This window comes from Hyphomicrobium sp. MC1 (assembly GCF_000253295.1).
Taxonomy (GTDB): domain Bacteria; phylum Pseudomonadota; class Alphaproteobacteria; order Rhizobiales; family Hyphomicrobiaceae; genus Hyphomicrobium_B.
Window position 1 is genome coordinate 2,602,854 of record NC_015717.1, and the last position, 922,746, is coordinate 3,525,599.

A 922,746-nucleotide genomic window follows, 5' to 3' on the forward strand; every position below is an offset into this window, starting at 1 on the left:
GTCTTATCTGTCGCGATCATTTCTTCCGGGAAGGCTTCATCATGCGGGCCGTCTGGGACACGATGGTGTGCGCGCCGCCGCTGACCTGGGAAGAGCAGCAGTTCGAGGAAGCGGGCCGCGTGATCCAGAAGGCGCTCGATCAGACGCTTTCGGCAGTCCAGGGAGAAATGGCGGCATGAGGCGGCCCGTCGTCGTCATACCCTGCAGTACAGAGACGGTCAGCGGACTGACCTCGGACGCGGCGGGGCGGAAATATTCCGCCGCCGTGGCCGAGGGCGCCGACTGCCAGCCGTTGCTGCTGCCGGTCGGCAAGAACCTTTCCGACATCGGCTCCGTTCTCGATGTTGCCTCGGGCATTTTGCTGACGGGCGCCATCTCGAACGTGCACCCTGAAAACTACGGCCTCGAAGAGCCCGTTCTGCCTGACGCCATCGACCGTGACCGGGATGCGGTGACGCTGCCGCTTATCCGCGCGGCGGTCGAACGCAAGGTGCCGATCATGGCGATTTGCCGAGGCTTTCAAGAGTTGAACGTCGCGCTTGGCGGCTCTCTGCACCAGGCGGTTCATACCGTCGACGGCTATGCCGACCATCGCGAGCCGAAGGTGACGGACTTCGACGTGATGTTCGCGCCGCGCCACCCGGTGACGCTCAAGGGCGAGCTCAAGGCGTGGCTCGGCCAGGACCAGATCATCGTCAACTCGCTGCACGGGCAAGGCATCCGCGATCTCGCCAAGCCGCTCGTTGCGGAAGCGTTCGCTGAGGATGGCCTGGTCGAAGCCGCCCGCGTCGCAGCCGGCAATCCATTCTCTCTCGGTGTGCAGTGGCACCCCGAATGGCAATACACATCCAATCCAGCATCCCTGGCGCTGTTCCGCCGCTTCGGCGACGCCGCGAGAGGTATGATCGCGAAAGGCCAGGCCGCATGACCGATACATTCATTTCCGTCGAAGAAGCTGCAGCGTTCCTTGATGCCAATCCAAGCGTGTCTTGGATCGACATTCTGCTGTTCGACATGAACGGCATGCCGCGGGGCAAGCGCATCCGGCGCGGCGATCTCGTCAGCATTGCGCGGAACGGGCTGCTGCTTCCGGCGTCCGTTTACGTGCTCGATCCGCGCGGCAATTCGATCGCCGAGACAGGCCGGCTCTGGGAGACGGGCGATCACGACATTCCGTTCCGCGTGCTGTCCGGCACGCTGAAGCCGGTGCCCGTCGGTAAGGGCTCGCACGGTCAAGCGGTGATGGTGCCTGTCGATCTTTGCGATATGGATCCGCGCGGTGTGCTGGCCACTCAGGTGTCGCGATTTGCGGATGCCGGGCAGAAGCCCATCGTCGCGGTCGAACTCGAATTCTACGTGACAAAGCGCACGCCGGACGGCGTTTTCAGCCTCGTGACGCCGTCCGGCCTCTCCGCCGATCCCGAACGGCCGATGACGTTCGGCTTTGAGGAAATGGACACGCTCGGACCGTTCATCGATGACGTCTATCGCATCGCTGAGGCACAAGGGCTGCCGCTCGACGCGGTTATGCAGGAGTCCGGCCCTGGTCAATTCGAGATCAATCTGAAGCACAGCGAGGCCATGACGGCAGCGCTCGATGGCGTGCTCTTAAAGCGCGCGGTCAAGGCGGCTGCTCATGCGCACGATCTCGAAGCGACGTTCATGGCGAAGCCGCACCACGACTGGACGGGCTCCGGAATGCACGTTCACGTCAGCTTGATCGATAAGCAGGGCAACAACCTGTTCGCGGGCGATCCGATGGCGCCAATGTTCCGGCAGGCGATCGGCGGGTTGCGGACATCCATGCCGGACTTCATGGCGGTGTGGGCACAGTCAGCGAACGCATATCGCCGCTACGTGCCTGAATCCTATGTGCCGATGTCGGCGCACTGGGGCTTCAACAATCGCACAGTGGCGCTCCGCGTGCCGTGCTGCTCGGGGCCTGCGACGCGCATCGAACATCGCGTCTCGGGTGCCGACGCCAATCCGTTCCTCGTCATCGCAAGTATCCTGGCGGGCGTCCGCCATGGCATCACCAACGGCGTCGACCCGGGGCAGCATGCGGAAGGCAACGCGGAAGAACTCGACGGCAACGAACTGCCGACCGCCTGGGTGAACGCGCTGCAGACATTCCGCACCTCCGACATCGTGCGCGAGGCTTTCGGCGCAGCATTCCAAGACGTCTACTATCGCTTGAAAGAGACCGAACGCATCAGTTTCGAGCGTGTCGTTACTGCGCTCGACTATGAATGGTACGCTCAAGTTGCATAAGGCTTTACGGTCATGACATCGCTTGCACACTTCGAAGCCGTTGCCGGATCGATCAAAATTCCGAGCGAAGCCGTCATCGACGGCAAGCTGACGGAGAGCGTTTCCGGCAGAACGTTCGCCAACATCTCACCGCGCGACGGGCGCGTCCTTAATCATGTCGCCCAGTGCGGGCCGGAGGATGTCGATCTCGCCGTCAAAAGCGCGCGCCGCGCCTTCGATGAGGGATCGTGGCGTAAGCTGCACTATCGCGAGAAAAAGCGCATTCTGTTCAAGCTCGCCGAACTGATGGAACGCGATATCGAAACGCTCGCCGTTCTCGAAAGCCTCGATGTCGGCAAGCCGATCTCGAACGCGCTCGGCGGCGACGTTCCGAACGCCATCCGCTCGCTGCGCTATTATGCGGAAGCGCTCGATAAGGTTTACGGTGAAGTGGCGCCGGAAGCACCGGACCGGTTCTCGTTCGTCGTCCACGATCCGCTGGGCGTCATCGGCGCCATCGTGCCGTGGAACTTCCCGCTGCACATGGCGATGTGGAAGGTCGCCCCGGCACTCGCGATGGGCAATTCCGTCATTCTGAAGCCTGCGGAGCAATCGCCGCTGACAGCGCTAAAGCTTGGTGAACTGGCGCTCGAAGCTGGAATTCCGGCGGGGGTACTGAACGTTATTCCGGGCTTCGGCGCAGAAGCAGGCAAGGCGCTCGCGCTGCACAATGACGTCGACATGATTGCATTCACCGGCTCGGGCCCGGTCGGCAAGCTGCTCATGCAGTATTCGGGACAGAGCAACCTGAAGCGCGTCAGCCTGGAACTCGGCGGCAAGTCTCCGCATATCGTGTTCGCGGACTGCCCCGATCTCGACCGCGCCGCCACGGAAGCGGCGTGGGGCATCTTCTATAATTCAGGGCAGGTATGCACTGCCGGGTCTCGTCTCTTGGTGCAGGACGCGATAGCCGATGATTTCACCAATCGGCTCATAACGGTTGCTCGAAAAATCGTTGCTGGTGACCCCTTGGAGCCCGCGACGACGTCGGGCGCTATGGTTAGCGAAGAACAGATGAAGACGGCACTCCGCTATATCGAAACGGCGAAGCGCGAGGGCGGCACGCTGGCCCTCGGCGGCAATCGCACGCTCGAAGGAAGCGGTGGGTTCTACGTCGAGCCGACGGTGTTTTCGGGCGTGACGCCCGAGAATACGCTGGCGCGCGAAGAAGTTTTCGGACCGGTGCTCGCCATTACGCGTTTCACCGAAGCGGACGACGCCATCCGCATCGCCAACGATACGAACTATGGCCTCGCCGCCGGTCTTTGGACCAAGGACATCACGCTGGCTCACCGCGCCGCCCGCGAGATCCGTGCCGGACTCGTCTGGATCAACGGCTGGGACAGCTGCGATATCACGATGCCGTTCGGAGGCTTCAAGCAATCGGGCTTCGGCCGTGATCGCTCTCTGCACGCACTACATAAGTATGCCGATTTAAAATCGGTCTCGATCACACTCTGACGCCCTGGAGACGGTGCAATGAATATCAAATCGTCAACGCCCTTCCCCTCGGCCGCCTTCATAGACGGCGAGTGGGTGACTTCGAACAAGACGTTTCCGGTTCTCGATCCGGCGACGGGCGAAAAGCTCGTTGATGTACCGGACCTGACACCGGATGATGCCAAGCGCGCCATCGACGCCGCGCACAAGGCATTTCCGGCGTGGGCTGCGAAGCCCGCGAAGGAACGCGCGCAGATCCTGCGCAAGTGGTTCGACCTCATCATCGCGGACACCGAAGCGCTGGCTCAGTTGATGACGGCCGAGCAAGGCAAACCGCTGACGGAATCGCGCGGCGAAGTCGCTTATGGCGCGTCGTTCATTGAATGGTTCGCGGAAGAAGGAAAGCGCGCCTACGGGCACACGATCCCGACGACGGTCGCGTCGCGCCGCTACCTCACGATCAAGCAGCCCATCGGCGTATGCGCGGCGATCACGCCGTGGAACTTCCCGATCGCGATGATCACCCGCAAGGTCGGCTGCGCCCTGGCTGCCGGTTGCACGATCGTCGTGAAGCCGTCAGAAGAGACGCCGCTATGTGCGCTGGCGCTTGCGAAGCTCGCGCAGGACGCAGGCGTTCCGGCGGGCGTATTCAACGTCATCACGACGATGGACGGCCCGGGCATCGGCAAGGTGCTGACGGCGGATGACCGTGTGCGCAAGTTGACGTTCACAGGCTCGACGGAAGTCGGCCGCATTCTCTATCGTCAGTGTGCCGACACCATCAAAAAGCTGACGCTCGAACTCGGCGGCAACGCGCCGCTCATCATTTTCGACGATGCCGATCTGAAGCAGGCGGTCGCCGGAACGATGGCGTCGAAGTTCCGGAACGCGGGCCAGACGTGCGTCTGCGCCAACCGTATCCTCGTGCAGGCGGGCATCTTCGACAAGTTCGTTGCAGCCCTGAAAGAGGAAGCCGCGAAGCTCGTCGTGGCACCCGGCCGTGATGCCAAATCGACGGTCGGACCGCTGATCAATGCGGAAGCCATCGACAAGGTGAAGTCGCTGCTTTCCGGTGCGGTCTCCGAAGGCGCCAAGATCGAGATCGGCGGCAAGCCGGACAAACACGGCGCGCTTTTCTTCGAGCCGACCATCGTGACCGGTGTCACCACCGCCATGACGATCGCGAACGAAGAGATCTTCGGGCCGGTCGCCTCGCTCATCAAATTCGAGACGGAAGCCGACGCGATCCGCATCGCCAACGGCACGCCGTTTGGCCTCGCGGCTTACCTCTTCAGCCAGAATGTCTCTCGCGCGTGGCGCGTGGCTGAAGCACTCGAAGCCGGCATGATCGGCGTCAACGAAGGCGTGTTCTCGAACGAGGTCGCGCCGTTCGGCGGCATCAAGCAGTCGGGTCTCGGCCGCGAGGGCGCGGACGAAGGCCTCAACGAGTATCTCGAGACAAAAATGATCGCCCTTGGCGGCATCAACGCCTAGCAGTCAAGTTTCGGCGGGGCATTTCGATTAATGCTCCGCCGAAAAAGCATTGAACCCTCTTTCGCTCACCCATCGAACCACGAAGGATCGTCCATGGCTACCTCAGCCGAGCTTCAGGCCCGTCGCGTCGCTGCTATTCCACGCGGCGTCGGAAACGTGACGCAAATCTTTGCCAAGACCGCGAAGAACGCCGAGATCTGGAGCGAGGACGGCAAGCGCTATATTGATTTCGGCGCGGGCATCGCGGTCGTCAACACGGGCCATCAGCATCCTCGCCTCATCAAGGCCATTGAGGAGCAGCTCAAGGCTTTCAGTCACGTCTGCTTCCAGGTGACGCCATACGAAAACTATGTGAGCCTGGCGGAACGGCTCAACGCCATTGCGCCAATCGCCGGTCCGGCCAAGACGATGCTGGCATCAACGGGTGCTGAAGCCGTCGAGAACGCCGTCAAAGTGGCGCGCGCGTTCACCGGACGTCCCGGCATCGTTTCGTTTGCAGGCGGCTTCCACGGCCGCACGCTGATGGGCATGGCCCTGACGGGCAAGGTCGTGCCTTACAAGAAGGGCTACGGACCGTTTCCGCCGGATGTCTATAATGTCGAATTCCCGAACGTCTTCCACGGCGGCAGCACCGGGCAAAGCATTCGCAGCCTGAAATCGCTGTTCAAGCATTCGGTCGATCCGTCGAACATCGCCGGTATCGTCATCGAGCCGGTGCAAGGCGAAGGCGGCTTCAATATCGTGCCGAAGGAATTCATGGTCGCGCTGCGCGAGCTTTGCGACGACCATGGTATTCTGCTGATCGCGGATGAAATCCAGACGGGCTTTGCACGTACTGGCAAGATGTTCGCGATGGAGCATTTCGGCGTGAAGGCCGACGTCGTCACAATGGCGAAGGGCCTCGCAGGCGGCATGCCTCTGTCGGCGATCGTCGGCCGCGCGGATGTCATGGATGCTTCCAATCCCGGCGGCCTCGGCGGCACTTATGCAGGCAATCCGGTCGCGTGCGCGTCGGCCCATGCCGTGCTCGACGTCATTCACGACGAGAAGCTCTGCGACCGCGCCACCGCAATCGGCAAGATCATCATGGATCGCTGCTCGGCGTTGCAGGCCAATTCGAACCTCAACTGCATCGGCGACGTCCGCGGCCTCGGCGCCATGTGCGCGGTCGAGCTTGTGAAAGACAAGGCGAGCGGTGAACCGGCGCCGGAATTGACGAGCGCATTGCTCAAAGCGGCGAGCGACCGCGGCCTCATTCTTCTTTCGTGCGGCACGTACGGAAACGTCATTCGCTTCCTGGTCCCGCTGACTGCCAGCGACGAACTCGTTCGCGAGGGCATGGACGTGTTCGAATCGGCACTCACCGACGCCGTCGCCAAGGTCGCTTGATATTTGGACTCGCTCCCGGCGACCGGCGCCCCGCACGGGTATCGCTGAGAGCAAACAAAGGACTCATCTTATGAATGTACAGATCAAGCCCAACGACCTCGCATCCTTCTGGATGCCGTTTACCGCCAACAAGCAGTTCAAGGCGAATCCGCGGCTCTTCGTCGGCGCCAAGGACATGCATTATGTGACGAACGATGGGCGCAAGGTGCTCGACGGCACATCGGGTCTCTGGTGCGTAAACGCCGGACACTGCCGTCCGAAGATTGCCGAAGCGATCAAAGCCCAGGTCGATACGCTTGACTTCGCAGGCACGTTCCAGATGGGCCATAACAAGGCCTTCGAGGCTGCGAACCGGCTGACGGCCATCGCGCCGAAGGGCTTCGATCATGTGTTCTTCACCAACTCCGGTTCGGAGTCGGTCGAGACGGCACTGAAGATGGCGATCGCCTATCATCGCGCCAAGGGCAACGGCACCAAGGTGCGCCTGATCGGCCGCGAACGCGGCTATCATGGTGTCAACTTCGGCGGCATGTCGGTCGGCGGCATCGGCCCCAACCGCAAGATGTTCGGTGCGCTTGTCGCAGGCGTTGATCATATGCGGCACACGCACGATCTGGCGAAGAACGCTTTCACGCGCGGCGAGCCGGAGCACGGAGCGGAGCTTGCGGACGATCTGGAACGCCTCGTTGCGCTGCATGACGCTTCGACGATCGCCGCTGTCATCGTCGAGCCGGTTGCGTGCTCGACAGGCGTGCTGATCCCGCCGAAGGGATATCTGAAGCGCCTCGAAGCCATCGCCAAGAAGCACGACATTCTGCTGATCGCCGACGAAGTCATCACGGGCTTCGGCCGTCTCGGCGTGCCGTTCGGTTCGGACTACTTTGGGATCTCGCCGGATATCATCACGACGGCGAAGGGCGTGACGAACGGTACGATTCCGATGGGCGCCGTGTTCGTCAAATCGCACATCCACGACGCCTTCATGAACGGCCCTGATTGGATGATCGACTTCTTCCACGGCTATACGTATTCGGGCCATCCAGTCGCCGCGGCAGCCGCCATCGGCACGCTCGACACCTATGCGGAAGAAGGTCTGCTGACGCGCGCCGCAGAGCTGGCACCCTACTGGGAAGAACGCGTCCACGCGCTGAAGGGCCTGCCGCATATCATCGATGTGCGCAACATCGGCCTCATCGGCGCGGTCGAGTTCGCGCCCGATCCGGAGCAGCCCGGCAAGCGGGCGTTCGACCGTTTCGTCAAGGCATTCGAGGCCGGTATTCTGGTTCGCCAGACGGGCGACATCATCGCGCTGTCGCCGCCGCTCGTCATTTCGAAGTCCGAGATCGACCAGTTGTTCGACACCTTCACGAAGGTGCTGAAGGAGACGAACTAATTCACTTGTCATCCCCGAACGCGATCGCTGCGCTCTCGTGTTCGAGGATGACGAAAGTCAAAACGAGGATTCCTTTCCCAATGCACATGATCGAGAACGCCATCAACGGGCGCCGCTCACCTGCTCACGCCGAGCGCACGCAGGCTGTCTTCAATCCGGCGACTGGCGAAGAAGTTGCGCGCCTGCCGCTGTCGAAAGTCGACGATCTCAACGCCGCCGTCTCTGCCGCGAAGAAAGCCGCACTGACCTGGGGCACGACGCCGCCGATGAAGCGCGTGCGTCCGCTTTTCAAGTTCAAGGAGCTACTGGAAAAGAACGCCGACGAGATCGCACGCGCGATTTCACGCGAACACGGCAAGACACATGCCGACTCGCTCGGTGAGCTGGCGCGCGGCATCGATGTCGTCGATTTCGCCTGCGGGATTCCGCACCTTTTGAAGGGCGAATTCAGCCGCAACGTCGGCCCAGATATCGATAGCTGGTCAGACCGGCAGCCGCTTGGCGTCGTTGCGGGTATCACGCCCTTCAACTTCCCCGCCATGGTGCCGATGTGGATGTTCCCCGTCGCGATTGCGTGCGGCAATGCTTTCATCCTGAAGCCGTCCGAGCGCGATCCGTCGGCACCGATGCTGATCTGGGAGCTGTTCCAGCAAGCCGGTCTGCCGGACGGCGTGTTCAACGTCGTGCACGGCGACAAGACGATCGTCGATGCGATTCTCGATCATCCCGATATCGCCGCCGTCTCCTTCGTCGGCTCAACGCCCGTTGCACAGTACATCTATGGCCGCGGCACGGCGAACGGCAAGCGCGTGCAGGCACTCGGCGGCGCCAAGAACCATATGATCGTGATGCCCGACGCCGACATGGACCAGGCGGTCGATGCGCTGATGGGCGCAGGCTATGGTTCCGCTGGCGAGCGCTGCATGGCGATCTCGGTTGCGGTTCCGGTTGGCGAGAAGACGGCCGACAAGCTCGTCGAGGCTCTGGCACCGCGCGTGCGCGCGCTGAAAGTCGGCCCGGCGACGGACCCTGAATCGGAGATGGGCCCGGTTGTCACGGCAGACGCGAAGCGCAAGATCACCTCGCTGATCGACAAGGGCGTCGCGGAAGGTGCGAAGCTCGTCGTCGATGGTCGCGGACTGACGCTACAGGGCTACGAGAACGGATTCTTTCTCGGCGGCACATTGTTCGACAACGTCACGCGCGACATGACGATCTATCGCGAAGAAATTTTCGGGCCGGTGCTCTCGGTCGTGCGCGCGAAGAACTACGATGAAGCCGCCGATCTCATCAACACGCACGAATATGGCAACGGTACCGCGATCTTCACGCGCGACGGCGATACGGCACGCGCGTTCGCAGACAAGATCGAGGTCGGCATGGTCGGCATCAACGTGCCGCTGCCGGTGCCGGTTGCCTATCACTCGTTCGGCGGCTGGAAGCGCTCGCTGTTCGGGGATCACGCGATTTACGGACCGGAAGGCGTGCACTTCTACACGCGTCTCAAGACAGTTACGGCGCGCTGGCCGGCCGGCATCCGCAAGGGTGCGGAGTTTAATTTTCCGAGCCTGAAGTAAAATTGGATGAGTGAGCGGCAGATGAGCCCGCTCACTTCCTCCTTATTCTAAAGTACTGCGGCACATCAGAAATTTCTTCCTGACTTTAAGGCTGGCACAAGCCCTGCGTCCTTAGTTCATCGCAGCATGAACTCAAGTTCGCGAGATCCTTTGCCAATGCACCAACCTGCTAAGACCCCTCACCCGGCAAATTCCGGCGCCGATCTCGACGGCCGCCTTTCTTTCCTGGAGCTGGATGAGCTTACGACCTCGCAGCTTCGCGACCTCAAGCCGCTTCTCATGCGGCATCTCCCCGTCGCTCTCGATAAATTCTATGCGAAGATCAAAGCCACGCCGGAACTCAAGCGCTTCTTCGCTGACGACGCGCATATCGCGCGCGCCAAGTCCGCTCAGCTCGGTCACTGGGGCGCGATAAGCGCAGGCAAGATCGATGAGACGTATGTCGGCAATGTTCGCCGCATCGGCCAAACACACGCCAGGATCGGGCTTGAGCCGCGATGGTACATCGGCGGCTACACGCTGCTGCTTGAACATCTCTTTGCGGCGATCATCGAGGAGAGCAAGCCGAAGAGCCTTTTCTCCTTCAATCAGCAGACGACGCATCAGAACCTTCTCGGCAAGCTCGCCGCACTGACGAAAGCGGCAATGCTCGACATGGACTTCTCCATTTCGACGTACATCGAGGCGGCTGAACATGCGCGCCTCAAGGCCGAGGCGGAGCACCACCAAGCGCAGGCCGAGGCCGCGAAGCGCCAGCAGGAAGCTGACGCGGATCGCCTGCGTGTTGAAGAAGAGGTTGCGGCCGAGCGTGCTCACGTCCTCGATGCAATCACGTCGGGCCTCTCAGAGCTTGCCAAACAGAACCTGTCGTACCGCATCGGCACGGCGTTGCCGCCACAGTTCGAACGCGTGCGCGATGATTTTAATTCGGCGAGCGGTCAGCTCGATCAAGCCTTGCAGGTCGTTCTACAGCGCATCAGCGGCATTACGGCAGCGACCGAGCAGATCCTCGCGGCGTCCGAGAACCTTTCGCGGCGAGCCCAGACCACGGCCGCCTCTCTCGAAGAGTCGGCGGCGGCACTCGAAGAAACCGCCGTCTCGGTGCAAAGCACGGCGACCTCGACGACCAGCATGCAGGACATCATAACGCGCGCCAGCAGCCAGGCGTCCGATGGCGGAAAGATCGTCGACGAGGCGATCGAGGCCGTGTCGAAAATCGAAAGTTCATCGAAGCAGATCGGGCATATCATCAGCGTCATCGACGATATCGCGTTCCAGACGAACCTGCTGGCACTCAATGCGGGCGTCGAAGCCGCCCGTGCGGGCGAGCATGGCCGCGGCTTCGCGGTCGTGGCATCGGAAGTGCGCGCGCTCGCACAGCGGTCGGCGGAGTCGGCGCGCGAGATCAAAGATCTGATTTCGACGGCGCAGCAAAATGTCAGCGATGGCGTGAGGCTGGTGACGAGCACCGGACATGTGTTTGGAGAGATTGCCAAAGCCGTCACACAGGTGAACACGGTCATGGCCGAGATCGCGGCGGGAGCACAAGAGCAGGCATCCGCGCTTGCCGAAGTCAGCAGCGCCGTCGCGACGATGGATCACGACACGCAAGAGAATGCGGCGATGGCCGAAGAGCTGACGTCGTCGACAAACGTGCTGGCTTCGGAAACGAGCGATCTCAAATCTCTCGCCACGGCATTCAAGACGTCTGATTCCGCTCACGCCGTCGCAAAGAGCGCGCGACTCCGTGTCGTCGGCTGAGCGTACAAACCCGAACGAACACAGAAGCGGCGCCGCGATCCTTGGGATCGGGCGCCGCCGTAATTGCAAAATCGGTAACGGTCACTTGGCCTTTGCGGCCCACGCTGCCACGCGCTGTTTGCACGTATCGGAAAGGTCAGCCTGATGCTCCGTCAGGCAGCCGCGTATCTTGCTCTTCTCGTGTGGAACGCTCGTGCAGAATTTCTGGATGTCGGCCCTGCAGGCACCTTTGCCGCCGTTGGGAGGCGTGGCGCTATCGGCTGCCAGAGATGCCGCAGAACCCAGCGTTGCGGCAGCGGCGAACACCAACAAAAATCTCATACCATCTCCTTGCTGATCGTTATGGACAATGATCTTCGAAAGGCCGGAGAAACCGAGCGCGCGAAGCACATGAGATCCTGCACGCACCGCCTCGCTAGCGGCGCACGTCCCGCGCTGTGCGCCTTCCTTTAAGGAAAGCGCACAGTCGCTCATTCAGCATCACTGCCGAATATCTGATTTAGCGGAGATAGGGGCAGACGCGTTCGACGCCGCGGCGGTCGATATAGGTGCCCGTGCGATAGCTGAAGTCGGGGAAGTCACGCGCGCAGCGATCCATGTCGCGCGGTGCGGCGCGATGCTCGGAAATAGCGGCTGCGATGATTGCGCCGCCGATAAGGCCGCCGACGAGAGCGCCGGGGCCCCAGCCCCATCCGCCGTGACCGCGCCAATAAACGTGGGTGACGGCGCCAGCGTCTTTCGAAAGCGCCGGAACGCCGGTTCCGAACGGCGCGGCAGCAGCTTGCTCAGTCGCAGCAAAAGTCGCCGTCATGGTGGCGGCAATGAGAGAAGAAGCGATAACTTTTTTGAATTTCGTCATATTACGTTTCCACCGTAACGAAGTGTCTGATCCGCCTAACGCGGTGGACGGAAGAGATCCGTCGCTTGCCCCGAAATGATCATAAGTCCTGATGATTCGTTACCGAATACGATGGACTCGCTTCGCGACATTTCGAAGGCGATGAGCGCAGTACACTCTCTTCGCGATGAAGCTGCGGTGAATTACAAAATTACAAAAAAGAAAGCCGGTCGCTCCGGGGGGAAGAAGCGACCGGCTGGTCACCGCCGGTGAGGGATGCGGCGGCACGGGGGTTCGATGTTCTAACTACTCAGCAGCGTGACGAAAGTTCCGGCTGCCTTCTACCGTGTCAAAGCCCAGCGACGCAGCAACTACAGAGTGCATGATACGGCCGCCTTTGACGTTCAATCCTGCTGCGAGATGGGGATCGCGATCGAATGCTGCAAGCCCCTGCTCTGCGAGTTTCATCACGAATGGCAACGTTGCGTTGTTCAATGCCTGAGCCGACGTGACGGGCACAGCGCCCGGCATGTTGGCGACGCAGTAGTGAATGATGCCGTCGACTTCGAACGTCGGATGCGCGTGCGTCGTCGGCTTCGATGTTTCAAAGCAGCCGCCCTGATCGATCGCCACGTCAACGAGCACGGCGCCCTTCTTCATGTCTTTCAGCATCGCACGATTGACGAGCTTCGGCGCGCTCGCGCCAGCGACAAGCACCGCGCCGACAACGACGTCTGCGGCGAGAACTTCGGTTTCGATCGTTTCCATCGTCGAAGCGAGCGTACGCACGCGACCTTCAAACAGCTCATCGAGCTGGCGCAAACGCGGAAGCGACCGGTCAATGATCGATACGTCGGCACCGAGGCCGGCCGCCATCCGCGCTGCATGCGTACCGACGACCCCGCCGCCGAGTACAACGACCTTTGCGGGCTTCACACCCGGGACGCCGCCCATCAGAACGCCGCGTCCGCCGGTGGGGCGACGCAGGGCCTGAGCCGCGGCTTCAATCGAAAGACGGCCAGCAACTTCGCTCATCGGCGCCAGAAGCGGCAGCGAGCCGTTGGCGTCGGTGACCGTCTCGTAAGCGATGGCCGTCGCGCCCGATTCCATCAGGCCGATGGCCTGCTGCGCATCGGGAGCGAGATGCAAATAGGTGAACAGGATCTGATCGGGTTTGAGGCGCTTCCACTCGACCTTCTGCGGCTCCTTGACCTTCACGATCATCTGGGAGTCGAAGAAAACTTCTTCGGCCGATTTGACGATGCGGGCGCCCGCCTTTTCGTAGGCCGCATCGTCGGCGAAAATGCCGGCACCGGCACCCGACTGAACGATCACTTCGTGGCCGCGAGCTGCCAGTTCGCGAACCGAACCCGGCACTAGGCCGACCCGAAACTCATCGCTCTTAATTTCCGTGGGAACACCGATGCGCATGATCCGCTCCTGTAAAGCGCAGCTTCCGATCTTCTACAGTGTAGGTTGACACAGGCCCGCGGCTGTTACTCTGCGATTTTTGTTGTGCTCAACAGCGTTTTTGATGAAAATCTGCGAAAATGGCGGGATAGGCGCAGAAAAATGGCTGAAGTTCCTTTGGATGCGCTGGATAAGGCCATCTTGGCGGCCCTTCTGGTTGACGGCCGTCAGAGCCAAGTCGACCTCGCTGAGCGTGTTCCTCTATCGCCGACGGCCATCGCGCGGCGGATCAAGGCGCTCGAACAGTCCGGAGTGATCGACGGCTACCAGGCGCGGGTCAACCGCAAGGCCCTGGGGCTCAGCATGATGGCCGTGGTCCAGATCAGCCTCGAAAGCCAAAGCCAGGAACTGCTGGAGGCCTTCGAGAAGGCAGCCGCGGCGGCGCCCTCGATCGTGTCCTGCTACATGATGTCGGGGCAGGACGATTATCTCATCACGGTGCTGGCGCGCGATCTAGCGGATTTCGAACGCATCCATAAGGAGCAGCTCTCACGGCTGCCGGGCGTGTCGCGGCTGCACTCGAGCTTTGTACTGCGCGAAGTCGCGAGCCGCTCGCTGCCGGTGTCCAGCCTGCTGCGCTGAGAAGATCCAGCGTGAGATGCGCCGAAGGCCCAATATTGCAAAGTAATTTTTTGTGCCTGATCCCCGCCTTCGACACGCCTATGGCGTGCTCGGCCGAGGACGAAGCAATTAGATCAAGGCGCGAGCGCTGCAGCGGAGGCGGCGTTGGGGGCGTCGCCGTCGTCACGTTCGTAGCCGGACTTCAGCGCCGAGCCGTCGCGGCCGTAAATGTCCTGGCGGAATTGCACTTCACCGGTCGAGGGCTCGGCCCAAGCCGTGATGTAGACGAAATGAACAGGCACGGGACGCGTCAGCTTCAGCTCCATCGGCTGGCCGAGGGCGAGCTGCTTGCGGACGCTGCCCGGCTCTCCCCAGCCCGGCTCGTTGTGCGCGATCCAATCCGCCAGATCGACGACATTCTGCACGCGCACGCACCCAGCGCTGAAGGGACGGCTGCGCTGGTCGAACAGCGTCTTCATCGGCGTATCGTGCATGTAGACGCCGTACTGGTTCGTCATATCGAGACGCAGCAGACCGAGAGCGTTCTTCGCGCCGGGGTCTTGCCGGAAGCGATACGTTGCCGTCTGCGGCGACGACCAATCGACGGTTTTCGGATCAAGCTCTTGGCCATTACCCGTATAGACGCGGATGCCTTCATCGGAGAGGTAGCCCGGCTCTTTCTTGAGGCGCGGAATAAGGTCCAGCGTCGCGATGCTCTGCGGCACGTGCCAGTATGGATAGAAATTGATGTTCCGGATCATCGCCGCAACTTCGGGGGTTTCGCGCTCGGGGCGGCCGACAATAGTGCGGAAACGCAGCTGCACCTCGAACTTGTCGACGGCTTCAGCCTGGAACGCCGGGATGTTGACGAGGACGTAGCGCTCCTCGACGTTCTGCATCAGGCCCTTGATGCGATCGTAGTTGAGCTTCAGCTCAGCGAGGCGCTGCTCGGCCGTGATGTTCAAAACCGGATAGACAGAGCGCTCGATGCGACCCGTTTCGCGTAAGCCGTTGCGCTTCTGAAAATGCTTCACGGCATCGGTCAGCTCGGAATCGAACGTCGTCGAGTCGTAATAGGTGCTTTTGCTGGAGAGATCGCCAGTGATGCGAAGACGCTTGCGCAGGATCGGCACGCGGTCGTCGTCGTCGCCCTCGCGCATCATGCGGCCGGGCGGGACCAACGGCCAGCCGCCAGCGTTGACGATCTGCTGATAGTGTTCGATGGCCGCGGAAATCGCATTCAGCATCGTGTCGCTGCGCCAGGGCGTCGAGTCCGGCCGCAGATCGTCGAGCCGCTGAGGCGCGCGGTCAATCGGCGCGCTGTTGGTGCTCGTATCGGCGCCGTAGTTTCGCTGCAGCTGCTCCCATAGGCTTTGGGCGTGGCCGGTCGTCACGAAGCTTGGGACGAATTGGGCGAACGCAACGACGGCGCCAAGCACCGCAGCTCTGACAACAGAAGCCCCAAACCGCGTTGTCGAAATCAAATCTTTCATCCCCGCTTGTCCGGCTACCTCTCGACGCGCACGATAAATAATACGCACCCGGCCGGCTTGCAGCCGCACACCGCCCTCAACCGCCGCCGTCGTGCTATTTCAGCCACTTACCTGTCATCACGCATATGGCCAAACAGTGACGCGTTTCCAAGCCGTTTCCGTCTCGATCTGGCTGCGAAAGCTGATGCGATGTGGCATACATGCCGCGCGCAGGCGGGCCGGGTGTTGCTACGGCGCCGATCGGGAAAAATGGTCGTATCCAAACCGCTCAATCGCGATCGGGGTTCCGTCTGCATCGACGATCTGCAGCGAAATGTTCGCGTCGAGTGCACCAAGGTCACTCACGGCGATGCCTGCGGCTTGCGCCGCATTTCTGAAATCCGCGATCGCCGCCGGGGGTACCGCGACCAGCAATTCGTAATCGTCGCCACCGCCGAGGATCGTTTCAGCGACGGCTGGATCATGTGCCCGCGCCGAGGCTGCGGCCTTGGACAAAGGTATGAGATCGAAATCAAGCCTCAACCCCAGGCTGCCCGCAAGCCGGGCCAGATCTTTCATCAGGCCATCCGAGATGTCGAGCGCGGCGGATGCGTGGGCGCGCAGCGCTTCGCCGAGCGCCAGCCGCGGCGTCGGGCGCAAGTAGCGGTCTTCGAGAAAGGCGCGCTCATCGGCCGTCAGGTGCGGGAACGCCGCGGGATCGGCATGAACGCGCAGGCCCAGCGCGGAATCCCCGACTGTACCAGTGACGAACACGTGGTCGCCCGATGCCGCGCCCTGGCGACGAACGAATTTGCCCGTCGGCACCGCTCCGATGATCGTCACGCCAATCGAAAGCGGACCGGGCGTCATGTCGGTATCGCCGCCGATCAGATGACAGCCGAAGCGATCTTGCGCGGCGTGCAGGCCATTCGCAAAGTTGCTTATCCATTCCCGCGTCGGCGGCTCGGGGAGCGCGAGGTTCAGCATGTAGGCAATGGGCTTCGCGCCCTTAGCGGCGAGATCGGAGGCGTTGACGGCGAGCGCCTTCCACGCAATGTCGGCAGGGTTGTCCGTCGGAAAGAAATGCACGCCCGCGATGATCGGATCACTCGTGAAGACGAGATCGGTTTCGGGCTCTGGCGCAATCAGCGCGGCGTCGTCGCGCAGTTCAAATGCGCCCGGCGCGCCGCGCGTCAGCGGTGCGAGGTAGGTCTGGATCAGATCGGTTTCGTTCGCGATCCGATTGCCCGAGGCAGACATTTTCGACGGCGCTGGCGGCATGCTCTCAACCCAACGCTTGGCTGCGGGCGAGACGTCTCAGGACGACGGCGTCACGCGCTTTGAAACGAATTCGTGGCCGCGAACGCGCCGCGCTAGTTTGTCCAGGATACCATTGACGACGCGTGGCTCTTCCTCGTCGAAGAAGGTATGCGCGACGTTGACATATTCACTGATGGCGACGCGCGCGGGAACGTCACTGCGGTCGAGAATTTCGGCGACGCCCGCACGGAGAATGGCGCGCAGGATCGAATCGACGCGTACGAGCCGCCAACCGGCTGCGAGCTGCTCATCGATCATCGGATCAATCTCGCGCTGCCGACGGATCACTGCGCGCAGGATGTCGGCGAAGAAAACGCGATCTGCGGTCGCCAGCGTCTCGTTGCGATTGTCGCCTTCGAAATGCTGCTCGATGAACTCGGCGATGACGTCGTTTACGTCCGTGCCCGCGACATCCATCTGATAGAGTGCCTGGACAGCCGAAATGCGCGCAGCCGTGCGCGGCGTTATTTCTCCGACCTTTGGTTTGCCCTTGGCCGTCATACCTGCACGTCCCAGAATGCGCGTTTCGTCTCGATGAGGCGGAGGCACGCGCGCATGGCATCGCCGCCTTTGCCGTTGATGCCGCCTTCGGCGCGCGCCAGTGCCTGAGCGCGCGTTTCGACGGTGAGGATAGCATTGCCGACGGGAATGCACTGCTTCATCGCGACATCCATCAGCCAGTGATTGGCGTTGTTGCAGACGATGTCATAGTGGCCCGTTTCGCCTCGAATGACACAGCCCAAAGCGATGGCGCCGTCAAAGGTGGCGCGGCCGGCTGCGCGCGCTTCGGCGGCAGCAGCAAGCACCTGCGGAATTTCAAGCGCACCCGGAACGGCAACCCGCTCGAACGTGACACCGCGCTTGGCGCATTCGGCTATGGCGCCTTCGATCAGCAGATCGGCAATATCTTCATAGAAGCGCGCTTCGATCAGGAGGACGTGGGCGCGAATCTGGCCGGCGCCCTTGTCATCGTGCGGCGCTGCTGGCGTTTTCTGAACCATGGCTCGGGCTACTCGATTTTCCGTGTTCCGGTGACACGCAGCCCGAACGCCTCGAGGCCCACGTACACATGTTGCGGGGACGTCGTCAAAAGCACCATGTCCTTGACGCCGAGATCGGCAAGAATTTGCGAACCGATACCGATTTCAACCTGACGGCGCTCCTTGCTCGCATCCGCCACCGCGCCCGGCGTCGACCGACGCGAAATCCATTCGGAAACGGACTTCGGACGAAGATCGCGGATCAAAACGATGACGCCGCGGCCATCCGCTTCGACAGCGCGCATCGCCTGCTCGATGGCGGTGCCATCTTCGCAATGCTGGTCGATGCCGACGACGTCGGAGAGAACATTGACGGCATGCACGCGCACGAGAACCGGGCCGCCCTTCGAAAGGTCGCCCTTGACCAGCGCCAAGTGTTCGCCGGGCTCGACCGTCGTATCGTAGACGACAAGATTGAAATCGCCGGCCGCCGTCGTCACCGGCGTCTGGGCGACGCGCTTGACGATGCGATCATTCTTCAGGCGATAAGCGATGAGATCTTCGATCGAACCGATCTTCAGCCCATGGAACTGTGCGAAGGCTGTCAGATCGGGAAGGCGCGCCATCGTGCCGTTCTCGTTCATGATCTCGCAGATCACGGCCGCCGGATTGAGCCCGGCAAGCTTGGCGAGATCGATCGAGGCTTCAGTGTGGCCGGCTCGGACGAGAACGCCACCTTCGCGCGCGATCAGCGGGAAGACGTGACCGGGCGAGACGATGTCGTTTGCCCCTTTCGTCGGATCAATGGCGGTCGCGATGGTGCGGGCGCGATCGAACGCTGAGATGCCCGTCGAGATGCCTTCGCGGGCTTCGATCGACGCTGTGAAAGCCGTGCGATTGCGCGAGCCGTTGTGGCGGACCATGTAATCGAGATTGAGTTCGGTCGCGCGCGTCTGCGTCAGCGACAGGCAGACCAGTCCACGGCCGTACTTGGCCATGAAGTTGATGGCATCGGGCGTCGCCATCTGCGCCGGGATGATGAGATCGCCTTCGTTCTCGCGATCTTCGGCATCGACGAGAATGACCATGCGGCCATTCTGCATGTCTTCGATGATCTCCGCGATCGACGACAGGACGCTGTCGCTGCGCACAGTCCGTAGGTTTGAAGGACCCGACATTAGGGGCGAAACTCCATCAGCCGCGCGACGTAGCGCGCGAAAACATCCACTTCCAGATTGACCAGATCGCCGGGGGTTTTCGCGCCCCAGGTCGTCACCGTCAAGGTATGCGGTATGAGATTGACGCCGAACCGGGTTTCCGCAACCTCATTGACGGTCAGCGAGGTTCCGTCCAACGCGACCGAACCCTTGGGCGCTATATAGCGGGAAAGATGCTCGGGCGCTTCCAAAAGAAAGCGTTTGCTGTCACCGTCCGGGGTAATTGAAATAATTTTGGCGACGCCGTCGACGTGCCCCGAGACGATATGCCCGCCAAGCTCGTCGCCCGCCCGGAGCGACCGTTCCAAATTGACGCGGCGGCCAGGCTGCCAGCTGTCGAGGGTGGTTTTGGCCAGAGTTTCATTCGAGACGTCGACGGTAAATTCGGCACCGGCCGAAATTGGTCTGATGTCCGTCGCCGTCAGGCAGACGCCGTTGCAGCAGATTGAAAGGCCTGTTTCTTCCGGCTTCAGGGGATAGGCCGTCCGCAGCGTAAAGCAGCCGCCAGAGCGCGCTATGACCTCGCCGACATCGGTGATCAATCCAGTAAACATGCGATCAGCGTCCTTCCCTATCTGCAAGGCGACGATAGCGCCACATCGTATCGGTGCCGATTGTCCGTCGTTCGACTGCGGTCATTCCAAGGTCTCCGACCCACCGCCGCATGGCCCTGTCGGCGGCAACGTCTGATGGGCTGCCCGCCATATAGAGCACGACCTCGTCCGCCAGCGCTGCATCCGCGAAGCCGCGCCAGATTGCCGGGCCGCCTTCGACCAGGAGGCGGGTGATGCCGCGCGCGACCAGCGCCTCCATGATCGACGGCAGCCATAACGTGCCGCCGACGACGCCGACGTCGATAACCTCCGTGCCGCCGTCGGCGATGGCGCGTTTCTTCCCAGCGTCGCTTGCCGCCGACGTCATCAGCCAGACGGGAACGTCGCGAGCACTTTTGAAGAGCTTGGCTGCGAGCGGCAGATCGAGCGAACGCGAAAGCACAACGCGCACCGGCGAGCGATCCATGAGGCCCGGCAGGCGGCACGTCAGCTCCGGATCGTCGTCCCGAACCGTGGCGCTGCCGACGAGGATCGCGTCAAACTCCTTGCGCAGAAGCATGCCGTGACGGCGGGCTAGTTCGCCCGTGACCCAGACGGGCGCAGAGCCCGAGCCGCGCGCGATTTCGCCGTTGGCATCGAGCGCGAGTTTCAGAGTGACGAGTGGGCGGCGCTCGGTGATGCGGACGATGTGGCCGCGCGTGATCCAGCGGGCTTCCGACACGCCGACGCCGCGCAAGACTTCGATGCCAGCATCGCGGAGACGATTGAGCCCCCGGCCCGCTACGCGCGGATCGGGATCTTCGATAGCGACGACGCAGCGTTTCAATCCAGCGGCAACAATGGCGTCGGCGCATGGCGCAGTACGGCCATAATGCGAGCATGGCTCCAGCGTCACATAAATCGTCGCGCCACGGGCTTTATCGCCGGCGAGCGCGATCGCCTGAGGTTCTGCGTGCGGGCGGCCGCCGCGCGCCGTCGTGCCGCGCGCGATCACTTCCCCGGTTTCTTCATTGACGATCACAGCGCCGACGGATGGATTAGGCGCGGTCGCACCAAGCCCGCGCTCGGCCATGCGCAGCGCAATCGCCATCATCTCGGCGTCGAACGCAGAACTTTTTCCTCGCGACATGTGGCTTAGTGCTTTTTCTCGGCGGCAAGCTCATCGAGCACGGGCGTACCGAACCGTTCGTTAAGATCGAGCGGATCGTGTGTATCGCTCGCGAGTTCGCGTAGGACGGCGTGAAAATCCGCCGCATCGCGGAAGTCGCGATAGACGGATGCGAAGCGGACATATGCGACCGGATCGAGGCCGCGCAAGGCTGCCATGACGAGTTCTCCGATCTCGGCCGAGGTAATTTCGGTTTCGCCGGAGCTTTCGAGCTGGCGGACGAGACCCGACACCAAGCGGTCGATGCGTTCGGGCTCGATGGGGCGCTTGCGCATCGCGACCGAGATCGACTTCGAGAGCTTGTCGCGATCGAACAGAACCTTGCGGCCGGAACGTTTGACAACCGTCAGCTCGCGCAACTGCACGCGTTCGAACGTCGTGAAGCGACCGCCGCAATCGGAACAGATACGCCGACGCCTGATCGCGGAGTTCTCGTCCGACGGCCGACTATCCTTGACCTGGCTATCCTCGCTTCCACAGAAGGGACAGCGCATCCCGATTGCTCCTTAATTCAACACGTGCGTCGTATAGCACGGTGTGGCGCGTTATCCCTTACGGAAGCGCAATTGTGAACCAAATTCATATGGGTGAAAGAGTTCAGAGAACTCAAAGCTTCGGTTGCCGGTTCTTAGGCCGATTCTGCTTTTTAAACTCCTCACGGGCCTTTTCGACGGCCTGGATATGCGTCTCAACCCACGAATCAAGCTTGCGCATTGCGTCGGCCAGGGAGTGGCCAAGCTCAGTCAGTTCGTATTCAACATGAGGTGGGACTTCCATGCGATCGATGCGTCGCACGAGCCCGTTGCTCTCAAGAGTACGCAGAGTTTGAGTCAGCATTTTTTGCGAGACGCCCTCAACCAGCCGCATGAGTTCGCCGTTGCGCATTCGGCCGCGGCGTAACGCGGGCATGACGAGTAGCGTCCATTTGTCCGCCACGAGTTCAAGCAGGGCGCGCGACGGGCAAGCTTCCGCATAGATGTTTGCAGCGAGAGAACCCCGCTTTTCTGCATCGTCCTTCAATCTCTTCAATGGATCGGTGCTTGGCATGTTTTAATCTATAGTTACCAAAAGGTGCGTACTTTACCGTTAGTTCCCACCCCGTATATGCGACCTCGGCAGATCGCAAGTGCGGAGAACGCTAAATGACTACTATCGCTGTCGTCTATCACTCTGGATATGGCCACACCGCCGTCGTCGCCGAGCATGTGGCCAAAGGTGTAGAAACGGTCGCGGGCGCCACAGCCCGGCTTTACAAAGCTGACGACCTGACCGCCTCCGACCAAGGGCCTTGGGACGAGCTTGCGAATGCGGACGCCATCGTGTTCGGCGCGCCGACATACATGGGCTCGGCTTCCGCCGTCATGAAGCAGTTCATGGATGCTTCCTCGCAGGTTTGGTACACGCGGGGCTGGAAAGACAAGATCGCGGCCGGCTTTACGAATTCGGCGAGTTGGTCGGGCGATAAGCTGTCAACGCTCACCCAGTTAGCGGTTTTTGCCGGTCAGCACGGAATGGTCTGGGTCGGCACGGGCATGATGCCGGGGTACAATTCAACGACGACTACGCCCGAAGCCATTAATCGCCTGGGATCGTTTCTCGGCCTCATGACGCAAGCGAATGCCGACGAAGGCGCTGATAAAGCGCCACCACAACAGGACAGGAAGACGGCGGAACTCTTCGGGGCCCGCATCGCCGAAGCTGCCACGCGCTGGAAGAAGGGCGCGTAAAGCCCGATCGCTCGGCTTCGCAGACATGAAAAAAGGCCGTGGGGCGAGCGCCGCACGGCCTTTTTCATTACATCGCGCTTAAGCGTAGATCGGGAAACGGGCGCAGAGCTCCGTCGCCTTGGCCTTCACGGCTTCTTCGACAGCCGCGTTGCCTTCTTCGCCGTTCTTCGACAGACCATCGAGAACTTCGGAGATCAGGCGTCCGATCTCCTGGAACTCGGCGACGCCGAAGCCGCGCGTGGTGCCGGCAGGCGAGCCAAGACGAATGCCCGACGTGACCATCGGCTTCTCGGGGTCGAACGGAATGCCGTTCTTGTTGCAGGTGATGTGCGCGCGGCCGAGCGACTTCTCGGCCTTGTTGCCCGTGATCTTCTTCGGACGAAGGTCGACGAGGATCAGGTGCGTGTCGGTGCCGCCCGAGACGAGCGCGAAGCCGTTCTGCACCATGACCTCACCAAGAGCCTTGGCGTTGTCCATGACGTTCTTGATGTAGACCTTGTAGTCCGGGCGCAGCGCCTCGCCGAAAGCGACGGCCTTCGCAGCGATGACGTGCATCAGCGGGCCACCCTGGATGCCAGGGAAGATCGCCGAGTTGATCTTCTTCGCGATATCTTCGTCGTTCGTCAGGATCATGCCGCCACGCGGGCCGCGCAGCGTCTTGTGCGTCGTCGTCGTGACGACGTGGGCGTGCGGGAACGGGCTCGGGATAAGGCCAGCGGCCACGAGACCGGCGAAGTGGGCCATATCGACGAGGAACGTCGCGCCGACTTCATCGGCAATCGCACGGAACGCTGCGAAGTCGATCTTGCGCGGATAGGCCGAACCGCCGGCGATGATGATGCGCGGCTTGTGCTCGTGGGCAAGCTTCTTGACCTCGTCCATGTCGATGAGGTGCGTGTCCGGCTTCACCATGTAATGGACAGCGTTGAACCACTTGCCCGACTGGTTGACGGGTGCGCCGTGCGTCAAGTGTCCGCCGGCAGCGAGCGACAGGCCGAGGATCGTGTCGCCCGGCTTCGCCAGCGCGTTGAAGACGCCCTGGTTGGCCTGCGAGCCCGAATTCGGCTGAACGTTGGCAAAACCGCAGTTGAACAGCTTCTTGGCGCGGTCGATCGCGAGTTCTTCGGCGATATCGACGTATTGGCAGCCGCCGTAGTAGCGCTTGCCCGGATAGCCTTCTGCGTACTTGTTCGTCAGAACGGAACCTGCAGCATCGAGCACAGCCTGAGACACGATGTTCTCAGATGCGATCAGCTCGATTTCGTGCTGCTGACGTCCGAATTCCTTCTGGATGGCGGAGAAGACCTCGGGATCGGTCTCCGAGAGGTGCGCCTTGAAGAAGCGCGACGTCTGCGAGTTTGCTGCGGCCGGTGCAGTCGACATTGAGCTTTCCCCTGATTTTGGAAATGTTTTTGTAGCGCTGGCGGGGACCGTTAAGTCAAGCCCGGCCGGACGCGGGTTCAACCATAGTAAGGGCTCAGGCGCCAGGGCTCAACACCCCACCCGGGCGCGTAATATCGGCGCGGATGGGGCTTTTGGCTCAAAGGGGTAGTCAGGTCCTGCTCGGCGAACCCGCCCTATTCGGCGGCTTCGGCGAGGCTTTCCATCAGCGCCAGCGGGCACTGACACCACAGCTCGGACAGGGCGTTAACGAGGTGATCCATGTCGGCATCGGTGTGATGCGGCGACGGCGTCAGGCGCAAACGCTCCGTACCGCGCGGCACGGTTGGGTAGTTGATCGGCTGGACGTAGATGCCGTAGCGATCAAGGAGAACGTCCGTCAGCGCCTTGCAGCGCACCGGATCGGCGACGAGCACCGGCACGATGTGGCTCGGCCCCTGGATGACCGGAAGGTCGGCCGCAGCGAGCTTGCGCTTCAACGTGCGGGCACGTTCCTGGTGCGCCTCGCGCTCAGCGCTGCTCGACTTCAGGTGACGGATCGAAGCAACAGCACCAGCCGCGATGGCGGGCGCCAAAGACGTCGTGAAGATGAAGCCCGGCGCGTAGGAGCGAATGGCATCGCAGATGGTTTTCGAGGCAGCGATGTAGCCGCCCATGACGCCGAAGCCCTTAGCCAGCGTGCCGTTGATGATGTCGACGCGATCCATGACTTTGTCACGTTCGGCGACGCCGCCGCCACGCGGACCATAGAGGCCGACGGCATGCACTTCGTCGAGATACGTCAGAGCGTTATATTTCTTCGCCAGATCGCAGACGGCGCCGATCATGGCGACGTGGCCGTCCATCGAATAGACGCTCTCGAAAGCGATGATCTTCGGCGTCTCACGCGGCACCGTTTTGAGTTTGGCTTCGAGATCGGCGAGATCGTTATGGAGGAAGATCTGCTTCGGTCCGCGGCCATTGCGAATGCCGGCGATCATCGAAGCGTGGTTCTTTTCATCCGAGAAAATCACGCAGCCCGGAAAGAGCGTGGCCAGCGTCGATAGGGCCGCTTCATTGGCAACGAAGGCCGAGGTGAAGACGAGAGCGGCTTCCTTGCCGTGGAGGTCGGAGAGTTCGTTTTCGAGTTCGACGTGATAGTGGGTCGTGCCGGCGATGTTGCGCGTCCCGCCCGAACCGGCACCAACGAGGTCGATCGCTTCGTGCATGGCGGCAAGCACTTTGGGGTGCTGGCCCATGCCGAGATAGTCGTTCGAGCACCATACGGTAATGGGCTTGGCAGCCTCGCCCTTGATCACTTCGGCTTTGGGAAAGGAACCTCGGCGGCGCTTCAGGTCGGCGAAGACGCGGTAGCGGCCTTCTTTCTTGACGGCATCGAGGGCATCGGAGAGCTTCTGCTCGTAATTCATCTTCTGGTTTCCGCTCCCAAAAGCACGACGTTCATTTTATTTTTCAGCCTTTATGGCCCCGGAGGGCACAAAGAACCAGTGCCGTTTCGTCGCGCAGTTGCATGAAATTTTGGTCAGGTTCAAGGACTTTCTTCAACACCCAACGCTCCTGCCCAGAACCTTTGCAATTATTCTAAAGCACCACAACCAACCTTGAGGCGCATCAAACCATACCGAGGTATGTAGACCGTTCTCTGAACTAATATGAGGCCGCGATCTCGCCGACGCCGTCCTTTTGATAGATGTCGCGGCGGAACTGGACGACCCCGTCGGCCGTGGCCCAGGCGCTAATGTAAACAAACAGCAGCTGAACGGGTTTTTTCAGCCGGACGTCCATCGGCTTGCCTGATTCTTTCATTTGCTCGATCCGGTCGGCATTCCAGCCGTTTTGTCCGGCAAGCAACCACATCGCCAGATTTTCGATGTTGTGAACCCTGATGCAGCCCGAGCTTTCGGATCGGAAATTCCGCCCGAAAATGCGGTCGGACGGGGTGTCGTGCATGTAAACTGAGTGGGCGCTGTTGAAATTGATCTTGAGGAACCCGAGCGGGTTCTCCTTGCCGGGCTTCTGGCTATAGCGGTAGGTGCCGGGCTTGACCTTGTCCCAGTCGATTTTAGCCGGATCGACTTTCTTACCGCTGCCGTCGTAGGCGTCGATCCCGAATTTCAGCAGAACGTTCTGTCCCTTCTTCTGCATCTGCTGACCGCGCGGAATCAGATCCTCAGCGATGACCGTCGGCGGCAGGCGCCAGGTCGGATTGAAGCTCAGATCGGTGATCGGCGTGCGCAGCAGCGGTGTCGGACGATCTTCCTTGCCGACGACGCCGGCATAGCGGGCAACAATCTGTCCGTTCTCGACGGCTTCGATTTGGGCGGCAGGAATGTTCACGACGACGTACTTCTTCTGCGTCGTCGGGATAACTTCCTGGAGGCGCGCCAGATTGGCCTTCAATTGCTTTAGGCGTACGTCGGCAGGCACGTTCAGCGCCATGATCGTGCGCTTGTCGGCGATGCCGGTCGGGGTCAACCCGTTCGACGCCTGGAACCGCTTCAGCGCCTTGTCGACCTCGTAATCGAAATAGGTCGAAGTTGTATTGCCGCTCCGCAAATCGCGAGACGCTGCAAGGCGTGCCCGGAGAAGCGGGACGCTTGGATCGGTCGTGCCATACTGCAGCAGGCTATCGCGCGGCGTCTTGTTCGGCGGCACCGGAAGCTGCGGCCAGCCGCCCCGGCTGACGATCATCAGATACTCACGGACGGCCATCTTCGTCGCTTCGATGTTCGCCTTCGCGAGCGTGGCGAAGCCCTTCGGCGGGTTGGCTTCCCACTCGCGGACGAAATCGGGGTCGGTCGGATTGGTCGAGAGCGAGGAACCTGGCGCATCGTTGCCGGTCGGGCCGAAATTGATCCAGCCGAAGCTCTGGGCGGCGGCACTTCCCATGCCGGTCCATGCGGCGGCGGAAAGCGTCACGAAACCGATACCGACCAGCAGTGGCGCGATTCTGCGGGCGGTTGAGCCCGCCCTGGCAAATGTCGATCGCCCGATATGCACGTCGTCCCCCTGCCCCTCGCCTTGGCGGCTTTTCTCAGGGACAGTCTAACCGAATAACTGGAAACGAAAAAGGACCGCTCCGGATTTAAGGAACGGCCCATTTTATGCTGCGGGACAACAGCATGGCAAACCCGGGGAGTGGCGCAATCGTCCGTATTACAGGCGGTAGCGGATCTGATCCGACCAGAAACGTTCCAGGCGAACCAGCGCCTTATTCAGGCTCTTGACGTCATCGCCCGACACTTCGCCGACGGTTTGAACGGAGCCGAGCTGGCGAAGATAGAGCTTGCTGACGACGTCGCGGGCCTCGTGGCCTTTGTCGGTGAGGCTGACACGCACCGAGCGGCGATCGGTGTCCGACCGCTTGTAGTGAATGTAGCCCATATCGACGAGTTTCTTCAGATTGTAGGAGACGTTCGAGCCGAGGTAATAGCCGCGCGTCTTCAATTCGCCCGCGGTCAATTCGCTCTCACCGATGTTATAGAGCAGCAGCGCTTGCACGCTGTTGAGTTCGGCGCCGCCACGACGATCGAATTCGTCTTTGATGACGTCGAGCAAAAGCCGATGAAGGCGTTCGATCAGGCGCAATGCCTGGAGATATTCACCGCGAAAGCCTTCTTCTTGAACGGGCGCGCGGTGACGTGCCACTTCATACGCTAAACTCATTACCCTGCCTCACATGTTTTTGACGCCACCCGGTTTGCCCCGGGTTTTGACAAATAGATAATGGGAAGGACTGAATTTCGCCTAAATAGATATAGTAAAAGAATAGTGACAGGCCCTATTTCCAAGGGTTTTTTAACCAGTCAGCAACATGAAATTTGTTTGTGGTGATTTTCGCGTTAATTGCGCAACGACAATTGGATGCAATACGCCATCGCAAATTCAGACGCGCGCGGCCTGCATTTCCGCGCGGCTCGGCAGTTCGAGATCGCCTTCCGGCAGCGGCTTGAAATAACCGTCGACGATGTCGGCTGCAACATCTTCGTAACGCCCCGGCTGCCAGACGGGCTTGCCATCTTTATCGCGTAGCAGAGCGCGCACACCTTCGTGGAAATCGTGATTTTCAAGGCAGCGCACCGCGAGGCGATAATCTTCGATCAGCGTATCGCGAATATCGAAACGAAGCGCATTCTGGATATGGCGCAGTGTTATCGCCAATGAAATCGGAGAGCACTTTCTCAACCCAGAGAGCGTGCGTTGCGCCCATTCCGAACCTTTCGCCTCGGCCCTTTCGAGCGAACGAAAAATTCCGTCAAGTGTCGGCTCGGAGAAATGCTCATTGATATGGCCGCGCTCTTTCTGCAGATCGCCTGGCTCTTGCGGCTGGTTCAGATCATCGAGAAGCGGATCGACGGGCTGGGCGTCCGCGAGCTTGGCGCGAATATCTTCGAAATGCGAGGACGATATGCAGTGCGTGACGAGCCTCAGCCATTGCGCATCGGCGCGACCGATCGAACGCCCCGTCAGGCCGAGATAGAGACCGATCGGCCATGGCATTTTCGCCAGAACGCGCGCAATCCCAACATCGGGAAAAAGTCCGATCTTCGTCTCAGGCATTGCCCATTTGAAGTTTTCACCGGCGATGCGGTGCGTATTGAACGCCGAAAGCCCCGCGCCCGAGCCCATGCACAGCCCATCAATGAAAGAGACGGTCGGCTTGGAGAAGCATTCAAGCAACCAGTTCAGCGAATATTCGTCTCGCATGTAGCTTTTTGCCGTCGCGATATCGCTTTTCGCGGCGGCGGAAAGCGCCACAACATCGCCGCCGGCGCAAAATGCTTTCGGACTGCTCGACACGAGCGCAACGATGTAGACGTCGGGATTTCTCGCGACACGCGGGATGGCGGAGAGCAACGCACGGCACATCTCATTGTCGAGAGCATTGAGCGACGACGGCCGATTAAGCGTGAACGTCTGCAACGCCTGTGTTTGGGCGGCGACGATTTTCTCAGCCTGCATCGGTGTGGCCGCGTTGATGGCGATCTTAGGTTCGTTCACTGCCTGCTCGATCGTAGACGTGCTTTGATTCTGATCGTTATGCTATGCCCCGTTTCCACCGGGCTCGCTAGTTTTTGCGGCGATAAAGCACAATCGGTCACAAGGCTCACGGAATTTGTCCAGAACTTGTAACTGCCGTGCAACGCCAATGACTTGGCCGCGGACGCAAACTCTGCGATGATTATAAGTGCGTGACTGCGCGGGCATGCGTCGCGCCCCGGCCTTGCATCGGCTTTCGAAATCTCGCCCGCGTTGAAATACCAGGCCGCATACAGACAATCATGATGACAGCATACGAGCGCAATTCGGCCAAACGAACGTATTGGCGCGCCGTCGTGGCTGCTGCCGCGTGCGCATCCGCTGCGATCGGCTTCGTTGCTGCAGATGCGGACGCGACAACCACCAAGAAACATCATAAGCCCACGCAGCAAACAGCCGCGCCGAAAACAAACGCCGCGGCGGCTTCGACGGCGGCCGATCCGGCCAATGCAACGCCTTCCGCCACCAATCCCGCCAAGGCCGACGCGCAAGCCGCAGCGAAACCTGCCGACACCTGGTCGGAAACGGAAATTGCCGACGCCCGCGCGCATTGCGCCGTTATCCTGCAGCGCATTCATGCCGTGGCGCTCCCGCACGCGCCCATCCGCGACGGCGCTTGCGGGGCTCCCGCGCCGGTCGAACTCATCAGCATCGGACAAAATCCGGAGGTCGCGCTGTCGCCGCCCGCGATCGTGCGCTGCGATCTCGTCGAGCAGCTCGCGAACTGGTTCGAAAACGATGTGCAGCCCTTAGCGCGCAAGCATCTCAAATCGGCAATCGTCCGGATCGAGACGATGAGCTCTTATTCCTGCCGCAACGCCTATGGCCGCAAGTCGACGAAGCTCAGCGAGCACGCGCTCGCAAACGCCATCGACATCGGCGGTTTCATCACCAGATCGGCGAAGACGGCCGAGGTGCTCGACGACTGGGGCAAGCCGCAGCGCGAGATTGCCGCTGAAGCCGAGGCGCGGAAGAAGGCAGCACAAGACGCGGCCGCCAAGACTGCGCAAACAAACGTCGCCAGCAATCCGGCGCAGGGGGCGTTGCCATCCATCGTTCCGTCGACGACGGGCGCGGCGGCGGCTGGGCTCGTGCGTTCGACCATCATCGAAGGCGTGTCGAATGTCGTGGTCACGTCGTCGTGGGCATCGGCCACGGATGTGAACCGGCTCGGCGGACCGGGCCCGGAAACAGCGACGCCCAAGGCGGCGTTTCCTGTCGGCCTCAGAAACCCGTCGCCGGAAATGCAGGCCTTCCTACGGGAAGCGCATGCCTCGGCCTGCCGGACGTTCGGCACGACGCTTGGACCGGAAGCGAATGCCGCGCACCGGAACCATTTTCACATCGACATGGCCCAGCGGAAGTTCGGCAAGATCTGCGACTAGGACCGACCGCCCTCTCTAGGCCAGGGGATGAGGAAACGAGCCTGGCGCCTGCGGATATCTGACCTGCGTAACGCGGCTTGCGCGGAAGGCCGGCACGTGTCCATTGTCCCCGCGGTTCCGCCATCTCAGGAACGGATCGACACGTCAGCAGGACTTTTCCCATGTCTTCTCGCATGCGCCCCACGTCTTCCGCCGCCAATGCAGGCACGCCGCCCGACTCTCTTTCCGGCGGATTTCCGGCAATTCGCATGCGCCGAAACCGGAAAAGCCCGTGGTCGCGCCGCCTCGTTGCCGAGCATCTGCTTTCGCCGAACGATCTGATCTGGCCGCTGTTCGTCGTCGATGGCGAAGCCAAGCGCATTCCGGTGGCGTCGATGCCGGGCGTCGAACGGTTGAGCGTCGATCTGATCGTCGAGGCGGCGAAGGAAGCCGAGGCGCTCGGCATCCCGGCTCTCGCCCTCTTCCCGTTTACCGACCCCAAGAAGCGTAGCGAGAGCGCCGAGGAAGCCTTCAATCCCGACAATCTCGTTTGCCGGGCGACGCGCGCGATCAAGGCCGCCAAGCTCGACATCGGGGTCGTTCTCGACGTGGCGCTGGATCCCTATACGAGCCATGGGCATGATGGGCTGATCGTCGGCGGCGAGATCGTGAACGACGAGACGACGGCCGCGCTCGTCAAGCAATCGCTGGTGCAGGCGGAAGCTGGCGCCGACGTTCTCGCTCCTTCGGACATGATGGACGGGCGCATCGGCATCATTCGCGCCGCGCTCGAGACGGCGGGCTTCAAGAACACGCAGATCATGTCGTATGCCGCGAAGTATGCGAGCGCATTTTATGGGCCGTTTCGCGATGCGGTCGGCTCGACGGGTCTGCTCAAGGGCGACAAGCGCACGTATCAGATGGACCCGGCGAACACCGAGGAAGCGCTGCGCGAGGTTGCGCTCGATCTCGACGAAGGCGCCGACATGATCATGGTGAAGCCCGGCATGCCCTATCTAGACATCGTGCAGCGGGTCTCGAGCGAATTCGGCGTGCCGACGTTCGCGTACCAAGTGTCGGGCGAATACGCGATGCTAGCCGGTGCATTCGAGCGCGGCTGGCTCGATGCCGACAAGACAATGGTCGAAAGCCTGTTGGCCTTCAAACGCGCGGGCGCGTCCGGCGTGCTGACATACTTCGCGCCCAAAGTCGCGAAATTGTTGGCGGAGTAGCTTATCTCGTCATTTCGATCTGACGAGTTTGCGAGGCCCGCGCTCGGCCGAGATGGCGGTGAGAAGCTAGCGCCGGACGCGGCGGCGGAAATCCTGGTCGGGCGGGATCTGATCGGCGGGGGCGGCGTTACCGCCTGCGGCCGCGGCGGCACCAGCCTGGTTCGGATCGTCGGACGGCGCTACCGTACCAGCGTTCGGATTGTCCTCGGCGATGGTGCGGATCGGCTTCTCGCATTTTGTCAGCCAGACATCATATGTCGGATGCTCCAGGCCGTAGATGCCGGGGCTTTCGGCAAACATCCAGCCGGTGAAAATACGTTTCTCGGAACCGTCAACCTGAGACTCATCGATCTCGACGAACGTGTCCGTCTTGGGCTCGTCGGTGGGCGGGCGCGAATAGCACGCGCGCGGCGTGATCTTGAGCGCGCCGAACGTCGCCGTCTTGTTGAGTTCGACTTCGATCTTCGAGATGTGCGCCGTCACCTTATCGAGCGCTGAAAAGACGGCGACTTGATTTTCAATGCGATCGGCTGCTGCGGGCGGCGCGGTCAGAGCCGCGAGCGCGCCAGAAAGAAGCAACCCCGACACGAACGCACCCGCACGGCGACAGACCTTCGTGCGGCGCCCGAAATCTAACAAGTCCGTCTGTCTCAACTGCAAAAACCCATTCCCCAGAGACGCGCTACCGCGCCTCGCCGGATTGCCCGCCAAAGGGGGCGATATTTCGTTCGGCCGGATTAATCTCGATTAATTCGGCTTCCACGCCTTGTAGTCGCTGGCGGATGCCGCGCGCTGGCCGGTGCCCAGGATCGATCCCTTGGGGCGATAAGCCTTCGCCGTGCCGGTCATGTTCATCTGATGCGGCTTTTGCCAGGGGCGCGGGTGATAGCGCTCTTCGGTCGGCGGCGTATCGACAGTATAATGCAGCCAGCCGTGCCATTCGGGCGGCACCTGACTCGCTTCCGAGAGCTTGGGATAGATGACCCAACGCGCCGGAACGCCCAGCGGGCCGACGCCGCTTCTCTGAATGAAATAGCGATTCCCGAACTGGTCCTCGCCGACGAGCTTGCCTTTGCGCCACGTAAACAGGCGCGTGCCCCAGGTATTGCCGCCCCACCAGCAGAAAATCTCGCTGAATAAGCTCATCGTTCGGGCATCCTTTGCCGCTGCTACCCTGATCACGAATTAGCGGTTCTTCGGCGGTGATGTCCAGACGCCATTGAGCCGGTGCAGGCATGCAACAGAGCTGACGCGGAATCGCACTAAGCTCGTCAGCAGCCGGATCGAAAAAACGGACATAATTAAGTCCTGTCCACACCACCAACGGCCAAGAGGCCCGGCAAAACCCCAACGAATGCGCGACAAACGCCAACTCCGGCCGGAAGTTGTTAACACCACTAGATGTAGTGCTTGTTGTCTCTGCCACCCCAACATCTATTTAATTTCCCTTGTCGGATCGGCTTCGAATCTCCTAACTTTGGCCCTGTTGCGACATTCGTAAGACGGACCGTTCGAGATCGGTTGACGACGACTTCGCAGCTGTTCGGTTCAGTAGCGTTCCAGCGTAGCGCGCGAGTCTTCGTCGCAATCACACACTTCGGGTCGGCATGAGGCCGGCGGAGTCGCCTTTTCGGTGTCTTCGCGGGCACGGGGAAACTGCGACCGGTGTGTTGAGTGCCGACGAGGCGCCTTCGGGCTGTCCATCCGCGTTTTCGACCCGCCGTTCGCCGGAGTTGCAGGGCTCCGAGCGCGTGGCGTCCAAAAAATCACATACGGCGCCCAGCAACACCGCTGCGCGCCGCGCAATTCGGGGGCACTTTCACATGAAGATTACACGGCGTTTCACGAAAGCCGGCCTTTCTCCTTATGCCTCGATCCCGTTCCGGCGTGCGACGTCAGAAATCAAGAACCCCGATGGTTCGATCGTTTTCCGTCTCGAAGGCTTCGATGTCCCCGAACAGTTCAGTCAGGTTGCAGCTGACATCCTGGCGCAGAAATACTTCCGCAAGGCGGGCGTGGCGCGGCGCCTGAAGCGGTGCGAAGAAACGCAGGTTCCGTCGTGGCTGTGGCGCTCCGCCCCGGATGACGCCGCTCTTGCCGAGCTGCCGGACAACGAGCGTTTCGGCGGCGAGACGGACGCGCGCCAAGTCTTCGACCGTCTCGCCGGCACCTGGACCTACTGGGGCTGGAAGGGCGGCTACTTCTCGTCCGAGGAAGACGCGCAGGCGTTCTTCGACGAGCTGCGCTACATGCTCGCCATGCAGATGGCGGCGCCGAACTCGCCGCAGTGGTTCAACACCGGCCTGCACTGGGCCTACGGCATCGACGGCCCCGGCCAGGGCCACCTCTATGTCGACTATCAGACGGGCGAACTCGTGCAGTCGACGTCGGCTTACGAGCATCCGCAGCCGCACGCCTGCTTCATCCAGTCGGTTGCCGACGACCTCGTCAACGAGGGCGGCATTATGGATCTCTGGGTGCGAGAAGCGCGCCTCTTCAAATACGGCTCGGGCACGGGCTCGAACTTCTCGTCGCTGCGCGGCGCAAATGAGAAGCTGTCGGGTGGCGGCCGTTCGTCGGGCCTGATGAGCTTCCTCAAAATCGGCGACCGGGCGGCGGGCGCCATCAAGTCGGGCGGCACGACGCGGCGCGCGGCGAAGATGGTCGTCGTCGATGTCGATCACCCGGATATCGAGGAATACATCGGCTGGAAGGTCAAAGAAGAGCAGAAGGTGGCGGCGCTCGTCACCGGCTCGAAGATCTGCCAGAAGCGGCTCAAGGCTGTGATGAAGGCTTGCGTCAACTGCGAAGCGGAAGGCGACGCCTGCTTCGAGCCGACGAAGAACCCCAAGCTGAAGATCGCGATCCGCGAAGCCAAGCGTGACGGCGTTCCGCAGAACTACATCCTGCGCGTCGTCCAGTTCGCGCGCCAGGGCTACAAGGACATCGAGTTCGACACCTACGACACCGATTGGGACAGCGAGGCCTATCTCACGGTCGCCGGTCAGAACTCCAACAACTCGGTGCGCGTGACGGATGACTTCCTCAACGCCGTCGTCGAGGACAAAGACTGGAACCTGCGTTCTCGCCTTGGCAACAAGGTAACGAAGACGATCCGCGCCCAGGATCTCTGGGAGCAAATCGGCTTTGCGGCGTGGGCCTCGGCCGATCCCGGCATCCAGTTCCACACGACGATCAACGACTGGCACACCTGCCCGCAGTCGGGACCGATCCGCGCTTCGAACCCATGCTCGGAATACATGTTCCTCGACGACACGGCATGCAACCTGGCGTCGCTGAACCTCTTGCGCTTCCGCCGCGAGGATAAGTCGTTCGACATCGAATCGTATGAGCACGGCTGCCGCCTGTGGACGGTTGTGCTCGAAATCTCGGTGCTGATGGCGCAGTTCCCGTCGCGGCAGATCGCGGAGCTTTCGTACCGCTATCGCACGCTGGGCCTTGGCTTCGCGAACATCGGCGGCCTCTTGATGTCGTCGGGCATCCCTTATGACTCAGAGGAAGGCCGCGCGATCTGCGGTGCGATCTCTGCGATCATGACGGGCGTGGCCTACGCGACGAGCGCAGAGATGGCGGAAGAGCTTGGCCCCTTCCCCGGCTACGCGCCGAATGCGCAGGATATGCTGCGCGTGATGCGCAACCATCGCCGCGCCGCTCATGGCGAAGCCGAGTTCTACGAGCAGCTCTCGGTTGCGCCGGTGCCGCTCGATCACGACGCTCTGAGGGATGCGCGCCTCGGCGACGCTGCAAAGCGCGCCTGGGATCGGGCGATCGAACTCGGCCAGGAGCATGGCTATCGCAATGCTCAAGCGACCGTCGTCGCGCCGACCGGCACGATCGGCCTCGTCATGGACTGCGATACGACCGGCATCGAGCCCGACTTCGCACTCGTGAAGTTCAAGAAGCTCGCGGGCGGTGGTTACTTCAAGATCATCAACCAGTCGGTGCCGGAAGCGCTGCGCGCGCTCGGCTATCGCGAAAGCCAGATCGCCGAGATCGAGGCTTATGCAGTCGGCCACGGCTCGCTGGCCCAGGCACCCGCCATCAACACGGGCACGCTGAAGGCCAAGGGCTTCACCGACGACGTGCTGGCGAAGGTCGAGAAGGGTCTGGCGACCGCGTTCGACATTAAGTTCGTGTTCAACCGCTGGACGCTCGGCGACGACTTCATGACGGGCAAACTCGGCATTCCAGCCGACAAGCTCAACGATCCGTCGTTCGATATCTTCGCGCACCTCGGGTACTCGAAGAAAGACGTCGAAGCCGCCAACGAACACGTCTGCGGAGCGATGACGCTTGAGGGTGCACCGCACATCAAGGCCGACGACCTGCCGGTGTTTGATTGCGCCAATCCGTGCGGCAAGAAGGGAAAGCGCTTCCTTTCGGTCGAGAGCCACATCCGCATGATGGCCGCTTCGCAGCCGTTCATCTCGGGCGCGATCTCGAAGACGATCAACATGCCGAACGATGCGACGGTCGAAGACTGCAAGCAGTCGTACATGCTGTCGTGGAAGCTGGCTCTCAAAGCCAACGCGCTCTATCGCGACGGTTCCAAGCTTTCTCAGCCGCTCAACAGCCAGATCCTCGGCGATGATGCAGACGAGGCCGCGGACGCCGTGGATGCTCTGATGAGCCAACCGCTTGCCGCTCGCACGGCGACCGTGACTGAAAAGATCGTCGAGAAGATCGTCGAGCGCGTCGTCTACGTGGAGCGCGAGAAGGCGAAGGGCCGCGACAAGCTTCCTGGCCGCCGTAAGGGCTACACGCAGAAAGCTGCTGTCGGCGGGCATAAAGTGTATCTGCGCACTGGCGAATACGACGACGGCCGCGTCGGCGAAATCTTCATCGACATGCACAAGGAAGGCGCTGCTTTCCGCTCGCTGATGAACAACTTCGCCATCGCGATCTCGCTCGGCCTGCAATACGGCGTGCCGCTGGAAGAATACGTGGAGGCGTTCACCTTCACACGCTTCGAGCCGGCGGGCCTCGTGCAGGGCAACGAGACGATCAAGAACGCGACGTCGATCCTCGACTACATCTTCCGCGAGCTGGCGGTGTCGTACCTCGGCCGTCACGATCTGGCGCACGTCGATCCGCGCGAAATCGTCGGCGAGACGGGGCTGGGCTCCAGCGACGACGATACGGATGAGCAGCTTTCGCTCAACCTGCCGGAGAGCGTGACGAAGATGGTGTCGAAGGGCCTCGTTCGCGGCGCCGACGTGGTTCGCCTCGCGAGCCGCACGACGACGAACGTTTCGGGTCCCAAGGCGTCGTCGCTTGGTGCGGCCGCCGTGCAAAACGCGAGCTACGACGTCAGCGCCCGCTACGTTGAATCGACGCTGACGCACGGCGCGAATGCGCTGTCGGCGGTAAGCGAAGAGATGCAAGCGGCGGTGTCATCGCCGGTTCTGACGAAGTCGGAGCTTTACAAGCAGCGCCTCTCCGAAGCGAAACTCCGCGGCTACGAAGGCGTCGCCTGCACCGAGTGCCAGAACTTCACGATGGTCCGGAACGGCACGTGCCTGAAGTGCGATACGTGCGGATCAACGAGCGGGTGCAGCTGAGTTAGTCCTTCCATCTTTCCCCAGGAGATCAAAATGGCGACAAATCCCCCAAAAGGCGACGGCCACAGAAATGGAGCAGTGCGTGATCGCAGCCAAACCCATAATCCCAAGACGGATCAGTGGGTCAAACGCGATGATAAAACCGGTCGCTTCATGGATGTGAAGCAAGACGGCACACCTTTCAAAGGCGTTCGAAAAGAACACAACTAACGTCATCCTCGAACATGTGAGCGTAGCGACGCGTTCGGGGATCCAGCGCGAGGCTCGTCGGAGACGACCGTATTTCTGCAAGGCGCCATCGCATGTGGCGCCTTGTTTGTTTTCGGCTTGACTGGATCCCGGCCTTCGCCGGGATGACGGTGGGAGATGACAGACTGCGCCGGGATGACGGAATGGGGAATGGTCTGCGAACGACGGGATGATGTGTTGGGGCTATCGCGGGGGCTAACCTTCTCCGGGATGAGGGAGATGGAGTGGAGATTGCCCATTCTCCGTCATGCCGACGAAGGTCGGCACCCAGACAAGCCGCAGCAGACTGTCGGTCAGAGAGCCTGCTCGGACTTATCAAATGGACCCGCGCCGATCTCGCCTGTTTGCGGATCGAAGAAATTGCGCCACTCGGGGTTCATCTGTTCGATCAAACGCAGCTTCCAAGTCCGCCGCCATTCTTTCAACTGCTTCTCACGCGCTATGGCTTGGTCGAGCGTTTCGTGGAGCTCGTAGTAGACGAGTTGCGTCACGTTGTATTGCGCAGTGAAGCCGGGAATGAGCTTCTGGGAATGCTGAGCCATCCGCGCGTGAAGATCACTCGTCACGCCAATGTAGAGCGTGCCGTTTTGGCCGCTCGCCAAGATATAGACGCACGGTGATTTGCTTTTCCGGCTCATGACGTCCCCCTGCGCAGATTGAAGCGCCGCAGGAGATCGCGCAAATCCTTTGATTGCTCGTTGGCTGGATCCCGGCCTTCGCCGGGATGACGGTGGTGGGGCTGACTGTTGCGCCGGTATGTCTAGAAATGGTTGGCGGCTGCGGCTGCGCTCGGAACTTTGCGCTTCGCCGGGATGACGGTGGTTAGGTGTCTCGGTAGAACCAACCCGCCGAGAGCGTGCGTCCTGAGATGCGAGGAAACGGAGCGTGCTCTCGGCGGTGTGGATCCGCGGACTGAATCGACCCCCCGACCAGCGCGCGATCCGGCGTCAAGTCTTCTTGGCTTTCTTCACTTTTTTCGTCTTGTGCGTCTGCGCGACCTTCTGCTTGCCAGCCTTGTGCGCGTGGACCTTTTTCTTGTCCTTTGATTTCAGCGTGACGAGCGTTGCAGTGTGCGAGGCGGATAGCCGTGGCGCTGTCGTTGCAGCCTCGGCGGAAGCGGTGGCGCCAACGCCGAGAGCGACGGCGCCGAGCAAAATCAATCGTGCAATTTTCATTGTCTTCTTTCCCAAGCAGAGCCGCAGCCGGTCTCGAGCTGCAACGCGACGCTAGGCGGCGGTTCCAGAAAAGAGAAAGAAGAAGACTTCAAATGCTCGGAAGATTTTTTTCGAACGGCCGCCTCGCCTCGGAGGCACTCGTCGCATTTTTGCGACGGCTTTATATGTCGTCTCGGCCACATCGAGGCGCGAAAACATTTCGGCGTTCATCGGACGTATACGCCGCATCAATCACAGCGATTCTCAGCGAAAGACCGCAAACGCCTTGTTTGTTGCGTTTTTGATTGTGTCCAGCATGAAGCCGCTATGCGCTTCCACACCTTATCCTCAGTCCTCCCCGTTCCTTTTGCACCTTGGGTAAACGCCGCTCGGCAATAGCGAATCAACGCGCTTCAGTCGTATCCAAGTGCTTGAGAAATAATGCGGAGTTGAAGATGAAACTCGGTGGGACGCAGGCGCCATTATCGGTCTATATGCTGGCCGATCACCTCGACGCTGCACTCGCCGCCGGCGAGGACATCATGGTGCGCGGCAGCCAGTGGCGCGAACTCGCGGAGCACACCAGCGAGCCGGCAGACTTCGTGATGCGTCAGCGCAAGATTGCCGACGAGATCCGCGCCCTTGAGCTGATGCTTGTCGCCCGCGTCCTGAAGGCGCGCAGCCATGCCGCAGCGCTCTCGGAATACGACGATCGTTTTCGTATGCTCGGGCGGTTGTTTGTGGCGGGCACGGCCATTCTGCTCGACGCGGTCGAGGAAAGCGGCGACGCGCGCGAACTCGACTTCGACACGGGCGATGAGATCATCGCCTACGTTCGCAGCCGCGGACTGATCGCTCCCGATGCAGCGGCCATCCGGAAAGCGTCGGACCTGACGATCGACGACAGCTTCCTGGTCGCCGCGCGCATGGCTCTCGGGCCTCTCTTGGATATGGCGGCGGCCTTCCTGGATGCTCTCGACGTCCAATACGATCTCTTCGTCGAAGAGGCGCCGGTTGCGAAGCGGACGCTCCTGCTCGACCTCGACGACGCCGACCGGCTGCCCTTGAACTGACGGCGCGACGTCGCAGACGCCCAGCGCGTTTTGCTGCGCCATTTGGCGACGCGTGCCGAACGGGCGGGGGAACGCTTGACCGAACGCGACGCCACAGTCGCCCGTCTGAGAACAAGCGAACGCGCCTCAGCTTTGGCCTCAGGCTTCTCAACCGCAGCCGCCGACTTTTCGAAATTCACCGCGATGCTTGCCGGCACAGTTCCGTCAACGGACGCCACACGGGTTGAATCCGTGCGCAGGACGTTGGCCAATGCGGGCTTCATGGTTTTCACCGCTGTCAGCATCTTGCCGGCGACCGGCGCGAAGACCGACGTCGACATGGCATCAAGCGCCATCGCGATCATCATGCCGCCCTGGGCCTGGTCGAGCGATGCGAACGACCCGATGGAACCCGGGACCGGCGCATAACGGCGATTTCTTTTATAGGTCGCGTCGACGATGGATGGCGCCGACATCACGCGGACTTCGAGTTTCGCAACGCCGCTTCCGGCAAAGCCCAGCTTGTGCGCGGTTGCGCGCGATACGTCGAGCTTGCGCTGACGCCAGTACGGTCCGGCGTTGTTGACGCGAACGACGGCGGCATTGCCATTATCAGGGTTGCGAATGAGCAGGATCGTGCCGTCCGGATAGATCGGGCTGGCGGCGCTGTCGGCCTCGTTGGGGCGGAAGGCTTCGCCAGATGACGTCAATCCGCATGGGTTGTAGCGATCGCGGCGACAGTCGTCATAGTACGAGGCTTGGAGCACCGTGTCCTGGCCAACAATGGCGACCATCTCGGCGATGCTCAGCACGCGGTGACAGGTGTGGTTGAAGCAGTATGTCTTGCCAGGCGTCTTGGCTTCGACAGGGGCGGCGCTGAAGGCCAACACCGTTGCAACGGCTGCCGGCACACTCCAGGCAGCCCATGCCGCTGCGCATACGTGCGCACGGCGACGAATACTCGATGACATCCCTACTCTCCCGTCTTTCTTCGGCACGGGCCTACGCGCCGTTCTCCTCCGTGCGTTCCATCCGCCTTGGAACAAAACACCAACTGCAGCGCCGGACCATAGAGTTTGTGATGCACCACGACAACCCAAGAATTGCCGTTACAATTCTCAAGCAATCACAAGTTATTTCATGACGTTGCGTGACTGAGTTGGCTCCATTTCTACGGAGGTGAAACGGTGTGCCGCATGCGCCCCCAGGGCCACGGTTGCTGAGGCGTATATGCATCATGCGGCGCGTAATACGAAGCCGAACGAAATTCTCCGGTTGCGCCGCATAGGGCGTATGCGTCTCATCTCGCGCGGGGGCCGCAAATACGGGGATTTTCGGGGGAAATTTTGCGTCTATTCCTGGGATCTATTGCGCTGGCATTGCTGCCGTTTCTAAGCGGTTGTGTCTGCGATCCGCCGGTCGAGCGACTGACCATCAAAAAGCGCGTGCACGCGAAACGGGTCGCGCTGGCGATACCGGCCAAGCCAAGACCTAGCACCGACGCGACGGGGCCATCCGCCACGTCCGTGCTGAGACCAATACGCATCAAGAGGTGCGACTGTCCGCAGGACTTTGATCCGCATGTCTGCGGCGATCGGAGCGCCTACACGTGGTCGCCGGACTGCAACAAACAGTCATCAGGAACCATAAGGCCCAGCGCTCCCGAGCCTGCGCCGGCACCTATCGCAGCGCCTGTCGCGGCGCCTGATAGGGCGACACCAGCGTCACTCAAAGGTTCAGCGCAGCCTTGAGCGTTTCAGCCGCCTCGTTCAGCCGCTGAGGATTCGAGCACCGCAGCACGAGGTCGGACACCGGGCGGCCATTGCGCAATTGCGGGTAGCTGCCCATCGCCACGTCGCGATAGCGCTGCTGGTGTTTCGAGAAGATATCCGCGATCTCGCTTTCCGGGCGATCGACGGGAATGGTGATCGACAACAGCTTGGCGCCGGTTTCCAGCATCGGCGTCACGCTTGCGAGCATGGCGCGCATGACGCTCGGCACGCCCGCCATCACGAACACGTTGCCGATGCGAAACCCCGGGGCGACCGAGAGCGTATTGTCAATCAGCTCGGCGCCTGCGGGCGCTCTCGCCATGCGCAAGCGCGCAGCCGTCACCTCAAGCCCGCGGCCGGTATAATAGTCACGAAGCAGCTTTTCCGCGCGGGCGTCGATGCCGACCGAAACGCCGAAGGCCTTGCCGATACTGTCGGCGGTGATGTCGTCGTGCGTCGGACCGATGCCGCCGGTCGTGAACACATAGGTGTAGCGGGAGCGAAGCGCATTGACGGCCGAGACGATCTCATCCTCATCGTCGGCGACGACGCGCACCTCCTGCAAGCGGATGCCGATGTTCGTCAAATGCTCGGCGACGGCGCCGATGTTCTCATCCTTGGTGCGGCCCGACAGAATCTCGTCGCCGATGACCAGGAGGGCTGCCGTAACAATCCGTTCTTCCGTCAAGGTTCGCTCGTCCATCGCTGCTTTCAGCCGCCGTCATAGCACCGCCGAACGCGCGGCGAAAATACTTGCCGGGCGGCGCCGAACGCCGATATGGCCTGATCCATGAAATTTACACACCCTCTCGTGCCCGGCATTCTGATCCAGCGCTATAAGCGCTTTCTCGCGGACGTCACGACCGCAGGCGGCGTCACCGTCACTGCGAGTTGCCCCAATACGGGCTCGATGCTCGGCCTGACGAAGCCCGGCTCGAAGGTCTGGCTTTCGGAAAGCGACAGCCCGACGCGTAAATACCGGCATACCTGGGAAATGATCGAGGCCGACCTTGGGACGGGTCCGCACCTCGTCGGCATCAATACGGGACGACCGAACGCGCTCGTCACCGAAGCCATCGAGACCGGGACGATCGCCGAACTTGCCGGATATCCGATGTTGCGGCGCGAAGTGAAATACGGACTCAACAGCCGCATCGACGTGCTGCTTTCGGGCGGACGCGATAATCGCGACTGTTATGTCGAGGTGAAGAACGTGCATTTGATGCGCGAGAACGGCCTCGCCGAGTTTCCCGACAGCAAAACAGAGCGCGGTGCCAAACACTTGCGCGAACTTGCAAACATGGTTGGCGAAGGCCACCGCGCCGTGATGGTTTTTCTTGTGCAGCGCAGCGATGCAGAGAGTTTCAAGCTCGCGCGTGACATCGACCCCGCATATGCCGCCGCTTTTCAGGCTGCTGCAGCATCAGGTGTTGAAATGCTCTGCTATAAATGCCAGCTCAGCCCTACAGAAATCGCAGTTGAGAAACGCATCGAGATTGCGGATCTTTAACGAGAAGGCCGGTCAACGGCTGAAACACACAAGAGAGAGGCAACGTACTCTCCAGCAGACGGCGTTTAGGGCGCCGGTCAAGGAAACGAAACCCAAGGTGACGATCGATGTATTCACGTCGCGATTTTTCGAGGCTGGGGCTTGCCCTGGCCGGTGGCGTCGCAGCACTTAAATCGGCAACCGGCTTGGCGGCGGAAGGTTCGGCCGAGACATTCCAAGTTACGAAGTCGGACGCGGAGTGGCGCAAAGAGCTGACGCCGGAGCAGTACAACGTGCTGCGCAAGCAGGGCACCGAACGGGCGGGCACGTCGCCGCTCGATGCAAACGACGCGCCGGGCACCTACCTTTGCGCCGGATGCCAGCTTGCACTGTTCTCGTCGGAAACGAAGTATCATAGCGGCACCGGCTGGCCGAGCTTCTGGAAGCCGCTTGATGGTGCGGTCGAGACGTCCACCGACAACAGCTACTTCATGACCCGCACGGAAGTTCATTGCCACCGCTGCGGCGGACATCTTGGTCATGTGTTCGAAGACGGACCGAAGCCGACAGGCCTGCGCTACTGCATGAACGGCGTGGCTTTGAAGTTCGTGCCCAAAGTCGCCTAGCCAGCAAGCAAATCGTCAAGCGCTTTGGGCGAGAGCCTTGCTCTTGCCCGAAGCCAGAAATTCCGTCGCCTCGGTGGCGGGCATTGGCATTCCCAACAGATAGCCCTGCCCGAACCCGACATGAAGTGCGCGCAGCCTTTGCAGCTGCTCGTCCGTCTCGATCCCTTCGGCGACAACCGTACAGTTCAGGTTGCGCGCAAGCTGCGTGATCGAGCGCACAATGAGATCGCTTTCGCGCGAACGCCCAAGCTGACTGACGAACAGCCGATCGATCTTGATGCGATCGAGCGGGAAGCTGACAAGATAGCTCAACGACGAATAGCCGGTCCCGAAATCGTCAAGCGCGATCGAGACGCCGAGTTGTTTCAGCCGCTTGAGCTGATCGAGTGTCACCGGATCGTTTTGCAGCAAACTCGTCTCGGTGATCTCGATTTCGAGCCGATTGGCCGGAAGGCCCGATGACTTGAGCGCGCGCTCGACGCGTTGCGCGACATCGTCGGAGGCGATCTGCAACGGCGATAGATTGATGCCGACGACGACATCGGATGGCCACTTCGCGGCCTGAGCGCACGCAGCCTCGATCACCCAGCCGCCGATATCGTTCGCCATCCCGATTTCATCGGCGATACTTAAGAATTGGGCAGGCGGCAGCAGACCGCGCAGCGGGTGCCGCCAACGAATGAGACACTCGAAGCCGGCAATTTCATTCTTGGTCAGGCCCTGGATCGGCTGGAAAAAGAGTTCCAGTTCGTTCTTGGCAAGCGCGCTCCGCAAGCCTTGCTCAACGGCCTGGCGCTCTTCCACCGAGCGCAGCATGTCGGGCTCGAAAACGCAGTGCGCGTTGCGGCCCGCAGATTTGCTCGCGTACATCGCAAGATCGGCCTGCGTCAGCAGTTGATCGCCGGTAGAGTCGCTTTCGAAAGCGATGGCGACGCCAACGCTCGCGCCAATCTGCACGCGCTGACCTTCAAGAAAGAACGGATCGCATAACGCCGAGACGAGACGCATGGCCAGGGCCTGAGCCGTGGCGCGGCCGCAGATCTCCTGAGCGACGACAGCGAACTCGTCGCCGCCGAGGCGTGCTACCAGATCGCCGTCGCGGACGACCTTCGCGATCCGCGACGCCGCCATTCGCAGCACCGCATCGCCCGCCGCGTGGCCGAAGGCATCGTTGACGCCTTTGAAGCGATCGAGGTCAATATAGAAGACGCCGTATTCCGGCGACTGGTCGCGATCGGCGGCCAGCGTGTTGAGGCGGGCCATGAAAGCGCGGCGGTTGGCGACTCCCGTCAGGCCGTCGGTCATCGCGGCACGTTCGGTCTCTTCGCGCGCCGACACCAGGGCGGCAAAGGAGTCCTTCAGTTTTTCGACGGCCTCCAGGCGCTCGGCGAAAATCCGGGCGTTCGACGCAATGAGGCCGACGAGGAACATGAAATAGCTGAGCGCCAGTGCGGCGAGAATGAGATGGTTGTCGAGCGTGATGAACAGGCACTTCACCGCCAACGGGATCAGGATCGTCGCGGCATAGAGGATCGCGGCGGCAGGAATGGGAGAGAGCAAGACGCTGCCGCTTGCCGCCATGCCGACTACAAGCGCAACAATGATGACCTCGCTGTTGGCAACCGTCCCGGTCCATAGCGTTCCGAGCAGACTCCAGGGCAGGGCCAGCAGGACACTAAACAGCAAGGCGTTTCGGGCCGGGCGGCGCGAGGTATTTCTGCCGTTGGCAGACGTCCGGTGATTAGTACGGTTACGCAGTGACCGAATGCCGACAAAACTGCAAATCGCTAATGCAAAGAGCGTCCAGAGCACGAGCGCAGGCCATCGAATCAGGCCGCTGAATGCGATGGTGGCCAGCAGGACGTTGATTGCGTAACCAGCCATCGCCGCTGGCGTTGCCCGGGCGATACTCGCAAGTTGCTCCTTGTGGACGGATGACCACTTCCACCCGCCTTCATCATGCAGAAATTTCACTTCCAGGCCTCAGTGCGCATTGAGACGGCGGCCACACTAGGCCGGAGCCCTTAACGATCCTGCTGCGCCAGGACGGATAATTCGTTAAGTTGCTCCCGCACTCGCAAAAAAAATCGCGCTTTCCGAGTGTTGCGCCGCGTCACTCGCTGCAAGCACGATATGATAATTGAGAGCATAAGCGGCGCCGAGTAAGTTTTCGTTATGGCCCCGCGACCCGGGAGGCTTTGCGGCATGTTTCGGCCATTCCGGTGGCCCATGCGTACCCCGGTCATGTGATGCAGAAGCATCACACGAAGGGCAACGGATTCCGCAGGGCGGTGCGTTTTCTTCTCCGGGTGTATGGGACAGAGCTTCCGCGTGCCAATCGTTCAGCCCGGCATGTGAAGTTCTTACGAGAGCAAAGAGACTATGGCGTTACTCCGGTGGGTTTCTACGGTCGTCGTTATCGGTGCGATAGCGGGCGGCGTCTATTATACGATGCACGGAGGCAGCGGAGCGCCGGAGGATGGCGCCAAAGGCCGGAATGCGCGCGGCGGCTTCGGCGGCCCAGTTGCCGTTCTTGCCAAGGACGCCGCGAAGGCTGACGTGCCGATCTATCTCGAAGGCGTCGGCTCCGTTAAGGCTCTGAACACCGCGACCATCCGGGCACAGGTCGACGGCCGCATTTTGAGCGTCAACTTCAAGGAAGGCCAGGACGTCAAGAAGGGCGATCTGCTCGCCAAGATCGACCCGGCGACCTACCAGGCGCAGCTCGATCAGGCCGTAGCAAAGAAAGCGCTCGACGAAGCGCTGCTCGCCAACACCAAGCGCGACCTCGACCGTTACCAGAAGGTCGGCACGCTCGCCATTTCCCAGCAGCAGATTGACACCCAAGTCGCGCTGATCAAGCAACAGGAAGCGCAGATCAAATCCGACGTCGCGGCCATCGAGAATGCGCAGGCAATCCTTGGCTATACGACGATCGTGGCGCCGTTCGACGGCCGTACCGGCATCCGCCTCGTCGACGAAGGCAACCTCGTGCACGCCAATGACACCACCGGCATCGTCGTGATTACGCAGGTGCAGCCGATCACGGCGACTTTCACGTTGCCGCAGCAGGAGTTGCCCACCCTGATCAAAGCCATCGAGACCGGTCCGTTGGTCGCGACGGCGCTGTCGACAGACGGCCAGACGGAACTCGAAACCGGTTCGCTGAAGGTCATCGACAATCAGGTCGACCAGCAAACCGGCACGATCAAGCTTAAGGCCGAATTCCCGAACGAGAAGCGTCAGCTTTGGCCGGGCCAGTTCGTCAATGTGCGGTTGCTGGTCGATACCGTCAAAGACGCGACGGTCGTGGCGACGGAAGCCGTGCAGCGCGGACCCGACGGAACCTATGTGTTCGTCATCGGCCCCAACAACACCGCCGAGATGCGTGCCGTCAAGGTTTCGCGCCAGGACGACAAGTTCGCGGTCATCGCCGAAGGCCTCAAGCCGGGCGACAAGGTCGTGACGAGCGGCTTCAGCCGTCTGAAGGACGGATCGACTGTCTCTATTAATGACGGCACATCCGCGCCTGCCACCGACAAGCCGCACCACAAGAAGTCGCCGGACGGCAAAAAGTCGACCTCGGCGGATCAGAACGCGCAGGCCGCGCAGTTGCCGACGGAAGCCGCGCTCGTTACCGGCTCGACGTCAGGCGACGAACAGCGCCACGGCAAACATCGCCGCCACCACGACCAGGATAACGGCGCATCGCCATGAGCGTTTCGCACCTTTTCATCGTCCGTCCGATCGCGACGTCACTGCTTGCAGTAGCGACGATCCTCGGCGGCATTCTCGGCTACTTCGCGCTGCCGATCTCGTCGTTGCCACAGGTCGATTTCCCGACCGTCGAGGTGACGACCGAGCTTCCGGGCGCTAGCCCCGAGACGATGTCGACGCTCGTTACGGCGTCGCTCGAACGCCAGTTCGGACAGATCCAATCGCTCGCAGCGATGTCTTCTACGAGCTCGTTCGGGTTGAGCCGCATCACGCTGCAGTTCAACCTCGACCGCGATATCGACGCCGCGGCGCAGGACGTCCAGGCAGCGATCAATGCCGCTGGCTCGACGCTGCCCAAAAACCTCCCCTACCCGCCGACCTATTCGAAGGTCAATCCGGCCGACACGCCGATCGTCACCTTAGCGCTGACGTCCGATACGCAATCGCTCAGGTCGCTGTCTGACCTTGCCGATACGCTTTTGGCGCAACGCTTGGCGTCGGTCTCGGGCGTCGGCCACGTATCGATCGAAGGCGGCATCAAGCCTGCGGTGCGCGTCGAAGCCGATGTCTCGCGGCTGGCGAGTTACGGCCTCAGCATGGCCGATCTCAGCGCCGCGATTGCGAGCGCCAACGTCTCGGGGCCGAAAGGTTCGATCGACGGCGTGAAGCAATCCTACACGATTGCCGCCAACGACCAGATCGACCAGGCGCACATCTATGAAGACGTCATCATCGCCTATCGGAACGAGGCGCCGGTCCGCGTCAAGGACGTCGCGAAGGTCACGGAAGGGCTGGAGAATACACGCGTTGGCGGCTGGTATAACGGCAAGCCTGCGGTCATCGTCGACGTTCAGAGGCAGCCCGGCGCCAACGTCATCGATACGGTCAACCGCATCAAGGACGAACTGCCCCGCGTCGAACGTTCGATGCCGGCCGGCGTCAATCTGCAGATCGTCAGCGACCGCACCGGCACGATCGAGGCTTCCGTCCGCGACGTGCAGTTCACGCTCGTCCTGAGCGTCGGCCTCGTCGTCATGGTCGTGCTTTTGTTCCTACGCTCGCTGCGCGCGACGATCATTGCAGGCGTGGCGCTGCCGGTTTCTCTGATCGCCACGTTCGGCGTGATGTATTTCTGCGGCTTCAGTCTCGATAACCTGTCGCTGATGGCCTTGACGATCGGCACCGGCTTCGTCGTCGACGACGCCATCGTCATGATCGAGAACGTCGTGCGCCACATCGAGAAGGGCGAGAAGCCGATGAAGGCGGCGCTCGATGGTGCGCGCGAAATCGGATTCACGGTGATCTCGCTGACGCTGTCGCTGATCGCCGTCTTCATCCCCCTGCTCTTCATGACGGGCCTCGTCGGGCGCATGTTCCGCGAGTTCGCGATGACCCTGACGATTGCCGTCGTCGTCTCCGCGATCGTGTCTTTGACGCTGACGCCGATGATGTGTTCGAAGCTTCTGCGCGGCGGCCATGACGAGAAGTCGGGCATCATCGGCCGCTTCATCGAGCGCGTGATCGCCGGTTACGACCGCTCGCTGGAATTCGTGTTCCGGCATCAGGGCGCGACGCTTATCGTGGCGCTGATGACCGTGGTCCTGACGATCTGGCTCTATGTCATCATGCCGAAGGGCTTCCTGCCCGACCAGGATACCGGCGCCATCACCGCCGTCGTCGAGGGCAGCCCGCAGATCTCGTTCACCGAAATGACGAAGCTGCAGAAGGACGTCGCAGCCATCGTCGCAACGGATAGAGACGTTGCCGGCGTCGCTTCGATCGTCGGCATCGGCCAGCTCAATGCGACCCAGAATGTGGGCAGCCTCAAGATCATGCTGAAGCCGCGCGACGAACGCGAGTCCAACGTCGTCGAGGTGATCCAGCGCCTGAAGCGCGAGGTCAAGACCGCGCCGGGCACGATGGTCTACTTCCAGCCGGTACAAGACGTGCAGATTTCAACGCAGTCGAGCCGCGCACGCTATCAGTATACGCTCGCCAGCACCGACAGCGCCGAGGTCACTGAGTGGTCGAAGAAGATGGCCGACGCGCTCAGGACATCGCCGTTCCTGCGCAACGTCGCAACGGAAGAAGTCGATGGCGGCCTGATCGCGCGGATCGACGTCGATCGTGTCGTCGCCGGACGCCTCGGCGTTACGATGCAGGCCATCAACGATGCGCTGAGCAATGCGTTTGGCCAACGGCAGGTTTCGACGATTTACGAGCAGGCGAACCAGTATCGCGTCGTGCTGGAAGCCGCCGAGCAATATCGCAGCGACCCGTCACGCCTCAACCGGCTTTACGTTGCATCAACGACGGCCGGGACGCCCGTGCTGCTGACGGCCGTCGCGAAAATCAAGTACGAGACGGCGCCGCTTGCGATCAGCCACCAGGATCAGTTCCCGGCCATCACGATCAGCTTCAACCTGGCGCCGAACGCGTCGTTGAGCGATGCGCTCGCGGCCATCGACACGGCAAAGAAGGATATCGACCTTCCCGCGACGGTATCGGGCACGTTCTATGGCGACGCGGCGGAGTTTTCCAAGTCGCTGCAGAACCAGCCGTGGCTCATCCTGGCGGCCATCGTCACGATCTATATCGTGCTCGGCGTGCTTTATGAGAGCCTCATTCATCCGTTCACGATTTTGACGACGTTGCCGTCGGCTGGCATCGGTGCGGCGCTGGCACTGGAACTGACGGGCAACGACCTGTCGTTCGTGGCGCTGATCGGCATCATCCTGCTGATGGGCATCGTGAAGAAAAACGCGATCATGATGATCGACTTCGCGCTGGAAGCGGAGCGCGAGCGTGGACTATCGCCGCGGGCCTCGATCAAGGAAGCGGCACTTCTGCGCTTCCGACCGATCATGATGACGACGCTTGCGGCGCTGTTCGGCGCATTGCCGCTGGCTCTCGAAAGCGGAACGGGATCGGAATTGCGCAACCCGCTCGGCATTACCATCGTCGGCGGCTTGCTGCTCAGCCAGCTGCTGACGCTTTACACCACGCCCGTCATCTATCTGGCGATGGAACGGCTGCGCGCCCGGCTTGGCGGCCGCGCGCTCGACGCCAATGGCGAACCGGTTGCCGCTGCGCCGGAGCAATCACGGGCGATCACCGCGGGTAACCGCGAGGCTGCGGAGTAGGCGCATGAACGTCTCACGCATCTTCATCGAACGGCCGATCGGCACAGCCCTTCTCGCCATCGGGCTCTTTCTGGTGGGCGCGGTCGCATACTTCATGCTGCCGGTCGCCAGCATGCCGTCGATCGAAATTCCAACGATCCGCATCATGGCGTCGCGACCGGGTGCCGATCCAGCGACGATGGCAGCAAGCGTTGCATCGCCGCTCGAACGCCGACTCGGCGAGATCGCGGGCGTGACGGAAATGACGTCGACCAGCTCGCTCGGCTCGGCATCGATCGCGATGCAGTTCGACCTCAACCGCAACATCGATGGCGCAGCGCGCGACGTTCAAGCCGCCCTCAACAGCGCGACGGCCGATCTTCCCGGCGATCTTCCGCAGGTGCCGACGTACCGCAAATATAATCCATCAGCGGCGCCCATTCTCATTCTGGCGCTGACGTCGAAGACGATGACGACCAGCGACATCTACGACACCGCCGACACGATCCTGGCGCAACGTATCTCGCAAGTCGAAGGCGTGGCCGATGTGGATGTCAGCGGTGCCGACCAGCCGGCGACGCGCATTCAGGTCGATCCGACGCTCGTGGCTTCGATGGGCGTGAGCTTCGACGACGTCAAAAACGCCGTCGAGGCGGCGAACGATCTGTCTTCGATCGGCTCCATCGACGGACCGAACCAGACGATTGTGCTGCAGTCCAATTCGCAGATGACAGAGCCCGAGGATTACAGGGGCATCATCGTCAAGAACATGCCGAACGGCGATGTGGTCAAGGTCGGCGACGTGGCCAAGGTCATAAAAGCGACGCGCAACGCCCGCTCGCTCGCACGCTACGGGCTGCAACCCGCCGTGCTGCTCATCGTCACCAAGACGGCCGATGCCAACGTCATCGACACCGTTGATCGCGTGAAGGCGATCCTGCCGCAGCTCAAGGAATGGATTCCGGCGGGCGTCGACATTTCCATTTTGTCCGACCGCACGACGACGATCCGCGCTTCGGTGCACGACATGCAGTTCACGCTTGGTCTCACGATCCTGCTCGTCATGTCGGTCGTGTTCGTCTTTCTGCGGCGCACGACGCCGACCATCGCCGCGGGCATCACGGTGCCGCTCTCGCTTGCCGGAACGTGCGCGGCCATGTGGGCGGCAGGCTATTCCATCAATAACCTGACGCTGATGGCCCTCGCCGTCGCGGTCGGCTTCGTGGTCGACGACGCAATCGTGATGATCGAAAACGTCTACCGCAACATGGAAAAGGGCATGAAGCCCATTCCTGCGGCGCTGGAAGGCTCGCGCCAGATCGGCTTCACCGTCATCTCGATTTCCGTCTCGCTCGTCGCAGCATTCATTCCTGTGCTGTTCATGACCGGCATTGCCGGCCGGCTGCTGCACGAGTTCGCCATGACGCTGACTTTCGCCATCGTCATTTCCGCGATCGTCTCGCTGACCGTCACGCCGATGATTTGCGCGCACTTCATCAAGGAAGGCGCCGAAGAACACCGCAACCTCGCCGACCGTATCTTCGAAGGTGCGCTGAGCATGGTTGTGCGCGCCTATGCGTTCACTCTCAGGATCGCGCTGCGTAATCAGCTTGTCATGCTGAGCGTCTTCATCGCGACGATTTTCCTGACCGTGCACTTTTACAGCGTACTGCCGAAGGGCTTTCTGCCCGAGGACGACACGGGCCTGATCATCGCGGCGACCGAAGCCAATGCGGATATCTCATTCGCCGAAATGAAGAAGCTCCAGGACCGGGCGCTCAAGGTCATCCTCGCCGATCCTGCCGTCGACAACATCGGTTCGTCGATGGGCGCCGGCGGCTTCAATCCGACGCAGAACCAGGGCCGCATGTTCATCAGCCTCAAGCCGCTCAGCGAGCGCGGCAACGTGCCAACGGCGGAAGTCATTGACCGGCTGAGGAAGCCGCTCGGCAAGATCGTCGGGCTGGCGACGCGGCTGATGCCGTCGCGCGATATCCGCGCGGGTGCCCGCTCGGGCAAAGCCGACTATCAATACACGCTGTGGTCGCTTAACGCCGACGATCTTTATGCCTGGGTGCCGAAAGCCCTCACCGCGGTTCGCGCAATTCCCGGTGTCGTCGATGTCAGCTCGGATCGCGAATCCGGCGGCCTTCAGCTCAACGTCAACATCAACCGCGATGTCGCTTCACGCCTCAACGTGGCGATCGCCGATATCGACACCGCGCTATCCAACGCCTTTTCGCAGACGCAGTTCTCGACGATCTATACCGATCGCAATCAATATAAAGTCGTCATCGAGGTGGACCCCAATCTCCAGGGCCAGCCGAAAGATCTGTCGCGCATCTATGTACCGACGATTGACGGAAGGCGGCAGGTTCCGCTGTCGAGCGTCGTGACATTGACTGAAGGCATCGCGCCGCTCGTCGTCAATCACCAGGGACCTTTCCCGGCGGTCACCATCAACTACAGCCTGAAGCCGGGTGTCAGCATAGACACGAGCCTGCAGGCGATCGATCAGGCGCTGCAGAAACTGCATATGCCGGAAAGCATCCGGGCCGAGCCCGCCGGCGATGCCAAAGCATTTCAGGAGCAAGCGCGCGCCCAGACGCTGCTGATCGTCGCCGCTCTGCTCTCGATTTACATCGTACTCGGCGTTCTCTACGAGAGCCTCGCGCATCCGCTGACGATCATATCGACGTTGCCGTCCGCGGGCCTCGGCGCGCTGCTGGCCCTCGAACTCGCCCATATGGATCTGTCGCTGATCGCACTCATCGGCGTCATTCTGCTGATCGGCATCGTGAAGAAGAACGGCATCATGCTGGTCGATTTCGCAATCCACGCCGAACGCGAGCTTGGGCTTTCCCCGCATGACGCCATCTATGACGCGTGCCTGCAGCGCTTCCGGCCCATCCTGATGACAACGCTCGCGGCACTCCTGGGTGCTGTTCCGCTTGCCGTCGCCATCGGCCCCGGCTCGGAATTGCGCCGGCCGCTCGGCATCACCATTATCGGCGGACTGGTCGTGTCGCAGATCCTGACGCTCTATACGACGCCGGTGATTTACCTGATGCTGGAGCGTGGGAAGGCTTGGATCGCGCGGCAACGAAAATCGCGCTCGACGCAAATGGTTCCGCAAGACGCACCTAGGCCGTGAACTTCCCTGCTGGCTCGCATCTACGCCAGTTCACTTATCTACGACAACCGCGCCGATCCCATAGCCGGTGCCCGATCCCGACTGCGGAATTTTGTTGCCGACGTAGTCGCGAGATCCGACATCAAGATTGAATGGCGGCTTCGTCAGATCAATTGCGCGCCCCATCAGCTTTTGCGAGACGTGCAATGCCGCACGCGGACACGATCGCTTATAGCCGCCGCAAATCTCTCCCAGGGCGGTGGTGTCAAGTTGCGGATCATCGGTGAATGCCGTCGACTTGCCATCGAGCGTTTCGTTGCCCGTCGCTTGCCGCCAAGTATCAAGATTGGTGTAGTTTCTATCGCGCCACCGAATGGCGAACTGGTCCGTCAAATAGTAACTGTTGGAGAGGATTTGAACCTCAGGCAGTTCTGACCCGGTATTGATGTAGTTCGCTCCATTCAGTGCTATGATGAGATTGTTTGCAATGATCGCGCCCTTGGGATTTCCCTGAATGGAAATGCCGGCGGTTGTGTTCGACGGCCCGTTGGAAATCAGCGTGTTGTTATAAATACTGAGCTGGGGCGAGTCGGCTCCCCTCGCAATTACGATGTTTCCGAAGTAGGAAGCGCCCCACGATGTGGCGTTGTTCACGGCGACATTATAGCGAATGATATTCCGCCCCCACTCGCCGTCGATATATGCGGCAAAGCCGGCACCCCAGTTGTCGTGAGCATAGTTGTATTGAAGAACCGAGTCCGTGACGTAGCCGTCGAGATCGAAGCCATCCCAATCGCAGCCTTTGACGAATTTGCTCGGCTTGGCGTTGTAGACTTCGTTGAACTGAATGACGATGTGACTTGAGCTATACGCCCAGAAACCGGATGGCCCACCGCAGGTATCGACATTGGCGCCGAGATTGTACGCAATGTTGTTTTGAATCAGGCCGCCAGTGACGCCATTGGCGATCATGCCGTTGCCGTCGGCCCCGTTGGTACCGCCGGGCCGGCCTCCAATGTCGTAAATGACATTGCCCTGATACAGAATGTTTCGGACGTTCTTGTCGCGTCCAAAGCCATAAAGCCCGTTATTGTCCGGACTTGTCGGTCCGTCAGAACCGTGCAGCACATTGTCGATGACATTCACACCATCGAGTCCGGCGCCCGGGTGGCCAGTAACAAAAATCTCGGCTCCATTCTGTCCGGGGCTGGTGGTGAAGAACCCGCTAATGTCGCATCGTCGAACTGTTATGTTTCGAGCGGCGTCATTGTCGTAAGGGTTTTGAATCCAAACACCAAAGGGCGTCTTGCCGCCGTTGCCGCGTAGAGTGCAATCCTGCACGACAACGCCGCTGGCGCCGACGATGTCGATCGCTGCCACGAGACGCCCGGCGCAGTTCGATTTGATCTGAAATTTTCCATGCCCATAAGCGCCGATCGTAACCGGACGTTCCGCGGTCCCGCGCAGCATCCCGCGCGAAATCTGAAGACAGCCTACAAATGTCTTGCCGCCCTCAAGGAGAATTGAATCTCCGGCATTGTAGACGGACTGCTGTATCCTCCCGAGGCTGCGCCAAGGCGCGTTAGGGGCTGTTCCCGAATTCAAATCATCCCCAGTCGGCGACACATAATAGGTCGTCCCAGTACCGGAGGGTTCAGACGATTGGGCTTTGGCAACGACGGCGCAGCAGAGCTGCAAGCAGACGACAAGGACAAGCGTCACTGCGCCCAGAGGGTGGGGGAAACTCATGAAACGCATATATGCCCTCGCGGTGAATTCGGCGCAGGCCGAGATCGACCTACCGGGTTTGTTGAATGCCAACTGAGGGAGTCAATTCAGCGTTGGGCAACGATGGCCAACGTGGCATCGGTGTCCTATGCCGCAATTTGAGCCGAGGCATCAAGCTGGCAATTCCACAGGCGTAAAACAACACGGTGTAAGGGTAAAAAACCAGAACTATCGATTCAAATGGTGAGCGAGCGACGAGCAATAATAGCATCGACGCGAAAAATGCCGTCGTGCTGCATGGAAAATTCATGACGTTCATCAGCGCGAAATAAACAAAGACAAGGGCAGCAGCCAGAAACGCAAGTAACCCGACCCATCCCAGGTCGACCAGAATTTCGCGGAAGGTATTGTGAAACTGAAAGACGCGTCCATCCGTCTGCCCGAACATCGACAGCACTGAAGCCGTTTCATTCGAGTCGCCGAGCCAAAATGCCTTATATCCATGTCCAAGCAACGGGGCTCTCGCAATCCAGATATCGGCCCAGTCCCAAAGCGTGGTTCGGCCTGTCAACGTCGGATCTTTGTTGAAGGCGGCAAGCACGCGGTCTGACGAGAACCCTATGCCAGCAAGGGCCAAGGCGACGAACATCACGGCGATGAGCCCAATGACTACAAATGTCCAGCGAGACCATCGGTCAAACCGCTTGAGCATTAGGAAGCCCAAGAATGCCAATGCGAAGCCGACGGCCGCAAGCGCCGATGAGAGCGCCTCGACGCCGGCCGCTATACCCGCGCCGAGCGGAAGAAAGACGAGCGTCGACAAGCGGGACAACGTCGGCTGACCTGAGTCCGTGACCACCCCCAAGGCAGCGGCGAACAGCGTAAGGCCCACGAACCCCATTGCGTCCTTGCTTCCCGTTATTCCGATGAGTACCGGACCCGCCGCCGACGGGCCAGTTTGACCGGATATGAGGGAAGCAATGACCACGATTGCCATCGCGTAATAAATGCCACGAACAATTTCTCGGCTTGTCGCGCAGATGCCGATGAGAATGCCGACAAAGATCGTCACAAGCAGCTGGATACCATACCAAAGCGAGATGGTCGGCACGTCTGACCAGGTCGCCGACAGCATGACAATCCCCGGAAAAATGAGCACGACCTTAAGTTCGGCACCATACCCCACAAGCTCCCGGTGAAACTTGAGAGCGCAGAGGCCCGTGACCGCCATTATCAGCAATGGAATAATCAGCGAAAAAATCTGAACGTTAAAGATGGCAAAGAAAAACGTCGTGGCGGCGAGCGGGTAATTCAGCAGGCGGCGGCGCGATCGCTGCGAGGATTTGTGTTTTCGTGTCATCGCTTTCAGCCGTCCCCTCAAACTGCCGAACTGGATCTGGCTGCGCTAAAGACGGGAAATGCCTTCCACATCTGCCGCAAGGCGCGCTGAGCCGGCTTTTCGAGCAGGTTAAACATCGTAACTGCCAGCGCAAGCATCGACGCGAAGGCGATCGCGATAGCGGTCATGTCGCCGAAGCCTAGTCCCTTCAGATTTGAGATGATCGTTATCCCGATGTTTTCATGCAGCAAGTACAGCGAATATGATGCCTGACCAACAAGCAGCAGCGGCCGCCAACTGAGCGGAACATTCAGACAAATCAGAACACCCATCAAAACGACCCCGGTCGCGACGAAGAGCGCCGCCACAACAGACGGCTGATCGAGCAAGCTGACGTAGTCGAGATTAAGGACGTAAAGAATTACCGCGCTCATCAGACAAAGACTGGCCGCGAGAGCGTTTCGGGAGAAGTGCCATTGGGCGATCGCGACGCCGAAGAGAAAGAAGCTCATATATTGGTGAATGAATATTTTATCAGCGAGGTTAGGAGCGATGTGAAAGCAAATTTCGCCCAGAATGCCGAACAGAATGATCCCGGCCCAGACCCGCCGGCCCAAGAGGATCAGAAAAATGGCGACCACCGCATAAAACTTAAATTCGACGGCCAAGCTCCAATACACACCATCGACATACTGAAAGTTCCACTTCGACGGCAGAACGGCGGGAAGCATCAGCATACTCGAAATGATGTCGACGACACCGCGATGGAAGGGTTCGGGACCAAAAGCGTTGGCGATAAAAAACGTCACGAAGATCGAGCAGATAAGCGCCGGGTATATCCTCGAAAGCCGCCTGAAGAGGAAGTCGATTGCGTTACTCGAGCTCTCGACCGTTAGCGCGATGACTGTACCTGAGATGACAAAGAAGAATTCAACGCCGAAGCGGCCGAGTTCCCATAGCGGCGAATAGGCCTGTGAATACTGATAGAGGTTGTCAGGAAAAAACGGGGGTGCCCAGCGAACAAGATAGTGAAAGCAGATGACGAGCAGGATCGCCAAACCGCGCAGAGAATCGATCGTGTCGATGCGCTTAACCGCATTGGTTTCGCGCCCCGTAATCGTCTCGGTGGCGTTTGCTGGGATTCTTATCACGGCTGATGTTCCGGAAGCCGGCTGGCTTCTGCCGGGTGACAAAGGTTTCGCAGTCGAGACAAGAGCCGAGACGTGTCGGACACGTCTACAAACACAGCGCGTTCGGTTTGACGCAACGCGTTTGCTTTTTCGTTGTAGCCGGAGGCATCGAGATGAATGAGAAAATCGGAGACCGTTTCCTGCATTGGCTCGCGAAACGTCCAGCCGCGATTGTCGCGCTCTACAATGTCGCCTGTGGCCGTACCTACCCGCGCCAATGCAGGCACGCCGTATAGGCCGCCCTCGTAAAGCCGGTTCGGTATCAGCCAATCGGAGTTGGCACCCCAGGCGCTGAAGTCGATCGCCCAGGCGAAATCGACCGCGGAATAGATTTCCTGAAGATCGCGCGGATTTTGGTATGTTCCGAAATAGGATATATTCGGTGTTTCCGCTGCGACGGATTCGAGCAGTTCACGTGTAATCCCGTCCGGTTCCGACGGAACGCCCCTGATATGGACGGCAATCCGACTCCCGAGCCGAGACGCCATCGCGCGGAGAATCTCTAGACTGCGATTGCAGCGAAGAACACCGAACCAACCTATCGTCCAAGCACGCCCGTCGCTTTGATTGCGGATGTGATACAGAGGATGAACCGTCTCGTTCTCTGGCCCGAGCTTGTTTTCAAGAAGAAACCACTCTCCCGTGTATCTCTGAACAGGCGAGAAATAACGGTCGATAAAATAGGGAGAGCTCACAACCAGCAGTCGGCTGCAAGCCAACAGCCGACGCTCTAGGAAGCGCAGGATGGCTGCCTTGACGCCGCGACCTGTAAAGGCCGGATAAACATCGAGCGCTTCGTAGACAATCGCTGCCCGGGAGCGCGCCAAAAGGCGGCCCAACCAAGCCAGCGCAAGCATGTCGATGTTGCGTGCATAAAGAATGTCGACCTGCCGAATGACCGCACGGTGACGCCATAAAATTACAATCGCTTGCATCAAGCTCAACAAACGACGACCGTGATGCCCGTCCTCGGTCACTCCAAGATCGATGTTATTCCAATCTGGGGGGGGCAATGCCATTTCACGGCGACGGGCGAACATGAAACCGGTAACGTCGGCACCATTTCTTTGCAATGCGCAAACGCGCTTTCGGATGGTGCTCTCGTTCGAGTCATGCCCAAAAAACGCGATGCTGATGTTCTCGCGCGCACGCCTTGCTCTGCTTTTATCAAACGAAAGCTCGATCCCCTCGTCCTGTCCGATGCAGTAGCTTGTTGGCATCTCTTTGTCCGGCTTCGGAGTTATCGCTCAGCGCACACAATCGACTTCGATCGACGTGCCTCGATGAGCGTAGGGAGCAAGACTGCAAACCGTCGACGCCGATACGTCCGACCGCCCGTCGACGTAGGCGAGCAGTTCACGGATGCAGGCCTCGCGAGAATAATGTTGCTTGAAGTAGGTGTAGGCGGCATCCGCGCGGCGGCGGCGTAATTCATTGTCCGATAAGAGTGCACTGACTGCATTGCCGAAAGCGACAGGGTCATCGCAGACGTTAAGCGCCGATGCGATGTCGTCCCCCATCCCCTCGACGGACACCGTAGTCGCTACGATGGCCTTGCCCTGGGCCAATGCCTCGACGACTTTGACTTTCAGTCCGGAGCCTACCGTCAGCGGCGAAATAACAACGCTGGCTTCGCGATAGAAAGGGGCAAGGTTGTCGACGATGCCGCAGAACTTGGCTCGGGGCGCACCTTCGGGAAATTGCGAACCGACACCGCCGGCGACAACCAATTCAGCGTCGGGATTTTCGGCACGTATTTGCGGCCAGCAAAATTCCAGAAACCATCTCAGGCCGATCACATTCGGAGCCGTATTGCTCCCGATGAACAGCACGCTTTTGCCTGCGCCTGGTTGAGGCGCGTCGACTGATGCGCACACGACGGGAGACAGCAGCACGGTATGATCCGGAAGACGAGCCTTGACGTGCTTCGCCTCGATATCCTGAATAGCGATGATCGCATCGGCCTGACCAAGAAGCTGCATCTCGCTGGCTTCGTCCAAAGTCTTGACCGAGTCAGGCAGCTTGGCGTCCTTGAAGCGACTTTCTCTCACGGAAAGAAGGTCGTGCATGACGACCAGGCTGCGCGCCGACTCGCTAAGCGCGAACGGGATTGCCGGCGTGGTGAACGCATAATCGGCGATGACCAGTTCACTTTTCGAAGCGTGCCGAGCCACGTACAGAAGTTCGTCGCGTTGCCAAGGCGCGCCAATGACATAGGGCGCCGGCGTATCCCAATAAGAGAGGCGTTCCACGCCAAAGCGTCGTAGGGCGCGTGCAATCTTGGCCATCACGGCCGCAAGTGCAATGCGTGGGTCTTTGCTGACGCAGATATTTCCGAGCTTCCAGACGCCACGCAGAAAAATTTGATTGAAGACCGACATTTCCGGACGAAGACGAAACACTGGCAAGCGCCCGATGGTACCGGCGTTCGGAGACACGAGCGTTACGTCGTAGCCGTCGTCTCGCAACGCCCGGCAAATTCCCAGAACATACGCGGAGCTGCCGTTTGTCGGCCCGATGATGCGTTGTCTTGAAATCAAACAGGCCTTTTTGGTCGACTCAGACTGGCCTTTCGAAACTTGAATTCGGCGCAGACGCTGGAGCCGCGCAGCCAACGGCATCCCCAGAGCCGAGATCGTGTTGGGATGGTGGATCGCAATCTGGAGAGCTTGCGACCACGATCGAGATTTGATCGCCGTAACGAGACGATCGAAGTTCAAGGCGCGTTCGATGGATATCTGGCGGCGAGCGAACGCTTCGGCGACTTCAATGGGACAAGCCGATAGCGACGCCTTCAGACGCATGTCGCCGTTGAGCATCTGCTGGAGGTCGTCGCGTGACAAACGGTGAGAAATCGAATTCGGATGCTTGCGGTAGAAATAGCCAAGACTGTCGATCAGGCGGTATTTGGCGCCCGCAGCAAGGGCCCGCGCGATAAGATCGGCATCTTCGCCAATCTTCAGCGCCGTATCGTATATCAGGGCGTGCTTGCGTAAGAACGCCAAGTTCAAAAGTGGTTTGAGGTAGCCTGTCGCCGGAACGGTCCCGTAGATGAGGTTCGAATTCAAAAAATCGGCGAGCGAGATATAGGCCATCTGTCGCTGAGCTTTTGAAAGGTGCTCGCCAGGACGGCGTCCCTCGCCGAATACGAGCAGGTCATCGGCGCAGATATCCGCTCCGGCCTGGGCTTCCTCGACGAGCCTTTGCAGCCGCTCCGGGTGCATGAAATCGTCGCTATCAAGAATGGCGACCCAGGTTCCCTCAGCCGCAGCAAGTCCGGCATTGCGCGCAGCGGACGGGCCAGCGTTGGTGGGCAGTTCGATCAATCTGACGCGATGATCGCGGGCGGCAAAATCCCGCGCGATTTCTCGGCTTCCGTCTGTCGACGCGTCGTCGACGACGATGACTTCGAGGCGCTTCAACGTCTGCCTCAATGCCGAATGAATCGCGCCGCCGAGGAATTGAGCGCAATTGTAATTGGCGATCAGAACCGAGACGGTCGGCGCGGGTGAAACTCTAAGCATTACTTATGTCTTAAAGCCGATCGGCTTCTCCGTCCGAGGAGAAATCACTCGCCGCATAGATGCGGAAGTTGCGATTGCCCGGTTGACTATCGGTCAGCGCAGAGCATCTCACCCGCCAAATAAGCAGCCTCAGTCCTATTTTTTGCGTTAAGTTTTTTCATGATGTTACGGACGTGAACCTTCACGGTGCTTTCACACATGTTCAGTTCGTAGGCGATAATCTTGTTCGCCTTACCCTTGCGAAGCGCGTCGATGACAGCGATCTGGCGTCGCGTGAAAAGCGTGGTCTTGGGCGGCGCCTCGCGAGGCGCGGACGCCGCGGACGATTTCCGGGCCGCGAGTAGGCCGTTCACTGGGAAATACTTGCCACCGGCCATAACGAGCCGCAGAGCGTGCGCCGCTATTTCAAGCGAAATATCCGCGGGAATGAAGCCGTTAGCCTCGCCGTTGAGCGCAGTAAGGATGAGATCGACATTATTCGCGTCGGCCATAACGATGACTGGAACGTTAACGCCAGCATTCTTCAGCTGTTCGAGTTGGCTCGAAATGTCGGAGCTGCTGTCATCCATCGCGCATACGATGATGACTGCGGGCCTGACATCGGAGAGCTTGTCGAAATATTCCGCGACACTGCCGACACCGACGCCTTTTATTTCGGTTGCATTGGAAAGGCTTGAAACAATGCAGTTGCGCACGAAAGAGCGCGGCTCAATTACAATTAGCGCCGAAATGCCGGGCTGCTTCAATTGCGCGGTTTCAGACCGCGCATTCTCCAAAGGCGCTTTGTTGGTATTTGAAGGTGTTTTGCCCATCGCCAAAGGAACGACGGGCCCGGTCTCACGGAAGGACGTACGCACGATACAAAAACTCCAAACCTACCGCCACGATGAGGTGTATGACGTAGTATGGCCCACTCTCTTTTATACCAATTTTAGTTACAATTGGACCGAAAACGCAGCACCTCGTTAATAAATTCGGATTGCATTATTGGTGCCATAGTCGCAGATCTAAGCCATTTATATGCCGGCTTTTTGGTGCCATAGTGAATGCATGCTATCCAAGCTACTGAAATTGCATAAGTAAATAAGTTTTATTTTACGGCACTCTTGTTTCTTCTACCAAGGTCTTACACGCGCTCGTTTACCATTTAAATAGCGCACACCGCCATCTCCGATGGCTGATTATCAGACCACGCACGCAAAAGTTCTACAACTTACGCTTTATGATTTGTTTCATTATAGGTCATCGGATGAAGCTTTGAATGTAATTTGAATAAAAACTGTTCAGAATCCGGATGACGGGCCCATTGCCGGAATAAATGATTTCCCCCTCTTCCCCTTTTTGGACGCTACCTCTAGTTGCCAAGTATAGCGCTACACCATCGAGGACGCCGTTAGCTAAGCCGCCTGCCCTGTATTCAAAACCGCTGGGATCGTACGGATCAGGATTACGAGGTCCTTTGCAAACGACCAATCCCGCACATATCGAAGATCGTAATTTACGCGCTCATCGTAGGTTGCCAGGCTGCGACCACTGATTTGCCACAAGCCGGTAATGCCGGGGCGAGCCTTGAAATATTCGACGGCACTGTCGCCGTAGAAATGCAGTTCCTCTACAACGATCGGCCGAGGGCCGACCCAACTCATTTCCCCGCGAAGAACGTTGATCAGCTGGGGCAGCTCATCAAGGCTGGTTTTACGGAGCACATATCCGAGTGCCGTAATCCGCGGATCCTCGACCAACTTGCGCGTCCGCCGCCATTCGTCGGCTGCTGCAGGATTTGTCTCGAGGTGGCGACGGAGAACCGCGTCGCCGTTTAGCACCATCGTGCGGAACTTGAGACATGAAAAATACTTGCCGCCAAAACCGACCCTTCGATGGCGGTAAATCACATCGCCGCCAGTCGTCAGCTTGATGGCGCCGGCGAGGACGAGCAGTAATGGGGCAAGCAGGATCAAAGCCGCGAATGCGACGACCGCGTCGAACACACGCTTGAAACGGCCGCCGATAGGTGGCGGTGTCTGTTCAGGACTGGCGTTGATGCTGTAGAGCGCCCACAGGCGACGCCGCGCGCGGGTCACAGACGCTTCGCCTTCGACCTCCACGCGTCCGTGCTCGCCGGTACGAGCTAAAGTTGCAGGCAGCAGCCTTGCCTCTGAGCCGCCGCCATCCGAACGCGAAATTACCGAAAAATCGCGCGGCGAAACGACAGACATCTGGAACATATACCCCGCAAAACGCACTTATAATTTAATGAACTAGGTCTCTTCCGCTCACTCCAATTGTCAAATATTGCCCTGTGAAAGCCAACCGAACCAAAAGATGTAAGTGGTGAGATGCGCGCCTGTCGGCCGTTACGGCAAATGGCTAGGGGTGGCTAAACCGTCGCTCAGCCTTTTTGAAAGGCCCGCACACCATCGAGCCGCCGCGTTGTCAGCCTCTGGCGAAGTCTGATCAAGGGTTGTTCCAGTAATAGCCAGGATGCCGACGCGAAGAGAATGGTGAGCAAGAAATCGAGCACCACGATCCACCGATGCAGTAGCGGAATTGGCAGGCCAAAAAATTCAAGAAACGCGTTGGAATGGATCACTGGGTGGAAGAGGTAGGCGCCGTAGCTGATCACGCCCACCCAGCGGATTGGCGCCAGATCCAAGGCTCTGACCGCGAGACCATCCTGACATTGCGTAATCTGAACGAGCAGGCAGGCCGCCAAGATGCCGACTGCCGGACGGCTAAGTTCAGCAAATTCGGGATTGGATAGTAGAATTGGCGGCGACAGGACGAGTGCGAACACGATCACGATCGCCCAATCGTTCAACAGCCATCGCGGCAAAGGCCGGTCGGCAAAAAGTCCGGCCAGGCCGCCGAAGCCAAACAGTCCGATATTTACGAGCGAATTAACGTCGAAGGTAATGGGCGGACGGCGATCAGCGATGAACAAGACAGTTGCCGCAATGCTGACGATTAGCAGGGCAACGCATAATCTGGATACGACGGCGCGCGGCAGGAACAGTACGAGCGGTGCGAAGACGAGATAGTATTGTTGCTCGACGGCCAGGCTCCAAAAGTGGCCGAGATCGTCCCGCCAACCGTGACGCTCGATATAAATATTCGAATAGAAAAGCAGATTAGCCCATTGCCGCCCGGCGTCTCCAAGATCGTAATGACCGCTCGCGGCCAGGATGGCCAGCACCGCCAGCAATGCGTAGTAGGGCGGAAAAATCCGAAAAGCCCGAGTCAGATAGAAGCCCAGCAGTGCCTCTTTACGGGACGTTCGTCCCATTTCGATCTTCGATCTTTGACCCGCCAAAATGCGGGTGATCAGAAAGCCGCTCAGAACAAAAAAAATCCAAACCGCCAGCGATCCGATGCGATCTGTCACCGGCATAATAACTTTGTGGCTGACAAAAACGAGCAAGAATGCGATCGCGCGCAGGCCGTCAAAGCCCCTGATCCTTTGGGACAACACGCTCTCCGATTGGGTTAGTGGACATCGGACCCGAAGCCCAAATTAATACACCAAGTTCATGGCGTGACTGCGTTGCAATTCCCGTACTATAGGGACAGTCTTTCTTCATCGACGGCCACATCGCGTTAATGATCGTCAGCCAGCTTACGATGGGCATAGTCTTTGCACCGGGCTGGTCAATGAAGAGAAGTCGCTAGCTGGGCTAACGGGGTCCGAAAGAATGCGGCAGCAGGTTAAATCACTGGCTAAAGCGGCGGGCCTTGAACGCAGGCACGTGGCGGCGGCGCGGATGTGGGGGGAACGGAATTTCCTCGCCACGTTCGGCCAGAAACGCTTCAAGCCTCATGGCCGCATTCTTTGCTATCACTCCATCGACGAACCGGAAATGGGCGTCAATGACGTCAGCGAGCGGCAATTCCGGGCGCAGATCGAGCTGGCGCTCAAGAAGGGTTACACGTTCGTCGAGCCGTCGCGAATTGCGCGAGGCCTCGGAAGCGAACGCGATCTTGCGATTACGTTCGATGACGGTCGCCGGAGCGTGGCGACACACGCTGCCCGCATTCTTGCAGAATACGAAATTCCGTGGACGCTGTTCGTGGTTACGGATTGGACAGACCACACCAATGCCTATCACCAGGAGCGGATCGTATCCTGGAAAGATCTCGAACACTTGATGACCCTCGGCGTCGAGATCGGCAGCCATTCTCGTACCCATCCCGACTTTAGCAAGATCAGCGAGCGCTTTCTGACTGACGAGCTGTCTGGCTCGCGAAAGATTATCGAAGACCGGTTGGGGGTCGCGCCAACGACATTTGCCATTCCACTCGGCCAATCATTGAACTGGAGCGCCGCTGCGGCCACCGCCGCGCGCGAAGCCGGATATGAGATCATTTATGCGCAGGCGGAGGAGACGCGGCCCGCTTATACTGTACCGCGCACGTTCGTCACCCATTTCGACGACTCGCGCATTTTCAGTGCCTCGCTTGCCGGCGTGTTCGACCGCTGGGAGGAATGGATATGACGGCGACGACGCCCAGACGAGTGTCGGTTATCATCGGGACTCGGGACCGTCCCGTATTGTTGCGGGAAGCTCTCGCCAGCATTCGCGCGCTCGAGGGGCCGGACCTGACATTCGAGATTCTCGTCGGAGATAATGGAACGACACCCGAGACGCCGACCGTCGTTGCCGAATTCAGCGGGATCTACGCGAAAACGGACAAGAATGGTTGCGCGGCGGCGCGCAACCTCGCAATGCGGCGCGCGACAGGCGAATTCATCGCGTTCCTCGACGACGATGATCTGTGGACTCCGCAGCATATCCGACCACATATCGCGTTCCTCGACGCGCATCCCGACCACGAAGCCGTTTTCAGCCAAATCGTGAGTACGAATACTCTGCGGCAGCCAATAGGCGAGCCTTGGCCCGGCGCTCTGCCTTCCGACGGCGACGTGTTCGACATGATGCTGAGTGGATATTTTCCGCAGGTGGGAGGCAGCGTCTTCCGAGGCAACGCCGTCGCAAAATACGGTCTGATGGACGAAAGCCTCATCGGCGATTCCGATTGGGACTGGCAGCTGCGCATTGCTCGCAACGACAGGATCGGCCTCGTCAAGATGCCGTGCGTACTGTTCCGCCAGCGGGATCCTGGCTCTTTCGATCAATTGCAACGCACACGGCAGAAATACACGAAGCGCATTTTTCGCCGGCATGCTTTCCTATCGCGGCAGCCGCCGCTCGAGCGGCTTACCGCGCGCAAAGTCTACCGCGCGTATCTCGGGTCGGTCTGGCAGTATTTCGATTATTTCTGCGGCCAAGCAGTCAAGCGATCAACCGCAGGCGAATTCAAAGGCGCGAGACATGCGTTGTTCGGCGCATTTGTGACGTTGCCACATGTGACGGCTGTCCGGCTCATTCGACCAACGGCTTTGCGAGCCGCACTGCTCGCATCTGTGCTTCGCAACCGCAATCTCGCAACCAAAGAGGGTAACGTCGGATAGACGTGTGCGCCTCAAATTCTAACTCGATTGCTATCCGATCGGAAATTCGAAGTTTCCGCGCAACTTACCTGAGATCGTCTCGTAAGCGTTCCGAGGAAACTCGACCCAGAACCGACGATCCTTGCGTGCAAGCTCGCGAATGATCCATCCGCTGATACGGCGATGGACAAGACCGTTGCGGATCAGAAGATAGATTATGCCTTGACGCAGCTTGACGATCTTAGCGTCGATCACGCTTTTGGATGCACTCGTCGTGCAGAACCGCTCCCGAACTTTCTTATGAAGTAAGAGCGCGTAAAAAAGTCTGCGGATGCACTCCGGACGGTTCCAATCGAGCGCCCCGCGGTAAAGGTCCATTCCTCTGCCCCGAGCAGCCATCGGCGCTGCGGAAAACGCGACGGCTTTCGCCTTGGACGACAGTGTTAGCCAGAAGAGATAGTCCTCTCCGGCAAAGGCGAGATCTTCATCGAAACGCATTGCGCCGTGGATGCGGTTGTCGAACATCACGGTCGATGTGTGTGCGAGACAGTCCTGAAGCATAAACGGCATAATGCTGGCTCCGGAGATGTGATAAATGCCGTCATCCCCGAGCCTTGATGCGGCCTTAAGCGCGTCGATGCCTTCGAGCCCATCGAACCAGGTGCGCTTGTCCTCGTAGAAGTTGTTCGCGAAATAAAACTCCGCGCCCTGCGCGAGTGCAGCGAGTCCCTTTGCAAGATGGTGGGGGTCCCAGAAATCGTCGGAATCCAAAAACGCTACGACGTCTGCATGCCTGACTGTGTCCAAGCCGGTATTTCGTGCTTTCGCCGGGCCGCCGTTCTCACGCTTGACGACTTCAACGGAGATTTCCGAATGCCAAAAAGCTGCGAATTCTGGTTCGGGGGGCACTGGCGATTGATCGTCTGCGATCACGACGCGGACGGTCACGCCCAGCGGGATCTCCTGCGCATAAATGGACTGAATTGCGGTGCGAAGGATTCCTGGTTCGCGCTGATAATACGGGATGATAATGGCGACCTCGCTCACTGGCTTGGCCTCCAGACCGACAATGCCACCGCGCGCGTATCCTTCAACTTGAAAACCAAGCTTTCGCGGAAGAGCCCCTTTACGGCATCCTTCCATCCGAGAAACGCTCGCGCTCTCGCTACATCAATCCAAAGCTTCAGGCGCTCAGACAACGGAAACAGCCCGAGATGATGGCGCAAGATCGCAGCCTGGGGCGGCGCGAAGCCGTAGATATCCTCGAGGCGCGTGTCAGGCTCGCCGAAGTTCAGCTTCTCGGTGAAGTCGCCGCTGAGAATGGCTTCGAGATCGACAGGAGGTAATTCAAGTGCGCGCGCAACCGCAGCTTCGAGGTATTTATTCCAGCCGGGTGAGACATTGGCATCCAGCACGGATTTCTCGGTCGCTTCACCGATGCGCGCGCGCAGTTTCGGATCCGACATCAATCGTTCGAGGCTTGCGATATAATCTTGGTCGTTTGTCGATTCAACCAGTGGCCCCGCGAGGCCGGGATGATCCATGCCGCAAATTCGCGCCTCGGGGGGCAGCACGAAACGAGAAACACAAGGCAGCCCATACCCCGCAGCTTCCATCATTGATGTCGCTGAGCAGAACGGGAAGGAATCCAGATAGATGTCCGCGGCTTCAAAATAGGGTTTCGGATCACGCGGTGTCAGTGATTGAATACGACCGCCAACGGCTGCGCTCGCATCCGCCCAATCCGGCCGCTCGCCGCCGCCGACGACCATCAACAATGCATTCGGGAACCTTTTGAGCAACTCCGAGTGCGTATCCGCGTACGAAACACCACCGATCGTTCGGTATTTCTGTGCCCGCGCAACGGAGATGAGAAGCAGCGCCGAGGGATCGAGGCCCAACGCCGCCTTCGCCGCCTCCCTGTCCTTCGTCCGCGCAGTGGGACTGACGAGGATCGGAAGCAATACGCTACGCTTCTTTTCAACGTAACGGCGCTTTTCGCAGATATCGAGAGCTGCTTTCCGCATGCTGCCGACGACTTGGCTGATCGTCGATCCGATCCAGAACATGTGATCTGAGTGATTGAGAAAAAGGACAGGCGGAAAGCGCTTCGGCTCGGCGAAGGCGATCGGGGCAACGACGTCCGAATTCGGTATATGCAGGACGATGAGATCGTGCTCGCTTGCGAGCTGCCTCAGCTTTGTTACCTTGGCGGCCAGCCCGCCGGCACGGCTGAGCAGATGAATACTGCCACCTGCGCGCGAAACGGCCGCCGTGATCAAGGCGCTTGGTTGATCGTACTGCTGGGTCAGGGCGACCGAGTGTTCACGGCCTGGATCGCTTTCAATCCAGCGCCGCAACATCGTCGCGAGCCCTCCTACAGCGGTGATTTCGCCACTGACATGGAGAACGCGCTTCACCTGGTCCGGTCGCCCTGCTCTGTCCGTAGTAGGCAGAGAAGACGGAATTTGACGACCTATTTTATTCAGAATGCGCTCAATTCGCGGGCTCGCAAAGAAGCCGCAATGCATATGGGCCGCAACCCAGGCTCCCATCAATGCGTAGCCGCCAGCTGTTTCGAGATTTCCCCGCTCAAGGCTTTTCTGCGCCTTCGCGACATACGAATCGAAGATAGCGTAATTGCTCTTCATGCGCGCGATCTGGCGGTCCGCATTCTGCGCATGCCGATCCGCGCCGGGCGACGACGGCGATGCGCCATGTTCATCGGCAGTAAGAGCCACGTTTTCTATGCGCATCGCTGCGGCCCAATCTTACCCACGACTTTTGCACCCGAGTGCTGCCATTCCCCACGCTCATGCATGACGCCAAATGCATTCGACGCGAAGATGGGGTGGCGGACGTGAAATGTTTCTCCGATGCGCGCGACAACCAAGCGGCCAAATTTTTTCTCACGAACCGCAATCGTCAGCGTGTAAAGATCGGAGACGAGCTTGATCGGCGGCGTCGTCAGCTCTATTTCACCGGGGCCTGAGAGTACGCTCAAGCCGACATCGTCAGCGACACTGCTGAACGTGCTGCAGTGGACCTCGTCCGAGCGGTTGATGCCGATGCGTATGTCTGGATCTTTGATTGGATCCTTGGCGTCGTAATGTACTCGGATCGTCATGCGCTCGCCGAAATCGAACATCTGCTTGCGCTCGCCGCCTTCACCAATGAGCTCGATATCGGTGATGTCGATGGCGGGCGCATCCGGATCCGGGTGGAACCAAGGCGCAACGGCGAGACGGCAATCGGCCTCATAAAGTTTCAATCCATCGTCGGTTGGCCCGTCGAACACGACCTCGCCGTGCCGCAGATAGATAACGCGCTGGCACATCGACTTGATCGAGAACATGTTGTGCGACACGAACAGGATGGTCGCGCCCTTCCTTTCAAGCTCGTGCGCAAAGTCGATGCATTTGCGCTGGAACGTAAAATCACCGACGGCCAGAACCTCGTCGAGAAGAAGAATGTCCGGATCAAGGTGGGCAGCGACCGAAAACGCGAGACGGACGTACATGCCGCTCGAATAACGCTTAACCGGCGTGTCGATGAAATCAGCGATCTCGGAAAAGGCGACGATGGCGTCGAACTTGCGGGCGATTTCTTCGCGCGACATGCCGAGGATCGAGCCGTAAAGAAAAACATTCTCGCGGCCCGTCAGCTCCTGATGGAAGCCGGTGCCGACTTCGAGAAGTGCGCCGAGGCGCCCTTCGACGCGACCCGTACCCTCCGTCGGCGTGGTGATGCGCGATAGGATCTTTAAAAGTGTGCTCTTACCGGCACCGTTCAGCCCGATGATGCCAACGTTTTCACCGCGCGCAATATCGAACGTCGCGTTGCGCAAGGCCCAGAAATCCGGCGATGGGCTCGCGTCGTCCGTTTTGCTCCACGAGCCGAACAGGGACTTGGCGCCGTCCACGAGGACTTCCCGGAACGAGTTGCTTTTGTGGCGCTGCCCCCGCCTGTAGCGTTTGCCGAGGCCGCGCGCGCGAATGGCAATATCATTCGTCGTCATATGACGTCCGCGAAGATGCGCTCCTGGCGTTTGAAGAAGACCAAGCCGCTGACAAGTAGGGCGGCAATTATCACCACGCTGATGGCCAAGGTATCGAGGTTCAACTGGCCTTGACCGAAGACGGCCCAGCGAAAACCGTCGATGACGCCGACCATCGGATTGAGCGAATAAGCCCAACGCCATTCTGGCGGTACGAGGCTCGGCGGATAGACGATGGGCGACGCATACATCCAGATCTGCAGCATGAACGGCAGCGTGTGCTTGATGTCGCGAAAGCGCACGTTAAGCGGGCCAAGCCAGAGTCCCATTGACAGCGCCAGAGTGCCCGCCACCAGCAGAAGCGGCGGAATGGCAAGAATATGCCAGGACGGATATAGCCCGTGCCAGAACATCAGCAGAAGCAGAATGACAAAGCCAATCGAGAATTCGATCAAGGGCGCAATGACGCTTCCGAGCGGAATAATGAGACGCGGAAAGTAGATTTTGCGCACGAGCTCGGCATCGGTGACGAGCGCAGTTGCGCTGCGGCGAACGGACTCCGAAAAATACGTCCAGATCAAAACGCCTGCGAATGCGAAGACTGAATACGGCAGGCCATCGGAAGAAATTCTGGCGAAATGGCCGAAGATGATGGTGAAAATTATGACGGCGAAGACCGGCTGAATGATCGCCCATGCAACGCCGAGTATGGCTTGGCGATAAAGCACCTGGACGTCGCGCATCATCAAGACAAACAGAAGTTCGCGCGCGCGCCAGACACCACCGAGTTCCAGATCGAACAGCCCGCGGCTAGGCCGCAAGTCATAGCCCGGCGACCGTCCGCCTTTCGGCGCGCCGGATGGAACAATGGTATCAGTCGATAGAACGCTCATACGTTTACGGTGCAGGATTGCTTCAATGTTGTGATGACTTGATCTTGCTCTGCATGCGTCATCTGCGGGTACAATGGCAGAATGATGCATTGATCTTGGGCAGCTTCCGAGCGCGGCAGAGCCATGTTCACGTCACCGGAGTAAGAGGCTTCGCGATGAATGCACATGATGCCGCGACGAGTTGCAATTCCCGCGTCGAGCATCGATTGCATTACCGCCTTCTGATCGAGACCATCAGGCAGGCGTACACAATAGCTCTGCCAGTTGCTGCGCGCATATGCCGGTTCAACCGGTGCCTTGATCCCGGAATTGTCGCTAAATAGTGCCGTGTAGCGGTCTGCGAGCGCACGGCGAGCGGCGACAACTTCAGGCACGCGCTTCAACTGCTCGCGGCCGATTGCGGCTTGAATGTCGGTCATGCGATAGTTGTATCCGACGGTCGGATAGCTTTCGAAAATGACCTGAGCTGAGCCGTGCCGCACCGTATCGGGTACGCTCATGCCGTGCTGGCGCAGCAGGCGAAATTTCGCATCCCATTCCGGATTGGCGGTGGTGATCATGCCGCCGTCCCCGGTGTTCATGATCTTGCGCGGATGAAACGAAAAACAGGCGATGTCGCCGTGCGGTCTGCCGATCCGCTCCCAATTGCCCTTCCAATTGATCTCGCTGCCGATGCCGCAGGCTGCATCCTCGATGACGGGTAAACCGTGAGCAGAGGCAACGGTGATGATTGCTTCGAGATTGCACGGCATTCCGATCTGATGCACGCAGATAATCGCACGCGTCTTCGGCGTGATCGCGGTTTCGATCAGTTCTGGATCGATGTTGAAGCCGGTTTCTTCGATATCCACGAAGACCGGCGTCGCGCCGCAATAGCGGACGGCATTGGCCGTCGCGATAAATGTGTGACTGACGGTGATGACTTCATCGTCCTCGCCTACGCCAAGAGCGAGCAGCGCAAGATGAAGCGCCGTCGTGCAGCTCGACACAGCGCAAGCATGCGGCGCGCCGACGAACACCGCAAACTCTTTTTCGAAGGCTGCAACTTCTGGACCTTGCGTCGTCCATCCGCTCAGGATGACGCGGCGGACGGCGTCCGCCTCGCGCTCATCCATGATCGGGCGCATGATCGGGATCATGCAGCGCTCTTACGTTTCATCTGCCACCAGTCCACGAGGCGGCGCAGGCCTTCGTCGAGATCGACCTCGGCCGTGAAGCCGAGATCTCTTTTGGCGGCTGTCGTGTCGGCAAGGCGGCGAGATACCGGGTTCACCTTGCGCTCGGGACCATATTCCGGCTGCATGTTCGAACCCATGACCCGGAGCAGCGCGTAGGCAAGATCGTTCAGCGACGTCTCGGTGCCGCTGGCGACGTTGTAGACATTATCGGACTTATCAGACTGCAGCGCCAGGATATTGCTGCGGGCAACGTCGTCGATATAGACGAAGTCCATCGTCTGCTTACCGTCACCAAAGATCAACGGTGGTTGACCGGCCTCGATGCGTTCCATCCAGCGGATCAGAACCTCGGTATATTTGCCGTAGATGTCCATGCGCGGACCGTAGACGTTGAAGTAGCGCAGCGCGACGTACGGCAGTCCATACATATCGTTGAACGACCGAAGCAAGCCTTCGAGCATGATCTTGCTCGCGCCGTACCAGGTGCGGTTGTTGTACGGATGATGGTCTTCCTTAGTCGGAAAGACATCGGCCAGGCCATAAATCGAAGCCGACGAGGCCGTGACGAATTTCTTCACTCCCTTTGCGACGGCCGCTTCGAGAACATTGTAGGAGCCGTCGCACATCGTCTCCAGCGCGGCGCGCGGCTGCTCGGCGCAGGCCGTAATACGAAGGGTTGCCATGTGGATAACGGAGTCCATGCCATCCGTCACTCGCTGGACGGTGGCAATATCGCGAATATCACCTTTGACGAGTTCGACACGGGGGTCACGTAACGCACCGTCGACATTACCGATGGTGCCGCGTTCCAGGTTGTCGAGAATAATGATCTTCTCGGGTTTGTGATGCTGCAGAAGAAGATCAATTGTCGTCGAGCCGACGAGACCGCAACCGCCCGTTACGAGTATTCTTGAACCTTCGATCAACATGGCCTTGTCCTATCCATCCCCAAAGTTATTACGGCGCTATTATCCTGGAAATGCAAGAAGGGCATCGACAACGGCTTTCTGCGCTTCAGGCTTCAGCTCCGGATACATCGGAAGCGAAAGGACCTCGGCAGCGGCCGCTTCGGCGTACGGGAATTGACCTGCCTCGTATCCGAGATCCCGGAACGCGGGCAACAAATGAACGGGCGTCGGGTAATGAATGCCCGTCTGCACGCCTTTGGACTCCATCCAGCTTTGCAGCGCCGCACGCGACTTCGTCCTGATCGCGTAAACGTGATAAACGTGACGCGCATCGTTGCGCTCATGCGGCGGCGCATAGGGGCTGCCCTGAAGCAGATCTCGATAACGTTCAGCGGCCGCGCGACGGTTCTCCGTCCAACCTTCGAGATAGCGTAACTTCACACGAAGAACGGCGCCCTGGACACCTTCCATGCGATAGTTGAAGCCCTTCAGCTCATGTTGATATTTTTTCTCCGCGCCCCAGTCGCGCAACATGCGGACCGTGCGTGCGTAATTCTCGTTTTCCGTGACGACCATGCCGGCTTCACCGTACGCGCCGAGGTTCTTGCCCGGGTAGAAGCTGAAGCACGCAAGATCGCCGAGGCTGCCGACACGGCGGCCTTTATACTCCGCACCATGCGCCTGAGCGGCGTCTTCGATAACGACGAGGCCATGTTTCTTCGCGATCGCATTGATCGGATCCATATCGGCGGGCTGGCCGTAAAGATGGACCGGCATGATGGCTTTCGTTCGCGGCGTAATTGCAGCCTCGATCGCGTCCGGTGCCATGGTGTATGTCAGAGGATCGATATCAACGAACACGGTCTTTGCGCCGGTATAATGGATCGCGGAGACCGTGGCGACGAACGTGAACGGCACGGTGATGACTTCGTCGCCTGGACCAACGCCTGCCGCCAGGAGCGCCAGATGAAGCGCACTCGTACCACTGTTCACGCCGCAGCCGATGCTGTTGCCTGAGTAGGTCGCGAACTCGTTTTCTAGCGTTGCGACTTCTTTGCCGAGCGTAAACTGGCAGCTTTCGAGAACGCCTTCGATCGCACTCATGATCTCCGGCTTGATAGAATGAAATTGGGTCTTGAGGTCTACGAACGGGATCATCAAAGCCTACCGATGAATGTAAATGGTTTCGCCACGGCCGCGCATGGAACTGGTTGCCGCCTCGATGAGCGAAACGACACGCTCTCCGGATTGGCCGTCTGAAATAGGTTTTTGCTGCTTTTCGATACAGTCGAGGAAATGTTCGCCCTCGACGCTCAAAGCTTCCTTACTGTCCAGTTTGGGTGCCCACATGTCGCCCATGCGGTAGCCGACGCGCATTTCCTGGATCTGCCTCGGATCGTCCGTGAAGCTGACGCCCTTGTCGTAAATTTTTACTTTCTCGCTCGGCTCGAGATCGTTGTACGTGATCATTTTGCTGCTTCCGCCGATCAGAATCTGACGCACCTTCACGGGGGCAAGCCAGCTGACATTGGCGTGGGCGATCATGCCGGAGTTATAGAATAGCGTGACGTACGCGAGATTTTCTGGCGAGCCGGGAAAGTGGTTCGAACCCGCCGCCGTCACCGCAATGGGCTTTTCGTCGAGCAGATAGTCGAGAATTGCGAAGTCGTGCGCGGCCAAATCGGAAATGACGTTCACGTCGCGCTGGAAGAGGCCGAGGTTGACCCGGATCGAGTCATAATAGAACAACTGTCCCATATCGGCCGAGCGCACGATCTCGCCGACCTTCCGGATCGAGCCGGTGTAGACGAACGTGTGATCGACCAGCAAAACGAGATTGCGCTTTGCAGCGACCTCCACAAGTTGCGCGGCCTGCATCGACGTTTCCGTCATCGGCTTCGCGAGCCAGACATGCTTTCCGGCCTTCAAAGCCGCCATTGCAATGGGAAAGTGGGTTGAGACCGGAGTAGCGATAATAATCGCGTCAATCTTCGGGTCGCGAAGCAGCTCATGATAATCGGTTGTGGTGTGAACACCTGGGAACCGCGCTGCGACTAGGGCAAGTCGCTTGCTGTCAAGGTCTGAAACGCCAACGAGCTTAGCTCGCGAAAGCTCCGCAAAATTTCGAACTAGGTTTGGCCCCCAATAGCCATACCCGATTACGCCGATACCAATCATCGTACTCACGCCACCCGCTAACAAGATACCCCCGCTCCTGCCGAAGCAGAAAGCGTAAAACTCTCAATCACATTTCCGAACGATGGTCGCGGCAGGCCCTGCCACGATCGTATGGTCCGGCACGTCCTTCGCGACCACGGCCCCGGCGCCAACGAGCGCGCCGTATCCGATCGTTACGCCGGGAAGGATCGTTGCGTTGCTGCCAATACTTGCCCCTTTCTTGACGAGTGTCTTAATGACCGTCCAATCCGCCTCACTTTGCGGACTCCCATCGGGATTTGCCGCTCGGGGATAGAGGTCATTGGTAAACATCACGCCATGGCCTATGAACACTTCATCTTCAATCTCGACACCCTCACAAATGAAACTGTGGGACGAAATTTTGCACCGCTCCCCAACAACGGCATTTTTCTGAATCTCGACAAACGATCCAATTCTCGTGCCATCGCCGATTGTGCATCCGTAAAGATTGACCTGATCGGGGTGATAAATTTTAACGTCCGCCCCCAGCCGCACAGATCCGTCGATCGGCATTTCCTGTTCCCAATTTGGCAATACTTTATTAACTGGCCTTTCGACGACTCTGGCCGTCGTGGCCGAATATCTATCCGCTGAAGATTTAAAAAAGACCTCGAAATCTAAACTTAACGTAGCAGAAAACTTGCCTCCCGGATCACCTTAAGGGCTTTGCTGAAAAATTTAAGATATCTTTATTCCGTACAGCGAATAAATGGTCAAAGTCTGCGGCACCGTCTGACATCAGGTATTGCGCAAATTTTCATAAGATACACACCATCCGTCATGTCATATTGGCTCGAACATATGGATTGGGTCGGGAGTCGCTCTGGTGCGTTTCGATAATTTGCGCAGCGTTCAAAATACGAACATTCATCAGGATGACGACGGCATTCGACCTAGCGAGCTTCTCTCGATCGCTGACGTCATCTCATTTTTCAAGCATTTCTGGCCTTTCATCGCAAGCGCTTCAATCGCGTGCGCAATATTAGGTCTGCTTTATGTCTTGACGGCCACGCCAACATACACGGCAACGGCTCAGCTTTTGATCGAGACCAATCAGGCTTCTGGGCCAACCATTATGACGCCGGAGGCGGTGGTTTCTCTTGATACGCCGCAGATCGAAAGTGAGATTGCCGTTCTCAATTCGGAACAGATTGTCGGGCGCGTCGCGAAAACACTGCTCAAAGGTGACGCGAAAGCAGACGCAGCCGACAAAACGTCTCCGCCCCCTACGGCCAGCACTAACGAGCGGGGCTGGCTGTCACGGCTTTTGTTTGGCGCCCTCCCCCCACCAACGCCGGCTCAAGAAGCGGAAAAGCTGCGCCAGATCGAGCTCACCATCCAATCCAATCTGGGCGTCAAGCGTGTCGGACTTTCCTATGTTCTGGAGCTTTCCTACAGGGATCCGGATCCGAAAAAGGCCGCAGAGATCGTCAATACCCTCGGAGATGCTTACGTCCAGGACAAGATCGACGGGCGCGCAAGCGCGGCTCGTCGCAACAGTCTTTGGCTCGAGTCGCGCATTGAAGAAATCCGCAGACTGATGAATGAAGCCGCTATCGACGTACAGGAATTCAAGGCTCGCCGCGATTACCGCTTGGCTGACCGTCCCACATCCAGCGACAGCAATCTCGGACTAGATTTTCTTCCCAAACCAACGTCTCCGGCGAGCCCGGCAACGGGAGACAGCGCTGCCAAAGCGGCGCCGAAGGATAACCAGGCAGTGACGACGCCGCAGGAAGCTCCGACGCTCGAAGAGCTCGACTCCCGCGCGCTTACCTATCAGAAGATCTACGAGAGCTACCTTCGCGCCTACACAGACACCGTTCAGCGCCAATCCTACCCTTCCACGTCCGCTCGTCTCATCACTCGAGCCCAGCCGCCAAAACGTAAAAGCAGCCCAAAAGGCACGCTGACTCTTCTTGGCTCTCTCATCTTTGGCGGCATTCTAGGCGCCGGAGCGGCGCTGGCCATGTCTGTCCTGAACGAGCGCGTGCGGTCTTCCAACCAGCTTATGAGGCATATCGGAGCGCCCCTTCTTGGTGAAATCGACGATACGCGATGGCGTTCGCGCCTACCCATCGTTGGAAAGCACCTCGGCCGGCAGCAGCGACGAAAGCGAAATGCACTCATCGTCGTAAGCCATCCGCAATCGCCAGACGCCCGACAACTCGTCAAGACCGCGGCAGCCATCAACGACGCGGCCAATGCGAGGGGTGCGGTAGCTATAGGCATCTTTGGAATCTCCAAGGCAATCGACGACGCCGCCGTTTGCAGCAACGTTGCGCTTCTCAATGCGCGCGCTGGCAAGAGGACTTTGCTGATCGAGACGGAGCCTGGCCGTACAAATCTTGCAGCCTCGCTAGTCAGCGATCTCCAGTTCGATCTGAAGGACGTGATCGAAGGCCGAGCCGAACCGGAAGCGGCTATCGTGCAGTACGACATCGAGCCCGCCCTCTCCTTGCTTCTGGTCGACAAGACAGAGGCGGCCGGGTTCTGGACCCTCCAGCGTGTCGCGAAACTGAGCGAACTCATCAAAAGCCTGAGCGGGTCATACGAAAATATTTTCGTGCATCTCCCCTCTGGATCGGACACCGAAGTCGTAACGAAGGCCGTCGAAGGCGTCGTCATCGTTGCCGAAATATGGCAGACAAGCTTGGCAGAACTTGAGGACGTCGCATCGCGCATGCGAATCGTCGGACAGCCGCCTCTCGGCGTCGTGAGCGCGAAGTTTTCGTAGGACCGCCCATTGCCGACCACGTCCCAACGACACGGGCCAGCCCTCGTCGTGGCCGGCATGAGCGTCATTCGATTTGGGTGCCTTAACTGAGGGCGGTCTAAGGCGAGGCGCTCAGCTTTCGCTTTATTGCGCTGAGTTTTGCCTCGGCGACTTCGCGAGCCATATAGGGGAAGCTTGCGAGTGACTTAGAGATAGCGCCAAGCGCTCCCACAAGCCCATGCTCGCGCTTGGCATCCAACAAAATCCGGAAGTCCCTATTGTTCCGAGTCGAAACTAACAATCTTTCGAGCGAGGGCGCGTACCCATTGTGACCCAACGCAGCATCGAGTTCCGTCAGTGCGCGATAGAGTTCGGCGATGTCCTGGGTGCGATGGGAGCCGCTCAACGACGTGGGGTGTTCGACTGCGAAATAACCGCAGCCCGCAACCAGCTTAAATCGCGCGTTACTGCGGAGCGCACTGGCATACAGGATCAAATCTTCGCCCAGGCGCAGCCGTTCATCATACCGCAGGGCATACGTCTGCAGAAACTCTCTCCGCATGACGGGTTTCAGAAACCCCAGTTCGCGGCGAACACGATCCTTGCGTGAAATGTTACCAGCAATAAAGGCATCAAGGCTGAGCTGAAGCGGCAGTTTTGTCGCCGTCGGCAACAGCCTATCGAGGATGTTTCCGCCGCGGTAGTCAGCCGTGAAGAACAGATCGTCGGCGAGGAAATCCCAGTCGTCCCCTCCCGCTAAAAACAGCCGCTCAAGACGATCCGGCGCCATGTAATCGTCAGCATCCAGGATACAAATGAACGGCGACGTCGAGGACTCGATTGCTATATTGCGGGCTCTGGACGGCCCGACATTCTGCTCGAGGCGCAAAATCTTCAGCCGTCCCGATCCATCATCGGCGGATGCGGCAACAGCTGCGGTATCATCACGCGATCCGTCATCGACGAAAATGACTTCTCCGGCCAAGGATTGGCGCAAAGCCGAACTGACGGCATAAGCCGCGGTCGCCGAGGCGTTCTTGGCTGCAATTACTACCGCTGTCGATCCGACGACGCCCATCTGGCCGGCTATCCTTGGATTATTCTTTTCTCACGGACGCCCGCGAGACCACAGCCGACCTGACAGCTTTCAAATTTTGCACCGTCGCTGGTGAAAACAAGACCGCGGCTGCGGCATCCAATAAGCGATCTATCTCATTTTTAATGGGATGGCCCGTTAAATGGATCGCGAAGAACCACGAGATTGCCGAGAGAATGCCCGCGCCGACACCGATAGCCACCGGCATTTGCTCCGCTCCGTCCGCAATGATCGCCGCGAGTATCAGGGGTACTGCGCTCACGAGCGTCACGATAAAACTCTTTTGCAAAGCACGCAGAACGTCGTTTTGAGGCAATGAGATGTGTTTACTGACGAAATGAAGTGAGACTGCGACTGTATACATATTCGTCAGAACGAAGCTCCAAGCGACGGCCATCAGCCCCCAAAAAGAAGCTGCGATCTGCACGGCAACAACGACAGGCACAGTCAGGATCGCTAAAATAGCTGTCTCGCGAACTCCTCCAGCGGCAATGAGAGCGGGACGGCACAAACTGAGCGGGAAGCAAATCATCGACGACATTGCCAGCACCTGAATGATCGGAACGGTGCTGCTCCACTGCGCCCCCAGCAAAATCATGACCAACGGATGGGCGAGGAGCACCACTCCAACCAATGCGGGCCATAGAAGCACGGTCACATGCTCAATACCCAACAGGAAACTCTTGCCGAGATCGCGCCCCTCGCGTGAGTGTTTGGAGAAGGCTGGTTGGAGAACGGGGGCGAAGCCAGACAATAACGTTTTGTCTGCTAGGCGGCTGATCGATAACGCGCGCTGATAGATACCGAGAGACGCCGCACCGAGTGTCTTTCCGAAGGCAAGAAAGGGAGCGGCATCGCCAAGATGCAATAACAGCGCCCGGGCGCTGTCATACACCCCGTACCGCACGACGGGCCGCCATTCCGAAAGCGAAAACCTGTAAATTGGAAACTTCGGGCCCCACATCAGGCAAAGCCAAAAATATATGACCGTCGATACGAGCTGTGCCCAAGCATAGCTCATATAGCTGAAGCCAGCGAGTGCCAGCATGATCGTTACGACGGCATTCAAGGAACTGGTCGTCAGGCTCAGGATCGTCAGTTTGTCGAACTGAAGATTTCGGTTCAACAACGCGTAAGCCGGAGAACAGAATGATGACGTCAGCAAGCAAAACGCGGTGACATGCAAATAGGCTTCAAGCCCTGGTAGACCGTAGAATTTTGCGATTGTTCCCGCGAAGAAATAGGTCAACAGAAAAAGCGGAAGCGCGAGCATCAGCGTAACGGTGAAAACGGACTGTACGCGTTCCGGTGTCGGATCATCGACTTGAATAATGTAGGTGCCGCTGCCGAAATCTCGGAAGATGTCGATCAATCCGAAAATTGCTAGGCCGATGACCGCAATACCAAAATCCGCCGGGGTCAGGAGGCGGGCCGTTACGATGGTCGTCAACATCCCCAGTAAGAGGACGCTATAGCGCTCAAAACTTGAAAATATTAGTCCCCTGCGAACGCTCGACATTCAAATTCTCAATTGCACATGCAGGCAGCTTTTTTGACGAATGCCGTCGTCGTCATTGCAATGACATCGATAACACAGCACCATTTCTGATCCGTTATCGAATCATCGAACGATGTAAACAATCCATTCAGCAGAGAGACAATTCGCGCAATTCATTCGCACGCGCGGGATACGCCGCTGGCGAGAAAACAGCGTTCCTGATTTCCGGAAGATGGGAAAAGCGAATGGGAAAGGCCCGTATCAAGCGAAATCTATTTACTCTGTCTATTTTGAGGCGCCGACATTCCAGCAATCTGACGTCAGTTTCCTCATCCCAAAATGAAATGTGTGGAGCAACGGTGCTGCCCCACACATTTCGAAGTCTCATTTTATGACGATGCGGATCAATCGGGCCGCAGCACGTCTGCCCGGACAGGTTCCAGCGAGGCATGATCCGGCGCGGGAAAGACCGTGGACGGCACCATGCTCGGAGGCGCGCTGATCGGCGTCGTCTGGACGGACCGCTCCTGAATTGCCGGCTTTTGAGAGCGAAGGACGGCATCAAGCGACATGGCATCCTTCGACGTTGCCGGCATCGTCATGTCGACTTTAACCGTATCGCCCGGCTGCAGAAGGGTATCTTCCGTCGCGTCGATATTCAGCACGCCGCCGCCGCTTACCTGTCGCACGATCGTGTAGTGAATCTTCGGCTCCAACGATGCGCTACCGTCGGGGGTCGTACCACCTGTCGTCACAAGATGGAGCGGCGAGGCAATGGCCTGCGACTTGGTTTCGGCCAGAAGGCGCTGATTGACAGTTGCTTCCTGGTCGATCTGCTGCAAGCGCGCTTCCGTCGTCTGGAGTTCGACGGTCAGATCGTTGTCTCGCTTATTCTGATATTCGATACGAGAAATCTTGGTGCGGCTGACTTCCTGCTCGGCGCGCGTGCGATCGCTTTCGATGCGCAGCTTCTCACCCTCAAGCTCTGCCAAGTTCCGTTGCAGACCGAGAACGCGCGGTGCGGTGGACAACCCCTTGTCGCTCAGCCGCTTGATGCCTTCGTATTCCGAACGCAACAAATCAATCTGCTTTTGCTGGGAGTCGACGCGCATATCCAACGTCTTGACTTCCTGCTCAAGCGAACCTTGCAACTGGTCAAGCGCGATCAGCTGCGTTTCGTTAGCGCGCCGACGCAGATCGAACACGCTCTGTTCCTTCGCCATCACAGACGACGTGGATTCGATTGCCTGGGGCGCACTGACGGTTTGAAGTTCCGCGGGAAATGCGATGCGATCAGCTCCGCTCAGCTCAGCGTCGAGCCGAGCTTTGCGGGCGAGCAGACGCTGACGCTCCTGCTCAAGCGCCTGATAGCTACCGACCGTCGAAACGAATTCACGCTCAAGCCGCAGACCGGCGAGGGCCGAATTCCGGAACAGGCCGCCGCCGAGGCTTACGCCTTGGAGAACGTTCATGCCCGCCGCGAAGGGATACTCTCCCGACTTTTCAACGGCGCCGGTGATATAGATCGGACGGAAATCCGTTACTTCGACAGTCGTGTCCGGCTGGGTCGCGAGGCCAAGGCGGTGCATCAACTGGCGGGAGATGATCATCCCCAATTCTTCAGTCGTGTAACCGGACGCATTCACGACGCCGACGAGAGGCATCGAAATCTTGCCCGCCGGGTCAACCGTATAAACCTGATTGAGCGCGTTCCAGCTATAGACTTCGTCGCGCGAAGGGCGCCACTCGAAGACCTGGACGCGCACGCGATCGCGTACACCAAGCCGGTAATCAGCCATTGGATTGGCCGCAGCGCCTCTTTGCGCGATTACGTCACTCAGCGCACCGTCGCGCTGTTGATCGGCAGCGGCTGTCGTATCGTTGGGAATAACGGTCCCCAAGGCGATCAGCGTTGCGAAGCTGCATGCAACCGGCATCGAGGCCCAGAGCTTGAATGACCTGGACGCATTGGATGGCAGAAAACCAAACCGACGTCTCATAGCGAAACCCTCTCCGCACTCAATCCCAAAACAACCATCTCGTCCCGAAATCTTACTTTCAGCGGTCCCAATTCGGGACGCACAACAGCGCGGATTTCTTCGCCGAGACTCTCGCAACCAAAACTTGGCGAACGCCAAAAACCTTCCCACTGCACTCTACATCCTATCACGGCGCCAGTATTTCCCTAGCGATCCAATGGGATATTCGCCTGGGGTAATCCTCTCCACCAGAAAGCCTACTAAAGAGGTAGATACGCGTTAGATGCGCTTGGTGGGTTGGTTTACCGACCAAGCAGTTGAGATGAAGCAATTGATGTGCCAATCGCGCCCCAAAACTATTTCGCATGGTTAAGACCGTTCGAATTTCCGCGCAGAAATCGGCTCAGAAAGCCCGCGGCCCAGCTCATGTGCATTGTGATCGCCGCGGGCCCGATAAGGAGAAATGACGGCTGTCGGCACTCGGCCGCGAGGTACGCTCCCCACGCCATGCACACCAGCATGTACCCAGCGGGAATTAGCAACGCGATGGATCCGATGAACGGGTAAGCGGCGAGCGCAATCACGGAGGCCAGAAGGACGAACACCGGCAACATCTGGCGAAGCTTCGGCCGCATTTTATGCTTCAACAGCGTGTTCGCGCGCCCCTTGCCGTGCCGAAAGTACTGTCGCGCCAGAGATGGGAAGGACGTGCGAGGATAATAGTCTATCAGCAAGCGGCCATCGTGATAGATTTTCCGTCCAGAGGCGACGAGACGGGCATCGAATTCGGCATCTTCATTATATTGGACGGTTTCATCGTAGCCGCCGAGTGACAGAAATGCCTGCCGGTCGAACGCAGCATGATGTCCATGATCGACGTATCCGGACTGCGATTGACGGCGGTGCGCGGAGCCTCCGTTGCCCAGTCGGCTGTTCTGAGCCGCAGCAAAGATTTTCTGAAGCGGCGAGCGGCCGACGGCGCGCATCGAAACGACAACCGAGGAGCTTGCCGTTTCACGCAGCGTCGCGACGCAATCGGAAACAAAGTGCGGCGGATAACTGGCGTGGCAATCCGCACGGACCAAGACCGTCGTTCTCGGATCGCAAATAGAGGCAGCGATATTCATTGCGGCGGATTGGGTGCGGCGCGTATTGTGAATGAGCTTTATGCGAGGATTAAGTCTGGCGAGTTCCTGAACGATTGCCGGCGTGCGATCGGAACTTCCGCCATCCAAAACCAATAGCTCGTAATCATGCGGCTCTTGCGGTTGTAAAAGTGAGTTTATCGCTGCCGCGATGTACAATTCCTCATTGAACGCTGGCATCACGATGGTGGTGAACTGTGATGACACTTCCGGCAAAGACGAATTTCCCACTGTTTTGCTCAATTGAGTTGCCGGTGCGCTGCCGCCGCGACAGGGCTTCGAGACTGCAAACGCTGCATGGATTCGCCCAGTCGAGGGTGTTGTCAAAGGTTCGGGCCAGAAAATCAGCCAACCGTCAAATGCGCGTAAATCGCTTGCGCCTGAGATGCATCAAATTTATGCGTTTTTGAAATGCAGTTAATTTAGTCTCATTCGTATCCGACCGCGCGCTGAAAGGTTCGTCGTCCCGATGTCTCACAGAGGTAGCCGTAGTCAGCGATCTTAGACAGCTATTAACCAACGCCGGAGGGGACCGATGCGACGGCGCATTGCTGGCACGATTACTGCTCGACTGCACGCCAGCAATCCCGGCGATACCGGCCCTTACTTTTTTGTGCTGTTGCCGCGGACCGACGGTCTCTTCCTTAAGGGGTTCGTGCGCACTTTAGATACAGAGACATCGGCCATCACTCTCTCAAAGTACCTCATGTCAAAGACAGTCGTGACACTCCTGCTCGTCGGTTTCGCCCTTGCTGCGCCTCAAGCCGCGCTGAGCAGGGACGTTCATGGCATTGCCTGCGACGACGACTGCGACGACGTCATCGCCGGCTATAAATTCGGTCAAGAGAAAGACACGCGTGACATTTCACTCTGCTACGGGCATTCAAAGGCATTCTTTCAGGGATGCTTGAAATTCATCTATGAGGCCGGTCCCGCCCATCCGCCTCCGCCGAAGCCGAAAAGCAAAAAACTGGACGACGACTTTGATACTTCGCCGGAATGAGCCCCTTTATTCCTGCCCGAAGCGACAGCGTCGGATCTTCGGCAATAAATGCTCGATTAACGAGTTGACCGCGGCTATCCAATTCCGGACATTTCTTAAATTCCATCAATACTCCGGCAGTAGGACTAATTTTATTCAGCCGTTCTATGAATGCCCAAATGTCACTGGTCGCACGATCTCATGACGGGAAAAGAGATCGCTTTTGTTTCAACGCCCGATGCCGCCATTTAATTCCGAGGGAAAGTTGATGGGTCAGCCCTTCGACATCGCACAGAAAATCCACTCGCCCGCGCCGGCTGGTGGTTCGCGGACTCTCGCCTTGAAACCGATTTGTCTCTGCTTGGAGGGTGGCCTCGTTCGTGCGAACCTTACGCAAGAACGCTTGCTGGCGATGCTCTTTAAGCCGACCGGACTGCTGGCGCTCCTTGCAAACGCCGGCGGAGGGGCCACCAAACTCCGGGAGTGCGTCTCCCGCTTCGATACGCAGGATGCAGAAACACTTCCCTACAACGAGAAGCTTCTTGAATTTCTGCGAGCAGAAAAATCGAAGGGGCATCCCATCGTGCTTCTGGCCACGGCCGAAGACCCGCTGGCGCGCGCGGTGGTGGAGCATTTATCAATCTTCGACGACGTCATCTTTCTTGAACACGGCCCATCAGATAAAAATCAGATTGCGGACAGTCTCAAAGAGCGGTTCGGTGAAAGCGGTTTCATTTATGTCGGAAATGACCAAGACGCCTTAGCCGTCTGGAAATTTGCGGACGCAGCAATTGTCGTCAATGCCTCTCCGGCGGTCGTTGCCCAAGCGCAGCAATCGGCGACCATTCAAACGATCATCGACGACCGCCCGAATATCCTAATCTCCAGCCTGCGCCTTTTGCGTCCTCATCAGTGGTCGAAGAATCTACTGGTCTTCGTCCCACTCATTGCGGCGCGACTTTGGACCGATCTGGGCGCATGGGGCGACGCCATATATGCGTTTCTGAGTTTTTGCGCGATTGCTTCTTCGATCTATGTCATCAACGATATCATCGACATTTCATCGGACCGCAGACATCCACGCAAACGCAAGCGGGCGGTTGCGAGCGGAGACGTATCGATACCCATCGCGATCGCGATTTCACTGGCTACACTTTCGATTGGCCTCGTGCTGTCCTATGTCGCCGGCGTAACAACGGTCGTCATCATTTATGCGCTGACGTCTTTGTCCTATTCGCTCGGACTTAAGAAGTTGCCGCTCGTCGACATCTTCATTTTGGCCGCGCTTTACACGCTTCGCGTTCTCGCGGGCGGCATCGCGGTTGCACACCCGGTTAGCTTTTGGCTGCTCGGCTTTTCGGGCTTCACGTTCCTGAGCCTCTCGTCGGTCAAGAGAACTGAAGAACTGATGGCCATACAGAGATCGCCCACCAGAAAAACGAACTCGGCGCGCGGTTATCTGCCCGAAGACCTCCCATTTCTTCAAATGCTCGGCTGCTCGTCGACGTTTGCTTCCAGCGTCGTTCTGGCCCTCTTCGTCGGCAGCTCCGCGGCATCTGAACAATATCGTTCGCCAGAGATTCTATGGCTGCTCGTTCCACTAATGCTTTTCTGGCAGTGCCGGCTTTGGCTCGCAACGATGCGGGGTTGGATGCACGATGACCCGATCGTGTATGCGGCGCGCGACTGGGTTACATGGTGCGTGGTCGTTACTGCGGTTCTTATCATGTTCGCATCAGCGACCGGATTTGTATCTTTCTACTGAGGATCTCCATGCCCATTTCTGTGCTGCTTCTGATCATCACGAGCGTGAGTTTATCGGCGCTCGCCCAGATCTGTTTCAAGTTCGGGCTCAACTCGTTGAGTTGGATGGACCAGCGATCCGACATCGGCGCCATCAGCAAACTTGCGCATGCGCTGATCACACCGGGCGTGCTCGCCGGCCTCGGCTGTTATGGCATTGGCACCCTTCTCTGGCTCTCGGCGCTTGGCAAGGTTCAGCTCTCGCAGGCCTATCCGTTCGTCGGCCTTGGTTTTGTTATGACCGCGCTTGCGGGACATCTGATATTTGGCGACACGCTGAGTTCGTCGCGCATTGGCGGTACGATCCTCGTGTTCATCGGCATCTTCCTCATCGCGCAGAGGTAACTTTGGTCTGGCTCGCCACGGTTCTCATTACAACGACGCTCCTATGGAACCACGCCTCAGTAGCAATGGATCGGGCATGACAACGCAAATAGACGTAGGCGTCCCTGTGTTTCATCGTATCCGCGCTTCTGTCACTTCCCGAACGGTTGCGTTTAACTTTGTGCTGATCGTTCTCTATGCCGTAACGGCCGCCGCTACGTTCCAAGGCTATTATTCGAAGTGGACGATGAGCGACGAAACGCCTTCGCAGTCTTTGATCTCAATGCTCGATGGCATCGCGGATCGCCCATACGTCTACAGACAACTGCTACCGGCGACGGCAAACCTTATAGAGAAAGCACTTCCCGAGCGGGTACGCTCCGCAATCAGCACACGCCTGGAAAACGCTAATGGCGCATTGAAAGCACCGACTGGTATCGACGCAAACAAGACCGGCTATGTTTTGCGATATCGCATCGTTTATTACTTGACCTTTCTGTCGCTTTTCGCGGCGTTGTTCGTGCTCAAGTCGATCGGCGAATGCATCGGCGCCGGAAGGCCAGCGGCAATCGTCGCGCCGATCGTGTTTGCCATCATGATCCCTGTAATCCAAACGCGGGGCGGTTACTTCTACGACTATCCGGAATTGCTGGCGTTCGCCCTGGCGGCACGCCTCGCTTTGGCGGGGCAGGTGGGACTTCTTCTGCTCCTTGCCGTGCCTGCGACGCTGAATAAGGAATCGTACGCATTCTTTACTTTGAGCCTATGGCCGCTTCTGCTTTATCGCGTCTCCGGCAGGAAGGCCCTCATTGGCACTGTGGGCAGCTTAGCTATCTCCTTGGCGGCCTATGCGGTGGTCCACCAAATCTATTCTGGAAATCCTGGATCGACAGCGATTTTTCAATTCTTCAGACACTTGTCGTTTTACGCCAATCCGCTCAATCTTTTCGGCTTCGACCAGACTTATGGCATTCCATTATTCAAAGGCTATAGCCTGATCATGTTCGCATGGATCGGCGTCTTCGCTTACTATGGCTGGCCGAATGCGCCACACTACATAAAGGCGCACATCGCCATCGCGGCGATAGTCAACATTCCACTCTTTTTCCTTTTCTGCGCCGAGGGCGAAATGAGGAATCTCAGCATGCTGTATGTTGGCTTTTTTGTCTTGATGGCGACGGCAATGCAGAAATGGCTTCAGGTAAATAACCAAATAAATAGCGAACTATAGAATATCGCCGCAGATTGACCCTAATACCAATCGACATCATCTAGCCCATAGACACAGGTCTCCAGTCATGAGCACGCTCAAAAAGATTTTACGTCTCGGCCAGATGAAGGAGACCGTGAAATCGGCGATTACCAAGAATAGATCGACCTATCCCGTAAGGATGGCGCACAACGTCGCTCGCTTCATCGAGCAGGCATATGAGAATGAAGGCTCTGACTTCACGAGAAATGGTGAGAAAGAGCTGCTCTCCAAGTTAAGCAAAGCGAATTTCGAGATCATTTTCGATGTCGGCGCAAACGTTGGGAAATGGTCCCAAACCGCTCTCGAAAACTGGCCGAATGCTCACGTACACGCGTTCGAGGTCGCTCCCAACACGTTTCGAGATTTACAGAGTGCATTTCCGGCAAACAACAAGCGGATCACCTTAAACAACGTCGGCGTTTCTGACACTGAAGACACGCAGACTATGTACTACTTCGCCGACGCGCCAGAACTCACTTGTGATATGCCGCGGCACGACCTGACCTCAGTCCCGTTCGAGGCTAAGATGGTTCGGCTCGATAACTATTGCGCAAAGAACGGCATCGAAAAAATAGATTTCTTGAAGATCGACGTCGAAGGCGCCGAGTATCGCGTCTTGAACGGTTTTTCGGACTTCCTCGACGCGGGTAAAGTCAATTGTCTGCAGTTCGAATACGGGCCGTTCGCGATCGACACGCGCCATCTGCTTGCGGACTATTTTGCGACGCTTTCCAAATCGTTCTGGATTGGGAAGATCTTTCCAGGCGGCGTGCCGTTCCAGGATTATCACTGGACGATGGAGGACTTTAAGTTCTGTAACTACTTTTGCGTGTCGCGATCGCGCCCGGATCTGAAGGCGCTCGTCGAGAGACCGCAATAGGCGCGCGATCGCTCTCGGCGTTCGTTGGCAAGATCTGCTTCAAGCCCGCTAGAATTGGCCGCTGCCGCGCCGAGGTCCCGACACAAGTCGGAGCGTCTGGCTGATGCGGGCGGGGCTGGCGGCGGCGGGAATGAAGAGGGTTTGGGCGCGGCCGGTGCAGTCGTCGAACTGGATCCGGAATGCATCTTTCAGCAGATTTGAAAGCTCGATCTTGATCGCGTCAATGCCCAGCATGTTGGCGACGTCGCGGATCAAACCGGCACGCTCGGTCAGATTTCTGTTCGGGGCGATTGTCGGGCGCCGGGGTGAGTTGTAGTTGCTCAGTTTCATTGTCGAACACTCGCTGTCATTTCAACGGGTATCGAGCAAGCGCCGGGCCAAGGCCCGGTTCTGAGGCAAGAGCGGCCCTAAAAAGAAAGAGGGGCATCTCTGCCCCCCTCTTGCGATCAGAAGTCGATGCGAAGCATCGAGCCGCCATAGGCGCCCTCGCCGCCGGCTCGGGTTTCGCCACCGTCGCTGCCACCGGTCCACTGCTGTCCCACGTCGAAGGTCAGCTTGGCGGGCGTATTCAGCCACCACATCTGGAACGGGATCGTCGCGAAAGCACCGACGCGCGGGGCGTAATCGCCACCGTCGCCGTAAACGGCGGCTTCGGGGCCGAACGTGATCGTGCGCGGTCCGAAGAACGACATTTCCCTGTTCCAGCCGACACGCGCCTGGCCGTAATAGGAGTCGAATGCCGTCGAGTAGCTGCCTTCGAGGCTGGCGTAATACGGCAGCGAGTCGTCCGTTTCCAACTCGCCGGCAACCTTGAAGCCGCTCTCGCCACCGACGACGTTATTGTTCGGATCAAACGGCGACAGGTGCACGCTGCGCACCTCGTAGCCGACGTAACCGATCGCGCTCCAGGTCGGGAATACCCACTGATAGCCCAGCATCACGTCGAGCGAACGATCATCAGCGTCGACGTTGGTGTGGGGCGCAGCAGACTCATCATAGTTGTAGTCGGCAATGACGCCCTCCGAGCGGAGCAGCAGGCCATTGTGGTAGAGGTCGTTTGTCAGCCCGAAGACCGTACCGCCGTAATAATAGACGGAGTTCGATGCCGCATCGATGCCGTTATAAGTGATGACGCGCGGGCCGTGATTTTCGTCGATCGGCGTCGTGTCGCCGCCGAGAATGCGCGGCCGGTCGAGCTTATAGACGAGCGCCAGCTCACCCGTGATGATGGACGGGACTTCCTTGTCGACGTAGTGCGTGCCTTCGAAGTCGCCGGTGTTCGTGACTTCCGAGCCGAAATCCGAATAGCGGGCTTCGCCGCGGAGATAGAAATTGTCGTTCAGCTTGCGTTCGAAGCCGCCGCCGACGAAATAGCCACTAAACCAATTACCGCCTTTACCGGGGAGCGTCGGACCGACGCCATTGGCGTCGATGTCCCACCAGCCATCGTTCGAGAAGTGCGCCTGGGTATAACCGGCGTTGGCGTAAATCATCGTGCGTTCGTTGATGAGGTAGCCGAGACGGCCGCCGATGGCCCACGAGCGATCGACGACGAGACCGTTGTGAATGTCTTCATTGCCGCGCGTGAATTCCGACGTCGAAAGATCCGCGAAGGCGCCGACAACGAACCGATCGCCGATCTGGCGGTCGTAGCCGAACATCGTCGAGATGAAGCCGCCGTCCGCGGACTCATCCTTCGATGAGGTTGTCGGCCCATCGCCGCCGCCGCCGTTATCGTGATAATTGTTCTTCGAGTGGTTGTGGCCGTATCCGGCGCCGACACCGAAATAGAATCCGGTCCAGCTGGGAACCTCGACCTGAACTGGCGTATCTTTGAGCGAAAACGGCCCGTCCGCAAAAGCAGGTACGCTCAATGCGGGCATTGCCGCTCCACACGCAACCAACACCAGATATTTCTTCATCACCATTCCTCGGCGCGTTTTTTTGCGTCGCGCTGTTTGTCGCCGCCAAACCCTTAACAACGCGTTTGGCAGAGTCCCGATTTGGGATGAGGGAACGTGATTCGCGACGGCCCGTCGAGGATGGTGTCAATAGTCAAGCGTCAATCTGTGGCTCGGATGACCGCCAAGCCACAGAGAGAGGCTGCCGCTATGCAGAGAGCGGCAGTAACTCGATGTGTTGCTTGGCCTGTCGCCGCGAACGAGACTCTTGTGCACGGAAACCTGCGGCTGTGGACAACTTAATGATGGCCGCATCGATGTCGGCGGGTTGCGAGACTAACGGTTCACATGGGGTGCCATGCCAGCGGGTCGCTGCAGGCAGCACCTCGCCTTTCATCAGCACCGATAGCGCGCCGAGGCTCGAACCGTCGTGCATCTGGGTTCCGTAGAGAACGACGCCCATGTTGCCGACGCTGCAGCCGTTGCCGATCTTGACGCGCTCTGCCTTGAAGACGCGATCCTCGAACAGGTGGTTCTGGACGGTTGCGCCGAGGTTCAAGCAGGCCCGGTCGCCGATTTCGACGAGGTCGAACTCGGAGAAGAGCGTCGTTTCGAGATAGCACCACTTACCGACCTTGGCGCCCATGAGCCGCAGACAGGTGGCGACGAACGGCGTCCCGAGCAGCGGCGTCATGGCGGCAGCGGCGTTCATCTCGAACACGCCATTGACGAGTTCGTTGTTCCAGATGAACCGGGACCACAGCGGCTTGACGGTCGGGCGGATGCGACCGACGACCAGCCACTTGACCAGCGCCGTCATCAACACCGAACCGGCCGCAAGCGCGGTCGCGACGAGCGGGATGCCGGCGATCACCATCCACAGCGGCATGCTACGGAACCCGGCCACGAGATAAGCCGCAAGCCCGACGCCCTCGGCCATCATGATGACGCCCGGCAGCAGGATACGCATTGCGTCGGTCAGCGCCCGCGCGACGATCATCTTTTGCGTCGGCGCAAAGATCTCGGCGTTGTTGAAGCAGACGTTGCGTTGCGTATGCGGCAGTTCGAAACCTGGCGATCCCAGCCAACGCGTGTCGTCGGGGACAACGTTCGTATCCGACGGCGGCGTCGAGGCGACGCCGATCAGCGTGTTGTCGCCGATGTTGGTGCCGCCCGGCACGAGCGCGCTGTTGCCGATGAAGCTCTTGGCGCCGATGCGGACAGCGCCGATCTCGACCACGTCGCCAAAGACGCGCTGGCCGCCGACGAGGCAAGCATCGGCGAGGAAGCTGCCCTCGCCCACTTCGAGATGATGCGGCGTGATGTGCGCAACGGTCGAGACTTCCGATCCGGCGCCGATCTTAGCACCAAGGGCGCGCAGGAACGACGGGCAGTAGATAGTCGCATAGAGCGGCGACAGGATCGTCTTGGTGTTTTCGAGCAGATAACCCTCGAACCAGTGGCGCAGATACTTGACGCTATAGAGTGACATGGTGCCGGCCGCGACGGGCCGGATAATACGGACCATATCGATCGCGCCAAACGCGTAGCTCAAGATGCCGACCGGCACCGCGACGAATGCCGCGATAATGCCGCCGACGGGACCGGCATACCAAAGCCCGGCCGCGATCAGCACGATCGACGGGACCATTGTCGCGATGAGAAAATAACCCATCGCATAGATCAACGCGAGATGCATAAAGCCGAAGACGAAGCGCTTCAGCCGCGGAGCGCGCACGCGCTTCGCTTCCGGCACGACGACGGCCGATAGTTGCGCAGGCGAACCACGGCGGCATTCGAAGCTTGCCATCTCGGTGCCGTCGGGCAGCAACGACATGTCATCAAGACGAGCGCCGTCGCCCATTCTGGTGTTTAGCCCAAGCGCGCAGTGCATGCCGACGAAGCAATCATTGCCGATCGAAACGGGCGCGATGATGAGATAGCCGTCTTCGACGCGATAGCCGAGGATTTGGCTTTCGACGCCGACGCTCGTGCTGCTGCCGATCGACACCATATCGAAGGCGCCGCAGAGCGGTGTGCAGATCGTTACGTCGCGGCCGATCTTGGCGCCCATCGCGCGCCAGTACAGGCTCATCAGCGGCGTGCCAGAGAACATCTCGGCCCAGCTCAACGCCTGGAAGCGCGTGACGAGCCACCAGCGGAAATAATAGAAGCTCCATAGCGGATAGCGGCCCGGCTTGTAGCGGCCGATGACGATCCATTTCAGCGCGATACTGCCCAGCAGCATGCACGGCCAGATCGCGAAGCCGACAATGGTCGAAATCTGCGCGGCATCGACCCAGTTGACCTTGCCGTCGATCACGGCGGTCACCATCAGAATGGCGTAGGCGATCGGCGCAACGAGGATGGCGTAATAGATCGAGATACTGACAGCCTGAAGCGCAACCGTCGTCCAGCGCATCAGCGGGTGGACGCTCTTGAAGGCATCCGTACCGGCGTTGTCGTTGGCGGCGGCGTTCTGGCCTCTGGCGTCGATGCGATCCTTGAGGACGGCCGCCAAGCGACGCACCGTGCGATGCTCGTAGAAATCGCGGACCGAAAGCTGCACGCCGTCGATCTTATCCCGCAGGAAGCTGGCGCAGCGCGACGCCATCAGCGAATGGCCACCGAGATCGAGGAAGAAGTCATCGGTTACGGAGACGTTGCTCAAGCGGAACGCTTCGCTCCAGGCGGCTTCGACCTGACGTTCGAGATCGTTCGCGGGCGCGACGATGTCCTTATGGCCTTTCAGCAGCGATTTCGGCGCGGGTAGGCTTTTGCGATCCGCCTTGCCGCTCGGCATCATCGGCATTTCGTCGATGACGTCGAGATACTGCGGCACCATGTAAGCGGGCATGCGGCGACGAAGCAGTTGATCGACCTCGGCGCGATCGAGTTCGTCGGCGGCGCAATTCGCGACGACGTAAGCGGCGAGGTCCTTCGTTTCGCCGCGATCGATGACGGCGACGGTCGCCGCTTTGATCTGCGGATGCTCCATCAGCACAGCTTCGATCTCGGACAACTCGATGCGGAAGCCGCGGATTTTCACCTGATCGTCGAGGCGTCCGAGAAAGAACAATTCTCCGTCCATCCCTAACCGAACGTGGTCGTAGGTGCGATAGAGGCGGTCGTTGTGTTCCGGCTCGATGGTGTTGGCGATGAAGCGCTGCGCGGTCAGGGCTTCGAGGTTCATGTAGCCGCGGCCGACGCCGGCGCCGCCGATGAACAGTTCGCCGCTCTCGCCCGGATGCACCGGCTGGAGGTTTTCATCGAGAACATATGTCGAATACTGCGGAATGGCCTTGCCGATGGCGACAGGCTCACCACTGACGCACTCGTGCCACGTCGCGACGACGGTGGCTTCCGTCGGGCCATAGGTGTTGAGCATACGGCGGCCGGGCTTCGCCCAGCGCGCGACGAGCTCGTTCGAGCAGGCCTCGCCGCCGAGGATCAGCGTCGTGACGGTGGAAAGATCGTGATCGATCATCGCCAGCATCGTCGGCACCGTGGAATAATAGGTGATGCCCATATCGTCGATGAACTGCGCGACATCCACCGGCGAGCGCTCGACGTCTTCGGTCGGAACGATCAGCGTGCCGCCGCGCGAGAACGCAGCCCAGATTTCTTCGACGGACGCATCGAACGCCGTCGAGAAGCCCTGATAGACGCGATCATCCCCAGTGACGCGATAAACGGTCTGCAGCGATTTGACGAAGGCGACGACGTTGCGGTGCTCGATCATGACGCCCTTGGGGCGGCCCGTCGAACCCGACGTGAAGATGACGTAGCTCAGCGCCTTGTTGCTGATCTCGGCGTCGACGCGCAGCACCTGTGCGGACGGCTGCGCTGCGAGTGCGCGCTGCTCGCGGTCAAGACGGAACAACGGCGTTTCAAGCTTGCCTTCGATCTGATCGGCAAGCGCTTCTTCCGTGACGATGGAATGCAGGTTGCCGTCTTCGGCAATGGCTTGAATACGCTCCAGCGGCGCGCGCGGATCAATCGGCACGTAGCCGCCACCCGCCTTCAGGATGCCGAGGATGGTCGCGTAAAGGCGCGGCGACTTCTTCAGGTAGATGCCGACGAGAACGTCAGGCCCGACGCCTTTTTCAATAAGATAGTTGGCGATGCGATTTGCCGACTGATCGAGTTCTTCATAAGTCAGCATCTCGCCCGCGAATTCAACCGCAGGATGGTCAGGTCGCCGCCGAACCTGCGCCTCGAAATAGTGATGCAGCAACCGCGGCTCCCGAGGGCGCGCGGTTGTCATCGGATACAAACTTGGCTCGTGAACGGCCACGGCATTCCCCAATCAACTGACGCCAAAAGGCGCCTTTCTTCTTGGGGTCGCGAATGGCGACGGCCACGGAGAGAAGCTGCCCTTGGCAGTTAACGATCCACGTTTGAAACGATGCCGCCGCCTGGCGGGACATGTGTCCCGGCAAGAGGCAATCGTTGCGGGGATCGAACGCAACTTCCAACAGGTCAGCAATTCCGGTGCCAAGCATCTTCAAATACGACTCTTTCAGCGTCCAAAGCCGTGCGACGGTCCGTTCGCGCTCGTGAGCTGGTAAAGCATTAATGGCGGCGCGTTCCGTCTTGGTGAAGACATCGGCCAGCCAATGCTCGGTCGCGGGAATAGCGGCCGCTTCAATATCTACGCCGACCTCTTTGCTCGCGGAAACCACGATTATTGACGCTACCTCGGTGTGCGAGCAGCTGAAGCTCAGCGTATCGGGGCCATTCGTCAGGACGGGCTTGCCGTTCTCCGTCCGACCGAAGCGCCAGGCGTGCGGAGCGACCGTGCCGCCAACCATTTCGCTCAGCGCGGAGCGCAGCATGGCCCGCGTCGTTAACGAGCGGCGACGCACGGCGGCGTCGCGAATACCGGCAAACTCGGCGGCATCGTCAGCGGTCGTCGTCGCACAATGACCCGCGCCCGTCTCAGAGCGGTGCGGCACGTACCAGATCCGGACACCGGGCGAAATTTCCTGTCCGGAGACAGGGTTGGCACATTCCGAAACAGGGCGTGCCGAAACGCTCCGGCCGCGCTCTCCGCGGTACGCTAAAATTGGAGCAACACTTGCAAGGAATTCGAAACCAAACACTGGGCCGGCCTTTCTGGCGCAAACACAGTGCGGTGTTCTGCAAAGACCAGCCCATTAAGGGACCGATAACGAATGACCGATCAAATTGCTCATATTAACGTAAATGCGGCGCCCCGCCCGGACGCCATCGCGATGCCGTTCATTGCGGCCGATACCGAAGAGACTTGCGGGACCTTGCGCGTCCGCCATCGGATCGCGATCTAGCTCATGCTTTCGCTAACACGACGATTTGTGCCGTTCGCGCTCGGGTGCCTGGCGCTCGCCGTCATCGCGAGGGCAAATGCACCGCAGGACGATCCGGACATGGCGATGAAAAAAGGCTACGGCGTCAAGCCGACCGGGTTGAAGCCGGTCTATCCGGACGACTTCAAATGCTCGCCGATCACGTCACCCTATGCGACGTGGATCGATGTCGACGGCACGCGGCGCGACGAAGTCCACACCGGCATCGACGCCGGGCGGCTCGGCGACTGGATCGTGGCGCCTGCGTCCGGCACGGTTCGCGCCGTCTGGAAGGCCGACTGGAAATGGGGACGCGAGGGCGCATTGCTCATCCGGCACGACCGGCGCGACGTCAACCTGTCCGATGGCCCGAAATATTACTATTCCGAGTTCGATCATCTCGATTTCGACGAGATCAAGCATCTCAAAGAGGGACAACGCGTCGAACGCGGCGAGCGTCTGGCTCGCGTGACACGGCCCGGCGGCAACCCGAATTATCTGCCTGAAGTGCACTGGGAAGTTTGGGAAGTCGATGACGATAAAATCAGCTGGCGTCCCAACCGTTACGGCGCCGAAGACTGGTGGAACGGGACTGCGGCGCTGATCGATCCGCTTTACATGTTGGGTCTCAACGACCCGCCGAAAGACGGCAACGTGAAGATCGTGCCGTTCGTCAAAGGCAGAGATTACGCAAGCTTTCGCGGCTTCACCTATATTCTGCAGTGCGTCCCGAAATAGCACGGTTACGCGACTTGGCACTTCACTTGCTTCTGGCCTGATAGATTTTATCCGATCCAGGAGTGAAGCAATGTCCCGTACTCTTTCGCGTTCCGGCCACGGCGTCGCCGCGGTCTTCTCTGTGGCGCTCGCCGCGTGCGTTGCGATGCCGGCTTTTGCCGAGAGCCCGTCGGCACCGGCGTCGAGCAGCGACAACGGGAGCGTGTGGTGGAGCGAGCTCGTCAGCGCGCATCCCGAAAAGGCCCGCGATTTCTATGCGAGCGTCATCGGCTGGACGCCGAAGATCGTTTCGGCGGACGACAACTCGCGGCCGCCTGCGCCGGGCGAGTCTGAGTACACGCTTTTCAATGCGAACGGCTCCGAGCAGGCCGGGCTTACGAAATATGAAGGCAAGCCGAACGATCCGCGTCCGGGCTGGGTGACGTACATTCAGGTCGGCGATGTCGATGCCGCTGTTTCCGAAGCCATCAAAAAGGGCGGCCGCGTATTGAAAGCACCTTCCGACGTCGATGATGTCGGCCGTCTCGCCATCATCGAAGATCCCGACGGCAATCCGGTCGGGCTTTACGCTCCGGAGCCGAAGCAGGCTGCGGACGCGGACAACACGAACCACTAAGTCGCGTGCGGTGCGGGGCTCGCAGCAGGGTGTGCGGGCCTCGCATTATTTTCTCAAGCGTCCAGCAGTCTCGCAACGTAAGACGCGATGGCGAGCGATGCCGTAAGACCGGGGCTTTCGATTCCATAAAGCCCGACGAAGCTTGGAACGCCGTGCTGACTCGACCCATGAATTTCAAAGTCGGCCGGGCTCGAGCCTTGCGAATAGATTTTCGGGCGGATGCCGGTATATGCGGGCATCAACGCACCGTCAGGCAGCGACGGCCAATAGCGCTTGATCTCCTTTGCGAACGTCTCGCGGCGCGCGTCGGCGGCGACGAACGCATAGTCGAGATCGTTCTGCCAATAGACGTCCGGGCCGAAGCGCGCCGCGCCTGACATATCGAGCGTAACGTGCACGCCCAGCGCGTCGGGCGACGGCATCGGATAGATCAGATGCTTGAACGGCGCCTTTGCAGCTAGCGAGAAGTAATGGCCCTTGGCGGGAAAAAGGCCGGGCACGGTGTAACCGGCGTTGCGATATTCGATCATGCGGCCTATGCGCGAGGCGCCAAGACCTGCGGCGTTGACGAGGCGCATGCATGAAAGCTCAGAGATATCGCCTGCGGAGGAAATCGAGAGGCGAAAGCCATCGCCCGATCCCGCGGATATGCCGACGACTTCGGAATGATACGCGATCTCGCCTCCGGCGTTGAGCAATCGCGCTTCGAGCGCCGCCATGAAGGCGTGACCGTCGATAATACCGGTGGAGGGCGACAGAGTTGCCGCGACGCAGCGCACGTCGGGTTCGAGGCGGCGGACTTCGTCCGGCGTCAAGCGTTTTAGATCAGATACGCCGTTCGCCGCGGCTTTCGCTTCAATGGCTTCGAGCTGCGCAATTTCGCTTTCGGCTGTGGCGACCAGAAGTTTCCCGCAGCGATGGACCGGCACGTTGTATCTGGCAGCAAACGCGTAGAGCCGCTCCTTGCCTTCAACGCACAGCTTGGCGCGCAACGAGCCCGGCGGATAATAAATTCCGGCGTGAATGACCTCGGAATTGCGCGACGAGGTTTCGATGCCGAACGTGCTGTGGCGCTCGACGACGAGCACATTCTGCCCTGCTTCGGCAAGTTCAGCAGCGATGGCCAATCCGACGACACCGGCGCCAATGACAACCGTTTCGAAATCGCTCACCGCACCTGATGCCGCCATGTCCGAAACGTCTCTCGCTGCGCCGCGAATGCTGGATGCGTGGTATGGGATCGCGGCTCGGCACGCAACACCCTCCATCAAGGGTTGATTGGAACTATCAATCGGGGACATGTTCATCTGGTGTTTCCGGAACCTCAAACGAGCTAGCGGCCTGCCGTGCCAGTCATTCACAGCCGACGGTCTCTGCTTCAGCTCTCGGCTGGTGCGGTGGCGATTATCCTGGCCACTCTCGCTTTCGCGCGCTTCGTCCACGAACCCACCGCGCCGCCGCAAAAGATCGCGGCGCAAAGCCCGGCCCCCACGCTCAATTGTGTGTTCTATGATTTGACGCACGCGAACATCGTCGTCAGCTTCGATTTTGCCGTCGCCTTTCCGGATGGTGCGCCGCCCCGTTTCGATCTGCGCAGTCAAGCGATGCGCGACGGTAACCAGGTCTTCGATGCCGGTGAGCGCCCGGTCTGGCCCTATGCGCTCGACGACGACGGGGCGCCAGCGATCACCTCGCCAGACGGCGCCATCCGCATCGTGCTCTTTGCTTTGGAACCTTCCGCGCGCGGCGTCGCGTTTGTCGATGCGGGTCTGAGGAGCAACGAATATCGCAATCTCGACGGCAAATGCCGACAAAGCGATTTCGGCGACAGCGGTCATGCTTCGGCATTTCGTGTGCCGACAGGCGATGCGGCGCAGAAATAGCGATTATCGCCGCTGCAAACAGTTGGCTGGGATGGGAGGGTTCGAACCTCCGAATGGCGGAATCAAAATCACCCGTGACCTCAACAAAATCAACGGCCATTCAGACTTTTCAGAGGTAAACTGGCCCACAGTGTATCAATGGGTTAGCTTGATATGTCTGAATGAAAATCAAATAGCCGTTCCTTCAGCTCGCTACAGATTCCATCCAGCCCTGGGAATAAAGCTCCCGCTGTGACACCCATCAAACTTAGTTCATGCATGACCTCCCCGCGCATTTTTTTGGGAAGATCGATCGCCTGAAGAAATTTTGTCTCGGAGGTTTCTTTGCTGAGGACGTAGGTCTCGATATCGTCAACAGATGTGAAGCTAGTGAGCGATTGCTGGGGCACCAGCCGAGGGTTCTGGATCGCAATCGGGTCTAGAAGGGAGAAATGCGGCCGACGATGTGCTACCGAAGAAATTTGCGTTAGCTGGCGGCACCACATACCTTTGTTGAAAATAAAAATCCTGACGACCTCATCTTCTCGCGCATTATGTGCGTCCTCTTTCGTAATTTTGCTGAAGGCAAAGAAGGCTGCAACGTAAGGTGAATATGTCCAGTCGAGAAGTGGTGTAGGAAATCCGTGGTGCTGGATTAAGTTTAAAAACGCGGCAAACTGATTGCCATTCGCCATATCAAATACGTGCCGACTAGCCGAGCTTACATGACGTGACACAATGGAATTTATCTCCGAAAAGAATCGTATCGTGTCGGCCCGGCCGGTGCGATGAAACGGTGTACGAAGGCGCCAGGGATGAGACTGTCCGCGGTAAATGTAGTCGTACTGACGAAGCCGCGAGACGTGATGCTTGAAATCCATCCATGTTTTGATCGGTAGCGCTTCAACCACCGACTTCTCTCTCAGATCGCGCTTTAGGTCAGCTCTGCCGGGAAAACCCTTGTCCGTCTGCCAACTCAATGAGACGGTAGAATCGGTCCACTCGCAGTGCGCCTGAAACGATCGCGAAAACTCTTCGGCCACTTTGGGATCTATGGCCGACCAATTGGTTGGTTCGCTGGATGAGGGATCAAGCGGAAATATCGGACCGGCGAAGTCGAATTTATTCTCGATGGATTGCACATCGATTTTGGCGACTAATCCTATTGGCGAATTTTCCTCAAAAATATAGGCGTGTCCGTAGAACCCATTTTGCACACGATCAATTTCCAGAGAAATATCGCCGGAGGTATTTCCTGAAAAATGGTCATGCCAATAGCCGCGCATGCGATATCCCGATCTTCGTAGGATCAAAAAATGTTGCTAGATCGTAAGTCGATTCGAGACGTGCACGCAGTATTCGACAGCGACTTGTCGCGAGCGAAACCCGCGTAAGAAGCGCGAACAAAACCGAGGCGAAAGTCTGAACGTGCGCAAAAGCGAGAGTCTGAAGGCCGCGGGTGACAATCTAATTTATTGAAATCAGTGGCTGGGATGGGAGGGTTCGAACCTCCGAATGGCGGAATCAAAATCCGCTGCCTTACCACTTGGCTACATCCCACCAGCGCGTCAGGAAAACCGACGTCCGAAGCGTCGGCGGAGCGCACCATAGTCAGTCGTTTGCGACTGGGCAATGGCGCGCGGCAAAGCGCACCACCGGATTCACAGACTCGATGCGATGGCGCGCCGCAGCGGGCAAGCTCCGGCGGGGCTTCCATCAGGAAGTTGCATGAGGCACCTCAAAAAATCGGTATTTTGAGACGCTTGCGGTACGGGATCGAGGCCGCTATAAGCGCGTCTCCTAGGCGCTCGACACGGCGCCCAGGAAAGCCTAAATGCAGGCATAGACGGTCGGGCGGAGCGTAGCGCAGCCTGGTAGCGCACTTGCTTCGGGAGCAAGGGGTCGGAGGTTCGAATCCTCTCGCTCCGACCAGTCTTTTCAATGGGTTAGCGAGTTAATCCGCTAGCCGCGCCTCGGAAATTGTCCCAAGAAATCCTGTTTTCGGCGACGCGGCGCGAGACGTTCGCGCTGGCGATACGCTGCGTCCGCAATGCGGGCGGCGCGAAGAAACCAACAGGGCGCGCACGTCTCACTGACTTATTCGCTCGGCGCGGATAGGCCGAGCTGGGCCAAGGCCGCCTGCAAGTCTTCGAGCGAGGGCACCATCGTAATCCGGCCCTCCTGCGCCTCGGCGACATACGCGCCGGTCGCGCTCGACCAGTAGCGGCTCTCATCCGCGCCGATCTGCCAGAACCAATCCCGGATCACGAAGACGGGCATATCGAAATCAGTCATCATACCTGCTGGCCTCCGGTGGAAGACACGCCGTTGACGTTGCCGGGGAAATACGTAGAGGCCGAACCGGCGCCGAATGTATTGATCACGCCGTTGACCGACACGTCATAGCGGCGGCCCGTGGACGATCCGCTGAAGGTCACGCCGTACAAGGACACCTGCCCGCCTTGGTTGCTGACAAAGGAGGTGCCCCAAGCGGGCGTGCCCGTGATGGTGAGTGCACTCGTCGGGATCGAGATCAAACCGTAGGACAGTGTGAGGAGATGGCCCTGCGCAGAGCCCGAGAGCGTAAACGCTTCTCCTGAGGGGCAGCTGATTGCGCCCGCATTGTCGGCACGCAAGTGGAAGGCGCTCGCCGCGCCGAACTCGATCTTTCCATAGCTGATGCGGCCGCCTTGCGTCGCCTGCAGGCAGTTGTTGCTAGATGACGTCAGCTTGAATCCGCGCACGGTGAGAAGGGTGCCCGAGCCTGCCACGGTGATGCACGCGCCCGCTGTCGATATGACGACATTGGATGGCGTGGTTGCGTCACCGAGCAGCGCCACGACGCCAGCGCCAACTTGCGGCGACGGCACGTTTAGGCTCTGCGTCCACGTTCCGGCTTGCACCTGAATGGTGACGTTGAAACCGAAGAGATCGAGCGTGCCGTAGACGACGTCGAGCGCCTTCTGGATCGTCAGAAATGCACCGCCCGATGTGTTCGCAAGACCGTTGTTGCTGTCGGAACCGTCCGAGCGGACGTAGTAGGTGCGATTGGCGGTCAAGACTTCGCGCGGACCGCCGGTCACCGGGAAAGTGAGCTTGCCGGTGTTGCGGTCGATCTTGAGCGCTTCGTACCAACTTGCGCCGTCAGGACTCACCTTGAAACGAAAATCATCATCGCCGGCGAGCCCCATTTCGGCGCGGCCGGAATAGTTCGTCTGGTAAAGCACGGATGCAGTGTCGCCCGCTGCGTGCTTGTTGATCTTCTGCTGGTGACCGTTGCCCGCATTATCAAAGAGGCTGGCCGGGCTTTTCAGCGCGAGACGGTTGGTCGTGTCCGCTGCCGCGTTAATGCCGACGTGGGCGAGATCATCGAGTTCCGTAATGTCGCCCGGATCGCTGCCGCCGTCTCCGCCGGACGTGAACGCCGCCCATGCTCCGGCCGAATAGATCGCGAGTTCATGGTCGTCGGCAACCCATGCGAGCCACCCTTCCCGCGGCTCGTAAAACATCCAGGCGCCATCTTGGAACGCTGCGATCATCTCGCTCCGGCCGCTCCAGTCGCCCGTCGCCGCCGCGGCGACGAGATAGCGGCTGCCTTCAGCCGGGCTTGCGGGCGGCGCTGCCAGCGAACGGCTCTCGACCGCGAGTTGCACAAGACAATCGAGAGCGCGGATCGCTTCGTTGTGCGTGACGTGCTTCTGCGCTTGGGACGGCAAAATGTAAGGCAATGCGAGGTTCGGCGTATCGGTCATCGTCGCGCGTTCGTCCGTTGTCATGCTCCCGGAATGAAGATACGGGCGGGCGAAAGGGCGGGGATAAGTTTTTTGTTTTTTTATTTTGTGCTGGCGGCCGGCTCCCGGGACGGGAGTCGCCAGCACCGATAAAAAGCTAGCCGGCTGCCGGCGCGGCCTTGGTGAAGCAGTCATGACCACACCGCGACTCCGGCCGGGATGACAATTTGGGACTAACGGGATCGTTTACCGCTGGCCGTCTGAGCGATTGACAGCCACGGCGGACCGTCTAAACCGGGCCTCGTTCGAGGCTAGACCAGAAATTCGCAACGAGGACTCCCGCAATGAAATTTCTGGTGACCGGCGCGGCTGGCTTCATCGGTTTTTATACGTGCCTGCGCCTGCTCGAACGCGGCGACGACGTGGTCGGCGTCGATAACCTCAACGGCTACTACGATCCGGCGCTGAAGAAAGCGCGCCTCGTCAATCTCGGCGGCCGGCCGGGTTTCTCATTCCTGCATCTCGACATCGCCGAGCGGAGCGCGATGGCGGAATTGTTTCGCGTGCAGCGCTTCGACAAGGTCATTCACCTCGCGGCGCAAGCGGGCGTGCGTTACGGCATGCACAATCCGCACGCGTATATCGACTCCAATATCGTTGGTACGCAGAACGTTCTCGAAGGTTGCCGCCACAATGACGTCCAGCATCTCGTGATGGCGTCGTCAAGTTCGGTCTACGGCGCCAATACGAAGATGCCGTTCAGCGAGCACGACAACGTCGATCATCCCGTCAGCCTCTACGCCGCGACGAAGAAGGCCAACGAGCTTGCCGCGCATGCCTACGCGCATCTCTATCGGCTTCCGATTACGGCGCTGCGCTTCTTCACCGTTTACGGTCCGTGGGGACGGCCGGACATGGCCTACTTCAACTTTACGAAAAAGATCCTGGCGGGTGAGCCGATCGAGATTTTCAACGGCGGCGATCATGCGCGCGACTTCACCTATATCGACGATATCGTTGAGGGCGTCTTGCGAACGGCTGATAAGATCGCCGCGCCCGATCCTAACTGGGACAGCAATGCGCCCGATCCCGCGATATCCGATGCGCCCTACCGCGTTTACAACATCGGCAATAACAAACCCGTGGCGCTGATGGATTTCGTGGCAGCGATAGAAAAGGCGACAGGGCGCGAGGCGAAGAAGACATTTCTTCCAATGCAGCCCGGCGACGTTGCGAAGACATTCGCAGATATCGACGATCTGGTGCACGACGTCGGCTTCCGGCCTTCGACGTCGCTCGACGACGGCATCGCGCGGTTCGTTGCGTGGTACCGGTCGTATTACGGCGTTTGATTTTCAGACGCGAAGGCGGCCATCAGACAACAAGCAGCAAGCTCGATGGTGCGGTTTGACTGGATCCCGGCCTGCGCCGGGATGACGTGAGGGAAAAAATCACGGCCACCTGAGAACAAGCGAATCCCTTCGAAAATATACAAATTTGGATACCTGCTTCCGAGCGCCTATCTATATTGCGAGCAACGGCAGCTTTTCGGGGATGAGGCTCATGGCCAAGACGTCGGCTACGACATGACTGAGGGTACAAAATCCGCCGGGCTTGCGAATGCGGAATCTCGTTCTGCGGCAGATCAAAACATCACCACCGCCTGCGCCATCGTCGGCGGCGGCCCGGCGGGGATGATGCTCGGCCTGATGCTGGCGCGTGCGGGCGTCGATGTGACGGTGATCGAAAAGCACGGCGATTTTCTGCGCGATTTTCGCGGCGACACCATTCACCCTTCGACGCTGCAAGTCATGCACGAACTCGGCCTCGCCGACGAGCTTCTGAAACTACCGCACACGGAAGCGCGCTCGCTGCATGCCGAGATCGGCGGCAAGGACATCACTATCGCCGACTTTTCATGGCTGCCGACGAAGAACCGTTTCATCGCCTTCATGCCACAATGGGACTTTCTCGATTTTCTTGCGCGCGAGGCGAAGCGTTATCCGAATTTCCGGCTGCTGATGCGAAGGGAAGTTACCGATCTCATCATCGAGAACGGGAACGTTGCGGGCATTCGCGCAACGTCTCCGGATGGCGCACTGACGATCCGCTCGTCTCTCGTCGTCGGCGCGGACGGGCGCAACTCGATCGCGCGAACGCTCGCCGGCTTGGAGATCGAAAGCTTCGGCATCCCGAGCGAAGTGCTGTGGATGAAGTTCTCGCATCTGGCGACCGATCCGCCTTACACGATGGGCCACGCCGGACCGCGCCAAGGCTTCGTGATGATCGACCGCGGCGCTTACTGGCAATGCGGTTATATCGTGCGGCGCGGCACGTACGCCGATATTAAGGCGGGCGGTATCGAGGCCTTCCGCGCCATGGTCGCAGCGGTGTCGCCGCTGCCGGAGGATCGCGTGCAAGAGCTTGCCTCCTTCGACGACGTGCACCTCTTGAGCATCCGCATCGACCGGCTGAAGCAGTGGTGGCGGCCGGGGCTTTTGTGCATTGGCGATGCGGCGCACGCGATGTCGCCGATCGGCGGTGTCGGCGTGAACCTTGCGATTCAGGATGCGGTCGCTGCAGCGAACATCGTTGCAGGTCCATTGAAAGACGGGCGCTTGTCGGACCGGCATCTGGCGGCAGTGGAGAAGCGGCGCACGTTTCCCACAAAGGCGACGCAGAAAATTCAGCTCATGATGCGCAGTGAGAAGCGCAAGCGCGAAGCCGATGCGGCGACGCGCTCGGGTCCGCCCGGTTTCATCAAGGGCATCGCGCGCTGGCCGATCCTCGCGCACCTTTCGGGACGGTTGATCGGGCTCGGTTTTCGGCCCGAGCATGTGCGGCTGAAAGCGCAGCGTTAACCTGCGGCGAATTTCGGGGTATTCGTCGTTCGCCCGAGTTTTCTATAACCGGGCGCAATACTGAGGGCTTACGCGAGAGGTTTTGGGGGCTTGGACTCTCTCAAATTCAAAACGGAAATGGTATTCACCTATGGCGAACCGTCGCCGATGGGGCCGGGGATCGTTCGCCTCGTCGCGCCCAACCCGAGCCCGCTGACGCACAAGGGCACAAATACCTATCTCATCGGTTCGACGTCGCTTGCGGTGATCGACGCGGGTCCCGATAGCGATGAGCATCGCGCGGCCATTCTGAAAGCCGCGGCCGGGCGACCGATCACGCATATCCTGTCGACGCACGCACATCGCGATCACGTCGACGGCGTTGCGAAGCTCAAGGCCGAGACTGGCGCGCTGGTCGCTGCCTATGCGCGCGATCCGGAAGCCGGACGCGTTGCGCTCGAAAATTCACCCTCGGGGCGCTACTTCGTCGATTACGATTTCGAACCTGACATTCCGCTCACGGGCGGTGACAGGATCGAAGGCGCCGACTGGGGTCTAACGGCGATCCATACGCCGGGACATGCGCCGGATCATCTCTGCTTTGCCGTCGATGGCCGCCGGGTCGTCTTTTCGGGCGATCACGTGATGGCGTGGAACACGACCGTCATCGCACCGCCCGAGGGGCGCATGGCCGACTACGAAGCGTCGCTCGAAATTCTGCTCGATCGCAACGACGACGTTTTCCTGCCGGGTCATGGCGATCGCCTGAGCGAACCGCAGCGAACCGTCAGAGCGTATCTGCTGCACCGGAACTGGCGCGAGAAATCGGTGCTCGATGCGCTGACCGGGGGCGCTACGACTATTCGTCGAATTGTGCCCCAGGTCTATCGCGACCTCGCGCCCCAGCTGATCCCTGCCGCGACGCTTTCCGTTCAGGCGCACGTCGAATATTTGATCGAGAAAGGTTTGGTCGCTTCCGATCTGCCTTTGACGCCCGACCGCGACCTTTCTCGGCTTTAAGCTTGGCCTTTCGCGCCGCCATCGCTTCCTTGTCGGGGTCGGGGACGGAGGCTTCGAAGCGCGCCGCGACTTCCTTCAAAATCGTGCGGACGTGGTCGGCGTTGCGGCCGAAGTCGGTCGGGCCGTAGCGCGACGCGGACCTGACGTCGACACGCGCGCTTCTGTCGTCGTCGCTGCCGAGCACGCGAATGACGATATCATCGATCAGGCCCAGAACTTGCGTGTGCTCGGACAGCTCGATGAAGCCGGGAGAATCGTCCTCATCGTCGGGCGGGACTTCAAGCGCCGGCTTAAATTTCAATTTATGAAGCGCCTGCAGAACCAGTTCGTAGGTCTCATCCGTGGCGCGCGGAATGGTCAGGCTTTTGAGATCGGGGTAGTCCTGACGCTGGAGCGCGGCGAACCGCTCGCCGTCATAGCTGATCGGATTGGTCTCGGGTCCCCGTTCCTCTTTCGCCATCGTGAACTCGGGCGGCTCGGCGAGATCGGTCGTCACGTCGTAGAGTGCGGGATAATGCAGGCTCATGGCCCAGACCGCGACCGGCACTGCGAGAATGCCGAGGCCCACGATGGCGCCGACGAAAACACGCGCGGACCCAGGCCGGCCCGTCACCCAGATATCGAGCCCGGCGACGAGGGCCATCAGCAGCGCCAGCGCCGCGCCCGCGACCAGCAGATATGCGATCGTCAGCGCGACAGGCGTCTGCAACAGCGACACCCGATGCAGCGCCGCCGTCACGACCGCTGCCGCAGCGCAAAAAATCGCGATGCGGCTCGTCCACATCGCCAGGAACGAGGGAGGCTCGCCGACAGCATAATAAATGCGCGACGAACGATAACGATCGCGCGGCCGCCTTTGCGTGCGGCGTTCGTCGATACGATCCGTCACCATTCGCGACCCAAACGCTCCCGTCCCCGAACTCTGATACGTCCCGCCTTCTCTACCCTAACTCGTTCGTTTTTGTGATTCGTTAAGGATAGAGGCGGGTTTTGTGCCAGGAGTCGCGCGGCGCGTCGCGGCGGAAAACGATGCGGTCGTGCAGGCGATATGGGCGGCTCATCCAGAATTCGATTTCGACGGGCAGGACGCGGAAGCCCGACCAATACGCCGGGCGCGGGATGTCCTCTTCGGGAAACTTCGCCTCGAAATGCTGGACCTTGGCTTCGAGCACGTCACGCGTGGAAAGCGGCCGCGACTGATGCGAGGCCCAGGCGCCGATGCGGCTGAGCCGCGGACGCGAAGCGAAATAGGCATCCGCCTCGCCGTGCGAGGCCAGCGAGACGGGGCCGCGAATGCGCACCTGCCGTTCCAGCGTTTTCCAGTGAAAGAGCAATGCCGCCTTGGGGTTGGCGAGCAGCTCGCGACCCTTCGCACTTTCGAAGTTTGTATAAAAAACGAAACCGCGGTCGGCATTGCCCGGCGCATCGACGCCCTTCAGCAGCACGATGCGCACGTTCGGCATGCCGCCGGCATCGACGGTCGCGAGCGACATGGCGTTGGGATCGTTCGGCTCGGTGCGGCCGGCTTCCGCCATCCACGCGTCGAAGAGCTGAAACGGATCGGTTGCGCCTGAGAAGTCCAGCGCCGTTTCCGGCGTCGCGGCCGGGGTATCGTCAGTGTTGCTCATGTTGCGTGCTCAACGCTCGATTTCACTTATCTGCCCTGCGCCGTTTGAGGACGTTCAAGGCTGGTTCTTTAGTCCGTATTAACCATACCGGCGCAGACTGTATCCCAGTAGCCGCCTTGTTGGGCGGAGTTCGAGTTTTTCAGTCGCGTTAGGGTCAGTCGCGTTATGTCGTCAAATCCGTGTTTTTTTCCCTTAGCCGCGGCCGGCGCAACAGCATTCGCGCTGGTTGCGGCCATTTTCGTACCCTACAACTACACGCTCGCCGCCGATCAGAGCTTCGGCGAGCCGACGCAGGCGCACCCTAACGCCGTCGATATCAAACCGAAATTGCCCGATATCAAGAGCGCGAAAGCCGTTCTCGATCAGAGCGACGAATATGCGGCGCTCGAAAGCGTGCAATTCGCGCTGACCGAAGTCGCCGACGGCGCCAACTATGTCTGGCATCGCGGCCACGGTCAGCTCTCCGGGCTCGTGGCGCCCCTCGCCTCATTCAAGGACACGCACGGCAGCGTCTGCCGGTATGCCGTTGTCATGCTGACCGCCGTGCATGCCACGAAGCGCACCGAAATCGTCGCCTGCCGTTTGCCGACCGGCATCTGGCAGATCGAGTCATAAGTTTCCCCAAACCTCTCCCCCAGACCAATGAAAAAGGCGGCCCTTGGGTCGCCTTTTTTATTTGCGCGTGCGACTGCGCTGCCGGTTGCGCTTCTCTCACGGGACGAGCGACGTCCGGCCGACGAAGCATCAGAAAATGACGAGGTTCGCAGCAAAGGCCACGGCTGCTGCGAGCGATAGGCCCAGCGCCAATCCCGGTTTCGTGTCGCGAACGACGAGCACGATCGCGGGCAGCACGAACACAACCCAAATCGCGACGACGATCGCCGTCACGCTATCGACAGCGATGTTGGCGATGGCATTGCTCCGCCCCGCCTGATGAAAGACCGCGATGTAGAAGATCGCGACCAGCGTCTCGATTGCGACGAGGATGATGGTGGGGAGACGGAGGGGTGAAGGTGCTCCGCCTGATGACAACTGGTTAATGGTCAGTTAATCTCTCCCAATTCGTGTGTGGGGGTTGCGTTATGATTTCTTATTTTACTGATGATTTTCTTCATAAATTTGCTGGCGACGCTATTCTTTGGATTCTTCCCGTCGTTGGTGCCATTGCCTGGGCAGCAATCCAACTACTCTGGGCCAAATTCCGACAGTTGAGAGATTTCTGGAACAGTCGCCAGCGGGCACTCACTGCAGTTGCTCGTCGAAAAACTCCCGGAGGTCTTCAGGAAGGCCCAGGCGTCTGGACGCTTAAGCCGATCGTTCAGCCCGATAATTACAAAGGAAACGTCAAAAGCGCCCGCATAGTTTCAATCGTCAATTTGAAAGGCGGCGTTGGCAAAACGACGATTGCGGCCAACGTGGCGGCGCATCTCGCCCATCACCGTAATTGGAAGAAGCGCGTTCTGCTAATCGACCTCGACTACCAAGGTTCTCTGTCGTCGATGGCGTTTCCGGACGACGTCAGTTGGATTCCCTCCCCCGGGATGGACTCCGTTGCCACTCGGGCATTAGGAGGACAGCTTGAACCGAACTTGTTCTTGCAGACTTGCAAAGAGGTAAGACAAGAGCCTCGTTTGAAGGTCGCAACGGCTTATTACGATCTCGCTCAAGCCGAAAATCGGCTCCTGATCGAATGGCTATTGAACGTGCGCGAACCGGATCGTCGCGCATGGCGGCATTGGATTTCCGATTTGCTCATCGGAAACATCTATCGCCCGGCGGAGATGCGGTACAATTTAGCGAAGCTTCTGCACTCTCAGACTGTCCAAGACGCCTTCGATCTTATCATTATCGATTGCCCGCCAAGGCTGACTGCCGGAACGATCCAAGCTCTTTGCGCAAGTTCGCATGTCCTGATTCCCACCATCCTCGATAAGCCGTCTGGTGAATCTGTTGTTTCGTTCTGCGAGCAGCTGAAATTCATGCGCGACGCTAATTTGTGTCCGCACCTCAAACACGTCGGCGTCGTCGCGACGCGGTACAGTCCAAATCTCAATATCACACGCGAAGTCATGAGTTGGTTACAGGATTTAATGAACACAAAGCGTTTCGGATGCGGCTTCCTTCCGACAACAACCTTTATCCCCAACACCGTGAGATTGGTTCGAAACGCAGATGATGGCATCGCGTATTTCAATCTTCCTCGCGACAATTCTTCTCCGAATGTCCGCGCCGCTATTCTCTCGCTGGCGAGAACGATCGCGAACCAAGTCGGCGTCCCCCCTGCTCAATCATTTGAAGGTGTGGACGATCCTGATGACTTTGACCCAGATGGCAATGACGCGATCCAACTTATGCTACCGGTGGCCGCTGAATGAAGTGCTCTGAATTAAAATCGCTCCTTAAGCGCGGGATCGATTTCAGATCGCGTACACCGCTTTCGGTCGATGATGCGTGGGCTCACGACTTCTTTCCTCTTCTCGAATCTTTTCCAAACCACACTGTCAAAATTCTTGCGAAAACGATTGGCGTTGCTTCCCCGAAAATCAGTTCGGAGCCTTCGCCCATCGCCGATCTATGTGCTTTTTTGAATGCGCTCGCATCGCTTTTGGACGAGCACGCGAAAGCCTCAACAATCGAAGAAATACGGCAACTGGAGTGCTCGTTGCGGCGGCATACGCAATCGAGCCTGGCGGATTTGTCTGCCGAATTGTCCAAACCGAAAATAGCTAAGCCATCTAAGCCAAAGCAGTCTGCCGTCATTCGAGATGAAATCGTGCTAAAATATTCGCGGCGCCTTGAGGAGGCTCTGGGAGATGAAGAAGGCTTCAATGCGATTTACGCTGCCATAGAGTCCGACAAGGAACTCAATGCCGCTGAAATTTCCGCAATCGCAAAGAAGTTTACGAGCGCATCTCCGAAGAGCCGACCTGCGGCACTCAAAAAGATTTTGGCCCGCCATCAGGCCATCATGACGAGCCGCGCGAAATCCGCAGCGACCGCAGGTCGAATAGCGGGCTGACCGTCACACACAAAAAACTTATCCCCGCCTTCCGAACCGCCCGCATAATCCCCTCGCCCGTCCGGTGAAGGGCTCGCGCGCAAGGCGTTGCGTCGGGCTCGGACGGGGCAGCCTGACCCGGCGCGTCACGCGCGCTTCCGGACAAGGCGAACGGCCGGTCCGCACGGGGTGAGAAACCCGTGTGCGGAGCATCCCGCTTCATTAAGTGACCGTGCTCGCGACCCTGTTCTCAGGCTGTCACGGAGCGGATCGGTTCCGAGACTTCAAATGCCACGACCCAGCCGCGGAACCCGTCCGCTTCGTGCTTTATATTTGGTGCAACCGACTCTGCTCCGCAGAGCCGGCCGGTTGCACACGCCCGGAGCTTCTTCCTTCGCGACGCGCCGGGCGGCCGGCGCGCCGTAGGCGTGTCGTCCGGCGCAATCAAAAAGCGGAGCCGGCCGTTGGCGCATGCCCGGATCTTTGTTCATCGCGACGCGCCGGGCGGCCGGCGCGCCGAAAAAATCCGCGCATGGCGGCCGGCTACCCGCAGGGGAGTCGCCATGCGCAAATCAAAAGCTGTCGTTCCGGCGCAATCAAAAAGGAGAGCCAGCCACGATGCGCACATCGGGAGCGTCGTGCATTAAAGCGTCAGAGGAGTTGCGCAAATCTGGACATCAATGCCCGCGCCAGGAGCCGTGCACGCCCGGAACGAAATGACGGCTCATGTTGCCGCCGGTGATGGCGTCGGTCACAAGCGTCCCGATGACGGTGACGATGACCCCAATGATGATTTGAGAAAACAAACCTCGCATTGTTCGCACGATGCTCCACCTCAACGGCAAAAGTATGAAACGCCCGGGTCGATAAACAGACATGCGAGGTCTTTCCGTCGGCTCTTTGTTTGCTGGCGACTCCCCTGCGGGGGAGCATGCCGGAGCATTGTGGGTGCCGGCGACTCTGCTTCGCAGAGCCCGCCGCCAGCACATGCTTGGCTCTTCGTTCTGAAGTCGAGCGAAGGAAGATGCACCACGTATGCGCATCCGGCCGGCTCGCCGCGGGCGAGTCGGATGCGCCAACGAAACTGTGCTTTCAGAGCCGCATGCGCTGGTTCGTGTTGATTATTGACTTGCATGGGTTGCAGAACGAGACGAGAACGGTTAGGGTACATACACGATTTGTACTGTAAATGAGCGGGCGGTCTTTCGGTGGTCAGCGTCTCAGCCCGCCGCGCTTGCCAGCCAGGAAAGGCTTGAGACGAACCGCTATGCTCACCGAAAAGCAGAAAGACCTCCTCCTCTTCATCCATGCGCGCATGCAGGAGCGCGGCGTGCCGCCATCTTTCGACGAGATGAAGGATGCGCTGGATCTCAGGTCGAAGTCCGGCATTCATCGGCTGATCACCGCTCTGGTGGAACGCGGGTTCATCCGCCGCCTGCCGCACCGGGCGCGGGCTATCGAGGTCATCAAGCTGCCGGACAACCAGGTTGGCTTGCCGTCCGCGGCACCGGGTGCCAACGCGGCCGCGGCACCGCAGCGGGGCTTCCAGCCAAGCGTGATCGAAGGCTCCGGGCCGCCGAAGACGAATGTGGCCACGCCGCCGCCGCCGTCGCACGTCATCGACGCGCGGACGGTGTCGATCCCGGTCATGGGCCGCATCGCCGCCGGTACGCCGATCAGCGCCATTCAGAACCACACGCACGACATTGCGGTGCCACCCGACATCCTGACCAACGGCGAACACTTTGCGCTGGAGGTCAAAGGCGATTCGATGATCGAGGCGGGCATCCATGACGGCGATACCGTCATCATCCGCCGCTGCAATACGGCGGAGAACGGCGATATCATCGTGGCGCTGGTCGAGGGCGAGGAAGCGACGCTGAAACGGCTGCGCAAGAAGGGCTCGACGATTGCGCTCGAAGCCGCGAACCCCGAATTCAAAACGCGGATCTTTGGGCCGGATCAGATCGACATTCAGGGGCGCCTCGTCGGCTTGATGCGGCGGTATTGAGGGGCAGTTCGCCGCCATGCGTCGACGGAGCTAGAGCGACGCGGGGCAGCGTCGATGGCTAACGCCCGCTCTCGGCGTCCGGCTCAGTGATATCTTCCGTTTCGAGTTCCGCCCCCTCCCCCGGATCGACGTCGGCTGAGGTGCGTGTTTGGGGTTCTGCTTCGGCGGTCCGGGCAGGTTCGGCAGCCGGGGCACCCGCCGGGGACGGGGTCTGCAGAATACGGGGTTTCGGCAGCGCTGCCTGCTTTCGCTCCGGCATCTCGCTCCAAGGTCGTTCGCCGCGATGAGCCGCGACCGTTTCGAGACGGATTTTGGGTTCCGGACTGTCGTCGCTGCGGTCGACATAAAGGGCGTAAGCGCCATTGCGCCAGCGATCGAAAACATCGACGACCGTTCGCGGCACGGCGCAATTGCCGGGCTTGGGCGTATCGAGCACAAGCACGTCGGCGTTGAGGCAATCGTCGGTCACGGCGGCGGGATGGCGCGCGACCGCGACGGTCGCGCCTTTGACATGCGCGATGCAGCCGATCGCATCGCAAGTAAAGCCTTTGCCGATCTTGGCATCGCGCGCCGTTCGGGAATCGCCGTCGTATTCGAGCCAGCGGTCGAGATCGTATTTCGTGCCCTTGCCCGGCATGGCGTCGAGCTTGCCCGAGTCATCGCGCACGGCGACAAGCAGACCTTTCTGTCCGATCAGAACGTCAGGGCGCGGCATCCAAGGCGAAACAAGCAGCCCGGCGCCGACAAGCGCAACGCCGAGAAGCCTGATCCGCGTCTGCCAAAGCAAAAACCAGACGCCGCCCGTAAGCATCAGCACGAAAGCCAGTTCGGGGATCGCTGGAATATGTCCGACTGCACCAGGCAACGCGCCGACTTCGTTCGCACACCACGTCATGCCTTCGATGCCCCAGCCCATCGGCTTCAGGCCGAGCCATTCGAGGCCGAACGGCATCAGCACCATCGCGACGAGCGCCGCCGGCATGACGATCAGGTTGCAGATCGGAATGGCGATCATGTTCGCGAGCACGGCATATTGCTGGCTCTGGTGAAAATTATAGGCGGCAAACGGCGCGACCGCGACGCTTGCGATCAGAGTCGAGGCGATGATCTCACCGAAGAAGACGATGACGCGCATGATGGGATGCGGCTTCTGCTCGCGATTGAACAGGCTGCTCAAAAATTCGTGCGAGGCGATCAGCGCCGTCACAGCGGCAAACGACATCTGAAAGCCTGCATCGAGCAGGCTTTCGGGATAGGCCAACAGAATTAGGAACGCCGCGAGCGCAACGTTGCGCAACGCAAGCGCAGGGCGATCAATCAGCATGGCGCCGAAGATGATGAAGATCATCAGCGCCGAGCGCACGGTTGCGAACTGGCCTCCCGAAATCGCGAGATAGGCGACCGCGCTGATGATGCCGAGCGCAGCGGCGATCTTTTTGATCGGCATCGTCAAGGCGATGCGCGGGATCGCAGCGAGGATCAGGCGGATCGAAAAGAAAACGGCACCTGCTGCAATCACCATGTGTAGGCCGGAGATCGAGAGAATGTGGAACAGGCCCGAATTCTTGAAGGCGTTGTTCGTCTCGGCACTGATGCCGCCGCGCTCGCCGGTGATAAGGGCAAGCGCGATCTCGCCGGTTTCGCCAGGAAGCGCCGCACGGATGCGCGCGGCAATCGCCTGACGGATATTTTCGATGGTGCGGCGATACCATTGGACGATGCTATTGGGGTCAACGTGGCCTTCGATCGTCGGTGCTGCGAATGCGTAACCGACGCCGCCGACAGATTCGAACCAAGCGGTGCGCGCGTAATCGAAGCCGCCTGGAAGCGCTGGCTTTGCCGGCGGTGAGAGATTGGCTTTGATGCGGATCTTGTCGCCCGGTGCGGCGCGCGTTTTGGACGACATCGTGCGGATGCGCACGACGGCAGGCGTATCGGCTGCAGCGAGATTTGCGATTTTGGGGTTGGCGATCGTCAGCCGCTGGCCACGCGGCAGCTTGGCCTCGACCATCGTGACGGTGCCTGAGGCTTCGACGCTGTGCAGCGCCTTGGTCAGAACGGGCGCGCGGACAGCTTCGACGCGCAGCTTGGCGATGCCAAAGCCCGCGCCGATCAGAACCAGCGCCATCATCAGTGTCGCGACGAGCGTGCCGGAACGTACTGTCAGGCGCAAAATCAGGGCGAGCGCCAGCGGCGCGAACGCTACGATCAGCGCCGGCTCCATGGGCAGCGCAAAATAGGCGGCAATTCCGGCACCAAGGCAAACGGGCGCCCAAAGGAAAAAGCTCTGCCGTTCAGCTTCAAACAACAGGACAGCGCGGCTCATGCCGTGGTCGGCATAGCCTGGAAATGCGACGTCCGGTCCCCGCGCTTCGACCGACATGCCCTGCCCATGACGCATCGGGAACGGGAATTTTCCGCCCCCTTAACTTGTCCCATCTCACATGCTACGAGCGGAGCCTCAATCCCTCAATGGCAGACAGAACAAAAGGTCCAAAGGCCGAGACCATGACACCCAGCGCGCCCATCGTTCGATTTGCACCCTCGCCCACCGGATTTCTCCATATCGGCGGCGCACGGACGGCGCTATTCAACTGGCTTTACGCACGTGGGCGTGGCGGCCGCTTTTTGCTGCGCATCGAAGATACCGACCGGGAACGCAACAACGAGGCGGCGGTCGCTGCGATCCTCGATGGCGTCAAGTGGCTTGGCCTTGACTGGGACGGCGACGTCATTTCGCAGTTCTCGCGCGCCGACCGGCATCGCGAGGTGGCGAACGAACTACTGGCGCGCGGCGCCGCCTATTACTGCTATTCGTCGCCCGCCGAGATCGAAGCGGCACGTGAGAAAGCCAAAGCCGAGGGGCGACCGCAGATTTTCCTATCGCCCTGGCGTGACCGCGATCCGAGTGACGCACCGAAGGACGTGAAGCCCGCTGTCCGCCTCAAGGCACCGCGCGACGGCGAGACGATCGTCAACGATCACGTGCAGGGACGCGTTGCCTTCCCGAATAAGGATCTCGATGATCTGATCATCCTCAGATCGGATGGCAACCCGACGTACAATCTCGCGGTCGTGGTCGACGATCACGACATGGAAATTACGCACGTCATTCGCGGCGCAGATCATCTGACCAACTCGGCGCGGCAGACGCAAATCTACAATGGCATGGGCTGGACGGTGCCCGATTTTGCCCACGTGCCGCTAATTCACGGCGCGGACGGCGCGAAGCTTTCGAAGCGTCATGGCGCGCAGGGCGTCGAAGAATATCGCGACATGGGCTATCTGCCGGTGGCATTGCGCAATTATCTCGTCCGCCTCGGCTGGAGCCACGGCGACGACGAGATTATTTCGACGGAGGACCTGATCCGCTGGTTCGACATCGATAACATCAACAAGAGTGCGGCACGGCTCGACTTTAAGAAGCTCGACGATCTCAATGGCCATTACATTCGCGCGGCCTCCGACGATGAGTTGGCTGCGCACGTGCGCGGAATGCTGCCACATCTGAATTTTTCAGCACTAGCCGAGATCGCGCCCGATCCAAAGGCGCCGCCGCGCTCCGATATTGTACTTGCGCGCGAAGTTCTGCGCCAGCTTCCGGCCGTGCAGTCGGGAAAAGATCTGGCCGATCTCTTCGCGGCGAAAGGCTGGGAGACGTTCACGCGCGCGATCCCATCGCTGAAAGAACGCTCGAGGACGCTCGCCGAGTTGGTCGGCGGCGCATTGTTCATTGTCGCCCAGCGTCCGCTAAATCTCGAAGACAAGGCGGCGAAGCTTTTAAGTGCAGAGGGCCGCGCTTCAAACGCCGAAGTGCTCAAGCTGCTGTCGGAGGTTTCCACAGAGGAATGGTCCTCGGCGTTGCTCGAAGCCAAGGTAAAGTCCTACGTCGAAGAGAAAGCTTTAAAGCTCGGCAACGTCGCGCAACCGCTGCGCGCGGCGCTGACAGGGCGCGCAGTCTCTCCGCCGGTCTTCGACGTCCTCGAGGTGCTGGGACGCGACGAAAGTCTAGGCCGGATTGCCGATACCGCGGCGTAAACGCTAATTCCCGACTTCGAATGCCGTTGGTGGGCTTATTCCGAAGATCGACGGGAAACTAGCGAGCGGCGCACTGTATCGTCGGCTTTGCCTTTCAGGATGACCGTGTCAGACGGCCCGTATCCCGGCCGTTTTCGGTATTCATATCCCACTTAACGATCTCTTGCCGCACCGCAAAAAATCCGGTAAATCCTGGTTTGCCGATTGCTTCTGTGAAGGCCGCCGAACGTTCTCCAGGGTCCTTAAGCATACGGGCCACCCGTCGGGGAATGCGATAGTTACTTCAGGCGTCGGTAGTGTCTTCCCCGGGGCGAGGTGGCGATCATGAACATCCACGACAAGGCGGCGAAGGGCACAGCGAAGCCCAGCGCAACATTGACGGTCGAGAACAAGCAGGTCGAGCTTTCGGTTCGCTCCGGCACCATCGGCCCGGACGTCATCGACGTCGGCAATCTCTACAAAGAGACGGGCTGCTTCACGTACGACCCCGGCTTCACGTCGACGGCGAACTGCAAAAGCTCGATCACGTATATCGACGGTGACAAGGGCGAATTGCTCTATCGCGGCTATCCGATCGATCAGCTCGCAGAGAACACCAACTTCCTTGCGGTCTGCTACCTGCTGCTTTACGGGGAGCTGCCGACGAACGCTGAGTTCATCAACTTCCGCAAGACGATCACGAACCACACGATGGTTCACGAGCAGATGACGCGGTTCTTCACCGGCTATCGTCGTGACGCGCATCCGATGGCGGTGATGGTCGGCACGGTCGGCGCGCTGTCGTCATTCTATCACGACTCGACCGACATCAACGATCCGGCGCAGCGCGAGGTCGCGAGCCAGCGCATGATCGCCAAGATGCCGACGATCGCGGCAATGGCCTACAAATATTCGATGGGCCAGCCCTTCATCTATCCGCGCAACGATCTCGATTACACGTCGAACTTCCTGCAGATGTGCTTCGCCGTTCCGTGCGAGCCCTACATCGTCAATCCGATCATCTCGCGCGCGCTCGATCGCATCTTCATCCTGCACGCCGACCATGAGCAGAATGCTTCGACCTCGACAGTTCGCCTTGCGGGCTCGTCAGGCGCCAATCCATTTGCCTGCATCTCGGCGGGCATCGCCTGTCTTTGGGGTCCAGCACATGGCGGCGCCAACGAGGCCGCGCTCAACATGCTGAAAGAGATCGGCACGGTTGATCGCGTTCCCGAGTACGTGAAGAAGGCGAAGGATAAGACATCGGGCTTCCGCCTCATGGGCTTCGGCCATCGCGTCTACAAGAATTACGATCCGCGCGCCAAGGTGATGCAGAAGACCTGCCACGAGGTGCTCGACGCACTCGGCCACAAGGATGATCCGCTCTTGAAGGTCGCAATCGAGCTTGAGCGCATCGCGCTGCAGGATGAGTACTTCATTGAGAAGAAGCTCTATCCGAACATCGACTTCTATTCGGGCATCACTCTGCGCGCGATGGGCTTCCCGGTCGACATGTTCACGGTGCTGTTCGCCGTGGCTCGCACCGTGGGCTGGATCGCGCAGTGGAAAGAAATGATCGAAGATCCGGAGCAGCGCATCGGCCGTCCGCGCCAGCTCTACATCGGTCCGGCACGCCGCGATTTCCCGGCAGCCTAAGCCTTCACGACAGACAGAACGACATCGGCCGCCGCCTCGCTTGGACTTGAGGCGGCGAGCTGCATTTTGGCGGGCGCCAGCGAGAGGCCTTCGAGCTGGGCTGCGCGTTCAGGTGTTTCGCCGAACAACGGTTTCAGCGCGGCTTCGAGATTTTCCGCCGTGCAGGCTTCCTGCAGAAATTCCGGATAGACGTTCTTACCGATGACGAGGTTTGCGAGCACGACGCTCGGCACCTTCAGCAGGAAGCGCAGGTTCGCGATCACTTTATCGACTTTGTAGGCGACGACCGCGGGCGTCTGCGCGAGCGCCAGTTCGAGCGTCACCGTACCGGAAGCGGCGAGCGCGGCGCGGGCCAATCGCATCGCGGCGTATTTGTCGTCGCTCTCAACGACGTGCGGACGCGGCGTCCAGTTTGCGGTTTTTTCAACGATGCGGTCGCGGACGTGGCGCACCGCTGGAATGATGACTTCGATCGGTCCGATAGAACCGGCTAGCTGCGCGACCGCTTCTCCGAAGACGTCGATCAGGCGCTCGACCTCGGATGTTCGGCTGCCGGGAAGCACGAGAAGTACCGGGCGCATCGGATCGAGATGCAAGCGCGCGGCAAGAGCCGCGGCGTCGGCGTTCTGGATTTCGGCAAGCTTTTCGATCAGCGGATGGCCGACATAGGTGCATGCAGGTCCGCCGAGACGCGCGTGCGCTTCCGGCTCGAACGGCAGCAGCGCCAAGATGTGATCGACGTACGGGCGCATCTTCTTTGCGCGGCCGGGACGCCAAGCCCAAACGCTCGGGCTGACGTAATCGACGATCGGGATCTGCGGTGCGCGCTTGCGAATACGTTTCGCTATCGGGTGCGTGAATTCCGGGCTGTCGATGATGACGACGAGATCGGGCGCGAAGGCGATGGCAGCATCGACCGTCTGATAGACGCGGCGTACGATGCGCGGCAGCTTCGGCAGGATCGACAGCGGCCCCATGACGGCAACGTCTTCGATCGGGAAGAGCGACGAGAAACCTTCACGCGCCATATCTTCCCCGCCGACACCGGCAAAGGTGATGTCGCCAGCATATCGCTTCTTCAGCGCATGGACCAGTTTTCCGCCAAGTGCGTCGCCCGAGTGCTCGCCCGCGACGACAAAAATCTTCAACGGTCGCGATGTGGATTGCGATGTCATCGTTCGAGCCGTGCCTCGTGCGGTTGCCGGTGCTGCAGTCGTTGCGACGAACATCCCTAATTCGTTTGCCGCCGCGATGACAGGCGGAGAGATTACTGCTTCGGTTGCGACGACCCCGAGAAGATGCGCGGCGTTGGCGACCTTTATGAGACCTTGGGTGAGAGCTTGCCTTGCGCCAACCGCAGCCAAGCCGCGCCTCTTGGCGTTGTTGCCGCGAAGATCGCGGACACGGGCGATGACGTCGGATGGGCCTTCAGTCGTGCCGACAGCGAGCACACGGCCGCGGTCGATGATGATGGCTGAACCGCCACCAAAATGTTGGAGCACCGACAAAATGCCCGCAGCGCGAGCCACGTCCTTATCGGCTGCTTCGTAGGCGGCCACACGACTGAGCGTGGTCATGCGCGATGACGGCGGATTCGCAGCAAGCGGGGGGCGCTCGCCATCCTTTACGCCGGTCACGAAAAGGCCTTGCGCATCCGCGCCCGCGATCATGTCGTTGCGGTTCACGGCGATGACGTGGTCGGCCATCACGGCGATGCCCGCCAGTCCGGCCGCGGCAGCATTCGCGACGGTATCGGGTCCGATGGTCGGAAGATCGACGCGCATGTCCTGTCCGGGCTTCGGGCGCTTGACGAGTACGCCCGCGCGTTCGCGCATTCCGTGCGCCGCCCGGCGTTCGGCGACGCGCTTCAGCATGCGATCTGTGCCTTCCGCGCCTTCGATGGCTTCGATCTCGCCACGCGTGACGACGACAGCCTGGCCGATATCGTAGCGGCCGAGCGCGGCAACGAGATCGAACCCGCGGGCGATGTCGGCAGTGTCACCATCGGACGGACGCGCTTTCGTCAGGCCGCCTTCGGCAACGATCAATTCCGGCGCGACGTCCGCAACGCTCAAGATGTGGAGACCGAGCGCTTCGAATTGCGCGAGCACGCCACGCAGCACGGCATCGTCGCCGCCCGCTTTCAGGAGCTTCACGACGGCCGGGACGAGACGCATAAAGGTGAGATCGGGACGCGCGGTAGCAAACGATGGGCGACCGTAGCCGCCGATGAGCACGGCGTCGGTGATGCTGGCATTGCGGAACGCGGCCATCGCGCGGCCGGGCTGTGCCCAATTGACGGTCGTATGTGGAAAGGCCGCTAAGGCCGGATCGGCGGCGCCTTCGACCATGACAACGTGAACGCTGCCGCCTTGACGCGCGATGCTTCGAGCGACCTCAAGCGGCAACGACCCTGAGCCAGCGATGATCCCGATGCGCTTCGTGGCCTCGCCCATCGCGCGTAAGCTCAGTCTTCAGCGCCGTTCTTCGGCGTGCACAGAGAACGTTTGCCGCCCTGGCGGATGAAGGCCAGGATTTCCTGCACGGAGGCGTGGCCCGCGAATTCCTCGGCGACGTCTTCCATGCGTTCGACAAGCGTGCCTTCGGCCGCGAACAGCAGGCGATAGGCGCGGCGAAGATCGTGGATGTCGTTGCGCGAGAAGCCGCGCCGCTGCAGACCGACGATATTGAGGCCCGACAGATAGGCGCGATTGCCGAGCGCCATGCCGTACGGAATGAGATCGTTCTCAAGGCCAGACATGCCGCCGACGAAGGCGTGATGCCCAACGCGAGCGAACTGGATCACGGCCGCGCCGCCGCCGATAATGGCGAAGTCGCCGACGTTACAATGGCCCGCCAGCATGACGTTGTTCGAAAAGATGACGCCATTGCCGACGCGGCAATCGTGGCCGACGTGGCTGTTTGCAAGAAACGCGCAGCCGTTGCCGACCGTCGTCACCGAACCGCCGCCAGCCGTTCCGGGGTTCATCGTCACGCCTTCGCGGATGATGCAATCGGAACCGATGGACAGCGAGCACGGCTCGCCCTTGTACTTCAAATCCTGCGGCTGATGGCCGATCGAGGCGAACGGAAAAACGCGCGTGCCGGCCCCGATGTCCGTCGTGCCGGCCACAACGACGTGGCTCACGAGTTCGACGCGCTCGCCGAGCTTGACCTCGCGCCCGACGACGCAGAACGGCCCGATCTTCACGCCGGGCGCAAGCGAGGCGCCGTCTTCGACGATGGCCGTCGGATGGACTTCGACCTCAGCCATTCTGGCTCGCAAAGGCGCGGGCGTCGGCCGTGTCGGCGAGCATGGCGCTGATCTCGGCCTCGGCGACGACCTTGCCGTTCACCTTGGCTTCGCCCTTGAAGCGCCAGACGCGGCCGCGATTGCGAACCTTCTTCACGTGAAAGTGGAGCTGATCGCCCGGTAGAACCGGCTTGCGGAATTTGGCGTTGTCGATGCCCATGAAGTAGACGAGCTCGGCTTTGTAATCCTGACCGACGTTCGAGACGCAAAGAGCGCCCGCCGTCTGCGCAAGGCCTTCGATGATCAGCACGCCCGGCATGACCGGAAACTGCGGAAAGTGCCCCTGGAAAAACGGCTCGTTGATCGTCACGTTCTTGACGCCGACGCAGCTTTCATCGCCGTCCATATCGTAGATGCGATCGACGAGCAGGAACGGGTAGCGATGGGGCAATAGCTGCATCACGCGATTGATATCCGCGGTCCCGAGAACCTTGCCCGCTGGTGCCTTGCCTTCCATCGTCGTCTGCTCCAAAAAATTGTGACTGCACGGGCGCACCCGCCGACTTCGAATTGTCAGCTTGCGTCCGAGCCTGACGATCCGTCGTCATGACTTCCCTTGTCACGCGCGACAAGCCGTTTGATCATGGCCTGCTCACGCGCGGATTCGCGCAACGGCTTTGCCGGTGTGCCGAAGTATCGGCCGCCCGCCGCGAGATCGTGCGTGGGATGCGATGCCCCGCCGACCTGCGCGCCACTACCGATCTTGATGTGGCCGACAGTCCCGGATTGACCGCCCATGACGACAAAATCGCCGAGCTCGGTCGAGCCCGAGATGCCGCACATCGCAACGATGATGCAGTTGCGGCCGATCAGGACGTTGTGCCCGATCTGGCAGAGATTATCAATTTTCGTCCCCTCGCCGATCATCGTATCCTTAAGGGCGCCACGGTCTATGGTTGTATTTGCCCCTATCTCAACATCATCCTGGATGATGACGCGACCGATCTGCGGAACTTTCAGATGTCCGCTGCGGCCCATGGCGAAGCCGAAACCGTCCTGGCCGATCCGGACGCCGGAATGAATAATGACGCGATCGCCCACAAGTGCGTGAGTGACGGTCGCCAGCGGGCCGATAAAACAGTCCCGTCCGATCGTTACCCGTGCGCCGACGACCGCGCCTGCGGCGATGCGCGTGCCGCTGCCGATCTGCACGCCGGGCCCGATGATGACGCCCGGCTCGATGATGACACCGGCCTCGATCTTGGCGGTCGGGTCGATAGGCGGCGCACCTGCTACAGCCACCATGGGTTGCATAGCGCTTGGATAAAACAGCGCCAAAGCCAAAGCGAAGCCGTGATAGGGCTGCGGCGTGACTAGAGCCGTCGTTCCGGCCGGCACGCGATCGGCGAGTGCCGGACTAACCAGACAAGCGCCGGCGTTCGTCGTAGCCAGCTGCGGCAGATATTTCTTATTGTCGATAAACGACACATGCGTGGCCGCCGCTTCGACGAGCGGCCGTACGTCGTCGATCAGGGCATCGGGATTTGCCCCGTCAGCCAATTTTGCGCCTGCCGCCTTTGCGACTTCAGACAGCGTATATGGCCCGGTGCGTTCGAAAAAACCGGGATGCTCCATGGCGCCGCCTCCGGCACGTCGTTGTTTCAGATGATTGGTGTGGGGACGTTGAATGGACGACCTGAGAGATAATGGCAAGCCCCTGAGCGGAATTGCCCATAGCTGTATTGCCTGATCGACAAAAAGAGCGGCGCCTCTGTGGGCGCCGCTCTCGAATTTATCACAATTTCAAACCGTTCACGTGCGGATCTTAGAACCTGGACGAAGCACCGAAGCGGAAGAACTGCGTCTGGTCGTAGCTTTCCTTGGTGAGGACCTTGGCAAAGTCCATGCGAAGCGGGCCGACAGGCGAGTTCCACATGATACTGCCACCAACTGACGACCGGATGGCGCTGCTGTCCTGCAAGCAGGATTTCCCGGACGTCGTGGTGCAGTTAGCAAGTGCGGCATCAGCTCCGCCTGTAGCATCCCACAGAGAACCGGCGTCGGCGAAGACCGCACCGCTGAGGCCAATGTCCTCAGGAACGAACGGCAGCGGGAAGCGAATTTCTGCAGTTGCCGCCCAGTATTTTTGACCGCCGAGCGCGTCTTTGTTCGACGAATTGATGTCTCGCGGACCGAAGCCAGAGATATCGAAACCGCGAACCGTCTCACCGCCTTTGAAGAAGGAGTCGAGCAGGCGGACATCTTCGCCGCCCCAGCCCTGGATCACGCCGCCAACGGCGCGGCCAACGAAGGTGATCTTGTCCGTGATCGGGTAGTAGTAGCGACCTTCCGCATTGACACGCCAGTACTGTGCGTCACCGCCGAGACCCGCGAAGTCGTTTGCCAGTTCGATGTAGTAACCGTTGGTCGGGTTACGAGCATTGTTACGCCGATCGTAGCTGATGGTCGTGCCGATGAGCGACGTCCAGTAGCCCTTATCGGTACAACGGAACAGGCCGTTCTGGTCGGTGCCGCCGTTGAAGTTCGCACCGCAGGCTTCCTTAATGGCAGGCGATGCCCAAGACGTAACGTCGAAGATCTCATCGCGAGACAGAGCGTAGCTCGTCTGCATCCAGAGATGCTCAGCGAGCGGGAAGCCCAGACGAACGTCACCGCCGATTTTGCGCTGTTGGAAGCCTGACTGATCGGTGTAGTCGAGCTGTTTGAAGAACAGGTCGAAGCCCGCAGCCAAGTTACGATCAAGGAAGCGCGGTTCGGTGAACGAGAAGTCCACCTGCGCACGCTCAAACGAGCCTGCAAGTTTCAAGCGGACGTACTGTCCATTACCGAACAGGTTGCGCTCGGAGATCGAGACGTCGCCGATGACGCCTTCACTCGTCGAGTAGCCCGCACCGAACGAAAGCTCGCCGGTCGACTGTTCTTGCACCTCGACGTCGAGGATGACGCGGTCGGGTGCAGAGCCGGGACGACGCTTGATGTCGACGCTCTTGAAGAGGCCGAGCGCCTGCAAGCGCTTCTTGGCGCGGTCAACCATCAACGCGTTGAACGCGTCGCCTTCCGCGAGGCGGAATTCGCGACGGATCACGAAGTCTTTCGTGCGCGTATTGCCGATGACGTTGATGCGCTCGATGTAGATGCGCGGGCCTTCGTCAACGACGTAGGTAATCGCAATCGTGTGCGATGCTGCATCAGGGATCGGCCGCGGACGAACGCGTGCGAAGGCATAGCCTTGGTCGGCAATGTCGAGCGTCAGCTTTTCCGACGTCTTGTCGATTTGCGAGGCGTCGTAGACCTGCCCCGTCTGCGTCAGGAGATCGCCCGTCAGCGTGCTGGTATCGATGCCCGGAAGCGAGCTTTCGATGTTGATGGCACCGAACGTATAGGGCTGACCTTCCTCGATTGCGAAGGTGATGATGAAGCCCGTGCCGTCCGGATCGATTTCGGCGTTAGCAGCCGTAACGGACGCGTCGGGATAGCCGTTCTTGAGGTAATACTGACGGATGAGCTCGCGGTCGAGGTTCATGCGGTCAGGATCGTAGATCGACGTTCCCTTGAGGAAGTCGAACCAGCCGACCTGCGTCGTCGAGATGACGTCGCGCAACTGGCTGTCGGAGAACGCGTGGTTGCCGACGAAATTGATGCCTTTGACCTTCGTAGCCGTACCTTCGTTGATCTCGAAGACGAGGTTTACGCGATCTTGTTCAAGCTGAATGATCTTCGGTTCAACGGTCGCGGCGAAAAGGCCCTGACGGCGATAAACGTCGAGAATGCGCTGCACATCGGCCTGAGCCTTGGCGCGCGTGAAGACAGAGCGGGGTTTCAACTGAACTTCGCCGACAAGCGTGGCCGTATCGACCTCGCTGTTACCCTCAAAGGCGACCTGGTTGATGACCGGGTTTTCCTTCACGGTCACGACAATCGTCGCGCCCTTGTAGTCGATTGAAACGTCAGCGAAGAGGCCGGTTGCGAAGAGAGCCTTGATCGAGGCGTCGACCTTCGAGGCGTTGTAGGGATCGCCAGCGTTGAGCTGCAAGTAGGAGCGAACAGTCTCCGGCTCCACCCGCCGGTTACCGATAACTTCGATATTCTTGATCACGCTTTGAGCGAACGCAGCACCCGACGTCCAGGTTGCATCCACCATCGCGACCATCGGCGAGAGGACAAGAAGCGCCAGTAAGAGGCGCAATCCCGCCAGGATGATCTTGAATTTCTGCATACGCGGAATTGCCCCCGTGTGCCGCCGACCCCCAAATTCACATGCGCGCTGTCGGCGGCAGCGTCACACTCATGCGTCTTCTTTTTCGTCGTCTTTTTGTCGTTCTTGTCGGCTCGTTTCTTATTGGTCTTGTTCGTGGTGACGTCCCAGCTCCGCGACAGCCTCTCCCGTCTGACTTCTCTTCGGCCCCCCGAGTCGAAATCATAACATGCTGCGCAGGATACCGCTTTTAACGATTCAGAAAGCCCTCGAAAAGTTGTAAGTTTACGTCACTCCCCAATGATTCTTCTCGGCATCAGCCCGCCCCCGTCAATCGACGCCAAACGTTCATAATGTCGTTGAAATTCACGAAAACCATCAACATCATGAGCAGCGCCAGCCCGACCTGGAAGCCCATCTGCTGAAGGCGCTCGCTGGCAGGCTTCCGGCGCACTGCCTCGAACGCGTAGAACATAAGGTGACCGCCGTCGAGAACGGGGATCGGCAGCAGGTTCAGGAAGCCGATATTGGCCGAGATGAAGGCGATCCACCGTAGCATCGGCTCGATTCCAAGCTCGGCGACTTTTGCGGTGACCTCGGCCATCATAATCGGGCCACCCATCTGCTCGGCCGACTGCCGGCGGGTTATGATATCTCTGAGCCCTGCCAGCGTCGCGGTAATGTTGCCGTAGGTTTCGCCAACGCCGAGCATTACGGCTTCCGGCAACCCGACGTGAACTGTCCGCACCTTGTCCGGCGCAATGGCGCGCTGGATGCCGATCAAGCCACGACGGAACGTCCGACCCATCGCATCGCGCTGCTCATCGACGTTCGGCGTCGCCTTGAGTTCGACGGTCTTACCGTCGCGATCGACCGTGAAGGCCAACTGCTCGCCGGCGCTTGAGCCGACAATTCGCTGCAGATCATCGAAACGATCAATCTTAGTGCCATTGATCGCGACAATCATGTCGCCCGGCTTGAAACCGCCGCGCTCGGCCGGTGAATTGGGCACGACCGCGTCGACCAACGGCGGCAGAATGTGCAGGCCAGCCGTGGCGTTAAGGCCGGAATAAAGAACGATGGCGAGGATAAAGTTGGCGATCGGACCAGCCGCGACGACCGCAGCGCGCGCACCTACCGACTTCGAATGGAATGCGCCCGCACGTTCGGAGGGCTTCAGCTGCTTTTCGCCGCCGAACGACGAAGGATTTTCGTCGTCGATGAATTTGACGTAGCCGCCAAGCGGGATCCAGGCGAAGCGCCAGCGAGTCCCATACTTATCATAAAAGCCATAGATTTCAGGGCCAAAGCCAATCGAAAAGGCCTTGACCGTCACGCCGCACCAGCGCGCAACCAGAAAATGCCCCAGCTCGTGGATGAAGACCACGAGGGTCAACACCAGCAGGAACATCACTCCGTATTGCCAGATCCAACCTGCGAGCGACGCCAAAAAATCCATAGGTCCGCGATCCCGATGCTGATTCGGATTACCGTTAGCCGCCGAGATTAGGCGCTAGGCGCCTCAATAGCCACTAAGTTTCTCGTTAGATAAGGCTCGGGCCATGTCATCGACCGCCAATATATCGTCGAGGCTTTGGGCCGGACAAATGGCCCCCTGACGCTCCGCCGCAGCAAGCGTTTCTTCGACGAGGGCCGCAATGTCGAACATTTTGATGCGGCGATCGAGAAATGCCTTTACGGCCACCTCGTTAGCGGCATTCAACACTGCCGGAGCCGTATCGCCGCGGCGCATCGCCGCCCGGGCGACGCGCAGAGCCGGAAACCGATCTTCGTCAGGGGCTTCGAACGTCAAGGTCGCGAGGCGGGCGAGATCGAGCTTTTCCGTCGGCGCCGCCATTCGGTCGGGCCAGGACAGAGCGACGGCGATCGGCGTGCGCATGTCGGGGGACGCCATCTGTGCGAGCACCGAGCCGTCGACGTAGCTGACGAGGCAATGGATGATTGATTGCGGGTGGACGATGCAATCGAGTTTATCCACACCCACAGGAAAGAGGTGGAAAGCTTCGATCAGTTCCAGGCCCTTGTTCATCAAGGTGGCGCTGTCGATGGTGATCTTGGCGCCCATCGACCAGTTCGGATGCTTGAGCGCCTGCTCCGGCGTAGCAGCAGCAATGGCGTCGCGGGTCCAGGACCGGAAGGGGCCGCCGGACGCCGTCAGCACGATCTTATCAATCGAGGCCGGATCTGCACCGGCCATGACCTGGAAGGCGGCGGAGTGCTCACTGTCGACCGGCAGGAGTTCGGCGCCAGCCCGAGAGATTGCCGACGTGAAGACGTGGCCGGCCGAGACCAGACATTCCTTGTTTGCGAGTGCCACGCGGGCGCCTTGCGAGGCTGCCGCAAACGTCGGCTTGAGCCCCGCGGCGCCGACGATGGCCGCCAATGTGCAATCAACGGGTTCAAGCGCGGCTTCGACAAGCGCCTCCGGCCCTGCGGCCGTGCGGATGCTCGTTCCAGCCAGCGCCTCACGAAGTTCGCCAAGACGCGTTTCATCGCCGATGACGGCAACCCGTGCATTGTGACGGCGCGCCAGGGCCGCGAGTTCCTTAGCGTTCGATTGCGCCGTCAGCGCAACGATTTCGAATTTTTCGGGTGTCCGCGAGACGAGATCAAGAGTGCTCGTCCCGATCGATCCCGTCGCTCCGAGCACGCTGAGCCGCATCGGCCGTGCTGCGTCGCCTGCGCGCGCTGCCGTGGCGCGATCGGGCAACCGGTTCGGAACGCTTGCGGTCAGTGCCATTATTATGATCCGTATAAAAGCGCTCGCGCCGGCGCGAACGCATCAATTGAAAAGCCGATGAGCGCGGCCGCAACGCTGGCTGTCACAAGCCCATCCATACGGTCCATGAAACCGCCATGGCCGGGAATCAAGCCACCAGAATCTTTCAGGCCGAAATGGCGCTTTAGTGCCGATTCAGCCAAATCGCCCCACTGCGACACCAAACCGACCGCCAGCCCGAGGCTTGCGAGCCAAATCGCGCCGCCCGTACCGGACACGACCGAGAACAGCGCGCCCACCGCAGCCGCAGCCGCGATGCCACCGATCAAACCGGACCAGGTCTTGTTCGGTGAGACCTGGGGCCAGAGTTTCGGCCCTCCGATGGTGCGTCCGGCGGCAAATGCTGCGACGTCGGTTACGGCCACAGCGAGAACAACGAACAACGTGGCGAGAAAGCCCAGAGGCTCATCGCTTCGCAGCCATCCGAGCGCGACGACCGGCAGCGCGGTGTAAAGCACGCCCGCTCCTGACAGCCGCGCCCGATCGGAACCGGCCGCCAATGCCGCAACGGCGACGGCGCCGACAACGGCTGAGACGATGGCCATTCCGGCCATGTCTCGGGCCGTCAGCATAGCGGCAGCCAATACCGCCAGCACATGGACGATCAACCCGCTATCCGGCATCGGCCCCCTGACAATCCGGCCCCACTCCCAGCTCATCGCCGCAGCGACCAGAAAGGTCAGCAGCGCGAAGGCGCCTGGGCTCCAATACAGCATGGTGAAGGCAATGGCGCCAATGGCGACACCAGAGACGATCCGCAGGCGCAATTCAGCGGGGATAAAGTCGAACAAGCCGCCAAGAAAACGCTGCTGGCCGTCCGGATTTTCTGATGGCATTGCCAATCCTCAGGCCATCGAGCGCTTGGTCAAGCCGCCGAAACGGCGCTCGCGGGAGCGAAATTCCGCAATGGCGTTTTCAAATGCCGTCTTGTCGAAATCCGGCCAGTAGCAGTCGAGAAAGACGAACTCTGAGTAGGCGGTCTGCCACAATAGAAAGTTCGAAAGACGCATTTCGCCGGACGTGCGGATCAGAAGATCGGGGTCCGGAATGCCAGAAGTATCGAGCGCATTCGCCATGCGTTCGACGGTGATGTCGGCCGGATCCAGCAGGCCCGCGGCGACCTGTTCGGCAAGCTTGCGCGCGGCGCCTGCAATCTCCGAGCGCGAGCCGTAGTTGAAAGCGATAACGAGCGTCAGCTTGTCGTTATTGCGGGTCAATTCGACGGCTTCGTCGATCAGGGTCATCAGTTCGCTGTCGACGTGCAAACGCTGACCGATGACCCGAATGCAAACGCCCGACTTATGCAGATCGGCAAGATCGCGCCGGATGAAGCGTTTCATCAGCCCCATCAGATCGTCGATTTCGTCGATCGGACGTTTCCAGTTCTCAGAGGAGAAGCTGAAGATCGTGAGATATGTGATTTGCAGCTCGATTGCGGCGCGCACGGCACGGCGGACGGCTTCGACGCCCTGACGATGACCGAGCGTTCTCGGCAATCCCCTCTCGCGCGCCCAGCGACCGTTGCCATCCATGATAATGGCAACGTGCTTCGGCGGCGTTACAGGGCCGGTCCGCTCGTCTGTCGGCTTCGCTGGTGGCGCCAATGTCAAACGGCCTCTGGGATTGAGATCTCACATATCTTCAGACAACTTCAAGCCAGCAAAACGACCGTGGCCATCAGACTTTTTGAATTTCGGCCTCTTTAGTAGCGAGCGTCGAGTCGACCTCCTTGATGAGGCGATCGGTGAGCTCTTGGACCTTATCCGAGTTTCCCCGTTGTTCGTCCTGGCTCATTTTGCCGTCCTTCTCAAGTTTCTTGAGAAGATCCATGGCTTCGCGCCGAACATTGCGAACCGAAACCTTCGTCTGCTCGGCATACTTGTGGGCGAGCTTGACGAGTTCCTGGCGGCGATCGGTTGTCAGCGCGGGAATCGGCAGACGGAGGATCTGGCCGTCGGTGATGGGATTGAGGCCGAGGTTAGCTTCACGGATTGCCTTATCGACGGCAATGACGTTGCTGCGATCCCAAACCTGAACCGTAATCATGCGAGGTTCGGGAACCGAAACGGTTGCAACCTGATTAAGCGGCATCCGCGAGCCATAAACCATCACCTGTACGGGATCGAGGAGATTGGCGTGCGCACGCCCCGTGCGAAGGCCAGTAAACTCGCGCTTCAGAGCGTCGATCGAAGCGCGCATGCGCTTTTCAATTTCTTTGATGTCGTGAACAGCCTGAGACATTTCCTATTCCTTCCCGGCGCGCAAAAACCGGACAGCAGCGCCCCGCTCGAAACGCGGCGCAGATCGGCATCGAGCGGCCTTCAGCCGGTTCCTTCAATGAGGGTCTGGCGAGCCTCGCCGCGCAGCGCCTTCAAGAGATTTCCCGGTTCTTCGATGGAAACCACAATTAGCGGAAGTCCGTTATCCCGGGCAAGGGCAATGGCCGCTCCGTCCATCACTTTGAGATCATTCGCTAAAACTTCGGAATAACTGAGCCGGTCATAACGTACTGCATCCTTGTGTTTTTTGGGATCGGCAGAGTAAACGCCGTCCACCTGGGTGGCCTTGATGACGGCGTCGCAATTCATCTCAATGCCCCGCAGAACGGCTGCCGTATCGGTAGTGAAGAACGGATTTCCGGTGCCTGCCGCGAAGACGACAACCTGTCGGCGAGCGAGATAAGCCAGCGCCTTGGGGCGCACGTAGCTTTCACAGACCGTCTGCATGGGGATCGCCGAGAGCACGCGGGCGGGGACGCCAAGACGATCAAGCGAATTTTGGAACGCCAAGGCGTTCATGACTGTCGCGAGCATGCCCATGTAGTCGGCGGTCGCGCGGTCCATGCCTTTCGCCGCGCCGGAAAGGCCGCGGAAAATATTGCCGCCGCCGATGACGACCGCAATTTCGGCCCCTGCCGCAACAGCATCCGCAATGTCTTTCGACAACCGCTCGGCAACGCTCATGTCGATGCCGTAGGGCTGCTTACCCATCAGAGCTTCGCCGGAAAGCTTCAGCAGCAGCCGCTTGTATTTAAGACCCTGCGCGTCCGCCATTCCGTTGTCTCCCGATCGGCACCAAAGCCACCATAATACGAAAAACCGGCCGATCACGGGGGATCGGCCGGTTGATACCTAACCTGCTCGGGCGATTCCGGCCAGCGGGCGTCCGTTGACCCTGAACTCGACCTTGCCGATCTCAGCGACCGCCGCTTGCCAGCTTGCGGACTTCCTCGCCGAAATCTTCTTCCTTCTTGTCGATACCTTCGCCGAGCGCGTAGCGGATGAAGCCTGCGACCTTGATCGGCGCACCGCAGGCCTTCTCGGCTTCTTTAACGGCCTGCGCGACCGTCGCCTTGCCGTCGCCAATCAGGAACGCCTGGTTCATGAGCACAACCGTACCGATGAATTCCTTGCGCAGCCGGCCCTCGCTGGCTTTGGCCAGAATGTCATCCGACTTACCGGCGTTGCGCGGCTCGGCCTTCGCCTGCTCGACGTAGACCGCCCTTTCGCGGTCGATCGCCTCTTTGGAAAGGTCACTCTCGTTGACGACGAGCGTGGTCGGCGAAGCTGCCACATGCATAGCGATTTTGCGGGCGAAATCGAACAGCGTCGGCTCATCGCCCGCGCTCTCGAGCGCAACGAGCACGCCGATCTTGCCGAGGCCGTCTGCGACGCGGTTGTGGACGTAGTCAGCGACGACGCCTTCCTTCACCGCAACGGCCGCCGTGCGGCGCAGCGTCATGTTTTCGCCGATCGTTGCGACGGCTTCCTGAAGCTGGACTTCGACGGCGTTTTTGGTGCCCGGATAATTCGCATCGAGGAGCGCCTTGAGGTCGCCCTTCGCTGCAGGTGCGAGGCCTGCGATATCACGGACCAGCGTCTGGAACTGCTCGTTGCGGGCAACGAAGTCGGTTTCCGAGTTGACCTCGACGACGGCGCCTTCACGGCCCTTGGCGACGATGCCGATGAGACCATCGGCGGCGATACGGCCCGATTTCTTCGCAGCCTTCGACAGGCCCTTCTTACGCAGCCAATCAACGGCGGCTTCGATGTCGCCATTCGTTTCGGTCAGCGCGGTCTTGCAGTCCATCATACCGGCGCCGGTCATGTCGCGCAGCTTTTTCACGTCTGCGGCGGTGATCGTTGTCATTCCTGTCACCTATGAGGTTCGAGGCGCCCCGGCGGGCGCCTCATCAAAGTTCATTCACGTTCGCGCTTCAAACGCGCGTCAGTTTTGTGTCGAATTGCCAACGCGCATTAAACGCTGGCGGCTTCGACGAGCTTCTTGGCCTGGGCAACCCAGTTTTCGCTGGCGATCTGGCCTTTGAGCTTCAGCTGGCGATCGAGCGCCTCGGCGTAATCGTTGTCGAGATCGGCGATCTGCCAGAAGTGGTAGACGCCCGCATCGTTGAGGCGCTGCTCGATCTTCGGCGTGATACCGGTGATGCGCTTGAGATCGTCGGCCTCGCCACGCGGCGCTTCGATGCCCTTGAAGGTAACCTTCGGCAGTTCCTCGGCCGGTGGCGTCTCGGAGGCACCAACGTCAACGCCAGCAGAACCCTGCGAACGCTCCAGACCGTCGAGCGCAGCGCGTGCCATCAGATCGCAATAGAGCGTGATGGCGCGGCCGGCGTCGTCGTTGCCCGGAACCGGGTAATCGATGCCGTCCGGATCGCAGTTCGTATCGACGATCGCGACGATCGGGATGTTGAGCTTGCGCGCTTCCTGGATGGCGATCGATTCCTTGTTGGTATCGATCACAACGAGCAGGTCGGGCGTGCCGCCCATGTCCTTGATGCCACCGAGCGACTGGTTGAGCTTGTCGCGCTCGCGCGTCAGGTTCAGGATTTCCTTCTTCGTGCGGCCCTGCGGATCGGCCAAGATGTCGTCAAGCTGGCGAAGGCGGCGGATCGACTGCGAAACCGTCTTCCAGTTGGTCAGCGTGCCGCCGAGCCAACGATGGTTGATGAAGTACTGGGCGCTGCGCTTGGCTGCGTCAGCAATGCCATCCGACGCCTGACGCTTCGTCGCCACGAAGAGAACGCGACCGCCACCGGCGACGGTGTCGGAAACCTTCAGCAGCGCCTGGTGCAGCAACGGCACCGTCTGTGTCAGATCGAGGATGTGGATTTTGTTGCGCGACCCATAGATGAACGGCGCCATCTTGGGGTTCCAGCGGTGAGCCTGGTGGCCGAAGTGAACGCCAGCTTCCAATAGCTGACGCATGTTGAAGGCAGGAAGTGCCATCGAAACGTTTCCTTTTCCGGTTAGACCTCCGCGAGACTTGAGAAGAGATTTGCAAGCCTTTTTATGGGCTTATCATTTCTCCACCGGAGCACGATGCGGGGCTTTTCATCCGCATGGCGCAAATGTCTCGCGTGTGAGATGGCGGCTGTATACGGGGGATCGGCTTTTTGCGCAAGCCTAGGCTGCGGCCTAGACTTGTATCGACTGCTTCCCGGGCATCCCCTACCCGGCCTCGAACGCGCGCCACGGCCGCCGTCTTGATGAGCGGATCGTGGCGCGCCGAATTATGGATTAAGGGGATATGCGGCTAGTGCTTCCGCCCCCTCCGCGCACGGGACGAGACGCGTGGCGTCGACGGCTTACTTGCTGCACTTGGAATCGAGCAGTGTGACGGCGTCGTCCATCGCCTTGGCTTCTGGCGAGTCGTCCTTGGCGTCCTGGCCATCGTCCCAGGCGTTCTCGAAATCCTCACCCAGCGTTTTGAAATACCCGTCGATTTCGTCGCTAGCGGCTTGCGCCTTTTTTTCGTCGTCGCCGACCTCGTCCATTTTCTTGGTCATCGCGCAATAGGCTTTCACCTTTGCGGGATCGGAGGCAACGGCTTCGAGATTTTTCTTGATATCAGCTGCGCTCAATTTTGGCGGCTCTTTATCGTCGTCAGCGGCGCGAGCCACGGTAGCGGCGGGAGCAAGCAGCAAAGCAGCAATCAAAGCGGCGTGGAATTTTGACATCTCTTGCCTCGTTTTTGGCTAGCTCGGGGTGCGGAGCTATGCACTGAAACTGTGTCAGAAGAAGGCAGCGTTGTGCCGCTGCCTTCGACTAAAAGCGCAACGTCACTTAGCGCCAATAGCGCCAGTAGCACTTGCGGTGGCCGTGATGCCAACGGCAAACCCACTTGCGGTGCTTGTAGTGCCGATGCTTGTAATAGCGCTTCTTGTAATAGACGTGCTCGACGGCGGTTTTATCCGCGTGCACGCCAATCCCGTTGAGGTTTGCGCCGGCGACACCTGCATTTGCAGCGCCGCCAAAAGCGCCGAGGGTGACGGCAGCGGCAACAGCTGCTGCGATCAAGCTCTTTTTCATTAGAGGCTCCTATCTTCTTCAAAGAAAGACGCGGTCTCTCACGTCTTGAACCCCTAACGCTTAGCGCACAAAAAAACCGTCGGTGATGACGAAAAATATTCCGCGAATTGAGTGTAACTTTTGCGCCAGCAACCAGCGGTATTAGATTTCGATTATTTCCGCCACAATTGGCAGCGCTTCAATGCGAATTGCTTCGCGAGGAGAAACGTCGTACCGCCCCGCGAGGATAAATTCCATTTCGCGATTGCGATCTTCGAGCGGCAATACAATGCGAATTTCGCCGCCACGCGCATTCGGGCGTAAATATTTGCTGACGTCCGAAACCGGCGCAGCATTAGCCACGACCGACTTTCGATCGAGAACAAGTTTGAGATTGCGGGGAACTGCCGACGCAGCCTTGTCGAGTTCCTCAATGGATTGCACGCGCATTTTCATCGTCTCGCCATCGCGTTCGGCTTCGACTGAAACGATCACCGGCGTGCCTGGCTCCAGAAGATCGCGACTGGTTGCGAGCGTATCGGAAAATATGACCGCTTCGAATTGGCCCGTCGCGTCGGAGAACGTAGCAAAGGCGAATTTGTTGCCTTTCTGCGAGCGGCGCTCGCGGGCGGCGATGACGATGCCGGCAAGGCGTCCGGCCGTCGCGCCGCGCTGCACGAGCATTTCGAACTCACTGAATTTCTTGATGCCAAGCTTCTTCAATACGCGATCGTACTGATCGAGCGGATGGCCGGAGAGATAAAAGCCGATGGCTTGGAACTCTTCCGATAGCTTCTCCATCGCGGTCCACGACTGCGTCGCGCGCAGAACGAGATCTGCGGGCTTCCCGGCAGTGCCGAAAAGATCGGTCGTGCCCTGCGCTTCATCGGCGGTGCGGCGCTGCGCAGACGCCAGAATGGTATCAGCGTTGGCAGCAACGAGTGCGCGATTGGAATTCAACGAGTCGAACGCGCCGCCCTTGGCGAGCGTTTCGAGAGCGCGCTTGTTCAGTGCCTTGGCGTCGACGCGCGACGCGAAGTCGGCGAGTGATTCATAAAGGCCGCCGGAGTTTCGCTCGCTGACGATCGTCTCGACGGCACTCGCCCCGATATTCTTCAATGCGGCGAGCGAATAACGGATCGAACCAAGCTTGGAATCTCCCGACGGCGGTTCAACGCCGAAATCCACGCCGGAATTGTTTACGCACGGCGGAAGCATGCGAATACCGGATTTGCGCGCTTCGGACGCAAACATCGCGAGCTTATCCGTGTTGCCCATATCGAGCGTCATGGACGCGGCGAAGAATTCCTCACGGAAGTTCGCCTTCAAATAGGCTGTGTGATAGCTGACGAGCGCATACGCTGCAGCGTGCGATTTGTTGAAGCCGTAGCCTGCGAACTTATCGACGAGTTCGAAGATATAGATCGCTTCTTCTTTTTTCACGCCCTTGCTGACAGCGCCTTCGACGAAGCGCGCTTGCTGCTTCGCCATTTCGGCCTTGTCTTTTTTACCCATCGCGCGGCGAAGCATGTCGGCTTGACCAAGCGTGTAGCCGCCCATCACCTGCGCGATCTGAATGACCTGCTCCTGGTAGATGATGACGCCGTAGGTCTCTTTTAGAATACCTTCGAGCATCGGATGCAGGTAGTCGACCGGCTCCTCGCCGTGCTTGCGGTTGATGTAGGTCGGGATGTTATCCATCGGGCCGGGGCGATAGAGCGCCACCATGGCGATGATGTCCTCGAAGCGGTCGGGCTTCAGCCGCTTCAAGCTTTCGCGCATGCCCGTACTTTCAAGCTGGAACACGCCGGCCGTATCGGCCTTGGCCAGCATTTCATAAGCGGGCTTGTCGTCGAGCGGCAAACTCGGCAAGTCGACGGTGATGCCGCGCACGCGCTTGATCAACTGCACGGCTTTTTCGAGCACGGTGAGCGTCTTGAGACCCAAGAAGTCGAACTTCACGAGACCCGCCGCTTCAACCATTTTCCAGTTGTATTGCGTGATGGGGAAGTTCGATTTCGGATCGCGGTAGAGCGGCACCAACTCTTCGAGCGGACGGTCGCCGATAACCATACCGGCGGCGTGCGTCGAGGCGTGGCGATAAAGGCCTTCGAGCTTTTCGGCGATTTCGAGTAAGCGCGCGACGATCGGTTCGCTGTCGCGCTCTTCCTGCAATTTCGGTTCGCCGTCGATGGCTTCGCGCAACGTGACGGGATTGGCTGGGTTGTTCGGCACGAGCTTGCAGAGCCGATCGACCTGGCCATACGGCATCTGTAGCACGCGGCCAACGTCGCGCAGCACGGCGCGCGCCTGCAGCTTACCGTGTGTGATGATCTGGGCGACGCGGTCGTCGCCGTATTTCTTCTGCACGTAGTCGATGACGCGGTCGCGCTTTTCCTGGCAGAAGTCGACGTCGAAGTCCGGCATCGAAATACGTTCGGGATTGAGAAAACGCTCGAACAGCAAGCCGAAGCGCAACGGATCCAGATCGGTGATCGTCAGCGCATAAGCGACGAGAGAACCCGCGCCCGAACCGCGGCCCGGTCCGACCGGCACGCCGTTGGCTTTCGACCATTTGATGAAGTCGGCCACGATGAGAAAGTAGCCGGGAAACTTCATCTGCGTGATGACGTCGACCTCGTAAGCGAGGCGCTTTTCGTAGTCTTCGACCGTGAAGCCTGGCGATGGCCCGTGCGCTTCGAGGCGACGTTTCAAGCCTTCGATGGCTTGCCGTTTCATTTCCGCGGCTTCGAGACGGAAATTCTCGATTTCGCTCTGGCTGTCGTCGCCCGCAACGAAACGCGGAAGGATCGGCTTTTTGCCCTCGGGCCGGAATGCGCAGCGGATGGCGATTTCAACTGTATTCGCCAACGCTTCGGGGAGATCTGCGAACAGAGACGCCATCTCTTCTTCGGTCTTGAGATAGTGCTCGGGGCTGGCGCGGCGTCGATCGTCTTCGACCACGTAGCGACCGTCGGCGATGCACAGCAGCGCGTCATGCGCTTCGTAATCGGCGCGGGCGGCGAAATAGCATTCGTTGGTCGCGACAATCGGCAAGCGCCGCGCATACGCGAGTTCGAGTAGTTGTGGCTCGACTTCGACTTCTTCGGCAAGACCGTGCCGCTGAATTTCGACGTAGAGGCGATCGCCGAATATCTTCTCAAGCGTCGCGAGCCTCTCGGCGGCGTGATCGGGCTGAGCGTTGCGCAAAGCGGTGTCGATCGGACCTTGCGGACCACCTGTCAGCGCGATCAATCCGGCGGACAATTCTTCGAGCCGCGCGATCTTCACATGCGCAGGCTCGTCCGGCGCCGCTTCAAAATTCAGTGCCTTCGACAGCTTCATGAGGTTCGCAAAGCCGTCGGCGTTCATGGCCAGCAGCGCGAGCTTGCCCGCAGGCTTCACGCGCGGCTCGTTGCTCATGGCTCGCAATGCCATCGGGCCGTTGTCGCGGTTATCGCCGAAATCAATATCGAGCGTCGTGCCGACGATGGGCTGCACACCGGCGCCCCAGATTTTCTCGGAGAACTCAAGCGCGCCGAAAAGATTGTTCGTATCGGTGAGGCCGATCGCGGGAAGGTTCATCGCCGTCGCGAGCTTGGCGAGCTTGGTAATCGGCAACGCGCCTTCGAGCAGCGAATAAGCCGAATGGACCTTCAGGTGAATGAATTTGGGCGCGTGCGGAGCGGGGCGAATCGGAGCGTTCATAAGCCTATTTTGCGCGCTTCAAACGCGGCTGTCTCGACGCAAAAATACTGGGCAAAAACAACCCGTTTGGCTCGCATCGAAGGCCATTTAGCGCCTTAACGCGTTTTGGACAGCGAAATTTCGATCAGCTGGCCTTCCTGGACTTGCAACACGCGGTCCATGCGCGCCGCCAGTTCCATATTGTGGGTCGCGATCAAGGCTGCAACGCCCTGGCGGCGGATGACGTCAACGAGTTGCACGAAAACGTGGTCGGAGGTGTGCGGATCGAGATTACCGGTCGGCTCGTCGGCCAGCAGAAGGCGGGGGCTATTCGCCAAGCCACGGCAGATGGCAGTGCGCTGCTGCTCACCGCCGGACAACTCGGCCGGACGATGCTCCGCACGCTGCGCAAGTCCGACGCCCGCAAGAAGTTCATTTGCATGGGCTTCGGCGGCCTTGCGGCTTTTGCCAAGAATGAGCTGCGGAATGACGACGTTTTCCAGCGCGCTGAACTCGGGAAGCAACTGGTGGAACTGATAGACGAAGCCGATTTCCTTGCGGCGCAGACGTGTGCGCTCGGCTTCTGTCATCGTGGCGCAGTCGCGTCCGTTGATGACGACCCGACCGCTCGACGGCGATTCAAGTAGGCCCGTGATGTGCAGCAGCGTCGACTTGCCCGCGCCGGAGGGCCCGACGAGCGCCACGGCCTGACCCGGCCAAAGCACGGCATCGACGCCGCGCAAGACGACGACTTCCTTCTCGCCTTGGCGGAAAGAACGCGTGACGCCCTCAAGCTGCAGAATTGGTGCGATCGGTTTGTTTTCCATGCGCCCTACTCATACCGCAAGGCTTCGACGGGATCGAGCTTCGATGCCTTCCACGACGGATAGAGCGTCGCGATGACCGAGAGTACGAGCGCCATCACGACGATACCGCCGGTTTCATGGAAATCGATCTCAGCTGGAAGCTTCGTCAGATAATAGACGCTCGGGTCGAATACGGTCGTGCCTGAAACCCACGAGACGAAGTTCTTGATGCTCTCGATATTCCAGCAGAAGAGCACACCGATGATGAGACCGGCGAGCGTGCCGACGATGCCGATCGATGCGCCGGTTATCAGGAATATGCGCATCACTGCGCCTTTGGTGGCGCCCATCGTTCTTAGAATGGCGATGTCACGGCCCTTGTCTTTCACGAGCATCATCAGGCCGGAGATGATGTTCAACGCCGCAACCAGCACGATCAGCGACAGGATAATGAACATGACGTTGCGCTCAACCGAGAGCACGTTGAAGAACGTCTCGTTGCGCTGACGCCAGTCATTTACAGCGATCGTCGGACCGCCCGCGTTCTTGATCAGATCGTCGTAGTGATCGACGTCCTCAGGATTGTCGACAACCACTTCGACGACGTCGGTCTCGCCCGTCTTTGAGAAATACTTCTGCGCTTCGGCCAGCGGCATGAAAATCATCATGCGGTCGTATTCCGACATGCCGAGTTCGAAGATCGAGGTGATTTGATAGGCTTTAGATCGCGGCGCGGTGCCGAAGGGAGTCGAGGCGCCACGCGGCGACACGAGCGTGACCATATCGCCCAGGCCAACGTGAAGCTGGTTGGCAAGGCGCACGCCCATTGCGATGCCGTGCTGGCTGTCGAAGCCATCGAGCGTTCCGGCGCGCATATTGCCGGAAACGAGCTTCAAGGATTTGAGGTCGCTTTCGCGCAGACCGCGCACGAGTCCGCCAAGCGCCTGGGTGCTGGAGGAAACCATGACCTGGCCTTCGATCACCGGCATTGCGATTTTGACGCCAGGCACTTTGCTGATCCGCTCAGCGACTGCGTCATAATCGGTGAAGCGCTCGCCGATCTTCTGCACGATGACGTGGCCGTTCAGGCCCATGATCTTGGAGAACAGGTCGTGTCGGAAGCCGTTCATCACCGCCATCACGATAATCAGCGTGGCGACGCCGAGCATGATGCCGAGAAAGGAGAACCCGGCGATGACCGAGATGAAGCCCTCCTTGCGGCGCGCGCGGAGGTAGCGGCCCGCGATCATCCACTCGAAAGCGGAAAACGGCGCCGTCCCGCTTATGGCCCCTTGGTCGGCGGGCACTCCAGCGGACACCCCACCGTGCGCTGAAACTGTCATCGTGCCCTCACTGTCGTTGCCCCATTGCGCGCCGCATCGCAGCTCCCTGTGTCGCAGTTAAGGCCATCTCACCGCATTGCGGCCGTTTTAGTATGCGCGGGCGATAAGCACATACTCTTTCGCCGGTTCTCCCGTGAAGAAACATTTACTTGCGGGCGCGTCTTGAACCAGAGGCGCATTGCGAATCGTAAGCTTCAGAGCCTTCAGGCGATCTGCAATTCCTTCCAGGATCTCGCCATCAGGGCGCGACCACGGGACACGGACCCAGCCTTTGAAGGCGCCCGCCTCGTCTTCGCCCTCGCCAGGCCCGAAATAGTCAGCCAGCTCGTCGAACGTCGTCATGTTGGTGATGATGTTGCCGTCGAGCCGCGCCTTGGCTTCGGCAAACAGAGTGCCTTGAATATCCTTGAGAAGTGCCGAGGCCCCGGCGACGAACTCGTCGCGCGACATGGTGGTCGAGATGACCTTGTCGCCATCGCGCAGGCGATCGCGGCGCATGAACGTGACGTTGCCGCCGCTGGCGTCACGGCCGCCGACCTCGACGATGACTGGGGCGCCGCGGCGGACCCAGTTCCAACGCTTCTCGGCCGACTTGATGGGCTTCAGATCGACAAGGGTGCGGATGCCGGCAGCCTTCAGGTCTTTCTCAATTGAAGCGCAATATTCGATGAGCGCGGCGTCTTCCGGCTTTTCGCGTAGCATCGGGACAATGATGATCTGGCGCGGCGCGATCATCGGCGGTAAGCGAAGGCCATCGTCGTCGCCGTGGGTCATGATCACACCACCGATGAGACGGGTCGACACGCCCCAGCTCGTCGTATGGCAATAGGTCAGTTGGCCTTGCGCATTCTGGAACTGGATGTTCTGCGCTTCGGCGAAGTGCGTACCGAGATAATGCGACGTACCGGCTTGCAGCGCCTTGCCGTCCTGCATCATGGCTTCGATGGAATAGGTGTTGTCGGCGCCGGGAAAACGCTCATTCGGCGGTTTTTCGCCAGCCACAACCGGCATCGCGAGAACGTCTTCGGCGAAGGTGCGATAGACCTCCAACATCTTCAGCGTTTCAGTAACGGCATCGTCGCGGTCGGCGTGAGCGGTATGACCTTCCTGCCAGAGGAATTCTGCCGTGCGTAGGAACAGACGCGTGCGCATTTCCCAGCGGACGACGTTGGCCCATTGATTGATCAGTAGCGGAAGATCGCGATAGCTTTTCACCCAGCGCTGAAACGCGTCGCCGATGATGGTTTCCGACGTCGGACGGACGATCAGCGGTTCTTCCAGCTTGGCGTCGGGATCGACGACGAGCTTGCCGTCTTCGTTCTTCAGGCGGTGATGGGTGACAACCGCCATTTCCTTGGCAAAGCCTTCGACGTGCTCGGCTTCCTTGGCGATGAAGCTCATCGGGATGAAGAGCGGGAAATAGCAGTTGTCGTGCCCCGTCTCTTTGATGCGAGCATCGAGATCGGCCTGGATACGCTCCCACACGCCCCAGCCCCATGGCTTGATGATCATGCAGCCGCGGACAGGGCTCGTCTCGGCCATGTCGCCGTCACGGACAACGGCTTGATACCACTCGGGGAAGTTCTCCTCGCGGGAAATGGGAAGCGCGCGCTTGCTCATCGTATCGACTTTATGCTTCTGGCGGACCCATAGCCGCGGGCCCCGCCTATTCTAGGGATCAGCGCGCATAGCCGCTTGGAATGCCGCTTGCAACACGTCGCGCAGGTGCAGGCCCCAAATTGGTGGAATTATGTGCGAAATTTGCGCTTGAGGGCCGCCAGACGGGTTCGCCGCCTAGTTGCCGACGCGAATGAGGCCTGTTGAGATCTGCAAAAGGTCGACCTTTGCAGCGACCACGTAAACGATCGCGAATACCACGCACGTCACGACCGTATTCACGAGGAAGACCCGTAACGGGTTGATTCTGTGGGGCGCGCTTTCGGGTGTGCCGGGCACGACGTCGCCCGCTTCACCCTGTGTTTTTGCGAAGAACGGCAGGACCGTAAAAAGCGTGATGAACCACAGGCAAAAGAACGTGGCGACGGCGATCGAGGTTCGCATAACGAGACCCTTCGAACTAGAGCCAGAGGCTCGGTTTACACCTGTTCCAGCTCGACGAGGGTGCCGCAGAAGTCCTTCGGATGCAGGAACAGCACGGGCTTGCCGTGCGCGCCGATCTTCGGAGTTCCGTCGCCGAGCACGCGCGCACCCTGGGCCTTCAACTGGTCACGCGCGGCAATGATGTCGTCCACTTCATAGCACACATGGTGGATACCGCCGTCAGGAGATTTTTCGAGAAATTTCGCGATAGGCGAAGCTTCACCGAGCGGCTCCAAAAGCTCAATCTTGGTGTTCGGAAGCTCGATAAACACGACTTTGACGCCGTGCTCAGGCTGCTCCATTGGCGCGCCGACTTTGGCTCCCAGAGCGTTCTTATAGACGCCCGAGGCCTTTTCGAGGTCCTTGACCGCGATGGCAACGTGGTTCAGGCGTCCGATCATGCTCCGTTCTCCGATGTGGGATTGAGATTTGGCGAAGTTTCGAGACTTCAGCCCCTGCCATCCACCACGGAGAGGAGCACTTTGACAACAGGCTTCTTGCCCCAGGCTTCGTTAATGGCCGAGCGCACAGCCCTTTGAACGGCTTCCTGGACCATGCCGTGGTCAGCCCGCCGCTTTGGCGGAATGGAGCGGAGCGTGCCATCGATGGCATCGAGCACGATCTCGCGCATCGAGTCACCGTCTCGGTCCGCGGCCGGAATGCCTTCGAGCACGACGCCGGGTTCACTCAGAATTTCGCCACGGCGGGACAACGCCATCGCAACGACGGCGATGCCAACGAACGATAGCTTGCGACGCGCCTTCACCGGCCCTTCGACGTCCGGCACGATGAGATTGCCGTCGCGATAGAGCCGGCCGACAGGCGCCTCGTCGATGACAGAAACCGGCTCCGGCCAAAGCTTCAGGATTTCGCCATCAACAATGGTAAACGTCTGCTCGGCGCCGCAAGCGCGCGCGAGCTTGGCGTGTTCCCTGAGATGCCGCGCTTCGCCGTGCATCGGGACGGCAATCTTCGGGCGAAGCCAGGAATACATATCTCTCAGTTCGTCGCGACGGGGATGGCCGGTGACGTGCACGAGCGCTTCGGCGTCGGTGACGATTTCGGTACCGAGTCGCGCCAAAGCATTCTGCACGCGCGAGACGGCGCGTTCGTTGCCCGGAATGGTGCGCGACGAGAAGATGACGAGATCGCCCTTATCCAGTGAAATGTCCGGATGCTCGTCCTCGGCGATACGCGCGATGGCGGCGCGCGGCTCACCCTGGCTGCCGGTACACAGCACGACGACTTTATTGCGCGACAGGTCCGAAAAGCGCTGCTGGTCCAGATACGTGAAGTTCGGCGGCAAGTAGCCGGTCTCAATCGCAACTTCGATGATCCGATGCAAAGCGCGCCCTGCGACAACCAGCGAGCGCCCGGCTGCTTGAGCCGCGGCCGCAATCGAAGCAACGCGGGCGACATTCGAGGCAAAGAGCGTGACGGCGACACAGCGCGGCGCATCGGCGATCAGCTTTTTCAGCGTTTTGGCGACGTCCTCTTCCGAGGCCGAGCGCCCTTCGCGCATAGCATTCGTGGAATCGCCGACAAGTGCGAGCACGCCTTCATCGCCCAGGGATTGCAGCTTAGCGGCATCGTGTGGACGGCCGACGACGGGCGTCGGATCGAGCTTCCAGTCGCCGGTATGGAATACGAGGCCCGCAGGCGTCCGGATCGCGAGCCCGTTGGGCTCAGGGATCGAATGCGTGAGGCTTACGAGTTCGATATCGAAAGCGCCCGCCTTGAACCTGCCGCCGAGCGGCACCTCTTTGATCGGAAGCGAAACGGAGCCGCCGAACTCGCCGGCTTTCGTCTTCAGCATTCCTGCCGTGAACGGTGTTGCGAAGATTGGGCATTCCAGCGAAGGCCACAGGTCGATGACGGCGCCGATGTGATCTTCGTGCGCGTGGGTCAGCACGAGACCGGCGATATTCTTCCGTTCAGGGACGATAAAGCGGAGATCAGGCAATATGACGTCGGCGCCGGGTTCGCCCTCGTGCGGGAACGTCACGCCGAGATCGACCATCAGCCACGAGCGCGCGCGCGGTGGACCGAAGCCGTACAGATAGACGTTCATGCCGATCTCACCGAGACCGCCAAGCGCCATGAATACGAGTTCGTCTGAATTAAACTTTCCGGAGGATGGGGATGACGTCGGACGTTCGCTCATGAATCCCCATCGCGCGCGACTTCGCCGACCAAGGCAACGTCACCGTAGTTGACTTCCCTGACGGCGCCGCCGACCTCGGCCAGCAGAGCACCGGTTTCCGCCAGTCCCTGATATGTCCCGGAGACGGGACCCTGGGTTGTATTGATCGTGATCAGCTCGCCGAGCGGACCGGCGCGTTCGATCCAGGCCTCCCGGATCGCAGCAAAATTCGATCCGGCGTTCCAGCGATCCAACCAATAGAAAACGCGTTCCGACAGGACGTCGAGCAAGGCACGCGGTTCAGGTGGTCGACCGAAATGGCCGAGTGCAGTAGCAGCGCGCCCAAGCGCGTCCGGAAAAGTCACAAGATTCAATCCAAAACCCAAAATAGCTAAAAAGCCGGAGCCTTCCCGTAACGACGTGCTCTCGACCAGAATTCCACCGGCTTTGGCAAACCCAATCAAAATGTCGTTCGGCCATTTGAGGCGAAGTTCGGCCTCCGAAGCAAGATCCATTGTCGCTCGAATGGCGTCTATGACTGAAATTCCTGCCAGAAGTGACAATTGGCCCGCTTTTTCCATCGGCGCAGTGCAACGAAAGGCCAAGCTGGCGTGAAGATTGCCCGTCTGGGAGACCCACTGTCGCCCGGAACGCCCCCTACCCCCAGTCTGGACGTCGGCGATGACCCAGAGGGGCAGCGGTTCACCCGCCAGCCCTAAGCGCGTAGCGTCGGCGTTCGTCGAGCCGGTCTCGGCGACGTGGACGATTCGCGGCGGTGGGACTTCATCCATCAGTCGTTAAAGCGGATGCGCCGACACCAGGACTGAGGCGGCGGCCGTGGCAGCGTCAACGATGGAACCACCGACGAACGGCAGCACGAACGCCGCCGCGAAAACAGCCGACAGCGCCATGACAGCGGAGGTTCGACCTTCGCGCGGTGAGAAGGCCTCGGCCGGTTCGTCGAAGAACATGACCTTCACGATGCGCAGGTAATAGTAGGCGCTGATAACGCTCGAAACCATGCCGATGACCGAGAGCGGATAGAGCCCTGCCTTGATGGCCGGAAGGAACACGTACCACTTCGCCCAGAAGCCCGCGAGCGGCGGAATGCCTGCGAACGAGAACATCAAAATCGCCAAGATCGTCGCGAACGTCAGATCAGAGCGCGCGAGACCGGCCAGATCTGAAATGCTTTCGACGTAGCGGTCGCCACGGCGCATCGACAGGACGCAGGCGAAGGCGCCGAGCGTCATGGCGACGTAGATCGCGAGATAGATCAGTACGCCGCTCGTTCCCTCGGGGCTGTTGGCGGCGAGGCCCACCAGCGAGAAGCCGACATGGCCGATCGACGAATAGGCGAGGAGCCGCTTGATGTTGGTCTGACCGATGGCTGCGAACGCGCCAAGCGCCATAGACGCTATCGACAGGAAGATGACGATCTGCTGCCATTGCGGCGCGGCTGCGGGCATTGCGGCTTGCGTGAAGCGCAGCAGGAGTGCCATTGCAGCGATTTTCGGCGCGCCGGCGAAGAAGGCGGTCACCGGCGTCGGGGAGCCCTGATAGACGTCGGGTGTCCACATATGGAAGGGCACGGCAGCGATTTTGAAAGCGATGCCGACAAGCACAAAAACGAGGCCGAACGTCAGGCCGACGTTCGTCGCCATTTCCGGCAAGCCAGCAGCGGATGCAATCGACGCGTAGCTCGTCGAGCCAGTGACGCCGTACAGGATCGAAGCGCCATAGAGCAGCATGCCTGACGACAGCGCGCCGAGCACGAAATACTTCAGACCCGCCTCGCTCGACCGGACATCGTCGCGGTTGAAGGCGGCCACGACGTAAAGCGCCAGCGATTGCAATTCGAGTCCAAGATAGAGCGCGATGAGGTCATTCGCCGAAACCATCATCAGCATGCCGAGCGTCGCCAGCAGCACCAGCACCGGATATTCAAACAACAGCAGCTTCGCGCGCGTGAAGTTGTCGAAGGTCATCAGCAGCGTCAGCGCCGCGCCGACGAGAATGACGATCTTCAGGAAGCGCGTGAAGCTGTCGGAAACGAACGCTCCGTTGAATACCGTTGCGGAGCCGCCTTGCTCGAAGACAGCGATGGCGACGACGACCAGCAGGCCGATGGCCAGCCACGAGACGACGCGGCCAGCCGCTTCGCCGTTCTTCATGAAAACGCCGACCATCAGCAGCGCGATGGCGCCAAGCGCGAGGATGAGCTCGGGCAGGACGACTTGCAGGACCGTACTATCGATCATTGGTATCCTCGCGTCGTCAGCGATGCAGCCGCCGTTGCCTGGGCCGACTGATAATTCTCGACTAGGTTCTTCACCGACGTCGCCGTCACGTCCAGGACCGGCGACGGATACACGCCATAGAAAATGGTGAGCAGGATGAGCGGCGCCAGGATCGCAACCTCACGCGGCGACAAATCGAGGATGCTCTTGAGATTGGCCTTCTCCAGCGCTCCGAAGATCACGCGGCGATAGAGATAAAGCGCATAGGCCGCCGACAAGATCATGCCTGTCGCGCCGATGATCGCCACCCAAGTGTTGGCGCGGAAGGCGGCGAGCAGCGTCAGGAATTCACCAATGAAGCCGCTGGTGCCGGGCAGGCCGATATTCGCCATCGTGAAAACCATGAAGGCGAAGGCGTATTTCGGCATGCGCTCAACGAGGCCACCATAGGCTGCGATCTCGCGGGTGTGCATGCGGTCGTAGATGACGCCGACGCACAGGAAGAGAGCCGACGAGACGATGCCATGCGAGAGCATCTGGAAGATGGCGCCGTCAACGCCCTGCTGCGTCGCCGAGAAGATGCCCATCGTCACGTAGCCCATGTGCGCGACCGACGAATAGGCGATCAGCTTTTTCATATCTTCCTGAACGAGCGCGACGAGCGAGGTGTAGACGATCGCCACGATCGAGAGCGTGAAGACGAAGGGCGCGAGATCGGCAGACGCGTTCGGGAACATCGGCAGCGAGAAGCGCAGGAAGCCGTAGCCGCCCATCTTCAAAAGAATGCCCGCGAGAATGACGGAGCCTGCTGTTGGCGCTTCGACGTGAGCATCGGGAAGCCACGTGTGGACAGGCCACATCGGCATCTTGACGGCGAACGACGCAAAAAACGCGATCCACAGCCACCACTGCATTTCAGGCGGGAACTTCGTCTGCAGCAGCGTCGGGATGTCGGTCGTGCCGGCGTGCCAGTACATCGCCATCATGGCGAGCAGCATCAGCACCGAGCCGAGCAGCGTATACAGAAAGAACTTGAAGCTCGCGTACACGCGGCGCTTACCGCCCCAGACGCCGATGATGACGAACATCGGGATGAGGCCGCCCTCGAAGAACAGATAGAAGAGGACGAGATCGAGCGCGCAGAACACTCCGAGCATCATCGTTTCAAGGATGAGAAACGCGATCATGTATTCTTTGACGCGGACCTGAACCGATTGCCAGCTCGCCAGGATGCAGAGCGGCATCAGGAAGGTCGTCAGGATCACGAACAGCATCGAGATGCCGTCGACGCCCATCTTGTATTTCAGCGGGCCGAGCCAGTTGTATTCCTCAACGAATTGAAAGCCGGCCGACGAGCTGTCGAAGTTGATCCAAATGAGCAGCGACACGGCGAAGGTGACGAGCGTCGTCCAAAGCGCGATCCAGCGCGCATTTCCCTTCGCTTCAGCGTTTTGCGTCGCGATCAGCACCGCGCCGATGAGCGGTAGGAAAATCGTGACCGAGAGAATGTTGCTCATTTGAGCACCCCGCCGAAGAGCCCGTTGTACGTCAGCCATGTCAGGATGGCGGCGACACCGATCAGCATCGCGAAGGCGTAGTGATACATGTAGCCGGTCTGCAGTTTGACGACCCGGTCGGTGACGCGGACGACGCCTTCCGCCGTACCGTCGATCGCGCCGTCAATGATCGTTCCGTCGCCGCCTTTCCAGAGCAAGCGGCCGAGCGCGAAGGCCGGCTTCACGAAGATGAAGTTGTAGAGCTCGTCGAAGTACCACTTGTTCAACAGGAACAGGTAGAGCGGCTTGAACATGCGCGCCGACGCCGCCGGCAACCATGGGGCGCCGATGTAATAAACCCAGGCAACGACGAAGCCGAAGATCATCGCGATAAACGACGAGTAGCTGACCCATTCCGGCACGTCGTGCATCTCGTGCAGGATGTGGTTGTGCTCGCCGGTAAAGATCGCAGCGCCCCAGAACTCTTTCTGATCATGACCGATGAAATACGATGTGAAGACGATGCCGGCGAATGCCGCGCCGATCGACAGCACAGCGAGCGGGATCATCATCACGGGTGGGCTTTCGTGGGCGTGGTCATAGGTATGGTGATCGGCGCGGGTGTCGCCGTAGAAAGTCATGAAGACGAGCCGCCAAGAATAGAATGACGTGAACACCGCCGCGATGACGAGCGCCCAGAAGGCGTAGTTGTTCGGTGTCGCCGCAGCGTAGGACGCTTCGATGATAGCGTCTTTGGAATAGAAGCCTGCAAAGCCGGTGAGATGCGGAATGCCGACGCCCGTCAACGCAAAGGTGCCGATCAGCATGGCGGCAAATGTCCACGGGATCTTCTTGCGAAGACCACCCATCACGCGCATGTCCTGCTCGTGGTGCATGGCGTGGATGACGGAGCCTGCCCCGAGGAACAACAACGCCTTGAAGAAGGCGTGCGTGAAGAGATGGAAGATGCCGGCGCCATACGCGCCAATGCCGCACGCCACGAACATGTAGCCGAGCTGCGAACACGTCGAATAGGCGATGACGCGCTTGATGTCGTTCTGTACGAGGCCGACGGTCGCCGCGAAGAACGCCGTGATCGAACCGATAAGCGTAACGAATGCCAGGGCGTCGGGCGCGTGCTCGAAGACCGGCGACAGGCGCGCGACCATGAAGACGCCCGCGGTCACCATCGTCGCGGCGTGGATGAGAGCAGACACCGGCGTTGGGCCTTCCATGGCATCCGGCAGCCATGTGTGCAGCAGGAACTGCGCTGACTTGCCCATCGCGCCCATGAACAGCAGCAGCGAAATCGTCGTCAGGATGTCGACGTCGTGGCCCGCAAAGTTGAACGTCTTGCCGACCGCCGTCGGCACAGCGCTGAAGAGCGTATCGAAGTTGACCGTATGGAAGACGAAGAACAGGGCAAAGATGCCGAGCGAGAACCCGAAGTCGCCGACACGGTTGACGACGAAGGCTTTGATGGCCGCAGCACACGCCGACGGTTTCGTGTACCAGAAGCCAATGAGCAGATAAGACGCGAGGCCGACGCCTTCCCAGCCGAAGAACATCTGCACGAGGTTGTTGCTCGTCACCAGCATCAGCATCGCGAAGGTGAAGAGCGACAGATACGCGAAGAAGCGAGGGCGCGCGTCATCTTCGTGCATATAGCCGATCGAATAGAGATGCACGAGAGACGAGACGGTCGTCACGACGACGAGCATGACAGCCGTCAGCGTATCGATCTTCAAAGCCCACGAGATGTCGAGTTCGCCGGATGTGATCCAGCGCATCAGCGTGATCTCGCCCGTCTGATGGCCTAGCGCGATCTGGAAGAAGACAATCCACGAGAGCACGGCGGCGATCATCAGGAACGAGGTTGTGATGATCTCGCACGGCCGTGGGCCGATAGCGCGACCGAAAAAGCCCGCAATGAGCGCGCCTGCGAGCGGCAGGAATACGATGGCGGCGTAGATCATCCCGCCTCACCCCTTCATCATGTTGATGTCTTCGACCGCGATCGAACCGCGGTTGCGGAAGTAGACGACCATGATCGCAAGACCGATGGCAGATTCAGCGGCGGCGACCGTCAGCACGAAGAGCGCAAAGACCTGGCCGACGAGGTCGCCGTTGAAGTGAGAAAACGCCACAAGGTTGATGTTGACCGCCAGCAGCATCAACTCAATCGACAGCAAGATCACGATGACGTTCTTGCGGTTGAGGAAGATGCCGAAGATGCCGAGCGTAAACAGGCATGCGGCAACGACGAGGTAATGTCCAAGACCGATCGTCATTCGGCTGCCTCCGGATGCTTTGCAGCGGGCGGGATGACGGAGCCGCCGCTCGGAACCTTGATGACTTCAAGCCCTGTTTTGGGTCCGCGCGCGACCTGGGCGGCGATCGATTGGCGCTTCACGGCAACGCGATGCTTCAACGTCAGCACGATGGCGCCGATCATTGCCACGAACAGGATCAAGCTCGCGCCCTCGAAGAAGTAGACGTACTTCGTGTAGAGGATCTCGCCGAGCGCTTGCGTGTTGGTGATGCCGGAATTTGCGGCGGGGACCGGCGAAGCGATGTTTAGAGACGATGCAGCCGTCAAACCGCGATAGCCGACGAGCGCCAGAATTTCAGCGAGAACGATGCCGCCGACGACCGCACCGACGCCGGCGTTCTTGATGAAGCCGGCTTTCAGTTCTGCAAAGTCGACGTCGAGCATCATCACAACGAAGAGGAACAGCACCGACACTGCGCCGACGTAGACGATGACGAGCAGCATCGCCAGAAACTCGGCATTCAGGAGAACAAAGAGCCCGGCGGCATTGAAGAAGGCGAGGATCAGGAACAACACGGCGTGAACCGGGTTCTTTGTCAGGATGACCATCGCGCCCGATGCTACGGCGAGAACCGCGAAGATATAAAAGAAGAGAGCCGATGCCATTTCTCTTCCCTCACCGATATTTCGCGTCGAGCGCGATGTTCTTGGCGATCTCGCGTTCCCAGCGGTCGCCATTCGAAAGCAGCCTTTCCTTGTCGTAGAAAAGCTCCTCGCGCGTCTCCGTCGCGAACTCGAAGTTCGGGCCTTCGACGATGGCATCGACAGGGCAGGCTTCCTGGCACAGGCCGCAGTAGATGCACTTCGTCATGTCGATGTCGTAGCGCGTCGTGCGGCGCGTGCCGTCGTTGCGCCGGGGACCGGCTTCGATGGTGATCGCCTGAGCCGGGCAGATCGCCTCGCAGAGTTTGCAGGCAATGCAGCGCTCCTCGCCATTCGGATAGCGTCGAAGCGCGTGCTCGCCGCGAAAGCGGGGCGACAGCGGGCCTTTCTCATAAGGGTAGTTCAGCGTCTTCTTCGGCGAGAAGAAGTAGCGCATCGTCAGGAAGAACGCCGAGACGAACTCGGTCAGGAAAAGAGACTTTACGCCTTGCGCTACGTTCATGAGAGGAAGCCTCCGAATTGCAGCACGGCGGCCGTGAGGATGACCATGACAAGCGACAGCGGCAGGAACACCTTCCAGCCGAGGCGCATCAACTGGTCATAGCGATACCGCGGCACCATTGCCTTCACCATGGCGAACATGAAGAAGACCAGCACGACTTTGATCAGAAACCAGAGGATACCGGGCACGGCATTAAGCGGCCAGATATCGAGCGGTGGCAGCCAACCACCGAGGAACAGGATCGTCGTCAGCGCGCACATGGTGGTGATCGCGACGTACTCGCCGAGCATATAGAGAAGATAGGGCGTCGAGGAATATTCGACCATGAAGCCCGCGACGAGTTCCGATTCCGCTTCGACGAGGTCGAACGGCGGGCGGTTCGTTTCAGCCAGCGCCGAGATGAAGAAGACCACGAACATCGGGAACAGCGGCAACCAGTGCCAGTCGAGGAACGAATTGGTCAGGCCAAGGCGCGTGCCGATACCGGCCTTCTGCGCATTGACGATATCGGTGACGTTGAGCGAGCCGACACAAAGGATCACGCAGACGATCACGAAGCCGATCGAAACTTCATACGAGACCATCTGCGCTGCCGAGCGCAAGCTGCCCATGAAGGGATACTTCGAGTTCGACGCCCAGCCGCCCATGATGATGCCGTAGACACCGAGCGACGAGATGGCCGTGAGGTAGAGAATTCCGACGTTCATGTCGGAAATCACCCACCTGCCGGAGGCAAGTCCGAAAAAGCTGCCCTCGTTCACGGGGATGACGGCCCAAGACGCGAGTGCGAACACGGCTGTCGCCAGCGGCGCGAGCAGGAATACGCCCTTGTCGGACCCGGCCGGAATAATCGGTTCTTTCAGGACGAACTTCAAAAGGTCGGCGAACGACTGCAACAAGCCGAAGGGGCCGACGACGTTCGGCCCGCGCCGCATCTGCACGGCGGCCCAGACCTTGCGATCCATGAGCAACAGGAATGCGATGATGATCAGCAGGACCACGAGCATGAGAAGCGAGAAGCCGATCAGCGCCAGAATGTTCCAGCCGTAGTCCGTCATGAAGGTCTGCAGCGATTCGAGCATCCGTCCCTACTCCGCTGCCTTGAGTTGCTGCGTCTTCGAAGCTTTAAGCGCGCTCATTCCTGCCATCACGGCCGAGGCACGTGCGATCGGATTCGTGAGATAGAAATCAGCTATCGCTGGAGCGAACGGCTCGGAAGATGCTTGGCCGGTCAGCTTGGCGAGCGTCTCTAAACCTGAGACGGCGCGCGTCTCGACCATATCAAGTGCCGCGAGTTGCGGGCTCGCGCGATACATGGCGGCGCGCAGCTCCTTGATGTTGTCATAGGGAAGCGTGGCGCCGGCGCGCTGCGACAGGGCGCGGAGGATTGTCCAATCCTCCTTGGCGTTGCCCGGCGGGAAGACAGCTTTTGCCGTCTGCTGCACGCGGCCTTCGGTGTTGACGTAGGTCGCGTTCTTTTCCGTGTACGCCGCGCCCGGCAGAATGACGTCAGCGCGCTCTGCGCCTTTGTCCCCGTGTGTGCCCTGATAGACGACAAAGGCTTTCGGGCTGAGCTTGGAAAGATCGCACTCGTCGGCGCCGAGAAGATAGAGAAACTCGGTCTCCGATCCGAGAATGCCTGCGGTGTCCTTGCCGCCCTTGGCGGGCACGAAGCCCAAGTCGAGGCCGGCGACACGCGCCGCGGCGGTGTGCAGGACATTGAAGCCGTTCCAGCTCGCTTCTTTTCCGGCCGAAGCGGCAAGGAGAATGCGTGCTGCAAGCGACAGCACTGCAAGCCCCTCGGGCCGCGCGAATGCGCCTTCGCCAACGATGACCATCGGCTTGGTGGCGGCTTTCAAAACATCGGCGAACGGATGCTTGCCGCTGGCGATATCCGCCAAGGTATCCGGACCGGCGCCAAGATAGTCGTAGCCGTAGGCTAGATCGACCTTCGGGCCAACGACGCCAATTTTTGTCGGCGCGGACCGCCAGCGCTTGCGAATGCGGGCATTGAGCACCGTCGCTTCGATGCGCGGATTGGCGCCGATCAGCAGAATGGCATCGGCCTGCTCGATGCCTTCGATCGAAGAATTGAAGAGATAGCTGGCGCGGCCGAGCTTGGGATCGAGCTTGTCACCCGACTGGCGGCAATCGAGCGATTTTGCGCCGAAGCGGGCGAGAAGATCTTTGAGTGCGAACATTTCTTCGGCACCGGAAAGATCGCCAGCAATGGCGCCGATCTTGTCGGCAGGAGCGGCTTTCAATTTCTCTGCGACCAAGCTCAGCGCTTCATCCCAGCTCGCCGGCATGAAGCGACCGTTCTTCTTGATGTACGGCTGATCGAGACGCTGCGTTTTCAGGCCGTCCGAGACGTGCCGCGTCTTGTCGGAAATCCATTCCTCGTTCACGGCGTCGTTGTTGCGCGGAAGGATGCGCATGACCGCAGCACCGCGCACGTCCGCCGCGATGGCGGAGCCGACGGCATCCATGACGTCGATTGTCTCGACGGCTTCCATTTCCCAGGGCCGCGCGGCAAACGCCCACGGACGGTGGGTCAGCGCGCCGACAGGACAGAGATCGACGGCGTTCGCGCTCATCTCCGACATGATGCCGTGTTCGAGATAGGTCGTGATCTCGGCATCCTCGCCACGGCCGATGAGGCCAAGCTCTTCGACGCCCGCGACTTCCGTCATGTAGCGGACGCAGCGCGTGCAGTGGATGCAGCGCGTCATCATCGTCTTGATCAGCGGACCGATATGCTTTTCTTCGACTGCGCGCTTGTTTTCGTGGTAGCGCGAGCCACCCATGCCAAAGGCCATCGCCTGATCTTGCAGATCGCATTCGCCACCCTGGTCGCAGATGGGGCAATCAAGCGGATGGTTGATGAGAAGAAATTCCATCACCCCTTCCCGCGCTTTCTTGACCATTGGGGACGAAGTGTTGACGACTTTCGGCGAGCCGTCCTTGTTCGGCGGCAGATCGTTGACGAGCATCGCGCATGAAGCGACGGGCTTGGGAGAGCCTTGCACTTCGACGAGACACATGCGGCAGTTACCGGCAATCGACAAGCGTTCGTGATAGCAAAAGCGCGGAATGACAGAACCCGCCATTTCGCAGGCGTGCATCAAGGTCGTGCCGTCCTCGACCTCGATCGGTGTGCCGTCGACAATCAGTTGCTTTGGCATCTTGCTTTATCCGCCGCTTATTCCGCCGCCACACGGGCATGTTTGGCTTTATAGTCATCGATCCGCTGCTCGATCACGGGGCGGAAATTGTTGATGAGACCCTGGATAGGCCATGCCGCCGCGTCTCCCAGTGCGCAAATCGTATGCCCTTCGATCTGCTTGGAGACTTCAAACAGCAAATCGATTTCGCGCTTTTCTGCTTCGCCACGCTCCATGCGTTCCATGACGCGCCACATCCAGCCGGTGCCTTCGCGGCACGGCGTGCACTGGCCGCAGCTCTCATGCTTATAGAAGTAGGCGATGCGCCGGATGGCGGCGATGATGTCGGTCGACTTGTCCATTACGATCACGGCGGCGGTGCCGAGACCGGAGCCGAGCTTGCCGAGCGCGTCGAAGTCCATTGTCACGGCTTCGGCTTGCTCGGCAGTGATACAGCGTACCGACGAGCCGCCAGGAATAACTGCCAGCAGATTATCCCAGCCGCCGCGAATGCCGCCGCAGTGACGGTCGATGAGTTCCTTCAACGGAATGCCCATCTCCTCCTCGACGACGCACGGGCGTTCGACGTGGCCGGAGATCTGGAAGAGCTTGGTCCCGGTATTATTCGGCTTGCCGAGAGCCGCAAACCACGCCGATCCGCGGCGCAGGATTTCGCCGGTCACCGCGATGCTTTCGACGTTGTTGATCGTCGTCGGTGCGCCGTAGAGGCCGACGTTCGCCGGGAACGGCGGCTTCAGGCGCGGCTGGCCCTTCTTGCCTTCGAGGCTTTCCAGCATCGCCGTTTCTTCGCCGCAGATATAAGCGCCGGCGCCGTGATGGACGTAGAGATCGAAATCCCAGCCGTGAATGTTGTTCTTGCCGATGAACTTCGCCGCATAGGCTTCATCGATGGCGCGCTGGAGCGCCTCGCGCTCGCGGATGTATTCGCCGCGCACGTAGACGTAGCAAGCATGCGCGCGCATCGCGAAGGATGCGAGAAGAGCACCTTCGACAAGCAGATGCGCGTCATGGCGGAGGATCTCGCGGTCTTTGCAAGAGCCGGGCTCCGACTCGTCGGCGTTGATGACGAGATAGCTCGGGCGCGCATCCGCCTTCGGCATGAACGACCACTTGAGGCCGGTCGGGAAGCCTGCGCCGCCGCGTCCGCGCAGACCCGACTTCTTCACCTCGTCGATGATGTAGTCATGGCCTTTGTCGATGAAGAACTTGGTGCCATCCCACACGCCACGGCTCTGCGCGCCTTTAAGGCTCACATCGTGGAAGCCGTAGATGTTGCGGAAAATCCGGTCGCGATCATGCAGCATGCGCGCTACCCCTTCGGCTTTTCGCCGGCTTTGCTTTCGGGACGCCACCCGGAAGCAAGCTTCTGAGCCTGCTCAATCCACTTGTCACGGGTAACGCGGCCCTTGAACCCGTCAAGTTGACTTTCGAACCAAGCGACGTTCTCGGGCGTCCACTTGGCAATCTGGTCGAAGTGCCAAATTCCCATGGCGTGCAGCTTATCCGCCATTATATCGGCGACGCCCCAGATCAAGGACAAATCGTCGGGCGCGCTACCTTCGCGCGGCTCCTTGAGAAGCTCGGGCTGGACGCCAGTGGTTGCCGTAGCGGCCTGCGCAGCAGCAGCCGCGATCGCCCGGTCGCGGATCATGTCGGACTTAATCTTATCGAGCTCGCCGGCGCTCAATGCCTTGCCGCCGCCGCGCGCTTCAAGCTCCTTGACGAGACCGGCGTTCGCCATTGCGGTCAGGGCCGCGGGATGCAGCTGCGCGGTGCCCGATGGCGTGTTGGCGGGCGATGCCGGAGACGTTCCGGTCGCAACCTGTTCCTTGTGTGCCGGTGACGCCAGAGCTGATGGCGGCGTCGTTTCTTTCGGCTGGTCTTCGGCGCCGTCTGAGGTTTCCTCGAAACGCTTCTTCCAGGCGCCGATGGTCGAGCCGTCGTAGAGCGTCGCGTCGGTCAGCGAGGTCGGTCCCGACGAGGGGCAGGATGCGGTACGTCCGGTCTGAGAGCCGGGCTTCGGCTTATGATCGGCGAGGAAGGCATCCAGGAGCTTGTCCAGCTGCTCAGCCGTCAGATCCTCGTAGGTATCCTTGTGGACCTGGACGACAGGGGCGTTGGCGCACACGCCGATGCATTCGACCTCTTCCCACGACAGCGTTCCGTCGGCGTTCGTTTCGTGGGCGTGCTCGTTGATACGCTTCTTACAAACGGAGACGAGATCACCGGAGCCTCGCAGCATGCAGGGCGTGGTGCCGCAGACCTGGATGTGCGCCTTGCTGCCAACGGGCGACAGCTGGAACATCGTGTAGAAGGTCGCGATTTCCATACCGCGTATGTGGGCCATGCCCAGCATATCGCAAACGAGCCTGATTGCAGGTTCAGGGAGCCAACCGCCCGCCTGTTCCTGCGCCCGCCACATCAGCGGAATGATCGCGGAAGCCTGCTTGCCTTCGGGATACTTCGCGATTGTCTCGCGCGCCCATGCAAGATTCTCAGCCGTGAAAGCGAACTGGGCAGGTTGCTCAGGATTCAGTCGGCGAACGGCCATTCACGGCTCCCTCGAACGTCAATCCTAATGTCGCTGGAGCATAATGAGCGTACGTCGCGGGACGATTTGCCCGTTATGCTTCACGTCTAGTCACTCAGCGACATTAACTCTCACTTCGTTACGCGGTCCAGTACGAGGATCGCGGACTCAAAGCAAGCATTTGTCTATCTGTCACATGTGACAAGTGATGATCGTCATCAGTGTTCAGGTGCGACGATACGCGCGCAAGATTACGGTGTCGCAGATGGAGGCGGCGTTGCCGATTCCGACGGCAGAAGTCCGCGCCGTTGCAATGTCTCCGCCGGCTTCTCGGTCGCCCATCTGCGTTCGGAGAATCCGAGCGGCACGGCAAGCCAGCCGAGTAACAACAGGAACGTCGCGACTGGCGCCAGGAAGAGCGCGACTTGCGATCCCACGCGCAGGAAGCCCGTCCATATGGCCGCGAAGAGAAGCCCCAGCACGATGATCACCCACCCGCCGTCGTCAGCGCCGCGCGCGGTCGCGAACAGCAGTGCCGAGAAGAGCCCGACGAGACCGATCAGAACAGGGATGAACGGAAGATCGGCTTGCAGCGCGCCCATCGGCCAGCCACGCGAACGGGCAAAAAGCCGATAGGTCGCGAGGCTCAAGCCCCATCCAAGCGACGCGACGGCAAGCAAGAAGAGGTTGTCGACCATGGGTGCTGCACCGGGAAGCATACGCGGCTCCTTCTTTCCTGCTTTAAAAGCCGTCACCAATTTGGCAGGGCTTTGTGTCAGATGCCAGCCGTACCTTTGCGGCCTTGCAATTATCGATTTTCGACTTGGGCCTTTAGCTCTGCGTTCATGGCGCCGAACCCACGCTCGGTCGCGACAAGGATTCCGCCAACAAACGGCACCAATAGCCCGGAAAACGCCTCCGATTGCGTGAAGCGCGTGTTTGCTCCCTCCGCGCTAAGCACGAACCGGTGCTCACCCGTGAAGAGCCCCGGAATGGGAAGCGATCCCCGCCAGCAGAAGCGTCGTTCGGGAACGAATTCGGTAACGACCGGCCGAAACGTCTGCGGTTTTCCGCCCGGCAGCGCGATAACCACCTCGAGCTTGCCGCCGACACGCTTTTCGCCCGCGATGCTGCGAATAAAAGGGTTCCAGCTCGGGTAGGCGTCGAAGGCCATCAGGACGGACCAGACGCGCGACGGCACAGCCTGGATCAGCACGGCCGTTTCGATCATGCGTGCCATGGCGAATCAGCGGTCGATTTCGCCGAAGACGATATCGAGAGAGCCGAGGATCGCCGAGACGTCGGCGAGCATGTGGCCGCGATTGATGTGATCCATCGCCGCCAGATGCGGGAAGCCGGGCGCGCGGATCTTGCAGCGGTAGGGTTTGTTCGAACCATCGGCGACAAGGTAGACGCCGAATTCGCCCTTCGGCGCTTCGACGGCCGCGTAGACTTCACCGGGCGGCACGTGGATGCCTTCGGTGTAGAGCTTGAAGTGATGAATGAGCGCTTCCATCGAACGCTTCATCTCTGCGCGCTTGGGCGGCACGACCTTCTTGTTCTGTGCGACGTGCGGGCCTTGGCCGCTGGCCGACTTCAAAAGCTCGCAGCACTGCTTCATCAGCTTGGTCGACTCACGCATTTCCTGCATGCGGATGAGGTAGCGATCGTAGCAATCGCCGTTCTTGCCGATCGGGATATCGAAATCGAGTTCAGCATAGCATTCGTAGGGCTGCGCCTTGCGCAGGTCCCAGGCGGCGCCGGAGCCGCGGACCATGACGCCAGAAAATCCCCACGCAAACGCTTCATCGAGCGGGACGACGCCGATATCGACATTGCGCTGCTTGAAAATCCGGTTCTCGGTCAGCAGACCATCGATGTCGTCCAGAACCTTCAGAAACGGATCGCAGAAAGCGTAGATATCGTCGATCAACTGATCGGGCAAATCCTGATGGACGCCACCGATGCGGAAGTACTTGGCGTGCATGCGCGAGCCTGATGCCCGCTCATAGAACACCATCAGCTTTTCGCGCTCTTCGAAGCCCCAGAGCGGCGGGGTCAACGCGCCGACGTCCATCGCTTGGGTGGTGACGTTCAAGAGATGGGACAAGAGGCGCCCGATCTCGGAATAAAGCACGCGGATGAGCTGTGCGCGGCGCGGAACTTCCAACCCTAGAAGCTTTTCTGCTGCGAGGCAGAACGAATGTTCCTGGTTCATCGGCGCGACGTAATCGAGGCGATCGAAGTAGCCTATCGCCTGCATATACGTCTTGTGCTCGATCAGCTTTTCGGTGCCGCGATGGAGAAGCCCGATGTGCGGATCGACCCGCTCGACCACCTCGCCATCGAGTTCGAGCACCAAGCGCAGCACGCCATGCGCTGCCGGGTGCTGCGGCCCGAAGTTGATGTTGAAATTGCGGATCTCAGTCTCGGCCATGTTCAAACGGTCCCGCGCGTGATGGGTGCAAGCCTGGCGATCTTCGCCTTTTCGTTCACCCGCTGCTCGAACTTTTCCCAGTTGACGACCATACGCTGATGCTCGCCCTCGCCAATTAGGTCAATGCCGTCGTGGGCTTTGACATGAAAATATAGGCGGCGGCCAGCAACTTTCGTGCATTCGGCGTCGACCGTCACCGTTTGTCCGGGGACTGTGGCGGCGAGGTGCGAAACATTGATGTGGACGCCAAGCGAACCCTCTCCTTTATCGAGGTGGGGTGCAATGATGTGCAGGCACGTCCATTCCATCAGGCCGACCATGTAGCCTGTCGCGAACACCGTCGGCATGAGCTGGAACTCATGCGCCTCGGGGTAGAGATGCGGCACGGTCTTCGTCGCGGGAACACGATACGTGAATTGCGTCTTGGCACCGGGATGAAGCGTATCTTTCATTGCGCGCCGCTCACACCCGGTCTTTCAAATTGCGTATCGTGATGTAGAGGCTCGAAGCCGTCCCTGCGACTGCGAACAAGCCGACGAAGAACCCCCAAAAGTGGGGACCTGTCGTGCGTCCAAACCAGGGATAGAGCAGCTCAAAAAGCGCAGAAACAAATACCACGCCTAAGGGCACGACAATGGTGCCGTAGGGCAAAAAGCGGCATACGGCACCAAGAACCAAGCCTGCCACAGCGCGCGGCCAGTCGATGATAAAGGCCATGGTCATGAAGGCCGCCGCGATTGCGACGCTGACTTCCAGTTGCATTGCGATCCGGGTCCTGTGCATCACCGCCATTTCGCACCTCCGACAACCTCGTTGTTATCGGCGACCGCGAAAAGGCGCACCTCGCGCCGACCTCTGAATTCGAGAGCATGCCCCTGCTTCGGCGCCTCGGGCAACGCAGCTGAACAACTGGATGGCAAGACTAAACGAACGAACATTTAAAGCGGAACGCCAGATTGCGGGCTTTAAGATTTCGGACCGGCTTTCTCGTCGCCCGGCAGAACGTGACTGGGACCTTCCCACGGGCTCTCGAAATCGAAATCGCGGAACTCCTGGGTGAGCTTCACCGGCTCGTAGACGACGCGTTTCTTCTCGTCATCATAGCGAACTTCGACATAGCCAGTGAGCGGGAAGTCTTTCCGCAGCGGGTGGCCCTGGAAACCGTAGTCCGTCAGGATGCGGCGCAGATCGGGATGACCGATGAAGCGGATCCCGTAAAGATCGTAGGCCTCGCGCTCGTACCAGTTGGCAGCAGGAAACACGTCGTTGACGCTCGCGACGGGAGTTACCTCGTCGGTTGCGATCTTGACCCTGATGCGCTGGTTCAGGCGTGGCGACAGCAGATGATAGACGATATCGAAGCGTTCGGCCCGTTCAGGATAATCGACACCGCAGATGTCGATCAGAACTTCAAACAGGCACTTGGGATCGTCGCGGAGCTTGGTCAGCACGCCGACAATATCTTCACGAGCAACGGTGATCGTCAATTCGTCGTAAGCGATGGCCGACCGCTGCAAAGCAGCGCCCGCAATCGAATTTGCGGCATCCTGCAATACGGACAATTCGGTCATCGGCCGGCGATCTCCCAGCGCGGCCGACAGCATGAGCCGGCCATGGTGATTTTTTGCTTTTGCCTAACGTTCGATCGTGCCAGTGCGGCGTATCTTCCGTTGCAGCAAAAGAATTCCGTAGAGCAGTGCTTCCGCGGTCGGCGGGCAACCCGGCACGTAAACATCGACCGGAACGATGCGATCGCAGCCGCGGACGACGGCATAGGAATAATGATAGTAGCCGCCGCCGTTGGCGCAGCTCCCCATCGAAATGACGTACCGCGGCTCGGGCATCTGGTCATAGACCTTCCGCAGCGCGGGCGCCATTTTGTTGGTCAACGTACCGGCGACGATCATCACGTCGGACTGCCGGGGCGAAGCACGGGGCGCAAAGCCGAAGCGCTCGACGTCATAGCGCGGCATCGAGACCTGCATCATCTCGACGGCGCAGCAGGCAAGGCCGAACGTCATCCACATCAACGAGCCGGTTCGCGCCCAATTGATGAGATCGTCGACGGTCGTGACGACAAAACCCTTATCGGCCAACTCGTTCGAGACGTCGGTAAAAAACGGATCGGCAGCCGGAGCGCCGGTCACAGCCGCGCCTTCGCGGACGCGGTCAAAGGTGCGATCGAAGAGCAAGCCAGGCGCGCCGTCGTCCTTCATGATCATTCCCATTCCAGCGCGCCCTTCTTCCATTCGTAGATGAAGCCGATGGTCAACACGCCGAGGAACACCATCATGGACCAGAAGCCGAAGACGCCGATTTCCTTGAAGGCGACTGCCCAGGGAAAGAGGAATGCGATCTCAAGATCGAAAATGATGAAGAGGATCGACACGAGGTAGAAGCGCACGTCGAATTTCATGCGGGCGTCGTCGAAGGCATCGAAACCGCATTCGTAGGCCGAGACCTTCTCGGGATCAGGGTTGCGGACGGCGACGAGAAAGGGCGCGATCATCAGGGCGCCGCCAATCAGCAGAGCCACGCCGATAAAGATAGCTATCGGCAAATATTGCGTAGTCAGATCCATCATTGCAGTGCATCCGCTTGCACGAAGTGTCCGAGCGCCTTCTGTCCGGTGTTAACTCACGCCGTCCTGCGGCGCAACACCCTGCTTCTGACCATGCCCTGAGCTAGAAACGCAGGACAAAACAGTTGCATCGCCCCGCATTGCCCGGACCTTTTTTCGTTCGAACGCCGATTGGAGGGCGTTGCAGTCCGGGGTTATTGCAGACCCGATCACAATTATTAATGCAATATTACTTTCTGCTGATAGCTATTCGGCGAGCATTGTTCTTTACGCTTCGAGATCAGGCAAGATGACGAGCAATGTTCAGCAACCATTCAGAGCCAGAGGTGTTTTCTCCTGCAAGTTCTCCAGGGAGAGATCCTCATGAAAACCTTGATTTATGCGCTCTCGACAGTAGCCATTGTTGGCGTCACGCCGCTTTCGGCGCAGGCAGCCGACCTTGACGGATATAATGGCGGTTATGTCGAACGCGGTCCGGTGGTCGAAGGCCCTCCGGTACGGGAATATTATTATGATGGCCCCGCTGTGACCTACTACGACGGGCCCCGCTATTACCGACCCTATCCCTACTGGGCCGGCTATTATCCCTATCGTTATGGCTATTGGGGCGGCCGGCCGTATTATCGCGGCGGCTATTGGGGCCATCGCGGTGGTTGGCGCGGTGGACACTGGGGTGGTCATCGCGGCTGGCGATAACCCCCTGCTCTCTTTCAAATATTCCGTTCGAGTTCATCCTGCGCGCTGATCGGCAATCGGCGCGCAGATCGCTTTCTGCGTCAGGCGCCTCGCGATTGGATCGTTCGGCGGATTTGCGCGGGACCAATTTTGAGCTTTTTGGGGAGCGCGACCGCTGCGAACGCGGGCGAATGAGCGCAATTTTACTGATAGCCTCGCTGTTGCCCCGACTCTTGGTTAGGGATGGCATATGATTTGGACTAACCATATTGCTCATCGGCGGGGCGCACGCGCGGGGCTGACCGGGGCACGCGTGGCGTTCAAAGCGGCTGCCGTGGTGCTTGCCGCGTGCCTGCCGTTCCTCGCGGCCGGTCATAGCCAAGCGCAGCAATCCCCGCCCGTCGCGACGCATCCCTCGGCGGCAGCAGCGGCTGCAGCCGGACAGATCGCGGACTTCTTCAGTGAGGTCGGGGATCAGATCTATGACGATTGCATCTTCGAACTCTCACAGGAGCAGATCGAGGTTCAGCAGGCTCTGATCGTGGCCTACATCAAGGCCGGCGCGAGCGCTGCCATGGCGCGAAAGCTCGCCGTGAAGCAAATTCATCCGCCGAAGTTGTCCGCAAAGTGCGAAGCCATCCGCCGTCTGCCGAAGGAACCAGGGCCGATCGCAAGCCTAGCGCCGACGGATGAGCCCGAAGCACCGTCGCCGCCTCCCGTCCTGCCGAAAGTGCCCGCGAAGGTCCCGACCGGCCCACCCATTTCCATCGCAAACAAGAGAACGCTTCCGCAGTGGGACTGCGCGCCTGGCGTCGATTTCGTCACCATTCAGCTCAACGGTTATCCGCGCAAGCTGACGGGCGGCGAAATCTGCAACCCGTTCGAGGATGTGATCCACGAGGTTCCGCCGACCGCCGGAACTTTCCGGCTCGGCTATACGATCCGGACCGGGCGGCTTTTTGTAATCTCCAGCGATCCACGTTCGAACGGACAAACGATCGCGTGGGCGATTTCCGGCCGAGAGATGTGCCGGAACAATCCCGATCCTGATTGTCTTGCGACGCGCGCCGTCGGCCCGCTGCCGCCAGGCGAATACACCTTCGGCTCAAACGATCCAAGCAAGCGCGTGACATGGGGGCCGAAGACCAAGCGGAACGTCGTCGGCATCTATCTCCGGAAGCTTTGGGACAAGGAGAGGTTCACGCCGCGCCAGACGGCCGCCATTCTCGCGCGCGGGAACATCGCCATTCACGAGCGCCTCAAGGGTGAGATGTCGGAGGCCTGCCTCGGGCTGGAACCGAAGGGCTGGGCTTACGTCGCGTCATTGGTTAAGGCTGGCCGTGCGACGGGCGTCAACGCCTATATCGACGAGCCGTATCCTCAAGTCGCGGAAAATCCGCCGATCGTCGTCGCCTCGTCGTTCTCGCTCACGTCGCTGTTCAAATAGCGACGCGAGCACTTCAGCCCGTCACGACAATACGTAGCCAACGGGCTGAAGCTCGTCGGGAAGAGGCGACACGCCAAGAGAGCTGAGCATTTCGCGTTCCACGACGCGCACGAGCGCTTTGACCGGAAGGCTGTTGTCGGCGGGGGCGAATGGCTCGGCGAGGTCGTCGCCGATCGCGTCGAGCCCGAAGAATGTGTAGCTGATGAAGGCCACGATGACGGGCGTTCCCCAGCCGAGTTGCGGCGCGAGCGCAAACGGCAGCAACACGCAAAACAGATAAACCGTGCGGTGAATGAGAAGCGTATAGGCGAATGGCAGCGGCGTCGCCCTGATGCGTTCACAGGCAGCCTGAACGTTCGAGAGGCCATTCATGCGGATGGCAGCAGACGAATAACGCCAATCCGATAGCGCTCCGGATTTATTCAGTTCAATCAGCTCCACACCGACCTGCCTGAGAATGGCATCAGTCACGTTGGGGCCGGCGGATATCGTCGCGTCCCATGGGCGGGCTGCGGCCAGTTCATCCTCATCGCGAAGGCGCGCCGAGAGCGCATTGGCGAACGCGATCAAGGGCATGAAGATGCGGCGTTTGGCTTCCGTATCAAGGTCGGATAGCTCGCGCATCAAAGACCGGACTTGAACGAGAAGCTCTCCCCATTGCTTGCGCCCTTCCCACCAGCGGTCGTAAGCGGCGCTGTTCCGGAAGCTCATGAAGATTGAAATGGCAATGCCGATCAGGCCGAACGGTGCCGTGCCCAGATGAGACATCGGCTCCAGATGAAAATCGCCAGTAAAGACGACGACGCAAGAGAGCACCGTAATGAAAAGGCAGCGCCATGCGACACGGCCCGCGATGGATCCGCGGACGGCAAAGAGGATGTCGAAAAAGGAGGCTTTTGGGCGGACGATCAAGGGCGGGACCTGCGCTCAGGTAGGGGTGCTGCTTGATTATCTTCTATGCGCCGAAGTGGAAGCTCGCAATTGGCTTGGACGTCGTATCCCGGGAAACGTATGCACCAGGCACTGAGCGGCGACTGAAGGTCTGCCGCCTATCGCAGATGCGTGAGATCATACAGGAGTTGCGGCACCGCAATCGGCGTCGGCAACACGTCGTCGTCGGGATCGAGATCGCGCCAGACCTGAGGATCATTCGACGACTGAATCATTTTGTAGCTGTACCCCGTCTGGTACCAAGGCTTCAGGTCGTCCGTGCGATTGTCGAGAATAAGGTCGCCGAATTTCGTTCTCGCAGTCAGAACCGCGTGCCCTTCTCCGTTCTCGATACGCACGACCGTCATCAACAGAGAGCTTGTCGGCCATCCCAGAGAAATTAAGATGTGGCGCTTGAGAAGAGCGTAATCCTCGCAGTCACCCTTTCCGTCTTTCGGGATGGTCCAATAATCCTCGATCCCGTAGTGCTCGATATCGGTCATCGGCGTGATCGCGCGGTTGATCCGGCGATTGACCTCGTCCAGCTGCTCAAGGCGCTTAGCCGATTCCGCGAAGCCATTTCCCGCTTTGCGGAGCACGCATTCGCTCGGAGACTCGGTGCAAAACCGGACGAAAGCGGCAGGAGGAGCGACGGCTCCGTATTCTTCCAGAAAGAGATTTTGGATCACATGCTGCAGATGCGGCTGCACCTCGCCTGCCCATGCGGCCGTCGCAGCCAGGGACGCAATCCATCCGGCGAAAACGATTTTGACAAAACGCATTGCGATAACACCGAGCCCGTTACACGCTCGAATGAAGATCAATATTGCACATTAATGGAGGGCTAAGATTATCGATCTTGCGCCAGAATCTCGGCCTAGCCAGTTGGCCTAGGAAACATGTGATGTCGGCGACCCACCGTTTTCGTTTTGCTTACGCTGTCGCAAAGTCCGCATTCGAATGCGAGACGCATCGCCCTTCGACTGACTGACGAAGACCTTCCGGATTGGCTGACGTTCGTGATGCGTCGCAGCACGGCCTCCGTACGATTACGGAATGGCCGATATGTCGTTTCGCTCGGGGAACAGATTATGAGGGATCGTGTTCAATGATCGTCGATTATAGTTGAATTTGTTTCAATCATTCCCGCGTCAGGGAAATGGAGCCAATCTCATGTTTCGCATAGTGCGTATAATTGCCGTCGTCGCGAGCGCATCGGTGTTGGCGACAGGTTCTCTGATGTTTTCCAGTCAAGTTGAAGCGCGTGGCGGACACTTCGGTGGTCATGGAGGCCACTTCGGAGGTGGACATTTCGGCGGTGGCCATTTCGGAGGCGGCCACTTTGGCGGCCGCCATTTCGGCGGCGGACATTTTGGAGGACGGCATTTCCGAGGCTTTGGCGGTCGACACTTCGGGAGCCGCCATTTTGGTGGCGGCCACTTCGGTGGCAGACACTTCGGCGGCAGACACTTCGGAGGCCGGCATTTTGGCGGCAGAGGTCACGGCTATGCGCGGGGCAATCAATTCCGCGGATCGCATTTCGCGCGTGGACATCGTGGCGTCGGAAACCGCGGCTTCGCGAACAGGCATTTTCGTGGCAACAGGCATTTTGCGAGCCACGGCCGCGCGCTTGCAGCAACCGGCCGTATGACACATGCCTTCGGTCGTCACGGCTACGGCCACCACTTCGCCCGCAATGGCTTCTGGCATAATCGCTATGCGTATGGCCGCTACGGGCGCTGGCATCGCGGCTGGGGCTACGGATGGTATGGCCCGGTATTCTGGCCGTACGCCTACGGGGACGCATTCGCTTTCGCGCTGTGGCCGTATGACTATTACGATCCGTTCTGGGATTATGGCTCAGACTGGATCCTGTCGAGCGTATTCTGGCCTGGTGGCGAACCGGGATATTACAATTACGGCGGCGGAGGCTACGGCTACGGCTACGGCGACATCTACGGCACAAACACGCCGCGCCGTGGTTCTACGAGTGTCGCGACGGCGTCCATTCCGGAGCCGCAGCGGCAGGACGCTTGCGGTAGCCTGGCTCCCGGCGTGGCTCAGTTGCCGGTTGCACGTATCCAGAAAGCCATCGCGCCGACAACGGAGGATCAGCGCGCCGCGCTGACCGACTTCAATACAGCGCTGACGAAAGGCGCGGATATCATGAAGCAGGCCTGTCCGGCTGAGGCGCCGCTCACGCCTCCGGCCAAGCTCGAGGCCGTCACGCAGCGGCTCACCGCCATGAAAACCGCAATCGGCGAAGTCCGCCCGTCGCTGGATAAGCTCTACAGCACTCTGAGCGATGACCAGCAGCGGCGCTTCGATAAGGTTCTTCTGGCGTCGCAACCGAAAGGCAAGTCGGCCAACAAGGCCGCGGGCCTCGACGTGGCGAAGCTATGCAACGACCGCGGACCGGCGTTCGCCGACTTGCCGGCAGAGCAGATCGAACGGGCGATCAACTTGGATGACACCCAGCGCGCCAAGCTTGATGCTCTGAAGACAGCATCGACGAAAGCTGCGGATATCTCCAAGGGCGGCTGTCTCTCGACGATGCCGACGACTGTCGGCGGGCGCCTCGACGCGGTTGAGAAACGGGTCGATGCGCTGTTGCAGGCGACGAATGAGCTTCAACCCGCTGTCGATGGCTTCTATGCGTCCCTCTCCGACGAGCAGAAAGCCCGCTTCAATTCCATCGGCGTAGCGACGGCACAGTCATCGCCGCGATCGCCGCCCGCGAGCAGCATGGGATCGAGCAGCGGCGAGACGGGCTCGCAATCACCCGCCTCGAAGTAAAGAAAAGGCAGCTTGCTGATTGGGTGCCGTCGTCCATCGTAATTGGGCGGCGGCACAAATCGTTTATGCGCCCATCGGCTGCGCTAAACGCGGTTTTCTAGGGCGCCGATTTCCTGAATGTCGAGATCGCGTTCGAGCGCATGTAATGCTTCGTCGTCGATGTCGCCGGCGCGATGCAGCCGCATCAGCTCGCGACGTCCGGCAGCGACGGCCGCCAAGATCACGTCGAAGTGCGCGTTAATCCGATCTGTGTGCGCACTCTCATTGCCCGTGTAAATCGCGGCTACCGCGGCGCGACGCGTATACCTTTCGAGTAGTTGCGGATGAACGAGATTGCCGTCGCCATCGTAGGCCAGCTTTTCGACGACGTTCTTCTGCGCCACGATCATCGCCTCTTCCGCTTGAGATGCCGATAGTCGTGCGTGAGGGACCTCATCTTCTTTGAGCCCCAGCATGCGGATGAGAGCGCCGAGCGTCGTCCCCTGTAAAAGCACCGTGACCAGAATGACCGCAAACGCGGTCACCAGCATGAAGTCGCGGCCGGGTACGGCGTCAGGCAACGTCAACGCAACTGCGAGCGTGACGACGCCACGCATTCCAGCCCATCCGAGCACGGTCGCGGCTGGCGCGCCGAGCGGCTGAGCACGCTTGCCCCCCAAGCTCCGGAGCAACGACAGCACGGCGTCGCTACCGAAGATCCACACGAACCTCGCAACTGTCATCGCGAGCACAATGATCAGGACCGGCACCGCCATTTGCGCCAAGACGACATCAATACCGCCGACGCGATCGAGAACGCCGCGGAGCGAAAGTCCGATCAGAATGAAAATGAAGGCTTCGAAGATGAAGACCATTACCTGCCAGAATGCACCGGCGCGCATGCGGATGCTGGCTGAAAATACCGTGTGCTGAAACCAGCCGAACAGAAGCCCCGCGGTGACCGTTGCGATGACGCCGGATACATGCACGGCTTCGGCAGAAATGTAGGCTGCCCAGCACAGCAGGATCGATGCGGCGATCGTCAGATAGTCGTGGCCGAGCCGCCGCAGCAGGAACATCCAAAGGCCGCCCATGACCGCGCCGACCGCGACGCCGCCCAGCGCCAGCACGAAGAACTGTCCGGCCGCCGCTCCCGCAGAGAACGTGCCGGTCAACACGGCCGCGACGGCGAAGCGGAAAAGCACGAGGCCGGTCGCGTCATTCAGAAGGCTTTCACCTTCGAGCAGCGTCGAGAGCCTGCGTGGCAGCTTCACGGTTTGCAAAACAGCCCGCGCCGAGACGGCATCGGGCGGCGACACGATGGCCCCAAGTGCGAAACAGGCGGCCCACGGCAAGTTCGGCATCAGCCAGTGCGTGACAACGCCAACGATGAGCGTCGTGAAGATCACCGCGCCGATGGCGAGAGACAGGACGCCGGCGATATGCCTGCGGAATTCGGCGTGCGCAGTGAAAAAGGCACCGTCCATCAGCAGCGGCGGAAGGAACAGCACGAGCACGAGTTCGGGATCGAGTTCGAAGACCGGCAGCCCCGGAATGAACGCCATTGCACCGCCGCCGATCAAAAGCGCCACAGCGGGAGGCAGTTTCAGACGAAGCGCGACCCAATGGAGCGCGAGAATGGCGAGCAGCATCGTGAAGATGAGTTCGAAGACTTGGACGGGATGCATGCGGCTCAAGTTCTCCAATCGTGCGTGCGCCTGCCAGGTGAGGTGAGGTGAGGTGAGGTGACCCCTGTAGCTGATGGGCACGCATTTGTGTAGTTTCGACAGCTGAGACACATGGGTTGGGCCCGCGCCAGGGCGGGTGCCTACCGATACAAGGAACATCGACCATGGAAGAAAAGAAACTCGACGTCCTGCAGCCCGTCGACGACACAGCTATTCGGCTCGGTAAGACGCTCGTGCGGAGCGCCCGCTATGGCGCACTAGGAACGCTTGATCCACTCGACGGCTCGCCGTCAGTGAGCCGTGTCAGCCTTGCCACCGCTATGGATGGCGCGCCGATATTTCTTATTTCCCGGCTCTCGTCCCATTGCACCAACTTGATGGCGGACGGGAAATGCTCATTGCTCGTCGGCGAACCCGGCAAGGGCGATCCCCTCGCCCATCCACGCATGACGCTGATCGGCACGGCTAAACCAGTTCCCGCGGGCGCCGAACTTACACTTTATCGCAGCCGCTATCTCAGGCGGAATCCGAAGGCGGCGCTTTACGTCGACTTTCCGGATTTTTCGTTCTGGCGTTTCGAGACGGCGCGCGCATCTTTGAACGGCGGCTTCGGCAAGGCCTACGCGATGAAAGCTGCTGATCTTGCGACGTCACTCGATGGCGTCGAGGCGCTGGCGGACATGGAAGACGGTGCCGTCTCACATATGAATTCCGATCATCTCGCCGCGATCGAGCGTTATGCGGCGAAGATCGGTGAGGAACCGGGCGGCTGGAAGCTTTCGACGCTCGATCCCGAGGGGCTGGACCTCATCTGCGGCGAACGCGCCGCGCGGCTGTGGTTCGACCGTCCGTTGTCGTCGGCTGCGGAACTGAGGCCGGTGCTCGTGGCGCTGGCAAAAGAAACGCCCAGTTCTGCCTGAGACGCCATTCGGTCTGGCGGTATGCCGACCATCTTTGGTATTGCGAGTGGGAATTCGTGTTGCGGTGGCTGTAAATCGGCCACCGTCGAAGCCATCATCAGACAACCGTTTATCGGACTGATAAATGGCGCGAGAGACGGGACTTGAACCCGCGGCCTCCGCCGTGACAGGGCGGCGCTCTAACCAACTGAGCTACTCCCGCAATCCAGATGCGCAGAGCATCGATGCGAGCGGTCGAGATACGTGTTCGCGGCGTCCAAGTCAAGCGGCCGGTTGATAGAATTTGGATGCGCTCACAGCGCTTCCAACCGATTGAAACTCAGGCGCAAGTCGACAGAACAAAGGCCGCACGCTCGGCAACGGGCAGGCGCGGCAAGGTGACCAATTCATAGCCCAACCCAGTATAGACGTCGGCCATGGCATGGTAGGTGGCTTCCGCCTCCTCAATCGTCTGCTTGCGTTCGGAATCCTGGGTGAAAATTTCGGGCCAGGGCGGCGCTATGAAGACGCGATTATTATAACGAAACATTTCTGCAGCGCGCTGCACCTGCGGCGGTACCGGTAAGCCAGAAAGTTGCAGATAGCCAATGACGTCCGGGATACCGCGGTCGAAGAAGACAATTCCTATTTCGGCAGCCGCTTGAGCTTCGCGATAGGAGCGCAGATCCCAACTCAGCATAAGATCGGCAAATGCATTTTGATCCGCCCACGGGAGTGCCGCGCCGCCGATCGCTACCTGGTCGCGAATGATACCCCGTCCCGCTTCCGGCATGGTTCGAAAGCCGGCGTCAGCCAAGGCTGCCGCCAGCGAGCTTTTACCGGAGCCAGGTCCGCCCGTAACGATAACTAGACGTGATCCGATTTTCACCGGTTGCGCCATGTGCTCAGGTTCGGCCGACGAAATCGCGCTTACCGATCTCAATGCCGTTGTGGCGCAGAATGTCGTAGGCAGTGGTGCAGTGGAAATAGAAGTTCGGGAACGCGACGTGGAGCAGGTATTCGCGTCCCGTCATGGTCACGTCCTGGCCGCCGGTCTTGATCGTCAGTTCGCGCGTATCTGCGCCTTCGAACTGTCCGGGCTTATAGGCGGCGAGAAGCGCCTGAATCTTTGCGATGCGCGCCTTCAGCTCCGGCAGTGTCGTCTCGACGTCGGGAAAGCCCGGCACCTCTGTCCCGGTGAGCCGCGCCGGCGCAGCCTTGGCGAAATCGGTCGCGAGCTGAACCTGACGCGTCAGGTTGAACATATCGGGATACAGACGCGAGCCGAGATAAACTGCAAAGTCGATCTTCTTCGCGGCCGCCTGCTGTGCGGCCTTGTCGAGGAACGCTTCAAGCGCTGAGAGCTGCTTCTGAAAGGTCGGGATGGCGATGTCATACAATGATAGAGCCATTGTGTTTCCTCTTTCTAAAGTTCGGTAATACCGAACTAACGTATGATAGCTGGCCAGCGGCAGCAAGACATACGTCAGCTGCGCTACGTTTGCGCCAACGTCTACGCACGCTTATTTTCTTGGGGATTGGCGAGGTGGGATGCCGCCGGCTCACGGGCCTGTCGCCTGGAACGAAGCAACATGGTGGGCGGTGAGAGGGTCGAACTCCCGACATCCTCGGTGTAAACGAGGCGCTCTACCACTGAGCTAACCGCCCGACGCGCCTTTGCTAGTCTGTCTGCAAAAGGCTGTCAAAACAAACACGCGCGCCACTTCCGCGGCGCGCGTGGAAAAGTGTAACGCGGCTTAGTTGATGTTCAGCGCGTCTTTCAGGCCCTTGGCCGGCGTGAACTTCGGCACGCGTGAAGCCGGAATCTGGATCGTTTTGCCGGTCGCCGGATTGCGGCCTTCGCGCGCCTTACGGGCAGCGACCTTGAACGTGCCGAAATCCGGGATGCGCACTTCATGGCCGTCCTTCATCGCGGCACGAATGTGGGCGAGAACGGCATCAACAACGCCACTCGCCTTCTCCTTCGTCAGCTCGCAATCTCGGGCAACGGCATCAATCAAATCTTTCTTGCTCATCTCGTCTTTCCTCTAATGTGGGAGGTGGGGCTTCGGCGCGTGGGCTCGAAGCCCGAGGCGGCCATTTCGGGGAGTAGCGGGCCGCGCATGAAGGGCTAGAAGCGCTCAATCGCCCCGGTCGTCAAGCGGAAAAAGCCCGTATTTCCGGACAAAAGCGCATCCTAATGCTCATTCCGCCCAGAACAAAATGCCCCTGCGCGGCAACCGAGCAGGGGCATTTCTTAACGTAAATTTACGCTTACTCGACGAAAGTCAGTGTGCGGTAATTCGCGCACCGCCTTTGGCCGCTTCTTTGGCTTCCAGAGCCTCAGCTTCCGCAGCTTCGTCCCACGTGATGGGCTCCGGCACACGGACGAGTGCGACCTTCAGGACTTCATCGAGACGCGAGACCGGGATGATGTCCATCTTGGTCTGCACTTCCGACGGAATTTCCGCGAGATCCTTGCGGTTCTCCTCGGGAATGATGACCGTCTTGATGCCGCCGCGAAGAGCCGCGAGCAGTTTCTCTTTCAGTCCACCGATCGGCAGCACGCGACCGCGCAGCGTGATCTCGCCCGTCATCGCGACGTCCTTGCGGACGGGGATGCCGGTCAGAACCGAGATGATCGCCGTCGTCATGGCGATGCCTGCAGACGGTCCATCCTTCGGCGTTGCGCCTTCCGGCACGTGCACGTGGATGTCGCGCTTTTCGAAGAGCGACGGATGGATGCCGAAATCAACCGAGTGCGAGCGCACGTAGGCGTTCGCGGCCTGGATCGACTCCTTCATCACGTCACGCAGGTTGCCCGTGACGGTCATCCTGCCCTTGCCCGGCATCATAACGCCTTCGATCGTGAGCAGCTCGCCGCCGACTTCCGTCCAGGCCAAGCCGGTAACGATACCGACCTGATCCTCGAGCTCAGCTTCACCGAAGCGGTACTTCGGCACGCCGAGGAAGTCGTGAACGTTCTCCGCGGTGACGACGATCGAGGTCTTCGACGACGTCAGGATTTCCTTCACGGCCTTGCGGGCGAGCTTGGCGATTTCGCGTTCGAGCGAACGCACACCGGCTTCACGTGTGTAGCGGCGAATGACTTCCTTCAGTGCGTCGTCTTCGACCGTCCACTCGCCCTGTTCGAGGCCGTGAGCTGCATACTGCTCAGGGATCAAGTGGCGCTTGGCGATCTCAAGCTTCTCGTCTTCCGTGTAGCCAGCGAGCCGAATGATTTCCATACGGTCCATAAGGGCCGCGGGGATGTTCAGCGTATTGGCCGTCGTCACGAACATCACGTTCGAGAGATCGTAGTCGACCTCAAGATAGTGATCATTGAAGGACTGGTTCTGTTCCGGATCGAGCACTTCGAGCAGAGCCGCCGCAGGGTCGCCGCGGAAGTCCTGGCCCATCTTGTCGATCTCGTCCAAGAGGAAGAGCGGGTTCGTCCGCTTTGCCTTCTTCATGGACTGGATGACCTTGCCGGGCATCGAGCCGATGTAGGTGCGGCGATGGCCGCGGATTTCCGCTTCGTCACGGACGCCGCCCAGCGACATGCGCACGAACTCACGGCCGGTCGCGTTAGCGATCGACTTGCCCAGAGACGTCTTACCGACGCCAGGAGGACCGACGAGGCACAGGATCGGCCCCTTGAGCTTGTTCGTCCGCGCCTGCACGGCGAGGTACTCAAGGATGCGTTCCTTGACCTTCTCCAGGCCATAGTGCTCCTGGTCGAGAACCTGCTGGGCCTCGGCGATATCCTTCTTGACCTTGCCCTTGATCCCCCACGGGATCGACAGCAGCCAATCGAGATAGTTGCGCACGACCGTCGCTTCGGCCGACATCGGCGACATCTGCTTGAGCTTCTTCAGCTCAGCGAGCGCCTTGTCCTTGGCTTCCTTCGACAGCTTGGTGTTCTCGATCTTTTCCTCGAACTCGGCGATGTCGTCGCGCTCGTCGGAATCGCCCAGCTCCTTCTGAATGGCCTTCATCTGCTCATTCAGATAGTACTCGCGCTGCGTCTTCTCCATCTGGCGCTTAACGCGCGAACGGATCTTACGCTCGACCTGGAGAACCGAGATCTCGCTTTCCATCAGCGTGTAGACACGCTCAAGCCGCTCGGAGATGCTGGCGGTTTCGAGCACGTCCTGCTTGTCAGAAATTTTGACTGCGAGATGCGAGGCGATCGTGTCTGCGAGCTTCGCGTAATCCTCGATCTGGCCAACGTTGCTCAAGACCTCGGGCGAGACCTTCTTGTTGAGCTTCACGTAGCTTTCGAACTGGGTCACGACGGAACGCGCCAGCGCTTCGAGTTCGTCCTTGGCGCCGGGAACTTCAGCGACGCGCTCGACCTCAGCCTCGAAATAGTTGGCGTTCGACGTGTAGCGCGTGATCTTGGCGCGCGCATTGCCTTCGACGAGGACTTTCACTGTCCCGTCGGGAAGCTTCAAAAGTTGCAGAACCGATGCGAGCGTGCCGATCTCGTAGATGGCATCGGGCGCCGGATCGTCATCGCTGGCGTTCTTTTGCGCGGCGAGCAGAATTTGCTTGTCGGCGCGCATGACCTCTTCAAGGGCCGCGATCGACTTCTCGCGCCCGACAAAGAGGGGGACGACCATGTAGGGAAAAACGACGATGTCTCGGAGCGGCAGAACCGGGAACAGCTCTTTTCCGCTGGCTTTTTCCTTGGTCTTTTTGTCTTCGCTCATTTCACTACCTATTCGCCGTGCACCGAAGGTCTGTCATATCCTACCGGTACATTCCACACCCGTTCCACTTTAGGAGCCACGCGTCCCGCCCCTTTTTGTGGCGACGGTTCTGCATGCTCGTGAGCGCGAGCGCGGGGTGAGACCCAAGCCCTAGACACCGGTTTTCGGAGAAATACGGCTGGCTGCTTGACGCCACTCCCTCCGAACAAATGGGGACCAGCGCCCCGCAAACAAGTCCCGGGGCAGTGCCCCGGGAAAGCGTTAATTGTCGCGACGGCTCAGGCTGTCGAGCCCTTCTCTTCCGCGCGTTCCGTGTAGATCCGCAGTGGCTTCGCCGAGCCCTCGACGATTTCCGGTCCGATCACGACCTCCTCGACGCCCTTAAGCGTCGGCAGGTCGTACATCGTGTCGAGCAGGATGCCCTCCATGATGGACCGCAGGCCACGTGCACCGGTCTTGCGCTCGATGGCCTTGCGCGAAATCGCCTTCAGAGCATCAAGCGTGATCGTCAGCTTGACGTCTTCCATCTCGAACAAGCGCTGGTACTGCTTGACGATGGCGTTCTTCGGCTCGGTCAGGATCTGAACGAGCGCCGACTCGTCGAGGTCTTCCAGCGTTGCGATGACCGGCAGACGGCCGATGAATTCCGGGATCAAGCCGAACTTCAGCAGATCTTCCGGCTCGACGTTGCGCAGGATCTCGCCCGTGCGACGTTCGTCCGGACCGCTGACGCGGGCCTGGAAGCCAATCGAGGAACCCTTGCCACGACGTGAGATGATCTTCTCCAAGCCGGCGAACGCGCCGCCGCAGATGAAGAGGATGTTCGTCGTGTCGACCTGCAGGAATTCCTGCTGAGGATGCTTGCGGCCGCCCTGCGGAGGAACCGACGCAACGGTTCCTTCCATGATCTTCAGAAGCGCCTGCTGCACGCCCTCGCCCGAGACATCCCGCGTGATCGATGGGTTGTCGGACTTGCGGCTGATCTTGTCGACCTCGTCGATATAGACGATGCCGCGCTGCGCCCGCTCGACGTTGTAGTCAGCAGCCTGCAGCAGCTTCAGGATGATGTTCTCGACGTCCTCGCCGACGTAACCGGCTTCGGTGAGCGTCGTGGCGTCTGCCATCGTGAACGGAACATCCAGGATACGCGCCAGCGTTTGTGCGAGCAGCGTCTTGCCCGAACCCGTCGGTCCGACGAGCAGGATGTTCGACTTCGCCAACTCCACGTCGTTGTTCTTCGAAGCGTGGTTCAGGCGCTTGTAATGGTTATGGACCGCGACAGAGAGAACGCGCTTGGCATGGTTCTGGCCAATGACGTAGCTGTCGAGCACGCCGCAAATCTCCTGCGGGGTCGGAACGCCGTCGCGGGATTTGACGAGGGTGTTCTTGTTCTCCTCGCGGATGATGTCCATGCAAAGTTCGACGCATTCATCGCAGATGAATACCGTCGGGCCAGCAATCAGTTTGCGGACCTCATGCTGGCTCTTGCCGCAGAAAGAGCAGTAGAGAGTGTTCTTCTCTTGAGCCATTTGTTCTCACCTTCCGTGCAAGACCCACCAACGCGATGTTCTTGCTTTGGCCCGCTTTTCACGCTCGGCGCTGAGCCGATTCTGCGGCGACGTGAACTCCATAGCCAATCTGAGCACGCTATCGTTCAGCAGATCAAGATTGGATTAATGGAGCCTACCCGGCCACAGCTCGCAAGCGGCGCTATTGCCACAGTTGATAAACGAGCTGGCAACACCGGCGATTCAATCCGAGCATTTACCTAAACTCACACGCTGATGTGCAGCGTTTGTTCTCCTGAGAGGGCGAATTGCCGCCCACTCTCGTGGTGTTCCGACCGCGAACGGCCGAGTTGCGCTGGCAATTTGCCTTATCAGTCGGCGATTTTGCCAGGTTCGAAGACAGTCCCTTCGACTTCGTCGCGGTTTTCGAGGACTTTGTCGATCAGGCCGAAATCGCGGGCCTGGTCGGCCGTCATGAAGTAGTCGCGGTCCAGCGTCTTATCAACCATCTCGTAGGTCTGACCCGTGTGCTTCACATAGGTCTCGTTGAGACGCCGCTTCATTTTGATGATGTCCTCGGCGTGGCGCTCAATGTCGGACGCTTGGCCAGAGAAACCGCCCGACGGCTGGTGCACCATGACGCGAGCGTTCGGGAGCGCGTAGCGCATGCCCTTCGCACCGGCACAAAGCAGCAACGAACCCATCGAGGCAGCCTGGCCGATGCACAGCGTGGCGACGGCCGGCTTCACGAACTGCATCGTGTCGTAGATCGCCATACCCGCCGTGACGACACCGCCCGGCGAGTTGATGTACATCGAGATCTCTTTCTTCGGGTTCTCGGACTCGAGGAACAGAAGCTGCATGCAGATCGATGCAGCCATGTGATCTTCGACCGGGCCGGTCACGAAGATGATGCGTTCCTTCAGAAGCCGCGAAGGAAGGTCGTAGCCGCGCTCGCCGCGCGTCGTCTGCTCGACGACCATAGGCCAGAAGGTGTTGGTCAAGGTATTGATCGGATCGCGCATCGCCTTCGTCTTTCCTCATTTCGGCGGGCAGACCGCTCGGCCTCGCCCGCCTGACTCGCACGCATTTCAGGAGCGTATTGAATTGCAGAAGCCGCTGACGCGGCTCACTGCTCTTCGGTCGCCTCTTGGACCGCCTTCAGAAGCTCGTCGCGCGTCACTTTCTTCTCGGTCGGCTTGGCTTCGTCGACGACGAAGTCGATGACCTTATCCTCGAAGATCGGTGCGCGCAGCTCAGCGAGCGCGCCAGGGGTCTTCTCGTAGTATTCGTATACCTGCTTCTCCTGACCCGGATAGCGGCGCGCCTGTTCGACCAGCGCCCTGCGCAACTCGTCCTGGGAGACTTGCAGATTGTTCTTCTCGCCGATCTCGCCGATCACGAGACCAAGGCGCACCCGGCGTTCGGCGATCTTCCGATACTCGGCGCGCGCCTCGTCCTCGGTCTTGCCTTCGTCGGCGAACGTCTTGTTCGTGGCTTTTAGATTGTTCTCGAGTTGAGTCCATATATTGTCGAATTCGAAATCGACAAGAGACGCCGGAAGCTCGAACGTATGGGCAGCGTCGAGTGCATCGAGAAGCTCGCGCTTCAGCTTCTGGCGCGACGCCTGATCGTACTCGCGCTTGATCTGCTCAGAGATAAAGCCGCGCAGCTGCTCAAGGCTTTCGGCGCCGACGCCCTTAGCGAAATCTTCATCGACAGCCGGCGTGCGGGACTTCGAAACGCCCTTGACCTTGACGTCGAACTCAGCGGTTTTGCCCGCCAGAGCAGCCACCGGATATTCGGCCGGGAACGTTGCGCTGACGACCTTCTCGTCGCCGGCTTTCAGGCCCACCAAGCCTTCTTCGAAGCCCGGAATAAACTGCTTCTTGCCGATCACGAGGCTCTGGCCTTCGGCCGAACCGCCTTCAAAAGCCTCGCCGTCGATCTTGCCGACGAAATCGAGCGTCACGAGATCGCCTTCCGATGCGGCGCGTCCCTCTTCGATGTCATAAGCCGTATTGCGTTCGGCGAGGTTCGAGAGCGCTTTGTCGACGGCTTCGTCGTCAACGTCGGCGACGAGCTTTTCGAGTTTTAGCGCCGACAGATCGGCCAGCGGAATCGGCGGCAGAACCTCGAACGACATGTTGTATGCAAGATCGCCCTGGCCGTTCGCGATTTTCTCGAACGTCTCCTCGTTGAAGTCGACGAGTTCGACCTTCGGCTGCTGCGCCGGACGCTCGTTGCGATCCTTGATGGCCTGCGCGCTTGTTTCGTTGAGCGTCTGCTCCATCACTTCCTGCATCAGCGACTTGCCGTAGAGCTTCTTGATGTGCGCGACGGGAACCTTGCCGCGGCGAAACCCTTTGATCTCCACACGGCCCTTCAGTTCGTCGAGGCGGGTCGCGAAACGCTCGCTCAGCTCCGCCTGGCCGACGACCACTTGTAGCGTCCGCTTCAATCCTTCTCGTGCCGTTTCCGTGACTTGCATTGTCCGTGTCCTGAATTGGAGGTCAAAGCGCGGCACCCGACCTCGCCGACCGACTATTTAGGAAGCCGCCCGCGGGTCCACAAAGCGCCAAACACCGCCGGCTGCCGCAACACTCGTGCGGACAGAAGTGAGCCCCCAGAGGTATTGCTTTGAATTTGCTACGTTTTTAAACCACCGCAAGCCACGAATCCTTGGCCATGCCCCATCGGGAATGCCAGCATCACGCGCCTGGAAGCCTATGCCGAGGCTTAAACAGCCTTTCAGGGAGATTGGCAATACGCTGTCGCATGGCCGTCAAAGACAGGCTTGGCGCCGAAACGATTGCAACGGACGGCCGTTCGAATGGTTGTCTATCAAAAACGCACGATTATTTCCGTGGAACTATAGCTAAGTTCTTGAAAAACTGCGGCCAATTCCCCGATCCATGTTCACGAGGGCTATACGACCGCCATCTAGAACTGTTAAAAGTTGCAGGCATGGAAGATGGAGCGCCCGGCATGGATCTCACTCGCAGAGGCTTCATAAAGCTCACAGGCGCGGCGCTTGCGACATCGAGCATGGGCGCGCTCGGGTTTGGTGGTTGCGGTGAGGCGGTCGCGGAAGACGTTCGACCCTTCAAGCTCACCCACGCCAAGGAGACGCGGAACACCTGCACCTACTGTTCTGTCGCTTGCGGCATCCTAATCTACACGCTCGGCGACGGCGCCAAGAACGCGCGCTCCGACATCATTCACATCGAAGGCGACCCGGACCATCCGGTGAACCGCGGCACGCTCTGCCCGAAGGGCTCGGCGCTCCTTGACATCGTCCACGCGCCGACGCGCCTGCAGGTGCCCAAGTATCGCAAGCCGGGCGGCACCGAATTTGAGGAAGTCTCGTGGGATTGGGCGCTCGATCGCATCGCGCGCCTGATGAAGGACGACCGCGATAAGAATTTCATCGCCAAGAATGCCGAGGGCACCACCGTCAACCGCTGGATCTCTACCGGCATGCTGGCGGCTTCGGCTTCATCGACCGAAACATCGTACCTCACGTGGAAAGTCGCCCGCTCATTCGGGATGTTGGTCTTCGATAACCAAGCACGTGTCTGACACGGACCGACGGTGGCCAGTCTGGCTCCAACATTCGGTCGCGGCGCAATGACCAACACTTGGCAGGATATCAAGAATGCCGACTTGGTCATCGTTATGGGCGGAAACGCCGCTGAAGCGCATCCATGCGGCTTCAAGTGGGTCGTCGAAGCAAAAATAGAAAATGCGGCGAAGCTCGTCGTCGTTGATCCGCGCTTTACGCGGACGGCGTCGGTCGCCGACTATTATGCGCCGATCCGTCCGGGAACCGACATCGCCTTCCTGTCGGGCGTGATCCGGTATCTGCTCGAAAAGGACAAGATCCTGCACGAGTACGTGCGTGCCTATACGAACGCCGGCCTGATCGTGAAAGAAGGCTACGGCTTCGAAGACGGTCTGTTCAGCGGGTACGACCGCGAGAAGGGTCAGTACGACACATCGAGCTGGGACTACGAACTCGACGATCAAGGCTTCGCCAAGGTTGACGATACGTGGCAGCATCCGCGCTGCGTCATGAACCTTCTGAAGACCCACGTCGCGCGCTACACGCCCGAGATGGTGTCGCGCATTTGCGGTACGCCTCAGGATAAATACCTGCACATCTGCGAGATGATCGCGGAGACGGCGGCGCCCGACAAAGCGATGACGAGCCTGTTCGCGCTTGGCTGGACACAGCACTCGATCGGCTCGCAGAACATCCGCACGATGGCGATGGTGCAGCTGCTGCTCGGCAACATCGGCATCGCCGGCGGTGGCATGAATGCGCTACGCGGCCACTCGAACATTCAAGGCCTGACCGACGTTGGTTTGTTGTCGAACCTCATGCCTGGCTACATGACGCTTGCGGCCGATCACGAGGTTACGTTCGACGACTATATGAAGACGCGACTTTATAAGCCGCTGCGCCCAGGCCAGACGAGCTATTGGTCGAACTATAAGAAGTTCTTCGTCAGTTTCCAGAAATCGATCTACGGCGACGCGGCGACAGCCGAAAACAACTGGGCTTACGATTGGCTGCCGAAGCTCGACATCCCGCTCTACGACATCATCAAGGCGTTCGAGATGATGAACCAGGGCGAGATGAATGGGTACATCTGCCAAGGCTTCAACCCGCAGCAGGCGTTCCCGGATCGCGGCAAGATCCGGCGCGGCTTGTCGAAGCTCAAGTTCCTCGTCACGATGGATCCACTCGATACGGAGACGTCGCGTTTCTGGGAGAACTTCGGGCCACAAAACCCGGCTGACTCCGCCGAGATCCAGACAGAAGTGTTCCAGCTGCCGACGACGTGCTTTGCCGAAGAAGACGGCTCGCTCGTCAACTCGGCGCGTTGGCTGCAATGGCATTGGAAAGCTGCGGAGCCGCCTGCTCAGGCGAAGCCCGACATCTGGATCATGTCCGGAATCTTCCACCGGATGCGCGAGCTTTATCGCAAGGAAGGTGGCGCGTTCCCCGATCCGATCCTGAACCTCACGTGGAATTACACCAATCCGGTCGAGCCCAACCCGGACGAGCTGGCGAAGGACATGAACGGCCGGGCGCGCGTCGATCTCAAAGACGCGTCGGGCGCCGTCATCAAGAAATCGGGCGAATTGCTCGATGGCTTCGCGCAACTGCGCGATGATGGCACAACGGAGTCGGGCTGCTGGATCTTCTCGGGCTGTTGGACCGAGAAGGGGAACCAGATGGCCCGGCGCGACGCATCCGATCCGCGCGAACAAGGCATCGCACCGAATTGGGCATGGGCGTGGCCCATGAACCGGCGCATTCTCTACAATCGCGCCAGCGCGGACCCCGCGGGCAAGCCATGGAATCCGGCGAAGCCGATCATCCAGTGGGATGGCTCGAAGTGGGTCGGCATCGACGTGCCGGACTACGGCCCAACGGTGAAGCCTTCCGACTCGGTCGGTCCCTTCATCATGAACGCGGAAGGCGTCGGACGACTGTTCGCGCGCCAGATGATGGTCGAAGGACCATTCCCGGAACACTACGAGCCGTTCGAGTCACCGGCGATCAACGTGCTGCATCCGAAGGTTCAGTCGAACCCGGCCGCGCGCGTGTTCCCCGACGACAGGGCCGATTTCGGATCGCCAGCCGAGTTTCCTTATGTGGCAACGACCTACCGTCTGACAGAACACTTCCACTTCTGGACCAAGCACGCCCGCATCAACTCGATCCTGCAGCCTCAGGAATTCATCGAGATCGGCGAAGCTCTCGCGAACGAAAAGGGCATCGCTCAGAACGGTTGGGTCCGCGTGGCTTCGAAGCGCGGCTTCATCGTGTGCAAGGCCTACGTCACGAAGCGGATCAAGCCGATGATGGTCGACGGCAAGCCGACGCATGTGATCGGCGTGCCGCTGCATTGGGGCTTCACCGGCCAAGCGAAGAAGGGCTACGGCGCCAACACGCTGACGCCGTCCGTCGGTGACGCCAATACGCAGACGCCGGAGTTCAAGGCGTTCCTGGTCAATATCGAAAGTGTCAACGGACCTCTGGTCTGACGGAGAAGCCGATGTCTGATCTGCAATCGCAAGACTACATCCGCCGCTCCGCGACGACGATGACACCGCCCGACGCGCGCAGCTGGGAAGACCAGGTGTCGAAGCTCATCGACGTTACGCGTTGCATCGGCTGCAAGGCATGCCAGGCAGCGTGCATGGAGTGGAACAACCTACGCGACGAAGTCGGCGAGTTCCACGGAACCTACGACAACCCGCTCGATCTCGATCCGCACACGTGGACCGTGATGAAGTTCACGGAATACGAAAATCCCGACGGCAACCTCGAATGGCTGATCCGCAAGGACGGCTGCATGCATTGCGAGGATCCGGGCTGTCTCAAGGCCTGCCCTGCTCCTGGCGCGATCGTTCAGTACGCGAACGGCATCGTCGATTTCATCAGCGAGAATTGCATCGGCTGCGGCTATTGCGTGAAAGGCTGTCCGTTCGACATTCCGCGTGTCAGCCCGGTCGATCACAAATCGTATAAGTGCACGCTCTGTTCCGATCGCGTGGCGGTGGGGCTCGAGCCTGCCTGCGTGAAAGCCTGTCCGACCGGCGCCATCATGTTCGGCTCGAAAAAGGACATGACAGACTGGGCGGGGGAGCGCATCGTCGACCTCAAATCGCGCGGATTTGAAAACGCCGGTCTCTATGATCCGCCGGGTGTCCAAGGCACGCATGTGATGTACGTGCTGCATCACGCCGACAAGCCCGGGCTCTATGCCGGACTGCCTGAAAATCCGAAGATCAGTTCGATGGTCGAATTCTGGAAGGGGCTCATCAAGCCGGTTGCGCTGGTCGGAATCGCGGCCGCAGCGGTTTCAGGTTTCCTGCACTGGGTCATCGCCGGACCTAACGAAGTGCAGCCGGAAGACGAAGATGAAGCCAAGCACGTTCTTGAGGCCAACGGCTTCCCGGAAGTCCGAGGCCGTTCGCAGCGAACGGAGCATCCGACATGAGCCGCCCGTATGGAACGCTGACACGTAACAGCACGATCACTCGCCTCAACCATTGGCTGACCGCCGCCTGCTTCATTCTTTTGATGCTGTCGGGTCTGTCGATGTTCGATCCGCTACTGTACTGGCTGTCGAACCTGTTCGGCGGCGGGCAATGGACGCGCGCGGCGCATCCGTGGATCGGTTGTGTGCTGTTGATTAGCTATACCGGCCTCATCGTTCAGTTCTGGCGCGACAATCTTTGGACCCGCGACGATGTCGCGTGGATGAAGGCCATCGACAAGGTTCTGGAGAACAAGGAGGAAGGCGTTCCGGAAGTTGCGCGCTTCAATGCCGGACAGAAATTCGTATTCTGGTCGATGACGCTTCTCGTTCCGGTGCTGTTCTTTACTGGCCTCGTCATCTGGGAATATTATTTCGGCAGCTATACGTCGATCCCGACGCAGCGCGCGGCTCTGCTCATTCATTCGTTGGCTGCCATTGCCGCGATCATTATCTGGATCGTTCACGTCTATGCTGCGATCTGGGTGCGCGGTTCTATGCGGGCCATGACGCAAGGCTGGGTGACGCCGGGCTGGGCGTGGCGGCACCATCGGAAATGGTTCCGATCGCTCGCGACGACGGGATCGACCGGTCCGCGGCCGAACGTGGACGGTCCTCTCCACAAGTAAGGAGTTTTGCGTGAAGCAAGGCGGCACGCCACCGACCGGCAAATGGGTCGGCAGTCCGCTTGGCGGCGTCAGTACGCCCGAGCCGATGCTTCTGCCCGATCTGACAACACGCTTCTCTGCGACGGCCGCCCGTCTCCGAGCGCTTGCAACCGGTCACCCTATGGCGAAGTGGCTTGGCTTCATGGCGCTTCTTTCGGACGCGCAGGACAAAGCTGCGACGACGTTACCGCCAATGCCCGGTATCGATCCTTCACTCATCGAGCAATCGGTCGCTGCGCGCATGCCGCCCCTCGCGGCAGATGGCCATCACCGGCATGCAGCATGGCGCGACGGACTGGCAGTGCTGTTCGAAGAGCTCGACGGCAAAGATATTCCCGAACCTGCCGCGGCGCTCATCGCCAACATGCGCGGTTTGCCGGTGAATGACATCGAAGATTTAGCGGACGGTTTTCTGCGCGGTGCTCTGAGCATAGGAGATGTCGGCGCGGCGCTTTATGTTGCAGCCGCCTTGCAGGTCTACTTCACGCGCCTTGCCGCGAGCCTCGATGCGTCGACGCTTCGCCTGCTGCCGCAGCGCGGACTTTGCCCCTGCTGTGGCTCGACGCCGGTTTCAGGATTGATCACCGCGTCGGGGCCGACGCCCGGCACGCGGTATCTCTATTGCTCACTATGCTCGACGGCGTGGAACCACGTGCGGGCGGTCTGCATCACATGTGAAAGCTCCGGCGCCTTGCTGCTCAAAGGTATTCAAGGCGGCTCGGCGGCCGTCCAAGCGGAAACTTGCGACGACTGCCACACATACGCGAAGATGCTTTACCAAGTGAAAGATACGAAGGTCGATCCTTACGCCGACGATCTGGCTTCTCTCGGGCTTGATATCATGGTGTCAGAAGCCGGCTGGGCGCGGCATGCGCCCAATCCGCTGCTTCTCGTCGGCTGACACGCGAAAGTAGCGTCCGTCTTTTTACGAAACCATGCATTCCGAAAAATCGCCGTGGCGATAGCTGGCGCGCCTGCCTATATCGAGGGCTCAATCCGTCTCGACCATTGGCAGGAAACATGTCTGGCCCCACACAACGCTTGACCGACCTTGCGCATGGCGGCGGCTGCGGTTGCAAACTCGCGCCGTCCGTCCTGCAGGACCTTCTCGCCAAACAGCCCGCAGCGGGGCCCTTCGCGCAACTGCTCGTCGGCAACGAAACCGGCGATGATGCCGCCGTCTGGCAGATCGACGACGATCAATGCATCGTGGCGACGACCGATTTCTTCATGCCGATGGTCGATGATCCCCGCGACTTCGGGCGGATCGCGGCGGCCAATGCGATTTCGGACGTGTATGCGATGGGCGGCCGGCCGATCATGGCGCTGGCGATCCTCGGCATGCCGCTCGGCAAACTCTCCGTTGAGGACGTGCGGGAGATCCTGGCCGGCGGCGCGTCCGTTTGCGCGGAGGCGGGCATTCCCGTGGCAGGCGGGCATTCGATCGACGCACCGGAGCCGATCTATGGGCTTGCCGTCATCGGGCTTGCAAAGCCGCAGAACGTCCGCCGCAATGCCGGCGCGAGGCCAGATGACGTGCTGATCCTAACCAAAGGCATCGGCGTCGGCATTTACTCGGCCGCCTTCAAGAAGCGCGCGTTGCCGGACGACGCGTACGCAGAGTTTATGGCGTCCACCACACTGCTCAATCGGATCGGTCAGACGCTCGGCGAGAACGCAGATGTCCACGCTATTACCGATGTGACCGGCTTCGGCATTCTCGGTCACGCGCTCGAAATCGCGCGTGGCAGCGGCGTCAGCATTGAGATCGCATTTGATAAGCTGCCATTGCTTTCATGCGCCGAAGCGCTGGCCAAAAGCGGCTTCATCACAGGCGCCTCTGGACGCAACTGGGCGAGCTATGGCCATGAGGTCGTTTTGCCGGGTGATTACCCGCAATGGCAGCAAGCGCTGCTGACCGATCCGCAAACCTCCGGCGGCCTTCTCGTCGCCTGTGCGGCAGATCAAGCCGAGAACATTCGCAGCGAGATCGAACGCGCCGGATATCCGATGGCGCGCATCATTGGTTCAGTTGCGAGCGGCACGCCACAAGTTCGCATCCGCTGAATCCTGCCGCCGTCAGGATGGACGCTCGACAGGCAACTGATGTCGGGCAACAAGTCCTTCCAGAAAAAGAAGCGCACCCTGTTCAAATCAGCCGACCGCGCAGTTCGAATCGGCAAAGGAATTCAGGAAATACGCCGACCGGACGCCCGAGAACTTCATCCGAAGTGGAACCGCAAACATCCGATTTCGAGCCAGATCATTCCGGCGAACCTTGGCCCTCTTTTAACGATCTGGCGTTTCGCCGGAGCCTCCGCCTCGTTTCGCGATAGGAGTTGTAAATAGGAACTGTTTGCAGCCACGATTTAAAATAGCCTACTTGTTTAATCGTCTTGGAATTATCGTTTTTTATCGCGTTAGAACTGTCGTTCTCTTGAGGGCTCTCTTGAAGGTGGCGCGAGGACAGCGCGTTAACGATCTCCGCTGACGACCTCTGAGCGTGAAACAGCTCGGAAAAAGTCGCCGTCCCGGCATAGGTCAATTCCTGCAAGCGAAGTCTTATTCTTTCGTCGCATGCGATCCGCGCGCTAGTTTTATCCAAAAATACGCTATTATCTTCACTGACCGTGCGCCAATTCCATACCGCTGTCGCTCTATTGCACAATGCAAATCGCGTCTTTGAAGCTATCAAATTGTAAAGATAAACGTCCTCGGCGAATTCAAGTCGTGGATCTTGAAGAAGTGTCCAATCAAGGACTTCCTTCCTAGCTATCCAAGCATTTGAATGAATATAATTGTCGCCCGTTATCAATCGCGTGAGATTGAATTCATCGAGAAACTTGAGTTCACGTGTTTCCTCGATCCGTTTCCCGCCCGGTCCTCTGAAATTGCGAGCCACCACGAAGCAGCCTTCGTCCTCTTCCGTACGGATTACGCCACCATAAATAAAGCCGGCTTCAGGATGCCTGATGGAGGCAAATAGCAGGTGCGAAAAGTGATCGGGTTCAATCTGATCCGCATCGTCCAGAACGGCGAAGAAAGGAGCGGTTACTGCTTGGAGCCCCCTCCACAACGCGGCACTACGAAGACCGTTATCTTCACATTCGAGGTAGCAAATTTTCAAGTTACTGTATGAGCGATGCTCAATAGCTCGTATGTCGTCTCTCTTTTTGCAATCAACCAACAGAATACGAAATGTTCCGACGAGTTGCCTCTCAACACTCTGAACCGCGCGCTCCACATATGAAAGAGAGCGTCCTCCCACGCGAATAATAATATCTATGAGCGGCTCGGATATCGGTCTCGAGGCCGATGCCCCCGTCTCTTGAATCGAATAAAAACGCTTAACTTCCTCTATGTTGTGGCGCTGTATAGATGCAACTTCGGTGGCAAAATCAACGGTTTTGAAAATCAGATCTTCGAGGTTGTATTCTTGGTTCAGGGCAGTATGGGCTCGTCTCGCCAACTCATCGGCCTGACCTGGATTCTGATTGATCCATTCCAGATACTTCCTGATATCGCCAACGACTCTGTCTGCAGACTGTCGGAGATCGACGTAAAGGGCGGCGTCCGCAAGCATCCGTTTAGCAAACGGAATTTCATCGGCGATGATCACGCAACCTGCGGCGGCTGCTTCGAACAGGCGCATAGACGGAGTGTCGGCTTCTCTGTGTTCTGCCTTATGAAGGCATAACGCAATGCCGTGAGATGAGAGGATGTCATGGACAGCCGTTCCACTAAAAGGAACAGGACCGCGATAGCCTGACTGAAGATGGGTCCAGTTCGATTCCGGTCCATAGACGGCGAGAGACCCGTCATCGGCAAGATTTGTCAGCACGTCCGCGTGTCGGGCGCCGTCCCAATGTACGCCGATGTACGCAAGTGATCGAACCTTGCTGGGAATGGAAGGGGTCAACTTTTGACGAGGGGATACCGGCAGGAACCAAAAATCAGATTTTGGCTTCTGCACCCGAGAAGGGAATTCCAGATCGTCAAGGTATTGTTTGACGGCAGGAGAGCCTACCAGATACGCGTCATAGCTTCTTATTGAACGAATACGGTAGGCATCGTGCCTGTAGAACGCCGGAGGGCTCCACATAACTCCAAACGTAGGATAGTCGGTCAATTTAGGAGTGAATTCGTGAAGGCAAAGTACCACGTCGGGCTGGCACGTCATGATATCATTCGACGTGACAACCTCTATTGCCTCGTGGCCAACATTCTTCGCCGCAACCGCAAATCGTCGAATGAATTCTCGCTCGGCCGTGCAAGGACGATTGGGCAAACTATCGGTAATTGCTATGCGCATGAAGCGCGAGAAAAGTTCAATGTTGAACGATGACGAACGTCTCTTCTCTCCATGAACGATATCCCTCTTTCAGGAAGAAGCGCGCTGAAAAGGCTCCACCTTGACGGCAATTCCGACAATCGACGCCGATGGCATAGTCAGACTAATTCCCCCGACTATCCTTCAATGTGGATCGACACGACACTTGCCCGCGCACAATTGCGAACAACCGCTTCCGCCGGACGGATCAACGCTTGCATTACACAACAGCGAGCGAGCAAAGCTTATCGGAGATCCTGACGTCTGATCAACCCGTTGTCCACTGGTTTCCGCCGCTCTGCTGAAGACTTAGAACAATGGGCCTGTTTAAAGTACGTAGACCATAAGTACGGATGGCATAATGATCTCTCACGAATATCGGTGTATTTTCGTGCATATCCCTCGCTGCGCGGGGACAAGCATTGAGACGTGGTTGTGCAATCAGGATTGGTGGGAATTCGAACCTCACACCAAGCATCTTTTAGCCAGCCAGGCCAAAGAGCTTTATGCCAACTGGTGGGATGATTATTTCAAATTTGCCGTGGTTCGGAATCCGATAGATCGGATGCGATCATGCTTGCACTATTCGGATTATTTTGGCTTGCGGCAAACGCCAAATGGTATTTCTTTCGAGGAATACCATTCACATTTTGGTCGCGACATAGTTCTGGAGCACGATTATCGCTTTTCGAATCGCAGCGAGCTATTAAATGACCGACATCAACCCAACGCGGTTTACTGCAATATCCTCAACGAGCCATTAGATTTTATAGCGCGATACGAGCAACTCGACGAAGATATGAAGTTCATCGAGGCGAAGCTAGGAGTTTCACGGCCATTTAATCACTGGGTAGAAAAATCCAGAGACAATCACAAATTAAACGAACGTGATATCGAGGCGATTACGAAAATGTATCGCCTTGACTTCGAGAGATTTGGTTATGCAATTGGCGGGTTTGAATATCGACGTGATATCAATGGGTAAAAACTAGCAGCATCCCGCTCCGACATCCATTCGCCCCTTATTCAGCACAACATGCGTTATTGCCCGCATCGGCCGCATTGATCACGATGTGCTAGGTTTGCGGGTTCTGGCGCTTGGCGGAGGAGAATGGGAGTCGAACCCACCAAGGGCAGGCTCGCTGCCCCACTCGGATTTGAAGTCCGAACGCCCCACCGGGGACGATTCTCCTCCATCGGCCATTGTGGACGCATGCACGATGCCTCCGAACAAGTCCAGCCGGTGTTGGTTCATGCGGCGCAGATCACCCTTGCGGAGCGTCACGCCGTTGCGGTCAAAAAATTCGAGAATTTGGATCGCAACCTTACGGCCGTTGTCGAGACGATCACGGAATTCGGCGGCGTTGAACCAGCCGGTCTCAGCTTTGGCTTGCACATCAGCAGCGATCGCGACCATCTCGCGGACTGCCGCGCGCAGGAAAAAATGATCGTGCGCGATTTCATCGGCGCGGCCGAGACGGCTTGCGAGCTTCAGCAATCTGCGGACGTCGCGCTCGGGACTTCTCGTTGAATTGGCGATGTCGCGAACGCGGGGCGGCCGAAAGCGCTCGTTACCGCCAAGCTGGCACGCGATGATTTTCCACATCTCCTCATCACTCGGCGCCAAGCGCACTTGATGCGTGGTGAGACGGACGAACGCGCCATCGAGTGCGATCTCGCCTTTTTCGGAAATTTTGTAGAGCGCCACCGCGAACACGGACTTGCTCAGACGCGGCTCGAGCAGGAGGCGCAACTGCTCACGACCGATGCCTTGGAGATCAGGATTGTCGGTGTGGAATTGCGTGATGCGTTCGATCATATCCGCGACGAACGATTGCCAGCGGGCAGGCAAGATGGACGCTCGCGTATCGCCAGCGTCGAAGACGATGAGGTCGAGTTCGGAAGCGATGCGACCGGCCTGCACGGAAGAGAGTGCGCGATCTCGCGCGAAGGCAGCAAGATCGGCAGTGAACGGCGGCGTATCGAGCAGCGCCGCGAATGCCGCTCTAGGATTGTCGATGGCGAGCGCTGCTCGCTGTGTCCGTCTCTCCGGCGTTCGCCGTTTGCGCGCAGGCGCCCTTAAATCGATGAACTTGCCGCCGCCGATGGTTCTCTGAGCCGACACGTCGCGAATGACGAAACGGTCGGGCACGGCGGCTGCAATCGGTGCATCGAGCACGAGTTGCGCGTCGGCCGTTGCGCCGGGGGGCACGGCCTTGTCATCGAGAAGAACGATACGCGCACCAACCTCGGCGGAGGCATGATGCAATCGCACCGGAAACCATTGTCCGATGGCCTTTTCTTCCGACGGCAGAACATTAAGGACCGCATCGATGCGATCGGTGGGGGCATGGAGCGCCGGACTGAGCACGACATCGCCGCGACTGATCGCATCCTTGGCAATGCCCGGTCCAGAGAGATTAAGCGCACAGCGATCACCGGCCCAGCCGATTTCCGCGGGCGTGTTCTGGGCGTGGATCGAACGCACGCGCGCTGACAAACCCAACGGGCTGATCTGCACGTGTGCGCCCACGCCGACGAAGCCTGAAAGCACGGTGCCCGTCACAACGACGCCGATGCCGGGCAGCGTGAAAACGCGATCAATCGCGAGTCGAAATGCGCCTTCCGACGAACGCGCGGGCGTCTCACTTGCTGCAGCGATCAGTCGGCTGCGCAATTCGTCGATGCCTTTGCCGGTCACGGCCGACACCGGTAAGATATCCGCGCCTTCGAGCACCGTTCCGGCGACGACAGCTTTGATTTCCGCCGTAACGTCGCCCAAGCGTTCCGAGCTCGCCAGATCGGCTTTGGTCATGACAATCAGCCCCTTCTCGATCCCGAGGAGATCAAGAATGGCCAAGTGCTCGATCGTTTGCGGCTTGATGCCGTCATCGGCTGCGACGACGAGAAGCGCGAGATCGATGCCGCTCGCGCCGGCAAACATCGTATGCACGAAGCGTTCGTGACCCGGCACATCGATAAAGCCGACAATGCGGCCATCCTCCGCCGGCATGTAGGCGAACCCCAGGTCGATGGTGATGCCGCGCGCCTTCTCTTCCTTCAGGCGATCGCCATCAACGCCGGTCAGTGCTTTGACCAGTGCAGTCTTGCCATGGTCGATATGTCCGGCGGTGCCGATGATCATGCGGTTATCTGTCGGCTTCGGTTTGTCCGGCCTACATTAAGCCAGATGATGAGGATCAAGATTTCCAAGGACAGATAGAAACGCCGTTTCGTCGGTCAAGCATCTGAGATCGAGAATGAGCGCGCCGTCGTCGATGCGGCCGATCACAGGCCGCGACAGAGCGCGCAGCGCCGAGGCAAGACGTTCGAGGGCCGCGCCGCCGCTTTTGGAGCGAATGGCGAGCCCGGCGCTTTCGACGGTATCGAGGGGCAATGCCCCCGAGCCGATCTGGCTCTTGCAGTCGTGTGTCTCGACCGCGAACGCCATGCCGACGGCAGACTGAACATGCGGCAGCAACCGCGACGCCTGGGCTTCAATTTCCACACGCGGCCGCGCAAGAAGGCGCAACGTTGGTAATCGCTCGAACAGACGGTCGGGATCGCGATAGAGTTTCAGCGTGGCCTCGATGGCGGCAAGGCGGATCTTGTCGACGCGGAGCGCGCGCTTCATCGGGTTGCAATTAATCGCCTGGATCAGGTCGCGCTTACCGACGATGAAGCCCGCCTGCGGTCCGCCGAGAAGCTTATCCCCGGAGAACGTAACGATGCCAGCGCCTTCGGTGACGGCTTCGCGTACGGTCGGTTCGGACTGCATGCCGAATATCGAAAGGTCGATCAGCGAACCCGAACCGAGGTCGTTCATCAGCGGAACGTCTGCCGCGGAGGCAATTTCGGCAAGCTCGGGGGCGGCGACTTCTTTGGTGAAGCCGAGGATGCGATAGTTCGAACTGTGGACTTTCAGAATGACGCCGGTCGCGTCCGTGAGGGCGGCGCGATAATCTTTCGCGTGCGTGCGGTTCGTTGTTCCGACCTCGACCAGTTTCGCGCCCGCGCGAGACATGATATCCGGCATGCGAAAGGCGCCGCCGATCTCGATCAACTCGCCGCGCGAAACGATGGCTTCGCGACCACCGGCAAGCGTGTTGAGCGCGAGCAGCACGGCGGCGGCGTTGTTATTGACGACGGTCGCGTCCTCCGCGCCGGTCAGTTCGCAAAGCAGCTCCCTGATATGGTCGTCGCGTTCGCCGCGCTTACCGGTCGCGAGATCAAATTCCAGCGCCACGGGATCGCGCATCGCTTCGACGGCGGCTTCGATGGCGGCTTCGGCGATGAGCGCGCGGCCCAGGTTGGTGTGCAGCACCGTGCCCGTTAGATTGAACAGCGGACGCATTGTCGAGCGATCGCCTTCAGCAAGGCGGGCAAACGCGATGGCAACCAGGCTCTCGGTCGTCGGTAGCATCGTGCTTCCGGATTTGAGCGTGGCACGCGTTTCTGCCAGGACGCTGCGGATGGCGTCAGTCGCCGCGGCGCGGCCAAAGCGTTCCAGAAGATCGGCGGCAACTCCGCTTTTCAGAACGGAATCGACCGAGGGAAGATCGCGAAGAAGGGCGGCCTTTGAAAGTTCCAAGCGGTCCTCTGGCGGCTGAAGACATCAAGCGCCATGCTAGCGGGTTTGGCGCGCGCGGAAAGATGCCTTGCCGCTAAAAAGCATGCACGATCTTAACGATCTGCTGCTAGGCGCTTAAAAGTGCAGCCACAGACCGCCGGTGCCGGCGTCGATCTGGAAGACGGAATAGATCTCTTCGCAAGCCGGATGCACGCGATAGTCCGCGCCGACAAAGCGGCAGACTTCTTCGGCATCCGCCGGGTGCGCCAGCAATGCCTCGGCCGTCGTGCGGATGCCCCGTTCGCGCGCTACGCGGGCGATCTGATCGGCGCGGCAGTATGGCGTCGAAACCCAGCCGCCTCTGACATACTGGAAATTGCCATCGCAACGCGGCGCGCGTCGGGCTTCGGCTGCTGGGACTGCAACTGTCAGGGCGAGCAGGCCCGCGAGGGCGAGGCGTTTCATGGCACAGATCCGGCTGGCGATTTCCCGCTGAGGCTACCTCGATACGGCGTTCGTATGAAGGTTTGATGTTGCCGCGCTGCTGCCGAAAGCCTTGGCCGTCACTTTCGGGACTCGGCAAGGCGGCCCTGCCAGAAGCGCTTGCCTTCCGATATATGCCAGGCAACGAGACCCGGCACTCCGGCGATGATCTCTTTGGCGCGCTTCAGAAGCGAAAGTGCGAGCGCGACGTCGGGTCCGAGACCGAACAAAGCGCCGATCACGATATAGCCACCCTCCTGCACGCCCGCCGCCCAAGGAACAACGAACGCCACGCTTCTAAGCGCGAAGACGAGGCTTTCAAGCGCGAGAACATCCCCGACGGAAAGCTGATGGCCCATGAAATAGAGGGCAAGCCACGTTTCCGCTGCGCCGGACAGCCAGCCGAGCAAGTGGATGCCGACTGACGCCGCGACCGCGCTGCGCTCACGGTAGATGGACTGGATCGCGCTGTGAATGCTGCCCGTGTCTGACATGCCTTCCCAGCCGCGCGTGAAGCCGAGCTTCGCGGGAAGCTGTTCCAGAAAAAGGATCAGGCCGTTCCTCTGTGCGATCAAAAAGCCGACGACAGCGATCGTCGCGACGCAAAGGCCGGCCGCCGCCCACCATGCGGCAGGCTCGTCCGGGTGATAGGCGAACAGGAATGCAAGGCCCATGAACGTGTAGATGAGCTGGCCCAGCATCTCGGTCGTCATATCGACGATGGTGGTCGCCGCGGCGACGTTCACGCGTAACCCGTGCTTGGTCAACTCGCGTGCGCCCGCGGCCTCGCCTGCCCCGGGAATGATGGCGAGCAGGTTGCCGACGCTGTCGCGGATCCAGCGCGCCCATAGAAACATCAGACCGCGGCTCTGCGGGTATTTCTCGACGAGGAGGACGCGCCAGCTCCAGGCGCAGAACCACAGCGAAAAGAGATAGGCGCACATGACGGCGAGCATGCCGCTCCAGCCTGCGGTCGACAGCGCATCCCAGATCTCACCAATTCCGAAGTAGACGACGAGGCCGACGGCGAGGAGCACGCCGCAGGTCGCAGCGGCGAACAAGGCCGTCCGCGAGCCCATCTGTGTCGATACCTCCTCGGCGCTCATCACTTCTCTCCGACCGTGGCGGCGATGGCGCCAATGTTGCGGCCATCGGCGATGAGCTTGCGGAAGGCTTCATAGGTGAAGATGTTCTTGCCCCACTTCACCTTGTTGCCGAACAGGCCGAAGGCCCAGGCAAAAAAGCATACGCATTCGCGGATCGGCACAAGCCAGGGCTGTGCGGGCGTGTTCATCTTGAAGCTGCGCCGCACCTGATAGTGGAGTGCGATGCGCAGCACGATTTCGGCTGCGATGATCGACAGTCCGATGATCGTGGGCCACGGCAGCAGAAGCAGAAGAAGGAGCGGCAAGGGCCACGTGATCACCGACATGAAGTGATCGCTCGGGCGGCAGAAGCGCTCCATGCGCTGCCACAGGATTTCGTGGCGGAAGAGTTCTGAAAAGCTCTTCTCAGCCACGATCGTGTCGCAACAGTAGGGTGATAGCTCGACCTTGTAGCCGCGCTGCGCGACGAGATTTCCGAGCGCGAAGTCATCGGGGAAAAAGTTCGACAGATGGTTGAAGCCGCCGAAGGAGTCGAGCGCCTCGCGACGCACGCTCGCCATCGCGAAAACGAAGTCGATGCCGCGCAGGCCGACATCGACGAGGACAGACGGCGCGAACCAATCGCTGATGTTCATGGTGCCGAAATCGGCGGCCGCTGCGCCGCCGTAGGGCAAGCCTTTGTAAATCGAGGCGACGGCGCCGACCTCCGGATCGATGAAGGGGGCCGCGAGCGACGCGATGCAATTGCGGTCGACCTTCAGATCGGCGTCCGCGACGAGCAGGATGTCGTAGCGGGCGGCGCGATAGATGTTTGCAAGGTTCGAGGCACGGGGATTTGGTCCGGCCAGGTTTGCATCAACGACGAGGCGCAGATCGCGATCCGGAAATTCCGCCATCAGCCGCTTCACCACGGCTACGGCCGGGTCGGTTTCCGAATGGGCACCAAAGATGACCTCGTATTGCGGCCAGTCCTGATCGCAGAAGGTCCGCAGGCATTCATAAAGAAATGGCTGGCCGCCGTGGACCGGCTTCAGCACCGATACCGGCGGACGAAAGCCTTCGGCGGCCTTAACCGGGCGTTCCCGGAATCGCCACGTGAAATAGAGCGCCAGAACTAAGTATGCGAGCGCAGCAAGACCCAAAACGATGCCGGCAATAACGAAGGGATTGAGAAGCACGATCGGCATGTGCATTCGGCTGGCGTCTCCAAGACATAGGTGGCGGCGACTACGACCTAGCCGTAATCACGCAACACGGGCGTAGCATAAATGCGGCGGCTTTCGACCCCTCAGGACGCAAATGCCGCCTTGAAGGTCTGAGGGTGCAACCCAAGTGCCGCAACTTTTGCGCGGACGGCCGGACTTATCAGCCCGCGGTATTCCTCAAAAGAAGGATAAGACTGCGGCCGGCCGTCTCCGCCCATGGCTGGATGGGCGTAAAGTTCAGTTACGCCCTCGGGTAAATGATCGAGATAGGCCAAAATCCGATCCTCGGTCATGCCGCCGGTATCTGTGACGCCGAAGACGTGATCGTTCAGCTTCAGGTCGACGGATTCGAGCTTCTTGCGCATCCTGTGCGTCAATCCGGCGTAGAAGGCCCAATTGAAGAACCGCCGGATGGGCTTGTCGCCACCCGCCTGCAGCGAGGGCCCGAACGGCTCGACAGGAAAGCGCACCGGCGGTGAGCCGAATTTCGGCGCCAGCTTGGCGATGGCGTCCGTCACGACCGGATGCATGTGGAAATGATGGTGACCATTGACGTGGTCCATCACGAGCCCGGTCTTTTCGAAGCGCTCGAACTGGGCCGTAATCTCGGCTTCGGCCTGACGGCGCATCTCAGGCGAAAAGAACAGCTTGAAGCCAAAAACCTCGGGGTTGTTGGAGAAATTCCCGTCTGGCCCGACGAGATCGGGCACCTGCTCCGGCGGCAAGACGGGACGGCTATCGACCAAATGGATGTGTAGCCCCACACCGAGTTCGGGAAGCTGACGGGCCCTGTTGACGGCGTCGGCGAAAGCTTCGCCGCCGGTCATCAGGCTCGTCGCCGACAGAATACCGTTCTTGTGCGAGGCTTCGATGGCCTCGTTGACGGGAACGGTCATCCCGAAATCGTCGGCGGTCACGATCAGAGATTTCAAACGCTGATCTCCCTCAGAGCTGGGCTTCGACCGTCGTCAGCGCCGAGCTGATCGAATCCTCCATGCCCACATAATCCCACAGCCCATAACGGCCGATGGGGTGAATTCCGAATGTATTCAACCGCACAAGAATTTCGTCCACAAGCTGATCACGCTCGGGCGTGTGGTGGACGTAAGCGCAGCGAATCACGTGGGTGACGGCGCAGATGATGTCTTCGCTTTTGACCCAGCCGAGTTTTTCCAGAGCCGCGATGACGTCTTTCTGCGTCTTGCTGACAATATCGACCTTGTCGATTTCTTCGCCCGGTACGCCGACCTCGACGTAGACCGCATTCAACCCGTGCGAAGCCATCGCAGACGAGATGTTGGAATAGCAGCCGAAACGATAGAATGGGATGTCACGGTCGGGAACGTAAACCCAGTGGGCGTCCTTAAGCGCGCTCGGCAGCTTGCCGCGCACGCCGAAATTGAAACTGATCGTTGAACTGTGGCTGAGCTTGGCGGCGGCGCCAGCGAGCTGCGCGTCTCCCGTCAACTCGCAGAGCGTTTTAAGCGGAATGCTGGGGAACATCTTTTCCCATTCGACGGACAGGCCTGCGCTCGTGGTCGCGACACGACGATTAAGATCGATGCGCGAAATTTCCTGCGTCGTCGCAACGCTCGTGAGGCCATGGGCGAGGCCGCGCGTTAGCACGTCGATGCCACCGCGTTTTGGATACCAGAAGGTGGTGTTGTACTCAGCGAAACGCTCGCCCGTATTGGCGAAACCGGCGCGAATGCGGGCTTCATCGGGCGGCGGAAAGAAGCGTTTGACGGCGCCGATCGACAGGCGGCTCAGGGGCGTCGCCATCGTCTTTTCGTTTTGCGGGATGAGGAAGCGATCAGCGACGACCTGCCCAAAGCCCGAGACGATGAAATCGCGAAAGCCGGTGCCGTCGCCGGCGGCTTTCGGCCGCTCGTCATACGATTTCTCGCAGTCCTGGCGAAGCCCGTCCGGCAGCTCGCCCAGGTGGTACTGGATGGGCGCTTCGATCAGGCGCTCTCCGGCGTAGAAGTAGGACTTCCGGTCGACAGTCGCCCAATCTTCATCATTCAGATGCGCATAGGGGACCTGCGCGGGCGATGGGTAGCGCCTCAGATGCAGAAAGTGGCCGGTGTAATCGAAGCAGAAATCTTCGACCTGCGTCGTCCGCGTCAGGCCGCCGACTGCGGGGCAACGTTCGAGCAGCACATAATCGCGGCCGTTCGCCTGCAAGCACTGAGCGGCCGCCAGTCCCGATATGCCGCCCCCGGCGACGAGCCATTTTCGAGACATTCCCCGTCCAATTCTGAGCTAGTTAAGTCGTTGCCAGCGCACTGAGAATGACGCGTAAACTCCGGAAAACCCTCGGGTTTGCGCGTTGTAGCGGCCGACCGGGCTTCCTTTAGAGGCGCCTCGCCAAATCCGCAAGCGCTCGCGCCTGCGGCTGAGCGTGCCCAGGATAAGTTTTATGCCGTGATGTTATCTTCGGACTCATCGCGCGCAGGGCTGGTGTGGCGGCTGCGCGCAAACAAAAGTGGTGCGGGCGGAGGGATTTGAACCCCCACGACTTTCGCCGCTGGAACCTAAATCCAGTGCGTCTACCAGTTCCGCCACGCCCGCATCGGTCGAACGAACCGCCTTTTATCGCGATCTCGCTCTTTTGCATCCCGGCAGGTGTGCGGTGCACCCACAAACTGCCGCGGAGCGGGTGTCATACTGAAAAGTCCTGCCGAAAACAACGCGTAAACGGCTGTACGGCATAGCGGCTGTCAGGTTCGGCCAATTGGCCACCCCGTCTGATTTTGCGGCGGCCAACTTGCGAGGCCAGCAAGTTTTGCCTATGTGCAGTCAGCCCCAAAATAAAAGCCATGTCGAACCTGTAGGGACATTCCTTGCCTGATACCGCCAAGAATTGGATCGTCGAGACGGATTGGCTCGCCGATCACCTCTCATCGCCGGATTTGATCATTCTGGACGGCAGCTGGCATCTGCCGACCGAAAAACGGGATGCCAAGAAGGAATATCTCGCCGAGCATATTCCCGGCGCGCTGTTTTTCGATATCGACGATCTCTCGGACGAGAAGTCGTCGCTGCCGCACATGCTGCCCTCGACCGTGAAATTCGCGTCGCGGATGAAAAAAATGGGCATTGGCGACGGCGCTCGCATCGTCGTCTACGATACGAGCGGCATCTTTTCGGCTGCGCGCGTATGGTGGACGTTCCGCGCCATGGGACATCGCGACGTGGCCGTGCTCAACGGCGGGTTGCGCAAGTGGAAGGCAGAGGGACGTCCGCTGGAAGACGGGCCGCCACCGAAGCGCTCGGAACGGCATTATTCGCCGCTGCAGAATACCGAGATCCTGCGCGACCTCGAAGACATGAAGGCGCTGCTCAAAAAGAACGGCGTCCAGATCGTCGATGCGCGCCCGGCAGGACGCTTCGAAGGCAAGGACGCAGAGCCGAGACCAGGTCTCCGGAAGGGCCACATTCCAGGCTCGAAGAATATTCCGTCACAGCAGCTTTTGAATCCGGACGGGACCTATAAGTCACCGGCCGAGATCAACAAATTGTTCTCGGGCGTCGGCATCGACGTGTCGAAGCCTGTCGTAACGACGTGCGGTTCCGGCGTCACGGCTTCGATGCTGGCCCTGGCGCTTGCCGTGGTCGGCCAGACCAACGCGGCCGTTTACGACGGCAGCTGGGCCGAATGGGGCCAAGAGAACGGTCTTCCTATCGAGACAGGTCCGGCGAAGTAACGGCTGCTGCATGATTTCCAGTTGAGAACAGGCGCGCGAGACGATCGCGCGCCTTTTTCATTGCTGCTGTCGCGCCGCTAGGCGACGGCCGGGACAGGCTCTGCGAGGGTCTTTTCGATCCAAGAGACCATTTCCGGAGAGGTCGGAGACAATTTCGTCGAAAATGATCTGACGAGCTGTCCGTCGCGGCCGACGAGGTACTTGTGAAAATTCCACGTCGGCACGCCGCTGGGCCCCATGGCGTTTGCGGCCCATTTATAGAACGGATGCGCCTCGGGGCCGATGACGGGATGCTTCGACGCAATCGGAAACGTGACGCCGAATACGCCTTGGCAGAATGACTGGATTTCACCGTCGGCGTGCGGTTCCTGCTCGCCGAAATCATTCGAAGGCACCGCGATGACCACCAGTCCGTCGCTCTCGTAGCGCCGCCAAAGCTCCTGCAATTGCGAATATTGCTTGGTGAAGCCGCAGAACGAGGCTGAATTGACAATCAGAAGCGGTTTGCCGCGCCAGTCCGAGAGTTTCATCGGCGCGCCATCTATGCTCTTGAACTCAAAGTCGTAGGCTGACCCTTCGACTTGGTTGCTGGGCGCCGTACTTTTGTTAGCGGTCATCATCGAGAAGATATTGACGCCTGTATTCCAGAGCTTTCGCACCTTTCACCTCGTGCATGCAGGGCGCTTTAGCAGCGATGTTGCGGGGGTTTCCTTATAGTAGTCCAGGACTTGGCAGGTTCAAGGCTGGACCGCCATGAACTCCTGTTCCGCCCGGGACAGCGACGCACACCGGCCTTCCGTAGATTAGCCTCCAGTGAATGACACCAGCGCGAACGCGCACCACAAGGAGGACTTCAATATGTCGGCATTCAACAGCACGCGTCGGGTTGCAGTGGCTTTCGCCATTCTGGCAGCGACGTTCGGCGCCAGCGTTTCGGCCGCGAACGCGGCCGGCAGCGCCAAGGAATTCTTCGTGCAGGACTATCAGTTCTCGAAGCCGATGCACGGCTTTTCCGGCTATTCGAACAACTACTACTGCGATTATCAGCGGCTGCCGAACCGCAAGTGCACGATCAACGCGAACGGCACTGAAAGCTGCCGGATCGTCGGTTGGACGCTACGTGAGATGTGCCAGTAAGCACCTCGTTTCCTCGCAAACCTCTTCCTCCATTTTGAAGCTCCGGCAACGCACCGGAGCTTTTCTTTTTTGATGCCCTCCGTCCAAACGATCCGCCAGGAGATCGTCTTTCTTCGTCGCAATTTGCATGTGTTCCGATCGAAACAGCGAACCTGATGCACAGAGACTATTGCTGCTCATGACCTTTCGCCGCGACGGCGCGGCTTCGAAGGTTGGCCCTTAAGGAGGACAACGACATGAGCACCGAAGAAACCTATCGCCCCCGACGCGGCGGCTTTCTCGTAAAAACCTTTTTCTTTCTCGTCGCAGTAAGCGCCGGAGCGTTTGGCGCCATCGCCGTGACGAACAGCGATTTGCTGAATGCGAAGGCGAGCGGCGATGACGTCATCAAGGCGGACAACGATAGCGCACCGCAGATCGACTGGGTGGCCGCAGCACCTGGCCGTGTCGAGCCGAAGTCCGGCATCATTCGCGTCGGCGCACAGCTCGTCGGACGCATCGCCGAAGTGAACGTGAAACGGAACGACAAGGTCGAGGAAGGCGAGCTTCTGATCCGTCTCGATGATGAAGAAGCCCGCGCTCGTCTGCAAGCCGCCGAGACGGAAGCTGCATCCCGCAAGCGCGAACGCGATGCGCAGCCGCTCGATAAGGCGCGCGACGATCTTCGCACCGCAGAGGACAACGTTTTCGATGCCGAACGGGCGCTGACGAATGCACGCTTCGGGCTCGAATACGAACTGCAGGCCGAGCGCCAGGGTACTGGTAGCGCGGCGCGTGTCGCCGACGCACGCGAGGATCTGGCGAAAGCGAAGTCCAAGTTGCAGAAAGAGCGTGCTTCCTACGCCAAAGCCCAGTCGAAACCGGATATCCCGGCCCCGAACCGCCTTGAATCGGCGCTGCAGGCCGCACGCTCGGATGTCGCTGTTGCGGAAGCCATGCTCGAAAAAACGCGCATCCGTGCACCGGTTGCGGGCACCGTTCTGCAGCTCTCTGCAAAGGTCGGCGAGATGGCGTCGCCCTCTCCTGAGCAATCGCTGGTCATGCTCGGCGATATGTCGGTCGTGCGGCTGAAGGCCGAGGTTGACGAAATCGACGTCTCGAAGATCAAGACCGGCAGCAAGGTCACCGTAAAGAGCAACGCCTACCCCGGCAAAGAATTCGAAGGCACCGTCGCCGAGCTTGCTCCGACTTTGACCTCGCCGCAGTTCTCGCTGCGCGGTGCACGCCGCCCAACCGATGTCGAAGTGCTCGAAGTCACCATCGATCTCGCGGGCAATCCGCCGCTGCTGCCGGGAATGCGCGCGGACGCCTTCTTCAAGTAGCGGTTTTCGAAAGACCTGCGGCGGCTCGCTTCCTCCTTAGTGAAGGCGCCGCCGGTCCCCGATGGCGGGGAGGTGTGGGAAACGGGAATGCGGTCCCGTTCAGCACGCCTCCCCGCCGCGTTTCGTTTTGACCTACGCGACGCCTCGCGAAAATAATCTGTCTACATGCTGTTTCATCAGGAACAGCGGAAAACATGGGCTTTTCGCATCATCTCTGCATCGACCCAACCGACTGATCGAGGAGAGACAGATGTACGGAGAGATCAAGAAATTCCGCGCCGATCTCGGCGTCGGCATCATTCGCGGCGAGGATGGACGCAGCTTCCGTTTCGCAGGCGGAGACATCCGCAATGGCATCGAAAAACTCGAAGGCCATGAGGTTCATTTCGAACTCGGCGAACGCAAAGCGCGCGACATCATCGTGCTTGCGGGCTCGCCGTGGACAGCATTCGGAAACGTCCTTTGATCGGCCTTCGGGAGAACCAGCCATGCGAGCCCATTTCGATTTATCCGATGTGCCGGTCGTCGAGGCTTCCGACCTTGCATTTGTCATCGACCTTCTTCGCGAACACGGTCAGGGATTGGCACTTTTGCGAGGCCTGCGAGAGGACGAGATCCGGGAGATCGAGGATGAGATCTGGATGGCGTTCGATGATGCGCGCAAGGGCACGGCCCGGCTCGCCGTAGCGCTGCGCTTCCGGGCGCTTCTGACGGCCTTCTCTGGTCGGCGCCTCAAAGCTCTGTTTCTGGAGCGCGGCTTCCGGTTGCTCGCGCTTGCAGCTCAGGACGCCGCAGCGCGCCCGCTGAACGTCCGGTTTGGGTTCAATACGCAGCAGATGCTGCTCGCGCTGGACGCCTCGACAGCACGACCGCGGCAGAGTGCCCATACCCTGCCTCTCGCCGCATAAAGCAACACACTGAAATAAACGTGATTTCCTGGCCTTCGGCCGTGTTCCTGCCGGAACAGCGACCACGCAGCCGGCGAGGCATTGTTGCGACATGGCCGGCGCGACCGGCCAGCAAGAAACCATCGTCAGGAGGCTACCATGTCCAAGATCACCTTTGCTCTCGCCGCGACGCTGCTGGCCGGGACGACGATGACAAACGCCGCGAACGCAGATGCGGTCAGGGTCGGTTTTGGCTTTCCGCTCGGTTCGTTCGTCGCGCATTCGAACGAGACTTACAGTGGCCGCGATTATCAGCGCGTCGAGCGACCGCGCTCCGCCCGTCGCGAAGTCAAGGAGAGTGCCCCTCGCAAAATCGTAAAGGTCAAGCGTCCCGCGCAATCCGACGTTGCCGAGACCGCCGTCAAGACGCCCGCGACAGCAACCGTGCAACCAGTAAAGCTCGAAGGCAGGCTGCCGGCCGATACCGTGACGACTGCCGCGGTAGAAAAGACGGCCGCCGCTAACACGACGGGGGCGATTGCATCATCCAAACCGGAAACGTCAGTGAACGGCGGAAAGGTCGCTTCGGATACTCGTGCTTCATCTGCGAAAGCGGATACCGAAACGGCAGCAACCACGCACATCTGCCGGCGCTATTCGCCGGCTATCGCCGCGCTGATCGACGTTCCCTGCGACTAAGCCTGACACAGACACCGGGCGGCAGGCTGAAAGCTCTGTGCCCTGCGAAACAGCCAACCGCAACGCCGTCGTTCAAAGTCTGACCAACGCCCAAGGAGGGAGCAGGTCATGGAACTCGCCGCAACAGCACCAATCATCATGCGTAAGCCGATAGCAGCCGCACGGGAAAAACGCCCAAGCGCATTTCGCGTGCCGATGGTCGTGAAGCTCGCTTATCGCAATCTTTTTCATGATCGCCTAAGCTTCTTCGTGACCGTCGTCGGCATTCTGTTTTCGGTTGTGCTGGTCGCGGTCCAATCCGGCATCTATCTCGGATCGGCAAACAAGATCGCGACGATCATCGACGCGGCGCCGGCCGATCTTTGGATCGTGCCGCTCGGCACCAAGAGCTACGACGATCCCTCGTTTCTCGCTGGCCGCGAACGCTATCTGGCGCTGTCGGCACCCGGCGTCGAAAATTCGGAAGACATGCTGGTTTCATTCGCCCGCTGGCGCAAACCGCGAGGTGGCGAAACGACGGTCCTGCTGATTGGAACGTCAGGCGACAGCCCAAAGGCGCTGCCCGCAAACATCATCGAAGGTAGCCGCGCAGCGCTCGAAGCTCCGAATACGGTTGCGATCGATCGCAGCTACTTCAACGATCTGGGCGTCAACAGGCTCGGCGAGCACGCCGAACTCAACGGCGCCGCGGTCAAGCTCGTGGCGATTACCAAGCGCGTGCGTTCGTTCACGACGCTGCCGTTCGTCTTCACGTCCATCGACGAAGCGCGTCAGCTGTCCGGCGCCAACCAGGACCAGGCGAGCTACCAGCGCGTCACGCTGCTGCCCGGCGCCGACCTCGAAACGGTGCGTAAGGAAATTGCCGCACGCCTTCCCGATACGGAAGTTTTGACGCAGACGGAGTTCCGCACCCGCAGCCAGGACTATTGGTTGAAGCAGACCGGCGCGGGTGCCGCCCTCGATGCGGGTAAGCTCTTGGGCCTGATCGTCGGCATTGTCATTGTCGCGCAGACGCTTTATTCGAGCACGAAAGATCATATCAACGAGTTCGCCACTCTGCGCGCCTTGGGGGCCGGTGCGGGCTACATCGTCAAGGTGATTCTCATTCAAGCCGTGCTTTCAGGGCTGATCGGCTATGTGCTGGGTATGGGACTGGCGCTGACCGCCATTCATTTTGCGCAGGACACCAAGCTCACAATCATTATGACTGCGCCACTTGCCGCCCAACTTTTCGCAATAACCATCGGCATGTGCATCTTCGCCGCCATAAGCGCCATCATCAAGGTCGTCCGCATCGACCCGGCCGTCGTGTTCAGCCGCTAACCGAATTCCAGGGAGACTTAACATGACCGAGCCAAACAACAGCAAAGTCATCGTCGAAGCGGAAGGCATCGTGAAGGTGCTGGGCGCTGGAGCCGGCGAAAACAAGGTTTTGAAAGGCGTCGACCTTCAGCTGCATACCGGCGAGCTGACGCTGATGATGGGGCCGTCCGGATCCGGTAAGACCACCCTGCTCTCGATCCTCGGCTGCATCCTGTCACCCACACAGGGCAAGCTGTCGATCTCCGGCATGGATACGCGGAACATGAACAAGGAGCAGCTTGCCAATCTGCGGCGCAAGCATGTCGGCTTCGTGTTCCAGTCCTATAATCTCGTGCCGACGCTCTCGGCCGTCGAGAATGTCATGCTGGCGCTGGACCTGCGCGATCTCAACGGTCCGGACGCGCGCCGCCAGGCGGTCGAAGCGCTCGAAGCGGTTGGCCTCGGCCACCGCATCAACGCGATGCCGGCCAAAATGTCGGGCGGCGAGAAGCAGCGCGTTTCGATTGCCCGGGCGCTCGCCGGTTCACCCTCGGTCATTCTCGCCGACGAGCCGACAGCGGCACTCGATGCCCAGAACGGCATGGCCGTCATGGAATTGCTGGCAGCCGTGGCACAGGATACCGGGCGGGCCGTTTTGGCCGTTACCCACGACCACCGGACGCTGCAATACGCCGATCGTATCATCACCATCGACGACGGCCGGATTGCAGGATCTGAGCGGCCAAAGGTTGCAAATGCCCCCGTTCGGGTGGCGGTGGGATAACCCCCGCCAAAAAGGCTGTAATGACGGCCTTTTCGGGCGCCCGCATGGACGGGCTAGTCCTTAATGGCCGTCCCTCGGGCCAATGGCCGCGCACGCTCCCTCTCCGGGCATCTGGACCGGAAGAGGCATTTGTGTAGGATGCGCCCAAACTCACCAATCCCAAATTGGAATAACTAAGGAAATAGCGCCCATGGCGGGGCCTCAAGCGAACACGTCCATTTCCCCAGGCACTTTGATGGCCGGAAAACGGGGGCTCATCATGGGCGTCGCAAACAATCGATCGATCGCCTGGGGCATCGCGAAAGCCTGCGCGGCCCAGGGCGCAGAAATTGCCCTCACCTATCAAGGGGATGCGCTGAAGAAGCGGGTCGAGCCGCTGGCGGCGGAGCTTGGCGCCAAGTCGGTTCTTCACTGCGATGTGACCGATGCGGCCTCGATGGACAGCGTTTTCGCGTCCCTCGAAAAGAGCTGGGGCAGCCTGGATTTTCTCGTCCATGCCATCGCTTACTCGGACAAAAACGAGCTCGACGGCCGGTACGTCGATACGACGGAGAAAAACTTCACGCAGAGCCTGATGATCTCCTGCTATTCGTTCACGGCTCTCGCCCAGCGCGCCGAGAAGCTGATGCCGAACGGCGGTTCGCTGATCACGCTCAGCTACTACGGCGCCGAAAAGGTCATGCCGCACTATAACGTGATGGGCGTTGCCAAGGCCGCGCTCGAGGCGAGCGTGCGCTATCTGGCGTCCGACCTTGGCCGCAACGGCATCCGCGTCAACGCGATCTCGGCCGGCCCGATCAAGACGCTGGCTGCGTCGGGCATCGCGGATTTCCGCTATATCCTGAAGTGGAACGAGTATAACTCGGCACTCCGCCGCAACGTCACGATCGACGACGTCGGCAACGCCGGTCTCTATCTCCTTTCGGACCTGTCGCGCGGCGTGACCGGCGAAATTCATCACGTCGATAGCGGCTATCACGTGCAGGGCATGAAGAACGAGGAAGCGCCCGATATTTCGGTCGTCAAGAGCGACGAAGCGTGAGTGGTGGGGCGGCAACGACCGCGTCGTTGAAGCCCGGACTCACGCTCTATCTCATTCGTCACGGCGAGACGGACTGGAACCGGGAGGCGCGCTACCAAGGGCAGCGCGACATTCCCTTGAACGACACCGGCAAGGCGCAGGGGCGTCGCCACGGCGGCGTGCTGAAAACGCTGATGCCGGCAATCGCCGAATTCGATTTCGTCGCCAGCCCGCTGCAACGGGCCATTGAGACGATGCGCCTGATCCGAGAAGGCCTTGGTCTCGACCCGGACGGCTTTCGCATTGTGCCGGACATTGCTGAACTCAGCTACGGACAATGGGAAGGCGAACTCGCGGGCGAGCTGCCGCTTAAAGATCCCGAGGGCGTCGCCGCCAAAGCCGCCGATCCCTACGGCTGGAGGCCCAATGGCGGCGAGAGCTACCACGACCTTGAGGTCCGCGTTTCGAAATGGCTCGGAACCCTGGACCAAAATACGGTTGCCGTCGGGCACGGCGGCGTCAGCCGCGTCGCGCGCGGCGCTCTGCTCGGAATCGACAGAACTCTCGTGCCATTCCTTGAAGTGCCCCAGGATAAGATTTTGAAGCTCGCCGACGCCAAGATGCGGTGGCTGTGAGGGTTGAACGCCATCAAAGCAAAAGAGCCGGAGATGCGGCTCTCCGGCTCTTCGGCACTCGATAAGGAGTGCATGCTGAAAGCCCCCTCGACCCGGGGCTCAATCCGAGAGGAATGGGCTTTTATGAGCCGACAGAGACGTTCGCCTGGAATGGATGAGACAGGCATACGGCGCGGCCGTTCGAATGAGCGACCTGTCCATACCGCCTTCGCAACATGCGATCCTGCGATGCGCCGCGGGCTGCTTTTGGGCAGCGGATGCGGGCTCGGCCGAGTTGCCGGTCAAATACGGACTCACACCTGCCTCGTCCCATCGTCAGGGCGACGGAACTGCCGACGAACGCAGTACTTCGTCGAGTTAATCTGCGTCGCGGAGGGTTGTCACGCGGCTTTGGCCCCGATGCGCTCTTGCCGCCACCTCGCCGGCCACCTAAGAAGAGCGGTGACGCAGCCCGGCAACAATCGTTGCAGAGCCATCGAGTGCCCATCGGGCCAACTTCCGCATATTTCAGGCAATGTCTCACAACACTTTCGGACATCTGTTTCGCGTGACGACCTGGGGCGAAAGCCACGGCCCGGCCATCGGCGCCATCGTGGACGGTTGTCCGCCGGGCATCGCGCTCGAAACCGGTGAGATCCAGGCCTATCTCGATAAGCGCAAGCCCGGCCAGTCACGCTTCACGACCCAGCGCCAAGAGGCCGACGCGGTCAAAATCCTGTCCGGCGTGTTCGCCGATGCTTCGGGCAAGCAGGTCACGACCGGAACGCCTATTGCGCTTGAAATCGAAAATACCGATCAGCGCTCGAAGGACTACGGCGAGATCAAGGACAAGTTCCGTCCTGGCCACGCTGACTTCACCTACGACGCCAAGTACGGCATTCGCGACTATCGCGGCGGCGGGCGGTCGTCGGCGCGCGAAACGGCGTCGCGTGTGGCTGCTGGCGCCGTGGCGCGGAAGGTCATCTCCGGCGTTAAGATTCGCGGCGCGCTGGTGCAGATCGGGCAGATCAAAATCGATCGCGGCAACTGGGATTGGGACGAGGTCGGCAACAATCCGTTCTTCTCTCCGGATAAGCAGGCGGCAGAGCACTGGGCCGACTATCTCGACAAGGTGCGCAAGGCCGGTTCGTCCGTCGGCGCCATTATCGAAGTTGTAGCGGAAGGCGTGCCGGCAGGCTGGGGCGCGCCGCTCTACGGCAAGCTCGATCAGGACCTCGCCAGCGCGATGATGTCGATCAACGCCGTCAAGGGCGTCGAGATCGGCGAAGGCATGGCGGCTGCCGAGCTAACAGGTGAGCAGAACGCGGACGAAATCCGCATCGGCAACGACGGTGCACCGGATTTCCTGTCGAACCACGCGGGCGGGATTCTTGGCGGCATTTCGACCGGTCAGCCGATCGTCTGCCGTTTCGCGGTTAAGCCGACATCTTCGATTTTAACGCCGCGCCGGACGATCGACCGTCATGGCCATGAGACGGAACTCATCACGAAAGGCCGCCACGATCCGTGCGTCGGCATTCGCGCCGTACCGGTGGGCGAAGCGATGATGGCGATTGTGCTCGCAGACCATTTCCTGCGGCATCGCGGCCAAATCGGCGGGTAATTTCGAGGGCCGACCCATCGCGCAGCATCCAAAGATCATCATTTTGACTGGCGCGGGGCTGTCGGCCGAAAGCGGCGTCCCGACGTTTCGCGATCCAAACGGCATGTGGGCGAAATATGATTGGCGCGACGTCGCCACGCCCGACGGTTTTCAACGCGATCCGGCACTCGTGCTGAATTTCTATAATGCGCGGCGGCGCGCTCATCGCGGCATCAAGCCTAATGCTGCGCACATCGCTTTGGCGCGTCTCGAAGCCGAGCATGGCGGCGTGACGGTCGTTACACAGAATATCGACGCGCTGCATGAAGCCGCCGGATCGCATTCCCTCATTCACATGCACGGTGAGCTGTTCAAGGCGCTGTGCACCTTCTGCAAGCATCGGGTCCCCTGGCAGGGCGATTTGCTGGTCGATACGTCGTGCCCCTATTGCGGGCTGCCGGGCGGAATGCGGCCAGACGTCGTCTGGTTTGGCGAGATGCCGTATCAGATGGGGCGGATCACGGGGCTTCTCGGAGAGGCGGATCTTTTCCTGTCGATTGGTACCAGCGGGCACGTCTATCCGGCGGCCGGGTTCGTGGCGGAAGCGCGTGAGCACGGCGCGCGCACGGTGGAGCTCAACCTCGAACCGTCGGAGGGTGCGAGCCAATTCGACGAAGCCATCTACGGTCATGCGACCGAGATCGTTCCGGCCTTCGTCGATCGTATTCTGGCTGGCCGCTAACGTCGAAAGACCGCGACGACCTCGACGTGTGCAGAATAAACGAATTGATCAACCGGCGTAACGGATTCGATCTTATAGCCGCCATCGACGAGATGGCGCGCGTCGCGTGCGAGCGTCGCGGGATTGCAGGACACCGCAATAACAGTCTTCACCTTTGAGCGCGCCAAGCGCTGCGACTGCGCTTCGGCCCCGGCACGTGGCGGATCGAAAACGATAGCGTCGTGCTCATTGAGTTCCAGCGGGGATAGCGGGTCGCGGAAGAGATCGCGAACGACGGCGCTAATTGGCTTTAGCCCAGATGTTTTCTTTGCGCCGTCGCCCAAAGCCGTCACCGCGGCCTTGCTGCCGTCGAACGCGGAGACGCGGGCCTTCGCCGCTATCGGAAACGCGAAGGCGCCGAGGCCGCAGAAGAGATCGGCAACCTTTTTCGTCTTTCCGAGCGCGGCGACGATACGCTCAGCGATTTCGCTCTCGGCGGCTTCGACAGCTTGAACGAATACGCCCGGCGGCAACGGAACTTCCACCGCGCCGAATGTCAGGAAGGGGGGTAGCGTTTCGACGACGACATCGCCGGCCACGACGAGACGTGCGAGTCCCATCGCGCTCGCCGCGGACGCAAGTCCGGTTCGGATTTCCGGCGACAGTTTGCGTTCCGTGCCATCGACTTCGACATCTAGACCAGACTTCGTGAGCGTGATCGTGACGCGCGCTTCATCGCGTTTCGGCAGCAGCGGCGCGATCAGTTTTCCTACAGCCGGCAATGCCGCAACGATCTTCGGCTCAAGCACCGGACATTCTTCGATGGCCACGAGATCGTGAGAGGCGGCCTCGTGGAAGCCAAGCTCGACGCCAAACTGCGAACGGATCGCCTTGAGCGCCGCACGGCGGCGGTGCCCGGCGGGGCGCTGCAATTGATCGACCTCGGGTTCGAGGCCACGCGCCTGAAAAGCGTTGACGACGAGATCGCGTTTCCATGCCGCGTAACTGTCCGACGCCAGATGCTGCACGCTGCAACCGCCACATTTGCCGAAATGTTTGCAGACCGGAGCGACGCGTTCGGCACTCGGTTCGAGCACGCGCAGGAGGCGCGCGCGCTCGCCCTCGACTTCGGCTTCGATGCGTTCTCGCGGCAGCGCGAACGGTACGAAGACCATCCGGCCATCGACTTCGGCGATGCCATCGCCTTGCGCGCCGAGACGACTGATGACGAATTCACGCTCAGCCATCGTAGCGCGCTCCGAGCAGGAATTCGGCGTTGCCGGAACCACCGAGAATGGGCGACGGCATATCGCCGACGACCGTCCAGCCGGGTTGTGTGGCGAGCCATTCGCGGACGCTGGCCAGCGCGCCCAGACGCGCGGCTTCATCGCGTACGATGCCGCCGCTGCCGACGTTATCGCGGCCGACTTCGAACTGCGGCTTTACGAGGATCACAGCCCAAGCTCCGCGTGAAGCGAACGGCAAAACAGTGCCCAAAACCTTCGTGACGGATATGAAGCTGACATCGACCACGACGGCGGAAACGCTCTCTGTTATTTCGTTTGGCGTCAGCGCACGCGCATCGATATTTTCGAGTGAAATGACGCGTGGATCGTCTTTCAGGCGCGCGTGCAGCTGACTGGTGCCGACGTCGACGGCATAAACGCGCTGCGCCCCCTGTTCCAGAAGCACCTCGGTGAAGCCCCCGGTCGAAGCGCCGATATCGAGCGCAACGCGATCCGTGGGATCGAAGCCGAAGCGCGCGAGCGCGGCAGAGAGCTTTTCCGCGCCGCGCGAAACGTAGCCCGGCGCATCCGAGGCAACGGCGATGGCGAGATCGTCTTTCACGTCGAAGGCCGGTTTGTTGCAAACAGCGCCGCCGACCGAGACGAAGCCGCGCTTTATAAGGTCCTGAGCGCGGGCGCGCGACGGCGCGAGTCCGCGGGTCACCAGCATCTGATCGAGGCGCATCACCGGGCCGTCAGTCAAATGTCAACGTCAGTCGGGCCGGATGGCGTAGCGGCCGGAGCCGTTCGCGAACAGCAGCAGGAAGCCGCCGGCCATGCAGACGTTCTTCATGAAGTTCGTCATCTGGGCCTGGTCGGCGAAGTTGCTGTGAAAAACGGCTGCGGCTGCCAAGCAAAACGCGGCAAGCGCCAAACCGGCATAACGAGAGAAGACACCTAACAGCACGGCAAGGCCGCCGATGACCTCAAGTGCGATGACGAGCGGCAGCAAGTTTCCCGGCAAGCCGTGCGATTCCATGTAGGCCTGCGTCTGCGCGTAGCCGGAAACCTTGTTGATACCTGCAGTGACGAAAATAGCAGACAAAAGTACCCGTGCGGCCAAGCTGACGAGCGCATGCATGTTTGTTCTCCCGAACGGCGAGCTGGTTAACGCGCAGATGTGCGCGTCATGCCCGCTCGCTTAGCATGTCTGCGCGGCCAAGGGCAGCAAAGACCGTCTCGACGATGCCTGAGGCATTAAGCCGTGCGGCTTCGTACATGGCTTCGGGTTTGCCATGGTCGATGAAGACATCGGGCAAAACTTTGGGACGGACGCGAAGCCCGCGATCCAGCAAGCCCTCATTTGAGAGAAACTGCAGAACGTGGCTGCCGAAGCCGCCGATGGAACCTTCTTCCACGGTCACCAGGACTTCGTGATTAGTCGCGAGGTCGCGAATGAGGGCCTCGTCCAGCGGTTTTGCAAAGCGTGCGTCGGCGACCGTCGTGGACAGGCCGAAGCTCGCAAGCTGATCGGCCGCCTTCAGACACTCCGCGAGCCGGGTGCCAAGTGAAAGCAACGCGACCTTCGAGCCTTGCCGCACGATACGGCCCTTGCCGATTTCGAGCGGAATGCCTTCGGCCGGAAGCTCTACGCCGACGCCCTCGCCGCGCGGATAGCGCAGCGCGCTCGGGCGGTCGTCGATCTGTGCTTGGGTCGCGACCATGTGGACGAGTTCGGCTTCGTCGGCCGCCGCCATGATGACGAAATCCGGAAGGCAGGCGAGATAGGCGACGTCGAATGATCCGGCATGCGTTGCGCCGTCGGCGCCGACGAGACCAGCGCGGTCAATTGCGAAGCGGACCGGCAGCTTCTGAATGGCGACGTCGTGCACGACCTGATCGTAGGCGCGCTGCAGGAAGGTCGAGTAGATTGCCGTGAAAGGCTTATAACCCTCCGCCGCGAGTCCTGCCGCGAACGTGACGGCATGCTGCTCAGCGATGCCGACATCGAACGTGCGATCGGGAAATTCCTTGCCAAAATAGTCAAGCCCCGTACCGGACGGCATCGCGGCGGTGATCGCGACGACGCGCTTATCCTTTCGCGCTTCAGCAATCAGGCTATCGGCAAACACCTTCGTATAGCTCGGCGCATTCGGCTTCGGCTTGTCCTGCGCACCCGTCACGACGTTGAACTTATTCACGCCGTGATATTTATCCGGCGACGCTTCGGCTGGTGCGTAGCCCTTGCCCTTCTGCGTGACGACGTGGACGAGGATCGGCCCCTGCTCCAGATCACGGACGTTCTTCAGAACGGGCAGAAGCTGCTCGAAGTTGTGACCGTCGATTGGGCCGACGTAATAAAAGCCGAGTTCTTCGAACCAAGCCCCGCCCTGCCACAGATGACGCGTATATTCTTCAACGCGCGCGGCGCGGCGCTCCCATGCTTTCGGCAGCATCTTGGCGAGCTGCTTGGCGTAGTCGCGAAGGTGGACGTAAGTACCGCTCGACGTCACACGTGCGAGATACGCCGAGAGCGCGCCCGTGGGCGGCGCAATCGACATATCGTTGTCATTAAGGACGACGATCAGCCGTTCGTTGCGAGCACCGGCATTGTTGATCGCTTCATAGGCCATGCCTGCGCTCATCGCGCCATCACCGATGACGGCGACGACGTTGTTCGACTTGCCAGTCAGGTCGCGCGCCACGGCCATGCCGAGCGCTGCGGAAATGGATGTGGACGAGTGCCCGGCGCCGAAAGGATCGTAGACGCTCTCCTCGCGATTGGTGAACCCCGCCAAACCGCCGGGCTGGCGCAAGGTGCGAATCCGGTCGCGGCGGCCGGTCAAAATTTTATGGGGATAAGCCTGATGGCCGACGTCCCAGATCAGACGATCGTCCGGGGTGTTGAAGACCCAGTGCAACGCCACGGTCAATTCGATGACGCCAAGGCCCGCACCAAGATGGCCGCCCGTTACCGAAACGGCGTCAATCATCTCGTCGCGAAGCTCGGCCGCAAGCTGAGGCAGCTGATCTTCCGACAACTGACGCAATTCGTGCGGCGTCGCAATTTTATCGAGTAATGGTGTCTTGCTCACAATAAAACCTTGATGCGGCGATCGGCTTTAGACCTAGAGCGCCCGAGACAGGCCGTTCGAAAGGGACGCTAGCATGCCTTTGGGCTATCTTCGATCCCCCAAAGAGCGCTGCTACGGACCGGATGTAATGCGCCCGCGTGCCGCAGACGTTTAAAAAACCAGTTGACGTCCAAACCGCCCAAAGCGGAATGACGCCTCAAAATGGCGCATCGCCGTTCTTGTCGAGTGGGGCAGTGCCTGACGGCGTGCCGTCAGCGCCAAGCGTCAGTTTTTCGACTTTGGCTTCAGCCGCTTTCAGCAGTCTGTCGCAATGGTCGCGCAATGCTTCGCCGCGCTCATAAATTTCAATGCTTTCTTCAAGCTCGACGTCGCCGCGTTCAAGCTTGCCGACAATGACCTCCAGCTCCTTCAAGGCGCGTTCGAAGGTCATCTCCTTGATGTCAGCAAAGCTTTTTGCCGGAGCCGGTTTGGTCGTCGTCGTCATAATCGTCCTGCTTTCGTGGCGCAAACGGGCGGATGTACCGAAATTCCGCTCAGACGTCTGCGTCCAGCAATGCCTTTACGTGGGCGGCGGTCGATAGGGCAAGCCCCTTCAGATCGTACCCGCCTTCGAGCATCGACACGATTCGCCCTTTTGCGTGGCGCCGCGCCATCTCCGCGAGCGCTTCAGTCGCCCAGCGGAAATCCTCCTCGACAAGTTCGAGCCCGGCAAGCGGATCGCGCTGATGCGCATCGAAGCCTGCGGAGATCAGCAGCACATCGGGGCTGAAATTGTGAAGAGGCGTCAGAATGCGGCTACGGAACGCCTCTTCGAATGCCTCGCGCCCGTCGCCGGAGCGCAGCGGCGCGTTGAATATATTGCCGACGCCGGTCTCGTTCAACGCACCCGTACCCGGGAAGAGCGGCATCTGATGCGTCGAGCCGTAGAACAGGTCTTTGTCGGACCAGAAAATTTCCTGCGTACCGTTACCGTGATGGACGTCGAAATCCACGACGGCGACACGCTCGGCGCCGTACTTCGCGCGAGCATAATGCGCTGCGATCGCGATGTTATTGAAAAAACAGAAGCCCATCGCGCGATTGCTCTCGGCGTGATGGCCGGGCGGACGGACCTGACAGAAGGCGTTCGTGACTTTGCCTTCCATGACGAGATCGACTGCATCGAGACCAGCGCCGACGGCGCGGCGCGCGGCCTCCCAGGTGCCGGCAGACGCGATGGTATCGGAATCGACATGGCGCGCCCCGCCATCAATGTGCTCGATAGCGGCTGTCACGTCAGCGAGGTGCGCTGGCCCGTGCGTCATTGCGATATAGGTTTTGTCATCCTCACGCAGCGGTGCGTCGCGATGAAAAAGATCGTCGAAGACTGAAGCGGAAAGCGCCTTGTCGATCGCCCGCATCCGGTCCGGCCGCTCGGGATGATGCTCGCCGGTATCGTGTTCCAGAAAAGCCGGATGGGTGATCAGGACCGTCGTCATTTATCGCGAGGGTGGCTCCGAAGCGTTATGAGGTCAATTCCGACAGTCGCGCGATCTGCACGCCGGGCGGGGGTTTACTGTCTGCAGGAACGAAGAAGTCCGGCGCCAGCGGCACCGATTTGTCGACGCGATAGGATCCAAAGTCTGTGACGCCGCCCACATCATAAAGAAACGTATCGTCGATCAGAAAGTTTCCGGTGAACGTCTTCGCCGGTTGGTTAAAAACAAGGTGGGCCGCGTCGGCCACGATCTCTGGCGTCCGGCTCATGCGCATGAGCTTATCGCCGCCGAGAATATTCTGCACGGCAGCCGTAGCAATGGTCGTACGCGGCCAGAGGGCGTTGACGGCAATGCCATTGGGTTTCAATTCGTCGGCGAGACCGAGCACGCAAAGGCTCATGCCGTATTTGGCAATCGAATACGCGACGTGGCCCGAGAACCATTTGGGATGCATATCGAGCGGCGGCGACAATGTGAGAATGTGCGGATTTTCGGCACGCTTCAGATGCGGCAGGCAGATCTTAGAGGTTAGAAACGTGCCGCGCGTGTTTACTGCGAACATCAGATCGAAACGCTTGATCTCGGTCTTTTCAATCGGCGTCAGCGATATGGCGCTGGCGTTGTTGACGCAAATGTCGATACCGCCGAAACGTTCAACCGTTTGCGCCACGGCGCGTTCGACATCCCCTTCGTTGCGAATATCGCATTCGAGCGCGAGCGCCGATCCGCCCTCCGCTTCGATCTCTTTTGCAGCCGAATGAATCGTGCCTTCGAGCTTGGGATTGGGATCGACCGTCTTGGCGGCGATGGCGATGTTGGCGCCGTCGCGGGCCGCTCTTTTCGCGATGGCCAATCCGATGCCGCGGCTCGCGCCCGTAATGAAGAGAGTCTTGCCCTTGAGTGCCGCCATGCCACTGCTCTCATTCCGACGCCAGACAGGAGATAGCCTAATCTCTTGGCGGACCCTAGGTAAGGGGTGACTTCGATTGCTTAAACAGGAAAGACTGAGGCTCGGGATTTCCGATTTATTCGGTTTTACGGAAATTCGGCGGGCGTTTCTCGAAAAAGGCCGTGAAAGCTTCGACGGCTTCAGGCGAGCGGAGGCGTTCGCGGAAGGCCGCAACCTCTTCGTCCATGCGGGCGAGAATTATCTCGGGGTCGCCACGCATCAAGCGGCGCGCAATGGCGAGCGCTTCCGGCGGTTTGGCGGAGAGCCGCTTGGCGGCGGCGAGTGCGGTGGCTTCAAGATCGCTCGCAGGCACGATGGCGTTGACGAAACCGGCAGCGAGTGCATCGTCAGCCGACAACGGATCGCCGAGCGCCAACATGGCGAAGGCCCGCGTGTAGCCCATACGGGCCGGCATCAGCAGGCTTGAGGCGGCTTCGGGCACCACACCGAGATCAAGAAACGGAGTGGCGAACGTCGCGTCCGGCGCGGCGTAGACAAGATCGCAATGGAACAGCAGCGTCGTGCCGATGCCAATGGCGTTGCCATCGACGGCGGCGATCAGCGGCTTCTTGACGACCGGCAATAGGCGGATGAAGCGCACGACATTCTTGTCGAGGCCACCGGTGCCGCGTGCGGTGGCAAGAAAGTCGCCGATGTCATTGCCAGCCGTGAATACGCCGCCCGAGCCGGTGAGAATGTGCGCGGCAATCGTATCGTCCGCGTCTCCCGCTTCGATGGCATCGGCTAGCTTGCCGTACATGGCGCCGGTCAGCGCGTTTTTCTTCTCGGGTCGAGCGATGCGGAGAATCTGGATGGGGCCATCGCGCCAGATTGCGATTTCTGCTGTCATGCGAACACCGCTCCATGCGCATCGACCAGCACGGCATCTGCGCCGTGTTGCACGGCATCAGACAGACCGCGGGCTTCGGTCAGAATATTTTCGGCGAAGAACCGCGCGATTACGATGTAGGGCGATGCAGCGTCTTTCGCGAGGGCACCCTTCGCGAGGTATGTGCCGCCCGTGACGAGGCTCATGAGCCGCAGAAAGGGCGTCGCGGACGCCAGCGCCTTTTCTTGATTACCGGGAAGCATTTGCGCCATCCAGAGGGTGGCCGTTTGAAGTGCACTCAAGCCTTCCATCAAGCGCTGCGTCATGTGACCGAACTCGCCGCGTTTTGCAGCGCGCACTGCGGCGATAATGGCGCCGAGTTCCCCGAGCAGGCTCGTCATCGCAGAGCCGCCGTCGAGCGTCAGCTTGCGCGTGACGAGGTCGATGGCCTGGATGCCGTTCGTGCCTTCGTAGATCGGCAGGATTCGCGCGTCACGCAGGAATTGCGCAGCCCCCGTCTCTTCGACGAAGCCCATGCCGCCATGCACTTGAACGCCGAGAGAAGCGACCTCGTTGGCAATATCGGTAGAGAAGGCTTTTGCGAGCGGCGTCAGCAGAACGGCGCGATTGCGGGCTGCGACACGCTCTTTTTCATCTGTCGCACGATTGGCGACGTCGAGTTCCTTGGCGGTCGCGTAACAGAGCATGCGGGCGGCCTGCGTCAGAGATTTCATCGTCAGCAGCATGCGGCGCACATCGGCGTGCTCGATAATCGGGCTCATGCTGCCGGGATCTTTGGCCGCGAAGCTTTTGCCCTGAAGACGTTCCTTGGCGTAGGTGACAGCGTGCTGCGTCGCGCTTTCCGCAACGCCCACGCCTTGCGCGCCGACACCGAGCCGGGCGGCGTTCATCATCACGAACATGTTCGCGAGGCCGCGGTTTTCTTCGCCGACGAGGTATCCGATCGCGCCGCCGTTCTCGCCGAACTTCATGACACAGGTCGGGCTTGCCATGATGCCGAGCTTATGTTCGACACCGGCACAGATGACATCGTTGCGCTCGCCGAGCGAGCCGTCGTCACCCACAAGAAACTTAGGGACGAGAAACAGCGAGATGCCGCGCGTTCCGGCCGGCGCATCGGGCAGCCGCGCTAGGACGAGATGGATGATGTTCTCAGCCATCCCATGCTCACCCCAGGTGATGAAAATCTTCGTGCCGGTTATACGGTATGTTCCATCGCCTTGCGGCACTGCACGCGTCGAGAGCGGGCTCAGATCGGAGCCCGCGTGCGGCTCGGTCAGGTTCATGGTGCCGGTCCATTCGCCCGCCACCATTTTGGGGAGATATTTCGCTTTCAGCGCGTCGCTTCCGCCCGCTTCAATGGCATGAATGGCGCCCTGCGTCAGAAGCGGGCAGAGACCGAAAGACACATTCGCAGCGTTCCAAATTTCGCCGACAGGTGTGGCAGCGATTTCGGGCAAATCCTGGCCGCCGTATGCCTCCGAGCATGGCAGCGTGCTCCAGCCGCCCGCGACGAACGCTTGGTAGGCCTCGGCAAAGCCCGGAGGGGTTGTCACCTTTCCGTCAATGAGCTTGGAGCCGATACGGTCGCCTATTGCGTTCAAAGGTGCTAGGACCTCGGCGCCGAAATTTCCTGCCTCTTGGATGACGGCGATTATCGTTTCGCGGTCAAGCCCCGGATAGAGGCCGCGAGCGCCCATATCGCTGAGGCCCGCCACCGTCTCAAGGGCAAAGACAATGTCGTCTAGGGGAGCCTGATAGGTCATGGATCGTCTCTCGGTGCCGTTCGGTTTTCCATCAGGACACTAAGCCGAACGAAAGTACAAGCAAACCAGGTGACATACCAAATGCTGGGCAGGATCGTACCCGCCAACAAAGAATGGATTGCCGAAGCCGGACAAATGATCCGAGCGGGTGCGCTCGTCGCATTTCCGACTGAAACCGTGTACGGACTCGGTGCCGACGCAACCAATGGTGAAGCGGTCGCTCGCATTTTCGAAGCCAAGGGCCGGCCGATTTTCAATCCGCTTATCGTACATGTTCTCGGACTGGAGCAGGCACTCATCATCGGCGTGCTTTCGCCCGCTGCGCGTCGTCTGATAGAAGCGTTCTGGCCCGGTCCTTTGACGCTCGTGGTGCCGCGCACCGAGACGACGGACGTCAGTCAGCTCGTCTCGGCAGGACTTCCGACCGTTGCACTGCGGTCTCCTGATCATCCGGTTGCACGCGCGCTTCTCGCGGAAGCCCATCGTCCGCTGGCGGCCCCGTCCGCCAATCGCTCGGGGCACGTCAGCGCGACACGCGCCGAGCATGTTGCGGCCGACATCGGCGGCAAGGCCGCGCTCATTCTTGATGACGGCCCGACGAAACTCGGGCTCGAGTCAACGGTGGTCAGTCTTGTCGACGGTGCCCCGGTGCTGTTGCGTCCCGGCGCCATCACCGCGGAAGCAATTGAAGAAGTTATCGGAGAGCGCCTGATACGGCGCGAAGAAGCAGGCGATCATCTCACATCGCCTGGGCAGCTTGCGAGCCACTATGCGCCACGCGCGCGCTTGCGTCTGAATGCCTATGAGTGGAAACCGAGCGAAGCAGTGATGGCGTTCGGTGCGATCTCGGAGCAACCGGCACGCGCCTTCGTCAACATCAGCGAGGGCGGCGACTTGATCGAGGCGGCGGCAAATCTTTTTGCGACGCTGCGTACGCTCGATGCTTCCGGGGCGGACTCCATCGCGGTAACGCCTATTCCGCAGAACGGCCTCGGAGAAGCGATCAACGACCGGTTGCGGCGGGCGGCAGCGCCTCGTGAGCACCTCTAGAAGCTGCTGACCATCACCACGATCTTATTGACAAGCGGTGCGAGGATCGGGCTTTGCGCCACGAACCCGTTGAACGTGTCCCGCACCGACCCGAACGCATGCATGATGCAGGGAATGGCAGCGTAGATGCCGCCATAAAGCAATGCCGTGCTGATTCCGTTCGTGATCAGGTACCGACGCAACATTCCTGCCCCCCAACAAAGCCGGTTAACGCTTCGTTAATGAGAGCACGCGGGTGCCGCCAGGCTCAAGGCCTTTAATCAAAGCATGGTGAATGCGTGTTCCAGAATGGGACGAACGGTGCCGTTAGGCCTTCGTTTGCTCGACGACCTTGAGGCGATGCTGATCCGTCTCGATTTTCGCCTTCGTCGAGGGCCAGCTGGCGCTGATCCAATCGTCGGTGCCGAACAGCCAGTACATGAACCGATGACGGCGATGATACCGCTCGATGATGAACTTGTTCATCTGGTCCATGTGCGTGTTCAACGCGCTCAGGGTCTCAGCCGGAAGCGCGGTATCTCGGTCGATCTCACCGAGCCGGTTCATGATGGCCGCGACGTCGCTTGCGGAATCGGTGCGCCATTGATCCATCGCACCGGCGAGCGTGTGCTGGTTCTGATTGACCTTGAGAAGCGCTTCATGAACCTCGGTGAGGTCCTGCGTGTAGGCTTGATGCTTAGCGGCGGCCGTTTCGATCTCGGCAGCGATCGCGCTTTCGGCCCCCTTCACCCGTTCCGACAGATTGGTGAGAAGCTCGGTCAGCGAGCCTGAGTGCGTATCCACCTTGCCGAAAAGGCCGTCGAACTTTTCCGACAGACCGGCGACGTTCCCGGTCAGGCTTTCAAGGTTTCCTGCAAGGCCCGCGACGTTGCCCGACAGACCTTCGACGTTGCCCCATAGTCCGTGGATGCGGTCGATGCCGCCAATGATTTCATCGGTTCGTCCATCGCCCGTCGGCGTCGCGAGTACCTGGCCGACGCCGTCTTCGAGGCGGGACAGGCGATCGCCCAATTCGACGAAGCCGCTCTGATGGCTGCCGAGGACCGCCTCTTCGATGATGTCGAGACGATCGCTGATCGGCTTCAAATCAACGGCCTGACGGATGTCTTCGAGCGCCGTGCCGCCTTCTGTCTGGACAGGGCGTTGCCTGATCGTCTCTTCCAATTCCTGCAGCCGCGTCGAAAGCACGGACCATGACTGCGACATTTCCTGAAGGCGCAATTCAAGCGCGGCTTCGATGTCGCCGAGTTTTGCGACGAGCCCTGACGTGTCAACGGCGGCGACGGGAGCGGCGGGGCCCCCTTCGCGAAACGCAGATTCGAGCGAGCCGATCCGGTCAATCAACAACGCATGCGTTCGGCCCTGATCGTCTTGGTGGGCGACGGTATCGCGCGCGAAGTCCCGCACGAGGCTTGCGATGGCGTGCCGCTCGTTGGAGAGATCCTGCCCCAGCGCCCGCACAGCTTGTTCGAGCGATTCAATGCGAGAATTCTGCAGCGCGTCTGTCTGAGTGCCGAGATAATCGTTGCGATAAAGGGGACGCCCGTAATCGACCGCATAACGCGGTGGCGCCGCATAGCGGGGCTCAGGGCGCGTCAGCGGCGGCAACGGTTCGGCGCGCGCGACAAAGCGCAAAAGCAGTTCCGAGGCGCCGAATTCGCCGCGGTGATCGAAGAGAACTTGTAAAAGGTCGTCGACCGATACCGCCGTGTTGCGACGCGCCGCGAGTGCCGTTGCAAACTTCAGCACTTCCGCCAAATCTTCCGAGCGGCGCGGGGAAACCGGGCCACTTCCCGGCATCGCCGGAATATCGCCCGCGATGATCGCCGCAGTCTCGCGTTTCAGGGCGACGACGCGGATGCCATGTGTTTCAAGGGCTGCCGCAGAGGCGTCAAGGCGGGTCATGGCATTCAAGAGATGTTCGACGCGAACCTCTCCGGCGCGATGCGCTGCGGCGATGTCATAGGCTTGATTGAAGCAGGCAAGAACGGTGTCATCGACCAGCACGGGACCGGCAAGAAGCGACCCGCGCTTACCGTTCGACAGTGCCGCCTCGGCCGGCTGAATGACCTCGCTTGGTGTCCAGGTCTGCGACGTCCTGAGATCGAGATCCTCGCCGTGATACGCCATGTCGTCGTCTCCCCTCTGTCGCTCCGCGCCGTCCGTCGCCGCGCGCCTCGCAAACCCAAACACCCCAACCGCGTCGAAGCTATGTACTTGCCTATGTCGGCAAGGTCTTGACTTTTAAGACAGCATTTAGGTTAGCGCCGTTTCATTTCGGGGGCGAGTCGCAAGCGGCAGATACACAGCAATTCCCTCCCAACCCGTTGCCAGGAAGGCCTGCTCTTAAAGCAGCAGACCAAAGACCGCTGGTGTCTGAAGGTCGGGGCCTTCGGCGCGAACATCATTAAGTGCGGGGTTGACGGGCGTGGTCGTGAGGAGCCCGGCGGCGAAAGGCATCATCAGGTCGAGGATATGCTCAGCCGTGCCCGAGCGGCAGTCGAGCCAGCGCTCGAAGTTTTCTGCCGTGATGATCACAGGCATGCGGTCATGGATGGGCGCCATATCGGCGTTTGCAGCGGTCGTCAGGATCGTCACCGTCTCGATCTCGCTGCCGTCGGCACCGAGCCAGTCTTCCCACAATCCGGCCAAGGCAAAAAGATCGTGGTCTTTCAGACGGATAAGATGCGGCTGCCGCGCCGATCGCTTGCCGCTCCACTCGTAGAAGCCGGTCGCCGGAATGAGACAGCGGCGATGGCGCAGCGCGCCGCGAAAGGCCGGTTTTTCGGCCGCCGTCTCAGCACGGGCGTTGATCAATGGCGCACGCAATGCCGCCGGGTCGCGTACCCATGACGGGATCAGACCCCAGCGCACCAGCCGAAGCTCGGGAACGCCCTTGAGATCGTTGCGTGCAATCAGAACGGGTTGCGTCGGCGCGATGTTGTAGCGCGGCGGGAAATCGTCAACGGCCGGTACATCGAAGAACGCGCGTACAGCCTCCGGTGAAGATATCAGACTGTAGCGCGCGCACACGAAGGGCCGTCCTTTTGATGCCTTATGATTCGGGACTATAAGCGTTGACGGATTCGCCGCCAGGGACGGCTTAGACTGAGCGAACCTCAACGTGCTGGACGCCCGCGTGAAACGCCACTGCCGCAAGCTCTGCCAATACCTTGTTATGCTGATGCTGGCGCTGTCAGCAGTCGGCGGGCAAGCATTCGCAGCATCCGACAGCAAGCCCTATGACGACCGCCTGATGCGGCTTTCCGAAATTCTTGGCGCCATTCACTATCTTCGCGAGCTCTGCGGTGCCAACGAAGGCCAATACTGGCGCGACCGCATGCATGACTTGATGAATGCCGAAGGCTCGACGGCCCTGCGACGCGCGAAACTCACGCGTGCCTTCAACCAGGGGTATCGCAGCTACAGCCGAACCTACAATACCTGCAGTCCGTCGGCACAAACGGCCATCACGCGTTTTCTGTCGGAAGGGTCTGAGCTTTCGGATGGGATGCTGAAAGCTTTCCCCAACTAAAACGTCAGCTGAGCCGGTCGCGAGAGGCGCATATCGTTTCTCGCCGGTTTACTGTGAATAGTGGCAGCTACGACCTACCGCAAATTGTCGTGCTAGGTGACAATGGATGGGGGCCGCCCCGTGCGTGGCGGTCAGGGTTGAGGGAAGGATTGTAACGGTATGCAGTGTTTCGAGGATCTCGATACGAAAAATCCGACGTTAAAGGCGCTCGATCTAATCCTCGCTGCTTGGGATGAAGGGGTGGATACCGGCGTTGAGCCGCAGCAGATGGCCTACGCGGCTCTGTTCACTGCGCTCACCGATCTCGTTGCGATCTACGGCGAGGACGCCGTCATTCATTTGACGCGCGGTCTTGAGAAGCGCGTCGTCGAGGGGGAATTCACGCTAGCGCGGCGCGACCAGTAAAGCGCCGCAATCGGGGAAGCGGCGTCAGAAGCGTCCAGCCTTCCAGATGACTTCAGCGATCAGCACCGCACCGAAGATCGCGAGCAGCAGGCCCGCGATCCGGTTGATGCGGTTGAGCATGCGCAGATCGATGTGGTGACGGTAGCGCCCGATCAGGTTCGAGAGCGCGACCCACCACAGCATGCTGCCACTGGCAATAGCCGCTACCAGAAGAAGCACATCGATCGTCGAGTAAACTTCGACGAATGTGCTGATGCCTCCGAAAACCGCAAAAAGCCCGAGGACGGCGCCCGGATTGGTGATCGTCAGAAAGAAGGTCTGCGGGATGTCCCAGACAAAATCCTTCAAACGGGCAGAAGAACCATCGGTGTCCAGTTTGAGACGCGGAGCGCTGAAATAAAGACGCATCCCGAACGCCACCAGCGCGATGCCGCCGACCACCTGGATCACGGCGCGATGCGTTTCGACGACGCCTGATATTGAGCCAACACCCAGGCCAGCGCACAACGCGATCAAAGCGTCGCCCGTCACCGAGCCGATGCCGGCCGCTATGCCGCCCCAAAAGCCGCGTTCGATCGCCCGCTGGATGCACAGAACGTTGACAGGGCCGACCGGGGCCGCAATGAGCATTCCGACAATCAGGCCGACCGGAATGATGAGCGGATTGGGGATGTAACTCAGCAAGGGGCAGAAGCTCGATGTCGGAAGTGGACTTCACCGGCGGCGGCAGGCAGACGCGCACCCTCCGCATCGATCGGAACGGGAGGAAAACGCAGCAGCAGCGACGGCAAGCGCCCCCCCGAGCGGTGTGGAAAAGACATCAGCAGTTGGTCCCGTCAGCGTCCTTGACGACAATGGCGCGCACTCTCCTACTCGTAGTTGCGGCCGGCGCGCTTGTCTATGTCTCAAGGGCGCACGCGGAAGGTGTTCGCGGTCCAAAGCTTCCCGATCATGTGGCCGATGTGCGCGACGCAATCCTGACGGCGGCGCGCTCGGGCGATATCAACGAGTTGCAATCGGCCTTCGAGGTCAGCGGCAACATTCCCGATCTCGGGATCTCGCCACGCTCCGATCCCATTAAAGTTTTGAAAGACAGGTCGGCTGATCCACAGGGCCGCGATACGCTCGCGGCGATCGTCGAAATGCTGGACATGCCGCCGTCGACGCTGCCGTTCGGCAACGACATCGAGAATAATCTGATCTACGTCTGGCCGTATCTCTCGACGCGTCAGCTCGACAAGCTGACACCGTCCGAACAAGTCGATCTTTATCGACTGGTGACACCAGAACTCGCCGCGGAAATGCGCAAGAAGAAGCGCTGGCTGTGGTGGCGCCTCGTGATTTCAGCCGATGGGACATGGACGCTGTTTAGGAAGGGCACCTAATCTGTCGGTGCTTTCCGTTGCTTAGCTTGCATATGCCGTCCAATTGCCGCAGAGGGGTGGTCACCGCCGCGGCTTGACTGTATTCCGCTTGTCACATTTTACGTGAAGAGCGAGGGTCTAGTTTCATGAAACGTTTGTCGCTTTTGGCGGCCATTATTTTTGGCTGCGTCCTGGCCGCACCGGCCTATGCCTTTCATCCGGCCGACGAAACCTACGGTTACGTTCCGCCGAAAAAATTTGCCAGCAAGCACAGCGCGAAAACCGATGCCGACAACAGCCAAGCTCTGTTCGGCATGGGCTGGGACTGGGGCCGCCCGCAAAAGTCTCATGATACCGATGACGAAGACGAGCGTGCCGACAACAAGCAATCGCTGACGGGCGGCGGCCAGCCGCGGATCGCGGCCAAGGCGCCGCCCAAGGTTTCGTTCCGCAGCGGCTATGCGCCGGGTTCGATCATTATCGATACGGCCGGGCGGCGCCTCTACTACGTGCTGTCGTCGAAAGCCGCCTACCGTTATCCGATCGCCGTCGGCAAGCAGGGCTTTGCTTGGTCGGGCACGGAAAAGATCTCGAAGAAGGTTGCGTGGCCCGACTGGATCCCGCCGGCTGAAATGCGGGCGCGCAAGCCTGGACTTCCGGTTCGGATGTCGGGTGGCGTGCACAATCCACTCGGCGCCATGGCTCTCTATCTCGGCAACACGCTCTATCGCATTCATGGCACGAACGATGCGTCGTCGATCGGGACGGCATCGTCGTCCGGCTGCATCCGCATGACGAACGCCAACGTGATGCATCTCGCAAGCATCGCCGATGTCGGGACGACGGTGTACGTCCTGAAGCGGCTGCCGGCGAACCTGTCGCGCGTTGCGGACCGCGACGGCTGAACCTTGGCGGCTTAGCCGGCGTAGCCTTCGAGAAAGCCGACGGGCTCCCCGTGGGCGGGACTGACGATCTCGCCCTCCCACATCACCTTCCGGCCGCGGACGAACGTCCCGACCGGCCAGCCCTTCACCTTGACTCCATCGTACGGCGTCCAGGCGGCACGGCTTTCGATCCAGGCGTTCGAGATCGTCTCTGTGCGGCTTAAATCAACGACGGTCAGGTCAGCATCGTAGCCGACGGCGATGCGGCCCTTGCCGCGAATGCCGAAAAGACGCTGCGGGCCGTGGCTCGTCAAATCGACGAAGCGCTGAAGCGACAAGCGTCCGGCATTGACGTGGTCGAGCATGATCGGCACCAGCGTCTGCACGCCCGTCATGCCCGAATGCGTATCGGGATAGATGTGGTCTTTTTCTTCGCGTGTGTGCGGGGCGTGGTCGGAGCCGAGCACATCGACGATGCCGGATTCGAGCGCGGCCCAGATCGCTGTACGGTGGCGCGCGTCGCGAACAGGCGGGTTCATCTGTACATAGGTGCCGAGGCGTTCGTAGCACTCGGGGCCTTCGAGCGTGAGGTGGTGCGGGGTGACTTCTACGGTCGCGTAATTCTTGTGATCCTTCAGGAAGTCCATTTCGTCCGCCGTCGAGACGTGCAGAACGTGGACGCGCTTGCCGTGCTTCTCAGCAAGGCCGACGAGCTTCTTGGTTGCGATCAGAGCAGCCTCGGGGTCGCGCCATTCGGGATGCGAAGACGGATCGCCTTTGCGGCGCAAGTGCATCCGCGACTTCAGCCGTGCCTCGTCTTCGGCATGAAACGACGCACGGCGCGAGATCCTGGCGATAATCTTGTCTAGCGAGACGCCGTCGTCGACCAGAAGGTCTCCGGTCGATGAGCCCATGAAGACCTTCATGCCGGCCGAGCCTTCGAGCTTCTCGAAATACGGGATGTCGGCGATGTTGTCGCGCGTGCCGCCGACGAAGAAGGCGAAGTCGCAGAACATGCGGTGACGGGCGCGGCGCACCTTGTCGGCCAGCATCTCGGCGCTCGTCGTCAGCGGCTTGGTGTTCGGCATCTCGAAAACGGCCGTGACGCCACCTGCGACAGCTGCGCGGCTGCCTGTCGCCAAGTCTTCCTTATGCTCCAGGCCCGGCTCGCGGAAATGGACCTGAGTATCAATGACGCCCGGCAGAATGTGCAGGCCCTGGGCTTCGATGATCTCAGGCGCGGACACCGAGCCCAGCTCGCCGATTGCCGCGATCCGGCCGCCCGATATGGCGATGTCGCGAATGCCCTCGCCGTCATGGTTGACGACGGTCGCACCGCGGATCACGAGGTCGAACGTCTCAGCCATGTCGGGGAACTCCTCAGTCTTGCCATCAAGCGGAACCCCGCATACGTAACTCTCTTTCCGTTTGCAACCGAGCGTGAACCGATGTCTGCCGCAAAGATAGCGCGACTTGCCGACCGCGGAGTCGTCAGCGTGACCGGCGCCGACAGCGAAAAGCTGCTCCAGGGGCTGGTGACCAACGATCTCCAGGGCCTCGCTGAGGGGGAAGCCCGGCATGCCGCCCTGCTCGCCCCTCAGGGCAAAATTCTTTTCGACTTTTTTATCGTCCGCCACGGCGAGGGCTATCTGCTCGACGTCGCGCGGGCCAAGGCGGCCGAACTCGTCAAGCGGATGGCGATGTATAAACTCCGCGCCGACGTCACGATCACGGATGTTTCGGATTCTTTCAAAGTCTTCGCACTGTGGGGAACTGATTCGAAAATGCTCGCGGAAGGGCGCGGCATTTCGTTCCCGGACCCGCGTCATCGGGGCATCGGCCTAAGACTTTTAGCCAGCCCCCATGAAAATTTTTTGTCGTCCGATGGCGCAGAATCGGAGGGTGATTCGCGCCTCGCCTACGACGCACTTCGCATTGAATACGGAATTCCCGAAGGTGGCAAAGACTACGAATTCGGCGATGCTTATCCGCATGAAGCCGATTTCGATTTGCTCAATGGCGTGTCCTTTACCAAAGGCTGTTTCATCGGGCAGGAAGTGGTCGCGCGGATGCAAAACAAAACACTGGTGCGTAAGCGCGCCGTCAAAATCTCCGCTAACGCGCCGCTGGAACCCAATTTAGAAATTCTTCTCGGCGATATTTCTGTCGGACGTGTCGGAACAGCGGACGGAACAAATGCAATTGCGATGCTTCGGCTGGATCGCGTTATAGAGGCAGAGCAGAAAAGTCTTCCGTTGACGGCGGGCGGAATTGCGATTGCTCCCGATGAGGATGCGATGAACCGCTATCGCTCCGTGGCCGCAGCGCGAGCATCCCAATCGACACGGCCGATATCGTAATGGCGGCGAAAGAGATCCATCGCTGCACGTGGGCCGGCACTGACGCGGACTACATCCGCTACCACGACGAAGAGTGGGGCGTGCCGATGACTGATGATCGTGCGCTGTTTGAAAAGCTTGTGCTGGAAGGCTTTCAAGCGGGCCTGTCGTGGATCACCATTTTGCGCAAGCGCGAGAATTTCCGCGCTGCGTTTCATAATTTCGACGCCGAGCGCATCTCGCGCTACGCGGCGCGCGACGTCGAGCGGTTAATGAAGAACGAAGGCATCATCCGAAACCGCGCCAAGATCGAAGCTACGATCTCGAATGCGCAGGCATTTCTCACATTGTCGGAGCGCGCGCCGTTTTCGCAATATCTATGGGGTTTTCTTGATGGCCGACCTATCGTCAACGAGATAACATCCTCAAAGGACATTCGCACCGAGACCGACGTCTCAAAACGAATGAGCAAGGCTCTGAAGGCCGATGGCTTCCGCTTCGTCGGATCGACCACGCTCTACGCCTTCATGCAGTCGACAGGCATGGTCAACGATCATCTCGTGACGTGCTTTCGATATAATCAGTGCGCGAAGCTTCAAAAGAAACTCAAGATCCCCGGATTATGACGTCATCAAACCAATCGAAACCGCGCGCTTGGCAACGAATGCTCTCCGGCCGGCGACTCGATCTGCTCTCACCCGACCCCAAAGACATCGAGATCGAAGACATTGCACACGGCTTGGCGCGCGTCGCGCGATGGAATGGGCAGACGCAAGGCTCCTATGCATTCTCGGTCGCACAGCATAGCCTTATCGTCACCGACATCGTTCACGCGCTGCAGCCAGAATACGCGCAGAATGAGCTACTTGCAGCGCTTTTGCACGACGCGCCGGAGTACGTCATTGGTGATCTTATTAGTCCGTTCAAAACGGCAATCGGCCTGGACTATAAAGCCTTCGAACACAAACTCCTCCAAGCGATCTATTGCCGGTTCGGAATTCGAGAACTAAGCCTTAGTGCAGCAGGCGCGATTAAACAGGCGGATACGGTTGCGGCCTACTACGAAGCAACTCGTCTAGCGGGCTTCGAAAAGTCGGAAGCGGAAACTTTTTTTGAAATTCCGAATTTACCAACGGAACTTCATAACGCCCTGGCCGTATTAAAACCCGTATCGGCGAGTGATGCCCAAACACTCTTTCTTGCCAAGTTCGCGGAATTGTTGCCGCACTGACAATCTGGCGTTTTTGGGGCTGTTTCGCGGTTTTCATTCAGAGGCTTATCTGAAAATCGCCATGATCGGCGACTAGCTCGCCTCATGGGGAGCACGGGGAAGATACACATGAACATGGAACTTTCTGGCCGGAGAAAACCGACGCCCGACAAGTCTCAGCGAGCTCCTGATGATGAGCAGGACCATGAGCCGTCTGTCGGGATTGGCTTGAACGCGGCGATCGTCGCCGTGTCTGACAATGAGCCTGTGGCGCTGGTCGTCCGTGCCGAGCCGGACAGCATTGGCGCTACGGACATGCTGCCGTACGGGCCATTTAATCCGCGTGCGCATCGCACGCTCGAGAGTGGGCTTAGATCGTGGGTTCAAGACCAAACTGGTCTGGAACTGGGATATGCCGAGCAGCTCTATACCTTCGCCGATCGTGGCCGCCATCCCGAACCGGGTGATACGGCTCCGCATTTCATCTCGATCGGCTATCTCGCCTTAACTCAGGCGATAGGCCACCACGGGCTGACCGATGGGCTGTGGCGTAGCTGGTACCAGTATTTCCCATGGGAAGACTGGCGCCGTGGCCGCCCGGAGATCATCGCCCGGGATATCGAGCCGCGTCTCAAGGCCTGGGCCGAACGGTCGTCCGGCAATGCTGCCACGTCCCAGCCGACGATCGCGCGTGCGGATCGCGCGCGGATCTGCTTCGGTCTCGACGGCACCGCCTGGGACGAAGAGAAAGTGCTTGAGCGGTTCGAGCTGCTTTACGAGGCAGGTCTTGCCGAGGAAGCACTGCGCGACGATCGAGCGGCTGCGCGCGAGTGGACGGATCGTCCCAAACTCGGTCTGCCGATGCAGGCCGATCATCGGCGGATCCTGGCGACGGCGATCAGCCGTACACGCGCCAAGATCAAGTATCGCCCGGTCGTATTCGAACTGATGCCGGACGAGTTCACGCTGTATGAGCTGCAGAAGACCGTGGAAGCCATTCTCGGCCCGCATCTGCATAAGCAGAACTTCCGGCGCCTGGTTGAAGGCGCGGGCCTTGTCGAGCCTACGGGAGACGTCAAGACGCGCACCGGCGGCCGCCCGGCCAAGCTTTTCCGGTTCCGTCGGGAAGTGCTGTTGGAGCGCCCTGCTCCCGGCGTTCGGGTATCAGCGCCGCCAAGCCGGAACTGATCCGACTTTCGTTGCATATCTGGGGCGGAACCCCCGCCCTAGAAATTCGTTCTCAACTCTATTATTTTAAACACGTCCAGGAATGCTCTTTTTGAGCATTCCTGCGTGAGGTGTGCACGGCAGGTTTGCCGGCGCGTTTCGTAAGCTAAATATGCTCTCTTAGAGCATATGTGGAGGGCACGAAGAATGGTTTCTGCGGTTTCGACATTGGCTCCTGCATCCGCTGGGCGCGGAAAGGCCCGGACGCCGTTGGCCTATTCGTGGTCGCCTGCCCTCGAAAAGGAAATGGCGCCGCTTTATGCGCGCGTGAAGCACGTCATCACGCCGATGGAGTGGCCCTACTACGCGCCGCTGATCAAGGCGATCAACGAACTCAAGGTGCAGCGGAACGCTGTCATCCTGGCGCACAACTACATGACGCCGGAGATCTTCCACTGCGTTTCGGATTTCCGCGGCGACTCGCTGCAACTCGCAAAAGAAGCGGCGCGCGTCGACGCAAAGGTGATCGTGCAGGCCGGCGTGCACTTCATGGCGGAAACGTCGAAGCTGTTGTCCCCGGAAAAAACGGTTCTCATACCTGATATGCATGCGGGCTGTTCGCTGGCCTCATCGATCACACCAGAAGACGTTCGCATGCTTCGCGAAGCTTATCCGGGCGTGCCGATCGTGACCTACGTCAACACGTCGGCGGCCGTTAAAGCGGAATGCGATATCACCTGCACATCGGCGAACGCCGTGAAAGTCGTCGAGAGCCTCGGCGTGCCGCGCGTCCTGTGCATACCCGACCAGTATCTGGCGAAATGGGTGCAATCTCAGACCAACGTCGAAGTGATCACGTGGAAAGGTTCGTGCGAGGTGCACGAGCGTTTCACGGGCGAGGAGCTTCAACGCATGCGCGCCGACGAGCCGGGTCTGAAGATCATCGCGCATCCGGAATGCCCGCCCGACGTCATCGCGGCGGCAGACTTCACGGGTTCGACGTCCGGCATGATCAAGTGGGTGAAAGACGAACATCCGCGCAAGGTGATGCTCGTCACAGAATGCTCGATGGCGTCGAATGTGGCCGTTGAGGCGCCGGAGGTCGAGTTCATCCGGCCGTGCAATCTCTGTCCGCACATGAAGCGCATCAGCCTGGAAAACATCTATGACAGCCTCGTGCATATGCAGCATGAGGTGACGGTCGATCCCGATATCGCCGCTCGCGCCCGCCGCGCGGTCGAGCGCATGGTCAATCTGACGAACTGAGCAACGAACTAAGCGCCGGGGTCAACTTCGCCCAGGAGGGCAATTCAATGGCCGCACACAAGAAGCGCTATCCCGTAACGGACTTCAACGGCTTCACGGGAAAGCCCGGACCCGGCGACGTCGCCATTATCGGGGCCGGGCTTGCGGGTCTGTTCACGGCATTGAAGCTCGCGCCGCTGCCGGTAACCGTGATTGCCGCGGCGCCCCTCGGTGAAGGCGCGTCGAGCATGTGGGCGCAAGGCGGCATCGCTGCCGCTGTCGGCGAAGGTGACAGCACGGCAAAGCATGCGGCCGATACGATCGAGGCAGGTGCCGGGATCGTCGATCCGGACGTCGCGCGCCTCGTTGCGGAGGAAGGTCCCGATCGTATTCGCGATCTGCTCGGCTATGGCGTGCCGTTCGATCGCGATCTCGAAGGCCATTACGTGCTTTCGAAGGAAGCAGCACATTCGGAAAAGCGCGTCGTGCGCGTCTCCGGCGATAAGGCGGGCGCGGCGATCATGCAGGCGCTGATCGCAGCGGTTCGCGCGACGCCGTCAATCCGTGTGCTGGAAGGTTACGAAGCTGATGATCTCATCGTCACCGATGGCCGCATCGAAGGCGTTCGGCTGATCCGTCCGACTGCGCTTGGCAATGGCCGCTATGCCTTCGTGCCTGCTTCGGCGGTGGTGCTGGCGACGGGCGGCGTCGGCGCGTTGTTCGCACTGACGACAAACCCGTCCTACGCAAAAGGCGAAGCGCTGGCGATGGCGGCGCGCGCCGGCGCGGTGATTGCCGATCCGGAATTCGTGCAGTTCCATCCGACCGCAATCGACGCGGGCATCGACCCCGCTCCGCTAGCGACGGAAGCATTGCGCGGCGAAGGCGCGACGCTCGTCAATTCGGACGGCGAGCGCTTCATGCTGGCCATTGATCCACGTGGAGAGCTTGCCCCACGAGATGTCGTTGCGCGCGGCGTCTATAACGAACTCGCTGCCGGACGCCGCGTCTATCTCGACTGCCGCGCTGCGATCGGCACGCATTTCGAAAAAGAATTTCCGACCGTCTGGGGACATTGCCAGCGCGCCGGCATTGATCCGTCGAAGGATCTTATTCCGGTTGCACCGGCCGAGCACTATCACATGGGCGGCATTGCAACTGACGTGCGTGGCCGCACGAGCCTTGCGGGTCTTTGGGCCGTCGGCGAGGTTGCATCGACGGGCCTTCACGGCGCCAACCGTCTGGCTTCAAATTCGCTGCTGGAAGCCGTCGTCTTTGGCGCGCGTGTCGCGAACGATATCCGCAAGCTGCTTCCGCATGATCGCGTCGGGCATTTCGTGGTGCCGCACCGCATTCCCGGCAGCGGCCGGGCGGCGGATACTGCCTCGCGGAAAGAAGCGATGCAGACGCTACGTAACATCATGACGACGCACGTTGGCGTTCAACGCTCCAGTCGTGGTCTGAAAAAGGCACTCACCGAACTGAAAGCGCTCGAGACGAGCAACGCCAATGATCGCGTACTATCCAACATGCTGCTGGCCGCGCGATTGATTACGGCGGCAGCGCTGCTTCGCAAGGAGAGCCGTGGCGGCCATTATCGCGTCGACTATCCGCAAACGAATCCAGCTCTGGCGCAGCGTACATTCATAACCCTCGCCGACCTCGATGCGATGGATGACGCCGCAAAACAACGCTCCGAGGCGCCACCGCTCGCCGCATGCTCATGAAGAAAGTCCTGCAAGTTCGCCAATGATGCTTTCCCATAATCTTGTTCTTGCCGCCGTTCGCGCTGCGCTTGCCGAAGATCTCGGCCTCAGCGGCGACATTACAACGAATGCGACCGTCGGTGCCGACGTTCGTGCGGATGCGCTGCTTGTGGCGCGAATGCCCGGCGTCGTTGCAGGGATCGCGCTCGCCGAAGCAGCGTTCCGGGAACTCGATCCAGACTGCAGTTTTGAGGTCGATATTGACGACGGAGCAAGCATCGTTGCCGACGATACTGTTGCCCGGATTAGCGGCAATGCCCGCGCGATTCTCACGGCCGAGCGCGTCGCCCTCAATTTCATGGGCCGAATGTGCGGGATCGCAACACTGACGCGGCGCTATGTCGAAGCGACGGCAGGAACGAAAGCGAAAATCGTCGATACGCGCAAAACAATGCCCGGACTCCGCGTCTTCGAAAAATACGCGGTGCGCTGCGGCGGCGGCCACAATCATCGCTTCGGGCTATTCGACGCCATCCTCATCAAAGACAATCACATCGTCGCCGCCGGTGGTGTCTCCGAGGCGATCAAGGCTGCCCGCAACGCGGCCGGTCATATGACGAAGATCGAAGTCGAAGTCGACACGCTCGATCAGCTTGACGTCGTCATGCGGGAAAAAGTCGATTGCGTGTTGCTCGACAACATGAACCCGCAGGAATTGCGTACGGCCGTGGCGACCGTCGCCGGGCGCTGCCTGACGGAAGCCTCGGGCGGCGTTAACCTCGATACCGTCAAGGAAATTGCCGCAAGCGGCGTCGATTTGATTTCGGTCGGCGCGCTGACGCATTCGGCGCCCGTTCTCGACCTGGGACTTGATTTCATCTCGGCGCCGCAAAAGAGTTCCGGCCGCCCTGCTTGAATTCGCCATAGTCGGCTCGCATCTGGCTGACTGTGGTAGAAACTCTGAGTCTCGGGCGCGGGTTTGGGAGGATCGGCATGTCGATGGCAATGCAATGGATCGTGCTTTGGGGCGGGATCGCAATCGCAGCCTCGGTCTTTGCGGCCGTCCTCGCAGGTATCAAGAATCGCGACCTATCGTACTGGACGGCGTGGAGCTTCCTGGTGCCGCCGTTCGCACTTTGGCTGCTGTTCTTGCCGCGAAACAAGGGCCCGCGGCCGCGCCGGCCGACACTCGATGAAATCGACCGGCACGAAAACGGGCCGCTCTAGGACGCCGCCTGCTCGCGCCGTTTCCTGCGGATCGCTGCCTGCGCGGCGGCCAAACGCGCGATCGGCACGCGATACGGCGAACATGACACGTAATCGAGATTGACCGTTTCGAAGAAATAGATCGACCTCGGGTCGCCGCCGTGTTCGCCGCAAATGCCGGTCTTGAGGCCCGGCTTGACGGACCGGCCGCGATCGACACCGATTTTCACCAATTCGCCGACGCCGAGTTGATCGATCGAAACGAACGGATCGGTCGTGATCACTTCGTGTTCAAGGTAGTTCGATAGAATTGGCGCGGCGTCATCGCGCGACAGGCCCAGGACAGTCTGCGTCATGTCATTGGTGCCGAACGAGAAGAAGTCGGCCCCCTTCTCGCCTGCAGCGATATCGGCGGCGCGCAACGCCGCGCGAGGCAACTCAATCATCGTGCCGACGTCGTAGGGAATGGTGACGCCCGTCTCCTGTTCCACGGCCTTTGCAGTCGCCGTGATGACGTCGCGCAGAATATCGAGCTCGCGACGATAGGCGATGAACGGGATCATGATTTCGGGATGGACCGCGTCGCCCATTTTCTTCTGCGCATTGATCGCCGCTTCGAAGATAGCGCGCGTTTGCATGCGCGTAATCTCGGGAAACTTGATGCCGAGACGGCAGCCACGGAACCCAAGCATCGGGTTGAATTCCTCAAGCTCGGCGACGCGGGCTTTCAGGCGCATCAGATCCATGCCCAACGCGGCCGCGACCTGCGCGGCCTCGCGATCTTCGTGCGGCAGGAATTCGTGCAGCGGTGGATCGAGCAAGCGGATTGTGACTGGCAGGCCCGCCATAATCTCGAACAGCTCTTCGAAGTCGGCGCGCTGGACGGGAAGCAGCTTGTCGAGCGCCTGCTGGCGACCCTCTTCGTCTTCGGCGCAAATCATCTCGCGGACGGCAAGAATGCGCTTTTCCTCGAAGAACATATGCTCGGTCCGGCAGAGGCCAATACCTTCGGCGCCGAACGAGCGGGCCTGGCGGGCATCGCGGGGCGTGTCGGCGTTGGTGCGCACTTTCATGCGCCGCGTCTTGTCCGCCCACTCCATGACGGTCGCGAACGTGCCTGAAAGCTGCGGCGGCAGCATCTTGGCTTTGCCCGCGTAGACGCGACCGGAGCTGCCGTCGATCGAGATGATGTCGCCGGATTTGAAGATGCGCGCGCCTGCCCTCATGGTGCCGGCGTTGGCGTCGATGCGAAGGGTTCCGGCGCCGGAGACGCATGGCCGGCCCATGCCACGCGCGACGACGGCGGCGTGGCTTGTCATGCCGCCTCGCGCCGTCAAAACCCCGACAGCTGCGTGCATGCCGTGAACGTCTTCGGGGCTCGTCTCGGAGCGCACGAGGATGACGTCGCGGCCCTTAGCCTTCAGCGCTTCGGCCATTTCAGAATGGAAAACGATTTCTCCGGATGCGGCACCAGGAGACGCAGGCAAGCCTTTGGCGATCAGGTCATGATCAGCCGACGGGTCGATCGCGGGATGCAGCAATTGATCGAGCTGCGCGGGCTCGACGCGCAGAATGGCTTCATCCTGTGAGATCAGGCCTTCTGCCGCAAGATCGACGGCAACGCGCAACGCGGCTTCCGTCGTGCGCTTGCCGGAGCGCGTCTGCAGAATCCAGAGCCTGCCGATCTGGACAGTGAACTCGACGTCCTGCATGTCGCGATAATGGCGTTCCAGGCGGTCGAAGATGTTCTTGAGTTCGGCAAAGACGTCCGGCATCGCGACTTCGAGCGACGTCTCGGCCTCACCGGCTGCGCTCTTTTTCGTTAGCGCATGCGGGGTACGAATGCCGGCGACGACATCTTCACCCTGGGCATTGGGAAGATACTCGCCGAAGATTTCCTTCTCGCCCGTCGATGGGTTTCGCGTGAAGGCGACGCCCGTCGCTGAGTTGTCACCCAGGTTGCCGAACACCATTGCCTGAACGGTGACGGCCGTCCCCCAATCCTCAGGAATGTCATGCAGCCGGCGATACGTCTCCGCGCGTGGATTGTCCCAGGAATTGAAGACTGCGGCGATGGCGCCCCAGAGCTGCTCGCTGGTGTCCTGCGGAAACGGCGCGCCGTGCTCGCGCTCGATCGCAGCCTTATAGTCGGCGATGATTTCGTGCCAGGCTTCGGCGTCGAGGTCGGTGTCGGCGGCGAATCCGTTCAGGTTCTTGAAATTTTCGAGAATATCTTCGAACGCGCCGTGATCGACGCCAAGGACGACGTCGCCGTACATTTGAATAAAGCGGCGATAGCTGTCGAACGCGAAGCGCGGATCGCCGGTCAGCGCGGCGAGCCCTTCGACCGTTTTATCGTTCAAGCCGAGATTGAGGATCGTATCCATCATGCCGGGCATCGACGCGCGCGAGCCGGAGCGGACGGAAACGAGCAGCGGCCGCGCCTCGTCGCCGAATTTGGCCGACACGGTCTCGCCGACGGCGTCGAGCGCCTGGAGCACCTCGCCTTTCAGCTCTTCCGGCAGCTGGTGGCCTGCGGCAAAGAAAGCCTTACAAACCTCGGTCGTGATCGTGAATCCGGGCGGCACTGGGAGGTCGAGGGCCGCCATCTCGGCAAGATTGGCACCCTTGCCGCCCAGCAGTTCGGACATCTCGGCGCTGCCTTCGGCCTTTCCAGGCACGAAAGCGTAAACCCATTTCTTTTTGCCGTCGGCGTTCGGCTGTGCCATCAGACCTCCGATGCGGTCTTTTTGCTGCCCATCATTCCTTTCAGGAGTGATGGGCGTCAGGGAGAGGTGCCATAGCAAATGAGGCCCCGCATTCCTAGCGCCGCCTGATCCTGCCCCGCTGGCAACACGTCGGAAAGTCTATCGCAATGAGCAAGCTCGAAACCGTTCTCGATACCTTGGGCCAGTCAAAATCGGCCGGACTTGACCGTTTGTTCGAGCTTCTGCGCATCGACAGCATCTCGACCGATCCTGGCCACAAGGCGAGTTGCCTCAGGGCTGCGGAATGGTGCGCGGCGACGCTAAAAGACATCGGCTTTGCGGAAGCTAAGGTTGTGCCGACAAGCGGCCATCCGATGGTTGTGGCGCATGACCGGCCGAAGCGTGACCCCAACATGCCGCACGTCCTGTTCTACGGACATTACGACGTGCAGCCGCCGGATCCTCTCGACCTCTGGAAAACGCCGCCGTTCGAGCCGCGGATCGAGAACGATCCGGTCAACGGCGAGGTGATCGTGGCGCGCGGCGCAGAAGACAACAAAGGTCAGCTCATGACCTTTTTCGAAGCGGCGCGGGCCTGGAAGAAAGTCGCGGGCGAATTGCCGATCGCAGTTTCGGTGTTGATCGAGGGCGAAGAAGAGTGCGGCTCGCCGTCGCTGCCGGCGTTCCTCGCCGCGCATGGCGATGAACTCAAGGCTGACCTCGTGCTCGTCTGCGACACCGGACAATGGGACAAGGACACCCCTGCCATCACGACGATGCTGCGCGGACTTGTCGGCGACGAACTCGTTATTACCGGACCGACGCGCGATCTGCATTCGGGCATCTACGGCGGCCCCGTCGCGAACCCCATTCGCGTGCTGGCGAAGGTGATGGCCGCACTCCACGACGATACTGGCAAAATTGCCGTTCCTGGATTCTACGACGGCGTTCAAGAGCCGACAGCAGAGCAGCTCGTGCAGTGGCAGGCGCTTGGCGTGCGCGCGCAGTCCTTCCTCGGCTCGGTTGGCTTGTCAGTGCCTGCAGGTGAGAATGGCCGCTCCGTCATTGAGCAACTGTGGTCCCGCCCGACGCTTGAATTCAACGGCGTGACGGGCGGCTACCAGGGCATCGGCTCGAAGACCGTGATCCCGGCGAAAGCCTCGGTGAAGATCACGTGCCGATTGGTGTCCGGCCAAGATCCCGAGCACGTCATGAAATCGATCCGCGATTACGTCGCGACGCTTCTTCCAGCCGACTGTAAGGCGACCTGGCTCGGCCATCACGGCTCGGGCGCGATCATGTTCGATACCAACGACCCAACGATGCGTGCGGCGGCCAAGGCGCTGGAAGAAGAATGGGGCAAGCCCACGGTGCTGATGGGCAGCGGCGCCTCGATCCCGATTGTCTCTTCGTTCCGCGATGCGCTTGGCATGGACAGCCTGATGGTCGGCTTCGGATTGGACGACGACCGCATTCATTCGCCCAACGAGAAATACAATATCCGAAGCTTCGAGAAGGGTGCGCGGAGCTGGGCGCGTATTCTTGCAGCGCTCGCCAAACCTGGCGCGTGAGATTGCCTAAATCGTCCGCCAACGCCGCATATTGCGTGCGATGTCAGAGAAAGAGAAATGCTCAAACCTCATTTATTTCTGACGGTTTTGGTGCTCGTGGCTCTCGGCGCTTACTTTGCCCACTTTATGAGCGAGCGGCCCCAGGTATATCCGTTGCCCAGCCGCACCGCCGACGGTGGCAAAGGAACAACAGGGTCCAGCGCCGGTACGAGCGGCAACGGAAATTCCAATCGCTCTGGTGGCGATGCGCGACGCGGATCGTTCGCCAACAAACAGGCGTACAACGACGACGACCGTTGGAACGAGAACTCCGACGACGACAGCGACCAGCGAAACGTTCCGGGCCAGTTCGATTACTACGCGCTGGTTCTCTCATGGAGCCCGACCTACTGCTCCGACCAGGGACGCGATGACGACACGCAGTGCAATCGCCGCGACGGCCGTCGCTATTCGTTCGTGTTGCATGGTCTCTGGCCGCAGTACGACAGCGGCTATCCGTCGAACTGCCGCCTTCCGAGGCGGCCGTTCGTGCCTGATCCCGTGATCAACAACATGCTCGACATTATGCCGAGCCGTGGCTTGGTCATTCACGAGTACCGCGCCCACGGGACATGCTCGGGTCTCAACCCGATGCAGTACTTCGCGCTGGCACGCCGCCTGTTCGACGGCATCAACATTCCTGAGCGCTTCAACAATCCGTTCGAGTCGCAGATACTGTCGGCGGCCGACGTCAAACGGGTCTTCCTGCAGGCCAACCCTCAATTCAGTCCCGATATGATGACCGTCGTCTGCGGCGGCGCAGGCGGCATGCTGCGGGAAGTGCGGCTTTGCCTGACAAAGGACGGCGCACCGCGCCGTTGCGGCCAGAACGAAACGCGACGCAATCTCTGCACGGCCAACCAAGTCTTCGTGCCGCCAGCCCGCTCGACGGCGCGCAACTGGCAGAACCAACAGCAGATCCAGTTGCCGACGCCCCCGGGAAACAATGCGCAAGGCGCCGACCATCTGCCGGGGCCGCAGATGAATTACAATTACGGGCGCAGCACGCAGTGAAGCTTCGAAGATCGTGTGATCGGTGTCAGGCGACCTTGCGAATGCGCTCAGGCCGCCAAGAGCGCGGTGCATCGGCGATCCAGCCGACGCTGGTGGGCGCCCGCAGCGATTCGATCGCCATAGGATTGATGCTCCAGCCGCCGGAAATCGCGGAGACGTGCTCTTCTGTCGGATAGAGTTGTAGCTCGCCGCCGAGGTCCCCGTGGCGGTCGCGGATGCCTCTGATTTCGATGAACGACAGGCCGAGCTGGCGTTCTTCTTGCGACAGCTTGCCGGCATTCCAGATCACGCCCCCATCGCCAACCGCAAAGGCACGGACGCGCCGGCCCTTTTCAAAGCGCGCCCAGGCGTAAAAGTCGATGATCGGGAACGACGCGAAATACTGAACGGCCGGGAATTCGATCGCGAGATGCCGAAGCAGCGGCGTCATCTTATCGATAAACGACTCACTGGACGGAATAGGAAGCGACTCGGCAGCGACGAGCGTCCAGCCCTTGATCGGCGGGGCGATGAAAACGAGCCCGTTCGAGATCTCCGAATCGTAAATTGCGCCGACACCGGAATTCCAGTTGGCGGGCCGAAGCTGGACAAGTCCGAGTGCTGTTGCCACGGCCGCCGGATCATTCGATTTGATCGCAAGCCAAGCCATATCGTGTCCGAAGGCGCGTGGACGGTCTGGATTATCGGCTAGGCGAACATGATGCGGCACGAGCCGCGGCACGATGATGGTCGCGGCGGCAATAGTGGTCAGAAAAACGAGAGCAACGACCGTTAGAAGCACGGACCGGACCGCACGATGCCAGAAATCTCACTACAACCTCTGAGCTGAGTTGTGGCAATTCTCAAGCGGCCTTGAGCAATTCGCTTGGTGAAAACATTATCTGCATAAAGAGCAATCCCGCCACAAAATGGAACCGGAGCCCTGAGGAAGGCTCCGGCCATCTGCGACGGGATTAGGGTCTGTTTTACTTACGTAATTACGGGAGGTTTACGCCAGCCGTGAAGACGAAACGCGAGTCGGCCAGATTGTTATCAAAGCCGTCAGCAGCGTTCTTGCTGATGTTTGTATCCCAGTACCGGAAGTCCATGAAGTACTTGTCGACCGACAGCTTCAGACCGGCGTTCCAGTAGGTGTAATCCTTCTGGCCCAGACCGACGCCGATGAAGTCGGCGCTCGTGGAAGACATGCCGGTATCGGTATAACCGACGACACCGCTGACAACCGGTGTGAACATGTAGAAGTTCGGCAGCGTGTAGGACGCGTTGCCTTCGATCGTCCAGGTTTCGTTGTAGTTGCCGCCCTGATCAGGCGTGTAGTACAGCGTGAGACCGGTCGTAAGGTTGGTGATCGGCGTGATAGAGGCCGCGGCTTTAAGTTCGAGGTAGTCGCCGTTGCTCGAGCCGGGGATCGAGTTGTTCGGATACGTATAGTACAGGATACCGAAGTCCCAGCTGACCGGACCAGTCACAGGACGGACGCCTGCGTACATATCCAACTCGAACGGGCCGAACGGATCGGCGATGTTCGAACCCCAGAAATCCAAGTACCAGGTCAGGTTCGGATTGCCGTAGGTGAATTCGATAAACGGCTGGAAGGCCGGATCTTCGTTCGTGAACGAGATACCACGGAACATGTAGTCCGAGGTGCCCGAGATGGTGATCGAGTAGCCGAACTTGTTCGCCCCATCGTCATCGGCGAGCGCTGCCGTCGACATGCCCAGCGCGGCGACAGCCGCCACGCCTGCAGCGCCCAAGAAACTTCTGATATTCTTCATAAGACAACCCCCGTCCCAGATCTGCGGCTCGCAACACCCGCTCTATTGCGGACAACGCGACTCTCAACCGCTCTGAGATTAGGAAAACTTTTTTGATGGGACCGCACAAGCGATTAGGAGCAACACTGTGTGACTTGCCAGGCGTATGTTACCTGTGTGCAACGCTGCCGAGAGAAGAAGCCTGAGCGTTGTCGATATGCCTTGAAATTAAGCACATCGGTGCTGCGGCAAAAGCCAACTTAAAGGCACCTTGCAAAAAGCAAAAGCAAATTGAACACCAAATGAGAAACTATCTGAACACGCTTCGTCATGACGTCTCGTCAGGAATCATCTGTGGCAGTTACAACGCACTCAGTTTCGCTCGCACATAAGCCGTCAAAGACATGAATCACCCCGACAAGCCCCCCGGTACCGTCCTCATTACAGGCGCGGCGCGGCGCATTGGACGTGCGCTCGCCCTCGATCTTTCGCGTGCGGGATGGACGATTGCGATTCATTACCGGAATTCGGCGCCAGCGGCCCTGCTGCTGGTCGAAGAGATCGAGTCGGCGGGAGGTCACGCCCAAGCCTTTCAAGCTGACCTGATCGACGCGGAAGCGCCGCGCGCTCTCGTCTCCAACGTCAAAGCCGTGTTCGGTCCTCCGACGGTGCTCATTAATAACGCGTCCGAGTTTCTTCCCGACACCGTCCAGAGTCTCGATAACGAGACCTGGGACCTTCACCTCGGCATCAATCTCAAGGCGCCGGTGTTCTTGGCGCAGGCCATCGCTGCCGGCTTGCCCGAGGGCTGCGAAGGAAACATCATCAACATCATCGACCAGCGCGTTTGGAATCTGACGCAGGACTTCTTTTCCTACACGATCTCGAAAGCTGGTCTCTGGACGGCGACGCGAACGCTGGCGCAAGCGCTCGCGCCTCGGGTTCGCGTGAACGCCATCGGTCCCGGCCCCGTTTTGCGCAGTATTCACCAGACGGACGATGATTTCGAGCGCGAGAGCCGATCGACACTGCTCGGGCGCGGCGCCTCTACGGATGAGATCGCCGCCGCCGTGCGATTCATTCTTGCGACGCCGTCCCTCACCGGCCAGATGATCGCCCTCGACGGCGGACAACATCTGACTTGAGGCACAAATAAGCCCGTCGTTGCGCGGCAATGTCCCAGCCCCGCCGCAATGTCACCGCGCGCTGTTCTCATTACTGCCCAAATACTTGGCGACCTTTGAATCGGGTCCAAATGGGGGGCTCATAAACACTTTTTTAACGTTAAGCGCCTACGAACGTTAATAGTTCTGTTGGGCGCCTCGACAGGGGGTGCCGCGTGCAAATGGGTGTAACCATGCTTCGCCGCGTTCGGACGCCTTTTGCGTTCGCTTTGGCTGCAGCCGTGACACTGGCTGCCATGTCGCTGCCTGTAAAGGCTGCGGGACTTCCTCAGGTCGAGATCAGCGCAAGGAACAAGGTCCCGGTGTGCGCCACGCCCGGACGCTTGATGGGCTTTCTCGAAAGCCGCAATCGCGATCTCGATCCGAAATTTCAGACGATCGCCGCTGATTACATGCGGATCGGCAACGAGCTTAAAATTCGCTGGGATATCGCTTTCTTCCAGATGATGCTCGAAACCGGCAACCTGACGTTCAAAGGCGACGTCAAGGCGACGCAAAACAACTTCGCCGGCATGGGCGCCACGGGCAAGAATGTTCCCGGCGAAAGCTTTCCGAATGTCGCGACGGGCGTCGAAGCCCATCTGCAGCATCTCTTGATGTACGCCGGCGAACACATCGACAATCCGGTCGCCGAGCGCACGCGAAAGGTTCAGGAGTGGGGTATTCTGACGGACTGGCAGAAATCACTGCACGGTCCTGTCACCTACGATCAGCTTGCAAAGCAATGGGCGCCCGGCTCGCGGCGCTACAGCCGCGAAATCGCAGGACTCGTCGAAGCATTCTACGGCAGCCCATGCCGCGGCCCCGATCCGCAGCCTGAACTGATGGCCCTCGCCCAGCCGGGCGGCGGCACGAAGGTTGCCGCGCAGACGCCGCCTGCGGACACCACGTCAACGCAAGTCGCCTCGGCCGACGACAGCTCGGCTAACACGGGTCCCTATATTTCCGGCGCAGCACTCGCCAAGCGCGCGGTAGAAGAAGCGCGGAAATCCGGTTCGTTCGAGCGTTCTGGCCTCGGCGCTGAATCGCTGATCCCGCCGTCGGTTAATGCACCCGCCGTCGGCGAACCGGCCGCCAACACGCCCACAACGTCGTTCAAGGTCATCAACGCCTCGACTTCGTCCGACGATGAAGCCGCGACTGCTGATACCTCCGCTCAGGTCGAGCCGTTGAAGTCGAAGACGAACAAGAAGCAGTCTGCTGCCGCGAAAGTGTCTGGCGGAACCAAGACCGCAATGATGATCCCGGCTGCAGGCGTAAAGCCGAAGTGCAAAGTCTGGACGGCGAGCTACGGCGGCGGCCACTCGGTCATTATCCGCGCCAAAGCGGATGCGCAGGAAAATTATACGGTACTTGACGTCAACGAAGGCTCCGAAAAGCGCGAGGCTGCAGCCTACATTGCGGCGTACGCGAAGGGCGGCGTGACCGTTGGCGAATATTCGAACCCATCGCAAGCCCTCGATAAGGCCTTCGAACTCTGCCCTGACGGTTGATCGCAAAGAGAAACCGTCGCAGAGGGCCTTATTTGATGGCGACACCAAAGCCGCTTCCATTCCGGAATCTAACCGCCGCCCTGGCATCGGCACTGTTCGTCCTGACGACGAGCGGTGCCAAAGCCGCGCCTCCGATCAGGACGAGTGCGCAAAATCAGGTTCCGGCCTGCGTCACTCCGGAACGCCTCATGGCTTTTGTGGCCGAGCGCAATCCGCACGTTGACCCGCGCTTCCGCGAAATCGCGCGCTGGTACAAATATTTCGGCGAAGGCTGGCACGTGCGGTGGGACTATGCGTTCTATCAGATGGTGCTGGAGACGAACTATCTGTCCTATCGCCGGGGCGATGGGCAGCGCGGCGACGTTCGTGAAAACCAAAACAATTTTGCAGGCATCGGCGCGACCGGCGGCGGCGTGCGCGGCGAGCGCTTCGCGGATGTGAAGACCGGCGTACACGCGCAGATTCAGCATCTCGTCGCCTATTCGGGCGAACGTCTCGCGGCGCCGGTTGCCAAGCGGACGCGCGAAAATCAAGACGACATCATCAAACTCGCCCAACGGCTCGGACGGCCGGTGACGTTCGGCGATCTCGCACGCCGATGGGCAGCGGACCGCGCTTACGGCAAATCGATCGACATCGTCGCCGGGTTGTTCCGTTCACGCTATTGCGACCAGCCGGCGCAAGCAGCGGAAAGCGATGTACCGCCGCCTGCACCGTTACAGATCCGGCGTGAATGGCGGTATCCGTTCCGGCCACCGTCCGGACTTGGCGGACCGGTGCCCGAAGACGACAGCGCCGGCCCCGAGATCCCGCCCTTGGGCGCGAAATCGAAGAAACAACCGGCTGCACCGGTCCATCATGCCCGTCCCGCCGCAGTCGCTCCGAAAAAGCCCGCGGTGAAAACGCCGAAACATGCACTGAAAAAAGCGAAAGTTCGCAAACTAGCGCGCAAGGCGAAAAAGACTTCGCGTGTCACGGCCGCGGCTCATACTTCGACCTCGGCTTGGGTTTCGACAATCTCAGCGGCGCACGAGACGACCGTCGCTAAGGAAGGAGCAGTAGCTGCACCAGCCGTTGCTCAGGCCGCACCGGCCGCGGAACAAGTTGCAGAGAACAGCGAAAGCTCAAGTTTCCTGCCTTGGCTGCCGACGTTTCGCATCGCGCCGGAACCGCCCCAGCCGTCACGTCTCGGCGGTCCGCTCCCGGCGGAGCTTGGTGCCGCGGCGAAGGCCGCGGAAAACGCGCCCGCAGCACACTGCAAGGTTCTGACAGCGAGCTACGGCGGCAAGAAAACACTGCTGATCCGCTCACGCTCCGGCGATGAAGTTCAATATACGGCGCTGACGATCATGGACGGTTTCGAAAAGCCGATGTTCGAAGCCTACGCCCGCACGGAAGCGGTCGGTGCCGAGATCGTCGGCGAATATGCGTCACCGGAATCGGCGCTGATCGACGCCAAGGTCAATTGTCCTGAGGACAAGTGAGGCGCCGTTCGCGCGCCCGTTTTAAGGCGTCGATGTCGGCGCGAGATACTTAAGCGCGGCGGTCGATGCCGCGCCGCCGATGACGCAGGGAATGCCCACCTCAACCTGTCCCAACGCACCGGCAGCGACACAGCCGAGCGCCAGCACAGTCTGCCCGGCCTGACCCCACCAGTTGTAATTGCGAAGGCTCTCGGGACCCTGGGCTTTGAGCTGATCGATCGACGCCAGCGCATCCTTGCGCAGTTTGGCGAGTTCATAGGACTCGGCCGCGTCGATCACTTCGGCAAGCGGCTTGCGCAGTTTGGGATCGACGTCGGCCGAAATCTTTTTCAACATTCGCAGCAAATCATCGTTGCGGGCGGCGTTCTGCGCCAGCGTCCACTTCGCCATCGCGCCGATTGTCAGATAATCGACCTTGTCCTTATCGAGCGATAATTCGAGTGCGGTAACGATGCGCCGGACTGGGGCTTCCCAGCCGGTCGCAAAGTAATAGCCCCAGTTCAAATCGATGACGCTGGAGTCATCCTTGATCGACATCTCCGTCAGCGTCGGCTTATTGCCGTAGAGATACTTTTCGATCAGCACTCTGCGGGCAGGCATACGCTCGACGTATTTCTTCAGGGTATCGCGCCAACGCGGCAGGCCGGAATACGCGATGCCCTTGATCACGAGCACCTGATCTTCCGGCGGGAGCGGAAACATCTTCGTTATCAGTTCGTCGGCGATCCGTGGGTTAGCGCCCAGCACGCCGGCGACGAAGCCGATGTAGACGCCGGACTGATCGGTATCTCTCGTCACGCCGAAATCCGACATTGCCTTCACGGCTTGCGGCAGGCGTTGAGGATCAGGATTCTTGCGGTAATCGTTGATCCACTTGAGAAGCTCTTGCGAATTCTCAAACGGCTTCGAGGCCTTGCCCTTTGTACGTTTTGCGTGCGCGGGATCTTTCGCGGGCCTCGACAGCGTGAAGTCTTGCACTTTCACGGGCCTCGCCGTCGCAAATGCCGGCAGGACAATGAGGTAGCTTAAGCCAAGAATGGCGATGACGCGACGCATGACACCCCCCTCGGCGCATCGTTGTTCCCTGAACTTTCAATGAAATTGGACACCACGCCCTCGGCATGGTGATTTTGTGGCGCAGCATGCAATGCCTTGCTTGACCTTGGCGGCGGCCCAATTTTAGGTGCGCCATGACCGAAGAACCCGCGACATTGACATCCCCCCCGGAAACGCCCGCAAAGACAGGGCCCGAGGTCATTGCGGCCTATCTCAAGCTGCTGCCGCAGAGCCCCGGCGTATATCGAATGCTCGATACGGACGGCGAGGTGATCTATGTCGGCAAGGCGAGGTCGCTCAAAGCCCGTGTCTCCAATTACGCCCGGCTCAACGGCCATACGAACCGCATCGCACGGATGATCCTTTCGACGGCGTCGATGGAGTTCGTATCGGTACGTACCGAAGCCGAGGCGTTGCTGCTTGAAGCGAACCTCATCAAGCGCTTCCGGCCTCGCTTCAACGTTCTGATGCGCGACGACAAGTCGTTTCCTTACATTCTCATCGGCCGGGACCACGGCGCTCCGGCCGTCATGAAGCATCGCGGCGCACGCAACCGCAAAGGCAGATACTTCGGACCATTCGCCTCGGCTGGCGCCGTCAGCCGCACCGTCAACATGCTGCAACGCGCGTTTCTTCTGCGCTCATGCTCCGACAGTGTCTACGACAGCCGCACGCGGCCGTGCCTGCTTTATCAGATCAAGCGTTGCTCGGCGCCGTGCACCGGAGAGATCAGCCTCGACGATTACGGCAGGCTCGTCGATGAAGCCGAAAGTTTCCTCAGCGGCGAAAGCCAGACTGTCCGCGAGATGTATCAACGGCTGATGGCGGAGGCCGCGGAGAAGCTCGAATTCGAGACCGCCGCAACGTATCGCAACCGTCTGTGGGCGCTGGCGCATGTCACGGCCGATCAGTCGATCAATCCGGAAGGCGTCGAAGAAGCCGACGTGTTTGCCGCCTACCAGGACGGCGGACAGACATGCATTCAGGTGTTCTTCTTCCGCACCGGACAGAACTGGGGCAATCGCGCCTACTATCCGAAAGCGGATCGCTCGCTGAATGTCGAGGACGTACTCGATAGCTTCATCGCGCAGTTTTACGACGATAAGCCCGTGCCGCGCCTGATCCTGATCTCGCACGATATCCCGAACCGCGAACTGCTGGCCGAAGCGTTGACGACAAAGGCGGAGCGCAAGGTTGAAATTCGCGTGCCGTCGCGCGGCACCAAATCGACGCTCGTCGAACATGCGCTTGCGAACGCCCGCGAAGCGCTTGGCCGAAAGCTCGCGGAAAGCTCATCGCAGGCGCGTCTGCTCGAAGGTGTAGCGGAGCGGTTCTCGCTTGCGGCCGTGCCGCGCCGCATCGAGGTTTTCGACAACAGCCATATCTCCGGCACCAATGCCGTCGGAGGCATGATCGTCGCGGGGCCGGAAGGGTTCGTCAAAGGCCAGTATCGCAAGTTCAACATCAAGTCGCCGGAGACAACGCCGGGCGACGACTACGCGATGATGCGCGAGGTCCTGACGCGCCGCTTCAAGCGCATTGCGGAAGCCGAGGTGCTGGACGAGATCGAGACTGAGGTCGAAGAGATTGCCTCAGACGTCAGCGGTGGTCCGCTTTCGCCCATTGTCGACGATCCGGATGACACCGCAGATGAACGCGCGTTTCCAGACAAGCCCGATCTCGTCCTGATCGACGGCGGCCTGGGGCAGCTTTCGGTCGCGCGCGAAGTCTTGGCCGGTTTCGGGTTGCACGACATCGCATTGATCGGTGTCGCAAAAGGTCCGGATCGCGATGCAGGCCGCGAACATTTCCACATTCCTGGGCGCGACCGGCCGATCATGCTTGAAGCGAAGGACCCGGTGCTCTACTTCGTGCAACGCCTGCGTGACGAAGCACATCGGTTTGCGATCGGCACGCACAGGGCGAAGCGTGCGAAATCGCTCGGCGCCAATCCGCTCGACGAGATCGAGGGCGTTGGGCCCACGCGTAAGCGGGCGCTTCTGAAACACTTCGGCTCGGCCAAGGCGGTGTCACGCGCCGGTGTCGAAGACTTGAAGGCTGTCGATGGAATCTCGGCCGATATGGCCAAAAAAATCTACGACTTTTTCCACGAGCGGGCGGGATAGTCGCGGGAACTCTTTAAAGGCTAGCCAGCTGCACACCGTCCGCCCTAATTTCGCGGCACTTGAGGGCGATGGGCCATCTCCCTTTTGCTCAATTCACTTTCTAAAGGCTCCAGTTCTGCCGATGCTCAGACGTGCACTTGCAATCGCCACCTTAGCCATTCTCTTCGCGGTACCGCGGGCCGATGCCCAGGACGCCACTATGAACGGCTGGGCGCCGGTTGCCGATCCCGTCAAGGAAACGAAGGAAGCCCCGGCTCAGCCGCAGGCGCAGGCCACGACGCAGGCACAGCCCGTCGCTCCGGCGCAATCTGCGGCACAGCCTGCACAATCGGCGGCGCCCGCTCAAACCATCACGCCGGCGCAACAGCCAGCCGCGGCGGCTCCAGCGGCCCAGCCAGCGCCTGCGGCACCCGCCGCAGCACCTCCGCCTGCCGCGGCGCAAACACCCGCTGCAGCCGCTCCTGCGGCGACTGCAGCCCCAGCGGCGCCTGCGGCAGCGGTTCCAGCAGCAGCGGCCCCCGCTGCGGCGGCTCCCACTGCAACAGCTCCGGCGGCTGGGGCTCCGGCAACGCCTGCTCAGGCTGCGGCACCCGCCCAGGCCGCAGCACCCGCTCCGACAGCACCAGCTGCGCCTCCGTCCCCGCCCGCGGTTTCTCAGGAGGTCAACGCGGAGATCACCAATCTCGTCGGCCAGATGGACGGGGCGGAGAAATCGCTTTCGAACATCTCGAACGCCGACGACGACCTCGGGCAATTGCGCGACAAGCTCGACGCGGTCATTTCAAAGACAACGGAAACCGCAGATTCATTGCGTCCGCGCTTGTCCGACATTCAAACGCAGATCAAGCGGCTTGGTCCGCCGCCCGCGAAGGATCAACCGTCGGAAACGCCAGCCGTTGCGGGGGAACGGTCACGGCTCGATGCGCGCGAGGCGGACGTCTCGGGAGCCATCAAGACGCTCGAAAACACTTGGTGGCGCGCCCGACAGGCGATCGACAAGATCACCGAGCTGCGCCTCAAAATGTTCGTGCGCAGCCTCACTGAGCAGATGACGAGTCCGGTCTTTCCCGAGTTCTGGAACGACTTCCACAGGCACAGAGAGGCCATTCAGTGGCGCCTTGATTATAACGCGCGGGACTGGTGGAACGCTGTTACCGGACAGAAGACGAGTGCCCTGATCCTGCTCGTCGCAGTCATCGGTCTCTATCTGCTGCTCAAGACCGTGGTCGTTTCTATCACGCGCTATCGGGCCCCTCCGAATTCAACCCCGCCGACGTTCTTCCAGCGGGCAGCTTCCGCCGCATGGATCGCGCCGGTACGGGCTATTCCCGGTGTTGCAGCAGCCTTCCTGGCCTATGGCGGCCTCGAATATCTTGGACTGCTCTATTATCCGACCGCCGCCCCGGTGGGTGTGGCCCTTCTTGAAACATCGCTGGTATTCGTGGCGGTGTCCGCGCTGGTCATTACAGTCTTTGCGCCGCGCAGTCATGAGCGGCGGCTGATGCACCTTTCCGATCGCAGCGCGCGGCGCATCTCGCGGCTTCTCGTCATACTGGCGCTGATCTATTCGATCGATCTCTTCCTGTCGAAGTTCGCGCAGGTTCTGTATTTGCCGCTTTCGATGAGCGTGGCGCAGTCACTGTTCACGAGCATTGCGTTCGCGCTTGTACTGATCGGCCTCCTGCTGACGCCCTTCGAGTCCAACCAAATGACGCGCACGCGTCCGGTTTCGCGCAGTGAGCCGCTGTGGCTCAAGCTGCCGCTATGGGTTGCGGCGTTGTCCATCATCGGCCTTTGCCTCACGGGCTACATCGCGCTCGGCCGGTTCCTGGCGCAGCAATTGGTCATGACCGGTGTTGTCGGACTCGTAGCGATGCTTCTGATCCTCGCAATCCGTGCCTTTACGCGCGGCAGCACAACGTCGCGAGGACATATCAGCGAGCTTCTCGAAGCTCGGATGGGCTTCGATGACGTCCGCCGCAAGCAGCTCGGCTGGCTGACGGAAACCGCGCTGACCCTGGGCGTAGCTCTGATCACGGTGCCAGTGCTCCTGCTGCAGTGGGGTTTTTCGGCTCCTGACATTCGCGACTGGATGCAACGGGCATTCTTCGGCTTCGAAGTCGGCTCGATCCGCATCTCTATCGTGCGAATCCTGATTGGCATCGCGCTTTTCATCGCGGTGGTCGTCGCCACCCGAATGATCCAGCGGCGTTTGCGCGAGAACATTCTCATCGCGCCGAAAATGGACCCAGGCATCGCGAACTCCATCGACACTGCGGTCGGCTATGCCGGTACGGCGCTCGCCGCCGTGATGGCGATCTCTTACGCCGGGTTCAACATTACAAACCTCGCGATCGTCGCCGGTGCGTTGTCGGTCGGTATCGGTTTCGGCCTGCAGTCGATCGTTAATAACTTTGTCTCGGGCCTTATTCTCCTGATCGAGCGGCCGATCAAAGTCGGCGACTGGATCGTCGTCGGCAGCGAACAGGGGACGGTGAGAAGCATTTCGGTCCGTTCGACCGAGATTGAAACATTCGACCGCGCAAGCCTCATCGTGCCGAATTCCGAACTCATTACCGGCCGTGTCTTGAACTGGACGCACCGCAGCGCGCTCGGCCGAGTGGTGCTGAAATTTTCTGCCGGGGCCGAGATCGATCCCCGGCTCGTCCTGCCGATCCTCAACGAATGCGCTGCGCGGCATCCTACGATCCTGCGGGAACCGGCCCCGCTGGCGACGTTTGACGGCTATACGCCGACGACGACCGAATACACCCTGCGGATCATGCTTCCCGACATTACGCATTCACTGAAGGTCCAATCGGACCTTCGGATTGCAGTCTACGAGGCGTTCCGTAAGGCCGGCATTGTCAGTCGACAGGCTTTCGCACCGCCAGCTGCCGTGTCCCCCCCACCGCCACCCGATCCTGTGCCTCCCCCGGTTCCGGCTTCGGCCGCGGCGTCATAACGAATTCCTGCGGCTTTCTGCCCTGAGCCGTTCACCATCGGCGCGCACTTTGCTCACTGGGGATTGACGGCCCGGCGGTGCTGCGGCTACCCAAAACCATGGATCACGTCGCGCACCGCTCGCTGTCAATGAGCCTGCCCAATATCCTAACTTACGGACGGATTGCGGCCGTGCCCGTGCTTGCGGGCGTGCTGTTCTTCGGGACGGGCGAAATTGCGCGCTGGCTGGCGTTCGCGATTTTCGTTGCCGCCTGCGTAACAGACTGGCTCGACGGCTATCTGGCCCGGATCTGGGAGCAGCAGTCCAATCTCGGCCGGATGCTGGACCCGATCGCCGACAAGCTGCTGGTCGGGGCGACGCTCCTCATGCTGGTCTATACGGACACCATTGGCAGCTGGTCGATCTGGGCGGCTCTGACGATCCTGTCGCGCGAGATCCTGGTGTCGGGCCTACGCGAGTTTCTGGCAGAGCTGAATGTCAAGGTGCATGTGACGCAGCTTGCCAAATGGAAAACGGCGGTCCAGTTCGTGGCGCTTGCGATCCTGCTGGCCGGGCCGGCCGCTGAGAAGCTGCTCCCCGGCACGACCCTGGCCGGAATGGTGCTGCTTTGGGTGGCGGCGCTCCTTACGCTTCTGACCGGCTATGACTATCTGAAGGCCGGTATCCGCCACGCGATCTATCGCTGAGCCTGACATGACCGACAGACAATCAGCCCCCGAAGTGACGCTTCGCTATTTTGCGTGGTTGCGCGAGCGCGCGGGCGTCAGCGAGGAGCGTCTGAGGCTGCCGGCCGATATCGTGACGGTCCGCGATCTGCTACTCTGGCAGGCGCGCCGTGGGCAACCGTTCGATCAGGCGTTTGCCAAGCCCGAAGCAATCCGTGTCGCCATCGACCATGCCCATGTGAAGCCGACGGCGGCCGTCGGCAATGCTCGCGAGATCGCCTTCTTTCCGCCCGTAACGGGAGGTTGATGCCGTGACCGTTCGGGTCTCCACCGACGATTTCGATATTTCCGAGGAGATGGCGAAACTCTCGGACGGCGACACGGCCATTGGTGGCGTGGCGCTTTTCGTCGGCAAGGTTCGCGGCGACGTTAAAGGCCAGCCCCTCGTCTCAATGACGCTCGAACACTATCCGGGCATGACGGAAGCGGAACTCGCACGCATCGAGACGGAAGCTTGCGCGCGCTTCAAGCTTTCGGCGTCGCTGATCATACATCGGGTCGGCGAACTCAAGCCTGGCGACAACATCGTGCTCGTCATCGCCTGCGCGCCGCACCGGCAGGATGCGTTCGCGGGCGCCGAGTATCTGATGGATTATCTCAAGACGCGCGCGCCTTTCTGGAAAAAGGAAACGCTTGGCGACGGCAGCGCGCAGTGGGTCGATGCCCGCGAAAGCGATGAGGATGCCGCCGCGGCGTGGGCTCTAACGAGCAAATAGATTTTCGAGGCTTCGATAGCTGGCATTTTAGCGCGGCAGTTAACGGCCGCTTAACCGGCTGGGCCGGATAACCTTAATCCTTGTGCCACTTTGACCGCCAAAACGCCATCTTCCGTAGGCATACAGATCGTATCTGTGGCGCACGGGCTGGGTGGGCGCGCCTTGGGGGAAACGGAACGAATGCGTAGTTTGGCTCGACGCGCATTGAGCGGCGTCTTCGCGGCAGTCATTGCCGCCGCCGCGATGTGCCCCGCCTACGCCGATGAGTTGCAGGTCGCCGCAACGGCGGCGACGGCCGTGCCCGCACCAATGCCGGTTGCCGCACATCGCATCACCGGCACACGCTTCGTCATCGGCCTCGACAGCAAAGTCAAATACCAGATCTTCTCGCTTTCGAACCCGAACCGGGTCGTGATCGAGTTGCCGGAGGTCAACGTCCGTCTGCCGGAACTCAATGGCAAGACACCCGTCGGCCTCGTCCGCAGCGTGCGCGCCGGTCTCGCAGCAGCGGGAAAAATGCGCGTCGTGATCGGTGTCACGCAGCCCGTCGTCGTCGAGAATTCCGAGATTTCCAAAGACGACAAGGGGCACTACCGAATTTCTCTCGCGATCCTTCCGGCCGGCGCGGCGCTTAAAGGCGACGTCAAAGGCGTGGCAACACGGACGGGGCTTGCACCTCTCAGCATCCAGCCGCCGCTTCCCCGTCTTGCCGAAAGCCCCAAGGAACGGGCCGCGCGAACGTTCAAGCCGATCATCGTGCTCGATCCGGGGCACGGCGGCTATGACTCGGGCGCGGAGAAGCGCGGCATCGTCGAAAAGAACGTCGTCCTGGCGTTCGGATTGGTGTTGCGCGATCTGCTTGAGAAGACCGGCCGCTACAAAGTGCTGATGACGCGCAGCGACGACACGTTCATCCCGCTCGACGAGCGGACGCGCTTTGCCGAAAAAAACAAGGCGAACCTTTTTATCGCGATCCACGCCGATTATTCCGACGGCGGTTCGCGTGCACGCGGCGCAACGATCTATTCGCTGCGTGACGGTGTCGCCAAAAAGCTTGAACGGTCCGCGAAAGGCGAAATCGCACGCAACGTGCTGTCGCCGGACGAGATCGACACCGTCAAGAGCGTCAACGGTGACGTCAATGCCGTGAGAGACATTCTTGCGGATCTCGCCGATCGCGACGTTGAGCTGACGCACGAACGCACGGGCATGTTCGCCAAGTCGGTGATCGAGAACATGGGTGAAAGCACGCCGCTTCGCGATGAGCCGGAGCAGCAAGCCGCTTTCCGCGTTCTGAAGACGGCCCAGTTCCCGTCCGTGCTGATCGAGCTGGCCTATGTGACCAATCCGAAAGACGCGAGCAACCTCAAGTCGGATGAATGGCGCGAGAAAGTCGCGCAGTCGATAGTCGCCGCCATCGACAACTACTTCTCACGCGACATCGCCAGATTGCCTATGTAGTTGGCTTTTTGATTGCGCCGGCGACTTCGCTCCGGGAAGCCGCCCGCCGGCGCAGACGATGCAGCGAATATTTCGGCGCTTCCGGCTGGCGTCGCGAAGCGCCAAATAAAAAAAAGGCCGGCTCATCAAAGCCGGCCTTGGTATCTGGTGTGGCAGGAGATCGTCGCACCGACCTCCCGCAGTGCATCAGTTATCTCCTACATGGAGGATGCTTATGGTGTTGACGCCAGAGCAGAATAAGCCAACGTTTCCTCGACATATCGCGCGAAGAGTACGCTTCGCTGGATCGGAGAAATTCGATTGGCCGGTGACAGCGCTTCTGCATGAGGCACTCCATCTTCCAGGTAACCGCCCATTCGCTCGATAGAGCGGATTTTCCGATACCGAGACAACGCACGCGCTCGTCCAGCACTCGGGCTCACTGAGCGGCGCGCTAACGTTCCGGGTTCGGTATCGACGGGGCGGGGAGGGTTGGACAGAGACGTGAAGTCGTGGAGCCTGGACACGAACGACGCTCCCTCGGGCAGCCCTGTCCATCGCTGCCACGCGCCGTTCGAAGCCATCTGCCGGTCCGTCTGGATCCGGTTCAGAGAAGAGAAGGGCATGGACCCCTAGTTCTCGCTCTGACGCTCGCACAATGTTGTAAGGACATGCTTTAGCCGCATACCTCGCAACGCTTCACGACTCATAGGCTAAGCGATTCGCGTGACGTTTCGTGAGATCAGCAACATAGCGGTTGGGGACGAGGAGACGCACCGGCTTTCCCGCGGCGTTGACCTCGACCGGCGATCCACCCGCTTCGTCGCCGTCGATCTCAACGGGCGTGGTCGTAAAGTAGCCGATGCGGGCAGTATTGACCGGCAGAACGTGCACACCCTTCGGCCGCGTTTCGGGCCGGGCAATCCATCCGAACGCCAGCGAGATGAGGTTGGCCGCCGTTTCGAGACGCGTCCCTGCTTCCATCACGACCGCCATCAGCCTGTCGCGTCCGAGACCGGCGTCCGGCGCCAGCTCGAACACGCTGGCGTAACGGCTGGCGAACGACAGGATTGTCCAGCTCGCCTCGAATCTGCGGCCATCGAGTTCGACGTCGAAGCGTCGCGGACCTTCAGCGAGTGTTTTCAAAACCGGATAGACATACGCCCCGCGGCCGAACGCCCGTTTTGTCCGATAGCTGAGCTTGGCGACGACACGGGCATCAAACCCAGCGCCAAGCATCAAGAAAAACGGCGCGCCATTCACAAGGCCGCCGCGAACATCAACCGCAGTATCCGAAAGCAGCACATCGGCCACCTCCCCTGCCCGCCTGCGCAGCCCGATTTCGTTGGCGAGGACGTTGCCCGTGCCGATCGGAATGACGCCGACCGGCAGCTTGGTGCCGGCAGCACCCGTCGCCACGGCGCGGAATGTCCCGTCGCCGCCCGCCGCAATGACGGCGTCGCAGACATCACGTTGGGCCAATTCCCGCACGCGGTCCGCCGCTTCTTCAGCACTGCGCGCCGGGACCTGAAACACGTCTGCATTTCTTGCGCGCAATGCACCCAACACCCCGTCGAGCAGCCTCGGCAGGGCAACGCCCGCAGTCGCGTTGAAAACAAGTGCAAATCGGCGCCGCATCGGCGTGGCGAACCCCATAAGAGAATGGCGGCGCCGTTCAGCGCCGCCAGAATACCCATTGGGACATCGCGTATGCGCCGCGAGTTGCGGCGTCAAGACTGTCCTTTAGCGGTGGGCCTCAAGGGCGGCAGGCGCTTCCGCCTGCCGAGCCGTCGACGTCACCGCCTTCTGGACCTTCTCGAAGGCCCGGACCTCGATCTGCCGGATGCGTTCCCGGCTGACGCCGAACTCTTCCGACAATTCTTCAAGCGTTGCAGGCTCTTCGGCAAGCCGGCGCGCCTCGAAGACGCGACGCTCGCGATCATTCAGAACCGACATCGCGGACGACAGGTACGACTTGCGCCGTTGCAATTCTTCGTCCTCGACGAGGCGATCTTCCTGTGTCGGCGTATCGTCGACGAGCCAATCCTGCCATTCGCCGGACTCAGCTTCGGCACGGATCGGCGCGTTCAGCGAAGCGTCACCGCCAAGCCGCCGGTTCATATTGACGACGTCTTCTTCCGGAACGCCCAGCTTCGTCGCAATCGTCTTGACGTGTTCGGGCTTCAGATCACCGTCGTCCAGCGCCTGCAGCTGGCTCTTGGCGCGCCGCAGATTGAAGAAGAGCTTCTTCTGCGCCGCCGTGGTGCCCATCTTCACAAGGCTCCACGACCGCAGGATGTACTCTTGAATGGACGCGCGGATCCACCACATCGCATATGTAGCGAGGCGAAAGCCCTTATCTGGATCGAAGCGCTTGACGGCCTGCATCAGGCCGACGTTGCCTTCCGATATGACTTCGCCGATCGGCAGACCGTAGCCGCGATAGCCCATGGCGATGCGCGCGACGAGGCGGAGATGCGACGTCACGAGTTTTTCGGCGGCGTCCGCGTCCTGATGTTCCTGCCAACGCTTGGCGAGCATGAATTCCTCGTCAGGCGCCAGCATCGGGAATTTGCGGATCTCTTCCAGATACCGCGACAGGCCGAGTGAACCGCCGGCCAGGGACGGAAGACCTTTTGCTACTGATGCCATTGCCCTCTGCAGAACCTTCGCCCGTTTCCGGTTCGGCCCCGCGCTCCCTTCTCAGTGTCGGAGAAGCGATACGCCCCCCCGACGTCGGGTGTTACATAGTAGTAAAATCCAAAATTTCATCAGGGGTTCCGGTCACTTCCACTTGAATACTCCGTCACCAAACCCCAGGTTTTGGAACTTGTCTCTATTACGAACGCCGCCGACGGCGTTTATCCGTCGGCACTGATGGCATAGGCCGCAAGGCCTCTCCAAGACGTTCGAGGTCCAATGGCAATTTGCTGTAAAAATTCAGCTTTTTGCCGGTAATCGGATGCTCGAACTGAAGTCGCTCAGCATGCAGCGCTTGTCGCATCAACGCAGTAGCATGGTCTTTCGCATTCGCACGAACCGACGCAAGTCTCGTCTTAAAGCCTGCGCCATACGTGGGATCACCCACGACTGGATGGCCGATATGCGCGAGATGCACGCGTATCTGATGTGTACGCCCGGTTTCGAGAACGAGCCGAAGCAGCGATATATCGCCGGACGGCGTTTCGCCTGGAAAGACGTCGAGAACCTCGTAATGGGTTTTAGCTTCGCGCCCCTCTTCGCCGCGTGTGACGGCGATTTTGAGGCGATTGGTGCGGCTGCGCGCTAACCGCGCATCAATGCTGCCGGCGGGTTTGGGAAGTCTGCCCCAAACAAATGCCAGATAGCTACGATGCAGCCGCCCGTCGCGGCCATGGCTTTTGAATTGCTCCGCGAGCCCTTGATGCGCAGCATCCGACTTCGCGACGACCAGAAGTCCGGAGGTATCTTTGTCGAGGCGATGCACGATGCCCGGTCGTTTGACGCCGCCAATACCTGAGAGGCTGTCGCCGCAGTGAGCGATCAAGGCGTTGACGAGAGTTCCTGCGTCATGTCCGGCTGACGGATGCACGACGAGCCCTGCCGGCTTGTCGATTACGATGACGTTGTCGTCCTCGTACACAACATGGAGCGCAATCTCTTCGCCCTTCACGCCGGAATCTTCGGCGGGCGGGATGCTAACCGTGTATGTCAGGCCCGGTTTGACCGGCGTGCGCAGCTCTCGTATCGTATCGCCTGCGCTGACGTGACCATCGCGAATGAGCGCTTGGACGCGAGCGCGGCTGATGCCTTCGATCTTCGTTGCAAGCCATCGATCGACACGCTGGCCGGCATCTTCGGGCCCCGCGACGACGTCGATGTGGCTTGTTGTTTTTTCGTCGATCGACACGTGATTACCAGAAAGAAAACCTGAGAGATGACCCATCCTGAGCCGCCTTCGGACGACTTGATGCGCGAACAGCGGCTGCAACGCAATCTGAAGATCGTCATTGCCGTTCTCGGCCTTATGATTTTTGCCGGATTAGCGGCCATCGCCTTCAAAATCATATCGACAGCGACGCGTCCGGCGGGAAGCGGGGCTGTGTCGCGGTCCGTAGCCGTCCCTGGCACAGATGCGTCGGTATCGTTCGAACTGCCCAAAGGCGCCAAGATCGTTTCGATGTCCCTGTCAGGCAACCGCCTTGCGATCCAGCATGACGGTTCCTCGGGACCCGGCATTACCATTCTGGATACGGACACCGGGCGACGCGTCCTCGAATTGAAACCGACCGAGACATTGCCGCGGAATTGAACCCGGCTTGCTCGATGGGACTTGTCGAAGGACATCGAAGGGGCATGAGTTGCCGTTCCCACTTCAGATCGATTCGCAGCCTCCCGAACGGATGCGTCGGTTTGGCGTGATTGCCGCGCTAACGGGGCTTGATCGGCTGACGACACTCGACTACACGTCGCACTGCGCCGGCCCCGTTCGTCTAGTGGCCTAGGACACCCGCCTCTCACGTGGGCAACAGGGGTTCGAGTCCCCTACGGGGCGCCAATTTCAGCTAAGCCATTGATTTTATGGAAGCCGTTGAGGGCAAAGTTTCCTTTGCTCAGGTGCTATCTTCTTATCAAGTCCTAGACAGGGTGGCCGTAGGTGCCTGAACGGCGACATCGGATCAGTCCGTCTCTGATTGCTCTCCCCATCAGCGCGCGGAATAGGGTGGCCTTGGTGATTTCTTGCATCCATCGGCTTTGCCTTGCCGCCGAGCGACCGGAGGAGAAAAGCTAGCAACGCGACGCTCAGTACTTCGATCGATACTGTCCCGGCGTACATCCAAATTCTTTTTTGAAGGCCCTCATGAAAGTGGAAAAATCGTTGAACCCCCAACGGTAAGCCAACATGGTGATGGGCTGGCTGTGCGGCAGTGAATGTATATCGCGTCGAATTCGATTTAGACGCTTCGTGCGTACATAATTGCCGAACGTCGTTCCCCGCACGGCAAATCGCTTGTGTATGTATCGAACAGAAATACCAAAGTGCTCCGCTGCCATGCGAGGACTTAGATCGGGATTGGCGAGCTGGTCCTCGATGAATTTCAGAAGCTCTCTCTCGTAACGGTAAGGGGGGTAGAAGTTCGCAGCATCGAGCTTATCCCCTCCGGCCCAACCTATGGCGCGAGGTAGTAAAGTGGCGCATGCCGAGGCTACGGCGTCGAGTTCATCTGCAGGCAAAGAGGTCAAGGGCTGGCAAAGGTATGCGATGCACTTAGCAAGAGGTGGCATAATCTCATTGGCAGAAACCAAAGTGTTTGCGAACTTTTGACCGCTTGCGTTTAGGCGCGCCTTTGGGATGCTGAACGCGAGATCCTCGAAAAGCCTGTCGCCAATCTTTATGTGCTCTAGAGGTATCGCACTATCGTATACGATGAGATCGCCCGGTTTCGCAGAACTTACCCTGTCGCCTTGCTCGACGTGTAATTCGCCTGCAAGTACGAAATTTGCGTAAAGGCATTCCTCCGGAGATCTTGAAATTTCATTGCGATCTCGGGAGCCGACCAGCGGAGACATCCTCGTACGACCGAAGGAGCCCGACGCAACTGTGAAGCTTTCCAATCGCGCGGAGAATGCTCCTGGCGAGGGACGTTCGAGTACCCATGGCATGAACGCATTCGCGATTGCCTCTCGAAAGGCTGAGAAACTTTCGCGGTAAGAATAGAGTTCTGTGTCGCAAATGGAGATGTTCACTTCCGCTTTGGGAGCGTCGTCTTTCATTTTTATCATATTTTTGTCCCACGCGCCGCGTCGAGATATCTTCGCCTGTTACCTCCCCGCTCGGTACACGTTAGAATTCGAGAAATCCGTCTGCAAACGGTTTCCTGGAGTCTGGTACAGTAAGGTGTGCATCACACCAGACGTTCTGAATAAATTTATTAAACTGCCTCCACCGTCACGATCATTCTCCCGTCGGTGATGAGTGCAGTAGCGTTTGCACAGAATGCAAATGCCGTGCGCTTCGCGCTCGTTCGTCATGCTCTCAATGCAATGACGGATTCTCTCTACGCGAAGCGCGTATTTTCCTAGCGCGCATATTCCTCAATCCGCCGACGCAAACTCGTCGGTGGTTATGCCCATCCATGCTGCGGGCTAAAGCAAAAAACTCAGGAGAGGAATATGCAAAGGACTAATGCGTCCAAGAGAAGGTGTGCGACGCCGAGGTATGGAGTCGCCGTTTTCTCACTCGCTGCCGCAGGGTTGACCTCTGTTCCGACTTTGGCGGCTCAGGACAATGCAAATAAGAACAATGGCCCAACCGTTACGCTTACGGACGGCCAGGTTCGCGGCACGTCGAGCAACGGCGTCAATAAGTTCCTCGGCATACCCTATGCCGCGCCGCCTGTCGGCAAGCTGCGCTGGCAGCCGCCGCAGGCCGTCAAGAAATGGAAGGGCGTGCTCGACGGAACGAAGTTTGCCAACACCTGCCCTCAGGTCACCGAACTTGGTGCCTTCGCCGGTCCTACGAGCACCAATGAAGATTGTCTCTACTTGAACGTCTTCACAACAGGCAGCGCCAAGAAAAAGGGCGTCATCGTCTGGATCCACGGCGGCGGCAACGTCGACGGCGAGTCCAACGACTATGATGCGACGAAGCTCGCGCAGGGCGGACCCGATGGTCATGAGACCGTCGTCGTGACATTGAACTATCGCATGGGGTTGTTCGGATATCTCTCGCATCCTGCCCTCAATGGCGAAGGCCATCTGTGGGGCAACTACGGCATCATGGATATCCAGCAGGTTCTCCGCTGGGTCCAGCGTAACATTGCGGCCTTCGGTGGCGACCCAAATCGCGTGGCCTTGGGCGGGCAATCCGCTGGCGCCCAGGATACGGGCGCCAACGTTCTCTCACCGATGAGTGCCGGCCTTTTCAGCCGCGCTATATATGAGAGCGGTCCTCTGGCAACCCTCACGCCAGCTTCGACCGCGTTATCGCATGGCCAAGACTTTGCGACGGCAGCTGGATGTCCAACAGGTTCGGGCAAGCAGGCCGCACAATGTCTGCGGAACCTTTCGCCCGAACGCATACTGCAACTACAGGGAACGCCGAACGCCAACGGTCCCTACATCACCGGTCCGTTTGTCGATGGCACGGTGATTCCGATCACGCCGGAAAAGGCATGGACCACAGGCCAGTTCAACAAAATGCCGGCAATGGGCGGACGCGTGAAAGACGAAGGCAATTTCTCGATCGGCATCACAGAATACTTCTCTGGACAACCTCCGGTGCCGATGACCGCGGATCAATACACGGCTGCAATCCAAAAGACTTACGGCGGCAATGCAGGGCCCGGAGGTTCTCCCCCGGCGTACCCGTCCGGCACCGCGGATAAGGTGCTCGCACAGTATCCGTTGTCAGCCTACGGCAACGACCCGATGAAGGCCTACGATCGCGTGACGACCGATCCCGGCTCTTGCCAAGCGGATCACGTTCTTCGACTTTGGGCTCCGCAGATCCCGTCTTATCTCTACGACTTCACGTATCAGGATGCGCCGTACTACTTCCCGAAGATGCCGGGCTTCAAACCGGCTGCAGCGCACACCATCGACATCCAGTTCCTCTTCAACAACTGGCATGGCGGGCAGCTCGGCGTGAACCTCGACCAGACGACGGGACAGCCGCGGGAACTCAACCAGCAGGAGACGAAGCTTTCCGATCAGCTGGTAGCGGCATGGACCAATTTTGCATGGTCCGGCAATCCGAACGGAAACGGAAATTCACCGTGGCCGAAATTCGGAGCCGGCAATAACGCCAAGCATCTGATCGAAGATCTGACGCTTTCAACCGGCACCCGGGCGGACTATCGCGCGGCTTACAAGTGCGATTTCTGGGATACGATCCTGGTGTATCCGCAGTAAGAGCCTAGAAACGAAGTGCAGAGGTCGCCTGCTTGCGGGCGGCCTCTATCATTTTGGCCGCTCCTGCTCGCCGCCCTCACTTCCCTCTCCTTTGTCCTTCCGCTGTGATGATAAGGGCCGGCCATGAGAGAGACAGCGTTTACTTCTTAGGGAGTGAGTGTCTTCCTGGAAGCGTCGGCGCTCTGAGTGCCGAACAGCAAAAAAGACATCGGCATAGACGCGCATTTGGCTCTGGTCTTATGAACCGGGCCAGCCGAAGCTCGGGAGATTAAGAACAAGCCGAAGAGCGACATCTGTCGGCTCGCGGTTTCAACGCATGAGGTCATCATGACGGACACGTACAGTAGGTTTGTTCTGACGGTAATTGCTTTGGCACTGATTTGGATCGGCATCCGCCCCAGTACTTCCCCCGTCGACGCGCAATCGATCACGAGCGTTCGTGTCGTGGGCTTCGACCTCAGTGCGCCGCTGCCGGTCGTCAACGGCGGACCACCGTTTAATGTCAACGTCGTGCAAGCTGCTGTGCCGCTCGCGGTGACAGTAACGAGCCCGTTACCCCTGCCGATTGTCACTCGCTAGTACGATGCGGGTTCTGCTTTCAGAACGTGTGGCGATCACGACATGCGCATGCCTCGTGACCGCCGTCTCGTTCGCCGCATTTGATAGCGAACGCGCGATCATATCGTGCGTCCTCGGCTGGGCAATGCTGGCAATCGCGGCCAGCGACGCGAAGCGTTTTATCATCCCGGATGTTTTGTCGCTGCCGGCAATTCCCTTGGGCCTGCTCGCTACAGGCCTCAGCAACGAGACGGTAGGCGCGGGGCAAACAGCGCTCGAACACACCATTGCGGCCGTCGCTGCGTTCGGCCTGCTTTGGTTGGTACGGCATGCATATCATTTCTCGAGGCAAGCCCACGGACTAGGATTGGGAGACGTGAAGCTCGGCGCGGTCGCTGGTGCTTGGCTTGGCGTACAGGGCGCCACGAATGCATTGCTGCTGGCGTGTCTCCTGGCGTTGACCTACGCGTTCGGACTGAGCGTTCTCACCCGCCGGCCGTTGAGCCGAACCAGCGTTTTGCCGCTCGGCGTGTTCCTCGCGCCCGCAATCTGGATAACCTGGTGTGTCACGGGGCCGGCCGTTCCGTCGATGGCACCGGATGAAGGATCGTCTCTTTACTTGATCGTTCCCTCGCCGATCGGATGACCTGCCATTTCACCCGGTGTAATGCGCGCGTCCCAAGCGGCAGGCCTCGGCGCCAAAGAGTTCATGCTCGCGCGTAAAGCTTCGGCAGCGTCGCTTGCGTCCTCCGGGTTGCGTATCACCGTCGGACGAATGAAGACGATAAGCTCCGTTCTGACTCGCGAGTTATCGGTTTCTCCGCCAAGAACATCGCCGAGATAAGGAATTTTATTCAAGACAGGGATACTTGATTTTGAGCGGTTGACCTCTTCCCGGATCATTCCTCCCAGAACAACCATCTGGCCGCTTTGCACGGCAACGGTGCTTGTTACACGCCGTTGAGAAATTGTCGGCGTGAGCGAGGCGCTGGCGCTGGACTGGCCCGTCGGATTTTCAACAGCGCTCACCTCCTGTTGGATTTCCATCGTCACAAGGCCGTTGCTGTTGATGCGCGGCGTCACATTAAGAATGACGCCGGTATTCTTGAACTCGATTTCGTTGACGGTAGGTGAGTCGGGATTGATGACGCTTTGTGCCTCACGGGTGATGATCGGCACCTGATCCCCAACCTCTAAGGTGGCTTGCTGATTGTGAAGCACGACGACCGATGGCGAGGACACAACCCGAACGGCGGTCTCCTTGGCAAGCGCGTCGATGATTACACGCGGGTCGTTGCCGATGCTCCCTGCGATGAGATTCAGCCCCGGTGTGACGGGCGCGATCGCGAGCGCATCGGACGTGCTGAAACCAATCGCGCCCGCCTTACCGTGATTTTTTTGAAGGAAGAACTGCACACCATACTGGAGATTATCGTTCAACGTGACCTCGGCCAGCGTGGCATTAATAAGGACTTGCAACGGCGGCTGATCAACGCGCGAGAGGATCTGCATGATCTTTTTGTAGTTTCGTTCCGAAGCTCGGATGAGGAGCTTGTTATTGCGTTCATCCGGCGTAATGCGCACCAGATCCGAATTTCCCTCCGCGCCCCCTACGCTCGGCGTCTCTTCAGTCGAAGTATCATCAGAAGCCGACGTGAGCGGTGGTGCGCTCTTTAGAGGACCGCTCGAAGAGCTCGATGATGATGAGTCTCCGTTATTGCCGAAACCACTGGTGCTTCCAAGGGATGAGCCGCTTGCGCTGCTGCCGAAGCTGCTACCAAATGCGCCCCCGTCCGACGACCCAAGGCCTCCGCCTCCTCCGGCGCTTGTCGCTCGCGAAGCCGAAAGGCTCGGTGAAACCTCTTTTTCTTCGGCGCCTCTGCCCGTGGCGCTCGATCCCGAGAACGCAGCAGTGAGCAGTTGCGCGAGGTCTTTTGCGCGGCCATTCTCAACTCTATAGACATAATAATTATTGTCATCTGCTCCACTGTGGTCCAAACGGGAGATCCACTGCCCGACCTTGTCGATCGTTTGAGAGCGTGGCGCCAAAGCGAGTATCGCATTGAGACGGGCAATAGACTGAAAACGGACCATGCCCTTTCCCTGACGGTCGAGCTGAAAGACTTTCTGCAGTTCTTTGATGACGTCGTCCGGAGCTGCGTTACTGAGTTTAAAAATTCCGGCAGACTGCCCTTTCATCCAGTCCACATCGAACATCGCGATGATATCGACGACCGACTGCCTGACCTGGCTCGAGCCCCGCACGAACAAGAGATTGTTGTAGACGCTTGCTCTCAGATCGTCCTGCTTGACCATCAGACCATCGAGCATGCGCATCATTGCTTCGGGCGCTACATATCTTAGTGCAAAGATCGAGACGCCGTAACCCGCGCCTACTTGATGACTCTCACGAACATAATCAAAGGCGGCGATACCCTGTTGATGGGCATCAGCCTCGGGGACGATGCGATAGACATTATTCTCGATCAGCAATGCGGCGTGGTTCGTCGCAAGGACGCTTTCGAGAATTGAGATCAGCTCGACGCGCGTAACAGGCCCACCCGTTGAAAGCGTAACACGGCCCTCGATGTGGGAATCGAAGACATATGTGAGGCCAAGTGTATCCTTGAGGATCGCTTTCGCCAGATCGGCGAGTTCGGTGTCCACGAAGTTGAACTCGTAACCAGCCTCCGATTTGCTGACCCCGGGATTTGCTAGGCGAAATGCTTGATTATCGACGCGATTGTCGCCCGGAAATTTCTCGGTGACGCTGCCGGTTCTGATCGAAACAGGTTGACGGCCGTAGCTGCTAGAACGTGCGGGAGACAGGTCGGCATTTGACAGTTTCGCCATTTCGTCCGGCGGCTCAATCATAGGCTTATCCAACGACGAGCAACCTGAAACGCAAATCGTCAGCCCAATGAGGCCCATCGTCTTCCACCAAATCATCAACGCTTCCCCCGTCGACACAACTACGCGACGTCTTTTCCTTCTTCGCGCTGCCGCGAAGAACACTGCGATGAATGCAGCACTTGGCTCTTGTCGGCCACTCGACTCGCTTCTTCCGCAACATAGCGATCCAACGAAGGCGTTCGCAGATTTTTCAGTTACCGCGCTTGTTTGCGACCACCTCTGTTGCGGTCGCGATACGATTTTCTATCCTTAGATCAAACACGAATTGCATACAGTGCACTCGTTTGGCCCTCAGTGCACAGCATGTCCATTTCGTGCTTCGAGCCTTGACGAAAATTCACACTTATCGAATTTATTTGAGAGCATCATCTGCTCGCGAACACCAAAGTGACTTATAGCTAAGTGTTCATGTCTTCTAATCGGAAACGGATCGGGGCCATCTGCTTCGCGGAGTTGAAGATGAGTGGTAGCTTCGAAGAATTCCTTCTCAGCGAGCGCCTCGTTACGCAGAGCGACATCGATAGCGTCGCGAAGTTTCGGCAGGAAACCGGCGCCTCTATCTTCTCGGCCTTGCGCAAGGCCTCCGGCGTCCAATCACAGGTTTTGGTTCGCGCTATTGCTGATTACCACAGGGTTCCTCGCGTGGATGAAGCGGAGTGGACGCGGTATCCTCCCATACGGGCCAATCTCTCGCCGGCCTTCCTACGTGAGAACAAAGTCTGCCCCCTGGGAGAGACCGAGGATGGCGTCCTTGTGGCCATGGAGGATCCCTCCGATGTCCAATCGATCAATGCGCTGCGCATCGCGCTAGAAAAAGAAATCCTTCCGCGCGTCGCTGCGGCGGAAGACATCCTCGCCGCTATCGAACGCGCCGTTCGGGAACGTGGCACTGCCACCATTTGGCAAGACGTCGGCAATGCAGAAGCCGGCGCGGACGACGTTGAACACCTACGCGACATGGCACTCGGCGCACCGGTGGTCCGCTATGTCAACCAGATGATCCAGCACGCCGTGCATGCGCGAGCGACCGACATTCACATCGAGCCATTTGATGGTCGCGTTGCGATCAGGATCCGTGTCGACGGTATGCTGCGAGACGTCTCGCCGCCGCCGGCCCAGATGTCGAAGGCTGTCGTGTCGCGCGTAAAAATTCTTTCGGGTCTAAACATCGCCGAACGCCGCCTTCCTCAGGATGGCCGTGCCAGAATTCGCATCAATGAACATCGGCTGGATCTGCGCATCGCAACGATTCCGACCATTCACGGCGAGGCCGTAGCGATCCGCCTTCTCGACAATGTGAGGCGCATGCTCGATTTTGCGCCGCTAGGCTTCAATGCTCGAGACGAAGCGGAAATCCGAAAGCATCTATCGGCGCCTTATGGTTTGATGTTGGTTACCGGACCGACCGGCTCGGGAAAAACCACGACGCTGGCAACCGCGCTATCTCTACTCAATAAATCTCATCGGAAGATCCTTACAATCGAGGATCCGATCGAATACGAACTCGACGGCGTCAACCAAACTCAAGCGAAGCCCTCGATTGGATTGACGTTCGCGGATGCGCTGCGTTCATTTCTTCGTCACGATCCCGACGTCCTAATGGTGGGCGAGATGCGCGATGGTGAAACTGCGAGCATTGCGATCCACGCAGCACTGACCGGCCATCTCGTGCTGTCAACATTGCATACAAATACCGCCGCGGGCGCGGTTCCGAGGCTTCTCGACATGGGCATCGATGCCTTCCTTCTTGCATCATCACTCAGGTGCGTGATCGGCCAGCGGCTGGTTCGCGTTCTATGCGACCACTGCAAACGGCCATCTCGTGAACCGCTGTCTCTCGGGCGAGGTGGTTCAGAGGTCCGCGCCGAAGATCAGCATTGGGAAGCAGTCGGTTGCGAGCGATGTTTCGGCACTGGATATGCCGGCCGTATCGTTATCGCCGAAGTGCTCAGCATCGATGACGAGATTCGAAATCTCATCCGACCGGATGCTCAAATGGCACAGATCGAAGCCTTGGGACGCAGCAAGGGCATGACCACGATGATCATGGATGGTCTTGCGAAGTGCCGATCCGGCAAGACAACACAGGAAGAAGTTCGGCGGGTCGCACTCGACATCTAATGCGGCGCAGCCGCCAAGCAAGAACAAACAACTGGAGAAACGCCATGGGAGCATTCGGGACGTCAAATCGTTCAGACCAACTGATCGCTTAGGCGAAGCATGCTTTTTCACTACAAGGCGCTTACACGCGCGGGTACGAACTTGATCGGCGAAATGGAAGCGCAGAGTCGCGCAACCGTTCTCGAAGATTTGCATCAGCTTGGGCATTTTCCGATCGAAGTTACTGAGATCAAGGCATCGGCTTCCGGGTCTGTGGCGGCGCCGTCTTTTTTTTCCGGGCAGCCGTCGGGCAAGCAGATCACCATGTTTACGCGCGAGTTGAGCATGCTTCTCAAAGCCGGATTGCCGCTCGATCAAGCGCTCTCATTTCTCGAGCGCGATGCCGGTTCCAAATCTCTGGGTAAGCTGATCGGACGGGTGGGATCGGAAATCAACAGCGGCAAAAGCCTCTACGAAGCCATGAGTCGGCAGGGTGCGGCTTTCCCGCCAATATATGCGCGCATGGTTCGCGTCGCGGAAGCCAGCGGCACACTCGAAACGGTATTGGAGCGCATAGCTGCCGGGCGTGAGAAAGTGCAAAAGCTCAAAAGCATGGCGATTTCCGAAATCCTCTATCCGTGTCTTCTTATTGTCATGGCCATCGCTGCGGTCACGGTGATGCTTACTGTCGTCGTGCCGCGCTTCAAGGACATGATCGGAGATGCCGGCACGCAGGTTCCCGATCAAGCCCGCATGGTGATTGCGGCGTCCGATTGGTTGCTTGCAAACTGGCAATATCTGCTCGCATGCCTTGCCAGCCTCCTTTTTCTCGTTGCGATCAGCTGGTCGAAAATTCGTGGCGCGGCCGAAAGCATACTTATGCGCCTGCCCCTTGTCGGCACCATTCTTCAACTTACGCTCACTGTTCGATTTTGCAGGACGCTCGGCATGCTGATCGAAAATGGCGTCGACCTACCCTCTGCAATGAAATTGGCAAGCGACGTCATCGGAAACAAGAAGGCAGCCGCGGCGCTCAACAGCTCTTACGATGCGCTTCGCAAAGGTCGAAGTTTCTTGGAGCCGATTTCCACAGCCGGCCTATTTCCGCCGGTCCTCATCAACATGCTGCGGGTCGGAGAAGAAACCGGAAGCCTCGCCACCTCACTCCTGCATATGGCGGAGGTCTTCGAAGAGAAGTTGGAACGGACAGTCGAGCGCACGTTCACGATCTTCGAGCCCGTCATCATTCTTTTGGTGAGCGGCATCATCGCCTTCATCATCGTTTCTATCCTGAGTGCCGTCATCAGCATCAACGATCTCGCCGTATGAGAGGAAGCATGAACGCAATCATCGCCCTTCTGGAAACCGCGCGAGAGGCGCTCGACGTCAGGACGAGACAGCCGACGTCTCGCTCGGGAGAAGCCGGCTTCACTCTGATCGAGTTATTGGTCGTGATGATGATCCTCGTGCTGTTGGCGAGCCTCGTGGCGCCCCGCGTCATCGGCTACGTCGGCAGTTCCCGAACAAAGTCGGCGAAAGTGCAGATCGAAAGCTTCGGCACATCGCTTGAACTCTACAAGCTCGACATCGGCCGTTATCCAGATCAACGCGAAGGGCTGAACGCGCTCGTACAGCGGCCCACCGACCTTCCCTCGTGGAACGGTCCATATCTCAAGAAGGAGAAAGTTCCGCTCGATCCGTGGGGCCAGCCGTACATCTATCGCTATCCGGGTAAGCACGGCGCTTTCGACATCATTACGCTAGGCGCCGATCGCAAAGAAGGCGGTGAAGGCGAGGACCGGGATGTCACAAGCTGGCAATAGAGATCGAAGTTTGAACGCTGCCAGCGAAGCGGGTTTCACCCTGATTGAAATGCTGGCGGTGCTCGTCATTATCGCGTTGGCCGCGGCTGCCGTTTCGACCCTTTACAGAGCGCCTTCTGGAGCTTCGCAGGTCAAGACCGCTGCACTTTTAGCTGCGTCGCGCCTTCGTGATCTCAGATCAGGCGCGATGACGACCGGAATCGAAACCATTGCGGAAATCGATACCTCAAATCGCATTCTCAGTTTCGGTTCCCGGACTGCTCCGATCCAGCTGTCATCGGCCATCGTACTCGAAGTGACCTCGGCCGACAGCGAGAGGCGTTCCGATTTCGTCTCGGGCATACGGTTTTTTCCAAATGGGGGCTCCACAGGGGGCGCCATAGTCTTCAGATCCAGAGGCGCTGCGTATGAACTGCGGATTAATTGGCTTACCGGCCGCGTGTCGACGACGCTCATCAATTGAAGGCGTGTCGTCATCCGAGGAAGGATTCACACTATTTGAGACGTTGATTGCGCTTTTAGTTGTATCAATCGGGCTGGTTAGCCTCTTTGCTGCACAAACTCAGGCAATCAAAACAGCGGGCATCTCCGCCGATTACGTGCAGGCACGGATCATCGCGCAAGGCCTTCTCTCCGAGACGATGGGTAATCCAAAGCCAGCGGGGGCTTCAGCCGGGATTAACTCGGGGTTTCGATGGTCAATCGACGTCACTCCCGAAACGGAAGGCTGGGCTCATATTCCGGCGCGCGATGACTGGAAACTCTTTCACGTTCGTGTTCGCGTCTTGATAGGCGGCGGACGCCAGGTGGAACTCAATTCGCTGAAGCTTGGACGGACCCATGGCTGATCCTTTAAGACCTCCTGAAGACCACGCACAGAGCGGCTTTACGCTCATCGAATTACTCGTGAGTCTTACCATCATGACGACGATACTCGGAATCGTCGGCTCAGCTTTGCGAACCCTTTCGAAAAACTGGGAGACCAATGCCGATCGGATCGAACGCTTGGAAATGATTTCGAGGGCTTATGATATTTTCGTGCGCGACGTTTCGGGCCTTCGACGAATAGTACGCCGCACAGACAACGGGGGTGCATTCGTTTTTACCGGATCTCCCCACGGCCTCTCCTTCGTCACGACCGAGCCTGCTTACCCGACCAATCCTGGCCTGTATTTTTTAAACTACAGGGTCGAAGTGAACGGCCCGCAAGCAGATCTGCTTCGGGAGCGCGCCCCCTACACCAAAGCTCTTGCAAAATTCCCCGGCGCTACACCAGCCAATTCCGTGCCCATCGTCCAAGGCGCCTTCAAGTATCATTTTTCGTACGCTCTCCGCACCAAATCGAGCGCCAAGTGGCAGGAGAAATGGGTGAAGACTAACCGCATGCCGGATCTGATCCGCCTCGAAATTCAAAATTCTCAAACAGGAGCACTTATCGCTCCACCCTTTGTGGCGTCGTTGCGCACAGACGCCGAACTCAAATGCCTATCGGAGGGCTCCGACGAATGCAGCGCCCGTTCTAAAGGGGTGTTGGGCCAGGACGAGCACGCGCAGGGAGCGCTTGAGTCAGGAGAGCACTAAATCATGACCGAAATCTCTCCCACGCCGGTTTCATCGCGCCAAGACGGCATCATCATGCTTGTGGTGCTCTGGATGCTGACGTCGGCGGTGATACTGGTTGCTTCGTTCAACGGAGCTGCGAGGAGCGGCGCAGCTTCGGGCGCATCGGAAGTCGGTCTTTCCAAGTCCGAAGCCTTGCTCGATGCAGGTTTGGAACTCGCGGCGGCCCATCTTCTCGATCAGGATGAAGCTCGGAGATGGCAGGGCAACGGCAAGAAACAATCTATCATCTTCGCGGGAGCAGAGCTTTCGATCGAGGCGTGGGACGCAAACGGGCTCGTCGATCTCAATAAAAGCGACCGCAAACTCATCAAAGCCGTCTTCCAGTCGATCACTCACTCGGCGAACAGTGCGGAGCGATACACGAGCGCGATCATGGACGAACGCGAAGCGCAAACCAATGAGCCCACCCCCCAAACTATTGGTGTACAAGCGGCGGGCATGAATACGTTCCCGGATATGCAGCCCTTCGCCGATGTCTGGCAGCTCGTGCAGCTTGCGCAAATCCCGAGGAACGTCGTGCGTGATGCCGCTCCATACTTCACCGTCTACAGCCGCGATGGCACGATCGACCCACGGGCAGCACCCGAGACGGTGTTGACATCCATTCCGGGCGTCACCGACGCAGACCTCGTAAAGCTTCGCTACGCGAACGCCAGCGCGCTGAGCGACCTGATACAGAAATCCGACGGGCTTTTGACGGATCAGAGCGGCCCCGCTTACATCGTGAAAGTGCAGTGTCATCGGCCGCAAGACGAATATGATGTTACACGGACGTATGCGATTCTCGTCGGCATTGACCCATCCGCGCCGTATCGCCTTCTTGCCAAGTGGCCGCCAACGTCGACCCCAGCCAGGAGGTCACTGTGATGGGCAGTATCAGCCGGGCGAAAGACGTCTATTTCTGGTGGCTCACGCAGCTCAGCGCGGCGATCATCCGCAAGCATCCGAGCGGTCGTCCATGGCGCACGATGCTGTACAATACCCGAAGCGGCCTCGACATTTTTGCGCACTCGACGGGCGCGCCGAAACGTTTTGCTACGCTTCCAGCCGACCCTACGCCCGAGGATATCGCCGATTGTCGACGTTCCCTCATGGGCAAAGTCGATCGCGATCCCAAGCAGATCCTGTTGCGGCTCTCGCCAAACGACATCGTGCAAAAAACCATTCGCGTTCCATATGCCGCGCTCGATCTGATGGACTCGGTGGTCGACAACAAGATCGAGACGATCGTGCCGTGGTCACACGAAAATACCTACTACGGCTACAGGGTCGCCGATGATCTGTCGGGAGATCAGATTGATGCCGTGGTCATAGCGACGTCGAAGCAGCTCGTCGATGGCATTCTAGAACGTGCGGAAAGCATCGGGCTTACTCCACGTGCAGTCGACTTCGCTCCGACGCCGGAAGACACGGCGGCTCTCGATCTTCTGAACCTCGAACCCGATCCGATCATCACAAACGCAAAGCGTTTGAATATCGCTTTCATCGCAGCGGTGTGCTGCAGTCTCGCAATCAGCCTCTTCGGTGGCTACCAAGTCTGGGCGCTCAATGCCGGGTACACCGAGCTCGATGAAAAGATCGCCGCCATCATGACCCGCGTCGAAGAGGTCAAACGCCTCAATGACGAGAACGAAAAGCTCAAGGAACAAAGAGAGCGCCTTGCCCGACGCAAGGGAGATAACCGCCCAGTGATGGAACTGATCGAGGCTCTGAGCCGAGCGCTTCCGGATAGCGCCTATCTCGAAGAGTTGGAAATTCACGACAATGAAACGCGGCTCGTCGGCAAATCCACCGATCCCACCGGTCTCATCGGGATACTTGAAAGCACGCCGGAATTCGAAGACGTGCGTTTCTCCGCGCCAACTACCCGCGAAGATGGCCAGACACTGGGAACATTCTCCATCATGGGGCATGTGCAGCGAAAAAGCGATGAGGAGAAGAGCAAGTGACACTCTCACGCTCGGCGAGCACATATTGGGCGATCGTGATTCTTGTCGCGGCGCTATTGATGTTGGCAGGCATCGCCGCGCTGCCTTATTTCAAGATCTCTGAGCTCGACCGTGAGATCGCCCAAATGCAGGCGCAGCTGCCGGAGCTCAGGGCAAAAGTCGCCCATGAAAACGATCTGAAGAAGGAGCACATGGACTTGGCTTCTCTCGGTCAGGAGAAGAGCCTGCTGCTGGAGGGGGATAAAACGGGTGTTGCCGGCGCCAACTTGCAGAGCCTTCTAAACGCCATGGTGACGTCCAATGGCGGTACTGCATCCAGCATCCAAATCCTACCGCCCAAGGACGACGGCAATTTGGTGCAGATATCGGTCAGCGTCTCTATCAACGTCGGCATCGATGGATTGCGCGATATCATTCACAATCTCGAAACCGGTACGCCTCTCATTTTCATCGACGATATTACCGTGAAAACCATTCGGCAGGACTTTAAGCCCCTCGATCTGCATTACATCGGTCCGCTCGACGTCACGCTTCAGGTCAGCGGCTTTGCCTCGCAGGCGGGGGCGTCTTGAGATGGGAAAATATCGGCCGCACCTGCTTGCCCTCGTCTGTCTTGCGTTAGCGAGCCTCGTGTGGCTGGATAATCGAGATTTCATCAGCTCACTATGGAGCAATGGGTCGCCGGCTTCACCTGATGCTGTCCGCTCCACTACGGATGAGCGTCTCCCAGCTCTTGAACGGCCGGCGACGGCCGACAAGCTTTCTCCCCCTGCCCTTGGAAACCCGCTGGTAGCGGTCGACAAGAACAGCCTTTCGAACTGGGTGGAGCGACCGCTTTTCGCGCCATCGCGACGTCGCCCCCCTCCCGAAGTCGCTAAGGCTCAGGCGGCCGCGCCAAAAGCGCCTCCCAACTATACGTTCATTGGAGTGATCCTCAATGCGAAGAAGACGGTCGCCGTCCTTCGCAGCGTTTCGAATGGTGCGAACCTTCACGTCGAGGTCGGAGATACGCTTGGAGGGTGGAAGGTCGACTCGGTTGATCGAACGGCGGTAACTCTCGTGCACGAAAGCGATCCCGCGCAGGTCATTCAGTTCAAGCAGGGATGTACAGAATCATCCGGAAATTGCCCGTGAAGCTCAATCTCCGGAACTTTTCGGCGTTGTGGCTTCTGACGCACCCTTTCCAACGGACGCCTTCGAAGTGGCGATGAACACTTTCAGTATGCCAGTCGGACGGCTGTTGGATCGCACGATGGAAAAATTCTGGTTGCGGAGCAAGCGACTGAGGATGTCGGGCAGCTTTCCGCTATACTCAGCAGATACCGGATCCGTATCTGTCAGATCGTCGAGGCCTTGCACTTCGACGCCGTACTTGTCGTGTAAGGCATGAAGGACATCGGCGACGCTCGCGTTGTCGAGCGTCACTTTAAATGTGCCGGGAGAAGAATTTTCTTCGACGGAAGCCCCGGCCGCCTCGGCTTTCGCTCCGACGATCCAAAACAAGGCGGTGATGCCCAAAATCGATGCGGCGATCCGGTTCATGGCATCGGCTCAGTAGCATCCTGCGTTTAGCATGCATTTGTCGTACCGCCAATTATCGAAGCCCCAGCGCTCGTAGGACCAGGGCTCCCATCCTTTCCCGCGCAGGAGATCGCAGCGATACATCACTTTCAGGCATCGCTTATAATTGGCGCAAATGCCGGGATGTGTATGGCGGTGATAGATTCCGAGCCGCGCATCCCATCCAAACATCGGACGGCAGTGAAAGCCGTGAGTCCACTGCACGTAAGGCGCCTTTTGCTGCATAAGACGGGATCCGGGCGGGCTCATTGCCTCAACAGGAAGAGCCACAAACACGACCGATAGGCTGCAAACAAGGGCCAGAAGGTCCTTTATCAGTTTCGTTCGCAAGAGACATATCCTTTCGGGAAAAAGTCCCAAGACGGGCCATACCGATAACGGCGCACGTATTTCAGTCGGCAGCACGACAAGGTGCCGACCATCGCGCACACCCTGCAGCGCGGAACTTAAAGCTCAAAAGATCACTTTCCCCCGCCCGGCGCGCCTACTCGCCAAAGCGCCAGTTGTAATTTGTTCGGGAGGATGGAGGCTAAGCCCTGAACTGTCCACCTGCGGAAAGTGGCGTTGCGTGCACTGGTTGGGAATTGGGTGCATTATGTTTGCGTATGATGGTCACTGGCCACAACGGCACAAACCGACGGATATGCTGACACGCTTCGTTATTTGAAAATTGTTTTCAACTGAATAGATGTCTGAAGATGAATGAAGACCCGCGTTTGATTATCGCATTTTCCAAAGCTATTGAAGAATCGACTTGTAATGGCTTCGGGTTGCTCGATCGCGACACGCTCCTGGCCATCCTCCGTGCGTTGATGACGCTAAAGGGACAAATCGAGGAAGCTCTCGCTGACCTCGATGCGCGAGATTCCTCGATGAATTAGCGAGGTCGTCCTTCCGGACGACCCCACGTATTGCCGTTACTGCAACGGATAGAGAAGAACCGTATCCCAGAAGTCGCATTTATAGGTGGTGCGATAATCGGAGCGGTTGCTCGTTGACAGCGGGATGCCTTCGACAAGGTACTTGGCGTTGTTGCCGGCACCATACTTAGGCCACGGAGAATTGCCGTTTCCGTTAGGATTGCCGGACCACGCGAAGTTCGTCCATGCCGCCACCAGCTGATCGGAGAGGCCGGTTTCCTGGTTATTAAGGTCGCGTGGCTGACCGGTGGTCTGGTCGAGGTTCACGCCGAGTTGCCCACCATGCCAATTGTTGAAGAGGAACTGGATGTCGATGGTGTGCGCCGCAGCCGGTTTGAAGTTCGGCATCTTCGGGAAGTAGTACGGTGCATCCAGATACGTGAAATCATAGGCATAGGATGCAATCTGCGGAGCCCAGAGGTGCAGGACGTGGTCAGCCTGACACTTCTGCGTATCGGTCGTCACACGATCGTAGGCCTTCATCGGATCGTTGCCGTAGGCCGACAACGGATACTGAGCAAGAACGCGGTCGGCGGTTCCCGACGGGTATGCCGGCGGTGCACCTCCGGGGCCGGCGTTGCCGCCATACATCTTCTGAATGGCCGCGGTGTACTGGTCCGCCGTCATCGGCTGGAAGGGCTGACCCGAGAAATACTCGGTGATGCCAATGTTGAAGTTGCCTTCATCGTGGACCCGTCCGCCCATTGCCGGCATCTTGTTGAACTGCCCTGTAGTCCACGCCTTTTCCGGCGTGATGGGAATTACAGAGCCGTCTACAAACGGACCGGTGATGTAGGGACCGTTGGCGTTCGGCGTTCCCTGCAGTTGCAATATGCGTTCGGGCGTCAAATTGCGAAGGCAGGTTGAGGCCTGCTTGCCTGATCCCGAACAACCTGCTGCTGTCGCGAAATTCTGACCGTTCGTCAGAGCGGTGGCAGCGGACGGCAATGTCGGCAGTGGGCCGCTTTCATAAATTGCGCGGCTGAAGAGGCCCGCGCTCATCGGTGAGAGAACATTGGCACCGGTATCCGTGGCACCAGCAGATTGGCCACCGACTGCGACGCGATTTGGATCGCCACCGAAGGCCGCAATGTTGCGCTGGACCCAGCGGAGAACCTGCTGGATATCCATGATGCCGTAGTTGCCCCACAGATGGCCTTCGCCATTGAGGGCAGGATGCGAGAGATATCCGAACAACCCCATGCGATAGTTCAATGTCACGACGACGGTCTCATGACCATCGGGTCCGCCCTGCGCGAGCTTCGTCGCATCATAGTCGTTGGACTCGCCGTCGACGTTGCCGCCGCCGTGGATCCAGACGATGACGCCCTTTTTCTTGGCGCTGCCTGTTGTGAAGACGTTCAAGTAGAGACAATCTTCATTGGTGCTCGTAGGACCGGCGAAGGCACCAAGTTCGGTGACCTGAGGGCAGGTGTTGGCAAACTTCGTTCCGTCGAGCACGCCCTTCCATTTCTTGACGGCCTGCGGCGGCTGCCAGCGCAGCTTGCCGACAGGCGGCGCGGCATAGGGTATGCCGAGGAACTTATTGACGCCGTTGCTCGACGTGCCGCGAACCTGGCCGTCCGTAAGCGTAACGGTTGGGCCATTGTTCTTATTTGCATTGTCCTGAGCCGCCAGCGCGGGTGAGCCTGACATTCCAAGCGCTATCAAGGTGCTTATTGTAACGGCACTTCGAAGAGGTGCACGTTGGCGAGATGGCGGATAGAGTGGTCGCATAGTTTTCCTCCTCTGTAGGACCGACCATCAGTGAGCGGTCGTTAGGAGCCCCGGCACATCTGCCGAGGTCCGGGGCAACTATGCGGTCGTCGGAAATTTGCTTCGTCGCGAAGAGCGAACTGCTCGAAGCGCTCGGCGCACAGCGTTTGTGCGAATCGCGAACTTGCTTGTCAGTAAGTGCATTCTGCGATGAGTACGGAATGCCGGATCCGATCATTGCTCGTCGTGCCGGCAACAGATCATTGGAGCTCCGGCAATATCCACAATGACCGTTGGATCACGTCTTCAATAGTGTGACTGTTCATTGGGCGTTCGCAACAGCGGTCCTACCTCGTTAGCGCTCTCGCATCTGCGAAGATGTTTTCATTTTTGCTCGAATACGAGAAAAATCCCGCTAAATGCAGGCCTTGCGCCGACACTTTTTTTCGCGAGTTCACTCTCTGCCATATGTGTCGACCCCGAGTTCGGCTATGCAGGATGTGCATCGACGAAGCGGCGCAAGAACCGCTCAGGGAGGAAAAATGTCGAGCGAGCTTGAATCGGCGTTCCCGCGTACCGACGATCGACTTCAGGTTTGGGATAGCCAATACGGAGTTCGGGCAGAGGCCTTCACGCACTTTCGTGAAACCATCTGCAGCGCTTTTATGCCCTGGACGCCGGAGTACTCGGGTCGCGATTTTGTAGGCCGGGTCGAAAGCGTCACGCTGAGCCATGGTGCCGTCGGCCGAGTACGAATGAGTCCGATTGTTGCGACGAAAACCAAATCCAACATTGCAAATTCGCCAATCGATTGCGTCCACGCGAATCTTATCATCTCAGGCGAGCTAAAAGTCGATCAAGGTGGCGAGACAAAGATAGCCAAACGCGGTGATCTCGTCCTTTACGAAAGCTTTTCCGCAGTAATTCTCACGGAAAAGCCTGAAGTTCCTTGTGACAACCTCGCCTTGGTTGTTCCCATGCAAGAATTCTCACGTCTCGAGAGTATCGGCGGTAGGCCGTTTTCCAACGTTCTGATCTCATCCGAGAAGCTCGGTGCGCCCCTATCGGCCTGCTTGACCATGTTGGCGCAATCTTTGTGCAGCTCTCCGGTGGAGGAACTGGACGGCCTCTTGAAAGCTTGTATCGCCTTGCTTCCGATTTCGATGGGACTGTTCGAAACTAACGTCAAGGAAGTGGGATCGAAGAATTATTTCCTCAAGAAGCTCCTTGACTACATCGATCATAATCTCTCTGATCCCGACCTGTCGCCGCTCAAAGTGGCCCAGCAATTCGGCATCTCAATTCGATACGTGCATAAGCTCTTTGGCCAATTCGGCTCCACATTCGGCACGCACGTAACGTCGGAACGTTTGAAACGCATCCGGTGGGATCTGCAGGTCAGCTCAGGACGGCGGCCGTCCATCTCGTCGTTGGCTTACCGTTGGGGCTTCAACGATCTTTCAACTTTCCATCGTGCCTTCAAGAAGCAGTTTGGATGCACACCGGGGAATGCGCTTGATGTCGAGGCCTTGCCACTTCCTTCCTATTCGAAGGAATAGTTTCGCAGGTGATAGAACCGGATATAAATCATCTACCTCTTGCAGGTGACAACCTTGCTCCCGCCTCAATGACGCCTGCGAGCCCTTATTTACTCATTAATGCCCGCGCTATCTGCTGATGGTACTAGCGGCAGCGCTATTCTCTCGTTGGGGCCAGCAAAGATAATTTCTCGGCGCCTTTTCAAACTGAAACTTGTTCCGTCTACGTTGATAATACGTGCTGCTCATGGATCGCACTGACACTTACGTGCAAGTACACCCGCGGCCTAGATAAGTTCACCGCATACCAAGACGCTCCCGCTCGATTGCGCAAAATGACCACGTAGCCAATCCGGAGCGTAACCGATGACAAACAAGCGTCTCAACAAACTTTTCCCCGTGGGAGCCATCTCATTGTGCTCCGCCCTCTTGAGCTTCACCGGGATCTCTGCATCTCCCTTGGTCAATGGGCATGACAAGACCAATCAAGGCAAACCGCATTATACGCTGCCTAGCCCGATGACATTGCGCGACGAGGGCACATTTTTTATCGGCGGACAGCAAGCCCATAGCGACTTCCCGAGCACGACGCCTACCGGACTGAACGCGCCAGGAACGTACGTGATCAATCAAATGTTCGTCCATTACCGAATCCCGGCAACGATCTCCAAGAAGCTCCCAATTATCATGGTGCACGGGTCCAATCACACCGGGAATACGTACGAAACGACTCCCGATGGCCGTGAAGGATGGGCGACGTATTTCGTTCGCCACGGCTATCCTGTGTACGTCGTCGATCAAGCCGGCAGAGGTCGGTCGAGCTTTAATCCTACCTCAGTCAATCAGGCGATCGTGCTGCAAAATCTCGCGGCCTTGCCGCCGGCTGGATTCCAGCTCTACCCGCGTGAGGGTGCCTGGGTGAATTTTCTGTTCGGCCCGGCATATGGCCAGCCATGGCCCGACGAGCGATTTCCGCTGCAAGCGATGGATCAATATCAGTCTCAGCTTGTACCCAACACTGAAGTAACGCTGGAAGGTGGCACGGACAACACCACGAATGATCTTGCAATGCTCTTGGACAAGATTGGACCGGCGATCATCATCGTGCATTCGCAATCCGGCACCCTGGGTCTCGGCGCCGTCGTGCAACGACCCAACTTGGTCAAGGGTCTGATTTCAGTCGAAGGCGGCTGCACGCCGGTGACCGATGCAGACATCAAGCAGGCCTATTCAAAGGTTCCGTTTCTATCGTTCTGGGGAGACCACAGCGTCGGCGCGGTCGGGGCGAACGGCGATGCACGGCGGCAGGGATGCCAAGCCACCGTCGCGTCGTTCAAACAGGCGGGCGGAAATGCGCAGTTCGTCCTCTTGCCGGATCTGGGCATCAAGGGCAACAGCCACATGATGATGATGGACAACAACAATCTTGAACTCGCCGACATCCTGGAAACGTGGATCGTCCGGAACGTGGAACGGGATAAGCACTTCCCGTGCAACTGCGGCCCTCATCACGTCAGCGCTTGCTGGTGAGCTGAAGATGTCAATTGGGGCGGGCGCGCGATCTCGCGACTGCCCCTTTTATCTGGAGTTTGCGCGGCCCCTCAGCCGAGAAAGGAAATGAAGGAGTCAGTTGCCTGAGATCGCGTTCCAGAAATCACATTGATAATGCGCCCGGAATTGCGCGACGGATTGCGTCGACAGAGGGACGTCTTCGAGCAAATATTTGCCGGTGTTTCCCGTCGCGAGCTTGGGCCATGGCGTATTTCCCGTGCCGTTCGGATTTCCCGTGCTCGCAAAGTTTGTCCAAGCCGCCACCATTTGGTCCGATAGATTTTCTTCCTGCTGATTGAGATCTCGCGGCTGACCCGTCGTTTGATCGAGATTTACGCCGAGTTGGCCGCCATGCCACTTGTCGAAGACGAATTGGATGTCGATCGTATGGGCCGCCAGCGGCTTGAAGCCTGGCATCTTGGGAAAATAATATGGGGCGTCCTGGTACGTGAAATCATAGGCGTAGCTCGGGACCTGGGAGGCGAGGCGTTCTAAAACATTTACTTCCTGGCACCGAACGGAATCGGTGGTGACCCGCGCATAGGCAAGCATCGGATCGCCGTTGTAATTGGAGAGCGGATATCGAGCGGCGGTTCCCGCCGGAATGGCTCCGCCTACGCAGAATGTGCACGGCGCGCCGGCTGCAACAGCGGCTGAATATTGAGCCGCTGTCATCGGCGTCTGCGGCGGCCCCGAAAAATACTGGGTGATGCCCGTGATGAAGGTCAGTTCATCGCGAGTTCCGCCGCCCATTATGGGCATCTTGTTGAAGCTTCCCGTATTGAAAGCTTGATCGGGTGTGCGGGGAATTATGTTGCCGTCGATGGATAGCATGCCGCTGCCGTAGCGCCCGTCCGCGTTCGTCGTTCCTTGCAATTGTAGAATGCGAGCAGCCGAGAGATCTCGAAGACATTTGGCAGTTTTCAAGTTCGAGCTAACGGAGCAGCCTGCCGCCTTCGCGAAGCTAACGCCGTGGCCTTCTGCCACGTCCCTTGTCACGAAATTGCTCGCGAGAAATCCCGGCGAACTTTGCAAGATTGCGCGATTAAAAAGGCCGTTGCCGTAAGGAGAAATCATATTGGCGGCGGTATCCACCGCGCCGGCTGACTGTCCTCCCAGCGCTACTCGGTCGGGATCGCCGCCGAAAGCCGCGATGTTGCGCTGAACCCAGCGGAGCACAGCCTGCTGATCGAGAATGCCGTAGTTACCAGAGAGGTGGCCCTCTGAATCGATTGCAGGATGGGAAAAGAATCCAAACAGTCCCAGGCGATAATTTAGCGTGACGACGACTGTCGGCACCCCATTGGGTCCCCCGCTCGCAAGTTTGCTCGCGTCGTAGTCGTTCGAGGCGCCGTCGACATTCGCCCCACCGTGGATCCACACCAAAACCGGTCTCTTTTTGCCGTTCTTGGCCGCTCCGGCGGTAAACACGTTCAAATAGAGGCAGTCTTCACTCGTGCTAGAGGGGCCGGCAAACGCTCCAAGCTCTGTCACCTGCGAGCAGATCGGCGCGTATTGGGTCGCGTCGCGCACCTCCTGCCATCGCTTGACGGGCTGCGGCGGCTGCCATCGCAAGTTCCCAACGGGAGGCGCTGCATAGGGAACGCCCAGAAAAATATCGATGCCGTTTCGGACGAGACCACGCAGGCGTCCGTCGACGGTGCTGACAATGGGCCCCGAGCCCGCGCTGTTGTTGCCTTTCGCGTGGACGTCGGCCTTCGAGGTCAGCGGTGCAAACCCTGAGCATATGATACCGCCAAGCAGAATGCCGAGGAACTTGCCGTAGGCGTGCTTCATCTTTGCGCGATGCTTATTCATGCTTTCCTCAGCATTCCAATGGAGCGCCGTCGGCTATCAGCCGGGTGCGCGCAGTCGACTCCCAATGGAGCACAAACATGCCTGCCGCTCTTGGCGGCTAGCGAACGGCCGTTGGAATCCGTGCATTAAAATGACTGGAGTTGGACATAAGGAACTGGCTCACTGAGCCAAGAGGTGGAAACCCCTCATCGACTGCCCTCACAAAGCCTGGCATTTGCATCCGAAGCCTGCTACTGAATAGAGCAGTAGCAGTCGGTATTATCGTTTGAAATCAATTTGTTACACCCCGCCCCTACGAGGCGCCAATTCGAGCTAAGCCATTGATTTTATAGAAGCCATTGAGAAACAAGGGCTTTCTTTACTCGACTGCTACGATTTGTTGCTACAAATCGAGCATGTCGGATATGGCCAAATATTCCTTCGTCGCTCCGGTTCCCAAAACTGGTATTATAAGTACGACGTCCCGAAAATCGAGCGCCGGCGCCTCTCGTTGAAAAGCCGCATCCTGCTCGAAAACTACTATCTTCCCGGTGACCTCGAACGCGCCATCGCCGGCTTCGTCGATCACTACAATCACGCCGCTACCACGAAAGCCTGGACAACCTCACCCCGACCGACGTCTACTTCGGACGAGGAGCCGTATCCTCAAACAACGTGATGACATCAAGCGCCGCTAGCAATAACTCAGGCCGACCTCCCCGAACCATCATGTCGAACTGATCGCGGTTCGCTCCGTGCCAGACTTTCGTCTTCACCTTGAGCCAATCGCGTGTCCAGCCATGACGACACACCCGTTTGACCGGCGACCGCCATAGTGCTTTTCGGCGCGGACCATTTCATGCGTGTGAGCGCTACTGAGGTGAGATCGTGATCGTGAGCGTGTCAGCATAGGGCCCCGCCACCAGTGTTTTGCTGTTGAGCTGGGGAACAATGGACACTGACAGCGTCCCTGATGGGAGGCTCCCGGAGGTGGACGCTGGACTACCCGACTCTTGCACGCCAGTCGCCGGATTAGTAGCGGTATCGACGGATGCGGAGGCACCCGAGAAGCTCGCCGACGCGCTGTAGTTTATGAAATTCTGGAGACCTGCTGCCGTGCTCGCTGTCGTCACGCCGCCATTCTGTGAGGTGAGCTGCAGTGACGACGGTGTATTGCAGACAGCATTGGCGTAGGACTTGTTGATCACTGCTGTCACCACTTGTCCGCCTGCCGTTACCGGAATCGTGGCGGTGTCTGCAGCGGGGTGAAACAGGCCGCCGATGGTGCAGGACTTGGCGACTTGCCCTGTGACGGTGAATGTTTGGCTCGACACTTGTCCTTGCAGAATTCCAGCAAGGGTGCTTGAGAAGACTCGGACCGTCAGATTGTCAAGATAACTGCCAGCCTGCTGAGGATCGATCGGTTGTGCGAGCGCCCACACTGTTCCTGAGACGGAAAAAGAGGCGATGCTCAAGGTTGACGCGGGAAAATTCAAAAGCAGTGAGTTTGACTGGGCCGGAAGCCCACTGCCGGTGTAAAGCAGGCTATTGCCGCCGGAGGACGCCGACTGCAGCGTATATGGCATCGAAGCCGAACCGCCGGACGTGAGCGCCATTGATGCGGGCAAAGAAGAGCGGTTGAAGGCGACGGCGATCGCGCAGCCGCCGGCGAGGTCTCCCAGTGCTGCGAGATATGTGCCGCTCACAGTGATTGTGAGAGATTGCGGACTTGGCGCATTCGGCGGGGAATACGTTCCCGTGCTGATACTCAGAGGGCTGACAGAAGAGGAAAGAATTGCGCAGACCGCCTGAGCTTGTTGCGATCCACATGCGCAGGCAACCGCTATAGCGAAGCCTAGAAGTGCCGGACGGGATGTCGCTTTGATTTTCATTTTGGATGGAGCGTTCCTGCTTTGAACAGGCCCTTCGTTCCCGCTGGGACGTCAAGGACAAACGTTGTCGGAGTTCCGTCAGTTTGCATTTCGATAAGCCAGCCTCCGGGCGCCAAACCGTCGGCACCGAAACGTCCGGCCGCATTCGTAAAAATCGTTACGGTTTTCTCGGGGTGGTTGACCGATCGCGCGACACCGCTCACCAGCGAAACCGGCTCTCCGTTCGCCAAAGCGAGCGTTCCATAAGCCGACACGGAGTAGTCGGAGCCAACTTCAAGGGCGTAACCGGCTTTGAACGGAGCATATGTATCGAAGGCCGCGGCACCGAGGCTGTATCCCGGCGGCAAATCATCGGCGTCCACGGGAATGGTATAAGGCGCATAAGCCGGCAGCGACGTTACCAATGCCGGTCCCCATCCGTCGGCAATCGCCTTTATATTCTCATTATCGCCAATGGTGATGTCATTGTTCTCTATTGACGGATGAGGATAGACAATCGCGAACGCATCTCCCGTTATAGGAGCTCCGATAGCGATCTTACCGTCTGCGAAGGCGATCGCCGTACCTACTTGTAAAGATGTTCTCTCTGGTCCCGGCTCGACGGCGAAGTTCGAGTACGAAATGCCCTCAAAGCCGGAATTCTGAATGATCCTGACCTGACCACGGTTCCCATAGTAACCCGCGCTCGCGCTCACAGACGCCTGGGCGTTGTAGTCGCTATGCTGAACGTACACGCTCGTGTCCCAGCGACCGAGGCCGTTGCCCTGGCTGCGATAAGCCGAAACATCAGTCTGTGTATCAATCGAGTCGTAGCCAGCAGTAACACTTGTAAAATCGTCGGGCCTATCAAATAGACGGACGCCGATGCGGAACTCGGGGCTGGGATCGCGCACGCGGTCGAGAGTAGCCAAGAAAGTTTCGTTGGAAACACCGACGGTCAAGCTGCCCGAAAGCGACCGGGTCAGTGGACGGGAGAACGTCACGTCGGCGCCATACCGATCAGTGCTCCAATCATAGATCGATTGGCCGAATTCTGCGTTGTTGACGAACTGGTAGCGCGCGGAGAGCGCCATGGTCGTCTCGTTGCTGACGGGAGCTGACCACGTCGCGCTGAGGTTCAGCCAATAATTCCATTCGGGAAAGAGAATGCCGGTGTCCGCTGTGTTGATGTCGCCGGGAGAATGAAAATGAGGACTGCGGTACTCGCTCGAGAAGCGAAAGCTTTCACCGCTCGCAGCAAGTAGGCCCGCAAAGTTTACGACGCTCCAGTCCAACCCGAATGCTGCGCCTATTCCTGGCTGTCCTGCCGACATCGCGGTGCGCAGATTTACAAGGCCGATGCCGGTATCGACCAAAGCGCCTGTTCCAGCCATCGCGACGTATTTGTTTGCCTGAATGTCGCCCTCAGCAGTCACTGCGTCGTAGATGCCATAACGAAAATAGCCACTGGCCATGTAAAGGTCGGGAAGGTAATCCCGGCTTTCGTCGCGCAAGTATGATGGTAGCCCTCCTGTGAGGCCCCATTCGCTTTTTCCGCGAGCCAGCAGGTTGGCGTCGAAGAATGCGGTAAATCGTACGGTTCGTTGCAAGCCTGCGTCGTTGGTGATGACGACATCGATATTGTTCGCACCCGTTGCCAATTGAAGATCGCGGAGATTGTACCTTCCTGGGTCCAGGCGGAGCTGTTGTTGAACGATTCCGTTGACGATTATCTCGACTTTGGAGGGCTGATTGATTGTGAAAGAGCCACCTCCTGCTGGTTCCAGCGTATCCCCTGGCGTCAGCTTGCGACTGGATTTCTCAAACGAGAAGCCGAGAAGCTCTGGAGACTGCTGAAACCCGATGCCGAGCGGTTCGACATCGCCAAGCTCGGAGCGAATTCGCTCGGCAGGCATATCATAAACCAAGCGGGACATTTGGCGCTTGAAGCCGGGGGTATGCTGATAGGTGCAGATAGCCTGCGTCGGGCAGACGTTGACATCGACGGTTCCCGTCAGCACGCCGCTATTCTCGAACACGAACTGACCAATTCGTACGGCAGAGTTCATTTCTAGCCTGCCGCTTGTATCGGCGCCCTCATGCGCCGGATAGCTCGTCTCCCACTGATGGTCGAGGCTCGCATAGAGGTTCACGTAGCCCGACGTGCGAGCCGGCTCGGCAAGTGTCGAGCTCAATGGCGCGCGACGCTGTTTCCCCAAAGAGATATCGGTCGTGGCCAACTGCGCGACGCGCGGTTTGAACTGCAGTTCTTGCAAGGGGCGATCAAAACGAATGTCAAACCCAGCTGCTTCCACGTCGGTCAGTGCGATAAAGTACCCCTTGGATGGAATGGCAGACAAATCTTCGCGGGATTTCCCGTCGAGCAGACTCGCCAGCATCGACATTATCGCGGAGCGGTTGATCAGCAGCGTGTCATCCGGATTAATTCGTATCGCGATGTCGCCCAGTTCTTTTCCATTGGTCGTGAGCGGCACCTCCATATCAATGGCTTTTCCTGTCGAGTTCAGGAGAGAAGAGATGGGCTTCGCGTATTCTATGGCGCCTGCGGGCGTGGCGCTCACGGCGAACGTACTACTCAGCATCACTACCAGGGTAATCTGCAGGGGCAGCAGCGATACGTACTGAAATATCCTTTGTCTCTTGCCGATACTTCGCGAGAATGGGGGTGTCGCAGACACTGCGCATGCCTAGCGTCGAGGATCGAATTGAAGCCGGCACTGCACTGAGGTCGCGCCTGGTGGCAGAGGAACGGGCAATACGAAGCGTCGCCGATGGCCAGGCTGTACCAAGCCGATACCTATGAACTGCGCGAGTTCACCGCTCGATATTGTCTCAGACCAACTCCCACTCGATACTTGGACAACGGATTGCGGAAATAATGCATGGACGTTCGTCGGGTTTTCCACGGTGATGGCGGGATAATGTCGGCCGCCTTTGTCGGTTACGATGCTGTTGCCGACGACATTCAGCGCGGGTTGGCCTCGCGGGGGAGCGACGTTCACCATGACTCCAACGCTGAAAACCAGTTGGACGTCGTGGCGGCTCCCCGAGAGTTTGATTGGAATTTGATTGACGTAGAAAAAGAAACTCTCGCTTTTTTCGAGCAGTGGCTCTCCTAGCCATTGAAGACGAAAATTTTGCGTGGCGCCGGGAGGGATCAGCGCTTGCGGGGGCATTACAAGAAACTCGTCACCCGCGTTGGAAAGGTGCGGCACGCCACGTGGATCGAGGTTTGCTCTTTTGATGACGATCTCGACGGGAAGCGGAACTTCGCTGTCGTTGACGACGGTAATCACGCCGCGGCTCAGCCGTCCGGTCGACGACATTTCAATCTGCATCGGTGTGACCGTCATCGCTAATGACGGCGGGACCCCGCAGAATAGAAAGAAAAGATAGGCAGCGAAGCGCCGGCCGGGAAATCGCATTGAGTGCGCCCTATCATTGTCGTTCGATTTTTTTACTGAAGTGACGCGACTGGAATGCGCTTATTGAGGTGTCAAAAGTACCGTCAAGAGGTCTGAGTATGTTCCGCCAACGAGCGAGGATGAATTGGCTTCTGGATTAATGGTCACTTGGAGGGAGCCGGATCCCGCCGACACGGGTTGTGCCGTTCCAGATTCCGTTCCGTTGGCCGTCGGAATTGTAGCTGTGTCGATGGTCGCCGTCGCGCTGTTCCATGTCGCTGACGCTTGATAGTCGATAATGTTGGTGTAGCCGGAAGGCGGGGTCGCAGTATTTTTTACGCCACCATTTTGAGACGTCAGCTGGATCGTTGAAGGAGCGTTGCAGATAACATTCGCGTAGGGCGCGTTAGCTGGCGTGATCGCTCCCGTGACCACATTGCCAGACGCATCAATCGGTATCGTGGCGGTATCGAGAGTGCCGGTCGAAGCTCCGTTGATCGTGCAAGCCTTATTGACTGTCGCCGTAATTTCGATTTGCTGTTGCGCGGCCTGGGAAAAGACAGGGCTTGCAGCGGCCATCGCTGCAACGACGATGGCCCAAAACCGGATGGTGAGCATTTTGTCACCTTGAAATGTATAAAAATACGATTCGATTACCATTAGAAGGTGCGATTGAACGATTAACGATGGGTTAACTTGTTCGACGAGCTTTAAAGTCGCCCCTACCGCTTGGCGCTCAGAACCAAATGCTCTGGTTTCGGGTGACCGACTGGCTATCGCGCACGTCGCTACTGGATCAGCAGCGCGCCACCGGTAATGTGGCGGCGAGGAGCGTCCGCGCAATTTCAGCCGCAGCCTGCTCACTCGCCGATGAGAACGGGCTAGCGAAAATATCTCATAGCTGCTGCGCTCCACCGAATAGCGACGGTCCAGGATGAAGGACCTCATCTCCGAACAACGCTCGGACAGTTGACGCTAGCTACGCCCCGGTGCGAGCAGTTTCGCACTTTGCAAGGTGACACGCTCGGCCTGAGCTGATTTCGACGAGACGTCTATCCGGAATAGGCGTTCTGCGTGAGCGTGTGTGACATGAAGAGAAGTCCCGATCTGAGCGCCTCACGGCCGATCGAGCCTCCAAGGCAGACACGGACATGCTCGCTCGGCGAACCGCCAACGGTGAATGCATCGGACGGAATGATGCCGATATGCCGCCCAGCCATGCGAGCAATGATATCGGCGCGTCCAGCACCTTCCGGCAAACGAAGCCAGACGTTAAAGGCATTCTCGGCGGAGACGTAGTCGAAATCTTTTAGCACTTCTGATGCGAGCTGTTGACGAGCCGCCGTTTCGGCGCGGATGAACCGGCGGATGCGATCCGCGGTACCATCTTCGATCCAGCGTGTCGCCAACACCATTCCGAGCGGAGACGGCATCACGGAGACGGCCTTCAAGGCTTCGGCGAGCGCATAAGCGTCCTTTGCCGACGGCACAACCGTATAGGCAAGACGCAAACCCGCGCCGATGCATTTTGCCAGTCCGCCGATATACCAACTGAGCTCCGGCGCCGAGACCGCAAGCGGTGCAGGCGCCTTTGTCGGCATGAATCCATAGGCGTCATCCTCGATCAGCGGCAATCCATGCTTGCGTAGCACCTGCGATATTTCCAAGCGGCGCTCGGTCGGCACCGTTATCGTTGTCGGGTTCTGCAAAGTAGGATTGAGGTAGAGCGCCTTCGCGCCAAATGCTTTGACGGCCTTCTCGATGGCATCAGGCAGAATGCCCTGACCGTCCATCTCGACTCCAACGAGCTTCACACGCAGGCGGCCGGCGATCGCGCGGATGCCGGGATACGTGATGCGCTCGCATAAAACGATGTCGCCGGGATTGGTGATCGTCGCCAGGATCGCAGTCATCGTCGCGTGAGCGCCGGGCGTCACCGCCACGCGGTCGAGTTTCGGCACCATGCCCCTTAGCGATAGCCAAGTCGAGGCAGCGATCTTGTCTTTCTCGCCGCCAATCGCGGACTGATACCGAAGGAGCGGAATGAGGTTGGCCGAGACGTACTCGAGCCCTTCGCGCATCTTGGCGAGAAGTGCGGCGTCGGTCGGCTCCGGCGGCATGTTCATTGCCAGATCTTCCTGGCTCGATCTCGCGGGATCAGGGCCGACATCGCCCGCATCCGTGCCGAGAACGAACGTGCCGCGTCCGACATGGCTATCGATCAGCCCGCGCGACTGCGCCTCCGTGTAGGCCCGCGAAACCGTCGTGAAATCGATTCCAAGCCATTCGGCGAGCTTGCGTTGCGGCGGCAGGCGATCCCCCGGCGCGAGGGTGCCGTTACGGATGTCCTCTTCCACGGCGTCGGCAATCGCCAGGTATCGCGGTTTGCCGCTGTCGGTGAGCGTCGGTCTCCAGGTCGCCATCTGCGTTCTCCTCAACCGAACCATTAAGTGATGCCGCACGGAAATTGAAGCAGATTGTATGGATGCAATATTGTATGCATGTAGGCCATGCAAATATTGGAAATTGAAGCGCTCCTTTCGCCGGAATTTCAAGCAAAAATCCCACCATTATGCCCAAAAAATCGACAAAAGAGAAAATTACGCGACTTTATTGTATGGATAATTGATTGTCTTATTGACCGCCAAATGTATGCATATTATCGACAGAACATTCAATCATGTTGGCGCAACAAGGAGGCCTGCAATGCCGCAAGTGACCCAGGAAGCCCATAAGGCCGGCGACTACTTCGTCGACTACGAGGAGAAGGTCTTCGAGGATGTCAAAGCCTCGCCCGGCGAGAAAGCCCTGGTGACGTTCCACACCGTGGCCTTCGAAGGCTCGATCGGTCTGGTCAACATCTTGAATGCCATCCGCCTCAACCGGAAAGGCTACGAGACGTCGATCCTGCTCTACGGGCCGGGTGTCACGCTTGGCATACAGCGCGGCTTCCCAACCCTCGGTGATGAAGCTTTTCCGGGCCACCAGAACTTCGCCGCCAACCTCAACAAGTTCATGAAGGAAGGCGGCAAGGTCTACGCCTGTCGCTTCGCGCTTCAGGCGCTCTATGGCCACGGCGAGCCGTCGCTACTCCCCGGCATTCGTCCCATCGCACCGCAGGACGTTCTCGATTGCGTCCTTCTGCACAAGAAGGCCAACGCCGTCATCCTCGACACCTGGACCGTCTGATCCCCGAGCCGGACCGCGCACGAGCCGGTCCGGCTCCAACCGGCAACACGCTTGCGTAGAAGGAGAGACAGTCGTGCGAACCGATACCATCCGTGCCGCTGCCGTCCAGATTGCCCCCGACCTCAAGGGCCGCGCTGGCACGATCGAGCGCGTGTTGAATGCCATCACTGAGGCGGCCGACAAAGGCGTACAGTTCATCGTCTTCCCGGAGACGTTCGTTCCTTACTACCCCTACTTTTCGTTCGTCCTTCCTCCGGTCCTTCAGGGCGCACCGCATCTTGAACTTTATAAGGAAGCGGTGGTCGTTCCCTCTGCCGATACGAATGCGGTCGCCGACATCGCCCGCAAGCGCGGCGTCGTCATCGTTCTCGGCGTGAACGAGAGAGACCACGGCTCGCTCTACAATACGCAACTGATCTTCGACGCCGACGGCTCGCTCTTACTAAAGCGGCGCAAGATCACGCCGACCTATCACGAGCGCATGGTGTGGGGCCAAGGCGACGGCGCAGGGCTCAAGGTCGTCGAGACGAAAGTCGGCCGGGTCGGCGCTCTCGCCTGCTGGGAGCATTACAATCCGCTTGCCCGCTATGCTTTGATGACACAGCACGAGGAGATCCACGCGGCGCATTTCCCCGGCAGTCTTGTAGGTCCGATCTTCGGCGAGCAGATCGAGGTGACGATGCGCCATCACGCTCTCGAAGCCGGCTGCTTCGTCGTCAATGCCACGGCTTGGCTCACGGAAGAGCAGATCGCATCGATTCATCCCGATCCCAAGCTGCAATCCGCAATGCGTGACGGCTGCATGACCTGCATCGTCTCGCCCGAAGGTCGCCACCTCGCTGAACCCATCACGAATGGCGAAGGCATCCTTATCGCCGACCTCGACATGCGGCTCATCACGAAGCGCAAGCGGATGATGGACAGCGTCGGCCATTACGCACGGCCCGAGCTGTTGCATCTCGTCCACGACACACGCCCCGCGAACGCCCGCGAGATATCGAACGCAGCACAAACATCGGAGACTCAATCGATCGAGGAGGAGGCGAACTATGTCTGACTCGGCTCTCATCAACGAACTCCAGACACGCGGCGTACGTCTCTTGGATCCGCGCGCCGGCCACGAAAGCCGCCGTGGCGGCGCAGGACCCTCCGACCACAAGGCTCTGACGATCGGCGATAAGACGGTGATGGTACCGGTCCATACCGCACCTGCGTTTGAAAGTCCGTTTCTGGTCGAGGCTCCGGGCGCCGATGGCCGCGCGCGCATTACGAGAGACGGTCGCGAAATCGCGCAGGTCCGCTTTCCCGGCCGTCCACGCTTCTATGATTTGCAGACCGAAGACGGCATCCCCTACAGCCACATCGCTACGCTGCATTCGCGCGACGTTCTGGCGACCACGGTTCTGCAGACTTGTATCCGCTATGAAAGCCGGAAGAAGACCTGCCAATTCTGTTCCATCGGCCAGAGCCTCGCCGCGGGCCGCACCATCGCGCGCAAGACGCCGGAACAGTTGGCCGAGGTCGCCAAGGCGGCCGTCGAACTCGACGACGTCAAGCACATGGTGATGACGACCGGCACGCCGCCCGGAAAAGACCGCGGTGCCGCGATCCTTGCCGAGAGTGCGCGCGCCGTCAAAGCCGCCATTGATATCCCAATCCAAGCGCAATGCGAGCCGCCGGATGACGATATGTGGCACCAGCGCATGGCGGAGGCGGGCGTCGATGGGCTCGGCATGCATCTCGAAGCGGTGACACAAGAAATCCGCGAACAGATCATGCCCGGCAAGGCGTCCGTCCCGCTCGACAAATATTTCTCGTCTTTCGAAGCCGCCGTGAAAGTGTTCGGCCGCGGACAAGTTTCCACTTACATCCTCGCCGGCCTCGGCGATGCGCCCGACGCCATCCTCGCCGTGTCGGAGAAACTCGTGACGATGGGCGTCTATCCCTTCGTTGTCCCCTTCGTCCCGATCTCCGGCACGCCGCTCGAAAGTCATCCCTCACCCAGCGCCGACTTCATGGCGTCGATCCTGCGCCCGTTGGGCCAAATGATCGTCGCGGCAGGAATGGCATCGGAGAACATCAAGGCTGGTTGCGGCAAGTGCGGCGCCTGCTCAGCCCTCTCAACTTATGAAAAGCTGCGAGTGATGCAATGATCGAGATCGAGCCTCGTCCGTATCAGTGCCCAGGCTATTTCATTCGTGCGGCCTCCATGCCTTGGGAAGCGCGCGGCGCATCCGATCTGCGCAAGCGCGTGTTCGTCGAAGAGCAGAAAATCTTCAAGGAGCACGACCGCGACGACATTGATCTGATCGCCACGCATCTCGTGGCGATCTCAACCTACGCACACGAAGCCGATGCGGTGGTCGGCACAGTCCGCATTCACCAGGCCGAGCCCGGTCTTTGGTGGGGATCGCGCCTCGTCGTCGACCGAAACTTTCGCCAGGTCGGCCGCTTGGGCGCTGAGCTGATCCGCTTCGCTGTTTCGCTGGCGAACACGCGCGGCTGCCACACCTTTCACGCGCATGTGCAGGAGCAGAACGTCATCCTGTTCCGCCGTCTGAACTGGCGGCTGCTTGAGATGGTTGAACTGCACGGCAGACCACATGGCCTCATGAGCGCGAATCTCGCCCACTATCCGCCGATCTTGAACGAGGCCATGGGCTGGTATCACAAGCCGCGGAGGATCGCGGCATGACGGCCTCAGCACTCAACGCTCTGATCGAAGAGCTGCGCAATCATCCTGCGATCCAATCCAAGCGGGCAATCAGCGACGCTGCCAAGGGCCTTGGCCTCGCCCAACAAAGCGTCGGCCACCCGGGAGACGACGCCGCGATCCTGCCGCACGCCAGCGGCTACGACCTTCTCGCAGGCGAAGGCTTCATTCCGCAATTTGTGAAGAGCGATCCGTGGTTCGCAGGCTGGTGCGGCGTGATGGTGAACCTTTCCGACATCGCCGCGATGGGCGGACGCGGTGTCGCGCTCATCGACCAGATTTGGGCGCCGAATAGCGATCTCGCCAGGCCCCTCCTCGCCGGCCTCAAAGCTGCTTCGGATGCTTACGGCGTGCCCCTTGTCGGCGGCCATACGAATTTTTCCGCAACCAAGCTCAGCCTCGCCGTGACAGTTTTAGGCCGCGCGAAGGCCATCATCACGAGTTTCGACGCGACGCCGGGCGACGTCATCATCGCCGCGATAGACAGGCGCGGTGCCTTCCGCAACTACGATAACTTCTTCGCTGCAGGGGGCGCGCCGGCCGACCGACTTCGGAACGATCTCGAGATTCTCCCGCGTCTTGCCGAAGACGATCTCGTATCCGCAGGCAAGGACGTCAGCCAGAGCGGCATTGCCGGCACGTCGCTGATGCTCGCGGAAAGCTCCGACGTCGGAATAGAGCTCAACCTCGACGCGATCGATCCGCCTGCCGGCATCTCGCTATCGCGTTGGCTGCGGGCATTCCCAAGCTACGGCTTCCTTCTCGCCGTACCCGTGGCGTTTGCCGATCGCGTCGTCAGCCACTTTGCCGATCGCGACATCAGCGCGGCAGTGATCGGGAGCGTCTTCGACGGGGACGAAGTACGCTTTTCCGCGGGCGGTGAAACGGCCCCCTTCTGGAACTACGCGAACGAACCCTACCTCGGCTTTCGGCAGCGGAATTGCGAACATGCCTGAGACCTCTTTCACCCTGCGCTGGCCCGATGGCAGCACGGAGCACTGCTATTCGCCATCAAGCATTGTCTCGGAATTATTGACGCCGGGCGCGAGCTATCCGCTTCAGGAATTTCTTCTGCGCGCTCGTATCGCGATGGAGCGCGCTTCATCACGCGTAATGCGCAAGTACGGATATGCCTGCGCCGCCGCCATGGGGCAACTCGATCGCATCGAGACGCGGGTCAAATTGTTCGAAGCGACGCCAGACGCCGAGGTGGCCTGTCTGGACATCAGGCCACTTAAGGAGACGGACATGAAAGATATCGGCGTACCGCATATTCCTGTCGTCGTTATCGGCGGCGGGCAGGCCGGACTTTCAGTGAGCTATTATCTGACGCAGAAGCGAATTGCGCATATCGTCTTCGAGCGCCACAGGAAGTTTCACTCCTGGCGCGTGAATCGCTGGGACACGTTCTGCCTCGTCACGCCGAACTGGCAATGCAGACTGCCGAGTTATCCCTATGCCGGCGATGATCCGAACGGGTTCATGCTGAAGGACGAGATCACGGACTATCTCGACGGCTTCGCATCCTCGTTCAATCCGCCGCTCCGTGAGGGCGTCGCGGTAACGCGGATCGCTCCGCGCGAGCAAGGCGGATACGCCATTGAAACATCGATCGGTAGCTGGATCTGCGATCAGGTTGTCATCGCAACAGGGGGTTATGACAATCCGATCGTGCCGCCATACGCGAAAGATCTCGATCCCGCGATCACTCAAATTCATTCCGTCGATTACCGTCGGCCATCCCAGATCCCAGAAGGCGCGACGCTCGTTGTCGGCACGGGGCAGTCCGGCGTGCAGATCATGGAAGATCTCGTTCGCGACGGGCGTAAGGTCCACTTGGCGGTAGGCCCAGCGCCGCGCAGTCCGCGCAAGTATCGCGGTCGTGATGCAACGGACTGGCTCTATGACATGGGCCACTACGCCATCACGATCGCCGAACACCCGGATCCGATGAAGGCGCTCACGCAGACCAACCATTACATGTCCGGTCGCGACGGCGGCAAAGAAATCGATTTGCGCCGGTTCGTCGTCGATAGCGGCGTATCACTTTACGGTTCTGTTTCCGGCATGAACGGCGCAAAAATTAGCTTTGATCCCGATCTCGAAAAGAATCTCGACGATGCCGACAAGAGCTATGTCGGCATCCGCGAGCAGATCGACGCCTACATCGAGAAGAACGGCATCGAAGTACCGGCAGAGCCTGCATTCCAGAAACTGTGGCGCCCGGAGACGGAAACGACGGAGATCGATGCCACGGCGCTCGGCATCACGTCGGTCATCTGGTCTATTGGCTTCCGACCGGATTATTCTTGGATCGAGGTGGACGTGTTCGGCGCGCGCGGAAAACCCGTATTCGATCGCGGCGTCTGCGATGTTCCCGGCTTCTATTTCATTGGTTTGGGTTGGCTAAACACCTGGGGTTCCGGCCGATTCCTCGCTATCGATGAAGATAGCCGCTATCTCGCCGACAAAATCGAAAAGCATCATACCGCTCTGACGGCAGGCAAAGTTGCTTGATGCGGTTGAGGCCGCCTTAGGTGCGAAAATTCGGCCTTACGACGATTAGCAAACTCCAGCGATTAGATTTTCGCATCACGTCCAAAGTACGACACAATTGTTTTCTCCTCCCCACTGTTGCGGCCGCTGCCCTTTCTGCTGGTGCGCTTAACGTCCAGGCTCTCGAAGAGACCGACCGCGCTATGGGCGCCGGCTCTTATGTCAACCCCAACGGCTCTAAGCAGGGAGCCTGGCAAGCTTCCTCGGCGGCCAAGGTTAGCCATGCTGGCGCGTCCGTGCGGCACAAGAAGCGCTAACAGCAGGAAGAACGATCGTGGGACCGAGTGGCCACCTCGGTCTCCCCTCGATTTTGGACGCCGCCCAAACAATCCTTGACAATTGCATTTCGATCAACATCTAATAAGCAATGACGCTTTGGATAGACGTGATACAACAGGCATTTGGGCCGTTTCTTGAAATGGGTGGATCTGGTCGCGGCTGGCTATTGCCTGCGAGCCGGTCGACATATAGGAAGCCTGCGTCACGCGATTGGAAAATGAGATCAGGACGCTTCGGACAAGGTGACTGATCAAGATACGCCAGCCAATTAAGACAGCTATCCCAACAAAGAAACGTTCAAAACAAGAGGTGAGACCATGCGAGTGTCCCGGGAGGTGATGGCCCAACGACACGACGAAATCATTTCCGAGACGTCGAAAATGCTGCGCCAACGTGGCATCGTCGGTACGAGTCTCGCCGATCTGATGGCGGCGGCCGGCCTGACACATGGTGGCTTCTATAAGCACTTTGATTCAAAGGATGCGCTCGTCGCCGAGGCGACCGAGCGGATTTTTGCCGAGTTCAACGCGCTCTTTCGGGAACGCGTCGAGTCGCAGGGGGCCAAGGCGGCTCTCATCGCTTACGTCACGGATTATCTCACGCTTGGGCATATCAAAAAGCCCGAAATCGGCTGCCCCATTGCGGCATTCGGGCCAGATGTAAGCCGAGAGCAAGGCGCCATCCGAGGCGTATTCACCAACGGCATCAAGAAAAATCTGTCCCTGATCATGGAGGGTTTGTCCTGCCCAGCGGCAGAGCGCAAAGACAAAGCAGTTGAGCTGCTTTCGCTTCTGTCCGGGGCCGTCGCTATGGCCCGCACGACGGACGATGAAAAGTTGTCCGGCGAAATCATCGCTTCGGCCCGCAAACGCGCAAACCAAATCATCGAAGCCCGTAAATAACGGAAACTTCCCGGCTCGCGGGGCTCCCTCCTACTTCGGGACGCTAATGCGGTTGCCCCCCCGCACATCTGGTCGCGTCGCGGCAACCGGCCAGCAGCCGTCATGCCAGACTTTGCCTACTTGATAGCCGAACCTCCGCCCTCCGGCTCGCCCCAAGTCGCTAGCCACCTGACTCCGCCCAAAATAAAAAAAGATTATGGTCAGCATCTTTTCTTGCTTGCGCTTTTAAGATGTCGAATATAATCTATATTTGGGGAGTCGGTTTGAAGGTTAGTGGACCGCCGTCAGGCAGTGAGGTCGTGATGAAAATTCTAGAAAAGAACGCCGGGCATTCGCATCTGGCCGGCACGTCATTATTGAAAGCATCCGTCGCCGTCGTGGCTTTGACGCTCGTGTCCGTGGGCGTAGCCGCTTGCAAACCGACCGACGCCGATCCGAGGAGCGGCGTTCCACTCGTTCGTGTGGCAACAGTTCAATCGGCAAGCGCCGCCGAACGCGCCTTCACAGGTGTGATTGCGGCAAAGGTGCAGAGCAATCTCGGCTTCCGCGTTGCCGGAAAGATCATCGAACGCCTCGTCGATACCGGGCAGACCGTCAAAGCTGGTCAGCCATTGATGAAGCTCGATCCCGTCGACCTGAAACTCACCATCGTCGCGCAGACAAACGCCATCAATGCGGCCCGCGCCACTGCCATTCAAGCGCGCGCCGATGAGGCGCGATACAAGAACCTTGTCGGCGAAGGCTGGATCTCTCATCAGCGTTACGAACAGGCGAAGTCTGCGTTGGATAACGCGGAAGCGCAGCTCGCCGCCGCTGAAGCCAACGCGCAACTCGCCCGCAACGCAGAAGATTATTCGGTCCTGACAGCCGACGCTGACGGTGTGGTGATGGAGACGCTTTCAGAACCTGGACAGGTCGTCTCTGCCGGACAAACCGTGGTGCGCCTCGCGCATGCCGGCGCAAGAGAGGCTTCCGTCGATCTTCCCGAAACCGTGCGGCCTGCGATCGGCTCGGAAGCAACCGCTACGCTTTATGGCGACCTCAAGTCGCGCTCGATCGCTCGGCTCCGTCAGCTTTCTGATGCCGCCAATCCCGCGACGCGTACCTATGAAGCGCGATACGTGCTTAGCGGGGCGGCGGCAAATGCTCCTCTCGGTGCGACGGTAACGGTCCACATCCCGCAGTTCAAAGCCAGAGATATCGTTGAAGTGCCTGTGAGCGCGGTGATCGATGACGGCACGTCGTCGGGCGTATGGCTGGTGGATCAGCAGAAGATGTCCGTGAATTTCCGACCGGTGAAGCTCGCCGGCATCGGTGAAGAGAAGGCGCTCATCAGCAGCGGCGTGGACGTTGGCGATCAGGTGGTCGCTCTGGGCGGTAGACTTCTGCACAACGGCGATAACGTTCGCGTCGAAGGCGAAGAAACGGCATCACGATGATAAACTTTAATCTCTCCGCCCTCGCGGTCCGCGAACGTGCCATCACGCTGTTTCTGATCATCGCAATTACCTTGGCGGGCGCCTATGCGTTCGACAAGCTCGGCCGAGCCGAAGATCCGCCTTTTACCATCAAAGTTTTGACGGTTACCGCCTTGTGGCCCGGCGCGGCCGCAAAAGAGATGCAGGATCTCGTTGCCGAGCCTCTCGAAAAGCGCATGCAAGAATTGCGTTGGTATGATCGGGTGGAGACGTTCACACGCCCTGGCTTGATGCTGATGAAGGTCCAGATGAAGGACCAGACGCCGCCATCCGATATCCCCGAGCAATTCTACCAAGCGCGCAAGAAGCTCGGCGATGAGGCGCTAAAACTGCCATCGGGAACGATCGGTCCGTTCATCAACGACGAATATGCGGACGTCACCTTTGCTCTTTATACCGTACAGGGCGATCGGATGCCGCCGCGCCAATTAACCAGAGAGGCCGAAGCGCTGCGGCAGCGACTGCTCCATGTCGCGGGCGTAAAAAAAGTCGATATCCTCGGCGAGCGGCCAGAACGCATTTATGTCGAGTTTTCGTACGCCAAGCTCGCGACGTTGGGCATCAGCGCCCGGACGATCTTTGATGCGCTCAATCGCCAGAACGTCGTCACGGCCGCAGGTTCCGTCGACACCAACGGTCCGCAAGTGTTTGTACGCGTCGAAGGTGCATATGACGATCTTCAAAAGATTGCCGACACGCCAATCGTGGCTGGCGGCCGTGTTCTGAAGCTCTCCGACGTCGCAGAGGTGAAGCGCGGCTACGAGGATCCAGCCACCTTTCTGATCCGACATAACGGCGATCCGGCGATGGTATTAGGCGTCGTAATGCAAGACGGGTGGAATGGCCTGGATCTGGGCAAAGCACTCGACGAAGAAGAAGCGAAGATTGCGAAATCTCTGCCCGCCGGATTGTCCTTAAACAAGATTATCGATCAGGCTGAAAACATCCGAGAGTCCATCGACGAGTTCATGCTGAAGTTCGTCGTCGCTTTGGCGGTGGTCATGATCGTCAGCCTTCTGAGCCTTGGATGGCGCGTCGGCATCGTTGTGGCAGCAGCCGTACCTTTGACGCTTGCGGCCGTCTTCGTGATTATGATGATCACCGGCCGAAACTTCGATCGCATTACGCTCGGCGCGCTCATCCTGGCTCTTGGTCTTCTCGTCGATGACGCCATCATCGCTATCGAAACGATGGTCGTGAAACTCGAAGAAGGCTACGAGCGCACAAAAGCGGCGGCTTACGCCTGGAGCCACACGGCAGCGCCGATGCTTTCGGGAACGCTCGTCACCGTCATCGGCCTGATGCCGGTCGGATTTGCGAGGTCAACGGCAGGCGAATACGCCGGCAATATTTTCTGGATCGTCGCCTTTGCCCTCATCACTTCATGGATCGTGGCCGTAGCCTTCACGCCTTACCTCGGTGTGAAAATGCTGCCGAACATTAAGCCCATCCAAGGTGGCCACGCCGCGATTTATTCAACTCCGAACTATGAGCGCTTCAGACGAGCGGTAAGCTGGGCGGTGCGTCGCAAGTATATCGTGGCAGGCTTCGTCGTCCTGCTCTTTGTTGCGGCTGGTGTGGGTATGACTGGGGTAAAACAGCAGTTTTTCCCAAGCTCCGATCGACGTGAGTTGCTTGTCGAAGTGCAGATGCCCGAAGGCTCGAGCATCGAAGTGACGAGCGCGGCCGTCGCGAAAGTCGAGGCTTGGCTAAAAACGCAGCCCGAAACGAAGAATATCGTCTCCTTCATCGGACAAGGCGCTGCGCGCTTCTTCCTCGCCTATGATCCGGAACTGCCGGACCCATCATTCGCGAAAATCGTCGTCCTGACACCAAGCTCGGAAGCACGTGATGAACTGAAACTGCGCATTCGTCAAAAGATTGCCGAGGGACTGGTACCCGAGGCACGCGTTCGCGCAACGCAATTCGTGTTCGGACCGCCGTCACCCTTCCCGGTCGCTTTCCGCGTCATGGGGCCAGACCTCGATAAGCTAAGAGAGATCTCACAAAAAGTGGTCGCGATCATGCGCGCCAATCCGCATACGCGTGATGTGAACACAGACTGGACCGAAAGAACACCGTCCGTTCGCTTCACGGTTGATCAGGATCGGCTTCGCTTGATCGGATTATCACCGAGCGACGTCGCCCAGCAACTGCAATTTCTGTTGACCGGCGTGACTGTGACTGGAGTCCGCGAAGATATCCGCACGGTGCAAGTCGTTGCCCGTAGCGCCGGTCCGGACAGGCTGGATCCGACCAAACTCGGTAATCTTGTCCTGCAAAACGATAGCGGCCAATTGGTGCCACTCAGTCAGGTCGGCCACATCGAGATTGTTCAAGAGGATCCGATCCTGAAGCGGCGTGACCGCACGCCGACGATTACAGTGCAAAGCGACATCGACGAGTCGATGCAGCCGCCGCCGGTATCGCTGGAAATTCAAAAAGCCTTGCAGCCACTGATTGCTTCTCTTCCCGATGGCTATCGCATCGAGATGGGCGGCAACATCGAAGAAGCGACGAAAGCCAACGACGCGCTGGTCCCCGTGTTTCCGATCATGATCGCACTGACAATGATCGTGATCATCTTCCAGGTGAGATCGTTCGCGGCGATGTGGCTGGTCTTGGCGACCGCGCCGCTTGGACTGATCGGTGTGGTGCCGACGCTGCTGATCTTCAACCAGCCATTCGGCTTCAACGCCATTCTCGGCTTGATCGGGCTCTCCGGCATCTTGATGCGCAACACGCTAATCCTGATCGAGCAGATCAAGACCAACAAGGATGAAGGCCTCGATGACTATCATGCTGTGGTTGAGGCCACCGTCCAGAGATCGCGCCCCGTGGTCCTCACCGCGTTGGCTGCCGTGCTCGCCTTCATCCCACTGACGACATCGGTCTTTTGGGGTTCGATGGCCTACACCCTGATAGGCGGGACGGCGGTCGGGACATTCCTGATTCTACTCTTTCTGCCTGCGCTTTACGCGATTTGGTTCCGCGTCCGTCCGACTGAAAAGGTTCATTCGCACGCGGCTGAAGTCACAGCAGTGGCGTGACCGAACAAGAGCAAGAATAAAGGAGAAATGCCGTGCGACTCTCGCGCGAGGCCAAAGCTCAACACCATGAAGAGATCACCTCCGTAGCGTCGAGGATGCTGCGGGAACGGGGCATCGAGCGCACCAGTGTCGTCGATCTCATGCAGGCGGCCGGGCTTACGCATGGTGGGTTTTATCGCCACTTCAAATCGAAGGACGAGCTTGTAGCCTCATCGGCAACGAAGGCGTTCGAGGAAGTCGTCGAACGCTTTGAAAGAAAAGCGGAGGAGGCTGGGCCACGTGCGGCGCTCACGGCGTACGTGCTCGACTATTTATCCGATACGCACCGCGACGATCCCACTGTGGGCTGCATGATCTCGGCGTGCGGCGCAGAAGCATCAAGACAAAGCGACGTCATTCGCGGCGCGTTCACGTCCGGTATCTGTCAGCTCATTGAGCTTGTCGCAGATGGATTGTCCTGCCCAAAGGAAATACGCACTGAACGCGCCATCGAGATCGGAGGACTGATGCTCGGGGCCCTCGTCATGGCGCGGGCGAGCAACGATGTCCAGCTATCGGAAAAAGTACTCGCAGACGCAAAACGCCGCGCGCTGCAGATCATCGATCAGAAGGATTGAGATCTCAGCGCGTAAGCCACTCGCAAGCGTCATTTTACCTGAACGGCAATCTTACAGATCGATATAGGAGATACCATTATGGCGACCGCGAGCGTACCCGCACCAGGCCTCCTTAAGGTCTCGAACAAGCTCAGCATGCGATTCCAAAAGAGTGGCGAAGGCCCACCCTTGGTTCTCATGCATACGATCCGAACGCAACTTGAATACTTTCGTGAGTTAGCGCCAACTCTCGCCAAGTCTTATACCGTTTACGCCATTGATCTGCCCGGGCACGGCCGCTCGCCCATCGACCCCAATGCAAGATTGGACGAACCCTATATGAGAGAAGGCGTTATCGGCTTCATCGAATTGCTCAACCTCACAGACGTAACGCTTGTGGGCGAGTCCATCGGAGGTGCACTTGCGCTGACTGTTGCGGCCTCGATACCGCAGCGGATCAAGCGCGTATATTCGCTCAACCCATACGATTACGAAACCCGCTACGGCGATGGCATCCGGCGCGGAAACTGGTTCTCGAACTTCATCATCGGCAGTTTGCAAATCCCTGTACTAGGGGCGTTGAACGCGTCGTTGGAGAACAAGGTCGTGCTCAAGAAGATCATGGGCGGCGGCTATCACGATCCAAAAAAAATTCCTGCCGATTTGCTGACCGAATTCGATCAAGTTGCCCACCTACCAGGATATAAACGCGCCGCACGCAAAGTGCTGGCCGGCTGGCGATCCTGGAGCAAAGCGCGAGACCTTTATCGCGGCATCAGCGCACCGGTTACCTTGATTTACGGTGACGCTGATTGGTCTCATACTGTCGAAAGGGATCGTACTCGTTCGCTAATCCCACAGGCAAACGTGATCACTCTTAAAGACACTGGCCACTTCTCAGCGGTCGAAAATCCGGGCGATCTGGCGCGCATCATCTTGGCGGATTAGCAGGGCAAGAGGAAGAGCTGGTGACTCAAAAAGTGATGCGCCTCCTGGCCCGAGCGTTGCGAATTCAAGATCTCGCGTCAACCAGCCTTCTTCGGCGCATGGCGGAAGCTCTCTCGATAGCGTTGAGGGCTTACGCCTAGCCGACGCTGAAATGCAGCACGCATCTGCTCGGGGCCTCCAAATCCGCAAGCAAAAGCCACCGATTTCAGTGCAAGGTCGGTTGCTTCGAGGAGATTGCGCGCATGGTCGAGGCGCACCGCTTCGACGTAATCGTGAGGAGTTATCTTGAGGTCCCTGACGAATAGGCGGGCTATCGAGCGAGAACTTGTACCGGCTATTTGGGCCAGGCGCGCAACCGATAGTGGCTCTCCAATGTGACTGAGCACATATGCTTGGACCTTACCAAGGGCTGATCGCGGGTCACTGCGCGGCTGCAGCAATGGGCTGAACTGCGACTGACCGCCTTGGCGCTGCGTCACAACCACTAGACGCTTTGCGCAGGAAAGGGCGACCGAAGCCCCGTAGTCTTCGCTCACAAGTTCGAGTGCAAGATCAATCCCGGCGGTGACGCCGGCGGATGTTACCAACGCGCCATCGCGCAAAAAAATACGATCATGCTCGATCCGCGCTTTGGGGAAGTCTACTTCGAGCTTGGCAGCATTTTGCCAATGGGTTGTAACCGTCCGCCCGTCTAAGAGACCCGCTCGGCCGAGCGCGAAAGCTCCGGTGCAGATTGACCCATACCGCTCTGCTCTCTTGCACCAAGTGCGAAGCCACTTCGACATAGCGGTTTCGTCTTCGGCATTTGGAAGCGCCGGGCCGCCAGCAATAAGAACAGTGTGAAATCTTCGTGCGGCTTGCGCAAACGTCTTATGCACTCCAATCAGCATGCCGTTGGAGGCGCGCAATGCGCCTCGCCGGCCCGCAACGATCGTGCAATCATAACCTTCGCCTTTACTAAGAAATGCATTTGCCTCGGCAAAGACGTCGAGCGGCCCAGCTACGTCCAATGCTTGCACACCTTCATGGATAACGAGTGCAACCTGTTTCTTTGCCATCCCGCCCAACTTCCCTTGTCATAGGCCTCTCAGGGCATCGGCAGAATATCGTCGAAAATTGGCAGCTTTTCAACGAACGTTATGATTGCTGCCACGCGGCCGAATGGGGCAACAACGTCCGCAGAAATTATAGAGATGAGGAAAGGCTTCAAACCATGTCGGATAGGCTGGAAACCACGAGCATTGAAGGCGTCAAGGTGCCCGACAGCAAGCTCGGCAGAGCTATAACCGAGTTCGTCCGCGACACCGAAAGCGACCTACTCTTCAATCATTCCAGCCGCGTCTACTTCTTTGCTGCCATTGCAGGCGGGCAGCGAGAACTCACTTTCAATTCCGAGCTTCTCTACGCCGCAGCGATGTTTCATGACGTCGGCCTCGTGCCCAAACACAGCAGCTCGAATCTTCGTTTCGAAGTAGACGGAGCTAATGCTGCTCGCGAGTTTCTCAGGAGCTATAATGTCGATCCGTCCGACATAGAAAAAGTCTGGACGGCCATTGCGCTGCATACGACACCGGGCGTGCCTGAGTTCATGCATCCAATCGTTGCACTGACGACCGCAGGTGTCGAAATGGACGTTCTAGGCTTGACCTATGGGCAATATTCCGATGACACCCGAGAGGCTGTGGTGAAGGCCTATCCGCGCCCGGCTCATTTTAAGGAAGATATCATTCAAGCCTTCTACGACGGCATCAAACACAAGCCTGATACGACATTTGGCAACGTTAAGGCTGATGTCATTGCCGACAAGGTGCCTCACTTCCATCGAGGAAACTTCTGCTCGGTGATCCGCGAGTCGCGATGGAAGGCTTGACATTCGCAATGGCGGTGCGGAGGATTCTTTCCTTATCGTCTAGCGAACTTGCGAGCCATTAACTTGAAGCCACGCTGCCCCAACAGTTTGACGAATATATTTGGATCGACCGGACGAGCGCTGTGAAACCCATCGAGGGCATTGAACTCGAAAGCATGCCTGAGACTACCTATTCGGGCTTTAGCTGACATCGTCTCCCGCAGCGCAAATAAGCTTGAAAAACACGCCGGTCATAGGCAGTCTCGAAGCGCCTGCGCGAGGTCTGCCTGCCTGTACGGTTTGCGGAGCACATGAAACGCATCATTGGTGCTATTAAGGTCCGATGCGAACTCCGTGTCGTACCCTGAGGTCAGTAAGATCTTCGTACCGGAACTCGCGACGCGGACCCGGGAGCCAAGTTCATAGCCGCTCATGCCCCCTGGCATCACCACATCGCTGAAGAGAATATCGAAGCTTTCCTCGGAAATTTTTTGCAGCGCGCTGGCGCCGGAATCGGCTTCCTCAACAGTATATCCCAATCTTCGAATTCGCTCGGCCACAAGCTGTCGAAGTTCGGGGTTATCTTCGACAACAAGAACCTTTAAGTTGGCAGGAGGGATAGCCTGTTTTTCTGTTTCTTGCAGATTTCGCCGCACTTCCATCGCCACGCGTGGCAGATAGAGATTGACCACGGTCCCCTTTCCGAGTTCGCTATAGATGGTGACATTACCGCCTGATTGTTTGACAAAGCCGTGAATGCTTGAAAGCCCGAGACCTGTACCTTTACCGGTACCCTTGGTCGTGAAGAACGGCTCGAAGGCGCGCTTCACGATTTCCGGTGACATTCCCTCGCCATTGTCGGCCACTGTTATACGTATGTAATCCCCCGCCGGGATGCCGTATTCTTCGAGAACGTCATCGGATGACAGCTGGAGATTAGCGGTCTCGATGCTCACACGGCCACCATGCCTCATGGCGTCTCGGGCGTTGACCGAGAGATTGAGGATCGCATTCTCAATTTCGCTGGGATCGACGCACACCATCCAGAGATCTTGTGCGAAGTTCGTCGATAGCGAGACGGTTTCTCCCAGGGCCCTTTCGAGCATTTCAACCATCGAGGTGATGTAGGTGTTGAGCTGGAGGACGGCTGGCTCCAGTTTTCTCTGACGGGAAAAGCTCAGCAGGCGGCGCGTCAGACGCGCGCCCATTTCCCCAGCTTCTACCGCGCGCCGGCAGTAATCGTGTTTCTCTGCAACATCGGAGGTTTCGAAAACTTGCTCGAGGTTTCCGAGGACAATCGTCAAGATGTTGTTGAAATCATGCGCGACGCCGCCCGTCAGTTGGCCGAGCGCATCAAGCCGTTGCGACCGGTGGAGTGCCTCCGTCTGCGCAACCTGCTTGGTCAAATCGCGGAAGGAACGCATATGCCCGAGGATCTGTCCATCGCGGGCGGTGACAGAGGTTGCAACGACCTCGGCCGGAAAAACCTTTCCATCTTTGCGGCGGCAGTTAACCGCCAGTGGATCGAGGCCCGTCGAGCCCGCGAGAGAGGCTTTCCAGACCCGCTCAAAGTCATAGTCGGTCTCGTAGAGGAGCTGGGAGCGCTGGCCCACGAGCTCGGCTTCATCGTAGCCAAAAACCGATTTCACGGCAGGATTTGCGAGAAAAATCCGCCGGCCATTGTCCGTCAGAACGAGCGCGCGTGGTGTATCCTTGATGATGGCATCGAAAAGCACTTGCTGGCGTTCGCTTTCTTCTTGTGAGCGCCTCTCCAGTGTGAGGTCACGCACGATGCCCGCAAAATGCGCCTTGCCGTCGATCTGATATTCACTGACCGAGAGATGCATGGGAAAGGTCGAGCCATCCCGTCGCCGCCCAAAAACCTCGCGTCCGATGCCAATAATCTTGCGACGGCCCGTATGACGGTACTGCCGGAGATAGTCGTCGTGCCGCTCCGAATCGGGTACCGGCATCAGCATACTGACATTCGCACCGATTAGCTCCGCGTTCGTATAACCGAACAGTCTTGCGGCCGCCGGGTTGACACTCGTGATGAGGCCCAGACCATCGATAGAAATGACTGCATCGATCGCGGACTGAAATACCGCTGCAAGATGATCGAGTGATGCCTCTGGGGCAGAGTCGTCAGCAGCAATTGGCGACATAGCAAAAGGTCCAGGTGCCGAAAAATGAACGCTGTCAATTCTGATCTGGCGCAAGCTTACGTCAAGAGCAAAATTTGCACTTCGGCCGTGGCGGCAGTCGCAAATGCGGCAACTTCAATGGAGTAAGCGACGTTGGGGGCGATCCGCGCACCACTCGTCGCAAGGGGGGAAATAAAATGAGGACCTCGGAGGGGCGAGATCCTCGAAATTTTTGGCGCAGTGAATTTGAGATGATTTGCTGGGGGAACCTTACCGTCTCTAGCGCTCTCGGTGCTGCGGGTTGGCGAAAGCGCTCGGGTCGAAGGCAACGAAACAGTTACCGTCGCGTATTCGCAAACGGCAAACGCCTGGCGTTTAGTCTCATTTCTGCAGCTTTTCCTGTCTTCTCAGCCAGCTATTTTTTCTGGAGGGCTTCGATATAGTTTTTGAGGTTGATGACAGCGATGCGCGAATAGGCGGCGCCGACTTTTCCGCCCTCGCCTTCAATGCTAAAGATCAAGCCCCAAATTGGCATGGCGCTCGTACCATGTCCGGAGATGTCGCCTCCATAGCGGATGATCTCGACGATACGCTGTGCATCAAATTTTCCATTAGCACGTCTGCTTAGCGTGGTTAGATCTGCCGGCTTTACGGTCAGAACGCTGGCCATAGGTCCGTCTCCCGCGCCATTATCGCCATGGCACTGAGCACAGTGGTGAAGAAAAAGTTCTCGCCCTGAGGGAACTTCAGCCTCTCCAATCGGCGCGGAGACGGCAATGGTACTGGCGACACACAGCATAGCAAACGCGCCAATAATCGCAGGGACCGTGAATCGGCTTTGGTTTAAACTGATCATTGCTGCGATACCCAAAAGGACGTCTCCAAGATTAGACGCATAAAAACAAATGACCCGAGGCGGTGGTTCAAACGTTGACGAACATCAAGCAACGAGAATTATCCTAGCATTAGCCGGAGCGTGGCAGAGGAAATTTGTTCCAAGTCAACGCTCTCATCCATGGGCAAGGTTAAGCGTCAACTTGAAATAGGTAAGGGGCAAGTAAGCATGTGGCGGGATTGTCGGGCACACGCACCTCGTAGCCAATGTTTATTTGGAAATGCTCGTGCCGACAGACGAGAACGATTGCCCAGCAAAACGCCTTCTAACCGTGCATTGAGCGAAGTGAGCAATCCATCATGCAATCCGAGCAAAATGCAGAGAAAGAAGCAATTGCTCTAAAAGAACTGCCGTCGTCTCATCGACAGCTCGTTCCCGTAACAGCAAAATTGCCCGTTCCAGCAGAGAACATCTCGACGGGCCCATTCGGCCGCTGGCGGAAGATCCTGGCGGTTCTCGCCGTCATCATAGCCATAGGCGGCGCCGGTTATTGGTGGATGCACAGGGTGCCTCCGCTTCCTCCTGGGATCGTTATGGGCAATGGGCGAATTGAAGCTGACCCGATCGACATAGCGACAAAATTTGCAGGGCGGGTTCTTGAATTGCGCGTTGACGAGGGCGCCAGGGTAACGGCCGGCCAAGTTCTTGCCGTCATGGATACGCGCGACCTGGATGCGTCGCTAAAAAAAGCAGAAGCTCAGGCAGAACAGGCAAAGAAGAGCATCAGCGAGGCAAAAGCGCTCCTCAATCAGCAGCATACTCAAGTTGTGCTCGCGCAGCAGGAGATGGACCGCGCCGAGTCGTTGTTAAAATCCGGCTGGGTCACGAAGCAGACCTATGATCAGCGCCAGCAGACGCTCAACTCGTCCAAAGCCGGAGAACTCGCGGCGCAAGCGCGTGTCACCGAGGCAGAGCATGCGCTGGACGCAGCCAATCATGACGCCGAACTCTATCGCGTGAATATTGCGGACAATACCCTCGTTGCACCGCGAGACGGCCGAATTGCTTATCGCATCGCCAATACGGGAGAGGTCCTCGCGGCTGGAGGCAAAGTCTTCACTATGCTGGACTTCGGTTACGTTTACATGGACGTATATCTTCCAACACTCGAGGCCGGCAAAATCAGAATCGGAGACGACGCCCGCATCGTGCTCGATGCATATCCAGACCATCCCATTCCCGCGAACGTGACATTTATTGCTGATCAGGCGCAATTTACACCGAAAATGGTCGAGACGCAGACCGAACGAGACAAGCTAATGTTCCGGGTGCGCGTGCGTATCGATCCAGCGCGCTCGGAAGCTCATGCGGACTACGTCCGGAGCGGCTTACCGGGAGTCGCTTACGTTCGAACCGATACCAAGACTGAGTGGCCGGAACGCCTGAAAGCTGGATCATGACGATGGCGGACGGGGCAGCAGTTGCTCGTCTCGAACGCGTGACCCACAGATATGGCGGCATCCTCGCGCTCGACGACCTAACAATCGAGATTCCGGCCGGCCAAATGGTCGGCCTTATTGGGCCGGACGGCGTCGGTAAATCGACGTTGCTTGCGCTAGTCTCGGGCGCGCGCATGCTTCAATCGGGGCACGTCACGGTCTTGAACGCGGATATGTCCAAGGCCGTGGACCGCGAGGCAGTCTGTCCGCGTATCGCTTACATGCCGCAAGGCCTCGGCAAGAACCTCTATCCTGATCTCAGCGTGCGCGAAAACATCGAATTTTTTGCCCGGCTCTTTGGTCAGGGGCGGCGCCAGCGCGAAGAACGCATCCCCAAACTTCTCGATAGCACGGGTCTCGGACCTTTCGCCGATCGGCCGGCGCAAAAACTTTCGGGCGGCATGCGCCAGAAGCTTGGCCTCTGCTGCTCGCTCATTCACGATCCGGATCTTTTGATACTCGATGAGCCGACAACAGGCGTCGATCCGCTATCGCGGCGGCAATTCTGGGAGCTTATCCAGCGGATGCGCGAGCATCGCGGGGGCATGAGCGTCTTAGTTGCAACAGCCTATATGGAGGAAGCCGAGCGCTTCGATTGGCTGATCGCGATGAATGCCGGGAAGATCCTTACGGTGGGATCCCCAAGCGACATCAAGGAGAGAACCGGCGCGGGCGCAATCGAGGAAGCCTTCATTGACCTGCTTCCTCCGGAGGCGAAGTTAGACCATCGCACTCCGACGATCCCGCCGCGTCAGAGCATTGCCGATGGTGCGGTGATCGTCGCCCGTAATCTCACACGCCGGTTCGGTGACTTCACTGCGGTTGACCACGTAAGCTTCGATATAGAACGTGGAGAGATTTTCGGATTCGTCGGATCGAATGGTTGCGGCAAATCTACAACGATGAAAATGCTCACGGGTCTCCTGCCCTCGACCGAAGGCAGCGCGATGCTTTTCGGAGAACCCGTCAACGCAGACGACATAAGTTCCCGCATGCGCGTAGGTTACATGTCGCAATCGTTTTCGCTTTATGGCGAATTGACTGTCCGTCAGAACCTCGAGCTTCACGCCCGACTATTTCATCTTCCGGCTGGATCGATCGAGGGCCGGATTGCTTACCTTGTCCGGCGCTTTGGCCTGTCAGAGCACATGAATAAACTGGCGGAAGATCTTCCGCTTGGAATCCGTCAGCGGCTGTCGCTCGCGGTGGCCGTGGTTCATGAGCCGGAGCTTCTCATTCTCGATGAACCTACATCGGGCGTAGATCCGATCGCGAGAGACCAGTTCTGGGAATTGCTGATCGAGCTGTCGAGAAAGAATGGAGTGACGATCTTCGTCTCGACCCACTTCATGAACGAAGCGGCGCGATGCGACCGTATCTCTCTTATGGACGCCGGACGCGTTCTGGCAACAGACACTCCAGCCAAACTGATCGAAGCGCGTCACGCGACGACACTCGAAGATGCCTTTATTTCATACCTTGAGGAATCGGCGTCATCACGATCGCAGTCCGAGCCAGAGACGATCCTGGACGTCGGACAAAAAGGGGATATTTCCACCGCTTCACCGGGCGTATCCAGGATCTTTTCGGTGCGGCGCATGTTGGCTTACACCATAAGAGAGTCGCTCGAGCTGCTTCGCGACCCGATCCGGTTGAGCTTCGCTCTTCTCGGTACAGCATTTCTAATGCTGATTTTTGGTTTCGGCATCACGACCGATGTCAACTCATTGTCGTTCGCCGTTCTCGATCGAGACAATAGTTTTGAAAGTCGCGCTTATCTCAGTGAGCTGCGAGGCTCGCGCTATTTCGTCGAACAAGAGCCCTTCAAGAATGAGGATGAGTTGCAGAGCCGGCTAAAAAGCGGCGCTGTCACAGCGACGATCGAGATTCCGCCGGGCTTCGGGCGCGATATACGACGCGGGAGGCCAACCGAGGTTGGCGTCTGGATTGACGGCGCGATGCCGTTCAGAGCCGAAACTATTCACGGCTATATTGAGGGCGTGCACCAGCAGTTCCTTTCCGATCCCGCAATCCGAGGTCACGTTGGCCTTGCAGATACGGACACGCCCGCGGATATAGAGATCCGCTTCCGCTACAATCAGGACTTCGATAGCATTTATGCGATGGTCCCCTCGACGATCGCAATGCAACTGGCGCTGATCCCTGCGATTTTGATGGCGCTCGCTATCGTCCGCGAGAAGGAGCTGGGTTCCATAACCAATCTTTACGTGACGCCGGTAACGCGGCTTGAGTTCCTGATTGGAAAGCAGCTTCCGTACATCGCGATAGCAATGCTCAATTTCTTCATACTCTTTCTGATGGCCATCTTTATTTTTGATGTGCCGCTCAAGGGAAGCTTTTTAGCACTACTAGTTGGATCGCTCATCTATGTTACTGCGACGACGGGCTATGGGATGGTCATCTCCTCCTTCACGGGAACGCAAATTGCGGCCTTGTTCGGGACTTCTATTTTGACTGTCCTGCCAGCGACGATGTTTTCCGGCATGATGACGCCCGTTTCGTCGATCACCGGTTTTGGAGCGATATTGGGCCGTCTTTTTCCGATGACCTATTTCGTCCCGATCAGTGTGGGGGCTTTTACGAAGGGGCTAGGGTTCCCGGATCTTGCGCGATACATCGCGACACTTGCGCTTTTCGTCCCTGCCTTAACCTCAATCAGCCTGTTCCTTCTGCGTAAGCAAGAAAAGTGATCGGCCATGCGTAAGCTTTCGAATATCTATTGGCTTGGCTTGAAAGAGTTACGCAGCTTCTTTCGCGATTGGGTCCTCCTCGCGCTCGTCACATATTCGTTCTCTATCGCTGTAATGGCGCAGGCCCAGAGCAATTCACAAGAGCTGCACAACGCTTCGATCGCCATTGTGGATGAGGATCATTCGGATCTCTCTTGGCGTATCGCGGGCGCTTTTCTGCCGCCTTATTTCAAAACGCCGCAATATGTGGAAGAGCGCGACGTCGACCGGCTTATGAACACCGGACGCTACACGTTCGTCATCGACATTCCACCCCGATTCGAAAGCGATGTCCTTGGAGGGCGTAAGCCGGCCTTGCAGGTAAATGTGGACGCAACCGCGATGGTCCAGGCGGGCATTGGATCGAGCTATGCGGAGCAGATCATCTCGACCGAGATCAATAAATTTGTTTCTCGAATTGAGGATGTTCCCCCGCCCGCAGTCACGCTCTCGGTACGGATAGCCTTCAATCCTAATGTTACGACAGCTTGGTTCACTGCCGTAATGGGTATTATCAGTTCCGTGAATATGCTCGCGATCATCCTGGCGGGGGCGGCCGTCGTGCGTGAGCGTGAGCACGGAACGCTCGATCATCTTCTCGTTATGCCGCTGACGCCATTTGAAATCGCAATGTCGAAAGTGTGGGCGAACGCCGTAGTGATTACGATTGCAGTCGGCCTCTCGTTGTTTTTTGTCGTGCAGAGACTGCTCCACATTCCCATCGCAGGCTCCATACCGCTGTTTATGTGCGGCGTGATGATCTATTTGTTTTTCTCGACGGCGGTCGGGATCTTTCTTGCAACGATCGCACGTACGATGCCTCAACTCGGCCTGCTTTACATTCTCGTTGCTGTGCCGCTGAACTTGCTATCCGGTGCCAACACCCCGCTCGAAAGCATGCCTCCGTTCCTGCGCACCATCATGCAGGTATCACCGTCGACTCATTTTGTGGCGTTCGCACAGGCGATCCTTTATCGAGGCGCCGGTTTCGACGTGGTTTGGCCAAGATTTGTTGCTGTTGGCGCGATCGGTGGAATTTTCCTATTTTTGGCTCTACTTCGGTTTCGTCGAGTTATGGCTATCGCAGGGCCTTAGTCTCCGCAGGCCTTCTTTTCAATCAATCCATTGGAGCCGGAACGTCTGCCACTGTCGGCATTGGGTCCGTCACGTTCCTGCGTGATGCTATGATGGATACTGCGCAGTCTTTTGGCGTGTCGACCGTCGATTGGGCAAATCCAAGCGTAGATCGCCTCTCTTATACCCTCAAAACACCGATGCAATACCCGCCGCCTCAATGGCACGCCGCTTGCTAATGATCAGTATTACGAAACATTATTTTCGTAATATCGCCTTTGCGCAGGAGGTTGAGAATGGCGCGTCGATTACGCATCCGTGAACTCGCAGTCTTGGCAGTTTCAATGTTCGCAGTATCTGCGGCAAACGCCTGGGCCGAACCTTTGAAAATTGGCTACAGCGATTGGCCTGGTTGGGTGGCGTGGCAGGTCGCAATTGACAAAGGATGGTTCAAAGAAGCCGGTGTCGACGTCGATTTCGAATGGTTCGACTACGTGCCATCGATGGACGCATTTTCCGCCGGGAAACTCGACGGCGTGACGGTGACGAATGGCGATGCACTCGTCATGGGTGGATCGGGCACCAAGAACACGATGATCATGCTGACCGATTACTCCAACGGCAATGACATGATTGTTGGAGTTCCAGGAATTAAGTCGCTGAAGGACCTCAAGGGGAAAAAAGTCGGGATCGAAGTTGGCTTCGTTGAGCACTTACTGCTGCTGAACGGCCTTGAGAAAAACGGCATGACGGAATCGGATGTCACGCTCGTCAACACCAAGACAAATGAGACACCTCAAACCCTTGCTTCCGGCGAGGTTTCCGCGATTGGCGCATGGCAGCCGAACTCAGGCCAGGCGATGAAGCAAGTACCGGGATCGACGCCAATCTATACGTCGGCCGACGAACCCGGCCTGATCTACGACGTCATCACTGTCAACCCGACGAGTCTGGCGACACGAAAAGCGGACTGGGAAAAGGTCATCAAGGTCTGGGATCGGGTTGTTAAATACATCAACGATCCCGCGACGGTCGATGATGCAGCGAAAATCATGGCCGCACGAGTTGGCCTGAAGCCAGAGGAATATAAGCCTCTGATCGCCGGAACAAAGCTGCTCGATGTGGCAGCCGCAAAAAAGGTCTTTGTGAAAGCCAAAGGCTTCGGATCGCTTTACGGCTCGTCCGAAATCGCTAACGACTTCAACACGAAATACGCCGTCTACAAGGACAAGCTCGACGTCGACAGCTTCATCGATCCGTCGCTCACCAATGCACAGCCCTAATGTCGGCGTCGTCGCCGCTCCTGCCGTTACGGCGGGGGCGGCGCCACAACAGCGTACATCGACGCGGCGCTGGTTTGTGGTCGGACGCTCTCTTCCTCCCACGTCGCGCGTCACGCTCGGCATCCTGTCATTCGTATTGCCAGTGCTCCTCTGGTGCGTCGTCAGTTACGTGCCGTTCATTTGGCATCCACTGGTCGTCGTCACGCAATCCGGCGGTGTGAGTTATTTCAGGCCCGGCATGCGGGTTCAGCAAGACGCATTCGATCAGCAGGTTGCGGCTATGGAGAAAGCCGGTCTTGCGAAGCCTGAGGGCAATCCGGCAAATCCGGTTTACCTTCCGGCGCCGCATGAAGTCGCGATCGCGATGTTCACGGCGTTCTCGACACCTCCCCAGACGCGAGACGGTCAATGGCTGCACGAAAGCCTTTGGCACAGCATCACGATCATTTTCTGGGGATTTCTAATCTCATCTCTCATCGGCGTTCCGCTCGGCGTATTGTGCGGTGCCTATTCCGGCATCTCGCGGCTGATCGAGCCGTTCACCGAGTTCGTTCGCTATCTTCCGGCACCCGCATTCGGTGCTCTGGCTGTTGCGATCCTGGGTATCTATGACGGCCCCAAGATCGCAATCATCGTTATCGGAACTTTATTCCAGCAGATTCTGATTATCGCGAACACGACCAGAAAACTCGACTTCGGATTGATCGAAGCTGCGTTGACACTCGGCGCAAAAGGCCGGGCAATCCTGACGCGCGTCGTCGTTCCCGGAATCATGCCGGACCTCTATCGCGACCAACGCATCCTGCTTGGGTGGGCGTGGACATATCTCATCGTCGCGGAATTGATCGGCACCTCTTCCGGCATAACCTGGTTCATCACGCAGCAGGCGCGATACCAGCATTTCGCCAACGTCTACGCCGCCATCATCATGATCGGCATCATCGGCCTCGGCGTCGACATGGTGCTCGCGCGGATCGGACGGCGTCTTTTCCCCTGGGACCAAGCAACGAAGCGGAGTTAGCGCTGATGCAGGACATGAGTTCGCTTCCGGCACTCGAGCAATCGCTGGCGGTGCATGATCGATTCCGGCGGCTCAAGGCGCGCGACATTATTCTGGAGGTGCGCAATCTCAGCAAAACGTTTTCCAGCAATGGCAAAACAACGACGGCGCTGAGCGACATCAATTTCACTACGTATCGTAGGGAATTTGTTTGCGTCGTGGGCGCATCCGGATGTGGAAAATCCACCCTTATCCGGATCATCGCCGGACTCGACCAGCAAACTTCGGGTGACGTACTGCTCGACAACAAACCTGTGATCGATCCCGGCAGTGACCGTGGAATGGTTTTTCAGGGGTACACCCTCTTTCCGTGGCTGACGGTGAAGAAAAACGTCATGTTCGGATTGGAGATGTCTTACGACGGCAAGCGGGATCCGGAGACGTCTGCTCTGCAGTGGCTCGATTTGATCGGCCTTTCGAAGTTCGCCAATCATTATCCGCACCAGCTTTCGGGCGGCATGAAGCAACGCGTGGCGATCGCCCGATCGCTAGCAAATCAGCCCCGCATTCTTTTAATGGACGAGCCGTTCGGTGCACTCGACGCGCAGACGCGCAGCCGTATGCAAAGGCACCTGATGGAGATCTGGCGCAAGATCGATATCACCATCGTCTTCGTCACCCACGATCTCGACGAAGCTATTCTCCTCGCAGACCGCATCCTGGTGCTGAAGCCGCACCCGGGTGAAGTTATCGAACTGATGGAAGTGCCAGTGCCACGTTCGCGCACGCCCGAAGATTTGGCGTCGCCCAGTTACGTCGCGGCGAAAGCCCGGTTGGAAATGCTAATTCATGGCAGCCAGCATGCTGCGACCGGCAGCGATAACGAAGCGGCATCCGACGAACCGTTTCCAACTTTCACGCGACTGACGGACGTCTCAGACACCATTGACTAGAGGCAGCTCAAATTCGCGGAGCGTTTAGAAAAGCCATCCGCCGACGCAACCGGCATCAAACAATCACCAATAAGAGGAAAAAACGATGAATGAACATACTCCAGTCGGTGCAGCGTCAGCGCTTGACGAAACGTACCAGCGGCTCAAGGCTCAGGGCGTCAAATATTGTATCGGCGCTTATGTCGATATTCACGGCGTGCCGAAAGGCAAGGTCGTCCCGATCGAGCATTTGAAGCACATGGCGAAGGGTTCAGAACTCTACACGGGATATGCGCTTGATGGACTAGGTCAGGAGCCGAACGAAGATGAGTTTGCTTCGGTCCCTGATTTTAATGGCGTCATCCAACTTCCCTGGGAGCCCAAGCTCGCATGGGCGCCAGCGGATCTCACGTTCCACGGCAAGCCCTATCCACTCAGCACACGCGTCGCACTGAAAAACCAGCTCGCAATAGCCGCCGACATGGGATTCGGCTTCAACCTCGGGATTGAATGCGAGATCTATCTGCTGAAGAAAAATGCGGATGGCAGCCTGTCGATCCCAGATCCCGACGACAAGCTCGCCAAGCCTTGCTATGACGTGCAAGGCTTCGTGAATGCATTCGGCTGGCTCGATAAGGTTGCGTCGTGCATCAACGATCTCGGCTGGGATCTCTATTCGTTCGACCACGAGGATGCCAACGGCCAATTCGAATTTGATTTCACGTATTCGGACGCCCTCACGACCTGCGATCGTCTCACCTTTTTCCGCTTCATGGCGAAGCACTACGCCAAAGAAGAAGGTCTCATCGCGACGATGATGCCGAAACCCTTCGCAAACAGAACTGGATGCGGCGCCCATTTCAACATGTCGCTTTCCGATCTCTCGACCGGGACAAATGTTTTTTCCTGCAAGCCGGAGGACGATCCGCGAGGCCTTGGCTTGACCGAAACGGGCTATCACTTCATTGGCGGAATCCTGCGCCATGGACGCGCGCTGTGCGCGGCGTATGCGCCAACGGTCAATAGCTATAAGCGACTGGTCCGCCAAGGAGCGATGGGAACATTCTCGTGGGCGCCGGTCTTCAACTCTTACGGCTCAAACAACCGAACGAATTCATTGCGTGTCCCGATGGGCGGCGGCCGATGCGAGTCACGAAACGCCGACGGCGCGGTGAATCCTTACCTCGCGGCCACGCTTGCCTTGGCAGCCGGCCTCAAAGGCGTTCGCGAGAAGATTGATCCTGGCGAGCCGAACGAAGATAACCTCTACGCAATTTCGGAATCCGAGCGTTCAGCGCGCGGCATTCAGTTCCTCCCACAGAACTTGCAAGACGCGGTTGCCGCATTCGCCAGCGATCCCTTCGTTGAGGAAACGCTTGGCAAGGAACTTCGCGACGAGTTCGTGAAATACAAAACGGCAGAATGGGAAAGCTACCATCTGTCGATCAGCAGTTGGGAGACCGAACGCTACAGCCATCTCTTCTAAGCATCGATCCTCCGGCATGATAAAGTGATTCCAACTCAGTAATTTGCCGTCCACATTTTTTATGCGGAGGCGCGCATGCCGGAGGATCCGATGTCTATAGAAACAACGAGTAACCTCGTCGCTAGGATGAGCGTGTCGTTGCCGGAGGAACAGCTGTCGGAGCTCGATGCCGTCGTTAAAGCGAAGGGTTACGCAAGCCGATCGCAGGCCATCAGCGATATGCTGCACAATTGGCTGGTTGAGCACAAACGTGAGTCCGGGACCGAAGTTATGGTCGGAACGATCACGCTTTTTTACGACAACACGGTTCGCGGCTTGCAGAAGAAGCTCGCGGATTTGCAATACGAAAACATTGCGGAGGTTATCAGCTCCCTTCACGTGCACTTGGCGGGAAATCAGACGCTAGAAGTTATTCTCGTGCAGGGACCAGCCGTGAAGCTGCAGGAACTCACGGACGAGTTGAGTACGCTTCGCGGCGTTATCTTCGGCCGAATGCAGTTGGCGGCTGCGATCATTCCGCAGCTCCATCCCCTTCCAGATGTGCCTCTTCACATCAAGAAGAGTACGAAATCATCTGCCGGGGGCAACGACGAAAAGAAGCGTACGTCATTCAAGGTTCGGAAGCATCGCTAGGAGGATGGCACTCAATCGGGTGCCTAGCAAACACATGCTTACTCGGGAAACGTCATGAATTGGGCCGATAAGACCTGGACTGAATTACCGGCGGATTTAGCCGATAGCCACGGGGCCGCAATTCTGCCTGTGGGAGCGACGGAACAACATGGTCCGCACCTCGGCACCGGCATGGACTTTATTCTAGGAGAAAAGCTCTGCCGGGCGGTCGGTGAGCGAACGCGCGTTCCGGTTCTGCCGACGCTTCCATACGGATGCTCTCTTGGGCATAGCCGGAGATGGCCCGGGACGATTGCGCTACAGCCCGTCACATTGATCACCTTAGTCAAAGAAATTGGCGATTGGGCATACCACAGCGGAGTTCGCCGTCTCTTTATTGTCAACAGTCACGTTACGAATGCGGCGCCATTGCGCTGTGCTCTCGAAATGCTGCGAGCAGATCACGATGATCTGATGGTCGCGGTTATCAACACCGCAACAGTCAGCGAACGCGTGCGTGACGCACATTTTGCCGATGCACAGGATTGGCATGCCAATGCTGCCGAGACAGCTCTTATGCTTGCGATCGCGCCGGAAATCGTGCGGGCTGAGCTTGTCCCAACGTCAGATGATCCGGATCGCACGGACAACCTCGTCTTTGCGCATCCCGTAAACAGAACGAGCGAAAACGGTGTCACTGGCAAACCAAGCCTGGCGACTGTAGAGGATGGACAAAAGCTTTTCAGCTGGATGGTGGATGACCTTTCTCAGACTATCGAGAAAGGCAAGCGTGAAGCACCGCCGCTGGATCACTCCTATTTTCATCGTGCAGACCTTGTGAAGCCGACGTCGCCCACCGTTTGATTCAAGTCAACGTCATGCTTGTGTCTGAAACTACTTATTCTCTGGCGGTGACTTTTCTTTTCCCCTCCTTCGTCACCGCTCGCGCAAGATGACGGTTATGGTCCCCCCGCCTATGCCGTAGAAACCACTGGCGCAAATGAGAAAGAGGATCTCGCCCCCCCCCCCCGCGAGATCCTCTCTTCTATTCCTCATCCTCGGCTTGCCGCCCCCCATCGATTGTCACCGCAGAGATGGACACGCTTTCCCCGGGGAGGTCATCGCGACGTCGGTCACGGATCGCAATGGACGGATCTTAGGATACATGCGTTCATTTCGCGATCTTATCCAAACAGGTCGCCCAAGCCGAAGCTCTCCACTGGTCGCAAAGGCTCGATGCGCTCGCCCAACCGTTTTTAAAGCTTATTTGCGCTGCCGCGGACGATGTCAGCTAAAGCCCGAATGGATAAGTCTCTGGCATGCCTTCGAGTTCAATGCCCTTGATGGGTTTTACAGCGCTCGTCCGGTCGATCCAAATATATTCGTCAAACTGTCGGGGCAGCGTGGCTTCAAAGTAATGGCTCGCAAGTTCGCTATCGGGCCGGTAGATAACTCCAATGGCGCGTTCCAGCAGCGGCCTCATCAATTTCTCGCGCAGCGCGCCGTTTTCCTTGAGCGAGAGCATCAATCCCGGCGCGTTGCTCAAATGGAAGAGACGTTCGTAGCTCTGGGCGTGGGCCGGGCGCACGTTCATGACTTGCATCGGCGCGTCCCAGTTCGATGCCGCCGCTACCGTGCCGTCATTCGTGCCGAACCCGATGCTGAAACAAGCCTCACCAAAGGCGCGACGGCACAACTGGCCGATATTGTATTCACCCCGCTGGCTCATCTCTGTGGCCGAGGCGTCACCGATATGCGAATTATGCGCCCATATGACCGCCTTCGAGTGATCGCCATGATGGATCAATAGCTGATTGAGCGTCTCGAACATATGACTGTCGCGCAGGTTCCAGGATGCGCGCGAGCCATAGTACATCGTGCGATAGTAGCGTTCTGCGTTAGCTATTAGACGGGCATTCTGCGCCGCATCGAAATAGCGCTCGCCATCCTGCATCACATAGTCTTGTTGATTTCGCAGTACGTCAACGAGAACACGGGATACGTCTTTTTCGCATTTTCGGTATTCGCCCGTCAGCGCCGCCCTACCATAAGCAGCGGGATCCGCCTCCCACGGGCTAAGACAGCCATAGCGCTCACGCGCGATCACGGCAAGTTCGGGATCAACGCTGTCGAGATACTCCAAGACAACGCGAACGGAATTGTAGAGACTATAGAGATCAAGGCCATAGAAGGCCGCACGCGTTTCAAAGGCTCGCGTCTCATTATTCTTGTGAAGCCAGTCGACGAAGCTTTTCGTCTCGGCGTTACGCCACATCCAAGTGGGAAAACGTGCAAATGCTGTCCAATCTGACGGCGGCACATCACGGTGACGAACATAGTGATCGATGCGCGCAGCATCCGGCCAGTCGGCTTCGACGGCAACGAATTTGAATTTCTTGTCTTCGATGAGACGCTGCGTTATCCGCGCGCGCATACGGTAAAATTCGGAAGTCCCGTGACTTGCCTCGCCGATGAGGACGACGCGCGCATCGCCGATGCGTTCGATGAGTGGGTTGAGGTCCGCGTCATGGAGATGAGTGAAAATCTCGCCTTCCTTGGCGATCATCGAGGGCACAGAAACGCTGACAGCCGGCCGTGCGCGGACCACCCGAGGCGGCTTCACGCGCCAATCATCCTCGGGGCTTTCCCATCCGTCTTTGCCGATCAAGGGTACGAAGCGCACATCGGCGATATCCTCGCGCTCAAATTCTTCCTCGGCTACGCGTGTAATTCTCACAAGCTCCTGCGAACGCGGGTTATCGCCAATAGGAGCGACCAGACAGCCGCCGATTTTAAGCTCGTGAAGAAGCGCCGCCGTGATATTTGGCACGCCCTCCGAGACGAGGATCGCATCGAACGGCGCATGCTCAGGCCATCCCTGCGCGCCATCGCCATGACGCACGTGCACGCTACGTGCCCGCGCCCGCTGGAGATTATCCCGCGCCCTCGCAGCAAGCTCTCCGACAAGCTCGATCGTATAAACCTCGCCGGCGATATGAGCCAGAACGGCGGCTGCATAGCCCGATCCCGTGCCAATCTCGAGGACGCGCTCACCTCCTCGAAGCCGAAGGGCTTCGATCATGAACCCGACGATATAAGGTTGCGAAATTGTCTGGCCGCATCCAATCGGGAGCGGAGTATCATCGTAAGCCTTTTCCGCAAGTTCGCGCGGAACGAAAAGCTCGCGGGGCACATGCCTCATCGCCTCAAGCACGAGAGCGTCACGGACGCCACGGCTTTCTATCTGGCTTGCAACAACCTGATGCCGCTCTTCCTCGGAAGATTCCGATTTCTTCTGCAACAACGCTTTAGGCATGGATGAAGCTCCATGATAATACCCTAAGCCCATCCTAAATTTGGATTTCACACTCCCCGCCGGGATGCGTACCCCGGCGGAGAGGTCGCGCTGCTTTATGCGGCTTTGACCGCGATCTTTTTCTCGGCTGTCTTGGCCTCGCTCGTCTTTGGCAACGCTACGGTCAGGACGCCCTTCTTAAAGTTTGCCTCAATCTTTCCGGTATCGACACCTTCCGGAATGCTGAAGCGGCGCTCGAACGAACCATACCGACGCTCGGAGAGAAAATAATCCTTCTTCTTCTCTTCTTTCTCTTCCTTCTTCTCCCCTTTGATGGTCAGCATTCCGTTGGCGACCTTCACATCGATATTGTTCTCATCAAGACCTGGAAGCTCAGCGGTGATCTCGTAAGCTGTGTCTTTATCGACGATGTCGACAGGCGGCGTAGACACAAGGCTCAGTTCTCGCCGCAATAATGGCTCAATACCGAGGCGTGAGCCGCGGAACGGCGATCGCAAGAAACCTCGGTCAAACTCTTCGATAAGATCCTCGAACTGATGGCGAATATTTTCGAGCGGCCACCACTCACGGCCCGATGTAGATTCTCTCTGAGATTTTACCGGAAGTTTTACTGCAGGTTCTGCCATGGCACAAAACTCCTTGTTGATCGACACTCAACGATTATCTTTAGGCCAATCAAACGCAGCTGCCGCGTTGATGAGCGTCAAAAAGATGACGATCTAAATTGAACTTCGCTCATTCGAGCATTTCGCGACAACATTGAGATGCATCAATGAGAGGTGCGGAATCGCAGCAAAAATCGCACTAACAATTCGGAGGTGCGCAGTATGCTTCACGAAATGTTTGATCCAAAAGCGCCCGGACCTGGCTTGGCAGCATTGATGCCCAATTGGCCTGGATTTCAAGCGCTCGCTGTCTCCCTTCGTCTTAACGAAGAGATCGCGCGCAATTGGATGGAATTTTTGCAGAAACGCTACCTGAAGGACATGGATGCGCTGCAGCGCACTATAGCGATCAAGTCGCCAAACGAATTCACGTCGTTTGCGATCGCGTTCTGGCAAGACACGGCGAAGGATTATTTCTCAGAACTGAGTGCGCTGCAAAAAATGTTATTGTCGGGAGTTGCGACCGGATCTCTGCGCGCATCGACAGCCTAGCTGAGTTTTCTTTGAGCTTTGTCGTCAGAGGATTTTTGGCCATGAACGATATGCAGCTTCGCCAGTTGGTCATAGACGAACTGGAATTCGAACCGAGTATCAACTCGATAAATATTGGCGTTTCGGCGAGCGGTGGCGTCATCACGCTCCACGGGCACGTTCGCAGCTACGCGGAAAAAGTCGCCGCGCTTCAGGCCGCACGCCGGGTAAAAGGCGTTCGTGCCATCGCCCAGGAAATCGATGTCTGCTATCCGGCGGAAATCAAGACGTCGGATGAGGAAATTGCAAAGCGCGTCCTTAGCGTCTTGAAATGGCATGCCATGATACCCGACGAACACGTCCGAGTGACGGTGCAGAAAGGTTGGGTCAATCTGAGCGGCGAGCTCGATTGGCAATACCAAAAGAAGATCGCTGAAGACGAGGTCAGAAAGCTGATGGGCGTGATCGGCGTAACAAATTCCATAGTGGTGAAGTCGCCCGTTGAGGCTCCGGATATCAAAAAGAAAATCGAGGCCGCACTGGCTCGCAACGCCCATGTCGAGGCTGAAGGAATCCGCGTCGCCGTTTTAGACAATCGAGTTTGTCTCGAAGGCCATGTCAACAGCTGGGAAGATCACGACATCATCGAGAACGCCGCTTGGTCCGTTCCCGGCGTGCAAGGGGTCGATGATCGTCTCACCGTTGCTTCGTAAAATGGGAAGGGAGTAAGTCCCATGAAAGTCAAAGATGTCATGCATAAAGGTGCCAAATGGGTTGCCCCCGATACACTTGTTTCGGAGGTCGCCAGAATGATGAAAGACCTCGATATCGGAGCTGTACCGATTGGGAAAGACGATCGTCTCATCGGCATGGTGACCGATCGTGATATTACATGCAGAGGGTTTGCCGACTCCGCCAATCCTTCGGCCCTGACCGCAGAGAAGGTCATGACGAAGGGCATCATCTATTGCAAGGCTGACGAAGACATCGAGGATGCCATCCGTTTGATGGAATCGAAGAAGATCCGACGACTTCCGGTCATTGACGATAAGAAAAGAATGGTGGGCATGCTTAGTCTCGGAGATGTCTCGCATGCGGTCGTCCGTAATCTCTCTGGCGAGGTGATCAGCGCCGTATCTGCACACCACGCTTAAGGAGGCGTCAGTGGCTGTCGATGTTCTGGAAGAAGAGGATGTGACGATTGGGTTGCCTGCGCTTCAGGGCAGCCTTGTCATTCCGAGCGGCGCACGCGGGCTTGTTATATTTGCACACGGCAGCGGCTCAGGCCGTCTTAGCCCGCGAAACCGCTATGTCGCCGACGTTCTCAATGAAAATAGATACGCCACCCTCCTCTTCGATCTCTTGACCGAGGCCGAAGCTTCAGACCGCCGTAATGTATTCGATATCTCGCTCCTGGCACGTCGCGTGCAAATGGCGGTGAACTGGACGCTCGAAGAGCCCAAGACAGCCGATCTTACCCTCGGGCTCTTTGGCGCAAGCACGGGCGCTGCCGCGGCATTGGTCGCGGCCGCTGCACTCGGTCCAGCTATTTCGGCAGTGGTATCGCGCGGCGGCCGTCCCGATTTAGCAAAGGAGGCTTTGGGGCGCGTCACCGCTCCCACGCTCCTGATCGTTGGCGGCGACGACATTGGCGTGATCGAACTCAACGAATTTGCCGCTCGGCAAATGACCTGTACCCGGAAGCTGCAGATCGTCCCAGGCGCAGGGCATCTTTTCGAGGAGCCGGGCACCTTGGATCGTGTTATTGAACTCTCAATCGGCTGGTATAATCAATATTTGATGTGAGGATATCAGATGAGTTTCTGGCTCCCTTTCAGAGACCGAGAAGAGGCGGGACGCGCCCTTGCATCTGTGCTTTCCAGGCAAAAGTTCGAAAATCCGATCGTTTTAGCCATGCCGCGTGGCGGTGTGCCGGTCGCCATCGAGATCGCCAAACAGCTGAAGGCACCGCTCGATTTTGTTTTCGTGCGCCGCATCGGCGTTCCAGGGCACAAAGAGGTTGCCATGGCGGCGGTCGTCGATGGTGCGGCGCCGGAGCTTGTTCTCAACGAAGAGATCAGCGCACAAATCGAAATCCCGCAAGCCTATATCGAGCGCGAGATGAAAGCTGAGCTTCATGAGATCGAGCGCCGAAGACGGGAATATGCCAGCACGGCGGCCAGGCCCGCTATCACGGGACGAACCGCTATCATTGTCGATGATGGTATCGCGACCGGCACCAGCATGCGGGCCGCAATAAACGCACTCCGCAGAAAGAAGCCAAAGGAACTTATTGTAGCCGTTCCCGTCGCGCCTCTGGAAACCGTCAACTCACTTCGTTCCGATGTTGATGCGGTGATCTGCTTACAAACTCCGGAGCCGTTTTACGCTGTCGGTATGCACTATAAAGACTTCCATCAGATCGACGATGATGAGATTGTAGAAGCACTGCACGAATTCCGAAAAGGCGCCGATCTTGCACAACACACGGCCTGACCTTCGTGTTTCGCCCTACGCCTGCCGCTTGCGAGTCAGATCCTGAAGCTGACGGCGCGCCGCCGCGAAAGCATCTGAAATTGTAACGTTGATATCCTCGTGGCGACCCGTCACGCTCGGCTCACGGCTTACCGCAATGTCGTTGGCGCCTGGAACCGTGATGAGTAGCCGGATGCTATAGAAATCTCCATGGCGGTGGCGATGTTGCGGTCGCCCTATAACGATCCGGGCCGATGTAATCCGATCGTAGAACTGCTCGAGCTTCTTTGCCTCGTCGCGAACCCGGCTCGCGATGTAATCAACTGGCTTTATGTGCTCAAACGAAATTTGAAGTGGGATCTGCATGGGAACACTCCCGCGATATCGAAAATTGCCGCGAATTTGAATAGCCCTTACTCATCGCGATGCCAGTGAGCCCTCACGAAATAATCCCCTTCGCTGTAGTCAATATCAAATTGGCCCTTGTAGGCGTGTTCGAGTGCATGCCCGAGACGGCGCGGCAGATGAATATCTGTGGTGGTTACGATCGCCGAGCCGTTTGCATCGGCGATCTCAATAATCCTCGACAAGGGGTGCTCGGCGTTTTGATCGGATTGCGTGTTTCGAATTAACTCGAAAATCTCACCCTTGTGTTTTTGGAAAAACTTGCCAGACAGCGTGACTTCACCTGCCGGATATTTATCGTTCTCCCGCAGACACGCAGGGCACAATTGCCTCGTCGCGTCAGTCGGCGCGCTATCCAGCCACTGCCAACGACCATCGAGGAATACGGCTCCGCACTGATTGCAGACTGTCGGCTCTCGCAGCTTCCCTTGCGCCTTGTAAGGATCATGCCGATGCGGCGCGATAAGATGCGATTTCATAAGATCATGGCGCGGCTCTGCGCGATGTAAATCTCGTGTTTTCATCGTCGTCGCCTTTCAGAATTAAAGGTGATCCAGCTCAAATTTCTCACAGGAACGACCGAGAAGCGCGAAGCCGTCTTCCAGGAAGTCTCCGAGCAATGGAATGCCAAGCAAATAGCGCGCTGTGTTTTTGTTGTGCGCGCGGGCCGCCTCTTTGCGCACCTCGGCCCAATCCGCGGCCGAATAGTCTTCGCGGCCAAGCCAAACAAGCGCGACAAGATCAATCTGCTCGTCTTCATTCATGTCGTTGATTACCGAGGTTAATTCTTCAACGACGGGATCGTCCGTGTGATCTTCCAGAACAGATGTCATCTTGTCGTCGGACGCGTTCGAGCCGGGATCTGATTCACTGACGGCGTCTTTCGCGTCGAACTCCCGCGCCTTCGCAATAACGAAGCAAACCTTTTCGGGAGAAATCTGAAGCTCAGGCAGTTCAGGCGCTTCATCAATAATTTTAGCTGGCTTCGCCATTTTCGGAATCCTTCAAATGAAGCAAAAATGGCTATGTTTCCCGAACCGACCTTGATCGCCGTCAAGCACGTCCAGAAGCTCAAATTTCTTTGAGATTGACGTTCATCAAGGGAAAACAGTGCGCTACAGCGAAGATCATCAGCAAACATCTTTTTCGGAAAGCGATATGTACAAACATTTACTCATCGCGACAGACGGATCAGAGCTTGCCCAACGTGCAGTTACACAGGGCTGCGAGTTGGCGAAAGCGCTCGGGTCGAAAGCAACGATTGTAACAGTCACCGAACCGTGGAGGATGGTCGCTCCGGCCGAAGTCGCGGTGGTGTATCCGATCGAAGATTATGAAAAAGCGGCGGCTTCAAACGCGAGTAAAATTCTTGCCGATGCTGCTTCTGCAGCCGCCAAAGTCGGAATAACCTGCGAGACCGTGCACATCAAAGACGAATTTCCGGCTGAGGGCATCGTCCAGGCGGCGCAAGCGCGGGCCTGTGATTTGATTGTTATGGCGTCTCACGGGCATCGCGGCTTGGTGGAATTTGTACTTGGCAGTCAGGCCCACCGCGTCGTCACGACCTGTGCTGTCTCTGTGTTGATCTGCCGATGAGCGACTTCCTTCACTTATCCGACAATGTGGATGGCACAGTCGCTCTCGCAGCATCTCTTGCGACGGCGACGCTTGCGGCCAGAAGTTATAGTCATTTTTTATGATGGCCCTTGACGCGAACAACGTGGAACGGAGCACCCGGTTTGAGGTCGGCCTCACGATGGACGAGGCGCGGAAGCGGCTCGCCACTGAGGGTCCAAACGAGCTTGAACGTAAAAGCAGACGCTCTGCGTTCGCGATTACGTTGGAGGTACTGCGTGAGCCGATGTTTCTTTTCCTCGTCTGCGCTGGCGGGATCTATGTCATCCTTGGCGAAACGAGCGAAGCGATTGTCCTCTGTCTTTTTGCGACAACTTCCGTCGCCATCGCAATTGTCCAAGAGTTTCGCAGTGAACGTGTTCTGCAGGCCCTAAAAGAGCTCTCGAGCCCTCGTGCTCTCGTCATTCGGGATGGAGAGCGTCGCCGCATCGCTGGCAGAGATGTTGTCCGCGGCGACATTTTGATCATCAGCGAAGGTGATCGGATTGCTGCCGATGGGCTTTTGATTGAAGGTGACTTGTCGGCCGATGAGTCACTATTGACAGGGGAATCCGTTGCAGTCCGCAAGATTCCTGTCGATAGGGATGCGTCGGCTCCGACAGACCGCAAACCTGGTGGCGATGATACGCCTTACTTGTTTTCCGGCACGCTCGCCGTTCGGGGACAAGGCAAAGCCGAAGTTGTCGCAACCGGAGGCCGAAGCGAGATCGGAAAAATCGGTGCCTCACTCGCCCGAATTGAACCGGAACCGCCCCGGCTCAAGGCCGAGATCAATGGTCTTGTGCGGATGTTCTCGATTATCGGCGTGGCGGTCTGCTCTCTCGCTTTCCTATTGCAGTGGGCATCGGGACATTCTGTGCTCCACGCCCTCCTTGCAGGCATCTCGCTTGGCATGGCGATGCTGCCTGAAGAATTCCCGCTCGTACTCACCGTCTTTATGGTCATGGGTGCCTGGCGTCTTTCGCGCGCCCAAGTCTTAACGCGACGTGCGGCCGCGATAGAGGCACTCGGCGAAGCCACCGTCCTCTGCACCGACAAAACTGGTACGTTGACAGAGAACCGTATGTCGATTGCTGAACTGCGCTTGCCGACAGGCGATACATTTGGCGCGAGCCAGCCAGAGGCGTTGGGTTCGTTGCCTACTCAGTTCCATCGCCTCATCCGCGCCGGAGCGCTGGCTTCGCAGCCGACGCCTGTGGACGCAATGGACGTCGCCATCGTCGATTTTGCCGAGGCGCGTTCTTGCGGCACAGAATCGCGAAATCGGGACGTCTTGGAGCGCACCTATGGCATGACACGGAAGCGCCTGGCCGTGGTAAATGCTTGGCGGGCGAAATCTACGGACGAATTTAAAATAGCGGCCAAAGGCGCGCCCGAGACGATAGCCAAGCTGTGCGGGTTATCGGCCGCCGAGTACGCCGGGGTCTCCACGATGACGGATACAATGGCGCGCGAGGGGCTGCGCGTATTAGCCGTCGCCGAAGCGACGTTTCCTGAAAGAGATCTGCCGCTCGAGCCGAACGCTTTCAATTTTCAATTTGTGGGCCTCATAGGCCTTACCGATCCGATCAGGGCGAATATTGCTAGTGCCGTCAGCGAATGCAGGGCGGCGGGCATTCGCGTCGTAATGATCACCGGCGATTATCCGACAACGGCCCTTGCGATCGCTCGTAAAGCCGGTATCGACGCAAGCTGTGTGGTCTCGGGACCAGAAATCGAGAGCATGACTGCGGCGGCCCTCGGCCGCAACATCAGGGAATGTTCCGTCTTCGCGCGAATTACGCCGGCCGATAAGTTGCGCATCGTTCAAGCGCTTCAGGCGAACGGCGAGATTACTGCGATGATTGGTGATGGTGTAAACGATGCGCCATCTCTGAAAGCAGCCCACATCGGTGTTGCTATGGGCGGTCGCGGAACCGACGTGGCACGTGAAGCGGCTGCACTCGTCCTTCTGAATGATAACTTCAGCTCGGTCGTCACTGCTATTCGGCTAGGCCGTCGAATATTTGACAATCTTCGCAAGGCAACGGGCTTCATTGCAGCTATTCACGTGCCGATCGCAGGACTCGCCCTGTTTCCAATCATCGCTGGACTGCCAACAATCCTTGGCCCCTTACACATTGCCTTCCTCGAACTCATCATCGATCCAGTCTGCTCTATCGCCTTCGAAAACGAGCCGGAAGAATCCGATGTCATGAGCCGCCCGCCTCGATCGGCAAAGGCGCCCCTGCTCTCATTGGCGCGGCTCCTATGGTGTTTGCTGCAGGGTGTAATAGCGTTTGCTCTCATTGCCTGCCTGTATGTTGCGTCTTTGCGGTATGGTCTTCCCGCCGATCAGGCTCGTTCCCTCTCCTTCGGTGCAATGATCGCATCCTCGGTTGCATTGGTTATTATCAATCGCAGCTTTGACACTGTGCTCTTCGGATCTCTCGTCCGACCCAACCCCATGCTCTGGGCAGTCTTCGCACTCGCTACGGCAATCTTTGCGACAACTCTTTACTGGACACCTGCACGCGCCCTTTTCGACTTTGGCGCTTTTCACGCTCATGATGCGCTCATATCAGTCAGCGTGGGCGTTGTACTGCTGATAATCCTGGAGCTGCTGAAAGGCATATTTGATCGACCCATCCGTTGATGGGAGGGTGGATCTAAGTGAGCAGTCTTTACAAGGCTTGCATATTTCAATAATTCTTGTATTGTCTATTTATGAACACTGATGAAGCTGTCACTCGTCTCGCGGCGTTGGCCCACGATCAGCGCCTCGCTATCTTCCGGCTCCTGGTGCGGGAGGGCCCAAACGGGCTGCCTGCAGGCGAGATCGCTGAAGCTGTTGGCGCCACCCCAACAGGAGCGTCATTTCATCTTAAAGAATTGGACCGCGCCGGACTAATCCATGCCACGCGCGTTGGCCGGTACATCCGCTATGCGGCGCACTTTGAGGGAATGCGACAACTCTTGAGCTTTCTCACCGACGACTGCTGCCAGGGAAATCCGGAGCTTTGCGGCTCGACAATCAAAAAGGCGCGTAAGCTGTGTAAGGGAGAAGCAAAATGACCCGAGATCGACCGTATAACGTCCTCTTTCTCTGCACCGGCAATTCCGCCCGTTCCATCATGGGCGAGGCCATCATCAACCGCATCGGCGCAGGGAAGTTCAATGGCTACAGCGCGGGCAGCATGCCAAAAGGTGAGGTTCACCCGCTGGCCATCAATCTTCTGAATAAGCTCAACTATGACACCGGTGCTCTCCGCTCAAAGTCCTGGGAGGAGTTCACGGCAGCCGGTGCACCCGAATTGGATTTCGTCTTTACCGTTTGCGATAACGCCGCCAACGAAGTTTGCCCGATCTGGCCGGGGCAGCCGATGACAGCACACTGGGGCCTGCCGGACCCCGCCGAGGCTCAGGGGGATGAAGCTCAGCGAGCGCTCGCCTTTGCCGATACCTACCGCATGCTCAACAACCGGATTGGCATTTTCGCCAGTTTGCCGCTCGCGTCACTCGACGAACTCAGCCTCCAGAATCGCCTCAACGACATTGGCCGATTGAAAGCTTCAGCCGTGCCGGAGAGAGCCTGAGCATGTCAACCTTCGAACGCTATCTGACGGTATGGGTCGCCCTCTGCATCGTTTTCGGCATCGCGCTTGGTCATTTCTTTCCTGTTGCCTTTGCAGGGATCGCCGCGGCGGAAGTGGCCAACGTGAACTTCGTCGTCGCGGCGCTGATCTGGTTGATGATCATTCCGATGCTGGTGAAGATCGATTTCTCAGCGCTTTCCAAAGTGAAAGCTCATTGGCGCGGCATCGGCGTCACTCTTTTCGTCAATTGGGCGGTAAAGCCGTTCTCGATGGCGCTTCTGGGCTGGATCTTCGTCGGCTGGATATTCCGGCCGTACCTACCAGCCGAGGAGATCAACAGTTATATCGCCGGCCTCATTCTCCTCGCCGCTGCGCCGTGTACGGCCATGGTGTTCGTGTGGAGCAACCTCTCTGACGGCGAGCCGCATTTCACCTTGAGCCAAGTGGCACTCAACGACGTGATCATGGTTTTCGCGTTCGCGCCGATTGTCGGTCTGCTGCTCGGTCTTTCGGCGATCACGGTGCCTTGGAACACGCTCCTTTTGTCGGTCGTGCTTTACATTGTGGTGCCGGTCATCATCGCGCAGGTGATCCGCAGCGTCGTCCTCTCGACCGGTGGCCAGGGGGCGCTGAACGCATTGCTTCGGCGCATTCAGCCTCTATCCCTCGTGGCCCTGCTCACCACGCTGGTCTTGCTATTCGGCTTTCAGGGCGAGCAGATCTTGGCGCAGCCATTGATCATCGCCATGCTGGCGGTACCCATTCTCATCCAGGTCTATTTCAACTCGGCGCTCGCCTACCTTCTCAACCGCGCGTCAGGCGAAGCTCATTGCGTGGCGGGACCCTCCGCGCTGATCGGCGCCAGCAACTTCTTCGAGCTGGCAGTCGCCGCCGCGATCAGCCTCTTTGGTCTACACTCCGGCGCAGCGCTCGCCACCGTCGTTGGCGTGCTGATCGAGGTCCCCGTGATGTTGTCTGTGGTGAAGATCGTCAATTCGTCGCGCGACTGGTACGAGGCCGGTCGGACGGTCAGAAAGCGTGGCCTATCCGCGCAAGCAGGAGAATGAGCGATGGCGATCACCATCTACCACAACCCGGCCTGCGGCACTTCCCGCAACACGCTGGCGATGATCCGCCAGAGCGGCGAGGAGCCGGAGATCATTGAATACCTCAAGACCCCGCCTTCGCGCACAACACTGGTGGACCTGATTAGGCGCATGGGCATCACCCCGCGCGAGCTGCTCCGCCAGAAGGGAACGCCCTTTGCCGAACTCGACCTGGGCAATGCCAAGTGGACCGACGATCAACTCATTGATTTCATGATGGAGCATCCTATCCTCATCAACCGGCCTATCGTTGTCACAACGATAGGCGTGAAGCTGTGCCGGCCATCGGAGACGGTGCTCGACATCCTGGCGGAGCCGAACATCGGCAACTTCACCAAAGAGGACGGCGAAGTGATTGCGGCAAGAAAGAAGGCTTGATGAGCAAGAACGGCGCCAGCGACCTGCCCAACATCGCGCACGAGCATCTGCACATTCCCGCCGAGGATAAGCTCGCCGCGGCGGGTAGCCATAAGCCGCGTATCCTTTTGCTCTACGGTTCACTGCGCGCGCGGTCGTACAGCCGCTTTCTCACGATGGAAGCGGCGCGATTGCTGGAGCATTTCGGGGCCGAAACGAAGATCTTTCACGCGCATGGCCTACCGCTGCCGGATGACGCGCCCGCGACCCATCCCAAGGTGCAGGAATTGCGCGAGCTTGCTGCCTGGTCCGAGGGCCAGGTTTGGTGCTCGCCGGAGCGGCACGGTGCGATGAGCGGCGTGATGAAGTCACAGATCGACTGGATACCTTTGTCTACGGGCGCTATTCGCCCCACCCAGGGCAAGACGCTGGCCGTGATGCAGGTCAGCGGCGGCTCTCAGTCCTTCAATGCCGTGAACCAGATGCGCGTGCTGGGCCGCTGGATGCGGATGATCACCATTCCGAACCAGTCTTCCGTCGCAAAGGCCTTCAATGAATTCGACGAGGACGGCCGCATGAAGCCATCAGCCTATTACGACCGCGTTGTAGATGTGATGGAGGAGCTGGTGAAGTTCACCCTGCTTACCCGCGACTGCGCTGACTATCTTGTCGATCGTTACAGCGAAAGGAAGGAAAGCGCCGAGGAGTTGTCGCGTCGCGTGAACCTGCCCTCAGCCGTGAACGACACGCCGCGGCGGTAAAGCCTTTCAACGACCGCTCGTTCGGACGCTCATCACGCCAAATTCCGCGACTCGAATGGGGCGAATATGGCGTCTCGTCCGTGATGCATAGAAAACAGACTCTGGTGGCCTCCCCCCGCACCTCAAGTAGTCGTCCCTAAGTGGGTGGAAATGCCATTTCGTACTTGGGCCAAGCGGATACTCTGCTGTAGTTCGCTCAAGTCTGCGTAAGCCTTGTATTATCATCGCCATCGGAGGTTCGGAGAGGCGCTCGGGCTTATGGCAACAAACAACACTGACGAGAAGACATCGAACGCCCATGGCGTCATCGAGCTGCGGATTCAAAAGCTGGCGCAGCTTTTTAACTCGCTCGACCCATCGCCTTTTCACGAGCGGGATCTGGATCAAGATGCCGAAGAGTACATCGTCGGCTGGGCACGCGAATTACCATCAGACTTGCCTCTGAAGATTGTTATCCATTTGCCCGACGAGGCGATGCATGATGCTCAAAAGTGCGAGCTTCCGTCGGCGTTGGCAAACTACTTCACAGAACGCGCCCAATTTGCGCAACGCGAACTAAATGAGCTGTTTAGAATCGGACGCCTCTATTTATTCGTGGGCTCCGCCACCCTGGTGGCGTGTCTCCTCGGCAGCCAATTGGTGCGAAGCACGCTCGGCGCAGGGCCGCTTGCGGCCATCGTCTCCGAGAGCTTAGTCTTCTTTGGATGGGTCGCCAATTGGAAGCCGATCGAGACTTTTCTTTACGATTGGTTGCCGCTGAAGCGCCGGCGAGATCTATTTCTTAGACTGGCGCAAGCGACTGTGCACCTGGAGAAAATTCCGTCGGGATGATCCTGGAGCTGCTCTCAAAAGAGTGTGCAATCGACAGACGTCGCAGGCCTCGGCGCGTCGATACGTGAGGAACCAACATCAACTGCCGAAGAACTTGTCAGGTCACGGCTCTAATGAACTCATGCGAACAACGATGCCAAGACTGGTATTGGGTTCACCGTGCCTGCTGGCTCTCCAAATAGGAGACGAGCTCATCAATCTCACGATCAGCGGCGTCAGGTGGCATGTTCTCGTTGAAATAACCCTCCCATGCAAGCAGCCGCATTGTTCCGTGTCCGCTTATGCCGCCATCGCGGATAATTCCTTCCACCTTCCCCCTGGGAAACCAACCGCCGTTGTGCTTGGAGATTTGTGTTAGATCGGGAGCAGGCTTCTTCAGCCCTTCGGCAAATATCCCCGGGCTCGCACCAATTCCATGGCATAAGGCGCAGTAGGTCCGGTATGTTTGTTCACCCGCTTTGAACCTTTGATCGGGCATTGCTTTTGGCTCTTCATCGATAGTTTCCCGAGCTTTGCCGAGGACATCCTTCGTCGCATCTTCGGTCTTATCGAAGAACTCATCTGCGCTTCGTTGCGCCTTGTCCAAGGCTTCCGTCGTTCTATGCTGAGCATTGTCAATGGAACGCGGAATAACAATTCGCGCTTTGTCGATTGCGTCTTTAACAGCTCGCCGTGCCTTTTCGATTGCGTTCAAAGCGGCTTTCTTGGCGGCATCAATAGCTGCTTTAGCATCTTCCCCGGCATCCGTTGGGGCTTCCGACTTGGTTTGCGCAGATTGAAGTTGCTCGGAGAATGCGGCAGGCCTACCGACCAACAGAAACCCAAAAACTCCTATCGCGATTGCGACGTAATAAAATGGCGTGTGATTCCCGCTCTTGGACATGACGAAACCTCCCGAGCAATGAATGGCTTCGAGGCTCGCATATGCACTTCCGGCGATGCTTGATTCACATCAACCAAATCTGCTCGAGAGCTGAGGGTCATGGGGAAGCCTCTTATGTGAAAGATGTCGTCGCGAAGGAGCAACCGAGTTGTCACGATCGATATCCGCGGCCGAGATGCACCAGCCGTTCGAAATCTGTTTTTAGCTGGGCTAGCACCACGCGAGCCTAGAAAGCTGGCTCAAAATCGCTTGGAACGGCATCTGAAAGCAGCTATTTAAAACAGCCACGCCCTTCCGTTTTGCTTATTAAATCAATATCTTGTGGCGCGTCTACGGTGCTCCGTACGAGCCCGGGCGATATGACTATAACATTTGCCGCAGACGTCAGGTGGCCATCAGCGCATGCAATGCCTTGGCCTAGCGCGAATCTTACACATCCTGCAATCGTTGGTGCCATCGGTGATGTCATGAGTGAAGCTATTCGAGGCCTCGAAGGCGATGATAGCCGTTGCAGCTACCCGCCGCATCTCGTGGGAACGTTTTGAACAAGCACGGCATAAGACGGAGAAGAGAATTGGCACGGATATTCGTCTTCGCCTTGGCAGCCGTGCTTATAAATTTCTTCAGTCACACGGGCGCCTCCGCGAGGGACGCTGACCCGAAAGGGGTGGCACTCTGGGAAGCCGGTTCCAAGGCATACGACGACGGAAACCTAACTCAGGCGCGAGATCTGCTGTCACACGCAGCGGACGCCGGCAATGCTTCTGCGATGAACCTTTTGGCGTCGATCCTACAGAAAGGATTGGGGGGCGACGCGGACTTACCAGCCGCTCGAAAATGGTATGAAGCGGCCGCAAATAACGGTGACCTATCAGAAGCAATGTTCAGCCTGGCAATGATGCTGCACAACGGCCAAGGCGGCCCCAAAGACGTTGCCTCTGCTCGTTCCTGGTTTGAGAAAGCAGCGAATGCCGGGAATGTCCCGGCGATGGATTGGATGGGCTATCTTTCTCAGGATGGTGAGGGCGGCCCTCAAGATTTCGCGGTGGCACGGTCGTGGTTTCAGCGGGCGGCCGATCAGGGCGACGCCAACGGCTTGTATAGAATGGGCTACTATTTTGAAACCGGGACGGGTGGCCCGGCAAATCCCCAGGGCGCGCGCGAAATGTATCAGAAGGCGGCCGAAAAGGGCCTCGTTCGGGCCATGACCTACTATGCGAAAGTTTTGTATGACGGGACAGGCGGTCGAAAGGATTTAAGCGGAGCGCGGGACTGGGCTCAAAAAGCAGCCGAAAAAGGTGATGCGGACGCTATGGGGATGCTCGCAACGATCTACGCGCACGGGCAAGGCGTTGCCGTGAATTATTCATCGGCGCGTACATGGGCTAAGAGCGCGTCTGAAGCCGGTTGTTCGTTTGCGATGCCTCTATATGGCTTTCTCCTCGAAAGGGGCTTGGGTGGCCCTAAAAATCTTCCGGAAGCCCGCCAGTGGTACGAGAAGGCTGCCAATGCGGGTGATCGCATCGGCATGTACGACTACGGCATTGCTTTGATCCAAGGGAAAGGCGGTCCCCGCATGACGAAGGATGGCCGTGCATGGCTGCAGAAAGCCGCCGCCTTGGGGGACCCGGACGCCAAGAGATATCTGGCGCGCAAAGGGAGCGGCGGTCGCCGCACCGTTCGAAAACCTACCTATGAATCGTCCCTGGGGGGATTTCTGCCCTTCTAAGGATCTACGGATCTGGTGAAATTACCTCAACGATGAGGCCGTCAGGGGAGCACGATCGTGCCACCCTCTCCACTCAATACAGACTGCACAGCGGACAAAGATCCGATAACGGCGGCGCGACCGGTCCGTTCGGCGAAGTTGCACGCTGCGCTTACCTTCGGTCCCATTGAGCCGTCCGCAAAGCCATGGCGGCGCAAATCAAGCGATTTGATTTTTCCGATGGCCTTTTGTTGCGGCGTTCCCCAGTCAAGATAAACAGCATCCACATCAGTGAGGATGACCAGCTGATCGGCTCCAAGCTTCTCCGCAAGGAGTGCTGCGGCTAGATCCTTGTCGATGACGGCTTCGACGCCACTGATCCTGCCGTCTGGATTATTGCGACGGACGGGTATGCCGCCGCCGCCAGCGCAGATGACAAGAACGCCGCTGCGAACGAGACTATCAATAATCGGTAGTTCAACGATTTCCACCGGCTGGGGAGAAGGCACAACCCTGCGGAATGACTTCCCATCTTGTGCGTATGTCCAAGAGTGCTGTTCCCGAAGCGACGCAACTTCTTCTGAAGTGTAGACGGGACCAATCGGTTTCGTCGGCCGTTGAAATGCTGGATCGCTGCCATCGACGATAGTCTGTGTAATGAGCGCCGCGGTGGGACGTTCCGGGCTCGCATTTCGCAGTTCCTGAGCGACGACGTAACCGATCATCCCCTGCGACTCGGCCCCGAGCACATCGAGCGGATAAGGCGGGAGCGCCTTGTAGGCATTGGCTTCAAGAGCGAGCAAGCCCACTTGAGGACCGTTTCCGTGCACGATGACGATTTCATGTCCCTTACATGCCAGGGCCAATGCATCGGCAGCGGCGCGCATATTGCGCCGCTGATTTTCTGCAGACAGAGGCTCGCCGCGTTTCAGCAACGCGTTCCCGCCAAGAGCAACGACAATCCGCATCTGTTATGCGGCTCCCGCCATACGGAGCAGACGTCGGCCGAGCGGCTCCTGCTGGGTGATGCAATGAATGTTGCCGCCACCAAGAAGGATCTCACGCCCAGGCACGCTTACGATCCGCCGGGTCGGAAAGAGTTTCGCCAGCGCGTCCTGCGCCGGACCGTCAGCTGGATCGTTGAAGCGCGGCATCACGATTACGTCGTTGGCGATGTAGAAATTGACGTATGATGCTGCGAGGCGATTGCCTGCTTCGCGCGGCAGCGTTCCAGCAACCTTATCGACTCCGGCGGCTTCTTCAGCCGTGATCAAGACTGGTTTTGGCGCGATGAGCTTGTGAATGTTCAGCCGCCTCCCGCGAGCGTCGGTCGCCTTTTCGAGCCGTTCCAAGGCTCCGGCCGAAATTGCATATTGCGGATCGGAGCGATCTTCCGTCCACGTCAGCACAACTTCTCCGGGCGCAACGAAGCGGCAGAAATTATCAGTGTGGCCGCTCGTCTCGTCGAGGTAGACGCCTTTCTCCAACCAGATGATCTTCTCAAGATTGAGATAGTCACAGAGATACTTCTCGATCTCGGCACGGCTTTTATCGGGATTGCGGTTCGGATTGAGCAAGCACTCTTCTGTGGTCAAGAGCGTGCCTTGCCCGTCGACATCGATTGAACCGCCTTCGAGAATGAAGTCCGGCGCGTATCGATCATCCCTTTCGAGCTCTATGACTTTCTCACCGACGAGGTCGTCTTGATCCCAAGGGAAGTAGAGCCCTCCGGCAAGCCCACCCCAAGCATTGAATTTCCAATCGATGCCCCTCACCGCGCCCGCATCATTTACGACGAATGTCGGCCCGCAATCACGGATCCAACTGTCGTTACTCGTCATTTCGACGAGACGTACGGACGGGTCGAGCATCTCTCGGGCGATAAGATATTGAGCGGGAGATGCACAGACAGTTACCGGCTCACCCTGGGCGATCGCGGCGGCGACAGCCGCGAAAGCATGCTGTGCAGGCTTTGCACCACTTCGCCAGTTATCCGATCGCTCAGGCCAGAGCATCCAGCAACCAATGTGGGGCTCCCATTCCGCCGGCATCCGAAAGCCGTCCTGCTTGGGTGTCGTTGCGAGGACCTTAGACATGGGCGATCTCCTTCGTCGGTTTTGCTGGTTCGGGACGTTTGCCATGGACGAGGAATTCGCCGACGATGACCGTGAGCACGACGCCTCCGAGCACGGCGCCTATGTAGGTCATATCAACCGCGCCGGGCTTGTAGATGAAGAAGACGATAGCCTGCAGGATGAAGAGCATGCAGATGCTGCTCAGCAGCACAGCAACCGGATAGCCGCCGGGAACGCGATAAGGACGTCGAATATCTGGGTCATCCCTACGTAGTTTCAGGAACGAGAGGAACAGCAGGAAGTAGGGAAGCAGGAAGACGACTGACGAGAACGCGAAGGTCGTCCAGAAGAGATCTTCGGAGCTTTTTGCGAGCCACCCGTAAATCAACAACACGACGCTGGCGATGACACCGCACAGGATAGCCGAGTTAGCGGGTGTCTTATAAACGGGATGAAGCTTGGCGAAGATCGACGGAAGATCGCCACGATTGGCCGCCTCGGCGGCCGATCGGTTTGCTCCGATCGACCACGTCGTCATGTTGGCGATCAATGTATAGAGCGTCATCACGCACAGGGCGATGACCGGAACATTGCCGGAGATGCCTGCGCCGAAGATCTTTTGAAACGTATCCGGCAGGCCCTTAATGAGGCCGATGTCGGAAAGCGGGAGCGCGAGCAGAATGCCGACGGTTGCCAGAATGTAGAAGAACGCGATGATCGACCCCGAGCGTACGATTGCCCACGGCACGTCCCGCCCAGGATTTTCCATCTCCTCAGCCGCTCCGGACATTAGCTCGAAGCCGAGGAAATTATAGATAATGACCGGAAGGAACGCGAGACTATCGCCCCAGTGCGGCGTGAGCGTCGCGAGGCTGAACTCGTTCGCGGGACCGTTATGCATTGCGTAGGCAATGCCGCCGAGGCCGAGCGCGAGCATGATAATCACTTTGAAAATGGCGCCGATATTCGGCACCCATTTCCCGACCTCCAAGGTGATGATATTGATGCCGACGGTGAGCCACGTCAGCCCCAGCGTGATGACAATCTTCGTCCACAGGCTCATATCCGGCGCAATCAATTCTGCCAGAATGCCTGCAAAGAGGATGTACACCGACGGCATCCAGAAGGCGACGTTGACCCACCAGAGCCAAGCGGTACGTCCAGCCCAGACGGGTCCGAAGGCGCGGCGAACCCAGGCATAGATGCCGCCCTCCTCCGTGTAGGTGCTGCCAAGCTCAGCAGTGATCAGACCATACGGAATGAAGAACAGGACGAGCGTGAATATCCACCAGAAGATCGATTGCACGCCGATCGAGGCGGCTGCCGTCAGCTGATCAATGACGAGTACCGCACAGACGGTAAACAAGGTCATATCCAAGCCGTGGAGAACTTTTTGGAAGCGCGGAGGCCGCACTGCACCCGGGGCTGAGACCGCCATTGGATTATCCTCTTATGTTTTTAGCTGACGAGTTCGGTTGCACGCATGTGGAAGTCATCGACCGCGCTCCGATACCGCGCGATAGCGCTTGGATCCGCGATCTTCAGGCGCGGATAGACGAAGTAGGCCAGCAGGGCCTTCTCGGTATGGAGCCGATTTTCAGATTGGTCGTAGATAATCGACTGAGGTCCATCCATGACGGCATCTGTCACCTCGACACCACGTGATGCCGGCAAACAGTGCATGAACTTGGCGTGCGCGGGCGCACGCGCGAGCAGGCTCTCGTTGACCTGATACTTCGGCATGAAAGCCCGTTCGCGATCAGGAATTTCAGCTTCCTGTCCGATCCACCACCAGAGATCCGTATAGATGAAGTCGGCGTCTTTAACCGCTGCATTAACGTCATCTGTAACAGTAAGGGTGCCGCCGGACTTCGCGATATTGGCGCGGGCGATATCCTGCCAGGCCTTCGGGGCCTGATAACGCACAGGTGCAGCGTGCGTGAAATGCATGCCCATCTGCGTGCAAATCATCATCAGCGAGGAGCAAACGTTGGTCGCATCACCGACGAACGTCACATGGACGTCGGTCAGCGACTTATCCGGAAGCTTGTGCTCCATCATCGTGAAGACGTCACATACGACCTGGGTCGGATGGTTGTAATCCGTCAAGCCATTCATGACCGGCACAGTCGAATTTGCCACGAGATCGAGAACCGTCTTGTGCTTGAGCGTTCGCGCTTCAATCACGTCGACCATACGACTGATCACCTCTGCCGTATCGCGAATGCTCTCGCGCTTGCCGAGATGAATCTCTCCCGGTCTCAAATAGAGAGCGTGACCACCAAGCTTGGTCATCGCGACTTCGAACGAAACACGCGTGCGTGTCGAAGGCTCTTCGAAGATCATGCCCAGCGACGCACCTTGAAGGAGCCGCGGGCATGCGCCTGCCTTGTCAGCTTCCTTAAGAAGGCGGACAAGGTCCATGATCCGCAGCAACTCCTCGCGCGAAAAGTCCTGCGTGTCGATGAAGTGTCTTAAAGCTGCAGCCATCTGTCGTCTCCGTTGAGCTCATCGGAGTTTTGGTTGCTCACGCTCTCTTCGGCCTTGATGGAGGTCAACGTTCAGTCGAACGGATGCGGTCGAGGCGCGTCTCATTACGACCCGGAATTTAACGATGACGCGGCAGCCCCCCGGGTCCAATCACCGGCATTAGGTGCTTTGCTTTCCCGGCCGAAGAATTGGCGGCATGCGATCAGGAATTCATCAAGACAATCAATTGAGAAACAAAAGAGAAGACAGTTCCTCGGCGCGGTCTCTATAATATTGGGAGACGGGGGACACTTGGCAGCTAACAAGCAAACCAAGGAGTCCGTATCATGCAGTCTCTCCTCGCGGCCGCTTCGCCGGTAAATTCTTCTGTCTTTCGTAGCGACGCCATCTATTGCAGACGATTAAATGTCGGCAAGCGCGCGTCATATGCTGGGCGATGGCGCCATTAAACATTTCATGTGCTGCTTATGATCCAACGGTCGGTGCGCATTTTTGGCGCTACTCATGGATCAGCATTTCCCGTTCCTTGTTCGATAGATTGAGAGGTTCGTCATGACCGCCAGTCCTGTTTCTGCAAGACCTACAGAGGCCTCGGACCCCAGTTGGTGGGGCGCTATTCTGGTCGGAGCCATTTTCGTCTTCGCTGGCATCTTCGTCCTCGGAGATGTCGTCGCTGCGACGGTAATCAGTACGATGCTCATTGGCGTATTGCTGCTGGTGGCGGGCATATCGGAAATATTTCAAGCGTTTTCGACACAGCATTGGCGCGGCTTCATGCTGAGATTGCTTGTCGGCTTTCTCTACGGCGTTTGCGGAATAATGCTAATCACGGATCCTGCACGCGCTTCGGTTATCCTGACCTTAGTCTTCGCGCTATCTCTGATTGCCTCGGGATGCGTTCGGATCGTCCAGTCGTTTCAGTACTGGGCTTTGTTCGGCCCACTCCTGCTGATTTCCGGGATCATTGGCATCGTGGCGGGCCTCGTCATTCTCGCCAAATGGCCATTCAGCGGCCTATGGGTCCTGGGACTTCTGGTCGGCATCGATCTCCTGTCTCATGGCATTTGGTGGATCTTCTTCGGAAGCAGGGTGCGCCAGGAGAACAGCGCCGCACTCGGTTGACGAACGCTGCGCGGACGGCGGCATTTGGCACCCCGGGGCGAAGGCTCGCATGGAGCCTTCTTCTGGGGCGCCTTTTTATCGTTTATTCTGTAGCGACCACAATCAGTCGATCCCTATCTCTGAGAGAGGGAGGATAGCACGGACGCCGGAGCTGACACTTCGGCCTGCTTGCCTTAAGTGTTGCAAGTCTCGTGGCTTTGCCACCTTGTCAGAAAGAAGCGACCATGCAGTCGATCATCGACCCGCGGAACGGCGACGCCGAAGACGACGGATCGAGCACGAAACGACGAACATTGTTATCCCTTGCCGGAACGCTTCTCTCGGAAATCAGTTTGCCAAAGTTACTTGCGGCCTGGATCGCGTTGGTCGTCGTTCCTGCGATCATGCTCGGAGTAGCGCCGGTTCTCGTCTCGATATGGATCGGAACAGTCTCGTCGAAGACGGCCGCGCTTTATACCGGTCTCTTCGCGCCGATCGCGTTGCTCGCCCTGCTTGCGATCGGATGGTTTGGCGGCAAGCCATTATGGCGATTCGTTGAGACGAATTTCTGGTCGCTGAACGCACTCGCGGTTCAGCCGGCTTACGCCGTTGTGCGGGAAGCGGTCCGTCAATTCGCCGAGCGCTTCATGACCGTCGGCACTGACCAGCAACGCCGCGGCCGCGTGCGCGCGATGAGCGCTGCTGTAGCAGGCGTCCTGATTTGCGCATTTGCGATCTGGGTCTTTACGCTCGTGTGGCCGCACACGAGGTGGACGGGCTCCGTCAGCGATCTTTCATCGCCAACGAGACTGATAGGCATCGCGCTTTGCAACAGCGTCGCCATCGTCATGGCATATCTCGCGGCTGCGGCATTGACTTGGGGTCTGGCTGATACCCTCATGGCGCAACCGCAGGATTTTTCTCCGGGCCCTGCCTCAGCTTCAGCTTCAGCAAAAAAGCTTTGGCGCGTCGTGCACCTTTCCGACATTCATACCGTCGGCGAGAGATATGGCTTTCGCATAGAAGGAGGGCGCTCCGGGCCACGCGGCAATAATCGCCTTATGCAGCTTTTGGCGAAGCTCGACGCCATTCACGCACGGACACCACTCGATTTGATCGTGATCACCGGCGATATCACAGACGCCGGACGCTCGACCGAATGGGCGGAATTTCTTGATGCCATGACGTACTATCCGCGGCTGTCAGAACTCACCGTGATACTTCCGGGAAATCATGATCTCAATGTCGTCGACAGAGCAAATCCTGCGCGACTCGATTTGCCTCTCAGTCCCAAGATGCGATTGCGCGAAGTTCGGGCGCTTGCCGCCATAACCGCGGTGCAAGGCAAGCGTGTCCGCATTTTCGATAATGAGAGCGATCAGTCCGGCGCGAGCTTGCAAAAGTCGCTTGAGCCTTTGGCAGAGCAAATTGCAGAATTCTCCGATAGCGGCGCCATGCGCCTGTCGTGGCACCTCGCAAATGTTTGGGCACAAAGCTTTCCGATGATTCTACCGCCACAGACACCGGACGGGCTCGGCGTCATCCTGATGGATTCGAATGCCGAAACCCATTTCTCGTTCACGAATGCGCTCGGCCTTGTGACCACCGAGCAAATACATGCCGCCGACAAGGTCTTCGCGCAATTTCCCAATGCCTACTGGATCGTTGCGCTTCATCATCACGTCGTCGAATATCCCAAAGCCTCGAAGGCGCTTTCGGAGCGGATTGGCACGGCTCTGATCAATGGCAGCTGGTTCGTTCGCCGGATGCAACGACATGGGAAGAAGATCATCGTCATGCACGGTCATCGTCATATCGATTGGATCGGGCGCTGTGGCGAGCTGACGATTGTCTCTGCTCCGTCTCCAGTGATGGATGTGACCGACGATAAGGATACTTATTTTTATATCCATACGCTCGGCGTGTGCCCGGATGGGCGTTTCACCCTCTTCACGCCGGAGCGCGTTGTTCTTTCGGGCGCCCTCAATCCTGCGTCCGAGGCTCCCGCAGCGGCGATGCGCCGAAAAGATCCGCAATCCAATGCGTCGACGAATGAACCTCACACAGCGAAAGAAGCACTATGACGATCGGTACGCCAATGAAGGCTCCAGGAAGCCCCCAGAGGAACGTCCAGAAGAAGACTGAAAATAGGACGATGAAAGGCGATATCGACAATGCGTTCCCGACGAACCGCGGTTCCAGATAACTTCCGACCACAAACTGGATGACGTTGAGACACGCGAAAATCGCGACGGCCGCGGGCCACGATGCAAATTGCGCGACGGCAAACACGGTCGGAAACATGGTCGCGATAAATGGGCCGATGAAAGGTATGAAGTTCAGAGCGAATGCGATCACACCCCATTCGAGCGCCAGCGGCAGCCCCGCAAGCCACGCGAACACCCAAACCAAAAGGCCAGTGATGGCACTCATCTGCGTGCGGACGAGCATATAGCGACGAAGCTTGGTGGCGGCGTTCGCTCCTCCGGTCAGTAGAACCGTTCCAAGGCTTCCTTGGCGCCACGCGTGAAGTCTTGCGCATGCGTCGTCAACTTCGAGTAATCCGAGCAGCACATAAATGAAGACGACAATCAGGAAGCTGAGCGCAGTATTGAGGCGTGTTGTGACTTCCTGGGCCAGGCGCAACAATTGATCGCCACGGAAATAGCTCGCCCATAGCCCGGCCAACTCGACGCCATGACCTTCCAGCCAGGATGTCAACGAGCCATAGAGAGCCTGCAGGCGGGCTGCGTCGTTCACGATAAATTGCCCCACGCGCCCCGCGGCCCAGGCAAGCAACATGGCAAAAGCGACGATCACGATGATGATCGCAGCGGTTGTTATCGCTACGGCGACGAGCCGGGCCATCCTGGCTTGCAGGAACCGCTGCAACGGCCAGGTGATGGCGATGATGAAGAGCGCGAAAGCGAGCGGCGCGAAGATCGTCTCGGCCACATATAGCGCCGCGCACGAGAGAATGGCGGCGCACACCCCCAGCATCGCTGCCTGAGTGCGGAAGTTCGTTTGTTGTGAGGGCGGCTGATGAGTATCCACGTCCGTTAGTTTCAGCCGGGATCCTGGTTGCGGTCAAGGTGCGCTATAAACTGTGCGTCACGCAATCTGCGACGGAGCTATTGCCAACTCCATGCAGATCGAAAGCGCCGGCTGCATTTACGCTGTTTATTCTTAAAAAACACGAAATGGAAAGACCGTCATTAGGTGAACCTGCATGCTCCGGCTCGCAGAACCGACGCCCGCGACGGCATGCACACCTATCATTTTTATCCGCGCCTGCTCGCTCTCTCCAAGCAGTCAAATCCGTGCAATAAAATTTGATTGCTCACCATAGATCTGATCGAACCACCTCGGCGCGTCTCTACCAGCCTCATAAACTTTGCATTTCGACGAGCAGACGTCGCGCGCTAGCGTTGCGTTTTCGACTAATCGCGCATTTCCCGAACCCATTTTCGCCACTCTGTCGTCGCGTCGTGTCGGAGGGAGATTGGCAGCGAGAGAGCGCACTCGCAACTGGGGGAAGCGCAATGGCAGACGTCTTTTCGGACCTCCTCATTCTGTTGCTCGGACCACTTATTTCTCTGGCCGTAGCGTGGATCATCGCGATCAAAGCCTTGGCGGCTCGAGATGAGATTTCGCAGGTCGTGGCAGCCCTAACGCAGCCCAGTGGCGCGGGCGCGCACGCCAAACGGGGGAGCGCGAACAATGAAAAACGCTAAGGCAGACAACTGTGCTTGCACTAATTTCAGTGCGGCAGTCAGCGTGGTCCACCACCGACGAAGTATGCTCAATAAGCGGGCCTCCAGCACACCCGCTTTTTCTCGCGTCGTGCTTGGGGCCGTGCTCGCGATCAACCTATTACCGGCTCCGAGCGTGCAAGCAGCGCGTTTCGTATTCGATCAGCGACGCACCGAGGTGCGCTTCATCTACAAGATCGCCTATGCGAAACAGCGCGGTCGCTTTACCAAGGTTTCCGGCACTCTCGATTACGACGAAGGCAAGCCCGGCAAAAGCAAAATAAAGGCTTCAATCGCTGCCGCGAGCCTTACGACAGGGGACGCGCTCATCGACGGCGAATTGAAGGGTGCGAGCTTTTTCAATGCTGCAGCGTCGCCAGTGATCACATTCAAAAGCGTGGGGGTGCATGCTGGGTCGGCAACCTCAGCGGACGTTGCCGGAGAGGTGACCGTCAATGGCATCACAAAGCCGGTGACGCTGAACGTTACCATTGAACCGCACGATGATCCCGCGCTCAAATATGACGTCGGTGCGCGCAAATTTCTCGCCAAGACCCGCATTCAGCGCAGCGCATTCAACATGGTGGACTACCAAGCGATGGTCGACGACGACGTTGATATCGAAATCGAAGCCATCGCTCGGCCGCGATAGCTCCCGCCAATCACCTTTCATCTCATCCACCACGCGCCCCAACTTTTGGGGCGCTATTAGATTCCTTTGGAGAGGCGTCTAGAATTTCCTGCGGAGCTCCGTGCGGAATCCGAAGTTGTCCTCTCCACCCTCCTGGATCTGATAGGTCGCATCGGCGCGGAACAACCACGCTCGGTCGAGCGGAATCTGATAGCGAACACCGAAGCCGTATTGTGGATCCTTTACGCCGATGCCGTCGTTCTCGAATGGCTGCACGGTTGCCACTTCAAAAACGATCTGCTGGTCGAGATTGAAGAGATATTCGACGCCAAGTGCGCCGCCGAACGTATTTGATGCGGTATCGTCGAGTTTCGGATAGCCCGTCAGCGCGTCAGTTTCGAAGTTGATACCGACGTTCTTCAATATACCCGCATTGTTGCCATCGACCAGCGGTTCGGGACTGCCGACGCCGACGAAGAAATTCGCGTAAGGCAAAAGCGTGCTCGGCAAGGGCGAGATCAGACTGTTTTCCGATATGAAGGCAAAGCCATCACCGCTTCCCCGACCATCGTCTCCAAAGTTGGCGAACAATCGGGTCGAGTTCGAAATGGTGTTGGCATAGCGCCGACTATAGGCCGCGGTTAGGAAGTGTTGCTCGACGGCCTCCTGACTTCCGTTGCCTTGAAGGAAGCCATATCCGGCTTCGATATAACCGCCGTACGCATCGATGAAGGTTGTAACGCCAAACAGATTGGCGGCGTGGTTATCGACTTTGCCGTTTCGATCGATAAGGCTCGCATTATCGACGTTGTCGAAGGCCGCGAAGAAGGTGAGATCGTAGTTTGACAGGCCGAGGGTGGGCGAGTTCTGCGCAGGGATCGTCACGGCGCCGCCGAGGATTGCATCGTTCGCCCAGATGCCGTTCTGCAGGAACAACGGAAAGAGCCCGACCGTGAACGGCAAATCGAAGCCAGCATATTTCCCTGTCACGCCCGAATAAATTGACCCAACATCGCCCTCAAAAAACAATGTCTGCGGATCAAAATCGATTTCATCGTTAAACTTCTGATCGCCATCGCCGCCGCCGAACTCGAAGCGGGTGAATTTCGCATTCCCATCCTGAAACGGCGTAAAGAACGCATGGATTCGCTCAGTCGCAGTGATCTTGAAATCGACGTCGAGGTTCAACCGGGTTGCGACTTGCGCGATATCCTTGCCGTTGTTCTTGTTGTACGCGATCGCCGTTCGCCAATCGCCATAGACGGATAGCCCCGGAAGCAGCGGATTCAGTTTGCCGAACAGCGTGCTGCTCTCGTCGTATATCCCCGACGTGTACTGCTCACGACCGATTTCCAAAAGCGGGCGTGGTGGCTCGACCGCGGTTTTGCCGCCATAGATATCCGCCTGCCCTTTGGCATCGTACTTTTTGTTGTATTGCGGATCGGGACGGAAGGCTCCCTTGGTCGATGTCTTTTTCTTGCGCGGTTTCGCATTCGATGCCGCGGGTGCATTCGCCTTACCGTCGCCCGGGACGTCAGCGCCGAGATATTGCTTCGGAACGATCGTTTCGTTGGGGCGCTTTATTTCCGGCTGCCACTCCGACGTTTCTTTTCCGGGCGCCCCCTCGACATCGTCCCGCTCGCGCGCGTCGTTGCGTTCCTCAGCAAGAATCGTCTCTGCAGGCGAACCTGAGATCATAAGATTGCCGCCCGCGATCAAAGCAGCGATGGCCGTTGCCGTCCCGGCATAAGATCGCAAGTTGCCTTTTACGGCAGAAGTCATACTGAAGCTCCCACTTCATGCCTCCGGCCGGCACTCCACTGCAGGCAAGAGGATTCAGAGAGGCTTCGGACCCGCGTCTTTGGACCATTCCCTCGATCCAAATCCGAAACGCTCGGTTCTCGGCGTTAGCCCTTTACGTCGACATCAACCGCGAAGTCGTGGAAGTTCATGATGCGCTCATTCATGCTCCGCTCCATATCTTTGGTGGCACCGACAAAGCGCATGAAATAGATCGGCTCGGCGCGGCTTCGCATGCGGAAAGCAAGGCGGTATCGACCAGGCTTGCTGATCAAATTACCTGGCACTTCATATTTGGCTTCCCTCACACCCAACGGCGTCAACGAATGGTTCTCCATGCGCACCAGCGGCGGATGATTGAGAACGGTGGTCGGGATGCTTGGCGGACGCAATTGCGGCAACGGATCAATGTCAAAATTGACCGGAAGATACATTTCGCGGTCCGTGCCCTTAACGTTGGTCGTCAGAAACTTGGTCTGAAAATTCATCAGCATCTGGTCGGTATCAATGCGGCCGGCCGCAACGTCGAGACTATGCAGATCGGCCATATCGCCGTTGCTATCGACGTAACCCGACTCCCAGACATTGTTACCGTCCGGATCGACAAGCGCGACATTCACCCAAAGCTGCGGCTGTGCGCCGAGAGATCCCGACGGCAGGTTGTGGCCGGTGTTCGTGTTCTTGATCCTGTAGGAGAACGCAAGATCCGAGCCGACCTTTGGCGTGCCTTCGATGAATGGGCCATCGACTTTGCTGCTGTTCTCCATCACCCGACGACGAAGAGCATCTCGTGCGTCGAGCTTCTTCAGATTTTCGTCGATAATTTCGCGCGCGTCCTCACGATCGTTCGGATTGCTCCAGCGCTTCGGAAACGCGACTTTGATCTTTCCGTCCGCGACTTTGTCTTCGAATTTGCTCGTGCCCCAGCCAGCGCGCCAATCGAACTGCAGCCAGTCCTGAATGCTATAGGCCTGGGCTTTGACGTTGTGCGGGAAGATGCCCGGATGAGCGATCGAATAGCCCGGTCCGACGAAGCGGTGGTTGGCATGTTTACGACCTGGATTGATCTCCTTGCCGCCGACGATCGCTGACGGCGCCGTCGCATAGCCCTTCGGCTGGCCGGGAACTTTGCCCATGTGACAGTCCTGGCAAGTGATCCCTGCTTTACGCGCCGGGCTATCGCGATATTGGTCCCACACGATTTCGAGCTTGATGCCTAGGTTCACGGCGACCTGATGACAACTGACGCAGAACTCCGATTTGGTGATCTGGTCGTTCGTGATCATGCCTTTATGGATGTCGTTGCCGCGGCCTTTTGCGCTCGTCTTGACCGAATAGGTTTCCTTATTGACTATGACGTTTTTGATGACGCTTTTTTCGCCGCTGCCATAGACGGGTTCGTAAATCTTACCCGGTTCAACCCGACGCTCGCCGTTGACCTTGCCGTACTGTTCTTTAACCCGGTGGCACGTGATGCAAGTGACGCCCTCACGTGAGATTTGGCTTCTCGCCCAAAGGGGCGCCTCGCGCGCTTCTCCGAGTTGCGTGCCGACCTGCTGATGGCAGCGCACGCAGAAGGTGCCCACTGTCCCCTGCGTCAGCGTTTGGAACTTTTGCTCGAATTTGTGGAACATCGGTGAGATCGACGCATAGGCGTGCTGCGACGATGACCACTCATCGTAAATCTGCTTATGGCAAGTGCCGCATTGCGCGGCGGTCGGATAAAGCTCTTCGTCGCTATTTGTGCTACCGTGCGCATCGGGCTTGCTGTTATCCAATCCGTCAGGCTTGGCTTTGCCGGCCTCCGGCCTTCGGATCTCGCCTGTGTTTTCGGCAAGCACAAGCGCGCGAGGCGGAGCTTGTGTCTGCCGTGTTGCGCTGCTGTTCTCCTCGGCTGCGGCTTTACGCGGATGCGCCGCAGACATAAGAACCGCGCTGGCAAACATGCCGGAGAGCAGTGCAAATATTGACAATCGCGTCATGGCCTTATCCCTGTCCTCAGTACATTTCAGGGCAGCATTTCGATTCGCATCGCCCCGCGAAACGACGCTGAACAGCCGTCTGGAATGGATGGCCTGCTGATTAATTGAAACGCGAAATGGGCCGCGATATGGCCGCGAATTTATTCTCGCGCCAGATTTCGCAATTCGGATAATTGCTCGCATTCGCAATTATCGACGACACTCCCTTCCTTGCAATAACGCGCTTCGTCAGCTTGCTGACTATGATTCCAACGCAAACGGCCGTTTATTATGGCCTTTACGCTGCTCCACGCATTCAACAGCAAGCGTCCAAAACGGCCCGCACCGGACGCCATCTCGCGCGTCGCATTTCTTGTTATTGCCGCAGCTATTACTCTATTTTACCGTTTCTAATTCCCCCTCCATTTCCGCTTTGAGCGATTTCCAACGCGGCCATTGTCTGACCACGAATGATCATTACTGGAAATAAAATGCAGGCGGACGAACTTGAAATTCTTCGCCTGATCTCAGCGGGATAGATCGACATCATGAACCTCAACCCTACTGGGATGAACTTATGTCAAAACGTCACAAAGTCACGATCGACGGCAAAAGCTTTCTGGCGCCGCGCGGTGCGCTTCTGCTCGATGTGGCGTTGAACAACGGCATCGACCTGCCTTACAGCTGTCGCGCAGGACATTGCGGAACATGCTGCGTGCGACTTGTATCCGGCGACGTGCACGGTGGCGAAGGAGCGGAGCCCGGCGTCATTCACGCCTGTCAGTGTCGGATCGTTGCCGACGCAGTAATCGAGCGCGAGCAGCCCGCTGATATTCGTTCCGTCAACGGCGTCTTGAGCACATTGCGGCCGCTGTCGTCGGAAGTCCTGGAAATCGGCATTACAACGGACCGTCCCCTTCCGCATCTGCCCGGCCAATACGCACACGTACAGTTCAGCGGTTATCCGAACCGTTCCTATAGCATCACGCATGCTCTGAATGAATCGGACGACTGCGATGCCACGTGGTTTCACGTCCGCCGCGTTGAGAACGGTCGCGTCAGCGCATCCATCGGTAAGCGGATTAAGATCGGACACCGTGTCAGGCTCACGGGTCCCTTTGGATCCGCGCACTTCCGGCCGAATCGCGGTGGCCGGATCGTTCTCGTGGCAACCAACACGGGTTTCGCTCCGATCTGGGCGATCGCCGTCGCAGCGCTTCGCGAAGATCCTTCACGAAGAATGATGGTCATTGCCGGCGGCCGCACCTTGGATTCCCTTTATATGGCCCCCGCTCTTGTGCGCCTGGCGCGTTTTCCGAACGTCGTCGTCGTACCAGTCTGCAGTTCTTTGCAGGTATCGATTCCGGCGGTCAGACCGGGTCGGCCAACCGACTATCTACCACGCTTATTGCCCACCGATGCTTTGTACGCCTGCGGTGCACCGGGCATGGTCGAGTCGGTAAAGGCAGTTTCGGCAGACGTTGGCGCGACCTGCTACGCCGACCCATTCCTGCCGGCACCCGACACAGCGGGCGGGCAAAGCCCTCTCACCCGCACCATCGAGAGGCTCTCCTCTCCCCGAGATCGAAACATTCTTCAACTCGCTTACGAGCGCCCAGGAGGTTTCAGGTAGCAATCGCTGCTCGCTTACGGGTACATGCGCGAGGAATATTTCATTGCGTCTTTCAAAGCGTAACAATTGGTCGATGCTCAGCACAGATTTCAATTCTGTGCGGTTCGGTCTGTTACTCGCACTGCCGTTGGTCGTTACGCTCGACATCGGTCGCTCTGTTGCGTTGGATACGACGAAGGTCGTCGGGCCGAATGCCTGCGCCGAATGCCACAAGCAGGAAGCCGAAGCCTGGAAAGGCACACATCATTTCAAGACGTTCCGAGAGCTGCCGCGCAACCCCGAAGCCAACAAAATCGCGGAAAGGATGGACGTCCGGCGCATCAAATCGGAAAGCTTATGCGTGAATTGTCATTACACAGTTCAACGCAAGGATAACAACGATGCGGTCGTGTCCGGAATCTCCTGCGAGTCCTGTCATGGCGCAGCCAAGGATTGGATCAAAATCCATAGCAGCTTCAGCGGTAAAACCGCGAAGACGGAAACGAAAAGCGAAGCGCAGGCGCGCTGGAAGCTCGCGGAGTCAAAAGGCATGATCCGACGTCATGCGCTCTATCAACTGGCGAAGAACTGCTACGGCTGCCACGTCGTGCCGCGAGAAGATCTCGTAAACAAAGGGTTACATCGAGCTGGCAGCCTATTTGAGCTGGTGTCCTGGTCGCAGGGCGAGGTGTTGCACAACACATGGTATTCAAGAGGCAAAGAAAATGTTCCGGCCGATGCCGAGCGCAAACGCATGCTTTATCTGATCGGCCTTGGCGTCGAACTTGAAACCGCGTTGCGAGCTGTCGGAAAGGCGACTGTGCGAAAGGCTTACGCCCTCGAAATGGCTCAGCGTGCGGATAAAGCGCGACGACGACTCGCAGCGGTGGCAACGGCAGTGCCAAACGTGCCGGAAATCGCCAAGATCGTGGAATTATCTCATTCGGCCGCACTGACCTTGAACAGCGAGAAGGATCTCTCGGCGGCAGCCGATGGCATATCTCAGCTGCTCGTCAGCATCACCGACAAGTATGACGGCAGCACCATGGCCGGCCTCGACAGCATGATCCCGCAGCCAAGCCAGTTCAAAGGTACTGCGAGAAAAGCTTCAGCCATCAATTGACGTTATCGGAGCGCGGCCGCGACCGGCGCGCGATTCCTACGGGGGTGGGAATGAGCAAATCTGGTGGCCTCGCGTGAAGACGGTAGCACAACGCGTTCCCGGCAGCGTGATCTGGATGCTTGGCTCGGCGTGGACGGTCATCTGCCGCGCGAGCCTCGTTGTCCTGATGATCGCGCTGTCCGCGGGCTTATTCTTCTGGGTATGGATATATGCCAGCGCGCTTCGCGATCCGCGCTATCTCGATGGCTGGCTGCTTGCCGCCGGCATGAGCCTGCAGTTCAGCTTTCACGCCGCTATCAAGACGAACAAGCTTCCGCCGAAGCTCTTCAAGAGATGGCGGGGCGTCCACATCTTCGTCGGCTACGCGCTTGTCGCCGCGTTCCTCTCACATTCCAATTTTTCGATGCCAGATACCCCGTTCGAGTGGGCACTGTGGAGCGGCTTCGTAACGGTGACGCTCAGTGGTGTGTTCGGCACTTACCTCGCGTGGTCGTCACGCGCCAAGTGCGGAATCGACGACAACGTTAGCCTCGAGCGCATCCTTGCCCGCCGCGCCGAGCTTGCGCGAGACGTGCGCGAACTCATTACGACACCAGATCCAATTGCTGTGGAGTTGTCGCTGCCCGCTCCGCCTTATGACGCTTGGATCACCGATCTTTACGCAAACCATCTCAATCACTTTTTCGCAGAGCCGCGCAATTTTTCGTCGCATCTCTTGGGCTCGCGAAGGCCGCTCCAGCGCCTGACGGCGGAGATCGAACGCCTGTCGCGCTACGTCGATGGCCCACGACAGGACAAGCTCGCGACGATCAGCAAGATGACGGCTGAAAAAGATCGTCTCGACTTTGCGCGCGTTCATCTTGCACTGACAAGAGCGTGGCTATTCGTGCATGTCCCCATCACCTACGCGCTCATCGTGCTGTCGGTGTTGCACATCCTTGTCGTCTATTCCTATTCGTCGGGGGCTTGGTGATGCGGCTGTGGCCGTGGCGAGCAATGGAGCTGAGTCCGCTTCCCAACTTGGGGCGAGACCGATTTGCGCGCATTCTGGCGCTCGCAACATCCATCGGCGTTAGCGCCGTATTCATCGCGTCTCCCGGAACGCAATTTCTCATGCCGGGGCCATTGAGCAGCGCGCACGGCGCGATCAAGAATTGTTCTTCGTGCCATGCCCGTAGTGGCGACGGAAAATTGAGTTGGGTCCATGGCATCGTCGCCCTTGGATCGACCGCGGACAGCAAGGCTTGCCTGACCTGTCACAAGATCTCGGAAAGCGCCTTTAACCCACACGGCGCGTCAGCTGAGGTCCTGAAGAAGAGCACGCTGCGGCTCGTAAATATTGCGACTGGAAGCCCTCAATCGCTGTCTGCGCGCGCGCAAACCGCTGCCCTGCCGATGCAGAAGATGATTTCCGGCGGCCTTAACTGCGCTAGCTGCCATCAGGAGCACCAAGGCATCAATTTCGATCTGGACAAGATCTCCAATGAGCAATGCCGATCCTGTCATTCGGTGAAATTCGACAGCTTCGATGATGGTCATCCGGCATTCGATACCTACCCGTTCCGGCGACGCACACGGATCATCTATGACCACACCGCACATTTCGACAAATACTTTCCGGACGTCGCGAAAAAAGACCCGTCGCGACGGATTCCGGCCACCTGCTCTACGTGTCACGACAGCCAAAACGACAGACGGATCATGTCTGTCGTTCCCTTTGAGCGAACGTGCAGCGGCTGTCATCTGGGACAAATTACCGGTAAGGACCGCGTGAACGGTCCGAAAGGCATTGCATTTCTGACGCTACCGGGCCTCGACCTCGAAACGCTGAAAAAGAAGAACGCGGCAATCGGCGAATGGCCGGATGCTTCAGAAGCCGAACTCACGCCTTTCATGAAAATGATGGTCGGGCGAAACGCTGAAGGTCGCGCGACGTTGAGAACAGTAGACGGCCTCAATCTGCAGGACCTTGCACAGGCTAACAACGATCAAATCAAAGCTGTGACCGATCTTGCGTGGGATATTAAAAAGCTGTTCTACGCGCTGATCGCCGGAAAAGCGTCCGACGTTCTTGGCGATCTTAATATCGGTAACGGCAATGCCAAGCTGAATGTGACGCTCGTCGCCGATTTGACAGCGAACATCCCGCGGGACGTTGTCGTTGGCGCGCAGCAGCAATGGTTGCCAAATTTGGCAAGAGAGATTGCCGATGGCCCATTGCCAGATGCTCCGGCGCCGAGCGCGTCCAACTCAACACCCGGCGTTTTGCGTTCCGCCGGGAAGGAAGAGGCGAAGAGTACGGACAAACGTTCGCCTCCTGCTGACGACGGCGAGCAAGAAAAAACGCGACAGGCAGCTGATAAGGTCAAGCGCGATCCTCCAGCGTGCCTGCTACGCGTCTTCGGTCAATGCATCATGAATAATGCGCCTGGAAACTCAGCAGATGCGGCTCATTCCGACGCCGGTGACAATAGCGATAACACGTCCACTGACAGGAAAAAGACCCATGCCACCTCTCTACCGCCTGCGATGCAAGCAGGCTTGAAGGATCTCCGGCCACCTGGCGATGGCGAACGCACAATGCAATTGGCACAAGTTTCGACGAGCAAAACCGCGGTCAACGCACGCGCTCAACCCGCGGCAAAATCCTCGCGCCAATCCGACGACCTTCTCTCTCTCTCAGAAGAGGAGAGTCGCGATCTTGAGGCGCGAAACAATGGATCGGCCGACAAAAAAGGCGCTGCATCTCAAGCAGCACCGTCGCCCTCGGGAAATGCGAGTACAGAGGCGAGCGTGCCCCCGATCATCAGCATTGCAAGCGATATCGATGCTGAAAGCTGGGCCGAATATGGCGGCTGGTATCGGCAGGATTACGCGATTTTCTATCGACCCACCGGGCACAAAGACAAGTTCATCTACTCTTGGCTGTTCCTGACTGGTCCGAAGACGCGGAAAGATGGCACGACGCCCGCTACGGCTGTTTTCAACGTCCTGACCAATAAGGACGCACCGGGATCATGCACGAAGTGCCACAGCATCGATGACGGCCGCAATGGTGGGCGCGTCGTCAATTTTTCTCCGCTTTCGGCAAGCTCCAAGAGCGGACGTTTTACGCGTTTTACTCACGAACCGCATTTCGGCATCGTAGGCAAGCGCGGCTGCCTGACATGCCACGACCTCGCAAAAGATCGGTCATATCTGAAGAGCTACGAGCAGGGAAATCCGCAGAATTTCGCGTCGAACTTCAGCACGGTGAAGAAGGATGTCTGCCAGGGCTGCCATGCCAGCAGCGGCGTGCGCCAAGACTGCCTGACATGCCACAACTATCATGTGAATGGCGTTATCACACCGATCATGACAACGCGTAATCCATCTCAGTAGTGCCAAGATGCGGGCACTTTGGCCGTCATCGCCACGCTAGGCCCCCATTTGCATCCCAATCTTCCGTCAAATGATCATCGAGGTTGGATATGGTCCAGGCTTTTGCATCGATCGCGGCGGGGACTGCTGTCACGCTTCTGGCGGCCGTACTTTTGTTGTTGCGCGCGCCGCTCCACGGTCGCCGACCGGTCGTTGCGCTTACGCATCGATGGATTAGCGCCGACACGCGCACATCGGGCATTGTCCTTGGGTCTCTCGTAGCGATCGCCGCGGCTTGTTTTGTGCACATCGCAGAAGCCCCGAGCAGCGTCGACGGCTCTTCCATGATAAGCCGTAGCGACGGGCATGTGATGCCGCCCGAAGCCACCGATGGCAATATTGAACCAGACACGGCGCAAGCGTTTGCTGATCTTCGCGCCTATGCGGCCGATACAAATTCTGGCGCGTCGTCGAAAGCTGTTGCCTCGCCGGACAATACTTCCACTGCTTTGCCTGACGTAGACACGATGATTGCGAAACTGATCGCTCGTCTCGAAAAGCAGCCGAACGACGTCAATGGCTGGAAAATGCTCGGGTGGTCGTATCTCAATACCGGGCGACCTGGCGATGCGGCGACGGCTTATGAGACAGCCCTTAAGCTTCAGCCCGGCGATACCACACTCAAAAAAGCGCTCGATGAGGCACACGCAGCGCAGGCCAACCCGCAGACATTTTCACCCAGCGTCGCGTCGCCGTCCGACGACGTCGCAGCGGCGGCAAAGCTTTCAGATACACAACGCAACGACATGATCCGCGGCATGGTCGATAAGCTTGCCGCCAGACTCGAGGCCTCCCCAAACGATGAGAGCGGCTGGTTGCGTCTGATGAGTTCGCGCGTCACGCTTGGAGAGACCGAGGCCGCCAAAACAGCGTTGACGAAAGCTCTCCAATCCTTCTCCGGCGATGCTGCCGCTAAAGCCCGGCTCGTGTCCGCGGCGCGCGAACTTGGCATCAAAGCAGATTAACGGCCCGCTCTTGCCGACAGATCTAAGCCGAACCGCGAAGCACGTCGTAAAACGCGTTCTCGTTATTGACCATGCGAAGCTTCTCTGCGACGTCGCGATTACGCAGTCGGCGTGAAACCGCGGCGAGGGCATTCAGATGCGTCTTCTCCGCTCCAGCCGGTGTCAAAAGCAGAAAAGCCAAATCGACCGGTTTGCTATCAATCGCTTCGAATTCGACCGGCGGCTTAAGTCTCGCGACAAGGCCGAACGTTTGCTTGAGATCGGCATAAGCTGCGTGGGGAAGGGCAATGCCGTCGCCCATCCCGGTGGAACCGAGACTTTCTCGTTTATTGAGTTCGGCGAAGATTGTCTCGGCAGGAAGCCCAGTTGCCGCAGCTGCTCGTTCCGATAACGTGCGAAGAAGCGCTAATTTCGTCGGAACCCGCACGTCCAGCATGACGGCGCGCGGCGAAAGAAAGTCAATAATGCAGGATGCCATGAGAAATCCTCGGCGCACGCGCCACTGTCAATCGGGAGCGCGGAGGCGGTAGCCAACGCCTGTTTCAGTCAGAATATATTCCGGGCTGTTCGGACGCGGTTCGATTTTCTGCCGAAGCTGCGCGACGTAAACGCGAACGTATTGGGAATCGGCAGAGGGATCCCAGAGCTCGCGCAACAGAAAATTGTGCGTCAGTACTTTGCCCGCATGCTGAACAAAGAGACGCAACAGGTCGTATTCCTTCGGCGATAGCTTGATCTCTCGTTCGCCAACCTTGACGATGCGGCGCACGAGATCCACCGACAGATCGCCGACATGGAAAATGGGCCGCTCGCCCTGAATCTGTAGCCGATGGCGAAGTGCGGCTCGCATTCTGGCGAGAAGCTCGTTGATGCCAAAAGGCTTCGTCACATAGTCATCAGCGCCGAAATCAAGGGCCTGCACCTTGGCGGTTTCGTCAGCGCGGCTCGACAGCACCACGATGGGAATGGCTTCATTCTGGTCGCGGATGGATCGCAGCAGGTCCATGCCTTGCATATCCGGCAAGCCGAGATCGAGGACGACGATATCCGGAGTCTCCGCCATCAGCTCCAGGGCTTTGCGCGCATTCGGTGCGTCGATTACCTGATAGCCTTGCGTTGCAAGCCCCATGCGGAGAAGTTTGCGGATTGGTGGTTCGTCGTCGATGACGAGAACTTTGATGGCGGGCGCACTCATGCGGCGTTTTCCAGCGTTTCTGATCGAGCGGATGCCGGAAGCGTTACGGTCAGGAGTGCACCGCTGCGATCAGGTCGATTACCCGCCGTTATCGTTCCGCCCATGATTTCGATAAATCCGCGTGAGATCGGCAATCCAAGCCCCGTTCCGGCGCGGACATGATCGGCCTTGTTCGCGCGATAGAATTTATCGAAGATTTTTTCAACATCTCGGTCGGGGATGCCTGGCCCTTCATCCCGGATTTGAATGACGACGAGCCCATGATCGTTCCAAGCGCCGACCTCAATCAACGTATTCTCGGGCGCGTATTTTGCAGCGTTGTCAAGAAGATTGAAAAGCACTTGCTCAAGTAAAACGGGATCAGCATCCACCTTCAATGGCTCCGATGGAAGATTGGCCTGGACCTTATGTCTTGAAAGGATCTTTCTCGCGCGCTTGAGCGCTGCATCGACAATCTCGCCGACGTCTTGAATTTCCGTCTTGGCGACAATGGCGCCAGCTTCAAGCTTCGTCATATCGAGAAGGTTGGCGATGAACCGGTTGAGGCGTTCGGATTCATCGATGATCGTAGCGAGCAACTCCGACTGCGCCTCGGCATCGAACTTGTCGCCGAGGTCGCGCATCGTCGTTGCCGCGCCGAGAATAGCGGCCAGGGGCGTCTTGAGATCGTGAGACAACGACGTCAGCAGAGCGGCGCGGAGCCGTTCCGTCTCGATGCTGCGTTTCGCGCGCTCGACGTCCTCGACGAGGTGGACGCGCTCGATGGCGAGTGCGCCCTGGTTGACGAGTGCATCGAACAGCCGCCGTTGGTCGGGCGTCAGCAGCGGTCCCGGACGGTCACTGTCTATGCCGACGACACCGACGATGCCGCGTGCGGTCCGGAGCGGCAGAAAAAGGCGGGGCGACCCGGGCAGCGTATCGGAGCCGCGCCCGGCTGGGCGGTCGTTGGTCCAAGCCCACGTCGCGGCGGCGATATCGGACGGATCAAGCATATCTTCCGGCGGGTATCCCGCCTTCACGGCAATCGAGCCATTCTCTGGCAGCAACAGCACGACGCGGACTTTCAGCATCGAGGCGATCTGAAAGACGGTTGCCCAAAGCACATCATCAAGCGTGCCGGTTCCGGCAAGCTTGCGACTGAAGCCATACAGCGACTCCGTCGTGCTGGCGCGGTTCATGGCGATCACAGTCTGACTGCGCATGCGCGCTGCGATGTTCGACACAACGATTGCTACGACGACGAAGCAGAGAAACGCCGCGACGTTCTTGGCATCGGCGATGGTGAATGTGAAGAGCGGAGGCAGAAAGAAATAGTTGTAGAGGAGCGCGCCGGCGACGCTCGCAACAAGCGAGGGGCCGATGCCAAGCTTGGCTGCCACGCCCACAATCGCCGTCAAAAATATAAGATCGACGCTTTCCACGCCGATCCATGGTCTGAGCACCCAGGCAACGCCAAGCGCAGCAGCCATCGCTATAAACGTGATGAAATAATTCAGCGGCCGATGCTGTGGTTGATCCCTTGCCGTTCGAACCGTCTGCGCCGTCGCCGGCTCGGCTGGCAATTGCTCTCCGGAAATGACGTGAACGCTGATGTTTCCAGATTGCCTGACGAGATCATGGACGACAGAACCGTTGAGAATTTCGAACCATCGCGGCCGATCGGATTTACCGACGATGATTTGCGTCACGTTATGGGCGCGCGCGTACGAGATGATATCGTCGGCGATCGACTTGGAGCTTCCGGGCATTGTCAGCGTTTCGCCGCCGAGAAGTTCGGCGAGACGCATCGCTTCAGCAATGCGGTTACGCTCGCCTTCGGAAAATCTGAGGCTGCGGCGCGTCTCGATAGTGACCGCGGTCCACTGCGCGTGCAGGCGATCGGCAGCACGTTTTGCATAGCGCACGAGCCCGGATGAGCGCACATCTTCGTTGACGCACACGAGCACGCGTTCGCACGCCGCCCACGGTCCGGACATGGCTTTGGCGCGAAGCTGGGTTACGAGCTGTTCATCGACGCGTTCGGCGGTGCGGCGTAAAGCGAGTTCGCGCAATGCGGTGAGCTTGACGGGCGAGAAGAAATTTTCAAGCGCGCGGCGCGCCTGATCCGGGACGTAGACCTTCCCTTCCTTCAATCGCTGAATAAGATCCTCTGGCGTGATGTCGACAAGCTCGACGTCGTCGGCTCGGGCGAGGATCGAATCCGGCACCGTTTCGCGGACGCGAATTCCGGTGATCTGGGCAACGACGTCATTCAAGCTATCGATATGCTGGATGTTGATAGTGGTGAAAACGTCAATGCCTTCGTCGAGCAACTCTTCGACATCGAGATAGCGTTTCGGGTGACGGCTCATCGGCGCATTGGTGTGCGCCAGCTCGTCTATCAGCGCAATCTCGGGGCGCCGCGCGATGACGGCGTCAATATCGAGTTCCTCCAGCGTCCGACCTTTGTATTCGACCTGACGCGGAGGGACAACGTCAAGACCGCGAAGAAGTGCTTTTGTTTCCTTGCGTCCGTGCGTCTCAACGACGCCGACAACGACGTCAGCACCTTCTTTAACCTTGGCGCGGGCGGTGCGAAGCATTTCATAGGTTTTGCCGACACCGGGAGCCGCGCCAAGAAAAATCTTCAACCGTCCCTTCTGGCGCTCCTCGCGTTTCAAAACCTCGAGGAGCGCCTCCGGCGACGGTCGATGATCGGGTGTGCGGTTTTCTTCCGCCATCTTATTGCTTTCCTCGCGGCGCCATCGCGCCGCGCAATATTCACTGTGCCGCCGTGTCGTCAAGAGCAAGATTGAGCGCCAGAACATTGACGCGGGGCTCGCCGATCAACCCTAGGAACGGTTCTTCGATGTGGCGGTCAATGAGGCTGCGAACGTTCGCTTCCGGCAGATTGCGGGCCTTGGCAATTCGGGCCATCTGAAAATAGGCAGCAGACGGCGAAATGTCAGGGTCGAGGCCCGACGCGGACGTCGTAACCAAGTTGATCGGCACCTCGGAACCGGGGTTCTCCGCCTTCAATTTGGTCATATCAGTCTTAACGCGATCAATCAGGGCCTTGTTTGTGGGACCGAGGTTCGAGCCCATCGAGTTCGCGGCATTATAAGGCTGCGCCACTGTTTTCGAAGGGTCGGCTGGGTCCGAGCCCGTTGTCGCGGACGGACGGCCATGGAAGTACTTATCGGACGTGAACGACTGCCCGATGAGCTCGGACCCGATGACCTTGCCGTCCCGTACGATCAAGCTGCCCTGGGACTGCTTAGGAAAGATGGCTTCGGCTATGCCGGTCATAGCGAGCGGATATACGAGGCCGGCGATGAACGTCAATGCGATGAGCACGACGATGGCTGGGCGAATTTCTTTCAACATGGCGTGTTACCTCAAGCGAGATGCAGAGCGTTGATGGCCAAGTCGATGGCCTTGATGCCGATGAAGGGGACGACGACGCCGCCGAGCCCGTAAATCAGCAGGTTGCGGCGGAGCAGCGGTCCGGCACCGATCGCGCGATAGGCGACGCCCTTCAGCGCCAACGGGATCAGCGCGATGATGATCAGAGCGTTGAAGATGATCGCCGACAGGATCGCGCTTTGGGGGCTACCGAGCGCCATGATGTTGAGCGCGTTAAGCTGCGGATAGAAAGCAACAAACATCGCCGGAATGATCGCGAAGTATTTGGCGACGTCGTTCGCAATCGAGAACGTCGTCAGCGCGCCGCGCGTCATCAATAGCTGTTTGCCGATTTCGACAATCTCGATGAGCTTCGTCGGGTTGCTGTCGAGATCGACCATGTTGCCGGCTTCGCGGGCGGCGACCGTTCCGGTGTTCATCGCGACGCCGACGTCCGCCTGAGCAAGGGCCGGCGCATCGTTAGTGCCGTCGCCGCACATGGCGACCAACTTGCCTTTCGCTTGCTCGTCGCGGATGAGGCGCAATTTGTCTTCCGGTGTTGCCTGCGCAAGAAAGTCGTCGACGCCGGCTTCAGCGGCGATAGCGGCCGCCGTCATCGGGTTGTCGCCAGTGATCATCACTGTGCGAATGCCCATGCGGCGAAGCTCGGCGAAGCGCTCACGAATACCGCCTTTGACGATATCTTTGAGGTGGATGACGCCGAGCAAGCGGCCGTCCTTAGCGACCGCCAGCGGTGTCCCGCCCGCTTTCGCTACCGTTTCCGTGATAGCCTTGATCTCGCGTGTGGCTTCGGCGGTGATGGCCGGACGAAGCACCTGCGCAGTTGCACCAGACGAGAGAGTCGCGACCGGGGCGTTTAGGTATTTCAACACAGCGTCCACAGCACCTTTACGGATCGACGATCCCTCGAATTCTACGCCGCTCATGCGGCTCTGGGCCGTGAACGGAATGAAGTGCGCTTTAATATCCGCAACATCTCGACCGCGAATGCCATGCTTCTCTTTAGCGAGAATAACCACCGAGCGACCTTCCGGCGTCTCGTCAGCCAGAGATGCGAGCTGGGCGGCATCCGCGAGTTCCGACTCGCTGACGCCGGACAGCGGTACGAATTCGGTTGCCTGACGGTTGCCGAGCGTGATCGTTCCGGTTTTATCGAGAAGGAGCGTGTCGACGTCGCCAGCGGCTTCAACGGCTCGGCCCGACATCGCAAGAACGTTAAAACGCACAAGGCGATCCATGCCGGCGATACCGATAGCTGAAAGCAGCGCGCCGATCGTCGTCGGGATGAGCGTAACGAAGAGCGCGACAAGGACGATGACCGAGATCGTGCCGCCGGCATAAGCGGCATAGCTCGGGATCGTTGCGGTCGCGAAGACGAAGATGATCGTGAGGCCGGCGAGAAGAATGTTGAGTGCGATTTCGTTGGGTGTTTTCTGGCGTTCCGCGCCTTCGACAAGCTTGATCATGCGATCAATAAAAGTCGAACCCTGGGCCGCCGTGATTCGGACGACGATCCAGTCCGACAACACGAGTGTGCCGCCCGTCACTGCCGACCTATCGCCGCCGGACTCACGAATGACCGGCGCTGATTCACCGGTGATCGCGGCTTCATTGACCGACGCGACACCTTCGATGACTTCGCCATCGGAGGGAATGGTGTCGCCCGGCTCGACAAGGACCACGTCTCCGACTTTCAGCGTGGTTCCGGGAACGAGCTTGTAGCTGCGGCCCGATCCCGTCATCAGCTTGGCTTGCGTTTCCTGGCGCTGAACACGCAGGGAGTCTGCTTGAGCCTTGCCGCGACCTTCCGCGATGGCCTCCGCAAAGTTTGCGAAAAGCACAGTGAACCAAAGCCACAGGATGATCTGGAACGTGAACGCCAAGTTACCTTCGCCCGTTACCATGTCGTGGAGAAAGATGATCGAGGTCAAGACCGTCACGACTTCAAGAACGAACATGATCGGATTTTTGATCATCTTGCGCGGATCAAGCTTCGCGAAGGCCGAACCGATTGCCGGAACGACGATCTTGGGATCGAGCATTGTCGCCGAGCTTTTCTTACGCGCCATAGACGTATCCATCTTGGAAACTCCGAAAAGAGAGATCAGTAGAGCGTGCCGGCCGTCATCGCGAGGTGCTCGACGATGGGCCCGAGTGCGAGCGCGGGAAAGAACGTCAGTCCGCCAACGATCAGGATGACGCCAACGACGAGGCCGACAAAAAGTCCGCCGGTGGTTGGGAACGTTCCGACAGAAGGTGCGAGCGTCTTCTTCTCTGCCAACGCGCCTGCGATCGCCATCGCCGGCACGATCATCAGGAAGCGCCCAACAAACATCGAGATCGCGCCCGTTACGTTGTAGAAGAATGTGTTGCCCGTGATGCCCGCGAAGGCGGAGCCATTGTTTCCGGTGCTCGATGAGAAGAGATACAGGATCTCAGAGAAGCCGTGCGGACCGGGGTTGGCGATGGAGGCTAATGCGGACGGGAGCACCGCGGCGACAGCAGTCCAGCCGAGGATCATCAGCGGCAGGATCAATATGGCGAGCATGGCCATCTTGACTTCTTTCGCTTCGATCTTCTTGCCGACGTATTCGGGCGTGCGGCCAACCATCAGTCCGGCAACGAAGATTGCGAGGACGACGAACAGCAACATGCCGTAAAGCCCTGCCCCGACGCCGCCGACGATGATTTCGCCTAGTTGGATATTCACGAGCGGGATCATTCCGCCGAGGGCCGTGAAGGAGTCATGCATGGCATTGACGGCGCCGCAGGATGCGGCCGTCGTAATGACTGCGAACAAGGCCGATCCCACGATACCGAAGCGGGTTTCCTTGCCTTCCATGTTGCCACCTGTCAGGCCGAGTGCGTTGAGGCCGGTGGTGCCGTTGGCTTCGGCCCAGTAACAGACCGCAACGCCGGCAATGAAAAGCACGCCCATAACGGCGAGGATGGCCCAGCCTTGGCGCTGGTTGCCGACCATGCGACCGAAGACGTTCGTCAACGCAGCGCCGAGCGCAAAAATGGAGATCATCTGGACGAAATTCGAGAGCGCGGTCGGATTCTCGAACGGATGTGCGGCGTTGGCATTGAAGAAACCACCGCCATTGGTGCCGAGCATTTTGATGGCAACCTGGGAGGCCACCGGACCGACGGCGATCGTCTGTTTGGCGCCTTCGAGCGTCGTCGCATCGACGTACGCGCCGATCGTCTGCGGGATACCCTGCCAGACAAGAAACAACGTGTACGGGATACAAAGCGGCAGCAGGATGTACAGCGTGCAGCGAGTAACATCGACCCAGAAGTTACCGAGATTTCTGGTCGATGCACGCGCAAAGCCACGTATCAAGACGATCGCAAGAACGATGCCCGTTGCGGCCGACAGAAAATTCTGATGCGTCAATCCAAGCATCTGCGTGAAATACGACATCGTCGTCTCGCCGCCGTAGTTCTGCCAGTTCGTGTTGGTGATGAAGCTGATGGCGGTGTTGAACGAAAGGTCGGGCGCCAGCGCCGTCATTCCTTGCGGATTGAAAGGCAGCGCACCTTGCAAGCGCAGCACGGCATAGAGAATGACGAAGCCGCCGATATGAAACAGCAGCATCGAGACGGTGTAGCGCAGCCAATCCTGTTCGCCGCGTGCGTCGACGCCCGCGATTTTATAGAGACCGGCTTCGACCGGGCTCAAGATTGGTGAAAGAAATGTTTTCTCGCCAGAGAAAACGCGTGTCATATACCAGCCGAGCGGCTTTACGAGCGCCAAAACGATCGCGCAAAAGAGCGCAATCTGGATCCAACCTATAAGTGTCATATGCGTTGGCCTTTCAGAACCGCTCAGGACGCAGCAGGGCGTAAATGAGGTAGGCGAGCAGGCCGGCCGTGACGATGCCGGCCAGGGCGTAGTCGAATGTCATGGAGACCTCACAATCGGTCGCAGGCAAAAGCGTAAGCGATGGCAACGGCAAAGAGCGCCAGCCCGCCCGCTACAAGGATGATGTCCAGCATTTTCGTTTTCCTACTCGGTGACATGCAGCGCCCGCGCGAAAGGGATTGCGGGCCGCGTTTAGGTGACACGCGGCGCATAGGAATTCGAGTTGAGCGGGGGGAGATCCGTATAAGAATCTCATAATGACGGCGCGGGCTCGAAAGGCGCTCGGTGTCTGCACGACCGTGATAGCAAAAATAAAAAGGCCTCCGCGAGGGAGGCCTTTCTGTGGCTCGTCTATATCTTAGTTCGTCACTCAGCTGGGCTGGCCGTGAAATTGCCGATGATCGTTTTGTGATGCCTTGCTTCCATGCTGATCTGGAAAATGAAGAAGGCAATAAAGAATGCAAGGATGGCGAGCGTGAAAAGAATTTCGTCGCCATGGAACGGATAGATCGCGCTCATCTCGGGAAGTTTTTCGAAGCCAGAGACACCCGTGTTCATGAAGCTCTCCTTTGGATCTTGTGGAATATGAGAGCCGGCGGCGGGATAGTTCGCCGCCGGCGTAAAGATTAGATTTTGAGTTCCTTACGCTGCAGAGCCTCAAAGGCTGCCTCAGCTCCCGACAGGTTCGGGTAAGTCGTCTCGATGTGCTCGCCATCGAGACCCGTCAGTTCGACCTTCGGATCGACACGGAGTAGGCCCAGCATCTTCAGGACAAAGCCGATGATGTAGCCTGGGATCAGACCAAAGCCGAGGGCGAAAACGAGCGTCGCGATGGTGTTGCCGATCGGCGTTACGACCGGCAGACCTTGCGCGTTTGTACCGAACCAACCTGCACCTTCGGAAAGCGCAACCGCTGCGCCGGAGCTCGGCATGATTGCGGGGTAACCCCACAGCACAAATCCGGCGACGATGCCGCCGAACACGCCGCAATAGCCGTGCACCGCAACCGCGCCGACAGCGTCATCGAGTTTGTATTTCTTTTCGACCCAGTTATGCGCGTAGTACGCCATGATCGTACCGGCGACGGCAATCGCAAGAGCGACAACGGGATGGTAGAGGTCGTTGCCGGCGCTTGCCGAGATGAGGCCCGTGAGGCCGCCGGAGAACGTCCAGAAGGCGTTGCCGTTGGATACCAGATAGGCCGTCATCATGCCTCCGAAGAGGGCGAGCAAGAAGTTCATCGTGACGCCCGACAACGTGATCGGGAAGCCATAGATGTTCGTCGCGGTCCAGTAGGCGGGCTGGCCCTCGGCGGCGACGTTGGCCATCGGGATGTGGCAAGCGGCATAGAATCCAAAGAAGCCCACGTAGATCATGAAGAGACCCACGGTGACCATCCACGGATTGTGCGCCGGAATTTCGCGCGGCGTGCCGTCAGGCGCGAACTTGCCGATGCGCGGCCCCAGATGCATCAGGATGCCGAGCGTGGCAAAGCCCGAAACGGAGTGCAGAACAGCCGAGCAATACTGATCGTGGAAACCGAGGTATTGCGTCATCCAGCCGTTACCGGACCAGCCCCAAGCAGCGGGTACGACCCAAGCAATCGCGCCGACATAGATGGCGATGAGCAAGAATCCCGACGTCTTCGCGCGCTCGATGATCGAGCCCGAGACAATAGAGGCTGCCGTCATGCCGAAGAGTGCGAACGCGCCCCAGAAAACGCCGGAGATGCGATCCGATAGGTTGGGAGCGAGCTTATCGGACCATGGCTCGAAGCCGGTTGCGAAGCTGAGGCTTGTCGAGTTGACGGGCCAGCCCTGCATGCCGATGTAAATCCACATGCCGAAGAGGAAGAACGCAAGGCCGACGACGGGGATCGCCATCGCGTTCTTCAGAAGCGTGTGCTGGACGTTTTTGGTGCGGGCGACACCGACTTCGTACATGCAGAAGCCGATGTGAATGAAGAACATCAAAACGATCGTCAGGAAGAAATAAAACTCGGTGAATATCGTCAGCATTGCCGTGGATTGATCGGCCATAAGCGACTCCCCTCTCGTGCCTGGCCTGCCGTCTTGGCTGTCCGAGGCAGTTTCCTTACAAATTCGTAAGCGCAGGAATCGTGCCAAATGGTGCTTGGCCGTATTTTCATGTTCTTCTCAGGAAAATCAGCCGATTTTCCGGAAAACAAACGGCCAGATAGATCGATTAATTTGCAATTGTTTAAATTGTAGGCACTCGCGCGCGCCAGATATGCCGTTCGGCCTAACTTGACATTCGAGTTTGATGATTTGCGTTCAATATCTTTTGAGCTCGCGGAAGACGTGCGAGCTTACGGTGCACCGAACAACACCCTGATTTTGCGCGAGAGGTTCGGCGCGTTTCGAAAATCCCGCCAAAGATAGCCCCATTCCGACAATGCGATGTGAAGCGGCTTCGTGCTCGGCTCGCGGCCCTTCAGGCCAAATTTCAGCGCCTCGCCAGCGGGCTCAGCCGCGAACGATCCAAACAACCGGTCGAAGACGATAAGGACTGAGCCATAGTTCTTGTCGAGGCAGGTTTCATTCGACGCGTGATGGACACGATGATGCGCCGGCGTGTTCAAGACCCGTTCCAGCGGACCCAGGCGAACGGGAACGGCGGTGTGCAGGAAAAACTGATAGACAAGCCCCAGCCCGAGCGTCAGCCCGATGGCAGCCGGATGAAATCCGATGAGCGCCAACGGTAGAAAGAACAGAAACGCACCGCTGATCACGCCCGTCCAGCCGAGCCTGATGGCGGCCGACAGGTTGAAGTGCGTCGCTGAGTGATGCACGGCGTGTGTCGCCCAAAACCAGCGGACCTGGTGCGACGCGCGATGAAACCAATAGTAAAAGAACTCCACACCGAGAAACAGCGCGATCCAGCTCCAAACTGTATCTAGCGGAATGTCAAAAAGGCGATGCCGATAGCAGAACAGCATCGGGATCGCGACCAGGCCGCCGGTCAGAATACGCGACGCAAGATCGCCGACTGCGACGCCTATCGAAGCTACTGTCTCCCGCCCATCTTGCTCGTCAGCATGGTGTGCGAGCCGCATATAGAGAATCTCGACGGCAATGAATACCAGCGCAACAGGAAAGAAGCCGAAGAGCGGCCGGGGAGCAGTGCTCAGAAATGCCGGAATATCCGTCATGGGGCTTGCGTCCTTTGATTTTGAGAGTGCGCGCAACGGCAGGGAGGGCATTGCCCCTCCCCGTCTCGATGCCATGTCGTCTTCGGCGTTAGTTCGCCGCTGAATTCCTCACGGCGATAATGGCATCGCGGCATGGCTGACTGAGGCTTCCCGCCTTCTCCGAGAAACAACGGAGAATTCGGCCACCACCCGGCATCACACTGCCGCAGAGGCGCGCACGATCGTCCTTGCAGACGGCGAGCGCAGCGCGGGCGTTCGGATTATTGGCGAGAGCTTGAATCTGCGCCTTGGTGAGCGGTTTGTCGGAAGCAGCCTGTGCGAGCGCAATGCCCGCGGAAAAGCCGATCCAAGGTAGGGCAAACAAGGCAGCGAAAATGACGGGTCGCATCATGTACTCCGGGGTCAAAGGAAAAATGAAATAGCTTGGGTTGGCCCGGCGCCGTCATCGCGCCGAGCATTGTCTCTATGCGGCAGGTTTCAGTTTCGAGTGACCGAGCTATTGCGCGTTACGCTGCCGCCATATGGGCCGCTATAGGTCGCGGAATGATTGCACGTCCCGCCAGAACAGCTGGTGCTGCCATAGCGGTTCACAGTGTTTCCACGCGGACCGGTATAGCTCTGATGGGAAGCGCACGAGCCGTAGGCGCAGGAACCTGATCCCGACGAGTGCCAAGTTCCACCGCGAGGGCCAACGCCACCACTGGAGCGCTGCCATCCGGCCTCAGCCACGGTTGCGCCGGCGACGAACATAGCGGCGGCGACACAAAACGGAGCTATGACGAATTTCTTGAGGATCATGAGGGTTCTCCTTTGCAACCGTCACTCCGGGGTGGCGTGACGACAGGGAACCTCACCCGCTTGCGTATCCGGTGTATTTCAAACCGCCCCCCGAACTTTACGTTTTGTAACAGGACCTCGGAACGCTTGCACTCACACCGGGGCTGGCTTCACATCGCGACATGACCAACCGCCCGCATATCCTCATCATCGAAGACGACGCCGAGATCCGGTCCCTCGTGCAGGGCTACTTGCAGAAGCAGGGATTTCGGGTGGAGACGGGAGACGGCGGCGCCGCGCTCGACCGGCATCTGTCCGTTTTTGGAGAGCCGGACCTCATCGTGCTCGATATCATGCTGCCGGGCGAAGACGGCTTGTCGATCTGCCGGCGCTTGCGCGCCGGATCGCGCGTTCCGATCCTGATGCTGACGGCGCGCGGCGAGGATATCGATCGCATCGTCGGACTTGAGATCGGGGCCGACGACTATCTTCCGAAGCCATTCAATCCGCGCGAGCTGACGGCGCGCATTCGTGCCATCCTTCGGCGCAACGAGCCGCCGCACGTCGAGAAGAAGCGTCTAAAGCTCGGCGACATGATCATAGATCTCGAAGCGCGGTCGGTGACGGACGTAAGCGCCGCTCCCATTGAATTGACCAGCGCCGAATTCGACTTGCTCGAATGTTTTGTGACGCGTCCGGGACGCGTTCTGTCGCGCGAGCAATTAATGGACTGGACGCGCGGACGTCGCTCCGAACCACTCGACCGCACCATCGACGTTCAACTCAGCCGGCTGCGAAAGAAAATAGACCGCGGCGAGGTCCCCATGTTCAAGACGATGCGTAATGTCGGATACATTCTGGCGGCACGCATCGAGGAGGTTTGAGCGTGCTGTCGCGTCTTGGGTTTGTCGGCCGTCTCTCGGCAATCACTTTGCTGGCGCTGATAGGTCTGTGGGCGGTGGGCGCCGGGCTGTCCTACGTCACGCGCTCACCTTTGGTCACGACGCCTGGCGCGTTTCCGCTGCCGAACCAAATGGCTGCCATCGTCGAGTTGCTCGAGACGACGGATGGCGCCCGCCGAGAGACTGTTCTCAACGCTGTGAGAAGCGATACGCTCGGCGTCGAGATTGCCGACAAAGCTCCGGTAGTGGCCGTCGATCAACGGCGGCTCAAGGGGCTTGAATGGCTGGTCGAACGATACGTCAATGAACTCGGCAACCGCGAGGTGATTGCGGTCTCCGGCCCGACCGACATGGGCGTGGTTGCCGACATTCGCCCTGGGAGCCGGTGGATGCTGACGCGCCGCGTCGTCCGGATCGCAGTGGCTCTCAAAAGCGGCGGGTACGCTGTCTTTGAGCCGCGGGGCGAGATTTCGCGGCGATTTTTCGGCGTTCCGGCCGGCTATTGGCTGGCCGTACTCGGTTCCCTCGTTGGCATCGCGGCGTTGTTCGCGGTCTGGCGCGAGGCGCGACCTCTGAAAGAGCTGTCGCGCGCCGTAACGAGGTTCTCAGGCGATGGTACGCCGGTTGTGATTACGCCGCGCGGCGCGCCGGAACTCAAACGGCTGATCGAGGCGACGAACCGGATGCAAGAGCGCATTGCGACGCTTCTTCAAGGCCGGACCGTGCTGCTCGGCGCCGTGTCGCACGATCTCAAAACTTACATCACGCGACTGAAGCTCAGAACCGAGATGATTTCGGATCCGGATCAGCAGGCGCGCGCCGAGCGCGATCTCGACGACATGACAGTTCTCATCGACGATGCGCTAGCGGTAGCACGTGGCGGGTCGGAACAGGTTCGCATGGGCGTCGTCGATCTGGGGGAAGTGCTCGGCATGCTCTGCGCCGATCATCCGAATGTCGAGTTGGAGCTTCCAGGCAATACATTGACGCTGATGGGAGACGAGGTCGCGCTGCGACGACTTTTTACGAACCTAATCGACAACGCGCTCCGCTACGGTGCGAAAGCTCCGAAAGTGACGGCGGGCGCAATCGGCGGACGCGTGCGCGTTCTGATCGACGACGATGGCCCCGGCATTCCCGTTGCCGAGCGCGCTTTGGTCTTCGAGCCGTTCTACCGGCGCGAACCCTCGCGCAGCCGCGAGACTGGCGGCAGCGGCCTCGGGCTTGCGATCGCGAAGCAAATTGTCGAGCTTCACAATGGGTCCATCACGCTGGGAGACTCGCCGCGGGGCGGCCTTCGCGTCATCGTCGAGTTGCCGATGCGGGCCGAGAGGGCGTCGACCCAACCGCTACGCCGGTCGGCGTAACTAGGCTACGCCGTAGAGCGGCGAGGCGCGCAGATGGTCGATGCGCTCGCTGGTAACCGGATGGCTACGCAGATACGACGCAAGCCGGTCCTCGATATAGCCTTCGGGGATACCGCTCAGCGCACGATGATGATGCTCAAGCTTGGCAAGCGCGGTTTCGAGCGTCTTGGCATCGCCCGTCAACTCGAGAGCGAATGCGTCGGCCTCGATTTCACGGAAGCGGGATAGCGCAAGCATCAACAGCTCGGCGATTGCGGGGGCTCGCGTGAGCACCCACTGCAGCGAAGATTGCTGTTTGACGGCGCCGAAAGCGTGGACCGGTGCAAGGCCTGCCGCAGCAACGTCATTGATCGCGCGCTGCAGCTGCGCTGCCCATGACATCGTCGCGCTGTCGCCATTACAGATGTGCGCGATCTCGTGCGCGAAAATCGCCCCGACTTCTTTCGTGGTCATGCCACACAGCAACCCTTCGGTGAAGGTGACGATCGCATCGTTCGGACCGCCGAATGCATAGGCGTTCATCGCCCTCTGCCCGATCAGCACGCAGATGCGAGGCCGTTGCGGCAGTTTTGCGCGCCAGCAGATGCGATCGATTTCGGCGAACAGCTCGGGAGCGTCCGCCGGCTCGAGCGTGCGGATCGCAAAATGATCACGCGGAGTGTTTTGCATTTCCGGGCCGCGATGACGACAAGGCGTGCCGCGCGCAACGGCGCGTCTTACGCCTTCGTCGCCGCCGACGATCCATCCGCATGATGCGAGGAGCAACAGCAATCCCGCACGGACGTGACGGGAGAGCCGGTCGTTTTCGGCACGTTGTGACTGCGGCTGAAACGGAGCGGACGGATTGCCTGAGCGGTCGCAAGGCGCGAACGCGCGGGAGATATCGACCATGCCGCACGCAGCTGGGCTGCCTGGAATTCCATCAACATGGAATGGCGGCCATCGATTGGCGCGAAGGAAGGTGCCGAAATCTCCCGGTAAATCCACGATTTTCGCTGTTCCCCGATAAGTGACAAAAGCTTATCAGGAGTTTTGCGAATTTCGCGCCAGTCACATCATTTTCCGTCAAAAAACTGACGAAAATGCCGGACGACCACAGGACTGAGGATTATCGGTCACGGTTTAGAGGCATGATATCGGGCGTCGGCACACGCAGACAAGCAGCGCGAACGCGCGCGGACGAATCGCGCGGCGCGTCCGTTGACAAAGCCTCAGCTCAGCCGTCTCGTCTCGCGCACTCAGTGCATGGCTCGGCCCGATCCGTTTTGCTCGTTCTGTGCCCTCTCACGGATGGGCGGCAGTTCGGGACGAATGGAGCGAACGACAGTGATCGCACGATACGCCTGCAGGATCAGAGCAAACGCCGACTGATAATCGCGCGCATCGAACGCCCGCCGCGCCTGCTCGACGACACCGCTATAGGTATCCAGGCCGGGATAGCGGCTGGCGTTTCGCTGAAGATACGCCGAGACGTTTCGGAGAGAGTCGAGGATGATATCTTCCGTGAAGGCAACGGCGGCTTGTTGCTCAAGTTGCGCGGCGTTACCGCCAGCAAGATGCAACGGACCTTGCTGACCGAAAGCATCAGACTGAAAGCGCATCAATAATGGCACGAGATTTTCGAGCAGCCCGATGAGGGCTTGCGTATCTGCGTGCGTATCCTGCGATCTGCCGCCCTGATCGGAGCGCTGAGACTCGTTCGACATGGGTGATCCTCACCTCTTGAAATGGGGAAGAAAGCGCCACCCATGAAAGGGCGGCGCTTCCGGTTGGCTTGGGGAGAGCGAATGCGGGCGTCAGCAGGCGCCGCGCTGCATGTTCGGCTGCTGATTGATCGCCTGGAGGTTCGCGATCACCTGCGGAAGGGCGGCCGTCAACTGACGGACGATCTCGCCGACTTCGACCTGGTTCAGCTGACGCTGCTGGCCCATGCCCTGGTTGCCGCCAAAGGCGGCGTGGCCCTGATTGCCGCCGAACGATCCGAAGGCGTTCGGCTGGTTCTGACCGAAGAGCGACAACTGATACGGGTTCTGATTGCCGTAGCCGTAGGCACCCTGATTGTGCTGACCCGGATTGTTCCAACCCTGGTTATTCCAGCCTTGGTTGCCCCAGCCGAGGTTATTGAGACCCTGGCCGCCGCCGTAGACGGCGTTAGCATAAGACCCCTGCTGGCCCTGTTGCTGCAGGAGGCCAACGATCTGGGGGATGACAGGCAGTATCTGGCGAACCACCTCATTCACATCCTGCTGCGAAAGATTGCGCGTAGCTCCGCCATAAGCTGCTCCGAACCCAGCGCCGTAACCGCCCTGACCGAACGCAGCCTGTGACTGCTGGGCCTGAGCGATGACCTGCGGCAGGATCGGCATAAGCTGGCGAACGACCTCACCGACGTCGTGATGAGACAGCTGCCGCTGGCCGCCGAACTGACCACCGAAATTCTGGCCGCCGAAGTTCGGACCATAGCCGAAGGCCGACTGCCCTAATCCGGCGTTCCAGGCGTGCTGAGGCTGGGCGAAAGCCTGTGCACCCCATGCCTGTCCCCAGGCCTGCGCGGGGTTCGGGTTCCAGCCGCCATAGTAGCTGTTGGGGTTCTGTTGAAAGGCGTTCTGGAGGTTATCGCTGTGAATCATAGTCAGGTACTCCTCGAGCGATGCATGACCATCGATGAACGGAGCCACACCACGACTTTGGTGCGCCTCTTGGAGACGTGTCTTGCGACACGGGCCGCCACTCCGACGGCGTCTGTTAGGTGGCATTCAGTCCGCTCAATTCCAGGGCCTAATTCAGATTATTTTCCCTTTTTATTTCGCATCGATATTCAATGAATTCAGCACATTATATTTGACGCAATAATTCTTATTTGACTCGCACAACCATATAAGAAAAGCAGCAAAGCGCTCTGCATTCCACATGCCATTTTGAATCCTTCAAAACTCACTAACAGACTGGAAAACAATAGTTTTTATGTGTCCGATATTTCACAAATATAAAACACGCGTGTTTTATCTATTCGGCAGCACCGTTTATTCTGCAGAAGAAAATCAATTGCCGGATATACGAAGAAATATATCTCACGGCATATGCCCATGAGCCTTAATACCAATCACCTATTCCGGCACCAGCAAACATCCGGATCACATTGAACCGCAATTCGCAATCAATTGTGATCCGATGTTATTGCCCCGCTCGGAGCATGAAGCGCAAAATCTGCCAACCAATCGCGTGGCGGCCGTCGCTGCGCGAATGAGCACTGGCGCCTCGCTATACGAGGTTTGGCGGCCTGTTTGTTTCAGTGCTTCTCGCGACGATGTGCGAGTGGCGCGCCGTCAGCCGCACGCGCTAGCGGCAGCATTTCTCAGCAAGGTTTTGAGGCACGACGTCCAAACGCAAAACGCCATCGACCGCCTAGCAGCGGAACGGTGAAAGCTTTTCTGTCAGGAAGCGCGGCTGAAGCGCGTCAGGGAGCCGGATCCCAGTAATTCGGCTCCGAAACCGCAGCGGTGTTTGCAGCGGTCTCTTCGGTGAGGTAGCGGCGATTGACCCAGCCTACGAGCGTCTGGTGTTTCACGGGGCACCAGTCGTTCTGGCATGGCCCGGTGATGGTGATGCCACGGCTGTTGGGCGCAATGCCGCCGACGGACTGGTAGTCAGATGATGGACCGGTGCGAATGTTGAGAACGTCGCTCGGATCGACACCAGCAACGCGAAACGGCTTCCGATCAGCGCGCGGGGCTTGGATCTTCGCGACTTCGACTTTTGCGCGATGGGTCTTGGCGGCGACCTTGACCGACGTAAAAAACTGCGGCTTCACCGATGCGACGGCGACGGGATCGTGATGTTGCGGCCGGACTGCCGGACGCGGTGCGGGAACATGGAAGGCGACGGTCGTCGTCGCGGCGCCAATGTGTTTCGGCGCAGCAGCAGCTACAGCCACTGTCGACATGTTGGAATGAGCAGCTTGCTCGGAAGCGCGAGGCTTGGCCTCGGCCGTGGGTGTGGAAGCCTGGAGCGGCGAAGGCTTCGCGTCCGGCTCATTCGCAGCCACCTCAACCTCGGACTTCTTGTCCACCCGCTTGCGTACCGGAGCCGCCGGCTTCTTTGCCTCGGCAACGATCGTGGCAGGCTTGGCGACAGGCGTGCCGCGTTCGACGATGGTTCCGGTCCCGGTGTCGCCGTTGTCCTTCCGCCAGGTGAACCGGTCGCCGTTCAAAGTGATCGTGGCGCACCGCTGCTCGGCGTCAAACCAGCGAAACCATTTGAAGCAAACTTTATTTTCGGTGACCCACCAGCGGCCACGATCCTTGGAGGCACCCAGTACCGCGCCCAGGGCGGTGCCTGCCTCGCCCGACATCAGGCCATCGTGGCCGATGTGAACAGAAACCGTGCTCCCGACAGGTGTATCGAGTGCCAAATGCGATCCGCCAAGCGTCGTTTTGATGGCTTCGCCCGTGAGCTGGACCTCGCCAGCCGCAACGGGGCTTGCAGCAAAACAGCCAAGCAACAGAACGAATTTACGCACATCAGCTCCTGCACGGGTCGAGTTAAAGACTTTGCTAGCTAAGTGTGGCAGAGATTCGATTGCGGCCGGGTAAATGAACGTGCCTATACGACCAATGCCGGGTGCGGTGTCCTGACTCATGCCAGGACACTCGTCGGGCAGCCTAAGATGTATGCGCTATTGCCACGACGTGTTGTATTGACGAACCATCTCAGGCTGAGCAGAAGTCTCGCTCACGATGGTCGTTTCTGGACCTCTACCTGCTTTGATTTCATGGCCCTTTGGGGGTGGGCGACATGCGGCTGATTTGGAAGCTAAGCTTTGTGATGTCGGCCGTAATGACAGCAGGCCTGCAGATGCCCACCGCGGCGCGCGCCGAGGACACGTGCCCGAAAGGGACGCTCGGAGTGTCGCGAACGATCGAAGTGGATACCACGGGCGGCCCGTGGTTTGGGGAGCCGCATGGGGATCCGAAATTTCTCGCGCCGGGCGAAGTCGTACTGACCTTCGACGACGGCCCCTCGCCGCAGGACACGCGCAAGGTTTTGGCCGCTCTCGCCAAGGAGTGCACCAAGGCGACGTTCTTCATGGTTGGTGAGATGGTGGCCCTCCATCCGGAGGTCGTCAAAGAAGTCGCCGAACAGGGACACACGATCGGGACGCATACCTGGTCTCATCCCAACGTCGCGCGTCTGACGCTTCCCGAGATCAAACAGGAAGTCGAAGCGACTTTCGATATCGTGCAGAAGAACAGCCCAGAACCGGTCGCGCCGTTTTTCCGCTATCCTTATCTCAGCAGCAGCAAGCTGTCGGAAGACTATTTCAAGAGCCGCAACATTGCGCAGTTCGCGGTTGACGTCGATTCGAACGACTGGCGTGTGCGGAGTTCGGCTCCAGTTATTGCGCGTGTGATGGCGGGGCTCAAGGCGCGCGGTCGCGGCATCATCCTGATGCATGACATTCATAAGTGGACGGCCGACGCCGTTCCACAACTGCTCGCAAAGCTGAAGGCCGGGGGCTACAAGGTCGTTCAGCTCAAAGCCAAGGCGCCAGTGCAGGTCATCGCCGACGTATTGCCGCCGGCGCCGAAGCCGGTCACCAAGCGCAGCTCGCGAAAGATCAAGCGCAAGGCTTATACAAAATATTCTTCACACGCTCGAAGGGCCTCGCTTCGACGGAAATCGGCCGCCGTCGACTAGCGGTGATAGCGATATTCTACGAGAATGCATGATCTAGCACGCATGAGCTGCATATAGCGCCCTAAGCAAGATTGGGCTTGCGCCGGTTGTCGATCCGAGCGAATTTACATTTTGTTGACAATGCAGCACCGCGTTTGGACGTTGCGCTAGACGTGTCAAGAATTGGCAGAGATCTTTTTCCCATCAATATCGAGATCATCAGAGCGATATTGGAATCCGCGCAGGAGGCATGGAACTCCGGAAGCGTCGAAGGCGTGCTGGATAAATACGTAGAAGACATCATCTACACTACGAATACCGGTGGCCCCAAAGGGGAATCCGTGACGATTCAGGGAAAGGAAAACGTCCGCCACCGCTATCTCACTGCGATGGAACAAGTCGAAAGCAGATCGCAGATCGAATACCTTCGCTGGGACAACGGCCTGGTCCGCACGCGACTGCTGGTCGATATGCAACATCGGGAAACGGGCGTCGTTTTGACAACCCGACTTCGGCAAATCATCCGTTTCCGGGGATTTCTCATCGCGGAAATTCAAGACTTCCACGATGCTGCAAGATTGGCTGCGTTCTGGCGATTTGTGGGAGCCACTCTGGAGCATCCACAGCAGAAAACAGAATCCGTCTGATAGATCTGCCGTCGCGGCGGCTATCAGCCGAACGTGAAGGCGAAAGCCTGCACGCCGGGATCGAGAAACTCGATCTTGAAAGTGCGATCTGAGATCGTTCCCGATTGACGTACAAGCTGATAGAGCCGCTGCGAGGTGACCGTGCCATCGCCGCTCGCGTCAGTGTCTGCGCCATGACTGGCATCCGGCGCCTTACCGTCGACGGTGACTTTGAAGCGCACGGGTTTGCCATCCGGCCCTGGTCCCAAAACGAGGTGCAGGTCACGCGCATGGAACCGAAAGCTGATGCTGCCACCTGCCGCATTCAGCGCGGCGTGCTCAGGCGTGATCGTCCAGTTGCCGTTCAGCGCCCAATCGTTCAGCTCGTCGGGCTTGCCGGTATAATCGTGAGACGCGTCGCGAACAGCGCCGCCCGGCGAGACAAAGTTTTCCGCGCGACGGTAACCGACATACGTCTCGGGGGATTTCACCGTGTCGGAGGGCTGCGCCTCGATGCCCGAACCATCGACCGAGACGATGCCGGTCGAGACATTCTTGTGTCCCGCTTCCGCAAGTAGTTTCTGAATGACACGCTCGGAACCGTCATAGTCGCCTTCGCCGAAGTGATGGTGACGGATGTTGCCATTGGCGTCGATAAAGTAGTGCGCGGGCCAATACTCGTTATTGAAGGCGCGCCAGATCGCGTAGTTATTGTCGATCGCGACCGGGTACGTGATACCGAGATCCGAGACTGCCTGCTTGACGTTCGCGATCTTCTTCTCGAAGGCAAACTCTGGCGCGTGCACGCCGACGACGACCAAACCTTCGTCCTTATACTTCTTTGCCCAGGCTTCGACATAAGGTAGCGCGCGCAAGCAGTTGATGCACGAGTAGGTCCAAAAGTCGACCAGTACGACTTTTCCTTTGAGGGCTTCGCGCGTCAGCGGCGGAGAGTTGAGCCATTCGACGGCACCATCGATTGAGGGCATCTTGCCTTCGATGGGAAGCTCACCCTTGTCGTTCGACGCGACGGCGGTTTCAGCGTTCGGCATCATGGAGCGGCCGCCGAACATATCGACCAGACGCTGTTCGAGAGAGGACGTGCTCGCAAGCGACAGACGGGTGAGAACGCCGGTGTCGGCGCCCATAGCAATTGCGCCTGCCGCGACCAAGACGAGGACGCCGACGCCGCGGCGCACCCACTCGCCGACGCCAAGCGAGCGCTTCATGGCTGCGAACACACGTCCACCTGCCAGCAGTGCTAGAGCGAGCGATGTCGCTGCGCCTGCCGCATAGGCGAGCAGCAGCAACGTCGTCGTTGCGCTTGCACCGTTAAGTGCAGCACCTGTCAGGATGAGACCGAGCACGGGACCGGCGCAGGGCGCCCACAGCAAGCCGATAGCGACACCGAGCAGCAGCGACGGCCAGAACGCGGCGTGGCCGGCTGCAGCGCTGTCAGCGCGTTTCGAGAGCCGGTCACCAAGTGCGACGAGCGGTTGGGTGAGACGTTCGGAAAGGCCGGGAAAGATGAGCGCGAGACCGAAGAGCGCGACCAGAACAAGCGCGGCATAGCGGCCATATTCGTTGGCGGCAACGGCCCAACCGCCGCCGACAGCCGCCAGCGTCGCAACAACAGCGAACGTCGCCGCCATGCCAATGAGAGTCGGCAAGCCGCTTTGCAGGAACGGCTTATCGGCTCGCGCGAAGACGAATGGCAGCACGGGCAAAATGCACGGACTGACGATGGTGAGAACGCCGCCGACGTATGCGAGGAGGAGCAGAAGCATTTCCGGTCTCTATCGTGAACGAACTGTCATGAGCCAGCTCTCAATCGAAAGCTATGGCCGTTGCTCATCAGTACGTGGCGTCGAGATCGGACGTTACAATGTTCACGCGGCGCGGGTATTCGCCCAAATAGAGGCGGTCCGAGACGTGAATGCGCAGCGCAAAATGGTGTTTGAGCGCCTGGGCCAGAAGGGGCGCCTCGTCCCAGATAGACTCGTGGCGCCGACTGCAAGAGCCGGCGCCACGATAATGCGTTAGGCAGCCTTCGCGGCAGCGCCGGCCGGCACTTCCGAGATCGTCTTCAGAACCTGGGACGCGATCGCGTATGGGTCGCCCTGCGAGTTCGGGCGGCGATCTTCAAGGTAGCCCTTGTAGTTGTTCTTCACGAACGAGTGCGGAACACGGATCGAAGCGCCGCGGTCGGCAACGCCGTAGCTGAACTTGTTCCACGGCGCGGTCTCGTGCTTGCCGGTCAGACGCTTGTCGTTGTCCGGGCCGTAGACGTTGATGTGGTCCATCAGGTTCTTGTCGAAGGCCTTCATCAGCGCTTCGAAATAATCCTTGCCGCCGACCGTGCGCATGTACTCGGTCGAGAAGTTGCAGTGCATGCCCGATCCATTCCAGTCGGTGTCGCCGAGCGGCTTGCAATGGAACTCGATGTCGACGCCATACTTTTCCGTGAGACGGAGAAGCAGGTAGCGCGCCATCCACATCTCGTCGGCAGCCTTCTTGGAGCCCTTACCGAAGATCTGGAATTCCCACTGGCCTTTCGCCACTTCGGCGTTGATGCCTTCGTGGTTGATGCCGGCAGCCAAGCAGAGATCAAGGTGTTCTTCGACGATCGAGCGGGCAACGTCACCGACGTTCTTGTAGCCGACGCCGGTGTAATACTCGCCCTGCGGGGCCGGATAGCCTTCAGCCGGGAAGCCGAGCGGACGGCCGTTCTTGTAGAAGAAGTATTCCTGCTCGAAGCCAAACCATGCGCCGGAATCGTCCAGAATGGTCGCGCGCTTGTTGGAAACGTGCGGCGTGACGCCGTCGGGCATCATGACTTCGCACATGACCAGTACGCCGTTGGTGCGCGCCGGATCGGGATAATGAGCAACCGGCTTCAGAACGCAGTCAGAGCTCGAGCCCTCAGCCTGCTTCGTGGAGGAACCGTCGAAGCCCCACAGCGGGAGATCGGCGAGATCAGGGAACGAGCTGTATTCCTTGATCTGTGTCTTGCCGCGCAGGTTGGGCACGGGCGTGTAGCCATCGAGCCAAATATACTCAAGTTTGTACTTCGTCATTCTGGACAGCTCCCTAAGTTGACGTCTGTGGAATTCCTATTGGATGCGCGGCCGCCGATCGCAGGGCTGGCTGCGCGAACCCGAAGGCGCGTTGGGCGCGACGTACGCGCACCAGCGTCGATGGAACATGGCGCTCATTGAGATATCCATGGTGAAGCCGCCATCACGCCGTCGGGCAACGTTAACAGCGGCTTCGAACATGCCTCCAGACACATTCCCGGCGAAGAGGCAGTCGCTCTCGACCTGGGAATCGTCAGTCAGCATCGAACCTCCTCAAATGAAGCATGGCCATCGGAGCCAAGGCTTGCGGCGGAACACAACGATGACTACGTGCGTTCAACAGCGCTGGCAATGCTACCGAAAGATGCAAAACCTGGCATGCTCATAATATAGGCAATTGCTGATTTCAATTGAGGCATCAGGAAAATCGGGCCATCATGAAGGACGAGCCGGTCATCTTTGGTACCCGGCGAAACGAAACGAGAGGCTAAAATGGAAGAAAGGCAATTACGTCCGACTGCTAAAATTTATCAATTCCCGAAGGGCGGACGTGCGGCCCTGCATGGTCAGGAACGCCTAGTTAAGTCTGGCGCAGCAATCTTGCCGGCATGGCATTTTCGCAAAGTCGGTTTCAGCGATTGCTGGTATCACGAAGAAGCCGTCGAGGAAGACGCCCGAGTGGTGCGTTGGAGCTGAGCTTTTGTGCTCGTCCATTCCGAAAGTCGACGAGATGTCCGCTGAATGATCGCGCGAAGGGTTGGCTCGAACCTTTTGCGCGAAACGGATGAATTTCAGCCGCTTCATTGAACTTCTATTAGCTCGATTGAACTTCCATTGGATCAAAAGCGATTTCTTTGCTGAGCGTCTCAACGCGATGTTCGGGATATTTTTCGCGTGGCTTCGTCTCCGCTAACCGGTTAACCTCCTCCAGACGACATCGCATTCAAGCGCCGAAAATCGACCAGCCCATTTTCTTGGCGAGCTTTTCGAGCGCGATCTGGCCCAGTCGAGAATTGCCCGTGGTGTCCAATCCTGGCGACCAGACGGCAATCGACGCCTTGCCGGGCGCGACCGCCAGGATGCCGCCACCGACACCGCTCTTGCCCGGCAGCCCCACGCGATAGGCGAACTCCCCGGAGCCATCGTAGTGGCCACACGTCAGCATGAGCGCGTTGATCCGACGCGCCCGTTCCGGTTGCACAACGGCAAGGCCGGTTGAGGGATTGCTGCCATTTTGTGCAAGAAAGCGCCCCGCCATGGCTAACTGGCGGCACGACATGGCGATGGCGCAGTGGTGAAAATAGACACCTAGAGTAAAATCCACCGGATTATCGAGAACGCCGAAAGATTTCATATAATTGGCGAGAGCGGCGTTGCGGAAGCCGGTTCGATGCTCAGAGGCGGCAACTTCTTGGTCGATCGTAACGGTCGGATCGTCGGCTAAAAATTGCATAAACCGCAAGATTTCACCCAGGGCTTCGCGTGGCTGGTGACCGGACAGAATCAAATCCGTCACGGCGATGGCGCCGGCGTTGATGAAGGGATTGCGCGGGATCCCCTGCTCGCGTTCGAGCTGGACAATCGAATTGAAAGGGCTGCCGGACGGCTCGCGACCGACACGCGTCCAGAGCCGGTTTCCGACCTTGCCCAGCGCCAGCGTCAGCGTGAAGACCTTCGAGATGCTTTGAATTGAAAACGGCACGTCGCCGTCGCCGCCGACAATGACGTTGCCGTCCGCTTCGATCACGGCGATGCCGAAGTACTTGGTATCGACGCAGGCAAGCTCGGGAATGTACGAGGCGACCGTGCCGCGCTCAGACATGCCACGCATCTCGTCGACTATCTCTTCGACCGCCGTCTGAAGTTTGCCCACCGAACTTCCCATCATGCCAATTGCGAACTGCTCACCTTCTAGCGGGCAGCCGTCAAATCGCACAAGTTCCGGAGCGGTGCTCGGCAATCGACGCGGCGCGGTGAAGCGCCGCGCGCACGCGGCGCGCGGCGTATCCATTAAACGGAGTGCGTCGATCGCTTCAGGCTGGTTGCGCCGCTTTGATGCCGTAGCGTGGCGCCGGATTGACGTTGCTGAGTTTGCCGGACATCGCTTTGCGAGCCGCCTCGTAAGTCTCCCAATCGGCAGCGTCCTGCAACGCCGGGATCGTCACGACCTCGCCGCTGTCGAGACCCGCGAGGGCGGCATCGACCATGTCCTCGGCCGACATCACCCACGATGTCGGCATGTTCGAGTGTGGAAAGCCAGCGATGTCCCAGAACTCGGTGGCTGTCGCGCCCGGCAGCACGGCCTGGATGCGCACACCCTTGTCGGCCAGTTCGTGCTGGAGCGATTGAGAGAAGGCTAGCACGTAAGCCTTCGAGCCACCGTAGACGCCATTGAGCAGTTCCGGCGCGATGCCAACAACAGACGAGATGTTGATGATCGTCCCCTTGCCGCGCGACACGAAGGCGGGAGCAGCGGCATACGCGAGGCGCGTCAGCGCCGTGACATTGAGATCGATCATCTCCACCATCTTGCCGATGTCGGACTGAAGAAGCGGAACGGCGGAACCGAAGCCCGCGTTGTTGACGAGCATCGTAATGGCCGGATTTTCCTTCAGCACGCTTTCGACCTTGGCCAGCGACGCCTTGTCGTTCAGATCTGCTGGAAGGATCGTGACCGAACGACCGGTCGTGCCGGAGATCCGTGCCGCTACGTCTTTCAAACGTTCCTCGTTGCGGGCGACGAGGATCAAATTGTAGCCCCTTTTTGCGAGACGGTCGGCGTAAATCGCGCCGATGCCGCTTGATGCGCCGGTGACGACGGCCGTGCCTTGCGATGCGCTCATAACAAATCTCCGTTTTATCTGGATGCGATGGCTGATAGGTAGGCTTGCATTGCCGTGTCTCAAACGTCATATATGAGGCGTTTTAAGCCATCGTCGTCATGAGGCATCGTCATGCGCATCGGATTTGTCGTTTATCCAAACTGCTCGCTCATGGGGCTTGCCACTTCGGCGGTCTTCGAGGTCGCTAACGTCGTGCGCGGCGAGAACGTCTACGAAATGCTATTCCTGTCGGAGAATGGCGGGCTGATCAAAACCTCGCCGGGTCTCGTCTTGGATACGAAGCGGATCGGCGGGATCGCGATAGATACACTTATCGTTGACGGCGCGAACGAGCCGAAGCCGGCGTCGCCGGCCATGATCAAGTATCTTCAGTCAGCACAGCGCCGCTTCCGGCGCGTAGCAGCGACCTGCACGGGGGCGCTCGTCCTTGGCGATGCGGGACTGCTCGACGGTAAACGAGTGACGACCCACTGGCTCTTCGCGCGGACACTTCAGGAGAAATGTCCAACGGCCCTCGTCGACGAGGATCGCATTTTCATCAACGACGGCAAGATCTGGACGTCGGCGGGCATGAGCGCGGGTATCGATCTCGCGCTGGCATTGGTGGAAGCCGATCTCGGCGCGGAGACCGCGCGCTCAGTGGCGCGGAAGCTCGTGCTCTATCATCGCCGGTCTGGCGGACAATCGCAATTCTCCGAGCTTTTGGAGCTGGAGCCGAAGTCCGACCGCATTCAAACGGCGCTCAACTACGCGAAGAAAAACTTGCATCGGCCACTCACTGTCACGGATCTCGCCGGAGCTGCGCATTTAAGCCCGCGGCAATTCTCGCGCGCCTTTCGCGACGAGACGGGGCAATCTCCCGCAAAGGCAATCGAGTCGCTTCGCGTGGAGGCGGCCCGCATTTTGATGGAACAGTCACGACATTCGATCGACGTCGTTGCGCGACAGACAGGCTTTGCCGATCGCGGCCGGATGCGCCGGGCGTTTCTTCGCGTACTGGGCCAGCCGCCACAGGCCATCCGTCGCAGCGTCCGACAGGAGACCGAGCATCTGCGTGGACAATCCGGCAATGCGCGGCGTGCCGATAAGCCGTCCGTCACGAAAAAGCATGCGTCGCGCGGCACAGCTTCGGCTTGCTAGACGATTGCCGGAACCATCGGTGGCGGTCGCCGCAGTTTTCCTGACCGTGTCAAGAATACAGACGTTCCGGACAAGCCAAAGACTTTCTCAATTCGTATTTTCTGAACGAAATTTACATTCGTGGCATATGCCACGAAGACGAGGCCTGAGCGGTTTTTTTCCACGATGCGCAGGCCGCAAACGCCGTGATGTAAGTCTTTGGAAGGATAGTCCTTAGTCCCCAATCCTGGAACTTTGGATCGGCTTCTCCGTTGATATGCAATCTTGCCGGAGTATGACCCGTGGATGGATATCTGAGCGACGTCCTGCTCGTCCTTTCAGTAATTGCAGCGCCAATCATTTTTTGCATGTTGTTGTATTACGGACTGACAATCAAAGATCGCCACCATCACGATGACGGCGAGCACGGCAAGCAACCGGGGGCGAGCACGGGAAATGCACAGCCCGGAGGGGATGCGGGCGCCAAATCGGCGTAGCCGCCAAGCTTATCAAGCGAACATCGCGACGTTCGCCGTCAGTTGGTCGCCTGAAAGCGCCAATACATTCCGCCCGGACTTTCCACAGCAAGAATGCTCTTCAAGCGTTTGTCCGGCGGGCGGACACCAAATTCAACAAGCGCCTTAACGTCATCGAGAAGCGCCGGGTTCTCGGCGTAGCCCGAATGATTGAGTCCCAGCGCATCGGTCGAGACGGCCGTTACGTCGATCGTGTCGACGCCGGGAATGATCAACGGACCGTCTTTCGGAACATCACCTGCGCGAGGGACACCGCCCCAGAACCGTTGAGAATATCCAAGCGCCCGATCGTTCGACGCGGCGTAGAGCGTTACGCCTTTGGCGAAGTCAGTGATCTCGCGCGCGATGATGTTGAACTTGTCCCGATCGACGTCGGGCGCCGCAAGAATGACTTGGCTGATGACGACGCCCTGCGGAATTTTCGGCCGCAGCCGTTCAAGCACGCGCAACAGCAGTTCGTTGCCCATCGAATGCGCGATGAGGCTGATCGACTTTGCGCCGCTCTTCTGGATAACCATGTCGAGGAATTCGGCGAGCATCGGCTCGGCCTGCTCGACGCTGCCGTGATCATACGTATAGCTGGCGACGTTGCCACCGGACGGCCAGCTATAGAGGAACGGCACACCATCGAAACCCAAGTCGTAAGCAATCTGCGCCGTCCGGTAGAGAGCGCAATCGAATGACGTATTGAACCCGTGAATAAAAACAAAAGCGTGGTTCTTGAACGTCGATGATTTCGCCAGTTGTTCCTTCACGAGCGCCAGCATCTGATCTTCCGTCAGACTGGTGATCTCCTGCACGGTGAAGTGCTTATCGGGATCTTCCTTCTCGGCGTAGATCTTGATTTTGAAATACGGAATCTCGATCACGCGTGGCCGCTCGATGTGCGGGACCTCGTGGCTGAACGGCACGGTGATGAGCGCGCGGCCAAGCTGCAACTTGTGTCCGCGATCGGAACTGAATTGAAGGCGCGTCGGATCGGGCTCAACCGCGCGATCGGTGCCGTAGAAAACCGGAACGACTTTATATTTCTTGTTCGGATCGGTCTCGACGGCAGCGCGACCGGCGGCGCCCGGTGCAGCTGGCGGCGGCATCGCAACGACGGGTGGTGGCGGCGGCGGTGCTGGAGACGGCGAAGCGGTGGGAGCGGCTCCGGCAGATTCTTCCTCGGGTGTCCGAGCAGCGCCGGCAGGTGAAGGTTCGGACGATGGCGGCTCAGCTGCGGTATCGGCATCCTCATCCGGCGCGGCAGCCTTCTTCTTGCGATAATAATGGTAAGTTCCGGGCTTCTCGTCGCTGCCGCTCGAGGCTTGGCTTTGCTCTTGCGCGTCGGATTGTTCGGGAGCCGCTGGCTTAGGCGCGCTCGCCTCCGGCGCAGGAGGTGCAGCAGGTGCGGGCGAGCCCGCAGGCGCTTCCTCGATGGAGCGTGATTGATTATCGGCGGTCTTGCCGATCTTCGGGGTCTCTGAACATGCCGTCAGCAGGCCGCATGCGATAATGGCCGTCAGGCCGATCCTTGCGAGCGATGCCGGCCGCCGCCAGCGTTCGGTAACCCAAGTCACGCTACCCTCCCTCCAACGCCCCGCCTAAGGCTACGGAGCTTGGGCTCCGCAAGCAACCGGATCTATGGCATGTGATTGTGACGGCCAAGAGCGAAATCGCAGCTTGCAGCGGCGTCGTTTTTCTTGTCCAACGTCCCCTTTGTGAACGAACAGGATTCAGCATTTAAGCCATGGCCGTTACCACACTCCCAGCACACAGAATTTCGGTTGCCGACTATGTGTCGGGCATTGCTGGCGGGGACCGGGCGATGCTGGCACGCGCCATCACGCTTGTGGAAAGTTCGAACCCGGAGCACGGCCGCCTCGCCCAGAAGGTGCTGCAGGAGCTGTTGCCGAAAACCGGCAATGCCGTTCGCCTCGGCATCACCGGCGTACCGGGCGTCGGCAAATCGACGACCATCGATCAGCTCGGCATGAACCTGATCTCCGAGGGGTACCTCGTGGCGGTATTGGCGATTGATCCGACGTCGAAGCGTTCGGGCGGCTCCATTCTGGGTGACAAAACGCGGATGAGTTCGCTGGCGCAGGAGCGAAACGCGTTCATTCGTCCGTCGCCCTCGTCCGGCACGCTCGGCGGCGTGACGCGGCGCACGCGCGAAACGATGGCGCTCGTCGAAGCGGCCGGCTTCGATGTGGTGATCGTGGAGACGGTGGGCGTCGGGCAATCGGAAGTCGCCGTTGCCGACATGGTCGATTTCTTTTTGGTGCTGCTGCTCGCAGGCGGCGGAGACGATCTTCAAGGCATCAAGAAAGGCATTATCGAGCTTGCCGACATGATCGCCATCAATAAGGCTGACGGCGACAACGTCAAACGGGCGGAGAGCGCGGCCGGCGACTACAAGAACGCGCTGCAGATTTTTACCCCCCATGGCGCGACGTGGTTTCCGCCCGTGCTGACGGTTTCGGGGCGCGACAACCGCGGACTTAAAGAGCTTTGGGAAAAGGTTCTCGAACATCGCAAAACGATGTCGGAGACCGGCGAGTTTGCCAAGCGGCGGCAGGTTCAGGCCGTGTCATGGATGCGCGACATGCTGGAAGACCGGCTTATGGGCGCGCTCAAGGCCAATCCTCAGGTCGGAGCCGAGCTTCCGAAAATTGAAGCGGCCGTGCGTAACGGCACACTCCTGCCAACGCTTGCCGTCGACAAAGTCATGACTATGATGGGGCTTTGACGATTCTCACGCTTTGAGGTGCGTATCGAAGAAGCCAACGATCTCATCGAAGGCCTCCTTCGTTTCCGGGACGAACGGCGTCAGGAACTGGGCGTGGCTTTCGCCTTCGAAGACTTGCAATACAGCATGGACGCCAGCCTGCCTGAGCTTGCGGTGCGTTCGGACCGTGTCACTCAGGATCAGATCGCGCGTGCCCGATGTGAGAATGGCGGGCGGAAAGCCGCGGAAATCGCCGAAGATCGGCGACAATTCGGGAAAGGTTAGATCGTGCGTTCCGGCATACAGCGTCGTAGCCGCGTGAGCCCAGCCCGCCCCCGAGACAAGCGTACCGTCGACATACGCGTTCGCCATGACGGTGTCGCCGGACCATGTCAGGTCTGCGCATGGGCTTGCCGGAGCGATGGCGCCGGGCAGCGGCAAACCCTGGGATCTCGCGCGCAAAATCGTCGACAGCGTCAGCCCGCCGCCCGCCGACGTACCAAAGATCGCCATCTTGCTTGGCTCATACGATGCCAGCAGCACGCGCCAGACGGCCGTTACATCGTCGAGCGCTGCCGGGAACAGATAGTCGGGCGCCATCCGGTAATCGATCGAGACGACGCGGCATTTGCTGTAGCCTGCCATCAGCATACCCTCGCCCGCGCCAGCTTCGCCCGGAAACAGCACGAAGCCGCCGCCATGAATATGAACCAGCAAGCGGTTGCGGTTGTTCGGCGCGATTTCCGGCGGCGTGATGACGAACACCGGCACGCCGGCCATCGTCGTGCTTTCGACGTGAAGGGAAAATTTCTCTTTGATCGCGGCGATATTGCTCGCCGCTGACGCCGCGCTCTTGAGAGCAAGTTGTTTCCAGGCTGTCGTGTCCTGGGGAATGTCGTCCCAGCCTACCGGATATGGCGAGCCGATGATCGCCTGCAGTTCCGGGCTCACGGTTTTGGGAACCGGCAGCTCGCGTGCAGGGATTTTGCGGGGCGGCGGACCGGCTGTGGGCGGAGGCTGAGCAGGTGAAGTGGCCGGCGCGGTCACCGCCTCCTCGGCTGTCACTGCCGATGGGATCAGAGCAGCCGCCAGGGACGTCCCAAGAAATCCACGCCGCGAGATCGCTCCCGGCTTGCTCAATGCCGTAAAAGGAAATCCGCTCATGATCGCTCCCTTCGATTGCGGGAACGAACAACGGGCATTCTTCCCCTCGCGTCAAGGCCAGGAAGCTGAGGTGGCGTCGAGGCTTATCGCTCGGCTCGCGAACATGCACGGCCAAGCACTTGCATCGCCAGCCTGTCGGCCAACAGCACGCCGTCATCAGGCCACTCGATTAGTCGGAGCGTAGGCGCTGTGTGGGAAAGCACGCGCACTTATTGAAGGGTGGCGCGCAGTTCTTCGTCCGTCGCCGCGGCCCACTTGATCGGGACGTTCTCACGTTCCTCGGCGATGGCTTCCAGGGCCGGGACGTCCTTGAGGCGGAGGCCGTGAGGCGGTGCCGTCTCGATTAGTCCGCGCATTTCGAGTTGCATCAGCGCAAGCGCGAGAAGATCGACGCTCAGGCCGAGAAAATCGGCGATGACGCCACAATCGACGGTATCGTCGATGAAGCTCGGATCGCCGCCTTCGTCGTGGATACGATGTGATACGGCGACAAGAAAGGCGGCCAGCCGAACCATCGGGCGTTCGCGCGCGGCGCTCGCCAAGCTTTCGCGACGGAAAGCAAATTCGCGTTCGACGGCGTCGTGGTAGCGCGCCTTGTTGTGCGGGTCGTCCTCAATGAGCCCTTCAAGAGCATCGCGTTCGAAACAACGGATCGTCGCGTCGACGGTCGCGCGGGCGTTGGCGGTGTGCCGGTCGAGGAAGCCCATGCCGACCAGCTCACCAGCGAGCACATGCTCGATGATCTCTATGCGGAGGTCGGGATGGATACGGTAAATGCACAGCGCGCCGGACTCGACCCGATACACTTTCGTTTTGATATCGCCGGCCTCGAACAAAAGCTCATTGCGGGCCAAGGTTCGGAGCGAGGTATCCGAGGTATCAGTGTCTTGAATTGTCAGCGCGGCGACATTGGCGGCGCCTGCCCCGTTGCCGTCACCGGCTATGTCCATCCGCAGCATACCCAAACTCCACACTGCAAATATGTTTGTCCCGCCGACTTGTTAACCATGCGGCGCCAGCAAAAATCTTTCGGAAAAGAATGAAATGTTCGTGCAGGGCAATACCGATATCGCGATCAACACGCAATAGACGTGCAGCACTTATTTTGCCGCATTTTTTGAACCAGGTCTAATTCTTTCGAATAGGAACGCGCGCCATTCACGCTTCCGAGACGAGAGACGACCGTTCAAATCGTCGATATTGGCCCGCCGTTCATTTCCATTTTCCGACGGCCCTTAACGCGGTGAAAGCCGTTAGGTTCCGGGCATCGAAAGAACGGGTCAGTCGAAGCTATGTCGTCGGAATGAAAAGAGATATTTCAGACGAGATTATGTTCCGGAATATCGGCGGACAGAATAGACGGCTGATCGTTACGAATGGCCTGCCAAGCCTCCTGAATCGCGTTCCGATCGACCCTCTCGCCAAATAAAACCATGCGTGCGGTCTGCGCGAGTATTTTCACGTCGAGTGTGAAGGATGCATTCCTGATATACCAAAGATCGAGAGCGGCTTTATCTTCACTCGAAATGTCACGGCCTCCTTTGATCTGCGCCCAGCCCGTCAGACCGGGACGGAGACACAAGCGGGCAGCAGGCGCGGACGGCTGATCAACCGGCAGCAGGGGCCGCGGTCCGACGAACGACATGTCGCCGACGAGCACGTTGTAGATCTGGGGCAGCTCGTCGAGACGCAGCCGTCGCAACAGGCGACCGACCGTAGAGACGCGTTCAGCATCTGTCAGGGCACGGCCTGCGCGATCCCGCGGCGGCCCCATGGTGCGGAATTTCAGCACCTTGATCGGATTGCCGCGTGCACCGGGGCGCTGCTGCCAAAATATCGCTGGGGCGCCAACGTCGAGAAGAACCACCATTGCGACGACGAGCATCAACGGAGCAAACACCACAATGCCGACGAGCGCTGCGGTGGCATCGATGAAGCGCTTCCAGGGCAGATAGGCGTTGAACGAAGGCTCCAGGCCGTTGGCCGCCGCCTCGATAGCGGCGTCGGCACCCTCTCGTAGACCGTAACGCGGCGGCAGCCAGTCGACGCGGATCATGCCGCCATCCCGCAGCTGCACCAGCGCGGCCTGTGCTTTTTCCGAAAGTGCGGCCGGTGGCAACGCCACGACGATACGGTCGACGAAGACGCCATGGACGGCGAGGTCGTGCAGGACCTCGCAAACTGCATCCGGCGTACCGAGAATTTTTCGCGATCGTAGCCGTCGGCCGCGGTGACGACGGGAGGGAGACAGGATGCCGACGATTTCCGTTCTTTCTCCCGCGTCCTTGGCGTCGCCGTAGAGAAAAATGTCGGTCTGCGGACTGAGCCCCACTATCAGTACGTTTTTGCGAAAGCCACCGATACTTCCATGGGGGCCCCGTGCGCGGCGCCGGCGATCGTGGCGGATGCGCGTTGCGACGCGCACTCCGATCAGCGCGTAGAGTATCAGCAGACTCTGCAAGATCAGCAGATTGGGCGTGATCAGCACCGCCTGATCGAAAACGAACGCCAGCGCCGTCGTGAGCGCGACTATCCACACTACGGCAGCGGCCACGCGCACGCCGTCACCCAGCGACGTGAAACGCCAAACGGTGCGGTTGAGACCGAAGATCAGCATCACAGGAATGGCCGCCGAGAGCGTGAAAGCCCCATACGCGCTTGCCGCCGCTATTGCGGACGTGACCGGCCCAGGCATCGTGACAACGACGGCAATAAGCGTCGACATCGAAACGAGCACGAGATCGACGACAAGCAAAACAAAACAATGCATTCCGACCACCCAGGCGAATCGACCCCACCATACCTAGTCCTTTATAATCATAATTTGCACCCCTTACTAAGGTTCGTCCACAATCCATCAAACCCCAAAATTTGCATTTTTCAACGATTTTTCCGGGCGCAAACTGAACTGATGGGCGAGATTCGTATTAGACCTTCAGAAAATCTGCTATGATCCTTTTAGATCATTTTAGAACTGCAAGGGGTAATACGTGGATTCTTCGACTGCTGACGATGCCGCGTGGATCGCGGTCAACGTGCATCCCAATCGCGAGCACACCGCGGAAATGCATCTTCGCAATCAGGGGTACGAGGTCTACGTCCCCGTGCTGCGGAAACAAATCCGGCATGCTCGACAAGTGCGCGAGGTATTGCGTCCGCTTTTTCCGGGCTATCTTTTTGCACGCCTCACGCATTCTACCATGCGATGGCGACCAATCCTGTCGACCGTTGGCGTCAGGTCCGTCGTGTGCATGGGAGAAGCGCCGAGTGTCGTCTCTCGTGCCTTTATCGACGATCTGAAATCGCGAGAAACGAACGGTGTCATCTCTCGCTCAGCTACAGCGCCGCAAGTAGGCGATACGGTTCGCGTCTCTTACGGCGCTCTCGACGGTCTCGCCGGCAAAATCATCGCGCTTTCGGAAAACGATCGTATCGTCCTGCTAATGGATATGTTGAGCCGCCCCGTCCGCGTTACGGTTCCTGGCGCTTTGCTATCGGTGGCTTAACGAAGTGCGACGTCCGGTTTGTGTTGTTGGCTGGCGCCTCGGCAACGCTGAGAAGCAGCCTGCTCCACATTGCGATCGCGCTCGTTCGGCTGAACTTTTCTTCGCACATCGCGCGGGCGCGCTCGCCCATGCCCACGCAGCGAGCAGGATCTTGGGCCATGGCATTGATCGTTTCGACCAAGGCCAGTGCATCGCCGATGGCAACAGTTGCACCACAATCGTGCCTGACGATGTCGCGTGCTACCTCTCCGCGCGAGCAGCCGATGAAGATCGTGGGCCGTCCCGCCGCTGCAATACCGTAGAATTTACTCGGCACGATGAGGCCCTCAAGCTCGGGCTTGAGCGAGACGATATGGACATCAGCTGCCGACAGACTTTCGGCGAGTGCGCCGCGCGGCTGATAAGGGTAGAAAGAGACGTTCTTGAACTCTCCAAGCTCGGCTTCACGTTTCAAGCGCTCATATCCGGCACCGCCGCCGATGAATACCCAGTGGATCGCACGCGTTCGAGCGGGCAGCCTCTCGGAAATCGCGATTGCGCTCAGCAATGTTTCGATATCGTGAGCGCGCCCGAGATTGCCGGAATAGCCGACAACGAACTTGTTCGCGAGATTCCAATCGGCACGAAGCGCATTTTGCGACTGTGCGATGGGGTGGATCGCTTCGACGTCGGACCAGTTCGGAATTACCGCGATCCGCTCTCGATCGACGCCGATGTTTTGAAGGCGCTCAGCCATCAATGCACCGATCGCGACATTCCGCTCCGCGTGCCGAAGCGAAGCATTTCGGAAAATGCGCAGCGGCAGGAAAAGTGTTTTAGCGGCGGCGCGCCCGGGTGTCAGCGCTTCGGCAACCTCGGGAAAAATGTCCTGCAGCCAATTGATGAGACGGGCGCCACGCACTTTTGCGACAAGCGCGGCGACGACCGAAACGGCGGGCGGGTCCGTCATCGCGATCAGGACATCGCCACGACGTGCTGTCTTTAGAAGTGTCCAGGCCGCAGACAGGTAGAACGTCAGATAGTCGACGGCACGCAGAATGACCGAGCCTCGGCCGTGCCGCGATGTCCAGACACGCACGACGCGCACACCACCGACCGTCTCGGTCGCAGCCAATTGCGCCCCGGCATCATCATAACGAAGTCTGCTCGTTATGACGTTGACGTCATACCCATGCTGTGTCAGCCCGAAAGCCAGATCCGACAGCATCTGACTGGTTGCAGAGTGATCGGGGTGGAAAAAACGATTGACGAAGATCAGTCGCACAGAGGCTCTCCCTCGTTCGTTGATGGCGATGTCAAGATTTGACGAGCGAGATCTCGGCAGGCCGTCTGATCCTGGGACCGATCTGCTTCGCCGGATTACCGGCATTGATGCTCCAGGCATGAAGATTTCGCGTCGCCACGCTGCCGATCGCGAGAACGCTTCCCTCTCCGACGGTCACGCCCGGCGCAACGACGGATCGCGCAGCGATCCACGCGCCATCGCATATGCGGATCGGCGCTGTGCGGAGATTGAAGCTCGTCGCCGTCCAGTCGTGATTGCCAGTACAGAGATAAGCCGCCTGCGAGATGCAGCAATGCGCGCCAATGGTGACGTCCGCAAGGTTATCGATCCAAGCATCCTCGCCGAGCCAGGAATGGTCGCCGACCGCCAGCCGCCACGGAAATTTCACGCGCACGCCGGGCTTGATCGTCACGCCCTTGCCGATACGAGCACCGAACAGGCGCAGCACGATGCGACGATGAGCAGAGCCGGGAATCGACGAGCGAACCAGAAGACATTGCGCGACAAGCCAGGCCGCTTCGACCCACGCAGGCTTTGCGCGGGAAAACGCGCGATTGTCGAACAAATCAAGCCGCATGTGTTTCACTCCCGCCAATGAAACGAACGCAGGCCGGGCGGCAGCCGCCGTTGCGCAGCCATTCGTAGACTTCGAGCATTTGCCCCGCGACGCTTGCCCAGGTGAAATTCCGTTCTGCGAGCTGGCGCCCGTTGCGTCCAATCTCTGTCAGCGTTGCCGCGGGCATCTGCAGGACGGCGCGAAGCTCCTCCGCCAGCTGTGGAACGGTCGGCGAAATCTGGATCGCTGCGTTATGTCGAAAGCCATCCTGCAGATTACAGGCCGCCGTTTGCAGAACGGGTTTGCCATACGACCAAGCTTCGAGGATCGCCATCGGCAAACCTTCGCTAAGCGACGGCAGCACGATAGCGTCAGCGCGGCGCAGAGCGGCGTCTTTTTGCGGACCGAACAATGGTCCGAGAAAATGAATGCGACGATATAGATCTCGTTTTGTGACGAGCGCGCGCAGAGCATCCTCGTGGCCGCTCTGGTCCCAGCCTGCAATCACGAGGTGCCAGTCGGGCGTCTCGGCCGATGACGGCCATGCCCCAATGAGCGCAGGCAAATTTTTCTTGGGATGCAGGCGACCGATGAACAACATCACGCGTTGGTCCCGAGAAATGATGTCCGCCCAAGGGGCGGTGCGGTTATCGTCTATGCCCGGCATCGCGATGCCGTTCGGGATGATGCAAATCGGATTTTCGAAACCAAGATCCCGTATCGCATCGGCCTCCGCGTCGCAAAGTGCATGTAGGCAGCTTGCGCGACGAAGATGCTCGTTCTCGTAAAGCCGCGCCGCGATCTTTTTCTTCCATGCGGAACGATTCAGCGCCCATGCATCGAGCATACCGTGAGGAGAAACGACGTAAGGCCGCCGCGTTTCCAATGCCCATTGCAATACGACACGCGAGGGATGTTTCCATAGGCCGTGCGAATGCACGACGTCGGCATTCATGTCTCGCAGACGAGAAGATGATTGCGGAGAATAGCCAATTGACGATGGGCCGATGATATCGAGGCAGGCGGTTGGAACGCCGCTCCACTCCAATGCGTCCGTTGCCCAGCCGCTATCGCGCAGGCCGAGAACGCTGACGTCTCCATTGGCCGCGATGAGACTGCGCGACAGCGCTTGAACCGACGCAGAGACGCCGCCGCCAAAACGCGATAGGCTGCCTGTGACGAGGGTGACTTTCATCAATGTTCCGGCATCAAGCGCGACGTGACATCGCCGCAGCAAAGACGCTGCCGGCCAGAGAACGCCGACACGGGGTCTGCATCGCCATTCGCGCGGCTTCGCTGAGGCCGGATACAAAGCGCCCGACATCCCAATGGGCAATGGTGCGGATGCTCGCCCGGCCCATGGCCAGACGATCGCTCTCTGTCACGATCTTGCGCATCAGCGCCGCCAAGCCGTCCGCGTCATAGGGATCGAACGTAAATCCGTTGACGCCGTTCTCGACCAGCTCTGCGCTGCAGCCCGCGCCGTTCGAGACCAGCACGGGGAGCCCGGCTGCCATCGCCTCGTTGACGACAAGCCCCCATTCGTCCCGCCAGCTCGGGTGCACGAACACACCGGCCGAGCGATAAATCGACGGCAGTTCGGCGTATGTCTTGTGTCCAATGAAATGAATGTTGGTGGCATAGCCTGACGCTTGTCGCAGCCTTTCAAGCTTCGCGCGCAGCGGCCCTTCGCCTGCCACGATAAGATCCCAGCCGCCATCCGGCGTTTCCTGCCGATAGCGTGCGAACGCGACAACGAGACATTCGAGGTTCTTTTTTTCGATGAACCGCGCGCAAGCAAGGAAGTGAGGCGAAGGCGCTTTCGAGCTTTGCAAATCTGGCGCGGCTGGTGCGAAATGGTGGTTATCGACGACATCGTATCCAAGCGCGATTTTATTTTCCGCAAATCCAAGGCTTGTCAGATAGCGCGCGTGAACCGACCCGGCGACCAGCGCGGATTGAAAAAGCGCAATCAAGTGCTGCTTGGCGAAGTTGCGAACGACGTCGCCGCGCGCGGTGCCGGCGTGGGTATCGCTCATCAGGATCATGGGCACCTTGCGAGCGCGACTGGTCCGCATGGCTGAAAGCGCAAATGGCTCCGAATAGCCCGGGATTGCGATCGCGTCGGGCGCGAATTTCGATAGCTCCGATGCGAGCCTTCTATTACATCCGTGGGTGGAGGACAGTGTGACGATTCCGGCGTTACGCTTTTCCGTGCGCACGTTCCAATCGTAATCCACATCGAGATCGGCATGTTCCAAAGCGAGGATGTCATGGTGTTCCCGCGCGGCACGCAGCCGCGCAAGGTGATATGGACCGAAGCTGCGAAAAAGCAGAGCTATTCTCATGGCCGCATCGCGCGTGCGGGAGACAATGAATGAAGATGCCATGGTTGCAGCTGTGCCTTCGAACGCGCGCGGTATCGCCGGATTGCAACGACGGTTAGAAACATGAGCGCCGGAATTCCGAACAGCAGCGCCCGAAAAAGCCATGCTTCAATCGTCTGGGTAAAGATGTAAATCGAAAGCGCGGCGAGCATTGCATAGGCTGGCTGTATCCTCGGATCGCTTCGGCTCCTGCGCCAGAATCGGCCGTAGAATGCGCCGAGAGCGAATGCGATGAGCGGCGCAAACATCCCGAATTCCATCCAGAGGTCGCCAACAATTCCAGGCGCCGCGCCGACAGCCACTTGCCATCCGGTCACCGCATCGATGCGGTCTATGGGAATTCCAGCATCCTGTGTGAGATCGATGTCGAGGCCAAACGCGGCACAGACATCTGCGTACTTCGTCGGCCAGATCGATAGCGGCACGATACGGCCGAGCATGTGGGCGAGAATTCTCAGGCCGTAAAAAGGTTCTCCAGTTTCGTTCACGTAACGAACGATCGCGGAAGAAAACAGATATTCGTTGCCCCCCCAATTCTCGAGCATGCGCGACACGGACCCTTGCAGTTCTTTCTGAGAGCCGAGGTAAATGGCACTACGGTTTGCGACGAGCCAGAGCAACAACGTCCCAATCGCGCCGCCGCCCGAGACGACCAACGCGAATGGAATGCGCGGCCGGAATGTCAAGATATAGCTAGCCGCGACGCAGGTGATCGCTAAGAACGTCGGGCCGCGACGCGCACCGAGAAAGCCTTGCACGAGCAGCGGCAGTAGAAATGCGAGTGCCAGCAGCCAGTGATACCATCGCATCCCTGTCTTTCGTCGCGACAGAATGAGCAATGGCACGGCGACAAAGCCGAATTGCGACGCTTCTCGAACGTAGCCGCTATCGTCCCAACCGCCGCCGTAAGCTCGTCCGTAAGCGGCGATGAAGCCTCCGACGTTGGCAATACCAATGAGCCACGCCGTCAAGCCTGCGACGCCGAACAGCAGGGCGAGCGCAAAAATCGCTGCGATGTTCTGCTCGACGATGGGTCTTGAGTCTACGCGTGTGTGCCGACTGCCCCACCATATTCCAAGGATCACCGCCATGCTCATCACGTTGGCGATCAACTGGAATTTCGTTAGCTCATCCCAATAGCCGGCGCGTGATAGGAACTCATATTCGTCGGTCGCGAGGCCGTGGATGGGATAAGCGACGTAAAGAAAGAGAAGCTGCGGAACACAAAATATCGTGGGGTGAAAGACATCCCTCCATCGGGCCCAATCGCGCACGATCGCGAAAGTGCCAAAGACCGCCAATCCGGCAATAAGCGCGTAGAACACGCGCTACAGCTGCCCGAATGCCGGCGCGGTGATAGGCGCTCCCAATTTGGAGAGCGCGCCGATCAGTCTGCCTTCGTATTTCTCCCAGGTGAATTGAGCAGCGCGCGCCTTGGCGTTTTGCGACATCGTCTCGCGGAGGCCACGGTCAGATATGAGGCGCTCGATTGCGGTCGCCAGAGCAGATACGTCGCCTGCTGGAACGATGATGCCATCAATACCGTCGCGGACACACGAGCCTGCGTTCGGCGTTGTTATGACTGGCAACCCAACGGCCATAGCCTCCAACGTTACCACCGCCATGCCTTCCGCGAGACTCGGCAAAACAAAGATGTCCGCATGCGAATATTCGCGATGGATGTCTATGCGAGGCACTTGACCGAGGTATTTGGGGCCGGCGAACAGTGCACTTTGCGCTACTCCCACTTCCAAGGGGCCAGCGACCCGCACCTCGCATTCGACATTGCACTCGGCGAGGTGCCTTGCTGCTTCAGCGAGATAGTGACTGCCCTTACGAAGTCCGACGGAGCCGACAAACAAGATGCGGCCTGGAACTGGATGCGACGGCCGCTCGAGCCAGCGCCGATCGATGCCGTAAGGCACGAGGGCCACTTTCGCGGGATCGGCGCCAAGCCCGAGAACGCTTTCGCGGACGAATTCGGAAGGCACGAGGATCAAATCGGCGAGCGCGTACTTTTGGCGGTCACACTCGCGTCCCGCCTCGATCTCCCGCAGGCTCGGAGCGTGTAGCCAAATCGCGTGACGGCGGTACTCGCTTTCAGTCAGCAACCCGACATCGGGCGTCAGCATGACTTCGTGGATAATGCGGCAACCCTGCGCTTTCGCGGTCCTGCAGAGATCGAGATCCTCGTTGACGAGGACGGTGTAGATCGCGTTGGCGCCGCCAAAACGCTCGCCCAACGCTCGCTTCATCAGCGCCCGCGATGACGTATTTTCTCGCGCGCTTTGCGACGATATCAAACGCTCGCGCATGACCGCGTATCGGACCTGCCGCACTTTCGATGGAGGAATTTCGGATGGCAATTTGCGACCAAACAAGCGGCGGACCGCTGCGGGTTGCAGACACCTTGGCCAAAGACTTTCGATATGACGAACGGAGCCGATGTTCGCGAAATCGGTATAAAGCCGTTGCAGCATCCCGGCACGCTGCAGCAACATCGGCACGGCATAGTGCAGGCGGGCGCCCGGTTGCAGGACGGCGACGCGGAGAGCAGGCCGATCAAGCATTGATCACTGCCTCATCGCGGAATCTGTAAGCGGTCGAGCCCGCCCAGATGTGCTGCATTCTCTCAACCGTCGCTGCCCAGGTGAATTCCCCAGCGCGACGACCGACGGCATCGCGCAGCTGCCAGTAGCGGCCAGCATCCCGCGCATAACCCTCAACGATATCAGCAACGTCGGCCGCATCGACGTCCGGCGAAAAGAGGTGTCCGCAACCCGCCGGGACGGTGTCAGGTATGCCGCCAACGTTGCTTGCGAGTACTGGAACTCCTAGCCGAAGGCTTTCCCGGTTCGATAGCCCGAACGCTTCGGCAAACGAGAATAAGCAGGTAAAATGACAAGACCGGAGAAGGTCGACGAATGCGTTCAGCGCGTGGCGTTTGTCGATGAATCCGATCGATCTTAGCAGCGGGTGCCGCGGTCCGTGCTCGACAGAGAAACCCGCCGCAATCACTTCAACCGCGATCCCGCGAGCATTGAGCACGTCGGCGATCTTCAGAACAAACGGAAGATTTTTGCGCCGCCAGTCCTTCCCAACGAAGCCAAGGCGGACTGGCGCGAGGGGCAGATTGTCCGGTCCATATCGCGACGGTCCAGGATCGCCGATGATGTTTGCACCGCCCGGTACGACATGGACCTTATTCGGTTCGATGCCGTAGGCACCAACTACAGATCTTGCTGCTGCTCTGGATCGACATAGAATCCGCGTCGCATCGCGATATGCTTGGCGCTCGCGTGCCAAGGCTTCGGTGATCATCGTGCGTCCGACGCTTCTGGTGATGCCGTAATCTTCGAAGTTCTGCTGCAATGTCGCGTCGATATAGAATGAGACGCCAGCGCGCCGAGGGCAATCGGGCGGCAGCAGCGGAAAGATACTGATGACTTCATCGTGTATCGACGATGCTCGCGGCTCTTGGCGGATAAGTGCGCGAAGAAAGCTGCTGGCATATTGGTAGCCGCCATACTCGCCGCACGTCAGCAACCGACCCGCATTCCAGAGAATACGCCGCGCGCGCAGTTTCTGTGGTTGCAGCAACCACCCGCCGTCGAGAAATCCCGCCTGCAAACCGGCGTGCAAAAGATGATAAGGCAGGCCGCCATGGGTGGCGATGGACGTCGCATCGCCGACGCAGGTCAAGAAGCGCATCGGACCTCCATCGCGTTGGCTGGCTCGCTGGCCGGAAACAACACTTGCTCCCAACGCCGAGCGCATACGTCGATACTGTATTCCCGTTTGACGCGATCCCGCGCCGCTTCAACCAACCGGCATCGGCGCGCATCGTTCTGCAAGAGCTCAGATAGCGCATACGCAAACGCAGCTGCGTTGCCGGGCGGAACCAGAAGGCCCGCGGCACCGCCTCCCAAGACTTCCCGGCACGCGGGGACGTCGGTGGCGACAATCGGAATTCCTGCTGCCATGGCCTCGATCAGCGCAATGCCGAAGCCCTCGGCGCGTGTCGTGCTGAAGGCATAAACGTCAATCCCTCCGAGCAAATCCAAAACGTCGACGCGCTCGCCGACAAATCGTGTCTGCATCGATATCCCGAGACGCTTGGCCTGCTCTTCCAGCTGTCTTCGCAGGGGCCCGTCACCAACGAGTAGAAGCTCGGCTTCGACGTGCCTCCCTCTAAGGTATGCAAATGCATGAAGAAGCGTCGCGTGATCCTTTATTTCGTTAAGTCGCGCAACCATGCCGATGACGGGCCGCGACTTTGATCGGACGTTTCGCGCAGTGTCCACCGCGGCAGCGATAGCATCGTCGTCTATACCGTTCGGAATTGGAGCCGATCCGACGGGCATTCCGGCGCCAAGGTTATTGAACTCGCGCTCAACGGCTTTGGAACAGGAAACAACAGGACAACGAAGGAACCGCGATGCGGCCAGAATTGCTGACCAGTGGCGACGCTGACCCACCGTCTGCGGTGGTGGATTTCCTGCCATCGCGGCAATGGCGCGAACGCCGGCAGAGCGAGCCGCGAATGCAGCGATCACATGGGGGTGTCCGAATATATGGATCAGGAGTGCGTCCGGCGCATCGCGCCTTATCAAGGTATGCAACCATGCCCCGCGCGCGACATTGCCCAAACCCGCGGGAGCCATTTCGAGTGTGACGTTTGCAATGCCGCGGAATTCCGCTTCGAGAGTATTCGGAGCGCCCGACCAGGAGACGACGCATTGATCAAAACGCTTTTGCCAATGGCGCGTCAGGCGCAGGCACATCATTTCCGTGCCGCCTGTTCCAAATCCGCGGACGACATGCATAAGGCGGCGGCGACGCATCAGGCGGGCAACTCGGCAGGATAAGCTTCATTCGCTTGCGTTTCGTCCCGGCTTGGGATGCCAAGAAATTCGCCATACGCGCGTGCCATCGCCTGGGCGGAGAATTTAGCTATTGCGTCACGTCGTGCATGGACGGCTCGCGCCTGCGCGGCGAGCGGCGCAGCAAGGCAATTTTCTATGCCGTCTGCGAGCGCGTCTGGATTGCCGGCAGCAACAAGAAGGCCGTGACGGCCGCCATTGAGAACTTCACGGCAAGCGCCAACATCACTTGCGACAACGGGTATGCCCGCAAGCATTGCTTCGACCAAAGCGATGCCAAGCCCTTCGTCGGGTGTTGTCGAGAAAATGAACAGATCGAGTCCAGAGAGGATTTCTGGAATGTCGTGACGCATGCCGATCAGTATCACGGTGTCGGATAGTCCTGATGACTCGATCAGGTTTTGGAGTGCCTGGCGCTGGCTTCCGTCGCCAACGATTTTGACGACGAAATTTTTCCCGCGGTTACGCAAAATCCTGGCGGCACCAATAAGCGTGACATGGTCTTTATGTTTTTCCAGTCGCGCGATCATGCCCAAGACCCATGGTCTTGCGGAATATACCGACATCGCGGCGTTGGGCAGCGCGAAATCATTTCGAGAGACGCCGTTATAAATAACCGCCGTCTCCCGCGCGGAGAGGCCAAAGTGTTCGATCGCGCCCTGCTGAACGTAGCGGCTGCAGCAGATAAGCCGATTTGTGAACGGCCGACCGAGTTGAACCAGCATGCGAAACTTCGCGAAGCCTCGACCCGACGCGGTGTTCGGATAATTTCCGACGTGCGCGACGACACGACCAACGCCTCCAAGACGCGCGCCAATGGCCATAAACGCGTGCCAACCGAGCGGCATGGACAAAAACGCGTCGGCACGAAACCGCCGCGAAAGCTGAAAGAGTCTGAATACCAGCAGCGCGTATCTAGACCACCCTGCTTTTGCGATGTCGAGCATAATGCGCTCGATACCGAGAGCGTCAAATTCGGGCGCGAGGTCCGCAGGCTGCGCGTGAAGAATGACAACGATTGGCTTCACACCTTGCGCCAGCCATTCGCGACATAGCACAAGCGCCATTCTCGGCGTTCCCTCTGCCGCTAATGACGAGAGGGCAATCAAGACCACTGGGCGTTTGGTTTTCAAGCGGACTGAAGCGCCAAACGCGAAACCGGTTCGGACTTTCCGGCACGCATCCACTTGTCGATATCGCTGTAGCATCGGCGGATACCGCGATACCCCGCATCGGCCAGCGGTCCGAGAAAGTCGCGCGCGTTGCGATGGCGCGCGGCAAGCATCTGCCAATGTACTTCGAGTTGAAGTGCAGGCCGAATGCGCGTGATCAAATCAAGCGATGAACACAATATCTCATGCTCGAACGATTCGACGTCGATCTTCATGAGATCCGGTGTCCAATTCAGCTCGGCCAACGCGTCGCGCAACGTCATCACTGGAACGTCGAAGTTCGGCGAGGAGCCGTGATCCCGATCATCGCCATTCTCGTAAACGCGATTGAATGATGGCATCGACATAACGCCGGAATGATCGGAGATCGCCGCCGCCTTGATGGTCCACTCGGTGTCTTCGGCCTTATTGAGAATGACGGCGCGCTCAAGCATCGAAAAGACGCGCGGGTCTGGCTCGATGGAGAGGATGTGAGACGGGGCCGGTGTCGAGCGTGCGAACAGCGCCGAGATAAATCCGGTCTGTGCGCCAATATCGATAAGCGAGCGCCGCCCCCGTGAGAGTTCGAGGAAGTCTGCGACTTCGTCGGTAGAGTCGTTGATCTCTACACCATGATATTGCCAGCAGCGATAAGCCGTGATCGTTTCCGGCGCAAAAACGTGGATGTCCTTCGTGACGTACAACGGCAATCCGGGTACGCCGTAGCGAACTCTCAGCGCTTCGCTTCGATCAACGCGCCAATAGCTCGGAATGCGCGTGACGAATCCCGCCGTCTGCCAAACCGGAAACGGCACCACAGCTCGCAGCGCGGACCGGATCGCCGATGCCCTCATTGAAGTTGTCCTTCAATAACCATTTGTCCTCATGACTTTCGCTCGCGGAGAAACGACCACTGGACACGTTCCGATTGGCGCGTATCCATGGCGTCCGCACGCCGGGTGAAAACACCGACGGGAGAAGTGTTAGTTCTTTTTAACTATATTGCATGAGCCGAGAACTCAATGGTTTTGCGGTCACACGGCCAATTTTTATGTTCAAAGATTTTTTGCAGACTAGTCTCGTTCTAGTTTGATATCGGCAAACGCAGCTGAGCCCGACACAAGGGTTTCGGATGCAGAGCGAGCCGTAAGGATCAAGCTAAGCGTTTGCGCCTCACATCCCGGCGGAACATCAAACGGCGAAGATTGCTCGTGCCATTGTCGATTTGCGCCCAGCAGCATCGGCGTCTCGGCAATGATCTTCCACGCCGGGACAAGACAAGCGACCTGCCATCTCAAGCCTCGAGGGCCATCGATGCTGCCTTTCGCACGTACGCTAAAGCGATAACGCCCTGGCTGAAGAAACAGCGTCTGTGCGATTGGATGAAAATTTACACGTCCACCACTAAGGCCGATCGACAGGACGTTTCTCCCGCGCTGATCGTTGTCGCTTGCGATTTCGGCAATGACGCCGCTGCCTCCTTGAATCGACCAATCGAACGGGACAGGGGTCAGCTCGAAACGAAAGTCGCCGTTAAAGAGCAATTTCACATCTTTTGTTTTATCCGGTGGCAGAAACTGTAGCCACGTATAGTACGCCAACTCGAACTTCCTGTTCTTGACTAATGACGATATGCAGCCATCGACTTCGCGATCTGTTGGCGGATGCGGCGTGCCTTGCAATGCAAGCAGCAAATGCGCTGAGACGTCCGCGGCCTTTGCGTGGCTGTTGAGAAGGTGAAAGAACGCCTGCCGCCATGGTGGTGCCGCGGCGAGTACGCCGATAACCTGGTCCTCTCCCTCTGGCATCGCTGCGATTTTTGCCACGATAGGAGCAACGATCGACATCGCCGCTGGACGGATGCGGAGCATCGTATCGGCGAGCGCCATAGCGCTGTGTGTATCGCCCTGCGCTAATTTGCGTCGCGCCAGCCAATAGAGCGCTGCAGGCGTCCGACGCGAGCGATTGACTGCGGCCTGCATAAACCTGTCTGCCGCTGGCGCGCTGCGAGACGCTTCGAGGGCCCCAAGAAGCTCGAAGGCGCGGGCGTTGAGCGGGTCTTGATAGAGCGCGCGTGTTATACGATCGCGGATGGCAGCAGTGTTTGCACCCGACGGTGGGTTATCGGCACTTCCCTTCGGCCCCCCCGACGCGCCGTCCGTCACTACAAAGTCGTTCGCGATCTGCAGCTCGGCAGCGGGGTACGAGCCCAGGGCGAGCGCCCATTGCGGATGTACGGCAGCAAGATAGCCAACAAAGCTATGTGTGACGACCAATGTAACGAGCACACTGGCCATCAACAGCGAAAAGAGGTTTACCAGCCGGCGCTGCGAGGTGGTCCCTCCTTCCTGTGCCGCAAGCGATGCGGTGATGGCGCGCACGTCACGGCGGCGGTTGCGTGGTGCGTTTTGCGCGCCGGCTCCCGTCATTGTTTTGCAGTTTGCGGCGCGCGAGATGTCATCTCTTCCTGCGAATACATCGGCCGCCTGCGTGCCGGCGACCGGGCGCGCGTCTCGGGCTTCGATTGGCCGGCAGCGAGCTTATCTTCCATAGCTCGTCTAGCGGCACTCAGCTCGTTCCAGGCGTGCAGAACGCGACGGGCCAAGCGGCCTTTGTGCGGGTCGGTGTTACGATCAGGATGCAGCCATTTCAGCAAATATGCCATATGCCGCCGCATCTCGGCGGTTGTAGCGGTCTTGTCGAGGCCGAGCATGCGATAGGCATCCGAATTCGATGCCAGGAGAATCTGCTCGATAAAAAAAATTGCGGCGTCGCGATGGTATTCGCGCGCCCGCTTGGTAATATTTTCCGCGTCCAAGAGTGCCTCACCATCTTCGGCCGCAAGACGAAGAAGCAGTAAAATTCCGGGCGGGAGCGGAGCGGACCGCATCATGCGCGCCTGCGATGGAATTCGCAGCAAATCGACAGCTGCACTCAACGCCTGAGCCTGACGTCGACGTCTCATGCCGGCCCCGGCAAGGTTGGCGACGCCTGATCTCTACTCGATGCCGACGCGCCATAGGACAAGGCACCGGCGCCGTAGCCATACCCGTAGCTATAGCCATAACCATAGCCCGCTGTGTTTGCGTCGAACTTTGTGACAACGACGCCGAGCACGGGGCATTTCGAAAGCTCCAAGCGCCTCAAAGCGCTTCGCACGGCGCCGCCTCGCGCCACACCGCTGCCTATGGCGAAGACCGTTCCTTCGGCCGCATTGGAAAGCAGAAGTGCGTCTGCGATGCCGAGCACCGGAGGGCCGTCGATGATCACAAGATCGAATACCTCCTGGCTACCGGATAATAATGAGAGGAGATGCGGGCTGCCGAGAAGGTCTGCCGCGTTCGGCGGAAGATGACCGGACGGCATGAAGGCCAGCCCAGCCGTATCCGTTTGCTGGATGACGGCCGCCAATTCGCTGGCTCCGGACAGATACGAACTCAAGCCGATTGAACTGTCGGCCGCGATGTATTTGTGCAGCGATGGGTTGCGCATGTCCGCGTCGACCAGCAGAACTTTGAGCCCGAGCCTGACAAAATGCTGAGCAATTGCAATCGAGCTTACAGACTTGCCCTCTTGGGCGCCGGCACTCGTCACGAACAGCGATCTCGGCATTCCGCGCGGCGTTGAAAATTGTAGCGATGTACAAAGCGACCGGTAGGCCTCCGATAGCGGCGAGCGTGCGTCCTGGAGCGAAGCCAGCACACCGATCTCTGCGCTGACGAGAGGGATGACGCCGAGCGTAGCCAGCCCCGTGACGTCTTCGGCCTCATCGACGGAATCGATGACGTCGTCAAAATTCTCGAGAAGGTAGGCGAGCCCAATGCTGGCGCCAAAACCGATGAAGAGCGACAACAGCATCGACTTTAATAGCCTTGGAGACGACGGCACGCCCGGAAGGTTCGCGCTGTCGACGACGAAGACGTTATTGCTTCCCGCGCCACCGGCAACATCAACTTCTTTATACCGTTGCAGAAGGCCGTTGTAGAGCTGGCGGTTGGTGTCGACTTCCCGTTTAAGGATATTGTACTCGATTGAGCGCTTCTGAAAATCTAGAACATCACCGCGCAATTTTACGACGCGAGCGGTCATTTCATGCTCCTGACTAAGCGATGATTCATAGGCGCTCCTGAGGGACGCCCGGATGGATTTGGCTTCTGCCGAAAGCTGACGATCGACTTCGGCAATCTGATTCTTGATTTGCAGCATCAAAGGATAGCTCGGCTTGAAGGTCTGGAGCTTCTGCTGATACGTACTTACGAGATCGTTGCGCTTGGCCCGCAGCGTGTCGATGGCGTTGCTGCTTAGAAATTGCGGGAAGTCGATGGCGCTGGAATTTGCGACCTGCTTCCAAAGTTGTTCATTCTTGATCCGCTCCGACGTGATGTTTCCGAGCGCGGCACTTGAGTTGGCGAGATCTGCTTCGGCGATCGATGAGGATTCGCCGATGGATACGATCTGTTCTTTTTCGGCAAAAGCCAGCATTGTTTTTTCGGATTGCTCAAGGCGGAGTTTGAGTTGCTTGATCTGATCCTCGAGAAATTTCTTGGCGTAGGCATTCGCCTCGAACCGCTTATCCAAATTCGACGCGATGAAGGCGTCGGCGTAGGCTGCGGCAATCTTCTGGCTGCGAGCTGCGCTGGCGTCGGAATAAGAAATGTCTACGAGGCGCGAGCCTGGAATCGGCTTTACGGAAACGTTCTCCTGCACGATGGCGGCAGCCGTCGCCATCAACTCACGCTTGCTTGGCGGGGTTGATGCCTCACCTGACCGAAATAGCTTTTTGATCACAGCTATTACGGAGAACGACTGCGGACGGAAAAAATCAGGATCGTCAACCAGACCCGCCAAAGCCGCGACACGCTCCGCCAAGCTTCGACTGAGGAGCAGCTCGTACTGCGTTCGTAGAAACTCGGTATCGGTACCTTCGACGGGCGTGAGGTTTCCACCTTCTACGATCTTCGCAACATTGCGATCTATTTGCAGCCGCAGCGTTGATGTGAACTGCGGCGTCGTCATCAACGTGCGCAGCGTACCAAGCGCAAACACCGCAATCGTCACGGCGATGATCAAGACTTTCCGCTTATTCAAAAGGCGCAAGATCGCCATGACTTTGACGGCAAAGTCAGGACCATCGGCGGTATGAGGGTCGAGATGGCGGCCGCCGTACAGCTTATAGGGATCGGCAACTTCAAGTGCTTGAGCGCCAGCGTACGGCAAAGGCGCGGCACCGGCGTCGCTGGGAAGAGTCATTCCGTCGCCTTCCAGTAAATGATGTCAACGCAGCTAAAGGACCGAAACGAACAGACTCGAGACAGGAAGGACTTTCAGGAGTGCCTGATAGCCCTCTTTCATCGTCGAATTACTCACCACGACGACGTCACCCTTGTGGATCTCCGGATCTTTCGCGTTTCCCGACCGGATGTCGCCAACATTGAACTTGGCCGCCGTGCGCTCGCCGTGCTCCATGCGGAATATCGCGACCGTCGAGTCGGCTGTATCGGTGAACCCCTCGGCGGTCGCAATGACTTGGAGAAGCGTTGCTGGGCCATGCAGCGGGTAGACGCCAGGCCGCTTTACCGCCCCATCAACGGTGACGCGCTGGCTATTGTATTCCTTGATATAGACATTCACCTGCGGCGACTGCAGATACTTTTTTCCGAGCTGGTGCGTGAGATCATTCTCGACCTCGCCCGGCGTTAGACCTGCTGCGCGAACCTTGCCGACAAGCGGAAGATTGATTGTTCCGTCGGCATCGACCTGAACCGTCTTGGAGAGTTCCGGAACCTGGAACACCGAAATATCGACGACGTCCATCGGACCGATTTTATAGGCGCTGCTGCTTGGATTGGAGACCGACGCCAATTCCGCGGCAACATGGGCTTCCTGTCCGCCGAGCGCCGCCGGTTTAAGCTGCTCGGGACCGAGGCGATCCTGAGAACTGTGCGTCGAAGATGCGGTCGCAAAGTGCGGACTCTGCTGTAGGCTGGCACCGCAGCCAGCAACGGTGACGCTCACTATCAGAGCCGAAACCAAGCTCAGAATGCGTATTTTCGCGCATGCCACAACGTTTCCCATATCAAGCATTTCTGTAGCCGACTGTTGTCGTGCGGCATGAAGGCAATGGCCAGGAAGCCGGCGCTTCGTTGCAAAGAATGGCGTCCGGGCGGCTCTTGACGAGCTTTTCAGCCTCGGCATCGCCAATGCGTTTCGCAGCCGCATCGTACCCCATCCTCAGATTCGGCGAGCGTCTGCCGTCATTGTGTGCGTCGGTCGCAATGACGTGAGCAATGCCATCATCCAGAATGCGCTCAGCCCAATACTTTGCATCGCGACCAAAATCGCCGAGTAGCGAACCGGCTGTAAGTTGAAGCCACACGCCGGACGCCACCAGCTTTTCGATCGTACGATACTGGCTTGCGATCCACGGCATACGTTCCGGATGCGAAAGGATGGGAATGTAGCCGGCGGTACGAAGCTGAAAGAAAAATTGCTTGATGATCCTCGGCTCGACATGCTGCGGCAGCTCAATCAAAACGTATCGGCTGTCGGCAAGTGTCGTGATTTCCTTGCTCGCCAGCTTCGCCACGAAGTCGACCGTGATGTGCGCGTCAGCGCCGCTGTAAAGCTCAAGACGCAGTCCATGATCGGCGAGGCGCGAGCGTAGTCGCGCGACAGCTCCCTCAATCTGCGCTCCCCTGTTATGATAGAGACCGGGCAGAATGTGCGGCGTGCAGACAACGGCCTCGACGCCGTCATCGATGAGCGCGCGGGCCATTCGCAGCGACATCGCGAGGTCCACGGCACCATCATCGAGACCCGGCAGAAGATGGCAATGGATGTCGATCATCCGCGACAAGCGCCCCATATAATTATTATGGACTATATATAGTCCTATCCCTCCGATCGATCCACGCTGTCAAGGCTTCACCCGACACGCTCGGCTCTGTGTGGCTCACAAACAACGATAAAATGGGGAGAACGAGAATTTTCTGCGGCTCCCGCTTCCGGATTTCTTGAGGATGAGATATGATCCAAATGGACTATTTAACGGGGAGCCTCAGATGGTGCGCACACTCCTGCCGCTTGTCGCCGCTTTGTCGTCCGCGACGTCGCTCCACGCCGCGCGCCTGACGGTGATGAAGGGTGACGCGCTCGTCAGCCATGGAGACGGATATGAAAGCGTGCGCGATGCAGCTGATCTTTTTCCCGGAGATACCGTCGTCACAAGGGCCGGTAGCTCAGCGAAAGTGACGTTCAAAAATGGTTGCACCATTCGTTTGGGAATCGGCATCGTATTTAGCGTTCCAGCAGAAGCGCCATGCGGCGATGCCAGCGCCGCTTCCACAGCGTCTCCAACTGCAAGTGGGGGCTTTTCTGAAACGTCGGCGTTGGCGACACAAGACTGGTCTGCCGTGACGCAGACGACAGTTGCGCCAGAGGCCTCGCAGTTCGACGCCCTGCCCTATCTTTTGGGAGCTACAGCGATCGGCGGAATCTCGGCCGCGGCATTCGCCCTTAGCGGCGGCGGAGGCAGCCCACCGGCAAGTCCCTGAGCGTACCAGACGTAGCAGTCGCAGAAAGTCCGCCGCAAACGATGCGAAACGCCAGCGACTCTCACGCGCCACAGGCTGGTTTCATTTTGATGTCTTCCCGGCCGAAATTGCGGCCCGCAAGCAGAACGACACCCATTCGATGCCGCGGCCAATTTCGGCTGCCGTCGCGAGCTATATTTTTCGATCACACGATTTATTGGCTGACGAGCGCGACCCTATGCGCTTCGTTGGTCCTCGGTGGCGCGACGCGAAGCGGCGCCCTGGGCGATGTCTTTCTGCAATTTCTGTGCGCTTTTGTCCTGATTGCAGCGCTCCGCGAGATCGTCTTGCGACAGGCCTTGGGACAGTTCAAATGGCCTCTGCTCTTCATTGCTGCGGCTGTGCTTATTCCGGTGCTCCAACTCGTCCCGATGCCTTTGGACTTGTGGAAGCATTTGCCCGGTCGCTCCGTCATTGCTGAAACATATATATTGATCGAGCGTGATCAACCACCTTCGCCGCTGACGCTTACGCCGACCGCAACGTGGCTCAGCGGGCTGTCGTTATTGCCTCCTATTGCGGTATTTCTCGGCGTTCTCACACTCAGCAACGTGGAGCGGCGATATCTCAGTCTTCTAGTCATCGCGATGGCCGTTGCCAGCGTTTTTCTTGGATTGCTGCAGCTTATCCAAGGCCCCCACAGCGCGCTACGATTCTATGACATCACGAACAGAACCGAAGCCGTCGGCTTTTTCGCCAATCGGAATCACCTCGCCGCTTTACTCTACGTTTCAGCGCTTTTAATCGGCGTGCATCTGCTCGAAACGCTTGCGGTCGCGAGAACGGTGCACAGCAAGCGGATTGATGCCAACTCTTTGGCGCTACTCATTGGGTGGCTTACAGCGCTCGTCATTGTGATGGCTGGCGCGATGATGGCGCGGTCTCGTGCCGGATTGCTTCTGATGTTTATCGCATTGCTGGGAAGCGTTAGCTTGGCAAGAGCCGATATGCGCCTGAAGATGCTCCGCCCAGGCATTACGAGCGCTGTAATTGGAACCGCGATCGCAATCCCGGCTTTCCTATCGCCGCTCGCACTCTATCGCATTCTCGAACGCTTCGGAGCGGACTCCGCAGACAACCTGCGCATTCCTTTTGCTCGCAATACGATCTCCGCTGCGATGGCCTATATGCCATGGGGATCCGGCCTTGGCTCATTCGTCCCGGTCTATCAGCTTTTCGAGCCTACTCCGGAAATGGGACTGACGTATGCGAACCATGCCCACAACGATCTGCTTGAGGTGTGGCTCGAGACGGGCGTCGTTGGTCTGATCCTGGTCGCGATCGTTTGTTCATGGCTGTTTCGTCGTTCCCTTGCTCTGTGGAACGATAAAGCCAAGAGCGGAATCGATCTGCCGCTTCGCCGCGCCGCAGCCATCGCGCTCGCGCTTTTGCTTGCGCATTCGCTCGTCGACTATCCGTTACGCACCACCGCCATAGCGACCGTTTCAGCGATGCTGGCGGCATTTTTGTTTTGGCCATTGCCAGACACGGGGTGGAAGCCGCGTTTCACCGCGGAAACCGTATCATCCCACAAAAGAGTTGCATGCCCCCCCCCGCGGATTAATGTCGAAATAACACTTTAGTGTTATTATTATCGAGAAATCCTTTCCGTCCAAGCCGAGCTCACGGATTTCCGTGCGCTCAGGAAAAATCCGATGCCGCTCAACTCTGCGCTCAAACAGATCTTGCTGCCGGCCATCTGCTCGCTGACGGTCGGAATAGCGGTTTTTCTTGCCGTCGCGAATTCAACTGCGGCCTTCTTCCTGTTGTTGCCTACATATGCCGTCCTGACCGCGGCCATCCTGCTGTCTGGCGGAATGGTTCTCCGCATTATCGTTGCTGCAATGGCCGCGCCGACTTTTCTTGCTATTGGCGTCGGCACAGGACAGCCGCTCGTCAGTGCGCTGGCATTTGCATTCACCTATTCGGTTGCGATCGCTGCTGCCTGTCTTCTGCTCCGTAGTCAAGAGCGGATGCCCGTCAACCTGTTGGCGACGATCGCCGACACTCGCAACGCCGGTGGCGCGGGGCCTTCATCGGTCTGCGGCCTTGTCGGCCGCAAGCAACTCATCGAACGGATCGACGCGGTCTCGCGCGAAGGCCATGGCGCAATTGCTTTACTCAGCGTCGACATCGATAATTTCAAGTTTGTCAACGCTACGCTCGGGCATGGGGCTGGCGATGAGGTCTTGGCGATCGTCCTGGACCGACTGCGCGGCTGCGTCCAACCCGGCGATATCGTTGCGCGACTCAGCGGAGACGAGTTTGCAATCATCTTGAGCGATGCACGATGGCGATACGCGGTTGGAGCTGCTGCGCAGTCTGTCTTGGAAGCCATCAATGCGCCGATCAAGCTCGGCCAGCAAGACCTTCGTATCGGCGCCAGCATCGGTGTCGCCTCATGGCAGGAAAACGTCGATATAGCAGATGAATTCTTGCGCCGCGCCGGCGTCGCGCTCAACGTGGCCAAAGCGGCGGGACGAGGATGCTTCAAGATATTTGAAGCGCAAATGGACGCTCCTCTCCGGCGGCAACAAGCGCTCGATCAGGATCTTCGCCAAGCCCTCGCCGAACAGGCGTTCGAGGTTCACTATCAGCCTGTCGTGCACCTTGCGACGAACGAGGTTGTTGCCTTCGAAGCGCTCGTTCGATGGCGGCACGCAACGCGAGGGCTCGTCTCTCCGGCTGAATTCATTCCGGTTGCGGAAGAATTGGGGCTTATCGCCGCCATCGGAGACGTCGTGCTTCGACAAGCTTGCCGCGATGCCGTCCGATGGCCGGATGATGTCAAGGTGTCGGTGAATTTCTCGCGCGCGCAATTCGAGCTTCCAAACGCCAAGAGCCAGCTCGAAGCGGCGCTGGCGGAAGCGGGTCTTCCAGCGTGCCGCCTCCAGCTCGAAATCACCGAGACGACCGTGATGGCCAACCCGGATCGCGCGCACGTTCTGCTCGATGAACTGCGCGCGCTCGGAATGGAAATTGCGATGGATGATTTCGGAACCGGCTATTCGTCTCTAGGCTGTTTGCGGAACTACCCCTTCGATCGCTTGAAAATCGACCGGGCCTTTATTCAAGACCTGACGACCAGCTTCGAAGCACGCGCCATTTTGACGATGATCGTCAAGCTTGCAAATACACTCGGGATGCATACCACCGCCGAGGGCGTCGAAACCGCCGAGCAGTTCGCAATCGTTAAAGAGGAAGGCTGCAGCGCGATGCAGGGCTTTTTCTTCAGCCATGCCGTACCGGCGCACGAGGTCCTGGCCTTCTTCCAGCAGCGAATCGCTGGAAGCGATTCCGCCGCCTGAACGGCCTAGTCCTGCAATCTTTGCGGATAGTCCAAAATATCTCACCATTACTGGTTGCGCATAATCATTAAAATTGGCCGTGCAAAGAGAATTGCCACCAATTTGCTTGGTTCGGTGGGTGGCCTGCAGCCGAAACGTCGGATATCTGACCTCGCGTCTGGCGCGCTGGAGACGAATCCTATGCGCTCCTCCCGGCCGGCTGCCTCACCTCAGGAAATGTTATGAAAGCTCCTGCTTTGCGCGAACCTCCCGTCCACGTCGTTCTCGTAGATAACCGCGGGATTATTCTGGATGTGAGCATCAAATCCGGGCGTTCGGATGGAAACAGCAAGGCGGCGCTGTCGCTCTATCCGCTTGGCGAATCCTATTTTGATCATTGCGACGACGCCGACCACGTTGCGGCCGTGCAGCAGCTTTTGAAGCGCAAGCGCAGTCTCATTTCGTTTGTGCTTCCCTCCCAGCCGCCGAAGCAGAAGCAGTGGTTCGTCGTCATCGGCGTGCCGGTCGGCGCGGATATCGGGAGCGGAGCCGTTCTGATGCACGTCGATATCGCGGATTGGATCCCCGAGACGAAGGATGGTACCGCCGCTCAGAAAGCGCCGAAGCCGCCGACGTCGCTTAATCCGGGCCTCATCCAGGATACGATTGCAAAAGCCCTCTTCCAGCAGTTCGGACCGGGGTTCGGTGAAGCACCTGCGCAGGCGCCGTTGCATCCGGACGTCGATACACTCAGCCCGCGACAGCGCGAAGTGCTGATGCTGCTGGGCGCTGGAAAGAGCAACGCGGAAATTGCCGAGGAGCTTGCGTGCTCATTGAATACGGTGAAGAGGCACGTAACAGCCGTATTGCAGAAGTTGCGGCTGCCCAACAGGACACGTGCGGCGATGATTGCACATCAATTGACCTCTGAAGGTAACGACTGACCACAAATTGCGTCCCACGACATTACGCGTCGATGCGAGTGCGCGCATTGACATCGCTGCGCGTGCTTCGTGGGCGCGACTTTCGTGTCGGCGAAAGCACCGCCTCGGTGACATCGGGATATTGCGGCTCTTCGATCAGGTGAACGATCGTCCGCGCAAATGCAGCGTCGTCGCATGGATATGCCGGCGGCGGCGACACCACGGACATCCGCACTTTCGGTATAGAGGTCTTGCCGTTCGCCGCGGCCTGAGCGCCGAGAAATGCCGTTGCAATCGGGATCGCTGCGGGACCATAGGCCGGCGCAATAAACAAGAAATGTAACGTCTCGCCAAGATGAGGAAGCGCAGCATCAAGGCAGTGCAGCAACCGGCGCGTTGCGATTTCGACGGTCCTCTCCGCCGGCAGGCGGCGCCCATTTATCGGCAGCGCTTCAAGCACGATGACGTCCGGCTGGCCAACTTGAGCGAACGCAATCTGGAAAAACGTATTAACGGATTCAGGCCGATCCAGATCTACCGGCTGGCAATATACATTCTCGCGGCCGTCGATCCGGGCATCGAGCGCTTGAAAATGCGCCGGCGTCGCGCCGAGAGCCAAGCGATATTCGTTCGCCTGCAAACCATCGGCAATCCGTCCCCCCGCAACCGTATGGGCGAACGGAATGACGACGACCTTGCCGTTCGATTTGGCGGACATGTCTGAGCTTTCCTGAACTGATCTCTGCGATCTACGAGTGCCTATGCTCATCGCCGCGTCACCGACTTTCCTTGACGTATTGCTCGTAAGCGGCTGGAAAACCGCGCACGGAAAAATTCAACGCCAGCGGTCGCTGTGAAACGCTTTGTGCGACAGCTGAAATCTTCGTCGCCTTGCGTATTTTCCCGAGCAACGGCTCGGTCAGATCGAACGGCGCGAAGCGTCCAATGCGATGGCACGCGCTATAGGGAACTTTAAAGCGGTCGCCGTTTTCGATGCCGACGATGACGCCGTCCGGCAGCGAGACACCAACCGGAACGCGGATCGATGCCTTGAGCTTTCCGGCCTGGTCACGACCGATGGTGAACACGCTCACGGTCTTGCCGAGCTTCTCGCTGGCAAGCGTCTGGGTCATCATGCAGGACTTATGTCCAGAGGCTGGCAGCGTGCATGTCACGACCCAATCGCCGATGACCTGCCGCGATGCCTCGGCCTGGGCGCGCCCGCTACCGAGTATCGACAAAGCGATTAAGGCCGTGAGCACCACAAATCTTGTCATTGCGAGAACTCCAATCCGACGCGGCGTTCGTTCGCCGCAACCCAATGCGGGTAGGAGCGCGAAGGGAGAATTCCGCGCTCCTGCCCGTTCCTTGCCGTTTACCAGTCAACTCTCACGCCAAGGGTTCCGCCATATCCGACGTAATCGTCTTTGCCGAACTGCACGCCGCCTTTCGCGAAAGCGCTGAGCCCGTCTCCGGCTAGGCTGAAGACATTCACGCCGCCAGAGACTTCACCAAGCGCACCGGTCAGATTGTCCGTCGTCTGCAGTTCATAGCCGCCGCTCGATACGCCGGCTTTGTTGTTGCCAAGGAACTCGTACAGCCCGCTGACGCCGATGAAGGGCTCATATCTCGCTCGCTCCCTGACGATGGTCGTTCCCAGGCGCACGCCGATGCGACCACGCAAGCTATCGCCGTCGCTGAAGTTGACGGTCGTGCCGTAGAGCGCCAGATCGTCGATGTCGGAGTTGACGTAAGAGAGCGTAGCGCCCGGCTCGATAAACGTCGTGCCGTACGCCATGCGGTAGCCGGTGTCGAGGACGCCACCGATGGACGTGACGTTGGCGTGATCCTTTTGCGAGAAGCTTCCCGAGTAGTCGACGTTGCCGATGTTCGCCAGAACCTGACCATCGAGGAACCAGCCGCCGCTGAGATACGTCAGATAGCCGCCGACTGCGCCGCCTTCGAATTTCGCGCCCGTTGGTGATGAGTCGAAATCGAGGTTTGAGCGGAGATATCCGCCCATGACGCCCGCCAACCAGATGCCTGCCCCATCGTCCATGCTACGAATGAGGTCGTAGCCCCCGATGACACCGCCGCCCTCCAACTGCGTGTCTACGGACGATTTTTGCGTCGTATTCAGCACCGTGAAGGAATGATCGCGCGAGCGCGACTCGGACGAACCGAGCACCTTGACCCAGGCGCCCGATGTCGGACGCTCACAACTGGCTTTAGGATCTTTCAGACTGCCGATTTCGCACGTGCCTTCCAATGCAGTGCGCAGGTCTGCCGTTCTGTCGAGCCAAGCGCCAGCTGTGCTATGCCAAATCGACTGAGCCGCCGATGTCAGACTTGGGAGCTCGAAGAAAGCATGGTTCGGCGCGCTCGCCAGCACCCACTCATCCGGTCCTTTGCGGTAGAGATCGTAGGTGAACATGCCGGTGTCGATCGGCCCGCTCGCAAGATAGAAGCTGTTCGGCGGCAACGAGCCCGTCGCAGTGACGACATTGATGCCCACCGGATTGAAGCTACCAAAACCGGCATTGACGTTGTTGACTTGAATTGCAGTCGCACCCGTCACGCTGCCATCGATCAGGAGTGCATCCGAACTCGATCCCGGAACTGTTCCGAGGAAGCTATCGACCTTCAGCAGGCTTCGGCCCAGCGTACCGTTGAACGTCAGCGAGCCGCCGCTCGTCGGGCTCAGTGTGAAGGTGTCGCCCGTGTGTCCGTCCTGAAGATCAATTGTGCCCGTGGCGCCCGGAGCACCGTTATCGAAGCGTTCGACACCTGCCAGCACCGTTGCGTTATTGAAACCGGGATTGACGGGGTCTGTGGTGAAGATCGTTCCCGTATTATTGAAGGCGTCGGCAAGACCATTGCCAAGATCGCTCGTTCCGGTGACGTGCCAGCTATTGTTGCTACTGTTATTGAACGTGTTCGGAGTGCTGGTATCTCCCGCGGCAGAAAGATCGACGCGGCCGAAAATGGTACCGGCGTTGTTGATCGCAATGGCGCCACCGCTGGCCTCGATTGCGAGAGCTTGTGGCGAACTGCCAAATCCTCGGATAACACCGCCTTCGTTGTTGTTGATCGTAGCGCCTGATGCCGTAGCGAGCGCTATGACAGGCGCAGACCAGCCAGAACCTCGAATAAGGCCCGACGAATTAATTTCCGCAGTATCCGCATCGAGCGCGATGGCGCTTGTGCGTCCCCGGATCGTACCGGCCCCATTGTTTATGGTAACGGCGCCGTCCGCCTCGATATCGACGCCAGCATCGCGGCGTCCGCGAATGCTGCCGTAGTCGTTCTCGACTGTGACGTTGCCATCGACGTCTTCGACCCTGATGCCGTCGTCCCCGCCGGAAACCGCACCGCCGAAACGATTGTCGATACGAACGTTGCCATTAACGTCGCTTAGCGAAATGCCATCGCCGCGCCGGCCGCTGATACTGCCGCCGAAATGGTTATCTATCTCGACATCATCGTCGACGTTCTCGACCTGAATACCATTGTCGCGCCCACGAATGGTGCCCCCAAAGGCATTTGCAATCTCGACATCGTCGTTGACATCGCGAACATCGACGCCATCGCCGCGGCGACCGGAAATCTCGCCACCGAAGCTATTGCTGATTTCGACGTCGTCATCGACGTCTCGGATGTGAACGCCGTCATCGCGGCCCTTGATCTCACCGCCCCAGTTATGAAGCGCGACGTCGCCGCGAACATCATGGACCCGGACGCCGGCGTCATTGCCCCGAATGGAACCGTAGACGTTCGCGACTTCGACATCACCTCTCACGTCGGAGATATCGACACCATTGTCGCGGCGGCCAGAAATCGACGCTGCGATATTTGTGACTGCCACGTTGTCGCGAACATCTTGAACTTCAACGCCGTTGTCGCCGCCTGAGATGTTGCCGCCAAATCCATTTGCAATTTCGACGTCATCGCGAACGTCTCGGACATCGACGCCGCTTCCGCGCTGGCCGGAGATCGTGCTTCCGAAGCTATTGGAGATCATCACATCGTCGCGAACCTCATCAACCTGGACGCCATTGTCGCGTCCAGAGATGCTGCTGGCGAACTTGTTGACGATTTCGACATCATCGTCCGCTTTGCTAACGTCGATGCCGTCGTCGTAACGGCCGGCAATCTGGCTTCCGAAGCTATTCTTTATCGATAGGTCGCCATCTTCATCTCGAATATGCACGCCATCGCGGCGGCCCGATATGCTGCTGATACTCCCATTGATTACGGCGATTTTTCCATCAATGTCGTCGGCTTGGATGCCGTCTCCGTTACGACCCGAAATCTTTCCGCCAGCGAGGTTTGCTATGCGCAGATCATCGCCAACATCGGCAATGTACATGCCGTCGTCGCCGCCATCGATCTCGCCAGCGACATTGGCGATTGCGACGTTGTCCCGGACGCGATCGACATTGATGCCGTCGCCGTTTCGGCCCGAAATTTTTCCACCGAAGGCATTCGATATCTCAACATTGTCTCGGACATGATCGATCTGTACGCCGTTGTCCCGCCCTGCAATCGACCCGCCGAAATTATTGGATACCGCAACATCGCCGCGAACGTCTCTGACATCGACGCCGTCATCGCGCCAACCTGCGATGCGGCCGCCAAAGCTGTTGTCAATAGCAACGTTGTCATCGACGTCTCTGATGTTCACGCCGTCGTCATGACCTGAGACACTGCCACCGAAGGAATTGTTTATTGCAACGTCGCTTCCGGCGTCGCGTATGCGAATGCCGTCATCGTCATGGCCGACGATTTTTCCTCCGAAGCGATTATCGATGGCAATGTCGCCGCCGACGTCCGCAATCGAAAGGCCGTTGGCGGATCCCTCCACCGTCGCGGCATTTCTGCGTGTGCCGAACCTGTTCTTGATAGTTACGTCGTCGATGACGTCGTTAACGTGAACACCATTGCCGTCCTGACCAACAATATGGCCGCGATCATTGTCGACATTTGCGGTATCGACGTCATGAATGTCGAGACCGTCAGTCGCGCCGACGATGGAATGGCGGCTCCTGTTGGCGACGTTGGCCGTACTTGCATCAGCGATTTCAACGCCGGCTGATGAATTACCTTTGACGTCACCATCATTCGTGATGCTGACATCACCGTCGGCGATCACGCGAATGCCCTGGCTCGCGCCGATGATGTCGCCGCGCCGACCGTTGTTAATGGTTACATCACCGGCGCCAAACGCGATGATGCCCTGACCGCCGGAAATGCCGGCATTTCCGGTGCCTTTGATCGTTCCGTAGTTGTTAATGGTCACGCCATCTGCTGCGATCCGCTCACCGGAGCCGTTGGCATTGCCGATGTTGATGCCCTCGCCTCCTGAATCTGGATGCGCGCTGCCACCTTCTAGAACGCCGTAGTTGGTCAGCAACAGGCTTTGGGCGCCGGTGACGATGACGGCATCATCGCCTGTGCCGCCGCCGAGGTGCCCCGTCCGGCCGATCGTCGCGTTGAAAATGACGCTGCTCGATCCTTCCAAGCGGAGCGCATCGCCATCGGTGGCGTTCGACGTGATCGTGCCATCGATATCGAGCGTATATGTCCGGCTGGGCCCTCCACTATAGCTTGCGACGACCATGCCGTTGCGACTGGTGCCGGGGCCTGCAGCGACCGATATGGTCGAACCGGTCGTCATCGAAATGGTGCCGCCAAAATCTCCAGCGTTGATCTTGATGCCTGCAAAGCCATTGCTTTGCTCAATGTGCGCAGGCGTATCTGTTGGCGTCGTCGTTCCGATATCGACGGTGAAATTGCCGGTTGGCGAGAACGCACTCGGGTTGGTCACGGAACCGGTGCAGGTCAGGCTATTGGCGGTTGCGTTGCAACTGCCCGCAGGGTCTGCCAGGACGCTCCCGCTGCCGATAATCATGCCGAGCGCCAACACTGAAACAAAACTTGGCGGTGGCGCAAATGAGGGGCCGTGGATGTTTCGCCGATGCGACCATGCACGACGACCAATATTTTTAGTCCCGCCGTTGCGGAAGAGGTGGAGGGTAGGAGCGCGTTTGCTGCCCATGCGAAGTTTCCCCAGTGTTTTTACGCAGCACACGCAACTCCGCGTTCGGAAAAGCTGGCGCTTTTTCCGTTGAAGGTGGTCAGAGCGGTGAGATCGTCACCGCGAATCGCGAGTTGTAGTTATTTGGTACTACATGAGTAGTACCATTAAAAGCGATCCTTCGCACCAAGATCCGGTCGCGCACAGCATCTCGGTCGGCGGGGTGGCTTATTGGCAGCCGCTGTGGCGCAATTTCATCATGAGAGCATAGCGACCAGGGAGAGGCCGCGCGACGGCGGCAGCGCTACCGCGACAGTCGCAGAACAGTCACCGGAGGCGGTCTTCTGGGGCACTTTAAATACGAAGCGATAGACGCGACGGAACGGGCGCGTCAAACACCGAGTGCGCGAATAGAAAGCTGCCGAACGGCGTCAGCGACATCGCTTTCCAAAGTCGAATCCGGACCAGAGACGTGACTGTCGATGCCATCGCTCCGCCATTGATTGCGCGCAAGCGCGGCAGACATTGATGCCAACATCAATTCAAGTTCGGAACGAAAAGCTTCGACATCCGACTTTTCCGGCGCGTCGCTTGTTACCGACTGGCTGGACCGCACCCCAAGTTTTGGCGGCCGGCGTGGCATGTGCCGCTGTGCGACATATGCTATTTCTCGCTGTGGAATGGAAGTTTTATCCACTTTTCCGAAAATTCTCAGCAGCAGGATGGACCTGTTCTCACGGTCATGCGTTTTCAAGCCGCCATGCCGCGGAAACGCGATCTTCGTGTGCAACCGACGCATGCGCGATAAAAGATTCATCATGAGTGGATTAGCTGTCGATGTCTGGGCAGATCTTCAGCGGTCCTGCAGCGCGTCGCACACGCGTGCCGATCCCATACATTGGCGGAATGAAACGCGACACCTAGGCTCTCTGCGCCCGACTACATCTGCCGTAGTGGCTGATGAAAATCGAAACGCGCCAAATCCTCTGAGCTTTGCCGATAGTCGCGCTCTTCGGCGGCCTTCATCGTGTGACGGCTGACGATCTGAGACAATTCCTGAACGGTCCGCTTTCGCGCCGCTCCGGTCACGGCAAGGACAGTCAAGATTTCCTGGATCAACTGCTCTTCAAGTGCTGCATCCTGCCGGTAGGCTTCCAGAACAGCTTCGAGCTCGGGCCGCATCGCATCCTCCTAGAATCAGATATGACTAGCTCTAGTTAACTAGTCCTATATGTAAAATGCAACGATCCATCCGTCGAGGCCCAAGAGACGGAAATCGGATGCCAGGCGAATTCAAGATGTCCGGGAAGTTTTCTCGATCCACTGAGGATCCGAACAATTTGATTATAGTACTTATTGATCAAAAATGCCCGAGTTAGGCGCGCGGATACCCTTTTGTGCGCTCAATGTTTCCGCAGCGCTTCTCTCACGTAAAAGCGAGACATTCGGAGGCGAGATGGCAGCAACTATTTTATCGAGAAATTATTTGCGACGACGCGACGAGCGGCGGCGGGTCATGCTGCCCGCAATCGTCGAATGCCGTGGCGCGATCCAAAAGGTCAGAGTTATCGATTTTTCCGCCTCCGGTGTTCGCCTGGACGGCATCAAGGGACTTGCGACCGGCGACCCGGTGCATATTTCACTGACGCCCGAGTTGATCATAGAAGGGCAAATTGCCTGGTCCGTCTGGCACAAGGCGGGAGTGAAGCTTTTGGAGCCTTTGACGGACGATCACCCTGCTTACATCTTTCTGCTTGAGCAGGCGCGCGCCATCGAACGCACCAGGACGCTGGCTCTCGTATCTCTCGCCAAGGACCGCGCCAGAAGTTGAGCCGGGACGCGCGCCGCTCGTGGGGCATCCCACGGAACCTTGGTCTCCATTGCCAGTCTCGCGCAGGGTTAAACCGCTAGGTGAAAGATTGGGCCGGTCCGCACCTGCGTCCGGCTTCTGATCGTTTGCGCCGTTTCGGAGATCTCGATGGCAATGAACCAACAGTGGCCCTCGCTTGCCGATCTTCCGGACGAGACTGAGATTGCATCCGAGGCGACGGCCGTCTTCGATCCGGAAACCGCTTCGGTGTCGGAGCTGTTGTTTGCTGGGTTGCGGATCGCCCGGTCGGGCGGCTTCGACGAAGCTGCGGAAATTTTCGCGAAAGCTATCCTCAAGGATCCAGAATCGGCCGAGGCCTACGAAGCGCTGGCGACGGTCCTCGTCCCGCTCGGCAAGATCGAGTTTGCCAGCCGTGCCAAGGCTAAGGCGATCAGCCTTGGCTATAATTCTGCCCAGTCGTGGGACATGCTCGGCGAAATGCTGGTGAGCCTTCGCAAGTTCGACGATGCGGCGGACGCCTTTAAGACTGCGCTCGAGCTCGAGCCGACATCAACGGAATTGGAATACAAGCTTGAAGCGGCGCGGGTTCGCGGGTTGCGGTCGAAGGCTTTGGGAACCGCTTCCCACTCGAAGGCCGAGGCGGATATTTTCGGATCCGAGTTCCTGAGCGCCGATCCTGTTCCGCCTGCGTGGCAATCGGTCAGCATTGTCACCATCGCTCCCGCGGGCAACCCGCACTCGGCCGCATTCGATGATCTTGTGCTGGGTTTCGAAAGCGCGCTTCGCGCTTTGGGCGTTTCAGTGAGCCGACGGATCAATTCGTTCGCTGAGACCGGCATCAACATTCTGTTCGGCGCCCATCTGCTCGCTTCGCAAGATGAGGCCGACAGCGTTCCGGCGAACACCGTCGTCGTCAATCTCGAACAGGTGACGGGTTTCGACGTTAAAAGACGGCCCGCCTATTTCAGCCTTCTGAAGCGGCTGGCCATCTGGGATTATAGCGTCCGCAATATCGTTGAACTTCGGCGTCTGACGCAGAACCCGCTGATCCGCCATTTCAGCGTCGGATATGTTCCGGAGATGACGCGCCGCATTCCGTCATTTGAACAGCCGGTCGACGTCCTGTTCTACGGCAGCACCAATCCACGCCGCATCGCAGTTCTGCAGGGGCTCGCGAAGGCCGGGCTCAACGTCAAGCATATGTTCAGCGTGTACGGCAGCGAGCGCGATCAGGCGATTGCGGAAGCAAAGGTCGTCCTCAACGTGCACTTCTATGAGGACAGCATTCACGAGATCGTCCGCACGTCATATCTGCTTGCCAACAGCAAGGCCGTCGTCTCCGAGTGCGGGCCGAACACGGAAATCGACGAAGACGTCCGACATTCGATGTTCGCCGTGCCTTATGAAGATCTCGTGCAGGCTTGCGTTATGCTCGTGCGCGACGAGTCGCGGCGGCGCGAGTTGGAGCGTCAGGCTTTTGCGACGTTCGTCCGGCGCGATCAGGTAAAAATTCTGCGCGACACCATCGCAGCCACGGTGCTTCCGGAACCGGTTGCCTGAAATGAGGCGTCAGGCCGCGCTGCGTAGCGCGGCACTGAGCGGCGCGAGCTTGGCCCAACGGCCGTCAAGCTCAGCGATATCGGCTTGGTGCTGAGCACCAAAACCATTCTTCACATCGAATGAATCGCGCTTCGTCGAGATCTGCAGCTTGCGCGCCTTGAAGGCGTTCGACCAAGGACTGAAGCCGTACCAGCGGATCGAGGCCAGGTCGCGACTGCCGTTGCATTGACGCGGCAGGTGCGAACTGTGCCGACCCGGCGTGTAGGCGCCGATGGCATAGCGATGATAAAGCCTGCTGCGTGTCGGAAATGTGAGTCCGGGAATGGCGAGGCGCTTGAAGTCCATCTCGTCTTCCCAGATACCCGTCGCCTTCTGATCGACCAGCGGCTTATCGGGGTCCGGAGGATTATCGGGATCGGTATCGACCATGACGGCGCCCGGCAGGCGTGCGCCGACAAGATCGTGCTGCAGCATCAGGCGTTCCATTTTCGCGAGCCCGGGCGCCACGAAAAATTCCGTGGTGTTGAGCGCAAGCTTCCAGGCGTCGGGAAAACGTTGCTCGTGCTTCATGACCTCGAAATCGCAAAGAAGCGCGGCGAACGTCGCGTTTTCCGAGGAAACGATTTCCCAATGCGGCACGAGCTCACGACAGATTTCGACGGAAGCGTCCGTCGAATGATAGTCGATCAGCACGCCATGATCGAAGATTTCGCGGTGATGACGAAGCCACCACGGCAGCAGATAGGCCTCATTGAAGAAGTGCGAAATGACGACCCTTTGTGCCATTGCGGCGCTATCCGATTTCCGTGAGCGTGGGGAAGTAAATGATAAATTTCGGTGTCGTGGAGCCGCTGACGTTGCGAATTTTCCGCATCAATTCGTCGGCGAAGTTCCAGGCCCCGATGAGGAACGTCGTATCGGTCGCCATCGCGCCTGCGTTCTGCAACGGCTCGATCGGCCGGGAGGTTCCGGGAATTGTAAGCCCGACTTTCAGCGCGGCTTCATCGAGATAGACATCGGGCTCGATGCCGGCGGCGCGAATGAAGGTCAAAGCTTTCGCGGCAACGCCGACCAGTGCGATCTTGCGAACGGACGCGCGATGGCGTGCGACGGCTTCGGCGGCCGATTGCATTGCACCTTTCGCGCCGTCGGCGAACTTTGCATAGGCGGCATCAGCCTCGGCGAGCGTGAGTTCGGGCAGAAGGAACGGCGGCGTCGGAGATGGCCACATCACACTGAATGGCGCGCTTTCTTCGAACGCGAACGGCGCTGCATCCTCATCCACGCGGCGCAGGAATGACAGCAGGCTTGTGCCGTGAACGGACGTCAGCCGTGACGCCTCAACTCGCAGGCCGCTCTTTTCCGCAAGCCGCGCCATCGACGCGACCGTGTAGAACGAATAATGCTCGTGATAGACGGTGTCGAACTCACCGTTGGCGATCATCATTGCTTGACTGGTCTGAATGATCGCGACGCCACCCGGCGCGAGACACTCGCGCACGCCCTTCATGAAGGTCGACGGATCGGGCGTGTGCGCGGCGACGTTCATCGCTATGATGACGTCAAATAGCCCTTCGGGCCTCGCTGCCGGAAAGAAACCGGTAACGACCTTTCGTCCCGCAGCGATCGCAACCTTGTTGAGATTTTCCGCTGGGTCGACGCCAATGGCTTCAAAACCGCGGGATTCCAGAATGCCGAGCAGGCTGCCGTCGTTCGACGCGATGTCGAGCACGCGTGCACCCGGTTTGCAGGCACGCCGCAGGGTGTCAGAGAACCACTCGAAATAGGCCTTAAGCGTTCCACTCGTCCCGCTGGCGTAGAGATAGTGCTTAAAGAGCTTGGCGGGATCGACGAAATACGTCAGCTGGCCGTGCGTGCATGACGGGCAGTTCGCAAATCCGAGCGGAAATGCCTCGTAGGCGTCGCCGGGCTTTTCGAGAAGCAGATTCGCCGGTGGCTGCACGTCGAGATCGAGTAATGGCGTGACATCGCTTCCGCAGACGATGCAGGAGCGTTGGGGTTCGCAGATTGCACTCATGATGCCACTTGCAGCTCGGGCCGGAATTGTTCACGGAAACGCGCGCAGCGCTCTGCGATGGTCATCGGACGGGGGGCGCCGCACAGGGATTGAATGTGTGCGCAGTTCATCTGGAAAGAATACGTCACGGAGTTGCCGTTATCGACAACGGGCACGCCATGGAACGCGGCGATTTGCTCGGCCAGATCGCCGATGCCGATATTGAGCGAGCCGGTATTCAGGATCGGCGGCAGGGTGTCTGACAGCTCGATCAGGCGCAGAACGTAGTGCGCGAGGTCCTCCAGGAAGAGGATGTTGCGATAAGACTGGCGGTTGCGGACCTGCACGAAACCATCGCGCATGGCCGCGAGGTTCATGGCGTTAAAGATCAATTCGCCGCGCAAATAAGGGCTCGTACCGCAAACCGTGCCAAGACGAAGACCGGTGATGGCGTTGGCGAAGCAGCGGGCGAGCGCATCCATCGAGATCTTGGAGCAATCATAGGGATTGACCGGATCGAGACGCGTCTCAGTTTCATCGAGCGGGGATGGCGGCGTGCCGTCCTCGGCCTGCATCACGGAATAAACGCTTGCGGTGCTTGCATAGATCAGCCGGGCGTTGAGCTGCTTGCGGCGGGCGAAATGGAGCAGATCGAGACAGTTGTTTGCAAGTGCGCCATCCGGATCACGCAAAGACATCGGCACGCTCGAATGACCTGCGAACCAAAGTATCACGCCGAAGTCAGCGAGATCGGCGATCGTCAGTTCCTGATAGCGGCAGCGCATGGCGTTGCGGACACCGACAAGGCGGTCGACGTTCTGATCACAGACAGAGACGTCGTGGCCGGCATTCGTCAGCGCAGAGAGGAGGAACGACCCCACATAGCCATGCCCCACGAGAAGAATTTTCATGGCCGCTCCCTACTGCCCGCCAAGCCTAGCAGTCCGATCTGTTTCTGCTTCGGCTTGCGCGTGGCTTGTGAGCCGGAACTGCCTCTCTCACACTGCTTTTTCGCGGCGGCGGACGGGTGGCCTGCCTGTCGCTCCCATGAGTTCCAGAAGCGCCAGCTCGGCTTGGCTCGCGTAGCGCTCCTTGTGATGCAGAATGTAGAACGAGCGCTGAGGAAGCGGGAATTCGAGCGCCACGAGCTTACCCGCGAGCAGCCCAGCCTCGGCGACCAGGTTTGAGATTGCGGTGGCACCGACGCCCGCCTCGACGGCAGCGCACACGGCTTCGTTCGACGGCAGCTCAAGGACGACATTGAGATCCGCTGTCTCAACACCATGATCCTTGAGCGAGGTCTCGAATTCGCCGCGGGTGCCCGATCCTTGCTCGCGCATCACCCAGGTCATGGCTTTGATGTCGGCGACTTCGAGCGTTTCCTTGCCAGCCAGCGGATGGTTCGGCGCGACGACGATGACGAGCCGGTCCCCCTCGACCGTCCGGACCGAAAGATGCGGATCGTCGATCGTTCCTTCGATAAAGCCGATGTCGGCGATGCCATCGTGCGTCGCAATGGCCACTTGCTGGGTATTACCCGCCTTGAGCTTCAGCTGAATTTCGGGATAACGCCGGTTGAAGATCGCGAGGAACGGCGGTAGCCAATAATTTACGATGGTCTGGCTGGCATAGATCGACAGCGAGCCGCGCTTCAATCCGGCGAGGTCGGCAAGCGCCTTTTCCGCAGTTGCAGCGCGCGCAAGGACGCCGCGAGCCTCGACGAGGAAGACGCGGCCGGCATCGGTCAATTCAATACGGCGGCCGATGCGGTCGAACAGCTTTACAGCGTAACGTTCTTCAAGGGCCGCAATGGCGGAACTGGCCGCCGACTGCGTGATGTTGATCTCGTGGGCGGCCTGCGTCACGTGCTGCTTTTCGGCGACGGCGACGAAAATGCGAAGTTGTTCAAGCGTCATGTCATCCTCGCGTTCTTCTCAAACGATTACCTTGATCAAGCCCAAGCTGAAGCCGGCGATGAAGAGCGATGAAGCTGCACCGAGCAACAGCGGACGCAGTCCCTTGGCCTTGAGCTTCATGATGTCGGTTTCGAGCCCCATGGCGGCGAGCGACACGGAGAGCAGGAATGTCGTCACGGGCACGATGACGTGCTTTACGTCCGGAGGGATTACGACGAGGCTGTTCAAGCCGACGAGTGCGATGAAGCCGACGAGGAACCAGGGCATCGGCGCCTTGCCGGAGACGTTCGCCGCGCCGTGACGATGGTGCGACTGGCGACGTGCCGCCATCAATCCGAGCGTGATGACGACAGGAGCCAGCAACATCACGCGACTGAGCTTGGCGATCGTGCCGTATTCGCCCGATGCCTGACCGTCCTGAAACGATGCAGCGACGACCTGCGCGATCTCGTGGATCGATGCACCGGCCCAGAGACCGAAAGCCTGCGGATCAAGATGGAAGATTGCCGGGAACAGCGGATACGTGAACATGGCAATCGAGCCGAAGATGGTCACGCACGCCACGGCATAGGCGACGTCTTCGTCGTGTCCTTTCGTCACCGTGTTGGTGGCGATGACGGCGGATGCGCCGCAGATCGACGTCCCGGCGGCGATAAGCTGCGTCAGCTTGCGGTCAACGCCCATCATGTGACCCAGCCAGGTTGTAAAGGCAAAGGTGGCAACGAGGGTCGCGACGATGACGGCAAATCCGATCGGTCCGACTTCGACGATCTGTTGTGCGGTCAGCTGGAATCCCAGCAGGATGATGGCGAAGCGCAGGATGCGGCGGAGCGAGAACGTAACGCCTTCTTTGGCGCGGCGCGGGGTGCCGACTATATTGTGGAATGCGATGCCGATGATGATCGAAAGGATCATCGGGCTGAATGTGCCGATGCCGGGGAGTTCGCGGAGACCGTATGCGAGGGCTGCGATCGTCGCCGTGAGAAAAAGACCGGGCCATACCCCCTGTGTGTAAGCCGCGTGAAATGCCGGCTTCTTTCGAGGATGCCGGTTTTCTATCGAGGGAGCTTCTGTTGAAGCGACGGTAACGTCAGCTTGCATGGCGGGCGGCATAATTTTCTCCTTCCGAAATCTGCCGCAGCATGGCGTTCTCCTTTACGCCATTCCAACGCAAAGCCCCTCTGATTTCAATCGATTTTATTTATTGATCGGTCGGCAATATATCGCTTCGCCCACTAAAAATAAGGGGGCGATTCGATCATTGAGCAATTTTAGGTTGTAATTAGCTCTTAATGGCCGTGGGGCATCGGTTCGAGTGCTGGCGCGCAGCCATGCTCCAGACCGCAAGGTGCATCGGCGCTGACCTCAAACTGCAGCGTCGAATGGCGGATTTCGAATTCGTCGTGCAGCATCTTGGCGGCCGTCGCGATGAAGGCGTCACCTGGATGTCCCCCGGGCATGACCAAGTGGCAGGTGAGCGCAGTTTCCGTGGTGCTCATCGGCCAGATGTGCAGGTCGTGAATGCTCACGACGCCCGGCAGCGCGGCGAGACGAGCCTGCACTTTTCCGGGATCGATATTCACCGGAACGCCGTGCATCGCGAGGCGAATGGAATCGCGCAGCAGGCCCCATGTGCCCCAAACGATGATGCCGCCGACGACGAGACTGACCAGCGGGTCGAGCCAATCCCACCCGGTAAGCAGCAGCGCGATGCCAACCAGGACGACGCCGAACGAAACGGCAGCGTCGGCAACCATGTGCAGATAAGCGCCGCGGATATTCACATCGCGCTCGCGGCCGGACATGAACAGCCACGCTGTAAAGCCGTTGATCAGAATGCCGATCGACGCGACGATGATCATGGTGCTGCCGACGACGGGCGCCGGTTCGATCAGACGCTGAACTGCCTCGAGCGCGATAGCGCCGACCGCAACAAGCAGGAGCACGGCGTTGGCGAGCGCGGCAAGGATGGTCGAAGAGCCGAAGCCGTAGGTGAAGTTGAAGGTCGCGCGGCGCTTGACGAGAATGCTTGCGCCCCAAGCCATCAGCAGTCCGAGCACGTCTCCCAGGTTATGGCCGGCATCGGCGACGAGCGCCATCGAGTTCGCCATGAAGCCTGCGATGGCTTCAACAACGACGAACGCGACGTTCAACGCCGTTCCCAGCGCGAATGCGGGCCCGAAATCCTTCGGCGCGTGGCTGTGACCAAGCCCACCGTGGCTGTGGCCATCATGACTATGACCCGCGTGGTCATGACCGCTGTGGTCGTGATCACCGTGCGCAGCGTGTGGCGTTGTCATGGTCTACCGCTCAGTCGAAATTCAAGCCTGGGAGGAGAACGTCATCCCCATCGTTGAAATGGGGTTTATAGACGGTGCCGCAATCCGGCGGCACTGGGCAATCGAATAGCGGCTATGCCGCTCCGCGGCGACTAGCCCTTATCGACGCCGCTGATGCGCTCAAGCAGGCGGGGCCGGCGGGGCGATGCGCCCTGCACACCCTGGGCGGGTTCCGCATCACTTGCGGGAAGTGGCGGCGGTCCGTCGAGATCCGCTTTCGGGACGTCCCCAGCGCCGTTTGAGGGCACCTTGAGGGCGCGTATCGGCGATGATCCCTGGCGCGGCTCACGGGCGCTTTCGCTGGCAGCCGAGCCCTCGGTATCGTTGGCGGCGAGCTTCGGCGGTCGGGGCGCCGAAATGCGTTCGGCAAGCGATGGCCGAGGAAGCTCGGGCGGCGTCGCCGGGGCGCCATTTTCTCCGGCCGGGCCGACGCGCCGCATCTCTTCATGGAAGCGGATGGCTTGCCGCGACAGGCGCTCCTGCCCGGCGGCAATTTCGGCGCGAAGCTCGGTGATGACCTGGCGCTGGTGGTCGATCTCGGCTTGCAGGGCGCCCATATCCGCCTTCTGGGCGAAGTCGGCCGGCGGGTGCTCGCGATCCTCGTAGGCCTGCAGCATGGCTTTCAATTTGGCGATCTCGGTGGACTTCGCGTCGCTTGCGACCTGAATATCGGCGATGCGGTCTTCGAGGGCCATGCGCTCCGCGTCGTCGCCATCGAGGCCCGATTTGATCCCGTTGAGCTCGGCTTCGGTTTTCGCCAGGGCCAGCATCAGGCGCTTGATCTCGGCGCTCTGCTCGCTGTTCGACGCCATTTTCCCGGCGGCCTGCAGGCGCTCGATCATGGCGGCCTGTTCACGGCTTTTTTCGCGCAAAGCCTCAAGCTCGGTGCGCAGGGCGACATTGGCGTCAGCGGCTGCGCCTTTCACGCTGTCGCGATTGCGAACGGCGCGGGTATCAAGCGTGGTGCGCAACTGCGCGATTTCGCGCTCGCGCTGCTTGTTGAGCTGGGATGCTTCTTCGAGAGCGGCCGCCTGCTTGGCACCGGTGGCTGCCAACGTCTTGATCTCGCGGTCGCGGGTCGCGAGCAGCTTGCGCGTCTCGGACAGGCGCTGCTCGACTTTCGGAAGGCGATCGAGAATCGCCTGCTCCAGCACACGGCGGGCGTTCTCGTGCTCCTCGACGCTCATTTTCTGATCGGCGATGGCTTCGGAAAGCTCCTGGATCTTGGCGTCGCGGCGATTGACCTCGACGCGCTGGCGGGCTGCCATCAGCCCAGCATCCTCCAGCTTCGACTCCAGGCGATGGACCTCCATCGCGAAATCGGCACGCAGGCGATCCTTGTCGGCGCGAATTTCTTCTTCGGTGAGGGGAAGCGTCCGCTTCAGGGCTTCGGCCGTAAAGCGCTCGATGCGCCGCCGGTAGGCCGGCAACAGGACAACGACAATCAGGGCCGCGACGAGAAAGCCCAACGTGACGAGCATCGCGGCATACAGATTGATCACGGATACTCGTCCTGAAATGAATAACTTCGCGGCCCCCGCCGCTCCAAACGTCCCTTAAGCGACAGAGAAACCCGGTTTTCTGCCTCCCTGCAATATTTTACTCGTGCCGCGTGCATTGCTTGCAATCAGAACGGGTTCCAAGTTGGATTTCTTGTATACTTCAAATAGCCGATATTCGCACCGAGTCGCAGCCCCACACCGGCCCGAATCGGCGCCAGTGTGACATGTCCGGCTTTCTGAAGTTGCACGCTTACACCGCCGACGAGATAAGCTGAGCCTTCGACGCCGCCAAAACGCTCGTAAATGTCGGACGGATCGCGAAGGTTGTAGACGAGCGTCATGACCTTGGAGCCGTCACCGCCGAAATCGTAGCCGACCGACGGACCCTGCCAGTAAACTTTGAAGTTTCCGGCGTCCTTGGTGTAAAGCATACCTTCGCCGTACGCCAAGCCGCCGATGAACGCCCCGCCCGCATCCGAGCCGAGGATGTAGCCATTCGGCCGCCCCGCCTTCTGGAACGTCCATTCGATGGCCGACGCCAGACCGCCACTGATGGAGCCAAAGAATTTATTGCCGGCGTGGATGATTTCGTCTTGCGAGTATGAATCGCGCGGCGGCCCGTCTCCGGGAGGCGGCCCCGAATTGTAGTCGCGACTTGCGCTCGGCGGCGGCGTATAGGGCGCACCATAACCACCGGGATCGCTGTCCGGACCGCGCGCGCCGTTATAGGGCGACGGTTGATAAGCCCCGCCTGAAGGGCTTGGCGGGGGAGCCTGATAGTTGCTCTGGTTGTTCCCTTGATAGCCATTATCGGGCTGATAGGCATCGCTGCCGCCTTGGCCGGAATAACCCTGGCCCGAATAACCTTGGCCTGAATAAGAGTCCTCAGGCGGCCGATAAGCATCGTCGACGGCATTGGCGCCCGAACCGCCGAACGCCAGACAAGCTAGCAACGCCAGACCCGGCACGCAGTTGCGAGCCCGAAAAACGGCAGGTGCTATTCGCGAGATTCCCTCGAAGCCGAAACGCATCGGCGAGTTCCCTCTTCTCATTGCGTTCGAGATTGAACTGCGCCCCAAGCCATCTACGCGCGAACGCGCAGGCCACCCATGACCGAGGGCCACTCGAATCCTAGGATACAGAATCGCGAGTATTCGTTGCTAAAGTATGGCTAATTCGCGTTGTCTATGCGCCTACGGAGGGCAATTCTGCAACGGCTCCGCGCCACAGGGGCTGGCGTGCCCAGGCGACGAAATGGGGGTTACGGAACGCGCGATCATAATGGCCGTAGGTCAGCGGTGCGCCGTCAAGCGTCGTGACCGAACCACCAGCGGCTTCGAGGATCGCCTGCCCGGCTGCCGTATCCCACTCACAGGTTTCGCCGAAGCGCGCATAAAGATCGCCCTCGCCGGCCGCGATCAGGCAGAACTTCATCGACGACCCGATCGGCTTGGCATCGTGCACTTTGAGCAGCGCCAACAGACCCGAGCTTGCCGCCCCCGCGCCGCGGCTGTTGAAGGCCACGAGTGCATTGGGATCGGGCTTTCGCGTTGTGAGCCGCTTGAAACGCAAGGCCGCGAACGGCACGTCGCCTGCGATCGGCATGTGGGCTTCGTACGCGCCGTCTGGGCGCGTCACAAACAGACGCTCGGACGGCGGCAGGTAGATCAAGCCAAACTTGGTTCTGCCGTCTTCGACGTAGCCGACATTGATCGAGAACTCGGGCTTGCGGCGAATGAAGAGGCGTGTTCCGTCGAGCGCATCCACGAGAAAGAAACGCCTGGCGTAATGGCAGACCTTGCCCGCGGCGATTTCTTCTTCCGCCACGACCGGCACGTCGGGTGCAATGCGCGCGAGCGCGGCAAGAATGATTGCTTCCGCCTCTTTGTCGGCGACGGTGACAGGCGTGCGGTCGGCTTTCTGCTCGAAACTGACGCCATTGTTGAAGTGCGCCATCTCAAGGCGCCCGGCTTCTCGAACCGCAGGAAGCAATGCCGCGATGAGAGCGTCGTAGTCTTTGACGTCGATCGGCACCATCGCGCGCTTCAAAACCTCAACCCGAATCATTTTGCGCGAGAGATGCTCGCGCCATCAATGCGATTATCGCGCCGCGGCTCAAACCGTGGCGCGCAAGACTCATGTCTTCCATGAAAAACGGAGGTCAATGACCCCACCGGCTACAAGACTTGGCAACCGTTGTACGGCGCATGTATCAGAGCATAGGGCATTGTCGCAAGCGGCCACGTTGTATTCGCGTCGCGCTGTCGCGCTTAAACTGCCGCAACGTAGCGACACAATGATCACGACGAAGGACTAATGATGGACCAGCGCGTTCCGCCGACCGATCTTGAACTTGCAGCGCTGATTTCTAGCAAAATATGCCACGATATCATCAATCCGGTCGGTGCGATCGTCAACGGTTTGGAAATCCTTGACGAGGACGACGATCAGCAGGCGAAAAGCTATGCGATGACCGTGATCCGTAACGTGACGGAGCAAGCCTCCGCCCGGCTCGAATTCGCACGCTTCGCTTTTGGCGCCGCTGGCTCGGCAGGTAGCGTCATTGATTTGACGACGGCCGAGAAAATTTCTCGTGGGTTTGTGGGCATCACCCAAGGGAAACACAAGCTGACGTGGCGCGGCGCGCCTGGTCTGGTTCCCAAAGACAAGGTCAAGCTTCTTCTCAATCTCATTGCTTCGGCCGTCACGGCATTGCCGCGCGGCGGCGAGATCGACGTGTCGATCGGCGGCTCGTTCGAGCAGCCAACATTTCTCATTCGCTGTAAGGGCACCGGCGCGCGGCCGCCTCAGTACCTGACGGATTTCGTCGCCGGCAATCCGCTGGCGCTCGATGCCATCACCATCCAGGCCTACTACACGTGGCGAATCGCTCCGACCGCCGGGATGAAGCTCGAAATCCTGAAGGACGGCGCCGACATTTTGCTGGTTGCAAAACCCGCAAGCTGAGAGCGGCCCGATGTTCAGCTGGGTGACCGGATTCTGCCATACGTCTTAAGAGGCCCTTAACAGTTTAGAGGCATCTTTTGACGCATTCGTTTGAGTTTCCGGTTGCCCTGCTGCCGGTTGGGCAACGCCTCGCTTACGAGAAGCTCTTTACATGCAGCATTGCTTCGTCATCGACGATTCCGAAATTATCAGGAAATACACGCGCCTCATTTTCGAAAGCCTCGGCTTCCGCGTCAGCGAAGCCGATAGCGCCATCGCAGCGATGGAGCGGCTTAGATCGGAAACGCCGGATTATATTTTGCTCGACTGGCGGATGCCGGAGACCAACAGCATCGAACTGCTCGAAAAGATTCGAGCGCTGCCGCGCAGCGCGCGTCCGTACATTATCTACATGGTCACCGAAAATGATCCGTTCGAAATTCAGCGCGCGATTTCGCGTGGAGCAGATACGTTCCTGCTGAAGCCGTACAACCGGCAAATTATCGAAATAAAGCTGCAAGAAATTCGCGCCGCAGCTTGATCCGCCACGGCGCGCTATCTGGTCGGTACAGTGGCTGCGCTTACTGCGCGGCGTCGCCGTCTGCCGGCGCTTCCGGCGTCGGATAGCCCTCGCCCCCACTCGTCTCCTTGACCGGCGCGACGTCGTCAGACTTGTGCGTCGTGTGCTTTGTCTCAGCGAGAGAGCCCGTCTCGACTGGCGATGTCGCGGAGGCCTCTTTGCTCCCGGCGGGCTTCTTCATTTTGCGAAAAATGAGCGACTTGGGATCAGGCACAGTCTGAGCAGCCGCCGTCTTGTGAACCGGAGCGGCTTCGGTGTGTACCGCAGCTTCCTTCACGGCCTTCTTCTTGTCGTGCTTTTCTTCCGACGCGGTTTCGTCGTTCTTCGCGGGCGCGACGTCTTCGGCTGACGTTTTCTCAGCGCCAGGAAGCTTCGAGCCGCCCCAGCAAACGGTGGCTTCTGCGGTGCAGGTGTGCTCGTCGAACACGATGAAGTTGAGGAACAGCTCGCAAGACACGCTCTTCTTGCCGGTGTGATAGTCCTTCACACCCTTCTCCGCCATTTTGTCGGAGATCAGTTTGTCGAGAAGGCTCTTAGCGTCGTTCGTCGGGCCATCCTTGCCGTAGTCATTCACCGAGAAGCCGTAGCGCTTGCATTCCGCGTTCGCAGACGCGGCGGAGGCAACGGCGATGGTTGCGGCCAAGCCAAATGCGGCAAAGATTTTGCCCGAGAAGCGCATAACGAAGTTCTCCCTCATAGCCCACCCTGGGATCATGCTGCCTTTATATTGACAGCACAATGGCGGCACCAGGGCGAGTGGCGCATCGGCATCAGTTGACAGGATTCTGGCACTAAGCCGCGAAAGCCACAGATATGCGAAAGGCCGCGATACCGCGGCCCCTGGCTTGCAACCTTCCCAAACCGACAACCGTCAGGGTTTTTAGTGCATATACGGTGAGTTACCGCCGTAAAGGCTGCCAACGCCCGAGTCGAAGAAGAAGCTGTTATCGAAAGGACCTGAGGGCGTCTGATCGCGGAAGTCCGGCGGTCCGGGAGGCGCGCTTTTTGGCTTGCGCGGCCCACCGTACGTGTTCACCGACTCGGACTTGTCGTACGAGTACCCGCCCTTCTTGCGGCGGATCGAGTAGTTGTCCTCGGGGTCGGCAAAGGCCGGCGCGACCAACCCGATGAGGCATACGCCCGCGATCAAGGCTGAAATCAATCTCGACATCATGGTTTGGCCTTTCCGCCGCCGTTCACGTGGTCATCCTATATAGCGCAAAGTTACGAATATTTATCATTGCGCTGCCTCAAGAAAAGTTTTCCGGCCTTATTTCGGTACCGTATGTCACTTCTCGAACACGCATCCCCTGATACGCCGTGATGAACGCTGGCCAAGGACGTCCTGTCGCAGGTCTTATGATACGATTCCCTGTGTGGGAACCCATCTGGGTGCGCAGCTTATCGATGCGGTAAACGCACGGCTCGCCGTTGTCCCACTTAGCTCGTGGAGACCTCACATGGAATATCTTCCGTTGCTTATCCAGCTCATCAGTGGTGCCGTCGGCGGCAACGTCGCCGGCAGCCTGATGAAAAATATCAGCCTCGGGACGCTCGGTAATTCCATTGCCGGGATCGTCGGCGGCGGCATCGGCGGCCAGATTCTCGAGCAGGTCTTTCATACGGCCGTGGCGGGCGGCGCGCTCGATCCCGTCTCAATCGTCACGCAAATCCTTGGCGGCGGCGTGGGTGGTGGCGTCCTGATGGCGATCGTCGGGGCTCTCCGCGGCGCCGTCGCGAAGTAACGCTTCGACCCATCTTCACATGCAGAAGCTCGCCAGGCGAAGCCCGGCGAGCTTTTTGTTATCTATCGCTTTTTATCGAGGAACGCTGCGGATCAGCCGCAAGCCGAATTGTTTTTGCTTGTTCTGGCGCCGCGGGGAATGCGACGTGGAACGATCGACAGATGCAGGCACGACTCTTTCTAACGCCGCAACCGAAGGCCGCAGCGTGCGCAAGCTCGGCCTCGTAGAACGTCAGCCTGCGCGTTGCAGATCGACGGCTTTTGGTCCCTTGCCGCGTTTATCGGGTTCGGTCTCGAACGAAATTCGCATTCCCTCGTTGAGCTCGCCGATTCCCGATCGCTCGACAGCGGTGACGTGAACGAACACGTCGTTGCCACCGGCATCCGGCTTGATGAAGCCGTAGCCCTTCTGGGAATTGTAGAACTTTACGGTACCTGTCTGGCGCATGCATCGTCTCCTGGCAGCCCGGCCGACGAGTGAAGCAAAATAGCTTCGCATCGACAGCCGTGGCGGACTGCGGAGCCGGAAAATTCCAAGCGCCTCCCTACCGGATCGCACAAACACGCTTCCGGTCACGTCGAACGCGTCGGGAGCTCCCGTGCCGTGGCCCGCCTTAGCGTGCGGCAATTTATCCTGTAAATGTGCGCTTCTTGCAAGGCGAAATGCTGCAGAGCAACGACGAGACTCATTATTGAACGCTGGCTTGCAACGCGAAACGACTGCCGGGGCCTTCTGCGAGATGCTCTTCGAGCCATGGCAGCAGCGTCTCAAGCTCGGCCTTCAAGACGAAAGGCGGATTGAGAACGAGCATTCCGGTTGCCGTCAACCCGAGGCCAGGAAACGGCTTTGCCACCCAGAGCCGTGCATCGAGATATTCCAGTCCGGGCTTTGAGGTTGTGAGGGCGACGAACCGATCGGCGGCCGCTTCATCCTTCAGCGGATACCAGATGAGATAGGTCCCAGTCGCGAAACGCGTCAGCGCTTCGTCGATGGCTGTCGAGAGATCTGCAAATTCGTTCCGGTCTTCGAATGGCGGATCGATCAGCACGACGCCGCGACGCTCCTTCGGCGGCAGCAGTGATTTCACCGCATGCCGGGCGTCGATGTTCAGCACGGTCGTCGATTTAGCGCGGCGGAATTCCTGCTTGAGCCGCTGAAATTCAACGTCTGCAAGCTCGTTGACGACCAGAACATCTTCATCGCGCATCAGGTGGCGCGCGATCAGCGGGCTGCCGGGATAGTGTTTGAGACCGACGCCGTTCACGGCGCGCACGGCATCGAGATAAGGCTCCAGAAGCCCGGCGACGTCCGTTGGCATCTCGGCGTCGAAGATGCGGGCAATACCGTCCTGCCATTCGGCCGTCTTCGCCGCTTCGTCGCCTTCGAGATCGTAGAGCCCAGCGCCTGCGTGCGTGTCGATGACGCGAAAGGGCTTCGGCTTTTGCTTCATGTACGTCACGACGCGCGCCAGAATGACGTGCTTCAAGACATCAGCGAAATTTCCGGCGTGATAATCGTGATGGTAATTCATGCTGAGGGATCGTTTCTGCGAAGGCTCACGCCTTCTGCTCCCATCGCCCGCTTTGCGACTGCTGCCAATAGGTGACAGCGCAACCCGCTGCTTTCGCTGCTTTCCACTGACTGCGCGCCAGGGCGACGGCGTCCGCATCATTTCCGTCGAAGACGTAGACGAAGCGTTCCGCGCCCGCAAATTCGCGCGCCTCGGCGCCATCGACAAGAAAACGAACGCCCGCGCCGTTGGGCGTCTCGTCGGTCGTCGTCAGATAGACGGGCTGATCGCCGGAATGGCCGATGCGTGCGGTGCCGTGGGGCAGGAAGCTGTCGTCGGTGTAGGTCCAAAGCATATGGTCGATAGCTTCCAGGCGCTCTTCGTTTCCAACTTGGACGACGGCACGCCAACCGCGCGCCAGAGTCTTCTCCAGAAGGCTCGGCAGCACACGATCAAGCGGCTGATGTTCGAGGTGGTAGAAAAAAACGTCCATACGTCTCGGATGGCGCAGGCAACGGCGAAAAGCAAGACGCTCGCGCCACCTCTTGACGTCGGCGCAAGGTACCCTATCTAACCCCGTCCGGAGCGGCGCCAGTTTTAATCGGCTGACGCCCGTGCGGGCGGGGAGCGTGGCGGTTCGAGAGCATTCTCGCTGCTGTTTGCTCCCCTCCCGCTGCGACTTTCCTCGTTTCTCGCCCAGGCGCGCGGCCACTCATAAGCGCAGCGCCACTCTGCCAATCATTTTTTCGAGTACGGGTTCTCGCCTTTGCGAAGGCTGAAGCGGATCGGCACGCCCGGTAGATCGAACGTGTCGCGCAGCGAATTCGTCAAATACTTCACATAGGACTGCGGCAGCGCTTCGGCGCGCTGCGAGAAGGCAACGAACGTTGGCGGCCGCGTCGAGGGCTGCGTGACATAGCGGATCTTGATGCGCTTGCCGTGCACGGCAGGCGGCGAGTGGCGGCTCAAAGCTTCGTTGAGCCAGCGGTTCAGTTGCGGCGTCGATACGCGGCGGTTCCAGGTCGCGTAAATCTTGGAGATTGCCGTCATGAGCTGGTCGAGCCCGCTCTCGGAGCGCGCCGAAATGGCGACGAAAGGCACGTCGGGAACCTGCGCCAAGCTTTCGGCAACGGTCTTTTTCAGTTCACGCAGCGTTTTCTGCTTTTCTTCGACGAGGTCCCACTTGTTGACTGCGACGACGAGGGCGCGGCCCTCTTCCGTCACGCGATGGCCGATGGTGAGATCCTGATGCTCGAACGGACGTTCGGCGTCGATCAGAAGCACAACGACTTCGGCGAAGCGGATGGCGCGGACGGCGTCGCTGGCGGAGAGCTTTTCGGCGGTCTCCGTAATTTTCGCCTTACGGCGAAGCCCGGCCGTATCGAACAGCCGGATCTTCTGCCCCTTCCATTCGAAATCGGTCGAGACGCTGTCGCGCGTCAGGCCCGGCTCGGGTCCGGTGATCATGCGTTCTTCGCCGAGCAGCGCGTTGACGAGCGTCGACTTGCCGGCATTCGGACGCCCGACAATCGCAACGCGGATCGGCTTGACGACTGCCGGGCGCTCTATCGGCTTTTCTTCCTCGGCGTCATCACCCTTGCGCCGTTTCTTCGTCGTCGGCGCGGACTTCAAGCCCAGCGCGGCCAACATGTCCTCGGCGAGATCGCCGATGCCTTCGCCGTGCTCGGCTGAAATCGCGATCGGCGCCCCGAGGCCGAGCGAGAAAGCATCGAGCACGCCGTCGGTGCCTTTGTTGCCTTCGGCCTTGTTCGCGACAAGCACGACGGGCTTGCCGGACTGCCGCGCGATGCGGGCGAAGCCGGTGTCGGCCGACGTGACGCCAGCGCGGGCATCGATGACGAAGAGCACGAGATCGGCTTCCGAGATCGCCTGTTCCGATTGCTTGCGCATGCGATCAGCGATGGAGCCGCGCTGCGCCTCCTCAAGGCCTGCGGTATCGACCAGGCGGACGTCAACGCCAAACAGGTTGGCGATACCTTCACGACGGTCGCGCGTCAGCCCCGGTAAATCGGAGACGAGCGCGGCACGCGTCGCGGTCAGGCGGTTGAACAGGGTCGATTTGCCGACGTTCGGACGGCCGACAATTGCGACAACAGGCATTTCTGGGGACGACGACAAAAGAGAAACCGGGGCTGCTGGGGACATGGGAAGAACGCCTGCGCGGGGGTACCGCGGCAAGGCGAACATGCCCTCCTAACCCAATTCTCAGTTGAGAGCGATGAGTTTTGCGGAGTCGGTCAAAACGTACATGTGACCCTGGGCGACGATGGGGGGAATATAAACCTTATCGCCGATTTGCATCGTACCCCCAACCTTGCCGGTCATCGGATCGACGCTGACCACCTCGCCCGTGCTCGACACCAGGAAGAGCGTATTGGCGGCCAGAACGGGACCGGCATAGTTTTTCGCGGCCGGAAGCTGGGTGAGCCAGCGGGTCTTGCCGTCGGACTTCTGCAGCGCCATCAGGCGGCCGCCGGTATCGACGACGTACACGGTGTCTCCCGCCACGCACGGCGGCTCAGAGCCGGGAATGCTCAACGACCAGACCCGATCACCGGACTTCGCCTGCGTTGCCACCATGCGGCCTGCGTGACCGATCGCATAGACGACGCCGTCGTCGATTGCAGGGCGCGCGACATCGCTCATCGAGGCGATTTGCGAGGTCTGGCGCGTGCGGGCCAAATTTTCCGTCCAGACGGTCGAGCCGTCGGACAGCTTGAACGCCATGATGTCACCGGACGGATAGGGAACCACGACAACATCGCCGTCTACCGCGGGACTTGTCGACGTCATGAGGCTGGCGCTCTGCGGCAGGCCACGTGCCGCCCAAAGTTCGGAGCCGTCGATGCCGCTCAAGCAGTAAAAGCGCCCGTCGATGGTGATGACGTAAAGCCGGTCACCGGCTGCGGTCGGTGCAGCGCGCACCGGCACGTCGAGGTTTTTCGTCCAGATCGCCTTGCCCGTGCCGGGATCGAGCGCGGATACAACGCCGTAGCCGTTGGCGACGTACAGGCGGCCGTTATCAGCGGCAAGACCGCCGCCATAACCGCCGAGGCCGACAGTGGTCTCAGGCTTGGTCGAAACGGTGAAAACGCTGCTGCCCGTCAGGGTGAAGGCGGCGACGTTGGCGGCGGCATCGAGCGTATAGATACGATCTCCGAAGACGATCGGACTGGCGGTGACGCGGCCGGTCTTCGACGATCCTTCACCGGCACTGGCGCTCCAGAGCTGATGCAGCGAGCCGGTCAGGGCCAAATTGCCGGGGGCGTTGTTGGCGTCGCCGCCCGGTTGCGACCAGGATTGGTTCATACGCGGCGACGGCAGCGAGATGGGCTTGTTGGCCTCCGCCAGATTGGACCCAATGCTTTCCGTCGTTTCCACGATCGGGATCCGGCGTCCGGGCAGCGGCGTCTGCTTGGTCTTGAACGGATTGAGTTCGCTGATCTTGGGAAGCGTCGGCCCGTCGCTGGCGCAGCCGGCGAGCAAAACGGCGGCAGCGACCGCCAAAAGCGACGCGGCGCCGAAGCGCATTTGCCTTCCCCCTGATCTCAACCCCAATCTCCCTCAAACCGCTTCGCGGCTTATTTCTTATCGGTTCCCGCAGCCTCTCCCGTCTTGGGCTGCGCCTCCGTCGTCGTGGCCGGCTCGGCCGGTTTGACCGGCGCCGCCGAAGCGGCAGGAGCTGGCGTTGCCGGTGCCGTGGCTTCTGGCGCCAAAATCCCTGGTACCGGAGCAGCCGTTGCTGCAGGTGCCGGGTTTTTCGCTGCGACCTCAGCCGCCGCTATCTCTCCCATGATGATCTTAACGCGTTCCTGCAGGTCGGCAGATGCATTCGGATCGATCAGAAGCGGCTCCAGATACTTTCGTGCCTCGTCGTATTTCTTGGCCTTGTAAGCGGCAATTCCAAGGAATTCGCGCGCCGTATTGGCGAAGGGTTCGCCATCGCCCATAAGAGGTGTCAGGCGATTCTGGATTTCGGTATAGTCGGCATCGGCCATCCGCAGTGATGCCGCCTGCAGTTCTGCAAAGCTTTTCAACAGACGATCCGCACCCGGCTGCTTGGCGAGCGCGTCATAAGTTGCAATGGCGTCTGAGGTTTTGCCTTCCTTCACCTCGGCGCCGGCCAAGCGCAATTTTGCGAGCGCTGCATAACCGGCCGGACCGCCGTCAGCGATCGCCTGGAAGGCCTTGTCGGCTTCGTCTTTCTTCTTGTCGTCGCTCAGCGTTTCGGCGGCGGCGAACTTAGCGCCTGCGGCCTCTTCCGACGCAACGCGGTGCGTTTGCCAATACTGGAAGCCGGCAACGCCAAGCACGATCAGTGCTGCAGCACCGAGGATCAGGCCGCCGTAACGCTTCCAAATTTTCTCCATCTGCTCGCGGCGAATTTCTTCTTTGATTTCGCGAAACAGACTGTCGTCGTTCTCGGCCATTAAACCATTAACCTCATTCAGTCCGAAACTCGGAACGCGGGGTTTCCCACGGCCACGCCGGTTCGGGGGCATAGATAACCGAGCAAGCGCTCCGGGCAAGCCCTGACCGCAAGTTTCCTGAGCGTTTCGCGCCGCAATCCTCGCCTGAATTTAGGCCAGAAGCCGCTAAGTGCTCGTCGTCTTCGGCTTTTTCGTGGCTCGCACCGGCGAGACCGACGCCTCCATTTCGGGGGATTTCAAGGCGTAGGTGTGCTCGGGGGCCGGAAACGTCCGGGCGCGGACCTCATCGGCGTAGGACGCAATGGCGCCGTCGATCGCGGAGGCTATGGCCCCGAACTTCTTCACGAACTTCGGCACGTTTGGAGACAATCCGAGCATATCTTCCATGACAAGGATCTGCCCATCGCAGCCGGCGGAGGCGCCGATACCGATGGTCGGGATCGGGATTGCCTTGGTAATGCGCTCGGCGAGAGGGGCGGTCATGGCTTCAAGGACGACGGCGAAGGCCCCGGCTTCCGCAACCAGGCGGGCATCTTCCTCGATGGCGTCCCATTGATCGACCGTCCGGCCTTGGGTCTTGAAGCCCCCCAGCACGTTCACGGACTGCGGCGTCAAGCCGATGTGCGCCATCACCGGGATGCCGCGATCGACAAGATAGCGGATCGTTTCCGCCATGCGGCGGCCGCCTTCGAGCTTCACGGCGCCGCAGTCGGTCTCTTTCATGACGCGGGCAGCGTTACGGAACGCGACCTGGGGGCTTTCCTCGTAGGTCGCGAAGGGCATGTCGACGACGACAAGGGCTTTTTTCGAACCGCGCACGACAGCCTGGCCGTGCATGATCATCAGCTCAAGGGGAACCGGCACCGTCGTCTCGAAGCCGTGCATGACCATGCCGAGACTGTCGCCGACGAGCAGAAAATCGCAGTGGTTGTCGGCGATGGCCGCCGTGTGCGCGTGATAGGAGGTTAGCGCCACAATCGGGTCGCCGCCTTTGCGGCCTGCAATATCCGGCGCCATGAGCCGCCGACGCTTGATGTGAATAGACATTTCACTCCATCGGCCCGAGGCCGTTCAGGCGCTCTCAAGTCGAGCGATCAGCCGTCATCATGTGGGGTTTGCACGCTTCAACGTCACCCCAGATCAGCTAAACAGAGTTTACGAAACCCCAGGCTTTCTGGCCAGTGCCCACAGGGGCGACGAAGAACCGGTGGCATGGTAAATTTTTCCACGTCCCGTCCACAAGTATTTCTGTAAAGCCCGCGAAAGCGTTGAATTGGCGCAACATCGCGAATGTCGAATGCTCCGCCTGAGCGGTAGTTCGTTGCGCGCTCTGACTGGCGTCTGTTAGCCAATCATCAGCGCCAAAATCGGGGGCCAGTTTCCGGCCTGATCATGTCGCTGCGACGGGTTTCGTTAGTTTTAACGTCGGGGTGGTTGCGTGCGTCGTGCAGAGAATGTCAGCGGCAGAATATCTCCGGCGTTGCGTTCGATCGCGGTTTATGCGGTCGCAGCTGCGATGGCAGCCTACCCGCTCGCAGCCGACGCGAAGTCAAAAACCGGTCTTCTGAGACTTCAATCGCAGGCCGCCGCTTCGGCAGCCGCGCAGTCGAAATCACCGCTTCTCATTGTCGTTTCCATCAAGAAGCAACGCCTTCGCGTGTACGACATGAATGGCGAAATCGCATCGTCGAAAATTTCGTCGGGCAAGCCGGGCCACGATACGCCGACGGGCGTGTTTTCGATCCTTGAAAAGAACGTCTATCACGTCAGCAATATCTATTCCGGCGCGTCGATGCCTTATCAGGAGCGCATCACGTGGTCGGGCATCGCGTTACACGCCGGCGATCTGCCGGGCTACCGCGCGTCCCACGGGTGTATCCGGCTGCCCTATAGTTTTGCACGCAAACTCTTCGGCTTGACCAAAATCGGCAATCGCGTGGTCGTCTCGTATGACGATCCCGATCCGATTGCCTTCGACAGTCCGAAACTGTTCAAGCCGCTGCCGCTCGACGACGCGACGGCGATGCAGGGCGGCCTGGCGAAACCGCAGCTTATCGCGGTGAATGACCGGCCTGATGATCATTCGGCAGCGGGTGCCGGCGTGCGGTTGATCGGCATTTCTCCGGCGCTGCTGCGCGCCGTTGCGGACATGCCCAAGGATCTGCAGCGGCGGCCGACGACACGGGCCGAAGCCGATCAGATCATGCAGGAAAAGCTCGATCGCGCGCGGGCGGCCGTCAAGACCGCGGAAGCGGCGCTTACGTCCGCAGACGAAAAAGCCCAGCAGACCGCGAAAGACTTCACGGACGTGAACCAGAAATTCGAAACCGCGCGACGTTCGATTGAACCATTAAGAGCGGCCGTCAAATCGGCAGAAGCCCAGCAGACGACGGCGATGAAGGCATTCGAGGCCTACATGGCGGACGCGGCGGATAACAGCAAGTCCGCGTCTGCTGGCGAAAATGCCGACATGGACCGGGAGAGCGATCTCGAAGACGCCCTGCTCGACGCCACGATCGAAGCCGATAAGGCGCGGGCCGATGCTGCGGCGAACGAACTAAGTTTTGCCGGCGTGCAAGGTGCCTATTCGTCATCGCAGAGTGCGCGCGATGGTGCAGCAGATGCTTTGCGCGATGCGCAGTCGGATCTGACGTCGGCGAAGGCGGCGCTGACAGACGTCAACAAGGAAATGCGGCTGCGTTCGAAGCCCGTCGCGGTGCTCATCAGCCTGCGCGCTCAAAGGATCTATGTGCGTCAGGGCTTCGAGCCCTTGCTCGAAGCGCCGATCGAGGTTGCTCCGCTCAAGCATAAGGTCGGAACACACGTGTTTACGGCCATGAACTACGGCACCGATCCGAATACGTTCGATTGGCGTCTCGTCAGCGCGCAAACACCCTCGCCCGGCCAGGCATTCGAAGAGGGTAAGAAAAAGCGCCGCCGGACCGCACTGGCGCAGGGGCGCGAGCTTGACGTCCAAATGGCGAACGAGGCGCTGAATGCGTTCACAATTCCGGACGATATTCGGCAGACAATCTCGGAGCTGGCGCGGCCGGGCTCGTCGCTGATCGTGTCGGACCGCGAGCTTCCGCTCCACGAAAATGGGAGCGGCACTGAATTTGTCGTGCTGACCCGTTAGCCACACTTGCACGGTACTTTTTTTCAGTTGCGCCGGAACAGCCACTCTTGCGACGTTCCACCTGCTACTTGAAGCGGGACGGCGTGGCGATCAACCGAAGCCACGCACAATCGGCGGTGACCAAATTTGCTTTTAGATCGCGGAACGCGCGCCCTCGTGGGCTGGGCCATACTGCTGTGCTCGGCAGCGTTCATGGTTCTGCTGTTTCAGAAGATGAGGCCAAGCTCGGAGCCGTGGACCTTTGCCATCTCTGTTCCTGAGCAACCCGTCCGAGGACCGCTCGATCTGAGCAGCGAAATCGTAACGCCGAAGGGTGAGAGCGAATTCGTACATGGCGCCTCGGCGGTCGCGATGCCAAATGGCGGCTTGCAGGCGTTCTGGTATCGCGCGCCTTACGAGGGCGCCAACGATGCCGAACTCGTGTCAGCGCGTTTCGACGGAAAGGAATGGTCGCCGACGCATGTCGTGACGACGAGCGCACGCGTCAGCCACGACTTGGCAATCACGATCAAGTCGCTGGCCAACCCTGTGCCATTTCGCCGTTCCGACAAAGAAATCTGGCTGTTCTTCGCAACGTCGCGTCTCAGCGGCTGGGCGACTTGCGAAATCGGATTGATACGCTCCTTCGACAACGGCGCGACGTGGGGACCGGCTGAAAGCCTCTATGCGACGCCGTTCTTCAACATGTCTCACCTGACGAAATCGACGCCGTTCCTGTTTTCGGATGGACGCATTGGCCTACCCGTCTACCAGGAGATGAACCAGAAATTCCCTGTTCTGCTCGTTCTCGATGCGGATGGCCACGTCATCGACCGGCGACGCATGGGAAAGGCCGGCAAGGTCGGTTACCAACCGATGATCGTGGCCACCGGACCATCGACAGCCATCGCATTCGTTCGTCCGCTGAAGAGCCGCAGACCGCGGGAAATTCTCATCACCCGGACGACCGACGGCGGCCAGACATGGACGCCGGTCGAGCCCACAAACCTTCCCAACCCCGGCGGCCCGATCTCGGCAATCCGGTATGATGCAACGCATATCCTGATGGCGTTCAACGACGATGCGAAGATGGAGAGAAACATTACGCTGGCGCTTGCCGATCTCGATGGAAAGACGTTCCGCCGGAGCGGCGTCATTGCTCGCATGGATACGGATAGGCAAGACCACATCGTTGCCTATCCGTTTCTGATCCAGTCCGGACCGGGGCAATTCGACGTGATGTATTCGCGCCCGATAAAGACGATCAACCATGTGCGCGTGTCGAGCACCTGGATCGAACACGGCTTGCAGCAGGACACGGCGCAGCAATGACCCACACGCTGAACATGCTGCTGAACAGCACCAATGCAGCGCTCATCCTCTTTACCGTTGGGGCTGCGCTTGCCGCCGCGGTCACGAAATCACCGCCCCTCCGTTTGGGTGCCGGACTTGCTGTCGTCGCGGCAAGTTTATGCGTTTCGGCCGGGCCGCGTCCGCTTTTCGCGTGGATGGTTTCCGCGATCGAGCGGCCATCGTTTCCTGGCTTCGTGCTGCTTGCCGTGCTCGCGATTTCGGCAGTGACCGGCAGGCGGGTTGCAACGTCAGCGGAATATCGCTTTGCGACACTGATGCTGGCGCTGGCAGGCATCGCGCTCTATCCCGGCGCAACGGGCTTTTTGAATGCGGACCCGTATGTCCTCGGCTACAGCGGCTATCTGTTGCCGACGGCGGTCGCGATTGTGATCGCGTATGCGCTATGGCGCGGATATTTCATCACCGCCTTGGCGCTGAACGTCGGAATTGCGGGGTTCCTGCTCGAGGCTGGCGCAAGCAGGAATCTCTGGGACTACATCGTCGATCCGGTCGCCTGGATCATCGGCTGCGGAACCTGGATTGCGCTTGTGGTCGGCTTTCTCGCCAAGCGCATTATACCAGCGAAAGTCTTTGCGCCGGTTCAGCCAAGCTCGGGCATCGGCGAGACGCCGATCAGCCATTGATGGCCGCCCAAGAGTAGCGCTGCATAAAGTCCGACACCGATGACGACGACGAGCACGTCGTTCAATGCGCTTGTGGGCTGTGCCGTACCGAGCGGGCCCGTCGCGCAGCGCTTCTTCACCGAGATCCGGTCGTAAACCGCGAACGCGAGAAACGATCCGAAGATCAGAAGCGCTGCGAGATCGCCGTTCGCCAAAAGATGCGCCAGCGCCCAGATCTTAATGGCGATCAGCATCGGGTGCCGCGTCATCGTGCGGATGCGTGAGGGAATGAGTGAGGCGACGAGCAGGATCATCGCGGGCAGCATCAATCCAACGGCGATGTGGCGCGTCCAAACCGGCGGATACCACAAGATCGGGTTCTTGCCGGGGTGAAGCTGCAGCTTGTGAAAGCCGAGGACGATGACGATCAGTCCGGCCAGCGACAGCAACGAGAACAGGATTTTGTAAGTCGTCTCGCCGAGGCGTTCCTTCAGTCCGTCGCGAAGTTCGGGTGATGTGGGCAGCAGATGAATGCCGAGAAATAAAATCAAACCAACGATCAGCACCATCATGGCATAGGCCCTCCCCTGGAAATTGCTCGCCCCGATAGCATCATAAATGGGCCGCGGCCAGCCGGGCTCAAGGCCTAGGGGCGGCTAGGGCAGATATCCCTTGTCGAGATCGTGCGCCTGGCGCGCCAGGACCTTGCCGCCAGCGTTCTTGTGAACGGCCGTCCACGCGAGATGCGTGCCCGCCTCCTCCGACGAGCTTGAGCGAAGATCGACAGAGATGAGATCGCTGGCGTCGGCGTCCATCGGCACAGAAAGAGGGAAATAGAGCTGCTCCCAATGCGTGCGCGGCGACAGCGGGCCGGTCGAAAAACCGATGCCCGGCACCAGCTCGACTTTCCACCACGTTGCGAAGCCATAGATTTTCGCCGGGCGCGGCAGCCGCCACTCGGCCTCGCCACGGCGCTTCGATTTCGTCTCCGTCGTTAGATCGACTTCGTCCCAGACCATGGCGCTGCGGCAGCCATCGAGGATTTCGGCGGGCTGCAAAGCGCGGACGTAAGCGTTGTTCAGCGACATCGTCTGCGCGACCGAGAGATCGAGCCCGTGGCCGACGCGGTCCCAGGCGCGCAGCTCGGTATCGATGCGTGGCGTAACAACAGGCGCCACATATTGAATGATGTGGTCGGGAATGACAGTGCCACCCGGTTTCAGAAAGCGCTGACGCGCGTCGGCCAGCGTCGCGATAATATTTTCTTCGAGCGCGTAGTTGCCGAGCGTTTCCGAGACGATGATATCAACTGCAAGCTTGTCCTGAAATTCCGTCGAGTGGCAAGGGATCAGATGATAGCGCTTCGCCTTGTTGGCTTTGAGTACGGCGGCGGCGACGCCCGCGACTTCAGCTGTTTCGAACAGAAACACTTCCTTGGCGCCGAGCTTGGATGCCATGAGCCCGAGCAGACCCGTTCCCGCGCCGATGTCCGCGACAACGGATTTGCCGGGAACGATGGCGGCCTTCAGCGCGGCAAAGAACGCTTCGTTGCGGACCTGATCGGCGATCAGTATGCGGTGATATTCGATGCGCATGATCAGAGCTTCAGACTAGGGCCGCGGACTTGATAGAGCATCAGGGCGGTCGCGATCGCGAGGTTGAGTGAGTCCAGCGCGCCCGCCATTGGAATTTTCACGAGCGTTGAGCAAACAGCGGCAGCGCCGCCCGAGAGGCCCGGCCCCTCGCTGCCCATGACGATCAGTTCGCGGCCATTATATTGCGTCTGACGGAAATCTTCGCGCGCATCGAGGTGCGTGCCGATGACCTCGCCGGGCCATGCCTTCGCGAGCGTGAAGAAGCTTTCGCGGTCGAGCTTCACAAGCGGCACGGCGAAGATCGAGCCCATCGTGGCGCGGATCGATTCCAGTGCATATGGATCGCAGGTCGTGCCGACGAGGATGATGCCGGACAGGCCGACAGCATCGGCGGTGCGAATGATCGTGCCGAGGTTGCCGGGATCGCGGATCTCTTCGAGCGCGAGCCACGTGTCGGTGCTTGTGAGCTTTGCGGGATCGGGGGGCGGCACGAAGCGTTGCTTGAAGACGCCAAGCAACGACTGCGGATTGTCTTTCGAGGCAAGTTTCGCGAGCACGGCCTCTGAGACTTCGAGAACTTCCGAGCCCGCTTCAAGCGCGTGCTTCACCAGCCCGCGCGCGACGCCGCCCGCTGCTGCGCCCGCTTGATAGACGAGCGTTTCGGGAGCGAAGCCATGATCGCGTGCGGTGACGAGCAGCGACGTGCCTTCGGCGACGAACAGGCCCGTTTCCTTGCGCACCTTGCGCATCTCCAGCGCACGGATCGCCTTGACCCGATCGTTCGTCAGACTGGTGATGATCTTTGGCGTATTGGCGTTTGGCTTCATGATGCCTGAACCCAGCGCACGAACAGCGATGTCGGCACGAGCGGTCCGGCGCGCGATTGAATGGCAAGCTCGCCGCTGTCGAATGTGCCGCCGCGCTTCGCCAGCGCTTCGCGCAGCAACTGGTCGAAGGCGAGCGATGAGGCGCGAATGGCGTAGATCGTCAGCACCATCGCGGCCTGTTCGGGCGCGAGCAGTTTCGAGAGATCGCCGAGCAGCGATGGCAGGTTTTGGAACAGGTCCCAGATTTCGCCTTCGGGGCCGCGCCCGAACTTCGGCGGATCGACGAGGATCATGTGATAGGTTTTACCGCGGCGAACGTCGCGGGCTACGAACTTCGCGGCGTCATCGAGCAGCCAGCGGATTTTCGCGGCGCCGAGCTTGGAGGCTTCCTGATTCTCCTTGCCCCACTGGATCGCCTTCTTGGAGGCATCGACATGGGTCACCTCAGCACCGGCTTTCGCGGCAAGCAACGACGCCGCGCCGGTATAGCCAAAGAGATTCAGGACGCGCGGGGTCTCGCCTTTCACTTTGGCGAGATGATCGAGCATCCATGTCCAGTGCGGTTCCTGCTCAGGGAAGAGGCCTAAGTGCCAGAGGCCCGCGAGTTTGCAGAGCATGGTGACGGGCTGGGAGCCCCCCGCCCCTAGCCCCTCCCCGCGAGCGGGAGGGGAACTCTTGTTGGTATCGCCGAGTGCAAGTTTGACCGGCCACGCATCGGGCACGGGCTTATCGATGCGCCATTTGCCTTTTTCGTCGTCTTCGCCGGATGCCGAAAAGACAGCGTTGGCTTTTGCCCATTCGGACTTCGCGAGCTTCGGCTGCCAAAGCGCCTGCGGCTCGGGGCGATCGACCACGACCTTACCGAAGCGCTCAAGCTTACGGCCCGCCCCGCAATCAAGCAGGGCGTAGTCTGAGAAGCCTTCGGATGTGACGAGGTGCAAATGATCGGGCGGTGGCATCGGCAGCGGACGGTTCGAACGGAAAGACGGGTCCGCGCTTTAACACGACTGTCGCTTATGTCGAGAAATCAAACGTCCGGCGGATATCGGCGGAGACTGTCGCAGCCTCCGCCAAGCGGGAATTCAGGCCGCCAGCCCAGCGATGGCGCTTTGCGCCTCGGCAATCGATTGCGCCCGCTGGTCGGGACCGAGATTCAGGCCCTCGGCGCGAACGAACGTCACGTCCGTGATGCCGAAAAAGCCGAAAATATTGCGCAGATAGGTTTCCTGATGGTCCAGGAAGGCGATCGGTGTCTGCGGGCCGTAAAATCCGCCGCGCGACGACGCGATGATGACTTTCTTGCCGCCTGCGAGGCCTTCAGGGCCTTTCTCGGTGTAGCGGAAGGTCTTGCCCGCGACGGCGAGACGGTCGATCCAGGCCTTGAGCTGGCTCGGAATAGCGAAGTTGTACATCGGAGCGCCGACAACCACGATATCGGCCGCCAGGAACTCATTGAGAGCGGCCTGCCCTGCCGCGACATCCTGACGAACATCAGCCGTTTCCGGGGCGGCGCCCTGCGCGGCTGCGAGATGCGCGCCGGACAAATGGCCGACCGGGGCGACTGCGAGGTCTCGGTAGACGACCTCGATGCCGGGGTGCAGGCGCTGCTCGGCAGCGACGATCTCAGCCGAAAGCTGGCGGCTGACTGAGCCCGGACCCAAAATGCTCGAGTCGACATGCAAAAGTTTCATAGGAGGATCTCCATCCATGACAGTTGGGCGGAGACTGGAGCGGGCCATTTGACAGCCGAGCCTCAGCCAGTCACATTTTGTGACCAGCGCTAAATTGTTCACTGGCAAAACCCCCGCAAGGAGGCACATTTTTGGAAGCCGGTATCAAACATGAAACCGAGCACTGCCGTGCGGTCTCCGACGTGCTGTCTCGGATCGGCGACAAGTGGACGGTCTACGTGGTCGGGCTGCTTTCGAATGGTCCTATGCGTTTCAATGAGATACGCCGGGCGGTGGGCAGCATCTCGCAACGGATGCTGACGCTGACGCTACGCGGTCTCGAGCGCGATGGCCTCGTCACGCGGACCGTCTATCCGACCATTCCGCCGCGGGTGGATTACGAGCTGACCGAGCTTGGCCAGACGCTAATCTGCATTCTGAAACCGCTCGGCGACTGGGCCGTCGAGAATCGGCGAACCGTTGAAACTGCCCGCGCGAAATTCGACGCGCAGGCGACGGGCGGTTCTCACGCGGCTGCGGCCAAGATCGGCTTGAAGCGACGGCTGCCAGCGATCTGGCGGAGCGCCTAGACGCCGCCCACCGCGCGGCATGGTTGCAACACTTTCGAGAAAAGTGTGTCGCCGCCTAGATCCGTCCGCAAATCAGCGTTAGCCGACAATAGGATGGTGCGCGTTGGCGGGACGTTACCGGAGGTCTTGATGCTATTTCATCGTTCCATTGCGGCGGCCGTCTTTGCTACGGCGCTCTTGGTGACGAGCGGCGCCAATGCCTTTGAAACGACGTCTATCGGCGGTGCTCCGGGATCAGGGACCGCCAATTACAAGGACCCGGACGAATTGGGCGCGGCACTGTCCCCATCGACGTCCTCATCGTCCTCACCCTTCAGCAATTTCAATTTTTCGGTTGGTCAGGCTCCGGATAATGCCGACGGCGCGCGAACGAATTGGCTGAACGGACCGGGATCGCCGAATTTCGGCTTCACCGGCTCGCAGAGCACCTCTGTCGAGCCCGCCTCGCCCTTCAACACGCCCATTCTACGCGATCGCAACTGAGCCGGATTTCCGGCTCATCCGGTTATTCCAGATCTTCGACTGTCACGGCTTCGCCGCCGCCTTTGATGCGCTGCGACAGCGCCGCCTCGATGAACTGGTCGATATCTCCGTCCAGGACTTCATCGGGATTGGTCGACTGAGCGCCAGTGCGCAGATCCTTCACAAGCTGATACGGCTGCAGCACGTAAGAGCGGATCTGGTGCCCCCAGCCGATGTCGGTCTTTGCCGCCTGCTCAGCGCTCGCCTTTTCCTCTCGGCGCTTCAATTCCATCTCGTACAGGCGCGCCTTAAGGCGCTTGAACGCGATGTCCTTGTTCTGGTGCTGCGACCGCTGCTCCTGAGCGAAGATCACGATGCCCGACGGTTTGTGCACGAGACGGACGGCCGATTCCGTCCGGTTGACGTGCTGACCGCCAGCGCCCGACGAGCGCGCGTAAGAAATGTCGACGTCGGCAGGATTGATATCGACGTCAATCGTATCGTCGATGACCGGATAAACGGTGACCGACGCGAAGCTCGTGTGGCGGCGGGCGTTCGAGTCGTATGGCGAGATGCGCACAAGACGATGCACGCCGGCTTCGGTCTTCAGCCAACCATAGGCGTTCTCGCCTTCGATCTCGTAGGTCGCCGACTTGATGCCGGCTTCTTCACCCGGGCTTTCGTCGATCAGCTTGACCTTGTAGCCGCGCCGCTCCGCCCAGCGCACGTACATGCGCGCAAGCATCGACGCCCAATCCTGGCTCTCGGTGCCGCCGGCGCCGGCGTGCACCTCGATGTAGGTGTTCATCGCGTCGGCTTCGCCCGACAGCATGGCGTCGATCGAGCGGCGCTGCGCTTCGTGATCGATGCGTTCCAGCGCAGTCTCGCCTTCGCTGACGCTGGCCTCGTCGTTCTCGGCCTCGCCAAGCTCGATCAGCGTCAATGCATCTTCGTAGTCGCGCTGCAGACGTTTGAATTCGGAGACGGAGCGCTCAAGCGAGTTGCGCTGGCGCATGACTTTCTGCGCAGCCTTGGCATCGCTCCAGAGATTGGGGTCTTCGGCTTTCGCGTTCAGCGAGGCGAGACGGTCTTCGGCCGTCTCCCAGTCAAAGAGACCTCCTCAGGAGGGCGAACGCCTCCTCGATGCCGTCCGAAAGTTTTTGCGCTTCTGCGCGCATGGGAGCCTCCGACGCCGGCTCTCGCCGGCAAAGTGGATCAATCTCAGAAATCAGGTGCGGACGTATAGTGACGCGCGGTCGTCGTGTAAACGCGCGCGTTCGGCGGCGCGGCAATCGGCGCGCATTTGGTTACCACAATCCGTTCGGCGTGAGAGAGCCGCTGTCCGGCCGACTCATCGGCGGTGCGGGACGCGCCACACGTTCACTGACCGGCGGCGGTGACATCGACGAAGACGCGTCTGCCGTCATGCCGTTAACACCGATCATCGAGTAGGCGTCGTCGGGTTCTTCGTCGGGCTTAAACGCTTCCATGATCGTGTTCGGATCGTCAGCCGAGGCACGCAGCCCGGTCTTCAGATCGACGCGCACGAACTTGATGCCGGGCGGAACGCGGAACGGTGCGGGCGGCGTGTCACCCAGCGCATCCTTGACGAACTCACCGAAGATCGGCGCTGCAATCGCGCCACCGGTGTTGCCTTTTCCAAGCGGCTTGGGGATGTCGTAGCCGATGTAAACGCCGACGACCATCGTCGGCGTATAGCCCATGAACCAGACGTCCTTCTCTTCGTTCGTCGTGCCGGTCTTGCCGGCAATCGGACGATTGAGAGCGCTCAGTATCTTACCGGTACCGCGCTGCACGACGCCTTCCATAATGTGTGTCATTTGATAGGCCGTCAGCGGATCAATGACCTGGCGGCGGCTATCGACAAGCTGCGGCTCGGGTTGATTGGCCCAGCGGTCGGCCATGCAGCCCATGCACTGGCGTTCGTCATGACGCCAGATGGTATGACCATAGCGATCCTGGATGCGGTCGATCAGCGTGGCGGTGACTTCCTTGCCGCCGTTCGCCAGCATGCAATAGCCGGTTGCCATGCGCAGCAGCGTCGTTTCGCCAGCGCCAAGCGACATCGACAGAACCGGCAAGAGATCGTCGTAGATGCCGAAGCGCTTCGCATATTCGGTGATGATCGGCATGCCGAGATCCTGCGCGAGGCGCGCCGTCATCTGGTTGCGAGAATGCTCGATGCCGAAGCGCAGCGTTTCCGGCCCCGCGGTATCGTCGGTCTCATAGTTCTTCGGCTTCCAGACGTCCTGACCGGGGCCTTGGTCGATCTCGATCGGCGCGTCGAGGACGATCGACGTCGGCTTGTAGCCATTATCGATTGCGGATGCATAGACGAACGGCTTGAACGACGAGCCAGGCTGGCGCTTGGCCTGCGTGACGCGATCGAACTGGCTCAAATCGTAAGAGAAGCCGCCGGCGATCGCGAGCACGCGGCCGGTGTAGGGGTCCATGGCGACCAGACCGCCGCCAATCTGCGGAATCTGCATCAAAGACCACGCACCCTGAATGTTATTCGGGTCGTTCGGCGAGACGTAGACGACGTCGCCAGGGCTCAGAATGTCTGCCGTCGATTTGGGCGTGATGCGCTTGCCGTTGGCTTTCTTCGCGGCCCACTTCATGTCGTCGAGCGAGACTTCGACAGCTTCGCGATCCTTCGCGAGCGTGGAATCTTGTTGGCGATGCGGTTTGAAACCGACGATCGCTTTTTTCTTCTGCGTTTCAAGGACGACACCGAGACGCCAGGGGTCGATATCCCCAGGGCTCGAAATCTTGCCGAGCGCCACACCCCAGTCGCCCGAAATATCGATGTGCGAGACCGGCCCGCGCCACCCTTTGATGCGATCGAACTTCACGAGGCCATCGACGAGAGCTGTTCTCGCCAGCTTCTGCAGTTGCGGGTCGAGCGTCGTGCGCACCGACAGGCCGCCGCCGTAGAGCTTGTCCTCGCCGTATTTCGCAAGCAGCGTGCGGCGAACTTCTTCAGCGAAAAATTCGGCGCTCTCGATGCGAACGGTATTGGGGCGCAGATTGACGACGAGCGGCTTCTTCCTGGCCTCTTCGGCCTGCTCTTTCGTGATGTAACCGTTTTCGGCCATCTGACCGATGATCCAGTTCCGACGCTCGGTCGCTTTCGCCTTCTGGCGGAACGGATGATAGTTGTTCGGCCCCTTCGGAAGCGCGGCAAGATAAGCCGCCTCCTCGACGGTGAGGTCCTTCAGCTCCTTGTTGAAATAGGTCAGCGCGGCTGCGCCGACGCCGTAGGAGTTCATGCCGAGGAAAATTTCGTTGAGATAGAGTTCGAGAATGCGGTCCTTCGAGTAGGCGCCCTCGATGCGGATCGCCAGGATCGCTTCCTTGATCTTGCGCTCGATCGAGCGCTCGTTCGTCAGCAGGAAGTTCTTGGCGACCTGCTGGGTGATGGTCGAAGCACCTTGTGTACGCCGGTTCGAGCCGTGAATTTTTGACTCAGCGGCCGCAAAGACGGCGCGAAGGACACCCTGAATGTCGATACCGCCATGCTCGTAGAAGCGGCGGTCTTCCGCCGACAGAAAGGCGCCGATCACGAGTTTCGGAACGTTGTTGATCGGTACGAAGATTCGCCGCTCGCGCGCGAACTCGGAAATCAGCGAGCCGTCGTGCGCGTGGATGCGCGTCATGACGGGCGGCTCATATTTCGACAGGCTCTCGTAATCGGGAAGATCCCGCGAGGCCTGCCAGATCAAAAAGCCAGCACCTGCGGAACCGGCGATGAAAACCAGCACAAAGGTACCGAACGCAAACCCAAGAAAATTGAGCAGCAGGCTTCTGCGCCGCTTTTTCCTTCTCCTGGGCGCCGGTGGTGGCGGCAGCGTGGGCGCGCGCATCAAATTCGAGATTCCGTCAGTCTGTCGCTGGCTTAAATTTTTCCGAATGAGGCGGTTACGTCTATTGCCGCGCCGCAGCAATGGCAATCCCCTCAGAACATTCGCACATTAGCACTGAATGTGGCAGCACGTCGTCCGAGGATGGACGAGTATCCTCAGGGGCGTAAGGCCGTTCTTTTGTTGAAGTAAATTTGCACCGCACCGGTGATCGCGTCGGCGACTTTCGACTGCCATTCCGGTGTCAGCATCTGCTCCTCATCGCTGCGATTGCTGATATATCCCAATTCTACAAGCACGGACGGCGAATCCGTCTGCTTCAGCACCTTGAACGCCGCCGAGCGGCGGGGTACGCGCGACATCGTAATCTTTTTGCGCAGGTGTTTGGCCAGAAGCTGCGAGAAATCTGAGGAAAAGTTCGAGGTTTCACGTTTCATCAGGTCGATGAGGATACTTTTGACCTGATCGTCTTTGCCTTCGTCGAGATTTTCGATGCCGGCCAAAAGATCCGAGGCATTTTCCTTTTCAGCCGCAATCCGCGCCACTTTGTCGGACGCTTTGCTGGACAGCGTGTAGATGGTGGCGCCGCGAATGCTGCTGGCGGCCGTCTCGATGGAATCAGCGTGCAGCGAGATAAAGAGATCGGCTCCGACCGCGCGGGAAAATTTGAGGCGGTCGTCGAGAGAGATGAATACATCGTCGTGGCGGGTCATCTTGACGTCGTAGAGGCCAGTCTTCTCCAGTTCGTCCTTGAGTTGCATAGCAACAGCAAGAACAATCGTTTTCTCATTTACATTATTGGGGCCGATAGCGCCGGGGTCGATGCCACCGTGGCCCGGATCAATCACGATGACGGGCTTGGCGTTGGGCTGCTTCTTATCGGGTGGAGCCTCGAACGCGCTCTCGAAATTCGGCTCCTCAGACGCGGCGGCCATTCCCGCGCCGGTGCCGCCGCCAAACGATTTTGCGTCGGTCGGCATAAGGGCGATGGCGAGTTTTACGGCCGATGATCCCTTGATCCGCGTCATGTTGGCGGAATGGATGACGACGGGGCCTTTGGTATCGATCACGATGCGCGATTTATGCGACGCGAAAAGGCCATAGCGGAACGCCGAGATGAGGCCCGCCCCTTTCTGTCCTGCCGCAGGGTCCAGGCGAAAATTGACGTCGGGCAGATCTATGACGACACGGTAGGGGCTCGCGAGCGTAAAAGCCTGTGCGGTCACGCCTTCGCTCATCGTCAGTTCGAAAATCGTCGAGCGGCCGGTCACCGTCAGGTGGGTTTCGAGCGCATCGGCTGCCATAGCGGGCCGCCCAAGCAACAGGCATAGCACGGTTGCTACTGCTGCTAGAATGTTCACTAAAGGTTTCCCGGGCGGGCGCATTGCCGAATTTTCCCCCTTGCTCGCCTTGTGTGCCCGATCCCCATGCCCCGTTAAATCTTTGTTTTCATTCGTTATATAAAAGGACCATTATCGCCTCACGTTGTCGATCCCGCGCCAGTTTTATAGCACTTGCCAGCGAAGGATCGACCTCGTAAAGTTTGAAATGTATTCGGTGGCGCCCGAGACACACGCCTAAGTGGCGTAGGTTGAATAGGCGCCTGCAGAACCCAGTCGGCCTGCTGCGGGGCAAAGCTCTGCTTTCACAGGTAATTGGGCCAGCACGGATGGCACCTGCTTGAGGCAAGCGCACGGGGAGTATCAACGTCGCTCAGCAGGTTTCGGAGCTTTGACTTCCGAGCCCCCGGCGGCTCATTGTCGGAGTGAACTTACTTTGTGCCGGTCGCCCCGGTTTGTCAGTCGGGTAAAAGCGCGAATTGCTGGGCGGCCCAAAATTGATCGACCACGACGCCGCAGGGTGTCGGATTTTTCTCCCCAGCCTGAAGTCCCCCAATTCTGGACACGCAGCTGGGTCATAGACGACAGGCCATGACGACAGCTTGCATCATCCAAGACAGCGCCAACGGGATCTCGATCCACCCGGCGTTCGCATGCGTCCCTGCGCGCCACTCGCGCACATCGGGGAACGGGATGGTGCAGACAGCGGCTCGGCCGCCAGTTCCATCAGCACAATCAACCAAAAGAACGCGCCACAGCGCGATCCTCGCGATCCGTTCCGGCAATTCCGGTTCGAGATGCGAGCCGCCGCCCCGGCGCGCCAAGGAAAATAACCTATGTCCAATACGAAAATGCTCATCGATGCCACGCATCCCGAGGAGACTCGGGTCGTGGTCCAACGCAACGGCCGGGTAGAGGAATTCGATTTCGAAAGTGCCGCTCGGAAACTGCTGCGCGGCAATATCTATCTCGCCAAGGTGACGCGCGTAGAGCCGTCGCTACAAGCGGCTTTCGTCGATTACGGCGGCAACCGGCACGGTTTTCTCGCCTTCAACGAAATCCATCCTGACTACTATCAGATTCCGGTCGCCGACCGTCAGGCGCTTCTCGATGAAGAAGCCGCCGCTGAAGCCGAGCTCGAAGCCGCCGCCGACCGGCGCGCGGAGGCGCTCGCCCGCAGAAATTCGACACGCGGCGGTGGGTCGGCCGCCCCTCACGCTGAAGGGGAAGCGACGAACGACGATTTCGCGGAACAGTCCTCTGAGGATTCTGAGGACGGCGAATCCACGCACATCGTCGATGTCGAAGAAGACGATGAGCACATCGAAGAGATCGGTGGCGACGAAGACGAAGAGCCGATCAAAGTCTTGGCCGTCGCCGTTCCGATGCCGGACGATGACGTCATCTCCGAGCCGGTCCGGGCCGAAGCGGCAGACAACGGCGAGTCAAATACCGATCTCGCAGCAAGCGCGTCGTCGGACGAGCCTGCAGCGCAGGCCGATGCCGATCATGCGCGCGACGAGAGCGACGATCACGATCATCACCATGACGCCGAAGCCGGTTCGGACGTTCACGCTGACGACGATCATGGCTCCGAGCATGATGAGCACGAGCATGAACACCATGCCGAGCAGCCGCATGTCCATGACCATCACGACCATCATGGCGGCGAGATCGACGACTCGCAGGGCGCGGAGTTCCACGAGGAAGCGCCGCAACGTCCGCGTCGGCGTCCGCGCAGCTACAAGATCCAGGAAGTTATCAAGCGCCGCCAGATCATTCTGGTGCAGGTTGTTAAAGAGGAGCGCGGCAACAAGGGCGCAGCGCTGACGACGTATTTGTCGCTTGCCGGCCGCTACACTGTTTTGATGCCGAACACCGCCCGCGGCGGCGGCATCTCGCGCAAGATCACCAATCCGCAGGACCGCCGCCGTCTGAAGGCCATTGCCCAGGAACTCGAGGTTCCGGAGGGCATGGGCCTCATCATCCGCACGGCGGGTGCGGCGCGCACGAAGCAGGAAATCAAGCGCGACTTCGAATATCTGCTGCGCCTCTGGGAGAGCGTGCGCGATCTCACGCTGCAGTCGACGGCGCCGAGCCTCGTCTACGAAGAAGGCGACCTGATCAAGCGTTCCATCCGCGACCTCTATAACAAGGATGTCGAGGAAATCGTCGTTGCCGGCGATGCGGGGCACCAGGAAGCCGCCGACTTCATGAAGATGCTCATGCCGAGCCACGCCAAAAACGTCGTGGCTTATCGCGAGCCGACGCCGCTGTTCACGCGTTATGGCGTCGAACGGCAGCTCAACGCCATGTTCCAGCCGCAGGTGACGCTGCGCTCGGGCGGCTACATCGTCATCAACCAGACGGAAGCCCTCGTTGCGATCGACGTCAACTCGGGGAAATCGACGCGCGAATTCTCGATCGAAGAAACGGCGCTTGCGACTAACCTCGAGGCGGCCGACGAAATCGCGCGCCAGCTGAAGCTGCGCGACCTTGCCGGCCTCATCGTGATCGACTTCATCGACATGGAGGAGAAGCGCAACAATCGCGCCGTCGAGCGCCGCCTGAAGGATGCGCTTCGCTTCGACCGGGCGCGAATCCAGCTCGGCCGCATCTCGCATTTCGGTCTGATGGAAATGTCGCGCCAGCGTCTCAGAACGGGCGTGCTGGAAGGCTCGACGTCGCAGTGTCCGCACTGCCAGGGCACCGGCATCATCCGCTCGACGGAGAGCATCGCGCTCGCCGTATTGCGTGGCCTTGAAGATGCGATCACGGCGGGCGCTACAGGTCCGCTGACCGCGACGACGACGCCGCCGGTTGCACTCTACATTCTGAACAGCAAGCGCGCCTACGTCACCGACATGGAGCATCGCCACGGTTACTCGGTGACGGTGCTCGGTAGCGATCGCGTGCAGGGTGCGAACTTCACGATCGAGCGCGGCGGCCCTGCCGTTCCGGTGCGCCGTGTCGAACGTGCTGCCGTCAACATGGACTGGGGCTTCGACGGCGAGGAAGAAGCACCGACATTCGAAGGCGGCGAGATTGAAACCGTATCGCACGTCGATGACGGCGACGAAGATACCGTGGCCCGTGAGAATGGTCGTGGCGAGGGCGATGAGTCCGGCGGCCGTCGCGGGCGGCGCAGGCGGCGTCGCGGTCGCGGTGGACGCGAGCGTGGCGAAAGCCGCGAGCGTTTCAGTTCCGAACCGCGCGGCGAAGACGATCACGGATTTGCGGCAGGTCCGCAGCCGCACGGCGATGATGACGGCGAACAGGGACCGGTCGACGAGGATGACCTCGATGCCCAACCGGCATCCGAGGAAGCGGAACTCGGCGAGCACGGCGAAAACGGCGCCAACGGCGAAAAGCCCGCACGGCGGCGCCGGCGCGGACGTCGCGGTGGCCGTCGCGGTCGGGACCGCAATCGTGAAGGCGGCCCGATGCACGCCGATGATGCCAACGGCGTTGCCGAAGGCGAAGATCACGAACAACTCGACAGCGGGGACACCGACGGCGATACCGAGGCTGCCCAGCCGGAAACTTGGTCAAACGGTGGACACATCACCGAGGCGCTGTCGTCGGAAGACGTTGCGACGGCTGTCGAACAGCCGGAACTCAAGGTTCCGCGGCAACAACGGCTTTGGGACGTTCCCTCGAAGGCGCAAGACGCGGATGAAGTCGTGATGCTCGAAGGCACGGCATCCGAGGTTGCGACGGAAGAACCGCAGCAGGCTGTTGAGGTGCCCGCCGAAGTTCAGGACAGCGCACCTGCGCCGGCACCGCGTCGTCGGCACGAGATCGGCTCCAGCGAGCCGCGAATCGAGCGCGTTGTTGTCCGACCAGGCGATGAAGGCTCGGCTACCGATGCCGAAGCTCAGGCTGCCCCGCAGCGCAAGGGCTGGTGGCAGCGCAAGTTCGGCGGCGAATAAACAGACGAAGGGCCGAGGCATCGCTTGCTTCGGCCCATTCCCAAAATCAAAGCTGCTACTGGCCTATCTTGCTTCGGACGAGCGCCGTTAGCAGCGCTTACCGCCATGCTGACGCCCTAAACTCGTGAATGTTTATAAGCACCTCGTAGCAACGCATTTGACCCAAATAGGGTTGGCGCATACTTTGATTGTGCGTGGCGTCTCGAAACGCTTGTCGAGATCAGGGCACTGCGAATGCCGATATTTTGGAAGTCACTTCCGGCGCATTCCAACGCCCGAAGTTTGACGATTTGGATCGTTGCGCTCATCGCATCGCTGTTGACATTAGCCAACGGCACCCGAGCGCAGGGGCTGCCGCTGATCCGCGACGCCGAGATCGAAGCGCTGCTGCAGGATTATTCCAAACCGATTTTTGAAGCGGCGGGTTTCGGTGGCGGCCGCGTGACCGTCCGCATCATCAATAATGAAGCCTTCAACGCCTTCGTTCTCGACGGCGCGAACGTGTTCGTGAATACCGGCACACTGATGCAGGCGCAGACGCCGAATGAAGTGATCGGCGTCATCGCACATGAAAGCGGTCATATCGCGGGCGGCCACATGGCGGCGCTGCGCTCGCGCATCGCGAAGGATCAAACACGCGCTCTGTTGACGCAGGTTCTCGGCATCGGCGCCATGGTTGCGGGCGGCGTCACAGGCGGAGATGGCGGACGCGAGACGGCACAAGGCGGCGCTGCTCTTTTGCAGGGCGGCAGCAGCGTCATTCTCAAGGGGCTTCTGGCCGAGCGGCGATCGCAGGAATCGGCGGCTGATCAGGCGGGCATCAAGTATCTCACGGCCACGAAACAGTCGGGCAAAGGCATGCTCGACACGTTCGAGCGGTTCAAGGAACAGGAATATCTATCGGATCAGTTCCAGGACCCGTTCATTCGATCGCATCCTCTGTCGGCCGAACGCCTCGACCGGCTCAGCCGGCTCGCAACCACAAGTCCGTATTTCAACAAGAAAGACCCGCCGTCGCTGCAGCTTCGCCACGACCTGATGCGGGCGAAGCTTTCGGGCTATCTGGAATCGCCGGCGACTGTGTTCAATCGCTATCCTGACTCAAATAAGACGCTGCCGGCGCGCTACGCGCGGGCCATCGCGACATTCTTTCGCGGCGGCGGCGGTGCGCTGGAATCGGCGGTCCAGCAGACCGACAGCATGATCAAGGAAAACCCGAATTACCCGTACTTTTACGAACTTCGGGCCGACTTCCTGATGCGATCCGGCAAACTCGCGCCTGCGGTCCCGAGCTTGCGGCAAGCCCTGAAACTGGCGCCTAACAGTCCTTTAATCATGGTCGAACTGGCCACGGCGGTCCAAAGCCTCAAGGGCAGCGATGCGCAAAAAGAGGCTATCGATCTACTGCGGAAATCTCTTATCGAAGACCCGGAAAATGGCCATGCTTACAGGCTGCTCGCAAACATCTATTATAAGCAGGGCCGGGGTCCGGAAGCCGACGCCATGACGGCCCAGGCCTACTTCAACGAAGGGAACATAAAAGACGCACAGGTCTTCGCTAAACGAGCCCAACTGAAATTACGAGCGGGCTCGCCCGAGTGGTTGAAAAACGACGACATCATTAACTACAAGCCGCAAACCTGAGCAGCCGGCTGCTTTATCGAAAAATGAGATCAAATCCATGACCCAGAAGTCTCCTGACCGTAACAGAGCGCGCGCGGCTTCCGCCGGCAAAAAGCTCTCTGTCATCGCGCTCGGATTTGCGTGCCTGGCATTCGCGGCACTCGCAGCATCGAATTTCGGAAATAGTTCGGCGCACGCCGACACCATCGCGCCCACCGCGGGCGGCAAGGTCTTTACCGACGAGCAGAAAAAGGCGCTCGGCGACATCATCAGAGACTATCTGATCAAGAACCCCGAAGTCATGTTCGAGGTGCAGAACGCTCTGGATGAGAAGTCTCAGAAAGAGCAGGAAACCAAGCTCAAAGCCTTCATGGCGAAGAACGCCAAGCAGATCTATCGCGCCCCTGACAGCTCGGTTGCCGGCGATCCCAACGGCGACGTCACTGTCGTCGAGTTCTTCGATTACAACTGCGGTTACTGCAAACACGGCCTGCCGGAAGTGCAGAAGCTGATCCACGACGACAAAAAGGTTCGCTTCGTCTTCAAGGAGCTGCCGATCCTGTCGACGGGCTCAATCGAGGCCGCGAAGGTCGCGCTGGCCGCCAAACGCCAGGGCAAGTACTGGGAGTTCCATCAAGCGATGCTGGGCTCCAAGGGCGTTGCCAACGAAGCTTCCGCGTTGAAGATCGCGGAATCGCTCGGTCTCGACATGGATAAGGTCAAGGCCGACATGGCAGGCGACGACGTCAAGAACGAGTTGCAGAGCGATCTGCTGCTTGCCAAGCAGCTCGGCGTCAACGGCACCCCGCACTTCCTGGTCGGCGACAAGTCGGTGCCCGGTGCGCCGGATGACCTGCACGACCAGCTTGAGGCGCTCGTCAGCGGCTACCGCAAGACCGGCTGCAACATGTGCTGAGAGTGGCCGAAAATTCTCGTGCCATACCAGACATTTAACATCAAAGACACATTGCAGTGCGCGGCCATCGCCGCGCACTTTGCGCATTCGACGAAAGCTGATAGACCCTGGGCCTTCACAATCGGCGTCGGGCATCAGCTCGGTGCCTTAACGGCCTCCTGACATGACCTCCCTCGTTTACGTTCTTAACGGCCCCAATCTCAATATGCTCGGCGTCCGCGAGCCCGAAGTCTATGGCCGCGAGACGCTCGACGACCTGCGCGTGCGCACCGAAAAATCGGCAACGGCGAACGGGCTGGCCATCGACTTCCGGCAATCGAATATCGAGGGCGAAATCGTCAATTGGGTGCAGGAGGCGCGCGGAAAGGCCAAGGGCATCATCATCAATGCTGGTGGCTATACGCACACGTCGGTTGCCATTCTCGATGCGCTGCAGGCCGTCAGCCTGCCGGTCGTCGAGGTGCACCTTTCCAACATCTTCCGGCGCGACGAGTTTCGTCAGCATTCCTACATCTCGCTCGCAGCGACGGGGGTGATCTGCGGGCTCGGCGCCAAGGGCTATGAACTCGCGATCGAGGCAATGGCCGACATTCTGAACAAATCCACAGGCAAAGCGTGACGTTGCGGCCAGAGCTTAGGCTATAAGACGCACGCCAACTAAATATCGAGGACACGGGACTGATGAGCGCAAAAGACCAAGGGCCGAAAATGGGAAGCGCCGAAGGTCAGATGATCCGCGAGCTCGCCGAGCTTTTGAACGATACGGGTCTGACGGAAATCGAAATCGAGAAGAGCGGCCTCAAGATCCGCGTCGCCAAGAAAATCTCGATCACGGCCGCGGCGCCGCAGGCTTACATGTCTGCGCCGGTTGCAGCCGCAGCGTCGACGCCGAGCGAAGCGAAACCGGCGGCGGGTGCGGGTGATTTTTCGAAGCATCCGGGCGCGGTCAAATCGCCGATGGTCGGCACGGCCTATCGCTCGCCGGAGCCGGGTGCACCGGCATTCTGCGAAGTCGGGTCCAAGGTCAATCAGGGCGACACGCTGCTGATCATCGAGGCGATGAAGACTATGAACCAGATCCCCGCGCCGCGCGCCGGCACGATCAAAGCCATCCTCGTCGAGAACGCGCAACCGGTCGAGTATGGCGAGCCGCTGATCATCATAGAATAGAGCGCGCACCGCATACGGCGGTGAAAAGCGCCCGGAGTTCAAATGTTCGATAAAATCCTGATTGCCAACCGAGGAGAAATCGCGCTTCGCGTCCAGCGCGCTTGCCGCGAGCTTGGAATTGCAACGGTCGCCGTCCACTCGACGGCAGATGCCGACGCCATGCACGTCCGTCTGGCCGACGAGAGCGTGTGCATCGGTCCGCCGCCTGCGCGCGACAGCTATCTCAACATTCCGGCGCTGGTGACGGCGTGTGAAATCACCGGCGCGGACGCTGTGCATCCGGGCTATGGCTTTCTATCTGAGAATGCGCGCTTCGCGGAAATTCTCGAAGAGCACAAGATCACGTTCATCGGTCCGACGTCCGAACACATCCGAATCATGGGCGACAAGATCGAGGCGAAAGAGACCGCCAAGAAGCTCGGCATCCCGGTCGTTCCCGGCTCCGCGGGCGCCGTGACGAGCGAGACCGAGGCGATGAAGGTCGCGAAGGAGATGGGCTTTCCCGTGCTCATCAAGGCCGCTGCTGGCGGCGGTGGGCGGGGCATGAAGGTCGCGCTGACCGCGGCCGACCTCGGCGTCGCGCTTTCGACGGCGCGGTCCGAAGCGAAAGCGGCCTTCAACGACGATTCCGTCTACATCGAGAAATATCTGCAGAAGCCGCGCCACATCGAGATCCAGGTGTTCGGCGATGGCAAGGGCAATGCCGTGCATCTAGGCGAGCGCGATTGCTCGCTGCAGCGGCGGCATCAAAAGGTGTTCGAGGAGAGCCCCTCGCCTGCTCTCAATGCGGCTCAGCGCCAGAAGATCGGCTCGACCGTCGCGGATGCGATGCGCAAGCTGAAATATCGCGGCGCCGGCACAGTGGAGTTCCTGTTCGAGGACGGCGAATTCTACTTCATCGAGATGAACACCCGGTTGCAGGTCGAACACCCTGTAACGGAGATGGTCACCGGCACGGACCTCGTGCTGGAGCAAATCCGCGTCGCGGCCGGCCTGCCGTTAAGCTTCACGCAGGATGACATCGAGCTTCGCGGGCACGCCATCGAGTGCCGCATCAACGCTGAAAACCCCAAGGATTTTCGGCCTTCGCCGGGCCAGATCACCTATTGGCATCCGCCGGGCGGCCTCGGCGTGCGCGTCGACAGCGGCGTGTACCAGGGCTATCGCATCCCGCCCTACTACGACAGCCTCATCGGCAAGCTGATCGTGACGGGCAAGACGCGCAACGACGCGTTGATGCGTTTACGCCGCGCTCTGGCCGAGTTCGTGATCGATGGGATTGAAACGACGATCCCATTGTTCCAGGATCTGGTCAGAGAGCCGGATATCGTCGATGGGGCCTATGATATTCATTGGCTCGAAAAATATCTGGGGATGAAGTAAGGTTTGCCTCTGCGCGACATGTTCCGCGCGCGTCCGAGAGTTCGCTTGGCAAGTGGCAGCATGGCGTCGCGCGACGACCCGATGTTCGAGATAACGCCGCAGGTTCTCCTGAAGGCGTATAGCTGTGGCATTTTCCCGATGGCGGAAAGTGCCGACGATCCCGCGCTCTATTGGATCGAGCCGCAGCAGCGCGGTGTGCTGCCGCTCAACGGCCTGCATATCCCAAAGCGCCTCATGCGCACGGTCCGCACCACGCCATTCACCGTCAAGGTCGATAACGATTATGACGGTGTGATCGACGGCTGCGCCGCGCCGCGCGCCGGGCGGATGTCGACCTGGATCAACGGCCGAATCCGTTCGCTCTATCGCGAGCTGTTCGACCTTGGCGCCTGCCACACGGTCGAGGTCTGGAATGGCAACAAGATGGTCGGCGGCCTTTACGGCGTAGCGTTGAAAAGCGCGTTCTTCGGCGAAAGCATGTTTTCGACGGAGCGTGATGCCTCGAAGATCGCGCTGGTGCATCTCGCAGCGCGTCTCATCAAGGGTGGATTTACGCTGCTCGACACGCAATTCGTGACGGATCACCTCCGGCAGTTCGGCACGATCGAACTCGACCGGATGACGTTCCAGCGCGAGTTGGAGAAGGCGTTGGGCAAAGAGGCCAACTTCTTCTCGCTGCCGCGTGACGCCTCGGGGCCGGAGGTTGCTGCGATTTTCGCAGACGCTGGCTGATCTCTTTACTCGGCTTCGTCCATTTCACGGCTCCTGTAATAGCCAGCGCCCCAGATGGACGTGCGTGGTTTTGCCGAGGAGGCTGTGCACGAGAACGAGTTCTCGCACCGTCCAAGAAATGGGCTCGATGGGCGCCGCTGCGGCGCGCTTTTCATCGCGAAGCAACGTTATGTGGGGCGTGAAGCGGCCGCGCGTGGCGCCACCTAGCCCGACGCGCTCCATTGCTACGCCAAGCGGGCGACGCAACGCGTTCCAAGCGGCGATGTCTTGCTCGCACGTCAGCACAAAGGGAAAAGGCCCGATGCCGCCGCGAAAGCTTTCGCTGCCGGTCAACGTCACGTCGAAAGCTCGAATGGAGACTTGCGCTGCGGCGTCCAATGCGGCGCTGACGATGGGCGCGGGTAAGCTTGGCCAATCCCCCAAATGATAAAGTGTCACGTGCAGGTGATTTGGAAGCACCAGCGTGCCGTCGAAACCGTTCGCACGCTTGAGCCTCTCCGCGAGCGCATGGACGCGTTCAGCGGTCGCCTCATCAGGTAGGCAGGCGAAAAATATTCGGTCTTTTTGAGAGGCGGCGAATCTTCGGCGATGAGGTCTCGACGCCATGACGCTTTACGTCCCTTCAGGCGCTGAAATCTTTCTCAACGTCATGGTGCCATAGATCGCGGCGCAGGCAAATGCGATGACGCCGGCCAGCACGAATGCAGGGACGAACGACCCTGAGTGCTGAAGCAGGATGCCGCTCACGAGTGGCGCCAGCGATCCGCCGACGGAACCGCCGACGTTCTGGATCGCTTCGAGCGTCGCGACGGCGTTGACCGGAGCGATCACGGCGGCAAGTGCCCAACCGCAACTTGAAGCGACGTTGGCCGCAAAAAGTCCGAGCGACATGAGCGCGATCGCCGTCCACAAGTCGGCGACGTAGACCGCAGCGATCGTAGCAATTCCGGCCACGATCAATCCTGCGATGACGGGCAATCGGCAGGTTCCGGCAGCGTCGATGCCTCCCAGGCGGCCAAGCCGGTCAGAGATCACACCACCCGCGACGGCGCCGACAAAGCCTGCCGCGAGCGGGATCGCCGACCAGATCCCGGCGTTCGCGATCGACTGATGGCGCGCAATCTCTAGGTATCCCGGCAACCAGGTCGCGTAGAGCCACGAGATGTAAACGACGCCGAAGAAACCGAGGAACATGCCCCACGTCGTCGGAAAGCGCAGCAGCCAGAGAACCTGCGTCCAGCCGACGTGCGGGATCGCAGCGCCGTCATCGCGATGTATTTCCTCGATGTCGGCCGCGGGAATGCCAGCATCTTTAGGGGCGCGATAATAGATCGTCCACAATGCGGCGACGATGAAGCCTGCAAGGCCCGCGATAATGAACATCACGCGCCAGCCGTGCGCGAGCATCAGCATCGTCAGGATCGGCGGCGCCAAGGCCGGTGCCAGCGCGGATGATGAATTGAAGATCGCAATCGGGAGCGCACGGCGCTTCAGCGGAAACCAGTCGGCGCAGACCCGCGTGCCGCCGATGTACATCGGCGACTCGCCGAGGCCCAGCGCGACACGCGCGGTCAGAAACTGGTGCAACGAATGAACGAGGCCGCCGGCGATTTGCGCGAACGACCAAAGCACCATTCCAACGCCGAGGGCTTTACGAGGACCGAAGCGATCAACGAGCACGCCAGCGGGAATTTGCGCGAGGCCGTAGCTCCACGCGAAGGCCGACAGCAGCAAGCCCATTTCGCTGTAGGACAGTCCAAGCTCGGCGCGAATTTCCGGATTGCCGACAGCAACGGCAGCGCGGTCAAAATAATTGACGCAACCCGCCAGCACCAAGAGCGTAACGGCGAGCTTGCGCATGCGCCGTGTGCGATCCGACGCGTTGGCGGGCTCTGCGTCGGTCAGAATGTTCGGCGAACTCATCGGATATCAATCGGATCGGCGGCGTTTGCGTGTCGTCCAGTTCCTGTTCACGCTCAGAGTGGCATAGAGTTGGCGACAACGGCAATCACGCTGTTCCATTAGCTTTCCGACGATGACGATAAAGACATTCCTCCCGTCTTGGGGCTTGGCCGCAATCTGTGCGCTTGTTCTCTCAACGCTGGCTTTGGCGAACGCCGATAATAGCGGCGAACGTATCATCGATTTGAAGCTTAGTTCCGGTAAGCGTCAGCATACTCTTTACGTCGCGCCGCCCTCACCGCGCGCCACGATTGTCATGCTGCCGGGAGGCGCGGGGGATGTCGGATTAGCGCGCAACGGCGATATCCGTCATGGCCACAACTTCGTGGTTCGAACGCGCGATATGTGGTTGGCTAAAGGCTACGCCGTGTTGATACCCGACTGGATCAATCGTGAAAGTTTACGCGGTGCGCGAAGTTCTCCGGACTACGCGGCCGTCGTGGAAGACTTGATCCAATATGCCCGGACGCAAGTCGCGCTTCCGGTGTTTCTCCTCGGTACGAGCCAAGGGTCCATTGCGGCGGCCAACGGAGCAGCACACGCACCAGCCGGTACGATTGCAGGGGTTATTCTGACAGAGTCCGTTTCGGTGCGTGGCGGCAGCCATGAGACCGTATTCGATGCGGGCCTGACTGACGTTCGCGTGCCCGCACTCATCGTCGCTAACAAGGATGATCGCTGCGACGTGGCGCCTCCGAGCGACGCCACTAAGACCGCCGCAGCGATGATCCATTCTCCCGATGTCCGCGTCGTCGAAGTCAGCGGCGGCATCGATCGATCAAACCGCGCATGCGGCTCTCTTAGTCCGCATGGCTACTATGGCATCGAAGACAAAGTCATCGACATCGTCAGCTATTGGATCGACGCTCATATTGGCGACTCGCCGAAGCGATAGCCGTCATGCGGCCTTGTTGCGCCAGTCCCGAACGGCCAACCACCCTGCCGAAATCAGGAAGTAAACCGCACCCACGCCAGCGTAACCCGCAATGTCGCTGATCGAGTGCGGCGTGGCCATCGTCGAGCGCGAAATGAAGAGGCCTCCGGCCACTGCCGACTGAGCGCCGCTCAAAACCATCGCCCACTGTGCGCCGTAGGTCTTCCAGCGGCCAAGCGCCGTCCCGAGTTGAAGCAAGCCAGCAAGGATCGCCCAAACGCCGAAAGCGCCGAGCACCTCACTCATGCCAGATTGCAACGACACGACCACGGCCGCCGCCGTTGCGACGCTGACGAAAACGTTAATGGCCTGTGTGCGATTTTGCCCAAGGCCCCCGCTCCGCGCCGCGTCGACATAGTTCGCCAAAGCATCCCACGCCGGATAAATGATGAGCAAAGCGGCAGCGATCGCGCCTCCCTGCTGTCCGGCTGTCAGAGCCAACCCGACCCACAGCACCGAAAACGCACCTCGAATAAAATAGTATTGCTTGAGCCAACGCTCTTCGGTGACGGCGGAAATCTCCGCGTATTGAGTAGACATATTTGATGTCCTTTCTACTAGTTGGTAGGTTAAGCAAGCAAAATAACGGCGGTAAAAGAGTTCGACTATCTGCCTCGTGTGAATTCAGTGAGGCCCCCCTGATCCTTCGCAGGACGCCTCAGTGCCGAACGGAAACTCGGTCGAGAAGCGGGTTGGTGATCTGCCCGAAGACTTGGGGATCTCCATAGGCTCGCGCGGAAAGCATGGCTCCGTGAATGGTGGCTATGAAGACCTCAGCCTCTACGCGCGGAGAACTTGAGAGCCGAAGGCTGCCGAGCTGCATCCCACGCTCAAAGACGGATGTGAGCCACGTCGATAGCACGCGGAAATGCCCCCGCACTTCAAGTGCAATTTCTTCTGGAAGCACGGGAAGTTCGCCTGCGAGTAGAGCGCACACACAGAACGGGGCGCTGGCATCTGTGATGCATGCCTTCCAGTACCCAGTGTACGCCTGCAGCAATTCGACAGGATCCGAGACATTCCGTTCCAGTTCAGCAATTCCGACTTCGGCTTCCTGGCGATAACGGGACACGAGCGTACGGACGAGATCGACCTTGCTCGGAAAGTGATGGTGGATGCTTGGCTTGCGAATGCCAACAACGTCGGCGATATCAGCATAACTGAAGCCGTTATAGCCCCCTACGATAATGAGAGTGCGTGCGCAGGCCAGAATGTCATCAGCGGTGGTTGATACGTTGCTCATGGCTGTTGTCTACCTTCTAGTAGATCAGCATGTCAATTCTTTATTTTGCATGAGGGATCGCGGCTTGGATCAGCGCTGCACGCCGACGTGGATCGGCGTAGCCGAGCATGAGCGTCGCGGCCACCCGTTTCGCCGCGGGCGCGAGATCGGCGTCATTCAATTCGCCCGCAGTCCAAAAGGACAAAACTCCGCGAAATCCAAACGCGAGTTGCTTTGGCAAAATGTCGAGCGCTTCAGCGCGATGAGCCCCCGACAGGCCATCGCCACCATCAAGCGCCGTCGCCCATAGCTTCGCGGAGCGCTCCAAGACCGTTCCCGGCGTAGAACTGGAGGCGCCAAGCGACCCCATGACAGCCCGGTTAACAACCGGCTCCAGCACCATCACGGACGCTGCGGCGTCGGTGGTGAAGAACACGCGATCAATTGCGTCGCCTGCCGGACAGCCGCTGCTCAGCAGCGCTTCCATCGAGTCAATGCGTCGCCCCGAAAGCGCATGCATGATCGCAAGCTTGCTGCCGAATTGGTTGAACGGCGTGGCGAAGCTGACAGAAGCCCCAGCCGCGAGATCGCGCATTGAAAACTCGGCATTGCCCTGGCGCAGCAAGTGCTCGGCGGCATCGAGTATGCGCTGGCGAACCTGCTCGCCCCGCGGGCTGGCTAACTTTGGGCTCTTGCGAGATGTCATCGGCAAACTATATCATGATATAAATTGTTTGCTAGTGGGAGCTATTCGTATGTCAGCAACCGAACCTAAGACCTTCCTCATCACCGGCGTCAGCTCCGGTCTTGGCCGGGCCTTTGCGAAAGGCGCGATGGACGCCGGACATCGCGTGATCGGCACCGTGCGACGAACGGAAGACGCCGAGGCATTTGCTGCTCTTGCGCCGAACCTTGCGCTTCCCATCGTGCTCGATGTCACCGTGTACGATGCTGTGCCCGGCGCCGTGTCCGAGGCGGAGCGGCGTGCCGGTCCGATCGACGTGCTCGTGAACAACGCCGGCTACGGCCATGAGGGCGTGCTGGAGGAATCCTCCATCGCGGATCTGCAACGGCAGTTTGCCGCCAACGTGTTCGGTCCGGTGGCTATGATCAAAGCGGTCTTGCCCGGCATGAGAAAACGCCGGCGGGGTCACATCATCAACGTGACCTCGATGGGCGGCTTCATCACGATGCCGGGGATCAGCTTCTATTGCGGCAGCAAATTTGCGCTTGAAGGCATCTCGGAAGCGCTCGGCAAGGAAGTCGCGTCATTCGGCATCCGTGTGACGGCGCTTGCACCCGGACAATTTCGAACCGATTGGGCCGGCCGGTCGATGGACCGTACGCCACGAAGCATTGCCGACTACGACCGCGTCATGGATCCGATCCGCGCGGCACGGCAGGCGAAGAGTGGCAACCAGCCCGGCGATCCGGCAAAGGCCGCCCAAGCGTTGCTTGCCATCGTCAATACCGAAAACCCGCCAACGCGGCTATTTCTCGGCGACGATGCCCTGGGCCTGGTCGAACAGAAGCTTAAGGACATGCAGACCGAAATCAGTGGCTGGGACGCCCTCTCGCGCTCCACCAATTTCGCGGCATGAGCGGCAACCGGCAGCTATCGGCTGTCGGTCATTCCCACTCGATGGTGCCGGGCGGTTTCGACGTGACGTCGTAGACAACGCGGTTGACGCCGCGGACCTCGTTGATGATGCGGGTGGCGACGCGGCCCAAGAACGCCATGTCGAAGTGGAAGAAGTCGGCGGTCATGCCATCGACGGATGTGACGGCGCGCAGGCCGAGAACGTGATCGTAGGTGCGGCCGTCGCCCATGACGCCGACAGTTCGCACGGGAAGCAGGACGGCGAACGCCTGCCAGATCGCATCGTAAAGCCCGGCGCGGCGGATTTCGTCGAGATAAACAGCGTCGGCCTTACGCAGGATGTCGAGTTTTTCGCGCGTGATCTCGCCGGGAATGCGGATCGCAAGACCCGGCCCCGGAAATGGGTGCCGACCGACGAAGGTTTCCGGCAGGCCAAGTTCACGGCCCAGTGCCCTCACCTCGTCTTTGAACAGCTCGCGCAGCGGTTCGACGAGCTTCATGTTCATGCGCTCGGGCAAACCGCCGACGTTGTGATGCGACTTGATCGTGACTGACGGGCCGCCGGTGAACGACACGCTTTCGATCACATCTGGATAGAGCGTGCCCTGGGCCAGGAACTCCGCGCCGCCGATCTTCTTGGCTTCGGCCTCGAAAACGTCAATGAAGTGCTTGCCGATGGTCTTGCGCTTGGTCTCGGGGTCCGAGACACCTGCAAGTGCTGTCAGGAACTGCTCGGACGCGTCCACGTGCACGAGCGGAATGTTGTAGTGATCGCGGAAGAGGCCGACGACTTCGTCCGCCTCGCCGAGCCGCATCAGGCCGTGATCGACGAACACGCAGGTCAGCTGGTCACCAATCGCTTCATGGATCAGCACGGCGGCGACGGCGCTATCGACGCCACCCGAAAGCCCACAAATCACGCGGCTCTTGCCGACCTGTTTCTGGATCTTGGCGATCATCTCGCGGCGATAGGCCGACATCGTCCAATCAGACTTCAGACCTGCAATGTTGTGCACGAAATTGGCGATCAGCCTGGCGCCGTCGGGCGTGTGAACGACCTCAGGGTGAAACTGCACGGCATAAAAGCGGCGATTCTCGTCCGCGACCGCAGCGAATGGTGCGTTATCGCTGGTGCCGATGACTTCGAAACCTTCCGGCAGACTGGTGACGCGGTCGCCGTGGCTCATCCAGACCTGATAGCGCTCGCCCTTGGACCAGACGCCTTCGAATAACGGGCTGTGCGTCGCAATTGAGAGGAAGGCGCGGCCGAATTCGCGGTCGTGGCCGCTTTCAACCTTGCCGCCGAGTTGTTCGGCCATGGTCTGCTGGCCGTAGCAAATTCCGAGCACCGGCACGCCTGCTTCGAACACTGCCGACGGCGCCCGTGGCGAGTCTGCCTCAGTGACGGACGCCGGACCGCCCGACAAAATCACAGCCTTTGGTTTCAGCTTCTGGAACGCTTCGGCGGCGCTCTGGAACGGGTGAATTTCCGAGTAGACGCCCGCCTCCCGCACACGTCGTGCGATGAGCTGCGTCACCTGGCTGCCAAAGTCGATGATGAGGACGGAATCGGTCAAAGCGGGTGGGCCCTTTCTTCAGGGCCTTCCCCTACGCGAAGTTCGAGCACCTCGCAACGCCCGCCAATTTGAGCCGCCTGCGACAGCCCATCCCGCTCCTCCACCGCGCGGCAGAAAATGAAAAGTCCTAGTTCATTTGCCAGACGGCAAAATTCAGGGCACCAGCAAAGGTTACCCATGCCAGGTAGGGCAGAAAGAGATAGCTCGCACCGCGGCTGACGGGCCAAGCAGTAATGATAAAGACCACAATCGCGCCCCAGAGCGCGACGAGATCAGCAAGGGCAAGTGCGATATCGTGCCGCCCGAACATCAGGTATGACCAAAGAGCGTTAAGGACGAGACCGGCACCCCATGCCAGAAGCGCAGGCGTCCATCCGCCCGCCCGCCAAGCCAGCCAACCAGCGATCGCGATCAGGATGTAAAGAATTGTCCAAGCGACCGGAAAAACCCAGTTCGGCGGCGTCCAGGATGGCTTATTCAGCGCGGCGTACCACTCCCCCGGCATAAATGCCGACCCGGATGATGCCGCTGCTGCCACCAATGCAGCAAAAATGACGAGCGATCCCAGACTTCGCAATTTTCCAAGCTCCCAATTTTTTCAGAACCGAGTAGTGACGCACATGCCGGCCCACTCATATCGTTGAGCACGCCGATTGGTTTCGCCGCGATGATCGAAAGGATTGTATTTCATGCTCATGGTGAAGACCCGGCTCGGTCAGAGCGACATTGCGGGGATTGGGCTTTTCGCGGCGGAAGATATTCCTAAGGGCACCGTGACTTGGCGCTTCATGGCGCACTTCGACAGGCTGCTGACGGAAGACGAGATCGAAAGCCTGCCGGAGGTCGCACGCGCCAACCTTCTCGACCACGTCTATCTCCACGAGGCCAGCGGCATGTTTGTGCTTTGCGCCGACAACGCCCGCTTCATGAACCACGCCGACGAGCCGAACACCGAGGGCGTGCACGAGCCCGGCTCGATCGAGGGTTACGACATCGCCTCGCGGGATATCCGAGCCGGGGAAGAAATCACGTGCGACTACCGGACGTTCGACGCGCACGTCGACCGGAAGCTCGGCGGTCAGGAGTAGCGCACGCGACGCGCTACTCGCCCGGGATGATGATCGGCTCGGCCGCCGATTTGCGAGGCGATCGCCGCCGCCTCGCCGCCAGCGACGTGAGCGCCTGACCGGCCAGAATGCGGCGCTGGAGATACGGCGAAAAGTATCCTGCGTATCGCCGCCAGAGATCCGGGCGCATCCAGTCCTGTCCCGACACGTGGCCACGGCAGTGTGGCGAACCGCACGAGCACGCGAATTCGTCGTACGGCGAGCCGTCGCTCATGGCGTAGTCGTAGGTGATCTCTTCGCCGGGCGAGATATCGCGCATCGCCACGAGCGTGATCTGGCCTGAGAGGCCGGAGTTTGGATCGCAGCAATGGTTGACGTAATCCGGCGGCTCGCAGTCCGATAGCGAGACCAGATACTGGTTTTCCTCGACCTGAAGCGAATAGCGCTTCACAGTCTGAGGCATTTCGTTCAGTTCCTCGCCGGTTACGAGCGTTCCGCTCCAGACCACGATCAATTCGCCTTTGGCGATTGCGTGCCGGGCGACGACGGTATGGCCGCCGCGGTCGGGTGCGGGACGAACTTCGCATTTCGGGGAGAGGAAGGAGTGGGGCCTACCGCTCATTCATTGACCTCAATTGGCCTCACGAGCGTGGGCACGGCGTGAAATACGCATACAAAGCCGCGGTCCCTCGATTTGCCGCGAGCCAGCGGCAAACGCTTGATGAGATAGTTTGAAGGCTTGTGATGTCAACGGAGTTTCTTGGCGCCGTCACCAAGTAATCCGCTCACATTTTATGTCAGCGCGTAACGGGCGCGGGCAATCATTCCCGGCAGCAGTTTGCGTGCTGAGGAAATCTGTCCGCGCGCTTCAAGGCGACGAACCGCGGGCGCAAATCAATCCGCCGAAAGTTCGGTTATGCCTTTCGGCCTAGTGCCGCAATGAAGAACCCGTCGGTGCCATGCCGGTGGGGTGTCAACAGCAATGTGTCGGTGCGCGCGTCGGCCGACGGCGGAGGCTCGCTCGCTAACGCCGCCTTCCAGACTTCAGCCGTTGGGATGACGGAGAAGTCGGCGTTGCCTTCAAGAAACCACGCGATCTGCCCAGTGTTCTCTTCGGGAAGAATTGAGCACGTCACGTAGAGCAGTTGGCCGCCCGGCTTGACGAGGCTCGCGGCCCGCTTCAGCACGGACTGCTGCTCGGCCATCCGCGCCTTCAGCGCTTCAGGCTTCAGACGCCATTTGGCATCCGGTCGGCGGCGCCAGGTTCCGGTTCCTGTGCACGGCGCGTCCGCGAGGACAACGTCGAAGCGCGGGCCGAGGGCGTCGACCGCCACCTCGTCGCCCGCACGCAGCACCTGCACATTGCGGACGCCTGCCCGCTTGATGCGCTCGAAGATCGGCTTAAGCTGATTGCGGTCAGCATCGTAGGCATAGATCTGACCGGTGTTCTGCATCAGGGCCGCGAGCGCGAGTGTCTTGCCGCCCGCACCGGCACAGAGATCGAGCACCTGCTTGCGCGGTCCGGCGCCGGACAGCAGCGCGGCGATCTGCGAGCCTTCGTCCTGGATTTCGAACCAGCCCGCCTGAAAGGCAGCCTCAACCTGGAGGTTCGGGGTGCGCTGAGCACCGACGGGTGGGGGCACGCGAATGCCGATCGGCGACAGGCCGCATGGCTCGGCGCCGAAGCTTGCGAGCGCCTTCAGAACCTTCTCCGGCGTCGACTTCAGCGTGTTGACTCGAAGATCGGCCGGGGCACGGCGGGCCATGGCCTGTCCTTCGGCAACGGCGTCGGCACCGAACTGATCAGCGAACGACGACCAAAGCCATTCGGGAATGTCGGCCTGCGCGTGGGCCGGTGCGCCGTCGAGCGGGCGTGTCAGCCCGGCTTGCTCGGTCTCAGTTAGTGGTGGCGGCGAGTGATCGGAGCCGTCGCACGCGGCGATGACGGCTTCCGGCGTCAGGCCCAGCGCAGAAGAGGCGGCGCCGAGCGCGAGCGCGCGGGGCGTGTCCTCTCCGAAAGCCCAGGAGATCGACGCGCGGCGGCGCATGGCGTCATAGACGAGGCCGCCGATGGCGTTGCGGTCGCCGGACCCGGCAAAACGATGGGCCTTGCCCCAATCGGTCAAGGCAATGGCAACGGGCTGGTAGCGATTGATGATCGCTTCCAAGACCTCGATCGCCGCAGCGATCCGAGCACTGGCTTTCATTGGAAAAACATCTCTAGATGCCAATCAGAATTTTGATGGCGAAGACGAGCCACATGATGAAAAGGACGACGGCACCCAGCGAATAGACGCGCGTGCGCCACATGACATCGTTGCTCGTCGTGTGGATGTAGGCGTGGACGATGCGGGAGAGCACGAAGACCCAGGCCAGAACGAGTAGCAGCAGGTCGCCGACGCGCGTGATCAGAAGGAAGGCTATCAACGCGAAGAACAGCAGCGGCAGCTCGAACTGGTTGGAGAAGCTGTTTCCGAACTGCCGTGCGCGCGGGCCGTAGTTCCGGCTGTCGAGCGCGACGTCCTCCGGTTTCACTTCGCCGCGAGCGATGCTGCCGAGCCGCGCCCGCCCCATCAGACCCATCAGCACGAAGATCAGCAGCACCTCAACGAAGACCGGCAGCAAAAAGTCCGTGACTGTCATGATGTGGTCCCCGCAGGTTGGCGCAGCCGATCTCGTCTCAATAGACTACCTGCCAACGCCCGGATAGTTCGGGCTTTCGCGCGTAATCATGACGCCATGGGCGTGGCTTTCCTGGATGCCGGCGGGCGAAACGCGAACGAACTTGGCGCGCTTCTGCAGTTCCGGAATGGTCTTGGCTCCAAGATAGCCCATGCCCGCGCGCAAGCCGCCGACAAGCTGGTGTACGACGGCTTCCATCGGCCCCTTGTAGGGAACCTGGCCTTCGATGCCTTCCGGAACGAGCTTTAGCGTATCGCGGACCTCGGCCTGGAAGTAGCGATCGGCCGAGCCGCGAGCCATGGCGCCCACGGAGCCCATGCCCCGGTAGGACTTGTAGGTGCGCCCCTGATAGAGATAGGTCTCGCCCGGCGCTTCGTCCGTGCCCGCAAGCAGCGAGCCGATCATCACGCAGGAGGCGCCAGCGGCGACGGCCTTGGCAATGTCGCCGGAGAAGCGGATGCCGCCGTCGGCGATTACCGGCACGCCATAGCGGGCGGCTTCCTTGGCGCATTCCATCACGGCGGTGAGCTGAGGCACGCCAACACCCGCGACGATGCGCGTGGTGCAGATCGAGCCCGGACCGATGCCGACTTTCACAGCGTCGGCTCCGGCGTCGATCAGCGCCTTCGTCGCGTCGGCCGTGGCGACGTTGCCGGCGATCACCTGCACGCTGTTCGACTGCCGCTTGATGCGTGCGACGGCGTCGATGACCTTAATGGAATGGCCGTGCGCCGTGTCGACGACGATGACGTCACAACCGGCGGCGATAAGGCGTTCAGTGCGCTCGAAGCCATCTTCGCCGACGGTCGTCGCGGCGGCGACGCGAAGGCGTCCCTGGGCATCCTTCGAGGCATTCGGATGCTTGGCGGCCTTCTCGATGTCCTTGACGGTGATGAGGCCGATGCAGTTGCCCTGATCGTCAACAACGATCAGCTTTTCGATGCGGTTCTTGTGCAGAAGCTTTTTAGCGTCTTCCGGCGACACGTTGCGCTTCACGGTCACCAGATTGTCTTTCGTCATGAACTTCGAAACGGGCTGGTCGAGGTCGGTGGCGAAGCGGACGTCGCGGTTGGTCAGGATGCCGACGAGCTTGCCCTTGCCGGCGCTGCCGTCCGGCGCTTCGCGGCCGCTATCAACAACCGGCACCCCGGTCACGCCCTTCTCTGCCATCAGCGTCAGGGCGTCACGCAGAGATTTCTGCGGCGCGATCGTTACCGGATCGAGGACGATGCCGCTTTCATAGCGTTTGACCTGCGCGACGTGGCGGGCCTGCTCCTCGATGGTGAGGTTGCGATGGAGAACGCCGATGCCGCCTTCCTGGGCCATCGCGATAGCGAGGCGCGCTTCGGTCACCGTATCCATGGCGGACGACAGCAGCGGGATATTCAGCCGAATACTCTTGGTCAGCTGAGCCGAGACGTCCGTCTGTCCTGGCATGACGTCGGACGGACCCGGCACCAGTAAAACGTCGTCAAAGGTAAGCGCGATCGCCGAATCGAGCGCGGATAGGCTCGAAGTCATGCCGACTTCTCCAGATTTTGGGGGGCGACACGTTCAGGCCCCCTGGGGCGGAACACTGTCGCGGGGTCTATATCACCAAGATTTCCGACTTGGAAGCGTTCTTGGCCGCGTCAAATGGGGATGATGGTAACCAATTCAAGCGGCGTGCAAAAAGTGGCGCGAAAAGGCCTTTTTCGTCATACGCGTGTCGCGGAACAGGAGCAAAGAGGCGCCCACGGGGTTCAAAGCCCCCATAGGATTTGCTTCTGAGTTAGAGCCGTCGGCGGGTGCGTTCAGCGTTTCCCCAGCCCACGGCCGGCAGGGAAAGCAGATCGCGACAAGGCCTCGGCAAGAGCCGAAACAGCCTCAGTCGGCCGACCCCTCTCCCCGAAATCCCGTCGCCAGAACGTAAAGCTCTGAGCTTTCGGCGCGGCTGGCAGGTGGCTTCACGTGGCGCACGACCTTGAAATCGCGCTTCAGCATGTCGAGCAGGTCGCGCTCGGTGCCGCCCTGAAAGACCTTGCAAAGGAAAGCGCCGCCCGGCTCCAGCACGTCTGCGGCGAAGGCGGCGGCCGCCTCGGCGAGACCCATGATGCGCAAGTGATCGGTCTTGGCGTGACCGACTGTCGGTGCCGCCATATCGGAGAGCACGACATCGGCGTGGCCGTCCCGCAGGCGGGATTTCAAAAGCTCCTCGGCGCCCGGATCGGTGAAATCCATTTCAATTATATCGACACCAGGGATCGGCTCGAACGCCAGATAGTCGATGGCAACGACCTGACCTTTGCCGTCGGCCGCCTTCACCCGCTCCGCCGCTTCCTGCGACCAGCCGCCCGGCGCTGCGCCGAGGTCGATGATCCGCTGGCCGGGCTTCAGGAAATGATAGCGGGCGTCGATCTCGCGCAGCTTGAAGGCCGCGCGGGAGCGCAGACCCTCGCGCTTCGACGCTGCGACGTAGGGATCGTTCAGTTGCCGCTCAAGCCAGCGGGCAGACGAGACGGAGCGTTTACGCGCGGTCTTGACCGTCGTGCGAAGCTGCCGCTGGCCGCCGCTCAAGCTTGAATGGGCTCCGCCGACGCCGCCCTTCTTGCCGCCGGCACCGCCGTTATTACTTTTGCCGCTCACGACTACCGTGCACCCTTCCCGCGCTTGCCGCGCCCGCGACGGCGGCGGCTGGAGCGCCAGACGCCATCTTCCATCATCATTTGCATCAGGATGCCTTCACGCAGCCCGCGGTCGGCGACGCGCAGGCGATCGGCGGGCCAAAGCTGCATGATGGCATCGAGGATGGCGCAGCCCGCAAGGACGAGATCGGCGCGCTCGCGGCCGATACACGGCTGCAGCACGCGTTCGTCGTAGGAGCGCGCCAGAAGCTCGGACGTGACATTCTCGATGTCGTGCGTGCCGAGCCAAATACCATCAACACGCTTGCGATCGTAGCGGTCGAGGCCGAGCATGACACCGGCAATCGTCGTAACCGTGCCGGACGTGCCGAGGAAGTGCACGGGCTTGCCTGCGGTCCGCTCGCGGAAGTTATGTTTCGCCTCGAACGGCAGAAGCAGCTTCGTTACCGCCTCGGACATGGCCGCGAAGCTCTCCGCCGTCACGTCGCGACCGCCGAAGCGCTCTGCCAGCGTAACGACTCCGACGGGAAGCGATTCCCAGGCGACGATGGCGTCGTCGACATCGCCGCGGCCGTTCAGAGCATCCTGACGGGTTCCAAGCCGTGTCAGGTCGAGCCAGATGATCTCCGATGAGCCGCCGCCAATGTCGAAGACGAGCACGTAATCAGTGCTCGGATCGATGAGCGTGGCGCATCCGGCGACCGCCAGATGCGCTTCCATTTCCGGCGTCAGGATTTCGATATCGAGGTCGAAGCTGTCCTTTACCTTGGCGACGAAGTCAGGACCGTTGGCCGCGACGCGGCAGGCTTGGGTCGCCACGAGACGGGTGCGGGTCACATTGTGGCGATGCAGCTTGCCGGCGCAGACTTTCAACGCCTCCATCGTGCGATTCATCGCAAGCTCTGAAAGGTGGCCCGTGCGGCTGACGCCTTCGCCTAAACGAATGATGCGCGAGAATGCATCGACGACGCGAAAGCCGCGACGCGACGGCCGCGCCAGAAGCAGCCGGCAGTTGTTGGTGCCAAGGTCGAGCGCGCCGTAAATTTGTTCGCCGCCCGGCGGCTTGATCGCAAGCGACGACACCGGAATGGCGTACGGATCGCGCCGCTCGTCACGGCCGTCTGCCCGCGGCGAAGCCCGGTTCACGTACGGCTTTGAACCATTGTCGTTGCGCTTGTAGAGCTGCCGATCGCTGTCATCACGTTCGCTCTCGCTAGGTAGCGAAAGCGCGGAAAATCCAGTCGTATCTGGAATCTCGTCGTCGGATTTTTCCGGGAGCCCAGCTGCGTCGGACGCATCGGAGCCTGATTTCTCGGGCGTCAAATTTCTATCTCCAGGACCTGGTGCATCAGCAGCTTGCCGCCAAGCGCCGTGCTCATCAGGCCAATGATCTGGACCTCAGTTAGGGGGAAGTGTATCAGGTCGCGCACGCCCGTAAAGCTCTCGCGGGATGCTTAACGCCGCGCCACACATTCTCAGGCGTGCCTCGGGAATGGCGGCTTCCCATGCTGCAGCGAATTCGGTTGTTGTTCCGGGTGGTTGGACACGCTGCCTCGATCATCGCAATCTCACCCACTATTTGTGTTGCAGATGGCCTCAGCGATGAGGCTGTGGCCGGGCGACTTGCTGCGGCCTATCCCGACTCGGTGGCGGGCCTCGACGGCCGCAATCTGAAGTTCCGTGACGGAACGACATTGCCGCTCGGCAGCGACGAAGAAAAACCGTTCGAAACGTGGCTCGCGCATCCGAGCATCAAGGACATGTTCCGATATTCTTATCCGCAAGGCGCCGAGGCTCGTCCGCCAAAGTTCAATTTCGATCCGGGCCGCGCGCGCAACGCGGCATTCTTTACAAAGCTCTATGGCGACTGCCAGCAGCCGGGCTTCGCCGCGTCATTGACGACCGTCCGGTGGCTGCCGGGGAAAGCCAATCAGCGAATCACGGTGACGCGCAGGAATGGAGTCGCGGCGCATCTCCAGGCCGTCAGCGACGAACTCGATGCTCTGCCCGCGAGGTTCGACGCGTACCTCATTCCTGCCGCGGGAGGGTTCGTGTGCCGCACGATCGCGGGGACGGCGCAGCGCTCGGGGCACGGCTACGGCATTGCGATCGACGTTGCGACGACGCATTCGCATTACTGGCGATGGGCCAAGGGCGGCGCGAGCGAACGTCCACTCTATCGCAACGCAATCCCGCTCGAGATCGTGCGCATTTTCGAGAAGCACGGCTTTATCTGGGGCGGGCGCTGGTATCACTACGATACGATGCACTTCGAATACCGCCCGGAGCTTCTCGGACTGCGCCAATAGGCGCGAGCTGGCGCCGGACGACATCCAAATCGCACCCGGCGCGTGGTGACGGCACCATGCCGTAAGCTGATGTGCGCACGAGCCTTTTGGCGCAGGGGAGCGCTGAAGCGACGCCGGCCTTGCAGTCGCCCAGCGCTGCTGCTATGACGCGCCCTCTCGGCGGCCGACAGGCGCGCCTGATCCCGGCTTTGGGGGATCGTCTAATGGTAGGACTGCAGACTCTGACTCTGCCTGTCTAGGTTCGAATCCTAGTCCCCCAGCCACCTAACTCTATGAAGCAGATAAACTTTCTCGCTTTCCCAGTGAGCCTGGAAAGTACGGTAATATACGCGACTTGCCACACCGGTCGTGCGATCGCCGCGGACCAGAGACGCAAAATGGCGTCCCGAGGTGTGAAGCAGGTGTCCCCGTCTCCAGAGGCCACTTTTCAGTCGGCGCAGGTGGAGCTTTTGCTCGGCCTTAGCGCGCAAATCCGAGATGCGTGCGCTGAGCCGACCAGTCGTGCGGCAAGTCTTTGCCGAGTTTCAGCAGTCGCGTTGGCGTCAGTTCGACGGGCTGCCGACCTTCGATACAATCGCGGATGAGGTCGGGGGCTAAATATGACAGGCGAACGAGCGCGACCAGCTGACCGTGGCCCGTGCCAAGACGCTCCGTCATCGCCGAGAGGCTATCATCGGCGCCGGAAAGGAATGCCGCGCGCGTCGCGAACGCCTGCTTCAGCAATGCGATCAGGTTCGCATCAATTTCGCAATGCGCGTTGCCCGCGATAACCAGACGCTTGCCTTTGCCAGCGCGGCGCAAGTTGGCCGCGATGGAGAGTACGATCGGAGCAACGTTCTCTTCTTTTGATGCCTGCCCTCCGCCGAGCACATTGAGTAGCTTTGCACCATCGACTATGACCTCGACGTGATCGGTTGCAACCGAGACTCGCTCAACGCTGGATCGAACGAACTTCATGACCTCCGCCGACGGAAGGGTTTGCCATCGCGCGGCTAATTGCGATGCGTGATGCAGCGCGGCTTCAAGAGCGTCCGCCGAAAGGTCGAATGGCGCCATGGCCTCCGCCAACCCGGACCTCGATGCCAAGAAAGCGCGAAGTCGATCCAGAACCAAGCCCTCGATCTCTCCGGCCGGAAGGCGGAATGTGCCCTGCCCGGCTCCGCGCCTTCCGTCGAGAAGCGACATCGAGATGTAATAGCGATAGCGCTTGCCACGCTTGTTGGCGTGGGTCGGCGTCAACCTCTGGCCCTCAGAATCCACGATCAAGCCAGCCAGGAGGCTTGGCGATTCAGCACCTAATCCGAGAGCCCGCTTCTGACGGTTCGTCGCGAGCTTGTCTTGGACGACTCGCCAAAGGTCAAGCTCAATGATGGCCTCATGCTGGCCAGGGTACGCATTCCCCTTGTGCTTGATCTCCCCGCAGTAGATTCGGTTCTGCAGCATCAGATAGAGCGCACCACGTGAGATCTTCTGACCGCCCGAGAGCCTGCCACCTACACCTTTGCGCTTCTTGCTGACAATGCCCTGCGCGGCCAATTCCTTCCGCAGCAGCGTCACCGATCCCAGCTCGGAATAGCGCCGGAAGATCAGGCGGACGGTGTCAGCTTCCGAGTTATTGATGATGAGCTTGCGGTCTTGAATGTCATAGCCGAGTGGAACGTTGCCACCCATCCACATGCCCTTGGCTTTCGACGCAGCGATCTTATCTCGGATGCGCTCGCCCGCAATCTCGCGCTCGAATTGCGCAAACGATAAGAGCATGTTGAGCGTCAGCCGGCCCATCGACGTCGTGGTGTTGAACTGCTGAGTGACTGAGACGAACGACGCGCCGTGGCCATCGAAGATATCGACAATCTTGGCAAAGTCAGCGAGCGAGCGGGTCAGGCGGTCGACTTTATAGACGACAACGATCTGGACCCTGTTGGCTTGGATGTCGGCCAGCAGACGTTGCAGGGCCGGCCGCTCCATCGTACCGCCGGACAGGCCACCATCGTCATACATGTCGGCGGCGGCGGTCCAGCCGGCATGCCGCTGGCTTGCGATGTAGGCGGCGCATGCCTCCCGCTGCGCGTCGAGGGAATTAAACTCCTGCTCAAGGCCTTCGTCCGATGACTTCCGGGTGTAGATCGCGCAGCGAACCTTGCCGTGACCCGAAGAGCGATCAGGCGTCCGCATAGGTGTCCCTGCCCGCCGAGAACTTTCGTGCTTTCAGACCAAAGAAGCGCGGGCCCGACCAGCGGGTACCGGTGATTTTGCGTGCCACGACCGAGAGCGACGGATAGCGCCAGCCCCTCCATTCGACACCGTCTGCGTGGATAAGCACCGTGTGCGTCACGCCATGCCACTCGCGAACGAGCCGCGTCCCCGGCTTCAATGCGATGGATGGCGCGGAGCTACGCTTACCCGTGGCAGGCTCGATGCCTGTTCGAGAGAGTTTGCGCAGAATGGATTTGGAGAGGCCGCCAAGCGCCCTCTCCTGAAGCTTGTATAGGATGCCTCGGGTCAGAAGATCACGCGACAGCCGCATTGGTGGCGCGACCTGATGCAGGCGACGCCACTCTTGGCGTAGTTCGAAGATCGTCTGACCCTCAAGCTGCGCAAGCTCTGCTGCTACGTCGATCGCCATGTCAGCGGCCGCGGCGCGTCTCGATGCGGTAGCGACGCGGCTCGTCTTCATCTTTCGACGATTTGAGCACGAAGCCGAGCTTCTTTTTTACGGTGCCCGCCAGGAAGCCGCGGACGCTGTGCTGCTGCCAATCGGTGGCCTGCATGATCTCTTCGATGCTGGCGCCCGCCGGGCGGCTCAGCAAAGTGAGGACGCGCTCCTGTTTCGTCATGCGCGTCGTAGCGTTCTCCTTGCGGACGGGGACCAAGCCGGATTTGCGTGGCGCACTGACTTTTTTCTTCGGGGTGATGCGCGACTTCGGGGCGTGGGTCTTTGATTTTGGCGCGGATTCGGTATCGGCGATCGACATTTTCGTGGCTCCAGGATAGGCGGCGTCTCAATTGACGCCCGCACCACTCGAAGCCCCGCAAACCGCGAGGCGATCCGTCTGACGGTCGGGGTCCGTTTGGCCGACGTCCGTGCCCACACCAATGCGTGCTTTTCGGCTGAAGTCCAGGCTCGTTTTCGCTGCGGCGGCTAACTTCGAAATATCGGTTAAATAGCTCTGTCAGCGGGTTAGTAATTTAATTTCGGATCATTAGCAGCTGAAGACGAGCGTTCAAATTTCCGGATATTGGGACGGGCTCCGCAGCTCGCGTCAGGTAGACAACAGCTTGCTGCCCGTCACGCACGAGAAGCTGACAAGGTCAGCTTCGTCCCAATTGCAGACATCGCAGTCCCACGCAGAACCCCAGTTCGGCGCCCATCGGTTAGGTCCGTTTTCAGATTGAGCGTGTTGCAAAACCGGCGGGCTTCCATCGTGTGGCTCGGCGTTGTTTTTAATCCGCCCGTGCTTCCGCTGGCCCCTTACAGGGTCGGCTGGGTTGACACATAGCTAAAGCCTCACGTGCACTCGACACCTACGCCACTGGCATGCCGACGATTGGTTGCGGCGGTCGCCAGATGAGCTTTGCGAGCCGCCTCAGGTTCTGTGCCGTCGCGGTGAGCAGCACCTCGTCCTTCGCACCCGATAGGCCGCGGAGGCGCAGCCGATCCAGCCTGTGGATGCGTTTCATGTGCGCGAACCTTACCTCGACCTTCTTGCGCTCGCGTCGCGAGACCTGGAAGGCTTCGGTGTTGGCCAGCGCGCGCACCTGATCGCGGACGTCTTCGTCGATGTCGCGGGAGACTTTGCGGGCGACCGCCGTTGTGCATTGAGACTTGAGCGTGCAGATGGAGCAATCGTTCTTGCTCGCCCGGTAGGGAAGAATGCGCCCCTGATCGACGATCCCTGAATGAGTGAGCGCGGCGCCGGCCGGACAGATGTAGACGTTCCTGTCGCGATCGAAGACGAAGTCCTCCTTCGTGAAGCGGCCGTCGGTCTGTTTCGACTTGTCCCATACGGGCACGTGCGGTGCGATACCTCTGTCCCAAAGCCACTTCAGAAGCTTTGCCGCGCCATAGGCGGTATCGCCGGCGAGGCGCTCCGGCGCCAGGCCGAAACGGCGCTCGACACGCTCGATCATGATCTCAGTGACAGCGATCTCATCAATACGGTTGGCACGCGTGCCCTCCGCGTCGACGATGATGCCCAGCTTGTTGTCGATGAGATAGTTCGCGTCGTAGGCGAAGAATGGGTCCATGCATTTGCGCGCGACCCAAGCCGCCTGCGGATCGGTCAGCGACACCGCCTTCGGCGGTTTGCCGCCGCGACCGCCGTCGCTCTCGCCACTGCTGGGTCCATCTCCACCGTCGTCCTCGGAACGCGCCGCGTCGAGTGAAGCAAGGTACTCGCGCACCGCATGCGAAGCCTCTTCTGCCTTCGGCCAGTCGATCGGCTGATCGCCGGGAGCCCGCTTGTGCTTGTCGACGTCCGCCTTGATCAGGCTCGCGTCGATCGAGAACGCCTCCCCACCGACGAGGCCTGCCGCGATGCATATCGCCACCACCCGCTCGAACACGCGGCGCAGCACATTGCTCTCACGGAAGCGCTCGTGCCGGGCTCTGGAGAACGCAGAGTGATCGGGGATCCTGTCCTCGATCCCGAGCCTGCAATACCAGCGGTAGGCGAGGTTCACCTGGACCTCGCGACAGATCATGCGCTCAGATCGGATGGCGAACACGTAGCCGACGATGAGCATTCGGATCATCAGCTCGGATCGATCGATGGCCGACCGGTGTGCGAATAATAGTGCGAGTTCCTCGTGCACCCAACCCAGGTCGAGCATGGCGTCAATCTTGCGAACGAGGTGGTCGGGCGGCACCACGTCGTCGAGATTGAACTCGTAGAAGAACTGGCCCTGCTCGGACTTGCCCGCCCCATCATCGCTCGCCCCGGTCGCTACCCGTTCGATCGCAACGGAATCATGGTTCGCAAGCGGCCTCAACACGAGTTTTGCAACACACTCAGATTAGAAGCGGTCGTCACGCCCATTGAACCGAAGTCTCTTTGTGACCGATTGTGTTGCAAAACTCATCGTTGAGAGTGTTTGCGAACCGTGATTCCGTTCGTCTGCAAGGGGCAGCGACGGAGATGAGCGATGATAGGACGTCGGGAGCATGGCCAGGCGCAGTTGTTTTATGCGTTCGATCTCGATGATGCCGTTCCGCAAGACCATCTGGTGCGCGGCATCGCAGCTGTTCTCGACTTGAGTTGGCTGCACGTTGAACTTGCGCCGCACTATTCCAACACCGGCCGGCCGTCGATCGATCCGGAACTCTTGATCCGGATGCTCGTCCTCGGCTACGTCTTCGCGATCCGATCCGAACGACAACTCGTCTGCGAGGTTCAGGTCAATCTCGCGTATCGCTGGTTCTGTGGGCTTGGCATCGAAGACAAAGTTCCCGATCACTCGGCATTCTCGCGTGCCCGTAACGAACGCTTCCGCGACAGCAATGTGCTCCGCGTTGTGTTCGAACGCGTGGTCGCAGCTTGTATCAGAGCGCGCCTGGTGGGCGGGGAAGGTTTCGCCGTCGACGCCAGCCTCATCGAGGCCGATGCCAACAAGTGCCGCTCGAAGCCAGGTTCGGAGTGGGACAAAGATATCGATGCCTCGACGGCGCGACGCGCGGTGCGGGAGTATTTTGAAACCCTCGATGATGCCGCGTACGGCAAGGCGTCGCCAGTCGCGCCGAAGTTCGTCGCAGCATCTGATCCGGCGGCCCAGTGGACTGGCGCGCAGAAGAGCAAGGCGATCTTTGCCTATGCCGACAACTATCTGATCGATACCAAGCACGGCATCATCGTCGATGTCGAAGCCTCGCGCGCAATCCGACAGGCTGAGGTTGGTGCATCACGCACCATGATCGCCCGCACCGAACGGCGCTTCGGGTTGAAGCCTGACTGGCTAGCGGCCGATACCGCTTATGGCTCGGCCGAAAATCTTGCTTGGCTGGTCGAGGAAAAAGGCATCGCGCCGCATGTCCCGGTGATCGACAAGTCCGCGCGAGAGGATGGCACATTCAGTCGGTCAGACTTCATGTACGATGCCAAGCGAGATTGCTATGTCTGCCCGGCCGGTGCCGAGCTGACCACAACCGGCCGCGTTCGCGATGGCGGCACGCTTGCCTACCTAGCAAGCGTCAATGACTGCCGCGTCTGCCCATTGAAGTCGCGATGCTGTCCGAAGACGCCGCAGAGAAAAGTCCCGCGCAGCATCCATGAGGCAGCCCGTGACGTTGCCCGCCACATCGCCGAAACCAAGGCCTATGAACAGACGCGACGCCAGCGAAAGAAAGTCGAGATGCTGTTTGCGCACTTGAAGCGCATCTTGAGGATGGGGCGCCTGCGGTTGCGTGGACCGAGGGGCGTCCAGGACGAGTTCACTCTCGCCGCCATCGCTCAGAACCTCCGACGGATGGCTAGGTTGACTGCCCAAGCCGCAGCAGCGTGAGGGCGGCAAAGTGAAGAGACCACCCGAGTGATCGGGCACCGCGAAAAGATCGCCAAGCTACCCCAGGCGAGAGATCACCGACACAACGCCGAGTTTTGCAACAAAATCGACCCAAAGCGGACATCGGGACGTGGAGCGCTGGCTCTTTCCCGAGTATTTTGTTCGCAGTGCGACGGCTGCTGCGCCCCTAATTTCCTTTGAAGCCCTACTTCGACATTGCAGTCTGGCACGGACAACGCCTTAGAGGACGCTTTCAGGCTAGGGCTATGCTATGGCCTGGATTGGGCTGGACCACAATTAACGTCGGCAGAGGTGAGGTCCTCTAGGAACGGTATGCGACCATAATGGATGAGAGTCCGCGAGCCGTTCGACCTGTCGTTTTTCGCGCACGCAAGGTCGCAAAAACCTATGTGATGGGCGAAGTCGAGGTGCACGCGTTGCGCGATGTCGACATCGATATCTTTGAAGGAGAATTCATCGTTCTTCTTGGCCCGTCTGGCTCTGGAAAATCCACTCTCTTAAATATCTTAGGCGGCCTCGACTCGCCGACCAGCGGCGAAGCTACGTGGAAAGATCATAATCTAGTCACGGCCGACGAAGCCGAATTGACGCGGTATCGGCGTGAGCATGTCGGCTTTGTGTTCCAGTTCTACAACCTTATCCCGAGCCTCACCGTTTGGGAAAACGTCGCGCTCGTGCGCGAGATTGCGACAAAGCCGTTTGATGTTCGCGAGGCGCTCGAACTGGTCGGGCTTTCGAAGCGCCTCAACCACTTTCCGTCGCAGCTGTCGGGTGGCGAGCAACAGCGCGTTGCCGTGGCGCGGGCCATCGCCAAATCACCCGACGTCTTGTTGTGTGATGAGCCTACGGGCGCGCTTGATTGTGAGACCGGTAGGCTTGTTCTGGCCGCGATCTCGAAAGTAAATGAGCGCCTCGGAACAACTACGATTATCATCACGCACAACGCCGCAATCGCGGGCATGGCCGATCGTGTCATCCGTCTCGCGGGCGGTCGCATCGAGGGCGTAGAACGCAATGCACGCCGGTTGAAAGCGGAGGAGGTGACTTGGTGAGCCTCCTCGATCGGAAACTTGTTCGAGACCTTCTCGCCATCAGGGGGCAAGTGGCGACCATTACGCTCGTCGTAGCTTCGGGCGTTGCAGTGTTGGTGGCATCGATTTCGACGTACAATTGTCTGCAGGCCGCAAGAGAAAGTTTTTACGCCAGCTCCCGCTTTCCGCAAATATTTGTCTCTGTCAAGCGAGCGCCTCGCTCCGTGGCAGCGCAGCTCAGCGAAATTCCGGGGGTAGCGAGCGCTGTGCCGCGCATCGTTCAAGATGTGATCATTGATTGGCCGAGTTCAGAGCTGCCAGTTTCCGCGCGTATGATCTCCCTTTCCGCGGGCGGAGACGAACAACTTACGAAACTCTACATGCGCCGCGGCAGTGCGCCAACGCCAGGAGACACGCGAGGCGTCGTAGTCAACGAAGCGTTCGCGGAGGCGAACAACATATCACCGGGAATGGCCGTGCGCGTCATCCTGAATGGACGGGTAGAATCCTTTCACATCACCGGAATTGCGTTGTCAGCCGAGTATGTCTACGCGATCAAGCCAGGGGTGCCTATTCCAGACGATCGTCATTATGCCATTTTATGGGTGGATCGCGCCGCCGCTGAGCCGGCGTTTGCAATGGATGGCGCGTTCAATGATGTCGTGATCTCATTGGCTCCTGGCGCAGACGAGTCCGATGTCATCGACGAAATAGACCGAATCTTGCAGCCCTATGGCTCAGTTGGCGCCGTGGCACGCCGCGACCAACCTTCCAACCGGTTCCTGGAAGACGAGTTGAACCAGCAGGAAGTCATGTCGTTCACTATTCCAATCATCTTCTTCGGAACTGCCGCCTTTCTGCTCAATGCAACACTTGGTCGGCTGGTTTCGGCACAGCGCGAGCAGATTGCCTCTCTGAAGGCTTTGGGGTTTCCGACGACGCCGCTCGTGCTGCATTATCTCAAGTTGGTCGGCTTGGTCGTTTTTCTCGGCACCGCATTCGGCGTTGCGGGCGGCATGATCTTCGGTCAAGCGATGATTGCGAGCTACCACGGATTTTTTCGATTTCCGCATCTCGCATTCCAGTTAACACCGTGGTCGATACTGGCAGGAGCCGCAATCAGCTTCGCTTCGGCAACGGTCGGTGTCCTCACGGCACTGCAAACGGTTATCAAGTTGAAACCGGCCGTTGCCATGCAGGCAGCGGGGCCGCTTCGATTTCGCGCCAGCGCAATTGAACGGCTTTTCGGCCGCTGGTCATTAGGCGCTCGGCAGACCATGGTTTTGCGCAATCTGGTGGGGCGGCCTTGGCGCACGGCATTGACGACACTTGGAATAGCCTTTGCTGTGCCCATGGTCGTGCTTGGTCTGTTTTGGCACGATGCGATCGACCATATGATGGATGTCCAGTTCACGCTGATCCAACGTGGCAATTTTTTCGTCACCTTTCCCCATCCCCTCGACAGGAGCATCGTCAGAGATCTTGCGCACGAGCCAGGCGTGCTGTCGGTCGAGGGGCAGCGTATTGTGCCCGTGCGCCTACGGGCAGCCCAGCGTAGTTATCTCACCTCCATAATCGGACTTCCCGCGAACAGTGAGCTTCGCCAACCTCACGATGCCGCGCTGCGCAAAATCGACGTGCCCGCAACCGGGGTTATCCTGACGCGTCGGCTTGGGGAACGGCTTGGCGTATCGGCTGGTGATACGATAAGGGTTGAGGTGATGGAGGGCCACAGGCACGCGCGAAATCTGCCCGTCGCTGCCCTGGTGGAAGAGGCTGTGGGGATGGCTGTCTACATGGATATCGATGCGCTCAACCGGCTTACCGGGGAGGGCGACGTGGTATCCGCTGCGGAGCTCTTTGTGGAGCCATCGGAAGTGAGCGCGCTCTCTACAAGGTTCAAAGAACTTCCGATCGTCGCATCGCTGGCGGTCAAAGCCCAAACAATCCGCTCATTCCGTGATACGATTGCAGATCTCGTGCTCATTGCGGCGGGAATATTGACGGGCTTTGCCGTGATCATCGCTGTTGGCGTGGTCTATAACAGTGCTCGCATCAGCCTGCATGAACGCGGCTGGGAGCTTGCGAGCTTGCGCGTTTTGGGGTTCACGCGCACAGAAGTGGCGCACATCATTTTTGCCGAGTTCATTTTTGAAATTGCCGTGGGAATTCCTGTTGGCTTGGGGGTCTCTCAAGCCATTGTGAACCTGATCGCAAAATTTCATTCTAATGAGAGTTTCCAAATTCCGGCTGTTGTCGGGCCACGAACGCTTGTGCTTTCTGCTCTCGTGGTTCTGGCCGCCGCAGCAATCAGTGCCTATGTTGTTCGCCGACGGATTGACCGGCTTGATCTCGTCGCCGTCCTCAAGACCAGGGATTGAACACGCATGCAGTTCAATCTTGGGAGGGCGCTTCTCATCGTGATTGCGATAACAACGGGAGCAATCATCGTCTGGTCCCTGAAGCCGCGTCCGATTGAGGTCAATACTGCTAAGGTCACCGTCGGCCGCTTCATTGCGACGGTGGATGAGGACGGCAAGACGCGCGTCCAGGAGCGGTATGTGGTCGATGCGCCATTAGCTGGGCGTCTGCTGCGAATTGCGTTAAAGGCAGGCGACCGCGTAACTCAGGGCAGTACGATAGCCACTATCCTGCCCACGCCTGTCCCGTTTCTCGACCCTCGGGCGCGGCGCGAGGCTGAGGAAAGGCTCGGTGCTGCTGAGGCAGCTCGGGAACGCGCCAGTGCGGAAATCGAGCGCGCTCGCGCAGAAGCATCACAGGCCCAGAACGAACTCGTCCGCGTGCAAACGCTGGTTCAGCGGGGCGTCTCTGCCAAGCAGGCGTTGGAGCGTGCTGAAACGACTGCCAGGGTCACCGATCGGCAGTTAAGTGGCGCCGAATTTCAAAGCCATGCAGCGGAGCATGCAGTTGCTCAGGCCAAGGCGCTACTTCAACGCTACGATCAGGGCACGATGGCCCTCACGGAAGCCTGGAGCGTTACGGCTCCGGTCTCGGGGCAGATCCTCAAGGTCCTTCAAGAAAGCGAAGCGATCGTGGCTCCTGGAACGCCGCTTCTAGCGATCGGAGATCCGCGGGCGCTGGAAATCGTTGTTGACGTGCTCAGCCCCGATGCCGTCGAGATCAAGCCGGGAGCCGATGTGCTCATCGAGCGATGGGGAGGGCAGGAGGTCTTGGAAGGGCGCGTTCGGATAGTCGAACCTTCTGCATTCACGAAAATTTCCACTCTCGGCGTAGAGGAGCAACGCACAAACGTTATCGTTGATTTTGCCTCGCCGCCAGAAAAGTGGGATGGTCTCGGCGATGGCTATCGTGTTGAGGCTCGCATCACGAAGTTTGTACGCGACAATGCGACGATGGTGCCTGCCGGGTCCCTGTTTCGGTCAGGCGACACTTGGAACGTCTATGTCGTGATCGACGGGCGCGCGGAGAGCCGGGCCGTGGAGGTGTTGCGCCAATCAGGCCGCTGGGCCGCGATTACGTCAGGCTTGGCGGCCGGTGAGACCGTCATTGTCTATCCAAGCGACAGCGTTCACACCGGCGTGAGAGTACAGCAAGCCAAAACTGCCGGTTAGCAAACTGCAGTTCGAACGTGTGCGCGGTGCCGTCGTCTCAGGGTGCTTGGTGCTTTTCCAAGTAGGATACAAGATCCTCAATGACCTGATCCGCTCGCTCCGCGGGTGCGTCCTGGCGGAAGTATTTCTCCCAGGCAAGCAAGTGCATCGTTCCGTGACCAGTGATCCCGCCGTCTCGAATGACGGCCTCGACCCGTGCTCGGGGAAACATTCCACCATTGCGCTTTGCAAGCTCGGTGAGATCAGGTGCAGGCTTCTTCAGTGCATCTGCAAACATGCCCGGGCCAGTGCCGATACCATGGCACAGGGAGCAGTAGGCCAAGTAGGTGCCTTCACCCGCGATTCCAGGCTTAGCGGAGCGATCGGAATCTTCCTTGCTGATGGCGGGCGCTGCATCGGCCGAGCGTTTTGCACTTCCTAAGGCATCGTCGGTTGCATCTCTGGCCTTGTCCAAGACCTCTTCTGTCGCGCGCTTGGCGTGCTCCAAGGCTTCGCTTGAGGCCCGCTTCGCCTTGTCAATCGAGGAGCCGATGTGGGGTTTGGCTCTTTCCAGTGCCTCTTTAACGGCGCGCCTCGCCTTCTCAATAGCGTCGATTGCAGCTTCCTTGGCTGAATCGATGGCTGACTTGGTCGACTGTGCGGCATCGTCGATTGCTTTGTCGACGTCATGACCGGAATTCTTGTCAGCATGTTCGTCATTCGACGCTGCACTGGGTGAAGGCGCATTTTGCTCCGCATTTGCGATCGCGGCAAAGGCGGCGGTGAAGGCCATTCCCACGAATACGGTACGCTTCATGCAATTAGCCTCTCGATTTGATCTGCCCTTCGCCCATCGTTATGGGCAGGCCATCGCGAACGTCTCGTTGACGCACATCAAGGATTTCAAATCTCAGCGGGTAACTCTATGAGCGAGATGTCATGCCCGTCAAGGAAGCGTGATGACCGAATACAAAGAGTATATCGCTTGGGATGCAACCACGCGCTGGTTTCATTGGATCAACGCGATCGCGGTCGTCGGTCTCATCGTCACTGGGCTTGTCGTCCTATTCGACAACGAGCTCGGCTTGTCGACTGCGGGTAAGATAACCCTCAAAAGCGTCCACGTTTCCTTTGGCTATGTGATGGTCCTAAATCTGCTGTGGCGTTTCGTTTGGGCGTTTTTAGGCGGCCATTATTCGCGATGGCGTAGCGTTCTTCCTGGCGGGCCCGGTTACGGAGCTTCACTGCGGGCCTACATGGCTTCGTTTGCTTCCGGCGAGCCGCAACAATACGTGGGGCACAATCCGCTGGCGCGGATCGGAGTCGCGATACTCTTTCTGCTGCTGATGGTTCAGTTGGTCACGGGATTAGTCATAGCGGGAACGGATCTCTTTTGGCCGCCCTTCGGACATTGGTTTGCAGCTTGGGTCGCGGCTCCAGGGGTCGATCCGACCGCGGTCCTTCCAGGCTCACCCGAACTCGTCGATAAGGCTTCGTTTGACAGCATGCGTGCCTTTCGGAAGCCGTTCGTGGAAGTGCACGAAATCGGGTTCTATGCGTTGGTTGTCACCATTATCCTTCATCTCGCGGCGGTCGTGATGACCGAGATCCACGAGGGCGGCAGTATTACGTCGGCAATGTTCACCGGCCGAAAACTGCTTTCACGTCGTCCACCTGATGAGTTCTAAGCATCGGGTACGTTAGGTGTCGAGGATTGGCGCATGTTCAAACACTTGCTCATTGCAACGGATGGATCTGAGCTGTCCAAGAAGGCTGTTGAGCAAGGTTTGAGCTTGGCAAGAGGTCTCGGCGCGAAAGTGACAGTGGTCACCGTGACGGAACCGTTTGCGGCGTCGGTTCCTGCGGAGGTGGCGGTGGTGTTTTCCAGAGAGGACTACGAGAAGGCCGTTGTATCGAGCGCCGAGAGGATCTTGCAGATTGTGTCGGCGACGGCGGCAGCCAATGGCGTTGCTTGCGAGACCGTGCATGTCAAAAATCAATACCCGGCGGAAGGAATACTTGATCTTGCCAAGACACGAGAGTGCGACTTGATCGTAATGACCTCTCATGGCCGAAGAGGCATTCCGCGGCTGGTGCTCGGCAGTGAAGCCAATCGCGTCGTCGCGCAAAGCACGGTACCTGTCTTGATTTGTCGTTAGGCGGTTACCTTCCCACGGCTGATACGCCACGTCAGCGAGTCCAATCTGCGGCCAATCATTTATGGGTTGGGCCTATTGGCGAGCGGGTGCCCTACGATCTCCGCCCCGCTTCAATTTGGTCGGCGAGTTGATGAACTCGATTAGCATTACCTCTTTTCCTGAAATAGCGGCTTCAGCTGTTGAAGGAGGGCGAGGGACAGAATGCCAGCTGCCAGCGTCGCACCGAGATCATCCCAGTGCAAGGTTCCGAAATGGAAGAGGCTCTTTGCGACTGGAAGCGTGATTGTCAGGCTTAACATCGCGGCGACTGCGATGAGGACCGTAGCCAGAGCGCGGTTCGGCCTTCGGATTGCTGTCGTGACCGAGGCACCGAACGAGCGGTTGACGTAAATTAGTCCAACAATCGTTGTGACGAGGGAAAAGAACGTCAGGGCCCGGACCTCAGTTTCCGCCATGCCGCGGTTCCAGGCCAGGACAAAAACGAAGGCGACGACGCCAAACACCATCAGACCCTGAAAGAGGCTCCAGATGATGAGGGCTTTGGAAAAAAGAGGTTCCTCGCGTCGGCGGGGCGGACGTTTCATCACGTTGTCTTCCTCGACTTCGGCCTCGAAGACCAACGAACAGACGGGGTCAATCACCATTTCCAGGAATGCGATGTGGATGGGCCAAAATATCACCGGTAAGCCGGAGACGAGTGGCAGGATAGCCAGACCGGCGATCGGTACGTGGACGGCGAAGATGAATTCCATGGCCTTGCGAATATTGTCGTAGATGCGACGGCCTAGGCGTATCGCTTTCACAATTGATCCAAAATCCTCGTCGAGCAGGACCAAGGATGAAGCCTCGCGCGCGACATCTGTTCCGCGTCCTCCCATAGCAATCCCGATGTGCGCCGCCTTTAGTGAGGGTGCGTCGTTGACCCCGTCTCCGGTCATGGCCACCGTTTCCCCGTTCGCCTTGAAAGCGTTGACGATGCGGAGCTTCTGTTCGGGCATGATCCGCGCAAAGATCGTTGCGGATCGGACGCGAGATACGAGCTCTGATTCGTTTAGCCGATCGAGTTCTTCTCCGGTCATGACGGATTCGACGCTCAGACCAGCTCGGCGGGCTATGGCCTTGGCGGTCGCGGGATAGTCCCCAGTAATCATTACCACCTTGATGCCGGCTGTTCTGCACTCGTGGACTGCGGCTGGCACGGTCTTCCGTAATGGGTCGGCAAGCCCGGCAAGGCCGAGCATCTCGAATTTGAATTCGTGCTGCGATTTCGGCAGTACCTCACCCGCTGAGGTTGATCGGGCGACGCATAAGACGCGGAGTCCTGCGTCGGCCATGGCATCGACGACGCGCGAAAGAGCTGCGCGATCTTGATTGCCAAGGTGGCAAAGTGCGGCGATCGCTTCGGGGGCCCCTTTGGCTGCGATAACCAATTCACGGTGGTTTCCTGTGGCCCGCCACACGTTCGTGACAGCGAGCAGGTTGGGCCGAAGCCCGTAAGCGTGGATGTGCTCCCATCCTGACGCCTCTAGTCCGTGTGTTCGCGCCAACTCAAGGAACGCGCGATCCATAGGATCCGTGGCATCGACTGCACTCGCAAGTGCGCCGAACTGGAGGACGTCGCGTAGATTGGTTGGAATTTTGGCGTCAGCCTCATCTTGCGGGCAGAAAACGCTCCCATGCAGTGTTCGGAGTTCAGCAATCGACATCCGGTTTTCGGTCAGCGTGCCAGTCTTGTCCGTGCACAGGACTGTCGCAGAACCGAGCGTTTCAATCGCTGCGGCTCGTCGCGTAAGTACGCGTGCTTTTGAAATGCGCCAGGCGCCCATCGCCAGGAACACAGTGATGACAACCGGCAGCTCCTCAGGCAACATCGACATTCCAAGCGCGATACCCGCGAGGGTGGCATCGAGCCAACCGCCGCGAAGCAATCCGTAGAGCACGACGACGAGCAAGCTGACCGCTCCGCCAACCAGGGCAAAATTCTGCACGACGCGGCGAGTCTCAGTCTGCAATCGCGGTGGCTCAACGTCCAAGCCTTCAAGTGAAAGACCGATTTTTCCAATTTCGCTGCGGACGCCGGTCGCGGTCACTTCACTGAGACCTCCCCCGCGTACGACCAAGGACCCGGAAAAGACGTACGGCAGATTATCGCCGCCGGGCCGAAGCTCATGGGGCTCCTCCTGTTTGACATTGGGACGTTTGCTGACTGGAACGGATTCACCCGTCAGGAGGGATTCATCAATGAGCAAGTCCTGACACCGGATGATCCTGGCATCGGCGGGAACGCGGTCGCCCTCAGCAAGGATCACCAGATCACCACGGACGACTTCGCGACCGGCGATACGCTTTTGCTCTCCGCCACGAATGACCAGGGCGCGAGGACTAGTCAGATCCCGCAGCGCCTCCAGAACACGCTCTGTACGTGTTTCCTGGATCACTGTTATACCGACCGACATCGTGGCAAAAAGAAGTAGAACGAGCGACTCCCTGAGGTCTCCGAGAGCGAGGTAGACGCCGCCGGCTGCGAGGAGGAGCGCAAGCATCGGCTCTCGCAGGACCTCGAATACAATGCGGAGCAACGTGCGTCGTTCACTTCGCGGGAGTTCGTTATAGCCTTCCGCTTGGAGCCTTCCTTGGGCCTCGGCGTCATCCAACCCGAGCTCGGAAAAAAACAAGGAGCGATTGAGACCCATAAAAACCTTCGACAAGCCGTCAGGCACCGACTTCCAGCCAGTGCTCTCATTGCGACGGCAAAGGTGGCACACCCGAGCCCCGACGACAAAGGTTTGCTATCGTCCATTTGATCACCGTCAAGGCGGTGAAAAGCTGCTGGTGTGAATTGAAGCCGTGCGTCAGATGTCGATCTTCTCGGCGATTTCGATCGCGTCGTCGACCTCAATGCCGAGATAGCGGACCGTGCTTTCGATTTTTTAATGTCCGAGCAAAAGCTGGACAGCACGTCCGCCGGCAGATAAGCACCGCCTTCGTGCGCCGTAGGGAATGCGTGCCGAACTTGGTCGGATCAAGCCCGATGCTTGCTACCCACTCCTGCACTAGCCGGGCGTACTGGCGTGTCGTCAATCCGCTCATATCGCCACGACCGGAAAACAGAACTTGGATCTGGGGGTCGTGGGTTCGAATCCTTCCCGGCGCGCCGGATGATGAAGATGAGAACTTTTGCATCACCGTTAAGGTTGATTGATGACAAAGTTATCGCACGCCGGATGCGTGATTTCTGCTTCCTCAGCATCAGCAGAAGTAGGATCGGCCGGTCATGAGGTCCGCCTAGGGCCGGAACTGAAATGGATATACTTAGTCCAGTGTGATGCTAGACGTCCCAGTCATTGCTCCGGCATCCCTGCAAGGCGCAACCCTTCGGAGAAAACCGCTAAGTCTTCGCGACGGCGAATGGGCAGCCAATCTTTCAGATTTGAGATGCGGATCGATGGATCGAGTTCGCGAAGCTCGCCCATAGCCTGTTGGGCTTCGTTGATGCGGCCGGAATGCGCTCTGGTCGCTGCGATGAGCGCAGCCACCATCAGAAAGCTCGGCAAGTTCCTGTAAGACAATTCCGCCCAATGAGATGCAACATCGATGCGCCTAGCAAAGAGATGCGCCATTCCGATTCCGGCCTGCATACGGTAAAGTTCGGGATCGAGCGGGTTAAGGAGCATGGCGCGTTCGAAATGGGCGATCGCATCGTCCGGCTCTCCCTGCCACGTCCTGAGGAAGCCGCCGAGGAACCAGGCTGCGGCAAGGTTCGGATTTAGAAACTTCGCGCGATCGACAAGGGCGATTCCGGAATCAAGATCGCCCGCAAGATGTGACAAGGCGTGGGCACCGCGCGTGAGTGCGACGGCGTCGTCCCGGCCCAACTCGACGGCACGCCGCGCCAGCCTAGTTCCCTCGCGCGTTTCCCATTCGCGATCCGTGCACCATCCATTGACCTTGCGCCAGAAATAACACCAGCCCGCCATCGCGTAGGCCGAAGCGTATTCGGGATCAAGTTCGATGCCTCTTTCAAACAGTGGCAAAGCCTGATCGATGGATTCGCGGGTCCCGCGATGCACATGCGCCAGTCCGCGCAGATAGCAATCGTAAGCATTGAGGCTGCCGGTCGGCTTATTTCTTGTCCGTTCGATTTCTGCGAGTTCGACACGGGGCGCAATCGCGCCGGCAACGCTGGTTGCAATTCGATCCTGCAGTTCGAAAATGTCGTCGACCGTTCCTTCGAAACGCTCTGCCCAGAGCTGAACGCCGGTCGTTGCGTCAATAAGCTGACCGGTTATGCGTACGCGATCGGCAGATTTGCGCATGCTGCCTTCGAGAACGTAGCCAACGCCGAGTTCCTTTCCGATTTGTTTGACGTCGAAAGCACAGTCTCGATAAACAAAGCTTGAGTTTCTGGCGATAACAAATAGCCAACGGACGCGCGACAAGGCTGTTATGATTTCCTCGACGACGCCATCGGCGAAATAGGCTTGCTCCGGATCTCCGCACAAACTCTGAAACGGCAGCACGGCGATCGATGGTTTGTTGAAAAGGGGAAGCGTCGCTCGGGTGACCTCCTCGGGTAAACCGACTCCTGCGGCTGTCTCGTTGACGCATCGAGCTTCTCTAACATCGCCGATGAAGCGAAAGCCTTTTCGCGGAACGGTCTTCACGAGGCGCTGTTCGTTGCCATTGTCGCCAATGGCTTTGCGAACGGCATTTATGTGGCTCGTAACTGTCGATTCCGATACGATTCGTCCGTCCCATACAGCCTCCAGAAGATCGTCTTTGCTGACGACCCGGTCGCGGTTTTGGAGGAGATACAAAAGAACATCGAAGACCTGAGGGCCAACGGGTACCGAACTGGACGCGAGCGTTAATTCTCGTCGCTCGGGATCGAGGACATAATCCTTAAACAGAAAACGCACCGTGCCACTCCATTGGAATTGGCAAAAGTTAGCTATGAAGCGTCAATAGCATAGGCTTAAAGCCCGCTTGGACGAATTTTCAAGATAAACCAAAGCCTTTTTCAAGACAGCGACAAAGACGTTTTCTGCGTCCTTCGCCATCTTCCTTGGCGCCGCTCGGTTGCGGCGTTCAATTCGGAGATGTTCGATGAAAATCGTGGTTGTCGGAGGCACGGGCCTCATTGGCTCGAAACTCATCCCGCATTTGCGGAAAATGGGCCACGAAGCCATCGCCGCCTCGCCCAACTCAGGCGTCAATACGATCACACGCGAAGGGCTGGCCGAAGCAATGTCCGGCACACAGGTTGTCGTCGACGTTGCCAATTCTCCGTCTTTTGAAGACAAGGCCGTTCTCGAATTCTTCGAAACGTCGGGACGCAATCTTCTCGCGGCGGAGGCCGCGGCAGGTGTCACGCATCATGTCGCATTGTCGGTGGTCGGCGCCGACCGCCTCCCCGAAAGCGGTTATCTCCGGGCTAAAGTTGCGCAAGAAGCACTGATCAAAGCCTCGAAAATTCCCTTTACGATTTTACGCTCGACGCAGTTCTTTGAGTTTGTCGGCGCAATCGCGCAGTCGGCCACCAAAGGCAACGACGTCCATTTGTCTCCGGCCTTCCTGCAACCCGTTTTCTCGGACGATGTGGCCGCCGCATTGGCCGATCTGACCGTCGGAAATCCGGTCAACGGCATTGTCGAGGTGGCGGGACCTGAAAAAATTCCTCTCGACGAGATCGGGCGCCGCTACCTGTCTGCGACTGGCGATGGCCGGAGGGTCATTGCCGATATTCATGCCCGTTACTTTGGCACCGAGCTCAACGACAAGTCCCTGACTCCCGCAGACAAGGCCATCCTTGGAAGGCATCGGTTCGACGATTGGCTGCGCGACCGGTGGGCTGCGTAAATTCTCCACCTCGTGGACAGAGTGATCAACATGATAAAATCAGTTTCACTTGCCGTCGCGTTCGGGCTCGGCATAGCGGCGATCGCGAATGGCATCTTCATGCTCGTTGCGCCGGAAAATTGGTATATCGTCGTGCCCGGTGTAACGACGACAGGTCCGTTCAATCAACATTTTGTGCGCGACATCGGGTTGATCTTCCTCTTCATCGGCGGCGGATTTCTCCTTGGGGTTCGCAGACCCGATCTCCGCATCGTCTTGTGGGGCGCACCGTCGCTCTGGCTCGCCGGTCACGCGCTTTTTCACTTCTGGGAAGTCGCCGTCGGTATCTGCTCGGCTTCTGTCATTCCTCGCGATTTTCCAGCCGTAACGCTGCCGGCAATTCTCGGCCTCTCGATCACGGCGTGGGCCATTTGCGAGAGGCGGCAGCCTGGCGCGCTCCAGCCTTGAAGGCCCATCAACCCGCTTTTTTCCAACCGATATGAACGACAAATGGAGATTTACAGTGACAGGTCCGAACTTGATCAACAGCCTCACCGATACGCCCCGCCGAAACGTGCTGGCCTCTACGCTCGTGGGAGCGACATCGGCGGCAGCGGCCTTTCCGACCGAAGCAAGAAGCGCCTCGGGCTCGCGAGGCGCCAATCAGACGTCCACCGTCACAACCAATGACGGTGTCGAGATCTTTTACAAGGACTGGGGCCCCAAATCAGCGCAACCGATTGTCTTTCATCATGGCTGGCCGCTGAGCTCCGACGACTGGGACGCCCAGATGCTTTATTTCGTGGCCAAAGGTTATCGTGTTGTCGCGCACGACCGGCGCGGTCATGGTCGCTCGAGCCAAGCCAGCGACCGCCACGATATGGATCACTACGCCGCCGATGCAGCTGCGGTCGTCGACCACCTTGATCTTCGCGATGCCGTCCATATCGGACACTCGACCGGCGGCGGCGAAGCCACACGCTATGTTGTACGCCATGGCAAGGGACGTGTTGCGAAGCTCGTTCTTATCGGCGCAGTTCCGCCCCTGACGCTGAAGACAGCAGCCAACCCGGGTGGCCTGCCGATTGAGGTATTCGACGGCTTGCGCCACGAACTCGCGGCTAATAGATCGCAATTCTACATCGATTTCCCGAGTGGCCCCTTCTACGGCTTCAACCGGCCGGGCGCTAAGTCGTCGCCATCAGTCATTCAGAATTGGTGGCGCCAGGCGATGATGGGCGGAGCCAAGGCGCAATACGATGGCATCAAGGCGTTCTCGGAGACGGACTTCACCGAGGATCTGAAGAGCATCGATATTCCGACCCTCGTCCTGCACGGCGGCGATGATCAGATCGTCCCCGTTGCGGACTCCGCGCCGCTATCCGCAAAGCTTCTGCAAAAAAGCACCCTGCAGATCTACGACAAATTACCCCACGGCATGTCCACGACGCACGCCGATCTCGTGAACAGAGAACTCTTCTCCTTCATCACCGCCTGAAAGTTCCGCAGCGCAGATCCGCCCCAGACTAAGGATGCGGAATTTTCGACAATCGGACAGACGATTTTCAACATTCCACAGGAGCAGTAAATGAACTTACACACCACCTCGCAACTCGCCGGTTCGCGGCCCGAAGAGTTGGTTCCGTCGCGGTACGCGGTGCGGGTCGGCGATATCGATGTGCTGGTCATCAGCGATGGCGTGCTTCCATTGCCGACCACGATGCTCGGACCCAACGTCGGTCAGGCAGACAGGGCAGCTTGGTTGAAGGACATGTTTCTGCCCCCGGATGCATTCGATTGGGCACTGAATGCGGTCGTCGTCCGTAGCGGCGATCAGACCATTCTCATCGACGCTGGACTCGGGTCCGATCCGGATTTGCACCTGCCGCGCGCGGGACAGCTCGTCAAGCGGTTGGACGCCGCCGGTATCGATCTTTCAGCCGTAACCGACGTTGTGCTGACCCACATGCACATGGACCATGTTGGCGGTCTGATTGTCGATGGGATAAAGGATCGGCTGCGTCCCGACCTTCGCATTCACGTGGCCGCCGCTGAGGTGAAGTTCTGGGAGTCACCTGATTTCTCGCAGACCGCTATGCCGACGGGATTCCCCGACGCGCTGCGGTCGGCCGCCAAGCAGTTCGTGAAAGAGTACAGTGGCCAGCTACGGCTGTTCGATGAAGAGCAGGAGGTGGCACCAGGCGTCGTCGTCCAGCGCACCGGCGGCCATACGCCTGGGCATAGCGTGGTGCGCCTCACCTCCGGCGGCGAACGGCTAATGTTTGCCGGAGACGCGGTGTTCGCTGTCGGGTTTGAGCACCCCGACTGGCACAACGGCTTCGAACACGACCCCAAAGAAGCTGCCCGGGTTCGCATCCGCCTTTTGCGGGAGCTGGCCGAAACTGGTGAGATTCTGGTCGCCACCCACCTGCCATTCCCATCCGTCGGCCGCGTGGCTGTCGATGGAGATGCCTTCCGTTGGGTTCCGGTATTCTGGGACTACTGATTGTTTGATGATGTGAGAGTCAAACTATGGCGCATATTCATTTAGCTGATGGGTATGCGCCCCGGTTTCCTGCCAACCTGATAGCCTGTGTTGGACCGCTGTGAGTGGAGCACAAGCGAGGTTGTCCGCTGTGGTGTTTGTTTACGCGCGGCATGCAGAGACAGCGACGATAGGTTGGATGTGAATTATGGGCTGCAGTGGCCAGTACTCCGACGAAGAGTTCTCATCTTCGTCCGGTCCGGTGAAGCTTCAGAAGCTGAATTGATTGAGCTTTTTTCATTGGCGCGCCGGAGATGATGAAGATGAGAACTTCGTCATCATAGTTAAAGTTGATTGACCGGCAACTTAGCGCACCTTCCGAGCGCGATTTCCGCTTCCGCTGACTAGCTCCGACCCATAGCCGCGCCGCCATGGGGATATGGTCTGCATTGTCCCATAAGCCGACATTGGATTTGCGGAGTTGCGGAATCACTTTCGGCGTCGTCGGTATGTCCGCTTCAAAACGGAAGGCAGCAGCGGTTCTAGCACAGCAAACAGCCGTTTCTGGCCCCTAAGAATAAGCTTGGAGGGCCGGAATTGATGTCCGGTCGTTTGGCTTGAGCGGGCGTCTACCAATTCTATGGCTTCACGCTGCAGCTAGCGAGTGGGTACGGCATCGAGAGGAGGCCAAACATTGCTCTAGCGCAAAGAAGCGCACGCAAGAATTCGCGAATGTTGCACGGAGAAAAAGCGGCAACGGAGGCGGTTCATGCCAGACAAGAGCATTGGCTTCACGAAGCGGTTTTTCAAGCAAACTCGATCACGACAGGAAAGTCGCCCCGAACGGTTTACAGAACATCCACCGGCCCATCTCTATGCCCTGGTCGGATGGCGGCTGACGGCTTTAGGAATTAATCCCAAGAGCATCGAACGCCATTCGCCCGACTTGCTGTTCCTGCTCAGGAGCAGGTGCGCGTTATGTGCGGACAAGCGAAGATGTCTGGAAGGTATGATGGATTCTCGCCACCCGCCGGGATGGGAAGACTATTGTCCGAATGCCAAAACAATTGCTGCTTTAGTAGATGATCCCAGGTTTTGTCGACCAAAGAATTTCCCCGGCGATCATTCCCAAAGCTGCTGAGAACACGGCTCGCGGAATGCAACGTGGTCCCCGCAAGTTGTGCTACGTCTTGGCGGCGCAGGGGAATCTCGATCTCGATTCCCTCATCAACTTTTCGGCCGACTCGGTCCGCAAGCCTTAACAACGTTCGCGCCATCCTGCACTCAACCTCCTCGTTTGTGAGTTCAATGACACGCGAGTGTGCATCTTGAAGTCGGCTTCCAACGGTTCGAAGGGCATTGGTTGCAAGGACCGGATGTCTTTCGGCGAGTATTGACCACTGCGATGACGGCCAGCGCAGAATAGTCGCATCCGTTACAGCGGCAGCCGCGGCCGGATAGTGGTCTATACCGATTGCCGCCGCCGCGCCGAAAATTTCGCCCGGCGACACATAGCGAACCGTAACCTCGTAGCCTTCCCCTGTGGTCTTGGTCGCGCGAACGAAACCGTCGACTAAGACGAAGAAAGACCGCGCCTCGGCGCCTTGAGCGAAGATCTCTCCCTTCTTCATAATGCGGATAGTCCGAGAGCGTGCCAGAAGACCTTCAAGGTCTTCGAACGCCAGCCCGGCGAAGATGTCGAATTTGGCAATTTCAGTAAGGTCGAACATTCGCACCCGCGCCCACCGTTTAGAGGGGAAGAGCTGCCATTCCTCACGCAAACTAGCCTTCAAGTTCCCGAAGAAAAAATCGAGCCTACCATTTTCCCGCGACGGTCTGCTGTTGCGCGAGGATGTCGGACCTGAGCTTATGCGCGAACGCGCAGGAGCCCTAGCGAATCTGGCGCTTCGCCTTCATCAATTAGAGGGTCTGGTTTGCATTCTGCCGCTAGCAGCTTGGGATCGAGAATGGTGATCGTCTGGCCGTCCACCCGTATCCCAAAGTTCTCCAATGCCGACAGGGCACGCGAGAAAGATTCGCGTGTTATGCCAAGTTCGGACGCAATCAGATTTTTTTCGTACGGAAGTACCGCGCGATCCAACGTCCCCTGGCGCTTCGATAGAGCCAAAATATAACATCCCGCGCGCTGCGTTGAGGACCTGAGCTTTAGATTCTTGATCTGTCTGACCATGCGGCGAAATTGTTGCGCCAAGCTGCCGATCATTTCGTGCGCAAGTGCAAGATCGCCGGCCACTGCACGTCGAAACGCGTCGGAATGGATAAGCAAGATACGCGATGACTCGGGTACCCTAGCCTCCATGAGATAAGGCGCACCGGTTACGACTGCGGCTGGAATAATGAGGTCTGGTGCTCGGACCACCTCGATCAGCACCTCTCGGCCTTCTGCGGATTTGCCGAACAGCTGAACAGAACCGGCGATAACGATCAGCTGAAAGTTCGGTACATCTCCCTGCTCGAACAGAACGGTTCCCGGTGCCGCGCCGTGAACGACCGAATTCCGGAGCAGGTCTGCTCTTGTCTCGGCCGAGAGGGATCTAAAGACAGGAAGCGAATCCAGTCCTGGCTCGCCATCAGGCTGTGCGGCTGACCCAGTCAAACTAGCCACTGCTTAATCCTCTGCCCTGCACTTTGCGTCGACCGCCGAGTGGTCGTGATTTTTGTCACGTCACTCATTGATCTCCGTCAACGCCAGTTTGCTGCGGCTCGGCCAATTTGCCCAGCAAGCGACGCAACCACCCAATCTCGGGCGTGGCCGTCGAAGGGTGGTCAACCATGCAAGCGACGACAGATGCGCAATCTGGAAAAGCGTTAAGCGTGACGACTGCCGCGTTCACGGTGTGCTTTGCCGTTTGGACAATCTTCTCGATTGTCGGCATTCCGATTCGTCAGGATCTCGGACTCAGCGAGACGAAATTCGGTCTTCTGCTCGGCACACCGATCCTGACGGGCTCGGTGATCCGCGTCGTGCTCGGCATTTGGGCGGACCTCTATGGCGGGCGCGTCATTCTCGCTGCGACGATGCTAGTCGCGGCGGCGGCAACATTTCTGATTTCTTACGCTCAGACCTACAGCGAATTTCTCGTGGCCGCCGCCGGTATTGGCATCGCCGGTGGATCTTTCGCTGCCGGCATCGCCTATGTCACCCGCTGGTATCCCCCCGACCGTCAGGCCGCGGCGCTCGGGATTTTTGGTTCCGGCAATGTAGGCGCAGCGGCGACAAGTATTTTAGCACCGTTCGTACTTGTCGCTTACGGCTGGCAGACCGTCGCCCAGTTTTGGGCTGCCGGTTTGATCGGTATGGCCGCGGTCTTTTGGTTCACGTCCGAGGATGATCCTGCAGTTGTCGAACGCCGGCGCGCTCACATCAAAGCGGAAAGTGTTTGGCTCCAGCTGGAGCCATTAAAGAACGCACACCTGTGGCGTTTCGCACTCTACTACTTCTTCGTGTTCGGAACCTTCGTCGCCCTCGCGCTGTGGCTACCGCAATACCTGATGAATGTGTACGGTCTTGATATCAAGACCGCTGGTTTGCTCGCGGCCTTCTTCACAGTGCCAGCGAGCATTTTCCGCCGCTATGGCGGTCATCTGTCCGACAGCTATGGAGCACGTCGCGTACTCTACTGGACGCTTCTCGTCTCATCAGTAGCGACGTTCATCCTCGCCTACCCTCCGACCGATTATGTCATCCATGGCGTCCAGGGCCCAATTTCGTTCCGCATGGAGATGGGCGTCGTCGGTTTTACTGTAACGATATCCGTCCTCGGGTTCTTCATGGCGCTTGGTAAGGCCGCCGTCTTCAAGCACATCCCAGCTTATTACCCCGATCATGTCGGTTCGGTCGGCGGGCTCGTCTCTATGATTGGCGGTCTCGGAGGATTTTTCCTACCCGTCTTGTTCGGCATTCTATTCGACCTGACCGGCCTGTGGACAAGCTGCTTCATGGTGCTTTTTGTCCTCTTAACCGGCGCACTTCTCTGGACGCACTTAGCTATCCGCCAAATGGAGCGCGGAACTGCGGAAGAGGCTCTCGCCGAACTTCCACCCTTTCCGGAAATGCAGGGTCTGCCCAAGCCCATCTCCGCGCCGACGGCAGCGGGCGCGCTTACCGATTGGCGCCCAGAGGACCCGGTATTTTGGGCGAACACTGGTCGTCGCATCGCAAGACGAAACCTATGGCTCTCGATTCCGGCTTTGCTTCTTTCCTTCGCCATTTGGCAAGTGTGGTCGGTGGTTGTCGCCAAGCTTCCACTGGTCGGCTTCAACTTCACCACCGATCAACTGTTTTGGCTCGCGGCTCTACCAGGGATCTCTGGCGCCACACTGCGCATCTTTTACTCGTTTATGGTGCCGATCTTCGGCGGCCGTCTGTGGACGACGCTGACGACATGGTCACTCATGATCCCAGCAGTCGGTATCGGCTACGCGGTGCAGAGCCCGGATACGCCGTATATCGTACTCCTGATCCTGGCCCTGCTTTGTGGGTTGGGCGGTGGCAACTTCGCCTCCTCGATGGCCAACATCTCCTTCTTCTTTCCCAAGGCTGAGAAGGGCAACGCCCTCGCGCTCAATGCTGGCCTTGGTAATCTCGGCGTCAGTGTGGTCCAGTTCGTGGTGCCATTGGCAATCACTGCTGGAATCTTCGGCTGGATCGGCGGCGATCCCACCATGGTCAAGGGGCCAGCGGGGGAATCACAGCTCTGGTTGCAGAACGCTGGCTTCGTCTTCGTGCCGTTCATCGCGATCTCTGCCTTTGCCGCTTGGTTCGGCATGAACGATATCGCCTCCGCCAAGGCGTCCTTCGCGGATCAGGCTGTCATCTTCCAGCGCAAGCACAACTGGATCATGTGCTGGCTCTACACCGGCACCTTCGGCTCCTTCATCGGCTATTCAGCAGGCTTTCCGCTGCTGGCCAAGATGCTGTTTCCCGACGTCAACGCACTTCAGTTTGCGTTTCTCGGTCCGCTCGTCGGTGCCCTCTCCCGCTCAGGAAGCGGCTGGCTAGCAGACAAGTATGGCGGGGCCCGCGTTACCCTCTGGGCTTTCGCTCTGATGATGGTCGGCGTGATCGGCGTGCTCTGGTTCATTGGCGTCAAGGATCAGGCGGGCGCTTTCTGGGGCTTCTTCGCGTCCTTCCTGCTTTTGTTTTTCGCCACCGGCGTCGGCAATGCGTCAACCTTCCAAATGATCCCAGTGATCATGGCAAAGGAGATGGGGCGGCTGATGCCCGACGCGGATTCTGAAACGCGTCGCCGGCAGGCCGAGAAAGAAGCCGCCGCCATCACCGGATTCACTTCGGCGGTCGCTGCATTCGGGGCGTTCTTCATTCCGAAGAGCTACGGCACCTCGATCGCCCTGACCGGCGGACCGGAGGCTGCGCTCTGGGCCTTCCTCATCTTCTATGTGAGCTGCCTCGCGATCACCTGGACGGTCTACTCCCGCAAGGGCGGCCTCCTTCACGACGTTGAACGCGCGAAGTGCGTTCGTGCTTCCATCACAGTAGCCGACTAATCAGGGGCTTAAAGCGATGTCGCATTTTCTCGATCGGCTGACCTTCTTCCGAAAGACTGTTGATGAGTTTTCCGATGGGCACGGGATAGTGACCAACGAGGACCGGTCCTGGGAGGACGGCTATCGGAAACGCTGGCAACACGACAAGATCGTGCGTTCCACCCACGGCGTAAATTGCACCGGCTCCTGCTCCTGGAAGATCTACGTCAAGGGCGGCATCGTCACCTGGGAGACGCAGCAGACGGACTATCCGCGCACGCGGCCGGACTTGCCGAACCATGAGCCGCGCGGCTGCGCTCGCGGCGCCTCTTACAGCTGGTATCTCTATTCCGGAGCGCGGGTGAAATACCCGATGATCCGCGGACGGCTGTTGAAGCTTTGGCGCACCGCGCGAGCTATGTTGTCTCCTGTCGCAGCCTGGGCATCGATCGTCGAGGACTCAGATAAGCGGCAGTCCTACATCTCCATCCGCGGCCACGGCGGCTTGGTTCGCGCGACCTGGGATGAGGTCAACGAGATTATCGCGGCCGCGAATGCATACACAGTGAAGGCTCATGGCCCCGATCGCGTCATCGGTTTCTCGCCAATTCCTGCCATGTCCATGGTCTCCTACGCGGCAGGCGCGCGTTACCTCTCTCTCATGGGCGGCGTCTGCTTGTCCTTCTATGACTGGTACTGCGACCTGCCGCCCGCAAGTCCGCAGACTTGGGGTGAGCAGACCGACGTTCCCGAGAGCGCCGATTGGTACAATGCCGGTTTTATCATCGTCTGGGGCTCCAATGTGCCGCAAACGCGCACACCGGACGCACATTTCTACACCGAGGTTCGCTACAAAGGCACCAAGAGCGCCGTCGTCAGCCCGGATTATGCCGAAGCAACAAAGTTCGCCGACATCTGGCTTAACCCGAAACAGGGCACGGATGCGGCGCTTGCCCTCGCGATGGGGCACGTCATCCTGCGCGAATATTATCTTGATCGCACGGTTCCCTATTTTGACGACTACGCCCGCAAGTATACCGATCTCTCATTCCTGGTGCGCCTGACCGAACGAGACGGACGGCTCGTTCCGGAACGACTTCTGAGGGCGTCGGAGATTGCTGGCTCTTTAGGCGAGACCAACAATTCGGATTGGAAGACGGTTGCGATCGACGAGATTAGCGATGCACTCGTCGCACCGCGCGGTTCGATCGGCTACCGGTGGGGCGAGAGCGCCAAATGGAACCTTGAGGAAAAGGATGGCGAAGGCCGCGATGTTCGCCTCAAATTGACACTGGCGGGTGACGGCGCTGAGGTCGGCGCTGTTGATTTCCCCTATTTCGGCGGCCGCGCCACCGAGCATTTCGTCTCGACCGATCACGGTGAGATCCTTACCCGCAATCTGCCCATCCGACGGATTAAGCTCGGCGACGGTACCGAAGTGGCCGTCGCCACCGTCCACGATCTGATGATGGCCAACTATGGTCTCGATCGCGGCTTCGGTAGCGGCAACGTTGCATCGTCCTACGATGAGGACGTCCCTTTCACACCTGCGTGGGCTGAACGCATTACAGGCGTGAAGCGCGACGCGATCATTACCGTTGCGCGCGAGTTTGCCACCAATGCGGAGAAGACCAAGGGCCGCTCGATGGTGATCCTCGGCGCGGGCGTCAACCACTGGTACCACATGGACATGACCTACCGGGGGATCATCAATCTCCTGGTGTTCTGTGGCGCCATCGGTCAGTCGGGCGGTGGCTGGTCACACTATGTCGGACAGGAAAAACTTCGCCCGCAAACGGGCTGGACGCCGCTCGCGTTCGCACTCGACTGGAGCCGCCCTCCCCGGCACATGAATTCGACGTCGTTCTTCTACGCGCACACAGACCAGTGGCGGTACGAAACACTGACGGCGGCCGAAATCCTCTCGCCGACCGCGCCAGACGGCGACTGGAACAAGAGTTTCATCGACTACAACGTCCAGGCCGAGCGTATGGGGTGGTTGCCATCCGCACCACAGCTCAAGCAAAACCCACTCGACATCGCCAAGCAAGCCAAGGCGGCGGGACTCGCGCCGAAGGACTATCTACCGAAGGCACTCAAAACGGGCGAACTCGAGCTTGCCTGTCATGATCCGGACAATCCTGCGAACTGGCCGCGCAACATGTTCGTCTGGCGCTCGAACCTGCTTGGCTCGTCTGGCAAGGGCCACGAGTACTTTCTCAAGCACCTGCTCGGCACGACACACGGCGTGATGGGTAAGGATCTCGGCCCCGAAGGATCGGTCCGCAATACAGAGGTCGTCTGGCACGAGAATGCGCCGCAGGGAAAGCTCGACCTCCTAGTTACGCTCGACTTCCGCATGTCGACGACGTGCGTCTATTCCGACATCATTCTGCCGACCGCCACTTGGTACGAAAAGAACGACCTCAACACTTCCGACATGCATCCCTTCATCCATCCGCTCTCAGCGGCGGTGGACCCCGTCTGGGAGGCCCGCTCAGACTGGGAGATTTACAAAGGCCTCGCCAAGGCTTTCTCGGACGTCGCGCCCGAGGTTCTGGGGATTGAGGAGGATGTCGTCCTCACCCCGATGCAACACGACAGTCCGGCGGAAATGGCCCAGGCACTCGAAGTCAAGGACTGGAAGCGCGACGAGGTCGAGCCAATTCCTGGCAAGACCATGCCTTCCGTGACCGTTGTCACACGCGACTATCCGAATCTTTATGCCCAGTTCACGGCACTCGGGCCGCTGATGACGAAGGTCGGGAACGGTGGCAAGGGCATCGCTTGGAACACCGAGCATGAAGTCGCGGCGCTCGCTGCGCTAAACGGCTCACGACTCGACGGCGTGGCCAAGGGCCTTCCTAAAATCGAGACAGATGTCGACGCTGCCGAGGTCATCTTGATGCTTGCGCCGGAAACCAACGGTGAAGTTGCGGTCAAGGCCTGGGAAGCGCTGGCCAAGATCACTGGGCGTGAGCACACGCACTTAGCTTTGCCGAAAGAGGACGAGAAGATTCGCTTTCGCGACATCCAGGCCCAGCCGCGGAAGATCATCTCTTCTCCGACCTGGTCCGGGATCGAGAGCGAAAAGGTCTGCTACAACGCCGGTTATACAAACGTGCACGAGTTGATCCCCTGGCGCACATTGACCGGCCGCCAGCAGCTTTATCAGGATCATCTCTGGATGCGCGCCTTCGGCGAAGGGCTCGTCACGTGGAAGCCGCCGGTCGACCTAAAGACTATCGCGGGCATTAAGAACGTCCGCCCAAACGGTCACAAGGAGATCGTTCTCAACTTCATCACTCCGCACCAGAAATGGGGCATCCACTCGACTTATACCGATAACCTCTTGATGCTGACGCTCAACCGTGGCGGTCCGGTTGTTTGGATCTCTGAAACCGACGCCAAGATCGCCGGCCTCGTCGACAACGATTGGGTCGAGGTCTTCAACATCAACGGCGCCCTGACCGCTCGCGCCGTCGTCTCTCAGCGCATCAAGCCGGGCATGATGCTGATGTATCACGCCCAAGAAAAGATCGTGAATACACCGGGATCGGAAATGACCGGCAACCGTGGCGGCATTCACAACTCGGTCACCCGAACGGTGCTGAAGCCGACGCACATGATCGGCGGCTATGCCCAGCAATCGTATGGCTTCAATTACTACGGGACTGTTGGTTCCAACCGAGATGAATTCATTGTCGTCCGAAAGATGGCGAATATCGACTGGCTCGAAGAGCCGCTGAACACCGATGTCCCGAGGGAGGCCGCAGAATGAAGATACGCGCTCAGATCGCGATGGTGTTGAACCTCGACAAGTGCATCGGGTGTCATACCTGTTCCGTAACATGCAAGAACGTATGGACCAGCCGCGAAGGCGTCGAATACGCCTGGTTCAACAATGTCGAGACCAAGCCCGGCGTCGGCTACCCGCGCGAGTGGGAGAACCAGGGGAAGTGGAACGGTGGGTGGAGGCGCAAGAAGAACGGCCACATCGAGCCCAAAATGGGCGCTAAATGGCGCATCCTCGCGAATATCTTTGCCAATCCGGATCTGCCGGAAATCGATGACTATTATGAGCCGTTCACGTTCGATTACGAGCACCTCCATACCGCGAAGGAATCGAAGGCGTTTCCAACGGCGCGACCCCGATCGGCAATTTCGGGCGAGCGCATGCAGAAGATCGAATGGGGGCCGAACTGGGAGGAGATTCTCGGTGGCGAATTTGAAAAGCGGTCAAAGGATGTGAATTTCGAAGGGGTCGAAAAGGATATCTACGGCCAGTTCGAAAATACATTTATGATGTACCTGCCGCGGCTATGTGAGCATTGCCTCAATCCTGCTTGCGTCGCGGTTTGCCCTTCCGGCGCTATTTACAAGCGCGAGGAGGACGGCATTGTTCTGATCGATCAAGACAAGTGTCGCGGCTGGCGCATGTGCGTCTCTGGCTGCCCCTACAAGAAGATCTATTACAATTGGTCCTCCGGGAAATCCGAGAAGTGCATCTTCTGCTATCCGCGTATCGAGGCCGGTCAACCGACGGTGTGCTCCGAAACATGCGTCGGGCGCATCCGCTATCTCGGTGTCTTACTGTACGACGCCGACGGCATCGAGGCGGCGGCGAGCATTCCGAACGAGAAGGACCTCTACCAAGCTCAGCTCGATCTCTTCCTGGACCCGAATGATCCTGCCGTCATTGCACAGGCTCGCGCCGACGGCGTGCCTGAGGCCTGGCTCGACGCAGCGAAGCATTCGCCGATCTGGAAGATGGCGATGGAGTGGAAGGTGGCGTTTCCGCTGCACCCGGAATATCGGACGCTTCCGATGGTCTGGTACGTGCCACCTCTCTCGCCGATCCAATCTGCCGCGGCCACCGGCAAGATGAGCGTCAACGGCGATATGCCGGACGTCCGTTCACTTCGCATTCCGCTTCAATATCTCGCCAACTTGCTCACCGCTGGGAACGAGGAGCCGGTCGCACTGGCGCTTGAGCGCATGCTCGCTATGCGCGGCTATATGCGGGCGAAGACGGTCGACGGCCGGCTTGACGAGCGTATCGCGACCAATGTTGGCCTCACCGGTCGCGCCATCGATGAAATGTACAAGGTCATGGCAATCGCCAACTACGAAGATCGCTTCGTCATTCCGACGGCCCATCGCGAGTGGAGCGAGGACGCTCAGGACCTGCGTGGCTCGTGCGGCTTCTCCTTTGGCAATGGCTGCTCGGGCGGCACTACCGAGACCAACCTTTTCGGGACAAAGCAGACGAAAAAGGCTTCGAACCCAATGGAGATCGTATGATGGCGAAGACCTTCAAGGCGCTATCAGCGCTCCTCTCCTACCCGGACGAAGATCTACGGACTGCGATCGACGAGATCGGGTGTGTCATTCGATCGGAGAACCTCATCGATATCGAGGCCTGGAGGGCCTTGGAGCCGCTACTTGCCGAACTTGCACGTCTAGATCTCTTCGACCTGCAGGAGCGCTACGTCGATCTCTTCGACAAGACCAGACGGCTGTCGCTTCACCTATTTGAGCACGTTCACGGCGAAAGCCGCGACCGCGGACAGGCGATGGTTGATCTCGCTGCGCTCTATGAAAAAGGCGGACTGACGCTCGAGGCGAATGAGCTGCCCGATTATCTACCACTATTCCTCGAATATCTATCAACTCTGCCGATCGAAGAAGCACGGCCGCTGCTGGCCAACGCTCTGCATATCGTTTCGACCATTGAGGAGCGTCTCGCGGGCCGCAACTCGGCCTATGCTGCAGTTTTTTCTGCCATCGGCACCATGGTTGACGGCACCGCAGCGGTTCCTGCGATTGCCGCGCCAACAGATGCTGCTCCCGATGATCTTGCAGCGCTTGATGCCGCCTGGGAAGAGACCGCCGTCAGCTTCGGCCCGGGCGACGCAACCGACGGCTGCTCCATCGACCGACTGAGAATTCAGATTCGAGCCGGCCGCCGCGATGCACGCCAGAGCACCGCCTAAAGGAGGAGAAAGCAATGTCAGAGACCATCAACTCCATCCTCTTCGGCTGGTACCCTTATTTTTGTCTGACAATCTTTCTGCTCGGCAGCTTGTTGCGGTTCGACCGCGAGCAATACACCTGGAGATCAGGGTCCTCTCAGCTGCTTCGCAAGCGACAGCTTCGATGGGGCTCCAACCTCTTCCATCTCGGCATTCTGGTGATCTTCGCCGGACACTTCGTCGGCCTGCTTACTCCGATATCGGTGTTCGACATGATGGGCATCAGTCACAGTTTCAAGCAGGGTCTTGCCATCACCGTCGGTGGCATAGCTGGCATCGTGTGTTTCATCGGAATTACAATGCTCGCTCATCGTCGGCTGTTCGATCCGCGCATCCGAGCGACGTCGAGCTTCGGTGACATCGCCATCCTGCTGCTGCTCTGGCTTCAGCTTTCCCTAGGTCTGTCCACCATCTTCGTTTCGCTCCAGCACATGGATGGCCACGAAATGGTGAAATTCATGAACTGGGCCCAGGGCATTCTGACTCTGCAGCCTTCAGCGGCCGACTATGTCGCGGATGTGCACCCGATCTTTAAGGCGCACCTTCTTTTGGGAATGACGATTTTTCTCGTCTTCCCCTTCACACGGCTTGTCCATGTCTGGAGCGCGCCGATCTGGTACCTCGGCCGACCCGGCTATCAAGTGGTGCGCACACGCTTCGCAGCGCGGCGGACCCAACCACATGCACCCGCGTTTAAGCCCACGGTCCGGCCGTTGGCTGCGCGCCCCGCACACCAACCAGCGGAGTAAGTCATGGTCACGCTCGTTATCGATCATACGGCAAAGAGCGCGGCGCCGGGTTGTCATGAGCACCGGTCCGCGCCTCCTGCAGCACCGCTGCGGGATCCAGTTGCCATGCCACCCGTCACCGTCAATGGCATCGCGATCCCGCGCAAGGCGATCGCAGCGGAGGTGCAGAACTTTCCGGCTCGTAATCCGGGCGACGGTTGGCGGGCAGTGACCCGCGCGCTGGTCATTCGGGAACTCCTGCTGCAAGAAGCGCGGCGTTTGGAAGTATCAGTCGAACCGCGTGCCGACGAGGATGGACGGATTGAAACCGCGGAAGATGCACTGATACGTGCGCTCATTGATCGCGAGGTTCGCGTCCCGAAAGCGGATGAGGCGACGCTGCGCCGCTTCTATGAGAATAATTACTGCCGCTTCGTCACGCCTGCTCTCTACGAGGCCGACCACATTCTTATCGCAGCGCGCCGTGATGACCTTGAGACCTTTACCGCCGCACGAGAAAAAGCAGCGAGTCTTGCTGCTGTTCTTGCGACGGAACCCGAAAGATTTTCGGTGCTTGCGCGCGATTTTTCGGACTGTCCCTCAGCGGCACTCGGTGGCAGCCTCGGTCAAATCGGTCCTGGCGATACGACGGCTGAGTTCGAGGCCGCTCTTGCCGGCCTTTCGTTGGGCCAAATCTCCTCACCGGTCGAGACGCGTTACGGCGTCCATATCATCCGCCTGGCGAGGCGGATCGAAGGTCGGCCTTTGTCATTTGACGTCGTGCGAAAGCGTATTGAGGTTTATCTCGAAGAGCATGTTCGCCATCAGGCCATCACACAATATATCGCGCTGCTCATCGGACGGGCGGAAGTTCGGGGCATCGCTCTCGAAGGCGCAACGTCACCCCTGGTTCAGTGAGGTCGGCCATGCTCGGACAACTCCTCAATTCATTGGATGACCCCAAGGTTGCGATAGGTATCCTTGCCGCGCTCAATGAGCCGTCTTTGTCGGAACGTGTCACAGCTGTCGCCGGTGCCGCCGGCCGCGCGCCGGCCGATGTTATCGCCTCAACTGTGCGAGGCTTTCTCGACACTGCATCTGACGATCACTGGCTGCAGCTTGTGGGTATCATGAACAGGGCCGAGGATCCGGGCCTTTCGGCAGTGCGTGCGATCCTCAACAAGGCGCTACCGGAGCAGGCCCCGTGAGAGATCGTCGCTGTCCCCTGCGTGGCGGCTGACGATGGACGACATCACTCTGGCCCGCGCACTTCACGTCCTCGCCGTCATTCATTGGATCGGCGGCTTGGCGTTTGTAGCTTTGATCGTGCTGCCCCTTGCGCAGGCGCGTTCCACGGCGAGCGAGGGACTGGAGCTGTTTGCGACCATCGAGCGGCGCTTCGCGGCACAGGTCCGGGTTTCCATTCCACTCGTCGGCGCCACGGGCCTCTGGATGACTTACCGCCTAGATTTCTGGGATCGCTTCCTCGATCCAGCCTATTGGTGGATGTCAGCGATGCTCGGCCTGTGGCTCTTCTTCATGCTCATGATCTTTGTGCTTGAGCCTTTGCTACATGGCCATTTCGAGAGAAAGGCCCGAAGCGATCCGGCCTCCGCCCTTCGCCGCATGAGTCAACTGCACGCTTCGCTGCTTTCGCTGGCCGCGATCACGGCGCTCGGCGCCGTCGCTGGCGCCCATGGATTCAATTTCTTTTGACGGTGCACAAAGCCCTTCCCGCATCGGAGCAAGCCTGGATGAAACGACCCGCCAAGACGCAAAGGTCAAGGAAAGGACTGAGCTTGTGGAGCCGCGGCTTTCGCCCGTTCTTCCTTGCTGCCGCCGTTTGGGCTGTAGCCGCAATCGCGATTTGGCCACCTTTCTTCACCGGGGAAATCCAGGTTCCGACGGCCTTCTCGGCAAGAGACTGGCATGTGCATGAGATGATCTATGGCTATGGTTCCGCTGTGGTAGCGGGCTTCTTGCTGACGGCAATTCCCAACTGGACTGGCCGGCTGCCAGTGGCTGGCTGGCCGCTGATCTTTCTCTGCGCGTTGTGGCTCATCGGTCGCGTCGCCGTTTTGCTATCCGCCTCGATCGGGCCGGTGGCGGCGTCGCTGGCTGATAGTGCATTTCTCCTAGTGTTCGCCGCTACCGTGACGCGCGAAGTGATCGCGGGGAAGAATAACCGCAACGTCAAGGTCGTCGCCCTCGTCCTCATGCTTGCGATCGCCAACGCCGGCTTCCATTTCGAAGCAGCAACGACAGGTACGGCCACAATCTCTGCCCGCGCCGGCCTTGCGATTATCGTGTTTCTTATTCTGCTGATCGGCGGCCGCGTCGTACCGAGCTTTACTCACAACTGGCTCGCCAAGAGAGGTATTGCAGAGCGACCTGTGCCCTTTGGCGAGTCGGACAGTATTGTTATGGTGCTATCCGCCGTTGCCCTCCTGCTGTGGATTGCCGACCCCGATCGATACTGGACAGGCGGATTGCTCTTCGCTGCGGGCACAGCGAATCTTTGGCGGCTCTTTCGCTGGCGCGGCTGGGCCATACGATCAGATCCGTTGGTGCTCGTGCTCCATGCCGGATTTTTCTTTGCCGCGCTTGGGTTCCTGTTCGAGGGAGTGCACGCTTTTCGAGCTGAGATCATTCCCTCGGCGGTCGGCGTCCATGTTTGGGCGGTCGGCGCCATCGGCACTATGACGCTCGCCATGATGACTCGCGCCACGCTGGGTCATACCGGTCGGGAACTCATCGCATCAAACGTTACGCAACTCATCTATCTCGCTGTCGTCGCCGCGATGCTTGCGCGGGTTACGATGGAATTTTTGCCCGCTCTGATGCTGCTCCTAATGTACGCCGCCGCGATCGCGTGGATCTCCGCATTTGCCGGCTTTATCATTGTATACGGACCGATGCTGGCAGGACCTGTCGGCAAAAGGGGCTAGGGTCGTTGTCTCAATCGGGGAAGGAGGTGTCCCGTCCGTTACCAGCCTATCGATTCATGAGGGGACGCGGCAGCGTCGCCACCATAAGCTTGGCGACGAGGTCTAAGCTCTTGTTCTTCCTGCGAATCGGGAAACGGGAAAAGCACTCGGCGAAGGCCTGCCTAACCAAAAGCAGCTTTGGAGAACGCTAGAATGAATCGAGGCAGCCACCTCTTCCTGGTCCTCAGCGCTCTCGCGACGTTAGCCGCTACCGGGACGACGCCCATCCAAGCAGCCGATCTCGGTGGCGACTGCTGCGCAGATCTGGAAGAGCGAGTTGGAGAACTCGAAGCGACGACGGCGCGCAAAGGAAATCGCAAAGTTTCGCTGACGATCTCGGGCTACGTGGCGCAAGAGGTTACGTGGTGGGACGACGGAGGGGAAAGCAACGTCTATCTGCATGGGTTAGGGCCGACACAGGCGACGCATGTCAAATTCACCGGCGAAGCGAAGATCGCTCCAGGTTGGACCGCCGGCTACACGCTCCGCATCCAGAATCTCGATGACAATCCCTTTGGCCGGAACGCAGCGACCGGTCAGGCGATGAACCAGTTTTCGCCTGACTTCAGCCAAGGCCTCAACGTCCAGATGTCGTACTGGTTCCTGCAGAGCAAAGAGTTGGGCAAGGTTAGCGTTGGTAGGCAGGCAGACGCTGCGAAGAGTGCTGCGATGTTTACCGATCAATCCGGTACGCAGATTATCGACAATTACACGTTCCTCGCAGGCTTTCCACAGTTCGTAATTCGCAGTGGCGGCAATCTCGCGCCTCCATCTCTGACGTGGGGTCAGCTGGGGTTCTGCTATTCACAAGGCGTACCGCTCGGCGGCGACTGCGATGGACTCGTTATGAACTCGGTGCGTTACGACACGCCGGTCTTTCTCGGTTGCTCAGCATCGGCGAGTTGGGGGGAGGATGATGATTGGGAGATCGCCGCTCGGTACACGGGCGTATGGAGTGGGTTCAAAGTTTTGTTAGGCGTCGGCTATTCTGAAAACACCGACGCGGGAGTCTCTGTTGCACTCCCGGCGGGGAGCAAGAAAGACACGAACTTCTTCCAAACAGGCGGTTATATCCAGCATCTAGCAACTGGTCTCTTCATTCACGGTGCGTTTGGTCGAGAAGACAACAGCAATACGGTGTTGGCTGGCGGCATTACCCCTCCCAACAGCCATCAGTGGTACTTCAAGGGCGGTATTCGACAGAACTGGACGTCGCTTGGGGCAACCATCGTCTACGCTGACTATGCGCAATACAACGACCAACTCGGCCCCGGAGCACTGGCGCTTGGCGCAACCTCAAGTACGCTACGCCGCTTTGGCGGCGGCATCGCGCAGGAAATCGATGCCGTAGCAATGACGGTCTACCTGAAGTATCAGCGGTATGATGCCGATGTCGCGGGCCTCTCACCGTCCGTCGGGAATCTGGACAGCGCCGAATTCATCAGCGCGGGTGGCTTGATCAATTTCTAAACCCACAACCACAGCATAAGAAACATGGATGGTGTCCGATATTCTTGAGGCTTACGATATAGGCGTGGTGTGCAGCAGCATGGTCAGAAAATTTGAGAGGATGCCAATGGAAAGCGAGCGTTTCAATATGTCGTTGCGCAAATTTCTGAAGCACGTCGGCGTGACCTCGCAACAGGAGATAGAGCGTGTCGTTCGTGAGCGGACGTTAGAGGGTAAGGGAATCCTCAAGGTCAAAGTGGTGCTCACTGCCGACGGTACCGACCTTAAGCACGTCGTTGAAGGCGAAATCGACCTAGGGTGAAAGCCGCGGCCAGTTTCGCTGAGATCAGGTTCGATCTGAGCCCTTTCGAAGGAAAAGCGGAAGTGTGCTCATCATTCTGTGAAGTTTGCGTCTCTTCGTTAGTGGAAGAAGTCGTCCCATCCGCTTGCCGGAGAACTCCGGACGTGGTCACCTGAGGAGTGAGCCAACGATTTAATCATCCGATCGATGTCCGCTTTCTCGGCATTGCGGACAAGGCCGACTGCGACTGCATAAACTTCGAAAAGTCGGCTCGGGGCCGATTGTGTTGCAAAACTCATCGTTGAGAGTGTTTGCGAACCGTGATTCCGTTCGTCTGCAAGGGGCAGCGACGGAGATGAGCGATGATGGGACGTCGGGAGCATGGCCAGGCGCAGTTGTTTTATGCGTTCGATCTCGATGATGCCGTTCCGCAAGACCATCTGGTGCGCGGCATCGCAGCTGTTCTCGACTTGAGTTGGCTGCACGTTGAACTTGCGCCGCACTATTCCAACACCGGCCGGCCGTCGATCGATCCGGAACTCTTGATCCGGATGCTCGTCCTCGGCTACGTCTTCGCGATCCGATCCGAACGACAACTCGTCTGCGAGGTTCAGGTCAATCTCGCGTATCGCTGGTTCTGTGGGCTTGGCATCGAAGACAAAGTTCCCGATCACTCGGCATTCTCGCGTGCCCGTAACGAACGCTTCCGCGACAGCAATGTGCTCCGCGTTGTGTTCGAACGCGTGGTCGCAGCTTGTATCAGAGCGCGCCTGGTGGGCGGGGAAGGTTTCGCCGTCGACGCCAGCCTCATCGAGGCCGATGCCAACAAGTGCCGCTCGAAGCCAGGTTCGGAGTGGGACAAAGATATCGATGCCTCGACGGCGCGACGCGCGGTGCGGGAGTATTTTGAAACCCTCGATGATGCCGCGTACGGCAAGGCGTCGCCAGTCGCGCCGAAGTTCGTCGCAGCATCTGATCCGGCGGCCCAGTGGACTGGCGCGCAGAAGAGCAAGGCGATCTTTGCCTATGCCGACAACTATCTGATCGATACCAAGCACGGCATCATCGTCGATGTCGAAGCCTCGCGCGCAATCCGACAGGCTGAGGTTGGTGCATCACGCACCATGATCGCCCGCACCGAACGGCGCTTCGGGTTGAAGCCTGACTGGCTAGCGGCCGATACCGCTTATGGCTCGGCCGAAAATCTTGCTTGGCTGGTCGAGGAAAAAGGCATCGCGCCGCATGTCCCGGTGATCGACAAGTCCGCGCGAGAGGATGGCACATTCAGTCGGTCAGACTTCATGTACGATGCCAAGCGAGATTGCTATGTCTGCCCGGCCGGTGCCGAGCTGACCACAACCGGCCGCGTTCGCGATGGCGGCACGCTTGCCTACCTAGCAAGCGTCAATGACTGCCGCGTCTGCCCATTGAAGTCGCGATGCTGTCCGAAGACGCCGCAGAGAAAAGTCCCGCGCAGCATCCATGAGGCAGCCCGTGACGTTGCCCGCCACATCGCCGAAACCAAGGCCTATGAACAGACGCGACGCCAGCGAAAGAAAGTCGAGATGCTGTTTGCGCACTTGAAGCGCATCTTGAGGATGGGGCGCCTGCGGTTGCGTGGACCGAGGGGCGTCCAGGACGAGTTCACTCTCGCCGCCATCGCTCAGAACCTCCGACGGATGGCTAGGTTGACTGCCCAAGCCGCAGCAGCGTGAGGGCGGCAAAGTGAAGAGACCACCCGAGTGATCGGGCACCGCGAAAAGATCGCCAAGCTACCCCAGGCGAGAGATCACCGACACAACGCCGAGTTTTGCAACAAAATCGGCCAAAAGCGGTCGTTTCAACTACGCCGATCTCTTGTCCGATCTTGCGCGGAACGCGGATACATCTCTCTCCAAAAGTGATTATCTCCAGTGAGGAGTTCTCATTTTTGTTCGGCAGGGTGCAGATTTGGGAGTTGATTTGATTGTATTTTTTTGATGGCGCGCCGGAGATGATGAAGATGAGAACTTTTGCCTCGTCGTTAAGGTTTATTGATATCCCGCTCTCTTGCACATCCTACGCGCGATTTCAGCTTCCTCAATTGTAAGCGGAAGTGGGTTCGACCGATACCGACATCAGCCTAGGGCCGATAGGCGACTACCCAGGACGCAATCGTTGGCGACGCCTAGCGGACCATTTTGCAGGTTGTGAAGGCGCGCAGAGAAAAAGAGTTAGTTCGCCGGCTGCGCCTCGGGGAATGTCCACCTTCCGTCGAGTATCTCTGGGCGCGGCCGATAGAGGCGCACCATGTAGTTCCATCCCTTCACGATCGGAAAGCAGTTGGCGATCTTGCCGTCGCAACCGCCGAATTGAATGGCGACCGAGCCGTCGTCGCCCTTCTTTGCGGTGATGTTGTTCAGCGAATAGGCATTGAGGGTGTTGGGCTCATAATAGCCGTCCGCGTTATAGACGCTGACCGACCAGAAGCCGTCGACCGGCACATCCTTGACTTTCAGCTTATAGATCGTGGTGCCATCGTTCTTAGGTGGCGTGATGTTGAGATAGAGCGCCTCATTAGGCGGATTGGCGCCCCAGCCATTGGCCGCACCGATGAGATAACGCACCGGATCGACCTCGTCCTTGCTGCCATACATGCGTTTTGTGTCGGTCAGGGTCGACGCAAGAACAAGTAGTGCGTCGCGCACCTTTTTCTGACTGGTCTGGTCCCAGTTTGGGACCTCGAATTTCCCCAAGACCTCTTTCTCAACCTTGATCGCATCCTGAAGGGCATGAACCTGTTTGACATCTTCAGGGTTCGAGGGATCGACCAGGGTGCGCACAGCGACCGCCACGTAGCGTGTGCCGATCGCTTTTCTGGTCAGCGTGTACGAGCCGGCTTCGTGATACACTTCATGGGTATACTGGTCTTCGTCAAACACCTGCATCGACATAAAACGATCGCCAGCATTGGGCAGCGTGATCGTCACTGGACCGGCATCGAGATCGAACACGGCGGAAGAATATAGCGTATCGCGATTAAGGCGGATGACGGTCTGCTTGTCGATGGGAGCGGGCTCACGCGTATGATCGAACTTGCCGAAGCCGCCGTTCTGGACGATGCCGGAGAAGTACAGATCCGATTCCGCTCGAATAAAGTTGTCGGCCGTAACTGGAATGGACGGCGATGGTGAGGCAGTCTCGGCCAGGGCGGGGAAGCTGGACGCGAGAGTCAGTATTAACGTGAACAATGATTTCTTCATTACGGAACCCCTATCGTTTGTCACTTCGCAAGTTCGAGCGCGGGAGCTTTCCACCGCCCGTCAAGCGCCTCGGGCTTTGGCCAGTAGAGGCGCATGACAATCCAGAACGGACCCTTCGGTGCAGGCAGCCAGTTCGCCTCTTTGTCCTTGCCGGGCGTTTCATGCTGCAAGTAGAGGGTTATGCCGCCGTCAGCATCCTTCTTGAGCCCAGGTAACATCGGCGAGTTGATGAGATACCGGTTGAGTGGATTGGCACTGAGAAGGCTCGAGGGCAGCTCGTACATCGTCACTGACCAGAATGCGTTGGCGGGCGGCAGCGCGCCCGGCGCAAAGCGCAGCGTATAGCGTTGACTGGTCGCATCGAGCGACTGTCCATTCGCGTCTGTGAAGTAGGCCGGATAGAGCGCTTCCTCCTTGCTGTTTCCATAGATGCCGAGAACGGCTCCGGACATGCGGACCATGTAATCGTTCTTCAAGAACTCACGGGTGCCGAAGGCGTCGCTGCTCGGCCTTTTGCCCGTGTCAATCGCGGTCTTCTTGAACTTGGCAAAATCTTTCCAGGCATCTGCCATTCCATCCTGGACAGCCTGACGTATGTCGGGAGCGAGGGCCTGCACGTCGAACTTCTTGCCACCGCCGATGCCGAGCTTGGCAAAACGAGCCATGAGGGCGGTTTCACTCGGGTGCGTCGGACAGAATTGAAGTACGAAGCTCAGAATGTTGAAGAACGCGGGCGATGTGCGCTGCTCCTCGGCAGTGAGCGGCTTCACGAAAACAATGTCTGGAACAGCGTTGGGCGTCTTGCCCAGAAACTGTGACAAGGTCTGCACTTTGTAGCCTGCCTGAACGGCTTTTACGGCCTCGATGTCCGCGGAATTTTTGAGCTGCGTTCGATAGAGCACAAAATCAAAGTCGGTCTCGGAGCGGATCACCGCCTTGACCCCCTTGGGAGCCTCTCCCGTCCACCGCGGACCGGCGAGGAGAAAGCTTCCCGCTTCGTTCCCGGTCGCTCTGCTGCCAACATAGGCAAAGTTGTGCGTATACATATCGATGAATTGTAGGGAGTAGTAGCGATCCTTCTCGACGGCCGGAACAGTGATGACGATGGGCTCGGCCCTGAGATCGGCGCCGAGCTGGGAATACGGCGTATCCGAGTTGGGTGTCTGGATTGCTTTGTCGTCCGGCTTGAAGACCCGCGCCACGTTGTTGATCGTGTTCCACGGCGCCTTGTACTCGGGATTGTCGCGATCGACGAAGTATGAGTACTGAATGCGATAGTTGTCGACGAGCGGGAAGCCGTAGATAGTGGCTTCCTTTGCGATGGCGCGAGCCTCGCGTGCAGAGATGGCCAGATCCGCCGCTGTCGCCGTCTCCACAGCCATGCCCAATACAACGGTGGCCAACCCCGCGATACCGAGAACGTTGGGTCTCATCCGGCGATTTCCTTACAAGCAATCCAGGGTGTGTACCAGACGGGTGAAATGTGCGCGTGCTCCTGGATACTCGAGGGCACGTCCTTCGACAATGCGACGCCAGAAGACTGGTACCAACCCAAACTCCTGCAAATGTCCGGTAACGGACAAAGTGGAGGGGCTCTTTTTGTGGCCAAGATTACTGAAGAAGAAGTCGAACGAATTGTAAGTAAGTCCGGAGGGCCCGTGAAGTCACATTGGTCCAAATTTGGGAAGACCAGACCGCCAATTTTTAAGTGCCTGTTCTCAGAAATCGTCTGCATACCCTTCCACCCCGACTTTTCCTGTCCAATAGTAAAGTTCGCTGTTGCCGCAAATTCCTATTCTATCGAGCGGCTCGTCGGCATCAAAGTTTGACGCGACGAGCTTGGAGCCGAGGTTAGCGATCTGCAAAAGCGTATGGCGAACGGCGAGCTGAGAATCTCGCCTGACATGATCGCGGCGCTAGTGTGTCGCTCCTGAGAGACAACTCAGAAATGGCCCAACGGACCTCAAGCCGCCGAATGTTCGGCTCGTCCTACAAGACGTCAGCGTCGGCGATAGCGAAATCCGTATCAGGCTCGGGTCGGTCCTGGCACACGCCGCTTCCGACGGCGTCGACAAGACCGCGCTTGAGACACCTTCGGTGGCGCCTGTAGGAGCTGGTCAAAGACAGAGGCGGAGAAGTACATGCGGGTCATCGCGCGCTAGGCGGGGCGTTGGGCTGCTCGACGTCGCACGTGTCGAACGTCCTTCGCGAACTGTCCAGCGCCGCGCATGTGGCTGAGCACGCCACGAAGATGGGGACTGTCATTCTATTAGCGGCGTAAACTGCGCCGATGCGATCCGGCTACACGTCGCCGCAAATTCCTCAGTGCACTGCGGTCAAGCTTGTAGCCCGTTCGAAGTCGCGATTTTCTATGGCCAGTCACTCTCGCCGACCTCAAACCCCGGCAGGAGCGACTTCAACAGAGTGCGTCCCGCATTCTGCCGGTAAGGCCAGGGAGCGATGGTGTCACCCGCCGTCGCTCTTTTTATGCGAACGTCGGCGAACGTGGCGTGCTATACAGGGCAATGCAATATTCCATCCGCCGTTCGATGACAGACCAAACGCTCCATCTCGTTTTCGAGGTAGGTAGCTTCGACAGTTTGCCTGAGCATGTTCGCGACCAGGGTCCGTGGCAGCACCTTAAAACTGGCGAACTCGGCAATCTGCGCGAGGACTATTTGAAAGAAATAACCGCGCACAGATACGTCATCGTCAACCAAGCCGCGGCAGTGTTTTCCGCCGAGACTTGATTGTCTACGCCGCCAGCTTGCTGCTAAGCGAGGGCACTTCGTACTCAGTATTCGCGGCAGTGCCGATGTCCGTGGCGCCACCAGCAGTGCGGTCCCTCGTCAATGCCGACGAACGGCACCCAGAGACCGCCGTGCCAGTATCCCCGACCGCGTCTGTGGCCCATCCCGTCGTCGTGATGATGCATGCTGCCATCGCCGCCGTCGTGATGGTGCATATTTCCGCTATTTCCGTTGTTACCGCCGCTGTCTCTGTGCCCGGCATTGGCGGCCACCGTCATCGCGCCGAGAGCAAGACTTGCTGTTAGCGCCAGCAGAGCGCTCGAATATTTTGCCATTGTTTCCTCTTTGGCTTTTGCTTCTTTTTATTTCAAAGTGCAGGCGGGCTTAGCAGAATATCTCTCAGCTTCTGCTTTACGTCGTCGTCTGCATTGCCCGTCAGAAAGCTTTCGACCGACACGGTAGACGTTCCGCGATCCGGGTTGCCTTGTCCAAAAGGATCGACGTACGACCACTGATGCTCGACGCATAGATCACCAGAGGCAGCATCAGCCACTAACGTCCAAGTGTTTGTCTCCTGCGTGAAGCCCGCGCCATTTGTCTCGTGGAATGGGCTCTGCAGTCTGCGAAACGTAATCTGCTCTGCCGAATGCACGCTGGCACTTGGAAGGTTTGCGGGGGAAATCTCTGTTAAGCACCGTCGTACATCTCTCACCAACAATGAGAGTTCATGTGGCTCATGCGTTTTTGCAATGAACGTACGCCCCGTCGGAAGATCAGCCTTGGAAACGTGCCGACCGGAAGTAACTACCAAGATCGCAGGCGGCCAACGTTTGCGGATGTAATGAGCAAGTTCAATGCCGTCGATTGATCCAGGGATTAGGAGGCTAGTGAAGACGACGCAGATGTCGCCTCGTTGTTCTAACACATCTAAGGCTTCGTCGGCCGAACTTGCAGCGACAGTATTGAAAGTCGCCTCTAATTCTTCAGCCAAGCTCATGCGAAATGATGGATCATCTTCCACGATCAATGCGCTTGGCAGCTGCTTCATACCCTCCACTCCTGGTTGGTAAAGCGTCAACGTTTGGTAAATCGATCACATATCTTTTGCACTCTAACATACATGTCTGTCGCCGATCATTAATTCGCGCCCAATCGCAATTGGGCCAAGGCGTTATTCGCCGATCAGCGATCATTATCTGCTCCGCATTCCCGCAAGCACACCACTTTGCGGGCCTTTTCATGCGTTTCACCCCAAAAGGCATGGCCTAGAAAGCAATTAAATGAAGACATTTGATCAATTTGGCGCCATTGACGCCGACACCAATAGCGGCGTCGACGCGTTCGCTTTATCCAACGCTCTCAGTAAAGAAGCTGCCGCGCAAACTACAGGCGAACGGGTAGACATATACGCGCCGACATTCAAAGCCGACGCGTTCAACGCGCAACTCGACAACGCGTATCGCTCCCACATTGAAGCGAAACTTCCGAAGCCTGACGTCGTCGACCCAACACTTCACGAGACGCTCAAAGCAGCATTCCAAAGCTGCAACATCATAGGCAGTGCGTTGGCAAGCCAGAGCTTGGCTGAGCAATTCGCGCCCACGCGTGATAGCCCAGAAGTTTCGATGATCAGATTATTGATCAAGTCGGTCGGGCTGGTCAGATGCCGCAGCCTTCCGAGCTTGGCCTAGCGCGGGCTTAATGCCGAGACGTTGTAGTTTGGTCTGGCGCGTCAATGAACTTGAGGCGCGAAACAATTGCTTCAATCTCTCGCTGCAGCCGAAGTAGTTCCTCGCGGACCACAATCAAACTTACCCGATCCAGCTCCCGTAACACTTCATCGGGTGTCTTCTGGATTTTTCTGCACAGCGCGATTATTCGAAGAAGGCTCGCTTCCATTTCGCTTACCTCCGCATAAGCACCATATTACACCCGTGCATCTCCGTTGAAATTTGCGGACGTACCAAAAGAGACTTAAGTGCCGTAATATAATAGTGGTGCTGCGCCGCACACAGCCGACAAAGCCGACAAAGCCGACAACATCTTATTTTGAGGCCGGGAAGCTCAACTTCCTGGCCTCCTTCATTTGGAATTTTATGGAATGACGAAATGCTTAGATCCGTTATCAGTTCTGGCCGTATTGGCAGGGATGCACGGCACGACACTTGCGGAAGAGGTTGATAAATATAACGCAGCATCGAGCAGCGCGTTGGCGGCGGCTCCTTGCGTCCTATCGTGTCTGAGGAAGAGCGCGTTGGCACGTAAGAAAGCCGTGAAGCGCCGGGCATTGGACAAGGTAAAGGCGAAGAGGGCGGCGCTGAAGGCATTAAAGCCGAAGCCAAGCGCTGAAGAGTTAGCAGCGAAAGCTTTGGCAAGAGCCGAAAGGAAGAAGGCCAGTCGTCGGAGACACAGTGTTAAGGCGCATGATGCGTTGCGTTATGCGAAAGAAAGTGCATGCGCCAATGAAGAACAGCGGGAGGCGCGAAGGAAGGCGGCTAGGAAGCGGGGGCGTTGATAAGGCGCATGAGACACGGCAGGCGGCGCGCGAACGCATCAAATCGAATACGACAATGGCGTTGCCTTGACAGGCGGATCGCATTGAGATTTGCATTTTATTTGTCGTGTTTTGTGATTGGTCGGAGTTGATCGTGGCAACAATCAATATTGAAAAGCTCAGCTTAAAAGAACTGGTCGCCCTAGATCACAAGCTAAAAATCGCAATCTCCGAGGTAAGAGCCCGCGAGAAAGCTGAACTCAAGAAAAAGCTTGCAGTATTGGCAAGCGAGCACGGATATTCAGTTTCCGAGCTTGTTGGCGTGAGTGGTCGCGGAGCGAGCAAGACGAAGGGCATCGCAAAGTACGCAAACCCTGATGATCCGAGCGACACTTGGACGGGACGGGGCCGTAAGCCCAGGTGGGTAATCGCGAGGCTTAAGAAGGGCGCGAAGATGTCGGATTTTGAAATCTTACGCGCTTCCAAGCTGAATAAATATTCAGACAACGAATTATCGGAACTCTGGAGCCTCTGCCTCGGTTTTCTCAGCGGTCCGGCGTCGGGCTCGTGTGGGATTGGCGCCGACGTGTGTGATCGGAGGAGATACCGATATGAAGCTTCTTCTTAAGGGTGCGGCAATCGCCGCGAGCTTTTTGGCCGTTACCGCAACAACTGCATCTGCGGAAATCGTGTGCAACGAAGATGGCGACTGCTGGCACGTTCGTGAGCGGCACGTCTATCGGCCCGAGTTCGGCGTAACCGTCTATCCGGATACTTGGCGCTGGCGTGACGCTCATGCACATCGCTACCGTTGGCGCGAACACGAAGGGCGTGGGTATTGGCGTCGCGGTGTTTGGATAGGGTTTTAAAAATGAGTGCGGCGGTTGTTCCTTTTCTGCAACCGCCGCTCTTTTCCCGATGACTTGGACTAAGCGCGCCGCGCTATGGCTAGGGATTTATTTCTCGTAGCTTCTAGAGCTTGAAGAGCCCGAACTGTCGTCCTTCTTGAGCTGTCCGGGAGCATACTCCGAAGCACCTGGGCCCGTTGATTTGTTATCGTTCTGCATTTGATGACCCGGGGTATAACTAGATGCGCCGGGGCTGTTCGACGAAGCACCTTCGGTTCCCGACGAAGCTCCGCTCGCCCCCGAACGTGTACCCATTTTCGCCGAGCCACTGGTCGAAGTGTCTGATTTCGAACCGCTGGTCGAACCAGCCATTACCGGCGCGGCGCCAAGCATCAATGCAGCAGCTGCGAAGGCGAGGCGGTTATATTTCATAATATTTCCTCCATCGTTATTCGCTCTCGCAGAATTGCGCGAGACAGGGAGGGTACGCTTGGGGGCGCTACTCGTTCCATATTTGAAATCTGCGGCAACTCGCACCGTTCGAAAATCTTAGTAACGAAGTTTGATCACTGCGCATCCAAAATGCGTAAATCCCGTGATTCCGAGCGTTTGCCCCGAAAGCTGAAGTCCGAACCTAATGCGACTGTGAAAACCAGACATAGTTCTGCCCTGCGAACCGAACAAATCGGTCCCTCATTTGAGCCCGGTCACAAGGGCACTTCCATGAAACTGTATTTGGTTTTTGGTTTTATATGTTTGGTCGCAGCGGTTTTGCTGAGCTGCATCGCCGGAGCGTATGCAGCGACGAGCACGCTCGCTGCATTGGCTTTAGCGTTCACCGCGTGCTTGGCGCTTTTCATAGGTGTGAGGTGTGTCGCTGACCGACGCTAGAGTGCGTATCGGCACGACGCCTATTGTTTCTCTGGGCTCAGGAATCCTATTGGGCCAATGCCAACGCAGCGTTTATCGCGATCTATGATCCGGTAGGATTGCGCACCGTATTTAGCCGCCATCTTTGGCAGATGAGTATCCGCTTGGTCCATAGCCTCTTCGGCCGTCGAACCAAGCGCTAGTTCCATATGAATCGTTGGCTGTTGACCGGCTGGCGTCGAAAGATATTCGATGATGTACACCGTTTCTCTCCCTTGCTTTTTCAGATGCATACCACAGAGACCAACGCCACAAGAAGTTAGGCACGCAATATCTGGACAGGATATTCGCAGTCACAGCGCCTAAAATAGCCCCGCCTGCCCTTCATCCTTCTTCGACTTCAAAGGTTGTCGGCTCGGCGCTTGCTCAGTCATCGTCCAGTTGCCGCCGTCGTCGAACGTGCGAAGAACCATCTTCACGTCTTCTGGACCGCCTTCACGCTCGCCTAGCCACACCTCCCAATCTTCCGGTCGAAGGATGGCGGGCATTCTGTCGGTGATTTTCGATATGAGCGTGTTGGCTGGTGTCGTAACCTGAATGAACGTGTCTAACGTTTCATCGCCCTTCGTCCACTTCTCACAGATCACAGCTATCGCAATCGGCTGTCCGTCGTTCGGCGTGATGACCCATTGCTTGGTTTTTCCATTGGGTAGCTCTTCGCCTTCGTTGAACGTGTAGACGACGAGAATGCCGCGACCGTGCGCGAACGCGTTGGCGAACGTCGGCAGGCGGTCGATTGTCTCCGAGCGCGCGTGCATATGCTTCGGCCGAGAGGGGTTCTTGTCACCTTTGCCGGCGAAGCCCCAACACATCGGCACGACTTCACGTTCGCCCTGTTCGTTCAAGCGAATGATATTGGCGAAGCGCATAGGGGTTGAGACGACTTCGGTATCGGTCTCTGCGAGTGGCTGGGAGAACGAGCGGACGTCTTGCCATGACGAAAGTTGTGTGAACTTACCGCACATTCGGCTACCCTCAACTCAACGCGGAAAGCTTCTCCTCATATCATTCGGAAGCGGCAAATCCTAGATATCGTAAAGCTATTTTTCTGCCATGTCGGTGACGGCTACGGCTTTTTGAAATAGCGCCGAGTGCATTAACATGGGCCCTTCTCGCTCCGCCATCAGACGTAAAACCTGGCGTTTGTCGTCAAGATAGTTATGAGCAAAACTCAGGTCGAGCGAACGCAATCGCGTACAGTTTTCGACTATGTCCGCGAGCTCAATCAGTTTTGCTTCCCACGGTGCTCTTGACAGTCGCCAAGCGGATCTAAGTGCCTTCGTTATTCGGTTTCCGTCAAAGCTGTCGGTAAGCCAGAACACCAGCTCGGCTATGTGATCTCCGAACCTCACGACCAGATGTTGAAGCGACGTCTCAGTTTCTTCAAGGCAATCGTGAAGGTAGGCCGCCGCCAACACGTCGGGCTCGGAGTAGCCATAGTCTTTAAGAATTTCGACTACGTTTTCGAGATGCGAGATGGTTGGAACACCATCGAGATTGCGCAGCCGTGATCCGTGCTTTTGCTGCGCAAACATCCGCGCCGTCTCGACTTTGCTATTGGCGATAACTATCACGCATCACCTCGATCGCAGAAAGCCGGTCCCTTAGACGCTTATCATGTCCAAAAGTTCCGCGTGCAGCCTTGTTCAATAGGCAATGCGAGTGGATTTAAGATACACAAACCGATTAGCCCGCTGCCTAGCGTACCGGGTCAAATGTTCGCGGTGGCGCTCGCCGTAATGGGATAAGTCCACCAGCGCTTGCGCCACTTCCTCATCGAGCCCGTCGTAGTCGAAGGCAGGCTGCATAGCGACCGTCTCTTCCACGATGTGCTTTCGAATTTCGAGCAGCATATGCGTCGTCGTTTCGTCGTGCTGAGCGTCTTCGATTTGCTTGCGAGCTGGTGACATTCGCGCTTCCTTCGTTGATAGCGTTCCCCATTTGTTCTATCTGCGATCCATGGGCAGACGCAAGGGCGAAATGCGCAGTCATCACATCGATAGTAGTTGGCCGTATCAGGTGGCGTTGCGCGCTGATGTGACGACGGGAAAAGCTCACGATGTGGTGCGCTCGTTCTGCAAGGACCTGTCACTCTCGCCGCGCGGGCATTCGTTCCACCGTGACGACCAGTCGTTCAATGTGTGGTGCTTCGCTGAAGAGGAACACGCGCTGAAATTTATCGCGCGGTTTGGCGGGGAAATGATTGCTGTGGAGGATAGGCCGAAGTGGCCAGGAGCTAAGGGGCGAAAGACGCCGAATCGACGTCGATAGTTTCGTTATTCGTTGAGGTCCGCCGATTTCGTATCACCTTGGTCGTCACTCGGGACGGCCGGCCGGAGCGACGGACAGGGGCTGTGAGAACGGTGATGGCTTTGTTTACGGCCTCAATCGCGTCTGCGAGCTGTTCTTTGTAAGCTTCTACATTCTCGGAATCTAATTCAAGGATGCCAAAGTTGGGATTCGCTATATCATCGTTCAACCTGTCCTGAGCGACAAGATTACTGACCAACGAATACGCCGCGATCACGTAATCAATTTGATAGGGCTGTAGCCTGCCTATTTCGTGTCTCAAGCTTTCGTAAATCTCCGTCCGCGGCTTCGTTCTCATGAGTATGGCTGGCTCTTCGTCAAGGTCGTCAAATTGATCTCTGTAGTATTCCAAATCCGCGAGACATGCGTTTTTCAGTTCGCCCGCAAGCGCTGCGGCTACTGTGTTGCGCTTGTGTTTGATCTCTCTTTTATGCGCGCGTCGCTGCAAATATCCATTGCCTAGCAGACCAAGGAAAACGCCAACGAAAGCCAGACTGCCCACGATCAACGGCTGGTAGTCGTGGACTTCCTTCCAATCGATATTTTCAAACATGTTATTTAAGCCTATCCGGAAGCGCTTCTGCGCCAAAAACGTGGCGGATCACACTCGGTATGCTTCGGTAGCTCACAAAATCTGCTCAGGCCTGTACCCAAGCGCGGCGTTCCACGCGATGTTGATTTTTCTACCATCGACTTTAACGAGGCAGCCCGGCAAGCGTTGGCACAAGCTCGCGTCCAGTCGTTCGGCTAGCTCGTTGATGTCGTGATGAGCGCCGGCCGGGATCTCGATGGTGAGAAGTGCGATCCGACTTACGTAGCCGTCTCCGCCGGCGAGGGTTTGAAGGTAGCGATCCAAATCCTCGCGCTCGAACCCGCTGCGGCTCGCACTCAACTTCACCTTTTTTAGCGTGCCATCTTTCGCGAGCCGATCGACCTGACGAAGGCTCAGCCTCAAGACCTCAGCGACCTCGGCTCGTGTCACGTGCTCTGGAAGAGGCTTGTTCATGTTCGCGAGGATCCGCGAGTCGCAGACCACCGACAAGGGTCGCTTTGTCGAGACACCAGCGAGACACGCCGAACGTATCGACGATCGCGCATCTTCGGCTAACTTATTGATTTAATTGACGCGCCAGCGGGCCCCACAGGCTGCAGGCTTCCCGCCGCGCTCTGGGCGAATATCGACTTTCGAAGTCTGATGTTGTGCCAGCAGCGGCAGCTCGACCGAATGCACCCTCAAGTGTTCAGGGATATGACCGGCCACTCGTCATCGAATGTATTTTCTGGATCCAGTTGCCGTCGTACACGTACTTGAACAGAACGCGCTAAGCGGCAAAGGGGCATTGCCGCCATCAGAGTCTGATTATCGTTTGCGCCGCGGTGGAGTCTTTAGCTGCCGATCGTTCGCGGCCATTAGACCGCCGATCGAACCCTCTGGAAATCATATCATTCGCGCCCAAGCGCAGACTTGAGCAGGAACTTCTATTTGACTGCGAGCACGGACCACGGCGCTCCTGAGTTTTGTCTCGAGCGTCTCCGATGGACGTTCTCCCGCACAGACGCCCATCTCAACGAGCTGCGGCCAAACGCTTCGGATAGTCTCGGCAAGCCACGCATAAAGGGGCGAATCTTCTCCGCCACCGACAGGAACTTCCCGAAACAATGTAGGAATCGGCAGGCCCGCATCTAGATAAAGTTTCAATAGCTGGTTGGCCGAATCGTAATGAGGCAAGGCTTCGCGAAATGCCGTTCCGCTGTCTAAAATTCGTTTTGCTTAGAACGGCATAGAGATGCAGATACAAACAATTACAAATTCAGACACGAACTAACGCACGACGCCCCCTTGTTAATTTACAAAGCATAAAGGCGAAGATCACGAAGGGGTGGGCAAATGTTGTTCGAGTTCCCAGTTCAGGCAAAGCCTCCTGTAACAAGCGATCCAGACTCAGAAGTTATATCAGCGCATGGCAAGCAGGAGCCGAGTTGCTCTATGCGCCTCGCGGCACGACAGGTTCTATTCCGCGAAGGCGACGCTAGAACGATTTTCTACCGCGTGGAAACAGGAGCCATCTGCGTGTACGAACCACGTCGGAACGATGAGCGGTCCGTCATCGATTTTGCATTCCCTGGCGACTTTGTAGGGGTTGGCTTCCTCGAAACGCAGTCATGCAGCGCAAATGCCGTCTGCGAGTGCCAAGTTAGCTGCTTTCCGTGGGCTCAATTGACGAGCGTCATAGCGGGTAATGTCAGCGCCCAACAAAAACTGCAAATTGCGATAGAGCGAGAATTTGAGCATCGCCGCACGAATATCGTCGCACGCGGGCGTCAATTTCCGCTAGAGCGCATCGCCGCATTTTTACTTGCATTGTCACACAACAATGTTTTTGAGGGTCGCGATCCCAATGTTATCGGCGACTCTATGGAGTGCGGTATCGCCGATCTTGGTCTCGGCATCGACGATCTAGGCTCTTTGCTGATCGAGCTTAGAGAGAGAGGATTGATTGGCCCATCTTCGCCAAACGGCATTCGGATTCTTGACGACAAAGCGCTCGAAGACCTCGCCAGCGGGCGCGTCGAGTTCGGCCAAGTGGAACGTGTTACCGACCGCAGTCACTTTAGCAGAGCCCGAAGGATGCTTGGCTACCAGATGAGCGCGGCATGAACTCAATTTTCCGGAAGGCGAGAGAGATCCCCCTCACTCTCGCTTCCGTCGACCAGGTGGCCAGCGTAGAGAATTCAAGCCAGCACTCCCCCCGTGATTGGCCTTCTACATCTGGCCACCTGGAATACTGTTTGAGATCGAGCGGACTTGGTTCATCGCGGTATGGCCGTTCACGAGAGTTTTGAATCGAACTGCCCGTCTGCATCCAATTGTTCTCGATACCTGCCGGCATCGTGGGCCAGAACCAGACGTCCACATCCGCTGCACGTACTGGCCTCTATCTGATCCGCACCATGAATATTATGAGCGTCAAGCCGCCGCTCCTGATCATATCGAAGATACCAACACCAATCGTCTGGTCGGAGGCACCCTTGCGGACGTCAAAGCCAAGCGATCGAAAGTCGACATAGCCGAGCGCATCATCCGCGGCCTCAAATTGGAATCCGCGTATCGTCCTGGTGAAAGAGTCTTGGACCGAGGCCACGGATTTTCTCAAAACATGCGATGTGATTGTTGGGAGCGTCGATTCCTTCAAAGAGCGTGAACAGCTTGAACGCTCCGCAAGACGGCATCTCATTCCTTATGTCGATATCGGAATGGACGTTCACAAGCTCGGAGACCGCCACTATCTCATCGGCGGCCAAGTCTTTCTCTCATCGCCCGGTCAACCATGTCTGCGCTGCTGCAATATCGTCACCGACGAACGTCTCGAGCAAGAAGCGCTGCGCTATGGAGATGCGGGAAGGGGAGCCTACGCGAAGGCGGTGTGCGCGTGCCCGCCTTCGTCAATTGGCCAGCCAAACTCGAACCGCGCGTTGTGAACGAGCCGCTACACATGGTCGATGTCATGCCGACTCTGTTGGCGCTTGCCGGCGGCAAAGGCAGCAACGATCATCCCTTCGATGGGAAGGTGTCCGTCGTCGAATGCATTGAGACAGTTTGCGGCGTGACTGAGCGGAGGGCTTCGGGTCATCTGGTTTGAAGTTTAAGCGGCTTTCATTTGGTGCTGCAATCGTCGTTTTCGGATGGTCGCGCGTTTGGTCCTTTCTCGTTGCAATAGGATGGTTTGCCCTCGCCCGAAGTAGACATCTGCGGGGGTTAGGTTTTTCAAGCTCTCGTGGTAGCGGCGGTGATTGTAGTGCTCGACGAAGCGTCCGATGTGAGCTTCGAGATCGCCGGGCAGGTAATAGTTTTCGAGCAGGATGCGGTTCTTGAGCGTCTGATGCCAACGCTCGATCTTGCCCTGGGTTTGCGGATGGTGAGGCGCTCCTCGGACGTGGCTCATGCCGTTATCATCGAGCCATTCTGCGAGATCGGCCGAGACGTAGCTCGAACCGTTGTCGCTGAGTAATCGTGGTTTATGGACGACACGGACTTGGTCGCAGCCTGACGCGGCAAGCGCCAGCTGCAAGGTGTCGGTGACGTCTTCCGCTTTCATCGTGGTGCACAGTTTCCAGGCGATGATGTAGCGCGAGAAGTCATCGAGGATGGTCGAGAGATAGAACCAACCCCAGCCGATGACCTTGAGGTAGGTGAAGTCGGTCTGCCAGAGTTGATTGATGGCGGTGGTCTTATCTTTGAACTCGTCAGCAGCTTTGATGACGATGAAGGCCGGACTGGTGATGAGATCGTGGGCTTTCAGCAGGCGGTACACGGACGCCTCAGATACGAAGTAATTCTGGGTATCAGTGAACCGTGTCGCGAGTTCGCGTGGCGACAAGGTGGGCTCGTCGAGCGCCATATTGATGATCCGCCCGCGCACCTCATCAGGAATGCGGTTCCAGACGCGAGACGGCTTCGACGTCTTGTCCTCGAGCGCTTCGACGCCGCCAGACTGATAGCGGTCATACCAGCGATAAAACGAGCCCGGCAGAATGCCGAGCTTATCCAGCGTACGTCGCACGGGCAGACGCGATTGCTCGACGATACGGATGATCTCGAGCTTTTCGGAAGCTGGATATCTCATGCCTCGTCTCCCCCATCCCCGGTCATGCTTTTTTTGAGCAGACGCAGTTCGAGGGCTTGCTCGGCGACAACTTCTTTCAGCTCCAGGGCCTGGCGCTTGAGGTCTTTGACCTCGCTGGTGGTTGCTGATCGGGCTGTGTCACCGGCCAGACGTCGCTTGCCGGCTTCTAGGAACTCCTTCGACCAGCTGTAATACAGGCTCTCGGCGATGCCTTCTCGACGGCAGAGTTCAGCAACCGTGACTTCGCCGCGCAAACCGTCGAGGACGATGCGGATCTTCTCCTCGGCCGAATACTGCTTGCGGGTTGCCCGACGGATGTCGCGAACAAGCCGCTCAGACGGTGTCTCGGGGGTGCTGGATTTAGGTCTCATGCTCCACTCCTCACGTGGTCACGATGAGCCCGAAATCCTCCGTTCCTCAAGCCGCTAATTCTGTCTCACAGGTGATGATGTCGGACAAACAACCTCACGCTTGCCGACGTCTACTTCGGTAGAGGTCAAACCATCCTGATGCAACGAGAAAGGATTAAACGCGATACCATCCGAAAACGACGATTGCAGCCAGTCTCCCCCGACTTGGTGCCGCGCATTTCGGAGCTCTCGGTGCGTCCTGTGTCATTTGTTTTTTTGCCTAAATGTTATCTAATCGCACGACGAGCTGCGCGGGAGGCGAAAGTAGGTAGATTCCGAGCCTAACCCCTCTGTCCGTTGAGCTTTAATCGTAGTGCTCAAACGACTTTCCGCGAATTGCGGCCGAAACGATAAAGTTCCGAGCCGACGAACGGGCGAGACAGTCGAGGAACACGCTATGTCCGCGAACGCCACAGAAAATCGTCAGCAATCTCCTGCTGTGCCCTCAAAGTTGATCACTTGCGAGCGACCGTCTACGGTGAGTAAGTGGAGCGCTCCGGTCTCGCTTCGACATTTTGCAGCGGTTGAAGCACCCCGAAAGTCGGAGACTGCGAAGCCGCTCGTCGCGCAGCCCGATAACAATCGGGCAGAAGTCCTTTTGATCAGAGCAATCCCAAACCTGCGTGCCTTTGCGAAATCGCTATGCAGAGACCCCGGGCGCGCCGACGATCTTGTGCAAGAAACACTCGTCAAAGCCTGGGCCAATCTTGCGCGTTTCGAAAAGGGAACGAACATGAAGGCTTGGTTATTCACGATCCTCCGCAATACGTTTTGCTCACAACACCGCACTCGGCGCCGCGAAGTTGAGGATGTAGAAGGACGAGAGGCCGCGCGCCTATGTGACCTGCCGCGCCAGCAGGCCCATATGGAGTTTGCCGACTTCACGAAGATTTTCGCCTTACTTCGCGATGATCATAAGGAGGCCCTTCTGTTGGTCGGTGCAGAGGGTTTCTCATACATGGAAGCGGCGGCGATCACCGGCATGCCCATCGGCACCGTGAAAAGCAGAGTCAATCGCGCGAGGGCAGCACTAACCCAATTGCTTAGCCTAGATGCGAAAGAAACTTTCGACCCGAACACAGAATTCCTCGGTTTGGCCCGAACTCCGCTCGGAGATAAGAGGATTCAATAGGTGGCGGCGCAATTCGCAGGGGGATCGTCATCAGGACGCAGGGATCTCCACCTCATCTAGCGAAATAACTATCCGCACGCCAACAAATGATCGAATCTATCTCAAAGCGCCGGCTGCCACATCGTCGACTTACACTTCGGCCATTGCCTGCAGGCCCCCCGATGAAAAGCCCATGCTCCATGTCCGGCAGCTTTTCTTTTCTCTTGCAAGCGGCGTCTGCACCAGCGCTGTATATCCCCGATGGTAACAAACGAGAAAGTGACGCACATGCCAATGGACCGGCAGGTTATTGCTGTTTCAGGTGCGGCCAGCGGCATCGGCAAGGAGTTGTGCAGATTGTTCGCCCTACGCGGTGCGAACCTCGGACTTATTGATCATGACAAGTCTGAACTCGACACACTCGCAAGTGAACTTCGCAGTTCCGGCGTTGCATGCTCCTCGGTCGTCGCGGATGTCCGGCAGGGCGACCAGGTCCGCGATGCGCTTCGAACGATCGTCGGCTCGCTCGGCCCCATCGACATCGTGATACCCTGTGCTGGAATCTGTCGCGTATCCACTATTGACGACTTGAAGGGACATGAAATGGAGGACGTTGTCCTCACCAACCTCATGGGCACGGTCCATATGATAGAAGCGGTCCTTCCGTCCATGTTGAAGCGGCGGAGAGGACACATTGTCGGTGTTTCGAGCCTAGCCGGCGTACGCGGGATACCTTACGAAGCGGGATATTCTGCGAGCAAGGCGGGAGTCGCTGCCTACCTCGAGAGCGTCCGGTCTGAGCTGCACCCACGCGGCGTTTCCGTAACGACGGTCTTCCCGGGCTACGTGCTCACTCCGTTGCTCGAGAAGGTCAATGGTTTGACGGGCGGGGACATGTCCAACGGAAAAGCTTGCACGGCCGCCATTGCGGCGGCGAGAATCGTGAAAGCCATCGAAAAGCGAAGCTCACGTCTGTACTTCCCATGGGGACTCGGGGTCGGAGTTCGTTTAAGCCAACTTTTTCCCCCTATGCTTTACGATTGGGTGATGCGACGCGCATTCAGCCGTCTTCCCATCTCCCGAGGTGTCTTAACGCCTTCAAATCCACTCTCGGAACCGGCGAAATTCTAATCGATAAGTTTCTCCGCGATCATCCAGTCGATGCATTCCGTCAGCATGGCATCGAGCGAAACAGGCTTATATCCGAGTTCGAGCATCGCCTTATCGCACCGGCAAATGATGTTGGCGTTTAGGAACGCTGCCGATTCGGCTGTAATGAGTGGCTCTTTTTTCGTCAGCGCCGACAGCCGATCGAGCGAACGTCCAGCGATGCTGAACAACCAGGGTTTGCCGACGCGTTTATTCGTGTCTCGCTGCAGCAGCTCGCCGACAAGCCGGACGATGTCGTGATACGACGCCTCAGGTCCGCCTAACAGATAGTTATCTCCAGTCCGCCCCTTGTCGACCGCCGCGACATGAGCCCGAACGACCGAACCGACATCGCAAAAACAAGCCCGCCCCGCAGGAATGAGGAGAAGTTCCTTGTGCGCCGCCTTGCGGATGAAGGTCGACCAAGATGCCCAATCGTAGCGCCCAATAACGTTTGCAGGATTGAGGATGACGGCATTCAATCCGTCTTCGACGGCCTTCGCCACCTCGTCCTCCGCGACCGTCTTTGAGTGTTGGTAGTTAAAACTTCCCCTTCCGAGTTTTGCGGCGGTTTCATCGAACGGCTCTTTTGCAAGGCCAAAAACTCCGGACGTCGACGTATGAATGAACCGCTTGCTGTGTTTGGCCCGCGCGATGTTGAGCATATTGCGAGTCCCATCGACGTTGGTCAGCCATTGTCGCTGCCGATTGCCCGGCCACATGCTGGTGTCGGCTGCTACATGGAAGACGGCATCGACATTTTCGGGCATCGCGCGATCGAGAGAGAGCGGGTCCTCGATCGAGCCCTCAACAAGTCGGACCGGATATTTTTGCAGATGAGCCAGATTGGAGCTATGCCGGTGAAGCGCAGTGACCTCCCAACCCGATGCGGTGAGATGCTCTACGAGATTGAGACCCACAAAGCCGGTGCCGCCAGTGACAAAAGCAGTCTTCGAAGGCATTGCATTCCCTTGCGCCAGCGTGACGACACCACTTTGTCACGAACCGTTGCCCGCGCAAAGCGCTCTGCTTGTGCATGCCGGTGGTAGTGACAGACATCGGTGACCTACCGCAAAATCGAATTCTATTGTGATCACGATGCGATCGAAGCGCCCCATCCGAGAGCGCGACGCCTTCCCGCGCGGAAATCCCTCTCTCCGAAGGAAAAAAACTTCGCGTTCCCTTCGGAACTCTGCGACGCTGCCGAGGCTTTACAACAAGACTGCCGTTAGCGGCGCTGAGATCGGCGGTCACCTTACGGGCGGGAAGGGAGAAGCGACAGTGGCCGATATCATCATTATCAATCCGCGCTTTGATGTATCCTTTTGGGGTATGGAAAAATGCATGGGTATGCTCGGCAAGCGTGCCAATCTGCCCGTCGCCTGTCTCCCGCTCCTAGCCGCGTTGGTTCCCAAACATCACGACGTCACGCTCATCGACGAGAACGTCGATGAGATCGATTTTGAGCGTGTCGGCCGCGCGGACATAGTTTGCGCTACAGGGATGAGCATCCAGGGTCGGCGCCTTCGTGAAATTCTTGCCGAAGTTCGCCGCCGTGGCGTGCTCACTGTCGTGGGCGGTGCAATGGCGACTGTCGAGCCGCAAGAACTCGAGGGCTTGGCGGACGTCATTTTTGTCGGTGAAGCCGATGAAACATTTCCTCGGTTTCTGCGGGAATGGGAACTGGGGAACCACGCGAGCCGCTACGTTCAAGCCGATAAGACTGACATGACCACCCTTCCCCCGCCACGGCTGGATCTCCTCAAGTCGCAGCATTACATGTTTGGCAGCATGCAGATTTCACGCGGATGCCCGTTCACCTGCGAATTTTGTGATATCATCGTCACCTTCGGCCGCAAACCGAGACTGAAATCGAGCGCGCAGGTTATAGCGGAACTCGATGCGTATTATCGGGCCGGAATAAAAATCGTCTTCGTCGTCGACGACAATCTGATCGGTAACAAGAAAGCGATAAAGCCGATCTTGCGGGACATGATCCTCTGGCAAGAGAAGCACGCCTACGCCCTCACTTTGTTCACGGAAGCGTCTCTCGACCTAGCTGAAGACGATGAACTGATGGAGTTAATGGGACGGGCTGGATTTCAGAGCGTCTTCATCGGCATCGAAAGCCCCAATGAAGCCTCGCTTAGGGAAACGAAAAAACTTCAAAATGTCCGGGAAAGAGCGGGCACCCTCATCGAACGGGTCCATCGCATTCAAAACCGTGGGCTCGACGTCTGGTGCGGAATGATCGTTGGCTTCGACAGCGACAAAGCCTCGGTGTTTGGCGAGTTGCCGCGCTTTCTCAATGAGGCTCGCATCGGCAACGCGCTGATTGGACTTCTGCATGCAATCCCCACCACGCCCCTTTATGATCGCCTTAGAAACGAAGGTCGGCTGAACGATGATGAAGACAGCGCCGCTTTCGGCACCAATGTCGCCCCATTGGGCATGTCGCGCGAAGATCTGCGAAAAGGCTTCGTAATGGTCACGGGCCAGGCGTATTCGGCCGACGCTTATTTCAACCGCATCGATGCGCTCTTCGTCGACGGAAATTTCCGCTTTGCGGCGCACCGGCTCGCTTACTGGCGGAGCCATCGCTTGGCCTGGACCAAAAGTTGCATCGAAAATTACCTCATGTTCTTTGTCCTCGCGGGTCGCTTGGTTTCCGGGAACGTCGATCCAAAGCTGCGCACCAAATATCGCTCGCAGCTGTTACGTGCGTTCTGGGCGAGACGGTTCGAACCGCAACTTCTCTTTACGTACGCGGTCAAGACGGCCATGCACTATCACTACGCCTCGATTAGCGACGAACTCACGGCCGCGGGTGACGGGCCTCTTCCACAAGCCGTGCGCTCTTTCTCTCGTAGTCCAGGACGGGAAGCCGCCTAGCCGACGTCGTGTGACTTCTGCGGCCCCGCGCAAGCGTTTCTGTGCACCATGCTCCCGAGATCCTTTTCTACAAGCGGAATCGCGTCGCCTTCACGAGATGATGGGGAAGAGGCGAAAGGGCATAGGTAGTTTCCGAGCCTTGGGTGCAGCGGTGACGGCCGTATCATGCCATTGGTGGGCTTGTGATCAGACAATTGTGACACCTACCTTGGACGCATTGCTCAGCTTAGTGAACGTCGGGCCGTGAACCCTTTGCTCAAACGCGCGACGGTTCACAAGGAAGTAGAGTCCGTATGAGTGGTAACGATTCCGAAAGATCTCCCCTCAAAGGCTCGCTGCTTCAGCTTGCAGGAATGCTGCAATCCGCCGTCGATGCGATCATCTCGATCGATGCGGCCGGAACCGTCGAGAGCATCAATCCCGCAACGGAAAGGCTCTTCGGATATTCCTCAGATGAACTCGTCGGGCAGAATGTCAAAATGCTGATGCCGGAGCCCTATCGGGGCCAGCATGATGGCTATATCCGCCACTACCGCGAGACCGGGCAGCATAAAATCATAGGAAGTGGCCGCGAGGTGTTGGGGCGACGTAAGGATGGTTCGACTTTCACGATGCATCTGTCGGTCAGCGTCGATCGCAGTGAGATTGAGAATGCCGTGCTTAACCTCGCCATCAACGCGAGAGACGCGATGAAAGCTTTCGGGCCAATGCTCCAAGTTCCGTCACTCGCCGCAATTTGAGGAATCCTCGAGTGTTGCAGCCGCACGTTTCGACGGCTGCCCTCGCGGTTTTCTGCGCGTTGTCCTCCTCCAAGCGGCGCTGTGCGGCTGTCGGATTTCTGACGAGGATCGCCATCACCGATTGCGATGCACAGATGGAAACTGCAAGCACGTGACGCTCCAGGGCCCCAAGTTGCTGGGAGCAATTCGCTTCCGCCGCGATGCGCGATGGCGCCCATCCGGTATCACGCTCGATGAGGATTGCTGCAACAAGCGCGACACAGTCGGAATCTTGAACGCCAACAGACGCGGCGCGGCGCGCCAGCGCAGCAGCGAAGTCCAAGCGCGCCTCATACTCAGCTTCCTGTTCTTCTGTCGTGTTCGGCTCGCGCTCCATGGTGGTTGAAATCGCTTCTCCGCTTCGAGCCCAGTTTTCGGCGTCCGTCAGGATCTGACTTTTCGGCATCTTCATTGACCTCCAGCTGCACTCAACCGGGCGCAATCCAAATTCATAGAACTCGGGAATTCATCCCAAAAAGTCCCAGAATATTTTGGTCGCCCAACGCCGACTCGACTTGTTCAAAGCAGCTTGTGACAGCCTTCGAATTGCCGCGCTAATGCATGTTAGGTGAATACGTTGGAATGAACAGCGGCCACTCGTTCTTCTTAGACTCCGACTGGTGGATGCTTGCGCGTCCCATTCCGGGTCGCAATATTGCGGCTATACCGTTATCGCTGTCGAGAATGCGTTGTACGACGTTCGCCACGGCGGCATGCTTGCCGGAAGTAGGCTAGATTTCGGCGGCCTGGCGATGAATGACGACAACGTCGGTGAGGACGCCTCGCGATTATTTTCAGCTCGGTCAACGCAAGCAGAAGCGATTCACAGATGCCCAGCGCGGCCGTTCCGCCGGCGTCAAATATTTCATGCCGTGTCATCGGAAACATCCATCGTGCTGGCTAATTGTCAGCCCGTGGGCGATAATCGGGCGCTCAGCTGCCGCTCTATGCTTCGCGGCCCGTTGCGTTCAACCTACGGGCTTTAAGCTGAAGAAGCGCTGACCGACGTTAGTCTTTATGGCAATTTAAATGTCCACCAAAGCTGGACTGTTCTTCGAATTTGGCGGCCAATTTCGCGGGCCTCGCTAAGACGCTTATTTGCTCTCTTTCAGGTAGATTTGGTAGGCGCCCGGAAAGCCACGCGTCGAAAAATTCAGGTTTAGCGCCCGCTTCGAGACGCTTTGCGCAACAACCGATATTTTCGATGACTTTCGGATTTGGCTGAGCATTGGCTCGGTGAGGTCGAACGGAGCGAAGCATCCACCCCGGTGGCAAGCGGTATAGGGCACGGTGAACGCATTCTGTTCCCCGTCAGGACCTACCGGACAGATTGAGCTGATTGCGTAAGAGACAGCTTGCGGCTCATCGTAACCCGAGGAGGGACACGATGAGACAGCATGGCAAGCAGTGGTCTGCAGCCGAAGAAATGAGCCAATTGTCTCATGAGTAGATTCCGAGTCTCGATTGCACAGGCTGTCTCTGTTTTAGTGAGGATGGCCATGGGCATCCCTGTGTGCGTGTCGCGGTAACCGGTCCGCAGACGACTTTGTCCCGCGCCGAACTCCGCCTGTAACTGCCTGAGCAGGTCAGAGCGTCGGCCGAAAAGAATATGGAGCAAGCTCGTGCCTCGTATGGTGAGGTTAATAAGGAGAAAAGAGCATGTCAGTTATTGAACGTGATGCGAGCGTCGGGGCGCCGCGCCAGAGTAGCCCTGGCCAAATAGTAGTGACCGACGACAGCGCGCGAGGCGGTCCTGAAGGCCGTCGCGTTCTCTATGTTCTGGTGGGCGTGATGCTGGGCACCGCAATTGCAGTTTATTTGGTAGCCCGTAACGCCGGCTTCTTCTGAGCGCTTTGAATTGGCCCGGGAGCCATGTGCGCACTTTTATCCCTCCAAAATGCCATCGCTGTGGTCAGGCCGACGGATCGGCGCACGTATTTCGCGATGAGGAGATTTCGAAACGCGGATCGATCGCAAGAAATACGAAATGAGTCGAAACGCGAAGGGGAATTAGGTGCAAACATGTGACGATATCGTAGCATCCGTGTGGTGAGTTAGCCGCCGCCACCGGGGCGCGGGGTGGTAGCAAAGATCGGGGGCGATCGTAAAGCCTTACCGATCTACCCGGCGACTTTGTCAACAAAATCGGCCCTGAGCGTACAGCAAGCCTGAACGTTGATTACCATGACGATAGCCGATGCGGAACCAGACGGCGCTTGGCAGGTTCTGGCTTTTGGTTGCTTTGGTCGCGATGCGATGATTTTTGCCCTTCGATCCCTTATTAATCGCTGCATCCAACATGGGTCGTTGACCCTTGTGCTTCCCGGCGGGGAGCAACTGACGACGGGTGATGGCTCAGGTCTGCCGCTCATTATAAGGCTCAAGGACACGCGCGCCATACTAGAGCTTCTTCTGAATCCCGAGTTGGCGCTCGGCGAACTTTACATGGACGGCCGCTTGATCGTGTCTGGCGGCTCGATTTATGATTTTCTTGACCTGCTCGGCCGCAATATGCCCGGGTTGGTACCGCCTCAAATTGGTCGTTGGCGGCACGCAATCAGAACAGGAATTGACAGGTGGAAGCGCGTGAACTCGGAGAAGATCGCCAGGCGCAATGTCCACTATCATTATGATATCGACGATCGCATTTATTCGTTGTTCCTTGATCGGGACCGGCAATATTCCTGCGCATATTTTGAATCTGAACATCAGAATCTTGAGCAGGCGCAGATCGCCAAAAAGCGGCATATCGCAGCAAAGTTGCTAGTTCCCACAGGCGCATCAGTGCTTGACATCGGCAGTGGCTGGGGCGGGTTGGCACTTTATCTCGCAGACTTCTATAGCGCCCACGTAACCGGTTTGACCCTGTCGCCCCAGCAGCTCAAGATGGCGGAGCGGCGCGCCGATGAAAAAGGCCTGAAGCCGCGCGTCCATTTCTGTCTTCAGGACTACCGCGCCCTATCCGACACATTCGACCGCATCGTATCAGTTGGTATGTTCGAGCACGTCGGGCTCCGTAGTTATGAAACCTTCTTTAAAGTGATCAGCCGAAGCCTCAAGCCGGACGGCATCGCCTTGCTGCATTCGATCGGGCGCCTCGACGGACAAAGCGCAACAAACCCATGGATCGCAAAATACATATTTCCAGGGGGACACATGCCCTCGCTAGCGGAAGTTCTTCCCGCCGTTGAGAATTCAGGACTCATCGTCACCGATATCGAGATCCTGAGGTTGCACTATGCCGACACGCTTGCGGCGTGGCGCAACCGTTTCCTCAGTCATCGCGCAGATGCTGCGGCCGTTCTCGGCGAAAGGTTCTGCCGTATGTGGGAATTCTATCTGGCAGGAAGCGAAGTTGGTTTTCGCTACGGCGGACTGATGGTTTTCCAAATGCAACTTACCAGGAAGATCGACGCGATTCCCAACACGAGGAACTACATCGCCGAAGAAGAGTCGCGGCTACGCCAACTGGAGCAAGCCGCAGCAAAGCACGAGGCTGTTATGCAGTTAGTTCATTCCCGATGATGGTCCACGGTCGCGAAGCGAACGGATGCGCGTGCCGAGGGGACTGCCGATCGAAAGGGAATTTTCTCGAAGCTGATCAACACTTATCGCCGCCCATCGCCAAATCGCGGAGTTCGACTACGAGAGACGCCACCTCCGACGCGCCTGCATCGCGATCATCGTCTCCGAAAATCGCAAGCGCCATGCCGCGAATTCTTTCATAGGCCATACTAATGCGGCTCAAACGCGCCGAGATTTTTAATTACCGATCCATCAGACAGGCGACGATCGAATTCGGTGACCGGACCCGGCTGATCGGCGGCAACGGTTGCGGAAAGTGATCCGTAGTCAAGGCATTGGAATTGTTCTACGCGCCCGCGAAAACAACAGTTTCCATCGACGCGAAGCACTATATCCACTCTTGTTGGCCAGTCCGCATGCATCGCTTCCAAGAGGTCGCGTGTCTGATACCCAACGGCTTCAAACGCTGCCTGTGCAATTTCAGCAGGCCCCGAATTGCGCGTCAGGCCCAGAAGCGCGCCTCGCGCCTCAGCATCCCAATAGGGCGCGCCCAATCCTACGAATGCTGGCACAAGATATACTTCCTCTCGAGGATCGGCTTTTTTCGCTAACGCGTCAGCCTCTGAGGAACGGGAGATCAGGTGGAGGCCGTCTCGTAGCCACTGCACTAAACTCTGGCGCGAATACAAAGGTCCCGGGAGAATGTCTAAAAAGGCGACCGCCCAAATCCCTTGATCGCTGTCTCGATCGTTGTCGAGACGCGCCGATAGGCAACAAACGATAACCCTTCGATAAGCTCTTCAGTCGTATCGACCGTGTAAGTTCCCGGCCCAAGCGGCTCTTCAAATCCGGGCAGCAGGAAGGGACGCTGGAACGTAACTAGTTTCCGCATTGTTCGTTCGAGCATGGCCGCCTCCGTCGATTTTCGATCTCGGTTATTGCGCCGCCCCTAGCGATTACCGCTAGGAGCGACGTTCGACAGCTACGCAAAAACTAAAGCTGCCGGCCATTGGCAAACGCCTCGACATCCTTCGCGGCCTGGGTTTTGTCCAGCTGATACTTGGATTGAACCTGAGCGACGAGGTCGTCCTTGGTTTTCAGTGCGCTCACTTCTTGAGCACTGATTTTTGACCACTTGTTCGCGATTTCAGAGCGCATCCCAGAAGGGGTCGCTGCGCTGGCGGTGTTCTCGGCCATGTCAAATCTCCTAAATAATTCACAGAATAAGAACAATGAGAATACGAATTATCCTAATCATTCATTCGAATCATAAATATAAGTGGTGTTAAAATTAAGTCGTACAATGCATTTTTAAAATAAAAATAGCCTATCGTCAGCGAGGCAAGTCTTCAAATTACTGAAGTATGCGTGTCTATATTTTCGTAATATCTCCGCCATCGACCGACAATCCCAAGCAACTAAGATTTAAATACTCGCATTGAACCTTCGTCTTTCGCTCCACCAAGCGGCAATTGCAGCTTCGCTCGAAATTCCGCGAACACTTCTTCGACCGCCTTGATGCCCTTTCCGATCAAGGCCGCCTCGTCGGCGGTAGGCCCCGAAGCGATGACCGCTCTCGCGTCGTTGATCACGGCGAACTCGACTTCATCGAGCCACGGCCCGACGATACCGCCGTGTTGCTCAGCGAGTACTCCCAGTACCTTCTCCAACGCGCTAGCTAGTGCTTGAATGGCCAACATCGCCACGACGAGAAGCCCATGGGACACCTCAGCCCGACGGACGGCCTGTGATTGAAGGGACGCATCGTCCGCGGCCAGTTTGTCGAGCAAAGCCTCCAACTGCGATCGGTTCATCGTGCATACTCCGTTGTTCAGGGGCGCCGCCGTGGATCGCCTGAAGGCAATCCCAGATCCCGCTAGGCTAGGAGGGCGAAGCCGACCACTCTCACTTGGAGCCGGCCAGCATTATCAAACGTCGGCTTGCGCCGTCCTTGCTGCGGCAAGCGCCAAACGCGCTAACGCCGGCAGCGACTTCGCACCGGTCCGGGTCATGATCTCTGCCCGATGGTTTTCGACAGTTCGCTGACTGATGCCAAGATCGGCAGCGATGTTCTTGCTGGGATGTCCGGCGAGCACAAGATCCATAATTTGACGTTGCCGCGGTGTAAGTTCCGCGATCTGGCTTGCAGCGGACTTCTGCCAAGCAACCAGTTTGTTTGCATCCCTCGATTGCTCGAACGCGCGTTGGATGCTGTCCAACAAAGCATGTCGACCGATCGGCTTCTCGACGAAATCGGAAGCGCCGGCTTTCATGGCTTGAACTGCGATCTGCACATCGCTATTACCGGTCATCATGATTGCCGGGAGCCGGTGGGCCGCTTGATGGAGCCGCGACAGCAGTTCCAGCCCGCTCATTCCCGGCAGGTAGGCGTCCACCAACAGGCACGCTTCACCGCCCGCGTGATAAGCCTCTAGAAACGCCTCGCAACACGCAAAATCCTCGACCGCCCAGCCTTCGTCCTCGAGCACACTGCGAATGGCGTCTCGGACGTTTCCGTCGTCGTCAACGACATAGATCACAGGAGCCGTCGCACCGCTAACCGTCGCGGCATTGCGAGCGACCGCGGGCATCTGCGAACGCGGCGCCGGTAAGAGACGTTGGATGGCGCTTATCAATTCCTGCACGTTCACGGGCTTATTAAGTTGCACGCAGTTCGCGCCGGCAATATCGCGCAGGGTTTCGGTCGAAATATCGCCGGTGAGAATGATGACGGGAGTTTTAAGTTCGAATTTCTTGCGCAGTGCGGTTGCGAGTTGAAGCCCATTGAGGCCATTTGGAAGATTGAAGTCGGTCAGGATGAGATCGGGCCGGATCGCCCGGCGCTCCAGCATCGCCTGTGCCGCCACGCCGTCGGGTGCCGTAACCGCGCGGTGACCTTCGCCCTCTAATAAAAGTTCGAGAAGCTGGCGCAATTCCGGATCGTCCTCGACAACAAGGATATCGCTGCCGCCACGGGCCGCGTCGGGATCCGCGGGCTTGCTCTCGGGCCGCTGGGACGCTAGCGGCCGGTCAGCTCCGCTTCGTCGCATGTCGATATCGACCGTGAAGACCGATCCCTTGCCGGGCACAGAGCGCACACTAACCTGATGGCCGAGCAAGCGACCCAACCGCTGAACGATCGAGAGACCGAGGCCCAGGCCGCGACTCCGCTCGCGCGCGGCGTTATCGAGCTGATGGAATTCGCCGAATATTGCTTGGTAGTCCTTCTCGGGAATCCCGATTCCTGTGTCCCAGACCTGAATCGTTAGCCGGTCTTTGTGCCGGCGGCAGCCCAGGAGCACCTTCCCATTTTCGGTGTACTTTAATGCATTGCCGAGGAGATTGCGGATCATCTGTTCGAGTAGGCGCGGATCACTATCTATCGAAGCCCCGCACGCGACGACGCGAAGCTCGATATTTCTGTCCTTCGCGAGATAGGTGAATTCGTCCCTTAGGCGATTGAGAAGTTCATTGATTGGAAACCTGACGACTTCACCGCGGACGATACCGGCCTCGATCTGATTGATATCGAGCAGCGCGTTCAACATGCCCGACATGGCAGCCAACGTCTCCTCGATCCGCCCGACGAGCTTCCGAGCTTTCTCGCCTTCAACGACCTTGGCCAATAGACCCTGGATCAGTGCGAGGGATTGCAGCGGCTGACGCAAATCGTGGCTGGCGACGGCCAGAAACCGCGATTTTGCGAGATTTGCCGAATCGGCTTGCTGCTTAGCCGCTTCCAGCGCCTTCGATGTCTCTTTGCGGCCGGTCACGTTGTCAAACGTAATGACGACGCCTTCGATGCCATTGTCCTGCGTGCGGTATGGCAGGATGCGCCTGCCATACCACTCGCCACTGTTGGCTTCGATTTCCCGCTCTATGGGCTTGAGAGTTTGTAGGACCGTTCGGGCATCCTTCAGAAGGAATCGATCGGAAGCGAGTGAGCTGAGGTCGGCGAGCGGGCGTCCGATGTCACCGGGGATCACATTGAACAGGGATTTCGTCGCCGGCGTAAAAAAGCGGATGTTGAGTTGGGTATCAAGAAACAGGGTCGCGACATCGGTACTGTACAAAATATTTTGTAGATCGTTCGATGTCGTGCGTTGCCGGTCCAGCGTCTCCTGTAGCTGACTGTTAAGGGCGGTCAGCTCCTCGTTCAGCGACTGCAATTCCTCTTTGGAGGTTAGCAGCTCTTCATTCGTCGACTGAAACTCTTCATTAACGGAAAGAGCTTCTTCGTTGATCGCCTTCTGCTCTTCACCCGAGATCTCGAGATTGTGGATCGCGCCTTCAAGTTCCGTTCGCGTCGCATCGAGCTCCTTCTCAAGCTCTATGACGCGGGGAACGTCTCCAGCGGGAGATCGCCGAGCCTCTTTGCTGTCATCCAGAGGTTGGTCGATAAAGCAGATTAGCAGGAGCTCTTCGCCATCGCTCGACGTTGGCTGCACAGCGATACTATATGCCTGCGCATCATGGTTTCCCCCGATGCGCCCGCCCTGCACGACGATGCGCGCATTTTCTTGAATGGCTCTCTGAATTGCCGAGCGGAGCTTCGTACGCATGCCCTCGCGGGCCATAGTGAGCAGGTCGTGCATCGGGCGGCCCGACGCGATTTTTAGATAGCGATCAGTCGGCCCAAGGTAATAGAGGCACTCGTACTTGCGATTAATCAAGACCGCGGCAGGAGCATACGTCTCGATGACCAATTGCTTGCAGAGGTCGGCCAAGGCGGCTTGGCGCGACGAAACAGGATCCACAGCCAATCGCAAAGCCGATCGCGTCGCGCCACCGGCGTTCCTCGAAAATCCGAAATCTCCCTGATGGTTTCGACCGACGCGCCGATAGAGCCTGGTCGCCTTCGAAACCACCGCGAAGCGGCCGTCGCCGCTTCCGACCGTCTCCGAACTACCAAGAAGCAGCAGGCCGCCCTCTCGGAGAGCGAAATGGAAAGCCGACATGGCTTTTGCCTGGGCCTCGGTCTGCAAATAGATGAGGAGATTACGGCAGGATACAAAGTCAATGCGCGAGAACGGCGGATCGGTCAGCACATCCTGCACAGTGAAGACCACTATTGCTCGTAGCGCAGGCGACACCCGGTAGCTGCGGTCCTCTTTGGAAAAAAAGCGAGCGAGCCTCTCCGGCGACACGTCGGCCTGAATGGATTCGGGATAAAGGCCCTCGCGGGCGCTCGCAACCGCGTCAGTATCGACGTCGGAAGCAAAAACCTGGAGTTTGATGTTGCGATTGGATGCTGCGATGCCTTCAAGAAAAAGCATCGCAACGGAATACGTCTCCTCCCCGGTGCTGCAGCCGGCGACCCAGACGCGTAGTGCCTGATCGATAGGATGTTCCTTAATCAGTTCCGGTATGGTCGTCTCGGCGAGGAACTTAAAGACTTCCGGGTCGCGAAAGAAATTCGTGACATTTATGAGCAGGTCCTTGGCCAGGAGCTCAAGTTCATTCGAGTCGCCGTGCAGAACATCAAGATATTTCTTCATACCGTTGGTCCCGATCGAAAGCATGGCCATACGCCGCTCGATCCGCCGCTGGAGGGTACCTCTCTTGTACAGCGTGAAATCGTGATCCGTTTTCGCGCGCAACAGATCGATGATCTCGGATAGCCAATCCAGTGCAGACGCTGTTCTCGTGGCGTCGCCTTGCGTCCGCGCAATTGCAATCTGCCGGGCGCGGTCGATCAGTGCACTCCCGATCTCCGCGACGGGCAGAATAAAATCGACCATGCCCGTTGAGATCGCGCCGCGCGGCATGCCATCGTAGCCGGCTTCTTCGGGATTCTGGGCGATCACCAATCCGCCGTTTTGTTTCACGGCCTTGAGCCCGAGACTGCCATCGGCCCCGGTGCCGGAAAGAATAACGCAGACAGCGAGCGGGCCAAAGTCATCGGCCATCGAGCGCAAGAGGAAATCAAACGGCAGCCGGGCGCCGTGCCGCTCCTGCGGTTGCGACACGTGCAGCACGCCGTCGCCGACAGAGAGATAAGTTCCGGGGGGAATAACATAGAGATGGTCGCGCTCGATCGACATTCCCTCTTTTGCCTGCCGGACGCTCATCGACGTCGATCCGGACAACAAATCGACCATCATGCTTTCGTGGGTTGGATCGAGATGCTGAATGAGGATGAAAGCCATGCCGTTGCTGGCGGGAAGCCCGCCAATAAGCTTCCTGCAGGCCTCTAGGCCGCCGGCCGATGCACCTATGCCGACAATTGGAAAAACGAGAGAATCTGATGGTGGACCTCGCGCCGGAACCGCCTGCGCACTTGCCGGCGGGCCGGTGACTTTGACTGGAGGTAATTTATCGGTCGGCATACGCGAAGGTCCTAAAGAAGCTTGCCCCCGGACAGGTCGCCCGACCACACAGTAACACAACCCTTCCTTCGCAGGATGTTAATAGCTGCGCGAAACACGCGCATCTGCGTATCGCCTCGCCGCTCGTGCCGTCCTAACGCAAACGCCTAAGTAGTTTCCGACCCTCATCAAGGCGGGGCTATTCCGGATATGCTTCTCCCCTTCGAGACTCGTGCGTAGTTCATGATCAGCCACCAATTGATTCATGGTCGCGCAAGGATTGATAATGAGGGCTCGGAACCTACCAAGCCAGCTGCCGCGCAAAACGTGATCGCGATCAGGACGTGTCCGGACGCTTCGATTGTCGTGGCGCGGCGCGCCAATGCGGAAATGCTCGATCGTATTGAGGCTTGCAGCAACGAATGTGGTAAGGGGAGAAGACGCGCAATGAGACCGCTTCAGGTACTTCTCGTGGAAGATGAACTGTTGATTGCAATGCTGTTCGCCGAAGTCCTTGAGGACATGGGCCATACTGTGTGTGCGATGGAAAGCTCGGAGGCCGATGCCGTCGCGGCGGCTGCGAAATTCAATCCGGACCTGATCATCGCCGATGCCAAGCTGCGGAAGGGCAGCGGGATCGCAGCCCTCGCAACAATACTGCTTAGTGGGCATGTGCCGCACATGTTCGTCAGCGGTGACGTTTCAAGCGTTCGCGCAGCTAGGCCCGACGCCATCGTGATGCAGAAACCGTTCTTCGCTGCCGACCTTGCTCGGGCTGTGGAATTGGCAATGGACGCCAAGGCTGCGGGCGCCTAGGTGGACCAACGCAAATTTTGAACCGGCACCTCTTCTCAGGTCCAACTCTCGCTACGTCGGCCTAGCCTCAGTTTCGAATCATGCATGAAGGCGCGACGATGTTCTGTCCATCGTTGCTAAGCTCGGCGCTTCGAACTGCACTTGCACGGCGAGCGGAGCGCTATCATGACGCCACCCCAATTCATCGAGGAATTCGGCAAGCTCTGCCAGCGTTGTTCTGCGGGACAGCAGAAACGATTCCGTGCCGTCATTGAACAACGCCATAAAGTGCGGCGGTCGTGGGCTATATGTTTCCAAACTGTACATAATGGATTCTCCGATCATCTTGAGTGACGTGCGCATTGCCGGCCTATTGGCTGGGCAGGAACAAAGAGGTTGGAAAGACCGAAGAACTCCGGTCCCTCCACAGTGTATTCAGTTCGATTTCGCCGACCGTTTCTTGCTGCCGGTATCCGACATTACAAACGGTCGGATTTTCACCCGGCGCAGTCGTAGTAGCGCGAACGCCAATACCGGCTGCCAGTCGATTGCCACATCCGGTACGAATAACCGCAGTTTCCGCTGCCGCTCAAAATCTCGGAGCCGACTGCAAGTCCGACAAGTCCATTACCGTGCCCTCTGTGCCCATTGCGAACGTGCCGTGCATTTCCGTCCTTAAAGTTTCGCCCGGACGCCATTTTGCTATGCCCCCGGGCGGCATGGCTGGTGGTTTTCGCGCTGTGTGCCACGTGCGAACTATGGCCACCGGCCTTATGGCTAGCAGCGTCGGCCGGGGCGAACGGCAGCGTAAAGACAAGCGCGGCGGCCGCGCCCGCGATCGGCAGGGTCTTAGCTGTTATCGTCATCGTTGGATGTCCATTCATTGGTTGTACGTGTAGGAAACCAAGTGCCGCGCGATTCCGGGCGTGTCGCCGATTCTCGTTTTCGGCGGTCTCGGTAAGCTGGGGCTCTTCAGCATCCATGCAGCGAGTCGCCAGAAATTTTTCCGGGAGGCTTTTGGCTATCGTCAAAACATAGCCCGGTATTCATTCACCACCATAGACTCGGAATCTACCCAGTGGTCAGCGTTCGACGCAGAGCCTTGATCACTTCGGCGCGAAGCTTCAGGCAACTTAAATCGGACCTAGCTGGCGTGTGCCATGTCGGGTTTGACCGCGATGAGCTTCTCGATCTCCTTCATTTTACGAGCAACAAACAACACATTTGGGATTTGAATCGTCTCTTCGTGGGAGCCGCCGATCTTGAGCGTCAGATCACCGGCACCGAACCCGAGAATTATATCGTGAAACAGATCCTGGCCACGCCGCTCAAAGACGGCGCCGTTCGCGTCGTAGCTGCGTGCCTGGCCGCCGATCAAATGCTCCTCGATGATCTGACCGGGCCTGACACGCCAGATCGTCAGTCGGTCAAACAGGAAGAAGGCGAGAAGCCAGACGGCTAGCAACCCCGTCGAGAACAAGAGGTAGAATCCCACGTTTGCCCGCGCCGAGAGCTGAGGGATGAAATGCAGGATGCTATCCCACCACCCGAGCCACGCGAGGAGAACTATAAAAAATGCGGCAGTGACGAGAGTTACAATAGAGTAGATGCCGCGCAGCTTTGAGTTCGTAAAGATCACCAACAAGACGAGTGTAGCGATAAATAAAATGCCGGGATTGTTGCTGGGATGAATGCGTTCGACGACGTCGGGTCCCATCGCAACGTCTTGTCCCTGGAGAGAAGTGATCAACGCTACAGCAAAACCGACAACCCACGCCGGCCACCAATAAACGACATTCGAATGACTAATGATCTTGATATCTGGTGCCGCCCGCGCCGCCGGGGCAAAAGTCTCTCTGATATCGGCGTTTTGAACCGCTTGCCGCGTGTTCATGGTCAAAGGTCCTCTACGATTCTCTTAAAACCGGTCGCCCACAAATATGAGCCGTCGAGCGCGAAACGACCTGCGTCGATCACGTCGTCAGAAATTCGGCGATGGGGTGCAAAGGTTCGACACGCTCGCAGATGATTTTAAAGCTGGCCAAGAGGGGCACAGCCAATAGAACGCCGATGATACCCCATAGCCAGCCCCACAGCAGAATGGCAATAAAGATAGCGACGGGATTGAGCTGCAGACCGCGACCTAGAACGAAGGGCGTGATCACTTCGGCAAAAATGATGACAAGAGCGAGCAGAATTGCTGGAGCAGCCAGCACCTGCGGCAGGCTGTCGAAGGTCTGAATGCCGACCATAGTCAAGATCGCCATGCTCGAAAGCGCCCCGACGTAGGGAACGAAGTTAAGCAAGCCGACCACAACGCCCCATAGCACCGGGTTTGGGATACCGAGAAGCGCGGTTGCAACCACCATCGAGACCCCAAGTGCGACATTCACCATTGTGAAGCTAAACAGATAAAAGGAAATATCTGTTTCGATCTGACGCGTGATCTCGACCGCGCGCTTTTTATCCGTGAGCGTTGGTATCACGGTGACTAGCTTGCGCAGAAAGACGTCGCCGGATGCGAGAAGGAAATAAACAAGGATCGCTATGGATGCGGCCGATGCGGCCACTTGCAGCGAGCCCGACAACATCAAGTCCGTCAGTGCGGGTCGCACCACACGCACGTCTTGCGGTCCCGAGCCCACTTTGACCCCGCTCGTATCATTGAGGTGGTCGGCTGCCTTCTCGAATTTGTCGATCTGCCCTCTGAACGAAAGGAATTTTTGTTCGATTGAGTGCAGACTCTGTGGGGCTCTTTCGAGCCATTCCGCCGCGGGCTCCGCTAGTGCGACCGCGCCCGCCCCGACGATTCCGACCACGGCGACGACGACAACTGCCGACGCCACAAGACGAGGCATGTGTAGTCCTTCGAGGAGTCTCACAGGAGGAGAAAGAACAGTGCCGAGGAGAACAGCGACCGCAATGGGAACCAGCAGAGAAGCAGCAAAATAGAGCGTATAAAAAACCGCAAGGACGGCCAAAACGGTGAGAGCGATCGATCTGAGAGCAATTGATCCTACTGCCGGTTCCTCGCTCTCAAGTCGAGTCTCGAACTCCCGTTCGCCAAGCTTCTTTGGAGTTGGAAAGGCCGACATCGTTCTCTGCTCCAGCCCAGCCACCCCGCAAATCAGCAATCGAGTAGGCGCTCGCCGAAATCGCGGCCATCATGATGCGCAGCCACCGTCGCTTGGTCTGGCCTCTGGAGTGGGTCGGGGTTTAGCGGCTTCTTGTCAGAAGTCGGAGCATAGACAGTGGCTGGCGAATGAGGTGGTATTTTTCTGGCGTCGGCCGGAACCTTCGGCGGAGGCAGTGGTGCATCGTCCGATCCGTCGGAGAAATCATCGGAAATCATATTGCTTGAGCCCGTCATGTTCGCCTCTCTTGAGTTGGTGCAATCGGCCGTCTGTGGCCGTGAAGGCAGTTGGCGATCGCTTATGCGATTACCGTTCCGCCGTGTGCGCGTGCTGGGAAGTTAGGCCACGCTGCCGGAGTCGGTCAGGTTCGGAAAATACTCAGGACCCGCAGATGATCGGGACGAATACGCCGCCAACTCAGAAATCGGCCGCGACAAGCGTATAAGCTCCAGGATGACGCCCACGATAAACGCGACGTGCGACGCCAATGATCCTGTCGCGATATTTGTCAAAAATTCTGAGAATTCCCGATTCGTCTTCTGCCGCCCCTGGATTGATCCGCGAGAAAGCGCGCTGCTCAACCATGAAGCTAATTTCAAACGTACCGTCGTAACCCCAAAACCTTACGCAGTGGTGCTTGGTGTCATAGCTTCGGGTTGGATTTGGAAAGCTGAGTGCCATTGGAAAATTCTTTCGCAAAAATCGCGACGCCAACGCCCGCAGGCGAGAGGGGTTGGCCGGTCGACGTAGAATGACGATAGCGAGCCAAGCAGGTTGGCCCTAGAGTCGGAATCTACTTAGGCCCGATCGTAGCCGTAAGTGCCGCGATCTCGACCCCCGGGGGAGAAAGCACTTTTGTGCGATGAGGATCTGAGCTTCATCCAGCCTATGCGCCTGGTAAACCTCTTCCTTTTCCGTAATGACGCCTTCAGCTAACCGATCGATGCGCGCTGATATCGATGACATTATCGGTAGGTTCGTTGATCATCGAGAAGTACGCGACCTTATTTGAATCGCACACGTAAAGCCACTTCGCGTCGAACAGCTCGCCATCCCTGATATACCCGAGCGTGGCGCCCTTTGTAGGGCGCCAGAAAAGCACCGGCGGACGCGGCGTCTCGTCTTTTAGCCAATTGGGCTCGACGTATTCGGCGATTGGCTTCCAATGAATCATGCTCGCCCTCCGGTTGGATCAATATTTCCCGGTGTCAATGCCAAGCTCTTTGCAAGCTGAGTCTAATGTTGAACGCAAAATTCGGCTGGGTGCCCCGTGTCGATAAGTCGACGATGCCGACTACAATAAGCTAAGGCGTAGAAATAGATACGCAAGGTTTCCTACGCTAAGCGCGGGAGCTTTTTCTACCAAGGCTTGCAGAAATATCTTGCAATCACCATCTACCGCAGATGTGGGAATATCCAAAGAGTCGGCTGCACCAGGCAGCAATTGATGCAATGAAACCAGAGCGCGATCGCGAAGCGGCTCGCGCAGTAGCCGCCGAATTGAAGCTCAGTCGTCAGCGAGAAGCGGCGCAGGCTGTTAAGGATCACGAAGCCGCGCGGCTTGCCACTCTCGCCAAAACACAACGGCTGCGGGCAGCACGACTCGCTTTGCTCGAGACAGAATCCAAAAAGACGAAACAACGCGCGCCCCTTTCTCGCAGCACTCGATCGCCCGTCAAAGGCTAGTCGCTTTCGGCTCACCGCGAAGCGGGCCGAGCATGGAATTTTCAGCGTCGACGATACCGCTTTGTGGTATCATTAGCGCGCCGCCCCTCATCGATTGCTGCTCACTGGGTAGTTTCCGAGCCTGTCTCGCAGTTGAGCAAGGTGCGATGATACTTGGCCGACGATGCGATTTGCAGCGTTGCGACCGAGGGCTATCTGCTCAAGCGCTCGGGATGGGCGGACAAAAATGAAATATCCTGGCGGCAGTTACGACAACGCTAGCATCAATACGTTGCAAGCCGCGCTGAATTTGGCGTGCGAAGAACTTGGCATAAGCCAAGACCACAAGAAATGCGAAGCGGTGGCATTGATCATTTTGGGCTACGCGAGAACTGGGCAAACAGATATAGACAAGTTGAAGTCCTACGCGATTGAGAAATTTGAATGCTCGCTTTGAAGACCCTTACAAGTACGTCTTTATGATCGTGTGGTCTGAAATTCGCTCATGGCGAGATGAACGGCGAGTCAAGTATATTCCGATCCCGTTCGAATGCTCCGCATTCGAGTTATATGGACGACCCTCCGGCGTCCCTCTCCGGTCGGTCGTATTGGGAGGCGCTGGCAACTCCCCCCGTTCGTCAGCGCCGCCTTGATATTTTATTCAAGGCAGAAAACCCATGATAAGCGGCACCAGGTCTCCCCCGGCTTGGTGCCGCCTCCACCCCAAATGTATGGAGCACGATATGCCGCCGTCCAACGACAGCCAACTCAGTGAAAAGACTCTTACCGTGCAGGTCGCCGTTTCTCTCGCCTGTAAAGAACTTGGAATAGGCGAAGCGGATCAGTCCAAGCGCGAGACCGTGGCAGTTCTCATGCTGCCGCTGGCAAAGCGAGGATCTATCAGTATCGACAGGCTGAAGACTTTCGCCGTTTCTCAATATCGAATGTTGACGTAGGGCGATGGCGACCGGATGAAAACGATGGCTTTGAAATCTCGTGAGACCGCTCGACCCTTCCCTACACATGGCGGCGAGGAACGAAATGTTACCGTCGTTGAGCGAGCTTTTCAGCTTGCGAGGTCCGGACGATGCTCTGCAGTCCAAGAGATCAGATACCATTTGAAGATTGAAGGGTATTCGGACGCTCAGGTGACGGGGTTGACCCTATTGAGGCAGCTACGGGCCCTAATTAAAGCATCGCGGACCGGTACAGCAGCTTCCGCCGGAAGGCTCAAATGATGGATGCAGGCCAACACTTGCGCAACGAGCCTGCGACCCCCATGTATCTCTTATCGAGTTTCGGCCGAACGACTTGGCCTCGCCGCAAAAAAGCGCGCCTGACTGAAGACCTTCCAAAAATCTCGACCATCCGGCGGGGCCTTTGGCCTTGCCTAAACGTGTATTTCTAAAGGAAATAACTCCCATGAACACTGGAACCGTGAAGTGGTTCAACAGCCAAAAAGGCTTCGGCTTTATTCAGCCCGAGAATGCTGACAAAGACGTTTTCGTTCATATCAGTGCGGTGGAACGCGCTGGCTTGGACACCCTCAGAGAGGGACAGAAGGTCTCTTTCGATATCGTCGCCGACGGCCGAACAGGCAAATCTGCCGCTGAAAACCTGCGCGCTGTTTAAACGACAGCAGCGCAAACAACCTTCGAGCTTTGACCACGGATGTACTGGCAGAGTTTAAAAGTTAGAAGCCCGCCCCTGGTTCGCCAGCGGCGGGCTTTTCGTTGCGCGGCACATCCGCGAGTAGATTTTCTAAGCAAACATTGCTGTCGTGACGGCACCGAAATGACAACAGGTTGCAGCCAGCACGAACGCGTGCCAGATGGCATTCTGATATTTGAGGCTGTGCCAGACGTGAAAAATCACGCCTACTGAGTAAAGCACCCCGCCAATTCCAAGAAGTGCGAGCACGGTTGACGTCACAGATGCTGCTAACGGATGAATCGCAACTAGACCCGCCCACCCCAATGCCAAGTAGAGAGCAACATCAATTCCATTCCAGTTGGACTTCAGCAGAAGCTTCCCTGCCGCGCCCAGAAGAGCCACGACCCAGACGACGGTCAACAACGAGTAACCGGCTATTCCGCCCATTTTGATGAGTGCGAACGGCGTGTACGTGCCCGCGATCTTGAGGAAAATGGCGGACTGATCGAGGCGGCGCAGCGTGCCTTTCCAGTTCGGTGTCGGCAGCAGATTGTAGGCTGCGGAAAAGCCAAACATAGCTAGCAAACCAATGCTGTAAATGGCCAGACTGGCCGTTGCAGGTAGGGACAACGAGTGGACCGCGGCAACCATCATCGCAATGACGGCAACAACGCCGGCGCAAATGCCAACGATATGAACGATTCCGTCTGCGATCCGCTCTGCTGGGGTATACATGTCGCCCAAGATCTTCCTCGCGCTTCTGAAAATCGTTGATCCGGATGACCTCAATCCTACGTCTCCTTATTGCCTCTCGGCTTGGTCAGAGGCGTGACGAGGACCTCCACCGACATCGTTCGAAAGGCGTCGGTCATACCGACGAAACTACCGGCTACCGGAATCGCCTGTCCGATGTCGCGTGCGACGGCGACAGGTATCAGGTTGAAGCCACCAACACCTCGATTGGTTGGATCGAAAGTGATCCAGCCCGCGCCAGGCACATAGACTTCGCCCCAAGCGTGTGTAGATCCCGCGTCTGCGGTCCCCACGCTGCTTCGATCCGGATTATAAAGATAGCCGGAAACGATCCGAGCTCCGAAGCCGAGGCTCCGCGCTGCCTCGACGAACAGCACGGCGAAGTCTCTGCACGATCCCCAGCCGCGCTCAAGAGTCTGTGTCGGTGACTGAGTGCCCATATCCTCGCGACTCTGATAGCGGATTGATCCGGAAACGCCGATGCTGAGATCTTTGAGCAGGGCAAGGGTATTTGTCGGATTGCTCCGGATGAATGCTTTCGCCCAGTCCCGTAGCCGCCCCGCGGGGTCTGGATATTGCTGTATCGCCAGTGCGCCGAGATCCGTCCAATCATCTTCCGAATACCGGAAAGGGTAGGAAATTGCAGAGGCGGCGATGTCAAAAATCGGCCACGCGGTAGCGTCGAGTTGAAGGTCCACGACACTGCTGATGACAAGATGGTTGGTTATTGCCTGAAAGGTCGCAGTAGCGATCGCGTTGCCGAAGACATCGTACGCCCAGGTGACGTCCGCGGCGGGTGTCAACCTTAAATCGCTTGAGATCAGGTGGAGATCGCGGCTTTCGCGCGGGCGGAGCATCAATCGGTGCGGCCCGAGGGACACCGATTGATGGTACCGATAGGTTGTCGCGTGTTGAATTTTGAGCGCTATCAATCGAAGCTCCGGCATCCTTGTGGCATCGGGGCCCGATGGGAAGGGCCACAATCAAGCGATGAGCACGTTCTTGAGATGGCCGGCGACCTCGTCATTCGGAATTTTTGTCAGATCTTGCGCGACTTCGCCGACAACTAAGGCGCGAACTTGCGCAGAGATCGCCGTCCGAAGATCTCCGAGGGTCACAGGCGACGCAACGATAATAAGTCGATCGTAAGATTTTTGTTCCAGTCTTTGAGCCAAAACGTCCGCCAATCGGTCCGCGAACTTTGCCTTGAGATCTCGATGGGGGTCGGAACGGGCATCGATAGCGGAGCGCCCGTGACCGTGCGAGCTAAAGCTTCTTCCCTCCCTGTCAGGTACCAGATCATGCGTCGCGGAATGATCACCTTCAAATTCGAGCCCCTCAATCGCGGTCAATCCATGATTGGGCCCGTCGTTTTCGAGAATGCGCGCCCTCGCGCCATCCGCAATGAGAACCCACGTGCGAGTTGGTTTCATCGTCGACTTCCTTCCTGGATAAAGCTCAGCGCGCCATTACCATAAGCCCATTTGACAATTTTTGCGTCCGGTGCGCTTATTTTCGTCGTTTTCGCGCCCGTAGCTCACGCTGGACATTGAAAAGATCGTCATCGATGAGCGGGGCGTATTTGTCCTGCATTCTCGCAAACTCTTGTCGGACATGCTCCAGATCTTCGTCGGACATCTGATCAAGTTCTACCAACCCCGTTCTCGCGCCGTCCACGCCTCGCAACAGTTCGTCGAGCTTTAAAGTCACAATTCGTGACTCCCGATTTTGAGTATTTTGAATAAGAAAGACCATCAAAAAGGTTATGATTGTCGTGCCGGTATTGATGAATAGTTGCCATGTATCGGAGTACTTGAAAAATAGGTCCGGTTACCGCCCAGACGACGATGGTGGAAAAGGCTAGTAAGAAGGCCCAATAAGATCCCACAGCATGAGCGGCCGTCTCTGCGAGTTTGCGAAATATCTCTTTCATGGGCTTTAGCTCCTCGTAATGGATCCCCACCTCGAATCTGATGCACGCATGCGGTTCCCAAACGGCGTCGCCGTAACCGCTTGTAACATCCGCCGCTTCGATTGTCGGGCGCAAGCTTCCAGGTGAAGATTTAGTGAGAGAAGTCCTAGCCGATGTCCGAGAGTTGGTTTCGATGCAGTCAAAATATCGGCGAGGTGAGATGAGGCGGACACATGTGGATCTTAATTCCATGCCCTGGCGGAGGCGCTCACTATGATTGTGTTGCCTCCATATTCAGGGAAAGTCGGTACAATGAAAAAATATGATCTCTACATAAACGAAAAGAAGCCAGGCATAGGTCTCTACGTGCCGAACGGTTCCAGTCTTCCCGATTTTGCCGATCCCCGCGATTGGATTTTTGATGGGACTGCGGAGCAAGATCTGCTGCCATCCAGCGTGGTCGAAGGTGTCGAAGCGAATGGTCACGCGTTTCGGAACTGTCCGTCGTCGAATGCATTGAGACAGTTTGCGGCGTGACTGAGCGGAGGGCTTCGGGTCATCTGGTTTGAAGTTTAAGCGGCTTTCATTTGGTGCTGCAATCGTCGTTTTCGGATGGTCGCGCGTTTGGTCCTTTCTCGTTGCAATAGGATGGTTTGCCCTCGCCCGAAGTAGACATCTGCGGGGGTTAGGTTTTTCAAGCTCTCGTGGTAGCGGCGGTGATTGTAGTGCTCGACGAAGCGTCCGATGTGAGCTTCGAGATCGCCGGGCAGGTAATAGTTTTCGAGCAGGATGCGGTTCTTGAGCGTCTGATGCCAACGCTCGATCTTGCCCTGGGTTTGCGGATGGTGAGGCGCTCCTCGGACGTGGCTCATGCCGTTATCATCGAGCCATTCTGCGAGATCGGCCGAGACGTAGCTCGAACCGTTGTCGCTGAGTAATCGTGGTTTATGGACGACACGGACTTGGTCGCAGCCTGACGCGGCAAGCGCCAGCTGCAAGGTGTCGGTGACGTCTTCCGCTTTCATCGTGGTGCACAGTTTCCAGGCGATGATGTAGCGCGAGAAGTCATCGAGGATGGTCGAGAGATAGAACCAACCCCAGCCGATGACCTTGAGGTAGGTGAAGTCGGTCTGCCAGAGTTGATTGATGGCGGTGGTCTTATCTTTGAACTCGTCAGCAGCTTTGATGACGATGAAGGCCGGACTGGTGATGAGATCGTGGGCTTTCAGCAGGCGGTACACGGACGCCTCAGATACGAAGTAATTCTGGGTATCAGTGAACCGTGTCGCGAGTTCGCGTGGCGACAAGGTGGGCTCGTCGAGCGCCATATTGATGATCCGCCCGCGCACCTCATCAGGAATGCGGTTCCAGACGCGAGACGGCTTCGACGTCTTGTCCTCGAGCGCTTCGACGCCGCCAGACTGATAGCGGTCATACCAGCGATAAAACGAGCCCGGCAGAATGCCGAGCTTATCCAGCGTACGTCGCACGGGCAGACGCGATTGCTCGACGATACGGATGATCTCGAGCTTTTCGGAAGCTGGATATCTCATGCCTCGTCTCCCCCATCCCCGGTCATGCTTTTTTTGAGCAGACGCAGTTCGAGGGCTTGCTCGGCGACAACTTCTTTCAGCTCCAGGGCCTGGCGCTTGAGGTCTTTGACCTCGCTGGTGGTTGCTGATCGGGCTGTGTCACCGGCCAGACGTCGCTTGCCGGCTTCTAGGAACTCCTTCGACCAGCTGTAATACAGGCTCTCGGCGATGCCTTCTCGACGGCAGAGTTCAGCAACCGTGACTTCGCCGCGCAAACCGTCGAGGACGATGCGGATCTTCTCCTCGGCCGAATACTGCTTGCGGGTTGCCCGACGGATGTCGCGAACAAGCCGCTCAGACGGTGTCTCGGGGGTGCTGGATTTAGGTCTCATGCTCCACTCCTCACGTGGTCACGATGAGCCCGAAATCCTCCGTTCCTCAAGCCGCTAATTCTGTCTCACAGGTGATGATGTCGGACAGTTTCGGAACATGGGGTAGTCAGAATGCCAGGGTGTTCAGGAGCAGACTTTGCCTGTTGACGGCTCATTGCGAAATGCAATTCACCCGTCCAAAAGCCGGAAATCAGGAAAGAAACTGTCCATCGAACCCTCAAGCAGTGTTCGCATCCTGTCCAGCGCAACTCGCGTGGCATGGGCCTGCTCGGCGCCTCATAGAAAAACACGCGCGAGGCTTAGCAGGGGGAGGTCTGCTGGAGAGCGACGTGGCGAGGGAAAGCTATCGCGCGGCTAAGTGGGCCGTGGGGCCCGTAGCAATTTCGATCTCCGCGTCTCGTTCTTGCGCTGCTTCGAGATCCCATGGGTCAATCGCAACGAGTTGTCTCGCACCTTGGCCGTATCCTTTAGGAATCGTGACAATCGTTGTCGAAACGCGCCGAAAGGCGACGAATGACAATCCCTCGATAAGCTCTTCAAGCGTCTCGACAATGTACGTTCCGGCATCGAGCTTTTCATCAATGCCGCCGAGTGAGAAGGGATGCAGGAACGTGACGGACTTGCGTGTTGTTCGATCGAGCACTGCAGCCTCCGATTATGTTTGATCGCGGCCGCCGCCCCTAGCCGATTGCGGCTAAGAGCGACGACGCATGATCAGCTACGCAGAGACGAAAGCTGACCACGCTTTGCACACGTGTGAATGTCTTTCCAAGCTTGCCTTACTGAGTGGTGATGTTGGCCTTAACGTCGACCGAGACGATCACGCGCTTTCCATCCTTCACCGCCGTCCCACGCCAATCTCCATTGCTGTTTTTTGTCAGCGGGGAAATATCGACATAGCCCGACTTCGCAAGATGGGCCCGGGCTTGCTCTTCTGTGAATAGGTTCGAAGAGGGCGCCGCCGTTTCGGCAGCCATTTTCAGGGCAGCGGGAGGAGTCGTCTGCGCCACGGCCAGATCTGTCCCTGCGACCACAAAGGCCGTTATGAGACTAAAAATGATTTTCATGAACTGACCTTTCGAAAGGAGCATCGACGGATCTACCCAGCCAAAGTCCTTGGTTTGTTGGAAAGGTGCGGTTGCACCCATCGATAGACTGTATGTGGGTATCCCCTGCCCAAGCTTCCAATCACTTTGTCGTTTTGAGCGGTGCTATACGCTCGATGGGACGTCCAACTGCTCTCGAAGTCGCTGGAAAAGACAACGGCGGTCAATGCATCGACCGCCGCATCCAAAATTCACACGTACGTAGCGCGGTCAATTCGACGGCGACGTTAAATGGTCTCGATTTCAGCCGAGAGATAGCTCGTTACCTCGAGCCCAACTTCCTGTTCGCGAATTTGCGGCTTGGTCCAGATTTTCATAGGAGACTTCCTTTTTTGAAAGATGCGCTTGCATCAATTGATACTAAGTTGGGTATTCGCGAACATAAGGGCCAGCCACGTTCGCGTTTTCATCCCCTTAGTGTGAGCAGAACTGTCTAGATTGACGTATTCCCACTCCGGCCCGCGTATTGGGGCGGGGGCGGCAAACGCCAGACTTTCTGACTCGATCGCTCGGAAAAGAAGAGATCCGCCTTTGCTCAGCGAAACTTGGGGGGTGTTCGCCCCATCCATTGTCTTTACGTGGAACGAAGGCGCGCCGCGAGCCGTTGAGAAATCGGAGTCCAATTTCCCGGTCTCCGATTTGAGGACAACATGGACAAACTTCACAAGGCCCTAACTGTCAGCGCAGCGGCTTTGGCCCTGACCGCAGGCGGATTGGCGCTGGCAGTCGCCGCACCATCATCTTCAACTACGAACGGTTCAACTTCTGGGGCAAGTACGGGCTCCAGTACCGGTGACAGCGGCGCTAGCAGCCCAGGAGCAAAAACTTCTGATCGCACGCCGGGTGATGCGACGCCGCAGCGTACTCCGAACGCGACCGCCGCCGGTGCAGTCGGCACCGATGTCGGCAAAACTTCGAACGGCACGTCTGATCGGACTCCTGCGAACCATTATAACCCTCCGAGCAACTGATGAATTGAGTGCGCCGGGCTCATTTAAACAGGGACCTTGTCGACCGACCGGGAGCATCGTTGGGCGATCCGGTAGAAGAGGCGCCGCAAGGCTATGCCGATTTCCAAGGGGGGCGCGGCAGTGAAAAGCTTGTTCTCCATCCGCACCGCAGTGTCGCGAAAGCGACGTGAAGCGCGGCTCTACGCTCCTCGCCGGCCAGTCCTCCAGATGCTGGCCGGTGACGGTCGGGTTCCCACCTCGACCATAGAAGATCCACGTTGATTTTTGATCGGCATCAAACCTGTCGTGGTCTGCAGGATGCATTGCACCGGGCGTCGATAGCGAGCGGGCCCATCAGCGTTAGCGGCAGTCGGCGCGCTCACCGTTGAGGAGAGCTGAGCATGGTGAACCAACAAGCAAGCCAGAACGCTGACATCCGCCACACGTTCGCCAAGCGTGAAGCACCGCCTGACATCCGGATCATCAGCCACTCCAATATTTTCTATTGGTGGCCCGCTTGGGTTGTCGGCTATTCAGTAGCCTTTATCACCTATGTTCAGGGGCTCGACGTTTCGGTCGTGCCGCAAATCGTCGAACGTGTTCACGCCAGCAATAATCCGGGGATTTTCTTTATCGCCGTTCTCGTTTTGCTTGTGATTCTGACCAATGCCCGGCTTCGCGGTATCTATTCAGTCGTGACGGTTATCACCGGCGGCTTTTTCGTCGTTCTCTTCTCGTGGTTTGGGTGGTGGGACAATATTTTTCGTTTCGTTCCTCAGCTCTCCGCCCGCGCGAACACAGGGTTTTACTTGCTGTTTTCGACGACTTTGCTCGCGATCTGGCTAATCTCCTTTTTTGTATCCGATCGATTGATCGTGTGGCGGGTCCGACCTGGGCAAATGGTGGAAGAGCGGCTGATCGGCGGTCAGGCACGCAGCTACGATACCAACGGTCTAGTCTTCCAGAAGGGCGGACAAGGCCTTTTCCATGACATCATTCTGGGACTTGGCGCTGGAGACCTAACGCTTAAAATCAGCGGCGCTAACGAGGAAGCAATTCAAATCCCGAATGTTTTGTTTGTTGATTACAAGGTGAAGGCTATCGAGAAATTGATTGGCGTAAAGCCCGATGTTGCGCGCACCAGTTAGATGAGATTTCAGGTCTTTTTTGGTGGCATAAGGCGACGAAGAACCTGAATGTCGCGCTACCGTCTGGAGCTTAGGCCACGAAAGGAAGTCGACCATGAAGCCAACTCGAACTTGGGTTCTTATTGCGGACGGGGCGAGAGCACGCATTCTCGAAAACGATGGGCCCAACCATGGCTTGAACGCCGTGGAGGGGCTCGAATTCCGAGGTGATCATTCCGCGACACATGATCTGGTGTCTGACAGAGAGGGTCGAAGCTTCAGCTCTCACGGTTACGGGCGCTCTGCTATCGACTCTCGTTCCGATCCTCACCGAGATCTCAAGACAAAGTTCGCGGACCAATTGGCGAGTGTTTTGGCTCAGAGACTCGAACAAAAATCCTACGACCGGCTCATAATCGTTGCGTCGCCTGTGACCCTCGGGGATCTCAGGTCGGCGATCTCGCCGCACGTTCGGGCTGTAGTTGTCGGCGAGGTCGCGCAAGATCTGACGAAAATTTCGAATGACGAAGTCGCCAGCCATCTCAAGGACGTGCTAATCGTTTAATCGGGGCCCTTCCGGCCCCGCCCGATGCTACACGGATGAGGTGGCCTCGATTGATTGCGCTTAAAATTCAACACGTGACAACCTACTGGTACTACCAATCGGTTTTCCTCGGACCACACCGGTTGATGCTCCGCCCTCGCGAAAGCCGTGACCTACGCCTAATCTCAAGTGATCTGAGATTGACGCCGGCCGCGGACGTAACTTGGGCACACGATATTTTCGGCAACGCCATAGCAACTGCCACCTTTCCGGAGATGACTAACCGTCTTGTCATTAGCAGCGTCACGGAACTCGAACTCGACGCAACGGCGTGGCCGATTTTTGACATCGCTGCTTCCGCAGTTTCCTATCCCTTCCGATATTCTGGAGACGACTGGACAGATCTCGGCGCTTTGGCGTTACAGCAATATCCAGATCTGGGATGGCGGCTACGGGACTGGGCGAGAGCATTCATCGGCGGCAATCCGACGAATACCCTTGCCATGCTCAAAGACCTCAACGCCGGGGTTTCCGGATCAATCCGCTATCAGAGCAGGGAAGACATGGGCACCCAGTCACCAACACAGACACTTGAGCGCGGGTGGGGATCGTGCAGAGACTTCGCCGTGCTGTTCGTCGAGGCAGCGCGGAGCCTCGGCTTCGGAGCTCGGATCGTTTCTGGCTATCTCTTTAATCCGGATCGGAACAGTGTGGGGAGCGCGGATGCGGGGTCGACGCACGCATGGGCTGAAGTCTACGTGCCCGGCGCGGGATGGATTACGTTCGATCCGACCAATCGTGGTATCGGCGGCTGCAATTTGATACCCGTGGGCGCCGCGCGAGATATCAGGCAAGTGATACCGGTCGCCGGCAGTTTTGTCGGTATGACCGATGCTTTTCAGTCGATGACAGTGCAAGTCCTCGTCAATCCCATGATGTAGGATTCGCACAGCAATGAGATGAGCGTCGCGAACTCGCCGCGAAATCAGAAATCGGCTGCGACCAATGTATAAGATCCAGGATCGGCACGGTGTGTCGAGGCATCGGTGTCTCGCAGCAAAGCTACTATCGCTGGCGACGTGAGTACGGCGGCTTGAAGCTTGATCAGGCTAAGCGTTTCAAGGATCTCGAACGCGAGAACGAACGGCTGAAGAAGGCCGTCTCGGAGCTGACGCTCGACAAGCTGATCCTGAAGGAAGCTCTCGAGGGAAAATACTAAGCCCTTCCCGCAAGCGGGCGTGCGTTGAGCATGTTCGTTCGCGCCTGGATGTCTCGGAGCGTCGCACGTGTACTGTCGTCGGACAGCCACGTGCGACGCAGAGACGGCATCTGAAGACGTCTGATGACGAAGCGGCACTGACGGCCGACATCGTGCGGCTCGCGACCCGCTATGGCCGTTACGGCTATCGGCGCATCTGCGCATCTGCGCATCTGCGCGATGCTGGTTGCCGAAGGCTGGCGGGTCAACGCCAAGCGCGTCTATCGGATCTGGCGCCGGGAAGGGCTGAAAATCCCAATGAAGCAACCGAAGCGGAGTCGTCTCTGGCTCAACGACGGGTCGTGCGTGCGTCTCCGGCCCGAGCGGCCCAACCACGTCTGGTCCTACGACTTCGTTTAGGATCGCACCCACGACGGTCGAGCCTTCCGCATGCTTGTCGTGCTGGATGAGTTCACGCGCCGGTGTCTGGCAATCGTCGTGGCAAGGCGGCTGAGATCCGATGACGTGCTTCACTGTCTGGCCGACCTCTTTGTCGCCCACGGACCGCCTGAGCACATTCGCTCCGACAACGGCCCCGAGTTCATCGCGATCAATGTGCGGGAATGGCTCGGCCGGAACGGCGTCAAGACGCTCTACATCGAACCGGGAAGCCCATGGGAGAACGGCTCTTGCGAGAGCCTCAACTCAAAGCTCCGGGACGAGCTTCTCGACGGCGAGATCTTCACGACGCTTAGAGAAGCCGAAGTGCTGATCGAGAACTGGCGGCGACACTACAATGCCGTCAGACCGCATTCGTCGCTGAATTATCGTCCGCCGGCGCCAGAAGCGATCTTGCCGCCAGCATCCGGTCTGCCCTACGCTCCGCTTCGGCCAGCCCAAACGCTGGCCGATGACGGCCGGGTTCTAACTTAATGCCTGGTATCGTAATGAGGGGCAGGCCAGAACGTACTGAGGCCAGTCGTCAAGTGCCCAATGCGAGGGTATTTCGACAAACGAACCACCCTCGGCATCAACGAGATGCGGAACGTCGTCGGTCATCAGTGAGGCGTCATATTCAAAACCGTGTCGGACCAGTATTTCCGCGGTGTGGCGCGAGAAATTATAGATCGGCGCCCGGAAGCCGCGTGGTCTTACCCCGGTGACGCCGACCATGGTGTCGATTGCACGTACGAAGAACGCTTCCTGCTCATCATACGGAAGCTGATTATAATTCTCATGAATGTATCCGTGATGCCCGATTTCATGCCCGCCGGCGAGTATCTGCTCGACGAGATGCAGATACGTCTTCATGCACCACGCCGGATAGAAGAATGTTTGCTTCAATCCAAGATCGCGGTAGAGACGCAGAATGCGCGGAACGGCGATTTCGTCATACCTCATCCATGATGTCGTCGCGACGAGGTCAGGAACGCGATCGCGATATTCGAGATGCAGCGGACTTTCGGGAATCTATATCGAACGTCAACGCGACGGCGCAGCGAGCGCCGTCTGGCCACGGAACCGGATTCTCGATCATTGCAATATTCCCCTTACGAATGTTCGATCATCTGCAAGTCGCCGCGCCGTGCAGAACCTATGGCACCTGCTCATAAATTATGAAAGCTCGTCAATTCTTCGTCGGTAAAGCAGTCTCGCCGCACCGATCGATGCGCAGAGGTTGGTGCTCCTCTTCCGATCCGGTGCGACAAATCATTTGCGCGCCTCCCAGCCGCAGAGAGGGCGCGCACCGCTCGCCTCCGGAAATCTATTACTAAGCCGGTCCTAAAGTAGCTTCCCGCGAAAATTTTTCTTCTTACGATAGCAACCTGACACGAGGTCACCATCAAGTCAGACCATTCCGTAGAAGTCGTCGAGCCTCTCTGACGGCATTTTCAAAGTTCGCAATGACCTGTGTCATACTATCGACCTGATCGTCATCGGAAATATTCGGAAACGCGCTTGCCTCGTAAAGAAACTTATCAAGAAACGTGGCTGACATCGGGATCAGTACTTCGCCCTCGTCAATTCTGAGAATCGCTCGTCCGAAACGTTCTATCTTGGTGTCGGATGGACGACATTTTGATGCTGCTCCCGGCGTGATCGGTGCGGACGTTGCGGTAGACGACGATATGTTGCGATATCCGGCACGCCTCAGATGCTGCGCTACGCCTAAACCAACGCCCCGCTCGTCGATAACCACTAGAGCTGGCCGGTCCCGCTCGATTTCCGACTTGATCGTCGCGAGCACCTCCGGCAGCTCGAGCTTCACCGAGATTACTTGAGTCAAGTAGAGCGCGTCTTTGTTGTCTTTATTGGCGGCAAGCCCCCACTTCGTACAGACGCTCGCATTTCCGCCGATAGTCGCGCCGACATCCCAGGAATGAATGCTTAGTTCAAACTTCGGCGGCTTCGATAAATCGTACCGCTGGAATCGTTCGACCGAGAGCATACCGGAGCCACCTGCCGTCGGCCTCTGCTGATACTGACCATCCCAGACGTGGCGGGGAAGACTTGCTTTAAGCTTCGCCACCTCCTCTGCTGTCATGCGCGCGGGATTGAGCACGTCGCCCGGGCGACGGTGCATCGTCAGCTTACCGTGACGTTCGTACTTCTCTTCTTTTTCAGCAATCATCGGCAACTTCAGAACAAAGTCGGCGTTCGGTTCGAGCGTTGCCGAAAGGTCGTCAGGAGCCAGCCGGTGCATGACGAGAATAAGTGCACCTTTTGCCTGATCGTTGAATCGCGTCGAAACCGAGTTGGACATCCAATCGCGCACGCGAGCTTTGACGTGCTCCGAGCCGGCATCATCGGCCTGTATCGGATCGTCGACGATGATGAGGTCGGCACCGAAGCCCGTGATGTCGCTTCCGACCGCCGTAGCATAGCGCCCGCCTTTTTGGGTCGTCCGAATGTGATCTTCGGATTTTTTGTCGAGAACAGTTTCAGGAAATATCTGTCCATAGATAGGCGACAGCATCAGCGTGCGGGTCATCACCGAAAGATCATGTGCAAGATCATCGCCATACGAGATCGCGATGAACTTGGATGCGGGGTTGCGTCCCAGGCGCCACGCGACGTAGAAGACGGAAACCATCATAGACTTCATTTGGCGCGGGGGAAGGTTGATATTGACGCGTCGATACCTTCCCTCTTCCACCCGCATCAACAGGTCGGCCAAGACTTGTAGATAGTCGGCATAGACGAGATTGCTGCCTGGGTGCAGTACGTTGAACGTCATCTCCACGAAACACATGAAGTCGGCGCGCGCCATTGCGATCAGAGCATCGAACGGCTCGATGTCGTCTTCTATCTGCCTCTCGGCAGCCGGTGCACTCATCTCACTTACTCCCACTCGCCGTATTGAGGTGGTCAAACCGCTTCAGCATGCGCTTGATGGCATCATCGCCCGGAAGCGTGAAGGGCTCTTTCGAACCCGCCCCCTCTGCCGTCTCCGGTTCGGCCGCCAGCTGGAAAATTACACGGGCCGCTGAGAGATCGCCCTCCAGCGCCTTGCTAAAGACGCGTCGCGCGAGCGCCTCCATCTTAGAAACGGTGACGATGTTCTCGCCTTGCTTGATCTTGACGTGCTTCGTGGCCTCCTTCGCCATGATCTGCTGGATGGTCGGCGTGCTCTTTGGTCGACCCTTCGGGTTGCCTGATTGACCAGGCTTGAATTGATGCTGTTTCGGAGGACGTCCGTAACCGACAGCATCCTTCGGAGGTACCTTGATAGGTTTCTCGGTCATTAGCGCTCTCCCTCGTTTGGAGATGCTATGCTGCGCCGTCGTGCAGCCTCAGCATGCGTCTCTCCGGTCTCTGCAAGGATCGCCTCCCTCCCCGTCATCTGCTGCCATCTTTCGATGGCGACATCACAGTACCGGCCGTCGATCTCGATTGCGCGGCAGATGCGACCCGTCGCCTCCGCCGCAAGCAGCGTCGAGCCCGATCCAAGGAAGCAGTCGAGCACGACGTCGCCGCGGTCCGTGATATCGAGAAGAGCGTCCTCGAGCATCGCACGCGGCTTAACGGTCGGATGTACAGACAGGCCTTCGCGTGCATCCGAGCCCATGCTGGATGCCCCCGGATAAGTCCAGACATTGCTGCGATAGCGCCCCCAGCGCCCGAGCTCGACGTTATTTTTGTGCGATGCGCTCCCCTTTTTGAAGACCGGAAGCATCTCATGCGCCGATCGCCAGAGGCTGCCTTGGCCGGCGTTGGATTTTGACCAGACGATGACGTTCAAGAGATCCAAATCGAGGTCGCGCCCGGCGGACAGAATGAGTTCCACGCTCCGCCAATCGATGAACGTCGCGAGAAGGCCACCATCGACAACAACGGATGATGCGAGTTGCATCCAATCTCTGTTGAAGGCATCAAACTCTTCGCGGCTCAGTTCACCATGCGCGACCTGAAACTCTCGATGATGTGCCTGGCCGGTGCAGTGGCCTTGGATCGGAACGTTGAACGGGACGTCGGTCAAAGCTAGCTGGACGCCCTCGTCATCCCCGATGAGCCGCTGATAGGCTTCGCGGTCGCGTGCGTCGCCTTGAACCAGTCGATGGTGTCCCAATACCCAGATATATCCCGGTCGAGAAACGCTCGACTGAGGGAGCGGCGGGATGACGTCGCCTGCAGTTTCGTCATCCTCGTCATCAAGTAAGAGAGTATCAATTTCAGCAAGTTCGAAACCGGTGGCGATGACGTCTTCATCGAGTTCGATCAGTTCCTGAAATTCGAGCTTCAGACCGTCGACATCCCAGTCGCCCGTTTCCGCGAGCCGATTGAGGGCAATCGAAAGCGCACGCCGCTCGCTCCCGTTAAGATGTTCAATTCGGATGACCGGTATGGTTGCGAGGCCGAGCCGGTGCGCAGCTTCCCAAACGACGTGCCCGTGCACGATGCGACCGTCACTATCGATCAAGACTGGAACGCAGAGCCCGAACCGCTTCAGGCTCAGGTCGACCTTGGCAGATTGTGAGGCCGTCGATCTTCGTACACGGCGGTCGGCAGGACGCAGAGCGTCGATTGGTAAATATTCAATGCGCAGGTTCGGTAGCAGATCGTTGCGCTGGTGGGCGGCCGAACCTTCGCAGGAGGCTAGTGCCTTTTTCGCCTGCCGCCGGTTCCGTGACTTCTCCTGCAGCGCTGACTTAAGACCGGTTGCGGGCCGGATCGGGTCCCGTGCGGATCGGGTGTTTGACATCGACTTCGCTCTCCAGGCTGTGAACAATACGTTCACCACCGGAATGGAAGTCGCCAATCGAGGGCCCGACATCGCGCAGCGCTCCTCAGGTCCGAGCTTGGCTCGATGACCTGGATGAAGCGCGGCCGACGTACTGCCCATCCTTGGCTTGACTGGCTCGCTTGGACAACCGCCACCTCAGGGGTGAAGCGTCCGAGACAAAAATCGGGCAAGTGGAGTCGGCGTTCAAGGGCAAAAAATCAGGGTGGTTGGTTTGCGACCCACCCTGGTTTTAGATGCCTTTCACCTTTGGCGAGTTCTGGAACGCGTATGCTGGAGCCGCGAAAGGGCGCCCATCAGCACCCGCGGGCAGGAGCCACATACGATAGCCCTGCTACTTGGCAACCGCCCTTCAAAGCGCGCGTACGTCGTGGTCGTCTGGTATGGTTCGGACGCCCGCTGCAGTCGTCAGGTTGGCCTCAAGCCCCTCCCGCGCAGCCGGTCCGAATTCAGGAACTGACATGCACGACCCGGCGGTCCGTAACCGGGCGAGGAAGTCGCGTAGCGGCGGAGGATCAGGACCTACAAGACGCCGTTTCCGGAAAAAAATAATCGGGTAGTTTCGCTGGCACTCAAGGGCAATAAGTCCGGGTGGTTCGTTTGCGACCCACCTCGCTTTGGGCGCTTCTAACGGACGCGATCAAGCTCCCAGCTGCGGAAAAGTCGCCGTCTGAAGCCACGATCTGACCGCCTCTCAAGGTGACTGATATTCCCTGTTTCGTTGTTTAGGGAATTTGCGGTTCTTGCACCCGGAAAAGTCCGCGAAAACAGACGACTAGTCGCCCGTTGGCAGCGCTTCAGAGGGGCAAATTCCCCGACTTCCCAGATAATTTCGCTGTTTGCAGGGATTTTCCCTGCAGAGACTGGTCCGCGGCAGACTGCCAGCACAGCCAGCCAACTTACTGAAATCACAGAGTTTTCTTCCCTTTAGGTGCGCTCGAAATATCGCCGACACTTCCGCGGCTTAGCCGCAACTAGATCCCATCAGTGGCCCGCAGAGACGCAAATCGGTGCGCTCGGACGCGGCATTCTGCAAAACGTCTCTACTGCCGACTTTCGGGGCGGGCGGTTTGGGCTTCGGCCGGAGGATCTTGGGGTTCGATTGTCAGGTGAAGCCCAAGAACTTGCGCTGCTGGGTCCAATCGAGCGGCAGATTCTGAGAAGTTCTGAGCAAACGCTTCGGGCTGAGCTCCAGCGGCTGCCGACCGGCAAAGATGTCCTCGACGATGCTTGGCGCGAGATACGTCAACCGCATCAGGGCGGTCAGCCGGCCTTTGCTCTTGGTGATGCCCGACGTGATGTCATTGAGGGTCTCCGTCGTGTCGGACAACATCTTATCCCGAGCAGAGAAGGCGTCCTGCAACACCTGAACTAGAGATGCGTCGGGAGACCTCTGCGACGAGTCGCCGATCACCATGCGCTTGCCTTGACCAGAACGACGCAGCTCGGTCGGCACTGTGAGAATGATCGTCCGATCTGATGCGCTCTCAATTTTTCCCTCTATGCCGAGCACGCCCGCAAGCTGCCCAGCATCGATCACAATCTCGATCTGATCTGGTGAAAGCGTCACGCAAGCAACGACTTGACGGATGACTGGCCGTACGGTCTCGGGCGGCATAACAGGCCATTGTTTGGTGAACTCCGCGGCTCGACTCAGCACCGCCTCGAGTTCTCTGGCGTTCAATTCTAGAGCAGCTAGCGTGTCGACGATGTCCTGTCTTGATGTCAGAAGCGTACGTACGCGATCAGCGACCAAGCCTTCCACCTCGTTCGCCGGCACGCGCATCGTGTTTCTCGTGGATCTGCGGGTATCAAGCAGAGCGGCAGAAATGTAGTATCGGTACCGGCGACCCCGCTTGTTGGCGTGTGTCGGCGTCATGCGGCTGCCATCATCGTCAAAAAGCAGCCCTGCCAGAAGGCTCGGCGCCTCGGCCCCCGTCGCTAGAGACCGGGTCTTTCGGTTCGTGGCTAGCTTGTCCTGAACGACTGTCCAGAGATCAGCGTCAATGATGGCTTCGTGTTGGCCAGGATAGACACTTCCCTTGTGAGCGACTTCACCTCGGTAGAGATGGTTCTGAAGGATCAGATACAGGATCCCACGCGAGAACTTGGCGTTGCCGGTGATCAGACCTTTCGCGCCCTCGCGGCGCTTGCTGCGCAAACCACGGCGATCGAGCTCGGCTTGCAGCAATTTGACCGAACCGAGCTCGGCGTATCGCTGAAAGATCAGCCGGACGGTCTCGGCTTCGACCGGATTGATGAGGAGCTTTCTGTCTTTGACATCGTAACCAAGTGGCACGGTGCCGCCCATCCACATGCCCTTGGCCTTCGACGCCGCGATCTTGTCACGGATGCGCTCGCCAGCGATCTCACGCTCGAACTGTGCAAACGACAGCAGCATGTTGAGTGTTAGGCGCCCCATCGACGTCGTCGTGTTGAACTGCTGAGTCACCGACACAAACGAAGCGCCATGTGCATCGAATATGTCGACGATCTTGGCAAAGTCCGCCAGAGAGCGGGTCAGCCGGTCGACTTTGTAGACGACAACGATCTGGGCTTTGCCAGCCTTGATGTCGCCGAGCAGTCGCTGAAGCGCGGGACGTTCCATCGTTCCGCCGGAAAGGCCACCATCGTCATAGAGGTCAGAGACCGCAGTCCAGCCCGCGTGCTTCTGGCTCTTAATGAAAGCTTCACAGGCCTCCCGCTGGGCGTCGAGAGAGTTGAATTCCTTCTCCAGCCCCTCATCCGAGGACTTGCGGGTGTAGATCGCGCAGCGGACTTTGATCATTCGGGACGCCTCACCTGAGTAGAGGACGCGGCATCGCTCGCGCCGCTGGTCAACCCGAAGAAGCGCGGTCCAGACCAGCGGGCGCCCGTGATTTCGCGGGCGACGACCGACAATGATGCATAGCGCTGTCCCCGCCATTCGACGCCATCGTCCAAGATGATGACGGTATGCGTCTGCCCGTGCCATTCCCGGATCAGGCGGTACCGCCTTGACGAACGGGCCGCCGGCGGCTTCTGCTCAAGAGATCTTCCGAAGTCGAGGACTGAAGCTTGCGAAGTGTGCCTTTCGCCAATCCGCCATGTGCCAGCTCTTGGAGCCTGTAGGTGATCCCACGTAGCAGGATATCGCGGCTCAGGCGTTTGGGTGGCGACGTCTGATAGAGACGTCGCCACTCACTGCGCAATGCATCGATCGTAAGGCTCTCGAGCCCCACGATCTCTGCGGCTAAGTCCAGCGACGGCTTTGCCATTTCAGCGGCCATGACGGGAAACGATGCGATACCGCCGCAACTCCCCGTCGGATTTCGAGGATGTCAGAGCGAGTCCGAGTTTCTTCTTGACTGTTCCCGCGAGGAAGCCTCGGACACTGTGCTGTTGCCACTCAGTCGCTTGCATCATGTCGGGGATGGTCGCGCCGTTGCGCTCCCTCAACAGCGACAGGATGCGCTCCTGCTTTGTGCTGCGCGCTGGTGTGTCAGGCTGTCCTGTAGGTGCTGCCGCTGGTTTTGGCTGTTTCAGATTGCGCTTCGATTTGCTCGCTTTGCTGGCTGGCGGAGTTGCTCGCGTGGCTTTGGTCAAGGAATGAACTTCAACTGCGGTCATGTTGGGCTCCGTGGCTATTGGCGCGCCCCGTTGGCGCTCCCACTGCCCGAAGCCCCGCAACCGCGAGGCGACCTCTCAGATATTCAGCAAGCCAAAGGGCCGTCCGCCGATGTCCCTATACCAATGCGTCCTTTGCGACAGAAGTCGAGGTCTGATTTCGCTGTGGCGGCCAATCTCGGAATATCAGTTAAACAACTCTGTCAGTGCATTGGGTTTTAAGTTCGGTCGACAGACAGATTAAGACGGCATCAGCCGACCGCATTGTCGCCGATAGCTGGGAAGCGCCGGTAATCCCCGTCCACACGTTGGAAAATCACGTTGATGACGATTGGCAGGTCCCCATAAGGTCCAATATCCACGCAATCCATATGTGTCGGGGAGGATGCCGTCGACCAACATCATTATGATCTTCTGCAGTTTTGATTCTTTCATAGGCCATATTGATGCGGCTCAAACGCGCCGAGATTTTTAATTACCGATCCATCAGACAGGCGACGATCGAATTCGGCGACCAGACCCGGCTGATCGGGGGCAACGGATGCGGAAAGTCATCCGTAGTCAAGGCATTGGAATTGTTCTACGCGCCCGCGAAAACAACAGTCTCCCGCGATGACTTCTTCGGCCGCGATGAAGCGAACGAAATTGAGATCGCGCTCACCTTCCATGAGTTCTCCGACCAAGAGAAAGAGACGTTTAAGGGTCACATCACTGAGTCCGGGGAGCTAAGCGTTAGCCGCGTTTTCTCGGCGAATGGCGGCAAAAACAACGGCAAATACCACGGTGTGCAGCTCGCGTACCCGGCCTTCCAGGCTGTGCGCGCTGCCGGCAAGGCAGCAGAGAAATCTGAGGCATACAAGGCGCTGCTTCCCGAACATCCTGACCTAGACAAGGGTGCGAAAACAGCAGCGGCAATTGAGGCTGCGATGGCCGCCTGGGAAGCTGCAAATCCTGAGAAATGCCAAGCGCTGCGAGACGACGGCCAGTTCTTCGGCTTTGAGGGCGTCGCACAGGGAAAGCTGTCCTCGTCAACCGCTTTCGTGTTCGTACCTGCCGTCAGGGACGCAGCGCAGGATGTCGCTGAAGGGAAAGGGACCCCTATTACCTTACTGATGGATCTGATCGTCCGGTCGGCAATAGAGGCGCGACCGGAGATCAAGGAGTTCAGGGCTAAGGTTGAAAGCGAATACCAGGCACTCACTGATCCTGCGAAGCTCACTGAGCTCGGCGGGCTTGCTACTACGTTGTCTGGCACGCTGAGCACCTACTATCCGGAAACTTCCGTAGAACTGGATTGGCTCCAACGGGATGCGCTGAAAGTGCCGCTGCCGAATGCAGCAATCCGGTTAAATGATGATGGCTTCTCTACGGCCGTCGACAGGACTGGGCACGGCTTGCAACGCGCGCTGATCTTAACTTTGCTCCAGCATTTGGCGACGGCCAGCATGAAGTCGGAAGACGTCACTGAGGAGATGAGCGGAACTCCCACCGAACCCGATCTCATCCTCGCCATCGAGGAGCCCGAGGTATATCAGCACCCAACAAAGCAAAGGCATTTTGCTCGCGTCTTGGATTTGCTGAGCAGCGGCAAGCTAGCCGGTATCGGCAAGCGCATCCAAGTTATCTACTGTTCCCACTCGCCGATGTTTGTTGCTATGGAGCAGTTCGACCAGGTGCGTCTGATGAGGCGCATTAAGAAGGAGGGGCAGAGAGAATCGGTCCCACATGCCGTTTCCCTTGCCGATGTCGCGACGGAACTAGACGCCGCACATCAGGCGGAGGGCAAGTTCAGCGCAGATCGTCTGCGGAGTAGACTCCACATCATCGATATAGGTGTGGCCGAAGGGTTCTTCTCCACCGTCACCGTGCTTGTAGAAGGGCCGAGCGATCGGGCAGCGCTCCTCGCCGCGGCTAGATACCTCGGCAAAGATTTGGAGCAGAACGAAGTAGCTGTCGTCTCCGTCAATGGTAAAGCCAACATTGACCGTCCTGCCGCTGTTTTCCGCGGGCTTGGAATTCCGGTCTACGCTGTATGGGACTGTGATGAGGGCACCAATGATTTTCGGCCCGAGACCAACAAGGCACTTCAACGCCTGTTCAAGACGCCCGAGGCCGAAATTGTCGACGCTGTTGACCGCATTACGACGAATTATGCTTGCTTCCGCGTCAAGCTTGAGGAAACGCTGAAGGCAGAAATCGGCGCTGAATTTTACCGCAAAAAGATGGATGAGCTTAAGACTAAGTTCGAAATCACAAAAGATAACGATGCGCAGAAATCGCCTGTCGTGATGTTCGATCTTATCGTTGAAGCCGCTAATGCGGGCAATGTTCCCAAGACCTTGGTCGCAATCGTCGAGGCGGTGATTGCACTTCGTCCTACACCAGAAATATGAGCTGCATTCCCCTTATGTAGCGGAAGTCATTGGCGGAGGGTAATTAGTCATGAATGAAATTATCTGCCCGCACTGCGGGAAGGCGTTCAAGATCGATGAGTCCGGATACGCCGATATCCTGAAGCAAGTTCACGACAGCGAGTTCGAGAAGCAGCTGCACGAACGGCTTGAATTGGCCGAGCAAGACAAACGAAGCGCCGTCGAACTCGCCCGAACTAAGGTCGCCAGTGAATTTCAGAACACATCCGCAGCCAAAGACGCTGAAATTCAGGAACTGAAGTCAAAGCTCGAGGCCGGTGAGGTTGCGCGGCAGCTCGCCGTGACTCGGGCGCTAAGTGCCGTGGAAAAGGAGCGCGATTCGCTAGCGAACGAACTTACCCAGGCCAAGAATGACAAGAAAGCCGCTTCCGAGCTGGGCGAGGCAAGATTAGCGAACGAATTGCAGAAGGCAGTCAGTACGAAGGACGCGGAGATCCAGGACCTGAAGGCCAAGCTTGCCGCCGCCGAAGTTGCCCACAAGCTCGCGATCAACGAAGCTGTCAATGTAGTTGAAAAGGAGCGCGACGTACTGAAGAGCGGCGTTGAGCGAGCGGAGCTTGAGAAGCAACTCGCAGAAAAGGCGCTGAAAGACAAGTACGAAACGCAGATAAAGGATCGGGATGACGCGATCGAGCGCCTCCGGGACATGAAGGCTCGACTGTCGACCAAGATGGTTGGCGAAACCCTTGAGCAGCACTGCGAAACTGAGTTCAACCGCATTCGCGCGACGGCGTTTCCGAGGGCATATTTCGAGAAGGACAACGACACGCGGACTGGCAGCAAGGGCGATTACATCTTTCGTGACTCGGACGAGTCTGCCACTGAGATCATATCGATTATGTTCGAGATGAAGAACGAGAGTGATCGCACCACAACGAAGAACAAGAACGAGGACTTTTTAAAGGAACTCGACAAGGATCGCACCGAGAAGGGTTGTGAATATGCGGTACTGGTCTCCCTGCTCGAACCTGACAGTGAACTTTACAACACCGGGATCGTTGACGTTTTTCATCGCTATCCGAAGATGTACGTCGTCCGACCGCAGTTCTTTATTCCAATCATCACGCTTCTGCGGAACGCCGCAATAAACTCCCTCAAGTACAAGTCGGAGCTGGCGCTCATCAGGGCGCAGAATATAGATATCACTAACTTCGAAACCCAGCTTGAGACATTCAAGACTGGATTCGCAAAGAACTATGACCTCGCGTCCAAGCGTTTCCAAACGGCGATCGACGAGATCGACAAATCGATCGACCATCTACAGAAGACCAGGGATGCCCTAATTGGCGCCGATCGGAACCTTCGTCTTGCGAACGACAAGGCGCAGGACGTTACGCTCAAGAAGCTTACTCGAGGCAACCCGACGATGGCAGCCAAGTTTGCCGATCTTAAGGACAATGGCCCCTCAGATGCTGGATGAGGCAGGTCATACGCGGCCAAGGCGCGTTTTGACCCTGCAATTCCGCATATGGGCGTCGACGTTCCTGCGGGCTATCTGGCTTCCGGCCCGCCGCATCCGAATGAAATTCCTTCGGACCCAAGCCTCCGCTAACAAGTGCACGAGACGGTCAGCCATCTCGATGTCTGGTTCTCTACGTCGCAGAATAGAACTTACGGCACAGCGTGATTCATCTGCTAGGCAGTTGACGGGCCTTGAGTTGAGAGGGGTATGCCACCTGATCTCCTGCGTCCCGATCAGTGCGATCTTCGCTGATCACCTTAAGGGGTATGGCGCCGGCAACAGTTGATCGCTCAATGGCAATATCTCCTCCGACGCTTCCAAGAAACCCCCGCAGCTTGTCGAGATCTCCACACCACTGAACTTCGACATCACGGTCTCGCGAGCGGTCGCGCGGTACACCCTGAGGCGCAAATGCGACAATCCGCATTTGCAATCTCTCGGCTTCAGGCGAACCATTGATCTCAAGGCCGAAGCCCGGCGTATTCGCGTGCCGCATCACGACGGCGTCGCCCTTGGCGAAAGCTGTCGCCATGCCTTCTTGTACTTCATAGCCTAGGCTTGACAGGCCTTGGAGGATCGCCTTTCGGCGCGCTTCAGCGGCCAACCGGTTAATCTCTGATGTTACGAGAACCTTCGCGGACGCGATCAACTCATTGGCCTGCGCTGCATTTGAGGCAGTGATGGCGGTCTTTAGGTTGGCAGCGAGCGCTCTCGCGGCTTCGGAGTTGAAGCGCCGAACTTCAGCTAATTGCTCGCGAAGTTTCGCGACTAGATAGTTGTTCTCTCGAGCCACACGAGTAGCGTCAGCCAAATCCGCGACGAGGCTATCGGTTAGCAATCGCTTTCGAGTCTGTGAAGGTTCGGCACCGATTGCTGTTATCCGCTGCTCAAAGATTTCCCGGTTAGGGCCACCTAAGGAACCGAGTTCAACGATAAAGTTGTCGATACGTTTGAGGCGCTCGTCTTCATGGTTTTCGAGATTTTCGACACGCCATTTAGCGAAACTTGTTGAACGCTCGCCGGCCGCAAGTCTGGCTGCTATCTCACTCGTCCGCTCCTGCGCCACACTGGTCGCACTATTGCCGGCGAGAACGGCGTAGGCATCAGCAAATGCACGATCCGTATCCGCATTGTTTTCATTTCCCGCAGCAATTTCCTCAAGTAATGAGAGCAGCTCTGTCGACACATCCTTTCCAGCGGTCCGTAGCTTGGAAATCACTGCGTTAGCCGCCGCGCAACGCCTGCGCTTTCTTGTCCGCTTCGCCGCTGCCCTCTCAATCGCTGCGGCCAGCCGAGCCTGCGCATCTTCCTCTAAGAACTTGATTTCTTCCGGTACTGCTTTTTGAAGATCGAGGAATGCGTTCGCATCCAAAAGCGCGCGGAGTTCATCCCGCCGCTTGTGAACGGCGGCAATGTCCGCTTCGTTAATTCCGTTGGCGCGTTTCCCAGATTCCGTCCAGCCCTCTATCGCGGCGTCAAGCCGAGCGAGATGCTGCTCGCAGATAGCTAGAATTTCCTCTCTCGTTACAATCCGAACGACTTTTGGACCGCTCATGCCGCTCTCCCGCCTGGATTGCTCAGCGCCGACGCGATAGCCGCGCGGAGGCGCTCCTGCTCGTAGGTTCGACGCGCATACCATTCGGCACACGAGATTCGATGAAGTGAACGCACCGTGTTCGAGAGAATTCGCGGCCGCCATAACTCGCGCGCTCTGGCGCGGGCAAGAATTTGGTGTTGGGGTGCATCGCACTCGATGCCAATGCCATAGAGACCGGTGTTTGGGTTCACAATAGCTAGGTCGACGTTGAATGCGTCGTCTTGGTCACCCGGGACGGGATCATAACCGATTTCTCTGATGAAGCGCTCTACCGAGCGCTTGAATGCATCGCCTAAATCGTGATCCCGCCCCTCCGTCCGCTTGCCCTCTGTTACCATCCGTCGACAGAGTGATCGCGCGGCATCTAGATCCTGTGCGGTAATGGCTCGACCGAATTCCAGATATCCTTGGAGGTAGTCACGCTCAGTCATTGGCGGCCGATGCGTTGACAACATGTCGGACACGTCGCCAATTGGGATTGAAGTCGCAACAATGACTTTTCTCTTGGCTCGCGTGATCGCGACATTCAAGCGACGTCGGCCGCCATGCTGGCCAAGCACACCAAAGTTTCGGCGAAACGAGCCATGCTCGTTGCGCCCAAACGTCGTTGAGAAGATGATTACATCGCGCTCGTCGCCTTGCACATTTTCGACGTTCTTGACGAAGAAACCAATGTCTTCGTGATCCTGTGTCCGCTGCTGCTCTTCGATATAGGCCCCTCGGAACGCCTCGTCTTCTTCTGCTCGTTCTTCAAGGCGGTCCTCGATCAAATCGGCCTGCTTACGATTGAATGTTACGACTCCAATAGAGGGGCGTCGTTGCTGGGGTTCCGACCAATAGTCTGCGAGGAGGCCAACGATGCGATCTGCTTCCTCCAAGTTGGTTTGCTTGGAATAGGTGCCGTTAACGTGTACGATTTCGATCGGGCACTGTTGCAGCACAACCGAGTCGGGGTGTTGGATAGGGACGTTCAGCCGATTGCCGTAAAATGCTGCGTTAGAGAAGGCGATGAGCTCTCGGTAGGCGGACCGATAGTGAACTTCGAGCATGGTTGTCGGTAGCGACACTCGAGCCAGATTTAGGAGATCTGGACAGTCCTTGATCTCACGGCGGTTCCAGGTTTCCTCTAATGCTTCGCGGGCGCTTTCACTTAGCGCTGTATCATCTACATCAACGTCAAGATCTTCCTCATCGTCTTCAATGCGCCCCGCAAAGAACGACGTCGGCGGCATCTGTTTTTCATCGCCACTCACAACCGCAATTCCCGCCCTAAAAAGCGTCGGAAGTGCATACTCGATGGGCATCTGCGATGCCTCGTCATAGACGACAACATCGAACAGTCCGGGCGTCAGTGGGAAGATTCGGCTTGCCACATCTGGATTCACCAGCCAAACTGGCCGCAATTCAAAAAGTCCGAGATCCCGTCCGTTTTCAATGAGATCGCGAATACTAGATCGCAACACACCGTTCGCCGCGCGTAGCCGCGTAATACTTGTCCATGTCTGCTGCGAGCCCTGAACCTGATTGTTGTCGACGCCATCGGCCAAAAGGCGACTATTGAGGACGCGGATTTTTTGATCGGCATCAGCGAGTGATTGAATTTTTGTTTCTATCTCGCCCTGGTCCATGAGCAACGATGGTTCACGTTCCTCTAGCGCAGCTTTCAACGCTAGGCGGGGCTCACGAGCGATGATCCGCCGAACCATGGCGGTAAGTTCGCTTGTTGGTAGGATCTCTAGCGGTCCCTCAACTTCACGCAAACACTCGAACACTGCAAGGACCATCCCGTCTTGCCCTGCCACGCGCCGACGGAACTCTTGAAACGCCTCCACCGTCGGCAAGGCTCCAGCAATCGGTCCAACCCGTGCCGTGTTCGACTTGCCCATTGCAATTGCTGATTGACAGGACGACGACCACTTTTCTTCGAACCAGCTCCCAAGGGCCTCAAGTGCGGCCGCGCTATCCGCTCGTGCTTTGCACCGCTTGATTGCCTGTGCCACCTCTTCAAAGAATATCGGTAACGCATGGTTCTTGGTTGCCTCAAATGCCATATTCGGCTGAGGTCCTTGAGCGAGCATATCGGCGACCGCAGCGACGTTTCCAAGCGACTGGCGTAGGTCCGCGGTTAGACGTCGAATGCTGCTGATTGGTAGATCGCCGACCGTAGGATTATCAATGTCAAGATCTTCAAGGATCCTCTGCAGCCGCTGCTTAACAGCTCGTAGCTCGCGCTCAAATCGTATCGCCGCGTGCAATAGCGCAACGTCATGTTTTTCTCCCAGCTTATGATCGCGGAGAAAGCGCCTGAGCTGCCTGAGCGCGGTGTACCTAAAAGGGCTCAGTCGGCTGATAAGCGACGTCGAGGCAAGCACGCGGCCGGATGCGCGCTCAAGTTTGGAAAAGATTGTCCCGTCAAGGGAGAGGAGAACGCGCTGGAGCTCGACCGGCGGTGCGGAAGAGGCCTCCTTGTCCAATATCGTAAGAAGTTCGTCGAGTTCTAAGATCAAGCCTCTTCCATCCTCCTTTTCAGTCAGGACGGCGGAGACGGGCCGGAACAAGGAAATCCAGCGCGCCAGATTCTCTCGCTGTTCGCCGCGCTGCGCGGCGACCACATCAGTTGAGTCGGAGAGCCACGTGAGCGTGTCGCCGGGGTTCTCGACTTCAAAAACGGCGGATCTCTCTGCAATTATATGTACGCGCATTGCTTCGACGGAGGCAAAGCGTTCGAAGTCCTCGCTAAACGCGCGCACCGTCGCAGGATCGGCTTGAAATATCTTTAGTACGCGCAGAGGGCTTCGTTCAAATTTCGAGGGTAGCCAATAGCGCGCCAGCGAGGCACACGCCTCCTCAATAGCAGTCCGCTGTGCGGGAGGTAGAGATTGGAGAAGGCGACGAAGTTTTGGTACATCAATTGGCGGTACCCCAGCGGCTTCTAGATCAACCAGTTCGCTAAGCAGTGATCTGTAACTAGAACCCGTTTGTTCGTCCACGCGATGCACCGCGTCGTGACGGCGATCGAGCTGTCCCTCTAACTCTTCGATCAAAGTCGCTAGTTGTTTCCTCCGGTTGTTTACGCTGCTTATGCCTGATGGAGGATCGCGGCGTAAATTGAAGACCTGATCGCGGATCATTTGAAGGACCGGCTGCCGGTCTTTATTTATGTCCGTTATCATCACGCAACGGTCTTGCAGCCCCTCCTTCTCAAGACGCTTTCTCACGACATCTATTGCCGCAAATTTCTGGCAGACGACTAGTACGCTCTTCTTTCGACCTATAGCGTCGCCAATAACGTTGACGATGGTTTGACTCTTGCCGGTCCCTGGAGGACCTTCGAGCAATAAGCCAGGGCTATGCCGCGCCTTGAATACGGCGTCCTCTTGCGACGGATCACTCGCCGCACTGAAGAAACGATCTACTTCACGGGGCGCGGTGTGGGTGATCTCCTGTTGCACAGGATCGGAGATACGAAGTAGCGCGGCCAATGAGGTGGAATCAGGCGCTCTCGACTTCAGGCGTCTCAAATCATCGACAATGGCCTGGCCGATATAAGAGAGATGAAAGAGAACAGCTGATGCCGTGACCCGTCGCGCGAAAGGAGGAAGTTGAACATCTCGAGCGGGCAGTTTCGAAATCTGGCGACCCGTTGATGTTGCTAGGGTCGCAAATGCATCCATTATGTCCGGTGGATTTAGAGTTGATCGACCGAGAAGTTCGTCGATTAGCTCTCGCCACCTGGCCATTTCCTCGATTCCGACGATGCCCTCGAGTGCAGGATTAATTCGAACGTCCTCGCGTTCTCGATCGAAGGCGATCGTCACATCACCCCGAACGCCTGTTGCGACATCCACGCGCACTGGCCAAAGAAGGACCGGTGCTATCCGAGGCTTGGTTGTCGATCTTCCATCGCGAGCTACAAGAAATGGAAATCCCAGATAAAGCCCGTCAATACCCGTATCTCGCTTGTATATGACCGCGCTCTGAACAAGGTGCCGCAATCGGCTTTCTGGCGAGCCCTCAGAAATTGCGAATATAGCTGGGTCAACACTAAGTTTCTGATCTGAACGTCGCAGAACATGGGAAACAATATCGTCTGGACTTCGCCGTTGTGTACCTAGCTCCGAGACGTCAATGCGCGGTGTCGTCTTACCAATCGTCATCCTAACCAGCGGCCCTCGCGCTAGCGAAACCGTTACCTTCTTCTCAAAATATTCGAGAATACGCTGGTAGTATTCGTGCTTCGGCGGCTCGAGCCAATGTTCCGCAGGAATTGCTAGAAGCGCTAACGCCCGAGCAATTGGCAGACGCCGCTCTAAGCGGAGCTGTTCGACCCACTCGTCCGCGCGAGAAATATTACAGCGCGCTAGATCTCCGGTCCGCTTCCGCACCTCTGCGATAAGGTTGCTGCGGGAAAGCTCAAGAGATTGGTCCGCGATCATGGGATCAAATCCCAAAATGCCGGCGCGTTGTGCCAGTTGTGCGGCCTCTTCGATGACTTCATCCCTGCTTCGGAAGAACCCGGTATCCGCGGCTAGAAGGATGATTAAATCTTCTTCCGAAGACTGGCGTCGTTCCATCAGGCTCGCGATCCCGGCATGTTCGGTGTCGGGAAAAAGCCGCCGCTTCGCATCCCATTCGGATGCGAGTTGTGATCGCGATGTGGAGAGGAGATAGGCGCGTAACGCAGCTTCTTCCAATTGGATTTCTAGAAGCCTTGCCTTTTCCCGTACAGCGGTGGCGCGTACTCTAAGACGGGTTAGCCATACTTCCGAGCCCAGAACTTCAAGTATGTCCGGTGCGGGACCATCAATCAGCTCGTAACCGAGTTCACTATTCGTGCGAAGCCAGGGCGGGTTGATGATGTCGCCCCGGAACGTGAGGGGCATATTTTCGTTGAGGAGCTTAAGAGCAAGAGACAGTCGAAAGTCATCATGGAGACCATCTCGTCGTGCGACCTGACGCAACGCCGATGTCGTGCCGCTGGGCAATCCGACCTCAGCGGACCAACTCGCAACTTCGCCGCGCATCAGTAGGTCTCGGGCCTCATCCCAATACTCGGAGCCAGCGGCTTCGAGGGCGAACCGTATAGGACTCGTATGTGTTTTGCCGCCGAGAACAATCGTTGGGAGTTCAGCAGATTCGCTCTGGCCGACATTTACCTCGGTGGGCAGCTCAACGGGCTCCCCGTCGAGACAGGCTTTGAGTTGTTTCCAACCCCACCGTTGGGACTGATCTCGTATCAGCAGACCCCGGAGAAGAGTTCGAAGTTCGCCCGGCAGGTCCTCTGGAATCGGGACGCCGGTCGCAAGAGCATGCATCAAGAAAACGCGGGGGTTGATCCCATCGAAACAGCGACCTTCCGTAATCTGTTCGAGCAAGATCATGCCTAAGCTCCACCAGTCCGAGGCGGAAGCAACGGCACCGATGACTGCTTCCGGCGCGGTATATCGCGTCAATTCAAGTGGAGCGACGATATCGAGATCGAATTCGGACAAGCGTGCGGACTCAAACCCCGTGATAACGAGATCGAGCGGATCCTCGGCTCGAATGAGAATGTTAGGCGGCCTTAAATTCCGATGGCGAAGGCCGGCTTCAGCGAAATCCCTGAGTGCTGTTCCGATCTCCAAGGCAAGCGTACGAACGGCTTCAATCTGACAGCCTGACGGAGACCGGTCTGCGAGCGAACCCGTCTCCATGTTCTCGCACACATCGTAGGCGCGATCACCCCAACGACCGGTTGTTATGAGCTCGGGAATATGATCGCGTGGGAGACGTCGAAGCAATGCATAAACGGATGGATCGGGTTCAGAGCCTATTGCATAGAGTGTGAGGACAGCCGACTTATTCCTATCTGCTTTGGTTGCAATGAACCGTTCGACTGCGGGCCCTGTCGTCTCTAAGCGACGTTCTAGATGCCAACCATCGATCGTCGCTGGCGCCGGCATGTCTTCATCAGAATCCGGACTAGCTTCATCTGCTTCGTAATGCGATTGAGCTTCATTGAAGCCGCTCGGTGTTACAACATCGGCGTGACACACCGGGCAAATGAAATCCCCCGCTGTGATCGGATGCCCATTTGGACAGGTTGGGCCTGATGAAGTTGTATTTGCTGCCGGCACACTCGTGAGTGGTTCCGGACGCCAGCCAGTTGCCCGAATGGGCTCCTCGGAGATCAGCCAAGGCTCGAAACCTCTTTCAATGCAACCTTGGCATAGAACTTCGCCGAGGCCGCGCTCGGTTTCGCAACTCGGGCACCATCGCATCCGACTTAGCGACAACTTTTATCCTCCGATGTTGCGACCCGGTGGCCATCGGCTTCGAGCAACTCACGAAGACGCGCGAGATCGCCGCGGTCGGGAATGCCAGCGAACCACACGGCACCACCCTCTTCGAAGGCTATGTCTAGTCTGCGGTCTTGTTCGCCTCGCGGGCCATCGTAATTGGCAAAGCGGCGTCGGCCGAGCTGCGTTAAAGGAAATAGACGTTGATTGTCACTACCGCGCAGACGGCGCGTTTGCGCCGTTGACCGTACGAAAGGATCGGTCACGATTGCATCGATAAGGCCCGACAGCCGCTCCAAATGCGGGCCAATTGCTTCAAAAGAATAGCCTGAGAAAACCAAAATGTCCGCGGAGCATTCTAGTCTCAGAAGGCGGAGCAAAGCCTCAAGCGCCGCGACCTGATCGAACGGCTCACCTCCGGAGATCGTAATGCCATCTGCCTGCGACAACCAAGGTTTGATTGATGCAAGAACTTCGTCAATGGCCACGGTTGCCTTCGCGAATGTCCAAGTGTCCGCGGAAATACAGCCCGAACACCGAATTGAGCATCCCTGGAACCAGATGCCAATCCGCTTTCCAGGACCGAGGGCCGTGACCGGAAAATGGAGCCGTGAAAGACCGACAGCGATAGGTATGTCACTCATGATGATCTCGACAGTCGCAGCGAAGTCACTGGCCCTTTTTCCAAATCGGCAATTGTGAGCCGACCGTCCCGCCCGTCCCCAAAATCGAACAGTGAACGTGCAAGCGGATTCACAAGATGGCGTTCGACCTGATTTCGGATGCCACGGCCGCCGTTGGATAGATCTTCAAGGCATAACGCGGCGAGCTTCTGACGTGCGATATCACTCATCGAGATCTGGATGCCGCTTTGCGCAAGATCGGCCAAGGTGGAAACTACCATCGAATCAAAAATCTGAATCGCAACCTCCGGGCGGATAAAGTCGAAGACTATAATGTTTTCTCCAATCCGATTGAGGATTTCTGGCCGGTTTAATGTGATCTTAAAATGACGATCAATCTCTCTCCTGACGCCAGCCCTAACTTCATCGAATGGTTCGCTCGGCGAGACATTTAAGGTGCGTCCGCCGGATGGGTCGTCGCGGTAGATTCCGAGATTAGAAGTGAAGACGATAAACGCCTCTGAAAAATAGACTCGATCACCTCGCCCGGATGTGAGTACGCCGTCGTCGAGCACTTGCAGGAATTTATCGAGAATGCGGGGATGCGCTTTCTCGATTTCATCGAACAGCACCACGCAAAATGGTCGCTCGCGAATGGCGTTCGTTAATTCTCCGCCAACGTCATAGCCGACATAGCCGGGTGGGGCGCCTATCAATCTTTGATCCGAATGCTCTGCGCCAAATTCAGACATGTCAAAACGAATATACGCACTCTCATCACCGAAGAGCAGAGAGGTTATCGTTTTGGCGAGTTCAGTTTTTCCCACGCCAGTGGGACCGGCCAAGAAAACGACACCCCGTGGACGTCCTCCTCGGCGTGGAGCCCCAACTCCCGTAACCGCACGCTTAATAATGTCCAGCACATGCGTGATGGCGTGGTCCTGGCCCTTGACCCGCTCGCGAATAAAATCAGGAGCCGACTCGATCTTGCGTCTATCGATCTTGCGCCAAGGGTCTTCAGTCACTCCCACTTTGTAACGTCGCACGGCATCACCGATACGGTCGAACGTGACCCCCTCGCCGCGTCCCAATTGCGCAATTGCATTGAGATCCGTCAGCAGCAATCCGTCCGTCATATCCACGAACGCATCTGCAGCTGACCGAATTGCATCCGAAGTAGCTCCGGCCCCTCCCGACATTGTTTTCACGAGTGTCTGACCGAGGGATTTTCGCACTCGATGGTCGGGCTTTGGGATCGGTATGTGCCGAAGGCGCGCGTTATTAAGTAGGAACCAATCTGGAAGATCGCCCTCCTTGTCGACGATCCAAAGGATAGAATTGAAGAATGGTGTTCGCTGTGCGCCAATTGGCTTGGGTCGAGCTGTATGGCACAGCACTTGTGCTCGCAGGAACAGCTGATGTTCATGCGGCTGGAGGAATTCATTCCGTACAATTAATCGCGATGCAAAATCGACGATGAGCGCGATTGGTCCATCGGGAAAAGAGACAATCTTTTCGAGTGTTGCCGAGAGTAAATCGAGGCCCCCGGGGGCTGCACCATCGGCAGGCGTTAAGCCGAGTTGGGTCAGAAGAGTTTCGCTACCAGCGGGCGATCCCAATAAAGGCTCGGCCAGCCCGAATCCCGTCGTAGGCTCGTATGTGACTACACGTCGATAACCCGCGGCGGTGAGTTCCGTTGCGACAAGGGTCAGCAGCGGTACTGCAGCGATAGCGCCCGGAGTGGTTTCGGTCGTCTGAAGATCCCGAATGTTACCTGTCAGGACAAACTGGCTCTTCAGCGGAAGGAAACGCTGGAGATCTCTAAGCCAACGCGGCTTTTCGTAGATGTCGACGTCAGCCATCCCCCAAACCTCAGCGACCAATACCCCACAATGCTCATAGGCGAGCAAAGGATATCAGTCGATGCGAATCGACGGCTATCTGCACTTTCACGGTAGCTTTTTCCACCACTTGTGCCGAGGGTGCATGGCAGTCAGCATCGATCGGGCGGACTTGAGTGCATGCTCCGGTTCGCTATGACTCGCCCCACCAGCGGCCTTGTAGGTATTGCGCAACGTTGCTTCCGATTGACGGGAAGAAATGCGGCTCCGATTTCCGCAAGGATGCAAATTGCAGACATCTGGCTAGAAAAGTTGGCCGACAGCTCAGAGCGATTGTTTGATATCGGCAATCGGTTTAGGAGCACACATCGCGGACACTTGAGCCAAACCTCTTAGTGACCCTTACTGGACATCAGGCGCCTGCCGGCCTTGGAGGTTGTTGATCGAAGCGATGCTTAGTGGTTGTTGGAAAGATGTCCGCACAGCAACGGTCAACGACTGCCTATAAGCTGGCCTCGGAAATCGGGATTTCTTTTCTCAATAAAGGCGCGGACACCTTCTTTATGCTCGTCGCTAAAGTTCGATAAGCCCTCAAGCGCAAGCGAGGCTTCTATGTTGGCGGAAACGATTTGCCTCAGGGTCGCATTAACGGCCATCTTGGTCGATTGTATCGCCTTCGTCGCCCCCCGCAACAACTGCTGCGCGAACGCGTCGACACTGTCGTCCAGCTCTTCGTGCGGAACGCAATAATTGATGAGGCCGATGCGCTCGGCCCGCTCGGCGCTGAGCAGGTTTCCCGTCATCAAAAATTCCTTGGCGCGCGCATAGCCGACAAGTTGCGGCCATATCGCCGATCCGCCATCGCCAGCGACGAAGCCGACCGATACGTGCGGATCGCCGATCTTTGCCTTCTCCGATGCAAAAACGACATCGCAAAATAAAGCGATGGTCGCACCAAGACCGACTGCACTGCCGTTGAGCTTGGCAATGATCGGCTTTTCGCAATCGAGAAGGCTGAAGACGATCCGCTTTGCTTCCGTTACCGTCTGATACCATCGCTCGGGATAGGTGATTAGGTCTTCCATCCATTGAACGTCGCCGCCGGCGCAAAATGCGCGTCCCGCACCAGTCAGAACGATGACGTCGATCGTGCTGTCCGAGCCGGCATCGGTAAAGATCTGCGATAATTCGCGATGCATCCGCGCATCGGTGGCATTGAGCTTCGCGGGCCGATTCAATGTCAGGGATAGAAGGCGGTCGTTCTTTTCGATCGTGATGTCTTGATATTTTGCGTAAATTTCTGAAATCGAATTTACCTCCATTATCGGTGAATTTCCTCGCGGACGGCTGGCGCTCGAAATTTGAACCACCCGAAATGAGTTCGGCAGACGTTGCACTTCATCAACATTTCCGACGGATGCGCACCATATAGCGAGACGACGCGAACGTCGTCGCTATTACAGTTGACGCAGGCGATGCCTCGAGCGAGCGCGGCAATCAAATCGGGCGCTTTTTGGGGCGGGCCGCTTTTCGTCATTGTTCGCCAACGCGCATATGTTGGAAGAGACCATCGGGAATGGCACCGGCACGTCTGCGCCGTCGGTCCCACGCATCTGATATTTTGCGCTTTGGCAATTCTATCGCCACCTCGAGGAGCTGATAGATCCCATTGAGTTCCTTATTGAAGAGCGCATGCACCTCCTTGTTGGATGTTTTGCGAAGTCCGGAGACGTGCGTGCTGTCGTCTTGCTCAGCGGGGCCTATCCACTCGTTGGCGAGCGCGGCGCGCGCGCCGAGGCAGCTAACGAATTCAGCCTGTTCCTCGGCCTCAAACGCTTCGGCCCAACCTTTGACGTAGAGCTGATGAAAATATTGCTCCTGGTGGATCTTTTTCAGAAGAAGTCCGCCCTGACGGTCGCTTCCATCTAAGAATCCAGTCGTGAGCGCCTTGATCGCCGCTTCTGCCGCAAAGATGGCAGCAAGGAGATCCGGCCACGATTGAGGCGGTCTATCGAGGACGGCCATCGCATGGATGTCCTCTGCACGTCTCCCGCGCTCCAGATGATCATAGTCGAAGCCGTAGTTGACGAGATATTGAAAGAGCACTCGGGCGTGGCCGAGGGACGTGCCGCCGAGGGCGAGCAGCGTCGCGAAATCGGCCACCGATCGGCCATTGAAGACCGTCGTGAAGCACCATGCGGAGAGAGCATGTTTGGAATCCCCAACGGCGAGCAGATCGGAGATGTAATTAGGATCGGCCGTCGTGCTTTCTTCGATGATGGCGTTCATAGTATCCTTTCGGCGTTAGCGCCTCGCCCAACGGCGAGCACCTCAACAATCGCGTTGCTCCTCACTACCCACATCTCTTTCCACGGATGTTCGTCGAAGACATACCAAGCGCGCGCACGGGCGAGATCATCGCTGCCGGCGAGCACCCGCCCGAGGTGATGAAGGGTTTCCGATGAATTGCGTCGTGCGAAGACTTCATAGCCTTCTTCAGCCGCACACGCCTTTTTCGGCATAGTCCCGGACTCCTTAGTAGAGAATTCCATGCTCTTTCAACGTCGCTCGCGCATCGCTTGCTAAGAGGTCGATGCTCCAGGGCCGGGCCCAACCAAAATCTATTGCGACCTTGGATACACCCGATAGCTTGGACACCTTTTCCCGGATCGCAGATTCCAGAACCGCAACGCCAGGACAACTGAGGCACGGCATGCTAAGGTGGATCGTGACTTGACCGTCTTGGTCCACGTCGACGGCATGGAGCATCCCCATTCGCTCTATGCTGATCGGCACATGGGGATCATTGACGCCTTGAAGCGCGAAGATGACGTCTGAAGCTGTTACCACAGCGCATCTCCCCAAGACTCGTTCTGGAGTCTTTGGAGGCCCGGCTGCTTGATCGGGCCGCCTTTTTTCCACTGCCGGAACTTCTCATCCCAAGTGACCTGCGTGAAATCCCATTTTCCCGTCTCGTAGTCGAACAGGATCGGCTCTTGATAATCCAAGACGTAGGAGGATTTGTCGGTGTCGAAATGCGCAGGAACCTTGATCCCAACGGATGTGCAGAAAGGAACCACCTCAGCCAGCCACTTCTGCCGAAGCTCGTCATTGCTGAGACCGCGGATTCTATAGAGAATTTGATCGGTTCTCTTCTTCATATGGTCGGGAACGCCAAACCACGCTGCCGCCATCGGAAAGTAGGCATCGACGGCGTCTTGGACCCGTTTGCGCGTTTCGGCGGAATGATTCCAGAAGTGCTTGACCCAATGTTCGCCGTGGAGGACGTGGAATCGTTCCTCGAAATTGACTTTCCTGAGCGAGCGCGCATAAGGCCCATAGGAGCAGTGCTCTTCGAGGTCCATGGTCGTTACGCGACCCGCTCGATCACCCAGCATCATCATCGTGACGCATTTGATGTAGTCGTCGATATCTTGCTCGATCAATTGGAACGAGCGGAACTTCTGAGGATCGCGGATAAAGAGATAGTCGTGCGTGTCAACGCCGAAGTCCTCAAGCAGACTGTACATCACTTGGGCATGTCCCATTTCGTCCTGGATGGCTGACGCCACCGCAATTCTATCGTTGAAGGACGGGGCATTGACCAATGCGCCGTAGTAAGCTGGCAAGGTCATAATTTCGAGGTCGGCTGCAATCATGATCGTCTGGAGGAGAACGTCTCGGTATCGCGGCGTCATGAAGTCCAAGTGCTCGACGATTTCGCCGGCGCGCAGACGCACCTGCAGCGCCAACTCGCTGCGTTCGGAATGTCCATCTTCTTCGGAGCCTGGCACAAGATCGAGCATCGATTTTATTCCTCTATTTGGCGCGCCGGCCACTGCCACGCGTGACGCCGAGCTTCACGACCGACGAATTTGGCTTTCGTCCGTTCTCTAGACCCGCCCAGAGAACGGCACGCAGCGTTCGAAAGAGTTCGGCACCGTCGATTTTTCGCTTTTGACGAATCTGTTCGAGCATTGCGCCGTCTTCGAGAGCCAAAACGAGACTTGCGAGCTCTTTGGCGCGTAGGTCGGTGCGGAAAAGCCCCGAGATCTGTCCTCTACGGATAACCGCCTCGAGACCTTTAAGGAGCAAGACATAGCCGCCGCTGACATAACGAGCCGAGCGGGTGTTGGTGCCGTTGAGCTCAATCGACAGCAGGATCGTCATTAGGAGCTTGCCGGGTTCCTCGGCGGCGATATGAGCCTTGCATAGAAGATAGCGGTCGAGGGCTTCTGATGGACCAGCTCCGTCGAGAGTCAACGCGCCGAGCAAGGGTTCGAGAACGACGGTACGCACGCGTGTCATGACGGCCAACAGCACGTCTTCTTTGTCTTTGAAGTAAAAATAGATCGCGCCCTTGGTATAGGGCGTCATTGCCGATATGTCGTCGACGCGCGCGCCAAGAAAGCCGTGCGAAAGAAATAGTTTTTCGGCGGCATCGAGAATGGCCTCGCGGGTCATTTCCCGCTTCGCTTCGCGCTTGGAAAGAACTGCTTTCATTCAATATCCGGGCAAGTTGCTAAAAACATTCCAGCCAGTATCATGACGGCTGAGTGAGTTCAATGATGGAGGAACGAGCCGTACATGAGTTTTGAAATTGCGGATATCGACGGGGCGAAAGTAGAGTATCGATTGGAGCCGCCACACCATCCAGGGTTCCCCACGATTGTGTTTCTTCACGAAGGTTTGGGCAGCGCGGCGTTGTGGAAAGATTTTCCAAAAGAGCTCGCTGAGCAAACGGGATGCGGAATTCTCGTTTATAGCCGTGCCGGATATGGTCGATCGCAAGCGGTTTCGTTGCCTCGACCTGTTGATTACATGCAAAAGGAGGGACTTGAATTTCTTCCGTCCGTCCTCGAACATTTTGGTCTCCGCGACGTAATCCTGTTTGGCCACAGCGATGGCGCAACGATCGCACTTGTCGCTTGCGCCGGTCCCGCTGCTAAATATGTCAAAGGCGCGGTGATCGAAGCGCCCCACGTCGTCATCGAACCAATCACTGTCAGCGGCATTGCAAAGCTCGCCGATGAATTTCGAAAAGGGCCCCTCAAGGCGCGTCTGGAGCGCCATCACGGGACCAACACCGACTGTGCATTCTGGGGCTTCGCGGGAACATGGCTTAATCTCGAGAATGCCAGGTCCTGGACGATCGTGCCTCTGCTGCAAAGCATCAATCAGCCGCTCCTCGTCATCCAGGGAGATCGTGACGCCTTTGGCACGGCCTATCAAGTACACACCATTGCGAAATCGGTTTCTGGCGTCTGTGCGGTTCAAATGCTTGCCGGCTGCGGACATGCTCCTCATGTCGAAGCTCGGGCGAACGTTCTTGACGAGACCTCGCGCTTCATCGCCCATCTCACGGCCGACCGAGCCGTCGCCTGAACGTTGCTGTCGGATATGTTTCCTCGGCGGAAAGCGTAGTCCACGTCTCGCGAAGCTTGCTCCGTAAGACCTTGCCGCGATCGTTGCGCGGCAACTCATCAACGAAGAAAACGTTTTTCGGGACCTTTGCGGGAGGAAGATATCGCCGACAGTGGTCCGTGAGATCAGCGGCATCGACCGTGGCTCCAGGTGCTTCGACGACGAAACAAACGACCTCCTCGCCATAGATTCGATCTGGAACGCCCACCGCCGCCGCTTCCCTTACGCCGGCATAACCCGAGAGAACGCTATCGATCTCGGACGGCGCAATATTCATCCCGCCACGAATGATGAGGTCTTTAGAGCGACCTGTAATATGAACGAAGCCATCGGCATCAATGATACCGAGATCGCCGGTCTTGAGAGGCGTTCCGCGGATGGGCTCGATGACGTCGTTTCCGATAAGGTAACCTACAGCCACATGGGGGCCGCTGACCGAAATTTCTCCTTCGGTCTCATGCCCAAGGGACGCGCCGAGCGGGTCCACGATATCGACTTTTTGGTAGAGAACAGGGCGGCCAACTGTGCCGTAGCGGAAAGCGTCTGGCCGATTGGCGCAGATCCAGTTTGCCTCCGACATCCCGTACATTTGAATGAGTTGCAGCTCATAGGTATCTTCGAATGCCTGCCACTGCGCTGCCGAGAGAGGCGCGGTGCTGCAGGTCATCAGCCGCAAGCTGCGCATCCGGGAGGCGTTATGTTTGGCTTCACCCTCAAGCAGGATCGCGATGACGGTTGGCACCCCGACTGCAAACGTAATTCTATTGTGCTCGATCCAGGCAAAGAACCGGCTTCTTGAAAACTTCGACGCGAAGTGAAGCGTGAGCCCCAGCTGTAAGAACGGCATCAGGCTCAGCATCTGTACTGAGGCCCACCCAAACGAGCGATACTCGAGCGTGCGGTCGTCCGGCGTGAGCCCCAAAGCATCGATCATCGAAAGGCCGCCGGCCCAATGAGCAAAATGATCGGCGACGACAAGCTTGGGCTTCTCGGTGGTCCCCGATGTGCAGAAGATCGTCGAAAGATCGCTGAGACCGTATGGCTCGTCCGGAAGCACCGCGTCCCGCATGACCGCATGGTTCTCTACATCGAGAAAGGACGGAGCTTCTTTCGTCCAGCGATCATAAAGCACTGCCTGCCGCGCCAGTTCCGGGAGGCTGGTGACGGTCGACAGGCTTTTCTGCATAAGGATGGCGCGCGGCGCGCAGGTCTCGCAAAGCTCGACAAGATGCCGTTCGTTCATCTCGATATTGAGCGGACAAATGACGGCGCCCACGCGCCATATGGCGAGCCACAGGACAACCTTTTCTAAAGTCTCGTCGGCCAGCAGAACGACCTTGTCACCAGCGCCGATGCCAAGCGTTAGGACATTTCTGGCTGTCGAATCGACGAGCGACGCAAGATCCGCATAAGTCAGGTTCGAACCCTGATCGAGATCGACAAGTGCGCGCTTATCGGGCCATCGAGAGGCATGGTCCGCCAGCAAGTGATTGATCGTCGCAAAGGAAATCGGGAAATCGAGTTCCGGAATGGAATAGAAGGCACTCATGGCTGCTCACCGTCCCGATTTCGACAAGAGGTCCGTCCAACCCGAACGCCTCGCGGTTGCGCGCGCGATGTCGTCGCTTTCAAAGAACCGAGACAGCGTCACGCGATCGATGGGATAACGTGGCCGCATGAAGTCCTTCTCATATCCATAGGGGATCGTCGCATCGATCCCCATACCGCCCTCGAAATTGGTGTTGCTTGCGGTCCATTCTTTATCTCCCGCCGTCATTCGCTCCGCGGGCATGAAGGTTTGTCCGCGGCCTCCGGGTATTGGATTGAGAATGTCGGTGCGTGGATTGACGCGCGTCGTGAGACACCACATGATCTCGTCCATGCTGTAGATGTTAACGTCTTCACTGACGGCAATGGCGAGACGCATCCCCTGAGATGTCGACAGCAAAGCCGCCAGGAAATTGCGCTGCCATCCCTCTTCGAGACGGCTGCGCTTCTTCACCTGGATGATGACGCCACCCCAGTCGGTCATCGCATAGGGGATGTGAACGTCCTGGACGATGCCAGGTTGCAGACGGTTACAAAGCTCGAACATCGATGCTTCGCGCACCATGGTCATGAGGTTATTGTCGTCGAGCGTATGAACGCCCAGAATATGGACGAGGGATTTTTGTGTTGGCCCTTTCGACGTAACCGCCGTGACGTGGAACGTCGGAGCCTTATACGCCTTCCCCATGTATCCAGCCCATTCAGGGTGAAAATGGTGCTTACCCTGCGTCTTATCGGCTTCGGCCTCTGCCGTTTCGTAACGCGAATCTCGCGGATCGATATAGCCTTCGAGAACGAGTTCTGCGTCAGCTAGCGCCAAGGCGTCGACGGTCTTCGCTTTGACAGTGCGCACCGGAAATCCCTGAATGGCGCCGGCGACGCCCAGCTCGTCGCAGCCATGGGGAAGGATGACATAACCAAAGGACGCCCCGGCCATGACCGTGCAGGCGACCGGCACGCCAAAGCAAAAGGTAATCGGGATGCGCTCGCGCTTGCGGGAAGCCTCAGTCAGAACCTGCCACACGTGTGACCCCGGCGCGATTTGAAAGGTGCCGACGTTGCCCCAACGAAAGTTGATCCTATTGTAACCGACGTCGGTGCCGCCGCCGAAAACCTCACCTGAGACAACCCTTATCCCGGATCCGATGGTGAGTTCCGTCTCAAGCTCGGTGTGGCGGATCGGAACGAGGTAACCCAAAATCTCAGCCGGATTCTCAACGACAAATCTTTGACTGGGCGCCAGTTCGGACGGCACGAGTTCGGGTTTGATCGGCTTTGAGATCGCCTTGGCGAGTTTATGCGTGCGGTCGGTGTCGTCGCTCCAACCGAACATCTGATTGACGACCGAAATGTCGCTAAAGAGGTTAGTGATGACGGCGTGGTTAGGCTTTCCCTTGACGGTGTTGAAGAGAGTTGGCACGCCGCCATCCAGAGTTTTCTGTATCCCGACGATTTCGAGATCGGGATCGACTTCGACGTCGGTTTCCAGCAGATATCCCGAATTTTTGAGCCAACGGATGGTATCGCCAAGGCTTTGCAGGCGCTCCCTATCGCTCGCTGCCAGTCTGTTCTCTTCCCGAATTTTGCTCATCGTTATCCGTATGTAGCTATCGTTTCAATTTGTGAGCCGCGGAATCGTAAGGGAGATCAGCGGAAAACAGACGATCAGGATCAGTGCAAAAACGTTGATGGCGACAAATGGAAGAACGCCGCGATAGATTTGTTCGAACGACACACCGAAGAGCGCCTTGGCGGCAAAGATGTTGAGACCGAAAGGCGGCAGAAACATTCCGATACTCAAGTTCACGACCGCGACGATGCCAAAGTGAATGGGATCGACGTGGAACGTCGTGACGAGTGGAAGCAGGACCGGCACCAGAATGAGAATGGCTGCCGGCGGCTCAAGGACGCTCCCGACCAGGAGAAGAACAACATTGATGATGAGCATCGTGCCCGCGTAGCCAAGATGCATTTGCTGAATTGATGCTGCGAAAGCCGCGGGCAACCCGCTTGCCGTGAGTAGCCAGGAGTACACGTTAGCCGCTGCCACAATGATTAGAATGCTACCGGTCAAGGTTGCCGAACGCTGAAAAATTTCCCAAAGTTTCACGAGCGGCATTTCGCGATGCACGACGTGCGTGACGAATATCGCGTAGACGACCGCGACGCCGGCGGCTTCCGTCGGGGTGAAGATGCCGCCATAGATGCCGCCGAAAATCACCAGGATCATGCCGAGTGACCATGCCGCTTCACGCGTCTTCGCCCACACGTTCTCCCAACGCGCGCGAGCTGTGAGAGGCAAGCGTTCGGCTCTGGTCTTCCAGACAATGTAGACGGAAAGCAAGGTGCCGATCAGGATGCCCGGCAGTATGCCAGCTGCAAAGAGTTTGGTAAGCGATTGTTGCGCCGTCAAACTGTAGAGGATCATCGCGATCGAAGGAGGCACGACGATCGCAATAGCGCCGGCGCTCGTTATGATGCCGACGGAGAACCGCTCGCTGTATCCATTCTCGCGCATGCTTGGATAGAGCAGCCGGCCGACCGCAACCATGCACCCAAGCGACGATCCCGAAATTGTGCCGAACATCTCCGACGAGGCGACCGTTGCAAGCGGCAATGATCCCCTGACACCACCGAGGAGAGCGAGAACCCAGTCCACGATTCGCCGGGCAATGCCGCCCTGCCCCATGATATCGCCGGCAACAATGAACAAGGGTACTGCCAATAGCGGAAAGCTTTGCAGGCTTCCGAAAATAATCGGTTGAATTGCTTCAGGCACGATGCCGTCCACATGCATAATCAGCAGCGACGCGGCGAGAATGGCAAGAAAGATCGGAAAGCCCAAAGCGATCAGGGCTGCAGGCAGGCCGATAAATAGGAGCGCCGACATTGGATCGTTGTCAGGTTGGGTTGGGTTGCTGCGCTGCAGACGCTCGGACTTCGCGCACGTCACAAACGGCCGATGAGGACGACCAGATGAGCCTCAATCTGATCAGAGCCGCGACGGCAGCAGTCAAAAAGCCTGCAGGAACGATCGCTTGTGAAATTGCGATGGATATTTGCGCAGCATCGCTCAGCTGTCCATAACGATAAAAGCGCTCGATCAAGGGTGCTGTCCAGAAGGTGATATAAAGTGAGACACCGATCAGGCAGAAAAGCGCAATCGAGTTCGTAACTTTCTGCCCCAAAGGCGGCAAGCGGCCGATAACGAGCTCCATCTTGATCTGGCGATCGCTGAGCGTCATAGCGGACAGCCCCGCAAACACCGATAGCGTCAGGAGATACATCATGACCTCCTCTGCCCACATGATAGGTGCTAGAAATACGAAGCGGCCGATGATATTCGCGACGTTGAGCCCAACAATGAGCGCCAGAGCGAGCGCAGCCACACATTGGCATGCCCACTCCAGTCGAACTCCTAACTTTTCTGCTGATATCGTCATTTCAATCCTACTCGTCTGAGCCAGTTACTGAGGCCGCGCGTGGGCCGAAGCACAGGCAGCCGCAAGCTTCACTCGACCCTAGCTTGCGCAGCCTTGAGGCTCTTGTACGCCTCGGCCGTCGTTTGATCGCTAGAAAGCAAGGTGTCCGACAGGGTCGCGAGAGAGGCTCTGGCCTTATCATCGTCATCCTTGCTCAGTTGCTCGAGCTTGCCGCCGTTCTTGATCCACGCTTGCTGCTGCGCGGCGTAAAAATTCTTGAGCCATGGGGCGAGCGATGCCGAAATGTCGTCAGCGCTCTTCTCAACGACGGCGCGCAGGTCTGGAGGGAGCTGGTCGAGCCATGTTCGGCTTAGGACGAAGACGCTCGTTGAGTACGTGAATGCCGTCTCGGTCATGACTGGCGCGACATCATAAAAGCGAAGCTGATTTATGACAGAAAGCACGATATAGACCCCGTCGATCGTTCCCTGCTGAAGGGAAGGGAGAACTTCACCAAGAGAAATGGGTATTGGCGACGCTCCGAGTTTCTTCACGCTCTCGATCTGAATTGGTGATGACATGATGCGGATCTTCTTGCCGCTGAGATCGGAGATGCTGGCGAGGGGCTGCCGGGTGTTGAACCCCGTGGGACCACTGACAAATATTCCGCCGACTTCCAAACCCTTCTCCGCCCCAAAGGAGAAGAAGAGCTTGCGGAATTCCTTATCGTGCAGCACGCGTTCGGTTTGATCCCAATCTTTGAATAGCCCGGCGGCGCCGAGAATTTGAAACCGCTTGTCGACGCCTTCGAAGAATTCGCTCGGCGCAATGAAGCCCTGGATGGCGCCGATCTGGGTCGATTCGATTTGACGGGGAATCGATCCGAGCTGACTGGCAGGATAAATTTCGACTTTGATGCGTCCGCCTGACTTCTCTTCGACCTCTTTAGCAAGACGTTTGTAGTACTCGTGCTGACCGTCATTGATAGTGGCGGTGCCAAGCTTCATGATGATCGGCGATTGCGCCTCAGACGTCGACGAGAGCCCCATTAGCCCCAACGCGAGCGAAGCACAAATGGTGAGGTGCGCGACAAGCCGCATTCAAATTCCCCCGAAAACAGCAAAGTGTGTAAATGCTCTGATAATTAGATACCGGCTAGTATGTTTTTCTATGTATAAGGTGTGCCCCAAGTCAATCCGCATAGACATGATAAGAATATGCGAAGAACAGCTAAGGACTACGCATGAGCGGCAAACGCCGATTGATCGTCGGAATCTCGGGTGCTTCGGGTGTTGTCTATGGCGCGCGACTGATTGAAGTTTTGAGAGATCTCGATGTCGAAACGCACCTCGTGATCACAAAAAGCGCGATCGTCACCGCCTCGATTGAAGGCGTCGACATCAATCAGCTTCGCGCCAATGCAACGACCACCTATGCCAACGCCGATCTCGCCGCGCCGATCTCGTCTGGTTCTTTTCTGGCTGATGGGATGTTTGTTATCCCCTGCTCTATCAAGAGCATGAGCGAAATCGCGACCGGCGTAACATCCTCGTTGCTCAGTCGTGCAGCCGATGTCGTGCTGAAGGAGAGACGTCGACTGGTTCTCGCCGTACGCGAGACGCCGTTGCATACCGGTCACTTGCGCACCATGACTTCTCTTTCAGAAATGGGCGCGATTATCTCGCCGCTCGCGCCCGCCTTTTACAATCGACCCGCCACGGTCGACGATCTCATCGATCACACCATCGGAAGGCTTCTAGATCTCTTTGGGTTAGATGCCGGGATCGTAAAACGCTGGTCAGGAGCACGGCCCAGTTGACAACAGATCCCGTCGACGGGGGTCCCGCGATAGACCTTTGGAACTTTTCTCTGGACGTCTACGCAGCCACCGGCGTCGCGGAAGAATGTCTCACTTTGCAAGACAGCTATCGCCTCGACGTCAATCTGATCCTGATGGCGGCCTTCGCTGGAGTGAAAGGAAGAAATATACCGCAGAGCCATTTGGACGACGCGAGCCGATGCACGGCCGACTGGTACGCCAATGTTATTTGCGGCCTGCGCGGTGTGCGCCGAGCTACCAAGGGCTTGATCGCGAATTGCAGCAATCCGCAAGAATGGGAAACTTTACGACGCAGCTTAAAGGATATCGAGCTCAAGGCAGAGAAAGAAGAGCAGGCGACATTGGCAAATTGGATGCAAGCTCACTCGGCGTCGTGGCCAACGGCCCCTGCCCGCGAGGCCGTGGTCACCAACCTTGGCAGCCTTTTCAATTTTTATGGGATGGACGACAACGATCCTAATCGGGTTTCCTACCATCTCATCGTAGCCTGCGAGAAATTCATCGCAGCACGTGAGCCGTCGACAGCAAGGGGCTGTTGCGGCTCCTGAGGTCCACCGGAAAACGCGTGCGATGTCGCTTAGGAACGGACCGCGAACTGCAGCGGCGAGCGATTGTCTTCAAATCTATTCACGCCAATCCTTGAGCTGCGCCGGCATCGTCGCACAAACGATGTCCGCTAAGCGCCAACCGATCGCGCTTCGTCCCGATAGAGCTTCGATGGCAACGGCCTGAGCCGTGCGCACGGTACGCCTTTTTTTGATCACGAGATGCGTTCGATATCGAGATCTTCGAAACGTCAATCACCGCGCGCCAGAGACGATAGACGAAGCCACAAAAATCCAACGAACAGCCGGCGTTTCATAATCAGGCGTGTTCCTTAGTTATTCTACGCATACCCTTATCATATCTATACGGATTGACTCCGGTCGCGCCCCGTACATACAAAATACATACTGGTTGGTATCTATTTATCCGGCACGTTTACACACCTTGTTGTTTTGGGGGAATTTGAATGCAGGTCGTCGCACATCTCACTCTGGGGCTCCATCTGCGCAGCCGCAGATGGAGCTCTTGTCGAAGTCTGAGACACAATCGCAGATCGTCTTGAAGCTTAGCGCCGCCGCCATCTGTGACAGATCGGAAGCGTGAAGAAACTCGAAGCTCGCCTATGTCGTCGTCCCGACGCGGCGAGCGCGAACAGTCGTGCGCAGCTGCCTGGGGGGTAAGCGCGCACCGTTTGCCCAAAAGACCGATATCGATGGAGATCATGATGTTAAGCAGAACTAAGACGTTGGCGTCACTCGTGCTCGGACTTTCCGTCCTATTGGAGGCCGCGGCTCCGGCCGGAGCAACCTCGTGGACGCCGCCCGGCGTCACGATGGGCCTTACCCTGGGCGCTGCGTTACCACCCGGGATTTATGTCTCCAACCTCCTGCATTATGGCGACGGGCCAGACAAGACTGTAACGGCCGAAATCCCAGGGTTCACCTGGTCTACTGGAAAGGAGTTCCTTGGCGCCCAGTATTCTGCCGCCCTCATCCTTGAAGGCTTAAATTTGCATTTCAAAAATCCGAAATCGATCAATAAATCCGGCATTTTCAGCCCGCTGCTCGTACCTGTAAGTTTGTCATGGAATTTAGGACAGGGGTACTTCGTGTCGGTTAGCGAAGGTGTCATGTTTCCATTCGATAGCGACGTGTCCCTGACGACAGCTGGCGAGACGAGTGGATGGGCCGCCGAAACGCGCGTCGCCTTCAGCTATCTGAAAGATGGTTGGGTCATTTCCGCAAACACGATTTTTGGCGCCACGACGCCCGATGACGTTGGACGAAAGCAGCCGGACTATTTCAACGTTGATTGGAGCGTCGCGCACACTTTCGGAAAATGGCAAGTTGGCGTCGTTGGGTATGGCGCATGGGATTTAGAAACCACAGTCACGAATTCTGCAGCCGGCGCAGGTCACATCGCAGGCGTCGGCGGTCTCGTGGGCTATGATTTCGGCGGTGCCAAGCTCCTCGTCGAACTCACCCATGCGGTTGAACAAGGCGGGACCACAAACTATTCACGCAACGATACTCACATCTGGACGCGTCTGTCGTTCCCAATTTGGAGACCCGAGTCGGAACAATCCGCCTCGTTGAAGTAGCAGCGCTGCCGGAGGCTCTAGAAAAAGGTGCCTCCGATTGCGAAATTATGTGCGATCGTGGCACTCCCCTGAAGTCAAGCCGGGTGACGCGGACGGCACGTGCCTCAGAGCTCGATATCATTTCCCTCCGCTTTATCCCGAGCAACCGCTCCATCCTTGCGCGGGTTCGGCCGTCCACTGATCTGGCACGTCCAAGAAGGGACCTAAGCGAACGTTGAGCACCTGGCTTCATTGTTATTCCGTGGAGCGCACCTTCGTTGTCTGAGCGACCTTCGCCTCTGCAAATCAGCCGGCATTATGCTCGAGCAGTCGCAATTCGTCGGGCAAACGTGCTGAAGGGGCACGCCACGTTGCCTGCCGCACCCTATGGCAATTTCACCGAACCGCTGCCGCGAACCGCCAATGAACTCCTGATCCGTGTCCGACGAACGGTCGACGATGCTGCCGAAAACGGCATATCTTGGCACGCAGTCGTTGATGCAGTTCGAGCCCAAGCTAAGTTTTTCTGGCCCTCGCTCACACTTACCGAACGCAGCCGTATTATTCGTCATCTACGGCCTTACTGGGACGTGCACCGCTTTCGGGTTGCCCCGCAGATGGAATCCATCATCCGCCGGCGCGTCGATGCAGGAGCCTTGCAGTTTGTCGCCGGGGCGATCGAGAAGCTGAGTTTTCGACGCGGGGGTGTCGAAGTCGTACTGCGCTTGTCGCGCTCTGACCGCCGCCTTGCGCGCATCATCAACGCGATTGTTTTTGCAACCGGCCCCGATCATCGCAACATTCTTGCAAGTCAACGCTTTCTCGCTGAGCTCGAATGATCGTCGGGATGGCGGATGGCCAGCCTGCTTTCACCCCAGGCCAGTTTTGCCCTGTTCAAACGACCGTGGCCAATCGACGAAGGATTATGCGTTCGGCAAGTCCGCTAATCGACCAAACGTCCATTTTTATAAGATTCTATCAAGCGGGCGCGCTGATTGGCGTCCCCAGGATTACCCTCATCTATTTGTTCGCCGTGATGCAGAACGATGGCTCTTCTCGCCTCTGAGAAGACCAAGTCCAAATCATGTTCGATCCAGAGAACCGCAAGCTTTTTGCGGGTGAGAGCCAACCGGACCATCTGGCCGATAAGGGGACGTTCATCGTGGCTCAATCCCGAGGCCGGCTCATCAAGCAGAAGGAGTTTGGGCCGACCTATAAGCGCGCGCGCAAGATCGACACGACGAAGTAAGCCGAACGGCAAGTCGCTACAGCGCTCTCCCCAAATTTTCTGCAAGCCACACAAGTTGAGTATTTCAAACGCTTCTTCACGCGCAAGCTTCTCTGCCCGAAGTGCCGCCCATGGCCGAGCAAGCGTCCCGAACACATTCAGCGCGAAGTGAGTGGTCAACCCCAACAGGACGTTATCTAGAACGGAATGACTGGATATCAGATTCAATCCCTGAAATGTCCGGCTCACTCCTACCCGCGCCCTACGATGGGCTGCAAGTCGGTCTAGACGGACGTTATCAAGGCTGATACGGGCATCCCGTTTTGTGGGATATACGCCACTTATGCAGTTTAGGAACGCCGACTTGCCGGCGCCGTTCGGTCCTATCAACGCTACGACTTCCGATTCTCTAATCGATAGGTTGATGTTGTTCAGGACAACTATTCCGCCAAAAGACAAATTAACGTTTTGTACCTCTACGAGAGGAAGCTGCTGGGACTGATCCAATGACATTCAAGTGCTCGCAGGAGAAGAGTTGACCAAGCCTAAGAGCATGCCGTGCATCGTTTCGAGACTTGAGTCATCGATATGATCGAACGTCGCGATCGGCCAACCTCTGTCAATGACAATGGCACGGTCCGAGAGGTGCGGGATCCATTGCGTGTCGGATTCGGCGACGAGAATTGTCAGTGAAAGCTCGTTTCGCAAGCGCCTTAAGCTTTGGCAAAGCATTTCCACGACAGGCGTGGCCAATCCTAGGCTCGGTTCATCAAGCAACAAGAGCTTGGGCGACGCGAGAAGCGCCATAGCCAAAGCAAGCATTTGCTGCTCGCCGCCGGATAAATTTCCAGCCTGCGTCTTTCGTCGTTCTGCCAGACGGGGAAACCAATCGAATGCGTCAGCCTTTTTTCTACCGTGCTGAGCGCGTCTCCCGATTTCAAGATTTTCGTCTACCGTCAGCAGGTGGAAAACCTTATCCTTTTCCGGGACCAGGCCGATGCCGACACGTCGCCGTGTCTTGATGGCTCCCCAAGGCAAATTTTCGCCGTTGAAGAATACCTGCCCATCAATTATTTGCCCCTTTTGCAAAATACCAGCGATGGCACTCAGCAGGGACGTCTTGCCCGCGCCATTGCTGCCAACCAAGGCGACGCTCTCGCCACGCCGAACGTTGAAAGACATATTATTCAGCGCGTATTTTCCATCGTACGCGACGCTCATGCCCTTTAGCGACAGCAAGTCTTCCCCAGCGCTAGCCACGACGCGAGCTCTTCAGTCGGAGTTTTTCCAGCACACGTTGGGGAACTCGCAGGAGCGCTAAAATCAGGATGCTGCCGATTGCGATACTTTCCAAACCTGCAACGCGCGAGGTGGCATCGACGGAGAATAACCCCAACAAGAACTGGATGATTTGGGGCAACAGAACGATAATGTAAGAAGCGGTGATAGCTCCCAACAGGTTCCCCGGCTTACCCAATGCGCAAATCGTAAGATAGACGATTGCCAGTTCGAGCGTATAGGTTCCTGCTTGGACATTGCCCAGGTGATAGGCATTGATCACGCCAACCATAGCGATGATTGCGGACGTAAGAGCAAAGACCTGAATCCGGCTTTTCGTAATCGAAATTCCCATAGCAGCTGCAGCAGCTGGATGAGTACGCAACAATGCCCACTCACGGCCCACATGACTTTGCTGCAGATTACGGAAAGCGGCGTAAACCAGGAACATCAGGACCGCGACCAACGTCCACCAGCGCTCAAGAGAGTTGATGCGAATGCCGAACAGGTTTGGGTCATCGAGCATGAAGCCGGCGGCATAGGTCAACTTCAGATCGAGGTCAGTCGCGATCACGCCAACGGCTCGTTGAAGCGCCAGTGTTCCGACCGCAAGATAAAGGCCTGACACTCGAAGGGTCGTTGCGGCGACCAACGCGCCGCTCAAAAGTCCAAGCACCGCACTTGCGATAACAGCAGGCAGCAGCCCGAGCCCGAGGTTATTCGCCATAATACCCGCGCTGAATGCTCCGATGCAAAGGAAGGCTGCGGTCCCAAGCGATGGCAGACCCGCAGAACCCACAAGAACCGTGAGCGGCATCGCCGCTAGGGCCAGCAAACCTCCACTTACTGCAAGATGCAGTGCGAGATTGCCGAGAGCAAACGGCGCCGCCGCGATAGCTACGGAGATAGCCAAGACTCCAAGGAGGCGAAGTCGCACCGACTTGTCGCCTTGGCGTGAAGATAGATCGGCACTCACGTTATGTTCGGAATATGCGTTCGACACGAGAACTCAGCCCCCACGGACGAACCATAAGAAGAACGAGGAGAAAAACGACCGGGACGACCGTGCTGTAGCGGACATCGAAGAACAATGAGATCAGATTTTCGCCGGTAGCTAACATCAACGCCCCAACAAGCGCACCTCCCGGGCTCGTCAAACCGCCGATAATCGCGGCAACGATACCAGAGAACCCGATTGCCGAACTTTCCACTGATATCGCCGAAACCGCGCCCGAAAGTACGGCGCCAATACCGCACAGAATGCATGCTCCAACCCATGTCATCAGCATTCGGCGGCCAACAGGTATGCCGTTGATCATCGCCAGCTGCCGATTTTCCGCAACGGCCTGCAACTCGACTCCTATCGAAGTCCAATAAAACAGGGCTAATGTCGTCAACACTGTCAGCGCCCCAACGGTGATTGCGACGAGGCCGACGAGCGGAATCGTCGCTCCTGCATACGTGATTGATCCCTTAACAAGGGGAAGCTGCTCGACGGAGCTTCCCCATATGACGGACATCAGACCGACCAGGATTATGGCGATCGCGATGGTAATAGCCGTCCCCACGAATGGGTCTTCCTGCTTCTCCTGACTGAGAATGAAAAAGAGAAGCAGGCCCGCTGCGACATCGACCGCAAGCGTCGCCAGGATTGCGATTGGTAAACCGGCGGCAGTCTGACCCGACCAGCCCCAAACCTCAGCCATCACATAAGCCGACACCGCTCCGATTTCCCCGACACAGAAAAATAGGATGCGGCTGGTGCGATAAGCGAATACGACGGCCATTGCAAACAATGCATAGACCATCGTCGTGCTGAGTGTGTTGACTGCGAATGACGCAAAATTCATCGAATTAATTCGAAATCTTGCCGTCGGTTTCCACCTTCAACCAGCCGCCTACCGGTGTAAATTGATGTGTTGAGTTGTCGAGCTTGGTGAGCCGATATGCGCTCTCCCCATAGTGATCCTGCAGTGTCAAGCGAATGGGTGCACCGGTCAATCCGTTTGTATCAACGTCCACCTTTTCGAGTGCCGACGCAAAATCAGACGGACCAGTGCAGCCATTTCCGCATTTGCGGAGGGCATCAGTAATGACGAGCCCCAAGACCAGACCGCCGGTGCCGGTCTCTTTGCTTTGGCCTCGCTTTTCCAGTTCCGCGCGGAATGCCGCAAACTCTGGTTTCGACACTTCTTGGAGTTTTACGTAACGGGCATACGAATAGACGGTGAGCTTAGAGTCCGCAGGCGTCGCTTTCAGCAGCGTGTCTTCGCCGATGCCCGTGTCCATCGAGAGAAAGATACCGTCGTATCCCGACGTTGCCAAAGCCGGCAGGAAAGCAGCGACGTGCGCTTGTCCGAGACAAATTGTAACGACATCCGGCTTCTCGCTAACAATTCTCTCGACCACCGTGCGGAAATCGCGCTGTTGAATTGGGACCGTTAGGACTTCACCTCCAGAAAACCCATGGGCCTTAGCAGTCGCAACAATTTTTTGACAGGATAGAATTGACCCTGGAACTTCGAAGGCCACGCAAATTGTGCTCTTGCCGTGGGGTGCCACTTCCTTGGCAAGATATCCGCCAACCGTGCCGGCAAGCGACAACTCTAGTCCGACTCCAAACGCTCCGGGCTTAGCAGGCGGCAGCACAACGGGTGTGTTGATTGGATAGCCAGCTAAAACAGGGATATCGAGTTTCTTTGCGGCGGCGAAAACAGCGGCATGCGTGTTCGTAGCAGGCAGCCCAAGTATTCCCAGCGCGCCGTCACGCCCAAATTCTTGGACGGCATCGAGTGAGCGCTGAACATCGCTCTGCGTGTCGCGACCAAGAATTTCAATCTTCCGCCCGTTTATACCGCCGTGCTGATTGATCAGATCGACGTACGCCCGGAAAGCGTTATAAGCAGGAAGCATGGTGGTCTGCTGCGGGCCGGAGGCATCGACGAGATAGCCGAGCTTGTAGGCCGGAGCGTCGCTTGCTGCTGCGCAGGTGACTAACGCCGCGGCAGATGACGCCGCTATATATCCGAACGCCAATTTCCTCAGTTTGCTAAAGCACGAAATTTTAGTCTTCACGTATATCCCCTTCATTCAGATAACTCAAAAGCGGCAGACTTTTGTGACCTGCGCATTCTTGATTGCGTCGTCTAATTCGCGGCCGCTGTGGCGCGACCGATGAGCATTCCCACGTCTCGTGCGCTGACAAGATTCTCCGCCCGTTCGCCCTGCAATACGCGCGATATGTTTGTTAGAACGGCTCTGACTTCTTCGAGCATGTACTCCGGCTGCCCACCGGCCATATGTGGCGTCCAAATGATGTTATCGAGACCCAACAAGGGACAGTCGGGAGGTATCGGCTCGTAGCGATAGACATCCAGAGCTGCTCCAGCAATTTGTCCGATTTTAAGTGAATCGTAGAGCGCCTCTTCGTCAACGATCCCACCGCGCGCGGAATTGATTAAGTAGGCTCCTCGCTTCATTTTCGAAAAGAAGCCCGCGTCCACATATCTCTCCGTCTCGGCGTTGTAAGGAAGATGCAGAGAAACAAAATCCGACTGCGCAAGCAGCTCGTCGAGAGGCGCATAGGAAACGCCGCCGAGCGCTGCTTCTTCCTCTTTGCTCAAGGGGGTTCGTTTGAAGTAGAGGACGCGAAGACCGAGTTGACGGGCTCGACGGGCAACGAGACCAGAGTTTTCGCCGAGACCGACAAATCCGACAGTGCTGTTTTGAAGAAGTTTCAGACCGCGGATTCCAGCCCAATTAAATTTGTTGCGAACCGGCTCCGTCGAGAAGCGCGGTTGCAGATGATGATCTCGCCGCGAAGCAACCGCTTGATGAGCCGGAAAGAGCCTGCGTGCCAAAGCGAGGATCAAGGCGGTGATGTGATCGGAAGACGACTGGCTACTGACCCGGTTTAAGGTCGCTACGTTCAATCCAACCGTCTGCGCGAATGCGACATCGATGTTCCGACAAGCATGACCAAACTGCTGAACCAGTCGCGTTCTTGGGCGGCACAGGTTGATTTGCTCAGCAGTCAATCGCGCGGTTTCGAGGACAAGAAAGTCAGCGAGCGGGAGTAGACGATCGAGTTGTTCCGCGTCGTTACAAACCGTGGTTTCAACTGAGCGCGGCAACCCTAGCTCATCGGCCATCAGCCCCAACGCCTCGAACGCGTCACCACAATCATCCCCGAAAAAATAGCGCAGAGTCTTTTCGCCTGCGGGCGTGAGTTTGCGCCGAAGCGCAACCTCCATAAGTCGAAATAAGGTGTCCTCCTCGGCGAAGACAACGTGGATGGGCGCATCATGCATAGAATTTTGCCATTTCGTTCAGGTAAACCACAAAATTATGCGATCTCACGCCGCCGCCCGATGTTTTGCATTACGCCGCCCCGGAGAGCGTTTGCCAGCGCGATGTTATCGTGCCTCCAACGCTCTTCGACTGCTGGGCGATAAAGGTCGGTCATGAATTCATTTCCCCGGCTTTGAAGCGGAATGCACCGCCCTACATGCAATGACTAAATCCCAGCCCTTCCCATGCAGGGTTAAATACTATATGTCTATAGAGAAACTAGTCAAATCGCGCTTATTGGATTCTAGCGAATTGCCTAGGGTTTCAGGAGCGAAGAAGACGTCCGATGTCGGAGGTATTACACCGTTATGACGATGACGACGGAGTCCATAGAATGTATCGAATGACTTTGTTGCGGCGTAATTTTTCTAATGAATAAGAGTGCAATCGGAACGGCGAGCCGCCCTCCCAATCGCAAGCACCAAAGCCGTACGAGCTCTGCGCTCTCGCCGCCGCCTGCAAGTTTGGAAGGAGGTTTTTTTACTCTGACAGTCGCCCTGCGCAGCCTCGCCCTTCCTGCAAATCGGGTGGGCAAGTGGCCACCCGCATCGAAATGAGAAGTCAAATACATTTTTCTTCTATACTAAGAAGCAATTCTGTGTTTTCCCAAGCGCAACCTTCCACATTAGCGACATCTGATTCATGCTCACCAAAAAGGGAAAGTACGGGCTCAAAGCGCTGATCTATCTGTCGCGGCTCGCCCCGGGCGAAGTCGCACTAATCAACACCATCGCCGAGGCGGATGAGAGCCCGAAGAAATTCCTCGAAGCCATCCTAATTGACCTAAAGAAGGCTGGCTTCGTTCACAGCAAGAAGGGTAAGGGCGGGGGCTATCTGCTCGCCCGTCAGCCGGAAGAGATCCACGTCGGGCAAGTAATCAGAGCGCTAGACGGCCCCCTGGCTCCCATTGCTTGCGCTTCCTCAAATTTTTTTCAGAAGTGCGACGATTGCGTCGACGAAAAGACATGCGCTGTCCGCCTGACGATGCTCAACGTCCGTAATGCTATTTCCGACGTTCTCGATCGCCAGACGCTTGCCGACCTTCGGGATATGCCTCGCCACCTGCGCAAAACACGCCGGGCGGCAGCCGGCTAAGGCTTGCCGGCTTCGATCCAGGTCACCAGACGTTCGATGCCAACCAATGCAGGATCTTCTTCGTTGATATCTGCCAGATCTTCATAAAAATGGTGAATCAACCGCAACGCTCCGGGAGGAAACGTCGTGAGTTCGGCAACAAGCCGTTCGCCTTCCGAAGCGAGGTCTTTAGCTGGAACAATCCGATTTAGCAGTCCAAGCCGAACGGCTTCATCCGCGGCGATGTCTCGGCCTGTATAGATAAGCTCCTTCGCAACCTTTGGTCCCACATAGTCTGAAAGATAAGTCACCACCACCAGCGGCGCCAAACCGTGTCGGATCTCGTTGAATCCGAGAACCGCATTATCGGAGCCGATGGAAATATCCGACTGAAGCGCCAGTCCGGTGCCGAACGCCAGGCACCGCCCCTGCACAAGCGCAATGCTCACGCCGGGAAACTGTCGGAGAAGGCTGTTGGCTTTGAGGATGAGCTTGAGATTATCCCTCCTGCTGATGCCTTCGAGCTTTTCTCCGTGATCCCGCCCGAGCGAAAAATCGTTGCCTGTCGCCTGAAGAACGAGAACTGCGGCACCGCTATTCCCCGCGGCCGCTAAGGCCGCGATGAAATCAAGCATCAATTGATAGGTGAATTTGTTCCCGGTGTCCGGCGTATCAAGCGTAATTCGAGCGACGTTGTTCTTGAGTTCGTACCGTATCATTTGACTTCTCTAGACCTAGGTTCTCTCGCAGCGTGGTGCCGCGATATTCTTTTTGAAAGACGCCACGCTTCTGCAGCAGCGGCACGACTTCGCCGACGAAGGCGCGAAGACCTGACGGATATTCATCGATCATGACGTTGAATCCGTCCGCGGCGCCTGCACGATGCCAGCTCTCGATGAAATCGGCGACCTGTTCCGGCGTCCCAACGACCTGAGGATGTCCTCCGCCGTTGCGATAGAGGATCTCACGCACCGTCAGATTTCCGGACGTCGCGAGTTCGACGGCCGCGGCCTGAAAACCACGAGAGGAATTGAACCTGTCATTGGCTTTAATGCGGTCAATGGGAAGAGGCTTGTCTAAATCGAGTTCCGAAACGGCGACGCCGACCCGCGAAGCTAGTTTTCTGAGTTCGGCGTCGCCGGCGAGTTCGTCGAGGTCTTTCTTTCGCTTTTGAGCTTCTTCTTCGGTCCCCCCGATAATAGGCAAAAGACCGGGTAAGATTTTGAGGCTGTTTGGATCTCTCCCGAAACCCTCGGCTCGTTGACGGAGATCATCGCGGAATGCGATTGCCGCCGGAAGTGTATTTTGGACCGCGAAAATGGCATCAGCGACCCGAGCCGCGAAGGTGCGTCCCTGCTCCGACGAACCCGCTTGAAAAAGTATCGGCCGCCCCTGTGGCGAACGCGGGAGCGTGCTTGGCCCGCGAACGGCGAAAAAGTTTCCATCATGATTGACAGGGTGAACGCGAGCGCGATCAGCGAAGAGGCCGGAAGCCTTATCGCCAACGAGCGCGCCATCTTCCCATGAATCCCAGAGTGCCGTGACAATGTCGACGAACTCTTCCGCTCTCGCATAACGCTCCGCATGCGGCGGCAACGGCGCTTTGCTGAAGTTTGCAGCGACATCGGGAATGAACGTCGTCACGATGTTCCAAGCGGCGCGACCACGGCTTAAATGGTCAAGTGATGCGATCCGGCGAGCGAGGTTGTATGGCTCGCTATAGGACGTCGTTGCCGTCGCCACGAGACCTACATGCTTCGTAACCGCAGCGAGCGCACCGAGAACCGTGGTAGGATCCATGGCGCCGAGATTGGGCCTTTCGAAATTCTCCTCGCTTACCGCCAGCGTATCTGCGAGGAAAATCGCGTGCAGACGACCATCCTCGGCCAATCGGGCAATCTCGCGATAAAAATCCAGGTCGACATATGAGGTCGGACTTTCAGGACGGTGGCGCCATGCTCCGAGGTGCATACCCACACCTAAGACTGCAGCGTTGAGGATGAGGTCACTCATGATAGCACCTTTCGCAGGCCGAGTTTTTCCAGTCGTGGAAGGACTGCCTCGGCGAAAAAGTCGAGGTCGGGTCCATAGTCATAGAAACCGATTTGGATGCCATCGATGCCAGCCTGATGGAGTTGGACTATCGCGTTGGCAACATCGTCCGGATCGCCGATGATCTGGATGTGGCCACCCAAAACGCGATCGGCCGGTACATGCTTCGGCCAACCATGTGCATCGCCTTTGGTATGGCGATTGGTGTATGCGGCGATCGATTCGAGATCGGCTTCCGCTACAATCGCATCGCGATAGGCATAGGCTTCCTCGCGCGTTTTCTTACAGACGATCATCGGAAAAATGATAACCTTTCCAGTTCGTCCCGTTTGGATGTACGCCTGCTTGATCTGTTTCACATGATCGGGAAGCGCGGCAATGGCATTCTCGAAGACCGCGCCGGCAGGGCTCGATGTGAATACAATGTCCGCGTGGCGCGCGGCGTAAGCAAAGCCCGCCGTGGACGCACTCGCCGAGACCAGTATGGGCCTGCCATAGTGCGGGCGCGGAGAGACATAAGCGCCGTCCAGATGGTAATAGTCGCCATCGAACGTCAGATTTTCCTTACCTGCCCATAGGTCTTCCATAATCGAGGTGAATTCATCGGCCTGGTCGTACCGCTTGTCATGATCGATGCGGTTCATGCCAAACATCAGCGGTTCTTTCGCATCGTATCCAGTGACGATATTCAGGCCAAAACGGCCACCCATGATGTGGTCGGCCGTGGCCGCGAACCGTGCGAGATGCAAAGGATGCCAGTTGCCGTAAAGGACATGGACGGTAGAAATCGTGACGATCGATTTCGTGAGCGCACCGAGCGCCACGGTCGAAATAAAGGGATCGAGAAAGTTTTCGCGGTATTTGATTTCGCCGCCAAAGCCACCTTTCGGTACCCATTGCTGAAGCCCGAAGACAAAATCGAACCCGTAGTTCTCGGCCGTCAAAGTCAGCTGTTTGTTGTACTCAAAGTCCCATCGTGTGCTGCGCCCAAGCTTCGACTGTGAAAAACCGCCGGTCTGGGTCGGAAGAAACAGCCCAATCATCATTGGCTGGGCGGCAATCCGTGACAAAGGGCTGTCCGAGAAACCGGACGGTGAGACACCGCGGTTGAGCTTCGTGCTTTCGATCGTTTGGGTGGTCATTAGTGGCCTGTTGTTAGTCGCTCAGGGCGAGCTCTGCCTTTGACGAAAGTCTCCTATCCCAGACAGCGAACGGGAGGCTCCCGAACAACTGACTGAATGGCGATCAAAAAGCGAAGCACCATTAGTCTATAATTTCGATGGAGTCTATTGATGTAGCGCATTGACGATGATATCGGCAACGCTGAGACGCGTGTAAAGACAGACCACTGGCAACATCGCGGAGGTGAACGTTCCAAATGCCTGACTTTAATCTTCGTCGGCCGAGCATACTTGTCCCGCCACTAACGCCTTTCACCGCGAAATTAAAAATTGACTATATTGCCCTGAAAAACGGCATTGATGCCGTGGTTGAACGAAGCAAGCCAGCGCTAATTATCGCTGCGGGTGTCGAGGCGCAGGAATATCAATTCTTGCAGTTCAAAGAGCGGCTGGATCTCATACGCGCGACTATAGATGCGACTGACGGACGCGCTCCGGTTGCCGTTGGCATTTCACATCCCTCTTTCAAAATCGCGATCGAACTTGCCCATTTTGCTGAGAAGCATGGTGCGAGCGCAGTGCAGCTATTAGCGCCGCAGAAGCCAACAGGTGGCGCTCCAACCACATCCGAACTCGTTCGCTATTTTGAATCGATCGGCCGCGAAACGCGGCTGCCCTTTGTGCTCTATTTAAATGCAGGACCGGGCGCGGATGTCTCGATTCCTGCGACGGTCGAACTCGCAAAGCTCGACCACATCAAATACATCAAAGAGAGCTCGCGCGATCTTTCCCGCGTTTCGCGGCTGATTACGGAAATCGAGCTTGCGGGACATGCACGTTACTTCACCACTATGCAGATGCTGCTGATTACCCTTCAACTTGGCGGCGCCGGCGTGACGCTCCCACCTCCGGCATCAGAAATCGCCAACCTCATCATTGATGCTTATGAGGCGGGAAACTTGCCACGCGCGATCGAGCTCCAACAAGTCTTTGCGACATATCCATCGCGTTGGATGTCATACGGTTTGGCCGCCGTGATGAAAGCATCGGCCGAATATCTCGGCGTTCCGGTCGGTCAGCCTTATCCGCCCTATAATGCGGTTCAGGGCGCCGATCTGGAGGAGCTGCAAAGATTTCTCGCGACCCATTTCGAGTCGCTCGAAAGTCGCGCACATGCCTGAAGCTCTCTTTGCCGGCGAGCCTTTTCTCCCTTGAATGGCGTGTAGCACCATCAGTGTCGACGAATGCTACCTTCAATCAATGAGAAAAAATAACAATAACAGCAAAACACATATCGTACCGCCGGTCACCGTCGTCAGGGTCCAACCGCCGGCGTCATTTGTCAGAGTGGCGAGAAGCGACCCAATCGCTCCTCCGATAAAATTTATCGTCATGAAAATCGCATTGGCGCGACCGCGAAAGTTTTGAGGCCCCGAGAAAACAATTCGTTGACTCGTGATTTGATTTGTCTGCACCGCGGCATCGAAAGCGATTGTCAGGACTACAAGCGCCGCCAGCCAATGGAAATGGGAAACCCAGCCGGCTCCATAACTCGTGACCGCGAGAGTTAGAATAGCCCCGATGGTCAAAGCGCGCGTCATGCCGCGATCAGCTAATCGCCCCGTGACTGGCGCCGCGAGGGCGCCTCCGGCACCTGCAAGCGCAAATAACGCGATTCCCTGTTCGCTCAATCCAAACTCATGCGCGAGCATGATAGGCGCAGCAGTCCAGAACAGATTGAAGACGCAGAATATCAAAGATTGATAGAGCGAGCGCTTTCGCAGGGTCGGCATTTCATTAAATAATCCAACCGTTGATCGCAGAATTCGGAAGTAGTGCTCACCTTCCGGCGGCTGGCGGCTCGGCATAAGACGAAAGAGGGCGAAGCCGATACCCACCATCAAAAAGGCAGACCACAGGAAAACCGCTCGCCAGCCAAAGTGAGCCGAGATCATCAGCGCGACAGGCCGAGCAAGCATGATTCCGGCCAGGAGTCCGGCCATGACATTGCCAACAATGCGACCGCGTTTCGCGTCCGGGACGAAATGGGAAATAAACGGAACAAGAATTTGGACGCTTGTCGAGCACAAGCCGATGAAGAACGATGCCAAGAAAAATGATAAAGAAGATTTCGCCGTCGCAGCCCAAATGAGCGCGAAGGTCGTAAGCGTTAGGTTGACCAGAACCAGCCGTCTGTTTTCGACGAGGTCCGCAAGCGAAACGAGAAAAAAGAGGCCCACGCCATAACCAATCTGAGTGATACCTGTCAGAGATCCCGCAAGATACGCAGGAATTTCGAATTCTCGTCCGATAAGGTCTATCAGCGGCTGGGCATAATAGATATTTGCGACGAGCGCACCGGTCGCAACGGCAATGCAGGTGACGAGCGCAGTTGAGGGCTCGTTATGCGAAGCAGCCAAATTCTGGACGCTCAATGCAATGCCCAAATCATTAAAGCGTCTTCTTTACTTCAATTGGTTTCTGAGGGTGTTTAGAAGAGATTTTTCAGCGCCCGTCTTTACACGGCTATTGCCTGACTAAAATGAAGAGCCTCGACATTCGATCAGCTCTCAATGTCCTGGCGCGACACCTGTCGGCCTGAAAATTTCTTGGACGAATATTAGGTCAGGTCCATGCTATTCGACCTGACCAATATTCAGACGCTCTATTTCAGCTATCACTTCAGCGCAGTTTGCTCGACATCGGGCGGTGTCGGTTTCCAGATCGGGAAGGTCAAGCGCGCCCAAATGTGCGTATCGTTCCTCGAATAGTTCGTAGCGCCGCCCTGCTCGACCGCGCGAGTAAGTTCAAGCAGAAGCTTAGACCCGCCAAAATCGTATCCAACCATGCCGCCGACGCCGACGATGTGGCCCTGGCCGACAGCAGCGTTGGTGACGGTCTCTTCCAAATCCCATGCACCGTAACCCACCGCGCCGACCTGCCATTTGCCGAAGGCGTGAGCAACCGTCCAGTCAACGTTGAAATAGTTCGGCTGGCGCCGCCCTGCATCATCCGCCGTGGTTACGCCATAGATCGTATTTGCAGAAACGATCCAGCCATCCTTAAGATAACTGAACGCAACGCGCGTCTCGGCCGCCCATCCGCTCGTTTGGCCAGCAGTTGTAAAGGAAACATCGCTGTCAAACGGAAAGTAGACGCCTTCGCCAACCGAGACAAAGAAACCTTGGCCCAGATTCCATGACAAGCTCGCCGGAATGAGCAATGGGCTGAAAATACCGGAGACGGTCTTTGACGTCTTCTTATTTTGGACTTGAAGAACCTCGGGGATCAGAATAGCCGAATATGAGGCTCCAAGGAAATTCCATCCTGTAGACCATGTGAAAGTTGGCACCTCGGCCGTGATGCTTTTATCTGGACCGTCGCCATAATGCGTAAGGTTGGATACGTACAATCCGGGAGCGGCGGCGGCCCCGAGAGGTACGCCCATCGTGACGCCGGGAGGCGTCCATGAAACTGCGGCCGCTGGACTTACAGCACCCGACAGTATTGCCAAGCCAAGTACTCCAGTGCGAATTCCATTGTAGTTGTTCGTCATCGTTATCCCCCAATTGGAGTGATTCACAGCGCCGTCCCCACAAGGGCGGAATCCAGCTCGTCAGTTTTCCGTAGGTTGACTGTGCGTGAACGTTTTCATTGCTGGTAGTCGGTGTGTTGGTAGAAATAAACGAGCGCGGCTTCGGCCACTTCCTGATCTTGGATGGCCGTCCCCGAACTGACGCCAATTCCGCCGACGATCTCGCCGCCAACGAAAACGGGAAGACCGCCCCCGATGATCGAAAAGTGCCCGTTGTTGGTGATGTGGATGCCGAAGGTCGGCTGACCCGGAACACAAAGCTGGTTGTAAACGTGCGTTCCCTTGCGGGCGACGGCGGCGGTAAAGGCCTTATCGACCGCGATAGATATGCTGCTGATCTTGCCGCCATCCATACGCTTGAAGTCAATGAGGTGTCCGGATTCATCCGTAACCGCAATGCACATTGGCACGCCAATTTCGTTGGAGGATGCGATTGCGCCCTCGATGAGGACGGCCGCATCGGCAAGCGAAAGCCTTCGCACTTCAAGCATCAACAGAACCCTTCAAAGAAAAGAATCGAACCGGGCAAAACGCGATGAGTTCCGCAAGACGCAGTCGTTGAACGAAGGCGAGATGGTGCGCACGGCTGGGATACTTAGAACCTTCAGGGGTACCTTCATCCCTGCGACAAGCCTACGGGGCATCCGCGACAACGGACGCTTCGCGAAGATTTTCCGCGCATCCATATTAAGGACGAGATCCGCCTGCTCATATGGCAACGACAATGAGTGAACCGAACGGAAGCATCGGCCGACTCGATCAACGCTGATTTTCCAGGCTGAATAAATGGCCATCGACTTGCTGATGATCGGCATCAGCGCCACGGCATGCATCCGAAGCCAACGAATTCCAGATTCTCGCATTCTACTCCGTAGTCCCCCCTTATATCCGCGCCAAAGCTGCGCGGACTTCCCGATTAGGGGGTTAACACCGCTCATTTTTTAATTCAATAGACTCTATAGTTTTTATAGATCAATTGGCTGCGACGCTTTCATCATAGCTCTGTTATACGGCAGGCTGTCGTCCCCGATTTGGCGACCCGAGGCTGAACAATCTGCTTCGTAGCTTACGCACGCGTCCGCACCATATGAACTTGGTGAGATCCTCCGAGCGCTGAAAGCCGATAACGGCCGGAAAGAAAACGCGACTCGACTGATGCGCTTCGTTCCGTTGTCGCGGATTTTTGGAAGTTATTTTGGCGGGTCTGTATATTTTTCTCCGCCGTCTGGTAACGACGCATCTGCCGCGTATAGAAATCCCTCAAAACAGCGAATTGGAGTTTGCTGCGTGCAGGACGGACACCATTACACTACGACACCATTGCGGGGCGACCGCGTCACACCAGAGGGGCTGCAAGAAAGATTTCCGCAGCTGTCCTTTCTAGGCGTTCTGACGTGTTCGCACCAAACGATCATTGCCGGAGCTTGGGAAGAAATTGTTCTCGATTATGTCGTGGGCCGCAGCGGCATCGCCGATGGTTCACGGCTCAAGATCGCGTTCAAGTTCTACACCGATTGGGCATTATTCCAGACGCGCGAACCACAGGCGGCGAACTACATATCTGCAGAATATCGCGCAGGGCCTCTTGTTGCTGGTCAGAGCCCAGCCACGGTTCAGGCGCTCAAAATCAGCTTCGATCAGAAGGGGCACGAGCGACCATTTCAGAAGGCGCTTCTCATCGACATTGTCGACGGCTATCTGAATCCCGGTGATCTCATCACTATTCGTCTTGGAGATCGACGCGCGGGAGGGCCAGGAACGCGCGTCCAGACCTTTACCGAAAAAAAATTCGTCTTCCGCGCATATTTAGATCCACTCGGCACATCGAAGTTTGCAGCGGTTCCGGGAGACGTAGCCCTCGAGATTGTTCCCGGCGCGCCGGCGCAGCTCTCCATCGCGACGCCTCGCCTTGTTCGGAGCGGTGAGGGCATTCCTGCTCGAGTCCGTGTGTTCGACGCGTGGGGCAATTGTTGCTCCGGTCTCGACCGGGCGGTCGAGGTTAACGTTGAAGAGGATGGCACGCCCCCTACGAAAATCGATGGCGCATTTCCTAAAGAAGGCTGGGCGGCCGCGAAGCTCGAACACTCACCGCGCATCACGAATGGCGAAGTTCGCTTTCGCGCGCTCATTCCCGATATGCCGCATCTAGCGCCTGCGGAGGCGCTCGTGCGTGTTGATCCTGCTTTTGCCGCGCCTCGCGCGTGGTTCGCTGATCTTCATGTCCATTCCGACGACACCGTGGGCATCAACAATACGGAGTACAATCTCACCTATGGGCGAGACGTCGCCGGTCTCGACATTCTCGGCTACACAGCCAATGATTTCAACATTACCGAAAGCAATTGGAATAAAGCCGTTGAGCTGATCCATAGCCTCCACTCAGATGGATCGTTCATCGCCTTTCCAGGCACGGAATGGTGTGGGAACTCGTGTGCGGGCGGCGACCACAACGTTATTTTTCTTCACGGCGGTACACCCGAATTTCCCTTCACACGAAAGGCGGCGTCTGCTCGCTCCTTCGAGTGGAACGCGGAAATGAAAGGCGGTGACATCGAACCTCAGGTCTGGCCGCTAGAAAATCTTTGGGACATTTACGGCGCAGATCCGGAAGGGCATCTCCTTATTCCTCATGTCGGCGGGCGCCGCGCCAATCTCGACTGGCACGATCCATCTCTCGAGCGCCTGATTGAGGTGGCTTCGACGTGGGGCCATTTCGATTGGTTCTACCAGGATGCAATTTCACGCGGATATAAACTCGGCGCTTCGGCGGCCGGCGATGAGCATCGCGGGCGATGCGGAGGAGGATCACCCGGCGCAGCCGTGTTCGGAGTGAAAGGTGGCCTCACCGGCGTTATCGCCCCCACCCTTACGCGCGTCGAAATCGCGAGAGCTCTTCGGTCGCGACATACTTGGGCAACAACCGGCAGTCGCTTGGTTGGTCTTCTGTCTCACGGCGAATTTATCCAAGGCGACGAGTTTTCTGCAAATGGTCCAGCGCGCCTAAACTACCATCTGCTCGGCGATGGCGCGTGGGACTACATCGCCGCGCATGATCATTCAGGAGAGATTTGGCGTCGTGATCTTCACCAGGAAGCGGGATATGGCGAGCGCCGTTTTCGTTTTCGATGGGGCGGCGCTCGCGTGCGAGATCGCTATCGCGCAGCGCGGTGGTCAGGGGTGATAAAAATCTCGAACGCGACAATTCACGCGATCGAGGCGTTTGGATTCGAGCATCCCGAAGAGGCCGCGTGGCGTAACGGAGCTACAAATATTGCATTCCGCTCGGAAACGTATGGTGATGCCGATAGCATTGAGATCGATGCCAGCGGATTGGCGCATGCCACCATATCGATCGAAGGAACAATCGGGGAATATCAGAAGATCGCCGATCCGCAGTCATCCGCGTCATTTTCCCATTGTCCGACGTTTCGCTGGGACGTTTCGGGTGCTGAACTCATAGCCAATGGAAACCTGCGGAAAGATCTAGGGGGCGCCGGGCTATTCCTTGCGCTCGAACGCCTTACAGACAAGCGTCTTCCAAACGATGTCTCGGGAGAGATCCAGATCGAGCCGGTAAACGGGCCGTTTGGATTCCGGCCCGTCTATCTCTTTGCACGCCAGCAAGACGACGAAAAATTGTGGACTTCACCGCTATTCATTCATTTCCGTTAAACGAAAGCGCAAGGCACTCACAGACGTCTCAGGGAACGAGCGACGCCGGATCAATCTTCGATTTGACGAAGCCGTTCTCTGTCGCCGCCGCCAGCCGTTCCGAAATGAGCTTCTTGAAGTCGTCATCGACCTCGATCCTGACATCGTCGAGACTTTTTGCGGAGTAGAGAGGATTCTCTCCCGCCAATTTCTTGACCACCGAGGGGTCTATGCGCTGCGTCTCGGCAAACCACGTACTAGCCTGGTCAGAATGGTTGGCGGTGAAGAGGACCGCTTCTTTAAGCGCCGCCACATAATCTGCCACGGCTTGCGGATTCTTTTTGAGAAAGTTCTCGCTCACAACGGAGGTAAACCGGAACGGCCAGGTCTGAATGGGCTTCGCTCCGACGCTCTCTTCAAGACGCAAAACCTGGGGTTGGCGAACGAGCGCCGCAGCCACGAGCCCCTTTTCGAGCGCCGCCGGTAGTTCATTCGGCTGTAGATTTACAAGTTGGACATCGGTCTTGGGATCGAGGCCTTTTTCCTTGAGGCTGACGAGTAAATCCAAATGCGATTCCGAATTGAATGAAACACCAATTTTCTGGCCCTTCAGATCTTCGAGTTTCTTTGCCGTGCTGTCTTTTCTCACAAGCAGAGAGTGTGTCGAATGACCAAGCGTTGCAACGAATTTGACTGAACCGGGAATTTTTGAAGCCAACGTGAACGGCGGCAGGAAGCTTGTCACTACGGCGTCGAGCTGGCCTGTAGCCAATCCCTCCATCATCGGCGGGCCATACTGAAAACCTGTGAATTCCGCCGCGAGATGATGCTTTGCGGCTATGCCAGCTTTATCCAAAACGACAGGAACCTGACCGTTCATTCCCGACGGATAACCGATGCGAATCCTTGCATCTTCCGCCATCAATGGGCTGTGGGCGAAAATCGTTCCCAGGAACGCAGCCGCGAGCATCCACACGGCCCTATAACGTGACATGTCTTCTAATCCCCAATTTAGCGCTGATAATTCCAAGGTACGATCAGACGACGTTCAACGACGCCGAGCGTTCCAATCATTACGGCTCCGAGCAGTCCTATGACGGTCATCCCCACGAGGACACGCGCCGTCTCAAGGTCGAGACGACTAATCTGGATCATGTAACCGAGCCCGGATTGAGCAGCGATGAGTTCCGCAGTAACGACTGCCATCCATGCTTGCCCTAGTCCTATTCTCAACCCCGTCACGATCATTGGGAGCGCCGATGGCAGCATCACCGTCACGAGAAGCGATGGGGTGCTGGCTCCAAGCGACCGAGCCGCATTCACATGCTCGTGTTGAAGCGAAGTTCCCCCAACGAATGCGTTTAGAAAAATCGGAAAGAACGCAGCGACAGCTGTGATGAAGTAGCTGGGCGGATCGCCCAATCCCATCCACAGAATTGCCAATGGTATCCACGCGATCGGGGGAATTGGACGCAGCAGCGCGATGAGGGGCATAACGATACCACGCAGTATGCGTGAATGGGCCAACACGAGCGCAAGCGGTACGGCGATGATTGACGCTATCGCAAAGCCGGCAAAAACGCGGACGATGCTGGCGTGGACGTCTGTGAGCAGAGAACCGTCGGCAACGAGCTGTCGGTAACTTTCGATGACGGCCAAAGGTGATGGCAGAAGAACCGCGTTATTCAGCCGTGCAGAGACCAGCGTCCATAGTGCGATGAAAAATACAATCCCGGTTGCGCCGAGGATCAATGTCGCTGCTACAGAGCCAGTGCGACCGAGCCAAAGAAAGCGCGCTCTCATCGGAAGGCTTTACGCGCTTCGACGCGAATGATGTCGGAGATCTCCCGGCGAAGCTCGATGAATACGGGCTTATCCATAATCTCCGGGACACGCGGCCGAGCGAACGGTACATCGAATTCCTTAGCCACGCGCCCTGGCATCGATTGCATCACGACGACGCGATCGGCCAGGAAGATGGCTTCTTCTATGTCATGCGTGACGAATACGACCGTCGGACGAAACTTCTCCCAGACTGACAGCAGTTCCTCTTGCATGAGTACGCGAGTCTGCGCGTCAAGTGCACCAAAGGGTTCATCCATCAGCAGGACGGGAGGCCGCGTTGCCAGCGCACGAGCAATTCCTACCCTCTGTTGCATGCCTCCCGAAAGGCTTGCGGGCCAAGCATTGGCGACGTCGCCCAAGCCGACTATCTGAAGAAGCCCTCTAGCAATGCCGACGGGGTCGGTCATCCCAAGGCGGCGAGGCCCATATGCGACGTTCTCGAGCACGGTCTTCCAAGGAAAAAGCGAGTGCTTTTGAAAAACAACCCCGCACTTCGCGGACGCGCCCCGCAACGGTTGGCCATCAAGATTCACTTGGCCGGCCGTCGGGCGCAGAAACCCTGCAAATACGTTCAGCAAAGTGGACTTGCCGCAACCGCTGGGGCCGAGCAAGGCCACAAATTCCCCGGCCGCGACAGAGAGCGATGCGTCCTGTACCGCGGGCCACGGCCGATTACCAAAATCGACCGTCACATGATCCAACTCAAGGCGCTTCAGGTTAGAGTGAAGATTTTCTTCTCTCGGATCTGAAACGCCTTGATTGATCAGATGCAGTTTGGGGGCGCTTTGCGCCGCGCCGCCAAAGGAACCGGAGTAGGCGCTTCGCGTCACCAGAATGCTCACTGCAAGCGTGGAGGTGTCGACTTAGGACCGTCCACACCAACATAGAACGAAGAAATAGTGCTATCGTTATCAGAGAATTTGACTTCTATCTTGTCGCGCTTCTCAAGCTGGAACGAACGGCTTACTCAGTTCTAAAACGCGTTCGGCTGATGCATACCAACCCTGCGGCGCATAACTGTCGTCATGCAAATAGAGGCGGACCCGAACCAGGCGCGATCCGGCCGTGAACGTGAAGTGGCGGCTCATCGGCGGACAGGTGACGAAAGAATGGTATTTCGAAAGCTGCGCGCAGTTGACAAAATTCGTCCCCCACTTGCGTTCGACATGACGACGTCCGTTGACGACATCGTCGGGGAAAGTATGCGTATGGCCCCCAAGCCAAATATCGACTGAACCTGGATTTCGTTCGAGATACGTTTCGAACTTCTGGGCCTTCGGCTCATCATCCACGAAATAGAGATAGGATGCACCTTCCGGCACGCCGTCGACACCGTGATACCGGCCATGACGGAAGCGGCCGTCCGGATAACGCGCTACGCCCTCGAAATCGCCCGACGCTACGGTGGTCTCGCGCAACATGTGGTGATGACAGCTGATAACGATCTCGCCGCGTGCGCGTTCGACTTTCTCCTTCCACCAGTCCCATGTTTCGCGGGTTACAGCGCCCGCCGGTGAACCTCCGCCAAATTCCTGCCGGCCTACCGGATACGGCAGATCGTTGCGGTCGCTCATCATCAAAAAATTGAGATTTCCAACCTTGAAAGAGTAGCGCTCCCAAGTACCTTCGATTGGGTACGGGCGGTACCGGATATCAACGTTCGAGCTGTCGGGGTTTTCGCCCAGCGGATCGATCCATTTCCGGAACCACCAGTTTTCAGGTTTCCCTTGGCTCGAAGCCGCGCTGCCGGGCGATGCATCGTGATTGCCCGCGACGGGATAAATCTGCTCGCGCTTGTGATGCTTCAGCACGCCCAACTGCCGCACGACTTCTCGGCCTTGTTCATCGCTCGGCAAATCCCAAAGCCCGGCATTGTCTCCGAGATCGAGCGCGATATCCCAACGAAACGGCGGGCCTCCGAGCTCTCCACCCTCCTCTGATTGCCGAAGTGCCGTAGCAAGGGTCTCCGGATAGCCCGCTGGTGGGATGAACCCCATGCCATTGCGGATAGCCGCGGATACCGCACGGTCTGTCGCGACATGCGCGTCCGAAAAGACCCAAAGATGGAATGTTTTGGCCTCACCATAGCCGGTGACCGAATCCGTCGTCATTGCTGTCTCCGCATATAAATGGGATGCACTCCCGCGCGCTCTCCGTTGGAAAGGGCGCTATGCCTGTTGCATCTTGAGAATTTGCCAGATGGAGACGAAGGCTTCCAAAGTCTCTGTTGAGTTGGACACCGCGCGCGTCGTCCAGCGCGGGTACATATAGTTCGAACCGAAATGGTCTACGAAGAATATTCGATATGCTTATGCTTCCCTGCTCAATTTCTACGGCGAGCGCATTACTGCAGTCGCATCATTTTCTCACTGTATAATTGCTTCGCAAAATAACTTTGTTCTCAATGCCTACCCCGTGTTCCACCTATGCGCCGTTCAATTTTGAAGCACGATCATGAAGGAGCGGGCTATGGTGGAAAATACAATCGTTGGTCGGCATGATCTTAGAAGTCAGACGCTTTCGCCTCTGGAATCCCTAGCTCAATCGATTGGCAACATCGCTCCGACTGCAACACCAACGCTCGTGATACCGCTGGTGTTTGGTCTCGGAGGAAATGCGACGTGGCTCATTTATCTGATCGCAACGATTGGGATCATCCTGGTCGCTTATAATGTCAATTCGTTCGCGCGCCGTATAGCCTCACCGGGATCCCTCTATGCCTACACAAAGACAGGACTTGGTCCGTGGGCAGGTCTCATCGCCGGATGGGCATTACTCGCCGCATATGTCGGAACCGGCGCCGCTGTAACCGGCGGTTTCACCAATTACACCAATGTTCTTCTCCACGATTTGTTGGGGGTTGAGATACCTCCGGTTTTCTTGATTGCAGCGGCGGTTTTAGGATCTTGGCTGCTCGCCTACCGGGACATTCAGCTTTCAACGCGCACGACCCTGGTTCTGGAGTTTGCTTCCGTCGGCCTCATCCTCTTCATCTTGATCGCCACGCTTATCAAAGCGCCGACACACATCGATACCGCGCAGCTTCATCTCGAAGGCGTAACGGCCGACCAAATCCGCCTCGGCCTGGTGCTCGCGCTTTTCAGCTTCGTTGGCTTTGAAAGCTCGGCGTCGCTCGGATCGGAAGCCAAAGACCCATTGCGCACTATTCCCGCCGCAATCATTCGCAGTGCGGTGTCCGTTGGTCTCTTCTTCGTCTTCGCTTCATACGTTCTCGTCTTGGGCTTCCATGGCAACGCCGAGACGCTGGACAAGAGCAGCGCCCCACTCCACGTCCTGGCGGACAAGTCCGGCTTTGGTGCTCTCAAGCACTTGATCGATCTGGGAGCTGCAATCAGCTTTTTCGCGTGCACTTTGGCGTCCATCAACGCTGGCGCACGAATTCTCTTTCAACTGGGGCGTCACGGCGTCTTTCATTCGTCCCTCGGAAGTGCGCACTCCACCAACCGAACACCGCATATCGCCATTACGCTCATAGCGGTCTTCACCTTTATTCCAGCCGCGGTTCTCGCAATAAGAGGTACAGCCGTATTTGACATTTTCGGCTGGATCGGATCGTTTGCATCGTACGGCTTCATACTGGCTTACATATTGGTATCCATAGCGGCCCCGGTGTATCTTTATCACCATCGCAAGCTCGGCATCGGTTCAACCTTGGCTGCGGCCGCCGCGATCGTTCTGCTGGTAATCGCTCTTGCGGGAAATCTTTATCCTTTGCCCGATGCACCTTATAGCTGGTTGCCGTACGCTTTTCTGGCGTACCTCGGTTTGGGCGCTCTCTGGTTCGCCATACTCCGCTTCACATCTCCTAGTTTCGCCGAGGACATCCGCAACAGCGAGAGCGCCGCTCAATTGCCTGTCAACGGAGGTGCGCCGAGTAGCGCTTAAATCCGAACGCCGCTAGCATTTACCGCAGTGAGTGCAGGCAATCGTCAGCACTCACTGCGATTCAACCAGGACCAAAGACATGACAATCACAGCCCTCAAAGATGCTCAGGCCTCATCCCAAAGCGAGAATAAACTTCTTCTCTCGGATCACGAGCGCGAGGCGTTGAAAGAACTTGTCCGCTATCCTTTGACGGCCGCGCTCTTTCAGCGCCGCTCGCGCCGATTTCTTCGCGGGGCGGAAATTCCTGATGGAACGCTCAAATATAAGTCCCGCTTCAAACCCGAACCGTTGTCCGAACTCGAACGGCTCCTCCTTGTTACGACTGTCGCGGGAAAAACGGGCTGGCACGAGAGCGTCACGAGGCACGATCGTTATGCACCTCACCTTTCGAATTATCCCGGCGCGGCTGGCGGGAGGACGTTTCCATCGGCGGCAGGATTCCACACTGCCGAAGTTTTCTTCACCGACGACAGCGGCACCTATATTTTTGAAACCCGCGATACGCCGGTGCCGGTCGAACGCGACGTTGAGGGTAACGTCGAGCTTGAGCGGCTGCTCGCGGCGCATAAATCGCAAATCCGCAAACTCTCGGACAAGCGTATTCATATCCCCAACCGCGAGCCCTATATGGAGGGGCATAACACGTGGGTCGGCAATGCGCGTGGCTCACTACTGGTCTTTCCGGTCGGCGATCTCGCACAGCATGTTCTGCTCAACATCGCTTTCTATGCGCAGAACGGCTTCACGATTTACGACGATATCAACAAACGAAAAATTCCCGGAATTGAAGAGTTCAGAGACATCGTCGATGTCGACAATCCCTATCCGCTTTCGTTCCTTGACCAATATTCGTTGGCGGAGCTTTCCGCCGAGCTGGCGATCGGCCCGTTCGCCGGGCAGCTACTATTGCAGGCGCTCGGTCTTGGCGGATGGATCTATGACGGCATCGACCGGCTGACGATTCTAGGCGCCAGCGGTGATCCTCAAGTTCCAGGCCTTGGCTTTCGATACGACACCGATCCGAGATGGCCTCAGCCAAACCCGACTGGTCTCGAAGGCGTCTTTACCGCATTTACGCCGCCGCACTACAAAGATCTCCGCGAAGCGGTCGAAGCGCTCGTCGTGCGCAAATTTGGCCCTGGCGGCCCCTTCAATCCCGAAACGCCGGGACCTTGGAAAGATAGCCCCACCGTACGCGCAAGCGCACAACTTCACGATGAACGCTTCAAGCGTCTCATCGCCTTACAGGCGCAGTACATGTACGACACGTTCGGAAAATTTCCGGCGACGGTCCCGTCGGTCTATATCCTGATGTACCTGCAGGCGCAGCATATCGATACCGAATACTATGATACGCTCTTCAAACTTGGCGCATACCTACCGACGCACGCACATCATCATGCGCGCTGGCACGACGGAGACCCGCAGGCATAACGTCGGCGTTCAAGGCCCTCGCACTTGAAGTTGCCATGTATGCAACCGCGAATTTCCTCTCAAGCTTCAAAACGGTCCTCTCGCTTAGCCGAGTGATCGAGAACAGTTCTGTGTGGCAGCGCGTCCGATGAACTCAAGCTGAAAGCATTTCGAGATTTCTGCTTTGACTGCCGTTGCCTTTCTTGCTGAACGTTTGCGCGAGCAGCGCAATGCTACAGCGCGCTTCTATCGCGCCCGGCTAGCCTTCACCACACAGCGGAGAAATACCAAGATGCAGAATAGTCGGGGCCGCATTGATCGGCGCGCTTTGCTGGCCGGCACAAGCGCGGGCACACTCTCGTTACTGATGCCTCGAGCGAACGCTTTTTCTGCAGACAGTCCAACGATTACCCCGCCGGCACTGGACGCGCTGGAGATTCGTGTCGTCACCGACGGACTGTCCTATGCGCTCGCCAAAAGCGGTAAGGAAGGGGATGTCGAAGTTATCAGACCTGGACATTTTCTATCGGAAAACGCCCCTCCTCATAAGGCGCTGATCGGGGAGTTTGGGTTGTCGCTGTACGCTGAGTCGCGACAGAGAGAACAAGTTCAACGAGTGTTGGTCGATTTTGGGTACACGTCAGACGCACTGAATAACAATCTCGACCTGCTAGGCATCGATGTCGCTCAGATCGATGCACTGGTGCTCAGTCATGGGCATTATGATCACTTCGGTGGACTCGACGGGTTTTTGGAAAAGAACAAGAATGTTCTAAAGTTTGACATCCCGTTGTATTTGGGTGACGCGGAAGTGTTCTGCGCCCGGCGGTATGTTCGTAACGGCAAGAATTACGGCGTGATTGACCGTGTTGCTCTATCTGCTAGCCCAGTTCGCGCTGTGTCATCTGATGCGCCGACTTTGATAGCTAACCATGCGCTGAGTACTGGACAGATACCTCAATCGGGTTTTGAAAAGGTGCTTTCACCTACGCAGTTCGAGGTTGGACTTGACAGTGCCCGCAACGGCTGTCCAGCCGGGCAATTGCCCGCTTCCCTTCGCGGCGATGGCGCGCATCCCGACGATTTCCACCATGAGATCGCTACCGCCTATCACGTTCGCGATAAGGGCTTGGTCGTCCTGACGTCGTGCGGCCACCGGGGAGTTCTTAATTCTATACGCCAAGCGCAGAAAATCTCGGGCATCAAGCAAGTGCATGCTGTGATTGGAGGATTTCATCTGGCGCCCCATAACGCCGCCTACGTCGAAGAGACGTTGGACGGGTTACTGAATCTGGATGTGGCGCATATCATACCGCTGCATTGCAGTGGCGAGGCGTTCTACGAGCGCGCGCGTGCCCGAGCGCCTGAGAGGCTTATCCGTGCCTACGTCGGCACCACTTTGAAATTCACCGCCTGAGGCTGTACGTGGCCTCCGCCGCTGTTGCTGGGACAGCCGAGAGTTTGAACTAAGAGAGTTTGCGGCTCATCGTATCGAAAGTCACGCTGCTGTCTTGAAGTTATTGGCGTCTCCGTTTGACGGTGCGACGCTTAATCTCCTCGTATTCGCTCCGGCCGAAGTGGGCACAAGCCGCGATCCGATTGGTGAGGTCGCTCATTGCCGCCGGACTCAGGCTAACTCCTTTTCGGAACCAGGCGCGACGTTCCTTCTCAGGAACGACGCTGGCGCTTGCGTGGTAGCCTGGCTGCGATAGCTGCTGTACTGGAAAGCATCCCATGGGTCGTCAATTACATCTCGGCGCCTTCATGCGTCCCGTCACCATTCACACCGGCGCATGGCGCTATCCTGGGGCATATCCCGATGCCAATTTCAACTTCGGGCACCTACAGCGTTTCGCTCAAAGACTTGAAGCGGCGAAGTTCGATGCCTTTTTCATGGCCGATCATCTTGCCGTTCTAAATATGCCGATAGCCGCTTTGAAGCGCAGCCACACGGTGACTTCGTTCGAACCCTTCACGCTACTCTCGGCACTCGCCGCCTCCACGACGCGCATCGGCCTCGTCGCGACTGCGTCTACGACGTTTGATGAGCCGTTTCACATCGCCCGCCGGTTCGCGTCGCTCGATCACATCAGCGGCGGCCGTGCTGGTTGGAACATCGTAACGACGGCTAATCCTGAGGCGGCTCTCAACTTCGGCTACGACTCGGAGCTCGATCACGATGCCCGTTACGTTCGCGCGCGCGAATTCTTCGATGTCGTGACCGGCCTTTGGGATAGTTTTGCCGACGATGCCTTCATCCGTGATATCGAGACCGGAATTTTCTTCGACCCGGAACGCCTCCATGTCCTCAACCATAAAGGCCCCGAGCTTTCGGTACGCGGGCCCCTCAACATTGCGCGACCCATTCAAGGCTGGCCAGTCATCGTGCAGGCTGGCGCATCCGAGGCCGGCCGTCAGCTCGCCGCCGAAACGGCCGAAGTCGTCTTCGGTGCGGAATCAAACCTCGCGGCAGGACAGCGCTTTTACGCCGACATCAAATCCCGCATGGAAAAAATCGGCCGCGCCCCCGACAGTCTGAAGATTCTCCCTGCTGCGTTCATAGTTGTTGGAGATACTGTCGAGGAAGCGCAGGCGAAGAGGGCTCATCTCGACAGTCTCGTTCATTACGACAGCGGGATTGGATCGCTCAACAGCCAGCTCGGCTATGACGTCTCGGGTTTCGATCCAGACGGCCCGTTACCGGAGATCCCGGAGACAAACGCAAGCCGGAGTACGCGTCAACGCCTCGTAGATGCCGCGCGGGCGAAGAATCTCACCATCCGTCAGTTGGCGCAAAAGGCCGGAAGCTATGCCGGCCTTGCATTCGTCGGTACTCCCGACACGATTGCCACACAAATGGAGGAGTGGCTTGAAGGGAGAGGCTCCGACGGCTTCAATGTGCTTTTCCCTTGGGTTCCAGGTGGCCTCGATGACGTCGTCGATCGCGTGATCCCGGAGTTGCAGCGACGCGGATTGTTTCGCCGCGACTACGAGGGTACGACGCTGCGCGAACATCTGAAACTCCGTCGACCCGAAAACAGCTGCTTTAATGCGCAGCGACGCGCACATGCCGGCTGATTTACGATTATTCATAATTTGGGTTACGGCGCCCACTTGGCAAAAATGCTTTGCAGGATTTCTTCGTTAGGGTCTGAGAGCGTCGAGCTATAGCTTTTCTAGACACGTTTTTCGCTCAGATAACAGCCTCTCAGGTTTGACATTGGAAGTTTCACCATGATCGGTATTCGCGTGGTCAGGCCGCAACGTTTCGCAGCCTTCTTGATTTTGTCGGCGCTCGTTGCGTCGGCTCATGCTCCTCCATCCGCCGCGACGGAGAGATGGGAGACGCTACCGCCTACGCCAGCGCCCATTTCGTCCGACCGCAGCGGAACGATCGAAGCGAACGGCATCCGTCTACATTATGCCATTTACGGCAAAGGATCGCCGGTCGTGTTCTTACATGGCGGGCTCGCGAACACTGACTATTGGGGACTTCAGGTTCCCGCTGTTGCGGCCCATCACACCGTCATCTTGATCGACAGCAGAGGCCATGGGCGCAGCACGCGCGACAGTCGCCCCTATGGCTACGATTTAATGGCAGACGATGTCGTCGCGGTGCTCGATGTCTTGAAAATACAGAAAGCTGACATCGTCGGCTGGAGCGATGGCGGCATCATCGGCATCGATCTTGCGCTGAGACATAAGGATCGCGTCGGTAAAGTCTTTGCGTTCGCAGCCAATACGGTGACTTCCGGCGTCAAGGAGGGGGTCGAGAAGAACCCGACCTTTGCGGCCTACATCGAGCGCGCGGGAAAAGAGTACGAAGTCCATTCGGCGACGCCGAAAGAATACAACGCCTTCGTCGATCAGATCAGCAAAATGTGGGCGGAACAGCCGAACTGGACCGACGCGCAGCTCAAGACGATCGATACCCCGATCCTCGTCGTTGACGGAGACCACGACGAGGCGATCAAGCGCGAGAACACTGAATACATTGCGGCAACAATCCCGCATGCTGGTCTCCTGATCCTGCCGAATGCCAGCCACTTTGCGTTCCTCCAGGATCCGGAACATTTCAACTTTGCGATCCTGCATTTCCTCGGAGACGAATAGCCGTTCTTGCCCGGTCTTCGTTATGCGGCTCGGCAAAGACGCGGCGGCTTAAGGCTTCAAAGGTCCAACTTTGTAATCCGGCTCGGTAGCAACGAGCCGGAACGCTCGAGAACCGGATAGGCGGCAGCGGCGACGATATGGCTGTTCAAGAGCTTCATGTCGCGCATCAGGTCGAGATGAAGTGCCGTCGCCTGGACTTTGTCGAGTTGTCCAATCCGCATCGTTTCGACGTGGGCAATCGTCGCTCGAGCCTCAGCATCCCTGAACGCCACCTTTTCGTTAGCCAGAAGGTGGGCCGTCCGCGGATCGTCAGTCATGAATAGGGACGCCGCCATGCCGACGTTGGCGCAAAGCCGTTCAATCACCGCGATAAGGTCCGCCTGATCTTCCTTGCTGAAGACAAGACCTCTCTTCATGCGCTTGGCAAGGTGAGGCAGCAGGCTTCGATCGATGACGTCGCCGGCCTGCTCGATGTTCATCACAAACGTGATGATTTCGTTGAGCCGGCGATGGTCGGCTTCGTTGAGCTCGTCCGGATCGATCGAGGTCAAATAGGTTTTGATAGCCGTATTCAGGTGGTCGATGACGTCGTCGCGTCGGCGGGTTTCGACCATGACTCTGCGATTGCCCGTAACCATTACCTCTTTCGCCCCTTGAAGCATCTGTGTCAGTACGTCGGCGAGGCGCAGCGCTTCACGCGAGCCGGCACCGAGCGCGACGATCGGGGTCTCTTTTGCGGCAGGATCCAGATAGCGCGGGCGCGCTGGATCTTCCGGATCCTCGCGCTTCGGCAGCCAGCGTTCAAGCAGGGCGGCGTATTGCGCGAGGAACGGCAAGAACGCGGCCGCGATCGCGAGATTGAAGAATGTGTGGAAGTTGGCCACAGCCCTGGCGTTGTCGGGCTCAAACCTCACCATCAGGTTTCCGAGCGGTTCCAACAGCGCCAGTGCGACCACACCGCCGATGGCTCTCGTTAGGAGATTGCCCACGGGAAGTCGCTTCGCCGCCAGATCATCGCTTGCGGGCGTCTCAAGCAGAGGGTTGAGCGCCGTACCGAGGTTCGCTCCAATTACAAGCGCGAACGCCGCGTTGGGCGGCACAGCGTCTTTGGCGGCGAGCGACATGATAAGCAACACAACGGCAATACTCGAATGCGCGGCCCACGCGAGAAATGCGCCGAGCAGGACATCGAGCCAGTAACTTGTCGCGACGGCCCCCAACAGCATTCGCAAGCTCGGCGCATCCTCGTAATCAGTCATCAGAAGGAGCAACTGGTGCAGCGCGAGCAATATAAGCCCGAAACCGATAAACAGGCGGCCCAGGTCGTGCACCAGTATGGTCGTATCCCTCCGAAACATCACGACGCCAACAAGGATCAGTGCCGGCGCCAAGGCAGCGACGTTGAAGGAAAGAAGCTGAACGATCAGCGTCGTTCCGACGTTTGCACCGAGCATCACAGCAAGAGCGGGGACAAGCTCGACGAGGCCACCGGCGGTGAAGCCCGCGGTCATCATGCCCGTCGCCGTGCTACTCTGGAGGAGCGCGGTTACGCCGAGGCCTGCGACAAAAGCCCGAAAGCGGTTGCGCAGAGCGCTGCCCAGAATCGCACGAAGGTTCGCGCCAAAGGCTCGCTGAACGCCTGTCTGTACCATGTGCGTTCCCCACAGGAGAAGCGCAATGAAGCCTGCCAACTCAATCAGGGAATTCGGAGATAACATGGCAAATAATTTTTCCAATTTCTTGCAGCGAACGGGAGGGTGCAGTCACGGCCCCTATCACACAATCGCGATGTCGAACTCGAAATATTCGACCTAGGCCGGTCGCGCGCAAGATGGCAAACATTCAAACAATGTCAGTTGTCGCGCGCCCGATACTGCAATCTCATAGCTTATTGGGACTTTGCCCAAACTCGATCGGACGGGGCGATCTTTCGATGTTCCAAAAGTGAGCTATCCAAGGCGGCAAGCACTTTTCTTTTTTCCTCGCCAAACCGAGCCGAAATACGGTCCCGTGGCCTTTCCAAACGCACTTCAAAAATTGTAGCAACGCGACCGGGATGGGGTTTCAGGACAAAGAGGCGGCTTCCAAGCGCAACTGCTTCTTCAATATCATGAGTAACGATCACCAGCGTTAGTTTGCTTCCTGCCCAAAGCTCGAGCAAATGTTCCTGAAGTTCCACACGTGTGAAAGCATCAAGCGCCGAAAATGGTTCATCGAGCAACAAAACCGTCGGCTGCATGACAAGAGCTCGAGCGATCGACACACGCTGGCTTTGACCGCCGGAAAGTTCGCGCGGCCACCGTTGGCCGTAGTCGAGAAGCCCGACGCGTTCCAAGACGGTATCGATGCGATCCCGCCGCTCATTTGAACGAAGATGAGACAGTCCGAAGCCCACGTTTTGCCGAACCGTCAACCAAGGCATGAGACGAGGCTCCTGAAAAATCACCCCTACCGCTGGATGTGGTGAATTGAGTTCTTTGCCGTCAATCCATACAGTACCAGTCGAAGGACGATCTAAACCCGCCAGAAGACGAAGCAGGGTGCTCTTACCGCATCCGGAGCTACCGACGATTGACGCGATTTCTCCATCCCCTATCTGCAGGGACACGTCCTGGAGGGCAACGAACCCACCGGGATAGGTTTTTCCCAATTTTTGCGTCTTAAGCATTTCTCAGCTGCCGTTGTTGGCAAGCGTGTCCTGCCAGCGCAAGAAAGGAGCCGTCCCGGCCAACAACAACCAGTCGGATATTTTTCCTAGCACCGCAAAGACCAATGTCGCCGCCACAATCTGCTGCGGCTTTCCAAGTTGCTGGCCGTCGACCAGGAGATAACCCAGGCCTTCCGACGCGCCCATAAATTCCGCTGCCACGACGAACATCCAGCCTAGTCCCAGGCCGCCGCGAAGCGCGACGACATAAGCAGGCAAAATCGAAGGAAGAAGCACGCGGCGGGTGAGGGCAAGCGGGGATAAACGAAAAATCCGCCCAACTTCCACAATCTTGCGATCAACGGAGGCGATAGCGCCAAGTACGCCGAGATAGACGGGGAAGAACACGCCGACCGCGATCAAAATGATCTTAGAACTCTCAAAAATTCCGAACCACAAAATGAAAAGCGGGACCCATGCAATCGACGGGATCGCCCTAAGCGCTTGCAAGGTCGGGTCGGCGATCCGACGTAGGACAACCGAATAGCCAACCGCCGCGCCGAACAGTGTACCCGCAAGCGCGCCGGCGCCGAAACCGACGAAAACGCGCAAGCTGGTCGCCACTATATGAGTCCACAACTCTCCACTGCGGCCCAGTTCCCAGAGTGTCTCGAATATTTTGGAAGGTGGCGGCACCAAGCGGCCTTCGACGAGACCGGCTAGCACGGCCAACTCCCATCCGACGCCGAGAACGACGGGGAGCACTAACCCCCAGAGCGGCGTGGATAGGCTTCGCGCCCACCCGACGCCCGGCTTCAAAATGCGCTGATCCTGCTGGAGCCGAATCTCGCGCTGCTCAAGAGCTGCCATGGAACTCAATTGGAAGCGGTCGAATACTTCGAGTCGATCAACGCATCTGTGGCAGCAACCACGTCGACATCCGGCTTAATCACGCCCGCCTTCTGCAGCGCAAGACCCGCAGCGACTATCGTCTCCTTTTGGGGCGGTCCGATTTTCGAGAAGGTAAGGTCCGTCCGCTCACCGAGTTGCTGGGCGATGACCGCATCGGGAAGCTTCGTCGCAGTTACGAGCAGCTTCTGCAATTCCGCTGGGTGGGCTAGCGACCACTCACGAGCCTTCTCGTAGGCCGCAAGGACGCGTTTCACGAGATCTGGATGCTCCTTGGCGAAGGCTTCGCGGACGTTGAGAATACCCCACGTATTCGCAGCGCGATTCCGATAGAAGAGCTTCGCGCCATTTTCGATCTCTGCGGATGCCATCAACGGGTCAAGCCCTGCCCAAGCATCGACGTCACCGCGAATAAGCGCTGCTTTGCCGTCTCCGTGTTGAAGCACTACGACGGTTACGTCTTTTTCGGTTAGGCCCGCCCCTTGCAGAGCTCGGATGAGAAAGATGTGAGGATCGGTGCCTCGCGTTACCGCAACGCGCTTACCTTTGAGATCGGCGACCGTGTTAATGCCTGTGTCCGGCCGCGTGACGAGCGCGGTCCATTCGGGCCTCGAATAAACGTAGATGGACTTGATCGGATTACCATTGATCCGACCGATGAGCGCTGCCGCCCCTGCGGTAGAGCCAAAATCAAGCGAACTCGCGTTCAGGAACTCGAGTGCTTTGTTGGACCCAAGTGATTGGACCCATCGTACGGTGATGCCATCCTTTTCGAATTCTTTTTCAAGTATTCCATTGTCTTTGATCGCCAGGGAAACGGGATTATAGGTCGCCCAGTCAATTTTGATTTCCGACACTTTGTCGGCGGCGTGAGCAGCTGTAGCCAAGATCAAGAAAAATCCGAAAGCTGTCCATGCTTTCGCGCGGCGCAGAAACGTCATTGCAAAATTCCCCTAATTCATTCGAGGGACATTCTTAAGCGGGCGCAAATGCATAGAAACGAAGAACATGTGAAGAGGATATTCACTTTGAAAAGCGCAACGGATTTCTGCTCAATCTTTTGCATCTTCTGGCCAACTCGCCAGTCGCTCTTGAGACCTAACTGACTGTCTCGGCTTTAACGGATGCACAAGGCCGAATCCGCCAGTGAGGCGGGCCATCCCGATTACCGCAGCCGCGATTCATTTTGCAGATTTTGCGTAGCTGGGCACACACGCGTTGCCACCAAGCAACCCAATCTCGACGGCGAGGCGAACATCGCTTCGAGACCTGAGGCCTATTGCCGACGACTAGCTCAGCCGTTGTCCCGCCGATGGGCTTTCTAGGCTTTCGCCGGACTGGCGAGCCCGCGCTCTGTTGAGAATTGGATCTTCAGCAGAGGCGCCTACCGTCAAAGGCTGAGCGCCACTCGGAGACCGACGTTCGTCATACGATTGTGCTCATTCGCCCAGCGCCGCTGGGCACAACGCAAGACGTCGGCGTCGCCGCTCCACGAGCCGCCTCGCAAAATCCGTCGATCGGAATGCTCTGCGGTCCAAGCCGATCCGTTTGACGGAGCTCCCACATAATTGGGATGCCAGCTGTCCGCGCACCACTCCCACACGTTACCGAGTTGGTCGCAAACACCCCAAGGGTTTGCGGTTGAGCTGGAAACGGAATCTGTTCCGTTTCGGACTTGGTCAAATGCACTATCGCGTGCCGCGACGTCGTGGTCATAGCGGGCAAAGCTGTTCGAAATATCCGAGCCCCACCAATAAGCGGTCGTGGTGCCAGCCCGAGCAACGTACTCCCACTCCGCTTCACTTGGCAGGCGATAACGGCGACCCGTCAACGCGGTCAACCATTCAACGTAGCGAGATGCATCTTCAAAGTTCACGCACGTGACGGGATGCGTGTCACCTTGAGGAAATCCGGGACAATCCCACCTCGCGGATTCAAGATGCTCCATTCCATAGCCGTTCCACTCAAACGCTCCGGGTATCCATTCGCCGATAGTTTGCGCGAACTGCGCGAATTCCCTGCATGTCACCGGAAAAACCCCGATTGCAAAGGGCTTCTCGAAAACGACTTCATGCCTCGGGCCTTCGTTCACTCCTCGGAACGACTCCTCCTCTGGAGAGCCCATGACGAATCGACCAGCGGGAACGACGCGCATCAGCGGCGACCAATCGTAATCGCGAAATATGTCCTCGGTTATCGGGGAGGTTTCTGTGCGTCTCCTCCCGCTCCGAAGATCCGATTGAGGCGCTATCTCGGCGCGATCGGCAAACCGATATTCGGCATACGCCGCTCCAGTACGAATAAGTCTGGCAGTGGACTCGTGTTGTTGAATGCCGACCATTTCACACTCGCATTGATCGCGCTGGTGCTTGCGAGACTATGTCTCTACGGGCCCCGTCCAAACAAAAAATCGCTCATAAGCTTTTTAGAGCATCACACGAGCACCAAAACGGCGGAAGGCGCATGGGGTTCTGGTCTGCCACGAAAAGGAATAAGCAAGCGACGCATATCGACCGCAAAAAAACTTCGTAGACGATGGTCTCTCCAGACTGCAGCCTCAGCCGCCATTAGGGAACAAAAAAAACTTTGCTGAGGGGATTATGGATCGCAGGCGTTTTCTAGCCGTCGGCTTGGCGACGGCGCTGGTTGCAGGGCCGATAAGCCACCGTCTTCACGCGGAACCACAACACGAAGTCCGTATCGGATATCAAAAGAACGGTATTCTCGTCATCGCTCGCCAACAGGGCATTCTCGAACGACGCCTGGCGAAGCTCAACGCAACGGTCAAATGGGTCGAGTTCAGCTCGGGGCCGCCGTTGCTGGAGGCGCTCGGAGCCGGAAGTATCGATCTCGGCCAGGTCGGGGATGCTCCGCCAATTTTCGCACAGGCTGCGGGCGCAAACCTCGTTTACGTTGCCGGTCAGGCGATTACCAACGGCCAAGGCATCCTTGTCAAAGCGAACTCGCCAATACATACCCTCGCTGATCTCAAGGGCAAACGAATAACCTTCACCAAAGGGTCCAGTGCCCACACGGTGGTGTTGCTCGCACTCGAGAAGGCAGGTCTCACCTATGGCGATATTAAACCTGTCTATCTCAGCCCACCTGACGCCGCCGCGGCCTTCGGAAACGACAGCGTCGACGCCTGGACGGTCTGGGATCCGTTCTTTGCGGTTGGCGAAGTCAAGTATGGCGGCCGGATTCTCGTGAAGCCTTCGGATCTCGCCACGACGAATTCTTTCTACATCGCCAACAAAGCCTTTGCCAAAGACAACGCTGAGCTATTACGCGCAGCGCTCGATGGACTGGACGAAACCGCGAAGTGGGCCGACGATCACCGTTCTGATGTAGCAAAGTCTCTCGCAGCAGTAACGGGGCTTGACCTTCATACCCAGACGATTGCCGCAAACCGGTCGACGTTTGCGGTCGGAAAAATTTCGGAAGACATCATTGAATCGCAACAGCGTCTCGCTGATCGCTTCCTGAAGCTTGGCCTCATACCGAGGCCGATCGTCGTAAAAGACACCGTTTGGAATGCACCACAATCCTGAACGCGAATACGAGGACGCACATTTCCTGATGTGGTCCGGCCGTTCGCGTTTGGAAGAAAGCACTTCTTTTAAGGAGAGAGAGAATGGAATTTACCCGTCGGACATTTGGATTGGCGATCATGGGCGCGATAGCACTCAACATCGCAAGCCCCGTCGCACGTGCCGAAGACAAGGTTATCCGCATTGGATATCAGAAGTACGGAAACGCGATCCTTCTGAAGGCCAAAGGGACGCTTGAGCCAAAACTCGCAGCCATTGGCTATAAAGTCACCTGGACTGAGTTCCCCTTCGGACCGCCGTTGCTCGAGGCGATCAATGCGGGTGCAATTGACTTCGGCCACACCGGCGAAGCGCCACCCGTGTTCGCTCAAGCCGCGGGAAGTTCGATTGTGTACATCGCGAACGAACCCCCAGCGCCCGATGGCGAGGCCATCCTCGTCCCGAAGGACAGCCCGATCAAATCGGTCGCCGAGCTGAAAGGCAAGAAAGTCGCCTACGCCAAGGGATCCAACTCGAATTATTTCGCGGTCAAGGCTTTAGAGAAGGCCGGTATCAAGTACGGCGAGTTCGAACCCGTCCATCTTGCGCCGGCAGATGCGCGCGCTGCGTTCGAAAGCGGAAAGGTCGACGCCTGGGCTATTTGGGATCCCTACTATGCGTCGGCTGAAGCTGCGGGTAATGCGCGCGTCCTCACCACCGGCAAGGGCATCGTCTCAAACCACCAGTTCTTCCTTGCGAGCAAGGCATACGCGGATGCCAACGCTAAGGCGATCGACGTCGTGTTGCACGAATTGAAAGCAGTCGACGACTGGGTGAAATCCAATCCAAAAGCAGCGGCAGACCAGTTAAGCCCGCCGATCGGCATTCCTGCGCCCGTCCTTGAAGCCGCACTTGTGCGCCAGTCCTATGGGATCAAGCCGCTCGACGATGCCGTCATTGCAGAACAGCAAAGCATTGCGGATCAGTTCCATGCTCTTGGTCTACTGCCAAAGGCGATCAAGGTGAATGAAATCGTCTGGAGAGCAGGTTCATGAGCTCGTCCAATGCCGAAGGGATCAATGTCCTTTGGTTTTTACCGACGCACGGAGACGGCCGCTTCCTTGGCACTGCCTTGGGCGGCCGCGGCGTCGACCTCAAATACCTACGCCAAATTGCGCAGGCCGCGGACGATCTCGGTTATTACGGAGTGCTCATTCCAACGGGCCGCAGCTGTGAGGACTCCTGGATTGTAGCATCGGCGCTCGCACCGTTGACCGAGCGCCTGCACTTTCTCGTGGCCGCACGGCCTGGCCTCGTATCTGCTGCAGTGGCCGCCCGAATGGCGGCAACGCTTGATCGAATTTCCAACGGTCGCGTACTTATCAACGTCGTGACCGGCGGCGACCCTGTCGAAAACAAAGGCGACGGTTTGTTTCTCGATCACACGGAACGTTACGAGGTGACCGAGGAATTTCTCGACGTTTTCAAGGCTCTCCTCGCGGGCGAGACCGTCAACTACTCGGGCAAGCACCTCAAATTCGAGGACAGCCGACTGCTTTTTCCTCCCGTGCAGGAGGGAGGGCTTCCTATTTATTTCGGTGGCTCATCGGCTCCTGCCGTCGACGTTGCGGCTCGTAGCGCGGATGTCGTTCTAACGTGGGGTGAGCCACCAAAGGACGTCGCGAATAAGATAGCGTTGTTCAAAGCCGCGGCAGGGGCAAAGGGGCGAACTGTTCGATTTGGCATCCGTCTCCATGTCATCGTCAGAGATACCGCCGCCGAGGCTTGGAAAGCCGCTGACGAGCTTATTTCGCACGTCAGCGACGAGACAATCGCCGCCGCGCAGAAGATTTTTTCTCGCCTCGATTCCGTCGGCCAGCAGCGGATGCTCGCGCTCCATCAGGGACAGCGGGGCAACCTCGAAGTCAGTCCCAATCTCTGGGCAGGCGTCGGCCTCGTTCGCGGAGGGGCTGGCACTGCACTTGTCGGAGATCCAGAAACAGTTGCTGCACGTATCAAGGAGTATCGAGATCTAGGCATCGAGACATTCATCCTGTCGGGCTACCCACATCTCGAAGAGGCCTATCGCTTTACCGAACTGGTCTTCCCGCTCCTTCCCTTGACTCATGCGCGGCATGTCGAACGGGGCACGGTCAATACAGGACCGTTCGGGGAGACAATTGCCAACGACATTCGTCCAAGTGCACTCAAGCAAGCATCGCAATCATGAGCATTTGGCGACGTGGTGGCTCGTGGTGGCGCGACGTCCTTTGGCCCTGGGCACTTCCCGTAGCGTTATTGATAACTTGGGAGGGTGCATGCCGGGCCGGCCTCATATCAAACCGCATTCTCCCTGCGCCGTCGGACGTCGCGCTCGCCGGATGGCACCTATCGCGAACCGGTGAGCTTTGGAGCAATATGGCGGTGAGTTTTCTGCGCGCCATGACCGGTCTTGCGATCGGTGGATCGCTCGGATTTTTTTTCGGTTTGGCCAATGGCTTGTCGCGAAATTCCGAGAAGACAACGGATACGCTACTTCAAATGGTGCGGAACGTTCCTCATCTGGCATTGATTCCGCTGGTCATCCTTTGGTTCGGCATCGGCGAGACAGCAAAAATCTTTCTTGTCGTCCTTGGCGTTTTCTTTCCGATTTACATCAACACACTTCACGGCATCCGCACCGTCGATCCGCAACTCATCGAGATGGGCCGTGTCTACGGAATGACCAACACCGAGCTTTTCTCGCGGGTCATCCTTCCGGGCGCGTTGCCATCAATTTTTGTCGGTCTGCGCTATGCGCTTGGCTTCATGTGGCTGACACTGATTGTCGCCGAAACCATCGCCGCCTCATCCGGTATCGGTTACATGGCGATGCAGGCTCGCGAATTTTTGCTGGTCGATGTCGTCGTCCTCAGTATCCTGATTTACGCGTTGCTAGGCAAAGTTGCCGATGGCGCCGCGCGTTTTCTCGAACGGACTTTCCTCAGCTGGCATCCGTCCTTTCAAGCAACGCCACACGAGTGACCATGATGGATTCGATACGCTTGGCTGACGACGACGCCATAGTAAATTGGACGGCCTCTCATCGTGACGCCGTGTCTTACGTCCCTGGCCTCAGTCTGACAGTGCGGAATCTTCGCATATCCTTCAAAGACCGCGAAGTTCTGAACGGACTGAATTTCCATATCCCGGCGGGTCAGTTTGTTGCCATTGTCGGCAAGAGCGGATGTGGAAAGAGCACCCTTCTCCGATTGATTGTCGGCCTCGATCGGCCCTCAGGTGGCGAATTCTGGTTCGGAGCAGATTCGAAGGCGGCGTGGGATGAACACACCGTCCGCGTCATGTTCCAAGAACCTCGTCTGCTCCCTTGGGCGCGCGTCATTTCCAATGTTGAGGTTGGACTAGGTCGCGATCGGCGTTCGTCCGGCGCGCGAGAGCTGGCTCTTGCCACCCTTCAAAAAGTCGGCCTCGGGGACCGCCGAGAAGAATGGCCGTCGGTACTCTCCGGAGGACAACGCCAGCGGGTTGCTCTTGCTCGCGCACTCGTCTCCCGGCCTCAGATCCTGGCGCTCGACGAGCCGCTGGGTGCGCTCGATGCGCTGACGCGGATCTCTATGCAGAAACTGCTCGAGCATGTGTGGCGCGACCAAGGATTCACCGCCTTGCTAGTGACTCATGACGTCGCCGAAGCGATCACGCTTGCTGATCGTGTACTGCTCATTGAAAACGGCACCGTCAAGCTCGATCTTACGGTCGATATACCGCGACCTCGCTCTCGCGGATCGGTCGAAGTCGGCAAGCTGGAGAGCCGAATCCTCGATGAGCTGTTTCAGGAAGTGCGTGCGGGTGAGGACGCATAGCGCCGCGAATTTTTCGCTTTGCGTGCATTTTCGGTACGCTGCGCCGTATTCCTTCGGCAACAATTTCTCAGCAAATAAATTGCCTACTGTTTTGGCTTGTTGCCTTTCGCATCTATTCGGACAGCATAGTCAGAACCAAAAGAAATATCCATATTATGATATGCGCAGGTGCTCGCCGACATTCGAGTACGAGGGCGAGAATTGCTGGAATATTTGCCTCAATTGATATCCGAAATTGGCTATTCCGCGATATTGCCATGACAGAAAGTAATTTGCTCTGGGTATCGCACCATTCGTCGCGTTCTTATGAGCACTCGTTTGCTAATCGTCGGAAATAATCTCATTTCATATCCGAATTCCAATCAGCTTTAGTCCGCTTCCGTCGGAACTTCATTTAGGCACGGCGCTGCTCTGGGGGAGTCAGTCGTGTCCGCCGATCCCAGTCGTCTGCGTTCGCGCGGCCGGATCGTCGGCGATGAGGGAACCGAGTCATTTTTTTACTGTGGAGGTACCGGGAATGCTCGGGGGGACTAACAGAGCGAATATTGCACTCTGGCTCGCATTTGCAGGCGTTACTATTCCAAGTATCGGGACGGCGCAGGCCGCAGATCTTGGAGGTGATTGCTGCGCGGATCTAGAGGAGCGCGTTGCCGAACTTGAGGCAACGACCGCCCGCAAGGGAAACCGAAAAGTCTCTCTGACAGTGTCTGGCTTCATTAACGAAGCGCTACTGGTCTGGGATGACGGTAGAGAGCGTAATGCATACGTCGTCACGAACGAGACAGCACAGGATCGCGTCCGATTTCTCGGCGAAGCGCAGATTGCGAAGGGCTGGAGTGCTGGATATTTACTGGAACTCGGCATCCGTGGCGCTCGCGAAGATAGATCTTCGCAGGCTGGCCCATCATCTGACAATGGCGTATCTGTCCGGCACAGCACTTGGTACTTGAGCGGGAAAGAGTACGGCAAAGTCTGGGTCGGTCAGACCTCTGATGCCGCCGACGGCATTACTGAAATCAACCTCGCCAACACCAACCACTTTGCCTACACGAACAGCTGGGGCAACACTTTCGGCGATGGAGGCAATAGCTCCGGCTTCCTGATTCGCCGAAGAGATGGCGTTCTTTCCGGCGATCGCTGGGGTGCTTTCGTTGCACCGGGCGCTCAACAGTCTGCACCAGGTGAAGGCCATCGTTTCAACGTCGTCAAATATGATTCACCGACGATCGCCGGCTTCACAGCGTCGGCCGCCTGGGGTGAAGACGATCGATGGAACATCGCGCTACGTTACAAAGGCGAATTTTCCGGCTTTGAGCTTGCGGGTGGTGCCGCTTACACGGAATCCAATGATTTCACGACTCCTACTCACGTATCGTCCGTTAACCGCGGTGTCGGTCCCACGAGTGAAGTCGGGCTTAGCGGCTCAATTTTGCATACTGAGACCGGCCTCTATGCGTCTGGCGCCTGGGGTCGTTTGCACGACGCAGGACTTGATGACCTCTATCGTAGCAACGGCGTAACCGGAGACGTGGACGAAGATACCAGCTTCTGGACACTTCAGGCGGGTATCCAACGCAAGTTCATCCCGCTCGGGGCGACGACGTTCTTCGGAGAATATTTCCAGCTGGATCGGGGAGCAGGATTCCAAAGTTCAACAGCTCCACTTAGCGTGGCCTCGCTGTTCTCAAATCCGACCGGCGGTACTGCCGCCAACTTTGTCTCCAGTTCGGAACTTCGCGGCTGGAGCATTGGCCTCAATCAAAATCTGAGCGGCGTTGTCGACGTCTACCTTGACTACAAACACGTCGATATCGACGTCACCGCGGTGAACGGCAGAACGGCCAACACAGACCCGATCCAATTCTTCACCGCCGGTGCACAGATCAAGTTCTGATCGTAAAGGATAAGACCTCTTTCGACCCCGTCTGTAGGTGATTTTCCTGATGCGATCTGACAGCGAGGGCCGCGTCCTGATGAGGGTGCGGCCCTCGAACTATCAGCGCCAAACGCATCAACTACCGTTCTCACGCATCGTGTCCCAAAAATCGACTGTTGCTTCTCTTAGCGTATTTTTGCAGTCACCTTCGCAGTCGATCCGCGTTCCATGATGAAGGATGAGACTCCGACCATCGCGGGAGGCTACCTGCTTGGCGGTATAGCATCCGTTGGCATAGCGGCTACAGGCCGTAACCTCTCCGCGGTGTAGTTGGGCTTGCTGCCCGGCCGAAACCGGCATCGACGCCGCGGAGAAAAGGGGAATGAAGGCCAAGACGGCAGAGGCGAAGTGCATTTTCATTGGAGGACTCTCCTGCGTTATTCCTCCTTATAAAAAGTATATTACTCTCGAAGTTCAATCGTTATTACGACACGCCTGCAGTGTGAAAAACGCTTCTTTGTCCGCTATTTCGACGGTTTATCTGCTTCAACATCATCGGCAGAAAAGGCCTCGCCCGCTCTTTCTCGCCAGAATATACAAAGCAGAAGAATTTAATTGTCTCGTGCGGTGTTGTCATAACTTATGATGAGACAGACGCTCAGGGTCCTGCAGAGCTGCCGCAACTGGGGGGCGTGTAATGATGGGAAAATTTGAGGGGGGAGATGAACTTCCAGCAATTGCGGATTCTTCGTGAGACTATTCGGTACAAATTCAATATAACGGAGGTCGCAAATGCGATTTACGTATCCCAGTCCGGCGTCAGCAAGCAGATCAGGGAACTTGAGGAAGAACTCGGCTCTTCCCTCTTTATTCGCCGCGGCAAGCGCCTGCTTGGTCTGACAGATCTTGGCGCTCAAGTTGCGCGCATTGCAGAGCGTGTGCTGTTCGAGGCGGAAAATATCAAGCAGGCAGCGGCTCAGTTCTCAACTCAAGACAAGGGTGTCCTGCAAGTCGCGACGACACACACTCAGGCTCGTTATGTGCTCCCCGAAATCATCGTCAAATTCAAAGAGAAGTTTCCGGACGTCCGGCTAGATTTAAGGCAGTCCAATCCAAGGGATATATCCTCGCTCTTACTCGCTAGCGATGCAGACATCGGAATAGCGACTGGCGTATTTGGCAGCAACGACGAAATTATCACGTTTCCATTCTATTCATGGGAACACATCGTTATAGCTCCTGCAGGACACCCACTGGAATCGAAACGAGCAGTGTCGCTCTACGAACTCGCCCAGTTCCCTCTCATCACCTATGAAAGCGGCATCACCGGAAGGCCGCACATTGACGAGGCATTCGAGAAAGCCGGAATTTCGCCGAACATAACAATCACAGCGCTCGACGCTGACGTTATTAAAGCCTACGTCGAATGGGGGCTCGGTATTGGAATTATCGCTCCCATGGCATATGATGAAAACCGCGATCATAACCTTCGGATGATCGATACCGTAAAAGTCTTCTCACCCAGTATGTCGAGTATCGCCATCCGCCGTGGCCGCCTGCAGCGCGGGTTCGTTTATCGCTTTATCGAGCTATGCGCACCGCAGGTGACGGAAGATGATATTCGCGAGGCCGATCTTGCTCCACACTCACAGACCGATTTTCTGTCTTTTTCTAGCTTTGCGGACTCTTGAGTCAGGCAAGGGTCGCTCGAACTATTGCGAATCCAGCAACTAATCCAGTTGCGCGAGCGCCCATTTCACGTTCTTGCGGACGTCGGCGTCGATGTCATTGGCAGCACGTTCCAGATGGGGGCGCGTTTCGGCCACCCGTAATTCTCCGAGAGCCGCCGCGGCCTCTTTCCGCAGGTTGGGCTCTGGGTGGACGAGGCTATCGGCGATAGAGAGAGCCGCAGTATGCACCTTCAAGGCCGCAAGACTGCGGATCGCTTTTAGCCGGACCTGCCAATATCCGTCTTCCAGGCTTGCGACGAGTTCGTCTTTGCCCGCGAGGCCTCCAGAGCTTCGTCCAAGCGCTTCGGCGGCACTCTCCCTAACGGTCCAATTGTCGTCAGCGAGAGCGTGCGCAATGATCTCCGCCGAACCCCGTGCCTGGGAAAACGCGATAGCATTGATAGCGGATTTTCTAACTTTTGCGTCGCTGTCCCCCGCCGCCGAGCGAAGCGCCGGCACCGCTTCTTCCATCTTCAGAAATCCGATGACGCCGACTGCCTGAATGCGCACTTTCGGGTCGTCGTCCTTCAATGCCACTGTCGCAGGTCTCAAAGATTCTGGCCGACGAAGTTCCTTGAGTGCGCGCAACGCGCTTTGCCGCACAAAGGCGGAGGCATGATTAACCAGAGGCAAAAGCACTGCTGCCGTCGCTGGATCTTTCAGTTCGGCAAGGCTATCGGCAGCGGCGGCAGCGACATCCGCGTTCCTGTCAATGATGCCTTTCGCGAGGGCATTCGCTGCATCGATCCCGTCAAATGCGCCCAACGCAATCGCCGCCTGTTGCCGAAGGCCGGCGTCAGGATCTCCGATTGCCGCGCTGAGAAGTGGTACTGCTTCAGGCAAGCCGGAATCGGCAAGAGCGATGATGGCTACACGGCGTTCGCCGACGTCGCCGGAGCGAAGTGTCTCTGCGATTTCGCCAACGTCGACAGTGTCTTCAAAGATGCCAGCCATCGATCAGGCTCTCGCTCCCTATTTCAAGAGAAAGGGAATATTGACCGTGAGGGCCGCCGTCGGACAATCGCACTGACATGGTAAGCAATACCAGCATTCATCATAGGCCATATAGGCCTTCTTGCTCTCCTCGCTGATGCGCAGAACGTCAAGAGGACAGACGTCGACGCACACAGTACAGCCTTTGTCGGCTATGCACTTATCGTTATCGACGACAACCGGCACGCTCGTCGCCGTATTTGCTAGCGGCATATTGCTTACTCCAATTCGATCAGGCTAAGCCCGCGCCCCGACACGCTGATGATAATAGACGTCTTTCTCTTCATCCTGGATCGGGATGATGTAGGGATCGACGGCGCGTTTCTCGCAAATCATATGGCCATCGCTTTTGCCGAGCAGCGTATGACAGAACCAATCATTATCGTTCCGCTCCGGATAATCGGTGCGCAAGTGATAAAGCCCCCAGCGGCTTTCGGTCCGAAATAGCGAGGCGCATGCAGCCATGTCTGCACAATCAAGTATGGATGAGGCCTCGAGCGCCCGAAGAAGCTCGTGGGCATTTCGCGCGATCATGTTTGTTTCCAGATCCTCGCGAACTTCCGAGAAACGCGATTGCGCCAGGCGATATTTCCTCGGCACTTTTGGAGGTTGCAGATAGTCGTTCACCAAGCGGCGGGTCTTGTATTCGATCTGGTTTGGCGGGATGCCGTCATCACGGCGCGTTGGAGCTAAGACTCTATCTCGCTCGCGTGCGACGTCTTCCGGATCATAGTCCGTCCAGTCGACGTCCTTAGCATAGTCGCTGGCATGCTCGCCCGCGATCGAACCGTTGGTGAAAGCACCGAGCATGTAGCTGTGCGGCACGCTTGCCATATCGCCAGCCGCATAGAGACCAGGAACTGTCGTTCTCGCAAACTCGTCAACGAAAACGCCGGACGCGCTGTGGCCGGAGCAGAAACCGATCTCAGAGACGTGCATTTCGATCATGTCGTTGCGGTAGTCGGTTCCCCTATGGGCGTGGAACTGACCTCTAGAGGGGCGCTCCACCGTGTGAAGAATAGATTCAATTTCTGAGATCGTATTTTCGTGCAGATGGTTGAGCTTTAGGAATACGGGACCTTTGCCGGACTGCAGCTCATTGTAGAACTCGAGCATCATCTGTCCCGACCAGTAATCGCATTCGATGAAGCGTGCGCCTTCGTTGTTCACTGTATAGGCACCGAAGGGGCCGGCAACGTAGGCGCACGCCGGACCATTATAGTCCTTGATCAATGGGTTTATCTGGAAGCACTCGAGATTGGCGAGCTTGGCACCGGCGTGATAGGCCATCGCATAGCCGTCACCGGAATTAGCGGCGTTCTCGTACGTGCCGAAGAGATAACCGGACGCAGGAAGCCCCAGTCGGCCCGCCGCGCCCATGCATAGAATGACGGACTTCGCCTTGATAACGAGAAATTCAGCGGTTCTAGTGTTGACCGCGATCGCGCCTGCGACGCGCCCGTCCTTTCCCAAGAGCAGTCTCGTTGCGATGAAGCGGTTCGAAATAAGAAGCTGGACCCGGCGCAACTGCCGATAAATGGCTTTCTTCACTGTGTCGCCGTTGGGCATCGGCAAGACATACGTACCCAGGTGATGGACTTTCTTAACAGCGAAGTCGCCGTTCTCGTTTTTCTGAAAGCGGATGCCGTACTTATCGAGCTCTTCGATGATGGAGTAGCATTGCTCCGCGTACTTCAGCACCGCCTTCTGGTTGACGATGCCATCGTTCGCGATCGTAATTTCCTTCGTGTACTGCTCCGGCGTCGCATGGCCGGGAATGACGGCATTGTTCAGCCCGTCCATGCCCATACTGATGGCACCGGAACGCTTCACATTCGCCTTTTCAAGAAGAATGACCTTTGCATCGGGCCGTCTCATTTTGGCTTTGAGCGCAGCCATGGGGCCGGCGGTGCCGCCACCGATGACAAGGACGTCGCAGCTCACTTCGGTGAGTCCGTCGACGATCTTGTCTAAGCTCATGTGCAGTTCCCAACTTTTATTCGTACCGCCACATAGATAATGCGCGGTGGACGGCTTCCTGTAGAATGGGGTGTTCTAAACTCGATGAAGCGGGACGTCGTACAAAGAAATAATGCGGACGATATTCAAACGCTTCATAAGCGCATTGTCCTATCGACCTTCGCCAAAAGCGAGCCCCAATGGACTGAGCCGTTGCAGCGCCGGTGTATCATCGCGCGGCCGCAGAAGTGAAAGGCAATGCGCTTTGAGACGACCGAATTCCATCGACGCCATGATCTCGGTCGGCCGCGGACGTCCAAACGGAACTTCGATAACTTCCAGGATCCGCCCAGGGCGCGGACTCATAACGATGATGCGGTCGGCCAGGAAAAGCGCCTCATCAATATCGTGCGTCACGAAGACGATCGTTGTAGGAACACGACGCCAGATAGCGAGCAGAAGCTCCTGCATCATCAACCGTGTCAGAGCATCCAGCGCACCAAATGGCTCATCCATGAGCAAAAGTCTGGGTTTGTTTACCAGCACACGAGCGATCTCGACGCGCTGCTGCATACCTCCGGATAGTTGCTTCGGGTAGCGATCTGCGAAATCGACCAGACCAACGAGATCGAGCATCTCCATTGCCAATCTCCGTCGTTCGGCCTTCGCAACCCCTCGCATCTTGGGCCCGAAAGCGACGTTATCTCGCGCCGACTTCCAAGGAAAAAGCGTGTGGTGCTGAAAGACGATGCCGCGATCGGGATGCGGACCACGAACTTCTTCGTTATCAACCTCAAGCTGGCCCTTCGTTATTTGAATATGCCCTGCGATCGCGCCCAAAAGAGTCGACTTCCCGCATCCGGACGGCCCAAGGACGCACACGAATTCGCCGGCGTCGATGGCGAAATTCACGTCGGCGACTGCCTCAAAAGCGTCAGCGCCGCGGCCAAGCTCGATCGATACATGGTCGACGTCGACTCGGCCGCCTTGGAGGTGGGCGCTCAACTCGCGCCGACTCATCGGTTCATTTCCTCCGGCGATTGCCAAGGCGTCAGAGCGGCTCCTATCCTGCGGAGCAAATAACTGCTCGCCATTCCCAAGACGCCAATCAAGATCATACCGACAACAATGTCAGAGTAATTCTGAAGCGTATAAGATTCCCACGTGTAGTAACCGATGCCGAACTGTCCAGAGATCATCTCCGCTGTGATGAGGCAAAACCACGATGTGCCCATTCCGACGGCAAGTCCCGTGACAATACTTGGCGCGGCGCCAGGGAGGATAACTTCCCATAAGATCGCGTTTCGCGTTCCACCCAGACTGCGCGCCGACGCGACCAAGCGCGGATCCACATTTTCGACTCCATGCACCGTGTTGAGCAGGATTGGGAACAGAGCGCCGATGAATGTTATGTAGATCATCGAGAGTTCGGATGATGGAAACATGAGAACCGCAAGAGGAATCCAGGCAACTGCTGGGATAGGACGGAGAATCTCAAGCGGCGGCAGAAGGAAATCAGATGCTCGTTTCGATCTTCCGATCACAAGCCCGAGTAAGATCCCGACAACGACAGCAATTGAATATCCAGCGAACACCCTCATCAGGCTGCTTGAGAGGTGCGCAAAGACCTTCGGCGATCTCGCCAGATCAATTGCAGAGGAAAAGACCTCGGTCGGCGCGGGGACGTTGGCGAAAGTTATGAATCCAAGATCGACGTGAAATGTCGACGCCACCTGCCAGATAACGAGGCAAGCGGCAATCGAGATTGTTCGTACGATCCAGCGGCCATAACCGACTTCAGTTGAGAGTGCCAAATCCAGGACTCAGTTGCTCGCCAGAACAGCGGTTCGCGCGCCGTTATAGTCCAGCACCTTGCCGCCTTTTTCCCTCGCCCACGCTTCGGCGCCTCCCTTCAGCAGAAATGCGCTCACGCTGCCGTTGTCTTCGCGGACGAACCAGGCCTGGGCACCTAGCAACTTGATCCCGCTGTTGCGGTCTTGCGCGTAGAAGACGCGAATAGGCTTTTCTTCACTCTCAAGTTTTTTGAGAGCTTTGAAGGCATTCTCCGCGGTCGCGTAGTGGCGAACAAGCGGCTCACCCTTGACCCAAATCTCTGCCACGCGCTTGGGGTCCTTGATGTCCTCGCCTGTGAGGGCATCCTTGGCGTCCAGAGGCGTTTGCGCATAGTTCTTGAGTTGCGCATCATAGTCGAGCCCCGCCTGTTTGAACGCTTCTCTGATGTAGTGGTCGTTGATGAACGTATCGATATCGAGGCCGCGATCCGTCTTTTTCAGGAGCTTAAGCGTATCGATCGCTGTCGCAACGTCCTGTCGGAATTCAGGCTTCCAGGTCAGGTCGCGCGTCTGCAAGCCCAGCGGCCCATGAAACAAATAGTCGACTTCAGCCTCGACGCCCGTAACCTTTGCGATCAGCTCGCTGTATTTCTCAGGCTCCGCGGCGACTCGGCGATCTGCCTCAATCACGGCACGAAGGTATGCGTTGACGATCTCTGGATATTTCTTGGCGTATGCAGCGTCTACGAGCGTTCCGTGGAATGTAGCGACACCGGTTTGCGAGCCGTCATAGATCTTCCGCGCGAAACCGCGCCAGGGAAAGAGTTCTGCGAACGGCACAAAGTCCGCATGAGCATCGACTTTATTAGCCTGGAGCGCCGGACCTGCAACCTCAGGTGCCTGCGTGATAATCTTGACGTCCTTCTCGGGGTCCCAGCCTTGCGCTGCTACAGCCCGCAGCAAAACGCCATGTGCGGTCGATGCGAACGGGACGGAAATTGTCTTGCCTCTGAGTTCAGAAAACGACTGAACCGGCGAAGCAGATGGTACGACGATACCGTTGCCGCTGCCCTTAACGTTGCCCTGCAGCGGCGTTATGAAAATGCTCTTCCGGCCGGCCTTTTCATGGGCAACACCATTAAGCACGCCGGGAAATTCGGCCATAACGCCGAAATCGAGCTTTCCTGCAATCTGCTCGTTCGTAATCGGCGCACCACTTGTAAAATTCTTCCATTGAATGTCGTACGTCACATCTTTGTACTTGCCGTCATGCGGCAAGTATTTCTCCAGTAGCTTTTCCTCACGGATGATGAGGCCGCCGGTTGCGGTATTGATTGTGGTGTCTTGAGTACCGATCGCTACGCGGATCGTTTCAGATTGCGCTACGGACGCAAGGCTTACGGACGCAAGCAATCCGGCTACGAACGAAGTTAAACGCATAAAGAATCCCCCGGTTCAATCGAACATCTGCGCGATACGCTGAGCGGCTGAAAGGCTCGTTCGTCCTTCTCTCACATAGCTGCGCGACTGGGGTAAAAGTGACAGTTCCTTGCACAATACGTAAAGGTCCGATCGTGCTCTTTGTTAGACTGATTTTTTATATGGATATCCGGAGACCGATTAGTCCGCCCTTCTGCCTAAAATCTTGAGCGGCCGGTAAGGGTCGGAACGCTATCCTCATCCGTTCGGTCAGCGGCGCCGCCTTTCTCGGCCATGCATTCGCCATGAGAAGTTGAGCCTGCTGCTACGCCACAGGGTCGGCTGGGATTTCTTCTCCTCCATGTGCCTCTCCACCCGAGAATATCTCAATGCTTCGAATTCGATCATTCACCGCGATGGCGGACGGCGTACCGTATTACGTTTCTTTCCACTCAACGTGGCAAGCAACGTCACTGATTCTCAATAATGGCCGCTGCTCGACGCACGATGCCAAGGATCAGGCGTGACTTAAATGCGCCGAGTAACGCGCCTTCCGAGAAGCGATCCTGTCGGATCAAAGCAGTAATCAGATACACGAGCTGCAGTGGCTCGGCTCGCGCAAGTGTGGAGGGGTCGCTGCACATCGCTTGAGCTTCGTCCGAATAGGCCCATGATACCCAGTCAAAGCCGAGTAATACCCATCCGCGATCATAAGCAGCGCTGACAAACGCATCCGCGACGTCGCCGAGAACCGCATAGGGCAGTATGATAGATCCCGCCTCCGTCTTCTGACTGGGACTGAACTCACCCGGCCAGAAATCAGGGCTTTCCAAATCCGGAAGATAGAGGGCCATCTCCTCCATGTACCGCAGAAGTTCGGAGCGGCTCGGAACGTCCTTAAGGTTCTTATCAGCCACCGGGGTCGAGCCTTTATCAATGACTCACGGCGGCCCGATTAACTTTATGAGCGCGCCAGCTTCCGACACGAATGCGTACTTTGCGGCAGAAGTCGAGGATCGTTTTCGGTGTACGCGCCCTCGATTCCAGATGTGGTTTACGTCCCACTGAACCGACTATCGCGGACGCGCGCTGGTTACTCTGGGGATTCCGTTTCCCGCATCCGTCTTTCTGCGAGTTCATCGAAGGTCTCACCCATTTCGCGCAGAATTCCTTGCTCGCCTGTGACCTCATAGTAGCGGCGCAGGATGACGTCGACGTACCGTGGATCCAGTTCGAGGCCCCGACAGCAGCGACCGGTCTTTTCGGCCGCGATCAACGTCGAACCCGAACCAAGGAACGGGTCGAGCGCGATGTCGTCGCGGTTGGTCATGTCGAGTAAAGCATCTTCAAGCATCGCAACCGGCTTGACAGTTGGATGGTCCTGAAGGCCGCGGCGGGCGTCAGAGCCCATGCTGGACGCCCCGGGATAGGTCCAGATATTCGAGCGCCAGCGGCCGTGCTTACCGAGCTCGATATTGTTGACGTGCGGCGCGGTACCGATCTTGAATAGCGGCAGAAGCTCGTGCTGTGAGCGGTACTGGCTGCCCATACCTGCATTGCTCTTGACCCAGACGATGAGGTTGACCGGATTTAAGCCGAGCGCTGTTGCTGCTGCGTGCACGGTTGGATACCCGCGCCAGTCAATGAAGGTGCCGAACAAGGCTCCGTCGCAGAGGTGCGGCCGGGAGGCCGCCATCCAGGCGTCATTGAAGGCGTGGAACTCCCGATCCGACATCTCGCCGCTGGCCATGACGAACTCGCGGTGTGCGCCTCGCGTGACGTTGCCGGAGATTTTGACGTTGTAGGGCTCATCGGTCAGCAGAAGCCGGGCTTGGTGCCCGTGCATCAGACGTTCGAGGACGCGAGAGTCGGTGGCATCGCCACAGATGATCTCGTGACGACCGAGAATGAAGTGATCGCCGACGCGCGCGACCGGCTGAATAGTCTGCTCCGGAACCAGCAGTCCTTGTTCGATGGCGGCGATGTCATCATCGAGAAGGATCTGATCAATCTCCGGCAGCGAGAATCCGGTGATCTCGATCGGCGCGTCTTCGAGGATAAGCTCCTGGAGCTCGATCTTGAGGCTGTCGAGGTCCCAGTCTCCTTTCTCCTGCAGGCGGTTCATCGCGATGCGCAGGAGCCGACGCTCAGATGACGAAAGATGGCTGATGACGATGCAGGGCACGCGCGCCAGGCCGAGCAGCTTGGCGGCTTCGAGGCGCACGGCGCCGTCGACGAGGTTGTTCTCGTGGTCGATCAGGATCGGTACGCTGAAGCCAAGGGCCAAGACAGCGGACGCCGTTTCGCGGACGTGCGCTGAATCAAGATCGCGCACGTTGCGTGCGGGAACGATGATTTCAGCCGGCGCGCGCTCGACAAGCTGTAGCTTCGGTAATAGGTCGTTGCGAACGGCGCCGGCCTGAGCGCCGGAGGCGCTCAGGCCGGCAAGTTGCTTGCGGCGTTGACGGCTCTTGGCCTTTAGGGGATCCAGAACTCCGGAACGGGTTCGCGTTGAATGTTGACGCATAGAAAAAAGCCTTTGCGGGTTGGAGCAGAAGAAGTGGCTGGCGGTTTCGTCACTAGAGCCAATACTTGCGGTAGTGCATGCCGTAGCGGAGCGAGGTCTGCTGCGGCGGCGGGTCCGGCGGGAACCGGCGGCATCGATGTTGGCCGGCTCGCATACAGGCGTCGCGCAGTCTGATCAGGAGCTGCGAGAGGGCATCCGGCCAGTCGTCACTGGGGCCATACGGAAATGATCCTATAAGCCTCAGAAACTGACGCGCCCACTCGGCATTTGCCGGCACAAACACCCGTCCCGCCTCAATCATGGGCGAGACGATCTCCATGCGGCGGAGTTTCGGGAGACCATTGTGGGTCTCGATCGTGCCGACGTGGTGGAAGTCGCGCTCGCGCAAGAGACCCCAGATGCCTTTACCGGCGCCAATCGCCTCGATCAAAAACAGGTCAGGTTTCCAGGTCTTGTCGAGCGTCTCGATCCAGCGAAGAAGGTTCGGGTAGTCGCATTGAACCTGCTCGCCGTGAACGAGATAGACATCATCGCCGACAACGTCACAAACCAAGGCCGCACTGAAGTCGCCGCCGTTCTCGGTGAACGCCGGGTCGATGCTGATGATGCGGTAGTCATACTTCGGTAGTTCCGTGTAGGTCCGGAACCAGGCAGGGTTGATCGGGCAGCCGCCCGTCTTGACGGGAGCCTGCATGTACTGCGCCTGGAAATGCACTTCCCCCTGCGCGGTCCGTAGTTCTTCGAGGACCACATCCGAGAGCCGTTCCGGTTCGAGGAGTTCGCCCTCACGGAACCGATAGACCTCGTCGTCGTCGAGATGAAAGGTCATATCGACCGGAGCCACGGCAGGAATGTTGAGGTGGACAGTATCTTTTCGAAGCCGCAACAGATACGCCGTGAAGTCGTCGACATGAAGTCGTTGCATGACGACGATGAGGACGCCCTTGGCAGGGTTGCGCCAGCGGTTGGCAATCGCGCTCGCATAAAGCTCTTCAAGGTGCCGCCGTTCGGTTTCAGAGTGGGCAAGGCTGGCCTTCTGCGGATCATCGATAATAATGACGTCGAAGCCGTGCCCCGTGATGCCGCCCTGGACGGAGAGTGCTCTGACCTCGCCGCCCGCCGTCGTCTCAAAAAGCGTCTCGGTATCTTTGTCCTTGCGAATGCGCGTCGCCGGGGCCAGAGCCATATACCATTTGCTTCGAAGAAGCTGGCGGATCTTGCGCAGCTGCGTCGAGGCGAGTGCTTCGTCGTAGCAAATGATGGCGATCCTGAGCGACGGATCGTGCATCAGCAGCCACGCTACATACGAGATGCTGACGAGGTGCGTCTTTAAGGTTTTCGGCGGTTGATTGATGATCAGCCGCCGGCACAAGCCAAGAAAGCATTGCATTAGTTGATAAGCGATCGCCTTCTGATGCCAATTCCGGGACAGCTTGGTCTGCGGTTCCAGGATCGTCATGGCCCGTATCGCAAAGTAGAAGAGTGACTGGCGGTAGATAGCTGCGAGAGTCAGTATGTTATTCATCGTTCGATTCCTTGTATTGTCTGATGATATCTGCTCGGAAGAGATCGAGAATTTCCGCATCCGCGGCGGCACCGGTCAGATCGTCGGTGTCCGCTTTTTCGGAATTGGCCTCGGCCTTGTTGGCGAGTTGGAGAAGCTGGGCACGAGCCTTGGCGTCGCCGTTCAGCGCATCGGCGATGATCTTTTTGATCAGTGCCGTTTGCCTCGGAACGCGTTTTCGGCGCCCCCCTTCGGTCACCGCAACGCTTTGGCTGAGCTCGTCGATGACTTCGTCTCTTAATGACTTGCCGCGCCGGTTCTTGCCGCGTTTGCGCTTCGAGCCTGCGGGGTTGCCGCTCTGGCCTTTGCGAAACCGATGCGCGGCCGGAGGTTTGCGGTAGCCAACCTCGTAGAGCGGGTCGTCGTCTTCATCCCGGTGTCGATCCCGCTCGTCTCGATCGCCAGTACTCCTTCTTCGCGTCACTTCTATTGTCTCCACAATGAAGGCACAGCTTTCCCGTTCGTAGCGACGCACAACGCCGCCCCGCCTGAAACCCGGCCGGATTAACGATCTTCCGAAGGATGAGCGCGGAACGAGTTAGTTGCTCCGCGCCGTGGGATAGGTTGCGGCGCTCATCCTGAGACAAACGATGGGCATAGCGACGAAAAAAGCAACTTTTGTGGCTCAAACCACAACCAACAATTATAATTGTCAAAGTGACAATTAGTGAACTATCTATGCTTACTTCATTGCATATTTGGCTTTCAGGCCGGCGATCAGATAATCGGCGAAGCGGTGTGGCCTGACGTGCCCCGGCTTGAAGCGAACCTGGCTATTCCTGAGCTTGTTCGCAAAAATAAGCTTGTCCTTCAGGGCGCTGATCTGAGGATACTCGCCGGTCGCTGCCCCGTCGTCCTCGTTGGGGAGTTTGTTGAGCCATTTCAGAGGGGCTGCAGACTGAAAGCCTGTGTATTCGATCGCAAGCATGCTGATCAAACTGCCCATAACAAGGTCGAGCGCATCAGCCTTTTCGCCTTCTGGCACCCCCGCGAGGCTCAGGGCAAACAAGACGCGTTCGACTAGCAGAGGGTTGAGGTAGTAGTCGGCCGCGATCCCGCTGACCGCAAATCGGGCGGCCCGAGGATGTTTGTGAAAGGCATTGTAAACAGCGCGGAAGAGTCCCCGGAGATAGTCGTCCCAGCTCTCGTTGGGCTTGAAGGGACGTGCGACGTTGGCCAATAAGCTCCGAACCACCGCCGTCAAAATTTCATTGAGCCCGCCTGGGAAGCGGGCGTAGACCGCCGTTGGAAATACTTCGAGGGCGCCGGCGATCTCAGTGATGCTGAGTTCGGGCTTCTGCTTTAGGAGTGCGAGCACCTGGGCGATGATCTGGGTGTCGGTCAGTCCGGCCTTTTCTCCCGGCTTGCGCTTTGCGTGTTTCGACATCGTCAACGAACCATCCATAAATTGTTACTCTGACAATTTTTGTTGTCTTTACATCAACTATTATCGGTGCGCCAGCCTGGAAGCAATCCGGAGCAAAAGGTTGCATAAGAATGCCGCCAGCTTCCCTGCGCGACCCGAGCGAATTCCCTGCGTGAAGGACAAAGCGTTCCCTGCTCAGAAACATGTGCTGAGGTCCTTTAAGCTTTTGAGACTGCGGGATATTTGCCGAATGACGCCGGCGGATTTCGCTATCTTCGGCGCGATTTTCGCTGCTTTCGCGTAGCGCAGGGAATTTTGGCGTGGAGACGCGTTCGCTATAGACTGTCAGCACAGCCACCAACTAAGTAATTGATATGGCTGCATATTATTTTATTTCCGCAGGCGGGATATCGTCGCAAAATCCGCGGCTTGTCAACCCACATTTGGGAACCTCGCGCAGCAGGCCGCGTCTCTGGGGGACGTTTTCGGGCTTCAGGCCTTTTTTATCTCGGTCGGCATTTTTCGGCCGGTCAGACTCGCATGGTCTCGGGGCACTTTCGGGCGTGCTACCGCCTCTCAAATCCAAGGACTGCGCGCTGGAGCTGCCAGTCATGTGGCAAATCTCTGCAAAATGAGAGGAGACGTGCCGGTCTCAGCTCGGGTGGATATCGTACCGAGAGGAGCGCACGGACAATATTGGGCGCAAGATTAGGTCAGGCGCATATACGCCGACAGATATCCGATGATGAGGACAAGCGCGTCCCTGGCATCTCCGACAAGACTCAAGGCGCCGTCCGCGGGTAGGAGATCACATTTCTAGTACTTATTTTTGCGAATCGACTCAATGTCGACGTTCTTATTTTCTCCGGGTTTTCGATACTGGTGCCATCTCAAGTAGCGCCAGGCGGCGCGCCGCTGCTCGAATATTGGCAGCTTCTTCAGTTCATTACCGGTCTTCTGCTCGATGGCCTCAATTGCTGGATCAAGCTTCACTTTGTCGACGTAGCTATCGACCATGGCTTTCAGAAGCTCGCCGAACTGCTCGTTGAGGCTGATGGCGCCGATCCAGAAAAAAATCGCAAAGCCCAAAAATATGACGGTGACGACAAGCGATATGCGCAGGCTATCGTGGGCCCACAGCTCGATAAGATTGAAGTACGTTAAAACTGCAAAAATTGCATAGACGAACGTGCCGACGACACAGGCACACCAACTATACAAAGCGCCATCGCAAAGCGCTTGGCGATCGTCCAGCACTTCACGCATTTCTTTGGGAGCGGCGATGAGCAACCGCTCCCAGAAGAAAACGCCGTCGAGATCATATTTTTGCGTCGCGTAGGTTTCGTAGCCGGTGAGGATGTTCCCAAGCTCGGTCGGGTAATGCACGGCAGGGTCGCGCGCGGAAATGGAATAGCTTCCGTCCCCGAGGGGATAGCGAAAGGCGCGAACGAAATATTCCGTGGCTTCGCCCTCGTGTGCGATCGCCGCCGCCTGATCATTTTTCGCGCGCGCCTTCTCGGCCTCTTCTTCATGCTTCTTGGCGCGGGAAAGCCAGCGGGAAAGTTTGCGCTCCTCCCTCGCTATCATCAGCGAACGCAGCCAGGACGGCCAATAGCGGCGCCCCTCGGCGAGCATATAGATGCGCATATCAAAGAAGACGAAAAGACAACCAAGGCCGACCGAGGCAACAGCGAATGTCGTCTCGGACGGGACGTCGAGCGCCATCCAGCGCATGAATAGGGCGATCACCGGCCACAGAGCCAACGCCGAAATGCACCCCGGTATGGCGAGGCGCCAGAGAAAGCCGATGCCGAACGAAAAGGGAAGTTTCAAGGTTAGCGACCGGGACCACCGCCTGAACCATGCGGACCAGCTCTACGCTTACCGGCGGCTTTTTTCGCCGCCTTCTTCGCGGCCTTCTTGGCAGGAGCTTTCTTCTTGGCCATTTGACACTCCCTCGGGCTGACGGCCAGGCAAATTCGAAAAGAAAATGGAATCGATCATCAATAGGTGACGGACTTTTACCAGCATTTGGCAAAAGGGAAATGGCAGTGCTCACAAATGACTGGATCGTCGTCAGGAACCCAGCGCACGCCCAATAGGCGGACTTGAGCGAATCTTCTAGGAAAGTGCTTCTCGCCCTTCTCTGCGAGGCTCGCATGCCTGTCGCGAAGACTTTTGAAAAGGTGCGCCATCACTGGTGGCCCGCAGCTCTGTCATGCTTTTGGGCTGATCGGAATGGCGAGGTCTCGCAACTAACTCCCGACGGCAGCAAGCATTCTTCTCTGCCAAAAGGGTTCGGGTTCGATAAGCACAGTCACAATCTGCGCTTCGGCGGAGCCTGGAATTCCTCATTCGAGGACGATTTCTCAGGGGCCGATGAGGCCATGGGCGGGATCGTCGATTGGCTCAATACGCTTGAGGGCAAGCGCGAGAAAAGACCTTTACCGCTCAGCGAGCGTCTCTTCGGCCAACCCATGACGGCGGATCAGCGCGCGACGTTGTCGGAATGCGTCGCGTCGCTGGTGGTGCGAAGCCCGTTGATGCGTCATCGCTTGGATTGCAAGCTGAAGGGTGACCGGGAGCGTCTCCCCAATCCTTTTCCCGATAAGAAAGAGACGGCGTCCGATTATCAGACCACCCTGGCCTACAATCTGCGTCCGCTCTTGCGCGATTTCGGCCACCGCATGCGCGTCACGGGAAAGTTCTGCCTGCTGATGAGCGAGGACCGCGAACTGATATTTGGCGATGGGTTTTATAATAACTTTCCGACCTCCGCCTACTTGGCGGTCTCGCTGAAATGCATCGTGCCGCTAACACCGACGCTGGCGATGCTCTATACGAACCCTCGAGAATATGTGTCGGTGCCGGACCTCATGACGATGGTGCTGCGCCGTGACGAAGTCGACTTCCTCAACCTCCTGGTCCAGGTTTATTCCTGCGAAAGGCTCTTCTATCGTTGCGACAGGCCGGAGATCGATCGTGAGTATAGTGCCCGTCACCATATGCAGCTCAACGACCACCAACATCCTTGGCTGGAGGGCCTCTTCGAAGCCGTCGCTGAAAATGCGGGTTGAAGGCGTTTCTCTGGGAGAGGTTCTCGCGCTTCAGGTCCCTTTTATCTCTGTCGGCATTTTTCGGCCGGTCGGCCTCGCATCGCTTGAGGCACTCCGGGGCTTGCTACTGCGTCTCAAATCCGAGAGCGGCGCGCTGAAGCTGCCAGTCGTGGGGGAGATCTTTGCAAAGAGAGAGAAGGCGGGTCGGTGCCAGCTCGGGCGGATATCGTCCTGACATGAACACGCGCACTATATCCGGCGCGAGATACGTCAGACGCAGGTGTGCCGAAAGATAGTCCCGTTTGATGCCAAGCCGCTGGGCCATCGCGTCAATGGTGGCGTCCCGCCCCGTCATTAGCGCCTCGCGGGTTGCATGCGCGTCGCGCAGCAAAGCAAGCAGCTGCCCGTTGGGCTTTTCGGCGACGACGCCGCCGACCACCAAGCGGATACCCTTCCCTGCACGGTGCAGCCTCGCACCGATGTGCAGTTCGAATGTTTCGGGCCCCGTGATCGTTGGCAGACTGAAAGTGTCACCCAGAAGGGCAGATGCAATCTCATCTCTCTTCAGTGACACGATGATCTTTTCATCGTGGACCTCGACAGTCCCAATCAAGGATCGGACGAGCTCCCGAACCCTGATCGGCGGCAGTGTCGCCCACTCTTCGGTGAGTTGCATCGCCTTCGCAAACACCGACCGAAGACTCGAGGCATCAAGCTCGAAGCATGACAAGGCTTCTCCAACACCGGGCTCCGAGGCAAAGAATGCACGAAGGCGATCAAGGACCAAAGCCTCAACGTCGCCCGCCGGAATGCGCCAGCCCTTGATGTGATCCGAACGCCCGCCCGTAATCAGTGCTGTTGAGACATAGTATCGATAGCGGCGCCCCTTCTTGACGGCATGCGTCGGTGTCATGCGCCCACCGCTGCCGTCCGCGATCAGCCCGGCCAACAGGCTCGGCTCCTCCGCAGTCGCGCCGAGCGCCCGGGCTTGCCGGTTACCAGACAGCTTCTCTTGGACGACTTCCCAGAGCTGAGCGTCGATGATCGCCTCGTGCTGTCCGGGATAGATGTTGCCCTGGTGTGCGATCTCGCCGCGATAGAGATGGTTCTGCAGAAGCGTATAGAGAGCACCCCGTGAGAATCGGTTTCCACCCGCCAAAACACCACCGGCACCTTCGCGGCGCTTGCTGACGACACCAAGCCAATCAAGTTCGTGTCCGAGCGCCCTGACCGATCCGAGCTCCGCATAACGCCGGAAGATCATGCGGACGGTTTCGGCTTCAACCTCGTTCGCGATCAGCTTGCGATCCTTGACGTCGTATCCCAGCGGAACATTGCCGCCCATCCACATGCCCTTGGCCTTGGATGCCGCAATCTTGTCGCGAATGCGCTCGCCGGCGATCTCACGCTCGAACTGCGCGAATGACAGAAGCATATTGAGCGTGAGCCGGCCCATGGACGTCGTGGTGTTGAACTGCTGCGTCACCGAGACGAACGAGGCGCCGTGCGCGTCGAACACATCGACGATCTTGGCAAAATCAGCGAGTGACCGCGTCAGCCGGTCGACCTTGTAGACAACGACGATCTGGACCTTCCCGGCTTGGATGTCGCTCAGCAGCCGTCGGAGTGCCGGCCGGTCCATCGTGCCGCCTGAAAGGCCTCCATCGTCGTAGAGATCGGGAAGGCATGCCCAGCCAGCATGCTTCTGGCTCAGGATGAATGCAGCGCACGCCTCTCGCTGTGCGTCGAGCGAGTTGAACTCCTTTTCAAGGCCCTCATCGGAGGACTTGCGGGTGTAGATGGCGCAGCTCAGGCGTTTCATTTGGAGCGCCCGTCCAGACCGAAGAAGCGCGGGCCGGACCAGTGCGCGCCGGTGATTTCCCGTGCGATGACCGAGAGCGACCTGTAGCGCTTGCCACGCCACTCGACGCCATCGGCATGGACAAGAACGGTATGTGTCTGCCCATTCCACTCGCGAACAAGCCGGGTGCCCAGCTTTACGACGGCCGGGGCTGCCTTGCGGGCAGCGCCATGGGGTGCCTCCGGCGTCGCGCCACTTAACCTGCGAAGGACAGATTTGGAGAGGCCGCCGAACGCCCTCTCCTGAATTTTGTAGGTGATGCCGCGAAGCAGGAGATCGCGGGACAGACTCTTCGGCGGCTGCATTCCATGCAGCCGCCGCCATTCGCTACGCAGTTCGAAGTTGGTGAGGCCTTCGAGCCGCGACAGCTCGGCCCCGATGCCGAGTGAGGTGTTCTTCACGTCAGCGACCGCGTTTCGTTTCGATGCGATAGCGGCGAAGCTCGCCCTCAAGCTTCTTCGACGTCAGCGTGAAGCCGAGCTTCCTTTTAACCGTACCGGCGAGGAAGCCACGGACGCTGTGTTGCTGCCAATCCGTCGCTTCCATCATTTCCGGAATAGTCGCGCCTTCGCGTCGCGTAAGAAGCGTAAGTACGCGATCATGCTTTGTGACGCGCTCCGTGAGCGAGCCGTCGCCGACAGTGGCTTTACTTGCGGTCGGTGCTTCTGATGGCTGCTTGGCTGCCAGCCTTGTTTTTGCGGCTTTGTTCCGCGATCCGCGTTTTGTCAGAGTGGATGCGATGGTTTCAACTGACGTCATGTTTGGCTCCTGGATTTAAGGACGCGCCCCAATCGGCGCTTCCACCACCCAAAGCCCCGCGTTCCGCGAGGCGAGCCCTCAAAAACTCGGCGACCGTTAACATCGGCGCTAGTCACACCCACCAATGCGTCCTTTGCGGCAGAAGTCGAGGCCTGTTGTCGCTGCAAATGCGCGAATTCGGACCTCAGTTATGTCGGCTCTGAACAATCCGCTCTTGGCTGCGCATCCGGTCCATTCTCCATGCCTCCGAAGTGGAGTATCGAGTCTACGCTTGGACTTCGGTCGTCGCCAACTTCGCGGCGGAAGCACGCGCAAAAGTGCGTTTGGCATTTACCTGCTCAGCCAGCTCCTGGTCGAGAGAGACCTCAAGCGCCACTTGCTCAACATTGGCATCCGTATAGGTCACCCAGTGAACAACGGCTAGATTGATGAGCGAGAGCTGCTCACGGCTTGCCTGCGTCGGCATCAACATAAACTTGGATGCGTTGTAGTTGTTGTTATCGTCGAGCAAGTTCTCGACTGTCCGCTCAATCTCTTTGGCTCGGACCTCCACGTCCTTTGCATCTTTCGCGGGCATGCGCCCCTCCCGTAGGGCACGTGCTTCCGTCAGCAGAGTGTTCGCATGGGCGCGGATGCGCTCATCAAGCGTAAACACGATCCTGACTTTGTCGTTCTCTCCGGCCATTGTAATGAGCGCGCGAACATCCTCCAGGATTCTCTTGTCCATCGTCTTCTTAAGAGCATCCTGTAACGCTCCTCCACCCATAAAACGGATCGCTGCTTGCCCAACACCTAGCGGCACATACATTTCGCGCGAAATCTGCGTGCCCTTCTCTAACAGGCCATCCACTCCCCGCGCCTCGGCGCGCCTCAGTTTGATATAGAGAGAGGTTTTAGCACCAAAGGCGATCACGTCCGTGCCTGGGGCTTCTGGCTCGGATATGTCTTGCCGTGCACTCTCGTTTAAATTCGCCCCATACTTTCCATTCAACAATGAGGCCGTCGCCGAAAGGCCTATCGCAAAATCTTTTTCGCGCTTGATGAGTATCCCGTTCGTATTTGCGAGATTGGCTGTGTAATTGCTGCCGCCTGCCGTGACCTCTGCAGACATGCGCACGCGCGCATGTACATATCGATCATACTCGCCGTCGACATGCTCGTGCCATTCGGTGTCTGACTGAAACGGGTCGAACGAGACGCGGCCGATGATGTTTGTGTCGAACCGGCCGCTGCTCTCGACGATCGGGGTGATCTCTTGCACTTGCGCCAGGTCCGTCGGCTCGATTGCTTTTTCGGTGAGTATCGTTTCCATGACCGCCTTGAGATCCTCCAGCCCGGCTTCATCACCGGGGAAGCGGAGGGATACGCCGCTCAAACTCCAGCCCGATGCCGTGAACCCCGCCCTCACCATGAGGGTCAAGCCGACCTTGCCAAGCATCAAGGGCTCCACACGCGCCCTCGCTCCGAACCCACCTTTAAAGCCGTTTCGAACAAGCACCTCGTATCCGTTGGGGGCGCGGGAGATCTTGAGCATGGACATAGCTCCTCCAGTGACGCGAACATCGCCGGTGATGCCCCCGCTGATTGGAAGTACGGGCGACCTCACTTCCACTGCATGGTTGGCTGTGAGTTCCACGCTTCCACCGACGGACAAGTGATCTAGATAATTTAGTAGCTTTACTTTCGTCTCTGTCTTCAAGCCGCCGCGCCGGTCCTTCCCCTGAAGCGCCTCGCCTTCAGTCTCCGCATTTCTCTTGATTGCGGCCTCGTAAGCGGGGGTTTTGGACGTGCTCTCGACCCAGAGGTTGAGTTCGTCCGGTCCGAAACTTTCAGACAGGATCGCGTTGATCTCCGGCCGAAACCGATTCACATCCACCCCAACATCGGCGAGCCATTGATTTATCTGCGCCGCGTGATCCGCCGGACAGAAGGTCGCGATGGTAGCGCCTTCCTTCGCGTTAACCTCCGCAAATCTCGTCAGGATCGCCAGTCGGATCGTGTCGCGCAGCGCGATGCCGCCCTCCGTCAGCAAGTCCGTGCGATCGGCCGCAATTTCGTCCATTCCCAGCAGGATGCCGTTCGCCTCCAGTTCCAACGCCCTGCGCCGTTCAAGTGCGACCTCACGGATGAAACAGATCGATCTTGCGACTTGTTCGACCTGTTGATCCTTGACAAGCGCAATAAAGGCAGCCTCGTCGAGCATGGGCCTGCCAATCTGCAGCCGAGGCAGCGACATTTCATTCCGATCGAAACCACGAAGCTGCTTGCGTATTTCTTGTAGCCGCGCCCGTTTCTTGGGAGGCAGATCCTCGAAACGGGTCGCCTCGCCAAGTAGCCCCTGTGCTTCAATGATCAGCTTGGATGGCGTCAAGCCGGCGGGGTGAGCGAGATCGAGCTGCTTCTTCTTGTTGAGATTGAAGGCTTTCAAAACCTCCTCGTTGTGTATCTGGTCAGCTTGAAGGCGGTTCTGCCGGGCCGCGATGTCCACCATCCTTCGTTCGAACTCGGCGTAGCGCTGCAGGGAGGCATCCAGCGGTCCTGCCGGCTGATCGGCGCCGGGAAGCAAGCCGACAAGCTTTTCATGGAGAGCCGCAATCATCGTCTCACCTTCGAGCTTCTCCGTAGTTCCGGTAAGGTTTTGCGCAAGAATATCGCCAAACTTTTTCGCCCGATATTCGTTGGTTCCGGACTTCTCGAACGATCCCGTCAGCGCCTGATCGGTATGATACTCGCGCCCCCCAATACGATCGAAATGCTTGTTGATGCTGCTGACCACTTCGGCTGCCTGGGCCGCGCTGCTTACGCCCTGCCTGGCCAATTGAATAATTGTACTCAGCGCCGTGCTAGATTCGGCATCTGTCAGCCCGAGCTTCTTCAATTCTTCTTTGCTCAGCCCACCAGTTTGCACAGCATCGAGATAAGATCGGCTTTTCTCGACGGCGGCATCCTGTTCTGTAAGCTTTTCTTCAGCTCTCTTTAAGTTCTGCGTCGCCCAATGCAATTCGGGGGAGCCTTTATCGTCACGCGGACCGTTCGCAGATCCGCTACCTTGATTGCGGTATCTATCAAGCTGCCCCCTGGCGAAATCGATCTCCAGCTGGGTATCACCCAATGCAATCTGGAGGTCGTCCCGTCGACTATTCCAGTATGCTGTGGCGCGCTTTGCGGCTTCAGACCGGCCACCAGGAAGGGCACCTTGGTTTTGCTGGAGGGGCAGATGCTCTGGTTCGGACGCTTCACGCTGCCTCAGTTCCTGAGACGCTTTGGAAGCTTCCCGGTACCTTTCGGCGGCCAACTCTCCTTCCCCCAGCAAGGAGTCGCGCCGACGGACCAACGCGCGTACGTCATCGCGAAGACCTTTCAATACTGGCTCAGGGCGCTCCATGTCCTTGATCTGACTCTCTAGTGCTTGGATTCTGCCTTCTAGTTGAGTCATGTGATATTCTTCGCCAAGTCGGGACAGCTCCTTTAGCGTGGCTTTGCCATTCGCAAGGCTATGTTGGAGTTCGCCCAGCGCCTTTGCACGCGGCACTTCGACTTCATCAAGGCGAAGTCGCGCTTCGGTCAGCAGCCGATCGACCGCCGTGAGTAACCGGCGGCTTTCCTGACTTTCGCACGCATTGCGCTCTAACGATATCAGCGCGGCAATGATGACGCCGACTTCCTCCGCCTTGTTCCCTAGCTTTCTGCGCAGGGCAACGACAAGACCTGCATCGACCCGCACGCCGCCAAGTCCATTCATGGTGAAAGGGATGTTTGCCCGTTGCAGAGCCACGCGAAGCTGCTGTCGAGCGCGCGCGAACTCGGCATCCTGTTGAACAATCGTTTGAGCCGTCGTTGCTATCGACGCGCGATCCGCATCGCTCAACGCGGATACTGGCAGCTGCTTCTCGATTGTGCACGCGGCGGTTAAGACCCGCTCGATGGCTTGCTTGCGCACAGCCATGAGCACCCCGTCGAGCTGCGTCGAGAGCCCCATGAGACTATTAAGGGCGACGCCATCATTTGGCGGCCGTACCGCATCAAGGATCGTTTCGGTAATAGCGGTCATCCCGGCTATTCCCGCAGCGCGCTGAGACCCGATAGGGGAATTCAGGAATTCCCCATTCCGCCCCATCCGTCCCATGATCTCAATCATGAGAAGCGTATCCTGTCCGCCGCCACCTGCCTGATTCAGAAGATCGTCCAAATCCCGAAGCGCCCTGCCTAGCCCGTCCATCTCGTTTGCCGTGGGAGCCCGGTCAGTATTCTTCAGATCTAGCACCAATCCGGGATAGCTGATGTGGAGCGCCCTAAGCAGCAGCTGCTGCCGGGCACCTGCCAGCTCCTCCACCAGTGCGGAACCACCGTGTTCTTGCTTCGCCGCCCGTTCCGTTTCTGCTTCCATCATACGAAGTTCGGCGATGCCGTCACGAACCGCCTTCGTTACCTCCGCGCGGCGAAATACAGAATGCCGCATCGCGTCGTTGCTTTTTCTCCCAGGCGCTGGCGCCGCTCGTTCCTCATTGGACCATACAGCAAAATCCCCGCCAACTTTCTGCAGGATCGCATCCTTGCGTTCCCGTTGCGTCGCAGTCTGAGCAGATTGTTGAGCCATCTGCTCAGACTGCGACGAGCGTATTGGCGCCTCTTGCTGGTCAATCTGCGCAGCCACGTCCGCGGCCTGCAGCTCACCTTCAGGCTGTTGCGAGCCTTGGGGCGACGTCACACGCTGAAAACGACTAAGGCTGAAGATGCCAGAATGGGCGCTGCGTATGTAGCGGATATCTGGTCCGCCCGTAAGGACCTGACTGCCAGGCTTCGTTGACCGAAAGGCATCCTTCAGGCGTTTGACCGTATCGCTTCCTTCCGATGTAAACTGCAGACCAAACTTAGATGATGGCGATACCGTTCGATGGCTCGAGATAAACGGCAGAAATATGGGAGAAACGAACCCGCCGGAAAAAGACGATTTCATAGTGTGGCCTCAATATTTTCCACGTATCCCCTGCAGCGCCAGCGTCGTTATGCAATGAGTATTCGCCTAGTTCTGTCGCAATTCGCCATGACGGCCGTTGATGGAAAGGTCACAGAGTATCCCCTCATTAGCCGCGGACGATGCTTGCGCCAGCGTTCTGGAGGCTAGAAAAATCACCAGGACTACTGGCCACAAATGGAGTGAGAGATAGTTCCTCTCTAAGTGTCTGCGAAAGATCAACGAGCCGACCGACCAGTTTAAGCACAGCCTCACCACCTACTCCTCTAATCGGCAGTGCGGCGTACAAGAGGATAATTCCCGTCTTAGAATCCAATGCTATCCAAACACCTGCAGGGAGGCGTCCGTAGTTCATCGCAAGGGCAGCCCTGAAACACGCATAATCCTCCGGCCGCGGCCTCAAGATCTCGCTGCAGAACGTTAGTTGCTCTTCGTCCGGCACAAACTCAATGATGATTTCAATTTCGCCCGAGAAGACAAGCCCGCAGCGCCCGCTATCGTCTAACGCGATGCGCTCGCCCAGCGCTTCAGATAGGTCGCCTAAAAGAGCATCAACCATATCAATTGTGGATTGCATTTTCTTTTCCTTAACCGGATAGAATTCCGCCTACGGCTGCTTTTAGAGAGTCCTCATTACACAATTATATTATGGCGCAATAATATTACGCGCATAATGATATCGACTCATACCAATTTCCCATCTTGCTGCGCCCGGCGCAAAAAAATTGGCTTCTTTAAAGCGGAGGAGCAGCTGTGGCTTCCGGTGACCGCATGCCGCCCAATCAGTTTTGCGTAACAGCGCCATGCGACGAGGCAGCGCCGCGGTCAATAGCTATTTCTGGTGATGCGTCGTGCGGCATTTTTTATTCGTCTACGTTGGAAAAATCCGATTTGCTTTAGCTAGCTCGACATTAGTACATAATTTAAGATCAATGAGATTTTCTGAACTGAGGTTGACCGCGCCTGGAAGCTTGGAATCCGGCTCCCACGCATCTGAAGTCGTCGCAAGCGGTTTTGCTATTCAAGGGCGGCCCGGCAGGCGAAGAGCAAGCTGAGCATCTCGTTGTCGACGTGTTTCATTGCGATGCATGATGACACCTGCCAAAACGACGCCTAAGCCAACGGCGCATATTATGAGCGTCGCCAGCGCGTTGATATCGGGCGTAACCCCAAGCTTCACCTTGCTCCAAATGAGAATTGGCAGCGTCACCGTGCCAGGCCCGGTCGTGAAACTCGTGATGACGACGTCGTCGAGCGAAAGCGTGAAGGCGAGAAGCCAACCTGAAAAAATTGACGGCGAGATAATCGGCAGCGTGACATCCTTTAAAACCTGCCAAGGCCTTGAGCCCAGATCGAGAGCGGCTTCCTCCAGCTCGATGTCGAACGAGGATAGTCGAGATTGTACGATTGTTGCCACGTAGGTCATTGCGAACGTGATGTGCGCAATCGTTATTGTCGAGAACCCTCGGCTGCCAGGCCAACCGGTCCAGCTGGACAATAAAATAAATAACATCAGGAGCGATATGCCCGTAATGACGTCGGGCATGACCAGCGGCGCATTTACTAACCCCGAAAACACCGTACGCCCACGGAATCGCTTGAACCGAGCCAGCGCAATTCCCGCCATAGTGCCTAGAATCGTCGCGAAAGTTGCGCTGACGACCGCGATTTTCAGGGAAAGTAATGTCGCCTCGATGATCTGATGGTTGTTCCAGAGTTTAGCATACCATTGAGTTGAAAATCCGCCCCATACTGTGACGAGGCGTGAGCGATTGAACGAAAACAAAATCATCGAAAGAATCGGGACGTAGAAAAACGCAAACCCGAAACACAGGCAACTTATCAAAAATGTCGAGCGGCTGTTCATTGCAAGCCATCCCGCCGCAGATGGGCTTTAGCCTCGAAGTAGTTGTAGGCCATCATCGGGAAAACAAGCAACAGGAGCAATCCAACAGCGACTGCCGAAGCCATCGGCCAGTCAACAGCTGATGAAAACTGATCCCGAATTACACTTCCGAGCATCGGGTCAGCAGCATTCCCGACGAGGCTCGGAATGATCAGTTCGCCCGACGTTGGGATAAATACCAACAACCCACCTGAAATGATTCCGGGAATTGAAAGCGGCAGGGTGACATCCTTGAAAACTTCCCAAGGCCTCGAACCCAGGTCGAGCGCGGCTTCGTTCAGCGTCGTATCGAGCCGCTCCAGGTTGGCGTAGAGCGGCAGAATCATGAACGGCAGGTAGGTGTAAACCATGACAAGAATCACAGCGAAATTCGTATTCATCATTTGAATGGATGGGATCGCCCATGCCGCCGGCATAAAACTATTTACGACAGCCGTGAGGCCTTTGTTGAACCAACTGTTCGTCCCCATCAGGCCGATCCAAGCATAGATCCGCAAGAGAAATGACGTCCAGAATGGCAGGATAATCAGCATCAGTAGAATGTTGCGCCAACGACGTCCGATACGCGTCAGGCACAGGGCCATCGGATATCCGATAACAAGGCAGAGAAATGTTGCCAGCCCCGCATTCTGAATTGATGTGAGAAACGCTCTGATAAAAAGCTCGTCGTCGAAAAGACGTACGAAATTATCGATCCGGAGATATGGCCAAGTTGCGAGAAAGGCAAATGGCGGTGACTTCGTCGCCGGCATGGCGAAGCTCATCGCCGCAACGATGAGGAATGGCGCAAGAAAAAAAGCAATCAGCCATCCATACGGCGCTGCGATTAGAAGCGACCGCCAACCTGATCGCGCGAACCATGCACCAATCGGATATCGGAAGGAGGCCATGTCGTTACTCGGTGAGAATGATCACGCTTGAAGGATCAAAGCTGAGCCAGACTTCGTCTTCCCACTGCGCCACGCGCTCGCTCTCCCCCGTGCGATGCGCATTCACCACACTGACGGACAGCACGGCTCCCGTGGAAAGCTTGATGCGATAGAGCGAGTTTTTTCCGAAGTACCCTAGATCGTCGACCAAGCCAGAGAGCGCATTCCGCGCGCCAGTTGGTTTCTCTCGGTTGATGAAGATTTTCTCCGGCCTCAGCGCGACACCAACTTTGTCACCAGGCAATACCCTATGATCGGGCTTCACAGTAAGCGACGCACTAAGCTTCGGCACGAGAACCGTCATCGCACTTTCCGACGAATACTGGACCTCACCGTCGAACATGTTTACCGAGCCGATGAAGCCGGCAACCATGCGGCAGTTCGGATATTCGTAGATCTCAGTCGCGCTCCCGACTTGGCGCACGCTGCCCTTGTCCATCACGGCGATCCGGGACGCGAGCATCATCGCTTCATCCTGGTCGTGTGTCACAACAACGAACGTTATGCCCGTCTTGTATTGAATATTCGTGAGTTCGAATTGCGTCTGCTCACGAAGCTTCTTGTCGAGCGCTCCAAGCGGCTCATCGAGCAGCAGAACCTTCGGCTGTTTCGCAAGCGCCCGCGCCAGCGCAACACGCTGACGCTGGCCACCGGAGAGCTGATGCGGCTTGCGACCGGCGAGCGACGACATTTGAACGAGATCGAGCATCTCGCGAACGCGTTCTCTTCGTTCCGCCGCTGTCAGACTCTCGTGCTTGAGGCCATAGGCGATGTTTTTCTCCACCGTCATATGCGGAAAGAGCGCATACGATTGGAACATCATGTTTACGGGACGGTCGTATGGGGGAATACCCTCCATGTCCTGCCCGTCGATCCAGATGCGGCCGGATGTTGGCGCGACGAAGCCCGCCAACATCCGCAATAGCGTTGTTTTCCCGCATCCGGAGCCGCCCAGGAGAGCAAAAAACTCACCCTTGCGAATATGCAAAGAGACGTTATCGACGGCGGTGAAATCACCATACGTCTTGCTAACGGCATCAATGCGGATGAACGGCTGTTCTTTGATAGGATTGGGCGCGCTCTCAGCCATCAAAGAACGCTCGCGGTAAACTCGAAGCGTGCATCGATTTAACCAGATTTGATCTGTTCGAAGGCGCGCGTCAGCGCCTTGGTCTCATCATCGCTCAGTGGTTTCGGCGCCCAAAGCAGTTTCATCGTGTCCGCGTCAGGATAAATGGCTGGATCGCTGAGAATTGCCGGATCGACGAACTTCTTAGAAGGCAGATTGGCATTCGCGTAGTGGACGAGATCGGTACACTGCGCAATGACTTGCGGCTGCAGCAGGTATTCAAAAAACTTGTAGGCGTTGGTCTTGTGCTTGCTGTCGGAGAGCATGCACCAGCAATCAACCCATATCGGAGCGCCAGTCTTGGGGACAGCATAGAGGAGATTAATATCGACGCCGGCATCTTTGGCGCGTTGCTTCGCCGTCGCATAATCTCCAGAGTAGGTATTGATGACGCACAGTTCCTTATTGGGAATCGCGTTGAGATAGTTCACGGTGTCGAAGGCGCGGATATATTTTCGGACTGGCTTATAGAGGTCGACGACTTTCTTGATGTTCTCCGGCGTCGGCTTGTCGGCATCCAGGCCGAGATAGCGCATCACCATGGGAAACATATCAAGCGGCCCATCCACGATGGAAATTCCGCAATCGGCGAGCTTCGATGCGTACTCCGGCTTGAAAATGAGATCGAGCGATTTAAAATCTGCATCCGGAATTCTCTTTTTCACCATATCGACATTGAACGTGAAGCCGACAGAACCCCAGAAATAAGGCAGGCCATAAAGGTTTGCCGGCGCCCAAGCCTCCATGAGCTTCAGAATCGTGGGATCGAGATTATTCCAGCCGGGCAATTTGCTGTGGTCAAGCTTCTCGAACAGGCCGGCTTTCACGAAGCGCGGCGTTATTGAACCTTGCATGACAACGGCATCATAACCCGAATTGCCCGCCAACAGCTTGGCCTGCATTTCCTCTTGCGAGCTGTAGGTATCGTAATTGACCTTGATGCCCGTCTCTTTCGTGAAATCGGCGATCGTATTCTCACCGATGTAGTCGGACCAGTTGTAGAGGTTGAGCGTGTTCTCTTCCGCATAAGCTCGTTTAATGAAGGGCATCGCCACAGCGGCGCTTCCTGCGAGAGTTAAAGCCGTGCGCCTCGTCACTCTGGTCATTTTCAAGTCCCTATTTCCTGGCGTGATCCGCCGATTGAAATCGAACGTCAAACAAAAAGAAGCCCGGCCTCGCCGGCCGGGCTTCAAAACGTCACGACCAGTCGTCGCTGTCGTGCTTGATTGTGTGGCGATTGGCGATGAGCTCATCGATCGTTGGTTCGCCGGTCAATGCCCGCTTAATCGCAAGCTTCGTCGCCTCATAGTATGTGCGATAGAGATCCTTCTTATCGAGGTTCTCATCCGTTGCGCAACGCGGGTCGAGCCAGATCAAGCTGATAATGCAGAGTTCGTTGACCAGATCGCGAGGAATGATGCCTTCCGCGACGCAATCGACGACAGCGTCTGCAGTACCAGACTGTACAGGGCCACCGAACAATTCGATGTTGGCCATATCTTCGAGCGTCACCTTGGGTACCATCATGGTTGCCGGGCGCGCCAACTGATTGAGAGCGCGAACGGCAAACATCGAGGTGTGGCCTTTGCTCTGTCCCATCAAATTCGCGAAGGCCTGACCGACCGGCCCCGACGTCATCCCGATCATGATTTCAGGCATTGCGTCCGTAAACTGACCCTCGGCGGCGAGTACTGTCGCTTCACCGACGCAAAATTCGTATTGCTTGCTCATTTTGATTTCTCGACTTTAACGTCGGCTCATTACAACCGACAATATTTCTGACTGTCCGATCAGCTAGTTTATAGATCGAAGGCATGCGGTCAAGGGCTATCGCGCACATAATACAGACAATGCATTGCACAATTTGTCGGCGCACATCGCGATGCACAATACCTCGCGTCGCTGCGTCAGTACCGGGGATTGGTGCGCAGTGTGCGTGCTGCATCGCATACAGCAGTGTGGGCACAATAAAAAAGCAGGACCGCTTTGAGGGTCCTGCATCAATGCCGATTAGAGACTTGCTCGGTGGTCTGAGGATCAGGCCGCGATGTTCTTAAATGCGCGATGGGGCACGTCGGGATGACCGATGTAGCTGCTCGCAACGAGATAGACGAAGTCGTAAACGCCCGCTTCCTCTTCGGCAAAAATACCCGGCTCGTAGTTTTCCGATTGAAGACCACGCTGCACCGATTCAACGGCGCCCCAATCCTCGCGGTTTGTTTTATCCCAGAACTCCATGGCGTAGCTCGGATCGAAATCCGGGCGCGCCACAGCTTCCGGAGCAAAGAGCCATTGGCATTCGACGCGCGACGTGCTTGCCGACGTCGGCTCCAGGCGATGGGTCATCACATAGTCGGGATGCAGGCTGATCAGCAAACCGGGAAACAAGGTTATGTAATGAACCTGACGCCGCTGCTCAGGGGTCAAGCCGGAGAACACAACGCCATTCGACTGGCCCGAGAAACTCATCGTTTCAGCACCTTCGACAAGCTCCATGCACCCGCCGGTATAATAGCCCGACGGATGTCGATACTGATATCCCGAAGTCGTCGGTGACACGCGGCACAGAGCAGGATGGATCGATGGGCAATGATAACACTCGTGGTAATTCTCGATGGCGACTTTCCAGTTCGCTTTGAGTTCATAGTTATGCGTTCCACCGATTTCCAATCGCTCGCATTCCCAGTTCTTCGTGAACTCGTCGAGAAAACCCAAGTGCTTGGTGAAGGGCATCGCGTCCCCGGACCCATTGACAAAAATCCAGCCGCCCCACTCCGCGACACCGAGCTTAGTCAAACCGAGATCTTCCTTACGCGCATTGGCAATGCTTTGGGTACCACGGGCGCTCGCAAGACGACCGTCCAGGCCGTACCCCCAAGCGTGATAGGGGCATACGATTGTGTTTCTCGTCACGCTCTCACCCTCGGCGAGCAGCTCATGGCCTCGATGTCGGCAAATGTTTTCGAAGGCGTGGAGCGTGCCCGTGGCATCGCGCGTTAGAAGCACGCCGCGGCCATTCAGCGAGATTGCGGTTTGGCTGCTTTTTCCCGGGATGAGGCTCGAACGCCCGGCGCAGATCCAACCACCATCAAAAAGATGGCGTTTTTCCCACATGAACATCGTATCGTCGACATAAGCTGCACGAGGCAGCATGCGTGATTGTCCAAACGGAGCAAGAGAAAGCTCAACGTCGTTTCTCGTCAAGGGCGCCGCTGTAAAAGTCACCTTAAACCTCCTCTGGAAGACGCTTGCTCGATTGAGCAAAAGCAGGGATTGAAAAGCGATATGAAAAACGTATTGTGAAATTTCATGAAAAGCAATGATAAATTTTTCACGAAGAAAAAGAGCACGTCCGTTGCGGCCGAGGACTTGGTCGAGCCGCTGTCTCTGGGGCCCCTCATCCGCGACTTGCGGCGCAAAAAGGGCGTGACTCTTCAAGAGCTCGCCGACGCTGTCGGCCGCTCAGTGGGATTCATCTCGCAGATCGAACGGGGAATCTCTCAGCCAACGGTTCTCGACCTCAGCGTTATCAGCGAACGGTTGGGCGTTCCGGGCAACTATTTCTACGCGATGGCGGCTCCGCCGGAACGGAGCTGGGTTACGCACCCCAACAATCGCCGTACTCTGCGCTACGCGGGCGGCATCATCGATCACCTCGTCTCGCCATCACTCGCTGGGAAGCTATCCGTCATCGAATCGATATTCGAGCCCGGTGCCGACTCCGGTGACCAGCACATCATCGAACACCAGGAACAAGCGATCTATGTCCTGGAGGGTGAGCTGACAATTTGGGTTCACGGCGAACCCGTAACGCTCAAAATCTCAGATGCTTGCCAACTCGAAAGCGGGGCGCCAACGCGATATGCCAATCGCGGAAAAAAGAAAGCTCGCGTCTTATGGATTTATTGCTGAGACGGCCCAGCCTTTACAAAAGCTGCAAATATCGTCTTCGCGCTATCCAAGGCTCGCTGTAGCTTGAAGCCCTTGGGATCGAGATGGCATTCAAGCCAAAGACCGAACAGAAACGCATTCAATCCTACCGCGCGCTTTCTGGCCTCGGCCCGATTTCCAATCACTTCGAAAAGAGTGTCGGCAATCTCTTCCATATATTTGCGATCTGAAGGCAGACCGCTCACTTGATAGAGATCGCGCCCCCGCGCCTCGCCCCACACCGCACACCAGAGCGACAAAATATCCCCGTATTTCGTACAAAACGTCACATCATGCGCCACCGTCGCCCAAAGTCGTGACTTGGGATCTGCCTCAGCGTGGGTTTGGGCTGCACGGAGACTCGCATCGTACACATCGATGGAGTGATCGATGGCAGCCAGAAGAAGCTGGTCCTTCGATTCGAAATGAAACCCCACTAATGCGCGCGAAACGCCTGCTATTTCAGCCACTGTACTGAGTGTCGTTCCCGCCAGACCATGCTTCGCGACGGACACGACTGCTGCGTCGATGAGAACGCGTCTCGTGTTTTCGCCGCGCTCACGACGCAAGTCTTTTACTGCCTTTTTTGCCATGACAGACCGATCAATTGACAATTTCGCCAACGCCGCATAATTTAGCTGTCCGTACAGCCAACATTATTAGCTTCGGAAGCTCGCAATGCCCAACCCACTTGACATAGCCGTGATTGGCGGAGGTCACAACGGCCTTGTCACCGCTGCATATCTCGCCCGCAAAGGCCTTTCCGTCGGCGTCTTCGAGGCGCGTCCCGTGGTCGGGGGTGCCGCGGTAACAGAGGAATTTTACCCCGGATTCCGCAATTCCGTGTGTTCCTACCTGGCTGGGTTGCTGAGCCCGCTCGTGGTGTCCGAGCTTGGTTTGAGACAAGCAGGGCTGCAAATCGTTCAACGGCCGGCCAGCGACTTTCTTCCACTCCCCGACGGCCGGTATCTCATGAACACTGGCGACTCGAATTCCTACGTGCGCCAACTCGATGCGCTTTGCCCTGGCGACGGCGCCGGCTACAAAGCCATTGACCGGGATCTTTCGGAGGTCGTCGGGGCAGTGCGGACGATCATGGATCGCACGCCCCCAAACATTGGCGGCAGCACGCCTAGCCTCCTGAGTGCCATCGGCGCAGCGCTGGAGGCGCGCAGCCTATCCTCACACGGACAAATGGTTCTTATGCGTCTGCTGACAATGTCGGCGGCGGATTTCCTCGGACATTATTTTCAAGGTGAGGCCATCAAAGGCGGCTATGGCTGGCTCTCGGCGGTCGGCAACTTCCAGCCCCCAACCGCGCCGGGATCGGCCTATGTCGTCCTGCACCACAGCTTTGGCGAATCCAACTCCAAGCAAGGAACCTGGGGCCATGCGATCGGCGGCATGGGAGCCATCAGCGACGCTATCGCGAAGGTCGCCCGCGCGGCCGGTGTCAAAATCGAAACCGGCGTCCGTGTGGCGCAAGTCAATACGCGCGGTGGCGTGGCAAGTGGCATTACCCTGACCGACGGCCGCGAGATCAAAGCCAAGCGCGTCGTCGCCAATGTCAATCCGCAGCTGCTTTACGAACGACTTGTCGATCGCACGCTGTTACCAGATGAGGTTCGTAGCTGGATCGGGAGTTACCAAAACCACTCTGCAACCCTGCGCATCAACGTTGCACTGTCGGAGCTGCCGGACTTCACCTGCTGCCCAGGCAAGACTCAGGGAATTCATCATGGCGGATCGGTATTGATCTCGCCTTCTCTCTCATATCTCGAAGAAGCCTACGACGATGCCAAGAAAGGTGCATGGGCGCGCAAGCCCGCCGTCGAAATGTGGATCTCATCAACAGTCGACAAGACGCTGGCGCCTGAAGGCAAGCATGTCGCGAGCCTCTTCTGCCAACACTTCAACAAGAATCTCTCGGATGGCCGCGACTGGGATTCGTGCAGAGAAGAAGCTGCGGATGCTGCCATTCGCGTTGTGAACGATGCCGCACCGAACTTCGCCAAATCGATCATCGGTCGCAAGGTTCTCACCCCTACCGATCTCGAACGCGAATTCGGCCTGACCGGCGGCGACATCTTCCATGGCGCGCTGCATCTCGACCAGATTTTCTCGATGCGCCCGGTCCCGCGCTATGCCGATTATAGGACGCCTATTCCAGGTCTCTACCTCTGTGGCTCAGGAGCACATCCTGGCGGCGGTGTGACGGGCATTCCAGGCCGAAACGCCGCTCGTGAGATCATGAAGGATATTCGCTCCTGGCGCCCTCGCGCGCCTGGCCGTTGAGACATTCAAGCCGCGCAGATGCAAAACGCTACGCTGACTGTCAAAGTCAAGTCGAAGAAGAATGAAGCGATGAATATCGCTTCATTCGAGCTGACGAGCCTCGACGGAAGCGATCTGCCACCTTTCACGGCAGGGGCTCATATCGACGTCCATTTGGCTCCGGGTCTGGTTCGGCAATATTCACTCTGCAACAGCCCTTCGGAGCGGCATCGCTACGTGATCGGCGTGCTCCGTGCGCCGAATTCTCGTGGTGGCTCTGAATTTCTCCACGACATCATTCGAAACGGATCGCGGCTATCGATCTCGATGCCGCGCAACAACTTCCCTTTGGCCCCGACCGCAAAGGGCAGCATCCTCTTCGCCGGCGGCATAGGAATAACGCCGATCCTATGCATGGCCGAGCATCTATCGAACGAGGGTTCGCCGTTTGAATTGCACTACAGCGCCCGAACTCCTGATCGGCTCGCCTTTTCTGCTGACATATTGGCGTCGCCCTATGCCGATCGCACCATTTTTCATTTCGACGACGCCGCGCCCGAGCAGGCGCTCAATCCCTCTGAAATTCTGAGGATGCCGGATGCCGAGACGCATATTTACGTCTGCGGTCCGTCGGGATTTATCGATCATATCGTGCATGCCGCACTTACGTCCGGGTGGCCCAACGATCAAATCCATTTCGAACATTTTGCGGCGCGAGGCTCTCACGCAAATGCCACTTCCTTTACAGTCACGCTCGCACGAAGCGGAACGATAATCATGGTTGGAGAGAACGAGACGGTTGTTCAGGCGCTCTCCCGAAACGGGGTCGAGATTCCCGTCGCCTGTGAGCAAGGCCTTTGTGGAACGTGCATGACAGGTATCTTGGGTGGCGTTCCAGATCACCGCGACCACCTTCTAACGGCCACAGAGCGCGCCTCAAACGCATGCTTTCTGCCTTGCTGCTCAAGAGCGCTTTCCGCGAACCTCATTCTGGATCTCTAAAACATCACCGCAAAGCAAAGAGGCCACGTCTGATAAGACGCGGCCTCGTCTGGAATGGAGGCTGCAAAAGGCTGCATCTCGATTGTCAGGTCGTGTAACGTCTCAATCGCCGAAGTGCTCGGCGGCATAAGCCATGCCGGCTCGCGTTTCGCCAATTGCTTGCTCGATCAAGTTCATCGCTTTCTCGCGATGACCGCCTTTGTCTGACGTTGCGTCACGCAGGAACTGCATGGCTTCCTGCAGCGATCCGATCGCCCGCTCCATATTACCCTGGTAGGCCACAGCTTCCTTCGTCACGAGTGACGCGAACGCTGCTGCACCCACGCCGGTGGCTGCAAGGCGCAGCGCGTTTCGCCGCGAGATATCTTCTTGTTTCATGCGCTAGGTCCTTTTTAAGTACCGACACAAGCGCCATTGCAATGGCACTTGTGCCGAATGTTGGCTTAGTAACCCCACCACGGACGGCAATGCAGATGTCCCCACGGCCCGCGCCAGCAATTACCGCCGGCCCACCGGCCAGGCCCCCATCCCCAACCCCAACGGCGATGCCAGCCGGGGCCATACCACCAATCGATAAAGAGGCTAATCTCCTTGCCCGAAGCCGGGATGACTCCGTCGAGCGGACGAATATCGTAGGTCAGGTCGCTGCCCTTGAGACGCGGCTTGAGAAGCTCCACGACAACGAGATCGGTTTTTCCATCAATTACTGTGGAGACGGTCGCATTTGGCGGATCTTTTTCGAAATCGTCTTTACCGCCGGTCCAATAGTCGACGAACTTGCTGGTAAAGACGTCGCCCGTCATGCGTTCCGGCCGATCGCTGAACATCAGTGTCTGAGGGGCGACCCCGTGGATCGTCAGCGTCTTGCCATCGGAGGTGAACGACGTTCCTGTCTGCACGAACAGCCAGTTTGCTGCCGGCATTTCCACCATGTTCGACGTCTTGTCATTCTTCTCCGGCGCGCTCTCGTCGGCATGCGCAGCACCGACCATGGCGCCGACAAATAATGCCATCGCGATAAATAACCGTCTCATTTACCATCCTTTTGCGTTGCGTACGAATTCAGTCCGTTTGGTTTTCGTTTTCCCGCAGAATTCAGCCGGCAAAAAAGCCTGTTGCCCTCATGGCAGACAGGATTTGCGACGCTGCTTCGACACGACGAACGAACGATAGCAAGGGTTCAATTAAAATCTCCTGTCTGCCTGGACAGCTATATTCATAAAATTGCTGGGTCAAGGCTTGGCTTCGCGGTAAATCCAAATACACCGTCTGATAACAGCCTCGCAGTCTCCGTTCGACATCAGAGATCATCAGCGTATCCCAATCGCATTGCATGGGTGATGACTTCAAGCGGGGGACGGTTGTTGCGATGCTATGAGGGGATGGATGATCGCCTTTGCCGCTTCGAGAGCGCGTTGAACCTTGAAGCCCTCCGGGTCGAGGTGGCATTCGAGCCATACACCGAAAATGAGCGCATTGATGCCTGCGGCGCGCCTCATTGCCTCGGCGCGATCGCCGGTGATCGTATAAATCGCGTCGGCAATTTCTTCCTTGTACTTATGATCCGAAGGCAGCCCTACTACGCGATAGAGATCGAGCCCGCGCGCCTCGCCCCAGGCGGCGCACCAGAGCGATAGGATGTCTCCGTGCTTTGCGCCAAATCCGACATCGTGTTGAACGGTGGCCCATAGCTGCGCAATCGGCTCGGGGTCGGCACGTTCCTGCGCAGCGCGAAGACTGGCGTCGTAGATGTCGATCGAACTGGCGATGGCGGCCATCAGCAGTTGGTCTTTAGATTCGAAGTGAAAGCCTACCAATGCCCGCGAAACGTTGGCTATGCCCGCCACGCTGTTGAGTGTCGTACCTGCCAAGCCATTCTGGGCCACGGACACCACGGCAGCATCAATGAGAATGCGCCGCGTGCTTTCACCCCTTTCACGTCGCAGGTCTTTGTCTTTCACTTTAGCCATCTCATTCCTTGAAGGGGTCGGCCCGAGACTTTTGCTGTCCGATGAGACAGTATTACTGGTTACTGGCATTTGCGATGTCCAATGGGCCTCACGGCTCTAGGATCTAGATATATGGATCGTTTCCCGCTTGGAGGCATTCCAGAACGAGATCGGTATCTGCACCTAGCTTGGGACTGGCGGTGGTGGCGGCACAGGGGATGCCGTCGATCACGATGGGGCTGCGGACGGTGGGCACGGGCGCCGCGTCGGGGCGGGTAAGGTCCTGGCGTAGTCCGCGGGCAACGACTTGGGGATCAGCGAAGACCTGATCGAGCCGGTTGACCGGTCCGGCCGGAACGCCAGCCGTTTCCAGCGCGGCGAGCAGATCGCCGGCGGTGCGCTTTGCAATTTCAACGGCGAGAAGCGGAATCAGCTCAGCGCGGTTGGCGACGCGGCGGGCATTCGTCTTGAAGCGCTCGTCGGTTGCGAGGTTTTTGAGGCCGAGCAGATCGCAGACGCGTGCGAACTGGCCGTCGTTGCCGGCCGCGATGATAATTGGCCCATCGGCGGCTTCGAACACCTGGTAGGGCACGATGTTGGGATGGGCGTTGCCGAGGCGGCGTGGCGGCGTTCCTGATGCCAGATAGTTCATCGCTTGATTGGCTAGCACGGAGACTTGCGTATCGAGCAGCGCCATGTCGATGATGGCGCCTTCGCCCGTGGCATTGCGGCGATTGAGTGCCGCCAGAATGCCGATGGTGGCATAGATGCCGGTGAAGATATCGGCGAACGCCACGCCGATCTTCTGCGGCTCGCCGTCGGGCGCGCCGGTCAGATCCATGATACCGCCCATGCCCTGCACGATGAAGTCATAGCCGGCGCGCGGGGCATAAGGCCCGGTCTGGCCGAAGCCCGTGATCGAGCAATAGATGACACCGGGATTGATGGCTTTGATCGCAGGGTAGTCGAGACCGTATTTGGCAAGGCCGCCGACCTTGAAGTTCTCGATGATGACGTCGGCCTGCTTCGCGAGCGCGACCGCCGCTTCACGGCCTGCGGGGTTGTCGTAGTCGAGTGCGATCGATCGCTTGCCGCGGTTCGTCGCATGAAAGTAGGCGGCCGATCCCGGACCATCGTCGTCGGCTACGAACGGCGGTCCCCACGCCCGCGTATCATCGCCACCGTCGGGCCGTTCGACCTTGATGACGGAGGCGCCGAGGTCGGCGAGCGTCTGACCGGCCCAGGGTCCTGCGAGCACGCGGGCGAGTTCCAGCACGCGTAGGCCCGCAAGCGGTTTCGGACTTTCAGACGTCATCATGCGAAGGCCTGCAGTCCGGTGATGGCGCGACCGAGGATCAGAGCGTGAATGTCGTGCGTGCCTTCATACGTGTTGACCGTTTCGAGGTTCAGCATGTGACGCATGACCTGGAACTCTTCCGAGATGCCGTTGCCACCGTGCATGTCGCGGGCCATGCGGGCGATGTCGAGGGCTTTGCCGCAGTTGTTGCGCTTGATCAGCGAGATTATCTCGGGCGCAAACTTGCCATTGTCGAGCAAGCGGCCGACGCGCAGCGCCGCCTGCAGGCCGAGCGTGATTTCGGTCTCCATGTCGGCGAGCTTCTTCTGGACGAGCTGCGTCGCCGCGAGCGGGCGGTTAAACTGTTTGCGGTCGAGCGTGTATTGCCGGGACGCGTGGAAGCAGAACTCGGCGGCGCCGAGCACGCCCCAGGCGATGCCGTAGCGGGCGCGGTTCAAACAACCAAACGGGCCGGCCAAGCCTTCCGCATTCGGTAGTAGCGCCTCGTCGGAGACTTCGACGCCGTCCATGACGATCTCGCCGGTGATGGAGGTGCGCAGCGACAGCTTGCCGGCGATCTTCGGCGCGGACAGGCCTTTCATGCCTTTTTCGAGGACGAAGCCTTTGATCTTGTCGCCGTGCGCCTGAGATTTTGCCCAGACGACGAAGACGTCGGCGATCGGCGCGTTGGTGATCCACATCTTCGCGCCTGAGAGGCGGTAACCGCCGCTGATCTTCTCCGCGCGCGTGCGCATGCCGCCGGGATCGGAACCGGCGTCGGGTTCGGTCAGGCCGAAGCAGCCGATCCATTCGCCGCTGGCGAGCTTGGGCAGATACTTTGCGCGCTGCGCCTCGCTGCCGTAGGCGTAGATTGGGTGCATGACGAGCGAGGACTGCACGCTCATCATCGAACGATAGCCGGAATCGACGCGCTCGACCTCGCGTGCGATCAGTCCGTAGGAGACGTAGTTCGAATCCGAGCCGCCGCAGTCCGCGGGAAGCGTCGGGCCGAGCAGACCGAGCGCGCCCATCTCGCGGAAGATGCCGGGATCGGTGGCTTCACGGGCGTAGGCCTCGATCACGTGCGGTTGCAGTTTGTCCTGCGCGAAAGCCCGCGCCGTGTCGCGGATCAGTTTTTCGTCTTCCGATAATTGGTCTTCAAGAAGGAGTGGATCTTCCCAATCGAATTTCGATTCCGTTGCCACGTCATACTCCTAATAATCACGTACTTACTTGATACATAACTAGCTGTCTAGACAGTTAATATTTTTTTTCATTACGAGTTAACTTCAACAGATCATGATGTGTAGTGATCGATATTGATTACAGGCACTTTTTTCGACGACGAAAAACGACGGACAACACATTCATCAAGAGCAATAGGTATTTCCGATATGGGCATCTGAAAAACCTATTTTTGGGCACAACTACGATCCGGTATCGATTGTAAATCGCGTAGCAAAGTAAATCGAATGCTCGATGGTGGGTGTGGGTGAGGCTATTGAGCCGTCTCGAAAGACTGGCCTCCTTCTCGGCCATTTGAGATCGACCCGACCTCAAGAAGCACCGGCCAACTTCAGATGGTTGAATGACGCAAAAATGATTCCGGGGTTTGCTCCACGTCTGCCAGACGACCTCAATCCCAGGCGCAATCTATCAATCGACAGTGTCGTACATAATGCCATCGGTGCGCTTGGTATGTGCGTCATCGTTGTCGACTCCAGATTGCGTATCCTCTATGCCAGTGAAGCGAGTAGGGCTCTTGCTACGCAAGTATCCACCGGCTTCTCGATGGCCCGACGAGGAGGAGCTGGAGAAGCCTATCTATCACTTGCGAGCAACGCCAATACAATTGAGCTCCGAAAGTTGGTTGCTGCAGTCATTGCTGTCGAATCGGCCGGCCAGCGAGTGCAAGTTTCCAGTCGACTGCATCCGCTCTGCAGTCCTCAGATCATCTGCCTCATTTCGCCGATAGAGGAACGTCTTGCTGACCCTTTGCCGGAACTCCATTTTTCTCATGCCGCGCTCGTCATTTTCAAACCGTTTGCAGCAATTCCCAAACCCTCTCCTAAGCTCTTACGGAGCCTGTTTTCCTTTACGCAAGCTGAAGCGGAAGTCGCCAGCGATCTGGTAGGCGGCATCAACGCAGACGAGGTCGCCAGACTCCGCAACGTCCGGCTTGACACGATCCGCTCGCAAATACGGTCAATTCTTGCGAAATCGGGCGCCCCCAACCTGCGAGCCTTCGAGAACAGGATCGGGAGCCTCATGGCCATGCTCCCGCTCGACGCTACCGCGCTAAGATAAAGAACGAAGATGAATTTTATCCCTCCACTGAAGGTAGACAAATGCCGACTGCAACCTATTTGGCCCTGATCAAAGAGATGGGAGCGCACATTGGCCTGCCGGACATGGAGGCGGATGAAGGCGGTTATCTAGCGATTACGCTTGAGAAGCTGACGCTGCACCTTCAGTACGACGAAGAGGAAGACGAGGTCGCACTGTTCGCGCGACTAGGCGAGGTCGAAGAAGATCGTACGGAAGCGATCTATGCCATGCTTCTGGGTGCCAATCTCTTTTGGCAAGGCACTCGGGGCGCCACGCTGGCAATAGAACCCTCTGGCGGCTCTGTCTTTTTTATGGACCGACGCGCCTTGCCCGTTCTCCGTGCCGACAGTTTGGTGTCCTGGATCGAACGCTTCCACGAAATGGCTGCCTACTGGAGCAATCGACTTGCTGTGGCCAACGAGGGCGGTCCGATTGGCGTCGCCGACGATGAGATCAGCATCCCAACAAGCGATCGTCAGACCTACACCATCTCTCCTTCGTTCATCCGCGGCTGAATTTCTTTGAGAACGCGAGTATGGCACTAAGCATCCACAACTACCGCATTGATAGTGATCGGCTCATCGGAAGCTATCGACTGACCGTCGGACAAGACGAAAGCGGACGCGAAGCCGTAAAAAAAGATGATCTTTCGTTCGGGAAAAGGATCAGCCTTTGGTGGAACAACAGCGGCAGTTTCCGCCACGGCTCCGATGCTGATATAGCCGCGAACAAGACCTTCAAGCAGAGCTTTTACTCGGCTCTTTGCAACGCTGAGGGCGTCGACGTCGCGCGCGCAGCGACTCGCAAAGCAGGACTGCCTGAGGACTGGAAATCCTCCCCCGCGGAGATGACCGCCAAGACGGTCCGCAAGGTTCTGGACGAGGCTCAAAAGATCCGGGTGAAAGCACTCAAAAACTCCGTCGAAAATTGCCGACTCTTCTGCACCGACACGGGACCACAGTCCCTGGCCGGCGTTCTCTACGCGGCTAACCAAGCGGCAGGTCGACCAGACGAGGCCGTGAGCCACGAACTGATGGAGATTTTCACCCAGGAGATGCGCGATCATCCCGACTATGGGCGCCGCGCAATGGTCGACAGTGATTTCGACGGCATCGGGCAACGCGCGATCCAGACTTTGCATGCCCGACAGCAACACCGGTTCCAGACAGCATACCCCGCGCTAGAACAGTTCCTGGCGCGGGGCCACGCGAATGTGAATGTGCAGATGCGGGAGAAAAATGCCGTTTTCGAACAGTTAAACGTCTTTGCGACCTCATTGCCCCCCGGGTTCAGCAGCAGCGCGCAGGAGGCGATGCAGTCCATCCGGAACAACAGCGACGTTCTTAAGAAAATGGCCTATGAGCCTGACAGTATCGAAAAACTCAGAGCCGAAATGCGAACCGCCTACAATACGCTGGCGGCTCATGAGAATGCGATTGCCTCGTTTGTCGGACAACTGGATCAAGCCGGGCAGGATCTGCAATCAAGCCTCGTCATGGAATTACGTCACCAGCAGGGTCTTATCGCATCCAAAGTGACCTTACTTGACGAAGTGTTGGAAAATGACCCGCTGTCGAAGAAGGCGGTCGCATACAGCGATAAGCTGTGGGCGGAAGCGGCGAACCATCTCTTTAATGAGGCCATCGACTTTGCGGTCGATAACCCTGACCGTGTGCAGCCCGATACGGTACAAAAGCTGCGTTATGCCCGCGATACGCATTTTGGTGAGCGCACCGCCGCCTATAATAATGCGGTAACAGGCCAACGCACCATCGATCCCGCGACGTTGGGTAAATCCTACGATAAGCATCCCGCCATTCAGGCCAAGAAGGCTACGCAAAAATGGTTGAAAGACAATATGCGCGAGGCTGGATTGCCACGATCGGTTGTGAAGGAGCTAACGGCTTCGAACAAGATGAGCCAAGCGCGGCGCGCGGTGCTAAATGCAAACACTGACTGGGCTCCGTACCGACGCAACATGATTGTAAGTCGCGACGGTGTCACCCGCGCCTATCAAAGCGCGATCACACCAGGAGCCTTTATCAGCGCTCGATTTGCCCGGCGCTACGCTTCAACGGTGCCACTCGATGGTGCGAGCGCACCACATCCAAGCCGAAACGGAGTCAGTAGTGCGGAGAAAGCGGATCACTACCATGCGCGCAATCTCAAGGTAAGCGAGCTCTTTCGGCTCGACGATCAGAACCAGATCGAAATGGACGCGAACGGTCAGCCGAAAGCGATGGCCAAGGTCATTGGGCACGGCGTCCTCGACATGTGGGAAATTGAGAATTCGGCGGAGCGGTTTGCTGCGAACGAACGTGGCGCCAAGGAGGTCCTGGAGGCGGCGCTCACGACGAACCCCCGCGTGTTACAGACTGCGATAAACGGGCAGCCTGTCACCCTTACGCACGTTAGCGTCAACCTGACAACACCATCCGAGGTCCGGGAATACCCGATCCTACGGGGTGCAATACCCGACTACCAAGAGTTGACGTTTACGCAAGAGCAATTCCGCGTTTTCGGCACTTATAAGGCCAACCAACCGGCACAATTCACCGTCGCAGACCCCGCTGGCGGTCCCACAGCGCCCGAACAGAATGTCTTGGTGAACGTGGATCCAATCACCTTCTCGTTCGGCATCAACCACTTGGCGACGAGCAAACTGGGCGGCTGGAAGAACGTGGCAGAACGCAATAAAGAAGCGATTGTCAAATTCATCGGCGATCCCGGCAGCGGGCGAGATGGTGATCGCGGCCTCCCCATCGGCGGCTTTATCGGCAGCATAATCGATCGCCTGAACGGAATCGGTGGCGTCAATCCTGCGGCCAAAACTCTGGCCAACAAAATGCGACAACAGGCGAACCAAGTACGCCTCCTTTACACCGCCGCAGTCTACAAGAACGATAACGGCGACCCGGCCAAAATGGGGCGCGAGATCTTGGCTTTACAAGCCCTCGCGGAAAACGCCTTGGACCTAATGGGTGACGCTGGCCAAGCCGCGACCATGTCCAAGGGATGCAAGAGTGACAAAGATCGTGGCGGCGTCACCGATGTTGAACTCAAACATAAGCTGATCACGGAAGACATGGGTGGCGAGATCTGGGCAGACAGTCCGTGGACTGAGGAAGATCATGAAAACTACTATGTCGTAGGCGTTGCTTCCGGTCAGTTGGAAAACCAGAGATTGAATACCGGTTTTGCCGGTAGCAAGGAGGCCGCCAAATTGCAGCATCATGTTCACAAAGCTGACGTGCGGCAATATCTGGCCGGGCTCGGCGCCCTGGCTTCCGAGTGAGCAGCACAAGAAGAATGCCAATCAATCTCTTCTGGCCATCCAGTGAACTGCGCAACCGTTCGTCCGAAGACGTTTTGATGCTGCATCATCTTCCAATCGAAACCGACTACCGCAAGTGAGGCATAGCGAGTGTCTGCCAATTGCCCTGAGTTATATTCCGATTGACAGCCTCGCGGCCTCGCCGAATGAGCGGCCATTGACAAACATGAGTATGATGCCCGTGGCGGCATATCCTAGGTCAATCAAGGTGGATGGCACTGAGTGAGACAAGATAAACATCCTTATGCGGAATATCGCCACGTAGATGAGTTACGAGAAAGCGCGATTTTTCTCGTGGCAGTTGGCGCGATCTCCGGGGCGATCGTAGGGTCGCTTGTAGCTGGCGAGCTTGCTGCTTTAAGCGTGCTCGTCGCTGGCTTACTCGCCGGGGCAGGAGTCGGCTGGGTCGCAAGAGGAGCGACCAGCACGAGCGATGGTGATCGAGAAGATGCATGAGAAATTCCGCCTTCGAAACGCACCCACGTCGCTAGGCGTCGCATCTTCCGTCCACTGCACTCTAGAAGAGTTCGATATTCTCTCTGAGGTCGGTTCTGCCGTTGACATCCCGCACTATTAACGACGGCTAAGCAGCAACGGATTACGCTACGTTTTAGGGAAACTCGCAGAGTGGCCGGATGACAGTCCCATGTCCATGTGCGGGGCTCCTCCAACCACCCGCAGATAGAGGGCAAGATCAAGCGCTGGCACCCGGCCCAGAAACACGATCCTCCTTAGGGGATGGACTATCTGGCGGGCAATCTTGAAGGCGCCATAGGCCGTCTTTCGAACACTGAAACATGCGTGGACACCTCGATAATGCTAGCAACTGACGCCCGTGGCGTGTCCGCTGCAAGCGTGTGCTGAAAATCTGAATTTGAGTATGAGGAAGAAGAAGAAATCCGATAATTTAACGACGAGAGTCTGAGGGCATTGTAGTGCTGTCGCCAGTTCTCGATCAGAACCTGCGCCTCTCGTAGCGTCGTGAAGATTCGCCATTGAGAAGCTCATGGCGAAGCTTCGAGTTCAGGCTCTCGCAGTAGCCGTTCTCCCATGGACTTCCCCGCTCGGTGAAGAGCGTCTTGATGCCGATCCGCCCCAGCCATTCTCGAACAGAGATTGCAGCAAACTCCGGGCCGTTGTCGGAGCCGTGCCATACCCTCATCCGAGGTTTGAAATAGCCGGCTTCGCCCAGTCACTCAGGCGCCGTTTCAGGAAAGCAGGCCAAGCGAACTTGTGGAAGGAGAACGCGCTTACAGCATCGGCAACGGTGGCATTCGCTAATGGAATGCCACCGGCTCAGCCGCTGCACCGGCGGCAGCAAACGAACGTTTAGAACTTTGCGCTGCCCTTGACGCTGATGCTGCTGATCTCTGTGTCTTCGGCGTAGTGGCCGTCATACTGAAGCCGTAGTGCCGCCCCTTGAGCATTGATGATGTCGACGCCCGCGCTGACATCGGCCAGAACGGTGTCGATCTTCGTGCTCACCGTGAACGGCGAGACATCGGGTGCATCGGCGAAGCCCGCGTTTAAGAGGAAGCGGTCGGTATCCTGCCAAGTCAGGCCAGCCCGGACGAACGGCCGAATCGTACCGATCACGGACGAGATATGCTGGGTTCCAAACTCGACACCTGGCGAGACGCTAACGACGGTGTCACTTGTCCCGGCGACGGTCAACGCTGCGCCGCCTCCACCGCTTTCGGTCATGCCATCGAGCGAGATGTTGGTGATGGCCACGTCGACCAGCGGCTTTAAATAGAAAGCATCCCGCTGCAGCAGGTAAGCAGCGTGAAATTGACCGGCCACGTAATCGATATCATTCGTGCCGTGAGCTGTTTCGTTGAAGTCGCCGAATACGATCGAGCGGTCGGTGTCGTAGGAACCCCAGCCACCGGTTACACCGGCGGCGAGCAGTAACGGCCCGGGATTATACTTGATCACACCGCCGACGTTGGCGCGGTCGCCTTCGCTCGACGCGCTGCCGCTCGACAGTGAAATGCTATCGTATCCGGCTGCAAAGCCCAAATGCCAATCTGGAGCGATGGCGACTTGAGCGCCCGCAGAGAACGATCCTGTCGTCGCACGCGCACCGATGTTGGCATCGGTATGATCGAAGTCGGAGAAGCGTGCGCGTGCGCGCACCCACACGCACTGACCTTCGCGGATGATCGACGTACCGTCCTGTCCCGCAACTTTGCAGCTCATCAAATCGTTGGCGAATTGCTGGCTGCCATAAAGGGTTTCGACAAGGCCGTAGTTATAGACCTCGGGCGAGAGATAGTCGAGCGCGGTGGCGAATTCGGTCTGATCCGCAGCGCTACTCAAAACATCGGTGACGGGTGTCAAAACTCCGGCTGCCAGGGCGCCGTTTACGGCGGTGCCGATCGCTGTCTGGTTCCGGTTCAACCCCGACAATGAAAGCGCACTCGGTCCGAGATAGATGAGACTCACGTCATCAAGGCCGAATTCGCCAGATCCCGGCAAGAAGCTGGCGTCAAAGAAAATGTTCGCCGAGCCCGCGGTTAAAGCCACGACCGATGTCGAGCCCTGCATCGTCGTATTGGTGATGTTCGTGTTCGTGAAGACCGTGATGCCCTGGACGGAAGCCGTGAGCGACCACGTTTCTCCAGTCCGTACCGCGTAATAGAACTGGAACTGATACCTACCGCCCTTGGTCAGCGTAACGTCCTGGGAGAGCGTCCCCCCTGTGCCATGTGGACTGGCAAACCAGTCGCCGCTATGAGGTTGGACGTGGGCTGGGTTCCCAACATAATAGGGGGCGTTGACGATGCCCGTGGTTTGCCAAGCATGACTGATTAGCCAGGGGACGATTACGGTATCTTCAAAGCCCGGGTCCTGGACCAGATTCTGCGCAAACGAAGAAGCGGTAGGGAGTGCCACAAACAACATCGGAGCAAACATTGCCGCCAACGCAAGATCAGATCGCAATCGGGTTCTTTTTGGGTTGGTGCAGAGGTCGTTCTTTCGTGACGGCATGCTGCGCTCCTGGCTATTTTCGTGAGTTATCCGGGTACGCGGAATTCGAGGCGAGTTCGCCAAGACGCTTCCAATACGAACGTCCAGTTGATCGGCGAGTAGGTGATTCGTTGCGGTTGAACATCCCCAGGACTGGCAGTCTACTGATTAGGGATTTCTGTTGCTGATTTGCGACCGCGGATCGCTATCGATGGGGGCATCACATGAGTGACGCGCCGTCTCTTCTCAACTTTCGCATCCGGCTCATCCGGTGAACCGCACGCTGACGGTAGTCAAGCTACTGGTGCTCGCTGTGCCGGTTGCCGCGGCCGTGCGGACGACGCGGAACCCGTACTGCTCCTGGAAGAATGACGCGCCGTTCAGTCAGGTCGATCATCGGCTGGCGCAGGGCGCGCTGTCGTACGACCAGACATGGTTCGGTCGCTAAGGTCTTAGACGCACGAGCCGGGCGTTCGGATATGGACAGCTGAGAACGGAAGAGCGCAGCGCACGCCCGCTTCCGGGAAGGGCTCAGTATTTTCCCTCAAGCGCTTGCTTCAGGGTTTGCTTGTCCGGAGTGAGGTCCGACACTGTCTTCTTTAGCCGTTCGTTCTCGCGCTCCAAATTCTTAAAGCGCTTCGCCTGGTCAAGCTTCAGCCCACCGTACTCACGGCGCCAGCGATAATAGCTTTGCTCCGAGACACCGAGAGCTCGGCACACGACCCCGATCGTCTGGCCCTGGCTCAAGCACATCTCTGCTTCCCGCAAAAGCCCGATGATCTCTCCTATCGTAAATCGCTTCCATGCCATTCCCTCATCTCCTCATCCGAGGTTGGAAATAGCCGGATTCGCTCAATCACCCTGGTGGCGTTTCCGGGGAGCAGGCCAAAACCGTCCAGCGACGATGATTGACCCACTTCAAATCCATAGCTTAAATCTTAATTCAGAATGACTATAACCCTATCGCCTTTTAAACCGATAGCTCTCTCATATGATCGATGACTGACAACCGCACTCCAACCACTACTGAACGCGATGCCGTCCAAATAGCAACCGCAGCATGGCCCTCCGCCAATCCCCACCGACGGCTCGACGCAGTTCTTTCAGCCAGTCTCATGGATACCCCAACTTGAATCTTCACCGATTGAACCTACGCCAATTCAGATATTTCGTCGGTGTCGTAGATGCGGGCAGCTTTTCGCGGGCTGCCGCATCCCTGCACATTGCGCAGCCTGCATTGAGCGAGCAGATTTCCAATCTCGAAAAAGAATTGGGCGTGGAGTTACTGACTCGCGGCCCGCGCGGTGCCCAACCAACCTCAGCCGGAAGCGTGTTTTATCGTAGCGCGCGAGCGGTTCTAGGTGAAATCAAGCACGTGCGCGCTGCCTTGCAGACAAGCGGGGACCTAGTTGGTGAGGTCTCTCTCGGACTGACCACTAGCTTTTCCGCCACCTTCGCCGAACCTATCGTGTCGGCCGTGCTAGCTCGGCACCCACAAGTTCTAATCAACATCGTTGATGCGCCCGGACATCATCATTACAACGATTTGCTATGCAGTAAGCTGGACATCGCAGTGCTGCATGAAGAAAGCGAAGGCGTCGGTATTGAGCGCCGACCACTTTACGACCAGCGGCTGTTTTATGTTGAGCGACGTAACTCGATAGCCGCGGGGCCCGGAATAGTACGGGTGGCGGATTTGGTAGACCGCCCTTTCCTTCTTCCGCCCATGCCAAATCCTTCACGCATCGTCCTGGAAACAGCATTCATGACGTTGGGAGCCAAGCCGAAGGTAATCGCCGAAGCTAACTCGCGCTCGACCTTGATGGCTCTAGTTGCCGGTGGGATTGGCGGCACACTGCTGGCTTGGTCAGGCATTCCGGATCCTGCGTTCGAATGGTCCCTCATCGTGGATCCATCAATTTCCCATCACGTCTGTCTCGGCCGGGCACACCTGCTGCCCCGCAGCGAGGTCGTCGTGGCGGTGCAGGACATCGTTGAAGAAGTCATCATGACTGCGGTGCGCGGCCCGGATTGGAAAGGCGCCGTTCTGCCTGCAGCCATGAATGTTTAATCGCGACAAAGAGTTTGGAAGGCGTCGAATGCCAGACATTAGTTAGGCAGGCGCATTGATCCATCTCAAAGGCGAGTTGCCTCCGAGCGCATTTCAATCACTCAAATCTTCCTTTGACCGACTGCACCGTCGCTTGAATCGGAAAGCGATGCGGGTTGGGTGAAATTACAATGGCCATCGAAACGGACTTCACAACTATTGCAAAGCAGACGCACGTGACGCGTCGCGCCATAGTAGCCGCCACTGTCGGCAATACCATGGAATGGTATGACTTTGCTGTCTTTGGATATTTTTCGGCTGTCATTGGCAAGCTGTTCTTCTCCTCGAGCAACGATACGGCATCGCTGCTTCTCACCCTCGCCACCTTCGGCGTTGGCTTCGTCATGCGCCCCGTGGGCAGTCTGGTACTAGGGTCGATCGCCGATCGGAGAGGGCGGAAGGCTGCACTAACGTTTTCAATTGTGCTGATGGCGGCAGGTACCGGGCTCATAGGCTGTGCCCCGACCTATACCGCTGTCGGCCTCGCGGCACCGCTAGTGATCGTCATCGCGCGCCTGCTTCAGGGCTTTGCCTGTGGGGGCGAGATCGGTGGTGCTACGGCATTTCTCGCTGAGCATGCACCGCCCGAAATGCGCGGCTTCTACGCGAGCTGGCAGCAAGCGAGCCAAGCCTGCGCCTTACTCATGGGGTCGCTGTTCGGAGCAATGCTGAGCGCGATGCTGACTCCGGCTGAGCTAGAAAGCTGGGGTTGGCGTATTCCGTTCCTCTTTGGACTGCTGATTGCCCCTATCGGGGTTTACATTCGCAATTCCATCGAGGAATCGCCAGCCTATCTCCATAAAGGGACTCTTGCTGCGACGCCAATTCGTGACACGTTCCGATTCCATCGTCGATCATTGCTCGTGGGCATGGGCATCACCGTGACATGGACGGTCTGCACCTACTTCTTCCTGGTCTATATGCCGACCTATGCGACACGAGAGCTGCACATCGACCGGACATCGTCCCTGATCGCCAACAGTGTCGGCCTGCTCGTCGTTCTGATGCTCGTCCCGGTTTTCGGCCTTCTGTCCGACTGGACAGGACGGCGACCATTGATGCTGGGGGCTGCTCTGTGCATTTCGATCGGTGCCTATCCCGCACTTTACGCGCTGACACTGTACCCGAACTTCACTGCGCTCATCGCCACCCACGCCATCTTCGGTCTTTTGATCGCGGCTTTCACTGGACCGGCGCCAGCAAAACTAACCGAGCTGTTTCCTGTCGAGGTCCGGTCAACGGGCCTTTCGATATCGTATAATCTCGCCGTCACGATCTTTGGTGGTTTCGCTCCTTTCATCGCGGCTTGGCTGATCGAAGCCACGGAAAGCAAACTAGCCCCAGCTAGCTACGTCATGTCCGCCAGCCTGATCGGCATTTTGGCATTGCTGGTGCCTAAGCGGTCGGATCGCGCAATTGGCTAGAGTTGAGGAAGTATCAGGCGGCAGTGGTGATCAATCTCCAGTCGCGCCGCGCTGGCGCACCAAATCGGATCTGGAGACCACATTGTTCCAGCGTGCGTCTATCCTCCAAATTTTCTCCAGCTTCTGGGAATTACAGACGACATAATATCATCGAACTCTTTATTACCCCGGGTTTTCTCCGTGAGCTGCATTTCCAGCTGATTGAAAACAACTGAAGTGCATGTGAATGCGCTACCTTTACCAGCTAACTCGCTTAATCGGCTGTCAAGTCCTCGCAGGCCGCCCGGATCGAGCTCCTCAGCCGTGTTCAGGCACGCGATGGTAAGCCAACGCACGGCTTCCGGAGATTGATACTCCGTTCCAAAAAGATGCGCGCTGCTCAACTTCGACAGCATCGCTCCGAAACAGCGCAGGTAATGGGCCTCCTTGTGTGGGTCTATTTCATCACCCGCTCTCCTACGGATCAAGGAGCCCGCCATTTCGCGGAGTCGCGAATGGAAAGTGTCCGCAAGACGAATCAACTCTGGCGTCTGCTGTGGATGAGGCACGCCCTGGAGATTTGTCAGAGGCCTGAGGCATTCTCCCAGCTCCTGCTGCTTCTCATTCTCCACCCATTTCCTCTCGTCAGGAATTGATCCTGACCCCATGACGGACGCGTCCATGACGTCACGCGCGAGGGAAGGCGGAAACAGCTCCTCCGCGAGAAAACGTGTCTGGCTGGATTTTCTATAGTCGAGCCAAGCCGTGTGCAGCATTTTTGAGGTTGCAAGTTCGCGTTCACCGACATCCCGCCCGACCATCGGACTCCATTTCTGCTTTCCGTCATCTCCGTCACCAAACCTGAGCGCCGTTACCCCCTGCCAGATCGGCTGCTGCCCCCGCTGCACGCGCATACACCCATCGAAATAATTGTTCGTCATCAATAGCACAGCTTGCCCGTCTTCGGAGAAGATCGGAACAACAACCTCCTCCATCATTTCTTGCTCAGCCAAGACATAGGATTTCAGAGATGTCGACGTCGGGGCTTTCGAAGCCCGTGATTGGAAGACAACAGCGCCACCTTCATCTACTCCTGGCAGTAGATCGAGATAAGTATTGACGAGACCGGCTGCTTTCGCTCGGGCGTCCACGAGACGGCCCTTCTTGTCGTCGCTCCTTTTCGCTAGTTCGTCCTGATACGAATTTCCCAGCAGGTTCTGCACTTGGAAAATGGCCATGCCCAACTGCTGCACCCGCTGCCGCCCTCCATCCGGCAACTTCTGCGCTTTCGCCAATTCGTCACCAATTTTTTGCAGCATCACTTCCAGATATTGGAGCGAGGCACCCCGCGAATTGACGAGATTTTCCGAGAGTCGTTTTATGGAGAGCGGGTCAATCTTAGCGTTCGCACAAAATTCTCTGATGTAAGGACTTTTCAAAAGGGCTGGATCATAAGCAATTGCGGTCGCTATGTTACGAACATAACCTCGCAATGCTGGATTATTCCATTGCGTGCGGGAGAGGATGGCCTCCATCATTTGAATTTTTTCGTCTATGAACTCGTCGGACAGACTGATAATGGCCGTCAGCCAACTCCTGTTATTGGCTAGATGGTTGAATGCTTGGTCATAATAATGATGGTCGTTCTGGAAGAACCCGGTGTCGAGGAGGGCTCTAAAATCCTTACAAATTGCCGACACAGTCGCCCTATCGAGCTTAGCATCGAGCAGATTACAACGCCCCGTTATGAACGTCGCCAGAGTGTGCTCTCCTGGATTTTCGGCCACTCGCACACCGCGAAGATCGGCGCCGATGAAATTGACATCTTTAAGTACCACCTCCGATAGATCGACATTTGTCAAATTTGCATCGGTAAAATTTGTCGCCGTGACTTCGGCCTGACGCAATCGCGCACCCGACAAGTCGGCTCCGGTCAGATCGCTATCGCTCAGTTTGGATTGAAAGAAGTTCTTTCCCCGCAAATCCTGTCCGACGAGGAAAGACCCAGAAAAATTGGGGCCAGCCACCTCGCTGCTTCCGAAATTGGCCTCCCGCAAATTGGCACCAATGAAGGAACAACTCTGGAATTGCTTTCCGGATATGTCGACGTCCCTCAAGTCGGCATTGGAAAATTTTGCCCCTCGAGTCTCGCGTGGAAATTCCGCTCCCTTCAGATCAGCGCCACTAAAGTCAGTCTGGCTTATTACACTAAAATTCCACCCCTTCATTTTCGCATTTGCGCAATCGCCGGACGAGCAATTGATGCCATGAGCAGTAAATCCGGAGAAGTCAGCCCCTCTCATGAATGGCATAAGTGGCGCCAGCAAAGCGCGAACCAAGTCCTGATGTCCCGGCCTTTCCAAGAACACATCACGATTGCTGACGAACATTTCGCCGATCGCGCGACCGAGGCGTAGCCGGCCATCGTCAGAGAGATTCGCAATGGTGGCGAAATGGCCTAGTCCGTATTCGAAATAGGGGAACAAGGCTTCTCTCGAGATGCCCCTCTTCCTTACGACCAAGTGCAACGCCCCCGCCATGCGCGACAGCGCAACGCCCGACGATGGCCACTCCGCCTTGTTGTTTCTGTTTTCATCGAGCCTGCGGAACAGAGGCATGGACCGAGCCATCTGAATCTCCATCGGCAACCCCTTCAAACTTTCAAGGAGCGCCGCCACGACCTCATTATGAGCCGTGCCGTTCGATACCAGGTCAAGAAGCTTCAGCACTTGATCGCTCAGTCTGGCGTGAGTGTCAGGCGCCTGCCCCTGAAGCACAATCGCCAAACTGGTCAGCACACGGCCATCGGAGAGTAGCGCCGGATCGCAGCGTTTCACCTCAGCCATCAGAGCCTGCACCGCAGGCTCCCGCCTGTCCGCCGGCAATCCACCAATTGCCTGTGCCAGCGAACTCATGAACGCGACTTGGTATTGCTTTGGCACCACTCCCTTTGCGGTTTGTCGTCCCAGTCCCTCGCGAGATAGATCTTTCAACGTAACGTCGGGCCTGACCGCCTCGGAAAGATGATCCTTCAACACATCCACCCAAAGCTCCTCATCCATCTGCCCATTCCGAAGGGGCAGGGTCATCAAACCGGTAAGCACGGTCCCTGCCGCGATCGCTGCATCCGCAGGCGTATCTGCGGCAGCCATGGCTCTGGCTATCTCCGCCCCGGCGCCTTCGACCATCCCACGCTCCGCCAATTGCCCGAGCAGGTCCTCAAGGGTCTCCAGCAGTCTGCCAGCATGCTCCGCCGGCATCGCCAGCGCAGCGCTGACGGCGTCGAACTGGGCCAAGTGCGCTTCCAGCTCCGCTTCCGTCCCCGCCGACACGTCGCCTTGCCCGGCGCGGCCCAGCGCCGCCACTATCGCATTCCTCTGCAGACTTCTCATCTCTGCTGTCCGATCCCGTCTTTCCGACAGCAGCCGCGCCTGCGTCGTCAGCCCGGCAAGTAAGGTGCGCCCGTTGCTTCCCTTCGCCATGCACGCTTGATACAGCTCCCGCGCCATATGCGGGGACAGCGCCGCCACACCCTCTTTCAGCAGCAAGACCCGATCCGACAGCTCTCCTTCTCCCGGACGTCGATCGCCGCCTACCGCACATGCCTTCGTCAATTCCAGCAACCGCAGCCCGAACTGGTCGATCCGCGTCGGATACGCCATCGTCTCCGCCGCAAGGCGCACAGTTTCCTGGTCTTGCGCATCGTGCTTACAGATCTCATCAAACTCCTCAGCCGAAAGGTTCTGGAGATCGCCCAATATCCCGACTGCGACCGCGCGTAGTGGATCCTCTTCCGACGAGCTGTCAGCGCCGGTTGTCGGCGGCAAATACTTGTCCGGAGCCCGCGCCACCTCCCGCTGCAGCAGTTGGAGATAGCGATCCTTTTTCCTGACCCGACTTTCCGCTGAAACGTCGCCGACATTGAAATCGACTTCTTCAGCGATTTCAGCGAACGCAGCCGTGCCGGGGCCGTATTTCTTCGCGACCTCCGATATCGTCGCCTGCTTCTGTTGTTCTTCGAATTGCCGGACGATCTTTGATGCCTCGTCCATGATCGAAGGCGCAACCGGCTCACCCGTTTTGATCCCAAGCGCCACAAGCGCGTGTTCCGCGACATCACGGGGAACGTATCGATCCGTGCCATCGCCGCGCAGTGCGTTCAGCGCCGCCTCATAGCGCATCTTGATGTTCCGCTCGGCTCCGCCAGCCCCATTCGCTCCAACCGGCTGCTTGCCCTTATTATCCTGCGCCGCCGGTGGCGCGTCCGCGATGCGATATTGATCCGGATTCCACGCAACCTGTCTCAAGACCTCTCCCGCCAGAGCGCGTAGCGCAGCCCGGTGGGCACCATGATCATCCGCCTGCGGTAGATACCGGTCCGGAGATTGACTGACCCGACGAAGCAACTCTGCTCGGTAGGTATCCTTGACGGCCGGCGTAAGACTGCCCGAAGGAAGGCCACAATCCGCGGCGAGTCGGGAGAACACTGCCTGACGCTCAGGCGCGTATTGCAGCGCCAGCTGCGCGACCAGGGTCGATTTGTTCTTATCGTTCAGGCCTTCGACATGCTGGTGGGCCTGACGGACCTGTCCGACCGTAATCTCAGAGCTGGCGCTCGCATTCCGCAGCGCATTCGTCGCCTCGCGCTCCGTCACATAACGGTTGCCATCACGAAGATACAGACGCACTGCGTGACGCAGTGCCTGCGTCTCTTCCGATCTGCTGCCGCAGACGAAGCGTACGATCCGCTCAAAGAAACCGCGAGGCGCGGTGGTGATGTCACCCGTCCGTCTGTCAATGCGAAGCTGTTTGCCCGCCTCAACGTTGCCCTGCAGCTCCCGTGCGACGGAACGCGCTAACTCGCTGACGCTCCTAATGGCCGGCATGTAAGGTCCTTTATGCCAGATGATTAAAAAAGGAAATGGACAGGCTCACTCATCCGCAACCGCAGGATTCAAAACCCCACTCTTTTTTATGCTCGCGGACTTTCGCCGCTGGAAAAGTGAATGCCTGCGCACCGCTGCAGCTGAGACTGTCTCTACGAGACGCCTAGCCGCCCATGCTCCCAATCCACCATGTCATGCAGAGGAGTGCTCAGCACATGGTTCCATGGCTCGCGCATAAAGTTACGGACTTCATCCCTATGCTCACGCTTGATAGCTCCGGCGACAAAGTCGTCCATGGCTGTTTCCAGCCGACCCGAAGGTGGACGGCCATCAAACACTTCCTCTAAGAGCACATCATAGGTTCTTGGGCTGGACGCCTCCAGCATGGTCATCAGGAGGGCATACTCGTCGTCGGCCTCGTGGCTAACCACAACGTTCACGCCTTCGGGCTTCGCGCGCGTCCGTATATAGTTATGGCTATTCTGGGATGTCGCGCGGAGAGAAGCGTGCCGATCACCGGGCGCAGGTTTCACCATTCCGGATGTCTCGATGAAACGGAGTTTGGGCAGTTCATTCGCCCTCTCCGTGATCGTCATATTGTCGGCCACGATATCGAGATGATAGATGCCCCTCAGATGAAGCAGGTTGAGCTGTCCGCTGATGTCCTCGAAATTCCGCAATTGGAATTTGCCACGTCGCCTCTCCAGTCCGTCGAGAGGTCGTCCGTCGAGATAGTCGTTGAATCGCACTCCCATTTTACGGCTATAACGGCCGATCCTCACGCCATCCGCGCCGACACCTTGCGGAACAGGAATAAATGGAACGAAGCAATCCAGATCCGCGTATTCGACGGGGTCCGCCGGTGGCCCAACTAATTCTGTCTGAGGAGCATCTGTCCGAGGCGCGCGCACGACAAAGTCACGCACTCCTTGAAAAAACCTGGCATTATTGCCCGTGCCGAGATGGAATGACCTTCCGCCCCCCGGTGCATTGCTGGGAGGGGGGTCGGGGATGCTCATCGTGCGCGGCATGCCGTGCCGCCTCGCAGTGGCATCGTCACGAAAATGGATATTCGTCATGGCGCCCAGGCCGCGCGAAGAAGTGGTTGTCACCACCTTGGCCGGTGACCCAGGCTTCTTGTCTTCCTCAGCGAATTTGTCAGCGATGCGCTGGCGATTAGCTTTCCAGGTCCTCTGAATGCGTATCGCCGCACCCAGAGGCGTCAATTTCGCGGCTCGAGCTTCCCTCCTAGCCTTACGTATCTCAGCCGGAGTCATTTTGTCGGTCTTCGGCTGAGATGCAGGCGACGATGCGCTCGACGGCGTGGCTTCGGCGGTGGCCGACTTTGGCAGCCCTGCGCCGCCTGACTGATTGACACTGCTGCCGGTTGGCCTGCGCGGTCCCAAGACGACATTGGCCTTGATCACCTTACGGATGAGAGGCTCTAGCCCCCCCAACCGCTCGAACTCCGCCACGGCATACGCGCCCTGAGCGTCAACCAACCCAGCGAATTCAGCCTTCAGCGTACTTGATAAGGTGTCGAGAATAAATCCGCTTGGCGGACTGTCGGGATTAAGCTCTTCCATGATAAGGCGCGCCAAGCGATCGCGATCACCGAGATAGTTGAGACCCAGTTCCTTGAGTGTTGCGCGCGCGACGACGAGGTCGGTGGGCAGCGCGATATGGCCCGCTTGCCCGATCGCGGAGGTTCGTTCCTCCTTTTGACGCACATCATCGCGTCGAGCTTTGTCGGCGTCCGAGGGCTGAACCGCGGGCTCGCTTCTCTTTGGTGCCAGCACTTTCTTGAGTTCTTCTGACAGGAAGCGCAGATACGTCTGAAGCTGCGCCATTTCGGGCGAACCAGGCGCCACGTTGCCCATGGACCTGAGCACCTCTTTCACGTGCCTCTCGAGCACATAGGCCGCCTCGGGCGTCAAGGTGGTGATCCAATCGCCGATAATGCGTTGATCCAGATTCTCTTTGGCGATCCCTAAGGCACCGCCCTGTGCGGTGAGGAACTCTTTCACGGCCTGCAGCGTACCGAGTTGCCGCCTCAAGTTCCTCTGCCACGTCACCAATTCCTTCATCTTCGCTTCATCTCGCGAAACGCCAGGCTGCGACAGATCGGAGACTGCGCCGTCGACAGCTTGCAGCTCCTCCTTCAGAGCGGCCTCGTCTTTCACTCTATCGACGAGTCCGCCGGTCTTGTCGGCCAAGCACTGGGTGAATTCCTCGGTCGCCTGCCCATTGCGCTGTGGGTCGCCTGCTTTCCCAGGCCCGACTAGGTTGTTCACCGCATCGGTCATACGTGGAGTCCAGTTCACGACATCCCGAATATCAGGAGCCAGACGAACAATCGCCTGATCGACAAGAACCTCCACCTCTTGACGACTCAAGTCGGCAGGCGAGCCACCACCCTGGCGTCGCATCTCAGCCTGCCGACTGACTTCCGCCATGATTACACCCTTCACATTCAGCAGAACTGCGTCTTCCAGCGTTCCACCCGGTGTCGCCAGCACTCCAACTTGAAACAAGCTGCGGTTGAGAAGGTCTGGCGTCAGCACTTCACGGGTTTCTCTCAGAACAGCGCCGCGCTCATTCGCAAACCGGGCGCCAGGAAGTTGAGTTTGAGCGCCCCCCGCTGCTGGCGGCGGCTGCGCCGGCGGTTGCGCTGAGCCGGCTATCGCTGCTGGCTGCGGCTGCTGTGCTGGCGGCTGCGCTGCGGGACCGGCTTGTGCCCGCGCCCGCGCTTTCGCCTTCTCCTGAGCCTCTCGTACATGGCGATCTGCGAACCCGCTTAGGTCGTCGAGTATTTCCAGGGCGCGTTCAGGACTCTTCATGCCCGCCGCACGAGCCATGCGATCCGTGATGGTGACTGTCGTCCGGGCCTCGTTTGAGCTAGCAGCCCTGATCGCGCCAATCTGTGCGTGAGCTGAACTCACACCCCCACGCTCGCCCAAAGCGGCAAGCGCCGCCATCGAATTATACCACATGCTTGCCGCGAGATTGGCGGTCTCACTAGTAACGTAACCGACACGCGCTTCAGCGTCCCTGAATACACGGTTGGCAGTGGCAGCACATACCAGCGCACGCCCCGCTCCCTGTGGGGACATCGCCTGCTCGAACCGCTCCCGCGCCTCGCGTGGCGTCAATTCGTTCAACGCTTGCCTCAACGCAGTAAGCTTAGCGTTCCTGATCTCATTGTCGCCTGGCGACCGCCCATTGTTCGCAGCCTCGGCACTCGCCAACGCCGTGATATGGAAACGCAGGACCGCAGCCGCCAGCTCCTTCGAGCCACTGTCACGCGTCCCCAGCAACCGCACCAGCTCTCCTGCCGCGACACGAGCAAGCTTCAATGCACTCAGATGCTGAGAGATCGCCGCTGTGTCGAGACTGGCGACGTAGCTCAACGTTTCCGTAGCCTTCTCCCGCACACGCAGCTTGTCCGTCACCGGCCCATCGGCGGCGTAGGCGAGACGTTGCTGAAGAAGCTCCATATAGAGCTGCTTCTGATGGACACTGAGAGGCTCCGGCGGAACGCCCGCCATCGCCGCGATCTTGCCGAACGCCGCCGCTGCCGGTGCGCAGCGCAACGCTGCATCAGAAGCCGTCTGGCGCTGCTCCTGTTGACTCAACTGCGTCACGTACGCTTTCAACTGACGCACCTGCCCCGCCGTGATCGGCTTGCCAGACGCTTCAGTTCCAGAACGCACCATGCCGAACGCCTGCTCTGCGATGGCGTTGCCAAAGTTCGTCCGCACCTCGTGCAGAAGCGCCCGCTCCATCGTTCGAGTCCCGGGTGCATCCGTGTTCCTGAAGAGCTGCAGAAATTTGCCGAAGATGCCGCGCTCGGCCGTTGTGACATCGCCATCGGACTCCAGGCGCAGGACGGCATTGTCCTTCAGCCCGGCTGATCTGGCGACAAGGTGATCCAGTGCGACAGGCATGCGCGATTTCCACGAATTGACACGTCTCCGATCATCGCAGGCTAGTCACCAGTCTCCAAAAACCGCATCATCAGAAATGGCAATAAACGTGATCAATCGCATTCGTCTGCGGACGCGCATTGGCTCCAGATGGAAAGCAACTTGGGACGGCGTTGAAAACCCCAGCATGAACGAACGACCATCAGCCATGGCGCACAACGGCCGCCAAACGGCGAACGCGGGTCTCATTATTCGCCACCAATACTAAGACAATCTGCCGTGCTCCCAATCCACCATATCGTGCAGTGGAATGCTCAGCACATGGTTCCAAGGTTCGCGCAGAAAGGCCATGACCTCCTGGCGATGACTTGGCTTGATAGCTCCGGTGACAAAGCTCTCCATCTCTTTTGTCATAGCCTTCGACGGAGGCTTCGAGTTTCTGAGCATTTTGGAGATTTCATCGTCGGCCTGTACGCTGCGGGCATTCAGCATTAATATCAAAAAGGCATATTCGTCGTCTGCCCTGTGGTCCGGCACGACCCGCGTTCCCCGTTGATAGAGGATCTCGCCGGAAGTCTGGTCATAGTCCACCGCACGAACCTGCCTTGTCCGACGATAAGTCATGACTTCCGCATCAGGAAAGGCATGCCTCTGTCCGGGCGCGTACTTCACCATCCCATCGGTATCAACAAGGTGGAGCTTGGGCTGTTCGCCCAGCAGTCCTTCCACGATCGTCATGTTCTCAAGCTTGATATCGAGATGATAAATACCGCGTTCGTGAAGCTGCTTGAGCTGACCACTGATGTCTTGAAAATTCTGCAGCGGGAAACGGCCGCGTAATTTTTTGCTTGATATATGATCGTAGAGGTTATCTCCGGCATTTCTGGCAATCTGAAGCGTTTCGGAACGCGCAGCACTTTCCATAATCGTTATGGATGGAACGAAACAGTCCAGATCCCCGTAATCAACGGGCTTAGCCCGCACTTCCCTTTTTACAGCAGGTGCGGTTGCATTTCGCAGAATGAAGTCGCGCGGCGCACGATAGACCGTGGCGTACGATCCTCTACCCAGCTCGAGGCTGTGATGCTCCTTTCCGTAAGCGCTCATCGTACGGGGCATGCCGTGACGTCTTGCCGTGGTATCGTCTCGAAAATGGACGTTCGCCATTCCAAATTTATTGATTCTTTGACCTTCGGGAGTCTGCGCCTTCTCACGATTGCTTTTATATTGGCTATAGACGAAATCGACTGGCGGTCCAGCCTTCGAGTCTTTCTCAGCGAATTTGTCAGCGACGCGCTGGCGATTAGCTCTCCAGGCCCTCTGGATGCGTGTCGCAAAAAAATTCGGCGTCGCTTGTTGTAGTTGAGCAATCCTCTTTACTTCACCCAAACTCTCTGGGTCGGCTCCATCCCGAGGAGATTCATGAGACGATGCACTGACCTGCGCCTCTTTCTCTAGTGCTTTTCCGGCTAGGAGATCGCTCTTCGTCTTCAGGGTATTGATCTTTTCGGCAGCATCGGAAACCCCTCCGCGCTCTCCCAGAAGAGTGAGCGTCGAACTCACCAGAACCCGCACGGCCTGCTCCAGGTTAACGGCCCGACTGCCGGTCGGCGCCCCCGCTTGCTTGAACAGTTTTTTGAAAGCGTCCGCATGTATCGTTGCATGCCCCGTCCCCAGCGGGGACATCGCCTCTTCGAACCGCTCTCGCGCCTCGCGCGGCGCCAATTCGTCCAATGCCTGCCTTAAGGCTGTTTCTCTCGCGAGCGAGATCTCATTCTCGCTAGGCAACTGCTCGTTGTTCGCTGCCACCGCACTCACCAGCGTCGTGGTATGAAAGCGCATGACCGCAGCAGCCAGCTCCTTCGAGCCGCTCTCACGCGTCCCCAACAACCGCACCAGCTCTCCTGCTGCTTCGCGCGTAGACTGCAATGCTCCTCGTTTCTGGCAGATCGCCGCCGTGTCGAGGCTGGCGACGTAGCGCAGCGTTTCCGCAGCCTGCGCCCGGACATGTGGCTTGTCAGTCACCGGTCCACCGGGGTCGTAGGCCAATCGCTGCTGAAGAAGCTCTATGTAGAACTCCTTCTGATGAACGCTGAGAGTCTCCGGCGGAACGCCCGCCTTCGCCGCGATCTTGCCGAACGCCGCCGCTGCCGGTGCGCAGCGCAACGCTGCGTCAGAGGCCGTCTGGCGCTGTTCCTGCTGGCTCAACTGCGTCACATAGGCATCCAACTGACGCACCTGCCCCGCCGTGATCGGCTTTCCAGACGCTGCAGTCCCCGAACGCACCATGCCGAACGCCTGCTCCGCTATGGCATTGCCGTACCTCGCCCGCACGTCGTGCAGAAGGTCCCGCTCCATCGTGCGAGTCCCGGGTGCATCCGTGTTCCTGAAGAGCTGCAGAAATTTGCCGAAGATGCCGCGCTCGGCCGTTGTGACATCGCCATCGGACTCCAGGCGCAGGACGGCATTGTCCTTCAGCCCGGCTGATCTGGCGACAAGGTGATCCAGCGTGACAGGCATGCGCGATTTCCACGACTTGACGCGTCTTCGATCATCGCAGGCTAGTCACCGGTCTCCCAAAAACGCATCATCAGAAATGGCAATGGCCTGCAAGCCTTTGTGGAACGGTATCGGGCGCGCCATAATCATGTTCGCACCCGATATTGCTGATCTCCCCAAGGAATGAACTGGGCTTGCGGCGCCAAAGGGATCAATGGGGCGTCAGATTCTGAACCGCTCGCAGTACTTCTGCGAAAGATTCAATCAGATCGGTCGGTATATGCTGGTCGATCCCCCCTTCATCGAGCAAAGCGCGGGCCAATGGCACATTCCGCATAACCGGCACGCCGGCCTCCGTTGCTGCCTCGATCATGCGATACGCAACTGTCCCCTTGCCCATTGCAGTAACAATGGGCAGTGGCGTCGTATCCCGATCATAGAAAATAGCAATTGCGATATGAGTGGGATTGGTGACCAATACTGTCGCCTTCCGGGCTCGATCAACACTGCCTTCTTGAAGCATCTGCTGATGGAGTTGCTTGCGCATACCCTTGACCTCAGGGTTACCTTCGCTCTCCTTGTATTCGCGCTTCACCTCGTCCTTCGACATCATGTTCTTCTTGTTGAACTGCCACTTCTGGAAGAAGTAGTCGCCGGCGGCAATGATTACAAAGGGCGCGGTGCACCAAGTCGCGAGGGTGAATAGCATCTCGCCCAGAACAGCACGTAGACAGGGCACGCCACAACTCGGCGCCAGCACCATGGCGTTTAAACCATCTCGAATGATGATGTAGATGATAAAAGATAGTACGGCGATCTTGATCAGCGACTTCAGGAACTCGATGAGATTTTGAAGACCGAAAGTCTTCTTGAAGTATTGTGCCGGGTTAAGCTTTTTCATCGATGGCTTCACCGCCTCGAAGCTCATCAACAATCCGAACTGCCCCGTCGTCGCGACGATGGTGCCGATTACCGCGATCATCAGGAATGGAATGAGGATGATGATCATCGCCCAAGCAAAATCCCACAGAAGAGGTGGTGCAGCATCCATGAGATCCAGATCGAGAAACGGAACTGGGAGCAGGATTAGACGCTCAAGACGCTCGACTAACCCTGGCAGGGTGGCAGCCAGCAACGTGAAGAAAGACAGGATAAGGAGGGATGAGGTAATCTCCTTGCTGGAAACGACCTGCCCCTTCTTTCGCGCATCGCGTAACTTCTTGGCCGTAGGTTGTTCTGTTTTCTCGCCACTCACTGCAGCCATCCGCGGAGCAGAGTGAGGGACCCGGCTTGCTCGGCGAGGCGCTGTGTCAAACCATGCATGATGGCGCCGAGCGAAAGGATCAGCACGAATATGCCGACCGCACTCTTCACCGGCATGGCCATGAAAAAGACCTGCAGCTGTGGTGCGAAACGGCTTGTCAGCGCCAGCCCCATCTCTGAAAGGAACATCGCCATCAGTGCCGGCCCGGAAATCAGCAGAGTCAGCAGCATCACGCGATCAAGCATAGCAAGTGTCTCTGGCACCAAGCCTGAATTGAACTGAGGCAACATATCCCAGACTGGCCAGAGCGTGAATGAGCGATAGAGAAGGTCGAGCAGGAGTAAGAAGCCGCCAGCAGCAAACATCCACACCGTGTAGAGCTGCGCCAACAGAATTCCGAGCGGCGAGGACTGGTTGCCTGTGGCCGGATCCATTGAACTCGCCATCGTCGATCCGCGTTGGTTATCGATCATGAAACCTGCGCCTTCGATCCCCCAGGAGAGCACCGCGAAGGGCATGCCTATCATCACGCCCAACAATGTTTCCTTCAGCACCAGCGCTAGCACCGCAAACAGATTGAGCTCCGCTAGATTTGTCGGGCGAGTATTGAACACCAGCACCAGTGCAGGCAGCGCCAGTGCAACTAGGACGCCGTTGCGAGCCAAACCGGTCAGCACTCCCTTTCCGAGAAATGGCGTAATCAGGAATACCGCCGTCAAACGCGCGATGCCGATGCTACCGACCACCATGAACTCCCGCAGCAACGAGAGATCGCGGCCAGCTAGCAGGTCGGCAAATCTATCCATGGTCAGATCTGCCCGATACTATCGAAGACGCGCTCCGTATACCGGTACAATTCCCCACCGAGCCAAGACGCCGTACCAAGGATCACCACACTGACGACGATGAGCTTGACTGCGAAGGAGAGTGTTTGCTCCTGGATTTGTGTGATCGCTTGGATCAGACTGAGCACCACGCCGACTACTGTCGCGACGACAATCGGTGGCATGGACAGCACAAGGACCAGTGTCAGCGCATTTGTCGTCAAACTCGCGATCTCAGCGCTGTTCATCAGCCAGCGGTCCCCGCATAGGAGAGTACAAGTCCCTGGATCAGTTTCTGCCACCCGTTGACGATCACAAAGAGGAACAGCTTAAACGGTAGAGAGATCGTCATTGGTGAGACCATCATCATTCCCATCGCCAGCAATATGTTGGAGACGATCAAGTCAATCACGATAAAAGGCAGAAACAGTAGGAAACCAGCCTTGAACGCCTTAGTCAGCTCGGCCGTTGTGAACGCCGGAACTAGCACCAAAATATCGTGATCGGTTACGCTATCCGCTTGATCCTTCGGCCACAGACGATGCGTAGTGTCGACAAAGAAGGCCCGATCGGCCGGGGTGGTATTGCGTTCGAGGAAGTGGAGGAAGGGCTTAGCGCCGTCCCGAGCGATGTCGGCTAAGCTTTCCATATTCCGTGTATCCACCGGGCGGTCACGCACCGCCTGATAGGAAGCGATAGCAACGGGTGCCATGATGTAGACAGTCAGGATAATGGCGATCCCATTCAGCGCCATGTTCGGCGGCACGTTCTGGACGCCGAGCGCGTTGCGAACGAGCCCCAGTACCACGACCAACTTCACATAGGTGGTCGCCATAATGGCGATGAAGGGAAGCAGTGCCACTGCTGTAAGCAGAACGATAAGCGTGGCTGGATCTGGCATCCCCATGCCGTTAGCCAAGCCGTTCAACGACGGGCTCCCTTTACATCCGTTAGACGGATACCCACACGGTCGGCGATGCGCACCAACTCGCCCATCGCGGCCACATGTCCGTTCACACGAAGCGATATAGCTTCTGTCGCGTCCAGGCCGAGATCCAGAACCTGGCCGGGAGCGATTTCGCGCAGCTCAGCAAGTGACAGGGTGATGCGGCCAACTTCGCAAGCCACCTCTATAGGGAGATCATCGAGTGCATCTGGCGATGCCTCTTCAGGGTTGTTCATTATCTTGTCCAGTATCGAGAGAATAGAGAGAGTTCCGGCCTTCAACTCGGTTCGCCAGCCGGCGCCGTTTGGCAGACTGGCAACCAGCATCAGCCCCCCATCGTCCGTGAATGGCTCACGGTCGAGCAGCACGACGTCACCGATCTCGAGTCCCGCTAGCTCGCCTTGCGTCATCCTGAAGTCGTCCAGGCGAAGGATGAGCATCACCGGCAGATCGTCTAGCGCCGAGCGAAGCGGCGGCAGTCGCTCTATCCGATCAGCGAGCCAATGCAGGCCAGCATCGTCCAAGGCAACAGAGGCGACCCAAACCTCGTTCGCAGCCACTCTTCGAAGCGCCATTCTGTGGGGGCGCAGTGCGTCATCGGAGTCTGTCCAGACGATCCGCTCACCGACGTACTGCTCTATTTGCGTTGCCAGGTCGCTCAGCAAAACGCCACGAAGTATCGTGCGTAGATCCTCCGGCACGCCCACCATCTCCGCCTCTGGCCACAAGTCCAGCGCGGTCTGCGGTAATAACGAGGGATCGAGATGCACTAAAGCGCTGCCTCGCCCAATGCCCGCTTGGACCGATCTCCAGTTGGCAGGCACTCCTGGTAGGTCTTGTCCGGCCAGTTCCGCATGCAATAGCTGGCCGCCCAGATCGAACTGAACGGGCAAGCGGAGAGCGAGCCGCGTCGCGGCATTCGCCGCCAGAAGAGATATCTCCGGCAGATCGATCATCGCCGCTCTGCTACGTAACTAAGAATATCATCATATCCGGCTGAACGCTGGCGTTGACCCTCATCTCCAGCGCGCCGCTGATCCGCAAGCTGGAGTGTGACGCGACTGTCGAGCCGGTCCGCCAGACTCTGCACCAATTCATCGCCGCGCTCTTGCACAGTGCGTAGCGCGGCGTCGGAGGTCGCATCGATGTGCAGCTCTAACCCGCTATCGCCGCGCGCGATCCTTACCTCCGAGCCGCCCAGCAGATCGCTACGCATCGTCACTCGTATCTCGGTCTGACCATCGGCACGCTGCCCGACCAGTACGCGCTCGGCGATCTTGTCCACCAACTCCGCAATCTCGGCGCTACGAGGTTGAAGCTGGTCCGGCTGTTGTCCGTCCAAGGGGGTGATCGTGGGATCTGCCATCTGCGTCGCACAGCCCGCCAGCATGGAGGGATCGACAGGCGTCCCCTTCCCATCATCGCGATCATGCTCGCCACCGCCACCGTGTTCTTTGTCCTCGCGCCTATCCGGCCCGAGGCGGCCGAGTTCGCCGCCGGACTGTGGATTGTTTCCCTCCGCGCGGGCTTCGATGTGAGACTTGTCAGCATTATGCTCGTCTGCCTTGGCCCGAGTACCACCGCCAAGAAAAGCGAGTAGCCGCTCGGCACCGGCAGAGACTGTGCTGGACGTCGACTCAGCACCATTTAAGTTAGAATCGTTACTCTGGCTCGCCTCTCCAGCTCTGCCCCGAGTTGTCGGAGGGGCGGAACTCTTAGCGCCACGCGTCAACAGCGTATCGAGACGTGTGGCCGCGTGCTGCAACTCATCAGGTGCCGTCGTGGGCTGTTGTGACTCACGTTGCCATCCGGCACGTTGTGGCCCGGAGGAAACGCTGTCAGGCGGCTTTGTCCCATTCATCCTCGTTCCCTTCCTTACTGACGCGATGGCCCGCTTCTGCAGCCTCTTCGAGTTCGGCGTCTTCCTTGGCCTCCGCATCCAGAAGTTCTGCCGCCCTAAGAGTTGCAACCAACTCATCAAATTTGGAAACTGCGCGCCGTGCGTGCGCGAGCTTCTGGCTCGCGAATTCCAACGCCTCACGTGCAGCCGTCGCAGCGCCCTCCGCGTCTTGCAGGCGCTTGGCAAGTAGAGCCTCATGTTCACGCAGTTCAACCACGCGAGCCTTACACGCGTCCAGCGCCTCAAGATCGACAAGCTTACCGATGATGGCGTCATAGATCGCAGCCTCGCGGCGCGGCATCTCTTCCCGCCATCTCTCCAGATTGGCTCGCGCGGTCTCTACCGCTGCCGCCGCGGCTTCCAAGCCTGCGCGGCGGGCGCGCTCCTCTTGCTCGGCGCGATCGGCCTGCAACACTTTCACGCGTTGCACCTGACGGATGACGGCGAGCTTCATGCCAGCGCCTCCGCCATCTGCTTCAGCACATCGTTAAAACCCACTGGATCTTGCGCATTCTGCTTGAGGAAGCTTCGGATGTGCTCGATCTTTTTGACGGCCTCATCCGCCACCTTGTCACTGCCTGGCTTGTATTCGCCGATACGCACCAGCAGCTCGACCTCATTGTACTTTGCCATCAGCGTACGGATACGCCCGGCAAGGGCACGATGCTCGCTGCTGGCGATAGCCCCCATTACGCGGCTGGCACTAGCTAGCACGTCGATCGCGGGAAAGTGATTAGCGGCCGAAAGCGCACGTGACAGCACAATATGTCCGTCCAGGATGGAGCGCGTCTCATCCGCGATTGGTTCGGACATGTCATCACCTTCAACCAGGACGGTATAGAAGGCCGTGATCGAGCCTTTGTCGTTATTACCGACGCGCTCCATCAGCTTGGGCAACGTGGCAAAGACCGAGGGAGGGAAACCGCGCCTCGTTGGCGGCTCGCCGGCAGCCAAGCCGATCTCTCGTTGCGCACGCGCAAAGCGAGTAACGCTGTCCATAAGGAACAACACGCGCATACCCTGATTTCGGAACCATTCGGCAATAGCAGTCGCGACGTAGGCCGCCTTGGCGCGCTCCATTGAAGAGCGGTCCGAGGTCGCGACCACTACCACCGACTTCTCGCGCCCTTCAGGTCCCAGATCGCGCTCGATGAATTCGCGCACTTCGCGCCCACGCTCGCCGATCAGCGCCATAACCGTGACGTCGACTGCCGCGCCACGCACCAGCATAGACATCAGTGTCGACTTGCCGCCGCCAGCCGCAGCGAAGATGCCCATCCGCTGGCCCTCTCCGCAGGTCAGCATGCCATCCAGAGCGCGCACACCAAGCGGCATTGGCGTATCGATCACCCGCCGCGTAAGTGGGTCCGGCGCGTCAGCGTAGACTGAAACATAGGCATCCGGCCGCAGCGGTCCTCGCTCCGCGATATCGAGCGGCTGCCCCATCCCGTCCAGCACTCGGCCCAGCAACGCACGGCCCGCCGGCGCCATATGAGGCTTGCCAGTGGGAAGCACCTCGGTCAGCGTTGAGACGCCACCAAGGTCGCCGAGAGGCGTCAAGATCGCTGAGTCGCGCGTCAGGCCCACCACTTCCGCCGGCAGCTCAGAGCCGTCTGAAGGATTGTGCAGGATGCAGAGATCGCCAATGCGCGCTCCAGGTACTGTAGCCTTGATGATCGTGCCCAACACTTGGAGCACACGTCCGCGCACAGTGATCGGCGTGGCCTCGGCAATGGCCTGAGAGGCGATGCGAAAGACGTATTCGAATTCCCCACTCTTCCGGACCAGGGCATCCATCGCTCAATTGCCCCCTAACGCCTTCGTTAGCCCGTGCTTTCGTGCTCGCTCAATAATTACGAGCTGGCTTGTGATCTTCGCGTCCAGCCGACCCGAGTCGAATGGCGCGTCTCCAATCGATTAAAGGTTGGCTCAGGCTTAGGCGCCCGGCATCCCCAGAACTGGTCATGGATGGGATTCAGGGAGCGGTAGAAGTGTGTTGGTACGCACAGGCTTACTACTGGGCCTTAACAAGATTGCAAATGGGTTGCGAAACGGCCATGCCAAGTTCGAATTTCTCCAGCACGGTTGCCCATCCTTCGCTTGAGCGGTTGTTGCGGCTGCTTCGGCTGCAAACAGATTCCGGAACCGGCCAAGCCCTCGCTTTCACAGTCGATGGAACCACGATCCGTGCTGAAGCATTAAACCGCTTTGTTCGACTAAGCTGCCGCTTGGGCCTGCCGCCAAGCGACGAACTTGAATTGCGCCGCTTAATGCGCCACTTCTTTCGGCACGCGGATCGCGGAGCCGAGATTTTGTGTATGGATGCTGAAGGACAACTCGTTCTGGTGGCAGACGTAGCGGATGATGCGGAATTCGGCCGACTGACCGCGTTATTCTGCGATGCCGCTGTGCATTGGTCCGCGCTGAGCAGCGGTATGCGGACCGCCGACGTTGCTTCCTCGTTCCTCGATCAGCGTCCGCAGATGGTGATACGGCCTTAGCTGGCACTGGTACTTCGGCTAACAATGAGAAGTCTTTAAACTGCCTGCACGCCCGCGGATGGAGCATACGGCGACATTGCTGTCCATGCCATCAAGCACGGTTGCCGCATCCGCTAGGCCCGCAAGCTGCATTATAACGAACACGGACGGGCCGCCAGCCCCCCAACCGACGGCGTAATGCATCGCACGTGAAGGCCGCACGTCGAGCAAGAATATCGCCTATACAGCGCCGACTCTTCTACCAGACTGGTTCCGCGATCCCCCGGAGCGCCAGCCGTCAAATTCAGCCGCGGATAAAGTGATCGGATGAGTCTGTGGTCGTCGTTGGCATGCGCTCTCCTGCTTCGTCTTCTTGCGTTTCCTCGGCGCCGAGGATGCCTACCAATCGCTCCGCGGTCTCGACGAAGCGCTGCAAGCCTTGTTCGAACTTGGGGTAATCAAGTCCCTCTACCGCCAGCGATCGCTGCAGTACAATCGCCTGGCTGATGGAATCGCGCGCCAACGTGACACCATCGAAATCGGACCAGAAAAAATTCGCATCCAAAAGACGACCGTAGGTCTCAGCAGTCGCGGGAGGCCGTCCCAGAGTGGAGAGCATCAACAGTGCGCCTTTGTCCTCGTCGAGCAACAGGCTGACATGCGTGTTGTCCAGCGCGAATTCGAGACCGCCCTCATCGTCGAGTGCACAGGAAGGAACCCCTACCTGTGCTCCGAACTGCTCCAGGACGCCATTCACTTGATTGGAAAGGTGCGAACTCATATCGCTTCGACTCCGAGTTAGGTTGATGAGACAGTTGACGCCACCGGAGTGGGCGCTGCGGTGACATTGGGTTGGCGCGCTGCAGATGGTGCATTACGATCCGGAATGGCTGCAGCCAAGCGATACTTATACGATGACCCGGAATTCAGTGTTAGATAACCGCTCTTTGAAATATCTGCTCCGAACGAGATCTCCAGAAGAGAAAATGCGGGGTCAAATGCCCTCACATCAGTCTGGTTGTTGTCCGAGGCGAAACGGGTAGGCGCGCCCTTGTATGCAACGTTCACATGGATGGACCCATCCCTATTTTTCTTCAGGAATATGTTTAAACCGCCGCCATCCCCAACCACCCCTGGATTGTAATTGTCGTCTCCACCGAGCAGCACCACATTCCGGCCCTCAAAGTTGAGCGGCCGCGAACCTCCTGGCCCGAATTCTGCCAGGAAAGGCCCTATAACCCCCTGATGCAGGACGCGAGAGAGTTTCTCGCCAAATTCCGCATCTCCAACGAAATCATGAAACGTTTCTGCAGCTTGCCGCACATCCGCACGTTTCTCCTCTGTACTCTGCTGGACAGGCACTGCCGAAAAATCCACCAGCGGCTTCGGAAGATCGCCTGGTGCATCCCCAGCAATGAAATAGTTCACTGCAGTAACATCACGCCAGAAGGAGTTGCCTACCGTCCGTCCATGCGAGAGAGGATTCGCCCTCAGGTCATCAGCGTCGGCACCATCCGGGATATTTATCTGCCCCTCAAGTTCTTTCAACCGCCCGAATGTGTCACTTCCCTCGACGATGCCTGAGGCAGATCTCAGGGAAACACTCAAGCTTCGCAAGTCAGCGGACCCTTCACCGAGGACTGCGCGCGCATCCTCGAGGACTTTCCAAGCCTGCCGCGCCACTGACACGGGTTGCGCTTGCGCCCAGAGCATGACAGCGGGCTGGACAAAAATCCATTGTTTCACGCGAGTTTGTCCAGGGCCACGCGCCGCTACAGTGGCGTTAATCTCGCTAATCTGAATTTGAATACTCTCCGCTCGCGCGGCGAGCTGCCTCCGTCTTTCCGCGTCCTGCAGGCGTTCCTGACTGCTCTTTGATCGCTTTTTTTCGTCGATCTTTTTAATTTCCGCTTTCACATCAACCAAGTCGCGATTCAACAGGTCGCGATCTGATAATCTCGTCTCCAGATAGCCGCTTCTCTCCAACGCGGCCACGTTCAATGCACTGATAGCCTTGACGAGCGGCTCCGCGTTATGCGGCTTTCCGGCTTCGACATACCGCTCCGCCTCGGCTATCACGTTCCCAACGTGCTGCGATACAATTGCGGCATCCTCTATCGCGATCATAGCCATGTCGCGCAGCTCCTCACTGAGGCAGCTATCGACCATGCTCGCGAGTTCATCAGGGGTAAGGCCGCCTTTTAATGATGGGCGACCGATAAGCACACTCTCAAATGCCGCGGTCACCATCGTATGAATGCGCCCCATGGCCAAAGTGACGGCTTGTTTATCTCTGTCGTGAAGGCTTAACTTTGCATACAGTTTATCGGAGAACGCTTCGGAAGCCGTATAACTGTAAAACTCCGCCATGATGGCCGTAAATTGCGGGCGACTCCTCTCTCTCTCCGCCTCCTTTTTGTCCACACTGGTACCTTTGTAGACATTACTGCCTAGCGGGGTCCGAGGTCGTGTGATGCTCTTGCCCGAGGAAGATGCTTGAAACTCGCTCGCCTGGCTGCGCTGCTCACGTAGAGCCTTCGCAGCGCCCGATGCCACTGGCGCAGGAGCGCTTCGCCGCGCTGCAATTTCAGATGGCGACGAGATGGGTGTCTTGCCCTTGTTGCCCGTGGCTGGCGTATGAGGCTGTCGCTCTCGTTTTTCCGAGGCGGAAGACAACGCGTCGATGAACTGTTGAGCGGCGCGTGGTACGGCCGATGAGACAGCATCTGCGCGAATGGCCTTCCCGGACTGTTCGACGACCTCAATCTCTCGCTCAGCCGTCTCGATAGCGCCACGCTCGGCAAGTGCATTGAGTAGAGCTTTATTGGTATTGTGCAATTGCTTGCTGGCATTTGCAGACGGAAAATGCCTCAGCGTCTCTCCTGTGGCGCTCAATGGCGGAGCCTTATCTGCCATGTCTCTAGCCGTTGCGAAAACCACCATCCGGCCCGAACCTTTTTCTGCCATCGCGTCTTTGTAGAGATCGCGTGCCTCCTGTACTGGGAGCGCCGAGACGGCGCTGGAAATGGCCACGCCCACGGCAATCCCCACCCATTCGTTCTTCTCTCCAGGGTGCACCTCCTCCGGGCCGAGCAGCCCGATATCATGTGGGCGCTCGGTGGCAAGTTCCTGGAACTTGCGCAGCGAGGAAGCCAGCTGCTCCGGCTTACCACCTTCGGCGATGTCTCGCGCCAGTTTGATGCCGGCATCGCGCACGTCGGTCAGCCATTTGTTGGACGCCTCGATCTCAGCTGCATCCATACGTGCGACATGCCGCAGTGTCCCGATAGCGATGTCTAGCTGTGCCTTCCTATTCACCACCGGGCCGCCGGCAGCCATACCGACCTGATATCGCAGCAGCTCCGTATAATGCTGCTTCTGGATCGCGCTGAGGCTGTTCGGATTTACGTCGGCCTCCCTGGCGACTTTTGCAAAGCCAAGCGCTCCCGGGGCATAGCGCATTGCGGTATCGGCCACCTCATGACGCTCATTGTTTTTGGTCAGCGCCCGCGCAAACACCTCGGCCGTGTGAAGCTGTCCGCGCGTGAGCGGCGTGGTGTCGTCGGACGCATCATGGGCGGCTCGCGCCAACTTAAGGGCTTCCGGACCGATCTCGCTGCCATAGCGCCACCGAAAATCGTCATTCAACCCACTGAGTAGTTTTTTCGTCCCCACATGATCTGAATTGGTGATCTTGGCGATGAAGTGAACGATCATGCCAAAGATCCCGCGCGGCGCGAGGGTAATTCTACCAGCATCCAGACGCAGCGGGGCATCTTCGGCCTCCCCGACCGTGGCATTCATAACATGGCGGGCAGTAATGTGGAGATCCGGCATGCTAAGTTCCTCATGCGCAGCCGACCCGGCAGCAGATTGGTATCATCAGCAAATAATCCGTCTTTGACGGCCGGATCAGAGATCCTTATCCCGCATTGGAATTATTCGTTTCTGCGGGATTATCGGGAACTTGAAGCTGATATCCGTATCTCGGAGCCATTGTAACAAACTCAACATTGCCCTCTTCGCGTATCGCCACCACGAAGGCTATATCCACAAAGGATCTGTCGGGGTTGAGTTCGACCACCGTATTATCCGCCAGCGCGAAGCCTCCGAGCGCCAAACGCGTGCGGTTGACGACATGTACGGATCCGTCGTTCTGAGCCTGAACGGCGAAGAACATTTCTGCCCCCTCCGCCAGGGCCATAGGTTCGCCTACCCTTCCGTCCCCCAGCTTGAAGCCACCAGTAGCGCCCAGCCTCTGGACAAACGGCTCGATCATTTCCTGATGCGCAATGCGTGACACCCTTTCCGCCAGACGATGGTTACCGATGGCGACGCTCAGCTCTCGCGCAGCTTGCGTAGGAGTAGTGAGCGCCGTTTGTAAACCATCTCTACGTAGAGCTGAGTAGTGCATATTGGGGGTAGAGACAGTTTCCCAGAACTTACCGCCAACGCTCAATCCTTCTGCCGATAACAACCTGCGATCTAACTCTGGAACCTCCGTCTCATCGAGCTCCGATAGTTCCCCCTGGATTTCTTCAACGCCAGCGATAGGACCTCCGCCACGGGAGATATTACCACCGGGGACAATCGCCACTTCGGTCAGTGAGGCTTCGAGCGCCGGCATAAGAGTATGGATTTTATTTGCCTCGACACCGCGCAGCGCATTCTGAACGCTGAACTCTGTCAGATCATCGAGATAGTCTAGCGCCTCAGCAGGCTTCAGCCCCTGCGCCCACGTATCTACGCCGTCTGCCGGAGCTTGCGGGGGCGGCTCCGGATTAGGCACATCCGGGTTTGGAGAAGTTAAATCGCTGATCTCCCTCATCAGCTCATTCACCTCGGCGCCGAGTTTCGAAGCCGCACTGTTTTCGTCTTCTACTTCATTTCCGTCTGCGTTCTCAGCCGGCGGGGGGGTCAACGCAATCTTCAGCCGCACCAAGTCAGCCAAAAGCTTTTCGAGCGTCTTCCTGTCGTCGTCTCTTTCATACGGCTCGACGGCTCTCAGCCCCGCGGCAACAGAAAATGTCTCAAGAGTATCGGTGACGCCCTGACGCTCGAAATTATTCATTTGATTTCGGGCTTGCGCCATCAAACGCCGGGCCTCCTCGCTCCGCTGGCACGCGTGGTCGATCATCACACTTTGCGCCGCCATCGCTGTATCGATCGCGCCGGCGAGATCTGCCTCAGACAACGGCTTGGTGAGGACTGTCTGGGTTAGAGGGTCAGAAAGCCAACGATATAGTTCCGCTTTAATGGCGCCTCGAATTTCCCGGATTGCTTCCTGATCAGCCCCCATTTTTTTCAGCGCACTCGTGAACCCCGCAGACTTCATATATTTACTCGCGTCACTAATGATCGCAGCGGTCAGCTGATCACGCTGTTCGGGCGAGAGCTTTATCTCCGCCTTGGCAGCTTTTTCGGCCTCCATCGCCTGCCTCAACTCCGATAACCTGCGCGTGTCGGCATGGAACGCGCCGAGTAATTTATTGGCTTCGGCTGCGCTGTCCAAACCCGCTTCCTTGGCCTCTTGCTTCGAAATGCTGCGCAATTCCTTCTTCGTACCTTTCAACGCCCGCGCAGCGGCCTTCTCACCGGCGCTCTCGACATCATTAATCCGCTTCCAAGCGCCAGCGACACCGCTCTCTGCTGCTTCGATATCAGCACTCTCAGCATCACCGGCCGCCTCTATGTCGCCAGCGGCTGCGGACGGATCGGGAACTACGGGTTGCTCAGGATTGTCCCATGCACCCTCGACGCCACCGCGCCGGGCAAGCGCAAGGAGCAATGTTTTCGTCGTCATCTGCAGCATCACAGCCGACCCTCCGTAGGATCTCGGCTCTTTCGGCGCGCTTTCACCACGGGGGATGAATGGCGATTTCGCCTCCGATGACTGGAGCTCGACATTGCCCGCGGCCGCAAACAAGGCCAGCCGGCCGGCACCGCCTTCCGCCATTGCGCCTTCAAACATCTGCCGAGCCTCACGAGGACTGAATTGCTCCGCCACGTGAGTCATGGACACCATCAGCGCATCGCCGAAATCATCCCTTCCAGCTCCTTGTGCGTCGGCCATTCCAATCTCGTCCGACAACTGAGACGCTTCAAAGCACAAGCCAGCGAGACGCTGAGAGAACTCATTCTCATAACTCCGTCGCGCGAAATGGAGGGCGGTCGCTTCTTCCTCCGGCATGCAGCTTTGCTCGGCAAGCCATCGACACGCGTCTTTACCAATCGCATCTACGCGTTTTCGCTGCGCCACGGATGCATTGATTTGCTCCGGCGTCATCGCCGCGACACGCTTCAACACAGCCGCCGCCTGGTTCCACCGCTCCCCCCTCGCCAACATGGGCCAGCCGGGCGTAAGCGAAACCCGCTCCCCCAACAGGAGCTTGAAGTGTTCTTTTTGCTGACCAGACAAAGAGTCTAAATCTACCCCCGCCATCCGAGCGATTTTCACTAAGGAGTCCCCGCTCGCGTAGCGTTTCGCCCCCCTCACGGCGTCGTCACACTGGCGCTCAAGCGTCAAAGACGCCGCGAACTCCTTCGCAGCCGTCACTTGGCTAGGCTTGATCGGGTTCTTATAGTCAAACGCGCCGTCCTTGGGGCGCGCCAATTTGAAGGCCTCCAGGCCAATATCAAAGCCATATTTATCCTGCAGATCACTCAAGAGGCCGGAGGCAATCGCTTCGGTTGCGGACTTGTCCTTGCCGGTAATGAATGCCACCATCTTGCCAAATAAGCTGCGAGGAGCGACAGTCATTTCGCCTTTATCATCGAAGCGGAAGGCCGCATCAGGCTTGTCTGCGACCCCCGCCACGCTCAGCAAACTCGTGGCCGAAATATTCAGATTCGACACAGGCATAGGCGATCCTTCTTTCGTTTAATCGTCGACAGGTCGAAGCCGTGTTCAGGCGGCCTATAGCCCAGCGAGAGAGCTACCGTCGGCGCCGCGTGAAAATGCCTTAGAGCGCGTCTGGAAATACGGGTGAGAATGGCGAAGGATATTGCCGAACGGGTTTTCCCGGCAGGACGAGCAATATCGCAGCTCGGACAGCTCCCGAGTTCCACAGGTCCACATTGCGCATTCGCATCACCTACACATCGACGAGCCGCGCCTCTTCTCTCCTTCCACGACAGGAGATTGAAGATACCTGCTGTTTGCATCGTCGACACGGGCCGCGATCCCTTGAGAAGACATAGTTGACGCATCGAGCGCCCAACCATGTGCAATCCACGTCGAAAATCTTATTCGACATGGACATCGCCGCGCATCACTACTTCTAGTAATGCAACGCTTGTGTGCGCCCAATCTCGTCGCCCGCGAGTTGAAAAATCGATGGCAGGTTGCGTGTCCGGCACTTTCGAGACCGAGAGAAAATCAGCTCGTCAGCGTCGCCTTGGCGAAGCGTAAGACGTTGCGGCCGTCGCGCCGCTCGTAAGTCACCCGATCCATCAGTTTCCGAACCAGCAATATGCCGAGGCCGCCAATCGGCCGCTCTGTAACGTCCAGCGTAGTATCGGGATCGGGTATCTGCAGCGGATCGAAGGCGATTCCACCGTCCTCAACCTCGGCACGTATCTCGCCATCTTTGATCGACAATCGGACGTCGACGACTTTCTCCGAGACCTCCGGGTAGCCGTACGCCGCAATATTGGAGAGGATCTCGTCGAAAACGACCGCGAAGGGCTGCAACAATCCTTCGGGTAGATCGTGTACGGACAAAAACTCCGCGATGATCTCAGGCATCTGCTTTGGCGTGCCTTCTTCCAGATGCAAGCGGAGCGACAGCTCGCCACTCATGCAGATTCGTCCCCCAGTTCGGGCGCGTACGCGACGTAACGGATCGCGAGGCATGTCAGGTCATCCGCCTGCGGCGCTTCCCCGGCAAAGTCGTGGACCGTCGTGATTATCGATCCAACCAGCTCATTCGGGGTTGTATTGCTACAGTTGGCAAGCGTCTCGATTAGACGTCGCTCCGTAAATTCCTGGCCGTCAACGTCGAAAGCTTCCGTGACGCCATCGGTATACAGTAGCAAAGCCGAGCCGGAAGCCAGCATCACACTGCCCTCGCTATAAGTCGCCCCCTCCATCACGCCGAGCGCAATTCCGTTGCAGTTCGGAACGGACAAAACATCTCCATCTGATGTCACGATAAACGGCGGATTATGTCCGCCATTGGCGTATTCTATTCGTCCAGTTTCGGTGTCGAGAATTCCATAGAATACGGTCACGAACATCGTCGCGTCATTATCTTGGCTGAGCAGATTGTTCGCCTGCACAAGGCATTCCGCGGGTGTCGCAGCCGCTGGCGCAGTCGCGCGTAGGAGAGTTCGCGACACCGCCATGAATAGCGCCGCAGGCACGCCCTTTCCCGAAACATCGGCGATCACCACTCCGATACGCCGTTCATCTAGCCAGAAATAATCGTAGAAGTCGCCGCCGACCTCCTTTGCGGGCAGCATGCGGGCAAAAATCTGTACGTCGGGCCTACTCGGAAAGCGGGTTGGAACAATAGACTGCTGCATGCGCCGGGCGACGTCCAGCTCCTGCTGAATCGAGACCAACTGACTATGAGCGTTGAACACGCGCCGGATAGTTTCAAACCAAGGCTGCCATGCCGGTGGCACGCGAGGAATCGCTACTGCGGCGCCACGGCTCTCCTCACCGATATAGTGAACCAGCTGCGCTGCTGGCCCAATGAATTCCCGCCGGGTCAGCCAAGTGGCCACCGCAAGCATCAGCGTCAGCCCAACACCCAGCAGCGCCGCCGCGAGAAGACCATTTTGCAACGCAGACATCACGATTTCTCTGCGCGGCACCAAGAGTACCAGCCGGAATGGAGTATGCCTCAGTGTCTGGCTCATCACGTAGTAGCCGTGGCTCAGTGTCAGGATGCCCTCAGCTTGCGTGAGGAGTGCGGTCGAATCTGGCCGCAAAACCTTTGGCAGAGCGGCCTCGACCCCTAGCACTGATCCCGCATCGCGTTTTACCAGCGTGGTGTGACCCAGAAGTTGTCCATTGATGCTTGCAACAAACAGAGTTCCGAAGGGTGATTTCCAACGGCCGAGGAACCGGTTCAGGTCTTCCAGCGTCATGTCGATTGCGACGGTGCCTCGGAAAGTATCGCCCTCATATACCGGAGCCGCCGCGGTCACCATTAGACCGAGACCGACTTGGTCCAGATAAGCAGTCGTCCAGAACAGACTCCGCTTCGGATTTGCCGCGGGCAAGCCGTGTAAGAAGAAATCTTCTCGATAGAGCGATGGCGCGAAGCTGAATTTTCGGGAGTCAATCCACGGATAGATATTGATGAAGTTTCTGGCGGATGTGTAGTAAAACCAGGCTGCGCTGCTGTTGTCTGCCTTAATCGCTGCCAACATAGGATTCAGCGACAGAGCCATCTCCAACTCCCGCCGCCTACTCGGGTCTAACGGATTATCATAGCCGGTGAGATTGCCGAGATCGCCGGTGCCCCATGGAGCAGGCGGGACGTCGAGATGCAGCATACCATTTCGAGGTGAAGCTAGCAGTTGTTGCAGGAGCGGTGACGGCGCTTCTGTATCAAGATGCGTTCGCAAATATTGTTGGGCTGCAAATTGTAACGTGCTGACGCCGTCGCTCGTGCGCTCGAGTATGGCGTCGAGCGCAGTAGCATGCTCCTGCATGCGCTCGACCAGCATTTCCTTGATGGCGTAGAGATTGCGTTCTACTTGCAGGTATATCAAGGCGGCCGTGGCTAATAGCACGCCCAACAGCGCTCGCCCCATGATGCGGTTGTAGCGCTGAAATAGATTCTGACTCAGGTCAGCCATAGCGGCAGCGTGGGGCGCGGATGGTGGGCATCGAATTTCCTAAGCTCCCCTTGGCGATCTTCCGGCGACCTTGGTGGGGACCGCTCGGACTTCTTCAAACAGACCGAGCCGCTGCCTCAATACGCCGACACTGCACAGATTGAGGATTTCCGAGAATGGCTTCCGGGTCATAGAGGTTTCCACGGCGCTCCGCGCCGTTATTTCCCGAGCCAGCGTCGCAATCGTGATGTCGTAATCCTCATTGCCGCCGACGATCACATCAAACCATTGCAGCCGCGCATCCGCCACCATCGGCATGGTGCTTAGCTCGCGGCACATGCGACCGATCTTGCCCGCCTGATCAAGTAGGATGATGTCAATCTCCTCCGGATCTTCTGCAAGCCTGGCACGTAGCGCCATATCCCAACGAATGCTGATCTCGGGCAGGAAGATATAGCGGAGCCCCTGCACCATACCGATCGTCTCGGAGCCAACAGGGATAGTGGTGAAGCCGTCGATCGGCCAACCATCGCCGGGGAATTGGGTCACTCGATCTCTCAGCGGCCCAAGAGCAGCGATCCGCTGCGGCTCGCAAAAGCGGATCGTCAGACTCGGCCGAGCGTTGTCTGTCCATTCATCGGCAGGAAGAGCGCGGGCCACGAAAGCATCCGTTTGCCCAGCCCAACGCGCTTGGCGGAACACACTGGTCACCAAGGCCGCGGCATTGAACCCGCCCCCTGCCTGTAGCTCCAGCCCAACTGACAGCTCCTGGCTAATGCCATAACGACCGAGCACCAAGCCCAGCGCAACCGCGTCCACGTGAGCGTCGCACTTCAGCACCTCGACGATTGGATGGACGAACTTCGTGAAATCGGCACGGTTAGGATAGACGCGCGAAGCCGGCAGCACATGCCCATCCCGCGCCACGAGCCGCGCAAGCCCTCCAGCCGCTCGTTGCGGGCTAACACCGACAAAGTAGGTGTCTTGCGCAGACACTTCGTCAGATAATGCAGACTCAGATACCGGACCCGACATGATGCTATGCCAATGAGGCCTCGGCTGCCGCGAGGTCGGGCTCGATTCGGAAAATACTGGAAAAGCCGCTCATCTCGAACACCTCGAGCACCCGAGGCGCGAGCCCGGCCAGAACGAGCGAATGCGCCGCGCCGCGCCCGATTTTGGCTGCTTTCAGCAGCACGCGCAGCCCAGCCGAACTGACATACGGAACCCTATTGAGGTCAACAATTACCGCCGCCTGAGCCTGCATCCGAGCACACAACACGTCCTCCAGCTGACTTGATGTGTTGCTGTCAAGCTGACCCTCCACAGCCACGACATGAGCGGCCGCGGTGACATGTTCCGTAATTTGCAAGCCGACCTCCGATGAGTTGACGCACACCTCGCTCGAATGTGCCCCAAGGGAATGCCCTGAATGGCTAACCACCGGGCGTGCGCACTCACGAAGCAATGCAGTTGATGTTTGACCAGCGCTCACTGGCCGCACCCCATCGCGCAGCAGGGAGCGCGATGGGGCCTTGATATTCTAGAGGGCAAGCAGGGGACACCAGTGTCTGCGATGGCCCTCAGACACCGCTCAAGCTGCTGATCGCCTGAGCGGTCTCCGTTTCTCACCATATCCCCTTTGGCTCATTCAGCGCATCACCAGTTCTAGCTACGGTCCCGCTTGATCGGATGAGGGGACACTGATGTCGCCAACGACGCGAACCCGCACACGGCGCGCGTTGCCAGGAAGGTAAGCGATCGGTAAATCCTCGACCTCAAGCGTCCGAAGCGTGGATTGCTCCGCGCCAGCCTCGATCGCGCGGCGCATGGCTTCTGCCTGCGCCTGACCCAGCGCTTCCCCGCGCTCCATGCCGGTGAAGACATGATCAACCTCACCACTCACTTGGGCGATTGCCGCGCCGACGGCGTTGGCGACGGCATGATGCTCGATGCGGACTACCTGTGAGACGCCCGGGATGTGGTCGGGCACTAGGAAGCTGCCGCCCCCAACCGTGAGCAGGGGGAGAAGAGCTGCGTCGGCGCGTATGCGATCCACCAAGTCCGCAATCATGCGCTCTGCACGGGCAAGGCCTTGTGCAACGAACGTAGGAGACAGACCCGCGAGCTTTGCTCGATCGCCAAGGTCGAGCCGCCCCGCAGCGACCGCCAAATCCGATATCGTCAGTGTATCGCCACCGAAGACAAGCGCCTTCTCCGACAGGCGGAATCCCACGCTGCCAGGGCCGATACGCCGCCCGTCAGGCGAAATCTCCGTACCACCGCCAAGTCCGATGGATAAAAGATCGGGCATTCGGAATAGCGTCCGAACCCCGCCGAGTTCAACCGCGGCATTGGCTTGGCGCGGAAAACCTGCTTTCAGGCAGCCCACGTCAGTAGTAGTGCCGCCAACGTCCACCACCAACGCATCGGTTATACCGGAGAGAAACGCCGCACCGCGCATGGAGTTAGTCGGGCCTGAAGCAAAGCAGTAGACGGGACGATACTCGGCAATGGCACTTTGCACGATCGTACCATCGTTCTGCGTAAGGAACAGCGGCGCATGGATGCCGCTAGCAGCAGCCGCTTCGGCAAACGCCTTGGTTGTTCGCCGTGCGAGACTCTGGAGACCGGCATTGAGCAGCGCGATATTCTCCCGCTCCAGCAGTCCGATCTGGCCGATTTCATGCGAGGACGTGATCCGCGCACCGGGCACCTCTTCCCTTACAATCTGCGCTGCCTCGCGCTCGCATTCATCTGTGAGCGGGGAGAAGACGCTGGTGATTGCGACGGCGGAAAGTCCGGCATCGGCTATGCGGCACGCCTCTGCTCGCACCGCAGCTCGGTCGAGGGGCACCAGACGTCGCCCGTCGTACTCATGGCCGCCACGCACCATGTGCACGCTGCCGCGCATGGCAGCAACGAGATCCGGTGGCCAGCCAATAAATGGCGGTAGCCCAGCATTAGCTGGCAGGCCGATACGCAACGCCGCCACTTTATCAAGATCACGCCGCTCGATCACAGCGTTTGTGAAATGGGTGGTGCCGATCATCACTGCCTTGATGCGGCGCGAGGCTGGCAGCGGCGCGACCTTCACCATCAGGCTGGCGAGCGCTTGGCGCACGCCGTCGGCCACATTCGCGGTGGTCGGGCTCTTCACTGCGGCGAGCACCTGTCCGGCCTCGATGAGAACCGCATCCGTATTGGTCCCACCGACGTCGATGCCGATGCGGCTCATGGCTGGACTTCCTGGGTGGTATCGAACACGCTGCGGAAATCTATGTCGTAACCAAAAGCTCGCGGCCCCACGTGAGCGAGCCCCTCCGGCGAACGATGGATTGCCGGTGCCGGCAACGCGATCACGCTTACCCGCTGGCCAAAGCGCAAACTTTCCGTGCCGATGGCCTCGCCAGAAACACTATCCAAGACGCAGATCAGATCCGGCGTTGTCACCGCCGCTACTCCGTCGCGTCGACCGACGGTGAACTCATTCTGAAATGCAATTTCGAACGTAGCACCTTCGTCCGCGTCGAGACCGCTGAGACGCACGTTACCGCGCAGAAATCCCTCCGTCGTCTGCCGCTGTACGTCCGCTACCTTGCCCCTGAAAAGCAGGAGGCCGCCCGCCGCGCGCACTGTGGCCTCGACCGCATCCTCGTGGGCGTCGCGTGCGCGGTGCACCTCGCGGCCGAGGTTGATGGCCTGTGAGATGCTACGCAACACGGAGAAGCGCTTGACCTCGGCGCCCGTCCGAGGCGCCTGACACGTGGTGGCGACTGATCCGAACTCGGTACACACTTTGCGCCGCACTCGCTCCATCTCGTGCCAGCTAGATGCGCGGGTGATGAGGACAGCGTTGTCGCGCACATCAGACACCGCATGCGGTGTCATCTTCAATCCCGCGATGGAGAAGCTCTGCATCTGAGCCTCAGGATAAGCGCGCCCCATTGCATCGGCATCAACCACTGGTAGGCCGCTCGCGGCCGCAACCAGCAACGGCTGGAAGGCGTTGCAGCCGCCGATTTCAACCGTCATTACCGCGCGAAAGGGGCGGCGAAGATATTCCTCCATGGCGCGCACGGGCTTCAAAGCGAAAGTCGCATCGGTCATACGCTCGAGGAAAACAAGCGGTGCGCCCATCGTTGAGACCACCGCGACTAAGTCATCGTCGGCAAGCTCGTCCGGATCGAGGAGCGTGATTCGGCTGCCGCCCTCCTCGTAAAATTTCCTTATGCAGAGATGCATTGCATACGGCGAACCGCCGCCGCCCGTGCCAAGAATCCAGGCCCCGGTGGCGAGAAAATCTAGCTCTTCGAATTCCAGCAAACGGGGCAAGGCATCTCCTTTTCTGTCATCGATGCCAAACCTTCCTCTCATAAGGAAGTTGAAAACTCTGGCTCCCAATACAGCTGAGCTGAATCCCACCCAAGAACCGGAACCGGCACATCCCCACAAGTGAGGACGGAAAAGGGATGGCTCATGGTGTAGATGATCTCTTGCCATGTAACATCGTGAACTGCGTTGCCTTGCTCCATGGGGCTGCGACGGACATCACCACATCGACCGCACTGCGTGCGAATATTCTGAGTGCGCTCGCAACGATATTGATGCGCCTCCGCATGAGCGAATCCGAAGAATGCCAATGCACTCGAATATCCAATATATGTTGATGGAGCTGCTGATCTTAAGCGCAGCGCTGTCCTGGTCATCGCCATTGATATTATCTGGATTTGTGACCTGCCTCGCATATGGAGCAGCGGCAGTCTGGGGCTACGTTCATCCACTTGGATTGCTCGCAGTGGCACTGTCTATGTCACTCGCTCACCTGAGTGGCCGTTATTATAGAGAGCCTCAGAGCGCCGTTTTCCATTTGGCATTTATTTGTCTCGGAATTCTCCTTTCGGTTCATTTGCTCCCGGGATTCAGCAACCCCGTGCTTATCAGACCTATTCAATTCACGAGCGACGCATACCCCTTCAAGATGTACCTCAATCTCGACAAGGCAGCCGTCGGCCTTTCGATATTTTTGCTATACGAGCCTCTGCACAAGACGTCGCGCATTTCGCAATCATTGCTTTGGGCTGCGATTGGCACCATCGCGGGCACTGTCGCACTTGTGCCTCCCGCGCTCATCACCGACGTCGTAGTTTGGGCGCCGAAGATGCCCCGAGAGTTTGGATTGTGGGCGCTCAACAATTTGTTTCTCGTAGCCTTTACGGAGGAAGCTCTATTCAGAGGGTTCCTGCAAGCGAATCTGGCCCGCGTGCTTCACAAGTTTTCCGCGTCGGAATGGATAGCACTCGGAGTCGCTTCTGTCGCTTTTGGCTTTCTGCATTATTCCGGAGGGCCGATTATGATTGTTTTCGCCTCGATCGCCGGCGCGATTTACGGCACCGTCTACCGCCACGGCGGCGTGCTAGCGTCCACACTCGCCCATTTTGGATTTAACGTTATTCACTTCCTCCTTTTCACCTATCCTCTTCGGTTGCTCACGTTGCCTGACTAGGCCCCAGCACATGACCAGAAGTGATGATGTGCCCCGACACCAGACCGAATAACCGAATTAAAGGAGTCTCGAACGCGAACGCCGCAAAACGATATCCCTAGGCCAGCCGTGGCTGCTGGGCCGTGCACGAGGAACGCAACTTGCCGGATTTCCGCATAACGGCCCGCCAAGTTTTGAGCGCCACTACCGGGGCGTCCGAAGATGCCGCGCTCCGTCTGGATGCCGGTGGAATTACCCACGCGCCGCGTGGAATCTTTGGCAAGATCGTTCAATTCTTCACCGGCTCGGATAGGGCCGGGACGAAAAAATTACTTAGCGGGCTGAGTGATGATTTTCAATGGCGCTATGGCGGCAAGATTGGTCCGGACGCCCTTAAGTTGGCGCGCGCCGCCCATGATGCCTCTGGCAATTCCACGCCACTCACGCGCGGTCAGATTCACACGGCCGAGGTGTTTGCGCGGGCGCTGACCAAAAACAATGAGCGTCATGAGGTGGCCGATACCGCAATGCGCTATGCCCCGGGAGCGCTTGGCTTTGCAAAAGTCGCCAGGGAGGCCGACGTAAATCCGAACAGCCTCAGCGCGATCCAGAAGCAGCATTATACGGAGCTGCTGCGATATCAGGTCGGTATGGCTGCCGGCGGCCCGGTGGTGAATAGGAAGGCACAGCTAGACATCGCTATCGGGACACTGCGGCATGTCGCACGTATGGATGCAGCTGAGATCGAGGCGTCCAACAAATGGCTGACCGACGTGCGCGATGCCGGCATCAAACTGGCGCGGGACATCGCCAAAGGTGGCAAGCCGGAGCTGCTACTTTTCTCGCTGGACAAGTTCCTGGAACTTGTGATGGAGCGCCCAAATGATATCGGTCTAACCCGGTTTGGGGAGCAACATGGAGAGAAGGATGATTGGGTAAAGGTCGCCTTAGGCATAGCTATTTCCAGCGCCGCGTCGGCGATGCCAGCGCAGGAGGCGCGCGACCTCTACAAAGACGCGATGACGGTGGGTGGTTCTGGCCGGACGCTAATGTTCATAACAGCCCGAGACAGGGAAGAGCAGGCAGTACCCATAATCGCAGAAGGAAAGCCACTGAGCCGTTATCCAGCTGCCGAGTTGAGCGAGAGAACGCACTACGCAAACCGGACATTGCTACGCGCCCTCGGTGAACGCGGAGGTGTCGAAAGCGCGGAGCAGGATATTACAGCGCTTGAGAGGGCCGCGAGCCGTGTTCCTCTGGTTGACGACAGTTCGTCTGGCGTACGCACCGCCATGCGGCTAGTCGAAGCATCTATCGATTCAGAAAGCCAAAGGAACCAGCTTGGCATCCCGGCCAATGACAACAATGGCGAGGCGCCCGTCGTGCCGGCGACACCCGTCGTGCGGACAACAGATGCAAGCAGCGCGTCTGCGCCTCCCAATCCAAGCAGCGAGCCGGCTGCGATTGGCATTAGCCTAGACACGCCATCTTCCCACATCTCATCTAGTCAGGCACCTTCTGGCAGTCAGGCAGCTTCTGGCGTCGCGAACACTTTCCAAGCGGAGAGCGCTCGGAGCTACGAGAAGTTGGACGACGCGGGGAAACTTTTCCATGACGGAATTATGGGTGTTGTTCGCGACAGCTTGCTGTTAGACCCGCTTCAAGAAAATGCTTTCAAAGATCGTGTTGAGCAACAACTCGCAAACGATTCGAAAGGAAAAAAGCCGAACGATCCTGTGGCTTGGTCGCACGTTCGTGCCATGCTGATTTCGTTCATGGACGAGCAGTTTGCGGTGATGCTTGGCCAGCCTGACCTGCGCGAACAGTCAGTCAAAGGCGGCGCAAAAAGAGTCAAACAACAGATCGGCCCACACATCGACATGTGGCTTAGCCAGAACGCTGACCTGCTTAGACAGACCTATACAAATTCCGCCCGTCGAACGGCAGAACTGACAGACCTGAGTAGCGCTCTCAGAAAAGATAAGCGTACTCCTGAAGCGGAACGCATTGTCGTCGGGGCCATCAATTCAACGGGGAACGGAGGACACCTCCTTGCCGCTCGGGAGCCGCAACTCGATGCGCTGGAGCGGGAAGTCCAAGCGGTGCAACGGCAAATTCGTAAGATGGATTCCGATAAGGCGACAAACACGCCCGCCGTTTTCATACTTGGGTATAGCCAAGACCGGGAGAGACTCGTCAACTGGTCACGAAGCCTTGTCCGCCAGATGCGCGAGATCCGCCTCGCCGTGGAGATCGAAACGAAAGGCTTCTCCAGAAGCGAACGTGAGCTCAGAAAGTTGTATCGTGACACCGTTATGGACAAGCTGAGTGTCCTGCCTCCGAACGTGCGGCAACGGCGGTGGAACGCCGACGCCTTCAAGCGCGGCGACTTCACATCCTACAATTCGAATGCGGATACCATTCTTAATTTTGTGGCATACTTCGACGGATTAGACGCCGGCGTGGGCATCGCCCAGGGGGAAGGCCATTTCAATGAGCGCGGGCAGATAGAACAGGCTCTAAACGCCTTCGATCGCGGGCCATACCCAGAGGCCCTTGAACAGACCCCTCTCTCGAATGGCGGGAAGGTCAACCGCCTATTCTGGGACGAAGCAACCAACAACACATACACCATTTTCGAATCTAACAGCGCCAGGCAGCTATATGATGGACCCGGGCAGACTGGCGAGATGACAGCCGAGGCACGAGAGAGCGGAGCCCGGCATATAGCCGAGCAACTGCACGAGTTCGTCGGAAATCCTGCACAAGCCGAAACTATATCGAACATTCTGCATCGAGGCGTGATCGCTCCGCTCGAAAAAGAATTGAGCAAGATCGGCATCTCGTTCCAAGATGACACCGTGCTCATCAACGATATGGACACACACCTCACAGAAGGGGAGCAGCTCAAGGATCGACTGGCGTTCACCCTCACGAAGAACAAAAAAAGCGACTCCATCTCCGTATCGGTCCAATATTCGCGGCCTCTTCGCCGGGTTCCGCTTGAGGCCGGCGCACACGTAACGTACGCGGAACGATGGCTCGACCCGAAACAGTCCTACCTTCGATTAAACTGTAATTTGACGATCTGGAGCAATGGTCGTGTCGGACTGACGAGGACGCCGAGCTATTCATACTACCTGAAGGAAGCCGCATCTCCCCCTCCCGACCAACAGCCGAAAAATCCACCTACTTCATCTCCCTCTCTTACAAGCACCGGAGCCAGCCCGACATGAACTCAACCTTTATTGATCAAGTGAACAGCGTCCTGAAGCAATTCGGCGAACAGGTCGATCTCGCTCCCTGTGCGCTCGACGAGGATGGCGGATTCGAATTCGCCCTCAATAACACCCTCATCAGTCTGCTGCTTGATGAGAGCAGAGGGGTATTGCTGCTGCTGTCATCCTTGGGCGTTCCTGCCCCATCAGCGGATGCTTATGGTCAGCTGCTCGACGCTAACTTTTTTTGGGCTGGCTCTGATGGCGCCGTCCTGGCTCGCGACTCCGCGAGCAAAGCCATCCTACTGCAGCGGCCGCTGCCCATAGCGAACCTCGATCTTCCTGCATTCGATCAGGCCCTCCAGCGCTTCGCTGCTGTGGCGGAACGCGTTCGCGATATGCTTCATCGCGATGAAGCAGACGACAACTTGGATGGCTCGAAGGAAAGCACACTTGCTGTCTCAAGCTCGAACGGCTTCGTTCGCGCCTGATTGCGACTACGGGCAATGAAAAGATTGTGAGAGTGCAGGGTACAGTTGCTCGTCAAATGAGCACTTGAAGAGATTCGACGGGCAACAGCCCATTGCAGACGCGATTCGGTTCTGGCTTAAACAGAGCCGAGCTTTAGATTGGCAGTGCGTTTTTCTTTTGAAAATAATCCCAGTGCAAACGGTTTGCGTTTTGCCGCGGGCAAATCCGTTTCCACCTTTTCGAACCATGCTCTAGACGCTGATGACGCGCATCGCGTCTCGTTCTAGATCCCTGCTGACTCGGTAACATCGGTGGCTGCGCCGACATTGTCCGACAGCAGCGTCTGGCGCACTGAAACGACCACGCCCGCAATTGTTGTCAGGCCTGTCTCGAGCCGCGAAACATTCAGTGTTTCCAAAGGAAGCTGCAGCTGCAGCACGATCATCTCGTTTTCCGGATCGCGTGCCAGCGTACAGCCGCCGGTCTCGGCAAAAAACAGATTGGCATCAAGTAGCCTGGCGTAGACCTCTGCAGTTGTCGGCGCTTCGCCGACCGGCGCCATCAGCAGCAATGTCTCGTTCGCTTGATCAAGCATGAGGCTGACAAATTCCTCATTGACGCCCAGCCCTGCGTAGCCGTCATCATCGAGATACAGGGAAGCTAATCCTGCATGAGCTACAAACTCCTCAAGGAGCTGGTTCACGTTTTTGAGCATGTTCGCATTCATAGCTGTTGTGATTTCGTCAATGTTCGGGGAGAGACCTGAAGATCGCATCATCCGTCCTCCCCAAGAGGCCGGAGAGAGAAGGTGTATTTCTCGCCCGGCAATATTTCCACGGCGTCCCTCGTGATCCGGACACTGAACGCCAGATCCAAAAAGGAGTTTTCTGCGTCGAGGGGATAAACCATTTCCGGGGTGCCAAGGTGTTTGATCCTGTCCAGCTTATATCTGAGATCAACCCGTACAGAACCATCTTCTTCCTTGGATAGCGCACAGCGAAAAGTCGTGTCGTTTTGATTGGCCATCAGAAGACCAGGAGTGCCGTCAGGAAGGCTGACATCCGTAAGCCCATCACCTATGAGACCCACAAAGGGGGCAGTCATGCCCTGATGCACGATTTGCGTTACTCTCTCCGCAAATTGCGCATCACCGATGAAATCATGAACCGCTTGGGCCGCTTCCGACTTGAGTTGGTCAACTTTATCCTCATATTTGGGATCCTTCCAGTATTCGACACCGTCGTCCGAAGTTTCGAACTTCGGATTCCACAAGTGCACCTCGTTCCCATCGGCGCCCATCAAGATATAGTCGCTTCGATTCACATCCGCCCAGAACTGAGCGCTTACCTGCGCTCCGTTCTGCAAAGGAAATCTCTTCAGCTCCTCGGCCGGAATAGCCGCCTCGCCGACAACCGTCAGCGTGGCTTCGATATCCCTGCGGAAAGAATTGAAGTCTCCCGCTCCCTTATTGATGTCACGAGGCTGGTCGATCGCATCCTTTAACGTATCGAGATAAGTGTCCAGAATCGGCGGCCTGGACAGCCCACCCGATGAAGGACCGGCTTCGACCTCGCCACGCATCTGTTGTGGCCGCATGGCCTCGAGAGCTTGCCGATAAACTTCGGCATCATTCGGCTCGAGGCTCGCTACCCATTCTCTAATGATCCTTTGATTCAGGATACCCCGATCTCTATTAATCTGTTCGGGTCCAGCCGCCGCGGATATCGACGAAGCGACCGCCATAGCAGCCTCCATGATGGAGATCTGGCTCCGCAGCGTCTTCCGCCACCGTCTCAGATCAGACAGCAGCACCCTGTCCTCGTCGGCCGGAGCTCGTCCCGGCACACCCTTGCTTATGGCTCTAATAAACTTATGCACTGTGTCCAGCTCTTGCTTCAGCGCATCGATGTCTCCACTCCTTTTTATGAAGCCGTCCGCGATGGAAGAAAGCGTCTCGACGAACGCCCTTTCTCCCCCTTGTTGCTCGACAGTCCCCACCTTGCTCGCCAGATCCGTTACGGCACCCGCAATCCTGCTTTCGACCGTCAATAGCGAAGCTACTCTTGACGGAGGGATGTCGAGTTGGGCGTGGGCCTGAGCCCGCACGTGAGCATAAGCCTGAGCTTGAGCCTGAGCTTGAGCTTGAGCCTCCGCCTGAGCCTGAGCCCGAGCCCGCGCTTTAGCTTGAGCCCGAGCCTGCGCTTTAGCCCGGGCCTCTTCTCGTCCATGTCGATCTGTCAGCTGGCTGAGGCTTCCAAATATCGCCTCGGCCCGTGCTGAGCCGGACATTCCCGCTGCTTCAGCGTGAAGCCCGCTATTGTTCGCCAGTTCCCTAAGATCGTTTTCGGCACTGCCAATCCCGCCGCGCTCACCCAGACGAGTCAGGGCCCAAACAACGTCATTTTTCACGGACCTCGCGAGCGCGTAGACCTCATCAGGCGCACCCGCATATACTTCATTGTCTTTGAATACCTCGTTGATAGCGGCGGCATGTAGCATTGGTCGTCCTGCCCCCAGCGGGGACATCGCCTCTTCGAACCGCTCTCGCGCCTCGCGCGGCGTCAATTCGTCCAATGCCTGCCTCAACGCCGTGTCTCTAGCGAGCGCAATTTCATCTCCGCCTACCACTCGCGCGCCGCTCCCGGCCACCGCACTCACCAGCGTCGTGGTATGAAAGCGCATGACCGCAGCAGCCAGCTCCTTCGAGCCGCTCTCACGCGTCCCCAACAACCGCACCAGCTCTCCTGCTGCTTCGCGCGTAGACTGCAATGCTCCTCGTTTCTGGCAGATCGCCGCCGTGTCGAGGCTGGCGACGTAGCGCAGCGTTTCCGCAGCCTGCGCCCGGACATGTGGCTTGTCAGTCACCGGTCCACCGGGGTCGTAGGTCAATCGCTGCTGAAGAAGCTCCATGTAGAACTCCTTCTGATGAACGCTGAGAGTCTCCGGCGGAACGCCCGCCTTCGCCGCAATCTTGCCGAAGCCCGCCGCTGCCGGCGCGCACCGCAACGCCGCGTCAGAGGCCGTCTGGCGCTGTTCCTGCTGGCTCAACTGCGTCACATAGGCATCCAACTGACGCACCTGCCCCGCCGTGATCGGCTTTCCAGACGCTGCAGTCCCCGAACGCACCATGCCGAACGCCTGCTCCGCTATGGCATTGCCGTACCTCGCCCGCACGTCGTGCAGAAGGTCCCGCTCCATCGTGCGAGTCCCGGGTGCATCCGTGTTCCTGAAGAGCTGCAGAAATTTGCCGAAGAAGCCGCGCTCGGCCGTTGTGACGGCGCCATCAGAACCCAGGCGCAGGACGGCATTGTCCTTCAGCTTGGCTGATCTGGCGACAAGGTGATCCAGCGTGACAGGCATGCGCGATTTCCACGACTTGACGCGTCTTCGATCATCGCAGGCTAGTCACCGGTCTCCAAAAGCCGCATCATCAGAAATGGCGATAAACGTGATCAATAGAATTCGTTAGCGGACGCGCGTCGACTCTCGCTCCAAGTAGCCATAGACAATGCTGAACTGGCTGTTATCGCAGGCGAGCGTTGCTGACCAACGAGAAAGACGGAGACGATAGATTATCCAATAAACAACCTCGCCGCGTTCAAGCCGAACGCAAATGCAGACGGCATCGCGTTCAGCCACCTTCTCTAAATCCACTGGACTGGAATCAGCCTATCTTTTGAACGAGGCTCTTCAGAGAATCCCCCAAGTTCTTCATTGAACCTGATTCTAAGCCGACGCAGACAGACCAATTCTGGGTAAGGCTCTGATACTGAAGCAAATCGCCGGTATTGGTGGTATCCATGGTCGAAGCGAAGTCAGACATGGCGCTTTCAGCCTTCGAAGTAGCTTGGCCGAGCGAACTAGTCATAGAACTGATAGAGGACATGTGATCTCTCCTTATATTGAGATGATGGGACTGCTTTAAATGGTATTCTCGTAGATTTCGTTAGCTTCGAGACTTTTCAAGAAGCGGTGCTGTGCATCCGTTTCCAGGCCGTAACTACGATCTCCTTTGCCGCTTCAGTTGCCCCACGCATTGCATTGAGCGCGGTGAATTCCGCAGGCGCAACGCCAGCATCCAACTTACGCTTAAGAAGCCGGCCGGCTTCTTCCAGCCGCTGTTCCAACGCAGCGCGTGCCGAGCCGGAAGCATCCGCACGCAGCGTCGATTGAATTTCGAGAAAATCAATCTCTTCGGGTTTTGTCGTCATCATCATTATCCTCCAGGATCCAGTTTGGGGGGTGGACAAAGGAGACATCGACGGGACCCGCCGATGTCTGAACGCGCACGTGGCGCGCATCGATGGAAATCACTCGCCCAACATTTTTGAGCGTATCGCCAACGCGCACGCGCTGGCCACTGTCAAGCACGATGCTGGGCATGCGCCCACCAAGAACGATGCCACGCGGTGTGACGCGAGCCGGCGCTGCGACCTCCTCATCCAAAGCGATGTTGTTGGAATATTTGCTCCGAAATCGTTCGTAAATTTCCTTCCAGACCCTCGCCTGTTCAGGCGGCAACAGACCAGTGACAGTGAGACGCCGCTGATTTCCAGAAATCCCAAGTGCACTGGAAAGCCCAGCACTTTGCAGTTTATCTTCGAGTTCTGCCCGTGCCCTTTCAGGAGTATCGAGTTTATCCTCAACGCCGTGTACACCCGGCACCTCGCTGCGCAACTGAGCCATCGCCGAGGCCACAGCAACCGAACTCGGCGCAAAGCCATGCACCGTTAGATCGCCTGTATCTGTCACGGTGACACTGCCATCTATGTCGAAAGCATGTAAGATGGTTGCCGCAGTATCGGTGATGCTGGTGTCAGTCACCACAGTGGTCTCGACAGATAATCCGGTGCGCTGGATCTCAGTGTTCAGCTTCTGCAGCTCCGCATCCGTATGAAGTCGGCCGGTTACTGCAAACCTGTCGGGACCGCGAACGACCACATTTACCGAACCCCGCATGCCGAGACTGCTGATCGCCCTCTGTAGATCCTGCAGTGGCTCGCCATGCGGGGTTGGCACGCTGCGAGCCGACAACAGCCAAGTGTACCAGCTCACAAGTCCAACCATGAGCGTGAGCGCTAGACCGCCCATGCCGATGAGACCGTTACGGCTCAATAACTGCGCAGCCCACTTCGGACGAATAGGAGCGGTCCGCGGCGGTGCCGGCTCGTCTTTCGGGATCTCCAGCCCGGGTTCGATAGCTGCCGAGTCCGACGGCGTAGCGTCACCTTCCAATTCGTCAGGCGAAGGCTCGCTCGCCTTCCGCGGCTCCTGTGCAGATGTCGAGGCCACAACAGTCTGTGCCGCCACCGCGGCCCAGTTGGAGCCTACCGCGCCTAACGTGAACAGCGTGGCGCCGATCCGCATCGGCACTAGCAACGGCACACCAGACTCGACACCGACAGGCACGACGTCACCGCTCATCGCAAGCCCCTCGGCCAACGCGATGACCCGTATCCCCGACGGCTCGACAGTCAACCTCACGTGCTCCGCCGCGAGTGCGGGCTCCGCGAAAGTTAAGTCAGCCTCTGTCCCCGATCCGATCAGCCACTCGCCTGGCGCGAGTGAGAGCTCGGCTCCGGCATTGCTTCCTGCGAGCACATGCAGAACTGGTATAGTCGCCGGACCTTCAGCACTATCCGCTAAGAGCTCCTCGCTCACAGTGATACCCTCGCCAGCGGTTGCACCGTGATCTCCGGCGTCAGTTCTTGATAGGATAGGACAGGCAGATCGGGACAATCACCTTCGACGATTTTCTTTACATAACGGCGAATATCCATAGCCGTGAGCAGCACTGGCTTACGAGCTTGCTGCCCGACACCGCCCAACGCGCCCTGCACTTTCTCGATGATCTGACGCGTCGTCCGCGGGTCTAACGCCAAGTAGCTGCCAGAGGATGTCTGCCGGACGGCGTTGCGCACCGTATCCTCCAGTTCCGGTGTAACAACATAGGCGGGCAGAATGTTGAGCCCACTGGAATGACGGTAGCAGATCTGCCTCTTGAGTGCGCCGCGGATATGTTCAGTAAGGAGGACGACGTCCTTTTCCTTCTGGCCCCAATCGATCAGCGCCGTCAGGATTGCCCGCATGTTGCGCACCGAAACGCCTTCTGAAACCAAGCGCTGCAAGATCTCCGCAATCCGTTGCAACGGCACGATCCGCTGCACCTCTTTCACCAGCTCGGGAAACCGTTCTTCCATCCGAGAAAGGAGAAAGCGCGTTTCTTGGATACCAATGAACTCCTCAGCATAGCGCCGAAGCACATGGCCGATATGATAGCTGAGCAGCTGCGCAGGCTCCATGAAGCTGACGGAACCTGCCTCGAGCGCGGGCCGGTGTTCCTGCGCGACCCAAATCGTCTCTATTAATGGTAGGAAAGGCTTATCGGTCTCATTGGGAATGCCAAGCAGCGACAGGTTCTCAACGGAATCGCGAGCCAGCAGAAAGCCCGAACGCATGTGCCCTTCTCCGCAGGGTACTTCGTTGAGCAAGATGACATAGCGGCCGCCGTTATAACGGTCGTTGAGACGCAAATTGATACCCGGGAACGGCACGCCTAGATCGTAGTAAAGTGCGCGGCGCACCTGTGCGAGGGTATCGTTCAGAGCGTCGGGACGGATCAAGGTTTGTACGTCAGTGCCGACATCAACCATCACCGGCACCGTCAGAGAAAAATCGTCCGCATCATTGCCAGCGCGGCGCACCGTTGGAGTACCACCGCTGGCCGACGCTGCCGGCAGATTGGCGGAAAACGGATCTCCATCCTGCTTTGGCATAGTGGCCTGACGGTGCAGCATGTAGCCCCCGCCGCCCGACAGGACAGCAAGTGCCAAGAAAATTGTGGTCGGAAAACCCGGAATGACTGCAAAAATCACCAAGATGGAAGAAGCAACCATAAGCGCCTTCGGCTGCGCGGTGACCTCGCCGCCGATTTCGTCTCCAAGATTTGTTCCCGCTTCCTCGCTGGAGACGCGCGTGACGATGAAGCCTGCTGTAATCGAGGTGAACAGTCCCGGAATCTGCCCAACCAGGCCATCGCCGATCGTCAGAATGGAGTAGGTGTTCACCGCGTCGGAAACTGACATACCGAGCTGACCCGCACCGATAGCAATACCGCCGAGCAAGTTCACCGCGATGCCGATCAGGCCCGCGATGGCATCACCCTTCACAAACTTCATAGCGCCGTCCATGGCACCGTAAAGCTGGCTCTCCTTCTCCACCATGCCTCGGCGGCGACGAGCCTCGTTCATGTCTATGGTGCCGGCACGCATATCGCCGTCGATACTCATCTGCTTTCCAGGCATAGCATCGAGTGAGAAGCGGGCTGCGACCTCTGCGACGCGTTCCGAGCCTTTTGTGATCACGATGAACTGAACGATCGTGATGATCAAGAAAATGACCGCTCCGACCACCAAGTTTCCGGCGACCACAAAGTTGCCGAAAGTGGTGATGATGTCGCCAGCATTGGCCTCAAGCAGGATCAGACGAGTAGAAGCGATGCCGAGCGATAAGCGGAATAGAGTTGTCAGCAGCAGGAGTGATGGAAAGCTGACAAAGGCCAGCGGCGATTTGATGTAGACCGCCACCATCAAAAGGATTGCGGAGATGGTGAGGTTCAATGCCTGCAGCATGTCCATGACGACAGGCGGCAGCGGAATGATCATCATGAAGATGATCGCAATAAGAAGCACGGCCAGAACGATGTCGTTCCGTCCCGATGCGACTTGCAGGAACCGCTGCAGGATCTTCACGCTTGCAGCCTTCCGATCGGGTGAACGATACTCGTCGTCGCGGCCGCGCGCGCTGCGATGCGCAATCTCTGCGCCTCGACTTCATTGCCAAGGCGCCAGTGCGCCTTGGCGGCCAAAAGCAACAATGGCACGCGCTCGTCATCGTCCAATGCCTCGGTCAGCAAACTCTCTGCGGTGGAGAGCGCAGCCTCGGTCAGACCGCTGCGAAGCTGTGCAAGGCTGAGTGCCTGGCGTGCCCAGCGCGGCTTTGGATCGATCGCCACAAGCGCAGCCAGCAGTGCCGCCGCCTCGTCCGGCCGCTCGAAGCGCAGATAGACATGCGCCAGAACGGCCAACGCATCGCGGGCACGGCTGTCCATTTCGTTTCGTAAGGAGAGGACCATGGTACTGTTACCCCTTCAGCAGGGTTCGCCGCGCCATATCGAGGATACCTCTATCCTCTGACGCAGACTCCAGCACACTCAAGGCTGAGCCGAAGATGGCGCGGCGGTCATCCTTGCTGCCTGCTGCCAACGACAGCAGAGAAGAACGCGCGCCTTCAAGCGCCGCCGAAAAGGCGACCGGCTCAAGCACATCGCGATCGGCCAAGTCTGGCTCGGTGCCGGCTTCGAGCATAGTGTCCAGGGTCCGTGCCTCGAACAGGGCCTCTAGTTGCAGGGAAGGACGTGTTTCGATTGCCGGCGCCTGGCCGTCCTCCGGCAGACGCGGCACATCGCTGACGACACGCACGCCAGCTAGGCCGTGGTTGAAGGAAAGCAGGCGATCACCTTCGCTAATACGGCTCATCGTTCTGAATCCACCTCATCTGCCAAGCGTACAAGCATGCGCAGCGCCGACGCGATTGCGGGAGCGTCGGCAACTTCCTTGGCCAGCCCGGTCATCAGCACCAGCGTCTCGTCGCCATGAAAGCCGGCTTTTACCCGTAGCGGCATACTGCGATCCGGATGAGCAGCACGTAATACTGCTGCCGCCACCCCTCGCCGATGGAGTGGGACCTCTCGTGCCAATGTCAGCCAGTAGCCCCCAGCACCATTTTCCTCCAACCGCAAGGTGCCGGAGCGTTCGAACTCCAGCGCGAGCGGCAGGCTCAGACCTATTGGCGACAGTGGGATACCGAGCGACTCACAAAAGGTCGCGATAGCGGAGTGACTGCTCATATCTGGCTTTCCTCACGCTCGATCAGTTGGTCCATCGCCTCATTGGCCCCTGCCAACACAGAGAAACGGGCATCCATGTCGCGAAAGACGCCGGCTGGCATCATCGCCAGCAACTCGCGCGTCTCGCGCATGAAAAGGATCTGACCATCCAGCCGACGCGCTGGCACGCCGCATTGCTCCGGCACGGCGAGCAGCTTGCCGGGGCCGGAAACCGGCTCCTCGGTCAACGGCATCAGCCGACGCATAATCTCGACGGGTGCGATCTCCCCTTTAACAAGCTTCCCGACCCGCTTAGCCATCACGCTGGCGCGCTCGTGAACCGTGTCGATCGTGCGCAGCGCAGAGAGATCCGATAGCAGTTCTCGCAGCCGCTCGGCGGGGACCGAGGAACCCGTGGAAGCCAGTTCATCGCCAGCAGCACGCGTCAGAAACTTGATCTGCGCGCTGAATCCTTCCGTGCCGAACTTATCGAGAATGCCCTTGTACACGCCTGCTGGACCAGGCTTTCCAAACACCGTGTCGCGGTACGAGGCACGCAGCGTGGCAGCAGCCTCGCGGTCCCCTCCGGCGAGTTCCATCGCCGTGCGCGTGACGTTGAGGCCTGCGCGGATAGCCGGACCCGACTCCGCCTCGAGCTTCTGCAACGCCTCATTGAGACGCGCCTCCATCTCGGGATCGCCGGTATCGCGTGCGTCCGCCGCGGCTTGGCGCAGCGCGGCGTATTGGTGCGAGGGATCAGAGAAACGTTCACGGACAAGCCCAAGAATAGCACCCGAGGAGGCACGCAACGTACGCAGCTCCTCACTGACCGCTTCCAGTTGGTGCGTATCAAGATCAGGCAGTTCCTCCGCCATCTCTTTGCGTTCGATCCGCTTGAGGATATCGGGCTTCGCCTCCTCGATATTACGCTCCTCGATTTCCTTCGATTCAACTCGCTCCGAGTGTGCGAAGGTCAGTTCCTCTTTCGCATCCATCAAGAGCGAAAGAGGGTCAGGCTGCAGGGATACCTGCTCTCCAGCCCATTGGCCCGTGGCCCGCACTGACGATTCCTGCTTCGCTGGCAGACGCGCCGCGCCGGAAATCCCAGTCTCAATCCGGTCCGGCAGGCTCACGCTTGTCCCCCCCCCACTATCAACGCGGTGTCAGGTTGCATGCTGCAGGCAACACACCTGCGAAGGGGGCGATCAGCGCGAGAGAAATGTATAAATTGCTCAGCAATCATACGGCCGGGCATTGCGATCGTCGTGTTTCCGGAGGTCGCCAGAAAGGCGAAGTGGACGAGACATCCCAATTCCCTGACAGATCCAACCAGCGCTTCCATTATTATTCATTCGCCCCCGACGTCTGCGAAAGCCGACGTCTCAACCCTCGTTCGATGGCTGAGAGCTGGCTTTCGATCGTTGCATCGACGATGCCGGCATCGGTTTCCATCACGCAACCCGCATCACGAATCCGCTCATCACCAATAACCTGGACGGCGGAGAGAGGCATGGCGGTGCCAACGATCTCGCTAAGGCGCTCATTCGTTTGGTCAACGAGACCCGGCGCCACACGCAATCGCACAAAACTGCTGTGTGCGGAGAGACGCAGGCCGCGGGCCGCTATGCGAGCGGCTGCTTCGGCCTGATCGAATTCGCCAAGAATGCGCCGCGCGACCTGCACCGCCAGCTCCAGGATGCGTTCCTCGACGCGACTGATCGCCGTTGCCGCGGCTTCGGCAATCTCGAACAGGCGATCCTGTAGTTCAGAGGCTGCCTCTTCGCGCCCCTCTGCTCGCGCCGCCTCGCGAATGTTTATAACTTCTGCATTTGCAGCCTCGAGCTGCTCAGCACTCTCCTGTGCCGCCGCTTCCCGTAACGCCGCGATCTCTAACAGCGCAACAGCATCGGCCGCCTTAACCACTCGGCCAGGCCCAATCAATCCAGGCGCACCGACACTTAGCTCAACCAAACGAACCACGACGCGGCCCTTTCCCTTGCCAAGCGAGACAGCGCGACAAAGGCAGCATCTCGCACTGCTTCGGAAGTATCCTGGCGGGCATACCTTGAGACCTCGGCCCAAACGGCCAAGGGCCGACGAAGCAGCATCCGCTCCAGCAGCGGCACTGGAGCCGGGCCGAGCGCTAACCCAAACAAAGCTGCCCCACGGAGCAGCGCTCCAGATGGGGCTGGCTCCAATTCCCTTAGAGCCTCCTGTAACGTAGCGCTTGGCCGCGCCATAAGAGCCGCACCGCCGAGTGCAAAATCTAGAGCCTCACCACCGAGCAGGGCGCGCGCCTCCTCCACTTCGCTCCGACGCAGCAGGCTGGCGATATGTGGACCATCGAACCACGCAGCGGCGCGCGCGATAAGCCATCCCGCTTCGCCCACCGGCAGCAGTGCCAGCCGCGTGCGGGGACGGGCTTGGCAGGCCTCCAGGATTGACGCCGTTGCAGCTTCAGGTAACAGCCAGCGCCCCAGCCGACCGCGCAACGCTGGTTCGCGCAGTACCGACGTCACTGACACATCGGACGGCCATCCAGGTAGCGACCCCGGTTCCTCCGACCAGTCACACCAGGCAAGCGGATCTGCGACGATAGAGAACAGAGCACCAGCCCACGGTTCCCCAAGCCAAGATGTAGCCGATGCAGTCATCTCGCCACAGCCTCCAGCGGTGCCACACCGCCACGGACCGCGCGGCGCTTCCACAGGACGTATCCCCAAATGCCGCCGCCAAAAATCGCCCCCCCTAAACCAACGACTAGGGCGTAGATCAACGCCATCGGCAGCGCCGCCCGAGGCACTTCCGTCCGAGTCGCAGCTATTACAGTTTGGAGATCCTCGGAGGCACGCACCATCACTACAGAGACGCGATCATAGGACAGGCCTTCAATGCTGTTGACCACCAATTCCTTGATCCGCGGCACAATGTTTACAACTGCCGCGCCGGGTGCGTAGCGGATCATGACGGCCGCTGACGCCGGCTGCGCAGCGCTCCCCGGATCATTGTTCGGGAGCACCACGTGGACTCGCGCGTTCAACACGCCATCGATGTTGGTAAGCGTCCGCGAAAGCTCCTGCGTGATGCCATACATGTAGCGAACACGCTCCTCAGATGGAGAGGATATCAGGCCTTCACGCTTAAACAGGTCACCAATACTGGCAAAGCGATCGCGCGGCAGACCAGCAGCATCAAGCAGCTCAATCGCTCGAGCCACACTCGCCTGATCAACTCTGATAGCTGAGACGTTATTCTTGCCAGGGATTTTTTCCGCCCCGATGCCGGCTCGCATTAGCACAGCCAACACCTCGTTCGCCTCGCGCTCATCCAGCGAGCCGAAAAGCTCAATCTGCGAGCCACAGCCAGCGAGAAACAAACAGGCCAGAAAAAGCGCGAACCAGTCTCGCCGCAGACGCCAGATCATTGGTTTTTCAGGAAAGTATCCAGATTCTGGGTGGCCTTGCCGACGACCTTGCCAATGACATCCTGCTGCACAGACGCCTGCGTGAAGGACATCTGCACTTTCATCAGATCGGCAGTATTCATCATCTCTCCAGGTTTCGTCTTACTCAGTACGTCGTTCACCTGCTGCATTGCGTGATCGAAGCCTTCATTCATATGGCCAAGGCCGCGCAAGATTGCGTCACCGGGAGTGCTTGGCCCTTCCGGTTGGACGCGTTCTACCCCACCAGTTTCGCTCGCGGGCTGGGCAGCCTGAGCCTCCGGCTGCGCGCCGCTCGACCCACTCATAGCCTCATGAAAGCGCGCAACCGCATCTTCAGACGGAGGACGCGGCACAGCAGAAGGCGCGCCACCTGCGTCCGGCATGACTGCCGACTGAATTGCAGACGATGCAACGCTCTTCACATCCATGATCGAAGACCTTTCCTAAGTCTACTCACGCCGCGCCGCGCAGCGAGGCCACAAGCGCATCGGTCGAGACATCATCGCCCGGCACAAATCGATCCAACACAGCATCCAATTCCGATCCACGCCCTGCCAACTTCAGCGCCAGCGCAAGGAAGGCCGTTCCGTACGGATCGCCACTCTCCGAAAGCGCTCGCAAGCCCGCGACCGCGCCTTCTGGCTTGCCTTCTGTAAGCGCCAGGAGTGCATTCCCGATCACCACCTCACGCGCAACGGGACCACCCTCAGCAAGCCCATCCAGAATCTGTCTCGTGCGTGCGATTTGGTTGGTCACGCAGCCAAGATAAGCAATTTCGGTTAGGAGCCGACGCGTCTCGCCGTCGAGATTCATCATCCATGTCCTCATGCAACACATTATTAGCGTCCTGAGGTCGCCAACCACCAGGCAACTCACGCAAAGCAGGCGCTCCCCACTGAATACAATTTAGCCTCGGCGACCAACATCCGACATCCCCAGAACTGGTCATGGGCGAAACTGAAACGGCAGAAGCCCGCCACGCGACCTGGACTCAAGTCACGAGGACGTTGCGTTTATCCCACGAGACGGAACGGAACCACGACCTTATCTACCTGCGTCTTGAACACGGCCTTCGCTCAACGCTTCACGCCGATCACCAGACCCGTTTACTCTATTCCGGATCACGCTCCGATGTCGCGGATCGATCCCATCATCGCCAGTTCTGGGGATGATGAGCGAGGTGATTCGCGTCATTCTGCTCATAATTTTTGGGGTTGGTCTTTTGCCGACAACGAGACCGCGTCAGTGCTGTGTATTCCACAGAGTCGACGAAATCTTTGCCCCTAAACGCCGTGAGGAGCTTGAGTGATGAGCGATTTGGATAACACGCAGCGCGAAGCAGCTGAGACGGTCGAGAAGGTGCGCGCCGTCCTTGATAACGCCAGGCGCCAAAACGAAGAAGCCGACGCGAATATCAAGGGCTTGCTCGGCGTTGGAATCCGCGAACTCGTTGAGGTCAGCATCGCGAAGCTTTCTTCGGCGGATCAGGAAAAGGCTCGCCTCGCGATTGCTGTCGCGAAAGAGGAGACCGAACGCGATCTTCGGAATCTCGAGGTCAAGCGCGCCGTGCGGGTGAAGCCGACGCGGCAGATGGTCTGACCGATAGGGTGTAACATGACAAATGCAAAAGCTCAGTCGGCAGGCGAGGCTCTGCTGACGAATGATCCCGACAAATTCATTGCTTTGGCTGGAGACATTTTGGACGGCCGTACCGATCTCGCCGCCATTGCCGGCATGACCGCTGAAGAGATCGAAGCAATCTATTCCATTGGCTACGGCTTCTACACAAGCGGCAATTACCAGGACGCATTGGATATATTCAAGTTCCTCTGTATGCACCGTCATCTGGATAAGCGCTTCTGGATGGGGCTCGGCGCCACCAGCCAACTCTTGAAGGACTACGACAGGGCCATCGTCAGTTATCGAACTTGCGCAATGCTCGACCTTAGCGATGCGCAGTTGCCGCTCCGCGCTGCGGAATGCTTCCTAGCTCTCGGTGATATGGTACAGGCGCAGCTGGCGCTCGAAGCTGTTGGCATAGTCGCCAAGCACTATCCAACCGCGCAAAACGCGTCATTCGCGGCGCGGGCAGGACTCATGCGGGCGCAGTCCGCGCCTGCGGAGGCGACGCCATGAGCAGAGTTGATGGCAGCGTCGGGGGTACAACGGTCACTATTTCTTTCGATCGCGTTACCGATGGCGGCACACAGAAGAAGCCGACAGATACCCAACAGAATGTGCCTCCTCCGACCGATGAGATAACCACTCAATCGGGGACGCCGACGCTGTCGATACCGATCTCAGACGATTCGACAGGCCTGCTGATGGCCGCACTCGCTATCCGCCTCAAGAGTGGCGAGGAACAGCTAAAAACCAGCACTGAAGACGTACGCTTTCAGGGCGATACACAGAAAAGCGAAAACCAGGAAATCGGCAAGAAGCTCGAAGAGCAAGCCAAGCAGATGCATAAGTCTAAGAAGCTTGGGGGGTTCCTGAAGGCGCTGCAGTGGATAGGGGTAGGTCTGACTGTGGCGATCGCCGCTGTCACATTGAACCCTGTCGCCATTGCCGGTGCGGTCGCGGCGGTAAGTATGGCTGTCCTTAATGAAACGGGGACCATGGACAAGATGACCAACGCCATGGCCGAGAGCTTGCAAAAGGACGGCATGAGCAAGACACAATCCATGAAGTGGGCGATGGCATTGACCACAGTCATCGGCGTCTCGGTGTCGCTTGCCACTCTCGGTGCCGGCGCGACGTCTTCCGCAACTACGGCAGCCGCGAAAGCCGCTGAAATGGCAGAAAAACTCGCTGCTATGGTGCCGAAGTTGGCAGAAAAAGCCGCTACTATCGTACCGAGATTGACAACAGCTACCAAGATCGCTTCGGCCGCCGTAACGGCGTCTCAAGCAGGCGTATCCATCGACAAAGCTGTAGTCGACAAGAACGTCTCAGACACCACCGCCGACGTAGCCGACATCAAAGCTTATCTCTCAAAAATCAAGGCCGCGATGGACGACGAGACTGATCGAATTCAGGCGATTGTCCAGTCCGCTCAAGATAGCGTCTCGACTGCCGTCAAGATCATGAGCGGCGTCAACGACAGCAATTCGGACATCATACGCCACATGGCTTAATGCCGTAGTTTGGCAAAGCAGTAGCGCCCAATGAACAGTGAGGTTGGGAATGAGCGATATCAATAATTTGGGATCAGCATCGTACGTCAGTGCCGCCCAAATCTTGGCGAATGCTGACGCGACAGAAGATACTAAAAAGACAGAGAAGAAGGGTGTCGGTGACACTCCAGACGTTGTCGTTTCTTACGGCGAACCCTCGGCCCTTCTATCTCAACAGCCTATCGATCTTACTCCACCCCAAAGCACAAATGACGGCGCTCTCGATCAAGCATCGTTCTCGCTCGGTCAATTTGAAACCTCCGCAGTCAACGTAATGGCAATCGCAAAGGTCATGCAGGACGCCAATATCCAGACGCGCGAGTCTGCCCGGTTAGATCGCGCGGCAGCTCGCGATGCAGACGTATCTGCTCAGAAGGCCGCTGCAGATAAGGCGCGAGAAATGGGAAGCTTCACTTTCGGAGCCGCAATTGCGACCTCCACCGCGGCAATCGCCGGGGCGGCCATTTCCGTCGTCGGCGCTGTCAAGTCGTCGAATGTTCGAACAGAGTCGATCGAGAAAGCCGATTCTCTTAATTCGAAAGCCCAGGGACTTCGTGTCGATGCACTGTCCGACACGAAACAAGCCATCAAAGTGCGCGCGGACGCCGCGGCAATGAGCGGCACATCCAAGATTGTGAAAGCCTCTCAAGGTCGGCTGAATGGAGAGGCTGAGAGCCTGGATCTCGATGCAGCGAAGAAGACTCAGACGGCGATGGTGCATGAGCAAGAAGCGACGAGCATAAGCTCGAAGGGGGAGGCGGCGGCAAAGAAACTAGATACTTTCTATACCGTAGCCGCAACCGCTGCGACGGAGTCAGGTAAGATCCTCGGCGCCGGCCTGCAGAAAGTTGCTTCTGACAAGGACGCGGAGAAGTCTGAACTTCAAGCCGAGTCTACCGTCGCTCGTAGCCGTGCCGACGACGCGACCGATGCCATTCATGCCTACACGGAGAACATTCGCTCGATACAGGATAAGCTCTCGGCCATTTTACAAGCTAAGAGCGAATCCGACCGCGCCATCGTTCAGGCGTGAGCGTTTGCGCTCGTCCCATCCGCCAAACACTTCCCGGTGCACTGCGGCAGATTCCGCATTCATAGACAGAAACAGAAAGGCGTACGGCTATGGTCCAAATAACCCCAAACGGCATTTATAATTCCAGTGTCAGTGCAGCATCCGTCAATAATCTAACAAGTGACTCGGACATTGCCATGGCCGTTCTGGCCCAGTCATATAACATGCAAAATAGCATGATCAACGATCAGCTCCAAGACATGCAGAACAGAAACGATTGGCTAACAACAGCCAACAACGCGTTAGCTGCATTGCGAGAGGCCCGGCCCAGCGATGCAAACTCGACTCAAACATATCCCGACTTTAAAACCGCGGACGGCACGGAAATGAATGTCAAGGATTGGATGGATAGCCAGGGCATTTCTATCGAGAACAACGGAGAAGACTACAAAGGTATACAGCAGGATTTTGACTCCGCCATCAATAACCTGAAGTCAGGAATCGACTCGGCCAATAGCACGTCGCAATTGGAGATGATCCGCCTACAAGGCCTTATGGATAAGCGCGGCCAGACGGCTGATCAGATGTCTAATAACGTCAAGAAAAAGGGTGAGGTCGCGGACAACGTCATCGGGAACATGCGGTGATCTATGGACGGCGGCCGCTGATGCGGTCACCGCTTCTCCCGGAGCCGACGCAAACCACATGAATGAGAGTCGGCTTCGCGCCGGGAATTTATAGATGCTCTGCCCCCGGACCGCGAGACACATTTTTCCGCGACGCTCCATTGCCCTGGTCTTGCTGGTAACGTGCGCCCTCTCGGGTTGCGGGTGGCCACACAGCTTGCCAAGCGGCATGTCTCGCAATCTTGACGAGACCACGATACTGCCTGGCGCCAGTTCCGGCCATTCGTACTCCACAGGTGGCGGTGTCACATCGCTGCTCGGCAATCCCGGTCCAAGACGTGCCATTGAGACTCGCGGCGCGCCCTCGGACAGCCAAACCATGCGGCTGACAGCGCTTAACCGGCGCGTATTGCCGACCATCAGCGACAGCCGGCCTGTGCATCTGGAATACACTGATGCAGATGCCGCCCGCGTGGTCCGGGAAGTCGTTCATGATGTGTTGGACCTGCCCGTGCAAGTAGATCCATCTGTCGCGGGGCGAGTTACCCTCACGACAAGCGGCACGATCCCGATCAGCGAGGTGCCCAAGCGATTGGATGAGGCGTTGCGACCGCTCGGGTTCGGCATCGCCGCCGTTGACGGTGTCGTGCGTGCAGGACCTCTCACGAATCTGGACGCGCTCGGCCGCGAGGCCCAGCAAGAAATGCGGGTCATCCCGCTGTCCTCCGTGCCGGCAGCCGAAATCATCACAGCAGTGCAATCCAACCTTCCCGATGGCGTGCGCTTGCAGCCTACGCCGGACGGGCGCTCGGTCATCGCGACTGGGCCGCCCCAAGCCGTCAGCAATGTCGAAGAACTGGTGCAACTCTTCGACAGCGACGTGCTGCGCGGTCGCTCCTTCGGGCTCTATCCCCTCGCCAATGCGACGCCAGGAGAAGTCACGAAACAGGTTGAGCAGATCTTCTCCGGCGTACGCGGTGTTACTGTGATGGCGGTGCAGCGCTCAAATGCAGTGCTCGTTGTGACTGATCGACCAGAACTCCTGCGACGCGCGAGGTACGCAATCGAGCAGCTCGATAGAGCGCCGGATGGCCTAGCTTCGCTCCAGGTCGTGCCGCTCAAGTACCGGCGCGCTACCGATCTCGCCGACATCCTGAACCAGGCCTTCGGCGGCTTAGGCGGCGCGCCGACGGCAACCCCCACCTCCTCCGCGGGGGCTCCCGGTGCCGTGAACATTGGCGGGAACTCCAGCAGCAGCAGCAGCGGGGCCGCCCCGCAAATACCGGCGATGACTGCCGACAACTCGGACGGTCTCCCAGACCATACTTCGACAGCGGCTACAGTACCTCCGGCACAGCAAAGCGGCGCTCCTCTTTGGGAGCAGATGGGCTTGACCGCGCCTGTGCGCATTCAGGCCGATGCGGGACGGAACGCGCTACTCGTTGCAGCTGCGCCGGTGGACCTTAATTCAATTATTGCCGCCATTCGTCGCTTGGACCAACCTCAACGACAGGTCTTTATCGAGGCAGTGATCGCCGAAGTTAGCCTAACGGACGAGCTGCGTTACGGCGTCGACTATTCGATCAAGACTGGCGCTGGTGGAGTGTTGTCTCAACTCGCACCGTTGCTAACCAGCGGCACCCCGATGGGTGGCCTGTCCTTCCTTATACAGAACAGCAATGTAGACGCCCTGGTGCAGGCGTTAAGTAACGTGACCGATGTGCGTGTTGTCTCCGCGCCTCGCGTCCTAGTTCTGGATAACGAAACGGCCACGTTGCAGGTCGGCGACCAGGTGCCGATTCTCACACAAACACAGCAATCGACCGATAGCACGACAGCTCCTATCGTGAACTCGGTCCAGATGCGTGACACCGGTGTTATTCTGCGCGTGCGTCCACGGGTCGGAGCGGACGGCACCGTATCGCTTGATCTGTTCCAAGAGGTCAGCGATGCGGTAACAACAGACAGCTCCTCGATCAATTCGCCGACCATTCAGGTCCGGCGATTGCAAAGCACCGTTGCTGCCCATAGCGGCGACACGATCGCCCTCGGAGGACTGATGAAGAACCGTTCGGATAGGCAGCGATCCGGCATACCCTATCTGTCCAGAATTCCGCTATTTGGCGCAAACGATCAAACAAAGACACGCAGCGAACTGTTGATCCTGCTGACGCCTCGTGTCATCGACTCTTCTCCGGGAATGCAGGCGATGGTGGACGAACTCAGGACACGGATCGGCACACTGGCCCCAGATGTGGCGCATACCTTAACCCCATCCAGCGCTGTCCTCCGCCGACAGGCCGCGGCGGGCAGCTACCCGCAACTTCCAATTAAATAGAATTCAAAACGGACGAGCCAGCTTCGAAGGACAATGCGTATTTTGCCGCAGAAATCGAGGGTTGTCTGGGACGATTGGTAGCTGCTTAATTCAGCAAAGGATGACCCTCAGCTCAGAGAGCGAAGCCGGCTACGAAAGAGCCCGAAATTGGTTGAGCCGAGAAATTGGACGGTCGAGTCCACCTGATCATCGAACTTGCAGTGCGGAAACTGGAAGAGCTCGGCTTCATAGGTCGCCAGCCACGGCGCTTCGACAGGTAGCCAGACGAGGCCCTGCTCGAACTTCACTGTCTGCTCCTGCGCGCGCTCGACCTTGCCCTTTTCGGGTCCACGCGAGAGCAGCCACGGCTGGTTGCCCATCATGTTGAAATGCTCAATGAGGCTGATACCGCTGGCCTTTCTCTCGACGATGACCAGCTTGGCGTTCCATTTCGCTTTCTGGACTTTGACTTGATTGACGAGGTCGACGAAGTTGGGGCGGTCTCGCCAGACGTCGAGCAGATAATAACCGTCCGGGCACTTCGCCCAGGTCGTGCAGACCGTGTAGGAGTTGGTCTCGTCGCCTTGATAGGCGGTATCCCACGATTGAATCACCGCCTCGACTTTCGCTGCACCAGGGGCTTTTTGATAGCGTTTCACCCAGGCATTCTTGAAGATATAACCGCCCGGCGGCAGTGGGCACTGATTATATTGGGCTTCGAAATCATGTTCGCCCATGTCTATTTTAAGCTGTTTGAGATCCGTCGTGTTATGTCGTGACCACTGAAGTATCGATCCCTCCCCAATCCATATCTTGGCCCCTCCAGCGACAATGTCGTAAATCTGTTTTTTGGGGAATATGGCTGGCAGTATCAGTTCTTCCCAGCCCCCTTTCGCGATGAGATGGCCTGGCAGATCCTCGGCGTGCAATCTCTGTCCGACAACAATGACCCTGCCCTTCTTTGGGTGATCAAAACGGCTATGAATCGTTGAGTTAAACCAGTGGATACAGCTCTCGCGTGCCGTCGGTGAATGCGCCTCGCTGGCCTTGAGCGCATCGTCGACAATAAAAAAATGCGCGCCGCGCCCAGTCACCGTGCCTCCGACCGACGTCGCCAGCCGGTATCCTCCTGCGGTTGTTCCAATCTCCGTCTTGTTCTGTAAGCGAGGATCGAGGATGGTTCGGGGGAACAGCCGTCGATAAAAGGGCGACCGCATCAGCCTTAAGGTATCACCGCTGAACTTCTCCGCGAGCGAGGCCGCATAGGATGCACACACGATGCGTGTCTTTGGATTCTTGCCGAGCAGCCAAGCTGTGTAAGCGATCGAAATCAGATAGGTCTTCAGATAGCGTGGTGGGATGCAGACGAGCGAGCGCCGGACTTCGCCGTCATACACCTTCTCGAGCAGGCGACAGATGATGCTGATGTGAGAAGACAGCTCGAGCATTCCTCCTTCGAGCACCGGAAAGGCACGGATAGCGAAGGAACGAAACTCGCGGCGACACAAATCATCGACGATCCTGCGTAGCTCGAACGGGTCAGCCATCGGCTTCATCCTTTTTCTTGAAGACGTGAAATTTCTCGCGAAGCTCGATCCACGCTTCGAGCGTGGCGTAATCTGCGGCTGACTCTTCAGGAGATGGCGGAGCAGCCTCCGGAGGGTCGTATCTCTCGTCGAGCTCTTTCTGGATCTGAAAAGCCTTCAGGTCGCCGTTAGCCGCTTTCTGGGCTACTTGATGGTAGCCCAGTTCCTTCTTGGACATGGTCTTCTGTTTACCGTCCATGGTGACGGTGACTTTTTCTCCGAATGCCTCCTGGTAGAGCGTCTTCTGGTTCTTCGACCCTTTGGGTCGGCCTTTCGGGTTCGGCGATTGGCCGCCCTTCTTCCACCAGCTCTCGGGGTCGGTTTTGCCTTTCCCCCACTTCGAGGACTTCGGAGGCTTCTTCTCACTCATGGCTGCTCTGCCCGTCGTCAGCACGTTGTTCGACGAGTTCGGCGAAGGTCAGACCCGTCTCGACATGCACGGCGCGATCGCCGGTCAGTCGTTCCCAGCGCCGGATCGCACGATCGACATACTTGGGATCGAGCTCGATGCCGCGGGCCTCGCGATCACAACGCTCGCTGGCAATGATCGTCGTGCCCGACCCCGCGAACGGGTCGAGCACCACGTGGTCGGCATGGGTCACATCGAGAAGGGCATCGATAATGAGTTCCACCGGCTTTGGGGTTGGATGATCGGCGAGTGCCTGGGCCGCAGATGATCCCCGCCGGTTGGCGCCCGGGTAGGTCCACACGTTGGTACGATCTCGACCGAAAGCGCCTAACGCCACATTATTTAAGGCCGGCGACTTTCCGTTGCAGAACACACCGATGAGTTCGTGGCATGATCGGTATAGGCCGCCCATGCCGCCCGATCCCTTGTTCCAGACGGCGACATTAATGCGATCCAACCCAGCATCGCGTCCTGCATCTAGCAGGAGGTCGATCTGACGCCAGTCCATGCAGGCGAACAGAACCGCCTCGGGCAATAATGACGCCCGGCACAGTGTAAGATACGTTTGCAAGAACTTGCGAAACTCGGCCTCGCTCTCCTTCCCCGCAAACATGACGAAGTCTTCGTGCTTGTGCTTGCCGAGACCTCCGACGAAACCTTCGATCCTGCAGTTGTAGGGCGGATCGGTAAAGGCCGCGTGCGCCGCGCTCCCGCTGAGCACCCGCTTGTATGATGCTTCATCAAGAGCATCGCCGCAGAGCAGCTGATGGCGGCCAAGACGGAATAGGTCGCCGGCCCTGCTCGTCGGACCAACGACAGTATCATCCGCGCCTTCATCTTCCTCAGAATTGTGTTCGATCGGAAGCGGCTCGAGCTTGATCTGATCGATCTCGGGCAAGGTGAAACCGGTTGAAATCAGCTCGATCCCATGGGATTCGATCGCGACCATCCGATCGCGCAGCTTGTCGAGGTTGTATTTGCCGATCTCACCGATACGGTTGAGCGCCAGACTGAGCGCCTCCAGCTCCACCGGGTTGAGATGGTCGACGACCCGGCATTCGATTGTCTCGAGGCCGAGCCGGACCGCCGCTTCCCACAGGACGTGCCCCGCAATGATGGTGCCGTTCTTGTCGATCAGGATCGGCAGGACCATCCCAAACTTCATGATGGATCGGATCACGCTTTCGAGAAGCTGCGCTGTCGTCTCGCGCGTCCTATTCGCCGACGGACGGAGCGAGTTGACGGGCTTAAAGACAGTTGCGAGCACCGGTTGCGGATCATTGCGACCGTGGACATGGAGCGCAGCGGTGATCCGCGTCTCATCATGGTTGTTCGAGCGGCGCTTCTTCGTCGCCGTCTGAAGCTGTTTTTTCAAAGCTCGTGAGTTGATCGTCTCTCTGGCCGACATGCTTAACGCTCGAACCCGCTCCGAAGTGAGATGACTGACCGCTATCGCGGTTCAAAAAGCCAACATGGGCACTTTAAGTTCACACCACGATCAGCCAAGTGCTATATTCAATTGGGTGAGAGCTGACGTGCCATGTCTGATCTCGCTGGATCAGCACACGCCAAAAGGTGCGCCGACTCTCATACGTGCACTTTAATTGCACGAACGAGCCATCGATGTCAACTGCTGCTCGGCCTATCGCTTTCTAAGTTTCTTGAGCGCCTTGGTCAGAGCTTGCTCCTTCTCGGAGAGGCCACCGCCTGTAGCTTTGGCACCGTGGGCCTCAAGGACGTCCCGGAAGACCTCGTATTGCTCCGGCGTTAGGTGAAGGAGCACGGCATGCACCTTGGCACCTGCATCTACCCCGTCATTGTTCACGAGACGGGCAAGACCGTAGGTCGAATTTTCTTCGGCGAGCTTCAGGAGTCGCTCGCAGTTGCGAACGTTAATATGTGGCGAGATGAGACGGAGCTTGGTCCAGCCGATCCGGTTCAAGCGACGGCTATCCACCTTAAGGTCCGTGAAGGCCCGATCAATCTCGACGTAATAATATGCCTTCCGCCTGGCGATGCCGAGTTGCTTCGCGATCGTAAGAAATTCGTCTGGTCTGTCGTCGAGCACCTGCCGCAGGTGGTGCGCGACGTCCATTAAGTCATCGCTCTTCAATTTCTCAACGTTCTCGAGCTTGCGCACGCGTTCGTGCTCCGAGACCACCGTGCTCTTCACCTGCGTCCTCCACCGAAGTCCGTGAAGGACATGAACCGAAAGCCGTCGCGAGTTCAACCCGTGACGGCGCGCCCTCTGACTGAGCCGATCTCAACGTCTTCGAACATACCTTGGGCCGGCCTCAAGCGACGCCGGACCGTAACCGTGATCCCCGTACTGGCATCCGTGCTCCACCACCCACGATTCCGTGTTTTGGCTTCAGCGGCAAATCTGCGAAAGGCCCATGGTATCGGGCGTTTGACGTGATCGACCGCGCCCATTCCGTGTATTTTTGCGCGTTTTCCGTGTTTTTCGGGGGTGAACACGGAAAATCCACCTGGAGACTAGTTCGCCGTAGACTGCCAGCACAGCCAGCGACTAAGTTATTGATATAGCTGCATATTATGCAATTTCCGTAGGCGGAATTTCGTCGCCAAATCCGCGACTTGTCAACAGGCATTTGGGCTTTCGCGCAACTGGCCGCGTCTCTGGGAGACGTTTTCGGGCTGGAGGCCCTTTTTATCTCTGTCGGCATTTTTCGGCCGGTCAGAGTCGCATCTTTTTCTAGGCGTCCCCGGCATGGGACTGCGTCTCAAACCCGAGGACTGCGCGCTGGAGCTGCCAGTCATGTGGCAGGTCTTTGCAAAGAGAGAGAAGACACGCCGGAGTCAACTCGGGCGGATATCGTCCTGACATGAACGCGCGGACAATGTCTGGCGCGAGATACGTCAGACGCATGTGAGCCGACAGATAGTCTCGCTTGACGCCCAGCCGCTGCGCCATCGCGTCGATGGTTATGTCCCGCCCCGTCATCAGCGCCTCACGTGTTGCGTGCGCGTCGCGCATCAAAGCAGCCATCTGCCCATCCGGTGTCTCGGCGACCCCGCCGCCAACAACCAACCGGATCCCCTTTCCTGCACGGCGCAGCCTCGCACCTATCGTGAATTCTTCTCACGACGCCATCATTAGCAAAGGTCTTAATGGGATCATTCTCAGCTGGAACGGCGGCGCCGAACGGTTGTTCGGTTATCCTGCATCGGAAGCGATCGGAAAATTCATTGGCATCATCATCCCGCCTGATCGCCTTTCTGAAGAGCCGCAGATATTAGCTCGTATCAGGTCGGGGGAGCTCGTCGATCACTTCGATACCGTCCGGCGCCGTAAAGATGGCAGTATGGTGCAGATATCTCTGACCGTCTCACCGGTACGAGACGAAAACGATGCTATCATTGGCGCGTCCAAAATCGCTCGCGACATCAGCGAACGAAAAGCTATGGAAATCCGGCTTCGCGAGAGCGAGCTGCGCATTCGATCGTTGCTCGATGCGATCCCCGCGGCGCTTTTTACGACGGACGAACGGGGCAACATCTCCTATTTCAACCAGGGAGCTATGGACTACGCCTATGTGCCACCGAAAATTGGAGCAACTTGGCAAAACTACAAGCTTTACCGTCCAGATGGGTCGGCGATCTCGCTTGAGCATTCACCCACGGAACTGGCCCTCAAAGAGGGCAGATCAATACGCAACCAGGAAGTCCTGATCGAAAAGGCCGACGGGACGCGCGTCCCGATTATTCCCTATGCGACGCCGGTCATTGATGCAGAGGGCGAGGTTTTCGGCTCAATTAACATTGCTGGTGGATGTCAGCGAGCGCAAACAAGCTGAATCCCAACAGCTTATTTTGTTCAACGAATTAAATCACCGCGTCAAAAACAATATGCAGACGTTGCAAGCCCTCCTTCTGCTTTCGGCTAACAAAACCCCCAATCAGGAAGCCCAGGCCGTTCTTCGCGAAGCTTCGGCAAGAGTGGCCGCGATGGCCGCTGCTCAGAAGGTTCTTTATACGACCTCCGAAGTAATGAGCTTTAACGCAGCAGAGTTTTTAGCGTCGGTTGTCGCCGCGGCGCGAACATCTTTTGCAAGCGAAATAACCATCAATCAAGAGGCATCCGATATCTCGCTTTCGACCGACGTCGCAATGCCGCTTGCCCTAATTCTCAATGAACTTCTTACGAATGCTGCGAAATACGGAACCCGAGAAGGGCGACACACCACACTGTTTGCGCGGCTTGTCCGCGAGCACGATAATATTATATTGAGCGTGCAAGACGGAGGCCCCGGTTTTGACATCGAGAACATCGCCGCGTCTGGCTTACAGCTGGTCCAAGGTCTCGCGCGACAGATAAGAGGTCAGCTTGCAGTCAGCAAATCACCCACGCGATGCGCGGTTTTATTACCGAGCGATATCGAAAAGCACCCGCGTCGCGCCTCCTCTGCTTGAGGATTTCTTAGCGAGAGCTTTTTATCGCGCCTTCGCTGCGCCGGATGACGCCGGGGCGGCGCGCAGCAAGATGCGCATCCTGATTGTGGAAGACGAATATCTTCTGGCTTGGCAGCTTGAAAATGCACTGCGCAGCGCCGGCTATGGAATAGCCGGGCTTGCTGTCTCGGCAGAAGAGGCTGTTCGTTTGGCTGAATCGGAGCGCCCCACACTAATCATCATGGACGTTCGCCTGGTAGGCGAGCGTGCTGGTGTCGATGCCGCGATCGAGTTATACACGCGGTTCGGGACTCGTTCTATTTTCGCGTCCGCCAATGCAAGTGAGGCCCTAAGAGAACGCGCTCGGCCTGCCAATCCGCTGACGTGGATATCAAAACCTTATATGCCGCAAGATATCATGCGTGAGCTCGAAAAGCTCATTCCGGAATCCGACGCATAAGTTGGCGGCCGGACGGCCCTAAGGGCAACCGCCATCGGGGCGGTGGGTATCACGGCCAAAGTCCAGGCAGGATGAAAAAAGAAGTCTCCGACAAACAAGGGAAGCGCTGCAAAGAGAGCGATCATTGCTATGCTGAGACTGGCACCGATAGCGAGGGCAGCATCGCAACCGCCGCCGCATGTTGCGGCTTCGTCTAGCCAAGATCGGATCAGCGCCCGTCCTCGCTGACAGGACGACTATCGACAGGGCAGATGCCGTAGAGATGCACAAGTTCCGATGTCGGAGATTTCGAAGCGATCTGCATCTGATCTTCCCACTGCGGCCATCGGGAACTGTTAGGCATTCTGCAAATTAAAACGTTCTCGATCTGCGATCGCGGGAACGGAAGCTCGAACGGGAACAATCCGGCAGCGGAAATCTTTTGCAAGCACAAAGCAAGGAGATGCCCGATGAAAAAACTATCTCTCAACGTCCTCGCCGCCGCTGGCTTACTGATGGTCAGTGCGGCAACGCTCCCAGCATTCGCAGCCGACAACATGCAGACGGCCGATGAATTCCGTACCAGCAAGCTCGTTGGCGCGAAGGTCTACAACAATGCCAACGAGAACATCGGCAGCGTCGAAGACATTATTCTGAAACCTGACGGTACGATGGACGAAGTCGTGCTGAGCGTCGGGGGCTTTCTTGGTATCGGCGACAAATATGTGGGTGTGCCGTTCAGTTCGCTGAAGGTCGGCCGCGACGGAGACAGCATGAAGATCTCCACCGACGCAACGAAGGATTCGCTGAAAGCCTTGCCGGATTACAAGTTCTACAAATCGTGAACCTAAGGCCGCGCTAAAACCTGCAGCAACGTTGAAGAGCCGGGATCACTCCCGGCCTTCACCTTCAGGAAGGAGGGACATGGAAACGCCCGATGAAACGCTGACGTTAATTTCCGCCGGCAAGGTGCAGGGCACTCCCGTGCTCGACGCCGACGGGAGGACGATGGGCGAGATCTACGATGTGATGCTGGAGAAGCGTACCGGCAAAATCGCCTACGCGGTGATGTCCTTCGGTGGTGTGCTTGGTCTCGGAAAGAAATACCATCCCGTACCTTGGTTTGCATTGAAATACGTTCCTGACGCCGGCGGCTATGTTGTCGGTGTTCCGAGGGAGGGCTTGGAGAATGGACCCTCTTTCCTCGATGAAGCCGGACCTTGGGATAAGGAAACAACGGACAAAATCGAAGGCTATTATGGTGGTTGGCTCAAACCGGCGTGAGCGCCATGACCAAGGCTACTAAAGAGATTGAAGGGCCTACTGCAAGATGCTCGGAAGGCTATCTGGGCGAGCGGAATTAAGACGCAGGAAAGAATTGTTTGGGATTGACGTTGGAACGTGCCGGATCGTGGCTAGTTCTCCTTTCAAAGCGTGCATTGAAAGGTCGCAAAAGGTTCTCACAACATGGCCCAAGCCAGACCGTACACAAAGCTTTCGGACGTCTTCCCAAACAGGCATGCCCTCGAAGATTCGAGCACAACGCCCGACGGCGCGCTTGCATGCTTCGAACAAGCACTGACAGCCATCGACGCAATGAACAATGAGCAGCGCGAGGAGATTTTGAAGACCCTCACGGCTTGGCTCATGACTGACAAATTCGGCTCGCATGCCCGTGGCGCCGTCTATGGGCTTCAACGGTATGCGATTGCCGACTGCCTTTTTGACAATCCGACTTGGGAGCCACCTGCCGGCGGTCGATTTCTCGGGATATAGCGAGGGTTCTGAGACGTGCTGCGCCGCTAGGATTGAAAGTTTAACGGAAGCAATACAGTAATTTCTGTCCCTGGCGACAGTCGATTGATGGTCACTTGGGCTCCCAGCTGCTGCGCAAAAGCACTGATCATTCGCATCCCGAGGCTCTTGCCATTCTGGAACTCGAAGTCTGGTGGGAGCCCCGCTCCATCATCGCGCACGGCCAACACGACCTTCTCAGCGCCCGAGCGCGTCACCCGCACCCAAACTTTTCCGTTTGCTCTTTCTTCGTAAGCGTATTTGGCCGCGTTCGTGATGAGCTCTGTCACGATAAGCGCCGTCGATATCGCGCGATCGGTGGCGATAATAATGCCGCGTTCTGACTCAACTCGGACGTCGAGCTGTGACATGCCCGCATCGACATCCTTGCAAACTTGCTCGACATAGGCGCCGAGATCCAACGTCTCTATATCATCGGTCTGATAGAGCCGCTCATGGGCGCGGGCAACGGCGTTGACGCGCGCGCAGGCCTCGGCAAGGCGATCCGCAATCTTCGGATCGTCGTCTTCTCGCGCTTGCAGCCGAAGCATGCTGCTGACAAGTGCAAGGCTGTTTTTAACGCGATGATTGATCTCTTTGATCAGGACTTCCTGGCGATCAATTGCAGCCTTCAGAGATCGTTCGTAGCGTTCGCGCTCGATCGCCATGCCGAGGACGTTGGCAGCACCCTGAAGAAACGCGAGGTCGTGTTCGACAAAATCATCATCCGACCGGCTGTCGACCTCAAGAACGCCGAACGGTTTGCCATCGCCTTGCAAAATGACATTCATGGCACGCTTTACGCCGTGCGCCGCCAAAATTTCTGGGGTCCGAAAGCGTTCTTCGTTCTCTAGGTGATTTGAGATGACCGCCTTGCCTGTGCGTAATGCAAATCCGGCTGGCGATTCCGTGTCAGCGCCTACCGTCGCCACGCCAACGATGCCAGGCTCCCAACCTACTCCCGCGCGAATTAGGAAACGATTTTCTGAGGGGAGGTATTCCAACACTTTACAGAAGTCGGCGCGCAAGCCTTGCGCCGTCAGACGCGCTGCTTCCGTCAGTAGCTCGGCCAGAGATGCACCTTGCATGGCCGTTACGCCAAGTTCCGCAAGAAGTTCCTGCTGCCGAATGCGCTGCAGAAGCGCTCGCAAAGTAATATCGGGCGGCCGCTCCTCGGGGCGAGGTTCAACGACAGGCGGTGCCTCATCACTCTCCGACATCGTTAAACTCCAACTGTGAAGGTCCGCGTCAGTTGGAACTTAGCCTAGGATTACTTTTATCGATAGCGAGACATAACGACAGCCGAGTTGGGCCAAAAGACCGAATTTCCTCGGTCCGCCGCGCCTCCACGGGCTTAGTCTTCGATCCGGGGACCGTCTGTTCGCACCTGCCGATCCGCTAACGTCGACATCCAAATCGATGAGTTGGTCCCATCGCTTTTCGAATTCCACCCGACATAATTCCTTTAGCCGCAAAAGCATTTCGTTCGCCGGATCGCCTTTGAGCTCATCGGTGTACTTAGCAAACCAAGCTTTGGCGTTGTCGGCTTCCTCCAACAAGGTTTTGATTTGTGCGGCTCTATCCATGCTCTCGGTGGGCTTGTTCAGCGCTTAGACACGGCGCCAGAGGATAATCGTCAGCAGGGCGCCCGCGATGGCGCAGAGATACAGCAGCAGGCTCGGCAACAGTTCGAGAATGACACCGATATGAAAGCCCATGAACGACCCTGCGATGCCCACGAGCGCATAGGTGACGTCGCCAATTCCTCTCGCTTCTGCGACCCGGCGCCCGAGCCAACTCCGGCTCCCGCGATTCATGAAAATTCCGACGACGATACCGATGAGGACGAGTAAAATAAATGTCGTGATGGCCGTCGTAAGGATGGGCATGCGGGATCTCCAATGCTGGCGATCCCCAAACGCGCGAGCCGTAAAAAAGTTCAAGAGACAAGCTGCAACCTAGACTGAGTACGAGAGCGCAGACAGCGCCCTGCATACTGTTGTACACAACGGCGTCAGAAACGGCAAAATAGGGCAAAGTGTTTTTAGCATGGCGGCCCCCACGATAGCAGCGCAAAGACTAGTGTTGTGGGCCCTTTCCGAGAGGAATCGAGCGCAATAAAAAGGCAAATGGAAAGGCAATGACGCAAACCACGGCCATTACCCAGAATGTGTCGATATACGACAGTAACGTTGCTTGCTTCAGGATGACCTGGCCGACAAGAGCTTCAGCGCGGTGCATAGCATCCGTCGCCGAAGATCCGCTGCTTTGCAGGAATATTGTCGCTTGGCGTAGCGACTCCTGAAAATGGATGTTCGACGGAACAGCATTTTCGACAAGCCTGCTTTGGTGGAACTGCTCGCGTTGCTGCAACGACGTCTGCACCATGGCCAAGCCGATGCTACCACCCAGATTGCGTGCGATGTTGATCAGGCCAGCGGCTTGGCTGGTGTCGCCGCCTTTGAGGCCGGCATAAGAGGCCGTCGTAATTGGAATAAAGAGGAACGGTAGGCCGGCCGCCGTAAACATGCGGGTCCAGACCGCGTAGAAGAACGAAAGATCTGGGCTAAGGCCTGTCAGAGTCCACATCGAAAAACCAATGATGGCGAGCCCGAGCGCGATCAGATATTTCGGCTGCACTTTTCCTGTCAAATAGCCTGCAATGGGCATCATCATCATTGTAACGAAGCCGCCAGGAGATAAGGATAGGCCAGCTAACGTCGCATCATATCCGAATTCGTTTTGAACGAGTTGAGGCAGGAGCTGGATGGAGCTGAAAAGCACGCCTCCCGTCACGAGCATCATGATGAAGCACATTCCAAATTGGCGTGTGCCAAGCAAGCGCACCTTAACGAGTGGATATTTTCGGGACAGCTCCCACGGAACGAACACCGCGAATGCTGCTGCCGATAAGCATGCAAACGCGATGATAAATGTCGACTCGAACCAGTCGCTGCGTTGCCCTTCATCAAGAACGACCTCCAGCGCGCCGAGACACAGCGCTACCAGCAAAAAGCCCACTAAATCGAAATTCCAAAGGCTACGTTTGGGGTCGTTTTTCGTTTTCTCTTTTTTATCCGCATCGACAAAAGTGCCGACGAGGAACAGGGACAGAAGACCCATCGGGATATTGATAAAGAAGATCCAGTGCCACGTGGAATAATCCGTGATTGCTCCACCAATTGTCGGCCCTACCGTCGGTGCTACGACGACAGCGAGACCATAGACTGCAAATGCGCTGCCGCGCTTTTCCGCCGGGAACGCGTCCGCAAGAATTGACTGTTCGCTCGGCGCTAAGCCGCCACCACCGAGCCCCTGGAGAACGCGAAAGAAAATTAGAGATTGAAGACTCCAAGCTATGCCACAAAGAAAAGATGCGAACGTGAATAGCGCGACGCAGAACATGTAGAATTTCTTGCGCCCAACCATCGATGACAGCCAAGCACTTGCTGGCAGGATCACCGCGTTCGCGATCAGGTAACTCGTCAGCACCCAGGTCGCTTCGTCGTAAGAGGCACCCACGCTTCCGGCAATATGGCGCAACGCAACGTTTGCAATGCTGACATCTAAAACTTCCATGAACGTCGCGATCGACACAATGAATGCGATCAGCCATGGATTGATCTTTCGCGGCCCTCCAGCTTTGGCGTCGTTGCTCATCGGACCTTCACTTCGGGGACAACGGACATTCCAGGTCCAAGAGTCACGTCGGAGGGTGGGTTGTCGATTTCTATTTTCACGGGAACGCGTTGCACAACTTTAACGTAGTTGCCCGTCGCATTCTCCGCCGGAAGCAAACTGAATGCAGTGCCTGATCCTACTTGGATGCTATCGACGTGTCCTTTGAATTCGCGGTTCGGATAAGCGTCTATTTCGATAGAGACCGGTTGTCCTGGCCGCATATCCGTTATCTGTGTTTCCTTGAAATTCGCGGTTACCCAAATGTGCGACGGAACAAACATCATCAGGTTTTGTCCGACCTGGACGTACTGCCCCCTTGCGGCTGTCAGCTGGACGATCTTTCCGGACTGTGCAGAAGTCACATGTGTGTACGAGAGATTGAGTTCGGCGAGCGCTTCGTCGGCCTTGGCGGCTTCCACGTTAGCCTCAGCACTCACTTTCTGGGCGAGTAGCGCCGTCAACTGCTTCTTGGTGGCTTCGACGCTCGCCATGGCTCGCGCCGACGTTGCCTGTGCCTGTTGCAGTTGAGATCGGGTCTGCTGCGCTCGTTCGACTGTGCCAACCGCGGATTTGACGAGCGCCTGAGCGCGATCGTTTTCCTGCTTTGCGAAGACGAGCGCGGCATCTGCTTCCTTCTTCTGTTGTTCAGCGGCCGTGACTTGGGCTTTCTGCGCTTCGATTTGTGCGTCTTCGTTGCCGACGGTTGCCACGGCCTGCGAAACGCGCGCTTTGGCTTGAGCGAGCGATGCCTCATAATCGCGAGGATCGATTTGCACCAACAGATCGCCGGCGGACACACGTTGATTGTCGGTTACCTTTACGGCATCGATATAGCCGGCAACCTTCGAGCTTACGGCAAATTGCCGAGCGTCGATAAAGGCATCGTCCGTCCATTCGTAGTGGCGCGCGTTAAGCCACCAAACAAGAACGCCGACGGCAGCAGCAGCAAGTATTGCAATGATCGCTGCCGTAATCCAAGGGTGCGCAGGAATGAGTTCGCCGAAATGAACCGGCGCCTCGTCTTGTTCTTCGTGCTGTCTATCATCGGTCGCTGTGGGCTCTGTGGTTGAACGCTGGTCCATATGAGCGGTCTGGCGGCTTTGACTTCTGCTGAATACCATACGACGTTCAATACATTATGGTTCCTCCTGACATTGCATCCCGAGTCCTTGTTCTAGCCGCTGAGCTAAATCGCGCTGACATAGAAGAAACTTCGCCCCGTCATTGAACGAATCCCGTTTCCACCGAGTTACAGGCGAATACGGAGCCATGAGTGGGCCTGCCGGGAAAGGGTGAGATCCATGTCGAAGTCGACTGGTTTCGAAATGTCTCGTCGGCACGTGCTCGCAGGGAGCGCGGCGTCAGCTGCGGCAGTGAAGGTGGCAGGCGTCGCAACTCCGTCTGAAGCCAATGCGGAGCAAATTTTGAATATTTCGGTTCGATTTGCAGTCAATGGAAGGAAACAGGAACTTTCTATTGACCCGCGCACGACGCTCCTCGATGCGCTGCGCGAACACCTCTACCTGACAGGCACAAAGAAGGGCTGCGACCATGGCCAATGCGGTGCCTGCACCGTTCTGGTAGACGGCGTGCGAATAAATTCATGCCTCAGTCTCGCCGTCATGCACGATGGCGACGAGATAACGACAATCGAGGGCTTGGGAACGCCGGATAAGCTCCATCCGATGCAAGCTGCCTTCATCAAGCATGACGGATATCAGTGCGGCTATTGTACGCCTGGCCAAATATGCTCGGCAGTTGCGGTTTTAGACGAGATCAAGCGGGGCATTCCGAGCCACGCTCAAGAGAACCCGGCTGATCAGCCCCGCGCCACAAATATCGAAATGCGCGAGCGGATGAGCGGAAATATTTGCCGCTGCGGGGCCTATTCCAACATTGCAGAAGCTATGGCCGAGATCGCCGGAGTTAGCGAATGAAGGCTTTCTCATACGAACGCGCAAAAGATCCAGTGTCTGCGGCGCGAGCGGTCGCTGGCCGGACTGGCGCGAAGTTTATCGCTGGCGGCACGAACCTCCTTGACTTGATGAAGCTGGAAATTGAGGCACCAACCCACCTCGTAGATGTTCAAGATCTAGGCTTCGACAAGATCGAGACTACCGGCGACGGAGGACTGCGGATCGGTGCGCTCGTGACAAACACTGATCTTGCTGCGGATGCGCGCGTTAGACGGGACTATCAAGTTCTTACCCGCGCAATCGTAGCGGGCGCATCGGGGCAGCTTCGAAACAAAGCTTCGACCGCCGGTAATTTGCTCCAGCGTACGCGATGTCCATATTTCTATGATACGAATATGGCGTGCAACAAGCGCAGTCCCGGATCGGGCTGCGCCGCAATTGCCGGCTACTCTCGTCAACTCGGAATTATTGGAATAAGCGGATCATGCATAGCTACTTTTCCAGGTGATATGCCGGTTGCGATGCGGCTGCTCGACGCCGTCGTGGAAACCATAGACTCCCGCGGTCAGCAGCGTTCCATTCCAATCGCAGACTTTCATCGCTTGTGGGGGGATACTCCCCATGTTGAAACGACACTGCGCCCTGACGAGTTGATAATTGCCGTCACGCTGCCGGCGCCGCTTGGCGGCAAGCACTTCTATGAAAAAGTCCGCGACCGCGCTTCCTACGCCTTTGCACTCGTCTCGGTCGCAGCCGTCATTCAATCGGATGGGAGCGGCCGCGTCGCGTTCGGCGGCGTTGCGCCTAAGCCGTGGCGCGTCGAAGCGGCCGAGTCCCTTCTTCCACAAGGCGCAGAAGCCGTTACCTCGCGTGCATTTCAAGGTGCGACGCCAACGAAAGATAACTCATTCAAGCTGACGTTAGCGACGAGAGCGCTCGCATCCGTCATCGAGCAGTCGAAGGGCTAAACCAATGAAATTCGACACGCCCGCCGGCGCGAATCCGATCGATAAAATGCTGGTCGTAGGGCGCGCTCGCGAACGCATCGAAGGGCCGCTGAAGACAACCGGTAGTGCCCCGTACGCCTATGAGCACCATGAGCTTTCAGATCTGGCTTACGGCTTTATCCTTGGATCCGCGATCGCCAAGGGGCGTATTCACTCAATGGACCTCGCGCAGGCGAAGGCATCTCCTGGAGTGGTTGCTATCGTTACCGCGCAAGACGCGGGCAAGCTCGGAAAAGGAAAACGCAATACCGCGAAACTGCTTGGAGGGCCCGAGATCGATCACTACCATCAAGCGATTGCGATCGTGGTGGCTGAAACATTCGAACAGGCCAGAGCAGCTGCATCGCTTATTCGGGTCGATTACGATCGTTCCCCAGGCCAGTTCAATCTCGCCGATCGATGGAAGAGTGCGCCCTTCGCCGGCGATCCGAATAGCGGTTCGCCCGCGAGGGAAGAGCGCGTCGGTCATTTCGAGCAGGCATTTGCGGATGCACCCGTGAAGCTCGACGAGACTTATGTCACGCCAGATCAAAGCCACATGATGATGGAGCCCTTCGCATCCATTGCTGCGTGGAGCGGCGACGAACTTACAGTTTGGACATCTAATCAGATGATCGACTGGGGCCACACGGATCTCGCGACGACCCTCAATATACCAAAAAATAAGGTCCGTTTGATCTCGCCGTACGTCGGCGGGGGATTTGGCGGGAAATTGTTTCTCCGTTCAGACGCACTGACGGCTGCGCTTGGCGCTTTAGCTGCGAAGCGACCCGTCAAAGTGGCCATGCCGCGCCCGTTGATTCCGAATAATTCCACCCATCGACCAGCGACGATTCAGCGTATCCGCATCGGCGTCGATCACAGCGGCGCTATCTTGGCGATCGCGCATGAGAGCGGATCGGGCAATCAACCAGATGGGCATCCAGAGACGGCTGTCAACCAGACTAAACTTCTTTATGCCGGTGCAAACCGATTGACGTCGATGCGGCTTGCCGTGCTCGACCTGCCCGAGGGCAACGCGATGCGTGCGCCGGGCGAAGCTCCAGGTCTTATGGCCTTGGAAATCGCCATCGACGAAATGGCAGAAAAGCTTGGGATGGATCCCATAACTTTTCGAGAAAAGAATGATACCCAAGTCGATCCGGAAAAACCTGAGCGCCGATTTTCTGATCGGCAATTGGTACGATGTATGCGCGAAGGCGCCGATCGGTTTGGTTGGTCGAAGCGAAATTCTTCGCCCGCTCAGGTACGCGAAGGGAGATGGCTAATCGGGATCGGCATGGCCGCCGCATTTCGGAACCATCTAAATGTGCCTTCCGCAGCCCGCGTGCGGCTGAGTTCCGGCGGTGAGATCATTGTCGAAACCGATATGACTGATATCGGAACTGGCAGCTATACGATCATCGCGCAAACCGCCGCAGAGATGATGGGCGTCAACTTGGATGATGTTGTCGTGAAGCTTGGCGACTCGGCTTTTCCAGTCTCAGCTGGATCGGGCGGCCAGTTCGGCGCGGCTAACGCCACATCCGGCGTGTACGCCGCATGCATCCAGTTAAGAGAAGCCATCGCGCAGCGTCTGGGCTTCAACTCGGCCGACGCCGAATTCGCGAACGGGAGCGTGAGAAGCGGCAATCGCTCATCAAGCCTCAAGGATGCCGCAGCGTCGGGAGAACTCGTCGGGGAGGACAAAATCGAATTCGGTGATCTGGCAAAAACTTATCAGTTGTCCACGTTCGGCGCGCACTTCGTCGAGGTTGGAGTCGATGCTTTTACCGGTGTCGTGCGCGTTCGCCGTATGCTCGCGGTCTGCTCTTCGGGCCGTATTTTAAATCCTAAGTCAGCGCGTAGCCAAGTCATCGGCGCGATGACCATGGGCGTCGGCGGCGCGTTGATGGAAGAACTCGCAATCGACAAGAGGTATGGCTTCTTCGTCAATCACGACCTCGCCAGCTATGAAGTGCCTGTTCATTTGGACATACCTCACCAGGACGTCGTGTTTCTCGATGAGATCGATGACAAGGCCAATCCAATGAAGGCCAAGGGCATCGGCGAACTCGGCCTTTGTGGCGTCGGCGCCGCGGTCGCCAATGCCGTCTACAATGCCACTGGTGTGCGCGTTCGAGATTATCCGATCACTCTTGAAAAGCATTTGGAATGGTTGCCAGCGGTGACGTAGTTCGGCGAGTTATGGCCGATCTATGTGCGAGCTATCCCTTCAGACCGACTTTGCGTTTGGAACTGCACAGCATGGGGATGTGTTGCCATTGGGAAAGTTCTGTTCCGGAACACCTCATGACTGACACAAAAGAACACCTTCACGACCTGCTCAAGGATTTCAGCGGCGCGATGCTGACGACACGGACGGCCCAAGGCGGACTGCACGCGAGGCCGATGACGATCGCCAAGCTTGCAGACAATGAAGAACTCTATTGTGCCACCGGCTTGTCTTCCCCGAAGATAGCCGAGATTTCTAATGATCCCCACGTGAGCGTGACATTCCAAGTCACCAGCGAGTATGCCGCTCTTTACGGAGTAGCGCGTGTGGTACGCGACCGGGAAACTATCGAAAAGTTATGGTCGGAAACATGGCGCATCTGGTTTGCTGGTGGGAAGGACGATGCAGACCTATGCCTTCTAGCCATCTCTCCGAAAAGTGGGGAATATTGGGACAATAGTGGCTCCCGCTGCGTCAAATATCTTTTCAGCGGCAAGAAAGCGGTCTTGCAGAAAAGCACACCGGAAACAGACGACACTCAGCACGCCAAAGTGTCACTTTGATTGGCACGGTCCCCAAGTAAATGGAGCATCCACTGCGCCCGGCGAACAACCTAAGACCGTGCGCAACAGCCGCCCCCAATCCTGGAATGGCCGAGAGATCTTATAGATCGCTGGCGCCCGCGGCTCCGATGATAAGTCCCTGTGCTGTCCATCTGACCACGACATAAGAGTGGCGAATGGACTGTTCGCGCAAAAACTCGTCGCCGAGTGCGCAGATTTTTCGTCCAGGCGAGCCCGGAAGGTTTGGCTATGAGAGTGGATGGTAAGGTCATTGTTATTTCAGGCGCCGCCAGCGGAATTGGCAAGGCATTATGCCATCTGCTCGCTGAGCGCGGGGCAAGTCTGGGACTTCTGGACTACGACAGTCCTGCGCTCCAACTTCTCACCGACGATCTGCGACGCAACGGCGTCCGCTGTTGCTCCAAGGCCGTGGATGTGCGGGAGCGCTCTAAGGTAGCGGAGGCGATCCAAACGATCAGCGACCAACTCGGCCTCATCGATATTCACATATCGTCAACTGGAATTTGTCGCGCATCGACCGTCGATAATTTCCTGGGTCAGGAGTTTGAAAAAGTCGTTCTGACCAATCTCATGGGTACAGTCTCGCTTATCGAAGCCACTATCCCTTCCATGCTGGCACGTGGACGAGGACACATCATCGGCATTTCAAGCCTAGCCGGAATTCGCGGCATTCCATACGAGGCGGGATACGCGGCGAGCAAAGCAGCGGTAGCCGCTTACTCGGCAAATCGGCTATCGGGCGGCAAGCTGTGCTGCAATTGCAAAGGTCGCCATTTGGAACATTTCGGCCATGTGCAGCGCACTACCCCTCACTCGTCCTCGACAGCTTTTTCTGCGAAGCCTTCCTTAGATGTGCGGCTATCGGTACCGTGGCTTAGAATGAACATCGTACTGCTTGGATTCCGGTTCGTAGTGACTCTGCCCACCGAGAACCAGTAGTGGATAGCGCGGTTTCTCAGTCCGAGCGTGGATGTGTTAGGTGCTCGATATGGGCGACACAGTTATCCGCAAGATTATCCATGTCGACATGGACGCGTTCTACGCCTCAGTCGAGCAACGAGATAATCCTGATCTGCGCGGCAAGCCCGTTGCAGTCGGCCATGGTGCTAAACGCGGCGTCGTCGCAGCCGCGAGCTATGAAGCTCGGGCGTTCGGCGTGCGCTCGGCGATGGCTTCAACGACGGCGCTGCGGCAATGCCCAGATCTCATCTTTGTACCGCCACGCTTTGAGGTCTATCGCGCCATCTCGCGCCAGATCCGAGAAATCTTCGCCGAGTATACGCCGCTCTTTGAACCGCTCTCTCTCGACGAGGCCTATCTCGACGTGACGGAAAACCTGCGTGGCCTGCCCACGGCAGCCGATACTGCCACCGAAATTCGCTCTCGGATCTTCTCCGAGACCGGCCTCACGGCTTCAGCGGGCGTTTCCTACAACAAGTTTTTGGCCAAGCTCGCCTCCGATATGCACAAGCCCAACGGCCAGTTTGTCATTCCCCCCCAGCGCGGAGCAGAATTCATTGAAGCCTTAGCCGTCAAGAAATTTCACGGCGTAGGGCCTGTGACAGCCGAGAAGCTCAACACGCTCGGGATTTACACCGGTGCCGATCTTCGCGCGCAGTCCCTCGAATTCCTCCAGCAGCATTTCGGTAAATCCGGCGGGTGGTATTATGCAATTGCGCGCGGCGAGGATGATCGACCCGTCGAGCCGAACCGGCCGAGAAAATCGTCGGGCTCCGAGACGACGTTTCCCGAGGACCGCTTTCTTCCAGCCGAAATCGAAGAGGGCGTCCTTGAGATGGCCGATGATGTCTGGGTCTGGTGCGAGAAGAACCGGAGCTTCGGTGCGACAGTCACGGTAAAAATCAAATATACAGATTTCCAGATTATCACCCGGAGCCGCACAGTAACGGCGCCCATCGCGACACACGATCGCCTTCGCGATATTAGTCTGTCACTTGTGCGATCCGTTTATCCCGTCTCAAAGGGCATTCGGTTAGTCGGCGTCGCTGTCTCGAAATTTGTATCCGATGCGGACGGACAGCTCGATCTCGCCTTAGATGCAAAGCCCGATTAGGGTGGTTTTCGCTTGATTGGGGCACGCGACGCTTGACTTTGCTTGATGTAGACTCCTTCGGAAGTCGAACTGGTTCATTATCCGGACCGAGAGATACCCAAGCTTCTATCCTGGCTCGACGAGCAGAAGGCAAATGTGGACGCGGCATAATCATGGGACATCAAGTACTCCGAACAAAAACGTAAGTTCGGGTTCGCAACGACTCATCCCACCATTTTTTTGACATCAAGCGTACGAGCCGCCTCCTGGAGGCGCAGCACGATAAGCCACCGCCCCCATTGGGATGTATGTCGGCTATAATCGTGAGCACGCTGGCGAACGACCTCGCGTGGCCTCTAAATATCCAACACAAGCCGACCGTCGAAACACCGCGAACAGCATATCATCATGGTCTGCCGGCGATTACTTTCGTCTGCGCTACGCACGCGATCGCAGTGAGAGGGCGAGCCGGAGATGACTTTTGTTTCGCACGCTCCGCATATGCCTTCCTCGCATGAGTAAGGAACATCGACGCCTAAAGCCAGGAGCACCTCCAGGATCGTCTGTTCCGGCGCGATAGGGACATCGATGCCTTTACGCGCAAGATGGACAGTGAAGGCACCGGCCGCGTCGCCGCTGGGTTTGATCGCCTCGCCGCCAAAACGCTCGATGTGCAGCCGAGCGGGATCTGCAACGCCTTGCGCAGATGCGTCGAGCATGCGTGTTGGACCACAGCAGTAGATCTCAGTCTGCGGACCGGCCGACTTTATGATCTCGGCGACCGAAGGGCGGCTCGGCTCTGCGCTGTGGATTGTTGCCGTGTTAGCGTGATGTTTTAGCTCGTCACGAAACAGCGCATGCGCCTCGGACCGGCACCAATAGTGTAATCGAACGGGACGACCGAGTTGCAGCAGGCGAACGAACATCGAGTAAATCGGCGTAATGCCGATCCCGCCTGCCAGGAGCAACGTCTCGGATGCGTTCTCGTCGAGTTCGAAATTGTTGCGCGGCGGGCTTATGGAGATTTCAGATCCGACGCGCGCCGTATCATGAAGAAAGACCGAGCCACCACGCCCCGAAGGCTCGCGCTTCACCGCGATCACGACGCTCTTTGACGAAGACAGCGGCGTGATCAGAGAGTATTGGCGCAGCCGTTTTTCGGGCAGGTGAACGTCGATGTGTGCGCCTGCATCACCGAGCGGTAACGGACCGTTCAGCGACGCAAACTCGAAAAGACGCACGTCATCTGTCGCATACGTGACGCTCTGTAGGCGCGTCGGAATCGTCATGGAGTTCGACACGGCAGCTGACGACTCAGAGACTTCCGAAAGTGCCATACGTGACGCCCATGTTCTTCAACCAGCTCCGGTACTTCTGGCCCATCAGATCGCTGCGATGATGCAGCTCGTAACGGAGATCGACGGGAATGCGCTCCGGACGCTGCGTATCGACGATGTCGCCGTCCTGCTGGTAAACGAGATCCTGACGGCGGCGGACTTCCTCGTCCGTCGGCGCTGGCGTGAAATTCATAGCGCAGCAGATGCGCACGATGCTGTGGGTTTCATCGACAGGCTGAGCCGTGAGAAAAGTGCAGAAACGATCGTTGTCATTGCCGAGATGCGCACGCGCAGGGTCGGAAATGACGACGCGTTTCTTGAAATAGGCAACGAGCGGGCGAAGACACTTGTAAGCGTAGTACGCGGTCACCGGAATGTTACGGGGATCGCCGTAGGGCTGCGTCACGCGGACCTCTGTCGAAGCAAGACCGTTCTCGTCTTCGGTTACGTCATATCCTGCAATCGGATCGGGCTCGTCGATGATGCCGTTGACGCCCGCGTGCACGAACGGGAAATGCGTTGCGTCGATGAAGTTTTCGACGGCGCGATATGCCGAACGGAACGGATAAGGTCCGCAGTTGACCTTCTTGTAGCTCGGATCGTCCCACTCCGGAAACGCCGGAATGTCGTTCGCTGGCGTACCGATGCAAGCCCAGACGAAGCCGTACTTATCCTGCGCGTGATGGGCAATCGCCTTGGCCTTCTTCATCGGCTGGTCTTGCGGCGCAGCCGGCATGAATACGCACTTCGCGGTGCCATCATAATTCCAGCCATGATACGGGCAGACGACCTTGTCGTCCTTGATGAAGCCCTTCGAGAGGCGAGCCCCACGATGCAGGCAGAGGTCCTCCCAGACGTGGATCTGATCGTTCTTATCGCGCCATATCACCAGATCGCGCCCCATCAGCGTCGTCGGAACGAGCTTGTTCTGCGGCACTTCTTCGGTGAAGGCGACGACGTGCCAATCGTTGATCAGAACTTTGTCTTCCGCGCCGGCGTCGAATCCAGACGCTGATTGTGGGGGAACGTAATTCATGGCGAACTCCTGGTTTTCGTCATTATTTCGATCTTGCAGCCGCGCCGACAGGCGCCGTCGTGCCCGTAGCAATGGCCATATGATGGAGCGTCAATTTGCGGATCTCGATCCGGGACGTCTCGATGTGATGGCGGATCAAACGCTCGGATAAAGCGGCGTCGCGTGCTTCGACGGCTGCTAAGATCTGGCTGTGCTCATCGTAAGCGACGGCGATCCGTTCAGGGCTGACGAAATCCAGGCGGCGAATGATACGGATGCGGTCCGTCAGTTCGTCGAACGCGCGCGCCATCGCCTGATTGCCGGATAGCCTGATAAGCGTCCGGTGAAACTCTTCATCCTTCGGACCGACGATTGCTCCGTCAAGCTCGCGGGCTTCTTTCGGAACACACCAAAAGGCACGCAACTCGGACAGGTCTGGCGCGACGTCCCGTGCGCAGATCCTGCGAAGCGCCAAAGCTTCGATCTCGACGCGAAAATCATAAAGGTCTTCGTAGAAGCTCAGATCGAGCGGGCGAACCTGCCAAGCGGAATGACCGCCAACATTTTGCAGGTAGCCCTCGTGAGCGAGCACATGCAGCGCAAGTCGCAACGGCGTGCGCGAGACTTGTAACGCCACAGCCAGTTCCTGCTCCGAGTAGCGCTGCCCCGGCGGCATCCGAAAATCGAAAATGCTCTGCTTCAGACGCGCGTAGACCTCCTGCGACAGCGAGCTTTTTTCACCGCTAGAACGGACCGCGCCGTTGATCGGAGTCACCGATGCAATGTCTTCAAAAGACATGGAAATTTTGCCTTTTTCCTTTTAGGATCCCAAATAAAATACATATTAGAACTCGATTTTGAATTTGAAGTATTCTAGAGTCAAGCTGTTTGAAAGCAGGGAACGCGATTGCCGCTCCTAGACCGCAAGAGAAAGTGATGCCGATGGCGGTAGAAGCCGTGCCCTACACGTGGCCGCACGACCAAAAACTCGATCCACACCGATGCGCGCTGTTGATCATCGATATGCAGAAAGATTTCTGTTCCGAAGGTGGCTACGTGCATCGTATGGGCTATGGCATCGATGCAGCGCGCGGAACCATTCCCGCCATTCGGACGGCCCGCGATGCCATTCGCGCCGCTGGCGGCCTCGTCGTCTACACGCGTGAAGGGCATCGGGCAGACGGCAGCGATCTGTCACCGCTCAAGCTTTGGCGCTCGGAGAATGGCGGCGGCAAGATCGGCTCGAAGGGCCCGCTCGGCGGTTTGCTGATCCGCGGCGAGGAAGGCTGGGACATTATCGAAGAGCTGCGCCCTGCCGAGGGCGAGCCGGTTGTCGATAAACCGGGCTATAGCGCCTTTTACAATACGGATCTGGCCCAGATTCTAGCGGCGCGCGGGATCACGCATTTGATTTTGACGGGCGTGACGACAGACGTATGTGTGCACTCGACGCTTCGCGAGGCTGTCGATCGCGGCTACGAGTGCCTGACGCTTTCTGATTGCTGCGCGGCGACCGAGACAGCCAACCATGACGCCGCGTTGCGCACGATCACGACGGAAGGCGGAATTTTTGGTGCGGTTTCGACTTCGAAGGATCTACAGCGCGCGCTGTGCGGTTGAAGCATCCAATTGAGAGTCCGCAGGGACGAGCAGAAGCTCACCCCTGCAGTTTCATTGTCAGAATGGGAACTGACGCTGTCCCATCTGCAGCGTAATCCACTTCACTTCAGTCATTTCTTCCATGGAATAGCGACCGCCCTCACGGCCGAAACCGCTGTTCTTGACACCGCCGAACGGAACGTGTGGCTCGTCAGTGATCGTCGTGTCATTGACATGCACCATTCCGGACTCAAGACGCATGGAAAGATCTAGCGCCTTCTGCAAATCGTTGGTGATGACGGCGGCGGAAAGGCCGTAAGCCGTATCGTTGGCGACGCGCAGCGCCTCTTCCGAATCCCCAACCGAGATAAGCGAGACGACCGGGCCGAAGCTTTCCTCATGATAGATGCGCATCTCGGGCGTCACGCCGGCGAGCACCGTCGGCTGATAGAACGCGCCTTCGTGGGTGCCGCCAGTTAGTAAGCGCGCGCCTTTATCGACGGCGTCTTTGATGTGGCCATCGATGAACTCACACTGCGAGCGCCGGATCAGCGGACCGACAACAGTTTCGGGATCGCGCGGATCGCCGACTTTGATCTTCGCCGTCTTGGCGAGGAAGCGCTTTGAGAATTCCTCGTACAGCGGCGCCTCGACGATGACCTTCGAGTTGGCCATGCAGACTTGGCCCTGATGTAGAAAAATACCGAATGCAGCCGCATCGACAGCGTAATCGAGATCGGCATCCTTCAGAACAATGAGCGGGCTTTTTCCACCCATTTCAAGCGTGAAACGCTTCAGATTGCGCGCAGCTTCGACCGCCAGATAGCGACCCGTTCGCGTCGAGCCCGTGAACGTAATCATGCGGACGCGCGCATCTGCCAGAAGTGTTGCGCCGATTTCCTTGGGAGCACCCGGAATGACGTTGAGCACACCTTTCGGCAAACCCGCCTCCTGAAACACGTCGGCGATGATAGCGCCAGAGATCGGCGTTTCCTCGGATGGCTTTAGAACGAACGTGTTTCCGGCCGAAAGCGCGAAAGCGATCTTCTTCATTGAAAGCAGAAACGGCGAATTGAAGGGGGCGATACCGGCGATGACTCCCAGCGGCCGCCTGACCGACATCGAAATCTGACCCGGCATCGTCATCGGCATCGTCTCACCGAAGAGATGGCGAACATCGCCAGCCGTGCTGCGCATCAGATCGATAACGTAATCAATTTCCCAGAGCGCCTTGCTGAAGGCCGAGCCGCATTCCTCGATCAGAAGATCGCGGATCTCTTCCTTGCGCCGCGCCACGACCTCTCCAACGCGCAAAAGAAGCGTCTCGCGCTCGGCCGCAAGGCTTTCACCCCACGTCGCGTTGGCGCGATAAGCGGCTGCAATCGCATTCTCAACTTCCTCTCCACCCGCCTGCTGAGTGCGTGCGAAAACTTCTCCGGTTGCCGGATTGAGATCGTCGGCGATTTCGTTGCGCTTTGAGGTTACCCACTCGCCGTCGATGAAAAGCTTGTAGGTTTTCAATCCGTCGATCGTTTCGGTAGCGTTGGGGTTCATATCAACCTTCGTGGCGTTGTTTGCGGATATCCGGTCGTCGCGCGCACCTCGTGTGCGAGCACCAGATGCGGGCTGAGTGTGGCGTTTCGCACGGCATGTCAGACGCAATGAGCGTTTTTTCGTATTCGCGAAGGAATTTCCGAAACCAGAGCCGCACCGACGAGAGGCCAAAGCGACGCAACGAACGCGCATGGCCGTTTATCGTCGCGACGTTCCTGTTCATGCGGCTCAATGCCCATTGTTATACTAACATTAGTATAATAGGATGTACTCAATCGAGGCGAAGTTCAAGCGCGCTAATTGCTCAATTAATTGGCTCATCGCTCACTCTCGCATCGTACCTTCGAACCCACAGCCGAAGTCTCAGCATGCTCATCCTCAACGCGCATCCAGATCACAACGCTCCTCTCGACTCGACCGACGCCGCCGTGCTCAGCGCCGAAGCGACGGCGGAAGTCGAACGCTTCCTCACGTACCGCAGAAATCACGAGCCGACGCACTTACGGCGGCTGCCGGGTCTGGCGCGCGAACTCGGCGTCGCTTCGATAGAGATCAAAGACGAGAGCACACGTCTTGGACTCGGCAGCTTCAAAGCGCTCGGTGGTTCTTACGCGGTTATTCGTCTGGTTCTTGAAGAAGCAAGTCGACAGCTGGGCAAGCCCGTCGACATTCGCGATCTGCACTCGCCCGAAGTCCGTCATATCGCCGAACGGATGACCGTCGGCTGTGCGACTGACGGCAATCACGGCCGTTCGGTCGCCGCAGGCGCCGAACTCGTCGGCGCCAAAGCTGCGATCTTCGTCCACTCCGGCGTCAGTGACGAGCGCGTCGAGGCCATCGCGAAGTTCGGCGCCACGATGATCCGCGTCAACGGCAGTTACGATGACTCCGTCGCGGAAGCCGAGCGCGTTTGCGACGAGCGTGGATGGATCGTCGTCTCCGACACCTCGTGGCCCGGCTACGAGCGTATTCCGAGTCTCGTTATGCAAGGCTATACGGCGATGCTCGGAGAAGCCGTCCGAGACATGCCGCGGCCGCCGACCCACGTGTTTGTGCAGGCTGGCGTCGGCGGCTTGGCTGCAGGCGTTGCCGGATATTTCGCGGGAGTTTATGGCCCTCAACGCCCAAAATTTATCGTTGTCGAGCCAGAGTTGGCTGCCTGCGTTTTTGAAAGCGCGAAGGCCGGGCATACCGTCAAAGTCGCTCAAGGAGAAGCGACGATCATGGCCATGCTCGAATGCTACGAGCCGTCGTTGGTGGGGTGGCGCATCCTCAGCCGCTGCGCGGATGCTTTCATGACGCTTCGCGAAGAAGACGCTATAGATGCGATGCGACGCCTCGCATCGCCGGTCAACAATGACCCGGCGATTGTCTCGGGCGAAAGCGGATGTGCCGGGCTTGCCGGGTTAATCGCGGCCCTAGCCGATCCGAATGCGAAAAGGGCCATTGGGCTCGACGAAAATTCGCGCGTCTTCGTGATCAATACCGAAGGCGCTACCGATCAAGCGCGCTATGAAGCGATTGTCGGCCGCAAGCCGAGCGAGGTCTTGAGCGTGCCGGCCTGACGTCGGCACGGCATGACACGACTCACCTGCGTTTTGCGGATGCACGGCCTCTTGCTCCACCTTTTCCGAGAAGGTCGGAACGGACCGCAAAGCAATCTTTGATATAGTGGATGTTGGCGCTGTAGATCGCGATGTCGCGGTCGTCGACAAGAACGAGGTGGCAGTCAGCCACCGGTTCGCCAAGGCCGATTTTCAAGAGGTCCGCGGTTTCCGGATCTGCGACGCCGATCGTCAATGTCTGATAAGCATGTGCTATGACGACATCGCCCATTTCGACAATGACCGGCAGCGCCGCTCCACGCAGGAAACGCTTGCTGTCGCGCGCAAAAATCTTCTGATCGAGGTGAAGATTGACGACGGAAAATGGTGCGCCGTCGTTGTATTGGACGCTTCGCAGAAACGCATAAGAGTCGGCGAGATGCCCTTCGCCTGAACCGAGGTTCGGCTTTCCGGCGTTCTCTTGGACGCTTACGCTTTTGACGACATTCTGCTTGAGCGATTCGAGAACAGAATCGAAATCGGTTGCAAGATTGAACCAGCGATTATTCTTCGGCTTTCCGGAAACGAATGTGCCGCGGCCCTGCTGGGAATCGAGCAGGCCCTCATCGCGCAGAATCTCAACGGCTTGGCGGATCGTAACGCGGGCGACAAGAAATTCTTTCTCAAGCTCTTCGAGCGTTGAGATCTTCTCGCCTTCCTTCCAGTGCCCGGTTTCAATGCGTTGGCGCATTACCGAGGCGACCTGGAGATAAAGCGGGACCCGGCTGCGATCGTAAATCAGGGAAAGTTTGTTCATGAGCTCGATTTATGGATGACCGTCAAAGTGCTCTGACGAGAGGTATCCCGCAAATACAGAAAAGGATACCCCCAACTTCGTCATTTACTCCGTCAATTCGAGCTCAATGGGCCTTTCCTGATCGGCAATCGGTAGCGTGGCATCGCAGAGGTGCCGATTGTTTGGGCAGTCGGCACCCCTAATGAGTTCACTGGGCCGTTTCGCTGTTGCACCAATCGTAAATGCTCAGCGCCATGACCTTAATCGACGTGATGTAGTCGTCGATCGAAACGTACTCGTCATTAGCATGCATGATGGCTGTTGAGCCCGGACCAAAAATGACGGTCGGAGTATTGCCATAGCTGTTGAGAAAGCGCGTGTCGGCAGCACCTTGTCGGCCGCTGATGACCGGCTCGTTGCCGGTGATTTCAGTGTAGGCGCGCGACACCGTTTCGACGATCGGATGGTTGCGCGGAATTTCCGATGCCTCGGCATCGTAGCCGACGAACCGCACGACCGGTGGATGATCTTTCATCCATGGATCTTGCGCGGCCGCCTCAGCGACGGCGTCAACCAAGCTCTGCTTGACGCCCTCATGATCTTCGCTTGGCACCGTTCCGATACTACCTTTCAGCAAGCAACTCGCGGGAAAGGCACTCGGATAGTTGCCGGCTTGGAAGCTACCGACGATGCAGGGCAGCGAGTCGATTGCGCTTGGATAGAGCGGATGCGTCACTGTCGCGATGCGCTTGGCTTCCAGATCGGCGACGGCCTTAGTGATCTTGTTACCAAGCTCGATGCCGCTGATGCCCTTGTAACGTTGCTGGATACCTGCAGGCTTGCCTTGGATCTCGATCTCGAACCAGATGCGCCCGATGCATGCTGGCTGGACAGCAAGGTCGCTAGTCTCGCCGGAAATGCCTGCGTCCGCCGTATAGCCGCGAATGACCGTATCGAGGGTGCCGTGACCGCTGACCTCTTCGTCAATGACGACGTTGATCATAACGTCGCCCTTGGGCGTCAGGCCGAGTTCCTTCAGGTATTGCACAGCCAGGATATGGCTCGCGACGCCGCTCTTCATATCGCATGAGCCACGGCCGTAGATGCGGCCATCCTTGATACTCGCAGACCAAGGATTGTCGCTCCAGCCTTCACCATTGCCAACCGGAATAACGTCCGTATGGCCGTTGAGAAGCAGCGAACGACCGCCACCCGTGCCTTTGAGCGTTGCCACGATATTCGGACGACCTTCATAGCCGCGATCGACCGGACGATAGCCAGGATGCTTCTTCAGCTCTTCCCAGTTGGTCTCCCACATGTCGACGTCGAGGCCTACGGTCTTCATGTATTCCGAAACGAACTTCTGAATGGCGGCTTCGTCGCCAGTGACGCTCGGGATAGTCACCATATCCCTTAGAAAGCCGACAGCATGATCTTTGCTGGTATCGATCTTATCGAGAATCTTCTTACGGTTCGGATCAGTCATTCCAATGTCTCCGGGACGTCGTCATTTTCAAGAAAATCAAAGAGCCTTGAGGCGCGGGATGATTTCACGCGCGATGATCTCGACTTGCTCCGGTTGATACTTGTAAGGAACGAAGATGATCTTCTGCACGCCGACGGCTATGTGCTCGCGCAATTGCTCGACGCACTCATCAACTGTCCCCATAATTGCGCTGTCGCGCGAGCAATCGCTGTGGGCTGGGAAATCCCATTCCTTGTTGAGCCAATCCATCATCTCGTCTTGGATGGCGGCCTTCGACGGTCCAATCATGATCGGAAGCTGAGAGGCGTTGAGAAGCGTGTCGGGATCTTTTCCCGCATCCTTGGCGAAGCTGCGAATCTTGTCCCAGGACCTCTTGAAATCTGCCGGACGGTAGAAATACGTTAGCCAGCCATCACCAGCGGTCGCAGCGCGTTGTAGAACCTTATCAACATAACCACCGACCAGGAGCGGCATACGCGGCTTTTGCACGGGCTTTGGATACATCACGGCTGACGACATGTTGTGATGCATGTACTGACCGGTCACTTTGTCTTCGGTCCACAACCGGTTCAGGATTTCGAGATTTTCGTCCATGATCTTGCCGCGCTTTTCGAACGGCACACCAACGGCATCGAACTCGCGCTTGTACCAGCCGGACGCCATGCCCATGATCAGGCGACCGTCCGACAACTGATCCATGCTCGCGAGCTGCTTCGCGAGCACAACAGGGTTGCGCAGCGGCAGAACGAGAATGCCCGTGCCCATCTTGATGCGCGTGGTGCGTGCTGCAATTCCGGTCAGGACGGTGAGAGAATCGATAATAGGAAAATTCGGATCGACACCGAGCAGCATATGATCCCACACCCAAACGGAATCGTATCCCAACTCTTCGGCACGAACGCCATAATCGACGAGCTGCCGCGCATTCGGCATTTCGGGATAGGCCGTAAAATTCCGTGCCGCGACGCCGAACGTTTTGGAAAGCATTGTCATCTTAGTCCTCAGTGAATTTTTCTTAGGCGGTAAAAAGACGTTCGGGATCGAGCATCCTGAGCGTTTCAAGCTCTCGACTGGTCGGCGGCTCGGTTACCAAGACGTTGCTATCGAAAGTCAGATCGAATCCGGTGTTGTCTTGCACCTCTTCGGACGTCACGCCGGGATTGAGTGCAAGCACCTTGATGCGCCGCGTCTCGTCATCAAATCCGAATACAGCCAGCTCGGTGATGACACGAAACATGCCGCCGGCTGGAAGGCCGAGCTCGGCTCGCGTGTTGTGCCCGCGGATGAATCCCGGACTCGTGATGAAATCGACATACTCCACGAAGCGACGCTTCTCGTGCTTCATCGCCACGATCATATTCGTGAGGCTCGAAATATCGTTGCCGCCACCCGTTCCCGGCAGACGCGTCTTCGGCGCGGCTGGATCGCCGATATAGGATGAATTGAGATTGCCGAATTGATCGATCTGCGCGCCGCCCATGAACCCGATATCGACGTATCCGCGCTGAAGAAGCAAAAGCACGTCGGCGCTGCCGAGCACCATGTTCGCCCGCTTCGTACAGCGCTGATCGTTGGTCGATGGCGGCAGCTTGCCTGGCTCGACAAATGCACCAACCACCCCGCCTTCAAACAGAATGGTCAAACCCGGGCAACCGGTGCGCTGCGCAAGCGTTGCGGCGAGAAGCGGGATGCCGATGCCCGCGAAGACGACTTGCCCATCTTTGAGCTGGCGAGCGCTGAGGACCGTCAGGATCTCGGCTGCGCTGTAGCTGTTGCGCTCAGTCATTGTACATGCTCCGGCCTTTCCTCGTTGCTTCGAGGAGTTCCTCCATCCCGATTAGCGAAAGGAAAGCGGCCCAGTTCTTCGGTTCGTAGACATAGCGTTCAAGATATTTCAGCACACCTCCAACAGGATCCGCGTTGGCCTGCGCCACATAAGATTCCATGTGCTGCATCATCGGCTCATAAAGGCCGTAGCATTCATGCGGCGCCGAGCCGTAAGGAACCTCGACGACGGCATCGACGCAGAAGAACGGTATCTTCGTGTGATCGGGCGCACGCCGGATTTGATCGTTCGAGACGATGCGTTCCGTCGTCAGGATTACGCAATTGGCGGCCATTGCGAGGTCGATGTCCATGAATTGAAGGCCATCAATCTGCGCGTTGCCATAGGCGTCACAGCGCTGGACGTGGATCAATGCGACATCAGGATTGAGCGCCGGCACCAAAAGCAACTTCTCACCCGTGAAGGGACAATCCGTTTCACGCACTTCCGGACGCTGGGCCATGACGTCGGAGCCGAGCATCGAGCGGATCGGCAGAAAAGGTACGCCCATGCCGCCGGCGCGAAAGCGCATACCGATCGCCATATGGCTCCATTCTTGATAGCGCTTGTCGCCCTTCTCGACGTGGTGGCGCATTACCTTCGACAATCCCCAAAGGATGCCTTGCGCGAACCAGCTCGTGACAATCTCGTCAGCGACGCCGGATCCGAAAAGAAGATCACCATCCGTCGAAACGATGCAGCGCGAGCACGACAGGGCTTTGCGGCGCTGGCGGATCAATTCCCAGATCATCGCCATCGGAGTTCGCGACATCGTCGATCCGCCGATTCCAACCGACGCGCCATCAGGGATAAGAGCGGCGGCCTCTGCGAGAGACATCACCTTTTCTCGAAGACTTCGATCACGCACGGCGAGGTTTTCCCTCAGGGTCGCGTAAGGCTGCACTGTGGGCGTCGACACCCATTCCTCCTTGGCCGGCGCAGGCCGGCATCATTCAGCAGCTTCCGACGTTCGGAATTGGCCGCTCAAACTCGTTTCGAGCGAAGCGCTCTCGAATTTCGAATGTGAGATAATCATACCAACAATAGGATGACTAGTTCATATTATGGTCTTTCTGCGCGCTTTTTAGTCGAAGGTCAGATCATCGATTTTTGGGGCGGTGAGTGTTAGAGCGAGAGCTGCTGCTCTTCTGCGTTTACGCCACGGATCTCGCGTGTCGCGGTGGACGCCATTTCGTAGAGCGTGGTGCGTCGCCGCGGCTGTCGGCCAGACGTGCGAATGATCTCTTCCATTCGTTCCGGCGTCATTTCCTGGCCGTGACTTGCGCCCGCCGAACGCGAGATACTCTCATCCATCAGCGTGCCACCGAGATCGTTCACACCTGCGTCAAGGCATAGGCGAACACCGTCGGCGCCTAGCTTTACCCAGGACGCTTGAATGTTCGTGATGTGCGGATGCAGCACAAGTCGCGATACTGCATGCATCAGTATCGCTTCACGGAACGTCGGTCCTGGCCGTGCGCGACCTTTGAGATACATCGGCGCTTCCATATGCACGAACGGTAGCGGAACGAACTCCGTGAACCCGCCGGTCTCGATTTGCAGATTGCGAATGCGCAGCAGGTGTCGCGCCCAATGTTCATAGCGGTCGATGTGACCGAACATGATCGTTGCCGTCGACTTGAAGCCGGACAGGTGGGCCGTCCTCATAACGTCGAGCCATTCGGCGCTGTCGAGCTTATCGGGGCATAGCTGCTGGCGAACTTCGTCGTCCAGGATTTCAGCTGCCGTTCCGGGCAGCGTTCCGAGGCCGGCCGCCTTGAGTTGCCCAAGAAACGAACGAACGGTGATACCGAGCGTCTTCGCGCCCTGTGCCACTTCAAGTGGCGAAAACGCGTGGAGATGCATCTGTGGCACACGCGTTTTTACGGCGTTGCAGATATCGAGATACCGTTGGCCTGTGTAGGACGGATGAATGCCGCCCTGCATACAGACTTCTGTCGCGCCGCGGTCCCAAGCCTCAAAGGCGCGATGTGCGATTTCATCAAGGCCGAGGTCGTACGGCTTGCCGCGCAAATTTTCGCTCAGTTTGCCTTTCGAGAACGCGCAGAACTGGCATTTGAAATAGCAGATGTTGGTGTAGTTGATGTTCCGCGTAATGACGTAGCTTACGACGTCGCCGTTTGTGCGCCGTCGCAGTTCATCGGCAGCGCGGCAAACCGCAGAAAAGTCGTCGCTCTGAGCGCGAAATAGCGAGACGATATCATCTTCGCCAAGGCATCTGCCGTCCGATACCTTGTCGAGAACTGCACGAATCCGGTCGGACGCTTGATGCGATTTTCTCGCACGCACGAGCTTGACGTCGTGCGCAGGTGGCTCTTCCAGTCGGCCGACGCACCAAGTATCTGTTCGCGGCCATCCGTCCGCGTCAGTCATGACGAATAACGGCTTTAACACGGTTCTGTCGACCCACTTCGACGGCTGCCGTGCGAACGCGGGATAAATTGCGACACGTTCGCGGAGCGCTTTTCCAACGGCGCTTGTTTCTTGTTCGAGAACCCTCACATGCGGCCAAGGCGCTTCCGGATTGACGAAGTCCGGCGTTACCGGCGATACGCCACCCCAATCATTGATGCCAGCCGAGACGAGTGCCGGTAGATCCCCGGCGCTCAGGTTCGGCGGCGCTTGGATATTCATTTCTGGCTCGAAGAGTAGCCGCGCGATTGCAATCGTCCAGAGATGATCATCGAGCGTCGGCGCTGCGACGTCAGCCATGCGTGTGCCGGGCTTGGGTCTAAAATTCTGGACGATGATTTCTTGTATATGCCCATACTGGTCGTTGAGGTCGCGCAGCGCAACGAGCGCATCGATACGCTCCTCACGTGTCTCGCCGATGCCGATCAGAATGCCGGACGTGAAGGCAATGCCATGGACGCCAGCGCGCCGGATCGTGTCGAGACGCGCGGCTGGCGCCTTATCGGGCGAGCCGTAATGTACTTGGCCTTTTTCGCACAGGCGCTCGGACGCGCTCTCAAGCATGATGCCTTGCGAAGCTGCAACGCTGCGAAGCGAGAGCAGATCATCGTCGGACATGAGACCGGGATTGATGTGAGGGAGTAACCCGGTTTCCTTAAGGACGACGGAGGCCATCTCAGCGACGTATGAGAGCGTCGTATCGTGGCCGAGCGCGCGCAGCTCGTCGCGCGCGAATTCGTAGCGCAGCTCCGGCTTATCTCCGAGTGTAAAAAGCGCTTCCTTGCATCCAGCCTTCTTACCGCTCATCGCAATGGACAGGACTTCATCGCGCGTCAGATAAGCACGCTCTCCCTTGCGCGGGGGATGGGCAAAAGTACAGTAGTGACAGACATCGCGACACAGCTGCGTCAGCGGAATGAAGACTTTGCGGGAATATGAAACCACGTCTCCGTGTGCTGCGTCCCTGCGCCGAGCGGCGGCGTCGAGAAGCGGCGCGATATCGTCGAGGTCGACGAGCGCCATCGCCTCGTCGCGACTGAGGCGCGAACCAGATTTACGCGAGAGAATATCGGAAACGCCTGTCATCAAATTACGAGCTCAAACTGCCGTTTCGGCGCGAAATGCCGAAAGCTCGCCAGGCATGCGAGCGTTCGCAGGCCACAACGAAGCGATGCACCCATGACGAGATCCGAGGGAACATCAACATCGTGCCCGGCGCCCCGCAGTGGCAGGACCAGCGGCTCTAGACCGGCACTGCGGGCTAATGAAAGATGTCGGGCAAAGCTATCGGTTCCGAACGCCGGATCCATGACGTTCCATGGCGATAAGCCTAAAATATTAGTGCCCGCATCCCGCACCGCTTCGGTAATGACGACCGCATGCGTCTTCAACGCGGACACGGCTTCCGAAAGCTCCGCTGCCGTAACGAATGGAAGATCGGCCGGCACCGCCATGATTGCGGGATTATTTCGAAATTTTCCGACCGTTCGAATACCCTGAGAGATCGCGGCATTGAGCCCCGCCTCCGTTGGCTCCGCAACAACTCTCGCGCCGAAGTCCGCAGCGAGCGCATGGGCGTCGAGATCCGACGTCACGACCAGGGTACCCGCTAATCCGCGCGTGCAAGCCAACTGTTCGAGAACGTCTGCGGCCATGGCTTTAGCGAGCGTTGCGCGCTCGTGCGGATTGAGCACATCGCTCAGACGACTTTTCGCGCCCGCGAACCGTCTGATAGGGACAATGGCCCAAATATTGTTCTGTAGCATGTTCTGAATCATCGCGAGACTCTAGCTTGACGGAGTTCGTTGGCGAAGGCGAGAGAGGCATGCGCCAAACGCTCCTTGTCGGCGGCGCTTGTCATCATCGTGCGCGTAGCCATGGTTGCGAGTTCGATCGAGCTGGCATCGATCGCATCGACTTCGTCGATGATGAGACCATCGATAATGCCGCGATAGTGTTCTGCGATGGCCTTCGAATTCGTCGGCATGTGGAGCTGTGCCATGATTTTCGCAGTCGGCCCTTTGACGGCAGCGCCACCGATGATCGGAGAAACGGCAATGACCGGCGCGTCGACACGATCTAGAAGATCGAGAGCGCCTGGCGTCGCAAGAATAGGATCGATGCTAAGAAACGGGTTAGATGGGCAGATTATGACGGCGCGCAGCATCGGCGATTGCAACGCCTTTTGAACAGCATCACTTACGTGGGCCGATTCTGCGCCCTCGAAGCGAATGGCGCTGACTTTCGGCTCGCATCGATGTTTGACGAAATAATCTTGAAAGGGCAGGTCACCGTCTGGCGTTTCGACGATCGTCCGTACCGGTTGATCCGACATCGGCAGAATCGTCGCTGTGATCCCGAGCTGCTGCGCGATAGCGCTCGTAAAAGACGTAAGCGTCTCTCCCGCCCGCAGGCGTTGAGTTCTCAGCACATGCAGCGCCAGATCTTTATCGCCAAGCTGAAACCATGCTTCGCCTCCGAGTTCTGCGAGTGAGGCCATGAAATTCCAGCTTTCATCGGCGCGCCCCCAGCCACGTTCTTGATCGGAAAGTCCGGATAGCGTGTAGAGCACGGTATCGATATCAGGAGAGACCATCAAACCATGATGTTCGAAATCGTCACCCGTGTTGACAATCAGCTTGAGACTTTTCCCGAGAACGCGTTGCAATCCGAGCGCAAGCTTCGCGCCACCGACACCACCGCAGAGCGCCACGACGCTGCCGACCTCATTTGATTGCGGCATGGGCGTGCTCATCGAAAGAGATCCCTCTCCTTGTCGCGAACGAGCACCGACGCCGAGCGCTCAGGTGCGCTCGCTTGAAAGCCGCGAACAATCACGGCAGGCAACCCCGCCCCCGCCTGCCCCATCAAAAGCGAAGCTGCCGACGCAAGTTCGTCGGCAATGGCAACTTCCGTCACCCGCAACTCGCGACCAAAGAGATCAGAGCTGCCAACAAGATCGACCAGTGATGGAACTCCTGCGCTGCCGATGGCTATCCCCACGACGCCATTGCGCCACGGCCGACCGAAACTGTCGTTAATGATGACGCCGATCGCCACGTCGAAATCCGCATCGAGTGCCGCTTTGATGGATGCTGCGCTGCCGTCGGGATCGCAAGGCAGGAGAAGCAATCGGCCTGCTCCCTCGCCATGGGAGATGTTCGACTCGTCGATGCCGGCATTGGCCATCACGAAACCGAGCTTGTGGGCGGCAATAATGAGGTGGGGCCCGACTTTGACGATATCGTCGGATTCACTGAGAATTGTTTCGACGTGCCGAGGATCTTTGCCACTTCGTTGCGCCAGAGCTTTGGCTTCTTCCGACGGCACGACGGCTTCGAGATCGACATAGCGGCCTTCGGCCTTCGATACGATCTTTTGCGCGACAACCAGAATATCGCTGTCTTGCAGACCGACACCGTTATCTCGAACCGCCGCCGCGAGGATCGCAGCCAGATCGTCGCCTGGCTCGATCAACGGAACTCCTCGCAAAGCAAACAATGTGACGGGCGCGGTTTGCATCGTGTCTATACCGCCTCGTTGGCTTCCAGCCCGGTAATACCAATGCCGGCGCTCGGAACCTTATATTGCCGGTTGATCCAGATAAGGACGGACGTCATTGCCTCAGCGGCGGCGGAATTCGCCAACGCGCCGCCGGCAACGCCACGACGCGCCACCACACCAGCCAGTTCAACGACCGTGCTGCGTGCGTTCTTATCATCGCTGAAGACAAGCACATCGCAATCAGCGCGACCGCCAGAGTGAAGCTTCTTGGCGCCCACATTATGAAATGCCGAAACGACCCTCACTCCGTCACCGAAAAGCCGTTGCGATATCTGCGCGGCCGAGCCGTCTACCGGGAGCTGTACGGTCGACACTTTTGGCGGCACGAGCGGCACAGTGGCATCAATGACGATCTTGCCCTGCGCCGCATCCTTGATCTCGGCAATAGTCGAAGCATGATTGCTGAACGGAATCGTTAGCACGATGATTGTCGCTGTGGCTGCGGCCTCTCCATTCGACAACCCAGTAACGCCATGACCAATCTCGGCAGCAGAGGCTTCTGCCTTGTCTTTTGAGCGCGAACCGACAATCACTTTGTAACCGGCGGCGGCCCAGACCTTAGCCAAGCCCGATCCCAGATCGCCTGTGCCCCCTATGATTCCTATGGTTGGCTTCATCGTATTTGCCATGCTCCCGGTTCTTAGTCTCGTGGGTGCCAAGGCCAGCGAGCGCCAGAAGCAAAACATACTATTTATAGAATAACAATATGTTTTACCGTAAACCAAGGTATTAGCCGCTCGAATGGCTAGCGAGAAGCAGGTCGGCAGCTCGATGACCGATCATCACGCAGGGCGCCATCGTGTTGCCTGTCGTGACCGCGGGCATGACAGAACCATCAGCCACGCGCAGACCATCGACACCATAAACCTGCAGCGCCCCGTTCACGACCGCCATCGGATCGCGTCCCATCTTTGCGGTGCACGTCTCATGAAAATACGTGCCGGCAGCGTTACGCAGGAAGTTCTCGAGCTGGGCGCCCTTGAGGGGGCCGGGCATGATCTCCCGCTCAGTGAACGCCTTAAGCTCCGCCGAATTGCCGATTTCGCGGCAGATCTCGACGGCGCGAACGAGGGCCTTCATATCTGCCGGATCGCTGAGCAGATTGGCATGGATGCGAAGTGGATCGGACGCACGCGGCCCTGTCAGCTCGATGTAGCCGCGGCTTTGTGGGCGCACGAGCCCTGGTGCCAGCGTAAACGCCTGCGAGGGATCGACCGGCACGTTGTATTGGTCGCGCGTGATTTCGGATCCGAAGCCGCACTCTTCGAGAATGGGCTGAAGGTCCGGCGTCTTGAGCGAGGGATCACTTTTGCAAAAAAATGTGAATTCTGCCGAGTTGTTGCGCGGTGGCTCAGGTTTTGAATACGCCCAAACACAGCCTGCAACGAGGATATGATCCTGCAGATTGCGGCCGACGCCCGGCAGATGCTGCTTCAACGGGATACCATGCCGCGCAAGCTCAGCCTCGTCGCCTATGCCTGAAAGCATCAGAACCTTCGGCGTGTTGATTGCTCCGAGCGACAAGATGATTTCGCACGTTGCGTGGGCGATCAGCTGCTTGCCATGACAGGTGAACGCAACGCCAGTCGCGCGCCGGCCGGTGAAAAGCACACGCTCGACTTCAGCGCCGAGAATGACAGTGAGGTTCGGCTGGTGCATACGGGGCCGGAGATAGGCGCTCGCCGTCGAGATTCGAATGCCGTCTTTCACCGTGATATTGGCGATACCGCAGCCGCCGTCGCTTTCCATCGTCTCCGCGTTGAGATCGTCGGTGCGCGGAATGCCTAAGGCGTGGGCAGCATCGACCAGCGCGGGCGCAACAGGAATCGGATCGTCAGGAAGCGTAATGTAAACTGGACCGCCCTTGCCGCGCATTCCCGAGCCGTTTGGGCCGTGCCAGTCCTCGATCTCTTTGTAAGCCTTGGTGACCGAATTATAGCTCCAGCCGTCGTCACCCGTTTCTTCCGCCCATTGATCGAAATCGTTCTTGTGGCCGCGCGCCCAGACCAATCCATTGATGCTCGATCCGCCGCCCAAAACTTTGCCCATCGGCAACGGTGCCCGTCTACCGTTGAGGCCAGGATGCGGTTCGGACTTAAAGCTCCAATCACGTTCGCCGCCGATGTTGCGCATCCAGATTTTAGCATCGTCGATTTCCGGAATGCGTTCGTCTCCACCCGCCTCCAACAGCAAAACGCGAATTTCTGGACGTTCTGCCAAACGCGCCGCAACGACCGCGCCGGATGCGCCACCGCCGCAGACGATGAAGTCATATTCGCCCGCGAGGATAGTTGAACTCATAGTGTAGTACTTTCCATATCTGCAATTTGGATCGACTCTTCGCGGATGCTCTGCAGCACCGTCCAATGAGCATGCCGAAATGCGTCGGTTGCCATCACTGCCGGTACACGCGGACGCGGCAAGTCTATCAGCACGGTAAGTTTGATCTTGCCGGGCTGATTGCTCATGACCAGAACGCGATCGGCGAGAAATACGGCTTCGTCTACGTCGTGCGTGACGAACAGAACCGTCAGCTTGTGCTTTTCCCAGATGCCGGTCAGCAATTCCTGCATGTGATGGCGCGTGAGCGCATCGAGTGCGCCAAAAGGCTCGTCCATCAAGAGGATCTTCGGCCGGTATGACAGCGCACGCGCGATCGCAACGCGCTGTTTCATGCCACCTGACAGTTGGTTCGGGTAACGGTCCTTGAATTTCTCTAGCCGCACGAGCTTAATGTGTTCGAGCGCGACATCTCTCGCGTCTTTCCGGTTCATGCCCGCGGCCTGCAGGGCGAACTCAACGTTCTGTTGAGCCGTCAACCAAGGCATGAGCGTATAGCCCTGAAAGACAACGCCGCGGTCACGGCCGGGCCCGTCGATCGGCACATTATCGACGAGAATGACACCCTCTTCGCAGGTCTGCAGGCCAGCGATGATAGACAGCAACGTGCTCTTGCCACATCCCGACGCTCCAACGAGAGCGACGAATTCGTTCTCGACGAGCGAAATCGTGACGTTGTCGACAGCTTTCGTACGCGCTGCACCAGTGCCGAAATACTTTGAGACGGCATCGACTTTCAATTTAGGATAGCGCGTCATCGGCCGGCCTCTAGATACTTGAACATGCGGCGTCCGATGAATTTCATCACTTGATCGGAAACTAAGCCAAGGACGCCGAGCACGACAACGTAGCCAATGATCGTGTCGGTCTGGAAATAGCGCTGCGCTACCGTAATGCGATAGCCCAGACCTGATGTTGCAGCGACGAGTTCCGCTAGGACGAGCCAGGACCAAGCCCAACCGAGACAGATACGCATCCCATCCCAAATACCGGGCGCGGCAGATGGCAACACAATCCTGAAGAGAATATTGCGCTCCGGCATTTGCAGCGTACGGCCGACATCGACGAAATCACGCGGCACACGTTTAACGCTGTCCTGCACCATCAAGATCTGTTGGAAGAACGTGCCGATCCAGATTATCAGCCACTTCTGAAATTCGCCCGTCCCGAACCATAAGATCGTCAAGGGCACGAATGCGACCACCGGCATGTAGCGTATGAAATCTATGACGGGTTCGAAGAAAGCGTCCAAAACGCGGTAGGAGCCGATCAGGATGCCACCTGGGATAGCCAGCGCACATGACAGCGCGAAGGCAATCGCTATTCTGGCGAGACTCGTCACAAGATCGTTCGCCAAGTCACCGCTTTGAGCCAGAGAGATGAGGCGATGGAGAACTTTTGGCGGGGACGGCAGAAACAGCGAGCGCACGAGGCCCGCTTCCGTTACGGCCCACCACACACCGAGAATGAGGAGAAATGCCAGGCAAGCTATCGCCACAAAGCGTTGCGGCTCTATTGTAGCGGTGAGATTGAGCAGCCGCCGAGACGGCCGTCGCTGCATCGGGAATGCAGCGACGGAATCTGTGGCGACACTTCGGTCGAGAGCGTTCATTTGCCTGCTGCTTCAACAAAGCTGCTGTCGATGAATCCGGCCGGAACGTCGTCCGACTGCAAGATCTTCGCGGCCTTGGCAGCCTTGGCGACATCCTTGATCGTCTTGCTCTCGAAATCCGTGCCAAGATGCTGGGCATTCTCCGCAACGGAATAGAACTGCACGCCGTCGAATGCGGTCGCGAGTTCTTCCGGTGTGCTGCCCACTGCCTTCGCGATGATGGCGCGGCCTTCTTTTTCATTTGCCCGGTAAAAGGCGAGCGCCTCGTCCCAAGATTTAATCAGCGCGAGAATTTGACCCGGCTTTTTCTTGATCATGTCCTCGTGAACCGTCAGCACATCGCTGATGAGGCCAGGGTCTTCGCCCGCGGAGTAGACGATTTTCGCGGCCTTGTCCTGACCGAGCGCGACCGTGAGATATGGTTCATACGTTACGGAGATCGGCACCTGGCCCGCAATCAGCGCTGATCCAGCCTGCGCCGCTGGCATCGGCACGCGCTGGATATCGTTGATCGACATGCCATTCTGCGCAAGGGCGTAGTTGATCAGGACATCGCTGGTGGAACCCTCTTCGAATGCCACCTGTTTGCCTTTGAAATCTTTGACGCTATCGACGCCCTTCGCCATGATCGCGTCGGCCTTGAGACTGAAGTCCAAGAGCAAGACGATCTTGAGAGGCGTGCCCGCCTGGGCAACAACAAGAGCACTGTGCGTCGGCACGCTCTCGACGTCGAGCTGACCACCCGCCATCGCGGCGTCGATATCTTTCTGCTCCGAGAAGTTCACGATCTGAACGTCGTCGAGGCCGTTCTTCTTGAAGATGCCCTTTGCAGCAGCGATGTGCCAAGGACCATAGCCAAGCCACGGCTGCACGCCGATTTTGACAGTGCCCGGCTCGGGCTTGATCGGAATCGTATCCGCTGCCTGTGCAGCACCAAAAGAGACGGTGAGCAAGCCCACTGCCAGAGAGACAACCCGTTGAAGCATTCCCACTCCTCTCGCTTTGCTAGCCTTAAATCGTGCTGATCATACTACAAATAGAACAATAGAATGATAGCAAGATATGTGCCAGCGCATGACGATGCGTTTTGGCTTGGTTTCTGGGAGTAACTAGATGAAGGAGATCGGTGCTACGCTTACTCAGTCGGCATTGTGCCCGAAATGTAACCCCTTCGGATGCTGTCTAGCCGAGAATTGCTGCATGGAGGTCACCATCACGTCAGACCATTCCGTAGAAGTCGCCGAGCTTCTCTGATTGCATTTTCAAAGTTTGCAACGACCTGAGTCATACTATCGACCTGGTCGTCATCGGAAATATTTGGAAACGCGCTCACCTCGTAGAGAAACTTTTCTAGAAATGATGCCGACATCGGTATCAGTACTTCGCCGGCATCAATTCTGAGGATCGCTCGTCCGAAACGTTCTATCTTGGTGTCGGATGGTCGACATTTTGGTGCTGCTCCCGGCATGATCGGGGAGGACGTTGCCGTGGACGACGATATGTTGCGATAGCCGGTCCGCCTCAGATGCTGCGCTACGCCTAGACCAACGCCCCGCTCGTCGACAACCACTAGAGCTGGCCGGTCCCGCTCGATCTCAGCCTTGATCGTTGCAAGTACCTCCGGCAGTTCAAGCTTCACCGAGATAACTTGTGTCAAATGAAGCGCGTCTCTGTTGTCTGTATTGGCGGCCAGCCCCCACTTCGTACAGACGCTCGCATTTCCGCTTACGGTCGCGCCGACATCCCAGGAATGAATGCTCAGTTCGAACTTCGGCGGCTTCGATAAATCGAACCGCTGGAAACGTTCGACCGAGAGCATGCCAGATCCGCCAACCGTCGGTCGCTGCTGATACTGACCGTCCCAGACGTGACGCGGAAGACTGGCTTTGAGCTTCGCCGCGTCCTCTGCTGTCATGCGCGCCGGATTGAGCACATCGTCGGGCCGGCGGTGCATCGTCAGCTTGCCGTGACACTCGTACTTCTCTTCTTTTTCAGCAATCATCGGCAGCTTCAGAACGAAATCGGCATTCGGTTCGAGCGTTGCCGAAAGGTCGTCCGGAGCCAGCCGGTGCATGACAAGAATAAGTGCACCCTTTGACTGATCGTTGAAACGCGTCGAAACCGAGTTCGACATCCAATCGCGAACGCGAGCTTTAACGTGCTCCGAACCGGCGTCATCGGCCTGTATCGGATCGTCGACGATGATGAGGTCGGCACCGAAGCCCGTGATGTCGCTTCCGACCGCTGTCGCATAGCGGCCACCTTTTTGGGTCGTACGAATGTGATCTTCGGATTTTTTGTCGAGAACCGTTTCAGGAAAAATCTGTCCGTAGATTGGCGACAGCATCAGTGTACGGGTCATCACCGAAAGATCGTGTGCAAGATCGTCGCCATACGAGATCGCGATGAACTTGGATGCCGGGTTGCGTCCTAGGCGCCACGCGACGTAGAAGACGGACACCATCATCGACTTCATGTGTCGTGGTGGTAGGTTGATGTTGACGCGTCGATACTTTCCCTCTTCCACCTGCATCAACAGATCGGCCAAGACTTGTAGATAGTCTGCATAGACAAGGTCGCTGCCCGGGTGCAGAACTCTGAACGTCAGCTCCACGAAACACATGAAGTCGGCGCGTGCCATTGCGATCAAAGCATCGAACGGCTCGATGTCGTCGCCTGTCTGCTTCGGAACAGCTAACGCGCTCATCTTATTTGCTTCCGCCTGTCGAATTCAGGTGATCAAACCGTTTCAGCATACGCTTGATGGTATCGTCGCTCGGCAACGCGAAGGGCTCTCCGGAACCTGCATTCGCCGCCGCCTCCGGTTCGGCAGCCAGCTGGAAAATCACGCGGGCCGCTGCAAGATCGCCCTCGAGTGCTTTGCTAAAGACACGTCGCGCAAGCGCCTCCAACTTAGAAACGGTGACGATGTTCTCACCTTGCTTTATCTTGATGTGCTTGGTGGCCTCTTTTGCCATGATCTCCTGGAGGGTCGGCGCGCCCTTCGGTCGACCCTTCGGGTTGCCTGATTGACCAGGCTTAAACTGATGCTGTTTCGGAGGACGACCGTAACCAACAGCATCCTTCGATGACACCTTGATTGGCTTCTCAGACATTGGTGCTCTCCCTCGTGCGGGGACGCTGTACTGCGCCGTCGCGCGGCCGCAGCATGCGTCTCGCCAGTTTCTTCAAGGATCGCCTCGTATCCCGTCATCTGCTGCCATCTGTGGATCGCGACATCACAGTACCGGCCGTCGATCTCGATTGCGCGGCAGATGCGACCGGTCGCCTCTGCCGCAAGCAGCATCGAGCCCGATCCGAGGAAGCAGTCGAGGACGACGTCGCCGCGGTCCGTGATATCGAGAAGGGCGTCCTCGAGCATCGCACGCGGCTTAACGGTCGGATGTACAGCCAGGCCTTCGCGCGCATCCGAGCCCACGCTGGATGCACCCGGATACGTCCAGACATTGCTGCGATAGCGTCCCCAGCGCCCGAGCTCGACGTTATTTTTGTGCGATGCGCTACCCTTCTTGAAGACCGGAAGCATCTCGTGCGCCGATCGCCAGAGGCTGCCTTGCCCGGCGTTAGATTTTGACCAGACGATGATGTTCAAGAGACCCAAATCGAGCTCGCGCCCGGCGGAGAGGATGAGTTCGACGCTGCGCCAATCGATGAACGTCGCGAGAAGGCCCCCGTCGACAAGGACCGATGATGCGAGTTGCATCCAATCCCTGTTGAAGACATCGAACTCTTCACGGCTCAGTTCACCGTGCGCGACCTGAAACTCTCGATGATGTGCCTGGCCCGTACAGTGGCCTTGGATCGGAACGTTGAACGGGACGTCGGTCAAGGCGAGCTGGGCACCCTCGTCAGCTCCTATGAGCCGCTGATAGGCTTCGCGGTCACGTGCGTCGCCTTGAATCAGTCGATGGTCTCCCAATACCCAGATATCTCCCGGTCGAGAAACGCTCGACTGGGGGAAGCGGCGGGAGGACCTCGTCTTCGGGACTGTCGCCATCCTTTTCGAGCAGAAGGGTATCAACCTCAGCAAGCTCGAAGCCGGTTGCGAGGATGTCTTCATCAAGTTCTATCAGCTCCTCGAACTCAACCTTGAGAGCCTCGATATCCCAGTCACCCGTTTCGGCAAGCCGATTGAGAGCGATCGAGAGCGCACGGCGCTCGCTGTCGTTAAGATGTTCAATCCGGATGACCGGTACGGTTTCGAGGTCGAGGCTGCGGGCTGCCTCCCAGACGACGTGCCCGTGCACGATGCGACCGTCACTATCGATCAAGATCGGAACACAGATCCCGAACCGCTTCAGGCTCAGTTGGACCTTGGCAGATTGTGGGGCAGCCGATCGGCGTACTCGTCGGTCCGCTGAGTGCAGGGCGCCGGTAGGTAAATATTCGACATCCAGGTTCGGTACGAGATCGTTGCGCTGACGAGCGGCCGAACCTTCGCAGGAGGCCAGTGTCTTTTGCGACTGCCGCCGGTTCCGCGACTTCTCCTGTAGAGCTGATTTGAGACCGGCCGCGGGCCGAACCGGGGTCTTGGTTGATCGAGCATTTGCCATCGACTTCGCACTCCAGGCTGTGAACAGATACGTTCACCACTAGAATGGAAGTCGCCAATCGAGGGCCCGACATCACGCAGCGCTCATCAGGTCCGAGCTTGGCTCGAGGACCTGGTTGAAGCGCAGCCGACGTACTGCCCATCCTTGGCTTGACTGGCTCGCTTGGACAACCGCCACCTCAAGGGTGAAGCGTCCAAGACGCAAAGTCGGGCAAGTGAAGTCGCCGTTCAAGAGCAAAAAATGGGGGTGGTTCGTTTGCGACCCACCCACTTTTTGAGGCACGTCGATCGATACAATCAAACATCCCGGTGCCTAAGAACTAGCTTCTCGGAGGCTATTGTCCGCCCGCTTCTCAAAATCCCTGAAATTCCCTGTTCGGTCGCTTAGGGATTTCGCTATTTGTGCAGCGGAAAAAGCGCGGGAAAACAAGCGAGCTGTGGGGACACGAGGCATCTACGCGGCGCAAATTTCGCGACTTCCCTGTTAAATTCACTGTTTGCAGGGATTTCCCTTCAGAGACTGGTTCGCGGCAGACTGCCAGCACAGCCAGCGACTAAGTCATTGAAATCGCTGTATATTTTATGATTTCCCTAGACGGGATTTCGTCGCAAAATCCGCGCATGTCGCAGCTTGTGGACGGCTTCGCCGGAGAAGCCAAAGTGTCTGGAAGCATGCAATGTGATTGAGGAGGAGCAAATGCACTTCTCGCCGGACGGACGATTTCTCTACATCAACGGTATAGCCTTTGCGCTTTCGCATCACCTCGTGCTGTCAGTGATATTTCGCGTAACTCGGGCTTACCGGAAACTTGCGGTTTGGGGCGGCAACATCGCCAAGCGGCACTAGCTTTGAGCAACGAGGAAGCATTTTCCTGCTCGCAAATACTAGGAGTGTGTCGTGGAGGCCTGGTTTATTGAAGCCGGAAAAACAGCGGTTCTGCTCATCGATGCGGTAGCGCTACTGATCATCGTCCTCGGAACGATTGAGGCGTTCGTGAACGGTAGTGTTGTGTTGTTGGGATCCCGGACGGGACACGAACGTCGCGATGTGTGGTTGCGCTATGCGCGATGGCTCGTTGCCGGACTCACGTTTCAGCTAGCCGCCGACATAATCGAAACATCCATCACAACGGATTGGCAAGCCGTGGCTCGTCTGGCCGCTGTTGCGCTCATTCGTACGATGTTGAACTTCTTTCTCGAACGAGATCTCGAAGAGGTGAGGGATCGCCAGCGAAGGGATACCGACACAAAAGAAAATGGAGAGAAGATGGTACGCACAAGGACATTTTAGTCCATGTCTGCTTATGGGACGGCAGCAGATGCTATTGCGACAGCATTTGCATTTAGCGGCCGTCGCGCACCATGTCTGCACGGCAGGCATCGCACTAGCGATAGGTTGGCTCAAACTCACCACTTATCGATCACCTCGAACTACTCCCCGCTCTCAGCCCGTACTGTGCTGGCATTAATCCGACATGCCGCTGGAACGCAGCTTCGGATTGGGCCTCCCTATCGTCCCCATCGCCGCGACCGAGTTGGACGTCGCGCGCGAGGCGTTCGCAGCCGGCGTCATGCGCACAATAAAGAGGGAAGCCGGTGCCGGAGGCAAAACGGCTTCCCTAAGAGGTCCCGCCAGACGAGATAAGCGGGACCATTCTGCTCTATTTGTCGGTCAAAGCGATCGCAGGGCTTACGCTCTAATTTTCTTCAAACGAAATAGAAGAATGTCGCGACGAGACGATCTCTCCGCCGCTCAGAAGTTTATCAGTGCGCCCATTCCGACATAATCGAAGTCATCGTAGGCAACGCCGACTTTGTTGTTATCGTCGTAGTTCAAGTGACGATACTTTACCCAAATTGACATTGCGGCCGCATCGATTTCCTGGACCGCGCCAAGGCCCCACAACTGAGTTGCGTCTTCGGTCGCATCAAAGCCGTTGCCAATCTGAGCTGATTGCGAGAACTCGTCGGTGCCGTGGGCGTGCAAATATTCGCCGTAAAGGACGGTGTGGCCAAGGGGAAGCCAGCGTTGACGGATACCGCCCTTCAAATAGTAGGTTTCTGACTGTCCCATGTTGTCGGCGTCGTAGCCGTCATGTCCATATGCGCCGTAAGCGAACAAACCCGTTGGAATATGTTCGACGTACGCGCCGGCCTGAAAATATTGCTGAGTTGCACTGACGCCGAGATTCAGATTTTCGTCGGTGCTCTCGAAATAGGCCGCGACCGCCGCCACCTTGAAGTCTTTCCATTGGCCGACATACCTAGTCGCTATTGACCAGATGTCATCCTCGCCCCACGCGGCAGAGACCGAAAACCCCCCGAAGTCCGGAGAATCATATCGGACAGTGTTTCGCGGAAATCCGTCGCAATCCCCCAAGGCACCGCCAGCACTTTGACAGTATCGGCCTCCCCAGACCAGGGCAGAGGACGATGCATCAGGCACAAAGCCACCAGAGCCGACAAACGAGCGATTTTTTGCGCGAATGCCGAAGCTGTTGAAATCAAATGCGATCCAGTTAGCCGGGACTAGCGAACCCGAGCCATCTACTAGAACCGCAGCGTGGTTGGCCGGATCCGATTGTTTGCCGACCGAAACCTTACCGAGCTGATCGCTTTTGACAAACCAAAACGATTGCAAGGTTGAAACGCCGTTGGCTGTGCCAGTTAAGGCGTTGGGACCATCGGCACGATCCTGGTTGGTCGTAAGGCTGTCGGAGCTGATTGCTTCGAGGTGAAGGACATAGCCCGCCGTCAAACCAGGAAGGATCGTTGCCTGGCCGCTAAACTTCACGTGACTGCCAATCGATGACCCAAGGTCGTGGACATAGACATTCGATTCGGCTCCGTCGTCCCACCACATGACCTGCTGCCCGACCCACCCAGACACCGTCAGCGATACTTTGCGATTTCCCTTTCGTGCGGTTGTTGCTTCCAACTCTGCAATGCGCTCCTCAAGGTCCGCACAGCAATTACCTCCGAGATCGGCCGCGTGAGCCGAACTGTCAAAAATCTGAAGTCCGGCGAAGCTCAGCACACAGCACGCCGCTATTTTCAGTCGATCCATTTCCGTTCTCCAACGAGTGCGATCGCGATGTGAAGAACGCCCCATGGAAACAGAACGTTCTGTACGCTACAGAACGGTATGTTTCTTCTTTTGGGAAATGATTCTCAACGGCAAAGCCCAATTTTGAGCGCGCCTTTAAGTGCGCGTATCTTCTGCGCGACACATTCCAATATTTGAATATTTTTTGGGCATGCCTGGAGGGCAATTAGGCGAGCAATACCATTGCTAGCTTCGCTCTCTCTGTTTGGCACTTTCGCGCCGTACAGGTGCCTTTGCCAAATCTCGGATTTCGGAAGATTTAAGAATAATCTCCAACGTTCGCTGAGCGACCTGCGCCGGCTGATCGTCACGAGCGATCAGGGCCATAGAGATTGCGCCGTCCATCAACAGCATCGTTTGACGGCTCAGCGACTCAGGTGCCGCGTAATCTGTTTGTCTGAAGAGATTACGCAGCCATGATTCAATTTTTGCTTTATGATGTTGTGCGAGCACACGCAGACGGCCGTCAAACTTATCGTTTTCGCCGACAGCATTGACGAACGGACAGCCGTAAAACTTTTCATCCGAAAACCAAATCGCCAGAGTCGGAAATATACGATCAACGCATTCTCTTGCCGTCCCTCCGCGACCTTCAACGCTATCAAAGAACCATTTGCGCCACCGCTCGCCGTCAATCTCAAGAACCGTCTCGACCAGTTTTTCTTTGGATCCGAACGCTTTATAGAGCGTCGTTTTGGCGGTTCCAGCCTTTTCTACAATTGCATCAACGCCAATAGCATTGATGCCATAACGCCCGAATAATTCGCTCGCGGCCGAGATCAACCGATCACGCGGCGTCATAGGGGCGTCGGCGCCTAACGTGGCGACCTTGCTATCCGGTAGTTGATCTTTGGGCTTCATGGCCGTGGACACTACCACGTGAGATCACCACACGAATAGTGTCACATTTTTTTGGACGAGCTTCGAGGCGCGTTTGCTCAACGGGCGAATATTGCCGGCCCGACTTCAGCCATGCAATGTGGTGGGATCGATAGAAAGCGCAAGACGCTCCACCTTACGTCCAGCGACAATGTGCGAGCGCAGAATTTCTTCCACATCCTCTTGCGTCTCGAATCGATACCAAACGCCTTCAGGATAGATGACCAGCACCGGTCCATGTTCGCAAACGTTCATGCAGCCCGCGTGGTTGATGCGAATGCGCCTAACGCCCGTGGCCATACCAAGCCGACACATATAATCGCAAAGCTGACGACTGCCTTTACCGCCACAGGAGCCGCGCCGGTGCGTCGGTGGACGCTCATTCACGCAACAGAATACGTGAATGCGATAAACCGGTTCGCTATCGTTCGCCGCGGAAGATTGAGCTGTTGCCGATTTACCGCCGTTGCCGCTCACAACTTCCATCCTTATCCGGCGACGCAGCGCGCAAAACCTGCCGCGAACTCGGCGCGGTTGAGATTTTTCCCGATGACGACGAACTGCGACATCCGCGACTCATCATCGAGCCATAACCGGTCTGGACGCATCGTTGTGAGCATTCGGACGCTCTGGAATACAATCCGCTCTCGAAAACCACGCGCATTGAAAATACCTTTGGTGCGGTAGAGATCCTCCCCACGGGTTTGCGCCATATCGTTCAGCCAAAGCGAGAATTTATTGAGATCGATCGGGCGGCTCTCCTGCAAAATAAATGAGCCTACGGATGCATCGTGCTCATGCTCGTGATCATCGAGAAATTGCGGATCTACGTCGAGCTTCTGCACCAAGTCGAACGCGCCAACCCCGATCACCTGATCGATGTCGATCTCTGAGTTCGTCGTATAATGGATTTTTGCGAGCGGGTTTAGAGCTCGAACCCGCGCTTCCACGGCCTTCAATTGCTCCGGTGAAACCAAATCGACTTTATTGACCAGAACAATATCGCTAAATGCAACCTGCTCGATGGCCTCGTTGCTTTGCTGCAGATTTATTTCGATATTGACTGCGTCGACTACCGTCACGAAGGCGTCAAGACGGATGCTTCGTTTCACTTCGTCGGCGACAAAAAAGGTCGATGCCACCGGTGCCGGATCTGCTAGGCCCGTTGTCTCGATCAAAATTCCCTGAAGTTCAGCGCGTTGCCGGAGGCGCTGCAGGGTATCAATGAGATCTCCGCGCACAGTGCAACAGAGGCAGCCGTTATTGAATTCCACGAGCTCTGCCTGTTCATCTTGAACGACGAGCTGACCATCGATGCTGATCTCGCCAAATTCATTGACGATGACGGCGATGGTCTTGCCGTGCTCCTTATGCAGGATATTGTTGATCAGCGTCGTCTTGCCGGAGCCGAGAAAGCCGGTGATCACCGTGGCAGGAATGCGATCGCTCGCTTTTGAAAGCGATGAGTCGATGGACATGCAATCACCTCTCTAAAGTCGTGCAAGATATGTCGAGAGCCGCGACCATTACTGCCAGCCTGTAACATCAGCAAACGCGCCCCGCGTAGGATACTTGATCCCCGCGGTACGCGCTCACGCAATCGCCCATGGCCCTCGCATCGACGAACTGCGCCGGGTGAGGGCAATTGGAAGACTTGTCCTCACCCGGTTTCACCTTAAGCCTCGGCGGGCGCGCCGAGTTGCTTGGCTGGAGTTCCATCCGACGCGAGCCGCTTTACCGGAGCACCGCCCGGCGTCGGCACGACCGTCCGAGTCATTGCCGCGATACCCTGCTCGAGGATCACCTTGCGGTTGGGCGGCGGCAGCTTATCGCCGCGAAGTTCGTCGTAGGGTACGACGACCCAACATGCGCAGCCCCAGATGCATTCTCCGGCCATGCCTTCAAAACGGATCGCAGGCTCGGAGAGCATGGGACCGATGTCGATCAGCCAAGCGTGCTCATTGAGCTTTTCCTCCCACGTCAAACCCTCGTAGGTCTTCTGGCTTGCCCAGAAGGCATCCAAATCAGTCTTCGCCACACCAGCAAGAATAATGTCGGCGTATGCTGTCAGCGCATCGAAGAATTCGTTGGTCGAAATCTGCATCGACGATTCTGAATCGAGCAAATATTCGTCAGCGATGAGCTTCTTGAAGTCCGTTTCCATCTTCGCGATCGGCATATTGCGAGAGCCATAGATCAGCACCTCCGCATAATCCGTACGGAACTCATCCTTCAAGCCGTCATACTTGGGAACGAAGTCAGTCCACTGTTCGACGACTCCTTCCCACTTCGATGGCGCTTCGCCAGGCAAAACCTGCACGCCAGGATGCGTGAGCTTGGCAACGTCGAACATGGTCCAGCTGCGTGCTTTGGCACTGACGGTTTCGTGAGGTGCACCGGTAAGGCCGGCCGGCCGCATGGCGCGGAAGAGGTTGCGGCCGTTGTCGGAAACGACAAACCGCATAAACGAATCCGCGACAAAGCGGTTCGTGACCATCTCCTTAAAGCCCTGCCGGATTGCAGCTTCACCCGTCGTCGTATACGCCGTCAGCCGTTGCCAGCTCTGCTCGGGATTGACGATGAAGAAGCCGCCGGTGAATGGATTGCGATAGAGGTCGCCCCAGACCGCGATCACACCGTTGTTTTTGTCCTCATCGAGCATGCAATCAATCTCGTTGAGAGTGGTGTAGAGCTGAGGAGCGTTATAATAGATTTCGGGATCGCCCGAATGCGGGAGCTGCCCGACGCCGATTACCGGAATGCGACGGCCGAGTTTCACATTCGACAGATGCCGCGCGAGATCGACAACCATGCCGCTGCCGGTTCCTCCCGCCAGACTGAAGCAGAGCGTAATCATCGACGGCAAGCCTGACTTGTCGACTTGATCTGCGAATTTGCGAAGTGCTTTCTCAAGCGGCCGCTCGTCTGCGTAGTAGGCGTTCGCATAGATGCCTTTGGCCACGGCGCGCGGGAAGTGGCCGCCGGCTTTCGGCATTTCGTATGTCTTCGGCACATAAGACTCGAAGTTCGGATTCCAATAATACCGAGGATATTCGAGTTTTAAGAATTCGCGGGTGCGATTCATGCCCTCGAAGAATTCGTCTTTGGATGGCACAGGCAGCGGCACGGCCTGAAACAGGAAGCGATCCGTTGGAATACCGCGAGATTCAAGACGCTTCACGAATGCCTTGGCATAGTCCTCGGCGATACCCATGTCCTGCTCGCCGATATCGACGACCAGCGCCGAAAAAGTGGCGCGTGGATCGGTCAGCTGGTCTTCGATTTCGCCAGTGCGCAACAGCGCCTCGACGTAGGCGGCACCCGTACGGCCGATACCGACGACGTGCATACAATGGGGCGCCTGTGTCCCCGTTGAGCTATGATAAAGTGATGCAGACAAAGCTACCTCCATGCGGTCTATTGATGTTCCACGTGCTCGATAGTGTTCCGGCCTTCGACGATCGTCTCAGCATCGGATCGTAAAAGTCTCCGTTGCATCCAAGAAACCAAGGTCTCTCAAAATGTGTGCAGTCGATGTTGCGCGATTGCGCGTGACGTAGAGCATGTAGTCCTCTACGAAGAGGCCGGGATCGCGCGATATCGTGCCGTCTTCGATCAAGGCGACGCCCTTTTCGAGATCGGCGCGGGCGAGTTCGGCAGTCCAGATTGGCGTCCAAATATGAATCGCCTGATCCGTGACTTTCGATATCGTGACGAACTTGTCGCCTACGATGGTTGGAACTTTCGCTCCGGCACCGTACTTCTTTTTGACTTCATCCCAGTTGAGCGGCATGTGTTTCAACCTCGTTTGAGCAGGCCGATCCGGTGCAAGCAGCCTGAGCCGTCCAGATATTTTCTTCACGACTTCCCAACTGAGCGACATCCAAGCAGACCTTGTGCAAGCAATGAGCTGGCGTATGCGACCGTGCTATTCTGAAATCAGGGCGCTCATGGGAACTGCGATCCAGCTACCGCCTTCGCCGAGACTCGCACCTGCCATACCTTCGATGCGGTTAGACGGCTCACTGAGCAGAATGCCCTGATCGAGAAGCAGCGAGTGATCGAGAATTTTCTCATCACGATCTTCCTGGCTATAGGCATCAAGCGTCGTTCGGAACAGCGACAGGTCAGTCTTCTGAATGGAAGGAAGAACGAACTGAGCCGACGTCAACCGACCGTGGCCGGTCACTTGTGGAGGCACGTCTGGTGAGAAGGCGGCTTCTATCCCGGCTACTGCTGTAGCCACGCTATTTTGCTGCTCCGAAGGCACGCGCACTTCGATAAACTCCGGCTTGTAGGTATCGCGAATGCCGAGAGATGAGCGCAACCCGCTTCCGATCGGAGCCGCGGCTCCTTCCAGATCGCTGAATCCGAACATGTGAATCCACTTCGCGCCCCACGGCGTCCGCGCGGCTGAATGCTGCGTCGAAGGCGCAGCCACCCAGTTCAGCATCCGGAGCGTTTCCAGGAGATTGGCGCCGCCGCGCTCGGTCAACAGAGAGGTAACCTCCGCATCGACCCTACGATGGGTTTCCGCGAGATCATGCGTCGCGTTCCAGACGTGCTGTTGCGGCACGAGCAAGAGACCGGCGGTAAAAGGATTGCGGAACAGTTCGCCGCAAGACGCGACAAGCGCTTTATTTTTTGTTTCGTCGCCGAGACAGTCGAATTCGTTGAGCGCTGCAAACAGGCCACCGCCGCGATGCTGCGAAAGATCTCCATCACAGGGAAGGATGCCGAGGCCAACAACAAGCGCCTGCCGGCCAAGCACGACGTTTGTCAGGTGACGAGCGATATCGACTACGATGCCGCTGCCTGTCCCACCACCCATTCCGAATGCGATACAGACAATCGACTGAGCGGACTCGTTGTTCACATGCTCTCCGAAACGGCGGATAGCTGCTGCGAGTGGGCGTTCGCCATCATAATACGCGCGACCATAGAGTGCTTTGGCGTAGGAGCGCCGAAAATTACCTTCAGCGGTCTGCACATCGCCGCTTTCAGGCAGCCATCCCTTGCCGTCAAACGTCCACGGATACATCGGATATTCGAGCTTCAGCAGTTTCTCGTAATCCTGGAACGTATTGCTGAGTTCTTCGGCGCTGATCGGATCGAGAGAGATGATGTCGACGTCGGCCCGCCCTTCGGGCAGAGCAGCAGTAGCCGTGCGGACATCTTCAAGATCTTCATTTCCGATATCGACAACGAGCGCGGTCATTGGGCTATCGGAAGGCTGTAGAGAACGAAGGACATCCGCGACGATCTCCGCGCCGGCTTTACCTATGCCGATGATATGGACGTTGAACGGCACGACCGCTTCGCCACCAACTCGATGCACACCGCGACGCAGCGCTTCGAGTTTTCGCTTCTTCAGCCGCTCTTCAAGTGTCAATTCCATAGATCACCCCTAAAACTCGATGCATTAAGCGTCGTTAAGCGCGGCCAAGTTCTTTTCCGGTCGATGTGCCATGTCCTCTTGCTCGTTCAAGAGACGCGCCGAAGACAAGCGCGATCGTGCCCCATAAAATGACCTGAATGCCGAGAGAAGAGACGCGAAATTTCCAAAGTAGGTCGGCGGGAAAACCTTCAGGGACTTCGTTGATCGACGGCAGCATGAAGCCTGCGAGCGACGCGAGCACGATATAGACGCTGCCTCCGATCAACACCGCGTTCCAGGTACCGAAACTTGGAACGAATTGCCGGGCTGCGCTTATCGCGATCGCTAAAGCCGCGAGCGAGAACACAATCATTCCGAAATAGAGTTGTGTTCGCGCTCCTATGGTTTCAGGCGAACCAACCGCTGGCGGATTCGCCGGATATTTGAGATCAGGCACGAGGTAGACAGCTACAAATCCAAGAGCAGCCATGATGATGGCTGTCGTTCGCGGCGAGCGAGTAATGATCCGCCCCTGAAAGAATGCGAACGCAAGGGCAAAAAGCCCTCCCATCGCTGTGCCCACGACGGTAACGCCGGTCAGCAGACCGACTCCGGCCTGTATTGACCGGCTGACAAGCTCCGGCTCCTCGGCTTCGCCTCTGGCTTTCGCCATTTGCTCTTCAAAACCGATAGCATGATCGACCTGTGGCTCGCCGAAAACCTCGGCGAAACCAAAAGCGAGGAACCCGGCAAGAAGACCTGCGAGCATGCCGCGTAGAAGCAAAGATCCCATATCCGACAATCTCCGCTGAGGTCAGTGACAAGGGAAACCGAGAAGATGGCGGCCGTCATGCACGAACTCATGAACGTACATGCTGTTGAAGATTGCAGTCGCGCCCTCTTCGACGCCGATGAAGTACATGGCGAGAACGAACAACAATCCTGCAAATACGGCCCAGGGAAGGACTTGCCGCAGCGGAATGGGAGCATTGCCGGAGAGCAGTTCGGAAGTCTGGTTCGATTGCAGGCTCGCAGTGGACATCAGTTTTTCTCCAGATTTTTGGCCAGAAAACAAAAACGCCCCACGCAAGTCCCCCCGAAGGGTGAATGCAGTGAGGCGCCGGTGCCAGCTATGTAATGAAGCTTTATCGCTCGGAGGAAATAACAACACAGGCGTCTTTGGCCTGTCAAGCGATTTTGGAAAGTCAATTCGACGTCGGTTGCAAAAAAGCGAATGGCACGCAGCTACTGCTGCATTCGTCAGCATTCTGCGCAAATCTGATGCGTGTCTCGAATGCTTGAACAGATGCGGGAAAGATGATTACCTTCATCATATGGGCGTTCGGACATTATCGTCAGCAACGCCTAATCCGGGCTACCAGAACTGCTGGTCCGTTCAAGCTGAGTGATCCGTACGCTCTCGAAAAAGAGCGGTGCGCACTGACTTTTGCTTGATACGGCAATCCCTGAATCATCATCTCAAAAATCACCTGATCGATGTGATGGGAGCCGTCGCTGTCGGGATTCGTCCCGTTGGTTGGCTCGTTTGCTGAGCGACGCTCAGCGCATCAAAAGGATAAAGCGATGTTGCACGGTGACATTTCCAGCAGCAAGGACACGGTCGGCGTCGCCGTCGTGAATTACAAGATGCCTCGCCTCCACACCAAAGCCGAGGTGTTGGCGAACGCTCGAAAAATTGCCGATATGGTTGTCGGCATGAAAACGGGACTTCCGGGCATGGATCTCGTCATTTTTCCGGAATATTCGACACACGGAATTATGTACGATCCGAAGGAGATGTACGAAACTGCAGCTACCGTGCCCGGAGAAGAAACAGAAATCTTCGCAGAAGCTTGCCGCAAGGCAAAGGTCTGGGGCGTCTTCTCTCTGACAGGTGAACAGCACGAAGAGCATCCGAAGAAAGCGCCGTACAACACTCTGATCCTGATGAACGACAAAGGCGAGATCGTTCAGAAATATCGCAAGATCATGCCGTGGGTTCCGATCGAAGGCTGGTATCCGGGAAATTGCACGTACGTTTCTGACGGGCCGAAGGGCATGAAAGTCAGCCTCATTATTTGCGACGACGGCAATTATCCTGAGATCTGGCGCGACTGCGCAATGAAAGGCGCCGAGCTTATCGTACGTTGCCAAGGCTACATGTACCCCGCCAAAGACCAGCAAGTTTTGATGGCGAAAGCGATGGCGTGGGCAAATAACTGCTACGTTGCCGTCGCCAATGCTGCCGGATTTGACGGCGTCTATTCTTACTTCGGTCATTCCGCCATTGTCGGTTTCGATGGGCGGACGCTCGGAGAATGCGGAGAGGAAGAATACGGCATCCAATATGCGCAGCTCTCCAAGTCGCTCATTCGCGACGCGCGACGCAATACGCAGTCCGAGAACCACCTCTTCAAACTCGTCCACCGAGGCTATACCGGCGTTCTGAAATCGGGAGACGGGGAGCACGGCGTCGCCGCTTGTCCCTACGACTTCTACAAGAAATGGGTAGAAGACCCCGAAGGGACTCGCGAAATGGTCGAGGCCTTCACCCGGCCGACGATCGGCACAGATGAGTGCCCGATCGATGGCCTTCCAAACAAAGAAGTCGTTCATCGCTGACCGACTGCCGATCAGCATCGGGCCTTGCGACCAAACCAGGCCCGATGCTGCTAATCGATTTCCGCCATCAACGCCGAGACAAACGAAAATACAGTTCTGACAGCCTCATTGGCAGATCTTCGACGCCAAGCACGGGCATCGTATTCCCTCGGCCGAAAATATTTGGCGCTGATCCCGATGGCGAACCGACAATAACGCCGAAGCTGTCTATCCCCCGGCCCCTTAGTCCAACGACCGCGCGACGCGCATCTTCCACTAAGTCGAGAGGATCATGCGTATCCACGTCGGACGGCTCACCGTCCGTAAGAACGATAATCAATTTACGATAGCTCGAAACACCATCAAGAACCGCGCCTGAATGGCGCAATGCCGTTCCGAGCCGAGTGGAAAGTCCGGATTTCAAACCGGCGAGCCGCGAGACCACTTGCCTGTCGTAGGGCTGGGCGAATGCTTTGATCTGAGTAAAGCGCACGTCGTCGTGACCGTTGGACGCAAATGCAAGAAGTGCGAAAGGATCTCCAAGCGCGGCCAGAGCCTCCGCAAGCGCCGCAACAGCAACCCGTTCCGTATCGAGAATACTACGGCCGGTGGTCGTTACCTGCGCTCGCGTGGATTCGGAAATATCAATCAACAGCGCGATCGCAACGCTACGTGCTGCGACATGAGATTTGCGAAAGATGCGTCCATCCGGGAGTTCGCCCCCGCGCAGTGCGATGCCCGCGTCAATAACGGCATCGAGATCGAGGTCGGGCCCCTCGACTTGCCGCGTAAGCCGCACGGAGCGACCGACACTTGCGCGCTGCATCAGTTGACGGATGCGTAGCCGGACCGGCGTGGCCGCATCCAGCGCCTCCTCGACGAGGCGCGGATCGCCTGTTGCTGCTGGGATTTCACGCACTGTCGACCAATCGCGACGTTCAAGTCCGGAGGCGCGATCCCATTCAGGGTAGCGCGCAATGATCATTCCTGGCTGGTCCGGAGACGTAGGCCGCGCGCGTCCTGCCGACTGGCGTTCGGCCTGCGAGCGATCGTCAAGTGGCGCATCGACGTCTTCCGTGCGTTCCATTCTTGCGGCTTCGACCAACATCTCGTGCGACTCGGCTGCAATGCCGCTGTCATCGTCGAAATCCCACAATCCAAGACCATCGTCCCGGTAGGGCGGTTCGACAACAAAAGATTTCGCGTTGAACTGGAGACGCATTTGGCCCAGATCGTTACCGAGAAGGCCACCGATATCTCGGCTAATCGATGGATCGTCGAGGCGCGCCCAAGCGGCTTCGAACAAACGCCGACCTTTCGTAACGACACCATGATCGTCCTTGTAGGAAGGATCGAACAACGCGCGCGCAAGCCTCGTCATAATCGCTTCGGCCGTATTTAGATCGCTGGCTTGCGCTATATGATAAGGTGACCAAAGTGTCCTCAGGCCCGGAAGACGCTGCATCGCCAGCGTCTCGATACGTGCGTCCTCTATGAGATTGACAAGAGCAATCTGCAATGGCTTGAGCGATCCAATCCGAAATGGCAAACCGCCGAACACGAGATGGGCGCTCGCATGTGCTGCGCACGCGCGGAACAAATGGCGTGCTTCTTCATCGTCTATGCCTTGAAAATGTTCCGGCAATCGGATCACTGGGCCAGCGATATTGGCGCGCCTTGGTTGCGGACGATTTTCAGAACCAACAAGAGCTCGCAGGTTCGGGGGACGCCCCCAAAGCGCCGTGAGAAAAAGCGTCAACGTTCGGTCGAGTTCATCGAAATGCGGACCGCCTTGTTCTTTCCGCACAAGCCTTCGCGCAATGTCGTCTTCAAGCGCGAAAAAAACGCGACGGCGTTCGCGATCCTCTGCAGCGGATCGCTTGAGACCGACGGATATGAAATGCTCGAATACGTTGATGTCACGAGCCTCAAGTGCATCAGACGTCCGCAACGCCAGAGATTCGACGCACTCCGGCGCTGCGCTCGCGAGTTCTCTCATGGCTTGCCACCATCGGAGAAATGCACGGGCATCCTCCAGTCGAAGGTCTGCTACCCTGCTCGCCAGAAGCGTTGCGGCGGCGGCGCGTGAACCTGCATTGCGACAGATATCTGCAGTGATTACCGCGACATTCGTGCCGAACTCCAATCCGCGCCTTTGATACTGCTCCCGGCTCACATGCCAATACGCGGTTAGACATCCTGGCCCGACATTGACATCAGCAAGGATCAGGACCGCTTTCGCCCATGCTTCGAGTTCATCCTGGCCACAACGGAGGCTCAGGAAATCCCAAACATCACCGAAGGCACCACTCAAATCGCTCCGCCGACGCATTAGAAGTTGAAGTCGGGCAGACGCGCGTCCCTGAGACGGAGCGGTAACCGACTCCCCGGGGTGGGCTGATGTCATCATCCCGGAGCCTACCTACATCAGGCAGGCGGCGATGGCGTCGCTGAGCGCCGAACGCACGTCACGATCGTCGGAAATCGGTAGTACTATGCTCGCATGCACCGCTGTTGCGATAGGAACTCCGGTTTTGATCAAGTGACCAGCGTGGATCAGCATTCGCGTCGAAGCACCTTCGTCGAGTCCTTGGCCTCGCAAGTTGCGCGACCGTTCCGCGATTGTCACTAACTGCGCGGCTATGTCCTTCGTCGTTCCTGCTTCGCGCATGACGATCGAGGTCTCGACTGCCGGCGATGGATAATCGAAATCAATTGCGATGAACCGTTGCTTTGTCGATTCTTTTAAATCCTTGATCGCGCTTTGGTAGCCTGGGTTGTACGAGACGACGAGTTGAAAGTCGCGGTGCGCCGGCACCATCTCATTGCGCTTCTCCAGAAACATCACGCGCCGCGCATCGGTTAGTGGATGAATAACGACCGTAGTGTCCTGTCTGGCTTCCACGATTTCATCAATGTAGCAGATAGCTCCATTACGGACAGCGAGCGTCAGGGGGCCATCATGCCAAACGGTGCCTTCTGGCGTGAGAAGAAATCGCCCAGCAAGGTCAGCAGCAGTCATGTCTTCATGTGCTGCGACGGTGACGAGCGGACGGTCAAGCCTCCACGCCATATGCTCAACGAAACGGGTCTTGCCGCAGCCCGTCGGACCTTTGAGCATAACCGGAAGGCGACTGGCGTACGCCGCTTGGAACACCGCGATCTCGTCTCCGATGCTCTGATAATAAGGCTCATCCCCTATGCGATAGACTTGCAGATCCATCGAACAACTCCGTTGAGATCGTTCAGATTCGCAGGTGCGCAAAAGCGCTAGCCCCGCGCTCTCACGCAGGGCAAGGAAACCCTGGAATTTGGTGTATCGAGGCCGACGATGCTGTCGGATGAATTAGATGTCGCCGACGGTGTTGTCGGTCGAAAGTCTGTGCTTCAAAAAGCTAGAGCACTTAAACATAAAGTACGACCGCCAGACAAGCAGCTAGCGGCCCCTTCACCCCCATTTCCCAGTAGCCCTTAGATGATTGTAAATGCTCCAGCCAAACGTTCCTTAGCGCGGCAACCCACCCAAAAGGCCATACGATGACACAATCGCTTCGGCGATATTGCTTACCGGAACCCGTCGGGCCATCGCCTGCGAGCGGATATATTGGTACGCCTCTTCGCTGCTCACCGACCGCATATTCATGACAATCGTCTTGGCCCGCTCGATCGCACGCATCGCCCGCAAGTTCTCCTCGAGCTTGGCAGCTTTGCTGCGAAGACGGCGCTCATAGCGGAACTGGCTCAATCCCATTATCACGCTAGCTTTGACCGCATTTGCTGTAAAAGGTCGAGCTAAGACGGCATCCGGCGTCACGGCTTCCAGCATCGCCGATGAGAACGGCTCGGTCTGAGGCAACATAATTACCAGCGCGGCCGTTGCTTCCCCGATCGACCATGGCAACCGGCGTTCCAGGTTCGGCGAATAATCACAGAATATGATTTCGGCGTCAGTCGGGAGCGTGCCGGCGTGTCTGTTGACCAGTCGCACATCCATCCTGAGCTTTTTGAGTTCGCGCATTAGAAGATCGAGTTGATCTTCCACTTCGGTCTCGACGATTACGCGCAATTCGTGAAGTTTGCGCAACGTCCCAAATGCCTGGACGTCTGTATCGCCAGGACCATCGCACGTCTCTATGTCTTTCATAGTCATTTCCGAATTGGCCTGAGATGTGGTCACTTAGCTTAATCGATAGGACCGTGGAGGAAGAACGGATCGGCCATCACCATGCTCGGCGTTTCTACCAAGACGTCGAAACTGCCGTTTCGATTGGCCCGCCCTATCCGGCTCTGCAGATCAGCATGCCCAGTCTCATTGATACTCACACAGCCCTGCGGGGATTCGAAGGACGATCCTAAAACGTAAGGCCGCAAGATATCTGTATCGAGCGTGTCCGCCTTCTCCAGCGCCTGGGCGAAAAGATAGATTTGAAAATATGCGGTTTCCGCACATACGTTTGGCGTCGTATGGTCACCAAACCGCTTTTTGAATCTTGCAATGAAGGCATTATTTGCGTCGCTTTGAATGCTTTCGAAATAGCAAGCCGCCGTAATGTGCGCTTCGCCCACGTCGCAGCCCATCGCGTGGATTTCCGCTTCCGTCGTCGTCAGGCTGGCGATTGGCACGCATTTGGGATCAAGACCAGCTTCGGCATAAGCTTGATAAAGATGGCTCGTGCCTTGTCCGACGACAGTCGAAAAGACGACATCTGCGCCCGACTCTTTAACGGCCTGCGCAATCGGCTTGAAAGCAGCACGGGGCGAATGAATGTCGACATACTGCTCTGCGGCTACGATACCTCCTTGCGACAGAAGGCACTCCCGCAGGAAGCGATTGGTCTGGCGCGGATAGACGTAGTCAGATCCAATGAGAAAAAAGCGCGGGCCATAGGTCCGGAGCATATATGAGCACAACTTGACGATCGTCTGATTTGGCGCTGCACCTGTATAAATGACGTTAGGCGATGCTTCGAAGCCTTCGTATGGGGTGGGATACCAAAGCAGACCGTTAAAACGCTCTACCACCGGCATGATCGCTTTCCGGCTCGCCGAGGTATAGCAACCGAAGATCGACGTCACGCCGTCCTTGATCATCAGTTTCTTAGCAACATCGACATAAGAACTTGCCGAAGAGCCCGGTTCATAAATAACGGGAACGATTTCCCGCCCGTTGACACCTCCGCCGGCGTTGATCTCATCGATCGCGAGCAATGTTCCACACAGCTGGGTCCGTTCGACCTCCGAAGTCCAGTTCGTCTGAGAGAACAGGATGCCGATGCGCCAAGGTTCGTTTTTTGAGCGTTGGTTACGCGGCATGAGGTAAAGCCTCCGTTCGCACCTACCAAGAACCATTGGGACTTAAAACGAATACTACAGCGGAATAGAATGGTAATCAGGTGCCCAGATGAAGTTCTTATCGACATTATCGTGAACTGACTTCAGTGCATTTTTTGCGCCACATCTCGCAGGTGCTGAAGGAGGACTTTTGACCCCCCTGCTCCAGCAATCTGCTTTTCTGCGCATCAAGACGCTCGATAAATGTGCAACTCCTCTACGCTGCGCTATCGAATAGTTCCCTAGCTTGGCGAGCGTGGCCCGCTTTTCGAGCGACGATGCTTTATAGTCCTTAATCTCGATATCGCCAAAGCGAACGGAACCGGCATCGAGAAAGTCCGCGCGGAATCGGCCGTGACAGACGCACGTCATCTTAATGCCAAAAGGCTCCATTTCCTTGGCAAGACTCTCCGATCAGCCCGAGACCGCATGTTTGGTTGAGAAATAAAATCCGGGATCGTCACATGATCCCAAGCTCTCGCGGACGCCGCCCCTCCGCCGAGCGTACGCTTGTATGATGCCTCATCAAGACCGTCGCCACAGAGCAGCCGATGGCGGACGAGACGGAACAGGTCGCTCCTCTTAGGATCTCCGTGGCGGACTAAGCCAATTCGCCCTAAAACGCGGGCCTGCCGCTTGCCCCGCTCCTGTCGGGGTAGTGGGGGACAGAAGCGAACGGCAGACCCGCGTAGAAGTTCATGCCGGAAAGACGACCGAGGAACCGGCATGTATGCGTCTACACTGGCGTTTGTAGCTTATTGATACCGAGGAAGGATGAACTTCGCGCGTCGAAGTGTAACTAAGTGTGTCGCAGCGGGGTTTAGGCAAGTATTACCGCCGAGCAGCGAGGCACTGACTTTGGAGTTGGGACTGCGAGGCATCGATGGCCGTCTCAAGTTTTCAAGTTCGGGGAAGAACGCCAGCATGGCAAAAATATCTGCGCCCCAACCCAAGTAACGAGCGCGAGTGTTTCGGACACGTTCGGAACTAGCGCCTAAGGCGCCGTAAGGGTGCGCCAAGGATTTGCGCAGAGAGATGTCGGTTTACAGCCCGATGAGTTGGCGCAAATAAGGTCCCCACCCCATCGAACGCTTCGCTGCGGATCCGGTTCGGTCGACCGAGATAACCAGTGATGCCGTCAACGTGTCCGGCGTTTCGTCGATGGTGAAGACGATGCCGCCTCCTTCGCGCTTGCCTTCCTTGAAAATGAAGTCCGAGTTATTGTCAGTGTCGGGATTGGGCCGTTGCTTATACGGCACCTGTTCGCGATAAATTCGCTTACTCAAATCGTCAGGAAAGTAGATTTGTCCGGTGACAAGCGTGAGTTCGTCGAGGAAAACTTTTACGTGGATATGCGGCGTCCTCCCGGGGTACCAGCCTGGATAGATGGTGCGAAACAGGACTCTTCCGCCCCCATCTGTCATTTGGGTGCCGCGCAGATAAATCTCGTCCGTCGTAGATATCCGGCGATCATCGCCCTGATGCGCATAGCCCGAATAGACGCCGCGCGCATCAGCATGCCAGACATCGACACGAGCGCCGGTCATTGGTTTGCATGTCGTCGCATCGATCACAGTGAGCAGCATGATCGTGCTTAGCCCCGGCCGTCCTTCGCGAATATCGGAGCGAATTAGTTTTCGATCGAAGTAGTACGGTCCTTCGATCGCTTGGGGGAAAAGCGTGCACTCTCCCGGCTGGCCAACGGGTGAATTATCAGTGGCATATGCTTCAGTTGGCGTTTCAACGAGTTTGACGGCCGCAGTGCCGAGCAGCAATCCACGTACTGCCTGCCGTCGGGAAAACATGTGTTTCATGTCACGTTCCAAAAATCTTCGCCGACAGCAACTGATCTATGGCCTAAACTGAAGATCAAGCTGATAAAACCTCAATTCCAGCCCCAAGAATGCGCGAGCCTTCTTAAGCGCAACGACTAATAGACCTGCCATCTCGGGTACAGCGCCGACATCTCCAAAAACTCCTCTTCCCTCAATGCACCGTCGCGTATGAGGCTTAGAGCCAATTGCTCGGATGCCGTCCGGGGTTGAACGTTCAGCAAAAGCTGCCGATTCATATTTTTTGGTTCCATATTCATTTTGCTAAATGCCATCAGACGGGCGCGCTCGTCACTGCGATAACAAAGAACAGAAACGTCAGTGTGAGCAGCAATCCGATTTCATAAAAGCGTGTCATCACCGTCTCCTCAAATGTGCTGGACGCGAAGAGATAGGAAGCTCCGCGCCCAGCATCTCCGCTCACAACGGGTCGGGATGCAGACCGTCAGGTCCGTTCCCGCCACCCAAACCCGGAGGCGGAACGAGATTGAAAGGCGGCGGCGGCATCGGTCCGTCGTGCGGCGGAGGCATGATGCGCTGTTCTATTGCACTAACTTTGGTCAACTGTTCGGGCGTGAGTTTTGCCCGAAGAGCTTCGATAGCTTTCTTGAGGGCTTCTGCATCGTGACCGCGCGCGACCGCGTCATCTGCCATTTTCTCAGCGAACGCGAAGGGCTTTTGTTGATCACCCGCCGCCGGTTCCGGCTCTTTCTTACCGGGACGAGGCGGCTTGGCGACATTCAGCAACGCGTCTGTAAAGTCGCGCCAAGCATCAAGTTGTTCGACACGAATGCCGATCTCGGTCTCAGCTTCGGACAGAAGCGAAGCCAAGGGACGAGGACCATGCGGCGGCGGGGGCGGCGGCATGGACGCGAACATTCCGCAACCCGGGAATTTGTCGCCCATTCCATGGATACCGGGCCCCATCGCCATTTGCTGCTGCGGCGGCATTTTGCTGGTTGGCTCTGCGGCCGCACTCGAATAGATGGCGGCGCCACAGACGAGTGACATTGCGGCGGCAGCCGTCACTACGATGACGGATCGTTTATTCCTGGACACGACAACCTCCTCAGCTTCACGGCGGATCACCAAAAAGCTTTCAAAGCTCTCGCGATCACCGGTTGCGCCGTATCTAACAGAGCGAAGGGAGGTTTGGATTTCGGGGACACTTCGAACTGTAACGGTCCGTTACAGAAATGAGATTGTTGTGTGGCTGACCAAGCAATAAAGAAGATAGAATGCCAGTTAGAACCCCAAAGGCGATAAGTTGTTTGCATCTCCCCATATCCTGCTAGTCGACGACGATAAACAGATACGCACCGGCCTAGCTCGCTTTCTCGTCTCGAACGGCATTCGCGTCACAGAAGCCGGAAACGATATTGCGATGTGGAAGTCGCTTGAGGTGGGGAAATTCGATCTTATCGTTCTCGATATCATGATGCCGGGCGAGGACGGCTTGTCTCTTTGCCGACGACTAAGAGCGACCCGGCCGATTCCGATCGTATTGCTGACTGCGATGTCGAGCGAGACGGATCGCATTATTGGTCTGGAAATCGGTGCTGACGACTACGTAACAAAGCCATTCAGTCCGCGCGAACTTCTTGCGCGTATCCGTGCGGTTCTTCGCAGAACGCAGAACGCTCTTTCGAAAGAAGAGCCGGTTACGCAGAGCATCTACGTGTTCGACGGTTGGCATCTCGATACGGTGAGAAGGGTTCTGAGAAATCCGGATAATGTCCTCGTCGATCTTACAGCGGGAGAATTCGATTTGCTGCTCGCATTTGTTGAAAGGCCCCAGCAAGTCCTGACCAGAAACCAACTTCTCGACCTGACGCGCGGACGTTCCAGCACGCCCTTTGATCGCACAGTCGACGTCCAGCTCAGCAGACTGCGGCGCAAGATCGAATCCAATCCCGCGCAACCGACGCTCATCAAGACCGTTCGCAGCGGCGGTTATATTTTCACCGCCCCGATCGACAGCGAAGCGACGCGCGATTGAAAGCAACCCCCATGCGAAAATTTCGGGTCGGCCTCAGCACGCGCATTGCACTCACGATGCTTACTGCACTGCTTCTTTTGCAGGGGCTCAATGCGGCGACATTCTTCTTTTTGCCGCCCCCCACACAAACGATCTACAGCGCGCGCTGGCTGATTTCTGAAACGAGCGAAGCAACGAAGAAAATCTTCGACGTCGAGACGACGCGTCGCAAAGATGTCGCCAAAACGCTCAGCGACGAGCTGCATCTTTTCATTTCGTGGGACGAGATACGTAGGGAGCCACCAAGCCCAGAGCGCGTTGCGTCCGGGTTCTTTATGCGGCTGGAGCGTTCGCTTCGTGAAAGCCTGGGCGGGAGCATCAGGAGCGTCTCGGTGGAACCGCGCGGGGGTCCGCCTTTCCCGCGAGGCGGCGAGAACACACAGTTTGTGCCCGCAGGATTTGAGCAACATTTGCCGACAGGTGCATTGGCGACCAATGAGCCCGATATTCCCATTATCGGCGGCTTCAGCATTTTGGTCCAAGGACCTGATGGAAGCTGGCTACACATTGAGCCGCGCCGCCCACCACGATTAGGTCCGCTTTTTAGTCCCCCGATGATCACTGCCGCCGGCGCGATCCTTCTAATCTCCTTTCTATCCATATGGACGGCCAAGCGCACGCTGTCTCCGATCGATGACCTTGTTGGTGCGGCGCAACGCCTTGGGATCGATCGCAACGCCACCCCGGTCGATACGAGGAAGCTGGGAGACTTTGCGGTTGTCGGCCGCGCACTGAATGAGATGCAAAACCGCATCAAGAATTTCGTCGATGAGCGGACGCACATGCTCGCCGCCATATCGCACGATCTTCGAACGTCCCTGACCCGACTCCGGTTGACGATGGAGGAACTAGATGAAAGCGCGAGCAAGAACGCGCTCGTCCACAATGTCGAGGAGATGGAGCAGATGCTTTCGGCGACGCTCGCTTTCGCAAGCGACGACTTGAAACGCGAAAAGGCCGAGCGTGTGGATCTCGGTGCATTACTTATCACGATTTGTGATAGTTTTTCGGATGCAGGCGCATGCGTCGACTACCAAGGTCCGGATCATCTGCTTACTGTCTGCCAGCCCATCGCAACCAAACGAGCGTTCATGAATATTGTCGACAACGCGGTGAAATACGGGATGTCCGCACGCGTCGGGCTTCAGCTAAATGGCGAGCATGTCGTTGTCACTGTAAAGGATCACGGTCCCGGCATTCCGGACGAGTTGATTGAGACGGCCTTTCAGCCATTTCACCGGCTTGAACAATCTCGCAACAGGGAAACGGGCGGCGTAGGACTTGGATTGGCCATTGCCAGAGATATCGTTTCTGCCCAGGGCGGCACGATCACACTCAGTTCACCTCATGACGGTGGTTTGCTGGCGACAGTGCGGCTGCCACGCAGCTAACGCTCCGATCATTATCTCTGCTTACTGACCATCATGGGATCGCGGCAGAGATATTCGACGTTCTCACCGTGTACGAAGTCCGAACGGCTAGAATTAGAATAACTGCCGCCATGATCAGCAATCCGGCATCGATCCACGATGACGCTGGATCGGTCGCCAATCCGCGCCACTTCCAGAAGTGAAGCGTGGCGACACACGTCAAGGCAACGCCAGTCAGCGCTTGCAGTACTGTCGTAACGAGCGCTGCGTTCCAAAGCACGAATGAGATTGAAAGACTCGCGATGGTCGCCGTTAGATAAACAGCAATGAGCCCATCCTGCACATAGAGCGCCGCAACCGCTACAATTGCGAGTGCCAGCGGCTGTCCCCACACCAGACCTGACCAGACCCTTTCCCATCGCTCAGCCGGCCGCCCTTTGTCTCGCCGGCGAGCCAGCCAGATCGCAACTCCACTCTGCGTGACGATCGTGAGCGCCAGACCTAGAATAGCGTAGAGAATTTTTGCGGTTAGGCCACCAAACCAGCCGAAGTGAAGCGGCTGCAGCACTCCGAGGATCTGCTGCCCGATCCCGCCCTCTTCAAGACCACCATCACCGATGCGTTTGCCAGTGCTATCAAAGTAATAGGTATTTGCAAATGCAAGATGTCCCGGTGTCCGCATCCGCAAGTGCACCATTTGGCCGCTCGTCGCAATCTGCTGAAATTGAACAGATACGAGCTCTGCGTCGGGTTTCTCGCGCCGCACGTCGGCGATCATAGAGGCGATGTCCGGCATCGCAGCAGGCTTGTCCGTCGCCACTGCTCTTGGACCGAGAATGGTCGCCAACGCTTTGTCGGAATCGCCGTCGTACGCAGCCAAAGCCAGTACTCCGACGATTAACGTCGAAAGACCAAGAAGCGCCCCACTCAGCGAAACAATAAAATGAAACGGCAGTCCCCATACACCCAACCGATTATGAAGGTCGGCTTCCTGCAATCGCTTCGAACCGCCCCAGCGCAACGCGAAAGCATCTTTGAAGATTCGCGGGTGTGCGAGCAGTCCCGATATGAGAGAGGACAGCAGCGTGACCCCGGTTAAACCTACAATGAAGAACCCCCAAGTCCTTGGCAGATGAAGCCGCGTATGCAGTTCGCCGAGAAAATCGGCGAATGGAGCAACCGTGCGCACGACCAATCGGCCATCCGCGTCCGCCACCCATTCTCCGTCTTTCCCTGTAGCCACATTGAAATAGTTGACGGTGAATCGGGGATTGATCGCGCTTGGAAATGTCAGAACGACATTTTGGCTTGCGTCATCGATTAGGGCTTGCCCGTGTGCTGCCCAAGTCGCCTCCGTTACAGCCTTAGCGCTGAGCGGACCGCTGACCCGCGGCGCATTCGGCTGTTCCCAGCGGTGAAACTCCAGCAAAAAAACGCTAAGTGTGCCTGTCAGACACACGACGTATATCAAAGCGGCAAACGCGAGCCCCAGTGCCGAGTGTCCGGCGAGCACGGCTTGCACGAACTTCGGCGGTAGCAGCGGACGTTTCCGGCTTCTCGCGATGTCTTGTACAATCGGCTTTAGGCTCGTCATCACATCAAAACTTTTGGCAAAAAGGCGATGCCGTAACTCACGGCCGACACGCCAAGCAGAATGATCGTCGCCCGCGCGAGCTTCGCATCCGCGAGCGTCCACGCCATGCCGCCGCCCCACAGCACGGGCACCAGCACGCCGCCTATAATAATGCGATCATGAACCCCGAGCGGCATGGCGACGGCGAATGCGACCCCGACGCCGATTGCGGCGACACCAGCGAGCACAATAGCCAACAGACTTTTGGCAACCGCGCGTCGCCAGTTGGTGCGCCGAGCTTCCGGCTCAAGCGCGAGAGACGCCATCACCGGAGATCGTCTGCCCCGCACTTCGACCGTCATCGCGACGGCGGCGTAGGCCATGATAGCAAGCGCCAGCAGACCGTAGGCCAGCGCGACCTCGCCGCTCATTTGACGCATCAGGACTGCGAAGCTTGCGACAAGAGACAGCCAGCCGCCGACCACCCATGGCACATGCGGCCTACGATCGCTGAGCCAACTGGCGCGCAGTAAGAAGAGACCGGCACCCATAAAAATGAGCGCCGGCAGTACTGTCAGCATGAAGGACGGCGAAGGAATTGTGGGCCTCTTCGAAGTTAGAACTTATACGAGCATCCAGCTGTGAGCGTCCGCGCTTGGACTACAATCGCGCAGACTTAACGATCAGAAGTTGACCGTGCTCGACACCAGATAGGTGCGCGGCGCACCGACCGTTATGATGCCGTCACCGCTATATGATGATGCGTAATAGTTCGTATCTAGAATGTTCTCGACGTTGAAACGAACTGTCATCGGCTTGCCGTTCCAGGGATTATCGAAGGTATAGCGGGCGCCAATGTCGTAGCGTGTCCAATCGGGAATGGAGTAATGATTTGCGGCGTCGATATAGACGCCGCTCGTATAGATCGCCCGGCCGTTCAGGGTCAGGCCTCGGATCGGCGTATCCCATTCGGCGCCCATATTGACGCTGGTATCGGGGACACCCTGCGCTTTGTGCCCGTCGTTAGCGCCATTGGCGGTTTTTTCCAGGCGCCCGTCGATCAAAGCAACGCCGCCCAACAGGCGCAGCGTTGGCGTAAGCTCACCAAACACATTGAATTCGAGGCCGCGATTGCGCTGCTCGCCGTCATAACCAAGGACGTTGTTGATTGCGAGCAGCGAAGGCTCTGCGATGTCGAAAGCAGCGAACGTCGTGCTGATGGCCCCGAAATCGACCTTAATTCCCACTTCTTTCTGAGTGGTTTGCGACGGCGGCAGCACGTCGCCGGCATTCGAATAGGTCGGACCAACTGTCGTTCCCATCTGCAGGCCTTCGATATAGTTCGCGTAAAGCGAAACGTTCCGAAGCGGCTTTACCACCACGGCATACGCAGGGCTCCAGACCGACGCGTCCGTCGACGAGGTGTCCGTGCTTGTTGCAGTAGTACGAGTGTTGTCGGCTCCTGCATCCTGATGACGGACGCCGATCGTGAATTGGACGCGATTGTCCAGGATCGACATCGTATCCGACACGCCCTCGCTCGACAGGTCGGTTTCCGCCAACGTCGCGATCTGCGGGCCGAAGGACGTAGGCTTCGGGATGGGAACCGGATCGTAGATGTTCGAGCAGATACTGTACCCTTGGAACGCTACGTTGTAGGGCGGCGGCAGGCAAGACGCCGCGTTACCGTTGTGCCAGCGACCGACGTTGTCGCGTACAGTCTTGGAATAATCGACATTGAACAGGTGATTGATCGGACCGGTATCAAAGTCGGCACGGATCCCCGTGTTACCCGCCCAGTTTTGCGTCAGAGAGCCACCTTTGAGCGGGAAGGTTACAAAGTCTCCGTTAGCGTTGAGCAGGCCAGGCGAAGCGAAGAGATAGTCGAGATTGTTGTCACTCCAGCCGTAGGCGCCGTAGGCAGTCACGTGATCGGTAAGTTTGTACTCGCCGCGTACCATCGCGAACGTCGAGCTTGTATTCCAATACTCCCAAGGCATGCCGCCGTAGTTAGATGAGGCATCTGGCGCTGGCGGAACTTTTCCGTTCATAAGCGGCAGGAAGGGGGGAACGGGCCTAACCAAAGTAGGAAGTGATGAAGGAACCACGGTGATGAACCGTTGGACGCCTGTCAAATCATTCGCCTGATAACCGACGTCTGCAGAGAGGCGCAGCCGCTCGCCGCGATAATCGAGATTGAGAACGGCATCGCCCAACTCGTTGTGCTGATCGTCGATCGCGGTGTCGCCGGAGCCGTAGCTCCCATTGAACCGCACACCGAATTCTTTGCTCAGGCCGTAGCGTCGGGCGTAGTCGAGTTCAGTACCGACCAGCCCCTGAGATTGATAGGTCGTCGTGACCTGCGTGATCGGATCGTCAGGCGCCTGCTTCGTCACAAGATTGATGCTGCCGCCCACTGCGCCGCCCGGAGGCATGCCGTTCAAGAGCGCGCTCGGTCCTTTCAAAACTTCGATACGGTCGACGTAATTGGGTTGCGTGGTATAGGTGGGCGCGATGCCATAAAGCCCGTTCAATCCCATTTCGCCGGTATCGTAATAGAAGCCGCGAATGTAGAACGTATCCTGGCCATAACCCGCACTCGCGCTTTGGTTTGCGCGTACCGACGGATCATCCAACAAGACGTCCGCAACCGAGCGGGCCTGCTGGTCCTGAATCGTCTTCGCCGTAAAGCTTGTCTGATTGAAAGGCGTATCCATCACGCTTCGGTTGCCGAGCATTCCGAGCTGGCCGCCTGTCGCAACCTGACCACCTGCGTAGGCGACCGGCGGCGTCAGCGTGGACATTGGATTGGTCGCCGGCATCGCCGCGGCAGCAGCCGAGTCAGTCTGCACGGAACTGGCACTTTGCGGCAGAGAATTTGGCTTTTTCGACGCGACGGTTTTTTTCTTGGAAGGCGCCTTCTTCGTCGAAGTTACCTTGGCAGCTTCGACAGTGATCTGCGGCATCGGAATTGGATCAGCGGCAGGCGCTTGCGTGAAATCTTGCGGCGGTTCTTGAGCTGAAGCTTGAGACAGTGTGAGGACAGAACATACGAATCCGCACGCGCAAACGGCACGCCAAGCACTGTACACCTGAAACTCCTATTCCAATTCCACCCGTGACCGGAGCGGCTCGTGTCATTGCAAGGGGACGCCGATGGTCTCGCCTCCATTTGTATACTTTTATTGTAATGTTTCAATCTGATCGCTTGGCGACGTGCAAGACGCTCAGATCGTGGGTTCAATCGGCAACATTGCGACCTTTCGCCATCTTCGGAAAGTTGGCCCACCTGGAGCTTTGCGAAGGCCCGATCGATCTCGATGTCGCAATATGCCTTGCGCTTGGATTCATTCGTCGTTGGCCTGTACCCGGCGTTTACCGCTGAGCTGGTAGGCCAGCTTTTGACGTCAGCGGATGAACTGATTGACGAAATCTGCTCCGAGGCCGACCGCTTCGTAGTGCGCCCTGCACGCTTCGATCAGCTGGAAATTGTCCTCGACGAGAGTCACCTTGTCATTCTCGTCGATGTAGAGCGTCGGCCCCAGTATAAAGAAGACCGTTTGCATTTCCTCGCCGCTATCGCACGTGAGCGTGTGCGTCTCGCCTGGTGGTTCGAGAACATAAGAGCCTTCCGTGGCGCGCCACGTATGTTCCAGGTAGCGCCAACTTCCTTTGAGAACAAAGCCATGCACTGGCGATGGATGGCGATGACGAGAGAGCACGCCTCCCTTCTTCACGCGCAAAACTTCGCCGTGTGCGCCGGCGCTCATGTCGAAGAAGAGCGGACGAAACCAGACGTTGGGTTCGAGAAGCACCCAGATTCGCTCGTCCTGAGGGGGCGGCACCACAAGTTCAGGGATCATTCCTAGATGACCCAGCGCTGGCGGGTCGAACGTCACGTATTCCGTTTTTACCGGCGTAATGATTGTCATCGGTAACCTCCTCGGATTAGCGTTCGTTGAGAGGGATGATCGGATGGAACTCACCGCGGAAGTAGACGAGTGGATTGCCTCCCGGTGCACGCTTCAGCGCGACAACCTCTCCGATAACGATTTCATGGTCGCCTCCATCGTACGTTGCCCAGAGGCGACATTCGAAATTCGCGATCGCATCGGGGAGCACCGGGCACCCCAAGCCACCGCTGTGCCATTCGATACCGTGGAAACGATCGGCAACAGGCGCTGCGAACCGTTTGGCCAATTCCGCATGCTCATCTCGAAGAACGTTCACACAGAAAGTGCCGCTGCTTTTCACGAGATCGATGCTGGCGGCGCCCCTTCGGACGCTATAGAGAACCAATGGCGGCGCCAGACTCACGGATTGGAACGAAGATGCCGTCAATCCGAAGCGGATGCCATCATCGGTGAGGCCGGTGATGATTGTGATACCGGTCGGAAAGCATCCCAGAGCTTGCCGGAAATCAACCGAGTCTTCCGGGCTCGTCCAGTCACTCACGACCATCATTCGGCTGCGGTCCTCGTCTTGAGTTCAGAGGTCAGCTTTTGAATGATGCGATGCTTGCCCGCGTCGTCGAGTTTTTCCAGCTCATTCATCAACACCGGTTCGTCGACTTTCCTATTCCACCAATCGATCGAACCGGCTCCAAAAAGTCCCCATTTCCCGATGATCTGCGCCGTGACTTCATTCGAAGGTCCCATGATCCAACCGGCTTTTGAATCTCGAAGTAAGCGTTCCAATTCGAGATCGCGCATATAGCCGCGCCCGCCGCAGGCTTGCAGCATCTTGTCGGAGACTTCGAAAGAGAAACGCGTCGCCAGAAACTTGGCCTGGAAACACCAGAGCGAGAATTTCGCGCGCGGCATAGCCTTGGGATCTTTGTAGTAGATGTCCCAACGTCCGCCGTCTGTCGCGTCATCCAGCGCTTTGGCGAGGGAATAGGCATAGAGGCGCGATGCCTGACCGTCCATGATCGCCCGCCCGAACGTATCCTGGATTGTCGGATAGTCGGCGACACGGCGGCCGAACTGCGCATGCGCCTTCCGTGTCACGTGTTTCTTGGCAACATCGATGCACGCAAGGCCAACGCCATTGTAGGCACCGGCGTATATCAGCATCGCTAACGGATCGATGGCTTCATCGTTCGACATGGCGCCGTCTCCCGGCCAGCCAACGATGCGCTCTCTCGGAATAATGGTGTCGATCTCGACGGGGCCGGACTGATTGCCGTGCATGCCCAAAGCGTCCCACTTGCCGGGCGATCCCATCACTTCGTCTTTGTAAAAGAGAAAGACGGAAAGATTGCCGTAGTTTCCGTCGAAATCGGGGCTCGTTGTTTGGGAGATGTACCAATCGGCGTAACCCGATGACGTCGTCCAAGCGGCCTTCTTGTGGACATGCCAGCCGCCTTCGACACGCTCCGCGCCCGACATCTTCGGATACCAGAAATGACCGCCAGTCTCAGGATCGGTATAGGAAGCCGTGCCAACGAGACACTCGCTGTCGATCCGCGATAGCAGCTTTTCGATTTCGGGATTGCCTTTGGCGCGGTAGACCAAGCCCGCAACCGCCACCATGTGCATCATGTAAATAAGCGCTGTCGATGGACAGCCGTAGCGTGCAATCGTCTCTGCAATCATCATGACGCCGACGTGGTTTTCTCCTCGCCCTCCGAATTCCTTCGGAGCGATCGCAGCTAAGAGGCGAAGTTTGGCGAGAGCTTCGAGATTGGCGCGTGGGTAGACATTCGTTTTGTCGGATTCGATTGCGTTCGGCCGCAGAACGTCGTGACAAACCTCAATCAATTCACGGCGGAGTTCTTTCTGCTCGGCAGTCAGCAGCCAATCCGGATCGAATTCCGCGTCCAGGCCGTAATAAGGGGCATCGCCCCACGTCGTCGTCATCATGCATCTCCCGGAAGAGCCAAGAGCTCGTTCTTCGCGGAAGATGATGCGGACGATCGCGCCGGCGGTCTCTCGGAAAATTGCTCAATTTCTAGTCAGCACAGCGCCTTACGGCGCCAATCTCGCGGACACATTCCAACTTGATCAAGGAAGACTTGGCCGAAGTGACTCTGACTGTCAAAGCCCACGCACGCAGCGACCTCGATAATTGTCATGTCACGCACCAGCAGCAGTTCCTTGGCGCGCTCAATGCGCAGGCCCACAAGCCAGCGATGCGGTGGCTTTCCGACGGCGGCTTTGAACGCCCTCACAAAATGAAATCGGCTCAGGCCGGCGGCGCTCGCGAGATCATCAAGCGAGATATCGTCTGCAAGGCGATCATGAACGAGCGAGAGGACACGGCGCAACTGCTTGGCAGTCAGCGCTCCGGCTCTATTTGTTGCTCCTTCAAAATTTCTTTGGCAATGGCGCAGCAGAATACGTCGCGCCAAAAGCTCCGCGGCCATATCGAAGAATATCGTCGAAATACTGCCGAAACGCGTCATTTCATCGGCAAGAGACAAGATGGTATGGCGTAGGTATACGTCATTGAATGCCATCCGATTCAGGATTTCTACGCGCCTTCTTCCAATGTCAGCAGCGACACCGTCGAGAAAATCCGCCCGCAGGAAAACATGGGCTTCTTCCGTCGGTTGATCCCAGCGCCAAATATTGCTTCGTCCCGCGGCCAAGATCATCGATTGGCCGGGCAGTACGCGCGCCTCGACTTTTTCGCCGCCAAGGCGAGCCTCAATGCGCAAGGGCCCCGATAACGTCACCGAGATATAGTGAAATGGCAGCTCTGGTGCTTCGACCTCTTCGGCTAAACCATCGAAATGAAAATGACCGACGGCAAGGACGGACGATGCCGCAAAACTTCGCTGGCGCGCGGGGCGCCCGCCCAGCTTGCCGATCCAAGCTTTCGCCGATGAAATATCGGACCGCTCATCACAGAGGAGATTTTTATCGGTCATTGCTTTCATCATATCGAAATTATGCCTTGCAAATTTCGATAGACAAGATGAAAATTTATGCACGAACAAGGAATGGCGGAATAAAGCAGTGAAACTCAACGACGGCTCGGCTGCTGCTTCGGACAGCCAAGATGAGGACCTGACGCCAACGCAGGTGGGCGCCGAGATTCGCGATCTTCGGAAGGCCAAGCGCCTGACGATCAAAGAACTCTCTCTGGCCGCATCGGTATCAGTCGGACACTTGAGCGAAATCGAGCGCGGCATCGCATCACCCAGCATCAAGACGCTCAAAGACATTGCGAAGGCACTTAGCGTCACGATCGGCTGGTTTCTTCATAATGCCGAGGGCTGCGATCCGGCCGAGCGGGAGCACATCGTCCGAGCGGATAATCGCCGTATCTTGCGTTTTGCCTCCGGCGTCACAGACGAATTGCTATCTCCGAACTTGCGCGGACAGCTCGAACTGGTGATGTCGCGCTTCCCCCCGGGCACCGCCGAAGCTGAGCCAGCTTACTCCCATCAAGGCGAAGAAGCGGGGCTCGTCCTTTCGGGCTCGTTCGAACTGTGGATCGGAGAACAACACTTCACGTTACAGGCAGGAGACAGCTTCAGCTTTCCGTCGACGACGCCACATCGCTATAGCAATCCCGGAGACGTCGAAGCCGTCGTTATTTGGGCGATCACACCACCCACGTACTGAGAGCAGGCCGAGCGGCGCGCAACTTAAATAAGAGCCGCCGTCAAATAATCGGAGGCGTGCAGGCGCAGGCAATGACGGCGACCGTTTTTCCGACATTGCGAAGGCGGTAAGGCACCCTGCCGAAAAGCTGGTAGCCGCCGCCTTTCGTCAGACGCCGCACCTCGCCGCCAGCTTCGACTTCGATCGAACCTTCAATGACGATAACTGCGGTTTCGCCCTCAAAGACAATCGGATCGTCACCTGTACCCGCGCCGGGCTTATAGCGCTCAATGAACATTTGAAGCTTCTTTTCACGGCGCTCACCCGCAAGCACACGGAGATCTGCTGCACCTCTCGAAACAACGGCCAGGTCCCCCTCGTCGTAGAAAAGTGCGTTTTTCTGCGAGACGGGTAAGGCGAAGAAATCGGCCAGCGAGATCGGGATCGACGTGAGCAAGCGATGAAGAGATGCGAGCGATGGAGCATGCGTCTCCTGCTCGATCATAGATACTGTAGCGTTCGTCACGCCGGCGCGCTTGGCAAGCTCTCGCTGGGAAAGGCCTGCGGCCTCCCGCACAGCCTTAAGCCTCGAACCGACCGCAAGCTCGCTTGCCTCTTCGCGGGAGCGTGTCTTCGTCTTGTCTTCACGTTTTGACGTTTTCGCTTGAGCCATCGTCATTCACTTCTGCGGCGCGCTTCTGATGCATCGCTTGCTTTGCCGAAGCAGCAAGACATCGTTCGTGATCACGTTTCAATCGGGCGGTCAACGGCTCGGCTAAGATAGAACAGAGCCGCTTGCCTGTTCAAATTTTTATGTCATTATGTTCGATAGTTTTAACGACCGTCGCTTTCAGCGTGAGAAGGAGGAGCGGCATGGCGGCTCAAAACGACTTTGCGTATTTGTCGAACAAGATCTACGTGGGCGGCGAATTTGTCGTCAGTCGGGCGACCGAGCATTTCAATGTTATCGATCCGGCGACCGAAGAAATTCTCGGATCGATTGCTGATTGCCCCGATGACGAAATCGACGAGGCTCTCGACATCGCAACTGCCGCCCGCAAAGTCTGGACGGCGATAGACGCCAGAAGCCGCGCCGTCATTTTGCATGAGATTGCTGCACTCCTTCGCAAAGACAAGCGCCCCTATGCCGAGTGCTTGACGCGCGAAGAAGGCAAGCCGTTCAAGGAATCGGCGGATGAGGTCTCCTGGTGTGCAACCGCGATTGATTACTATGCTGAGCTCGCTCGTCACGAGACCGGACGTCTTGCCGGCGCAACGGTTCCAGGACAATTCCATTTCAGCGTGAAAGAACCCCTCGGGACGATCGTCATCGTGCTGCCCTTCAATTATCCCCTCGTCCTTCTGTGCTGGGAGGCCGCTGCGGCTCTCGCCGCAGGGAATGCGGTCGTCATCAAGCCTCATGAGCAGACAAGCCTGACGACGCTCAAATTCATGGAAGTATTTACGGGACTTCCGCCAGGTCTGATCCAGGTGATCACGGGCGGAGCGCGCGTCGGTCAAAAACTCGTCGGCAGTTCGAAGACACATGGCGTGGCCTATACCGGCTCAGTCGCCGTCGGCCAAGCCGTAGCGCGGACGTGCGCGGAAAGTTTCAAGCCGTGTTTGGTTGAAGCTTCCGGCAATGATCCGTTCATCGTGATGCCATCTGCGCCGCTCGATATGGCAGTCCGGGGGGCCGCATTTGCTGCCTATCTCAACTGCGGACAAGTCTGCACATCGGCTGAGCGCTTTTACGTTCACGAGTCAATCCACGATGCATTCGTCGACGGACTTGTTGCCGAGGCCCGCAAGCTTCGCATCGGCAATGGGCTGGGCGCCGTCGATCTCGGCCCGCTTGCGACGAGCAAGCAACGCGATCGATATGAAGGCTTGATCACACGCGCCCGGCAGCAAGGGGCCAAAGTCGCGACAGGCGGTGGCCGGCCGGCTGAACTCAACCGTGGCTGGTTCGTCGAACCGACAGTGCTCACCGATGTCACGCCCGATATGGAAATTCTCAACGAAGAACCATTCGGACCGGTAGCACCGATCTGCAAGGTGAAGAACTTCGATGAAGCCATCATGCTTGCCAATCGCTCTCGGTTTGGCCTCGGCTCCAACCTCTATTCCCTCGACATGGATGAAGCCTTCCGCGCCGTCCGGGAAATAGAATCGGGAATTCTTTGGGTGAATGCACCCCTACTCGATAATGACGCGCTGCCCTTCGGCGGCCGTAAGCTCTCCGGAAGCGGGCGGCAACTCGGCCCGGAAGGTTTGGCGCAATTTCAGAACACCAAGTTCGTGATGATCGACCCCAAGGCCTCCAACCAAGATTTCTGGTGGTTCCCCTATTCGAAAGCCGAGAGTTTCACTCCGGCTTGATTGCCGAGCGGCCAATCGAACTTCCCGACAGATATGCCGCGGCGCAAGCTGCGGCATATGCTTGTTATAAATGGTGGGAATTTAAGTCGTGCTCGACGCTGCACCGACCTCCCCTTTCGAAAGCTGTATCAATGAAAATTTTGCTCGTCATCGCTCATCCGCGTACCGACTCTCTTACCCATGCCGTCGCCATGACCTTCTCCGAAGCAGCAACGAGCAACGGCCACGAGATTGAAATTGCCGATCTCGGTGCGGAAGGTTTTGATCCGGTGCTACACGAAGCGGACGAACCCGACTGGTCCAATCCCGACAAGAGCTATTCACCTGAGGTCCAGAGCGAAATGGCACGCATCGAGCGCAACGATGCGACGGTGATGGTGTTTCCCGTCTGGTGGTGGTCGATGCCGGCGCTTCTCAAGGGGTGGATAGACCGCGTCTGGAACAATGGATGGGCTTATGGCGATAAGACCTATCCTCACAAACGCGCTTGGATGCTCGCCATCGCCGGCAGCGGCGCCGATACTTATGCAAAGCGCGGCTACGACCAGGCCATGCACACACAGCTCGACGTCGGCATTCTCAATTACTGCGGAGTTGCAGAGGCGCGCCTTGAAGTATTGTTTGGAGCGATCGAAGGCGCGCCGGGCCCCGCTGATATCCTGGCGAAGGCTCGGGAACTCGGCGGCGAATTCTAACGACAGCTGTTAGATTTTAATGCGCTCACCTTTGGGATCGTACCAGGGCGCAAACTGAGCGCGCGCCGGATAGCGCTCCCATGCGACCTCGATTTCGAACGGTTCAGCCGAAAGCCAATCCTGCGTTACCCCGTCTTCGCACCGCACATAGCCCATGCCGAGCGAAGCACCGATGCAGTGTCCATATCCGCCGGACGTAATGGATCCAACGATCTTACCGCCGCGCAAGATCGGCTCCTCATGATACAGCATCGGAGCGTCCTTGCCTTCGAGTTGGATCTGAACGAGCTTTTTCTTTAGCGGCCCTTTCTCACGTTGCTTCAAAAGCGCGTCACGGCCAATGAAACCGCGCGGCTTGTCCCATGCCACCGCGAAACCGATTCCCGCTTCCAGCGGCGTATCGTCTTCGCCGATATCGTGACCCCAGTGCCGGTATCCCTTCTCCATGCGCAGAGAATTCATCGCGAAATAGCCAGCGTGCTTTAGGGCGAACGCCTCACCGGCCTCGACAAGAACATCAAAAATGTGCTGCGCGAACTCGGCCTGCATCACGATCTCGAATCCGAGCTCTCCGACGAAGGTCACGCGGTTCACGCGCGCCTTTGCGTATCCGATCTCGATTTCCCGGCTGGCGCCGAACGGAAACGCGGCATTGGAGAGATCTTCATTCGTGATCGTACTCAGCAGAGCGCGCGACTTCGGCCCCATCAGAGCCAGCATCGGCAGTCCGGAAGACATATCGCGCGCGAAGACATGGGCATCTTTCGGCAAATGCCGCGTCAGCCATGCAAAATCCCGAACTTGCGAGGCAGCAATCGTGATGACAAGGAAGGACGTCTCCGACAGGCGCGTGACGGTCACGTCGGCTTCGATGCCTCCATGATCGTTGAGCCATTGCGTGTAAACAAGCTTTCCGATGGGAACGTCGACATCGTTAGCGCAGATTCGATTGAGCGCGGCACAAGCGTCACGCCCGTCCACGGCAAACTTCACGAAGCAACTATGATCAAACAGCGTGACGGCCTGGCGCGTGTGCCGACATTCGGCGGCGGCGAGATCAAACCAGTTCTGCCGCCCATAGCTGTAGACGATTTCGGGTCTGCTCCCCGGCGCACCAAAGAACCCCGGCCGCTCATAGCCGACGGCTTCGGTCATGAACGCGCCTTGCGCAATAAGGCGATCATGAAATGGACTGCGTCGAACGTTGCGCGCTGTCTCGAACTGGCGATAGGGCCAGTGCATATCGAAAAGCAAGCCGAGCGTTTCGGTGGTACGATCGTAAAGATACTTCTTATTCGACTGAAACGGATGCATGCGCCGAACATCGACATCCGTCAGCTCGACCGGCGGCCGGCCATTCTTTATCCATTGCGACAAAGCTTTGCCGACGCCGCCAGAAGACAAGATGCCGACGGAGTTGAACCCGCAAGCGCAAAACAGATTTTCGATTTCCGGTGTTTCGCCAAGCAAATAACGATCGTCTGGTGTGAAACTCTCCGGACCGCAGAAAAAGAGCTGAATGCCTGCATTCGCCAACATCGGCACGCGATTCATGGCCATCTGCAGAATTGGCTCGAAATGCTCGAAGTCTTCCGGCAGAGAATCGAAACAAAACTCCGGCGAGATTCCGTTATGCCCCCAGGGCTTCGCCTGCTTCTCGAAACACCCGAGCAACAGCTTTCCGGCATCTTCCTTATAGTAGGCTTCTTCATCGGTGACGAACAGGACGGGAAGACCGAGCGGCAACCCTTCGAGCTGCTGAGTAACAATGTAGAAATGCTCGGCGGCATGCAGCGGCAGCGAAACACCGCTTAGGGCTGCAAAATCCCGCGACCACATTCCCCCAGAAATAACGACCTTATCAGCTCGGACTTCGCCGCGATCAGTTATTGCGCCGACCGCGCGGCCGTTTTCAACGATAATGCGCTCAACACGGATGTTTTCTAGAATGGTGACTCCGGCATTGCGCGCGCCCTTTGCCATTGCCATCGTCACATCGACAGGATTGACCTGCCCGTCCTTCGGCATCCAGAGGCCGCCGACCAGACCGTCGATGTTCAAAGGCGACCAACGCTCTTTGATCTCTTCCGGTCGCAGAACTTCGACGGGCAAACCGAAGTTACGTGCCATTGAGGCGCCACGTTTCAACTCTTCGAAGCGCCCATCGGCTTTTGCGACGCGAAGTGCACCGTTTTGCTTAAAGCCGGTCGCTTGTCCCGTCTCGGCTTCGAGATTGGTGAAAAGCTCGCCGGTATACTTCGCGAGTTCGGTCATGTTCCGCGTCGCGCGCAATTGCGTCACGAGACCGGCCGCATGCCAAGTGGTGCCGCAGGTCAACTGTTTTCGCTCGCATAGCATCACGTCCGAAATGCCGATCTTGGCGAGATGATAGGCAATCGAAACGCCCGCTACGCCACCGCCAACGATCAAAACTTCCACACGATTCCGGAACGACGTCATTTGATCCGTCCTGCTACGATCAATTCCCAAGAAAGGGACAATCTACGTAGAAGTCGAAATTTTCAATTCATTTTTTCACATATGTGATTTTAATAATTGCATTGCATCAAAATATCGAAATTCTACTTCCGTCGCGCCATTGCATACCACACGTACGCAATGCCGATGGTGGTGAAGACGGAGGCGGCAAGAACGAAGGAGGCGACAGCTATTTGCGGAGAAGCGCTCGACCTGAGAGACAGCCACAACATGACAGGCAACGTCTGAGTTTCACGCGTCGTCAGGAACAGCGCCATGATGAATTCGTTGAGCGAGGTGATGAACGAGAAGAGCGCTGCCGAAACAATTCCGGTTATCGCCACCGGTACGATGACGTTAAAAAAAGCCCTGAGCGGCGGCGCTCCGAGATCTCCCGCAGCTTCGACGAGACTCTTATCGAGCGTCTCGAACGTCGGCACGAGAACCGTGATTGCGAGCGGAAGAGCCCAAAGCGTGTGGGCGCAGGCCACGAGAATTTTCGAGCCGAAAAGCTCGGAGCCAAAGACGGTGATCGAACCAAGCCCCATCGCTACCGCGATGCCGAGTACGAGACCCGGCACAAACAGCGGAATGATCATCAAGGTCTGCAGCAATGGCCGGTTGCGATGGCTATGAGCCAGGGCGTAAGCGGTCGGCAGCGCCAGAACAAGCGCCATGACCGTCGTCATGGCCGCAATCTCAAGGGAGTTCCACGCCGCATTGATCCACTGAGAATCATTGAAGAACTCTCCGAACCAACGCAGCGAGAACCCCCGGATAGGAAAGCGGATGACGTTGTCGTTGCTGAACGCCATCACCGCCGTTACGCAGATCGGAATGAGAACGTAAAGCGCAAAGAACGAGGCGAAGATGCGATGGAGATAGCGGTAGGCACGCTCCTCAAACATAACGGCGGCCTTTCCTATGGCGCAGCCACTGCGTCAGCAATGCCGCCATGGCGATAATCAAAATCAAGACGACCGAAAGTGCCGCCGCCATCGGCCAATTGCGCCGCGTCAGCATCTGGAGCTGAATTTCATAAGGTACGGTCCAAAGCGAATCTGGTCCGAGCGCATTGGTCGTTGCGTAAATGCCCATCGTGAAAACGAAAGCCTGCGTAAACGCCGCCGCGATACCGCCCTTCGCCAGAGGGAGCAGAACAGTAAAGAAAGTCCGCATCGGCGAGGCGCCAAGATCCGCGCTTGCGGTCAGCAGGTTACGATCAATACCGTTTAGCACGCTCAGGATCGAGAAGAAGCAATACGACACTGAGATGTAGGAAAGTCCGACGACGGCCGCGATCTCGGTTCCGAGCAGATTGACCTTCTGGTCGCTGAGACCAGTCGAAACAAGAAAATATGAAAAGAGACCGTTGAACGGAAAGAACATGCGCCAGCCGATAATGACGGAAACTTCCGATATCAGCATCGGTGCGAGCGCGATCGCGAGAAAGATTGTGCGCGCTCCGCCGTCCCGGAGCCAGACGAACTGCGCAAAGAAAAATGCCGCAACGACCGTGATGACTGCGGTTACAAGCGAGATGTAGAGCGTCTTGCCAATTTCCGTGAGATACAGAGGATTGGTCAGCACTTCGATGTAGTTATTGAGCGTCCACGCTTCGACATAGACATTGGCGCCTGTATGGTCGTTAAAGCTCATACGCAAGAGGTAGAGCAGTGGCCAGCCGAAAATGACGATGAGAAACAAAAGCGCCGGAACCAATAGCCAGGGGATACCTGCGCTTGCTGCGAAAATGCCCGGTCGGCGACCGATCACGTCGAAGCTCGCCATTATGATAACGGGAAAAAAGTTGCGTCGGCGCTTCTCCAGCCAATCTTGATCATGTGATCAGGACCGACCTCAGGCACCTTGGCGCTATCGAAGAAAAGCGCGCCGTGTTCGGTTTCAGCATGGATGCGATAGCTGCCGCCGAGATATTCGATTGACGTGACGCGCCCTATCAGAACGTTCTCTGCACCGGCACCGTTCACGAGCTTGAGGTTTGTCGGACGGATGAAGAGACGCTTGTTGGCCGTGCCGTCATCAAGACCGCCGATCACGGCAGCCGGCAGCGCCAGCGAGCACGATTCTCCGACAAACGTGTAGACGAACTCGCTGGTCGGTTGCTCGAAGATTTCGATCGGCGTGCCGATCTGTTCGATTCGTCCCTTATTCATGACCGCGATGCGGTCGGACAGCGCCATCGCCTCGCTCTGGTCATGCGTCACGAACACGGCCGTGAAGCCAAGCTCTTCGTGTAGGCGGTGGATCTCGGAACGAAGCTCAAGCTTGAGCTTCAGATCGAGGGCGCTCATCGGCTCGTCGAACAGCAGAATGCTCGGCTCGACGACCATGGCACGTGCGAGAGCCACGCGTTGGCGCTGCCCTCCCGACATTTCAGCCGGATAGCGGCCACCGAAGGCCGCCATCCGCACAACATCGAGAATGCGTGTCACCCGCGGCGCGATATCGCCAGACGGCACGCCGCGCATTTTCAAGCCGTAGGCGACGTTCTCCGCAACGGTCAGATGCGGAAACAATGCCCCCGATTGAAATACTGTTGCCGTGTCGCGCTTGTAGCTCGGCAGGCGATCGACCCTGCGGCCCATCAGTTCGATGACGCCGCTGTCAGGACGGTCCATCCCGCCGATAAGACGGAGCGTCGTCGTCTTTCCGCAACCGCTCGGACCGAGCAGCGTGAGAAATTCACCCTGCTCGACCACGAGATTGATCTCGTCAACGGCGGCGTGACCACCGTAACGTTTGACAACACGTTCCAGCCGAAGTGCACAAACCATTCTCGCGTTAGCCCTTCGACGTCTTCAGCACCGCTTTCTGGAAGCGCTCTCCCATCGCGTCAAAGTTCGGTAGGAGCCGCTGCAGCCCATCCATCGTCATCAGACGCACGTTCTTCACCAGATCGTCGTTCGTTTTCGGATAATTGTGCCAGAAGGCAGGAACAGTCACGTCCTTTCGGGACATCACCGACATCTGAACGTTAATGAACCGATCTTGCGTTTCTTTCTCCAGGATATAGCCCAGGAACATGTCGGCGAGCGCATCGTGCTGGGTGCCCTTTACTTTAATGTACCAATCGCCGTAAGCGACCGTTCCATCGGCCGGAATACCGGTCAGGTAACTCGGGCCGCCGTTTTTCATCAAGCCGAGAGCATCTGACGAATAAATTTGCGCGAATGACGCCTGCTCTTGCAGCATGAGGAACGACAGCTCTGCTCCGTCCTTATAATATTTTGCCGGACGGAGACGCTCGAGAGCCTCGAAGATGGGATCGGAGGCCATGCCCGGCTTCCAATCGTAGAAGGCGTTGAAGTCTTTCTTTGCGCCCCAAATGGCCGAGATCGCGATGAGCCACCAGTATGCGCCGGCATCGAGCGCCAGCTTACCCTCGAGATCCTTATCCCACATCGTCGTCCAGCTCAGAGGCTTCTTGGCTGTAAGATCCGTATTTAGCATTGGCAGCGAGAAGCCGAGCCCGAGCGGGACGCCGTAATCGCGCGCGGATTCGGGGCGTGCGGTCAAAAAGAACGGTTGAACGTCGGCGAGCTGCGGAAATTTCGAACGATCGGATTTGGCGTAAAGGCCTTCGGCGAGCGCACCGAGCGTCGTGTATTCTTCCGATACGGTTATATCGAACGGCGGCTTCCCTGGTGGCGCTGCCTTCATCTGGGCGACCATCTGGTCCCAGCCGCCGACGAGCGAAACCTTGGTGCCGTATTTTTCGTTGAACGGATCGGAGATCGCTGATTTGAAGGAATCGAGATAACCACCGGACCAGGCGCACACTGTCATCTCTTCGCCCTTAAAGGCGTCTTTTGCGTCCGCCGCGTGTGCTTTGCCGATGATCGCTGGCAGTGGCAGCATTGCCGCGCTTAAACCTGCCGCACCCGCTCCTAAAATCTGACGACGCGAGACCTGCGCTGCTTTCGACTTGTCTTCCCCGTTACTCATTTCAGAACTCCCAATTCTTTGGTGATGCTGATGCGAAGAAAGAGTGCGGGCGAAAAGCCGCCCTTCATCCGGCCTAGGCCGGTCATTGCATGTCGGCAGTGAAAGCCGCGAAGCACCGGTCCGTTACTCACGAAACGTATCCGCTGGGCCACGACGCCAAATGGCGGAACCGGGATCTGTAAGGCGGAGAACCAAAGGTGAAATCCTGCATGCCTTGAGCATGCGCGCCAACCGAAGTGCGATCATCGGCCGGCGCCGAGGAAACGTCAGATCTTACCCGAGTACGACCTAAGAGCATCGCATCCCTTCATTAGTTGGGCGCCCAACGGTGAATGCCTAAACTGAAGGCATTTTGCGCATGGCGCAAGCATGCGAAAACCGTAAAGCGTATAACTCATGACATCAACGACCGTATTTCGTAGATTGATATAAGTCAATGACCTGCTTTCGCTAAATTGCATATTTATTTTGCCGTCCTCAAATTGAGGCGCGGCAGTAAATTGCGACGTTCGAAGTCAGGAAATACTTTAGCGTTGAAGCGGATATCGTCTCTCGCGATATTGCGCATTCTCCGTCGCGACGATGCGCAACCAGCATCGGGACAGTCCAAATTTTTAACGACATCAGGCACCGCGGCCGGGTCGCGCATTAGCGCCAGCTGAAGACGGACTAAAATGACCGCACACTGTTTTTATTGCGGCGTGCGGTCGTAATCACCCTTGCCGCGTGGCATCACAAAAAATCGCGAGATGGCAACATAAATAAAGCTCGCGATGACGGCCGCGGGAATTGAAGCCGTCGTATATTCATACGGCCATCGGCTCTCATAGGAGACAGGATTTAAAAGATAAACGTACGTGAGAAAACCAGCGGCCATGGCGAGCAACGCCGCCGGATTGAACCCACCCCAAAACTGGTACGGGCTGCCCGGCCCCTCCTCATAGATCCCGCGGATGTTGAGCTTGTTCCGACGGAGTACGAACGTGTCAGCAATCTGAATGGCGCAGAGAGGAGCAAAGAAAACGCCGATAAAGGCCAGGAATGTACCAAAATTCGAAAAGAATTCTTCCGGGATGACAATGCCTACAGCGGCGACCGGAACGATCGACAGAAGAATGAGCGTACGCCACGACGCATCACCGAGCGCCGGAACACGACGCAAACCGATGGCTGTCGAATAGACACCCGCGAGCGAAGGTCCGAGATTGGCTGCCATAACAAAAAGCAACGCGATAATCCCGTAAAGCGGTCCGCCGAGCGAGACCAGCCAAGCTGTCGGATCGGGGACCTTGAGAACGAGCATTGCTGCGAGCCCGACGATGCTTAGCAGAGGCAAGGACAGCCCCATGGCAAGCATAGATGGCAGAACCGAACTTGAAGGCGACGGCGCTTCGCGAACGATCGTACCGAAATATGCCCAGAAGCCGAGCAGCGATACGATGCTTATTTCGACGCCGGTCACGTAATTCCACGCTAGACTGGGCGACGCCATTGATGGCTTCGCAACCGCAAGCGCATCCGCTTGTCCGGAAAGCAACTGGTAGAGCATCCAGACGCCGATGCCGACCACGACGATAAACAGAAGGTTCGATGCCGCTTCGAGGCCCTTGAGACCATTGAGAAGCACAAGATAGACGACTGCGCACGTCACTGCCGAGACCATCCGGACGATCGCGAGCGCATGATCCGGCCCTGCCAACCCGAGCGTAATCAAGACCTGCGCGACGGCCTTGCCAAAAAAAACCAGAAGAAGGGCATTCCAGCCGATAATCGACGCATACTGCAGAAAAACGGTAATGAGCCAGCCGCGATTACCAAACTGGGGCTTAGACGCGGCAATGGAATCGATGCCGTACTTCGTCGACGTTGGGACCACGGCCAGCGTCAAGATTAGCATTCCGATCATCGCCCCCGCGATCAGGGCCGACACACCCATTTTGAAGTCGAGATAGAAAGCGACGTACTGTCCGATGAGATAGGACCAATTTCCGCAAGCCGTTACGAGAAGAACAACGGTGAGCTGCCGACTGGTCCAGGTTTTATCGCGCGCCGTGAGCGGCCAACCGGATTCCGCTACGCTGTCATCGTTCGCGGCCATTTCACCCCCAACAAATCATCGATCCAATGATCCAGATTGACCAGAAATCAAAGCAAGTAGACTCAAGCGGCCGCCACAAAAAAAGGGATTTATGCCTCTGAGATCTTTCATCGTGCTTCCGAGGAGAAGTGCCGTTGATCAGTTTCGCGCCTTTTCTCACTTCCGAAATCCATCGCGAGAATGAGGATGCCACCTGCAAACATAAAGAACGAGAGGAGGGCAACGGCGGTCTGCGATGACGCACCATTCGCTTTCGCGAAACCGATCAAGTAGGGCCCGAAGAATCCGCTCGAATTCGCAACGGCGTTGATCAAGGCTATTCCGGCAGCAGCCGCTGGTCCCGCCAACAATGCTGCAGGGACCGTCCAAAACACCGGAAAAATCGCAAGGGTGCAAGCCGAAGCAACCGTCAATAGAACGAGCACCACGATCGGCGCCGTGACGAACGCCGATAGCGCAAATGCGACGCTGGCAACGAAGCAAGGGACGGCGATGTGCCAGATTCGTTCTCCCGTCCGATCTGAATGACGCCCCCAGACGACCATGAAGATCGCGGAAATCGCATAAGGCACCGCCACCACGAATCCGGTTTCAGTATTGCTGAGCGACATGCTTTTGACGATTTGCGGCATCCAGAAACCGAGACCGTAAAGTCCTATCCCGGCGCCGAAGCAGGAAATTGCAAGAACGATAACGCGCTTGTCCGTCAGCGCATCGCGGATGGAATGACTGTGGCTAGGCACGTTCTCTTGTCGATCGCTGGCCAATTGCGCGAGAAGATCATCGCGCTCCGCCGGCGTAAGCCACTTTGCGTCCGCTGGCGTCTCCGGCAGGCGCAGCAGGCACACAACTCCAAGGGCGATGGCCGGGAACGCCTCCAAGATGAACTGCCACTGCCATCCGCGCAGCCCTAAGACGCCGTTCCATGCATCGAGAATCCATCCCGAGATCGGCGCGCCGATGATCGTTGAAATCGGAATTGCCATCATAAACACTGAAACGATCCGCGCACGCTCAGCGGACGGCACCCAGTTGGTCAGATAATATATGACTCCGGGAAAGAAGCCTGCCTCTGCCGAACCCAACAGGAAACGCAGCACTGCAAGCTCTGTTGAGTTGCTGACAAAAGCGGTTCCAGCCGACAGAATTCCCCATGTGATCATGATGCGCGACAGCCAAAGCCGGGCGCCGACCCGCGTCAGCACGATGTTGCTTGGCACTTCGAACAAGAAATAGCCAAGAAAAAAGACGCCTGAGACAAACCCGAAGGCTTCAGGTCCGATCGAGAGATCGGCATTCATCTGCAGCGCTGCAAAGCTGACATTTACGCGATCGAGATAGGCTGCGAAATATCCGGCAATTAAGAGCGGCAGGATTCGATACTGGACTTTGGAAAGAGCGCACGAGAGAGCGTCAGACATGAGAGATGAGATCTGGCCGAGAATGAGGGACGATGGCTGCAAAGGCTATTGCGCCGATTTCCGGCGTGACTGATTGGCGAATATTATGAATCCATTTACCTCACACTTTCTCCGCTCTGCTGCTGGTAGCTTCGTCTCGCATAGGCGTGAGCCGCTTGTAGTAGAGATCGCTGTAAATCGAGATTTCGAGGCGTGCGATGCCAGGCAGGGATCTGACATTTTTTTCTATAACGTCGAGAAGTTCGCGATCCGTTTGACAGATGAACTCGGTCAAGATGTCGAAACGCCCAGCGCAAATGACGATATACGTCGTGTTTGCAAGACGGGCTAAAGCGTCGGCGATGTCCATCACGCGATGTCCTGACGCGACGTTAATCGCTACCCAAGCCATCGAACGAAACTCGAGGCTCATCGGATTAATGAGCGCAATCACGCTAACGGTTCCCGTGTCCGTCAGATGCTTGAAACGTAACCGTACTTGGCCCTCGGAAATATCGAGTTCGTCGGCGACTTGCAAAAACGGCTTGCGCCCGTCTTCGCTCAACGAACGAATAATCCGTACATCGATCTCATCGATCTCGCGCGGGCGAACTCCGGTCTCGCTTTCAGCCTTGTTTTTGGCCGCTGCGAAATGCGCCAACTGGTAATGAAAGCTTAGATAGGGCATCGCCTCGATCGACTGGATCCCGTCGATCTTGCCAACCTCATTTTCGATCGTCGACTGTAGTGCCGCCCGATCCTTGCAGAGTACTTCCGCAAACAACGAATAGCGCGACGTGGAGACAACGACGTAGTCGATGCTCGGGATCTTTTGCAATTCCTGCGCGATCTTAGTCGCGGGCCGGTCCGGCCGTGTCGTGAGCCCCAACAAGGCCGAGGCGCCGTAGCCAAGCACCGAGGGATCGGTCACCGCCGTTATCTGCATGACGCGTTGTTCGATGAGATCGAGAACCCGGCTGCGAGCCGTTTTTTCGGTGACCCCAATTTCCCGCGCGATGTGAGAAAACGGCATCCGCCCATCGGCCTGCAACAACGACACGATCCGCCGATCGATATCGTCAAGTGACGCGACGAGTCGGAGATAGTCCGACGTCGTCATGTTGCGCTTCATTTATCCCTCCGGTGCACGCCCCCACGCCGCACGTTGCCCCCAGCCAAAACCCATACCGGTAATAGATCAAGCGAATAATGTGTGATTCATGCGCTTGACTCGGATAGATCTACGAATTACAGTTTATAAATATCTGTTTTCCACGAATTACGGTTATATGGTGGGCTCTCCGTGAAAGTAGGCATTCTCCAAGAAGGCGAAGTCATGCCGGGCGTTAGCTACGCCCAGCGCTACCAAGAAATGATCGCAGAAGTCGCGCTCGCCGATAAATTCGGTTTTTCGACATGGGGTACGTCGGAGCAGCACTTCAGTCCCCCACGGTTTACGGTGTCCGCGCCTGAGGTGCTTTATGCAGCGATCTCTCAGCACACGAAGCGCATCAAGTTTCGCGTCATGTGTTCGGTGCTGCTGAAGTGGAACCATCCCATTCTCGTTGCTGAGCGCCTCGCAACTCTGCACAATATTTCCAATGGCCGCGCAGAAATTGGCACGGCGCGCTCCAACAACCTCACCACCTTGGACGCATTCGGCGTGACACCGACAGAAACGGCCGAGCAATGGGCCGACTCGATGGAGGTGTTGGCCAAAATTTTTGAAAGCGACAAGCTGGAACACGACGGGCCCGTATGGAAAATTCCGGAACGTACGATCGTTCCGTCGTTCGACAAGGCAACGCATCCGCCGGTCTCGGTCGCAGCATCGAGCATTAAGACCCACGCGTCGGCGGGTGAATCCCAAATCGGCGTGATGTGCTTCGAGAATTACTTCGGCTTCGATTATCTGCAGGAGTGTATCGATGCCTATCGCAAGGCTTATGCCACCGGTAAGCCGCAGATGCCCAAGCCCAATGACTACATGGGCCTCTACGTCGCCACCGCCTTTTGCGCCCCGACGCGCGAAGAAGCCGCGCGTGTGGCACGCGACGTCGCGCTCGGGTATTTCCGGTTCATTCTGGACCTCTACGTTCCGCTCTCGAAAAAGGGTTCCTACGAATATCTCGACCGCATCCGGCTCCTGGAAGCCAACGAGGGCAATCTCGACTTCCTGATGACCGAGACGCCGTCGGTTCTAATCGGCTCGCCGGCTGACTTTATCGAGCGGCTTCTGAAGCTCGAAGCCATGGGCGTCGATGAGGTTCTGCTCCGGATCGATGGCGTCCCGCACGAAGAAATCATGAAATCCATCGAGCTGATCGGCCGCGAAGTCATTCCCGTCGTCGATCGCGATTACAAGGTTGCCGCCGAATGACGGATAGCATCGCTGAGCGCGCCAATCTCGTCATTGTCAGTCGTCGTATTATCACGATGGAGCACGACACCGATCCGGAGATCGTCGCCATCGCAATTCGCGGCAAGCGCATTCTTCGTCTCTTGAGGAGAGACGAGATTGCGTCGGTTGTCGATGAGAACACGCGGATTGTGGACGTCGGCGAGCGGCCGGTGATGCCAGGTTTTGTCGACCCGCATGCCCATATCGAGGTCGCGTGCCGGTCTTCTTTTGGGGTCGTCGACTGCCGCGCGCCGGGATGCAAGAACGTCGAAGACGTCATCGCGGCTCTGTCCGAGAAAGCGGCAACGACTCCGGCAGGGGAATGGGTGGTTGGCCAGGCCAACCTTTTCTTCGACCGAAAGCTCGCTGAGAAGCGCTTTCCCACCCGGCAGGAGCTTGATCGCGTAAGTACGGCTCACCCTGTTGCCGTGCGTGCGGGCGGACATCTGACTATTCTTAATTCGAAGGCACTTGCGGTCTGCCTTATCGATCGCAACTACACGCCACCGCCATACTCGATTACAGGTCTGCCGAGCGTCGAGCGCGACGCGTCCGGCGAGCCGACCGGCATCGTCAAGGAAATGGATAATCTCCTTCCCTTTTCGGCGATGAACCGCGACGAGCTGGCCGCCGCTCTGATCACGGGAATTCCGACGCTCTTCACCCAATATGGCGTCACCACAATCGGCGAAATCTCCGAGACCGTCGACGGTCTCCAAATCATGAACGATATGGCGGCGAGCGATGAATTGCCGATCTCGGTGCGTCCGTATATTTGGGCGCCGGGAACGCTTTCGCTTGAGGCGGCGTGCAACTGGAAGAAAAGCATCTCCGTCACGGCACCTGACGACCTCTTCCGCATCCAAGGTGTGAAGCTTTTCGCAGACGGCGGGTTCTCGGCAAAAAGTGCGGCCGTAAAGCAGCCATATCTGACGTGTGCGTGCAAAGGCGGATGCACATTCCGCGGCGACGTCGCCCTTGAAAAAGACTTCACCCGACGCGCCATCGAACTGACGCAAAATGCTGGACTTCAGCTTGCGGTTCACGCCAACGGTGATCGCGCCCAGGAGTGGGTCTGCGATACGCTTCTCGAATTGGGCGGTGCCCCTACCGGCCGCATCCGCACGCGCATCGAGCACGCGGGTAATCTGATGCCATCAGAAACGACCGCGGACAAATGGGCAGCTGCCGGCATTATTCCCGTCCCGCAGCCTGTATTCCTTTATACCTTCGGCGAGTACTTTGCTGACTATCTCGGCGACTACGGCAAGCTCGGCCGCTTCTCGTTTGCAACTCTGATTAAGCAGGGTTGGCGCCTCTCTGGCAGCTCAGACGTTTGGGTCGGCTCAGAAAGCGACGCGACCAATCCTTTCTTCGGCGTCTGGTGCTGTCTCAAACGTCAAGCTTATTCCGGCGCCATTCTTGATGGTGACGAAGCCATCTCACTCGACCACGCGCTTCGTTTCCATACGGTCGATGCTGCTTCTGTGCTTGGCGAAGACGATGTTTGCGGCAGCTTGGCTCCCGGGAAATTTGCCGATGTCATCGTTCTGGACCGCGATCCCCATGCCATCGCCGTCGACGATCTATTGAAGATCAAAGTCGATCGCGTCTTCAAGAACGGCAAAGAAGTCTGGACACGAAACAAAGAGCAGGAGCGGGACGCACATGGCGCAGCCCCTTAAAATTCTGTCAGAGTCGTTCAGTCCACCCGTCGACGCGCGCGAATACCGCTCGGCGATGGCTGACATGCCTGGCGCCGTGACCATCGTGACGTCGTGGGCACACGACGGAATGCCGTCTGGTGCGACTCTTTCGGCAGTCCTGTCGCTCTCACTCGAACCGCCGTTGATGCTGGCATGCTTTGATCACGCGTCGAACACGCTGGGCGCCATTCAGGCGCAAGGTAAATTTCTCGTCCATGTTCTCGCGCATGGTCAACAGGACCTGGCGCTGCAGTTTTCGGGAAAATCGAACGAGAAATTCAAGGATGTCGGCTGGGAGGTCGGTGCGCTCGGACTGCCTCAGATCGAAGGCTGTGTCATCGTCGTAGCCTGCGAGGTTCACGACATCATCGAGGCCGGCGATCATAAGATCGTCATCGGACACGTCAAAGAAATCGAGCGCGAGAGCGCTCTGAACCCCATCGTCTACGCGCGCCGGAAAATGCTGCCGTTCGATCACGGAGAAGCGCAGCCATGATCCGGCTCACAATCGTCTACGGGTTGCCTAACGACGGCGCGGCGTTCGACGCGCACTATCAGAACATTCACTGCAAGCTCGTCGACAAAATGCCTCGCGTCCAGAGCTTCTGCTACAGCCGCGGTCCGGTCATCAGCAGCGACGCTTCTAAACCCGCGTATCTGATCGCTTTCTTGGATTACGAGAGCAACTCCGATCTGGAAGCCTCTATGAATTCCGACGAAGGCAAAGCTGCTGTCGCGGATGTCGCTAATTTTGCAGATGGCGGAGTGACGATCTTCACCACCGAAATCTAGCTCTGTCGTGCATAAGTACACACCAGAGAAAGGGACAGCCGCCATGCAGCAATTCGATCCCGAACTCGAAAGACGCATTCGCGCACTCGAGTCCACTTCTAACGACGTGAGCTTCACGCCTTTGGATTGGTTCCTTCTTGTTGCTCTCGGAATAGTATTTCCCGCCGGATTCCTCCTCTGGGGATGGCCGTGGTGAAAGTGGGTCCAATTCAGCTTTCCACGCACTGAAAAGCAGTTTCCGTTTTCAAAAACGCAAGCCAATCGAGGTGAAATCGCCTATGTTCCTTCCGCAAATTGACGAGTGGCAACCCGCATCCAAGCAAACTACCGACTTTCTCTCCGGGCAGCATAAGCTGGTGATCGGCGGCACCGAGCAGGCAAGTGCGTCGGGACAGACGATCGAAACGTTCGATCCCGCCCTTGGCAAAGTTCTTGCCGCCGTTCCGCATGCCGGACAGTCCGACGTCGATGCAGCCGTTGCCGCCGCGCAATCGGCCCTCGCCGTTTGGCAAAAAATCGCGCCGAGCGAACGCGCACGCCTCATGATGCGCTTCGCCGATTTGATCGAACGCGACGCACCGTGGATCGCAGAGGTCGAAAGCCTCGATTCTGGAAAACCCAAAGCTCATATCGCTGCCGTCGATATTCCCCTCGGCCTCGGGGCAATCCGCTACAATGCCGGATGGTGCACGAAGATTGCGGGTGAGACGATCCCAGTGACATCGCCCGACATGCTCGTCTACACGAAACGCGAACCGATCGGCGTTGTCGCCGCCATCGTGCCGTGGAATTTTCCGCTTTGCCAAGCCTGCTTCAAGATTGCACCCGCACTCGCAGCAGGCTGCACCGTGATCCTGAAACCCGCAGAGCAGACCCCGCTGTCCGCCCTCATCCTCGGCAAGCTCGCGCTCGAAGCCGGCATTCCTCCCGGTGTTTTGAACGTGCTGACCGGAGAGGGAGCAACCACCGGTCAAGCCCTTGTCGTACACCCCGGAGTTGCAAAGATCTCCTTCACCGGCTCGGAGGAAGTCGGCAAGCACATTGCCCGCACTGCTGCGAACACGCTGAAGCACGTTTCACTGGAACTCGGCGGCAAGAACCCAAACATCATCTTCTCTGATTGCGACGACGTCGATGCCGCGGCAGCAACAGCAGCCGGTGCAATTTTCTTCTACACGGGCCAAGTTTGCTCTGCCGGTTCACGTCTGATGGTCGATGCAAAGGTCTTCGACCGCGTCGTCGACCGTGTGGTCTCGGAAGCCCAACAGCTTAAGATGGGCCATGGACTTAAAGCCGAAACCACACTTGGACCGTTGATTTCTGAGGACCAACTGAAGCGTGTCGACGGCTTTGTCGAAGAGTCGCGCGGCAGTGGCATTGAGATTGTTTCGGGCGGCAAACGCGCAGTCGGCGATCTCGCCTCGGGATCGTTCTACGAACCAACCGTACTGACCGGAGCCGAAGATACCGACCGCGTCGTCAAGGATGAGATCTTCGGCCCGGTTCTCACCGTGCAACGGTTCGAAACCATTGACGATCTGATGCCACGTGCGAATGCGACCAACTTCGGTCTCGCCGCCGGCATCTGGACGCGGGACATCGCAAAGGCTCATGCGGCCGCTGCCGCGATGCAGGCGGGCACCGTTTGGATCAATACCTATAATCAGTTCGACGCTGCCGTCGGTTGGGGTGGATTCAAACAGTCAGGCTACGGCAAGGACAACGGTCGCGAGGGATTGGATAAATATCTCCAGACCAAAACCGTGTGGGTCAATCACGCGCGATAATATTCGCTACAAGCGTATGATCACCCCCGGGATTTAGCCAATCGGCAGAGTTCGGCGCCGAACATTCCAATTGCGGTGTCGGCACCGTTCCTCGCGAGAATGTCTTCGATTTATTACCGATGGCTGCCGCAATGAATGGCAACCCAACGCCGAGAGAACAAGCCACGCAGGCAGAATCAGAATGCAAGGCGAGATAACGCTCTCCAACCCAGCGAGTGCAACGCTAGCGTAGATATGAATATTGCCGATCATGCTATTCGGACCGCTGTAAGCTGTCAGCGAAGGTGCCGGTTTGAGAGACCAGGCTATTTTACGGCCTCGAGAGAAGGCACCCATTACAAACGCGCGAGATTTCGGAACTCAGGAGCAGGCGATCCGTTCCCACGATAAGGAGGACGGATCCATGTCCACGCTCAGCAATCTCATGTTTGTCGCCGCTGTTATTGGCGGTCCGATCGTTCTAGCGTTGCTTTACCTCTACGGCATGAAAACAACGCGCGAAAAAGATAGGATACCCCATTCTCGTGACATTACCGACCGCGCTACGAAAGAGCTTTACAAGGAAAGCGAGGCCGAGCGCGAGCATCAGGAAAAGGCAGCGGCTCGCTCGGATAAAATCGTCGATGTAATCGAACGAAAAACTGGAACGACGGGCTGAATAGCCTTCGAACACCAGGGCACCATATTCATGTCTCTCCCCGACGGAGACGGTTGTCGGTGCCCACCGTATTATCCGTGCTGCGAAGAGAGAGCACAAAAAGATCGACAAATATCGGAACCATGACCAGCTGATACGGTTCTAGCGAGCAACGACTACTAGCCAAGTTTAGAGGTCGCCTTTCCGAGCGGCCAACGATTTCGCTAAGCGCACATAGAACTCGCATCAGGGACCGTCGATGAAAAAGCTCGGGTCGCCTCTCTCTTTTTTTGTAGCTCTATCGTTGCCGGCATTGATCCCCCAGGCATCTCTCTCCCAGACATCCTCGCCTCAAATCAAGACCGCGGTGGTCGATACGGCGGAAAATGCGGGGGCCGATGCGTCAAAACCGCAGGGACCCGCCTTCGCGACGCCTGGAGGTAACGAGTGGCCTATGCCCGGCGCAAACACGGCACTCACGCGGTACAGCTCGCTCTCGGACATCAATGCGCAAAACGTCAGCAAGCTGACGAGTGTCCTCACCTTTTCGATGGGCGTTGATCGCGGACAGGAAGCGGCGCCACTCGTCATAGGCGATACGCTCTATGTCGTCTCGCCGTACCCCAATATCCTGTACGCGCTCGACCTTTCGAAACCTGGTGCGCCTTTGAAGTGGAGTTACAAACCCCACCCTCTGGCCGCGTCGCAAGGCGTAGCATGTTGCGATGTGGTCAATCGCGGTCCCGCCTATGCGAACGGCCGCGTCTTTTTCAACACGTTGGACGGCAATACGATCGCCGTCGACGCGACAAGCGGAAAAGAGATTTGGCGAACGCAGCTCGGCGATATCACGCACGGCGAAACGATCACCATGGCGCCGCTTGTCGCCAAGGACAAAGTTCTCGTCGGCGATTCCGGCGGCGAAATGGGCGTGCGCGGCTGGATTGCGGCACTCGACCAGGCGACCGGTAAGATCGACTGGAAAGCCTACAGTACCGGCCCCGATTCCGAGGTGCTGATCGGTTCGGATTTCAAACCATTCTACCCCCAATACAAAGGCAAAGACCTGGGTGTATCGACGTGGCCTGCCGATATGTGGAGACATGGCGGCGGCACTGTATGGGGCTGGGTTGCGTATGATCCCGATCTCAATCTCGTCTACTACGGCACGTCGAATCCGGGTCCATGGAATTCGTCGATGCGGCCTGGCGACAATATGTGGACGGCAGGTATTTTCGCTCGCGATCTCAATACCGGGCAGGCGCGATGGTTCTATCAAACAAGCCCGCACGATATGTCGGATTACGATGGTGTGAACGAGACGATCCTCATCGATGCCAACTGGAACGGAAAACCAAGAAAGCTCCTCGTTCATCCCGATCGCAATGGCTACGTTTACGTTCTCGATCGCGAGACAGGCGAAGTCTTATCGGCAAAGCCCTTCGCTCCCATTACGAGCAGTACCGGCGTCGACCTCAAGACCGGGCGTATTCAATATAATCCGGCCAAGCAGCCGAAGGTCGATCAAGTCGTCAAGGACATCTGTCCCGCTCCACCAGGGGGCAAGGATTGGCAGCCATCCTCGTTCTCGAATTCAACGGGCTTGCTCTACATTCCGCACAATAATCTATGCATGGATATCAAGGAGGGCGAAGTCGGCTACATCGCGGGCACGCCCTATGTTGGCGCCGACGTCAAGATGAAGGCAGGCCCGGGCGACGGCCACCGCGGTGAGTTCGACGCTTGGGATATCAAGACCGGGACGAAGGTGTGGAGCATCAACGAGAAGTTCCCTGTCTGGAGCGGCGCTCTCTCAACGGCTGGCGATGTCGTTTTTTACGGAACAATGGATGGCTGGTTCAAGGCGGTGGACGCTAAAACCGGCAAGCTCCTTTGGCAGCACAAAACTTCGTCAGGAATTATCGGCCAGCCGACAACATGGCGCGGCCCCGACGGTAAACAGTATGTGTCGGTTCTATCGGGGGTCGGCGGATGGGCGGGCGCCATCGTTGCCGGCGGCCTTGACAAGCGTGACGGAACAGCCGCGCTCGGCTTCGTCAATGCGATGAAGGATCTTCCAGAGGCCACGACAAAAGGAGGAACGCTCAATGTCTTCGCGCTTCCTTAGTCTCGCATGCGGTGCCCTTGCGACCGTCTTCCTGGCATCTTCTCCGGCAATCTCACGCGAACTCAAGGTCTGCGCCGATCCGAACAATATGCCTTATTCCAACACCAAAGGCGAAGGGTTCGAAAACCGTATCGCTGAATTGGTCGCCGCCGATATGGGCGCTACGGCGAAGTTCGTCTGGAAGCCAGAATGGCGCGGCTTTGTCCGTAAAGGGCTGAAAGCCGGGCTTTGCGACGTCGTTCCCGGCGTACCGACGAACTTTGAGCGCGTGCGAGCGACAAAACCTTATTATACGGCGAGCTATGCCTTCGTTCAGCGGCAAGGCGCAAGCCCCATAACATCCTTCGACGATGAGCGACTTAAGACGTCACGCATCGGTGTCCAGCTCGTCGGCAATGACGGCGCAAATACGCCGCCGATGGATGAGCTTGCGCGACGTGGTCTCAATCAGCATGTCCAGGGTTTCATGGTCTATGGCGATTGGTCGAAGCCAAATCCGCTGGCGCCGATCGTCGACGCAGTCTCGAACAGCGATATCGATATCGCGCTCGTGTGGGGACCTATCGCCGATTATTACGCCGCACGCGAGATACCGCCATTGCGCGTGGCGCCCGTTACAACGGGGCGCTTGATGTCATTCTCGATCGCTATGGGCGTTCGCAAGCAAGACAAAGAACTTGCGAATGAGATCAACCGGATTATCGACCGGAGACGCGACGACATCAGAAAAATTCTTGCTGACTACAACATCACGCCTTCCATGGACCAGAAATCCGCAACCGCGGAGTAAGAACAGTGATGCGTATATTCTCCATTCTGGCGTGCGCCGCATTGGCGATGTCGCTTTCGGCATGCAAATCGCAAGAAAGCAAAGGCGACCAAGCGACTGAGCGAAGCTCTACTCAATCGAACGAAGAGCCACGCGTCGCCCTGGTGCCGCTAACGCCTGGAGCAGGCAAGCCCGTCGTCGATCACAGCGCCGAAGGCCGCCGCATCGAAAACGATCCCGAGCAAATCGCTGCAGGGAAGCAACTCTTCACGGCCATGAACTGCGTCGGGTGCCATTTCCATGGCGGCGGCGGCATGGGGCCGCCTCTGATGGACAACGTCTGGATCTATGGCGATTCCATCGAAAACATTGCCGCCACCATCCGGGAAGGCCGCCCGAATGGCATGCCGTCGTTCCGCGGGTTCCTGCCAGACGAACAGATTTGGCAGCTCGCTGCTTATGTCCGCTCGCTTTCACATCCCCCGCACAATCAGACAGCCGCCCAAGAAGAAAAGAAATGAGAAGCGCGCAGCACGATCTAGTGAAAGTGACGGCGAACGCCGCTCCGGCGTTCGCATTGTGCGCCTTGTTTCCTGCCCGGGCGTTCGCGACCGCTGCCCCTCTCAATTTTCTGCAGTCCTCCGGTCCCAAGGCCGACAGCATCCTTGCGCTTACCTGGGGCCTACTGGCGATTTCGATCATCGTTGTGATTTTGATGACTGGGCTGGTCTTATGGGCCGTATTCCGGTCGCGCTCCCCGTCTGATCTGGACAACGGCATACAGCCTGACGGCCATCGACCAAACAGTTTCAGCATTTTTGGATGGGGCCTCGGCATCACGACGCTTGTTCTTGTTGGCTGCGTCGTCTGGACAATGGTAACGCTTGCGGCCATTGGCGAACCGCCGCAAAAGCCTGCGTTGACGATCGCGATCACGGGACATCAGTGGTGGTGGGGTATTCGCTATTTGAGCGACGAACCATCTCAAGTTTTCACCACCGCCAATGAATTTCACATCCCGGCGGGCGTTCCGATAAAAGTGACACTGCGATCTGCGGACGTCATCCACTCATTTTGGGTGCCCGCGCTGTCAGGTAAGACGGATGTCATCCCAGGGCAGATCAATACGACCTGGATCGAAGCGAAAAAGCCGGGCACCTATCTTGGGCAATGCGCAGAATACTGCGGCGCTCAGCACGCACATATGGCAATCCGCGTCGTCGCGGAATCCGCGGACAAATTTGCGGCATGGCGAAACGATCAATTGAAATCCGCAGCGCCGCCCGCGACGGACGACGGGAAAGCTGGACTGGTCGTGTTCGAGCGGCGCTGTGCGGGCTGCCACACCGTTCGCGGGACGGAAGCCGGCGGTATCTATGGGCCAGATCTGTCGCACCTTATGACTCGTGCGACGCTCGCGGATGGAACGATCCCTAACGCCGGCGGCTATCTCGCGGGATGGATCGCCGACCCACAGCACATCAAACCGGCAAGCCGCATGCCGCGGGTCTCTCTATCGGGAGACGAGCTTCAGGCCGTCACGAACTACCTTAGAACGTTGCACTAGGAGGGACACGCATGGCAGACACGACCGCGATCCCGACCGTCGATGCGACGCCTGCACTTGCTGAAAAGCTCGAACGCATTTGGGAGTCGCGCCCGGGATTCCTCGGATGGCTCTCGACCGTCGATCATAAGTCGATCGGCATTCGCTATATCGTTACGGCTTTCGCATTTTTAATAATCGGCGGCATCGAAGCGCTGATTATGCGTCTCCAGCTCGCGGGTCCCAATGAGCATCTGCTGACGCCCGAACAGTATAATCAGCTTTTCACGATGCATGGCGTGTCGATGATCTTTTGGTACGCCTCGCCAATTCTCTCCGGGTTCAGCAACTACCTGTGGCCGTTGCTGCTTGGATCGCGCGACATGGCATTCCCGCGGCTCAACGCCCTTTCCTATTGGATTTATCTATTCTCCGGAATTTTCCTCTATGCCAGTTTCGTCGGCGGCGTTGCCCCGGACGCCGGTTGGTTCGACTACGTGCCGTATGCGTCAAAGGACTTCAATCCCGGCATCAACATCGACATTTACGCGATGGCGCTGATCTTTCTAGGGATCTCGACGACGGTGGGCGCGATCAATTTCGTCGTGACGCTTCTGCGCACGCGCGCTCCTGGGATGTCGATCAATCGCTTGCCCATCATGGTGTGGGGAACGCTGACAGCATCGGCAGGAAATATCCTGGCAGTTCCCGCTGTCAGTCTGGCGTTCTTTCTTCTCTGGCTCGACCGGCGATTTGGAACGCATTTCTATGACGTCCCAGCCGGGGGCCAACCGCTCCTATGGCAGCACCTCTTTTGGATGTTTGGGCATCCCTGGGTCTATGCCATCGTGCTTCCAGCCATGGGCATTGTGTCCGATGCGCTTCCTGTTTTCTGCAGGCGTCCCCTCGTCGGCTACACCTTCGTTGCGCTGGCTACTGTCCTGACGATGGTTCTCGGCTTCGGCGTCTGGGTCCATCACATGTTTGCGACAGGTCTGCCGAACATCGGCATGTCATTCTTCAGTGCAGCTTCGTTCGTCATCGTTATTCCGAGCGCGACTGCCGTGTTCGCCTGGATCGCCACCATCGCGACCGGGCGTCCACAAATGACGACCGCGTTTTTGTTCTTCTCTAGCTTCATTACTCTTTTCGTTATCGGCGGCGTATCGGGCTTCATGACCGCAGCCGTGCCGGTCGATTGGCAGCTGACCGACACCTATTTTGTCGTCGCCCACATTCATTACGTGCTGATCGGTATCAACGTTTTTCCGGTTATCGGAGGGCTCTATTACTGGTTTCCGAAAATGACGGGGCGCATGTTGAGCGAGCGTCTGGGCAAATGGAATTTCTGGCTCACTTTCATCGGTTTCAACATTGCGTTCCTGCCGATGCATCTGACCGGACTTCTTGGAATGCCGCGCCGCATCTACACTTATGGACCCGACTTCGGCTGGACGACGCTGAATATGATCACGACGGTCGGCGCCTTTATTCTCGCTTTCGGAATACTGCTTTTTCTCATCAACATCGCCATCAGTCTGCGTTCGGGCGCCCTCGCAGGACCAAATCCGTGGAACGCTCCGACGCTCGAATGGGCGACGTCCTCACCACCACCAGCTTACAACTTCGCAGTCATTCCAATCGTCGCAAGTCGCCATCCTTTATGGGAGGACAGCCTCCAGGAAACCGATGAGCGCTCTTCGATCAATAGCGGCTTGGCGCTCGACCATGGCCGCGAGACGATCGCCACAACCCCAATCGACGCAGAGCCTGATGCTATCCTCAAAATGCCGGACGACAGCTATGCGCCGTTATTCTTGGCGTTGGGTCTCAGCGCGCTTTTCGTCTCGATGCTCGCGCAGTCGCTCGCCGGCGGCATTTTTTCCATCGTCGTCATTCTTCTCTCGATACTGCTGTGGCTTTGGCCCACGCACGTGACGTTCCGGCCCGTTGAGGTGTCGCATGGCTAATCTTGTCATTTCTCGGCCGGATGTACATCTTCCCGCTGCCGGACTTCATCGGTCATCGGGCTGGTGGGGAATGCTGTTCGTCATTGCGACGGAAGCCGCGGTCTTCGCCTATCTGCTCTTCAGTTATTATTACATGGCCATAGAAATACATTCGACGTGGCCCACACATCCGCCTTCATTGAAGTTGGCATTGCCGAACACGATCATTCTTCTCGCCAGCAGCGTAGCGATTTGGTGGGGCGAGCGTCAGTTCAAACAAGGGTGCCGCGCAGAGGCGTTCCTCGGCATGTCGCTCGCGGCATTGCTAGGTCTCATGTTCTTGGGCATTCAACTTTTGGAATGGCACAATAAGAGCTTCACAGTCTCGTCCGACCCGTACGGATCGCTTTATTTCACGATCACAGGATTTCATATGGCCCACGTCGTTGCCGGCTTGCTGATGATCGTCGCGTTGATTTCCTGGATGGCCGCAGGGCTCCTTTCGGATCGCCGGCGCATCGCGCTCTCAATCGGCGCGCTCTATTGGCATTTCGTCGATGCCGTCTGGCTGACAGTATTCTTCACTTTCTACATCACCTCTTACTTGAGCTAAGCGATGCATCAAGGCGCAACCATATCGGGCTCAGCCCATCCAGCCCCTCACCGAGAGAAGGCCCCGCTGTCGGCGTTGGCATTCGGGCTTCTTTCCGCACCAATTGCGTGGGTTCTGCATCTGCTCATCAACTATTCGATCGCAGGCCAACGTTGCATCGGCGCCGTAGCTCGGGAAGACATTTTACGTGGTCCGCCGGGAGCTCTGGCCATGATTCTTCTCGTGGACATCGCCTCGCTCGCGTTGGCGGTGTCGGCAGGATACGTCGCTTTTGTTCTTTGGAAGAAAACGAAAGACGAAAAAGTGGGTGAGGCGCGCGCACTCGTCCATGCCGGAGAAGGTCGAACGCGCTTCATGGCCATGTGCGGAGTTCTGACAAGCACGCTTTTCGGGTTTGCAATCGCAGTCGATGCCCTTGGATCTATCGTGGGGCCGCCATGCTGAAAAAACTTTGCCCTTTTATACCGTTTCTGACGACCTTCTGCGCAACGGCAGCGAGCGCACACGCCATATCCAATGACACTCAGTCGTCTGAGACGATCAGATACCTCGAAACAATCGTTATTATAGTCACCATCGTAGCATATGCAGCGGGCGTCATTCGCATACGGCGAGAAGTTGGTGCGCGCCGCGTCGTAACCGCGTCGCAAACTATCGCATTTGCAATCGCGATGGCCCTGTTCGTCGTCGTCCTATCCCCACAAGTCGACGAAATCACCGACGCGCTTTTCTCGGCGCACATGGGTCAGCATTTGATCCTGATGCTGGTCGTACCCCCCTTGCTCGTCTGGAGCCGGCCTATCCTCGTAATGATCTGGGGGTTGCCGCGCAGCTTCCGCAAGCGGGTTGCCACTTCCATTACTGTCCATTGGTTGCGATCAGCTATCTGGCATCTGATGCACCCTTTGTCGGTGGCAGCGCTTTTCCTCGGAACTTTTTCATTCTGGCATCTGCCTCGCCCCTACGCCTGGAGCCTTCAGAATGAATGGGTGCACACGTTCGAGCATTTGAGTTTCGTCGTCACCTCATTCATGTTCTGGACGCTTGTGATCGAACCATCGGGTCGGCGTCGCATGGAATTTATTCCAAGCATGCTGTTCGTTGCGGCCATCGCGGTTCTCAGTGGTCTCCCCGGCGCTCTGATGATCCTGTCACCGGTTGTCCTGTTCAAGGCTCACGGGATGGCGCCTTACGCATGGGGAATGACGCCGCTTGAAGATCAGCAAATCGCGGGTTTGATTATGTGGATCCCTGCTGGAATTTTTTTTCTAGCTCCGATTGCTTGGTTGTTCGTCAAATCGCTACAGAATGCTGAACGTCGCGGAACGGTAACGCACCTAGCGAGAGCCGGAATGCTGGCGCTTTTGTTGCCAGCTGTCTTGTCGGGATATTCCGTTGTCAAGGCCGAGCCTGCTGCCGGTGCACCCGCAAATGCCAAAGCGCTCATAGAACACTATGGATGCGGATCGTGTCACACGATTCCGGGCATCGATAACGCCGACGGACGCGTTGGCCCACCGCTCGCGGGAATTGGCAATCGCGTTTTCATTGCGGGGCGATTGCAGAACAACATCGGAAACATGACCAAATGGATCGCCAGCCCGCAATCCGTCGACCCTGGGAACGCCATGCCGGATATGGGCTTGAAGGCCAAAGATGCGGCAGCGATAGCCTCGTATCTCGAGACGCTGCATTAACAGCGTGAGACGATGGCTTCAGTGCGGTTCCCACGTATCCGAGGTCGCCGCAAGGCTTTGCGCTTCAAGCTCGGGCGGGTAGGCACAGGGTAAGCTGAGCATCTCGTTGTCGACGTGTTTCCTTGACCGGCTTATAGAGATCGACGACGACTCAGCCCTCAGTCTCTGCAACGCCCGTCCTGCCCGGCAGATGGCGGTCAGGACCAAACGATGCGAAAGCGGAAAACCAATGCCGTTGACGTAAAAGTATTTGCCGTCAGGCGAAAAACGCATCACGACCTCCCAAAAGGATAAGCGCGGCTTTTTTCATCTCTTCACAGATTTGACGACTTTGCCCACAAGCTGCGACCAAATTCGACTTTGATACGCTCCCATGTCGTGCCACCCTTAATACCGACTGGGGATTTTCCGGGGGAAGGTCTCATGCCACTCGATGGAATGCGTGACGAGGATGAACCGCGCGGACCGCGCTGCGCGAGTTGCCACGAGCCTTTGGTCGATGGACAACGCGTCCGTCATATCCATTTCAGCAACGATCCGCACGGCTTTCGCGGCTTGACCGGCAAATATCACGAAGCCTGCAGCAGGCCCTTCGTATCGCTTGCCCATGTCATCAATCTCACTCACACGCGCGGCTTCTAAGCGATTGATCCGGGATGGGAGGGCAGCGAGATCCTCGCCGCCCTGTCATGCATAGCGCGTCAGTCGCCGGCCACCGCAGTTGCCTTCATTTTTTCGATCGCATCATCGATCGTAAAGCTGTTGGGCTTCTGTATCGGCGGGAAGTCCTTGAACGTCTCAGCGAATTTTGAGGCGACCATATTGATCGCGAACACAATATAGTCGCGACGAATGAACCACTCATAGTACGTGTTCGACGTTGTATCTGCGAATTCGTAGGGATCAGTGCGTAGATTAAAGAGTTTTGGCACGCGCAATCGCGTAAATGGCTCCGCCCAGACCTGAAGCGTCCCCTTGCAGCGCTGTTCCATGAAGACACATTTCCAATTGTCGTAGCGCAACGCGAGAATGTCGCCATCGTCGCTGATGTAGACGAACAGCTTGCGTGGACTCTCTTTTTGTTCGCCGGTCAAAAACGGAAGCAGATTGAAGCCATCGATGTGGTTCTTGTACGTCCTTCCGCAAGCCTGATAACCCTTTTTCAGCTTGTCCATGACGTCGGGATCGCCCGCCATTGCGAGAAACGTCGGAAACCAGTCGTGAAGCTGAACTATCTCCGTGGAGACTTGTCCCGGCTTTATCTTTGCCGGCCACCGCACCAATTGGGGAATTCGGAAAGCACCTTCCCAGTTCGTATTTTTCTCGGAACGGAATGGCGTCATGCCGCCATCCGGCCAGGAATTGCGATGAGGACCATTGTCGGTTGAGTATTGGACGAACGTGTTCTCCGCGATGCCGAGTTCATCGAGAAAATCCAGCATCTGGCCAATGTTCTTATCGTGATCAATCATCGTGTCGTGGTATGGCGACTGCCAACGACCGGCTTGACCGAGGCTCTCTTTTTTGGGGTGCGTATAAAGGTGCATGTGGGTGGTGTTGAGCCACACGAACCACGGCTTCCCCGCGTCTTCGGCGCGCTTAATGAAATCCTTCGCCGCGGCTACGAACTCGTCATCACAGGTCTCCATGCGCTTACGGTTCAATGGGCCTGTGTCTTCGATTTTTTGCTTTCCGACCTTCCCCCAGCGCGGCTCTTCGGTTGGATCGTCTTTATCGGTCGCCCAAGAATGGATGACGCCGCGAGGTCCAAAATTCTTGCGATAATTTGGGAAGTCCTTTTCGGGAAAATAGTCATACATCTCCGGCTCTTCTTCGGCGTTTAAATGGTAGAGATTGCCGAAGAACTCGTCGAAGCCGTGATTGGTCGGCAGCATGTGATTAAGATCGCCGAGGTGGTTTTTGCCGAATTGACCGGTGGCATAGCCTTGATTTTTCAATGCACCCGCAATCGTTACGATCTTCTCATTCATGCCGATCGGCGCCCCAGGCATGCCGACTTTCGATAACCCGGTGCGAAGCACGCTTTGGCCGGTGATGAAAGAAGAGCGCCCCGCGGTGCACGATTGTTCGCCGTAAGCGTCGATAAACATCATGCCTTCTTTGGCGATACGGTCTATGTTGGGCGTCTGATAGCCCATCAATCCATGCGAATAACAACTTAAATTCGAGATGCCGATGTCGTCACCCCAGATGACGAGGATATTGGGCTTGTCCGATTTACGGGGTGCGCCGCTGCCGCCTTTCGCTTCCTTGGCCATGTTAGGCTCCTTTTGGTTTCAGCTATTCCCTCCATGGTATTTCCCCAATAAACTCGTTTCGCCCGTACTGATCGCGTCCTACGTATCCATCTTGCCTCCTGTCGTTGGCGCTAGCCAAACGGTCCGATCTGGAAAAGCATGCTGACGATCGCAAAGATACCGATCAGCAAGAGGACGATCGCGGTGATAAGTGTGAAGGATGGAGGAAAGCGGCTCTCGCCGTGAACCAGTCCGGCCTGGCGCATCATCTCGCGCTCTTGGCGCAAGCCCAACATGAATTGCACGTGATAGACGATGCCCACGACCAACATGATGATGCCGAGCAGAACGAGCGCCACACCAAAATTTCTGGATGCTCCGGCATGCGTGATGACATCCTGATCTCGCAGCTTCTGAAACACCTGAAAAATAGTGAATCCAAAGCTGATGAGTGATAGCGAGGTGCGGATGACAGACATCAACGTCCGATCGGCGCTCATACGCGTGCGTTGAAACGACATACCGGTACGACGTAGTGAAAGCTCGACCGAAATATCGTCCGAAGCAGAAGCACTTGTGATGCCGGATTTTGGATCGCGTGTCATAGCCGCTCATACCTCTCGGGACTTCTGAGCGCACCATCGCCGCGCAATGCGGGCCACAGGCCCTCGGATCAGCAGGTACGGGACAAAGGCCAAAACAACGGCAATGATAACGGCCTCAGCAGGATAGAAAGTTCCCAATACCTTGAACTGATAGATTGCATCCATGACGAGCCCCAAAAGAACGATACGTGCTGTAGAAATGATGCCTTCGCGTAGCCGCCCCGGACGTTTTTGAGCATTCGTGAGTACCGTCCAGAAATAAGGGGACCGGCCGAGACGCGCGTCATTGATGCCATCGTGCAGGGCAGCCATCATCGCCATCGTTGGCTGCAAAATAAATCGGAATGACATTGGTCCGCTGGGACGCCCCGTAAAGTCTTGCCATTGTCTTTTAAAAACCTCGCCCGACACGCCGTACCAAAACAAACCGAGCAGGATGAGTGCCGCCGACGCCAGCACCACGGCTTGCGCCAGGACACTTGAGCCAGATGAGGTTTGGCTGGTCATCTATGGCGCTCCCTGACGAGATGCGTTGAGATATTTGCTTGAAGTGGATTCTTGAATTGCTTCCAGGCGACTTCGCGAACGGGCGATACTCATCGCCCCATCCTCCGGCAGCACTAAAATTTCAGCGGAACGCTGCGCAGAGAAAATTGGCTCCTGCGCTGAAAAAATCGAGATCGCCTGCCAGGTTCTGAGCAGCGAGCAGCTTTCGATCGTGCAAACAAATACATACGCATAGCCGGCATCCGGGAACGCGTAGTGACACCCGTCTACGGCCGAGACTGTCTTGCGAGATCAATCCGTAGTCAACGTAATTTGTTATTGCGGTGCGAGCGTGCCATGCCCCAACAGCCGAGAACGCGATTTAATAAAATTTATCGCACCAGCGTCGATCAGCATCTCATTCAATAGAACCATCGTTATCCCCTTTGCGAGCATCGCATACTGGAACTCGCGCTTTATTTCGGCGTCGTGTGGGCAACAAAAACTCAAAAAAATTGCCGACGTTATCGGCATGGGATCAGCGCGGAATCCAGCTCGGCCAATTGATATTAAGTGGCACCTCCCCAGCGCGGATCGCATCCATCTGAGCATCTGCTAGGCGATCGAGCCGGAGCAACGCGAGGCCTCTCAGGCCTGAGACTGCAATCAGCTGTCCAAGCTCGGCTCCATTGGCCGTGACCGACGTCCCGACAGCCGGAAGGGATGTTGAAGCCACGCTGACAACTGGCAATACGCGCTTGCGCAATTTGTCTTTGAGCTTCATGCGCGCAGTCAACTCTTGGCCGACATAACAGCCTTTCTTGAAATCGACACCGTGAAGCAGCTCGAAATTGGCTTCGAGCGGGTAGCAAATCTCTCCTTCAATGTCAGCGGTGTCGGCAACGCCGAGTGCCAGTCTGTGCGCATTATATTCTTCGACGGTTGCGCTAGTGACGCCGCGGCGGGCAAGCTCGATATCGACTGTCAAATCGACGGGGAACAGCAGGCGTGCGCCTAAAGCCGGGAGGCGAGGATCTATGAATGCGTGGTGTGTCCAAGGAAGCGAATTTTTCTCTGTCAACATCGTGCGCGGGTCAAGCCCCAACCTCGCGGCGACGTCCGATCCCCACACAGCGGCTACAGCAAGCGGCGTTTCTGTTTCGCCGAACGTGACCTCCGCGCGTAACTTAAACTTGACGAGGCGCTCAATGAATTTTTCGACATGCGAACTGGCGATATCAACGAGTAGCTTCTCGCCATCCGGCATAATGAAAAGATCGCAAATGAGCTTGCCTTGGCCTGTCAGCAGGCCGGTGTAAAGGGCGGTTCCCGGAGCAACGCGGCGCATGTCATTGGTCACGAGCCCCTGGAGAAATTTGGTCCGATCCGCGCCGCCGATTTCGAGGACGCTACGATCGTGTAAAATTGCAGCCTTTGCGATGTCGCTCATGTTGTTTCCGGCCGGTGGAGCGGCTTAGTAGACGCTATAAAACACGTCGTTTGCGCCTGGGTGAGATATCGTCCCCACATCGCAATCATTTAGGACCGGCGCGCTAAAGACCGCAGAAGCCCCTGGTATTCGTCATTCAGTTCCATATCGACTGCGGGCGCGAGCTTGAGCAGGGTATTTGCAACAAAAGCCTGGTCGTTACGGGGATCTTCCAAGACCTCGCGCAAAACGGGAAGGTTGTCTTCGATGTGCTGGAGAAAAGCCACGCCCTTCTCTAGGGTTTCCGTCCAGCGCGCACGACTCCATAGCGCCAAGGGGTACATGATCTCGTGAAGGAAATTAGATCGTCGCGCCTTCTTGAAGAAGCGCAACTCAGCGTTCCAGTTTTCCTTGGCGCGAAGCGGCGGTGGCGGAATATCGCCAGAAAGCATCTTCTTTCCAGCTTGGCCGACGAAATCATCTAGCGTCACCGGAGCGTCTATCTGAGCGCGGAAGTGCCATAAGCCCATAGAACCTGGGAATTCTTTCCCCATGCCTTCGATCAACGCAGATTCCACCTTGTCGACTGCTGCTTTGTCGCCTTTCATCGAAGCCGTCATGCAGAAGGCGAACACAGCGTCGTTGCCGATCTCGTGGACGCCCCCTTTTCTTAACTGCTCGATCGAGAGCGCCGGCGTTACGCCATCAACAGGAAGCTGAGCTTCGCCGAGACGCTGCGCCGAGACAAAGGCCGTAATTTCGAGCCAACCCATCAGATTTTCGATGAAGGCGTCCGGATCGGCGTGCACAATTGCAAGATTGAGCGGCCCTTTGCGTTTTTTGAGTTCCACCATATCCGTCATGACGTGGCCCATCGTATCCGTTTTCGATTGTCGCCTTTAGAGCAGCCTCCGGCAGCTGACTATTCTCGCGAATATGCAGCGGCTCGCAACGCTTGCATTCAACCGAACTTAAACAGAATCCCGTAGCCACCTCGCGGATAGCTCCATTCAATATCGCCGGAAGGCTCTGCGATAACGCGGCATGTGCCGCATTCCACGCAGCCGTCCACTGTGACTTCAACCTGTCCCTTGTCATTGAGTTCATAGCAACGAGCCGGACATGCAGTCAGCAACGCGAGCAACGGCGGGGTCGGTGCGGAGTGCTCGCGAACTTTGATATGAGCGCGTCCGGCATCGACGAGATACCGGTTCTGATAAAGCTTGTCTTCGATACGTACGGAGAGTTCAGTCGCCATTTCGATCTCCGATCTGAGCAAAAGGTTAATCTATAAATTCCGGTATGGAGCCGATCGCTATCTCCACGCCCGCGCGAATTGGAAGGCATCCCAGAGGAGACCGGTCCATGAGCGAGCCGCTACGAACGATTTCAGGGTCAGCTTTTCTTTCTCGCGCTTGGGTACACCATCGACGCGAATAAAGTTCTGCATCGCCTTCGAAACGAGCTGCGGATAGGTGAGGAAAAAGTTTTGCGACTGCGTGTGGAGTAGCGCTGGCATATCGCGGTATTTTTTGAGGTCCTTGATGATGAAAGACTTGTCGATCATCGACTTGTAGAGGGATAGGTTTTCGGCCGTCATCGGCTCCCGGCGCGCCTTCAGTTGCGCAATGGTTTCACCGGCGAGACGCCCCGACGTCATGGCGAGGTTGGAACCCTCGCGATGGATCGCGTTGTTGAGCTGCGCTGCGTCCCCAACGACGAGCCAGCCGTCGCCGTAGAGCTGCGGGATCGCCTTGTAGCCACCTTCGGGAATGAGATGGGCGGAGTATTCCTTGACTTCGGATCCCTCAATAAAAGGCGCGACCGATGGATGACGCTTGAACCTATCGAGCAAGCCGTAAGGCGTTTCGCCCCTCGTCTGGAAATCGGACACGAGACAGCCGATGCCAAGCGAGATGCACTCTTTATTGGCATAGATGAAGCCCATGCCGGTCATACCGCGCGAGATCGTTCCGGCGGCTTCGATGACAGTGCCTTCATCGCCCTTTAGATTGAATCGCGCTTCGATCGTTTCGCGCGGAAGAAAGTGCATTTCCTTGACTGCCAGCGCGACGTTGGTCGCTTTCGGCGTTTCGCGCAGACCGGCGCGCGTTCCGACCAGACCGTTGACTCCTTCAGCGAGGACAACGATGTCGGCCATGACTTGGCCACCGGCTCGATCGGTGCGCACGCCGATGACCTTGCCATCGACGTTTCGGATCAGCTCCGTCACCGTGGTTTCGCAGATGACGATGGCACCGGCTTCCTGCACCTTTTTCGAAAACCACTTATCGAACGGCGCGCGGATGATCGTATAACGGTTGGGCTTCTGCTCATTGAAATCATCGGACTTGTAGTGCAAGCCGACATGCGAGCGATCGTCCATCATCCAGAAACGCTGCTCGACGAGATGACGCTCCAGCGGCGCGTCTTCGCGAAAGTTCGGGATGAGCTTTTCGAGCATGTCCGAATACAGAATTGCACCCTGGACGTTTTTCGATCCTGGATATTCTCCGCGCTCAATCTGCAGGACCTTCAATCCACGCTCTGCCATGGTGAGAGCGGCGGCATTTCCGGCCATTCCGGCGCCCACAACGATTGCATCGAATCTCTCTTCGACCATCACGATTCTCCTTTAGCTCGCGATGCGGTCGCGCGAATGCGGCGACAAGCGTTGGCGGAAGGCTTCCGTCAATTTAGGCAGAAGTCTGATAGCGTCGGTTACAATTCCGACGTGTGCGAAGTCGAAGATTGGCGCGTTCTTATCGGTGTTGATCGCAACGATAAGATCTGCTCCCTCGACACCCACTCTGTGCTGGATTGCACCCGAGATGCCCGCAGCGATGTATAGTCTCGGACGGATCGTCTTTCCTGTTTGACCGATCTGGCGATCGGAGCTGACCCAGCCTTTTTGCACCAACGGGCGCGAGCAGCCGTATTCGGCACCGAGCACCGAAGAAAGCTGACGGACGAGTTGAAAGTTCTCCGCCGATCCCAAGCCTAGACCGCCCGCAACAACGACGTCCGCATAAGCAAGTGCGGAGCGCGAAGCCTCTCGATCCGGAAAAAAGGAGAGAACCTTCGTCACGATATCCTCTTCGACCATTCCGAGAGGATGTTCGATAATACGCTTCGGCGGCTGCTCGTGGCGTTCAGGCATCGCCATCACGCGCGGGCGAATGGTTGCCATCTGGGGGCGATAGTTCAGCGTGTAGATCGTGCACAAAAGCGAACCGCCAAACGTCGGGCGCGTTGCTGCGAGCGAACCATCGACGTCGACGTCGAGATCCGTGCAATCGGCAGTCAAGCCGGTAAGTAAGGTGGTTGCGACCGCCCCAGCAAGATCGCGTCCGAGGGTCGTCGCACCGAGCAATAGGATTTCCGGTTTGTAGGTGTTGACGAGATCCGTCAGTGCTTTGGTGTAAGGCTCGTTGCGATAGTCGGTAAGGAGTTCATCGGCGATGACGTAAGCAAGATCGGCGCCATAGCAAAACGCTTCCGCAGCCGCTTGTTGTGTCGCGGCTCCCGGAGGCCCGAGAACTACCGCAGCCAGTTCAACCTTCAGTTTGTCGGCAAGCTTCCGGCCAGCCCCCAACAGTTCCCACGAAACAGGATGAACCTGTCCCCGTTCCTGCTCCACGAAGACCCAGACGTGCTTATACCCCTTAAAATGCTCAGGCAGCTCTTTCTTGGTCGAAGCTCGTCCAGCAGCCGCTGGCGCTTTGGCAGGTTCGCTCATATCCGTCCTTTCACTTCGATACCGTCAGAACCCGCGCGCGATCGATACGAGCTTCGCTTCTAGGTTTGGCTGATGTCTGAAGATCTCATTGATGAGCGCGTCCGCTGGCGATTCATCGGCTGGCTCAACAAACACCGCTTTGGTGGCGCGCGGAGATGGAGCAAAAACCTTCTTGACGATCGTTGGCGAGCCCTTGAGGCCGCATTTCGAGAGATCTTCAACACCCGCGTCGTGGGCGCTCCACTTGATTATCTCAGCGCGTGCAGCCCGCAGGGCATCGGCCATTGAGCCGCGGCGGATTTCGTTTGTCGCCTCCAGCATCGTGATGAGACACGGCAGCTTGGTGCGGAGACTCTGGACGCCGCCCTCCGATCTACGCTCGACGTCGACCGTGCCGGCGACCTTATCAACGGGCCCAATTCGCGAAACATAAGTGAGCTGGCGTAGGCCGAGGCGCTTGGCGATCCCCGGTCCTACCTGGGCGGTATCACCATCAATCGTTTGCTTGCCGGTGAAGACGACATCCGGCGCTCCGAAGTCCGTTCCGATCTTGCGGATTGCCGTCGCCAAAGCGTAGGTCGTTGCCAACGTATCGGACCCGGCAAAAAACCTATCGGTCAACAGCACCGCTCGATCGGCGCCATATGTCAGCGCTTTGCGCAAGCTATCTTCAGCCGACTGAGGTCCCATCGTCAGAACCGAGACTTCGCCGCCGACGTCATCTCGCAGGCGCAACGCCGCCTCCAGTGCGAACAGATCGTAGGGGTTGATGATGGTCGGAACCCCTTGCCGCATGATCGTGTTCGTTACCGGATGCACTCGGATCTGCGCGGAGTCCGGGACCTGCTTTATGCAAACGACGATGTGCACGCACTGTCTCCAAAATCTGTCTTGCTCTCAGACCCACAAAGAGCAAGTGTCGTACCAACACCGAAGATCAAACGATAATCCTTGAATTCCAAATGCTTGCGAGATCATCGACACGTGTCCCGACATAGACACTCGACACTTGTCGGGAACGCTACAGGACGGCGCCCAACACTCTTGCTCGCAAGTTGATGCTTCTCTGATCGACTGCGAGCCCATCTAGAAGTCATTTCACTTTGGTCAGCTGGACGAGATTGACGGTTTTGGGCTGTTCTGGCGCGACGGCATCCTTCAGCACTTTGAAGACGCGTTCATTGAGCGGGGACGATACGATAAAGTCGGCATACGCCTGCTGAAGGACGGCCTTACAGCGCACGGCTATCGTGTCCTCTGGCAGCCCCTTGAAATTCTCGCCCGCGAGATACTGCCCCATGCGCTTGAGAATGTGCAAACGAGCAACGCTGAGCACTTTTGGATCGTAATAGACGTCCAGCAATTTGAAAAAGTCCTCCGCCGAGGACGCCTTGTTCAAGCGATCAAGAATATTCATTCATATCTCCCACATTGGCACCGCCCCGGGCGTTCCAGTCGCGTCGATCTTTTCGTGTGGCGTAAGGCGCAAAGGCTCTTCGCGTAAACGCTTCTGAATGTGGGACAGGCGTGCTTCCAAAAACTCGATCCGATCCAAAACGATGGCGATTGCCTCGCCGACCGGATCGGGCATTTGATGATGGTCGAGATTGATGCGTCCGATCATTTTTCGCCGTTCACCGCCTCGGTAAACGATCTTTGCTGGTATTCCGACGACGGTTACGCCGGGCGGAGTCGTATCGATCACGACGGAATTTGCGCCGACACGCGCGCCGCGGCCAATTGTTATCGGGCCGAGGATTTTTGCGCCTGCCCCGACGACGACGCCGTCCTCAAGCGTCGGGTGGCGTTTGCCGGCGGACCAGGATGTGCCGCCGAGCGTGACGCCATGGTAGAGTGTCACATCATCGCCGACTTCGGCGGTCTCTCCAATCACGACGCCCGCGCCATGATCGATAAAAAATCGACGCCCGAGCGTTGCTCCCGGATGAATATCGATATTCGTCAGAAAACGCGCAAACCATGACAATAGGCGCGCAGGAAACCGCCAGCCGGATCGCCATAATCGAGATGCAAGGCGATGCCATAAGATTGCGTGGACGCCGGGGTAGGTCAAAAGCGTTTCGAGTTCGCCGCGAGCGGCAGGATCTCGCGAACAGACGCAACCGATATCTTCCCTGATCAACTGCAGGAGAGAGAGTGCATCGCTCCGTTGCTCTACCGTGCTGGTGGGAGATTTTGTACAATCAGCCGTCATGGCGAGGTGACGTGCCTCTCTGTATTCGCATCGCTTACTTCGCGCCAGATAGCCGTAAGCTTTTCCAGGGTGACTGCCCCCTTCGTCGCGATGGCGTGCGCACGAACGCGCGCCAGAATCGTCGTGAGCTCGGCCGTGCTTGCACAGAGATCCAGTTTGGCGAGCGACGCCTTTATCGATGCGATCCCGGAGTGCTTTCCGATGACGAAATCATGGTCGCGCCCCAACACCACCGGATCGAGTGCTTGATACGTGTGGCGATCCTTCAAAAGCCCGTCGACGTGAATTCCTGATTCATGTGTGAATACGTGCCCACCAACAATTGCCTTATTCAGAGGGACCGGCCGCTTGGCGGCTTCGGAGACAACATTCGCTACGCGAACGAGTTCCGATGGAATTATTCCTGTTTCACGTCCAGATATCTGCACCAGCGCCATCGCCACTTCTTCAAGAGGCGCATTCCCGGCACGCTCGCCAAGTCCAATCACGGTTACGGACGCATGGCTTGCGCCGGCCTGAATCGCTGCAAGCGTGTTGGCGGTTGCAAGCCCAAGGTCGTCGTGCGCATGGATCTCCAGTTCCAGATCCGTCGCTTCGCGCAAAATCGCGACAAGATTGAAAGTGGTAAATGGGTCCAGCACGCTGAGCGTGTCGGCGAGGCGAAATCGTCTCGCTCCTGCCTCCTTCGCGACGGCAACGACCTCCATAAGGAAATCGACACTGGCCCGCGAGGAATCCTCCCCGCCGACAGAGACGTCCAGCCCCTTCATTCGTGCGTAATCGACAACGGACGTTATTCTATCAAGGACCTCCGCCCGGCCGCCACGCAGCTTGGCTGCGATCTGGACGTCGGAGACCGGCACTGAGAGGTTGATCATTCCGACGCCGCTGGCAACAGCAGCGTCGACGTCATCCAAGCGCATCCGACACCAAGCTATAGCTTTCAACGGAAGGTCCGCGGCGACGATGGCGCGAATGGCAGCGATCTCGTGGACCCCAATGGCCGGCGTGCCAACTTCGATTTCCGGTACGCCAGCACGGGCGAGCGCACGGGCGATCGCCAGCTTCTCGTCGATCCAAAACGCGACGCCAGGAGCTTGCTCTCCGTCGCGCAGCGTTGTGTCATTGAGGATGACACGCGGGAATGCCGTGCTCAGCAGCGACTGAGCCTTTCCCAATCCGTCATTGTTCGATCTTCTCGCCATTCCATCAATTTCGCGCTCGTGGCGCGCCTTTCCCGATCGTCGAGGCTCTCTACACTTGGCATGTTCGGCCTACTTCCGACGCAGTCTCACGACGACATCGACACGTTCGATCTCGAATCCGTCCGGCGGTTGCGGAATCCTGTCGAGCAGATCATCGACTGCGGGAATGTCGAGCAGAGCGTTTTCGCTCTGTATGAAAAAGTGGTGATGGTCGCTCGGATTGGTGTCGAAGAACGATTTGGAGCCGTCGACGCCTATCTGGCGGAGCAATCCCGCTTCGGTGAACTGGTTGAGGGTATTGTAGACAGTGGCAAGTGAGATTGGGATCTTGGCCGCCACGACCTCTTCGTAAAGCGCCTCCGCGGTGATGTGCCGGTCTCCCTTCGAAAATAAGATCCAGCCCAGCACCATTCGAGGGCGCGTAGGTCTTAGTCCCGTTCTCTGCAGGACCGCCTTGTATCTTTTCCAAGGGTGGTCATCGACCCTGGCAGGCGTTTTCGAGTCCAGCACCGGGGCCTCGATCGAAAGTTCTCTGGTAAACATTGGGGGCAGCACCTCATCGACGAGACCTACAAAGAGACGGCGATATGCGCCCCTCATGGCTTGAGAGACCGGCCCCTCATGCGGGGTTTGAGGAGCCGGTCCCTTGCGGGCTGATTAGGCCGTCGCCAGCTCGGCCGCGCTCTTGCCGATCTGGCTCTCGTCAACCTGTTTCATGATGCCGTGCTCCATCAGCATGTCCTCGAGCTCGTCCATCGTGATCGGCGTCGGAATGATCCCCTTGCCCCCGTTCGCGTGGATCTTCTCTGCCAGGCTGCGGTAATGGTTCGCCTGCACTGAATCCGGCGCGTATTCCAGAACCGTCATCCGACGAAGCTCGGCATGCTGCACGATGTTGTCCCGCGGAACGAAGTAGATCAGCTGCGTTCCGAGCTTCTTCGCAAGAGCTTCCGCAAGCTCAAGCTCCTTGTCCGTCTGACGCTCGTTGCATACCAAACCGCCAAGACGAACACCGCCTGAGTTCGCGTACTTCAGAATGCCCTTCGAGATGTTGTTCGCCGCATACATCGCCATCATCTCTCCAGACATGACGATGTAGATCTCCTGAGCTTTGTTCTCACGGATCGGCATCGCAAACCCGCCGCAGACAACGTCGCCAAGAACGTCGTAGGACACGTAATCGATGTCCTCGTAGGCGCCATTCTCTTCCAGGAAGTTGATCGACGTTATGACGCCGCGGCCCGCACAACCAACACCCGGTTCTGGGCCACCCGATTCAACGCAGCGGATGTCCTTGTAGCCGACCTTCATCACGTCTTCGATCTCGAGGTCTTCCACAGAACCCGCATTCGCCGCCAGGCTCAGGATCGTGTCCTGAGCCTTGGCATGCAGGATCAGACGCGTCGAATCCGCTTTCGGATCGCAGCCAACGATCAGGATCCGATGACCCATCTCCGCCAATGCCGCCAGTGTGTTCTGTGACGTCGTCGACTTGCCGATGCCGCCTTTGCCGTAAAACGCGATTTGTCGTAGTGCCGACATGTTGTCTCTCCTTTGAACCGAGTGCCTCTGCGCCACGCCTTCCGCGATCACGCAGTCATGTCCTCTCATACGGGCTCACGGGTGGCGGGAAGGAGCACAGTGCTCGCTCGTCGCGTCGGCCTGCACTCAGCCCTTACTCGCTGATTTTGAGAGAGAGAGCAAGCAGCGTGCCACTCGTCGAGATTTTCATAAGAACCTGTGTTTACTCAGGATTCTCGGAGCCGTGGGCAAACGCAACGTTGATCTGGGTTGCTGCGGATTTGTAGGAAACAAGACAAAAAATTCGGTGGGAGAATCCAACTCTGTCGGGGACCACGGGATTCTCTGCGCCCGCCAAGACTTGCCGCGAATGGAATGAAAATTGCTCATCGCAGTTGCGGGCGGCGTTTATCGCCGCTTGATCGGGTACATCCTGCGCTGCGAGGAACGAAATGCAAATCGGCGTTGAAACGTCAAAGGCCGTGGACCAGCGGCGTGTGTTCGTCATTGATGATGATGAAATCACGCGCGCTGCATTGCAGTTCATGCTGCACGATGAAATCGAAACTCATGAACTCTCAAACCTTGAGGAAGCTTACGATAAGGGCGTCGACTGGCTGAAGCCCCACGTCGTGCTTCTGGGTGTTTCGTTCCTGAGCGAGAGGGGCGTCGGACTTGTCCAAGAGATAATGACAAAGTTTCCGGACGTCCGGGTCCTCATCGTCTGCGAGAAAAAAGACGAAGCGATGGCGATTGAAGGAATGAAGGCCGGAGCACACGGCACACTCGTCAAGCCGCTGACGCTCGAGTCGGTTCGCAAGAAGGTCGATACGGTCCTCGGCCGAGGGGGCGGCGCGCCGATCATTCAGCTCGGAATGCTCAAGTAAGGCGCGCGGACTGTGACGACGGTCATCTTTTATCAAAAGCCCGGTTGCGGAACGAACGCCCGCCAGAAGCGCATGCTCGAAGCCGCGGGGCATGAGGTCGTCGCTAAGGATCTGCTTTCGGAACCCTGGACCACAGAGCGGCTGCGCAGCTTTTTTGGCGATATGCCGGTCACGTCTTGGTTCAATCCCGCGGCGCCGCGCATAAAGTCGGGAGAGATCAAGCCTCAGTCCTTCAATGATGAAGCAGCGCTGATATTGATGCTCGCAGATCCGCTTCTTATTCGGCGGCCGCTGATAGAGGCAGATGGCCAGAAGTGCGCCGGCTTCGACAGAGAGCCCGTCGTATCGCTGCTGGGTAACCACCTGACCGGAGAAGACGTCCAGAGCTGTTCGCGCCATGATCAGGCGACGCAGTGCCCCGACCCACGCACGCCCCAAGACGGTCAGCCGTCATGACAGAAGCTGCCACACGTGCACTGAGCCGCTCAGAGACCGCTGTGGCTTATCACGCACGCACAAAGCACAGCCTTAGACGATATGCTTCCGGTCCGGAGACGCTGGACTGGGATGCGCAGCCCAATCCGTTTCGCGAATTCGAAGGATGTGACCGCGTTGCGCTGGAGCTCATGTCCCAACAACCGAATACCACCTATCGGCAGCTTTATGATCCCACGAGTACGGCCGTTACGCCGCTGACGATTGAATCGGTGGCCTCCCTGCTCGAGCTTTCCATGGCGCTCTCGGCCTGGAAGGAACAGGGGCCAGATCGCTGGGCACTGCGCTGCAATCCATCTAGCGGAAATTTGCACCCGACCGAAGCCTACGTACTTTCACGCGACGTTCCGGGTCTTGATGACGGGCTTTATCATTACGTCTGTCGCGACCATATGCTTGAACGGCGATGCCGCTATGAAAAGACGACGGCGGGAGAAGCTCGTCTTTGGATCGGGTTTTCATCGATCCATTGGCGAGAAGCATGGAAGTATGGCGAGCGTGCATTCCGCTACTGCCAGCTCGATATCGGACACGCGCTTGGGGCGCTTCGCTACGCAGCCGCCGCTCTCGGATGGACGGCGAAACTCGTTGATCTCGGCTCAGATGAACTTGCTAAATTGATGGGCCTTGATCGCAGGAACGACTTCCGCGGCGCCGAATCTGAAGAAGCCGATCTTGTGCTCGCTATAGAACCGCATCGCGGGTCTGGATCGGATGCAGTCCATCAAGCGGTCACAGTGGAATCACCGGCGGCTCAATGGATGGGCCGTGCCAACGTCCTCGATCTCCATCCTCTCTACCGCTGGCCCATCATCGATGACGTGAGTGTTGCCACGCGCGGGCGTGGCGCCGATGAGTCATTATTGGAGACAAAAGCTTACCCTCCAATTGGGGACGCACCAGACGTTCAAGCGGCGACTATTATTCTCAATCGCCGCAGCGCGCAGCGTTTCGACCCAAAATTCAAGATGAGCGCCGGCACCTTCTACCAAATCTTGGATTCGCTACTTTTTCGACCGTCCATGCCCTGGGATGTTTGGGACTTCCTACCGCGCGTCCATCCAATCTTTTTCGTTCACCGCGTCGAAGGTATTGAACCGGGCGTTTACGCTTTACCGCGTCGCGAAGCTGCCATGCCCCTACTGCGGCAGCAGCTTCATTCCGATTTCCGCTGGGACCGGCCTTCCCGTTGTCCCGCTCACCTCCCCTTCTTTCGACTTGCAGCCGCCGACTGCCGGGCCATCGCAAAAACGGTAAGTTGCTATCAAGCGATCGCAAGCGACAGTTGTTTCTCCCTCAGCATGCTCTGCGAGTTTCACTCGATCGTTGAGCTGAACGCGTGGCGCTATCGTCAACTCCACTGGGAAGCCGGCCTGCTTGGACATATTCTTTATCTTGAGGCGGAGGCTCTTGGTATCCGTGGAACTGGGATCGGCTGCTTCTTCGATGATGCCTTGCATGAATTGCTCGGATTGAAGACTGACCAATTCCAGGCTCTCTACCACTTCACGGTCGGACGCCCCATCGCGGACACGCGCATCCTGACTCTACCTCCTTACCCAGCGCGGAAGACAGATAAAGTCGAGCATACAGCATGAAAAATCGTACCCCCTTTCTTTGCATCGATGTGCGAAAAGCGGAGGCCTTGCTCCGCCGTAACGACGTTGTTGTGCTCGACGTGCGCGACATTGAAACCTTCAGGAAAGGTCATATTCAAGGCGCGCAGCACGTTTCAATGAGAAATATATCGAGCGTGATCAATGGAAGCGAAAAAAAAGCACCGGTCGTAATCTACTGCTATCGTGGCTTTGCAAGCCGGGAATACGCTCAGATGTTTTCCGATTTCGGGTTTTTGGAGGTCTACAGTCTCGATGGTGGCTACGAAGCTTGGCGCAACAGCCGCGATACGACGAGCGGCAGGGAAGACAAGTCTCTACAATGGTGGCTCGCGGAGCACGGGTTCCCCGTCGATGACGTCAACAGTATCATTGCCAACAACACAACTCCACTTATGAAAGCCAGTCATCTCGGCGACAGCGAGATCGTTCGCAATCTCATCGCGGCCGGTGCGCGAATAGACGCACAAAATACCGATGGCAATACTGCGCTGTGGCTTGCATGCGTCGGCGGCCACTTGAATATCATTGACATGCTTGCTGACGCCGGCGTTGACATCAATAATCGGAACGACAATGGCGCTACCGCACTGATGTATGCGTCTTCGGCGAGCAAGGCCGACGTTGTTGCGCGATTGCTGGAAAAAGGCGCCGATATCACTGCGGAAACACTGGACGGCTTTACCGCAATTGATATGGCTGCAACAATCGAGTGCCTCGAGCTGCTCCGGAATGCAAGAAAGACACTGGCCGTCCGGGCCTAAGCCAACCAGGTCTACATGAAGCCGAGTTCGAGCTTTGCTTCGTCCGACATTTTTGACTGCTCCCACGGCGGATCGAACACGAGATTGACTTTTACGTTCTGAATTCCTTCGATCTCATTCACGGCATTCCGCACCCAATTCAGCATCTCGCCGGCGACAGGGCATGCGGGCGCAGTAAGGGTCATGTCGATCTCGACAGATCCACTCTCTGTCATCTCGATGCGGTAAATCAGTCCGAGATCATAGACGTTCACCGGAATTTCTGGATCGAAAACGGTGCGTAAAGCTGCAACTATGGTCTCTGTTCCTGGCTGGCGAGCCGAATCCATTATTTGCGCATCGTTGGCGGTCGGTGTGCTCATGGACATAGGCCCCTCGTCGTTGCAATCGTGATGCGGTCGCCATGCCGCTCTGATTGGGATCCTGCAAACGCAATGCCACGCTTCTAGTGGCTTAGTCCAAGGCTTCCGCCAGCGCGGAAATTACCGGCCACCCTACCACTCCAGTGGGATCCATTTCACGCAATTTTGCGAGCATTCTCTTGGCTTCATCGCGATTGTTCTGCTTGAGATTGATGAAAGCGAGAGCCTTGAGTGTGTAGAGAGCAAAGCGCGCGGCGCCCTCAGCCACGTCGCTTTCCGGCCGCCATTGGAGCCAATCATAACTCCATCCTGCTTGACTTGCAGCTTTCTCGAGGCCTTGCTCCGCCGCGACTTGGGCCTCTTCGAGATTTCCCCGATAGGTGTGGATTTTGTAGAGGCAAAAATAGATCGGAAGCACATCCGGAGCGGCTGCGAGCGCTTTGCGAAAAAGTGTATCTGCTCGGGCATAATCCTGCCGATAGGCCGCCACGCCCTGCTGAAGAAGCGCATTGATTGCTGCTGGCAAATCTCCAAAATTTATTGCTTCCGGCTCTACGAGTAGATCGGTCATGTGGACCTCTGCAACGGCGCGCCAAATGCGCAGGACTTCCTATTCCAAGCCGCAAGCAAGAGGCGGGCCGCAGCGACGCACGGTAAAGCCGAAGAAGATCCTGCAGCGCTCGTTTCTTCCGGAACAGAACCTGGCGTCGCGATGTCAGAAACCCGACATCGGACCGAGGCATCGTTCCTCCAATTGAGGGAGGATTCTTTGCGTTATCTCACGCCAGCCCGCCCGTTCGAAGCTTGGCTTCTACTTTGCATAGAAGCGACTATGGAACTTGGAGCGACCCTAATGGCAATGGATGGACGCGAGATCGAGAAGCTCATCAAGCAGGCGTTTCCCGACGCGCATGTTGTCGTCATCGATATGGCAGGAGATGGCGATCATTTTGCTGCTCGCGTTACATCTAGCGCCTTCAAAGGCAAGAACCGGATCCAACAGCACCAGATGGTCTACAGCGCGTTGAAAGGACAAATGGGTGGCGTTTTGCATGCCCTTGCTCTCGAAACATTGATCCCAGAGTGACCTGTCAGAACGGCGCATTTTGCAAACCGCATCCCGTGTGTGGAGAAAGCTTATGATGGATTTAACGACCGGACGCATCAAAGACCTCATCTCGGCAAGTGACGTCGTTCTCTTCATGAAGGGCGTGCCGACGGCTCCCCAATGCGGATTTTCCGCAGCTGTCGTGCAGATCCTATCAAAGCTCGATGTTCCGTTTGCCAGTATCGATGTCCTGTCCGACCCGGAAATCCGCGAAGGTATCAAGGTCTTTTCCAATTGGCCGACCATTCCTCAACTCTACGTCAAGGGTGAATTCGTAGGCGGCTGCGATATCGTGCGCGAGATGTTCCAAGCAGGCGAACTTTCGGCGCTTCTCACCGAGAACGGCATCCTGGCGACCGCGATATGACGACGACCCTTGACGACGACGTGGTGGACGTTCCGCAAGTCTACAAACATCATATCTTCGCGTGCTTTACGCAGCGTCCACCCAATCATCCGCGAGGAAGTTGCGGAGCCGTCGGCGCTCAGCCGCTCTGGGATTACCTTAGCAAAGCGCTCGAAGCCGAGCATCTTAGCGACGTCGGCTTTACCGCCGCTGGCTGCCTGGGATTTTGCCGGACTGGCCCACTCATGGTCGTCTATCCGGAAGGCATCTGGTACCGGCCGAGCACGGCCGAGGATATCGACGAAATCGTTCAATCGCATTTCAAGCAAGGTAAGCGGGTGGACCGTCTCGTAATGGTGCTGAGCAAGAATTAGCCCCTAGGAGATTTTCTTGCATTTACTCTGCGTCCTCTATTTTTCCGGCTAACAAACTCACGCTGGATAGAAGGTGAAGGTCTCATGATCGAGCTGACTGCAAGCGACGGACACAAATTTCTCGCATACCGCGCCAATCCGAGCGAGACACCAAAAGGTGCCGTCGTAATCATCCAGGACCTTTTCGGCGTCAATCCGTGTATTCGCAAGACCGCGGATCGCTTCGCCGCGAACGGATACGTCGCCATTGCTCCCTCCCTGTTTGACAGGGTAAGGCCCGACGTCGCGTTAGGATATGACGATGCAGCATACGCCGAAGGAATGTCTCTCGCCGAGCAAGTCGGAAAAGGCGACGCCATATCCGACATTCAAGCTACCGTTGATGCCGTTAAAGATGCCAGCAAGGTCGCGATCGTCGGTTTCGGTTGGGGCGGCTACTTGGCTTATGTCTCCGGGAACCGAGTGAACGGGCTTGCTTGTTCCATCGGCTATTACAGTGATGCTGTCGTGAAGGAGCTTAGCGCCAAGCGGAAAATTCCGACGCTCCTTCATTTTGCTGAAAGGGATTCGCGCTCTTCTCCCGACGAGGTCACGCTGTTTCGGGCTAGTCGTCCGGACGTCAGCGTATTCACGTATCCGGCGGGGCACGGTTTCGACTGTGATGAGCAAATAGCTTACAGCAAGGGAGCGGCCCAGACAGCGCAGGAACGCACATCGTTCTGGGTGTCGCAATATGTAGAAGGGCAGCCGCCAGTTACTCTCAAAAACGCCGGTGCATATGCCCAAGCGAAATCGGACAAGAAGAAGCAAAAGAAGAAAAAGGATGACGGGGACGACCTTGGTCCGCCCATGGATTGAGTCCGCGCCGTATCGTTGAGCTCGTGCTGGCCTCTCTTCAACGAAAATTATAGATCATGAAAGTGATTAGACACGATTTCGGCAAAGAGAAGCGTCTGATTACGCGGCGCTTTCGGCGCCTACTGCAGCTTGATGCCTTACACGAGGCCAATATCCGTGCAAATCCGCTTCCCTATCTCGAGCGTGCGAGCGAACGAATATACCAGCTGGAGAAGGTGCTATTCGAGGCTATCGAAGCGGCAAAACCCGCTCTTGGCGACACGGTTCCTACCGAGCGGATTGAAGTCGGCAATGGCGAATATCAGCGCCTTTTGTCCTGCTTTTCGATCGTCGAAAGAGGATTTCGCGAACTCGTGGCGAGTGACGACGAGTCGTCCTAGATGAGATTGCCTTTGCTCCAAATCGTTTGCCCGAAAAGCACCTCGTGCACATGGCGAATTGTCGAACACCCGCCAAGTCAAATCATTCGACTATGAAAATTCGCGTAGGCAAGAACTTTGCTTGCCGTATGCCAGATCTTGCGCCAGACCGAGAGGACTTCAGATGGCGATCGCCGAGGGATTTTTTGTTGATTGGGATGGCAATACGCGCAGCACATTAGAACCGGGCGGCGGTTACCTATGTGAAATCGATCCCGTAGCGCGCTACGTGGCGATCACGACAAAGACCGGCGCCGTGGTGCACGAAGGAACCTTCTACAAAAGTCTGGCCGAGATCGAGAAAGCAGGGATTCGCGCGCCGCTCGTACCGGCTTCACATCCGTGGGGGAAATGCGACGACAGGTTCTGAGACAACATATGTTGAGGAGATAAGGTCATGCTTCCGACAACAATTCTCGTCAACGAAATCCCGCGTTACGTCGTTCGTCCGACAGACATGAAAGCCCTCAATCGCTTCATCAGGAACGGCAAAACCTATCTTCTCGCTGATGAACCCGAGGGCAAGATCACGCATCGCCATGCCGATGATTTGGAATTGGCGAAATGGAAAAACGCTTTTGCGCTTCATAAAGCTTGGGGCGGCGACGACGAAGCCTTTTTCGGAGTTCCATCGGGTTAGAGGTGTTCCGCACATCGTTCTAACTAATTCCGAGCGGCGCGAGCGTCGTGCGGGTTTCCAGCTTGGTTGCGCATCCAGTCTGCGAGTTTGGCAATTGTCGCAAACAACTCTTCCTTTGCTTTGACATCCGCGATCTCATCGTCGAGCGCACCTCGCATGCAAAGAAGCCAAGCATCGCGTTCTGCAGGCCCGATCGAAAATCCCAAATGCCGTTGGCGCAATCGTGGGTGGCCCTTTTCAACCGAATAGAGCTTCGGACCACCAGTCCATTCGGACAAATACCGCTTTAGGACCTTAGCGATGGGTCCGAGATCCGAGTCATGCATATCGCGAACTGTTCTGGCCTCCGGCAACGTATCCATTCTCGCGTAAAAGTTCTCCACCAAACGATCTATGACATCTGCGCCGCCGATGCGCTCGAACATCGATAGTTCGGTATTGGGCTCCGTCATTGAGGTTCTCCGATCGTCTCTCGTGCGAATTGGCGTTGCTCTCGCGCCTCCGACGCCACAAGGCGTTTATCGGCGGGGATGACTACTATTCATCGTTGCTCGGTTGCAAGATGACCTCGGCGGGTGCGCCAAGCCCCTGGCTGTCGATGAACTCGAGCGCGCCGATACTGGACAGTCCCACGCCGTTCTCGATCAGAACAACTGCATCCTTCGGCATGGTGGAGAGCATTTCGACCAGTTGGCCTATGGTCATGGCTAATGTCTCGCTTCTATGCGCTTGGGATTTGGGCGCCAACTTCGTCGAAATACAAAGTCATAGGCTCTTCATCGAGCATGACGATCTCGGCGACCTTCAGTGCGCCGTTGCCATGGAAGTCATAGCGATGACTAAGTTTGACTTCGCCGTACACCATTTTATCAAACCCCTTTAACCTCCCCGCTTCGTCAAAGTAGGCCTTGAAGTAGGTATTGCGATTTGAGAGCGCTTCCTCCGCGACAGGGTTGATGAGCTGAAACGGAAGTTTCACGCCGCTGTAGGACACAAAATACCGGCAGTCTTGCTGCGCAGCCCCCACCACGTTTTCCCTTTCCATCCTGCTTGACGTGACTTTCGGTTAGGTCAGTTGGGATGAATCATGATTTCCATCGTATCGTCGAGATCGGCAAAAGGATCACCAGGCTCGTCATCTTCCAATGCGATATCGCAAACACAGACATCGCCATCTAATACGGCGAGCTTGACCGGCTCCAAAGCTTTGTCTTTGCATGGCCCATCGACGCACAGACCAGTCTCGATGTCGAAGAGCGCGCCGTGGCGGCCGCATTTCAGGAACGCCCCATCCGGACTGAAAAACTCGCCGGCCCCGATGTTCAACCAGACGCCAGCGTGAGGACAGGCATTCACGTAGCCGACAAAGTCGCTATTGCCCATTCGGACAACGACAATTCGAAACGGCCTACTTTCTCCGTCCTCGATGCGCAGCAAACTAAACCCTTTGGCGCCCCCAATTTCGAGGCTGTCGACCGCGCAAATGATGAAGACTTCGTTTGTTTCCGCTGACATCTCGTCCTCACGGGGCAAGCAATGCATCTTGCCCGGCTGGCCTCGCCCCGCCACGAAGGCGGAAGCACTGGCGCTCTTCATACAGCATGAAGCCCTATCAAAGGGCTTCATGCTCCGATTGCGCTGAATGATCGTTCACGCCGTCTCCGCCCACGGAGATCTCATTCAGCGGCACTCGGCATGCTCTCTGCCTTCAATGCGTCGACGCGTTCTCTGGTCAAGCGAAACACGCCTCGCCCGCCTGCAAGGGTCTGGTAGGAACCGCCCACGCGGTCACTTAGAAAATTGAACCAGTCCTGCGGCGGCAATGCCGGCGGCCTCTCGCTGATTTCGACGACGGTGCCGTTCGGAGCGAACCTCGTATGAATCAGCACTGGGTTATTCTGCTCCATTTCTCGTCTCCATAGAATTTCATAGACCTGATCCGAAGCCCAAAAGTTCAACTTTGATGTTCTCGGTTCCAAGCACCTTGGCCTGGCAAGCAAGACGAGACTTGGAACCGACGCCGACGATGGAGTCGAGCTTCTCGTTTTCCTCGCGCGCAATCTTCGAAAGTCCCTTGCGTCCCTCCTGGACGAAGACATGGCAACCGCCCCGACAACCTTGGTCCTCGCAATTGTGCGGAAAATCGATTCCCGAAGAGAGAATTGCGGCGAGCAAAGTCGTTCCGTCCGCCACTTCGATGGATTTGTCTGCCGGCATTATGGTCAGCGTTGCCATTGATAACTCCTCGCTTTTTCTTGCTATAGATAGATCGCAGCTCCTGCGCCGACGTTGATCGAAGCGTCCTTCATCGTCGAAACGATAAAGCCGATCTGGTCGTCGGTCAGATGCGTGTGAAACGGCAGCGCGACGGCGCGATCAGCCACCTTCTCCGCCACCAAGTAATCGCCGCGGCGATAGCCAAGATCGAAATAATGCCTTTGAAGATGCAGCGGATTGCAGTACGCGGCTGCTTCTACCTGCTCAACACGCAAATCTTCGACAATGGCGTCTCGGCTGGAGCGGGTGAATCGTGTTCCAAGATGCACCAGATAGAGGAACCAGTTCACTTCGGTTACATCCGGCCCGACGTAGGGATCTTTGATGCCCTCAAACGACTGGACGTGCCTGTAGTAGAGGTGCTCCGTCAGCCGGCGCCGCTCAAGAATTTCGTCTAGCCGCTTTAGCTGTGCGAGACCGAGTGTCGCGGTAATGTTGCTCATTCCGGCTTGATAAGCAGGCGTCCCACTGACGACGACGGACGATCGCTCTTCCAAGCGGTGGGACCGATGCCGCCGAATTGTCACCGCGAGATCAACGTCATCGGTAACAACCATGCCGCCCTCTCCGCAGACCAAAGGCGAGGGTTGCGAGAAATCGAACACGGACGCGTCACCGAATGTCCCAACCAGCGCACCCTGATATTTTGAGCCGATCGCTTCGGTGGAGTCTTCGATTAGGATGAGACCGTGCCTTTTGGCGACGTCACGCAAATCGGCCCAGGCCGCCGGGTGCCCGTTGTTGTTGGAGGCCACTATGGCTCGCGTCTTTTCGGTTATGCGGGCTTCGACCTTTGCCGAGACCAGCGTTCCCGCCCAATAATCGATATCGGCAAAAACCGGTCGCGCTCCGGCGATGCTGATGGCGTGCTGAGTCTCGCGGAACGAATAAGGCGACGCGATGACTTCCGCGCCTGCACCTACCTCGTAAGCGGCAAGGGTGAATAGAAGTCCAAGCGTTCCGCTAGGGACAGCGATGGCATACTTGCGGCCAACATATCCCGCGAATGCGGCTTCAAATGCTTCGACCGCCCGACCGCTAGACAGCCTCGGAGACGTCATGACCGCGTTAACGGCCTCAAGTTCCGCAATGGTGACATCGGGATCCGATAACGGAATGAAGGATTCGTCTCCTCCCTCAATGAGGGTATCATCACCTTTCACGACGCCATCCAGCGTTGCCGGCTCGATCATGCGTGTGTGCTCCGTTTCGCGAGAATAATGCCCGTTGCCTGTGCCAGATCGGACGTGATCCGCACGCAGTGATCGGCCGCATCCAAAAGATGAATGTCAAACTGGCTGTATGTGCGAAACGGTGTTTCGATTACGTCCGAAGCGTCACATCGTGTCCATGAGAGGTGTGGCAAGCGCTTGCGAAGGTCGCCAAAAACCTGGGCATCGCCCGGTTGCGCCGAGAGAACTTCATCGATCGCCGTCAGGTCGTCAGAGCCGATGGGCATTCGCAATCCTCTTCTCTTTGCGCTGTTTTTGTCGTGCGTGCATCGACGTCATTGCCAGAATTTTCGCTCGGCATCGGCGTTCAACTGGTCCAAAAGATCAGTCAGGCGTGCATAGGCGCTGTGAAATTCCCAGACCGCGTTTTCGTGGTCCTTTCGGAAAAGCTGCCAGCTCCCGCGATCGGCCTCATAGATCAGCAACGCGACATCGATGACGCGGCCATCAGGATCGATGTTCCTTGAGCAGCATGGGCTCGCTATGCGATAGCCGCCCGACACCGCGGACACGCTCGGCGAGACGTAGCGATAACGCCTGCGCGATTGGAGCGCGCGCTCAATCCGTCGGAGATCGAGATCGTTAGGATGGGCAGCCAAGCCCACCACCACCGAGTGCGTTAATGTCGCCAAGTTCATGACAGACTCGCCTTTCTAAACCGGGACGATCTCTTCCTCAAAGCAGCCCACAACGAGCCGTTCGCCGAACTCGACCAAATAGACCGGAATGTTCGCCTCGGTGTGTGTGCCGACCTGGACGATTTCTCCGGTGTCACCGACATTCACCAGTCGGCCTTGGTCGGGGGCGTCCGGAAACGAGCCGTCGTTATCAAGGTCTATGGTCGCCTTGACGCGCTGTCCCCATTGGTATTTCGGCAGCCGCGGTTCGATCATGGAAATTTTCCTCCAGCCGAAATTGCCTCCGGCAGAGGCAAATCCTCATCACCGTCGTGCGGGATGACGGGTTCCAGCTCCTTGCGCTTCATACCCACGCGATTACCGCTTTCGGTGAACTCGACGCCGTAAATATAAAATTGCTGAAGAAACGTTCCGATGCTGACGACGTATCCGACTTCGCCTTTCTTGGCCAAGATCTCACCGATCTCCTTGCCAGCGTAAGTTCCGTCATTACGGATCACGCGCTTCGCCTTCACCTTCTCTCCGAAGTTGAAAAATGGTGGCTCGGAGATCTCCACCACATCGCTATCGCGGACAATGTTGCTCATGTCGAAATAGCCATCAGTCTGTCACGATGCGCCATCGATTGGCGCGATTGCGCCATCTCACGCACGAGCGCGTCGCCGTCGTTCGCCAGTTCGGCGATTTGCGTATCCGGTACGCGGCTCGCCACTTCGTAGCGCACGCGCCAATCTGGGTCGTTCCGAAGCCAGAAGAGGAGATCAGATGACAGACGCTGAGCAACCTCGAGTCGCACCGCCGAATCCGAGTCTTCCACCATCCGGAACAACCAATCGGTAGGAATTCTCCGAGCAACGACGCGACGAACTTCCGGTTCTTCATCGTCCATAAGCCGCGCGAGCAATGCCGGCGCAATACGCCGGGCAACGACCAGGCGGACGTAATAATCGGTGTCCGATAACATCGGCGTTAGCTCGGCGTCGTCGAGAAGCGAGGCGATACGATTTCGCACTTCCCGATGGGGATCAGTCCGCAAACGCAAGATGAGACGCTTCGGCAATCGGCGCGCCGCATTCCAGCGCACGGTCTCCTCCTGGTCATCAAGAAGCGGCGGCAAGAGAAACACATCGGCGTGCTTGGCCGCAATTGCTCGCACCTCAAAATGTGCATGGGCGACGTAGGCGTTCGCGAGGTCCGGATTCCAATTGAAGAAGCGATCGATCCGCCGGGCGTAGCGATCGTTGACGCAAGCGTGCTTCAGCCGGCACCTACCGGCAGCGTTCAGCGCACCATGACCGCACGACGCGCAACTCACCTCATTCCCCAGCCAGTCTCGGGCTTCGTCGATGTCATCAGTCATCGTCATGTCCCATCCGATCGAGAACACCGAGAAGGACCTTTGCGCCGATCTTGTCTGTGGAATCGAGTTCGATAAGTTTGAGGACGGCAGCTCGACCTTCCTCTAGGTTGCCGAGCCGCATTTGGAGATAAGCGTATCCCTTCAGTGTAAAGAGGAAGAAGCGCGGAAGTATCTCCTCGTAATCGCCGAATGGCGCATCGGCTGCAGCGACTTCACGCCAATCCGGCACGAGATTGTTTTCGCGTGATGCCTTCTCAAGACACAGTTTTGCAATGCCGAGTGCCTCCGACAGCCGACCCTTGTAGAAGTAGAAACGATAGAGCCCGATCAGCACCGCTGCGTGCCCGGGTGCGAGCGCCTCCGCCTGACGGAGGTGGCGCTCCGCGACGTCATCTAAATGATAGGAGAGCGCAGCCTGCCACAAATGATCCTCCGCGTCGTCCGGAAGACCGCCTCCTAACAGAGCATTTGAAAGGAGAGCATCTTCGAAGACGGATTGCGGCGCCGCTTGCCCAACCGAGCCCACCATCACTTTCGTTTCCTCATTGCACGGCTTCAGCAGGCTGCCCCGAGCCGCAGCATGCGGTCGCTTTGGGATCATGAAAGACGAAACCCGTCTGGGCAGCACTGTCGCTAAAGTCGATGGTCACGCCTTCAAGAAGAATGCGGCTCTCCGCGGGCAAAAAGAATTTGAGGCCGTCCTGCTCCAGGACCGCGTCTCCCGGCTCTGGAGCGTTCTTCACGCTGATGTCCGCAGACAATCCTGAGCAACCTCCCGGACTGACGGCAAGCCGGAAACCACTTCCCGGTCCGCCATCCGCACGCAACATGAGATGAATAAATTTCTGCGCTGCAGGCGTGAGTATGAGATTCATCGTGGTCTCCTTTCGCTCACGCCGGCGGCTGGTAGCGAGGGTATGAGGTGTCGATAACGCACGTGTCATCGACTGGGCAGACCGCAGCGCACTGGGGCGAGTCGAAATGCCCGATGCATTCCGTGCATTTCTTTGGATCGATCACGAACGTGCCATTCTTCTCCGTAATCGCCACGTTCGGGCATTCGGGTTCGCACGCGGAGCAACTCGTGCATTGAGAGGCTATGATCTTCAGTGTCATTGATGTCTCCTAATCATCGACCTCAAGCGGCGGCGGTCAGTGCGCCTTGCCGAATTTCGGCGTCACCACGCTGAACGTGCTCTATCTCGCCGCTCTTCACCTTTGATAGGTAGTCCTTGAACCAAGTGATCGCGGATTTTTCGATAAACTCGTGCGCGTATTGATCGACGGGATCGATACCCGCCCTCTGGAGGTCGCTCTTTGGGCAACCTCCAATCTTTGCGACAAACACTGCGTGGCAGTCGTTGATCGCACGAATGATCGTCTCGAGGCTGTCCTCCTCGCCGTAACCACCCTGGCAATAAAGGTCGACGCGGCGATGACCGACGAACTTTGCGCCAGACGTCGAGAGTTCATAAACTTGGAACTCCTTGGCGTGACCGAAATGCTCATTGATAAGCCCCGAACCCTTTGTCGCCACAGCGACGAGAAGCTTGATGTCACTCACTTCACCTGCCAGCGAGGCAAGCTCCTCTTGCTTCGCAGCGACCTTGGCGACTCGCTCCTCTTCGACTTTGGCTTGGTATGCCTTGCGTGAATCCAGGTCGTAATCGACTTCCATCTCCATGATCTTGTCGGTCGTGAATTCTGCAGAGCGATCTTCGCCGAGAAGGCCAACGGCGTCAGCACGGCACTGACGGCAGTGGCGCATCATGTTCATCTCGCCTTCGCAAGAATCCTGGAGGGCTTTGAGCTCTTGCGCGGTGGGACCTCGTTGCCCAGTCAGGCCGAACGCCGTGCCATGTTCGGGAGAAGAGATCAGCGGCATAATATTGTGCAGGAAAGCGCCGCGAGACTTCACGGCCTTGTTCACATCGACCAGATGCTGATCGTTGATTCCTGGGATCATCACAGAATTGACCTTGCAGAGGATGCCTCGCTCAGTGAGCATCTCAAGGCCCTGCAATTGCCGATCTGTCAGAAGCTTCGCGGCCTCGACGCCCGTATAACGCTTATGTTTCCAAAATACCCATGGGTAAATCTTGGCGCCGATTTCGGGGTCGACCATATTGATTGTTATCGTCACGTGGTCGACATTGAAGCCCGCGATCGTATCAACATGGTCTGGCAGTGCGAGGCCGTTCGTCGATAGGCACAGCTTGATATCGGGAGCGGTCTTGGAGATCAGCTCAAACGTCTTGAACGTCTTCTCCGGATTTGCCAAAGGATCGCCCGGGCCGGCGATGCCCAACACCGTCATCTGCGGAATAGTCGAGGCCACCGCCAGAACTTTCTTCGCCGCCTGCTCGGGTGTCAATTTCTCGCTGACGACGCCCGGACGAGATTCGTTCGCGCAGTCGTATTTGCGATTGCAGTAGTTGCATTGGATGTTGCACGCCGGCGCGACCGCGACATGCATACGCGCATAGTGATGATGAGCTTCCTCGCTATAGCAGGGATGGTTCTTGACCTTCTCCCAAATCTCCGTCGGTAGATCGCCCTGGCCCGCTTGCGATCCGCAACTGGCCTTGCCGCTTCCGCCGTGCGTTCCGCAGCCCTTGTGGTCCGCGATCTGCTGCATCACCGCTTCCAGCTTCGCTTCGGATCCACTCGCTTCCTGCTGCGCCGATACGTCCTGCATCTCAAATCCTCGCTGACAGTCGTGCAGTGTGCTGCACGTAGGTGCTATCGTCGTTTGGCGTTGCGCCGCCGATGCGTGCAACACCTCCTGATGATGGCGGTACGCAACTCGCGTGCCAGTGATTAGATTTTGAATAACTCTCCGAAAGGTCTGCATTTTTCCGACTAAATGCGCTGTGGTGATGCTGACATGCGTGCGATGCGCACCCTTGAGCTGTTGGAAAAACGACAGCGGCAACGTTGTTGTTGGTGCGATTTCCGACGCATAAGACTGGACGATGGGTTGCACGTGCGATGCGCCCCTTCGTCGGCGAGCGCAGCGTCAGCGCATTTAACTTGTTCGCGGTCTCGAACATATTCGATGAGCGAAATTCTCAAGCCGCTTTCAGGATAATTTCTGCGGCTTTCGGGAGCGGAATGACGATCGGCGTCAGGCCGTGCGTCATGAAGAACCGCATCTCATTCTTAGTCAGGCCGTCGGGATCGACCAGGACGTAATGCTCGCCGGCTGAACGCTTCGTCACCTGGCGCGCATAGGTTCGAAGAAGCTGATCGTGAAATCGGCAACCGATAAAAAGGAAACGCCGATCGGTACGACGATCCTTCACCGCATCGGGAATTGGCGTCTGAATGTCGATTTCCGTCAGCACCTCGACGTAATCTGCATCCGAAATCAGATAGTTTTTTGCTGGGGCGATCGAGCCATGCGGCTTGTAGAGCAGCGTCGTACAAGCTTCGATGGCCGTACGGTCGGCTTCGTTTCCGGCTGCATCATAAAAGCGATACCAACGGTCTTCGCCGATGCCAGCACGCGTGATGCCTTGAATCTCACTCCAGTCATTTCTTTCACTCAGCGCTGCGCGCATCGTCCCGTCGTACCAGACGTCGACGATCATAGGCAGCGGCAAAGATGCCAGATAGCGATGCAGCGGCGTCGGCTCTATCGCTGGCGTGAATGCTTCAGTCATCAACGCCGAGACGGTTGAGCGATGCTTCATGCTCTCGATGTGTTGAGCAGATGCCCACGCATTTCCTTTTGCCCGCCGCGGCAGCGCAACTTTTGCGCCGAAGTAAGCAGCAAGGGCTTCCGGCGTCATCGGGACGCTTGGCTTTGAAAGCTCCGTCAATCCCGGTCCGAGATACGGAATAATCGTTCCCGTTTTCAATTCACTCGCGATCTTGGCGAGCAGCGCCTCTGCATCGTCCAACTTCAAAATATCTGTGCAGGGAACGGGCGCATTCATGGCCATCAGTCCTCTTCACCGCGTTTACGCGCATTGATCGTAATTGGAAGGGGCGTATCGGCAGCCAATTCAGGCAAATCGAGAACCCAACCATTTGCGATACGAATCCAGCCACCCCAAAGTGTCTCGTGCTGCGACTCGACAATTGGCTCCTCGAGATCCTTCTTCGGAACGTAAATGGACAAACCTGTCTCCGGAGAGCGACGGATCATCACTTTCATCAATTCAACTCCTTTGTTCGCAGCCGATCAGACCGACGGGCATGCTCTCAGAGATTGACCGGGTCGATACCGGTCGCACTGCGCACGAAACAAAATGTCACTTCACATATAACTCTGCGCGTTAGAGCCTACCGGCCTCCCGGGTACCGACGGCAACATCGCTCTTAGCTTTGCGATAATGCCCGGCAAAACTTCCAAGACTCGATCGACATCGGCATCCGTGTTGTCTCTCGACAGCGAGAGGCGGATAGCCCCATGGAGCGCCGTGACCGGAACACTCATTGCCCGTAATACATGAGAAGGCTCTGTCGAACCGGAGGTACACGCTGAGCCCGAGGAAGCTGCGATCCCCGCTCGACTCATATGCGTAAGGATGGCCTCACCATCGAGCCCGTCGAATGCAATATTCGATGTATTAGGCAGCCTGTTGCGCTTGTCGCCGTTGACGAAGCACGGGCCACCCACTCGCAAAATCCCATCCTCGAGGCGATCACGCAACGCGCGCACCCGCGTCGTTTCTTCATCGAAGCGAGACATTGCTAGTTCGGCGGCTTTTCCCAGTCCGATGATCGAGGGAACATTCTCAGTACCGCCGCGCCGTCCGCGCTCTTGATGCCCCCCTCTAATTTGAGACGCAAACTTTACACCTTTGCGGACGTACAGCGCACCAATGCCTTTCGGACCATGCAGCTTGTGGCCTGATAGAGAGAGCATGTCGATCTCAGAAGATTTCAGATCAATCAGCATCTTTCCGACAGCTTGCACGGCATCCGTATGGAATAGTGCGCCGACGCTGTGCGCCATCTTCGCCAAGCGATCGACAGGGAAGATCGTTCCGGTTTCGTTGTTCGCCCACATGACCGATGCGATTGCTGTCCGCGGCCCGAGCGCACGCGCAAAGGCTTCCTCATCGAGCCGTCCTTGGCGATCGACGCTGATGATATGCACTTTGGCGCGCCCGATCCTTTCAAGATGGGTAACGAGCGTGAGGATCGCTGAATGCTCGACGTTCGTCGTTACAATCTCATCACGTCCCGCTTGAGTTTCTAGCGCCGAGAGAATTGCTGCATTGTCAGATTCAGTTCCGCCTGATGTAAAAATAATCTCATGAGGCAAGACCGCGCCAATCAGAGCCCGCAGATTATTGCGTGCGTCTTTCATAGCCTCGCCAAGCCCCGAACCGAATAGGTGCTCCGAGGAGGCATTCCCGAACTGCTCTGTAAAATAGGGCAGCATGGCTGCTACGACCGCGGGATCTGTGCGTGTCGTCGCGTTATTATCGAGATAGACGGGACGCACGGATGACCTCATTCAGTGCTGCGCTTTTATCCCACCTATGATCGGGATAAGCCGCACAAATTCGCCCAACCTCTCGACTAGGCGGGCCTGGATGCCTTCGAGCGTGGAACTACTGAGTTTGCAAAACACGCAGGCGCCGCTCAGCTTGACCATCACTTTGTTGCCGCTGACTTCGACGAGCTGGCAGTCCCCGCCATCGCGCTGCAAGTTTCCGCGGATCTCTTCGATCACGGCTCTTATGATCTGCGTGCGCTCATCCTCAGAAGTCGTCTCCTGGGTAGAATGTGCGGTTTCGGTAAGCATGATTTCGTCTTTTCTCCCTGATTACGATCTGGGCTGAAAACTCAAGCTCTGCATGTGACGAGGCCTGCGCGGAGCGCATTCGTCGTAAAAACGGCGCTATCCGAACGACTTCCCGCAGGAGCAGCTCGAATTCGCGTTTGGATTTTCGAAGGTAAAGCCCGAGCCTTCGAGAGCCACCACGAAGTCGATGGTGGTACCGGCCAGAAGTTCGTGGCTCTTGTTATCGACGAAGACCTTTACGCCATCGCGTTCGATTACGGTGTCATCTGGGCCTGCCTCATTGACGAGGCCCATCATGTACTTGTATCCCGCACAGCCGCCGGCCTCGACCATGATGCGAAGTCCGCCGACCGGTTGGGGTGCGCCCGAGATGGCGTTGCGAACTGCATTCAACGCACTGTTGGTCAGATTTATCATTGCTCACCCTTCAATGCCCGAAGACGTTTCAATGGCTAGGAGCAAGAGCTGTGCCATGCCTCAATACGCTGATTTGGCGGCGCTTTTCACAACGTCATAGCTGTTGTGTTTGCTACTATGTTTGGTTTCCGACATTGCACGACGGAGCGTAGGCGAAGTCGAGTAGACCTCTCAGGTCTGCGACCCGTCAGACGCGTCGCAACGGTGCGGTTCGATAACACCAAATCTTTCAAGCACGCGGCCGAGGGGATCGCAGCCTGGCGTAATTCGGCAAGCAACTTGCATGTGTAACTTGCAGGAAGTGGATCGCGCGCCGATCCATGCGACAGCCGAGGGATTGCCTGTGACGACTATCGAGAAAACCGCAACGACGATTGAGAAGACCGCACTTGCCCGACTAGATCACGAGGGACGCCTGCTCAATGCGGTGCTCAAAGCGCCAACGACAAAACCAGGCCGTTTTGGTTTTCGCGGTGACATAGCGTTGAAGTTTCAAACGCAGGTCGCCGATGAAAAGCGCCCGCCGGACTTTTGCATCGAACAAGTGCTCACAATCGTCGAAGAGGGGGAGCCAACGATCCCTGTCCTTGCGGGCTATCTGCACAGCTTCGCGTATCTCGGCGTAGTAACAGATACGATCGGAGATCTACTGCGGCCGACGGGCAAGTATCTCCTATTCTGCAATAACATTGATCTTCTAGCCAAATATTGCGTGGACATCAGCGGTCTCACATTCATTATCCTGCCTTGCGATGAATCGACGGTGTGGAAAGAGACGCTGGATCTGATGAGCATCGACAAGAATGATATCAAGAAGCTCGATACGGCCGGCAAACTTGACTACGTTCTCGACGCTCTCGCAAAGTTCGAAGCCTCGTATGAACCCATCACTTTCGAACAGGGTCTCGCGCTAATGCAGCCGGTCAAGAACAGAAACGAGAACCGTCCGGTCTAGGCCAGCATCAAATCGTGGGCTCTTCGGCTGTTGAGGTTTCACTTTCTTCGTCATCTTCAGCAAGCCGGACGCCCGTAACGCAAATATCATTGTCGATGATTGCGAGCGCGACAGGCTGCAAGCTGCGTCCTTTGCAGGGTCCCTCGACGCAAACGCCGGTTCCGAGTTCAAAAAGGCCGCCGTGCTTGCCGCACATCAGTCTGATGCCGTTTGAATCGAGGAACTGGTTGCGCTCCCAGTCCAGATTCACACCATCGTGAGGACACCGGTTGACGTAGCCAAAGACCTGCCGTCCCCAACGCACGATAACGATCGGCCAAGGCCGTTCGAGACCGTTGTCATCGATCAGCAAGAGTTGAAAGCCACGCGCCCTCTGGCTTGGGATGTCGCTCATGCTGCAAATGGCGTAGGCGGTACTCGCGTCCATGCTTTCCTCTTTCTTCAAGACCAGCTCGAACAAGCTGATGTCACGACGTCAGCTTTCGGCAGCCTTTATCGCCGTTGAGCTGTAAGCGACCCTGCAAGATTCGCGCAAATCCACGCCTTGCTGTTTTATTCCACCTGGATGGCACAGAATTTGATTGTTCTTCCGTTATCAAACCGAATGCGCGGAGAACGGAATGAATATCGCACCCGAATTTGCTCAGTGTTCCCTGGACGACCTGAAAACGCTGCTCGATGGTGGCACTCTGACGGTCTATTCCGTTGCTCGCCCTCACAGTGCCGACAAACCTGTCGATCGCAGTGGCGTACTCGCGACATTCACGTTTGCGGCGTCCGCCTTCGGTCCAGCCGCCGATGGACTGGAAACGCCAAATTTCACGGCTAATCCCGTCAACGCGGTCAGCGTCGGCACACCTGGATTTGCACGCGCGCGCAAGGCCGACGGCACGGTGATCGCCGACTTTTCTGCCGGTCCGGGAGAGCGAGAAATCAAATTCAAGGAAGTTTCGTGTTCGAACGGAGCGCCGGTGGTCCTCACCAAGTTCACGTTCATGCCGGAAGGTGCATGGCCGGAGCGACCGGATTACTACGACACCAAGCCGCGCTCTGGCTTTCCCATGCCACAAAATCCGTGACGACTTCCACGCAGTGGAATTGAAATATCATGTGTCCTGTTGAAGACAGTTGTCGATTTTCCGACATGTGGGGAAATTTTGTATGACGGCTCCAGATCAAGACTCGTTGGTCAGCAGCGAATGGCTTGCTGAGCATCTTACGGATCCGAGTGTTCGTATCCTTGATTGCACCTGGCACCATGTCAGCACAAATCTCGATGGACGCACGCAGTACCGCGGGCGCCATCTTCCCGGGTCGGTTCACTTCGACATTGACCATGTCGCTGACAAATCCAATCCGCTTCCTCATATGCTACCGACGGCGGCCGACTTCTCAAAAAAAGTCGGCTTGCTTGGTGTGGGAACCGGTGACCAGATCATTGTTTATGACCGCTTGAATGGCGGTTCTGCAGCAGCGCGGGTCTGGTGGATGTTCCGGGTCTTCGGCTACCATAAAGTTGCACTACTCGACGGCGGTTTTGGCAAATGGGTCAAAGAAAAGCTTCCGACCGAGATGTCGCCAGTGCGGCCAGAGCCAAAATCATTCTCGGCGGAGTTCTCTCCCGCGCTCGTGCGCACACTCGACGACATGAAGACGAACCTCAGTTCAGGACGTGATCAAGTCATCGATACGCGCGGCGCAGGCACTTTTGCCGGTACGCACGAAGATGTGTTCCCGTTCAAGAAACTTGGCCACATTCCCAATGCCGCCAATATCCCTTGGACTGATTTCATCGGCCGGGATTCGGGGACATTCATCGCACCAGATGCCATATCCGAGCGCATTCAAGCAGCCGGCATCAATCTTGCCTCGCCGATCGTGACGACGTGCGCATCGGGCATCACATCTTGCGTCGTCGCGCTGGCGCTGCATTTGGCCGGCCATAAGACAGCGGCTGTCTACGACGGGTCTTGGGCAGAGTGGGGACTTGCCGAAGATACGCCTGCAGTGGCGGCGTAGCCTATGCCGCGAGGCTTTTCGATGAGCGGGAAGACACCCTTTAAGATGATCGAGGAAGGTCCGGAATACGAATTGTTCGCTTCCGAGGATGAAGCCGCGTTCGTCCTTCGCTTCAAACCTGATCGGATGAACGCACATTTGATTGATGATGACGCCTTGCGATTCTACGCTGATTATAAAGCGCTAAAACTACAATTTCCCGCCTGGACGGCTGACCAAACACTTGCACAGCTCTGGGATCAAGGCGGTTACAGCTGGCTTGCAGCGCAGGAGAAGTGCTGACCATGTCGACCCTCGTCAAAACCACGCAGGACGGACGAAAGCTTGAGGTCGTCGGCCTCGCCATTTGTCTCGATGGAGTTCTTGAGGCCTTCGAGCTGATCGAAGTCAAGCTTCATCCTAACAGGCGCGCTATTCGCGAGGTCATGCCGGAAGCGACGCATATGGCCGGACGCGTGGCACTTACGCGTGAAGAAGCGGAGATCGTCGACAAGGCCTTCAAGAAAGCCGAAGCCGAAATTCTTGCGAATCCGACCGCCATCAACGAACGCTTCCGCATTGCGGCGATGTGGAAAGCCCGGGAACAAGGTATTGAATGACCGCGCTTTAAATTTCGCGGCGATCAGGCAGCGGTTGCCGGCGCATTTCTCGCCCAGGCGAGCCTCGATTCTCCGTCTTCAGCTCCAAAGCAAATCTTGAAGTCATCGCACTCCGAACAAACCGGAGCGGTGCAAAGCACGAATCCCTCCGATCCGCAGACCATGCGATAGAGGAATTTCTTCCACTTCATATCCTGCCGGTTTCTATCAGCGAGCCGTGAGAAGTGTCTTTTCATCAGTGTCGAAAGCTCACCTCGATTTCGCAGACCCAAATCCTGCCAGAGGTGATGAGGCCATTTGCAACGCCGGGCGATCATGGCAACGAGCGAGCGCTCCAAAGGACCGGCGCCACTGGCAAACATGGTGAGAATATCGCGAATAGATTGCTCTTCATCATCAACGACCACCTCGGCATCACCCGCCTCGATGTCCAGCGCCGCGTGAATGTCTGGAAACATATCGATGGCAAGGTTCGAGAAGGACGATTTATCGAGCCCTGTCCCTTCTAAAATCGTGCCATTGCCAATCCTTGCATCGGCCAAAGCGAGGGCAAGGATCGCCGACACAACATGAATATCGAACGCATCGTAGGACGCTGCCGCAGCGTTAATGAGCCATCGATAGGCATCTTCCGGCTTCATCGCTGTGCTACCCTCACGCTGCCTCTGCTTTCTCCGCCGCATGCGTCTGGCAGTTGGTCGGACAAACGCGCGCGCAAGCCCCGCAGCCAATACACGCCCCCTCATCATTCATGACCATAATCTTCTTTTCGACCTCGTCATCATCATCATCATCGAGAGCGACGAACTCTCCATCCTCGTTGAGGCCTTTGAGCGTCATCACATCCCGGCCGCAAACCTTGAAGCAGCGGCCGCAGCCAATGCATTTCTTTTCGTCAATCGCGACAAGGTAGTCAGGCTGCCAAAGACGACCGTCGCGCGTTTGGTTGGACATGGTTCGTTGGCTTTCCGGGTTTAAGCCTTCTCTAGAGACTGTAAATTCGCTCGCTTCTTTTCGAGCTCTCCGAACAGGTCATAGGCTTTTTGGGCGACCGTCATGATCGATTGCCAGTTGATCGGCAATTCTTCCGACAGGTCATGGAGATTCATTTTTGCGTCCATCGCTCGGGCGGACAGCTTCTTGATCTCGGTTTTGAGAGCATCTACGTCACTCATGGGCCACCTTAGTATTTTGCCACTTCAGGAAACTTTTCGATCATCTCAACGCCGGCCTTGACGTATTTCGTGCCTTCGTCGGCAAGTTTTCCGAGATTGTCGAAGCCGAACCGATGGACGTCGCGCAGCTGCTTGTTGACGACAATCAACCGACCGCCAATCAGCACCATACGGCCAAAGCCCTCGTGGCTCATCTTCAGCATCGGCGAAATCATGACGCCCGTCGCGCGCTCGATCGAAAGCGCAACGGCATTAAAGAAGAGTTCCACACGCCAAATTGTATCGGGATCTGGATCGCCAATAATCGGAAGGGCGCGCCGCTTTTCCTTGTCGATGATATATGGCTCGAGAAGTTCGAGATCGCTCTTTCCCTCCCAAACGCCATGGGTATCCTGAGCCCGCCATATCTTGATGAGCTCTTTAACATACGGCGCATCAATGCCGGCGGGTACTTCGATCACAGCAGCGGCTTCAGCCATCGTTATCCTCATTCCTCGAAATCAAGCGTTCGTTCCTTGCCTTTCGACAAAGCTTTGCGCAGCCATGGCGGCGGCGTACCTTTCAGCACGTCTTCCAGCTTCCCGAGGAGGTCGGAAATCTCTTCGGGCTGATTGACTTTCATCGGGTGGATATTGTTCGCAACAACGCGTGCAGCGCCCGATCCGCCGATAGCCGCCACATACAGAATCGCACAGTCCTTGATGGCTTCGATTTTTGGAGCAAGCTTGTCCTCGTTGCCGTCTTCCTTCAGATCGCCGTCGAATTGAATGGCTTCGACGAACGTGTGGCCCTCCGGGCTGATCTCATAGATCGCGATGTTTTTGGCCCATCCGAAGTGTGCATCGACTCTCTTGAGATCCTGGGTTGCAAAGGCGACTTTCATGTCATTTCCCTATCGTGCCTATATTAGTGGGATATCGTTTGACTGCCCTTTCAGGCTGTCGAAGCCGTCGCGCCAAGTTTCAGGATTCGGTTGCCGGTTTTTCTCATGGTCTTCGATGAGGAGGTTGGCGATGTCGAAAACCAGATCCCGGCTGCCGCGATAGCCTATGCTCAACTGATGACCCGGACCAAGCCGGTCGAAGATCGGAAAGCCGCATCGATAGAACGGGATATTCAAGCGCTCCGCCATCTGACGGCCATGCGCGTGCGTAATCAGTAGATCGCAATCACGCTCTTTGGCGAAGGTTTCGAGATCTTCGAGATCACCAATTAGTACGTCCTCGACGGGAAGACGCTCAAGCACCGGCGACTGGGTTGTCGTCACTGCTGCGATGATATGGGTGCCGACGCCGTGCAGGAAGGTCCCTATATCGTACAGCAGGTCCGGTTCGGCACCGATCGCAAGCTTACGACCTCCGAGCCAAAAATGCGCATCAAGCATTGCATCAGCCAGTTGCCCACGCTGCCGCCGATATTTCGTCGGCACTGGCCGACCGGTGATTTCACTCAAGAACATCATCAGCTCGTCGTTGGGCTCAAGACCACACAACCGCTCGAACACGCGAGACGGCGCGCCAGTTTTCTCCTCCATCGCCTCAGCGGCGCGTCGCATCTGCGCACCGATGGCGATCGTTGCACCTGCTTGACCCATGGCCGCAATTTCATCGACGCCTATGCCGCCGATCGTGGTGGGGCTGAAATCCTCAGGGATATGGCCGTCGAGTGATGTACCGATATCGGGCAGGAACGCTGGCTTCAGGCCGAAATCTTCAAGGATCGTCCGCAGCTCTTCAATATCACCGGGCGTCAGATGACAACCTGGCAGCACATTGATTCGCGATGGATCGCGTGGTGCGGTGTTCGCTGGCTTATCGATCAAAACCTCGACCAGCTTCGCGACGGTCTTCTCCCATCCGTCCTGGAAGGCATCCTTGAAATCCGGCGTCGAGACATAGACGAGCGGATATTTCTCAAGCTGCGGATACTTTTCGCGAACTAGCTTGATATAGCCGTCGACATCATCACCCTTGGTCTCGGTAACGCCCGTCGAGACGATACCAATGATTTCCGGCTTCTGCCGGTTGAAAATGTTGATGATCGCCTGCTCGACGTTTTCATAACCGCCGAGCACGGTTGCGACTTCGCTCATCGCCGTCGTCTGCATCGGCACATTCTCTTTGAAGTGCCGGACGAACAGAGTGAGTCCGAATGAGGTGCATCCTTGGGAACCATGCAGCAGCGGCATCGCCTTTCGCAGGCCCAAGAAAGCGTATGCGCCGCCGATCGGCTGGCTCATCTTGAGCGGATTGACCGCACAAGCTTTTTTGGAGACGGTGACCTTGGCGGATGGGGCTGGTTCTGCCATCGGAAGCAATCTCACTCAGCAGCAATCATGCGCACCGCCTCAGGTGCCACTTGCATCGAAGCGAAGATTTCTTCGATACGCATCGAGCATGAGCCGCAGCCGCCAGCGGCGTTGGTATATTTGCGGACGCCATCGACCGTTGTGAGATTGTGTGCCTTGATGGCATCTTCGATCGAACCAAGGTCGACTGATTTGCAATTGCAGATCTTTTTTGAGCGGCGCTGCGCTTCGGCCGCTACCGGATCAGCAGCGAGCGCTGCGGCTTCTGCATCGAGTTCGGCGATCGCCTTCGCCTGCCAGGTTTTGCTTGCATCATCCCACGGCGCGGGCTTCTTGAGCTGTGCCCAGAGTGGGTTGTACAGCGCCTTGTCGATCTCCTGCACCAGTTTGACCATGCCGACATAGCCCATGTAGGCGTGGTTGCGTTCTTGATTGATGTCGAGCCATGGTACGCCAGCCTTCAGCGCAACGAATTGCGACTTACCGCCGGACAACATGATGTCGGCCTTGGCGTCCTTCAGCATCTTGTACATGTCGCGCGGCGCCATGTCTTCGATCAGGTGCGCATCCTGCCCCATTAGCTCCTTGATGCGCTCCTTATCCTCTTTCGTCGATTTCTTCACGCTGGTGCCGACCATCTCCATGCCCGCTTCTTGGAGTGCAGCGACCACCGACCATGATTTCACACCACCGGTAATCAATAGCGCCTTCTTGCCGGCAAGCTGCTTCCTGTAAGGTGCGATGGCGGCCCAGGCGCGTGCTTCCTCGCGGGCAATGACCGCTTCTGTGCGGTCCATCAACTCTGCAGGGGCGCCCTTCTCAATAAGAAGTCGCGCGAGTTCGCGCAGGGAGTCGGAGGAATCCTCGATGCCGTAGAAGGAGCCTTCGAAAAACGGAATGTCGTATTTTTCTTCCATCTTCCGCGCGATGTTGATCATCGCCTTGGAACAAACCATCATCGCCGCCTTGGCGCGGTGAGACGAAGCAATGTCCTTGTAGCGGCCGTCGCCTGCGATGCAGGCAAGAATACGGATTCCAAGCTCGTCCAGCAGCGGCTTCACCTGCCACAACTCGCCCGACAGGTTATATTCGCCGATGATGTTGATGTCATAGGGCGTGGTGTATTCTGGTTCCTCGGTACCGATCACGTGCTCTAGGATCGCTTCGCCAGCGAGCTTGTTGCCGAGGTTCTTCGGTCCAACAAATCCCGGCGAGTTGATCGGAATAACCGGCTTTCCGAACTTCTCTTGCGCCGCCTTGCATACGGCATTGATATCATCACCAATCATCGCCGGTACGCAGGTCTGATAGACAAACACTGCCGGCGGATCGTACTTCTCAATGATTTCCTTGATCGACTTGTAAAGTCGCTTCTCACCGCCGAACACGATGTCCGTTTCATTGATATCGGTCGTAAAGCCTGTGCGCCAGATATTGGAGCCTGACGATTTGGCGGGGCGATTATCCCAAGAGTTGCCCTCGCAGGCGATTGGGCCGTGCACGAGATGTGCGACGTCGGTTATAGGTTGGAGTGCAATTTTTGCGCCGTCAAAGGCGCAACCACCCGCTGCACCGCCGGGTTGAAGCTGCTTGGTGCAACCTTTCTTTCTTTCGGCTTCCGACTTATTGGCATTCTTCGCGCACCCGGGTTCGTTGAAGACTTGCTGAATCGTAGCCGAAAGCGAACTCATCCGTGTCTCCTATTCAAATCGCATTTTGCAAGCTTCAATGACGGACCAACGCGGCAACTGCATCACCGCAAATATCCGGGATTAAAAGTCCTGGCATTCGCGGTGACGCAAGGGAGGCAGCGCCCTAACGGATAATGTCGAAGCTGTAGTCGGTCTTCGCGGGTACGTTCGTGTTCTTGTCGATCTCGTCAAAGATCTTGTCGAGAAGCGTGATCAGAACGTTCATGCCACCCTGATAGCCCCACACCGGACGACGATGGTGGTGATGACGATCAAATACGGGGAAGCCTATGCGCACCAGCGGAGTTCCCGTGTCGCGTTCGAGATATTTGCCGTAGGTGTTGCCAATCAGGAAATCAACCGGCTCAGTGAACAGGAGCGACCGCATGTGCCAGAGATCGCGGCCCGGATACACATGGCAATTCTTTCCGAACGGCGAGCTGTCGAAGAGCGTCTGCATCTTCTCTGCCCATGCCTTGTTGCCGTTGGTCGCGAGCACGTGGGTCGGCTCGGCGCCGAGTTCCAAAAGGAATGCAGCAAGACCGTAACACAGGTCCGGATCGCCGTAGATCGCGTACTTCTTCCCGTGGATATGCGCGCTCGAATCCGCCATCGCGTCGACGAGACGGCCACGTTCGCGGGCGAGTTCTTCAGGGATCTCCCTGCCCGTAATGCGCGAAACCTCCATCAGGAATTTGTCGGTCGCACTGACGCCAACTGGGTGGTTGAGGGCAACCACTTCTTGTCCATGTCCCGCGATGAACGGTAGCGTCTTCTCAGTGCTGTACTCCTGCATTGAGATCGTCGCCTTCGCATGAATGGCGTTGGCCGTTTCCTCGAGCGTAGTGCCGCCGTCGTACATACGGAACTCGCCGTCAGTTGGCGTATCGAACACATCGCTGTTGTCGGCGAGAATAGTGTACTCGACGCCTATCATATCGAAGATGCGCTTGATCTCTCGGAGGTTTCCGACGGTATATCCGTCGAATCCGCCGATGAAGTTGATCTTGCCATTTGGCTGACGCTCAAGCTTCGGGACGGTGCCGGCCTTACCGTCCCAAAAATATTCGATGACGCCTTTCAGCGCGTTGTCGTAACCGGTGACATGGCTGCCGACGAATGCTGGAGTATGGGCGAACGGAACGTCATACTCCTGCGGCACCGACCCCTTCTCTCTCGCCGTCTTGATGAAGGCGTTCAGGTCGTCACCAATCACTTCGGCCATGCAGGTCGTAGAAACGGCGATCATCTTCGGCTTGTACATATTGTACGTGTTGGCCAAGCCGTCGATCATATTGTTCAGGCCACCGAACACCGCCGCATCCTCTGTCATCGAGGAGGACACACAGGAACTCGGTTCCTTGAAGTGGCGGGACAAGTGGCTGCGATAATATGCGACGCAACCCTGCGATCCATGAACGAAAGGAATAGTCTTTTCGAAGCCGACCGCTACAAATACCGCTCCGAGCGGCTGACACGCCTTGGCCGGATTGACCGTCAGTGCTTCACGGGCGAAGTTTTTCTCCCGGTATTCCGGCGTCTTTGCCCATTCGCGAACCCGCTCGACATCGGCCGGATCGCGGGGGTTCTCGAACATCTTCTTCTTATTCGCCAGCATCTGCTGGTATTCGGGACCGCGAAAGAGCTCGAAGTGATCGAGCACGTGTTCGGCGTTCTGGGTCATAATGCGAGGCCTTCTCCAAAAAAACTTGTTGAACCTGAACCCTGGCCCTTCACCTCAAAGGGCCAGGGTCGTTGAGTGTTACTCGGCAGCAATCAGCAGAGGCTTCTCAGGGGTCTTCCAGGGCGCCTTTGCGATCTTCCAGACCGGCGAGTTGATGGCCATATCCATGTCGCGCGCGAATATCGCGAAGCCGTCGTAGCCATGGTAGGGGCCGGAGTAATCCCAGGAGTGCATCTGCCGGAACGGCACACCCATCTTCTGGAAGACGTACTTTTCCTTGATCCCTGAGCCGACGAGATCGGGCTGGATCTTTTCGACGAACTTCTCGAACTCGTAGCCGGTGACGTCGTCGTAGATCAGCGTTCCGTCCTTCACGTAGTGTTGTGCGGTGCGCTGATAATCGTCATTGTGGCCAAACTCGTACCCCGTACCGACGACTTCCATGCCGAGATCTTCGTAAGCACCGATCACGTGACGCGGACGCAGACCACCGACGAACAGCATGACCGTCTTGCCTTCAAGACGCGGGCGGTACTTAGCAATTACCGCGTCCATCAGCGGTTGATACTTAGCGATGACGCGCTCGGCCCCCTCCTTGATCTTGTCGTCGAAGAAGCTCGCGATCTTGCGAAGCGACTCTGCGATCTTGCTCGGCCCGAAGAAGTTATATTCACACCAAGGAATACCGTACTTCTCTTCCATGTGGCGCGAGATGTAGTTCATCGAACGGTAGCAGTGGAGGACGTTAAGCTTCGCTTTCGGCGTTGCTTCAAGTTCTGCTAGGCTGCCGTCGCCCGACCACTGCGCGATCACCCGGAGGCCCATCTCTTCGAGCAGAATGCGGGACGACCATGCATCGCCGCCGATGTTGTAATCTCCGATGATCGCCACATCATATGGCGTCGACTCAAACTTCGGCGGGGCATCCGGTGAAAGCTTGTCGAAGACCCAATCTCGGATGGAGTCGTTGGCAATGTGGTGTCCGAGCGACTGAGAGACGCCACGAAAGCCTTCGCAACGAACGGGGACGATTGTCTTGCCGTCGTACTCCTTCGACTTGACTTTCGAGACTGCCTCGATGTCGTCGCCAATCAGACCGATCGGGCATTCCGATTGGACAGTGATGCCGTTGTTGAGCGGGAACAGCTCTTGGATTTCATCCATGATCTTGGCGAGCTTCTTGTCGCCGCCAAACACGATGTCCTTTTCCTGGAAGTCCGACGTGAACTGCATAGTCACGAAGGTGTCGATACCCGTTGTGCCGATATAGTAGTTCCGGCGTGCGGCCCAAGAATACTGACCACATCCCACTGGGCCGTGGCTGATGTGGATCATGTCCTTGATCGGTCCCCAGACGACACCTTTCGAACCGGCATATGCGCAGCCGCGGATCGTCATGACGCCCGGGATCGACTTGAGGTTCGATTTAACACCGCAATCGGACTTGCCCGCCTCATGCACGTTCAAGTGCTTGGCGCGCCGCTTTGCAGTCTTTTCCGGATAGACCGAAAGTACTTCACTGATCAGTTCTTTATTGCGAGCCTTGATTTCCTCAACGCTCTCTGGCTTCGCCAAGCTCATCGTCTCACCTTTCCCATCGGATTTTGATTGCGCGTTGGAGACCGGCCCCTCATGCGGGGTGTGAGGAGCCGGTCCCTTGCGGGCTGATTAGGCCGTCGCCAGCTCGGCCGCGCTCTTGCCAATCTGGCTCTCGTCAACCTGTTTCATGATCCCGTGCTCCATCAGCATGTCCTCAAGCTCGTCCATCGTGATCGGCGTCGGAATGATCCCCTTGCCCCCGTTCGCGTGGATCTTCTCTGCCAGGCTGCGGTAATGGTTCGCCTGCACTGAATCCGGCGCGTACTCCAGAACCGTCATCCGACGAAGCTCGGCATGCTGCACGATGTTGTCCCGCGGAACGAAGTAGATCAGCTGCGTTCCGAGCTTCTTCGCAAGAGCTTCCGCAAGCTCAAGCTCCTTGTCCGTCTGACGCTCGTTGCACACCAGACCGCCAAGTCGAACACCGCCTGAGTTCGCGTACTTCAGAATGCCCTTCGAGATGTTGTTGGCCGCATACATCGCCATCATCTCTCCAGACATGACGATGTAGATCTCCTGAGCCTTGTTCTCACGGATCGGCATCGCAAACCCGCCGCAGACAACGTCGCCAAGAACGTCGTAGGACACGTAATCGATGTCCTCGTAGGCGCCATTCTCTTCCAGGAAGTTGATCGACGTTATGACGCCGCGGCCCGCACAACCAACACCCGGCTCTGGACCACCCGATTCAACGCAGCGGATGTCCCTGTAGCCGACCTTCATCACGTCTTCGATCTCGAGGTCTTCCACAGAACCTGCATTCGCCGCCAGGCTCAGGATCGTGTCCTGAGCCTTGGCATGCAGGATCAGACGCGTCGAATCCGCTTTCGGATCGCAGCCAACGATCAGGATCCGATGACCCATCTCCGCCAATGCCGCCAGTGTGTTCTGTGACGTCGTCGACTTGCCGATGCCGCCTTTGCCGTAAAACGCGATTTGTCGTAGTGCCGACATGTTGTCTCTCCTTTGAACCGAGTGCCTCTGCGCCACGCCTTCCGCGATCACGCAGTCATGTCCTCTCATACGGGGCTCACGGGTGGCGGGAAGGAGCACAGTGCTCGCTCGTCGCGTCGGCCTGCACTCAGCCCTTACTCGCTTGTTGCAAGGAGAGATTTGCAACGACTATGCCAGTGCTATTGAAATCTGAAATTCAGCGTAATTTCATAAGGATAGAGCAATCGCATGCAATGTCGGCAGCATGTTGTAAACCCGACATCGGAAGCATCTGCTGTTTGAAACAAAACTAGTTCGACAATGCTTGTCAGACGCGTATGTCGGAATGCACTGCGGACGATCGTTGCGGCGGTACGATGCTTGCTTAGAGAAGCTCAGTCGGTTTGGTGATGATGCTTTGGTGAACCTGCATGACGATTGACGCAATCCGGTCCGATCTGGCGCTGCTCGATGACTGGGAAGACAGATACCGATATCTCATTGAGCTTGGCCGCACGTTGCCAAGCTTTCCGGAAGATCAGAGGACAGAGGACAACAAGGTGCAAGGCTGTGCGAGTCAGGTCTGGCTTGTGACCAACTTACGCCGCGATACTTCAGGTGAGCCCTCCGTTCTCGAACTCCAGGGCGACAGCGACGCCCATATTGTCAAAGGGCTTGTCGCTGTTGTTTTCGCGATATTCGAAGGCAAGACTCCAAGCGACATCATACGGATTGATGCCAAATCGGCTTTCGCCGAGCTTGGTCTCCAGCAACATCTGACGCCGCAACGTTCGAACGGCTTCCATTCGATGGTCGAACGTATTTTGCGAGATGCCCGAGCGTCTGCGGGCTGATCGACAGCGCTATGCCAGCGGCAGGCTCAGGGTAGATCGGTGCTCGAGCCAGTGCGGCACGGACAGCCCCTTTGCACGAAGAAACTCAGGATTGAACAGTTTTGATTGATAGCGCATGCCGGTGTCTGCAAGAACGGTGACGATCGTGTGTCCGGGACCAAGTTCGCGGGCAAGCCGGATTGCACCCGCCACGTTGATGCCAGATGAACCTCCTAGGCATAGCCCTTCATGTTCCAGCAAATCGAAGATGATCGGCACCGCCTCCCCGTCGGGAATTTGAAAAGCGAGATCGATTGGAGCGCCTTCGAGATTTTTTGTGATGCGCCCCTGGCCGATGCCTTCGGTGATGGACGACCCTTCAGATTTCAGATCACCGTGAGTGTAATAATTGTATAGCGCTGCGCCCATCGGATCGGCGAGGCCGATCTTGATTGCCGGATTGCATTCTTTCAACGCAATGCCAATGCCGGCGAGGGTTCCCCCCGTGCCGACTGCACAGACGAATCCGTCGACCTTGCCATTCGTCTGCTCCCAAATCTCAGGTCCCGTGGTGCGAATATGACCCTCGCGGTTCGCCACGTTGTCGAACTGGTTTGCCCAGACGGCGCCATTCGACTCGGTGGCGGCGAGTTGCTCCGCGAGCCGACCTGACAGCTTCACATAGTTGTTCGGATTGGAGTATGGAACTGCTGGAACTTCGATAAGCTCCGCGCCGCATAGTCGGAGCGTGTCTTTCTTTTCCTGGCTCTGCGTTTCCGGAATGACAATGACTGAGCGGAAACCCATCGCGTTGCCAACGAGCGTCAGTCCGATCCCGGTGTTGCCGGCCGTCCCTTCGACGATACAGCCGCCCGGCCGAAGAGCACCTTTCTTCACCGCATCCTCGATGATGAATAGGGCGGCACGGTCCTTGACCGACTGACCGGGATTCATGAACTCGGCCTTGCCGAGAATCGTGCACTGCGTCTCTTCCGACGCCTTCCTTAACTTGATGAGCGGCGTGTTCCCAATCGCAGCGAGAACACTATCGCAAACAGCCGTCGGACGTGGAATGGTCATCGCAGGTACGCGCCTGCGGTAGGAGAAGTCATGCATCGATCAGCCTGTCCAGGCTTGGCGGCACGGCTAAACAACCCTCGATACATAAGTCCATTGTTACTAAATTGACGCCCGCTGGGGCTATCGCTCATGCGAACAGTTCTCCGGCTTTTCGCAACGCGTGTACAAGACTATCAACTTCCTCACGCGTATTATAAAGCGCAAAGGATGCTCGGCAAGTTGCTGTAACTCCTAAATGCTCGAGCAACGGCATGGCGCAATGGGTCCCGGCGCGAACTGCGATGCCCGACTGATCGATGACCGTTGCATAATCCTGGGCATGCGCGTTTTTGGGTTCGAAGGAAATAATCGCGCCTTTTTCCCGGGCGGTACCGATTATGCGTAGCGAATTGATTTCGCTCAAACGTTCCTGACCGTAGGCTAAGAGTTCCATCTCGTGCTTTCGGATGCGCCCCTTGCCTATCGAATTGATGTACTCGACAGCCTCGCCGAGACCGATCGCCTCCACGATCGGCGGTGTTCCCGCTTCAAATTTGTGCGGTGGCTCACCGTAGGTAATGCGGTCGCGAAAGACTTCGCGGATCATCTCGCCACCGCCATTGAACGGCTTCATCGCAGCGAGATGCTCATACTTGCCGTATAAGGCACCGATCCCCGTCGGGCCATAGAGCTTATGGCCGGTTATAACGTAGAAGTCGCAATCAATATCGCGGACATCGACGTCAAGATGCACCGCACCCTGTGAGCCGTCGATCAGCACGGGAATGCCGCGCGCATGCGCTATGCCGACGACTTCTTTTACCGGGACAATGCTACCAAGCACGTTCGACATCTGCGTGATCGCAACCATCTTGGTGCGATCAGTCAGCAACTTCTCGAACTCGTCGATCAGGAAATCTCCGGCATCGTTGACGGGCGCCCACTTGATGACTGCGCCATATTGCTCGCGCAGAAAATGCCACGGAACGATATTGGCGTGGTGCTCCAGGATTGAGAGGATAATTTCGTCGCCGGGCTTTATTCTTCCGCGTCCAAACGTTGCGGCAACGAGGTTGATCGCTTCCGTGGCGTTGCGCGTAAAAATGATCTCTTCATTCCGTGAGGCATTGAGGAACCTCGCGACCTTTTCACGCGCGCCTTCATAAGCTTCGGTCGCCGCATTGGAGAGCGTGTGCAAACCTCGGTGCACGTTGGCATAACCGGAAGTGTAGACTTGCTGCATCCGATCGAGAACGGCTTTGGGTTTCTGTGCCGATGCCGCATTATCAAGATAGACGAGCGGCTTGCCGTGCACCTGCATCGAGAGAATCGGAAAATCCTCGCGCACATGCGCGATATCGTAGCTGCCGTTGCTCACCGCCGGATGCATAATGTCAGCCTCTGCCTTGCAGCCAATCGGCGGTCATTTGTGTCAGCGCCGCCTTGAGCGACTCCGCTTCGACCACATCCAGTGCCTCGCCAACGAATGACTGAATGAGCAACGCTTCTGCTTCCTTCGCCGGAATGCCGCGCGCCATGAGATAAAATTTGAGTTCATCGTCCAGCGCACCGGCCGTTGCGCCGTGACCGCATTGCACGTCATCGGCGAAAATTTCGAGCTCGGGCTTGCTGTCGGCCTCCGCGGTTTCAGACAGCAACAATGCGCGGGTCACCATGCGCGCATCTGTCTTTTGTGCATCTGGACGCACGATAATCTTGCCCTGGAAGATCGTTCGACTGTCATCTTCCAAAACAGACTTGAACATTTCACGGCTTTGACAGTTCGCGACGGCGTGATCGAGAACAAGTGTTGTGTCTGCGTGTTGCGAGCCTTTCAGCAGACTTGCACCGCGAAGATCAATTGAGGCCTCCGACCCAGTGCAACGGACAAAAAGCTGATTACGGACGACTGCACCGCCGATGGTCAGACAAAAATCGCGGTATGTTGCGGCCTTCCCGACAGCGACCGTCAGTGTATCGACATGCAGAGACCGCGCTCCATCAGATATGATCTTTACATGATCGAGGCACGCGCCCGCACCGATGGAGATATCAAGGGCATTGTTGCACTGATAGTCGACTCCATCGGGCCCTTCGTGACTTTCGATTAGGGTGATGCGGGCGCCATCTCCAACCTTCAGAAGTGACCGTGTCACGGTCGCGCTGGCTTCTTCGCTTCCATAGAAAAATACCAGATGAAGCGGGCGCGCGATCACCGCGCCTGGCGCGACGTCGATCACCGCGCCGTCCTGCATGAAAGCGGTATTGAGTGAGAATACAGCATCTCCAGAAGCAGGGCTGGCACCCTCGATGGACGCAACAACGCTTGGATTGCCATTGGACAACGCTTCAGCGAGCGAGGAAATTTTTAGACCTGGCTCGATGGCTTCGACGTCGGACAGCTCCGCTGCAAATGCGCCGTTAACGAACACGAGACGGCGAGACCCTACGGAGGCAAGCGCTTTGCAGGCGTCGGCGGCACGCCTCCTGATGTCCGTATTGGGGGCTTGGGCCAATCCTTTAGCCTCACGCATGACTGCGCGAAGGTCGGTATATTTCCAAGATTCTATATGCCGATGCGGCAGACCCTTCGCTTCGAAATTGCGAAACGCTTGCTCACGACAGGCGGAAATTTCAGGCCCTCCCGCAAGAGACGA

829 protein-coding genes, 8 tRNA genes and 14 pseudogenes (2 of these 851 running past the window's edge) are annotated in these 922,746 nt (G+C 58.1%); 327 read left to right on the forward strand and 524 right to left on the reverse strand.

Features of this window, described 5'->3' with window-relative positions:
• The 9 genes from HYPMC_RS12720 to HYPMC_RS12760 form a co-directional block, all read left to right on the forward strand.
• Positions 1-179, forward strand: the final stretch of a protein-coding gene (locus HYPMC_RS12720) for an aspartate aminotransferase family protein (protein ID WP_013948368.1). 1,207 nt of this gene lie to the left of the window's left edge; only the last 179 of its 1,386 coding nucleotides appear in the window; the start codon falls outside the window, past its left edge; the stop codon is at positions 177-179.
• Entirely contained in the window at positions 176-928 is a 753-nt protein-coding gene (locus tag HYPMC_RS12725) for a gamma-glutamyl-gamma-aminobutyrate hydrolase family protein (RefSeq protein ID WP_013948369.1), read from the forward strand. Before HYPMC_RS12720 ends, HYPMC_RS12725 begins: the two co-directional genes overlap by 4 nt.
• Positions 925-2,271, forward strand: coding sequence for a glutamine synthetase family protein (locus HYPMC_RS12730; RefSeq protein ID WP_013948370.1), 1,347 nt, complete (start codon positions 925-927; stop codon positions 2,269-2,271). Before HYPMC_RS12725 ends, HYPMC_RS12730 begins: the two co-directional genes overlap by 4 nt.
• A gap of 12 nt (positions 2,272-2,283) precedes the next feature.
• Complete coding sequence (locus tag HYPMC_RS12735; RefSeq protein ID WP_013948371.1) at positions 2,284-3,771, forward strand: aldehyde dehydrogenase; 1,488 nt, start codon at positions 2,284-2,286, stop codon at positions 3,769-3,771.
• A gap of 18 nt (positions 3,772-3,789) precedes the next feature.
• Entirely contained in the window at positions 3,790-5,244 is a 1,455-nt protein-coding gene (locus HYPMC_RS12740) for an NAD-dependent succinate-semialdehyde dehydrogenase (protein ID WP_013948372.1), read from the forward strand.
• A gap of 93 nt (positions 5,245-5,337) precedes the next feature.
• Entirely contained in the window at positions 5,338-6,633 is a 1,296-nt protein-coding gene (gene gabT, locus HYPMC_RS12745; RefSeq protein ID WP_013948373.1) for a 4-aminobutyrate--2-oxoglutarate transaminase, read from the forward strand.
• Between the two features lie 70 nt (positions 6,634-6,703).
• Entirely contained in the window at positions 6,704-8,026 is a 1,323-nt protein-coding gene (locus HYPMC_RS12750; protein WP_013948374.1) for an aspartate aminotransferase family protein, read from the forward strand.
• An 80-nt stretch (positions 8,027-8,106) separates the two neighbouring features.
• On the forward strand, positions 8,107-9,603 hold the full coding sequence (locus HYPMC_RS12755) for a CoA-acylating methylmalonate-semialdehyde dehydrogenase (RefSeq protein ID WP_013948375.1): 1,497 nt from the start codon (positions 8,107-8,109) through the stop codon (positions 9,601-9,603).
• Between the two features lie 156 nt (positions 9,604-9,759).
• On the forward strand, positions 9,760-11,364 hold the full coding sequence (locus HYPMC_RS12760; RefSeq protein ID WP_013948376.1) for a globin-coupled sensor protein: 1,605 nt from the start codon (positions 9,760-9,762) through the stop codon (positions 11,362-11,364).
• A gap of 81 nt (positions 11,365-11,445) precedes the next feature.
• On the opposite strand, the gene HYPMC_RS24250 is transcribed toward HYPMC_RS12760, so the two are convergent.
• From HYPMC_RS24250 to ald, 3 genes are all read right to left on the reverse strand, one after another.
• Complete coding sequence (locus HYPMC_RS24250) at positions 11,446-11,685, reverse strand: cysteine rich repeat-containing protein (protein WP_157135437.1); 240 nt, start codon at positions 11,683-11,685, stop codon at positions 11,446-11,448.
• Between the two features lie 178 nt (positions 11,686-11,863).
• Positions 11,864-12,223: a hypothetical protein gene (locus HYPMC_RS12770; RefSeq protein ID WP_013948378.1), complete on the reverse strand. Its 360-nt coding sequence runs from the start codon at positions 12,221-12,223 to the stop codon at positions 11,864-11,866.
• Between the two features lie 285 nt (positions 12,224-12,508).
• Entirely contained in the window at positions 12,509-13,633 is a 1,125-nt protein-coding gene (ald, locus tag HYPMC_RS12775; RefSeq protein WP_013948380.1) for an alanine dehydrogenase, read from the reverse strand.
• A gap of 141 nt (positions 13,634-13,774) precedes the next feature.
• Between ald and HYPMC_RS12780 the strand changes: the two genes are divergently transcribed.
• Entirely contained in the window at positions 13,775-14,254 is a 480-nt protein-coding gene (locus tag HYPMC_RS12780) for an Lrp/AsnC family transcriptional regulator (RefSeq protein WP_013948381.1), read from the forward strand.
• A 113-nt stretch (positions 14,255-14,367) separates the two neighbouring features.
• Here HYPMC_RS12780 and HYPMC_RS12785 read toward each other — a convergent pair whose 3' ends face one another.
• From HYPMC_RS12785 to HYPMC_RS12825, 9 genes are all read right to left on the reverse strand, one after another.
• A complete protein-coding gene (locus tag HYPMC_RS12785) occupies positions 14,368-15,726 on the reverse strand; it encodes a murein L,D-transpeptidase (protein ID WP_013948382.1) in 1,359 nt (452 codons plus the stop codon).
• A gap of 228 nt (positions 15,727-15,954) precedes the next feature.
• Complete coding sequence (gene thiL, locus HYPMC_RS12790; protein ID WP_013948383.1) at positions 15,955-16,986, reverse strand: thiamine-phosphate kinase; 1,032 nt, start codon at positions 16,984-16,986, stop codon at positions 15,955-15,957.
• 36 nt (positions 16,987-17,022) lie between these two features.
• Positions 17,023-17,526: a transcription antitermination factor NusB gene (nusB, locus tag HYPMC_RS12795; protein ID WP_013948384.1), complete on the reverse strand. Its 504-nt coding sequence runs from the start codon at positions 17,524-17,526 to the stop codon at positions 17,023-17,025.
• A complete protein-coding gene (gene ribH / locus HYPMC_RS12800; protein WP_013948385.1) occupies positions 17,523-18,026 on the reverse strand; it encodes a 6,7-dimethyl-8-ribityllumazine synthase in 504 nt (167 codons plus the stop codon). Before ribH ends, nusB begins: the two co-directional genes overlap by 4 nt.
• Positions 18,027-18,034: 8 nt before the next feature.
• A complete protein-coding gene (ribB, locus tag HYPMC_RS12805; protein WP_013948386.1) occupies positions 18,035-19,183 on the reverse strand; it encodes a 3,4-dihydroxy-2-butanone-4-phosphate synthase in 1,149 nt (382 codons plus the stop codon).
• On the reverse strand, positions 19,183-19,776 hold the full coding sequence (locus HYPMC_RS12810; RefSeq protein WP_013948387.1) for a riboflavin synthase: 594 nt from the start codon (positions 19,774-19,776) through the stop codon (positions 19,183-19,185). Before HYPMC_RS12810 ends, ribB begins: the two co-directional genes overlap by 1 nt.
• Positions 19,777-19,780: 4 nt before the next feature.
• Positions 19,781-20,905 carry a bifunctional diaminohydroxyphosphoribosylaminopyrimidine deaminase/5-amino-6-(5-phosphoribosylamino)uracil reductase RibD gene (gene ribD, locus HYPMC_RS12815; RefSeq protein ID WP_013948388.1) on the reverse strand — a complete coding sequence of 375 codons (1,125 nt, stop codon included), beginning with the start codon at positions 20,903-20,905 and terminating at the stop codon, positions 19,781-19,783.
• A 5-nt stretch (positions 20,906-20,910) separates the two neighbouring features.
• Positions 20,911-21,438, reverse strand: a complete 528-nt coding sequence (nrdR, locus tag HYPMC_RS12820; RefSeq protein ID WP_013948389.1) for a transcriptional regulator NrdR — start codon at positions 21,436-21,438, stop codon at positions 20,911-20,913.
• A gap of 112 nt (positions 21,439-21,550) precedes the next feature.
• Positions 21,551-21,991, reverse strand: a complete 441-nt coding sequence (locus HYPMC_RS12825) for a helix-turn-helix domain-containing protein (RefSeq protein WP_013948390.1) — start codon at positions 21,989-21,991, stop codon at positions 21,551-21,553.
• 95 nt (positions 21,992-22,086) lie between these two features.
• Here HYPMC_RS12825 and HYPMC_RS12830 point away from each other — a divergent pair, with 95 nt between their 5' ends.
• Positions 22,087-22,671 (forward strand): flavodoxin family protein, encoded by a 585-nt coding sequence (locus tag HYPMC_RS12830; protein WP_013948391.1) that lies wholly within the window; start codon positions 22,087-22,089, stop codon positions 22,669-22,671.
• Positions 22,672-22,749: 78 nt separating this feature from the next.
• Here the strand turns inward: HYPMC_RS12830 and glyA are convergent, their stop codons facing one another.
• From glyA to HYPMC_RS12855, 5 genes are all read right to left on the reverse strand, one after another.
• Positions 22,750-24,054: a serine hydroxymethyltransferase gene (gene glyA, locus HYPMC_RS12835; RefSeq protein WP_013948392.1), complete on the reverse strand. Its 1,305-nt coding sequence runs from the start codon at positions 24,052-24,054 to the stop codon at positions 22,750-22,752.
• Positions 24,055-24,248: 194 nt separating this feature from the next.
• Positions 24,249-25,481 carry a 5-aminolevulinate synthase gene (gene hemA, locus HYPMC_RS12840; RefSeq protein ID WP_013948393.1) on the reverse strand — a complete coding sequence of 411 codons (1,233 nt, stop codon included), beginning with the start codon at positions 25,479-25,481 and terminating at the stop codon, positions 24,249-24,251.
• 238 nt (positions 25,482-25,719) lie between these two features.
• Entirely contained in the window at positions 25,720-27,072 is a 1,353-nt protein-coding gene (locus HYPMC_RS12845) for a L,D-transpeptidase family protein (protein ID WP_013948394.1), read from the reverse strand.
• A 156-nt stretch (positions 27,073-27,228) separates the two neighbouring features.
• Positions 27,229-27,738, reverse strand: coding sequence for a transcriptional regulator LdtR (gene ldtR, locus HYPMC_RS12850; RefSeq protein WP_013948395.1), 510 nt, complete (start codon positions 27,736-27,738; stop codon positions 27,229-27,231).
• A gap of 219 nt (positions 27,739-27,957) precedes the next feature.
• Positions 27,958-29,073 carry an enoyl-CoA hydratase/isomerase family protein gene (locus HYPMC_RS12855; RefSeq protein WP_013948396.1) on the reverse strand — a complete coding sequence of 372 codons (1,116 nt, stop codon included), beginning with the start codon at positions 29,071-29,073 and terminating at the stop codon, positions 27,958-27,960.
• Between the two features lie 281 nt (positions 29,074-29,354).
• Between HYPMC_RS12855 and HYPMC_RS12860 the strand changes: the two genes are divergently transcribed.
• Complete coding sequence (locus tag HYPMC_RS12860) at positions 29,355-30,497, forward strand: extensin family protein (RefSeq protein ID WP_013948397.1); 1,143 nt, start codon at positions 29,355-29,357, stop codon at positions 30,495-30,497.
• Positions 30,498-30,658: 161 nt separating this feature from the next.
• Positions 30,659-31,708: a porphobilinogen synthase gene (gene hemB / locus HYPMC_RS12865; RefSeq protein ID WP_013948398.1), complete on the forward strand. Its 1,050-nt coding sequence runs from the start codon at positions 30,659-30,661 to the stop codon at positions 31,706-31,708.
• Between the two features lie 66 nt (positions 31,709-31,774).
• Here the strand turns inward: hemB and HYPMC_RS23260 are convergent, their stop codons facing one another.
• The gene (locus HYPMC_RS23260; RefSeq protein WP_155831249.1) at positions 31,775-32,296 is read right to left on the reverse strand and encodes a DUF2155 domain-containing protein; all 522 of its coding nucleotides are present in this window, start codon (positions 32,294-32,296) and stop codon (positions 31,775-31,777) included.
• 159 nt (positions 32,297-32,455) lie between these two features.
• Positions 32,456-32,854, reverse strand: coding sequence for an NADH:ubiquinone oxidoreductase subunit NDUFA12 (locus tag HYPMC_RS12875; protein WP_013948400.1), 399 nt, complete (start codon positions 32,852-32,854; stop codon positions 32,456-32,458).
• Between the two features lie 677 nt (positions 32,855-33,531).
• On the opposite strand from HYPMC_RS12875, the gene HYPMC_RS12880 reads away from it, so the two are divergent.
• Both HYPMC_RS12880 and HYPMC_RS24490 read left to right on the forward strand, forming a co-directional pair.
• Entirely contained in the window at positions 33,532-37,290 is a 3,759-nt protein-coding gene (locus HYPMC_RS12880; RefSeq protein WP_013948401.1) for a vitamin B12-dependent ribonucleotide reductase, read from the forward strand.
• A 33-nt stretch (positions 37,291-37,323) separates the two neighbouring features.
• Complete coding sequence (locus HYPMC_RS24490) at positions 37,324-37,500, forward strand: hypothetical protein (RefSeq protein WP_013948402.1); 177 nt, start codon at positions 37,324-37,326, stop codon at positions 37,498-37,500.
• Between the two features lie 332 nt (positions 37,501-37,832).
• On the opposite strand, the gene HYPMC_RS12885 is transcribed toward HYPMC_RS24490, so the two are convergent.
• Positions 37,833-38,177 carry a GIY-YIG nuclease family protein gene (locus HYPMC_RS12885; RefSeq protein ID WP_013948404.1) on the reverse strand — a complete coding sequence of 115 codons (345 nt, stop codon included), beginning with the start codon at positions 38,175-38,177 and terminating at the stop codon, positions 37,833-37,835.
• A gap of 309 nt (positions 38,178-38,486) precedes the next feature.
• Entirely contained in the window at positions 38,487-38,714 is a 228-nt protein-coding gene (locus HYPMC_RS12890) for a hypothetical protein (protein WP_013948405.1), read from the reverse strand.
• A gap of 434 nt (positions 38,715-39,148) precedes the next feature.
• Between HYPMC_RS12890 and HYPMC_RS12895 the strand changes: the two genes are divergently transcribed.
• On the forward strand, positions 39,149-39,766 hold the full coding sequence (locus HYPMC_RS12895; protein ID WP_013948406.1) for a hypothetical protein: 618 nt from the start codon (positions 39,149-39,151) through the stop codon (positions 39,764-39,766).
• 75 nt (positions 39,767-39,841) lie between these two features.
• On the forward strand, positions 39,842-40,174 hold the full coding sequence (locus HYPMC_RS24495; RefSeq protein ID WP_024276122.1) for a hypothetical protein: 333 nt from the start codon (positions 39,842-39,844) through the stop codon (positions 40,172-40,174).
• Positions 40,175-40,242: 68 nt separating this feature from the next.
• On the opposite strand, the pseudogene HYPMC_RS25050 reads toward HYPMC_RS24495, so the two are convergent.
• A pseudogene (locus tag HYPMC_RS25050) lies at positions 40,243-40,716 on the reverse strand (septal ring lytic transglycosylase RlpA family protein); the annotation flags it as partial.
• Between the two features lie 757 nt (positions 40,717-41,473).
• Entirely contained in the window at positions 41,474-42,220 is a 747-nt protein-coding gene (locus HYPMC_RS12910) for a molybdopterin-binding protein (protein WP_013948409.1), read from the reverse strand.
• A gap of 87 nt (positions 42,221-42,307) precedes the next feature.
• On the opposite strand from HYPMC_RS12910, the gene sfsA reads away from it, so the two are divergent.
• Positions 42,308-43,027: a DNA/RNA nuclease SfsA gene (gene sfsA / locus HYPMC_RS12915; protein ID WP_013948410.1), complete on the forward strand. Its 720-nt coding sequence runs from the start codon at positions 42,308-42,310 to the stop codon at positions 43,025-43,027.
• A gap of 107 nt (positions 43,028-43,134) precedes the next feature.
• Entirely contained in the window at positions 43,135-43,632 is a 498-nt protein-coding gene (gene msrB, locus HYPMC_RS12920; protein ID WP_013948411.1) for a peptide-methionine (R)-S-oxide reductase MsrB, read from the forward strand.
• A 15-nt stretch (positions 43,633-43,647) separates the two neighbouring features.
• Here the strand turns inward: msrB and HYPMC_RS12925 are convergent, their stop codons facing one another.
• Entirely contained in the window at positions 43,648-45,606 is a 1,959-nt protein-coding gene (locus HYPMC_RS12925) for a bifunctional diguanylate cyclase/phosphodiesterase (protein WP_013948412.1), read from the reverse strand.
• 408 nt (positions 45,607-46,014) lie between these two features.
• On the opposite strand from HYPMC_RS12925, the gene HYPMC_RS12930 reads away from it, so the two are divergent.
• From HYPMC_RS12930 to HYPMC_RS12940, 3 genes are read left to right on the forward strand one after another with little or no spacing between them, the layout of a single operon-like run.
• Positions 46,015-47,349 carry an efflux RND transporter periplasmic adaptor subunit gene (locus HYPMC_RS12930; protein ID WP_013948414.1) on the forward strand — a complete coding sequence of 445 codons (1,335 nt, stop codon included), beginning with the start codon at positions 46,015-46,017 and terminating at the stop codon, positions 47,347-47,349.
• Complete coding sequence (locus HYPMC_RS12935) at positions 47,346-50,492, forward strand: efflux RND transporter permease subunit (RefSeq protein WP_013948415.1); 3,147 nt, start codon at positions 47,346-47,348, stop codon at positions 50,490-50,492. Before HYPMC_RS12930 ends, HYPMC_RS12935 begins: the two co-directional genes overlap by 4 nt.
• Before the next feature lie 4 nt (positions 50,493-50,496).
• Positions 50,497-53,625 (forward strand): efflux RND transporter permease subunit, encoded by a 3,129-nt coding sequence (locus tag HYPMC_RS12940; RefSeq protein WP_013948416.1) that lies wholly within the window; start codon positions 50,497-50,499, stop codon positions 53,623-53,625.
• Between the two features lie 30 nt (positions 53,626-53,655).
• Here the strand turns inward: HYPMC_RS12940 and HYPMC_RS12945 are convergent, their stop codons facing one another.
• The 8 genes from HYPMC_RS12945 to HYPMC_RS12980 all read right to left on the reverse strand — a co-directional run bounded on the left by HYPMC_RS12945 (position 53,656) and on the right by HYPMC_RS12980 (position 64,854).
• Positions 53,656-55,362, reverse strand: a complete 1,707-nt coding sequence (locus HYPMC_RS12945) for a right-handed parallel beta-helix repeat-containing protein (protein WP_013948417.1) — start codon at positions 55,360-55,362, stop codon at positions 53,656-53,658.
• A gap of 40 nt (positions 55,363-55,402) precedes the next feature.
• The gene (locus HYPMC_RS12950) at positions 55,403-56,692 is read right to left on the reverse strand and encodes an O-antigen ligase (protein WP_013948418.1); all 1,290 of its coding nucleotides are present in this window, start codon (positions 56,690-56,692) and stop codon (positions 55,403-55,405) included.
• Between the two features lie 17 nt (positions 56,693-56,709).
• Entirely contained in the window at positions 56,710-57,822 is a 1,113-nt protein-coding gene (locus tag HYPMC_RS23265; RefSeq protein ID WP_013948419.1) for an acyltransferase, read from the reverse strand.
• Complete coding sequence (locus HYPMC_RS24255; protein WP_157135438.1) at positions 57,819-58,796, reverse strand: glucosyl transferase; 978 nt, start codon at positions 58,794-58,796, stop codon at positions 57,819-57,821. Before HYPMC_RS24255 ends, HYPMC_RS23265 begins: the two co-directional genes overlap by 4 nt.
• A 312-nt stretch (positions 58,797-59,108) precedes the next feature.
• Positions 59,109-61,385: a glycosyltransferase gene (locus HYPMC_RS23270; RefSeq protein ID WP_013948421.1), complete on the reverse strand. Its 2,277-nt coding sequence runs from the start codon at positions 61,383-61,385 to the stop codon at positions 59,109-59,111.
• Between the two features lie 86 nt (positions 61,386-61,471).
• Positions 61,472-62,242, reverse strand: coding sequence for a response regulator transcription factor (locus HYPMC_RS12970; protein WP_013948422.1), 771 nt, complete (start codon positions 62,240-62,242; stop codon positions 61,472-61,474).
• A 540-nt stretch (positions 62,243-62,782) separates the two neighbouring features.
• On the reverse strand, positions 62,783-63,601 hold the full coding sequence (locus HYPMC_RS12975; RefSeq protein ID WP_157135439.1) for a sugar transferase: 819 nt from the start codon (positions 63,599-63,601) through the stop codon (positions 62,783-62,785).
• A 173-nt stretch (positions 63,602-63,774) separates the two neighbouring features.
• Positions 63,775-64,854, reverse strand: coding sequence for an acyltransferase (locus HYPMC_RS12980; RefSeq protein ID WP_083832116.1), 1,080 nt, complete (start codon positions 64,852-64,854; stop codon positions 63,775-63,777).
• A 220-nt stretch (positions 64,855-65,074) separates the two neighbouring features.
• On the opposite strand from HYPMC_RS12980, the gene HYPMC_RS12985 reads away from it, so the two are divergent.
• Both HYPMC_RS12985 and HYPMC_RS12990 read left to right on the forward strand, forming a co-directional pair.
• On the forward strand, positions 65,075-65,875 hold the full coding sequence (locus HYPMC_RS12985) for a polysaccharide deacetylase family protein (RefSeq protein WP_013948427.1): 801 nt from the start codon (positions 65,075-65,077) through the stop codon (positions 65,873-65,875).
• A complete protein-coding gene (locus tag HYPMC_RS12990; protein ID WP_013948428.1) occupies positions 65,872-66,852 on the forward strand; it encodes a glycosyltransferase family 2 protein in 981 nt (326 codons plus the stop codon). The genes HYPMC_RS12985 and HYPMC_RS12990 overlap by 4 nt, the downstream gene beginning before the upstream one ends.
• Before the next feature lie 30 nt (positions 66,853-66,882).
• On the opposite strand, the gene HYPMC_RS12995 is transcribed toward HYPMC_RS12990, so the two are convergent.
• From HYPMC_RS12995 to HYPMC_RS13035, 9 genes are all read right to left on the reverse strand, one after another.
• Complete coding sequence (locus HYPMC_RS12995; RefSeq protein ID WP_041300131.1) at positions 66,883-67,878, reverse strand: glycosyltransferase family A protein; 996 nt, start codon at positions 67,876-67,878, stop codon at positions 66,883-66,885.
• Complete coding sequence (locus HYPMC_RS13000) at positions 67,875-69,587, reverse strand: glycosyltransferase (protein ID WP_013948430.1); 1,713 nt, start codon at positions 69,585-69,587, stop codon at positions 67,875-67,877. Before HYPMC_RS13000 ends, HYPMC_RS12995 begins: the two co-directional genes overlap by 4 nt.
• A complete protein-coding gene (locus tag HYPMC_RS13005) occupies positions 69,578-70,849 on the reverse strand; it encodes an ABC transporter ATP-binding protein (RefSeq protein ID WP_013948431.1) in 1,272 nt (423 codons plus the stop codon). Before HYPMC_RS13005 ends, HYPMC_RS13000 begins: the two co-directional genes overlap by 10 nt.
• Complete coding sequence (locus HYPMC_RS13010; RefSeq protein WP_013948432.1) at positions 70,846-71,721, reverse strand: ABC transporter permease; 876 nt, start codon at positions 71,719-71,721, stop codon at positions 70,846-70,848. The genes HYPMC_RS13005 and HYPMC_RS13010 overlap by 4 nt, the downstream gene beginning before the upstream one ends.
• Positions 71,718-72,860, reverse strand: a complete 1,143-nt coding sequence (locus HYPMC_RS13015; protein ID WP_013948433.1) for a DegT/DnrJ/EryC1/StrS aminotransferase family protein — start codon at positions 72,858-72,860, stop codon at positions 71,718-71,720. The genes HYPMC_RS13010 and HYPMC_RS13015 overlap by 4 nt, the downstream gene beginning before the upstream one ends.
• Positions 72,857-73,822 carry an NAD-dependent epimerase/dehydratase family protein gene (locus HYPMC_RS13020; RefSeq protein ID WP_024276137.1) on the reverse strand — a complete coding sequence of 322 codons (966 nt, stop codon included), beginning with the start codon at positions 73,820-73,822 and terminating at the stop codon, positions 72,857-72,859. Before HYPMC_RS13020 ends, HYPMC_RS13015 begins: the two co-directional genes overlap by 4 nt.
• A 45-nt stretch (positions 73,823-73,867) precedes the next feature.
• Positions 73,868-74,965, reverse strand: coding sequence for a DegT/DnrJ/EryC1/StrS aminotransferase family protein (locus tag HYPMC_RS13025; RefSeq protein ID WP_013948435.1), 1,098 nt, complete (start codon positions 74,963-74,965; stop codon positions 73,868-73,870).
• 6 nt (positions 74,966-74,971) lie between these two features.
• Complete coding sequence (locus HYPMC_RS13030) at positions 74,972-75,985, reverse strand: Gfo/Idh/MocA family protein (RefSeq protein WP_029671044.1); 1,014 nt, start codon at positions 75,983-75,985, stop codon at positions 74,972-74,974.
• Positions 75,986-76,048: 63 nt separating this feature from the next.
• Entirely contained in the window at positions 76,049-76,519 is a 471-nt protein-coding gene (locus HYPMC_RS13035) for an acyltransferase (protein ID WP_013948437.1), read from the reverse strand.
• Positions 76,520-76,832: 313 nt separating this feature from the next.
• On the opposite strand from HYPMC_RS13035, the gene HYPMC_RS13040 reads away from it, so the two are divergent.
• Positions 76,833-78,743: a Wzz/FepE/Etk N-terminal domain-containing protein gene (locus HYPMC_RS13040; RefSeq protein WP_013948438.1), complete on the forward strand. Its 1,911-nt coding sequence runs from the start codon at positions 76,833-76,835 to the stop codon at positions 78,741-78,743.
• A 97-nt stretch (positions 78,744-78,840) separates the two neighbouring features.
• Here HYPMC_RS13040 and HYPMC_RS13045 read toward each other — a convergent pair whose 3' ends face one another.
• From HYPMC_RS13045 to HYPMC_RS13060, 4 genes are all read right to left on the reverse strand, one after another.
• Positions 78,841-79,800: a glycosyltransferase gene (locus HYPMC_RS13045; protein WP_013948439.1), complete on the reverse strand. Its 960-nt coding sequence runs from the start codon at positions 79,798-79,800 to the stop codon at positions 78,841-78,843.
• Positions 79,801-79,819: 19 nt separating this feature from the next.
• The gene (locus tag HYPMC_RS13050) at positions 79,820-81,337 is read right to left on the reverse strand and encodes a lipopolysaccharide biosynthesis protein (RefSeq protein WP_013948440.1); all 1,518 of its coding nucleotides are present in this window, start codon (positions 81,335-81,337) and stop codon (positions 79,820-79,822) included.
• A gap of 383 nt (positions 81,338-81,720) precedes the next feature.
• Positions 81,721-83,316 carry a polysaccharide biosynthesis/export family protein gene (locus HYPMC_RS13055; protein WP_013948441.1) on the reverse strand — a complete coding sequence of 532 codons (1,596 nt, stop codon included), beginning with the start codon at positions 83,314-83,316 and terminating at the stop codon, positions 81,721-81,723.
• A gap of 335 nt (positions 83,317-83,651) precedes the next feature.
• Positions 83,652-84,647 carry a glycosyltransferase family 2 protein gene (locus HYPMC_RS13060; RefSeq protein WP_244421047.1) on the reverse strand — a complete coding sequence of 332 codons (996 nt, stop codon included), beginning with the start codon at positions 84,645-84,647 and terminating at the stop codon, positions 83,652-83,654.
• A 328-nt stretch (positions 84,648-84,975) separates the two neighbouring features.
• Here HYPMC_RS13060 and HYPMC_RS13065 point away from each other — a divergent pair, with 328 nt between their 5' ends.
• From HYPMC_RS13065 to HYPMC_RS13085, 5 genes are all read left to right on the forward strand, one after another.
• Positions 84,976-85,443: a hypothetical protein gene (locus HYPMC_RS13065; protein WP_013948443.1), complete on the forward strand. Its 468-nt coding sequence runs from the start codon at positions 84,976-84,978 to the stop codon at positions 85,441-85,443.
• A 247-nt stretch (positions 85,444-85,690) separates the two neighbouring features.
• The gene (locus HYPMC_RS13070; protein ID WP_013948445.1) at positions 85,691-87,187 is read left to right on the forward strand and encodes a UbiA family prenyltransferase; all 1,497 of its coding nucleotides are present in this window, start codon (positions 85,691-85,693) and stop codon (positions 87,185-87,187) included.
• Between the two features lie 8 nt (positions 87,188-87,195).
• On the forward strand, positions 87,196-87,570 hold the full coding sequence (locus HYPMC_RS13075) for an EamA family transporter (RefSeq protein ID WP_013948446.1): 375 nt from the start codon (positions 87,196-87,198) through the stop codon (positions 87,568-87,570).
• 226 nt (positions 87,571-87,796) lie between these two features.
• A complete protein-coding gene (locus tag HYPMC_RS13080; protein ID WP_157135440.1) occupies positions 87,797-88,780 on the forward strand; it encodes a hypothetical protein in 984 nt (327 codons plus the stop codon).
• A gap of 67 nt (positions 88,781-88,847) precedes the next feature.
• A complete protein-coding gene (locus HYPMC_RS13085; RefSeq protein ID WP_013948448.1) occupies positions 88,848-89,681 on the forward strand; it encodes an FkbM family methyltransferase in 834 nt (277 codons plus the stop codon).
• Positions 89,682-89,729: 48 nt separating this feature from the next.
• Here the strand turns inward: HYPMC_RS13085 and HYPMC_RS13090 are convergent, their stop codons facing one another.
• The 4 genes from HYPMC_RS13090 to HYPMC_RS23275 all read right to left on the reverse strand — a co-directional run bounded on the left by HYPMC_RS13090 (position 89,730) and on the right by HYPMC_RS23275 (position 96,540).
• Positions 89,730-90,011, reverse strand: a complete 282-nt coding sequence (locus tag HYPMC_RS13090; protein WP_013948449.1) for a hypothetical protein — start codon at positions 90,009-90,011, stop codon at positions 89,730-89,732.
• A gap of 116 nt (positions 90,012-90,127) precedes the next feature.
• Complete coding sequence (bcsS, locus tag HYPMC_RS13095) at positions 90,128-91,603, reverse strand: cellulose biosynthesis protein BcsS (protein WP_013948450.1); 1,476 nt, start codon at positions 91,601-91,603, stop codon at positions 90,128-90,130.
• A gap of 187 nt (positions 91,604-91,790) precedes the next feature.
• The gene (locus tag HYPMC_RS13100) at positions 91,791-95,819 is read right to left on the reverse strand and encodes a Pls/PosA family non-ribosomal peptide synthetase (protein ID WP_013948452.1); all 4,029 of its coding nucleotides are present in this window, start codon (positions 95,817-95,819) and stop codon (positions 91,791-91,793) included.
• Entirely contained in the window at positions 95,776-96,540 is a 765-nt protein-coding gene (locus HYPMC_RS23275; protein WP_024276146.1) for a 4'-phosphopantetheinyl transferase superfamily protein, read from the reverse strand. Before HYPMC_RS23275 ends, HYPMC_RS13100 begins: the two co-directional genes overlap by 44 nt.
• Before the next feature lie 219 nt (positions 96,541-96,759).
• Here HYPMC_RS23275 and HYPMC_RS24905 point away from each other — a divergent pair, with 219 nt between their 5' ends.
• The 3 genes from HYPMC_RS24905 (at position 96,760) to HYPMC_RS13115 (ending at position 98,263) form a co-directional block, all read left to right on the forward strand.
• Positions 96,760-96,891, forward strand: coding sequence for a hypothetical protein (locus HYPMC_RS24905; protein WP_256380082.1), 132 nt, complete (start codon positions 96,760-96,762; stop codon positions 96,889-96,891).
• Between the two features lie 3 nt (positions 96,892-96,894).
• On the forward strand, positions 96,895-97,647 hold the full coding sequence (locus HYPMC_RS13110; protein WP_013948454.1) for a M23 family metallopeptidase: 753 nt from the start codon (positions 96,895-96,897) through the stop codon (positions 97,645-97,647).
• A gap of 70 nt (positions 97,648-97,717) precedes the next feature.
• Positions 97,718-98,263 carry a VOC family protein gene (locus HYPMC_RS13115; RefSeq protein ID WP_013948455.1) on the forward strand — a complete coding sequence of 182 codons (546 nt, stop codon included), beginning with the start codon at positions 97,718-97,720 and terminating at the stop codon, positions 98,261-98,263.
• A gap of 53 nt (positions 98,264-98,316) precedes the next feature.
• Here the strand turns inward: HYPMC_RS13115 and HYPMC_RS13120 are convergent, their stop codons facing one another.
• Complete coding sequence (locus tag HYPMC_RS13120) at positions 98,317-99,453, reverse strand: NAD(P)/FAD-dependent oxidoreductase (RefSeq protein ID WP_029671049.1); 1,137 nt, start codon at positions 99,451-99,453, stop codon at positions 98,317-98,319.
• A 156-nt stretch (positions 99,454-99,609) separates the two neighbouring features.
• On the opposite strand from HYPMC_RS13120, the gene HYPMC_RS23280 reads away from it, so the two are divergent.
• Entirely contained in the window at positions 99,610-100,146 is a 537-nt protein-coding gene (locus tag HYPMC_RS23280) for a hypothetical protein (RefSeq protein WP_013948457.1), read from the forward strand.
• 143 nt (positions 100,147-100,289) lie between these two features.
• Here the strand turns inward: HYPMC_RS23280 and HYPMC_RS13130 are convergent, their stop codons facing one another.
• Positions 100,290-101,411, reverse strand: coding sequence for an FRG domain-containing protein (locus tag HYPMC_RS13130; protein ID WP_013948458.1), 1,122 nt, complete (start codon positions 101,409-101,411; stop codon positions 100,290-100,292).
• Positions 101,412-101,610: 199 nt separating this feature from the next.
• Positions 101,611-101,685: transfer RNA gene (locus HYPMC_RS13135), tRNA-Gln, on the reverse strand.
• A gap of 295 nt (positions 101,686-101,980) precedes the next feature.
• Here HYPMC_RS13135 and HYPMC_RS13140 point away from each other — a divergent pair.
• A tRNA-Pro gene (locus HYPMC_RS13140) sits at positions 101,981-102,057 on the forward strand.
• A 165-nt stretch (positions 102,058-102,222) separates the two neighbouring features.
• On the opposite strand, the gene HYPMC_RS13145 is transcribed toward HYPMC_RS13140, so the two are convergent.
• Together HYPMC_RS13145 and HYPMC_RS13150 are read right to left on the reverse strand one after the other, a co-directional pair.
• Positions 102,223-102,423 carry a hypothetical protein gene (locus HYPMC_RS13145; protein ID WP_013948459.1) on the reverse strand — a complete coding sequence of 67 codons (201 nt, stop codon included), beginning with the start codon at positions 102,421-102,423 and terminating at the stop codon, positions 102,223-102,225.
• The gene (locus HYPMC_RS13150) at positions 102,420-103,901 is read right to left on the reverse strand and encodes a DUF2793 domain-containing protein (RefSeq protein ID WP_244420887.1); all 1,482 of its coding nucleotides are present in this window, start codon (positions 103,899-103,901) and stop codon (positions 102,420-102,422) included. The genes HYPMC_RS13145 and HYPMC_RS13150 overlap by 4 nt, the downstream gene beginning before the upstream one ends.
• Before the next feature lie 299 nt (positions 103,902-104,200).
• Between HYPMC_RS13150 and HYPMC_RS13155 the strand changes: the two genes are divergently transcribed.
• From HYPMC_RS13155 to HYPMC_RS13165, 3 genes are all read left to right on the forward strand, one after another.
• A complete protein-coding gene (locus HYPMC_RS13155; protein ID WP_013948461.1) occupies positions 104,201-105,208 on the forward strand; it encodes an NAD-dependent epimerase in 1,008 nt (335 codons plus the stop codon).
• Positions 105,209-105,442: 234 nt separating this feature from the next.
• Positions 105,443-106,717 carry an FAD-dependent oxidoreductase gene (locus HYPMC_RS13160; RefSeq protein WP_013948462.1) on the forward strand — a complete coding sequence of 425 codons (1,275 nt, stop codon included), beginning with the start codon at positions 105,443-105,445 and terminating at the stop codon, positions 106,715-106,717.
• 90 nt (positions 106,718-106,807) lie between these two features.
• Positions 106,808-107,716, forward strand: coding sequence for an MBL fold metallo-hydrolase (locus HYPMC_RS13165; protein WP_013948463.1), 909 nt, complete (start codon positions 106,808-106,810; stop codon positions 107,714-107,716).
• Positions 107,717-107,798: 82 nt separating this feature from the next.
• On the opposite strand, the pseudogene HYPMC_RS25055 reads toward HYPMC_RS13165, so the two are convergent.
• Positions 107,799-108,608, reverse strand: a pseudogene (locus tag HYPMC_RS25055) (DUF1499 domain-containing protein); the annotation flags it as partial.
• A 79-nt stretch (positions 108,609-108,687) separates the two neighbouring features.
• Positions 108,688-109,344, reverse strand: coding sequence for a pyridoxamine 5'-phosphate oxidase (pdxH, locus tag HYPMC_RS13170; protein ID WP_013948465.1), 657 nt, complete (start codon positions 109,342-109,344; stop codon positions 108,688-108,690).
• Between the two features lie 165 nt (positions 109,345-109,509).
• Between pdxH and HYPMC_RS13175 the strand changes: the two genes are divergently transcribed.
• Positions 109,510-109,959 carry a hypothetical protein gene (locus tag HYPMC_RS13175; RefSeq protein WP_013948467.1) on the forward strand — a complete coding sequence of 150 codons (450 nt, stop codon included), beginning with the start codon at positions 109,510-109,512 and terminating at the stop codon, positions 109,957-109,959.
• A 129-nt stretch (positions 109,960-110,088) separates the two neighbouring features.
• Here HYPMC_RS13175 and HYPMC_RS13180 read toward each other — a convergent pair whose 3' ends face one another.
• Entirely contained in the window at positions 110,089-110,376 is a 288-nt protein-coding gene (locus tag HYPMC_RS13180) for a hypothetical protein (RefSeq protein WP_013948468.1), read from the reverse strand.
• A gap of 50 nt (positions 110,377-110,426) precedes the next feature.
• Between HYPMC_RS13180 and HYPMC_RS13185 the strand changes: the two genes are divergently transcribed.
• Both HYPMC_RS13185 and HYPMC_RS24260 read left to right on the forward strand, forming a co-directional pair.
• Positions 110,427-111,719: a ParA family protein gene (locus HYPMC_RS13185; protein ID WP_013948469.1), complete on the forward strand. Its 1,293-nt coding sequence runs from the start codon at positions 110,427-110,429 to the stop codon at positions 111,717-111,719.
• 398 nt (positions 111,720-112,117) lie between these two features.
• The gene (locus HYPMC_RS24260; protein ID WP_155831252.1) at positions 112,118-112,363 is read left to right on the forward strand and encodes a hypothetical protein; all 246 of its coding nucleotides are present in this window, start codon (positions 112,118-112,120) and stop codon (positions 112,361-112,363) included.
• 656 nt (positions 112,364-113,019) lie between these two features.
• Here HYPMC_RS24260 and HYPMC_RS24265 read toward each other — a convergent pair.
• A complete protein-coding gene (locus HYPMC_RS24265) occupies positions 113,020-113,157 on the reverse strand; it encodes a hypothetical protein (RefSeq protein ID WP_155831253.1) in 138 nt (45 codons plus the stop codon).
• 452 nt (positions 113,158-113,609) lie between these two features.
• On the opposite strand from HYPMC_RS24265, the gene lexA reads away from it, so the two are divergent.
• On the forward strand, positions 113,610-114,353 hold the full coding sequence (lexA, locus tag HYPMC_RS13200) for a transcriptional repressor LexA (RefSeq protein ID WP_013948471.1): 744 nt from the start codon (positions 113,610-113,612) through the stop codon (positions 114,351-114,353).
• A gap of 58 nt (positions 114,354-114,411) precedes the next feature.
• On the opposite strand, the gene HYPMC_RS13205 is transcribed toward lexA, so the two are convergent.
• Positions 114,412-116,754, reverse strand: coding sequence for a ComEC/Rec2 family competence protein (locus HYPMC_RS13205; RefSeq protein WP_013948472.1), 2,343 nt, complete (start codon positions 116,752-116,754; stop codon positions 114,412-114,414).
• A gap of 71 nt (positions 116,755-116,825) precedes the next feature.
• Between HYPMC_RS13205 and gltX the strand changes: the two genes are divergently transcribed.
• Positions 116,826-118,391 carry a glutamate--tRNA ligase gene (gltX, locus tag HYPMC_RS13210; protein ID WP_013948473.1) on the forward strand — a complete coding sequence of 522 codons (1,566 nt, stop codon included), beginning with the start codon at positions 116,826-116,828 and terminating at the stop codon, positions 118,389-118,391.
• Between the two features lie 324 nt (positions 118,392-118,715).
• On the forward strand, positions 118,716-120,026 hold the full coding sequence (gene gltA, locus HYPMC_RS13215; protein ID WP_013948475.1) for a citrate synthase: 1,311 nt from the start codon (positions 118,716-118,718) through the stop codon (positions 120,024-120,026).
• Here the strand turns inward: gltA and lpxB are convergent.
• From lpxB to HYPMC_RS13425, 42 genes and pseudogenes are all read right to left on the reverse strand, one after another.
• Positions 120,023-121,201 (reverse strand): lipid-A-disaccharide synthase, encoded by a 1,179-nt coding sequence (gene lpxB, locus HYPMC_RS13220; RefSeq protein ID WP_029671170.1) that lies wholly within the window; start codon positions 121,199-121,201, stop codon positions 120,023-120,025. The genes gltA and lpxB overlap by 4 nt on opposite strands.
• A gap of 471 nt (positions 121,202-121,672) precedes the next feature.
• Positions 121,673-122,482: pseudogene (locus HYPMC_RS24720) on the reverse strand (LpxI family protein); the annotation flags it as partial.
• Positions 122,483-122,493: 11 nt separating this feature from the next.
• Complete coding sequence (gene lpxA, locus HYPMC_RS13230) at positions 122,494-123,300, reverse strand: acyl-ACP--UDP-N-acetylglucosamine O-acyltransferase (RefSeq protein WP_013948477.1); 807 nt, start codon at positions 123,298-123,300, stop codon at positions 122,494-122,496.
• The gene (gene fabZ, locus HYPMC_RS13235) at positions 123,293-123,796 is read right to left on the reverse strand and encodes a 3-hydroxyacyl-ACP dehydratase FabZ (RefSeq protein WP_013948478.1); all 504 of its coding nucleotides are present in this window, start codon (positions 123,794-123,796) and stop codon (positions 123,293-123,295) included. The genes lpxA and fabZ overlap by 8 nt, the downstream gene beginning before the upstream one ends.
• A 56-nt stretch (positions 123,797-123,852) precedes the next feature.
• The gene (lpxD, locus tag HYPMC_RS13240) at positions 123,853-124,914 is read right to left on the reverse strand and encodes a UDP-3-O-(3-hydroxymyristoyl)glucosamine N-acyltransferase (protein WP_013948479.1); all 1,062 of its coding nucleotides are present in this window, start codon (positions 124,912-124,914) and stop codon (positions 123,853-123,855) included.
• A gap of 190 nt (positions 124,915-125,104) precedes the next feature.
• Entirely contained in the window at positions 125,105-127,516 is a 2,412-nt protein-coding gene (bamA, locus tag HYPMC_RS13245; protein WP_013948480.1) for an outer membrane protein assembly factor BamA, read from the reverse strand.
• 295 nt (positions 127,517-127,811) lie between these two features.
• On the reverse strand, positions 127,812-128,954 hold the full coding sequence (gene rseP, locus HYPMC_RS13250) for an RIP metalloprotease RseP (protein WP_013948481.1): 1,143 nt from the start codon (positions 128,952-128,954) through the stop codon (positions 127,812-127,814).
• A 63-nt stretch (positions 128,955-129,017) separates the two neighbouring features.
• Complete coding sequence (locus HYPMC_RS13255; protein WP_013948482.1) at positions 129,018-130,256, reverse strand: 1-deoxy-D-xylulose-5-phosphate reductoisomerase; 1,239 nt, start codon at positions 130,254-130,256, stop codon at positions 129,018-129,020.
• Between the two features lie 2 nt (positions 130,257-130,258).
• Positions 130,259-131,131, reverse strand: a complete 873-nt coding sequence (locus tag HYPMC_RS13260; protein WP_013948483.1) for a phosphatidate cytidylyltransferase — start codon at positions 131,129-131,131, stop codon at positions 130,259-130,261.
• Positions 131,132-131,140: 9 nt separating this feature from the next.
• The gene (locus HYPMC_RS13265) at positions 131,141-131,899 is read right to left on the reverse strand and encodes an isoprenyl transferase (RefSeq protein WP_013948484.1); all 759 of its coding nucleotides are present in this window, start codon (positions 131,897-131,899) and stop codon (positions 131,141-131,143) included.
• A 73-nt stretch (positions 131,900-131,972) separates the two neighbouring features.
• Positions 131,973-132,536 carry a ribosome recycling factor gene (frr, locus tag HYPMC_RS13270; RefSeq protein ID WP_013948485.1) on the reverse strand — a complete coding sequence of 188 codons (564 nt, stop codon included), beginning with the start codon at positions 132,534-132,536 and terminating at the stop codon, positions 131,973-131,975.
• Between the two features lie 80 nt (positions 132,537-132,616).
• A complete protein-coding gene (gene pyrH, locus HYPMC_RS13275) occupies positions 132,617-133,348 on the reverse strand; it encodes a UMP kinase (protein ID WP_013948486.1) in 732 nt (243 codons plus the stop codon).
• Positions 133,349-133,490: 142 nt separating this feature from the next.
• Complete coding sequence (gene tsf, locus HYPMC_RS13280; protein WP_013948487.1) at positions 133,491-134,444, reverse strand: translation elongation factor Ts; 954 nt, start codon at positions 134,442-134,444, stop codon at positions 133,491-133,493.
• Positions 134,445-134,551: 107 nt separating this feature from the next.
• On the reverse strand, positions 134,552-135,541 hold the full coding sequence (locus tag HYPMC_RS13285) for a 30S ribosomal protein S2 (RefSeq protein WP_013948488.1): 990 nt from the start codon (positions 135,539-135,541) through the stop codon (positions 134,552-134,554).
• Positions 135,542-135,900: 359 nt separating this feature from the next.
• Positions 135,901-136,272: a hypothetical protein gene (locus HYPMC_RS13290; protein WP_013948490.1), complete on the reverse strand. Its 372-nt coding sequence runs from the start codon at positions 136,270-136,272 to the stop codon at positions 135,901-135,903.
• A 106-nt stretch (positions 136,273-136,378) separates the two neighbouring features.
• Positions 136,379-136,624, reverse strand: a complete 246-nt coding sequence (locus HYPMC_RS13295; RefSeq protein ID WP_013948492.1) for a hypothetical protein — start codon at positions 136,622-136,624, stop codon at positions 136,379-136,381.
• 141 nt (positions 136,625-136,765) lie between these two features.
• Positions 136,766-140,311, reverse strand: a complete 3,546-nt coding sequence (gene dnaE, locus HYPMC_RS13300; RefSeq protein WP_013948493.1) for a DNA polymerase III subunit alpha — start codon at positions 140,309-140,311, stop codon at positions 136,766-136,768.
• Between the two features lie 95 nt (positions 140,312-140,406).
• The gene (locus tag HYPMC_RS13305) at positions 140,407-141,117 is read right to left on the reverse strand and encodes an ABC transporter ATP-binding protein (RefSeq protein WP_013948494.1); all 711 of its coding nucleotides are present in this window, start codon (positions 141,115-141,117) and stop codon (positions 140,407-140,409) included.
• A gap of 5 nt (positions 141,118-141,122) precedes the next feature.
• The gene (locus HYPMC_RS13310; protein ID WP_050976792.1) at positions 141,123-142,346 is read right to left on the reverse strand and encodes a lipoprotein-releasing ABC transporter permease subunit; all 1,224 of its coding nucleotides are present in this window, start codon (positions 142,344-142,346) and stop codon (positions 141,123-141,125) included.
• Positions 142,347-142,526: 180 nt separating this feature from the next.
• Entirely contained in the window at positions 142,527-144,059 is a 1,533-nt protein-coding gene (gene proS, locus HYPMC_RS13315) for a proline--tRNA ligase (protein ID WP_013948496.1), read from the reverse strand.
• Between the two features lie 174 nt (positions 144,060-144,233).
• A complete protein-coding gene (locus HYPMC_RS13320) occupies positions 144,234-144,500 on the reverse strand; it encodes a DUF1467 family protein (protein ID WP_013948497.1) in 267 nt (88 codons plus the stop codon).
• 35 nt (positions 144,501-144,535) lie between these two features.
• Positions 144,536-144,940 (reverse strand): methylmalonyl-CoA epimerase, encoded by a 405-nt coding sequence (gene mce, locus HYPMC_RS13325; protein WP_013948498.1) that lies wholly within the window; start codon positions 144,938-144,940, stop codon positions 144,536-144,538.
• Between the two features lie 47 nt (positions 144,941-144,987).
• Complete coding sequence (locus tag HYPMC_RS13330) at positions 144,988-146,703, reverse strand: ribonuclease J (protein ID WP_013948499.1); 1,716 nt, start codon at positions 146,701-146,703, stop codon at positions 144,988-144,990.
• A complete protein-coding gene (locus HYPMC_RS13335; RefSeq protein ID WP_013948500.1) occupies positions 146,700-147,473 on the reverse strand; it encodes a biotin--[acetyl-CoA-carboxylase] ligase in 774 nt (257 codons plus the stop codon). The genes HYPMC_RS13330 and HYPMC_RS13335 overlap by 4 nt, the downstream gene beginning before the upstream one ends.
• A 6-nt stretch (positions 147,474-147,479) precedes the next feature.
• Positions 147,480-148,943, reverse strand: a complete 1,464-nt coding sequence (gene nuoN / locus HYPMC_RS13340) for an NADH-quinone oxidoreductase subunit NuoN (protein ID WP_013948501.1) — start codon at positions 148,941-148,943, stop codon at positions 147,480-147,482.
• A complete protein-coding gene (locus HYPMC_RS13345) occupies positions 148,940-150,439 on the reverse strand; it encodes an NADH-quinone oxidoreductase subunit M (protein WP_013948502.1) in 1,500 nt (499 codons plus the stop codon). Before HYPMC_RS13345 ends, nuoN begins: the two co-directional genes overlap by 4 nt.
• Positions 150,436-152,394 carry an NADH-quinone oxidoreductase subunit L gene (nuoL, locus tag HYPMC_RS13350; protein ID WP_013948503.1) on the reverse strand — a complete coding sequence of 653 codons (1,959 nt, stop codon included), beginning with the start codon at positions 152,392-152,394 and terminating at the stop codon, positions 150,436-150,438. Before nuoL ends, HYPMC_RS13345 begins: the two co-directional genes overlap by 4 nt.
• Positions 152,395-152,400: 6 nt before the next feature.
• A complete protein-coding gene (gene nuoK / locus HYPMC_RS13355) occupies positions 152,401-152,709 on the reverse strand; it encodes an NADH-quinone oxidoreductase subunit NuoK (protein WP_013948504.1) in 309 nt (102 codons plus the stop codon).
• Positions 152,706-153,356 carry an NADH-quinone oxidoreductase subunit J gene (locus tag HYPMC_RS13360; protein WP_013948505.1) on the reverse strand — a complete coding sequence of 217 codons (651 nt, stop codon included), beginning with the start codon at positions 153,354-153,356 and terminating at the stop codon, positions 152,706-152,708. Before HYPMC_RS13360 ends, nuoK begins: the two co-directional genes overlap by 4 nt.
• Positions 153,357-153,366: 10 nt before the next feature.
• Positions 153,367-153,855, reverse strand: a complete 489-nt coding sequence (gene nuoI, locus HYPMC_RS13365; protein ID WP_013948506.1) for an NADH-quinone oxidoreductase subunit NuoI — start codon at positions 153,853-153,855, stop codon at positions 153,367-153,369.
• The gene (gene nuoH / locus HYPMC_RS13370; RefSeq protein ID WP_013948507.1) at positions 153,852-154,937 is read right to left on the reverse strand and encodes an NADH-quinone oxidoreductase subunit NuoH; all 1,086 of its coding nucleotides are present in this window, start codon (positions 154,935-154,937) and stop codon (positions 153,852-153,854) included. The genes nuoI and nuoH overlap by 4 nt, the downstream gene beginning before the upstream one ends.
• Positions 154,938-154,943: 6 nt before the next feature.
• Positions 154,944-157,040 carry an NADH-quinone oxidoreductase subunit NuoG gene (gene nuoG / locus HYPMC_RS13375; RefSeq protein ID WP_013948508.1) on the reverse strand — a complete coding sequence of 699 codons (2,097 nt, stop codon included), beginning with the start codon at positions 157,038-157,040 and terminating at the stop codon, positions 154,944-154,946.
• 17 nt (positions 157,041-157,057) lie between these two features.
• Complete coding sequence (gene nuoF, locus HYPMC_RS13380) at positions 157,058-158,344, reverse strand: NADH-quinone oxidoreductase subunit NuoF (RefSeq protein WP_013948509.1); 1,287 nt, start codon at positions 158,342-158,344, stop codon at positions 157,058-157,060.
• 5 nt (positions 158,345-158,349) lie between these two features.
• Positions 158,350-159,591, reverse strand: coding sequence for an NADH-quinone oxidoreductase subunit NuoE (gene nuoE / locus HYPMC_RS13385; RefSeq protein ID WP_013948510.1), 1,242 nt, complete (start codon positions 159,589-159,591; stop codon positions 158,350-158,352).
• Between the two features lie 230 nt (positions 159,592-159,821).
• Positions 159,822-160,289, reverse strand: a complete 468-nt coding sequence (locus tag HYPMC_RS13390; RefSeq protein ID WP_013948511.1) for a hypothetical protein — start codon at positions 160,287-160,289, stop codon at positions 159,822-159,824.
• A gap of 89 nt (positions 160,290-160,378) precedes the next feature.
• A complete protein-coding gene (locus HYPMC_RS13395; protein ID WP_013948512.1) occupies positions 160,379-160,810 on the reverse strand; it encodes an SRPBCC domain-containing protein in 432 nt (143 codons plus the stop codon).
• Between the two features lie 6 nt (positions 160,811-160,816).
• A complete protein-coding gene (locus HYPMC_RS13400) occupies positions 160,817-162,007 on the reverse strand; it encodes an NADH-quinone oxidoreductase subunit D (RefSeq protein ID WP_013948513.1) in 1,191 nt (396 codons plus the stop codon).
• Positions 162,008-162,009: 2 nt separating this feature from the next.
• Positions 162,010-162,459 (reverse strand): thioesterase family protein, encoded by a 450-nt coding sequence (locus HYPMC_RS13405; RefSeq protein WP_013948514.1) that lies wholly within the window; start codon positions 162,457-162,459, stop codon positions 162,010-162,012.
• Between the two features lie 10 nt (positions 162,460-162,469).
• Positions 162,470-162,799 (reverse strand): hypothetical protein, encoded by a 330-nt coding sequence (locus HYPMC_RS13410; RefSeq protein WP_013948515.1) that lies wholly within the window; start codon positions 162,797-162,799, stop codon positions 162,470-162,472.
• A gap of 173 nt (positions 162,800-162,972) precedes the next feature.
• Complete coding sequence (locus HYPMC_RS13415) at positions 162,973-163,578, reverse strand: NADH-quinone oxidoreductase subunit C (protein ID WP_024276165.1); 606 nt, start codon at positions 163,576-163,578, stop codon at positions 162,973-162,975.
• A gap of 63 nt (positions 163,579-163,641) precedes the next feature.
• The gene (locus HYPMC_RS13420; protein ID WP_013948517.1) at positions 163,642-164,235 is read right to left on the reverse strand and encodes an NADH-quinone oxidoreductase subunit B family protein; all 594 of its coding nucleotides are present in this window, start codon (positions 164,233-164,235) and stop codon (positions 163,642-163,644) included.
• Positions 164,226-164,591, reverse strand: coding sequence for an NADH-quinone oxidoreductase subunit A (locus HYPMC_RS13425; protein ID WP_013948518.1), 366 nt, complete (start codon positions 164,589-164,591; stop codon positions 164,226-164,228). Before HYPMC_RS13425 ends, HYPMC_RS13420 begins: the two co-directional genes overlap by 10 nt.
• Positions 164,592-164,951: 360 nt before the next feature.
• On the opposite strand from HYPMC_RS13425, the gene HYPMC_RS13430 reads away from it, so the two are divergent.
• Positions 164,952-165,284: a hypothetical protein gene (locus HYPMC_RS13430; RefSeq protein WP_013948520.1), complete on the forward strand. Its 333-nt coding sequence runs from the start codon at positions 164,952-164,954 to the stop codon at positions 165,282-165,284.
• 292 nt (positions 165,285-165,576) lie between these two features.
• A complete protein-coding gene (locus HYPMC_RS13435) occupies positions 165,577-166,710 on the forward strand; it encodes a DUF2778 domain-containing protein (protein ID WP_041300939.1) in 1,134 nt (377 codons plus the stop codon).
• A 21-nt stretch (positions 166,711-166,731) separates the two neighbouring features.
• On the opposite strand, the gene HYPMC_RS13440 is transcribed toward HYPMC_RS13435, so the two are convergent.
• From HYPMC_RS13440 to HYPMC_RS23985, 3 genes are all read right to left on the reverse strand, one after another.
• The gene (locus HYPMC_RS13440) at positions 166,732-167,622 is read right to left on the reverse strand and encodes a bestrophin family protein (protein WP_013948522.1); all 891 of its coding nucleotides are present in this window, start codon (positions 167,620-167,622) and stop codon (positions 166,732-166,734) included.
• A gap of 137 nt (positions 167,623-167,759) precedes the next feature.
• Positions 167,760-168,422 carry a transglutaminase-like cysteine peptidase gene (locus tag HYPMC_RS13445; protein ID WP_013948523.1) on the reverse strand — a complete coding sequence of 221 codons (663 nt, stop codon included), beginning with the start codon at positions 168,420-168,422 and terminating at the stop codon, positions 167,760-167,762.
• Between the two features lie 358 nt (positions 168,423-168,780).
• Entirely contained in the window at positions 168,781-169,248 is a 468-nt protein-coding gene (locus tag HYPMC_RS23985; RefSeq protein ID WP_024276169.1) for a hypothetical protein, read from the reverse strand.
• 39 nt (positions 169,249-169,287) lie between these two features.
• Between HYPMC_RS23985 and HYPMC_RS13455 the strand changes: the two genes are divergently transcribed.
• Positions 169,288-170,436, forward strand: coding sequence for a Spy/CpxP family protein refolding chaperone (locus HYPMC_RS13455; protein ID WP_024276170.1), 1,149 nt, complete (start codon positions 169,288-169,290; stop codon positions 170,434-170,436).
• 83 nt (positions 170,437-170,519) lie between these two features.
• On the opposite strand, the gene HYPMC_RS13460 is transcribed toward HYPMC_RS13455, so the two are convergent.
• Positions 170,520-172,103: a Na+/H+ antiporter gene (locus HYPMC_RS13460; protein ID WP_013948527.1), complete on the reverse strand. Its 1,584-nt coding sequence runs from the start codon at positions 172,101-172,103 to the stop codon at positions 170,520-170,522.
• A gap of 164 nt (positions 172,104-172,267) precedes the next feature.
• Here HYPMC_RS13460 and HYPMC_RS13465 point away from each other — a divergent pair, with 164 nt between their 5' ends.
• Positions 172,268-173,023 carry a HugZ family protein gene (locus HYPMC_RS13465; protein ID WP_013948528.1) on the forward strand — a complete coding sequence of 252 codons (756 nt, stop codon included), beginning with the start codon at positions 172,268-172,270 and terminating at the stop codon, positions 173,021-173,023.
• A gap of 125 nt (positions 173,024-173,148) precedes the next feature.
• Here HYPMC_RS13465 and HYPMC_RS13470 read toward each other — a convergent pair.
• From HYPMC_RS13470 to tig, 9 genes are all read right to left on the reverse strand, one after another.
• Positions 173,149-173,225, reverse strand: a tRNA-Asp gene (locus tag HYPMC_RS13470).
• A gap of 117 nt (positions 173,226-173,342) precedes the next feature.
• Positions 173,343-173,903: an AAA family ATPase gene (locus tag HYPMC_RS13475; RefSeq protein WP_013948529.1), complete on the reverse strand. Its 561-nt coding sequence runs from the start codon at positions 173,901-173,903 to the stop codon at positions 173,343-173,345.
• Positions 173,904-173,907: 4 nt separating this feature from the next.
• Positions 173,908-174,414: a DUF1993 family protein gene (locus tag HYPMC_RS13480; RefSeq protein WP_013948530.1), complete on the reverse strand. Its 507-nt coding sequence runs from the start codon at positions 174,412-174,414 to the stop codon at positions 173,908-173,910.
• A gap of 181 nt (positions 174,415-174,595) precedes the next feature.
• Positions 174,596-174,670 (reverse strand) — tRNA-Val (locus HYPMC_RS13485).
• 89 nt (positions 174,671-174,759) lie between these two features.
• Positions 174,760-175,038, reverse strand: coding sequence for an HU family DNA-binding protein (locus HYPMC_RS13490; RefSeq protein WP_013948531.1), 279 nt, complete (start codon positions 175,036-175,038; stop codon positions 174,760-174,762).
• 252 nt (positions 175,039-175,290) lie between these two features.
• On the reverse strand, positions 175,291-177,717 hold the full coding sequence (gene lon, locus HYPMC_RS13495; protein WP_013948533.1) for an endopeptidase La: 2,427 nt from the start codon (positions 177,715-177,717) through the stop codon (positions 175,291-175,293).
• Positions 177,718-177,995: 278 nt separating this feature from the next.
• A complete protein-coding gene (clpX, locus tag HYPMC_RS13500) occupies positions 177,996-179,246 on the reverse strand; it encodes an ATP-dependent Clp protease ATP-binding subunit ClpX (RefSeq protein WP_013948534.1) in 1,251 nt (416 codons plus the stop codon).
• A gap of 350 nt (positions 179,247-179,596) precedes the next feature.
• A complete protein-coding gene (locus HYPMC_RS13505; RefSeq protein WP_013948535.1) occupies positions 179,597-180,250 on the reverse strand; it encodes an ATP-dependent Clp protease proteolytic subunit in 654 nt (217 codons plus the stop codon).
• Between the two features lie 104 nt (positions 180,251-180,354).
• Complete coding sequence (gene tig, locus HYPMC_RS13510; protein ID WP_013948536.1) at positions 180,355-181,716, reverse strand: trigger factor; 1,362 nt, start codon at positions 181,714-181,716, stop codon at positions 180,355-180,357.
• A gap of 497 nt (positions 181,717-182,213) precedes the next feature.
• Here tig and fdnG point away from each other — a divergent pair, with 497 nt between their 5' ends.
• The 5 genes from fdnG (at position 182,214) to selD (ending at position 189,018) form a co-directional block, all read left to right on the forward strand.
• Complete coding sequence (fdnG, locus tag HYPMC_RS13520; RefSeq protein ID WP_155831256.1) at positions 182,214-185,285, forward strand: formate dehydrogenase-N subunit alpha; 3,072 nt, start codon at positions 182,214-182,216, stop codon at positions 185,283-185,285.
• Between the two features lie 11 nt (positions 185,286-185,296).
• Positions 185,297-186,244, forward strand: a complete 948-nt coding sequence (gene fdxH / locus HYPMC_RS13525; protein WP_013948539.1) for a formate dehydrogenase subunit beta — start codon at positions 185,297-185,299, stop codon at positions 186,242-186,244.
• Positions 186,241-186,912, forward strand: a complete 672-nt coding sequence (locus tag HYPMC_RS13530) for a formate dehydrogenase subunit gamma (protein ID WP_013948540.1) — start codon at positions 186,241-186,243, stop codon at positions 186,910-186,912. Before fdxH ends, HYPMC_RS13530 begins: the two co-directional genes overlap by 4 nt.
• A 10-nt stretch (positions 186,913-186,922) precedes the next feature.
• Complete coding sequence (fdhE, locus tag HYPMC_RS13535; protein ID WP_013948541.1) at positions 186,923-187,852, forward strand: formate dehydrogenase accessory protein FdhE; 930 nt, start codon at positions 186,923-186,925, stop codon at positions 187,850-187,852.
• Positions 187,853-187,971: 119 nt separating this feature from the next.
• Positions 187,972-189,018: a selenide, water dikinase SelD gene (selD, locus tag HYPMC_RS13540; protein ID WP_013948542.1), complete on the forward strand. Its 1,047-nt coding sequence runs from the start codon at positions 187,972-187,974 to the stop codon at positions 189,016-189,018.
• Positions 189,019-189,214: 196 nt separating this feature from the next.
• Here selD and HYPMC_RS13545 read toward each other — a convergent pair whose 3' ends face one another.
• Positions 189,215-191,263 (reverse strand): glycosyltransferase, encoded by a 2,049-nt coding sequence (locus HYPMC_RS13545; protein ID WP_013948543.1) that lies wholly within the window; start codon positions 191,261-191,263, stop codon positions 189,215-189,217.
• Between the two features lie 379 nt (positions 191,264-191,642).
• On the opposite strand from HYPMC_RS13545, the gene HYPMC_RS13555 reads away from it, so the two are divergent.
• Positions 191,643-192,266, forward strand: a complete 624-nt coding sequence (locus HYPMC_RS13555) for a sulfotransferase family 2 domain-containing protein (RefSeq protein WP_013948544.1) — start codon at positions 191,643-191,645, stop codon at positions 192,264-192,266.
• Positions 192,267-192,380: 114 nt separating this feature from the next.
• On the opposite strand, the gene HYPMC_RS13560 is transcribed toward HYPMC_RS13555, so the two are convergent.
• The 9 genes and pseudogenes from HYPMC_RS13560 to HYPMC_RS13620 all read right to left on the reverse strand — a co-directional run bounded on the left by HYPMC_RS13560 (position 192,381) and on the right by HYPMC_RS13620 (position 201,219).
• Positions 192,381-192,476: transfer RNA gene (locus tag HYPMC_RS13560), tRNA-Sec, on the reverse strand.
• Positions 192,477-192,593: 117 nt separating this feature from the next.
• Positions 192,594-194,426, reverse strand: a pseudogene (selB, locus tag HYPMC_RS23735) (selenocysteine-specific translation elongation factor); the annotation flags it as partial.
• A gap of 36 nt (positions 194,427-194,462) precedes the next feature.
• Entirely contained in the window at positions 194,463-195,872 is a 1,410-nt protein-coding gene (gene selA, locus HYPMC_RS13590) for an L-seryl-tRNA(Sec) selenium transferase (protein WP_013948546.1), read from the reverse strand.
• 114 nt (positions 195,873-195,986) lie between these two features.
• A complete protein-coding gene (locus HYPMC_RS13595) occupies positions 195,987-196,316 on the reverse strand; it encodes a hypothetical protein (RefSeq protein ID WP_013948547.1) in 330 nt (109 codons plus the stop codon).
• A gap of 98 nt (positions 196,317-196,414) precedes the next feature.
• Complete coding sequence (locus HYPMC_RS13600; RefSeq protein WP_013948548.1) at positions 196,415-197,440, reverse strand: lysylphosphatidylglycerol synthase domain-containing protein; 1,026 nt, start codon at positions 197,438-197,440, stop codon at positions 196,415-196,417.
• Positions 197,440-198,633: a bacteriohopanetetrol glucosamine biosynthesis glycosyltransferase HpnI gene (hpnI, locus tag HYPMC_RS13605; RefSeq protein WP_013948549.1), complete on the reverse strand. Its 1,194-nt coding sequence runs from the start codon at positions 198,631-198,633 to the stop codon at positions 197,440-197,442. The genes HYPMC_RS13600 and hpnI overlap by 1 nt, the downstream gene beginning before the upstream one ends.
• 95 nt (positions 198,634-198,728) lie before the next feature.
• Entirely contained in the window at positions 198,729-199,577 is an 849-nt protein-coding gene (hpnK, locus tag HYPMC_RS13610; protein ID WP_013948550.1) for a hopanoid biosynthesis-associated protein HpnK, read from the reverse strand.
• 13 nt (positions 199,578-199,590) lie between these two features.
• A complete protein-coding gene (locus tag HYPMC_RS13615; protein WP_013948551.1) occupies positions 199,591-200,892 on the reverse strand; it encodes an NAD(P)/FAD-dependent oxidoreductase in 1,302 nt (433 codons plus the stop codon).
• Between the two features lie 242 nt (positions 200,893-201,134).
• Positions 201,135-201,219, reverse strand: a tRNA-Leu gene (locus HYPMC_RS13620).
• Between the two features lie 272 nt (positions 201,220-201,491).
• On the opposite strand from HYPMC_RS13620, the gene sseA reads away from it, so the two are divergent.
• Positions 201,492-202,355: a 3-mercaptopyruvate sulfurtransferase gene (sseA, locus tag HYPMC_RS13625; RefSeq protein ID WP_013948554.1), complete on the forward strand. Its 864-nt coding sequence runs from the start codon at positions 201,492-201,494 to the stop codon at positions 202,353-202,355.
• Between the two features lie 77 nt (positions 202,356-202,432).
• Here the strand turns inward: sseA and HYPMC_RS13630 are convergent, their stop codons facing one another.
• Complete coding sequence (locus HYPMC_RS13630; protein ID WP_013948555.1) at positions 202,433-203,014, reverse strand: glutathione peroxidase; 582 nt, start codon at positions 203,012-203,014, stop codon at positions 202,433-202,435.
• Positions 203,015-203,168: 154 nt separating this feature from the next.
• Here HYPMC_RS13630 and HYPMC_RS13635 point away from each other — a divergent pair, with 154 nt between their 5' ends.
• The 11 genes from HYPMC_RS13635 to HYPMC_RS13685 all read left to right on the forward strand — a co-directional run bounded on the left by HYPMC_RS13635 (position 203,169) and on the right by HYPMC_RS13685 (position 212,466).
• Complete coding sequence (locus tag HYPMC_RS13635; RefSeq protein ID WP_244420888.1) at positions 203,169-203,492, forward strand: hypothetical protein; 324 nt, start codon at positions 203,169-203,171, stop codon at positions 203,490-203,492.
• A 236-nt stretch (positions 203,493-203,728) separates the two neighbouring features.
• Positions 203,729-204,814 carry an HlyD family secretion protein gene (locus HYPMC_RS13640; protein ID WP_013948557.1) on the forward strand — a complete coding sequence of 362 codons (1,086 nt, stop codon included), beginning with the start codon at positions 203,729-203,731 and terminating at the stop codon, positions 204,812-204,814.
• A gap of 250 nt (positions 204,815-205,064) precedes the next feature.
• Positions 205,065-205,280, forward strand: coding sequence for a hypothetical protein (locus tag HYPMC_RS13645; protein WP_013948558.1), 216 nt, complete (start codon positions 205,065-205,067; stop codon positions 205,278-205,280).
• 22 nt (positions 205,281-205,302) lie between these two features.
• Positions 205,303-205,722, forward strand: a complete 420-nt coding sequence (locus HYPMC_RS23740; protein WP_013948559.1) for a hypothetical protein — start codon at positions 205,303-205,305, stop codon at positions 205,720-205,722.
• Between the two features lie 138 nt (positions 205,723-205,860).
• On the forward strand, positions 205,861-206,400 hold the full coding sequence (locus tag HYPMC_RS13655; RefSeq protein WP_013948560.1) for a hypothetical protein: 540 nt from the start codon (positions 205,861-205,863) through the stop codon (positions 206,398-206,400).
• Positions 206,401-206,508: 108 nt separating this feature from the next.
• The gene (locus HYPMC_RS13660; RefSeq protein ID WP_013948561.1) at positions 206,509-207,723 is read left to right on the forward strand and encodes an ABC transporter permease; all 1,215 of its coding nucleotides are present in this window, start codon (positions 206,509-206,511) and stop codon (positions 207,721-207,723) included.
• A 22-nt stretch (positions 207,724-207,745) separates the two neighbouring features.
• On the forward strand, positions 207,746-208,486 hold the full coding sequence (locus HYPMC_RS13665; RefSeq protein WP_013948562.1) for an ABC transporter ATP-binding protein: 741 nt from the start codon (positions 207,746-207,748) through the stop codon (positions 208,484-208,486).
• 190 nt (positions 208,487-208,676) lie between these two features.
• Positions 208,677-209,528, forward strand: coding sequence for an enoyl-ACP reductase FabI (fabI, locus tag HYPMC_RS13670; RefSeq protein WP_013948563.1), 852 nt, complete (start codon positions 208,677-208,679; stop codon positions 209,526-209,528).
• On the forward strand, positions 209,525-210,142 hold the full coding sequence (locus HYPMC_RS13675; RefSeq protein WP_013948564.1) for a histidine phosphatase family protein: 618 nt from the start codon (positions 209,525-209,527) through the stop codon (positions 210,140-210,142). The genes fabI and HYPMC_RS13675 overlap by 4 nt, the downstream gene beginning before the upstream one ends.
• Before the next feature lie 514 nt (positions 210,143-210,656).
• A complete protein-coding gene (aroC, locus tag HYPMC_RS13680) occupies positions 210,657-211,745 on the forward strand; it encodes a chorismate synthase (protein WP_013948565.1) in 1,089 nt (362 codons plus the stop codon).
• Positions 211,696-212,466 carry an NAD-dependent deacylase gene (locus HYPMC_RS13685; RefSeq protein WP_013948566.1) on the forward strand — a complete coding sequence of 257 codons (771 nt, stop codon included), beginning with the start codon at positions 211,696-211,698 and terminating at the stop codon, positions 212,464-212,466. The genes aroC and HYPMC_RS13685 overlap by 50 nt, the downstream gene beginning before the upstream one ends.
• Here the strand turns inward: HYPMC_RS13685 and HYPMC_RS13690 are convergent.
• From HYPMC_RS13690 to HYPMC_RS13730, 9 genes are all read right to left on the reverse strand, one after another.
• Positions 212,463-213,692, reverse strand: coding sequence for a class I SAM-dependent RNA methyltransferase (locus HYPMC_RS13690; protein WP_013948567.1), 1,230 nt, complete (start codon positions 213,690-213,692; stop codon positions 212,463-212,465). The genes HYPMC_RS13685 and HYPMC_RS13690 overlap by 4 nt on opposite strands.
• Entirely contained in the window at positions 213,685-214,434 is a 750-nt protein-coding gene (locus HYPMC_RS13695) for a TlyA family RNA methyltransferase (protein WP_244420889.1), read from the reverse strand. Before HYPMC_RS13695 ends, HYPMC_RS13690 begins: the two co-directional genes overlap by 8 nt.
• 9 nt (positions 214,435-214,443) lie before the next feature.
• Positions 214,444-214,812 carry a DoxX family protein gene (locus tag HYPMC_RS13700; protein ID WP_013948569.1) on the reverse strand — a complete coding sequence of 123 codons (369 nt, stop codon included), beginning with the start codon at positions 214,810-214,812 and terminating at the stop codon, positions 214,444-214,446.
• Positions 214,813-214,858: 46 nt separating this feature from the next.
• On the reverse strand, positions 214,859-216,766 hold the full coding sequence (dxs, locus tag HYPMC_RS13705) for a 1-deoxy-D-xylulose-5-phosphate synthase (RefSeq protein ID WP_013948570.1): 1,908 nt from the start codon (positions 216,764-216,766) through the stop codon (positions 214,859-214,861).
• A 196-nt stretch (positions 216,767-216,962) separates the two neighbouring features.
• On the reverse strand, positions 216,963-217,250 hold the full coding sequence (locus HYPMC_RS13710; protein WP_013948571.1) for an exodeoxyribonuclease VII small subunit: 288 nt from the start codon (positions 217,248-217,250) through the stop codon (positions 216,963-216,965).
• Between the two features lie 49 nt (positions 217,251-217,299).
• Positions 217,300-218,244, reverse strand: a complete 945-nt coding sequence (locus HYPMC_RS13715; protein WP_013948572.1) for a histone deacetylase family protein — start codon at positions 218,242-218,244, stop codon at positions 217,300-217,302.
• 25 nt (positions 218,245-218,269) lie between these two features.
• Positions 218,270-219,154 (reverse strand): NAD(P)-dependent oxidoreductase, encoded by an 885-nt coding sequence (locus HYPMC_RS13720; RefSeq protein ID WP_013948573.1) that lies wholly within the window; start codon positions 219,152-219,154, stop codon positions 218,270-218,272.
• 115 nt (positions 219,155-219,269) lie between these two features.
• Positions 219,270-220,043, reverse strand: a complete 774-nt coding sequence (locus HYPMC_RS13725; RefSeq protein WP_013948574.1) for a crotonase/enoyl-CoA hydratase family protein — start codon at positions 220,041-220,043, stop codon at positions 219,270-219,272.
• Positions 220,040-221,809: an acyl-CoA dehydrogenase gene (locus HYPMC_RS13730; RefSeq protein WP_013948575.1), complete on the reverse strand. Its 1,770-nt coding sequence runs from the start codon at positions 221,807-221,809 to the stop codon at positions 220,040-220,042. Before HYPMC_RS13730 ends, HYPMC_RS13725 begins: the two co-directional genes overlap by 4 nt.
• 81 nt (positions 221,810-221,890) lie before the next feature.
• On the opposite strand from HYPMC_RS13730, the gene HYPMC_RS13735 reads away from it, so the two are divergent.
• On the forward strand, positions 221,891-222,859 hold the full coding sequence (locus HYPMC_RS13735) for an L-threonylcarbamoyladenylate synthase (RefSeq protein WP_013948576.1): 969 nt from the start codon (positions 221,891-221,893) through the stop codon (positions 222,857-222,859).
• On the opposite strand, the gene HYPMC_RS13740 is transcribed toward HYPMC_RS13735, so the two are convergent.
• The 3 genes from HYPMC_RS13740 to HYPMC_RS13750 all read right to left on the reverse strand — a co-directional run bounded on the left by HYPMC_RS13740 (position 222,856) and on the right by HYPMC_RS13750 (position 225,892).
• Positions 222,856-223,044, reverse strand: coding sequence for a hypothetical protein (locus tag HYPMC_RS13740; protein ID WP_013948577.1), 189 nt, complete (start codon positions 223,042-223,044; stop codon positions 222,856-222,858). The two genes, HYPMC_RS13735 and HYPMC_RS13740, sit on opposite strands and share 4 nt — an antisense overlap.
• Before the next feature lie 121 nt (positions 223,045-223,165).
• Positions 223,166-224,989: a hypothetical protein gene (locus HYPMC_RS13745; RefSeq protein WP_013948578.1), complete on the reverse strand. Its 1,824-nt coding sequence runs from the start codon at positions 224,987-224,989 to the stop codon at positions 223,166-223,168.
• A gap of 216 nt (positions 224,990-225,205) precedes the next feature.
• Entirely contained in the window at positions 225,206-225,892 is a 687-nt protein-coding gene (locus HYPMC_RS13750) for an SOS response-associated peptidase (protein ID WP_013948579.1), read from the reverse strand.
• A 91-nt stretch (positions 225,893-225,983) separates the two neighbouring features.
• Here HYPMC_RS13750 and HYPMC_RS13755 point away from each other — a divergent pair, with 91 nt between their 5' ends.
• Positions 225,984-226,394 (forward strand): TIGR02301 family protein, encoded by a 411-nt coding sequence (locus HYPMC_RS13755; RefSeq protein ID WP_244420890.1) that lies wholly within the window; start codon positions 225,984-225,986, stop codon positions 226,392-226,394.
• Between the two features lie 159 nt (positions 226,395-226,553).
• Positions 226,554-226,799, forward strand: a complete 246-nt coding sequence (locus HYPMC_RS13760) for a hypothetical protein (protein WP_013948581.1) — start codon at positions 226,554-226,556, stop codon at positions 226,797-226,799.
• A gap of 24 nt (positions 226,800-226,823) precedes the next feature.
• Here the strand turns inward: HYPMC_RS13760 and HYPMC_RS13765 are convergent, their stop codons facing one another.
• The gene (locus HYPMC_RS13765; protein WP_013948582.1) at positions 226,824-227,483 is read right to left on the reverse strand and encodes a LysE family translocator; all 660 of its coding nucleotides are present in this window, start codon (positions 227,481-227,483) and stop codon (positions 226,824-226,826) included.
• Positions 227,484-227,653: 170 nt separating this feature from the next.
• Between HYPMC_RS13765 and HYPMC_RS13770 the strand changes: the two genes are divergently transcribed.
• The gene (locus tag HYPMC_RS13770; protein ID WP_041300946.1) at positions 227,654-228,184 is read left to right on the forward strand and encodes a hypothetical protein; all 531 of its coding nucleotides are present in this window, start codon (positions 227,654-227,656) and stop codon (positions 228,182-228,184) included.
• Between the two features lie 125 nt (positions 228,185-228,309).
• Positions 228,310-229,068, forward strand: a complete 759-nt coding sequence (locus HYPMC_RS13775) for a L,D-transpeptidase (RefSeq protein ID WP_013948584.1) — start codon at positions 228,310-228,312, stop codon at positions 229,066-229,068.
• Positions 229,069-229,079: 11 nt separating this feature from the next.
• On the opposite strand, the gene HYPMC_RS13780 is transcribed toward HYPMC_RS13775, so the two are convergent.
• A complete protein-coding gene (locus HYPMC_RS13780; protein WP_013948585.1) occupies positions 229,080-230,414 on the reverse strand; it encodes a dihydroorotase in 1,335 nt (444 codons plus the stop codon).
• A gap of 81 nt (positions 230,415-230,495) precedes the next feature.
• Here HYPMC_RS13780 and HYPMC_RS13785 point away from each other — a divergent pair, with 81 nt between their 5' ends.
• From HYPMC_RS13785 to HYPMC_RS13820, 8 genes are all read left to right on the forward strand, one after another.
• Positions 230,496-231,407: a folate-binding protein YgfZ gene (locus tag HYPMC_RS13785; RefSeq protein WP_013948586.1), complete on the forward strand. Its 912-nt coding sequence runs from the start codon at positions 230,496-230,498 to the stop codon at positions 231,405-231,407.
• Positions 231,407-232,012 (forward strand): DNA-3-methyladenine glycosylase I, encoded by a 606-nt coding sequence (locus HYPMC_RS13790; protein WP_013948587.1) that lies wholly within the window; start codon positions 231,407-231,409, stop codon positions 232,010-232,012. The genes HYPMC_RS13785 and HYPMC_RS13790 overlap by 1 nt, the downstream gene beginning before the upstream one ends.
• Entirely contained in the window at positions 232,009-232,617 is a 609-nt protein-coding gene (locus HYPMC_RS13795; RefSeq protein ID WP_013948588.1) for a YfbR-like 5'-deoxynucleotidase, read from the forward strand. Before HYPMC_RS13790 ends, HYPMC_RS13795 begins: the two co-directional genes overlap by 4 nt.
• Positions 232,618-232,725: 108 nt before the next feature.
• Positions 232,726-233,784 (forward strand): NAD regulator, encoded by a 1,059-nt coding sequence (locus HYPMC_RS13800; RefSeq protein ID WP_013948589.1) that lies wholly within the window; start codon positions 232,726-232,728, stop codon positions 233,782-233,784.
• A gap of 186 nt (positions 233,785-233,970) precedes the next feature.
• Positions 233,971-235,029: a quinolinate synthase NadA gene (gene nadA, locus HYPMC_RS13805; RefSeq protein WP_013948590.1), complete on the forward strand. Its 1,059-nt coding sequence runs from the start codon at positions 233,971-233,973 to the stop codon at positions 235,027-235,029.
• 47 nt (positions 235,030-235,076) lie between these two features.
• A complete protein-coding gene (locus HYPMC_RS13810; RefSeq protein ID WP_013948591.1) occupies positions 235,077-236,735 on the forward strand; it encodes an L-aspartate oxidase in 1,659 nt (552 codons plus the stop codon).
• Positions 236,736-236,757: 22 nt separating this feature from the next.
• On the forward strand, positions 236,758-237,630 hold the full coding sequence (gene nadC / locus HYPMC_RS13815; protein ID WP_013948592.1) for a carboxylating nicotinate-nucleotide diphosphorylase: 873 nt from the start codon (positions 236,758-236,760) through the stop codon (positions 237,628-237,630).
• Between the two features lie 77 nt (positions 237,631-237,707).
• Positions 237,708-237,941, forward strand: a complete 234-nt coding sequence (locus tag HYPMC_RS13820) for a hypothetical protein (RefSeq protein ID WP_013948593.1) — start codon at positions 237,708-237,710, stop codon at positions 237,939-237,941.
• Here the strand turns inward: HYPMC_RS13820 and ppdK are convergent.
• Complete coding sequence (gene ppdK, locus HYPMC_RS13825) at positions 237,938-240,649, reverse strand: pyruvate, phosphate dikinase (protein WP_013948594.1); 2,712 nt, start codon at positions 240,647-240,649, stop codon at positions 237,938-237,940. The two genes, HYPMC_RS13820 and ppdK, sit on opposite strands and share 4 nt — an antisense overlap.
• 146 nt (positions 240,650-240,795) lie before the next feature.
• On the opposite strand from ppdK, the gene HYPMC_RS13830 reads away from it, so the two are divergent.
• Both HYPMC_RS13830 and HYPMC_RS13835 read left to right on the forward strand, forming a co-directional pair.
• The gene (locus HYPMC_RS13830; RefSeq protein WP_013948595.1) at positions 240,796-242,199 is read left to right on the forward strand and encodes a dipeptidase; all 1,404 of its coding nucleotides are present in this window, start codon (positions 240,796-240,798) and stop codon (positions 242,197-242,199) included.
• A 57-nt stretch (positions 242,200-242,256) separates the two neighbouring features.
• Entirely contained in the window at positions 242,257-243,252 is a 996-nt protein-coding gene (locus HYPMC_RS13835) for a ribonuclease T2 (RefSeq protein ID WP_013948596.1), read from the forward strand.
• Positions 243,253-243,277: 25 nt separating this feature from the next.
• Here the strand turns inward: HYPMC_RS13835 and HYPMC_RS13840 are convergent, their stop codons facing one another.
• Complete coding sequence (locus HYPMC_RS13840) at positions 243,278-244,033, reverse strand: hypothetical protein (protein WP_013948597.1); 756 nt, start codon at positions 244,031-244,033, stop codon at positions 243,278-243,280.
• Between the two features lie 196 nt (positions 244,034-244,229).
• A complete protein-coding gene (locus tag HYPMC_RS13845; protein ID WP_013948598.1) occupies positions 244,230-245,027 on the reverse strand; it encodes a TorF family putative porin in 798 nt (265 codons plus the stop codon).
• A gap of 383 nt (positions 245,028-245,410) precedes the next feature.
• Here HYPMC_RS13845 and HYPMC_RS13850 point away from each other — a divergent pair, with 383 nt between their 5' ends.
• The 3 genes from HYPMC_RS13850 (at position 245,411) to HYPMC_RS23745 (ending at position 249,167) form a co-directional block, all read left to right on the forward strand.
• A complete protein-coding gene (locus HYPMC_RS13850; RefSeq protein WP_013948601.1) occupies positions 245,411-246,151 on the forward strand; it encodes an SDR family oxidoreductase in 741 nt (246 codons plus the stop codon).
• Between the two features lie 212 nt (positions 246,152-246,363).
• Positions 246,364-247,683: a glucosaminidase domain-containing protein gene (locus HYPMC_RS13855; RefSeq protein WP_155831352.1), complete on the forward strand. Its 1,320-nt coding sequence runs from the start codon at positions 246,364-246,366 to the stop codon at positions 247,681-247,683.
• Positions 247,684-247,718: 35 nt separating this feature from the next.
• Complete coding sequence (locus HYPMC_RS23745) at positions 247,719-249,167, forward strand: glucosaminidase domain-containing protein (RefSeq protein ID WP_013948603.1); 1,449 nt, start codon at positions 247,719-247,721, stop codon at positions 249,165-249,167.
• Positions 249,168-249,188: 21 nt separating this feature from the next.
• On the opposite strand, the gene HYPMC_RS13865 is transcribed toward HYPMC_RS23745, so the two are convergent.
• Positions 249,189-250,223 carry a hypothetical protein gene (locus tag HYPMC_RS13865; RefSeq protein ID WP_013948604.1) on the reverse strand — a complete coding sequence of 345 codons (1,035 nt, stop codon included), beginning with the start codon at positions 250,221-250,223 and terminating at the stop codon, positions 249,189-249,191.
• Between the two features lie 134 nt (positions 250,224-250,357).
• Between HYPMC_RS13865 and uvrC the strand changes: the two genes are divergently transcribed.
• From uvrC to HYPMC_RS13900, 6 genes are all read left to right on the forward strand, one after another.
• The gene (gene uvrC / locus HYPMC_RS13870; RefSeq protein ID WP_013948605.1) at positions 250,358-252,349 is read left to right on the forward strand and encodes an excinuclease ABC subunit UvrC; all 1,992 of its coding nucleotides are present in this window, start codon (positions 250,358-250,360) and stop codon (positions 252,347-252,349) included.
• Positions 252,350-252,470: 121 nt separating this feature from the next.
• The gene (locus tag HYPMC_RS13880) at positions 252,471-255,314 is read left to right on the forward strand and encodes a mechanosensitive ion channel family protein (RefSeq protein WP_024276207.1); all 2,844 of its coding nucleotides are present in this window, start codon (positions 252,471-252,473) and stop codon (positions 255,312-255,314) included.
• Positions 255,315-255,412: 98 nt separating this feature from the next.
• A complete protein-coding gene (pgsA, locus tag HYPMC_RS13885; RefSeq protein WP_024276208.1) occupies positions 255,413-256,000 on the forward strand; it encodes a CDP-diacylglycerol--glycerol-3-phosphate 3-phosphatidyltransferase in 588 nt (195 codons plus the stop codon).
• Positions 256,001-256,007: 7 nt separating this feature from the next.
• On the forward strand, positions 256,008-256,286 hold the full coding sequence (gene moaD / locus HYPMC_RS13890; protein WP_013948608.1) for a molybdopterin converting factor subunit 1: 279 nt from the start codon (positions 256,008-256,010) through the stop codon (positions 256,284-256,286).
• Between the two features lie 4 nt (positions 256,287-256,290).
• Positions 256,291-256,755, forward strand: a complete 465-nt coding sequence (locus HYPMC_RS13895; protein WP_013948609.1) for a molybdenum cofactor biosynthesis protein MoaE — start codon at positions 256,291-256,293, stop codon at positions 256,753-256,755.
• Positions 256,756-256,935: 180 nt separating this feature from the next.
• Positions 256,936-258,216: an N-acetylmuramoyl-L-alanine amidase gene (locus HYPMC_RS13900; protein ID WP_013948610.1), complete on the forward strand. Its 1,281-nt coding sequence runs from the start codon at positions 256,936-256,938 to the stop codon at positions 258,214-258,216.
• A 678-nt stretch (positions 258,217-258,894) separates the two neighbouring features.
• On the opposite strand, the gene HYPMC_RS13905 is transcribed toward HYPMC_RS13900, so the two are convergent.
• From HYPMC_RS13905 to HYPMC_RS13915, 3 genes are all read right to left on the reverse strand, one after another.
• Positions 258,895-259,833: a diacylglycerol kinase family protein gene (locus tag HYPMC_RS13905; RefSeq protein ID WP_155831257.1), complete on the reverse strand. Its 939-nt coding sequence runs from the start codon at positions 259,831-259,833 to the stop codon at positions 258,895-258,897.
• 105 nt (positions 259,834-259,938) lie between these two features.
• Positions 259,939-260,847, reverse strand: a complete 909-nt coding sequence (gene rpoH, locus HYPMC_RS13910; RefSeq protein ID WP_013948612.1) for an RNA polymerase sigma factor RpoH — start codon at positions 260,845-260,847, stop codon at positions 259,939-259,941.
• A gap of 187 nt (positions 260,848-261,034) precedes the next feature.
• Entirely contained in the window at positions 261,035-262,120 is a 1,086-nt protein-coding gene (locus HYPMC_RS13915; RefSeq protein WP_013948613.1) for an RluA family pseudouridine synthase, read from the reverse strand.
• Here HYPMC_RS13915 and HYPMC_RS13920 point away from each other — a divergent pair.
• Both HYPMC_RS13920 and HYPMC_RS13925 read left to right on the forward strand, forming a co-directional pair.
• Complete coding sequence (locus tag HYPMC_RS13920) at positions 262,112-262,486, forward strand: hypothetical protein (RefSeq protein ID WP_024276212.1); 375 nt, start codon at positions 262,112-262,114, stop codon at positions 262,484-262,486. The genes HYPMC_RS13915 and HYPMC_RS13920 overlap by 9 nt on opposite strands.
• 170 nt (positions 262,487-262,656) lie before the next feature.
• Positions 262,657-262,732: transfer RNA gene (locus tag HYPMC_RS13925), tRNA-Glu, on the forward strand.
• Positions 262,733-262,977: 245 nt separating this feature from the next.
• Here the strand turns inward: HYPMC_RS13925 and HYPMC_RS13930 are convergent.
• Positions 262,978-263,949 carry a helix-turn-helix domain-containing protein gene (locus tag HYPMC_RS13930; RefSeq protein ID WP_172636510.1) on the reverse strand — a complete coding sequence of 324 codons (972 nt, stop codon included), beginning with the start codon at positions 263,947-263,949 and terminating at the stop codon, positions 262,978-262,980.
• 399 nt (positions 263,950-264,348) lie between these two features.
• On the opposite strand from HYPMC_RS13930, the gene HYPMC_RS13935 reads away from it, so the two are divergent.
• The 3 genes from HYPMC_RS13935 to HYPMC_RS13945 all read left to right on the forward strand — a co-directional run bounded on the left by HYPMC_RS13935 (position 264,349) and on the right by HYPMC_RS13945 (position 267,292).
• Positions 264,349-266,088, forward strand: coding sequence for a carboxylesterase/lipase family protein (locus tag HYPMC_RS13935; RefSeq protein ID WP_013948619.1), 1,740 nt, complete (start codon positions 264,349-264,351; stop codon positions 266,086-266,088).
• Positions 266,089-266,415: 327 nt separating this feature from the next.
• A complete protein-coding gene (locus tag HYPMC_RS24270) occupies positions 266,416-266,667 on the forward strand; it encodes a hypothetical protein (protein ID WP_013948620.1) in 252 nt (83 codons plus the stop codon).
• Positions 266,668-266,671: 4 nt separating this feature from the next.
• Positions 266,672-267,292 (forward strand): A24 family peptidase, encoded by a 621-nt coding sequence (locus HYPMC_RS13945; protein WP_013948621.1) that lies wholly within the window; start codon positions 266,672-266,674, stop codon positions 267,290-267,292.
• Here HYPMC_RS13945 and gspD (HYPMC_RS13950) read toward each other — a convergent pair.
• The gene (gene gspD / locus HYPMC_RS13950) at positions 267,262-269,595 is read right to left on the reverse strand and encodes a type II secretion system secretin GspD (protein WP_013948622.1); all 2,334 of its coding nucleotides are present in this window, start codon (positions 269,593-269,595) and stop codon (positions 267,262-267,264) included. The genes HYPMC_RS13945 and gspD (HYPMC_RS13950) overlap by 31 nt on opposite strands.
• A 423-nt stretch (positions 269,596-270,018) precedes the next feature.
• Here gspD (HYPMC_RS13950) and HYPMC_RS13955 point away from each other — a divergent pair, with 423 nt between their 5' ends.
• The 10 genes from HYPMC_RS13955 to HYPMC_RS14000 all read left to right on the forward strand — a co-directional run bounded on the left by HYPMC_RS13955 (position 270,019) and on the right by HYPMC_RS14000 (position 278,188).
• A complete protein-coding gene (locus tag HYPMC_RS13955) occupies positions 270,019-271,680 on the forward strand; it encodes a GspE/PulE family protein (protein WP_013948624.1) in 1,662 nt (553 codons plus the stop codon).
• 99 nt (positions 271,681-271,779) lie between these two features.
• Entirely contained in the window at positions 271,780-272,988 is a 1,209-nt protein-coding gene (locus HYPMC_RS13960; protein WP_013948625.1) for a type II secretion system F family protein, read from the forward strand.
• Positions 272,989-272,996: 8 nt separating this feature from the next.
• Positions 272,997-273,482 carry a type II secretion system major pseudopilin GspG gene (gene gspG, locus HYPMC_RS13965; RefSeq protein ID WP_024276219.1) on the forward strand — a complete coding sequence of 162 codons (486 nt, stop codon included), beginning with the start codon at positions 272,997-272,999 and terminating at the stop codon, positions 273,480-273,482.
• Between the two features lie 10 nt (positions 273,483-273,492).
• Positions 273,493-273,945, forward strand: coding sequence for a GspH/FimT family pseudopilin (locus HYPMC_RS13970; protein WP_244420891.1), 453 nt, complete (start codon positions 273,493-273,495; stop codon positions 273,943-273,945).
• A gap of 4 nt (positions 273,946-273,949) precedes the next feature.
• Positions 273,950-274,330 (forward strand): prepilin-type N-terminal cleavage/methylation domain-containing protein, encoded by a 381-nt coding sequence (locus HYPMC_RS13975; RefSeq protein WP_024276220.1) that lies wholly within the window; start codon positions 273,950-273,952, stop codon positions 274,328-274,330.
• Entirely contained in the window at positions 274,323-275,063 is a 741-nt protein-coding gene (locus tag HYPMC_RS13980) for a type II secretion system protein J (RefSeq protein WP_013948629.1), read from the forward strand. The genes HYPMC_RS13975 and HYPMC_RS13980 overlap by 8 nt, the downstream gene beginning before the upstream one ends.
• A 3-nt stretch (positions 275,064-275,066) precedes the next feature.
• Positions 275,067-275,972, forward strand: a complete 906-nt coding sequence (locus HYPMC_RS13985) for a type II secretion system protein GspK (RefSeq protein ID WP_013948630.1) — start codon at positions 275,067-275,069, stop codon at positions 275,970-275,972.
• Positions 275,972-277,054, forward strand: a complete 1,083-nt coding sequence (locus HYPMC_RS13990; protein ID WP_013948631.1) for a PilN domain-containing protein — start codon at positions 275,972-275,974, stop codon at positions 277,052-277,054. Before HYPMC_RS13985 ends, HYPMC_RS13990 begins: the two co-directional genes overlap by 1 nt.
• Before the next feature lie 35 nt (positions 277,055-277,089).
• The gene (gene gspM / locus HYPMC_RS13995) at positions 277,090-277,626 is read left to right on the forward strand and encodes a type II secretion system protein GspM (protein ID WP_256380084.1); all 537 of its coding nucleotides are present in this window, start codon (positions 277,090-277,092) and stop codon (positions 277,624-277,626) included.
• A gap of 1 nt (position 277,627) precedes the next feature.
• A complete protein-coding gene (locus tag HYPMC_RS14000) occupies positions 277,628-278,188 on the forward strand; it encodes a hypothetical protein (RefSeq protein ID WP_013948633.1) in 561 nt (186 codons plus the stop codon).
• Between the two features lie 3 nt (positions 278,189-278,191).
• Here the strand turns inward: HYPMC_RS14000 and HYPMC_RS14005 are convergent, their stop codons facing one another.
• Positions 278,192-278,596, reverse strand: a complete 405-nt coding sequence (locus HYPMC_RS14005; RefSeq protein ID WP_013948634.1) for a hypothetical protein — start codon at positions 278,594-278,596, stop codon at positions 278,192-278,194.
• 737 nt (positions 278,597-279,333) lie between these two features.
• On the opposite strand from HYPMC_RS14005, the gene HYPMC_RS14015 reads away from it, so the two are divergent.
• Positions 279,334-279,516, forward strand: a complete 183-nt coding sequence (locus tag HYPMC_RS14015) for a hypothetical protein (protein ID WP_013948636.1) — start codon at positions 279,334-279,336, stop codon at positions 279,514-279,516.
• Positions 279,517-279,552: 36 nt separating this feature from the next.
• On the opposite strand, the gene HYPMC_RS14020 is transcribed toward HYPMC_RS14015, so the two are convergent.
• Positions 279,553-281,211, reverse strand: coding sequence for a carboxylesterase/lipase family protein (locus HYPMC_RS14020; RefSeq protein WP_244420892.1), 1,659 nt, complete (start codon positions 281,209-281,211; stop codon positions 279,553-279,555).
• Positions 281,212-281,813: 602 nt separating this feature from the next.
• On the opposite strand from HYPMC_RS14020, the gene HYPMC_RS14025 reads away from it, so the two are divergent.
• Positions 281,814-282,830: a helix-turn-helix domain-containing protein gene (locus HYPMC_RS14025; RefSeq protein WP_013948639.1), complete on the forward strand. Its 1,017-nt coding sequence runs from the start codon at positions 281,814-281,816 to the stop codon at positions 282,828-282,830.
• Between the two features lie 345 nt (positions 282,831-283,175).
• On the forward strand, positions 283,176-284,339 hold the full coding sequence (locus HYPMC_RS14030) for an alpha/beta fold hydrolase (protein ID WP_013948640.1): 1,164 nt from the start codon (positions 283,176-283,178) through the stop codon (positions 284,337-284,339).
• A 96-nt stretch (positions 284,340-284,435) separates the two neighbouring features.
• Here HYPMC_RS14030 and HYPMC_RS14035 read toward each other — a convergent pair whose 3' ends face one another.
• Positions 284,436-286,178 (reverse strand): carboxylesterase/lipase family protein, encoded by a 1,743-nt coding sequence (locus HYPMC_RS14035; protein WP_013948641.1) that lies wholly within the window; start codon positions 286,176-286,178, stop codon positions 284,436-284,438.
• Between the two features lie 466 nt (positions 286,179-286,644).
• On the opposite strand from HYPMC_RS14035, the pseudogene HYPMC_RS23750 reads away from it, so the two are divergent.
• Positions 286,645-286,855: pseudogene (locus HYPMC_RS23750) on the forward strand (integrase core domain-containing protein); the annotation flags it as partial.
• 174 nt (positions 286,856-287,029) lie between these two features.
• Here the strand turns inward: HYPMC_RS23750 and HYPMC_RS23285 are convergent.
• The 5 genes from HYPMC_RS23285 to HYPMC_RS14065 all read right to left on the reverse strand — a co-directional run bounded on the left by HYPMC_RS23285 (position 287,030) and on the right by HYPMC_RS14065 (position 293,876).
• Positions 287,030-287,863, reverse strand: coding sequence for a hypothetical protein (locus HYPMC_RS23285; protein ID WP_244420893.1), 834 nt, complete (start codon positions 287,861-287,863; stop codon positions 287,030-287,032).
• Positions 287,864-288,045: 182 nt separating this feature from the next.
• A complete protein-coding gene (locus tag HYPMC_RS14050; protein ID WP_155831356.1) occupies positions 288,046-290,631 on the reverse strand; it encodes a fimbria/pilus outer membrane usher protein in 2,586 nt (861 codons plus the stop codon).
• A 105-nt stretch (positions 290,632-290,736) separates the two neighbouring features.
• Positions 290,737-291,474, reverse strand: a complete 738-nt coding sequence (locus tag HYPMC_RS14055) for a molecular chaperone (RefSeq protein WP_013948646.1) — start codon at positions 291,472-291,474, stop codon at positions 290,737-290,739.
• 60 nt (positions 291,475-291,534) lie between these two features.
• The gene (locus tag HYPMC_RS14060; protein WP_013948647.1) at positions 291,535-292,071 is read right to left on the reverse strand and encodes a hypothetical protein; all 537 of its coding nucleotides are present in this window, start codon (positions 292,069-292,071) and stop codon (positions 291,535-291,537) included.
• 434 nt (positions 292,072-292,505) lie between these two features.
• A complete protein-coding gene (locus HYPMC_RS14065; RefSeq protein WP_013948648.1) occupies positions 292,506-293,876 on the reverse strand; it encodes a PLP-dependent aminotransferase family protein in 1,371 nt (456 codons plus the stop codon).
• 283 nt (positions 293,877-294,159) lie between these two features.
• On the opposite strand from HYPMC_RS14065, the gene HYPMC_RS14070 reads away from it, so the two are divergent.
• From HYPMC_RS14070 to HYPMC_RS14125, 11 genes are all read left to right on the forward strand, one after another.
• Positions 294,160-294,642: an MSMEG_0572/Sll0783 family nitrogen starvation response protein gene (locus HYPMC_RS14070; RefSeq protein WP_013948649.1), complete on the forward strand. Its 483-nt coding sequence runs from the start codon at positions 294,160-294,162 to the stop codon at positions 294,640-294,642.
• A 73-nt stretch (positions 294,643-294,715) separates the two neighbouring features.
• Complete coding sequence (locus HYPMC_RS14075) at positions 294,716-295,699, forward strand: Nit6803 family nitrilase (RefSeq protein WP_013948650.1); 984 nt, start codon at positions 294,716-294,718, stop codon at positions 295,697-295,699.
• Entirely contained in the window at positions 295,692-296,795 is a 1,104-nt protein-coding gene (locus HYPMC_RS14080) for an MSMEG_0568 family radical SAM protein (RefSeq protein ID WP_013948651.1), read from the forward strand. Before HYPMC_RS14075 ends, HYPMC_RS14080 begins: the two co-directional genes overlap by 8 nt.
• A complete protein-coding gene (locus tag HYPMC_RS14085; protein WP_013948652.1) occupies positions 296,792-297,337 on the forward strand; it encodes an MSMEG_0567/Sll0786 family nitrogen starvation N-acetyltransferase in 546 nt (181 codons plus the stop codon). The genes HYPMC_RS14080 and HYPMC_RS14085 overlap by 4 nt, the downstream gene beginning before the upstream one ends.
• Entirely contained in the window at positions 297,334-298,311 is a 978-nt protein-coding gene (locus tag HYPMC_RS14090; RefSeq protein WP_013948653.1) for a sll0787 family AIR synthase-like protein, read from the forward strand. The genes HYPMC_RS14085 and HYPMC_RS14090 overlap by 4 nt, the downstream gene beginning before the upstream one ends.
• On the forward strand, positions 298,304-299,872 hold the full coding sequence (locus HYPMC_RS14095) for an MSMEG_0569 family flavin-dependent oxidoreductase (RefSeq protein WP_013948654.1): 1,569 nt from the start codon (positions 298,304-298,306) through the stop codon (positions 299,870-299,872). Before HYPMC_RS14090 ends, HYPMC_RS14095 begins: the two co-directional genes overlap by 8 nt.
• A gap of 635 nt (positions 299,873-300,507) precedes the next feature.
• The gene (locus tag HYPMC_RS14105; protein WP_013948656.1) at positions 300,508-301,092 is read left to right on the forward strand and encodes a TetR/AcrR family transcriptional regulator; all 585 of its coding nucleotides are present in this window, start codon (positions 300,508-300,510) and stop codon (positions 301,090-301,092) included.
• Between the two features lie 302 nt (positions 301,093-301,394).
• On the forward strand, positions 301,395-302,531 hold the full coding sequence (locus tag HYPMC_RS14110; protein ID WP_013948657.1) for an efflux RND transporter periplasmic adaptor subunit: 1,137 nt from the start codon (positions 301,395-301,397) through the stop codon (positions 302,529-302,531).
• Positions 302,531-305,620: an efflux RND transporter permease subunit gene (locus HYPMC_RS14115; protein WP_024276226.1), complete on the forward strand. Its 3,090-nt coding sequence runs from the start codon at positions 302,531-302,533 to the stop codon at positions 305,618-305,620. Before HYPMC_RS14110 ends, HYPMC_RS14115 begins: the two co-directional genes overlap by 1 nt.
• Before the next feature lie 32 nt (positions 305,621-305,652).
• Entirely contained in the window at positions 305,653-306,237 is a 585-nt protein-coding gene (locus HYPMC_RS14120) for a TetR/AcrR family transcriptional regulator (protein WP_013948659.1), read from the forward strand.
• A gap of 78 nt (positions 306,238-306,315) precedes the next feature.
• Entirely contained in the window at positions 306,316-307,164 is an 849-nt protein-coding gene (locus HYPMC_RS14125; RefSeq protein WP_013948660.1) for an alpha/beta fold hydrolase, read from the forward strand.
• Between the two features lie 77 nt (positions 307,165-307,241).
• On the opposite strand, the gene HYPMC_RS14130 is transcribed toward HYPMC_RS14125, so the two are convergent.
• Positions 307,242-308,222: a GlxA family transcriptional regulator gene (locus tag HYPMC_RS14130; protein ID WP_013948661.1), complete on the reverse strand. Its 981-nt coding sequence runs from the start codon at positions 308,220-308,222 to the stop codon at positions 307,242-307,244.
• Between the two features lie 155 nt (positions 308,223-308,377).
• Here HYPMC_RS14130 and HYPMC_RS14135 point away from each other — a divergent pair, with 155 nt between their 5' ends.
• Complete coding sequence (locus tag HYPMC_RS14135; protein WP_013948662.1) at positions 308,378-309,034, forward strand: HD domain-containing protein; 657 nt, start codon at positions 308,378-308,380, stop codon at positions 309,032-309,034.
• Positions 309,035-309,264: 230 nt separating this feature from the next.
• On the opposite strand, the gene HYPMC_RS14140 is transcribed toward HYPMC_RS14135, so the two are convergent.
• Entirely contained in the window at positions 309,265-311,232 is a 1,968-nt protein-coding gene (locus HYPMC_RS14140; protein ID WP_244420894.1) for a PAS domain-containing hybrid sensor histidine kinase/response regulator, read from the reverse strand.
• Between the two features lie 340 nt (positions 311,233-311,572).
• The gene (locus HYPMC_RS23760; protein ID WP_157135441.1) at positions 311,573-312,028 is read right to left on the reverse strand and encodes a cytochrome c; all 456 of its coding nucleotides are present in this window, start codon (positions 312,026-312,028) and stop codon (positions 311,573-311,575) included.
• A gap of 323 nt (positions 312,029-312,351) precedes the next feature.
• On the opposite strand from HYPMC_RS23760, the gene HYPMC_RS14150 reads away from it, so the two are divergent.
• The 9 genes from HYPMC_RS14150 to HYPMC_RS14190 all read left to right on the forward strand — a co-directional run bounded on the left by HYPMC_RS14150 (position 312,352) and on the right by HYPMC_RS14190 (position 323,492).
• Complete coding sequence (locus HYPMC_RS14150) at positions 312,352-313,452, forward strand: HlyD family secretion protein (protein WP_013948665.1); 1,101 nt, start codon at positions 312,352-312,354, stop codon at positions 313,450-313,452.
• On the forward strand, positions 313,449-316,202 hold the full coding sequence (gene rbbA, locus HYPMC_RS14155; protein ID WP_013948666.1) for a ribosome-associated ATPase/putative transporter RbbA: 2,754 nt from the start codon (positions 313,449-313,451) through the stop codon (positions 316,200-316,202). Before HYPMC_RS14150 ends, rbbA begins: the two co-directional genes overlap by 4 nt.
• A 6-nt stretch (positions 316,203-316,208) precedes the next feature.
• The gene (locus tag HYPMC_RS14160) at positions 316,209-317,336 is read left to right on the forward strand and encodes an ABC transporter permease (protein ID WP_013948667.1); all 1,128 of its coding nucleotides are present in this window, start codon (positions 316,209-316,211) and stop codon (positions 317,334-317,336) included.
• 275 nt (positions 317,337-317,611) lie between these two features.
• Positions 317,612-318,598: an ABC transporter substrate-binding protein gene (locus HYPMC_RS14165; RefSeq protein ID WP_013948669.1), complete on the forward strand. Its 987-nt coding sequence runs from the start codon at positions 317,612-317,614 to the stop codon at positions 318,596-318,598.
• Positions 318,585-319,619 (forward strand): ABC transporter permease, encoded by a 1,035-nt coding sequence (locus HYPMC_RS14170; protein ID WP_013948670.1) that lies wholly within the window; start codon positions 318,585-318,587, stop codon positions 319,617-319,619. Before HYPMC_RS14165 ends, HYPMC_RS14170 begins: the two co-directional genes overlap by 14 nt.
• Positions 319,620-319,624: 5 nt before the next feature.
• Positions 319,625-320,551: an ABC transporter ATP-binding protein gene (locus HYPMC_RS14175; protein ID WP_013948671.1), complete on the forward strand. Its 927-nt coding sequence runs from the start codon at positions 319,625-319,627 to the stop codon at positions 320,549-320,551.
• Positions 320,552-320,636: 85 nt separating this feature from the next.
• The gene (gene glnT / locus HYPMC_RS14180; RefSeq protein ID WP_013948672.1) at positions 320,637-322,016 is read left to right on the forward strand and encodes a type III glutamate--ammonia ligase; all 1,380 of its coding nucleotides are present in this window, start codon (positions 320,637-320,639) and stop codon (positions 322,014-322,016) included.
• Between the two features lie 90 nt (positions 322,017-322,106).
• Positions 322,107-322,649, forward strand: coding sequence for a nickel-responsive transcriptional regulator NikR (nikR, locus tag HYPMC_RS14185; RefSeq protein WP_024276234.1), 543 nt, complete (start codon positions 322,107-322,109; stop codon positions 322,647-322,649).
• A 54-nt stretch (positions 322,650-322,703) separates the two neighbouring features.
• The gene (locus HYPMC_RS14190; RefSeq protein ID WP_013948674.1) at positions 322,704-323,492 is read left to right on the forward strand and encodes a creatininase family protein; all 789 of its coding nucleotides are present in this window, start codon (positions 322,704-322,706) and stop codon (positions 323,490-323,492) included.
• A 427-nt stretch (positions 323,493-323,919) separates the two neighbouring features.
• Here HYPMC_RS14190 and HYPMC_RS14195 read toward each other — a convergent pair whose 3' ends face one another.
• Both HYPMC_RS14195 and HYPMC_RS14200 read right to left on the reverse strand, forming a co-directional pair.
• Positions 323,920-325,944, reverse strand: a complete 2,025-nt coding sequence (locus tag HYPMC_RS14195; RefSeq protein ID WP_013948675.1) for a protein-L-isoaspartate(D-aspartate) O-methyltransferase — start codon at positions 325,942-325,944, stop codon at positions 323,920-323,922.
• A gap of 95 nt (positions 325,945-326,039) precedes the next feature.
• The gene (locus HYPMC_RS14200; protein WP_013948676.1) at positions 326,040-326,570 is read right to left on the reverse strand and encodes an Hsp20/alpha crystallin family protein; all 531 of its coding nucleotides are present in this window, start codon (positions 326,568-326,570) and stop codon (positions 326,040-326,042) included.
• Between the two features lie 201 nt (positions 326,571-326,771).
• On the opposite strand from HYPMC_RS14200, the gene HYPMC_RS14205 reads away from it, so the two are divergent.
• From HYPMC_RS14205 to HYPMC_RS14225, 5 genes are read left to right on the forward strand one after another with little or no spacing between them, the layout of a single operon-like run.
• Positions 326,772-327,101, forward strand: coding sequence for a hypothetical protein (locus tag HYPMC_RS14205; protein ID WP_013948677.1), 330 nt, complete (start codon positions 326,772-326,774; stop codon positions 327,099-327,101).
• A gap of 41 nt (positions 327,102-327,142) precedes the next feature.
• Entirely contained in the window at positions 327,143-327,793 is a 651-nt protein-coding gene (locus HYPMC_RS14210; protein ID WP_013948678.1) for a BON domain-containing protein, read from the forward strand.
• Positions 327,794-327,814: 21 nt separating this feature from the next.
• On the forward strand, positions 327,815-328,234 hold the full coding sequence (locus HYPMC_RS14215) for a CBS domain-containing protein (RefSeq protein WP_013948679.1): 420 nt from the start codon (positions 327,815-327,817) through the stop codon (positions 328,232-328,234).
• Positions 328,235-328,244: 10 nt separating this feature from the next.
• Positions 328,245-328,886 (forward strand): dienelactone hydrolase family protein, encoded by a 642-nt coding sequence (locus tag HYPMC_RS14220; protein WP_024276235.1) that lies wholly within the window; start codon positions 328,245-328,247, stop codon positions 328,884-328,886.
• Positions 328,887-328,895: 9 nt separating this feature from the next.
• Positions 328,896-329,576, forward strand: coding sequence for a phosphoribosyltransferase (locus HYPMC_RS14225; protein ID WP_024276236.1), 681 nt, complete (start codon positions 328,896-328,898; stop codon positions 329,574-329,576).
• A 15-nt stretch (positions 329,577-329,591) separates the two neighbouring features.
• Here the strand turns inward: HYPMC_RS14225 and HYPMC_RS14230 are convergent, their stop codons facing one another.
• The 3 genes from HYPMC_RS14230 to HYPMC_RS14240 are packed head-to-tail and all read right to left on the reverse strand — an operon-like array spanning position 329,592 to position 330,952.
• A complete protein-coding gene (locus HYPMC_RS14230; protein ID WP_013948680.1) occupies positions 329,592-329,921 on the reverse strand; it encodes an HPF/RaiA family ribosome-associated protein in 330 nt (109 codons plus the stop codon).
• A 47-nt stretch (positions 329,922-329,968) separates the two neighbouring features.
• On the reverse strand, positions 329,969-330,484 hold the full coding sequence (locus tag HYPMC_RS14235; protein ID WP_013948681.1) for a BCAM0308 family protein: 516 nt from the start codon (positions 330,482-330,484) through the stop codon (positions 329,969-329,971).
• Between the two features lie 18 nt (positions 330,485-330,502).
• Positions 330,503-330,952, reverse strand: coding sequence for a DUF3775 domain-containing protein (locus HYPMC_RS14240; RefSeq protein WP_013948682.1), 450 nt, complete (start codon positions 330,950-330,952; stop codon positions 330,503-330,505).
• Between the two features lie 166 nt (positions 330,953-331,118).
• Here HYPMC_RS14240 and HYPMC_RS14245 point away from each other — a divergent pair, with 166 nt between their 5' ends.
• From HYPMC_RS14245 to HYPMC_RS14280, 8 genes are all read left to right on the forward strand, one after another.
• Positions 331,119-331,556: a universal stress protein gene (locus HYPMC_RS14245; RefSeq protein WP_024276238.1), complete on the forward strand. Its 438-nt coding sequence runs from the start codon at positions 331,119-331,121 to the stop codon at positions 331,554-331,556.
• A 100-nt stretch (positions 331,557-331,656) separates the two neighbouring features.
• A complete protein-coding gene (locus tag HYPMC_RS14250) occupies positions 331,657-334,230 on the forward strand; it encodes a cation-translocating P-type ATPase (protein WP_013948684.1) in 2,574 nt (857 codons plus the stop codon).
• Between the two features lie 71 nt (positions 334,231-334,301).
• Positions 334,302-334,649: a helix-turn-helix transcriptional regulator gene (locus HYPMC_RS14255; RefSeq protein ID WP_013948685.1), complete on the forward strand. Its 348-nt coding sequence runs from the start codon at positions 334,302-334,304 to the stop codon at positions 334,647-334,649.
• Positions 334,646-335,170 carry an arsenate reductase ArsC gene (locus HYPMC_RS14260; RefSeq protein WP_013948686.1) on the forward strand — a complete coding sequence of 175 codons (525 nt, stop codon included), beginning with the start codon at positions 334,646-334,648 and terminating at the stop codon, positions 335,168-335,170. The genes HYPMC_RS14255 and HYPMC_RS14260 overlap by 4 nt, the downstream gene beginning before the upstream one ends.
• Before the next feature lie 2 nt (positions 335,171-335,172).
• A complete protein-coding gene (gene arsB, locus HYPMC_RS14265) occupies positions 335,173-336,237 on the forward strand; it encodes an ACR3 family arsenite efflux transporter (RefSeq protein ID WP_013948687.1) in 1,065 nt (354 codons plus the stop codon).
• Between the two features lie 3 nt (positions 336,238-336,240).
• On the forward strand, positions 336,241-336,654 hold the full coding sequence (arsC, locus tag HYPMC_RS14270) for an arsenate reductase (glutaredoxin) (RefSeq protein WP_013948688.1): 414 nt from the start codon (positions 336,241-336,243) through the stop codon (positions 336,652-336,654).
• Positions 336,651-337,394: an arsenical resistance protein ArsH gene (gene arsH / locus HYPMC_RS14275; protein WP_013948689.1), complete on the forward strand. Its 744-nt coding sequence runs from the start codon at positions 336,651-336,653 to the stop codon at positions 337,392-337,394. Before arsC ends, arsH begins: the two co-directional genes overlap by 4 nt.
• A 258-nt stretch (positions 337,395-337,652) precedes the next feature.
• On the forward strand, positions 337,653-338,225 hold the full coding sequence (locus HYPMC_RS14280; RefSeq protein WP_013948690.1) for a hypothetical protein: 573 nt from the start codon (positions 337,653-337,655) through the stop codon (positions 338,223-338,225).
• A 154-nt stretch (positions 338,226-338,379) separates the two neighbouring features.
• Here the strand turns inward: HYPMC_RS14280 and HYPMC_RS14285 are convergent, their stop codons facing one another.
• A complete protein-coding gene (locus HYPMC_RS14285; RefSeq protein WP_013948691.1) occupies positions 338,380-339,108 on the reverse strand; it encodes a c-type cytochrome in 729 nt (242 codons plus the stop codon).
• A gap of 769 nt (positions 339,109-339,877) precedes the next feature.
• Here HYPMC_RS14285 and HYPMC_RS25060 point away from each other — a divergent pair.
• Positions 339,878-339,964, forward strand: a pseudogene (locus HYPMC_RS25060) (hypothetical protein); the annotation flags it as partial.
• Positions 339,965-339,988: 24 nt separating this feature from the next.
• Entirely contained in the window at positions 339,989-340,837 is an 849-nt protein-coding gene (locus HYPMC_RS14290; RefSeq protein WP_244420895.1) for a tetratricopeptide repeat protein, read from the forward strand.
• A 41-nt stretch (positions 340,838-340,878) separates the two neighbouring features.
• Here the strand turns inward: HYPMC_RS14290 and arcC are convergent, their stop codons facing one another.
• From arcC to ptcA, 4 genes are read right to left on the reverse strand one after another with little or no spacing between them, the layout of a single operon-like run.
• Positions 340,879-341,784 (reverse strand): carbamate kinase, encoded by a 906-nt coding sequence (gene arcC, locus HYPMC_RS14295; protein WP_013948694.1) that lies wholly within the window; start codon positions 341,782-341,784, stop codon positions 340,879-340,881.
• A gap of 3 nt (positions 341,785-341,787) precedes the next feature.
• Positions 341,788-342,912: an agmatine deiminase gene (gene aguA / locus HYPMC_RS14300; protein WP_041300170.1), complete on the reverse strand. Its 1,125-nt coding sequence runs from the start codon at positions 342,910-342,912 to the stop codon at positions 341,788-341,790.
• Positions 342,905-344,329 carry an APC family permease gene (locus HYPMC_RS14305; protein ID WP_013948696.1) on the reverse strand — a complete coding sequence of 475 codons (1,425 nt, stop codon included), beginning with the start codon at positions 344,327-344,329 and terminating at the stop codon, positions 342,905-342,907. Before HYPMC_RS14305 ends, aguA begins: the two co-directional genes overlap by 8 nt.
• A gap of 20 nt (positions 344,330-344,349) precedes the next feature.
• Complete coding sequence (ptcA, locus tag HYPMC_RS14310) at positions 344,350-345,381, reverse strand: putrescine carbamoyltransferase (protein ID WP_013948697.1); 1,032 nt, start codon at positions 345,379-345,381, stop codon at positions 344,350-344,352.
• A gap of 552 nt (positions 345,382-345,933) precedes the next feature.
• On the opposite strand from ptcA, the gene HYPMC_RS14315 reads away from it, so the two are divergent.
• Complete coding sequence (locus tag HYPMC_RS14315) at positions 345,934-346,503, forward strand: HdeD family acid-resistance protein (RefSeq protein ID WP_013948698.1); 570 nt, start codon at positions 345,934-345,936, stop codon at positions 346,501-346,503.
• Positions 346,504-346,727: 224 nt separating this feature from the next.
• Complete coding sequence (locus tag HYPMC_RS14320; protein ID WP_013948699.1) at positions 346,728-348,566, forward strand: metallophosphoesterase; 1,839 nt, start codon at positions 346,728-346,730, stop codon at positions 348,564-348,566.
• On the opposite strand, the gene HYPMC_RS23765 is transcribed toward HYPMC_RS14320, so the two are convergent.
• A complete protein-coding gene (locus tag HYPMC_RS23765) occupies positions 348,466-349,482 on the reverse strand; it encodes an AI-2E family transporter (protein WP_013948700.1) in 1,017 nt (338 codons plus the stop codon). The genes HYPMC_RS14320 and HYPMC_RS23765 overlap by 101 nt on opposite strands.
• A 542-nt stretch (positions 349,483-350,024) precedes the next feature.
• Between HYPMC_RS23765 and HYPMC_RS14330 the strand changes: the two genes are divergently transcribed.
• Positions 350,025-350,216, forward strand: coding sequence for a hypothetical protein (locus HYPMC_RS14330; RefSeq protein WP_013948701.1), 192 nt, complete (start codon positions 350,025-350,027; stop codon positions 350,214-350,216).
• A 64-nt stretch (positions 350,217-350,280) separates the two neighbouring features.
• Positions 350,281-350,886 carry a YceI family protein gene (locus HYPMC_RS14335; protein ID WP_157135442.1) on the forward strand — a complete coding sequence of 202 codons (606 nt, stop codon included), beginning with the start codon at positions 350,281-350,283 and terminating at the stop codon, positions 350,884-350,886.
• Between the two features lie 78 nt (positions 350,887-350,964).
• Here the strand turns inward: HYPMC_RS14335 and HYPMC_RS14340 are convergent, their stop codons facing one another.
• Positions 350,965-352,647: a hypothetical protein gene (locus HYPMC_RS14340; protein ID WP_013948703.1), complete on the reverse strand. Its 1,683-nt coding sequence runs from the start codon at positions 352,645-352,647 to the stop codon at positions 350,965-350,967.
• Positions 352,648-352,772: 125 nt separating this feature from the next.
• The gene (locus HYPMC_RS14345) at positions 352,773-354,647 is read right to left on the reverse strand and encodes a multiheme c-type cytochrome (protein WP_013948704.1); all 1,875 of its coding nucleotides are present in this window, start codon (positions 354,645-354,647) and stop codon (positions 352,773-352,775) included.
• 556 nt (positions 354,648-355,203) lie between these two features.
• Between HYPMC_RS14345 and HYPMC_RS14350 the strand changes: the two genes are divergently transcribed.
• The 5 genes from HYPMC_RS14350 (at position 355,204) to HYPMC_RS23295 (ending at position 361,746) form a co-directional block, all read left to right on the forward strand.
• Positions 355,204-356,259 carry a 2Fe-2S iron-sulfur cluster-binding protein gene (locus HYPMC_RS14350; RefSeq protein ID WP_013948706.1) on the forward strand — a complete coding sequence of 352 codons (1,056 nt, stop codon included), beginning with the start codon at positions 355,204-355,206 and terminating at the stop codon, positions 356,257-356,259.
• A 73-nt stretch (positions 356,260-356,332) separates the two neighbouring features.
• Positions 356,333-357,361, forward strand: coding sequence for a cytochrome c family protein (locus tag HYPMC_RS14355; protein ID WP_155831262.1), 1,029 nt, complete (start codon positions 356,333-356,335; stop codon positions 357,359-357,361).
• A 73-nt stretch (positions 357,362-357,434) separates the two neighbouring features.
• On the forward strand, positions 357,435-358,334 hold the full coding sequence (locus HYPMC_RS14360) for a hypothetical protein (protein WP_013948708.1): 900 nt from the start codon (positions 357,435-357,437) through the stop codon (positions 358,332-358,334).
• Positions 358,335-358,552: 218 nt separating this feature from the next.
• Positions 358,553-360,742, forward strand: coding sequence for a hypothetical protein (locus HYPMC_RS14365; protein WP_155831263.1), 2,190 nt, complete (start codon positions 358,553-358,555; stop codon positions 360,740-360,742).
• Between the two features lie 89 nt (positions 360,743-360,831).
• Positions 360,832-361,746, forward strand: a complete 915-nt coding sequence (locus tag HYPMC_RS23295) for a tetratricopeptide repeat protein (protein WP_013948710.1) — start codon at positions 360,832-360,834, stop codon at positions 361,744-361,746.
• A 22-nt stretch (positions 361,747-361,768) separates the two neighbouring features.
• Here the strand turns inward: HYPMC_RS23295 and HYPMC_RS14375 are convergent, their stop codons facing one another.
• From HYPMC_RS14375 to HYPMC_RS14425, 11 genes are all read right to left on the reverse strand, one after another.
• A complete protein-coding gene (locus HYPMC_RS14375) occupies positions 361,769-362,224 on the reverse strand; it encodes a PTS sugar transporter subunit IIA (protein WP_013948711.1) in 456 nt (151 codons plus the stop codon).
• Positions 362,225-362,251: 27 nt separating this feature from the next.
• Complete coding sequence (locus tag HYPMC_RS14380; RefSeq protein WP_013948712.1) at positions 362,252-362,941, reverse strand: response regulator; 690 nt, start codon at positions 362,939-362,941, stop codon at positions 362,252-362,254.
• Positions 362,938-365,661, reverse strand: a complete 2,724-nt coding sequence (locus tag HYPMC_RS14385; protein WP_013948713.1) for a sensor histidine kinase KdpD — start codon at positions 365,659-365,661, stop codon at positions 362,938-362,940. Before HYPMC_RS14385 ends, HYPMC_RS14380 begins: the two co-directional genes overlap by 4 nt.
• 40 nt (positions 365,662-365,701) lie before the next feature.
• Positions 365,702-366,307: a K(+)-transporting ATPase subunit C gene (locus tag HYPMC_RS14390; RefSeq protein ID WP_013948714.1), complete on the reverse strand. Its 606-nt coding sequence runs from the start codon at positions 366,305-366,307 to the stop codon at positions 365,702-365,704.
• An 11-nt stretch (positions 366,308-366,318) separates the two neighbouring features.
• Positions 366,319-368,415, reverse strand: a complete 2,097-nt coding sequence (gene kdpB, locus HYPMC_RS14395; RefSeq protein ID WP_371199496.1) for a potassium-transporting ATPase subunit KdpB — start codon at positions 368,413-368,415, stop codon at positions 366,319-366,321.
• A gap of 35 nt (positions 368,416-368,450) precedes the next feature.
• Positions 368,451-370,154, reverse strand: a complete 1,704-nt coding sequence (gene kdpA, locus HYPMC_RS14400) for a potassium-transporting ATPase subunit KdpA (protein WP_013948716.1) — start codon at positions 370,152-370,154, stop codon at positions 368,451-368,453.
• Positions 370,155-370,167: 13 nt separating this feature from the next.
• Positions 370,168-370,257 carry a K(+)-transporting ATPase subunit F gene (locus tag HYPMC_RS14405; protein ID WP_013948717.1) on the reverse strand — a complete coding sequence of 30 codons (90 nt, stop codon included), beginning with the start codon at positions 370,255-370,257 and terminating at the stop codon, positions 370,168-370,170.
• Between the two features lie 323 nt (positions 370,258-370,580).
• A complete protein-coding gene (locus HYPMC_RS14410; RefSeq protein ID WP_013948718.1) occupies positions 370,581-370,772 on the reverse strand; it encodes a hypothetical protein in 192 nt (63 codons plus the stop codon).
• Positions 370,773-370,840: 68 nt separating this feature from the next.
• Positions 370,841-372,253, reverse strand: a complete 1,413-nt coding sequence (locus HYPMC_RS14415) for an ammonium transporter (RefSeq protein WP_013948719.1) — start codon at positions 372,251-372,253, stop codon at positions 370,841-370,843.
• Between the two features lie 290 nt (positions 372,254-372,543).
• Positions 372,544-373,386, reverse strand: a complete 843-nt coding sequence (locus HYPMC_RS14420; protein WP_050976793.1) for a sterol desaturase family protein — start codon at positions 373,384-373,386, stop codon at positions 372,544-372,546.
• An 88-nt stretch (positions 373,387-373,474) separates the two neighbouring features.
• Positions 373,475-373,777, reverse strand: a complete 303-nt coding sequence (locus HYPMC_RS14425; protein WP_024276254.1) for a cysteine rich repeat-containing protein — start codon at positions 373,775-373,777, stop codon at positions 373,475-373,477.
• Positions 373,778-374,345: 568 nt separating this feature from the next.
• On the opposite strand from HYPMC_RS14425, the gene HYPMC_RS14430 reads away from it, so the two are divergent.
• A complete protein-coding gene (locus tag HYPMC_RS14430) occupies positions 374,346-375,047 on the forward strand; it encodes a response regulator (RefSeq protein WP_013948722.1) in 702 nt (233 codons plus the stop codon).
• A gap of 1,010 nt (positions 375,048-376,057) precedes the next feature.
• Complete coding sequence (locus HYPMC_RS25065; protein WP_371199596.1) at positions 376,058-376,432, forward strand: sensor histidine kinase; 375 nt, start codon at positions 376,058-376,060, stop codon at positions 376,430-376,432.
• On the opposite strand, the gene HYPMC_RS14440 is transcribed toward HYPMC_RS25065, so the two are convergent.
• From HYPMC_RS14440 to HYPMC_RS23300, 4 genes are all read right to left on the reverse strand, one after another.
• Entirely contained in the window at positions 376,433-377,419 is a 987-nt protein-coding gene (locus HYPMC_RS14440; RefSeq protein ID WP_155831264.1) for a zinc metalloprotease HtpX, read from the reverse strand.
• Between the two features lie 251 nt (positions 377,420-377,670).
• The gene (locus HYPMC_RS14445; RefSeq protein WP_013948725.1) at positions 377,671-378,138 is read right to left on the reverse strand and encodes a hypothetical protein; all 468 of its coding nucleotides are present in this window, start codon (positions 378,136-378,138) and stop codon (positions 377,671-377,673) included.
• 90 nt (positions 378,139-378,228) lie between these two features.
• On the reverse strand, positions 378,229-379,062 hold the full coding sequence (locus HYPMC_RS14450) for a hypothetical protein (protein ID WP_013948726.1): 834 nt from the start codon (positions 379,060-379,062) through the stop codon (positions 378,229-378,231).
• An 827-nt stretch (positions 379,063-379,889) separates the two neighbouring features.
• A complete protein-coding gene (locus HYPMC_RS23300) occupies positions 379,890-380,951 on the reverse strand; it encodes an SH3 domain-containing protein (RefSeq protein ID WP_024276257.1) in 1,062 nt (353 codons plus the stop codon).
• Positions 380,952-381,226: 275 nt separating this feature from the next.
• Here HYPMC_RS23300 and HYPMC_RS14465 point away from each other — a divergent pair, with 275 nt between their 5' ends.
• Together HYPMC_RS14465 and HYPMC_RS14470 are read left to right on the forward strand one after the other, a co-directional pair.
• Positions 381,227-382,129 carry a polysaccharide deacetylase family protein gene (locus tag HYPMC_RS14465; protein ID WP_013948729.1) on the forward strand — a complete coding sequence of 301 codons (903 nt, stop codon included), beginning with the start codon at positions 381,227-381,229 and terminating at the stop codon, positions 382,127-382,129.
• 77 nt (positions 382,130-382,206) lie between these two features.
• Positions 382,207-382,755, forward strand: a complete 549-nt coding sequence (locus HYPMC_RS14470; protein ID WP_157135444.1) for a nuclear transport factor 2 family protein — start codon at positions 382,207-382,209, stop codon at positions 382,753-382,755.
• A 23-nt stretch (positions 382,756-382,778) separates the two neighbouring features.
• On the opposite strand, the gene HYPMC_RS14475 is transcribed toward HYPMC_RS14470, so the two are convergent.
• Entirely contained in the window at positions 382,779-384,521 is a 1,743-nt protein-coding gene (locus tag HYPMC_RS14475) for a cytochrome c biogenesis protein DipZ (protein WP_013948731.1), read from the reverse strand.
• 252 nt (positions 384,522-384,773) lie between these two features.
• Complete coding sequence (locus HYPMC_RS14485; protein WP_013948732.1) at positions 384,774-385,811, reverse strand: glutamine synthetase beta-grasp domain-containing protein; 1,038 nt, start codon at positions 385,809-385,811, stop codon at positions 384,774-384,776.
• Between the two features lie 492 nt (positions 385,812-386,303).
• Between HYPMC_RS14485 and HYPMC_RS23775 the strand changes: the two genes are divergently transcribed.
• Positions 386,304-386,507, forward strand: coding sequence for a DUF2735 domain-containing protein (locus tag HYPMC_RS23775; RefSeq protein WP_013948733.1), 204 nt, complete (start codon positions 386,304-386,306; stop codon positions 386,505-386,507).
• 247 nt (positions 386,508-386,754) lie between these two features.
• Here HYPMC_RS23775 and HYPMC_RS14500 read toward each other — a convergent pair whose 3' ends face one another.
• Both HYPMC_RS14500 and HYPMC_RS14505 read right to left on the reverse strand, forming a co-directional pair.
• Entirely contained in the window at positions 386,755-387,696 is a 942-nt protein-coding gene (locus HYPMC_RS14500; protein WP_083832147.1) for a glutaminase, read from the reverse strand.
• Between the two features lie 148 nt (positions 387,697-387,844).
• Positions 387,845-388,654 (reverse strand): SDR family oxidoreductase, encoded by an 810-nt coding sequence (locus tag HYPMC_RS14505; RefSeq protein ID WP_013948735.1) that lies wholly within the window; start codon positions 388,652-388,654, stop codon positions 387,845-387,847.
• A gap of 111 nt (positions 388,655-388,765) precedes the next feature.
• Here HYPMC_RS14505 and HYPMC_RS14510 point away from each other — a divergent pair, with 111 nt between their 5' ends.
• A complete protein-coding gene (locus tag HYPMC_RS14510) occupies positions 388,766-389,794 on the forward strand; it encodes a GlxA family transcriptional regulator (RefSeq protein ID WP_013948736.1) in 1,029 nt (342 codons plus the stop codon).
• 514 nt (positions 389,795-390,308) lie between these two features.
• Here the strand turns inward: HYPMC_RS14510 and HYPMC_RS14525 are convergent.
• Positions 390,309-391,871: an alpha/beta hydrolase gene (locus HYPMC_RS14525; RefSeq protein ID WP_013948738.1), complete on the reverse strand. Its 1,563-nt coding sequence runs from the start codon at positions 391,869-391,871 to the stop codon at positions 390,309-390,311.
• A 170-nt stretch (positions 391,872-392,041) separates the two neighbouring features.
• Between HYPMC_RS14525 and meaB the strand changes: the two genes are divergently transcribed.
• The gene (gene meaB, locus HYPMC_RS14530; protein ID WP_013948739.1) at positions 392,042-393,043 is read left to right on the forward strand and encodes a methylmalonyl Co-A mutase-associated GTPase MeaB; all 1,002 of its coding nucleotides are present in this window, start codon (positions 392,042-392,044) and stop codon (positions 393,041-393,043) included.
• Positions 393,044-393,049: 6 nt separating this feature from the next.
• Here meaB and HYPMC_RS14535 read toward each other — a convergent pair whose 3' ends face one another.
• From HYPMC_RS14535 to HYPMC_RS23305, 3 genes are all read right to left on the reverse strand, one after another.
• Entirely contained in the window at positions 393,050-394,186 is a 1,137-nt protein-coding gene (locus tag HYPMC_RS14535) for an alpha/beta hydrolase (RefSeq protein WP_013948740.1), read from the reverse strand.
• A 209-nt stretch (positions 394,187-394,395) separates the two neighbouring features.
• Entirely contained in the window at positions 394,396-395,145 is a 750-nt protein-coding gene (locus tag HYPMC_RS14540; RefSeq protein WP_013948741.1) for a Crp/Fnr family transcriptional regulator, read from the reverse strand.
• A 359-nt stretch (positions 395,146-395,504) separates the two neighbouring features.
• A complete protein-coding gene (locus HYPMC_RS23305) occupies positions 395,505-396,956 on the reverse strand; it encodes a sugar transferase (RefSeq protein WP_013948742.1) in 1,452 nt (483 codons plus the stop codon).
• 220 nt (positions 396,957-397,176) lie between these two features.
• Here HYPMC_RS23305 and HYPMC_RS14550 point away from each other — a divergent pair, with 220 nt between their 5' ends.
• Entirely contained in the window at positions 397,177-397,692 is a 516-nt protein-coding gene (locus HYPMC_RS14550; RefSeq protein ID WP_013948743.1) for a transcription termination/antitermination protein NusG, read from the forward strand.
• Here the strand turns inward: HYPMC_RS14550 and HYPMC_RS14555 are convergent.
• The 16 genes and pseudogenes from HYPMC_RS14555 to HYPMC_RS14625 form a co-directional block, all read right to left on the reverse strand.
• The gene (locus tag HYPMC_RS14555) at positions 397,658-398,956 is read right to left on the reverse strand and encodes a glycosyltransferase family 4 protein (RefSeq protein WP_013948744.1); all 1,299 of its coding nucleotides are present in this window, start codon (positions 398,954-398,956) and stop codon (positions 397,658-397,660) included. The two genes, HYPMC_RS14550 and HYPMC_RS14555, sit on opposite strands and share 35 nt — an antisense overlap.
• A gap of 31 nt (positions 398,957-398,987) precedes the next feature.
• Positions 398,988-399,554, reverse strand: coding sequence for a WcaF family extracellular polysaccharide biosynthesis acetyltransferase (locus HYPMC_RS14560; RefSeq protein ID WP_041300179.1), 567 nt, complete (start codon positions 399,552-399,554; stop codon positions 398,988-398,990).
• Positions 399,544-400,728, reverse strand: a complete 1,185-nt coding sequence (locus HYPMC_RS14565; RefSeq protein WP_013948746.1) for a glycosyltransferase — start codon at positions 400,726-400,728, stop codon at positions 399,544-399,546. Before HYPMC_RS14565 ends, HYPMC_RS14560 begins: the two co-directional genes overlap by 11 nt.
• A gap of 13 nt (positions 400,729-400,741) precedes the next feature.
• Entirely contained in the window at positions 400,742-401,881 is a 1,140-nt protein-coding gene (locus tag HYPMC_RS14570) for a glycosyltransferase family 4 protein (protein WP_041300965.1), read from the reverse strand.
• Entirely contained in the window at positions 401,878-403,245 is a 1,368-nt protein-coding gene (locus HYPMC_RS14575) for an oligosaccharide repeat unit polymerase (protein ID WP_013948748.1), read from the reverse strand. Before HYPMC_RS14575 ends, HYPMC_RS14570 begins: the two co-directional genes overlap by 4 nt.
• Positions 403,246-403,248: 3 nt before the next feature.
• Positions 403,249-404,490, reverse strand: coding sequence for a glycosyltransferase family 4 protein (locus HYPMC_RS14580; protein ID WP_013948749.1), 1,242 nt, complete (start codon positions 404,488-404,490; stop codon positions 403,249-403,251).
• Complete coding sequence (locus tag HYPMC_RS14585) at positions 404,483-405,631, reverse strand: glycosyltransferase family 4 protein (protein ID WP_013948750.1); 1,149 nt, start codon at positions 405,629-405,631, stop codon at positions 404,483-404,485. The genes HYPMC_RS14580 and HYPMC_RS14585 overlap by 8 nt, the downstream gene beginning before the upstream one ends.
• Positions 405,619-406,764: a glycosyltransferase gene (locus HYPMC_RS14590; RefSeq protein WP_013948751.1), complete on the reverse strand. Its 1,146-nt coding sequence runs from the start codon at positions 406,762-406,764 to the stop codon at positions 405,619-405,621. Before HYPMC_RS14590 ends, HYPMC_RS14585 begins: the two co-directional genes overlap by 13 nt.
• On the reverse strand, positions 406,764-407,339 hold the full coding sequence (locus tag HYPMC_RS24730; protein WP_256380131.1) for a glycosyltransferase: 576 nt from the start codon (positions 407,337-407,339) through the stop codon (positions 406,764-406,766). The genes HYPMC_RS14590 and HYPMC_RS24730 overlap by 1 nt, the downstream gene beginning before the upstream one ends.
• A 120-nt stretch (positions 407,340-407,459) precedes the next feature.
• Positions 407,460-408,011, reverse strand: a pseudogene (locus HYPMC_RS24735) (hypothetical protein); the annotation flags it as partial.
• A complete protein-coding gene (locus tag HYPMC_RS14600) occupies positions 407,933-408,808 on the reverse strand; it encodes an FkbM family methyltransferase (protein ID WP_013948753.1) in 876 nt (291 codons plus the stop codon). The gene HYPMC_RS14600 and the pseudogene HYPMC_RS24735, both read right to left, overlap by 79 nt.
• Before the next feature lie 219 nt (positions 408,809-409,027).
• Positions 409,028-410,383: a type IV pilus biogenesis/stability protein PilW gene (locus tag HYPMC_RS14605; RefSeq protein ID WP_013948755.1), complete on the reverse strand. Its 1,356-nt coding sequence runs from the start codon at positions 410,381-410,383 to the stop codon at positions 409,028-409,030.
• Positions 410,380-410,919: a J domain-containing protein gene (locus tag HYPMC_RS14610; protein ID WP_013948756.1), complete on the reverse strand. Its 540-nt coding sequence runs from the start codon at positions 410,917-410,919 to the stop codon at positions 410,380-410,382. The genes HYPMC_RS14605 and HYPMC_RS14610 overlap by 4 nt, the downstream gene beginning before the upstream one ends.
• On the reverse strand, positions 410,916-413,204 hold the full coding sequence (locus HYPMC_RS14615; protein WP_013948757.1) for a polysaccharide biosynthesis tyrosine autokinase: 2,289 nt from the start codon (positions 413,202-413,204) through the stop codon (positions 410,916-410,918). Before HYPMC_RS14615 ends, HYPMC_RS14610 begins: the two co-directional genes overlap by 4 nt.
• 33 nt (positions 413,205-413,237) lie before the next feature.
• A complete protein-coding gene (locus tag HYPMC_RS14620; RefSeq protein WP_157135445.1) occupies positions 413,238-414,029 on the reverse strand; it encodes a polysaccharide biosynthesis/export family protein in 792 nt (263 codons plus the stop codon).
• A gap of 1 nt (position 414,030) precedes the next feature.
• Positions 414,031-414,801 carry a tyrosine-protein phosphatase gene (locus tag HYPMC_RS14625; RefSeq protein WP_013948759.1) on the reverse strand — a complete coding sequence of 257 codons (771 nt, stop codon included), beginning with the start codon at positions 414,799-414,801 and terminating at the stop codon, positions 414,031-414,033.
• A 214-nt stretch (positions 414,802-415,015) separates the two neighbouring features.
• Between HYPMC_RS14625 and HYPMC_RS14630 the strand changes: the two genes are divergently transcribed.
• The 4 genes from HYPMC_RS14630 (at position 415,016) to HYPMC_RS14645 (ending at position 419,777) form a co-directional block, all read left to right on the forward strand.
• On the forward strand, positions 415,016-415,507 hold the full coding sequence (locus HYPMC_RS14630; protein WP_013948760.1) for a hypothetical protein: 492 nt from the start codon (positions 415,016-415,018) through the stop codon (positions 415,505-415,507).
• A gap of 326 nt (positions 415,508-415,833) precedes the next feature.
• Positions 415,834-417,129 carry an O-antigen ligase gene (locus tag HYPMC_RS14635; protein ID WP_157135446.1) on the forward strand — a complete coding sequence of 432 codons (1,296 nt, stop codon included), beginning with the start codon at positions 415,834-415,836 and terminating at the stop codon, positions 417,127-417,129.
• Between the two features lie 72 nt (positions 417,130-417,201).
• On the forward strand, positions 417,202-418,854 hold the full coding sequence (locus tag HYPMC_RS14640; protein ID WP_013948762.1) for a bifunctional diguanylate cyclase/phosphodiesterase: 1,653 nt from the start codon (positions 417,202-417,204) through the stop codon (positions 418,852-418,854).
• Positions 418,855-419,075: 221 nt separating this feature from the next.
• Complete coding sequence (locus tag HYPMC_RS14645) at positions 419,076-419,777, forward strand: helix-turn-helix transcriptional regulator (protein WP_013948763.1); 702 nt, start codon at positions 419,076-419,078, stop codon at positions 419,775-419,777.
• A gap of 22 nt (positions 419,778-419,799) precedes the next feature.
• Here the strand turns inward: HYPMC_RS14645 and HYPMC_RS14650 are convergent, their stop codons facing one another.
• From HYPMC_RS14650 to HYPMC_RS14670, 4 genes are all read right to left on the reverse strand, one after another.
• The gene (locus tag HYPMC_RS14650) at positions 419,800-420,474 is read right to left on the reverse strand and encodes a hypothetical protein (protein ID WP_013948764.1); all 675 of its coding nucleotides are present in this window, start codon (positions 420,472-420,474) and stop codon (positions 419,800-419,802) included.
• 58 nt (positions 420,475-420,532) lie between these two features.
• Positions 420,533-421,033 carry an invasion associated locus B family protein gene (locus HYPMC_RS14655; protein ID WP_013948765.1) on the reverse strand — a complete coding sequence of 167 codons (501 nt, stop codon included), beginning with the start codon at positions 421,031-421,033 and terminating at the stop codon, positions 420,533-420,535.
• A gap of 98 nt (positions 421,034-421,131) precedes the next feature.
• Entirely contained in the window at positions 421,132-425,667 is a 4,536-nt protein-coding gene (locus tag HYPMC_RS14660) for an autotransporter domain-containing protein (RefSeq protein ID WP_157135447.1), read from the reverse strand.
• Positions 425,668-426,732: 1,065 nt separating this feature from the next.
• Positions 426,733-426,975, reverse strand: coding sequence for a hypothetical protein (locus HYPMC_RS14670; protein WP_013948768.1), 243 nt, complete (start codon positions 426,973-426,975; stop codon positions 426,733-426,735).
• A gap of 274 nt (positions 426,976-427,249) precedes the next feature.
• On the opposite strand from HYPMC_RS14670, the gene HYPMC_RS14675 reads away from it, so the two are divergent.
• Both HYPMC_RS14675 and HYPMC_RS14680 read left to right on the forward strand, forming a co-directional pair.
• Positions 427,250-427,624: a PilZ domain-containing protein gene (locus tag HYPMC_RS14675; RefSeq protein WP_029671079.1), complete on the forward strand. Its 375-nt coding sequence runs from the start codon at positions 427,250-427,252 to the stop codon at positions 427,622-427,624.
• Positions 427,625-427,771: 147 nt separating this feature from the next.
• On the forward strand, positions 427,772-429,184 hold the full coding sequence (locus tag HYPMC_RS14680; RefSeq protein ID WP_013948771.1) for a tetratricopeptide repeat-containing glycosyltransferase family protein: 1,413 nt from the start codon (positions 427,772-427,774) through the stop codon (positions 429,182-429,184).
• 9 nt (positions 429,185-429,193) lie between these two features.
• Here HYPMC_RS14680 and HYPMC_RS14685 read toward each other — a convergent pair whose 3' ends face one another.
• The 9 genes from HYPMC_RS14685 to HYPMC_RS14725 form a co-directional block, all read right to left on the reverse strand.
• A complete protein-coding gene (locus tag HYPMC_RS14685) occupies positions 429,194-429,970 on the reverse strand; it encodes a glycosyltransferase family 2 protein (RefSeq protein WP_013948772.1) in 777 nt (258 codons plus the stop codon).
• A gap of 7 nt (positions 429,971-429,977) precedes the next feature.
• Positions 429,978-431,222: a class I SAM-dependent methyltransferase gene (locus tag HYPMC_RS14690; RefSeq protein ID WP_013948773.1), complete on the reverse strand. Its 1,245-nt coding sequence runs from the start codon at positions 431,220-431,222 to the stop codon at positions 429,978-429,980.
• Positions 431,219-432,112, reverse strand: coding sequence for an NAD(P)-dependent oxidoreductase (locus tag HYPMC_RS14695; RefSeq protein ID WP_013948774.1), 894 nt, complete (start codon positions 432,110-432,112; stop codon positions 431,219-431,221). The genes HYPMC_RS14690 and HYPMC_RS14695 overlap by 4 nt, the downstream gene beginning before the upstream one ends.
• 87 nt (positions 432,113-432,199) lie before the next feature.
• Complete coding sequence (locus HYPMC_RS14700) at positions 432,200-433,117, reverse strand: LysR substrate-binding domain-containing protein (protein WP_013948775.1); 918 nt, start codon at positions 433,115-433,117, stop codon at positions 432,200-432,202.
• 18 nt (positions 433,118-433,135) lie between these two features.
• The gene (locus HYPMC_RS14705; RefSeq protein ID WP_013948776.1) at positions 433,136-434,230 is read right to left on the reverse strand and encodes a YeiH family protein; all 1,095 of its coding nucleotides are present in this window, start codon (positions 434,228-434,230) and stop codon (positions 433,136-433,138) included.
• Positions 434,231-434,406: 176 nt separating this feature from the next.
• Entirely contained in the window at positions 434,407-435,417 is a 1,011-nt protein-coding gene (locus HYPMC_RS14710) for a cation diffusion facilitator family transporter (protein ID WP_013948778.1), read from the reverse strand.
• 131 nt (positions 435,418-435,548) lie between these two features.
• Positions 435,549-436,958 (reverse strand): hypothetical protein, encoded by a 1,410-nt coding sequence (locus HYPMC_RS14715; protein WP_013948779.1) that lies wholly within the window; start codon positions 436,956-436,958, stop codon positions 435,549-435,551.
• A gap of 125 nt (positions 436,959-437,083) precedes the next feature.
• Complete coding sequence (locus HYPMC_RS14720) at positions 437,084-437,989, reverse strand: DUF1134 domain-containing protein (protein WP_013948780.1); 906 nt, start codon at positions 437,987-437,989, stop codon at positions 437,084-437,086.
• Between the two features lie 154 nt (positions 437,990-438,143).
• Positions 438,144-439,025, reverse strand: a complete 882-nt coding sequence (locus HYPMC_RS14725; protein WP_013948782.1) for a 3'(2'),5'-bisphosphate nucleotidase CysQ — start codon at positions 439,023-439,025, stop codon at positions 438,144-438,146.
• 249 nt (positions 439,026-439,274) lie between these two features.
• On the opposite strand from HYPMC_RS14725, the gene HYPMC_RS14730 reads away from it, so the two are divergent.
• The gene (locus HYPMC_RS14730) at positions 439,275-439,925 is read left to right on the forward strand and encodes a histidine phosphotransferase family protein (RefSeq protein WP_029671082.1); all 651 of its coding nucleotides are present in this window, start codon (positions 439,275-439,277) and stop codon (positions 439,923-439,925) included.
• A gap of 151 nt (positions 439,926-440,076) precedes the next feature.
• Entirely contained in the window at positions 440,077-440,445 is a 369-nt protein-coding gene (locus HYPMC_RS14735) for a response regulator (RefSeq protein ID WP_013948784.1), read from the forward strand.
• 40 nt (positions 440,446-440,485) lie between these two features.
• Here the strand turns inward: HYPMC_RS14735 and HYPMC_RS14740 are convergent, their stop codons facing one another.
• Both HYPMC_RS14740 and HYPMC_RS14745 read right to left on the reverse strand, forming a co-directional pair.
• Positions 440,486-441,181, reverse strand: a complete 696-nt coding sequence (locus HYPMC_RS14740) for a hypothetical protein (protein ID WP_157135448.1) — start codon at positions 441,179-441,181, stop codon at positions 440,486-440,488.
• Between the two features lie 183 nt (positions 441,182-441,364).
• Positions 441,365-441,658, reverse strand: coding sequence for a hypothetical protein (locus HYPMC_RS14745; protein WP_013948786.1), 294 nt, complete (start codon positions 441,656-441,658; stop codon positions 441,365-441,367).
• 286 nt (positions 441,659-441,944) lie between these two features.
• Here HYPMC_RS14745 and HYPMC_RS14750 point away from each other — a divergent pair, with 286 nt between their 5' ends.
• Positions 441,945-442,229, forward strand: a complete 285-nt coding sequence (locus HYPMC_RS14750; protein WP_013948787.1) for a hypothetical protein — start codon at positions 441,945-441,947, stop codon at positions 442,227-442,229.
• A 231-nt stretch (positions 442,230-442,460) separates the two neighbouring features.
• Here HYPMC_RS14750 and HYPMC_RS14755 read toward each other — a convergent pair whose 3' ends face one another.
• The 7 genes from HYPMC_RS14755 to panB all read right to left on the reverse strand — a co-directional run bounded on the left by HYPMC_RS14755 (position 442,461) and on the right by panB (position 449,237).
• The gene (locus HYPMC_RS14755; RefSeq protein WP_013948788.1) at positions 442,461-442,676 is read right to left on the reverse strand and encodes a cold-shock protein; all 216 of its coding nucleotides are present in this window, start codon (positions 442,674-442,676) and stop codon (positions 442,461-442,463) included.
• Between the two features lie 241 nt (positions 442,677-442,917).
• Positions 442,918-443,760: a 23S rRNA (adenine(2030)-N(6))-methyltransferase RlmJ gene (locus tag HYPMC_RS14760; protein WP_013948789.1), complete on the reverse strand. Its 843-nt coding sequence runs from the start codon at positions 443,758-443,760 to the stop codon at positions 442,918-442,920.
• Between the two features lie 25 nt (positions 443,761-443,785).
• The gene (locus tag HYPMC_RS14765) at positions 443,786-444,232 is read right to left on the reverse strand and encodes a DNA polymerase III subunit chi (RefSeq protein ID WP_013948790.1); all 447 of its coding nucleotides are present in this window, start codon (positions 444,230-444,232) and stop codon (positions 443,786-443,788) included.
• A 245-nt stretch (positions 444,233-444,477) separates the two neighbouring features.
• A complete protein-coding gene (der, locus tag HYPMC_RS14770) occupies positions 444,478-445,905 on the reverse strand; it encodes a ribosome biogenesis GTPase Der (protein ID WP_244420897.1) in 1,428 nt (475 codons plus the stop codon).
• A 60-nt stretch (positions 445,906-445,965) separates the two neighbouring features.
• Entirely contained in the window at positions 445,966-447,291 is a 1,326-nt protein-coding gene (locus HYPMC_RS14775) for a PQQ-binding-like beta-propeller repeat protein (RefSeq protein ID WP_013948792.1), read from the reverse strand.
• A gap of 50 nt (positions 447,292-447,341) precedes the next feature.
• Positions 447,342-448,190 (reverse strand): tetratricopeptide repeat protein, encoded by an 849-nt coding sequence (locus HYPMC_RS14780; RefSeq protein ID WP_013948793.1) that lies wholly within the window; start codon positions 448,188-448,190, stop codon positions 447,342-447,344.
• Between the two features lie 165 nt (positions 448,191-448,355).
• On the reverse strand, positions 448,356-449,237 hold the full coding sequence (gene panB, locus HYPMC_RS14785) for a 3-methyl-2-oxobutanoate hydroxymethyltransferase (protein ID WP_013948794.1): 882 nt from the start codon (positions 449,235-449,237) through the stop codon (positions 448,356-448,358).
• A gap of 391 nt (positions 449,238-449,628) precedes the next feature.
• Between panB and HYPMC_RS14790 the strand changes: the two genes are divergently transcribed.
• The 3 genes from HYPMC_RS14790 to HYPMC_RS23310 all read left to right on the forward strand — a co-directional run bounded on the left by HYPMC_RS14790 (position 449,629) and on the right by HYPMC_RS23310 (position 453,302).
• Complete coding sequence (locus HYPMC_RS14790; protein WP_013948795.1) at positions 449,629-451,326, forward strand: L,D-transpeptidase family protein; 1,698 nt, start codon at positions 449,629-449,631, stop codon at positions 451,324-451,326.
• 156 nt (positions 451,327-451,482) lie between these two features.
• Positions 451,483-452,637: an exo-alpha-sialidase gene (locus HYPMC_RS14795; RefSeq protein ID WP_244420898.1), complete on the forward strand. Its 1,155-nt coding sequence runs from the start codon at positions 451,483-451,485 to the stop codon at positions 452,635-452,637.
• Complete coding sequence (locus tag HYPMC_RS23310; RefSeq protein WP_013948797.1) at positions 452,634-453,302, forward strand: hypothetical protein; 669 nt, start codon at positions 452,634-452,636, stop codon at positions 453,300-453,302. The genes HYPMC_RS14795 and HYPMC_RS23310 overlap by 4 nt, the downstream gene beginning before the upstream one ends.
• On the opposite strand, the gene HYPMC_RS14805 is transcribed toward HYPMC_RS23310, so the two are convergent.
• From HYPMC_RS14805 to HYPMC_RS14825, 5 genes are all read right to left on the reverse strand, one after another.
• Positions 453,260-453,853, reverse strand: a complete 594-nt coding sequence (locus HYPMC_RS14805) for an NnrU family protein (RefSeq protein ID WP_013948798.1) — start codon at positions 453,851-453,853, stop codon at positions 453,260-453,262. The genes HYPMC_RS23310 and HYPMC_RS14805 overlap by 43 nt on opposite strands.
• A gap of 84 nt (positions 453,854-453,937) precedes the next feature.
• On the reverse strand, positions 453,938-454,876 hold the full coding sequence (locus tag HYPMC_RS14810) for a 50S ribosomal protein L11 methyltransferase (protein ID WP_013948799.1): 939 nt from the start codon (positions 454,874-454,876) through the stop codon (positions 453,938-453,940).
• A gap of 2 nt (positions 454,877-454,878) precedes the next feature.
• On the reverse strand, positions 454,879-455,703 hold the full coding sequence (locus HYPMC_RS14815) for an RNA methyltransferase (protein WP_013948800.1): 825 nt from the start codon (positions 455,701-455,703) through the stop codon (positions 454,879-454,881).
• Positions 455,700-456,662 carry a class I SAM-dependent methyltransferase gene (locus HYPMC_RS14820; RefSeq protein ID WP_013948801.1) on the reverse strand — a complete coding sequence of 321 codons (963 nt, stop codon included), beginning with the start codon at positions 456,660-456,662 and terminating at the stop codon, positions 455,700-455,702. Before HYPMC_RS14820 ends, HYPMC_RS14815 begins: the two co-directional genes overlap by 4 nt.
• Positions 456,663-456,785: 123 nt before the next feature.
• Positions 456,786-457,394: an FMN-dependent NADH-azoreductase gene (locus HYPMC_RS14825; protein WP_013948802.1), complete on the reverse strand. Its 609-nt coding sequence runs from the start codon at positions 457,392-457,394 to the stop codon at positions 456,786-456,788.
• A 131-nt stretch (positions 457,395-457,525) separates the two neighbouring features.
• On the opposite strand from HYPMC_RS14825, the gene HYPMC_RS14830 reads away from it, so the two are divergent.
• The gene (locus HYPMC_RS14830) at positions 457,526-457,963 is read left to right on the forward strand and encodes a helix-turn-helix domain-containing protein (protein ID WP_013948803.1); all 438 of its coding nucleotides are present in this window, start codon (positions 457,526-457,528) and stop codon (positions 457,961-457,963) included.
• Positions 457,964-458,092: 129 nt separating this feature from the next.
• The gene (locus HYPMC_RS14835; RefSeq protein ID WP_013948805.1) at positions 458,093-458,446 is read left to right on the forward strand and encodes a hypothetical protein; all 354 of its coding nucleotides are present in this window, start codon (positions 458,093-458,095) and stop codon (positions 458,444-458,446) included.
• A gap of 22 nt (positions 458,447-458,468) precedes the next feature.
• Here HYPMC_RS14835 and prfB read toward each other — a convergent pair.
• The 3 genes from prfB to HYPMC_RS14850 form a co-directional block, all read right to left on the reverse strand.
• Positions 458,469-459,603 (reverse strand): peptide chain release factor 2 gene (prfB, locus tag HYPMC_RS14840; protein ID WP_155831269.1). Its coding sequence is split into 2 segments (ribosomal slippage): positions 458,469-459,533 and positions 459,535-459,603, totalling 1,134 coding nucleotides; the frame shifts between segments, so codons are not numbered across the junction.
• Positions 459,604-459,732: 129 nt separating this feature from the next.
• Positions 459,733-462,312, reverse strand: a complete 2,580-nt coding sequence (locus HYPMC_RS14845; protein ID WP_013948807.1) for a penicillin-binding protein 1A — start codon at positions 462,310-462,312, stop codon at positions 459,733-459,735.
• A 155-nt stretch (positions 462,313-462,467) separates the two neighbouring features.
• A complete protein-coding gene (locus tag HYPMC_RS14850; protein WP_244420899.1) occupies positions 462,468-463,670 on the reverse strand; it encodes an N-acetylmuramoyl-L-alanine amidase in 1,203 nt (400 codons plus the stop codon).
• Positions 463,671-464,485: 815 nt separating this feature from the next.
• Between HYPMC_RS14850 and HYPMC_RS14860 the strand changes: the two genes are divergently transcribed.
• The 7 genes from HYPMC_RS14860 (at position 464,486) to aat (ending at position 473,405) form a co-directional block, all read left to right on the forward strand.
• Positions 464,486-467,581, forward strand: a complete 3,096-nt coding sequence (locus HYPMC_RS14860; protein WP_013948809.1) for a ribonuclease E/G — start codon at positions 464,486-464,488, stop codon at positions 467,579-467,581.
• 234 nt (positions 467,582-467,815) lie between these two features.
• A complete protein-coding gene (locus HYPMC_RS14865; protein WP_013948810.1) occupies positions 467,816-469,225 on the forward strand; it encodes a M48 family metalloprotease in 1,410 nt (469 codons plus the stop codon).
• A gap of 37 nt (positions 469,226-469,262) precedes the next feature.
• A complete protein-coding gene (locus tag HYPMC_RS14870) occupies positions 469,263-470,120 on the forward strand; it encodes a DsbA family protein (protein WP_013948811.1) in 858 nt (285 codons plus the stop codon).
• Positions 470,121-470,283: 163 nt separating this feature from the next.
• Positions 470,284-470,739, forward strand: a complete 456-nt coding sequence (gene aroQ, locus HYPMC_RS14875; protein ID WP_013948812.1) for a type II 3-dehydroquinate dehydratase — start codon at positions 470,284-470,286, stop codon at positions 470,737-470,739.
• Positions 470,740-470,801: 62 nt separating this feature from the next.
• Positions 470,802-471,290: an acetyl-CoA carboxylase biotin carboxyl carrier protein gene (gene accB, locus HYPMC_RS14880; RefSeq protein ID WP_013948813.1), complete on the forward strand. Its 489-nt coding sequence runs from the start codon at positions 470,802-470,804 to the stop codon at positions 471,288-471,290.
• 42 nt (positions 471,291-471,332) lie between these two features.
• Complete coding sequence (gene accC / locus HYPMC_RS14885; protein WP_013948814.1) at positions 471,333-472,673, forward strand: acetyl-CoA carboxylase biotin carboxylase subunit; 1,341 nt, start codon at positions 471,333-471,335, stop codon at positions 472,671-472,673.
• Positions 472,674-472,733: 60 nt separating this feature from the next.
• The gene (aat, locus tag HYPMC_RS14890; protein ID WP_024276278.1) at positions 472,734-473,405 is read left to right on the forward strand and encodes a leucyl/phenylalanyl-tRNA--protein transferase; all 672 of its coding nucleotides are present in this window, start codon (positions 472,734-472,736) and stop codon (positions 473,403-473,405) included.
• Positions 473,406-473,429: 24 nt separating this feature from the next.
• Here the strand turns inward: aat and HYPMC_RS14895 are convergent, their stop codons facing one another.
• Together HYPMC_RS14895 and HYPMC_RS14900 are read right to left on the reverse strand one after the other, a co-directional pair.
• Complete coding sequence (locus HYPMC_RS14895) at positions 473,430-474,011, reverse strand: 2'-5' RNA ligase family protein (RefSeq protein ID WP_013948816.1); 582 nt, start codon at positions 474,009-474,011, stop codon at positions 473,430-473,432.
• Positions 474,012-474,017: 6 nt separating this feature from the next.
• Positions 474,018-475,328 carry an MFS transporter gene (locus HYPMC_RS14900; protein ID WP_013948817.1) on the reverse strand — a complete coding sequence of 437 codons (1,311 nt, stop codon included), beginning with the start codon at positions 475,326-475,328 and terminating at the stop codon, positions 474,018-474,020.
• Between the two features lie 112 nt (positions 475,329-475,440).
• On the opposite strand from HYPMC_RS14900, the gene HYPMC_RS14905 reads away from it, so the two are divergent.
• Complete coding sequence (locus tag HYPMC_RS14905; RefSeq protein ID WP_013948818.1) at positions 475,441-476,262, forward strand: alpha/beta hydrolase; 822 nt, start codon at positions 475,441-475,443, stop codon at positions 476,260-476,262.
• 3 nt (positions 476,263-476,265) lie between these two features.
• On the opposite strand, the gene HYPMC_RS14910 is transcribed toward HYPMC_RS14905, so the two are convergent.
• The 3 genes from HYPMC_RS14910 to HYPMC_RS14920 all read right to left on the reverse strand — a co-directional run bounded on the left by HYPMC_RS14910 (position 476,266) and on the right by HYPMC_RS14920 (position 478,229).
• Positions 476,266-476,841, reverse strand: a complete 576-nt coding sequence (locus tag HYPMC_RS14910; protein WP_013948819.1) for a hypothetical protein — start codon at positions 476,839-476,841, stop codon at positions 476,266-476,268.
• A gap of 118 nt (positions 476,842-476,959) precedes the next feature.
• The gene (locus tag HYPMC_RS14915; RefSeq protein ID WP_013948820.1) at positions 476,960-477,544 is read right to left on the reverse strand and encodes a TetR/AcrR family transcriptional regulator; all 585 of its coding nucleotides are present in this window, start codon (positions 477,542-477,544) and stop codon (positions 476,960-476,962) included.
• Between the two features lie 40 nt (positions 477,545-477,584).
• Positions 477,585-478,229 (reverse strand): TetR/AcrR family transcriptional regulator, encoded by a 645-nt coding sequence (locus HYPMC_RS14920; RefSeq protein ID WP_013948821.1) that lies wholly within the window; start codon positions 478,227-478,229, stop codon positions 477,585-477,587.
• Between the two features lie 49 nt (positions 478,230-478,278).
• On the opposite strand from HYPMC_RS14920, the gene HYPMC_RS14925 reads away from it, so the two are divergent.
• Positions 478,279-479,124, forward strand: coding sequence for an oxidoreductase (locus HYPMC_RS14925; RefSeq protein ID WP_013948822.1), 846 nt, complete (start codon positions 478,279-478,281; stop codon positions 479,122-479,124).
• Positions 479,125-479,152: 28 nt separating this feature from the next.
• Here the strand turns inward: HYPMC_RS14925 and guaA are convergent, their stop codons facing one another.
• Positions 479,153-480,700, reverse strand: coding sequence for a glutamine-hydrolyzing GMP synthase (gene guaA / locus HYPMC_RS14930; protein ID WP_013948823.1), 1,548 nt, complete (start codon positions 480,698-480,700; stop codon positions 479,153-479,155).
• A 127-nt stretch (positions 480,701-480,827) separates the two neighbouring features.
• Positions 480,828-481,277, reverse strand: coding sequence for a TspO/MBR family protein (locus HYPMC_RS14935; RefSeq protein ID WP_013948825.1), 450 nt, complete (start codon positions 481,275-481,277; stop codon positions 480,828-480,830).
• 112 nt (positions 481,278-481,389) lie between these two features.
• On the opposite strand from HYPMC_RS14935, the gene HYPMC_RS14940 reads away from it, so the two are divergent.
• Positions 481,390-481,788 carry an SET domain-containing protein gene (locus tag HYPMC_RS14940; RefSeq protein WP_013948826.1) on the forward strand — a complete coding sequence of 133 codons (399 nt, stop codon included), beginning with the start codon at positions 481,390-481,392 and terminating at the stop codon, positions 481,786-481,788.
• A gap of 13 nt (positions 481,789-481,801) precedes the next feature.
• On the opposite strand, the gene HYPMC_RS14945 is transcribed toward HYPMC_RS14940, so the two are convergent.
• The 6 genes from HYPMC_RS14945 to HYPMC_RS14970 all read right to left on the reverse strand — a co-directional run bounded on the left by HYPMC_RS14945 (position 481,802) and on the right by HYPMC_RS14970 (position 488,396).
• Positions 481,802-482,389, reverse strand: coding sequence for an SET domain-containing protein (locus tag HYPMC_RS14945; protein ID WP_013948827.1), 588 nt, complete (start codon positions 482,387-482,389; stop codon positions 481,802-481,804).
• A gap of 292 nt (positions 482,390-482,681) precedes the next feature.
• Positions 482,682-483,974 carry an RsmB/NOP family class I SAM-dependent RNA methyltransferase gene (locus HYPMC_RS14950; protein ID WP_013948828.1) on the reverse strand — a complete coding sequence of 431 codons (1,293 nt, stop codon included), beginning with the start codon at positions 483,972-483,974 and terminating at the stop codon, positions 482,682-482,684.
• Positions 483,975-483,987: 13 nt separating this feature from the next.
• Positions 483,988-484,410, reverse strand: a complete 423-nt coding sequence (locus HYPMC_RS14955) for an MAPEG family protein (protein ID WP_013948829.1) — start codon at positions 484,408-484,410, stop codon at positions 483,988-483,990.
• 45 nt (positions 484,411-484,455) lie between these two features.
• Complete coding sequence (guaB, locus tag HYPMC_RS14960; protein ID WP_013948830.1) at positions 484,456-485,970, reverse strand: IMP dehydrogenase; 1,515 nt, start codon at positions 485,968-485,970, stop codon at positions 484,456-484,458.
• A 345-nt stretch (positions 485,971-486,315) separates the two neighbouring features.
• A complete protein-coding gene (locus HYPMC_RS14965) occupies positions 486,316-487,074 on the reverse strand; it encodes an RlmE family RNA methyltransferase (RefSeq protein WP_013948831.1) in 759 nt (252 codons plus the stop codon).
• 2 nt (positions 487,075-487,076) lie between these two features.
• Complete coding sequence (locus HYPMC_RS14970) at positions 487,077-488,396, reverse strand: Ppx/GppA phosphatase family protein (RefSeq protein ID WP_013948832.1); 1,320 nt, start codon at positions 488,394-488,396, stop codon at positions 487,077-487,079.
• Positions 488,397-488,578: 182 nt separating this feature from the next.
• Between HYPMC_RS14970 and HYPMC_RS14975 the strand changes: the two genes are divergently transcribed.
• Together HYPMC_RS14975 and HYPMC_RS14980 are read left to right on the forward strand one after the other, a co-directional pair.
• Complete coding sequence (locus tag HYPMC_RS14975) at positions 488,579-489,382, forward strand: M15 family metallopeptidase (protein WP_013948833.1); 804 nt, start codon at positions 488,579-488,581, stop codon at positions 489,380-489,382.
• A 189-nt stretch (positions 489,383-489,571) separates the two neighbouring features.
• Positions 489,572-489,645, forward strand: a tRNA-Gln gene (locus tag HYPMC_RS14980).
• 196 nt (positions 489,646-489,841) lie between these two features.
• Here the strand turns inward: HYPMC_RS14980 and HYPMC_RS14985 are convergent.
• The 4 genes and pseudogenes from HYPMC_RS14985 to HYPMC_RS15000 all read right to left on the reverse strand — a co-directional run bounded on the left by HYPMC_RS14985 (position 489,842) and on the right by HYPMC_RS15000 (position 494,341).
• On the reverse strand, positions 489,842-491,557 hold the full coding sequence (locus tag HYPMC_RS14985) for a recombinase family protein (protein ID WP_013948836.1): 1,716 nt from the start codon (positions 491,555-491,557) through the stop codon (positions 489,842-489,844).
• On the reverse strand, positions 491,544-492,008 hold the full coding sequence (locus HYPMC_RS14990; protein WP_013948837.1) for a DUF2924 domain-containing protein: 465 nt from the start codon (positions 492,006-492,008) through the stop codon (positions 491,544-491,546). The genes HYPMC_RS14985 and HYPMC_RS14990 overlap by 14 nt, the downstream gene beginning before the upstream one ends.
• A 1-nt stretch (position 492,009) precedes the next feature.
• Positions 492,010-492,357, reverse strand: a complete 348-nt coding sequence (locus tag HYPMC_RS14995; protein ID WP_013948838.1) for a DUF3489 domain-containing protein — start codon at positions 492,355-492,357, stop codon at positions 492,010-492,012.
• 550 nt (positions 492,358-492,907) lie between these two features.
• A pseudogene (locus tag HYPMC_RS15000) lies at positions 492,908-494,341 on the reverse strand (transposase).
• Positions 494,342-494,527: 186 nt separating this feature from the next.
• Between HYPMC_RS15000 and HYPMC_RS15005 the strand changes: the two are divergent.
• The 4 genes from HYPMC_RS15005 to HYPMC_RS15020 all read left to right on the forward strand — a co-directional run bounded on the left by HYPMC_RS15005 (position 494,528) and on the right by HYPMC_RS15020 (position 500,525).
• Positions 494,528-495,880, forward strand: coding sequence for an IS1182 family transposase (locus HYPMC_RS15005; RefSeq protein WP_013948840.1), 1,353 nt, complete (start codon positions 494,528-494,530; stop codon positions 495,878-495,880).
• Positions 495,881-496,224: 344 nt separating this feature from the next.
• The gene (locus tag HYPMC_RS15010; protein ID WP_013948841.1) at positions 496,225-496,953 is read left to right on the forward strand and encodes an ABC transporter ATP-binding protein; all 729 of its coding nucleotides are present in this window, start codon (positions 496,225-496,227) and stop codon (positions 496,951-496,953) included.
• A 50-nt stretch (positions 496,954-497,003) separates the two neighbouring features.
• On the forward strand, positions 497,004-499,313 hold the full coding sequence (locus tag HYPMC_RS15015) for an ABC transporter permease (RefSeq protein WP_371199597.1): 2,310 nt from the start codon (positions 497,004-497,006) through the stop codon (positions 499,311-499,313).
• A 6-nt stretch (positions 499,314-499,319) separates the two neighbouring features.
• Entirely contained in the window at positions 499,320-500,525 is a 1,206-nt protein-coding gene (locus HYPMC_RS15020) for an efflux RND transporter periplasmic adaptor subunit (RefSeq protein ID WP_013948843.1), read from the forward strand.
• A 37-nt stretch (positions 500,526-500,562) separates the two neighbouring features.
• On the opposite strand, the gene HYPMC_RS15025 is transcribed toward HYPMC_RS15020, so the two are convergent.
• Positions 500,563-501,321: a hypothetical protein gene (locus HYPMC_RS15025; RefSeq protein ID WP_013948844.1), complete on the reverse strand. Its 759-nt coding sequence runs from the start codon at positions 501,319-501,321 to the stop codon at positions 500,563-500,565.
• Positions 501,322-501,463: 142 nt separating this feature from the next.
• Between HYPMC_RS15025 and HYPMC_RS15030 the strand changes: the two genes are divergently transcribed.
• Entirely contained in the window at positions 501,464-502,192 is a 729-nt protein-coding gene (locus HYPMC_RS15030; protein WP_013948845.1) for a cytochrome b/b6 domain-containing protein, read from the forward strand.
• A gap of 45 nt (positions 502,193-502,237) precedes the next feature.
• Entirely contained in the window at positions 502,238-502,663 is a 426-nt protein-coding gene (locus HYPMC_RS15035; RefSeq protein WP_371199497.1) for a universal stress protein, read from the forward strand.
• Positions 502,664-502,809: 146 nt separating this feature from the next.
• Here HYPMC_RS15035 and HYPMC_RS15040 read toward each other — a convergent pair whose 3' ends face one another.
• From HYPMC_RS15040 to HYPMC_RS15045, 3 genes and pseudogenes are all read right to left on the reverse strand, one after another.
• Positions 502,810-505,356 (reverse strand): cation-translocating P-type ATPase, encoded by a 2,547-nt coding sequence (locus tag HYPMC_RS15040; RefSeq protein ID WP_013948847.1) that lies wholly within the window; start codon positions 505,354-505,356, stop codon positions 502,810-502,812.
• A 159-nt stretch (positions 505,357-505,515) separates the two neighbouring features.
• Positions 505,516-505,774 (reverse strand): annotated as a pseudogene (locus HYPMC_RS24740) (tyrosine-type recombinase/integrase); the annotation flags it as partial.
• Positions 505,775-506,004: 230 nt separating this feature from the next.
• Positions 506,005-507,582 carry a winged helix-turn-helix domain-containing protein gene (locus tag HYPMC_RS15045; protein WP_013948849.1) on the reverse strand — a complete coding sequence of 526 codons (1,578 nt, stop codon included), beginning with the start codon at positions 507,580-507,582 and terminating at the stop codon, positions 506,005-506,007.
• 187 nt (positions 507,583-507,769) lie between these two features.
• Here HYPMC_RS15045 and HYPMC_RS15050 point away from each other — a divergent pair, with 187 nt between their 5' ends.
• The 4 genes from HYPMC_RS15050 to HYPMC_RS15065 all read left to right on the forward strand — a co-directional run bounded on the left by HYPMC_RS15050 (position 507,770) and on the right by HYPMC_RS15065 (position 511,007).
• Positions 507,770-508,522, forward strand: coding sequence for an SDR family oxidoreductase (locus tag HYPMC_RS15050; protein WP_013948850.1), 753 nt, complete (start codon positions 507,770-507,772; stop codon positions 508,520-508,522).
• Between the two features lie 30 nt (positions 508,523-508,552).
• A complete protein-coding gene (locus tag HYPMC_RS15055) occupies positions 508,553-508,969 on the forward strand; it encodes a hypothetical protein (protein WP_013948851.1) in 417 nt (138 codons plus the stop codon).
• Between the two features lie 55 nt (positions 508,970-509,024).
• Positions 509,025-509,999 carry an alpha/beta fold hydrolase gene (locus HYPMC_RS15060; protein ID WP_013948852.1) on the forward strand — a complete coding sequence of 325 codons (975 nt, stop codon included), beginning with the start codon at positions 509,025-509,027 and terminating at the stop codon, positions 509,997-509,999.
• A 90-nt stretch (positions 510,000-510,089) separates the two neighbouring features.
• Positions 510,090-511,007: an MBL fold metallo-hydrolase gene (locus HYPMC_RS15065; RefSeq protein ID WP_013948853.1), complete on the forward strand. Its 918-nt coding sequence runs from the start codon at positions 510,090-510,092 to the stop codon at positions 511,005-511,007.
• A gap of 938 nt (positions 511,008-511,945) precedes the next feature.
• Here the strand turns inward: HYPMC_RS15065 and HYPMC_RS15070 are convergent.
• Complete coding sequence (locus tag HYPMC_RS15070) at positions 511,946-512,716, reverse strand: Crp/Fnr family transcriptional regulator (RefSeq protein ID WP_013948855.1); 771 nt, start codon at positions 512,714-512,716, stop codon at positions 511,946-511,948.
• Positions 512,717-512,853: 137 nt separating this feature from the next.
• Complete coding sequence (locus HYPMC_RS15075) at positions 512,854-513,612, reverse strand: cyclic nucleotide-binding domain-containing protein (protein WP_013948856.1); 759 nt, start codon at positions 513,610-513,612, stop codon at positions 512,854-512,856.
• Between the two features lie 167 nt (positions 513,613-513,779).
• Between HYPMC_RS15075 and HYPMC_RS15080 the strand changes: the two genes are divergently transcribed.
• From HYPMC_RS15080 to HYPMC_RS15135, 12 genes are all read left to right on the forward strand, one after another.
• Positions 513,780-516,515, forward strand: a complete 2,736-nt coding sequence (locus tag HYPMC_RS15080; protein WP_013948857.1) for an MFS transporter — start codon at positions 513,780-513,782, stop codon at positions 516,513-516,515.
• A 16-nt stretch (positions 516,516-516,531) separates the two neighbouring features.
• Positions 516,532-520,275 carry a nitrate reductase subunit alpha gene (locus HYPMC_RS15085; protein WP_013948858.1) on the forward strand — a complete coding sequence of 1,248 codons (3,744 nt, stop codon included), beginning with the start codon at positions 516,532-516,534 and terminating at the stop codon, positions 520,273-520,275.
• The gene (narH, locus tag HYPMC_RS15090) at positions 520,272-521,798 is read left to right on the forward strand and encodes a nitrate reductase subunit beta (RefSeq protein WP_013948859.1); all 1,527 of its coding nucleotides are present in this window, start codon (positions 520,272-520,274) and stop codon (positions 521,796-521,798) included. Before HYPMC_RS15085 ends, narH begins: the two co-directional genes overlap by 4 nt.
• Positions 521,795-522,490 (forward strand): nitrate reductase molybdenum cofactor assembly chaperone, encoded by a 696-nt coding sequence (gene narJ, locus HYPMC_RS15095; protein WP_013948860.1) that lies wholly within the window; start codon positions 521,795-521,797, stop codon positions 522,488-522,490. Before narH ends, narJ begins: the two co-directional genes overlap by 4 nt.
• A 14-nt stretch (positions 522,491-522,504) precedes the next feature.
• Complete coding sequence (narI, locus tag HYPMC_RS15100) at positions 522,505-523,278, forward strand: respiratory nitrate reductase subunit gamma (protein ID WP_013948861.1); 774 nt, start codon at positions 522,505-522,507, stop codon at positions 523,276-523,278.
• 3 nt (positions 523,279-523,281) lie between these two features.
• Positions 523,282-524,175 carry a peptidylprolyl isomerase gene (locus tag HYPMC_RS15105; protein WP_013948862.1) on the forward strand — a complete coding sequence of 298 codons (894 nt, stop codon included), beginning with the start codon at positions 523,282-523,284 and terminating at the stop codon, positions 524,173-524,175.
• An 8-nt stretch (positions 524,176-524,183) separates the two neighbouring features.
• Positions 524,184-524,465: a hypothetical protein gene (locus HYPMC_RS15110; RefSeq protein WP_013948863.1), complete on the forward strand. Its 282-nt coding sequence runs from the start codon at positions 524,184-524,186 to the stop codon at positions 524,463-524,465.
• Between the two features lie 34 nt (positions 524,466-524,499).
• Positions 524,500-524,973 (forward strand): membrane protein, encoded by a 474-nt coding sequence (locus tag HYPMC_RS15115; RefSeq protein ID WP_013948864.1) that lies wholly within the window; start codon positions 524,500-524,502, stop codon positions 524,971-524,973.
• A 38-nt stretch (positions 524,974-525,011) separates the two neighbouring features.
• Positions 525,012-526,205, forward strand: a complete 1,194-nt coding sequence (locus HYPMC_RS15120; RefSeq protein WP_041300990.1) for an NnrS family protein — start codon at positions 525,012-525,014, stop codon at positions 526,203-526,205.
• A gap of 192 nt (positions 526,206-526,397) precedes the next feature.
• Complete coding sequence (locus tag HYPMC_RS15125) at positions 526,398-527,714, forward strand: porin (protein ID WP_013948866.1); 1,317 nt, start codon at positions 526,398-526,400, stop codon at positions 527,712-527,714.
• Between the two features lie 106 nt (positions 527,715-527,820).
• Positions 527,821-528,015: a DUF6494 family protein gene (locus tag HYPMC_RS15130; RefSeq protein ID WP_013948867.1), complete on the forward strand. Its 195-nt coding sequence runs from the start codon at positions 527,821-527,823 to the stop codon at positions 528,013-528,015.
• Positions 528,016-528,356: 341 nt separating this feature from the next.
• Complete coding sequence (locus HYPMC_RS15135) at positions 528,357-529,709, forward strand: IS1182 family transposase (RefSeq protein ID WP_013948869.1); 1,353 nt, start codon at positions 528,357-528,359, stop codon at positions 529,707-529,709.
• Between the two features lie 498 nt (positions 529,710-530,207).
• Here HYPMC_RS15135 and HYPMC_RS15140 read toward each other — a convergent pair whose 3' ends face one another.
• Entirely contained in the window at positions 530,208-531,236 is a 1,029-nt protein-coding gene (locus HYPMC_RS15140) for a DUF1254 domain-containing protein (protein WP_013948870.1), read from the reverse strand.
• 20 nt (positions 531,237-531,256) lie between these two features.
• The gene (locus HYPMC_RS15145; RefSeq protein WP_013948871.1) at positions 531,257-532,669 is read right to left on the reverse strand and encodes a DUF1254 domain-containing protein; all 1,413 of its coding nucleotides are present in this window, start codon (positions 532,667-532,669) and stop codon (positions 531,257-531,259) included.
• Positions 532,670-533,785: 1,116 nt separating this feature from the next.
• Between HYPMC_RS15145 and HYPMC_RS15155 the strand changes: the two genes are divergently transcribed.
• A complete protein-coding gene (locus HYPMC_RS15155; protein WP_244420901.1) occupies positions 533,786-533,986 on the forward strand; it encodes a hypothetical protein in 201 nt (66 codons plus the stop codon).
• Positions 533,987-534,030: 44 nt separating this feature from the next.
• On the opposite strand, the gene HYPMC_RS15160 is transcribed toward HYPMC_RS15155, so the two are convergent.
• Together HYPMC_RS15160 and HYPMC_RS23315 are read right to left on the reverse strand one after the other, a co-directional pair.
• Positions 534,031-534,321 carry a hypothetical protein gene (locus tag HYPMC_RS15160; RefSeq protein WP_041300199.1) on the reverse strand — a complete coding sequence of 97 codons (291 nt, stop codon included), beginning with the start codon at positions 534,319-534,321 and terminating at the stop codon, positions 534,031-534,033.
• A 32-nt stretch (positions 534,322-534,353) separates the two neighbouring features.
• Entirely contained in the window at positions 534,354-535,034 is a 681-nt protein-coding gene (locus HYPMC_RS23315; protein WP_013948876.1) for a response regulator transcription factor, read from the reverse strand.
• Between the two features lie 232 nt (positions 535,035-535,266).
• Here HYPMC_RS23315 and HYPMC_RS15170 point away from each other — a divergent pair, with 232 nt between their 5' ends.
• The 3 genes from HYPMC_RS15170 to HYPMC_RS15190 all read left to right on the forward strand — a co-directional run bounded on the left by HYPMC_RS15170 (position 535,267) and on the right by HYPMC_RS15190 (position 537,349).
• The gene (locus HYPMC_RS15170) at positions 535,267-535,677 is read left to right on the forward strand and encodes a hypothetical protein (RefSeq protein WP_013948877.1); all 411 of its coding nucleotides are present in this window, start codon (positions 535,267-535,269) and stop codon (positions 535,675-535,677) included.
• Positions 535,678-536,634: 957 nt separating this feature from the next.
• Positions 536,635-537,108, forward strand: coding sequence for an H-NS family nucleoid-associated regulatory protein (locus HYPMC_RS15185; RefSeq protein WP_013948880.1), 474 nt, complete (start codon positions 536,635-536,637; stop codon positions 537,106-537,108).
• A complete protein-coding gene (locus HYPMC_RS15190) occupies positions 537,092-537,349 on the forward strand; it encodes a hypothetical protein (RefSeq protein ID WP_013948881.1) in 258 nt (85 codons plus the stop codon). The genes HYPMC_RS15185 and HYPMC_RS15190 overlap by 17 nt, the downstream gene beginning before the upstream one ends.
• Before the next feature lie 890 nt (positions 537,350-538,239).
• On the opposite strand, the gene HYPMC_RS15195 is transcribed toward HYPMC_RS15190, so the two are convergent.
• The 6 genes from HYPMC_RS15195 to HYPMC_RS15220 form a co-directional block, all read right to left on the reverse strand.
• Positions 538,240-538,461, reverse strand: a complete 222-nt coding sequence (locus tag HYPMC_RS15195; RefSeq protein WP_013948883.1) for a hypothetical protein — start codon at positions 538,459-538,461, stop codon at positions 538,240-538,242.
• A gap of 99 nt (positions 538,462-538,560) precedes the next feature.
• Positions 538,561-539,223, reverse strand: coding sequence for an SOS response-associated peptidase (locus tag HYPMC_RS23320; RefSeq protein ID WP_013948884.1), 663 nt, complete (start codon positions 539,221-539,223; stop codon positions 538,561-538,563).
• 75 nt (positions 539,224-539,298) lie between these two features.
• Positions 539,299-539,832, reverse strand: a complete 534-nt coding sequence (locus HYPMC_RS15205) for an HD domain-containing protein (RefSeq protein ID WP_013948885.1) — start codon at positions 539,830-539,832, stop codon at positions 539,299-539,301.
• Positions 539,833-539,904: 72 nt separating this feature from the next.
• Positions 539,905-540,168, reverse strand: a complete 264-nt coding sequence (locus HYPMC_RS15210) for a hypothetical protein (protein WP_013948886.1) — start codon at positions 540,166-540,168, stop codon at positions 539,905-539,907.
• Between the two features lie 326 nt (positions 540,169-540,494).
• Positions 540,495-541,121 (reverse strand): hypothetical protein, encoded by a 627-nt coding sequence (locus HYPMC_RS15215; protein ID WP_013948888.1) that lies wholly within the window; start codon positions 541,119-541,121, stop codon positions 540,495-540,497.
• A 72-nt stretch (positions 541,122-541,193) separates the two neighbouring features.
• Entirely contained in the window at positions 541,194-541,574 is a 381-nt protein-coding gene (locus HYPMC_RS15220; RefSeq protein WP_013948889.1) for an AlpA family transcriptional regulator, read from the reverse strand.
• Positions 541,575-542,555: 981 nt separating this feature from the next.
• Here HYPMC_RS15220 and HYPMC_RS15225 point away from each other — a divergent pair.
• The 3 genes from HYPMC_RS15225 (at position 542,556) to HYPMC_RS25070 (ending at position 544,209) form a co-directional block, all read left to right on the forward strand.
• Positions 542,556-543,227: a Crp/Fnr family transcriptional regulator gene (locus HYPMC_RS15225; protein ID WP_050976797.1), complete on the forward strand. Its 672-nt coding sequence runs from the start codon at positions 542,556-542,558 to the stop codon at positions 543,225-543,227.
• Between the two features lie 458 nt (positions 543,228-543,685).
• Positions 543,686-544,048: a hypothetical protein gene (locus HYPMC_RS24560; RefSeq protein ID WP_197535981.1), complete on the forward strand. Its 363-nt coding sequence runs from the start codon at positions 543,686-543,688 to the stop codon at positions 544,046-544,048.
• The gene (locus tag HYPMC_RS25070) at positions 544,000-544,209 is read left to right on the forward strand and encodes a hypothetical protein (RefSeq protein WP_371199598.1); all 210 of its coding nucleotides are present in this window, start codon (positions 544,000-544,002) and stop codon (positions 544,207-544,209) included. The genes HYPMC_RS24560 and HYPMC_RS25070 overlap by 49 nt, the downstream gene beginning before the upstream one ends.
• A gap of 3 nt (positions 544,210-544,212) precedes the next feature.
• Here HYPMC_RS25070 and HYPMC_RS15235 read toward each other — a convergent pair.
• A protein-coding gene (locus HYPMC_RS15235; RefSeq protein WP_085941682.1) for an IS3 family transposase occupies positions 544,213-545,564 on the reverse strand; the annotation gives its coding sequence in 2 pieces (ribosomal slippage) (positions 544,213-545,228 and positions 545,228-545,564; 1,353 coding nt in all).
• A gap of 436 nt (positions 545,565-546,000) precedes the next feature.
• Here HYPMC_RS15235 and HYPMC_RS15245 point away from each other — a divergent pair.
• Both HYPMC_RS15245 and HYPMC_RS15250 read left to right on the forward strand, forming a co-directional pair.
• Positions 546,001-546,735: a sigma-70 family RNA polymerase sigma factor gene (locus HYPMC_RS15245; RefSeq protein ID WP_013948897.1), complete on the forward strand. Its 735-nt coding sequence runs from the start codon at positions 546,001-546,003 to the stop codon at positions 546,733-546,735.
• Positions 546,736-546,975: 240 nt separating this feature from the next.
• Positions 546,976-547,845 carry an SDR family oxidoreductase gene (locus HYPMC_RS15250; RefSeq protein ID WP_013948898.1) on the forward strand — a complete coding sequence of 290 codons (870 nt, stop codon included), beginning with the start codon at positions 546,976-546,978 and terminating at the stop codon, positions 547,843-547,845.
• Here HYPMC_RS15250 and HYPMC_RS15255 read toward each other — a convergent pair.
• Positions 547,842-548,825 (reverse strand): NAD-dependent epimerase/dehydratase family protein, encoded by a 984-nt coding sequence (locus HYPMC_RS15255; protein WP_013948899.1) that lies wholly within the window; start codon positions 548,823-548,825, stop codon positions 547,842-547,844. The two genes, HYPMC_RS15250 and HYPMC_RS15255, sit on opposite strands and share 4 nt — an antisense overlap.
• Positions 548,826-549,144: 319 nt before the next feature.
• On the opposite strand from HYPMC_RS15255, the gene HYPMC_RS15260 reads away from it, so the two are divergent.
• Positions 549,145-550,755, forward strand: coding sequence for a B12-binding domain-containing radical SAM protein (locus HYPMC_RS15260; RefSeq protein ID WP_013948900.1), 1,611 nt, complete (start codon positions 549,145-549,147; stop codon positions 550,753-550,755).
• A gap of 293 nt (positions 550,756-551,048) precedes the next feature.
• The gene (locus tag HYPMC_RS15265) at positions 551,049-551,495 is read left to right on the forward strand and encodes a PAS domain S-box protein (protein ID WP_013948901.1); all 447 of its coding nucleotides are present in this window, start codon (positions 551,049-551,051) and stop codon (positions 551,493-551,495) included.
• Here the strand turns inward: HYPMC_RS15265 and HYPMC_RS24280 are convergent.
• Both HYPMC_RS24280 and HYPMC_RS25075 read right to left on the reverse strand, forming a co-directional pair.
• Complete coding sequence (locus HYPMC_RS24280; RefSeq protein WP_013948902.1) at positions 551,428-551,940, reverse strand: hypothetical protein; 513 nt, start codon at positions 551,938-551,940, stop codon at positions 551,428-551,430. The two genes, HYPMC_RS15265 and HYPMC_RS24280, sit on opposite strands and share 68 nt — an antisense overlap.
• 688 nt (positions 551,941-552,628) lie before the next feature.
• On the reverse strand, positions 552,629-553,006 hold the full coding sequence (locus tag HYPMC_RS25075; protein ID WP_083832123.1) for an invasion associated locus B family protein: 378 nt from the start codon (positions 553,004-553,006) through the stop codon (positions 552,629-552,631).
• A 187-nt stretch (positions 553,007-553,193) separates the two neighbouring features.
• Between HYPMC_RS25075 and HYPMC_RS24290 the strand changes: the two genes are divergently transcribed.
• Together HYPMC_RS24290 and HYPMC_RS15280 are read left to right on the forward strand one after the other, a co-directional pair.
• Complete coding sequence (locus HYPMC_RS24290; RefSeq protein WP_013948906.1) at positions 553,194-553,382, forward strand: hypothetical protein; 189 nt, start codon at positions 553,194-553,196, stop codon at positions 553,380-553,382.
• 408 nt (positions 553,383-553,790) lie between these two features.
• Entirely contained in the window at positions 553,791-555,059 is a 1,269-nt protein-coding gene (locus HYPMC_RS15280; RefSeq protein WP_041301004.1) for a cyclopropane-fatty-acyl-phospholipid synthase family protein, read from the forward strand.
• Between the two features lie 76 nt (positions 555,060-555,135).
• Here HYPMC_RS15280 and HYPMC_RS24915 read toward each other — a convergent pair whose 3' ends face one another.
• The 6 genes and pseudogenes from HYPMC_RS24915 to HYPMC_RS15305 form a co-directional block, all read right to left on the reverse strand.
• Positions 555,136-555,267: a hypothetical protein gene (locus HYPMC_RS24915; RefSeq protein WP_013948908.1), complete on the reverse strand. Its 132-nt coding sequence runs from the start codon at positions 555,265-555,267 to the stop codon at positions 555,136-555,138.
• Between the two features lie 163 nt (positions 555,268-555,430).
• Positions 555,431-555,760, reverse strand: a pseudogene (locus HYPMC_RS23990) (FGGY-family carbohydrate kinase); the annotation flags it as partial.
• A gap of 5 nt (positions 555,761-555,765) precedes the next feature.
• The gene (locus HYPMC_RS15290) at positions 555,766-555,966 is read right to left on the reverse strand and encodes a hypothetical protein (protein WP_013948910.1); all 201 of its coding nucleotides are present in this window, start codon (positions 555,964-555,966) and stop codon (positions 555,766-555,768) included.
• Between the two features lie 86 nt (positions 555,967-556,052).
• A complete protein-coding gene (locus tag HYPMC_RS15295) occupies positions 556,053-556,256 on the reverse strand; it encodes a hypothetical protein (RefSeq protein WP_013948911.1) in 204 nt (67 codons plus the stop codon).
• Between the two features lie 221 nt (positions 556,257-556,477).
• Positions 556,478-556,873: a hypothetical protein gene (locus HYPMC_RS15300; RefSeq protein WP_013948912.1), complete on the reverse strand. Its 396-nt coding sequence runs from the start codon at positions 556,871-556,873 to the stop codon at positions 556,478-556,480.
• A gap of 114 nt (positions 556,874-556,987) precedes the next feature.
• Positions 556,988-561,388: a chemotaxis protein CheB gene (locus HYPMC_RS15305; protein ID WP_013948913.1), complete on the reverse strand. Its 4,401-nt coding sequence runs from the start codon at positions 561,386-561,388 to the stop codon at positions 556,988-556,990.
• Between the two features lie 426 nt (positions 561,389-561,814).
• Here HYPMC_RS15305 and HYPMC_RS15310 point away from each other — a divergent pair, with 426 nt between their 5' ends.
• Entirely contained in the window at positions 561,815-562,183 is a 369-nt protein-coding gene (locus HYPMC_RS15310) for a response regulator (RefSeq protein WP_013948914.1), read from the forward strand.
• Between the two features lie 78 nt (positions 562,184-562,261).
• Here the strand turns inward: HYPMC_RS15310 and HYPMC_RS15315 are convergent, their stop codons facing one another.
• The 6 genes from HYPMC_RS15315 to HYPMC_RS15345 all read right to left on the reverse strand — a co-directional run bounded on the left by HYPMC_RS15315 (position 562,262) and on the right by HYPMC_RS15345 (position 566,470).
• Positions 562,262-562,489, reverse strand: a complete 228-nt coding sequence (locus HYPMC_RS15315) for a hypothetical protein (RefSeq protein WP_157135450.1) — start codon at positions 562,487-562,489, stop codon at positions 562,262-562,264.
• 817 nt (positions 562,490-563,306) lie between these two features.
• A complete protein-coding gene (locus HYPMC_RS15325; protein WP_013948918.1) occupies positions 563,307-564,056 on the reverse strand; it encodes a hypothetical protein in 750 nt (249 codons plus the stop codon).
• Positions 564,057-564,135: 79 nt separating this feature from the next.
• On the reverse strand, positions 564,136-565,281 hold the full coding sequence (locus HYPMC_RS15330) for an AI-2E family transporter (RefSeq protein WP_172636513.1): 1,146 nt from the start codon (positions 565,279-565,281) through the stop codon (positions 564,136-564,138).
• 8 nt (positions 565,282-565,289) lie between these two features.
• On the reverse strand, positions 565,290-565,532 hold the full coding sequence (locus HYPMC_RS15335; protein ID WP_013948920.1) for a hypothetical protein: 243 nt from the start codon (positions 565,530-565,532) through the stop codon (positions 565,290-565,292).
• A 181-nt stretch (positions 565,533-565,713) separates the two neighbouring features.
• A complete protein-coding gene (locus tag HYPMC_RS15340; protein ID WP_041300225.1) occupies positions 565,714-565,977 on the reverse strand; it encodes a DUF1488 domain-containing protein in 264 nt (87 codons plus the stop codon).
• Between the two features lie 247 nt (positions 565,978-566,224).
• Complete coding sequence (locus HYPMC_RS15345) at positions 566,225-566,470, reverse strand: hypothetical protein (RefSeq protein WP_013948922.1); 246 nt, start codon at positions 566,468-566,470, stop codon at positions 566,225-566,227.
• Positions 566,471-567,208: 738 nt separating this feature from the next.
• Between HYPMC_RS15345 and HYPMC_RS15355 the strand changes: the two genes are divergently transcribed.
• From HYPMC_RS15355 to HYPMC_RS15365, 3 genes are all read left to right on the forward strand, one after another.
• Positions 567,209-567,418, forward strand: coding sequence for a hypothetical protein (locus tag HYPMC_RS15355; protein WP_013948924.1), 210 nt, complete (start codon positions 567,209-567,211; stop codon positions 567,416-567,418).
• A gap of 286 nt (positions 567,419-567,704) precedes the next feature.
• Complete coding sequence (locus HYPMC_RS15360; protein WP_157135452.1) at positions 567,705-567,917, forward strand: hypothetical protein; 213 nt, start codon at positions 567,705-567,707, stop codon at positions 567,915-567,917.
• 466 nt (positions 567,918-568,383) lie between these two features.
• On the forward strand, positions 568,384-568,593 hold the full coding sequence (locus tag HYPMC_RS15365) for a cold-shock protein (protein WP_013948927.1): 210 nt from the start codon (positions 568,384-568,386) through the stop codon (positions 568,591-568,593).
• A 129-nt stretch (positions 568,594-568,722) separates the two neighbouring features.
• On the opposite strand, the gene HYPMC_RS15370 is transcribed toward HYPMC_RS15365, so the two are convergent.
• From HYPMC_RS15370 to HYPMC_RS25080, 5 genes are all read right to left on the reverse strand, one after another.
• Positions 568,723-569,349 (reverse strand): hemolysin III family protein, encoded by a 627-nt coding sequence (locus tag HYPMC_RS15370; protein ID WP_013948928.1) that lies wholly within the window; start codon positions 569,347-569,349, stop codon positions 568,723-568,725.
• Between the two features lie 56 nt (positions 569,350-569,405).
• Positions 569,406-570,299, reverse strand: a complete 894-nt coding sequence (locus HYPMC_RS15375) for a transglutaminase family protein (RefSeq protein ID WP_013948929.1) — start codon at positions 570,297-570,299, stop codon at positions 569,406-569,408.
• 51 nt (positions 570,300-570,350) lie between these two features.
• Positions 570,351-570,800 carry a host attachment protein gene (locus HYPMC_RS15380; RefSeq protein WP_013948930.1) on the reverse strand — a complete coding sequence of 150 codons (450 nt, stop codon included), beginning with the start codon at positions 570,798-570,800 and terminating at the stop codon, positions 570,351-570,353.
• Between the two features lie 76 nt (positions 570,801-570,876).
• Complete coding sequence (locus HYPMC_RS24745) at positions 570,877-571,122, reverse strand: low affinity iron permease family protein (RefSeq protein ID WP_371199498.1); 246 nt, start codon at positions 571,120-571,122, stop codon at positions 570,877-570,879.
• Complete coding sequence (locus HYPMC_RS25080) at positions 571,010-571,531, reverse strand: low affinity iron permease family protein (RefSeq protein WP_013948932.1); 522 nt, start codon at positions 571,529-571,531, stop codon at positions 571,010-571,012. Before HYPMC_RS25080 ends, HYPMC_RS24745 begins: the two co-directional genes overlap by 113 nt.
• Before the next feature lie 60 nt (positions 571,532-571,591).
• Between HYPMC_RS25080 and HYPMC_RS15390 the strand changes: the two genes are divergently transcribed.
• A complete protein-coding gene (locus HYPMC_RS15390; protein ID WP_050976801.1) occupies positions 571,592-571,816 on the forward strand; it encodes a hypothetical protein in 225 nt (74 codons plus the stop codon).
• Between the two features lie 35 nt (positions 571,817-571,851).
• Here the strand turns inward: HYPMC_RS15390 and HYPMC_RS15395 are convergent.
• From HYPMC_RS15395 to HYPMC_RS24300, 5 genes are all read right to left on the reverse strand, one after another.
• Positions 571,852-573,203 (reverse strand): IS3 family transposase gene (locus HYPMC_RS15395; RefSeq protein WP_085941682.1). Its coding sequence is split into 2 segments (ribosomal slippage): positions 571,852-572,867 and positions 572,867-573,203, totalling 1,353 coding nucleotides; the frame shifts between segments, so codons are not numbered across the junction.
• A gap of 343 nt (positions 573,204-573,546) precedes the next feature.
• A complete protein-coding gene (locus HYPMC_RS15405; RefSeq protein ID WP_013948934.1) occupies positions 573,547-573,846 on the reverse strand; it encodes a hypothetical protein in 300 nt (99 codons plus the stop codon).
• Positions 573,847-573,982: 136 nt separating this feature from the next.
• Positions 573,983-574,351, reverse strand: a complete 369-nt coding sequence (locus tag HYPMC_RS15410) for a hypothetical protein (protein ID WP_013948935.1) — start codon at positions 574,349-574,351, stop codon at positions 573,983-573,985.
• A 185-nt stretch (positions 574,352-574,536) separates the two neighbouring features.
• A complete protein-coding gene (pqqA, locus tag HYPMC_RS15415; protein ID WP_041300233.1) occupies positions 574,537-574,626 on the reverse strand; it encodes a pyrroloquinoline quinone precursor peptide PqqA in 90 nt (29 codons plus the stop codon).
• 344 nt (positions 574,627-574,970) lie between these two features.
• Positions 574,971-575,234, reverse strand: coding sequence for a hypothetical protein (locus HYPMC_RS24300; RefSeq protein WP_157135453.1), 264 nt, complete (start codon positions 575,232-575,234; stop codon positions 574,971-574,973).
• 426 nt (positions 575,235-575,660) lie between these two features.
• Between HYPMC_RS24300 and HYPMC_RS15420 the strand changes: the two genes are divergently transcribed.
• The 4 genes and pseudogenes from HYPMC_RS15420 to HYPMC_RS15440 all read left to right on the forward strand — a co-directional run.
• Positions 575,661-576,407 carry a hypothetical protein gene (locus tag HYPMC_RS15420; RefSeq protein WP_013948939.1) on the forward strand — a complete coding sequence of 249 codons (747 nt, stop codon included), beginning with the start codon at positions 575,661-575,663 and terminating at the stop codon, positions 576,405-576,407.
• 94 nt (positions 576,408-576,501) lie between these two features.
• The gene (locus tag HYPMC_RS23805; protein WP_013948940.1) at positions 576,502-576,951 is read left to right on the forward strand and encodes a host attachment protein; all 450 of its coding nucleotides are present in this window, start codon (positions 576,502-576,504) and stop codon (positions 576,949-576,951) included.
• 50 nt (positions 576,952-577,001) lie between these two features.
• On the forward strand, positions 577,002-577,871 hold the full coding sequence (locus HYPMC_RS15430; protein WP_013948942.1) for a transglutaminase family protein: 870 nt from the start codon (positions 577,002-577,004) through the stop codon (positions 577,869-577,871).
• An 80-nt stretch (positions 577,872-577,951) separates the two neighbouring features.
• Positions 577,952-579,061: pseudogene (locus HYPMC_RS15440) on the forward strand (IS3 family transposase); the annotation flags it as partial.
• Here HYPMC_RS15440 and HYPMC_RS15445 read toward each other — a convergent pair.
• The 8 genes from HYPMC_RS15445 to HYPMC_RS15475 form a co-directional block, all read right to left on the reverse strand.
• On the reverse strand, positions 579,053-579,529 hold the full coding sequence (locus HYPMC_RS15445) for a polysaccharide deacetylase family protein (protein WP_013948946.1): 477 nt from the start codon (positions 579,527-579,529) through the stop codon (positions 579,053-579,055). The pseudogene HYPMC_RS15440 and the gene HYPMC_RS15445 overlap by 9 nt on opposite strands.
• Positions 579,530-579,971: 442 nt before the next feature.
• Complete coding sequence (locus HYPMC_RS15450; RefSeq protein WP_041300239.1) at positions 579,972-581,465, reverse strand: hypothetical protein; 1,494 nt, start codon at positions 581,463-581,465, stop codon at positions 579,972-579,974.
• Position 581,466: 1 nt separating this feature from the next.
• Positions 581,467-581,874, reverse strand: coding sequence for a DUF5681 domain-containing protein (locus HYPMC_RS15455; protein ID WP_013948948.1), 408 nt, complete (start codon positions 581,872-581,874; stop codon positions 581,467-581,469).
• Entirely contained in the window at positions 581,874-583,331 is a 1,458-nt protein-coding gene (locus HYPMC_RS15460; protein ID WP_050976804.1) for a DNA methyltransferase, read from the reverse strand. The genes HYPMC_RS15455 and HYPMC_RS15460 overlap by 1 nt, the downstream gene beginning before the upstream one ends.
• Before the next feature lie 1,144 nt (positions 583,332-584,475).
• Entirely contained in the window at positions 584,476-586,158 is a 1,683-nt protein-coding gene (locus HYPMC_RS15465) for a recombinase family protein (protein ID WP_013948951.1), read from the reverse strand.
• The gene (locus HYPMC_RS24755; protein ID WP_244421057.1) at positions 586,155-586,451 is read right to left on the reverse strand and encodes a DUF2924 domain-containing protein; all 297 of its coding nucleotides are present in this window, start codon (positions 586,449-586,451) and stop codon (positions 586,155-586,157) included. Before HYPMC_RS24755 ends, HYPMC_RS15465 begins: the two co-directional genes overlap by 4 nt.
• A complete protein-coding gene (locus tag HYPMC_RS24760; RefSeq protein ID WP_244420902.1) occupies positions 586,352-586,627 on the reverse strand; it encodes a DUF2924 domain-containing protein in 276 nt (91 codons plus the stop codon). The genes HYPMC_RS24755 and HYPMC_RS24760 overlap by 100 nt, the downstream gene beginning before the upstream one ends.
• Before the next feature lies 1 nt (position 586,628).
• Positions 586,629-586,979, reverse strand: a complete 351-nt coding sequence (locus tag HYPMC_RS15475; RefSeq protein ID WP_013948954.1) for a DUF3489 domain-containing protein — start codon at positions 586,977-586,979, stop codon at positions 586,629-586,631.
• A 443-nt stretch (positions 586,980-587,422) separates the two neighbouring features.
• On the opposite strand from HYPMC_RS15475, the gene HYPMC_RS15480 reads away from it, so the two are divergent.
• Together HYPMC_RS15480 and HYPMC_RS15485 are read left to right on the forward strand one after the other, a co-directional pair.
• Positions 587,423-589,369 (forward strand): ATP-dependent endonuclease, encoded by a 1,947-nt coding sequence (locus HYPMC_RS15480; protein WP_013948956.1) that lies wholly within the window; start codon positions 587,423-587,425, stop codon positions 589,367-589,369.
• A 49-nt stretch (positions 589,370-589,418) separates the two neighbouring features.
• Positions 589,419-590,828: a DUF2130 domain-containing protein gene (locus HYPMC_RS15485; protein ID WP_013948957.1), complete on the forward strand. Its 1,410-nt coding sequence runs from the start codon at positions 589,419-589,421 to the stop codon at positions 590,826-590,828.
• 208 nt (positions 590,829-591,036) lie between these two features.
• On the opposite strand, the gene HYPMC_RS15490 is transcribed toward HYPMC_RS15485, so the two are convergent.
• The 10 genes from HYPMC_RS15490 to HYPMC_RS23345 form a co-directional block, all read right to left on the reverse strand.
• Positions 591,037-592,425 (reverse strand): hypothetical protein, encoded by a 1,389-nt coding sequence (locus HYPMC_RS15490; RefSeq protein WP_013948958.1) that lies wholly within the window; start codon positions 592,423-592,425, stop codon positions 591,037-591,039.
• Positions 592,422-598,502 carry an AAA domain-containing protein gene (locus HYPMC_RS15495; protein ID WP_244420903.1) on the reverse strand — a complete coding sequence of 2,027 codons (6,081 nt, stop codon included), beginning with the start codon at positions 598,500-598,502 and terminating at the stop codon, positions 592,422-592,424. Before HYPMC_RS15495 ends, HYPMC_RS15490 begins: the two co-directional genes overlap by 4 nt.
• Before the next feature lie 230 nt (positions 598,503-598,732).
• Positions 598,733-599,389, reverse strand: coding sequence for a 4Fe-4S cluster-binding domain-containing protein (locus HYPMC_RS15500; RefSeq protein WP_013948960.1), 657 nt, complete (start codon positions 599,387-599,389; stop codon positions 598,733-598,735).
• Positions 599,386-601,230 carry an AAA family ATPase gene (locus HYPMC_RS15505; RefSeq protein WP_013948961.1) on the reverse strand — a complete coding sequence of 615 codons (1,845 nt, stop codon included), beginning with the start codon at positions 601,228-601,230 and terminating at the stop codon, positions 599,386-599,388. The genes HYPMC_RS15500 and HYPMC_RS15505 overlap by 4 nt, the downstream gene beginning before the upstream one ends.
• Before the next feature lie 470 nt (positions 601,231-601,700).
• Positions 601,701-602,531, reverse strand: coding sequence for an enoyl-CoA hydratase/isomerase family protein (locus HYPMC_RS15510; protein WP_013948963.1), 831 nt, complete (start codon positions 602,529-602,531; stop codon positions 601,701-601,703).
• Between the two features lie 211 nt (positions 602,532-602,742).
• Positions 602,743-603,498, reverse strand: coding sequence for a Phenylacetic acid catabolic protein (locus HYPMC_RS15520; protein ID WP_013948964.1), 756 nt, complete (start codon positions 603,496-603,498; stop codon positions 602,743-602,745).
• A complete protein-coding gene (locus tag HYPMC_RS15525; RefSeq protein ID WP_013948965.1) occupies positions 603,495-603,731 on the reverse strand; it encodes a hypothetical protein in 237 nt (78 codons plus the stop codon). The genes HYPMC_RS15520 and HYPMC_RS15525 overlap by 4 nt, the downstream gene beginning before the upstream one ends.
• A gap of 13 nt (positions 603,732-603,744) precedes the next feature.
• Complete coding sequence (locus HYPMC_RS15530; protein WP_013948966.1) at positions 603,745-604,059, reverse strand: metal-sulfur cluster assembly factor; 315 nt, start codon at positions 604,057-604,059, stop codon at positions 603,745-603,747.
• Positions 604,053-605,015, reverse strand: coding sequence for a Phenylacetic acid catabolic protein (locus HYPMC_RS15535; protein WP_013948967.1), 963 nt, complete (start codon positions 605,013-605,015; stop codon positions 604,053-604,055). The genes HYPMC_RS15530 and HYPMC_RS15535 overlap by 7 nt, the downstream gene beginning before the upstream one ends.
• 13 nt (positions 605,016-605,028) lie before the next feature.
• Positions 605,029-605,712 carry a TetR/AcrR family transcriptional regulator gene (locus HYPMC_RS23345; protein ID WP_013948968.1) on the reverse strand — a complete coding sequence of 228 codons (684 nt, stop codon included), beginning with the start codon at positions 605,710-605,712 and terminating at the stop codon, positions 605,029-605,031.
• 84 nt (positions 605,713-605,796) lie between these two features.
• On the opposite strand from HYPMC_RS23345, the gene HYPMC_RS15545 reads away from it, so the two are divergent.
• A complete protein-coding gene (locus HYPMC_RS15545) occupies positions 605,797-606,594 on the forward strand; it encodes an alpha/beta fold hydrolase (RefSeq protein ID WP_013948969.1) in 798 nt (265 codons plus the stop codon).
• On the opposite strand, the gene HYPMC_RS15550 is transcribed toward HYPMC_RS15545, so the two are convergent.
• From HYPMC_RS15550 to HYPMC_RS15570, 5 genes are all read right to left on the reverse strand, one after another.
• Positions 606,569-608,182, reverse strand: coding sequence for a class I adenylate-forming enzyme family protein (locus HYPMC_RS15550; protein ID WP_013948970.1), 1,614 nt, complete (start codon positions 608,180-608,182; stop codon positions 606,569-606,571). The genes HYPMC_RS15545 and HYPMC_RS15550 overlap by 26 nt on opposite strands.
• Before the next feature lie 6 nt (positions 608,183-608,188).
• A complete protein-coding gene (locus tag HYPMC_RS15555) occupies positions 608,189-609,772 on the reverse strand; it encodes a UbiD family decarboxylase (RefSeq protein ID WP_013948971.1) in 1,584 nt (527 codons plus the stop codon).
• Positions 609,773-609,796: 24 nt separating this feature from the next.
• Positions 609,797-611,071 carry a TRAP transporter large permease gene (locus HYPMC_RS15560; RefSeq protein ID WP_041300248.1) on the reverse strand — a complete coding sequence of 425 codons (1,275 nt, stop codon included), beginning with the start codon at positions 611,069-611,071 and terminating at the stop codon, positions 609,797-609,799.
• 10 nt (positions 611,072-611,081) lie between these two features.
• The gene (locus tag HYPMC_RS15565; protein ID WP_041300251.1) at positions 611,082-611,570 is read right to left on the reverse strand and encodes a TRAP transporter small permease; all 489 of its coding nucleotides are present in this window, start codon (positions 611,568-611,570) and stop codon (positions 611,082-611,084) included.
• Between the two features lie 122 nt (positions 611,571-611,692).
• Positions 611,693-612,703, reverse strand: coding sequence for a TRAP transporter substrate-binding protein (locus tag HYPMC_RS15570; protein WP_013948974.1), 1,011 nt, complete (start codon positions 612,701-612,703; stop codon positions 611,693-611,695).
• Positions 612,704-612,846: 143 nt separating this feature from the next.
• Between HYPMC_RS15570 and HYPMC_RS15575 the strand changes: the two genes are divergently transcribed.
• The 4 genes from HYPMC_RS15575 to HYPMC_RS15590 all read left to right on the forward strand — a co-directional run bounded on the left by HYPMC_RS15575 (position 612,847) and on the right by HYPMC_RS15590 (position 616,407).
• Positions 612,847-613,422: a UbiX family flavin prenyltransferase gene (locus tag HYPMC_RS15575; protein WP_013948975.1), complete on the forward strand. Its 576-nt coding sequence runs from the start codon at positions 612,847-612,849 to the stop codon at positions 613,420-613,422.
• Entirely contained in the window at positions 613,419-613,991 is a 573-nt protein-coding gene (locus tag HYPMC_RS15580) for a TIGR02444 family protein (RefSeq protein ID WP_013948976.1), read from the forward strand. Before HYPMC_RS15575 ends, HYPMC_RS15580 begins: the two co-directional genes overlap by 4 nt.
• A gap of 830 nt (positions 613,992-614,821) precedes the next feature.
• Positions 614,822-615,589 carry a transporter gene (locus HYPMC_RS15585; protein ID WP_244420904.1) on the forward strand — a complete coding sequence of 256 codons (768 nt, stop codon included), beginning with the start codon at positions 614,822-614,824 and terminating at the stop codon, positions 615,587-615,589.
• Between the two features lie 350 nt (positions 615,590-615,939).
• Positions 615,940-616,407: a hypothetical protein gene (locus HYPMC_RS15590; RefSeq protein ID WP_172636514.1), complete on the forward strand. Its 468-nt coding sequence runs from the start codon at positions 615,940-615,942 to the stop codon at positions 616,405-616,407.
• A 104-nt stretch (positions 616,408-616,511) separates the two neighbouring features.
• Here the strand turns inward: HYPMC_RS15590 and HYPMC_RS15595 are convergent, their stop codons facing one another.
• The 6 genes from HYPMC_RS15595 to HYPMC_RS23350 form a co-directional block, all read right to left on the reverse strand.
• Complete coding sequence (locus HYPMC_RS15595; RefSeq protein ID WP_013948981.1) at positions 616,512-617,309, reverse strand: ABC transporter ATP-binding protein; 798 nt, start codon at positions 617,307-617,309, stop codon at positions 616,512-616,514.
• Complete coding sequence (locus tag HYPMC_RS15600; protein WP_013948982.1) at positions 617,310-618,056, reverse strand: ATP-binding cassette domain-containing protein; 747 nt, start codon at positions 618,054-618,056, stop codon at positions 617,310-617,312.
• Positions 618,049-619,077, reverse strand: a complete 1,029-nt coding sequence (locus HYPMC_RS15605) for a branched-chain amino acid ABC transporter permease (RefSeq protein ID WP_157135454.1) — start codon at positions 619,075-619,077, stop codon at positions 618,049-618,051. The genes HYPMC_RS15600 and HYPMC_RS15605 overlap by 8 nt, the downstream gene beginning before the upstream one ends.
• The gene (locus HYPMC_RS15610) at positions 619,052-619,924 is read right to left on the reverse strand and encodes a branched-chain amino acid ABC transporter permease (RefSeq protein WP_013948984.1); all 873 of its coding nucleotides are present in this window, start codon (positions 619,922-619,924) and stop codon (positions 619,052-619,054) included. The genes HYPMC_RS15605 and HYPMC_RS15610 overlap by 26 nt, the downstream gene beginning before the upstream one ends.
• 4 nt (positions 619,925-619,928) lie before the next feature.
• Complete coding sequence (locus tag HYPMC_RS15615; RefSeq protein ID WP_197535962.1) at positions 619,929-621,149, reverse strand: ABC transporter substrate-binding protein; 1,221 nt, start codon at positions 621,147-621,149, stop codon at positions 619,929-619,931.
• 71 nt (positions 621,150-621,220) lie between these two features.
• A complete protein-coding gene (locus HYPMC_RS23350; protein WP_013948986.1) occupies positions 621,221-622,384 on the reverse strand; it encodes a D-isomer specific 2-hydroxyacid dehydrogenase family protein in 1,164 nt (387 codons plus the stop codon).
• Between the two features lie 682 nt (positions 622,385-623,066).
• On the opposite strand from HYPMC_RS23350, the gene HYPMC_RS15625 reads away from it, so the two are divergent.
• The gene (locus HYPMC_RS15625; protein ID WP_013948987.1) at positions 623,067-623,519 is read left to right on the forward strand and encodes an Rrf2 family transcriptional regulator; all 453 of its coding nucleotides are present in this window, start codon (positions 623,067-623,069) and stop codon (positions 623,517-623,519) included.
• Here HYPMC_RS15625 and HYPMC_RS15630 read toward each other — a convergent pair.
• The 3 genes from HYPMC_RS15630 to HYPMC_RS15640 are packed head-to-tail and all read right to left on the reverse strand — an operon-like array spanning position 623,516 to position 626,692.
• Positions 623,516-624,217 (reverse strand): enoyl-CoA hydratase/isomerase family protein, encoded by a 702-nt coding sequence (locus HYPMC_RS15630; RefSeq protein ID WP_013948988.1) that lies wholly within the window; start codon positions 624,215-624,217, stop codon positions 623,516-623,518. The genes HYPMC_RS15625 and HYPMC_RS15630 overlap by 4 nt on opposite strands.
• Complete coding sequence (locus HYPMC_RS15635; RefSeq protein WP_013948989.1) at positions 624,171-625,511, reverse strand: LLM class flavin-dependent oxidoreductase; 1,341 nt, start codon at positions 625,509-625,511, stop codon at positions 624,171-624,173. The genes HYPMC_RS15630 and HYPMC_RS15635 overlap by 47 nt, the downstream gene beginning before the upstream one ends.
• Complete coding sequence (locus HYPMC_RS15640) at positions 625,508-626,692, reverse strand: LLM class flavin-dependent oxidoreductase (RefSeq protein ID WP_013948990.1); 1,185 nt, start codon at positions 626,690-626,692, stop codon at positions 625,508-625,510. The genes HYPMC_RS15635 and HYPMC_RS15640 overlap by 4 nt, the downstream gene beginning before the upstream one ends.
• A gap of 236 nt (positions 626,693-626,928) precedes the next feature.
• Between HYPMC_RS15640 and HYPMC_RS15645 the strand changes: the two genes are divergently transcribed.
• Positions 626,929-627,852, forward strand: coding sequence for a dihydrodipicolinate synthase family protein (locus HYPMC_RS15645; RefSeq protein WP_013948991.1), 924 nt, complete (start codon positions 626,929-626,931; stop codon positions 627,850-627,852).
• A 72-nt stretch (positions 627,853-627,924) separates the two neighbouring features.
• On the opposite strand, the gene HYPMC_RS15650 is transcribed toward HYPMC_RS15645, so the two are convergent.
• From HYPMC_RS15650 to HYPMC_RS15660, 3 genes are all read right to left on the reverse strand, one after another.
• Positions 627,925-629,118, reverse strand: coding sequence for an MFS transporter (locus HYPMC_RS15650; protein ID WP_013948992.1), 1,194 nt, complete (start codon positions 629,116-629,118; stop codon positions 627,925-627,927).
• Positions 629,119-629,348: 230 nt separating this feature from the next.
• Positions 629,349-630,227, reverse strand: coding sequence for a transporter (locus HYPMC_RS23355; protein ID WP_013948993.1), 879 nt, complete (start codon positions 630,225-630,227; stop codon positions 629,349-629,351).
• 95 nt (positions 630,228-630,322) lie between these two features.
• Positions 630,323-630,757: a heme-binding protein gene (locus tag HYPMC_RS15660; RefSeq protein WP_013948994.1), complete on the reverse strand. Its 435-nt coding sequence runs from the start codon at positions 630,755-630,757 to the stop codon at positions 630,323-630,325.
• Between the two features lie 796 nt (positions 630,758-631,553).
• Between HYPMC_RS15660 and HYPMC_RS15670 the strand changes: the two genes are divergently transcribed.
• The gene (locus HYPMC_RS15670; RefSeq protein WP_013948995.1) at positions 631,554-633,938 is read left to right on the forward strand and encodes a hypothetical protein; all 2,385 of its coding nucleotides are present in this window, start codon (positions 631,554-631,556) and stop codon (positions 633,936-633,938) included.
• Between the two features lie 28 nt (positions 633,939-633,966).
• On the opposite strand, the gene HYPMC_RS15675 is transcribed toward HYPMC_RS15670, so the two are convergent.
• The 4 genes from HYPMC_RS15675 to HYPMC_RS15690 form a co-directional block, all read right to left on the reverse strand.
• Complete coding sequence (locus HYPMC_RS15675) at positions 633,967-634,911, reverse strand: ABC transporter substrate-binding protein (RefSeq protein ID WP_013948996.1); 945 nt, start codon at positions 634,909-634,911, stop codon at positions 633,967-633,969.
• A 17-nt stretch (positions 634,912-634,928) separates the two neighbouring features.
• Positions 634,929-635,720, reverse strand: a complete 792-nt coding sequence (locus HYPMC_RS15680; RefSeq protein ID WP_013948997.1) for an ABC transporter permease — start codon at positions 635,718-635,720, stop codon at positions 634,929-634,931.
• Positions 635,717-636,604 carry an ABC transporter ATP-binding protein gene (locus HYPMC_RS15685; RefSeq protein ID WP_013948998.1) on the reverse strand — a complete coding sequence of 296 codons (888 nt, stop codon included), beginning with the start codon at positions 636,602-636,604 and terminating at the stop codon, positions 635,717-635,719. The genes HYPMC_RS15680 and HYPMC_RS15685 overlap by 4 nt, the downstream gene beginning before the upstream one ends.
• Positions 636,605-636,706: 102 nt before the next feature.
• The gene (locus HYPMC_RS15690) at positions 636,707-637,873 is read right to left on the reverse strand and encodes a metallophosphoesterase (protein ID WP_013948999.1); all 1,167 of its coding nucleotides are present in this window, start codon (positions 637,871-637,873) and stop codon (positions 636,707-636,709) included.
• 358 nt (positions 637,874-638,231) lie between these two features.
• On the opposite strand from HYPMC_RS15690, the gene HYPMC_RS15695 reads away from it, so the two are divergent.
• From HYPMC_RS15695 to HYPMC_RS15715, 5 genes are all read left to right on the forward strand, one after another.
• Complete coding sequence (locus HYPMC_RS15695) at positions 638,232-639,668, forward strand: APC family permease (RefSeq protein ID WP_013949001.1); 1,437 nt, start codon at positions 638,232-638,234, stop codon at positions 639,666-639,668.
• Positions 639,669-639,747: 79 nt separating this feature from the next.
• Positions 639,748-641,103, forward strand: a complete 1,356-nt coding sequence (locus tag HYPMC_RS15700; RefSeq protein ID WP_013949002.1) for a hypothetical protein — start codon at positions 639,748-639,750, stop codon at positions 641,101-641,103.
• 163 nt (positions 641,104-641,266) lie between these two features.
• Complete coding sequence (locus HYPMC_RS15705) at positions 641,267-642,499, forward strand: MBL fold metallo-hydrolase (protein WP_050976808.1); 1,233 nt, start codon at positions 641,267-641,269, stop codon at positions 642,497-642,499.
• Between the two features lie 317 nt (positions 642,500-642,816).
• On the forward strand, positions 642,817-644,160 hold the full coding sequence (locus HYPMC_RS15710; RefSeq protein WP_013949005.1) for an LLM class flavin-dependent oxidoreductase: 1,344 nt from the start codon (positions 642,817-642,819) through the stop codon (positions 644,158-644,160).
• A gap of 156 nt (positions 644,161-644,316) precedes the next feature.
• Positions 644,317-645,195 carry an alpha/beta fold hydrolase gene (locus HYPMC_RS15715; protein ID WP_013949006.1) on the forward strand — a complete coding sequence of 293 codons (879 nt, stop codon included), beginning with the start codon at positions 644,317-644,319 and terminating at the stop codon, positions 645,193-645,195.
• A 56-nt stretch (positions 645,196-645,251) separates the two neighbouring features.
• On the opposite strand, the gene HYPMC_RS15720 is transcribed toward HYPMC_RS15715, so the two are convergent.
• The 5 genes from HYPMC_RS15720 to HYPMC_RS25085 form a co-directional block, all read right to left on the reverse strand.
• Complete coding sequence (locus HYPMC_RS15720) at positions 645,252-646,913, reverse strand: Na/Pi cotransporter family protein (protein WP_013949007.1); 1,662 nt, start codon at positions 646,911-646,913, stop codon at positions 645,252-645,254.
• 170 nt (positions 646,914-647,083) lie between these two features.
• A complete protein-coding gene (locus tag HYPMC_RS15725; RefSeq protein ID WP_013949008.1) occupies positions 647,084-647,863 on the reverse strand; it encodes an ABC transporter ATP-binding protein in 780 nt (259 codons plus the stop codon).
• 3 nt (positions 647,864-647,866) lie between these two features.
• Positions 647,867-648,712: an ABC transporter permease gene (locus HYPMC_RS15730; protein ID WP_013949009.1), complete on the reverse strand. Its 846-nt coding sequence runs from the start codon at positions 648,710-648,712 to the stop codon at positions 647,867-647,869.
• A 5-nt stretch (positions 648,713-648,717) separates the two neighbouring features.
• Entirely contained in the window at positions 648,718-649,692 is a 975-nt protein-coding gene (locus HYPMC_RS15735) for an aliphatic sulfonate ABC transporter substrate-binding protein (RefSeq protein ID WP_013949010.1), read from the reverse strand.
• A gap of 449 nt (positions 649,693-650,141) precedes the next feature.
• Positions 650,142-651,092, reverse strand: a complete 951-nt coding sequence (locus tag HYPMC_RS25085) for an SUMF1/EgtB/PvdO family nonheme iron enzyme (protein ID WP_013949011.1) — start codon at positions 651,090-651,092, stop codon at positions 650,142-650,144.
• A 259-nt stretch (positions 651,093-651,351) separates the two neighbouring features.
• On the opposite strand from HYPMC_RS25085, the gene HYPMC_RS15745 reads away from it, so the two are divergent.
• From HYPMC_RS15745 to HYPMC_RS15780, 7 genes are all read left to right on the forward strand, one after another.
• On the forward strand, positions 651,352-652,302 hold the full coding sequence (locus HYPMC_RS15745) for a sulfonate ABC transporter substrate-binding protein (RefSeq protein WP_013949012.1): 951 nt from the start codon (positions 651,352-651,354) through the stop codon (positions 652,300-652,302).
• Between the two features lie 83 nt (positions 652,303-652,385).
• Complete coding sequence (locus tag HYPMC_RS15750; RefSeq protein WP_013949013.1) at positions 652,386-653,336, forward strand: sulfonate ABC transporter substrate-binding protein; 951 nt, start codon at positions 652,386-652,388, stop codon at positions 653,334-653,336.
• Complete coding sequence (gene ssuD / locus HYPMC_RS15755) at positions 653,333-654,511, forward strand: FMNH2-dependent alkanesulfonate monooxygenase (protein WP_013949014.1); 1,179 nt, start codon at positions 653,333-653,335, stop codon at positions 654,509-654,511. Before HYPMC_RS15750 ends, ssuD begins: the two co-directional genes overlap by 4 nt.
• Entirely contained in the window at positions 654,508-655,305 is a 798-nt protein-coding gene (locus HYPMC_RS15760; protein WP_013949015.1) for an ABC transporter permease subunit, read from the forward strand. Before ssuD ends, HYPMC_RS15760 begins: the two co-directional genes overlap by 4 nt.
• A gap of 2 nt (positions 655,306-655,307) precedes the next feature.
• On the forward strand, positions 655,308-656,141 hold the full coding sequence (locus HYPMC_RS15765) for an ATP-binding cassette domain-containing protein (protein ID WP_013949016.1): 834 nt from the start codon (positions 655,308-655,310) through the stop codon (positions 656,139-656,141).
• A 946-nt stretch (positions 656,142-657,087) separates the two neighbouring features.
• The gene (locus HYPMC_RS15770; protein ID WP_244420905.1) at positions 657,088-658,035 is read left to right on the forward strand and encodes a porin; all 948 of its coding nucleotides are present in this window, start codon (positions 657,088-657,090) and stop codon (positions 658,033-658,035) included.
• Positions 658,036-658,739: 704 nt separating this feature from the next.
• A complete protein-coding gene (locus HYPMC_RS15780) occupies positions 658,740-659,708 on the forward strand; it encodes a LysR substrate-binding domain-containing protein (protein WP_013949019.1) in 969 nt (322 codons plus the stop codon).
• Between the two features lie 39 nt (positions 659,709-659,747).
• Here the strand turns inward: HYPMC_RS15780 and HYPMC_RS15785 are convergent, their stop codons facing one another.
• From HYPMC_RS15785 to HYPMC_RS15840, 12 genes are all read right to left on the reverse strand, one after another.
• A complete protein-coding gene (locus HYPMC_RS15785; protein ID WP_013949020.1) occupies positions 659,748-660,701 on the reverse strand; it encodes a HEAT repeat domain-containing protein in 954 nt (317 codons plus the stop codon).
• Positions 660,702-660,719: 18 nt separating this feature from the next.
• Complete coding sequence (locus HYPMC_RS15790) at positions 660,720-660,953, reverse strand: ferredoxin family protein (protein WP_013949022.1); 234 nt, start codon at positions 660,951-660,953, stop codon at positions 660,720-660,722.
• A 24-nt stretch (positions 660,954-660,977) separates the two neighbouring features.
• A complete protein-coding gene (locus HYPMC_RS15795; RefSeq protein WP_013949023.1) occupies positions 660,978-662,720 on the reverse strand; it encodes a fumarate reductase/succinate dehydrogenase flavoprotein subunit in 1,743 nt (580 codons plus the stop codon).
• A 150-nt stretch (positions 662,721-662,870) separates the two neighbouring features.
• On the reverse strand, positions 662,871-663,719 hold the full coding sequence (locus HYPMC_RS15800; RefSeq protein ID WP_013949024.1) for an ABC transporter ATP-binding protein: 849 nt from the start codon (positions 663,717-663,719) through the stop codon (positions 662,871-662,873).
• Positions 663,716-664,513, reverse strand: coding sequence for an ABC transporter permease (locus HYPMC_RS15805; protein WP_013949025.1), 798 nt, complete (start codon positions 664,511-664,513; stop codon positions 663,716-663,718). The genes HYPMC_RS15800 and HYPMC_RS15805 overlap by 4 nt, the downstream gene beginning before the upstream one ends.
• Positions 664,514-664,522: 9 nt before the next feature.
• Complete coding sequence (locus tag HYPMC_RS15810; RefSeq protein WP_013949026.1) at positions 664,523-665,932, reverse strand: ABC transporter substrate-binding protein; 1,410 nt, start codon at positions 665,930-665,932, stop codon at positions 664,523-664,525.
• A 449-nt stretch (positions 665,933-666,381) separates the two neighbouring features.
• The gene (locus HYPMC_RS15815; protein WP_013949028.1) at positions 666,382-666,828 is read right to left on the reverse strand and encodes a DUF6508 domain-containing protein; all 447 of its coding nucleotides are present in this window, start codon (positions 666,826-666,828) and stop codon (positions 666,382-666,384) included.
• Positions 666,829-667,004: 176 nt separating this feature from the next.
• Positions 667,005-668,438 carry a DNA modification methylase gene (locus tag HYPMC_RS15820; RefSeq protein WP_013949029.1) on the reverse strand — a complete coding sequence of 478 codons (1,434 nt, stop codon included), beginning with the start codon at positions 668,436-668,438 and terminating at the stop codon, positions 667,005-667,007.
• 52 nt (positions 668,439-668,490) lie between these two features.
• Positions 668,491-669,963, reverse strand: coding sequence for a hypothetical protein (locus HYPMC_RS15825; protein ID WP_013949030.1), 1,473 nt, complete (start codon positions 669,961-669,963; stop codon positions 668,491-668,493).
• The gene (locus HYPMC_RS23360) at positions 669,956-670,426 is read right to left on the reverse strand and encodes a DUF5681 domain-containing protein (RefSeq protein WP_157135457.1); all 471 of its coding nucleotides are present in this window, start codon (positions 670,424-670,426) and stop codon (positions 669,956-669,958) included. Before HYPMC_RS23360 ends, HYPMC_RS15825 begins: the two co-directional genes overlap by 8 nt.
• Before the next feature lie 258 nt (positions 670,427-670,684).
• Complete coding sequence (locus tag HYPMC_RS15835) at positions 670,685-671,389, reverse strand: TetR/AcrR family transcriptional regulator (RefSeq protein ID WP_157135458.1); 705 nt, start codon at positions 671,387-671,389, stop codon at positions 670,685-670,687.
• Between the two features lie 795 nt (positions 671,390-672,184).
• Positions 672,185-673,201 (reverse strand): hypothetical protein, encoded by a 1,017-nt coding sequence (locus HYPMC_RS15840; RefSeq protein ID WP_013949034.1) that lies wholly within the window; start codon positions 673,199-673,201, stop codon positions 672,185-672,187.
• Between the two features lie 326 nt (positions 673,202-673,527).
• On the opposite strand from HYPMC_RS15840, the gene HYPMC_RS15845 reads away from it, so the two are divergent.
• Positions 673,528-674,445 carry a hypothetical protein gene (locus tag HYPMC_RS15845; protein WP_013949035.1) on the forward strand — a complete coding sequence of 306 codons (918 nt, stop codon included), beginning with the start codon at positions 673,528-673,530 and terminating at the stop codon, positions 674,443-674,445.
• Positions 674,446-674,548: 103 nt separating this feature from the next.
• On the opposite strand, the gene HYPMC_RS15850 is transcribed toward HYPMC_RS15845, so the two are convergent.
• From HYPMC_RS15850 to HYPMC_RS15900, 11 genes are all read right to left on the reverse strand, one after another.
• Positions 674,549-676,246, reverse strand: coding sequence for a recombinase family protein (locus HYPMC_RS15850; RefSeq protein ID WP_013949037.1), 1,698 nt, complete (start codon positions 676,244-676,246; stop codon positions 674,549-674,551).
• Positions 676,243-676,686 (reverse strand): DUF2924 domain-containing protein, encoded by a 444-nt coding sequence (locus HYPMC_RS15855; protein ID WP_013949038.1) that lies wholly within the window; start codon positions 676,684-676,686, stop codon positions 676,243-676,245. Before HYPMC_RS15855 ends, HYPMC_RS15850 begins: the two co-directional genes overlap by 4 nt.
• A gap of 1 nt (position 676,687) precedes the next feature.
• Positions 676,688-677,044 (reverse strand): DUF3489 domain-containing protein, encoded by a 357-nt coding sequence (locus HYPMC_RS15860; RefSeq protein WP_013949039.1) that lies wholly within the window; start codon positions 677,042-677,044, stop codon positions 676,688-676,690.
• 265 nt (positions 677,045-677,309) lie between these two features.
• A complete protein-coding gene (locus HYPMC_RS15865) occupies positions 677,310-682,001 on the reverse strand; it encodes a hypothetical protein (protein WP_013949040.1) in 4,692 nt (1,563 codons plus the stop codon).
• A gap of 127 nt (positions 682,002-682,128) precedes the next feature.
• Positions 682,129-682,596 carry a CesT family type III secretion system chaperone gene (locus tag HYPMC_RS15870; RefSeq protein WP_013949041.1) on the reverse strand — a complete coding sequence of 156 codons (468 nt, stop codon included), beginning with the start codon at positions 682,594-682,596 and terminating at the stop codon, positions 682,129-682,131.
• A gap of 444 nt (positions 682,597-683,040) precedes the next feature.
• Complete coding sequence (locus tag HYPMC_RS15875) at positions 683,041-683,886, reverse strand: ABC transporter permease subunit (RefSeq protein ID WP_013949042.1); 846 nt, start codon at positions 683,884-683,886, stop codon at positions 683,041-683,043.
• Complete coding sequence (locus HYPMC_RS15880; RefSeq protein ID WP_197535963.1) at positions 683,883-684,677, reverse strand: ABC transporter permease; 795 nt, start codon at positions 684,675-684,677, stop codon at positions 683,883-683,885. The genes HYPMC_RS15875 and HYPMC_RS15880 overlap by 4 nt, the downstream gene beginning before the upstream one ends.
• 142 nt (positions 684,678-684,819) lie before the next feature.
• Entirely contained in the window at positions 684,820-685,944 is a 1,125-nt protein-coding gene (locus tag HYPMC_RS15885) for an ABC transporter ATP-binding protein (RefSeq protein ID WP_013949044.1), read from the reverse strand.
• Between the two features lie 38 nt (positions 685,945-685,982).
• The gene (locus HYPMC_RS15890) at positions 685,983-687,089 is read right to left on the reverse strand and encodes a polyamine ABC transporter substrate-binding protein (RefSeq protein WP_013949045.1); all 1,107 of its coding nucleotides are present in this window, start codon (positions 687,087-687,089) and stop codon (positions 685,983-685,985) included.
• Positions 687,090-687,180: 91 nt separating this feature from the next.
• Positions 687,181-687,714, reverse strand: coding sequence for a formaldehyde-activating enzyme (gene fae / locus HYPMC_RS15895; RefSeq protein WP_013949046.1), 534 nt, complete (start codon positions 687,712-687,714; stop codon positions 687,181-687,183).
• Positions 687,715-688,020: 306 nt separating this feature from the next.
• Positions 688,021-689,136, reverse strand: a complete 1,116-nt coding sequence (locus tag HYPMC_RS15900) for an aromatic ring-hydroxylating dioxygenase subunit alpha (RefSeq protein WP_050976811.1) — start codon at positions 689,134-689,136, stop codon at positions 688,021-688,023.
• Positions 689,137-689,292: 156 nt separating this feature from the next.
• On the opposite strand from HYPMC_RS15900, the gene HYPMC_RS15905 reads away from it, so the two are divergent.
• Positions 689,293-689,895, forward strand: a complete 603-nt coding sequence (locus HYPMC_RS15905) for a helix-turn-helix domain-containing protein (protein ID WP_013949048.1) — start codon at positions 689,293-689,295, stop codon at positions 689,893-689,895.
• On the opposite strand, the gene HYPMC_RS15910 is transcribed toward HYPMC_RS15905, so the two are convergent.
• Positions 689,886-690,506: a TetR family transcriptional regulator gene (locus HYPMC_RS15910; RefSeq protein WP_013949049.1), complete on the reverse strand. Its 621-nt coding sequence runs from the start codon at positions 690,504-690,506 to the stop codon at positions 689,886-689,888. The two genes, HYPMC_RS15905 and HYPMC_RS15910, sit on opposite strands and share 10 nt — an antisense overlap.
• Before the next feature lie 85 nt (positions 690,507-690,591).
• Between HYPMC_RS15910 and HYPMC_RS15915 the strand changes: the two genes are divergently transcribed.
• Both HYPMC_RS15915 and HYPMC_RS15920 read left to right on the forward strand, forming a co-directional pair.
• The gene (locus HYPMC_RS15915) at positions 690,592-692,208 is read left to right on the forward strand and encodes an NAD(P)/FAD-dependent oxidoreductase (RefSeq protein WP_013949050.1); all 1,617 of its coding nucleotides are present in this window, start codon (positions 690,592-690,594) and stop codon (positions 692,206-692,208) included.
• A gap of 18 nt (positions 692,209-692,226) precedes the next feature.
• A complete protein-coding gene (locus HYPMC_RS15920; protein ID WP_013949051.1) occupies positions 692,227-693,189 on the forward strand; it encodes a PDR/VanB family oxidoreductase in 963 nt (320 codons plus the stop codon).
• Between the two features lie 102 nt (positions 693,190-693,291).
• Here the strand turns inward: HYPMC_RS15920 and HYPMC_RS15925 are convergent, their stop codons facing one another.
• The 5 genes from HYPMC_RS15925 to HYPMC_RS15945 all read right to left on the reverse strand — a co-directional run bounded on the left by HYPMC_RS15925 (position 693,292) and on the right by HYPMC_RS15945 (position 697,640).
• Positions 693,292-693,567 (reverse strand): twin-arginine translocation signal domain-containing protein, encoded by a 276-nt coding sequence (locus HYPMC_RS15925; RefSeq protein WP_157135459.1) that lies wholly within the window; start codon positions 693,565-693,567, stop codon positions 693,292-693,294.
• Positions 693,568-693,632: 65 nt separating this feature from the next.
• Entirely contained in the window at positions 693,633-694,223 is a 591-nt protein-coding gene (locus HYPMC_RS23365) for a hypothetical protein (protein WP_013949053.1), read from the reverse strand.
• A 312-nt stretch (positions 694,224-694,535) separates the two neighbouring features.
• Positions 694,536-695,159 carry a TetR family transcriptional regulator C-terminal domain-containing protein gene (locus tag HYPMC_RS23370; protein WP_013949054.1) on the reverse strand — a complete coding sequence of 208 codons (624 nt, stop codon included), beginning with the start codon at positions 695,157-695,159 and terminating at the stop codon, positions 694,536-694,538.
• Positions 695,160-695,262: 103 nt separating this feature from the next.
• Positions 695,263-696,456: a CaiB/BaiF CoA-transferase family protein gene (locus HYPMC_RS15940; RefSeq protein WP_013949055.1), complete on the reverse strand. Its 1,194-nt coding sequence runs from the start codon at positions 696,454-696,456 to the stop codon at positions 695,263-695,265.
• Entirely contained in the window at positions 696,453-697,640 is a 1,188-nt protein-coding gene (locus tag HYPMC_RS15945) for an acyl-CoA dehydrogenase (RefSeq protein ID WP_013949056.1), read from the reverse strand. The genes HYPMC_RS15940 and HYPMC_RS15945 overlap by 4 nt, the downstream gene beginning before the upstream one ends.
• 274 nt (positions 697,641-697,914) lie before the next feature.
• Between HYPMC_RS15945 and HYPMC_RS15950 the strand changes: the two genes are divergently transcribed.
• The 3 genes from HYPMC_RS15950 to HYPMC_RS15960 are packed head-to-tail and all read left to right on the forward strand — an operon-like array spanning position 697,915 to position 702,058.
• Positions 697,915-698,742, forward strand: a complete 828-nt coding sequence (locus tag HYPMC_RS15950; protein ID WP_013949057.1) for a hypothetical protein — start codon at positions 697,915-697,917, stop codon at positions 698,740-698,742.
• A 41-nt stretch (positions 698,743-698,783) separates the two neighbouring features.
• Positions 698,784-699,278, forward strand: coding sequence for a type III secretion system chaperone (locus HYPMC_RS15955; protein WP_013949058.1), 495 nt, complete (start codon positions 698,784-698,786; stop codon positions 699,276-699,278).
• A gap of 20 nt (positions 699,279-699,298) precedes the next feature.
• Positions 699,299-702,058 carry an inositol phosphate phosphatase SopB gene (locus tag HYPMC_RS15960; protein WP_013949059.1) on the forward strand — a complete coding sequence of 920 codons (2,760 nt, stop codon included), beginning with the start codon at positions 699,299-699,301 and terminating at the stop codon, positions 702,056-702,058.
• A 938-nt stretch (positions 702,059-702,996) separates the two neighbouring features.
• Here the strand turns inward: HYPMC_RS15960 and HYPMC_RS25090 are convergent.
• Positions 702,997-703,241, reverse strand: a pseudogene (locus tag HYPMC_RS25090) (integrase core domain-containing protein); the annotation flags it as partial.
• Positions 703,242-703,426: 185 nt separating this feature from the next.
• On the reverse strand, positions 703,427-705,004 hold the full coding sequence (locus HYPMC_RS15970) for an autotransporter domain-containing protein (RefSeq protein ID WP_371199599.1): 1,578 nt from the start codon (positions 705,002-705,004) through the stop codon (positions 703,427-703,429).
• Between the two features lie 370 nt (positions 705,005-705,374).
• Between HYPMC_RS15970 and HYPMC_RS24770 the strand changes: the two genes are divergently transcribed.
• Positions 705,375-705,518, forward strand: a complete 144-nt coding sequence (locus tag HYPMC_RS24770; RefSeq protein WP_244421081.1) for a hypothetical protein — start codon at positions 705,375-705,377, stop codon at positions 705,516-705,518.
• A gap of 83 nt (positions 705,519-705,601) precedes the next feature.
• Here HYPMC_RS24770 and HYPMC_RS15975 read toward each other — a convergent pair whose 3' ends face one another.
• A complete protein-coding gene (locus HYPMC_RS15975) occupies positions 705,602-705,880 on the reverse strand; it encodes a transposase (protein ID WP_013949065.1) in 279 nt (92 codons plus the stop codon).
• Between the two features lie 319 nt (positions 705,881-706,199).
• Between HYPMC_RS15975 and HYPMC_RS15980 the strand changes: the two genes are divergently transcribed.
• Together HYPMC_RS15980 and HYPMC_RS15985 are read left to right on the forward strand one after the other, a co-directional pair.
• Complete coding sequence (locus HYPMC_RS15980; protein WP_013949066.1) at positions 706,200-707,141, forward strand: LysR substrate-binding domain-containing protein; 942 nt, start codon at positions 706,200-706,202, stop codon at positions 707,139-707,141.
• 170 nt (positions 707,142-707,311) lie between these two features.
• Entirely contained in the window at positions 707,312-708,604 is a 1,293-nt protein-coding gene (locus HYPMC_RS15985; RefSeq protein ID WP_013949067.1) for an MFS transporter, read from the forward strand.
• A 98-nt stretch (positions 708,605-708,702) separates the two neighbouring features.
• Here HYPMC_RS15985 and HYPMC_RS15990 read toward each other — a convergent pair whose 3' ends face one another.
• The 11 genes from HYPMC_RS15990 to sctN all read right to left on the reverse strand — a co-directional run bounded on the left by HYPMC_RS15990 (position 708,703) and on the right by sctN (position 726,625).
• On the reverse strand, positions 708,703-713,469 hold the full coding sequence (locus HYPMC_RS15990; protein WP_013949068.1) for a pentapeptide repeat-containing protein: 4,767 nt from the start codon (positions 713,467-713,469) through the stop codon (positions 708,703-708,705).
• Between the two features lie 152 nt (positions 713,470-713,621).
• Complete coding sequence (locus tag HYPMC_RS15995; protein WP_013949069.1) at positions 713,622-717,416, reverse strand: hypothetical protein; 3,795 nt, start codon at positions 717,414-717,416, stop codon at positions 713,622-713,624.
• Positions 717,417-717,659: 243 nt separating this feature from the next.
• Positions 717,660-719,915, reverse strand: a complete 2,256-nt coding sequence (locus HYPMC_RS16000; RefSeq protein WP_013949070.1) for a serine/threonine-protein kinase — start codon at positions 719,913-719,915, stop codon at positions 717,660-717,662.
• Between the two features lie 190 nt (positions 719,916-720,105).
• Complete coding sequence (gene sctU, locus HYPMC_RS16005; protein WP_013949071.1) at positions 720,106-721,149, reverse strand: type III secretion system export apparatus subunit SctU; 1,044 nt, start codon at positions 721,147-721,149, stop codon at positions 720,106-720,108.
• The gene (gene sctT / locus HYPMC_RS16010; RefSeq protein ID WP_013949072.1) at positions 721,146-721,964 is read right to left on the reverse strand and encodes a type III secretion system export apparatus subunit SctT; all 819 of its coding nucleotides are present in this window, start codon (positions 721,962-721,964) and stop codon (positions 721,146-721,148) included. The genes sctU and sctT overlap by 4 nt, the downstream gene beginning before the upstream one ends.
• Before the next feature lie 2 nt (positions 721,965-721,966).
• Positions 721,967-722,230 carry a type III secretion system export apparatus subunit SctS gene (gene sctS / locus HYPMC_RS16015; protein WP_013949073.1) on the reverse strand — a complete coding sequence of 88 codons (264 nt, stop codon included), beginning with the start codon at positions 722,228-722,230 and terminating at the stop codon, positions 721,967-721,969.
• A complete protein-coding gene (gene sctR / locus HYPMC_RS16020; RefSeq protein ID WP_013949074.1) occupies positions 722,230-722,910 on the reverse strand; it encodes a type III secretion system export apparatus subunit SctR in 681 nt (226 codons plus the stop codon). The genes sctS and sctR overlap by 1 nt, the downstream gene beginning before the upstream one ends.
• Entirely contained in the window at positions 722,907-723,884 is a 978-nt protein-coding gene (gene sctQ / locus HYPMC_RS16025) for a type III secretion system cytoplasmic ring protein SctQ (RefSeq protein ID WP_013949075.1), read from the reverse strand. The genes sctR and sctQ overlap by 4 nt, the downstream gene beginning before the upstream one ends.
• Positions 723,881-724,789 (reverse strand): hypothetical protein, encoded by a 909-nt coding sequence (locus HYPMC_RS24310; RefSeq protein WP_013949076.1) that lies wholly within the window; start codon positions 724,787-724,789, stop codon positions 723,881-723,883. The genes sctQ and HYPMC_RS24310 overlap by 4 nt, the downstream gene beginning before the upstream one ends.
• Entirely contained in the window at positions 724,767-725,282 is a 516-nt protein-coding gene (locus HYPMC_RS16035; RefSeq protein ID WP_013949077.1) for a YscO family type III secretion system apparatus protein, read from the reverse strand. Before HYPMC_RS16035 ends, HYPMC_RS24310 begins: the two co-directional genes overlap by 23 nt.
• The gene (gene sctN, locus HYPMC_RS16040) at positions 725,279-726,625 is read right to left on the reverse strand and encodes a type III secretion system ATPase SctN (protein WP_013949078.1); all 1,347 of its coding nucleotides are present in this window, start codon (positions 726,623-726,625) and stop codon (positions 725,279-725,281) included. Before sctN ends, HYPMC_RS16035 begins: the two co-directional genes overlap by 4 nt.
• Positions 726,626-726,792: 167 nt before the next feature.
• Between sctN and HYPMC_RS16045 the strand changes: the two genes are divergently transcribed.
• Positions 726,793-727,329 (forward strand): CesT family type III secretion system chaperone, encoded by a 537-nt coding sequence (locus HYPMC_RS16045; protein ID WP_157135461.1) that lies wholly within the window; start codon positions 726,793-726,795, stop codon positions 727,327-727,329.
• A 283-nt stretch (positions 727,330-727,612) separates the two neighbouring features.
• Here the strand turns inward: HYPMC_RS16045 and HYPMC_RS16050 are convergent, their stop codons facing one another.
• The 9 genes from HYPMC_RS16050 to HYPMC_RS16090 form a co-directional block, all read right to left on the reverse strand.
• On the reverse strand, positions 727,613-728,089 hold the full coding sequence (locus HYPMC_RS16050; protein ID WP_013949082.1) for a type III secretion system chaperone: 477 nt from the start codon (positions 728,087-728,089) through the stop codon (positions 727,613-727,615).
• Positions 728,090-728,106: 17 nt separating this feature from the next.
• Complete coding sequence (locus HYPMC_RS16055; RefSeq protein WP_013949083.1) at positions 728,107-731,145, reverse strand: hypothetical protein; 3,039 nt, start codon at positions 731,143-731,145, stop codon at positions 728,107-728,109.
• Between the two features lie 85 nt (positions 731,146-731,230).
• Positions 731,231-734,170: a hypothetical protein gene (locus HYPMC_RS16060; RefSeq protein ID WP_013949084.1), complete on the reverse strand. Its 2,940-nt coding sequence runs from the start codon at positions 734,168-734,170 to the stop codon at positions 731,231-731,233.
• Between the two features lie 516 nt (positions 734,171-734,686).
• Positions 734,687-735,109 (reverse strand): ATP-binding protein, encoded by a 423-nt coding sequence (locus tag HYPMC_RS16065; protein WP_013949085.1) that lies wholly within the window; start codon positions 735,107-735,109, stop codon positions 734,687-734,689.
• Positions 735,106-737,121, reverse strand: a complete 2,016-nt coding sequence (locus HYPMC_RS16070; protein ID WP_013949086.1) for a SpoIIE family protein phosphatase — start codon at positions 737,119-737,121, stop codon at positions 735,106-735,108. Before HYPMC_RS16070 ends, HYPMC_RS16065 begins: the two co-directional genes overlap by 4 nt.
• A 39-nt stretch (positions 737,122-737,160) precedes the next feature.
• Positions 737,161-738,135: a hypothetical protein gene (locus HYPMC_RS16075; protein WP_013949087.1), complete on the reverse strand. Its 975-nt coding sequence runs from the start codon at positions 738,133-738,135 to the stop codon at positions 737,161-737,163.
• 4 nt (positions 738,136-738,139) lie between these two features.
• Positions 738,140-738,472, reverse strand: coding sequence for an STAS domain-containing protein (locus HYPMC_RS16080; RefSeq protein ID WP_013949088.1), 333 nt, complete (start codon positions 738,470-738,472; stop codon positions 738,140-738,142).
• 300 nt (positions 738,473-738,772) lie between these two features.
• Positions 738,773-740,338: a hydantoinase/oxoprolinase N-terminal domain-containing protein gene (locus tag HYPMC_RS16085; RefSeq protein WP_013949089.1), complete on the reverse strand. Its 1,566-nt coding sequence runs from the start codon at positions 740,336-740,338 to the stop codon at positions 738,773-738,775.
• On the reverse strand, positions 740,335-741,477 hold the full coding sequence (locus HYPMC_RS16090) for a DUF917 domain-containing protein (RefSeq protein ID WP_013949090.1): 1,143 nt from the start codon (positions 741,475-741,477) through the stop codon (positions 740,335-740,337). Before HYPMC_RS16090 ends, HYPMC_RS16085 begins: the two co-directional genes overlap by 4 nt.
• 265 nt (positions 741,478-741,742) lie before the next feature.
• On the opposite strand from HYPMC_RS16090, the gene HYPMC_RS23810 reads away from it, so the two are divergent.
• The 3 genes from HYPMC_RS23810 (at position 741,743) to HYPMC_RS16105 (ending at position 746,294) form a co-directional block, all read left to right on the forward strand.
• Entirely contained in the window at positions 741,743-742,606 is an 864-nt protein-coding gene (locus HYPMC_RS23810; RefSeq protein WP_157135462.1) for a CPBP family intramembrane glutamic endopeptidase, read from the forward strand.
• 140 nt (positions 742,607-742,746) lie between these two features.
• Positions 742,747-745,821 (forward strand): efflux RND transporter permease subunit, encoded by a 3,075-nt coding sequence (locus HYPMC_RS16100; protein WP_013949092.1) that lies wholly within the window; start codon positions 742,747-742,749, stop codon positions 745,819-745,821.
• A complete protein-coding gene (locus HYPMC_RS16105; protein WP_013949093.1) occupies positions 745,818-746,294 on the forward strand; it encodes a type III secretion system chaperone in 477 nt (158 codons plus the stop codon). Before HYPMC_RS16100 ends, HYPMC_RS16105 begins: the two co-directional genes overlap by 4 nt.
• Positions 746,295-746,557: 263 nt before the next feature.
• On the opposite strand, the gene HYPMC_RS16110 is transcribed toward HYPMC_RS16105, so the two are convergent.
• From HYPMC_RS16110 to HYPMC_RS16180, 14 genes are all read right to left on the reverse strand, one after another.
• Positions 746,558-747,052, reverse strand: a complete 495-nt coding sequence (locus HYPMC_RS16110) for a type III secretion system chaperone (RefSeq protein ID WP_013949094.1) — start codon at positions 747,050-747,052, stop codon at positions 746,558-746,560.
• Positions 747,049-749,634, reverse strand: coding sequence for a hypothetical protein (locus HYPMC_RS16115; RefSeq protein WP_013949095.1), 2,586 nt, complete (start codon positions 749,632-749,634; stop codon positions 747,049-747,051). Before HYPMC_RS16115 ends, HYPMC_RS16110 begins: the two co-directional genes overlap by 4 nt.
• 304 nt (positions 749,635-749,938) lie before the next feature.
• Entirely contained in the window at positions 749,939-750,160 is a 222-nt protein-coding gene (locus tag HYPMC_RS25095) for an EscF/YscF/HrpA family type III secretion system needle major subunit (RefSeq protein ID WP_013949097.1), read from the reverse strand.
• 76 nt (positions 750,161-750,236) lie between these two features.
• Positions 750,237-750,485: an EscE/YscE/SsaE family type III secretion system needle protein co-chaperone gene (locus HYPMC_RS16125; RefSeq protein WP_210160620.1), complete on the reverse strand. Its 249-nt coding sequence runs from the start codon at positions 750,483-750,485 to the stop codon at positions 750,237-750,239.
• A complete protein-coding gene (gene sctD / locus HYPMC_RS16130; protein ID WP_013949099.1) occupies positions 750,460-751,935 on the reverse strand; it encodes a type III secretion system inner membrane ring subunit SctD in 1,476 nt (491 codons plus the stop codon). Before sctD ends, HYPMC_RS16125 begins: the two co-directional genes overlap by 26 nt.
• Positions 751,932-754,025, reverse strand: a complete 2,094-nt coding sequence (gene sctV, locus HYPMC_RS16135; protein WP_013949100.1) for a type III secretion system export apparatus subunit SctV — start codon at positions 754,023-754,025, stop codon at positions 751,932-751,934. Before sctV ends, sctD begins: the two co-directional genes overlap by 4 nt.
• Positions 754,022-754,384, reverse strand: coding sequence for a tetratricopeptide repeat protein (locus HYPMC_RS23380; RefSeq protein WP_050976814.1), 363 nt, complete (start codon positions 754,382-754,384; stop codon positions 754,022-754,024). The genes sctV and HYPMC_RS23380 overlap by 4 nt, the downstream gene beginning before the upstream one ends.
• 31 nt (positions 754,385-754,415) lie before the next feature.
• Positions 754,416-754,811 (reverse strand): hypothetical protein, encoded by a 396-nt coding sequence (locus tag HYPMC_RS16145; RefSeq protein ID WP_013949102.1) that lies wholly within the window; start codon positions 754,809-754,811, stop codon positions 754,416-754,418.
• On the reverse strand, positions 754,808-755,182 hold the full coding sequence (locus HYPMC_RS24315) for a chaperone protein sycN (RefSeq protein ID WP_013949103.1): 375 nt from the start codon (positions 755,180-755,182) through the stop codon (positions 754,808-754,810). The genes HYPMC_RS16145 and HYPMC_RS24315 overlap by 4 nt, the downstream gene beginning before the upstream one ends.
• Positions 755,179-756,294, reverse strand: a complete 1,116-nt coding sequence (sctW, locus tag HYPMC_RS16150; protein ID WP_013949104.1) for a type III secretion system gatekeeper subunit SctW — start codon at positions 756,292-756,294, stop codon at positions 755,179-755,181. Before sctW ends, HYPMC_RS24315 begins: the two co-directional genes overlap by 4 nt.
• 211 nt (positions 756,295-756,505) lie before the next feature.
• Positions 756,506-757,141, reverse strand: coding sequence for a FliH/SctL family protein (locus tag HYPMC_RS16160; RefSeq protein ID WP_013949105.1), 636 nt, complete (start codon positions 757,139-757,141; stop codon positions 756,506-756,508).
• Positions 757,142-757,811: 670 nt separating this feature from the next.
• Complete coding sequence (gene sctJ / locus HYPMC_RS16170; protein WP_013949107.1) at positions 757,812-758,585, reverse strand: type III secretion system inner membrane ring lipoprotein SctJ; 774 nt, start codon at positions 758,583-758,585, stop codon at positions 757,812-757,814.
• Entirely contained in the window at positions 758,582-759,034 is a 453-nt protein-coding gene (sctI, locus tag HYPMC_RS16175) for a type III secretion system inner rod subunit SctI (RefSeq protein WP_013949108.1), read from the reverse strand. The genes sctJ and sctI overlap by 4 nt, the downstream gene beginning before the upstream one ends.
• A gap of 25 nt (positions 759,035-759,059) precedes the next feature.
• Positions 759,060-759,422, reverse strand: coding sequence for a hypothetical protein (locus HYPMC_RS16180; protein WP_013949109.1), 363 nt, complete (start codon positions 759,420-759,422; stop codon positions 759,060-759,062).
• Between the two features lie 492 nt (positions 759,423-759,914).
• On the opposite strand from HYPMC_RS16180, the gene HYPMC_RS16185 reads away from it, so the two are divergent.
• The 6 genes from HYPMC_RS16185 to gspD (HYPMC_RS16210) all read left to right on the forward strand — a co-directional run bounded on the left by HYPMC_RS16185 (position 759,915) and on the right by gspD (HYPMC_RS16210) (position 765,758).
• Positions 759,915-760,205 carry a hypothetical protein gene (locus HYPMC_RS16185; RefSeq protein WP_013949111.1) on the forward strand — a complete coding sequence of 97 codons (291 nt, stop codon included), beginning with the start codon at positions 759,915-759,917 and terminating at the stop codon, positions 760,203-760,205.
• A 15-nt stretch (positions 760,206-760,220) separates the two neighbouring features.
• Positions 760,221-760,742, forward strand: coding sequence for a SycD/LcrH family type III secretion system chaperone (locus HYPMC_RS16190; RefSeq protein ID WP_013949112.1), 522 nt, complete (start codon positions 760,221-760,223; stop codon positions 760,740-760,742).
• Positions 760,739-761,743: a type III secretion system translocon subunit SctE gene (sctE, locus tag HYPMC_RS16195; protein WP_013949113.1), complete on the forward strand. Its 1,005-nt coding sequence runs from the start codon at positions 760,739-760,741 to the stop codon at positions 761,741-761,743. Before HYPMC_RS16190 ends, sctE begins: the two co-directional genes overlap by 4 nt.
• A 49-nt stretch (positions 761,744-761,792) precedes the next feature.
• Positions 761,793-762,815: a hypothetical protein gene (locus HYPMC_RS16200; protein WP_013949114.1), complete on the forward strand. Its 1,023-nt coding sequence runs from the start codon at positions 761,793-761,795 to the stop codon at positions 762,813-762,815.
• 176 nt (positions 762,816-762,991) lie between these two features.
• Complete coding sequence (locus tag HYPMC_RS16205; RefSeq protein WP_041300309.1) at positions 762,992-763,441, forward strand: hypothetical protein; 450 nt, start codon at positions 762,992-762,994, stop codon at positions 763,439-763,441.
• Between the two features lie 358 nt (positions 763,442-763,799).
• Complete coding sequence (gspD, locus tag HYPMC_RS16210) at positions 763,800-765,758, forward strand: type II secretion system secretin GspD (protein ID WP_041300313.1); 1,959 nt, start codon at positions 763,800-763,802, stop codon at positions 765,756-765,758.
• Positions 765,759-765,865: 107 nt separating this feature from the next.
• Here the strand turns inward: gspD (HYPMC_RS16210) and terL are convergent, their stop codons facing one another.
• From terL to HYPMC_RS16235, 5 genes are all read right to left on the reverse strand, one after another.
• Positions 765,866-767,284, reverse strand: a complete 1,419-nt coding sequence (gene terL, locus HYPMC_RS16215) for a phage terminase large subunit (protein ID WP_013949117.1) — start codon at positions 767,282-767,284, stop codon at positions 765,866-765,868.
• On the reverse strand, positions 767,277-767,693 hold the full coding sequence (locus tag HYPMC_RS16220; protein ID WP_013949118.1) for a DUF5681 domain-containing protein: 417 nt from the start codon (positions 767,691-767,693) through the stop codon (positions 767,277-767,279). The genes terL and HYPMC_RS16220 overlap by 8 nt, the downstream gene beginning before the upstream one ends.
• Positions 767,686-769,140 carry a DNA methyltransferase gene (locus HYPMC_RS16225; RefSeq protein WP_013949119.1) on the reverse strand — a complete coding sequence of 485 codons (1,455 nt, stop codon included), beginning with the start codon at positions 769,138-769,140 and terminating at the stop codon, positions 767,686-767,688. The genes HYPMC_RS16220 and HYPMC_RS16225 overlap by 8 nt, the downstream gene beginning before the upstream one ends.
• A 234-nt stretch (positions 769,141-769,374) precedes the next feature.
• Positions 769,375-769,905 (reverse strand): hypothetical protein, encoded by a 531-nt coding sequence (locus HYPMC_RS16230; RefSeq protein ID WP_013949120.1) that lies wholly within the window; start codon positions 769,903-769,905, stop codon positions 769,375-769,377.
• A gap of 543 nt (positions 769,906-770,448) precedes the next feature.
• On the reverse strand, positions 770,449-770,742 hold the full coding sequence (locus HYPMC_RS16235) for a hypothetical protein (RefSeq protein ID WP_050976816.1): 294 nt from the start codon (positions 770,740-770,742) through the stop codon (positions 770,449-770,451).
• 82 nt (positions 770,743-770,824) lie between these two features.
• Here HYPMC_RS16235 and HYPMC_RS23385 point away from each other — a divergent pair, with 82 nt between their 5' ends.
• The 5 genes from HYPMC_RS23385 to HYPMC_RS16265 all read left to right on the forward strand — a co-directional run bounded on the left by HYPMC_RS23385 (position 770,825) and on the right by HYPMC_RS16265 (position 773,868).
• Positions 770,825-771,550 carry a PAS domain-containing protein gene (locus HYPMC_RS23385; RefSeq protein WP_013949123.1) on the forward strand — a complete coding sequence of 242 codons (726 nt, stop codon included), beginning with the start codon at positions 770,825-770,827 and terminating at the stop codon, positions 771,548-771,550.
• A complete protein-coding gene (locus HYPMC_RS16245) occupies positions 771,522-772,166 on the forward strand; it encodes a sensor histidine kinase (protein WP_013949124.1) in 645 nt (214 codons plus the stop codon). Before HYPMC_RS23385 ends, HYPMC_RS16245 begins: the two co-directional genes overlap by 29 nt.
• Before the next feature lie 70 nt (positions 772,167-772,236).
• The gene (locus HYPMC_RS16250; RefSeq protein WP_013949125.1) at positions 772,237-772,605 is read left to right on the forward strand and encodes a response regulator; all 369 of its coding nucleotides are present in this window, start codon (positions 772,237-772,239) and stop codon (positions 772,603-772,605) included.
• 449 nt (positions 772,606-773,054) lie between these two features.
• A complete protein-coding gene (locus HYPMC_RS16260; RefSeq protein WP_013949126.1) occupies positions 773,055-773,429 on the forward strand; it encodes a PRC-barrel domain-containing protein in 375 nt (124 codons plus the stop codon).
• Between the two features lie 79 nt (positions 773,430-773,508).
• Positions 773,509-773,868 carry a PRC-barrel domain-containing protein gene (locus tag HYPMC_RS16265; RefSeq protein ID WP_013949127.1) on the forward strand — a complete coding sequence of 120 codons (360 nt, stop codon included), beginning with the start codon at positions 773,509-773,511 and terminating at the stop codon, positions 773,866-773,868.
• 518 nt (positions 773,869-774,386) lie between these two features.
• Here HYPMC_RS16265 and HYPMC_RS16275 read toward each other — a convergent pair.
• The 4 genes from HYPMC_RS16275 to HYPMC_RS16295 form a co-directional block, all read right to left on the reverse strand.
• Complete coding sequence (locus HYPMC_RS16275; protein ID WP_013949129.1) at positions 774,387-775,598, reverse strand: sensor histidine kinase; 1,212 nt, start codon at positions 775,596-775,598, stop codon at positions 774,387-774,389.
• 390 nt (positions 775,599-775,988) lie between these two features.
• Entirely contained in the window at positions 775,989-776,267 is a 279-nt protein-coding gene (locus tag HYPMC_RS16285; protein ID WP_013949131.1) for a hypothetical protein, read from the reverse strand.
• A gap of 190 nt (positions 776,268-776,457) precedes the next feature.
• A complete protein-coding gene (locus HYPMC_RS16290) occupies positions 776,458-778,038 on the reverse strand; it encodes a DHA2 family efflux MFS transporter permease subunit (protein ID WP_013949132.1) in 1,581 nt (526 codons plus the stop codon).
• The gene (locus HYPMC_RS16295; protein ID WP_013949133.1) at positions 778,035-779,141 is read right to left on the reverse strand and encodes an HlyD family secretion protein; all 1,107 of its coding nucleotides are present in this window, start codon (positions 779,139-779,141) and stop codon (positions 778,035-778,037) included. Before HYPMC_RS16295 ends, HYPMC_RS16290 begins: the two co-directional genes overlap by 4 nt.
• Before the next feature lie 219 nt (positions 779,142-779,360).
• On the opposite strand from HYPMC_RS16295, the gene paoA reads away from it, so the two are divergent.
• The 6 genes from paoA to dinB all read left to right on the forward strand — a co-directional run bounded on the left by paoA (position 779,361) and on the right by dinB (position 785,855).
• Positions 779,361-779,996 (forward strand): aldehyde dehydrogenase iron-sulfur subunit PaoA, encoded by a 636-nt coding sequence (gene paoA / locus HYPMC_RS16300; protein ID WP_013949134.1) that lies wholly within the window; start codon positions 779,361-779,363, stop codon positions 779,994-779,996.
• Entirely contained in the window at positions 779,993-780,943 is a 951-nt protein-coding gene (locus HYPMC_RS16305) for a xanthine dehydrogenase family protein subunit M (protein WP_013949135.1), read from the forward strand. The genes paoA and HYPMC_RS16305 overlap by 4 nt, the downstream gene beginning before the upstream one ends.
• Positions 780,944-780,947: 4 nt before the next feature.
• Positions 780,948-783,158, forward strand: coding sequence for an aldehyde oxidoreductase molybdenum-binding subunit PaoC (paoC, locus tag HYPMC_RS16310; protein ID WP_013949136.1), 2,211 nt, complete (start codon positions 780,948-780,950; stop codon positions 783,156-783,158).
• A 116-nt stretch (positions 783,159-783,274) separates the two neighbouring features.
• A complete protein-coding gene (locus HYPMC_RS16315; protein WP_013949137.1) occupies positions 783,275-783,760 on the forward strand; it encodes a pyridoxamine 5'-phosphate oxidase family protein in 486 nt (161 codons plus the stop codon).
• A gap of 255 nt (positions 783,761-784,015) precedes the next feature.
• Positions 784,016-784,720 carry an SDR family oxidoreductase gene (locus HYPMC_RS16320; RefSeq protein ID WP_157135464.1) on the forward strand — a complete coding sequence of 235 codons (705 nt, stop codon included), beginning with the start codon at positions 784,016-784,018 and terminating at the stop codon, positions 784,718-784,720.
• A gap of 49 nt (positions 784,721-784,769) precedes the next feature.
• A complete protein-coding gene (gene dinB, locus HYPMC_RS16325) occupies positions 784,770-785,855 on the forward strand; it encodes a DNA polymerase IV (protein WP_013949140.1) in 1,086 nt (361 codons plus the stop codon).
• 335 nt (positions 785,856-786,190) lie between these two features.
• On the opposite strand, the gene HYPMC_RS16330 is transcribed toward dinB, so the two are convergent.
• Genes HYPMC_RS16330 through HYPMC_RS16340 form a run of 3 tightly spaced genes read right to left on the reverse strand, consistent with a single transcriptional unit; the run spans position 786,191 to position 788,985 of the window.
• Positions 786,191-787,171, reverse strand: a complete 981-nt coding sequence (locus HYPMC_RS16330; RefSeq protein WP_013949141.1) for a PDR/VanB family oxidoreductase — start codon at positions 787,169-787,171, stop codon at positions 786,191-786,193.
• Positions 787,149-788,207, reverse strand: coding sequence for an aromatic ring-hydroxylating dioxygenase subunit alpha (locus HYPMC_RS16335; protein WP_024276286.1), 1,059 nt, complete (start codon positions 788,205-788,207; stop codon positions 787,149-787,151). The genes HYPMC_RS16330 and HYPMC_RS16335 overlap by 23 nt, the downstream gene beginning before the upstream one ends.
• A gap of 22 nt (positions 788,208-788,229) precedes the next feature.
• The gene (locus tag HYPMC_RS16340) at positions 788,230-788,985 is read right to left on the reverse strand and encodes a GntR family transcriptional regulator (protein WP_013949143.1); all 756 of its coding nucleotides are present in this window, start codon (positions 788,983-788,985) and stop codon (positions 788,230-788,232) included.
• A 137-nt stretch (positions 788,986-789,122) separates the two neighbouring features.
• Here HYPMC_RS16340 and HYPMC_RS16345 point away from each other — a divergent pair, with 137 nt between their 5' ends.
• Positions 789,123-789,806, forward strand: a complete 684-nt coding sequence (locus HYPMC_RS16345) for a cysteine hydrolase family protein (protein ID WP_013949144.1) — start codon at positions 789,123-789,125, stop codon at positions 789,804-789,806.
• 57 nt (positions 789,807-789,863) lie between these two features.
• On the opposite strand, the gene HYPMC_RS16350 is transcribed toward HYPMC_RS16345, so the two are convergent.
• The gene (locus tag HYPMC_RS16350; protein ID WP_013949145.1) at positions 789,864-791,339 is read right to left on the reverse strand and encodes an aldehyde dehydrogenase family protein; all 1,476 of its coding nucleotides are present in this window, start codon (positions 791,337-791,339) and stop codon (positions 789,864-789,866) included.
• Positions 791,340-791,707: 368 nt separating this feature from the next.
• On the opposite strand from HYPMC_RS16350, the gene HYPMC_RS16360 reads away from it, so the two are divergent.
• The gene (locus HYPMC_RS16360) at positions 791,708-792,904 is read left to right on the forward strand and encodes a diaminopropionate ammonia-lyase (protein ID WP_024276289.1); all 1,197 of its coding nucleotides are present in this window, start codon (positions 791,708-791,710) and stop codon (positions 792,902-792,904) included.
• 22 nt (positions 792,905-792,926) lie between these two features.
• Here the strand turns inward: HYPMC_RS16360 and HYPMC_RS16365 are convergent, their stop codons facing one another.
• From HYPMC_RS16365 to HYPMC_RS24510, 18 genes and pseudogenes are all read right to left on the reverse strand, one after another.
• Positions 792,927-793,700, reverse strand: a complete 774-nt coding sequence (locus tag HYPMC_RS16365) for a GntR family transcriptional regulator (RefSeq protein ID WP_013949147.1) — start codon at positions 793,698-793,700, stop codon at positions 792,927-792,929.
• Positions 793,701-793,887: 187 nt separating this feature from the next.
• Entirely contained in the window at positions 793,888-795,165 is a 1,278-nt protein-coding gene (locus HYPMC_RS16370) for an ArgE/DapE family deacylase (protein WP_013949148.1), read from the reverse strand.
• A gap of 36 nt (positions 795,166-795,201) precedes the next feature.
• Complete coding sequence (locus HYPMC_RS16375) at positions 795,202-796,158, reverse strand: LLM class flavin-dependent oxidoreductase (protein WP_013949149.1); 957 nt, start codon at positions 796,156-796,158, stop codon at positions 795,202-795,204.
• A gap of 22 nt (positions 796,159-796,180) precedes the next feature.
• The gene (locus HYPMC_RS16380) at positions 796,181-796,951 is read right to left on the reverse strand and encodes a 3-oxoadipate--succinyl-CoA transferase subunit B (RefSeq protein WP_013949150.1); all 771 of its coding nucleotides are present in this window, start codon (positions 796,949-796,951) and stop codon (positions 796,181-796,183) included.
• Positions 796,944-797,909 (reverse strand): CoA transferase subunit A, encoded by a 966-nt coding sequence (locus HYPMC_RS16385; protein ID WP_013949151.1) that lies wholly within the window; start codon positions 797,907-797,909, stop codon positions 796,944-796,946. The genes HYPMC_RS16380 and HYPMC_RS16385 overlap by 8 nt, the downstream gene beginning before the upstream one ends.
• A gap of 206 nt (positions 797,910-798,115) precedes the next feature.
• Positions 798,116-800,509 (reverse strand): 5-amino-6-(D-ribitylamino)uracil--L-tyrosine 4-hydroxyphenyl transferase CofH, encoded by a 2,394-nt coding sequence (gene cofH / locus HYPMC_RS16390; protein ID WP_013949152.1) that lies wholly within the window; start codon positions 800,507-800,509, stop codon positions 798,116-798,118.
• On the reverse strand, positions 800,509-801,201 hold the full coding sequence (gene cofC, locus HYPMC_RS16395) for a 2-phospho-L-lactate guanylyltransferase (protein ID WP_013949153.1): 693 nt from the start codon (positions 801,199-801,201) through the stop codon (positions 800,509-800,511). The genes cofH and cofC overlap by 1 nt, the downstream gene beginning before the upstream one ends.
• Complete coding sequence (gene cofD, locus HYPMC_RS16400) at positions 801,198-802,178, reverse strand: 2-phospho-L-lactate transferase (RefSeq protein WP_013949154.1); 981 nt, start codon at positions 802,176-802,178, stop codon at positions 801,198-801,200. The genes cofC and cofD overlap by 4 nt, the downstream gene beginning before the upstream one ends.
• Positions 802,175-802,945, reverse strand: coding sequence for a coenzyme F420-0:L-glutamate ligase (gene cofE / locus HYPMC_RS16405; protein WP_013949155.1), 771 nt, complete (start codon positions 802,943-802,945; stop codon positions 802,175-802,177). The genes cofD and cofE overlap by 4 nt, the downstream gene beginning before the upstream one ends.
• Before the next feature lie 5 nt (positions 802,946-802,950).
• The gene (gene npdG / locus HYPMC_RS16410; RefSeq protein WP_013949156.1) at positions 802,951-803,616 is read right to left on the reverse strand and encodes an NADPH-dependent F420 reductase; all 666 of its coding nucleotides are present in this window, start codon (positions 803,614-803,616) and stop codon (positions 802,951-802,953) included.
• A gap of 100 nt (positions 803,617-803,716) precedes the next feature.
• The gene (locus HYPMC_RS16415) at positions 803,717-805,288 is read right to left on the reverse strand and encodes a GMC family oxidoreductase (protein WP_013949157.1); all 1,572 of its coding nucleotides are present in this window, start codon (positions 805,286-805,288) and stop codon (positions 803,717-803,719) included.
• Positions 805,285-806,085 carry an ABC transporter ATP-binding protein gene (locus tag HYPMC_RS16420; RefSeq protein WP_013949158.1) on the reverse strand — a complete coding sequence of 267 codons (801 nt, stop codon included), beginning with the start codon at positions 806,083-806,085 and terminating at the stop codon, positions 805,285-805,287. The genes HYPMC_RS16415 and HYPMC_RS16420 overlap by 4 nt, the downstream gene beginning before the upstream one ends.
• Positions 806,082-806,939, reverse strand: a complete 858-nt coding sequence (locus tag HYPMC_RS16425) for an ABC transporter permease (RefSeq protein WP_013949159.1) — start codon at positions 806,937-806,939, stop codon at positions 806,082-806,084. The genes HYPMC_RS16420 and HYPMC_RS16425 overlap by 4 nt, the downstream gene beginning before the upstream one ends.
• Positions 806,936-807,925: an ABC transporter substrate-binding protein gene (locus tag HYPMC_RS16430; RefSeq protein ID WP_013949160.1), complete on the reverse strand. Its 990-nt coding sequence runs from the start codon at positions 807,923-807,925 to the stop codon at positions 806,936-806,938. Before HYPMC_RS16430 ends, HYPMC_RS16425 begins: the two co-directional genes overlap by 4 nt.
• Positions 807,926-808,152: 227 nt before the next feature.
• Positions 808,153-809,646 carry a hypothetical protein gene (locus HYPMC_RS16435; protein WP_013949161.1) on the reverse strand — a complete coding sequence of 498 codons (1,494 nt, stop codon included), beginning with the start codon at positions 809,644-809,646 and terminating at the stop codon, positions 808,153-808,155.
• Between the two features lies 1 nt (position 809,647).
• Positions 809,648-810,055 carry a DUF5681 domain-containing protein gene (locus tag HYPMC_RS23815; RefSeq protein WP_013949162.1) on the reverse strand — a complete coding sequence of 136 codons (408 nt, stop codon included), beginning with the start codon at positions 810,053-810,055 and terminating at the stop codon, positions 809,648-809,650.
• A gap of 176 nt (positions 810,056-810,231) precedes the next feature.
• Positions 810,232-810,957, reverse strand: a pseudogene (locus HYPMC_RS24775) (site-specific DNA-methyltransferase); the annotation flags it as partial.
• Complete coding sequence (locus tag HYPMC_RS24510; protein WP_013949164.1) at positions 810,842-811,513, reverse strand: ParB N-terminal domain-containing protein; 672 nt, start codon at positions 811,511-811,513, stop codon at positions 810,842-810,844. The pseudogene HYPMC_RS24775 and the gene HYPMC_RS24510, both read right to left, overlap by 116 nt.
• A 696-nt stretch (positions 811,514-812,209) precedes the next feature.
• Here HYPMC_RS24510 and HYPMC_RS16450 point away from each other — a divergent pair.
• Both HYPMC_RS16450 and HYPMC_RS16455 read left to right on the forward strand, forming a co-directional pair.
• Positions 812,210-812,359, forward strand: a complete 150-nt coding sequence (locus tag HYPMC_RS16450) for a hypothetical protein (RefSeq protein WP_155831271.1) — start codon at positions 812,210-812,212, stop codon at positions 812,357-812,359.
• Positions 812,360-812,410: 51 nt separating this feature from the next.
• The gene (locus HYPMC_RS16455) at positions 812,411-812,803 is read left to right on the forward strand and encodes a DUF1622 domain-containing protein (RefSeq protein WP_013949165.1); all 393 of its coding nucleotides are present in this window, start codon (positions 812,411-812,413) and stop codon (positions 812,801-812,803) included.
• A gap of 462 nt (positions 812,804-813,265) precedes the next feature.
• Here HYPMC_RS16455 and HYPMC_RS16460 read toward each other — a convergent pair whose 3' ends face one another.
• From HYPMC_RS16460 to HYPMC_RS16500, 9 genes are all read right to left on the reverse strand, one after another.
• Complete coding sequence (locus tag HYPMC_RS16460; protein WP_013949167.1) at positions 813,266-814,579, reverse strand: porin; 1,314 nt, start codon at positions 814,577-814,579, stop codon at positions 813,266-813,268.
• 225 nt (positions 814,580-814,804) lie between these two features.
• Positions 814,805-815,479 (reverse strand): TetR/AcrR family transcriptional regulator, encoded by a 675-nt coding sequence (locus HYPMC_RS16465; RefSeq protein WP_050976818.1) that lies wholly within the window; start codon positions 815,477-815,479, stop codon positions 814,805-814,807.
• 105 nt (positions 815,480-815,584) lie between these two features.
• Positions 815,585-815,983: a ferredoxin gene (locus HYPMC_RS16470; RefSeq protein ID WP_013949169.1), complete on the reverse strand. Its 399-nt coding sequence runs from the start codon at positions 815,981-815,983 to the stop codon at positions 815,585-815,587.
• A gap of 2 nt (positions 815,984-815,985) precedes the next feature.
• Positions 815,986-816,975, reverse strand: a complete 990-nt coding sequence (locus HYPMC_RS16475) for a GTP-binding protein (RefSeq protein WP_013949170.1) — start codon at positions 816,973-816,975, stop codon at positions 815,986-815,988.
• Positions 816,976-817,172: 197 nt separating this feature from the next.
• Entirely contained in the window at positions 817,173-818,897 is a 1,725-nt protein-coding gene (locus HYPMC_RS16480) for a tubulin-like doman-containing protein (protein WP_024276293.1), read from the reverse strand.
• Positions 818,898-818,963: 66 nt separating this feature from the next.
• Entirely contained in the window at positions 818,964-819,380 is a 417-nt protein-coding gene (locus HYPMC_RS16485) for a hypothetical protein (RefSeq protein ID WP_244420910.1), read from the reverse strand.
• Positions 819,381-819,425: 45 nt separating this feature from the next.
• Positions 819,426-820,895, reverse strand: coding sequence for a tubulin-like doman-containing protein (locus HYPMC_RS16490; RefSeq protein ID WP_013949173.1), 1,470 nt, complete (start codon positions 820,893-820,895; stop codon positions 819,426-819,428).
• Positions 820,896-820,929: 34 nt separating this feature from the next.
• A complete protein-coding gene (locus HYPMC_RS16495; RefSeq protein WP_013949174.1) occupies positions 820,930-821,667 on the reverse strand; it encodes a CbtA family protein in 738 nt (245 codons plus the stop codon).
• A gap of 21 nt (positions 821,668-821,688) precedes the next feature.
• On the reverse strand, positions 821,689-821,916 hold the full coding sequence (locus HYPMC_RS16500; RefSeq protein WP_013949175.1) for a CbtB-domain containing protein: 228 nt from the start codon (positions 821,914-821,916) through the stop codon (positions 821,689-821,691).
• 542 nt (positions 821,917-822,458) lie between these two features.
• Between HYPMC_RS16500 and HYPMC_RS16505 the strand changes: the two genes are divergently transcribed.
• Entirely contained in the window at positions 822,459-823,496 is a 1,038-nt protein-coding gene (locus HYPMC_RS16505; RefSeq protein WP_013949176.1) for an aliphatic amidase, read from the forward strand.
• A 67-nt stretch (positions 823,497-823,563) separates the two neighbouring features.
• On the opposite strand, the gene HYPMC_RS16510 is transcribed toward HYPMC_RS16505, so the two are convergent.
• The 7 genes and pseudogenes from HYPMC_RS16510 to HYPMC_RS16540 form a co-directional block, all read right to left on the reverse strand.
• On the reverse strand, positions 823,564-825,474 hold the full coding sequence (locus HYPMC_RS16510) for a nitric oxide reductase activation protein NorD (RefSeq protein WP_244420911.1): 1,911 nt from the start codon (positions 825,472-825,474) through the stop codon (positions 823,564-823,566).
• 423 nt (positions 825,475-825,897) lie between these two features.
• Positions 825,898-826,698 (reverse strand): CbbQ/NirQ/NorQ/GpvN family protein, encoded by an 801-nt coding sequence (locus HYPMC_RS16515; protein WP_013949178.1) that lies wholly within the window; start codon positions 826,696-826,698, stop codon positions 825,898-825,900.
• A 282-nt stretch (positions 826,699-826,980) separates the two neighbouring features.
• Positions 826,981-827,517, reverse strand: a complete 537-nt coding sequence (locus HYPMC_RS16520; protein ID WP_244420912.1) for an ANTAR domain-containing response regulator — start codon at positions 827,515-827,517, stop codon at positions 826,981-826,983.
• Positions 827,518-827,657: 140 nt separating this feature from the next.
• Positions 827,658-828,788 carry a transporter substrate-binding domain-containing protein gene (locus HYPMC_RS16525; protein WP_013949180.1) on the reverse strand — a complete coding sequence of 377 codons (1,131 nt, stop codon included), beginning with the start codon at positions 828,786-828,788 and terminating at the stop codon, positions 827,658-827,660.
• 341 nt (positions 828,789-829,129) lie between these two features.
• Positions 829,130-829,259, reverse strand: a pseudogene (locus tag HYPMC_RS24780) (short-chain dehydrogenase/reductase); the annotation flags it as partial.
• 590 nt (positions 829,260-829,849) lie between these two features.
• A complete protein-coding gene (locus tag HYPMC_RS16535) occupies positions 829,850-830,620 on the reverse strand; it encodes an intradiol ring-cleavage dioxygenase (RefSeq protein ID WP_013949183.1) in 771 nt (256 codons plus the stop codon).
• Positions 830,621-831,058: 438 nt separating this feature from the next.
• Positions 831,059-831,697 (reverse strand): Spy/CpxP family protein refolding chaperone, encoded by a 639-nt coding sequence (locus HYPMC_RS16540; RefSeq protein ID WP_013947426.1) that lies wholly within the window; start codon positions 831,695-831,697, stop codon positions 831,059-831,061.
• A gap of 208 nt (positions 831,698-831,905) precedes the next feature.
• On the opposite strand from HYPMC_RS16540, the gene HYPMC_RS16545 reads away from it, so the two are divergent.
• Complete coding sequence (locus HYPMC_RS16545; RefSeq protein WP_013947425.1) at positions 831,906-832,637, forward strand: response regulator; 732 nt, start codon at positions 831,906-831,908, stop codon at positions 832,635-832,637.
• 11 nt (positions 832,638-832,648) lie between these two features.
• On the forward strand, positions 832,649-834,067 hold the full coding sequence (locus tag HYPMC_RS23395) for a HAMP domain-containing sensor histidine kinase (RefSeq protein WP_013949186.1): 1,419 nt from the start codon (positions 832,649-832,651) through the stop codon (positions 834,065-834,067).
• Positions 834,068-834,098: 31 nt separating this feature from the next.
• Here the strand turns inward: HYPMC_RS23395 and HYPMC_RS16555 are convergent, their stop codons facing one another.
• From HYPMC_RS16555 to HYPMC_RS23400, 7 genes are all read right to left on the reverse strand, one after another.
• Positions 834,099-835,640: a PepSY domain-containing protein gene (locus HYPMC_RS16555; RefSeq protein WP_013949187.1), complete on the reverse strand. Its 1,542-nt coding sequence runs from the start codon at positions 835,638-835,640 to the stop codon at positions 834,099-834,101.
• Positions 835,640-836,200: a hypothetical protein gene (locus HYPMC_RS16560; RefSeq protein ID WP_013949188.1), complete on the reverse strand. Its 561-nt coding sequence runs from the start codon at positions 836,198-836,200 to the stop codon at positions 835,640-835,642. Before HYPMC_RS16560 ends, HYPMC_RS16555 begins: the two co-directional genes overlap by 1 nt.
• Positions 836,201-836,302: 102 nt before the next feature.
• Positions 836,303-838,585, reverse strand: a complete 2,283-nt coding sequence (locus tag HYPMC_RS16565) for a TonB-dependent siderophore receptor (protein WP_050976820.1) — start codon at positions 838,583-838,585, stop codon at positions 836,303-836,305.
• A gap of 441 nt (positions 838,586-839,026) precedes the next feature.
• Positions 839,027-839,551, reverse strand: a complete 525-nt coding sequence (locus HYPMC_RS16575) for a 2,4'-dihydroxyacetophenone dioxygenase family protein (RefSeq protein WP_013949190.1) — start codon at positions 839,549-839,551, stop codon at positions 839,027-839,029.
• 16 nt (positions 839,552-839,567) lie between these two features.
• Positions 839,568-840,083, reverse strand: a complete 516-nt coding sequence (locus HYPMC_RS16580) for a flavin reductase family protein (protein ID WP_013949191.1) — start codon at positions 840,081-840,083, stop codon at positions 839,568-839,570.
• Positions 840,080-841,483, reverse strand: coding sequence for an acyl-CoA dehydrogenase family protein (locus tag HYPMC_RS16585; RefSeq protein WP_155831272.1), 1,404 nt, complete (start codon positions 841,481-841,483; stop codon positions 840,080-840,082). Before HYPMC_RS16585 ends, HYPMC_RS16580 begins: the two co-directional genes overlap by 4 nt.
• Positions 841,484-841,575: 92 nt before the next feature.
• Complete coding sequence (locus HYPMC_RS23400) at positions 841,576-842,592, reverse strand: helix-turn-helix domain-containing protein (RefSeq protein WP_155831273.1); 1,017 nt, start codon at positions 842,590-842,592, stop codon at positions 841,576-841,578.
• On the opposite strand from HYPMC_RS23400, the gene HYPMC_RS16595 reads away from it, so the two are divergent.
• Complete coding sequence (locus HYPMC_RS16595; RefSeq protein ID WP_013949194.1) at positions 842,582-843,193, forward strand: cupin domain-containing protein; 612 nt, start codon at positions 842,582-842,584, stop codon at positions 843,191-843,193. The genes HYPMC_RS23400 and HYPMC_RS16595 overlap by 11 nt on opposite strands.
• A gap of 40 nt (positions 843,194-843,233) precedes the next feature.
• Here the strand turns inward: HYPMC_RS16595 and HYPMC_RS16600 are convergent, their stop codons facing one another.
• Positions 843,234-843,845 (reverse strand): helix-turn-helix domain-containing protein, encoded by a 612-nt coding sequence (locus HYPMC_RS16600; RefSeq protein WP_013949195.1) that lies wholly within the window; start codon positions 843,843-843,845, stop codon positions 843,234-843,236.
• A 200-nt stretch (positions 843,846-844,045) separates the two neighbouring features.
• On the opposite strand from HYPMC_RS16600, the gene HYPMC_RS16605 reads away from it, so the two are divergent.
• Positions 844,046-845,554 carry an aldehyde dehydrogenase gene (locus HYPMC_RS16605; protein WP_013949196.1) on the forward strand — a complete coding sequence of 503 codons (1,509 nt, stop codon included), beginning with the start codon at positions 844,046-844,048 and terminating at the stop codon, positions 845,552-845,554.
• A gap of 131 nt (positions 845,555-845,685) precedes the next feature.
• Positions 845,686-846,249 (forward strand): NAD(P)H oxidoreductase, encoded by a 564-nt coding sequence (locus HYPMC_RS16610; RefSeq protein ID WP_024276302.1) that lies wholly within the window; start codon positions 845,686-845,688, stop codon positions 846,247-846,249.
• A 9-nt stretch (positions 846,250-846,258) separates the two neighbouring features.
• Here the strand turns inward: HYPMC_RS16610 and HYPMC_RS16615 are convergent, their stop codons facing one another.
• The 8 genes from HYPMC_RS16615 to HYPMC_RS23405 all read right to left on the reverse strand — a co-directional run bounded on the left by HYPMC_RS16615 (position 846,259) and on the right by HYPMC_RS23405 (position 857,326).
• Positions 846,259-848,709: an FAD-dependent oxidoreductase gene (locus tag HYPMC_RS16615; RefSeq protein ID WP_013949198.1), complete on the reverse strand. Its 2,451-nt coding sequence runs from the start codon at positions 848,707-848,709 to the stop codon at positions 846,259-846,261.
• A gap of 122 nt (positions 848,710-848,831) precedes the next feature.
• Positions 848,832-849,635 (reverse strand): ABC transporter permease, encoded by an 804-nt coding sequence (locus HYPMC_RS16620; RefSeq protein WP_013949199.1) that lies wholly within the window; start codon positions 849,633-849,635, stop codon positions 848,832-848,834.
• Entirely contained in the window at positions 849,628-850,503 is an 876-nt protein-coding gene (locus HYPMC_RS16625) for an ABC transporter permease (RefSeq protein ID WP_157135467.1), read from the reverse strand. The genes HYPMC_RS16620 and HYPMC_RS16625 overlap by 8 nt, the downstream gene beginning before the upstream one ends.
• Before the next feature lie 14 nt (positions 850,504-850,517).
• Positions 850,518-851,525 (reverse strand): ABC transporter ATP-binding protein, encoded by a 1,008-nt coding sequence (locus HYPMC_RS16630; protein WP_013949201.1) that lies wholly within the window; start codon positions 851,523-851,525, stop codon positions 850,518-850,520.
• 7 nt (positions 851,526-851,532) lie between these two features.
• Complete coding sequence (locus tag HYPMC_RS16635; protein WP_013949202.1) at positions 851,533-852,696, reverse strand: PotD/PotF family extracellular solute-binding protein; 1,164 nt, start codon at positions 852,694-852,696, stop codon at positions 851,533-851,535.
• 691 nt (positions 852,697-853,387) lie between these two features.
• Entirely contained in the window at positions 853,388-854,794 is a 1,407-nt protein-coding gene (locus HYPMC_RS16640) for a cytosine permease (RefSeq protein WP_013949205.1), read from the reverse strand.
• Positions 854,795-854,901: 107 nt separating this feature from the next.
• Entirely contained in the window at positions 854,902-856,215 is a 1,314-nt protein-coding gene (locus HYPMC_RS16645) for an MFS transporter (protein ID WP_013949206.1), read from the reverse strand.
• Positions 856,216-856,315: 100 nt separating this feature from the next.
• Positions 856,316-857,326 carry an Lrp/AsnC family transcriptional regulator gene (locus HYPMC_RS23405; protein WP_013949207.1) on the reverse strand — a complete coding sequence of 337 codons (1,011 nt, stop codon included), beginning with the start codon at positions 857,324-857,326 and terminating at the stop codon, positions 856,316-856,318.
• A gap of 171 nt (positions 857,327-857,497) precedes the next feature.
• Between HYPMC_RS23405 and HYPMC_RS16660 the strand changes: the two genes are divergently transcribed.
• From HYPMC_RS16660 to HYPMC_RS16730, 15 genes are all read left to right on the forward strand, one after another.
• Positions 857,498-858,574 carry an LLM class flavin-dependent oxidoreductase gene (locus tag HYPMC_RS16660; RefSeq protein WP_013949208.1) on the forward strand — a complete coding sequence of 359 codons (1,077 nt, stop codon included), beginning with the start codon at positions 857,498-857,500 and terminating at the stop codon, positions 858,572-858,574.
• The gene (locus tag HYPMC_RS16665; RefSeq protein ID WP_013949209.1) at positions 858,571-860,280 is read left to right on the forward strand and encodes an amidohydrolase; all 1,710 of its coding nucleotides are present in this window, start codon (positions 858,571-858,573) and stop codon (positions 860,278-860,280) included. Before HYPMC_RS16660 ends, HYPMC_RS16665 begins: the two co-directional genes overlap by 4 nt.
• A complete protein-coding gene (locus HYPMC_RS16670) occupies positions 860,264-860,797 on the forward strand; it encodes a flavin reductase family protein (RefSeq protein ID WP_013949210.1) in 534 nt (177 codons plus the stop codon). Before HYPMC_RS16665 ends, HYPMC_RS16670 begins: the two co-directional genes overlap by 17 nt.
• A complete protein-coding gene (locus HYPMC_RS16675; RefSeq protein ID WP_013949211.1) occupies positions 860,794-861,093 on the forward strand; it encodes an EthD family reductase in 300 nt (99 codons plus the stop codon). Before HYPMC_RS16670 ends, HYPMC_RS16675 begins: the two co-directional genes overlap by 4 nt.
• Before the next feature lie 278 nt (positions 861,094-861,371).
• Positions 861,372-862,880, forward strand: a complete 1,509-nt coding sequence (locus HYPMC_RS16680; RefSeq protein WP_013949213.1) for an aldehyde dehydrogenase — start codon at positions 861,372-861,374, stop codon at positions 862,878-862,880.
• Positions 862,881-863,283: 403 nt separating this feature from the next.
• On the forward strand, positions 863,284-863,538 hold the full coding sequence (locus HYPMC_RS16685; RefSeq protein WP_013949215.1) for a hypothetical protein: 255 nt from the start codon (positions 863,284-863,286) through the stop codon (positions 863,536-863,538).
• 238 nt (positions 863,539-863,776) lie between these two features.
• Positions 863,777-865,645, forward strand: coding sequence for a methanol/ethanol family PQQ-dependent dehydrogenase (locus tag HYPMC_RS16690; RefSeq protein WP_013949216.1), 1,869 nt, complete (start codon positions 863,777-863,779; stop codon positions 865,643-865,645).
• Complete coding sequence (locus HYPMC_RS16695; RefSeq protein WP_013949217.1) at positions 865,626-866,435, forward strand: quinoprotein dehydrogenase-associated putative ABC transporter substrate-binding protein; 810 nt, start codon at positions 865,626-865,628, stop codon at positions 866,433-866,435. The genes HYPMC_RS16690 and HYPMC_RS16695 overlap by 20 nt, the downstream gene beginning before the upstream one ends.
• 8 nt (positions 866,436-866,443) lie before the next feature.
• Complete coding sequence (locus HYPMC_RS16700; protein ID WP_013949218.1) at positions 866,444-866,935, forward strand: c-type cytochrome; 492 nt, start codon at positions 866,444-866,446, stop codon at positions 866,933-866,935.
• Complete coding sequence (coxB, locus tag HYPMC_RS16705; RefSeq protein WP_013949219.1) at positions 866,932-867,981, forward strand: cytochrome c oxidase subunit II; 1,050 nt, start codon at positions 866,932-866,934, stop codon at positions 867,979-867,981. Before HYPMC_RS16700 ends, coxB begins: the two co-directional genes overlap by 4 nt.
• An 11-nt stretch (positions 867,982-867,992) precedes the next feature.
• The gene (ctaD, locus tag HYPMC_RS16710; RefSeq protein WP_013949220.1) at positions 867,993-869,930 is read left to right on the forward strand and encodes a cytochrome c oxidase subunit I; all 1,938 of its coding nucleotides are present in this window, start codon (positions 867,993-867,995) and stop codon (positions 869,928-869,930) included.
• The gene (locus tag HYPMC_RS16715; RefSeq protein ID WP_013949221.1) at positions 869,923-870,522 is read left to right on the forward strand and encodes a cytochrome c oxidase subunit 3; all 600 of its coding nucleotides are present in this window, start codon (positions 869,923-869,925) and stop codon (positions 870,520-870,522) included. The genes ctaD and HYPMC_RS16715 overlap by 8 nt, the downstream gene beginning before the upstream one ends.
• 210 nt (positions 870,523-870,732) lie before the next feature.
• Positions 870,733-870,966 carry a hypothetical protein gene (locus tag HYPMC_RS24320; RefSeq protein ID WP_155831275.1) on the forward strand — a complete coding sequence of 78 codons (234 nt, stop codon included), beginning with the start codon at positions 870,733-870,735 and terminating at the stop codon, positions 870,964-870,966.
• Positions 870,960-872,219, forward strand: a complete 1,260-nt coding sequence (locus tag HYPMC_RS16725) for a cytochrome c oxidase assembly protein (protein WP_013949223.1) — start codon at positions 870,960-870,962, stop codon at positions 872,217-872,219. The genes HYPMC_RS24320 and HYPMC_RS16725 overlap by 7 nt, the downstream gene beginning before the upstream one ends.
• Before the next feature lie 423 nt (positions 872,220-872,642).
• Positions 872,643-872,861 carry a hypothetical protein gene (locus HYPMC_RS16730; protein ID WP_024276312.1) on the forward strand — a complete coding sequence of 73 codons (219 nt, stop codon included), beginning with the start codon at positions 872,643-872,645 and terminating at the stop codon, positions 872,859-872,861.
• A 59-nt stretch (positions 872,862-872,920) separates the two neighbouring features.
• On the opposite strand, the gene HYPMC_RS16735 is transcribed toward HYPMC_RS16730, so the two are convergent.
• From HYPMC_RS16735 to nifH (HYPMC_RS16805), 14 genes are all read right to left on the reverse strand, one after another.
• On the reverse strand, positions 872,921-874,498 hold the full coding sequence (locus HYPMC_RS16735) for an arylsulfatase (protein ID WP_013949226.1): 1,578 nt from the start codon (positions 874,496-874,498) through the stop codon (positions 872,921-872,923).
• Positions 874,499-874,608: 110 nt separating this feature from the next.
• On the reverse strand, positions 874,609-875,082 hold the full coding sequence (locus HYPMC_RS16740; protein WP_013949227.1) for a YidH family protein: 474 nt from the start codon (positions 875,080-875,082) through the stop codon (positions 874,609-874,611).
• A 6-nt stretch (positions 875,083-875,088) separates the two neighbouring features.
• The gene (locus HYPMC_RS24785) at positions 875,089-875,589 is read right to left on the reverse strand and encodes a hypothetical protein (protein WP_013949228.1); all 501 of its coding nucleotides are present in this window, start codon (positions 875,587-875,589) and stop codon (positions 875,089-875,091) included.
• A gap of 517 nt (positions 875,590-876,106) precedes the next feature.
• Positions 876,107-877,018 carry a folate-binding protein YgfZ gene (locus tag HYPMC_RS16755; RefSeq protein ID WP_013949230.1) on the reverse strand — a complete coding sequence of 304 codons (912 nt, stop codon included), beginning with the start codon at positions 877,016-877,018 and terminating at the stop codon, positions 876,107-876,109.
• 89 nt (positions 877,019-877,107) lie between these two features.
• Positions 877,108-877,860, reverse strand: a complete 753-nt coding sequence (locus HYPMC_RS16760) for a hypothetical protein (protein ID WP_024276314.1) — start codon at positions 877,858-877,860, stop codon at positions 877,108-877,110.
• 98 nt (positions 877,861-877,958) lie between these two features.
• The gene (locus tag HYPMC_RS16765) at positions 877,959-878,255 is read right to left on the reverse strand and encodes a ferredoxin family protein (protein WP_013949232.1); all 297 of its coding nucleotides are present in this window, start codon (positions 878,253-878,255) and stop codon (positions 877,959-877,961) included.
• A 57-nt stretch (positions 878,256-878,312) separates the two neighbouring features.
• Positions 878,313-879,620, reverse strand: coding sequence for an FAD-dependent monooxygenase (locus HYPMC_RS16770; RefSeq protein WP_013949233.1), 1,308 nt, complete (start codon positions 879,618-879,620; stop codon positions 878,313-878,315).
• 12 nt (positions 879,621-879,632) lie between these two features.
• Positions 879,633-880,736 carry an electron transfer flavoprotein subunit alpha/FixB family protein gene (locus tag HYPMC_RS16775; protein ID WP_013949234.1) on the reverse strand — a complete coding sequence of 368 codons (1,104 nt, stop codon included), beginning with the start codon at positions 880,734-880,736 and terminating at the stop codon, positions 879,633-879,635.
• A 24-nt stretch (positions 880,737-880,760) separates the two neighbouring features.
• A complete protein-coding gene (locus HYPMC_RS16780; protein WP_013949235.1) occupies positions 880,761-881,606 on the reverse strand; it encodes an electron transfer flavoprotein subunit beta/FixA family protein in 846 nt (281 codons plus the stop codon).
• 223 nt (positions 881,607-881,829) lie between these two features.
• Entirely contained in the window at positions 881,830-882,153 is a 324-nt protein-coding gene (gene nifW, locus HYPMC_RS16785) for a nitrogenase stabilizing/protective protein NifW (protein WP_013949236.1), read from the reverse strand.
• A complete protein-coding gene (gene cysE, locus HYPMC_RS16790; RefSeq protein WP_013949237.1) occupies positions 882,154-882,951 on the reverse strand; it encodes a serine O-acetyltransferase in 798 nt (265 codons plus the stop codon).
• Positions 882,948-884,156 (reverse strand): homocitrate synthase, encoded by a 1,209-nt coding sequence (gene nifV, locus HYPMC_RS16795; protein ID WP_013949238.1) that lies wholly within the window; start codon positions 884,154-884,156, stop codon positions 882,948-882,950. The genes cysE and nifV overlap by 4 nt, the downstream gene beginning before the upstream one ends.
• Positions 884,157-884,225: 69 nt before the next feature.
• Positions 884,226-884,699, reverse strand: coding sequence for a Fur family transcriptional regulator Irr (gene irr / locus HYPMC_RS16800; RefSeq protein ID WP_013949239.1), 474 nt, complete (start codon positions 884,697-884,699; stop codon positions 884,226-884,228).
• A 114-nt stretch (positions 884,700-884,813) separates the two neighbouring features.
• Entirely contained in the window at positions 884,814-885,698 is an 885-nt protein-coding gene (gene nifH, locus HYPMC_RS16805) for a nitrogenase iron protein (protein WP_013949240.1), read from the reverse strand.
• 431 nt (positions 885,699-886,129) lie between these two features.
• Here nifH (HYPMC_RS16805) and HYPMC_RS16810 point away from each other — a divergent pair, with 431 nt between their 5' ends.
• Genes HYPMC_RS16810 through HYPMC_RS16825 form a run of 4 tightly spaced genes read left to right on the forward strand, consistent with a single transcriptional unit; the run spans position 886,130 to position 889,439 of the window.
• Positions 886,130-886,564 (forward strand): response regulator, encoded by a 435-nt coding sequence (locus HYPMC_RS16810; RefSeq protein WP_013949242.1) that lies wholly within the window; start codon positions 886,130-886,132, stop codon positions 886,562-886,564.
• 12 nt (positions 886,565-886,576) lie between these two features.
• The gene (locus tag HYPMC_RS16815; protein WP_013949243.1) at positions 886,577-887,020 is read left to right on the forward strand and encodes an ArsC/Spx/MgsR family protein; all 444 of its coding nucleotides are present in this window, start codon (positions 886,577-886,579) and stop codon (positions 887,018-887,020) included.
• On the forward strand, positions 887,017-888,657 hold the full coding sequence (locus HYPMC_RS16820; protein WP_013949244.1) for a SagB/ThcOx family dehydrogenase: 1,641 nt from the start codon (positions 887,017-887,019) through the stop codon (positions 888,655-888,657). Before HYPMC_RS16815 ends, HYPMC_RS16820 begins: the two co-directional genes overlap by 4 nt.
• Positions 888,654-889,439, forward strand: coding sequence for an ankyrin repeat domain-containing protein (locus tag HYPMC_RS16825; RefSeq protein ID WP_013949245.1), 786 nt, complete (start codon positions 888,654-888,656; stop codon positions 889,437-889,439). Before HYPMC_RS16820 ends, HYPMC_RS16825 begins: the two co-directional genes overlap by 4 nt.
• Positions 889,440-889,450: 11 nt before the next feature.
• Here HYPMC_RS16825 and HYPMC_RS16830 read toward each other — a convergent pair whose 3' ends face one another.
• Complete coding sequence (locus tag HYPMC_RS16830) at positions 889,451-889,801, reverse strand: SUF system Fe-S cluster assembly protein (RefSeq protein WP_244420913.1); 351 nt, start codon at positions 889,799-889,801, stop codon at positions 889,451-889,453.
• A gap of 91 nt (positions 889,802-889,892) precedes the next feature.
• Positions 889,893-890,372, reverse strand: coding sequence for a hypothetical protein (locus HYPMC_RS16835; protein WP_013949247.1), 480 nt, complete (start codon positions 890,370-890,372; stop codon positions 889,893-889,895).
• A 282-nt stretch (positions 890,373-890,654) separates the two neighbouring features.
• On the opposite strand from HYPMC_RS16835, the gene HYPMC_RS16840 reads away from it, so the two are divergent.
• The 7 genes from HYPMC_RS16840 (at position 890,655) to HYPMC_RS16870 (ending at position 893,546) form a co-directional block, all read left to right on the forward strand.
• A complete protein-coding gene (locus HYPMC_RS16840) occupies positions 890,655-890,888 on the forward strand; it encodes a BolA family protein (protein ID WP_024276317.1) in 234 nt (77 codons plus the stop codon).
• Between the two features lie 52 nt (positions 890,889-890,940).
• Positions 890,941-891,276, forward strand: a complete 336-nt coding sequence (gene grxD / locus HYPMC_RS16845) for a Grx4 family monothiol glutaredoxin (RefSeq protein WP_013949249.1) — start codon at positions 890,941-890,943, stop codon at positions 891,274-891,276.
• Positions 891,273-891,629, forward strand: a complete 357-nt coding sequence (locus tag HYPMC_RS16850) for a ferredoxin (RefSeq protein WP_013949250.1) — start codon at positions 891,273-891,275, stop codon at positions 891,627-891,629. The genes grxD and HYPMC_RS16850 overlap by 4 nt, the downstream gene beginning before the upstream one ends.
• 84 nt (positions 891,630-891,713) lie before the next feature.
• Positions 891,714-892,487 (forward strand): dienelactone hydrolase family protein, encoded by a 774-nt coding sequence (locus HYPMC_RS16855; protein ID WP_013949251.1) that lies wholly within the window; start codon positions 891,714-891,716, stop codon positions 892,485-892,487.
• A gap of 56 nt (positions 892,488-892,543) precedes the next feature.
• Complete coding sequence (locus tag HYPMC_RS16860; protein ID WP_013949252.1) at positions 892,544-892,867, forward strand: hypothetical protein; 324 nt, start codon at positions 892,544-892,546, stop codon at positions 892,865-892,867.
• Positions 892,868-893,030: 163 nt separating this feature from the next.
• Complete coding sequence (locus HYPMC_RS16865) at positions 893,031-893,276, forward strand: hypothetical protein (protein WP_013949253.1); 246 nt, start codon at positions 893,031-893,033, stop codon at positions 893,274-893,276.
• Between the two features lie 27 nt (positions 893,277-893,303).
• Complete coding sequence (locus tag HYPMC_RS16870) at positions 893,304-893,546, forward strand: hypothetical protein (RefSeq protein ID WP_013949254.1); 243 nt, start codon at positions 893,304-893,306, stop codon at positions 893,544-893,546.
• A 23-nt stretch (positions 893,547-893,569) separates the two neighbouring features.
• On the opposite strand, the gene HYPMC_RS16875 is transcribed toward HYPMC_RS16870, so the two are convergent.
• From HYPMC_RS16875 to HYPMC_RS16965, 21 genes are all read right to left on the reverse strand, one after another.
• Complete coding sequence (locus HYPMC_RS16875) at positions 893,570-893,998, reverse strand: group II truncated hemoglobin (RefSeq protein WP_013949255.1); 429 nt, start codon at positions 893,996-893,998, stop codon at positions 893,570-893,572.
• 85 nt (positions 893,999-894,083) lie between these two features.
• Positions 894,084-894,251, reverse strand: coding sequence for a hypothetical protein (locus HYPMC_RS24515; protein WP_013949256.1), 168 nt, complete (start codon positions 894,249-894,251; stop codon positions 894,084-894,086).
• Between the two features lie 16 nt (positions 894,252-894,267).
• On the reverse strand, positions 894,268-894,591 hold the full coding sequence (locus HYPMC_RS16880; RefSeq protein WP_041300332.1) for a DUF6156 family protein: 324 nt from the start codon (positions 894,589-894,591) through the stop codon (positions 894,268-894,270).
• 26 nt (positions 894,592-894,617) lie between these two features.
• Complete coding sequence (locus HYPMC_RS16885; RefSeq protein ID WP_013949258.1) at positions 894,618-895,061, reverse strand: Rieske 2Fe-2S domain-containing protein; 444 nt, start codon at positions 895,059-895,061, stop codon at positions 894,618-894,620.
• Positions 895,062-895,222: 161 nt separating this feature from the next.
• Positions 895,223-895,453: a hypothetical protein gene (locus HYPMC_RS16890; RefSeq protein ID WP_013949259.1), complete on the reverse strand. Its 231-nt coding sequence runs from the start codon at positions 895,451-895,453 to the stop codon at positions 895,223-895,225.
• A gap of 19 nt (positions 895,454-895,472) precedes the next feature.
• Complete coding sequence (locus HYPMC_RS16895) at positions 895,473-895,781, reverse strand: 2Fe-2S iron-sulfur cluster-binding protein (RefSeq protein WP_013949260.1); 309 nt, start codon at positions 895,779-895,781, stop codon at positions 895,473-895,475.
• A 23-nt stretch (positions 895,782-895,804) separates the two neighbouring features.
• Positions 895,805-897,016 carry a DegT/DnrJ/EryC1/StrS aminotransferase family protein gene (locus HYPMC_RS16900; RefSeq protein WP_013949261.1) on the reverse strand — a complete coding sequence of 404 codons (1,212 nt, stop codon included), beginning with the start codon at positions 897,014-897,016 and terminating at the stop codon, positions 895,805-895,807.
• Complete coding sequence (locus HYPMC_RS16905) at positions 897,013-897,282, reverse strand: hypothetical protein (protein ID WP_013949262.1); 270 nt, start codon at positions 897,280-897,282, stop codon at positions 897,013-897,015. The genes HYPMC_RS16900 and HYPMC_RS16905 overlap by 4 nt, the downstream gene beginning before the upstream one ends.
• Positions 897,283-897,330: 48 nt before the next feature.
• Positions 897,331-897,693, reverse strand: a complete 363-nt coding sequence (locus HYPMC_RS16910) for a DUF3024 domain-containing protein (RefSeq protein WP_013949263.1) — start codon at positions 897,691-897,693, stop codon at positions 897,331-897,333.
• A 15-nt stretch (positions 897,694-897,708) separates the two neighbouring features.
• On the reverse strand, positions 897,709-897,948 hold the full coding sequence (locus HYPMC_RS16915; RefSeq protein ID WP_013949264.1) for a nitrogen fixation protein NifZ: 240 nt from the start codon (positions 897,946-897,948) through the stop codon (positions 897,709-897,711).
• Positions 897,945-898,280 carry a nitrogen fixation protein NifZ gene (locus tag HYPMC_RS16920; protein WP_013949265.1) on the reverse strand — a complete coding sequence of 112 codons (336 nt, stop codon included), beginning with the start codon at positions 898,278-898,280 and terminating at the stop codon, positions 897,945-897,947. The genes HYPMC_RS16915 and HYPMC_RS16920 overlap by 4 nt, the downstream gene beginning before the upstream one ends.
• Positions 898,277-899,053, reverse strand: a complete 777-nt coding sequence (locus tag HYPMC_RS16925; RefSeq protein WP_041301097.1) for a 4Fe4S-binding leucine-rich repeat protein — start codon at positions 899,051-899,053, stop codon at positions 898,277-898,279. The genes HYPMC_RS16920 and HYPMC_RS16925 overlap by 4 nt, the downstream gene beginning before the upstream one ends.
• Positions 899,046-899,582: a hypothetical protein gene (locus HYPMC_RS16930; RefSeq protein ID WP_013949267.1), complete on the reverse strand. Its 537-nt coding sequence runs from the start codon at positions 899,580-899,582 to the stop codon at positions 899,046-899,048. The genes HYPMC_RS16925 and HYPMC_RS16930 overlap by 8 nt, the downstream gene beginning before the upstream one ends.
• Positions 899,583-899,595: 13 nt before the next feature.
• Positions 899,596-899,928 carry an iron-sulfur cluster assembly accessory protein gene (locus tag HYPMC_RS16935; RefSeq protein WP_013949268.1) on the reverse strand — a complete coding sequence of 111 codons (333 nt, stop codon included), beginning with the start codon at positions 899,926-899,928 and terminating at the stop codon, positions 899,596-899,598.
• 16 nt (positions 899,929-899,944) lie between these two features.
• Positions 899,945-900,169, reverse strand: coding sequence for a 4Fe-4S binding protein (locus tag HYPMC_RS23825; protein WP_081740999.1), 225 nt, complete (start codon positions 900,167-900,169; stop codon positions 899,945-899,947).
• Between the two features lie 22 nt (positions 900,170-900,191).
• A complete protein-coding gene (gene nifB, locus HYPMC_RS16940; RefSeq protein WP_013949269.1) occupies positions 900,192-901,751 on the reverse strand; it encodes a nitrogenase cofactor biosynthesis protein NifB in 1,560 nt (519 codons plus the stop codon).
• 373 nt (positions 901,752-902,124) lie between these two features.
• Positions 902,125-902,994 carry an SIR2 family protein gene (locus HYPMC_RS16945; protein WP_024276330.1) on the reverse strand — a complete coding sequence of 290 codons (870 nt, stop codon included), beginning with the start codon at positions 902,992-902,994 and terminating at the stop codon, positions 902,125-902,127.
• Between the two features lie 5 nt (positions 902,995-902,999).
• Entirely contained in the window at positions 903,000-903,215 is a 216-nt protein-coding gene (nifT, locus tag HYPMC_RS16950) for a putative nitrogen fixation protein NifT (protein ID WP_013949271.1), read from the reverse strand.
• A gap of 102 nt (positions 903,216-903,317) precedes the next feature.
• Complete coding sequence (gene nifS, locus HYPMC_RS16955) at positions 903,318-904,514, reverse strand: cysteine desulfurase NifS (protein WP_024276331.1); 1,197 nt, start codon at positions 904,512-904,514, stop codon at positions 903,318-903,320.
• Between the two features lie 12 nt (positions 904,515-904,526).
• Positions 904,527-904,817, reverse strand: coding sequence for a NifU family protein (locus tag HYPMC_RS16960; RefSeq protein WP_013949273.1), 291 nt, complete (start codon positions 904,815-904,817; stop codon positions 904,527-904,529).
• A gap of 96 nt (positions 904,818-904,913) precedes the next feature.
• Positions 904,914-905,234 (reverse strand): iron-sulfur cluster assembly accessory protein, encoded by a 321-nt coding sequence (locus tag HYPMC_RS16965; RefSeq protein WP_013949274.1) that lies wholly within the window; start codon positions 905,232-905,234, stop codon positions 904,914-904,916.
• 343 nt (positions 905,235-905,577) lie between these two features.
• On the opposite strand from HYPMC_RS16965, the gene HYPMC_RS16970 reads away from it, so the two are divergent.
• Positions 905,578-906,189: a hypothetical protein gene (locus HYPMC_RS16970; protein ID WP_024276332.1), complete on the forward strand. Its 612-nt coding sequence runs from the start codon at positions 905,578-905,580 to the stop codon at positions 906,187-906,189.
• Positions 906,190-906,196: 7 nt separating this feature from the next.
• Here the strand turns inward: HYPMC_RS16970 and HYPMC_RS16975 are convergent, their stop codons facing one another.
• The gene (locus HYPMC_RS16975) at positions 906,197-906,616 is read right to left on the reverse strand and encodes a Rieske 2Fe-2S domain-containing protein (RefSeq protein WP_013949276.1); all 420 of its coding nucleotides are present in this window, start codon (positions 906,614-906,616) and stop codon (positions 906,197-906,199) included.
• Positions 906,617-906,809: 193 nt separating this feature from the next.
• Between HYPMC_RS16975 and HYPMC_RS16980 the strand changes: the two genes are divergently transcribed.
• The 4 genes from HYPMC_RS16980 (at position 906,810) to HYPMC_RS16995 (ending at position 908,807) form a co-directional block, all read left to right on the forward strand.
• Positions 906,810-907,268 carry a hypothetical protein gene (locus HYPMC_RS16980; RefSeq protein WP_013949277.1) on the forward strand — a complete coding sequence of 153 codons (459 nt, stop codon included), beginning with the start codon at positions 906,810-906,812 and terminating at the stop codon, positions 907,266-907,268.
• Positions 907,269-907,350: 82 nt separating this feature from the next.
• A complete protein-coding gene (locus tag HYPMC_RS16985; protein ID WP_013949278.1) occupies positions 907,351-908,208 on the forward strand; it encodes a sulfurtransferase in 858 nt (285 codons plus the stop codon).
• Between the two features lie 21 nt (positions 908,209-908,229).
• Positions 908,230-908,490 carry a hypothetical protein gene (locus HYPMC_RS16990; RefSeq protein WP_013949279.1) on the forward strand — a complete coding sequence of 87 codons (261 nt, stop codon included), beginning with the start codon at positions 908,230-908,232 and terminating at the stop codon, positions 908,488-908,490.
• A 2-nt stretch (positions 908,491-908,492) separates the two neighbouring features.
• Positions 908,493-908,807 (forward strand): hypothetical protein, encoded by a 315-nt coding sequence (locus HYPMC_RS16995; protein WP_013949280.1) that lies wholly within the window; start codon positions 908,493-908,495, stop codon positions 908,805-908,807.
• Positions 908,808-908,830: 23 nt separating this feature from the next.
• Here the strand turns inward: HYPMC_RS16995 and HYPMC_RS17000 are convergent, their stop codons facing one another.
• From HYPMC_RS17000 to nifH (HYPMC_RS17045), 10 genes are all read right to left on the reverse strand, one after another.
• On the reverse strand, positions 908,831-909,448 hold the full coding sequence (locus tag HYPMC_RS17000) for a nitrogen fixation protein NifQ (RefSeq protein WP_041301098.1): 618 nt from the start codon (positions 909,446-909,448) through the stop codon (positions 908,831-908,833).
• A 13-nt stretch (positions 909,449-909,461) separates the two neighbouring features.
• On the reverse strand, positions 909,462-909,761 hold the full coding sequence (fdxB, locus tag HYPMC_RS23830) for a ferredoxin III, nif-specific (protein ID WP_081741000.1): 300 nt from the start codon (positions 909,759-909,761) through the stop codon (positions 909,462-909,464).
• 20 nt (positions 909,762-909,781) lie between these two features.
• Positions 909,782-909,982: a CCE_0567 family metalloprotein gene (locus HYPMC_RS17010; RefSeq protein WP_013949283.1), complete on the reverse strand. Its 201-nt coding sequence runs from the start codon at positions 909,980-909,982 to the stop codon at positions 909,782-909,784.
• 8 nt (positions 909,983-909,990) lie between these two features.
• Positions 909,991-910,461, reverse strand: coding sequence for a NifX-associated nitrogen fixation protein (locus tag HYPMC_RS17015; protein WP_024276335.1), 471 nt, complete (start codon positions 910,459-910,461; stop codon positions 909,991-909,993).
• Between the two features lie 8 nt (positions 910,462-910,469).
• Positions 910,470-910,865 carry a nitrogen fixation protein NifX gene (nifX, locus tag HYPMC_RS17020; protein ID WP_013949285.1) on the reverse strand — a complete coding sequence of 132 codons (396 nt, stop codon included), beginning with the start codon at positions 910,863-910,865 and terminating at the stop codon, positions 910,470-910,472.
• Positions 910,866-910,883: 18 nt separating this feature from the next.
• Positions 910,884-912,290: a nitrogenase iron-molybdenum cofactor biosynthesis protein NifN gene (gene nifN / locus HYPMC_RS17025; protein WP_013949286.1), complete on the reverse strand. Its 1,407-nt coding sequence runs from the start codon at positions 912,288-912,290 to the stop codon at positions 910,884-910,886.
• A gap of 11 nt (positions 912,291-912,301) precedes the next feature.
• On the reverse strand, positions 912,302-913,981 hold the full coding sequence (gene nifE / locus HYPMC_RS17030) for a nitrogenase iron-molybdenum cofactor biosynthesis protein NifE (RefSeq protein ID WP_013949287.1): 1,680 nt from the start codon (positions 913,979-913,981) through the stop codon (positions 912,302-912,304).
• Positions 913,982-914,105: 124 nt separating this feature from the next.
• Positions 914,106-915,665: a nitrogenase molybdenum-iron protein subunit beta gene (gene nifK, locus HYPMC_RS17035; RefSeq protein ID WP_013949288.1), complete on the reverse strand. Its 1,560-nt coding sequence runs from the start codon at positions 915,663-915,665 to the stop codon at positions 914,106-914,108.
• Between the two features lie 78 nt (positions 915,666-915,743).
• Positions 915,744-917,246 (reverse strand): nitrogenase molybdenum-iron protein alpha chain, encoded by a 1,503-nt coding sequence (nifD, locus tag HYPMC_RS17040; RefSeq protein WP_013949289.1) that lies wholly within the window; start codon positions 917,244-917,246, stop codon positions 915,744-915,746.
• An 87-nt stretch (positions 917,247-917,333) separates the two neighbouring features.
• Entirely contained in the window at positions 917,334-918,218 is an 885-nt protein-coding gene (gene nifH / locus HYPMC_RS17045; RefSeq protein ID WP_013949290.1) for a nitrogenase iron protein, read from the reverse strand.
• Between the two features lie 410 nt (positions 918,219-918,628).
• Between nifH (HYPMC_RS17045) and HYPMC_RS17050 the strand changes: the two genes are divergently transcribed.
• Positions 918,629-919,051 (forward strand): SufE family protein, encoded by a 423-nt coding sequence (locus HYPMC_RS17050; protein WP_013949291.1) that lies wholly within the window; start codon positions 918,629-918,631, stop codon positions 919,049-919,051.
• Between the two features lie 9 nt (positions 919,052-919,060).
• Here the strand turns inward: HYPMC_RS17050 and HYPMC_RS17055 are convergent, their stop codons facing one another.
• From HYPMC_RS17055 to sufD, 3 genes are all read right to left on the reverse strand, one after another.
• Positions 919,061-920,110 (reverse strand): cysteine synthase A, encoded by a 1,050-nt coding sequence (locus tag HYPMC_RS17055; RefSeq protein WP_024276336.1) that lies wholly within the window; start codon positions 920,108-920,110, stop codon positions 919,061-919,063.
• 127 nt (positions 920,111-920,237) lie between these two features.
• The gene (locus HYPMC_RS17060; RefSeq protein WP_013949293.1) at positions 920,238-921,479 is read right to left on the reverse strand and encodes a cysteine desulfurase; all 1,242 of its coding nucleotides are present in this window, start codon (positions 921,477-921,479) and stop codon (positions 920,238-920,240) included.
• 4 nt (positions 921,480-921,483) lie between these two features.
• Positions 921,484-922,746, reverse strand: partial view of a Fe-S cluster assembly protein SufD gene (sufD, locus tag HYPMC_RS17065; RefSeq protein ID WP_013949294.1) — the 3' portion only. Its footprint extends 81 nt past the window's final position; the window shows 1,263 of its 1,344 coding nt (coding positions 82-1,344); its start codon lies beyond the right edge, outside the window; the stop codon is at positions 921,484-921,486.

What these genes read in the sequence shown, in the direction of transcription:
- HYPMC_RS15570 (WP_013948974.1), bottom strand. Translation starts at nt 612,703, where the DNA reads ATGCGGCTTGTCGCGCACCTCACCATTTGTGCTTCGCTCGCGTTGGGG.
- HYPMC_RS14510 (WP_013948736.1), top strand. Translation starts at nt 388,766, where the DNA reads ATGCGCATCGGATTTGTCGTTTATCCAAACTGCTCGCTCATGGGGCTT.
- HYPMC_RS14835 (WP_013948805.1), top strand. Translation starts at nt 458,093, where the DNA reads ATGCTATTTCATCGTTCCATTGCGGCGGCCGTCTTTGCTACGGCGCTC.
- HYPMC_RS15245 (WP_013948897.1), top strand. Translation starts at nt 546,001, where the DNA reads ATGTCCGCGAACGCCACAGAAAATCGTCAGCAATCTCCTGCTGTGCCC.
- HYPMC_RS15510 (WP_013948963.1), bottom strand. Translation starts at nt 602,531, where the DNA reads ATGGAGGTAAATTCGATTTCAGAAATTTACGCAAAATATCAAGACATC.
- HYPMC_RS16430 (WP_013949160.1), bottom strand. Translation starts at nt 807,925, where the DNA reads ATGCTTCAACGGGTTGTCTCTCTGGCAGTGGGCTTGCTCACCGTCTCT.
- HYPMC_RS14995 (WP_013948838.1), bottom strand. Translation starts at nt 492,357, where the DNA reads ATGTCGATCGCCGATACCGAATCCGCGCCAAAATCAAAGACCCACGCC.
- HYPMC_RS15940 (WP_013949055.1), bottom strand. Translation starts at nt 696,456, where the DNA reads ATGATGACGTCTGAAAGTCCGAAACCGCTTGCGGGCCTACGCGTGCTG.
- HYPMC_RS15360 (WP_157135452.1), top strand. Translation starts at nt 567,705, where the DNA reads ATGCCGCCGTCCAACGACAGCCAACTCAGTGAAAAGACTCTTACCGTG.
- HYPMC_RS15210 (WP_013948886.1), bottom strand. Translation starts at nt 540,168, where the DNA reads ATGTCACCAGCTCGCAAGCAAATCGAAGACGCTCAGCACGACGAAACG.
- nifV (WP_013949238.1), bottom strand. Translation starts at nt 884,156, where the DNA reads ATGGCGAGAAGATCGAACAATGACGGATTGGGAAAGGCTCAGTCGCTG.
- kdpA (WP_013948716.1), bottom strand. Translation starts at nt 370,154, where the DNA reads ATGACACTTATAGGTTGGATCCAGATTGCGCTCTTTTGCGCGATCGTT.
- HYPMC_RS13855 (WP_155831352.1), top strand. Translation starts at nt 246,364, where the DNA reads ATGCTTCGCCGCGTTCGGACGCCTTTTGCGTTCGCTTTGGCTGCAGCC.
- sctN (WP_013949078.1), bottom strand. Translation starts at nt 726,625, where the DNA reads ATGGATGCCCTGGTCCGGAAGAGTGGGGAATTCGAATACGTCTTTCGC.
- HYPMC_RS15640 (WP_013948990.1), bottom strand. Translation starts at nt 626,692, where the DNA reads ATGACCACCCAAACGATCGAAAGCACGAAGCTCAACCGCGGTGTCTCA.
- HYPMC_RS14280 (WP_013948690.1), top strand. Translation starts at nt 337,653, where the DNA reads ATGGCAACAAACAACACTGACGAGAAGACATCGAACGCCCATGGCGTC.
- HYPMC_RS15845 (WP_013949035.1), top strand. Translation starts at nt 673,528, where the DNA reads ATGCCTGTCGCGAAGACTTTTGAAAAGGTGCGCCATCACTGGTGGCCC.
- HYPMC_RS14810 (WP_013948799.1), bottom strand. Translation starts at nt 454,876, where the DNA reads ATGCGCATCGAATATCACCGCATACTGATCGCCGATCAGGTCCGCAAC.
- narI (WP_013948861.1), top strand. Translation starts at nt 522,505, where the DNA reads ATGTCAGAGACCATCAACTCCATCCTCTTCGGCTGGTACCCTTATTTT.
- thiL (WP_013948383.1), bottom strand. Translation starts at nt 16,986, where the DNA reads ATGCCGCCAGCGCCGTCGAAAATGTCTGCCTCGGGCAATCGGATCGCG.
- HYPMC_RS15485 (WP_013948957.1), top strand. Translation starts at nt 589,419, where the DNA reads ATGAATGAAATTATCTGCCCGCACTGCGGGAAGGCGTTCAAGATCGAT.
- HYPMC_RS14675 (WP_029671079.1), top strand. Translation starts at nt 427,250, where the DNA reads ATGGCAGCAACTATTTTATCGAGAAATTATTTGCGACGACGCGACGAG.
- HYPMC_RS14750 (WP_013948787.1), top strand. Translation starts at nt 441,945, where the DNA reads ATGGAATATCTTCCGTTGCTTATCCAGCTCATCAGTGGTGCCGTCGGC.
- HYPMC_RS16985 (WP_013949278.1), top strand. Translation starts at nt 907,351, where the DNA reads ATGACGGCTCCAGATCAAGACTCGTTGGTCAGCAGCGAATGGCTTGCT.
- HYPMC_RS13155 (WP_013948461.1), top strand. Translation starts at nt 104,201, where the DNA reads ATGAAATTTCTGGTGACCGGCGCGGCTGGCTTCATCGGTTTTTATACG.
- HYPMC_RS14860 (WP_013948809.1), top strand. Translation starts at nt 464,486, where the DNA reads ATGTCCAATACGAAAATGCTCATCGATGCCACGCATCCCGAGGAGACT.
- HYPMC_RS14625 (WP_013948759.1), bottom strand. Translation starts at nt 414,801, where the DNA reads ATGATCGACATCCATTGCCATCTTCTGCCGGGTCTCGATGATGGTGCC.
- HYPMC_RS13480 (WP_013948530.1), bottom strand. Translation starts at nt 174,414, where the DNA reads ATGGCTCTATCATTGTATGACATCGCCATCCCGACCTTTCAGAAGCAG.
- HYPMC_RS16885 (WP_013949258.1), bottom strand. Translation starts at nt 895,061, where the DNA reads ATGTCAGCGGAAACAAACGAAGTCTTCATCATTTGCGCGGTCGACAGC.
- HYPMC_RS15860 (WP_013949039.1), bottom strand. Translation starts at nt 677,044, where the DNA reads ATGACGTCAGTTGAAACCATCGCATCCACTCTGACAAAACGCGGATCG.
- HYPMC_RS16605 (WP_013949196.1), top strand. Translation starts at nt 844,046, where the DNA reads ATGGCGGCTCAAAACGACTTTGCGTATTTGTCGAACAAGATCTACGTG.
- HYPMC_RS13360 (WP_013948505.1), bottom strand. Translation starts at nt 153,356, where the DNA reads ATGGCATCGGCTCTCTTCTTTTATATCTTCGCGGTTCTCGCCGTAGCA.
- HYPMC_RS16635 (WP_013949202.1), bottom strand. Translation starts at nt 852,696, where the DNA reads ATGAGTAACGGGGAAGACAAGTCGAAAGCAGCGCAGGTCTCGCGTCGT.
- HYPMC_RS14200 (WP_013948676.1), bottom strand. Translation starts at nt 326,570, where the DNA reads ATGGCAGAACCTGCAGTAAAACTTCCGGTAAAATCTCAGAGAGAATCT.
- HYPMC_RS13205 (WP_013948472.1), bottom strand. Translation starts at nt 116,754, where the DNA reads ATGCGTCATGGGCAGGGCATGTCGGTCGAAGCGCGGGGACCGGACGTC.
- HYPMC_RS13120 (WP_029671049.1), bottom strand. Translation starts at nt 99,453, where the DNA reads ATGGCGGCATCAGGTGCGGTGAGCGATTTCGAAACGGTTGTCATTGGC.
- HYPMC_RS15300 (WP_013948912.1), bottom strand. Translation starts at nt 556,873, where the DNA reads ATGAACCGATCGCAGTTGGAGGCTTTGCTCGACAAACTGGCCGCGGAC.
- HYPMC_RS25065 (WP_371199596.1), top strand. Translation starts at nt 376,058, where the DNA reads ATGGGAGACGAGGTCGCGCTGCGACGACTTTTTACGAACCTAATCGAC.
- HYPMC_RS15500 (WP_013948960.1), bottom strand. Translation starts at nt 599,389, where the DNA reads ATGAGTGACATACCTATCGCTGTCGGTCTTTCACGGCTCCATTTTCCG.
- HYPMC_RS13490 (WP_013948531.1), bottom strand. Translation starts at nt 175,038, where the DNA reads ATGAGCAAGAAAGATTTGATTGATGCCGTTGCCCGAGATTGCGAGCTG.
- HYPMC_RS17010 (WP_013949283.1), bottom strand. Translation starts at nt 909,982, where the DNA reads ATGAGTGACGTAGATGCTCTCAAAACCGAGATCAAGAAGCTGTCCGCC.
- HYPMC_RS16610 (WP_024276302.1), top strand. Translation starts at nt 845,686, where the DNA reads ATGAAAATTTTGCTCGTCATCGCTCATCCGCGTACCGACTCTCTTACC.
- HYPMC_RS13145 (WP_013948459.1), bottom strand. Translation starts at nt 102,423, where the DNA reads ATGATGACTGATTTCGATATGCCCGTCTTCGTGATCCGGGATTGGTTC.
- HYPMC_RS16810 (WP_013949242.1), top strand. Translation starts at nt 886,130, where the DNA reads ATGCAAATCGGCGTTGAAACGTCAAAGGCCGTGGACCAGCGGCGTGTG.
- HYPMC_RS14250 (WP_013948684.1), top strand. Translation starts at nt 331,657, where the DNA reads ATGATGGCCCTTGACGCGAACAACGTGGAACGGAGCACCCGGTTTGAG.
- HYPMC_RS13735 (WP_013948576.1), top strand. Translation starts at nt 221,891, where the DNA reads ATGCTGGGCAGGATCGTACCCGCCAACAAAGAATGGATTGCCGAAGCC.
- HYPMC_RS15865 (WP_013949040.1), bottom strand. Translation starts at nt 682,001, where the DNA reads ATGAAATCGTCTTTTTCCGGCGGGTTCGTTTCTCCCATATTTCTGCCG.
- HYPMC_RS13345 (WP_013948502.1), bottom strand. Translation starts at nt 150,439, where the DNA reads ATGAGCAACATTCTCTCGGTCACGATTTTCCTACCGCTCATCGGCGCG.
- HYPMC_RS14170 (WP_013948670.1), top strand. Translation starts at nt 318,585, where the DNA reads ATGCACAGCCCTAATGTCGGCGTCGTCGCCGCTCCTGCCGTTACGGCG.
- HYPMC_RS14135 (WP_013948662.1), top strand. Translation starts at nt 308,378, where the DNA reads ATGTCGGATAGGCTGGAAACCACGAGCATTGAAGGCGTCAAGGTGCCC.
- HYPMC_RS15420 (WP_013948939.1), top strand. Translation starts at nt 575,661, where the DNA reads ATGGTGAACCAACAAGCAAGCCAGAACGCTGACATCCGCCACACGTTC.
- HYPMC_RS15710 (WP_013949005.1), top strand. Translation starts at nt 642,817, where the DNA reads ATGGGTCGTCAATTACATCTCGGCGCCTTCATGCGTCCCGTCACCATT.
- HYPMC_RS16295 (WP_013949133.1), bottom strand. Translation starts at nt 779,141, where the DNA reads ATGGACCAGCGTTCAACCACAGAGCCCACAGCGACCGATGATAGACAG.
- HYPMC_RS14195 (WP_013948675.1), bottom strand. Translation starts at nt 325,944, where the DNA reads ATGCCTAAAGCGTTGTTGCAGAAGAAATCGGAATCTTCCGAGGAAGAG.
- HYPMC_RS14615 (WP_013948757.1), bottom strand. Translation starts at nt 413,204, where the DNA reads ATGACTCTTCCCAGCGACGCCGGTGCCGCGCCTTTGCCGTACGCTGGC.
- HYPMC_RS13820 (WP_013948593.1), top strand. Translation starts at nt 237,708, where the DNA reads ATGTCGATGGCAATGCAATGGATCGTGCTTTGGGGCGGGATCGCAATC.
- narH (WP_013948859.1), top strand. Translation starts at nt 520,272, where the DNA reads ATGAAGATACGCGCTCAGATCGCGATGGTGTTGAACCTCGACAAGTGC.
- HYPMC_RS15305 (WP_013948913.1), bottom strand. Translation starts at nt 561,388, where the DNA reads ATGCCGACCGATAAATTACCTCCAGTCAAAGTCACCGGCCCGCCGGCA.
- HYPMC_RS14650 (WP_013948764.1), bottom strand. Translation starts at nt 420,474, where the DNA reads ATGTCCGCCAAATCGAACGGCAAGGTCGTCGTCATTCCGTTCGCCCAT.
- HYPMC_RS13445 (WP_013948523.1), bottom strand. Translation starts at nt 168,422, where the DNA reads ATGCGTTTTGTCAAAATCGTTTTCGCCGGATGGATTGCGTCCCTGGCT.
- HYPMC_RS14655 (WP_013948765.1), bottom strand. Translation starts at nt 421,033, where the DNA reads ATGACAAGATTTGTGGTGCTCACGGCCTTAATCGCTTTGTCGATACTC.
- HYPMC_RS16420 (WP_013949158.1), bottom strand. Translation starts at nt 806,085, where the DNA reads ATGACGCGCTATCCTAAATTGAAAGTCGATGCCGTCTCAAAGTATTTC.
- HYPMC_RS13645 (WP_013948558.1), top strand. Translation starts at nt 205,065, where the DNA reads ATGTACGGAGAGATCAAGAAATTCCGCGCCGATCTCGGCGTCGGCATC.
- HYPMC_RS13810 (WP_013948591.1), top strand. Translation starts at nt 235,077, where the DNA reads ATGGCCGCACACAAGAAGCGCTATCCCGTAACGGACTTCAACGGCTTC.
- ssuD (WP_013949014.1), top strand. Translation starts at nt 653,333, where the DNA reads ATGAGCTCGTCCAATGCCGAAGGGATCAATGTCCTTTGGTTTTTACCG.
- HYPMC_RS15055 (WP_013948851.1), top strand. Translation starts at nt 508,553, where the DNA reads ATGATAAAATCAGTTTCACTTGCCGTCGCGTTCGGGCTCGGCATAGCG.
- HYPMC_RS14065 (WP_013948648.1), bottom strand. Translation starts at nt 293,876, where the DNA reads ATGGCGACCTGGAGACCGACGCTCACCGACAGCGGCAAACCGCGATAC.
- nifB (WP_013949269.1), bottom strand. Translation starts at nt 901,751, where the DNA reads ATGCAGGACGTATCGGCGCAGCAGGAAGCGAGTGGATCCGAAGCGAAG.
- HYPMC_RS14085 (WP_013948652.1), top strand. Translation starts at nt 296,792, where the DNA reads ATGATCGAGATCGAGCCTCGTCCGTATCAGTGCCCAGGCTATTTCATT.
- HYPMC_RS14705 (WP_013948776.1), bottom strand. Translation starts at nt 434,230, where the DNA reads ATGCCGCCCGCCATGCAAGCTGACGTTACCGTCGCTTCAACAGAAGCT.
- mce (WP_013948498.1), bottom strand. Translation starts at nt 144,940, where the DNA reads ATGATCGGACGCCTGAACCACGTTGCCATCGCGGTCAAGGACCTCGAA.
- HYPMC_RS12770 (WP_013948378.1), bottom strand. Translation starts at nt 12,223, where the DNA reads ATGACGAAATTCAAAAAAGTTATCGCTTCTTCTCTCATTGCCGCCACC.
- HYPMC_RS15010 (WP_013948841.1), top strand. Translation starts at nt 496,225, where the DNA reads ATGGATGAGAGTCCGCGAGCCGTTCGACCTGTCGTTTTTCGCGCACGC.
- HYPMC_RS23825 (WP_081740999.1), bottom strand. Translation starts at nt 900,169, where the DNA reads ATGACACTGAAGATCATAGCCTCTCAATGCACGAGTTGCTCCGCGTGC.
- gltA (WP_013948475.1), top strand. Translation starts at nt 118,716, where the DNA reads ATGAACATCCACGACAAGGCGGCGAAGGGCACAGCGAAGCCCAGCGCA.
- HYPMC_RS16695 (WP_013949217.1), top strand. Translation starts at nt 865,626, where the DNA reads ATGTCTTCGCGCTTCCTTAGTCTCGCATGCGGTGCCCTTGCGACCGTC.
- HYPMC_RS23315 (WP_013948876.1), bottom strand. Translation starts at nt 535,034, where the DNA reads ATGAAGCAGCTGCCAAGCGCATTGATCGTGGAAGATGATCCATCATTT.
- HYPMC_RS15280 (WP_041301004.1), top strand. Translation starts at nt 553,791, where the DNA reads ATGATTTTTGCCCTTCGATCCCTTATTAATCGCTGCATCCAACATGGG.
- HYPMC_RS15990 (WP_013949068.1), bottom strand. Translation starts at nt 713,469, where the DNA reads ATGCCGGCCATTAGGAGCGTCAGCGAGTTAGCGCGTTCCGTCGCACGG.
- HYPMC_RS14845 (WP_013948807.1), bottom strand. Translation starts at nt 462,312, where the DNA reads ATGCGCGCGCCCACGCTGCCGCCACCACCGGCGCCCAGGAGAAGGAAA.
- moaD (WP_013948608.1), top strand. Translation starts at nt 256,008, where the DNA reads ATGACCGACAGACAATCAGCCCCCGAAGTGACGCTTCGCTATTTTGCG.
- HYPMC_RS16490 (WP_013949173.1), bottom strand. Translation starts at nt 820,895, where the DNA reads ATGGAATTGACACTTGAAGAGCGGCTGAAGAAGCGAAAACTCGAAGCG.
- HYPMC_RS13000 (WP_013948430.1), bottom strand. Translation starts at nt 69,587, where the DNA reads ATGCGCATAGAAAACGTGGCTCTTACTGCCGATGAACATGGCGCATCG.
- nrdR (WP_013948389.1), bottom strand. Translation starts at nt 21,438, where the DNA reads ATGCGCTGTCCCTTCTGTGGAAGCGAGGATAGCCAGGTCAAGGATAGT.
- HYPMC_RS15995 (WP_013949069.1), bottom strand. Translation starts at nt 717,416, where the DNA reads ATGCCTGTCGCACTGGATCACCTTGTCGCCAGATCAGCCGGGCTGAAG.
- HYPMC_RS14450 (WP_013948726.1), bottom strand. Translation starts at nt 379,062, where the DNA reads ATGATTCACAGCGATAACCTCCAGAACGCCTTTCAACAGAACCCCAAC.
- HYPMC_RS12975 (WP_157135439.1), bottom strand. Translation starts at nt 63,601, where the DNA reads ATGTCTGTCGTTTCGCCGCGCGATTTTTCGGTAATTTCGCGTTCGGAT.
- HYPMC_RS16730 (WP_024276312.1), top strand. Translation starts at nt 872,643, where the DNA reads ATGCCACTCGATGGAATGCGTGACGAGGATGAACCGCGCGGACCGCGC.
- HYPMC_RS13010 (WP_013948432.1), bottom strand. Translation starts at nt 71,721, where the DNA reads ATGAGCGTTCTATCGACTGATACCATTGTTCCATCCGGCGCGCCGAAA.
- HYPMC_RS24490 (WP_013948402.1), top strand. Translation starts at nt 37,324, where the DNA reads ATGGCGACAAATCCCCCAAAAGGCGACGGCCACAGAAATGGAGCAGTG.
- HYPMC_RS14025 (WP_013948639.1), top strand. Translation starts at nt 281,814, where the DNA reads ATGTCGAGCGAGCTTGAATCGGCGTTCCCGCGTACCGACGATCGACTT.
- HYPMC_RS15985 (WP_013949067.1), top strand. Translation starts at nt 707,312, where the DNA reads ATGGCCATCGAAACGGACTTCACAACTATTGCAAAGCAGACGCACGTG.
- fdxB (WP_081741000.1), bottom strand. Translation starts at nt 909,761, where the DNA reads ATGTCCAACCAAACGCGCGACGGTCGTCTTTGGCAGCCTGACTACCTT.
- HYPMC_RS13740 (WP_013948577.1), bottom strand. Translation starts at nt 223,044, where the DNA reads ATGTTGCGTCGGTACCTGATCACGAACGGAATCAGCACGGCATTGCTT.
- HYPMC_RS15690 (WP_013948999.1), bottom strand. Translation starts at nt 637,873, where the DNA reads ATGACGACGGATTCGGTCACCGGCTATGGTGAGGCCAAAACATTCCAT.
- HYPMC_RS16830 (WP_244420913.1), bottom strand. Translation starts at nt 889,801, where the DNA reads ATGAGCACACCGACCGCCAACGATGCGCAAATAATGGATTCGGCTCGC.
- HYPMC_RS14585 (WP_013948750.1), bottom strand. Translation starts at nt 405,631, where the DNA reads ATGCGCTTCTTGACCTGCGTCGGCGATGCGACGTCCATCGCCACCCAT.
- HYPMC_RS24515 (WP_013949256.1), bottom strand. Translation starts at nt 894,251, where the DNA reads ATGACCATAGGCCAACTGGTCGAAATGCTCTCCACCATGCCGAAGGAT.
- HYPMC_RS15660 (WP_013948994.1), bottom strand. Translation starts at nt 630,757, where the DNA reads ATGCTTGAAGTGCGAAGGCTTTCGCTTGCCGATGCGGCCGTCCTCATC.
- HYPMC_RS13655 (WP_013948560.1), top strand. Translation starts at nt 205,861, where the DNA reads ATGTCCAAGATCACCTTTGCTCTCGCCGCGACGCTGCTGGCCGGGACG.
- HYPMC_RS15115 (WP_013948864.1), top strand. Translation starts at nt 524,500, where the DNA reads ATGGACGACATCACTCTGGCCCGCGCACTTCACGTCCTCGCCGTCATT.
- HYPMC_RS13715 (WP_013948572.1), bottom strand. Translation starts at nt 218,244, where the DNA reads ATGACGACGGTCCTGATCACCCATCCGGCTTTTCTGGAACACGATACC.
- HYPMC_RS13710 (WP_013948571.1), bottom strand. Translation starts at nt 217,250, where the DNA reads ATGACGACGACGACCAAACCGGCTCCGGCAAAAAGCTTTGCTGACATC.
- HYPMC_RS16060 (WP_013949084.1), bottom strand. Translation starts at nt 734,170, where the DNA reads ATGCCTGTGTCGAATCTGAATATTTCGGCCACGAGTTTGCTGAGCGTG.
- paoA (WP_013949134.1), top strand. Translation starts at nt 779,361, where the DNA reads ATGTCGAAGTCGACTGGTTTCGAAATGTCTCGTCGGCACGTGCTCGCA.
- HYPMC_RS14940 (WP_013948826.1), top strand. Translation starts at nt 481,390, where the DNA reads ATGCTCATGGTGAAGACCCGGCTCGGTCAGAGCGACATTGCGGGGATT.
- HYPMC_RS15505 (WP_013948961.1), bottom strand. Translation starts at nt 601,230, where the DNA reads ATGGCTGACGTCGACATCTACGAAAAGCCGCGTTGGCTTAGAGATCTC.
- HYPMC_RS15790 (WP_013949022.1), bottom strand. Translation starts at nt 660,953, where the DNA reads ATGCCGCTAGCAAATACGGCGACGAGCGTGCCGGTTGTCGTCGATAAC.
- HYPMC_RS24250 (WP_157135437.1), bottom strand. Translation starts at nt 11,685, where the DNA reads ATGAGATTTTTGTTGGTGTTCGCCGCTGCCGCAACGCTGGGTTCTGCG.
- HYPMC_RS14975 (WP_013948833.1), top strand. Translation starts at nt 488,579, where the DNA reads ATGCTGCAGCGAATTCGGTTGTTGTTCCGGGTGGTTGGACACGCTGCC.
- HYPMC_RS12825 (WP_013948390.1), bottom strand. Translation starts at nt 21,991, where the DNA reads ATGCCAAGCACCGATCCATTGAAGAGATTGAAGGACGATGCAGAAAAG.
- HYPMC_RS15215 (WP_013948888.1), bottom strand. Translation starts at nt 541,121, where the DNA reads ATGTTTGAAAATATCGATTGGAAGGAAGTCCACGACTACCAGCCGTTG.
- HYPMC_RS14645 (WP_013948763.1), top strand. Translation starts at nt 419,076, where the DNA reads ATGAAAGCTCCTGCTTTGCGCGAACCTCCCGTCCACGTCGTTCTCGTA.
- HYPMC_RS12760 (WP_013948376.1), top strand. Translation starts at nt 9,760, where the DNA reads ATGCACCAACCTGCTAAGACCCCTCACCCGGCAAATTCCGGCGCCGAT.
- fae (WP_013949046.1), bottom strand. Translation starts at nt 687,714, where the DNA reads ATGAGCAAGCAATACGAATTTTGCGTCGGTGAAGCGACAGTACTCGCC.
- HYPMC_RS15025 (WP_013948844.1), bottom strand. Translation starts at nt 501,321, where the DNA reads ATGAAGCGTACCGTATTCGTGGGAATGGCCTTCACCGCCGCCTTTGCC.
- HYPMC_RS16645 (WP_013949206.1), bottom strand. Translation starts at nt 856,215, where the DNA reads ATGTCTGACGCTCTCTCGTGCGCTCTTTCCAAAGTCCAGTATCGAATC.
- sfsA (WP_013948410.1), top strand. Translation starts at nt 42,308, where the DNA reads ATGAAATTTACACACCCTCTCGTGCCCGGCATTCTGATCCAGCGCTAT.
- HYPMC_RS23345 (WP_013948968.1), bottom strand. Translation starts at nt 605,712, where the DNA reads ATGAAAGCAGTTCTTTCCAAGCGCGAAGCGAAGCGGGAAATGACCCGC.
- HYPMC_RS14095 (WP_013948654.1), top strand. Translation starts at nt 298,304, where the DNA reads ATGCCTGAGACCTCTTTCACCCTGCGCTGGCCCGATGGCAGCACGGAG.
- HYPMC_RS16895 (WP_013949260.1), bottom strand. Translation starts at nt 895,781, where the DNA reads ATGGCAACGCTGACCATAATGCCGGCAGACAAATCCATCGAAGTGGCG.
- HYPMC_RS13420 (WP_013948517.1), bottom strand. Translation starts at nt 164,235, where the DNA reads ATGGGAATGATCATGAAGGACGACGGCGCGCCTGGCTTGCTCTTCGAT.
- sctJ (WP_013949107.1), bottom strand. Translation starts at nt 758,585, where the DNA reads ATGATCTGGCGTCTGCGGCGAGACTGGTTCGCGCTTTTTCTGGCCTGT.
- irr (WP_013949239.1), bottom strand. Translation starts at nt 884,699, where the DNA reads ATGTTTACCAGAGAACTTTCGATCGAGGCCCCGGTGCTGGACTCGAAA.
- HYPMC_RS13085 (WP_013948448.1), top strand. Translation starts at nt 88,848, where the DNA reads ATGAGCACGCTCAAAAAGATTTTACGTCTCGGCCAGATGAAGGAGACC.
- HYPMC_RS25085 (WP_013949011.1), bottom strand. Translation starts at nt 651,092, where the DNA reads ATGGTCGGCATTCAACAACACGAGTCCACTGCCAGACTTATTCGTACT.
- HYPMC_RS16965 (WP_013949274.1), bottom strand. Translation starts at nt 905,234, where the DNA reads ATGATAAATCTGACCAACAGTGCGTTGAATGCAGTTCGCAACGCCATC.
- HYPMC_RS13960 (WP_013948625.1), top strand. Translation starts at nt 271,780, where the DNA reads ATGCTTTTTCACTACAAGGCGCTTACACGCGCGGGTACGAACTTGATC.
- HYPMC_RS15715 (WP_013949006.1), top strand. Translation starts at nt 644,317, where the DNA reads ATGATCGGTATTCGCGTGGTCAGGCCGCAACGTTTCGCAGCCTTCTTG.
- HYPMC_RS13465 (WP_013948528.1), top strand. Translation starts at nt 172,268, where the DNA reads ATGGAAGAAAAGAAACTCGACGTCCTGCAGCCCGTCGACGACACAGCT.
- HYPMC_RS13725 (WP_013948574.1), bottom strand. Translation starts at nt 220,043, where the DNA reads ATGACAGCAGAAATCGCAATCTGGCGCGATGGCCCCATCCAGATTCTC.
- nuoK (WP_013948504.1), bottom strand. Translation starts at nt 152,709, where the DNA reads ATGACGATCGGTCTTGGACATTACCTCGTCGTTGCCGCATGCCTGTTT.
- HYPMC_RS15885 (WP_013949044.1), bottom strand. Translation starts at nt 685,944, where the DNA reads ATGGCTGAGAGCGCGCCCAATCCTATCAAAGAACAGCCGTTCATCCGC.
- HYPMC_RS15250 (WP_013948898.1), top strand. Translation starts at nt 546,976, where the DNA reads ATGGTAACAAACGAGAAAGTGACGCACATGCCAATGGACCGGCAGGTT.
- HYPMC_RS24320 (WP_155831275.1), top strand. Translation starts at nt 870,733, where the DNA reads ATGATTCTTCTCGTGGACATCGCCTCGCTCGCGTTGGCGGTGTCGGCA.
- HYPMC_RS15955 (WP_013949058.1), top strand. Translation starts at nt 698,784, where the DNA reads ATGCCGACTGCAACCTATTTGGCCCTGATCAAAGAGATGGGAGCGCAC.
- HYPMC_RS15155 (WP_244420901.1), top strand. Translation starts at nt 533,786, where the DNA reads ATGACAGACCAAACGCTCCATCTCGTTTTCGAGGTAGGTAGCTTCGAC.
- arcC (WP_013948694.1), bottom strand. Translation starts at nt 341,784, where the DNA reads ATGCGGATTGTCGTTGCTCTTGGCGGGAACGCGTTGCTGAAACGCGGC.
- HYPMC_RS14380 (WP_013948712.1), bottom strand. Translation starts at nt 362,941, where the DNA reads ATGAGTGCGCCCGCCATCAAAGTTCTCGTCATCGACGACGAACCACCA.
- nuoL (WP_013948503.1), bottom strand. Translation starts at nt 152,394, where the DNA reads ATGATCTACGCCGCCATCGTATTCCTGCCGCTCGCAGGCGCGCTCATT.
- HYPMC_RS23740 (WP_013948559.1), top strand. Translation starts at nt 205,303, where the DNA reads ATGCGAGCCCATTTCGATTTATCCGATGTGCCGGTCGTCGAGGCTTCC.
- HYPMC_RS16290 (WP_013949132.1), bottom strand. Translation starts at nt 778,038, where the DNA reads ATGAGCAACGACGCCAAAGCTGGAGGGCCGCGAAAGATCAATCCATGG.
- HYPMC_RS15630 (WP_013948988.1), bottom strand. Translation starts at nt 624,217, where the DNA reads ATGATACGGTACGAACTCAAGAACAACGTCGCTCGAATTACGCTTGAT.
- HYPMC_RS16900 (WP_013949261.1), bottom strand. Translation starts at nt 897,016, where the DNA reads ATGATCGAGCCGGCAACGCTGGATGGCGTCGTGAAAGGTGATGATACC.
- HYPMC_RS16960 (WP_013949273.1), bottom strand. Translation starts at nt 904,817, where the DNA reads ATGCTTACCGAAACCGCACATTCTACCCAGGAGACGACTTCTGAGGAT.
- HYPMC_RS13130 (WP_013948458.1), bottom strand. Translation starts at nt 101,411, where the DNA reads ATGCGCGGCTATTGGCATGACCATTTTTCAGGAAATACCTCCGGCGAT.
- ptcA (WP_013948697.1), bottom strand. Translation starts at nt 345,381, where the DNA reads ATGGCTGCAGCTTTAAGACACTTCATCGACACGCAGGACTTTTCGCGC.
- HYPMC_RS23270 (WP_013948421.1), bottom strand. Translation starts at nt 61,385, where the DNA reads ATGCTTAGAGTTTCACCCGCGCCGACCGTCTCGGTTCTGATCGCCAAT.
- HYPMC_RS14030 (WP_013948640.1), top strand. Translation starts at nt 283,176, where the DNA reads ATGACAAACAAGCGTCTCAACAAACTTTTCCCCGTGGGAGCCATCTCA.
- HYPMC_RS14305 (WP_013948696.1), bottom strand. Translation starts at nt 344,329, where the DNA reads ATGGCGGTCTCAGCCCCGGGTGCAGTGCGGCCTCCGCGCTTCCAAAAA.
- HYPMC_RS13075 (WP_013948446.1), top strand. Translation starts at nt 87,196, where the DNA reads ATGCCCATTTCTGTGCTGCTTCTGATCATCACGAGCGTGAGTTTATCG.
- HYPMC_RS12780 (WP_013948381.1), top strand. Translation starts at nt 13,775, where the DNA reads ATGGCTGAAGTTCCTTTGGATGCGCTGGATAAGGCCATCTTGGCGGCC.
- HYPMC_RS16370 (WP_013949148.1), bottom strand. Translation starts at nt 795,165, where the DNA reads ATGACTGATCCGAACCGTAAGAAGATTCTCGATAAGATCGATACCAGC.
- HYPMC_RS15080 (WP_013948857.1), top strand. Translation starts at nt 513,780, where the DNA reads ATGCAAGCGACGACAGATGCGCAATCTGGAAAAGCGTTAAGCGTGACG.
- HYPMC_RS23320 (WP_013948884.1), bottom strand. Translation starts at nt 539,223, where the DNA reads ATGTGCGGTAAGTTCACACAACTTTCGTCATGGCAAGACGTCCGCTCG.
- HYPMC_RS16890 (WP_013949259.1), bottom strand. Translation starts at nt 895,453, where the DNA reads ATGGAGCAGAATAACCCAGTGCTGATTCATACGAGGTTCGCTCCGAAC.
- HYPMC_RS14815 (WP_013948800.1), bottom strand. Translation starts at nt 455,703, where the DNA reads ATGAAGCCAAACGCCAATACGCCAAAGATCATCACCAGTCTGACGAAC.
- nifH (WP_013949240.1), bottom strand. Translation starts at nt 885,698, where the DNA reads ATGTCGGCACTACGACAAATCGCGTTTTACGGCAAAGGCGGCATCGGC.
- HYPMC_RS14190 (WP_013948674.1), top strand. Translation starts at nt 322,704, where the DNA reads ATGAATTGGGCCGATAAGACCTGGACTGAATTACCGGCGGATTTAGCC.
- cofE (WP_013949155.1), bottom strand. Translation starts at nt 802,945, where the DNA reads ATGCAAACCGCGCCCGTCACATTGTTTGCTTTGCGAGGAGTTCCGTTG.
- gspD (WP_041300313.1), top strand. Translation starts at nt 763,800, where the DNA reads ATGCGGCTGACAGCGCTTAACCGGCGCGTATTGCCGACCATCAGCGAC.
- pyrH (WP_013948486.1), bottom strand. Translation starts at nt 133,348, where the DNA reads ATGGCGGACGCGCAGGGTCTTAAATACAAGCGGCTGCTGCTGAAGCTT.
- HYPMC_RS13945 (WP_013948621.1), top strand. Translation starts at nt 266,672, where the DNA reads ATGCGGGTTCTGCTTTCAGAACGTGTGGCGATCACGACATGCGCATGC.
- HYPMC_RS15170 (WP_013948877.1), top strand. Translation starts at nt 535,267, where the DNA reads ATGAAGACATTTGATCAATTTGGCGCCATTGACGCCGACACCAATAGC.
- HYPMC_RS14955 (WP_013948829.1), bottom strand. Translation starts at nt 484,410, where the DNA reads ATGACAGTCACGGACTTTTTGCTGCCGGTCTTCGTTGAGGTGCTGCTG.
- kdpB (WP_371199496.1), bottom strand. Translation starts at nt 368,415, where the DNA reads ATGGCGCGTAAGAAAAGCTCGGCGACAATGCTCGATCCCAAGATCGTC.
- HYPMC_RS16200 (WP_013949114.1), top strand. Translation starts at nt 761,793, where the DNA reads ATGAGCGATATCAATAATTTGGGATCAGCATCGTACGTCAGTGCCGCC.
- fdxH (WP_013948539.1), top strand. Translation starts at nt 185,297, where the DNA reads ATGTCTGATCTGCAATCGCAAGACTACATCCGCCGCTCCGCGACGACG.
- HYPMC_RS12950 (WP_013948418.1), bottom strand. Translation starts at nt 56,692, where the DNA reads ATGACACGAAAACACAAATCCTCGCAGCGATCGCGCCGCCGCCTGCTG.
- HYPMC_RS14820 (WP_013948801.1), bottom strand. Translation starts at nt 456,662, where the DNA reads ATGCCACCGCCCGATCATTTGCACCTCGTCACATCCGAAGGCTTCTCA.
- HYPMC_RS15675 (WP_013948996.1), bottom strand. Translation starts at nt 634,911, where the DNA reads ATGTCACGTTATAGGGCCGTGTGGATGCTCGCGGCTGCGTTCCTGGGA.
- HYPMC_RS15975 (WP_013949065.1), bottom strand. Translation starts at nt 705,880, where the DNA reads ATGGCATGGAAGCGATTTACGATAGGAGAGATCATCGGGCTTTTGCGG.
- HYPMC_RS15760 (WP_013949015.1), top strand. Translation starts at nt 654,508, where the DNA reads ATGAGCATTTGGCGACGTGGTGGCTCGTGGTGGCGCGACGTCCTTTGG.
- HYPMC_RS16740 (WP_013949227.1), bottom strand. Translation starts at nt 875,082, where the DNA reads ATGACACGCGATCCAAAATCCGGCATCACAAGTGCTTCTGCTTCGGAC.
- HYPMC_RS23745 (WP_013948603.1), top strand. Translation starts at nt 247,719, where the DNA reads ATGGCGACACCAAAGCCGCTTCCATTCCGGAATCTAACCGCCGCCCTG.
- HYPMC_RS16365 (WP_013949147.1), bottom strand. Translation starts at nt 793,700, where the DNA reads ATGAACAAACTTTCCCTGATTTACGATCGCAGCCGGGTCCCGCTTTAT.
- HYPMC_RS14475 (WP_013948731.1), bottom strand. Translation starts at nt 384,521, where the DNA reads ATGCTTCTGCTCCTCCTCGCATACGTCGGCGGCGTTCTCACCATCGTC.
- HYPMC_RS13850 (WP_013948601.1), top strand. Translation starts at nt 245,411, where the DNA reads ATGAATCACCCCGACAAGCCCCCCGGTACCGTCCTCATTACAGGCGCG.
- HYPMC_RS14910 (WP_013948819.1), bottom strand. Translation starts at nt 476,841, where the DNA reads ATGTCTACTCAATACGCGGAGATTTCCGCCGTCACCGAAGAGCGTTGG.
- HYPMC_RS15610 (WP_013948984.1), bottom strand. Translation starts at nt 619,924, where the DNA reads ATGAATTTTGCGTCATTCGCAGTCAACACACTCAGCACGACGATGGTC.
- nifW (WP_013949236.1), bottom strand. Translation starts at nt 882,153, where the DNA reads ATGAATATTCTTGATCGCTTGAACAAGGCGTCCTCGGCGGAGGACTTT.
- HYPMC_RS14405 (WP_013948717.1), bottom strand. Translation starts at nt 370,257, where the DNA reads ATGACATTCGACTACGCCCTGGCCGGCATCGTCACGGCCGGCCTGCTC.
- HYPMC_RS16065 (WP_013949085.1), bottom strand. Translation starts at nt 735,109, where the DNA reads ATGAGTGGCGAGCTGTCGCTCCGCTTGCATCTGGAAGAAGGCACGCCA.
- fabZ (WP_013948478.1), bottom strand. Translation starts at nt 123,796, where the DNA reads ATGGAAGGCAAGGCACCAGCGGGCAAGGTTCTCGGGACCGCGGATATC.
- lpxD (WP_013948479.1), bottom strand. Translation starts at nt 124,914, where the DNA reads ATGGAGCATCCCGGTTTTTTCGAACGCACCGGGCCATATACGCTGTCT.
- HYPMC_RS15265 (WP_013948901.1), top strand. Translation starts at nt 551,049, where the DNA reads ATGAGTGGTAACGATTCCGAAAGATCTCCCCTCAAAGGCTCGCTGCTT.
- HYPMC_RS16220 (WP_013949118.1), bottom strand. Translation starts at nt 767,693, where the DNA reads ATGAGTGAGAAGAAGCCTCCGAAGTCCTCGAAGTGGGGGAAAGGCAAA.
- HYPMC_RS16765 (WP_013949232.1), bottom strand. Translation starts at nt 878,255, where the DNA reads ATGGCGACTGAACTCTCCGTACGTATCGAAGACAAGCTTTATCAGAAC.
- HYPMC_RS16050 (WP_013949082.1), bottom strand. Translation starts at nt 728,089, where the DNA reads ATGAGTTCGCACCTTTCCAATCAAGTGAATGGCGTCCTGGAGCAGTTC.
- HYPMC_RS24270 (WP_013948620.1), top strand. Translation starts at nt 266,416, where the DNA reads ATGACGGACACGTACAGTAGGTTTGTTCTGACGGTAATTGCTTTGGCA.
- HYPMC_RS16460 (WP_013949167.1), bottom strand. Translation starts at nt 814,579, where the DNA reads ATGGATCGACTGAAAATAGCGGCGTGCTGTGTGCTGAGCTTCGCCGGA.
- HYPMC_RS15085 (WP_013948858.1), top strand. Translation starts at nt 516,532, where the DNA reads ATGTCGCATTTTCTCGATCGGCTGACCTTCTTCCGAAAGACTGTTGAT.
- HYPMC_RS15020 (WP_013948843.1), top strand. Translation starts at nt 499,320, where the DNA reads ATGCAGTTCAATCTTGGGAGGGCGCTTCTCATCGTGATTGCGATAACA.
- gabT (WP_013948373.1), top strand. Translation starts at nt 5,338, where the DNA reads ATGGCTACCTCAGCCGAGCTTCAGGCCCGTCGCGTCGCTGCTATTCCA.
- HYPMC_RS16315 (WP_013949137.1), top strand. Translation starts at nt 783,275, where the DNA reads ATGACTGACACAAAAGAACACCTTCACGACCTGCTCAAGGATTTCAGC.
- HYPMC_RS16375 (WP_013949149.1), bottom strand. Translation starts at nt 796,158, where the DNA reads ATGACAATGCTTTCCAAAACGTTCGGCGTCGCGGCACGGAATTTTACG.
- HYPMC_RS15050 (WP_013948850.1), top strand. Translation starts at nt 507,770, where the DNA reads ATGAAAATCGTGGTTGTCGGAGGCACGGGCCTCATTGGCTCGAAACTC.
- HYPMC_RS16925 (WP_041301097.1), bottom strand. Translation starts at nt 899,053, where the DNA reads ATGACTGATGACATCGACGAAGCCCGAGACTGGCTGGGGAATGAGGTG.
- accC (WP_013948814.1), top strand. Translation starts at nt 471,333, where the DNA reads ATGTTCGATAAAATCCTGATTGCCAACCGAGGAGAAATCGCGCTTCGC.
- HYPMC_RS14210 (WP_013948678.1), top strand. Translation starts at nt 327,143, where the DNA reads ATGAACGATATGCAGCTTCGCCAGTTGGTCATAGACGAACTGGAATTC.
- HYPMC_RS24785 (WP_013949228.1), bottom strand. Translation starts at nt 875,589, where the DNA reads ATGACCAGCCAAACCTCATCTGGCTCAAGTGTCCTGGCGCAAGCCGTG.
- rbbA (WP_013948666.1), top strand. Translation starts at nt 313,449, where the DNA reads ATGACGATGGCGGACGGGGCAGCAGTTGCTCGTCTCGAACGCGTGACC.
- HYPMC_RS14900 (WP_013948817.1), bottom strand. Translation starts at nt 475,328, where the DNA reads ATGAGTTCGCCGAACATTCTGACCGACGCAGAGCCCGCCAACGCGTCG.
- HYPMC_RS14760 (WP_013948789.1), bottom strand. Translation starts at nt 443,760, where the DNA reads ATGAATTACCATCACGATTATCACGCCGGAAATTTCGCTGATGTCTTG.
- HYPMC_RS15915 (WP_013949050.1), top strand. Translation starts at nt 690,592, where the DNA reads ATGCCCAACCCACTTGACATAGCCGTGATTGGCGGAGGTCACAACGGC.
- HYPMC_RS16380 (WP_013949150.1), bottom strand. Translation starts at nt 796,951, where the DNA reads ATGACTGAGCGCAACAGCTACAGCGCAGCCGAGATCCTGACGGTCCTC.
- hpnI (WP_013948549.1), bottom strand. Translation starts at nt 198,633, where the DNA reads ATGCACATGCCGATCGTGCTTCTCAATCCCTTCGTTATTGCCGGCATC.
- HYPMC_RS13595 (WP_013948547.1), bottom strand. Translation starts at nt 196,316, where the DNA reads ATGAAACGCCTCGCCCTCGCGGGCCTGCTCGCCCTGACAGTTGCAGTC.
- HYPMC_RS23355 (WP_013948993.1), bottom strand. Translation starts at nt 630,227, where the DNA reads ATGACGAACAACTACAATGGAATTCGCACTGGAGTACTTGGCTTGGCA.
- HYPMC_RS14020 (WP_244420892.1), bottom strand. Translation starts at nt 281,211, where the DNA reads ATGTCAGGCTCACCCGCGCTGGCGGCTCAGGACAATGCAAATAAGAAC.
- HYPMC_RS13055 (WP_013948441.1), bottom strand. Translation starts at nt 83,316, where the DNA reads ATGAGACGTCGGTTTGGTTTTCTGCCATCCAATGCGTCCAGGTCATTC.
- HYPMC_RS13430 (WP_013948520.1), top strand. Translation starts at nt 164,952, where the DNA reads ATGAAAACCTTGATTTATGCGCTCTCGACAGTAGCCATTGTTGGCGTC.
- HYPMC_RS16495 (WP_013949174.1), bottom strand. Translation starts at nt 821,667, where the DNA reads ATGGGATCTTTGCTTCTACGCGGCATGCTCGCAGGTCTTCTTGCCGGG.
- HYPMC_RS13175 (WP_013948467.1), top strand. Translation starts at nt 109,510, where the DNA reads ATGTCGTCAAATCCGTGTTTTTTTCCCTTAGCCGCGGCCGGCGCAACA.
- HYPMC_RS16435 (WP_013949161.1), bottom strand. Translation starts at nt 809,646, where the DNA reads ATGAGCGCGTTAGCTGTTCCGAAGCAGACAGGCGACGACATCGAGCCG.
- HYPMC_RS13615 (WP_013948551.1), bottom strand. Translation starts at nt 200,892, where the DNA reads ATGTCTCGAAAATGGCTCGTCGCCGGGGGCGGCATATCGGGACTGGCG.
- HYPMC_RS23405 (WP_013949207.1), bottom strand. Translation starts at nt 857,326, where the DNA reads ATGAAGCGCAACATGACGACGTCGGACTATCTCCGACTCGTCGCGTCA.
- HYPMC_RS15735 (WP_013949010.1), bottom strand. Translation starts at nt 649,692, where the DNA reads ATGACGTTTCTGCGCCGCGCGAAAGCATGGACAGCTTTCGGATTTTTC.
- HYPMC_RS13900 (WP_013948610.1), top strand. Translation starts at nt 256,936, where the DNA reads ATGCGTAGTTTGGCTCGACGCGCATTGAGCGGCGTCTTCGCGGCAGTC.
- der (WP_244420897.1), bottom strand. Translation starts at nt 445,905, where the DNA reads ATGTCCCCAGCAGCCCCGGTTTCTCTTTTGTCGTCGTCCCCAGAAATG.
- HYPMC_RS14565 (WP_013948746.1), bottom strand. Translation starts at nt 400,728, where the DNA reads ATGAAAGTCACCCTCGTCACAGGCAGCCTATCGCGTTTTGGCGGCGGC.
- lexA (WP_013948471.1), top strand. Translation starts at nt 113,610, where the DNA reads ATGCTCACCGAAAAGCAGAAAGACCTCCTCCTCTTCATCCATGCGCGC.
- HYPMC_RS14725 (WP_013948782.1), bottom strand. Translation starts at nt 439,025, where the DNA reads ATGATTCGGGTTGAGGTTTTGAAGCGCGCGATGGTGCCGATCGACGTC.
- HYPMC_RS15370 (WP_013948928.1), bottom strand. Translation starts at nt 569,349, where the DNA reads ATGTATACCCCAGCAGAGCGGATCGCAGACGGAATCGTTCATATCGTT.
- HYPMC_RS16670 (WP_013949210.1), top strand. Translation starts at nt 860,264, where the DNA reads ATGGCGCAGCCCCTTAAAATTCTGTCAGAGTCGTTCAGTCCACCCGTC.
- HYPMC_RS23380 (WP_050976814.1), bottom strand. Translation starts at nt 754,384, where the DNA reads ATGGACAGCCGTGCCCGCGATGCGTTGGCCGTTCTGGCGCATGTCTAT.
- accB (WP_013948813.1), top strand. Translation starts at nt 470,802, where the DNA reads ATGAGCGCAAAAGACCAAGGGCCGAAAATGGGAAGCGCCGAAGGTCAG.
- rseP (WP_013948481.1), bottom strand. Translation starts at nt 128,954, where the DNA reads ATGGATTTTTTGGCGTCGCTCGCAGGTTGGATCTGGCAATACGGAGTG.
- HYPMC_RS15040 (WP_013948847.1), bottom strand. Translation starts at nt 505,356, where the DNA reads ATGGGTCTCAATCGCTCCTTGTTTTTTTCCGAGCTCGGGTTGGATGAC.
- HYPMC_RS16090 (WP_013949090.1), bottom strand. Translation starts at nt 741,477, where the DNA reads ATGAGAGGAAGGTTTGGCATCGATGACAGAAAAGGAGATGCCTTGCCC.
- HYPMC_RS13110 (WP_013948454.1), top strand. Translation starts at nt 96,895, where the DNA reads ATGCTTTCGCTAACACGACGATTTGTGCCGTTCGCGCTCGGGTGCCTG.
- HYPMC_RS14225 (WP_024276236.1), top strand. Translation starts at nt 328,896, where the DNA reads ATGAGTTTCTGGCTCCCTTTCAGAGACCGAGAAGAGGCGGGACGCGCC.
- HYPMC_RS15290 (WP_013948910.1), bottom strand. Translation starts at nt 555,966, where the DNA reads ATGCTCGAACGAACAATGCGGAAACTAGTTACGTTCCAGCGTCCCTTC.
- HYPMC_RS23765 (WP_013948700.1), bottom strand. Translation starts at nt 349,482, where the DNA reads ATGCTGGGGGTGTGCGCCGCCATTCTCTCGTGCGCGGCGCTATATGTG.
- HYPMC_RS16725 (WP_013949223.1), top strand. Translation starts at nt 870,960, where the DNA reads ATGCTGAAAAAACTTTGCCCTTTTATACCGTTTCTGACGACCTTCTGC.
- HYPMC_RS12735 (WP_013948371.1), top strand. Translation starts at nt 2,284, where the DNA reads ATGACATCGCTTGCACACTTCGAAGCCGTTGCCGGATCGATCAAAATT.
- HYPMC_RS24915 (WP_013948908.1), bottom strand. Translation starts at nt 555,267, where the DNA reads ATGGCCTATGAAAGAATTCGCGGCATGGCGCTTGCGATTTTCGGAGAC.
- HYPMC_RS14685 (WP_013948772.1), bottom strand. Translation starts at nt 429,970, where the DNA reads ATGGCACAAAGGGTCGTCATTTCGCACTTCTTCAATGAGGCCTATCTG.
- HYPMC_RS14320 (WP_013948699.1), top strand. Translation starts at nt 346,728, where the DNA reads ATGCAGTCGATCATCGACCCGCGGAACGGCGACGCCGAAGACGACGGA.
- pqqA (WP_041300233.1), bottom strand. Translation starts at nt 574,626, where the DNA reads ATGAAAATCTGGACCAAGCCGCAAATTCGCGAACAGGAAGTTGGGCTC.
- HYPMC_RS14425 (WP_024276254.1), bottom strand. Translation starts at nt 373,777, where the DNA reads ATGATGCGACCCGTCATTTTCGCTGCCTTGTTTGCCCTACCTTGGATC.
- nuoI (WP_013948506.1), bottom strand. Translation starts at nt 153,855, where the DNA reads ATGAACGTAGCGCAAGGCGTAAAGTCTCTTTTCCTGACCGAGTTCGTC.
- HYPMC_RS14950 (WP_013948828.1), bottom strand. Translation starts at nt 483,974, where the DNA reads ATGAAAGCCAGTGCTCGGATCGCTGCGGCGATCGAGGTCTTGGAAGCG.
- HYPMC_RS16340 (WP_013949143.1), bottom strand. Translation starts at nt 788,985, where the DNA reads ATGTCTTTTGAAGACATTGCATCGGTGACTCCGATCAACGGCGCGGTC.
- HYPMC_RS13415 (WP_024276165.1), bottom strand. Translation starts at nt 163,578, where the DNA reads ATGACCGAATTGTCCGTATTGCAGGATGCCGCAAATTCGATTGCGGGC.
- HYPMC_RS16350 (WP_013949145.1), bottom strand. Translation starts at nt 791,339, where the DNA reads ATGAACCCCAACGCTACCGAAACGATCGACGGATTGAAAACCTACAAG.
- HYPMC_RS12910 (WP_013948409.1), bottom strand. Translation starts at nt 42,220, where the DNA reads ATGGACGAGCGAACCTTGACGGAAGAACGGATTGTTACGGCAGCCCTC.
- HYPMC_RS16715 (WP_013949221.1), top strand. Translation starts at nt 869,923, where the DNA reads ATGGCTAATCTTGTCATTTCTCGGCCGGATGTACATCTTCCCGCTGCC.
- HYPMC_RS14620 (WP_157135445.1), bottom strand. Translation starts at nt 414,029, where the DNA reads ATGGGAAACGTTGTGGCATGCGCGAAAATACGCATTCTGAGCTTGGTT.
- HYPMC_RS14745 (WP_013948786.1), bottom strand. Translation starts at nt 441,658, where the DNA reads ATGATGTCGAGATTGATTTCAGCCTTGATCGCGGGCGTATGCCTCATC.
- HYPMC_RS14340 (WP_013948703.1), bottom strand. Translation starts at nt 352,647, where the DNA reads ATGACTTCTGCCGTAAAAGGCAACTTGCGATCTTATGCCGGGACGGCA.
- dinB (WP_013949140.1), top strand. Translation starts at nt 784,770, where the DNA reads ATGGGCGACACAGTTATCCGCAAGATTATCCATGTCGACATGGACGCG.
- HYPMC_RS15635 (WP_013948989.1), bottom strand. Translation starts at nt 625,511, where the DNA reads ATGAGTGACCTCATCCTCAACGCTGCAGTCTTAGGTGTGGGTATGCAC.
- nuoN (WP_013948501.1), bottom strand. Translation starts at nt 148,943, where the DNA reads ATGATCGATAGTACGGTCCTGCAAGTCGTCCTGCCCGAGCTCATCCTC.
- HYPMC_RS15730 (WP_013949009.1), bottom strand. Translation starts at nt 648,712, where the DNA reads ATGGCAGCTCTTGAGCAGCGCGAGATTCGGCTCCAGCAGGATCAGCGC.
- HYPMC_RS15725 (WP_013949008.1), bottom strand. Translation starts at nt 647,863, where the DNA reads ATGCTTAAGACGCAAAAATTGGGAAAAACCTATCCCGGTGGGTTCGTT.
- HYPMC_RS15720 (WP_013949007.1), bottom strand. Translation starts at nt 646,913, where the DNA reads ATGTTATCTCCGAATTCCCTGATTGAGTTGGCAGGCTTCATTGCGCTT.
- HYPMC_RS16450 (WP_155831271.1), top strand. Translation starts at nt 812,210, where the DNA reads ATGCACTTCTCGCCGGACGGACGATTTCTCTACATCAACGGTATAGCC.
- gltX (WP_013948473.1), top strand. Translation starts at nt 116,826, where the DNA reads ATGGCAGACAGAACAAAAGGTCCAAAGGCCGAGACCATGACACCCAGC.
- HYPMC_RS16935 (WP_013949268.1), bottom strand. Translation starts at nt 899,928, where the DNA reads ATGAATCTCATACTCACGCCTGCAGCGCAGAAATTTATTCATCTCATG.
- HYPMC_RS14415 (WP_013948719.1), bottom strand. Translation starts at nt 372,253, where the DNA reads ATGGCCGATCAATCCACGGCAATGCTGACGATATTCACCGAGTTTTAT.
- HYPMC_RS14105 (WP_013948656.1), top strand. Translation starts at nt 300,508, where the DNA reads ATGCGAGTGTCCCGGGAGGTGATGGCCCAACGACACGACGAAATCATT.
- HYPMC_RS16535 (WP_013949183.1), bottom strand. Translation starts at nt 830,620, where the DNA reads ATGAAACACATGTTTTCCCGACGGCAGGCAGTACGTGGATTGCTGCTC.
- HYPMC_RS13285 (WP_013948488.1), bottom strand. Translation starts at nt 135,541, where the DNA reads ATGGCACTTCCTGCCTTCAACATGCGTCAGCTATTGGAAGCTGGCGTT.
- HYPMC_RS14560 (WP_041300179.1), bottom strand. Translation starts at nt 399,554, where the DNA reads ATGCGGCTTGATTTGTTCGACAATCGCGCGTTTTCCCGCGCAAAGCCT.
- nifE (WP_013949287.1), bottom strand. Translation starts at nt 913,981, where the DNA reads ATGAGTTCGCTTTCGGCTACGATTCAGCAAGTCTTCAACGAACCCGGG.
- HYPMC_RS14260 (WP_013948686.1), top strand. Translation starts at nt 334,646, where the DNA reads ATGACCCGAGATCGACCGTATAACGTCCTCTTTCTCTGCACCGGCAAT.
- HYPMC_RS15460 (WP_050976804.1), bottom strand. Translation starts at nt 583,331, where the DNA reads ATGTCAAACACCCGATCCGCACGGGACCCGATCCGGCCCGCAACCGGT.
- HYPMC_RS16345 (WP_013949144.1), top strand. Translation starts at nt 789,123, where the DNA reads ATGCCGATGGCGGTAGAAGCCGTGCCCTACACGTGGCCGCACGACCAA.
- panB (WP_013948794.1), bottom strand. Translation starts at nt 449,237, where the DNA reads ATGTCTATTCACATCAAGCGTCGGCGGCTCATGGCGCCGGATATTGCA.
- HYPMC_RS15575 (WP_013948975.1), top strand. Translation starts at nt 612,847, where the DNA reads ATGAGCGGCAAACGCCGATTGATCGTCGGAATCTCGGGTGCTTCGGGT.
- bamA (WP_013948480.1), bottom strand. Translation starts at nt 127,516, where the DNA reads ATGCAGAAATTCAAGATCATCCTGGCGGGATTGCGCCTCTTACTGGCG.
- cofD (WP_013949154.1), bottom strand. Translation starts at nt 802,178, where the DNA reads ATGAGCACGCCCATGCCGCAATCAAATGAGGTCGGCAGCGTCGTGGCG.
- HYPMC_RS15390 (WP_050976801.1), top strand. Translation starts at nt 571,592, where the DNA reads ATGAAAAAATATGATCTCTACATAAACGAAAAGAAGCCAGGCATAGGT.
- HYPMC_RS13015 (WP_013948433.1), bottom strand. Translation starts at nt 72,860, where the DNA reads ATGATCCCGATCATGCGCCCGATCATGGATGAGCGCGAGGCGGACGCC.
- HYPMC_RS15825 (WP_013949030.1), bottom strand. Translation starts at nt 669,963, where the DNA reads ATGAATAACATACTGACTCTCGCAGCTATCTACCGCCAGTCACTCTTC.
- HYPMC_RS14805 (WP_013948798.1), bottom strand. Translation starts at nt 453,853, where the DNA reads ATGATGGTGCTGATCGTTGGTTTGATTTTATTTCTCGGCATTCATCTG.
- HYPMC_RS14700 (WP_013948775.1), bottom strand. Translation starts at nt 433,117, where the DNA reads ATGACGCTTGAACAACTTCGCATTTTCGTCGCCGTCGCCGAAAAGCAG.
- HYPMC_RS16260 (WP_013949126.1), top strand. Translation starts at nt 773,055, where the DNA reads ATGAAAAAACTATCTCTCAACGTCCTCGCCGCCGCTGGCTTACTGATG.
- HYPMC_RS15745 (WP_013949012.1), top strand. Translation starts at nt 651,352, where the DNA reads ATGGATCGCAGGCGTTTTCTAGCCGTCGGCTTGGCGACGGCGCTGGTT.
- HYPMC_RS13050 (WP_013948440.1), bottom strand. Translation starts at nt 81,337, where the DNA reads ATGTCGAGCGTTCGCAGGGGACTAATATTTTCAAGTTTTGAGCGCTAT.
- HYPMC_RS14055 (WP_013948646.1), bottom strand. Translation starts at nt 291,474, where the DNA reads ATGCGATTTCCCGGCCGGCGCTTCGCTGCCTATCTTTTCTTTCTATTC.
- tig (WP_013948536.1), bottom strand. Translation starts at nt 181,716, where the DNA reads ATGCAAGTCACGGAAACGGCACGAGAAGGATTGAAGCGGACGCTACAA.
- HYPMC_RS16615 (WP_013949198.1), bottom strand. Translation starts at nt 848,709, where the DNA reads ATGACGTCGTTCCGGAATCGTGTGGAAGTTTTGATCGTTGGCGGTGGC.
- HYPMC_RS12880 (WP_013948401.1), top strand. Translation starts at nt 33,532, where the DNA reads ATGAAGATTACACGGCGTTTCACGAAAGCCGGCCTTTCTCCTTATGCC.
- HYPMC_RS16930 (WP_013949267.1), bottom strand. Translation starts at nt 899,582, where the DNA reads ATGGTGGGCTCGGTTGGGCAAGCGGCGCCGCAATCCGTCTTCGAAGAT.
- HYPMC_RS13255 (WP_013948482.1), bottom strand. Translation starts at nt 130,256, where the DNA reads ATGGCACTGACCGCAAGCGTTCCGAACCGGTTGCCCGATCGCGCCACG.
- HYPMC_RS14315 (WP_013948698.1), top strand. Translation starts at nt 345,934, where the DNA reads ATGACCGCCAGTCCTGTTTCTGCAAGACCTACAGAGGCCTCGGACCCC.
- HYPMC_RS15475 (WP_013948954.1), bottom strand. Translation starts at nt 586,979, where the DNA reads ATGACCGCAGTTGAAGTTCATTCCTTGACCAAAGCCACGCGAGCAACT.
- HYPMC_RS13990 (WP_013948631.1), top strand. Translation starts at nt 275,972, where the DNA reads ATGGGCAGTATCAGCCGGGCGAAAGACGTCTATTTCTGGTGGCTCACG.
- HYPMC_RS14590 (WP_013948751.1), bottom strand. Translation starts at nt 406,764, where the DNA reads ATGCGTCGCCGCCGCCTTATGCATGTCGTCCGCGGATTTGGAACAGGC.
- HYPMC_RS12730 (WP_013948370.1), top strand. Translation starts at nt 925, where the DNA reads ATGACCGATACATTCATTTCCGTCGAAGAAGCTGCAGCGTTCCTTGAT.
- HYPMC_RS13800 (WP_013948589.1), top strand. Translation starts at nt 232,726, where the DNA reads ATGAACATGGAACTTTCTGGCCGGAGAAAACCGACGCCCGACAAGTCT.
- HYPMC_RS23810 (WP_157135462.1), top strand. Translation starts at nt 741,743, where the DNA reads ATGCACTCGAATATCCAATATATGTTGATGGAGCTGCTGATCTTAAGC.
- HYPMC_RS12740 (WP_013948372.1), top strand. Translation starts at nt 3,790, where the DNA reads ATGAATATCAAATCGTCAACGCCCTTCCCCTCGGCCGCCTTCATAGAC.
- nifX (WP_013949285.1), bottom strand. Translation starts at nt 910,865, where the DNA reads ATGAAAGTCGCCTTTGCAACCCAGGATCTCAAGAGAGTCGATGCACAC.
- HYPMC_RS16580 (WP_013949191.1), bottom strand. Translation starts at nt 840,083, where the DNA reads ATGATGGTCGTGAGTGACTGGACGAGCCCGGAAGACTCGGTTGATTTC.
- uvrC (WP_013948605.1), top strand. Translation starts at nt 250,358, where the DNA reads ATGACCGAAGAACCCGCGACATTGACATCCCCCCCGGAAACGCCCGCA.
- HYPMC_RS13530 (WP_013948540.1), top strand. Translation starts at nt 186,241, where the DNA reads ATGAGCCGCCCGTATGGAACGCTGACACGTAACAGCACGATCACTCGC.
- HYPMC_RS14660 (WP_157135447.1), bottom strand. Translation starts at nt 425,667, where the DNA reads ATGATTATCGGCAGCGGGAGCGTCCTGGCAGACCCTGCGGGCAGTTGC.
- HYPMC_RS16995 (WP_013949280.1), top strand. Translation starts at nt 908,493, where the DNA reads ATGTCGACCCTCGTCAAAACCACGCAGGACGGACGAAAGCTTGAGGTC.
- HYPMC_RS15365 (WP_013948927.1), top strand. Translation starts at nt 568,384, where the DNA reads ATGAACACTGGAACCGTGAAGTGGTTCAACAGCCAAAAAGGCTTCGGC.
- HYPMC_RS16515 (WP_013949178.1), bottom strand. Translation starts at nt 826,698, where the DNA reads ATGGATCTGCAAGTCTATCGCATAGGGGATGAGCCTTATTATCAGAGC.
- HYPMC_RS14670 (WP_013948768.1), bottom strand. Translation starts at nt 426,975, where the DNA reads ATGCGGCCCGAGCTCGAAGCTGTTCTGGAAGCCTACCGGCAGGATGCA.
- HYPMC_RS15340 (WP_041300225.1), bottom strand. Translation starts at nt 565,977, where the DNA reads ATGGCACTCAGCTTTCCAAATCCAACCCGAAGCTATGACACCAAGCAC.
- HYPMC_RS15220 (WP_013948889.1), bottom strand. Translation starts at nt 541,574, where the DNA reads ATGAACAAGCCTCTTCCAGAGCACGTGACACGAGCCGAGGTCGCTGAG.
- HYPMC_RS14680 (WP_013948771.1), top strand. Translation starts at nt 427,772, where the DNA reads ATGGCAATGAACCAACAGTGGCCCTCGCTTGCCGATCTTCCGGACGAG.
- HYPMC_RS14990 (WP_013948837.1), bottom strand. Translation starts at nt 492,008, where the DNA reads ATGGCGATCGACGTAGCAGCAGAGCTTGCGCAGCTTGAGGGTCAGACG.
- nifK (WP_013949288.1), bottom strand. Translation starts at nt 915,665, where the DNA reads ATGACCCAGAACGCCGAACACGTGCTCGATCACTTCGAGCTCTTTCGC.
- HYPMC_RS16285 (WP_013949131.1), bottom strand. Translation starts at nt 776,267, where the DNA reads ATGCCCATCCTTACGACGGCCATCACGACATTTATTTTACTCGTCCTC.
- HYPMC_RS24255 (WP_157135438.1), bottom strand. Translation starts at nt 58,796, where the DNA reads ATGCAAGCGATTGTAATTTTATGGCGTCACCGTGCGGTCATTCGGCAG.
- HYPMC_RS16330 (WP_013949141.1), bottom strand. Translation starts at nt 787,171, where the DNA reads ATGGCACTTTCGGAAGTCTCTGAGTCGTCAGCTGCCGTGTCGAACTCC.
- HYPMC_RS14775 (WP_013948792.1), bottom strand. Translation starts at nt 447,291, where the DNA reads ATGCGCTTCGGCGCCGCGTCGCTTTTGGCGGTCGCTGCCGCCGTTTTG.
- HYPMC_RS15870 (WP_013949041.1), bottom strand. Translation starts at nt 682,596, where the DNA reads ATGCAATCCACAATTGATATGGTTGATGCTCTTTTAGGCGACCTATCT.
- HYPMC_RS14445 (WP_013948725.1), bottom strand. Translation starts at nt 378,138, where the DNA reads ATGTCGAACGAGTCTCAGCGCTCCGATCAGGGCGGCAGATCGCAGGAT.
- pgsA (WP_024276208.1), top strand. Translation starts at nt 255,413, where the DNA reads ATGGATCACGTCGCGCACCGCTCGCTGTCAATGAGCCTGCCCAATATC.
- HYPMC_RS15345 (WP_013948922.1), bottom strand. Translation starts at nt 566,470, where the DNA reads ATGATTCATTGGAAGCCAATCGCCGAATACGTCGAGCCCAATTGGCTA.
- HYPMC_RS12985 (WP_013948427.1), top strand. Translation starts at nt 65,075, where the DNA reads ATGCGGCAGCAGGTTAAATCACTGGCTAAAGCGGCGGGCCTTGAACGC.
- HYPMC_RS16770 (WP_013949233.1), bottom strand. Translation starts at nt 879,620, where the DNA reads ATGGTCGAAGAGAGATTCGATGCAATCGTTGTGGGCGCCGGAATGGCC.
- HYPMC_RS13035 (WP_013948437.1), bottom strand. Translation starts at nt 76,519, where the DNA reads ATGCCGATCGACGGATCTGTGCGGCTGGGGGCGGACGTTAAAATTTAT.
- HYPMC_RS15810 (WP_013949026.1), bottom strand. Translation starts at nt 665,932, where the DNA reads ATGCGTTTAACTTCGTTCGTAGCCGGATTGCTTGCGTCCGTAAGCCTT.
- HYPMC_RS15875 (WP_013949042.1), bottom strand. Translation starts at nt 683,886, where the DNA reads ATGAACAGCCGCTCGACATTTTTGATAAGTTGCCTGTGTTTCGGGTTT.
- HYPMC_RS14240 (WP_013948682.1), bottom strand. Translation starts at nt 330,952, where the DNA reads ATGGCGAAGCCAGCTAAAATTATTGATGAAGCGCCTGAACTGCCTGAG.
- HYPMC_RS16840 (WP_024276317.1), top strand. Translation starts at nt 890,655, where the DNA reads ATGGCAATGGATGGACGCGAGATCGAGAAGCTCATCAAGCAGGCGTTT.
- nusB (WP_013948384.1), bottom strand. Translation starts at nt 17,526, where the DNA reads ATGACGGCCAAGGGCAAACCAAAGGTCGGAGAAATAACGCCGCGCACG.
- HYPMC_RS15110 (WP_013948863.1), top strand. Translation starts at nt 524,184, where the DNA reads ATGCTCGGACAACTCCTCAATTCATTGGATGACCCCAAGGTTGCGATA.
- HYPMC_RS13425 (WP_013948518.1), bottom strand. Translation starts at nt 164,591, where the DNA reads ATGATGGATCTGACTACGCAATATTTGCCGATAGCTATCTTTATCGGC.
- HYPMC_RS13920 (WP_024276212.1), top strand. Translation starts at nt 262,112, where the DNA reads ATGACCCATCCTGAGCCGCCTTCGGACGACTTGATGCGCGAACAGCGG.
- HYPMC_RS14600 (WP_013948753.1), bottom strand. Translation starts at nt 408,808, where the DNA reads ATGAGGGCATCGGCGATCCGGTCCGCGCTGCGAGCTGTGGTGCCGTTT.
- cofH (WP_013949152.1), bottom strand. Translation starts at nt 800,509, where the DNA reads ATGACAGGCGTTTCCGATATTCTCTCGCGTAAATCTGGTTCGCGCCTC.
- HYPMC_RS13080 (WP_157135440.1), top strand. Translation starts at nt 87,797, where the DNA reads ATGAGCGACGAAACGCCTTCGCAGTCTTTGATCTCAATGCTCGATGGC.
- HYPMC_RS16775 (WP_013949234.1), bottom strand. Translation starts at nt 880,736, where the DNA reads ATGAGCGAACCTGCCAAAGCGCCAGCGGCTGCTGGACGAGCTTCGACC.
- HYPMC_RS15795 (WP_013949023.1), bottom strand. Translation starts at nt 662,720, where the DNA reads ATGAGCTTAGACAAGATCGTCGACGGACTCACCGAAGTGAGCTGCGAC.
- HYPMC_RS14695 (WP_013948774.1), bottom strand. Translation starts at nt 432,112, where the DNA reads ATGAAAATTCTTCTCGTGGGGCATGGCTATGTGGGGTCGTTCCTCCTC.
- HYPMC_RS14485 (WP_013948732.1), bottom strand. Translation starts at nt 385,811, where the DNA reads ATGACGAAGTACAAACTTGAGTATATTTGGCTCGATGGCTACACGCCC.
- cysE (WP_013949237.1), bottom strand. Translation starts at nt 882,951, where the DNA reads ATGACGGCTGATTGTACAAAATCTCCCACCAGCACGGTAGAGCAACGG.
- HYPMC_RS15700 (WP_013949002.1), top strand. Translation starts at nt 639,748, where the DNA reads ATGACAATCACAGCCCTCAAAGATGCTCAGGCCTCATCCCAAAGCGAG.
- HYPMC_RS23775 (WP_013948733.1), top strand. Translation starts at nt 386,304, where the DNA reads ATGGAAGAAAGGCAATTACGTCCGACTGCTAAAATTTATCAATTCCCG.
- lpxB (WP_029671170.1), bottom strand. Translation starts at nt 121,201, where the DNA reads ATGACATCGCAATCCACATCGCGACCGTTGAAGATTTTTGTCGTCGCG.
- HYPMC_RS13070 (WP_013948445.1), top strand. Translation starts at nt 85,691, where the DNA reads ATGGGTCAGCCCTTCGACATCGCACAGAAAATCCACTCGCCCGCGCCG.
- HYPMC_RS14345 (WP_013948704.1), bottom strand. Translation starts at nt 354,647, where the DNA reads ATGACGCGATTGTCAATATTTGCACTGCTCTCCGGCATGTTTGCCAGC.
- HYPMC_RS16115 (WP_013949095.1), bottom strand. Translation starts at nt 749,634, where the DNA reads ATGCCTGTCACGCTGGATCACCTTGTCGCCAGATCAGCCAAGCTGAAG.
- HYPMC_RS14150 (WP_013948665.1), top strand. Translation starts at nt 312,352, where the DNA reads ATGCAATCCGAGCAAAATGCAGAGAAAGAAGCAATTGCTCTAAAAGAA.
- HYPMC_RS14015 (WP_013948636.1), top strand. Translation starts at nt 279,334, where the DNA reads ATGAATGAAGACCCGCGTTTGATTATCGCATTTTCCAAAGCTATTGAA.
- HYPMC_RS23310 (WP_013948797.1), top strand. Translation starts at nt 452,634, where the DNA reads ATGACCCACACGCTGAACATGCTGCTGAACAGCACCAATGCAGCGCTC.
- glyA (WP_013948392.1), bottom strand. Translation starts at nt 24,054, where the DNA reads ATGTCGACTGCACCGGCCGCAGCAAACTCGCAGACGTCGCGCTTCTTC.
- HYPMC_RS16045 (WP_157135461.1), top strand. Translation starts at nt 726,793, where the DNA reads ATGGATGGGATTCAGGGAGCGGTAGAAGTGTGTTGGTACGCACAGGCT.
- sctE (WP_013949113.1), top strand. Translation starts at nt 760,739, where the DNA reads ATGAGCAGAGTTGATGGCAGCGTCGGGGGTACAACGGTCACTATTTCT.
- HYPMC_RS13865 (WP_013948604.1), bottom strand. Translation starts at nt 250,223, where the DNA reads ATGCGTCGCGTCATCGCCATTCTTGGCTTAAGCTACCTCATTGTCCTG.
- HYPMC_RS24315 (WP_013949103.1), bottom strand. Translation starts at nt 755,182, where the DNA reads ATGAGCAGTCACTCCGCTATCGCGACCTTTTGTGAGTCGCTCGGTATC.
- HYPMC_RS15070 (WP_013948855.1), bottom strand. Translation starts at nt 512,716, where the DNA reads ATGTTCGACCTTACTGAAATTGCCAAATTCGACATCTTCGCCGGGCTG.
- HYPMC_RS15625 (WP_013948987.1), top strand. Translation starts at nt 623,067, where the DNA reads ATGCTCACCAAAAAGGGAAAGTACGGGCTCAAAGCGCTGATCTATCTG.
- HYPMC_RS13475 (WP_013948529.1), bottom strand. Translation starts at nt 173,903, where the DNA reads ATGGCGCAACCGGTGAAAATCGGATCACGTCTAGTTATCGTTACGGGC.
- HYPMC_RS13390 (WP_013948511.1), bottom strand. Translation starts at nt 160,289, where the DNA reads ATGCTTCCCGGTGCAGCACCCATGGTCGACAACCTCTTCTTGCTTGCC.
- HYPMC_RS16825 (WP_013949245.1), top strand. Translation starts at nt 888,654, where the DNA reads ATGAAAAATCGTACCCCCTTTCTTTGCATCGATGTGCGAAAAGCGGAG.
- HYPMC_RS13915 (WP_013948613.1), bottom strand. Translation starts at nt 262,120, where the DNA reads ATGGGTCATCTCTCAGGTTTTCTTTCTGGTAATCACGTGTCGATCGAC.
- HYPMC_RS15455 (WP_013948948.1), bottom strand. Translation starts at nt 581,874, where the DNA reads ATGACCGAGAAACCTATCAAGGTACCTCCGAAGGATGCTGTCGGTTAC.
- HYPMC_RS13845 (WP_013948598.1), bottom strand. Translation starts at nt 245,027, where the DNA reads ATGAAGAATATCAGAAGTTTCTTGGGCGCTGCAGGCGTGGCGGCTGTC.
- HYPMC_RS15545 (WP_013948969.1), top strand. Translation starts at nt 605,797, where the DNA reads ATGAGTTTTGAAATTGCGGATATCGACGGGGCGAAAGTAGAGTATCGA.
- HYPMC_RS15835 (WP_157135458.1), bottom strand. Translation starts at nt 671,389, where the DNA reads ATGTCGAAACACGCAAAGCGCAAGCCGGGAGAAAAGGCCGGACTGACC.
- HYPMC_RS15695 (WP_013949001.1), top strand. Translation starts at nt 638,232, where the DNA reads ATGGTGGAAAATACAATCGTTGGTCGGCATGATCTTAGAAGTCAGACG.
- HYPMC_RS16505 (WP_013949176.1), top strand. Translation starts at nt 822,459, where the DNA reads ATGTTGCACGGTGACATTTCCAGCAGCAAGGACACGGTCGGCGTCGCC.
- nadA (WP_013948590.1), top strand. Translation starts at nt 233,971, where the DNA reads ATGGTTTCTGCGGTTTCGACATTGGCTCCTGCATCCGCTGGGCGCGGA.
- nuoE (WP_013948510.1), bottom strand. Translation starts at nt 159,591, where the DNA reads ATGGCCGTTCGCCGACTGAATCCTGAGCAACCTGCCCAGTTCGCTTTC.
- HYPMC_RS16905 (WP_013949262.1), bottom strand. Translation starts at nt 897,282, where the DNA reads ATGCCCATCGGCTCTGACGACCTGACGGCGATCGATGAAGTTCTCTCG.
- HYPMC_RS14540 (WP_013948741.1), bottom strand. Translation starts at nt 395,145, where the DNA reads ATGCTGCGGATGGACATAGCCGGTGACGGCAACGGGGCAGGCGCCGCC.
- HYPMC_RS15970 (WP_371199599.1), bottom strand. Translation starts at nt 705,004, where the DNA reads ATGTTGTTTGTGGCACTCCCTACCGCTTCTTCGTTTGCGCAGAATCTG.
- ppdK (WP_013948594.1), bottom strand. Translation starts at nt 240,649, where the DNA reads ATGGCACAGCCGAACGCCGACGGCAAAAAGAAATGGGTTTACGCTTTC.
- HYPMC_RS13780 (WP_013948585.1), bottom strand. Translation starts at nt 230,414, where the DNA reads ATGGCTGAGACGTTCGACCTCGTGATCCGCGGTGCGACCGTCGTCAAC.
- HYPMC_RS14285 (WP_013948691.1), bottom strand. Translation starts at nt 339,108, where the DNA reads ATGTCCAAGAGCGGGAATCACACGCCATTTTATTACGTCGCAATCGCG.
- HYPMC_RS16630 (WP_013949201.1), bottom strand. Translation starts at nt 851,525, where the DNA reads ATGGTTTGTGCACTTCGGCTGGAACGTGTTGTCAAACGTTACGGTGGT.
- HYPMC_RS14825 (WP_013948802.1), bottom strand. Translation starts at nt 457,394, where the DNA reads ATGAAACTTTTGCATGTCGACTCGAGCATTTTGGGTCCGGGCTCAGTC.
- HYPMC_RS24760 (WP_244420902.1), bottom strand. Translation starts at nt 586,627, where the DNA reads ATGGCAAAGCCGTCGCTGGACTTAGCCGCAGAGATCGTGGGGCTCGAG.
- HYPMC_RS14780 (WP_013948793.1), bottom strand. Translation starts at nt 448,190, where the DNA reads ATGGCCGAGAACGACGACAGTCTGTTTCGCGAAATCAAAGAAGAAATT.
- HYPMC_RS15800 (WP_013949024.1), bottom strand. Translation starts at nt 663,719, where the DNA reads ATGAGTCGGCGCGAGTTGAGCGCCCACCTCCAAGGCGGCCGAGTCGAC.
- HYPMC_RS16620 (WP_013949199.1), bottom strand. Translation starts at nt 849,635, where the DNA reads ATGTTTGAGGAGCGTGCCTACCGCTATCTCCATCGCATCTTCGCCTCG.
- HYPMC_RS15355 (WP_013948924.1), top strand. Translation starts at nt 567,209, where the DNA reads ATGAAATATCCTGGCGGCAGTTACGACAACGCTAGCATCAATACGTTG.
- HYPMC_RS16990 (WP_013949279.1), top strand. Translation starts at nt 908,230, where the DNA reads ATGAGCGGGAAGACACCCTTTAAGATGATCGAGGAAGGTCCGGAATAC.
- narJ (WP_013948860.1), top strand. Translation starts at nt 521,795, where the DNA reads ATGATGGCGAAGACCTTCAAGGCGCTATCAGCGCTCCTCTCCTACCCG.
- HYPMC_RS13760 (WP_013948581.1), top strand. Translation starts at nt 226,554, where the DNA reads ATGCAGTGTTTCGAGGATCTCGATACGAAAAATCCGACGTTAAAGGCG.
- HYPMC_RS12945 (WP_013948417.1), bottom strand. Translation starts at nt 55,362, where the DNA reads ATGCGTTTCATGAGTTTCCCCCACCCTCTGGGCGCAGTGACGCTTGTC.
- HYPMC_RS15410 (WP_013948935.1), bottom strand. Translation starts at nt 574,351, where the DNA reads ATGGGTGCAACCGCACCTTTCCAACAAACCAAGGACTTTGGCTGGGTA.
- HYPMC_RS17000 (WP_041301098.1), bottom strand. Translation starts at nt 909,448, where the DNA reads ATGAAGCCGGAAGATGCCTATCGATGGCTCATTAACGCTGCGGCAGCG.
- HYPMC_RS13545 (WP_013948543.1), bottom strand. Translation starts at nt 191,263, where the DNA reads ATGCGCATAGCAATTACCGATAGTTTGCCCAATCGTCCTTGCACGGCC.
- HYPMC_RS15680 (WP_013948997.1), bottom strand. Translation starts at nt 635,720, where the DNA reads ATGAGAGCGCGCTTTCTTTGGCTCGGTCGCACTGGCTCTGTAGCAGCG.
- HYPMC_RS14235 (WP_013948681.1), bottom strand. Translation starts at nt 330,484, where the DNA reads ATGAAAACACGAGATTTACATCGCGCAGAGCCGCGCCATGATCTTATG.
- HYPMC_RS15130 (WP_013948867.1), top strand. Translation starts at nt 527,821, where the DNA reads ATGGAAAGCGAGCGTTTCAATATGTCGTTGCGCAAATTTCTGAAGCAC.
- HYPMC_RS16305 (WP_013949135.1), top strand. Translation starts at nt 779,993, where the DNA reads ATGAAGGCTTTCTCATACGAACGCGCAAAAGATCCAGTGTCTGCGGCG.
- HYPMC_RS23985 (WP_024276169.1), bottom strand. Translation starts at nt 169,248, where the DNA reads ATGCCTGTTGCCACGAAAATGCCTGTTCGCGAAGCCGCGGTTTCCGAC.
- HYPMC_RS14035 (WP_013948641.1), bottom strand. Translation starts at nt 286,178, where the DNA reads ATGAATAAGCATCGCGCAAAGATGAAGCACGCCTACGGCAAGTTCCTC.
- HYPMC_RS14110 (WP_013948657.1), top strand. Translation starts at nt 301,395, where the DNA reads ATGAAAATTCTAGAAAAGAACGCCGGGCATTCGCATCTGGCCGGCACG.
- aroC (WP_013948565.1), top strand. Translation starts at nt 210,657, where the DNA reads ATGTCTCACAACACTTTCGGACATCTGTTTCGCGTGACGACCTGGGGC.
- HYPMC_RS23295 (WP_013948710.1), top strand. Translation starts at nt 360,832, where the DNA reads ATGGTCCAGGCTTTTGCATCGATCGCGGCGGGGACTGCTGTCACGCTT.
- HYPMC_RS13290 (WP_013948490.1), bottom strand. Translation starts at nt 136,272, where the DNA reads ATGTCAAAATTCCACGCCGCTTTGATTGCTGCTTTGCTGCTTGCTCCC.
- HYPMC_RS14920 (WP_013948821.1), bottom strand. Translation starts at nt 478,229, where the DNA reads ATGACATCTCGCAAGAGCCCAAAGTTAGCCAGCCCGCGGGGCGAGCAG.
- nadC (WP_013948592.1), top strand. Translation starts at nt 236,758, where the DNA reads ATGATGCTTTCCCATAATCTTGTTCTTGCCGCCGTTCGCGCTGCGCTT.
- HYPMC_RS16700 (WP_013949218.1), top strand. Translation starts at nt 866,444, where the DNA reads ATGCGTATATTCTCCATTCTGGCGTGCGCCGCATTGGCGATGTCGCTT.
- HYPMC_RS16850 (WP_013949250.1), top strand. Translation starts at nt 891,273, where the DNA reads ATGACGACGACCCTTGACGACGACGTGGTGGACGTTCCGCAAGTCTAC.
- HYPMC_RS16835 (WP_013949247.1), bottom strand. Translation starts at nt 890,372, where the DNA reads ATGACCGATCTACTCGTAGAGCCGGAAGCAATAAATTTTGGAGATTTG.
- HYPMC_RS16665 (WP_013949209.1), top strand. Translation starts at nt 858,571, where the DNA reads ATGACGGATAGCATCGCTGAGCGCGCCAATCTCGTCATTGTCAGTCGT.
- HYPMC_RS23305 (WP_013948742.1), bottom strand. Translation starts at nt 396,956, where the DNA reads ATGCATTGTTTTGTTTTGCTTGTCGTCGATCTCGTGCTCGTTTCGATG.
- HYPMC_RS14005 (WP_013948634.1), bottom strand. Translation starts at nt 278,596, where the DNA reads ATGAACCGGATCGCCGCATCGATTTTGGGCATCACCGCCTTGTTTTGG.
- HYPMC_RS15555 (WP_013948971.1), bottom strand. Translation starts at nt 609,772, where the DNA reads ATGAGCAAAATTCGGGAAGAGAACAGACTGGCAGCGAGCGATAGGGAG.
- HYPMC_RS13640 (WP_013948557.1), top strand. Translation starts at nt 203,729, where the DNA reads ATGAGCACCGAAGAAACCTATCGCCCCCGACGCGGCGGCTTTCTCGTA.
- HYPMC_RS16945 (WP_024276330.1), bottom strand. Translation starts at nt 902,994, where the DNA reads ATGAATGCGCCCGTTCCCTGCACAGATATTTTGAAGTTGGACGATGCA.
- HYPMC_RS16910 (WP_013949263.1), bottom strand. Translation starts at nt 897,693, where the DNA reads ATGAACTTGGCGACATTAACGCACTCGGTGGTGGTGGGCTTGGCTGCC.
- HYPMC_RS13505 (WP_013948535.1), bottom strand. Translation starts at nt 180,250, where the DNA reads ATGCGCGATCCGATCAATACCTTGACCAACACCTTCTGGCCTATGGTC.
- HYPMC_RS16105 (WP_013949093.1), top strand. Translation starts at nt 745,818, where the DNA reads ATGAACTCAACCTTTATTGATCAAGTGAACAGCGTCCTGAAGCAATTC.
- HYPMC_RS14985 (WP_013948836.1), bottom strand. Translation starts at nt 491,557, where the DNA reads ATGCGGACGCCTGATCGCTCTTCGGGTCACGGCAAGGTTCGCTGCGCG.
- cofC (WP_013949153.1), bottom strand. Translation starts at nt 801,201, where the DNA reads ATGATTCAGAACATGCTACAGAACAATATTTGGGCCATTGTCCCTATC.
- ribH (WP_013948385.1), bottom strand. Translation starts at nt 18,026, where the DNA reads ATGGTTCAGAAAACGCCAGCAGCGCCGCACGATGACAAGGGCGCCGGC.
- ribD (WP_013948388.1), bottom strand. Translation starts at nt 20,905, where the DNA reads ATGTCGCGAGGAAAAAGTTCTGCGTTCGACGCCGAGATGATGGCGATT.
- ldtR (WP_013948395.1), bottom strand. Translation starts at nt 27,738, where the DNA reads ATGAGTTTAGCGTATGAAGTGGCACGTCACCGCGCGCCCGTTCAAGAA.
- HYPMC_RS13410 (WP_013948515.1), bottom strand. Translation starts at nt 162,799, where the DNA reads ATGGCGGTGATGCACAGGACCCGGATCGCAATGCAACTGGAAGTCAGC.
- HYPMC_RS24310 (WP_013949076.1), bottom strand. Translation starts at nt 724,789, where the DNA reads ATGAATGGGACAAAGCCGCCTGACAGCGTTTCCTCCGGGCCACAACGT.
- HYPMC_RS14050 (WP_155831356.1), bottom strand. Translation starts at nt 290,631, where the DNA reads ATGCTGAGTAGTACGTTCGCCGTGAGCGCCACGCCCGCAGGCGCCATA.
- HYPMC_RS12935 (WP_013948415.1), top strand. Translation starts at nt 47,346, where the DNA reads ATGAGCGTTTCGCACCTTTTCATCGTCCGTCCGATCGCGACGTCACTG.
- HYPMC_RS15585 (WP_244420904.1), top strand. Translation starts at nt 614,822, where the DNA reads ATGGGCCTTACCCTGGGCGCTGCGTTACCACCCGGGATTTATGTCTCC.
- HYPMC_RS15920 (WP_013949051.1), top strand. Translation starts at nt 692,227, where the DNA reads ATGCAAAACGCTACGCTGACTGTCAAAGTCAAGTCGAAGAAGAATGAA.
- HYPMC_RS12940 (WP_013948416.1), top strand. Translation starts at nt 50,497, where the DNA reads ATGAACGTCTCACGCATCTTCATCGAACGGCCGATCGGCACAGCCCTT.
- HYPMC_RS14865 (WP_013948810.1), top strand. Translation starts at nt 467,816, where the DNA reads ATGCCGATATTTTGGAAGTCACTTCCGGCGCATTCCAACGCCCGAAGT.
- HYPMC_RS12830 (WP_013948391.1), top strand. Translation starts at nt 22,087, where the DNA reads ATGACTACTATCGCTGTCGTCTATCACTCTGGATATGGCCACACCGCC.
- HYPMC_RS15890 (WP_013949045.1), bottom strand. Translation starts at nt 687,089, where the DNA reads ATGACCAGAGTGACGAGGCGCACGGCTTTAACTCTCGCAGGAAGCGCC.
- HYPMC_RS15750 (WP_013949013.1), top strand. Translation starts at nt 652,386, where the DNA reads ATGGAATTTACCCGTCGGACATTTGGATTGGCGATCATGGGCGCGATA.
- aat (WP_024276278.1), top strand. Translation starts at nt 472,734, where the DNA reads ATGGCGTCGCGCGACGACCCGATGTTCGAGATAACGCCGCAGGTTCTC.
- HYPMC_RS14945 (WP_013948827.1), bottom strand. Translation starts at nt 482,389, where the DNA reads ATGAGCGGTAGGCCCCACTCCTTCCTCTCCCCGAAATGCGAAGTTCGT.
- HYPMC_RS15960 (WP_013949059.1), top strand. Translation starts at nt 699,299, where the DNA reads ATGGCACTAAGCATCCACAACTACCGCATTGATAGTGATCGGCTCATC.
- HYPMC_RS12930 (WP_013948414.1), top strand. Translation starts at nt 46,015, where the DNA reads ATGGCGTTACTCCGGTGGGTTTCTACGGTCGTCGTTATCGGTGCGATA.
- HYPMC_RS17015 (WP_024276335.1), bottom strand. Translation starts at nt 910,461, where the DNA reads ATGGCTGAAGCCGCTGCTGTGATCGAAGTACCCGCCGGCATTGATGCG.
- HYPMC_RS14605 (WP_013948755.1), bottom strand. Translation starts at nt 410,383, where the DNA reads ATGACGGGAGCCGGCGCGCAAAACGCACCACGCAACCGCCGCCGTGAC.
- HYPMC_RS14915 (WP_013948820.1), bottom strand. Translation starts at nt 477,544, where the DNA reads ATGAGCAACGTATCAACCACCGCTGATGACATTCTGGCCTGCGCACGC.
- HYPMC_RS13730 (WP_013948575.1), bottom strand. Translation starts at nt 221,809, where the DNA reads ATGACCTATCAGGCTCCCCTAGACGACATTGTCTTTGCCCTTGAGACG.
- HYPMC_RS13835 (WP_013948596.1), top strand. Translation starts at nt 242,257, where the DNA reads ATGCTCAAACCTCATTTATTTCTGACGGTTTTGGTGCTCGTGGCTCTC.
- HYPMC_RS15950 (WP_013949057.1), top strand. Translation starts at nt 697,915, where the DNA reads ATGGTGGGTGTGGGTGAGGCTATTGAGCCGTCTCGAAAGACTGGCCTC.
- HYPMC_RS13770 (WP_041300946.1), top strand. Translation starts at nt 227,654, where the DNA reads ATGGCGCGCACTCTCCTACTCGTAGTTGCGGCCGGCGCGCTTGTCTAT.
- HYPMC_RS14215 (WP_013948679.1), top strand. Translation starts at nt 327,815, where the DNA reads ATGAAAGTCAAAGATGTCATGCATAAAGGTGCCAAATGGGTTGCCCCC.
- HYPMC_RS24905 (WP_256380082.1), top strand. Translation starts at nt 96,760, where the DNA reads ATGACCGATCAAATTGCTCATATTAACGTAAATGCGGCGCCCCGCCCG.
- HYPMC_RS16485 (WP_244420910.1), bottom strand. Translation starts at nt 819,380, where the DNA reads ATGTCGCTCAGTTGGGAAGTCGTGAAGAAAATATCTGGACGGCTCAGG.
- HYPMC_RS13785 (WP_013948586.1), top strand. Translation starts at nt 230,496, where the DNA reads ATGTCTGCCGCAAAGATAGCGCGACTTGCCGACCGCGGAGTCGTCAGC.
- HYPMC_RS16920 (WP_013949265.1), bottom strand. Translation starts at nt 898,280, where the DNA reads ATGAGCAACATTGTCCGCGATAGCGATGTGGTGGAGATCTCCGAGCCA.
- HYPMC_RS14535 (WP_013948740.1), bottom strand. Translation starts at nt 394,186, where the DNA reads ATGAGCGGATTTCCTTTTACGGCATTGAGCAAGCCGGGAGCGATCTCG.
- selD (WP_013948542.1), top strand. Translation starts at nt 187,972, where the DNA reads ATGTCTGGCCCCACACAACGCTTGACCGACCTTGCGCATGGCGGCGGC.
- HYPMC_RS16035 (WP_013949077.1), bottom strand. Translation starts at nt 725,282, where the DNA reads ATGAAGCTCGCCGTCATCCGTCAGGTGCAACGCGTGAAAGTGTTGCAG.
- HYPMC_RS13305 (WP_013948494.1), bottom strand. Translation starts at nt 141,117, where the DNA reads ATGGAAAACAAACCGATCGCACCAATTCTGCAGCTTGAGGGCGTCACG.
- HYPMC_RS15560 (WP_041300248.1), bottom strand. Translation starts at nt 611,071, where the DNA reads ATGTCGGCGCTCCTATTTATCGGCCTGCCTGCAGCCCTGATCGCTTTG.
- HYPMC_RS14430 (WP_013948722.1), top strand. Translation starts at nt 374,346, where the DNA reads ATGACCAACCGCCCGCATATCCTCATCATCGAAGACGACGCCGAGATC.
- HYPMC_RS14735 (WP_013948784.1), top strand. Translation starts at nt 440,077, where the DNA reads ATGCAGCATTGCTTCGTCATCGACGATTCCGAAATTATCAGGAAATAC.
- HYPMC_RS13795 (WP_013948588.1), top strand. Translation starts at nt 232,009, where the DNA reads ATGACGTCATCAAACCAATCGAAACCGCGCGCTTGGCAACGAATGCTC.
- arsC (WP_013948688.1), top strand. Translation starts at nt 336,241, where the DNA reads ATGGCGATCACCATCTACCACAACCCGGCCTGCGGCACTTCCCGCAAC.
- HYPMC_RS14205 (WP_013948677.1), top strand. Translation starts at nt 326,772, where the DNA reads ATGCTTCACGAAATGTTTGATCCAAAAGCGCCCGGACCTGGCTTGGCA.
- HYPMC_RS14640 (WP_013948762.1), top strand. Translation starts at nt 417,202, where the DNA reads ATGCCGCTCAACTCTGCGCTCAAACAGATCTTGCTGCCGGCCATCTGC.
- HYPMC_RS16190 (WP_013949112.1), top strand. Translation starts at nt 760,221, where the DNA reads ATGACAAATGCAAAAGCTCAGTCGGCAGGCGAGGCTCTGCTGACGAAT.
- HYPMC_RS15190 (WP_013948881.1), top strand. Translation starts at nt 537,092, where the DNA reads ATGAAGCTTCTTCTTAAGGGTGCGGCAATCGCCGCGAGCTTTTTGGCC.
- HYPMC_RS13405 (WP_013948514.1), bottom strand. Translation starts at nt 162,459, where the DNA reads ATGAAAGATACGCTTCATCCCGGTGCCAAGACGCAATTCACGTATCGT.
- HYPMC_RS15900 (WP_050976811.1), bottom strand. Translation starts at nt 689,136, where the DNA reads ATGCTGCCTCGTGCAGCTTATGTCGACGATACGATGTTCATGTGGGAA.
- HYPMC_RS15850 (WP_013949037.1), bottom strand. Translation starts at nt 676,246, where the DNA reads ATGAAACGCCTGAGCTGCGCCATCTACACCCGCAAGTCCTCCGATGAG.
- HYPMC_RS12750 (WP_013948374.1), top strand. Translation starts at nt 6,704, where the DNA reads ATGAATGTACAGATCAAGCCCAACGACCTCGCATCCTTCTGGATGCCG.
- aroQ (WP_013948812.1), top strand. Translation starts at nt 470,284, where the DNA reads ATGACCTCCCTCGTTTACGTTCTTAACGGCCCCAATCTCAATATGCTC.
- HYPMC_RS14290 (WP_244420895.1), top strand. Translation starts at nt 339,989, where the DNA reads ATGTTCAGCCTGGCAATGATGCTGCACAACGGCCAAGGCGGCCCCAAA.
- HYPMC_RS14755 (WP_013948788.1), bottom strand. Translation starts at nt 442,676, where the DNA reads ATGCGCCAGACAGGTACCGTAAAGTTCTACAATTCCCAGAAGGGCTAC.
- HYPMC_RS16475 (WP_013949170.1), bottom strand. Translation starts at nt 816,975, where the DNA reads ATGTCCATCGACTCATCGCTTTCAAAAGCGAGCGATCGCATTCCTGCC.
- sctT (WP_013949072.1), bottom strand. Translation starts at nt 721,964, where the DNA reads ATGGATAGATTTGCCGACCTGCTAGCTGGCCGCGATCTCTCGTTGCTG.
- nuoF (WP_013948509.1), bottom strand. Translation starts at nt 158,344, where the DNA reads ATGCTGCATGATCGCGACCGGATTTTCCGCAACATCTACGGCTTCCAC.
- HYPMC_RS16000 (WP_013949070.1), bottom strand. Translation starts at nt 719,915, where the DNA reads ATGCCTGTCACGCTGGATCACCTTGTCGCCAGATCAGCCGGGCTGAAG.
- HYPMC_RS16145 (WP_013949102.1), bottom strand. Translation starts at nt 754,811, where the DNA reads ATGAGCCGTATTAGCGAAGGTGATCGCCTGCTTTCCTTCAACCACGGC.
- HYPMC_RS24265 (WP_155831253.1), bottom strand. Translation starts at nt 113,157, where the DNA reads ATGCGAGGTTTGTTTTCTCAAATCATCATTGGGGTCATCGTCACCGTC.
- nifN (WP_013949286.1), bottom strand. Translation starts at nt 912,290, where the DNA reads ATGGCAGAACCAGCCCCATCCGCCAAGGTCACCGTCTCCAAAAAAGCT.
- HYPMC_RS16975 (WP_013949276.1), bottom strand. Translation starts at nt 906,616, where the DNA reads ATGGACGCGAGTACCGCCTACGCCATTTGCAGCATGAGCGACATCCCA.
- HYPMC_RS16575 (WP_013949190.1), bottom strand. Translation starts at nt 839,551, where the DNA reads ATGACAATCATTACGCCGGTAAAAACGGAATACGTGACGTTCGACCCG.
- HYPMC_RS13065 (WP_013948443.1), top strand. Translation starts at nt 84,976, where the DNA reads ATGCGACGGCGCATTGCTGGCACGATTACTGCTCGACTGCACGCCAGC.
- hemB (WP_013948398.1), top strand. Translation starts at nt 30,659, where the DNA reads ATGTCTTCTCGCATGCGCCCCACGTCTTCCGCCGCCAATGCAGGCACG.
- HYPMC_RS16680 (WP_013949213.1), top strand. Translation starts at nt 861,372, where the DNA reads ATGTTCCTTCCGCAAATTGACGAGTGGCAACCCGCATCCAAGCAAACT.
- HYPMC_RS16425 (WP_013949159.1), bottom strand. Translation starts at nt 806,939, where the DNA reads ATGAACGCTCTCGACCGAAGTGTCGCCACAGATTCCGTCGCTGCATTC.
- HYPMC_RS14335 (WP_157135442.1), top strand. Translation starts at nt 350,281, where the DNA reads ATGCTCAATAAGCGGGCCTCCAGCACACCCGCTTTTTCTCGCGTCGTG.
- HYPMC_RS15310 (WP_013948914.1), top strand. Translation starts at nt 561,815, where the DNA reads ATGAGACCGCTTCAGGTACTTCTCGTGGAAGATGAACTGTTGATTGCA.
- HYPMC_RS14160 (WP_013948667.1), top strand. Translation starts at nt 316,209, where the DNA reads ATGCGTAAGCTTTCGAATATCTATTGGCTTGGCTTGAAAGAGTTACGC.
- HYPMC_RS14080 (WP_013948651.1), top strand. Translation starts at nt 295,692, where the DNA reads ATGTCTGACTCGGCTCTCATCAACGAACTCCAGACACGCGGCGTACGT.
- proS (WP_013948496.1), bottom strand. Translation starts at nt 144,059, where the DNA reads ATGAGCAAGCGCGCGCTTCCCATTTCCCGCGAGGAGAACTTCCCCGAG.
- HYPMC_RS13160 (WP_013948462.1), top strand. Translation starts at nt 105,443, where the DNA reads ATGACTGAGGGTACAAAATCCGCCGGGCTTGCGAATGCGGAATCTCGT.
- nikR (WP_024276234.1), top strand. Translation starts at nt 322,107, where the DNA reads ATGTCTATAGAAACAACGAGTAACCTCGTCGCTAGGATGAGCGTGTCG.
- HYPMC_RS15120 (WP_041300990.1), top strand. Translation starts at nt 525,012, where the DNA reads ATGAAACGACCCGCCAAGACGCAAAGGTCAAGGAAAGGACTGAGCTTG.
- HYPMC_RS14355 (WP_155831262.1), top strand. Translation starts at nt 356,333, where the DNA reads ATGCTCAGCACAGATTTCAATTCTGTGCGGTTCGGTCTGTTACTCGCA.
- HYPMC_RS23350 (WP_013948986.1), bottom strand. Translation starts at nt 622,384, where the DNA reads ATGCATGATGCGCCCATCCACGTTGTCTTCGCCGAGGAGGACACCTTA.
- HYPMC_RS13090 (WP_013948449.1), bottom strand. Translation starts at nt 90,011, where the DNA reads ATGAAACTGAGCAACTACAACTCACCCCGGCGCCCGACAATCGCCCCG.
- HYPMC_RS16880 (WP_041300332.1), bottom strand. Translation starts at nt 894,591, where the DNA reads ATGGAAAGGGAAAACGTGGTGGGGGCTGCGCAGCAAGACTGCCGGTAT.
- msrB (WP_013948411.1), top strand. Translation starts at nt 43,135, where the DNA reads ATGTATTCACGTCGCGATTTTTCGAGGCTGGGGCTTGCCCTGGCCGGT.
- HYPMC_RS13690 (WP_013948567.1), bottom strand. Translation starts at nt 213,692, where the DNA reads ATGGCTGAGCGTGAATTCGTCATCAGTCGTCTCGGCGCGCAAGGCGAT.
- HYPMC_RS13335 (WP_013948500.1), bottom strand. Translation starts at nt 147,473, where the DNA reads ATGGATGAAGTCCCACCGCCGCGAATCGTCCACGTCGCCGAGACCGGC.
- HYPMC_RS14580 (WP_013948749.1), bottom strand. Translation starts at nt 404,490, where the DNA reads ATGCTTGATCGGCCTGCTCTCCGCGTCGCCGTCCTGCAACCGGGCGCC.
- HYPMC_RS14925 (WP_013948822.1), top strand. Translation starts at nt 478,279, where the DNA reads ATGTCAGCAACCGAACCTAAGACCTTCCTCATCACCGGCGTCAGCTCC.
- HYPMC_RS14375 (WP_013948711.1), bottom strand. Translation starts at nt 362,224, where the DNA reads ATGGCATCCTGCATTATTGACTTTCTTTCGCCGCGCGCCGTCATGCTG.
- lon (WP_013948533.1), bottom strand. Translation starts at nt 177,717, where the DNA reads ATGAGCGAAGACAAAAAGACCAAGGAAAAAGCCAGCGGAAAAGAGCTG.
- HYPMC_RS15450 (WP_041300239.1), bottom strand. Translation starts at nt 581,465, where the DNA reads ATGAGTGCACCGGCTGCCGAGAGGCAGATAGAAGACGACATCGAGCCG.
- guaB (WP_013948830.1), bottom strand. Translation starts at nt 485,970, where the DNA reads ATGACTTCGAGCCTATCCGCGCTCGATTCGGCGATCGCGCTTACCTTT.
- HYPMC_RS16415 (WP_013949157.1), bottom strand. Translation starts at nt 805,288, where the DNA reads ATGAGTTCAACTATCCTCGCGGGCGAATATGACTTCATCGTCTGCGGC.
- sctI (WP_013949108.1), bottom strand. Translation starts at nt 759,034, where the DNA reads ATGGATGTGAAGAGCGTTGCATCGTCTGCAATTCAGTCGGCAGTCATG.
- HYPMC_RS15160 (WP_041300199.1), bottom strand. Translation starts at nt 534,321, where the DNA reads ATGGCAAAATATTCGAGCGCTCTGCTGGCGCTAACAGCAAGTCTTGCT.
- HYPMC_RS14175 (WP_013948671.1), top strand. Translation starts at nt 319,625, where the DNA reads ATGCAGGACATGAGTTCGCTTCCGGCACTCGAGCAATCGCTGGCGGTG.
- HYPMC_RS24290 (WP_013948906.1), top strand. Translation starts at nt 553,194, where the DNA reads ATGTCAGTTATTGAACGTGATGCGAGCGTCGGGGCGCCGCGCCAGAGT.
- glnT (WP_013948672.1), top strand. Translation starts at nt 320,637, where the DNA reads ATGAATGAACATACTCCAGTCGGTGCAGCGTCAGCGCTTGACGAAACG.
- frr (WP_013948485.1), bottom strand. Translation starts at nt 132,536, where the DNA reads ATGTCTCAGGCTGTTCACGACATCAAAGAAATTGAAAAGCGCATGCGC.
- HYPMC_RS13295 (WP_013948492.1), bottom strand. Translation starts at nt 136,624, where the DNA reads ATGAAAAAGAGCTTGATCGCAGCAGCTGTTGCCGCTGCCGTCACCCTC.
- HYPMC_RS15225 (WP_050976797.1), top strand. Translation starts at nt 542,556, where the DNA reads ATGCGCCTCGCGGCACGACAGGTTCTATTCCGCGAAGGCGACGCTAGA.
- HYPMC_RS16735 (WP_013949226.1), bottom strand. Translation starts at nt 874,498, where the DNA reads ATGGCCAAGGAAGCGAAAGGCGGCAGCGGCGCACCCCGTAAATCGGAC.
- HYPMC_RS13930 (WP_172636510.1), bottom strand. Translation starts at nt 263,949, where the DNA reads ATGAAAGACGACGCTCCCAAAGCGGAAGTGAACATCTCCATTTGCGAC.
- nifT (WP_013949271.1), bottom strand. Translation starts at nt 903,215, where the DNA reads ATGAAAGTGATGATCCGTCGCTCTCCGGAGACAGGTTTGTCCATTTAC.
- HYPMC_RS14410 (WP_013948718.1), bottom strand. Translation starts at nt 370,772, where the DNA reads ATGAACACGGGTGTCTCTGGCTTCGAAAAACTTCCCGAGATGAGCGCG.
- HYPMC_RS15535 (WP_013948967.1), bottom strand. Translation starts at nt 605,015, where the DNA reads ATGCTCGATCTTGTGCCAGGCTCCGAAGAAGATGGACATTCCGAACGC.
- HYPMC_RS16690 (WP_013949216.1), top strand. Translation starts at nt 863,777, where the DNA reads ATGAAAAAGCTCGGGTCGCCTCTCTCTTTTTTTGTAGCTCTATCGTTG.
- HYPMC_RS15595 (WP_013948981.1), bottom strand. Translation starts at nt 617,309, where the DNA reads ATGTCATTGGATCAGTCCCAGCAGCTTCCTCTCGTAGAGGTACAAAAC.
- HYPMC_RS25080 (WP_013948932.1), bottom strand. Translation starts at nt 571,531, where the DNA reads ATGGAATTAAGATCCACATGTGTCCGCCTCATCTCACCTCGCCGATAT.
- HYPMC_RS15125 (WP_013948866.1), top strand. Translation starts at nt 526,398, where the DNA reads ATGAATCGAGGCAGCCACCTCTTCCTGGTCCTCAGCGCTCTCGCGACG.
- paoC (WP_013949136.1), top strand. Translation starts at nt 780,948, where the DNA reads ATGAAATTCGACACGCCCGCCGGCGCGAATCCGATCGATAAAATGCTG.
- sctQ (WP_013949075.1), bottom strand. Translation starts at nt 723,884, where the DNA reads ATGATCGATCTGCCGGAGATATCTCTTCTGGCGGCGAATGCCGCGACG.
- gspD (WP_013948622.1), bottom strand. Translation starts at nt 269,595, where the DNA reads ATGATTTGGTGGAAGACGATGGGCCTCATTGGGCTGACGATTTGCGTT.
- HYPMC_RS16510 (WP_244420911.1), bottom strand. Translation starts at nt 825,474, where the DNA reads ATGAGAGAACTCGCGAGCGCAGCGCCGGAGTGCGTCGAATCTCTGGCG.
- HYPMC_RS24280 (WP_013948902.1), bottom strand. Translation starts at nt 551,940, where the DNA reads ATGCCGAAAAGTCAGATCCTGACGGACGCCGAAAACTGGGCTCGAAGC.
- HYPMC_RS13260 (WP_013948483.1), bottom strand. Translation starts at nt 131,131, where the DNA reads ATGCCATCAGAAAATCCGGACGGCCAGCAGCGTTTTCTTGGCGGCTTG.
- HYPMC_RS15910 (WP_013949049.1), bottom strand. Translation starts at nt 690,506, where the DNA reads ATGGCAAAAAAGGCAGTAAAAGACTTGCGTCGTGAGCGCGGCGAAAAC.
- lpxA (WP_013948477.1), bottom strand. Translation starts at nt 123,300, where the DNA reads ATGGCTGAGGTCGAAGTCCATCCGACGGCCATCGTCGAAGACGGCGCC.
- HYPMC_RS15005 (WP_013948840.1), top strand. Translation starts at nt 494,528, where the DNA reads ATGATAGGACGTCGGGAGCATGGCCAGGCGCAGTTGTTTTATGCGTTC.
- rpoH (WP_013948612.1), bottom strand. Translation starts at nt 260,847, where the DNA reads ATGGCATCAGTAGCAAAAGGTCTTCCGTCCCTGGCCGGCGGTTCACTC.
- HYPMC_RS17055 (WP_024276336.1), bottom strand. Translation starts at nt 920,110, where the DNA reads ATGACCATTCCACGTCCGACGGCTGTTTGCGATAGTGTTCTCGCTGCG.
- HYPMC_RS16265 (WP_013949127.1), top strand. Translation starts at nt 773,509, where the DNA reads ATGGAAACGCCCGATGAAACGCTGACGTTAATTTCCGCCGGCAAGGTG.
- HYPMC_RS13980 (WP_013948629.1), top strand. Translation starts at nt 274,323, where the DNA reads ATGGCTGATCCTTTAAGACCTCCTGAAGACCACGCACAGAGCGGCTTT.
- HYPMC_RS15905 (WP_013949048.1), top strand. Translation starts at nt 689,293, where the DNA reads ATGAAAAGCAATGATAAATTTTTCACGAAGAAAAAGAGCACGTCCGTT.
- HYPMC_RS16870 (WP_013949254.1), top strand. Translation starts at nt 893,304, where the DNA reads ATGCTTCCGACAACAATTCTCGTCAACGAAATCCCGCGTTACGTCGTT.
- HYPMC_RS17060 (WP_013949293.1), bottom strand. Translation starts at nt 921,479, where the DNA reads ATGCATCCGGCGGTGAGCAACGGCAGCTACGATATCGCGCATGTGCGC.
- HYPMC_RS15520 (WP_013948964.1), bottom strand. Translation starts at nt 603,498, where the DNA reads ATGAACGCCATCATCGAAGAAAGCACGACGGCCGATCCTAATTACATC.
- nuoH (WP_013948507.1), bottom strand. Translation starts at nt 154,937, where the DNA reads ATGCTCGAATCGCTGCAGACCTTCATGACGGACTACGGCTGGAACATT.
- HYPMC_RS14060 (WP_013948647.1), bottom strand. Translation starts at nt 292,071, where the DNA reads ATGCTCACCATCCGGTTTTGGGCCATCGTCGTTGCAGCGATGGCCGCT.
- HYPMC_RS16185 (WP_013949111.1), top strand. Translation starts at nt 759,915, where the DNA reads ATGAGCGATTTGGATAACACGCAGCGCGAAGCAGCTGAGACGGTCGAG.
- clpX (WP_013948534.1), bottom strand. Translation starts at nt 179,246, where the DNA reads ATGGCTCAAGAGAAGAACACTCTCTACTGCTCTTTCTGCGGCAAGAGC.
- dnaE (WP_013948493.1), bottom strand. Translation starts at nt 140,311, where the DNA reads ATGAACGCTCCGATTCGCCCCGCTCCGCACGCGCCCAAATTCATTCAC.
- HYPMC_RS15925 (WP_157135459.1), bottom strand. Translation starts at nt 693,567, where the DNA reads ATGAAACAAGAAGATATCTCGCGGCGAAACGCGCTGCGCCTTGCAGCC.
- HYPMC_RS13955 (WP_013948624.1), top strand. Translation starts at nt 270,019, where the DNA reads ATGAGTGGTAGCTTCGAAGAATTCCTTCTCAGCGAGCGCCTCGTTACG.
- HYPMC_RS16980 (WP_013949277.1), top strand. Translation starts at nt 906,810, where the DNA reads ATGAATATCGCACCCGAATTTGCTCAGTGTTCCCTGGACGACCTGAAA.
- HYPMC_RS15820 (WP_013949029.1), bottom strand. Translation starts at nt 668,438, where the DNA reads ATGCGTCAACATTCAACGCGAACCCGTTCCGGAGTTCTGGATCCCCTA.
- HYPMC_RS14245 (WP_024276238.1), top strand. Translation starts at nt 331,119, where the DNA reads ATGTACAAACATTTACTCATCGCGACAGACGGATCAGAGCTTGCCCAA.
- HYPMC_RS14730 (WP_029671082.1), top strand. Translation starts at nt 439,275, where the DNA reads ATGATGGACCAGCGCGTTCCGCCGACCGATCTTGAACTTGCAGCGCTG.
- HYPMC_RS16875 (WP_013949255.1), bottom strand. Translation starts at nt 893,998, where the DNA reads ATGACGGAGCCCAATACCGAACTATCGATGTTCGAGCGCATCGGCGGC.
- HYPMC_RS13045 (WP_013948439.1), bottom strand. Translation starts at nt 79,800, where the DNA reads ATGGGCGTCGTCGGATCGACAGCGGTAGTAATTGCAGCCAAGAACGCC.
- HYPMC_RS14740 (WP_157135448.1), bottom strand. Translation starts at nt 441,181, where the DNA reads ATGAGGGAGAACTTCGTTATGCGCTTCTCGGGCAAAATCTTTGCCGCA.
- HYPMC_RS16915 (WP_013949264.1), bottom strand. Translation starts at nt 897,948, where the DNA reads ATGATCGAACCGCGGCTGCCGAAATACCAATGGGGACAGCGCGTCAAG.
- ald (WP_013948380.1), bottom strand. Translation starts at nt 13,633, where the DNA reads ATGCGCATCGGTGTTCCCACGGAAATTAAGAGCGATGAGTTTCGGGTC.
- HYPMC_RS14385 (WP_013948713.1), bottom strand. Translation starts at nt 365,661, where the DNA reads ATGGCGGAAGAAAACCGCACACCCGATCATCGACCGTCGCCGGAGGCG.
- HYPMC_RS14330 (WP_013948701.1), top strand. Translation starts at nt 350,025, where the DNA reads ATGGCAGACGTCTTTTCGGACCTCCTCATTCTGTTGCTCGGACCACTT.
- HYPMC_RS15335 (WP_013948920.1), bottom strand. Translation starts at nt 565,532, where the DNA reads ATGACGGGCTCAAGCAATATGATTTCCGATGATTTCTCCGACGGATCG.
- HYPMC_RS23365 (WP_013949053.1), bottom strand. Translation starts at nt 694,223, where the DNA reads ATGAGACGGTTATTTATCGCGATGGCATTATTTGTCGGCGCCATGGTC.
- HYPMC_RS23370 (WP_013949054.1), bottom strand. Translation starts at nt 695,159, where the DNA reads ATGGCTAAAGTGAAAGACAAAGACCTGCGACGTGAAAGGGGTGAAAGC.
- HYPMC_RS16560 (WP_013949188.1), bottom strand. Translation starts at nt 836,200, where the DNA reads ATGCTGACAGTACTGCCGGCGCTCATTTTTATGGGTGCCGGTCTCTTC.
- HYPMC_RS15140 (WP_013948870.1), bottom strand. Translation starts at nt 531,236, where the DNA reads ATGAAGAAATCATTGTTCACGTTAATACTGACTCTCGCGTCCAGCTTC.
- HYPMC_RS12860 (WP_013948397.1), top strand. Translation starts at nt 29,355, where the DNA reads ATGATGACAGCATACGAGCGCAATTCGGCCAAACGAACGTATTGGCGC.
- HYPMC_RS15765 (WP_013949016.1), top strand. Translation starts at nt 655,308, where the DNA reads ATGATGGATTCGATACGCTTGGCTGACGACGACGCCATAGTAAATTGG.
- HYPMC_RS16855 (WP_013949251.1), top strand. Translation starts at nt 891,714, where the DNA reads ATGATCGAGCTGACTGCAAGCGACGGACACAAATTTCTCGCATACCGC.
- HYPMC_RS15480 (WP_013948956.1), top strand. Translation starts at nt 587,423, where the DNA reads ATGCGGCTCAAACGCGCCGAGATTTTTAATTACCGATCCATCAGACAG.
- HYPMC_RS15295 (WP_013948911.1), bottom strand. Translation starts at nt 556,256, where the DNA reads ATGGCCGAGAACACCGCCAGCGCAGCGACCCCTTCTGGGATGCGCTCT.
- coxB (WP_013949219.1), top strand. Translation starts at nt 866,932, where the DNA reads ATGAGAAGCGCGCAGCACGATCTAGTGAAAGTGACGGCGAACGCCGCT.
- bcsS (WP_013948450.1), bottom strand. Translation starts at nt 91,603, where the DNA reads ATGAAGAAATATCTGGTGTTGGTTGCGTGTGGAGCGGCAATGCCCGCA.
- HYPMC_RS16275 (WP_013949129.1), bottom strand. Translation starts at nt 775,598, where the DNA reads ATGTCGGAGAGTGATGAGGCACCGCCTGTCGTTGAACCTCGCCCCGAG.
- HYPMC_RS13660 (WP_013948561.1), top strand. Translation starts at nt 206,509, where the DNA reads ATGGAACTCGCCGCAACAGCACCAATCATCATGCGTAAGCCGATAGCA.
- HYPMC_RS14720 (WP_013948780.1), bottom strand. Translation starts at nt 437,989, where the DNA reads ATGCGTTTCGGCTTCGAGGGAATCTCGCGAATAGCACCTGCCGTTTTT.
- HYPMC_RS13830 (WP_013948595.1), top strand. Translation starts at nt 240,796, where the DNA reads ATGAGCAAGCTCGAAACCGTTCTCGATACCTTGGGCCAGTCAAAATCG.
- HYPMC_RS14000 (WP_013948633.1), top strand. Translation starts at nt 277,628, where the DNA reads ATGGGAAAATATCGGCCGCACCTGCTTGCCCTCGTCTGTCTTGCGTTA.
- HYPMC_RS13310 (WP_050976792.1), bottom strand. Translation starts at nt 142,346, where the DNA reads ATGATCGCGGGCCGCTACCTCCGCGCGCGCCGCAAGGAGGGCTTCATC.
- HYPMC_RS13880 (WP_024276207.1), top strand. Translation starts at nt 252,471, where the DNA reads ATGCTCAGACGTGCACTTGCAATCGCCACCTTAGCCATTCTCTTCGCG.
- HYPMC_RS17050 (WP_013949291.1), top strand. Translation starts at nt 918,629, where the DNA reads ATGACGATTGACGCAATCCGGTCCGATCTGGCGCTGCTCGATGACTGG.
- pdxH (WP_013948465.1), bottom strand. Translation starts at nt 109,344, where the DNA reads ATGAGCAACACTGACGATACCCCGGCCGCGACGCCGGAAACGGCGCTG.
- HYPMC_RS16640 (WP_013949205.1), bottom strand. Translation starts at nt 854,794, where the DNA reads ATGGCCGCGAACGATGACAGCGTAGCGGAATCCGGTTGGCCGCTCACG.
- HYPMC_RS12890 (WP_013948405.1), bottom strand. Translation starts at nt 38,714, where the DNA reads ATGAAAATTGCACGATTGATTTTGCTCGGCGCCGTCGCTCTCGGCGTT.
- HYPMC_RS13720 (WP_013948573.1), bottom strand. Translation starts at nt 219,154, where the DNA reads ATGGCGGCACTCAAGGGCAAGACTCTCTTCATTACGGGCGCGAGCCGC.
- HYPMC_RS14230 (WP_013948680.1), bottom strand. Translation starts at nt 329,921, where the DNA reads ATGCAGATCCCACTTCAAATTTCGTTTGAGCACATAAAGCCAGTTGAT.
- HYPMC_RS12810 (WP_013948387.1), bottom strand. Translation starts at nt 19,776, where the DNA reads ATGTTTACTGGATTGATCACCGATGTCGGCGAGGTCATAGCGCGCTCT.
- sctS (WP_013949073.1), bottom strand. Translation starts at nt 722,230, where the DNA reads ATGAACAGCGCTGAGATCGCGAGTTTGACGACAAATGCGCTGACACTG.
- HYPMC_RS15785 (WP_013949020.1), bottom strand. Translation starts at nt 660,701, where the DNA reads ATGGCTGGCATCTTTGAAGACACTGTCGACGTTGGCGAAATCGCAGAG.
- HYPMC_RS15065 (WP_013948853.1), top strand. Translation starts at nt 510,090, where the DNA reads ATGAACTTACACACCACCTCGCAACTCGCCGGTTCGCGGCCCGAAGAG.
- HYPMC_RS14710 (WP_013948778.1), bottom strand. Translation starts at nt 435,417, where the DNA reads ATGACAACGCCACACGCTGCGCACGGTGATCACGACCACAGCGGTCAT.
- HYPMC_RS16360 (WP_024276289.1), top strand. Translation starts at nt 791,708, where the DNA reads ATGCTCATCCTCAACGCGCATCCAGATCACAACGCTCCTCTCGACTCG.
- HYPMC_RS15380 (WP_013948930.1), bottom strand. Translation starts at nt 570,800, where the DNA reads ATGAAACCAACTCGCACGTGGGTTCTCATTGCGGATGGCGCGAGGGCG.
- HYPMC_RS13935 (WP_013948619.1), top strand. Translation starts at nt 264,349, where the DNA reads ATGCAAAGGACTAATGCGTCCAAGAGAAGGTGTGCGACGCCGAGGTAT.
- hemA (WP_013948393.1), bottom strand. Translation starts at nt 25,481, where the DNA reads ATGAATTACGAGCAGAAGCTCTCCGATGCCCTCGATGCCGTCAAGAAA.
- HYPMC_RS13790 (WP_013948587.1), top strand. Translation starts at nt 231,407, where the DNA reads ATGGCGGCGAAAGAGATCCATCGCTGCACGTGGGCCGGCACTGACGCG.
- HYPMC_RS14390 (WP_013948714.1), bottom strand. Translation starts at nt 366,307, where the DNA reads ATGTTGAAAGAAATTCGCCCAGCCATCGTCGTGCTCATCGCATTGACG.
- terL (WP_013949117.1), bottom strand. Translation starts at nt 767,284, where the DNA reads ATGGCTGACCCGTTCGAGCTACGCAGGATCGTCGATGATTTGTGTCGC.
- HYPMC_RS16225 (WP_013949119.1), bottom strand. Translation starts at nt 769,140, where the DNA reads ATGTCGGCCAGAGAGACGATCAACTCACGAGCTTTGAAAAAACAGCTT.
- HYPMC_RS16525 (WP_013949180.1), bottom strand. Translation starts at nt 828,788, where the DNA reads ATGCCGCGTAACCAACGCTCAAAAAACGAACCTTGGCGCATCGGCATC.
- HYPMC_RS13185 (WP_013948469.1), top strand. Translation starts at nt 110,427, where the DNA reads ATGATTTCTTATTTTACTGATGATTTTCTTCATAAATTTGCTGGCGAC.
- HYPMC_RS13025 (WP_013948435.1), bottom strand. Translation starts at nt 74,965, where the DNA reads ATGATCCCGTTCGTAGACCTCAAGACCCAATTTCATTCTATCAAGCCG.
- HYPMC_RS15525 (WP_013948965.1), bottom strand. Translation starts at nt 603,731, where the DNA reads ATGCCGAAAAAGGCGTGTGCGGCTGAAGAAGGCTATGAAGTCTTCGCA.
- nifD (WP_013949289.1), bottom strand. Translation starts at nt 917,246, where the DNA reads ATGAGCTTGGCGAAGCCAGAGAGCGTTGAGGAAATCAAGGCTCGCAAT.
- HYPMC_RS16335 (WP_024276286.1), bottom strand. Translation starts at nt 788,207, where the DNA reads ATGAATTACGTTCCCCCACAATCAGCGTCTGGATTCGACGCCGGCGCG.
- meaB (WP_013948739.1), top strand. Translation starts at nt 392,042, where the DNA reads ATGGCCGTTACCACACTCCCAGCACACAGAATTTCGGTTGCCGACTAT.
- HYPMC_RS13005 (WP_013948431.1), bottom strand. Translation starts at nt 70,849, where the DNA reads ATGACGACGAATGATATTGCCATTCGCGCGCGCGGCCTCGGCAAACGC.
- HYPMC_RS13745 (WP_013948578.1), bottom strand. Translation starts at nt 224,989, where the DNA reads ATGGCGTATCACGGCGAGGATCTCGATCTCAGGACGTCGCAGACCTGG.
- HYPMC_RS12755 (WP_013948375.1), top strand. Translation starts at nt 8,107, where the DNA reads ATGCACATGATCGAGAACGCCATCAACGGGCGCCGCTCACCTGCTCAC.
- HYPMC_RS14130 (WP_013948661.1), bottom strand. Translation starts at nt 308,222, where the DNA reads ATGGCAAAGAAACAGGTTGCACTCGTTATCCATGAAGGTGTGCAAGCA.
- HYPMC_RS23805 (WP_013948940.1), top strand. Translation starts at nt 576,502, where the DNA reads ATGAAGCCAACTCGAACTTGGGTTCTTATTGCGGACGGGGCGAGAGCA.
- HYPMC_RS15315 (WP_157135450.1), bottom strand. Translation starts at nt 562,489, where the DNA reads ATGTACAGTTTGGAAACATATAGCCCACGACCGCCGCACTTTATGGCG.
- HYPMC_RS15645 (WP_013948991.1), top strand. Translation starts at nt 626,929, where the DNA reads ATGCCTGACTTTAATCTTCGTCGGCCGAGCATACTTGTCCCGCCACTA.
- HYPMC_RS15490 (WP_013948958.1), bottom strand. Translation starts at nt 592,425, where the DNA reads ATGAGCGGTCCAAAAGTCGTTCGGATTGTAACGAGAGAGGAAATTCTA.
- HYPMC_RS13030 (WP_029671044.1), bottom strand. Translation starts at nt 75,985, where the DNA reads ATGATTGGTATCGGCGTAATCGGGTATGGCTATTGGGGGCCAAACCTA.
- HYPMC_RS12725 (WP_013948369.1), top strand. Translation starts at nt 176, where the DNA reads ATGAGGCGGCCCGTCGTCGTCATACCCTGCAGTACAGAGACGGTCAGC.
- HYPMC_RS16600 (WP_013949195.1), bottom strand. Translation starts at nt 843,845, where the DNA reads ATGGCTCAAGCGAAAACGTCAAAACGTGAAGACAAGACGAAGACACGC.
- HYPMC_RS23395 (WP_013949186.1), top strand. Translation starts at nt 832,649, where the DNA reads ATGCGAAAATTTCGGGTCGGCCTCAGCACGCGCATTGCACTCACGATG.
- HYPMC_RS15880 (WP_197535963.1), bottom strand. Translation starts at nt 684,677, where the DNA reads ATGCCGGCGACGAAGTCACCGCCATTTGCCTTTCTCGCAACTTGGCCA.
- HYPMC_RS16070 (WP_013949086.1), bottom strand. Translation starts at nt 737,121, where the DNA reads ATGGCTGACCTGAGTCAGAATCTATTTCAGCGCTACAACCGCATCATG.
- HYPMC_RS14870 (WP_013948811.1), top strand. Translation starts at nt 469,263, where the DNA reads ATGACCCAGAAGTCTCCTGACCGTAACAGAGCGCGCGCGGCTTCCGCC.
- grxD (WP_013949249.1), top strand. Translation starts at nt 890,941, where the DNA reads ATGATGGATTTAACGACCGGACGCATCAAAGACCTCATCTCGGCAAGT.
- HYPMC_RS15105 (WP_013948862.1), top strand. Translation starts at nt 523,282, where the DNA reads ATGGTCACGCTCGTTATCGATCATACGGCAAAGAGCGCGGCGCCGGGT.
- fabI (WP_013948563.1), top strand. Translation starts at nt 208,677, where the DNA reads ATGGCGGGGCCTCAAGCGAACACGTCCATTTCCCCAGGCACTTTGATG.
- HYPMC_RS16585 (WP_155831272.1), bottom strand. Translation starts at nt 841,483, where the DNA reads ATGATGACGACGACGTGGGGCGATGCCCCTTATTACGGCCTGGACGCG.
- HYPMC_RS14690 (WP_013948773.1), bottom strand. Translation starts at nt 431,222, where the DNA reads ATGAGTGCAATCTGCGAACCCCAACGCTCCTGCATCGTCTGCGGAAGC.
- HYPMC_RS24510 (WP_013949164.1), bottom strand. Translation starts at nt 811,513, where the DNA reads ATGGCAAATGCTCGATCAACCAAGACCCCGGTTCGGCCCGCGGCCGGT.
- HYPMC_RS12885 (WP_013948404.1), bottom strand. Translation starts at nt 38,177, where the DNA reads ATGAGCCGGAAAAGCAAATCACCGTGCGTCTATATCTTGGCGAGCGGC.
- HYPMC_RS14570 (WP_041300965.1), bottom strand. Translation starts at nt 401,881, where the DNA reads ATGAGAATAGCTCTGCTTTTTCGCAGCTTCGGTCCATATCACCTTGCG.
- HYPMC_RS13665 (WP_013948562.1), top strand. Translation starts at nt 207,746, where the DNA reads ATGACCGAGCCAAACAACAGCAAAGTCATCGTCGAAGCGGAAGGCATC.
- HYPMC_RS13775 (WP_013948584.1), top strand. Translation starts at nt 228,310, where the DNA reads ATGAAACGTTTGTCGCTTTTGGCGGCCATTATTTTTGGCTGCGTCCTG.
- HYPMC_RS15145 (WP_013948871.1), bottom strand. Translation starts at nt 532,669, where the DNA reads ATGAGACCCAACGTTCTCGGTATCGCGGGGTTGGCCACCGTTGTATTG.
- HYPMC_RS16110 (WP_013949094.1), bottom strand. Translation starts at nt 747,052, where the DNA reads ATGATGCGATCTTCAGGTCTCTCCCCGAACATTGACGAAATCACAACA.
- arsB (WP_013948687.1), top strand. Translation starts at nt 335,173, where the DNA reads ATGTCAACCTTCGAACGCTATCTGACGGTATGGGTCGCCCTCTGCATC.
- HYPMC_RS12990 (WP_013948428.1), top strand. Translation starts at nt 65,872, where the DNA reads ATGACGGCGACGACGCCCAGACGAGTGTCGGTTATCATCGGGACTCGG.
- npdG (WP_013949156.1), bottom strand. Translation starts at nt 803,616, where the DNA reads ATGGCAAATACGATGAAGCCAACCATAGGAATCATAGGGGGCACAGGC.
- HYPMC_RS13115 (WP_013948455.1), top strand. Translation starts at nt 97,718, where the DNA reads ATGTCCCGTACTCTTTCGCGTTCCGGCCACGGCGTCGCCGCGGTCTTC.
- HYPMC_RS16075 (WP_013949087.1), bottom strand. Translation starts at nt 738,135, where the DNA reads ATGTCGGGTCCGGTATCTGAGTCTGCATTATCTGACGAAGTGTCTGCG.
- HYPMC_RS15255 (WP_013948899.1), bottom strand. Translation starts at nt 548,825, where the DNA reads ATGCCTTCGAAGACTGCTTTTGTCACTGGCGGCACCGGCTTTGTGGGT.
- HYPMC_RS13320 (WP_013948497.1), bottom strand. Translation starts at nt 144,500, where the DNA reads ATGCGAACCTCGATCGCCGTCGCCACGTTCTTTTGCCTGTGGTTCATC.
- HYPMC_RS13150 (WP_244420887.1), bottom strand. Translation starts at nt 103,901, where the DNA reads ATGACAACGGACGAACGCGCGACGATGACCGATACGCCGAACCTCGCA.
- HYPMC_RS14420 (WP_050976793.1), bottom strand. Translation starts at nt 373,386, where the DNA reads ATGACGGATATTCCGGCATTTCTGAGCACTGCTCCCCGGCCGCTCTTC.
- HYPMC_RS16755 (WP_013949230.1), bottom strand. Translation starts at nt 877,018, where the DNA reads ATGAGCGACATCGCAAAGGCTGCAATTTTACACGATCGTAGCGTCCTC.
- HYPMC_RS16760 (WP_024276314.1), bottom strand. Translation starts at nt 877,860, where the DNA reads ATGACGGATATGGTGGAACTCAAAAAACGCAAAGGGCCGCTCAATCTT.
- HYPMC_RS14765 (WP_013948790.1), bottom strand. Translation starts at nt 444,232, where the DNA reads ATGGACGTTTTTTTCTACCACCTCGAACATCAGCCGCTTGATCGTGTG.
- HYPMC_RS12875 (WP_013948400.1), bottom strand. Translation starts at nt 32,854, where the DNA reads ATGAGCTTATTCAGCGAGATTTTCTGCTGGTGGGGCGGCAATACCTGG.
- HYPMC_RS13985 (WP_013948630.1), top strand. Translation starts at nt 275,067, where the DNA reads ATGACCGAAATCTCTCCCACGCCGGTTTCATCGCGCCAAGACGGCATC.
- HYPMC_RS13460 (WP_013948527.1), bottom strand. Translation starts at nt 172,103, where the DNA reads ATGCATCCCGTCCAAGTCTTCGAACTCATCTTCACGATGCTGCTCGCC.
- HYPMC_RS14350 (WP_013948706.1), top strand. Translation starts at nt 355,204, where the DNA reads ATGTCAAAACGTCACAAAGTCACGATCGACGGCAAAAGCTTTCTGGCG.
- HYPMC_RS13330 (WP_013948499.1), bottom strand. Translation starts at nt 146,703, where the DNA reads ATGAGCGAACGTCCGACGTCATCCCCATCCTCCGGAAAGTTTAATTCA.
- HYPMC_RS14630 (WP_013948760.1), top strand. Translation starts at nt 415,016, where the DNA reads ATGGTGCGCACACTCCTGCCGCTTGTCGCCGCTTTGTCGTCCGCGACG.
- HYPMC_RS13700 (WP_013948569.1), bottom strand. Translation starts at nt 214,812, where the DNA reads ATGCATGCGCTCGTCAGCTTGGCCGCACGGGTACTTTTGTCTGCTATT.
- HYPMC_RS13905 (WP_155831257.1), bottom strand. Translation starts at nt 259,833, where the DNA reads ATGCGGCGCCGATTTGCACTTGTTTTCAACGCGACTGCGGGCGTTGCC.
- HYPMC_RS16500 (WP_013949175.1), bottom strand. Translation starts at nt 821,916, where the DNA reads ATGTCCACTGCGAGCCTGCAATCGAACCAGACTTCCGAACTGCTCTCC.
- HYPMC_RS15780 (WP_013949019.1), top strand. Translation starts at nt 658,740, where the DNA reads ATGAACTTCCAGCAATTGCGGATTCTTCGTGAGACTATTCGGTACAAA.
- HYPMC_RS16565 (WP_050976820.1), bottom strand. Translation starts at nt 838,585, where the DNA reads ATGCCGCAGATCACTGTCGAAGCTGCCAAGGTAACTTCGACGAAGAAG.
- HYPMC_RS14090 (WP_013948653.1), top strand. Translation starts at nt 297,334, where the DNA reads ATGACGGCCTCAGCACTCAACGCTCTGATCGAAGAGCTGCGCAATCAT.
- HYPMC_RS23815 (WP_013949162.1), bottom strand. Translation starts at nt 810,055, where the DNA reads ATGTCTGAGAAGCCAATCAAGGTGTCATCGAAGGATGCTGTTGGTTAC.
- HYPMC_RS15465 (WP_013948951.1), bottom strand. Translation starts at nt 586,158, where the DNA reads ATGATCAAAGTCCGCTGCGCGATCTACACCCGCAAGTCCTCGGATGAG.
- HYPMC_RS14125 (WP_013948660.1), top strand. Translation starts at nt 306,316, where the DNA reads ATGGCGACCGCGAGCGTACCCGCACCAGGCCTCCTTAAGGTCTCGAAC.
- tsf (WP_013948487.1), bottom strand. Translation starts at nt 134,444, where the DNA reads ATGACAACGATCACCGCCGCAGACGTGAAAAAGCTGCGCGACATGACC.
- HYPMC_RS12895 (WP_013948406.1), top strand. Translation starts at nt 39,149, where the DNA reads ATGAAACTCGGTGGGACGCAGGCGCCATTATCGGTCTATATGCTGGCC.
- HYPMC_RS13555 (WP_013948544.1), top strand. Translation starts at nt 191,643, where the DNA reads ATGATCTCTCACGAATATCGGTGTATTTTCGTGCATATCCCTCGCTGC.
- HYPMC_RS15325 (WP_013948918.1), bottom strand. Translation starts at nt 564,056, where the DNA reads ATGAACACGCGGCAAGCGGTTCAAAACGCCGATATCAGAGAGACTTTT.
- HYPMC_RS16675 (WP_013949211.1), top strand. Translation starts at nt 860,794, where the DNA reads ATGATCCGGCTCACAATCGTCTACGGGTTGCCTAACGACGGCGCGGCG.
- HYPMC_RS14895 (WP_013948816.1), bottom strand. Translation starts at nt 474,011, where the DNA reads ATGGCGTCGAGACCTCATCGCCGAAGATTCGCCGCCTCTCAAAAAGAC.
- gspG (WP_024276219.1), top strand. Translation starts at nt 272,997, where the DNA reads ATGAACGCAATCATCGCCCTTCTGGAAACCGCGCGAGAGGCGCTCGAC.
- HYPMC_RS14255 (WP_013948685.1), top strand. Translation starts at nt 334,302, where the DNA reads ATGAACACTGATGAAGCTGTCACTCGTCTCGCGGCGTTGGCCCACGAT.
- ribB (WP_013948386.1), bottom strand. Translation starts at nt 19,183, where the DNA reads ATGTCGGGTCCTTCAAACCTACGGACTGTGCGCAGCGACAGCGTCCTG.
- HYPMC_RS13400 (WP_013948513.1), bottom strand. Translation starts at nt 162,007, where the DNA reads ATGGCCGAGACTGAGATCCGCAATTTCAACATCAACTTCGGGCCGCAG.
- HYPMC_RS16865 (WP_013949253.1), top strand. Translation starts at nt 893,031, where the DNA reads ATGGCGATCGCCGAGGGATTTTTTGTTGATTGGGATGGCAATACGCGC.
- HYPMC_RS13455 (WP_024276170.1), top strand. Translation starts at nt 169,288, where the DNA reads ATGACACATGCCTTCGGTCGTCACGGCTACGGCCACCACTTCGCCCGC.
- HYPMC_RS14905 (WP_013948818.1), top strand. Translation starts at nt 475,441, where the DNA reads ATGACGATAAAGACATTCCTCCCGTCTTGGGGCTTGGCCGCAATCTGT.
- HYPMC_RS14500 (WP_083832147.1), bottom strand. Translation starts at nt 387,696, where the DNA reads ATGGGAAGTTCGGTGGGCAAACTTCAGACGGCGGTCGAAGAGATAGTC.
- HYPMC_RS25095 (WP_013949097.1), bottom strand. Translation starts at nt 750,160, where the DNA reads ATGTCCTCTATCAGTTCTATGACTAGTTCGCTCGGCCAAGCTACTTCG.
- HYPMC_RS16685 (WP_013949215.1), top strand. Translation starts at nt 863,284, where the DNA reads ATGTCCACGCTCAGCAATCTCATGTTTGTCGCCGCTGTTATTGGCGGT.
- HYPMC_RS16235 (WP_050976816.1), bottom strand. Translation starts at nt 770,742, where the DNA reads ATGGCTGCTTTGATGCGCGACGCGCACGCAACACGTGAGGCGCTGATG.
- HYPMC_RS16180 (WP_013949109.1), bottom strand. Translation starts at nt 759,422, where the DNA reads ATGATGAATCTCGACGGCGAGACGCGTCGGCTCCTAACCGAAATTGCT.
- HYPMC_RS15445 (WP_013948946.1), bottom strand. Translation starts at nt 579,529, where the DNA reads ATGAGGTATGACGAAATCGCCGTTCCGCGCATTCTGCGTCTCTACCGC.
- HYPMC_RS13600 (WP_013948548.1), bottom strand. Translation starts at nt 197,440, where the DNA reads ATGAGCGCCGAGGAGGTATCGACACAGATGGGCTCGCGGACGGCCTTG.
- ctaD (WP_013949220.1), top strand. Translation starts at nt 867,993, where the DNA reads ATGGCAGACACGACCGCGATCCCGACCGTCGATGCGACGCCTGCACTT.
- HYPMC_RS16085 (WP_013949089.1), bottom strand. Translation starts at nt 740,338, where the DNA reads ATGAGCCGCATCGGCATCGACGTCGGTGGGACCAATACGGATGCGGTT.
- HYPMC_RS13395 (WP_013948512.1), bottom strand. Translation starts at nt 160,810, where the DNA reads ATGGCACGCATGATCGAAACGGCCGTGCTGATCCAGGCTGTGCCGTCG.
- HYPMC_RS16470 (WP_013949169.1), bottom strand. Translation starts at nt 815,983, where the DNA reads ATGGAAGTTGTGAGCGGCAACGGCGGTAAATCGGCAACAGCTCAATCT.
- HYPMC_RS16465 (WP_050976818.1), bottom strand. Translation starts at nt 815,479, where the DNA reads ATGAAGCCCAAAGATCAACTACCGGATAGCAAGGTCGCCACGTTAGGC.
- nuoG (WP_013948508.1), bottom strand. Translation starts at nt 157,040, where the DNA reads ATGCCAAAGCAACTGATTGTCGACGGCACACCGATCGAGGTCGAGGAC.
- HYPMC_RS16205 (WP_041300309.1), top strand. Translation starts at nt 762,992, where the DNA reads ATGGCCGTTCTGGCCCAGTCATATAACATGCAAAATAGCATGATCAAC.
- HYPMC_RS16055 (WP_013949083.1), bottom strand. Translation starts at nt 731,145, where the DNA reads ATGCCGGATCTCCACATTACTGCCCGCCATGTTATGAATGCCACGGTC.
- HYPMC_RS15135 (WP_013948869.1), top strand. Translation starts at nt 528,357, where the DNA reads ATGATGGGACGTCGGGAGCATGGCCAGGCGCAGTTGTTTTATGCGTTC.
- HYPMC_RS12785 (WP_013948382.1), bottom strand. Translation starts at nt 15,726, where the DNA reads ATGAAAGATTTGATTTCGACAACGCGGTTTGGGGCTTCTGTTGTCAGA.
- HYPMC_RS16860 (WP_013949252.1), top strand. Translation starts at nt 892,544, where the DNA reads ATGAAAGTGATTAGACACGATTTCGGCAAAGAGAAGCGTCTGATTACG.
- HYPMC_RS16250 (WP_013949125.1), top strand. Translation starts at nt 772,237, where the DNA reads ATGCGCATCCTGATTGTGGAAGACGAATATCTTCTGGCTTGGCAGCTT.
- aguA (WP_041300170.1), bottom strand. Translation starts at nt 342,912, where the DNA reads ATGTCTAAGGTCCTCGCAACGACACCCAAGCAGGACGGCTTTCGGATG.
- HYPMC_RS14505 (WP_013948735.1), bottom strand. Translation starts at nt 388,654, where the DNA reads ATGAGCGCATCGCAAGGCACGGCCGTCGTCACCGGCGCATCAAGCGGC.
- HYPMC_RS14465 (WP_013948729.1), top strand. Translation starts at nt 381,227, where the DNA reads ATGCGGCTGATTTGGAAGCTAAGCTTTGTGATGTCGGCCGTAATGACA.
- HYPMC_RS15030 (WP_013948845.1), top strand. Translation starts at nt 501,464, where the DNA reads ATGACCGAATACAAAGAGTATATCGCTTGGGATGCAACCACGCGCTGG.
- nifH (WP_013949290.1), bottom strand. Translation starts at nt 918,218, where the DNA reads ATGTCGGCACTACGACAAATCGCGTTTTACGGCAAAGGCGGCATCGGC.
- HYPMC_RS24745 (WP_371199498.1), bottom strand. Translation starts at nt 571,122, where the DNA reads ATGGTCTTTCTTATTCAAAATACTCAAAATCGGGAGTCACGAATTGTG.
- HYPMC_RS14610 (WP_013948756.1), bottom strand. Translation starts at nt 410,919, where the DNA reads ATGAGACGTCGACGTCAGGCTCAGGCGTTGAGTGCAGCTGTCGATTTG.
- HYPMC_RS15550 (WP_013948970.1), bottom strand. Translation starts at nt 608,182, where the DNA reads ATGAGTGCCTTCTATTCCATTCCGGAACTCGATTTCCCGATTTCCTTT.
- HYPMC_RS16125 (WP_210160620.1), bottom strand. Translation starts at nt 750,485, where the DNA reads ATGACGACAAAACCCGAAGAGATTGATTTTCTCGAAATTCAATCGACG.
- HYPMC_RS14165 (WP_013948669.1), top strand. Translation starts at nt 317,612, where the DNA reads ATGGCGCGTCGATTACGCATCCGTGAACTCGCAGTCTTGGCAGTTTCA.
- HYPMC_RS16555 (WP_013949187.1), bottom strand. Translation starts at nt 835,640, where the DNA reads ATGACGAGCCTAAAGCCGATTGTACAAGACATCGCGAGAAGCCGGAAA.
- HYPMC_RS14070 (WP_013948649.1), top strand. Translation starts at nt 294,160, where the DNA reads ATGCCGCAAGTGACCCAGGAAGCCCATAAGGCCGGCGACTACTTCGTC.
- HYPMC_RS16820 (WP_013949244.1), top strand. Translation starts at nt 887,017, where the DNA reads ATGACAGAAGCTGCCACACGTGCACTGAGCCGCTCAGAGACCGCTGTG.